General features: G+C 52.0%; 724 protein-coding genes, 9 tRNA genes, 2 rRNA genes, 1 other RNA gene, 4 pseudogenes and 1 riboswitch (2 of these 741 cut by a window edge). Of the genes and pseudogenes, 583 read left to right on the top strand and 157 right to left on the bottom strand.

Annotated features, from left to right (window positions below; translation table 11 throughout):
• The 9 genes from R70723_RS24825 to R70723_RS24785 all read left to right on the top strand — a co-directional run.
• A 23S ribosomal RNA gene (locus tag R70723_RS24825) occupies window positions 1–1,712 on the top strand; it begins 1,214 nt to the left of the window's first position.
• A 215-nt stretch (window positions 1,713–1,927) separates the two neighbouring features.
• Window positions 1,928–2,044, top strand: a 5S ribosomal RNA gene (gene rrf, locus R70723_RS24820).
• Window positions 2,045–2,605: 561 nt separating this feature from the next.
• Window positions 2,606–2,680: transfer RNA gene (locus R70723_RS24815), tRNA-Glu, on the top strand.
• A gap of 68 nt (window positions 2,681–2,748) precedes the next feature.
• Window positions 2,749–2,824: transfer RNA gene (locus tag R70723_RS24810), tRNA-Val, on the top strand.
• Between the two features lie 17 nt (window positions 2,825–2,841).
• Window positions 2,842–2,915 (top strand) — tRNA-Met (locus tag R70723_RS24805).
• 7 nt (window positions 2,916–2,922) lie between these two features.
• Window positions 2,923–3,000, top strand: a tRNA-Asp gene (locus tag R70723_RS24800).
• A 57-nt stretch (window positions 3,001–3,057) separates the two neighbouring features.
• A tRNA-Gly gene (locus tag R70723_RS24795) sits at window positions 3,058–3,132 on the top strand.
• A 6-nt stretch (window positions 3,133–3,138) separates the two neighbouring features.
• Window positions 3,139–3,215, top strand: a tRNA-Arg gene (locus R70723_RS24790).
• A gap of 182 nt (window positions 3,216–3,397) precedes the next feature.
• Window positions 3,398–3,814, top strand: coding sequence for a hypothetical protein (locus R70723_RS24785; protein ID WP_039876422.1), 417 nt, complete (start codon window positions 3,398–3,400; stop codon window positions 3,812–3,814).
• Here R70723_RS24785 and R70723_RS24780 read toward each other — a convergent pair.
• Window positions 3,783–4,577, bottom strand: a complete 795-nt coding sequence (locus R70723_RS24780) for a DeoR/GlpR family DNA-binding transcription regulator (RefSeq protein ID WP_039876419.1) — start codon at window positions 4,575–4,577, stop codon at window positions 3,783–3,785. The genes R70723_RS24785 and R70723_RS24780 overlap by 32 nt on opposite strands.
• Before the next feature lie 336 nt (window positions 4,578–4,913).
• Here R70723_RS24780 and R70723_RS24775 point away from each other — a divergent pair, with 336 nt between their 5' ends.
• From R70723_RS24775 to R70723_RS24720, 12 genes are all read left to right on the top strand, one after another.
• On the top strand, window positions 4,914–6,680 hold the full coding sequence (locus tag R70723_RS24775) for an L-fucose isomerase (protein WP_039876417.1): 1,767 nt from the start codon (window positions 4,914–4,916) through the stop codon (window positions 6,678–6,680).
• Between the two features lie 26 nt (window positions 6,681–6,706).
• Window positions 6,707–8,209: a rhamnulokinase gene (locus R70723_RS24770; RefSeq protein WP_039879241.1), complete on the top strand. Its 1,503-nt coding sequence runs from the start codon at window positions 6,707–6,709 to the stop codon at window positions 8,207–8,209.
• A complete protein-coding gene (locus tag R70723_RS24765; RefSeq protein ID WP_039876416.1) occupies window positions 8,169–8,819 on the top strand; it encodes a class II aldolase/adducin family protein in 651 nt (216 codons plus the stop codon). The genes R70723_RS24770 and R70723_RS24765 overlap by 41 nt, the downstream gene beginning before the upstream one ends.
• Window positions 8,820–8,840: 21 nt before the next feature.
• The gene (fucU, locus tag R70723_RS24760; protein ID WP_039876413.1) at window positions 8,841–9,278 is read left to right on the top strand and encodes an L-fucose mutarotase; all 438 of its coding nucleotides are present in this window, start codon (window positions 8,841–8,843) and stop codon (window positions 9,276–9,278) included.
• 231 nt (window positions 9,279–9,509) lie between these two features.
• Window positions 9,510–10,640: a glycoside hydrolase family 88 protein gene (locus tag R70723_RS24755; RefSeq protein WP_039876412.1), complete on the top strand. Its 1,131-nt coding sequence runs from the start codon at window positions 9,510–9,512 to the stop codon at window positions 10,638–10,640.
• Window positions 10,627–12,801: an alginate lyase family protein gene (locus R70723_RS24750; RefSeq protein ID WP_052421460.1), complete on the top strand. Its 2,175-nt coding sequence runs from the start codon at window positions 10,627–10,629 to the stop codon at window positions 12,799–12,801. Before R70723_RS24755 ends, R70723_RS24750 begins: the two co-directional genes overlap by 14 nt.
• A gap of 119 nt (window positions 12,802–12,920) precedes the next feature.
• Window positions 12,921–14,615 carry a sensor histidine kinase gene (locus tag R70723_RS24745; protein ID WP_039876411.1) on the top strand — a complete coding sequence of 565 codons (1,695 nt, stop codon included), beginning with the start codon at window positions 12,921–12,923 and terminating at the stop codon, window positions 14,613–14,615.
• Between the two features lie 21 nt (window positions 14,616–14,636).
• The gene (locus R70723_RS24740) at window positions 14,637–16,232 is read left to right on the top strand and encodes a response regulator transcription factor (RefSeq protein WP_039876409.1); all 1,596 of its coding nucleotides are present in this window, start codon (window positions 14,637–14,639) and stop codon (window positions 16,230–16,232) included.
• Window positions 16,233–16,424: 192 nt separating this feature from the next.
• A complete protein-coding gene (locus R70723_RS24735; RefSeq protein ID WP_047171225.1) occupies window positions 16,425–17,363 on the top strand; it encodes a carbohydrate ABC transporter permease in 939 nt (312 codons plus the stop codon).
• Window positions 17,364–17,382: 19 nt separating this feature from the next.
• Window positions 17,383–18,219 carry a carbohydrate ABC transporter permease gene (locus R70723_RS24730; protein WP_039876406.1) on the top strand — a complete coding sequence of 279 codons (837 nt, stop codon included), beginning with the start codon at window positions 17,383–17,385 and terminating at the stop codon, window positions 18,217–18,219.
• Window positions 18,220–18,359: 140 nt separating this feature from the next.
• A complete protein-coding gene (locus R70723_RS24725) occupies window positions 18,360–19,754 on the top strand; it encodes an ABC transporter substrate-binding protein (RefSeq protein ID WP_039876403.1) in 1,395 nt (464 codons plus the stop codon).
• Between the two features lie 95 nt (window positions 19,755–19,849).
• Window positions 19,850–21,664: a glycoside hydrolase family 35 protein gene (locus R70723_RS24720; RefSeq protein ID WP_039876401.1), complete on the top strand. Its 1,815-nt coding sequence runs from the start codon at window positions 19,850–19,852 to the stop codon at window positions 21,662–21,664.
• A 208-nt stretch (window positions 21,665–21,872) separates the two neighbouring features.
• Here the strand turns inward: R70723_RS24720 and R70723_RS24715 are convergent, their stop codons facing one another.
• Complete coding sequence (locus tag R70723_RS24715; RefSeq protein ID WP_039876399.1) at window positions 21,873–22,100, bottom strand: aldo/keto reductase; 228 nt, start codon at window positions 22,098–22,100, stop codon at window positions 21,873–21,875.
• Between the two features lie 330 nt (window positions 22,101–22,430).
• On the opposite strand from R70723_RS24715, the gene R70723_RS24710 reads away from it, so the two are divergent.
• Both R70723_RS24710 and R70723_RS24705 read left to right on the top strand, forming a co-directional pair.
• The gene (locus R70723_RS24710) at window positions 22,431–23,459 is read left to right on the top strand and encodes a helix-turn-helix transcriptional regulator (RefSeq protein ID WP_039879238.1); all 1,029 of its coding nucleotides are present in this window, start codon (window positions 22,431–22,433) and stop codon (window positions 23,457–23,459) included.
• A 100-nt stretch (window positions 23,460–23,559) separates the two neighbouring features.
• The gene (locus R70723_RS24705) at window positions 23,560–24,354 is read left to right on the top strand and encodes an SDR family NAD(P)-dependent oxidoreductase (protein ID WP_039876396.1); all 795 of its coding nucleotides are present in this window, start codon (window positions 23,560–23,562) and stop codon (window positions 24,352–24,354) included.
• Window positions 24,355–24,809: 455 nt separating this feature from the next.
• Here R70723_RS24705 and R70723_RS24700 read toward each other — a convergent pair whose 3' ends face one another.
• Complete coding sequence (locus tag R70723_RS24700; RefSeq protein ID WP_039876393.1) at window positions 24,810–26,798, bottom strand: alpha-amylase family protein; 1,989 nt, start codon at window positions 26,796–26,798, stop codon at window positions 24,810–24,812.
• 133 nt (window positions 26,799–26,931) lie between these two features.
• Between R70723_RS24700 and R70723_RS24695 the strand changes: the two genes are divergently transcribed.
• Window positions 26,932–27,837 carry a helix-turn-helix transcriptional regulator gene (locus R70723_RS24695; RefSeq protein WP_039876389.1) on the top strand — a complete coding sequence of 302 codons (906 nt, stop codon included), beginning with the start codon at window positions 26,932–26,934 and terminating at the stop codon, window positions 27,835–27,837.
• On the opposite strand, the gene R70723_RS24690 is transcribed toward R70723_RS24695, so the two are convergent.
• Entirely contained in the window at window positions 27,838–28,716 is an 879-nt protein-coding gene (locus R70723_RS24690) for a helix-turn-helix domain-containing protein (protein WP_052421459.1), read from the bottom strand. It lies immediately after the preceding gene.
• 129 nt (window positions 28,717–28,845) lie between these two features.
• Between R70723_RS24690 and R70723_RS24685 the strand changes: the two genes are divergently transcribed.
• The 9 genes from R70723_RS24685 to R70723_RS24645 all read left to right on the top strand — a co-directional run bounded on the left by R70723_RS24685 (window position 28,846) and on the right by R70723_RS24645 (window position 47,680).
• Window positions 28,846–29,559 (top strand): GDSL-type esterase/lipase family protein, encoded by a 714-nt coding sequence (locus R70723_RS24685; RefSeq protein WP_052421458.1) that lies wholly within the window; start codon window positions 28,846–28,848, stop codon window positions 29,557–29,559.
• Window positions 29,560–29,667: 108 nt separating this feature from the next.
• The gene (locus R70723_RS24680; protein ID WP_039876386.1) at window positions 29,668–32,013 is read left to right on the top strand and encodes an AraC family transcriptional regulator; all 2,346 of its coding nucleotides are present in this window, start codon (window positions 29,668–29,670) and stop codon (window positions 32,011–32,013) included.
• 237 nt (window positions 32,014–32,250) lie between these two features.
• Window positions 32,251–33,237 (top strand): ABC transporter permease, encoded by a 987-nt coding sequence (locus R70723_RS24675; protein ID WP_039876382.1) that lies wholly within the window; start codon window positions 32,251–32,253, stop codon window positions 33,235–33,237.
• Entirely contained in the window at window positions 33,231–34,139 is a 909-nt protein-coding gene (locus R70723_RS24670; RefSeq protein WP_039876379.1) for a carbohydrate ABC transporter permease, read from the top strand. The genes R70723_RS24675 and R70723_RS24670 overlap by 7 nt, the downstream gene beginning before the upstream one ends.
• Before the next feature lie 36 nt (window positions 34,140–34,175).
• Window positions 34,176–35,723 (top strand): ABC transporter substrate-binding protein, encoded by a 1,548-nt coding sequence (locus R70723_RS24665; protein ID WP_039876376.1) that lies wholly within the window; start codon window positions 34,176–34,178, stop codon window positions 35,721–35,723.
• Window positions 35,724–35,834: 111 nt separating this feature from the next.
• Window positions 35,835–39,614 (top strand): Ig-like domain-containing protein, encoded by a 3,780-nt coding sequence (locus tag R70723_RS24660; protein WP_039876374.1) that lies wholly within the window; start codon window positions 35,835–35,837, stop codon window positions 39,612–39,614.
• A 753-nt stretch (window positions 39,615–40,367) separates the two neighbouring features.
• On the top strand, window positions 40,368–41,051 hold the full coding sequence (locus tag R70723_RS24655) for a hypothetical protein (protein WP_039876373.1): 684 nt from the start codon (window positions 40,368–40,370) through the stop codon (window positions 41,049–41,051).
• The gene (locus tag R70723_RS24650; protein WP_039876370.1) at window positions 41,044–45,255 is read left to right on the top strand and encodes a glycoside hydrolase family 2 protein; all 4,212 of its coding nucleotides are present in this window, start codon (window positions 41,044–41,046) and stop codon (window positions 45,253–45,255) included. The genes R70723_RS24655 and R70723_RS24650 overlap by 8 nt, the downstream gene beginning before the upstream one ends.
• A gap of 31 nt (window positions 45,256–45,286) precedes the next feature.
• Complete coding sequence (locus R70723_RS24645) at window positions 45,287–47,680, top strand: GH36-type glycosyl hydrolase domain-containing protein (RefSeq protein WP_039876369.1); 2,394 nt, start codon at window positions 45,287–45,289, stop codon at window positions 47,678–47,680.
• A gap of 123 nt (window positions 47,681–47,803) precedes the next feature.
• Here the strand turns inward: R70723_RS24645 and R70723_RS24640 are convergent, their stop codons facing one another.
• The gene (locus tag R70723_RS24640; RefSeq protein ID WP_081957603.1) at window positions 47,804–48,952 is read right to left on the bottom strand and encodes an MFS transporter; all 1,149 of its coding nucleotides are present in this window, start codon (window positions 48,950–48,952) and stop codon (window positions 47,804–47,806) included.
• Window positions 48,953–49,225: 273 nt separating this feature from the next.
• Between R70723_RS24640 and R70723_RS24635 the strand changes: the two genes are divergently transcribed.
• Window positions 49,226–49,804 (top strand): TetR/AcrR family transcriptional regulator, encoded by a 579-nt coding sequence (locus R70723_RS24635; RefSeq protein ID WP_039876368.1) that lies wholly within the window; start codon window positions 49,226–49,228, stop codon window positions 49,802–49,804.
• Window positions 49,805–49,814: 10 nt separating this feature from the next.
• Here R70723_RS24635 and R70723_RS24630 read toward each other — a convergent pair whose 3' ends face one another.
• Window positions 49,815–50,675, bottom strand: a complete 861-nt coding sequence (locus tag R70723_RS24630) for a helix-turn-helix transcriptional regulator (protein WP_039876366.1) — start codon at window positions 50,673–50,675, stop codon at window positions 49,815–49,817.
• 808 nt (window positions 50,676–51,483) lie between these two features.
• Entirely contained in the window at window positions 51,484–52,620 is a 1,137-nt protein-coding gene (locus R70723_RS24625) for a glycoside hydrolase family 88 protein (protein ID WP_039876363.1), read from the bottom strand.
• Between the two features lie 210 nt (window positions 52,621–52,830).
• Here R70723_RS24625 and R70723_RS24620 point away from each other — a divergent pair, with 210 nt between their 5' ends.
• From R70723_RS24620 to R70723_RS24600, 5 genes are all read left to right on the top strand, one after another.
• Window positions 52,831–54,207, top strand: a complete 1,377-nt coding sequence (locus R70723_RS24620; RefSeq protein WP_156123843.1) for a hypothetical protein — start codon at window positions 52,831–52,833, stop codon at window positions 54,205–54,207.
• A 39-nt stretch (window positions 54,208–54,246) separates the two neighbouring features.
• The gene (locus R70723_RS24615; protein ID WP_039876360.1) at window positions 54,247–54,954 is read left to right on the top strand and encodes a response regulator transcription factor; all 708 of its coding nucleotides are present in this window, start codon (window positions 54,247–54,249) and stop codon (window positions 54,952–54,954) included.
• Window positions 54,951–55,946 carry a sensor histidine kinase gene (locus R70723_RS24610; protein ID WP_039876358.1) on the top strand — a complete coding sequence of 332 codons (996 nt, stop codon included), beginning with the start codon at window positions 54,951–54,953 and terminating at the stop codon, window positions 55,944–55,946. The genes R70723_RS24615 and R70723_RS24610 overlap by 4 nt, the downstream gene beginning before the upstream one ends.
• A 108-nt stretch (window positions 55,947–56,054) precedes the next feature.
• The gene (locus R70723_RS24605; RefSeq protein WP_039876357.1) at window positions 56,055–56,822 is read left to right on the top strand and encodes an ABC transporter ATP-binding protein; all 768 of its coding nucleotides are present in this window, start codon (window positions 56,055–56,057) and stop codon (window positions 56,820–56,822) included.
• Entirely contained in the window at window positions 56,794–58,677 is a 1,884-nt protein-coding gene (locus R70723_RS24600; protein WP_039876354.1) for an FtsX-like permease family protein, read from the top strand. Before R70723_RS24605 ends, R70723_RS24600 begins: the two co-directional genes overlap by 29 nt.
• Window positions 58,678–58,736: 59 nt before the next feature.
• Here the strand turns inward: R70723_RS24600 and fabV are convergent, their stop codons facing one another.
• Window positions 58,737–59,918 (bottom strand): enoyl-ACP reductase FabV, encoded by a 1,182-nt coding sequence (gene fabV, locus R70723_RS24595; protein WP_039876351.1) that lies wholly within the window; start codon window positions 59,916–59,918, stop codon window positions 58,737–58,739.
• A gap of 180 nt (window positions 59,919–60,098) precedes the next feature.
• Here fabV and R70723_RS24590 point away from each other — a divergent pair, with 180 nt between their 5' ends.
• The 21 genes from R70723_RS24590 to yajC all read left to right on the top strand — a co-directional run bounded on the left by R70723_RS24590 (window position 60,099) and on the right by yajC (window position 85,755).
• On the top strand, window positions 60,099–61,073 hold the full coding sequence (locus R70723_RS24590) for an ornithine cyclodeaminase family protein (protein ID WP_039876347.1): 975 nt from the start codon (window positions 60,099–60,101) through the stop codon (window positions 61,071–61,073).
• An 18-nt stretch (window positions 61,074–61,091) separates the two neighbouring features.
• Window positions 61,092–62,252, top strand: coding sequence for a dipeptidase (locus R70723_RS32340; RefSeq protein ID WP_052421457.1), 1,161 nt, complete (start codon window positions 61,092–61,094; stop codon window positions 62,250–62,252).
• 13 nt (window positions 62,253–62,265) lie between these two features.
• Window positions 62,266–64,392 (top strand): CocE/NonD family hydrolase, encoded by a 2,127-nt coding sequence (locus tag R70723_RS24580; protein ID WP_052421456.1) that lies wholly within the window; start codon window positions 62,266–62,268, stop codon window positions 64,390–64,392.
• 88 nt (window positions 64,393–64,480) lie between these two features.
• Entirely contained in the window at window positions 64,481–65,761 is a 1,281-nt protein-coding gene (locus tag R70723_RS24575) for a serpin family protein (protein ID WP_052421455.1), read from the top strand.
• 369 nt (window positions 65,762–66,130) lie between these two features.
• Complete coding sequence (locus tag R70723_RS24570) at window positions 66,131–66,883, top strand: BofC C-terminal domain-containing protein (protein WP_144027096.1); 753 nt, start codon at window positions 66,131–66,133, stop codon at window positions 66,881–66,883.
• A 267-nt stretch (window positions 66,884–67,150) separates the two neighbouring features.
• Window positions 67,151–68,068 carry an ABC transporter ATP-binding protein gene (locus R70723_RS24565; protein WP_039876342.1) on the top strand — a complete coding sequence of 306 codons (918 nt, stop codon included), beginning with the start codon at window positions 67,151–67,153 and terminating at the stop codon, window positions 68,066–68,068.
• 2 nt (window positions 68,069–68,070) lie between these two features.
• Complete coding sequence (locus R70723_RS24560; protein WP_039876340.1) at window positions 68,071–69,222, top strand: ABC transporter permease; 1,152 nt, start codon at window positions 68,071–68,073, stop codon at window positions 69,220–69,222.
• A 1-nt stretch (window position 69,223) separates the two neighbouring features.
• Complete coding sequence (locus tag R70723_RS32335) at window positions 69,224–70,330, top strand: ABC transporter permease (protein ID WP_052421453.1); 1,107 nt, start codon at window positions 69,224–69,226, stop codon at window positions 70,328–70,330.
• 39 nt (window positions 70,331–70,369) lie between these two features.
• The gene (locus R70723_RS24550) at window positions 70,370–72,964 is read left to right on the top strand and encodes a condensation domain-containing protein (protein ID WP_039876337.1); all 2,595 of its coding nucleotides are present in this window, start codon (window positions 70,370–70,372) and stop codon (window positions 72,962–72,964) included.
• Window positions 72,965–73,003: 39 nt separating this feature from the next.
• Complete coding sequence (locus tag R70723_RS24545) at window positions 73,004–75,322, top strand: polyketide synthase family protein (RefSeq protein WP_039876335.1); 2,319 nt, start codon at window positions 73,004–73,006, stop codon at window positions 75,320–75,322.
• Between the two features lie 212 nt (window positions 75,323–75,534).
• Entirely contained in the window at window positions 75,535–76,173 is a 639-nt protein-coding gene (locus R70723_RS24540; RefSeq protein WP_039876332.1) for an accessory gene regulator B family protein, read from the top strand.
• Complete coding sequence (locus tag R70723_RS33070; protein WP_076418426.1) at window positions 76,145–76,315, top strand: cyclic lactone autoinducer peptide; 171 nt, start codon at window positions 76,145–76,147, stop codon at window positions 76,313–76,315. The genes R70723_RS24540 and R70723_RS33070 overlap by 29 nt, the downstream gene beginning before the upstream one ends.
• A 190-nt stretch (window positions 76,316–76,505) precedes the next feature.
• Window positions 76,506–77,798 (top strand): sensor histidine kinase, encoded by a 1,293-nt coding sequence (locus R70723_RS24535; protein ID WP_231574778.1) that lies wholly within the window; start codon window positions 76,506–76,508, stop codon window positions 77,796–77,798.
• Between the two features lie 21 nt (window positions 77,799–77,819).
• Window positions 77,820–78,554, top strand: a complete 735-nt coding sequence (locus tag R70723_RS24530) for a LytR/AlgR family response regulator transcription factor (protein WP_039876331.1) — start codon at window positions 77,820–77,822, stop codon at window positions 78,552–78,554.
• A gap of 257 nt (window positions 78,555–78,811) precedes the next feature.
• Window positions 78,812–79,315, top strand: coding sequence for a crossover junction endodeoxyribonuclease RuvC (gene ruvC, locus R70723_RS24525; RefSeq protein WP_039876330.1), 504 nt, complete (start codon window positions 78,812–78,814; stop codon window positions 79,313–79,315).
• Window positions 79,312–79,935, top strand: coding sequence for a Holliday junction branch migration protein RuvA (gene ruvA, locus R70723_RS24520; RefSeq protein ID WP_039876329.1), 624 nt, complete (start codon window positions 79,312–79,314; stop codon window positions 79,933–79,935). Before ruvC ends, ruvA begins: the two co-directional genes overlap by 4 nt.
• Window positions 79,936–79,985: 50 nt before the next feature.
• Window positions 79,986–80,993 carry a Holliday junction branch migration DNA helicase RuvB gene (gene ruvB, locus R70723_RS24515; protein ID WP_039876328.1) on the top strand — a complete coding sequence of 336 codons (1,008 nt, stop codon included), beginning with the start codon at window positions 79,986–79,988 and terminating at the stop codon, window positions 80,991–80,993.
• A gap of 56 nt (window positions 80,994–81,049) precedes the next feature.
• A complete protein-coding gene (locus tag R70723_RS24510) occupies window positions 81,050–83,131 on the top strand; it encodes a SpoIID/LytB domain-containing protein (protein ID WP_144027097.1) in 2,082 nt (693 codons plus the stop codon).
• A 9-nt stretch (window positions 83,132–83,140) separates the two neighbouring features.
• On the top strand, window positions 83,141–84,169 hold the full coding sequence (queA, locus tag R70723_RS24505) for a tRNA preQ1(34) S-adenosylmethionine ribosyltransferase-isomerase QueA (RefSeq protein ID WP_039876325.1): 1,029 nt from the start codon (window positions 83,141–83,143) through the stop codon (window positions 84,167–84,169).
• A gap of 23 nt (window positions 84,170–84,192) precedes the next feature.
• The gene (tgt, locus tag R70723_RS24500) at window positions 84,193–85,329 is read left to right on the top strand and encodes a tRNA guanosine(34) transglycosylase Tgt (RefSeq protein WP_039876324.1); all 1,137 of its coding nucleotides are present in this window, start codon (window positions 84,193–84,195) and stop codon (window positions 85,327–85,329) included.
• A 120-nt stretch (window positions 85,330–85,449) separates the two neighbouring features.
• The gene (gene yajC / locus R70723_RS24495) at window positions 85,450–85,755 is read left to right on the top strand and encodes a preprotein translocase subunit YajC (protein WP_039876322.1); all 306 of its coding nucleotides are present in this window, start codon (window positions 85,450–85,452) and stop codon (window positions 85,753–85,755) included.
• Between the two features lie 86 nt (window positions 85,756–85,841).
• Here the strand turns inward: yajC and R70723_RS24490 are convergent, their stop codons facing one another.
• Together R70723_RS24490 and R70723_RS24485 are read right to left on the bottom strand one after the other, a co-directional pair.
• Window positions 85,842–86,687, bottom strand: coding sequence for a phosphatase PAP2 family protein (locus R70723_RS24490; protein ID WP_231574777.1), 846 nt, complete (start codon window positions 86,685–86,687; stop codon window positions 85,842–85,844).
• Between the two features lie 85 nt (window positions 86,688–86,772).
• On the bottom strand, window positions 86,773–87,165 hold the full coding sequence (locus R70723_RS24485; protein WP_039876317.1) for a TIGR04086 family membrane protein: 393 nt from the start codon (window positions 87,163–87,165) through the stop codon (window positions 86,773–86,775).
• Between the two features lie 238 nt (window positions 87,166–87,403).
• Between R70723_RS24485 and R70723_RS24480 the strand changes: the two genes are divergently transcribed.
• Window positions 87,404–88,198 (top strand): YetF domain-containing protein, encoded by a 795-nt coding sequence (locus tag R70723_RS24480; RefSeq protein WP_039876315.1) that lies wholly within the window; start codon window positions 87,404–87,406, stop codon window positions 88,196–88,198.
• Between the two features lie 4 nt (window positions 88,199–88,202).
• Here the strand turns inward: R70723_RS24480 and spoVB are convergent, their stop codons facing one another.
• Window positions 88,203–89,768, bottom strand: coding sequence for a stage V sporulation protein B (gene spoVB, locus R70723_RS24475; protein ID WP_039876313.1), 1,566 nt, complete (start codon window positions 89,766–89,768; stop codon window positions 88,203–88,205).
• Window positions 89,769–90,020: 252 nt separating this feature from the next.
• Here spoVB and R70723_RS31700 point away from each other — a divergent pair, with 252 nt between their 5' ends.
• The 6 genes from R70723_RS31700 to R70723_RS24445 all read left to right on the top strand — a co-directional run bounded on the left by R70723_RS31700 (window position 90,021) and on the right by R70723_RS24445 (window position 96,815).
• Window positions 90,021–90,272, top strand: a complete 252-nt coding sequence (locus tag R70723_RS31700; protein WP_039876312.1) for a post-transcriptional regulator — start codon at window positions 90,021–90,023, stop codon at window positions 90,270–90,272.
• A gap of 219 nt (window positions 90,273–90,491) precedes the next feature.
• Entirely contained in the window at window positions 90,492–91,742 is a 1,251-nt protein-coding gene (gene secD / locus R70723_RS32630) for a protein translocase subunit SecD (protein ID WP_039876311.1), read from the top strand.
• Entirely contained in the window at window positions 91,732–92,628 is an 897-nt protein-coding gene (gene secF / locus R70723_RS32625) for a protein translocase subunit SecF (RefSeq protein ID WP_063837774.1), read from the top strand. Before secD ends, secF begins: the two co-directional genes overlap by 11 nt.
• A 126-nt stretch (window positions 92,629–92,754) precedes the next feature.
• Window positions 92,755–93,717 (top strand): cation diffusion facilitator family transporter, encoded by a 963-nt coding sequence (locus R70723_RS24455; RefSeq protein WP_039876310.1) that lies wholly within the window; start codon window positions 92,755–92,757, stop codon window positions 93,715–93,717.
• A 29-nt stretch (window positions 93,718–93,746) separates the two neighbouring features.
• Complete coding sequence (gene recJ, locus R70723_RS24450; protein ID WP_039876307.1) at window positions 93,747–96,146, top strand: single-stranded-DNA-specific exonuclease RecJ; 2,400 nt, start codon at window positions 93,747–93,749, stop codon at window positions 96,144–96,146.
• 150 nt (window positions 96,147–96,296) lie between these two features.
• On the top strand, window positions 96,297–96,815 hold the full coding sequence (locus tag R70723_RS24445) for an adenine phosphoribosyltransferase (protein WP_039876305.1): 519 nt from the start codon (window positions 96,297–96,299) through the stop codon (window positions 96,813–96,815).
• A 409-nt stretch (window positions 96,816–97,224) separates the two neighbouring features.
• On the opposite strand, the gene uraA is transcribed toward R70723_RS24445, so the two are convergent.
• Window positions 97,225–98,529 (bottom strand): uracil permease, encoded by a 1,305-nt coding sequence (gene uraA / locus R70723_RS24440; protein ID WP_039876302.1) that lies wholly within the window; start codon window positions 98,527–98,529, stop codon window positions 97,225–97,227.
• Window positions 98,530–98,942: 413 nt separating this feature from the next.
• Here uraA and R70723_RS24435 point away from each other — a divergent pair, with 413 nt between their 5' ends.
• The 10 genes from R70723_RS24435 (at window position 98,943) to R70723_RS24390 (ending at window position 111,558) form a co-directional block, all read left to right on the top strand.
• Window positions 98,943–101,123: a RelA/SpoT family protein gene (locus R70723_RS24435; protein ID WP_039876300.1), complete on the top strand. Its 2,181-nt coding sequence runs from the start codon at window positions 98,943–98,945 to the stop codon at window positions 101,121–101,123.
• A 22-nt stretch (window positions 101,124–101,145) separates the two neighbouring features.
• Window positions 101,146–101,589: a D-aminoacyl-tRNA deacylase gene (gene dtd, locus R70723_RS24430; protein ID WP_039876297.1), complete on the top strand. Its 444-nt coding sequence runs from the start codon at window positions 101,146–101,148 to the stop codon at window positions 101,587–101,589.
• A gap of 180 nt (window positions 101,590–101,769) precedes the next feature.
• Window positions 101,770–101,925: a hypothetical protein gene (locus R70723_RS24425; protein ID WP_156123842.1), complete on the top strand. Its 156-nt coding sequence runs from the start codon at window positions 101,770–101,772 to the stop codon at window positions 101,923–101,925.
• Between the two features lie 129 nt (window positions 101,926–102,054).
• Window positions 102,055–102,561, top strand: coding sequence for a type 1 glutamine amidotransferase domain-containing protein (locus tag R70723_RS24420; RefSeq protein WP_039876291.1), 507 nt, complete (start codon window positions 102,055–102,057; stop codon window positions 102,559–102,561).
• Window positions 102,562–102,595: 34 nt separating this feature from the next.
• Entirely contained in the window at window positions 102,596–103,045 is a 450-nt protein-coding gene (locus R70723_RS24415) for a hypothetical protein (protein WP_039876288.1), read from the top strand.
• Between the two features lie 822 nt (window positions 103,046–103,867).
• Window positions 103,868–105,121, top strand: a complete 1,254-nt coding sequence (hisS, locus tag R70723_RS24410) for a histidine--tRNA ligase (RefSeq protein WP_039876285.1) — start codon at window positions 103,868–103,870, stop codon at window positions 105,119–105,121.
• A 45-nt stretch (window positions 105,122–105,166) separates the two neighbouring features.
• Entirely contained in the window at window positions 105,167–106,945 is a 1,779-nt protein-coding gene (gene aspS, locus R70723_RS24405) for an aspartate--tRNA ligase (RefSeq protein WP_039876283.1), read from the top strand.
• A gap of 72 nt (window positions 106,946–107,017) precedes the next feature.
• Window positions 107,018–107,773, top strand: a complete 756-nt coding sequence (locus R70723_RS24400; protein ID WP_039876281.1) for a tRNA threonylcarbamoyladenosine dehydratase — start codon at window positions 107,018–107,020, stop codon at window positions 107,771–107,773.
• Between the two features lie 164 nt (window positions 107,774–107,937).
• Window positions 107,938–109,239, top strand: a complete 1,302-nt coding sequence (locus R70723_RS24395) for an NCS2 family permease (RefSeq protein ID WP_039876278.1) — start codon at window positions 107,938–107,940, stop codon at window positions 109,237–109,239.
• Between the two features lie 117 nt (window positions 109,240–109,356).
• Window positions 109,357–111,558 carry a HelD family protein gene (locus R70723_RS24390; RefSeq protein ID WP_039876276.1) on the top strand — a complete coding sequence of 734 codons (2,202 nt, stop codon included), beginning with the start codon at window positions 109,357–109,359 and terminating at the stop codon, window positions 111,556–111,558.
• Window positions 111,559–111,691: 133 nt separating this feature from the next.
• Here the strand turns inward: R70723_RS24390 and R70723_RS24385 are convergent, their stop codons facing one another.
• Complete coding sequence (locus R70723_RS24385; RefSeq protein WP_039876273.1) at window positions 111,692–113,725, bottom strand: methyl-accepting chemotaxis protein; 2,034 nt, start codon at window positions 113,723–113,725, stop codon at window positions 111,692–111,694.
• Between the two features lie 521 nt (window positions 113,726–114,246).
• Between R70723_RS24385 and R70723_RS24380 the strand changes: the two genes are divergently transcribed.
• The 9 genes from R70723_RS24380 (at window position 114,247) to R70723_RS24340 (ending at window position 128,163) form a co-directional block, all read left to right on the top strand.
• Window positions 114,247–114,528, top strand: coding sequence for a CD3324 family protein (locus R70723_RS24380; RefSeq protein ID WP_039876272.1), 282 nt, complete (start codon window positions 114,247–114,249; stop codon window positions 114,526–114,528).
• Window positions 114,529–114,660: 132 nt separating this feature from the next.
• Window positions 114,661–115,965 (top strand): replication-associated recombination protein A, encoded by a 1,305-nt coding sequence (locus tag R70723_RS24375; RefSeq protein WP_039876268.1) that lies wholly within the window; start codon window positions 114,661–114,663, stop codon window positions 115,963–115,965.
• Between the two features lie 383 nt (window positions 115,966–116,348).
• Window positions 116,349–119,087 (top strand): glycoside hydrolase family 9 protein, encoded by a 2,739-nt coding sequence (locus tag R70723_RS24370; protein WP_039876266.1) that lies wholly within the window; start codon window positions 116,349–116,351, stop codon window positions 119,085–119,087.
• Between the two features lie 31 nt (window positions 119,088–119,118).
• The gene (locus R70723_RS24365) at window positions 119,119–122,103 is read left to right on the top strand and encodes a glycoside hydrolase family 48 protein (RefSeq protein ID WP_039879228.1); all 2,985 of its coding nucleotides are present in this window, start codon (window positions 119,119–119,121) and stop codon (window positions 122,101–122,103) included.
• Window positions 122,104–122,455: 352 nt separating this feature from the next.
• Window positions 122,456–123,472 carry an ABC transporter ATP-binding protein gene (locus R70723_RS24360; protein ID WP_039876264.1) on the top strand — a complete coding sequence of 339 codons (1,017 nt, stop codon included), beginning with the start codon at window positions 122,456–122,458 and terminating at the stop codon, window positions 123,470–123,472.
• Window positions 123,459–124,394 carry an ABC transporter ATP-binding protein gene (locus R70723_RS24355; protein ID WP_039876263.1) on the top strand — a complete coding sequence of 312 codons (936 nt, stop codon included), beginning with the start codon at window positions 123,459–123,461 and terminating at the stop codon, window positions 124,392–124,394. The genes R70723_RS24360 and R70723_RS24355 overlap by 14 nt, the downstream gene beginning before the upstream one ends.
• A gap of 5 nt (window positions 124,395–124,399) precedes the next feature.
• The gene (gene opp4B, locus R70723_RS24350) at window positions 124,400–125,362 is read left to right on the top strand and encodes an oligopeptide ABC transporter permease (protein ID WP_039876261.1); all 963 of its coding nucleotides are present in this window, start codon (window positions 124,400–124,402) and stop codon (window positions 125,360–125,362) included.
• 30 nt (window positions 125,363–125,392) lie between these two features.
• Entirely contained in the window at window positions 125,393–126,298 is a 906-nt protein-coding gene (locus R70723_RS24345) for an ABC transporter permease (RefSeq protein WP_039876260.1), read from the top strand.
• Between the two features lie 20 nt (window positions 126,299–126,318).
• A complete protein-coding gene (locus R70723_RS24340; RefSeq protein ID WP_039876258.1) occupies window positions 126,319–128,163 on the top strand; it encodes an oligopeptide ABC transporter substrate-binding protein in 1,845 nt (614 codons plus the stop codon).
• 104 nt (window positions 128,164–128,267) lie between these two features.
• On the opposite strand, the gene mnmA is transcribed toward R70723_RS24340, so the two are convergent.
• Window positions 128,268–129,395 carry a tRNA 2-thiouridine(34) synthase MnmA gene (mnmA, locus tag R70723_RS24335; protein WP_179088064.1) on the bottom strand — a complete coding sequence of 376 codons (1,128 nt, stop codon included), beginning with the start codon at window positions 129,393–129,395 and terminating at the stop codon, window positions 128,268–128,270.
• 322 nt (window positions 129,396–129,717) lie between these two features.
• On the opposite strand from mnmA, the gene cymR reads away from it, so the two are divergent.
• A complete protein-coding gene (gene cymR, locus R70723_RS24330; RefSeq protein ID WP_039876256.1) occupies window positions 129,718–130,137 on the top strand; it encodes a cysteine metabolism transcriptional regulator CymR in 420 nt (139 codons plus the stop codon).
• Between the two features lie 60 nt (window positions 130,138–130,197).
• Here the strand turns inward: cymR and R70723_RS24325 are convergent, their stop codons facing one another.
• Window positions 130,198–130,398: a DUF6199 family natural product biosynthesis protein gene (locus tag R70723_RS24325; protein ID WP_039876254.1), complete on the bottom strand. Its 201-nt coding sequence runs from the start codon at window positions 130,396–130,398 to the stop codon at window positions 130,198–130,200.
• Window positions 130,399–130,565: 167 nt separating this feature from the next.
• A riboswitch (Fluoride riboswitch) is annotated at window positions 130,566–130,626 on the top strand.
• 66 nt (window positions 130,627–130,692) lie between these two features.
• Here R70723_RS24325 and R70723_RS24320 point away from each other — a divergent pair.
• Window positions 130,693–132,018, top strand: coding sequence for a voltage-gated chloride channel family protein (locus R70723_RS24320; RefSeq protein WP_039876253.1), 1,326 nt, complete (start codon window positions 130,693–130,695; stop codon window positions 132,016–132,018).
• A 247-nt stretch (window positions 132,019–132,265) separates the two neighbouring features.
• Here R70723_RS24320 and R70723_RS24315 read toward each other — a convergent pair whose 3' ends face one another.
• A complete protein-coding gene (locus R70723_RS24315) occupies window positions 132,266–132,451 on the bottom strand; it encodes a hypothetical protein (RefSeq protein WP_039876251.1) in 186 nt (61 codons plus the stop codon).
• A 243-nt stretch (window positions 132,452–132,694) separates the two neighbouring features.
• Window positions 132,695–133,363 carry an SOS response-associated peptidase gene (locus tag R70723_RS24310; RefSeq protein ID WP_039876248.1) on the bottom strand — a complete coding sequence of 223 codons (669 nt, stop codon included), beginning with the start codon at window positions 133,361–133,363 and terminating at the stop codon, window positions 132,695–132,697.
• A gap of 90 nt (window positions 133,364–133,453) precedes the next feature.
• Between R70723_RS24310 and R70723_RS24305 the strand changes: the two genes are divergently transcribed.
• From R70723_RS24305 to leuS, 6 genes are all read left to right on the top strand, one after another.
• The gene (locus R70723_RS24305; protein WP_039876246.1) at window positions 133,454–133,921 is read left to right on the top strand and encodes a 2-thiouracil desulfurase family protein; all 468 of its coding nucleotides are present in this window, start codon (window positions 133,454–133,456) and stop codon (window positions 133,919–133,921) included.
• A 113-nt stretch (window positions 133,922–134,034) separates the two neighbouring features.
• A complete protein-coding gene (locus R70723_RS24300) occupies window positions 134,035–135,186 on the top strand; it encodes a cysteine desulfurase family protein (protein ID WP_039876243.1) in 1,152 nt (383 codons plus the stop codon).
• A 51-nt stretch (window positions 135,187–135,237) separates the two neighbouring features.
• Window positions 135,238–135,759 (top strand): PRC-barrel domain-containing protein, encoded by a 522-nt coding sequence (locus R70723_RS24295; RefSeq protein WP_039876240.1) that lies wholly within the window; start codon window positions 135,238–135,240, stop codon window positions 135,757–135,759.
• 14 nt (window positions 135,760–135,773) lie between these two features.
• Window positions 135,774–135,983, top strand: coding sequence for a hypothetical protein (locus R70723_RS24290; RefSeq protein WP_036677557.1), 210 nt, complete (start codon window positions 135,774–135,776; stop codon window positions 135,981–135,983).
• Window positions 135,984–136,216: 233 nt separating this feature from the next.
• On the top strand, window positions 136,217–137,284 hold the full coding sequence (locus tag R70723_RS24285; RefSeq protein ID WP_039876235.1) for an AI-2E family transporter: 1,068 nt from the start codon (window positions 136,217–136,219) through the stop codon (window positions 137,282–137,284).
• A 413-nt stretch (window positions 137,285–137,697) separates the two neighbouring features.
• Window positions 137,698–140,148, top strand: a complete 2,451-nt coding sequence (gene leuS, locus R70723_RS24280) for a leucine--tRNA ligase (protein WP_039876233.1) — start codon at window positions 137,698–137,700, stop codon at window positions 140,146–140,148.
• Between the two features lie 83 nt (window positions 140,149–140,231).
• On the opposite strand, the gene comER is transcribed toward leuS, so the two are convergent.
• Complete coding sequence (gene comER, locus R70723_RS24275) at window positions 140,232–141,083, bottom strand: late competence protein ComER (RefSeq protein ID WP_039876232.1); 852 nt, start codon at window positions 141,081–141,083, stop codon at window positions 140,232–140,234.
• A gap of 139 nt (window positions 141,084–141,222) precedes the next feature.
• On the opposite strand from comER, the gene R70723_RS32325 reads away from it, so the two are divergent.
• The 13 genes from R70723_RS32325 to R70723_RS32320 all read left to right on the top strand — a co-directional run bounded on the left by R70723_RS32325 (window position 141,223) and on the right by R70723_RS32320 (window position 159,756).
• Complete coding sequence (locus R70723_RS32325; RefSeq protein ID WP_052421452.1) at window positions 141,223–141,777, top strand: ComEA family DNA-binding protein; 555 nt, start codon at window positions 141,223–141,225, stop codon at window positions 141,775–141,777.
• A 120-nt stretch (window positions 141,778–141,897) separates the two neighbouring features.
• Window positions 141,898–142,503, top strand: coding sequence for a TetR/AcrR family transcriptional regulator (locus tag R70723_RS24265; protein ID WP_039876231.1), 606 nt, complete (start codon window positions 141,898–141,900; stop codon window positions 142,501–142,503).
• Window positions 142,484–142,987, top strand: a complete 504-nt coding sequence (locus R70723_RS24260) for a flavodoxin family protein (protein WP_039876229.1) — start codon at window positions 142,484–142,486, stop codon at window positions 142,985–142,987. Before R70723_RS24265 ends, R70723_RS24260 begins: the two co-directional genes overlap by 20 nt.
• Window positions 142,987–143,643 (top strand): NADPH-dependent FMN reductase family protein, encoded by a 657-nt coding sequence (locus R70723_RS24255; RefSeq protein WP_052421451.1) that lies wholly within the window; start codon window positions 142,987–142,989, stop codon window positions 143,641–143,643. The genes R70723_RS24260 and R70723_RS24255 overlap by 1 nt, the downstream gene beginning before the upstream one ends.
• Window positions 143,644–143,716: 73 nt before the next feature.
• Window positions 143,717–144,235, top strand: coding sequence for a deoxycytidylate deaminase (locus R70723_RS24250; protein WP_039876226.1), 519 nt, complete (start codon window positions 143,717–143,719; stop codon window positions 144,233–144,235).
• 116 nt (window positions 144,236–144,351) lie between these two features.
• Window positions 144,352–147,036 (top strand): ComEC/Rec2 family competence protein, encoded by a 2,685-nt coding sequence (locus R70723_RS24245; RefSeq protein WP_076418429.1) that lies wholly within the window; start codon window positions 144,352–144,354, stop codon window positions 147,034–147,036.
• Window positions 147,037–147,134: 98 nt separating this feature from the next.
• The gene (locus R70723_RS24240) at window positions 147,135–148,094 is read left to right on the top strand and encodes a carbohydrate ABC transporter permease (protein ID WP_039876225.1); all 960 of its coding nucleotides are present in this window, start codon (window positions 147,135–147,137) and stop codon (window positions 148,092–148,094) included.
• Window positions 148,094–148,942: a carbohydrate ABC transporter permease gene (locus tag R70723_RS24235; RefSeq protein WP_039876223.1), complete on the top strand. Its 849-nt coding sequence runs from the start codon at window positions 148,094–148,096 to the stop codon at window positions 148,940–148,942. Before R70723_RS24240 ends, R70723_RS24235 begins: the two co-directional genes overlap by 1 nt.
• A gap of 120 nt (window positions 148,943–149,062) precedes the next feature.
• On the top strand, window positions 149,063–150,814 hold the full coding sequence (locus R70723_RS24230; protein ID WP_039876220.1) for a cache domain-containing sensor histidine kinase: 1,752 nt from the start codon (window positions 149,063–149,065) through the stop codon (window positions 150,812–150,814).
• Window positions 150,792–152,087 carry a response regulator transcription factor gene (locus R70723_RS24225; RefSeq protein WP_039876218.1) on the top strand — a complete coding sequence of 432 codons (1,296 nt, stop codon included), beginning with the start codon at window positions 150,792–150,794 and terminating at the stop codon, window positions 152,085–152,087. Before R70723_RS24230 ends, R70723_RS24225 begins: the two co-directional genes overlap by 23 nt.
• A gap of 113 nt (window positions 152,088–152,200) precedes the next feature.
• Entirely contained in the window at window positions 152,201–153,553 is a 1,353-nt protein-coding gene (locus R70723_RS24220; RefSeq protein ID WP_039876216.1) for an ABC transporter substrate-binding protein, read from the top strand.
• Between the two features lie 98 nt (window positions 153,554–153,651).
• On the top strand, window positions 153,652–154,449 hold the full coding sequence (locus tag R70723_RS24215) for an alpha/beta hydrolase (RefSeq protein ID WP_039876213.1): 798 nt from the start codon (window positions 153,652–153,654) through the stop codon (window positions 154,447–154,449).
• Window positions 154,450–154,644: 195 nt separating this feature from the next.
• Complete coding sequence (locus tag R70723_RS32320; protein ID WP_052421450.1) at window positions 154,645–159,756, top strand: S-layer homology domain-containing protein; 5,112 nt, start codon at window positions 154,645–154,647, stop codon at window positions 159,754–159,756.
• Between the two features lie 99 nt (window positions 159,757–159,855).
• On the opposite strand, the gene R70723_RS24205 is transcribed toward R70723_RS32320, so the two are convergent.
• From R70723_RS24205 to R70723_RS24195, 3 genes are read right to left on the bottom strand one after another with little or no spacing between them, the layout of a single operon-like run.
• A complete protein-coding gene (locus tag R70723_RS24205; protein WP_052421449.1) occupies window positions 159,856–161,658 on the bottom strand; it encodes an ABC transporter ATP-binding protein in 1,803 nt (600 codons plus the stop codon).
• The gene (locus R70723_RS24200; RefSeq protein ID WP_039876210.1) at window positions 161,600–163,351 is read right to left on the bottom strand and encodes an ABC transporter ATP-binding protein; all 1,752 of its coding nucleotides are present in this window, start codon (window positions 163,349–163,351) and stop codon (window positions 161,600–161,602) included. Before R70723_RS24200 ends, R70723_RS24205 begins: the two co-directional genes overlap by 59 nt.
• Before the next feature lie 42 nt (window positions 163,352–163,393).
• On the bottom strand, window positions 163,394–164,383 hold the full coding sequence (locus R70723_RS24195; RefSeq protein WP_039876207.1) for a LacI family DNA-binding transcriptional regulator: 990 nt from the start codon (window positions 164,381–164,383) through the stop codon (window positions 163,394–163,396).
• Between the two features lie 214 nt (window positions 164,384–164,597).
• On the opposite strand from R70723_RS24195, the gene R70723_RS34140 reads away from it, so the two are divergent.
• From R70723_RS34140 to R70723_RS24180, 4 genes are all read left to right on the top strand, one after another.
• Window positions 164,598–164,747, top strand: a complete 150-nt coding sequence (locus R70723_RS34140; RefSeq protein WP_231574776.1) for a PH domain-containing protein — start codon at window positions 164,598–164,600, stop codon at window positions 164,745–164,747.
• 9 nt (window positions 164,748–164,756) lie between these two features.
• On the top strand, window positions 164,757–165,158 hold the full coding sequence (locus R70723_RS31695; protein WP_256704622.1) for an RNA polymerase sigma factor: 402 nt from the start codon (window positions 164,757–164,759) through the stop codon (window positions 165,156–165,158).
• A complete protein-coding gene (locus R70723_RS24185; protein WP_039876204.1) occupies window positions 165,155–166,333 on the top strand; it encodes a hypothetical protein in 1,179 nt (392 codons plus the stop codon). Before R70723_RS31695 ends, R70723_RS24185 begins: the two co-directional genes overlap by 4 nt.
• A 90-nt stretch (window positions 166,334–166,423) precedes the next feature.
• A complete protein-coding gene (locus R70723_RS24180) occupies window positions 166,424–167,440 on the top strand; it encodes a LacI family DNA-binding transcriptional regulator (RefSeq protein WP_039876200.1) in 1,017 nt (338 codons plus the stop codon).
• Between the two features lie 880 nt (window positions 167,441–168,320).
• Here R70723_RS24180 and R70723_RS24175 read toward each other — a convergent pair.
• Window positions 168,321–169,274: a sugar kinase gene (locus tag R70723_RS24175; RefSeq protein ID WP_039876196.1), complete on the bottom strand. Its 954-nt coding sequence runs from the start codon at window positions 169,272–169,274 to the stop codon at window positions 168,321–168,323.
• A 357-nt stretch (window positions 169,275–169,631) separates the two neighbouring features.
• On the opposite strand from R70723_RS24175, the gene R70723_RS24170 reads away from it, so the two are divergent.
• The 5 genes from R70723_RS24170 to holA all read left to right on the top strand — a co-directional run bounded on the left by R70723_RS24170 (window position 169,632) and on the right by holA (window position 174,183).
• Window positions 169,632–170,273 (top strand): bifunctional 2-keto-4-hydroxyglutarate aldolase/2-keto-3-deoxy-6-phosphogluconate aldolase, encoded by a 642-nt coding sequence (locus R70723_RS24170; RefSeq protein WP_039876193.1) that lies wholly within the window; start codon window positions 169,632–169,634, stop codon window positions 170,271–170,273.
• Window positions 170,274–170,480: 207 nt separating this feature from the next.
• The gene (locus tag R70723_RS24165; protein ID WP_039876191.1) at window positions 170,481–170,720 is read left to right on the top strand and encodes a hypothetical protein; all 240 of its coding nucleotides are present in this window, start codon (window positions 170,481–170,483) and stop codon (window positions 170,718–170,720) included.
• Between the two features lie 272 nt (window positions 170,721–170,992).
• A complete protein-coding gene (locus tag R70723_RS24160; RefSeq protein ID WP_039876188.1) occupies window positions 170,993–171,544 on the top strand; it encodes an RNA polymerase sigma factor in 552 nt (183 codons plus the stop codon).
• The gene (locus tag R70723_RS32315; protein ID WP_052421448.1) at window positions 171,541–172,785 is read left to right on the top strand and encodes an anti-sigma factor; all 1,245 of its coding nucleotides are present in this window, start codon (window positions 171,541–171,543) and stop codon (window positions 172,783–172,785) included. Before R70723_RS24160 ends, R70723_RS32315 begins: the two co-directional genes overlap by 4 nt.
• A 378-nt stretch (window positions 172,786–173,163) precedes the next feature.
• The gene (gene holA / locus R70723_RS24150; RefSeq protein WP_039876187.1) at window positions 173,164–174,183 is read left to right on the top strand and encodes a DNA polymerase III subunit delta; all 1,020 of its coding nucleotides are present in this window, start codon (window positions 173,164–173,166) and stop codon (window positions 174,181–174,183) included.
• Between the two features lie 191 nt (window positions 174,184–174,374).
• Here the strand turns inward: holA and rpsT are convergent, their stop codons facing one another.
• Window positions 174,375–174,647 (bottom strand): 30S ribosomal protein S20, encoded by a 273-nt coding sequence (gene rpsT, locus R70723_RS24145; RefSeq protein WP_039876184.1) that lies wholly within the window; start codon window positions 174,645–174,647, stop codon window positions 174,375–174,377.
• A gap of 405 nt (window positions 174,648–175,052) precedes the next feature.
• Between rpsT and gpr the strand changes: the two genes are divergently transcribed.
• The 6 genes from gpr to R70723_RS24115 all read left to right on the top strand — a co-directional run bounded on the left by gpr (window position 175,053) and on the right by R70723_RS24115 (window position 182,011).
• On the top strand, window positions 175,053–176,063 hold the full coding sequence (gene gpr, locus R70723_RS24140) for a GPR endopeptidase (protein ID WP_039876182.1): 1,011 nt from the start codon (window positions 175,053–175,055) through the stop codon (window positions 176,061–176,063).
• A gap of 209 nt (window positions 176,064–176,272) precedes the next feature.
• Window positions 176,273–177,619, top strand: coding sequence for a stage II sporulation protein P (locus R70723_RS24135; RefSeq protein WP_039876181.1), 1,347 nt, complete (start codon window positions 176,273–176,275; stop codon window positions 177,617–177,619).
• 33 nt (window positions 177,620–177,652) lie between these two features.
• Complete coding sequence (locus tag R70723_RS24130; protein WP_039876178.1) at window positions 177,653–178,129, top strand: hypothetical protein; 477 nt, start codon at window positions 177,653–177,655, stop codon at window positions 178,127–178,129.
• 182 nt (window positions 178,130–178,311) lie between these two features.
• Entirely contained in the window at window positions 178,312–180,126 is a 1,815-nt protein-coding gene (gene lepA / locus R70723_RS24125) for a translation elongation factor 4 (protein WP_039876177.1), read from the top strand.
• Window positions 180,127–180,254: 128 nt separating this feature from the next.
• Window positions 180,255–181,427 carry a radical SAM family heme chaperone HemW gene (hemW, locus tag R70723_RS24120; protein WP_039876175.1) on the top strand — a complete coding sequence of 391 codons (1,173 nt, stop codon included), beginning with the start codon at window positions 180,255–180,257 and terminating at the stop codon, window positions 181,425–181,427.
• A 92-nt stretch (window positions 181,428–181,519) separates the two neighbouring features.
• Window positions 181,520–182,011, top strand: coding sequence for an N-acetyltransferase (locus R70723_RS24115; RefSeq protein ID WP_047171518.1), 492 nt, complete (start codon window positions 181,520–181,522; stop codon window positions 182,009–182,011).
• Window positions 182,012–182,097: 86 nt separating this feature from the next.
• Here R70723_RS24115 and R70723_RS32310 read toward each other — a convergent pair whose 3' ends face one another.
• Entirely contained in the window at window positions 182,098–182,820 is a 723-nt protein-coding gene (locus R70723_RS32310) for a hypothetical protein (protein ID WP_052421447.1), read from the bottom strand.
• A gap of 223 nt (window positions 182,821–183,043) precedes the next feature.
• Between R70723_RS32310 and hrcA the strand changes: the two genes are divergently transcribed.
• From hrcA to dnaJ, 4 genes are all read left to right on the top strand, one after another.
• A complete protein-coding gene (gene hrcA / locus R70723_RS24105; RefSeq protein ID WP_039876172.1) occupies window positions 183,044–184,075 on the top strand; it encodes a heat-inducible transcriptional repressor HrcA in 1,032 nt (343 codons plus the stop codon).
• A gap of 49 nt (window positions 184,076–184,124) precedes the next feature.
• Complete coding sequence (grpE, locus tag R70723_RS24100) at window positions 184,125–184,700, top strand: nucleotide exchange factor GrpE (RefSeq protein WP_039876169.1); 576 nt, start codon at window positions 184,125–184,127, stop codon at window positions 184,698–184,700.
• Window positions 184,701–184,799: 99 nt separating this feature from the next.
• The gene (gene dnaK, locus R70723_RS24095) at window positions 184,800–186,635 is read left to right on the top strand and encodes a molecular chaperone DnaK (protein ID WP_039876168.1); all 1,836 of its coding nucleotides are present in this window, start codon (window positions 184,800–184,802) and stop codon (window positions 186,633–186,635) included.
• A gap of 120 nt (window positions 186,636–186,755) precedes the next feature.
• Window positions 186,756–187,883: a molecular chaperone DnaJ gene (gene dnaJ, locus R70723_RS24090; RefSeq protein ID WP_039876165.1), complete on the top strand. Its 1,128-nt coding sequence runs from the start codon at window positions 186,756–186,758 to the stop codon at window positions 187,881–187,883.
• Window positions 187,884–188,022: 139 nt separating this feature from the next.
• Here dnaJ and R70723_RS24085 read toward each other — a convergent pair whose 3' ends face one another.
• Complete coding sequence (locus R70723_RS24085; protein ID WP_039876164.1) at window positions 188,023–192,510, bottom strand: S8 family serine peptidase; 4,488 nt, start codon at window positions 192,508–192,510, stop codon at window positions 188,023–188,025.
• A 302-nt stretch (window positions 192,511–192,812) separates the two neighbouring features.
• Between R70723_RS24085 and R70723_RS24080 the strand changes: the two genes are divergently transcribed.
• The 17 genes from R70723_RS24080 (at window position 192,813) to R70723_RS24000 (ending at window position 211,309) form a co-directional block, all read left to right on the top strand.
• On the top strand, window positions 192,813–193,172 hold the full coding sequence (locus R70723_RS24080; protein WP_039876162.1) for a hypothetical protein: 360 nt from the start codon (window positions 192,813–192,815) through the stop codon (window positions 193,170–193,172).
• Between the two features lie 48 nt (window positions 193,173–193,220).
• The gene (locus R70723_RS24075; RefSeq protein WP_039876161.1) at window positions 193,221–193,400 is read left to right on the top strand and encodes a YfhD family protein; all 180 of its coding nucleotides are present in this window, start codon (window positions 193,221–193,223) and stop codon (window positions 193,398–193,400) included.
• A gap of 107 nt (window positions 193,401–193,507) precedes the next feature.
• Window positions 193,508–193,882 (top strand): hypothetical protein, encoded by a 375-nt coding sequence (locus tag R70723_RS24070; protein WP_039876160.1) that lies wholly within the window; start codon window positions 193,508–193,510, stop codon window positions 193,880–193,882.
• Between the two features lie 144 nt (window positions 193,883–194,026).
• Window positions 194,027–194,941 (top strand): methyl-accepting chemotaxis protein, encoded by a 915-nt coding sequence (locus R70723_RS24065; protein WP_305954253.1) that lies wholly within the window; start codon window positions 194,027–194,029, stop codon window positions 194,939–194,941.
• 194 nt (window positions 194,942–195,135) lie between these two features.
• A complete protein-coding gene (locus R70723_RS24060) occupies window positions 195,136–197,586 on the top strand; it encodes an EAL domain-containing protein (RefSeq protein WP_231574774.1) in 2,451 nt (816 codons plus the stop codon).
• A gap of 194 nt (window positions 197,587–197,780) precedes the next feature.
• A complete protein-coding gene (locus tag R70723_RS24055; protein ID WP_039876154.1) occupies window positions 197,781–198,344 on the top strand; it encodes an RNA polymerase sigma factor in 564 nt (187 codons plus the stop codon).
• Window positions 198,262–199,962 (top strand): DUF4179 domain-containing protein, encoded by a 1,701-nt coding sequence (locus tag R70723_RS24050; RefSeq protein ID WP_231574773.1) that lies wholly within the window; start codon window positions 198,262–198,264, stop codon window positions 199,960–199,962. Before R70723_RS24055 ends, R70723_RS24050 begins: the two co-directional genes overlap by 83 nt.
• A gap of 156 nt (window positions 199,963–200,118) precedes the next feature.
• Window positions 200,119–200,685: a DNA-3-methyladenine glycosylase I gene (locus R70723_RS24045; protein ID WP_039876148.1), complete on the top strand. Its 567-nt coding sequence runs from the start codon at window positions 200,119–200,121 to the stop codon at window positions 200,683–200,685.
• Between the two features lie 105 nt (window positions 200,686–200,790).
• Window positions 200,791–201,840, top strand: coding sequence for a 50S ribosomal protein L11 methyltransferase (prmA, locus tag R70723_RS24040; RefSeq protein ID WP_039876145.1), 1,050 nt, complete (start codon window positions 200,791–200,793; stop codon window positions 201,838–201,840).
• Window positions 201,841–201,842: 2 nt separating this feature from the next.
• Complete coding sequence (locus tag R70723_RS24035) at window positions 201,843–202,538, top strand: site-2 protease family protein (RefSeq protein ID WP_039876143.1); 696 nt, start codon at window positions 201,843–201,845, stop codon at window positions 202,536–202,538.
• A 78-nt stretch (window positions 202,539–202,616) separates the two neighbouring features.
• Complete coding sequence (locus R70723_RS24030) at window positions 202,617–203,381, top strand: RsmE family RNA methyltransferase (RefSeq protein WP_039876142.1); 765 nt, start codon at window positions 202,617–202,619, stop codon at window positions 203,379–203,381.
• A gap of 3 nt (window positions 203,382–203,384) precedes the next feature.
• Entirely contained in the window at window positions 203,385–204,734 is a 1,350-nt protein-coding gene (gene mtaB, locus R70723_RS24025; RefSeq protein WP_039876141.1) for a tRNA (N(6)-L-threonylcarbamoyladenosine(37)-C(2))-methylthiotransferase MtaB, read from the top strand.
• 423 nt (window positions 204,735–205,157) lie between these two features.
• Window positions 205,158–205,595, top strand: coding sequence for an NUDIX hydrolase (locus R70723_RS24020; protein WP_039876140.1), 438 nt, complete (start codon window positions 205,158–205,160; stop codon window positions 205,593–205,595).
• A gap of 180 nt (window positions 205,596–205,775) precedes the next feature.
• Complete coding sequence (locus R70723_RS24015) at window positions 205,776–207,965, top strand: Ig-like domain-containing protein (protein WP_231574772.1); 2,190 nt, start codon at window positions 205,776–205,778, stop codon at window positions 207,963–207,965.
• A 147-nt stretch (window positions 207,966–208,112) separates the two neighbouring features.
• Entirely contained in the window at window positions 208,113–208,673 is a 561-nt protein-coding gene (locus tag R70723_RS24010; RefSeq protein WP_039876137.1) for an ECF-type riboflavin transporter substrate-binding protein, read from the top strand.
• Between the two features lie 105 nt (window positions 208,674–208,778).
• Window positions 208,779–210,485, top strand: coding sequence for an ABC transporter ATP-binding protein (locus tag R70723_RS24005; protein WP_039879217.1), 1,707 nt, complete (start codon window positions 208,779–208,781; stop codon window positions 210,483–210,485).
• A complete protein-coding gene (locus tag R70723_RS24000; protein ID WP_039876133.1) occupies window positions 210,482–211,309 on the top strand; it encodes an energy-coupling factor transporter transmembrane component T family protein in 828 nt (275 codons plus the stop codon). Before R70723_RS24005 ends, R70723_RS24000 begins: the two co-directional genes overlap by 4 nt.
• A 206-nt stretch (window positions 211,310–211,515) precedes the next feature.
• On the opposite strand, the gene R70723_RS23995 is transcribed toward R70723_RS24000, so the two are convergent.
• Window positions 211,516–212,508 (bottom strand): Na/Pi cotransporter family protein, encoded by a 993-nt coding sequence (locus R70723_RS23995; RefSeq protein WP_039876130.1) that lies wholly within the window; start codon window positions 212,506–212,508, stop codon window positions 211,516–211,518.
• Window positions 212,509–212,606: 98 nt separating this feature from the next.
• Here R70723_RS23995 and R70723_RS23990 point away from each other — a divergent pair, with 98 nt between their 5' ends.
• From R70723_RS23990 to R70723_RS33575, 36 genes are all read left to right on the top strand, one after another.
• Entirely contained in the window at window positions 212,607–214,007 is a 1,401-nt protein-coding gene (locus R70723_RS23990) for a class I SAM-dependent rRNA methyltransferase (protein ID WP_039876127.1), read from the top strand.
• Between the two features lie 92 nt (window positions 214,008–214,099).
• Entirely contained in the window at window positions 214,100–214,312 is a 213-nt protein-coding gene (locus R70723_RS23985; protein ID WP_156123841.1) for a hypothetical protein, read from the top strand.
• A 383-nt stretch (window positions 214,313–214,695) separates the two neighbouring features.
• Complete coding sequence (locus tag R70723_RS32305) at window positions 214,696–215,712, top strand: helix-turn-helix transcriptional regulator (RefSeq protein ID WP_052421446.1); 1,017 nt, start codon at window positions 214,696–214,698, stop codon at window positions 215,710–215,712.
• 175 nt (window positions 215,713–215,887) lie between these two features.
• Window positions 215,888–217,681 carry an ABC transporter ATP-binding protein gene (locus R70723_RS23975; RefSeq protein ID WP_039879215.1) on the top strand — a complete coding sequence of 598 codons (1,794 nt, stop codon included), beginning with the start codon at window positions 215,888–215,890 and terminating at the stop codon, window positions 217,679–217,681.
• On the top strand, window positions 217,665–219,404 hold the full coding sequence (locus R70723_RS23970; protein WP_039876120.1) for an ABC transporter ATP-binding protein: 1,740 nt from the start codon (window positions 217,665–217,667) through the stop codon (window positions 219,402–219,404). Before R70723_RS23975 ends, R70723_RS23970 begins: the two co-directional genes overlap by 17 nt.
• A gap of 19 nt (window positions 219,405–219,423) precedes the next feature.
• Window positions 219,424–219,825 (top strand): hypothetical protein, encoded by a 402-nt coding sequence (locus R70723_RS23965; protein WP_039876118.1) that lies wholly within the window; start codon window positions 219,424–219,426, stop codon window positions 219,823–219,825.
• A gap of 242 nt (window positions 219,826–220,067) precedes the next feature.
• Window positions 220,068–223,589 carry a helicase-exonuclease AddAB subunit AddB gene (addB, locus tag R70723_RS23960; protein WP_039876117.1) on the top strand — a complete coding sequence of 1,174 codons (3,522 nt, stop codon included), beginning with the start codon at window positions 220,068–220,070 and terminating at the stop codon, window positions 223,587–223,589.
• Window positions 223,586–227,770 carry a UvrD-helicase domain-containing protein gene (locus R70723_RS23955; protein WP_039876115.1) on the top strand — a complete coding sequence of 1,395 codons (4,185 nt, stop codon included), beginning with the start codon at window positions 223,586–223,588 and terminating at the stop codon, window positions 227,768–227,770. The genes addB and R70723_RS23955 overlap by 4 nt, the downstream gene beginning before the upstream one ends.
• A 61-nt stretch (window positions 227,771–227,831) precedes the next feature.
• Window positions 227,832–229,016, top strand: a complete 1,185-nt coding sequence (locus R70723_RS23950; RefSeq protein ID WP_039876112.1) for an exonuclease SbcCD subunit D — start codon at window positions 227,832–227,834, stop codon at window positions 229,014–229,016.
• A gap of 1 nt (window position 229,017) precedes the next feature.
• A complete protein-coding gene (locus R70723_RS23945) occupies window positions 229,018–232,443 on the top strand; it encodes an AAA family ATPase (RefSeq protein ID WP_039876110.1) in 3,426 nt (1,141 codons plus the stop codon).
• 1,543 nt (window positions 232,444–233,986) lie between these two features.
• Complete coding sequence (locus R70723_RS23940; protein WP_039876108.1) at window positions 233,987–234,346, top strand: histidine triad nucleotide-binding protein; 360 nt, start codon at window positions 233,987–233,989, stop codon at window positions 234,344–234,346.
• Window positions 234,347–234,484: 138 nt separating this feature from the next.
• Window positions 234,485–234,658: a 30S ribosomal protein S21 gene (gene rpsU / locus R70723_RS23935; RefSeq protein WP_005547957.1), complete on the top strand. Its 174-nt coding sequence runs from the start codon at window positions 234,485–234,487 to the stop codon at window positions 234,656–234,658.
• A 15-nt stretch (window positions 234,659–234,673) separates the two neighbouring features.
• Window positions 234,674–235,117 carry a GatB/YqeY domain-containing protein gene (locus tag R70723_RS23930; protein WP_039876079.1) on the top strand — a complete coding sequence of 148 codons (444 nt, stop codon included), beginning with the start codon at window positions 234,674–234,676 and terminating at the stop codon, window positions 235,115–235,117.
• A 194-nt stretch (window positions 235,118–235,311) separates the two neighbouring features.
• Window positions 235,312–236,679 (top strand): NfeD family protein, encoded by a 1,368-nt coding sequence (locus R70723_RS23925; RefSeq protein WP_039876076.1) that lies wholly within the window; start codon window positions 235,312–235,314, stop codon window positions 236,677–236,679.
• 67 nt (window positions 236,680–236,746) lie between these two features.
• On the top strand, window positions 236,747–237,748 hold the full coding sequence (gene floA / locus R70723_RS23920) for a flotillin-like protein FloA (protein ID WP_039876074.1): 1,002 nt from the start codon (window positions 236,747–236,749) through the stop codon (window positions 237,746–237,748).
• A 16-nt stretch (window positions 237,749–237,764) separates the two neighbouring features.
• On the top strand, window positions 237,765–238,376 hold the full coding sequence (locus tag R70723_RS23915; RefSeq protein WP_039876071.1) for a YqfB family membrane protein: 612 nt from the start codon (window positions 237,765–237,767) through the stop codon (window positions 238,374–238,376).
• A 192-nt stretch (window positions 238,377–238,568) separates the two neighbouring features.
• The gene (yqfC, locus tag R70723_RS23910; protein WP_039876069.1) at window positions 238,569–238,862 is read left to right on the top strand and encodes a sporulation protein YqfC; all 294 of its coding nucleotides are present in this window, start codon (window positions 238,569–238,571) and stop codon (window positions 238,860–238,862) included.
• On the top strand, window positions 238,859–240,040 hold the full coding sequence (gene yqfD, locus R70723_RS23905) for a sporulation protein YqfD (RefSeq protein WP_039876066.1): 1,182 nt from the start codon (window positions 238,859–238,861) through the stop codon (window positions 240,038–240,040). The genes yqfC and yqfD overlap by 4 nt, the downstream gene beginning before the upstream one ends.
• Before the next feature lie 15 nt (window positions 240,041–240,055).
• A complete protein-coding gene (locus tag R70723_RS23900) occupies window positions 240,056–241,027 on the top strand; it encodes a PhoH family protein (protein ID WP_039876064.1) in 972 nt (323 codons plus the stop codon).
• A 17-nt stretch (window positions 241,028–241,044) separates the two neighbouring features.
• Window positions 241,045–243,306: an HD family phosphohydrolase gene (locus tag R70723_RS23895; RefSeq protein ID WP_039876061.1), complete on the top strand. Its 2,262-nt coding sequence runs from the start codon at window positions 241,045–241,047 to the stop codon at window positions 243,304–243,306.
• Window positions 243,303–243,800 (top strand): rRNA maturation RNase YbeY, encoded by a 498-nt coding sequence (ybeY, locus tag R70723_RS23890; protein WP_039876058.1) that lies wholly within the window; start codon window positions 243,303–243,305, stop codon window positions 243,798–243,800. Before R70723_RS23895 ends, ybeY begins: the two co-directional genes overlap by 4 nt.
• Window positions 243,800–244,195 carry a diacylglycerol kinase family protein gene (locus R70723_RS23885; protein ID WP_039876057.1) on the top strand — a complete coding sequence of 132 codons (396 nt, stop codon included), beginning with the start codon at window positions 243,800–243,802 and terminating at the stop codon, window positions 244,193–244,195. Before ybeY ends, R70723_RS23885 begins: the two co-directional genes overlap by 1 nt.
• Before the next feature lie 415 nt (window positions 244,196–244,610).
• The gene (locus R70723_RS23880; RefSeq protein ID WP_039876054.1) at window positions 244,611–245,030 is read left to right on the top strand and encodes a cytidine deaminase; all 420 of its coding nucleotides are present in this window, start codon (window positions 244,611–244,613) and stop codon (window positions 245,028–245,030) included.
• Window positions 245,031–245,873: 843 nt separating this feature from the next.
• Window positions 245,874–246,767: a GTPase Era gene (gene era / locus R70723_RS23875; protein WP_039876052.1), complete on the top strand. Its 894-nt coding sequence runs from the start codon at window positions 245,874–245,876 to the stop codon at window positions 246,765–246,767.
• A 106-nt stretch (window positions 246,768–246,873) separates the two neighbouring features.
• Window positions 246,874–247,017, top strand: coding sequence for a YqzL family protein (locus tag R70723_RS34135; RefSeq protein ID WP_076418347.1), 144 nt, complete (start codon window positions 246,874–246,876; stop codon window positions 247,015–247,017).
• A 36-nt stretch (window positions 247,018–247,053) separates the two neighbouring features.
• Entirely contained in the window at window positions 247,054–247,809 is a 756-nt protein-coding gene (recO, locus tag R70723_RS23870) for a DNA repair protein RecO (RefSeq protein WP_039876049.1), read from the top strand.
• A 436-nt stretch (window positions 247,810–248,245) separates the two neighbouring features.
• A complete protein-coding gene (gene glyQ / locus R70723_RS23865; protein ID WP_039876047.1) occupies window positions 248,246–249,133 on the top strand; it encodes a glycine--tRNA ligase subunit alpha in 888 nt (295 codons plus the stop codon).
• Window positions 249,126–251,207 carry a glycine--tRNA ligase subunit beta gene (gene glyS, locus R70723_RS23860; protein WP_039876046.1) on the top strand — a complete coding sequence of 694 codons (2,082 nt, stop codon included), beginning with the start codon at window positions 249,126–249,128 and terminating at the stop codon, window positions 251,205–251,207. Before glyQ ends, glyS begins: the two co-directional genes overlap by 8 nt.
• A 250-nt stretch (window positions 251,208–251,457) precedes the next feature.
• Window positions 251,458–251,937: a YaiI/YqxD family protein gene (locus R70723_RS23855; RefSeq protein ID WP_039876044.1), complete on the top strand. Its 480-nt coding sequence runs from the start codon at window positions 251,458–251,460 to the stop codon at window positions 251,935–251,937.
• 40 nt (window positions 251,938–251,977) lie between these two features.
• Complete coding sequence (gene dnaG / locus R70723_RS23850; RefSeq protein ID WP_039876042.1) at window positions 251,978–253,798, top strand: DNA primase; 1,821 nt, start codon at window positions 251,978–251,980, stop codon at window positions 253,796–253,798.
• A gap of 40 nt (window positions 253,799–253,838) precedes the next feature.
• Complete coding sequence (rpoD, locus tag R70723_RS23845; protein ID WP_039876041.1) at window positions 253,839–254,972, top strand: RNA polymerase sigma factor RpoD; 1,134 nt, start codon at window positions 253,839–253,841, stop codon at window positions 254,970–254,972.
• Window positions 254,973–255,067: 95 nt separating this feature from the next.
• Window positions 255,068–255,892: a hypothetical protein gene (locus tag R70723_RS23840; RefSeq protein WP_039879214.1), complete on the top strand. Its 825-nt coding sequence runs from the start codon at window positions 255,068–255,070 to the stop codon at window positions 255,890–255,892.
• A complete protein-coding gene (locus R70723_RS23835) occupies window positions 255,889–256,665 on the top strand; it encodes a tRNA (adenine(22)-N(1))-methyltransferase (RefSeq protein WP_039876040.1) in 777 nt (258 codons plus the stop codon). The genes R70723_RS23840 and R70723_RS23835 overlap by 4 nt, the downstream gene beginning before the upstream one ends.
• Window positions 256,641–257,756 carry a Nif3-like dinuclear metal center hexameric protein gene (locus R70723_RS23830; RefSeq protein WP_039876039.1) on the top strand — a complete coding sequence of 372 codons (1,116 nt, stop codon included), beginning with the start codon at window positions 256,641–256,643 and terminating at the stop codon, window positions 257,754–257,756. The genes R70723_RS23835 and R70723_RS23830 overlap by 25 nt, the downstream gene beginning before the upstream one ends.
• 62 nt (window positions 257,757–257,818) lie before the next feature.
• Window positions 257,819–258,227, top strand: an RNA gene (gene rnpB, locus R70723_RS32500) — RNase P RNA component class A.
• An 822-nt stretch (window positions 258,228–259,049) separates the two neighbouring features.
• Window positions 259,050–259,193 carry a hypothetical protein gene (locus R70723_RS33575; protein ID WP_156123840.1) on the top strand — a complete coding sequence of 48 codons (144 nt, stop codon included), beginning with the start codon at window positions 259,050–259,052 and terminating at the stop codon, window positions 259,191–259,193.
• A 147-nt stretch (window positions 259,194–259,340) separates the two neighbouring features.
• Here the strand turns inward: R70723_RS33575 and R70723_RS23825 are convergent, their stop codons facing one another.
• On the bottom strand, window positions 259,341–260,570 hold the full coding sequence (locus R70723_RS23825) for an aminotransferase-like domain-containing protein (RefSeq protein ID WP_039876037.1): 1,230 nt from the start codon (window positions 260,568–260,570) through the stop codon (window positions 259,341–259,343).
• A 94-nt stretch (window positions 260,571–260,664) separates the two neighbouring features.
• Here R70723_RS23825 and pdxR point away from each other — a divergent pair, with 94 nt between their 5' ends.
• Window positions 260,665–262,110: a MocR-like pyridoxine biosynthesis transcription factor PdxR gene (gene pdxR, locus R70723_RS23820; protein WP_039876035.1), complete on the top strand. Its 1,446-nt coding sequence runs from the start codon at window positions 260,665–260,667 to the stop codon at window positions 262,108–262,110.
• A gap of 33 nt (window positions 262,111–262,143) precedes the next feature.
• Here the strand turns inward: pdxR and R70723_RS23815 are convergent, their stop codons facing one another.
• Window positions 262,144–264,042, bottom strand: a complete 1,899-nt coding sequence (locus R70723_RS23815; RefSeq protein WP_039876032.1) for a S8 family peptidase — start codon at window positions 264,040–264,042, stop codon at window positions 262,144–262,146.
• Window positions 264,043–264,434: 392 nt separating this feature from the next.
• Here R70723_RS23815 and R70723_RS23810 point away from each other — a divergent pair, with 392 nt between their 5' ends.
• The 12 genes from R70723_RS23810 to R70723_RS23755 all read left to right on the top strand — a co-directional run bounded on the left by R70723_RS23810 (window position 264,435) and on the right by R70723_RS23755 (window position 274,963).
• A complete protein-coding gene (locus tag R70723_RS23810; RefSeq protein ID WP_039876028.1) occupies window positions 264,435–264,932 on the top strand; it encodes a YpuI family protein in 498 nt (165 codons plus the stop codon).
• Between the two features lie 231 nt (window positions 264,933–265,163).
• On the top strand, window positions 265,164–265,385 hold the full coding sequence (locus R70723_RS23805; protein ID WP_039876024.1) for a DUF1540 domain-containing protein: 222 nt from the start codon (window positions 265,164–265,166) through the stop codon (window positions 265,383–265,385).
• Between the two features lie 11 nt (window positions 265,386–265,396).
• Window positions 265,397–265,801, top strand: coding sequence for a hypothetical protein (locus tag R70723_RS23800; protein WP_039876021.1), 405 nt, complete (start codon window positions 265,397–265,399; stop codon window positions 265,799–265,801).
• A gap of 199 nt (window positions 265,802–266,000) precedes the next feature.
• Window positions 266,001–266,702 carry a lytic transglycosylase domain-containing protein gene (locus tag R70723_RS23795; RefSeq protein ID WP_039876019.1) on the top strand — a complete coding sequence of 234 codons (702 nt, stop codon included), beginning with the start codon at window positions 266,001–266,003 and terminating at the stop codon, window positions 266,700–266,702.
• Between the two features lie 160 nt (window positions 266,703–266,862).
• Window positions 266,863–268,020 (top strand): cysteine desulfurase family protein, encoded by a 1,158-nt coding sequence (locus R70723_RS23790; RefSeq protein ID WP_039876016.1) that lies wholly within the window; start codon window positions 266,863–266,865, stop codon window positions 268,018–268,020.
• Complete coding sequence (thiI, locus tag R70723_RS23785) at window positions 268,017–269,303, top strand: tRNA uracil 4-sulfurtransferase ThiI (RefSeq protein WP_081957479.1); 1,287 nt, start codon at window positions 268,017–268,019, stop codon at window positions 269,301–269,303. Before R70723_RS23790 ends, thiI begins: the two co-directional genes overlap by 4 nt.
• Before the next feature lie 100 nt (window positions 269,304–269,403).
• Entirely contained in the window at window positions 269,404–270,063 is a 660-nt protein-coding gene (locus R70723_RS23780) for a TerC family protein (protein WP_039876014.1), read from the top strand.
• Window positions 270,064–270,254: 191 nt separating this feature from the next.
• The gene (locus tag R70723_RS23775; RefSeq protein ID WP_039876011.1) at window positions 270,255–270,767 is read left to right on the top strand and encodes a hypothetical protein; all 513 of its coding nucleotides are present in this window, start codon (window positions 270,255–270,257) and stop codon (window positions 270,765–270,767) included.
• 205 nt (window positions 270,768–270,972) lie between these two features.
• On the top strand, window positions 270,973–272,817 hold the full coding sequence (typA, locus tag R70723_RS23770) for a translational GTPase TypA (protein ID WP_039876009.1): 1,845 nt from the start codon (window positions 270,973–270,975) through the stop codon (window positions 272,815–272,817).
• A gap of 135 nt (window positions 272,818–272,952) precedes the next feature.
• The gene (locus tag R70723_RS23765; protein ID WP_039876008.1) at window positions 272,953–273,249 is read left to right on the top strand and encodes a YlaH-like family protein; all 297 of its coding nucleotides are present in this window, start codon (window positions 272,953–272,955) and stop codon (window positions 273,247–273,249) included.
• Between the two features lie 81 nt (window positions 273,250–273,330).
• Window positions 273,331–274,410 (top strand): LCP family protein, encoded by a 1,080-nt coding sequence (locus tag R70723_RS23760; RefSeq protein WP_039876005.1) that lies wholly within the window; start codon window positions 273,331–273,333, stop codon window positions 274,408–274,410.
• Between the two features lie 97 nt (window positions 274,411–274,507).
• Window positions 274,508–274,963 carry a PNPOx family protein gene (locus R70723_RS23755; RefSeq protein WP_039876002.1) on the top strand — a complete coding sequence of 152 codons (456 nt, stop codon included), beginning with the start codon at window positions 274,508–274,510 and terminating at the stop codon, window positions 274,961–274,963.
• A 68-nt stretch (window positions 274,964–275,031) separates the two neighbouring features.
• Here R70723_RS23755 and R70723_RS23750 read toward each other — a convergent pair whose 3' ends face one another.
• Entirely contained in the window at window positions 275,032–275,613 is a 582-nt protein-coding gene (locus tag R70723_RS23750) for a YhcN/YlaJ family sporulation lipoprotein (protein WP_039876000.1), read from the bottom strand.
• A gap of 104 nt (window positions 275,614–275,717) precedes the next feature.
• Between R70723_RS23750 and R70723_RS23745 the strand changes: the two genes are divergently transcribed.
• Entirely contained in the window at window positions 275,718–277,049 is a 1,332-nt protein-coding gene (locus R70723_RS23745; protein ID WP_039875998.1) for a PhoH family protein, read from the top strand.
• Window positions 277,050–277,445: 396 nt separating this feature from the next.
• Window positions 277,446–278,687: an extracellular solute-binding protein gene (locus R70723_RS23740; RefSeq protein ID WP_039875996.1), complete on the top strand. Its 1,242-nt coding sequence runs from the start codon at window positions 277,446–277,448 to the stop codon at window positions 278,685–278,687.
• Here the strand turns inward: R70723_RS23740 and R70723_RS23735 are convergent.
• The gene (locus R70723_RS23735) at window positions 278,679–279,809 is read right to left on the bottom strand and encodes a coiled-coil domain-containing protein (RefSeq protein WP_039875994.1); all 1,131 of its coding nucleotides are present in this window, start codon (window positions 279,807–279,809) and stop codon (window positions 278,679–278,681) included. The two genes, R70723_RS23740 and R70723_RS23735, sit on opposite strands and share 9 nt — an antisense overlap.
• Window positions 279,810–279,973: 164 nt before the next feature.
• Window positions 279,974–280,210, bottom strand: coding sequence for a DUF2626 domain-containing protein (locus tag R70723_RS23730; protein ID WP_039875992.1), 237 nt, complete (start codon window positions 280,208–280,210; stop codon window positions 279,974–279,976).
• Between the two features lie 337 nt (window positions 280,211–280,547).
• On the opposite strand from R70723_RS23730, the gene R70723_RS23725 reads away from it, so the two are divergent.
• The 37 genes from R70723_RS23725 (at window position 280,548) to R70723_RS23545 (ending at window position 323,688) form a co-directional block, all read left to right on the top strand.
• A complete protein-coding gene (locus R70723_RS23725; protein WP_039875991.1) occupies window positions 280,548–281,198 on the top strand; it encodes an RsfA family transcriptional regulator in 651 nt (216 codons plus the stop codon).
• A 107-nt stretch (window positions 281,199–281,305) separates the two neighbouring features.
• On the top strand, window positions 281,306–282,304 hold the full coding sequence (locus R70723_RS23720) for a ketopantoate reductase family protein (protein ID WP_081957478.1): 999 nt from the start codon (window positions 281,306–281,308) through the stop codon (window positions 282,302–282,304).
• A gap of 6 nt (window positions 282,305–282,310) precedes the next feature.
• Window positions 282,311–282,697: a DUF3397 domain-containing protein gene (locus R70723_RS23715; protein WP_039875987.1), complete on the top strand. Its 387-nt coding sequence runs from the start codon at window positions 282,311–282,313 to the stop codon at window positions 282,695–282,697.
• A 150-nt stretch (window positions 282,698–282,847) separates the two neighbouring features.
• On the top strand, window positions 282,848–284,566 hold the full coding sequence (locus tag R70723_RS23710; protein WP_039875984.1) for a peptide ABC transporter substrate-binding protein: 1,719 nt from the start codon (window positions 282,848–282,850) through the stop codon (window positions 284,564–284,566).
• A 225-nt stretch (window positions 284,567–284,791) separates the two neighbouring features.
• Complete coding sequence (locus R70723_RS23705; protein WP_039879212.1) at window positions 284,792–285,724, top strand: ABC transporter permease; 933 nt, start codon at window positions 284,792–284,794, stop codon at window positions 285,722–285,724.
• Between the two features lie 3 nt (window positions 285,725–285,727).
• On the top strand, window positions 285,728–286,666 hold the full coding sequence (locus R70723_RS23700) for an ABC transporter permease (protein WP_039875982.1): 939 nt from the start codon (window positions 285,728–285,730) through the stop codon (window positions 286,664–286,666).
• Between the two features lie 436 nt (window positions 286,667–287,102).
• Window positions 287,103–288,023 carry an ABC transporter ATP-binding protein gene (locus R70723_RS23695; protein ID WP_039875979.1) on the top strand — a complete coding sequence of 307 codons (921 nt, stop codon included), beginning with the start codon at window positions 287,103–287,105 and terminating at the stop codon, window positions 288,021–288,023.
• Window positions 288,024–288,183: 160 nt separating this feature from the next.
• Window positions 288,184–289,815 carry a bacillithiol biosynthesis cysteine-adding enzyme BshC gene (bshC, locus tag R70723_RS23690; protein WP_039875977.1) on the top strand — a complete coding sequence of 544 codons (1,632 nt, stop codon included), beginning with the start codon at window positions 288,184–288,186 and terminating at the stop codon, window positions 289,813–289,815.
• A 36-nt stretch (window positions 289,816–289,851) separates the two neighbouring features.
• A complete protein-coding gene (locus tag R70723_RS23685) occupies window positions 289,852–291,123 on the top strand; it encodes an adenosylhomocysteinase (protein ID WP_039875975.1) in 1,272 nt (423 codons plus the stop codon).
• 441 nt (window positions 291,124–291,564) lie between these two features.
• The gene (mraZ, locus tag R70723_RS23680; protein WP_039875972.1) at window positions 291,565–292,002 is read left to right on the top strand and encodes a division/cell wall cluster transcriptional repressor MraZ; all 438 of its coding nucleotides are present in this window, start codon (window positions 291,565–291,567) and stop codon (window positions 292,000–292,002) included.
• A gap of 41 nt (window positions 292,003–292,043) precedes the next feature.
• On the top strand, window positions 292,044–292,997 hold the full coding sequence (rsmH, locus tag R70723_RS23675; RefSeq protein WP_039875970.1) for a 16S rRNA (cytosine(1402)-N(4))-methyltransferase RsmH: 954 nt from the start codon (window positions 292,044–292,046) through the stop codon (window positions 292,995–292,997).
• Between the two features lie 29 nt (window positions 292,998–293,026).
• Entirely contained in the window at window positions 293,027–293,422 is a 396-nt protein-coding gene (locus R70723_RS23670) for a hypothetical protein (protein ID WP_039875969.1), read from the top strand.
• Between the two features lie 42 nt (window positions 293,423–293,464).
• Window positions 293,465–295,699, top strand: a complete 2,235-nt coding sequence (locus tag R70723_RS23665) for a penicillin-binding transpeptidase domain-containing protein (protein WP_039875967.1) — start codon at window positions 293,465–293,467, stop codon at window positions 295,697–295,699.
• Window positions 295,700–295,846: 147 nt separating this feature from the next.
• Window positions 295,847–297,772: a stage V sporulation protein D gene (locus tag R70723_RS23660; RefSeq protein WP_039875966.1), complete on the top strand. Its 1,926-nt coding sequence runs from the start codon at window positions 295,847–295,849 to the stop codon at window positions 297,770–297,772.
• A 51-nt stretch (window positions 297,773–297,823) separates the two neighbouring features.
• Complete coding sequence (locus tag R70723_RS23655) at window positions 297,824–299,311, top strand: UDP-N-acetylmuramoyl-L-alanyl-D-glutamate--2,6-diaminopimelate ligase (protein ID WP_039875964.1); 1,488 nt, start codon at window positions 297,824–297,826, stop codon at window positions 299,309–299,311.
• Entirely contained in the window at window positions 299,308–300,717 is a 1,410-nt protein-coding gene (locus R70723_RS23650) for a UDP-N-acetylmuramoyl-tripeptide--D-alanyl-D-alanine ligase (protein ID WP_039875963.1), read from the top strand. The genes R70723_RS23655 and R70723_RS23650 overlap by 4 nt, the downstream gene beginning before the upstream one ends.
• A 20-nt stretch (window positions 300,718–300,737) precedes the next feature.
• Window positions 300,738–301,703, top strand: a complete 966-nt coding sequence (gene mraY / locus R70723_RS23645) for a phospho-N-acetylmuramoyl-pentapeptide-transferase (protein WP_039875962.1) — start codon at window positions 300,738–300,740, stop codon at window positions 301,701–301,703.
• Window positions 301,704–301,706: 3 nt separating this feature from the next.
• On the top strand, window positions 301,707–303,125 hold the full coding sequence (gene murD, locus R70723_RS23640) for a UDP-N-acetylmuramoyl-L-alanine--D-glutamate ligase (protein WP_039875960.1): 1,419 nt from the start codon (window positions 301,707–301,709) through the stop codon (window positions 303,123–303,125).
• A 49-nt stretch (window positions 303,126–303,174) separates the two neighbouring features.
• Window positions 303,175–304,272 (top strand): stage V sporulation protein E, encoded by a 1,098-nt coding sequence (spoVE, locus tag R70723_RS23635; RefSeq protein ID WP_039875958.1) that lies wholly within the window; start codon window positions 303,175–303,177, stop codon window positions 304,270–304,272.
• 5 nt (window positions 304,273–304,277) lie between these two features.
• On the top strand, window positions 304,278–305,393 hold the full coding sequence (gene murG / locus R70723_RS23630; protein ID WP_039875956.1) for an undecaprenyldiphospho-muramoylpentapeptide beta-N-acetylglucosaminyltransferase: 1,116 nt from the start codon (window positions 304,278–304,280) through the stop codon (window positions 305,391–305,393).
• A 238-nt stretch (window positions 305,394–305,631) separates the two neighbouring features.
• On the top strand, window positions 305,632–306,915 hold the full coding sequence (murA, locus tag R70723_RS23625; RefSeq protein WP_039875952.1) for a UDP-N-acetylglucosamine 1-carboxyvinyltransferase: 1,284 nt from the start codon (window positions 305,632–305,634) through the stop codon (window positions 306,913–306,915).
• A 63-nt stretch (window positions 306,916–306,978) separates the two neighbouring features.
• The gene (locus R70723_RS23620; RefSeq protein WP_039875949.1) at window positions 306,979–307,734 is read left to right on the top strand and encodes a cell division protein FtsQ/DivIB; all 756 of its coding nucleotides are present in this window, start codon (window positions 306,979–306,981) and stop codon (window positions 307,732–307,734) included.
• Between the two features lie 302 nt (window positions 307,735–308,036).
• On the top strand, window positions 308,037–309,302 hold the full coding sequence (ftsA, locus tag R70723_RS23615; RefSeq protein ID WP_039875946.1) for a cell division protein FtsA: 1,266 nt from the start codon (window positions 308,037–308,039) through the stop codon (window positions 309,300–309,302).
• Between the two features lie 64 nt (window positions 309,303–309,366).
• The gene (gene ftsZ, locus R70723_RS23610; protein ID WP_039875944.1) at window positions 309,367–310,482 is read left to right on the top strand and encodes a cell division protein FtsZ; all 1,116 of its coding nucleotides are present in this window, start codon (window positions 309,367–309,369) and stop codon (window positions 310,480–310,482) included.
• A 116-nt stretch (window positions 310,483–310,598) separates the two neighbouring features.
• Window positions 310,599–311,543, top strand: coding sequence for an Rpn family recombination-promoting nuclease/putative transposase (locus R70723_RS23605; RefSeq protein WP_039875942.1), 945 nt, complete (start codon window positions 310,599–310,601; stop codon window positions 311,541–311,543).
• 215 nt (window positions 311,544–311,758) lie between these two features.
• The gene (gene spoIIGA, locus R70723_RS23600; protein WP_039875941.1) at window positions 311,759–312,706 is read left to right on the top strand and encodes a sigma-E processing peptidase SpoIIGA; all 948 of its coding nucleotides are present in this window, start codon (window positions 311,759–311,761) and stop codon (window positions 312,704–312,706) included.
• 95 nt (window positions 312,707–312,801) lie between these two features.
• Window positions 312,802–313,524 (top strand): RNA polymerase sporulation sigma factor SigE, encoded by a 723-nt coding sequence (gene sigE / locus R70723_RS23595; RefSeq protein WP_039879211.1) that lies wholly within the window; start codon window positions 312,802–312,804, stop codon window positions 313,522–313,524.
• Between the two features lie 76 nt (window positions 313,525–313,600).
• Entirely contained in the window at window positions 313,601–314,383 is a 783-nt protein-coding gene (gene sigG, locus R70723_RS23590; RefSeq protein WP_039875939.1) for an RNA polymerase sporulation sigma factor SigG, read from the top strand.
• A 162-nt stretch (window positions 314,384–314,545) separates the two neighbouring features.
• Window positions 314,546–314,890 carry a YlmC/YmxH family sporulation protein gene (locus R70723_RS23585; RefSeq protein WP_039875937.1) on the top strand — a complete coding sequence of 115 codons (345 nt, stop codon included), beginning with the start codon at window positions 314,546–314,548 and terminating at the stop codon, window positions 314,888–314,890.
• Between the two features lie 124 nt (window positions 314,891–315,014).
• Window positions 315,015–315,869: a peptidoglycan editing factor PgeF gene (gene pgeF, locus R70723_RS23580; protein ID WP_039875934.1), complete on the top strand. Its 855-nt coding sequence runs from the start codon at window positions 315,015–315,017 to the stop codon at window positions 315,867–315,869.
• Window positions 315,870–315,877: 8 nt separating this feature from the next.
• On the top strand, window positions 315,878–316,570 hold the full coding sequence (locus R70723_RS23575; RefSeq protein ID WP_039879210.1) for a YggS family pyridoxal phosphate-dependent enzyme: 693 nt from the start codon (window positions 315,878–315,880) through the stop codon (window positions 316,568–316,570).
• A complete protein-coding gene (locus R70723_RS23570; protein ID WP_039875932.1) occupies window positions 316,570–317,013 on the top strand; it encodes a cell division protein SepF in 444 nt (147 codons plus the stop codon). Before R70723_RS23575 ends, R70723_RS23570 begins: the two co-directional genes overlap by 1 nt.
• A gap of 7 nt (window positions 317,014–317,020) precedes the next feature.
• The gene (locus tag R70723_RS23565; protein WP_039875930.1) at window positions 317,021–317,290 is read left to right on the top strand and encodes a YggT family protein; all 270 of its coding nucleotides are present in this window, start codon (window positions 317,021–317,023) and stop codon (window positions 317,288–317,290) included.
• Window positions 317,291–317,293: 3 nt separating this feature from the next.
• The gene (locus R70723_RS23560; protein WP_039875928.1) at window positions 317,294–318,076 is read left to right on the top strand and encodes a YlmH family RNA-binding protein; all 783 of its coding nucleotides are present in this window, start codon (window positions 317,294–317,296) and stop codon (window positions 318,074–318,076) included.
• A gap of 149 nt (window positions 318,077–318,225) precedes the next feature.
• A complete protein-coding gene (locus R70723_RS23555; protein ID WP_039875924.1) occupies window positions 318,226–318,711 on the top strand; it encodes a DivIVA domain-containing protein in 486 nt (161 codons plus the stop codon).
• A 1,228-nt stretch (window positions 318,712–319,939) separates the two neighbouring features.
• The gene (gene ileS, locus R70723_RS23550) at window positions 319,940–323,032 is read left to right on the top strand and encodes an isoleucine--tRNA ligase (protein ID WP_039875921.1); all 3,093 of its coding nucleotides are present in this window, start codon (window positions 319,940–319,942) and stop codon (window positions 323,030–323,032) included.
• Between the two features lie 320 nt (window positions 323,033–323,352).
• Complete coding sequence (locus tag R70723_RS23545) at window positions 323,353–323,688, top strand: DUF5665 domain-containing protein (protein ID WP_372238233.1); 336 nt, start codon at window positions 323,353–323,355, stop codon at window positions 323,686–323,688.
• Window positions 323,689–323,725: 37 nt separating this feature from the next.
• Here R70723_RS23545 and R70723_RS23540 read toward each other — a convergent pair whose 3' ends face one another.
• Complete coding sequence (locus R70723_RS23540) at window positions 323,726–324,457, bottom strand: TraR/DksA C4-type zinc finger protein (protein WP_039875920.1); 732 nt, start codon at window positions 324,455–324,457, stop codon at window positions 323,726–323,728.
• Window positions 324,458–324,676: 219 nt separating this feature from the next.
• Here R70723_RS23540 and lspA point away from each other — a divergent pair, with 219 nt between their 5' ends.
• The 3 genes from lspA to R70723_RS23525 all read left to right on the top strand — a co-directional run bounded on the left by lspA (window position 324,677) and on the right by R70723_RS23525 (window position 327,530).
• Window positions 324,677–325,180, top strand: coding sequence for a signal peptidase II (gene lspA, locus R70723_RS23535; protein WP_039875919.1), 504 nt, complete (start codon window positions 324,677–324,679; stop codon window positions 325,178–325,180).
• On the top strand, window positions 325,173–326,147 hold the full coding sequence (locus R70723_RS23530) for an RluA family pseudouridine synthase (protein WP_039875917.1): 975 nt from the start codon (window positions 325,173–325,175) through the stop codon (window positions 326,145–326,147). Before lspA ends, R70723_RS23530 begins: the two co-directional genes overlap by 8 nt.
• A gap of 129 nt (window positions 326,148–326,276) precedes the next feature.
• Window positions 326,277–327,530, top strand: a complete 1,254-nt coding sequence (locus tag R70723_RS23525) for an LL-diaminopimelate aminotransferase (protein ID WP_039875914.1) — start codon at window positions 326,277–326,279, stop codon at window positions 327,528–327,530.
• Between the two features lie 89 nt (window positions 327,531–327,619).
• Here R70723_RS23525 and R70723_RS23520 read toward each other — a convergent pair whose 3' ends face one another.
• Window positions 327,620–328,186 carry a GNAT family N-acetyltransferase gene (locus tag R70723_RS23520; protein ID WP_052421444.1) on the bottom strand — a complete coding sequence of 189 codons (567 nt, stop codon included), beginning with the start codon at window positions 328,184–328,186 and terminating at the stop codon, window positions 327,620–327,622.
• Window positions 328,187–328,371: 185 nt separating this feature from the next.
• Between R70723_RS23520 and R70723_RS23515 the strand changes: the two genes are divergently transcribed.
• The 12 genes from R70723_RS23515 (at window position 328,372) to R70723_RS34130 (ending at window position 340,608) form a co-directional block, all read left to right on the top strand.
• Window positions 328,372–329,013, top strand: a complete 642-nt coding sequence (locus R70723_RS23515) for a GyrI-like domain-containing protein (protein WP_039875913.1) — start codon at window positions 328,372–328,374, stop codon at window positions 329,011–329,013.
• 904 nt (window positions 329,014–329,917) lie between these two features.
• A complete protein-coding gene (gene pyrR / locus R70723_RS23510) occupies window positions 329,918–330,481 on the top strand; it encodes a bifunctional pyr operon transcriptional regulator/uracil phosphoribosyltransferase PyrR (protein ID WP_039875911.1) in 564 nt (187 codons plus the stop codon).
• 2 nt (window positions 330,482–330,483) lie between these two features.
• Window positions 330,484–331,392 carry an aspartate carbamoyltransferase catalytic subunit gene (locus R70723_RS23505; protein WP_039875907.1) on the top strand — a complete coding sequence of 303 codons (909 nt, stop codon included), beginning with the start codon at window positions 330,484–330,486 and terminating at the stop codon, window positions 331,390–331,392.
• A gap of 125 nt (window positions 331,393–331,517) precedes the next feature.
• A complete protein-coding gene (locus R70723_RS23500; protein ID WP_372238231.1) occupies window positions 331,518–332,792 on the top strand; it encodes a dihydroorotase in 1,275 nt (424 codons plus the stop codon).
• 66 nt (window positions 332,793–332,858) lie between these two features.
• Window positions 332,859–334,037 carry a glutamine-hydrolyzing carbamoyl-phosphate synthase small subunit gene (gene carA / locus R70723_RS23495; RefSeq protein ID WP_047171219.1) on the top strand — a complete coding sequence of 393 codons (1,179 nt, stop codon included), beginning with the start codon at window positions 332,859–332,861 and terminating at the stop codon, window positions 334,035–334,037.
• 2 nt (window positions 334,038–334,039) lie between these two features.
• On the top strand, window positions 334,040–337,261 hold the full coding sequence (carB, locus tag R70723_RS23490; protein WP_039875904.1) for a carbamoyl-phosphate synthase large subunit: 3,222 nt from the start codon (window positions 334,040–334,042) through the stop codon (window positions 337,259–337,261).
• A gap of 186 nt (window positions 337,262–337,447) precedes the next feature.
• A complete protein-coding gene (gene pyrF / locus R70723_RS23485; RefSeq protein ID WP_039879205.1) occupies window positions 337,448–338,164 on the top strand; it encodes an orotidine-5'-phosphate decarboxylase in 717 nt (238 codons plus the stop codon).
• Window positions 338,161–338,802, top strand: coding sequence for an orotate phosphoribosyltransferase (pyrE, locus tag R70723_RS23480; RefSeq protein ID WP_039875901.1), 642 nt, complete (start codon window positions 338,161–338,163; stop codon window positions 338,800–338,802). The genes pyrF and pyrE overlap by 4 nt, the downstream gene beginning before the upstream one ends.
• A 137-nt stretch (window positions 338,803–338,939) precedes the next feature.
• Window positions 338,940–339,104: a hypothetical protein gene (locus tag R70723_RS33830; RefSeq protein ID WP_167336667.1), complete on the top strand. Its 165-nt coding sequence runs from the start codon at window positions 338,940–338,942 to the stop codon at window positions 339,102–339,104.
• Between the two features lie 81 nt (window positions 339,105–339,185).
• Window positions 339,186–339,262, top strand: a tRNA-Met gene (locus R70723_RS23475).
• Between the two features lie 43 nt (window positions 339,263–339,305).
• Window positions 339,306–339,379, top strand: a tRNA-Ile gene (locus tag R70723_RS23470).
• 347 nt (window positions 339,380–339,726) lie between these two features.
• Entirely contained in the window at window positions 339,727–340,608 is an 882-nt protein-coding gene (locus R70723_RS34130) for a hypothetical protein (protein ID WP_052421443.1), read from the top strand.
• A 44-nt stretch (window positions 340,609–340,652) separates the two neighbouring features.
• On the opposite strand, the gene R70723_RS23460 is transcribed toward R70723_RS34130, so the two are convergent.
• A complete protein-coding gene (locus R70723_RS23460; RefSeq protein ID WP_052421442.1) occupies window positions 340,653–341,930 on the bottom strand; it encodes a Kelch repeat-containing protein in 1,278 nt (425 codons plus the stop codon).
• 997 nt (window positions 341,931–342,927) lie between these two features.
• On the opposite strand from R70723_RS23460, the gene R70723_RS23455 reads away from it, so the two are divergent.
• The 3 genes from R70723_RS23455 to R70723_RS23445 are packed head-to-tail and all read left to right on the top strand — an operon-like array spanning window position 342,928 to window position 345,255.
• Window positions 342,928–343,659, top strand: a complete 732-nt coding sequence (locus R70723_RS23455; RefSeq protein ID WP_039875898.1) for a restriction endonuclease — start codon at window positions 342,928–342,930, stop codon at window positions 343,657–343,659.
• Window positions 343,660–343,671: 12 nt separating this feature from the next.
• The gene (locus R70723_RS23450; protein ID WP_039875896.1) at window positions 343,672–344,145 is read left to right on the top strand and encodes a GNAT family N-acetyltransferase; all 474 of its coding nucleotides are present in this window, start codon (window positions 343,672–343,674) and stop codon (window positions 344,143–344,145) included.
• A gap of 51 nt (window positions 344,146–344,196) precedes the next feature.
• Window positions 344,197–345,255: a leucine-rich repeat domain-containing protein gene (locus tag R70723_RS23445; RefSeq protein ID WP_047171218.1), complete on the top strand. Its 1,059-nt coding sequence runs from the start codon at window positions 344,197–344,199 to the stop codon at window positions 345,253–345,255.
• Between the two features lie 229 nt (window positions 345,256–345,484).
• Here the strand turns inward: R70723_RS23445 and R70723_RS23440 are convergent, their stop codons facing one another.
• Window positions 345,485–346,393, bottom strand: coding sequence for a hypothetical protein (locus tag R70723_RS23440; RefSeq protein WP_231574771.1), 909 nt, complete (start codon window positions 346,391–346,393; stop codon window positions 345,485–345,487).
• A 44-nt stretch (window positions 346,394–346,437) separates the two neighbouring features.
• Entirely contained in the window at window positions 346,438–346,932 is a 495-nt protein-coding gene (locus tag R70723_RS23435) for an RNA polymerase sigma factor (protein WP_039875893.1), read from the bottom strand.
• A 200-nt stretch (window positions 346,933–347,132) separates the two neighbouring features.
• Between R70723_RS23435 and R70723_RS23430 the strand changes: the two genes are divergently transcribed.
• From R70723_RS23430 to R70723_RS23385, 11 genes are all read left to right on the top strand, one after another.
• Window positions 347,133–347,675 (top strand): hypothetical protein, encoded by a 543-nt coding sequence (locus R70723_RS23430; RefSeq protein ID WP_047171217.1) that lies wholly within the window; start codon window positions 347,133–347,135, stop codon window positions 347,673–347,675.
• 187 nt (window positions 347,676–347,862) lie between these two features.
• Window positions 347,863–348,651 (top strand): class I SAM-dependent methyltransferase, encoded by a 789-nt coding sequence (locus R70723_RS23425; RefSeq protein ID WP_039875890.1) that lies wholly within the window; start codon window positions 347,863–347,865, stop codon window positions 348,649–348,651.
• 66 nt (window positions 348,652–348,717) lie between these two features.
• Window positions 348,718–348,924, top strand: a complete 207-nt coding sequence (locus R70723_RS23420) for a hypothetical protein (RefSeq protein WP_231574770.1) — start codon at window positions 348,718–348,720, stop codon at window positions 348,922–348,924.
• A 319-nt stretch (window positions 348,925–349,243) separates the two neighbouring features.
• A complete protein-coding gene (locus R70723_RS23415) occupies window positions 349,244–349,924 on the top strand; it encodes a response regulator transcription factor (RefSeq protein WP_039875886.1) in 681 nt (226 codons plus the stop codon).
• Window positions 349,921–351,669 (top strand): sensor histidine kinase, encoded by a 1,749-nt coding sequence (locus R70723_RS23410; protein WP_039875884.1) that lies wholly within the window; start codon window positions 349,921–349,923, stop codon window positions 351,667–351,669. The genes R70723_RS23415 and R70723_RS23410 overlap by 4 nt, the downstream gene beginning before the upstream one ends.
• Before the next feature lie 42 nt (window positions 351,670–351,711).
• Entirely contained in the window at window positions 351,712–352,236 is a 525-nt protein-coding gene (pssA, locus tag R70723_RS23405; protein ID WP_039875881.1) for a CDP-diacylglycerol--serine O-phosphatidyltransferase, read from the top strand.
• A gap of 4 nt (window positions 352,237–352,240) precedes the next feature.
• Window positions 352,241–352,735, top strand: a complete 495-nt coding sequence (locus R70723_RS23400; RefSeq protein ID WP_039875880.1) for a DedA family protein — start codon at window positions 352,241–352,243, stop codon at window positions 352,733–352,735.
• Window positions 352,736–352,872: 137 nt separating this feature from the next.
• Complete coding sequence (locus tag R70723_RS23395; protein ID WP_039875877.1) at window positions 352,873–353,280, top strand: hypothetical protein; 408 nt, start codon at window positions 352,873–352,875, stop codon at window positions 353,278–353,280.
• Between the two features lie 170 nt (window positions 353,281–353,450).
• On the top strand, window positions 353,451–354,287 hold the full coding sequence (locus tag R70723_RS23390; RefSeq protein ID WP_039875875.1) for a YitT family protein: 837 nt from the start codon (window positions 353,451–353,453) through the stop codon (window positions 354,285–354,287).
• Between the two features lie 98 nt (window positions 354,288–354,385).
• The gene (locus R70723_RS34295; protein WP_139172006.1) at window positions 354,386–354,520 is read left to right on the top strand and encodes a hypothetical protein; all 135 of its coding nucleotides are present in this window, start codon (window positions 354,386–354,388) and stop codon (window positions 354,518–354,520) included.
• A 187-nt stretch (window positions 354,521–354,707) separates the two neighbouring features.
• A complete protein-coding gene (locus R70723_RS23385) occupies window positions 354,708–355,475 on the top strand; it encodes a 2-phosphosulfolactate phosphatase (RefSeq protein WP_039875874.1) in 768 nt (255 codons plus the stop codon).
• Window positions 355,476–355,675: 200 nt separating this feature from the next.
• Here R70723_RS23385 and R70723_RS33560 read toward each other — a convergent pair whose 3' ends face one another.
• The 3 genes from R70723_RS33560 to R70723_RS33055 form a co-directional block, all read right to left on the bottom strand.
• Entirely contained in the window at window positions 355,676–355,834 is a 159-nt protein-coding gene (locus tag R70723_RS33560) for a hypothetical protein (protein ID WP_156123839.1), read from the bottom strand.
• Window positions 355,835–355,880: 46 nt separating this feature from the next.
• Window positions 355,881–356,423 (bottom strand): ImmA/IrrE family metallo-endopeptidase, encoded by a 543-nt coding sequence (locus tag R70723_RS23380; protein WP_039875873.1) that lies wholly within the window; start codon window positions 356,421–356,423, stop codon window positions 355,881–355,883.
• Window positions 356,424–356,541: 118 nt separating this feature from the next.
• A complete protein-coding gene (locus R70723_RS33055) occupies window positions 356,542–356,718 on the bottom strand; it encodes a YjfB family protein (RefSeq protein WP_076418353.1) in 177 nt (58 codons plus the stop codon).
• A gap of 194 nt (window positions 356,719–356,912) precedes the next feature.
• Between R70723_RS33055 and R70723_RS34125 the strand changes: the two genes are divergently transcribed.
• The gene (locus R70723_RS34125) at window positions 356,913–357,071 is read left to right on the top strand and encodes a hypothetical protein (protein ID WP_231574769.1); all 159 of its coding nucleotides are present in this window, start codon (window positions 356,913–356,915) and stop codon (window positions 357,069–357,071) included.
• 64 nt (window positions 357,072–357,135) lie between these two features.
• On the opposite strand, the gene R70723_RS23375 is transcribed toward R70723_RS34125, so the two are convergent.
• A complete protein-coding gene (locus tag R70723_RS23375) occupies window positions 357,136–357,576 on the bottom strand; it encodes a NucA/NucB deoxyribonuclease domain-containing protein (protein WP_039875870.1) in 441 nt (146 codons plus the stop codon).
• A 128-nt stretch (window positions 357,577–357,704) separates the two neighbouring features.
• Between R70723_RS23375 and R70723_RS23370 the strand changes: the two genes are divergently transcribed.
• From R70723_RS23370 to R70723_RS23355, 4 genes are all read left to right on the top strand, one after another.
• Window positions 357,705–358,133, top strand: coding sequence for a cytidine deaminase (locus R70723_RS23370; RefSeq protein WP_039875867.1), 429 nt, complete (start codon window positions 357,705–357,707; stop codon window positions 358,131–358,133).
• A gap of 166 nt (window positions 358,134–358,299) precedes the next feature.
• Window positions 358,300–359,763, top strand: a complete 1,464-nt coding sequence (locus R70723_RS23365) for a glycosyl hydrolase (RefSeq protein ID WP_039875864.1) — start codon at window positions 358,300–358,302, stop codon at window positions 359,761–359,763.
• A 158-nt stretch (window positions 359,764–359,921) separates the two neighbouring features.
• Window positions 359,922–360,563, top strand: coding sequence for a hypothetical protein (locus R70723_RS23360; protein ID WP_039875860.1), 642 nt, complete (start codon window positions 359,922–359,924; stop codon window positions 360,561–360,563).
• A gap of 225 nt (window positions 360,564–360,788) precedes the next feature.
• Window positions 360,789–361,118 (top strand): YolD-like family protein, encoded by a 330-nt coding sequence (locus R70723_RS23355; RefSeq protein ID WP_039875856.1) that lies wholly within the window; start codon window positions 360,789–360,791, stop codon window positions 361,116–361,118.
• Here the strand turns inward: R70723_RS23355 and R70723_RS33825 are convergent.
• Window positions 361,115–361,264, bottom strand: coding sequence for a hypothetical protein (locus R70723_RS33825; RefSeq protein WP_179088027.1), 150 nt, complete (start codon window positions 361,262–361,264; stop codon window positions 361,115–361,117). The two genes, R70723_RS23355 and R70723_RS33825, sit on opposite strands and share 4 nt — an antisense overlap.
• A 123-nt stretch (window positions 361,265–361,387) precedes the next feature.
• On the opposite strand from R70723_RS33825, the gene R70723_RS23350 reads away from it, so the two are divergent.
• The 12 genes from R70723_RS23350 (at window position 361,388) to R70723_RS23295 (ending at window position 380,874) form a co-directional block, all read left to right on the top strand.
• Entirely contained in the window at window positions 361,388–361,570 is a 183-nt protein-coding gene (locus tag R70723_RS23350) for a hypothetical protein (protein WP_039875852.1), read from the top strand.
• Between the two features lie 147 nt (window positions 361,571–361,717).
• Window positions 361,718–362,398 carry a M15 family metallopeptidase gene (locus R70723_RS23345; protein WP_039875849.1) on the top strand — a complete coding sequence of 227 codons (681 nt, stop codon included), beginning with the start codon at window positions 361,718–361,720 and terminating at the stop codon, window positions 362,396–362,398.
• A 76-nt stretch (window positions 362,399–362,474) separates the two neighbouring features.
• Window positions 362,475–363,005, top strand: coding sequence for a WGxxGxxG family protein (locus R70723_RS34120; RefSeq protein WP_039875847.1), 531 nt, complete (start codon window positions 362,475–362,477; stop codon window positions 363,003–363,005).
• 533 nt (window positions 363,006–363,538) lie between these two features.
• Window positions 363,539–363,624: transfer RNA gene (locus tag R70723_RS23335), tRNA-Leu, on the top strand.
• A gap of 295 nt (window positions 363,625–363,919) precedes the next feature.
• Window positions 363,920–364,888 carry a LacI family DNA-binding transcriptional regulator gene (locus tag R70723_RS23330; RefSeq protein ID WP_039875845.1) on the top strand — a complete coding sequence of 323 codons (969 nt, stop codon included), beginning with the start codon at window positions 363,920–363,922 and terminating at the stop codon, window positions 364,886–364,888.
• A 195-nt stretch (window positions 364,889–365,083) separates the two neighbouring features.
• Complete coding sequence (locus tag R70723_RS23325) at window positions 365,084–366,001, top strand: ABC transporter permease (protein ID WP_231574938.1); 918 nt, start codon at window positions 365,084–365,086, stop codon at window positions 365,999–366,001.
• A 13-nt stretch (window positions 366,002–366,014) separates the two neighbouring features.
• The gene (locus R70723_RS23320) at window positions 366,015–366,911 is read left to right on the top strand and encodes a carbohydrate ABC transporter permease (protein ID WP_039875840.1); all 897 of its coding nucleotides are present in this window, start codon (window positions 366,015–366,017) and stop codon (window positions 366,909–366,911) included.
• A gap of 105 nt (window positions 366,912–367,016) precedes the next feature.
• Window positions 367,017–368,642 (top strand): ABC transporter substrate-binding protein, encoded by a 1,626-nt coding sequence (locus R70723_RS23315; protein ID WP_039875838.1) that lies wholly within the window; start codon window positions 367,017–367,019, stop codon window positions 368,640–368,642.
• A gap of 29 nt (window positions 368,643–368,671) precedes the next feature.
• The gene (locus tag R70723_RS23310) at window positions 368,672–371,143 is read left to right on the top strand and encodes a PfkB family carbohydrate kinase (RefSeq protein WP_039875836.1); all 2,472 of its coding nucleotides are present in this window, start codon (window positions 368,672–368,674) and stop codon (window positions 371,141–371,143) included.
• Window positions 371,140–373,416, top strand: a complete 2,277-nt coding sequence (locus R70723_RS23305) for a GH32 C-terminal domain-containing protein (protein WP_039875835.1) — start codon at window positions 371,140–371,142, stop codon at window positions 373,414–373,416. The genes R70723_RS23310 and R70723_RS23305 overlap by 4 nt, the downstream gene beginning before the upstream one ends.
• A gap of 111 nt (window positions 373,417–373,527) precedes the next feature.
• Window positions 373,528–379,344: an S-layer homology domain-containing protein gene (locus R70723_RS33815; protein ID WP_081957476.1), complete on the top strand. Its 5,817-nt coding sequence runs from the start codon at window positions 373,528–373,530 to the stop codon at window positions 379,342–379,344.
• 108 nt (window positions 379,345–379,452) lie between these two features.
• Window positions 379,453–380,874, top strand: a complete 1,422-nt coding sequence (locus tag R70723_RS23295; protein WP_039875832.1) for a glycoside hydrolase family 32 protein — start codon at window positions 379,453–379,455, stop codon at window positions 380,872–380,874.
• 129 nt (window positions 380,875–381,003) lie between these two features.
• On the opposite strand, the gene R70723_RS23290 is transcribed toward R70723_RS23295, so the two are convergent.
• Complete coding sequence (locus R70723_RS23290) at window positions 381,004–381,366, bottom strand: winged helix-turn-helix transcriptional regulator (protein WP_081957475.1); 363 nt, start codon at window positions 381,364–381,366, stop codon at window positions 381,004–381,006.
• A gap of 232 nt (window positions 381,367–381,598) precedes the next feature.
• On the opposite strand from R70723_RS23290, the gene R70723_RS23285 reads away from it, so the two are divergent.
• The 5 genes from R70723_RS23285 to R70723_RS23265 all read left to right on the top strand — a co-directional run bounded on the left by R70723_RS23285 (window position 381,599) and on the right by R70723_RS23265 (window position 389,613).
• A complete protein-coding gene (locus R70723_RS23285; RefSeq protein WP_039875828.1) occupies window positions 381,599–382,567 on the top strand; it encodes an NAD(P)H-dependent flavin oxidoreductase in 969 nt (322 codons plus the stop codon).
• 178 nt (window positions 382,568–382,745) lie between these two features.
• Window positions 382,746–383,171, top strand: coding sequence for a MarR family winged helix-turn-helix transcriptional regulator (locus R70723_RS23280; RefSeq protein ID WP_039879197.1), 426 nt, complete (start codon window positions 382,746–382,748; stop codon window positions 383,169–383,171).
• A 252-nt stretch (window positions 383,172–383,423) separates the two neighbouring features.
• A complete protein-coding gene (locus R70723_RS23275; RefSeq protein WP_231574768.1) occupies window positions 383,424–385,883 on the top strand; it encodes a GH39 family glycosyl hydrolase in 2,460 nt (819 codons plus the stop codon).
• A 205-nt stretch (window positions 385,884–386,088) separates the two neighbouring features.
• Complete coding sequence (locus R70723_RS23270) at window positions 386,089–387,318, top strand: PTS sugar transporter subunit IIC (protein WP_039875826.1); 1,230 nt, start codon at window positions 386,089–386,091, stop codon at window positions 387,316–387,318.
• Between the two features lie 24 nt (window positions 387,319–387,342).
• Window positions 387,343–389,613 (top strand): beta-glucosidase family protein, encoded by a 2,271-nt coding sequence (locus tag R70723_RS23265; RefSeq protein WP_039875825.1) that lies wholly within the window; start codon window positions 387,343–387,345, stop codon window positions 389,611–389,613.
• Window positions 389,614–389,713: 100 nt separating this feature from the next.
• Here R70723_RS23265 and R70723_RS23260 read toward each other — a convergent pair whose 3' ends face one another.
• Window positions 389,714–391,906 carry an alpha-galactosidase gene (locus tag R70723_RS23260; protein WP_039875823.1) on the bottom strand — a complete coding sequence of 731 codons (2,193 nt, stop codon included), beginning with the start codon at window positions 391,904–391,906 and terminating at the stop codon, window positions 389,714–389,716.
• A gap of 145 nt (window positions 391,907–392,051) precedes the next feature.
• Here R70723_RS23260 and R70723_RS23255 point away from each other — a divergent pair, with 145 nt between their 5' ends.
• The 5 genes from R70723_RS23255 (at window position 392,052) to R70723_RS23235 (ending at window position 397,749) form a co-directional block, all read left to right on the top strand.
• Entirely contained in the window at window positions 392,052–392,945 is an 894-nt protein-coding gene (locus R70723_RS23255) for an AraC family transcriptional regulator (protein WP_039875821.1), read from the top strand.
• Between the two features lie 322 nt (window positions 392,946–393,267).
• Window positions 393,268–394,596, top strand: a complete 1,329-nt coding sequence (locus R70723_RS23250) for an ABC transporter substrate-binding protein (protein WP_039875819.1) — start codon at window positions 393,268–393,270, stop codon at window positions 394,594–394,596.
• Window positions 394,597–394,669: 73 nt separating this feature from the next.
• On the top strand, window positions 394,670–395,542 hold the full coding sequence (locus R70723_RS23245; protein ID WP_039875816.1) for a carbohydrate ABC transporter permease: 873 nt from the start codon (window positions 394,670–394,672) through the stop codon (window positions 395,540–395,542).
• Window positions 395,543–395,636: 94 nt separating this feature from the next.
• The gene (locus R70723_RS23240; protein WP_231574937.1) at window positions 395,637–396,419 is read left to right on the top strand and encodes a carbohydrate ABC transporter permease; all 783 of its coding nucleotides are present in this window, start codon (window positions 395,637–395,639) and stop codon (window positions 396,417–396,419) included.
• Window positions 396,420–396,441: 22 nt separating this feature from the next.
• The gene (locus tag R70723_RS23235; protein WP_039875814.1) at window positions 396,442–397,749 is read left to right on the top strand and encodes an alpha-glucosidase/alpha-galactosidase; all 1,308 of its coding nucleotides are present in this window, start codon (window positions 396,442–396,444) and stop codon (window positions 397,747–397,749) included.
• 111 nt (window positions 397,750–397,860) lie between these two features.
• On the opposite strand, the gene R70723_RS23230 is transcribed toward R70723_RS23235, so the two are convergent.
• The 5 genes from R70723_RS23230 to R70723_RS23210 all read right to left on the bottom strand — a co-directional run bounded on the left by R70723_RS23230 (window position 397,861) and on the right by R70723_RS23210 (window position 403,486).
• Complete coding sequence (locus R70723_RS23230) at window positions 397,861–398,835, bottom strand: LacI family DNA-binding transcriptional regulator (protein ID WP_039875811.1); 975 nt, start codon at window positions 398,833–398,835, stop codon at window positions 397,861–397,863.
• Window positions 398,836–398,864: 29 nt separating this feature from the next.
• Window positions 398,865–400,334: a sucrose phosphorylase gene (gene gtfA / locus R70723_RS23225; RefSeq protein WP_039875809.1), complete on the bottom strand. Its 1,470-nt coding sequence runs from the start codon at window positions 400,332–400,334 to the stop codon at window positions 398,865–398,867.
• Window positions 400,335–400,345: 11 nt separating this feature from the next.
• Window positions 400,346–401,302, bottom strand: coding sequence for a carbohydrate kinase family protein (locus R70723_RS23220; RefSeq protein WP_039875807.1), 957 nt, complete (start codon window positions 401,300–401,302; stop codon window positions 400,346–400,348).
• Window positions 401,303–401,426: 124 nt separating this feature from the next.
• Window positions 401,427–402,839, bottom strand: coding sequence for an MDR family MFS transporter (locus R70723_RS23215; protein ID WP_039875805.1), 1,413 nt, complete (start codon window positions 402,837–402,839; stop codon window positions 401,427–401,429).
• Between the two features lie 161 nt (window positions 402,840–403,000).
• Window positions 403,001–403,486, bottom strand: coding sequence for a MarR family transcriptional regulator (locus R70723_RS23210; RefSeq protein WP_039875802.1), 486 nt, complete (start codon window positions 403,484–403,486; stop codon window positions 403,001–403,003).
• 171 nt (window positions 403,487–403,657) lie between these two features.
• On the opposite strand from R70723_RS23210, the gene R70723_RS23205 reads away from it, so the two are divergent.
• From R70723_RS23205 to R70723_RS23135, 15 genes are all read left to right on the top strand, one after another.
• Window positions 403,658–404,317: a response regulator transcription factor gene (locus R70723_RS23205; RefSeq protein ID WP_039875799.1), complete on the top strand. Its 660-nt coding sequence runs from the start codon at window positions 403,658–403,660 to the stop codon at window positions 404,315–404,317.
• A 2-nt stretch (window positions 404,318–404,319) separates the two neighbouring features.
• The gene (locus R70723_RS23200; protein WP_039875797.1) at window positions 404,320–405,717 is read left to right on the top strand and encodes a sensor histidine kinase; all 1,398 of its coding nucleotides are present in this window, start codon (window positions 404,320–404,322) and stop codon (window positions 405,715–405,717) included.
• A gap of 46 nt (window positions 405,718–405,763) precedes the next feature.
• On the top strand, window positions 405,764–406,834 hold the full coding sequence (locus R70723_RS23195) for a hypothetical protein (RefSeq protein ID WP_372238232.1): 1,071 nt from the start codon (window positions 405,764–405,766) through the stop codon (window positions 406,832–406,834).
• A 152-nt stretch (window positions 406,835–406,986) separates the two neighbouring features.
• Window positions 406,987–407,934, top strand: a complete 948-nt coding sequence (locus R70723_RS23190) for a response regulator transcription factor (RefSeq protein WP_039875791.1) — start codon at window positions 406,987–406,989, stop codon at window positions 407,932–407,934.
• Between the two features lie 102 nt (window positions 407,935–408,036).
• Window positions 408,037–408,885: an ABC transporter ATP-binding protein gene (locus R70723_RS23185; RefSeq protein ID WP_039875789.1), complete on the top strand. Its 849-nt coding sequence runs from the start codon at window positions 408,037–408,039 to the stop codon at window positions 408,883–408,885.
• A complete protein-coding gene (locus R70723_RS23180) occupies window positions 408,885–409,583 on the top strand; it encodes an ABC transporter permease (RefSeq protein WP_039875787.1) in 699 nt (232 codons plus the stop codon). Before R70723_RS23185 ends, R70723_RS23180 begins: the two co-directional genes overlap by 1 nt.
• A gap of 204 nt (window positions 409,584–409,787) precedes the next feature.
• A complete protein-coding gene (locus R70723_RS23175; protein WP_047171214.1) occupies window positions 409,788–410,048 on the top strand; it encodes a FeoA family protein in 261 nt (86 codons plus the stop codon).
• Between the two features lie 24 nt (window positions 410,049–410,072).
• Entirely contained in the window at window positions 410,073–412,085 is a 2,013-nt protein-coding gene (gene feoB, locus R70723_RS23170; protein ID WP_039875785.1) for a ferrous iron transporter B, read from the top strand.
• Window positions 412,082–412,261, top strand: a complete 180-nt coding sequence (locus R70723_RS23165; RefSeq protein WP_039875784.1) for a FeoB-associated Cys-rich membrane protein — start codon at window positions 412,082–412,084, stop codon at window positions 412,259–412,261. The genes feoB and R70723_RS23165 overlap by 4 nt, the downstream gene beginning before the upstream one ends.
• A gap of 204 nt (window positions 412,262–412,465) precedes the next feature.
• Entirely contained in the window at window positions 412,466–413,476 is a 1,011-nt protein-coding gene (locus tag R70723_RS23160; protein ID WP_039875783.1) for a hypothetical protein, read from the top strand.
• Between the two features lie 37 nt (window positions 413,477–413,513).
• Window positions 413,514–414,245 carry an SDR family NAD(P)-dependent oxidoreductase gene (locus tag R70723_RS23155; protein ID WP_039875781.1) on the top strand — a complete coding sequence of 244 codons (732 nt, stop codon included), beginning with the start codon at window positions 413,514–413,516 and terminating at the stop codon, window positions 414,243–414,245.
• A 143-nt stretch (window positions 414,246–414,388) separates the two neighbouring features.
• Window positions 414,389–414,820 (top strand): MarR family winged helix-turn-helix transcriptional regulator, encoded by a 432-nt coding sequence (locus R70723_RS23150; RefSeq protein WP_039875778.1) that lies wholly within the window; start codon window positions 414,389–414,391, stop codon window positions 414,818–414,820.
• Window positions 414,817–415,671 (top strand): SDR family oxidoreductase, encoded by an 855-nt coding sequence (locus tag R70723_RS23145; protein ID WP_039875777.1) that lies wholly within the window; start codon window positions 414,817–414,819, stop codon window positions 415,669–415,671. Before R70723_RS23150 ends, R70723_RS23145 begins: the two co-directional genes overlap by 4 nt.
• A 1,433-nt stretch (window positions 415,672–417,104) precedes the next feature.
• On the top strand, window positions 417,105–419,747 hold the full coding sequence (locus R70723_RS23140) for a beta-glucosidase (RefSeq protein ID WP_039875774.1): 2,643 nt from the start codon (window positions 417,105–417,107) through the stop codon (window positions 419,745–419,747).
• 78 nt (window positions 419,748–419,825) lie between these two features.
• Window positions 419,826–421,331 carry a glycoside hydrolase family 30 protein gene (locus R70723_RS23135; protein WP_039875772.1) on the top strand — a complete coding sequence of 502 codons (1,506 nt, stop codon included), beginning with the start codon at window positions 419,826–419,828 and terminating at the stop codon, window positions 421,329–421,331.
• Between the two features lie 55 nt (window positions 421,332–421,386).
• Here R70723_RS23135 and R70723_RS23130 read toward each other — a convergent pair whose 3' ends face one another.
• On the bottom strand, window positions 421,387–422,277 hold the full coding sequence (locus R70723_RS23130; protein ID WP_039875770.1) for a DMT family transporter: 891 nt from the start codon (window positions 422,275–422,277) through the stop codon (window positions 421,387–421,389).
• A 322-nt stretch (window positions 422,278–422,599) separates the two neighbouring features.
• Here R70723_RS23130 and R70723_RS23125 point away from each other — a divergent pair, with 322 nt between their 5' ends.
• From R70723_RS23125 to R70723_RS23110, 4 genes are all read left to right on the top strand, one after another.
• Window positions 422,600–423,838: an FprA family A-type flavoprotein gene (locus R70723_RS23125; protein WP_039875768.1), complete on the top strand. Its 1,239-nt coding sequence runs from the start codon at window positions 422,600–422,602 to the stop codon at window positions 423,836–423,838.
• A 15-nt stretch (window positions 423,839–423,853) separates the two neighbouring features.
• The gene (locus R70723_RS23120) at window positions 423,854–425,071 is read left to right on the top strand and encodes an NAD(P)/FAD-dependent oxidoreductase (RefSeq protein ID WP_039875766.1); all 1,218 of its coding nucleotides are present in this window, start codon (window positions 423,854–423,856) and stop codon (window positions 425,069–425,071) included.
• A 476-nt stretch (window positions 425,072–425,547) separates the two neighbouring features.
• The gene (gene rd, locus R70723_RS23115) at window positions 425,548–425,727 is read left to right on the top strand and encodes a rubredoxin (protein WP_039875764.1); all 180 of its coding nucleotides are present in this window, start codon (window positions 425,548–425,550) and stop codon (window positions 425,725–425,727) included.
• A gap of 21 nt (window positions 425,728–425,748) precedes the next feature.
• Window positions 425,749–426,456 (top strand): Crp/Fnr family transcriptional regulator, encoded by a 708-nt coding sequence (locus tag R70723_RS23110; RefSeq protein ID WP_081957473.1) that lies wholly within the window; start codon window positions 425,749–425,751, stop codon window positions 426,454–426,456.
• Here the strand turns inward: R70723_RS23110 and R70723_RS23105 are convergent, their stop codons facing one another.
• Together R70723_RS23105 and R70723_RS23100 are read right to left on the bottom strand one after the other, a co-directional pair.
• On the bottom strand, window positions 426,457–428,061 hold the full coding sequence (locus tag R70723_RS23105; protein ID WP_039875761.1) for a response regulator transcription factor: 1,605 nt from the start codon (window positions 428,059–428,061) through the stop codon (window positions 426,457–426,459).
• Complete coding sequence (locus R70723_RS23100; RefSeq protein ID WP_039875758.1) at window positions 428,062–429,849, bottom strand: cache domain-containing sensor histidine kinase; 1,788 nt, start codon at window positions 429,847–429,849, stop codon at window positions 428,062–428,064. It lies immediately after the preceding gene.
• A gap of 189 nt (window positions 429,850–430,038) precedes the next feature.
• Between R70723_RS23100 and R70723_RS23095 the strand changes: the two genes are divergently transcribed.
• The 4 genes from R70723_RS23095 (at window position 430,039) to uidA (ending at window position 435,092) form a co-directional block, all read left to right on the top strand.
• Window positions 430,039–430,983, top strand: coding sequence for a carbohydrate ABC transporter permease (locus R70723_RS23095; protein ID WP_047171213.1), 945 nt, complete (start codon window positions 430,039–430,041; stop codon window positions 430,981–430,983).
• Between the two features lie 11 nt (window positions 430,984–430,994).
• The gene (locus R70723_RS23090) at window positions 430,995–431,825 is read left to right on the top strand and encodes a carbohydrate ABC transporter permease (protein ID WP_039875755.1); all 831 of its coding nucleotides are present in this window, start codon (window positions 430,995–430,997) and stop codon (window positions 431,823–431,825) included.
• 27 nt (window positions 431,826–431,852) lie between these two features.
• Entirely contained in the window at window positions 431,853–433,193 is a 1,341-nt protein-coding gene (locus R70723_RS23085; protein WP_039875754.1) for an ABC transporter substrate-binding protein, read from the top strand.
• A 99-nt stretch (window positions 433,194–433,292) separates the two neighbouring features.
• On the top strand, window positions 433,293–435,092 hold the full coding sequence (uidA, locus tag R70723_RS23080; protein WP_039875751.1) for a beta-glucuronidase: 1,800 nt from the start codon (window positions 433,293–433,295) through the stop codon (window positions 435,090–435,092).
• Between the two features lie 100 nt (window positions 435,093–435,192).
• On the opposite strand, the gene R70723_RS23075 is transcribed toward uidA, so the two are convergent.
• Window positions 435,193–436,053 carry a MerR family transcriptional regulator gene (locus R70723_RS23075; protein ID WP_039875749.1) on the bottom strand — a complete coding sequence of 287 codons (861 nt, stop codon included), beginning with the start codon at window positions 436,051–436,053 and terminating at the stop codon, window positions 435,193–435,195.
• A gap of 81 nt (window positions 436,054–436,134) precedes the next feature.
• Here R70723_RS23075 and R70723_RS23070 point away from each other — a divergent pair, with 81 nt between their 5' ends.
• The 11 genes and pseudogenes from R70723_RS23070 (at window position 436,135) to R70723_RS23020 (ending at window position 446,852) form a co-directional block, all read left to right on the top strand.
• Window positions 436,135–437,349, top strand: coding sequence for an MFS transporter (locus R70723_RS23070; protein ID WP_076418356.1), 1,215 nt, complete (start codon window positions 436,135–436,137; stop codon window positions 437,347–437,349).
• Window positions 437,350–437,546: 197 nt separating this feature from the next.
• A pseudogene (locus tag R70723_RS23065) lies at window positions 437,547–438,248 on the top strand (cation diffusion facilitator family transporter); the annotation flags it as partial.
• A gap of 148 nt (window positions 438,249–438,396) precedes the next feature.
• A complete protein-coding gene (locus R70723_RS23060; RefSeq protein WP_039875743.1) occupies window positions 438,397–440,223 on the top strand; it encodes an APC family permease in 1,827 nt (608 codons plus the stop codon).
• A 395-nt stretch (window positions 440,224–440,618) separates the two neighbouring features.
• A complete protein-coding gene (locus tag R70723_RS23055) occupies window positions 440,619–441,986 on the top strand; it encodes a right-handed parallel beta-helix repeat-containing protein (protein ID WP_081957471.1) in 1,368 nt (455 codons plus the stop codon).
• Entirely contained in the window at window positions 441,983–442,531 is a 549-nt protein-coding gene (locus R70723_RS23050) for a nitrous oxide reductase accessory protein NosL (protein WP_039875740.1), read from the top strand. The genes R70723_RS23055 and R70723_RS23050 overlap by 4 nt, the downstream gene beginning before the upstream one ends.
• A gap of 2 nt (window positions 442,532–442,533) precedes the next feature.
• Window positions 442,534–443,355, top strand: coding sequence for an ABC transporter permease (locus R70723_RS23045; RefSeq protein ID WP_039875739.1), 822 nt, complete (start codon window positions 442,534–442,536; stop codon window positions 443,353–443,355).
• The gene (locus R70723_RS23040) at window positions 443,348–444,067 is read left to right on the top strand and encodes an ABC transporter ATP-binding protein (protein WP_039875736.1); all 720 of its coding nucleotides are present in this window, start codon (window positions 443,348–443,350) and stop codon (window positions 444,065–444,067) included. The genes R70723_RS23045 and R70723_RS23040 overlap by 8 nt, the downstream gene beginning before the upstream one ends.
• A gap of 2 nt (window positions 444,068–444,069) precedes the next feature.
• On the top strand, window positions 444,070–444,588 hold the full coding sequence (locus R70723_RS23035) for a TlpA family protein disulfide reductase (protein WP_052421441.1): 519 nt from the start codon (window positions 444,070–444,072) through the stop codon (window positions 444,586–444,588).
• A gap of 246 nt (window positions 444,589–444,834) precedes the next feature.
• Entirely contained in the window at window positions 444,835–445,437 is a 603-nt protein-coding gene (locus R70723_RS23030; RefSeq protein ID WP_039875732.1) for a lysozyme inhibitor LprI family protein, read from the top strand.
• 135 nt (window positions 445,438–445,572) lie between these two features.
• Window positions 445,573–446,043, top strand: coding sequence for an NUDIX hydrolase (locus R70723_RS23025; protein WP_039875730.1), 471 nt, complete (start codon window positions 445,573–445,575; stop codon window positions 446,041–446,043).
• On the top strand, window positions 446,040–446,852 hold the full coding sequence (locus R70723_RS23020; RefSeq protein ID WP_039875727.1) for an inositol monophosphatase family protein: 813 nt from the start codon (window positions 446,040–446,042) through the stop codon (window positions 446,850–446,852). The genes R70723_RS23025 and R70723_RS23020 overlap by 4 nt, the downstream gene beginning before the upstream one ends.
• A gap of 399 nt (window positions 446,853–447,251) precedes the next feature.
• Here the strand turns inward: R70723_RS23020 and R70723_RS23015 are convergent, their stop codons facing one another.
• Together R70723_RS23015 and R70723_RS33040 are read right to left on the bottom strand one after the other, a co-directional pair.
• The gene (locus R70723_RS23015; protein WP_039875724.1) at window positions 447,252–448,061 is read right to left on the bottom strand and encodes an alpha/beta fold hydrolase; all 810 of its coding nucleotides are present in this window, start codon (window positions 448,059–448,061) and stop codon (window positions 447,252–447,254) included.
• Window positions 448,062–448,078: 17 nt separating this feature from the next.
• A complete protein-coding gene (locus R70723_RS33040) occupies window positions 448,079–448,309 on the bottom strand; it encodes a ribbon-helix-helix domain-containing protein (RefSeq protein ID WP_076418359.1) in 231 nt (76 codons plus the stop codon).
• Between the two features lie 365 nt (window positions 448,310–448,674).
• On the opposite strand from R70723_RS33040, the gene R70723_RS23010 reads away from it, so the two are divergent.
• Complete coding sequence (locus R70723_RS23010) at window positions 448,675–448,914, top strand: hypothetical protein (RefSeq protein ID WP_039875722.1); 240 nt, start codon at window positions 448,675–448,677, stop codon at window positions 448,912–448,914.
• A 183-nt stretch (window positions 448,915–449,097) separates the two neighbouring features.
• On the opposite strand, the gene R70723_RS23005 is transcribed toward R70723_RS23010, so the two are convergent.
• Complete coding sequence (locus R70723_RS23005; RefSeq protein ID WP_039879189.1) at window positions 449,098–449,643, bottom strand: TetR-like C-terminal domain-containing protein; 546 nt, start codon at window positions 449,641–449,643, stop codon at window positions 449,098–449,100.
• 229 nt (window positions 449,644–449,872) lie between these two features.
• On the opposite strand from R70723_RS23005, the gene R70723_RS23000 reads away from it, so the two are divergent.
• Window positions 449,873–450,835, top strand: coding sequence for an NAD-dependent epimerase/dehydratase family protein (locus R70723_RS23000; RefSeq protein WP_039875721.1), 963 nt, complete (start codon window positions 449,873–449,875; stop codon window positions 450,833–450,835).
• Window positions 450,836–451,196: 361 nt separating this feature from the next.
• On the opposite strand, the gene R70723_RS22995 is transcribed toward R70723_RS23000, so the two are convergent.
• Window positions 451,197–451,682: an NUDIX hydrolase gene (locus R70723_RS22995; protein WP_039875718.1), complete on the bottom strand. Its 486-nt coding sequence runs from the start codon at window positions 451,680–451,682 to the stop codon at window positions 451,197–451,199.
• A gap of 142 nt (window positions 451,683–451,824) precedes the next feature.
• Between R70723_RS22995 and R70723_RS22990 the strand changes: the two genes are divergently transcribed.
• The 3 genes from R70723_RS22990 to R70723_RS22980 all read left to right on the top strand — a co-directional run bounded on the left by R70723_RS22990 (window position 451,825) and on the right by R70723_RS22980 (window position 456,197).
• The gene (locus R70723_RS22990) at window positions 451,825–453,579 is read left to right on the top strand and encodes a sensor histidine kinase (RefSeq protein WP_039875717.1); all 1,755 of its coding nucleotides are present in this window, start codon (window positions 451,825–451,827) and stop codon (window positions 453,577–453,579) included.
• Complete coding sequence (locus R70723_RS22985; RefSeq protein WP_039875715.1) at window positions 453,566–455,197, top strand: response regulator; 1,632 nt, start codon at window positions 453,566–453,568, stop codon at window positions 455,195–455,197. The genes R70723_RS22990 and R70723_RS22985 overlap by 14 nt, the downstream gene beginning before the upstream one ends.
• A gap of 169 nt (window positions 455,198–455,366) precedes the next feature.
• Window positions 455,367–456,197, top strand: coding sequence for an AraC family transcriptional regulator (locus R70723_RS22980; RefSeq protein ID WP_039875712.1), 831 nt, complete (start codon window positions 455,367–455,369; stop codon window positions 456,195–456,197).
• Window positions 456,198–456,206: 9 nt separating this feature from the next.
• Here the strand turns inward: R70723_RS22980 and R70723_RS22975 are convergent, their stop codons facing one another.
• Complete coding sequence (locus R70723_RS22975) at window positions 456,207–457,703, bottom strand: FAD-dependent oxidoreductase (protein ID WP_052421440.1); 1,497 nt, start codon at window positions 457,701–457,703, stop codon at window positions 456,207–456,209.
• A 230-nt stretch (window positions 457,704–457,933) separates the two neighbouring features.
• On the opposite strand from R70723_RS22975, the gene R70723_RS22970 reads away from it, so the two are divergent.
• From R70723_RS22970 to R70723_RS22920, 10 genes are all read left to right on the top strand, one after another.
• On the top strand, window positions 457,934–459,166 hold the full coding sequence (locus tag R70723_RS22970) for a glycoside hydrolase family 130 protein (RefSeq protein ID WP_039875709.1): 1,233 nt from the start codon (window positions 457,934–457,936) through the stop codon (window positions 459,164–459,166).
• 105 nt (window positions 459,167–459,271) lie between these two features.
• Window positions 459,272–460,684, top strand: a complete 1,413-nt coding sequence (locus R70723_RS22965) for an ABC transporter substrate-binding protein (protein ID WP_039875707.1) — start codon at window positions 459,272–459,274, stop codon at window positions 460,682–460,684.
• A 71-nt stretch (window positions 460,685–460,755) separates the two neighbouring features.
• Window positions 460,756–461,655 carry a carbohydrate ABC transporter permease gene (locus R70723_RS22960; protein ID WP_039875704.1) on the top strand — a complete coding sequence of 300 codons (900 nt, stop codon included), beginning with the start codon at window positions 460,756–460,758 and terminating at the stop codon, window positions 461,653–461,655.
• Window positions 461,656–461,674: 19 nt separating this feature from the next.
• Window positions 461,675–462,577, top strand: a complete 903-nt coding sequence (locus tag R70723_RS22955; RefSeq protein ID WP_039875702.1) for a carbohydrate ABC transporter permease — start codon at window positions 461,675–461,677, stop codon at window positions 462,575–462,577.
• Between the two features lie 31 nt (window positions 462,578–462,608).
• Window positions 462,609–463,619: a glycoside hydrolase family 130 protein gene (locus tag R70723_RS22950; RefSeq protein WP_039875700.1), complete on the top strand. Its 1,011-nt coding sequence runs from the start codon at window positions 462,609–462,611 to the stop codon at window positions 463,617–463,619.
• Window positions 463,620–463,664: 45 nt separating this feature from the next.
• A complete protein-coding gene (locus R70723_RS22945; RefSeq protein WP_039875699.1) occupies window positions 463,665–465,050 on the top strand; it encodes an FAD-dependent oxidoreductase in 1,386 nt (461 codons plus the stop codon).
• Window positions 465,047–466,045, top strand: coding sequence for an SGNH/GDSL hydrolase family protein (locus tag R70723_RS22940; RefSeq protein WP_039875698.1), 999 nt, complete (start codon window positions 465,047–465,049; stop codon window positions 466,043–466,045). The genes R70723_RS22945 and R70723_RS22940 overlap by 4 nt, the downstream gene beginning before the upstream one ends.
• Before the next feature lie 910 nt (window positions 466,046–466,955).
• Window positions 466,956–470,279, top strand: coding sequence for a 3-keto-alpha-glucoside-1,2-lyase-like domain-containing protein (locus R70723_RS32285; protein ID WP_063837772.1), 3,324 nt, complete (start codon window positions 466,956–466,958; stop codon window positions 470,277–470,279).
• A 187-nt stretch (window positions 470,280–470,466) separates the two neighbouring features.
• Window positions 470,467–471,141 (top strand): HAD family hydrolase, encoded by a 675-nt coding sequence (locus tag R70723_RS22925; protein WP_039875694.1) that lies wholly within the window; start codon window positions 470,467–470,469, stop codon window positions 471,139–471,141.
• A gap of 301 nt (window positions 471,142–471,442) precedes the next feature.
• Window positions 471,443–472,627, top strand: a complete 1,185-nt coding sequence (locus R70723_RS22920) for a cation:proton antiporter (RefSeq protein WP_039875692.1) — start codon at window positions 471,443–471,445, stop codon at window positions 472,625–472,627.
• A gap of 943 nt (window positions 472,628–473,570) precedes the next feature.
• Here the strand turns inward: R70723_RS22920 and R70723_RS22915 are convergent.
• Complete coding sequence (locus R70723_RS22915; protein ID WP_047171210.1) at window positions 473,571–474,443, bottom strand: SDR family oxidoreductase; 873 nt, start codon at window positions 474,441–474,443, stop codon at window positions 473,571–473,573.
• Window positions 474,444–474,623: 180 nt separating this feature from the next.
• On the opposite strand from R70723_RS22915, the gene R70723_RS32280 reads away from it, so the two are divergent.
• The 4 genes from R70723_RS32280 (at window position 474,624) to R70723_RS22895 (ending at window position 479,420) form a co-directional block, all read left to right on the top strand.
• Window positions 474,624–475,229, top strand: a complete 606-nt coding sequence (locus R70723_RS32280) for a TetR/AcrR family transcriptional regulator (RefSeq protein ID WP_052421439.1) — start codon at window positions 474,624–474,626, stop codon at window positions 475,227–475,229.
• Window positions 475,230–475,582: 353 nt separating this feature from the next.
• Window positions 475,583–477,049 (top strand): MDR family MFS transporter, encoded by a 1,467-nt coding sequence (locus tag R70723_RS22905; RefSeq protein WP_047171209.1) that lies wholly within the window; start codon window positions 475,583–475,585, stop codon window positions 477,047–477,049.
• A 99-nt stretch (window positions 477,050–477,148) separates the two neighbouring features.
• Window positions 477,149–478,174 carry an LLM class flavin-dependent oxidoreductase gene (locus R70723_RS22900; RefSeq protein ID WP_039875689.1) on the top strand — a complete coding sequence of 342 codons (1,026 nt, stop codon included), beginning with the start codon at window positions 477,149–477,151 and terminating at the stop codon, window positions 478,172–478,174.
• Window positions 478,175–478,298: 124 nt separating this feature from the next.
• Window positions 478,299–479,420 (top strand): NADH:flavin oxidoreductase, encoded by a 1,122-nt coding sequence (locus tag R70723_RS22895; RefSeq protein ID WP_039875686.1) that lies wholly within the window; start codon window positions 478,299–478,301, stop codon window positions 479,418–479,420.
• 228 nt (window positions 479,421–479,648) lie between these two features.
• Here R70723_RS22895 and R70723_RS22890 read toward each other — a convergent pair whose 3' ends face one another.
• Window positions 479,649–480,077 (bottom strand): nuclear transport factor 2 family protein, encoded by a 429-nt coding sequence (locus R70723_RS22890; RefSeq protein ID WP_039875684.1) that lies wholly within the window; start codon window positions 480,075–480,077, stop codon window positions 479,649–479,651.
• Between the two features lie 517 nt (window positions 480,078–480,594).
• On the opposite strand from R70723_RS22890, the gene R70723_RS22885 reads away from it, so the two are divergent.
• Window positions 480,595–481,542, top strand: coding sequence for an NAD(P)H-dependent flavin oxidoreductase (locus R70723_RS22885; protein ID WP_039875681.1), 948 nt, complete (start codon window positions 480,595–480,597; stop codon window positions 481,540–481,542).
• Between the two features lie 577 nt (window positions 481,543–482,119).
• Entirely contained in the window at window positions 482,120–482,956 is an 837-nt protein-coding gene (locus R70723_RS22880) for a tyrosine-type recombinase/integrase (RefSeq protein WP_039875679.1), read from the top strand.
• A gap of 158 nt (window positions 482,957–483,114) precedes the next feature.
• Here R70723_RS22880 and R70723_RS22875 read toward each other — a convergent pair whose 3' ends face one another.
• From R70723_RS22875 to R70723_RS22865, 3 genes are all read right to left on the bottom strand, one after another.
• Complete coding sequence (locus R70723_RS22875) at window positions 483,115–484,014, bottom strand: SDR family oxidoreductase (protein ID WP_039875676.1); 900 nt, start codon at window positions 484,012–484,014, stop codon at window positions 483,115–483,117.
• 71 nt (window positions 484,015–484,085) lie between these two features.
• Complete coding sequence (locus tag R70723_RS22870) at window positions 484,086–485,039, bottom strand: helix-turn-helix transcriptional regulator (RefSeq protein WP_039875673.1); 954 nt, start codon at window positions 485,037–485,039, stop codon at window positions 484,086–484,088.
• Between the two features lie 52 nt (window positions 485,040–485,091).
• Window positions 485,092–485,856, bottom strand: coding sequence for a DNA/RNA nuclease SfsA (locus tag R70723_RS22865; protein ID WP_039875670.1), 765 nt, complete (start codon window positions 485,854–485,856; stop codon window positions 485,092–485,094).
• Window positions 485,857–486,384: 528 nt separating this feature from the next.
• Between R70723_RS22865 and R70723_RS22860 the strand changes: the two genes are divergently transcribed.
• The 3 genes from R70723_RS22860 to R70723_RS22850 all read left to right on the top strand — a co-directional run bounded on the left by R70723_RS22860 (window position 486,385) and on the right by R70723_RS22850 (window position 488,001).
• Complete coding sequence (locus tag R70723_RS22860; RefSeq protein WP_039875667.1) at window positions 486,385–486,765, top strand: nuclear transport factor 2 family protein; 381 nt, start codon at window positions 486,385–486,387, stop codon at window positions 486,763–486,765.
• Window positions 486,766–487,077: 312 nt separating this feature from the next.
• Window positions 487,078–487,431, top strand: coding sequence for a hypothetical protein (locus R70723_RS22855; RefSeq protein WP_039875664.1), 354 nt, complete (start codon window positions 487,078–487,080; stop codon window positions 487,429–487,431).
• A 183-nt stretch (window positions 487,432–487,614) separates the two neighbouring features.
• Entirely contained in the window at window positions 487,615–488,001 is a 387-nt protein-coding gene (locus R70723_RS22850; RefSeq protein ID WP_039875662.1) for a YbaN family protein, read from the top strand.
• Window positions 488,002–488,048: 47 nt separating this feature from the next.
• On the opposite strand, the gene R70723_RS22845 is transcribed toward R70723_RS22850, so the two are convergent.
• Window positions 488,049–489,044 (bottom strand): AraC family transcriptional regulator, encoded by a 996-nt coding sequence (locus R70723_RS22845; protein ID WP_231574767.1) that lies wholly within the window; start codon window positions 489,042–489,044, stop codon window positions 488,049–488,051.
• A gap of 55 nt (window positions 489,045–489,099) precedes the next feature.
• Here R70723_RS22845 and R70723_RS22840 point away from each other — a divergent pair, with 55 nt between their 5' ends.
• Entirely contained in the window at window positions 489,100–491,151 is a 2,052-nt protein-coding gene (locus tag R70723_RS22840) for an alpha-L-rhamnosidase-related protein (protein ID WP_081957464.1), read from the top strand.
• 107 nt (window positions 491,152–491,258) lie between these two features.
• On the opposite strand, the gene R70723_RS33810 is transcribed toward R70723_RS22840, so the two are convergent.
• Window positions 491,259–491,834: a DUF2268 domain-containing putative Zn-dependent protease gene (locus R70723_RS33810; RefSeq protein WP_179088028.1), complete on the bottom strand. Its 576-nt coding sequence runs from the start codon at window positions 491,832–491,834 to the stop codon at window positions 491,259–491,261.
• Window positions 491,835–492,461: 627 nt separating this feature from the next.
• Window positions 492,462–493,139, bottom strand: a complete 678-nt coding sequence (locus R70723_RS22830; protein WP_231574766.1) for a TetR/AcrR family transcriptional regulator — start codon at window positions 493,137–493,139, stop codon at window positions 492,462–492,464.
• Window positions 493,140–493,293: 154 nt separating this feature from the next.
• On the opposite strand from R70723_RS22830, the gene R70723_RS22825 reads away from it, so the two are divergent.
• Window positions 493,294–494,241: an aldo/keto reductase gene (locus R70723_RS22825; RefSeq protein WP_039875655.1), complete on the top strand. Its 948-nt coding sequence runs from the start codon at window positions 493,294–493,296 to the stop codon at window positions 494,239–494,241.
• A 217-nt stretch (window positions 494,242–494,458) separates the two neighbouring features.
• Complete coding sequence (locus tag R70723_RS22820) at window positions 494,459–495,361, top strand: dihydrodipicolinate synthase family protein (RefSeq protein WP_039875654.1); 903 nt, start codon at window positions 494,459–494,461, stop codon at window positions 495,359–495,361.
• Between the two features lie 325 nt (window positions 495,362–495,686).
• Here R70723_RS22820 and R70723_RS22815 read toward each other — a convergent pair whose 3' ends face one another.
• Both R70723_RS22815 and R70723_RS22810 read right to left on the bottom strand, forming a co-directional pair.
• Window positions 495,687–496,619, bottom strand: coding sequence for an IS3 family transposase (locus R70723_RS22815; RefSeq protein ID WP_052421140.1), 933 nt, complete (start codon window positions 496,617–496,619; stop codon window positions 495,687–495,689).
• Between the two features lie 5 nt (window positions 496,620–496,624).
• Window positions 496,625–496,939 (bottom strand): helix-turn-helix domain-containing protein, encoded by a 315-nt coding sequence (locus R70723_RS22810; RefSeq protein ID WP_052421141.1) that lies wholly within the window; start codon window positions 496,937–496,939, stop codon window positions 496,625–496,627.
• 630 nt (window positions 496,940–497,569) lie between these two features.
• Between R70723_RS22810 and treC the strand changes: the two genes are divergently transcribed.
• The 4 genes from treC to R70723_RS22790 all read left to right on the top strand — a co-directional run bounded on the left by treC (window position 497,570) and on the right by R70723_RS22790 (window position 506,871).
• Window positions 497,570–499,273: an alpha,alpha-phosphotrehalase gene (treC, locus tag R70723_RS22805; protein WP_039875653.1), complete on the top strand. Its 1,704-nt coding sequence runs from the start codon at window positions 497,570–497,572 to the stop codon at window positions 499,271–499,273.
• Between the two features lie 50 nt (window positions 499,274–499,323).
• Window positions 499,324–501,300: a PTS system trehalose-specific EIIBC component gene (gene treP, locus R70723_RS22800; protein ID WP_039875651.1), complete on the top strand. Its 1,977-nt coding sequence runs from the start codon at window positions 499,324–499,326 to the stop codon at window positions 501,298–501,300.
• Window positions 501,301–501,430: 130 nt separating this feature from the next.
• A complete protein-coding gene (treR, locus tag R70723_RS22795) occupies window positions 501,431–502,150 on the top strand; it encodes a trehalose operon repressor (protein ID WP_039875649.1) in 720 nt (239 codons plus the stop codon).
• A gap of 215 nt (window positions 502,151–502,365) precedes the next feature.
• Window positions 502,366–506,871, top strand: coding sequence for an S-layer homology domain-containing protein (locus tag R70723_RS22790; RefSeq protein WP_039875647.1), 4,506 nt, complete (start codon window positions 502,366–502,368; stop codon window positions 506,869–506,871).
• Window positions 506,872–506,991: 120 nt separating this feature from the next.
• On the opposite strand, the gene R70723_RS22785 is transcribed toward R70723_RS22790, so the two are convergent.
• Entirely contained in the window at window positions 506,992–507,375 is a 384-nt protein-coding gene (locus R70723_RS22785; RefSeq protein ID WP_039875646.1) for a RidA family protein, read from the bottom strand.
• 105 nt (window positions 507,376–507,480) lie between these two features.
• Here R70723_RS22785 and R70723_RS22780 point away from each other — a divergent pair, with 105 nt between their 5' ends.
• Window positions 507,481–507,819: a winged helix-turn-helix transcriptional regulator gene (locus R70723_RS22780; RefSeq protein WP_039875645.1), complete on the top strand. Its 339-nt coding sequence runs from the start codon at window positions 507,481–507,483 to the stop codon at window positions 507,817–507,819.
• A 202-nt stretch (window positions 507,820–508,021) separates the two neighbouring features.
• On the opposite strand, the gene R70723_RS32275 is transcribed toward R70723_RS22780, so the two are convergent.
• The gene (locus R70723_RS32275; protein ID WP_052421437.1) at window positions 508,022–508,891 is read right to left on the bottom strand and encodes an NmrA family NAD(P)-binding protein; all 870 of its coding nucleotides are present in this window, start codon (window positions 508,889–508,891) and stop codon (window positions 508,022–508,024) included.
• Window positions 508,892–509,038: 147 nt separating this feature from the next.
• Between R70723_RS32275 and R70723_RS32270 the strand changes: the two genes are divergently transcribed.
• Window positions 509,039–509,641: a TetR/AcrR family transcriptional regulator gene (locus R70723_RS32270; RefSeq protein ID WP_052421436.1), complete on the top strand. Its 603-nt coding sequence runs from the start codon at window positions 509,039–509,041 to the stop codon at window positions 509,639–509,641.
• 104 nt (window positions 509,642–509,745) lie between these two features.
• Here R70723_RS32270 and R70723_RS22765 read toward each other — a convergent pair whose 3' ends face one another.
• Window positions 509,746–510,318, bottom strand: coding sequence for a TetR/AcrR family transcriptional regulator (locus R70723_RS22765; protein ID WP_039875643.1), 573 nt, complete (start codon window positions 510,316–510,318; stop codon window positions 509,746–509,748).
• Between the two features lie 136 nt (window positions 510,319–510,454).
• Between R70723_RS22765 and R70723_RS22760 the strand changes: the two genes are divergently transcribed.
• Complete coding sequence (locus R70723_RS22760) at window positions 510,455–511,444, top strand: zinc-binding dehydrogenase (RefSeq protein WP_039875642.1); 990 nt, start codon at window positions 510,455–510,457, stop codon at window positions 511,442–511,444.
• A 155-nt stretch (window positions 511,445–511,599) separates the two neighbouring features.
• Here R70723_RS22760 and R70723_RS22755 read toward each other — a convergent pair whose 3' ends face one another.
• The 3 genes from R70723_RS22755 to R70723_RS33530 form a co-directional block, all read right to left on the bottom strand.
• Window positions 511,600–513,996, bottom strand: a complete 2,397-nt coding sequence (locus tag R70723_RS22755; RefSeq protein WP_039875637.1) for an MMPL family transporter — start codon at window positions 513,994–513,996, stop codon at window positions 511,600–511,602.
• Window positions 513,997–514,024: 28 nt separating this feature from the next.
• Window positions 514,025–514,645: a TetR/AcrR family transcriptional regulator gene (locus R70723_RS22750; RefSeq protein WP_231574765.1), complete on the bottom strand. Its 621-nt coding sequence runs from the start codon at window positions 514,643–514,645 to the stop codon at window positions 514,025–514,027.
• 224 nt (window positions 514,646–514,869) lie between these two features.
• The gene (locus R70723_RS33530; protein ID WP_156123837.1) at window positions 514,870–515,496 is read right to left on the bottom strand and encodes a hypothetical protein; all 627 of its coding nucleotides are present in this window, start codon (window positions 515,494–515,496) and stop codon (window positions 514,870–514,872) included.
• A gap of 195 nt (window positions 515,497–515,691) precedes the next feature.
• On the opposite strand from R70723_RS33530, the gene R70723_RS22740 reads away from it, so the two are divergent.
• The 6 genes from R70723_RS22740 (at window position 515,692) to R70723_RS22715 (ending at window position 524,662) form a co-directional block, all read left to right on the top strand.
• On the top strand, window positions 515,692–516,672 hold the full coding sequence (locus R70723_RS22740; RefSeq protein WP_039875632.1) for a zinc-binding dehydrogenase: 981 nt from the start codon (window positions 515,692–515,694) through the stop codon (window positions 516,670–516,672).
• Between the two features lie 596 nt (window positions 516,673–517,268).
• Window positions 517,269–517,571, top strand: coding sequence for a hypothetical protein (locus tag R70723_RS22735; RefSeq protein ID WP_047171207.1), 303 nt, complete (start codon window positions 517,269–517,271; stop codon window positions 517,569–517,571).
• The gene (locus R70723_RS22730; protein ID WP_039875629.1) at window positions 517,571–519,337 is read left to right on the top strand and encodes an ABC transporter ATP-binding protein; all 1,767 of its coding nucleotides are present in this window, start codon (window positions 517,571–517,573) and stop codon (window positions 519,335–519,337) included. The genes R70723_RS22735 and R70723_RS22730 overlap by 1 nt, the downstream gene beginning before the upstream one ends.
• Window positions 519,306–521,168: an ABC transporter ATP-binding protein gene (locus tag R70723_RS22725; RefSeq protein WP_231574764.1), complete on the top strand. Its 1,863-nt coding sequence runs from the start codon at window positions 519,306–519,308 to the stop codon at window positions 521,166–521,168. The genes R70723_RS22730 and R70723_RS22725 overlap by 32 nt, the downstream gene beginning before the upstream one ends.
• Before the next feature lie 237 nt (window positions 521,169–521,405).
• Window positions 521,406–522,920 carry a response regulator gene (locus tag R70723_RS22720; RefSeq protein WP_039875627.1) on the top strand — a complete coding sequence of 505 codons (1,515 nt, stop codon included), beginning with the start codon at window positions 521,406–521,408 and terminating at the stop codon, window positions 522,918–522,920.
• Window positions 522,917–524,662 carry a sensor histidine kinase gene (locus R70723_RS22715; RefSeq protein WP_039875623.1) on the top strand — a complete coding sequence of 582 codons (1,746 nt, stop codon included), beginning with the start codon at window positions 522,917–522,919 and terminating at the stop codon, window positions 524,660–524,662. The genes R70723_RS22720 and R70723_RS22715 overlap by 4 nt, the downstream gene beginning before the upstream one ends.
• 116 nt (window positions 524,663–524,778) lie before the next feature.
• Here R70723_RS22715 and R70723_RS34425 read toward each other — a convergent pair whose 3' ends face one another.
• Entirely contained in the window at window positions 524,779–525,006 is a 228-nt protein-coding gene (locus R70723_RS34425; protein WP_372238266.1) for a DUF6199 family natural product biosynthesis protein, read from the bottom strand.
• A gap of 134 nt (window positions 525,007–525,140) precedes the next feature.
• On the opposite strand from R70723_RS34425, the pseudogene R70723_RS33035 reads away from it, so the two are divergent.
• From R70723_RS33035 to R70723_RS22700, 3 genes and pseudogenes are all read left to right on the top strand, one after another.
• A pseudogene (locus tag R70723_RS33035) lies at window positions 525,141–525,242 on the top strand (RNA polymerase subunit sigma-70); the annotation flags it as partial.
• A gap of 916 nt (window positions 525,243–526,158) precedes the next feature.
• The gene (locus R70723_RS22705) at window positions 526,159–526,695 is read left to right on the top strand and encodes a hypothetical protein (RefSeq protein ID WP_039875617.1); all 537 of its coding nucleotides are present in this window, start codon (window positions 526,159–526,161) and stop codon (window positions 526,693–526,695) included.
• A 263-nt stretch (window positions 526,696–526,958) separates the two neighbouring features.
• Complete coding sequence (locus R70723_RS22700) at window positions 526,959–527,558, top strand: IS630 family transposase (protein ID WP_047171206.1); 600 nt, start codon at window positions 526,959–526,961, stop codon at window positions 527,556–527,558.
• 608 nt (window positions 527,559–528,166) lie between these two features.
• On the opposite strand, the gene R70723_RS22695 is transcribed toward R70723_RS22700, so the two are convergent.
• Together R70723_RS22695 and R70723_RS22690 are read right to left on the bottom strand one after the other, a co-directional pair.
• Window positions 528,167–529,723 (bottom strand): stalk domain-containing protein, encoded by a 1,557-nt coding sequence (locus R70723_RS22695; RefSeq protein ID WP_052421435.1) that lies wholly within the window; start codon window positions 529,721–529,723, stop codon window positions 528,167–528,169.
• Window positions 529,724–530,043: 320 nt separating this feature from the next.
• Complete coding sequence (locus R70723_RS22690; RefSeq protein ID WP_039875612.1) at window positions 530,044–530,505, bottom strand: MerR family transcriptional regulator; 462 nt, start codon at window positions 530,503–530,505, stop codon at window positions 530,044–530,046.
• A 164-nt stretch (window positions 530,506–530,669) separates the two neighbouring features.
• Between R70723_RS22690 and R70723_RS22685 the strand changes: the two genes are divergently transcribed.
• The 12 genes from R70723_RS22685 to R70723_RS22630 all read left to right on the top strand — a co-directional run bounded on the left by R70723_RS22685 (window position 530,670) and on the right by R70723_RS22630 (window position 547,548).
• On the top strand, window positions 530,670–531,521 hold the full coding sequence (locus R70723_RS22685; protein WP_039875609.1) for an aldo/keto reductase: 852 nt from the start codon (window positions 530,670–530,672) through the stop codon (window positions 531,519–531,521).
• A 177-nt stretch (window positions 531,522–531,698) separates the two neighbouring features.
• Entirely contained in the window at window positions 531,699–532,676 is a 978-nt protein-coding gene (locus R70723_RS22680; protein WP_039875607.1) for an ABC transporter permease, read from the top strand.
• Between the two features lie 18 nt (window positions 532,677–532,694).
• The gene (locus tag R70723_RS22675) at window positions 532,695–533,612 is read left to right on the top strand and encodes a carbohydrate ABC transporter permease (protein WP_231574763.1); all 918 of its coding nucleotides are present in this window, start codon (window positions 532,695–532,697) and stop codon (window positions 533,610–533,612) included.
• 107 nt (window positions 533,613–533,719) lie between these two features.
• Window positions 533,720–535,300 (top strand): DUF3502 domain-containing protein, encoded by a 1,581-nt coding sequence (locus R70723_RS22670; RefSeq protein ID WP_052421433.1) that lies wholly within the window; start codon window positions 533,720–533,722, stop codon window positions 535,298–535,300.
• Window positions 535,301–535,385: 85 nt separating this feature from the next.
• A complete protein-coding gene (locus R70723_RS22665; RefSeq protein WP_039875603.1) occupies window positions 535,386–536,825 on the top strand; it encodes a glycosyl hydrolase family 28 protein in 1,440 nt (479 codons plus the stop codon).
• A gap of 34 nt (window positions 536,826–536,859) precedes the next feature.
• A complete protein-coding gene (locus tag R70723_RS22660) occupies window positions 536,860–542,253 on the top strand; it encodes a LamG-like jellyroll fold domain-containing protein (RefSeq protein WP_039875601.1) in 5,394 nt (1,797 codons plus the stop codon).
• A gap of 256 nt (window positions 542,254–542,509) precedes the next feature.
• Window positions 542,510–543,448: a glycoside hydrolase family protein gene (locus R70723_RS22655; RefSeq protein WP_039875598.1), complete on the top strand. Its 939-nt coding sequence runs from the start codon at window positions 542,510–542,512 to the stop codon at window positions 543,446–543,448.
• A 468-nt stretch (window positions 543,449–543,916) separates the two neighbouring features.
• Complete coding sequence (locus R70723_RS22650) at window positions 543,917–544,339, top strand: HIT family protein (RefSeq protein WP_039875596.1); 423 nt, start codon at window positions 543,917–543,919, stop codon at window positions 544,337–544,339.
• Between the two features lie 212 nt (window positions 544,340–544,551).
• Entirely contained in the window at window positions 544,552–545,217 is a 666-nt protein-coding gene (locus tag R70723_RS22645; protein WP_039875593.1) for an amino acid ABC transporter permease, read from the top strand.
• The gene (locus R70723_RS22640; RefSeq protein WP_039875592.1) at window positions 545,198–545,875 is read left to right on the top strand and encodes an amino acid ABC transporter permease; all 678 of its coding nucleotides are present in this window, start codon (window positions 545,198–545,200) and stop codon (window positions 545,873–545,875) included. Before R70723_RS22645 ends, R70723_RS22640 begins: the two co-directional genes overlap by 20 nt.
• 20 nt (window positions 545,876–545,895) lie before the next feature.
• The gene (locus tag R70723_RS22635) at window positions 545,896–546,651 is read left to right on the top strand and encodes an amino acid ABC transporter ATP-binding protein (RefSeq protein ID WP_039879171.1); all 756 of its coding nucleotides are present in this window, start codon (window positions 545,896–545,898) and stop codon (window positions 546,649–546,651) included.
• Window positions 546,652–546,669: 18 nt separating this feature from the next.
• Window positions 546,670–547,548 (top strand): cysteine ABC transporter substrate-binding protein, encoded by an 879-nt coding sequence (locus R70723_RS22630; protein WP_039875590.1) that lies wholly within the window; start codon window positions 546,670–546,672, stop codon window positions 547,546–547,548.
• 297 nt (window positions 547,549–547,845) lie between these two features.
• On the opposite strand, the gene R70723_RS22625 is transcribed toward R70723_RS22630, so the two are convergent.
• Window positions 547,846–548,754 carry a LysR family transcriptional regulator gene (locus tag R70723_RS22625; RefSeq protein ID WP_039875589.1) on the bottom strand — a complete coding sequence of 303 codons (909 nt, stop codon included), beginning with the start codon at window positions 548,752–548,754 and terminating at the stop codon, window positions 547,846–547,848.
• A 174-nt stretch (window positions 548,755–548,928) separates the two neighbouring features.
• Here R70723_RS22625 and R70723_RS22620 point away from each other — a divergent pair, with 174 nt between their 5' ends.
• From R70723_RS22620 to R70723_RS22605, 4 genes are read left to right on the top strand one after another with little or no spacing between them, the layout of a single operon-like run.
• Entirely contained in the window at window positions 548,929–550,023 is a 1,095-nt protein-coding gene (locus R70723_RS22620) for an extracellular solute-binding protein (protein WP_039875587.1), read from the top strand.
• 9 nt (window positions 550,024–550,032) lie between these two features.
• Window positions 550,033–551,718 carry an ABC transporter permease gene (locus R70723_RS22615; RefSeq protein ID WP_039875584.1) on the top strand — a complete coding sequence of 562 codons (1,686 nt, stop codon included), beginning with the start codon at window positions 550,033–550,035 and terminating at the stop codon, window positions 551,716–551,718.
• Window positions 551,715–552,839: an ABC transporter ATP-binding protein gene (locus tag R70723_RS22610; RefSeq protein ID WP_047171205.1), complete on the top strand. Its 1,125-nt coding sequence runs from the start codon at window positions 551,715–551,717 to the stop codon at window positions 552,837–552,839. The genes R70723_RS22615 and R70723_RS22610 overlap by 4 nt, the downstream gene beginning before the upstream one ends.
• A gap of 48 nt (window positions 552,840–552,887) precedes the next feature.
• Complete coding sequence (locus tag R70723_RS22605; protein ID WP_052421432.1) at window positions 552,888–553,556, top strand: metallophosphoesterase; 669 nt, start codon at window positions 552,888–552,890, stop codon at window positions 553,554–553,556.
• A 21-nt stretch (window positions 553,557–553,577) separates the two neighbouring features.
• Here the strand turns inward: R70723_RS22605 and R70723_RS22600 are convergent, their stop codons facing one another.
• From R70723_RS22600 to R70723_RS22570, 7 genes are all read right to left on the bottom strand, one after another.
• Entirely contained in the window at window positions 553,578–554,702 is a 1,125-nt protein-coding gene (locus tag R70723_RS22600; protein ID WP_047171204.1) for a GerAB/ArcD/ProY family transporter, read from the bottom strand.
• 30 nt (window positions 554,703–554,732) lie between these two features.
• A complete protein-coding gene (locus tag R70723_RS22595; protein ID WP_039875582.1) occupies window positions 554,733–555,902 on the bottom strand; it encodes a Ger(x)C family spore germination protein in 1,170 nt (389 codons plus the stop codon).
• A gap of 17 nt (window positions 555,903–555,919) precedes the next feature.
• The gene (locus R70723_RS22590; RefSeq protein ID WP_039875581.1) at window positions 555,920–557,428 is read right to left on the bottom strand and encodes a spore germination protein; all 1,509 of its coding nucleotides are present in this window, start codon (window positions 557,426–557,428) and stop codon (window positions 555,920–555,922) included.
• Between the two features lie 275 nt (window positions 557,429–557,703).
• On the bottom strand, window positions 557,704–559,410 hold the full coding sequence (locus R70723_RS22585; RefSeq protein ID WP_039879167.1) for a GMC family oxidoreductase N-terminal domain-containing protein: 1,707 nt from the start codon (window positions 559,408–559,410) through the stop codon (window positions 557,704–557,706).
• Window positions 559,411–559,414: 4 nt separating this feature from the next.
• Window positions 559,415–560,083, bottom strand: a complete 669-nt coding sequence (locus R70723_RS22580) for a hypothetical protein (RefSeq protein ID WP_039875580.1) — start codon at window positions 560,081–560,083, stop codon at window positions 559,415–559,417.
• Window positions 560,084–560,189: 106 nt separating this feature from the next.
• Window positions 560,190–561,839 (bottom strand): response regulator, encoded by a 1,650-nt coding sequence (locus R70723_RS22575; RefSeq protein WP_047171203.1) that lies wholly within the window; start codon window positions 561,837–561,839, stop codon window positions 560,190–560,192.
• 32 nt (window positions 561,840–561,871) lie between these two features.
• The gene (locus tag R70723_RS22570) at window positions 561,872–563,599 is read right to left on the bottom strand and encodes a sensor histidine kinase (RefSeq protein WP_081957460.1); all 1,728 of its coding nucleotides are present in this window, start codon (window positions 563,597–563,599) and stop codon (window positions 561,872–561,874) included.
• 356 nt (window positions 563,600–563,955) lie between these two features.
• On the opposite strand from R70723_RS22570, the gene R70723_RS22560 reads away from it, so the two are divergent.
• From R70723_RS22560 to R70723_RS33025, 4 genes are all read left to right on the top strand, one after another.
• Window positions 563,956–565,302, top strand: a complete 1,347-nt coding sequence (locus R70723_RS22560; protein WP_039875575.1) for an ABC transporter substrate-binding protein — start codon at window positions 563,956–563,958, stop codon at window positions 565,300–565,302.
• Window positions 565,303–565,371: 69 nt separating this feature from the next.
• On the top strand, window positions 565,372–566,307 hold the full coding sequence (locus R70723_RS22555; RefSeq protein WP_039875573.1) for a carbohydrate ABC transporter permease: 936 nt from the start codon (window positions 565,372–565,374) through the stop codon (window positions 566,305–566,307).
• A gap of 18 nt (window positions 566,308–566,325) precedes the next feature.
• Window positions 566,326–567,165, top strand: coding sequence for a carbohydrate ABC transporter permease (locus R70723_RS22550; RefSeq protein ID WP_039875572.1), 840 nt, complete (start codon window positions 566,326–566,328; stop codon window positions 567,163–567,165).
• A 208-nt stretch (window positions 567,166–567,373) separates the two neighbouring features.
• A complete protein-coding gene (locus tag R70723_RS33025) occupies window positions 567,374–574,027 on the top strand; it encodes an S-layer homology domain-containing protein (RefSeq protein ID WP_081957458.1) in 6,654 nt (2,217 codons plus the stop codon).
• Window positions 574,028–574,719: 692 nt separating this feature from the next.
• Here R70723_RS33025 and R70723_RS22540 read toward each other — a convergent pair.
• Window positions 574,720–575,571, bottom strand: a complete 852-nt coding sequence (locus tag R70723_RS22540) for a helix-turn-helix transcriptional regulator (protein WP_052421431.1) — start codon at window positions 575,569–575,571, stop codon at window positions 574,720–574,722.
• A 124-nt stretch (window positions 575,572–575,695) separates the two neighbouring features.
• Here R70723_RS22540 and R70723_RS22535 point away from each other — a divergent pair, with 124 nt between their 5' ends.
• From R70723_RS22535 to R70723_RS22490, 10 genes are all read left to right on the top strand, one after another.
• Window positions 575,696–576,841, top strand: a complete 1,146-nt coding sequence (locus R70723_RS22535) for a DUF2264 domain-containing protein (RefSeq protein WP_039875569.1) — start codon at window positions 575,696–575,698, stop codon at window positions 576,839–576,841.
• A 45-nt stretch (window positions 576,842–576,886) separates the two neighbouring features.
• Entirely contained in the window at window positions 576,887–578,701 is a 1,815-nt protein-coding gene (locus tag R70723_RS22530; protein ID WP_039875566.1) for a heparinase II/III family protein, read from the top strand.
• A gap of 38 nt (window positions 578,702–578,739) precedes the next feature.
• On the top strand, window positions 578,740–579,876 hold the full coding sequence (locus tag R70723_RS22525; protein WP_039875561.1) for a glycoside hydrolase family 88 protein: 1,137 nt from the start codon (window positions 578,740–578,742) through the stop codon (window positions 579,874–579,876).
• Window positions 579,877–579,887: 11 nt separating this feature from the next.
• Entirely contained in the window at window positions 579,888–581,777 is a 1,890-nt protein-coding gene (locus R70723_RS22520) for a DUF2264 domain-containing protein (protein ID WP_039875560.1), read from the top strand.
• Window positions 581,778–582,010: 233 nt separating this feature from the next.
• The gene (locus R70723_RS22515) at window positions 582,011–582,811 is read left to right on the top strand and encodes a M12 family metallopeptidase (protein ID WP_052421430.1); all 801 of its coding nucleotides are present in this window, start codon (window positions 582,011–582,013) and stop codon (window positions 582,809–582,811) included.
• Between the two features lie 71 nt (window positions 582,812–582,882).
• Window positions 582,883–583,770, top strand: coding sequence for an endonuclease I family protein (locus R70723_RS22510; protein WP_039875558.1), 888 nt, complete (start codon window positions 582,883–582,885; stop codon window positions 583,768–583,770).
• Between the two features lie 59 nt (window positions 583,771–583,829).
• Window positions 583,830–584,807 carry a S8 family peptidase gene (locus tag R70723_RS22505; RefSeq protein ID WP_039879161.1) on the top strand — a complete coding sequence of 326 codons (978 nt, stop codon included), beginning with the start codon at window positions 583,830–583,832 and terminating at the stop codon, window positions 584,805–584,807.
• 23 nt (window positions 584,808–584,830) lie between these two features.
• Window positions 584,831–585,562 carry a hypothetical protein gene (locus tag R70723_RS22500; protein WP_039875557.1) on the top strand — a complete coding sequence of 244 codons (732 nt, stop codon included), beginning with the start codon at window positions 584,831–584,833 and terminating at the stop codon, window positions 585,560–585,562.
• A 15-nt stretch (window positions 585,563–585,577) separates the two neighbouring features.
• A complete protein-coding gene (locus R70723_RS22495; protein WP_039875555.1) occupies window positions 585,578–586,246 on the top strand; it encodes a YukJ family protein in 669 nt (222 codons plus the stop codon).
• 72 nt (window positions 586,247–586,318) lie between these two features.
• Entirely contained in the window at window positions 586,319–587,737 is a 1,419-nt protein-coding gene (locus R70723_RS22490) for a M14 family zinc carboxypeptidase (RefSeq protein ID WP_039879160.1), read from the top strand.
• Here the strand turns inward: R70723_RS22490 and R70723_RS22485 are convergent.
• Entirely contained in the window at window positions 587,727–588,587 is an 861-nt protein-coding gene (locus R70723_RS22485) for a P-loop NTPase family protein (RefSeq protein ID WP_039875554.1), read from the bottom strand. The two genes, R70723_RS22490 and R70723_RS22485, sit on opposite strands and share 11 nt — an antisense overlap.
• 241 nt (window positions 588,588–588,828) lie before the next feature.
• On the opposite strand from R70723_RS22485, the gene R70723_RS33520 reads away from it, so the two are divergent.
• Window positions 588,829–589,005 (top strand): hypothetical protein, encoded by a 177-nt coding sequence (locus R70723_RS33520; protein WP_156123836.1) that lies wholly within the window; start codon window positions 588,829–588,831, stop codon window positions 589,003–589,005.
• Window positions 589,006–589,310: 305 nt separating this feature from the next.
• Window positions 589,311–591,302, top strand: a complete 1,992-nt coding sequence (locus R70723_RS22480) for a Na+/H+ antiporter (protein WP_039875553.1) — start codon at window positions 589,311–589,313, stop codon at window positions 591,300–591,302.
• A gap of 22 nt (window positions 591,303–591,324) precedes the next feature.
• Here the strand turns inward: R70723_RS22480 and R70723_RS22475 are convergent, their stop codons facing one another.
• Both R70723_RS22475 and R70723_RS22470 read right to left on the bottom strand, forming a co-directional pair.
• The gene (locus tag R70723_RS22475) at window positions 591,325–592,647 is read right to left on the bottom strand and encodes a sugar phosphate nucleotidyltransferase (protein WP_039875551.1); all 1,323 of its coding nucleotides are present in this window, start codon (window positions 592,645–592,647) and stop codon (window positions 591,325–591,327) included.
• A 13-nt stretch (window positions 592,648–592,660) separates the two neighbouring features.
• A complete protein-coding gene (locus R70723_RS22470; RefSeq protein ID WP_039875549.1) occupies window positions 592,661–593,476 on the bottom strand; it encodes a DUF6492 family protein in 816 nt (271 codons plus the stop codon).
• 209 nt (window positions 593,477–593,685) lie between these two features.
• Between R70723_RS22470 and R70723_RS22465 the strand changes: the two genes are divergently transcribed.
• Window positions 593,686–594,447, top strand: a complete 762-nt coding sequence (locus R70723_RS22465; protein ID WP_039875546.1) for a YheC/YheD family protein — start codon at window positions 593,686–593,688, stop codon at window positions 594,445–594,447.
• Window positions 594,448–594,754: 307 nt separating this feature from the next.
• Here the strand turns inward: R70723_RS22465 and R70723_RS22460 are convergent, their stop codons facing one another.
• Window positions 594,755–596,248 (bottom strand): DHA2 family efflux MFS transporter permease subunit, encoded by a 1,494-nt coding sequence (locus tag R70723_RS22460; protein ID WP_039875543.1) that lies wholly within the window; start codon window positions 596,246–596,248, stop codon window positions 594,755–594,757.
• Between the two features lie 240 nt (window positions 596,249–596,488).
• Between R70723_RS22460 and R70723_RS22455 the strand changes: the two genes are divergently transcribed.
• Entirely contained in the window at window positions 596,489–597,052 is a 564-nt protein-coding gene (locus tag R70723_RS22455; RefSeq protein WP_039875541.1) for a TetR/AcrR family transcriptional regulator, read from the top strand.
• A 6-nt stretch (window positions 597,053–597,058) separates the two neighbouring features.
• Here R70723_RS22455 and R70723_RS22450 read toward each other — a convergent pair whose 3' ends face one another.
• Entirely contained in the window at window positions 597,059–598,027 is a 969-nt protein-coding gene (locus tag R70723_RS22450) for a bile acid:sodium symporter family protein (protein WP_039875540.1), read from the bottom strand.
• 152 nt (window positions 598,028–598,179) lie between these two features.
• Here R70723_RS22450 and R70723_RS22445 point away from each other — a divergent pair, with 152 nt between their 5' ends.
• Window positions 598,180–599,259, top strand: a complete 1,080-nt coding sequence (locus tag R70723_RS22445) for an LCP family protein (protein WP_052421428.1) — start codon at window positions 598,180–598,182, stop codon at window positions 599,257–599,259.
• A 110-nt stretch (window positions 599,260–599,369) separates the two neighbouring features.
• Here the strand turns inward: R70723_RS22445 and R70723_RS22440 are convergent, their stop codons facing one another.
• Window positions 599,370–599,918, bottom strand: coding sequence for a hypothetical protein (locus R70723_RS22440; RefSeq protein ID WP_039875537.1), 549 nt, complete (start codon window positions 599,916–599,918; stop codon window positions 599,370–599,372).
• Between the two features lie 979 nt (window positions 599,919–600,897).
• On the opposite strand from R70723_RS22440, the gene R70723_RS22435 reads away from it, so the two are divergent.
• The gene (locus R70723_RS22435; RefSeq protein ID WP_039875534.1) at window positions 600,898–602,784 is read left to right on the top strand and encodes a beta-glucoside-specific PTS transporter subunit IIABC; all 1,887 of its coding nucleotides are present in this window, start codon (window positions 600,898–600,900) and stop codon (window positions 602,782–602,784) included.
• 10 nt (window positions 602,785–602,794) lie between these two features.
• Here the strand turns inward: R70723_RS22435 and R70723_RS22430 are convergent, their stop codons facing one another.
• Complete coding sequence (locus R70723_RS22430) at window positions 602,795–603,838, bottom strand: AraC family transcriptional regulator (RefSeq protein ID WP_039875533.1); 1,044 nt, start codon at window positions 603,836–603,838, stop codon at window positions 602,795–602,797.
• 121 nt (window positions 603,839–603,959) lie between these two features.
• Here R70723_RS22430 and R70723_RS22425 point away from each other — a divergent pair, with 121 nt between their 5' ends.
• Window positions 603,960–606,560, top strand: coding sequence for a glycosylhydrolase-like jelly roll fold domain-containing protein (locus tag R70723_RS22425; RefSeq protein WP_039875532.1), 2,601 nt, complete (start codon window positions 603,960–603,962; stop codon window positions 606,558–606,560).
• 36 nt (window positions 606,561–606,596) lie between these two features.
• On the top strand, window positions 606,597–608,048 hold the full coding sequence (locus R70723_RS22420; protein WP_039875531.1) for a 6-phospho-beta-glucosidase: 1,452 nt from the start codon (window positions 606,597–606,599) through the stop codon (window positions 608,046–608,048).
• A gap of 105 nt (window positions 608,049–608,153) precedes the next feature.
• Here R70723_RS22420 and R70723_RS22415 read toward each other — a convergent pair whose 3' ends face one another.
• Together R70723_RS22415 and R70723_RS22410 are read right to left on the bottom strand one after the other, a co-directional pair.
• Window positions 608,154–608,645 (bottom strand): LURP-one-related/scramblase family protein, encoded by a 492-nt coding sequence (locus R70723_RS22415; RefSeq protein ID WP_039875530.1) that lies wholly within the window; start codon window positions 608,643–608,645, stop codon window positions 608,154–608,156.
• A complete protein-coding gene (locus tag R70723_RS22410) occupies window positions 608,642–609,550 on the bottom strand; it encodes a helix-turn-helix domain-containing protein (protein ID WP_039875528.1) in 909 nt (302 codons plus the stop codon). Before R70723_RS22410 ends, R70723_RS22415 begins: the two co-directional genes overlap by 4 nt.
• A gap of 669 nt (window positions 609,551–610,219) precedes the next feature.
• On the opposite strand from R70723_RS22410, the gene R70723_RS22405 reads away from it, so the two are divergent.
• The 5 genes from R70723_RS22405 (at window position 610,220) to R70723_RS22385 (ending at window position 619,877) form a co-directional block, all read left to right on the top strand.
• Window positions 610,220–612,346 carry an alpha-glucuronidase family glycosyl hydrolase gene (locus R70723_RS22405; RefSeq protein WP_039875525.1) on the top strand — a complete coding sequence of 709 codons (2,127 nt, stop codon included), beginning with the start codon at window positions 610,220–610,222 and terminating at the stop codon, window positions 612,344–612,346.
• A gap of 12 nt (window positions 612,347–612,358) precedes the next feature.
• On the top strand, window positions 612,359–613,153 hold the full coding sequence (locus tag R70723_RS22400) for a Nif3-like dinuclear metal center hexameric protein (protein ID WP_039879157.1): 795 nt from the start codon (window positions 612,359–612,361) through the stop codon (window positions 613,151–613,153).
• Window positions 613,154–613,351: 198 nt separating this feature from the next.
• Window positions 613,352–614,440 (top strand): IS200/IS605 family element RNA-guided endonuclease TnpB, encoded by a 1,089-nt coding sequence (gene tnpB / locus R70723_RS22395; protein ID WP_081957455.1) that lies wholly within the window; start codon window positions 613,352–613,354, stop codon window positions 614,438–614,440.
• A 255-nt stretch (window positions 614,441–614,695) separates the two neighbouring features.
• Entirely contained in the window at window positions 614,696–616,294 is a 1,599-nt protein-coding gene (locus R70723_RS22390; RefSeq protein ID WP_144027187.1) for an extracellular solute-binding protein, read from the top strand.
• A gap of 46 nt (window positions 616,295–616,340) precedes the next feature.
• Window positions 616,341–619,877, top strand: a complete 3,537-nt coding sequence (locus tag R70723_RS22385) for a glycoside hydrolase family 2 TIM barrel-domain containing protein (RefSeq protein ID WP_039875522.1) — start codon at window positions 616,341–616,343, stop codon at window positions 619,875–619,877.
• A gap of 115 nt (window positions 619,878–619,992) precedes the next feature.
• Here R70723_RS22385 and R70723_RS22380 read toward each other — a convergent pair whose 3' ends face one another.
• The gene (locus tag R70723_RS22380) at window positions 619,993–621,351 is read right to left on the bottom strand and encodes an ABC transporter substrate-binding protein (RefSeq protein ID WP_039879153.1); all 1,359 of its coding nucleotides are present in this window, start codon (window positions 621,349–621,351) and stop codon (window positions 619,993–619,995) included.
• Window positions 621,352–621,393: 42 nt separating this feature from the next.
• On the bottom strand, window positions 621,394–622,725 hold the full coding sequence (locus R70723_RS22375) for an extracellular solute-binding protein (RefSeq protein ID WP_052421426.1): 1,332 nt from the start codon (window positions 622,723–622,725) through the stop codon (window positions 621,394–621,396).
• A gap of 206 nt (window positions 622,726–622,931) precedes the next feature.
• On the opposite strand from R70723_RS22375, the gene R70723_RS22370 reads away from it, so the two are divergent.
• Entirely contained in the window at window positions 622,932–623,645 is a 714-nt protein-coding gene (locus R70723_RS22370; protein ID WP_039875520.1) for a response regulator transcription factor, read from the top strand.
• 40 nt (window positions 623,646–623,685) lie between these two features.
• Complete coding sequence (locus R70723_RS34330) at window positions 623,686–625,557, top strand: ATP-binding protein (RefSeq protein WP_063837771.1); 1,872 nt, start codon at window positions 623,686–623,688, stop codon at window positions 625,555–625,557.
• A 39-nt stretch (window positions 625,558–625,596) separates the two neighbouring features.
• On the opposite strand, the gene R70723_RS22360 is transcribed toward R70723_RS34330, so the two are convergent.
• On the bottom strand, window positions 625,597–626,064 hold the full coding sequence (locus R70723_RS22360) for a hypothetical protein (protein WP_039875517.1): 468 nt from the start codon (window positions 626,062–626,064) through the stop codon (window positions 625,597–625,599).
• Between the two features lie 268 nt (window positions 626,065–626,332).
• Here R70723_RS22360 and R70723_RS22355 point away from each other — a divergent pair, with 268 nt between their 5' ends.
• From R70723_RS22355 to R70723_RS22335, 5 genes are all read left to right on the top strand, one after another.
• Complete coding sequence (locus tag R70723_RS22355) at window positions 626,333–627,016, top strand: response regulator transcription factor (protein ID WP_039875514.1); 684 nt, start codon at window positions 626,333–626,335, stop codon at window positions 627,014–627,016.
• Between the two features lie 14 nt (window positions 627,017–627,030).
• Window positions 627,031–628,077 (top strand): sensor histidine kinase, encoded by a 1,047-nt coding sequence (locus R70723_RS22350; RefSeq protein WP_039875513.1) that lies wholly within the window; start codon window positions 627,031–627,033, stop codon window positions 628,075–628,077.
• 139 nt (window positions 628,078–628,216) lie between these two features.
• Window positions 628,217–629,002: an ABC transporter ATP-binding protein gene (locus tag R70723_RS22345; RefSeq protein ID WP_039875512.1), complete on the top strand. Its 786-nt coding sequence runs from the start codon at window positions 628,217–628,219 to the stop codon at window positions 629,000–629,002.
• The gene (locus R70723_RS22340; protein ID WP_039875510.1) at window positions 628,989–630,920 is read left to right on the top strand and encodes an ABC transporter permease; all 1,932 of its coding nucleotides are present in this window, start codon (window positions 628,989–628,991) and stop codon (window positions 630,918–630,920) included. Before R70723_RS22345 ends, R70723_RS22340 begins: the two co-directional genes overlap by 14 nt.
• A gap of 25 nt (window positions 630,921–630,945) precedes the next feature.
• The gene (locus R70723_RS22335) at window positions 630,946–631,302 is read left to right on the top strand and encodes a YxeA family protein (protein WP_039875508.1); all 357 of its coding nucleotides are present in this window, start codon (window positions 630,946–630,948) and stop codon (window positions 631,300–631,302) included.
• 63 nt (window positions 631,303–631,365) lie between these two features.
• Here R70723_RS22335 and R70723_RS22330 read toward each other — a convergent pair whose 3' ends face one another.
• Window positions 631,366–632,019: a GntR family transcriptional regulator gene (locus tag R70723_RS22330; RefSeq protein WP_039875503.1), complete on the bottom strand. Its 654-nt coding sequence runs from the start codon at window positions 632,017–632,019 to the stop codon at window positions 631,366–631,368.
• A 294-nt stretch (window positions 632,020–632,313) separates the two neighbouring features.
• Here R70723_RS22330 and uxuA point away from each other — a divergent pair, with 294 nt between their 5' ends.
• The 5 genes from uxuA to R70723_RS22305 all read left to right on the top strand — a co-directional run bounded on the left by uxuA (window position 632,314) and on the right by R70723_RS22305 (window position 638,142).
• Window positions 632,314–633,390, top strand: a complete 1,077-nt coding sequence (uxuA, locus tag R70723_RS22325) for a mannonate dehydratase (protein ID WP_039875501.1) — start codon at window positions 632,314–632,316, stop codon at window positions 633,388–633,390.
• Window position 633,391: 1 nt separating this feature from the next.
• Window positions 633,392–635,002 (top strand): mannitol dehydrogenase family protein, encoded by a 1,611-nt coding sequence (locus R70723_RS22320; RefSeq protein WP_039875499.1) that lies wholly within the window; start codon window positions 633,392–633,394, stop codon window positions 635,000–635,002.
• 18 nt (window positions 635,003–635,020) lie between these two features.
• Complete coding sequence (gene uxaC / locus R70723_RS22315; RefSeq protein ID WP_039875498.1) at window positions 635,021–636,433, top strand: glucuronate isomerase; 1,413 nt, start codon at window positions 635,021–635,023, stop codon at window positions 636,431–636,433.
• Window positions 636,434–636,554: 121 nt separating this feature from the next.
• Window positions 636,555–636,845, top strand: a complete 291-nt coding sequence (locus R70723_RS22310; protein ID WP_039875496.1) for a MazG nucleotide pyrophosphohydrolase domain-containing protein — start codon at window positions 636,555–636,557, stop codon at window positions 636,843–636,845.
• 46 nt (window positions 636,846–636,891) lie between these two features.
• Window positions 636,892–638,142 carry a GAF domain-containing sensor histidine kinase gene (locus R70723_RS22305; RefSeq protein WP_039875494.1) on the top strand — a complete coding sequence of 417 codons (1,251 nt, stop codon included), beginning with the start codon at window positions 636,892–636,894 and terminating at the stop codon, window positions 638,140–638,142.
• Between the two features lie 250 nt (window positions 638,143–638,392).
• Here the strand turns inward: R70723_RS22305 and R70723_RS22300 are convergent, their stop codons facing one another.
• Together R70723_RS22300 and R70723_RS22295 are read right to left on the bottom strand one after the other, a co-directional pair.
• A complete protein-coding gene (locus R70723_RS22300) occupies window positions 638,393–639,346 on the bottom strand; it encodes a class I SAM-dependent methyltransferase (protein ID WP_039875492.1) in 954 nt (317 codons plus the stop codon).
• Between the two features lie 105 nt (window positions 639,347–639,451).
• Window positions 639,452–641,845: an ABC transporter ATP-binding protein/permease gene (locus tag R70723_RS22295; RefSeq protein ID WP_039875488.1), complete on the bottom strand. Its 2,394-nt coding sequence runs from the start codon at window positions 641,843–641,845 to the stop codon at window positions 639,452–639,454.
• 210 nt (window positions 641,846–642,055) lie between these two features.
• On the opposite strand from R70723_RS22295, the gene R70723_RS22290 reads away from it, so the two are divergent.
• The 4 genes from R70723_RS22290 (at window position 642,056) to R70723_RS22275 (ending at window position 645,483) form a co-directional block, all read left to right on the top strand.
• The gene (locus R70723_RS22290; protein WP_039875486.1) at window positions 642,056–642,730 is read left to right on the top strand and encodes a response regulator transcription factor; all 675 of its coding nucleotides are present in this window, start codon (window positions 642,056–642,058) and stop codon (window positions 642,728–642,730) included.
• Window positions 642,727–643,767 (top strand): sensor histidine kinase, encoded by a 1,041-nt coding sequence (locus R70723_RS22285; RefSeq protein WP_047171202.1) that lies wholly within the window; start codon window positions 642,727–642,729, stop codon window positions 643,765–643,767. Before R70723_RS22290 ends, R70723_RS22285 begins: the two co-directional genes overlap by 4 nt.
• Before the next feature lie 468 nt (window positions 643,768–644,235).
• Window positions 644,236–644,778 (top strand): GNAT family N-acetyltransferase, encoded by a 543-nt coding sequence (locus tag R70723_RS22280; RefSeq protein WP_039875483.1) that lies wholly within the window; start codon window positions 644,236–644,238, stop codon window positions 644,776–644,778.
• Window positions 644,779–644,898: 120 nt separating this feature from the next.
• Complete coding sequence (locus R70723_RS22275; RefSeq protein ID WP_039875481.1) at window positions 644,899–645,483, top strand: NAD(P)H-dependent oxidoreductase; 585 nt, start codon at window positions 644,899–644,901, stop codon at window positions 645,481–645,483.
• Between the two features lie 107 nt (window positions 645,484–645,590).
• Here the strand turns inward: R70723_RS22275 and R70723_RS32610 are convergent, their stop codons facing one another.
• A complete protein-coding gene (locus tag R70723_RS32610; RefSeq protein WP_063837770.1) occupies window positions 645,591–646,622 on the bottom strand; it encodes an S-layer homology domain-containing protein in 1,032 nt (343 codons plus the stop codon).
• A 158-nt stretch (window positions 646,623–646,780) separates the two neighbouring features.
• Between R70723_RS32610 and R70723_RS22265 the strand changes: the two genes are divergently transcribed.
• From R70723_RS22265 to R70723_RS22250, 4 genes are all read left to right on the top strand, one after another.
• Complete coding sequence (locus R70723_RS22265) at window positions 646,781–647,494, top strand: ABC transporter ATP-binding protein (RefSeq protein WP_039875480.1); 714 nt, start codon at window positions 646,781–646,783, stop codon at window positions 647,492–647,494.
• A complete protein-coding gene (locus tag R70723_RS22260) occupies window positions 647,487–649,085 on the top strand; it encodes an ABC transporter permease (protein ID WP_039875479.1) in 1,599 nt (532 codons plus the stop codon). Before R70723_RS22265 ends, R70723_RS22260 begins: the two co-directional genes overlap by 8 nt.
• Before the next feature lie 134 nt (window positions 649,086–649,219).
• Window positions 649,220–650,005, top strand: coding sequence for a MerR family transcriptional regulator (locus R70723_RS22255; protein ID WP_039875474.1), 786 nt, complete (start codon window positions 649,220–649,222; stop codon window positions 650,003–650,005).
• Between the two features lie 81 nt (window positions 650,006–650,086).
• On the top strand, window positions 650,087–650,809 hold the full coding sequence (locus R70723_RS22250; protein WP_039875472.1) for a CPBP family intramembrane glutamic endopeptidase: 723 nt from the start codon (window positions 650,087–650,089) through the stop codon (window positions 650,807–650,809).
• 137 nt (window positions 650,810–650,946) lie between these two features.
• Here R70723_RS22250 and ahpF read toward each other — a convergent pair whose 3' ends face one another.
• Together ahpF and ahpC are read right to left on the bottom strand one after the other, a co-directional pair.
• On the bottom strand, window positions 650,947–652,476 hold the full coding sequence (ahpF, locus tag R70723_RS22245) for an alkyl hydroperoxide reductase subunit F (protein WP_039875470.1): 1,530 nt from the start codon (window positions 652,474–652,476) through the stop codon (window positions 650,947–650,949).
• A gap of 14 nt (window positions 652,477–652,490) precedes the next feature.
• Window positions 652,491–653,054, bottom strand: coding sequence for an alkyl hydroperoxide reductase subunit C (gene ahpC, locus R70723_RS22240; protein ID WP_039875469.1), 564 nt, complete (start codon window positions 653,052–653,054; stop codon window positions 652,491–652,493).
• A gap of 333 nt (window positions 653,055–653,387) precedes the next feature.
• Between ahpC and R70723_RS22235 the strand changes: the two genes are divergently transcribed.
• The 4 genes from R70723_RS22235 to R70723_RS22220 are packed head-to-tail and all read left to right on the top strand — an operon-like array spanning window position 653,388 to window position 655,069.
• Window positions 653,388–653,954, top strand: a complete 567-nt coding sequence (locus R70723_RS22235) for an RNA polymerase sigma factor (protein WP_039875467.1) — start codon at window positions 653,388–653,390, stop codon at window positions 653,952–653,954.
• On the top strand, window positions 653,947–654,255 hold the full coding sequence (locus tag R70723_RS22230; protein WP_039875464.1) for a hypothetical protein: 309 nt from the start codon (window positions 653,947–653,949) through the stop codon (window positions 654,253–654,255). Before R70723_RS22235 ends, R70723_RS22230 begins: the two co-directional genes overlap by 8 nt.
• 36 nt (window positions 654,256–654,291) lie before the next feature.
• Window positions 654,292–654,675: a PLDc N-terminal domain-containing protein gene (locus tag R70723_RS22225; RefSeq protein ID WP_039875462.1), complete on the top strand. Its 384-nt coding sequence runs from the start codon at window positions 654,292–654,294 to the stop codon at window positions 654,673–654,675.
• 13 nt (window positions 654,676–654,688) lie between these two features.
• Window positions 654,689–655,069: a hypothetical protein gene (locus R70723_RS22220; RefSeq protein WP_039875460.1), complete on the top strand. Its 381-nt coding sequence runs from the start codon at window positions 654,689–654,691 to the stop codon at window positions 655,067–655,069.
• Between the two features lie 101 nt (window positions 655,070–655,170).
• Here R70723_RS22220 and yidC read toward each other — a convergent pair whose 3' ends face one another.
• Window positions 655,171–655,995, bottom strand: a complete 825-nt coding sequence (gene yidC / locus R70723_RS22215; protein WP_047171201.1) for a membrane protein insertase YidC — start codon at window positions 655,993–655,995, stop codon at window positions 655,171–655,173.
• A gap of 386 nt (window positions 655,996–656,381) precedes the next feature.
• Window positions 656,382–657,369, bottom strand: a pseudogene (locus R70723_RS31685) (phosphotransferase).
• Between the two features lie 154 nt (window positions 657,370–657,523).
• Here R70723_RS31685 and R70723_RS22205 point away from each other — a divergent pair.
• From R70723_RS22205 to R70723_RS22190, 4 genes and pseudogenes are all read left to right on the top strand, one after another.
• Complete coding sequence (locus R70723_RS22205) at window positions 657,524–657,793, top strand: hypothetical protein (RefSeq protein WP_039875459.1); 270 nt, start codon at window positions 657,524–657,526, stop codon at window positions 657,791–657,793.
• A 205-nt stretch (window positions 657,794–657,998) separates the two neighbouring features.
• Window positions 657,999–658,676: a nicotinamide riboside transporter PnuC gene (pnuC, locus tag R70723_RS22200; RefSeq protein WP_039875456.1), complete on the top strand. Its 678-nt coding sequence runs from the start codon at window positions 657,999–658,001 to the stop codon at window positions 658,674–658,676.
• Window positions 658,673–659,680: an AAA family ATPase gene (locus R70723_RS22195; RefSeq protein ID WP_039875453.1), complete on the top strand. Its 1,008-nt coding sequence runs from the start codon at window positions 658,673–658,675 to the stop codon at window positions 659,678–659,680. Before pnuC ends, R70723_RS22195 begins: the two co-directional genes overlap by 4 nt.
• 31 nt (window positions 659,681–659,711) lie before the next feature.
• Window positions 659,712–660,392, top strand: a pseudogene (locus R70723_RS22190) (NUDIX domain-containing protein); the annotation flags it as partial.
• 236 nt (window positions 660,393–660,628) lie between these two features.
• Here the strand turns inward: R70723_RS22190 and R70723_RS32265 are convergent.
• Window positions 660,629–661,591, bottom strand: coding sequence for an alpha/beta fold hydrolase (locus R70723_RS32265; RefSeq protein ID WP_052421424.1), 963 nt, complete (start codon window positions 661,589–661,591; stop codon window positions 660,629–660,631).
• A gap of 142 nt (window positions 661,592–661,733) precedes the next feature.
• Here R70723_RS32265 and R70723_RS32605 point away from each other — a divergent pair, with 142 nt between their 5' ends.
• The 8 genes from R70723_RS32605 (at window position 661,734) to R70723_RS22135 (ending at window position 669,981) form a co-directional block, all read left to right on the top strand.
• Window positions 661,734–662,429 carry a helix-turn-helix domain-containing protein gene (locus R70723_RS32605; protein WP_063837769.1) on the top strand — a complete coding sequence of 232 codons (696 nt, stop codon included), beginning with the start codon at window positions 661,734–661,736 and terminating at the stop codon, window positions 662,427–662,429.
• A gap of 191 nt (window positions 662,430–662,620) precedes the next feature.
• Window positions 662,621–663,286, top strand: a complete 666-nt coding sequence (locus tag R70723_RS22170) for a TetR/AcrR family transcriptional regulator (protein WP_039875448.1) — start codon at window positions 662,621–662,623, stop codon at window positions 663,284–663,286.
• Complete coding sequence (locus tag R70723_RS22165) at window positions 663,279–664,580, top strand: MFS transporter (protein WP_039875446.1); 1,302 nt, start codon at window positions 663,279–663,281, stop codon at window positions 664,578–664,580. Before R70723_RS22170 ends, R70723_RS22165 begins: the two co-directional genes overlap by 8 nt.
• Complete coding sequence (locus tag R70723_RS22160) at window positions 664,565–666,883, top strand: ABC transporter permease (RefSeq protein ID WP_039875444.1); 2,319 nt, start codon at window positions 664,565–664,567, stop codon at window positions 666,881–666,883. Before R70723_RS22165 ends, R70723_RS22160 begins: the two co-directional genes overlap by 16 nt.
• A 9-nt stretch (window positions 666,884–666,892) precedes the next feature.
• Window positions 666,893–667,651, top strand: coding sequence for an ABC transporter ATP-binding protein (locus R70723_RS22155; protein WP_039875442.1), 759 nt, complete (start codon window positions 666,893–666,895; stop codon window positions 667,649–667,651).
• Between the two features lie 308 nt (window positions 667,652–667,959).
• Complete coding sequence (locus tag R70723_RS22145; RefSeq protein WP_052421423.1) at window positions 667,960–668,829, top strand: hypothetical protein; 870 nt, start codon at window positions 667,960–667,962, stop codon at window positions 668,827–668,829.
• A gap of 87 nt (window positions 668,830–668,916) precedes the next feature.
• Window positions 668,917–669,450: a DinB family protein gene (locus R70723_RS22140; protein ID WP_039875437.1), complete on the top strand. Its 534-nt coding sequence runs from the start codon at window positions 668,917–668,919 to the stop codon at window positions 669,448–669,450.
• Between the two features lie 12 nt (window positions 669,451–669,462).
• Window positions 669,463–669,981, top strand: coding sequence for a GNAT family N-acetyltransferase (locus R70723_RS22135; RefSeq protein WP_039875435.1), 519 nt, complete (start codon window positions 669,463–669,465; stop codon window positions 669,979–669,981).
• Between the two features lie 161 nt (window positions 669,982–670,142).
• Here the strand turns inward: R70723_RS22135 and R70723_RS22130 are convergent, their stop codons facing one another.
• On the bottom strand, window positions 670,143–671,009 hold the full coding sequence (locus R70723_RS22130; RefSeq protein WP_039875432.1) for a helix-turn-helix transcriptional regulator: 867 nt from the start codon (window positions 671,007–671,009) through the stop codon (window positions 670,143–670,145).
• A gap of 71 nt (window positions 671,010–671,080) precedes the next feature.
• On the opposite strand from R70723_RS22130, the gene R70723_RS22125 reads away from it, so the two are divergent.
• The 6 genes from R70723_RS22125 (at window position 671,081) to R70723_RS22100 (ending at window position 675,347) form a co-directional block, all read left to right on the top strand.
• Window positions 671,081–671,779 (top strand): DUF4386 domain-containing protein, encoded by a 699-nt coding sequence (locus R70723_RS22125; protein ID WP_039875427.1) that lies wholly within the window; start codon window positions 671,081–671,083, stop codon window positions 671,777–671,779.
• A gap of 132 nt (window positions 671,780–671,911) precedes the next feature.
• Window positions 671,912–672,718 (top strand): class I SAM-dependent methyltransferase, encoded by an 807-nt coding sequence (locus R70723_RS22120; protein WP_039875425.1) that lies wholly within the window; start codon window positions 671,912–671,914, stop codon window positions 672,716–672,718.
• Window positions 672,719–672,877: 159 nt separating this feature from the next.
• Window positions 672,878–673,870 carry an SseB family protein gene (locus tag R70723_RS22115; RefSeq protein WP_039875422.1) on the top strand — a complete coding sequence of 331 codons (993 nt, stop codon included), beginning with the start codon at window positions 672,878–672,880 and terminating at the stop codon, window positions 673,868–673,870.
• A complete protein-coding gene (locus R70723_RS22110) occupies window positions 673,871–674,050 on the top strand; it encodes a hypothetical protein (protein ID WP_039875419.1) in 180 nt (59 codons plus the stop codon).
• 45 nt (window positions 674,051–674,095) lie between these two features.
• A complete protein-coding gene (locus R70723_RS22105) occupies window positions 674,096–674,533 on the top strand; it encodes a hypothetical protein (protein ID WP_039875415.1) in 438 nt (145 codons plus the stop codon).
• Window positions 674,534–674,768: 235 nt separating this feature from the next.
• Window positions 674,769–675,347 (top strand): Crp/Fnr family transcriptional regulator, encoded by a 579-nt coding sequence (locus tag R70723_RS22100; RefSeq protein ID WP_039875413.1) that lies wholly within the window; start codon window positions 674,769–674,771, stop codon window positions 675,345–675,347.
• A 3-nt stretch (window positions 675,348–675,350) separates the two neighbouring features.
• Here the strand turns inward: R70723_RS22100 and R70723_RS22095 are convergent, their stop codons facing one another.
• From R70723_RS22095 to R70723_RS22085, 3 genes are read right to left on the bottom strand one after another with little or no spacing between them, the layout of a single operon-like run.
• A complete protein-coding gene (locus R70723_RS22095; RefSeq protein ID WP_039875410.1) occupies window positions 675,351–676,079 on the bottom strand; it encodes a DUF4386 domain-containing protein in 729 nt (242 codons plus the stop codon).
• A 55-nt stretch (window positions 676,080–676,134) separates the two neighbouring features.
• Window positions 676,135–677,757, bottom strand: a complete 1,623-nt coding sequence (locus R70723_RS22090; RefSeq protein ID WP_039875409.1) for a response regulator — start codon at window positions 677,755–677,757, stop codon at window positions 676,135–676,137.
• Entirely contained in the window at window positions 677,754–679,496 is a 1,743-nt protein-coding gene (locus tag R70723_RS22085) for a sensor histidine kinase (RefSeq protein WP_039875407.1), read from the bottom strand. The genes R70723_RS22090 and R70723_RS22085 overlap by 4 nt, the downstream gene beginning before the upstream one ends.
• A gap of 321 nt (window positions 679,497–679,817) precedes the next feature.
• On the opposite strand from R70723_RS22085, the gene R70723_RS22080 reads away from it, so the two are divergent.
• From R70723_RS22080 to R70723_RS22045, 8 genes are all read left to right on the top strand, one after another.
• Complete coding sequence (locus tag R70723_RS22080; protein WP_039875404.1) at window positions 679,818–681,425, top strand: extracellular solute-binding protein; 1,608 nt, start codon at window positions 679,818–679,820, stop codon at window positions 681,423–681,425.
• A gap of 222 nt (window positions 681,426–681,647) precedes the next feature.
• A complete protein-coding gene (locus tag R70723_RS32260; protein WP_052421422.1) occupies window positions 681,648–682,397 on the top strand; it encodes a LacI family DNA-binding transcriptional regulator in 750 nt (249 codons plus the stop codon).
• Between the two features lie 415 nt (window positions 682,398–682,812).
• The gene (locus R70723_RS22070) at window positions 682,813–684,102 is read left to right on the top strand and encodes an alpha-amylase family glycosyl hydrolase (RefSeq protein WP_039875401.1); all 1,290 of its coding nucleotides are present in this window, start codon (window positions 682,813–682,815) and stop codon (window positions 684,100–684,102) included.
• A 300-nt stretch (window positions 684,103–684,402) separates the two neighbouring features.
• Window positions 684,403–685,326 carry an ABC transporter permease gene (locus R70723_RS22065; RefSeq protein WP_039875399.1) on the top strand — a complete coding sequence of 308 codons (924 nt, stop codon included), beginning with the start codon at window positions 684,403–684,405 and terminating at the stop codon, window positions 685,324–685,326.
• 15 nt (window positions 685,327–685,341) lie between these two features.
• Complete coding sequence (locus R70723_RS22060) at window positions 685,342–686,265, top strand: carbohydrate ABC transporter permease (RefSeq protein ID WP_047171200.1); 924 nt, start codon at window positions 685,342–685,344, stop codon at window positions 686,263–686,265.
• 46 nt (window positions 686,266–686,311) lie between these two features.
• Window positions 686,312–688,729, top strand: a complete 2,418-nt coding sequence (locus R70723_RS22055) for a glycoside hydrolase family 31 protein (protein ID WP_197071786.1) — start codon at window positions 686,312–686,314, stop codon at window positions 688,727–688,729.
• Window positions 688,730–689,594: 865 nt separating this feature from the next.
• The gene (locus R70723_RS22050; protein ID WP_039875398.1) at window positions 689,595–689,996 is read left to right on the top strand and encodes an Rrf2 family transcriptional regulator; all 402 of its coding nucleotides are present in this window, start codon (window positions 689,595–689,597) and stop codon (window positions 689,994–689,996) included.
• Window positions 689,997–690,115: 119 nt separating this feature from the next.
• Window positions 690,116–691,018: a class I SAM-dependent methyltransferase gene (locus tag R70723_RS22045; RefSeq protein ID WP_039875396.1), complete on the top strand. Its 903-nt coding sequence runs from the start codon at window positions 690,116–690,118 to the stop codon at window positions 691,016–691,018.
• A gap of 147 nt (window positions 691,019–691,165) precedes the next feature.
• On the opposite strand, the gene R70723_RS22040 is transcribed toward R70723_RS22045, so the two are convergent.
• From R70723_RS22040 to R70723_RS22030, 3 genes are read right to left on the bottom strand one after another with little or no spacing between them, the layout of a single operon-like run.
• A complete protein-coding gene (locus R70723_RS22040) occupies window positions 691,166–691,702 on the bottom strand; it encodes a cupin domain-containing protein (RefSeq protein WP_047171199.1) in 537 nt (178 codons plus the stop codon).
• A 40-nt stretch (window positions 691,703–691,742) separates the two neighbouring features.
• The gene (locus tag R70723_RS32255) at window positions 691,743–693,110 is read right to left on the bottom strand and encodes a response regulator transcription factor (protein ID WP_052421421.1); all 1,368 of its coding nucleotides are present in this window, start codon (window positions 693,108–693,110) and stop codon (window positions 691,743–691,745) included.
• On the bottom strand, window positions 693,088–694,818 hold the full coding sequence (locus R70723_RS22030) for a sensor histidine kinase (protein WP_039875393.1): 1,731 nt from the start codon (window positions 694,816–694,818) through the stop codon (window positions 693,088–693,090). Before R70723_RS22030 ends, R70723_RS32255 begins: the two co-directional genes overlap by 23 nt.
• A 261-nt stretch (window positions 694,819–695,079) precedes the next feature.
• On the opposite strand from R70723_RS22030, the gene R70723_RS22025 reads away from it, so the two are divergent.
• The 4 genes from R70723_RS22025 to R70723_RS22010 are packed head-to-tail and all read left to right on the top strand — an operon-like array spanning window position 695,080 to window position 700,650.
• Complete coding sequence (locus R70723_RS22025; protein WP_231574761.1) at window positions 695,080–696,021, top strand: ABC transporter permease; 942 nt, start codon at window positions 695,080–695,082, stop codon at window positions 696,019–696,021.
• A 15-nt stretch (window positions 696,022–696,036) separates the two neighbouring features.
• Entirely contained in the window at window positions 696,037–696,906 is an 870-nt protein-coding gene (locus tag R70723_RS22020; protein ID WP_039875391.1) for a carbohydrate ABC transporter permease, read from the top strand.
• A 55-nt stretch (window positions 696,907–696,961) separates the two neighbouring features.
• Window positions 696,962–698,638, top strand: a complete 1,677-nt coding sequence (locus R70723_RS22015; RefSeq protein ID WP_039875389.1) for a type 2 periplasmic-binding domain-containing protein — start codon at window positions 696,962–696,964, stop codon at window positions 698,636–698,638.
• Window positions 698,635–700,650 (top strand): beta-galactosidase, encoded by a 2,016-nt coding sequence (locus R70723_RS22010; protein ID WP_144027146.1) that lies wholly within the window; start codon window positions 698,635–698,637, stop codon window positions 700,648–700,650. The genes R70723_RS22015 and R70723_RS22010 overlap by 4 nt, the downstream gene beginning before the upstream one ends.
• A 71-nt stretch (window positions 700,651–700,721) precedes the next feature.
• On the opposite strand, the gene R70723_RS22005 is transcribed toward R70723_RS22010, so the two are convergent.
• The 10 genes from R70723_RS22005 to R70723_RS21960 all read right to left on the bottom strand — a co-directional run bounded on the left by R70723_RS22005 (window position 700,722) and on the right by R70723_RS21960 (window position 713,477).
• Window positions 700,722–702,344: a DHA2 family efflux MFS transporter permease subunit gene (locus R70723_RS22005; RefSeq protein WP_039875387.1), complete on the bottom strand. Its 1,623-nt coding sequence runs from the start codon at window positions 702,342–702,344 to the stop codon at window positions 700,722–700,724.
• 23 nt (window positions 702,345–702,367) lie between these two features.
• Window positions 702,368–702,802: a MarR family winged helix-turn-helix transcriptional regulator gene (locus R70723_RS22000; RefSeq protein WP_039875384.1), complete on the bottom strand. Its 435-nt coding sequence runs from the start codon at window positions 702,800–702,802 to the stop codon at window positions 702,368–702,370.
• 230 nt (window positions 702,803–703,032) lie between these two features.
• Window positions 703,033–704,970: an NAD(+) synthase gene (locus R70723_RS21995; protein WP_039875382.1), complete on the bottom strand. Its 1,938-nt coding sequence runs from the start codon at window positions 704,968–704,970 to the stop codon at window positions 703,033–703,035.
• Between the two features lie 228 nt (window positions 704,971–705,198).
• Window positions 705,199–706,041: a sugar phosphate isomerase/epimerase family protein gene (locus R70723_RS21990; protein WP_039875380.1), complete on the bottom strand. Its 843-nt coding sequence runs from the start codon at window positions 706,039–706,041 to the stop codon at window positions 705,199–705,201.
• 171 nt (window positions 706,042–706,212) lie between these two features.
• Window positions 706,213–706,902: a rhamnogalacturonan acetylesterase gene (locus R70723_RS34110; RefSeq protein ID WP_047171198.1), complete on the bottom strand. Its 690-nt coding sequence runs from the start codon at window positions 706,900–706,902 to the stop codon at window positions 706,213–706,215.
• Between the two features lies 1 nt (window position 706,903).
• Window positions 706,904–707,671 (bottom strand): alpha/beta hydrolase, encoded by a 768-nt coding sequence (locus R70723_RS34105; protein WP_047171197.1) that lies wholly within the window; start codon window positions 707,669–707,671, stop codon window positions 706,904–706,906.
• A 17-nt stretch (window positions 707,672–707,688) separates the two neighbouring features.
• The gene (gene uxaC, locus R70723_RS21975) at window positions 707,689–709,089 is read right to left on the bottom strand and encodes a glucuronate isomerase (protein WP_039875379.1); all 1,401 of its coding nucleotides are present in this window, start codon (window positions 709,087–709,089) and stop codon (window positions 707,689–707,691) included.
• 37 nt (window positions 709,090–709,126) lie between these two features.
• Window positions 709,127–710,614: a UxaA family hydrolase gene (locus R70723_RS21970; protein ID WP_039875378.1), complete on the bottom strand. Its 1,488-nt coding sequence runs from the start codon at window positions 710,612–710,614 to the stop codon at window positions 709,127–709,129.
• Between the two features lie 305 nt (window positions 710,615–710,919).
• Window positions 710,920–712,332, bottom strand: coding sequence for a tagaturonate reductase (locus R70723_RS21965; RefSeq protein ID WP_047171196.1), 1,413 nt, complete (start codon window positions 712,330–712,332; stop codon window positions 710,920–710,922).
• A gap of 149 nt (window positions 712,333–712,481) precedes the next feature.
• Window positions 712,482–713,477 (bottom strand): LacI family DNA-binding transcriptional regulator, encoded by a 996-nt coding sequence (locus R70723_RS21960; protein ID WP_039875377.1) that lies wholly within the window; start codon window positions 713,475–713,477, stop codon window positions 712,482–712,484.
• Between the two features lie 190 nt (window positions 713,478–713,667).
• Here R70723_RS21960 and R70723_RS21955 point away from each other — a divergent pair, with 190 nt between their 5' ends.
• Both R70723_RS21955 and R70723_RS21950 read left to right on the top strand, forming a co-directional pair.
• A complete protein-coding gene (locus tag R70723_RS21955) occupies window positions 713,668–714,621 on the top strand; it encodes a pectinesterase family protein (RefSeq protein WP_039875375.1) in 954 nt (317 codons plus the stop codon).
• Window positions 714,618–716,450, top strand: coding sequence for an ABC transporter ATP-binding protein (locus R70723_RS21950; protein WP_231574760.1), 1,833 nt, complete (start codon window positions 714,618–714,620; stop codon window positions 716,448–716,450). The genes R70723_RS21955 and R70723_RS21950 overlap by 4 nt, the downstream gene beginning before the upstream one ends.
• 165 nt (window positions 716,451–716,615) lie before the next feature.
• On the opposite strand, the gene R70723_RS21945 is transcribed toward R70723_RS21950, so the two are convergent.
• The gene (locus R70723_RS21945) at window positions 716,616–716,834 is read right to left on the bottom strand and encodes a hypothetical protein (RefSeq protein ID WP_039875374.1); all 219 of its coding nucleotides are present in this window, start codon (window positions 716,832–716,834) and stop codon (window positions 716,616–716,618) included.
• Between the two features lie 145 nt (window positions 716,835–716,979).
• Here R70723_RS21945 and R70723_RS21940 point away from each other — a divergent pair, with 145 nt between their 5' ends.
• From R70723_RS21940 to R70723_RS21920, 5 genes are all read left to right on the top strand, one after another.
• The gene (locus R70723_RS21940; RefSeq protein ID WP_039875371.1) at window positions 716,980–717,333 is read left to right on the top strand and encodes a DUF3139 domain-containing protein; all 354 of its coding nucleotides are present in this window, start codon (window positions 716,980–716,982) and stop codon (window positions 717,331–717,333) included.
• A gap of 38 nt (window positions 717,334–717,371) precedes the next feature.
• Window positions 717,372–717,902: a hypothetical protein gene (locus tag R70723_RS21935; protein ID WP_039875369.1), complete on the top strand. Its 531-nt coding sequence runs from the start codon at window positions 717,372–717,374 to the stop codon at window positions 717,900–717,902.
• 12 nt (window positions 717,903–717,914) lie between these two features.
• On the top strand, window positions 717,915–718,427 hold the full coding sequence (locus R70723_RS21930; protein ID WP_039875366.1) for a GNAT family N-acetyltransferase: 513 nt from the start codon (window positions 717,915–717,917) through the stop codon (window positions 718,425–718,427).
• A 306-nt stretch (window positions 718,428–718,733) separates the two neighbouring features.
• Window positions 718,734–719,864: a DNA alkylation repair protein gene (locus R70723_RS21925; RefSeq protein WP_039875365.1), complete on the top strand. Its 1,131-nt coding sequence runs from the start codon at window positions 718,734–718,736 to the stop codon at window positions 719,862–719,864.
• A gap of 111 nt (window positions 719,865–719,975) precedes the next feature.
• Window positions 719,976–720,284: a hypothetical protein gene (locus R70723_RS21920; protein WP_039875363.1), complete on the top strand. Its 309-nt coding sequence runs from the start codon at window positions 719,976–719,978 to the stop codon at window positions 720,282–720,284.
• A 364-nt stretch (window positions 720,285–720,648) separates the two neighbouring features.
• Here R70723_RS21920 and R70723_RS32250 read toward each other — a convergent pair whose 3' ends face one another.
• The gene (locus tag R70723_RS32250) at window positions 720,649–720,822 is read right to left on the bottom strand and encodes a hypothetical protein (protein ID WP_156123835.1); all 174 of its coding nucleotides are present in this window, start codon (window positions 720,820–720,822) and stop codon (window positions 720,649–720,651) included.
• Window positions 720,823–720,847: 25 nt separating this feature from the next.
• On the opposite strand from R70723_RS32250, the gene R70723_RS21910 reads away from it, so the two are divergent.
• Window positions 720,848–721,261: a hypothetical protein gene (locus R70723_RS21910; RefSeq protein WP_156123834.1), complete on the top strand. Its 414-nt coding sequence runs from the start codon at window positions 720,848–720,850 to the stop codon at window positions 721,259–721,261.
• Window positions 721,262–721,353: 92 nt separating this feature from the next.
• On the opposite strand, the gene R70723_RS21905 is transcribed toward R70723_RS21910, so the two are convergent.
• The 3 genes from R70723_RS21905 to R70723_RS21895 all read right to left on the bottom strand — a co-directional run bounded on the left by R70723_RS21905 (window position 721,354) and on the right by R70723_RS21895 (window position 724,265).
• Complete coding sequence (locus tag R70723_RS21905) at window positions 721,354–722,256, bottom strand: manganese catalase family protein (RefSeq protein ID WP_039875358.1); 903 nt, start codon at window positions 722,254–722,256, stop codon at window positions 721,354–721,356.
• Window positions 722,257–722,333: 77 nt separating this feature from the next.
• Complete coding sequence (locus R70723_RS21900; RefSeq protein ID WP_052421417.1) at window positions 722,334–723,689, bottom strand: metallophosphoesterase; 1,356 nt, start codon at window positions 723,687–723,689, stop codon at window positions 722,334–722,336.
• Between the two features lie 30 nt (window positions 723,690–723,719).
• Entirely contained in the window at window positions 723,720–724,265 is a 546-nt protein-coding gene (locus R70723_RS21895) for a hypothetical protein (RefSeq protein WP_039875355.1), read from the bottom strand.
• 166 nt (window positions 724,266–724,431) lie between these two features.
• Between R70723_RS21895 and R70723_RS21890 the strand changes: the two genes are divergently transcribed.
• The 4 genes from R70723_RS21890 to R70723_RS21875 all read left to right on the top strand — a co-directional run bounded on the left by R70723_RS21890 (window position 724,432) and on the right by R70723_RS21875 (window position 726,983).
• Window positions 724,432–725,019 carry a TetR/AcrR family transcriptional regulator gene (locus R70723_RS21890; RefSeq protein ID WP_039875353.1) on the top strand — a complete coding sequence of 196 codons (588 nt, stop codon included), beginning with the start codon at window positions 724,432–724,434 and terminating at the stop codon, window positions 725,017–725,019.
• 138 nt (window positions 725,020–725,157) lie between these two features.
• Window positions 725,158–725,820 (top strand): ribonuclease H, encoded by a 663-nt coding sequence (gene rnhA, locus R70723_RS21885; RefSeq protein WP_039875350.1) that lies wholly within the window; start codon window positions 725,158–725,160, stop codon window positions 725,818–725,820.
• A gap of 55 nt (window positions 725,821–725,875) precedes the next feature.
• Window positions 725,876–726,544 carry a uracil-DNA glycosylase gene (gene ung, locus R70723_RS21880; protein WP_039879118.1) on the top strand — a complete coding sequence of 223 codons (669 nt, stop codon included), beginning with the start codon at window positions 725,876–725,878 and terminating at the stop codon, window positions 726,542–726,544.
• Window positions 726,545–726,578: 34 nt separating this feature from the next.
• Window positions 726,579–726,983, top strand: coding sequence for a hypothetical protein (locus tag R70723_RS21875; RefSeq protein ID WP_039875348.1), 405 nt, complete (start codon window positions 726,579–726,581; stop codon window positions 726,981–726,983).
• 105 nt (window positions 726,984–727,088) lie between these two features.
• Here R70723_RS21875 and R70723_RS21870 read toward each other — a convergent pair whose 3' ends face one another.
• A complete protein-coding gene (locus R70723_RS21870; protein ID WP_039875347.1) occupies window positions 727,089–728,189 on the bottom strand; it encodes an AI-2E family transporter in 1,101 nt (366 codons plus the stop codon).
• 181 nt (window positions 728,190–728,370) lie between these two features.
• On the opposite strand from R70723_RS21870, the gene R70723_RS21865 reads away from it, so the two are divergent.
• Complete coding sequence (locus R70723_RS21865) at window positions 728,371–728,844, top strand: general stress protein (RefSeq protein WP_039875344.1); 474 nt, start codon at window positions 728,371–728,373, stop codon at window positions 728,842–728,844.
• A gap of 7 nt (window positions 728,845–728,851) precedes the next feature.
• Here R70723_RS21865 and R70723_RS21860 read toward each other — a convergent pair whose 3' ends face one another.
• Window positions 728,852–729,139, bottom strand: a complete 288-nt coding sequence (locus tag R70723_RS21860) for a hypothetical protein (RefSeq protein ID WP_039875343.1) — start codon at window positions 729,137–729,139, stop codon at window positions 728,852–728,854.
• A 283-nt stretch (window positions 729,140–729,422) separates the two neighbouring features.
• Here R70723_RS21860 and R70723_RS21855 point away from each other — a divergent pair, with 283 nt between their 5' ends.
• From R70723_RS21855 to R70723_RS21820, 8 genes are all read left to right on the top strand, one after another.
• Entirely contained in the window at window positions 729,423–730,187 is a 765-nt protein-coding gene (locus R70723_RS21855) for a DeoR/GlpR family DNA-binding transcription regulator (RefSeq protein ID WP_305954264.1), read from the top strand.
• A 31-nt stretch (window positions 730,188–730,218) separates the two neighbouring features.
• Window positions 730,219–731,130, top strand: coding sequence for a 1-phosphofructokinase (pfkB, locus tag R70723_RS21850; RefSeq protein WP_039875342.1), 912 nt, complete (start codon window positions 730,219–730,221; stop codon window positions 731,128–731,130).
• 38 nt (window positions 731,131–731,168) lie between these two features.
• Window positions 731,169–733,094, top strand: a complete 1,926-nt coding sequence (locus R70723_RS21845; RefSeq protein WP_039875340.1) for a PTS fructose transporter subunit IIABC — start codon at window positions 731,169–731,171, stop codon at window positions 733,092–733,094.
• A 142-nt stretch (window positions 733,095–733,236) separates the two neighbouring features.
• Window positions 733,237–733,737, top strand: coding sequence for a Crp/Fnr family transcriptional regulator (locus tag R70723_RS21840; protein ID WP_039875338.1), 501 nt, complete (start codon window positions 733,237–733,239; stop codon window positions 733,735–733,737).
• A 355-nt stretch (window positions 733,738–734,092) separates the two neighbouring features.
• Window positions 734,093–734,764: a YitT family protein gene (locus R70723_RS21835; protein ID WP_039875336.1), complete on the top strand. Its 672-nt coding sequence runs from the start codon at window positions 734,093–734,095 to the stop codon at window positions 734,762–734,764.
• 200 nt (window positions 734,765–734,964) lie between these two features.
• Window positions 734,965–735,759 carry a TIGR00266 family protein gene (locus tag R70723_RS21830; protein ID WP_039875334.1) on the top strand — a complete coding sequence of 265 codons (795 nt, stop codon included), beginning with the start codon at window positions 734,965–734,967 and terminating at the stop codon, window positions 735,757–735,759.
• A 289-nt stretch (window positions 735,760–736,048) separates the two neighbouring features.
• Window positions 736,049–736,747, top strand: a complete 699-nt coding sequence (locus R70723_RS21825) for a response regulator transcription factor (protein ID WP_039875332.1) — start codon at window positions 736,049–736,051, stop codon at window positions 736,745–736,747.
• Window positions 736,748–737,767 carry a sensor histidine kinase gene (locus tag R70723_RS21820; protein WP_039875330.1) on the top strand — a complete coding sequence of 340 codons (1,020 nt, stop codon included), beginning with the start codon at window positions 736,748–736,750 and terminating at the stop codon, window positions 737,765–737,767.
• Here R70723_RS21820 and R70723_RS21815 read toward each other — a convergent pair.
• Window positions 737,712–737,996 carry a PQ-loop domain-containing transporter gene (locus R70723_RS21815; protein ID WP_039875329.1) on the bottom strand — a complete coding sequence of 95 codons (285 nt, stop codon included), beginning with the start codon at window positions 737,994–737,996 and terminating at the stop codon, window positions 737,712–737,714. The genes R70723_RS21820 and R70723_RS21815 overlap by 56 nt on opposite strands.
• Window positions 737,997–738,182: 186 nt before the next feature.
• Between R70723_RS21815 and R70723_RS32245 the strand changes: the two genes are divergently transcribed.
• Window positions 738,183–739,091, top strand: a complete 909-nt coding sequence (locus R70723_RS32245; RefSeq protein ID WP_052421416.1) for a helix-turn-helix domain-containing protein — start codon at window positions 738,183–738,185, stop codon at window positions 739,089–739,091.
• Entirely contained in the window at window positions 739,079–739,213 is a 135-nt protein-coding gene (locus tag R70723_RS34285; RefSeq protein ID WP_256704674.1) for a hypothetical protein, read from the top strand. Before R70723_RS32245 ends, R70723_RS34285 begins: the two co-directional genes overlap by 13 nt.
• An 86-nt stretch (window positions 739,214–739,299) precedes the next feature.
• Here R70723_RS34285 and R70723_RS21805 read toward each other — a convergent pair whose 3' ends face one another.
• Together R70723_RS21805 and R70723_RS21800 are read right to left on the bottom strand one after the other, a co-directional pair.
• Entirely contained in the window at window positions 739,300–739,737 is a 438-nt protein-coding gene (locus R70723_RS21805) for a MarR family winged helix-turn-helix transcriptional regulator (protein ID WP_039875328.1), read from the bottom strand.
• 142 nt (window positions 739,738–739,879) lie between these two features.
• Window positions 739,880–740,917: an NADH:flavin oxidoreductase/NADH oxidase gene (locus R70723_RS21800; protein ID WP_039875327.1), complete on the bottom strand. Its 1,038-nt coding sequence runs from the start codon at window positions 740,915–740,917 to the stop codon at window positions 739,880–739,882.
• A gap of 241 nt (window positions 740,918–741,158) precedes the next feature.
• On the opposite strand from R70723_RS21800, the gene R70723_RS21795 reads away from it, so the two are divergent.
• The 5 genes from R70723_RS21795 to metE all read left to right on the top strand — a co-directional run bounded on the left by R70723_RS21795 (window position 741,159) and on the right by metE (window position 748,073).
• Window positions 741,159–741,929, top strand: coding sequence for an ABC transporter ATP-binding protein (locus tag R70723_RS21795; RefSeq protein ID WP_039875325.1), 771 nt, complete (start codon window positions 741,159–741,161; stop codon window positions 741,927–741,929).
• Entirely contained in the window at window positions 741,904–743,853 is a 1,950-nt protein-coding gene (locus R70723_RS21790) for an FtsX-like permease family protein (protein ID WP_039875322.1), read from the top strand. The genes R70723_RS21795 and R70723_RS21790 overlap by 26 nt, the downstream gene beginning before the upstream one ends.
• 17 nt (window positions 743,854–743,870) lie before the next feature.
• The gene (locus tag R70723_RS21785) at window positions 743,871–744,506 is read left to right on the top strand and encodes a DedA family protein (RefSeq protein ID WP_039875321.1); all 636 of its coding nucleotides are present in this window, start codon (window positions 743,871–743,873) and stop codon (window positions 744,504–744,506) included.
• 12 nt (window positions 744,507–744,518) lie between these two features.
• A complete protein-coding gene (locus R70723_RS21780) occupies window positions 744,519–745,379 on the top strand; it encodes an undecaprenyl-diphosphate phosphatase (protein ID WP_039875318.1) in 861 nt (286 codons plus the stop codon).
• A 402-nt stretch (window positions 745,380–745,781) separates the two neighbouring features.
• Complete coding sequence (gene metE / locus R70723_RS21770) at window positions 745,782–748,073, top strand: 5-methyltetrahydropteroyltriglutamate--homocysteine S-methyltransferase (protein ID WP_039875315.1); 2,292 nt, start codon at window positions 745,782–745,784, stop codon at window positions 748,071–748,073.
• A 64-nt stretch (window positions 748,074–748,137) separates the two neighbouring features.
• Here the strand turns inward: metE and R70723_RS21765 are convergent, their stop codons facing one another.
• Window positions 748,138–748,515, bottom strand: a complete 378-nt coding sequence (locus tag R70723_RS21765) for a VOC family protein (protein WP_039875313.1) — start codon at window positions 748,513–748,515, stop codon at window positions 748,138–748,140.
• A gap of 202 nt (window positions 748,516–748,717) precedes the next feature.
• Window positions 748,718–748,870: a DUF1540 domain-containing protein gene (locus tag R70723_RS33015; RefSeq protein ID WP_076418496.1), complete on the bottom strand. Its 153-nt coding sequence runs from the start codon at window positions 748,868–748,870 to the stop codon at window positions 748,718–748,720.
• A gap of 405 nt (window positions 748,871–749,275) precedes the next feature.
• Here R70723_RS33015 and R70723_RS31680 point away from each other — a divergent pair, with 405 nt between their 5' ends.
• Window positions 749,276–750,409 carry a DUF4349 domain-containing protein gene (locus R70723_RS31680; RefSeq protein WP_052421415.1) on the top strand — a complete coding sequence of 378 codons (1,134 nt, stop codon included), beginning with the start codon at window positions 749,276–749,278 and terminating at the stop codon, window positions 750,407–750,409.
• 122 nt (window positions 750,410–750,531) lie between these two features.
• Here the strand turns inward: R70723_RS31680 and msrB are convergent, their stop codons facing one another.
• Complete coding sequence (msrB, locus tag R70723_RS21755; RefSeq protein WP_047171195.1) at window positions 750,532–751,518, bottom strand: peptide-methionine (R)-S-oxide reductase MsrB; 987 nt, start codon at window positions 751,516–751,518, stop codon at window positions 750,532–750,534.
• Between the two features lie 84 nt (window positions 751,519–751,602).
• Complete coding sequence (locus R70723_RS21750; RefSeq protein WP_039879112.1) at window positions 751,603–752,121, bottom strand: TVP38/TMEM64 family protein; 519 nt, start codon at window positions 752,119–752,121, stop codon at window positions 751,603–751,605.
• Window positions 752,122–752,253: 132 nt separating this feature from the next.
• Here R70723_RS21750 and R70723_RS21745 point away from each other — a divergent pair, with 132 nt between their 5' ends.
• The 10 genes from R70723_RS21745 (at window position 752,254) to R70723_RS21700 (ending at window position 762,003) form a co-directional block, all read left to right on the top strand.
• Window positions 752,254–753,189 (top strand): Gfo/Idh/MocA family protein, encoded by a 936-nt coding sequence (locus R70723_RS21745; RefSeq protein WP_039875312.1) that lies wholly within the window; start codon window positions 752,254–752,256, stop codon window positions 753,187–753,189.
• A gap of 24 nt (window positions 753,190–753,213) precedes the next feature.
• Window positions 753,214–753,537, top strand: coding sequence for a protein YxiS (locus R70723_RS21740; protein WP_039875311.1), 324 nt, complete (start codon window positions 753,214–753,216; stop codon window positions 753,535–753,537).
• A 126-nt stretch (window positions 753,538–753,663) separates the two neighbouring features.
• Window positions 753,664–753,981: a winged helix-turn-helix transcriptional regulator gene (locus tag R70723_RS21735; protein WP_039875309.1), complete on the top strand. Its 318-nt coding sequence runs from the start codon at window positions 753,664–753,666 to the stop codon at window positions 753,979–753,981.
• Window positions 753,982–754,234: 253 nt separating this feature from the next.
• The gene (locus tag R70723_RS21730; protein WP_039875307.1) at window positions 754,235–754,957 is read left to right on the top strand and encodes a hypothetical protein; all 723 of its coding nucleotides are present in this window, start codon (window positions 754,235–754,237) and stop codon (window positions 754,955–754,957) included.
• Between the two features lie 145 nt (window positions 754,958–755,102).
• Window positions 755,103–756,353: a hypothetical protein gene (locus tag R70723_RS21725; protein ID WP_039875306.1), complete on the top strand. Its 1,251-nt coding sequence runs from the start codon at window positions 755,103–755,105 to the stop codon at window positions 756,351–756,353.
• 132 nt (window positions 756,354–756,485) lie between these two features.
• Window positions 756,486–757,196 (top strand): iron-sulfur cluster repair di-iron protein, encoded by a 711-nt coding sequence (gene ric / locus R70723_RS21720; protein ID WP_372238262.1) that lies wholly within the window; start codon window positions 756,486–756,488, stop codon window positions 757,194–757,196.
• Between the two features lie 229 nt (window positions 757,197–757,425).
• On the top strand, window positions 757,426–758,124 hold the full coding sequence (locus R70723_RS21715) for a hypothetical protein (protein WP_039875302.1): 699 nt from the start codon (window positions 757,426–757,428) through the stop codon (window positions 758,122–758,124).
• A 258-nt stretch (window positions 758,125–758,382) separates the two neighbouring features.
• Complete coding sequence (nirB, locus tag R70723_RS21710) at window positions 758,383–760,812, top strand: nitrite reductase large subunit NirB (protein ID WP_039875300.1); 2,430 nt, start codon at window positions 758,383–758,385, stop codon at window positions 760,810–760,812.
• 27 nt (window positions 760,813–760,839) lie between these two features.
• Window positions 760,840–761,187, top strand: a complete 348-nt coding sequence (gene nirD / locus R70723_RS21705) for a nitrite reductase small subunit NirD (RefSeq protein WP_039875299.1) — start codon at window positions 760,840–760,842, stop codon at window positions 761,185–761,187.
• A gap of 24 nt (window positions 761,188–761,211) precedes the next feature.
• Entirely contained in the window at window positions 761,212–762,003 is a 792-nt protein-coding gene (locus R70723_RS21700) for a formate/nitrite transporter family protein (RefSeq protein ID WP_039875298.1), read from the top strand.
• A 194-nt stretch (window positions 762,004–762,197) separates the two neighbouring features.
• Here the strand turns inward: R70723_RS21700 and R70723_RS21695 are convergent, their stop codons facing one another.
• Window positions 762,198–762,917: a Crp/Fnr family transcriptional regulator gene (locus tag R70723_RS21695; protein WP_260509899.1), complete on the bottom strand. Its 720-nt coding sequence runs from the start codon at window positions 762,915–762,917 to the stop codon at window positions 762,198–762,200.
• A gap of 414 nt (window positions 762,918–763,331) precedes the next feature.
• Between R70723_RS21695 and R70723_RS21690 the strand changes: the two genes are divergently transcribed.
• The 27 genes from R70723_RS21690 to R70723_RS21560 all read left to right on the top strand — a co-directional run bounded on the left by R70723_RS21690 (window position 763,332) and on the right by R70723_RS21560 (window position 802,761).
• Window positions 763,332–765,638 carry a glycoside hydrolase family 65 protein gene (locus tag R70723_RS21690; RefSeq protein WP_039875297.1) on the top strand — a complete coding sequence of 769 codons (2,307 nt, stop codon included), beginning with the start codon at window positions 763,332–763,334 and terminating at the stop codon, window positions 765,636–765,638.
• On the top strand, window positions 765,635–767,941 hold the full coding sequence (locus R70723_RS21685; RefSeq protein WP_047171193.1) for a glycosyl hydrolase family 65 domain-containing protein: 2,307 nt from the start codon (window positions 765,635–765,637) through the stop codon (window positions 767,939–767,941). The genes R70723_RS21690 and R70723_RS21685 overlap by 4 nt, the downstream gene beginning before the upstream one ends.
• Window positions 767,942–767,988: 47 nt before the next feature.
• Window positions 767,989–768,633: a beta-phosphoglucomutase gene (gene pgmB, locus R70723_RS21680; protein ID WP_039875296.1), complete on the top strand. Its 645-nt coding sequence runs from the start codon at window positions 767,989–767,991 to the stop codon at window positions 768,631–768,633.
• 141 nt (window positions 768,634–768,774) lie between these two features.
• Window positions 768,775–769,572, top strand: a complete 798-nt coding sequence (locus R70723_RS21675; RefSeq protein WP_039879106.1) for an alpha/beta hydrolase — start codon at window positions 768,775–768,777, stop codon at window positions 769,570–769,572.
• Window positions 769,573–769,726: 154 nt separating this feature from the next.
• A complete protein-coding gene (locus R70723_RS21670) occupies window positions 769,727–771,328 on the top strand; it encodes a peptide ABC transporter substrate-binding protein (protein ID WP_039875294.1) in 1,602 nt (533 codons plus the stop codon).
• Between the two features lie 1,144 nt (window positions 771,329–772,472).
• A complete protein-coding gene (locus R70723_RS21665; RefSeq protein ID WP_039875291.1) occupies window positions 772,473–774,266 on the top strand; it encodes a cache domain-containing sensor histidine kinase in 1,794 nt (597 codons plus the stop codon).
• A 16-nt stretch (window positions 774,267–774,282) separates the two neighbouring features.
• Window positions 774,283–775,617, top strand: a complete 1,335-nt coding sequence (locus R70723_RS21660) for a response regulator (RefSeq protein ID WP_039875289.1) — start codon at window positions 774,283–774,285, stop codon at window positions 775,615–775,617.
• Between the two features lie 211 nt (window positions 775,618–775,828).
• On the top strand, window positions 775,829–776,656 hold the full coding sequence (locus tag R70723_RS21655) for a carbohydrate ABC transporter permease (RefSeq protein WP_144027150.1): 828 nt from the start codon (window positions 775,829–775,831) through the stop codon (window positions 776,654–776,656).
• 1 nt (window position 776,657) lies between these two features.
• A complete protein-coding gene (locus R70723_RS21650; protein ID WP_039875285.1) occupies window positions 776,658–777,530 on the top strand; it encodes a carbohydrate ABC transporter permease in 873 nt (290 codons plus the stop codon).
• 144 nt (window positions 777,531–777,674) lie between these two features.
• Window positions 777,675–779,147 (top strand): ABC transporter substrate-binding protein, encoded by a 1,473-nt coding sequence (locus tag R70723_RS21645; protein WP_039875283.1) that lies wholly within the window; start codon window positions 777,675–777,677, stop codon window positions 779,145–779,147.
• 355 nt (window positions 779,148–779,502) lie between these two features.
• The gene (adhE, locus tag R70723_RS21640) at window positions 779,503–782,124 is read left to right on the top strand and encodes a bifunctional acetaldehyde-CoA/alcohol dehydrogenase (protein ID WP_039875281.1); all 2,622 of its coding nucleotides are present in this window, start codon (window positions 779,503–779,505) and stop codon (window positions 782,122–782,124) included.
• 263 nt (window positions 782,125–782,387) lie between these two features.
• Window positions 782,388–784,649, top strand: a complete 2,262-nt coding sequence (pflB, locus tag R70723_RS21635) for a formate C-acetyltransferase (protein WP_039875279.1) — start codon at window positions 782,388–782,390, stop codon at window positions 784,647–784,649.
• Between the two features lie 123 nt (window positions 784,650–784,772).
• Window positions 784,773–785,513 carry a pyruvate formate-lyase-activating protein gene (pflA, locus tag R70723_RS21630; RefSeq protein ID WP_039875278.1) on the top strand — a complete coding sequence of 247 codons (741 nt, stop codon included), beginning with the start codon at window positions 784,773–784,775 and terminating at the stop codon, window positions 785,511–785,513.
• A 187-nt stretch (window positions 785,514–785,700) separates the two neighbouring features.
• Window positions 785,701–786,138, top strand: coding sequence for an HIT family protein (locus R70723_RS31675; protein WP_052421414.1), 438 nt, complete (start codon window positions 785,701–785,703; stop codon window positions 786,136–786,138).
• A 209-nt stretch (window positions 786,139–786,347) separates the two neighbouring features.
• The gene (locus R70723_RS21620) at window positions 786,348–787,754 is read left to right on the top strand and encodes an extracellular solute-binding protein (RefSeq protein WP_039875275.1); all 1,407 of its coding nucleotides are present in this window, start codon (window positions 786,348–786,350) and stop codon (window positions 787,752–787,754) included.
• A 91-nt stretch (window positions 787,755–787,845) separates the two neighbouring features.
• Window positions 787,846–788,730: a carbohydrate ABC transporter permease gene (locus R70723_RS21615; protein WP_039875274.1), complete on the top strand. Its 885-nt coding sequence runs from the start codon at window positions 787,846–787,848 to the stop codon at window positions 788,728–788,730.
• On the top strand, window positions 788,730–789,560 hold the full coding sequence (locus R70723_RS21610) for a carbohydrate ABC transporter permease (RefSeq protein ID WP_039875272.1): 831 nt from the start codon (window positions 788,730–788,732) through the stop codon (window positions 789,558–789,560). Before R70723_RS21615 ends, R70723_RS21610 begins: the two co-directional genes overlap by 1 nt.
• Window positions 789,561–789,586: 26 nt before the next feature.
• Window positions 789,587–791,443, top strand: coding sequence for a cache domain-containing sensor histidine kinase (locus tag R70723_RS21605; protein WP_039875271.1), 1,857 nt, complete (start codon window positions 789,587–789,589; stop codon window positions 791,441–791,443).
• A complete protein-coding gene (locus R70723_RS21600) occupies window positions 791,421–792,212 on the top strand; it encodes a response regulator transcription factor (RefSeq protein ID WP_039875270.1) in 792 nt (263 codons plus the stop codon). The genes R70723_RS21605 and R70723_RS21600 overlap by 23 nt, the downstream gene beginning before the upstream one ends.
• A gap of 300 nt (window positions 792,213–792,512) precedes the next feature.
• Window positions 792,513–794,774, top strand: a complete 2,262-nt coding sequence (locus tag R70723_RS21595; RefSeq protein ID WP_039875268.1) for a stalk domain-containing protein — start codon at window positions 792,513–792,515, stop codon at window positions 794,772–794,774.
• A 218-nt stretch (window positions 794,775–794,992) separates the two neighbouring features.
• Window positions 794,993–795,457 (top strand): Fur family transcriptional regulator, encoded by a 465-nt coding sequence (locus R70723_RS21590; RefSeq protein ID WP_039875266.1) that lies wholly within the window; start codon window positions 794,993–794,995, stop codon window positions 795,455–795,457.
• A 1-nt stretch (window position 795,458) separates the two neighbouring features.
• Window positions 795,459–795,722 (top strand): membrane protein insertion efficiency factor YidD, encoded by a 264-nt coding sequence (gene yidD / locus R70723_RS21585; protein ID WP_039875265.1) that lies wholly within the window; start codon window positions 795,459–795,461, stop codon window positions 795,720–795,722.
• Between the two features lie 372 nt (window positions 795,723–796,094).
• Complete coding sequence (metG, locus tag R70723_RS21580; protein ID WP_039875263.1) at window positions 796,095–798,122, top strand: methionine--tRNA ligase; 2,028 nt, start codon at window positions 796,095–796,097, stop codon at window positions 798,120–798,122.
• 612 nt (window positions 798,123–798,734) lie between these two features.
• Window positions 798,735–799,832 (top strand): metal ABC transporter solute-binding protein, Zn/Mn family, encoded by a 1,098-nt coding sequence (locus R70723_RS21575; RefSeq protein ID WP_047171191.1) that lies wholly within the window; start codon window positions 798,735–798,737, stop codon window positions 799,830–799,832.
• Between the two features lie 45 nt (window positions 799,833–799,877).
• Complete coding sequence (locus R70723_RS21570; protein WP_039875261.1) at window positions 799,878–800,627, top strand: metal ABC transporter ATP-binding protein; 750 nt, start codon at window positions 799,878–799,880, stop codon at window positions 800,625–800,627.
• A 552-nt stretch (window positions 800,628–801,179) separates the two neighbouring features.
• A complete protein-coding gene (locus tag R70723_RS21565; protein WP_039875258.1) occupies window positions 801,180–801,983 on the top strand; it encodes a metal ABC transporter permease in 804 nt (267 codons plus the stop codon).
• A 64-nt stretch (window positions 801,984–802,047) separates the two neighbouring features.
• A complete protein-coding gene (locus R70723_RS21560; protein WP_039875257.1) occupies window positions 802,048–802,761 on the top strand; it encodes a cytochrome c biogenesis CcdA family protein in 714 nt (237 codons plus the stop codon).
• Window positions 802,762–802,777: 16 nt separating this feature from the next.
• On the opposite strand, the gene splB is transcribed toward R70723_RS21560, so the two are convergent.
• A complete protein-coding gene (gene splB / locus R70723_RS21555) occupies window positions 802,778–803,854 on the bottom strand; it encodes a spore photoproduct lyase (protein ID WP_047171190.1) in 1,077 nt (358 codons plus the stop codon).
• Window positions 803,855–804,043: 189 nt separating this feature from the next.
• On the opposite strand from splB, the gene mntR reads away from it, so the two are divergent.
• The 3 genes from mntR (at window position 804,044) to R70723_RS21540 (ending at window position 807,320) form a co-directional block, all read left to right on the top strand.
• Window positions 804,044–804,469 carry a transcriptional regulator MntR gene (gene mntR, locus R70723_RS21550; protein ID WP_039875255.1) on the top strand — a complete coding sequence of 142 codons (426 nt, stop codon included), beginning with the start codon at window positions 804,044–804,046 and terminating at the stop codon, window positions 804,467–804,469.
• Between the two features lie 200 nt (window positions 804,470–804,669).
• Window positions 804,670–806,313: a family 10 glycosylhydrolase gene (locus R70723_RS21545; RefSeq protein WP_039875252.1), complete on the top strand. Its 1,644-nt coding sequence runs from the start codon at window positions 804,670–804,672 to the stop codon at window positions 806,311–806,313.
• A 65-nt stretch (window positions 806,314–806,378) separates the two neighbouring features.
• Window positions 806,379–807,320: a patatin-like phospholipase family protein gene (locus tag R70723_RS21540; RefSeq protein ID WP_039875251.1), complete on the top strand. Its 942-nt coding sequence runs from the start codon at window positions 806,379–806,381 to the stop codon at window positions 807,318–807,320.
• A 76-nt stretch (window positions 807,321–807,396) separates the two neighbouring features.
• Here R70723_RS21540 and R70723_RS21535 read toward each other — a convergent pair whose 3' ends face one another.
• Both R70723_RS21535 and R70723_RS21530 read right to left on the bottom strand, forming a co-directional pair.
• Window positions 807,397–807,744 (bottom strand): hypothetical protein, encoded by a 348-nt coding sequence (locus R70723_RS21535; protein ID WP_039875250.1) that lies wholly within the window; start codon window positions 807,742–807,744, stop codon window positions 807,397–807,399.
• A gap of 7 nt (window positions 807,745–807,751) precedes the next feature.
• Complete coding sequence (locus R70723_RS21530) at window positions 807,752–808,705, bottom strand: DUF1385 domain-containing protein (RefSeq protein WP_144027178.1); 954 nt, start codon at window positions 808,703–808,705, stop codon at window positions 807,752–807,754.
• 207 nt (window positions 808,706–808,912) lie between these two features.
• Here R70723_RS21530 and R70723_RS21525 point away from each other — a divergent pair, with 207 nt between their 5' ends.
• The 3 genes from R70723_RS21525 (at window position 808,913) to efp (ending at window position 811,154) form a co-directional block, all read left to right on the top strand.
• Window positions 808,913–809,404: a YqhR family membrane protein gene (locus tag R70723_RS21525; protein ID WP_039875247.1), complete on the top strand. Its 492-nt coding sequence runs from the start codon at window positions 808,913–808,915 to the stop codon at window positions 809,402–809,404.
• A 74-nt stretch (window positions 809,405–809,478) separates the two neighbouring features.
• Window positions 809,479–810,549 (top strand): M24 family metallopeptidase, encoded by a 1,071-nt coding sequence (locus R70723_RS21520; RefSeq protein ID WP_039875246.1) that lies wholly within the window; start codon window positions 809,479–809,481, stop codon window positions 810,547–810,549.
• Between the two features lie 47 nt (window positions 810,550–810,596).
• Window positions 810,597–811,154 carry an elongation factor P gene (gene efp / locus R70723_RS21515; protein ID WP_039875245.1) on the top strand — a complete coding sequence of 186 codons (558 nt, stop codon included), beginning with the start codon at window positions 810,597–810,599 and terminating at the stop codon, window positions 811,152–811,154.
• A 64-nt stretch (window positions 811,155–811,218) separates the two neighbouring features.
• Here efp and R70723_RS21510 read toward each other — a convergent pair whose 3' ends face one another.
• The 6 genes from R70723_RS21510 to R70723_RS21485 all read right to left on the bottom strand — a co-directional run bounded on the left by R70723_RS21510 (window position 811,219) and on the right by R70723_RS21485 (window position 816,979).
• Window positions 811,219–812,562, bottom strand: coding sequence for an LLM class flavin-dependent oxidoreductase (locus R70723_RS21510; protein WP_039875243.1), 1,344 nt, complete (start codon window positions 812,560–812,562; stop codon window positions 811,219–811,221).
• A 41-nt stretch (window positions 812,563–812,603) separates the two neighbouring features.
• The gene (locus R70723_RS21505) at window positions 812,604–813,416 is read right to left on the bottom strand and encodes an ABC transporter permease (protein WP_039875241.1); all 813 of its coding nucleotides are present in this window, start codon (window positions 813,414–813,416) and stop codon (window positions 812,604–812,606) included.
• On the bottom strand, window positions 813,413–814,264 hold the full coding sequence (locus R70723_RS21500) for an ABC transporter permease (RefSeq protein WP_039875240.1): 852 nt from the start codon (window positions 814,262–814,264) through the stop codon (window positions 813,413–813,415). Before R70723_RS21500 ends, R70723_RS21505 begins: the two co-directional genes overlap by 4 nt.
• Window positions 814,265–814,309: 45 nt before the next feature.
• Window positions 814,310–815,320, bottom strand: coding sequence for an aliphatic sulfonate ABC transporter substrate-binding protein (locus tag R70723_RS21495; RefSeq protein WP_039875239.1), 1,011 nt, complete (start codon window positions 815,318–815,320; stop codon window positions 814,310–814,312).
• Window positions 815,321–815,377: 57 nt separating this feature from the next.
• Window positions 815,378–816,154 (bottom strand): ABC transporter ATP-binding protein, encoded by a 777-nt coding sequence (locus R70723_RS21490; protein ID WP_039875238.1) that lies wholly within the window; start codon window positions 816,152–816,154, stop codon window positions 815,378–815,380.
• 150 nt (window positions 816,155–816,304) lie between these two features.
• Window positions 816,305–816,979 carry a TetR/AcrR family transcriptional regulator gene (locus R70723_RS21485; protein WP_047171189.1) on the bottom strand — a complete coding sequence of 225 codons (675 nt, stop codon included), beginning with the start codon at window positions 816,977–816,979 and terminating at the stop codon, window positions 816,305–816,307.
• A 196-nt stretch (window positions 816,980–817,175) separates the two neighbouring features.
• Here R70723_RS21485 and R70723_RS21480 point away from each other — a divergent pair, with 196 nt between their 5' ends.
• The gene (locus R70723_RS21480) at window positions 817,176–818,429 is read left to right on the top strand and encodes an aspartate kinase (RefSeq protein ID WP_039875237.1); all 1,254 of its coding nucleotides are present in this window, start codon (window positions 817,176–817,178) and stop codon (window positions 818,427–818,429) included.
• 308 nt (window positions 818,430–818,737) lie between these two features.
• Here the strand turns inward: R70723_RS21480 and R70723_RS21475 are convergent, their stop codons facing one another.
• The gene (locus R70723_RS21475) at window positions 818,738–819,604 is read right to left on the bottom strand and encodes a YitT family protein (protein ID WP_179088099.1); all 867 of its coding nucleotides are present in this window, start codon (window positions 819,602–819,604) and stop codon (window positions 818,738–818,740) included.
• 265 nt (window positions 819,605–819,869) lie between these two features.
• Here R70723_RS21475 and R70723_RS21470 point away from each other — a divergent pair, with 265 nt between their 5' ends.
• From R70723_RS21470 to R70723_RS21335, 28 genes are all read left to right on the top strand, one after another.
• Window positions 819,870–820,133, top strand: a complete 264-nt coding sequence (locus R70723_RS21470) for a YqhV family protein (protein WP_372238272.1) — start codon at window positions 819,870–819,872, stop codon at window positions 820,131–820,133.
• 83 nt (window positions 820,134–820,216) lie between these two features.
• The gene (gene spoIIIAA, locus R70723_RS21465) at window positions 820,217–821,218 is read left to right on the top strand and encodes a stage III sporulation protein AA (protein ID WP_039875236.1); all 1,002 of its coding nucleotides are present in this window, start codon (window positions 820,217–820,219) and stop codon (window positions 821,216–821,218) included.
• Window positions 821,211–821,729: a stage III sporulation protein SpoIIIAB gene (spoIIIAB, locus tag R70723_RS21460; RefSeq protein ID WP_039879097.1), complete on the top strand. Its 519-nt coding sequence runs from the start codon at window positions 821,211–821,213 to the stop codon at window positions 821,727–821,729. The genes spoIIIAA and spoIIIAB overlap by 8 nt, the downstream gene beginning before the upstream one ends.
• A 13-nt stretch (window positions 821,730–821,742) precedes the next feature.
• On the top strand, window positions 821,743–821,946 hold the full coding sequence (gene spoIIIAC / locus R70723_RS21455; RefSeq protein ID WP_020426549.1) for a stage III sporulation protein AC: 204 nt from the start codon (window positions 821,743–821,745) through the stop codon (window positions 821,944–821,946).
• Window positions 821,947–821,955: 9 nt separating this feature from the next.
• Entirely contained in the window at window positions 821,956–822,345 is a 390-nt protein-coding gene (gene spoIIIAD, locus R70723_RS21450) for a stage III sporulation protein AD (protein ID WP_039875230.1), read from the top strand.
• A 56-nt stretch (window positions 822,346–822,401) separates the two neighbouring features.
• Window positions 822,402–823,619 (top strand): stage III sporulation protein AE, encoded by a 1,218-nt coding sequence (gene spoIIIAE, locus R70723_RS21445; RefSeq protein ID WP_372238271.1) that lies wholly within the window; start codon window positions 822,402–822,404, stop codon window positions 823,617–823,619.
• Window positions 823,620–823,680: 61 nt separating this feature from the next.
• Window positions 823,681–824,463, top strand: coding sequence for a stage III sporulation protein AF (gene spoIIIAF / locus R70723_RS32240; protein WP_052421413.1), 783 nt, complete (start codon window positions 823,681–823,683; stop codon window positions 824,461–824,463).
• Window positions 824,464–824,494: 31 nt separating this feature from the next.
• Window positions 824,495–825,136: a stage III sporulation protein AG gene (gene spoIIIAG / locus R70723_RS21435; protein WP_039875228.1), complete on the top strand. Its 642-nt coding sequence runs from the start codon at window positions 824,495–824,497 to the stop codon at window positions 825,134–825,136.
• 47 nt (window positions 825,137–825,183) lie between these two features.
• Complete coding sequence (locus R70723_RS21430) at window positions 825,184–826,086, top strand: SpoIIIAH-like family protein (RefSeq protein WP_039875226.1); 903 nt, start codon at window positions 825,184–825,186, stop codon at window positions 826,084–826,086.
• A gap of 324 nt (window positions 826,087–826,410) precedes the next feature.
• A complete protein-coding gene (gene accB, locus R70723_RS21425; RefSeq protein WP_039875224.1) occupies window positions 826,411–826,920 on the top strand; it encodes an acetyl-CoA carboxylase biotin carboxyl carrier protein in 510 nt (169 codons plus the stop codon).
• A gap of 60 nt (window positions 826,921–826,980) precedes the next feature.
• Window positions 826,981–828,324, top strand: a complete 1,344-nt coding sequence (accC, locus tag R70723_RS21420; protein ID WP_039875221.1) for an acetyl-CoA carboxylase biotin carboxylase subunit — start codon at window positions 826,981–826,983, stop codon at window positions 828,322–828,324.
• A gap of 117 nt (window positions 828,325–828,441) precedes the next feature.
• Window positions 828,442–828,858, top strand: a complete 417-nt coding sequence (locus tag R70723_RS21415; protein WP_039875220.1) for an Asp23/Gls24 family envelope stress response protein — start codon at window positions 828,442–828,444, stop codon at window positions 828,856–828,858.
• Between the two features lie 74 nt (window positions 828,859–828,932).
• Window positions 828,933–829,472: an alkaline shock response membrane anchor protein AmaP gene (gene amaP, locus R70723_RS21410; RefSeq protein ID WP_039875219.1), complete on the top strand. Its 540-nt coding sequence runs from the start codon at window positions 828,933–828,935 to the stop codon at window positions 829,470–829,472.
• Window positions 829,473–829,486: 14 nt separating this feature from the next.
• Window positions 829,487–829,720 (top strand): DUF2273 domain-containing protein, encoded by a 234-nt coding sequence (locus R70723_RS21405; RefSeq protein ID WP_039875218.1) that lies wholly within the window; start codon window positions 829,487–829,489, stop codon window positions 829,718–829,720.
• A 385-nt stretch (window positions 829,721–830,105) separates the two neighbouring features.
• A complete protein-coding gene (gene nusB / locus R70723_RS21400; protein ID WP_039875216.1) occupies window positions 830,106–830,555 on the top strand; it encodes a transcription antitermination factor NusB in 450 nt (149 codons plus the stop codon).
• 67 nt (window positions 830,556–830,622) lie between these two features.
• Window positions 830,623–831,480: a bifunctional methylenetetrahydrofolate dehydrogenase/methenyltetrahydrofolate cyclohydrolase FolD gene (gene folD, locus R70723_RS21395; RefSeq protein ID WP_039875215.1), complete on the top strand. Its 858-nt coding sequence runs from the start codon at window positions 830,623–830,625 to the stop codon at window positions 831,478–831,480.
• Window positions 831,481–831,489: 9 nt separating this feature from the next.
• Window positions 831,490–832,875: an exodeoxyribonuclease VII large subunit gene (xseA, locus tag R70723_RS21390; RefSeq protein WP_039875213.1), complete on the top strand. Its 1,386-nt coding sequence runs from the start codon at window positions 831,490–831,492 to the stop codon at window positions 832,873–832,875.
• Window positions 832,847–833,104 carry an exodeoxyribonuclease VII small subunit gene (xseB, locus tag R70723_RS21385; RefSeq protein ID WP_039875211.1) on the top strand — a complete coding sequence of 86 codons (258 nt, stop codon included), beginning with the start codon at window positions 832,847–832,849 and terminating at the stop codon, window positions 833,102–833,104. Before xseA ends, xseB begins: the two co-directional genes overlap by 29 nt.
• A complete protein-coding gene (locus R70723_RS21380; RefSeq protein ID WP_047171187.1) occupies window positions 833,091–834,035 on the top strand; it encodes a polyprenyl synthetase family protein in 945 nt (314 codons plus the stop codon). The genes xseB and R70723_RS21380 overlap by 14 nt, the downstream gene beginning before the upstream one ends.
• 94 nt (window positions 834,036–834,129) lie before the next feature.
• Window positions 834,130–836,037 carry a 1-deoxy-D-xylulose-5-phosphate synthase gene (gene dxs, locus R70723_RS21375; RefSeq protein ID WP_039875209.1) on the top strand — a complete coding sequence of 636 codons (1,908 nt, stop codon included), beginning with the start codon at window positions 834,130–834,132 and terminating at the stop codon, window positions 836,035–836,037.
• Window positions 836,038–836,086: 49 nt separating this feature from the next.
• The gene (locus tag R70723_RS21370) at window positions 836,087–836,983 is read left to right on the top strand and encodes a TlyA family RNA methyltransferase (RefSeq protein ID WP_039875207.1); all 897 of its coding nucleotides are present in this window, start codon (window positions 836,087–836,089) and stop codon (window positions 836,981–836,983) included.
• A 109-nt stretch (window positions 836,984–837,092) separates the two neighbouring features.
• Window positions 837,093–837,563, top strand: coding sequence for a hypothetical protein (locus tag R70723_RS21365; RefSeq protein WP_039875205.1), 471 nt, complete (start codon window positions 837,093–837,095; stop codon window positions 837,561–837,563).
• 29 nt (window positions 837,564–837,592) lie between these two features.
• Complete coding sequence (ahrC, locus tag R70723_RS21360; RefSeq protein ID WP_039875203.1) at window positions 837,593–838,042, top strand: transcriptional regulator AhrC/ArgR; 450 nt, start codon at window positions 837,593–837,595, stop codon at window positions 838,040–838,042.
• A gap of 60 nt (window positions 838,043–838,102) precedes the next feature.
• Entirely contained in the window at window positions 838,103–839,830 is a 1,728-nt protein-coding gene (recN, locus tag R70723_RS21355) for a DNA repair protein RecN (protein ID WP_039875201.1), read from the top strand.
• A gap of 183 nt (window positions 839,831–840,013) precedes the next feature.
• On the top strand, window positions 840,014–841,081 hold the full coding sequence (gene spoIVB / locus R70723_RS21350) for a SpoIVB peptidase (protein ID WP_305954267.1): 1,068 nt from the start codon (window positions 840,014–840,016) through the stop codon (window positions 841,079–841,081).
• Window positions 841,082–841,278: 197 nt separating this feature from the next.
• On the top strand, window positions 841,279–842,112 hold the full coding sequence (spo0A, locus tag R70723_RS21345) for a sporulation transcription factor Spo0A (RefSeq protein ID WP_039875199.1): 834 nt from the start codon (window positions 841,279–841,281) through the stop codon (window positions 842,110–842,112).
• 123 nt (window positions 842,113–842,235) lie between these two features.
• Window positions 842,236–842,709 carry a hypothetical protein gene (locus R70723_RS21340; protein WP_039875198.1) on the top strand — a complete coding sequence of 158 codons (474 nt, stop codon included), beginning with the start codon at window positions 842,236–842,238 and terminating at the stop codon, window positions 842,707–842,709.
• Window positions 842,710–842,753: 44 nt separating this feature from the next.
• Window positions 842,754–843,359, top strand: coding sequence for a hypothetical protein (locus R70723_RS21335; RefSeq protein WP_039875195.1), 606 nt, complete (start codon window positions 842,754–842,756; stop codon window positions 843,357–843,359).
• A gap of 58 nt (window positions 843,360–843,417) precedes the next feature.
• Here the strand turns inward: R70723_RS21335 and R70723_RS21330 are convergent, their stop codons facing one another.
• Window positions 843,418–845,160, bottom strand: coding sequence for an ABC-F family ATP-binding cassette domain-containing protein (locus tag R70723_RS21330; RefSeq protein WP_039875194.1), 1,743 nt, complete (start codon window positions 845,158–845,160; stop codon window positions 843,418–843,420).
• Between the two features lie 368 nt (window positions 845,161–845,528).
• On the opposite strand from R70723_RS21330, the gene R70723_RS21325 reads away from it, so the two are divergent.
• The 3 genes from R70723_RS21325 (at window position 845,529) to R70723_RS21315 (ending at window position 848,676) form a co-directional block, all read left to right on the top strand.
• Window positions 845,529–847,061 (top strand): MATE family efflux transporter, encoded by a 1,533-nt coding sequence (locus R70723_RS21325; RefSeq protein WP_052421412.1) that lies wholly within the window; start codon window positions 845,529–845,531, stop codon window positions 847,059–847,061.
• A 20-nt stretch (window positions 847,062–847,081) separates the two neighbouring features.
• Window positions 847,082–848,086 (top strand): glycosyltransferase family 2 protein, encoded by a 1,005-nt coding sequence (locus R70723_RS32235; protein ID WP_052421411.1) that lies wholly within the window; start codon window positions 847,082–847,084, stop codon window positions 848,084–848,086.
• 281 nt (window positions 848,087–848,367) lie between these two features.
• Window positions 848,368–848,676 carry a hypothetical protein gene (locus R70723_RS21315; RefSeq protein WP_039875192.1) on the top strand — a complete coding sequence of 103 codons (309 nt, stop codon included), beginning with the start codon at window positions 848,368–848,370 and terminating at the stop codon, window positions 848,674–848,676.
• A 105-nt stretch (window positions 848,677–848,781) separates the two neighbouring features.
• Here the strand turns inward: R70723_RS21315 and R70723_RS21310 are convergent, their stop codons facing one another.
• From R70723_RS21310 to R70723_RS21300, 3 genes are all read right to left on the bottom strand, one after another.
• Window positions 848,782–848,961: a sporulation histidine kinase inhibitor Sda gene (locus tag R70723_RS21310; RefSeq protein WP_039875191.1), complete on the bottom strand. Its 180-nt coding sequence runs from the start codon at window positions 848,959–848,961 to the stop codon at window positions 848,782–848,784.
• Between the two features lie 200 nt (window positions 848,962–849,161).
• Window positions 849,162–849,497: a LytTR family DNA-binding domain-containing protein gene (locus R70723_RS21305; protein ID WP_039875189.1), complete on the bottom strand. Its 336-nt coding sequence runs from the start codon at window positions 849,495–849,497 to the stop codon at window positions 849,162–849,164.
• A 137-nt stretch (window positions 849,498–849,634) separates the two neighbouring features.
• Window positions 849,635–850,159, bottom strand: coding sequence for an accessory gene regulator ArgB-like protein (locus R70723_RS21300; RefSeq protein WP_039875187.1), 525 nt, complete (start codon window positions 850,157–850,159; stop codon window positions 849,635–849,637).
• Between the two features lie 782 nt (window positions 850,160–850,941).
• On the opposite strand from R70723_RS21300, the gene R70723_RS21290 reads away from it, so the two are divergent.
• On the top strand, window positions 850,942–851,466 hold the full coding sequence (locus R70723_RS21290; RefSeq protein WP_039875185.1) for a DinB family protein: 525 nt from the start codon (window positions 850,942–850,944) through the stop codon (window positions 851,464–851,466).
• A gap of 40 nt (window positions 851,467–851,506) precedes the next feature.
• A complete protein-coding gene (locus R70723_RS21285) occupies window positions 851,507–851,764 on the top strand; it encodes a hypothetical protein (protein WP_039875184.1) in 258 nt (85 codons plus the stop codon).
• Between the two features lie 75 nt (window positions 851,765–851,839).
• Here the strand turns inward: R70723_RS21285 and R70723_RS21280 are convergent, their stop codons facing one another.
• Window positions 851,840–852,409 (bottom strand): thymidine kinase, encoded by a 570-nt coding sequence (locus R70723_RS21280; RefSeq protein ID WP_039875183.1) that lies wholly within the window; start codon window positions 852,407–852,409, stop codon window positions 851,840–851,842.
• A gap of 224 nt (window positions 852,410–852,633) precedes the next feature.
• Between R70723_RS21280 and R70723_RS21275 the strand changes: the two genes are divergently transcribed.
• The 4 genes from R70723_RS21275 (at window position 852,634) to R70723_RS21260 (ending at window position 857,240) form a co-directional block, all read left to right on the top strand.
• Window positions 852,634–852,843 carry a hypothetical protein gene (locus tag R70723_RS21275; protein ID WP_039875182.1) on the top strand — a complete coding sequence of 70 codons (210 nt, stop codon included), beginning with the start codon at window positions 852,634–852,636 and terminating at the stop codon, window positions 852,841–852,843.
• Window positions 852,844–852,861: 18 nt separating this feature from the next.
• Window positions 852,862–854,616, top strand: coding sequence for an ABC transporter ATP-binding protein (locus R70723_RS21270; protein WP_039875181.1), 1,755 nt, complete (start codon window positions 852,862–852,864; stop codon window positions 854,614–854,616).
• Window positions 854,597–856,438, top strand: a complete 1,842-nt coding sequence (locus R70723_RS21265; RefSeq protein ID WP_039875180.1) for an ABC transporter ATP-binding protein — start codon at window positions 854,597–854,599, stop codon at window positions 856,436–856,438. The genes R70723_RS21270 and R70723_RS21265 overlap by 20 nt, the downstream gene beginning before the upstream one ends.
• A 241-nt stretch (window positions 856,439–856,679) precedes the next feature.
• Window positions 856,680–857,240: a hypothetical protein gene (locus R70723_RS21260; RefSeq protein ID WP_039875179.1), complete on the top strand. Its 561-nt coding sequence runs from the start codon at window positions 856,680–856,682 to the stop codon at window positions 857,238–857,240.
• Here R70723_RS21260 and R70723_RS21255 read toward each other — a convergent pair.
• Window positions 857,224–857,526 carry a DUF2627 domain-containing protein gene (locus R70723_RS21255; protein ID WP_039875178.1) on the bottom strand — a complete coding sequence of 101 codons (303 nt, stop codon included), beginning with the start codon at window positions 857,524–857,526 and terminating at the stop codon, window positions 857,224–857,226. The two genes, R70723_RS21260 and R70723_RS21255, sit on opposite strands and share 17 nt — an antisense overlap.
• A gap of 167 nt (window positions 857,527–857,693) precedes the next feature.
• Between R70723_RS21255 and lpdA the strand changes: the two genes are divergently transcribed.
• The 4 genes from lpdA to R70723_RS21235 all read left to right on the top strand — a co-directional run bounded on the left by lpdA (window position 857,694) and on the right by R70723_RS21235 (window position 863,331).
• Entirely contained in the window at window positions 857,694–859,115 is a 1,422-nt protein-coding gene (gene lpdA / locus R70723_RS21250; RefSeq protein ID WP_039875177.1) for a dihydrolipoyl dehydrogenase, read from the top strand.
• Window positions 859,116–859,332: 217 nt separating this feature from the next.
• A complete protein-coding gene (locus tag R70723_RS21245) occupies window positions 859,333–860,367 on the top strand; it encodes a thiamine pyrophosphate-dependent dehydrogenase E1 component subunit alpha (RefSeq protein ID WP_039875175.1) in 1,035 nt (344 codons plus the stop codon).
• 3 nt (window positions 860,368–860,370) lie between these two features.
• A complete protein-coding gene (locus R70723_RS21240; protein WP_039875174.1) occupies window positions 860,371–861,357 on the top strand; it encodes an alpha-ketoacid dehydrogenase subunit beta in 987 nt (328 codons plus the stop codon).
• 546 nt (window positions 861,358–861,903) lie between these two features.
• A complete protein-coding gene (locus R70723_RS21235; RefSeq protein ID WP_039875172.1) occupies window positions 861,904–863,331 on the top strand; it encodes a dihydrolipoamide acetyltransferase family protein in 1,428 nt (475 codons plus the stop codon).
• A 73-nt stretch (window positions 863,332–863,404) separates the two neighbouring features.
• Here R70723_RS21235 and prli42 read toward each other — a convergent pair whose 3' ends face one another.
• Complete coding sequence (gene prli42, locus R70723_RS33510; RefSeq protein ID WP_086074730.1) at window positions 863,405–863,506, bottom strand: stressosome-associated protein Prli42; 102 nt, start codon at window positions 863,504–863,506, stop codon at window positions 863,405–863,407.
• Window positions 863,507–863,575: 69 nt separating this feature from the next.
• Between prli42 and R70723_RS21230 the strand changes: the two genes are divergently transcribed.
• Window positions 863,576–864,703 carry a M20/M25/M40 family metallo-hydrolase gene (locus tag R70723_RS21230; RefSeq protein ID WP_039875170.1) on the top strand — a complete coding sequence of 376 codons (1,128 nt, stop codon included), beginning with the start codon at window positions 863,576–863,578 and terminating at the stop codon, window positions 864,701–864,703.
• Window positions 864,704–864,805: 102 nt separating this feature from the next.
• Here R70723_RS21230 and R70723_RS33505 read toward each other — a convergent pair whose 3' ends face one another.
• The gene (locus R70723_RS33505) at window positions 864,806–864,979 is read right to left on the bottom strand and encodes a hypothetical protein (protein ID WP_156123833.1); all 174 of its coding nucleotides are present in this window, start codon (window positions 864,977–864,979) and stop codon (window positions 864,806–864,808) included.
• A gap of 77 nt (window positions 864,980–865,056) precedes the next feature.
• Between R70723_RS33505 and R70723_RS21225 the strand changes: the two genes are divergently transcribed.
• From R70723_RS21225 to spoIIM, 3 genes are all read left to right on the top strand, one after another.
• A complete protein-coding gene (locus tag R70723_RS21225) occupies window positions 865,057–865,629 on the top strand; it encodes an NUDIX hydrolase (RefSeq protein ID WP_039875168.1) in 573 nt (190 codons plus the stop codon).
• Window positions 865,593–866,819 (top strand): endonuclease Q family protein, encoded by a 1,227-nt coding sequence (locus tag R70723_RS21220; RefSeq protein WP_047171186.1) that lies wholly within the window; start codon window positions 865,593–865,595, stop codon window positions 866,817–866,819. Before R70723_RS21225 ends, R70723_RS21220 begins: the two co-directional genes overlap by 37 nt.
• Window positions 866,820–866,910: 91 nt before the next feature.
• Window positions 866,911–867,540, top strand: a complete 630-nt coding sequence (gene spoIIM, locus R70723_RS21215; protein ID WP_039875164.1) for a stage II sporulation protein M — start codon at window positions 866,911–866,913, stop codon at window positions 867,538–867,540.
• A 347-nt stretch (window positions 867,541–867,887) separates the two neighbouring features.
• Here the strand turns inward: spoIIM and R70723_RS21210 are convergent, their stop codons facing one another.
• Entirely contained in the window at window positions 867,888–868,106 is a 219-nt protein-coding gene (locus tag R70723_RS21210; protein ID WP_144027175.1) for a hypothetical protein, read from the bottom strand.
• Between the two features lie 403 nt (window positions 868,107–868,509).
• On the opposite strand from R70723_RS21210, the gene fur reads away from it, so the two are divergent.
• The 4 genes from fur to deoB form a co-directional block, all read left to right on the top strand.
• Window positions 868,510–868,977, top strand: coding sequence for a ferric iron uptake transcriptional regulator (fur, locus tag R70723_RS21205; protein ID WP_039875161.1), 468 nt, complete (start codon window positions 868,510–868,512; stop codon window positions 868,975–868,977).
• A gap of 141 nt (window positions 868,978–869,118) precedes the next feature.
• On the top strand, window positions 869,119–869,352 hold the full coding sequence (locus R70723_RS21200; protein WP_039875159.1) for a DUF4227 family protein: 234 nt from the start codon (window positions 869,119–869,121) through the stop codon (window positions 869,350–869,352).
• Window positions 869,353–869,481: 129 nt separating this feature from the next.
• Window positions 869,482–870,372 (top strand): site-specific tyrosine recombinase XerD, encoded by an 891-nt coding sequence (gene xerD / locus R70723_RS21195; protein WP_039875157.1) that lies wholly within the window; start codon window positions 869,482–869,484, stop codon window positions 870,370–870,372.
• Between the two features lie 228 nt (window positions 870,373–870,600).
• On the top strand, window positions 870,601–870,752 hold the start of the coding sequence (gene deoB, locus R70723_RS21190) for a phosphopentomutase (protein WP_039875155.1). The gene runs 1,027 nt beyond the window's last position; the window shows 152 of its 1,179 coding nt (coding positions 1–152); it begins with the start codon at window positions 870,601–870,603; its stop codon lies off the right edge, out of view.

Genomic DNA, 870,752 nt, shown 5'->3' with positions numbered 1-870,752 from the left:
GATGCTTTGCATCTGGGGTAGGGGAGCGTTGTATGTAGGTTGAAGGTGTACCGTAAGGAGCGCTGGACAGCATACAAGTGAGAATGCCGGTATGAGTAACGAAAAGATCAGTGAGAATCTGATCCGCCGAAAGCCCAAGGTTTCCTGAGGAAGGCTCGTCCGCTCAGGGTAAGTCGGGACCTAAGGCGAGGCCGATAGGCGTAGTCGAAGGACAACAGTTTGAAATTACTGTACCACCGTAATCCGCTATGAGCGATGGGGTGACGCAGGAGGGTAGTGACGCGGACTGATGGATGTCCGTCTAAGCAGTGAGGCTGGTGTGTAGGCAAATCCGCACATCGTAAGGCTGGGCTGTGATGGGGAGCGAAAATTACAGTAGCAAAGGTCATGATCTCACACTGCCAAGAAAAGCCTCTAGCCAGGAGAAGGTGCCCGTACCGCAAACCGACACAGGTAGGCGAGAAGAGAATTCTAAGGCGCGCGGAAGAACTCTCGTTAAGGAACTCGGCAAAATGACCCCGTAACTTCGGGAGAAGGGGTGCCTCGGTAGGGTGAATAGCCCGAGGGGGCCGCAGTGAAAAGGCCCAAGCGACTGTTTAGCAAAAACACAGGTCTGTGCGAAGCCGCAAGGCGAAGTATACGGGCTGACGCCTGCCCGGTGCTGGAAGGTTAAGGGGAGTGGTTAGGAGCAATCCGAAGCTATGAACCGAAGCCCCAGTAAACGGCGGCCGTAACTATAACGGTCCTAAGGTAGCGAAATTCCTTGTCAGGTAAATTCTGACCCGCACGAATGGCGTAACGACTTGGGCGCTGTCTCAACGAGAGATCCGGTGAAATTTTAATACCTGTGAAGATGCAGGTTACCCGCGACAAGACGGAAAGACCCCATGGAGCTTTACTGCAGCTTGATATTGAATTTGGGTACGATCTGTACAGGATAGGTGGGAGCCGTAGAAGCAGGAGCGCAAGCTTCTGTGGAGGCGCCGTTGGGATACCACCCTGATCGTATCTAGGTTCTAACCTGGTGCCCTTAACGGGTACGGGGACCGTGTCAGGCGGGCAGTTTGACTGGGGCGGTCGCCTCCTAAAGAGTAACGGAGGCGTTCAAAGGTTCCCTCAGAATGGTTGGAAATCATTCGAAGAGTGCAAAGGCATAAGGGAGCTTGACTGCGAGACCTACAAGTCGAGCAGGGACGAAAGTCGGACTTAGTGATCCGGTGGTACCGCATGGAAGGGCCATCGCTCAACGGATAAAAGCTACCCTGGGGATAACAGGCTTATCTCCCCCAAGAGTCCACATCGACGGGGAGGTTTGGCACCTCGATGTCGGCTCATCGCATCCTGGGGCTGAAGTAGGTCCCAAGGGTTGGGCTGTTCGCCCATTAAAGCGGTACGCGAGCTGGGTTCAGAACGTCGTGAGACAGTTCGGTCCCTATCTGTCGTGGGCGCAGGAAATTTGAGAGGAGCTGTCCTTAGTACGAGAGGACCGGGATGGACGTACCGCTGGTGCACCAGTTGTTCCGCCAGGAGCATGGCTGGGTAGCTACGTACGGACGGGATAAGCGCTGAAAGCATCTAAGCGTGAAGCCCCCCTCAAGATGAGATTTCCCAATTAGTAAGACCCCTTGAAGACGACGAGGTAGATAGGTTGGAGGTGGAAGTGCAGCAATGCATGGAGCTGACCAATACTAATCGGTCGAGGGCTTATCCAAAAGCTACCCCAAAAAGTGAAGAAGAGGCTGACGAAGCCGATTCCGATTACTTTCCGGGGGCCCCGTAACAAGGGCGAACGCATCTTCGTTTCGGATTCAGTTTTCAGGAATCAAGTTCTGATTCAGAAGGCACAAGCGGCCTGATGATGAAGATTGATTATTCAGCATTTGGCGATGCTGATACCTGTATTATGCATTTGTACTGCAAATGCCCGTTTGGTGGCGATAGCGGAAGGGTTCCACGCGTACCCATCCCGAACACGACCGTTAAGCCTTCCAGCGCCGATGGTACTTGGACCGAAGGGTCCTGGGAGAGTAGGACGCCGCCAAGCACTTAAGACCACTGCTGATTACAGCGGTGGTTTTTTGTTTGTGTTAAGAATTAAGTAGATATTATGGGTACGACAAGTAATGGCTAGATGCTGGCAAGACTCTGTAGTTGTGCTCTTATCTCTAACGGACTGAACAGCCTTTATTTTCAGCATAAGTGATGTTTTTAAATTCTAACGGACACTAGTGCTCTTATCTAAGGAAATATCCCCAAAATTCGGCTGCTGCAGTGACAATAAGAGCGCTACGGTCCGTTAGCACAGCCATTGAGTCCATCCTAGAGGGATATTGGCTTCTTGAGTCCGTTAGCTCCAATGAAGGAGCAGGAGAGCTCCTGCGGGCTGCTTAGACCGGCAGAGGGATAGCACCTCAGAAGAGTATGACATGGAGGTGGGCAGAGACAGTAGGTTAAGATAGGCTTCAAATACTCGGTTCCCTTCATAGGCCCCATCAAGTGTAAGAGTGCTTTCGGCAGCTATCATAAAATTATTGAATAATCTATTGCACTTCCTATTTATATGTGATATAATATTTTTTGTTGTCACAAACAACAATGTTGATATGGCCCGTTGGTCAAGGGGTTAAGACACCTCCCTTTCACGGAGGTAACAGGGGTTCGAATCCCCTACGGGTCACCATTTATTTTAAAAAAAGAGTTTGCTTTTGTAACCAATGTATGGTAAGATCATTAAGTTGCTTCTTCCATGGAGGCTTAGCTCAGCTGGGAGAGCATCTGCCTTACAAGCAGAGGGTCGGGGGTTCGATCCCCTCAGCCTCCACCATATATATCTTTTACTGACGCGGGGTGGAGCAGCCCGGTAGCTCGTCGGGCTCATAACCCGAAGGCCGCAGGTTCAAATCCTGCCCCCGCAATTCATTTGGAACCGTGGTGTAGTTGGCCTAACATGCCTGCCTGTCACGCAGGAGATCGCGGGTTCGAATCCCGTCGGTTCCGCCATTAGTACTTTGTTTATAGTCTGACAAGCCTATGGAATTGCAGAAATACATACCGTGTGCGGACGTGGCTCAGCGGTAGAGCATCGCCTTGCCAAGGCGAGGGTCGCGGGTTCGATTCCCGTCGTCCGCTCCAATATTTGCGCCCTTAGCTCAGCTGGATAGAGCGTTTGACTACGAATCAAAAGGTCGGGAGTTCGAATCTCTCAGGGCGCGCCATATTTACTTAACAGAAGCATCTCTCCGGAGAGGCTATTTTTTTTGTCTGAATAACTTTATTATTTGCAGTGAAACGGAATGGTGAATTACTATTAAAGTAATTTTACCATTCCGTTCTTTTTATATTAGAGAAAGCGTATTAAAGCGGAAAGCGGCCAAAATGCAGAAGAGGAGGCTTTTGTATGTTCAAGAGCATAAAGCGGCGCATCGATAATGCTAATCAAATGCATAAAATACGCAAAGAAAACCCGGAGGCATGGGAGCGGGCATTAAAGGAGGAGCAATCCAGAGTTGAGGAAGTGAACGAAAACGTTCTGCCTCCCCAACCCGGACCGGTGATTCTGTTTTTCCGTTGGGTGCTGCGGCTCTTGACGGTCTTGATATTACTGGTGGTTTTCATTGGGGTACCCCGTGCAGACAATCCCTTATTTTCGCTGATGAGCTTTGGCTTGCTGCTGTCCCTGCTGTACCTGATAGCTGGTCTTGCTCAACCCTCAATCGTTTTCGTACGGAGGAAATGGTCCAGGGAAGATGTGGCAGAGCTGTTCGGCCTGCTGAGCATCGTTTTTATTGTTTTGCTGGTTGTATTTCATCAGTAGGTGCACTGTATAGTACGGATACCTGATAGCTGTTGAGAAAGCTGATCCATTCCTCAGAAGGCTTCTGATCAGTCACAATATAATCGACTTTATCGAAGCTGAACAGCTTAATGAAGGCAATCCGGTCAAATTTGGAATGGTCAACGAGCAGTACGACCTTGCTGGCCTGCTTTTGCATCAGAATCTTCAGCTCGCTCTCCTCCTCGTTGGAATCACTGAGCCCTCCGGTCATCGACAGTGCTTTACAGCTGAACAGGGCGACGTCCACATTGTACTTCTGGATGGTCTGGGAGGCGGTGGGGCCGACGAAGGAGCTGGTCTCCGGTCCCAGTGTACCTCCGGTAGAAATCAGCTTATGGCCGGAATGCTGGAATTCAGATAGAACAGCGAGTGAATTGGTGATGATGGTCAGGTTGTGCTTGGATTCGGTGATTTTGCGCAGAGCTTCAAAAGCTGTTGTGCTTGTATCTGTCATCAGGCTGTCCCCGTCATTGATCAGATCCAGCACATTCGATGCGATAATGCTTTTAGCCTCCAGGTTGACCTGATGCCTGCTTGCGTAGGAGGGGTCTTCGTTGGTATGGGCGTTTAGTATGGCTCCTCCGTAGTTTTTTTTGGCCAGGCCTTCCTTATCCAGCTTGTCCAGATCGCGGCGGATGGTTTCCTCGGACACCTGGAATTTTTGCGCGAGGTCAGCGACATGCACTTTTTTATGCCGGTACAGCTCGTTAATGATCAAATCTCTCCGTTCAAATGCCTTCATGCTTACCCACCCTTGTCTACAAAATCATATATTATTCATAGTGTACTACATTTGAGCGCAAGATAGTCAGAATTCACACGTGAATCCACAATTAATTATTAAAATATCACATAATACCACATAAATATATTAAAAATATGTGGTTTGTTGTTGACTTTGCATCGTTTCGACTCTATGATAAACATGAACTTAATTTTAATATCTAGTACGGGATCAGGCGGCACGGGATGGGGCAGTCTCACAACACCTTCATGACAGCGCTTTAAAAGGGGACTGGATTCACGTCTGCAAGGATCTGCCGTAATATCCAACCAATTCATTTGAGGAGGAACAGCAGTGGCAACAAATTATCCGAAGATTGGAATCCGGCCTACGATTGATGGAAGAAGACGCGGTGTCCGTGAATCGCTGGAGGCCCAGACTATGGGAATGGCAGAGCGGGTGGCTAAGTTTCTTGCGGAAAAGCTTTTTTATCCGGACGGGTCTCCTATAGAGTGCGTTATCGCTGATTCGACGATCGGCGGTGTTAAGGAAGCAGCGGCTGCCGCACAGAAATTTGCCGGACAGAATGTCGGCGTATCGATTACAGTAACCCCTTGCTGGTGTTATGGCTCGGAAACGATGGATATGGATGCAACGATTCCGCATGCTGTCTGGGGATTTAACGGAACGGAGCGCCCGGGGGCAGTTTATCTGGCGGCTGTTCTGTCTGCATATGCGCAAAAGGGAATTCCGGCGTTCGGGATTTACGGGGAGGATGTACAGGAATCCAGCAGTGAAGAGATCCCTGCAGATGTGCAGGCAAAGCTGCTGCAGTTCGCCAAATCTGCTATGGCAGTAGCGCTGATGAAAGGTAAATCGTATCTGTCGATGGGCTCCGTCTCGATGGGGATTGCCGGCTCGATTGTGAACGAACAGTTCTTCCAGGATTACCTGGGCATGCGGAATGAATATATCGATATGTCCGAATACGTGCGCCGGTTCGAGGAAGAGATTTATGATAAAGACGAATTTGCACAGGCGCTGGCCTGGGTTAAGGAAAAATGCATCACCGGCGCGGACAATAATCCGCAGCATCTGCAGATCAGCGATGAAATGAAGGAGCAGCAGTGGGAGACCTGTGTCAAAATGACGCTCATCGCGCGTGACCTCATGGTCGGTAACCCGCGGCTGGCTGAGCTCGGCTTTGAGGAGGAGGCTAACGGTCATAACGCGATCGTCGGGGGCTTCCAGGGCCAGCGGCAGTGGACGGATCATTTTCCTAACGGGGATTTCATGGAGACGATTCTAAATTCCTCCTTTGACTGGAACGGCCGGCGCGCTCCGTATATTGTGGCTACTGAGAATGACAGCCTGAACGGGGTAACGATGCTGTTCAACTATCTGCTTACGAATACGGCACAGATTTTTGCTGATGTACGTACGTTCTGGAGCCCTGCTGCGGTTGAAAGGGTGACCGGATATAAGCTGGAAGGAGAGGCGGCGCACGGGCTGCTGCATCTGATCAATTCGGGCTCTGCAGCGCTGGATGGAACGGGACAGCAGAGTGTGGACGGGAAGCCTGCGATTAAGCCGTTTTGGGAGATTACGGATGAGGAGGCGGAGCGCTGTATAGCAGAGACTCAGTTCCGTCCGGCTTCGCAGGAATATTTCCGCGGGGGCGGCTTCTCCACTGATTATTTAACAAAGGGCGGAATGCCTGTAACGATGGCCCGGCTAAATCTGGTTAAGGGGCTTGGTCCCGTGCTTCAGCTTGTGGAGGGTTATACTGTCGAACTCCCTGAAGAAGTGCATAAGACGCTGGATGAGCGGACCGACCCGACCTGGCCGACGACTTGGTTTGCTCCTAAGCTGACGGATCAGGGCTCGTTCAAAACCGTCTATGATGTCATGAACAACTGGGGAGCTAACCATGGCGCCATCAGCTACGGGCATATCGGTGCAGATCTGATTACGCTGGCTTCCATCCTGCGGATTCCGGTCAGCATGCACAATGTGGAGGAGGAACGGATTTTCAGACCGCGCGTGTGGTCCCTGTTCGGAACAGAGGATCTGGAGAGTGCAGATTACCGGGCCTGCCGTAACTTCGGACCGCTGTACTAAAATCGGAGGTAAAGCAGGTGCGGGATATGGATGAAACAATCAAGCTGCTCGCAGTGGACCTGGGAGCGAGCTCGGGCAGGGTCATGCTGGGCCTGTATGACGGCAAACGTATTGAGGTGGAGGAGGTTCACCGGTTTGCCAATCAGCCGGTTGAGCTGCACGGGCATTTGTATTGGGATGTGCTGCAGCTGTTTTATGAAATGAAGCAGGGAATACGCAAGGCGGCCAGAGAGCACGGGACTTTGACCTCCGTGAGCGTGGATACCTGGGGCGTCGACTACGGCTTCATTGACCGGAAGGGGCAGCTGCTGTACGCCCCGCATCATTACCGGGACCAGCGGACAGCTGCATACGCTCCTATTCTTGAGGAGCTGCTGCCGCCGGATGAGCAGTTTAAGCTGACGGGCAATCAGTCAGCCAGAATTAACACGGTGTATCAGCTGTTCGCGGATCTGGAGGAGAGTCCCTGGCTAAGGGAGACAGCAGACCGGATGCTGCTGATGCCGGATCTGTTCCATTATCTGCTCTCCGGCACTGCAGCCGGGGAGCAGACGATCTGGAGCACCAGCGGTCTGCTGGCCGCCGGATCAGTTGCTCCTTCCGCCAAGGTGATGAACCGGCTGCGGCTTCCGCTCAGGCTGATTCCGGAGCTGGTTCCTGCCGGAACCGTGACCGGCCAGCTGCTGCCCGCGCTGCAGGAGGAGCTTGGCATAGGCCCGCTGCAGGTCATTGCCGGGGCTTCCCATGACACGGCATCTGCGGTGGCTTCCATTCCCTATGGACCGGGAGCAGAGACGGCCGCTTTTATCAGCTGCGGGACGTGGTCCCTGGCAGGCATGGAGACAGAGCAGCCGGTGCTGACGGATCAGGCCCGTGAATTCGGGTTTACCAATGAGGGCTGCTTCGGCGGCGGAAACCGGCTGCTGAAGAATATTACGGGGCTGTGGATTTTGCAGGAGACGCAAAGAGGCTGGGCGCAGGCGGGTGAGCCGGTGTCTCATCAGGAGGCGGTCCGGCTTGCCGCAGAAGCGCGTAGCGAAGGTTATGCTGCGGCTGTCATAGATCCGGATGATGTCCTGTTCAGCACGCCGGGGGATATGCCCGGCCGGATTGCAGCCTATTGTACCCGTACCGCCCAGCAGCCGCCGGAAAGTAAGGGCGAGGTTATTCTGACCATTCTGCAGAGCCTTGCCTCGGCTTATGCCCAAACAATAAGTGAGCTGGAGACGCTGACCGGACAGAGCATCCGCACAATCCACATGGTGGGCGGAGGCATCCGCAATGAGCTGCTGTGCCAGCTTACGGCTGAGGCCACCGGAAAAGAGATTATCGCCGGGCCTGCCGAAGCCAGCGCGATCGGTAATATAGCTGTACAGTTAGCCGCTATAGGAGCAGTTAGGGCTGCTGCGCTCAGAGAGCTTGTAGCACAGTCCTGCACGCTCAACCATTATTATCCGTCATTATCCGTCCAGACAAAGGAGAGTTACCATGAACCAGAAAGAACAGGAGCTGCGCCTGCTGATCTGTGATATCGGCAGAAATTTGTTCAACAAGGATTTTATCGCCGCCAATGACGGGAATATTTCGGCCCGTCTGTCCGAAACCGAAGTTCTTGCTTCACCGACCGGAGTCAGCAAAGGCTATCTGCAGCCTCATATGCTCGTTAAGGTCAATCTGCAGGGAGAGATCCTTGAAGCAGCCGAGGGCTACCGCCCTTCCACTGAAGTGAAGATGCATCTGCGGATCTATAATGAGCTGCCCGAAATGAACGGGGTGGTGCATGCCCATCCGCCTTATGCGACAGCTTTTGCGATCAAGGGTGAGCCGCTGGATAAAATGATGATGCCGGAGTCGGTCATAGCAATGGGAGATATTCCACTGGCGGCTTACGGGACACCTTCTACGGAAGAAATCCCGGATTCGCTGATCCCGTTCCTGGGCAAGAAAACGGCCGTCCTGCTGGAAAGCCACGGCGCCCTGACCTGGGGCAAGGATGTTATGAGCGCCTACATGAACATGGAGCGGCTCGAATACACAGCAAAGCTGACGTTCATTACCCGGATGATCAAGGGGGAGCGCGAGCTGCCGCAGAACCGGATTGATGAGCTGGTTGCCCTGAGGTCTTTTTATGGGATGTAGGGTCGTCAAGGGAGGAGCCGCATGCTGAAGAAAATCCCTAAGCTGCTGTCCCCTGAGCTGGTCCGCGTGCTGATGGAGATGGGCCACGGGGATGAGCTGGTGCTGGCGGATGCCCATTTTCCGGGTCATTCCCTGCATAACAGAGTGCTGAGATACGACGGGGTGGGAATCCCTGCCCTGCTTGATGCGGTCCTTGAGCTGCTGCCGCTGGATCATTATGTGCCGCATCAGGCGGCTTTTATGGCTGTAGTGGAGGGTGATCCGTCAGTGCCGGAGGTCTGGTCCGTGTATGAAGCTATTTTTGCGAAGCATGACGGGTCGGCGACGGTTGAATATGAGGAGCGTTTTGACTTTTACAGCCGCTCCAGGCAGAGCTACGCTATTGTGGTTACGGGGGAAGAGGCTCTTTACGGCAATATCATTATTAAAAAGGGTGTTGTTACAGCAGAGGGCTGCTAAGAAAATTCATCTGTCCTCTGGAATGATGCTATGAAGACCGGATTTTAATTGAAAATAGCGAGGCCACAGCGGACATGTCCACGTGCTGTGGCCTTTTTTTGATTGTGCAGAGCCGAAAGAGCAGAAAAGAAGTCAAAATTATACACACTCCCGGCAAAAGTTATCTACTCCGCGGGTGCCCCAATCTCTTACGATAAGGCAAACGCAGTGTGAGTGAGGGAGAGAGATATAATGTGGAAGCATGCAATTGAGGATGCCATCGTCAAAATACAGCGCAATATCGGCCGTTTCGGAGACCGTTACCCCCATGTAGGAAATGGCCGGCAGTATTCATTGATTGAGAACGAGGATTGGACCAACGGCTTCTGGAGCGGAATGCTGTGGCTTGGTTATGAATATTCGGGAGACAGGCGGCTTCTTGACGCAGCCAGGAAAACGGTTGACAGCTTCCGCAGCCGAATGGAGCAGGGAATCGTGCTCGACCATCATGATATCGGCTTCCTGTATTCACTGTCCTCCAAAGCGCAGTGGATTGTGGAACGCGATACAAATGCGCGTGAGCTGACACTGCTGGCAGCAGACTGCCTGATGGCCCGCTGGCGCAGGCAGGGAGAATACTTTCAGGCCTGGGGCCCGGAAGGTGATACTGCGGAAGGCGGGCGGATTATTATTGATTGCCTGCTCAATCTGCCTCTGCTCTACTGGGCCTCGGAGCAAACCGGGAAGCCGGTTTATAAGACGGCGGCAGAGCTTCAGGCTAACAAAAGCCGGCGTTATCTGGTGAGGGGTGACGCCAGCTCGTATCATACCTTTTTCTTCAATCAGGAGACCGGGGAGCCCATTGGAGGCGCGACTCATCAGGGATACACAAACGGATCAACGTGGACAAGGGGACAGGCCTGGGGCATTTACGGCTTTGCGCTGTCGTATCGTTTAACCGGCGATCCGCAGTTCCTGGATACCTCCAAACGGATGGCCCGGTATTTCCTTGAGCATCTGCCGGAGGACGGGGTGGCTTACTGGGACTTCAATCTGCCGCCGGATGCAGAGCGCCCGTACCGCGACAGCTCCGCATCGGCCATCGCTGCTGCCGGACTGCATGAGCTGTTATCTCATTTGGATGAAAAAGAGCCCGGATATGCCTATTTACGCAGCGGGCTGCTCAACACAATGGAAGCGCTGGTGTCGCATTACTCCACGATAGGCGACGAGCAGGCGGAAGGGCTGCTTAAGCATGGTTCTTATCATGTCCGCGGAGGTCAGGCGCCTGATGAGTATATGATCTGGGGAGATTATTTCTACCTGGAAGCATTGCTGAGACTGGAGAATGGGATCGGAGGCTATTGGTATGAGCGGGGATAGCGGAGCTTTGGAAGCAGATCACTTGCCGTCAATGGAAACCTTGTTGACTCTGTTGAACCTTGATTACCCCGGCTTGGAAAAGGTGAAGGAAGCGGCTCGATATGAGCGGTACTCTGAGGCACTGGCAGAGCTGCGGGCGTATTTCATTAATCGTCCGGTACCCGGGGGCTTTCCCGCTCATGCTGACCGGACTGTTATCCCGGCATACGTCCGGGAGCATTGTCCGGAGGAGCTCGGGCTGGTGCTCCGCACGGCTGATGAGGTGCTGAAGCAGACCTTTCTGTTCCGGTTTCCCTGGGATATGGAACGAACACGCATCCCGGTTGTTTTTACAGAGAAGATAGACTGGAATCATGTTCCGTCCGGAGATGTTGAATGGCCCTATATGCTGAACCGCCACCGCTACTGGATTGCCTTGGGCCAGGCATCAGTGCTCACTGGCGGTGAGTGTTATGCGGAGCGGTTGTGCCGGCAGATAGAAGACTGGATTGACCGCAATCCGCTGCCCGGAGATCCTGCGGGCTCGCTGAACTGGCGCAGCATCGAAGCCGGCCTGCGGGGAACGAACTGGACAAAGGCCGTCTCCTACATTCTGGACTCCCCGTTCCTTACCGGGGAACTGCTGTGCAAGTTCCTGCTGTCCCTTCATACCCATGCTGCGTATCTGGCCGCATCGTTTAACGGATGGAAGAATATCAGCAACTGGGGAGTGCTGGAGTCCTGCGGACTGCTGCATATCGCCCGGTTCCTGCCGGAATTCCGGCAGTCGGGGGAGTGGACGGCTCTGGCGCTTGCGAGAATGAATGCCACTGCCTCCCTGCAGATCCTTCCGGATGGAATGCACTGGGAGCAGTCGCCAACCTACCATCATGAAGTGCTGCACTGTTACCTGGAAATGCTGCATCTGTGCCATAGCGGCGGACTCCGGGCAGATGAAGCGGCAACGGACGCCGTACACCGGATGGCCCGCGCTTCGCTGGACGCCTCGCGTCCGGACCGGCGTCAGACGATGACAGGGGACAGCGACAGCTTGGATATCTCGACGGTGATAGCGGCAGCCGCGCTTATTTTTAAGGATCCCGTACTTCGCTTCGGAGGCGGCGATTGTCCCGGCTATGACAATGCCTGGCTGTTCGGCGCCGCGGGGCTGAGACAGTATGAACGGCTTGGCCCCGAATTGCCGCCGCTGCTGTCCCGGCCGTTTCCTTATTCGGGCAATTACTGCATGCGTTCGGGCTGGGATGAGCAGGCATTGTTCCTGCTGCTGCGCTGTGCACCGCTTGGCGGCGGGCATGGCCATGCCGATTCTCTGCATATCGATCTGTACGCCTACGGCAAAGAGCTGCTTACCGATCTGGGCCGCTACAGCTACAGCAATGAAGAGCCGTTGCGGACTAAGCTGAAGCGTCCGTCTGCCCATAACACAACGGTTGTAGATGAGACTGATTTTACGGAAATCCTGGATACCTGGGAGTTCGGCCATATCGCCTTTCCTGCCGGTGTACGCTGGATTTCACAGCCGGATTTCGATTACGCAGAGGCCAGCCATGACGGCTACCGCCGGCTGGAGGACCCGGTATATCCGCGCAGGCGGATTCTGTTCCTCAAGCCGCACTGCTGGCTGCTGATAGACACCTTTGACTGCTCGGGGGAGCATCGTTTCAGGCAGTATTTTCATTTCCCTCCCGGACAGGTCAGTCTTTCCCGGGATACGGGAGTATGCCTGACCCGCAATGCTGACTCAGCCAATCTTTGCGTGATCCCTGCCGCCAATCCAGGGCTTGCCGCAACAATGGAAGAGAGCAGCGTGTCGTACGAGTACAATCGGATTGAAGCCGCTTCCTGTGCAGTCTATGAAATAGCCGGATCCGGCACTGTGTCCATCACGCAGCTGCTGTATCCGCTGCCGGCGGGTTCAGCAGCGCTGCCGCTTCTGGAGAATGTTCCGGTATACCGCTATACCGGCGAGCTGGTAACGGCTGCACAGGCAGAGGCGTTCCGCATACTGCTTCCCGGACAACCGGAGATGATCGTGCTGATCTGCCACCGTCCGCCGTCTCTGCATGCCGATTCACTCGTGGTTGAAGGCATACAGGTCTTCGGGGAGGTTGTTGTGATTGAGCCGGGCAAGCCCGGAAGCCAGGCCAGGGTTATAAAGTAGTATTAATGGGTAGGCAGCGTAGCATTTTTCCTGAGGGCCGGGGTCTCCCGGGGATGTCCATCCGCTGCCGGGAGCTGTTACAATAGATGAAAATGACCCGAAACGAAAGAGGCCAGAGCATGCATAAACTTACCTACTACCGGAGAATCCAGCTGTCGTTTCTGCTGTTCATTATTTTGCCGATCCTCGCTGTTTCCGTCTTCTCGTATACCCTGCTGAAGCAGAATATGATCGAGAAATTCCAGCTGAGCAACAGCAGCATGCTGAATGTTATTGCCGGAGAAATCGAGCGGACCATTGATGATGTGACCTTTGCCTCGCATTATATTGTTAACGATACCGGCCTCCGTGCTTCACTGGATAATTTTGCAGATACCGCCCGGATAAACACATACACAGACTATACCCGGTTTATGAAAATCAAGGACAGCTTTTCACTCATTACCTCCAAGCCCTTAAATAACAGCATCCGCATGTATCTGGTCAACCGGGCAGGGTTTGTCATCTCGCCTGATTCAGAGAATCTGAAGGCAATGAGCGGGCGGCTGGATCAGCTGCTGGCTAAGGTTGACCCTTCCAGGCCTGCCGTACTGCAGTGGCTTGGCCTTTTAAAGGATGAGGCGGATGGCAAGGGGACTTATTATATCGCCAGAGTCATCGGCGGGGGAGCATCACAGCCTTATACGTCAGTGCTGCTGATCGCTATCAGGACGTCTTATTTTGAGCAGCTGCTCAACCGGGTGGAGTTTGGCTCGCCAGCCTTGTTTGACGGCAGCGGAGTGCCGATCGCCGGTAGCCCGGATATGGCTTTGCAGCCGGAGAAAACGCCGGACGCAAAGCTCCGTCTGGAGACGGTACTGGACAAAACAGACTGGACACTCGTCTACGAAACGTCCGAGGAAGCGCTGACCGGGCAGATTTCGCGTGCATTTTACACTGGAATTGGTCTGGTGCTGCTCTTTACCCTGCTGTTCTCCATTATCTCGCTTTTCTTTGCGAAAAGGCTGCACAGCCCGATCCGAAAGCTGCAGCGGGTGGCTCGCCAGTTCACTATGGGTAACCGGGACATGCGGCTGGATATCGTCGGCAAGGATGATATTGCGGAGCTGGGCTCCTCCTTTAACCTGATGCTGGATGAAATTGAGGTGCTGATAGCCAATATCGAGCAGGAACAGGAGCAGAAGCGGGTAATTGAGCTGGAGGCCCTGTTCATGCAAATCCGGCCGCATTTTCTGATCAATACCCTGAATTCAATCAAATGCAGCCTGATCCTGAATGATGATCAGCTGCACAGCAGTGTTATCGATTCGCTGATGGGCCTGCTCCGTGCTTACCTGAAGGTTAGTGAGTCTTCTACGCTGGAAGAGGAATGCCGGCTGCTCGGATATTATGCCGATATCATGAATGTACGCAATGAAATGGAGCTGCAGCTGGAATTCGGGCTGACGCCTGATCTGGAGAAGTTCGCTGTCCCGAAGCTGGTGCTTCAGCCGCTTGTGGAGAATGCCATTGTACATGGCCTGGTTGACCGTGAGAATCCCCGGATTGCGCTAAGTGCATCCAGGGAGCAGGGCATCGTCACTATAATCATTGCCGACAATGGCTGGGGAATGGAGGAAGAGCTGCTTGTGGCACTGAACCGCCAGCTGAATGACCCGGAATCGGAAGAGTATGCCGCCTACCGGAGAGTCGGCTTGCGGAACGTGATACAACGGCTGCGTCTGACCTTTGGACCGGGTGCGGCGATGGAGCTGTGTACAAACGCACAAGGCGGCATTTCGGCTGTTCTCAGTATTCCGGTACCGGAACGTTAAAGATCACAGGAGGTTAACATTATGTACAGAGTCATGCTGATCGATGACGATATTCCAATGCTTAAGGTGCTGCAGCAGATGATTAACTGGGAGGAATTGGACCTGCATGTGGCCGGAAGCACGTATTCCAGCGCCAAGGCGCTCCATATATTCAGGGAGACGCAGCCTGATATCGTTATTACAGATATCGGGCTGCCTAAGAAATCAGGAATTGAGCTGGCTGCAGAGTTTACAGCAATGAAGCCCGATGTGAGGATTATCTTCCTGACCTGCCATGAGGATTTTCACTACGCTCAGGCAGCGGTAAGGCTGGATGCTGATGACTATCTGCTTAAGGACAAGCTGTCTGCAGAGCAGCTGGAGGCAAGCCTGCGCAAATCGGTTTCCCGCCTGAAATCAGGAATTGCGGGAAGCCAGCTGGAGAGCATGCCGAATAACGGGGGGCTGCTGAGACGTGCGCTTCTGCAGATGATCGTGGATGGCGCAGATCTGGAGCGGGTCCGTCCGCATGCCGCCCGGCTGGGAATATCCTGGAGCTATCCCTGGTTTATGATGGGCATCGTCAATCTCCGCTACTGTGCCTATGAGCCATTTTACAACCGGAGCAATCTGCCGCTTATCCGCTATGCGGTCTACAATATCGCGCTTGAAATTGCGGAGTCCTACGAAGGGATTACCCCGTTCATTGAACAGGAGCAGTTTATAATTCTGTACAATTACCGTCATAATCTGGCCGGTAACGATGCAGCATATTTTCATTCTTATCTGGAGGAGCTGATTGCCCAGAGCTCCGCCTACCTCAAGCTTACCCTGCAGATTGTTGCGGTATCGGACCGGCTGGCGCTTCAGGCCGCCGGAGCGGTCTATCAGCAAATCCGGCTGGGCCGGCCAGAGTTCTACAGCGCGGAACAGCTTGTTATGGCGCCCTGCGGCCAGCTGCTGGAGAACATGTTCTATCCGGCACCTCAAGGATTTGCCGATCCGTTCCGCTATAAGCTGGAGCAGGCTATCCTTGAGAAGGAGGTTGAGGCTATCCGTCTGGTCCTGGAGCAGTTCGGACAGGAGGCGCTAAGCCGCAGGACAGAGCCTGAGGAGTGGATCGGTGAGCTGATCCAGCTGATGCGCGGTGCGGAGGTGCTGTTCGCGCGCCGGAAGCCGGATGAGGATATTTATTACTATCTCGGCGAAGCAAGAACCGCTGAGGACACGCTGGGGCTTGCCTTTGGACGGATGGAGCAGCTTGTAAGAGAGCAGGGGATGTATTCTTCACCTGTACCTGCAAGTGAGCCGAGGCTTCAGGTTATTCAGGCGTTCATCGACCAGCATCTGACGGAGAATATTACTTCTATTGACATTGCACAGTATCTGTACCTGAATCCAAGCTATTTCTCCCGGTATTTCAAGCGCCTGACGGGTCTAAGCTTCACCGATTATGTGCATCAGTACAAAATGAAAATTGCGGCCAATATGCTGAAAAACTCAAGCCAGACGCTGGAAATGCTGGCGATGGGCCTGGGCTATTCCGATAGGGCCTACTTCTCCAAGGTTTTCAAAAAATATATCGGAGTGACCCCAAGCGATTACAAACAGAAGAAGCAGCTCCGGCGGACTCCCTGAATGCTTCAGCTCCAGTCCTGCCTCCGTATGACCTGCCGCGCATATATGCGCGGCTGTTTGTATGTCCCCTTTCCCGATTAAGCCCCTGTCAAAAAGGTCAAAATCTTACCTGTTACCGGTCAGAATCCGGCCCTTGAAATTGGGGTCCTTCCCGTATGATTATTTCAACAAATCAAGTTAGAGGTGATCGATGTGGAAGCTGTAAAAAAAGCCGCACTGACCGGCCAAAACCGGACCGCAGGCAAAAAATTCTGGACGCCGAAGCGGAAGGAAGCGCTGGTCGGCTGGCTGTTTCTGACCCCTGAAATTATCGGCATGCTGCTATTGAATGTGTTCGCGCTGGGGTTCTCGCTGTATCTGAGCTTTTCCAAATGGGATATGCTGTCCGGCGTGTCCGGCATCGAATGGATCGGGCTGGGGAATTACGCCGAGCTGTTCCGGGACCCTGCAGTCATTGAAGCGCTGAAGAATAACCTGCTCTACACTGTAATGACGGTGCCTGTTCCCATCGCTGTCGCACTGGTGCTGGCTGTTGTTATCAATAACAGTGTTTTTTTGAAGAGCTATTTCAAGGTTGTCTTCTTTATCCCGTATATCTCATCGATTATTGCCATCGCGGCTGTATGGAGCGCGCTGCTGCATCCGTCGCTGGGGCCGGTTAACCAGGTGCTGATGCAGCTTGGCATTGACTCGCCGCCCAAATGGCTGGTAGATCCGAGCACCTCGCTATTGTCCATCGCCATTATCAGCACCTGGGCGAGCCTGGGATATACAATCATTATCTATACAGCCGGCCTGACTAACATATCCAGTGAAATTTATGAAGCGGCTGATATTGACGGCGCGACGCCGGTCAGGAAATTTCTGCGGATTACGGTTCCGCTGCTGCGCCCGACTACCTTTTTCCTGCTCATTACGATGCTGATCGGCTCCTTCAAGGTATTCGATATTATTTCCTACCTGACCGAGGGCGGACCGAACAATTCATCGACAGTGCTTGTCTACCGTATTTATGAAGAAGGCTTCACCAACTATGATATGGGCTATGCTTCGGCCATTTCCTGGCTTCTGTTCGCAATTATCGGTGTGATTACAGTTGCGACCTGGAAGCTGCGGAACGAACAAGCTTAGGATAAGGGAGGGATTAAACATGCAAATCATAAGCAAAAATATCTCGAAATCGATTCTGACCCTTGTGATGGGGGTTGTGTCCATAGTTTTCCTGGTCCCGCTGATCTGGATGGTCTCTGCAGCCTTTAAATTTGAAAAGGATGTTATGCGTTTTCCGATCCAGTGGATTCCCGATAATATCAATGTCATTTACAATTTCAAAGCGGTGTGGATGGGCCGGGTGCCGTTTTACGATTTCTACTTCAATTCTTTGAAGGTAGCTGTTATTACGACGCTGCTTACCATTATTATCTCCTCAATGTCTGCTTACGGGCTGACGAAGCTGCATTTCAAGGGCAGAAATCTGATTTTTCTGGCGCTGCTGTCCTTTATGATTATTCCTGATCAGGCAACGCTGATTCCGCGGTTTCTGATTATCCGCTGGCTCGGATTGTACGATACTCATGCGGCTATTATCCTGATGAGTATGTTCTCGATTTATTTTACCTTTCTGCTCCGTCAATTTATGATGGACATCAGCGATGAATACATTGAGGCTGCACGGATTGACGGGGCAGGACATTTGCGCACATTTGCTTCTATTATGATTCCGCTGTGCAAACCGGTGCTTGCTACTGTAGCCATAATTAAATTCATCTGGACCTGGAACGATTACCAGAACCCGCTGATTTTCCTGATGAGCAAGAAGCTGTATACCATTCCGCTGGGGATTACGCTGTTCCGCGACGACTACACAAACAACTATGCCATTATGATGATGGCTGCCCTGTCGGCAATCATTCCGCTGCTGGCAGTCTTTATTGTCATGCAGAAGCAGGTCATTAACGGGATAGCCCTGGGCGGGGTGAAAGGCTAGACCTTGCAGGGCGGTGTCCGAAGAAGGTAAAAAATCTCCCCGTTGCACCTCAAAATTATACACTTGGCTGTCAGGGCAGCCCGATATACTAAGGTAGCAAAGAGGAGCATCATCCATTTACGGTCAAGGGGGAAAACAGGATGAAACAAATGTCAAAACGCAGAGCAGCGGCAGCGCTGGCCTTATTGCTGACCGGCGCCATTGCAGTCAGCGGGTGCGGGGGCAATTCAGCGGGCTCGCAGGAGGCCTCAAACGGCGGCTCGGCCGGTAACCCGGGCAGCGCATCGGAGCCGGTAAGCATCAAGTACTATAACTGGGATAATGAAGCGCAAACGGCGGGCACCGACGCCATGCTTGCAGACTTTATGAAGCAGAATCCGGATATCAAGGTAGAGCATGTGGTGCTGGTACCGGGAGACTCTGTTGAAATGCTGAAGAAGCTGGACTTTCTGATCTCTTCAGGTGAAGCGGTAGACGTAGTTGCACTGCCGAACCTGGGTGCAGTATATGAACGGGCTACAAGAGGGGCCCTGTCGCCGCTTAATGAATTGTACGAACAGAACAGCCTTGTTCCCGAGGAAGAATATTACGTCAATCCAAAAATCGATGACCAGTACTACGGCATGCAGCTTACTTCAAGCTTTAACTATGTCCTGCTTAACAAGGATGCTCTGGACGAAGCCGGTTTGCCGGTGCCGGCCTACGGCTGGACCTGGGATGACTACCGCGATTACGCCAAAAAGCTGAACAAAGGCGAGGGGGTAGACAAGCGCTACGGAACATACTTTCATACATGGGAGCTATACATGAATGCCCCGGCGCAGACGGTGATGAAGGACCCGTTCCGTTATGATGACGGCTCCACAATTTTAGCAGACCCGACCTACAAATACTTTTTCCAGCTCCGGAAAGATATGGAGGCTGCCGATCAGTCGGCCAAGCCTTACGCTGATGTGCTGGCGGCCAAGCTGAATTACCGGACCGAGTTCTTTAATGAGGAAGCCGCTATGGTACTGACGGGCAGCTGGACCATTCCTGACCCTGGCAATCAGGAGCAATATCCGCACAGCTTCACTACGGCCTTTGCTCCGGTTCCTCTGCCTCCGGCAAATGCTGAACCGAAGGATTATGAAGGCGGTAAATATTTTACCAGCGGCACCCAGGTGGTCATGGGCGCCACCACCAAGCATAAGGAAGCGTCCTTTAAGCTGATGCGTTATATGACAACAGCGGATTCGGAATCCAGACTGGAATTCTCCGGCTGGAAGAAGGCAGACAATCAAGTCGTGCTTGACCGTCTGATTGGTGAAGACAGGGAGCTGTACGACGTCGAGTCCCTGCAGAATACACTATTCGGCGATGATATCCAGTATCTGGACGCTTCCAGTGTAATTACCGTTTCTACTTCAGAATTGACGAAGGTAATCAATGACGGCTTCAGCAAATTCATGCTCAGCGACGAATCCATTGATGATGTGCAGAAATGGATGGTTGACGAAGCAGGCAAAATTATTAATGAAAAGGAAAGCAAGTAGCTTAGTGATTACACGGAGAACAAGAGAGCTTCGGGGACAGCCTGCCGGCTGCTCCGGAGCTTTCCTGTTCTTACAGGAGAATGGGGGCGGCGAGCTTGAGCCGATTGGAATGGAAAGATCATAAATACCTGCTGGATGGCCGGGAGCATCGGATATTGTCCGGGGCGCTGCACTATTTCCGGATTGTTCCGGAGTACTGGGCCGACCGTCTGCTGAAGCTGAAGGCCTGTGGCTTTAATACAGTCGAGACCTATATCCCCTGGAATTTTCATGAACCGGCGGAAGGAAGCTTCCGGTTTGACGGAATGGCCGATGTCACCGGTTTTATTAAAATAGCGGGAGCGCTCGGATTGCATGTCATTGTCCGTCCTAGTCCGTATATTTGTGCGGAATGGGAATTTGGCGGGCTTCCAGCATGGCTGTTGAAATCGGGGATGGGACTGCGCTGCATGGACGCTGAATATCTGGAGAAGGTGGACCGGTATTACGATGTGCTGATTCCGCTGCTGGTGCCTCTGCTCTGCACGAACGGCGGGCCTGTTGTGGCTGTGCAGGTGGAGAACGAATACGGGAGTTACGGCAATGATACAGCTTATCTGGAATATGTGCGCGACGGGCTGATCTCGCGCGGGGTAGACTGCCTGCTGTTCACATCAGATGGACCTACTGATGAGATGCTGATTGGCGGCACCGTGGAAGGGCTGCATGCCACTGTCAACTTCGGGTCCCGGGTCGCGGAGTCTTTCGGCAAATACCGGAAGTACCGGCAGGACGAGCCGCTGATGGTAATGGAATATTGGCTGGGCTGGTTTGACCACTGGATGCAGCCCCATCATGTCCGGGAAGCCGGGGATGTTGCCCTGGTACTGGATGAAATGCTGGAGCAGGGCTCTTCGGTGAATCTCTATATGTTCCATGGCGGAACCAATTTTGGCTTCTATAGCGGAGCCAACCATGGTGAAGGATATGAACCGACCGTGACCAGCTATGATTACGATGCCCCGTTGACCGAATGGGGTGACCCGACCGATAAATACAGGGCGATCCGGCAGGTGCTCGGGAAGCACGGTATCGACGCAGGCTGCCCGCTTCCAGAGCCGCTTCCGAAACTGGCTTATGGACGGGTAAGGCTGGCTGAAACGGCGGACCTGCTGAAGCAGCTGGATACCCTGGCCGCCAGCCGCACCCAATCGGTCACGGTCCAGCCGATGGAGCAGCTGGATCAGGCATATGGCCTGATCCTGTATTCCACAATGATTAAAGGACCAAGAACCGGTCAAAAGCTGCATCTGCGCGAGGTTCATGACCGTGCCCAGGTTTTTCTGGACGGCAAGCTGCTTGGTATAGTAGAGAGGTGGAATCCGCTGCCGCTCGAGCTGAATATTCCTCCTGAAGGGGCAAGGCTGGATATTCTGGTTGAGAATATGGGACGCATCAACTATGGGCCGTGGCTCCGGGACCCAAAAGGCATTACTGAAGGAGTGCTGATCGATAACCAGTTCCAATCGAACTGGAGTATTTATACGCTGCCGATGGAGCCGGCTGTGCTGGAACAGGTGGATTATGAGGTCAGTTCAGAAGAACCGGTAATACTGCCGGAGGAACGCCCGGCCTTCTACCGGGGAACCTTTGATGCGGAGGCTGTGGCGGACACGTTCCTGCGGTTTGACGGCTGGAATAAAGGAATAGCCTGGATCAACGGCTTTAACCTTGGCAGGTACTGGAAGGCCGGTCCGCAGCGCACTTTGTATATACCGGGTCCCCTGCTCCGCAAAGGCCGTAACGAAATTGTTCTGCTGGAGCTGCACGGTCCGGCTGGAGACCGGGAAATTGTGCTCACAGATGTGCCTGACCTCGGTGAGTCTGCCGCTGTGGACGAGCGGGTACTGAATTTTGTGCAGGAAGAGTAAGCTGAGAAAATTGCCTGAAAGGGAAGCAGCATGAGAAGAGGGAGGCTCTGCAGCTACAATAAGCTGTACAGCCTCCCTGATTGCTGATTTATAGGACAGCTGCGGCTCAGCCGTTCAGCTGAGACATCAGCTCTTTCATATAGCGGGTTCCGTGGACCCCGCCTTGGGGCTTACCTGTTCAATGCGGGCCAGCTCCTCTGCTGTCAGTTCAATGGCCGCGGCCTTTGACCGCTGTTCCAAGCTGCTCCTCGTTGTGCCCGTTTCCGTATACATCGGCAGTGTCAAAGAGTGTGACCCCGATATCAAGTGCGTGCTGAATGGTTTTAATAGACTCCGCATCATTGGTTTCCCCGTACATGCCGGGTGACATGCCCATAACTCCCAGTCCGACTGCTGAAACGGAAATTCCGCTGTTTCCCAATTCTCTGTGCTTCATATGCTAATCCCTTTGAATATAAGGAAGCAGCCCCTCTTTTTCGTAATAACGGATTTTGTGGGCCCGGCAGCAGGCGGTCAGAGGCTTCTTTTATAGAAAATGCCATGCTTATTATCCTCCTCTCCGGCTTACATCAGGTATCCCTGGCGGCTTGCTTTATAAAGCTTAAAGGTTAATGTACACATTAAGGCAAGCAGTAATTTATAGAGAATATCATAAACCGGTACAAGTATGGAAAAGGTCCGGCAAAGTTAGACTTTTGAACAGGTTAAAGAGTATGCTTTTATATAAAACACGCATTGCCATGCTGTATAAGGAGAATCCTGTATGATGCTGCATACCGAAAAATATATTAAATTCCCGTTTGGCTTCTGGTCGGGGGTACAGCAATTAGGAATTGCCCCCGCAGAGATAGTCCGGCAGGCCCGGCTTCCGCTTTCGATCATTAAAGAGCCCAAGGTTAGTGCTGCAGAGTATTTTGCGGTCTGGCAGGCTTTTGAAGAGCTGGCTCCGGATATTGGAGAGGGGATCACCGGGCTGGTAACATCTTTTGAAACGGTACACTATCCGCCGGATGTGCTGGCCACGTATCATGCCCGTGATTACCGTGATGCGCTCAACCGCATGGCCAGATATAAACAAATGTGCCCGCCCGAGCAGCTGATTATAACGGAGGCGGATGAGGAATGCAGGGTTGAGCTGCAATGGCAGCATGCAGAGTCAGCCATCCCGCAGATTCTGATCGGGGTTACGCTGGCGTATCTTCTGGAGCTCGGCCGGAGGGGAACAGGACAGGCTATAACAGCCCGCAGGGTAGAGTTCTCACATCCGGCTGCTGATGTAACAGCGCTGGAGGCGTATTTCGGGAGCCCTGTACAGACCGGAACGGGAAGGAACCGGCTCATTCTGCGGCGCAGCGACCTGGACCTTCCTTTTACCACCTATAATGAAGAGCTGCTGGCTATACTGACACCCGCGCTGGACCGGACATTGAACGAGCAGCAGGGCAGCCCATCAGTTGCAGAGACAGTAAAATGGATCATCAGGCGGAGCCTCATGGGCGGACATTATGATATCCAGGCTGTGGCCCGGGAGCTCAACATGAGTGACCGGACGCTGCAGCGGCGGCTGAGGGAGGATGGGGCAAGCTTCAAGGCGCTGCTGACGCAAGCCAGGCATGAGCAGGCCAGGGAGTACCTGTCAGATCCTTCGCTCGACATTAAAGAAGTCGCCTGTCTGGTCGGCTATGAGGATCAGAATTCATTTTACCGCGCATTCAGGATATGGGAAGGGGCTACGCCGGCCCGCTGGCGTCTGGAGCATACGGTTCAGCAGGAAGATGGCGTGTTCTGCAAGTAGATTGGCACGGCAGGCTAGTTACCCGGCACTCCCGGTAAAGTATGATTATCCCTGACGGAACATTCAGGTTCTGGAATACATCATTGGGGAGACATGCGCTATGGATATGAATTTGCAGGGAAAAACGGCCTTAGTAACAGGATCAACGAAGGGAATCGGCAAAGCGGTTGCCCTGGAGCTGGCGAGCGAAGGCGTGAATGTACTGATTAACAGCAGAAGCCGGGAGGAAGCAGAACGGACTGTGGACGAGATCCGCAAGGCATTTCCGGAGACTTCTCCGCAGGCAGCTGCTGCAGACCTTACAGATATTACACAGAGAGAAGCCTTGTTTGAACAGCACCCGCAGGTGGACATTCTGGTGAACAATATGGGCATCTATGAAATCATGGGCTATGCCGACGCAACCGATGAAATCTGGGAAAAATATTTCCGTACGAATGTGCTCGCCGCTAACGCATTATGCAGATTCTACCTGCCAAGGATGCTGGAGAATAACAATGGCCGCGTAATCTTTATTGCGAGTGAGGAGGCGGTCATGCCTTCAGGCCAGATGCCGCAGTATGCAGTGACCAAATCGGCGCTGCTCTCCCTTTCCAGAAGCTTGTCCAGATTGACCGCAGGAACTGAAGTGACAGTCAACACGATCATGCCGGGACCGACACTGTCTGAAAATGTGCAGCAGATCATTGAGGGAATCTACGCCGCTGACAATATCCCCTTCGAGGAAAAAGAAAAGAAATTCATGGCGGGGAACCTGCCGCAGTCGGAGCTCCAGCGCTTTATCAGACCGTCTGAGATCGGGAAGCTGGCGGCTTTTATCTGCAGCCCTTACGGAGCGGCGTTCAGAGGCTCGGCTGTGCGGATGGACGGGGGAATGGTGCCGACGATTTATTAAGGGTGTCAGGATAGAGCGTTCATATAAAGGGAGTCAGCGGTAAAATAGGCAGATGATCCGGCCGGTTTCCCGGTAACATTCTCTGCGGGGACTGATATGCAGGAAAGGCTCATCAGAGTAAAATTAACTGGAAAATAGTCAGTTAATTCTCCGGTGAAGCCTGCTAACGGAACTTTAGCTGGAAAAAGGTTACTTAATTTCGCCGGAAATGCTGGCGGAGCGGTAAATTGCCCGATTTAACTGGCGTTTTTACAGCTAATTACTGCAGATTCGGGGGAATGAGGGAATTAGGTGGCGAAAATCAAACTAAATGTTGCTGGGAGCATCCTCCTCCGGGTGATATTCGAAAAACATAGTAAGTAAAAGCAGCAGCCTTAGACTATTTAGTCTCGGGCTGCTGCCTTTTGCATGCAAGGAGAGGGGAGCTTGTGCTGCGGTGTAATCCCTGTACTGCCCTAAGCCAGCTCGATCACAGCCATCTGGTGATTCTCAAGCTGCGGGACAGTGAAAGTGATCCCGCCGTCCTGGTCTGCCGTGAACGGCAGCTCACTCATCGCCGGGGCCAGATAGACCCGCTTGACGCCTGCAGCGGACGGGAGCCGCAGGCTGACGGAGATATCGCGCAGCGGCACGATGTCCTCGATCACCTCGATGCGGCCCTTCAGCGCCGGAGCAGCATAGAGCAGGTGATTCACGTAGCGGCGCTCAGCCTGCTGATACTGCAGGGTGGTGATGCCCCGCGCCGGGAGGCTGGTGCTGAGGACTGGCTGCGGCAGCAGCCGGGACAGCGCATGGAGCACCATCGCCTTCAGAATAAGATGGCCGCCGTCCGCATATTCGCTGAATACATCCCAGGCGATGTAGATTCCGCTGCCGCTTTCGACCATGGCCGGCCCGTTGTCCTCACGGGCACCCGGTGTATGCTGATGCGAGCAGAAGGTGAAGACATCCCGGTTGAAATACGGATTCTCCAGATGGCCGAGGGAGTTCCCGCCGTTCAGCTCCACCAGGTGACCCTCGCCGTACATAACAAAGGAAGCGGGCTGCAGCGCACCGGGAGTGAAGTGCGGACGGAAATAGGACGGGCGGTACGTATTCGTTCCCAGCCAGCTCACTCCCAGCTCCAGCGCAAAAGCATCCCCGGCCGGGTTCAGGCCGGACCTGCCGGTAGCCAGCACTTTGCCGCCTGCGGAGGTAAAGGCGGCAATAGCTGCCGCCAGCTCAGGCCAGACCGGCACCTCATCCGGCAGCACCAGCACCTTGTATGCTGACCAGTCGCTATCTGTATCGACAATGTCATACAGATAATGGCCTTCGGTCAGGATGCGCACCGCTCCGGCATCGGCCAGATTGTTGCGTGTCCCCTTCAGCGCCTCGCCGCCGGGGCAGGCTTCGCGCGCAGCCTCCAGGGACAGGACGGCGATGTCGGCGACGGAGGTAACGCCGCTGCACCACGGCTCCTTCGCCTCGACCTCGGTATAGGCGGCTCCGATCAGGGCATAAGTGGCCTCATCCATCAGGCCGGACGGGTGAAGCTGGTCGCCGATGGAGCACTTCGCGCCGTGGGCGAGGCTGAGCGCGGCTTCATAGCGCAGCGCGTTCGGATGCTTGTAGCCGCCGAATTCGCCCCAGGAGGTATGAAATTTGCCGGTCATGCCGAGAAATTCCAGGCCGAGCGGCTGGGCATAACGGGCGGACAGCGGAAAGTGGTCGTAGCCCCAGCCCCCGGTCGGGAGCGATTCCAGCTCAAGGTGAGTGTTGACATGGACGAGGTCCCGCCGGCCCCGCTGCTGATGGCCGTTGTTGTGATAGACCGGCAGGCCGGGCTTCACGGCATCGATGGTCTCGCGGACGCGGCGCGCATAGTTGAGGTAAGTCTGCTCGCCCAGGCGGCGGGCGGCGTCTTCGTCACGCGGGTCCTTGCCCTCTGCAAGCAGGGCAGCGACGCAGTACTGGCAGCGGCATTTGCGTGCGCCGACGATGTCGAGGAAGATGCCGTCCGCATCGTAACGGGTGACCACCTCATGAAGCTGGGCCAGCAGAATATCCAGATAAGGCGTGCCCAGGCAGAACTCATGGTAGCCCGGCGTCATGAAATCCTTCACCCAGCGCGTGCGGTCCTCCGCGTCGCGGATCAGCCATTCGGGATGACGGCGGGCCAGCTTTTCGTCCAGGCCGGCAGATAAATAGACTGGTGTACGGACCCCTATTTCGTGGGCAGCCTCAATCATTTCCCCCAGCAGATCGAAATCAAGATGCGGATGGATCTCATTGGCTTCGCTGGGATGGTAGGCCCAGCCGTGATGGCATTTGGAGAATACAGTGATGGAATCGACATGGCCGGCGCGCAGCATGGACTGGAACTGGGCTTTGCTGAAATCTTTTCCGATGCCGGGAATGGCCTCGGAGGTATGGAAGTCGAGATGAACCTGACGGAAACGCATGGATGAACAGCCCCTTATAGAAATTGGATATAAAGCGATTCCCAGTCAATGTACCTCTTTTCTGCAAGCGCTACCAGTGATATTATAGACTTGAAATAGCACAAAACCGACTTTGAGATAAGGAGGGGATACAGTGCTCTGTCTGGAATTTACGATTCCGCCGCTGCCAAAGTTTGTCACGGTGGGGCTGGCCGTCTGGTCGCCGGGTGACCGGCATTTTGCCCGTACCTTCGGGGTATATGATCTGCTGCTGGTTAAGCGAGGAACGCTCTATATGGCTGAACAGGGGAAGGAATATGCAATCGGCCCGGGCAGGCTGCTTGTGCTTGAAGCAGGGCTGCCGCACGAGGGCTACCGGGTATGTGAAGAGGATACGGAGATTTACTGGGTGCATTTCATCCATGAGGGGAAGCCGGCTTATATTCTGCAGGAGGAGATTCCCTGGTCTGCACTGCTGGCCAAAGGAACGGTAGAGGATGAGGAGCCCTCTGCGCAGCAGCGGCTGTATATGCCGAAATTTGCTGCCGTAGACGTAGAGGCGCTGGAGCCGATTCTGGATGAGATGAACGAGATTCACAGCCGGCTGAATGCCGAAAATGCCCTGCGGCTCCACGTTCTCCTGGCTGAGCTGATGGCGGCGCTGCAGGCGGAATGCGCCCGCACGGCGCTGCCGGAGCCGGCGGTCCGGCTGGCCCGGGCAGCGGCGGCTTATCTCGACAGGCATTGGAAGGAGCCGTTTCAGGTGACGGGGCTGCAGGAGGAGCTGCATTTCCAAGCGGATTATATTACGAGATGCATGAAGCAGCATATCGGCACAACGCCGCTGCAGTATGTGCTGCAGCGGCGGCTGGAGGAAGCCAAGAAGCTGCTCAGCGGTACCGTACTCAGTGTATCGGATATTGCTGAAAGGATAGGCATCCGTGATGTGAATTATCTGACCCGGCTGTTCAGCGCAAGATTCGGCGTGACTCCAGCAGCCTACCGGCGGCGGCAGCGCCAGCGGGAGGAAGCCGCCGCCGCAGGAGAGGGCAGGGAGTAATTATCCCTCTTCCCCGGAGCCGCTGATCCGTTCACGGTATTCGGTTGGCGTGCAGTTATATAATTTGCGGAACTGGCGGGCGTAATAGTTCTGGTCATGGAAGCCGCTGTCCATGGCCACCCGGGATACCGGAAGGTCCGGATTCCGCAGCAGCGTGCAGGAATAGTCCAGCCGCTTGCGGATGACATAGTCCATGGGCGTGGTTTTGTAGTTACGGGTGAAGACCCTCAGAAACTGGCGGGTTGACATATAAGCCATATCTGCCATGGATTGCAGGGTAACCGGCTGAAGGAAATGCTCCTCAATATAGGTAACCGCCTCACCGATCCGCAGCGCCTTGTTGTCCTCGCGCCCGCTGCTGTTCTGATAATAACGGGAGAGCATGCCCACCAGGGCGGTAAAATAGGTGCGGACCATCAGCCGGTAGCCATCCTCCCTGCGCTCATGTTCACCCAGAATCAGATCAAGCAGCCGTGTAGCCTCCAGCAGCTGCTCGGCATCCAGCGTAAGCATGCCTTTGAAATACATCTCCTGACGGTAAAAGGGCTCGATGTAGAACAGCGCCTGGAAGCCCGGAAGCAGCCTGAGCTCGGGCTGCTGCAGCAGCTCCTCGGGCTGAAACATAACGTTCACATACTCAATGTCCTCGACATTCTTGTAACCATGGGAAACACCGCTGTGGATCAGAAAAACCTGGCCGGCCGTAACCGGATACTCTCTCCCTTCGATGATATGCACGGCGCTTCCCGACAGAATGACGACAAGCTCAGAAAAATCATGGCTGTGTACATAGTAATCATGCGTCAGCGGACATTTCTGGATCCGGAAGGTAAATCCGGGCTCAAGTCCGATGTCCCGCGCTAATAATTTGGTTGTCATGGCAATATTATGCTAAGGAAGGGCGATATCGTCAAGGCGGAAAAGGGCAGGCAGCGCTACCATTAGGTTGCGGGCATACCGCCGTAAGGGAAGCCACACGCCTTCGCGTAATTGTCAGGAGGGAAAAGCATGCTGCATTTATTTACTGATAAAGAAAACCAGAATTCCGTACAGCCGCACGTCCTGTTTCTTGGAGACAGCATCACGGCTGACGGTCAATATATCCGGCTGGCCGGAGAATGGCTGAAGGAGCACCGGCCGCACCCAGGAGTCCGGCTGTCGGCATGGGGAGTGCCGAGCGAGACGGCCTCGGGACTCAGCGAAGCGGCACATCCGTTTCCGCGGCCGTGTATCCACGAGCGGCTCACAAGGGAGCTTGCCGAAGCCTCCCCGGATGTAGTCGTGGCCTGTTACGGAATGAATGACGGAATCTATCATCCTTACTCCGCTGAAAGATTCACCGCCTATCAGGACGGAATGAGGCGGCTGAGCGCACAAATCCATGAAGCCGGAGCCAAGGTGGTTCTGCTGACCCCGCCGCCGTTCGATGCCCTCTCCATGAACGGCCTGCTGCTGCCTGCGGAGGCGGACGGCTTCAGCTATCTGGAACCCTACAAGGATTACGACCGGGTGCTGGAGCATTATGCGGGCTGGCTGTTATCCGGCGGCTGTCCGGCTGATCAGGTCATTGACCTGCGCACGCCGCTGCTGAAGCACATCAGGCAGGAGCGGACGCTTAACGCCGCTTACCGTTACGGTGACGGGATACATCCGGATGCCTCGGGTCACGGAGTTATAGCGCATACGCTTTTACAGGAGCTCTTTGGTGCAGAGACGGAATGATGGCCGGATGTGTGCCGGGAATAACCAAAGGTGACCCAAAGGACGGATTGACAGGCAAAATCAGCCGGGATTATAGTTAGGTCACCTAAGCGCAGGGGGAGTGAACCCATGAATGTACTCCAGACGATCCGGTCACGCAAATATCTGCAGCGGATTTTGCTCAGCTTTATGCTGGTGGTTGCCACACTTGCTGTTGCCTCGCTTTTTTTGAATGCCAGTGCCCGCAGCCGGGTGCTCAGCCTGCAGAATGAAGCTGACCGGAAGCTGCTGACCCAGATCAACTATAACGTTGAGAATATGAACGGCATCGTGAGGGATTTGGCCGTATCGCTGTACAACGACGAAGAGCTGCTCGCGCTGAAGTCAGGTGCAGATTACAGGCAGAGCATTCTAAAAATTGAACGATTGAATCATACCGTTGCCTCATCGCCGTATCTGCACGCCGCAGTCTTTTATAACGGCGCGCAGCAGCGGTTCTTCTCGTCACTGAATCATGACATTAATAACAGTACCTTGTATGGGGCTTTGGAGAGCTATATGGCCTCAAGGTCCGACCTGCCAAAGCTGCAGCTGATTCCTCTGGATCTTGACGGCAAGAACGACGGGATCGACGTGTTTGCCTTTTTTCTCTATGACGGGGAGGCGCTGGGCTCCATTAATGACAATGTGCTGATTCTGACGGTGAAGCCGGACTGGATGCTGGATAACGTGAAAGCGCTTAATCTGGTGGCGGAGCGGCAAAATGATGTGCTGTTCATTACCGACAGTGAGGGCGAGGTGCTGATTTCGACCGACGGGCTGCTGCCAGCAGGGCTTAACATCAGGCAGGATCTGCTGCCGCGGCTCACGCCGTCGGAGAAGCCGGTGGATTCCTTTATCTACAATCATGAAGACCGGAAATACAAGGTCACTTATTTAAGCAAGGCGCTGAATAACTGGCAGATTGTCAGCCTGCAGGATTATGATGTGGTGCTGGGCAGCGTGCGGCAGATGAAGTGGACTGAGGTGGCGGTCACGCTGTCTGTGGTTCTGCTTGCGGTCATGCTGTCCGTGTTCTTTTCACTGCGGCTGTATAAGCCGGTGGGCCAGCTGCTGACGCTGGTGCCGCAGAATGAACGCGGTGCCCCGCAGGGCCAGGATGAGCTGTCGCTGATTGCGGCCAATGTAACCGAGATGATCGGCAAGCTGAAGGGGCTTGAGCAGGAGCGGGCCTCACAGTCGAATATCGCCAAGGTGTACCAGCTGCGCAGCCTGGTCGGGGCAAGCGGGAGTGTAGACGAGAGTGCGTTCCTGCAGATCAGGGAGCAGTATGGCTTAGATATTGCTTATCCGGCCCCGCTGCGGCTGGCTCTGGTGCAGATTGACGATCTTCAGGGGCTTGCCGCCGGCCAGGGCGCTGCGATGGAGTCCCTGCTGTATTTTGCCATCGCCAATATCGGCCAGGAACTGCTGCGCCAGGACGGTTCATGCGAAGCTGTAGACATGAAAAGCGGGCATCTCGTCTTTATCGTAGGCAGCAGGGAAAGCGCAGCAGGTGGAGGCAGTGAAAGCGGCGGAGCCGGGGCGCTGGAGCAGCTGGGCGAGAAATTCAGAGAGCTTCAGCAAACGGTTCAGACTTATTACCGCATTACCTTTACGGTTACGCTCAGTGATGTGTTTACGGACTACCGCAGCATTACCCGGTATTATAATCTGGCGGTCCGCCATTCCCATTACCGGATGATCTACGGCAAGGGGGCGGTGCTTGAGCCGGAGAATCTGCTTGAGAATGAGCAGAATGAGACGCTGCGCATCCCGCAGGAGCTGGAGCGGCAGCTGATGGAAGGGCTGAAGGGCGGCGATCTGCAGGAGACGGAGCAGGCGATCCGCAGCTGGCGGGAGCTGCTCGGCAGCTTCAGCTACGAGAATATGTTCTCGGCGGTGCTGCATCTGGCAGTTACCCTGAGCAACACATTAGGTGAGATGAACAGCCATAACGTCAATCCCGTATCCGTCAATCTGCAGGCGATTAACCGGCGGATTCTGGAGAAAGAGACGCTTGACGAAATAGAAGCCGTGCTGCTGGAGGTCGTGCGCGAGGTTGCCGAGCAGCGGCGGAGCGGCCGCGAGGACAAGAGCCGTCTGCTGGCCGAAACCGTGAAGGAGATTATCGACCGGCACTATGCCGACCCGGATCTCAATGTGCAGCGGATTGCCGACATGCTGAAGATGAGCTCCGTTTATCTGGGCCAGGTGTTCAAGGCGCAGGAGGGTATAACGGTGGTTGACCAGATCAATGCGGCTCGCCTGGCCTATGCCAGGGATTATCTGGAGCAGAAGGATTTGACCGTGACAGAGATTATGGAGAAGGTCGGCTTCGGCAACGAAAGCTATTTTTACCGGCTGTTCAAACGCCGATACGGGACGACCCCGAAGGAATACCGCCTGAAATCAGCCATTGACCGCAGCAAATAAGAACGGAGTGCCGGGCCCGCGAGTGAGATTTTTTCATTCAGCGGGCCTTTTTGGCCTTTTGCCGCACAGCGGCAGCACGCCTCTGCCCGGAACAGAAATCAGGGAACTGTACAGCCCGGATTTACAGCATTCTTGCGATTGTACAGTACCGTAAATGCCTGCTGCTGCGCTATTCTAAGGCCATGCAAAGCCTGACACACAGGCAGCCGTTAACGAAGAAAGGAAGGGGCTTTGGTTATGCAGAAGAACGTTTCACTCACCGGGCAGGGGGCACAAGCGGGTGCGCCGCCGGGAAAGCGCGGGAAGTCATGGGCGGGAAGAGAGCTGCATCATTTTAAGAACAACCGTGAGCTGTTTCTGCTCTCCCTGCCGGGGATTTTGTACAAATTGATTTTTGCCTATATTCCCATGATCGGCCTGATTATCGCCTTCAAAAACTACCGCTATGATCTGGGCATCTTCGGCAGCGAGTGGGTAGGGCTGGATAATTTTCGTTATTTGTTCACCACCGATACAGCATGGCGGATTACCCGCAACACCGTTCTTTATAATACCGCTTATATTCTGGTGGGGACCTCGGCGGCGCTGCTGCTGGCGATCCTGATGAACGAAATCAAGGCCAAAGTGAGCAAGTTCTATCAGACGGCGCTGTTTCTGCCCCATTTTCTGTCATGGGTACTGGTCGGGTATGTCGCTTACGCCTTTCTGAACCATTCCGACGGCTTCATCAACCGCACGCTGGAATCGTTCGGCCTTGATCCGGTCAGCTGGTATCAGGATTCCGCGCCGTGGCCGTTTATCCTCATCCTGGTGCAATTATGGAAGGTGGTTGGCTTCAACACGCTGATTTATTTTGCCGGCATTATTGGAATCAACAGTGAATATTACGAGGCGGCGCGGATTGACGGGGCAACCAAACGGCAGATGGCGTTCAAAATCACCATCCCGCTCATGGCTCCGATCATCATCATCATGCTGATCCTGTCCATCGGCAATATGTTCCGCGGCGACTTCGGCCTGCACTATTTTATCCCGAACAATTCAGGCTTTCTCTACGGCTCTACAGATATTATTGATACTTATGTGTACCGTGCGCTGCGTGAAGTCGGCAATGTGAGCATGTCTGCGGCTACAGGCTTCTACCAGTCGGTTGTCGGGCTGGTGCTGGTGCTGACGGCCAACGGCATTGTGCGCAAAGTCGATCCCGATAACTCTCTATGGTAAGGAGGTGCCAGACAGTGGCCCGAAAAAAATTCGAATTCTCCAAGCTGTTCATTAACCTGCTGTTTACGGTGCTCTCGCTTATAGTCATTCTGCCGTTTCTGCTGGTCGTTGCCGTGTCGCTGACGGACGAAAAGTCGCTGACCGCCAACGGATACCAGTTCATCCCGGAAACATTCAGTCTGGACGCCTACCGCTATCTGCTGGACGCCCCGGATATCCTGTTCCGTGCTTACGGGGTGACCATCACCATAACCATAGTCGGAGCGCTATTAGGACTGCTGCTGACCGCGATGACCGCGTACGTTATTTCCCGGCAGGATTACCGGTATAACCGGGTGACCACCTTTTATGTGTTTTTTACGATGCTGTTCAGCGGCGGGCTCGTTCCCTCCTACATCCTCATTACGCAATACCTGCATCTGAAGGACAGTCTGTGGGCGCTGATTCTGCCGATCCTCCTGTCCCCGTTCAACATCATGGTCATGAAAGGGTTCATGTCCAAGATTCCGCTGGAGATCATTGAATCGGCCAAAATCGACGGGGCGCGGGAGTTCCGCATCTTTTTCCGGATCATTCTGCCGCTCTCCACTCCGGCGCTGGCGACACTGGGCCTGCTGATTTCCTTCACCTACTGGAACGAATGGTTTAACGCGATGCTCTATATCGATGATCCGAATAAGGTGCCGCTGCAGCTGCTGCTGGTGCGCACGCTCAACAGTATTGAGTTTCTCACAACCAATTCAGAGTTTACCGGACAGCTTGGCATTGATTTGTCCAGCTTCCCGAACAGCTCGGCGCGGATGGCGATTGCGGTGCTGGCCGGCGGTCCGATGCTGGTGATCTTCCCGTTTTTCCAGCGTTTTTTTGTCAAAGGGCTTACGGTTGGCTCCCTAAAGGGTTAACATACAATCATGTACAAAGTACAGGAGGTCACACACATGAAAAAAAGGCTGTTTGGAGTTCTGGCGCTCGTATTGCTGGCAGCATCGGTGCTTAGCGCCTGCGGCGGTAACGGCAACAATGGAAACAACGGGAACAGTGCAGAGGGCACTGCCACGGAAGGCGCGCAGACGGCAGCTCCGGCTACGGATTCCGGTACAGAGGAGCTGAAGCCGGTCGAGCTGACCTGGTATTATCCGCTGTCGCAGCTGCAGGCCGACCAGGCCAAGGTGCAGGAGGAAGTCAACAAGATTGTGAAGGAAAAAATCAATGCCACAGTCAAGCTGATGCCGGTCGCTGTCGGGGATTATGTGCAGAAGATGAACACGGTGCTGGCCGCAGGCGAGAAGTTCGACATTCTCTGGACCGGGTACATGCTGAAGCCGGAGGAGCTGGTCCGCAAAGGCGCCATTCAGCCGATGGATAATCTGCTAGATCAATATGCTCCTGAGCTGAAGGCCGATGTGCCGCAGGTGATGTGGGACGGTCTCTCGGTGGACGGGGAAATCTACGGGATTCCGAACCAGCAGATCAACGGCTCGCGTTACGGGTTCATTATCCAGAAGCGTTTTGCCGACAAGTACAATCTTGATACCGCTTCCATCAAAAAGCTCGCCGATATCGAGCCGTTCCTGGCCCAAATCAAGCAGAACGAGCCGGACATTATTCCATTCGGCGTATTCGGCACCTCCTTTATCAATCCGCAGTCGCATGATGACCAGTACTGGGTAGTTCCCGGCCTGGATGACCATTTCTATATCAAAACCGATGATCCAACTTACACGCTGCACCGTTACCCGGAGGAGGAGCTCGACAATTTCCGGCTGGCCAGCAAATGGTATAAGGAAGGCTATATCTACAAAGATGCCGCTACAGAAAAAATGAACGATTATCTGACCAAAGGCCAGATTGCCGTTGACTTCAACGTTACGCTCAAGCCGGGTGTTGAGGCAGAGGTAAAGGCCAAAAACGGAGGCAACGAGGTCATTACGGTTCCGCTGAGCGACTGGTTCTCCAACGGCTATTCGGCAACGACCAACCAGTCGATCAGCCGCACGGCTGCGAATCCTGAACGGGCCATGATGCTGCTGAATCTGGTGAATACCGACAAGGAGCTGTACAATCTGCTCTGCAACGGCGTAGAAGGTGTCCACTACGAGAAGACAACAGGTGACTACATCAAGGCACTCGCGGATTCGCGTTATGTGCCGAATATGGACTGGGTTTTTGGCAGCGTCTTCAACTCCTACCTGAAGGAAGGCCAGCCGGAGAATGTCTGGGAAGAGACGAAGAAGATCAATTCCGATTCCGAGGTCAATCCTGTCGGCGCCTTCAAGTTCAACTCCGAGCCGGTCAATACAGAGATCGCCAACCTGAACGCTGTCTGGGGCGAATATAAGCGCGGGCTGGTTACAGGCACACTGGATTTTGAAGAAACCTGGCCTGCGCTGTACGGCAAGCTGAAGGAAGCAGGCGAAGAGAAATACGTGGCGGAAGTAACGAAGCAATTCGAGCAGTTCCTGAAGGATAAAGGCTTGAAGAAGTAAGACTAGAGACACTGCAATACTGGAGAAACCTGCTGCTCATTGACGGCTTTGCCCATTTAAACATGCTGGCAGGGCCGTTCTTATTTTAATCCGAAAGGAAGAGGAGCTTTGGTGAAAAAAAGGTTGCTTGCAGCGCTTATGGCTGGTCTGCTGTTCATGACGATCCCCGTTCCGGCCGTAACGTCTTCTGTGTCTGCGGAAGGTACAAATCCTGGAATGACGTTTTATGTAGCTACAAATGGAAGCGATTCCAATAGTGGGACGCTGAATGCCCCGTTTCTGACGCTGGAAAAAGCGCGTGACACCATCCGTACGCTGAAAACGGAGGACGGGCTGCCGGAGGGCGGAGTAACGGTCATGCTGCGCGAAGGCCGGTATGAGCGGACCGCAAGCTTCGAGCTGCGCCAGCAGGATTCAGGTGAAGCGGGCAAGCCTATCATTTACACGGCTTATCCGGGAGAGTCCGTAACGTTATCCGGCTCTAAGCACCTGGCGAAGTCGGCATTCGTCCCGGTCACTGATTCGGCAATACTTAGCCGCATTATCAGCCCGGATGCGAGAACCAAGGTGCTGGCTGCCGATCTGGCAGCGCTGGGCATTACCGATTACGGCCAGCTCAGCCGCCACGGCTATTATCTGGCGAATGATCTGAGCGAGGTGCCGCCGATGGAGCTGTATGTGGCCGGGGAAGGGATGACACTGGCCCGCTGGCCTAATGAGTCCACTGTCCAGATGGATGAAATTATTGATCCGGGTCCGACGCGGCGTGATCCGAACGGGGAGGTTCACACGCGCGGCGGCACCTTTACCTACACGTATGACCGGCCCCAGTACTGGACAGAGGCTGAGGATATCTGGCTGGACGGGATTTTCGGCTACAGCTGGGAATGGTCGTACAACAAAATCGCCTCAATCGATACAGCCGCCAAAACGATCACCCTCCGTTACGGGGAGATGAGCGGGCTGTTCAAGAACTGGTATCCGGATTTTCATTTTGCGCAAAATCTGCTTGAAGAGATCGACATGCCCGGTGAGTATTACATCGACCGTACCGCAGGCAAGCTGTACTTCCTGCCCAATGCCAGCTTTACAGCTTCAGCAGACCCGGATATTGAAGTCACGATGCTCAAAACACCAATGATCAACGCGCTCAACGCCTCATACATCGACTTCTCGGAGCTTGTGCTGGAGAACGGCCGCGATTCGGCTGCGGTATTCATGGGCGGCAGCCATATGCGTATCCTGAACAGCGAGATCCGCAATTTCAACAACAGCGGCGTACTGATCAATACGCAAAGCCGTTTCTACTATAACAACTTTGAAGGCGCACCCGGAACCGATCACGACATTATCAGCACCCATATCCATCATATCGGCGGCACGGCCGTTACATTGACAGGCGGCAACAAAACAACACTGCAGCCGGGAAACAACGCCGTGGAGAACTCGCATATCCATGATTTTGCCTATTACCACAAGGCTTATAATCCGGGGGTTCTGCTATCCGGTGTCGGCAACCGGATGTCACATAACGAGCTGCATGACGCGCCCCATCCCGGCGTGCTGATCTTCGGCAACGACCACACCGTGGATTATAACGAGATCTATGATGTGTGCACCACCTTTTCCGACCTCGGCGCGATCTATATGAATGCGGGCGAGCAGCCCCATGAGCGGGGCACCGTCATTAAGCGCAACTACTTCCATAACATCGGGGAGAGCAAGGCGGGGGTAGAGGGCGTCTATCCCGACAACTTCACGATGGGGCTGACCATTGACGAGAATATTTTTTATAAAATGGGCAATTCGGCCATTAAAAATAACGGCGGCGCACACATCCAGACCCGGAACAATATTTTTATCGACAGCAAAATTCCGTACGATTATGCCGACCTGTACCTCGGCGACGAGCCGGATGACCAGGTGCCGTTAAATTACATGCCAAAGTGGCAGGCGCTGTTCGCAGCGAACAACAATTTTACAGGTACGCCTTACATGGCGAAGTATCCCGAGCTGGCGGACTTTTTCACGGAAAACCGTTATTATCCTGATACCAACACGTTCCAGGGAAATGTCATTTACAATCCGGTGGTAACGCGCAGTGTAACCACCAATGTGTACGGGGCGTATGACAAATTCGGGCTGGTGCAATATGCGGATAACTGGGTAACCACAGCAGACCCTGGCTTCACCAATCTGGCCGGAGGAGATCTGTCTCTGCGTCCGGATGCAGAGGTATTCAGTGCCATACCGGGCTTCCCGGACATTCCGTTCGCCGACATCGGCATCAACGGCAAAGCGGGCACAACTGCAGGAGCGGGTAGCTATCCAGTACAGGAGGTAGTGGTTTACGATAATGCGGTTAAAGTAGACCGCTGGAAAACAGTCAAGCTGCGCACGGCGGTTCTGCCGTGGAATGCGGATCATCCTGCGCTGACCTTTACCTCTGCTGATCCTGCTGTCGCATCCGTGGACAGTGCTGGTGTCGTTACCGGAGGAGCGGTTGTAGGCAGCACGGTGATTACGGTGGCTTCAGCGGAAAATCCGCTGCTTACAGCCCAGGTTAGCGTGACCGTGGAGGCGGGCGACGGCGTAATGGATTTCACCAATTTCGAATCGGGGGCGAACGGCTGGAGCCAGGATGCCTACCGCAGCATCGAGAAGATCGGCGGGAACCGCTGGTACAAGGTGCTGAACGGGGCCTCGTCACTCAGCGCCAAAAGCTTCTCCGAATATGAGCTGAGCTTCCGGCTGAAAACGCCGGCGGTGATGGGCGACAATGTGACCCTATATGTGTTTGACCGGCAGGCCGGCAGCGGCTCCAGCCGGATCGGTTATAAGACGCGGGCTGACGGCAGCTCGGCCTGGCTGCTCTACAATTCAGCCTGGACAGTGCTGAAGGAAGTGAAGCTGCCAGAGAATGACCTGCTGCCGGATACGGAATATAACGTCAAAATGCTCGTAAAAGGCGGAGACATCAGCCTCTATCTCGACGGGGAATTCCGCCTGAAAGGCAATGACCCCGGACATAATGCGGCGGGGAAGGTCGGCTTCTACGTCAATAATGTCAGCCACATGCTGTTCGATGACATTCAGTTCAAGGCCCCGACCACGGAGCTGGCCGGAATCATTCCGGCGGAGAGAGAGGTGCGGCTTGCCGCCGGGGAACAGCAGCAGCTGCACCTGTCCTTCGATCCTTCGGATACGCCTGACACGGGAGTTACCTGGCAGTCGGCCAACCCGGCGGTAGCTGCTGTAGATCACACAGGAGTCGTCAGCGCCGTGTATGAAGGAAACACAGTAATTACAGCGGTATCAGTGGCAAATCCGCTGATTAAGGCAGATATTGCCGTAACCGTCTCTAATATCATGCATGAGACTACCTTTGAGAACGGCGGCAACGGCTGGCCGGTGGACCCTAACCGCAGCATTTCTGCCGATCCTGACGGGAACCGGCGTTACAAGCTGCTGAACGGGGCTACTGCGCTGCTCGAGCGCAGCTTTACGTCCTACCAGCTGGAGTTCAAACTGAAGACACCGTCCGTGATGCCGGATAACGGGATTCTCTATCTCTTTGACCGCCAGGACAGCGCCGGCTCGACCCGGATCGGCTACCGGACCCGGGCAGACGGCACCTCGGCCTGGATTCTGTACAATACTGCCTGGCTGAAGCTGACCGAGTCCGTCCTGCCGGGGCATGACCTGCAGCCGGATACGGAATATACGGTGAAGCTGACGGCCAAGGACGGCGATATCAGCGTATATGTAGACGGCGCGCTAAGGCTGGCCGGCAGCGATCCGGGCCACCGGCCTTCGGGCAAGGTCGGCTTCTACACCAGCGGCTTTGACTATATGCTGTTCGACGACATTGTGTTCTCGGTTATGCCTTGAATGGTTGAGGCTTGCTGGGTCCTCCGAGCCCTCCCTGCGGGGAGGGCTTTTTGGTTTCTGGGGTAACGGAAGAGCGGGGAGAGTTAGTGGGAGTGGGTAGGAGCAGGGAAGGGCGGGGGAGATTTGGTGAGGAGTGTGTAGGAGCAAGAGGGCTGGAAAAGTAGGGAGGAAGGGCTGAGACGGGGAGAGAAACGTTGAATCTGGATGATATTAATGGTAGAAATCCCGTTAAATCAGCCTGCCGTGGCTGGAGAGGGCAGAAATAACGGTAGAAATCCCGTTAAATCAGCCTGCGATGGCTGGAGTGGGTGGAAATAACGGTAGAAATCCCGTTAAATCGGACTGCGATGGCTGGAGAGGGCCGGAATAACGGTAGAAATCCCGTTAATTAGGCCTGTGATGGCTGGAGTGGGCAGAAATAACGGTAAAAATCCCGTTAAATCGGCCTGCGATGGCTGGAGAGGGCCGGAATAACGGTAGAAATCCCGTTAATTAGGCCTGCGATAGCTGGAGGGGGCAGAAATAACGGTAAAAATCCCGTTAATTTGCCTGCGATGGCTGGAGGAGACTGAAATAACGGTAGAAATCCCGTTAATTAGGCCTGCGATAGCTAGAGTGGTCAGGCGCTGAAATCCTTACCTAATAGTGGGGTAGCAGATGTCGTTATCATGCTAAACAAGGGCAGCATCGTCAAGGCGATGCAAGGTTGTATGCGGTAACATGAAGAAGAACACAACGTTTGGGAGGTGCAGCATGAAGCGCTGTTTGTATAGGGCCGAATGGCTCGGGGAAGAGAAGGAGGCTGCTGCTTTTTTCGGGAGCGGTGAACTCACTGCTTCATTTCAAGAAGCGATGGTAGGTCTGCGTGTGGATCATTTAAGCCTGTTTGCCGCCGGTAAACAGCTGTTTCTGTATTATGAGTGCCTGGCAGAACCAGTTATACCGGAGCTGCTGCTGCCGGATGCCTCACAGAGGCTCGAAGTCTGGCCGGGAGGGGAGCAGGGACGGCGCTGGGCACCGTTGACCGATATTTTTCATTACCAGCAGCCTGTGTCGGCTGAGCATTGGCAGCGGCGGAACGCTGCTGGCAGGCCTTATGGCCGGCTGGCTATGCTGAAGCCGGAAGCGGCGGCAAGCTACATTTACTATCACTATCAGTATCAAGAGGAGCGGCCGGGGGACGGGGATAAGTACGGGATTATCGGGCTGCATGAGAATGTGCTGTTTTTTTATGCCGAGAAGCCGGATACCTGGGAGCCTACCCCCTATGAAGGCAAGCTGAAAACCTCGCTGCGTCCCGATAATTGGGGAGAAGTGATGGAGCCGCATTTTATGAGATGGGAAGGTGCGCCGGTTGGGCAGGAGCTGTGGAAGAACATGGAGCTGCTGCTTGAGCTGCGCTCTCTGAGCGGAAAGCAGGGGGTGCGGCATGCGTAATTTGTTTTGCCTGAACGGGGAGTGGGATTTCATGCCCCTGTACGATCAGCCGCAATGCCGCAGTCTGCCGGAAACCATCGTGTACGAAGAATGTAAGGTGCTGGTACCCTCCAGCTGGAGACGGACCTATCCGCAGCCGGATGGCAAAACCTTCGGGAAAATCCCGGAATATGATTATGCACCGTTTGACCTGTACGGTTACCCGGAGGAGTGGGACTCCGCTGAGTCAGGAGTGCTGCACCGCAGCTTCCGGGTTCCGGAGAGCATGGCGGGACAGCGGATCGTGCTGCGGCTGGACGGGATTATGCAGAAGGCTGTCATCTACATAGACGGCCAGGAAGCAGGTATATGGGAAGACGGCTATCTTCCGCTCAGGCTCGATATCACTTCCATGGTGGAGCAGGGACGGGAGCATCAGCTGCAGGTGGTGTGCAGCAGCTTTGATACAGTCCTCCTGCCGAATGGAACGTCCAAGATCACCGGACTGATGGGCTCCTGGTACGGCAGAATCAGCCGGGGCATCTGGCAGGATGTGTATCTGGAAGGCTATCCTGTGCTTGCGCTGGAGGATGTAACGATCCGCACCTCTGTCAGGGAAGGGCGGTTAGAGGTTCAGGCGGTTGCAGCCGGGGCGGAGGAAGCTGCGGCTGGCCGAGGTCCGTTAAAGGTAAGGCTGAGCGTCTGGGAGAAGGTCGTGCTGCGGCGGGGTGAGAACGGCGCGGAAGGGCCTGATGTGCGGGGAATAGATGAGCATACTGGGGAGCCGGAAGGGCTGAAAGAGCTGAATGAGCTTGGAGCCGGGGGAGTACCGGGAGCTGCTGCCGGTCCGGTCCTGTCCGTGGAAAATACGGCTAAGCCTACAGATGCGAAGGCTGCCCGGAAGCTCAGACTTTGTGAGAACGCGCAGGACGGAGCTGTATACAGCGCCTCCCTCCAGCTGGATTGGGACAGTGCCAGGCTGTGGAGTCCGGATCAGCCGTTTCTCTACACTGCGGTGCTGGAGCTGCTGGAGGGCGAGACGGTTGTTGACCGTTACACTGAGGATTTTGGCTTCCGCGAATTTTGGAGCGAAGGGCCGCAGTTTATGCTGAACGGCATTCCGGTCAATCTGCGCGGTGACTCCTGGCATTTTCAGGGCGGACTGCAGATGACAGAGGCGTATATCCGCAACTGGTACCGGATCTGCCGCAGCGTTGGCATTAACAGCATCCGGCTGCATGCCGAGCCTTATCCGGCTGATTATCTGCGCATTGCCGATGAGGAAGGCATGCTGATTGTTGACGAGACCGCGATTTACGGCTCGGGCAAATCGATGCTGGCTGACCATCCGGCATATGTGGAGAACTGCCGGCAGCATGTGCGGCGGCTGGTCCGGCGTGACAAAAACCATCCGTCCGTCATCCTCTGGAGCCTGCAGAATGAAATGCGCTGGGTGGACGGGCGGGACGGCTTCAAGCTGCACATGCCCGGCCTGATGGAGGAGATCCGCAGGCTTGACCCTACCCGGCTGATCATCGCCGAAGGGGACAACCGGCTGCTGGCCAAGGAGCATACGGAGGTGGAGAGCCGCCACTATAACATCGACGGGACCATCAGCCAATGGGACCGGACGGCTCCGCTGACGTTCGGGGAACACGGCGGCTGGTGGTATATCTGCCCGCAGAACAGCAGCATGTACACCGGCCTTGAGGTCTACCGGGGAACGGATGAGAGCACTGCGGGGCTGGCCCAGAAGGAGCGGCTGTTTGTGGAGTATGCCAGACGGCAAGGGGTATCCGGCATATCTACCTTTAATTTCGCCCATTATTTCATGCGGGCGATGCCGGAACGGGAACTGGTACTGCCGTTTGCTGATCCGGCTACGCCAGGAGTGAAACCGAAGACGGTCCCTGCCTATTCACTGACGATTAACAACGGCATGCTGCCGGAGGAATATCCGCTGTATATTCCCAACCCCGCCTTTGCCATTATGGCTGAAGCCTTCAAGCCCGTAACGATTATGGCGGCTGAATACAACAGCTGGTTTTATGATGATAAGCCGGTTGTCCGCAGTTTTGATGTTTATAACGATACGTATTCAAGCCAGGATGTCCGGGTTGAGGTCGTGATCCGCCAGGGCGGCAAGAGCATCCATGAGCAGACCTTCCAGTTCGTTCAACAGCCTGCCGAACATAAGGTCATCGGGCTGGAGTGGATGCCTCTTCCGGCCGGTGACGGGGAACAGGCAGAGCTGACGGCACTTTTGTTCCATAACGGACAGCAGCTGCATGAGCTGCGTCTGGAATACAGAATGGTGTCCGCAGGCCTGCTGGAGCAGCCGCTGAACCTGCGGCGGCAGGCAGCCTATTACGGATCAGACGCTGATTTTGCTTATATCCGCAGGCTGGTTGCGGGCTGTAAGAGGGTGGACTCCGCTGAGGTGTCCGGACTTGCTCCCGGCTCGCTGCTGATTATCGGCAGCTATGCGGAGGATACGGACGGCACGCTTGAGGCCGGGCTGCAGGCCTTCGCCGCGCGGGGCGGACGGGTGCTGCTGCTGGAGCAGAGCAGCTTGTCGCCCGGCAGGCTGCCGCTCTCACGGCGGCCATTCCTCCGCGCCCATGCCGGCAGCTACCGGCATCCGGTGCTGGAGGGCTTCGACGACAGCAGCCTCATGTTCTGGCACGCGGAGCTGCGTGAAGAAGGGCCGCTGCCAATCATCCGCGCGGCCTTCGAGAAGCCGGTGACCGGCGCTTTCACCCTGCTGCTGGAATGCAGCTCGGGCGATTTCGGCGACGGCGGCGATCTGTGGTCGCCGCTGCTGGAGTACCGCAGCGGAGCGGGCCTGCTCCTGGCCAATCAGCTGGAGCTGATGGCCAATCTGGAGCAAGTCCCGCAGGCCTGCCTGCTGCTGCGGAACCTGCTGGCCCACGCCGGGGGCACCGCCGGCGCATGCCAGCCCCTCCCCGGGGCGCCGCTGGCGCGCCCCGGCAAGTCCGCCGCCGCGCTGGTCCGCGCCGGCGGTGAGGCCGCAGCCCTCCTGGCGGGGCTGCGGCTGCGGTACACGGCGCTGGAGGCCCCAGCGCCGGCACTGCCGGGCGCGCCTGACGCAGCGGCGCGCCAGAACCTGCAGGACTTCGGCTTAATTATAGCCGAAGCCTGCATGCTTGAAGCGCCGGGCACAGCCGCGGCGCTCCGGCACTACGCCGAGGCCGGCGGGCAGCTGGTGCTGCTGCCGGCTGAGCCAGGGCAGCAGGCGGCGCTCGGCAGCCTGCTGGACCGGCCCGTGCGCGTACAGCCGCACGAGGCGTACCACCTGGCGGCGGAATATGATTACGCCGCCGTGCAGGGGTTCAGCCCTGTCGACCTGTTCGGCTTCGACAAGGTGTTTTTGTCGCCGCGCGAGGTCAGGAACCATGTGCTGGCTGCGCATAGCCTGGACATTGCCGGTGCGGACGCACTCTGCACAAGCGTTGAGGGAACAGCCTGGAAGGACTATTTCGTGCATGGCTACACGGCTGAATACAGCCGGCTGGCACTGGTCGAGCTGAACCGCAGAAAGGCCCGCCCTGCGGGAACCTTCGTGGCTGAAGTCAAGTTAGGCAAAGGGGCTGTAATCTGCTCCCAGCTGCTGACTGATCCCGGCAATGACAAGGCGGTCCGCCTGTATACCCGGCTGCTGGCCAATCTAAGCGCGTCCTTTGATGACGGCCTGCTGGACAGCGTGAAGGGGGACGGGGAGTGGGCCGTAGAAACGATGATGGCCCTGCCATGCCTGCCCCACATTAATTATGAAGAGATGAAGGCGTACTACATTGACCCGGAATTTTCATTAAATAATCTGGGTGAAGGCCTGTACGGCTGGATGCAGAAAAAAGAGCGCCGCCCCGGCGACGGCACTCTTCGCATAGCAAATGCAGGGGATAACCGCTGGTTTCTGAGCTGTTTTGTACATGTTCCCGAACAAGCAGGGAAGGCTGCTCAGCATTACCCGGGCCGGCTGCGGATCAACACGGACGTCCCCTATGAAATCTACCTGAACGGTGAGCTTGCAGCTGAGCCGGAACGGGAGCTTACGCTGCAGACCGGGCTTAACCGGCTGATCGCCATCCTGCAGGGAACGGGCGGAGATCTGGCGTTCGGCCTGACCTTTTTGAACCGGGATGGCACCTACATGAAGGGCCTGGAATACCGTCTGACCCTGGATGAGGTCGAGCCGAAATAACCCCATTACATTATAGAGGAGCTGAAGCCCGGTGAATGCGGAGCTTACCAGAAATAACGATTCGAAAGCATACTATACCTTCAGGGATGAGGAAAAAGAGGTCGAATTCAAGCGGCATGACATGCCGACGCCGTGGATGAACTATCTGTCGAACGGCACCTTCCATACGATGCTGTCGCATGCCGGCGGAGGGGTGGCATTTTATAAGTCGCCCCAGATCTGGCGGATTACACGCTACCGTTTCTTCCATCTGCCGATGGACCGTTCCGGCCCGTACATCTATGTTCAGGATGCCAAGACGGGCAGCTACTGGTGCCCGACCAGCGAGCCCGCCCTGGATAAGCCCGAGGAATGGAAAAGCGCCCACGGGATGGGCTACACCCGCTTTGAGGCAAAGCGCGGCGGTATCGCGGCCCGGACGGTGTATTTTGTCGGACCGCATGAGAACTCGCTGATCTGGAATCTGAACCTGACTAATGAAGGGACCGAAGCAAAAGAGCTGAAGGTCTACGCTTACGCTGAATTCGGGATGATGGAATTTATGCGTGAGCTGCAGTGGCAGTGCTATAACAAGCATCAGGTGTCTGTGCAGTATCATGAGGGTGAGGCCCTGGTCTACCGTTACGGGGTGGAGAACCAGCCGAAGCCTGAGGAGACGCCGCTTGTCTATCTGGCTGCGGATACACCGCTTGCCGGCTATGACGGTGACCGTGAGGAGTTTATCGGCAGCTACCGCAGTGAAACCAATCCGGCCGCAATCGAGAATGGCGGCTGTACCGGATCGACGCTGCTGGGCGGCGACCCGTGCGGCGCGCTGCAGTTCAATGTTACGCTTCAGCCGGGAGAGAGCCGGACGATCAATGTGTTTCTCGGTACGGCAACTGATGAGACGGAGGTGTCGCGGGCTATATTCCATTCCAGGGAAGCCGGATTTGTAGAAGCCTCCTTCCAGGCGCTAAAGGAGAACTGGTCCGGCTACCTGGGCGCCTGGGAGAGCCGGCTGCCGGATCAGGACGCCGAGCGGATGATCAATATCTGGAATCCGTATCAGGCGCACCGCAACTTTTTATTTTCACGCAATATTTCCTTTTATGCGACCGGGACGTTCCGCGGTGTAGGCTACCGGGATACGGCCCAGGATATACTCTCGGTTGTGCCCTTTGATACGGAGCTTGCTTTAGACAAGCTGAAGCTGCTGCTCGGCCAGCAGTACAGGGACGGGCATGTGAACCATTATTTCTTCCCGAACGAGGGCTGGGAGCCAGTAACGAGCATTCACTCGGATGATCATCTGTGGACGGCGCTTTCGGCCTGGGACCTGCTGGCGGAGACAGGGGATGCTGCGTTCCTGCAGGCAAAGGTGCCTTATTATGACGGCGGTGAGGGTACAGTATATGAGCATCTACGGGCGGCTATAGATTTTACGGCCTCCCAGCTTGGCTCCCGTGGTTTTCCGCTGATGCTGCGCTCGGACTGGAATGACCAGCTGTTCCGGGTCTGCCGCGAGGGAAAAGGGGAAAGCATCTGGACCTCGATGCAGCTCGGAACCGTACTGCTGCGGATGATTGACCTTGCCGCGGCTGCCGGGCATCCGGAGGATACCGTCCGGTACGGGGCAATGTATGAGCTTCAGCGTGAGCTGGTCAACAGCATCGGCTGGGACGGCCGCTGGTTCCGCCGGGCGATCATGGATGACGGCCGGTTCCTCGGCAGCGATGAACACGACGAGGCCAAAATCTGGCTTAACGCCCAGACCTGGGCCACCATCTCCGGTATGGCAGACGTCGATAAGGGGCTGCAGGCGATGGACAGTGTGCGGGAAATGCTGGACACCGAGCTCGGCATCAAAAAAATCCACCCGTCCATCACCACCTTCCCCGATCCTGCCGACCCTCTGACCAATTACAACAAGGGGACTGGAGAGAACGGAGCTGTCTTCTGCCACGCCAACACCTGGGCGATTATCGCGGAATGCCTGCTGGGCCGCGGGGATCTGGCTTATAAATATTACCGCCAGCTGCTGCCGAATGTTGCCATGGACAAAGCGGGCTTGTGGCGCTACAAAGCCGAGCCTTATGTCTATGCCTCCAACCTGTTCGGGCCGGAGTCCGACAAGTTCGGATTGGCTAACGTCTCCTGGCTGACCGGTACCGCTGCCTGGATGTACGTGGCTGTTACCCAGTATATTCTCGGGGTAAAGCCGGTATTGAATGGGCTGTCCATCGACCCGTGCATTCCGGCTGACTGGGAAGGGTTCACGGTCAAGCGGCGTTTCCGGGGCTGCGTCTACGATATCTCGGTTACCAATGCCAATAAGGTCTGCAAAGGTGTCAAAAGCATCACCGCCGACGGCGTACTGCTGGAAGGCAACATACTTCCTGCATATCCCGGACGCTCATCCGTCAAGGTTGAGGTCGTTCTGTAGAACAACAGGCTTATCTTATTCAACGGACTGTATTTAGTGTTTGAGCATACCGCCCTTAAGCAAAATGGCTGTTTAGCCTTCCATTTGCCTAAGGGCGGTTCTTTGTGGTTGCTGCCTGCTTAATTATTTACGTCTGGTTATGGCCCAGAATAATAGAGCAAGTGCACTTACACCGGCTCCGAGCCAGCATACTCCGTTCCACCCGGCATAGGCGTACATGCCTGTTGCGGCAATAGAGCCGGCTGAGCTGCCGATTGAATAAAAGATCATATAAGCGGCGGTGAGACGGCTGCGGGCCTCGGGACGCACATTAAAAATCATACTCTGATTCGTAACATGTACCGCCTGAACAGCCATGTCCAGAACTAAGATTCCGATAACAAGCGCTGCCAGGGAGCGCTCCGTATAGCTGATAGGCAGCCAGGAAAAGAGGAGCAGCACGAGCGCAATTCCGGTTGTGATTTGTCCATATCCGCGGTCGGCCAGCCGTCCGGCACGGGTTGCCCCTAACGCCCCGGCAACTCCGGCTAAGCCGAAGGCTCCGATGGCAGAGTGAGACAGTGACAGCGGAGGCTGGCTGAGCGGTAACACAAGTGAAGTCCACAAGATGCTGAAAGCGGCAAAAATGAACATGCAAAGCAAGGAGCGGATACGCAAAATACGCTCTTCTTTATACATGCCCAGTACGGAACGCAGCAGCTGGAAATAGTTAAGGGTGGTTTTTCGCTCCTCCTGAGGCATGATCCGCAGCAGCATTATTGCAATTGCAAGAATACAGACTGCGGACAGAAGATAGACCGAGCGCCAGCCTGCTACGTCCGTCAGTACTCCTGCAGCGGTTCTCGCCAGCAAAATACCAATGACAACCCCGCCGGTTACCATTCCAACCGTACGCCCTCTTTCGGAGGGGGCGGCTAACGTTGCAGCATAAGCAACTAATGTTTGTGTAACAACGGCCAATAGCCCCACAATGGCCAGCCCCGAAAAAAACACGCTGACATCCGGCGCGAAGGAGATCGCAGATAAGGCCAGCACGGATAAAAGCATCTGACCGGGAATCAGCAGCCGCTTGTTAAGAATATCGCCAAGGGGCACCAGCAAAAAAAGGCCAACCGCATAACAAATTTGGGTAACCGTGATAACAATACCAACGGATGAAGGGGCTATAGCGAACTCCTCCGCGATGACATCCAGCAGCGGCTGGGCGTAATACACATTTGCAACAGACAGCCCGCAGGCTATGGCGAATAATAAAGTTACACTACGCTGCATTGATGCAGGCCGTCCGGCAGTTGTGCCGGGTTTCCCCGTTCCCTTTTTTATCCTCGCCTTTTCGCTAATTTGCAGCTTGCCCAAATGGTTTCACACTCCTCTCATGGTAAATGTACTTTACAGTATAATATACTGATCGGTACAAAAAGCATGGAATAAAAATAACTCCTTTAATAAACATAGTCAAGGCGAATTTTAAGAGGAGTTTGACAATCCGACGGCGTAATTATAGAATTTTTAATATACCAAGTAGTATGATATGGAGGGTGAACAATGGTCCGGCTCAGGGAGTTTGACGAGGAAAAGGTGCTTCAAGCGGCGATGCGTGTTTTTTGGGAGAAGGGCTATGAGGCTACTTCTATTAACGATTTAACCTCGGCCATGGCGATTCAGCGGCCCAGTCTTTATTTAGCTTTTGGCGATAAAAAACAGCTGTTTGAAACCACTCTGCGCAAGTACACCCAATGGCACGCCGCAAGGATACGGAAGAAGCTTGAAAGTAACCATTCTGTCCGGGAAGCCTTTCGTAATTATTTCAAAAATTTAGTTGACGAGGAGTACGCGGGGGAGGGGAGCCTGGGGTGCTTTTGCATCAATACAATGGTCGAGCTGTCGCCTCATGATGAGAAATTTGAAATTATTACGCGGGAGCATCAGATGTACCTTGCCGTCCTGTTTCAAGAAACGCTCGAGCGCGGCATCCGGTCAGGCGAGCTAAATCAAGAGACAAACGCCAAAGCTCTGGCTCAAAGTCTCGTTGTATCCTTAATCGGTATCACGGTATTGCTGAAGTCCCGGCCCGACCGGTCTTTTGTCGATAATGCGGTTGAGGTATCGTTGTCCCATTTGTAATGAGCTTCGTTTAGCGGATGCTCTTTCTGTATTTCTCCGGCGAGATTCCTTTTTGCTTTTTGAACATTTGGCTAAAATACGACGGAGAATAGCCGCCCACCTCTGCCGCAATCTCCTGAACAGACCTGGTGGTGTTGGCGAGCAGAATACTGGCTTCCCGTACACGCCGCTGTATCACATATTCAGACAGGGTGAACCCGGCATAATCCTTAAACAAATGTGAAATATGGTACGGTGACAGGTGCATCGCGGCGGCCAGCGTCTCCAGGCTAAAAGGCTCTTTATAGTGTTCATCCAGCCAGCCGGTAATCCGTTCAACATGCGAACCTCCGCGTGACTGGTTATCGGAATTCTCGGGCAACACGCCGGACATGTTTTTTTGCAGCAGACGGATTAACTGGAGCATCAGGAGCCCCATATTTTCTTCTCGGTCTGCAGCGGGGCTATTATCGGCGTAATGCAATTCCTCCAGCACAGCGGCAACCGGCGTATTGTGCATGTCATATACAACCGGACGCTGCAGGCTTCCCCTCCACAGGCTGCGGAAAAACTTCTCCAGTAAAGGAAAAGCCGCAAGGTAACGCTCCAAAAAGCCGGGATCAAAGGTCAGATTGGTCCGGATATACGAATGGCCCTCGGCCGCAGGAACAAGCACACGGTGCAGCTGATATGGCTGAAACCAGACAAGGGTGTGATCCCGGATCGCATACGTCTGATTCTCTGCCATAATTTCGCCATGTCCGCTATAAATGTACAGCATTTCAATGCCCCTGTGCGCGTGAAACCAATGGGCTTCCGCATCTTCAACCTTATACTTGTACATAAACAACCCGGGCTCCAGCCCCTGGGGCAGGTAATCGTTCCTGTTCATGCAGCGCTCCCTCATCAACCAGTATTACTTTTAGTATAAGTAGCCGTCCGGCAAAAAGATACCGTTTCATCTCCGCGCTCAAGTAACTATGCAGCCCCAAGTAACCAGGTAAAAGTTGACCGTCGCAATAGAGGGAAAAATGCCTCTGATTCCGGCGGATGAGGGGAAATGGGCAAAATGAAAGGCAAAAATGCCTCTGATTCCGGCGGATGAGGGGAATTGGGCGAAATGAGAGGCAAAAGTGCCTCTGATTCCGGCGGATGAGAGAGATTGGGCGAAATGAGAGGCAAAAAGACTGGTTACTCTTAACTAACTATCCAGCCTACCTTTCAGCTAAACTCTGACTTTGTCGCCTACTGCCCCACACACTCATCCAGAATACTAACCAGCTCAGCACTCCACCCGACACATTCACCGAACTCACGCGCTCAGCACTCCGCCCGACGCACTCACCAAACTCACGTGCTCAGCACTCCGCCCGACGCACTCGCCAAAGTCACGCGCTAAGCACTCCGCCCGTCGCCCGTCGCAATAGAGGCAAAAATGCCTCTGATTCCGGCGGATGTGGGGAAAAGTGTGAAATGAGAGGCAAAAAGACTGGTTACTCTTAACTAACTATCCAGCCTACCTTTCAGCTAAACCCTGACTTTGTCGCCTACTGCCCCACACACTCATCCAGAATATTCACCCGCTCATCACTCCGCCCCACACTCTCACCAGACACACCCACCCAACTCTCCACAATTCCAATCACCAATCACCAGTCCCCAGCCAGCTCCCCGCGCCTCACTCCCACCTACCACGCCCCCTAATCCTGCCGGCCGTACCAATACCCTGGAATGCCCTGCTCCAGGCGCAGCAGCGCCTCCAGGAAGAAGTAGTCGCCCCAGATCATAAAGTCGTCGGGGGAGGAGTTGCCTCTGACGGAGTAGGAGCCGTGGCGCAGGAAGCCTTCCTCGTCCGGGTTCCCGGCAGTGAAGTAGCTGCTGATCAGCGAGTCCATCGATTGGTTCACCGCTTCGCTCAGCAAGGCGTGGTCCGGGTCACCCTCCGGCAGATGCTCCAGCAGCTCAAGCACACCGCACACAAAGATGGCTGAGGCCGAGCTGTCACGTGCTGTGCCTTCCTCCTGCGGAGCATCGAAATCCCAATAGGCGACATGGTCCTCAGGGAGATGCTCAAGAAAGTAGCGGGCCAGCCTCCGTGAGGTTTCGAGGAAACGCTCCTCCCGCGTATAGCGGTAAGCCAGGGCGAAGCCGTAAACGCCCCAGGCCTGGCCCCGCGTCCAGGTCGAGCCGTCCTGGAAGCCCTGCGCCGTTCCGCCGCGGATGGCATTTCCGTTCTCCTGGTCAAAATAAAAGGTATGGTACGAGGAGTCATCCCCCCGCACCAGGAACCGGCGGCTTTGGTCGGCTTGAAGGGTTGCACACTCAGCATACCTGCGGTCTCCGGTCTGTTCAGCTGCCCAGTAGAGCAGCGGGAGATTCATCAGGCAGTCGATAATAATCCGCCCGCCGTTGTCAGCGTCGCCTTCCGGCCCCCAGGCCTGGAATACCTGCGGTGCTGAACGCCAGCGCTTCATCAGCACATCGGCGGCCTGCAGCGCCAGCAGGCGGGAGGCTTCATCGTTATCCACGATCCACCGCGCCTTGGCGGACAGGGAGTAGAGGAAGCCAATATCATGATGGTCCAGCTCCTGCCCTGCTTCCATGCGCTCACGGAAGGAATCCACCGTCTGGATCGCTGCATAATAAAGCGCGGGTTCCTTGCTGTATTCATAGCTCAGCCACAAAATACCGGACCAGAAGCCCTCCGTCCAGTTGGTCTGGTCAGTCAAAAAGTATTTGCCGTCACCCATACTGACTATCGGAAAGCGGTTACCGAATCGTTCAATGTTAAGGCGGGTGGTGGCCAGCGTCTGTTCAATTACGGATTTCCGGTTCATGCTAGAATAACCTCCTAATATCGCTGCATTGTTCTTAACCTCATTATAAATCTGGTGTGGTATCGGTTTGTTGTGTAATTGTTTAGGTATATTGCGGTTTGAGCATTGCCGGGTTAAAGATTGTGAAGACAATCCCTTTGTCTTATGGTAAAAATTACTTATGCTGATACAGCAGACCTGCATAATGTTATGAATCACAAGGGGGAGCAGATGGAGAAGGTTAACCGAAGCATTTCTGTAATTTTTACGGCCATCATGTTAGCAGCGGGAGTATACTGGGCAACGCATGCCAGTAGCTGGACGTTTATGGGCACAGCGGCCGCCGTCGCCTGTTATGGCTTGTTCACAGCGGCCGGCCTGCGCGCCATTCCCGCATTCACCGGTTATATCGCAGCCGGCCGGGTTCAGCAGTCTGCCAGACTGGAGGCTGCAGCGGATCTGCGCAGACAGGCCTGGACAAAAATTCTTGTCTGGGTGCTGCTTAGCCGGGTGCTGCTGCTGATCGCCGCTTATGCTTTTTTAATAATAAAAAACGGATATACCGGAAGTCTGGATGATTATTTAAATCAGGCCTGGCATGTTACGGGAATCGATGCGCCGTCTTATCTGGGCATTGCCGAGAACTGGTACGTGACGGAGGGGGATCCCCGCTTCCATATCGTGTTCCTGCCCTTTTTTCCGGTCCTGATTAAGGTGGTTCACTTCTTCACCAATAATTATCTCGCTGCAGGCTATACCGTAGCTAATCTCTGTACTGTTGCGTTTGCACTGGTTGCTTATGAGCTTGCGGCGCTCGACATGGACAGGAAGGATGCGCTCCGGGTAGTAAAATATATGTTTATTTTCCCTGCCGCCTTCTTCTTCCTGCTGCCGATGACCGAATCCTTATTCCTGCTGTTATCGCTGCTATCCATCTACCTGGTCCGCCAAAAGAAATGGCTGTTCGCCTGCCTGTGCGCCGCCCTGGCCGGATTTACGCGCTCACCCGGTGTGCTGCTGGCGGTCCCGATTGCTGTAGAGCTGTGGCGCGACCTTGCTGAAACGTACAAATCCGCCCATAAAAAAGTGTTCAAGCGCAAGCTGGCAGCTGCCGCCGGCTGTCTGGCAATCGTGCCGCTTGGCCTGCTGGCCTATCTGTACATCAATTACGCTGTGCACGGGAACGCGCTGCAGTTCAGTATTTACCAGCGGGAGCACTGGTTCCAGCGGCAGTATCTGTTTTTTGATACAGTGAGGTACCAGATGGAGTATGCGGTAGGCAAGTTTAAGGAAGGGGACAGCCGCAGCTTATTCGGGCTCTGGCTGCCGAATCTGCTCGCTATTTTCACGACACTCTATGTGATGCTCAGAAGCGCCAAGAAGCTCCACCCCTCCTATACCGCCTATATGATTGTATATTTTGTATTTGTGACCGGGCCGACCTGGCTGCTGTCTGCACCGCGTTATCTGGCCGCTGCCTTTCCGCTGGCCTTTGCGGTTGTGCTGCTTACGAAGAGTAAGGCTAAGGACGTTGCAATAACGGTATTATGTGTAGCAGGGAGCCTGCTGTATCTGGCAATGTTCGTATGGGGGTATCCAATCTATTAATGTTTCTGCCGATTGAAACGGTTAAGGAGAGCTGTGCTCATGTTCAAAATTATGGTTGTGGAGGATGACATCAAGATTGCGGAGCTGCTGCAGTCTGCCATCCGGAAGTACGGGTATGAGGCGGTGCTGGTACAGGATTTTCAGCAGGTGCTGGAGGAATTCCGGCAAGCGCAGCCGGAGCTGGTGCTGCTTGATGTGAACCTGCCGAGCTACGACGGCTATTACTGGTGCCGGCAGATCCGCCGCGTCTCCACCTGCCCGATTCTGTTTATTTCAGCTCGGGAGGGAGAGATGGACCAGATCATGGCGCTGGAGAACGGCGGGGATGATTATATCACCAAGCCGTTTCATTCCGGGGTTGTGCTGGCCAAAATCCGCAGCCACCTGCGGCGGGCGTTCGGGGAATATGCCGGAGTTCGCCAGGAAGCCGTGCTTGAGCAGGAGGGGCTTATCCTGTATCCCGAGAGGCTTGAGCTGCAGCTCGGGAAAGACATGGTCAGTCTTACGCAAAAGGAAACGGATATTCTGGAGAGCCTGATGGAGCGTTATCCGCGGGTAGCCAGCCGGGAAGCGCTGCTGGAGAAGCTGTGGGACCAGCCGCAGGCCTTTGTCGATGAGAATACACTGAATGTCAACATCACCCGTGTCCGTAAGAAGCTGCAGGAGCTTGGGATCGAGGAGGCCGTGATAACGGTCAGAGGAACGGGCTACCGGCTGAATGTTACCTGGGGGGAGAAGGAGCTATGAAGCTGTTTATACGCGAGCATCTGCTGCTGATTGCCGTTCAGCTGATCCAGTTCGGGGCGATCATCTCCATTTACTGGCTGGACGGCTACCGCCAGCTGCCGGTTGCCTTGTATGCTGTTTTTATAGGCTTTTTCTTCCTCGCCTGTTATCTGGTCCACCAGTACGTGACCCGCCGCCGTTTTTATCTGCGTCTCAGCCGGCCGCTGGATTCACTGGATGAAGCCTATCAGAAAATAGAGGAAGCCCCCGTATCCAAAGCCCTGGAGGAGCTGCTGCATTCCCACTACCGCCATACCATGCAGCAGCTTACCACAATGAAAAAGCAGCAGGAGCAGCACTTAAGCTTCATCGACCAGTGGGTACACCAGATGAAAACCCCGCTTTCGGTTATCGAGCTTACGGTTCAGAATATGGACGAGCCTGAGTTTGCCAGCATCCGGGAGGAGCTGGAGCGGATGCGCAGCGGCCTGCATACGGTGCTGTACATGGCCAGGCTGCGGGCGTTCGAGAAGGATTTTAATATCAGACAGGTGGTTCTTCCGCAGCTGATCCATGAGGTTCTGCACGAGCACAAACGCCAGTTTATCCGAAACCGGATCTATCCGGCGGTGGAAGCTGCTGATCCGGACATTTCCGTCCAGACGGATGAGAAATGGCTGTTCTTCATGCTGTCGCAGCTCATCAACAATGCGATCAAATACACAGCGGCCAAAGCGTCCGGTGATAAAAAAATCAAGGTTTCCTGTTATATGCGGAATAATGAGGCTGTTATTGAGGTCAGGGACGAGGGGATCGGCATTCAGGCGTCCGACCTGAAGCGGGTATTTGATCCCTTTTTCACCGGGGAGAACGGGCGGGGGCTGCGTGAATCTACAGGGATGGGGCTCTATCTGACCAAGGAATCTGCCGACCGGCTCGGGCATGCCATTGAGCTGGAATCTGAGGCCGGGAAGGGAACGGCGGTCCGGCTTATTTTTGCTGCGAATGTTTAGCTTACAAGCATGTAAGAAAAGTGAAACCTTATTCGATAGCGGCGCTTCCGCCTGCCCTGTATATTGGGTACAGAACCAGCTGGCTATAGAGAGGAGACAAGAGCAAAGATGCTGCAGGTAAAACAGGTCAATAAAATATATGAAGGTAACATCGCTTACCGGGCGCTGACAGACATTGATCTGACGGTGGAAGAGGGAGAATTCATAGGGATCATGGGGCCGTCCGGAAGCGGAAAAACAACACTCCTGAACCTGATCGCCACCGTCGACAGCCCGACCACCGGAGAGATTCTGATCGACGGCAGAAGCATAGGCACGATGGGCAAAAATGAGCTGGCCGTCTTCCGCCGCCGTCAGCTAGGCTTCGTCTTCCAGGACTTTAATCTGCTGAACACGCTGACGGTAGAGGAGAATATAGTACTGCCGCTGACGCTGGACGGGACTCCGGTCCGTGAGATGAAGGAGAAGGCACAGCGGATCGCGGATAAGCTGGGAATAGCCTCTATTATGAAAAAACGTACTTATGAAATCTCAGGTGGCCAGTCTCAGCGGACGGCTATTGCCAGAGCCATGATTCATTCCCCCAGGCTGCTGCTGGCAGACGAGCCTACCGGCAACCTGGATTCCAAAGCGGCCAAGGATGTTCTGGATTTGCTGATGACAATCAACCAGGAGCAAAAAACGACGATGCTGCTCGTTACCCATGATGCTGTGGCAGCCAGCTACTGCCATCGGGTGGTGTTCATTAAGGACGGGCGGTTTTATACCGAGATTCACCGCGGAGACAACCGCCAGAGCTTTTTCCAGAAAATCATTGATACACTTTCGCTGCTGGGGGGATACGGCAATGACGTTCCGTCAATTCGCATTCCGTAATGTCACCCGTAACAAACGGCTGTACACCGCTTATTTTCTCAGCAGCATGTTCATGGTAATGGTGTTCTTTACGTTCTCTATCTTTACCTTCCATCCGATGCTCAGTGCAGACAGGCTGAATTCGGGTACCGTGGTTGCGCTGAACGTCTCGAAATGGATTATTTATGTGTTTTCCTTTTTCTTTGTGCTGTATTCGATGAGCGCCTTTCTGCAGTCACGCAAAAAGGAATTCGGCCTGATGATCCTGCAGGGCATGACCACCGGACAGCTGCGTAAGATGATTTTTACGGAAAATATGCTGATCGGCTTCAGCGCCACTACCTTCGGCATCGGCCTCGGACTGGTGTTTGCAAAGGGGATTCTGCTGGCCGGGGAGAATGTGATCGCGCTCAACGAACGGCTGGATTTTTATTTTCCGCTGCAGGCAATTAATCTTACACTGGCCTCCTTTCTGCTGCTGTTCGTGCTGATCTCGCTGTTCATTTCGTCGGTGCTGCGCAGCGGCAAGCTGATTACCCTGATCAAGTCAGACCGTCAGCCGAAAAAAGAGCCGAAGGCCTCGCTGCTGCTGTCCCTGCTTGTCGTAGCCTTAATCGGGATCAGCTACTTCCTGTCGCTGCGGGCGGAAGGGCTGGAGGCCGTACTCCTGCTCCTGCCTGTAGTAATTATGATTACTATAGCGACCTATCTGCTGTTCACCCAGCTGAGTGTCTATATCATCCGGAGGCTGAAGAGCCGGGACCGTTTTTTCTGGTTCAGAACCAATATGCTGCTGTTCTCCGACCTGTCTTACCGGATGAAGGATAATGCGCGCACTTTTTTTCTGGTGGCGATTATTTCAACCGTCTCCTTCTGCGCCATTGGTGCCCTGTACGGCTTCCAGTCGATGCTATACGGTTCAATGCCCCAGCATAATCCTTATTTATTCACTTACTTAGCCAGGGAAGGCGACAGTATGGAGCAGGCGCATGTGCAGCTGATCCATCAGAAGCTCAGTGAATCGGGGATTACAGCTGAGCCGGCTGAGCTAACGCTTAGTTACTATCCGCTTGCGGCAGGGGACGAAACGCTGCTGCTGGTGAAGCAAAGTCAATATAACCATATTGCGGAGCTGATGGAGCTTGAAACAATAGAGCTGGAAGAGGGGCAGGCGGTGGCTGTGGATTTCGGGCTGTCCCGTAACGGAGAGGGTATGCTCAATCAGCCTTTGCAGCTACAGACGGGGGCCGTGGTGGAAGCGGACCGGGCCATTCTTTCTCCGGTCGTCAGTGTTGTCAGCAGTTATTTGATTGTCCCCGACGCGCTGCTGTCAAGCCTCGGCAATCCGACCAAGGCGGATCACTACTATACCTGGCACGGACCCGCTGGTCAAAAGGGAGCTGAGGCTGCCGGGGGACAACTGCTGAACAAGCTGCCTTATGCTGAGGCTTATCAGTTCGAGGCCTTGGATTATCAGATGGACATGACGGTTAAAAACTTCGGGCCGATGATGTTCGTCGGTTTCTTTGTCGGCATTGTGTTCTTTGTATCGGCGGGCAGCTTTCTGTATTTCCGGCTGTACAGCGATCTGGATGAGGATAAGCACAAGTTCAAGGCAATATCCAAGCTGGGTCTCAGCGAAAAGGAGCTGGGCCGGATCTTGAACCGCCAGATCAGCTTACTGTTCTTTGCACCCATTATTGTAGCGCTGGTGCATGGAGCTGTGGCGCTTACGACCCTGTCACATATGTTCCAGTATTCATTGCTTAAGGAATCTGCGCTTGTGCTGGGTCTGTTCTTCATTATCCAGCTAGTTTATTTCTTGATTGTGCGGCTTTTCTATACAAGACAGGTGAAGTTAGCGCTTAGGCAGTAGTGGTATAAAAAGAGGCCGCATCCCGGTTAGGGGTGCGGCCTCTTTGCTGTTCCTGGATATTACACCAGGTTCGGGATGTCTACCGCCGGATCGGTGTCTGCTTCATAATCGACACCTTCCGTGCGGAAGCCGAACAGGTTGAAGAAATCATCCTGGTAGCCTGGCAGATCCGCCAGATCAGGTACATTGGCTGTTTCGATTTCGCTCCAGCGCTTCATGACCTCAGCCTGAACATCCCCGCGCATTTCCCAGTCGTCGATGCGGATCAGGTGGCTGTTGCCGGCTTCGCCGTTATACAGGTGCTCGGCGAACAGGCGGTACATCTGCTGGATGCAGTTTTCATGCAGCTCTTTGTCCTTCATCACTCTGTACAGCGCAGAGATGTAGAGCGGCACAACCGGAATGGCCGAGCTGGATTGGGTTACAAGCGCCTTGTTAACCGAGACAAAAGCCCGTCCGTTCGAAGCGCTCAGCTTCTCGTTCAGTGCGATTGCTGTTTTCTCCAGGTCAATTTTAGCCTGGCCGATTGTTCCGTCCTTATAAATCGGGTGAGTAACCTCAGGTCCGATGTAGGAGTAGGCTACTGTTGTTGCCCCTTCAGCAAGCGCGCCTGCTGCCTGGAGCTGGTCGATCCACATGCCCCAGTCCTCACCGCCCATAACGGCAATGGTCTGACGCACTTCATCGTCCGTTGCAGGCTCGATGGTTACGTTTGTTACTTCGCCGGAATGGAAATTCATTGTTTTGTTGGTATAAGCGTTGCCGACAGGCTTGATTACGGAAGAGAAAACCTCACCAGTAACCGGATGTGTGCGGCGCGGGGAGGCCACGCTGTACACTACGAGGTCAACGTTACCGAATTCGGCCTTGATCAGGTCGATTGTCTTAGTCTTGATGCTGTCGGAGAAAGCGTCACCTACGATGCTGAACGACTTCAGGCCCTGCTCGGCAGCAGCCTTCTCCAGCGCAGCGGAGTTATACCAGCCTGCCGAAGCCGTACGTGCACCTTCAGCCGGCTTGTCGAAGAAGACGCCGATCGTATTCGCTCCGGCACCAAAGGCAGCGGTAATGCGCGAAGCCAGTCCATATCCGGTGGAGGCTCCGACAACCAGAACATTAACGGGTCCGCTCAGCTTTTTGTGTGCTTTTACATAGTCGATCTGCTGCTGTACCTGCCGGGCACAGCCCTCGGGATGCGCCGTGGTGCAGATGAAGCCGCGTGTTTTGGGCTGGATAATCATATAGGAAATCCCCTTTGTTTTGAATTTTAACTTTACAACCACTGTTATAGAGTATAGCAAATGATGGCTCAGAAAGATAAGCCCCCCGGTTATTTTATCTACGGTATTTCGCAAAGGACCAGGATAGCGCTATGATAAATAGAAGAAAAAGATAGCTGATAAGACTGGAGGCCGTGCGAAATGCTGGTGATTAACGGAAAAGAAACGGCGGAAATGCTGACAATGCAGGCCTGCATCGGTGTTATGGAGAGGGTGCTGGCTGCACTCTCCTCAGGAGATGCGGTCCAGAGCCTGCGGCAGGTTATGCCGCTCGCGGACGGGAATCTGTTCGGGCTGATGCCGGGTTATCTGCGGCAGGAAGCGGCGGCGGGAGCCAAGCTGATCAGCGTGTTCCCGCACAATCATGACAGGGGCCTGCCCTCCCATCAGGGGGCGGTTGCCCTGTTCGATGCAGAGACCGGCAGGCTGAACGCCATCGTGGACGGCCGGCAGATCACGGCCATCCGCACAGCGGCGGTCAGTGCGGCAGCAACGAAGCTGCTGGCCCGGGAGGATGCCGGCGTGCTGGCGATCCTTGGCACCGGCGAGCAGGCGGCCAGCCATCTGGAGGCGATGCTGCTGGTGCGCAGCATCCGCGAGGTCCGCGTCTGGGGGAGGACGCCAGACAAGGTGCAGCGTTTTGCCGCGGAGATGGCCGCCAGATACGGCATAGAAGTAACGGCAGCGGCTACCGCACGCGAGGCGGTCCAGGCTGCGGATATTATCTGTACCGTGACAGCTTCTAGTGTCCCGGTGCTGAATGGCGAATGGGTCCCGGAGGGAGCCCATATCAACGCCGTCGGCGCCTGCCGGCCGCATGAGCGGGAGCTGGACTCGGCGCTGGTGGCAAGGTCCAGGCTCTACGTGGACCGGCTGGAATCCGCTGTCCACGAAGCAGGTGACTACCTCATTCCGCTGGCTGAGGGCGCCATAGCCGAAGGCCATATCGCCGGGGAGCTCGGCGGGCTGCTCCTGCAAAGCGTGCAGGGCAGGACAAGCCATGAGCAGATTACCCTGTTCAAAGGCCTGGGTCTGGCGATTGAGGATTTGGCTGCGGCGCATTATATTTACAATCAGGCCGTGCTTTTGCGTAAGGGTGTTGAGGTTGAGATGTAATCTGAGGAGGCAAAAAAGATGAGCTTACAGGCAGGATTCTATGATTTTAAATTAACGGAGGAGCAGGAGCTCCGCGCACAGCGGCTGCATGAGCAGAATATCAACATTGATCTGCTGTTTCAGGGGCCGCTGTCTCCGCGCGCAATTCCCGCTGCTGTCTCAGAGAGAATCAGGGAGCTCAGCGAGCCGTACAAGGATGAACCGATGGTCTACAGCTCTATGCCGGCCAAATGGGTGACCAAGCTGGCAGCCGGCGGTGACATTCCCCAGTATAAAGAGGAGTGGTTCCAGTCCGGCATTACAGCTGGCAACCGGGAGCTGCACCTGAACGATATGGACAGCCTGATTACGAGCATGGGCGAGGTGCAGTTGCAGTTTGATGCCAATGACTGGCTGATCAAGGCGCAGACCGCCGGAGATATCCGCAGCGCCAAGCAGTCAGGCAAGGTGGCAGGCATTGTAACGGCGCAGGAGACGGATGCCCTCGGCACCAATCTTGAGCTGCTGGAGGTGCTGCATCATTTCGGGCTGCGTATTCTGCAGCTGACCTATAATAAGCAGAATCTGATCGGCTCCGGCTGTGCGGAGCAGGCAAACGGCGGGCTGTCGAATTTCGGGGTCCGGTTCGTGCAGCGGATGAACGAGCTGGGCATCATTGTCGATACCGGACATTGCGGCAAACAGACAACCCTGGATGCCTGTAAGGTTTCAAGCACGCCGGTCATTGCCTCACACACCGGAGTAGAAGCGATATATCCGCATATGCGCTGTAAAAGCGACGAGGAGATTCTCGCCATTGCCGGAACCGGCGGCGTCATCGGGATTTTTGCCATGCCGTGGTTTGTCCATGAAGACCCTGACCATACGACGATCGAACATGTGCTGGATCATATGGAGTACGTCATCCGGCTGGCTGGCGTAGATCATGTGGGCATTGGCACAGACTGGCCGATGAGTGACCTTGACTGGTCCCTGGTCTATTTTAAAGAGAATATTGCTCCCAAGCTGGGCTTTGCCCCGGGGGACGGGCCCTCGACCGAAACGGTTGCGGGACTTGAGAAGTACAGCTACTTTATCAACTTCACCAGAGGTCTCATAGCACGCGGCTATACGGATGAAGACATCGCGAAGATCATGGGGGGCAACTGGCTCCGGGTATTTGAACAAATCTGCGGATAGGGGATATGCACTGATGACTATTTATTTACATACAACGGACTTCCGTTTCTACTGCTCCGGGATTTATAGCGGCAAGATTCATTTTACGGAAAAAGCAATTATGCACGCCAAGGTAGACGTCCGCCGCCGCACGCAAATGCAGGACAACGTGCTTGATCCGAACGCAAAATATGTGCTTCCTTTTGCCAAAATCGCCCGCCAGCTCGCTTCCTACGAAGCTGCAGACTGGACGGGAGAAAAGGTTGTACTGGACACCGGCGAGGTATACCACAAGCATATCAGCTATGAGGCGGAGATTGGCGGAAGGCTGCTGGCATCACAGGTCTGGGCACTGCGGGGCGATACGGCGCTGGATGTGGTGACGCTGAACGGGGAGGTTATTGCATTTCTTACCCCTAACCGTTACGGGATTGAGCTGATCGTCAAGGCAGGCTATGAAGCGCTGACTCCGCTGACGGTGTATGATGAGCCGCTTCTGTCCAAGCCGGAGTATGGCGTTAATGATCTTGGTACGTTCCTGGTTCCTATGCGTGACGGCATCAAGCTGGCGACCGATGTGTTTCTGCCGGAGGGCATTCAGCTGGGGACGAAGCTGCCGACGATTCTTGTGCGCACCTGCTATGACCGTAACGGGAAAAAAGAGATTTTTATGCGCTGGGCGAATAAAGGCTATGCCGTAGTCTCCCAGGATGTGCGGGGCCGGGCGGATTCTGAGGGGGAGCTGATTCCTTTTTATAATGAACGGGATGACGGCTACGACACGATTGACTGGATTATCACCCAGGACTGGTCAGACGGCAAAGTAGGAATGTGGGGCGCATCCTATCTCGGCTATGTCGTTGTGGCAGCAGCCACCAGCGGGCATCCGAACCTCAAGGCGGTTGTGGATGAAGTGAATGTAGGCTCACCGTTTATTGATACCGCACGCAAAGGCGGGACACTGTGCTCCTGGCCGCTGCTGTCGTGGACCCTGGCGCAGTCGGTGGGGACGCGGACGGATTTTGATATTTTTGGCGGGATCACGGTAAGCCCGGAAGCAGCGGTTGATGCAAGGCCGATCCGGGACATTCCGCAGCAGATGATCGGGAAGACCTCCGGACCGTGGGAGCTGTGGAGCCAGCATCCGGAATATGATGACTTCTGGCGGAACTGCACCTTCACCGAGCTGGGCCATCAGGTTAAGGTTCCGATGTATGTGATTTCCGGCTGGTATGACGGGGACAGTCCCGGTGTATCAGAGACCTGGCGGATGCTGACCGAGCATGATGTGCCGAACCGCAAAATCCGCTTAGGCGCCTGGGAGCACGGGCCGAACCGGGCCAGGGATCTGCAGGGGGCTGCTTTTGGCGAGGATGCGGTTGTCTACGATTATGATGTCTCTGTGCTGCGCTGGTTCGACCGGTTCCTGAAGGAGATACCGAATGGTATCGATGAGGAGCCGCGGGCTTCCTATTATGTAGTCGGTGAAAACCGCTGGAGAACGTCCGCGGACTGGACGCCTGCTGAAGCGGTGGTTACGCCGTTCTATCTCGCAGGTTCGGGCCGGGCGAATTCGTCACTGGGCGACGGCAGGCTGGTGTCTGCACCGGAAGCGGACTCCGTCCCGGATACATTTATCTACAATCCGGCGGACCCTGTCCAGGACAGCGGGGAGCGTGAGCCGGAGAATATGCGGAAGCATGAGCTGCGCAGCGATATTGTGGTGTACACCAGTGAACCTCTGGCGGACAAGCTGACGGTCGCCGGGGAGCTGTCCTGCGTCCTGTATGCAGCAAGCACAGGCCTTGATACCGACTGGGTTGTGACGCTCAGCGATGTCCATGAGAACGGCGATTCGATCCGGCTGTCCAATTATATTGTGCGGGCCAAGTACCGTCACGGGCTGGATAATCCGCAGCTGCTGGTGCCGGGCCAGGTGGAGAAATATGATATTTTCCTGCAAAATATCGCCCATACCTTCGCCGCCGGACACCGCATCCGCCTCACAGTTACGTCTTCCAGCAAATTTGTCGCCTTCCCGAATACGAATACCGGCAAGGATCCGTATGAGGATACGGAAGCGGTGATTGTTCAGCAGACGATTTGTCATGACTCAGAGCATCCGAGCCATGTTATGCTGCCGGTGATACCTAACGTTTAAGCTGAATTGAAACATTTTCCATTTATACTCGTCAGGTAAGGTATATCAGCATTTGCCTGAATGGATTGAGATAAAAGGGGGACGTTTCATGAAAAAAAGAACGGTACTGCATCTATGTATCCTGCTGCTTCCGTGTGTTCTGCTGGCCGGCTGCGGTTCAGGCAGCTCTGGTGACGTTGCCGGCGACTCTGCTGCCAGCTCAAAGATGAACTACAGTGAACGTGCAGCGTCAGCCGCGAAGCTGGATGCCCGGCTTGCCAGGCAGAGCAATGAGCTTGGCCTGCGGCTGCTTAGCAAGCTGAGGGAGCAGGGCAGGGCTGAAGGCAATCTGACAATTTCACCCTACAGTATTTCAGCTGCGCTGGCGCTTGCTTACAACGGCAGCAGCGGTGAGACGGCAGCGGAGCTTGGCGGGCTGCTGGGCTATGCTCCCGGGGAGCTGGAGCAGCTGAATGCCGGCAACAAGGCATTGCTGCCGCTGCTGAACAATGCCGGACCCGGCATTCAGCTAGAGCTGGCCAATTCGGTGTGGGTAGAGAACGGCATAAGGCTGCACAAGCATTATCTGAAAGCAGCCGAAACCAGCTATGGGGCGCAGGTTCGCACAACAGACCTGTCTGCGGAGAAGACTGTAGTCAAGGTGAACCAGTGGGTTGCAGACCATACGGCGGGCAAAATAGACAGGATGCTTGAACAGCCGCCCGGAGGCAATACGGTGGCGCTGCTGGTCAACGCCTTGTATTTTAAAGGAGCCTGGCAAGAGAAGTTTCCTGTAGAGCGCTCTGAGCCTGCGGAATTCCACTCGGGGAATAATACCCCGGCAGAAGTGATGATGATGAAGCAAACCGGCAACTTTGCTTATGCAGAGACTAAGGACTGGCAGGCTGTACGTCTGCCTTACGGGGAAGGTCAGATGGAAATGCTGGTCATTCTGCCGTCTGAGGATTGGTCTGTAGATGAGGTGCTTCAGGGCGGGTTGCCTGCCGGAGACCAGTTCGCGGAGAGGTTCGGAACCGTCGGCCTTCCGCGATTCACTGCCGAATATGGCGCTGATCTGAAGGAGGCTGTACAGGCACTGGGTGTTAAGATTCCTTTTGACCCGGCCCAGGCCGATTTTTCGGCGCTTGCAGATGTGGATATGCCCATTTTCATCGGCTCGATTATTCATAAGACGTATATCGAGGTGAATGAAGCCGGAACAGAAGCCGCTGCCTCAACGCTCGTTGCAATGGATGCCGGAGCGGCTCCCACTGCGGACTTACCCTTTGAGCTGACTGCCGACCGGCCTTTTATCTTCATTATCGAGGACAGGCAGACCGGATTATGGCTGTTCCTGGGAACAATCGGGAAGCCGCTTCCGGCGGAATAGCCTTATGTGAGTGGCGCAGAGGGGGGATACGGTATGCTCTTCAGATTAAGTGGAAATTCGGCAGTTAATTCTCTGTTCACCACCGTTGCCGGAACATTAGTTGGAAAATAGGCAGTTAATTTCACGGAAATCAGCTTCAGAGCAGAAATAGACCGAAATAGATGTCTTTTTTCCAGCTAATCGGCGTAAATGCCGGGATTTATAGAAATTAGGTAACTAAAATCCAACTAAACGGATCCGGGCAGGCTCGTCGCGTGGCTCATTAGCAAGTGAAGCAAACTTTTTCCGCCAGAGGCGCATAATCCCTCCCTCCGCAGGCCACAATAGCCAAAAAAGCAGAATGAAGGGATTACAGTGAACGCTTTTCGCTTGAAAAAACAACTGTGGCGGCGGTGGAGACGGTGGAAGAATGCCCCTTGGGTTGGAGCGGCCTGTATTGTATTATCGGTGCTTGCCTGGCGGGGGATGCAGGTTCCGGAAGAGCTAAGCAGACTGCTCAGCACGAACGAATGGAATATGCCGGCGGAAGCAAGCACATTCTATGATCCGCTGCAGAACGGAGATCAGGACAGCAGTGTGGCGGCACTGGCAGCTGTCCGGCAGAATGCCGGTGACACCGGGGAAGACGGCGGCCTGAAGCCCCGGCGTGCCAAGCTGCTGGAGACAGTAAGTGCCGAGGGGATCAGCCGGATTGTTCATCTGAAGACAGTCTACGTCACCGGTGAGGAGATCCAGACGTTGTCCGGCCTGAAAACTCCCGGGCAGCTAAAGGGACTGATTGAGGACCGCCCCGGCTGGAGCGGATGGATCAGCGCTGAGGGCGATCTGTGGCTGGAGAAGCGGGTAAATGACCTGTCACCGCTGACCAAGCAGAATGCCTACATCGGAGTCGATGAAGAGGGCAATTTGAGCCTGTTCAAGGGCCGGCCGGAGGGGGAAGAGGTGCTGAAGACCTTTTTTCAGATGGATATGGGCTCGATGAAATCCTCACTTCCCGAAGAGGTGTGGAAGCAGCTGCATGACGGCATACGTGTGCAGGATATCGAGGAATACAACAGTGTGCTCTCGACCTTCAGTGACTATGCGCGGGATTCGGCTGAACAGGTTATGCAGGCAGAATAGATTTCATATTAACGGCTATGCGTCCGGCAACGGGCAGCATGGCCGTTTTTTTTGATTTATAAGCTCCGGTTTCCCGTTGGCTGCCTGCTTTCTGGTGTTGTCTAATGCGAATTATTTCGCAGATATTATCTAAAACGTGCCTGTTATGACATAAAAGTATATCCGTACGCTCCGATGCTAAACTTTGATTATAGGAAACAAGCAGCAGATGCTACCAGGGCAGTCTTTTCATAAGCAGCCGCTATAAAACATTTAGGAGGTACAGCAATGCGGACTATTTTTTCTGGCATGGCTTTAGGCTTCAGTTATAACAAAAAGGAACCGGTGCTGGACGGTCTGAGCATCTCTATTACAGACAAACAAATTTACGGGCTGCTGGGTCCCAACGGGGCAGGCAAATCAACCTTGACCAAAGTAATGCTTGGGCTGGAAAAACCTCAAAGGGGTAAGATGCATTGGTTCAACGAGTACCCGAACCAAAGCACGAAGAGGCGGGTGGGCTATGTGCCGCAGGATCTGGCGCTGATCTATGATCTGTCGGCCTATGAGAATGTGGAATTCTTCGGCAAGCTCTACAACCTCAAGGGTGAAAAGCTGAAGAAGCAGGTGCGCTATGCTCTGGAGTTTGTAGGCCTGTGGGACGAGCGTAAGCAAAAGCCCAAGAAATTCTCGGGCGGGATGAAGCGGCGGCTGAATATTGCCTGCGGGATTGTACACAATCCCGATGTCATCATCCTCGATGAGCCGACCGTAGGGGTTGACCCCCAGTCGCGCAACCGGATTCTGGATGCCATTCTGGAGCTGAACCAGCTGGGCACAACCATCATATACATCTCCCATTATATGGAGGAGATCGAAAAAATCTGCTCGCATGTCGGGATTATTGACAATGGCACGCTGCTCTGTGAAGGCAGATTAAGCGACATTCTGGAGGCTTATACGGACCAGGCCATTCTGAAGCTGGAGCTTCAGCAGAAGAGCTCCGCTTACACCGCACGGCTGGCGGATTACACAGTAATGGCTATAGAGGATAACAAAATTGAGCTGGCGGTTCCGAAGAACGACGCCGGTGTAATCAGCGAAATCAAGGAAAGGTTCGGCGATGAGCTCAAGAGCTTCCAGTACATCTCGCCAAATCTCGAACAGGTGTTTTTCAAACTGACTAAGAAGAATTTGAGGGATTAGCCATGTGGACGATCTATCTAACGAACATGAAGCGGAAGATTAAAAGTCCTGTCGTCTTTGTCAATTACATCCTGCTGCCGCTGCTGCTGATTGTGATTCTGGGCAACGCCTTATCGGCCATGTTCCAGCCGGAAGCCAAGGAGACAGCCGCGGCGGTCAATATCACACAGACCCGTACGGTCGTGGTTAATGAGGACAGCGGCCAGTTCGGAAAGGATATCCTAGCCTTTTTGACAAGCGCTGAGAACCGGGAGCTGTATGACGTCACCGTTGCTGCAAGTGCAGAGGAGGCACGTAAAGCCCTGGAGGCTGATAAATATGACCAGTTCATTTATCTGCCTGCCGGCCTGACCGAAGGCGTCACAGCAAACCGGGAAAGTACGGTTACGGTTTACGGCAAGGATCAGAACATCGATAAGGTGAATATCACAGCGTTGACCCTCTCCACCTTCGGCGACGGGTACCAGGCTATGGGCGTATCCGGACGTGACAATCAGCCGCCTGTCTATCAGCATGCCTACAGCAATCTGCTGACGGCAGGCGGTGCAGCCGGAGAGAAGGGTGATGCAGGCAGGATGTCGGGACTGAGCTATTACGGCGTGACGATGCTGGTTCTAATCCTCTTTTACGGGCTGGCCAATACGATGAATTTCATTCAGGAAGAATACAATGAAGCGCTGGGTGACCGCTATCTGATCTCACCGGTATCCAAAATGTCGCTGGTAGTAAGCCAATGGCTGACCGGCTGCTCGATCTCCATTCTTCAGGGGCTGGTTATTGTAGCCTGTGCCAAGCTGTTCTTTAATGTCTCTTACGGCAATAACATTCTGGTCGTCCTGTTCATCATTATAGTCGGCGCCATTTTCTTTAACGCGCTGGGCTTGTTCCTCGGAGTGCTTGGACGGCACATGAAGGCACTGGACAGTATCGTCTCCCTGCTGATTCCCGTAATGACCTTTATAGGCGGCGGCTTTATCAAGCTGGATTTCGGCTCGCTCAGCAGGCTGAGCATTAATGAAGTGTTTCAGCAGCCGCTGTTCAACTATATCCAGCAGGGGGTAATCGACCTGATGCCTGTCTACAATGCACTGGTCCTGTCTCTGGGGTTTGTATTAATCTCTGTCTTTTCATTAGCCCGGAAGGGGGTAAGGTAACATGAGAATCTTTGGACTCTATCTGAAGCGGATAGTAAAAAGAAGGCTGACGCTGATTTTCATGGTGCTGCTGCCCGTTCTGTTCACCTTCATGGTGGTCAAGCAGTATAACGATGCCACCGAGGTAACCTTGGCCATGTATGTACCGGACCACGCAATTGATTCTTATGTCTCCGCCATGCTGGAGAAGCAGGATGTAACCCTGACTCATGCAAAGGATGCAGACAGCGCCATCCAGGCAAGCACGAATCTGGGAATTGTCGTTACCAGTACAGCCGGTGAGCTCTTTGCCAATCCGGAGGCGGTACAGATCGAGAGCTATGCCAAGGAGGTTAATTTCAACTCCAAATCACTTGAAGTCAAGCTAAACAGCATCTTCTCCTCACTGCAGACGCTGGCGAATAATGCACCTGATGCCGGAGCCTTTCAGGAGAGCATGAAGCTGATGGCGGATTCACCGGCGCCAGTCACAATTGAGCCAAGTATTCTGGGCAATCCGAATGCGGCGGTTCTGACCGGCACGTTTAACATGATTGTGTTCATCATGCTCTTCCTGACCATGACCAACACCCTGGTGTTCCTGGGTGACAAGGTTCATTCCACGACTGAACGGGTGCTGCTGACGGCTAAAAACAAGCTCAGCTACTATCTACAGACGGTCAGCGTATTCGCAGCGATCGGCGTTGTCCAGTTCCTGCTTATGATTGCACTGATGAGCGGAGCCTTCGGAATTGATCTTGGGCTGTCTGCATTCCATCTGCTGCTGCTGGTGCTGGCTTACGGTCTGCTTAATGTCATTGCTGCAGGCATCGGCCTGCTGCTGGTCAGCCGCACAACGAAACAGTCCACCGGACGGCTGCTGGTTACCGTGGTTTCCCTGCCGCTGGCGATGCTTGGCGGTACGCTCTGGCCCAGCTCAATCATGCCGGAAGGCATGCAGCGCTTCGCCCAGATTCTGCCGACCCGGTGGATTACGGAGCTGAACACAGAATTGTTCAGCGGGTTCACGGGGAGCAGCGGTGCGGTAACGGTTCATTTTGTCAGCCTGCTGGGCTGTGCGGCGGTCATTTTCCTGCTGCTCACCCGGGTAAAGACTCAGGATATCTAGTGCAGGCACCGGGCGAGGTGAAAGGAGGAAAAGCGCTTTATGCTTAAAGATCCCCAGGACGGCACACGGTATTATGAGCTGGAGCCTTTGCAGCAGAAGATATTATACGCCGAAAAGAATGATAAGGATTACGGTCTCTATTTCACCGTTACTTATGATAACCGGTGGAGCAGGGATGAAATAGACCAGGCGGTCAGACAGGTAATGAACGCGGCTGAGGCCTTCAGCGGCAGAATCATCAGACAGGGCCCGAAGTACATATTTGCCGTGGACAGCGCCTTCAAGGATTACCGGAGCAGCGTACCGCTTAACGGCCGGAGAATGGCGGTCTTCGAGGGCGGTCTCCTGGCTGCTTACTATCTGCAGGAGGATGAATGCAGTATCGAATTTCTGATGCATCATCTGATTATGGATGCAGATTCCCTCTATCTGTTCCTGGACTGTCTGGAGCAGGTACTGGTGAACAAGAGCTCCCCTGTGCTTGATGAGGGCAGCTATTTCCGGACGCCGGCCGGCCTGAGCAAGGCATTGCCGGGTACGGACGGGTATGCCGACAGGATCAGGCAGTATCTGCGCCCGGATCAGACTGGCGGACTGTACACCGAGACTGTATACGGCCGCGGCCGGCTGGCGGACAGGGCTTACAGCGCAGCGGTATCTTTGTCAGACAAGCTGAGCATCACCCGGTTCGGTGTCATCCTGCTTGCACTGGCGTTGCTCTCACCGCAGCGGAGGAACCTGATCGGAGTTGCGGTGTCCCGCAGGGATCAAATGCAGCAGGCCGCTGTTATCGGGAACTTCACGGATATTGTGCCGCTTCTTCTGCAAATAGAAGCGGGCACAAGCTATGAAGGCAATGCCCGCAGCCTGTTCAAGGAGCTGTTCCAGGCCATCAGCGGCTCTGCCCTGCTGTCTTATGAGGAATATATGGAGCTCCTCGGGTACCACGGGTATGACTATGTAGTGTCTTATACCGGAATGCCGGAGCTGGAGCAGAGATCGGCCATATTCTCCCGGCTTACGATGGGCGGCTATCTCTACAAGTGCAATAACCATCTTCAGTTCAATGAATACAGCCATCATCTTGAATATGAATTCTGCTGCGGCCAGCCCTTGATTCAGCACCTGTGTGCCGGGCTTGAGGAAATGCTGCTTCTGCTGGACCGGCTGGACCTGTCGCAGCCTGCCGGTGAGCCGCATGCGCAGGCGGCTGTCATGGAGACTGCAGCGGCGATTCCCCGGCCGGCCGCCTGGCGGAAAGAGAGAACCAGCCACTGGTTTCCCGATATCGGTGAGGATGAGGACCTCCATTCCTCCATCTCTTCGCTGGATATAGCAAAAATGATTACGGATATTTACGAGCATCTGGGCGTACAGCTCAGCTATCAGGATATTTATACTTCAGGAACGCTCCGCGAGCTGAAGCAGCTGATTCTGGAGCGGGTCGGCCATGCCGTCCTCCCGCAGTGGGATGCTGTGGAGCCGGACGAATACGAATGCCCGAACTTTATGAAGGTGCTGTTTATCGACAGCTTCCGCCTGGCGGATACCAACATGTACAGTGTCAAATATGCTTACCGCATTTCAGAGCAGGGTGCGGTTGAATTGAATGCGCTGCAGGCCGCCATTGAGCATGTTATTGCCTGCAATGATGTCTTCTTCACGCAATATATTTACGCAGATGGTGAGGTACAGGGGAAGATCGGACGGAAGCGCCATGTTGAAATTGAACATATTACACTCGCTGATGCAGCTCAGCTGCAAGAGCTTAGCGGAGGATTCCGGCAGCAGGGCAGTGGGCGGCTGTGGGATATCAGACTGGTTACACTGCGTTCGACCGGCCAGACCTACCTCTATCTCAATATGCACCCTATGCTGATCGATCAGATCGGTCTCAGCGTTCTGCTCAGCCAGATTGAGGATAGCTTCAACGGCAAGCCTGTGCAATTCGCCCAGTATGCGCAAATCGCAGCCAGCTATAAGGCTGCGGTTGCCGGTGATGTCCAGGGCTGGCAGCCGCTACTCCGTTGTAACGCCTATCCAAGCATGGGCAAGCCGGTGCGGACGAAGGGGAGCTATCATCATTATGAGTTTACCTGTCAGACAGCAGAAGCGCCGTATCCGGAGAAGGAACACAGGCTGCTCTCTTCCCTGACGAGCCGTCTGGCACTGGCTTTCAACCAAACACAGGGATATGTGGGCGCTGTGTACCACGGCAGGGTAATTCCAGGCGCAATCAACGTTGTCCAGTCCTTCGCCCGGGTGCTGCCGGTCTTCTTTGACACTGCGGATGACAATGTCCTGAGGGAGAGCCTTACTGCTGCGCACAGGTATCAGGCAGCCTCGATTTATGATTTGAACGGAGCGGGCTTCACACTGGATGCTCCGGCTATCGTATTACAGACACTGGCCGCGGGCAGCGGTGAAGGCTCATTGTTTGACCAGGTGCTTGAATTCCCCGGCGTGCCGAATTTCCAGCTGCTGCTGAATTTCCAGCTGTCTGCACGGGATTGCCGGATTAGCATGTATATTGATGACCTGGCTTACAGCCCGGAGGAAGAGGCCCGGATTGCCGGGGATGTACAGTCAGCCCTTCAGGAGCTTGCTCAGTTATACAAGCAGAGAAACGGATAACAACAAGAATGTCATGTTTTACGAAGGAAGTGAGGAGGCTTGAGTAAAGAAGATATCGCCATTATAGGTCTGGATCTGTCCATGCCGGGCTGCCGCAATCAGGAGGAGGTATGGCGGTTCTTAAGCGCGGGGCGGGTGTCCAAAGGACGGTTTCCCGGCCGGCGGCTGAAGCAGAGCGGGCTGTCCGGTGACGGGGAGCTTTATATGGAGGGCTCCTATTTCCCGGCCATTGATGAATTTGACCATAAATTTTATCATATTGCCCAGAAAAGTGCGGAGTACATGGACCCGAATCAGCGGCTGACGCTGCTCTCGGCAACGAGGGCGCTGAATGACAGCGGCTGTCTTGAAGCAATCCGGGGAACCAGGACCAGCGTCTACGGCAGTGTCAATACAAACCAGCAATACCAGTATCAACTGCAGCTGCAGGCTCTGGGCCTGACTCCCGATCTGCTGGACCTGCTGAATTCAACTATGGCCAGCCGGATCAATTATATCTTTGATCTGAAGGGACCTGCGGTCATGACAGACACAGGCTCCTCCTCCTCGCTGGTTTCGGTCATACAGGCGGCCGACGAGCTGCGCCGGGGTATTACCGATTATGCGGTGATTGTCAGCTCCAACCTGTATATCAAGCCCGGCGAGAAGGTAGACAAGCTGATTAATATTCTGGCCACCGATGCAGCCACCAAGGCGTTTGACGAACGAAGCACCGGCACCTTCATGGGTGAAGGCGTATGCGCGGTCATTCTCAAAAGACGCGGAGAGGCAGAGCGGGACGGCAACTATATTTACGGGCTGATCAAAGGCTATGCAATGAACAACGACGGGCGTACCGTCAATATGTCCGCTCCCAATCCGCTTGCCCGGGAGAGCCTGATCGAGGAAGCCTGGAGCCCGTTCGCAGAGCAGCTGGACCGGCTGGCCTTCATCGAGTCCCGCGGCAGAGAAACAGGGGCCGGCGACAGCGTCGAGATTGAGAGTCTGCCCCGATTTTTTCTGGAGCACGGCGTGAACAGACAAGCCGTGGCGCTCGTGGACAGCAAGTCAAATTTCGGCCATCTGGACGTGGCTTCCGGACTGTTCTCGCTGATCAAGTCCGTGATGAGCCTGGAGCGTGGTGTTCTGCTGCCGCATCCCGATTTCCGGATCCCTGACAGCGAGGGTGATTTCAAGCCATCGGTATTCTATAGTCCCGTCAAAAACAGTCAGCTCCGCCCTTGTTCGCTTGCCGGCGTCAGCTCCTACGGGATGACGGGAACCAACGCGCATGTTATTCTGGAGGGGTATGAGAATGCAGGAAAGCGGATAGCTGAGCCTCTGGAGATGCAGCTGCGTTCCTACTGGTTCCCGCTGGACCGTAACTCCTTTGCAGTCAGCAATCCCCTCCAGCGGCTGGAAACAGAGCATACACTATGTGTTCAGTTTCCGCTGATTCTGCAGCAGTGCTGGGAGATCAGGGAGCATGTCTTTGGCGGCAGCCATCTGATGGTCAGTACAGCGATTTTTGAGATGCTTGCCCAGGGCCTGCAGGCAACCGGCTATGGGCTGGAAGCGTTCAATATCCGCAATCTGCATATTCTGGCGCCGCTCTCTAGCGGTGAGGAAGCCCTGAAGGTCAACCTTGTTATTGATAAATTGACGCTGCGGGGTACAGTCTCTTACTCCGCAGCGGGAGAGTACCGGAACTGGCTCCAGCTTGAGCTGGTGCCGAAAGCCCTCCAGGCCGAAGGGGCTACTCCTGCCGGGCTGGATCAGGATACCGGGCTGGAGGAGTTTGAGGAGCTTGAGGAGTTTGAAGTGCTTGAAGAGCTTGAAGTCACCAGCCAGGTTGGGGACCTGGAAGGCACAAGTCTGCAGATCCCGGGCAGATGGAAGACTGTGGACAGGCTCTGGGTCAGTGCGGAGCGCGACCGCGCGCTGGTCAAGCTGAAGGCGCCTTCCGGCTATGAGCGTGAATTCGATCTATACAGCTTCTATCCTTCACTTCTGGACCCGGCGTTTAATGCCCTGAACAAGCTTGCAGAGCCCGGCGAGATCCTGTTCCCCTGGCTGTGGAGCGAAATTGATTTCGGCACCGGAGCGTTAATCGGCAGCGAGTTCTACTCCGATCTGAGAATCCGGGAAAAGACTTCGGATAACAAAGGCAATATTATATTAACTTTGGATATTATTTTATATGACAGCTTGGGCAGAGCAGTTATTTCTGTCAGGAACTACAAGGTCAAGAATGCTTTAATAACTCCCGGTGGGGAGCCGAGGGGCGATTACTTCAAGCAGGAGCATTATGTTGAGACTGTATTTAAGGGGCCGGGGGAGCCGCAGCTGACACAGCTGATTATGCAGGGCTCGCTGTAGGAGCTGCTGTTTATGCTTGCGGATTACTCCATTTATGAAACTCTCCGCAATCAGGCAGGTATTGATTTTTCACAGGTACGTGTAAAAAAGGCACATTTAGGACATGCCCCGGCATTTATGCACACAGTTGCTACATTTGAGCGGCCTCCTGTGACTAAATCATTCATCTCTCCAATAATAGCTTAATATTAAGGACAAGAGAGGTGACCAAGATGGAAGCTGAAGAAGCAGTAAAGATGGGATTTACCGAATCGCTGGCCTGCAAAATGGCCGAGAAATTAAACAAGGGGCGTGAGGGAGAATACATTGATTACCTGAAAATGAAGCTTGGCTTTGAAATGCTGCTGATTAATCTGAGTAAACTGGTTCTGGTGTACGGAGCTGCCATCCTGTTCCATCTGCTCTGGCAGACATTATTGATGCACGCAGCCTACTACACTATCCGCAAAACAGCCTTTGGGCTCCATGCAAACAGCAGCTTGATGTGCAGCATATCAAGTACTGCCATATTCATAGGCATACCGTATTTATGCGAACAGTACATAAGGTTTAACAACATACAGATAGGAATCATTGGTTTACTGGCTACCTTGCTGCTTTACCGTTATGCACCGGCGGATACAGATAAATTTCCGCTGCTGGGCAAAGAAAGAAGAGAAAAGCTAAGAAAAGCTACAACAAGGGCCAGTGTGCTGATTGTGCTAACCGCCCTGGTAATTCCAAGCCCCACTGTCAAGGCTTTGCTGCTGTCGGGAATTCTGCTTCAAGTGATAATGATTCTCCCAATAACCTATAAACTATTGAAAAGGAGCTATAATAATTATGAAAACTATGACGCAAAGAATGTTTAACGAGGTAAAAGAAGGAATGTCCAGAACAGTGAGAAGTGCAGCAATCAAGAGCGGTGACATTGCGATGGAAACCTGCTGCTCGTATTTGTTCCATGAGCCTAAAATTCCAATGGAGCTGCTCAAAGCTTCTGCTGAAAAATAAGCCTATATACATAAAGTGTAGAATGAATAGATAGGCTTACACCCGCAAGGCTCCTCCCAGGTAAGGGGGGGCTTTTCGGGTTATTCAGCTTTACTAGTTTATATTGTATGAATTACAATGATTGCATAGGGTTAAAGTACCAATCTTGTATAAAATTAAGAGGTGGATGATACAGAGGAGGATCGTAACTTTGAGGGATTTGCTAACTATCGGAGCTCAGATGCTTACACTAAATCTAAGTATTTATATTTTAAATCAGCGGAGATTTAAGTTTACATTCAGTCTTGCAATGTTCGTCATCTCTTTTGCTGTCGTATATCCGCTGTATTACATGATTGGTGTTGCCAGCATTGCTGTTATTCTTCTGCTGTGTATCGCAATGAGTTACTGGAAATCAAGGGGAATTGTTTTTAGTGTTATCATTCCGATTCTGGCGATTATCATTTCTGTAATCAGTGATTACATAACCAGCAGCATCTTTATTTATTTCTCCAGCTCATCTCTTGATGAGATTACAAGCGGAGGCCTCAAATTTGTCTACTACCCTACTTATTTTGTTATAGCCATTATTATGGCCTACGCCGCACGCTTTTTGTTCACAAAATTCCAGGCATTTGATCTTCTAATCCGCAGATACGGGATTTTGTTCGCTGTTCTCTGTGTCATTACAGTAGTGATTTTTTATGCCAACATCCTGATCGGGAAGCAGCAGGGCTTCACCAATGCGAATATTCAGGCGAACAGCCTGCTGTTTGCATTTTATTTTATCCTCCTGATCGGTGTGTTCCTTGTGCTTACACGAAGTGTAATGAAAGAGGCAGCGATGCAGAGCAAGCAGGAGCAGTATGAACGGCTGCAGGAGTACACGGATAATCTTGAAATGATGTATGCCGACATGCAGAAATTCCGCCATGATTATATCAACATCCTGCTGTCGATGTCAGAATACATAAGATCAAAGGATATGGAGGGGCTGAGCACCTATTTTGACAACAAGATCCTTCCGATCAGCCAGGGGATGCAGAATAACAACTATAAGCTGGGTACGCTGCAAAATGTTAAGGTCCAGGAGCTGAAGGGCATTCTGTCCTCGAAGCTGATTCGTGCCCAGGAGCTTCATATCAATGCTGTTGTAGAGGCAGTTGAGCCGATTGAAGCCATCAACATGGATTCCGTCAAGCTCTGCCGGTGTCTGGGTATTATCCTCGATAATGCCATTGAGGAAGCGGTCAAATGCGAAGCCTCCAACCTGCGGGTTGCGCTGGTTAAACGTTCCGGAGGTCTGCTGATTGCCGTAGCGAACAGCTGCCAGCCGAACGGTCCCGAGCTGCACCAGATTTTTGAAAAAGGGTTCTCCACCAAAGGTACGGGCCGGGGGCTAGGGCTGAGCAATCTGAGGGAGATTGTCTCCCAATGCGCCGGTGTTACGCTGGATACATACAGGAAAGAAGGTCAGTTTGTTCAGGAACTTGAAGTGTATTAGCTATAGATTGGAGGAAAATGGATGCTGGAGATATTTGTATGTGAGGATGACCCTGAACAAAGAAAGCGGCTCAACACTTACATAGAGAACTATATTATGATGGAGAACCTGGATATGAAGCTGGTAATCTCCACAGGGCGATCCCAGGATGTTCTTGACTATCTGCAGAATAACCGGGTGACGGGGCTGTACTTTCTGGACGTGGATCTTCAGGAGGAGAAGAGCGGAATTGCACTGGGTGCGGAGATCCGCCAGTATGACAGCCTTGGAGCTATCGTCTTTGTGACCACTCATTCCGAGCTGACCTATTTAACGTTCACCTATAAGGTGGAAGCGATGGATTATATCACGAAGGATAAATTCACTGATATCCGCCAGCGTGTTATTGAATGCATTGATACCGCCAATACCCGTTATCTGCAGAATAAGTACAACAATATTAAGAAATTCCAGACCAAATCCGGCGATAAGCTGATCAGCATTGATTATAATGATATTTTATTCTTTGAAACCTCGCCGCAGCTGCACAAAATCATTCTGCATGCCAAAAACCGCCAGGTCGAGTTCTACGGCAAGCTGAAGGATATTCTGGAGATGGACTCGCGGTTCTACCGCTGTCACAACTCTTTTGTCGTCAATAAGGATAATATTACCGAAGTGGATACGAAGAACCGTGAAATCCGGATGATTAACGGTGAAATCTGTTATGCCTCCAGCCGTTTTCTGGGGGGACTGAAGGATATTATTCCGCACTGATAATAGATTATAGAAAAATAATAGATTATAGAAACTACATTAGTACTACTAAATTAAACTACTAAAAAAGCGGATCAGCAGCGGGAGAGCCCGGGGCATCCGCTTTTTGTCTCTTAATCTGCAGGTACGGCAAATTTTATGCTCCGGCCGGAGGGTTTTTTGTTATAATGGTTTGAAGGAATACATATGTTCGCTTTAAGGGCGGATAATGGACCGTCATGAGGAATATCCTGCCTGTAGCAGAGGAGAGATCGGATTTGCGTATTTTGGGAATTGACCCGGGGCTGGCGATTGTCGGCTTCGGTTTTGTTGATAAGACAGGAAATAAACTGACGCCGGTTCAGTATGGCTCCATTCAGACAGAGGCGCATACGCCGGAGGAAGAGCGGCTTTTGCATGTCTATGAGGGCATGGTCCAGCTCATTGACCGTTATAAGCCGGATATGGTTGCCATAGAGAAGCTGTTTTTTGCCCGGAACGTAACGACAGCGCTCCCGGTGGCGCAGGCCCGCGGTGTGCTGATTCTTGCAGCTGTCCAGAAGGGGCTTCCTGTTTCCGAGTATACGCCAATGATGGTGAAGCAGGCGGTCGTCGGATACGGCAAGGCCGAGAAGAAGCAGGTACAGGAAATGGTGAAGCTGCTATTGAAGCTGTCTGCTGTCCCGAAGCCGGACGATGTGGCCGATGCGCTGGCGGTAGCGGTGTGTCATGCCCATTCCGTGAGTCTAAATTCCAAACTAAATGAGGTATTGCGAAAATGATAGATTTTTTAAGAGGACCGGTTGTTTATCTGGAGTCCGAATATATTGTGCTTGATATACAAGGGGTGGGCTACCGGGTGTTCTGCCCGAATCCTTACGCCTTTGCCAAGACCGAGGGTCCGGTGATGGTCTATATCCACTACCAGACCCGTGAGGATGCCACGCTGCTGTTCGGGTTCCCGACCCGTGAGGAGCAGAAGCTGTTCCGCAAGCTGATTGAGGTGTCCGGCATCGGACCACGGGTGGCGCTCGGCATTCTGACCGGGGGGACGCCGGATCAGCTGATCTCGGCCATCTACCAGGAGAATATCACCTTCCTGATGAAGCTTCCGGGCATCGGCAAAAAGACCGCCCAGCGCATGATCCTCGACCTGCGCGATAAGCTGGACGGACTGAGCTCCGTGCCGATTCAGACGGGGCTGTTCGCGGTAGCAGCTGAAGCTGATGCGAAGGCTGCTGCCCTGCCATGGGAAGAAGCACGGGATGCGCTGAAGGCGCTGGGATATACAGAAGCAGAGCTTGACCGTGTATGGCTGACGATGAAGAAGGAAGGCGCGGACAGCGGAACTGTCGATGTGCTGATGAAGAAGGCGCTGGGGCTACTGTACACTGCCAAGTAAGCGGCTGCTTTGAAGCATGGACACAGTGTTGAAGAACGGAGTGATAAATAATGGATGACCGGATTATATCAGCCAATCTGATGATGGACGAGCAGGCGGCGGAGTTCAGTCTGCGTCCGCGTTATTTAGGCGAGTACATCGGACAGAATCAGGTGAAGGAAAACCTGAAAATATATATTGAAGCAGCCAAGATGCGCAGTGAGGCGCTGGATCATGTACTGCTGTACGGGCCGCCGGGACTCGGCAAAACGACGCTGGCGAATATTATCGCCAACGAGCTCGGCGTAAATCTGCGGACAACCTCCGGACCGGCGATTGAGCGGCCGGGTGATCTGGCCGCCCTGTTGACCAATCTGCAGGAGGGCGACGTACTGTTCATCGACGAGATTCACCGGCTGCACCGTACGGTGGAGGAGGTCATGTATCCGGCGATGGAGGACTTTGCCCTTGATATTATGATCGGCAAAGGGCCAAGCGCCCGTTCCGTACGGCTGGACCTGCCGCCGTTTACGCTGATCGGGGCGACCACCCGCGCCGGTCTTCTGTCTGCACCGCTGCGTGACCGTTTTGGTGTGGTTAGCCGTCTGGAATACTACACCATTGATGAGCTCAGCTTCATTGTCTCGCGCAGTGCCGAAATGCTCGGCATTGAGATTATCGGAGATGCGGCTGAGGCGGTAGCCCTGCGTTCCCGGGGAACACCGCGTATTGCCAACCGCCTGCTGAAGCGGGTCCGCGACTTCGCGCAGGTGCGTGGGGACGGGATTATTACCCCTGAGATTGCGGCCGAATCATTGAAGATGCTGCAGGTTGACCCGCGCGGCCTGGACAGCATTGACCACAAAATGCTGAATGCCATGATCACCTCGTTCCGCGGCGGGCCTGTCGGGCTGGATACAATTGCTGCTACGATAGGTGAAGAGAGTCAGACGATTGAAGATGTGTATGAGCCGTATCTGCTGCAGATCGGCTTTCTGCAGCGTACGCCCAGAGGCAGAATCGTGACACCGGCTGCCTATCATCATTTAGGTCTTCCGCTGCCGCCGCAGCAGAATTAAGGATACGTCCTGAACAGTAAGCCTATAATCTACATTTAACTTCCAAGGGGGATGACATGATGAAGTTTGCCAGGCAGCTAAGCCGGGCGCTGCTTGCGGCAGCGCTGACCGCCGGAAGTTTGCTTGTTCCTGCAGGTGACACTTACGCCGAATCCGCACCGATCAGGGTTGCCCTATACGCCGATATCGGCAGCAAATATAAATCGACTGTCCCGTTCGTTACACTGCAGTCGGCAGAAGCGTTTACGCTGACCTCGGGTAACGAAGCGGCACTGCTGCCTGTACCCGGCAACAGCAGAATCCGCGTAAGCCTCGATCTGTACAAGGTTAAAGTAATGGAGACCTCCTCCTGGCAGACTGCGGCCGATGCCGCAAAGAAGCTGCAATCCACGTCGGATAAGCCGCAGCTGTTCGTGACAACACGCGGCGGGGCCAGTGTATACCAGCTGTATACGGCTCCCTATGCAAGTGAAGCAGCAGCCAAGGACGGGCTTGCCCGCGTTAATAAGGCCGGATTATCCATTCCGGAGGGACAGGCTGCAGCTGTGAAGGGCAACAAGCATCTGCTGGCAGGCGACTTCGCCACTGCACAGGAAGCGGCGGCGGTGCTCGGCAGCATTACGGATGCCGGAATCGATGCCTGGCAGGTGCTGGCATCAGGTGCTGACGGCGGTGCCCGGTACCAGGTATGGGCCGGTGAGGCCGTGAATGACAGTGAGCTGGCTGCCCTGCAGGCACAGGCAGCGGCTGCTCTGCCGCAGCTGTCCTGGGCTGCAGCTGCTGTCAGCACTCCGGGGCTGATTATCCGCACGGATGCCGGTCTGGACTGGACCAGCCAGGGACAGGCCTACCATTATGTCGTCTCCGGCAGCGGAGCGAAATTTACAGCCTCCGGCAACGCCTCAGGCATTCAAATTGCCGAAAGATCCAAGCGGACCTACCGCGGTGATCTGGAACTGAGCGGACTGTCCGGATCACTTGCCGTCATTAATGTGGTTCCGATGGAGCAGTACCTGTATGCTGTAGTCGGCGGTGAAGTCTCCTCGGGCTGGCCAGCCGAAGCGCTAAAAGCCCAGGCGGTAGCTGCACGCAGCTATGCGCGGGCCCAGGGCAACAAATTCGATGTGGCTAACGTAGTAGATACGACTCTTAGCCAGGTTTATAACGGAATCGGTGCCGAGGCGCCTGCAATCACCAAGGCTGTTGATGATACTGCAGCCGAAGTGCTGATCAGCGGCGGCAAGGTGGTCGAGGCGGTCTTCTCCTCCAACAGCGGCGGCAGAACAGCCGACCCTTCCGAGGTATGGAACAATGGCGGTGATCCCTTCGTCAGCGTACCCAGTGCTGAGGATAAAGCGGCAGTCGGATCCGCGAAGCAGTGGTACTATCTGCTGCTGCCCAGCGGCGTTACCGGCTATGCCCGCGAGGACAATATCAAGCTGACCGGAGACAAGAATGCCGCCGGACTCAGCATCGCGACGGCCACAACCAAAGATGTGAATGTCCGTCCGCTGCCGGTGATTGAGAGCAGTGCCAATCCGGTAGGTAAGCTGAATCCGGGCGAGAACGCTGTAGTGCTGGATCAGGTATATGAGAACGGCAGCTACAGCTGGATCAAAGGACCGTATACATCCGCCGAGCTGCTCAAGAGCCTGGCCGGCAAGACCAGTAATTCACTGCCTTCTTCGATTGTCAGCCTGCAGGTCACGCAGCGCGGACCTTCCGGCAGAGCTACACAGGTGAAGGCGAACGGTGAGATTCTGCAGGTGAAATACCCGGATTTGTTCCGTTCCTCGTTCGGCGGATTGCCCAGCACCTTGTTTGATATTGTACCTTCCGGAAGTTATACTGTATTAGGCGCTGACGGCAAAACCGCTACAGTCAGCGGTTCACAGACGGCAGGCGTGCTGTCGGCTTCAGGCAAGGTGTCCGCCAATGCCAGCGGAACAGTTGTCATGGGCGCAGGCACTGCTGCACGTGTCGTAACGGGAACCAGCGGCTTCTATTTTATCGGCTGGGGGAACGGCCATGGTCTCGGCATGTCCCAATGGGGCGTAAAGGGCATGGCGGACAACGGGTATGATTATAAGCAAATATTGCAACACTATTTTAATAACGTTACTATAGTTAAGGAATGAAGACAGAGTATGAACGTAGAAGATTATGACTTTCATTTGCCGGAAGAGCTGATTGCCCAGACTCCGCTGCTTGACCGCAGTGCTTCAAGACTGTTAATGGTGGACAAGGAGAACGGGCAGATCCTGCACCGGCATTTCACAGATATTCTGGAGCAGTTTCAGCCGGGCGATACGCTGGTGCTGAATGACACCCGGGTTATTCCGGCTAGACTTTTCGGGGTCAAGGAGGATACGGGCGCCAAAGCAGAGGTGCTGCTTCTGAAGAGCCTGGGCGAAGACCGCTGGGAAGCGCTGGTCAAGCCGGGCAAGAAGCTGAAGAACGGTGCCGTGATTGTGTTCAGCGATGAGCTCAGGGCTGTTATTGAAGAAGAGGCTGATATGGGCGGACGGACACTCCGCTTCATTTATAAAGGGATTTTTCAGGAAATTCTCGACCGGCTTGGCTCGATGCCGCTGCCTCCTTACATCAAGGAGACACTCGATGACCGTGAACGGTATCAGACGGTGTATGCCCGCCACGAAGGATCGGCGGCTGCCCCGACAGCAGGTCTGCATTTTACGAAAGAGCTGCTGGAGCAGATTGCAGCTAAAGGCGTTAACATCGCCTACATCACCCTTCACGTCGGATTAGGTACTTTCCGTCCTATGTCGGTAGAGAAGGTAGAAGAGCATGTCATGCATGCCGAGTATTATGTGCTGTCCCAGGAGACGGCGGACCTGCTCAATGAAGCTAAGGCAAGAGGCGGGCGGATTATTGCTGTCGGCACCACCTCCTGCCGGACACTTGAAACGGTTGGAAGACAGGCTAACGGCGGACCGCTTACGGCCGGCAGCGGCTGGACGGATATTTTCATTTATCCGGGATATACCTTTACGGTCGTTAACGCACTGATCACAAACTTCCATCTGCCGAAATCTACGCTGGTAATGCTGGTCAGCGCGCTGGCCGGCCGGGAGCATATCCTTGCCGCTTATGAAGAAGCTATCAAGGAGAATTACCGGTTCTTCAGCTTCGGCGATGCAATGTTTATTTATTAAGCAAGAGAAAGGGTTAAACATATATGGCAGCAATAACGTATGAACACATTAAGACCTGCAAGCAGTCCGGAGCACGGCTGGGCAGAGTCCACACACCGCACGGGATTATCGAGACTCCGACCTTTATGCCGGTAGGCACACAGGCAACTGTTAAAACGATGGCACCGGAAGAGCTCAAGCAGATGGATGCCCAGATTATTCTGAGCAATACGTATCACCTGTTTCTGCGTCCGGGCCACGATATTGTACGCGAGGCCGGCGGCCTGCACAAATTCATGAACTGGGACCGTCCGATTCTGACTGACAGCGGCGGCTTTCAGGTATTCTCGCTCAGCGACATGCGCAAAATCACCGAGGAAGGCGTGCATTTCCGCTCCCACCTCAACGGGGACAAGAAGTTCCTCTCACCGGAAGTGGCGATGGAGGTTCAGAACGCGCTCGGCTCCGATATTATGATGGCATTTGACGAGTGCCCGCCATACCCGGCAGAGTATGATTATGTCAAAAAATCGCTGGAGCGCACAACGCGCTGGGCAGAAAGATGCCTCAAGGCTCACGCCCGTCCGGAGGACCAGGGGTTGTTTGCAATCGTACAGGGCGGCATGTATGAAGACCTGCGCCGTCAGAGTGCGGCTGATTTGACTTCCATGGATTTCCCGGGGTATGCTATTGGGGGGCTTAGTGTCGGCGAATCCAAGCAGATTATGTATGATGTGCTGGATTATACTTTACCGCTCCTGCCGCAGAACAAACCGCGTTACCTGATGGGCGTCGGTTCACCGGATGCGCTGCTTGAGGGGTCAATCCGCGGAGTGGACATGTTCGACTGTGTCCTGCCTACCCGTATCGCCCGCAACGGAACCACGATGACCAGCCAGGGCAGACTTGTTGTGCGCAATGCACAATATGCCCGCGACTTCGGGCCGCTTGATCCGGAGTGCAGCTGCTACACCTGCCGGAATTATTCCCGTGCATATTTGCGTCATCTGATCAAAGCCGATGAAACGTTTGGCCTGCGCTTAACGACTTACCACAACCTGCAGTTCCTGCTGGATTTGATGCGTAAGGTACGGGAAGCGATCAGAGAAGACCGGCTGCTTGATTTCCGTGATGAGTTTTTTGCACAGTACGGTTTGTATGATAATCTCAAAGGCTTCTAGTACAACTGTGTATTTACCATATGGTCTTATTGCAGCATGAACAGTTATGTTTACCATTGCAATTTAAGCGTACTAGAGAACTAGATTGTGCTTCCATGCATATTGAAGGGGGGGAGAAATATGTTTCAATTAGCATCTACAACTGGAAGCGGCAGTATTCTGGGTCTGGTAGGCCCGTTTGTGCTTATGTTCGTGGTATTCTATTTCCTGCTGATCCGTCCGCAGCAGAAGAAGACCAAGACGCGCAACGCCATGCTGAAAGCGCTGAAGAAGGGCGACAAGATCGTTACGATCGGCGGCCTGCACGGGACGATTGTTGAGCTGTCTGACGATATCGTTGTACTGCGCGTTAATGATGTAACCAAGCTGACATTTGACCGCGGCTCTATCAGCCATGCAGTCACGGTTGCAGAAGAGAAAGAATAATCATTATCCGGCTATTCGTACATAAAAGCGGCGTTCTCTGTATAAGAGAAACGCCGCTTTTTTAGGTGCTGCCGGTTAAATGAAAATTAGGAATTGGTGACCCGGCTTGGAACGGTAAGGGTCTCCCGGCCGCTGCGCAGAGTGAGCTTAGCCAGCTGGACAGCTACAGAAGTGGAGACCAGGGCAAGCACCGTGCCGCCGATCATATCAGTAAGCCAATGGATACCGAGATAGAAAATTCCGAATACAATCATAGCGGCTGAAACGGTCGTAATAGCCATCCAGCGCCGGTTACCGGAGCGGTAAGCGAGGATCGCAGTAGAAACCGAAATGGCTGTATGCAGGCTTGGAAAGCAGTTGTTCAGACCGGAAAGCGGCCGGTATTCCTGTTCAAATCTCGGAAATACATCAAGCATTACGAATCGCACGCCTGCCGGAGCATAGGACCAGACCTCATTGACCGGAAAGTAGAGGTAGAAAGGTATCGCCACAGCGTAGACCAGCATGATCGTATAGCATGTCGCATAGAGCATTGTCCGGTTCTTATCCAGCAGGTACACGCCAAGCGAAGCGCCGAGTACGGACTGGAGCATGAAAATATAGAAAAACACGATGACCGGCGTCAGCCAGGGAGCATAAAATAGCTGCTGAAGCTGCTGGACGAAATGCCCCTCAAGCCCGAAGACAAATGAGGTGAAATCCGAGCCGAGATGCATTTTTTTCTCAAACTGCAGTTCATATTTATTAAGGGTCAGGACGCTGATCATACCGGCAACAATTAATAAAAACTTATAGGAGCGGAGCAGCTCCTTCCCGAGCTCTAAGAATGCAAGCAGAGGATTGCGTCTTGAACCGAGCCAGATTAACAGGACTACGATTACGATGGTGAACAGCACCACATGATTCATCGACTGGTAAAGCAAAGTATTCAAAGCCTCCTTGAAGATAAACAGATCAGATGAATCCAGTGTAACATATTTTTAATAAAAGATTTCATGTCCTCTGGAATTAAATTTTCTAGGATTTTTGTAAATTAACCCCAAATATTCCGCCGAGCGCGCCAATCACTGCAGCTACCAGCACCCATACCACGTCCATGCCTGAGGGGGAGCTGTCCAGTGCCAGGAATCCGACCAGCAGCACAATCACTCCGTAAAAAATCCCTGTCAGCGCGCCTTGATACCAGCCTCTGCTGGCTGCTCTCCGTCCGGCCGTAAGCCCGCCGAAGGCGGCAGCAATGCCATGCACTATGTAGGTGTACATCGCCAGGTCCTGCTCCTTCATCCCGCTGCTCCACAGCAGAAGCGAAAGGACTACAGCCCCCAGCAGCATCCAGGTAAAGGAGCGGCACAACCCGGAAAGCACAGGACTAGATATTCTCCATGAGAACAGACGCCGGATTAAATACATGATAGAACCTCCTAAAAGTTTTTTAAGCGTTACTTCCCCCGATTTAGCGGTTTGTTATTAATTATTGTATGGGAAGGCTTGCCCCAATAGTACAAGTTTGGCAATAGCTGTGTATTTACCAGTAATTTATATGGCAGTTTCCGAATGTTCCCTTGGCAGGGAGGCCAGAATAGGGTTACATTCATCCACCCCGGCGCAGCAGCTGCGGGTGAGAAGCGGAAAGGGGAGCGAAGAGAATATGCTCCAGCATATTGCCAGCCATGTCTTTCTGACCGTGCTGATGTATTTCTTCATTTTCCTGTGCATGCGGATTATGGGAAAGCGGGAAATCGGCAAGCTGTCTGTGTTTGACCTGACAATCTCCATTATGATTGCGGAGATTGCTGTTTTCGTCATTGACGATATCGAGCGGCCGATTTCTGACGGGGTCATTCCTATGGTTACCTTAGTTGCGATCCAGATCCTTGTCGCACAGCTCAGCCTCAAAAGCAGAAAGCTGCGGCTGCTGGTTGACGGCAGACCCAGTGTACTGATCTCCAACGGCAAGCTGCACCGGAGTGAAATGCGCAGACAGCGCTATAATATGGATGATCTGCTGCTGCAGCTGCGCGGCCAGAATATTGTCAGTCCCGCTGATGTCGAATTTGCCATTCTGGAGACCAGCGGCCAGCTGACTGTAATTGAAAAGAATAAAAATGTCTCATCGTCGAACCAGTCCGGCAACAGCAGCGATAATGCCGGAAATAAGGAGCAGGATTCAGGTAGCGATTCTGGCGGTTCCGGGAATTCCGGAGGCTCCGGCAAAGCTGCAGGTGTTAATCTGTCCAAGAGTAAAATCCGTTACGAGGGTCTTCCCGTTCCGCTGATTATGGACGGAAAGGTGCAGGATGATAACCTGGAGCTGATCGGCAAAAACCGCTTTTGGCTGCGGACGCAAATCCGGCAGAAGGGCGTCTCCGATTTCCGTGATGTGTTTTTGTGCTCAGTGGATCATACCGGTAAAATTTATGTAGACCGGCTGCGCAGCCGCTGATGCGCTAGCGCCGCCGTTTGAAGAACGGGACCCGCTCAAGGTCCCTGACGGAGATCAGGCCGGACAGCAGGCAGATACCAAGGTACAGCGCCATGCCGCTTGCGGCAGCGAACAGGAACTGCAGCCACATGGTACCGGAGAGCGGTACAGCATGATACACATAGGATGTGCCGGCAGCCATGATGATCATGGCTGTTATTGTTTTAAGCGGGTCCTTGACTCTCAGTGACAGTTGAATCAGCTTCACCACACTTGAATAATGCAGCAGCGTAACCAGAATGCTGTTAACGATAATCGCTATAATGGCACCGTATATTCCGTATTCCGGCCGGGAGGCCAGCATGAGAATGAGCAGGATTTTGATTACGGCACCGGCCAGTGTATTGATGAGGGCGCGTCCCGGCCGGTCCATCGCCTGAAGGGCAGCCTGAAGCGGAGCCTGGACATACAGAAACAGGGCGAACGGGGCCATCAGACGCAGCATCGGTGCTGTGTCCGCATTGCCGTACATCAGCGTACACAGCGGTTCAGCCAGGACATACATGATAGCGGAAAAGGGAGCGCCTGACACCATTGCAAGCCGCAGAGCCTGATGCATCCGCTTATGTATTGCCGGCAGATCGCGGCGTGCTGCCGCTTCTGACAGGGAGGGGACTAACGAAACCGCAAGGGAGGAGCTGAGTACCCCCGGCAGCAGCAGCAGCGGGATGACCATCCCCTGCAAAGAACCGTACTGTGCAGTGGCGGCGGCTGTCGCAAGCCCGGCAAGTGCCAGACTGCGGGCGGTAATGATCGACTCCAGCAAATAGGAGAAGGAGCCGACCAGACGGCCTGCCGTGACTGGAACAGCAATGCCAAGCATGCGTGTAAGCAGCGGGCTGGCTTGTGTCCCTTTTGTGTTCGAATTGTCCGGCTGGAGCTCCTGATCCGGTGCAGCTTTTGTATGATCACTCTCAGACCTGTCTGCTTTGGTAATAAAAAAGTACTGGACCAGCAGTGCCAGCATCCCAATTAATTCCCCGACTGTGACTCCGAGCATCGCTCCTGCCGCGGCAAAGGCCATTCCTTTGGGGAGCAGCAGATAGGAGAACCACAGCATGAAGAAAATCCGGATCACCGATTCCAGCACCGATGAAAGTGCCGAGGGAATCATGTTCTGCCTGCCCTGAAAATATCCGCGGTATACAGCGGAGACAGCCACGATCGATATCATTGGTGTCATGCTGACAAAGGTGTAATATACACGGCTGTCCGTTAAAATAACGTTGGATACCCAAGAGGCGCTAAGCAGAGCAACCAAAGTAAACAGCATGCCCAGCGAAAAGCTTAAGGTAAGCCCGGTCCGCAGTATGCGGCGTGACTGCTCAGGGCGGTTTTCACCCTCTGCTTCGGCTACCATTTTTGCAATAGCGAGCGGCAGGCCGCCGGTAATAACCGTAATCAGCACGATAAAAAAAGGATATCCCAGCTGGTATAAGCCGACTCCCTCAGCACCGATAATCCGCGGCAAGGCAATTCGGGGAATAAAGCCAAGCATCCGGTTAATCATGCCTGCGGCCAGCAGGATCATCGTTCCCTGTATAAAAGTCTGTTTACTCGGTCTCTTCAAGGGCCACTCCTTCTTCCTGATATGAAATGAACGCAGGTGAGCATGCCTGCCGGCAGAGGCTGCGGGGCTTGTATATTGATATGCTTGACCCGGTCCAATCCATGACAAGCTTTAAATGAGAACTCTTTTTGCAGGAAGAAGGATAGTTGCAGGGGGAGGTCGAATATATCCGTTAGCCTGCTTCAGCGAGCAAACCTTGGGAGGTGTTATCACGTGGAATCGGAACCATGGAAGTACGACGAGCTTAGTGATGTGATCGAGGCCATGTGCGCAAGCAAAGCGGAGGAATTCCGCCTTTTGGGCTATGAATATGTAACGGGCAAGGATATCTGGGAGTGCATCAGCCGGAATTATGCCAAGGATGGCCAGCCGCCCCTGTACAAGCTGGTAAATGATATTTATTCACTGAAAGTCACAAGTTATATGAATTATCTGATGCTTGCAGCTTACCGCGGAATCACCTGATTTGCAGGAACGAATTTCTTTTGCAAATGGATAGAGGAAGCAGTAAAGTAAGAGAGGATAACCAAGCACTACCTATCCAAACGGATGGCTTGCCGATCTGAGCATAGCCGGCCGTTTCTTTGTGTGAATAGGGCACCGTCACTCTGCCTTGAATTGACGGTGATTTCGCACGTGGCTATAATAGGAATATTGAGTAATGAAAGGGGAACTAGCAAGAGCATGAAGAGACTGTTGAGCTTTATCATTACCGTGCTCGTTTTAACCGGCGTCATGGCGTTTACAACCCCCGGTCTGCTGGACAAGGTCCGTCTGGGTCTTGACCTGAAAGGCGGATTCGAGATTCTGTACCAGGCCTCGCCGATGGATACCGGCGGCGAACTGACCAGAGCTTCTCTGCAGCAGACTGCAAAGAGCCTGGAGAAGCGCGCCAACGCGCTGGGTACAAGCGAGCCGGAAGTGACAACGGAGGGAACAGACCGCATTCGTCTGAAGATTGCCGGTGTTACTGACGAGGCTGAAGTCCGCGAGAAGATGAAAGAACCTGCCGTATTGACATTCCGCAGTGCCGCCGAAGGCGATGCAGCGGGAGTATACAGCAAGATTGAGCTCGTGGGCAGTGATTTTGTTGAAGGTGCGGCAGAGGTTCAACGCAGCAATCTGAACCAGCCGGAAATCAGCATCAGCATTAAGGACAAGGATAAATTCGCTGAAATTACCAAGCGCCTGCTTGGGAAAGAGCTTGCTATTTATTTGGATGAAAACCTGCTGTCGGCTCCATTTGTAAGAGCAGAGCTTACTGACGGCAAGGCATCAATCTCCGGTAACTATACGTTAGATGAAGCACGTGAACTGGCAGATACCATTAACCTCGGCGCACTGCCGCTGAAGCTGACCGAGAAATATTCGCAAAGCGTCGGCGCAACCCTTGGTAAACAGTCTCTTGACCAAACGGTTAAGGCAGGTATCGTTGGTTCAGTGATTATTCTGATCTTTATGATCGCAATGTACCGGCTTCCCGGTATTCTGGCCAGCTTCGCGCTGATCCTGCATACCTGGCTGCTGATTCTTGTATTTGTAGTTGCTGACTTTACCCTGACCCTTCCGGGTATCGCCGCATTTATCCTCGGTATAGGGATGGCGGTCGATGCCAATATCATTACCAATGAACGGATAAGAGAAGAGATGCGCAGCGGCAAGAGTATTATGTCCTCTGTCAAAGCAGGTAACAAAACCTCCTTCCGTACTGTTATGGACGCCAACGTAACGACGATTATCGTTGCGGCTGTGATGTTCGCTTTCGGTACAGGTGCGGTTAAGGGCTTTGCACTGATACTGATTGTAGAAATTGTGCTCAGTATCTTGACCAACCTCTATTTTACCCATTGGCTGCTGTCCGTGCTGGTTAAAGCCGGCGCGCTGAAGAAACCTAAGCAATTTGGGGTAAAGGAGAGTGACATCCGTGCGCTTTAATAAAGATATGGATTACGTGCATTGGAGTAAATACTTCTTTAGTTTCTCCATTGTACTTACAGTACTAGGAGTAGTTTTCCTGGGATTTTTGGGACTTAACTACAGCGTCGATTTTAAGGCGGGTTCGAACGTCGATGTGTCATTAACCAAGAGCATTACACAGGCCGAACTTCAGCCTGCTCTGGATAGTCTGAATTTCGAGCATGCTCCGAGTATTACGTTCGGTGAAAGCCGGGTCAATATCCGTTATGATGAAGTACTGGAAAATGAGCAGAGTGAAGCTCTCAAAGCAGAGATCAGCAAGCTTGATCCCCAGGCATCTTATGAGATCAACACCGTTGATACGGAAATGGCCAGAGAGCTTGCACGTAACGCGATTTATTCGGTGCTTCTCTCAAGCTTAGGGATTATTATCTATGTAAGTATCCGTTTTGAATGGCGTTTTGCACTGGCATCAATTGTAGCGCTGCTCCATGATGCGTTTATGGTTGTAGCGGTGTTTTCAATCTTCCGTCTTGAGGTGGATATAACCTTTATCGTCGCTGTGCTTACGATTATCGGTTACTCCATCAATGACACGATCGTTATCTTTGACCGGATCCGTGAAAATCTGCGTTTCGGCAAACAGAAAACATATGAGGATCTCAAAGTGCTGGTTAACAAGAGTATCAGCCAGACGCTTATGCGGTCCCTCTATACAGCCTTTACGGTGTTCATTGCCGCTTTCTTCCTGCTGGTGATGGGCGGAGAATCCATTAAAATGTTCTCCCTTGCCATGGTTATCGGTCTGCTCTTCGGAGCATACTCCTCCATCTTTATTGCTAGCCCGCTCTGGCTGCTGCTCAAAAAGCGCCAGAAGCCTGCTGTGAAGAACAATCCGGCCTAAGCCTAAAGCTTCATTGCCCCGGAAAGCCGCGTCAGAGACGACGCGGCTTTTCGGAATCTCTGGAGCCGGCTGACAGGCGTATGCCTCAACATGAGATTACTTGCTAACAGGTAAGGAGGGCTCGTTATGAATGACAAACAATCACCGCAAAGGGAGACGGTTACCTGGAACGGGATCGTCAGTGATGCTGTTTTGGCTCTTGCCAAAGGCGGTGTCGGTTATTTCACGGGCAGTAAGGCATTGCTGGGCGATGCCTTATATTCCGGAGCAGACGCTGCATCCAGACTGGCGGAAGCTCTTCCATGGCGTCCGGTAAAGGGCAAAAAGTCCGGTACCGACCGCCGTGCTGCTGCCGGGAAGAACGGCAAAGAGCCGATTGTTACGATTCTTTTTTCTGTGCTGATCCTGATGGCCGGCCTGCAGATGACTTTTTCAGCCATCCGGGATTTGACCAGAGGGCATTTGTCAACTGTTCCGCCAGCTGCGCTTGTTACAGTTCTTATATCTATTTTAGTTAAAGAGGGCATCTTCCAGTATCAATACCGCTATTTCAAAAAAGCAGGAGACGGCAGCCATGCCGCTTATGCAGACAGCCACCGTTTTAGTCTTTACAGCTCGGTGGCCGCTTTAATCGGGATTACACTGTCTATGATCGGGGGGTATATCAACTGGAGTCCGTTGCTATACATGGACCCGGTAGCAGCCCTGCTGACAAGCTGCCTGATTCTCCGCAAAGGCTATACGATGATTACTGCTTCGATATACGGCAAGACCCGTCAGGAGCTTCCTTCTGCGGAGGCGGCCAATTTTATTGAAACGGTTGGACGGGTGCATGGAGTGATCCGGGTGGAGCATCTTCAGGCAGTGGAACAGGGCCGGTACGTCAATCTCCAGGTCAAAATCAGCGTCAATCCGCGGATTACAGTAATGGAAGCCCAGGATATTTCAGAGTGTGCCAGAAAGCTGCTGCAGCACCGCTTTGTCCATGTAGGTGAGGTTCATATGGATGTTGTGCCTTACGATCCGGGCTATCCGTACAAAACCAATCATCAGCTTGCGGACAGTGATATCCCGACGCTGCTTCAGTAAACCGCATGATGAGAGAAAGGTGAGCTCTATTGCTTCATTCAAAAACAAGATGGAATTCTCCGGCAGCCGATCCCGATCAAGTGCGGGAGCTGGCCCGGAGCCTTTCTGTTTCACCGCTCCTTTCCTCTTTACTTGTAACCAGGGGCTTCACTGCGCCGGACGAGGCGCTGTTGTTCATGGACGGCGGGGCAGATGACAGTCATGACCCGTTCCTGCTTAAGGGGATGACAGAAGCGGTACCGCGAATCAGAAAAGCACTGCAGGAAGAGGAGCACATCCTGGTGTACGGCGATTATGATGCTGACGGGGTATCCAGTACCTCGCTGATGATCTATCTGCTGCGCCATCTGGGCGCTTCCTTTGATATTTATATTCCGCACCGTTCCAATGAAGGCTACGGGCTGCATAATCATGCGCTGGACTGGGCGGTTCAGCAGGGTGTTTCACTGGTCATTACCGTAGACACCGGAATCAGTGCAGTCCAGCAGATAGCTTATGCCTCTGAGCTGGGAATTGATGTGATTGTAACAGATCACCATGAACCTCCCGTGCTCCTGCCCGAAGCTTTTGCTTTGATCAATCCCAAGCAGCATGATTGTCCTTATCCGTTCAAGGGCCTGGCCGGAGTAGGCGTAGCCTACAAGCTTGCTGAGGCTTTGCTTGACGGTAAAGTGCCTGAGGAATGGACCGAGATCGTAGCAATCGGCACCGTAGCGGATCTGATGCCGCTGCTGGATGAGAACCGCAGCCTGGTGCGCAAAGGGCTGGCCAGCATGCGGAGATCGCCGTTTCCCGGTGTTCGGGCGCTGCTTGAGGTCGGCGGCATAACGATGAATACTGTCAGTGCAGTAAATATTGCATTTGGTGTGGCGCCGCGGATTAACGCCAGCGGCCGTCTCGATCATGCTGGCCGGGCAGTAGCCCTGCTGACTACAGCTGACAGCAGCGAGGCCGGACAGCTTGCCAGTGAGCTTGATCTGCTCAACAAGGAACGCCAGATGGTTGTTGAACGGATTGTAGCCGAAGCTACAGATAAGCTTGTCCGGGAGATTGGTGACGGCCGGCCGCCGGATATCATCGTGCTGGCTGATCAAGGCTGGAATGTCGGCGTTGTCGGAATTGTAGCCTCCAAGCTGCTTGAACGGTATTATCGTCCGGTTATAATCCTTGATATCCATCCGGAGACCGGGATGTGCAAGGGCTCTGCCCGCTCCATTCCCGGTCTGGATATTTATGAAGCGCTGACTTCCTGCGCCGGCTTAATGGATCATTACGGCGGCCATCCGGCTGCTGCCGGGATGAGTCTGCACCGCGACAATCTTGAAGCCTTTGCAGCTGCCCTGAATGAATATGCAGCCGGAGTATTGACACCGGAGGATCTGATTCCGGTAACCGCTGCTGATGGTGAGACGGAGGTGTCCGGTCTCACGCTGCAGGCGGCATTTGAGCTGGACCGGCTGGCCCCGTTCGGCATGTCCAATCCGCTGCCCAAGTTTATTGTGCGCGGAGCAGAAGTGAAGGAGACCCGCAAAATGGGACAGGACGGCAAGCACCTTAAGCTGGTCCTGCAGCAGGGCCGGCATACCATCGAGGCTGTAGCCTTCGGCAAGGGTCCGCTGGCTGATCTGCTGCCGGGCGGGACTTTAATTGATGTGCTAGCCGAGCTGTCTGTCAATGAGTGGAACGGCTCCCGCAAGCCGCAGCTCATGCTTCAGGATCTGGCTGTGCCTGAGGCGCAGCTGCTGGATCTGCGCGGCTCAGCCGATGCTGTAAAGCGGGCTGCCCAGCTCAAGGAGGTGCTGCAGCTGTATAGCGGCAATACACCTTTTACAGCAGCAGCTGTATTTCAGAACAGCCGGCAGTCGCCGCTCACTGAGCTGAAAGGCATGTCACTGTGGATTTATGATGAGGCTGGGGGGATTACAGCTCTTCCTCATGGACAAGCTGAGCATAACGGAAGTGTCTCCCTGCTCTGTCTGCTGGACATGCCGGAGACACCGGAACAGCTTGATGCCCTGCTGACTGCTTTCCCGCAGGCTGAGAATATCGTCCTGCTGCACGCTCTGCTTGACGGCCGCGACCGGCTGCAGGTTCCAACCCGTGATCATTTTAAAATTCTATATAAGCTGCTGGCTTCTATTGCTGCTACTGCAGTGCCGGAGCGTGAGGTGCTGCTGCGGCTCAGCCGCCAGTCCTCGTTAAGCGTGAGGATGCTGGGACGGATGCTGGATGTGTTCGAGGAGCTGGAGTTTATCGAGCGCACCGGCGGAATGGTCGTCTTTGTACCTGCGCCTGCAGCTAAAAGCCTGTCCGCATCCCGTCACTTTGTACGCCTGGGACAGACTGCAGAGATGGAGCAATATTTCTTAGACGGCAGCGCCCGTGAGCTGGAAAGCTGGATGCTGGCCCGCCGCCAGGGCGTGTCTTAGGCCGGTCGGCGGAAGCCTTCCGGAGTATGTTTTGTACGAAGCAAATAAAGTGGGCTTTTGCTCACAAAACTAAGCGGATGCTTCCGGAGCGAGTTTGTTCGGAGCGAAATCGGTGAGGTAATCCTCACAAACTTTTAGGAGATGATACTATTGGATTTTAAAAACAATATTCGTGTAATTGAAGATTTCCCGCAGCCGGGAATCAGCTTTAAAGATATTACTACCTTGCTCAAGGACGGCGAGGCTTACCGCGCAGCCATTGATGAGCTCAAAGCGCTGGTATCTCATCTGAACATTGATGTCATCGCCGGACCGGAAGCGCGCGGCTTTGTAGTCGGTGCTCCGCTGGCATATGCACTGGGCGTCGGCTTTGTGCCAATTCGTAAAAGCGGCAAGCTCCCGTACGAAACCATTGAGGTAGGCTATGACCTGGAATACGGTAAGGATACACTTGCTGTTCATACCGATGCCATCAAGCCTGGACAAAATGTGCTGATCGCAGATGACCTGCTGGCTACCGGCGGAACGATCGCCACCTCTGTAAGCCTGGTTGAGCAGCTGGGCGGCAAGGTTGTCGGTGCAGCCTTCCTGATCGAGCTGGTGCAGCTGGCAGGCCGCAACAAGCTGTCTGACATCGAAGTTGTATCCCTGCTGACTTACGAAGACTAATTTATTTTAAGCACCGGTAACCTTTTCCCGGGAAATAAAAAGTGGACCGTTGTCGATTTAAGACAGCGGTCCGCTTTTTTGTTATTTTTTTTGCTGTTTCCGCTCCTTTATCTTTTTGCAGCATAACCAGACAAATAGAACAATCTGCAGGAAAGTTTCAAGCTAATATCAGTTTTAAGAGTAAGGATAAAGGGACGATGAATGTGGCCGACACTCTGAGGTGCGATTAGTCCAGAATAAAGGGAAAAATCCCCTTGCTGGAGCTGCTAGAAGGCAGTTTGAGGTGGAATAAAGGGAAAAATCCCTTTAATGGAGCCGTAAGGATGCAGGTTGGCTGAAAATGCAGCAAGAGCTGCCCCGGCAGCGATATACTGCATTGGGACAGCTCTTATTTGCAAATGGATTTAGCTTAGTGTGCGGATTTCTCTGACTCCTGCTCGTTCGACAGGCCCAGAACTTCGATCAGCTTGAAGAACAGGGACAGAACGATACCCACGATAGTAGCCAGGGCCATACCTTTGAGCTCTACGCCGGCAATGTTAAGCGAGATGCCGCTGATACCGACAACCAGCACCAGTGTAGCCAGAATCATGTTGCTTGCTTTGGAGAAATCAACCTTTTGCTCTACAAAAATGCGCAGGCCGGATGCGGCAATTACTCCGAACAGCAGCAGGGAGACGCCGCCCATAACCGGCTGCGGGATATTAGCAATAACAGAGGAGAAGGTTCCCGAGAATGACATCAGAATGGCAATAATAGCTGCTCCGCCGATGACGAACACCGAGTATACCTTGGTCAAAGCCATAACGCCGATATTTTCACCGTAAGTGGTGTTAGGTGTGGAGCCTACGAAACCGGACAGTATAGTCGAGATCCCGTTACCGAACAGGGACCGGTCCAGACCGGGATCTTTAGTCAGGTCCTTACCGACGATATTGCTGGTTACAAGCAGATGGCCGATATGCTCAACAATAACAACAAGCGATACAGGAATAATAGTCAAAATAACCTGCAAATCGAAGGAAGGGGTAGTAATTGTCGGATAGGATAGGAAGCTGGCGTCGCCAATAGCTCCGGTGTTTACCTGGCCCATAATGTAGGCCAATACATAACCGGTAACGATACCGATGAGGATATGAATGATTTTTGGGAAGCCCCGGAACATTACGGAACCGATAACGGTAACGCCCAGCGTGACCAGAGAAAGTGTAATAGCCTTGCCGTCCGGAGTCCAGTCAGTAACGCCCTCAGGAGCGATCAGTCCCGACATGCGTGCAGCTACCGGTACCAGCTCGAGTCCGATTGTTGCTACGATAGCACCCATGGCTGCGGGAGGGAAAACAACATCAATCCAGCCGGTTCCGGCATAACGGACGATTAATGCGACAAGAATAAAGATAACGCCGGTAACGATAAACGCGCCCAGTGCAAGCGAATATCCATGCTGATGATCTCCCTCATATTTGCCGAGCACACTCAGCACCGGTGAGATAAAAGCAAAGCTTGACCCAAGATAGGCCGGAATTTTACCGCGGCAGATCAGAATATATAGCAGTGTACCGATACCGTTCATCAGCAGGATCATGCCGGGATCTACCCCGAACAGATTAGGAACAAGCACGGTGCTGCCGAACATGGCGAACAAATGCTGGAGGCTCAGCAGAAAGCCAGGGCCTAGCGGGAGTTTCTCGTTAACTTGAATTTCGCGTTGCAATGGAGTTCACTTCTCTTTCTCATATGTAGTTTTTGATTAGCCTGGCGAAAACCGCCTTTACTAGATTAAATAGTCCGACGCCGTTTGACAACAACATTTTTGAATAATGTAAGACTTTATTTGATTTTGTCATAAATTATCCTTTGATTGTCCATAAAAGCGGCTGAATACCATCCGGCAGGAAGTGTTGACGTAATGCATCCTAAGCGTCATAATTATAAACAACTTTAAACTGCGTGTAGTGCAGCTTGGAAGAGCTGAAAGCCTGCAAATAGTGTTTCAATTGCGGGTTTATTTTATTAATGGGCATGGAGCAGCTTTTTTATATTTACAATCAACCAGGGAATCGACTACATCTTCGAGAAACTCCTTTACGGAATTTTTCTTATAGAAAGGAAACGGATACGACGAGAATGGGCATAGAGCAATTAGTTGAAAAGGCCGGCGCCTATATAAAAGAAAAAGATCTTCTCCGCATCCGTGAAGCTTATGAGTTTGCCGATCAGGCTCACTTTGGCCAGGTACGCAAATCGGGGGAGCCATATATACTGCATCCGCTGGCGGTCGCAGATATTGTCGTTAATATGCAGATGGACGTTATTTCCATTATTGCCGCGCTGCTGCATGATGTCGTTGAGGATACAACGGTTTCGCTGGAGCAGATCCGCGGGAATTTCGGGGATACCTGTGCCATGCTGGTGGATGGTCTGACCAAGCTGGAACGCATCCGCTTCCGCTCCAAGGAAGAGCAGCAGAATGAGAACTACCGCAAAATGTTTATCGCCATGGCCCAGGATATCCGGGTCATTGTGATTAAGCTGGCGGACCGGCTGCATAATATGCGGACGCTCAAGTATCAGTCTGAGGAGAGCCAGCGGCGGATTTCCTACGAAACGCTGGAGATTTTCTGTCCGATAGCGGACCGTCTCGGTATTTCGGCGATTAAATGGGAGATGGAGGACATTGCCCTCCGTTACCTGAACCCTCAGCAGTACTACCGTATTGCGAACCTGATGCATAAGAAGCGGGCAGAGCGTGAGCAGTTCATCGACAGTGTTATCGGCAGAATCCGCGCCAAGCTTGATGAAATGGGGATTGAAGGCGACCTGTCCGGACGCCCTAAGCATATTTATAGTGTCTATAACAAAATGAGCACCAAAAACAAGCAGTTCAACGAGATCTATGATCTGCTTGCGATCCGGATTATCGTTGATAACATCAAGGATTGTTATGCTACATTAGGGATTATCCATACTCTTTGGAAGCCGATGCCCGGCAGATTCAAGGATTATATCGCCATGCCCAAAGCGAATATGTACCAGTCTCTGCATACCACAGTAGTGGGGCCCGGCGGAGAGCCGACGGAGGTGCAGATCCGGACGTGGGAGATGCACCGGACCGCTGAATTCGGGATCGCCGCACACTGGGCATATAAAGAAGGCAGCAGCAACAGCGGGAATCCGGAGAACCGCATGCCGTTTTTCCGGGAAATTCTTGAGCTGCAGCATGAAGCCAAGGATGCAGAAGAATTTGTAGAATCACTGAAGATGGACTTCTTCTCTGACCTGGTGTTTGTCTTTACGCCGAAGGGCGAGGTTGTGGAGCTGCCTGCGGGCTCGGTTCCGCTGGATTTTGCCTTCCGGATTCATACAGAAGTCGGTAACCGGACCATCGGGTCCAAGGTGAACGGAAGGATTGTGCCGCTTGACCACAAGCTGAAGACCGGGGATATCGTGGAGATACTGACCTCCAAGAATTCTTACGGGCCGAGCCGCGACTGGCTGAAGATTGCCCAATCCTCGCATGCGCGCAGCAAGATCAAGCAGTGGTTCAAGAAGGAGAAGCGCGAGGAGAATGTCGAAAAAGGCCGGGAAGCGGTGGAACGCGAGCTGAAGCGGCTTAACATGGAGGTTTCCGACTTCCTGACTGAGGATAAGCTGAGCGATGTAGCCAAGAAATTCGCCTTCGGCGATGTCGAGGACATGCTTTCGGCTGTCGGCTTCGGCGGGATTACCGCCTCGCAGATTGCCAATAAGCTGACTGAGAAGCTGCGCAGAGAGCAGGAAGAGGCCGCGAGCCATCTGGAATTGTCTACCGAGATGAAGGAGATTAAATCCAGCGGCGGAAGCCGTAACCAGCCTACCAATGGTGTGCGTGTCAAAGGCATCGATAATCTGCTGGTCCGCTTCGCACGATGTTGCAACCCCGTACCGGGCGACGATATTGTCGGATATGTAACCCGCGGGCGCGGCGTGTCTGTGCACCGTGAGGACTGTCCGAATATACCGACCGATGGTGACGGGGAAGAGTCGGCACGGGTGATTGAGGTGGAATGGGAAGGCAGCATGGAGGCCAACTACAGCGTCGATATTGAGATTACAGGCCATGACCGCAACGGTCTGCTTAACGAGGTGCTGCAGGCGGTGTCCGAGAGCAAGACGAATATTTCTGCAGTCACCGGGCGCTCAGACAAGAACAAGATGGCTATGATTCACATGACGATTCTCATCCGCAATACGGATCATCTGCAGTCGGTTGTCGACCGGGTGAAGCGTGTGAAGGATGTATATACGGTTAACCGGATTATGCAATAGGGCAAGGAGCTGACAGACGCTAATGAGAGCAGTAGTACAACGCTGCAAGGAAGCGAAGGTTACAGTTGACGGGACGGTAACGGGAGCCATTAACGAAGGCCTGATGCTGCTGATCGGCGTAACACACGGGGATACCGAGAAGGATGCGGAATATCTGGCCGGCAAAATAGCCGGACTGCGCATCTTCGAGGATGAAGCCGGCAAAATGAATTTCAGTGTTACGGATACCGGAGGGGCGATCCTGTCGGTATCACAGTTTACGCTGTATGGGGACTGCCGCAAGGGCCGCCGCCCGAATTTTATGGCTGCAGCGGCTCCGGACGAGGCTAAGCAGCTCTATGATTATTTTAATCAGGTGCTGAGGGGCTTGGGCCTTCAGGTGGAGACGGGCGTGTTCGGGGCGATGATGGACGTCTCTTTTACCAACTGGGGGCCGGTCACACTGATTCTGGACAGCAGGGATTAGAGAAGCAGAAGAGGATATGAATATTAATATTAAGCATGCCGCAGGTTGTTCCGAATAGGAGCAGTCTGCGGCTTTTTGCATATGTCAGAAGACCGGCAGCAGCGACTGCGGGGATAGAGCCTGCCTGTCCAGGATAAACTAAGAAAGATTGAAATTCTGTCAGGGGCAGGTAATCTGAAAATGAGATATTCACCAAAATCATGGGCGTGGAGCAGTATTCAGATGTACACAGCAGGCAGTCCGGCGGAAGCGGCGGCGGCAGCAAAGGAAACAGGGAGCCGGGAGGAGCCGGCGCTGCTGAAGGGAAGAAGCCGCGGGCTTCTGCCAAGGACCTGAGGAAGCTCGTAGAAGTTCCGGTAAGAATGGAGGAGAATTTTGGAAAGAAAACCTTCTGTCGTTAGAAATCCTGATATTGCGGGTAATAAGAAAGCGAGAACAAAATAGCGGAGAGGAGAACTTATTGAAATGAGTAAAGTAGCATTTCTGCTCGCCAGCGGTTTTGAAGATTCCGAAATGAAGGTACCCTACGATGAGGTTATAAAGGCAGGACATCAGGCTGATATCATCGGTCTGAAAAAGAATGAAACGCTGCTGGGCAAAAAGGGGAACGTTTCCTATGCAGCAGATAAAGCCATCAGCGAGGTAAAAGCCGGCGATTATGACGCTATCGTTATACCAGGCGGCTCGTCACCGGAAAATCTGCGGCTGAATGAGGATGTGCTTGCTTTTGTAAAAGAAGCTGACGCTTCCAAAACGCCGATCGCATCCATCTGCCATGGACCACAGATTCTAATCAGTGCAGACCTGCTTCAAGGACGCACCATAACCTCCTACCCTCCGCTAAAGGATGATGTTGTTAACGCCGGAGCGGAGTTCAAGGATGAAGAGGTCGTCGTTGACGGCAATTATATAACCTCGCGCACCCCGGAAGATGAGCCGGCCTTTGTGCGTGAGCTGCTGAGGGTCCTGTAATTCATAGCAACCATTACTGAAGGAGGGAACGATTATGACCAGAAGAATTCAGGCTTATTTCAGAACGGAAAGTGAAGCGGAAGGCGCTAAGACTGCATTGATTCCATACAGTGTGGAGGCTCTGGAAATTTCTCCGCTGACCGATCCGTTGGACAACGGGAGAGACCGCAGACCGAATCTTCTTTTGCCGCTTGTTCCGTATAATAATTCTGCAATCACCGGCGGTACTATGGGTGTGGCAGGAACAGCAGGCGCCTTGAGCGGCGCAGCGGTGGTTCCCGCAGTATCCGACATTGATGATGAAGGACTGAAGCGCTCTGACGTTGACAGAGACAATGATATTGTCCAGGATACGAACATCAATGATGATGTAGATCTGAGTGATGTGAGCATTGTTATGTCGCTGAAGACTACGGAGGAGCATTACAACGAGGTTATTGAGACACTGCGCGGCAAGCATGCCTATGTAGAGGTCTTTGATTAAGGATATGATGAGAGCTGCTTGCTGCTGAGCAGGCTGCGCATCTGCCGCCCCGGCCGGTCCCATGGACCGCCGGGGCGGTTCGCGCTTCCGGACAAAAATTCACTTTACAGCCCGGGCAGGGTAGTGTAAAGTATGCTTGTGCTGGTAAGGACGGGGAATGTCCCAGTAATTGAAACGCTTTCTTTTCTGTAATGCAAACGTAATAATTCTTAAATGTTTCCTTAATATAGGGTGCTTATAATAAAAGCATGACCCCCTTTTTTATAATATATGACCTGGACCTGCAGCAATCGGCTGCAGGTCACTTTTTTTGTAACCACATCTTTCAATACAAATTTCATTTCCTTCCTTGACTTTAGCGCAGTGGTTCAGTAGAATCTAACAATATACGAAATGTTTATAATGCTTTGATGACGGGACCAAGTAATCCGTAATCCACAACCCCAGAGAGGAATCCCCGCAGAACCGGCTATCGCCCCTGAGTAAGGGAGTCATAACCGTTTCGGCACGGCTGTAAGGATTCTGTTGATGACCGGATGAATGACTTCCCCGAGAACGCACGGCGAACGCAAGGCAATAGAAATTGCCGAGGGTCAGTAGCCGGAGCGCGTAGGCGGGCGTTAACCGCTTTGAGCGGATTCAATGATGGTGAGTGAATCCGGAATGTGGGTGGTACCACGGGTGAATAATCGTTTATGATAATCCCTCGTCCCTGTTTGTTACAAACAGAGGCGAGGGATTTTTTGCTTTTTTTTTGAAATGGTGCAATCTAAGGTACAGGCATTGTCAGGCAAGAGGGGTTATTTTCAGGAGGGATAGGCTGTGGCTAAAGAAAGATTCGAGAAACCTACAGGTACACAGGATGTGCTTCCGGGTGCTGTAGAGAAGTGGCAGTATGTTGAAGGCAAGGCCAGAGATCTGTGCCGCCGGTTTAATTACCGGGAGATCCGCACACCGATGTTTGAGCACACCGGGCTGTTCGAGCGCGGCGTCGGTGAGACAACAGATATTGTGGAAGGCGAAATGTATACCTTCAAGGATAAGGGCGACCGTGACCTGGCGCTGCGTCCGGAAGGAACGGCCGGTGTTGTGCGTGCTTACGTGCAGAACAAGCTGTACGGCGAGCCGGATGTCAGCAAGCTGTATTACATCGGTCCAATGTTCCGCTATGAGCGTCCCCAGGCAGGAAGATACCGGCAGTTCCACCAGTTCGGCATCGAGGCGTTCGGCGCAGTGGATCCGGCGATTGATGCGGAAGTAATCTCTCTGGGATATCAGTTCTACAAGGATCTTGGCCTCAAAGACGTCAGAGTCGAGCTGAACTCCGTGGGTAATGCGCCAAGCCGCGCCGCCTACCGTGAGAAGCTGCTGAATTTCCTGAGACCGATGCGCGATACCCTGTGCAGTGACTGCCAGCGCCGGATGGAGCGCAATCCGCTGCGGGTACTTGACTGCAAGGTTGACCAGGATAAATTCGGCGGTGCGCCGTCCATTCTGGACAGTCTTGATGAAGAATGCACTACCCATTTCGAAAAGGTTAAGACGCATCTTGATACCATGGGCGTTGATTACAGCATCAATCCCCGTCTGGTCCGCGGACTTGATTATTACACGCATACTGCGTTTGAGTATAAAGCAGCCGGTATCGGCTCCATCGATACGGTGGGCGGCGGCGGCCGCTACAACGGGCTGGTGGAGGAAATCGGCGGACCGGATCAGCCGGGCATCGGCTTCGGCATCGGACTGGAGCGCATCCTGCTGATTCTGGAGAGCCAGGGTGTGGAGCTTCCGGCAGTGAAGCCGCTGGATGTGTATTTCGTGGCGCTGGGAGAGGCTGCGGATCAGGAGATTACAAAGCAGCTGTTCCTGCTGCGCAGCCAGGGGTTCTCTGCAGAACGAGACTATCTCGGCCGCAAGATGAAGGCGCAGATGAAGTCGGCTGACCGTATGTCAGCACGGTATACGGCGATTCTTGGTGAGGATGAGCTGAACAACGGGGTCATTGCCCTGAAATCAATGGAGACCGGCGAACAGAAGACGGTCAAGCTGGAAGAGCTGGCGCAGGCGCTGGTCTAAAGGCAGGCTAAAACGTATTTTAACCATGAAAGGGTAGGATAAATTATGAGTAGAAGTCATCATTGCGGACAATTAACGCCGGAGCAGATCGGCCAGACTGTAACACTGAACGGCTGGGTTCAGACCCGCCGCGACCTTGGAGGCGTACTGTTCATTGATCTGCGCGACCGTTCAGGTATCGTACAGATCGTATTTAACCCGGATTATTCCGGTGAAGCACTGCAGATTGCCGATAAGGTGCGCAGTGAATACGTACTCTCCGTAACGGGTAAAGTGGTTAAGAGAGACGAGGAAACAGTGAACCGCAACCTGCCTACCGGTGAAATCGAAGTACAGATTACTGAAATTGAAGTGTTGAATGCTGCCAAAACCCCTCCGTTCTTCATCGAAGACGGTGTGGAAGTAGATGAGTCCCTGCGGATGAAATACCGTTACCTCGACCTGCGCCGTCCGGAAATGCACAAGACGCTGCTGCTGCGCTCGAAGGCGGCGAAGATTTTCCGCGACTTCCTTGACGGTGAAGGCTTTATTGATGTTGAAACTCCGATCCTGACCAAAAGCTCCCCTGAGGGCGCACGTGACTATCTGGTGCCAAGCCGGGTGCATGAAGGCGAATTCTTCGCGCTGCCGCAATCGCCGCAGATTTACAAGCAGCTGCTGATGGTCGGCGGCATCGAGCGTTACTATCAGATCGCCCGCTGCTTCCGCGATGAGGATCTGCGAGCTGACCGCCAGCCGGAATTCACCCAGGTCGACATCGAGACTTCCTTTGTGCCGCAGGATGAGCTGCTCGGTATGATGGAGACTTTGATGCAGCGTCTGCTCAAGGAAACAGTTGGCGTGGATGTGGCAGTGCCGTTCCAGCGCCTGACCTATGCCGAAGCAATCGGCAAATACGGCTCGGATAAGCCGGACCTGCGCTTTGGCCTGGAGCTGGTTGAGATGAACGATATCGTTGCCACCAGCGGCGTGAAGGTATTCGCTTCCGTTATTGAAAAAGGCGGCGAAGTGAAGGTTCTCAACGCCAAAGGCTGCGGAACCTGGACCCGTAAGGAAATCGACGACCTCGGGCCATATGCTGCCCGTTACGGAGCGAAGGGTCTGGCCTGGATTCAGGTGAAGGACGGGGAATTCAAAGGACCTATCGTCAAGTTCTTCACTGAAGAAGAAATTGCAGCTGTAAGAGAACGTACAGGCGCTGAAGAAGGCGACCTTCTGCTCTTCTCCGCTGATAACAAGAAGGTTGTTGCGGATGTTCTGGGCGCCCTGCGCCTCAAAATCGGCCGTCAGCTTGGCCTGATTGATGACAGTGTGTTCAAGTTTGCCTGGGTCACTGAATTCCCGCTGCTGAGCTACGATGAAGATCAAAAGCGTTATGTAGCCGAGCATCATCCGTTCACCCGTCCAATGGACGAGGACCTGCACCTGTTCGACACCGATCCTGGTGCGATCCGTGCGCAGGCCTACGATATCGTGCTTAACGGCTATGAAGTGGGCGGCGGCTCCCAGCGTATCTACAAACGCGATGTTCAGGAAAAAATGTTCGAAGCACTGGGCTTCTCACCAGAAGTGGCTTACGAGAAGTTCGGCTATCTGATGGATGCGTTTGAATACGGCACGCCTCCGCACGGCGGAATTGCCTTCGGCTTTGACCGTCTGGTAATGCTGCTGGCCGGACGCACAAACCTGCGTGAGACGATTGCCTTCCCGAAGACGGCAAGTGCAACCGACCTGCTGATGGACGCACCGTCCCCGGTAGATACAGCACAGCTGGAGCAGCTGCATATCAAGCTGGCGCCGAAGCCGGAAAAAGTGAAAAACTAACTACAAACATGCCTGCGGAGCAGCGGAAACAAGCCGCTCTGCAGGTTGCATAATAAAGGAGGCGTGAACCTTATGCTGCATCAGTTCTCGCGTACAGAGCTGGCCATCGGGCCGGAGGGTTTGGACATCTTGAAGAACAGCACTGTGGCTGTGCTCGGGATCGGCGGTGTCGGAGCGATGTCCGTTGAAGCGCTGGCCCGCATGGGGGTCGGCCGGATTATCCTGATCGATAAGGATGCGGTGGATATTACCAATATTAACCGCCAGATTCATGCGCTTACGACCACGATCGGCCAGAAAAAGGCTGATCTGATGGTCGAGCGCGTCAAGCTGATCAACCCGGAGATTGAAGCGATTGCCCTTAACATGTTCTACACGGATGAAACCTATGAGGAGCTGTTCAAGCTTAAGCCGGATTTTGTTATTGATGCCTCGGATACGATTATCTACAAAATCCATCTGATCAAGGAATGTCTGTCCCGGAAGATCCCTATGGTTTCGAGCATGGGCGCAGCCAACAAAATGGACCCTACGCGCTTTAAGGTGGCGGATATTTCCAAAACGGAAATGGACCCGATTGCCCGGGTAATCCGTCAAAAGCTGCGCAAGGAAGGCATCAAAAAAGGCGTGAAGGTGGTATTCTCGACTGAAGTACCGGTGAAGCCGCGTGTGGATGTAACGGAGCAGATTGTTCCGGCCGATGCCCCTGACCGCCGCAAGGCCAAGCAGCCGCCGGCGAGCAATTCGTTCGTACCGCCGGTTGTCGGTCTGATTATGGTCAGTGTTGCTGTTGATGATCTGCTGAAGGCCGGCGGAGCAAGCGTATAAAACCGGCTCTGGTAACAAATAAATGAATGATGGACGAAGGGCGTGAGCAGCCGGATAGCCGGCTGCACGCCCTTTTATTGCGGTTTGCCGCTGATTACCGGTTACAGAGCAGACAATCCGGGTAATATAGCCAGCGGAACTTAACAATCAGTGGAGGTTTTACAATGAATTCGAATTTTTGGCGGAATAGCGTGGGTCTTGAGCCGGGCGATAACCTGAAACGGGAATGGGCTGCAGGGATCCTGTCCTATTTTGCCTCTGTATATATTGTTATGGTTAATGCGGCGATTCTGCATGATGCAGGCATGCCGCTGCGGGCGGGAATGGTGGCCACACTGCTGACGGCGGTTACAGGCTGCCTGCTGATGGCCTTCGGCGGCAAAACGCCGATTATTGTTGTGCCGGGCATGGGTATTAACGCCTTCTTCACCTATACTCTGGTTCATTCCATGAAGCTGGACTGGCGCGAAGCGCTGGCGGTTGTAGTGGTAACCGGCGTACTGTTCGCGGTCGTTGCGTTCACTTCACTGTACCGGATTCTCAGTGAAGCCATACCCCATAATCTGCAGCATGCCATCACGGTCGGAATCGGGCTGTTCCTGACCTTTATCGGCCTGCAAAAAAGCGGTATTGTTATAGCCCACCGGACTACCTTTGTAGCCATCGGCCATTTCAGTGATCCGGCGGTTATCACCTCCTGTGTAACACTGATTCTTGCGCTGGTGCTGTTCATCCGCGGAACGCGCGGCGGGCTGCTGATCAGCATGATTGCCGGCACGGGGCTGGCCTATCTGCTCGGAGCAGCCCATAAGCCAGAAACAACGGAGCCGGGCCATGTATTTACCGGCTATGGTGATGTATTTGCCGGTATGGACTGGAGCGGGATGATCGGCCTGGTGTTCTGGATTGCCGTATTCCTGCTGCTTCTGATTGTCGTATTTGAAAATATCGGGCTGATCTCCTCGCAGACGCTGATGGCCGGACGGCCGGAACGGTTCAAGAGCAGCCTGCGGGCACTCTCCATTGCCAACATTGCGGCAGGCCTGTTCGGCAGCAGCCCGGTCGTTGCGGCTGCGGAATCCACTGCAGGCATCGCGGCAGGCGGCAAATCCGGCCTGACCTCACTGGTTACCGGACTGCTGTTCGGGGCAACCTTTCTGTTTATCCCCCTGCTGGCTTACGTGCCGGACAGTGCCATCGCACCGATTCTGATCGTTATCGGCGGCCTGATGGTCCAGAGTGTAAGGGAGATGGATCTCAGCGACATGACAGAGCTGTTCCCGGCTTTTCTGGTGATGGTCATGATTCCATTTACCTACAGCATCGTGGACGGTATGGCGTTCGGCTTCATTACTTACCCGATTGTTAAGCTTGCTACGGGGAAAGGCAAGGATGTGCCTCCGGCGCTGTACGGGATTGCCGGGCTGTTTGTAGCCAACTTTGTGCTGCATGCTCTAATGGGTTAGAGGATTAATCTGGATTTACTGAAGGTGATGTGCTATGATGGGTATCCTTTTTGTGTAAGTGATATCAGCCTTGCACGGGGTAAACCAAACTCAAATACTTTTAGGAGGTAACTGAAATTGGAGGACAACTTTCAAAGTGCCTATCAAGAGGAAGAAGACAGGCTGAACAGCACGCTTACCGAAATTGATTCGATCCTTACAAGACTTAAGAGCACCCCGGTGTACACAGGACACGATTATACGGAACAGGTGCTGGAGGATTCAAGAGAGCAGCGGCGCAAGGATCTGGCCAAGCTCGTGCACGAGCCTTATTTCGGCCGTCTTGACTTTCAGGGCAGCGGTGAGGGGGAAGCCCGGCCGCTCTATATCGGCAAAATCGGCGTGGACCGCGAGCAGGTAAGCGACCGTCCGCTGGTCATCGACTGGCGTGCACCGGTAGCAAGCCTGTTCTATTCATTCACCGGCGGAACCGAGCCTGCCTCGTATGAAGCTCCGGAGGGCCTGATCGAAGGGCTTGTGTATCTTAAGCGCAATGTGGTGATCCGCAAGCAGATTCTGGAACGGGTTGCGGATACATACAACCGGAACAGCGATGCGCCTACCGTGTCAGATGAATTTCTAGTCTACCGGCTGGGCGAGAACAAGGATAACCGGCTCCGCGATATCGTCTCGACGATTCAGGAGGAGCAGGACAGGATTATCCGTGCGGTAAAGAATACGGCGCTGATCATCCAGGGGGTAGCGGGCAGCGGTAAAACTACGGTCGCCCTGCACCGGCTGGCTTTCCTGCTGTATCAATACAAGGAGCAGGTTTCGGCAGAGAGAATGATTATATTTGCCCCGAACCGGATGTTCCTGGATTATATCTCCGATGTGCTGCCGGAGCTTGGGGTGGGTAACATTGCCCAAAGCACCTTCCCGGACTGGGCGGCGGCTGTACTGAGCCTGGAGCTGCCTGAGCAGAATGCGGCGGAGACGCTGAACCGGTGGTTTGAGGCCGAGGGCGGCATGCCGGCTATAACGGAAGAAACGCCGGGACGCTTCAAGGGTTCTACAGTGCTGATGGAAGTGATTGAGTCGGCTGTCAGACAGCTGGAAACCGGAGCGGTTCCCGAAGGGGATTTCATTCCGTGGGAAGGCGCTGTGCTGCGCCGCTCGATGATCCTGCGCTGGCATAATGAGGAATACGCTCCCTATCCGCCGCTGAAGCGCAAGGAACGGGTGATGGCGCGGATCCACCGCTGGATCGAGATGGAGCTGAAGAAGAGTCCGTCTGCGGCTGCCCTGAAGGAACGGAAGAAGAAGGCTGCCGCCCGGGAGAAAACCTACAGCGGTAAATGGCCGAAGTATAATCCGCTGATGATTTACAAGCAGATTTTCCGCGCAGCCAAGGTGCCTGAGGACTGGCCGGCTGAAGCGCCGGAGCTGATTCCGCAGGGTGTGCTTAAAGAAACCGTGAAGGAGCTCAAAAAAGGCATTCTGCGCGAAGAAGACCTGCCTCCGCTGCTCTATATCCATTATCTGCTCAGCGGCAATGAGGGGACAGAGCGCTTTGACCATATCGTAATTGATGAAGCACAGGATTTCTCGCCTTTCCAGATTGCTGTGCTGGATTTATATGTGAAAGGGCACTCCTTCACCATCCTCGGTGATTTATCACAGGGAATCCATGCGTATAAAGGAGTGCACGAATGGTCTGAAATGTCGACCCTGTTCGCTCCTGAGCATACAGCTTATCATGCGCTGACGCGAAGCTACCGCTCAACAATGGAGATCATTGAATTCGCCAACGGTATCCTTTCAGCCGGCGTACAGAGCCCGCTGCTGGCTGTGCCGGTGTTCCGCAGCGGTAATCCGGTCCGTCTGATCGATTACAGCGGTGAAGCGCCTAAGGCTGCCTCAGGAGCCTCTCAGCGCCTGAACGCAGTCAGAGCGGCGCTGGCTTCACTCTCCGGGCGTGAATACCGCACAGTGGCTGTGTTGACCCGCAGTCTGCGCGAAGCAGAGGAGCTGTACGCTGAGCTGGGAGCCCATTTCGCGGATCTCCATCTTATTGACGGGAGTATGACAGAGTATCACGGCGGGCTGTCGGTGCTGCCCGTCTATCTGTCCAAGGGACTGGAGTTCGACGCTGTCATTCTGGCGGATGCGGACACAGGCCATTACGGGGAAGCAGCCTGGGATGCGAAGCTGATGTATGTCGGCTGCACCCGTGCGCTGCATGAATTGTGGCTGCTGCATGGCGGGGACCTGCCTGCCTATGTGCAGACAGCAGGGGAAGAGACCGTCTCCGGCTGGCCGGAGCCCGCAGCCCGGTAATTATATACACAAAGGACCGCCCTGATTATACAGGTGCGGTCCTTTTTATATGCCGGGGTCCCCTCAAAACAGCTGAGTATCTGCTAAGAGGAATTCCGCTTGGCAGGGGGATTTTGCGTCAGGCTTTAGCCGTCTATTCTCCGTTGCTGCTTTGGTCCTTGCCGCTGAAACGGAACCGTTCCACCTGCTGCTGCATGTCGGCTGCCATCCCCGACAGCGCCGTTGCCGATGAGGTGATCTCCTCCATCGAAGCCAGCTGCTCCTCTGTAGCTGCCGTTACGCTCTGGAACGAATCAAGTGCAGCTTTGGCAATGATGGCCATCTCCTGTACGGAGGCGGCAACCTCAGCCGAGCTGGCGGACATCTGCTCGGTGATGGCCGAGACTTCATGGATCTGCTCACCGACATGCCGGGTGGAGGTCTCAATCTGGGCGAAGGTCCTGCTTGCATCCTCGGTCAGATTCATTCCCTGCTCCACGTCCGCAGCCACTTTGAACCGCATCACATCATAGGCGCTGGCGATCAGCCCGACCATTTCAGAAATGGTCTCATGGATCTCTCCCGCACTGGACCTGGTAGCCTCGGAGAGCTTGCGGACTTCACCGGCGACAACGGCGAAGCCTCTGCCGTGCTCTCCGGCCCGGGCGGCTTCAATGCCGGCGTTCAGCGACAGCAGATTCGTCTGCTTGGCAATCGCGGTGATCGCGGTGCTTGTCTCGGCTACTTTGGCGCTTAGCGTGTTGAGCTGGGCAATCAGGGCGCCGGACTGATGGACGGATTCGCGGATGATCTGCATCTGCTCACCGACATGCTGCACTCTGGCGCTGCCTGTGTTCACATCCTGCTCAGTCAGCACTGCGGCACTAACAATGGACTGGGAAGCAGAAGCAATCTTCTGGATCGCTGCGGACATCTCATCCATGGTCGTCGCCACCTCCGAGGAGGCGTAGGCCTGGGTCTCCACGCCGCGCGTAGATTCCTCTACCAGCTCGGTGACATACTCGACAGCCCGGCTGTTTTCTCCGGTGCTTGCGGTAAGCTGCTCGCTGGCGGCAGCCAGATGTCCGGAGGTTTCAGCCACCTCCTGAACCATAGTCCGCAGGGAGGAGACCATCATGTTATAATTGGCGGCCAGCTCGCCGATTTCATCTGTCCGCCGGGTGTGCACTGCCTCATCCAGATAACCGCCGCTGACTCTTTTGGCTGAGTTGTTCAGCTGGATAAGCGGGGCGGTGATGTTACGGATAATGATAAAGGTGGCAGCCGCAGCCAGAACGAGGGCAACAGCCAGGACAAGCGCCGATTTCACCAGAATCGGATAAACCGCTCGGGTATATTCGTCTTCAGGGAGTACGGCAATCAGCTTGAAGCCGCTTAAGCCGTTGCTGATATAATATCCGGCCATTTCAGTTCCTGTGAGCTCATCCTCATAGGTGATTTCTCCTGCAGGACCGCCGGTCAGCGCTGCTGTCTGAACCTCGCTTACAGCGGTACCCGCATCCAGTGATGGATGGTAGATAACCTTATTCTGGCTGTCCAGAATATAGACGTATCCGCTAGAGCCGACGCTTACATTCTGGGCAAGCTCCATAAGCTCTGTTAGGCTGAGGCTGATGGTAACAGCCCCCTTCCCGTCAGGTAGGGCTCTTGAGATCGGCAGAATAAAGCTCTCCGTAACCCTGGAGAAAATGGGATCAATGAGCGAGGTTTTATCCGGAGCCTCCAGTGATTTAATGTACCAGTCTCTTTCACGCGGATCATAATCCTCAAGCTGTGAATCAGGGGAGAACATGTACTGGCCGGTGCTGTTGCCGACTGCAACGATATCTATCTCCGGATGCTCTGACTTGAACTGGTCAATGTGCTCCCGGATTGAAGCGGCATTTGCACCGGCGTTCATATCGCTGGAACTAAGCTGAAAGGCCAGGGTATTTACGTTGGCGATTTCCAGCTGAATCAGCTGGGAAAGGGTTTTGTCGAGCAGATGAATGCTTGAATTGGTGGTTTCCTCCATTTTGGAGCGCAGCTCTGATTCCGATGTAGACGTCGAGATGACCGTCAGAGCCAGCGAGGGCAGAAGAATAGCAGCGATCATAAACAGCATCAGCTCAGACCGGAGCTTTTTTAATTGGAAAATTCGCTTGAATACACGCCTCACTGCCGCCATATTACATTCCCCCGAAAGTTTTTTTGTAAAGCATAGGCCTCTATTCTCATAGAATTGATGCATATTTAAATACTTATTTCGACATAAATCGACCATATAATTAGTTATTTGTCAAAAAATATTTCCGGTTTTGGTGGAGAACGATTATAACTATTCTTGAACTTGTATCGATCCGGCAGCTATGGCTTAATAATAAGTGTCCGGCCGGGCAAGATTACTTCTGGAAGGAGGCTGATTGAAATGATTTCAGTATACGAGGTGGTTTCCGTCTAAGGGCGGAAATCCTGTTAAAGAGGAGGCCGCGAGGCCTCCTTACTTACAACACCTGAAGCGAGGCCGCCCCTCTGAGGGGAAATAAAATTGACTGTGAATGTAGACGCTAACCATAGGGTTTTATATAATGAACTTACGGTATTTACCAAATATGAGCTGAAGAAAGGAGGCAGGTGCAATGATTATTACTTTAAATGCGGCAATTGACGGACACAAAGGGACACACCTGTTGAAGGAGGAAACACAACGTGAGTTATGTAAATGGAAAGGATGTGCTCCCCCCGGGCCTGCTCGAAGAGCTTCAGGGATACATTCAAGGTGAATTGCTATACATCCCGAAGAAGACGGAGCAACGGGTAAGATGGGGTGAGAACAGCGGCTCCAGGCAGGAGATTGCCAGCCGCAACAAAGAGATTTTCTGCAGTCACAGCAGCGGCTGCTCGGTGAACGAGCTGCAGAAGAGATATCACCTCTCGGAAGAAAGCATCCGCAAGATTATTTCAAAAATGCGGCTGGCGATGAACCGCTAGCCTGAAATTTGAACAAAGAGCATGGCACCCGCTGAAGAGAGCGAGGTCATGCTCTTTCTATGTTTTGTGGTATGATAGGGGGAGGTATTCAGGCGCTGCATGTCTGAAAGTTAACAGCAAGGAAGTGGACTTATGGATTTATTCTCACTCGGGGACAATAGCGGAGGCGGACGGCTGCTTGCCGACCGTATGCGTCCGCAAAGTCTAGATGAATATATTGGCCAGGAGCATATTATCGGGCCGGGCAAGCTGCTGCGCAGGGCGATCGAGGCTGACCAGGTTTCGTCGATTCTTTTATATGGCCCTCCGGGCTGCGGCAAAACAACGCTGGCGCATATCATTTCCAAGCACACGCAGGGCGAGTTCGTCCGGCTTAATGCGGTTGAAGCCTCTGTCAAGGATGTGCGGGAGGTGATCGACCGCGCCCAGAGCAGCAAGGCGCTTTACGGCACTAAGACGATTCTGTTTCTGGATGAGGTGCACCGTTTTAACAGCTCCCGGCAGGATGCGCTGCTGCCTGCCGTTGAGAAGGGCACCATTATCTTTATCGGCGCGACGACAGAGAACCCGTTCCACTATGTGAACGGGGCCCTGATGAGCCGCTCCACGCTTTTCCAGCTGGAATCGCTGACCAGCGAGCACAGCATGGCAGCGATGCGGCGGGCACTGGCCGATGAGCAGCACGGGCTTGGCTTCATGCGGCTTGCGGCCGATGAAGACGCGCTGCTGCACATTGCAGCGATGGCAAACGGCGACATCCGGCGGGCGCTCAACGCGCTGGAGCTGGCGGCGATGACTACGGCGCCGGAGCCGGACGGCAGTGTGCACATCACACTGGCTGTGGCGGAGGAGTCCATCCGCCGGCCGATTGTCAAGGCGGACGAGTCCACCCAATACGATGTGCTGTCCGCCTTCCACAAAAGCATCCGCGGCTCCAGTGACGCCGCGCTGTTCTGGTTCCTGTATGCCGTCGAGAAGCTCGGCATGGACCCGATGACCTTTATCCGCCGGCTGATTGCAGCCTGCAGCGAGGATATCGGCCTGGCCAACCCGCAGGCCATGGTCCAGGCGGTCAGTGCGCTGGACGCCTACCGCAACAACGGCTGGCCGGAGGCAAGGCTCAATGTAACCCAGGCGATTCTGTTCGCAGTCGAAAGCCCAAAATCCGATGCGGTGGTTGCAGCAATCGCTAACGTCATGAATACTCTCGAAGAGCTGAAGTCTGCGGAGGTGCCGCTGCATTTACGCGATACGCACTATAAAGGCGCAGCAAAGCTGGGGCATGAAGGGTACCAGTACCCGCATAATTACCCGGGCCACTATGTCCGCCAGGAGTATTTGCCGAAGCAGATTGCCGGCAAGGTGTTCTATGAGGCCACCGAGCAGGGCAACGAAGCTAAGATCCGGCATAACCAAAGGCTGCGGCGCGGGCAATAAGCCGGAGAATTACTACTTGAACCGCCCGGGAAGTAACAAATAGGATAAGAGCCGCTGCTTGGCTGGGGGAGATGGTAATCCTTTGGCGCGAGGAGCGGCTTTTTCTTTCAGTCCGTATGATTTGCATTGCATTGAGTTACAAAAGCTGCTATTTTTCTGGAAAATACTACTATAGTCATATAGAAAAGCTCTCGGATATATGGTATATATTTACATAGAAAGAAAATCATCCTAAGAATTAGACCATGAAATGCACGTTGAAAGCGAGGTGGAAGATTCTTCTGACATTTTATTTGTTGTAATGGATGGTCCATCTGGGGAGGCGCAGTGCAGATATGCTATGGACAGAAGTGAAAATATGAATTGGAGGGAGCAGGGCTAGGATGGGCAAAGGGATCAGGAAAGGCTGGGCTTTATCCTTGAGCTTTATGTTAGCGGTTACATTTACAGGGACTGCCATTCATCCGGCTGTGGGGACAGCGGCGGCAAACGGTTATAATTATGCAGAGGCACTGCAGAAATCTATTTATTTTTACGAAACACAGCGTTCCGGCAAGCTGCCGGAGAATAACCGTGTAGAGTGGCGGGGAGACTCCGGGATGCTGGACGGTGCGGATGCGGGTCATGATCTGACAGGCGGCTGGTATGATGCGGGAGATCATGTGAAGTTCGGATTTCCTATGGCATATACAGCTACAATGCTGGCATGGTCAGTCTATGAGTACAAGGACGGGTATACACAAGCTGGTCAGCTGGAGGAAATCCTGGATAATATCCGCTGGGCAACTGATTACTTCATGAAGGCGCACACAGCTCCTAATGAGCTATGGGGGCAGGTTGGCAACGGGACGGCAGATCATAATTGGTGGGGAGCGGCAGAAGTGATGCAGATGCAGCGTCCCTCCTACAAAATTGACGCAGCTCATCCCGGCTCTGATCTCGCAGCAGAAACCGCTGCGGCGCTGGCTTCGGCCTCGATCATCTTCAGGGATTCGGACGCTGCGTATGCGGATGAGCTGCTGGTGCATGCAAGACAGCTCTATACCTTCGCTGATACCTACCGGGGCTCCTATTCAGACAGCATTACGGATGCCAAGCAGTATTACAATTCATGGAGCGGCTATGCCGACGAACTGAGCTGGGGCGGGGTCTGGCTGTATCTGGCAACCGGCGAGCAGACCTACTTGGACAAGGCCGTTGCCGCCAGCAATCTGTGGGGCACGAACCAGTCAGGGCAATGGGGCTATCAGTGGACACAGTCCTGGGATGACAAGCATTATGGTGCACAGCTGCTGCTGTCGCGTATTACCGGTGACACGAAGTTCATTCAATCCACCGAACGCAACATGCAGTACTGGACTACCGGCGTAAACGGCACAGGTGACCGCGTAGCATACACTCCAGGCGGGCTTGCGCATCTTGATCAGTGGGGGGCATTGAGATATGCTGCCAACCATGCTTTTCTGGCTTTTGTCTATGCAGACTGGGTCAACGATCCTGTAAAAGCAGAACAGGCACGCTCATTTGCTGAACGGCAGATCACCTATATGCTGGGCGACAATCCGCGGAACAGTAGCTACGTAATCGGCTTTGGCAATAATGCGCCTGAGCATCCGCATCACAGGACTTCCCATGGCTCATGGAGCGACAGCCAGTCGACTCCGGCTAATCACCGTCATATCCTTTATGGCGCTTTGGTGGGAGGCCCTTCCAAGATAGACACCTATTCCGATACCATCAGCGATTATGTCTCCAATGAAGTTGCAACCGATTACAATGCAGCGTTCACAGGAGCCTTAGCCAAAATGATGACACTGCACGGGCAGGGACAGCAGCCGCTTTCCTCCTTTCCGGCAGCTGAAACACCGGAGGATGAAATGTTTGTTGAGGCCTCAGTGAATGCCAGCGGCAGCCATTTTGTGGAGATCCGTGCGGTTATTAACAACCGTTCCGGCTGGCCGGCCCGGGCCAGTAAATCCATGTCATTCCATTACTACCTGGATTTAAGTGAAGCAGCAGCAGCCGGGTATGGACCTGAGGACATTACAGTAACGGCTGGCGGATATAATCAGGGTGCAACGGTATCTGCACTCCTTCCGTACGATGAAGCGAATCATATTTATTACACCAAGGTAGATTTTACCGGAACTCTCATTTATCCGGGAGGCCAATCTGCTTACCGCAAGGAGGTACAGTTCCGGATTGCCGGACCGCAGAATACGGCATTCTGGAATAATTCGAATGACTTCTCTTATCAGGGAATAGCAGGCGGAGGAGCTTTGCCGGTAAAAATGGCGAACATTCCGGTGTTTGATGCAGGAGTCCATGTATTTGGCGAAATGCCGCCCGGAGGCGGCCAGCCGGGTGAGCCGCAGGCACCGGCACGTCCTACTAATGTTGCAGTCACTGCAGGGAATGCCAGCGTCAGCCTGTCCTGGAATAAGGTCAGCAGTGCAACCGGATACGCAGTCAAGCGGGCAGAGGTAAGCGGCGGACCGTATACTGCAATTGCGAATGTGGCAGGAGGCACCAGCGCCTACACAGACAGCAGTGTGGTTAACGGAACGACTTATTATTATGTAATAACTGCATCTAACAATGTAGGAGAGAGCGTTGGGTCTCTACAAGTCAATGCCACACCGCAGGATGTACCGCCTCCGGCAACCGGTGATTTGCGGGTAGAATACCGTAACAACGATTCGAATACCGGGGACGGGCAGATGCGTCCGCAATTGCGTATCGTGAATACGGGCACTACAGCAGTGCCGCTGAGCGGACTGAAGCTACGCTACTACTTTACCGTTGACGGGGATAAGCCCCAGCAGTTCCATTGTGATTATGCGGTGGTTGGCAGCGGTAATGTGAACGGAACGTTTGTCAAGCTGGAGCCGTCGAAGAGCGGAGCGGATTCTTATCTGGAAATATCTTTTGGCACGGGTGCGGGAAGTATTGCAGCCGGAGGCAACAGCGGAGAAATCCAGGCACGCACCAATAAGACGGACTGGAGCAGCTATAACGAAACGGATGATTATTCCTACAGCGGAACACAATCAGCCTTTGCTGAATGGAGCAAAGTAACATTGTACCGTGACGGAGCACTTGTCTGGGGATTGGAACCATAATTTATCCAAGAGAGGAAGTCTGCCTACAATGATGAAATTGAGCTTATGCAAGAAGCCTGTTTCTTTGATCATGGCCTCAATTCTATTTCTCTCCCTTATTAGCGGTCTGTGTACCCTGAGCCCCCAAACCGCCAAAGCCGCCTCCGCAGAAGAGACACGGTTCCTGCAATTGTATGCCCAGCTGAAGGATCCGGTTAACGGGTACTTCTCAGCAGAGGGCATACCCTACCATGCAGTAGAGACGCTGATGAGCGAGGCTCCTGATTACGGGCATATGACGACCTCGGAAGCTTACAGCTACTGGATGTGGCTCGAAGTTCTGTATGGCCATCATACCGGAGACTGGAGTAAGCTGGAAGAAGCCTGGGACAATATGGAAAAGTATATTATTCCAATAAATGAAGGCGACGGCGTGCAGGAGCAGCCGACAATGAGCTTTTACAATCCGAACAGCCCGGCCACATATGCTTCAGAATTTGCCCAGCCGGATCAGTATCCCAGCTTGTTAAGCGGTAAGTACGCCGCAGGGAAGGACCCGCTGGATGCGGAGCTGAAGGCGGCTTACGGCAACAACCAGACCTACCTGATGCATTGGCTGGTGGACGTGGACAACTGGTACGGATTTGGCAACCTGCTCAATCCGTCACATACTGCCGCCTATGTAAATACTTTTCAGCGGGGCGAGCAGGAATCCGTGTGGGAAGCAGTCCCGCATCCATCACAGGATAACAAAGCATTCGGTAAAGCGAATGAAGGCTTCATAAGCCTGTTCACCAAAGAGAGCAGCGTGCCTTCCGCCCAGTGGCGCTACACCAATGCCACTGATGCTGATGCGCGGGCTGTACAGGCGATGTACTGGGCCAAGGAGCTCGGCTACAACAATACCGTCTATCTGAATAAGGCCAAGAAGATGGGCGACTATCTCCGGTATGGCATGTACGACAAATATTTTCAGAAGGTTGGCAGCGGTGCCGACGGAACTCCTGAAGCGGGAACCGGCAAGGATTCTAATCAATACCTGCTTGCCTGGTACACAGCCTGGGGCGGCGGGCTCGGCCAGAGCGGTAACTGGGCCTGGAGAATTGGTGCCAGCCATGCGCATCAGGGCTATCAGAATGTAGTTGCCGCCTATGCGCTTTCTGATCCGGAGGGAGGACTTGTTCCCTCTTCAGCAACGGCCGGACAGGACTGGAGCAATTCTCTGAAGCGCCAGCTTGAATTCTATACCTGGCTGCAATCTTCCGAAGGTGCAATTGCCGGAGGTGCAACCAACAGCTATGACGGCGCTTATAAAGCCTATCCGGCAGGTACGAGCACTTTCTACGGCATGGCCTATGACGATGCGCCGGTCTATCATGATCCCCCGTCCAACAACTGGTTCGGGATGCAGGCATGGAGTGTTGAACGCATAGCTGAGCTGTATTATATTCTCGCTTCAAGCGGGGATACTTCCTCGGAGAACTTTCGGATGGCTAAACAGGTTATAGAGAATTGGGTGGACTGGTCATCGGATTATGCTTTTGCCGGAAGCAGACCAGTAACAGATGCTGAGGGGTATTATCTGGATAGTGCGGGCAACCGTATTCTCGGAGGAGATAACCCGCAGGTAGCTACAGTTGCCGCTCCGGGAGAGTTCTGGATTCCCGGAAATGTGGAGTGGGCGGGCCAGCCGGATACCTGGACCAGCTTCGCAGCCAGTGACGGCAACAGTAATTTAAAGGCCGTTACCAAGAATCCGAGCCAGGATACCGGCGTGCTTGGCAGCTATATTAAGGCGCTTACCTTCTTTGCTGCCGGTACGCAGGCTGAGCACGGTAGCTATACCGCTCTTGGCGGGCAGGCGCAACAGCTGGCTAAGGCTTTGCTGGATACCGCCTGGGGCTATAATGACGGAGTAGGCATTGCGACAACGGAGAGCCGCGGCGATTATTTCCGCTACTTTACCAAGGAAGTCTATTTCCCAAGCGGCTGGACAGGAACATTCGGACAGGGTAATGCCATTCCGGGCAGTGCTACAGTTCCATCCGACCCAGCCAAAGGGGGAAGCGGTGTTTATGCCAGCTATACAGATATCCGTCCGGATATCGTGAACGATCCTGACTGGCAGTATCTGCTTGATAAATACAACTCCTCTTACAATACCGTTACCAAGCAATGGGATAACGGGGCGCCTGAATTTACCTACCACCGTTTCTGGTCCCAGGTAGATATGGCAACAGCCTATGCCGAATATGACCGGCTGATTAACGACAGTAACGGACCGGTTGAGCCGGCTGCTCCCAAAGCACCGTCCAAGCCTAATGCGACTGCAGGTAACAACAGTGCTCTGCTAAGCTGGAATAAGGTGAACGGTGCGGACAGCTATACCGTGAAACGGGCGGTTACGAGCGGAGGCCCGTACACGGATGTTGCTTCAGTTACGCAGGTAACTTACAGTGACACTACTATAGTGAACGGAACGACTTATTATTACGTTGTCAGTGCCTCTAACAGCACCGGAACGAGCCCGGACTCTCCAGAGGTGAGCGTCAAACCGGCTGCGGTACCTATTCCGGCCGTAGGAGATCTGGTGGTACAGTACAAGACCAGTGATACCAATCCGGGGGATAACCAATTCCGGCCGCAGCTGCGGATCGTGAACAACGGTACGACTTCCGTGTCGCTCAAGGACGTGAAGCTGCGCTATTATTACACGATCGATGGCGAGAAAGATCAGCAGTTTAATGTGGATTATGCGACATTGGGCGGAAGTAATGTACTCGGAGGTTTTGTAAAGCTTACTCCTGCGGCAACAGGTGCGGATTATTATGTGGAGATTTCTTTTACAGCAGGTGCAGGAAGCCTGGCTCCGGGAGCCAATACCGGGGAAATCCAGCTTCGCATCAATAAAACAGACTGGAGCAATTATAACGAAGCTGGTGACTATTCATATGATCCGTCCAAAATTTCGTTCTCGGACTGGGAACGCGTGCCGCTGTACTTGAACGGTACACTGGCATGGGGGCTGGAGCCTTAATGCTGTCTAAGTGTTAGAACCAGAGCCGCAGGTGCCGGTATATTCGGGCTTGCGGCTTTTCCTCTCATGATCACCTGTATCCTTAGGATGCTACGCAAAATAAATGCAAAAAATGACAAATTCCCTAATTTCGAAGTCGAAATTTGTCGTATTTGTCATATTAATTAACATGAAAATATTTTTTTATTGAAAAATGATTGATAATTTACCATGAGTCAATTAGAATAAACTCTAACATTCAGGGATTGCTTCCATAATAATCCTAAAATTTAAAGTACAGTTGGTTGGTAGGGTTACTGTATGTGACATCTTCCTGCCCTTTATAAAAAATCCTGGTGTTAGGGTGATGAATTTGAGTGAAGATTTACTGCGAATCGAGAATTTGACGACATCCTTCAGAATTGCAGACGATTATTATGCTGCAGTTGATGATGTGACGCTCACGGTGAAGAAGAATGAGATTCTGGCGATCGTGGGAGAATCGGGGTCGGGTAAGAGCGCCCTTGCTTTTTCTATAATGGGTCTGCACACAAAGGCAAGAATTGAAGGGAAAGTAATTTACAAAGGCCAGGATATTGTCCAAATGTCTCCCGGCATGCTGAATAAGGTCCGCGGCAAGGAAATGTCGATGATTTTCCAGGACCCTTTGGCTGCATTAAATCCGCTAATGATCATAGGCCAGCAGATTGAAGAAGTACTGCTGCTTCACGATACCGGCCTCTCCAAGAAACAGAGAAAAGAAAAGGTGCTTGATCTGTTGACCAAAGTGGGCATCCCCCGCCCTGAACATACATACCATCAATATCCGTACGAATTATCCGGCGGTATGCGCCAGCGGGTCATTATCGCCATTGCGATTGCCAACGGTCCGCAGCTGCTCCTCGCCGATGAGCCGACCACTGCGCTCGATGTGACGATTCAGCTGCAGATTCTTGAGCTGATCAAGAAGCTGAAGGAGGACATGGAGGCCGGAATTATTCTTATTACCCATGATCTCGGGGTTGTCAGTGAGATGGCAGACCGGGTGGCAGTCATGTATGCCGGCCAGATTGTTGAAATTGCCGACATTTACACGCTGACCTCTAATCCGCAGCATCCGTACACCAGATCCTTGTTTAATTCCATTCCTACAGTAAAAGAAGTCAAGTCAAGGCTGCATGTGATCCAGGGGATTGTGCCTTCGCTCAAGAACCTGCCGCGTACCGGCTGCCGGTTTGCAGCAAGAACGCCATGGATTGATGCCTCCGCGCATGAGGAGAATCCGCAGCTGCACGAAATTGCTCCGGGCCACTTTGTCCGCTGCACCTGCTACAGACATTTTCATTTCCCGGAGAGCACGGAGGAGGCTGGCACCAATGGCATTGCTTGAAGTTAAAGATTTGCAGGTTCATTTTCCGATCAGAGGCGGGATTTTCAGCCGTCAGGTTGGTGAAGTCAAGGCGGTTGACCGTGTTAACCTTTCTATCGAAGCAGGGCAGACCTATGGTCTTGTCGGAGAATCCGGCTCGGGTAAAACGACTACCGGCCGGGCCATCATCGGACTGAACCAGATTACGGGCGGCAACATCCTGTTCGAAGGCATTGATCTGGCCTCCAGAGGGGCCCGCAAGCAGGATAATATCCGCCGCGAAGTACAGATGATTTTTCAGGACCCGTATTCCTCGCTTAATCCGAAAAAACGGGTGCTGGATATTATCGCTGAGCCGCTGCGTAATTTCGAGAAGCTGTCCCCGCAGGAGGAAATGCGGAGGGTGCAGGAGCTGCTGGAGCAGGTTGGCCTTAGTGCGGACAATGTTCTTAAATATCCGCATGAATTTTCCGGCGGCCAGCGCCAGCGTATCGGGATTGCCCGCGCGATTGCCCTGAAGCCCAAGCTGATTATTGCCGATGAGCCTGTCTCGGCGCTGGATGTATCGGTACAGGCGCAGGTGCTCAACTTCCTGCGGGATATTCAGAAGGAGCTGAATTTGACGTATCTGTTCATCAGCCATGATCTCGGAATTATCCGGCATATGTGTGACCGTATCGGTATTATGTACAAGGGCCGTCATGTTGAGGAAGGTACGCCTGAGGATATTTTTGACAATCCGCACCATATTTATACCAAGCGTCTCATCGCGGCAATTCCGGACATCGATCCTCTACAGCGCGAGGAACGGAATACCTTCCGCCGGTCCGTAAGTGAAGAGTACGAAAACGCCTACCGGAGCCATTTCGACCAAGACGGCCTGGCTTACCCGTTACGATCCATTTCCGATACCCATATGGTGGCTATGCCCGAGAAAGGTTGAGACGTATGTGGAAGATTATTGTACGAAGACTGTTAATTATGATTCCCCAGGTATTTCTGTTAAGTATTCTCGTATTTCTGATGGCCAAATCCATGCCGGGCGATGCACTCACCGGGATGCTTGATCCGAATATCGACCCTGCAGCGATTGAGGCAATGCGGGAAAGGCTGGGACTGAATGATCCCTGGCACATCCAGTACTGGAACTGGATCAGCAATGCCGTTCAAGGCGACCTTGGCCAGTCCTTCAACTTCAAAATGCCTGTGACTGAGCTGATTGGCCAGCGGATGATGAACACCCTGTGGCTGTCGCTTGCCACGCTGATCCTTACATATTTGATTGCCATCCCGCTTGGCATCATCAGCGGACGCTTCAATGATACATGGGGCGACCGTCTGATCACCGGCTATACCTATATCGGTTTCGCTGCCCCGCTGTTCATTGTAGCGCTTGTAATGCTCTGGATGTTCGGCTTCTATTTCTCCTGGTTCCCTACCGGGGGAAGCGTATCGCCTGGTGCGGTTCCCGGCACCTTCAGCTATGTGCTCGACAAAATATATCATTTGCTGCTGCCGGCCTTATCTATCGCGTTAATTACGACTGTAGGTACTGTCCAGTATCTGCGTAACGAAATTATTGATACGAAGCAGAAGGATTTTATTCTTACCGCCAGAGCAAAGGGTGCCTCCGAATCGCGGGTCTACAACCGCCATATTCTGCGCAACTCGCTGCTGCCGATTGCCGCCTTTTTCGGATATGAGCTGACAGGGCTCATCGGGGGGACCATCTTTGTAGAAAGCATCTTCAGTTATCCCGGCATGGGCCAGCTGTTCCTGGGCTCGATCGTCATCCGCGATTTCACCGTGGTGACGGCACTGGTGCTGTTGTATGGGATTGCCACCATCATCGGCTCCCTGCTGTCCGATATCATATTAAGCATTGTTGATCCGCGCATCCGGATTAAATAAGGATCAGAACTTACACTGAGGTGAAATGAAATGGCAAAGTCAAGCGCTGAGCTCTCGCTCCCGCACAATATCACAAAAAGTCCGTCAGGCTGGAGCATCATCTGGCGGGAAATTTTCAAAGATAAGCTGGCACTGGTATCCCTGATTTTTTTGGGTCTGATCTTTCTCGGAGTGTTCGGGACAGCCCTGTTCCTCAACCAGGAGGAGATTGTAAGGGTTGATCTGTTTTCACTATATAAAAAGCCTTCGGCCGAGTTCTGGCTGGGTACCGACTATGGCGGCCGGGATGTATTCGGTCAGCTTATTATCGGTACACGCAACTCGCTGAGCATCGGAATTATGGTTACTCTGATGACCGGAATTATAGGAATAACAGTCGGGCTGGTTTCCGGGTACTTCGGCGGCCTTATCGATAACCTGTTCATGCGTCTGGTTGACTTCTTCATGATTCTGCCGATGCTGATGATGGTTATCGCCTTCGTAACGGCTGTTCCGAAATACAACACGCTGACCTTTTCGCTCATTATGACCGCCTTCCTGTGGATGGGGATCGCGAGGCTGATCCGCTCCAAGACGCTGCAGGAAAAAGAGCTGGAATATGTCCAGGCTTCCCGGACACTCGGCTCCTCCCATCTTAAGATTATCTTCAAACAGGTGATGCCGAACCTCAGCTCGATCATTATCGTAACGATGACCCTGAATCTTGCGGCTAACATCGGACTTGAGTCAGGCTTGTCCTTCCTTGGCTTCGGATTTCCAGAAAGCACGCCGAGTCTGGGTACGCTGGTCAGCTATGCCCGCAACCCGCAGACGCTGGAGTCCAGATGGTGGATTTGGTTACCCGCATCACTGCTGATCTTAGTGTTGATGTTGAGTATAAATAATGTCGGTCAGGCGCTGAAGCGTGCGACGGACGCAAGACAAAGAAAAGGATAATAAGGGAGGAAGAAACAAGTATGAAAAAAAGAAAAACCGCCAAGACCATGCTGGTAAGCCTGCTGCTGGTGCTGTCGCTCGCAGTAACTGCCTGCGGCTCCGGCAACAATGAGGCTGCTGAGCCTTCAGCAACCACTGCAGCTACAGATGCTGCTGCTACTGCCGCTCCAACAACTGCACCTGCAGCAGAAGACGGGCTCTACAACATCGCAGATTTCAGCAATGTTAAATCGAACCAGGGTGAAGCCATTGAAGGCGGCACACTCAACTTTGGCCTTGTATCTGATACTCCCTTTGAAGGAACTTTGAACTTTAACTTCTATTCCGGTGCTCCGGATGCTGAGGTACTTGAATGGTTTGACGAAGGCCTGCTGACATGGGATAAAAACTATGTGTACACCAATGACGGCGCGGCTACCTATGAAGTCTCTGAAGACGGACGCACGTTCACCTTCACGATCCGCGACAATGTAAACTGGCATGACGGCAAGCCGGTTACGGCTGAGGATTGGCTGTTTGCCCATGAAGTTATTGGTAACCCGGCTTATGACGGTCCGCGTTACGGTTCTGACTTCACCAACATTGTCGGTATGGAAGAGTATCATGCCGGTACAGCAAAGACAATCTCCGGGATCAAGGTACTTAACGAGAAGCAGCTGGAGATTACTTATGTTAAATCGACTCCTTCCCTGCTGACAGGCAGTATCTGGTCTTATCCGCTGGCTAAGCATATCTTTGGAGCAATGGATGTTGCCAAGATCTCTGCTTCCCCTGAGGTCCGCCAGAAACCAGTCGGTTTCGGTCCGTTCAAAGTAGAAAGTATCGTACCGGGTGAATCTGTAGTGTATGTGAAGAATGAAGATTACTGGCGCGGTGCTCCTAAGCTGGATAAGGTTATTCTGAAGGTAGTTCCTCCGACAACTGTTGTACAGGAGCTTAAAGCTGGTAACATCGATATTGTCGACAGCTTCCCGATTGACCAGTTCCCTGATAACTCCGGTTTGTCGAACGTTGAATATCTGGGCGCGATTGACCGTGCCTACACTTATGTAGGATTTAAGCTTGGTAAATGGGATGCAACTAAAAATGTAGTTGCACCAGATCCTAATGCCAAAATGGCAAATGTAGCTCTGCGTAAAGCAATGTGGCAGGCAGTTGATAATGATGCTGTCGGCAAAAACTTCTATCACGGCCTGCGCTGGAATGCTACAACACTGATTCCGCCATCCCATCCTGAATTCCATGACAGCAGCAATCCTGGTATGCCTTATGATCCTGAAGCAGCGAAGCAGACACTTGAAGCTGCAGGCTTCAAGATGAACGGTGAATTCCGTACCAATCCGGACGGCAGTCCGCTGACTATCAATTTCATCTCCATGACAGGCTCGGATATTGCTGAGCCGCTGGCCCAATATTATGTGCAATCCTGGAAAGCAATCGGTCTGAATGTTACGCTGGAAATGGTTGAATTCAATACCTTCTATGACCGCGTAGGCAGCAACGGTGAAGATGATCCTACAGTTGACGTCTACCAGGGTGCCTGGACAGTGGGTATCGACGTAGATCCGCAAGGTCTGTATGGCCGTGATGCGATCTATAACTTCCCGCGGTATGCCAATGAAGAGAGCGACCGTCTGATGGCTGAAGGCGTATCTGAAGCCGCATTTGATGTAGAGAAGCGTAAGGAAATCTATAAAGAATGGCAAGCGCTGATGGTTGAAGAAATCCCTGTATTCCCAACCCTGTACCGTGCTGCACTGGTTCCGGTTAACAACCGTGTCCTGAATTATGCTATTGGCGACGGAACTGGCGTCTATAGATATGGAATTGCAGTGTCCGCTGATAAGGGCATTGCTGCACAATAATATTTGTACCCGCAATTAATAAAAATCCCTTTGGCCTAGGCCAAAGGGATTTTTGTATTCCAGCCAAATGCGGCTGATGAACTGACTATAATATCGAAAGGGAATTAGCCTTGCGGCTGGGGAACAACCTTCCGCGCTGCTTCAATCGTCCCGCCGCCCAGGCACTGCTCGTCCAGGTAGAATACAACCGCCTGTCCCGGAGTGATCGCCTTCTGCGGTACATCAAACAGCACATCTAAGCTGCCGTCTTCCCGCGCCGTCAGCGTGACACCCTGATCAGGCTGACGGTAGCGGAACTTGGCAGTACACTTCAGCGGTGCGTCTCCAGGCACCAGCGTCCGGCCGTCGATCCAGTTCACGCCTGAAGCGGTCAGGCTGGTGGAGTACAGGCTGGGATGCTTGTCTCCCTGCACAACATAGAGAATATTCTTCTCCAGGTCCTTCTCGGCAACAAACCAAGGCTCGCCGTTACCGGAGCCCCCGATTCCGAGCCCCTGCCGCTGTCCCAGCGTGTAGTACATCAGGCCGTCATGCCGGCCCTTGACCTCACCGGTGGCAATATCGACCATATCTCCCGACTGCGCCGGCAGATACTGGCTGAGGAATTCACGGAAATTGCGCTCACCGATGAAGCATACTCCGGTGCTGTCCTTTTTCTTCGCAGTATACAGTCCGGCTTCCTCGGCGATTCTCCGCACCTCCGGCTTCGGCAGATGGCCGATCGGGAACATAGCCTTTGACAGCTGGCTCTGGTTCAGCGCGTTCAGGAAGTAAGTCTGATCCTTATTATTGTCCACGCCGCGCAGCAGCCTGAAGGTGCCGTCTTCGTCCACAACACGGGCATAGTGGCCGGTTGCCACATAATCCGCACCGAGCTGCAGCGCTTTGTTCAGGAACTCCCCGAATTTGATCTCCCGGTTGCACATAACATCCGGATTAGGAGTCCGGCCTGCCTTATATTCATCAAGGAAATAAGAAAAGACTTTATCGAAGTATTCCTTTTCAAAATTAACGGTATAGTAAGGAATATCGATCTGCTCGCATACACGGCGCACATCCTCAGCGTCGGTCTCGGCAGTGCACACTCCGAATTCGTCGGTATCATCCCAGTTCTTCATAAAGATGCCGATGACGTCATAGCCCTGCTGTTTGAGCAGAAGCGCTGTAACGGAGGAATCAACTCCTCCGGACATGCCGACAACGACACGTGTATCCTGTTTAGCCTTTGTCATTCCAATCACCATTTTCTATGCACAAAATACCGGTTATCTGAACTGAACACCCGGCTCATTTCGTATTATAACATACCTGTCTACTCTTAACTGCCTGAGGACTAAGGAATTTGGTGCAGAAACAGCGGAGATTTTGACAATTTGTCCACCACTGGCGAACATTCCGCCAAAAAAATGACTTAAACGCTGCAAATGTGTCCGCAGATATGATAACATAAGCATAGAGCAAACATCGGAATACGTTGATATGACATTTCTCATAATGTCTACTTAGCTTATTGTGAACTACAACTGCAGCAATTAAACCGAAAGAGGTGCCCCTTTGAAAATATCAACAAAAGGACGTTACGGATTAACCATTATGATGGAGCTGGCCCTTAAATTTGGCGAAGGCCCAACCTCCCTGAAAAGCATTGCCGAGAAGAACGGCCTGTCCGAGCATTATCTGGAGCAGCTGATTGCACCGCTCCGCAACGCCGGACTGGTAAAAAGCATCCGCGGAGCCTACGGCGGTTATATCCTGTCCCGTGATTCCGCGACCATCACCGCCGGAGATATTATCCGTGTGCTGGAAGGACCGATTTCGCCGGTCGATTTCACCGAGGAGGATGACCCGGCCAAGCGTGACCTCTGGCTGCGCATCCGCGACGGCATTGCCGACGTGCTTGACTCCACCACGTTGTCGGACCTCATTAATTATAAAGAGGAAAGTAAGGCCGATAACTACATGTTCTACATCTGAGCTGGCCTTTAACCCGTTTTTCCCTTTGGGAAAAACGGGTTTTTAAATTTAGACAATCTGCTAACTAAACATTAGCGGCAAAAAGAATACTAAAAAAATAATAAGCACGATTACACTGCTTATTCTGCTCATCATGAGGTAAGCGTCACTGGGTTCGCTATCCCCTTTTGTCATCCAGCCATAACGCATCTGCCATCCTAATGCCGGAAAGAAAATATTCAGCAGGGCCAGCAGCACAAAAAGAAGAGCGAAGATTACCATATTCACCAACTCCTTTAAGTTGTGATAAACACCTTACTTTCAAAGAAGTACGAATAAACAGCTTGAAAGTTTCGGCCGGTGAGGACGTCAGGCGGGCTGCTGCCGGATTTCTGAATGCGAGTCCTGGCCCGTTGACGTCTTTCCGGCAAAACATTAAAATAGTACTTGAACAGAAGGGCGATGGAGTTCGCCGTTAACTGCCGCGAGGCTAATGACTCCTACCAGCGAAGCAATTTTCCTGGTAGGAGTCTATTTTTTTACATACCTAACTTTATTGTGAAGGGAAGAGCAGAAATGGCTCCGTGGAGGCAACGATGGTCTGATAGTACTGAAAAATGGTGGTTTGCCGCAGCGCTCGGAACTCTGCTCAAATGGATTGTACTGGGCAGCGGAGTGGGGGTGCTCGCCGGTACTGCATCCGCTTTTTTTCTGAAAAGCCTGGATTATGTAACCGGGGTCAGAGCGGCCAATCCCTGGCTGCTGTTCCTGCTTCCGCTGGGAGGGGCGCTGGTCAGCTATCTGTATTCCAGATACGGGGGCAGCAGTGCGAAGGGGAATAACCTGATCCTGGAGCAGGTCCATAATGCCAGTGAGACCGTACCGCTGAGAATGGCTCCGCTTGTATTATTCGGAACACTGATCACTCATCTGTTCGGCGGCTCAGCCGGGCGGGAGGGGACTGCAGTGCAAATGGGCGGGAGTCTGGCTGAGTGGTTTGGCAGAATGCTCAGGGTGAAGCCTGCTGACCGGAGGATTTTGCTCATTTGCGGGATCAGCGGCGGGTTTGGCTCGATTTTCGGGACACCTTTGGCAGGAACGGTGTTTGGCCTGGAGGTGCTTGCGATCGGGCTGATCAGCCAGGAGGCGCTTATCCCCGCGTTTATTGCCAGCTTTACCGGCAATCTCACTGCAGCCTCACTGTGGGGCGTAACCCATCTGCATTATCCGATCGGCGAGATTCCAGCGCTTTCTGTGCCGGTGCTGCTTAAGGTGGTGCTGGCTTCTGTCCTGTTCGGGCTGGCAGGCGTGCTGTTCAGTGAGCTGACTCATGCATTGAAAAAGGGGTACACCCGCCTGTTCCGTAATCCTGTGCTCAAAAGCGCTGCCGGAGGTGTGGTAATCATTATTCTGGTGTATGTGCTGGGAACCCGGGATTATCTTGGGCTGGGGCTGCCGCTGATTGAGGCTTCATTTACCGGAGAGGTCACGCCGTTTGCTTTTCTGGGCAAGCTCGTATTCACAGCGCTGACGCTTGGAGCCGGCTTTCAGGGCGGGGAGGTTACTCCATTATTTGCGATCGGTGCGACATTGGGGCATTCGTTGTCGGGGCTGCTGCATTTATATGGCCCTTTTCTGGCCGCGCTCGGGTTCATCGCCGTGTTCTGCGGTGCCGCCAATACGCCAATTGCCTGCTTTTTGATGGGGATTGAGCTATTTGGGGGAGACGGGGCGGTTTATTTCTTTATTGCCTGTCTTGTGAGCTATTTATTCTCAGGACATACCGGAATTTACACCTCACAGCAAATCGGCATCTCAAAAAGCCCGCTCTGGTCCTTCCCGGAGGGGACGACACTGGCGCAGGCAAAGCGGCACAAAAAGAAGGATGGCGGTTCGGCTTAGATATTGCAGGACCTGATACCCGGAGTCCCCGCACCAGGAAGTTTACTGTCTTCTTACCTGTAGGTGACATTCCGGAAACAAAGTGCTGTTAGACTATGAGTATCCCCAAAAAGTATGTAACGTTCGTTCATGTCCCTCTTGAAGCCCTGCCGGTTGCGGCGGGGTATTTTTTTGTCCGTTAAAGCGCAGGAGGAGGTCATAAATAGATGAGAGTGTAAGTGGGGAATAGGGCTGGAGGGATGCACAATTATAATCTTTTGTAGCGTTTAATGGTCCAAAAAGGCAGTGTTAACAAGCCTGCGTCGGTTTTGAACTCGAAGGAATTTGCCGTATGATTCTTTTCGCCTGTGCCTTTATAGGTTTCGCCGCTGATCAGATGGATCTCTAGCAGAGCCCCTTCAGCGATCGCCTGTTGAAGTTTTGAATTTTGCAAAATCAGGTCTCCTTACTATAAGCTGTTTGAAAAAATACTATGAGTTTTATTAAACCAACGCTCTGCTGTTTACTCGCGAAAAATGATATTTGACAAAGTTGTAATGTTTCTGTTGAAAGACCATCCGCCTCGGCATGACCAGTAAGTCATAAATGGTATCTATGTAGTGTAGTGCATAATGCGTAAAAATGGAATCTCTACAGAAGAGCAATGTCTGGAAAAATATGCTGCTTCCCGTTGTGCTCAAGCTTGCTTAACAAGCTCCGGATAATCATTGCGCACATTCCCGACCGCTGCAGATACGGGATAAGCAGTCATTTGAGCGGCATCATAAGGCTTAAGCAGCCGGAGCAGGGAAGGGATATCCTCATTGCTGCGGTCAAGCCACTCTGCTTCAGCCTCAGGCGCAAGGATAACCGGCATTCTGCTGTGAATGTCAGCCATCAGGCTGTTTGCTCCGGTGGTTATAATGGTGCAGGTGCTCAGCCGGTTGCCGGCAGCATCAATCCGCATATCATATAATCCTGCCAGTGAAAAAATACCGCGGTCCCGCAGCGTAATCCGCATCGGCTGCTTGCCGTCCGGCAGCTGCTTCCATTCATAAAAGCCGTCTACTGGAATGATGCAGCGCCGCGAACGGACCAGCCCTTTGAAAGCAGGCTTCTCCAGCAGCGTTTCAGCGCGGGCATTGATCATTTTGCTGCCTATACGCTCATCCTTCGCCCATGAAGGAACCAGCCCCCAGCGGAGCTCGCCCAGCCTGTTGCGGCTGCCGTCATGAATGACTGCGGGGATCTGCTGCACCGGTGCTGCATTATACTTGGGAGTGTAATTCACCAGCGGTGTACCTTCTATAAAGTAACGGAGCATTAATTCATCCAGGGTCACTGTAATGGTATATCTTCCGCACATGACTTATCCTCCTCCTATTTACGCCAAAACTATTTGTTATTATAATTCATGCTGTGTATGCACGTGAAGAGACCAAAAGGAGGAAGTCCTGTGATTCTGGTAAGCTCCTGCCTGGCAGGGATGAAGGTAAGATACAACGGTACAGATTGTCTGGAAAATCGCCTGAAGGCTCTCCTTGACAGCGGCCGGGCGGTTGCAGTCTGCCCCGAGCTGCTGGGCGGGTTCGTAACGCCGCGGGAACCGGCTGAAATTACCGGCGGGACAGGCAGGGATGTACTGGACGGCAGAGCCAGGGTGATAGACCGCTCAGGAAAGGATGTTACCGCGATGTATCTGGAGGGAGCACAGATTACTCTGGATACAGCACTCAAATTCAGTGTGTCCACCGTAGTGCTCAAGCAAAACAGCCCCTCCTGCGGAAGTGCTTTTATCTATAACGGTGAATTTACAGGTATCAAAATGTCCGGTGAGGGCGTTACAGCCGCCCTGCTGCGGAAGAACGGCATTGAGGTCATATCCGAGCAGGAGCTTGCGGACAGGCTTGGAGAATTGGAGTGACAGATGTTACAACATTGTGTTCTTTACCGGGTGGTAAAAGAATGCATTCAGCAGTATAATCTAGAAGCCTTAAGAAATCCTGAAAGTATCTTTCGAGAAGCGGAGAAAACCATATGAAATCCATCTATTTGGACCATGCCGCCTCAACCCCGGTTCATCCGGAGGTGGCCAAGGTCATGTATCATATATTGACTGAAGAATACGGCAATGCGTCCAGTGTGCATCATTCCGGACGTTCCGCCAAAAGAATTGTTAACGGCGCGCGCGATGCAATTGCGGGCTTTTTGGGCTGTGCGCCGGATGAATGGGTGTTTACCAGCGGCGGCACCGAAAGTGACAACCTGGCGCTGCTCGGCGCTGCGGCTGCCACTGTATCGAAAGGTAAACATATCATTACTACTGCTATTGAGCATCATGCGGTCCTGCATACCTGCGAGGAACTGGAGCGGCAGGGCTATTCCATCACCTATCTCCCGGCAGATTCCACAGGAAGGGTGTCGGTTTCGGATGTTGAAGCGGCCCTGCGGGAAGACACCGTTCTGATCAGCGTGATGTTCGCCAATAATGAGGTTGGAACAGTCCAGCCGGTTGAAGAGATCGGCAGGCTGGCTGCCGGGCGGGGTGTCCTGTTCCATGTCGATGCTGTACAAGCTCTCGGCATAGTACCGATCGTCCTCCGGGAGCTGCCGGTGGATTACATGAGCTTCTCCGCCCACAAAATCAACGGACCGCAGGGCATCGGCGGCCTGTATGTACGGCGCGGTGCGCCGCTGCTTCCAAGGCAGCACGGAGGGCTGCAGGAGCGCGGCAGACGGGCCGGAACGGAGAGCCTGGTCGGTGCAGCCGGATTTGCCAAAGCGGCGGAGCTGGCGGTCCAGGGGCTTGAGGAGCGCCGGGAGAAGGCGCTGCTGCTGCGCAGCACACTGCTCGGTGAGCTGGACAAGCGGATTGGTCAAGACGGCTATACGGTCAACGGCAATCTGCAGCATTTTTTGCCAAATATTCTGAATATCAGCTTTGCCGGAGCAGGTACGGATGTGATGCTGATGAGCCTGGATATGGAGCGGATCGCAGCAGCCAGCGGCTCAGCCTGCACCTCAGGATCCCTTGAAATTTCCCATGTTCTGCAGGCTATGAAGCTTCCTGAGGAACTTTTGCGTTCAGCGATTCGTTTTAGCACCGGTTTGGGTAATACTAAGGAAGAAATAGAGTGCGTTACCCAAAAAGTTGAAACCATTCTGAAACGGCTGCGTAAAAAGGGCTAGGGATTGCTTTGGCTCCGGCGCCTGTTTCAGTGATAATAGGAGGCCTTGGCATTGAAACTTCAGGATTTGATTGGCCTCACAGTATATGAAGTCGAAGAAGGCAATGAGGTCGGCAAGCTTGTCGATTGTATGCTGGATTCAAACTGGAATATTACGGGTATTGAACTGGAAAGCAAATCTTTTTTTTCCAGTCATGTGAAAGTTGTGGCATGGGAAGATATTGTCGCTTATGGCGAAGATGCTGTCATGATTCGCAGTAAAGACTCGATTATTAAGGCCGACACTGACCATATACCATATACTTTTCTTTCGGGAAAGAACAAACTTAAGGATTTGCAGGTGCTGACGGCATCAGGAACAAACCTGGGGCGAATCTCTGATGTTTATTTTGACCAAAAGTTGGGAAACACAATAGTAGCGCTGGAAATCAGTGACGGGCTTGTAACGGATTTGATAGAAGGCCGCAAATGGCTGCCTTGTTCTGAAGAGATGTCCATTGGGGAGAATGCCGTACTGGTTCCTGCAATGAGCGAAGAACGGCTACAAAAAGCCATTAATATTGTTAACGGATAGGTGGAATGTATGATATGAAGTGTCCAAACTGCAACTCCAAGGATATCGGCAAGATCGGTTCACACCAGTTCTACTGCTGGGGCTGTTTTATTGAATTAACGGTCAACGGTGAAAAAATGTCGGTTTATCAGGTTGAAGAAGACGGCACGCTCAGCTCGCTTGACGATCTGTTCTCAGGCGACGATATGACTCAGGATTTCCCGCAAATTCACGCATCCTCCTGATTTTGCGTTCTCGCTGCGGATTAAGCGGGTACATATGAAGAGCTTCTAAGCGTCAATTTCCTTTCAGCATATGGAATGCTGAGGGTTTTTGGCGCTTTTTTCGTTGTCTGACAGATGCTGAAATATAGGGCCGGCGGTTAATTTCACGGCCGTATACATATACTTATCTACGAAGCCTGTCCGGACACTGGCGGGCTTATTGATGGGATGTGTGTATTAAGGAGGTGCCTGTCGTGGAGCAATGGTCGCAGAGCAAGTGGTTCTGCTGGATGACCGGTGTGCTGCTTGGGCTGATTATTTTGTATTTTGTCTGGCTGCTCCGTCCGATGCTGCAGGGGATTGTTGTGTTTCTAAAAGCTATTCTGGCGCCGTTTCTGGCCGCTATGATCATATCCTATGTTCTGAATCCGGTGGTCAGGATGCTGGCCGGACGGAAAATGCCGCGCAGCGTGGCAGTGCTGCTGATCTATACCGTATTCCTGACTATGCTCGCTGTAATTGCGATCAATCTGATTCCGATGTTCATCGAGCAGCTTGAGGAGCTGAATGAGCATCTGCCGGAAATGACCCTCCATGCCCAGGGGCTGATGCGCAGCATGAACACAAAGCTGATTCCGCCGGGGGTAGAGACAGGGATGAATAACTGGTTTATTCAGCTGGAAAGCCGGCTGGCCGGGGGCATATCCCATTTTCTCGATAACATCGGCTCTACGATCGGAGTGCTCTTCAACGCTTTTATCGTGCCGTTCCTGGTGTTCTATATTCTGAAGGATTTTGACGTGTTTGAACGGACGGTGGTCTCCTGCCTGCCCCGCTCCCGCCGCAGATCGATTGTCAAGCTGCTGAAGGATATCGATGATGCGCTGGGGAATTATATCCGCGGCCAGTTTCTGGTCTGCCTCATTATCGGTGTGCTGGCTTATATCGGGTACATTATTGTGGGCATGCCTTACGCCTTGCTGTTTGCCTGCGTTGTAGCTGTATTTAATATTATTCCTTACATGGGCCCGTTTCTCGGGGCAGCTCCGGCGATCGTGATGGCCACAACAATCTCCATGCGGCTTGTGCTGCTGGTTGCGGTTGTGAATATGCTGTGCCAGCTGCTGGAGAGCAACGTTATATCTCCCCAGGTTGTAGGCCGGCGGCTGCATCTGCACCCGCTGCTGATTATTTTTGCCCTGCTGGTGGGGGGAGAAGTGGCGGGAATGATCGGATTAATTCTGGCTGTGCCGGTGTTTGCCGCCGGAAAGGTGGTCATTCAGCACCTCTTTACCTACTATATCCGCCGGAAGCCGGTGTAGCGCGGTAAAAGCGTTGACTACAGACAGGAAAATTGTATATAATATTGTGTAATATTACGATTAGCATTCTAAATAGCTGTCGATGATGAGGAGTATTAGTTCGCTGGACGTTAGCTCAGAGAGCCGGTGTACAGGTGCAAGCCGGTTAACGAAGCGGATGAACTCACCTCGGAGTAATGGCGCAAGCCGCATGGCCCTTTGCAGGAGATTGCATTGCCGGCCCGCGAGTGAACCGCCGTCGCCTCACCCCCGGTAAAGGGTGTCAAAGTGAGTGGCAGACATAGCATGTCCGGCCGCTAACTAGGGTGGTACCACGGGAATTCAGACCTCTCGTCCCTAGCGTTTATACGCTGGGGATGGGAGGTTTTTTGTTTGAAAAGTACAGCAGCTGTAACTCCAAGGAGGAGAACGAGATGAGTGAGAACCAGACAAGTACGGTGGCCGGAGCCGGCTACCGCGCCCAGACCATCGAGCCGAAATGGCAGAAGTTCTGGGATGAGAACAAAACCTTCAAAACAGGTGAAGATGCGGACAAACCGAAATTTTACGCGCTGGATATGTTTCCGTATCCGTCAGGCGCCGGTCTGCATGTAGGCCACCCGGAAGGCTACACAGCGACAGATATTATCTCCCGTTACAAACGGATGCGCGGCTACAATGTGCTTCATCCGATGGGCTGGGATGCCTTCGGCCTTCCGGCAGAGCAGTATGCCATGGATACCGGGCAGCACCCGCGTGACATTACCTTCAAGAACATCGACAACTTCCGCCGCCAGATCAAGTCACTGGGCTTCTCGTATGACTGGGACCGCGAGATCAGCACCACCGATCCGGAATACTATAAATGGACCCAGTGGATTTTCATTCAGCTGTACAACCGCGGCCTGGCTTATGTCGCTGAGGTGTCAGTGAACTGGTGTGAGGCGCTGGGAACGGTTCTGGCCAACGAAGAGGTTATCGACGGCAAAAGTGAACGCGGCGGCCACCCTGTCGTGCGCAGACCGATGCGCCAGTGGATTCTGAAAATTACCGAGTATGCCGAGCGCCTGCTCGAGGATCTGGATGAGCTGGACTGGGAAGAGAGCATCAAGGATATGCAGCGCAACTGGATCGGCAAATCGACCGGTGCGGAAGTCAACTTCGCGGTTGACGGCCATGATGCAAGCCTGGAAGTGTTCACTACCCGTCCGGATACATTGTTCGGAGCGAGCTATTGCGTACTGGCACCGGAGCACAAGCTGGTGGATGTAATTACTACGGAAGCCCAGGCTGCAGCTGTAGCGGAATACCGTGATAAGGCAGCCCGCAAGAGCGATCTGGAGCGTACAGATCTGGCAAAAGAGAAGAGCGGCGTATTCACCGGAGCATATGCCATTAATCCGGTCAACGGTGCCAAGGTGCCGGTCTGGATCGCCGATTATGTACTCGCCGGTTATGGAACCGGAGCGATTATGGCTGTTCCGGGCCATGATACCCGTGACTGGGAATTCGCCAAACAGTTCGGTCTGGACATCATTGAAGTGGTACAGGGCGGCAATGTGGAGGAAGAGGCATACAGCGGCGACGGCCCGCATGTCAACTCTGACTTCCTGAACGGCCTGGACAACAAGGAAGCTATGGCCAAGATGATCTCCTGGCTGGAAGAGCAAGGCAGCGGCAAGGGGAAGGTAACCTACCGTCTGCGTGACTGGCTGTTCAGCCGCCAGCGCTATTGGGGGGAGCCGATTCCGATTCTGCATCTGGAAGACGGCACAATGAAGACTGTCCCGGTAGATCAGCTGCCGCTGATGCTGCCTGACGTGGATGCCATCAAGCCTTCGGGCACCGGTGAATCCCCGCTGGCGAACGTAACCGAATGGGTGGAAACCGTTGATCCGGAGACCGGCATGAAGGCCCGCCGCGAGACCAACACGATGCCGCAATGGGCCGGCAGCTGCTGGTACTACCTGCGTTACATCGATCCGCACAATGATAAAGAGCTGTGCTCGCCTGAGCTGCAGAAGCAGTGGCTGCCGGTTGACCTGTATATCGGCGGTGCCGAGCATGCGGTGCTTCACCTGCTGTATGCCCGCTTCTGGCACAAGGTATTGTACGATATCGGCGTAGTGGACACCAAGGAGCCGTTCCACAAGCTGGTGAACCAGGGCATGATCCTGGGCAACAACAACGAGAAGATGAGTAAATCGCGCGGCAACGTTATTAACCCGGATGAAATCGTCGAAGCTTACGGCGCAGATACCCTGCGTGTCTACGAAATGTTCATGGGACCGCTGGAGGCTACCAAGCCTTGGAACGAAAAAGGCGTGGAAGGCGTACACCGCTTCCTCTCCCGTGTATGGCGCCTGTTCGTCAACGAGGACGGCAGCCTGAGCAGCAAAATTACGCCTGACGGCGGAACCGACGAGTTCAAACGGACCTGGCACAAGACGCTGAAAAAGGTAGGCGAAGACTTCGAAGGCCTGCGCTTTAACACAGCGATCAGCCAGCTGATGATCTTCACCAACGATGCCTACAAGCAGGATACCTTGTCCAAGGAAGCGGCAGAGCACTTCGTGCAGATGCTGGCGCCGCTGGCACCGCATATTGCTGAAGAGCTGTGGCAGCTGCTGGGTCACGAAGGAAGCATCAGCTATGTGCCTTGGCCGTCTTATGACGAAGCGTGGACCGTAGATGCCGAAGTGGAAATTGTTGTACAGGTGAACGGCAAAATTGTACAGCGTGCACTTGTGGCTGCGGATATGGGCAAGCAGGAGATGGAGGAGCACGCGCTGGCTCTGCCGAATGTGCAGTCTGCAGTTGAAGGCAAAACCGTCCGTAAAATCATTGCGGTACCAGGCAAGCTTGTAAATATTGTAGTGGGTTAAGCGAAGAACGCATCTCTACCCGCAGCTACGGAGGAATCCGTGCTGCGGGTTTTTGTTTATTATTACTGCTGTCCGGTAGCGGATTACCGGTCCAGCGGACCCTGGGCAATCCCGCTGCGGCCGAACAGAGCATCCAGCCGGAGCACATCCTCATCATATTTGTCATGTGTCGTCGTGATCAGGCGTTCAAATACGCCCTCTAGGCTGGTGTGCAGGTGGTTCAGGGCTTCTGCTGTAATACCGCCGCGGACAGCCACTCTCTCCTGCAGCTCCCGGGGAGTGAATGAGCCTTCCGTCAGCAGCCTGCCGGTACCGAGCAGCATTTCACCTGCCAGCCTGCTGACCAGTGCCTCATCAATGCCGGTTGCTTCAATAGCCGCCTCGATCCACCGTTCCAAAAAGTAGCTTAGAAATGCCGGACCGCAGCTGGAGAAATCCGAGGCAATCCGGGTGTGGCTCTCAGGGATTTCCGCCGGCACACTGATGCACGAGAAGAGCTGGAGCAGGGACAGCCTGTCTTTTTTATTTAATCTGCTGCCGAAGATGCAAAGAGAAGTCCCGCTCCTGACGGAATGGGTGATGCTGGGGATAATCTTGGCAATTTTGGACGGCAGAACGGATTCGAGATGCTGCAGCTGGACAGGACTTGTAATGGAGACGACGATCTGTTCGCTGCGCAGACAGGGAGCTATTTCATCTGCCAGCGCCTTGAACTGCAAAGGCTTGACGCACAGAAAAACAATGTCACTGCCTGACGCTGTCTCGCAGTTGCTCGCGCAGACATTCAATCCCGGATGAAGCTTCTGCAGCTCGAGCAGCTTGCCCTGGCTGCGGTTGCTGGCCAGCACATCACATGGCTCAAGTGCTCCCGAACGAAGAAAGGTGTCGATGAGCAGACTGCCCATGCTGCCTGTTCCGATAAATCCCACTTTCATCCTGTGGTAACCTCCTTTCTTGTGTTGCTGGGCTTACAGGAATACTCTTCGTTAAATGTATGCGGCCGAGTCTTGGACAAATGACAGCTTTTCAACAAGGAATTGAATAAAATTCCAGATTTCTGGGGAGGAAATACGGATGAATAAAAGAGTGATCAGTTGTGCAATTGCCGCTTTACTGCTGGGCGGCGGGCTGGTCTGGAGTGTAGATCAAAGAGGGGACGCGGGGATTTCAGGATGGGAGACACTGAATGCGGCAGTGGGTCAGACGCTTGGTGCCGGGGAGGAGGCAGGCGCGTCACCAGATGGTGCGGCGGAAGGTGCAGGGAAGAGAGAGGTAGCTGAAGGCGGTAATCAAGCAGCGGAGGCAGTACCGAATGGCGGGACTGGGACTGTAGGTGATAGCACCGGGTTTGTTGATACGAATGAAGTCTTAGCTGCACCGGGTGCAGCGGCCCCGGTGATTATACCGGAAAGTACAGCGGCCCCTGCAGCTGCTGACGGCAGAATTAATGTAAACACAGCGGATGCCGCTGCGCTGATGGATCTGCCCGGCATCGGGGAGAAGAAGGCGCAGGCGATCATCGATTACCGTGACAGCAAAGGGGCATACCGGAGCCTCGCTGATCTGGGCAAGGTGAAGGGCATCGGTCCAAAGATGCTGGAGAAGCTGGAGGCGCTGGTTGTTTTTTGAGTCCGATCCTATTCTATTAACCCGGACCAGGTGGAATAAAGTGTATTTTTTAATCTTGACACTGTTAAGATATCGGGATATATTTACAATGTAAAGATCAAGAAAAAGGAGCATTACCCCTTGAAGCAGAAACCCTATCACCATGGCGATCTAAGAAACACATTAATTGAAACCGGTATCGAGCTGATTAACGAGGAGGGGCTGGGCGGCTTTTCCCTGCGCAAGATTGCAGCCAAATGCGGGGTAAGCCACGCCGCCCCCTACGGACATTTTAAGGATGTCCAGCAGCTGCTGGCAGCGATGGGAGAGCATGTCACTGAGCAGTTTACAGCTTCCCTCCAAAGCTCTGTCGAAGGCCAGAATAACCCGATGTCAGCGATGGAGAAGCTGGGAACGGCCTATATTGCTTTTTTCGGGCAGCATCCGGCCTATCTGCCGTTCCTGTTTTTTCAGTCGGGCATCACCATTCAGGTGGATGGAGGTGAGGAGGAGGCTCCGGCGTACCCGCCGTTTGCAGTGTTCCGGGCAACCGGCTGCCGGCTGTTCCGCAGTCTGGGACTGCCGCCGGAACGGGACGGCCAAATGCTGATGGCCTACTGGTCGCTAGTTCACGGCGTGGCATCCCTGCAGTCCAGCAGCGGCATCCGGTATTCGGGAAATTGGCAGGAGGTATGGCAGGTCATTCTTCAATCGGGAGGAAGCGAAGATGAGATTAATCATTCATGATCTGGCGGAAGCTGAGTATGATGCATGGCTTAGCAGCTTCAGCAGAGAAACCGACGAGGTGATCGGAGAAGAAGAGGGCATCCGTCATTGTGTAGGCTGCTTCGGCTGCTGGGTCCGTACTCCTGGCACCTGTGTGCTGAAGGATGATTACAAGCATATGGGCGAACGCCTTGCTGCCTGTGAGGAGTTCGTCTTTATCAGCCGTAATGTGTACGGGGGCTACAGCCCGTTTGTCAGCAATGTTTTGAACCGGACGCTGCCTTATGTCCTGCCCTATTTCACCACCAAACACGGAGAGACCCATCATCAGCAGCGGTATGAGCGCCAGATCAGATTCACGGTCCATTTTTACGGGGAAGGGATGACCAGTGCGGAGCGAGAAACAGCGCAGTCCCTGGTGCGGGCCAATGCACTCAATCTGGATGCGTCGGAGTATACCGTTTCTTTTCACGGAACGCTTGAAAGCCTGAAGGAGGTGCAGTGATGAGAATTGTTCTGGTAAACGGCAGTCCCAAGGGCGGGGCAAGCAACTCCGGAATTCTGCTGGAAAAGCTTAAGCCGCTTATTACAGACGGCAACGAACTAAGCATGTACCGGGTTAATGTTAAGCCGCTGAAGCCTGAGCAATACCGGGAGCTGAATGAAGCGGATGTGCTGGTGCTGGCATTCCCGCTTTATTTTGACGCAATCCCCTCGCACCTGCTGCGGATGATGGTTGAACTGGAGAAGTTCCGCGGGCTTGAACCGGGAAATCCGGGCCTTACTGTATACGCATTGATTAATAATGGATTCTATGAAGGGCATCAGTGCAAAATTGCTGCGGATATTGTGCGCAACTGGTGCAGCCGCTCCGGCTTCCGCTTCGGGATGGCCGTCGGGCACGGAGCCGGTGAGATGTTCAAATCCTTGAGCCAGGTACCGCTCGGTAAAGGCCCGCTCAAGAATCTCGGCAAGGCCATGCATCAGCTGTCAGCCGCTATTTATACACGGAGCAGCGCGGATTCGCTGTTCATCCAGCCGAACTTTCCGCGCATCGCCTGGCGGCTTGCAGCCACCCACTCCTTCTGGCATGCCCGGGCGAAGAAGAACGGGCTGCGGCCGAAGGATTTGAGAAGGCAGCCTTCACAGGAGAACCGCTAGAAGCTTAATAGTGAAAACATGCCGCATTATGATACAATAATGAACAACTATTAAGAGAAAGTGGAGATTACTGATGACTGTGGCCTACCGCAAAAACTGGGATACCTACTTCATGGACATTGCCTGCATGGTCTCCACCCGTTCACGCTGCCCCCGACGGCATGTCGGCGCTGTGCTGGTGCAGGGCAAGAAGCTGCTGGGAACGGCATATAACGGGGCGCCGATGGGTGTGCCGGACTGCTCCGAAGCCGGGTGTATGGTCTCCGAGCAGTATGAGCGGGAGCTTGTTGACGGCGTGGAAACGATGGTAATGAAGCAGCGCTGCATCCGCACCATTCATGCAGAGCAGAATCTGCTGCTGTTCACTGACCGGAGCGACCGGGAGGGCAGCACGGTGTACGTTACGGATGAGCCGTGCTGGACCTGTGCCAATATGCTGGCCAACAGCGGAATTGTCGAGATTGTCTATCTGCGTCCTTACCGCAAGGATATGAAAAAGGTGGAAGCGATGCTGGGCTCCAAAGGGATTATTTTCCGCCAGCTGGAGAACTACGAGCCGCCGAAGGAGACGATGATTACCGTATCGGAGTAACTCGGCAGCGGCAAACTGAATTTAACTAAGCAACAGGGGAAGAACCTCTGCACGCGCAAGGATTGCGCAGGCAGGGGTTCTTTTTGCTGTCTTCGGATTACAGGGGAGGAAATGTAATGAACAGAAGGCCGTTACTAAGCTTTACTATCTGCTGGGTAGCCGGCAGTGCGGCAGGCTGCTTGTTTGGCGGCTACAGTCTGCTGGCGGGAATATCCTTGTGTCTGCTGCTCATTGTGATTTGGGCGGCCAGCGGCGGGATCAGCTGGAGAACGGCAGCTGTATTCGGGCTGGCGCTGGCTGCGTCAGCCCTGTATTGGGAATGGAACGAGGGCAGGAATGTCAGCCTGCTGCCGGCGGCGCTGGGCCGGCCGGAAGCCGGGCTGAACGAGACATACATAACAGCCGAAGGCGTGATTGTATCCCCGGTGGAGCGTGACGGGGACCGGATGGATTTTACGCTGAAGCTGGCACGGATTGGCGGGGAGAAGCTCGGGCAAGACGATGGGGAGCCGGCTGAAGAGCGGGCAGTAGCAGGCAGGGAAACTCAGGGAGAAGCTGACCACAGTGACAATAGCGGTGCAGATCCGGCGGGCGAGCTTATCGCTGTGCAGATCAAGCTCCAGGCGGAGAGTGAAATTGCAGTGGCGGGGCAGTGGCAGCGCGGAGACCGGGTAACAGTTGAGGGGGAGCTGGGACTGCCTGCGGTTGCACGGAACTTTGGCGGATTCGACTATCGCGCGTATCTGCAGACCCAGCGGGTTCACTGGCTGCTGAAAGGGGAGGGTACGGCTAGCGTGACGGCTGCGCCACCCGTTTCCTGGGAGCTCTCCGGTATTTTACGCTGGAACGATGCCGCACGGGCCGCGCTTGGCGCTGAGATGGACCGTTTATTTGAGGAGCCGCATGCCGGTTATATGAAGGGGCTTGTAATCGGTATCCAGGATGATCTCGATCCCGAGACGTTCAAGCAATTCTCACAGCTTGGGCTGACGCATATTCTGGCCATTTCCGGTATGCATGTTGCTGTGTATGTAGGCGTGATCCTGTTTCTGCTGCGGCGCCTGCGTTTTACAAGGGAAACTGCGCTAACCGTAACACTGCTGCTGGTTCCGGTCTATGTGCTGCTGTCCGGAGCCGGGCCCTCCATTGTACGCGCAGGCATTATGAGTATGATTGCCCTGCTGGCTGCAAGGCTGGGGCTGCTCAAGGACGGAATGAATATTCTGGGCGCATCCGCGCTGATGATGCTGGTCTGGAATCCGTACATGCTGCTTAGCGTCAGCTTTCAGCTGTCTTTTCTGGTCACAGCCGGGCTTATGGTGTACACCCCGCTTGCCGCGCCATTATTCAGCAGGCTGCCCAAATGGCTGGGCGGTTCGGTAACGGTGACGCTTATCGCACAGCTGGTGTCCTTTCCGCTAACGGTTTATTACTTTAACCAGTTTTCGCTGCTGTCTTTTATCGCTAACCTGCTGCTCGTGCCCTTTATTACTTTTCTTGTACTGCCGCTTGGTACGCTGGCGCTGCTGCTTGGACGGATCTGGAATGCTGCGGCTGTTACGGTTGCGGGAGCGGCGGAGCTGCTCAACAATTGGACGTTTACGGCAGTAGAATGGGTGAACGGGTTTACGGCCGGCGTGCTGATCTGGGCTTCCCCGTCCCTGCTATGGATCTGTATCTATTACGCGCTGCTTTACGGCTTACTGTATGCACTTAAGAAGTACAGGGAGGCGGGAATTGCTCCACAGGTTATGGAGGATGAAACCAGACCGCTGGCTGAGCTGGAGCAACCGGGAACGGCGGGAGTCAGGGATACATTCCCGCCTCCAGTTCAAACCGGGCTGGGCGGCAGCCGCTATGCAGTTATTCTGTGCGCAGCTGCGCTGGCTTTGCTGCTGTACAAGGGGTACTACGCAGAAAAGCTGAACGGAGCCGGTATGATTAGCTATCTGGATGTGGGCCAGGGCGACAGCATTCTGATTACTACACCGGAAGGGGCGCATATTCTGGTCGACGGCGGCGGAACAGTAAGCTTCGGGAACAGAGAGGAGTGGCGCATCCGGCGCAGCCCGTTCGAGGTTGGAGCGAAAACGCTGGTGCCCTTGCTGAAGCAAAGGGGCATCCACCGGCTGGATGCGGTGATCCTGACCCACGGCGACCAGGATCATGCGGGCGGGCTGCAGGCCGTGCTGGAGGATATTCCGGTCTCGGCGCTGCTGTTCAACGGAACTATGGCGGATACGGAGCCTTACACCAGGCTGATGAGCACGGCCCTTGCCAAGGGTGTCCGGCTGTATGCTGTGCAGCAGGGAATGGTACTCGCTCCGGATAAGGCGACGCAGCTCCATTTTCTCTGGCCGGAGCCATTGGCGGCAGCGCAGCACCTGGTTCCGGTAATGGAGGAGCAGAATCATGAGTCGGTCGTGTTCCGGCTGGAGATGTACGGCCGCAGCTTTCTTTTTACGGGGGATATGGATGAAGCGGCAGAGGAAGAAATTGTTCAGGCTGCGCAGCAGGCCGGTATCGGGGAAGCCGGGCCTGTAGATGTGTTAAAAGTCGCTCATCACGGAAGCAAAACATCGACGGGCGTAGCCTGGCTGGAGTTCTGGAAGCCCGCTACTGCAGTAATCTCAGCCGGGGTCAATAATTTGTACGGGCATCCGAATGCCGGTGTGCTGAAGCGGCTGGAGGAAGCGGGTGCGGCAATATTCCGGACGGATCTGCACGGGGAGGTCCAGCTTAAAATAAGCAATAAGGGGATAAGTATGCGGCATAAGCTCTCTTCCAAAATTGGTCGATAGTGAAAGAAAAGCATTCATTCCCCTCCTTCAAGCCTTCTGTCTCTGAATTTATAATGAAAGAAACGTTCCGATACAGAAGGAAGATAGGAGTAAAACTTATGAACAATGCTGCTGTAAAGCAAGCTCCCGCGGGTTCTGTGAAAACGGTTCCGGGGAACAAGAAGCGGATCAAACGCTGGGAGTCGCCGGTTACAGGCTATCTGTTTCTTTCACCATGGCTGATAGGCTTCTTCCTGTTGACTCTGGGCCCCATGATTGTATCGCTGTACTATTCTTTCACGGATTACTCGCTGCTGGAGGCTCCGGATTGGGTCGGGCTTGCCAACTACACCCGAATTTTTACCAAGGATGATGTGTTTCCTGCTTCACTGAAGATCACAATCACCTTCGTATTGCTTACTGTGCCGCTGCGGCTGATGTTCGCACTGGCCATTGCGATGCTGCTGAACCGGAAGATTAAAGGGATCAGCTTTTACCGGACGATGGTTTATTTTCCGTCATTGATCGGGACAAGTATTGCAGTATCGATTCTCTGGAAAAATATTTTCAGCCGCAATGGCTTCATCAATGATTTTCTTTCACTCTTCGGGATTAAGGGTCCGGCCTGGATTGCCGATCCGAAGTACGCGCTGGGAACGCTGATCCTGCTGATGGTCTGGCAGTTCGGATCGTCCATGATTATATTCCTAGCCGGTCTAAAGCAAATTCCTGGCGATCTGTACGAAGCCTCTGCTGTAGACGGGGCCAGCAAATTCCGCCAGTTCATTTCAATCACGCTGCCGATGCTGTCGCCGATCATCATGTTCAATGCCATTCAGTCGATGATCAATACATTCCAGATGTTTACCCAGTCGTTCGTCATTACCGGCGGCGGACCGGTTAAATCCACCTTTGTGTATGTAATGTACCTGTATGAGGAAGCCTTCACGGACTTCAATATGGGTTATGCTTCAGCTCTGGCCTGGCTGCTGCTGCTGCTGATCGGACTGTTCACGGCAGTGCTGTTTGGAACTTCGAAATACTGGGTGTTCTATGAATCGCAAGGAGGCAAGAAATAATGGATGTAACCAGCCCGCGCAAACGACTTATTACACATCTCTCGCTACTGGTTGTAAGCTTAATTATGATGTATCCGATTTTTTGGTGGCTGGGCGCTTCGCTCAAAACCAATGCGGAGATGAGCTCGGCTAATCTGTTTCCGAAGGTGCCTAACTGGTCCAACTTTTCAGAGGGTTGGGTATCTGTTCCTAATTTTTCCTTCACTCATTTCTATTTAAATACATTTGAGCTCGTACTGGGTGTACTCTTTACCAGTGTGATCTCATGCAGTCTGGTCGCCTTTGCTTTCTCAAGGCTGGATTTCCCACTTCGCAATGTGTGGTTTGCGATCATGCTCGTTACGCTGATGCTGCCGACACAGGTGACAATTGTACCACAGTATGTAATGTTCAGCGGCTGGGGCTGGATCAACACCTACCTGCCGTTCTACATTCCCCACCTGTTTGCAGGCGGGATTGGCGGTCCGTTCTTTATTTACCTGCTGGTGCAGTTCATGCGTTCAGTCCCCAGAGAACTTGATGAAGCTGCCAAAATTGACGGCTGCTCCTGGTTCAGCATTTACTGGAGAATTATGCTTCCTCTCGTAAAGCCTGCACTGGTAACTGTTGCAATCTACGCGTTCCTCTGGAACTGGGATGATTTCTTCGGACAGATGCTTTACATCAATACTGTCGAGAAGTACACAGTCAACCTGGCACTCAAGCTGTTCATAGATTCGCAGGGATCGGTGCCATGGGGGCAAATGCTGGCGATGTCACTGCTATCTATCACTCCGTCTGTGCTGATTTTCTTCCTTGCCCAAAGACATTTTGTGGAAGGTATGTCTGCAGGCGCATTGAAAGGATAGCCTATAGCTGTTACACTGCAAATTAACCTATAATTTGAGGCTAAAGCTGCGATTTTTCGCAGCTTTGTTTCAGTATCAGTTACATAAAAGTCTTAATGCAATCATGCAGGAGGATTTCAGATGCGGGTAAATCCCTTTAAAACGCTGAGAATTGATCTGGTTTTCTTTTTTGGCTTTGCATTTATTGTAACTCTGCTTGTGTGTGTAATCGTATTTTTCAGTTATATCAACGGTTCAAAAGAGATCGCAGACAATACCTCCTACTATCAGCAGAAGCTGCTCATTGAGCTGCACAAAAAATTGAATACCAATCTGGTGGACATTGAGCAGACCTCCAATACGGCCGCACAGAATTTTAGTGATCTGTATGAGGAGGTATTCGACGGGACGGACTATGATAAGGTGAAGGGACAGACCAGCATCCGCTCCCAGTTGAACAACTATGTCTATGGAATGCCGATTCTGCAATCCGTTCATGTCTATTCGGATCTGGCGCCTAACAGCGTGCAGGATTACGTAAAGTTCATGTCCCTGGAACAGCTGGAAAAGGAGGACTGGTATAAGGAATTGCGCAATTCCGACTATACCTGGCTAAGGGAACGTCTAATCAAGACGAATAATGGGGAAGTTTCGGTAATCAGTTTTGCACGCAAGGTGTACAACCGGTTCAACCGGTCTGTTGCCGTAATGGTGTTCAATGTGCAGGTTCCGGCCTTTAAAGCCTTGATTGCCACAGAAGATAACCGTTCCAATCTGGCTTTGCTGGATGATACAGGCAAGCTGATTACAACGTCAGGAGATCCTGGTTTTTTTCTGCAGCATGATGCGGAGATACAGACCCAGCTGGATTCGCAGACCAACGGGGCCAAACGGACAGGGGATGAATTTCTCGTATGGTCCTCCTCACTGGATTCCCGCTGGTCTCTGGTGGAAATCACCTCCTGGAGCCGCATAACTGCCGGCAGTCTGAAGCAGACGCAAATTATACTTGCCCTTGGCATTGCTACTATTATATTAATCCTTCTGCTGGCAGTCTTTTTGTCACGGCAATTTGTTAAGCCGATCGGCCTGTTACTGAAGGCTATGAGTAATTTTTCACTTAGTAAGCGCACTCCGCTGCCGGAGGATTACAAAAATGAATTCGGCCGTTTGTTCCAGGGGTATGACAAGCTGACCTGTCGGATCGAAGAGCTGTACGAAAATCTGGAGGAGCAGTATGAACGGCAGCGGGCTGCTGAAATCAAGGCGCTGCAGATGATGATCAATCCCCATTTTCTGTATAATTCACTGGATCAGGTGAACTGGATGGCGATAGAGGCCTCGCAGCCCCAGATTAGCAGTATGCTGGCCCATTTGGGGCAGTTTTTCCGGCTTGCGCTTTCTAACAGCGAAAGTCTTGTCCCTTTATCCGAAGAATTGGCCCACATTGACAGCTATCTGCAATTTCAAAAGATCCGTTGGGAAGAGCGGCTTGATTACCGCTATTTGCTGGAGGAGGAAACGAAGAATCTGTTTGTCCCCAAAATTATTTTACAGCCTTTTGTTGAGAATGCTTTTATTCACGGCTTTCATGGTAAGCGGCAAGCGTCGTTGACCATATCAGCGGGCATTATTGGAGACGACAGGCTGCAGATTATTGTATCGGATAACGGACGCCAGCTGCAGGAGAACTGGAAGGAGAAGCAGAGTGCCAAAGGGGGATACGGACTGCGGAATGTACGGGAGAGGATTACAGCACTGTTCGGTGACAAATACGGCTTTATGCTGGATAACTCGCCGGAAGGCGGTACACAAGCCGTAATAAGTCTGCCCATAGTCAATTCCAAATCTCTTAAAGGGGGGCTTAAGCATGTGGAAGGTGGCAATCATTGATGATGATTTCCAGGTCGTCAGAGGATTACGCAAGGTGATACCCTGGGAGGAGCTGGATGCAGAATTCGCCGGTGAAGCTATTGACGGTGAATCCGGACTTAAGCTGATTCATGAAGTTAAGCCGGATATTGTGCTGACAGATATTTATATGCCTGTCATGAACGGAATACAAATGATCGAACAGCTGAAGGCGGATGATTTCACCGGCAGATTTGTTATTTTGAGCGGATACAATGATTTTGAATATGCCCGTACTGCGTTGCGTCTCGGGGTGGACGATTATCTGACCAAACCGGTAACGGTAGACCAGATCCGTAGCGTATTATCAGAAACAATTGAAAAGCTGGAGGAAACCTATTTGCGCCGCCTTGAGCTTGGGCAGGTTCAATCCGCTGAGCGGCAGGAATTGTTATGCCTGGAGGAATGGCTGGCAGGAGAGCTGAACGGGTGGAGCAGAGACTCTGCTGTTGCGGTTCCGCCCGAGCTGCTGCCGGAGCGCAAATACACAGTGCTTGTCCTGGAGGTGCTGTGGACCGAACGGATCCGCAGCGTGTCACTGGCAGACTGGAGCCTGTTTAAATTTGCCGTATCGAATATTGTTACCGAGGTGCTGAACCGTGAATGGCCGGCTGCGAGCTTCGTCTGGCTGTTCGGCAATCATGCGGCCCTGCTGCTGCCGTCAGCAGCAGAAGAGGCGGATGAGGGCATCCTCCAGGCAGCAGAGCAGGTGGGAGAGCTGATGGTTGACAGCATGAAGGTCTTTCTAGGTCTGGATTTCCGGTTTGGCACGGGAAACGTTAAGACCGGCTGGAACGGGATCAAGGCCTCCGGCGATGAAGCTATGCAACGGCTGCTTACAAAGCTGCCGCTCCATCTGACAAATAGCAAGCCTCAAATTAAGGAGACTACGGACACTGCAGTCAGTGAACCCCCGTCAACATCTGCAATTCAGGAGAAGCACCGAAAGGCGGTACAATTCATGAAGGAATATATCCATAAGCATTATGCCGAGGATATTACGCTTGAGACGCTTGCTTCACAGCTGTTTATCTCCAAAAATTACCTGAATCAGCTGTTTAAAAAAGTAACGGGGGAGACCTTTACTAACTATGTCATCCGGGTGCGCATTGAAAAAGCAAAAGCGCTGCTGCAGAGCGGCAATCATCTGATTTATGAGGTGTCTGAAATGGTTGGCTATCAGAATGTTCCTTATTTCAGCACCTTGTTCAAAAAGTATTGCGGAGTCAGTCCCAGTGAATTGATGAAAAGATAGTTAGTGATGGATTCTGAAAGATTTGTGTTCATTACTCTTCTATACGATGAATGGAGCGAATGATACTATCAAGCTATAAATGTTGGCTAAGCTGACAGAAGGGGGAAATGAACATGCGAAAAAAAGGTAGAAAGAGCTTTCTTGCAATCGCTTTAACGATGGCCGTAGCAATGACCACAGCTTGTGGAAACAGCAATAACAGTGCACCGAATAATAAGGCAGAGGTAACCAACGCACCTGAAACAGCCGCGGCTGCTACAACTGCGCCGGCAGCAGGAACCGGTGAGAAGGTGACGCTCTCTATCGTATGGTGGGGTTCCCAGGCTAGACATGATGCAACTTTGAAAGCGCTTGACAAATATAAGGAGCTAAATCCGAATGTAACCTTTGAAACTCAATTTTCGGGATGGGACGGTTATTTCGATAAGCTAGCTGTACAATTCTCTGCCAAAAGTGCTCCTGATATTATCCAAATGGATGCCGCTTATCTGAATGACTATGCAGGCAGAGGGCTGCTGGCAGATCTGAAGGATGTAAATGTTGATAGCATTGAGCCTGTCAATCTGGACGGCGGTAAAGTGAACAATACCCAGTATGCTATGCCGCTTGGCGTGGCAGCACTTGGTATGGTATACGACAAAACAGTTGTTGATAAGCTGGGCCTTGAAGCGCCAACCTTTGGATGGACCTGGGATGACTACTTCGCCTTTGGTGAAGCTGCCAAAGCTAAGCTTGGTGAAGATAAGTATGTGTATGCAGACCAGAGTGCCGATTTGGTAGACTATACAGCCTATCAATACAGTATGGGCAAAGGCTATATTTTTGATGACCAAGGTAAGCTTAGCATCGATAAAGATACTTGGGTTGGCTTCATGACCAAAATGAATGAGCTGCGGGATAAGGGGATTCTCACTCCGGCAGATATTACAACAACCGACAAAGAGCTGGATCCGCAGCTGGACAGCGTAGTCAACGGAACTGCCATCGCGCGTCACTCCTTCTCTAATCTGGTTGGCTCTATTGATTCACTTAAACCGGATACCTATGAGTTTGCTTCCATGCCATATGGCTCCGAGGCAGGTGGCTGGCTGAAGCCTGGGATGTTCTGGAGTGTAAATGCTCAATCGGCACATCAGGCAGAAGCAGTGAAATTTGTTGACTGGTTCGTGAACAACGAGGAAGCAGGCACCATACTGGGACTGACCCGCGGGATGCCGATCAACTCCAAAGTAGTTGAAACGCTGACACCAACCTTTAGTGAATCAGATAAAACCTCCCTTGATTTCCTGAACAAAGTAACACCTGATGCACAAAAGTTCATCAATGATCCTCAGGGCTGGGGAAGCTTCAAAAATGACTATAAATCCATTGTAGAGAAGCTGCAGTTCGAGCAGTCTACACCGGAAGAGGCTTACGAAGAGCTGACGAAGCTGGCTGAGCAATATGCAGTCGAAGCAAGCAAATAATAGAAATCAGGAGCCGGCCGGCTGCATGCAGGCCGGTTTTCTTCTATTCTTGTACGCATTGCAAAGATAAAAATAATAGAAAAGAGGTACTGCAGCTTATGAAAATTGAATTATGGCCTGAGGGAGCCCCGCTTTCAATGGGGGAGGGAGCCGTGGACCGTCCGGTCTTACATGTCTATATGCAGGAAAACGGAGGACCACATGCGGCAGTGATAGTTTTGCCCGGAGGAGCGTACTGTGAGCGTGCAGCCCATGAAGGAGAGCCTGTAGCCCGTTGGCTAAATGAACTGGGAATAACGGCGTTTGTGCTGGATTACCGTGTGGCGCCCTACCGTCATCCTGCTCCGATGCTGGATGTGCAGCGGGCAATCCGCCATGTCCGGCAGCAGGCTGCATCTTTGGGGATTGATCCGCAGCGGGTAGGCGTGCTGGGTTTTTCTGCCGGCGGACATTTGGCATCTACAGCTGGCACACATTTTGACCTGGGCGAAAGCGGGGCGGAGGATAAGACAGAGCAGATGTCGAGCCGTCCTGATTTTATGATACTGTGCTACCCGGTGATTAATCTTGGGGACACTGGGCATGTGCGTTCCCGCGGCTATCTGCTTGGAGACAATCCCTCTCTGGAAAGCGTCAAGCTATTGTCCAGCGAGCTTCAGGTGACACCGGATACACCCCCGGCCTTTATTTGGCAAACTACAGATGACGGCAGTATTGGAGTGGTGCATACGCTGAAATTTGCCGGAGCGATGGCCCGAAATGGTGTCCCGTTTGAGCTTCATTCCTTTATGACCGGCAATCATGGCCTGGGGCTCGCCCAAGAGCATGCAGAAGCAAGAGCCTGGCCCAGACTCTGTGCCGCATGGCTTAAGCGGATCGGTGTTCTTTCAGAGTAAAAGCTTTCACTATAGAACACCGGGGCTCTTTTTTTGATTGGATTTTATATACAGGGAAAATAGGTGTTGTAAAGTGAAAGAATCGGATTCAATTCTCTCTCATTGCGTGAGCTGTAAGTCCATTATAATGGTCACAGTATCCATGATGACGCTTTCTTTTGAGGTGTTTTACATCATATGAGGAGGTTAGATGAGATGAAAGCAAGCATGTTAAGGAAAAGCAATTCGTGGCTGTCCGTGCTGATCATTACGGTCATGCTGTTCGGGCTGTATCCGGGAGTGGCACAGGTGGAGGCAGCCAGTTCGGCTTCAGGCAAAATTTATTATGTGGATCATACTGCAGGAAACGACGGTAACACAGGTACTGCGGAGAGCAGTCCCTGGAAAACGATGGGAAAAGTAAACAGCACCGTATTTAAGCCGGGAGACCGTATTCTGCTTAAATCCGGAAGCGTATGGAATAACCAGACTCTGGCTCCGCAGGGCTCCGGTACAGAGGGGAACCCGATCATTATCGACCGTTACAGCAGCGGAGATAAGCCGAAGATTAAGGCAAACGGGCAATACGCCGATGCAGTTACCTTAACCAATCAGCAGTACTGGGAAATCCGTAATCTGGATGTTTCCAATACGACTCCCGTAACAGGCACCTTTGCAGAGTCGCTGGGCGATTACCGCGGGATTCATGTCACCGGATATGATGCCGGAACACTGAACTATATCCGTATAAGTAATGTGGATGTTCACGACGTGTCAGGGGAAATTGCCTGGATCAGCGGGAAGGTACAGGAAAATCCGGATCCGGGGATCCGGTTCAAGACGGGCTGGGACGGCTCCAAGAAAACCGGCGGGATTGTATTTGATACAACAGTTGCGGATCCGAAGAACCCGGTGCGCGCCACTGTATTCAATGATGTCATTATTGAGAATTCCACAATTAAAAACACTTCGTTCGGCGGAATTACCTTTAAGCAGTATCAAGGTGATAACGGCGGGGATAATGCCAGCCAAATTACACTGACGGGCTGGGGTAAGCGTGTGAATGAGTCGGACCCGATTTTTACCCCTCATACGAACATCATTATCCGTGGAAACTATATTACACAAAGGGATACGGAGTTTGGCTGCAACGGAATTTACGTGACCGGCACGAGAGGCGCACTTATCGAGAACAACGTGGTACAGGCAACCGGCACAGTGGGGATTGAGCTGAATCATGCCGATGATATTGTCGTTCAGTACAACGAGGTGTTCGAAACGTCCAAAAAAGCCGGCGGAGCGGATTCCAGCGGGATCGATCCGGACAATTCGACGACAAATATTCTGATTCAATACAACTATATTCATGATAACGGCGACGGTATTCTGGTCTGCCAGTTCAGCTTCGGAAGCACTACAATCCGTTATAATGTGCTGGAGAACAACAAGAAGTATCCAATCTACTTGCATTCGGATAAAAGAGCCGTTGCCGATATTTACAATAATACGATTTATAACGAAGTTAGCAGTTATCTGGTAGTTGCCCAGGGAAAGTATCTGGATTCTACCTATAACATCAAAAATAATATTTTCTATACAACAAAAGAGGTTAAGGCTTTTCCTGAAAGCCCGACATTGAATTATGACAGCAACAGTTATTATTCCGTGTCCGGTACGCTGGCTCCTCCTTCAGGTGATGCCAACGCGCTTATTGGCAATCCTCTGCTGGTCAACCCAGGCAGGGGGACATTCGGTTCTGAAGAATCCGGTCCCCAGCTGGATTTAAGCAGATACCAGCTGCAGCCGGAATCCAGGCTGATCAACCGCGGAGTAGCTGTCCTGGGAGAGAACGCGGAGGAGATCAAGGATTTTGCCGGAAAAGATCTGTACAATGGGGCAGCTGAGCGCGGAGCGTTTGAATATTACGAGGCTTCGGCGACAACGACCAGCATTGCTGGCCGGGTTACGAACAGTATCGGCAGCGGAATGGCCGGTATTGCCATCACCGATTCAGAAGGCAGTGCTATTCAAGCCGTGACAGACAGCGCCGGCTATTATTTCATTAAGGATGTTGCTGTAGGCAGCAGCATCAACCTGAAAGCGGTAAAGAACGGCTACGAGGATGCACAGACAGGTCTGTTCACTGTTGCAGCCGGAAATGTAGCTACCCTTGATCTCCGGATGACCTCCAATGCGGCTGCCGGATCCATTACTGGTAAAGTATTGGATGGTCATTTGACGGCGGCTCCGGATACCACAGTTACATTGAGCAGAGATGGGGATGTAATCGGGACAACGATAACTGATACTGACGGTGTATATACCTTCCCTGTAGTTGAGCTTGGAGAGAATTATATCGTTTCCGCTGTAAAAGAAGACTACAGACCGGCAAGTGTATCCGGCATCACAGTAGAGCCGGCCCATGTTTCCGTAATCCCTGATCTTTATGTAGTGAACAAGCAGGCTGCGCTGTTCAGCGGGACCGATTTCAATGAGCTGGAGGCGGGTGCTCCGCCGGCTGCACCTTGGAATGTGTCAACGAGCGGGGGAAGCGCCGGAGCTTCCGAGCTGCCAAGTACCGCTGACAAAAGCATCAAGCTTACCCGTACCAGCAGCAACGGCAGCACCTCCTTGTTCCGGACCTTTGCGCCGGGAGCTTTGAAGGGTGTAGTTACACTGTCTGCTGATGTATTAAAGCTTGATAATGCAGGCAGCACGAACTGGTTCAGCTTGCCGTACATTTATAGCAGTGAAGGTACGGCCAGTACTAACATCGGTGTTGCGATCGCATTTTCCAAAGGCCAGATTGTCGCTTACAAGGGCGGTTCATCCACCAATCTGATGGCATATGAGACGAATAGATGGTACAATCTGCGGATTGTTATGAACACAGGCTCGGGAAAATACGATCTTTATGTTAATGATGAGTTGATCCTGGAGCAGGCGGATTTCCGCAATAAAATCTCTGATATCGGACGAATCGAATACTATGCTAACAGCGCACACAGAGGAACGCTGCATATTGATAATGTGCAGATCTATCAGGGCATTCCTTATGAACGCAATGATGCAGGAATTAACGACGTGCAGGCGGACCTGGGGACAATGATCAAGAGAGGGGACAGCTACAGTCTGGAAATTCCGTATTTTATGGATTCTGTCAAGCTGACCGCAACAGCCAGCAGCCCAAATATTTCTTCGATGACCATTAACGGTGTGCCGGCATTAAGCGGACAACCGACAGACAAGATTATGCTCGCCTCAGGCGATAACACCATTCCGGTAGTTATTACTGCCGAAGACGGTGTTACGACAAAAACGGTAAACGTACTAATCAACCGCGAGCCTGCCGAAACAGACTCTACTGTGCAGAAGCTGATGGTTGCAGGCGGTAAAGGGGAAGAATTACTATTATCGCCAGCCTTCGCCTTCAATAAAGACAGCTATACGCTGACTGTTCAGGATAGTGTATACGGACTGATCGTGACTCCGCTGGCCGGAGCGCCTGACACTGAGGTCCGCGTGAACGGCAAAGTGGTTGCATACGGCAGTGCCTCCGAAGAGATTCAGCTTAAAGACAGTGTTAGTGAAATTACTGTAAGCACGTCTTCAGCAGATGGTACAGACTATAGGACTTATACCATCACGGTGAACTGGGAAGGAACCTATGTGCCGGAACCGGGAGAGCCTGAGATTACAGACGCTGTAATCAGCCCGCTGAAGACAGTGTTTGATAGAAATCCGATGAACCGCAAGGCGGTTGAATTTGCAATCGAGTGGAACGGCAATACGCTGACGGCTATCCGCAACGGTGAGACAGAACTCAGCGGAGCAGATTACAGTGTTACAGGCAATGTATACGGTATTGAAACAGATTATCTGCTTAAGCAGCCGCTGGGCGTGCTGACGCTGGCCTTTGATTTTAATCAGGGGAAGGATGCGGTTGCAGAAATTGAAATTGTTGATACAACCAGCGGGGGAGGTACGGATCCGGGAACAGATCCAGGAACGGATCCAGGAACGGACCCAGGTACGGATCCGGGGACAAATCCTGGAACGGACCCGGGAACAGATCCCGGGAAAGACCCGGTTGCCATTCCTGGAGGGACTGGCAGTACAAGTGCAGCGCTGCCTGCAGTAACAGCCGGCAGCGGCACTCTGATCCTGGCAGCGCAAACAGCAAACAGTGAGGGAGCGGTAGAGGCTGCTGTAACTGAGGCTGCACTGAAGGAAGCGCTTGCGCTTGCAGCGGCCAAAGGTGATAAAAGCAAGCGGGTAACAGTAACGGTGAATCCGGTCAATGGTGCAGCAAGCTATATTATTTCGCTGCCTGCCGCAGCGCTGGGTTCTGCAGCTGAAGGCCAGACGCTGGAGATCCGGACAGCATTCGGCACGGTTATTTTCCCCGGCGGAGTGCTGAGCGGGGAGCAGGCTAAGCCGGGAGAAACAGCTGTGCTGAAGATTGCCAAGGCGGATCTTGCCGGCCAGTCTTCTGGCATTATCAAAGCGGTAGGGGCAAGACCTGCTGTTGAGCTTTCGCTCAGTATCAGCGGTAAGGAAGCAAGCTGGCAGCAGAATACTGCACCGGTTCAGGTCAGCATTCCTTATGAGCCGTCGGCTGCAGAAATACTGAATACGGAATATTTGGCGGTATGGCATATTGATGAAAAAGGCGTAAGCCATCCGGTAACCCGGGCGAAATATGATCCTGCCACCGCAGCTGTGACGTTTAGTACCCGTCATTTCAGCATTTACGCGGTTGCAATGAACCGCTATTCCTTTGCCGATCTGGGACCCTCCCACTGGGCATATAAGCCAGTAGGAATACTGGCGGCCCAAGGTATATTGAACGGTGTTTCAGCGGATTCCTTCGCGCCGTCCGTCCAGATAAGCAGAGCCGATTATCTGCTTATGCTGCTCTGTGCTCTGGGGCTCGAGAGCACGGAGTCAGGATCAGCAGGCTACCCGGATGTACAGCCGGACAGCTATTACTATGATGCCGTATCAGCGGCACAGGCCTTGGGGATTGCCGGCGGCCGTGCAGATGGAAGCTTTGCACCAGCTGCGCCTATTACAAGGCAGGAGATGATTGTCATGGCTGACAGGGCCTTGACAGCTGCCGGAATCCAAGCTGCATCTCTCAGCAGCCGTCCTGATAGAGGCATCCGGGATCTCGATGCAGTGGCAGACTATGCCGCTGATGCGGTGAACCGCATGCTGGAGGCGGGCTGGATTCAGGGGAATAACGGAATGATCAACCCTGAAGGAACCGCCAGCCGTGCAGAAGCGGCAGTGCTACTGTACAATATCTATAGCCGGCTCCAGTAAGCCAGGGGCTGTAACAAGGAAATATAGAAGAGCAAAAAGGGGTGTCCCAAGCCGTCGTATGATGGCTTGGGACACCCCTTTTTCACGGGAATAAAAAGCTCAAGAGCTAACCACATGCGCCCGGCTCTCCCTCAGCAGCCGGGAATAATAGCCTTCCCGCTCCAGCAGCCGCCGGGGCGGGCCGGATTCGGCGACCTGCCCGTCCTTCATCGCGATGATCAGGTCCGCACCGGCGATGGTGGACAGCCGGTGGGCGATGATCAGCGTGGTGCGCTCGCGGGCCACGTTGTCGATGGCCTGCTGGATCAGCTTTTCCGTGCGGGTATCGATGTTTGCGGTAGCCTCATCCAGCACGAAGATCGCCGGATCCTGGGCAATCGCCCTGGCGAAGGAGATCAGCTGACGCTGTCCGGCAGACAATGTCCCTCCCCGCTCGGTAACCGGCTCGTCGATGCCATCCGGATATTCCTGTACGAATTCAATGGCGCAGGAGGCCTCTAGAGCATACTGCACAGTTTCCTCCGCAATCTCATCGCCCAGCGTAATATTATCGCGGATCGTACCGGAGAACAGGAAGACATCCTGCAGCACGACGGAAATGTTCCGCCGCAGATCATCCAGCCGCATATCATTTACATTGACGCCGTCGATGAGGATTTCTCCCTTTTGCACCTGGTAAAAGCCGTTAATCAGACTGATGATGGTTGTCTTGCCCGCACCGGTCTCGCCGATGAATGCGGCTGTCTGCCCTTTGCGGATCACAAAACTCACGTCCTTCAGCACCCAGTCGGTATCCTTGTACGCAAACCAGACCTGGCGGAACTCAATCGTGCCGTCCAGCCGCTCTACAGCGACTCCGCTCTCCGGCTGCTCCAGCCGTTCCTCCTCGCGGATCAGCTCATCGATACGCTCCGTAGATACCAGCGCTGATTGAATGGAGGTATATTTGTCCGCCAGATCAGAAATCGGGGCGAAAAACTGCCTGATATAGGTCGTGAACGCATACAGTACACCGATTTGCAGCACACCGCCGGAGATTTGGCCGACACTGAACCAGACGAGGATGGCAATCGCCAGACTCTGGAACATATCCGATGCGGGCTTCAGGATGCTATTGAGCCGCACCTGGATCAGCGTGGTCCTGAAGTAATCCCCGTTCAGCTTCAGGAACTGCTCCTCCTTCTCTTTTTCCGCACGGAAGATCTGAATAACCCGCATTCCTGCAACGCTCTCGGCAATAAAGCCGTTAATCTGGCCGATGTAATGCTTCATGTGGAAGAAGTTCTTTTTAATTTTGTTTTTGATAAATAAGACCAGGAACACGATCACCGGAATAACGGTAAAAGAAACAAGCGTTAGCTGCGGGCTAAGCATCAGCATGGCGTAGATAATGCCGATCAGCAGCAGGACATCTTTAACGAGTGAAATGATGACATCGGTATACAGGTCACTGACCTCGGCGGTGTCATTCGTCGCCCGGGTAATAAGCCGGCCGGACGAGGTCCGGTCCAGAAAGGACAGCGGCAGCCGCTCGATAATCCCGAACACCCTGACCCGCAGATCATGGATCAGGCTCTGTCCGGCTTTGGCCACAATCAGCGCCTGCAGGTAGGCAAAGCCGGAGCCCGCGGCCGACACCAGCAGATACAGCAAAGCCAGGCCGAGAATAGAGTCAAGACCATGCTCCGCCGCACCGCCGATCAGAAAATGGTCGATGACCCGCTGCAGCAGCAGCGGCTGGACGAGAAAAGCTGCATTGACAATAATGACGCAGACACAGGCCAGGAGGAGCTGGAATTTATAAGGAGCGGATAGCCGCAGAAGCAGCTTAGCTGCGCCTGATTCAGGCTTTTTGGGGCGCGGAGTGATCTCCTTCTTCATGCTGTTCGGTGTAGATATCAAAGTACAGGCCTCCTTTCACAATCAGCTGTTCATGCGTCCCGCGTTCGGCGATAATCCCTTTGTCGAGCACGATAATCTCATCGGCTTCCTTAATCGACGAGATGCGGTGCGAGATTAGAATGTTAGTTTGGCCTGCCCGGACCTGCTTGAGGTTCGCCAGAATCTGCCCTTCCGTCACGCTGTCCACTGCCGACAGCGCATCATCCAGAATCAGAATGGCCGGATCACTGACCAGGGCGCGGGCGATGGCCAGCCGCTGCTTTTGTCCGCCGGACAGATTGACGCCGCGTTCCCCGAGAACCGTATCATAGCCGTCAGGAAAACCATTAATACTGTCCGCAATCAGTGCGGATTCAGCCGCCTGCCGGACCTGAGCATCACTATAGCTATCCTTGAAAAAGGTGATGTTATCCTTAACCGTAGCGGCAAAAACAAAGCTGTCCTGCGGCACATAGCCCATTCCTCCGCGCAGCGCCTCAACCCTGTAATCGTTGATATCCCTGCCGTCCAGGCGGATCTGCCCGGGCTCTACATTGTAGAAGCGGAAGAGCAGCGAGGCCAGGGTGCTTTTACCTGAGCCGGTACGGCCGATGATGCCCAGACTGTGTCCCTTAGGGAGGTTGAGTGTGATGTTGCGCAGGGCAGGCGTATCCGAGCCATTGTAGCGGAAGGTCAGATTGCGCAGCTGCACCTCACCTTTAGGCTGAATGTGAACCGCCTGCGGCTTATCCTTAATGTCAGGCTGCACCCGCAGCACCTCATACAATCTGCCCAGAGAGGCTATGCCGCGCTGAATGGTAGTAACGATTTTGCCGATGGACACGATGGGGCTGATGATCAGGCTCAAATACCCGTTAAAAGCGACGAAATCCCCGACACTGATATCCCCGCGCATGACCAGACGGCTGCCGTACACCAGATTTATAACAAAACAGACCGCAAAACCGAATTCGATCATCGCCGGCAGCGCGGCAGAGACACGGATCAGATCCAGATTGGCCTGTTTCATCTTGCTGCTCAGCCCGCTGAAGCGCTCCATCTCCGAACGCTCCTGCACATAAGCTTTGATAACACGGATACCGGAGATATTCTCCTGAACCTTACCGGACACGGCGCCGAACTGCTGCTGGACCACTCTGAACCGGGTCTGCACCTTACGGCTGCTGAACAGCATAATTACAATGATAAAAGGCAAAGGGGCAAGTGTAGCCAGCGTAAGACGGGGATCAACTGTAGCGAACATGAAGTAAATGGAGGAGCAGCAGATTACAATGCCGTTGAACGACATCGCCGTAGCCGGACCGAACGTCATCCGTACCGCAGAAATATCATTGATGGCATAAGCGATCAGGTCGCCTGTCCTGCGGCTGTTATAAAAAGAGGGAGAGAGCTTCAGATAGTGCCGTACCAGCTCCTCACGCAGGTAACATTCGAGGTTGCGTGCGCTTTTGATGATGATATTTCTCCATAAAAAAGTGCAGGTGAACACGCCTGCGGCAATCAGCACCATCCACAGCACCTGAAGCTGCACCTGTCTGGTGTCAAAGCCGCTGACCTTCATCAGATCAACCGCACGGCCCAGCACCTTGGGAAACAGCGTCTGAATAAAGGAAGCGGCGAACATAAAAGAAAACCCGATCAAATAATCAGTCTTGCGGGCTTTGAAAAAACGCAGCAAAATAGAGGATTGCATTTAACATCCCACCTTTTGAAAATACACCTGCCTATATAGGAATCAGATGCTCCTTACGGATTCTCTTTCCACAAAAGTGCTAAGCACAGCAATATTCTCCGCAGGCTTCTGCGGGTCGGCAATCCGGCTGAGCAATGTGGCTACCACTCTCTGACAGGAGTAACCGATATTCAGATCCATTGTAGTAAGCGGAGGGGTTGAAAGAGCGGATATCTCCGTGTTGCCGCTGCTGAGAATGGAAACGTGCTCGGGTACCTTGATTCCGCGCTCCTGCAGTAGGCGGATCAGCTCTACAGCCGTGAAATCATGCTCACAGATAAAAGCGGTCGGCAGCCCGCCTTCGGCAATCAGTCCGGACAGCCTGCTCCCAAGCGCCTCATCACGCTCCCAAAAAAGCGCCCCGTCAGCCGGCAGCCCATGCTCCTCCAGTGCGGAGGTGATGCCTGTTTTCTTTTCCTTGTTACGGTAGGCGCTAAGATTCCCAACAAAGCCGATTGCGCGGTGCCCGCGGCCGATCAGATACTGGCACTGCTTGTAGCCGGCATGCAGGAAGCTGAACCACACACTGTCGTAATCATAGGCCGGTGAGTAACCGACATACAGAATCAGCGCCGGAATCTGCTTATGAATAAAGGAAATATAGTCACTGTTAAACCGCCCGATAAAAATAACCCCGTCGAACTTGTAGCCTTTACTTAAACGGTAGGGCAAAGCCAGGCTGTTCTGGTGCTCCTTATCCACAAATTCAATGCTGTAATCCGTGTCGGCCTGCTGCAGCGCCTTTTCGATGCCTTGAACCTTGTAGCTGAAGTTGCTGTTGTCATGCTGATAAGGCTTCTGGTGAAGCACCAGAATTTTCGGAGGAGTTGCCTTGCGGGGCCGGATATAGCCCATCTGCGCCGCTTTTTCCACAATCTTGGCCTTCATTTCCTCGCTGATGCCGCCCTGATCCGCCAGCGCTCTGCTGACCGACACCGGAGACAGCCCGAGCGCTTTTGCGATCTGGGTCAGCGTTACCTTTTTGCTTTTCATAAGAATCCCCCGTTGTTGCTGTACAACACAGCAGCTTATGCCTGATTACTGTTATTATATTCCTGTATTACACAGGATACAACGCAAGGAAACGATAAAATCAACGTAAAAAATTTATTATTTTAAGTTAAAATACATAATTATTTTCGATGCTTAAGAGCTGAATATCATTTTTGGAAGATAGAGGGAACCAAATGCAGTCCGGAGAGTCTTATTGACCAAAGAGGTGAGAGAGAATATGCACAGTGAAGAGTTACCGTATGCCGTAGCCTATGCGCCGTCCATGACGCTGCGGGAAATGATGGAGACTTACGGGCGGGATGTATGGAATTATGCGTATTTTTTGAGCGGCAGCCGGGAGTAGGCGAATGACATCAGCCAGGAGGTGTTCCTGAAGGCGCACCGCAATATCGCCAAATACCGGGGCAGCGCTACACTAAAAACCTGGCTGTTGACCATTACCCGCAACACTGCATTCAGTTGGAGACGAAACAGCTTCTGGCACCGCTTCATTCCGCTAGGGAAGAATCAGTCTCCCGGACAAGCAGGGTCTGCCGAAAAAGAGGCGCTGAGCAAGCAGTATGTTAACCGCATCTGGGAGCTGATTATGGAGCTGCCGGATAAGCACAGGGAGGTGCTGATGCTGGAGATACAGCAGGGGCTGTCCACCTCAGAAACGGCGGCGCTGCTCGGTGTAGCGGAAGGGACTGTGAAATCCCGGCTGTCCCGGGCCAGGGAGAAAATGAGAAAAGCGCTGGAGGAGGATGAGCGATGAAGCACAGACTGTCAGAGGATGAGACGAAGGTAATGACGGCGAAGCCTGAATGGTACCGTGAGGCCGGACGAGGCCCGTTCACAGAAGAAGGATTTACCCCGCAGCTGATGGCCCGGATTGAGCTTGCCGCTGAGCGGCGTGCCGGGACGGAGAAGGCTACTTCACGCAGACGTATTGGCATCGCTGGTATAGCGGCGGTTATGCTGGTTGGTGCGCTGATGTGGCCGCTGGCGGGCGGCGGGAGAGAAAGCGGTGAGGGTCCGCAGGCCATTTGGAACAACAAAAGCGGTGCTGCAGTCCAGCCATCTGTACCGGCCGCCCCTTCTCCTTCACCTGCTGCGCAGAAGAGAACGGGATACTACAGCAAGGTGAATTTTGAGCTCGGCGGATTGAAGTATGTGATGTCACTGCCCATGGACAGGGATAAAAGCTCTGCACAGGCAGTGGATACTCCGCTGGGGATTGTCTGGTCACCGCCGCCGCCAAAGGTTGATTATCTCAGACCCGGATACACCCGGAATACAGAGCCTTATACTCTCTATCTGACTCCTAAGGGGCATACCGAGCTGTCGGCAGAATCCGCCCAAAGACTGTATACATTTCCTTTGTATGCGGGCGGGGCACAGACTTATTTTGCTCTGGGCTACCTTTTCAGTGCGGGAGATTATCTGGTATTTACCAATGGAGCTTATACGGTCGGTGAGGTGAAAACACGAGGTCCCGGTAAAATATCTGTCCTGGATCTCAAAAAAGCCTCTGCAGGTGATGTGACAGCTCCGTCTGATCTCTTTACATTAAATTCCTCTGATTATAGTCTTGATCATGCATTTATTGCTGCTGATCCGGATCGGAATGAGCTGCTGCTGGTTGATTATAAAGAGGCCGGGAATGGCGGTTTTATTCAGCACAGCAAGCTGTACGATATAACAACCGGGAAGAGTGATGTGCTTCCGGAAACAGTTACTACAGAAAAGAAAAAGCGGCCAACCAAAGTGCATTACGGTGAGCTGTCCATTACTACTGAGGAAGAGTATTATGTGGCTCATTATGAGGTTAACGGTGAAAAACGGACAGTGGATATCAGTATTGCAACCGGTGAGCAGTGGTATTATGACTGGTGGTATGAGGAATACGGGGAGAAGATCGATGCCTCCACAATAAAGAAAAAACTTTAGTTCATTTCATCTGGATAATTTACTAAAAAAAAGCTATACTTTTGATAATATCAAAGGTATGGCTTTTTTATGCGGAGTGGAGCGGAAAAGATGAAAAAACTGACGATTGAGGATGTTGCCCAGAAGGCGGGAGTCTCGAAGAGCACAGTCTCACAATTTTTGAATAAACGGTTTAAATACATGAGCGAAGCGACTAAGAACCGGATTGCCGATGTGATCGAGGAGCTGAATTATCAGCCGAACGGCCTGGCCCGCAGCCTGAAGCAGAACCGCACACATATGGTCGGGATCATTGTCGCCAATATCGATTACTCGCTGTCAATCCAGTGCATCCGGGCGATCGAAAATGAGCTGCAGCGCCGGGGCATTCAGGTCATCATCTGCAATGCCGACGAGAACTCGGAAAAAGAAAATACGTATGTGGAGACGCTGGTAGCGCGTCAGGTGGACGGGCTGATTATTTTTCCGACCGGTCACCAGTCTGCGGCTTATACACGGCTGATAGAGGCGGAGTATCCGCTTGTGTTCATGGACCGGCTGGTTGAAGGGGTAACGACCCAGAGCCTGCTGCTGGACAATGAAATGGCCGTCAAGACAGCGGTCAAGGAGCTGACCCGCAACGGTCATGAGGCTATCGCCATCCTGTCGCTGCCGCTCGGGGAGAACGCCATTACCCCGCGCAAGGAACGGATGAGCGGCTACAAGAAGGCGATGGAGGAGGCAGGTCTGCCTTTGAATGAGCGTTATATGTGCAGCGTGCCCAGAGAGCGGATCTCTGCCGCGCTGGATGAGCTGCTGAACGGGCCGCATCCGCCGACGGCGCTGGTAGCTGCCAATGACCTTGTGCTCGGCGAAATTCTGAAATACGCGAACCGCCAATCTGTCGCGATTCCCGGCCGCCTGTCCGTTATCGGCATTGATGATGCCGAGTTTGCCCTGATCTACAACCCGGCAATTACAACGATCCGCCAGCCGGCTTACGAAATGGGCATGCAGGCGGCGAAGATCATGCTCTCGCTGATCGAGGATCAGGATGCTGCGGTTCCGATTACGTACCGCTTTCCGCCGGCGCTCCAGCAGGGGCAGTCTGTACGACCTCCGGTATAACGGAGTTTTGGGTAAAACGGTTTATTCTTTTAGCGTCTGCTTAGTCCTAAATTTGCGAGTTGTACTGCCTGTCCCAAAGTTTGTTTTGGACAAGTTTAGAGGTTACTTATGGAGGGGAGCACAGCTTCCCTCTTATTTAAGCTTATGTCTATTGCGATTAAGAAGTTTGCTATATAATCCGCAATTACCTGTATAACCTCACATGGAGACAATCTATCGCTTCCACAGCTAAAGTCCTTTATCAGCAGGGGTGTTGACCAACATCAAAGCTATTTTTTTGCTGGGGGAAGCAGAGCGAAGATCCTGTAAAACCAAATAAAGGCGTCCGCGTCCGCCTCTTCTTCTTCTCGGTGATGCACTTGTCCTGTTTCGTAGGTAATTGCACGGCATCATGAATGAGCCGGGTTGAAATAACTGTACTTTCTGCAACTAAACTAGGCTAATTAGCTTCGCTGCAGGGTTTAACTGCACTCTATACATTTATATTTGCTAAAAACGCCCCGAACCGGGTTTTTCGCGAAAAATAGATGTACAGAATACAGTTATCTCCTTAAAATGACTGAATTCCCCTGTTTTAATTGCACAAACTACACTTAAAACTCATTTGGCTCCGAACCGACTGACTAAGGTTAGCGCTTTGGCAAGAGAGATCTATCCGCTGCTCAACGCTTTACCTAAGGCAGGAACAGGAGACGGTTTGTTAGTCTCTTAATGACGTTCTGTATAGATTAGAGTAGCTTGAGTGGGTTAAATGCCTGGAGAACTACCGCTGCAAAAGCTTTAAGAAAAAAGAGGAGTGCTCCCGGCATAACGCCGCTGGAGCACTCCCTTTTTATAAATGAATAATGGCTTCTCTGCGTGCAGTCAGCAGCAGTAACTTTTAAACGCCGGCGCTCATGAAGCTCTCCAGCTTGTCGCGGGTAGGCAGTCCGTCCATGTCTCCGGGAGACATAACGGCCAGCGCACCGATTGCATTGCCGCGTCGTACGGCTTCAGCCACGGTAAGCTTCTCCAGCATGGCGCTGATTACGCCAACGGCGAAGCCGTCCCCTGCACCGACTGTATCGACTACCTCTTCCACCTTAAAGCCGTCCACATAGCCTTCTTCTCCGGCAGCCGTTTTGTAGTAAGCGCCTTCAGGGCCCAGCTTGATTACAACGAGGGATACCCCGCGTTCCAGATAGTAAGCGGCAATTTCCTCCGGTGTTTCAAGGCCGGTCAAAATTTTGCCTTCACCCAGGCCCGGCAGGAACCAGTCACAGCGGGTGGCGAGATCGTTGATGGTAGCTACCATAGTCTCCTTGTCAGGCCACAGGGTCGGGCGCAGGTTCGGGTCCAGGGAGACGGTTTTGCCGTTCTTTTTCATAAATTCCATAGCATGCAATGAGAACTCATGACAGGTCTTCGAGAGTGCGGAAGAAATGCTGGTTACATGCAGATGGCCGGCGGAAGCAAAATAGGCCTCGTCGAAGTCAGCCAGGTTCAGCTTGGACGCGGCGGAGTTTTTGCGGAAATATTCAACCTTAGGGTCGCCGGTAAGCACCTTGGACTTGATCAGCATTCCGGTAGGAGCTTCCTTGGTATAAGTGATGCTGTCTGTATCGATATTTTCTTTGTTAAGGGCCATGGCAATGAATTGCCCGAAATTGTCTTCACCCAGCTTGGTTACATATCCGGTTGTGTGTTCGAGGCGGGACAGACCGGTTGCCACATTGCTTTCTGCTCCGGCCAGCGCCTTAGAGAACGAGGTTGCCTCATGCAGCGGTCCTGCTTCATTTGCATAAAACATCGCCATCGGCTCGCCAAAAGTGACGGCACTAAGTTGTTTGCTCATCTTCATATTCCTCCCCAGGGCAATCCTTAGATTCCCTGTATAATGATTAGTAACTTGAAATTATCACATAAATCGGTTTTGTTCAATAAGACTTCACTCATTCTAACCTGTGAATTTTCAGTGTTAAAATGTGAAGTGAGAAAAATCCCTTTATCTATAAGGGTTTTTTATTCTAAACAGCTTTCCTGTAACCGTTCGGATAAAAAACGTATTGACTGTTAGCGGGATTATTATTACTATTTCCATAGAAGACTTCACGAGTATGTTAGTAAAAGAGATAAAATAGTTTATCTAAATAAATGTTCTATGATGTATACCTGTTTTATAATACGTATTTATTAAGAGAGGACGTTTAAAATGAAGAAAATAAAAGTATTGCAAAACCTTACCTCTGTCGGTGTAGTAGCGGTTATCCGTGCTGACAACGCTGATGACGCCTTCAAAATGTCGGCTGCCTGTATCGAGGGCGGACTGACCAATATCGAGGTTACCTTTACGACTCCGGATGCGGATGTGGCGATCAAACGCCTGGTGGCTGAATACGGCAGCCGGGCTGTAATCGGTGCAGGTACCGTGCTTGATCCGCTGACCGCCCGGATTGCAATCCTGGCAGGATCGGAATTTGTGGTGAGCCCTTCTTTTGAAGAAGAAACCGCCAAAATGTGTAATCTATACGGTATTCCTTACATGCCCGGCTGCATGACGCTGAACGAAATGAAGGAAGCGCTGAAGCTCGGCGTGGATGTGCTGAAGCTGTTCCCGGGCAGCGCGTTCGGACCGGACTATGTCAAGGCAGTCAAAGGCCCTATGCCACATGTTAACATTATGCCTACCGGCGGCGTGGATCTGAACAACATGGGCAAATGGATTGCGAACGGCTGTATCGCTGTCGGTATCGGCGGCAATCTAACCGCTCCGGCCAAGGAAGGCCGCTATGACCAGATTACAGAGCTGGCTGCACAGTATGTTGCCAAATACAAAGAGGTTAAAGGCCTGTAACAGCTGATAGCAGCACGGGCAATTATAGAACAATAATCCCTTGGACTGCCCTGCCTTTTTATAAGGCGAGGCAGTTTTTTATTTTTTTCCTACATCTAAATGAAAACAGAGATGCTTTCCTCCGGTTCCGGGCAATACTTACATAGTAAGCAGCGGGGCGGTCTGCTGTAAGCCGGCAGACTGCCAATGGAGATGGAGGGGGCCGCTATGCCCGGGAATGATAAGCAGAGGACGCTGTACCGGACGATTAATGAAGAAGAGGCTGAATTTGTGCAGATTATCTCTGCAGTCCGGGGCTGCAGGGTGACGGCGGGACAATTGTACAGATTGCAGCGTAACCATAACAATCCGCAGCTTTTTGAACAGGGCGAAATCTATGTGGTGGATGACGACGGCAAGGACAACTATGCTGTGCTGATGCTGTGTAATACTATAATGTATAAATAAAGCAGGCTGTCTCCGGTAATCGTACCCGGCGGGCGGCCTATTTGATTTCAGTTTTGTCATAAACTTCTGTAAAAGAGTATTTGAAGATTCAGCGCTTCCCTTGTATGCTTAGTAAGGATTACGGGCGGTTTAGGGACTTGCCGCGGAACGGAACCGGTGGCGGGTCGAGACGTATTATGTAAAGTTTGGTATCTTTAAAATATTGATCACAGGCTTGCAACAAATCCGCAGTCTTGCGCGTCAGTAAGATTGCATAGAGAGGGGGAACCTTCGTGGTGGAGCAGGGACTCATCAGAGCCGCTCAAGCGGGCGATCGCGACGCTCTAATCACCCTATTGCGGGAAATTGAAGGACATGTGTATAAGACGGCCTTCTACATTTTGCATAATGAACAGGATGCTTTGGATGCATCACAGGAAGCACTTATCAGAGTGTATACCAAAATTAATTCCTATGAGGAAAAAGCCCAGTTCAAAACATGGGTTCAGCGGATCGTGACCAACATCTGTATCGACAAATTCAGGAGATCGAAGCCTACTGTTTCTATCGATGAGCACGAAATGGTGTTCCAGGATAATAAACATAATGTAGAGCGCGAGGTCATGTCCGGTTATTTGGCGGAGGATATCCGCGAGGCGATTGACCAGCTTCCGGAGCATCACCGGACGGTGATTGTACTAAGGTATTTGCAGGATTTTTCTTACAACGAGATTGCAGACTGTCTCGACCTGCCACTCAACACGGTGAAATCCTACCTGTTCCGGGCCAGGCAGCAGCTGCAAAATAGACTTCAGGAGTATCAGAAAGGTGGTGTATCAGGATGAAGTGTACGGAGGTGACGGAATGGATGCACCGCTATTTGGATCATGATCTCAGTCCCGAAGAGACTGTGGAAATGTACCGCCATATCGATAATTGTCCTTCCTGCGCGGAAGTCTTTGACCGGCTGACTATGCTCTCTGAGCAATTGGAGCAGCTGCCGGATGTTAAGCCTCCTTTTAGTCTGGTTGACTCGATTCTGCCTCAGCTGGAGAGATTGGATTCCGGAGTTCAGGGCTCAAGTGCAGAGGTCCAGGAAGAAGAAGGCAAAGTCATTCCGATGACACGTAAAAATATACACGGTAAAGCTGCAAAAGGTACCTCCAGAGCAGCCTCCATGGCAACACGGACAGGCATAGGTGCAGTTGCTGCGGCTATTATATTACTGTTCGCCGTGTTTAATATGCCGGACAGCCTGCCGTCGGCTGATGTGGAGATGTCGCTGAACCAGGCGGCTGATACAGCCTCAAGCAGTGAGCCGCTGAGCAAGATGGCAACGGAAAATTCGGATACGGCTGCGACTGCAGATGGGTCCGGCAATGCTTCGATGTACCAGATGGAGATTCAGGCTACTGAACCGGCAGATGCCGGCAACAGCGGTGCCGCAGATACGGCTGCTCCATCTGCAGCTGAAGTGGCTCCGTATGGAGCCGGTGCTGATGCCCCTGCTGCAACGGATAATTCCACTTCAGCTAAGCAGAATGCTCCGGTTACGCGCAGCACGCAGGCAGCGACCCCGGCTCCAAGGGCGGATGCCAGGGAAGGAAGCCGGAACAACAATAGCGCGTCAGATGCCCAGATATTCAGCGGCGATGCTGCTGAAGAGTCTGCCGGTACGGGCGACACACGGGCGCAGGAGCCGCTGCAGCCTCCGGCTGCTCCGGAGGCTGGTGTTATGGGGCTGCTGCCGGCGCTTGTATCATCTCACGGCTCATGGAGCTCGCCGGACGGGCGTTATGCCGCTGAGCTTGCCGGACAGCAGCTGGTAATCTACAGCCTGCCTGCAGAGGGACAGCCGGAAGAACGGATAGCATTAACCTCGCTGCCGCTGGCAGGGACCTGGGTATCAGGTGCCTGGTCTGGGGACAGCCTGCAATTCACCTATGTAACGATGCAGGATGGTGCGGAGGTTACTGAGGTGTATTCAGCGCCTGCTGCCCAGGCCACTGCGGAGCCGTCTGCTTCACCGGGCACTCCGGCGAATGCGGGCCCGTCACCGGCAAGTACGGCTCCGGCCAATAAATAATTACTCCGGTGGAACGTTTTGGGGAGAACCCGAATATGCTAGGGTGAGAGGACAGGAATTACACGATTTGCGAGTTCCATCGGTATGACCGACGGAGGCGGGGTTTCTAGAGCCTTTGCTTCCGCCGTTTATATAGATGCGCCGCTGAAACGGAGCAACTTTGGCCCTGGCTGCCGAGGTTGCTCCGTTTTTGCATTTTCTCATTAGCCGCCGGCCCGTGTGAAAATTGGCGGCTGCCAAGCAGGAATATAACGGAATTAGGCGGCAGGTAAGTACTAAAAGTATTAAGCACCACCAATGGAGCCTGTTTTCTGTTAAACTAGAGACATGTGTGTACTGGAGGATTACCCGAATTGAAATGGAAAAGGAAGTGGCAGGATGGATGCCAAAACGGCGGCCAAAGACATTAAGCAGGGAAAAATTTCACCGCTATATGTGCTTTACGGCAGTGAGAAATTCCGGATGAATGAATTTGCGGCCTTCCTGGAGGATCACCTGATCGCCAAGGAGGACCGTGACTTTGCAGTAATTCCCTTCGATCTGTCAGAGACGCCCGTACAGGCGGTGGTGGAAGAGGCGGAGACCGTTCCGTTCATGGTGGAGCGCAAGCTGCTGCTGGTGAGGGATGCCTCGCTGTTTACTGCGGGCAAGGAAAGTGCCAAAATTGAACACCGCGTTGAGCTGCTGAGCGATTATATACAGGCGCCTGCCGACTTTAGCGTCATTGTGTTCCTTGTGAATAATGACAAGCTGGATGAGCGCAAAAAGATCGTCAAGGCGGCTAAGGCGGCCGGGACGGTGCTGGCCTTCAACCCGCTTGGTGCAGAAGAGCTGCTGCGCTGGGTTGAGAAGGGCTTCAAGGACCGCGGCTGTGCTGTGGCGCCGGGAACTGCCGAGGCGCTGATAGCCAGTGCCGGCACCGGCCTCCAGGGCCTGTCTGCGGAGATGGACAAGCTGTCGCTATTCGCCGGAGCCGGCGGGACAGTAGACTCTGCAGCAGTGGACAGCCTTGTGCACCGCGGCACGGAGCAGAATGTGTTCACGCTGGTTGAGGATATTGCTAACCTGCGCCTGGACAAAGCGCTTGGTACGCTGTATGAGCTGCTGAAGCAGCGCGAGGAGCCGATTAAGATTGCTGCGCTGATCGCCCGGCAGTTCCGGATCATCCTGCAGGTCAAGGACCTGTCTGCGCTCAGCTATTCGCAGGCGCAGATCGCTTCACAGATCGGAGTGCACCCGTATGCCGTCAAGCTGGCCGGAGAGCAGGCCCGCAAATTTGACAGCCGGCGGCTGCGCCAGATCCTTAGCGGCCTGGCTGATCTTGATTACCAGATGAAGACCGGAGCCATCGACAAGGTGCTCGGGCTGGAGATGTTTATGCTGCGTCTTGGCGCATAGTGCCGGAATGCTGCTGTTCTGTACGTTGTCCGGCACCGCCCCGCAAAAAGAGCCTACCCTATCCGCTGATTCAGCGTATAAGGCAGGCTCTTTTGCTGCGGGCAAGCCGCATGCAAAGAGGGCACAAAAAAACCTAACCGTATGCAGCATATCGGTCAGGTTCTTATAGTGCTCACTATGAAAGTCGCTAATTAGGCTTGAGCCTTAAGAGCGTTCAATTTCTTCGCCAAGCGGGATTTTTTGCGGGCAGCCGCATTTTTATGAACCAGACCTTTAGTTACGGCCTTGTCCAGCTTTTTGGAAGCAGCTTGGATAGCAGCTTGAGCAGTTTCAACTTCCGTTCCAGTCAGAGCTACATCAGCAGTTTTCACAGCTGTACGAAGCGCGGACTTCTGGGAAGCGTTCAGAGCACGACGTTTCTCGATCGTCTTGACGCGTTTAACCGCGGATTTGATATTTGGCATTGCATTCACCTCCTGGAAGACATTCGAAATCATCAAATGATTCACAACTTAAAATATCTTAGCATGCCGAGGGGCAAAATGCAACACTAAAAGCTATTGAAATACCCTGCGGATACACCCGGAGGACACCGGAAGGATGGCTGGATGCTCTGTCTTCTTAAATAAACCGGCCGGAAGATTACTTGGCTGCGTGATTTCTCCGTATTCTTTTGCATAAACACCGCGCTTCTCCCGCACACTATGCTCACAAAACTTAAGCGTATGCTTTCGAAGCGAGTTTTGTACGAAGAAGACTCGCGGAAGACTATGCTCACAAAACTTAAGCATATGCTTCCGAAGTGAGTTTTGTACGAGGCTCCCCTCATGAAGCATGTGCTCACAAAACTTTTAGGAGGCTGAACTAGGATGGAACTGGATCTTCAGCTGTATTCAGTGCGCACGGACCTTGCGGTGGAGGCCAAGGAAATTGCCCAGGGGCCGCAAAAAACACCTATCCCCGGTGTAAATGAAGAGGTAGAGGAAGCGGACGGAATCAAGGTTACGCGGCTTGGTGTGGCTACTGCTGCTGGCTCCCAGGCGATCGGCCGGGCGCTCGGGAATTACGTGACGCTGGAGGTTCCGGCTCTGCGCGGCGGGGATACCGGGCTTCAGCAAAAGGTGGCGGTCGTATTCGCCCGTGAATTTGAACAGTTTCTGAGCCGGATCGGCATCAGCAAGAATTCCTCGGTGCTGATTGTCGGCCTCGGCAACTGGAATGTTACGCCGGATTCACTGGGTCCGCTGGTAGTGGAAAATGCGCTGATTACTCGGCAATTCTATGAGCTTGTACCTGACCAGGTCTCTCCGGGGTACCGCAATGTCAGCGCAATTGCTCCGGGTGTGCTTGGACTGACTGGCATAGAGTCCAGCGAGGTGGTTCAGGGGATCGTGGACCGGACCAGGCCGGATCTGATTATCGCCATCGATGCGCTGGCCTCCCGCTCGCTTGAGCGGATCAATACGACGATTCAGATTGCCGATATCGGCATTCATCCCGGCTCAGGCATCGGGAACAAACGCCGCGGACTGACCCGGGAGATTCTGGGCGTTCCCTGCATTGCCATCGGTGTGCCTACAGTCTGCTATGCTTCTACAATCGTTAATAATGTGCTGGAGATGATGAGCAATCATTTCGGCCAGATGGCTGACGGCGGTGCACATACTAAGGAGATCATGGGCATGCTGGACGACATCTCGGAGCATGAACGGCTGCAGCTGGTAAAAGAGGTATTGGAGCCCCTCGGGCATGACCTTATTGTCACTCCGAAGGAAATTGATGAATTCATTGAAGAAATTGCCAACATTGTAGCCAGCGGCCTGAATGCGGCGCTGCATGATGCGGTCGATCCGGGAAATGTCGGCGCATATACACACTGATTTCATCTGAAAACAGACAGCCCGGATAAACTGCCCGGCGGCAGCTTATCCGGGCTGTCTGTCTGTGAAGAAGCAGCCTCGTCCCGGCGTAAACCCGGTGTAACACTTTGCTCTATTATTCCCTCTCTCTTTGAGTTCTACTATTCTCCTCCCGCTCATAGATTTGAAGTATAAGAGATTACAAAGGGCTGGAGGAGGACATAACAATAATGAACAGAAAATGGTTTCAGCTATGGAATATCGGCAGGCTGCGTGGAAAACTGCTGGACATTCTGTCGCTGGGGAGAACAATGCTGCTGCTGGCCGGAGGTTCACTTGTTTTTTTTATGCTGCTTGGCGCCGGCGGACTGGCCGGAACGAAGCTGAATACTTCACCTGTTCCTTCTATGAAAGGGCTGGCGGCTTCATTATCCAGCGGATTCTTTATGGAGCTGCTGGGGATGGAGGTGCCGCATCTGCCGAAAAGCGGGGAGGCATCAGCCTTCTCTGCGCCAAAAGTTACCTCCTTTGTGTTCCGTATGCTGACGAGTGTAGATCCCGGCAACCCGAAAAGCCTGCTGTCCCGCGAGGTGCCGGGTCTTGCCGCCGGCGATCCCTTCCTGCTGCGTGAAGGCTCAGGCGGGACGGGAGGTGCACCTGCCGATTATCATCCGGGGACGGATGAGCTGGCCGGCGGGGAGGAGGATCATCCCGGAGCCGGAAATAGCGGAGCGGCGGACCCGGGAGCAGCAGCTGATCCGGATCCGGACAAGCCTGCGGATGGGCAGGCGGTACAGCCTCAGCCGACTGCTGCGCCGGACAGCGGCAGCCCGGCAGAACAGGGCGGCAGCGGAGCCGGACGGGATAACAGTGGGGCGGAGGATACCTCTATTAAACGTATTCTCGTCTATCACTCCCATCCGCGCGAAGCATATAACCCGCTGCTGGGAACAGAGAGTGACAATCCCAGCTCTGCTTCCCCTGCCAAAAATGTCCTGCTCGTAGGCTCTTACATCGCTGACAGGCTGGAGCAGCGCGGGATCGGGACGGTTCATGCTAAGGATGATTATGCAACCGAAGTGCCGGATTACAACTGGAACTTTTCCTATAAATATTCCCGGATCACCATTAAGGCGGCAATGGCCGCCAATCAGGAAATGACGGAGCTGATCGACATTCACCGTGACTCACAGCGGCACGGCAAAACGACAGCGGACATTAACGGACAGAGCTATGCGCAGGTGTATTTTATTCTGGGGCACGGCAACAAAAACTGGAAGAAAAACGAAGCCTTCGCCAACTCGATTCATCAGCTGCTGGAAAAGGATTATCCCGGCCTTTCGCGCGGCATCTGGGGTAAAGCTTCCGGAAACGGAAACAATGGCGAGTATAATCAGTCCCTTTCTCCGAACAGCGTATTAATAGAAGTCGGCGGGATCGACAACAGCGCTGATGAGCTGAAACGGACTGCAGATGTCCTTGCCGACGCGATTGCCGAAGTATACTGGAACAGCCATGATGCGGAAAAAGCCGCTGCGCCTGATAAGAGTCCCGTTTCGGAAGAAGGCAGCGGGTAACAAAAATATAAAAAGGATAAGGAGGGGCTGTACATGTCCCGTTTCGGCAAAAAACTGGTTATGATCGGCGTATATGCCGGCATTGGCATATTGATTGGCATTCAGTTCAGCGGTAGCGGAGCTGCACGGACAGAGGCGGTAGCTCCGGGCTGGAACGGGCCTGCCGGGCTGCAGCAGGCGGGTCAGGCCGCCGCTGCAGCCGGCACTGGAGCTGTGCAGGGCAGCCCCGCCTATGTATATGTGCCTATGGCTGTTGATCCGGCTACCGGTGCATATACTGCTCTTCCTGCCTTCCAGCCGCAGTCCCCGGCCCAGACTCCTGCTGACAGCAGCGGACTGCCGCAGCAGGAGGTGCAGGACTACAGTGTGCTGACTCCGGAGCAGCTTCTGATTCCGGAAGAGCAGCAGCCGGGGATTGATAGGCTTGCCGATAAAACAGCCGGTCTGCTCCAGCAGGCCTCCCAGAAAAGCATCCGCTGGATTGTCTCCCTGTTCGACTCGGCAGATTAACTGCCTGGTGAACGGATTAAAGCCCCGGGCGGGGCTTTTTCTTCTTTTTTTGCAGGGCTGACGTAATGGATTGCAGAGCTGTATTCCTCTTTCTTTACTTTCCCGGCAGGACGGGATTGATGGGGGAAGCGCGTACTGGTATAATAAGTGGATTAACATAAGGCTGTCTGTGGGGGTAAGGAATGACTGACGTTCAGAAAAGACAACAACAAATCCGCAATTTCTCGATTATTGCACATATAGACCATGGTAAATCGACTCTGGCCGACCGTATTCTTGAATATACGGGTGCACTCAGCTCACGCGAAATGCAGGAGCAGGTGCTGGATCAGATGGATCTGGAGCGTGAACGCGGGATCACCATTAAGCTGCAGGCTGTCCGCCTTACTTACAAGGCTGATGACGGCCAGGAGTATTTGCTCAACCTGATTGATACCCCGGGGCACGTCGACTTCACTTATGAGGTCTCCCGAAGTCTTGCTGCCTGTGAAGGTGCATTGCTGGTAGTAGATGCCGCACAAGGTATTGAGGCGCAGACACTGGCCAACGTGTATCTTGCGCTGGATAACAATCTGGAAATTCTGCCGGTCATTAACAAGATTGACCTGCCGAGTGCAGATCCTGAACGGGTGAAGCAGGAAATTGAGGATGTAATCGGACTCGATGCCAGTGAGGCTGTGCTTGCTTCGGCCAAAGCGGGCATCGGGATCAAGGAGATCCTGGAGCAGGTAGTGAAACAGGTTCCGGCTCCTACCGGTACCGCCGAAGATCCGCTGAAGGCACTGATTTTTGACTCCCACTATGATCCGTACAAGGGCGTTATCGTCTATGTGCGCGTTATTGACGGTAAGATCCGCGCCGGCTCGAAGATTAAGATGATGGCAACCGAAAAAGTATTTGAGGTTATCGAAGTCGGTTCTTTCATGCCGCGTATGACGATTGTGGACGAGCTTAATATCGGGGATGTAGGCTTCATCGTTGCCGGCATCAAGCATGTCGGCGATACCCGTGTCGGGGATACGGTAACGGATGCCAAGAATCCGACACCTGAGCCGCTGCCGGGCTACCGCAAGATCAATCCGATGGTATACTGCGGTCTGTATCCGATTGAAACCTCGGATTACAACGATCTGCGTGAGGCGCTTGAGAAGCTCCAGCTGAACGATGCCTCGCTCAGCTTCGAGCCGGAAAGCTCAAGTGCGCTGGGCTTCGGGTTCCGCTGCGGATTCCTCGGACTGCTGCATATGGAGATTATCCAGGAGCGGATTGAGCGCGAGTTCAATCTTCCGCTGATTACAACAGCACCGAGCGTTATTTACCGGATTATGCTGACGAACGGCGAAATGCTGCAGATCGACAACCCGTCGAACTATCCGGAGATCGGTACCATTGATTATGTGGAAGAGCCTTATGTCAAAGCTGCAGTTATTGTCCCGAATGATTACGTAGGTACTGTAATGGAGCTTTGCCAGAATAAGCGCGGGGAATTTGTGAATATGGAGTATCTGGATACCAACCGGGTAACGATCACTTATCAGATTCCTCTATCGGAAATCGTATATGATTTCTTCGATCAGCTGAAATCTGGCACAAAGGGCTATGCTTCCTTCGACTATGAGATTTCCGGCTACCGTCAATCCAATCTGGTGAAGATGGATATTCTTCTGAATAATGAACAGGTTGATGCCCTGTCCTTCATCGTCCACCGTGACCGCGCCTACAACCGCGGCCGCATTATCTGTGAGAAGCTGCGCGGCATTATTCCGCGGCAGATGTTCGAGGTGCCGATCCAGGCTTCGGTCGGAACGAAGGTTGTAGCCCGTGAGACCGTTAAGGCGATGCGCAAGAACGTCCTGGCCAAATGCTACGGCGGTGACATTTCGCGTAAGCGGAAGCTGCTGGAGAAGCAGAAGGAAGGGAAGAAGCGCATGAAGCAGGTCGGCAGTGTTGAGGTGCCGCAGGAAGCATTCATGGCAGTTCTGAAGATCGACGAGTAATGAGCTTATCTGAACTCCCTGCTGCGGAGTGCACCGATTGATTAGTAGCGAGACACTGAAGGGAAGCCTGACGGCTTCCCTTTTCTGGCTATATATGCTGATACTATTAAAATTTAAAGGAGACAGCTATGACAGCTCATAACAATGGCCGTCCCCCTGAGGCCGTATATATTCATATTCCCTTTTGCACAAACAAGTGCTTTTACTGTGATTTCAACTCCTATGTGCTGAAGGACCAGCCGGTAATGGATTACCTGTATGCGCTTGACCGCGAGATGGAGCTGACCGTGCAGCAGACTCCGCCGGGTGTGATCAAGACGATCTTTGTCGGAGGCGGGACGCCGACTGTGCTCAAGCCGGATGAGATGGCTTATTTCCTGGCTTCGGTCCGCAGGCATTTCCCTCAGTGGGATGACAATATCGAATTCTCGATGGAGGCTAATCCCGGAACGACGGATATCGAGAAGCTTACAGTAATGAAGGAAGGCGGGGTTAACCGGGTCAGCTTCGGCGTTCAGGCGTTCCAGAATGAGCTGCTGAGCGGGATCGGACGGATTCATAATGTGGATGACGTCTACCGCAGTCTGGAGAATGCGCGCAGTGCCGGGATTGATAATCTGTCTGTTGATCTGATGTTCGGCCTGCCGAACCAGACCGTGGATATGCTTAAGGAAAGTATCCGCAAAGCGCTGGAGCTGAACCTGCCGCATTATTCGATCTACAGCCTGAAGGTGGAGGAGAATACGCTTTTCCATACCTTGTTCAACAAGAACAAGCTGCCGCTGCCGAGTGAAGAGGATGAGCTGGAAATGTATCTGCTGCTCATGTCTGAAATGGAAAAAGCGGGTTACATCCAGTATGAGATCAGCAACTTCGCTAAGCCGGGCATGGAAAGCCGCCACAATATTACGTACTGGCGTAATGAGGATTATTACGGCCTCGGCGCCGGGGCCCACGGATATGTTAAGCGTCAGCGGCATATCAATATTAAGGGCGTGAATCCATATAATGAAGCTTCGCGCAGCGGGCTGCCGCGTCTGGATTCCTTTGAGATTACGGAGCAGGAGGCAATGGAGGACTTTATGATGGTCGGCCTGCGTATGCGTGCCGGGGTATCGGGCAGTGCTTTCCAGGCCCAGTTCGGCAAGACGCTGGAGGAGATTTTTGGTGCGCCGCTGCATAAACTGCTGCATGCCGGGCTGCTGGAGCAGGCGGGTGGCACCTACCGGCTGAGCAAGCAGGGAATCCTGTTCGGCAATGATGTTTTCGGGGAATTTGTCGGACTTTTAACAGAGGTTTAATTTTAAAATACCCCTTGAATTGTAATTCACCCTGTTGTATATTTATTCATATTAACAACGAGGGGTGAGTTATAGTGCTTGTCAAGACGGAAATGGTCCGCCAGTCGGCTCCTGCGGGAGAATCTAAGGTAATATGCAGAAATGCTACGGTGGAGGATGTGGAGCCGCTGTACTTAATGATAGAGGAGTACGCCCAGCGCGGAATTATGCTTCCACGTTCCAGGCAGGCACTGACCCGTCAGATTGACCAGTTCGTCATCGCTGAGCTTGACGGTATGTTTGTGGGCTGCGGTTCGCTGTTCAGACTCGGGAATGACCTCGTTGAAGTCCGTTCCATCGGCCTGCGTGATGAAGGCAAGGGCAAGGGTGTCGGCTCCATGATTCTGGAGAAGCTGACTGAAGAAGCCAGACGTCAAGGGATTCCCAAGATCATGGCGCTCACGTATGCAGTCGATTTCTTCCTCAGAAACGGATTCACCGTTGTGGAGAAGGAGATTTTCCCTGAGAAGGTATGGACGGATTGCGTTAACTGCAAGAAGCAGCATGCCTGTGATGAAATTGCTGTAATGAAGAGATTAGATTAAGCAGGCAGCCGCATGGTGCCGCGTTACAATATACAAAAGCCGCTGTCCGTCAGGGATACATTCCTGTGAACAGCGGCCTTTTTTAGTTATTTTGTATAGATCAGCTTTCGCTGCTGCTCTATAAGCCCGGCAAGCTCCGGGGTAGCGTAAGCAGAAGGGTTAAAGGACGGAGACAGGGTATTATAAACGATGGTCAAGGCAGAGCCGTCCTTCAGCTCGATTTCGAGCCAGTATTTATCGCCAACCCAGCTTTTGGTTTCCTTATACAATAGTTCATACGGGATATAGTTCAGCTGGGGAAACTCTTTTATAAAAAGCTCAGCAGCCTCCGGTGTGAAGTCCATCAGACGGGTGGTTCCGTCCATTCCGCTGATGAAGCGGACAGCAGAGATTTTACCGTCGATATCAAGCAGATCATTCAGGGTCACGGCTTCCGGATTGCTTCGGGCTATAAATAGCCTGTCGCCTGCCCATAAGCGGGCAGATGCCTTATACCCGGTTACCTCATACAGCGCTGTACCGGCCTCAAGCAGCGTGGAATCGCCATCAAGCATCTCATCCCGCGGACACTGATGGTCAGCTTTACGGTAAGAGATTTCCCCCAGCCGTTTACCTTTGATCTGCTCCTTGGCCGGACTGGCATAATCCTCTTGATAGACAACGCCGTCCCACTGCAATACGGAGACATAATCCACATCACCGTAAAAGCAGTTGTCCGCTCTGCCGGTCTCTCTCTCATAAAACAAAGCAGCACCGGCAAGAAGCAGCATAACCGGCAGGATGATCAATATGAATCTTTTCCATTTCATGTGGCTTAGCCCCTTTCCTACTATATTCAGACGAAAGTTGAAGAGGGAGGTTGCAGTGATTACCGGAATATGGGATTTGAAAATGGCTGCGCCTATAATCCAATTCCGCAGTGAAACTGACTTGACAATCTCGAGGTCAGTTTGGTATTTTTGTATTAGTGGTTAGCACTCATCTAAGTAGAGTGCTAACGAATCGGAGCCGCAGCCGATAGGAGGGAATAACATGTTAACTGAACGCCAGAGAATGATCCTTAATGCTATTGTAGATGATTATATATCTTCCGCTGAGCCGGTAGGCTCGCGCAGCATCTCCAAGCGGGGGGACGTGGGCTACAGCCCGGCAACCATCCGCAACGAAATGGCTGATCTGGAGGAGTTAGGTTATCTGGAGCAGCCGCATACATCGGCTGGAAGAATTCCTTCACATAAAGGCTACCGTTATTATGTGGACCATCTGGTGCCGTGGAATTCCGCCGGAACGGCTGAAATGGGCACGATCCGCGCTTTTTTCGCCGAGAAGCTGAATGCTACCGAGCAGGTTATCCAGCATGCGGCCATGATTCTTTCCAATATGACGAATTACACTTCCATCCTTCTGGGACCGGAGGTTTTTCATACTTCATTGCGCCATTTTCAGCTGCTTCCGCTTGACGGCAACAATGCCGTAGCCATTATCGTTACCAGCACCGGGCAGGTGGAGAACCGCACGGTTCAGATTCCGCCGGAGATTTCACTCTCCGAAATGGAGAAGGTCGTAAATCTGCTTAACAGCAAGCTGGTGAATGTACCGCTCTACAAGCTGAAGAGCCAGCTCTATTCCGAGCTGGGTGAGGAAATGCAGCGTCACATCTCACACTATGAAGAACTAATGCAGGTGCTTGACCAGGCGCTCGAAAGCGATCATGACCAGCGCATCTATCTGAGCGGGGCGGCGAATATGCTGACCCAGCCGGAGTTCAAGGATGTCGATAAGGTCAAGACGATCCTCGATCTGCTGGAGGAGACGCCGACCCTGCTGAAGATGCTGTCCCCCGCATCCGGCGGAACCGGAATACAGGTCCGTATCGGAACGGAGAATAAGCATGAAGCGTTTGCCCACTGCAGCCTGATTACAGCAACGTATTCACTGGACGGCAAGGCACTGGGCAGCATCGGCATTCTGGGTCCGACCCGGATGGAATACGCCCGTGTGATGGGCATCCTCGGAATTTTATCCCGGGATTTGACAGCGATGCTGGCACACTGGTATAAGTGAACAGAGTGTAATTGATTTACGTGAATGATTTGAAGGAGGTGAAGACAACTTGAAAGAGGAACAGGTGCAAGATCCGAATGAACTGAAAGACGAAGCAGTAAATGAAACACTGGCGGCCGATGAGGCCGAAGCCGCAGCTGAGAACACGGCGGACTTCGAGGAGGCTTCAGGCGGCGGTGAAGCTGTGAAGCGCCTCCAGGAGCTCGCAGAAGAGGCTCAGGCCCGTACACTGCGTGTACAGGCGGATTTCGATAACTTCCGCCGCCGTACACAGAAGGAGAAGGAAGAGCTGGCGCAATACGCTACCTCCAAGCTCGTTACTGAGTTGCTTCCGGTACTCGACAATTTTGAGCGTGCACTGGTTACTGCTCCGGGCAATGCCGAATCCGAGGCCTTTACCAAAGGCATCAACATGATTTTCCGTCAGCTGGAGGGGGTCCTGAAGTCTGAAGGCCTCGCAGCAATGGAAACTGTAGGACAGCCATTTAACCCTGAATATCATCAGGCGATTATGCAGGTGGAGAGCGAGGAGCACGAGGAAGGCATCGTGACGGAAGAGGTCCAGAAGGGCTATCTCCTGAAGGATAAGGTTCTTCGTCCGGCCATGGTCAAAGTCAGCATGTAGTCTGTCTATATATTTTTATCTGAGTTTGAGCTCCACCAACCTAATGATTAATATGCAGGAGCATGAGCTCCATAACCATTTTTGAGGAGGCACATTACAGTGAGTAAAGTTATCGGGATTGACCTTGGAACCACCAACTCTTGCGTTGCCGTTATGGAAGGCGGCGAAGCCGTCGTTATACCAAATCCGGAAGGCGCGCGCACAACCCCTTCGGTTGTAGGCTTCAAGAAGGACGGCGAGCGGATCGTCGGCGAAACAGCAAAACGCCAGGCGATTACGAACCCTGACCGTACCATCGCTTCTATCAAGCGCCATATGGGTACGAACCACAAAGAAAGCATTGACAGCAAGGACTACTCTGCACAGGAAATTTCGGCGATGATTCTGCAGAAGCTGAAATCCGATGCTGAAGCTTATCTGGGACAGACTGTTACCCAGGCTGTTATCACAGTTCCGGCTTATTTCAATGACAGCCAGCGCCAAGCGACCAAGGATGCAGGTAAAATTGCCGGCCTTGAAGTTCTGCGTATTGTGAACGAGCCGACTGCAGCTGCACTTGCTTACGGTCTTGAGAAGGCTGAAGACCAGACTATTCTCGTATATGACCTGGGCGGCGGTACATTCGACGTATCGATCCTTGAGCTGGGTGACGGCTTCTTCGAAGTTAAGGCTACCAGCGGTGACAACCGTCTGGGCGGCGATGATTTTGACCAGGTTGTCATGGACTTCCTCGTGGCTGAATTCAAGAAGGAACAGGGCATTGACCTGAGCAAGGACAAAGCTGCTGTACAACGTCTGAAGGATGCTGCTGAAAAAGCGAAAAAAGAGCTGTCCGGCGTACTTACCACCACCGTATCCCTTCCGTTCATCACGGTTGTTGACGGCGTGCCGCAGCACTTGGAGGTTAACCTTACCCGTGCCAAGTTCGAAGAGCTGACTGCCGGCCTGGTAGAACGCACACTGGGACCTACACGCCAGGCGCTGAGTGATGCGGGAATGACTCCTGCTGATCTGGACAGAATCGTGCTTGTCGGCGGTTCCACCCGTATTCCTGCCGTGCAGGAAGCGATCAAGAAGCTTACCGGCAAAGAGCCGCACAAAGGCGTTAACCCGGATGAAGTGGTAGCCCTTGGTGCTGCTGTCCAGGCAGGCGTACTGACTGGTGACGTTAAAGACGTAGTACTGCTTGACGTAACTCCGCTGTCCCTCGGTATCGAAACTGCAGGCGGCGTGTTCACGAAGATGATCGAGCGTAACACTACAATCCCTACAAGCAAATCGCAGGTCTTCTCGACCTTTGCCGACAACCAGCCAAGCGTGGAAATCCACGTGCTGCAGGGTGAACGCCAAATGGCGAACGGCAACAAGACGCTGGGACGCTTCATGCTGAACGAGATTCCGCCGGCACCGCGCGGCGTACCGCAGATCGAGGTTACTTTTGACATCGATGCCAACGGTATCGTTAACGTATCGGCAACAGACAAAGGCACGAACAAGAGCCAGAAGATCACGATCACTTCTTCCAGCGGCCTGAGCGATGCTGAGGTTGAACAGATGATGAAGGATGCCGAGCTGCACGCTGAGGAAGACCGCAAGCGTAAAGAACTGGTTGAAGCGAAGAACAACGCTGACCAGCTCGTGTATTCTACAGATAAAGTAATCAAAGACCTTGGCGATAAAGTAGATGCTTCCGAAATTGAAAAGGCCAATGCTGCAAAGGACAAAGTAAAAGCAGCACTGGAAACCGATAACCTGGAAGAAATCAATGCGGCTACAGAAGCGCTGAACGAAATCGTCCAGCAGCTGTCCGTGAAGCTGTATGAGCAGGCTGCTCAAGAGCAGCAGGGTGCTGAAGGTGCTCCTGAGGGCGCTAAGAAGGATAATGTTGTTGACGCTGACTACGAGGTTGTTGACGACGAGAAGAATCAAGGGTAACCTTAAACGATAAGACTATTTTGTACGAAGGGAAGGTCAAGACCGGGGCATCCCGTGTTTTGGCTTTCCTTTTACCATGTTACAGGGGAAACAGAGTATTGATGTGCGGAGGTGAAAGCAGTGGCAGATAAACGCGATTATTATGAGGTGCTGGGTCTCGGAAGAGATGCATCTGACGATGAAGTAAAGAAGGCCTACCGTAAGCTGGCACGCCAGTATCACCCGGACGTCAACAAGGCCAGTGATGCTGAAGCCAAGTTTAAGGAAGTGAAGGAAGCCTACGATGTGCTGAGCGACGGCCAGCAGCGCGCCCGTTATGACCAGTACGGTCATATCGACCCTAATCAGGGGATGGGCGGCGGCTTCGGGGGCGGCGGAGGAGATTTTGGCGGCCTCGGCGATATCTTCGATATGTTCTTCGGCGGAGGCGGCGGACGCCGTGATCCGAATGCCCCGCAGCGCGGCGGCGATTTGCAGTACACGATGACCATTGAATTCAAGGAAGCGGTATTCGGTAAAGAGACCGATATTACCATTCCGCGTACAGAGTCCTGCGATACCTGCTTTGGCTCCGGGGCTAAGCCGGGCACGAAGCCGGAGACCTGTTCCGTTTGCCACGGCAGCGGCCAGCAGGAATTCGTGCAGAACACCCCGCTTGGACAAATGCGTAACCGCCGTCCCTGCTCCCATTGCAGCGGAACCGGCAAGATCATCAAAGAGAAGTGCACGACCTGCGCAGGCCAGGGCAAGGTTAAGAAGCAGCGCAAGATCCATGTGCGCATTCCAGCCGGCGTAGACGACGGCGCACAGCTGCGTATGACGGGTGAAGGCGAAGGCGGCACACGAGGCGGCCCGGCCGGAGACCTGTACATTGTTATCCGTGTGAAGAATCATGAGTTCTTCGTGCGCGAGAACGATGATATTATGTGTGAGGTTCCGCTGACCTTCGCCCAGGCGGCGCTTGGTGACGAGATCGAAATTCCTACCCTGACTGAAAAGGTGAAGCTCAAGATTCCTGCGGGAACCCAGACCGGAACCTTCTTCCGCCTCAGAGGCAAGGGAGTTCCGCATCTGCGCGGCAGCGGTACTGGCGATCAGCATGTGCGGGTTGTCGTGGTGACACCAAGCAAGCTGAGCGAGGAGCAGAAGGATCTGCTCCGCCAGTTCGCTTCCTACAACGGCGAGAACACGCATGAGCAGGAGCAGTCATTCTTTGACCGTGTGAAGCGCGCCTTCCGCGGAGAATAAAGCAATAGCCTGTAAGCAAGCCCCCGGCCCCTCATTGCAGAGGCCGGGGGCTTGCTTATTGTGCGGAGAATGGGCAAGTACGGAAAAAGGCTGCTGTCCCGAAATTTCAGGACAGCAGCCTTTTTTTAAAAGATAGGGTTTAGGACCGGAGATCCTCTAACACTCGGTGCAGAATGACTGCTGCCTGTGCACGGGTCAGAGTCCCGCCCGGATTAAAGGTGTTGGCTCCCTGGCCTTTGAAATAGCCCTTGCCAACTACAAATGCGACTGCATCTCTGGCGCTTTCCGAAATAGCTGCAGTGTCCTTGAAGGACAGGGTAGCCCCGTCTGCCGCAGGATCAAGCCCGAGCGCATCCGCTACAATGAATACTGCTTCTTCACGGGTCAGCACCTCACGGGCGCCGCTTTCCTTGATGCGGGCAGCCCAGGTGTCGCCTTTGCCGAGAAGCCGGTCAAACAGGGTGAGCAGCTCTGCACGGTTCAGCGTATCAGCAGGCTTGAAGCTGCCGTCAGCTCCTTTGCCTGCCACGATGCCGTGGGAAGCCAATACCTCAATATCATCCTTGGCCCAGTGTGAGCCAACATCAGTGAAGCTTGTATTCAGTGCTGCAGCAGCATAGGTGCCGTCAGCAGTAATATTAAATTGGAGCACACCCTCGTCAGGGAGCGTTCCTGCCTGCAGATAAGACAATGCACCGTTAACGGTCTGCTGGTAAGCTGCAGTCTTACGGGTATCCGCCAGGCCGTTATTGTTGAGCGCAATGGATACCGTCAATGGCTTGCCGCTGGTCCAGCCGTTCTTGATAGTCAGAAGCGGGGAGCCTGGAGCTATAGTTCTGGTGCTTCCTGCCAGAGCGGTCTGAGCGGAACCGTCTGCGAGACCGATGCTGACCGCAAGACCGATGCTGTTAATGAAATCCGGAAGAGTAGCTGCAGGAATGAGTAAGGTAAAGCCTTTTCCGGTCAAATTGAGGGCTTTGCCTGAGCTCTTCAGCTTCTCCGCCTGGGCTGCCGTCAGTGTAACGCTGACTTGACTGTATTTGGAGAACTCGACATCAATGAGACTAAGCGCCGCGGCTGCACCTGAAGCACTCTGCAAAGCAGCAGTGAGCGCTGTGTCCGAGATGCTCAGGACGGCACCCGGCTTGGCGCCGGCAGGATCAGTCTTTTCAGTAAGCTGACCGGAGGCCAAAGCTGTGCCTGCAGTAGCAGCCGGAGCAGGAACGCCCGGACTCTCTGGGCCGGTTTGTACAGGTGTTTTTACAATTACATTAATGGTAGATAGCCCGGACGGGATAGTTGCTGAAATCTCATCACTCCAGAGCAGGACGTCGGATAATTCAAAGGTATAGGTTCCTTCGGCTGCCGGAGTAAAGGTGAACCTGCCCAGTGAGCCTGTCCCTGACCCGTTATAAGCGCCCTCCGTAAGGTGTACACCGTACTGCAGAACGTCACGCCCATCCTCAAGCCGGATAAGGTTGGTGTATTCAGCCAGCGGCACACCCGGGAAATGATTTTCCTGGTAGGTTGCCAGCTGCACGCTGGAGGAGATGAGCGGTTCTGGCAATTTGTTATCGTACAACAGGTTAAACGTAGCCCCATAAATACCGTAGACATTCTCTGTTACAGAAAAGCCTACATCAATGGTGACCGGTTGTCCCACAAAGGCTTCTGTTGTTGCAACAGACGGATTCACAGCGATACTGTCATCAGAAGTGCTGTAACGGAGCAGCTGTGCATAATCCTGCTCACCGTTGCCTCCGAGATCATAGGCGTAAATATAATATTGATTGAGCCCTTCGCTGAGCGGCACAATAATTTCGAAATAGCCTGAGGCGTCAATGTATCCGTCAAGCTGCAGAGGCTTGCCGTCCTCTCCCTCAAGGATAGCCGCTACGCCGAGCCAGTCATTGAGGTCCTTTCCGAAAGCAGGAAGGTCTAACAGAATATCATGTGCGATATATCCGCTGATGACTGCGATGCTGGAGCTTTCGGCGCTCTCCGTCAGGGTCAGCGGACCAAGCACAGGAGCACCGGTGTCAACGATAAACAGAATTGCCTGCTCATCAAGACTGGTTGTGCCCTCCAGCACGGGAGTAATCGAATAGATGCCGTCAGGCAGCGGAACGCTGGTCTTGGTCTGTTGATCAACTACAATTCCATCCCACTCATCCAATTCATACATGCCCCGGTAAAAGCTTTGGCCGGTTGCATACACATCGCCCACAACTGTCCCTGTCGTAACATTGGCAACCTCCATATGAAGGCTGTTGACGGGTTCGTTTACAGAGAAAGCGAAGCTGGTGTTGTCCAGGTTATCGTCTCCGTCAGGTGAGATGATCTCAGAGCCTACCCGCAGACTGGTTACCGTATCAGGACGCAGCTCCTCACCCACTGCCACACTCAGCGGCAAGATAAGCGTTTCGGGAGCGGAGGAGCCGGTTTCAGTCAACAGCAGCACGGCTTCATAGATACCTGTCTTCGTCTCGGCACTGACCGTCAGCGGTACTTCAAAGTGCCCGCCGGAAGTCACATTGGCGAAGGACGGAAGGGTAATGCCTTCATGGTCCGTGCGCCATGCTACATCGACAGTGAATGTCTTGGTGCCGCCGGCCAAAGCATCGACATATACAGCTTTGGTTACTGTTGCCGGCAGCTTTGCCTGCAGGCCGAAGGATAATGCTGAAGTATCATAGCTGTCCACCGGTACATCCGGCCGTCCCGTATCGAGAAGCTCGCTGACCCGGGCAACAGAATCGGCCTCTATGATCTTCGAAAGATTGATCAGTCCGGCGCCTTGCTCATAAAGACTGTAATAATTGCCTTTGCGGTCGGAAAGGGAGGTTGCGTTGTTTGAGAGCAGCAGCTTTACCTGATCCGGTGTCAAATCAGGCTTAAGCTCGAGCAGCAGTGCAACCGCTCCGGCTACATGCGGAGCTGCCATGCTGGTTCCGTTAAGCTTGGTGTAGCCGGTGGTGCTTGTCCATTCCGGAACAGAGGAATTAATGGCGACACCCGGAGCCACGATGTCCGGCTTGATGGTGAAATCAGGAAGTGCGGGTCCTCGCGAGCTGAAGCTGGCAAGCCAGCTGTTCGTATCATATACGATTTTGAAATCCAGCACGCTCCGGCCGGCGTTAATCTCTGCCTTAATCAGTGCGCCTTCTGCCCGGGTAATGCCGTAGGTGGATATCCCGGTGTCACCAACGTCCATGTTAAGATCGCCGTCAGCATTATTTGCGACAAGGAGCGCGAGTGCTCCTGCAGCAGCGGCATTTGCCGATTTGGCTGCAAAGGTATAGCCACCGCGGTCCACCAGGGCGATCTTGCCCTTCACATCAGCCTGGGCATATTCCTCAGGGGAGCCAAGTCCGGCATAGACGATCTCCTGGCCGTTCGCAGCCTGCGGGAACTCCTTGGAGCCTGCGCCAAGAATGCCATAGACATTGTCAACTACGCCAACCTTGATGATATTTACATATGCAGGAGTAGTAGAGGCACCAACGGAGATTGGACGGTGTGCCACGCCGGGTGAACCGGTAGTTGCGGCTTTGGGTCCTTCGTTGCCTGCTGCAAGCACAACGGTTATTCCTGCTTTTGCGGCATTATCAACAGCGATGGCATCCGGCGAATACTGCTGGTTCACCGTAGAGCCAAGCGACAGATTGATAACATCAATCCCGTCTTCGTTGGATACAGCCATTTCAATGCCTTTAATGACATCGGCTGTTGACCCTGAACCGTAAGGCCCCAGCACACGATAGGCATAAATGTCTGCTTCCGGTGCAACACTTTTGATAATACCTGCTACGTGAGAGCCATGCTCGGTCTCATAAGGGTTGCCGTCGATCGGTGCAAATTTCGGGTTGGGCTCCGTTTCAAAAGGGTCATTGTCATCATCAACGATGTCATATCCGCCCTTATACGAGTCTGCCAGATAGGGGTGGTTATAATCAATGCCTGTGTCGATGACAGCAATATTGATTCCGTCGCCTTTGATGCCTGCGGCATTAAGCTTGTCGGAATGAATAATATCGCCGTTACCGACAGTCTCCTGCACAGCAGGAGGGGCTGCAGATGCTGCGGTTTCCAATGCATGCATGGTCTGGTTAGCGAAGATTGCGGCGACACCCGGCAGAGACAGCAGCTTGTCTACCTGATTGCCGGGAAGGGTTACTGCATAGCCGTTGAATACCTCAGTATATTCATGGCCGGTTACTGCTCCAAGGCGGGCGGCAGCGGACCGGAAGGAGTTATGCTCGGCACGGAGAATATTGCGCTGCAGGGAGGGGGAGAAGCCTTTGCTGTGTGCAGCCTGGCTTTCGGCCACCTTGACGGGCTCACTCTGAAGCTGGACTATAACGGTGACGGGTTCAGGGCTGCTGCTGCTTCCGGCATAGTTGCGGGGGCTTAGCGCGGCTGAAGACCGCCCAGGTACAGCTGCTTTTAAGGAATCGGCCTGAGCCTCTAGTCTGGATTGTAATAATGAGGTCTGGTTCCTGAGATCAGGAGAAGGCGGCAAAAAGGAGTCCGGGCTGGCATAGGAAGCCGAAGGGAAAAGCAGGGATAGCGCTAAGCTGAAGCTTGCCGCGCTTATGCCGAAATTACGGATGGAGCGTTTTGACATGTACATTAATCCTCCCCAACATCATTTAATTGTATTAACAGCAGCTTGGTTCTGAAATAATCCTCCTTTTTTTGAAAATGAGCAGGCAGATAAGCAAAATATGAAAATTACATTTATTTTACATTCTAAAAAAGAATACTTATATACTACTTTAGTACCATATCATGGAAAAAATGAGCTCGGCTTGAAAAACTGCCGGTTCCTCCATTTATGTGCCTGGGCGTATAAGGACAGCTGCTTCAATGCACAATAAAAAGGTAAGATTGCACCCTGGTATACCAGGCAGAAAGCAGGGATTACCTTTGTCGGAAAAAAGCATACTTGCCTATTTCAAAGCTCCCGAGGAGGCCGAGGGCGTCTCCCGTAAGCTCACAGCACTGCGCGTGACCGAAATGTCCATCGACCGGTTCACCCGGTTTGGCGGAGACAGCCTGCAAAACGCCGTTAACCCGGTAACAGGCAACCTGGCTGGTATGGATTCCATGATTGCCGAAAGCGCGCATTCAGGCATCTTGTCGGCAGCGCATACCAGCGCGAGCGGTATGAGCCACGGCGGAGACGGAGGACCGACCGGCAGAAATATTCTGCTGACTGTAATTGTAGCTCCTGACTCCTACCAGCAGGCATTATCCATCATCGAAGAGGCAGGCGGCATGGTCTGAGCGTGCAGGCGGACTCAAAATTTAACAACCAGAAGGGTGGCGACTGCTATGGACAGAGAGAACTCTGACATAATCTCCAAAACCGGCAAGCAGAAATTGCTTTATGAGGCCAAGCTGGAGGATGTCCAATTCACGGCTGCGGAGGCCGACCATGATGATCTTGAAGCGCTGGCGCGTTCACAAGAGGCTGACAAAAGGCAGCTGAATGAGCTTATTAAGAAGAAGTAGTAAAATCAGCTTCAGGCAATGTGCAAAAACCCCGCAGCCTGTGGGGTTTTTTGCTGTCCTGAGGTGTATAATGAAGGGGATATGCAAGCAAGAGCCGGAGGGATTGTATGAATACATATCTGATGTGGGGCGGGCTGGTGCTGCTCGTGGCACTGCTTACCTTTCTAAACCAGAAGCAGCTCTATTCATCTAAAGTAAAACATGCCAGCCGTGAGCTGCGGAGCCTTGCGGAAAATGTCCGGGAAGGCCGCTCTGCTCCTGTAGAACTGGTGAAATGGGAGCAGGCTGTTACGGAAATGGAGCAGCACCCTAATGAATATAACAAGCTGGATGCTGAAATCGGTCTGCGCCGTGTATTTGTTATATACCTGGAGCAGCATTATCCGCAGGATCCGCGGCTTCCCGGCTTGCGGGAGGCTGCAGCGCACCTGAAGGATACAGTGTGGGGACTGAAGCTCGGAGACTATGGACACAAGAGGTGAGGCACTCCTTCTTTGGCGAAGTGAATTATGCTATAGTGCGGTCTGCTGGCATAGTGATAGAATTTACTTTTTAAAATGACTTGTAATTTTGTTGATCAAAATAAAAAGGCAGCTATATTAATATGAGCCGCACGGGGAGATAGTATGATGGGGAATGTGTCAGTCCAGACGGTTACAGATGCGCTGGTTGTCAGGGCGCTGGAAAAAAATCTTGCCCTGATCCGCTTTGATCTTGATCATAAAGTAGCCTATGTTAATGAAGTGTTCGCCCGTTCGATGAAATACAGGTCTGAGGATATGTATGGAATGGATCACCGGGAGCTCTGCTTTCCTGAATTTGTGAACAGCGCGGATTATGAACGCTTTTGGCAGGACCTGCTGTCCGGCACCAGCTTTCAGGACAAGATTGAACGGATGGATTCTGAGGGAAACACAGTGTGGCTTGAGGCGACGTATATGCCTATTTTTGACGAGGGCAATCAACAGGTTATAGGAGTAACGAAGGTGGCTACCAATATTTCGCACCGGCAGACCAATGTGAACCATGTGGTCGAGCAGATGCAGGGAATGGCCGATAACCTGAATCACCGGGCAGGACAGGGGATTGAGCGTAGCAGAGAGATGCTGCTCAGTATCAATAATATAGCCGGCGTATCAGATGAAAACACCCTTATCCTTTTGAATCTGCAGGACAAAGCAGTTGATATTCAAGGTGTAGTGCAGACGATCCGCGATATTGCCTCACAGACACATTTACTGGCGCTGAATGCGGCAATTGAAGCAGCGCATGCCGGAGAATTCGGCCGGGGCTTCGACGTAGTGGCCAAGGAGGTCCGCAAGCTTTCAGGTCTCGTGCAGGACTCCATAGGAGAGGTGCGTGACAGCGTGCAGGCCATTACTGCTGAAATCAGCAGGATGTCAGACGGTCTGGAGCATGTTCAGGTGAGTGTGAAGGAGAGCCAGCAGCAGATCGAAGTAGCCCTGCAGGAGTTTACAGCCATCGCAGCCTCGGCCAGCGAGCTGAATACCCAGGCCAGGGCAGTGCTGGATATAATCTGAGCTAACAAATACGGCAGCATGGAGCCTCCGGAGGAGGAGCCATGCTGCCGTATTTGTTGGCGGGCTATACGTTTGTTGCAAATTAGCAGGGAAATGATTAGGTTTCCGGTCGATTTAGCCGATATAATATTAAATTGTATAAATTTTAGAATATCGCCAGTCTGGTTGGAAATGGTTCGAAGGGGGATGAGGTCATGGAGCACATGCACACACATCTGCATGGCAGTCATGACAAGCTGCTTGTATTTTTTTCGTATTTGATCGCTGTTGCAGCCTCCTATACTGTATTGGAGCTGGCAGGCATAGTGGGTATATCCAAAGGCAGACGGCGCGCACTGTGGATTGTATTCGGCGCGGTTATCATGGGGATGGGAATCTGGTCGATGCATTTTGTCGGTATGCTGGCTCTGAAGCTGCCTGTACGGGTTGCATATAATCTAATGGTAGTCCTGCTCTCTGTTCTGGTGGCGGTCGCTGCCTCACTGGTTGCCCTGATCGTCATCAGCCATTTCAGGCGCGGATTCATTCCGCTTCTGATAAGCGGGCTGCTGCTTGCTTGCGGTATTTTCGGTATGCATTACATTGGCATGTTCGCCATGCAGATTGGCATTTCCTATCGTGCAGATTATGTTATCCTGTCCTTTGCCGTGGCCCTGGCCGCCTCAATTGTTGCGTTGGGGCTGTCTTCACAGCTTATGCTGAACCGTAAGGCAGTTGGCCAGGGGAAAAAGCTGATCAGTGCCCTGGTCATGGGCTTAGCTATTGTAGGGATGCACTATACGGGCATGCTTGGGGCGACCTTTGAGCCGGAGAGCCGGTCCTGGCTGAATACCGGGGTGGTACTGGATCAGAAATGGCTTGCTTACGTCATTGCCGGCGGGACGCTGTTCACTCTGGGCATGTCTATAATCGGGGTTTATATTTCAAGACGATTCTCAAGGAAAGATACGGAGCTGCTGATCAGTGAAAAGTGGTACAGATCGCTCTACGAAAATAATCAGGATGCTATCGTCTCGATTGATCTTAATCTGCGTATTATCGGCTCCAATCCTGCAGCTACTGCAATTACAGGCATCAGCAGCAAGGAATTTAAGGAGCAGTCCCTGACTTCAATCCTGAATATTATCGCATATGAGGACCAGGAGCCGATCAGGGAAAGGTTCATCCGTTCCCTCGGCGGGGAGCAGGTCAGCTATGAGACGGCGATTACGCACAGAAGCGGGCGGAAGGCAGATATCAATATCAATATTGCTCCGGTTATGGTTGACGGGCAGGTGGCAGGCATTTATGTCATTGCCCGGGATATTACGGAGGAGAAGCAGGCCAAGGAGCAGACCCGCTATATTGCCTTTCACGATGAGCTTACCGGGCTTCCGAACCGCCGCATGTTCAATCAGCTGGTGACACAGACGATTGAACGGCATCATGAAACGCAGGAGCCCTTTGCCGTGCTCGTTATGGATTTTGACCGCTTCAAGCTCATTAATGATACACTGGGGCATCTGTACGGCGATCTGTTTCTGCAGGAGATGAGCAGCCGGATTCTGGACAGTGTGGTTAACGGGCAGATGGAGCTGGCCAGGCTGGAGGGCGATGAGTTTGCCCTGCTCTGCCGGTTCTCGCGCCAAAAAATGAATGTGACGGATATTGCCGAGCAGATGATGTCAGCGATCAAACAGCCGATGCATCTCAAGGGGCGGGACCTCTACGTGACTGCCAGCATAGGCATTTCCTTCTATCCGGGTCACGGACAGACAGCAGAGGAGCTGCTCAAAAATGCGGGCACAGCCATGTATGAAGTGAAAAAAAACGGAAGAAACGATTACCAGTTTTTCTCGGAGGACCTGAACGGTCAGATTATGGAGCAGCTGGAGCTGGAATCGGACCTGCGTAAAGGGCTGGAGCGCGGAGAATTTACTGTGCATTACCAGCCGCAGATCCGTACGGCCGATAAGGAGCGGATCATCGGGGTAGAGGCGCTTGTACGCTGGAATCATCCGGTAAAAGGTCTGCTCGGGCCCGGTATGTTCATTCCGGCGGCTGAAGTAACCGGGCGGATCGTGGAGCTTGGAAACTTTGTGCTGCGGGAGGCCTGCCACCAGATGCAGCAATGGCATGATGCAGGCGGCCCGCTCATTCCGGTGGCTGTTAATTTATCCTCACAGCAGTTTCTTCAATATAACCTGCTTGAGGACATCCGGGACATCCTCCGCGAAACGGGGCTGGCCCCCGAGTATCTTGAGCTGGAGATAACCGAGAGCATGATGATGGATGCTTCCAGAGCCAGTGCTATTCTGAATGATCTGGTAAAAAGCGGGGTCCGGATCAGCCTGGATGACTTCGGAACCGGCTACAGCTCGCTGGGGTACCTGAAGCTGTATCCCATCCATAAAGTAAAGATCGACCGTTCGTTCATCAGCGGCATCACGGACAGCAGCCATGACCGGGCCATCGTGGCTACCATCCTGACGATGGCGGAGCATCTCGGGATGCAGGTGATTGCCGAAGGCATCGAGACGAAGGAGCAGCTGGACATTCTGGTGGACAGCGGCTGCCGGGATATCCAGGGCTATTATTACAGCAAGCCTTTAGCTGCTGAAGAGCTGGAGCGCAGATATCTGTGGCCGGTGGAAGCTGCCGGATGAATAGATGGTAAAGGAAAGCGTGGTCCGCAGGGGACCGCGCCTTTTTTATACGGTGTGCCGCTCCGGTTCAGCAGCAGTACCCGCCTTAATGGCGTCTTTTCAGCCTGGTACTTATCATTTATGCTGAAGAAATGAACCTTTTTGGCGGACGGATTGTTTATTAGACAGACTTATTCAAGAAGGGAGGATTAAGGGTGCAAAGCAACCGTGAATTGTTCGAAGCTTACAGCAAGACGGTATACCGTACCTGTTACTATATGGTGCAGGATGCGGCAGATGCGGAAGACCTGTGCCAGGAAATCTTTATTACCGTCTTCCGCAGCCAGTGGCAAAGTGTGGAGCATCTCAAGGCATGGATCATGAAAATAACAGTCAATACCTGCCTCAACCACTTGAAACGTTCACAAAGCCTGCGGCAGAAGATTACGCAGAATCTGCATTTATGGGGCAGCGGGAAAAGTGAAGAGCCGGTAGAGAAGCTGATAGAGCAGAAGGAGACAGCGCAGGAATGGGCGGGCTATATGTCCAGGCTTCCAGGCAAAATCCGGGCGGTGCTGACACTGAGGTATATGCATGATTTCAGTCTGGCTGAAATTTCGGATGCACTGTCTATCCCTGTAGGGACAGCAAAATCAAGGCAGAACAAAGGACTTAAGCTGCTGCGGGAGATTCTGCTTGAAACCGAAAACCAAGATGAGAAGCGGAGGAATGAGCACTGTGAAGAAGCTGGAGCTTATGCTGGAGCGGCAATTAAATGAAGAGGATTCTGTAAGCTATCCTGATTTTGAAAAAATGTGGAACGGTCTGGAGCAGTCTGGGCACACCCGGTCCCTTGGAATGAGTCAAGCTGAGGTGCGAATCCAGTACCGGAGAAGAAGCTGGCGTAAGGTTACGTTCGCGGCTTCTTTCAGCTTACTGCTCGCTGCCGCCCCGGTATATGCCGCATTTCAGCATGACTGGGGAAATCTGCTGCACGGTAAGGAAGGAATTCAAGCTGCACTTGCACAGAGCCTGGGCCAGCAGCTTGGACAGTCAGTCACCAGAGACGGAGTGACGATGACGCTGCGTACAGCAATTGTTGATGAAAAACGTACGGTTATTCTGTATACGCTGGAAACGGGAAAACAAACGGAAGGACAGTTCTGGGACGTGCAGAAGCTCTCTCTGCAGGATGAAAAGGGCAACCGCAGTGAAGGGGAAAACAATTATCTGCAGTGGGATGAAGCAAACGGCCGCTATAACGGCTATTTTGAAAGCGAATGGACCCCGCGCAAATCTGAAACCCGTGTTACGCTGACAGCCGCCGCGGTACAGTCCTATATTCAGACTCAGACAGATATCCGGCTGGATAGCCGTTCTCAGGCCATACAGAGCTTTCCGGTCGGACAGGAGGGCATGGAAAAGCTGGAGGTACAGCCTTTTATGCAAAGCGGGGATAAGCTCCTGCTGTCATCCGCAGTCACCTTTAGCCGGCCGGAGGCCAAGGAGTGGACTTTTCCGGAGATTATTGCTTACCGGAACGGTACTGCAATCCGTTCTTTGTCCGGGGGCACATACGGGACACCAGGTGACAACGGTGAGTACACAATGAAGCAAACCTTCAAAGCAGCTGAGGTTCCTGCCGGCGAAACCACATATAAGCTGCAGTATACTAAGCTGGAACAGGATATTACCGGGCCGTGGGCCTTTGACCTGCAGCTGAGCAAAAAGCAAATGGAGAGCGGTACAGTCAAAACAGCGCTGGATCTCCCGCTGGAGCCGGGTGACACGGTGAATACGGTTGAGAACATGATCATCACGCCGACACAAATCCGTGTCTCCATCCGGGTGAACAGCAAAACTCCAAATTTTTCGTACCATAAATATGCGCTTGATATTGACGGCCAGATCGTTGAAGGTGCGCGGTATATGTCTCCCAAGGATGATTTAGCGCTTGCTGTAATCGCTTTTGAACGTCCGGTAAATGTGGAGATCGGACCGGAGACTCCACTAACGTTTGTGGGGAGCTACAAGGTTAACGTACATGAAGAGGATAAGGAACCTTTGCAGCTGACCAACATTTCAGATCAGAAGCAGACATTAATCCGCAGCACGGGCGGATATCCGGTAAAATGGACCTACTATATGGTGGATGGCGACCTTTATGTTGAAACAGAGAGCGAGGATTTCCGGTTTGGCGGAGTTGGTCAGACCCATATCAATCGTGGCAAAGACCGGATTATAGGCAGGCCGGTCACTATCAATTTTTCCGGCGACGGAAACAACCGGGCCATTGATGTTTATAAGGATTTCCAAGGAACTGAAGCCTCCATATATATGTTCTACTATACAACAGATGAACCTGAGCGGGAGACGCGTGTGCAGCTCCAGCCGTAGCCGAACTGTTATATCAGTAAACCATAAAGCCGTCCGTACCCTGGCAGCAGGGGCGGACTTTTTTGCTTTGTTTTGACAGTGAAAATGAAACAGTGGTAGCTTTTTGCAGGCTGATCCTATATCCTTGCAGGACAGAAACCAAAGGGAGAGAGTCATTTGGACAAGCAAATAACACGCTGTGCCTGGGTCACTGAGGATCCGCTGTATATGGACTATCATGATAAAGAATGGGGCAGTCCCCTGCTTGATGACCAGAAGCTGTTCGAGCTGCTGATGCTGGAGGGCATGCAGGCCGGGCTTAGCTGGTATACGGTGCTGAAGAAGCGGGAGCATTACCGGAAGGTGTTCGACGGTTTTGATCCGCACCGGATCATCTATTATGACGATGTGAAAATAGAAGCACTTATGCAGGACAGCGGAATCATCCGCAACCGCCTCAAAGTTAATGCCATCGTGCAGAATGCGAAGGTCTATCATGAGATTTGCCGGGAAGAGGGCAGCTTTTCGGATTATCTGTGGAGCTTTACTGGCGGAGAACCGGTTGTTAACGGCTGGAAGACGCGGGCTGAGGTGCCGGCAACCACGGCGCAGTCTGATTCTATGAGCAAGGCGCTGAAGAAGAAGGGCATGAAATTCGTCGGCTCGACGATCTGTTATGCTTTTATGCAGGCTTCCGGTATGGTAAATGATCATACTATGGACTGCTTTTGCCGGAAAGAATAGAAGGTGTATTTGTATAGCCGGCGTAGTTTTGGCGCTACCTGCAGTAGAAATGGTATACTGATTAATGTTGAATAACTGGATTATATTTTAGGAGGACCCACACACATGTTATGGCATGAACTGACGGTACATACAACAGAAGAGGCACAGGAGATGATTTCCAATCTGCTGTATGAGGCCGGAGCAGGCGGTGTTTCGATCGAGGAATCGGGAACACTTGATAAAGTCAGAAATACCCGGTACGGTGAATTATACGATGAGCCGCTGAACGATATCCCTCCTGGCGAGGCTGTAATCAAAGGCTACTACGCTGAAAATGTATCGATGGACGATGTTATCAATGAGGTAGCCCCGCGGGTTGAGGAGCTGCGTGAATTCGGGATTGATCCCGGCAAAGCGCTGATCTCCTGGAAAACGGTAGACGACGAGGAATGGGCCCACGCCTGGAAGGCTTACTTCAAGCCGCTCCGCGTGTCGGACCGTCTGACGATCAAGCCGACCTGGGAGGAGTATACACCAGCGGGCCCTGATGAAAAAATTATCGAAATTGACCCCGGCATGGCCTTCGGAACAGGAACACATCCGACTACGGCGCTGTGCCTGCGTGCGCTGGAGAAGCATATCAGCGGCGGCGAGGAAGTCATTGACGTGGGAACCGGATCGGGCATTCTGGCGGTAGGTGCGGTCCTGCTCGGTGCGGGGAACGTGCTGGCTCTTGATCTTGACCCGGTCGCTGTCGAAAGTGCGCGGGAGAATGTGGTGCTGAACAGGCTGCAGGCCTCGGTTACGGTAAAAGAGAGCGACCTGCTTACGCTGCTTGGAGGCGAAGGTGCAGCTGATACGGCTGCCGGGGACATGTGGCCTGCGGCAAGACCCGGCTATACCGGAGCAGCAGACAAAGCCGAACCGGCGGATGCAAGCCTTGGCGTTACATTGCCTGTGAAGCTTATCGTCGCCAATATCCTGGCGGAGATTCTGGTGCTGTTCACGGATGATGTATTCCGTGCGCTCCAGCCGGGCGGGATCTATATTACCTCCGGTATTTATAAGGATAAGGAAGGCCTGGTGTCACAGGCGCTAGAGGCCTCCGGTTTTGAGATTATTGAAATTACCCGTGAAGAAGACTGGGTGGCCATTACAGCCGGAAAGAGGTAGAGATGGATTTCCTGAACGACATATTAGTTTATCCCTTGCAGCAGCTCCCGTTTTTCCTGATCACAATCGTCATCGCCTTTACTGTGCATGAATTTGCCCACGCTTATTTTGCCAACAAATTCGGCGATCCGACAGCAAGGCTGCTGGGCCGCATGACATTGAACCCGGCCGTTCATTTCGACCTGTTCGGGATCATCCTGCTGCTCATTGCCGGCTTCGGCTGGGCGCGTCCGGTTCCGGTGAACCGCGATAACTTCAGCCGTCCGCGGCTGATGGGCGTTATTGTTTCGGCTGCAGGTCCGCTGAGCAATTTTCTGCTCGGGATTATCGGGGCGCTGATCTATTCTACTCTGATTGGAACCGGGGTGGTTGATTCCATTCAGAATGAGCAGCTGCTGAGAGCCTTTTACTGGTTCTTCGGGATGTTCATCCCGTTCAACTTCTTCCTGTTCCTGTTTAACCTGATTCCGCTGCCGCCGCTTGACGGCTACCGCATTCTGGAAGATATCGCTCCGCGCCCGGTCCGCAGCAGGCTGCAGCAGTATGAGCAGTGGACGGTCTTTATTTTCCTGCTGATTATCTTTATTCCAGGATTGAGAGCTTATACGATCACACCATTGAATGTATGGGCACTGCAATTTGCCAACGAATTCATTAATTTTTTCCTCAGCCTGTTCGGATACTCCGGGTTGCAATAAGGGCTGGTCACAGACGGACAAACGTTGTATGATGGAATATGTTTTTTTAATGAGAAATCAATAGAATGAGGCTAAAATATGCAGCGTTATTTTGTAAGCCCGGAGCAGTTCGGCGCAGAGCAGGTGAGCATCGGCGGCGAGGACGCACGCCACATTGCCAAGGTGATGCGCGGCAAGGCCGGGGATAAGCTGATTGTCAGTGACGGCGTGTCCCGTGAGGCCCTGGCGGAGATTGCTTCCATTGAAATCGGCGAAATTGTCGTGAATATTGTTGAGGCGCTGGAAATGACCCATGAGCCGCGCATACAGATCACGGTGGCACAGAGTCTGCCAAAGGGTGACAAGCTGGAGACGGTGATCCAGAAATGCACCGAGATCGGTGCCGTAGCCTTTGCGCCTTTCCACTCAGAGCGCACGATTGTACAGTATGATGAACGCAAGGAAGGCAAGCGGCTCGAACGCTGGCGCAAGATCTGCAAGGAGGCTGCCGAGCAGGCACACCGCAATATTGTTCCGGACGTTCTTTCTCCGCTTAGCTGGAAGCAGCTGCTTCAGAGCTTCAGCGGGTATGACGCCATCTACTTCTGCTATGAAAAAGAAGAAGGCCTGCAGCTGCGCAGCGCCGCCGCACCTTGGATTGCCGGATTACCTCCGGATTCCCAGGGCAAAGTGATGGTGGTGGTCGGCCCGGAAGGCGGGTTCAGTCCGGAGGAATGTCAGGCGGCAGAAGCTGCCGGGGCAGTATCCGTAGGGCTTGGACGGCGAATTCTGCGCTGTGAGACAGCCGGTATGGTTGCTGCAGCCTGTATTTTATATGAATCCGGAGAAATGGGGGGAGCTTGAGCAATGCCATCCGTAGCATTTTATACTTTAGGTTGTAAGGTTAATTTCTATGACACTGAAGCCATCTGGCAGCTTTTCAAAAATGAAGGCTACGAGCAGGTAGATTTCGAGGGGAATGCCGATGTGTACCTGATCAACACCTGTACGGTGACGAACACAGGTGACAAAAAGAGCCGGCAGATGATCCGCCGTGCAGTACGCCGTAACCCGGAAGCAATTGTCGCGGTAACGGGCTGCTATGCGCAGACTTCACCGGGCGAGATTCTGGATATTCCCGGCGTTGATCTGGTTATCGGCAACCAGGACCGTGAGCACATCATGACCCACGTTAAGAGCATTCAGGAGTCGCGCCAGCCGGTAAATGCCGTGCGCAACATCATGAAGACCCGTGAATTCGAAGAGCTGGATGTGCCGGGCTTTGCTGACCGGACACGTGCGTTCATGAAAATTCAGGACGGCTGCAACAACTTCTGCACCTTCTGCATCATTCCATGGTCGCGCGGGCTGTCGCGCAGCCGTGATCCGAAATCGATCGTGGCCCAGGCCCATCAGCTGGTTGAGGCCGGGTACAAGGAGTTTGTGCTGACCGGTATTCACACCGGCGGCTACGGCGATGATCTGGACAACTACCGGCTTGCTGACCTGCTCTGGGAGCTGGACAAGGTGGACGGGCTGGAGCGCGTACGCATCAGCTCGATTGAAGCCAGCCAGATTGATGAGAAGCTGCTGGAGGTGCTGAACCGCAGCACCAAAATGTGCCGTCATCTGCATATTCCGCTGCAGGCCGGCCATAACGAGGTGCTCAAGACGATGCGCCGTAAATACACTACGGAAGAGTATTATGCCAAGATGCAGCTGATTCGCCAGGCGATGCCGGACGTAGGCATCACTACGGACGTTATCGTCGGCTTCCCGGGCGAGACGGACGAAATGTTCCGCGCCGGATATGACTTCATGAAGGCTGTGAATTACTCCGAAATGCATGTATTCCCATACTCCAAGCGGACGGGTACTCCAGCTGCGCGGATGCTTAACCAGATCGACGAGGAGATCAAGAACGCCCGCGTACAGCAGCTGATTGATCTCTCCGAGGAGATGCAGCTTGACTACGCCCGCAAGTTCGTCGGCAAGACCGTCTCGGTCATCGCCGAGCGCTCAGCCAAGGATGCGCCGGGGCGCAGCATCCAGCACGGCTTCAGCGACAACTACCTGCAGGTGTTCTTCGGCGGCGACGATTCGCTGCAAGGCGAGCTCTGCCAGGTGAAGATTACTGAAGCAGGCATCAACGAATGCAAGGGTGAGCTGGTTGGTGTCAGCCGGACAGGACTGCGCCAGACTGCAGAACTGGCGTAGTTCGTCCTATTATAGTATTCCAAGCAAGGATTTCATTTCCCATCCGGAGGTGAAGTCCTTGTTGCTGTTTAGGCGGGGTGACGGTACGCACGAAGCTAGAGGTACATAATTGTGAGGGGGCATGCAGCAGAGTGCTGCGCTTGAAGCCCGGAAAAAAGGGTAAGGAGTGAGCAAGGGCGGATTTTGAAACGGCCGAATAGCTGCATTCCTTGCAACTAAAATCAGCCAAATCAGGAACATTCCGCTCATAACTGCAGTTTGTACAACTAAATTTGTCCCGATTATCCCAAACTAGTGCATATGCGGCATTTTAGCTGTATGAAGTGCAGTTAGTTAAGAGGACTGAGCGATTTTACAGGAATGCTCCAGCTTGTTTTAACAGGCTCGGTCCTATAATTCCAATAACGTTAAGGAGCTGTCAACATGGCGCATAAGCAAATATCGGCAGGCGGCGTGGTGTACCGGCGGGGCAGCGCGGGTCTGGAGATACAGCTGATCGTGGACCGTTACGGCAGGGTGGCGCTGCCCAAGGGCAAGATGGAGGAAGGGGAGACGGTCGAGGAGACCGCTCTGCGGGAAATCCGTGAGGAGACCGGCGCTGTCGGCATGATCAGAGCCCCGATTGATATTATAAAATATACGTATGAGCACCGTACCTATGGAACAGTGGATAAAGAGGTCCATTACTTTCTAGTGGAGGCGGTAGGCGGGATCACCAAAGCGCAGGCTGAGGAGATCAACGCGGTTGAATGGCATGGTGCGGACGCTGCCTGGGAGCGGGGAAAGAGCAGGCTGTATGCGAATAATGTGCCTATTCTGCAAAAGGCGATGTCGATGCTGGGAGAATTTTCTGCCGGATAAGCTATATAGTTATAAAGTCCTGAATTCGCCGGGAACTGAAAATTAACAGAGAATGGGGTAAACACTTCAGGCGTAATTGTCGATATAGTGGAAGAGTGTGGTAATGACCACCGATAATCTTACTGCCTAAGGAGAGAACAGATGACTGTGTACAGGAAAATGACAAAGATGCTCCTCATTATGATATTACTAACTGCCGCAGCTTTTCCGGTAAACGTCTTTGCAGCTGCAGGCGATACCAACTCGATCGATTTTGACAGTTCGGCAAAAGTGGAGCTTACGGTTGGACAAACCCCGAAACAGCTTAAGGTTTATGCCAACATTGAAGGGGCTTCTTCCAAAAGGGATGTTACCGCAGCTTCAACCTGGGTATCTTCCAATACAAATGCAGTAAAAGTAATCAACGGCCTGCTGACACCGGTCGATACGGGTACGGCGATGATTACAGCTACTTATCTCAATGCGGTAGCTACCCTTGAGGTGTCTGTAACCCATCCCTTCAAGGATATGACTCTGGAGCGCAGCTCTGACGGTAATTATAAATTAGGTGACAGTGAGGAAACGCTGCTCGTCAAAGCCAAAGCAACAGGCGGCCAATCCGCCACTTCGGTTAAAGATGTCTCGGATGATGCGGACTGGAGCAGCTCCAACACGGGCGTACTGACCATTGAAGACGGCCAGATCACCCTGGTTGGCGAAGGTACAGCGACGGTTACCGCCAAATTCAAAGGCTTGACTGCTACTTTTAAAGCCAAGGTAGAGCTGCCTTATTCGGCCATTGTTCTAAAAGAAGATAATGTGGCTGTTAAGGAGCTTGAGCTGCTGGTCGGCGACAGTCCGCTGGAATTGACTGCTGCAACCAAAGCTACTGAAAATAGCCCGGAAAAGGATATTGCCGACCTGGCGGAATGGACAAGCTCCAATGAAGGTGTTGCTACAGTAGATAAGGGTACAATTACAGTGGTGGGTACTGGTAAAGCTGTGATTACGGCAAAATACCTTGGTGTATCCAAGTCTGTAGATGTATATGTACGTGCTCCTTATGAGGCGATTCTGTTGTCTCCTTCTGAGGATCAGACGCTTTTCCTGGGAGAGAGCCTGCAGGCAAAGGCGGAAATGAGAAATGCCGTGAACTCCAGGCAGAACCAGTCCTCCGATGCAACCTGGACTTCTGACAACCTGCTGGCGGCAACTGTAACCAAGGACGCTGCAGCTGCAACTATTAGCGGCAAGGCGGTTGGTACAGCGGTTATTAAGGCGGAGAACCTTGGAGTCAGCAAAACATTGAAGGTGACCGTGCTGCCTACAGTTACAGAGCTGAGTGTAGACAAGTCCGAGCTGGAAATCTATACTGCGGATACAGCCAGCCTGCCTAAGGTTAGCGGTACGAAGCTGGACGGCACGAAGCTGGACCTCAGCCAGGAAATCGAATGGACCTCAGCCAATGAGGAAATAGCAGAAATTAAGGACGGCAAGCTTGCCGGTGTTAAAGCTGGTACTGTTACTATTACAGGTAAAATCAAAGCAGGGAATGTCCCTGCAGGAACAGCTTCTCCGATCCGTGCCAAAACCGTGGAAGTGAAGGTTACCGTACAGAACAAGGTGCTGGTGCTGATCGGACCTGAGGATGCACTGGGTCTTGTAATCGGTGAAGAGCAGACGCTGCCGTCAGTAAATGCTGTGCTTGAGAACGGCGAAGAGATTGATGTTACAAGCACCATTACCTGGGAGGTTACCGGAACCAATGCGGTCCTCAGGCAGACCGCAAACGGAAAGGTCATTAAAGGCCTGACCAAAGGCTCGGCTAATCTCAAAGGAACCTATTCCAACAAAACAATCACCATTCCTGTGACTATTGAACAGAAGGTTGTAAAGCTGGTCGTTGAGCCTGCTACAGTGGATCTGAACCTTAAGGCCTCGAAGGCGATCAAGGTAACCGGATATTTTGCCAACGGCAAGTCTGCGAACTTCTCCGGTGCAATGAACTGGGAGTCCTCGAACCCGGCTGTGGCAACCGTGAAGGGAACAACCGTTAAGGCTGTAGCCGAAGGTACGGCAACCATGACCGGTTCCTATCAGGGCATCGCAGCTACCGTGAAGGTTAACGTTGTACCTAAGCTGACTAAGCTGACTGTAAACCAAACCAAGCTGGCACTTGCTGCCGGGTCATCCCAGAGCGTTGTTGTAACAGCTCTTTATGATACCGGCAAAACAGCGGTCGTAACCGGCAGCGTAGTCTGGACAAGCTCCAAGCCTTCCGTAGCGAAGGTGAATGCTTCCGGTACGATTACAGCGGTGGGCAAAGGAACAACGTCCATCAAAGGAAAATGGAACAATAAGACCGTAACGGTATCGGTTACTGTAAAATAAAGGATCCGGCAAATCTGCAGAGCGGCTGTAACAGCGCTTTGCAGATTTTTTTTGCTCAAAGCTATAGTAAAACCAAGTAATCCGATGTATAATTCTGAAAAATACATAACTTACGGTACGAATCCAATTATCAGGGAGATGAAGCAGATGGCGAAAAAAGAAATTTTATCAATCAGATCCATTGTAGCGGTGGGAATCGGTTCGGCCTTGTTTGTAATTCTGGGAAGATTCGGGTCCATTCCTACCGGTATTCCGAATACGAACATTGAGACTACCTATGCGCTGCTTGCGGTGTTCTCGCTGCTGTTTGGTCCTGTAGCCGGACTGCTGATCGGACTGATCGGGCATACGCTGAAGGATTTTATTTTTTACGGCTCGCCTTGGTTCAGCTGGGTGATCTCCTCGGGTCTGGTCGGATTGATTATCGGCCTGCTGGTTGCCGGTATTTCCATCCAGGACGGCATATTCGGCAAAAAAGAAATCATCCGCTTCAACCTGGCCCAGATTGCTGCCAATGCCATCGCCTGGTTCGCAGTTGCACCGACGCTGGATATTCTGATCTACGCTGAGCCGGCGAATAAGGTATATACGCAGGGACTGGCCGCAGGAGCGGCAAATATCGTTACGGTTGCGGTTATCGGTACACTGCTGGCAGCGGCATATGCCAAGACACGGACCAAGCAGGGCAGCCTGCGCAAGCTTAGCTAATAGAAGAGCTGACAGAAAGCCGGTGACAATCACCGGCTTTTCTGTTGAAATAAGAGGGGACAGTAGCAGGCGTACATGAATCAGCTGAAGAGGAAGATTACAGATATGAATAATACCGTTATTGAGTTTAAAGATTTCAGCTTCACTTACCGCACCCAGCAGGAGCCTACGCTGCGCGGGATTAACCTGAGTATCAGGCAGGGGGAGAAGGTGCTGATTGTCGGCCCCTCCGGCTGCGGGAAGAGCACGCTGGCCCACTGTATCAACGGGCTGATTCCCTTCTATTACCCGGGAGAGTCGCAGGGCAGTCTGCGCATTGCAGGGCAAGACCCGAAGGAGCAGAGCATTGCCGCCCTGTCACAGGCGGTAGGAACGGTGCTGCAGGACCCGGACGGGCAGTTTGTCGGACTGACGGTAGGGGAGGATATCGCGTTTGTGCTGGAGAACGGGGCGGTACCATCCGCTGAAATGAAGGAGCGGGTAACGGCAGCGGCACATGCTGTCGGTATCGGAGAGCTGCTGCAGGCATCGCCGCAGGAGCTCTCCGGCGGACAGAAGCAGAAGACGATGCTGGCCGGAGTGCTGGCCGGCAATGTGGAGATCCTGCTGTTTGACGAGCCCCTGGCCAGCCTGGACCCCTATACCGGCACAAGAACAATTGAACTGATTGACCGGCTGCAGCAGGAAACCGGCAAAACGGCCATTATTATCGAACACCGGCTGGAGGAAGTGCTGCACCGTGCGGTTGACCGGATAATCGTTATGAACGACGGGGCCGTTGTTGCCGATCTGCCGCCTGCCGAGCTGTTAAGCTCAAGAATGCTGGGCGAGGCAGGTCTGCGTGAGCCGCTCTATCTCACGGCTCTCCGGTATGCCGGAATAAGCATTACGCCTGAGATGAGGCCTGAGCATCTGGAGCTTCTGGAGCTGGAGGGAACGGCGGAGGCGCTGCAGCGCTGGACAGACAGCTGCGGGAAGCAGCCGGAGAACAAGGAAGCTGAGCCGCTGCTTGAGCTTAAGGAGGTCTCCTTCGGCTATGACCAGAAGACAGAGGTTCTGCACCGGCTGTCGCTGACCGTTAACCGGGGCGAAATGCTTGCCATCGCCGGCAGGAACGGGGCCGGCAAGTCGACCGTCTCCAAGCTGATCTGCGGCTTCTATAAACCGACGTCAGGCAGCATCCGGCTGAACGGCCGGGACATCGGCCGGGATTCAATCCGGGAGCGGGCGGAGCGCATCGGCTTTGTGATGCAGAATCCGAACCATATGCTTTCAAAGACGCTGCTGTACGATGAGGTTGCCTTTGGTCTTAAGCTGCGGGGGATTCAGGAGGAAGTGATCCGCGAACGTGTCTATAACGTACTGAAAATCTGCGGCCTGCATCCATTCCGCGAATGGCCCGTCTCGGCGCTGAGCTACGGGCAGAAAAAACGGGTGACGATTGCCTCCATTCTGGTGCTTGAGCCGGAAATTATCATTCTGGATGAGCCTACCGCCGGCCAGGACTACCGGCATTATAATGAGATGATGGAGTTTCTGCAGGGCCTTGGCAGCCGGGGGATGACGGTCATTATGATTACGCATGACATGCATCTGATGCTGGAGTATGCCCAGCGGACGGTTGTGCTGGCGGAGGGGAAGAAGCTGGCGGATGACCGTCCGGAGCAGATTTTGACGGACCGGTCTGTAGTAGAGCAGGCCAATCTGCGGGAAACTTCGCTGTATACCCTCGCGCTGAGGGCAGGGCTGCGGAAGCCGGAAGAGCTTGTGCGCAGCTTTATCGCCTTTGACCGGGAGGTGCGCAACGGATGAAAGCCAGGATGCTTACCTTCACCCGGCAGGATTCGCCGGTGCACCGTCTGAGCGGAGCAGCCAAGCTGATCTGCTTCATCGTCTGGTCGCTGTCGGCAATGATCACTTATGATACGAGATGCCTGATAGTGATGCTGCTGTTCAGTCTTGCCATTTTCCGGATTTCAAAAGTGAAATTTGCTGATTATGCCTTTGTGCTGTATTTTATATTGTTCTTTTTCCTGCTCAACCAACTGGCGATCTTCCTGTTCTCTCCTTTGGAGGGAACGCGGATTTACGGCACACGCCATGATTTGTTCCATCTGGCCGGGCGTTACACCGTTACGGCGGAGCAGCTGTTCTACCAGCTTAACATTGCGCTGAAATACGCTGTGGTTATTCCGATGGCACTGCTGTTCCTGCTGGCGACAGATCCGAGTGAGTTCGCGGCATCATTGAACCGGATCGGTGTTAACTATAAAATAGCGTATTCGGTATCCCTCGCACTGCGCTACATTCCCGACATCCAGCGGGATTACGAGAACATTTCGTTCTCTGCACAGGCCAGGGGGATCGATCTGTCCCGCAAGGAGAAGCTGTCACAGCGCCTGAAGAATATCGTGTCAATCCTGCTGCCGCTGATTCTCTCCAGCATTGAGCGGATTGAAAAGATCAGCACCGCAATGGAGCTGCGCGGCTTCGGCAGCGGCAGGAAGCGGACCTGGTATACAGGCAGGCCGTTTAGCCGGAGCGACTATATCGCTATGGGGCTGCTGGTTGCTCTAGCTGCGGCAACGCTGATTGTTACGTTTTATGACGGATCGAGGTTTTACAGTATTTTCTGATGACTGCGGATAAGTATCTAAGGTCAGAAGATAAGAGGATAGAATGGTATCGCGGGTCAGAAGACAAGAAATAGAATGGTATCGCAGGTCAGAGGACAAGAGAATAGATTAGTATCGCAGCGCAGTTTGAAGTATAATGATACAGCGATTCTCCCGGTATGGGAGAACCGCTGCGTTTCAGTCTGCCTGCTTCTGCAGGCTGAGTCTCAGGTGCGGCTGAGCCGCTGCTCGATTCTGGACCAGAGGGGCAGATAGCACAGCGGCAGCACTGCCAGTGAGCAGACGACATTAAAGATCGTCTGCGCATGGGCGAGCTGGGAGGCGGGGCCTCCGCCGAACAGGGCGGACAGGCTCTGCAGCGGGCCGATAAACGGCAGGAACAGCAGGGCTCCGCCGACGTTGAGCGCCACATGCGAGCCGGCGACGAACTTGCCGGAGGCAGAGCCGCCGATCGAGGCGATGACGGCGGTGACACAGGTGCCGACGTTCGCGCCCAGCACAACGGCGATCCCGATCTCGGGCGGCATGGTGCCGGTGGAAGCCAGGCCCATTGCCATCCCGATGACCGCAGCGCTGCTGTGCAGCATCGCGGTCAGGCAGGCTCCGGCAGCCACGCCCCACAGGGCGCTGGTTGCCGCATGGTCCAGGAACCAGCGGAACAGGCCGCTGGTTTCAAGCGCGGGGCCGACCGACTGCATGACGGCGATGCCCCACAGCACCAGTGCAAAGCCGGCCACGGCCAGGCTGATGAACTGGAGCGGGCCGGAGGCGGCGCGGCAGGCCTCGGCTGCCCGCCAGGTAAAGGGCGGCAGCTCGCCGAGGATGACGGCGGCGGCCCACAGGCATAGCGCCGCCGTGAGCAGCGGCGCTGCAGCCGAGCTGATCTGCAGCCCGATCAGCTCGGTGGTCAGGCAGGTGCCGATGTTGCTGCCGAGAATAATGCCGAGCGTACGCGCATAAGTGAGCAGTCCGGCATTGACCATGCCGATGGTCAGCACCGTTACGGCGGTGCTGCTCTGGAGCAGCGCCGACAGCAGGCTGCTTGCGATAAGGCCTTTTAGCGGCGTAGAGGTGGCCTTATGCAGGCTCCGCGTAAGCAGCGGACCGGCGAGCTTGGCCAGCGCAGCCTCCATCAGCTTCATGCCGGCAAGGAAAATAACAAGGCCGTATATGACAGGGAACAGCAGGTCACGGATCATAAGGACATGCTCCTTTGGACGGGGGTTGTACACCAATATATGAAAGCAAAGCAGTGGACATGTATGAAATTAACAAGAGAAACAGGGAGTTGAAGTCATTGGCATCGGTTATTCTGGAACGAAATCGCAAAAAAAGACTGGAGCAGGCCCACCCGTGGGTGTTCGCCAGCGAAGTAGCCTCAGTAGACGGAGAGCCGCAGGCCGGCGGTCTGGTGGATGTGCGTAATCATCAGGGGAGATATCTCGCAACCGGTTATTACAATCCGGCATCACAGATCCGGGTGAGAATTGTGTCGCAGTCCCCTTTGGCTGCAATGGATACAGCCTTCTTTATCGAACGCTTTACGAGCTGCCAGCAGCACCGGGAACGGTTTCTGCCGGGAGCGGATGCGTACCGCTTCGTCTACGGGGAGGCAGATTTTCTGCCCGGCCTGATCATCGACCGCTTCGGGGATGTGCTGGTCGTGCAGCTGCTTACACTGGGAATGGATAAGTGCCGGGACGAGATTGTTGAAGCGCTCGTGCAGGTTATGCAGCCGCAGGGTATCTATGAACGCAGCGATGTCTCGGTCCGTGAGCTGGAAGGGCTTGAGCAGAGAACCGGCGTACTGTACGGCGAGTGCCCGCGCCACATCACAGTGAGCGAGAACGGGCTGAAGGTCATTGTCGATATCGAAGAAGGCCAAAAGACCGGCTATTTCTTCGACCAGCGCGAGAACCGCGCATCCATTGCTCCGCTGATGAAGGGCTGGGGCGGACGCAGCGGTATTACGCTTCAGGAAGTACAGGCAGAGGACGGCACCACACAGACTTTGCCGGTGAACAAGAGCGGCAAGCCGGTTACCTTCCCTTACTGGGATGGCGCAACCGTGCTGGAATGCTTCGCCCATACGGGCAGCTTCACGCTGCACGCCTGCAAATACGGGGCCAAAAAGGTAACCTGCCTCGACGTTTCCGCCCATGCGATTGAAAGCGCCAAGGCAAATGTTGAGATCAACGGTTTCACGGACCGTGTAGAGTTCGTTGTGGACGATGCGTTTGCGTTCCTGCGTAATCAGGTAAAAGGGCTGGAGGAGCGCTCGGAGCGGGCAACGGGTAAACCGGAGACCGGTCCGGGAGGCAAGCCGGCTGCCAAGGCGGATACGGCTAAGCCGATGACAGCGGGCGGCGGACGCACCTGGGATGTCGTCATCCTGGATCCGCCTGCTTTTGCCAAAACTAAAAGCGCCGTTGCCGGAGCCTGCCGCGGCTACAAGGACATCAACCTGCACGGCATGAAGCTGGTCAACGAGGGCGGCTACCTGGTAACTGCAAGCTGCTCGTACCATATGCAGCCGCAGCTGTTCCTGGACACCATCGCTGAAGCGGCGAAGGATGCCGGCAAGGTGCTGAGACTGATCGAGTGGCGGGCCGCCGGCAAGGACCATCCGCAGATTCTCGGCGTGGACGAAGGCCACTATCTGAAATTTGCGATTTTCGAGGTGCGCAGCAAAAAGTAATGAGCTGATGGGACGGCGCTGATCCCGGTGCGCGTGTACGGGCGAAATCAAAGGCAAAAATGCCTTTGATTCCGGCTACCGCGGGAAAAAGAGTGAAATCAAAGGCAAAAATGCCTTTGATTCCGGCCGCCGCGGGTAAAAGAGAGAAATCAAAGGCAAAAATGCCTTTGATTCCGGTTCCCGCGGGAAAAAGAGCGAAATCAAAGGCAAAAGTGCCTTTGATTCCGGTTCCCGCGGGAAAAAGAGCGAAATCAAAGGCAAAAGTGCCTTTGAATCCGGCTGCCGCGGCTAAAGGGGCGAAATGAAAGGCAAAAATGCCTTTGAATCCGGCTGTCCCGGGCAAAAGGATGAAATCAAAGGTAAAAATGCCTTTGATTCCGGCCGCCGCGGGTAAAAGGTGAAATCAAAGGCAATAGTGCCTTTGAATCCGGCTGCCGCGGGTAAAAGGGTGAAATCAAAGGCAAAAGTGCCTCTCATCCCGTCTATCGCGGGTAAAAGAGTGAAATGAAAGGCAAAAGTGCCTTTGATCTCCGGCTGGCACCTGCAAAGGGCAGGATGCCTTACAATACGGCTACATTCAGAGTACCCCCGGGTACTCTTTTTTCTTTTACAGCCCCCCACTTGTTTTCATTGATAATCATTCTCACTATCCTATATAATTAGCCCTAACAAATAGGGGGCGAGCAATATGGTTAACCATACTGGCAGCATTAGCGGCCATGAAACGATAGATGCGCACAAAAGGCTGGTCTGCGATGGCTACGAGCACTCATACCGTCTGGACGGAGGCCATTTCGAGATCATCCCGCCGGGGAATCTGGGAAGCGGAAGCTGCAAAAGCCTGCTCAGCCAGGGACATATCCAGATGACGGATTTCAACCTTGTGTTTAACCGCGATATTGAGGCGAATGGTGAGTTCAAAACTCCGCGGACGGAGCTGGTCTTTTGTCTGGGGGACGGGATTGAATGGGGGACCTCGCTTGCGGGGGACGCCTTTGCTATAGAGCAGGATGAGATTGCGCTGCTGCACGGGGGCGGGAGAACGGAGAGCTGCCGTTATGTGCGGGATGCACGTTACCGGTTCCTAAGCATTGACATGAGTCCGGAGCATTTCGGCCGGATGACGGAGGGGCTCAGCGGGGACGGGCGGCTGGGGCTTACGGGCAGTGACGGCGCTATTTTTGCCAAAAATAAAATCACACCGGCGATCCGCCTGCTTCTGGCGCAAATTGCAGACTGTTCGTACAGCGGCGGGGTGCGGAAACTGTATCTGGAAGGTAAAATGCTCGAGCTGTTCGCCGTATATCTCAATCAGTCGTTCTATGAAGCAGAGCGGATTCCTGCGGGAATCAAGCTGTCCAAGGAGGATATCCGGAGCCTTCATCTGGCAAAAGAGCTGCTGCAGCGCGATTACGCCCAGCCACCCACACTGGCCGGCTTGTCACGCCTGGTCTGCCTGAATGAATTCAAGCTCAAAAAGGGCTTCAAGGAAATGTTCGGCTCGACGGTGCACGCTTATGTAATCGAACAGCGGCTGCAGCATGCCCATCGTCTGCTGGAGCAGGGCAGGATGAGTGTGAGTGAGGCTGCAGCACAAGTGGGCTACGGAAATATTAGCCATTTTGCAGCGGCCTTCCGTAAACGGTTCGGATCAAGCCCCGGAGAATATGCTCTCTGCAGCCGCAGACAATCCGCCCGGGGGTAGCGCAGGGGCTATGAATTACTCCTGATTTGAGCGTTAATGCTCCCGTAATGGGTAGTGCCGGAGGCAGCGGCTGGCCTACACTTGTTCACAGAGAATCATTCTCAATACGCTTTTTGCGGATGTATCTCTGAAGAATGGGGGAGAAGCTGTGGGCAAGACCAAAACCAAAACAGGCATGAAGAGGCTGCTGGAAATTGCCGGTGAGAAAAGAGGGCTGCTGCTCTGCTCCGGGCTGTTCTCATCTGCCAGCGCTGTGTTGATGCTTGTGCCTTTTCTATCGGTATATTTCATTCTCGCCGAGCTGCTGCGCCATGCCACCGCACCCGGCGGCATAGACGGGAAAACGATGATCTGGTGGGGAGGCGTGGCGCTGTGCGGATTAATCCTGGGGCTGATTACCTCTTACTGCGGCATTATGTGCTCCCACCTGGCCGCTTTCCGGATTCAGTATAATCTGCGCATCCGGATGACAGAGCATCTGGGCAGGCTGCCGCTCGGCTATTTGAACGGCACCTCCACCGGAGCTGTCAAAAAAACGCTGGAGCAGAATGTGGAGAAGGTGGAGACCTTTATCGCCCACCAGCTCCCCGATCTCATCAGTGCGGCGGTGACTACCGTGCTGATGATCGGCATCATGTTCTGGCTGAGCCCGCTGCTGGCGGCTGCTTGTCTGCTGCCGATTGTGCTGGGCTTTGTCATTCAGGCCTCACTGATGGCGGGCGGCAAGGGCCAGGACAGAGCCAGAGAGTATCATGAATCGCTGGAGCAGATTAATGCTTCTGCCGTGCAATATGTGCGGGGAATGCCAGCGGTCAAGGTGTTTGGCCAGACTGTGCATTCGTTCCGTAAGTTTTATGCCGACATGGTCAGCTACCGTGACAGATGCCTTGAATTTACAGACCGGTTCCAGAATGGTTACATTGCGTTCAAAACGCTGCTGGCGTCCCTGTTCGCCTTCATTCTGCCGGCAGGTATTCTGCTGCTGCGGCGTGAGCCGGATTCGGAGTCAGTTGCTCTGCTGCTGCTGTTCTTCCTGGTGATGGCGCCCGGTGTATCCGGGCCGCTGTACAAGCTGCTGATGCTGGCCTCCAGCACCCGTGATATCGGTGAAGGGGTGCGGCGGATGGATGACCTGCTGTCCCGCCGGCCAGTACCCGAAACGGCAGCTCCACAGTCGCCGCAAGGCTATAATATCGAATTCGCTGGGGTGAGCTTCTCTTATCATGCGGACGGGGCTGGCGGCGAAGCGCTCAAGAATATATCCTTCCTGGCCGAGCAGGGAAAGGTTACCGCGCTGGTCGGCCCTTCCGGCTCAGGCAAATCGACAGTTGCCAGCCTGGTGCCGCGCTTTTGGGACCCGGGTGCCGGGGCCATTCTCATCGGGGGTGTGGATATCCGCAATATGGCAATCCATCAGCTGATGGATACCGTGGCTTTCGTATTTCAGGAAACGTTCCTGTTCTACGATACGCTGTATGAAAATATTGCGGCAGGCCGCCCCGGTGCCGCACAGGCTGAGGTTGAAGCCGCAGCCCGGGCAGCCCAGTGCGATGATTTTATCAGCCGGCTGCCGCAGGGCTACCAGACGCTGATCGGCGAGGGCGGCGTTTATCTGTCTGGAGGCGAAGAGCAGCGGGTTGCCGTTGCCAGAGCGATTCTCCGGAATGCGCCGGTGCTCGTGCTTGATGAGGCGACTGCCTTTGCTGATCCGGAGAACGAGCATAAGATGCAGCTCGCCCTTACCGAGCTGATGCGCGGCAAAACCGTGCTGGTTATTGCGCACCGGCTGGCTTCCATCCGTGAAGCAGAGCAGATTCTAGTGCTGCAAGGCGGAGAGATTGCCGAGCGCGGCAATCATGATGCACTGGTTGCACGGAACGGCCTGTACGCAGGGATGTGGCAGGCTTATCTTGGCGCGGATGACTGGCAGCTGGAACGGGGAGGGGCAGAGCATGAAGGTACTGCATAATATTACAGCCGGCAAGCCGCAGCAGCTGCTGAAGCCGGTGCTGTTTTCACTTTTAAGCAATCTGGCTGCGGTGTTTCCGTTTGCTCTTGTCATTGAAGCGGTCCGGCTGATTTTTGAGCCATACCTTACACCGGGAGCGGTACTGCAAATAGAGCGGCTATGGTGGCTCTGCGCCGGCCTGGCAGGAGCGGCTCTGCTGATCTTTGTGAGCGAAATTCCCGCTTACCGTGCTGCTTACCGGGGCGCCTACAATGTCGCTGCCGAGGGCAGAGCCGGACTGGCCGAGCATCTGCGCAGGCTGCCGCTCGGGGTTCTGTACCGCCGAGATCCCGGTGATCTGGCCAATATGATGATGGGTGACTTCACTCTCGTTGAGACAGGGATATCCCATCTGCTGCCGCAGCTGGCCGGCGCTTTTGTTCTTCCGGTCTTTGCGCTGGCCGGCATGCTGCTTCTGGACTGGCGGATGGCGCTCTCCATGTTCGCGGCGCTGCCGGTTGCCCTGCTGCTGATATTCCTGACGTCCAGACTGCAGCGCAGGCTTGGCAGCTCGCATATGCAGGCCAAGCTGAACGCGGCCAACCGGCTGCAGGAATACTTGAACGGCATCCGTGTAATGAAGGCTTATAATCTGACCGGGGAACGGTTTGCCAGGCTGGATACGGCCTTCAGGAAATTGATGAAGGAGAGCATCCGGCTGGAGGGGATTCTAGGTCCTGTGGTACTGACTGCAGTCGGCCTGCTCCGGGCCGGGCTGCCGCTGCTGGTGTATACCGGCGTCCAGCTGCTGCTGGGCGGAAGTCTTGGCGTGCTGCAGTTTGCCGTGTTCCTCATTGTCGGTACGCGCATTTATGATCCGCTGACCTCCGCCCTGACCAATTATGCGGAGTTCCGGTATAACGAGCAGGCCGGAGAACGGATTGTCAGGCTGCTGCAGGAGCCGGTGATGACCGGAGATACCGGGCCGCTTCCGACCGACAGCACGATTACCTTTAAGGATGTATCCTTCAGCTACGGTGAGACGAGGGTGCTTAATAATCTGAGCTTTGTGCTGCCGCAAGGGGCACTTACAGCAATTGTAGGTCCTTCAGGCAGCGGAAAAAGCACGGTTCTGCGCCTGATTTCAAGGTTTTATGACCCGGATGAAGGTTCTGTTTACCTGGGAGGCCGCAAGCTGAGCGGCATTGATCCTGAGCATCTGCTCAAGGCGGTATCGGTTGTCTTTCAGGATGTGTACCTGTTCCAGGATACGATTGCTAATAACATTGCGTTCGGACGGCCCGGCGCATCCCGCGAGGAGGTTATCCGGGCGGCCACAACCGCGCGCTGCCACGAATTTATCAGCAGGCTGCCGCAGGGCTATGACACGCCGGTAGGTGAAGGCGGCAGCACGCTCTCCGGCGGTGAAAAGCAGCGTCTGTCCATTGCCCGGGCAATATTGAAGGATGCGCCGATTGTCCTGCTGGATGAAGCGACAGCTTCACTTGATCCGCAGAACGAGGCGGAAATCCAGAAGGCGGTTCATTCGCTGATTCAGGGACGGACAGTGATTGTCATTGCCCACCGGCTCAAAACCATCCGCGGAGCAGACAATATCATCGTGCTTGAGCAGGGCGGAATGGCCCAGCAGGGCACACATGAGGAGCTGCTGGCAGCGGACGGACTCTATGCGCGGCTATGGAGGCTGCAGCAGGATACAGCAGGGTTCCGTATTTCATCTTAAACTACAGGAGGGTACAACTATGGCAATCGTTTTGGATGAATCGGCATGGCCGCTGGTCACCATTAATCTGGGAGATCAGTTCGACCGCGAGACGGTTGATGAATATATCGCCTACTGGGAGAAGCTGCTTGCAGGCAAAACCAGATTCGGAATAATGATGATACAGAAGGGGGAGCGCGGGGAGCGTCCTGACCGTGAGGTGACCAAGCTGTATATGGACTGGTGCAAGTCACACAAAGAGCAAATCTCCCGCAGCTGTGCCGGAATTGCCGTGGTAACTGCCAGCTCGAAGCTGCTTGCCCTGTATAAACCGGTGACCGCCCTCTCGACCAAAAAAGTGTACGGGTGCCCGGGCAACGTATTTGCCGGGGAAGCAGAGGCACAGGAGTGGCTGGGAGCCTTGCTGCAGAAAAACCAGTGACATAATCACCGCTGTTCAAGACTCTTCTATTATCCATTCAGTATATGAAAAGCAGAAGACTGCCGCCGGCAATGGCGTGCAGTCTTTTTCGTGTGTTATACGCAGGGAATGATGGAGATTTGAAAACAATGGCAAACGTACGTTCTGTTATGCGGGGGGCAAATATGCTATAATGTTGGGACGAATGTAACCTGGATTTAAGCGGATGTGCTGAATCTGTGAAACGGAAGGAGTCTACTGCAATGACGGTACGCTTTTTGCTGGGCCGCTCGGGCAGCGGCAAGACAACGAAAATATGGGAGGAGGTCTCCTCCCGGCTGGCTTCGGACCCGCTGGGTGCTCCGCTGATTGTGCTTGTTCCCGAACAGGGGTCATTCAGTGCGGAGCGCGGGCTGCTGGGTGCAGGAGCAGCAAAGGGCAGCCTGCGGGCCCAGACGCTCAGCTTCTCCCGGCTCGCCTACCGGGTGAAGCAGGAGACAGGCGGCAGCGCCGGTCTGCCGATTAGTGAAGAAGGCAAAAAAATGCTGCTCTACAAAATTATCAGCCGCCGCAAGGAGGAGCTGAAGCTGTTCGGCGCCTCCGGCGACCGGCCTGGCTTTGTCGAAAGGCTGAGCAGCCTGCATACAGAGATGAAGCGCTGCTGTCTGGGGACGGATGATCTGGAGGAGCAGCTGACCAGAATGCGGGATAGCTCTCCGGGCAGCCCAATTCTTGCCGGCAAGCTGGATGATCTCCAGCTTGTATTCAGCGATCTCGAACGGGAAATGGCCGGGCTGTATATTGATGAGGAGGACCGGCTGGCTGAGCTGGCCGTCCATATTCAGGATTCCTCATACCTCCGCGGGGCGGAGGTATGGGTGGACAGCTTTCACGGGTTTAGCCCTCAGGAGCTTGCGGTGCTGCGGGAAATCATGCTGCATGCCTCGAACGTGACGGTGGCGCTGACTCTGGACAGGATTTATCCGCCGGGGCTGCAGCCGCATGAGCTGGAGCTGTTTCATCCGCCGGCTGTAACCTATATCAAGCTGCGCGGGATGGCTGAGGAGGCAGGCCTTGAGGTATGGGACGAGCTGCTGGCGCCGCCTGTGCTGCCGCGTTTTGCAGAGAGTCCCGCGCTTGCCCATCTGGAGAAAAGCTACGGGCGGCGCCGGCCGTGGACAGGTGACGCAGGGCAGATTGACAGGGAGATCAGCGTTACCGCAGCTTCCTCGCGCCGGACGGAGCTGGAGGCCGCGCTTCGCGAAATGCTCCGGCTGGCCCGTGAGGAAGGGGCGCATTACGGGGAGATGGCCGTATTTATGCGGAGTATCAGTGACTATGAGGCACTGGTCGCCCCCTTATTTGCCGATTACGGGATTCCGTTTTTCCTGGACCAGAAGGCCAGTGAGCTTCATCATCCGCTGGCGGAGTTTGTGCGCTCTGCGCTTGATATCGTACGGCGCCGCTGGCGTTATGAGGATGTATTCCGCTGCGTGAAGACGGAGCTGCTGCTGCCGCTGGACGGCAGCCTGACCCGGGAGGATATGGACCAGCTTGAGAACTATGTGCTTGCCTGCGGCATTCAGGGATACCGCTGGACGGACGGTAAATCGTGGAAGGGCATTCCGAGCCTGTCGCTTGAAGGGGCCAGAGCCGTTGACGAGGCGCTGCTCGCCAGGATGGAGGCCTGCCGGGCTGCCATTACAGGACCTCTATATGCTTTTGAGAAAAGAGTTAAAAAAAGCCGCAGCGGACTTGAGCTGTGTACGGCGGTATATCTTCTGCTGCAGGAGGCGGATATTGCCCGCAAGCTGGAGAAGCGGATTGCAGCCGCTCTGGAGCAGGGCCAGCCTGCGCTTGCCCGTGAGCACAGCCAGCTGTGGGACGCAGTGCTTGATCTGCTCGACCAGATTAATGAAATGATGGGCGGAGAGCGGCTGGCGTTCGAGCTGTTCGCCGGCGTGCTGGAAACCGGACTCGGCGGGCTGAGAATGGGGCTTGTTCCGCCGTCTCTGGACCAGGTACTGGTCGGAACGATGGACCGTACCCGGACTACAGGCGTGAAGTACGCCTTTTTGCTCGGATTTAATGAAGGGGTAGTACCGGCTCAGTTCAAGGAGGACGGCATTCTCTCCGAGGGTGAGAGGCTGCTGCTGGAGAATGCCGGCATGGAGCTGGCTCCCGGTGCGTCCCGCAAGCTGCTGGATGAACGCTTCCTTATCTATAATGTGCTTACAACTGCCAGCCTGAAGCTGTGGATCAGCTATGCCAATGCTGATGACGAAGGCAAGGCGTTACTGCCCTCCGAGATTATCCGCCAGCTGCATGTGATGTTCCCGGAAGCGCTGAGGGAGCAGGTGGTGTCCGGTTTCCCTTCAGCGGTTCAGCCGGATGATGGAGCAGGGGAGGCCCGTCATCTCAGCTTCATCGGACAGCGGGAACAGACACTGCGCATGCTGATTCTGCAGCTGCGGCAATGGCGGCAGGGTGTGGAAATACCCGGAATGTGGTGGGATGTCTATAACTGGTATATGAACGGAGGACAAGAGCAGCGCCGGCCGCTGGAACGGCTGCTTGGCTCGCTGTTCTACCGCAACAGCGGAGCTCCTCTGAGACGGGAGACAAGCCTGCGGCTGTACGGGGGCCCGACGATCCGGGGCAGCGTCTCGCGGATGGAGAAATTTGTGGCCTGCTCATTCTCCCATTTTGCCTCATACGGTTTAAGGCTGAGGGAACGCCAGCTGTACAAGCTGCAGGCTCCGGATATCGGCCAGCTGTTCCACGCCGCACTGAGCGATATGGCCAAACGGCTGCAGGAGCAGGGCAGAGGCTGGGGCAGCATGTCGGCAGAGGAATGCCGCCGCGAGGCGGTAGCAACGGTGGATAAGCTTTCTCCGCTGCTGCAGGGCGAGATTCTGATGAGCACCAAGCGGTACGGCTATATATCCCGCAAGCTTAAGAATATCGTCGGCCGCGCCTCCGTTATTCTCGGTGAGCATGCCCGCCGGGGCAGCTTTGAGCTGGCCGGGCTGGAGCTTGATTTCGGTCCGGGCAAGGAGCTCCCGCCGCTGAGAATCACACTGCCTAACGGCTGTGTAATGGAAGTGGTCGGCCGGATTGACCGGGTTGACCGGGCGGACAGCGAGCAGGGTGTACTGCTGCGCGTTATCGATTACAAATCCAGCCAGAAGGATCTTAAGCTCCACGAGGTCTATTACGGCTTGTCACTGCAGATGCTGACCTATCTCGACGTTCTGCTCACGTATTCCGAGCAGTGGCTCGGCAAGGCTGCACTTCCTGCGGGCACATTATATTTTCATGTACATGACCCGCTGCTGTCATCGCCGAACGGGCTGAATCCCGAACAGGCGGCGCAGGAGCTGCTCAAACGGTTTAAGATGAAGGGGATTTTGACAGCAGACCGTGAGGTCGTCTCCCTGATGGATACAACACTGGATAAAGGGCATTCCTCCATTGTGCCGGTAGCACTCAAAAGCGACGGGAGCTTCTACAGCAGCGCGTCTGTAGCCACACCTGAGCAGTGGGGGCATCTTTTGTCAGCGGTACGCAGCAATATTACCGAGATCGGAACGCGTATTACGGAAGGGGATGTGGCCATTCAGCCATACCGGATTCAGCAGGAGACTGCCTGCACCTTCTGCTCGTTCCGCCCTGTGTGCCAGTTCGATGAGGCGGTGGAAGGAAACGGCTATAACAATCTGGGCAAACCGGCTAAGGATGCCGTATGGGACCTGCTGTCCAGCAAAGGAGGAGAAAAGGCGTGAGAAACAGAGCGGAACTGGAACCAAAGCCCGAGGGCAGCTTTTGGAGCGATGACCAGTGGCGGGCCATTGCCGAAGGCGGCGACGATATACTGGTGGCGGCAGCGGCCGGCTCCGGTAAAACAGCGGTTCTGGTGGAGCGAATTATCCGCAAAATCAGCAGCGCACAGACCGGATTCAGCATGGACCGGCTGCTGGTGGCTACATTTACCAAAGCCGCCGCATCAGAAATGCGCCACCGGATCCGTGAAGCGCTGGAACAGAAGCTGGAGGACGCAGAGGACGAAGCAGGCGGCCAGCAGGGGGATGAAGGCCATCTGCGGCGCCAGCTTGCCCTTCTCGGCAGGGCTTCGATTACGACCCTGCACTCCTTTTGCCTCGAGGTCATCCGTCGCTATTATCAGCTCATCCCGATTGATCCGGGCTTCCGGATTCTGAATGAGCACGAAGCTGAGATGATGCGCCAGGAGCTGCTTGAGGAGCTGCTGGAGGAGAAATACGGTGAGATTACGGACGACGGGGAAGACAGCGTATTTGTCCAGCTGGCCGACTGGTTCAGCGGGGAGCGCAGCGATGATGCGGTGCATGCGCTGGTGCAGCGGCTGCATGATTTTTCGCGCAGCCATCCGTGGCCTGACCAGTGGCTGCGGGACACTGCGGCTGAGTTTGCGCTCCCGGATACCGCGAGCCTGGGACAGTCGCAATGGGTGCAGAGCATTCTGGCCGAAGCCAGGCTGACGCTGGACGGGGCTGTCAGCCAGCTGGTTCAGGCACAGGAAATTGCCTTGCAGCCCGGCGGTCCGGCGCCTTATGCGGATAATCTGGCCGAGGATCTGGCCATGGTACGCGGAATGCAGGAGGCTGTAGCCTCACGGCCATGGGCAGAGCTGTATGATGTCTTTGTGGAAATCTATTTCGGCAAGCTGAAGGCGTGCCGGAAGGATTCGACTGATCCGCTGCTGCAGGAGAGGGTTAAGGAGCTGCGCGACAATGTAAAAAAAAGCCTCCTGGAGCTGCAGAAGGCACTGTTCGGCCGTCCGGCCGCTGCTTTTCTGGCCGAGCTGCATGAGGCGGCTCCGCTGATGAATGAGCTGGCTGAGACCGTAATTTCCTTCGGTGAGCGTTACCGTATAGAGAAGGCCGGGCGGGGACTTGTGGATTTCAGTGATCTGGAGCATTACTGCCTGCAGATTCTGCGCCATCCTGATTCCCGGCCCGGCAGCTCCTTGCCATCAGACGCAGCGGTAGAATACCGCTCCCAGTTCGACGAGGTGCTGCTTGACGAATATCAGGATACGAACAGTGTGCAGGAGGAGATAGTGCGGCTGATCTCGCGCGAAGCGCCGGGCAACCGCTTTATGGTCGGTGATATGAAGCAGAGCATTTACCGCTTCCGGCTGGCCGAGCCGGGTCTGTTCCTGGACAAATACAACAGCTACAGCTCTGCGGGGTCCGCAGATGGTAAAGATATAGAGAACGGTTTTGATGAGACAGAAGACGGTAACGGAACCGCAGGCACAAGCGGCCCCGGGGGTATGGTCATTGACCTGGCCCGGAATTTCCGCAGCCGTATGGAGGTCGTGGGTGCCGTCAATATGATTTTCCGGCAGATTATGGACAAGACCGTTGCCGAGATCAGCTATGATGAGCGGGCGGAGCTGGTGTACGGGGCGAACTTTCCGGGAGCTGCCGAGAAGGGACCGGATACGTACTTCGCTCCGGAGCTGCTGCTGATTGACCGTGGGGCTTCTTCCGGCGCACGTGCCGAGGAGCCTGGTGAGGACGGTGAGCTCCCGGCGCAGGAGAATGAAGCAGCTGAAAGTGAGACAGCCCAGCTGGAGGCGCGGGCCATTGCCCGGCGCATCCAGCAGATGACCGGCATGACCGGCGGCGCACCGCTCCTGATCTATGATAAGTCGCAGAAGCTGATGCGTCCGGTTGTGTACGGGGACATTGTGATTCTGCTGCGTTCTGCCCGGATCTGGACGCCGCTTCTGATTGAAGAGCTGCGCCTGGAGGGCATCCCCGCCTTCGGTGACCAGAACAAGGGCTATTTCCAGGCCACCGAGGTAGAAATCGCGCTGTCGCTGCTGCAGATTGTCGATAATCCGAGCCAGGATATACCGCTCGCAGGTGTGCTGCGCTCGCCTGTTGTCGGCTTGACCGAGGAGGAGCTGGCAGCTGTCCGTCTGTGCAGCAACGGTACGTTCTATGATGCGCTTACGGCGGCTGCCGGTACAAGGGCGGAAGACAAGCCGGTGCTTGATTATACGAACCTTCCTCCGGATGAGGAATTGGCAGAGGCCGGTTATCAAGGGCAACTGGACTTATTGTTGGACGCTGGCCTTATGCAGTCTGAGACTGCAGCAGCGCTCCAGCAATCCGGCCATGCAGAGGCTGCTGCAGAGGCGGCCATGCAGATTGCACCGCAGCTGCGTGTGAAGCTGCAGCATTTCCTCAATCAGCTGGAAGGCTGGCGTGATGCGGCCCGGCAGGGCAGCCTGAGTACACTGATCTGGCGGATCTACGGGGAAAGCGGATATCTGGAATGGGTCGGCGGACTGCCCGGCGGCTTCCAGCGCCAGAATAACCTTAAGGCGCTGTATGACCGGGCTGTGCAGTTCGAGAATGATACCACGGCCCGCGGCTTGTTCCGTTTCCTGGTCTTTATCAACCGGCTCCGGGACAACGGAGGCGACCTCGGGGTTGCCGGAGGAAGCGGGGTGGAGGCCGGCGGGGTGAGCATTATGACCATTCACAAGTCCAAGGGTCTGGAATTCCCGGTTGTTTTCATTGCCGGGATGGCCAAGCAATTCAACCGCCAGGATCTGCACTCCCCGTTCCTGATGCACAAGGAGCTTGGCTTCGGACCGCGGTTTGTGGAGCGGGAGACGAGGGTCAGCTATCCCACGCTTCCCTATCTGGCGATCAACAGGCGCTCCCGGCTTGAGCTGCTGGCCGAAGAGATGCGTGTGCTCTATGTAGGCCTGACCCGTCCGAGGGACAAAATGATTCTCGTCGGCACGCTGCGTGATGTGCCGCGGACTGTATCCTCCTGGGCAGGCACACAGAACCGCGAGGAGCTGCTGCTGGCTGATCATCTGCTGGCCAGAGGCCGCAGCTATTTGGATTGGGTCGGCCCGGCGCTGATCCGCCATCCCGCAGCGGCTGTTTTACGTAAGCTGGCCGGTGTGGAAGGGGCAGGATCAACAGTTCTGCACGGTGACAGCTCCAACTGGAGCATCTCCGTTCAGAATGCTGCAGCTTTAAGCTCGACTGCTTATTCAGCTGCAGAGGAGGATTCGGACAAAAACGAGGAGAAACGGCAGGTACTCGAAGCGCTGCGCAAAGGCAGAGCCGTTCCGGTCTATAGTACACCGGCAGCCGGAGAGATCGCTGCCAGGCTGCAATGGGATTATCCGCTGGCCGCAGCTTCTGCCATTCCGGCGAAGACCTCGGTTACGGAGCTCAAATCCATGCTGCCGCTGCAGGATCAGCCTTCTTTTGACCTGCTGGAGGAACAGGCCGCAGCCGATTCTGCCAAGGAGAAGGGGCAGACCGCACGGACGGACAGCCTGCAGCTGCGCCGTCCTAAGTTTATGGAGAAGCGGGGCCTGAGCGGAGCGGAGCGCGGTACGGCCTACCATACCGTAATGCAGCATGTTCCGCTGGACGGTCCTGTTGACCGGATGGTTCTGGAGGCAGTGCTGGCACGGCTTGCCCGGATTTCCGTTCTGAGCCCGGAGCAGGCGGAGGCGGTGAATCTGGATGATGTGGAAGCCTTCTATGCCAGTGAGCTCGGCAAGAGGCTGTCTGGAGCAGAATGGACGAGCAGAGAGCAGCCGTTCAGCTATATGGTTCCGGCCGGGGAGGCTTATGCGGGCCTAGGCTATTATAATGAGGCAGCGCTGGAAGCCCAGGAGACCGGCAACAACAGCTTGCTTGCAGAGGCTGTACTGGTCCAGGGGGTTATTGACTGCCTGTTCCGCGAAAATGGGCGGCTGATCCTGGTGGATTACAAAACAGATGCTGTACTGGAGCATAAGGGCGGAGTAGAGGGCCTGAAGGAGAAGTACCGCTTCCAGCTTGAGCTGTACAGCAAGGCGCTGCACGACATTACAGGCGAGCAGGTCAGCGAGGTCTGGCTATACTTTTTTGACGGGGGACATGAAGTGCGGCTTTAGCCGTTTTACTGAATCTATTAATTTATGATTACCGCACGGTGGCGGGGAAATGAGGCGTAAAATGCGCATTTTGCATACAGGCGACTGGCACTTAGGCCGAACGCTGGAAGGACGGAGCCGGCAGAAGGAGCAGGAGCAGTTCATTGATGAGCTGGTGGATATTGCCGATTCCGAGCAGGCTGATCTTATACTGATGGCGGGAGATGTCTACGACTCCGTTAATCCTCCTGCAGCGGCAGAGCAGCTGTTCTACGATGCGGCGGCAAGACTGACGGCAGGCGGCAGGCCGCTTGTGGTCATTTCGGGCAATCATGATCAGCCTGAGCGTGTAGCCTCTGTCTCTCCGCTCGTGCGCCGGCAGGGAATTACTCTGGTGGGTATGCCTACATCGGAGCCGGTTACGGTGCATGCAGTGCGGACAGGCGAAATTGCCAAGATCGCAGCTCTCCCTTATCCTTCGGAGGCCCGGCTTGGCGAGCTGCTGGCCGGAGAAAGCGGTGAGGATGAGCTGCGGCTGGCCTACAGTGCAAGAGTGGGCAGGCTGATGCAGCTGCTCGGCAGAGAGTTCACTCCGCAGACAGTCAATCTGGCAATGAGCCATATATATGTGCTGGGCGGTGTCGAAAGCGATTCGGAGCGTCCGATCCAGGTCGGCGGAGCTTATACCGTAGACCCGTCTGCGCTGTCCTGCGGCGCTCAGTATACAGCGCTTGGGCATCTGCACCGTGCCCAGCGTGTTAAAGGCGACGGAATGATCCGTTACAGCGGTTCTCCGCTGGCTTACAGCTTCTCTGAAGCGGGCCAGGCCAAATCGGTAACGATGGTGGATGCCGCACCCGGGGGAGAGCCTGAATTTAAGGAGATCTATCTGAGCTGCGGCCGTCCGCTGGTCAACTGGAAGTCATCCGGGGGGCTGGAGGAGATATACAGCTGGCTGGAGGAAGGGCGCGACGCCAACGCTTTTATCGATCTGGAGCTCCGGCTGACAGAGGCGATGTCCCTGAATGATATCCAGCGGCTGCGCAAGGCGCGGGAAGGAATCATTCACATCCGGCCGGTGTACCCGCAGATGGAGCTGGAACTGGAGCAGTCTGCCCGCTCGCGCATGCCTGTGCAGGAGCTGTTCCGTAAGTTTTACCAGCGCCAGACCGGAGGAGCGGAGCCGGACGACGGATTGGTCCGGCTGTTCCTGGAGCTGGCCGAAGAAGAGGACCGGCGCCAGCCGGAGGAAGGCGAGGTGGGCTGACGTGAAGCCGATTCTATTAAAGCTGTCCGGGCTGCAGAGCTACAGGGAGCAGCAGGAGATTGATTTTGCCAGCCTGACTGAAACGGGGCTGTTCGGGATTTTCGGCCCGACCGGCAGCGGGAAGTCAAGCCTGCTGGACGCGATTACGCTGGCGATGTACGGCAAGGTGGAGCGCGCGGTGAACGGGACACAGGGCATTATGAACCATTCCGAGGATCAGCTGAGCGTAGCTTTTACCTTTGAGCTTGTATCCTCGGCAGGTCCGCGCCGCTTCAGGGTGGAGCGCAAATTCAAACGCACCGGGGAACAATCGGTCAGTAATACGATCAGCCGCTTTATTGAGCTGACAGAAGAGGGAGACCAAGTTCTGGCTGATAAGCTGGCCGATGTTACGCGCTGCGTGGAGGAGCACATCGGACTCAAGATGGACGACTTCACCCGGGCGGTGGTGCTGCCGCAGGGCAAATTCGCCGAGTTCCTGTCCCTGCGGGGCGTCGACCGCAGACAGATGCTCCAGCGGCTGTTCCATCTGGAGCAGTACGGGGATCAGCTGGCGCTGAAGCTCAGCCGCCGAATCAAGGATAATGAGGCGGCGCTGCGTGCGCTGGAGGCTGAGCAGCAGGGGCTGGGCAGCGCCGGCAAAGCGGATGTCGAGGCAGCTGAAGTGAGGCTGCAGGATGCGGTCCGCCGTGCGGAAGAGTGCCGTAAGCTGCTGGAGCAGGCGCAGGAGCGCTCTGAACGCTTCGCGAAGATCCGCGAGCTGCAGGAGGAGCGCACCCGGCGTGAGGCCAAGCGGCAGGAGCTGCTTGCCCGGGAGGAGGGCATCCTCCTCCTGGAGCAGAAGCTCGGCCAGGCTGACGAGGCCGGGCAGCGACTGCCCGTGCTGACCGCCTGGCGCAGCGCGGAGGCCGCCTGGAAGAGCCGGCTGGCGCGTGCTGAGGGCCAGGAGGTGCAGGCTGCTTCCGCAGAGCGGGCAGCGGCAGAGCTGGCTGCGGCAGAGGCGGCTGCACAGGCTGCGCTGCAGGCGGAGGAGCCGGCCCTGCGGGAGTGCGCCGGCACCTACCGGCGTGCACTCGAGCTCGAAGCCGAGCTCGGCGGGCTGCGCCGGGAGCGCGCCGCGGTGCTGGAGCGCCGCGAGGCGGTCTCGCGCGGGCTTACCGCCGCGCAGGAGCGGATGAACCGGGAGCGGGAGCTTTTGGCCCGCGGCCAAAAGAAGCAGCAGGAGCTGCAGCAGAGCCTGCTGCCGCTGGCGGTCCGCTCCCAGGAGCGGCAGTCTCTGCAGGATGCGATGCAGAGACTGCAGGGGCTGCGCTCGGCCGAGACCCAGCGGGACTCGGCCGAGCGTGAGCGCCAGGGCCGCGCGGCGGTGCTCGCCGCCGCAGAGGCGCGCCTTGCCGCAGCCGGAGGCCGGCGGCAAGAGCTGGCGGTGCAGCGCGGCGGGCTGGTCGCCGCCGCCGCGCTGCACCTGGAGGACCTGCGGGCTGCAGAAGCCGCCGCAGGAGAGGCCGCCGTGCGCCTGGAGCAGCACGGCGGCGCGCTGGAAGCCGCGCGCAAAGAGCAGGAGGTTCACCGGCTCTCGCTGGCGCTCGCCGGTGAACTCCGGGACGGGCTGCCTTGCCCGGTCTGCGGCAGCGAGCATCATCCCTCGCCTGCGTCCGCCCAGGACGGCAGCGGGGATGAAGAGCTGGCTGGCCGGCTGGAGCAGGCGCGCCGGCTGGCCAGACAGGCGCTGGATACACGCCACCTGTTCCGCAGCCTGCTGGAACAGGACGGAGCGTGGCTCGCGCAGGTGTACGGCGAGAGTCTGCCTGAGCTTACGGCAGCTCCGCCGGCTGCTGCGGGTCTCGAGCAGCAGGGCGGTGCTGCCGGCTTGCTGGCCGCGCCGGAGGAGGCTCTGTCAGCAGGGCTGCTGACAGAGCTGGAAGACAGGCTGGCCGGCAGCAAAGCCCGTTCCGGCAGTCTGCGCGCCAGCGCTGCGCAGTGGCAGCGGACGATGCAGGAGCAGCAGCAGCTGTGCCATAAGGAGGAGGCTGCTGTTGAAGCGGAATCCGCCTGGCTGGCCGGGCTGGTGAGCAAAGCCCGGGAGCTGGCGGACCAGGTGGACAGCCTGCACAGGGAATGGGCCGCATTGTTTCCCGGACTGGCGGTGAATGAGGCGGAGAACGCCTACCGTGCGATGCTGCTCAAGGATGAGCAGGCAGAGGAGATCCGGGGCCGGCTGGAAATCAGCGTCAAATTTCTGGAGGACAAAAGCGCTGCCGTGCAGGCGCTGCAGGAAGAAACGGCCGGCCTGGATAAGGAGCTGGCCCACCTCCACGCCCAGTTGGAAGGCAAGGAAGCACTGGAGCGTGAGAAGGCGGACCGCCTGCAGCAATGGACAGGCGGGCGTGCCGCTGCGGAGCTGCTCGCGGAATGTGAGCGGCAGCTGCAGGAGCTGCAGGCTGCGCTGGAGCGGAGCAGGCTGAGCCACCGCCAGGCAGCCGAGCAGGCGCAGCATGAGCTGAAGGAGGCGGCGATTGCCCGCCAGGCGGCTGAGTCTGCCAGGGAGCATTACAGTGAGGCCTCTGCACGCTGGGAGGAGAGCCTCGGTTCGTCGCCGTTTGCTTCAGCTGCCGAGGTTGAGGCTGCAGCACTGCCGCCGGAAGAGCGGGCTGCTGCAGCTGCCAAGGTGCGCAGTCACCGCGAGGAGGAGGCTGAAGTGATTCTGCAGCTGCGGAGCATCGCCGAGAAGCTGCAGGACGGGGTGCTCAGTGCCGAGGAATGGCAGGAGAGCCAGTCTGCGCTGAAGCAGTGCAAAGAGGATGATGAGGAATCACTGCGCAGCCGTGCCCGTGCTGAACGTGATCTGGAGGATCTGCAGCACCGCCATATCCGCTGGATGGAGCTTGAGGAGCAGCGGGCCGGCCATGCCGGGCTGCAGGACCGTCTGTCTAAGCTGCAGGCTGTGCTGCGCGGGAACGCCTTCGTCGAGTATATCGCCGAGGAGCAGCTGATGCAGGTCTGTCAGGCTGCGTCACAGCGGCTGCGTTTCCTGTCCAAACAGCGCTACGCGCTGGAGGTGGATTCCGGCGGCGGCTTTGTAATCCGGGATGACGGGAACGGGGGTGTCCGGCGGCCGGTGTCCACACTGTCCGGCGGCGAGACCTTCCTGACCTCCTTGTCACTGGCACTTGCCCTCTCGGCACAGATCCAGCTGCGCGGACAGTATCCGCTGCAGTTCTTTTTCCTGGACGAGGGCTTCGGCACTCTGGACCCCGACCTGCTGGATACGGTAATTACCTCCCTTGAAAAGCTGCATAACGACCAGCTGTCCGTCGGTATCATCAGCCATGTTCCCGAGCTGCGGGCCAGACTGCCGCGCAAGCTGATCGTTGTGCCTGCCGAGCAGGGCGGCGGGGGATCGCACATTCTTTTGGAAAAAATGTGAAATCAGGGGCGTGATGTGATGTCAATCACAGAGACACCATCATGCCCCTGTTATAATACAGCTAAGCCGACATCTTTTAGAAACACCTCGGCGGACGTATGACCGGGATGCACTCCTTTTCATACGTTCGCCGCCGAGTCAGCCATTCAGCTGATAGGGTGTTTCTTTTTTTTTGTTTTTTTTATGTATAAGTATTGGGTTCTATAAATCCGGGTAGAGGATTATCCTAATCCTCAGTAATGCTGAGATAGCTGCACTCTGTACAGTTAAATACATCCGAAATGGGTGCCAGCGCCATACAGCTGTATTTGATACAACTAAAGTGGACTGAATTGCTGATAACAGGGAAAAATGAACAGTTTAGTTGTATGAAATACACTTAAAACAGATAGCCGAAGAAAAATCGGCGTTTTAGTTGTATAAAGTGCAGTTAAGTAAAAAGTGATTTTAAAACCTGCCGGTGTCCCAGTAACATTTGCTGATTATACGGTACTGGGCAGGCAAACACGGTTAAGGCATGCTGGAATCATATGGATATTAGCAGCTATTAAGTGCCCGCCGAATGCAAAACGAGGAAGCTCCTCTTGCATGGCCTTGCAGAAACTGAATTAAACTAAAGTATTACTAAGCAGTGTTACTAAGCCAGCGCAGTTTGTTTACAGCATTCATTCTTGCGCTTATGGAAGCAGTACGTGCGCAGAAGGTCAGCCAGGATAACAGTGCTAATAGGGTTACTTGGTGCCCCTAGGCTGAATTAAGTTTTTAGGCAATCATTCAAGCTGTTACTGATACAGTCAAATGTTGTATGATGGATGCGCTGTATTATATTACAGGTTCAATAAATCATTATAGGATAGGGTGTTCCAGCCAAACATGCTATTTCAGCAGCTCAATCTGGTCACAACTGCCGGATTAATGAAGAATGCCTGATTCCTGCACCTGACAATCTCTAATATCACTATACGTGCATGATCTTTGCGAACTATATAGATTAAACTAGCATTCTTTCTGTTTTGAAATTGAACGTGACTCCAGAGAAATGTTAGACTTTCGGCCGCTGCCCTTAAACAAATTTCTTGATTATTCCTCTGACCAGCTCATGCTCCCGGAATTAGCTTTTCTTCGATAAGCTTTCAGGCTGTCCCTGACACTCCAACAGCTCCAGGATTACCCTTCACCACACTGCCAGCCTCAGCTTCATACTAATGCCTTTTCTAATACTCGCCATGCCCAATACTCTTTATGCTCACCACTCGCCATGCTCAAAAACACTTCCAGCTATCTGTATCCACACCGCCCCAAGAGGGAACGTCCCAGCTCTTTATCAGCATTTTCTTTTTATAAAATGGCATTCTCCGCTCCCGCTTTCGCATTGCTCCAAAATCCTGTATGATAAGACACATAAATAATATGGCGGAGAAGGCCGGGCGGTCCGACGGGCAGGGATGCATCCATTGTGATTATTCGCCTGTCCGGTAACAAGTGATGCTGTGAAGATCATTCAAGCGTCGCTGCTCCACAGACTTTTAGAAGGAGGTGTTGTATGGAAACTGTTTTTAGCAAAATTATTGAGGGCACCATCCCTTCAAAAAAAGTGTTTGAGAACGAGCGTATCCTGGCATTTCATGACATCCAGCCCGCTGCACCTGTGCATGTGCTGATCATTCCCAAGAAGTTCATTGCTTCGATGAATGATGTAACTGCAGAGGATCTGCCGCTGATCGGCGAGATTCATGCGGTGGCACAGCAGATTGCTGTAGAGCTTGGCGTCGCTGACACGGGATACCGGCTGATTAACAACTGCGGACCTGACAGCGGACAGGCGGTGCCGCATCTTCATTACCATCTGATCGGCGGCGCCAAGCTGGGCGCTCTTGTCGGGATTTCGGATTCGCACGCATAGCGTTGTATCCAGCAACAGACCGCATGCCAGAAAAAAGAATAACACGAAGGTTGACACCTTATTTCGGTTTGACCTATAATGAAAGTTGATGAACCGTGTTATGCTCTTGGACGGTCTGGTCGGAGGGAGGGAAAACTGGTGTCTGAAACGAAAGTTCGTAAAAACGAGACAATTGATGCTGCACTTCGTCGCTTTAAACGTTCCATCGCTAAAGATGGTGTCTTGGCTGAGGTGAAGAAACGCAAGCATTATGAGAAGCCAAGCGTTAAGCGCAAGAAGAAGTCTGAGGCTGCTCGTAAGAGAAAGTTTTAGGAGGATTACCGAGTCATGAATCTTAGCGAACGATTGAACGAAGATATGAAGCAAGCGATGAAGAGTAAGGACAAGTTCACACTCTCCACCATTCGAATGGTTCGTTCTACGATAAATTATTCTGAAATAGAATTAAAGAGAACATTAGACGACAACGAAGTGCTTGATATCCTTAGTCGTGAAATCAAACAGCGCAAAGATGCCCTCCAAGAATTTGAATCAGCGGGTCGTGAAGAGCTTGCCGCGAATACGAAGGCAGAAATCGAGATTATCATTAAGTATCTTCCTGCGCAGCTTTCCGAAGAAGAAATTAAAGTAATTGTACAGCAGACCATCCAGGAAACCGGTGCTTCTTCGAAAAGTGATATGGGTAAGGTCATGAGCGCACTGATGCCTAAGGTCAAAGGTCGCGCCGATGGTAAACTTGTGAACCAGGCGGTTCTGCAATTTCTGCAATAATATAGCGCTGACACCCCTTTTTATAAGGGGTGTTTTTCGTTTATCAGGGGACAATGGAAAAGCATCTGCTTACTGTTGTCCCTTTTTTTTGTTAGCTCCGGCTGCTGTGTTTTGCCATGTTTTGAAACGGTTTGGCGGAAAAAGGCGTACTAGGAGTATGAATTGGGTTATCATGAAAGAGAGGAGGTTCAAATATGAGCAGATTCCGGAAAATGCTTGTAGCCTGCACTGCTGTTATGCTGCTGCTGATGCTGTGCGTACCGGTAATGGCCGGAGCATCGGGGACGACGGACCGGCAGGCCGGGGCAGCCCAAAGCGGTCCAGTCTTTATCATTCCGGTGGATCAGGAAATTGAACGCGGCCTGCAGAGCTTTCTGGAGCGCGGATTTGCTGAAGCGGCAAACTACGGTGCGGTTCTGATTGTACTTGAAATCGATACGCCGGGGGGACTGGTGGACTCTGCCGAGCAGATTGGAACACTGGTCAGAGACAGCGAGATTCCGGTTACCGCCTATATTAAAGGCGACGCTGCGTCGGCAGGAAGCTACATAGCGCTGAACGCGGATACCATCATTATGAAGCCCGGGAGCATGATTGGTGCGGCTTCGCTGGTGGATATGAACGGAAACAGCGTGGATGACGCCAAGATGATCTCTTACTGGAAATCAAAAATGGTAGGAGCAGCCACGCTGAACGGGCGTGATCCCGACATTGCTGCCGGGATGATGGATGTGAATCTGGTTGTGAACAAGCCTGAGCTCGGTGTGAGCAAAACGGCAGGGCAGATTATTGCTCTGACCAGTGACGAGGCGCTGAAGGCAGGCTATGCCGAGCATCTGGCGGCTACCCCGGAAGAGGCGATTGGCTTGCTTGGCTACTCGACTGACGACATTTTTCACGTCAAGCAGACCGGCGCGGAGAAATTGTCGCATTTTCTCACCAATCCGCTTGTAATGGTCATTCTGCTCTTTATCGGAATTGCCGGAATCGTCATTGAGCTGCTCGTTCCGGGCTTCGGTGCTCCCGGTATTATCGGGACGCTGGCCTTCGCGCTGTATTTCTTCGGGAACTATGTGGCAGGCTTTGCGGGAGCAGAGACATGGCTGCTGTTCATTCTGGGGCTTGTCATGCTCGTTCTGGAGCTGTTTGTGCCTAGCTTCGGAATCCTCGGGCTGCTGGGTTCAATCTGTCTGATTGCCGGCGTTGTACGGGCAGCCTTCAGCTATACCCACGCCCTGCTTAATCTCGGCATCGCATTTGCCGCTGCGGCGGTAGTGATCGCGGTTGTTGTGGTTATTTTTAAGGAGCGCGGCATCTGGAACCGGTTCATCCTCCAGGAGAGTCTGACCAAAGAAGAAGGGTTTGTACCTGTGCTGGAAAAGCTAAGCCTTGTAGGTGCAGCTGGGTTGAGTGTTACTCCTCTGCGGCCGGCGGGAACTGCTATGTTCAACGGTGAACGTGTGGATGTAGTGACTGAAGGCAGCTTTATCAGCTCTGACCGGCCCGTTTCCGTCGTGAAGGTGGAGGGCGGACGGGTGGTTGTAAAGGAAACAACGGAATGACCTGCTGTCCGGCAGGCGGCAACAGATGATTTTAACAAAAAAAATGTAACGGAGGTTGGGAACGGGTATGGGTGAAGCTACTTGGATTCCTATTTTGCTGATCGCGGTTGTCGTGATCATTGTGTTGAGTGTGTTCTTCAGCTTCTTCCCGGTTATGCTCTGGATTTCTGCATGGGCATCCGGTGTGAGAATCAGCATTATTACGCTGGTGGCGATGAGACTGCGCCGGGTAACGCCGAGCCGGATTGTTAATCCTCTGATCAAGGCTACCAAAGCCGGCCTGGGGCTGAATATTAATCAGCTCGAAAGCCATTACCTCGCCGGAGGTAACGTTGACCGGGTTGTCAATGCGCTGATTGCGGCGCAGCGGGCCAATATCCCGCTTGAATTTACACGCGCAGCGGCTATCGACCTGGCCGGACGTGACGTGCTGCTGGCAGTGCAGATGAGCGTTAACCCGCGTGTTATTGAAACGCCGATTGTTGCAGCGGTTGCCCGGAACGGGATTGAGGTAAAGGTAAAAGCACGGGTAACGGTCCGGGCCAACATCGACCGGCTGGTCGGCGGTGCGGGTGAAGAGACTATCATTGCCCGTGTCGGTGAAGGGATTGTAACTACCGTAGGTTCCAGTAATTCGCACAAGGACGTACTGGAGAATCCGGATTCGATTTCCCGGACTGTGCTGTCGAAGGGGCTTGATTCCGGTACGGCTTTTGAAATTCTCTCGATTGATATTGCGGACGTTGATGTCGGCAAAAATATCGGCGCGTACCTGCAGACTGAGCAGGCCGAAGCGGACAAGCGCATCGCCCAGGCGAAAGCGGAGGAGCGCAGAGCAATGGCTGTTGCCCATGAGCAGGAGATGAAGGCAAAGGTTGTCGAAATGAAGGCGCTGGTTGTCGAATCGGAATCCCAGGTACCGCTGGCTATGGCGGAAGCGCTGCGGTCCGGACAGCTTGGTGTTATGGATTACATGAATCTCAAGAACATCGAGGCGGACACGCAGATGCGCGGGTCACTCGGTAAAGCGAATGACGGGGATGATCCGAACCGTCCGACCAATAAATAAGGGGATGTGAGATCCCATGGGCAGTCTGATTTATATTGCCGTGATTATTCTGATCGCAATCTTTACCAATGTGAATAAAGCGGCCAAGAACAGGAAAAAGCCGAATGCACGCGGCGGTATGCCGACCTTCGGAGGCGGAGGCGATGATCAGCCGCAGCGCAGAGACCGGGGTCCCGGGCCTGAGGGCAGTGAAATGCGTCCTGCCGGCTCCGGATTCCCCGCACCGGACAGCGGTATGCCCTCCCGGGACCGCTCATTCGGTGAGGAGCATGAGCATGAGCTGGCACCTGCCTGGAAGGAGTCCCCGCAGGTACCGACTCCCGATTATGAGACAGGTGAAGGGATGTCCTACGAGCAGTCCGGAGATCAGGAGGACAGTGTACAGGCCCGCACAGAACGGATGGAGCGCGAGCTGAAGCGTCTTCAGGCTGCGTATGACGGTATGGCTGCATACGGGCTGGAAAAGGGCACAGACGGGGCTGTGGAGGCCCCGGAGAACAGCAGGGCTGCTGTGTCTCCGCTTCCGGGCGGAGCGGCCGGCAGCGCCCAGGCTTTGCGCAACGGGCTCGTCTGGGCGGAGATACTCGGTCCCCCGCGTTCCCGGAGACCGCATTCGACTAGGCGGTAGGCCGGAACAGCATTTAAAGCAAGGCAAGCCTTTGGACCTTCATGGAGGGTCCAAAGGCTTTTTTGCGTTGGCGGCAGGCTCAATCCAGACAGGCTTCCGGCGCATTTATGGTCATCCTCGGGAGTATTTCTCATAAACAGCTGTGCCTCCGCATAAGGTGTAAAGAACGCAGGAAGGGGGAGAAGTCTACATATGACCCGTATCGGCCGCAGGCTGCGGGGATGGACAAACGGGGTACTGGATCTTCCGCAGGATGTGCTGCAGGAGCTGCCCCGGATCACCCTGATCGGCAATAAGGAGCTATATATCGAGAATCACCGCGGTGTGCTGCAGTTTTCGTCCGGACAGCTTACCATCGCGTTAGCCAAAGGTTCACTTGAAATCTCCGGACAGGAGCTAATGATCCGTAATATTCTAGGCCAGGAGCTGGCTGTTGAAGGCATTATCGGAGAAATCAGATACAAGGGAAGCGAGGAGAAACCATGAAAGAGCCGCCTCTGTCAGCACTGCGGGGGTTCGTTACACTGCATGTGACGGGACCTGCGGTGGAAAGCTTTATCAACGCCGTTACCGAAGCCGGCATCGTGATCTGGGAGGTGAAGCCTGCAAGGGACGGCGCTTCCCTGAACCTGCTGCTGGACGACTTCTTCAGCCTCCGGCCGCTTTTAAAAAAGACAGGCTGCCGCATGCACGTCACTGCGAGAAGCGGTATACCCTTCAGGCTTGCCAGGCTGTGGAGGCGCAAGCTTTTTTCTGGAGGCATCCTGCTGTTCGGGGTTATGCTTCTGCTGTTCTGCTCCATGATCTGGACGGTCCGGGTCGAAGGCAACCAGCGGATTGCCTCGGATGATCTGCTGGCCGCCGCGCGTCAGGAAGGGATATATCCGTTTCAGTGGATCTGGCGCATGGATGAGCCGGACATGCTCTCCAAGCGGATGATCTCCCGGGTGCCGGGAATCTCCTGGATTGGTGTGGAGCGGACCGGGACGAGCATCACCCTGCGGATTGTTGAGGCAGACCAGCCGGAGCAGCGTCCGCTGCTGACCCAGCGCCATCTGGTCAGCAGAACGGATGCGGTGGTTACCGGGATCTATGCGGAGCAGGGCAGACCTGTTGTGGGCCTCAATGCCCGGGTCAAAAAAGGACAAATTCTCATATCAGGCGCTTTGGGCGATGAGGAAAACATAGAGTACGTAGTAGCCAAGGGCGAGGTAAGGGGTCTTGTCTGGCATGAATACAATATCGAGGTTCCCCTTAAGACAACCGGCAGCACCTATACAGGAGAGCGGAAAGACCGGACCTACCTTGTCATAGGGGACTGGGCAGTTCAGCTGTGGGGATACGGCAAGGCGGGCTTCAGCAAATCACGCACGCTCACGGAGAATAATATGCTGTCCTGGCGTTCCCTTCAGCTGCCGCTGGGCGTGATGACGGAGAAGGAGCTGGAGGTTGAGTATTCGTCCTCGGTAAAGACGGCGGAAGAGGCGAGGGCGGAGGGAATTGCCCGCGCCAAAAGCGATATTTTGGCCCGTTACGGCACTGACAGCACCATTAAAAGTCAAAAAATTTTGCATGAGAAGAAAGACAATGGTAAAGTTTATATGAAAGTGCTGTTTGAGGTGGAAGAGAGAATCGCGGAAGAACTTCCGATAGTAAACAACTGAGGAGAATGAGGCTACTTGTCAGAACAGACTGCAAGCATTCGTATATCTTTGCAAAATGCGGGAGAAGCGCAATCCCTGTTCGGCCCGCAGGATGGATTTCTGAAGATCATTGAAAGTGAAATTCCGGCAGTGATTGACTCCCGTGAAGCGGAAATCACGATACGCGGGGCTGAGCGTCAGGTGGACATGCTGGAGCAGCTGTTTAACGTGCTGCTGTCCCTGATCCGCAGCGGATATATTCTCAGTGAGCGTGATGTCCAGTATGCGGTGGAGCTGGCTAAGGAGTTCCGTGCCGATCAGCTGCTGGACCTGTTCAAGGGTGAAATCACGACCACGTTCCGCGGCAAGCCGATCCGTGTCAAAACCATCGGCCAGAAGCATTATGTGACCACGATCAAGAAACGCGATATCGTCTTTGGTATCGGGCCTGCGGGAACGGGTAAAACCTACCTTGCCGTTGTCCTGGCTGTTGCTGCCCTCAAGGAAGGCTCCGTGAAGCGGATTGTGCTTACCCGTCCTGCTGTCGAAGCAGGCGAAAGCCTCGGCTTTCTGCCGGGTGATCTGCAGGAGAAGGTTGATCCGTATCTCCGTCCGCTCTACGACGCCCTGTACGACGTTATGGGGCCGGATCAGGTGGCCAAAGCGCTTGAACGGGGACTGATTGAAATAGCACCGCTCGCCTATATGCGCGGACGTACCCTGGACGATTCTTTTATTATCCTGGATGAAGCCCAGAATACGACTCCCGAGCAGATGAAGATGTTCCTGACCCGGCTCGGCTTCGGCTCCAAAATGGTCATCACCGGTGACGTCACCCAGATCGACCTGCCGCGCGGCAAGAAATCAGGATTAATCGAAGCTAAGGCGATTTTATCCGGCATTGAGGAGCTCGGGTTTGTGTATTTTGCTGAACAGGATGTAGTAAGACATTCCCTGGTCCAGAAAATTATCGTAGCCTATGACCGCTCTGCCGAAAACCTCGACTAACAAAGGGGACTGTCCTCATGGCTTCAAAGCAACCATCGAAACTAAGCGGATTCGTATACAGCAATACCGGATGGAAGTATAGCGCGGCGACGCGCTATGCTCTTTTCCTGTTCCTGGGGCTGGTCTTCTACTTCAGCCTTTCTTCAGATCTGCTGCCGAAACGCTATGATATTAAAGTGAATACAACCAGCGCCAAGGAGATTTCGGCCCCGAAGCAGATTCTTGATAACAAGGCGAAGCTGAAGGCCCAGGAAGCTGCGGCGGAGGGTGTCCAGAACAAGTATGCCATTATACCGATCAGGGCGGATAGCCTTGTTACCCTGCTGCTGGACCGGATTGACAGCCTGAATCAGGATGATCTGATCTCGCAAAGCGAAAAAATCGGCATTTACAAGGATGTTATTCCGCAGCGGGCCAATGATTTTGTACAGAGCTTTATCAATTCCAGCCGCAGCGCCGGTACCTATTCCGATACGCTCCTGGAGGAGATCCAGACCGGCATTGCTGAACAGGCCTATACCATTCCTGAAGAGACCTATATCAAAATTCCGCGGCTGACCACCCAGGATATCATCGAAATGAAGCAGGTTGCCCGGGAAATTGTCATCAAGCTGATGAATGACCAGATTGTCGACGCCCAGACCGCCCGCGCCAAGGTAGCGGAGCAGGTCAGCGTCAGCTCACTCAGCCAGCGGACCGCCCGTGAAGTAACCCAGGAGCTGGTCCGGCTGGTCATTATGCCTAATAAATTTTTTGATGAGGAAGCCACCAAGGAAGCTAAGGTTGAAGCACGCGAAAATACACCTGATGTGTTCATTGAGCAGGGCGATGTGCTTGTAGCCAAAGGAGAAATGATCACACCTGAGCTGTATGCGCTCCTCGATGAGAACGGGCTGCTCAGCAATGAGGTTAACTACTGGCCGCAATTCGGCCTGCTGCTGCTGTCGGTCATGCTCTCTGCCGGACTGATGGTATTCATCCGCTATTCGGGAGGCACCGGCAGCTCAGGGTTCAAGTACAATAACTCCCAGCTTCTGATGCTGGTGCTGGTCTTTGTGATCACCATGATCACCATGAAGCTGGCAGCCTTCCTGCAGACCGATGTCCGCTACTATGTCGGCTTCCTGGCTCCGGTCGCCATCGGGGCGATGCTGATAGCTATGCTGCTGGACATGACACTGGCATATTTCTGCTCCATTCTGTTCAGCGTGCTCGCCAGCATTATTCTGAACGTGCAGCAGAATACGGTATTTGATTTTACCTTTGGCTTCTTTGCGCTGGTAGTATCGTATGTGGCGATTTTTGCCACGCATCGCGCCGGCCAGCGTTCCACGCTCCTAAAAGGCGGGATCATGGTCTCCCTATTCGGCACCGTCACTGTGTTTATGCTGAAGCTGCTCGGCGGCGGGGCCTGGAATGATACGCAGACCTTGTATTCGCTTGGCTTTGCTTTTGCCGGGGGACTGCTGACAGCAGTGCTTGTAATCGGGCTGATGCCGTTCTTTGAAGCTACCTTCGGTATCCTGTCGGCGCTGAAGCTGGTAGAGCTGTCTAACCCGAATCACCCTTTGCTGCGCAAGCTGCTTACAGAAACACCGGGAACCTATCATCACAGCGTCATGGTCGGAAACCTGTCGGAAGCGGCAGCGGAGGCAATTGGAGCAGACGGCCTGCTATGCCGGGTAGGCTCCTATTATCACGACATCGGGAAGACGAAGCGGCCGTTTTATTTTATTGAGAATCAGAACAATATGGAGAATCCGCATGATTCGATTGAGCCGGCGCTCAGCAAATCCATCATTGTGGCGCATGCCCGTGACGGGGTGGAGATGCAGAAGGAGTACAAGCTGCCCAAGCCGATCCGCGACATTGCCGAGCAGCATCACGGCACGACGTTCCTGCATTATTTTTACCATAAGGCGCTGAAGATAGCGGAGGAAAAGGGCGTTTCGCCTGATTTCACCGAAGAGGATTTCCGTTATCCCGGGCCGAAGGCGCAGTCTAAGGAGGCTGCGGTGGTCGGTATCGCCGACAGTGTGGAAGCAGCGGTCCGTTCACTACGTAAGCCAACCGTTGTTCAAGTAGAGACAATGATTGAAAAGATAATAAAAAGCAGGCTGGACGACCACCAGTTTGATGAATGTGACCTGACGATCAAGGAGCTGGACATTATTGCCCGGACGCTCAAAGAGACGGTCATGGGGATTTTTCACTCGCGGATCGAATATCCTGAAGAAGTGAAGAAACCGAAGAATGAGGAAGGGGCGGCTACAACATGAGTCTGGCCATCAATTGGAATAATGAGCAGGAAGAATACGAGATAACGGACGCTCTGATAGCGCTTCTGGACAGCATTCTGCAAAAAGCAGGTGAAGCCGAAGGAATGGATAAGGGAGAGGTCGACCTTACTTTTGTGGATAACGACCGCATTCATGAGCTGAACCGTGAATACCGGGGGATTGACCGCCCAACGGATGTGCTGTCGTTTGCAATGAATGAAGCCGGGGAGGACGAACCGGAGATTATATATGCGGTTGACGGGGATGAAGAATACGGGGAGATTCCAAACTCGCTGGGTGATATTATTATCTCGGTTACACGCGCTAAGGAGCAGGCAGAGGAATACGGCCACTCCCTGGAGCGGGAGCTTGGCTTCCTGTTCGTGCACGGCTTCCTGCACCTGCTGGGCTACGATCATCAGGATGCTGAATCAGAGGCCGAGATGATGTCCAAACAGGAGCAGGTACTGGTACAGGTGGGGTTGACCCGCTAATGGTCAAAAATACGGCGGTAGGCCACAAAAAATTCTGGCATTCATTCCGGTTTGCGGCGCATGGCATTGCCTCCGCGTTCAAATCAGAGCTGAATATGAAGGTGCATAGTGTACTGGCTGTAGCGGTGCTTGCCGCTGCAGCGTTTTTCAGGCTTCCTCCTTTAAGCTGGATACTGCTGCTGCTGGCAATAACGCTTGTACTGAGCACAGAGCTATTGAATACGGCAATAGAAGCGACGATTGATCTGGTGTCGCCGGATATTCATCCCCTGGCCAAGACCGCCAAAGATACCGCCGCAGGAGCTGTGCTGCTTACGGCGGTTTTTGCCGTTATTGTGGGAATCTACGTTTTTTATCATCCGGTGATGGACTGGATCACCGGGTTTATGTCATAATCAGTTTACAACTTAAGCTGAAGCTTGAGGCGGACCGGCGTTTTGTGCCCTCCGCCATCTTGTATTAGCCGAGATGCAGCATCCATGCATGTAAGGTGCCGGAATCTAATGGTGTGTAAACTGGCAGCCGCTCTGATTGCTCACAAACTATGTGGATGCTTTCGCACAGGCTGGGGCGAAGTGTAACGATGAAAAAGATGCTGAACAAACTAGGTGAACGCTTACGAAGACCGTTTTGGACGGGTTCACTCAGGTAGTATATGCTGAACATACTTGGGCACATGCTTACGAAGTGAGTTTGCCGAAGTAGAGCCATGAAGAAGCTGCTAAACAAACTAAGTGAATGCTTACGAAGAGAGTTTTGTACGAAGTCACTCAGGTAGCATATGCTGACAAAACTTTTAGGAGGGCCAATATGGAATCTGCTCTACTTCTTCAGGAAGCGATTAAGGCCAGAGCCAATGCCTATATACCGTATTCCCGTTTCGGCGTCGGTGCTGCCCTGCTGGATCAGGACGGCCATGTCCACCACGGCTGCAACATCGAAAATGCCGCCTATGGCCCGACGAACTGCGGCGAGCGGACCGCGCTGTTCCGTGCTGTCGCCGACGGCCATAAGCCGGGCAGCTTCCGGGCGATCGCCGTTGTTGCCGATACCGATGGACCTGTATCCCCTTGCGGCGTCTGCCGCCAGGTTATGGTCGAGCTGTGCAGCCCCGATATGAAGGTTATCCTCGGCAACCTGAAGGGCGACATGGTCGAGACGACCGTGCGGGATTTGCTGCCCGGCGCGTTTACAACCGCGGATCTGGAGCAGGGGCAGGCGCCGGAGTAGACTGGCCTTTTGTTCCCTGGCAGATTGCTGCCTGGCCGATTGTGCATGGCCGTTTGTTGCCAAGCCAATTGCTGCCTGATCAGTTGCTATCTGGACAGTTGCTATTTGGCCTGCTGGTGCTGGCCAGTTGTTCTCTGATCAGTTGCCACTTGGCCTGCTCGTGCCGGCCGAAGAGCTACGCTCAGGCTTAATTGCACTTTGTACACTTAAACCTGGCTATATTTGCCCGCAGCTGAGAATAACTGCAGTTTGTGCAACTATTTTGGTGTTTTTGTGCCCAAAACGTTCAAATTGCCAAAAATAACTGCACAAAATACAACTAAACCAGCAAAACAGCCGATTCAGGCTGAAATAATTGTACAAAATACAACTAAAGCCTCCGTCGTCGTGGACCCAGCGCTGATAACCTCTGGCCAACGAAAAAGAGCGTATAATGTGACTACGTTATTTAACTACTATCTCGTATCTCCGCCTCGCTGGGGAACCCCTGTAGGTAGGGATGAGTGGTCTGAAAGATTGGTTAGTTAACAAACTCCCGGGCGCCACCGTCCAGCGTGTTCCCGCAGGGAACGAAAGCGCTCATTGCACCACATGCCCGCTCCTGCACCGACAGTCACTTGCACGCCACTACAAGCGCGACAGTCCAGCGTGTTCCCGCAGGGAACGAAAGCGCTCTTAGCACCATATGCCTGCTCGAAGCGCCGCTTACCTTTGGTAGCGACCATTTCCGGGTGTCCAGAGGGCCGGGGCCCGTGGGGTCCCCCTTGGCTAAGGGGGATTTAGGGGGATCGAAAAAGTTTTTAAGCTTTTTAATTTTTGTTTTAACACGAAAGGGAAGATCATATGAAATTCAAATCAGGGTTTGTCGCCATTATCGGCAGACCAAATGTAGGCAAATCGACACTCATGAACCAGGTGATCGGCCAGAAAATCGCCATCATGTCGGACAAGCCGCAGACGACGCGCAACAAAATCCACGGGGTGTACACGGCGAACAACTCGCAGATCGTGTTCCTGGACACGCCGGGTATCCATAAAAGACAGTCCAAGCTGGGCGATTACATGAACCAGACGGCGCTCAGTACTCTGCATGAGGTGGAGGCTGTGCTGTTCCTGGTGGATGCGTCTGAAGGGATGGGCGGCGGTGACCGGTTTATCGCAGAGCAGCTGAAAGAGGTTAAGACCCCGGTAATCCTGGTCATGAACAAAATTGACAAAATCGAGCCGGAAGCACTGCTTCCGCTGATTACAGAGTATAACAAGCTGCATACGTTTGCTGAAATCGTTCCGATTTCCGCCAAGGTGGGCAGTAACGTGAATACCCTGCTGGAGCAGATTTCTAAGTATCTGCCGGAAGGGCCGCAGTATTATCCGGAGGACCAGGTAACGGACCATCCGGAGCAATTCGTCTGTGCCGAGCTGATCCGCGAGAAGATTCTGCACATGACCCGCGAAGAGGTGCCGCATTCCATAGCGGTAGGTATTGAAGATATGCGTGTTGAGCAGAACGGTGTGGTGCATATCAGCGCGATTATTTTTGTTGAGCGCGATTCGCAGAAGGGCATCATTATCGGCAAGCAGGGTGCGCTGCTGAAGGAAGTCGGCAGACGGGCCCGCACCGATATTCAGAACCTGCTGGGATCGAAGATTTTCTTGGAGCTATGGGTAAAAGTGAAAAAAGACTGGCGCAACCAGGACCGAGTTCTGCGCGATTTAGGCTTCCATAAAGACCTTTAATCCGGTGTGGCAGCGGGTATGGCAGGAATTGCAAGGATAAACCTCAGCACAGCGCACATCCTAGATCTGAAGAGACATCGTGTTTCCGAAGAAAGGATGAATACGAATGCGAGATTTTTCGTGGAAGTATTTTGCAATGACTGGAGATGTCGATGCTTATCTGCTGTACAGGCAAGCTAGAGAGCCGCTGGAAACGGGCGGACCGCTGTCTGCGGAGGAAGAGCAGGTTCTTGATGAAGAAGCGGAATAGGGACTGGTTGCTTGCCGGATGGTTGGGGGAAGAGGCATGCTACACAGGGTGGAAGGGATCGTCATCCGCAGTATGGATTACGGCGAAGGGAACGCCATCATTACGCTTTGCACCGAGAACGCGGGCAAGGTAGGCGTTCTTGTGCGCGGCGCCAAAAAGGTCAAAAGCCGTCATGCTGCGCTAATCCAGCTGTTTACAACCGGCGAATTTGTATTTTTCCGCAACAACGGGGGACTGGGTACCCTGAATGCAGGGGAGATTACACAGTCCCGCCACGGGCTGCGGACAGATCTGGTCAAAGCGGCTTATGCGTCATACGCCTGCGAGCTGCTTGACCGAGTATTGCATGATGAGGAGACCGGCAGCTTCTGGTTCCGCCAGCTGTCGGCATGTCTCAGTGCACTGGAGGAAGACAAGGAACCGGGCATCATTATTAATGTTTTTGAGATGAAAATACTGCAGGCCGCAGGGTATGGGCCGCAGCTGGACCAGTGCATCGCCTGCGGGCTGGATAAGCCCGCTGAAGAGCTGCGGATCAGTCCGCGGCTCGGCGGTGTGCTGTGCCGCAGCTGCAGGCACAATGATCCTCCGGCGATGGAGATTTCTCCGCGTGCGCTGAAGCTGCTGCGCGTATTCGCTGCCCTTGACCTGACACGCCTCGGCAATGTCGATGTAAAGGAAGCAACCCGCAGCGAGCTTAAGACGGTTATGCGTGCCTTCATGGACGCCCAGCTCGGGCTGAAGCTGAAGTCACAGGGCTTCCTTGACCAGCTGGATAAATACAATATTTGACGAATCCCGAAAATTCCGTTACTATGGGAACAGTTTCTTTTTAATTTTACAGCCGTGTAATACTCTGAGTGATCGGAGACGTGCAGTGATCGGGAAAGTAATGGACACAGTTGCCGCTTAAGCGAGCCGGGGAGAGTGGAAGCCCGGCAGCGCATGGTTCATGAACAGGGCACCCGGGAGTGCGGAAACGGCCGAAGGAAAAGTGGATTTCGTCTATTCGTGGCGTAATCAAGTAGGGTGGAACCGCGGGAGTATATGTCAAGCTCTCGTCCCTATGTCTGGATATCAGGCATGGGGGCGGGGGCTTTTTTGTATTGCAGGGGCTTGTTACATCGACAGGCTCTGCAGCATAGAAGAACGCCGCCTCCATCGCGGCACAGTAAGATGCTTCACGGCAGCGATGCCAATACACTTGTAAAGCGAAGGAGTCGGTAGTATGAATTTTCAGCAGATGATTTTGACGCTGCAGCAGTTCTGGGCAGAACAGAACTGTATTCTCGTCAACCCGTACGATACGGAAAAAGGGGCCGGAACGATGAACCCTATGACGTTTTTGCGCTCACTGGGGCCCGAGCCGTGGAAAGTGGCTTATGTAGAGCCTTCCCGCCGCCCGTCGGACGGCCGTTATGGCGAGAACCCGAACCGTCTGTATCAGCATCACCAGTTCCAGGTCATCATCAAGCCTTCGCCGGACAACATCCAGGAGCTGTACCTGGACAGTCTGAAGGCACTGGGCGTAGACCCGCTTTTGCATGACATCCGTTTTGTTGAAGATAACTGGGAGAATCCGTCGCTGGGCTGTGCGGGCCTCGGCTGGGAGGTTTGGCTGGACGGTATGGAGATCACACAGTTCACTTACTTCCAGCAGGTCGGCGGAATTGAGACCAGTCCTGTGGCAGTAGAAATTACCTATGGGATGGAGCGTCTGGCTTCCTACATTCAGGAGAAGGAAAATGTATTTGATCTGGAGTGGGTGGACGGCGTGACCTACGGTGACGTTTTCCATCAGCCTGAGGTTGAGCATTCCACATATACCTTTGAAGTATCCGATGTGCAGATGCTGTTTACCCTGTTTAACACCTATGAACAGGAAGCGCGCAGAGCCATGGAGAACCATCTGGTGTTCCCGGCCTACGATTATGTGCTGAAATGCTCGCATACCTTCAACCTTTTGGATGCGCGCGGAGCAATCAGTGTAACGGAACGGACCGGCTTTATTACAAGAGTGCGTAATCTGGCCCGTACGGTTGCCGCGACCTATATGGAGGAACGCGAGAAGCTGGGCTTCCCGCTGCTGAAGAAAGAAGGTGCTGAGCATGTCTAAAGATATTTTGTTCGAGATTGGACTTGAGGAAATTCCGGCCCGGTTTATCCGGGCGGCGATGGAGCAGCTGCAGGACAGAACAGCCAAATGGCTGGATGCTTCCCGCATTGAGCATAGCGGAGTGACGGCATATGCTACACCGCGCAGACTGGCTGTACTGGTAAAAGAAGCTGCTGAGAAGCAGTCTGATGTCAGTGAAGAGGTAAAGGGTCCTTCCCGCAAAATCGCACTTGATGCTAACGGTGACTGGAGCAAGGCGGCGCTTGGTTTTGCCCGCAGCCAGGGTGTAGATCCTGAACAGTTCACATTCAAGGAGCTGGCAGGCGTTGAATACATCTATGTGACCAAAAACAGCGACGGCGTGGAGACCTCCTCCCTGCTTGTCGAGGGATTGACCGGAATCGTGAATGCGATGACCTTCCCGAAAAATATGCGCTGGGGTGCTTATGACTTCAAGTTTGTCCGCCCGATCCGCTGGCTGGTAGCTTTGTTCGGCCAGGAGATTGTTAATCTGGAAATCACTGGCGTCAAAGCAGGCAATGTGAGCCGCGGCCACCGTTTCCTGGGTACGGATGCTGTGATTGCCCAGCCGGCAGATTATGTTGAAGCGCTGCGCGCGCAGCATGTGCTGGTGGACGTGAAGGAACGCGAGGCACTGATTCTGGAGCAGATCAACAAGCTGGCTGCAGAAAAAGAATGGACAATCGCCATTAAGGAAGACTTGCTGGAAGAGGTCCTGTTCCTGGTAGAGACACCGACTGTGCTGTTCGGTACCTTTGATCCTTCCTTCCTGGACATTCCGCAGGATGTGCTGATTACTTCGATGCGTGAGCACCAGCGTTATTTCCCTGTGCTGGACAGTGCCGGCAAGCTGCTGCCGTTCTTCGTAACTGTGCGCAATGGTAATGCGGAATCGCTTGATGTGATTGCCAAAGGGAACGAAAAGGTACTGCGCGCCCGCCTGTCGGATGCCAAGTTCTTCTATGAAGAAGACCAGAAGCTGCAGATCAGCGATGCCCTTGCCAAGCTCGAAAATATCGTTTATCAGGTAGAGCTGGGCAGCGTAGGCGACAAAGTGCGCAGAATCCGGGCCATTGCCGATTCCCTGGCCGCCAAGCTTGGACTGTCTGCAGCTGCAGCAGCTGAAGTAAGCCGCACTGCCGATATCTGCAAATTCGACCTGGTAACCCAGATGGTGGGTGAATTCCCTGAGCTCCAGGGCACGATGGGTGAGGATTACGCCCGCAAAGCCGGAGAAGCCGAGAATGTGGCAAAAGGAATCTTCGAGCACTACCAGCCGCGTTTTGCCGGAGACAGTGTGCCTTCGACTGAAGCAGGCCTTGTAGTCAGCCTAGCTGATAAAATCGACACGATTGTCGGCAGCTTTTCCATCGGAATCATCCCGACCGGTTCCCAGGACCCTTATGCGCTGCGCCGTCAGGCGGCAGGTATTGTGCAGATGCTTCTGGAGCACAAGCTGTCCATCAGCTTACAGGAAATTTTCACTGCAGCCGTGGAAGTACATGAAAATTTACGTTCAGAGAAACATTTTGCCCCTGAATTGCGTAATAACCTGTACGAGTTCTTCGGTCTGCGTGTAAAACGCCTGCTGGCTGATGACAATATCCGCTATGATGTTGTAGAAGCAGTAACGGCTGCAGGGTTTGACGATATCGTTGATGTGGTCGGCCGAAGCCGGGCGCTTACCGAGGCTGTAAGTACTCAGGATGATTTTAAAGTGACTGTAGATTCGCTGACCCGTGTCAGCAATCTGGCTGCTAAAGCCGGAGAAGGTGCTGTTATCGAGCCTTCCCTGCTGAAGGAGGAAGCCGAAGTTAAGCTGTATGAGACATGGCAGAGCATCCATGCGCCTTATCAGGAAGCGATTGCTGCCCGTAATGCCGCTGAAGCGCTGCGGATTCTGTCCGGCTTGAAGGATGCCGTTACCGGCTTCTTCGATTCCGTAATGGTTATGGCCGAGGACGAGCAGATCCGTACGAACCGTCTGGCGCTGTTGGCAGGCGTGGATGCAGATTCCAGAGTCTTTGCTGATTTTGGCAAGCTGGTCTGGTAATTGCTCTGGCGGGTATTGGAGCGCCTTGGCTTTAATAGGGCTTTGTTATAGGAAGCGATCACGTTTTTTTGGGCAGCCGGCCTAAAAATGTTGTGATTTTGTGTGAACTATGGTATAGATCGATGCTTTGGGGTATAAATATACGGAACGGTGCCAATGCGTAAGTTGACATCCGTTCCGTATTTATGCTTTATCGAAAGAAGGATTTCGGTTTGCGTAAAGCGTATATATATTACACAGGAATCTGGTGATGGCGATGGAAAAGCCCCGCGGAGCAAAAATTGTCGTCGACGGGGATGCTTGTCCGGTTAAAAAAGAGATTACGGCTTGTGCGCGTACCTTTGGTATCCCTGTTCTGATGGTGTCCTCTTATGATCATGTGCTTCAGGCGGATGAAGGGGTTACAGTCGTTCAGGTGGACCGCGGAGCAGACAGTGCCGATCTTTACATCGCTAATCATATTGCTGCCGGGGATATCGTCATTACCCAGGATTACGGGCTGGCTGCGCTGGCGCTTGGCAAACGGTGCAGAGTGCTGTCGAACCGCGGACAGGAATATGAGGATTCCAAGATGGATTTTATGCTGGAGGGCAGGCATGCCAGAGCTGTGGAACGCAGGCGCGGACACTATTCCAAAGGGCCTAAAGCGATCACAGCCGAGGAAAAAAATCTTTTTCAACATAAACTGACAAAACTTTTAACAATTTTGCAGGAGAATGTGCAGCAATAGCGAATTATATTTATTTGTTAAGAGATGAAGGTGGCTAAAAGTGGCAAGCGGACACGGTAATATTCCGGAAGAAGTTATCGAGAGCGTGCTGGCGCGGCATGATATTGTCGAAACTGTCGGCAAGGTTGTCCATCTGACCAAGCAGGGGAAGTATTTATGGGGCCTCTGCCCGTTCCACTCGGAGAAATCCCCTTCCTTCACAGTAACCCCCGATAGGGGAGTGTTCCATTGCTTTGGCTGCGGTATGGGTGGAAATGCCATCAAGTTCAGGATGGAAATCGAAGGACTATCCTTCCCCGAAGCAGTCAGAATAATGGCGGAAGAAAGTGATATTGCAATTCCTGAGGGCAGGGGCGGAACATTGTCTCCCCCGGATCCTGAGCGGGACCGGCTGATTTCAGCTTATGAATTGTCGGCGAAGTTTTATCATTTTCTGCTGAAGAACACGGAATACGGCACAGCCGCCATGAATTATTTGAGATCCCGGAACTTCAGCGACAAAATGATTGACCAGTTCCAGATCGGTTTTGCTCCGGACCGCTGGGATACGCTGCTGCAATTCCTTGAGAAACGCGGGTTTGATCTTGCCGAGATGGAGAAGGGCGGGCTGCTGTCTGCCAGAGGTGAAGGCAAAGGCTACATTGACCGCTTCCGCGGACGGATTATTTTTCCGATTGCGAACCGGATGGGCAAGGTGGTGGCTTTTGCCGGTAGAATCCTCGGAGACGGACAGCCGAAATATCTGAATTCCGCGGAGAGCAGAATATTTAACAAAAGCCGGATTTTGTACAATCTGCACCAGTCCAAAGCATCCATCCGCAAAACGCGGCAAATCGTCCTTTTTGAAGGATACGGCGATGTCATTTCGGCCTGGGAAGCAGGGGTGCATAACGGAGTAGCTACTATGGGTACGTCGCTGACGGAAAGCCATGTGGCACTGATGAAAAGTCTGGGGGACGAGATTGTTCTCTCCTATGACGGCGACAAGGCAGGACAAGCTGCAGCGCTGAAGGCAATCCCGATGCTGGAGGAAAGCGGGCTGCGGGTGAAGGTGGCCGTACTGCCGGGCGGAATGGACCCTGATGAATTTATCTCCCGTCACGGCGGGGAAAGCTTCATGGAGCGGATCATCGATTCAGCCGTCTCAGCCATAAAATTTAAGCTTATATATCTGAAAAAAAACCATATACTCCTAGAGGAAGACGGCAAAATCGCCTATGTCAAGGAGGCGCTGCAGATTATTGCCACCCTGCAATCCTCAACCGAGCGGGAAGTATATTTGCGGGAAATATCCTCCGAGCTGGAGCTGTCCTATGACAGCCTGAAGCAGGACTGCAACTTACTGCGGGCATCAATGCAAAAAAACATGCCCGAAGGGGATAATAACGACAACAGGTGGAATAATGGTAGGCATAAAAAAGGGCAAGTGCAGACACCGGCTTTGCTCCCCGCTTATCATGCTGCAGAACGGAGACTGCTGTCTTTAATGATACAGGACCCGGATGCTGCCGCCTATGTAGGCGAACGCCTCGGAGAAGATTTTAACATCGATGATCATGCGGCAATTGCCGCTTATCTATATGCCTACTACGCGCAAGGCAAACCGCCCGGCATCAGCCGGTTTCTATCATCGCTTCAGGATGACCGTCTGGAGAAAACCGCCACGGCGATATCCATGATGGACACCCCTCCGGACTGGAACACGCAGGTTCTGGATGACTGCATCCGTGAAGTGAAGAAATACCCTGTACAGCGCAAGATGGAGCAGAAGCGTGAAGAGATGATTCAAGCGGAGAAATCCGGCGACTTTTTGCGTGCGGCACAAATAGCAAGTGAGATTATAACCCTAGAGAGACAATGAGGAACTGACAGGATGTACCTAGGGAGGAGGGAGTCGAATTATGGCGAACGATCAGCATACTGAACTGGAAGCAGAATTTACTCTGGATCAGGTTAAGGACCAGCTTATTGAACAAGGTAAAAAAAGATCATCATTGAACTACAAAGATATCATGGAGAAACTGTCGCCGTTTGATCAGGACCCCGAGCAGATGGAGGAGTTCTACGAGCAGCTCAGCGATCACGGGATTGAAGTGGTTAATGATAACGAGGATGAAGGCTCTCCGCTGCGTCAGGGGGAGGACAATGAGAATAACGACAGCGATGATTTCAGCTTTGACGACGACTTGTCGCTTCCGCCGGGGATCAAGATCAATGACCCTGTTCGGATGTATCTGAAGGAAATCGGCCGTGTGCCCCTGCTCTCTGCAGATGATGAGGTTGAGCTGGCCATGCGCATCAAGAACGGTGATGAGGAAGCAAAACGCCGTCTGGCGGAAGCCAACCTGCGTCTCGTTGTAAGTATCGCCAAGCGTTATGTCGGACGCGGCATGCTGTTCCTGGATCTGATCCAGGAGGGCAATATGGGTCTGATCAAAGCGGTTGAGAAGTTCGACCACAACAAAGGCTTCAAATTCAGTACCTATGCTACCTGGTGGATCCGTCAGGCCATCACCCGTGCGATTGCCGACCAGGCGCGGACGATCCGTATTCCGGTGCATATGGTGGAGACAATCAACAAGCTGATCCGTGTATCCCGCCAGCTGCTGCAGGAACTGGGACGCGAGCCGTCGCCGGAGGAAATTGCGGCTGAGATGGAGCTGACTGTTGAGAAGGTCAGAGAAATCATGAAGATTGCCCAGGAGCCGGTGTCGCTGGAAACGCCGATCGGGGAAGAGGATGATTCACATCTGGGTGATTTCATCGAGGATCAGGAGGCGCTTGCCCCTGCAGATGCAGCTGCATATGAGCTGCTGAAGGAACAGCTGGAGGATGTGCTGGACACGCTCACCGAGCGTGAAGAGAACGTGCTGAGACTCCGCTTCGGTCTGGATGACGGACGGACAAGAACACTTGAGGAAGTGGGCAAGGTGTTTGGCGTAACCCGTGAGCGGATCCGCCAGATTGAAGCCAAGGCGCTGCGCAAGCTGCGTCACCCGAGCCGCAGCAAACGGCTCAAGGATTTCCTCGAATAGTTGTAATATAACCGGACCTTCTGCTGCACGGCGGCAGGAGGTCCTTTGCGCTTCAAGAACAGCCTAAGCACCAGGGGGAAATGGGGGATCAGGCGTTGAATCTGGAAAAACGTGAGACCATTATCAAAGAGATTCAATACTGGAGAAGAAGCAAGCTGCTGCCGGAGCAATACTGTGATTTTCTGACCAACCTCTATAATGACGAGGATAAAATCAAGGACAGTAACCCGGTGTCGCTGCAAAATCTGCAGCAGGGAAGCATCAAAATATGGTTGTTTGGTTTTGGAATAATTTCCTTGATTTTCATGATTAGTCTTTATTTTAGCGTTTTTCCCTGGCCTTTGCAACTTGCGACGGCACTCTGTGTCTTAGTCGTCTGTTACGGTTATTCGGCTATTTACCGGGACCGCAATCAGACAATCAGCCTGCTGCTGGCAGGCGCCGGAAGCGTGCTCACCATGGGCTTTGGCCTGTGGATGATTGCGCTGCATGATCTGGATCCTGATTTCTGGCGGCCTCTGCTGATTGCCGGCTGCGGGCTGCTCTGGAGTGTGCTCGGCTTCTCCCTGAGGATCGGGCTGCTGCACTATTGCGGTATCGCCTTTTGGGCACTGCTCTATGCCGGTTTCTCCGGACAGATGCGCCCGGATGCGTCCATGCTGGAGCTGGAGCTGCTCTGGCTGCCGCTCTGTGTACTGATGGTATGGTTAAGCTGGCTGCTCTATCACAAGGTAAGCGGCGTATCAGGCGTCTATCTGGGCGTCGGGGTTTCGTTATGGCTTATGCCGGAAGTTGATGCGCTGTGGCTGAGAGAGGGCTTTCCGGAATGGGTATCACTGTTACTGATAGTGAAGATTGCGGCGGGGCTGGCTCTGCTGTTTATTTTCCGAAAAAAATGGATAACGTGGGTGGCATCATGAACAAAGTTAAATTATCAGACCGGCTGCAGCTTTTGCTGGAACAGGTGCCGGAAGGAAGCAGACTTGCCGACATCGGCTCAGATCACGCGCTGCTTCCTGCAGCTGCTGTAGAAAGCGGCAAAGCCGTCTCGGCAATTGCCGGTGAAGTCAATCCGGGTCCGTACGAAGCGGCCCGCAGGGGCGTTGCAGAGGCCGGATTAGGAGCAAAAATAGCTGTACGGCGCGGTGACGGCCTGGAAGTGCTGGAACCGGGGGAAGCTGACTGTATCACAATCGCCGGTATGGGCGGATCACTGATTGCGGCTATTCTGGAACGCGGACGGGTGCTCGGCAAGCTGGAGGGGGTCAAAACCCTGGCTCTGCAGCCGAACGTAGGCGAAGACATTCTGCGCCGCTGGCTGTTGAATAACGGCTGGGTGGTCACAACCGAGCATATCCTCGAGGAGGATGGCAAAACGTATGAAGTGCTGACTGCGCTGCCTGAAGGCCAGGCCTTCGGACTGACGAATGAGCAGCTGTATCTGGAGCGGGTGCTGCCGGGTGGTGTTGTCCTGAGTCCTGATCTGCTGGTGCAGATGGGGCCTTGGCTGCTGGAGAAGCCAAATGCGGTGTTCTTCGCCAAGTGGCAGGGTGAAATTGCCAAGCTGGAGGGAATATTGGCATCCCTGTCCCGTTCTGAGCTGGAATCGGCAGAAGAAAAGCGGACTGCAATCCGTGCGCAGATCAAGAAAATTTCGGAGGTGCTGGAATGTTTGCCAAAGGACAGACTGTAATCAGCTACATGGAGCAGCTTGCCCCGAAGCATCTGGCCGAGGAATGGGATAATGTGGGCCTGCAGCTTGGCAGCCTGCAAAAGGAAATTACCGGCGTGCTGGTTGCCCTTGATGTGAACGATGAGGTTGTGGACGAAGCTATTGCCAAGGGCTGCAACCTGATCATTGCGCACCATGCGATTATTTTCCGGCCGATCAAAGGAATCCAGACTGACACTCCTATGGGTAAACTCTACGAAAAGCTGATCAAAAACGATATCGCCGTCTATATCAGCCATACCAATCTCGACGTGGCTGAAGGCGGAATGAATGACTGGATGGCCGAAGCACTGGGGATTGAAGATGGGGCGCCAATCAAGGATATTCATACGGATCAGCTGTCCAAGCTGGTAGTGTTCGTTCCAAAGGACCACCATCAGAAGGTGCTGGATGCGATTCTTAACGCAGGCGCCGGCTGGATCGGCAATTATAGCCACTGCAGCTTCAACATTGAAGGCTACGGGACGTTTGTGCCGCGTGAGGGCTCTGATCCCTTTATTGGAGAGGCCGGGAAAATGGAACGCGCCGAAGAAATCCGCATCGAAACCATCGTGCCTTTGTCTGTGCGTAATAAGGTAGTCCAGGCGATGCTGAAGGCTCATCCTTATGAAGAGGTTGCTTATGATCTTTATTCCATGGATCTTAAAGGCCGCAGCTTCGGGCTTGGCCGGGTAGGCAGGCTCAAGGAGCCGGTAACACTCGGGGAGTTCATCGAAACGGTCAAAAAAGGTCTGGATGTGGAGCATGTCCGTGTTGTCGGCGACTTGAACCGCAGGATCCGTAAGGCTGCTGTAATGGGCGGCTCGGGGGCCAAATATTATAACAGCGCTATTTTTAAAGGGGCTGATGTGCTGGTAACGGGTGATATTGATTACCATACCGCACAGGACGCCTACCTGGCGGGGATTACGCTGATTGATCCGGGCCATAATGCCGAGAAGATTATGAAGGTCAAGGTAGCAGAGTGGATGAGCGGCAAGCTGACTGAGCATAAGTACGATACAACAGTCTACGCTTCTGAAATCGGCACAGAGCCGTTCAGATTCCTCTAGAATCCCTTTATTTGTACTTGTGCAGGCTGGTGCAAGTCTGTATAATATACAATGTTGTTCGGGAAGTTTGACAGACAATCGCCGGCGGCTTGTCCGCGGGAGGAAAGTCCGGGCTCCACAAGGCAGGGTGCTGGATAACGTCCAGTCGGCGCGAGCCGAAGGATAGTGCCACAGAAATGGACCGCCGATGGCCGCTTTATAGCGGCACAGGCAAGGATGGAACCGAGGTGTAAGAGACCCCGAGGAACGCTGGTGACTTCGTTCCTGGTAAACCCCATCTGGAGCAAGACCTAATGAGACACAGCGCTTCCTTTACCGGAAGGGCAGCCTTCGCCTGAGGCGTGTCTAGGTTGGTCGCTGGAGCTGTGCAGTAATGTACGGCCTAGATAGATGATTGTCGCTTATGGTGGGAGGGTTGTTCCCGTATGAACCACAACGAGCACAGAACCCGGCTTACGGCAAACTTTCCTAACTGACAACCTATTGTGACTGATATGGCTACTTATGAAGCTTATATACGACAAGCTAGCGGCTCTCCTTGCGGAGGGCCGCTTTTTTTGGTGTTCCGGGAATTGTGGACATTGGACATACTTGGGAATAAGGGTGTACTGAAATGAATCACTGTTCGGTGAAATAAGCGGGGTGGTGTGGAGAGAAATGGAGTGGAGTGAGAACGGATAGGGATAGGCGTTTATATAGATTGAACTTAAGAATTTAAGTTAAGGGAAAAGTGGCGGAGGGGAATTTTGGAAGTGGAGGAGCGGTAGCGACCGCCTGAAAGCTTTTCGCAGAAAAGCTCGCATCGGAAGCATAAGCTGTCTGCGGATTTCAACCGTTAAAAACGGTATAAATCAAGAAATCTGCAGAAGGGCAGCGGCTGGAAGTCCAAACATTCTCTGGAGTCACATGCAATCCCAAAACAGCAATTTTATTAGTTCAATCTAAATAGAAGGTTAGAAGGGAATATTGTGAAAAAGAATTGTGGGGAGTATATGAAGGGTAGTTTAGCCTGAAATAGATGGCGCGTTTTTCCAACTGATGATCCTGGCGTCATGCTATGAGCTGAAGAAGGAATTAAAAGGTAACTAAGTGTAGGAACAATTTAACTTATGCTGCACGACGGTGGCTCAGATGGGCAGGTTGAAGGGCAAAAATGCCCTTGATTTGCCCCAGCGCGGCTAAACAGGAGGAATGAAGGGCAAAAGTGCCTTTGATTTGACCCTGCGCGGTCAAACGGACGGAATGAAGGGCAAAAGTGCCCTTGAATTGTCCCAGCGCCGCTAAATGGGCGGAATGAAGGGCAAAAGTGCCTTTGATTTGCCCCTGCGCGGTCAAACGGACGGAATGAAGGGCAAAAGTGCCTTTGATTTGACCCTGCGCGGTCAAACGGACGGAATGAAGGGCAAAAATGCCTTTGAATTGTCGTTGCGCGGCTAATTGGGCGGAATGAAGGGCAAAAATGCCTTTGATTTGCCCCTGCGCGGCAAAATGGGCGGAATGAAGGAGCAGCCCAACAGTAGCACTGCAGGGATTTGCTAGCCTCCGGTCTGCCTCGCATACACGGAGGCAGCAACTCCCTGCCTGCTATACGAGTGTGTCCGCTGCCCTAGCTAGCGTACGCTCATAGTTCTCCAGCGCAGCCTCCAGCCGCCGCACAGCGGCCGGCAGCAGCTCAGGCGGCGTATGGGTAAAGTTGAGCCGCATTGCATTTTTCAGCGGATTAGCTGCATAGAACACCTCGCCCGGAACGAAGGCTACGCCCTGCTCCACTGCATACGGCAGCAGCCTGGATGTATTTATGCCCGAAGGCAGCTCCAGCCACAGGAACATCCCGCCGCGCGGCTCACGGAAGCTGGCAGCCTTCCAGCGCGCTGTGCTGAGCTCACCAGCCAGCAGCTTCATCCGGGAATGGTATTCCCGGGAGATGATGCGGATATGAGCCTCAATGTCAAAGTGCTGCAGCAGCTCATACAGGGCCCGCTGGTCGATGGCGCTGGAGTGCAGGTCGGCAGCCTGCTTGGCCTTGGCGATGACTCCGATCAGCTCGGAGGGGCCGGTGATCCAGCCTGTGCGCAGGGCCGGTGCGACGATTTTGGAAAAGGTTCCGGTGTATACCACGCAAGGCTCTTCACCGGAGCTTCTGTCAATCGCTGCCATAGCAGGAGGATAAGCGCCTGGCGCCTCATCGAATGCGATCTCCCCATAAGGATTATCCTCCAGAATCAGCACATTGTACCGGCGGCATAATTCAACAGTCCGCTCACGGCGCTCTCTGCTCCAGCTGCTCCCGGACGGATTGTTGAAGGTGGGGACGGCATAGAGCACCTTGGGGCGGTGCAGCTTCAGCTGCTCCTCCAGATGCTCCGGCAGCATGCCTTCTTCATCATTGTCTACGGTAACGATATCGGCCCGGTAAGAATTCAGCACCTGCAGAGCTGCAAGATAAGTCGGTGCTTCAACCAGCACCTTATCCCCCGGATTAAGCAGCACCTTGCAGAACAGGTCGATCGCCTGCTGCGATCCGGTGGTAAGCAGCATGTCGCCGGCCTGAACAGAAATGCCTTGACGCCCAAGTCTTGCGGCAACAGCCTCGCGAAGCGGAGCATAGCCTTCGGTAAGCCCGTACTGCAGCGATGAAGCGCTGCCCGCAAGTGCCCGGTCATAAGCATCACGAACTGCTTCCAGCGGGAAAAGCTCCTCTGCAGGCAGCCCGCCGGCCAGCGAGATAATATCCTTACCTTGTGTAACCTTGAGTATATCGCGAACGGCTGATGAACCGAGATGGTTCGTCATTTCGGCATAATGGATCTTCATAGAAAAATCTCCCCGCGGTTGAATTTTGTTGTATCATAACGGCATAGCGGTATAACAGTAAAGTGGTAAATATAACAGTTGGGAGGAAGGACCGGTGCACATCGATTTAAAACGCGGCAGCAGCAAAACCCTGCCGCAGCAGATCAGTGAGACGCTGGCTCAGCGCATCACCTCAGGCCTGCTGCAGCCGGGGGCACGGCTCCCCTCAGTACGCGGCCTGGCAGCCTCCCTCAGGGTCAGCCAGGTTACGGTTAGCAAAGCCTATGACGATCTTGAAAGCCATGGCCATATTATATGCAGTCAGGGACAAGGCTGCTTTGTAGCGCGGAGGCCGCATATCCAGCAGGATGCCGGTACAGGCTGGCAGGACGGCTATGATGATTTTTTACCGCGGGCCCAGCTATGGCGTAATTTTGACTTCTCGGGGGTACGCTATCCGTTTCACCTCGCGGCCATTCACGCGGAGCTGCTTCCGCTGGATTTTATCGGGGCGGCGATGTCCAGGCTCGTGACAGGTAAGCCTGAGTTAATGGCTTCGTACGGTAACTTTCAAGGGGATGCCGAGCTGCGTGAGGTCATGCGCCGGCATCTGCACAGCCGTGGGGTGGAGGTGCACTCCTCCGATATCATGATCACCAGCGGCTCCCAGCAGGGAATTGATCTGGTGGCCCGGACCTTCGTCGGCCCGGGGGATACGGTATATCTGGAGGCTCCCAGCTACACAGGGGCAATCGATGTGTTTGCCGGGCGCGGTGCAGAGATGATATTTGTGCCGATGGACAGCGAAGGGATGAGAGTGGATGTGCTGACAAGACTCTGTGACAAGCGTCCGCCGAAGCTGATTTATACGAACCCGACCTTCCAGAACCCGAGCGGTGTAACTATGGGCATAACAAGAAGACAGCGGCTGCTGGAGCTGGCCAGAAGCTACCGCTGTCTCATTGTTGAGGATGATCCGTTCAGTGATCTCTATTTCCGTAAGCCGCCTCCGCTGCCAATCAAATCAATGGACGGGGATGGGCATGTAGTCTATATGAAAAGCTTCAGCAAAGTTATAGCGCCAGGCTGCCGGATCGCCTGTGTAGCCGCCGGCGGGAATATCCTCTCCAGGCTGATCGCCGCCAAATCGGCGAGCGACCTGGGCAGTCCGCTGCTGAACCAGCGGGCAGTCCTGCCTTTTATTGCCGGCAGGTATGATACATATGCAGGTCAGCTGCGGACTGCGCTGCGCGGACGGATGGAGTCTGCGGTCAGGGTGCTGAAGCGCTATGCCCCGCCGGGGGTCACCTGGAATGTGCCTGAAGGCGGCCTGAACCTGTGGCTGCAGCTGCCTTCAGCTGATGGAATCGGCAAGCTGCGTGAACAGGCGGAGCTGGCGGGTGTTTCTTTTCTGCCGGGTGATGTCTGTTACTCTGGCGAGGTCTCCTCCCGGCATATCCGGCTCTGCTATTCGCAGATGCCTGAAGGGGATATGGAGCAGGGGCTGAGGCTGTTTCTGCAGCTGCTGACAGAGCATCTGGGCGCTGAACGGCATAAATAAGCTGCAGAAACTGTCTGCCCGACCGGGAATTATTTATTGCGCTGTACCTGTGTGCTGCTGCATATTCTTCAGCTGACGGCCGACATGCTGCGGAAAAAGCTGTAGCGGCACATCGTTTCCGCTTGCGGCCCGCAGTGTTTTGTAAATATCAACCTGGCCCCAGCCGTAATATTTGTCATGACCAGCCTCTCCAAGATCAACAGCATTTGCGGTCATCAGCTCCATGACCTCCTTGTTGCTTAATGCAGGATTGAGCGAACGGACGAGACCGGCCAGCGCTGCTACATGCGGACTGGCCATGGATGTGCCCGAGAGTGCGGCATACTGGTTGTCCGGGTAGGTGCTGGCAATGCTCTCGCCGGGAGCGGCAACATCAATGTAATCACCGTAATTAGAGAAGGAGGCTCTCTCCCCGGACGAATTGGTTGCAGCTACAGCCAGCACCTCCTCGTAGGCAGCAGGGTAGCCCGGGCGCTCCGTATTGTCGTTCCCCGCAGCGGAGACGATCACGGCATCACGGTCATAAGCGTACTTAATAGCATCATGCAAAAACTGCGAATCGGCATAGTTGCCCAGGCTCAGGTTGATGACCTTGGCACCGTTGTCGGCAGCCCAGATAATGCCCTCGGCAACGGAATAGGTGGTGCCCGCCCCGGAGTTGTCGAGCGCTTTTACCGGAAGAATCTTGTTGTACCAGCTTATTCCGGCTACACCCTCCTCGTTGTTGATTACAGCCCCGATAATGCCTGCCACATGCGTTCCGTGTCCCACATCATCGTCAGGTGTAGATCCGCTTGAAATAGCATTATAGCCGGTCAGCAGCTGGCCCTGCAGATCAGGATGGCCGGCCTGGACACCGGTGTCCACTACAGCGACTACAACCTCCTTGCTGCCTTTTGACAAATTCCAGCCCTGCTCGGTTTCAATAGCCGGCAGATTCCACTGATAGGTGGAGAACAGCAGATCATTTGGTGTGACGACTCCGCTTCCGGTATTTTCGTACGGGGTCTCATTGGTTAAATACATATAGTGGGGCTCTGTATACTCCGGACTCCATTTATTTGTAAAGTAGGTCTTAAGCTGGGAGTAATTCATTTTGTCCGAGCGGAAAATATACGCGTACCCCAGCTTGCGCGGCTGCTTGCAGCGGATATCTGCCGCTATCGTCTGAAGCTGGCCGGGGGTAGGATGGCCGTTTTTAAAGCGGACGACAATTTCATTTTCGTAAAAATGACTGGCATTTTCGTTGTCATGGCCTGTCTTAACCGTGATATCCTTCAGGTTATCGGCATGGACCGATTCAACCCGGTATTTGCCCTCCTTCGGATAAGGGATCAGGCGCAGGTTCTTAAGCTGATGATCGGCTACCCGGTCCAGAATGTTCTGGCTGATCAAAGCAATGACGCCGATATTGCCCTCCTGGTCACGCTGGGCCGTGAAATAATATTTTTTGTCACCGATAATAAAGGAAGGCGATTCATACGACTGGTGGCCCTTGAGCGCGGCTTTTGCCGTATTCAGGTATTTCACCAGCTGCTTGTTCTCCTGGTCGGTGCCTTCCGGCAGTGCGGATTTGAAGGTGCTTGTCTTGTGGCTCCGGTAATCAATCCACATCAGCATGGTGATATGCCCGTGTCCCTGCTGCAGGCGCTTGGCATATGCTGAAATATCCTTAGGTAGCGCACCATGGGTTTCTGCAAGCATTGTACGCAGGTGTTTACTGACATCGGTCCGGTTCAAGCGGTCGGTTGCGCTGACATCCTGCACGAGAGACGTCTTTTTAATTGTTTTTTCCTGCGGAGGATTGGGAACAGCTGGAAGGGCAGCCTGCTTGAGCTTCGTTTCTTCAGTAGGGCGAAGCAGAAAAGTAAGCAGAATTACAGTGAACGCAGCGGTCAGCAGACCGGCGGCAGTCATATTTTTTCGGGACATATTTACCGCTCCTTCAAGGTATCGTATAGCTGTAGGTTTAGAAGAGAGCGCCGCTTTTATGCATCACAGAAAAGGATGACGTATCCTGTGGATGTGTGATAATATCAAACTGAAATAACTACTTGTACAGCCACTTGATATTGCAACAAAATCGTCCGCTAAGGAGCGGTCAGGTCATCCTGGAAAGTGCATCGATAGGGATTTTGTTATAATATCAAACTGAAATAACTGCTTGTCCAAGTATCAATTCAATGAAGATTTTGTTATACTGTTACTTAAGAAATAAACCGCTTGCACTGTCTTTTCGAGGCCGGGATGAGATGAACTGTTCCTGGTAATACCCGTCTTTACCCAACAATAAGAGCAAGGACTAATAAGGGGGAGCAACCGCCATGTCAGCAGCTAATGTGCAGAAACTATGTGAAACGACGAGAGAGAAATTGAAATCCGTAATCGGAAAAATGGAACTATTCCTGAACAATCATGCGCTGCCTCAGCTGGTAACGGAAGAGGATGAGGAAACAGTAGCATTTTATCAAGGCTTTCTGTCCGATCTCCGCCATCTGCTGGTTTTCTCCGAAATGTCTTACGAGAAGCTCGGGGTGGCATTGCGCCGTGCAACCTTTGATCAGGATTTTGCGCAAAAAGCGCTTTATAACGTATATCACTACGGGGTGAACAACTTCTTCTACCCTAAAAATGAAAGCTATTCCGAAGACGGGCGTTACGCCTACACAGGCCAGGATGCCATCCGCTTCCGCAAAAAGCCTGTCCGTCCGGCACGCGACATTATTATGGAGATCACCAAGGTGTACGAAGAGCTGCGGGATGATCTTAACTACTACGAGAACGACTATCTGACCGAAAAGCGCATGCAGAACCAGGTTTAGCCTGAAGTGGATTCTGCTGCAGCACAGGTACAGCTTGTAAGAGACCGGGTTTGCCATGAACTATGGCAGATCCGGTCTTTTTTGTCGTGTCAACAGAAGGGATCTGAGCGTAATCTAAACGGCATGCGCTTTTACCAAATTGTGCATTACCTGCTGCACCAGCAGGTGGCAGCTCCTCAGCCGCATATGGAGCAGGACGCGCGGACATAATGATGCTGAGGTGATGATAAAATGTCAAACGCCAAACCGCTTGTAAGATGCAGCGTCAGCAATTGTCATTATTGGGGTTCACAAAATGTATGCCAGGCCGAGGAAATCGTCATTGAGATCGACAAGCATGCAGGCAGCAGCTTCAAGGAGGAGTTTGCCGAGGAGATGACCTTTCAGAATCATCAGGACCACGCCGGCACTTCATCCGCAACCTGCTGTCTGACCTTTAAGCCGGGCGAATAGGAGGACATCCGATGGACTCGAACAAAGAAGGAAGCAAGCAGGAGCGGACAGAGCGCAGAAAAGTGATCCTTCGTCCGCGCAGCAGGGTCGATTATCCCCGGAGGGATCCTTCCCATCAGGAGGAATATGCTGCTGAAGTAAGCCCGCCGCTTGTGCGTCCGCAGCGAACGGCTGACAGCAGCACAGAGGTCCGGGAAACGGCTGGCGAGCATAGTGACAGTAAGCAAATGGGCTATGTTGCCCTCGGTTTTGGAATTGTCTCGCTGTTCGTATGGTCCATTATAGCCGGCCCGATCGCTGCGGTGCTTGGTTATTATGCTTACTCCCGCGGGCAGAAGACGACGGGGGCCTGGGCAATGGGGCTGGGAATTGTATCTGCTCTCAGCTATTTTGTAATGATTCCTTTTGCCCGATAGCAGTTTGAATACACAAAAGCAATCATCGAAACAGGCTTTTAGACCTATCTATGAGGGTCGGAAGTCTGTTTTTTCATGTCAGCATATAGCATTTACTGTAGATGAATTGTAAAATAAAGGCGTATCTTAAATTTAAAATAGAAGCCTCTATATACCAGGAGATTCATATACAGATTGAACGGAAAGAAGGTTATACAGCATGAGTATTGATTCAGCGGCAGCAAGCGGGCTTGGACAGCTGAAATGGGTGAATCTGCGCAGCAGCTCGGCAATCAGCAAAGAGGACAGCAAAAGCACAGCAGAACCCTCCGGCGCAAACAAAGCCGAATTCGCTGCAGTTCTCCGCCAGGCTGCCCTGCAGTCTGTGGACGGAAGCCGGACTCCGGAAGCCGGAGGAACAGCGCTTAGCAGTCTGATCTGGCAGCAGCTTGGAGCGACAGGTATCGCCTACAGCGGCATTTCCTCCGGAACAGCAGAGACTGTGCCAACGGATTATGAGGGGCTGATTCAGAACGCAAGCGTGAAATATGGCGTGCCGGCTGATCTGATCAAGGCGGTAATTGATACGGAGTCCTCTTTTAATCCGAATGTCGTATCATCAGCGGGAGCCAAAGGGCTGATGCAGCTGATGGATGGAACCGCGAACGGGCTTGGTGTCTCCGACCCCTTTGATCCAGCCCAGAATATAGACGGAGGCGTGCGTTACTTATCCTACCAGCTGAAGCGTTATGACGGTGAAGAGAAGATGGCGCTGGCCGCATATAATGCCGGACCGGGAAGAGTAAGCAAGCTTGGCGTAAGCAGTGATGAGGAGCTGATGCAGAAGCTGAGCCTGCTCCCCGAAGAAACTCAGGCCTACATTACCAAAATTGAACGCGCCCGGGCAGAATACGCGCTATAATGATAGGATCAGACGATGTTGCCGGACCAGCTGCCGGACCAGCCGTCTGGTCCTTTTTTTGCATACAGGCTTTATAAGAAATGTGCAATAAGGTATTCTATAGGTCTCTATATACCGTTTGAACTTGATTAACCGACCATACAAAGGAGAACTTAAATATATGCTGTATTGGGATTATGCCGCTGCCAGCCCTCCGTATGAGGAGGTAGTGCAGACGATGGAGCAGATCATGAGGCTGCATTACGCCAACCCATCCTCCCTGCACCGGGCCGGGACGGAAGCTGCTAGATTGCTGACACGTGCAAGAGAGGTCTGCGCTGCTGCTCTGGAGGTGACGCCGCAGGAGATTCTGTTCACTTCGGGAGCAACAGAAAGCAACAATCTGGCGGTAAAAGGGGCGGCTCTGCAGTATCAGGGCAGGGGACGCCACATGGTTACAACTCAGATTGAGCATCCTTCTGTGTATGAAAGCTTCCTGCAGCTGCAGGCACTGGGCTGGGAGGTTACTTTTGTTGCTCCTGACAGTAACGGTGTGGTAGATCCGGGCAGGATTGCTGCAGCAGTCCGGCGGGATACCGTTCTGGTCAGCGTGATGCATGTCAACAATGAGACGGGCGCTGTACAGCCGCTTGCAGAAACCGGACGGCTGATCAAGGCAGCCAACCGCCGCACGCTGTTCCATGTCGATGGCGTACAGGGCTTTGGCAAGCTTGCAACTGAGCTGAAGGAATGGCAGGCCGACCTGTACAGCCTGTCTGCACATAAGCTCCGCGGTCCGCGCGGAGTGGGTATTCTGTATGTCAAAGAAGGTATTTCGCTGTTTCCGCTGCTTACCGGCGGTTCGCAGGAGCAGGGTGCCCGGGCCGGAACGGAGAATGTGGCTGCGATTGTCGCTTCAGCCAAGGCTATACGTATGAGTGCAGAGAACAGGGATATGTATAATAAGCAGATTACACCGCTGCGTGACAGGCTGCTGGAGTTTTTGGCCGGAGTTCCGGAGTTTATAGTGAACAGCAGCAGGGACGGGGCGCCGCATATTGTGCATTTTTCTTATCCTGCGGTAAATGGTGAGGTGCTGGCCCGCAAGCTGGAGGAGCTGGGAATGACCGTTTCAACCCGGTCTGCCTGCTCCTCGCGGCTGGCCGAGCCGAGCCGGATTCTGCTGGCTATGGGCAGAGATACCGCTGCCGCACTTGGCGGAATACGGATCAGCCTGGGTGACGCCCATGCGGCAGGGGATATTGCAGCCCTGGAGCAGGCGCTGCTGGCCGCAGTGCAAGCATTGAAGTTAGTGGAGAGAGGCAGGAATAAAGAATGAGAGACAATAGGACTGAAGCCGCGGCAGGCCGCGGAAGCAGTATTGATTACGCAGATATGCTGCTGCTGCGGTTCGGGGAATTTACGCTGAAGGGCAAGAACCGCAACCGGTTCGAAAAAACCGTGCTCCGTCATGTCAGCGAGCTGGTGAAGCCTTATCCGGAGGCTGTGCTGAGCAAGGAATTCGGGCGGATCTACGTCACACTGAACGGAGAGCCTGCCCGCGAGCTGGCAAAGGCGCTGAAAAATGTGTTCGGCATCGCTTCCATCAGTCCGGTTAAGGTAGCCCGCTCGGAGTTTGATGATATTCTGGCTGCCAGCCGCAAATTCCTTGAGATTCTTGCCCCGCCGCAGGGGACAACCTTCAAGGTGAGCGCGCGCCGTGTGTGGAAAGACTTTCCGCACGGCTCCATAGAGATGAATAAACTGATCTCAACACCGCTGCTGCAGGGTTACCCGGGGCTGCTGGTTGATGTGAGATCGCCGGAGCTTGAGCTGAAGCTGGAGATCCGTGAGGGGTCTACGTATATTTTCTGCGACCAGATTGACGGTGTAGGCGGATTTCCGCTGGGCACGAACGGGAAGGCGATGCTGCTCCTGTCCGGCGGCATCGACAGTCCCGTAGCGGCCTGGTCATCGATGCGCCGGGGGCTTGAGGTCGAGTGTGTCCATTTCTACAGCTATCCTTACACAAGCGAGCTGGCCCGTCAGAAGGTGGTGGATCTGGCCCGGATTCTGTCCAGGTACGCAGGCGTCATCAAGCTGCATCTGGTGCCGTTCACAGAGGTGCAGACCTCTTTTACCGGAATCGGGCAGGACAACCTGATCATTACGCTGATGCGGCGGGCGATGCTGAGAATTACCACCCGGCTGGCTGAGCGCGAAGGCGCGCTTGCAGTCGTTACCGGAGACAGTCTGGGGCAGGTGGCCAGCCAGACCCTGTCCAGCATGAATGTTATCGGCAGGGCCACGGCGCTTCCGCTGCTCCGGCCGCTGATTATGATGGACAAGAGCGAGATTGTGGAGCTGTCACAGAGAATTGGAACATACGACCTGTCCATATTGCCCTATGAGGATTGCTGCACCCTGTTTGTCCCTAAATCGCCTACAACCAATCCGAACCTGCGGATTATTGAAAAAATTGAAGCGACGCTGCCCGGATACGCTGCCCGGCTGGATGAAGCAGTGGCAGGAACCGAGACGGTTACCATTACACCGTATGGCGATGAGAAGCCGGATGACCTTGTGCCCGCCCAGTCCGGGCTGCAGGAGGAATGGTTCTAGGCCGGCCCCAGCTGTATATGCGAAATAATTGGACAGGAAGCATAGCTTGCCCCCTGTGGACATACATGTAATACATGTAGCCCGGGGAGGTAATAAGCTTATGGATTCCATCGTTTTACTTGGGGAAATATTGATGATTAATCTTGTGCTGAGCGGGGATAATGCGATGGTGATCGCGATGGCCAGCAAAAATCTGCCGGAAAAGCACAGGAAGCTGGCGGTCTGGTGGGGGGCGGCAGGAGCAGTAGCTCTGCGCTGCGTGCTGACCTTTGCCGCAGTGCTGCTGCTTAAAATTCCTTATATCCAGGCAGGCGGAGGAATTCTGCTGCTGTGGATTGCCTTCAAGCTGCTGCTGGAGGAAGAGGATGAGGTTACGGTCCGCGATGAGGGCTCAAGCGTATGGAAATCGATCCGGACCATTCTGCTGGCCGACTTTATTATGAGCCTTGATAATGTTCTGGCTATTGCCGGGGTAGCAAAGGGGGATCTCGCCCTGATTGTTATCGGGATCATGCTCAGTATTCCGATTGTCGTGTGGGGAAGCGGCATTATTGTCGGCTGGCTGCACCGTTTTCCGGTTCTGGTCTATATCGGTGCGTTCATTCTTGCCCATACAGCCGGGGATATGCTGCTGCAGGATGCCAAGTTCGGGCTGGTGGTCTCGTTCTTCCTGCCGTCCTATCATACGCTTCTTCCGCTCGCGCTGGGTATAATAGTTGTACTGACAGGCGCATTCAGGAAAAGGCTGGTATCGGCCTGACCGGAAGCGGCAATAATGAAGGCTGTGCCCAAAGCGGGATAAGCTGGGTGCAGCCTTTTTGCTGTGCCGGGGAAGGTGCGGTATTTACCGCCGGGAAAAAGCTGCTGAATGATGGCGTTTTATGGCTGTTTCAGCTAAAATATAAAAGAAATCCAGTGAAAAGAAGTGAACTTTGAAGGGATGGGTGAACAATGTCATCAAATAAAGACATGAAACTGGGGATATTCATAGCCGCCGCCGGCCTGATCATCTTGCTTGGGAAGCTGGGGGTATTCGGATTTCTCGGACGGGCTCTGTGGCCGCTCGTAATTCTGATTCCAGGCCTGTTCCTGCATGTGCTCTTCTTCAGCCGCCGTGCTTCAGCCGCTGTGCTGATTCCCGCCGGTATTCTGACGGTGTACGGTCTGCTGCTGGGCTTCTGCAATATGTGGGGCTGGGAATACATGCGCCATCTGTGGCCGGTGCTGCTGCTTGGCGTTGCTGTCGGACTTTATGAATATGCTTTTTATTCTGCTGGCCGGAACGGCGGGATTACAGCATTTGCCGTCATTCTCGGTGTACTGAGCCTAGTGCTGCTGGTGTTCAGCATGATCGGTACAGGAGTGTTCTATTTGCTTGGTATCTTGCTGGTGGCTGCCGGAATCTGGCTGATGCTGGGCCGCAGGAAGCAGGGAAGCCGCAAAAAGTGGAACGGCGGCTGGTAATCAGACTGTATCAACTAGAAAATTTACACGGAGCTGGAAATCGTTTTTTCATAAAAAGACTTGCTTTTCATGGTGCTTTCACTATAGAATTAAGAAATGTTGGAGCGTCGGCTTTCTGCCAGGCGCTTCTTTTGTGAGATTGCCGTGACATGCCATGAATTTAAACATTTTTAATTTGATAAATGAGAGGATTTGGATACAAATCATGCATTCAAGAACAGAAATCCGCAATATCGCGATTATTGCCCACGTTGACCATGGTAAAACAACACTTGTCGATCAGCTGCTGCAGCAATCCGGTATTTTCAGCGCCCACGAAACCCTGCAGGAACGTGCTATGGACTCCAACGATCTGGAGCGGGAACGCGGAATTACCATCCTTGCCAAAAATACTGCAATTACCTATAAAGAATTCCTGATCAACATCGTAGATACCCCGGGCCATGCTGACTTCGGCGGCGAAGTGGAACGGATTATGAAGATGGTTGACGGCGTACTGCTCGTTGTTGATGCTTATGAAGGCTGCATGCCGCAGACGAAATTCGTTCTGCGCAAAGCGCTGGAGCAGAACCTGACTCCAATCGTGGTTGTGAATAAAATTGACCGTCCGGCTGCCCGTCCAAAGGAAGTTATTGACGAGGTTCTGGACCTGTTTATTGAGCTTGAAGCAAACGATGAGCAGCTGGAGTTCCCGGTTGTGTATGCTTCCGCACTTAACGGCACATCAAGCCTTGATCCTGAGAAGCAGGATGATAACATGCAGGCTCTTTATGACACCATCACTAAATACATCCCGTCCCCAACCGAAAAGGTTGACGAGCCGCTGCAGTTCCTGGTAACCCTGATGGACTACAATGAATATCTGGGACGTATCGCTGTCGGACGTGTTAACCGCGGTGTGATCAAGCAAGGCCAGTCCGTAACGGTCATTATGCGCGACGGTAAGAGCAAAACCGCCCGTATTGAGAAGCTGTTCGGCTTCCAGGGCCTGAAGCGTGTTGAAACGGAAGAAGCCGGTGCAGGCGATATCGTTGCGATTGCCGGAATCAAGGACATCAACATCGGTGAAACGATTGCCGATCCGGCTAATCCGGAAGCACTGCCGGTTCTTAAGATTGATGAGCCTACTATGCAAATGACCTTCCTCGTGAACAACAGCCCGTTCGCAGGTAAAGAAGGTAAATGGGTAACTTCCCGTAAACTGCGTGAGCGTCTGTTCAAAGAGCTTGAAACAGATGTCAGCCTTCGTGTAGATGAAACAGACAGCCCGGATGCCTTTATCGTATCCGGACGCGGTGAGCTTCACCTCGGGATTCTGATTGAGAATATGCGCCGTGAAGGCTATGAGCTTCAGGTTTCCAAGCCGGAGGTTATCGTGAAGGAAATCGACGGAGCCAAGATGGAGCCGCTTGAGCGCCTGCTGATTGATATTCCGGAAGAGAGCATGGGTTCTGTTATGGAGAGCCTTGGAACGCGCAAAGCCGAAATGGTTAACATGATCAACAACGGTACCGGACAGGTGCGTCTGGAATTCCTGATTCCTGCACGTGGCCTGATCGGCTACAATACACACTTCCTGACCCTGACACGCGGTTACGGTGTAATGAACCACGCGTTCGACAGCTATGCTCCGCTGATCGGCGGACAGGTTGGCGGACGTCACCAGGGCGTGCTGGTATCCAGCGAAACCGGGACAACTACGTTCTACGGCATGATCGGTGTTGAAGACCGCGGTATCCTGTTCCTTGAGCCGGGTGCTGACATCTACGAAGGTATGATCGTTGGTGAACATACCCGTGACAACGACATTATCGTTAACATCTGTAAGGAAAAAGCACTGACCAACGTGCGTTCCGCTACCAAGGATGAAACGGTAAAAATGAAAACTCCGCGCCTGTTCTCACTGGAAGGTGCGCTTGAGTACCTGAATGACGATGAATATTGCGAAATTACGCCTAAGTCGGTACGTCTGCGCAAGAAGATCCTGAACAAGGGTGAGCGCGAGCGTGCAGAGAAGCAGCGTAAGCAGGCTCAAGCAAGCCAGGCCTAAGCTGACCTTTAAAGCCGCCGGATGAGTAATCCGGCGGCTTTTCTGCGTCCTCCGGTGATTGCTTAAATTTAAGGATTAATAACGGCAGGGATGCTATAATGTAAGCGACATTTATTTCCGGGAGGAGTGACGGCTGTGCAGAGCTGGTTCGCTGATCATCCGATAGTCGCTTATATCGTTATTTTTGTATTGCTGACTTTTGTGTATAACCGTGTCTTCCGTGTGAATCAAAAGCTTTCGCCCGGCAAGGAGGTTGTGCTGTATCTGATGATGGCGCTCGGCTCCGGCATGCTGCTGATCTTTCAGCACGACAAGCTGCCGATCATCCAGTGCCTGCTGGTTGCAGTTGGGCTTATGCTGCTGGTAAGGGTCCGCTATCTGATTGAGGCCCGGCAGAAGCGGAAGGCTGCAGCGGGGGACAAACCCCGGTAACCGCAACTTTTGTATTCTGATTTCGTCTATGTTAATAGCTTGAACCAAATCCATGTGAACTGAAAAGGACTTTACTCCATTATGAATAACAGCAAGGGAAGCCTGCCTCCAAGAGCAAACGGACCACAGGGGAACAGAGGCCAACAGAACCGGACTGCCCCGCAAAAGAAAACAAATAAGAAAAAAGTTAAAAAACGCGGATTTTTTGCAAGACTGGCCAGAATGCTGCTGACGCTGCTGCTGATAGCAGTGGTTGGCGGACTCGGGTACGCGGGATATCTGTACTATAAGTTTGAGAAAGGCGGCTTTGGTACGGATCAGGCTGTCGACAGCGGCCAGCTCGCCTCGGCGAAGCCGCTGACCATGCTGCTGCTCGGCACGGACAACCGCCCGCAGCATCCCTCCAATCTGACGGATGTTATTATGGTCGCTGCACTTAATCCTAAGACAGAATCAGCAACCGTGGTTTCACTGCCCCGTGATACGTATGTGGAGCTGAGCGGCTATAAGAAGAATAAGATCAATGCCTATTACGCGCGCTTTAAGGGCAAAGAGGACACCTCGGGTATCTCTGCCGGAGATGAGATGAAGACGATGATGGGCAAATATCTGGGCATTGACATCGACTATGTCACGGTGCTTGATTTTCAGGGCTTCCGGGACATTGTGGATGAGCTTGGCGGGGTAGATGTGAATATCAGCGCCGATATGTGTTATACCGACAGTGTCGATGGTACAGATATCAATCTCAAAAAAGGACCGGCCCAGCTGGACGGCGATGACGCGCTTGACTATGTCCGGTACCGTAAGTCCAACTGCAGCCCGAAAACAGCGGCTTCAGATGATTTTGACCGCAACAAGCGCCAGAATGAGGTGCTGAACGGTCTGGTCGGACAGATGCAGTCACTGGGCGGCGTGCTCAAAATCGGCAATGTAATGGATGCAGTCGGCAGCAATTTGACTACAGATATTGAGAATGAGCAGATCAAGAGCATGATTGCTACCTACTGGAAGATTTCCAAAGAGAATATCGCTTTCGTTCCGGTGACCGGAACCTGGCGCAGCCCGTATGTATATATTAACGATACAGAGCTGGAGAATGCCAAGAAAAGCCTGCAGGATACGCTGGCTGGAACAGCAGACACTTCCGGGACACCCTGAGCGCGTATGGTAACATCTCGAAATTGAATGCAAGTTTAGGCGTGTGCTATAATATAATAAATTGAATGCACATTTGCCGCATAGGGGGCCTGTACTTATGTCCGAAGCCGTTGCTCAGCTCAATGAATCCCTGCTATCGATGCTGCAATCGGAAACGTTTGTTCTTCTTAACACGGTGGATGCGGAATCCGGCGGACCAACGTCCACGGCCATATCCTGGATTTATGCCGTGAGCCCTTCTGTCGTGCGCCTGGCGGTCGACCACCGCTCGAGGCTGGTAAACAACATGAAGGTGAACCCGCTTGTGACCATTACGGTGTTTGGCGAGGGGACTGTTCATGCCATTAACGGGCGCGCTGCTGTAAGGCAGGATCCGCTGCAGGATGTTCCCTTTAAGATGTGCTGCTTTGATGTTGAAATTGAAGCGGTCCGCAATGCGCTTTTTTATGGCGCTGCGCTTGAATCCGCCCCGAAATATGCCAAGGTATACGATGCACGTGCGGCTGAGAAGCTGGACGGACAAGTGTTTGCCGCCATGCAAAAAGCCCAGTGATCATCTCACTAGGCTTTTTTTGTCCACTCTTTATACCAATATAAGGGAGTGATTCAGCGGCGAAGCTTCTACTGATTGTTGCTTTGGGGCTTAGTATCCTCAGGAAGCTGCGGGATAATCCGGCCGATGATGTCCGCCATTTCAGAGGCGAAGCCGGAGATCGGGTTACCCTGCGAGATATGGCGGCTCATATCATTCAGCCGGCCTGACAGATCCATATCGGCTGTCACCAGTGCCTTAACGCCGCGGGGATCCTTGCGGATAGCCTCGGCCACCGAATATTTAATGCTTCCTACCCGGGAACGTTCCAGTGCCCCGTCAACATCAATGCCGACTACGGCCAGATTGTTTATGACGACACAGTGGGCTCCGTTTACACCGGGAACTCTTTTAGCCAGCTGCTCGAAATGATCCTTCAGTGCAACATCACTGCTGTCCTGTACGTCCGAAGGTTGTCCGGCAACGGAACCATTGCTGTAATTGAGGCCTGCACCGTTGTCATTTGACAGCTGCTGCACCTCATGCTCCCCCTGGCTGCTTAACACTTCAGGCGACTGTTTACTCTGAGGAGAGGGTGATGACTCTTTATTAGCGATACCGCAGCTTGTCAGCAGCAGCAGTACCAGCAACAGACACATTGATTTTCTCATATGGAATACTCCTTTCAGTCAAAAATCAGTACTTTACCTTATGTTGCCCTTGCTGAAAAGAGTTATGTATGATCAATCAAACCAGGCGCTGTGGAGGGGATATCATGAAAAAGATATTTGTACTAGACACTAACGTGCTCTTGCACGACCCCAATTCGATCTTTGCGTTTAAGGAGAATGAAGTAGTCATTCCGGCTGTAGTTCTGGAAGAAATCGACTCCAAGAAGCGCAACGCCGATGAAATCGGCCGCAACGCCCGCACCGTGTCACGCTTGTTAGACGGACTCCGTGAGCTGGGCCACTTACACAGTGGAGTAGTGCTTGAGCACGGAGGCACGCTGAAGGTGGAGCTGAACCACCGCAGCTTCGTAAAGGTACAGGAAATGTTCGGGGAGGTCTCCAACGACAACCGGATACTGGCTGTAGCGCTTAATTATCTCCTGGAGGAGAATGAAAAAGCTGAACCGCGCCCTGTGGTACTCGTAAGTAAAGATGTGCTCGTCCGCATCAAAGCGGATGTGCTTGGAATAACGCCGGAGGATTATTTGTCCGACCGCACCGGTGACCTGAATGAGCTCTATTCCGGCTATCAGTCCCTGCTGGTTCATCCTTCACTGATTGATGAATATTACAGCAACCGTTCCTTGTCCGTGAAGCAGCTTAACCTGTCGTTCAAGCTCTATCCGCATGAATTTGTTATTTTGAAGGATGAGATCGGCAGCGGCAAATCGGCATTGCTAAAAGTAAACGGAGATGCTTCAAGGCTTGAGCCGCTCTATCTCGGCAACGACGCAGTCTGGGGCATCAGCGCCCGTAACGCCCAGCAGCGGATGGCGCTTGAGCTGCTCTTGAATGAGGATATCCCGCTCGTTACCATCACCGGTAAGGCGGGTACAGGCAAGACACTGCTGGCCCTGGCCGCCGGACTGTTCAAGGTGGAGGATGAGCACCGCTACAAAAAACTGCTGATCGCCCGTCCGGTAGTTCCGATGGGCAAGGATATCGGTTATCTGCCGGGCGAGAAGGATGAGAAGCTCCGGCCATGGATGCAGCCGATTTACGATAACCTGGAGTTCCTGTTCGATACCAAAAAAGCCGGGGACATCGATAAAATACTGATGGGCCTGGGCAGTATCCAGGTTGAGGCGCTCACCTATATCCGCGGGCGCTCCATTCCGTCGCAGTTCATTATTATCGATGAGGCGCAGAATCTCTCCCGCCATGAGGTGAAGACAATTGTCTCCCGTGCCGGCGAGGGCAGTAAGGTCATCCTTATGGGCGACCCCGAGCAAATCGACCATCCGTATCTGGATGCGGCCAGCAATGGCCTCAGCTATATCGTTGAAAAGTTCAAGCAGGAGGGCATCAGCGGCCATATCACTCTGGAAAAGGGCGAGCGTTCGCGCCTGGCCCAGCTGGCTGCCGATCTGCTGTAAATACATGCAGCCCCCGGGCAAGGCCCGGGACTGCATACACAAAAGCCGGGAGGGGACCAGCCTCCCGGCTTTTACCTGCCCGCCGCAGCGCGGGGCGGGGGTTATTTTTCTGTTCCCCGAGAGTAGTGTAGCGGAGTGAGCGGAATTGTTCTGGAGAAGCGGCAGCGTTCGCCTTTGTCCCCGGATTGCTTCCATAAATTCAAATCAAACACAATCCGGGGACAACAGCGATCGGAAGTACAATCCGCACGCGGAGCGGCCTGGCTCTCAATACAGATTTTAATACCTGCCCCGTCACATATATAATAGAAAGAGAACGTTTTCAAAGCCCCCGAAGACAACCACCGCAACATCTGGTAAAATAGGGAAGGATCATTAGCGGGGAGGGACAGAAACATGCTAAAACGCAAAAACTATTGGCTGCTGTTCGCAGTATTGCTGCTGGCGCTGACAAGCTTGTCGCCAAGCATGGAGCTGGACACCACGGAGGGAAATAATCCGCCAAGACAGCCCCAGCGGCTGTCCCAGCAGCCGGATTCCGGGGATAAAAATAATGTAAGCAGTCTGAACATCCGGGTATCCATGAGCAGCGGGGAGCTAAAGGCGCTGCAGCGGATCAGCAGCAACTATACGCTGTCCACCGGAATCCAGGTACTGATCAGCAATGTAGACAATGAAGAAAATGCCGTTATGCTCAAGCAGGAGCTGGCGACAATGGAGAGTCCCGACATTATCATGACCGACGGACGGAATATCGCAGATCTGGCGACGCGCGGTTATCTGCTGCCGGTGGATGTCTATCAGAGCGTGCCGGGCAGTGCGCCGCTGACCGTGCTGATTCCGCAAATGCAGTGGAACGGCTATGACTGGGGGATTCCGCTGGATATAGACCCTTATGTGCTTGTATATTCGCCGCAGCGGCTGACTGAATTAGGCTTTGCTGAACCGCCGGCTAGCCTGGAGGAATGGAGCGGGCTGCTGAATCAGCTGCGCGCAGAGCAGGAGCAGAATCCGGACGCAGAGCAGTACCTGCTGGCTATGGACAGCCGTAACGCATACGGGTTCTCCGCTCTGCTTGCGAGCATGGGGCTGAGCATGGAGGCGGATTATACGGCTGCGCTGGACTGGGTGCAGATTGCCCGCAGTTATTTCTATTTAAGCAGCCGCTTCAATACAGAGCTATGGGATATGCTTCAGAGCGGCAGGCTGGCCCTGGCTGTGCTTCCGCTGTCTGAGTGGCAGATGAACGGCAATGCAGCACTTGCCGTCAAGGCTCCGGCCGGAGTGCCCGGCACCGCATATGAGGCGGTGCACAGCCGGTTTTTTGCACTCCCTGCAGGCTCAGCCAATCCGGAAACTGCGGTGAACTGGCTGGCTTATATTACCTCTGCTACAGCACAGCTGGAATGGCTGGAGAATACGAACCGGCTGCCGGCGCTGGAGGAACTGTACAAATCAGCGCAGCCGGAGCTTGCTGATCTTCCTTTTGACACAGACCGGCTCTTGGCGGAGGAGGACATTACGGTACAGCCGTCAGACGGCAGCTGGGATGCTGTTTCCTCAGCGGTAACCCTGCTGCTGACCGGCAAGCTGGATGCTGCGGGATATAAGGAGGCAACGGGAATTGGCTCAGAATGAGATGGAGAGCTTGACATACAGCACACCATCTCTGCTGTCGACCTCATCTGCATGCAGAAACGAGACGATTTTACCGGGATAGAAGCCGAGATCGAATTCATCCTCCAGCTCCCGGCGGGTCGTTTCCGGCAGCTCCAGTCCGTTAAATACCACATTGTCGATATGGAACATCAGACCGTTAACCGGCTCTTCCTGGATCGTGTAGCGACCGGTAAGCGTAAGCGTTAGACCGCCGCTCGCGCCTGAAGCGATGACATTGCCGTTATCGAACCGGAAGCTGAAATCTTTGAACAGTGTATTTTGCGAGACCAGGAAGCTGTTCAGATCCTCTTCCTTCAAAGCCAGCGTATAGGTCATCCCCTTGCGGGTCAGAACACCGTCACGCCCCTGGACGAACTGGGGGAGCCGGTTCATGGCCGATGACAGCGCCTTAAAATAAGTTTTTACCTCATGCAGTCCGATGTTCTCCCAGTATCTCGTAAATTCATTCAGAAGAGCGCTCATGCTTTCCGGATCACTGCTGGACCTGATGCCGCCTTCGATCTCCTCATTCAGCGCCGCGACCCGCACCTGCTGCTCCAGAAGTGCGCTTTTGAGCTCCTCCAACTCTTTCGAGCTGCGCTCGGCAGCCGTAAGTGTTGCCTTCAGATCCTTATATTCCCCTTCATATTGCCTCAGAATATCATGATCCCGTCCGATAATAATCTCGTAATAATCATACAGGGCAAGCACTCGGCTGATGCTTTTGGCTGACAGTACAGCTGCGAGCAGCCCGTCCCTTTCACCCATATAATAAGAACGGACAATGGCGCCTGCACGCTCCTGCTGGCCGGATATAGCGGTTTGCTTGGTGGCAGCCTGCTTTGTCAGCTCTGCGGCCTTTTGCTCCAGTACAGCCTGCTCGGCAGTTATTCTGGTGATTTCTTTTTCGATTTCGGCAGAGGAGAGCGTCTGCTCCAGCAGCCTGCGCGTTTCTTCATTATCCGGGAAGGAGGGCGGAGGGGCTGCTGCAGAGCCGTTACCTGCCGACAGGTAAGCCGCCTGCGGCGGCAGAAGTACAGTAAGTGAAATAAGGATGGCCAGGGTTACGAAGCTTCGGATTGCCTTGTTGCGGGAGAGCACTACATCACCACCTTTTGCAGAATATCTGTATGTACTATTACTATGTTTTGTCCTGTTAAAATATCATACCCTGTTTTCCCGCAGGAGCACACAAAATAACCCCACAAAGTGGGGCTTTAGCAGGGAAGGCTGATTCATTTATGATTATCCCGTTGCAGAAGAAGTTACAGCGGCAGCCCCATCTGAAAGACCGTCCAGTAGCTGAAGCCCGTGAAGGTTACGATCATATAGCCCCAGAAGAGCAGAATATACGTTTTCTCCGTGAATTTCATATAACCCAGTACAACAAAGAATGCTGTTTGTAAAAAGAAGAGCAGAGCCATTTCCGTTAAATCCCCGGCGAAGGCCATGAGCCCGATGGTGAGCGTGAAGAATCCCAATACGCGGAACATACGGTCCAAGAGAGTATCCCCCTTCTTAGAAATGATTCCCCAAAAGTGCTTCATTGGATCTATTATAACTTCCTGATAAAAAACTGTAAACGAATTCATTGAAGAAAATGTTTATTTTTATAATAAATATGATTTTTGTAATTGACTTATTCTTTCGTGGGAAAATATAGCGCCCTGAGTATGATGTGTAAACAAAATGGAAATACAATTTAGTATCAAATAGATTCTATGAACTCTAGCAGAGGCATAGAAATGGAGTAAGCAGCTTTTATCCTATTCACTGTCCGGCGGAGCTGCCGGTTATGAGGATGGTTATTTTAAGATGTTGTTAGGAGGGTTAGGCTTTATGACAGCCGTTAGACAGGATGCTTGGAGTGCGGAAGATGATTTGATATTGGCCGAAATAACGCTGCGTCATATCCGGGAGGGCAGTACCCAGCTTGCCGCTTTTGAAGAGGTGGGTGAAAAGATCGGCAGAACCTCGGCTGCCTGCGGATTCCGCTGGAACAGCTGTGTCCGGAAAAGCTATGAGGATGCCATCGGCATCGCAAAGGGCCAGCGCCAGAAGCGGAGCTATCTGAAAAAGCAGCCGGTAAACAGAGGGGCGCAGGTTGCCGGTCTGATTCTGGGAGACATTGAAGAAGAATACGGACGAAGTGACAATTTAAATGAAAGCTCGTTATCCATTGATGCGGTCATCCGGTTTTTGAGACAGTGGAAGGGGACCTTTCAGGAGGCAGGCCGCCAGCTGAAAATGCTGGAGCGTGATCTCCGGGATAAAGAGGATGAGCTGCTGGAGCTCCGGTCAGAAAATGAGCGGCTGTCTAAAGAAGTGAATCTGGCTCAAAGTGATTACCGGGTAGTGAATGATGATTACAAGGCGCTGATCCAGATTATGGACCGTGCACGCAGGCTGGCGTTCCTTAATGAAGAAGAGGAAGAAATGAAAACCAGATTTAAAATGGATGCAAACGGAAATTTGGAGCGGATGGAATAGCCGACTTTCCTTGTAAAAGCTGCGGACGAATGCCGAAAGGCAGGCGTCAGGCGGCTTTTATTTATTTTGCAATTAGGGGCAGCAGCAGGCTATAATGGGGGAAATTATTGGAAGGATGGCTAAACGGCGTGAAAATAGACATTATCGGTGCAGGCTCAATAGGCTTGCTGCTTGCAGGAAAACTGATCCATGCCGGCTATGACGTCAGAATATGGTGCCGGAGCAGGGAGCAGTCCGATGCACTCCGCAAGGAAGGATTGACCGTCAGCTATGAGGACGGAACTGAGCCTGTGTTTGTGAAGGGAACCGCATTCACTGCTTCTGCGGCAGAGGCCTTCGCGGAGACTTATCTGCGTGAGCCCGGGGAATGGGTGGCGGTAACACTCAAGCAGCAGGCGTTTCATAGCGAGCTGCCGGATATGTTAAAGAATCTTGCTGGCGTCAGGCTGCAGGCGGTCTGCTTTCAGAACGGATCCGGCCATCTGGAGAAGCTCCGGGAGCTGCTTCCGCATGCCTCTGTATGGGCGGCTGTAACTACTGAAGCGGCCAAACGGAAAACATTAACGGAGGTCATTCATACCGGAAGAGGAGAAGTATACATAGGGCAGGAAACGGCTGGCTATACTATTGCTGAAACGGACAGGCAGTTTCCGGAAGGGGCGGCGGGAAGTTTCACGGATGCGCTCCTGGCAGCAGGATTCTCCGCCTCTATGTCGAACAAAGTGAATACCCTGATTTACCGGAAGCTCTTAATCAATGCCGTAATCAATCCGCTAACTGCGGTGTGGCGCATACAGAACGGCGAGCTCCTGGCCTCAGACCAGCGGGTCCGGCTGATGAAAGAGCTCTACGCCGAAGCGGTAGCTGTATATGATGCCTGCGGAATTGACTATGAGGCGGATGCCTGGGAGCATATTACCCGGGTATGCCGGGCAACCTCGGGCAATACCTCCTCCATGCTGGCCGATGTGCTTGCCGGAAGGAGAACGGAAATCCGCTGGATTAACGGAAGTATTGTGGATTTAGCCGAGCGCCGGGGAATTCAGGTACCACTGCACCGCTGGATTTGCCAGCTTGTCGAAGGCATGAGTGCGAGAGAGAGGTGAAGCTGATTGGAGCTGCTGCAAAATTCATTTGTCATATTGGGCGTCATCCCGGTTGTTCCATTTTTAATCGTTTATTTTATCGGAACGGGGCTCAAACAGGATAGGAAACGAACATTAATGCTGGCAATGGATGTGACTACCCTTTTTTTATTGCTTTCTGTTTCAGCATTATTCAATATTCTGTTTGATGTAAGATTCGGGTTTTATTTTATACTACTTATTGTATTAATATCCGCCGGACTGATTGGCGGCGCACAGAATCGCCTTAAGGGAAAGGTTGACGGAAGGCGTTTATTCCGGGCGGTTTGGCGGCTGTCGTTCTTCTTTTTATGTGTCCTGTACATTCTTTTTTTGTTTATAGTCCTTATACAATACATATCACAAGCGATGTAATGTTCCACTGCTCCGGTGAAGCGTCACTGTCACAAAATTTTCTGTTTTTAAAAAAAATGTGTTTTCAGAAAATATTGCTCTAGATTTTTTTGACCACTGGTTGTATAATCATAAACCATATACCACATTCTATTTAGGGGGAACTGCTAGATGAAAAAGAGTAAAAGTCTTTTGCTCATGATTGCATTGGTTCTTGTAATCGGTACAGTACTTGCCGGTTGCGGAAGTAACAACAATGCAAACAGCGGCAACGCAGCGGCGACTAATGCGCCAAGTGACAATGCTGGAACGAACACAGGTAACACCGGTGATGAAAAGCTGGCTGCTGACCAGACGCTTAGAATTAACCTGAGCGCAGAGCCGCCAACATTTGACCCTGCATTGGCTCAAGACAGCCAAGCAAACACTGTCCTGAAAACAATGTACGAAGGCTTGACTCGTATGAACGATGAAAGCGGACAAGCAGAACCTGGTATTGCTGAAAGCTGGGATGTTTCCGCTGACGGTCTGGTATATACCTTTAAGCTCCGCGATGCAGTATGGAGCAACGGCGACGCTGTAACATCTGAAGATTTCGTTCGCGCTTGGAAACGCGTGCTCGATCCTAACGCAGAATCTGCAGCTCCTTACGCTTACCAATTGTACTACCTGAAAAACGCTGAAGCTTTCTACAATAAAGAAGTTACTGACTGGAACGAAGTAGGCGTTAAGGCTGTTGACGAAAAAACGCTTGAAGTTACTTTGAAGGCACCAACTCCTTACTTCCTTGGATTGCTGTCCTTCTACACTTACTACCCTGTACACGCATCTGTTGAGGGTAACGCTACTTGGGCAACCAGCAAAGACACTATGATCACTAACGGTGCATTCACACTGACCGAGTGGACTACTGGACAATCCCTGCAGGTATCTAAGAACGATAAATATTGGGATGCTGCATCCATTAAACTTAGCAAAATCGACTTCACACTTGTTAACAGCGGCGCTACTGAGCTGCTGAGCTACAAGAATGGTGAACTTGACCGCGCTGGCGGTCCTACAGGAGAAATTCCTTCTGACCAGATTCCTATCGTAGAAAAAGAACTTCCTAACGAGTTCAACCGTAAAGGTATCGCTTCTGTTTACTACTATGAATTCAACGTTACTGAGAAACCTTTCTCTAACGCTAAAATCCGTAAAGCCCTGTCCATGGCTATCAACCGTCAGCTTCTGATTGACAATGTTACCCAGGGCGGACAGCTGCCTGCATTCGGCTTCGTACCTCCGGGTATCGCTGGTGCTGACGGCGAATTCCGTAGCGCAGTTGCTGACAGCTACTTCACTGAAGATGTAGAACAAGCTAAGACATTGCTTGCTGAAGGTCTGAAAGAAGAAGGAATTACTGCACTGCCTACTTTCGAACTGACTTACAACACAAGTGAAGGCCACAAGAAAATTGCCCTGGCTATCGCTGACATGTGGAAACAAAACCTGGGCGTAGATGTACAGACTGTTAACCAAGAGTGGGCTGTATTCATCGAAAACCGTCAAAACCTGAACTACCAGGTTGCACGTGCAGGCTGGACTGCGGATTACAATGATCCAATGACCTTCCTTGATATGTGGGTAACTGGCGGCGGTAACAATGATACTGGTTACGCTAACCCAGAATACGACAAGCTGATCAACGATGCTAAAGCAAGCTCTGACCTGGCAGCCCGCCAAGAAATGTTTGCTAAAGCTGAGCAATTGCTGATTGGTGACGATCAGATTCTGATGCCTATCTACTACTACACTAACAACTCCCTGACTAAAGAGTACCTCAAAGGTGTAACTCTTGACTTCAGCGGTGCAATCGACCTGACTCGCGGCTACCTGCTCGAGCACTAAGAACAGAAACTTCAGTAAGCTGAACTGAATAGTTAGTTATCTGGAGTTTGCTATACACTTCGGGATATATATGTGGTATTCCATATATATCCCTTTTTTTTGCATTTCAGGCTTTTTGTTAATGTTTACTCGCATTTACAAAATTAGAAAATAGACAAACTGCCGTTTTTTGCATAAAATCAATTAGTGTGTCTAAAAAAAATGTCGAAGGAGGTGTTGATGGGGATGGTTCGTTATATTGCAAATAAGCTGTTCTACATGCTCGTATCGCTGTTTGTGCTTATTTCAGCAACCTTTTTCTTAATGAAAGCAATTCCGGGGGATCCGTTTACTTCCGAGAAAAAAGTTCCGCCGGAAATAAAAGCGCGTTTATATGAGCAATACGGTCTGGACAAGCCGCTCTATCATCAGTATTTTAAGTATTTGGGTGATGTTGCGCAGGGTGATCTGGGTGTATCCATGAAGCGTTTGAATCAGGATGTAACCCATTTGATCGGCCAGACGTTTTCAGCGTCCTTGAAGCTGGGAATTGTCGCAATCATTGTGTCGGTTATTGTCGGAGTGTTCCTCGGTATGATAGCCGCACTTTATCACCGGAAATTCCTGGACAGTGCTGCAATGGTTATTGCCGTGCTGGGGATTGCGGTTCCGAGCTTTGTTGTCGCGTCAGTACTGCAATATGTTCTCGCTTATAAATTCGGCTGGCTGCCGGTACAAGGCTTTAAGGGACCGCTCTATTATTTCCTGCCTGTAGCTGCATTATCTGCGCAGCCTATAGCCTTTATAGCCCGTCTGACCCGTTCCAGTATGCTTGAGGTACTGCATTCTGATTACATTAAGACAGCCAAAGCCAAGGGCTTGAGCTGGCCTGCAATTCTGAGCCGCCATGTGCTGCGTAACGGAATTCTGCCGGTTGTTACTTACCTGGGCCCAATGACTGCTAACGTTGTAACCGGTTCGGTTGTTATTGAGCAGATCTTTGGTATCGGCGGTATCGGCAAGCAGTTCGTGGAAGCGATCGGGGTCCGTGACTACACAGTCATTATGGGGATTACCATTTTCTACGGTGTACTGCTGATGGTCGCACGTTTCCTGACGGATATTGCCTATGTCTTTGTAGATCCACGGATCAAATTAAGCGGAGGAAAGGAGGGCTAAAGATTGGCATCTAATAAAGTGCTTGACACAAACCTGAAGCCGGAAGATTTCCGTAAAGTCGGAATTGATGAAAAGCAGGCAGAGGTCATTCAGCGTGAAAGCCTTTCGGCCTGGAGAGATTCCTGGGAGCGTCTGCGCCAGAACAAAATGGCGATGACCGCACTGGGTATTCTCGGCGTGATTGTACTGGCTGCTATCTTCGCACCGTATTTTTCTAAATTCAACTATTATTCCAATGACCTGTTGAACACAAACAAGCCCCCTTCAGCTGCGCATTTCTTTGGTACCGATGATCTGGGCCGTGATATCTTTGTCCGTACCTGGTATGGAGCACGAATCTCACTGATTGTTGGTGTGGCTGCAGCGGCGATTGACCTTCTGATCGGGGTTATCTACGGCGGTATTATGGGCTACTTCGGCGGCCGTGTGGATAACATCATGAACAAATTCTCAGAAATTCTGTATGCTATTCCTTACCTGCTGGTAGTTATTCTGCTGCTGGTTGTTATGGAGCCGAGCCTCGGAACTATTATCCTGGCTTTAACCATTACAGGCTGGATAAATATGTCCTGGATTGTGCGCGGTGAAATTATGCAGCTCAAAAACCGTGAATTCGTACTTGCTTCCCGCTCTATGGGTGCAGGCTCCAAGAGACTGCTGTTCCGGCATCTGCTTCCGAATGCGGTTGGTCCTATTATCGTAACGATTACTCTGTCAGTTCCGAATGCGATCTTTGCTGAAGCATTCCTGAGCTTCCTTGGTCTTGGTGTACAGGCTCCTATTTCTTCACTCGGATCGATGATCAACGACTCACTGACCGGCTGGCTGTACTACCCGTGGCGCTTCCTGTTCCCGGCTATCCTGGTAAGCTTGATCATGCTTTCCTTTAACATTTTTGGTGACGGCCTTCGCGATGCGCTTGATCCTAAACTGAAAAAGTAAGCAAGAGCATGTGACTTTGGAAAGTATTCGCGGTAAAGATATTGGCATATGAATGAATGACCCGATGACTTCTTTGAAACCCTGCGATCAAAGTGGGCAAACACATAACCGAAGTTTTGATCCAACATCAGAAAATGTCAGCGGCCGAAGCGAAGAGGCAAGGTATTGAGATGCTGCCGGGACCGGCGGGCATCAAAAATGCTGAGGCTCGCGTTAACCAATATCTCCACGAAACCGAAAGAAGGGGGAGCCGCTGATTCCGTTCAGCGGTATTCCCCGGATCAGATTAAACAGCCGGCCGGCTGACCTTTCGCTGCACGTTGCAGCGGTGCAATGTATGCATGCAGACAGAACGGCCCCGGCACCACAGAATTCAGCTTCCGCTTATGGCAGGCTGCTGGATTCTGCATTCGATGGCCAAGGAGGTGCAGTACGTTTGAGTAAGAACCTTATTGAAGTTGAAGGTCTTAAGAAGTATTTTAATGTAGGCAAAGGTAGAGTTCTTAAGGCTGTTGATAATATCAGTTTCTCTATCCGTGAGGGCGAAACCCTCGGGATGGTAGGTGAGTCCGGCTGTGGTAAAACTACTGCTGGCCGTACGGTTCTCCGTCTATATGAACCGACTGCCGGAAGCGTGAAATACAACGGTACCGACATTTACAAGCTGTCCGCGGGCAAGATGAAGACTATGCGCCGTGATATGCAGATGATCTTCCAGGATCCGTACGCATCGCTGAATCCGCGCTTTACGGTTTCGGATATCATCGGAGAAGCACTGGATATTCACGGTATGGCCGGAAGCCGTGCTGAACGCAAAAAACGGATTGAAGAGCTGCTGGATATGGTTGGCCTTAACCATGACCATGCTACCCGTTATCCGCATGAATTCTCCGGCGGACAACGCCAGCGTATCGGGATTGCCCGCGCACTTGCGGTTAATCCTAAATTCATCGTCTGTGATGAGCCGATTTCTGCACTTGACGTGTCGATCCAGGCACAGGTTGTCAACCTGCTGAAGGAGCTGCAGGACCGTCTGGGCCTGACTTACCTCTTCATCGCGCATGACCTGTCTATGGTTAAACACATCAGTGACCGCGTAGCGGTTATGTACCTGGGCAGAATGGTAGAGCTTGCAGAGAGTGAAGAGCTGTATGCCAATCCGCTGCATCCGTATACCAAATCGCTGCTGTCAGCGATTCCGGAGCCGGATCCGGAGGTTGAAGCGAACAAGAAGCGGATTCATTTGCATGATGAACTGGGCAGCCCGATTTTTGCGGCTGATCAAAAATCGAATGACAGCGACTTTGAGCTTGTGGAAGTATCCAAAGGTCATTTTGTTGCCAAAAAATTTGCTTAATTTACACAGTACTACAGATTCAGGCGGGAGCGTTCAGCTCCCGCCTGTTATGCGTCAGGCACATTTCTTTGACGCGCGCCGTTACATTGGATACAATCATATAGAGTTTACAGACTAGATGTTTACATATAGCAGTACAACTGAACAGGAGGCAATTAGTATGAGGGCAGTGCCGGAACCGATACCGGGCGGGTCTAAGCTCGCACGCGATTATATAAGTCAATATGAAGCGGTAGATAAGCTGTATGGCGGAGATTTCAGAAATGAAGAGAGCCGGATTGCAAGGGCAGACTGGCTTGATCGTACGGAACATCAGCGCGCCGGGCGTGCCGGGGTAGCCGCAGTCCTGCGCCGCTACAATCAGCAGCATAATAATCACACTGAGGTGATGGCTTCACTGGACCTGCTGGAGCAGCCGCGGACACTGGTAATAACCGGCGGACAGCAAAGCGGCCTGTTCACAGGACCTCTTTTTGTAATCTATAAGGCGGCAACAGCGGTTCTGGCTGCAAAAGAAGCTGCGGCGCAGCTTGGCCGGCCGGTTATTCCGCTGTTTTGGATCGCCGGAGAGGACCATGACTGGGATGAGGTTAATCATACCTATGTATTAAACCGCGGCAGCGAGTTCACCAAGCTCAAGCTGGACAAACCCGAAGGGCCGAGAGCTTCCGTCAGCGCAATTACTGTGGAGACGGAGAGCTGGCAGCAGGTAACCGGGCTGCTGGACGGTATGCTGCAGGAGAGTGAATTCAAACCGCAGATTATGGAGTTTATCCGCAAATCAACAGATACGGCCTGCAGCATGAGCGAGGCGTTCGCCAAGCTGCTGGGATCCTTGTTCGGCAAATTCGGACTTGTTCTGCTGGATTCAGCCGACCCTGCACTGCGCAGCCTGGAGCAGCCGTTCTTCAAAGCCTTGATCGAGAAGAATGATGAGCTAGAGGAGGCTTACAAGCAGGCTTCAGAAGAAATTTCAGCTGCCGGGTATGAGCTTCAGGCTGATGTAACCCCAGGCAACGCAAACCTCTTCTATATCCACGAAGGAGCGCGGCTTTTGCTGCATAAGACCGGAGGCGGATTCAGTGACCGTAAAGGAACGGTATCCTTTACCCGGGATGAGCTCTTGTCCATGCTGGAGGCGCACCCCGAGCGGTTCAGTAACAATGTGCTGACCCGTCCGCTGATGCAGAATTACGTTCTGCCGGTTCTGGCTACTGTACTGGGACAGGGAGAGATTGCATACTGGGCAATTCCGCGTAAGGCCTTTGATGTGGTGAGTGATCAGATGCCGCTGATCATGCCGCGGATGTCTTTTACTATAATTGAAGGAACACTGCATAAGCATATGGAAAAATACGGGCTTACATTCAGTGATGTTCGCTCCGGGCTTGACAGCAAACGCAAGGAATGGCTGGCTGCACAGGATGAGCTGGAGCTGGACCGCCGTTTCCTGGAGGTTAAGGAGTCCTTCACAGCCTTGTATGAGCCGCTGATTGAACAGCTCGGCAGCATCCAGGCCGGACTGCTCAAGCTGGGGAACAACAATAAGGAGAAGATCATCGACCAGATTTCCTTCCTGCAGGCTAAAGCCCAGGACGCGATGGAGAAGCAGAATGAAGCTGCGCTTCGCCAGTGGGAACGGATTGAGCTGTCGCTGATGCCTGCAGGCAAGCTGCAGGAACGTGCTTATAACGTTATGTACTACCTTAACCGCTACGGCCTGGCCTGGCTTGATGAGCTGATGGAGATGCCCGCCGACTTCAGCGGATCACATCGTATTATATATATGTAGGAACATAATTAATCCAAAATTTTAGGAGGTTGTATTATGAGTTCATTGTCGAAACAAAACAGTATCGTTGCGGATATGTCGCTTGCCCCGGAAGGCCATCTCAAAATCGACTGGGTCCGCCAGCATATGCCGGTGCTAAACCGTATCCGTGAGCAATTTGAAGCCGAGCAGCCGTTCAAGGGACTGAAGGTGTCGATTACGCTGCATCTGGAAGCAAAAACAGCGTATCTTGCAAAGGTGGTTCAGGCCGGCGGCGCTGAAGTGACAATTACCGGCTCCAATCCTCTTTCTACGCAGGATGATGTCTGTGCAGCGCTTGTCGAAGACGGAATTACAGTATTCGCCAAATATAATCCGGCTCCGGAGGAGTTCAAGGCACTGAATATCAAGGCACTGGAAAGCAAGCCGGACCTGATTATTGATGACGGCGGCGATTTCGCAACACTGCTGCACTCGGAGCGGCCGGATCTGATGGAGAATATCCGCGGCGGTGCCGAAGAAACAACTACCGGTATTATCCGGTTGAAGGCACTGCAGAAGCAGGGTATCCTGAAGTTCCCGATGGTAGCTGTTAATGATGCTTACTGCAAGTATCTGTTCGATAACCGCTATGGCACAGGCCAGTCAGCCTGGGACGGCATCGTCCGCACAACCAACCTGATTGTAGCGGGCAAAACAGTAGTTGTAGTCGGTTACGGCTGGTGTGGTAAAGGTGTGGCAATGCGTGCAAAAGGCCTTGGAGCAAATGTAATTGTAACAGAGGTTGATGCAATCAAAGCGGTTGAAGCGCACATGGACGGCTTCCAGGTTATGAAGATGGAGGAAGCGGCCAAGCACGGTGATTTCTTCGTAACTGTAACCGGGAACCGTTATGTAATCCGCGGTGAGCATTACGATGTGATGAAGGACGGAGCAATCCTCTGCAATGCCGGACATTTCGACGTGGAAGTGAATAAGCCAGAATTGGCAGAGCGTTCCGTATCCCAGCGCGTTGTCCGCAAAAACATCGAGGAGTATCAGCTGAAGGACGGCCGTAAGCTGTACCTGCTGGCAGAAGGCAGACTGGTCAACCTCGGGGCTGCAGACGGCCATCCGGCAGAAATTATGGATACTACTTTTGCGCTGCAGGCTCTGTCGCTCAAATATGTAAATGACAATTACAATAACATCGGAGTTAAAGTGGAAAATGTCCCTTACGAGCTGGATGAGCAGGTAGCCCGCTATAAGCTGGAAAGCCTGGGGATTTCAATTGACAGCCTGACTCCGGCACAGGTCGAATATCTAGACAGCTGGAATCTGAATGACTAATTAGATTGTGTATCAATTAGCAAAATGTCCGGGAGCCATGCAGCGGCCCGGGCATTTTGCTGTTTATGGGCTTTGCACGCTGATAAACCGTTACAGCTGTCTGCAACCCTTTTATGACTTACCTGATTTACAACTCCGATATATTTTCCCATGCTGTTCCTCCTGAGAATGTCCGACTTTAGTCTTAACTTAATTACGATTCAAGATATTATGTACCCTTTTTCCTGGTGCTTCACGCTTGTATTTTTATTATTTGCGGATTTTGAGCCTGTAAAGCAAACGTTAAAGGCTGGAATATTCGTTAAAAGGATGACTTGACAAACAAGAAAAAATTACCTCGGGTGTGAAAAAGGTTTTTGATTTTTAATGGCGAATCTATTATGCTTAGGTGGTGTAAAGTGGGGTAAAGTGGGGAATTGGTAACAGGGAGTGGGGAAGCCGATGTTCATGGGGGAGTTCCAGCATAGCATTGACGACAAGGGCCGGATCATTATCCCGGCTAAATTCCGTGAATTGCTCGGAGCCTCATTCGTGGCGACCCGCGGCCTCGATTCCTGCCTGTTTGTTTATCCCATGGAAGAATGGGGAATCATGGAGCAAAAGCTCAAAAGCCTTTCGCTGATGAAATCGGATGCCCGTGCCTTCAGCCGCTTCTTTTTCTCGGGAGCGACGGAATGTGTATGGGACAAGCAAGGCAGGGTTAATCTGCCGGGGAATTTGCGGCAGTATGCCAAGCTGGACAAGGACTGTGTTATTCTGGGCGTTTCGAACCGGGTGGAAATCTGGAACAAAGAGCTATGGGAGCAGTACTTCGAGCAGTCAGAGGAATCGTTCAACGAAATTGCCGAGAAGCTGGTGGATTTCAATTTTGACCTATAACACACATACACAATTCGAATACTGCCCTGGAGGGATGCAGCTTGTTTCACCACATCACGGTGCTTAAGGAAGAAGCGACAGAGGGGCTGCACATCAAAGAGGATGGCATATATGTCGACTGTACACTTGGAGGAGCAGGGCACAGCTCGCTGATTGCGTCCAAGCTTAGCGGCAGCGGCCGGCTGATCTGTCTGGATCAGGATGATTGGGCCCTGGATAATGCCAAGGAACGCCTTGCTGAATACGGCGAGAAGGTAGTGACGGTTAAGACCAACTTCCGTGACCTGGAACAGGTGCTGAGGACGCTGCCGTTTGTACCGCAGGCGGACGGGGTTCCGCAGGTGGACGGCATTTTGTTTGATCTCGGCGTATCTTCACCCCAGTTTGATGAAGGGGAACGGGGATTCAGCTACAATCACGATGCCCCGCTTGATATGCGGATGGACCAGTCCGCAGAGCTGACTGCAGCCGAAATTATCAACACATGGCCTGAGCAGGAAATTGCCAGGGTGCTTTTCCAGTACGGGGAAGAGAAATTCTCGCGGCGGATTGCCCGCAAAATTGTGGAAAGACGCGAGGAGCAGCCGGTTAAAAATACCGGTGAGCTGGTAGAGCTGATCAAGGAAGGGATTCCGGCAGCTGCCCGAAGAACAGGAGGCCATCCGGCTAAACGCAGCTTTCAGGCGCTTAGAATTGCTGTGAATGACGAACTGGGCGCATTTGAAGAGGGGCTGCATGGGGCTGTACGCTGCCTTGCACCTCAGGGAAGAGTCTCTGTCATTACCTTCCACTCACTGGAAGACCGGATCTGCAAGCAGATTTTCAGCAGCTACTTAAGCAGATGTACCTGTCCGCCTGACTTTCCGTTTTGCGTATGCGGCGCTGAAGGCAAGCTGAAGCTGGTGAACCGTAAGCCGCTTGTGCCTTCCGAGGAGGAGCTTGAGCACAACCCGCGCGCCCGTTCCGCAAAGCTGCGCGTTGCAGAGAAGTTATAATAAAACGACGATAAAGGAGAGTCAGAGAGATGGCCTATACCCGCGGCAATTTAGCAGTTCAACCTAAGAGAAAACAAGAGGTAAACCCGCTTTACCGCGAGAAGACGAAAGTCGTTACCAGACGGATGGTACTGCCTGTCCAGGAGAAGCTGCTCTATATGCTGACACTGGCGGCATTTGTGCTGGTGGCTGTCGCCCTGATTTGGCGTTACGTCCACATTTATGATTTGAACCTGCAGGCCCAGAGGCTGGATAGCAAAATTGCCGAAACACAGAAGCAAATTGCCACTTATCAGATGGAGAAGCAGACGCTGGAGCAGCAGGTAGCCGAGAAGGCCAAGAAGCTGGGATACATCCAGCCGCCTGAAGATTCTGCGATTTACGTGTCCGCGAACAGTAAGGCAGCTGACGAAAACGACAATTAGCGGCGGATAAAGCCGCAATAATAGAGTTTGTGAGGTTTCCTTATGGTAAAGAGAATTAAACTTCGCACGCTGTTTATAGGAGGGTGTATTACCCTCTTTTTTCTTGTTTTAGTCGTCCGGGTATTCTGGATTCAGGTAATGCAGAATGATTTCTGGCATGAGAAGGCCATTACCCAATGGGCCCATACCTCAGTCCTCAAAGCGAAGCGGGGGACGATCGAAGACCGTAACGGAAGTATTCTGGCCAGTGATGTGCCGGCGTACACGGTAGTTGTGAATCCCGAGGTGATTGCCGAGCGGGGGATTGGAGCTGAGGTTATCGAAGGGCTTCATGAGCTGCTGGGCAAACCGGAGGATGAACTGAAGAAGCTGGTTGAAGCCAAGGATGATAAGGGCAAATATCTCAAAAACCGTGAAATCCGTAACGAGGGCTGGAAAATTAATAAGGAGCTTGCGGATAAGGTAAAGGCTTTCTATGAGGAGCTCGAGGAAAAGCATAATATCCTCGAAACCGGAGTCGGACTGATTACGGAGCAGAAGCGCTATTATCCGAAGGGTTCTTTAGCCGCGCATATTTTAGGTTATACGAACCGCGATGGAGAGCCCATCATGGGGATGGAAAGTTATTTCAACAAGCAGCTCCAAGGTACAAACGGCAAGCTCTATTACCAAAGTGACGGCAAGGGGATTAAGCTCCCGGAATCACAGGATACCTATCAGCCTGCGGTCAACGGCAGTAATATCAAGCTAACCATAGACAGCACTATTCAGCGTTATATCGAAGAAGCTATGCAGAAGGCATATGACCAGTACAAGCCTAAGAGCATAACCGTCATTGCTGCTGATCCCAATACGATGGAAATTCTCGGTCTGGCTAACATGCCGACCTTTAACCCTAATGAATTCTGGAAGTATGCCGCCGATCCCGGGGTCTTCTTCAATCATGCTATCAAAACAAGATTTGAACCGGGCTCCACGTTCAAGATTGTCCCGCTTGCGGGAGCGGTGGAGGAGAAGTTGTTTAATCCGGACGCAACCTTCATGTCCGGTTCTATCCGGATCAAGGGGTACGGCAAGCCGCTGTATGACCAGAACAGAAGCGGTTATGGCGAAATCTCCTACCTGGAAGGCGTGAAGCGTTCGAGTAACGTGGCCTTCGTCAAGCTCGGCTATGAAATGCTCGGACCCGAAAGGCTGCTGCAATATGTGGATGATTTCGGATTTAACCAGCCTACCGGTATTGACCTTCCGGGTGAAATCAGCGGTCTTGTTAATCCAACGCCGAATAATGCTTCAGAGAATGCAACGATCGCATACGGACACGGCAAGATACAGGTAACTCCCATTCAGCAGCTGACCGCTATGTCGGCAATCGCTAACGGCGGCAAGCTGATGGTGCCGCACGTGGTTAAGGAGATCACCGATCCCAATTCCGGCAAGACTACCGTAACCCAGCCGGAGGTGGTGCGCCAGGTTATATCCGAGGAAAGCGCCAGGGAAACAAGCAGCTATCTGGAGCAGGTCGTTGCTGACCTGGATCATGGAACCGGCCGTCATGCTTACATTGAAGGCTACCGGGTAGCGGGCAAGACGGGTACGGCTATTAAGCCTGACGGCAAGGGCGGGTATGACCGCGACAAGGTGCGCTCTTCTTTCCTCGGATATGCACCGGCCAATAACCCGAAAATTGCAGTCTATGTTGTCATTGACGAGCCTGCCGATGCAGTCGGCGGCGGTGCTGCGGCAGGTCCGGTGTTCAAAGAGATCGTATCCGAGGCATTGCCGTATATGGGGGTGCCTAAAGTTACAACATCAGAGGGCAGTAGCTCTGCAGCCGGAAAAACTACACCTTCGGCGCAGCGCTCTGCACCCGATCTGACCGGCAAAACGATGCAGGAGGCCAGAAAATTGCTGATTGAGCAGGGCTTCGACTTTGAAACGGTCGGCAGCGGAAGCAGTGTGGTTAGCCAGTATCCGGAGGCAGAGACCCTGCTTGCTTCGGGGCAGAGAATCTATCTGCTAAGCCAACAGGGTGAACAGGCATCGATTCCTGACCTCAAGGGACAGTCGCTGCGCGATGCGCTGGAGGTGCTTAATCTGCTCAAGGTAGGCATTTCTGTAGAAGGCGAAGGCTATGTGACCGAGCAGACGGAAACCACCTCTAATGGCAAAAAGCTGGTTCAGCTGAAGCTTAATCCGCTCAATGCATACGGCGAGGATATTCCGGTAGCTGCTTCGGAGGAAGAAGCAGCGGATGCCGGAGATACCGGAGGTTAGCCGGCGGCTAAACGGTTTATTTACAAATGCATTCTATTAATGTCTTGCTATACCCGTAAGCAGGGCTTGTTCTAACCCCTGTTTGTCCCGAATAGTCATGAAGATAAGAGATCATGTCTATTACGAGCGAAAGCGGGTGAAAGCACAATGAAGGTTTCGAAGGTGGTAACCCGGCGGAGAATGCTGTGGACCCTGCTGGGCCTGGTTGTATTGTTCGGATCGCTGGCCGTACGTCTCGCCTACGTGCAGCTATATCAGGGCGAGAAGCTGAGTGCCAAGGCGGAAGAGTCGTGGCGCCGCAATATACCGTATACCGCAAAGCGGGGAGAGATTGTTGACCGGGAAGGTGTGGCACTAGCCTATAACATCAGCTCTCCTACGGTTTATGCGGTTCCTGTACAGGTAAAGGATAAGCAGAAGACGGCACAGCAGCTGGCTCCGCTCCTTGGGATGACCGAGGAGAAGCTGGTAACTTTGATGTCCAAACGTGCGATGTCGGTGAAGCTACAGCCCGGCGGCCGCAAAATTACGATGGAGCTTGCCGCGAGCATCCGTGATTTGCAGCTGCCGGGCATCGTTGTGGCTGAGGATAACAAACGTTATTATCCCTACGGCGACCTGGCAGCACATATTCTCGGGTTCACCGGAATTGATAATCAGGGAATTACCGGAATCGAGAGCATCTACGATAAGCTGCTGCAGGGAATTGAGGGCAATATCTCCTATCTGTCCGATGCGGGCGGCAGGCTGATGCCGGGCTCCTCCGAGAAATATTCCGAGCCGAAGGAAGGTCTCAGCCTGCAGCTCACGATCGATAAGCAGATCCAGTCGATTATGGAACGGGAGCTGGATCAGGCGATGGTGAAATACCAGGCCCAGGGGGCATGGTCGATTGCCATGAACCCGAAGAACGGGGAGATTCTGGCGATGGCCAGCCGGCCGGGCTATGAGCCGGGCTCCTATAAGGAATATGATGCCGAGGTCTATAACCGCAACCTGCCGATCTGGATGACCTATGAACCGGGCTCCACCTTCAAAATCATTACGCTCGCTGCTGCGCTGGAGGAAAAAAAGGTTGATCTGCAGAACGAGCAGTTTTTTGATCCGGGATATGTGGAGGTTGGAGGAGCCAAGCTGCGCTGCTGGAAAAAGGGCGGCCACGGCAGCCAGACGTTTCTTCAGGTGGTCGAGAATTCCTGCAACCCGGGCTTTGTTGCACTGGGGCAGCGGCTAGGCAAAGAGACACTGTTCCAATACATTCGTGATTTTGGCTTCGGAACGAAGACCGGGATTGATCTGAACGGGGAAGCGAGCGGTATCCTGTTCAAGCTGTCCCAGGTGGGCCCGGTGGAGCTGGCCACGACAGCTTTCGGCCAAGGGGTCTCGGTGACTCCGATTCAGCAGATTGCTGCGGTTTCGGCAGCGATTAACGGAGGGAAGCTGTATACCCCCCATGTGGCCAAAGCCTGGATTAATCCGGAAACAGGGGAGACGGTGTCCGAGGTCCAGCCCAAGGAGGTCCGGCAGGTCATTTCGGAGGAAACCTCCAAAAAGGTGCGCGCTGCCCTTGAGAGCGTGGTTGCCAAAGGCACCGGCCGGCCGGCTTTTATCGACGGCTACCGGGTGGGAGGCAAGACAGGGACAGCACAAAAAGTAGTGAACGGACGTTATTCTCCGACAGAGCATATCGTCTCCTTTATCGGCTTTGCTCCTGCAGATGACCCGCAGATTGTAGTATATACGGCAGTGGATAATCCTAAGGGGATACAGTTCGGCGGTGTTGTAGCTGCTCCGATCGTCCAGAATATTCTGGAGGATTCACTGCATTATCTGAAGGTGCCGGAACGCAAGGATCAGCTTCCCAAAACCTATAAATATGGTGAAACTCCGATTGTTACGGTTCCTGATCTTACAGGGGCGACAGTCCAGGACATTTATGAGGACCTGAACATGAACTTTACGCTTGCCCGTTCCGGCACCGGAGATACAGTCATTAATCAGGCTCCAAAAGCGGGAGCAAGAGTTGAACAAGGTTCAACAATCAGGATTTATATGGGTACTTCCAGTCAATGATAGAGGTAAGGCCAGTCTTCTTATCCGAATTTGCAGAGTGAGGGATTAGTTATGAAATTGAAAGAATTATCTGCTTGCCTTGCGGCTTCACGCCTGCAGGGAGACGGGGAAACTGAGATTATGAATCTTCAGGCGGATTCCCGGAAGGTAAAGCCCGGCGATTTGTTTATCTGCCTGCCTGGCTTTACGGTGGACGGACATGATTACGCACCGCAGGCGGCGGCCTCCGGTGCTGCGGCGCTGGTTGTAGAACGCAAACTTGAAATAGATCTGCCGCAGCTGATTGTTGATGACTGCCGGTTCGCCATGTCCGTGCTGGGCAATGCATTCTTCAGCTCGCCTAGCAGCAGGATGAAAGTGATCGGAGTTACAGGGACTAACGGCAAGACGACGACGACGTATCTGATAGAGCGTATTATGTCTGACCATGGACTGAAAACCGGGCTGATCGGTACGATCCAGCTGCAGTATGACGGTCAGGTCTATCCTGCCTCCGGTACAACCCAGGAGTCACTGGAGCTGCAGCGCACACTTAATGATATGGCGCTGAAGGGTGTGGAGTGCTGTGTCATGGAAGTATCCTCACATGCGCTTGAGCAGGGGCGTGTAAAGGGTACGGACTACCGTACGGCTATTTTTACGAACCTGACCCAGGATCATCTGGATTACCATCATACGATGGAGGAGTACCGTGCCGCGAAGGGGCTGTTCTTCTCACGGCTGGGCAATGTCATTTCGCCATGGAAGGAAGAACGGAAATATGCGGTGCTGAATGCCGATGATGAGGCCAGTGCCTATTTTGCCGCCCAGACTGCAGCGGAAGTGATTACATACGGCATTGACAGCAATGCCAATGTCAGGGCATCACAAATTTCCATCACAGCAAAAGGAACATTTTTCCATGTGGATACGTTTAAGGGAGAGGCAGATATTTCGCTGCGGATGGTAGGCAAGTTCAATGTGTATAATGCGCTGGCTGCTATAACCGCAGTACTGCTGGAAGATATACCGCTGGATGAAATTAAAGCAAGCCTTGAATCGGTGGCCGGGGTGGCCGGACGTGTGGAGTCGGTGGATGAAGGCCAGGACTTTGCAGTCGTTGTTGACTATGCCCATACGCCGGACGGTCTGGAGAATGTGCTGAAAGCCGTCTGCGAGTTCGCCGGCGGGAAGGTGCTGACTGTGTTCGGCTGCGGCGGGGACCGGGATAAGACAAAACGTCCGCTTATGGGTAAAATCGCCGCAAAATACAGCGATCATGTTTTTGTGACATCGGATAACCCGCGGACAGAGGACCCGCTTCTGATCCTGCAGGATATTGAAGCCGGGCTAAGAGAAGACGGAGTTCCGCAAGAGCGTTATGAGACGGTTCCGGACCGCCGGGAAGCTATCAGAAATGCTATTGAAATGGCAAGCCCCGGCGATGTAGTATTGATTGCGGGGAAAGGTCATGAGACCTACCAGCTGATCGGCGGAGTGGTGCATGATTTCGATGACCGCCTTGTCGCCAAAGAAGTTATAAGGGGCCGAAGCTATTGATTACGAGAACACTGCAACAAATGGCTGTCATGTGCGGAGGAGAACCGTCCTCTGCTGCAGATACAGAAATCAAACTTTCCGGAGTCGTTACCGATTCCCGCAAAATAACAGCAGGCTGCCTGTTTGTGCCGCTTGCCGGTGACCAGTTTGACGGACATGACTATAGTGCTGCTGCACTCGCCTCCGGGGCTGCCGCCACCATGTGGCAGCGGAATAAGGGGGCAGCACCAGAGGGTGCCGTTATTCTGGTTGAAGACACGCTGGCTGCGCTGCAGAGGCTGGCTGCTGCTTATTTGAGCGAAACGGCTTCCCAGGTTGTAGGCATAACGGGCAGCAACGGCAAAACGACTACCAAGGATATGATTGCCGCCCTGCTGGAAGGCCAGTACAAGGTTCATAAAACCCAGGGGAACTTCAATAATCATATCGGGCTGCCGCTGACCGTGCTCTCGATGAATGAGGATACTCAGATTGCCATACTGGAGATGGGCATGAGCTCACGCGGGGAGATTGCCCTGCTTGCTTCGCTGGCATCTCCTGATGTCGCGGTCATTACGAATATAGGTGAATCCCATCTGCTGCAGCTTGGCTCCCGCAAGGAAATCGCCAGAGCCAAGCTCGAGATTGCCGAAGGGCTGAAGCCGGGCGGACTGCTTATTTACAACGGGGATGAACCGCTGCTCACCGAGGTTATGGCAGAGCCTTCCTTCCATGCGCCTGCAGGGATGAAGACGCTGCGCTTCGGCTTTGCCGGGGATAACGATGCCTACCCGACCGGGATGATGACACATACAGGCGGAATGACGTTTACAACTGTATATCTGACCGGAGAGCGTGCTTTTTCACTGCCGCTTCCGGGCCGGCACAACGTCAGTAATGCACTTGCAGCACTGGCTGTTGCCCGCCACTTCGGAATCACCGAGACGAATATCGAAGAGGGCTTGAAGCGGCTTAAGCTGACCGGTATGCGGATTGAAGTGATGCTGACTGACTCAGGGCTGACGCTGCTGAATGACGCCTATAATGCCAGCCCTACTTCCATGAAAGCCGCGATCGATGTGCTTCAGTCCATGAAAACCGGAGGTAAACGGATTGCCGTGCTGGGGGACATGCTGGAGCTGGGGCCTGAGGAGGCTGAATTTCACCGGGAAATCGGTGAGTATCTGGATCCGGAATTGACCGATATGGTCTTTACCTATGGAGCACTGTCGGCTTTAATGGCCGAAGAAGCGGTCAAAAGCTTCGGTCCGGAGCGGGTATTTGCCTTCACCGATAAGGCGGAGCTGTCCGCTGTCCTGAACAGCACGTGCAGCTCCAAGGACATTGTATTGTTCAAGGCCTCCCGGGGCATGCGTCTGGAAGAAGCGCTGCACAGCCTGGATGACCATTTTAAACAACAGACCTAAATAAAAGGAGGGGTATACCCATGGATTATCAACTTCTGCTGCTGACAATTGCTGTATCCTTTATCCTTGCGGTCATTTCCGCTCCGCTGATCATTCCGCTGCTGCGCAGGATGAAATTCGGACAGCAAGTGAGGGACGACGGGCCGCAATCCCACCTGAAAAAAGCGGGAACGCCTACAATGGGCGGTATTATTATCATGGTAGCCTTCACGTTATCCTTTTTGAAATTTTCAGTAGTGAATTCGGATTTTTATGTGCTGCTGGTCGCTACACTCGGCTACGGGCTGATCGGTTTTCTGGATGACTATATCAAAATTGCCTTCAAGCGTTCACTAGGGCTTACTGCACGGCAGAAGCTGGCAGGCCAGCTTCTGGTCGGCATTGTGCTGAGCATCCTGCTGATTAATGCCGGCCACCATACCGGGATCAGCATTCCCGGCACAGACATCAGCTTTGACTGGGGACCCTGGTTTTACTATCCGTTTATCGTTATCATGATGATGGCCGTGACTAATGCAGTGAACTTCACAGATGGTGTAGACGGACTGCTTTCCGGTGTCAGTGCCATTGCCCTTGCCGCTTTTGCTGTCGTAGCCATGCAGGCGACTTCGATTGCCGCAGGCGTATGTGCGGCGGCGATGATCGGCGCTGTACTCGGCTTTCTGGTGTTCAATGCACATCCGGCCAAGGTCTTTATGGGGGACTTCGGTTCCTTCGGGATTGGCGGTGCAATCGGGGCCATTGCCATTGTTACCAAAAGTGAGCTGCTCTTTGTAGTTATCGGCGGTGTGTTCGTTATCGAAATGCTGTCCGTGGTGCTGCAGGTGGCTTCCTTCAAAACACGCGGCAAGCGTATTTTCCGTATGAGCCCTATTCATCATCATTTTGAGCTGGGCGGCTGGTCGGAGTGGCGCGTTGTCACCACCTTCTGGGCGGTAAGCCTGCTGCTTGCGGCGGTAGGACTAATCTTGAGCAAGGGGTTGTAAGCAATGAAGCATCCAGATGAATACCAAGGCAAGCAGGTGGTCGTCCTGGGGCTCGCGAAAAGCGGCGTCCAGGTGGCCAAGGTGCTGCATGAACGCGGTGCGCTTGTTACGGTTAACGATAAAAAGGAAAGAGACCAAAGTCCCGAAGCTTCCGAACTGGAAACTTTGGGAATTTCTGTTATATGCGGAGGGCATCCGGATGATCTGATTCATGAAGGGGTAAGCCTGGTGGTGAAGAATCCGGGAATCCCGTATTCTGTACCTCCGGTGCAAAAGGCGCTGGAGCTCGGCATTGAAATCGTGACCGAGGTGGAGGTAGCTTACCGTATCTGTGCTGCGCCGATGATTGGCATTACCGGCTCCAACGGCAAGACGACAACGACCACCTGGGTAGGCAAAATGCTGGACGCTGCGGGGATGAATCCGATAGTGGCGGGCAATATCGGTACACCGCTATCTCAGGCTGCACAGGAGGCGGGAGCGGATAACTGGATGGTTGTTGAGCTTAGCAGCTTCCAGCTTAAAGGAACCGAGACGTTCCGCCCGAAGGTGGGCGCTCTGCTGAATGTAGCGGAGACGCATCTGGATTATCACGGAGGCATGGAGGACTATGTAGCCTCCAAGGCGAAGCTGTTCGCCAATCAAGGGCCTGAAGATACAGCGGTGCTGAACTGGGATGATCCGGTCTGCAGGGAGCTGGTGCCTTATATCAAGGCGGGTATATTGCCCTTCTCCATGACCGAGGAGCTGGTCCAGGGGATTTTTGTCCGTCCTTCTTATGTGCCTGATACCGGGGATGATCTGGAGCGGGTAATTATCTACCGTGATTACAGCGAGAGTGAAACGGAGATCGCCAAGGTCAGCTCAATCGGCCTGCCGGGCCGCTTTAATGTAGAGAACGCGCTGGCAGCCTGCGGAATTGCCATTGCCGCAGGCGCTGACCCTGCTGTGCTCGGTGAGGTGCTGGCTTCGTTCCGCGGCGTTGAGCACAGGCTGGAGTATGTAGGGGAGAAGGCGGGTACAGCCTACTATAACAACTCCAAAGCTACCAATTCCAAAGCGACTACAATGGCGCTGGGCTCATTCAAGCAGCCGCTGGTGCTAATCGCCGGAGGTCTGGACCGCGGCTCCGATTACATGGAGCTCCTGCCTGTCCTCAGCGGTCTGAAGGGACTTGTGGTCCTCGGCGAAACCAGGGACAAGCTGGCGAAGGTTGCGGCCATGGCAGGAGTAAAGCACATCATCTCCGTCGATAATGGAGAGAGCGCCGCCGCCGTGCTGCAGCAGGCTGTGCGGGAGGCTTCCGCGCTTGCGGAACCGGGAGAAGTCGTTCTCCTGTCTCCTGCGTGTGCCAGCTGGGATATGTTTACCTCCTATGAAGAGCGCGGGCGTATTTTTAAAGAGGCGGTGCATAACCTTTAAGTAGGGGGGTGGATAAGCCCCTACTACGGATGCAAGAGGTGTGCTCCTGATGAACAAATCGCGTCATGCGCCTGACATCTGGCTGCTGATCCCGATCCTTGCCCTGCTGGTCATCGGCATGGTGATGGTCTACAGCGCCGGATCTGTCCTGGGCTTCCGCAATTATGGCGATTCGTTTTATTTTGTCAAAAGACAGCTGCTGTTCGCCGGCCTTGGCCTTGGCGCAATGTTCGTAACCGCCAACACGGACTACCTGGTGCTGAAGAAATTTGCGCGGCCTGCACTAATTGTCTGCTTTATCCTGCTTGTCCTTGTATTGATCCCGGGCATCGGGGTAGTCCGCGGCGGTGCGCGGAGCTGGCTGGGTATCAGCAGCTTTGGTATCCAGCCCTCCGAATTCATGAAGATGGGGATGATCCTGTTCCTGGCTAACTGGCTGGGCAAGGATGATTATGATATCTCCACCTTCACGCGCGGCCTGCTGCCGCCGCTCGCCCTGATCGGCTCAGCATTCGCGCTGATTATGCTTCAGCCGGATCTTGGCACAGGCACCGTTATGTTCGGTGCGGCGCTGATGATGGTCTTTACAGCTGGCGCCCGGATGAAGCATCTGCTCTCGCTGGGGGCGCTTGGCGTGCTGGGCTTTGCCGGTCTGATTGCCGCCGCGCCTTACCGGCTGAAGCGGATCACCGCTTTTCTGGATCCCTGGTCCGATCCGCTTGGCGCCGGCTACCAGATCATCCAGTCACTCTATGCAATTGGTCCCGGCGGACTAGGCGGACTCGGCTTTGGGATGAGCCGGCAGAAGTACAGCTATGTCCCGGAGCCGCAGACTGATTTTATTTTTTCCATACTTGCTGAGGAGCTTGGGTTTATCGGCGGGATTGCAGTGCTGGTCCTGTTCCTGATCCTGATCTGGCGGGGAATGAAGGTGGCGATGAGTCTGCCGGACCGGTTCGGCAGCTATCTGGCGGTAGGGATCGTCAGCATGGTGGCTGTTCAGGTTATCATCAACATTGGCGTGGTTATCGGCCTGATGCCTGTTACCGGTATTACACTACCGCTGATCAGCTACGGGGGCTCATCATTGACCCTGATGCTTACAGCACTCGGCATTTTACTTAATTTATCCCGTTATGCGAGGTGAGAGACATGCGTATTGTATTAAGCGGCGGTGGCACGGGAGGGCATATCTATCCTGCCGTTGCTGTCGCCAGACAGCTTGAAGCAGAAGAGAGCGGATCCGCCTTTCTCTATATCGGCGGCAAACGCGGTCTGGAGAGCAAGCTGGTTCCCCAGGAGAAGCTGCCTTTTAAAGCTATTGATATTACCGGCTTCCGCCGGAAGATTTCCATGGACAATGTAAAAACAATTATGCGGTTTCTGAAGGGGGTAAAGGCCTCTAAGGAAATGCTGCGCGAGTTCAAGCCTGATGTCGTTATCGGCACAGGAGGGTATGTATGCGGACCTGTGGTATATGCCGCTTCCCGTCTGGGGATTCCTACCCTGATTCATGAGCAGAATGCGATTCCCGGACTGACCAACAAGTTCCTCAGCCGGTACGCTGATACGGTGGCTGTAAGCTTTGAGGGTACAGAGTCAGCTTTTCCTGGCGGCAAAAACGTGATCTATACCGGTAATCCCCGGGCTACAACTGTCACTGCCGCAAGCCCCCAACGCGGCTATGCTTCACTGGGAATTCCGCAAGGGAGTACTGTGGTGCTTGTGGTCGGCGGCAGCGGCGGAGCCAGGGCAATCAACCAGGCGATGATTGAGATGGTGCCGTTTGTGGGTAAGGGTAATGGAGCTCATTATGTTTATGTTACAGGCGAATCTTACTTTGAAGAAACCCGCAAAGCTCTGCGTCAGAAGCTCGGGGGAGAGCCGGGCTGGCTCCATGTGCTCCCCTATGTCCACAATATGCCTGAGGTGCTGGCCTGTACCTCACTGATTGTGAACCGGGCAGGCGCATCCTTTCTGGCCGAGATTACAGCGCTGGGTATCCCCTCCGTCCTCATTCCGTCCCCTAATGTGACGAACAATCACCAGGAAGCGAATGCAAGGCAGCTGGAGCGTGAAGGTGCAGCAGTTGTATTGCTGGAGAAGGACTTGACCGGCAAGGCTCTGCATGAAGCGGTGCAGCGGATTATCGGGGCAGAATCACTGCGGAGCAGCATGGCGGAATCGTCCAGACGTCTGGGCAAAAGGGATTCCGCTGCGCTGGTCGTCAGTGAGCTGCGGCGGCTTGCCGCCACACGGAAACAGTAACGCTTTGCTCCCTGTCCGGGCACATTTGAAAGCCCGGTTACTATACGGGGTTTCATGTTCTCCTCCTGCTGTCACACACCCGGGGTTATTAACATAGGATAATCCTATAATCGTGACAATCACCCATGGTCCTTCCTGTCATGTGAACTGCCTATACGAATGCTTTTGCCGGGCGGTTCATGATAGCTATACGGGAAGTTTCCGGTGGCGGGTGAGCGGTAATCTCGGAGGTGATACATTGGACAAATTGGTGATTGAGGGTGGAAGTCCCCTGTCAGGCACCATACGTATCCATGGAGCAAAAAATGCGGCATTGCCGATTCTGGCGGCAAGCCTGCTGGCCGAAGGAGTTCACTCACTGCATAATGTGCCGAAGCTGCTGGACATCGAAACGATGCTGAATATTTTGGGGCGGCTGGGCTGCAAGGCTGTGCATGATGAGGAAACAGTGACAATGGATACGTCAACCTTAAGCACTTCCCATGTACCGGAGGAATTAATGCGGCAGATGCGTTCTTCCATTTTTTTGATGGGGCCGCTATTATCCAGATTTGGCGAAGTGACGATCTATCAGCCGGGAGGCTGTGCGATCGGGGAACGCAAGATTGACCTTCACCTGCAGGGCCTCAAGCTGCTTGGAGCCGAGATTGAAGAGAGCAACGGCCGGATATCCTGCCGGGCTGCCAGACTGACGGGCAGCGACATTCATCTGGATTATCCCAGTGTCGGAGCTACTGAGAATATCATGATGGCGGCAGCAACGGCAGAGGGCACAACTACCATATCAGGTGCAGCCAGAGAGCCGGAAATCCAGGACCTGCAGAATTTCCTGAATGCAATGGGGGCCCAGATCATCGGTGCAGGCACCGATACGATTACCATCCGCGGAGTCAACAAGCTCTATCCGTGCACGTATGAAGTCATTCCGGACCGGATTGTCGCCGGAACGGTTATGATTGCCGCAGCCGCTACGCGCGGTAGTGTTACACTCACCCATACTAATGCCGGACATTTAACCTCGCTCATCCATGTGCTGAGGCGGGCAGGTGTTCAAATCACAGTCTGCAATGATATAATTAATATCAGCTGCAAGGGGCGTCCGCGAGCGGTAGAGCGGATTGTGACCTCACCCTACCCCTCTTTTCCAACGGATCTGCAATCACAGGTGATGGTGCTGCTGTCGCTGGCCGACGGTTTCAGTGTCATTAAAGAGACTGTATTCGAGGGGCGCTTTAAGCATGTGGAGGAGATGGCCCGGATGGGGGCGGATATCTCCACTGACCTGAACCGCGCGTTTATCCGCGGTGTGCAGCGGCTGTACGGGGCAACAGTAGAGGCAACGGATCTGCGGGCGGGAGCCGCCCTGGTCATTGCGGGACTTGCAGCACAGGGGACTACTGTGGTAGAGCAGGCGCATCACATTGACCGCGGTTACGACGGTATCGAGCTGCTGTTCCAGAAGCTGGGTGCCCGCATCAGCCGCAAAGTGCCTGTACCGGGTCCCTTTGATTTGGCCAATTAAAGCTCCCTGTCTCCTTCGGCGATGCCAGTGAAGGAGACAGGGCCTTATTACGGAGATATGAGAATGCCTAAAACCCGACTGCCTCGTCTGAAAGAGGACAAGCCTGTAAAAAAAATGAGCCGTAAAATTACTGTTATCCTGCTGCTGCTGTTTTTAGCGCTGCTTGCGGTTATCTTTTTCCGCTCGTCTGTCAGCCGTATAACCGAAATCAATTTTCAGGGCAACAAATACACAACCCGGGAGGAACTGCTGGAGAGAAGCGGTCTTGTAATCGGCGGGCAGTTTTTTGCAGCCTCGGCTGATTCGGTGAAAGAAGCACTGAAGCAGCTCAAAACGGTGCAGGAAGCAACAGTGGTTAAGAATTTTCCCGGAATTGTGAACATAACAATTGAAGAGTTTCCTGCTGTAGCCTATGAGCTGGATCAGCAGGGAATCCTTGAGGCTATTCTTTCAAGCGGAGCTGCTGTCAAGGTGAATGAAACCGGAATTGCCGTGGAGAAGCCGATTCTGACCGGCTGGAAGGAAGAGGACCCCTACAAAAGCAAGCTGAGCCAGGCTCTGGCCGCCATTCCGAATGAATTGACCAGTGACATCTCCGAGATTGTTCCTTCACCGACCCTGTCCTTTCCGGACCGGATCAAGCTGTACACACGTTCGCATTTTGAGGTTATAACAGCGATTTCGCTTCTGAAAGACAAGGTCGAATATTTGAACCAGGTGATAGAGACTGAGGAGCCCGGCCTGATCAAGATGCTGGAGGCTGATACCTATGTACCCTTCGCGGCAGAAAATGAGGATGATGAGGACATACAAGAGTAAATAGTCCCTACTAATAATGCGGAATAAATGTTACAATCGGTTTTACGGGCAATAAGGTATATCCCTCTTTTTTCTGCGGATTTTTTGAAAAAGAAGACCGGGCTATCCCCGCATTTTTCTGAGTATCCTTGTATTTCTTTATCACCCGGAATTCCATATTATAACATTCAAAAAAATTGTAGAAAAAAGAGGGAAAGGAATCGTGATGTTGAATATGTACAGAGAAGCTTTCCGGCAGCGGAAATCGTGTGATTCTTCAGCATCATCTTTTATTATGATTATAACAGGAGGTGCCATAGGGCTTGAGCAACAATGACATCATTGTTAGTTTGGACATCGGTACATCCAAAGTACGGGCAATTATCGGAGAAGTTACTAATGGAACCTTTAATATTATTGGCGTTGGATCTGCTGATTCCGAAGGGATTCGCAAGGGTGCGATTGTAGATATCGATCAGACTGTGCAATCGATCAGAAGTGCTGTGGAGTATGCAGAGCAGATGGTCGGTATTCAAATATCTGAGGTATACGTCGGGATTTCCGGCAATCACATCGGTCTGCAATCCAGCCATGGCGTCGTTGCCGTTCAGAATGAGGACCGGGAGATCGGCGAAGAGGACATTGACCGGGTGATCAAAGCGGCAGAAGTTATTGCTATGCCGCCTGAACGGGAAGTCATCGACGTTGTTGCCAAGCAATATATCGTTGACGGCCTGGAAGGAATCCAGGATCCCCGCGGTATGATCGGGGTTCGTCTGGAGGTTGAGGCGACGATTATAACCGGGGCGAAGACGCCAATACATAATCTGCTTCGTTGTGTAGAGAAATCAGGGCTTAAAGTAAAGGATCTTGTACTGATGTCTCTTGGAGCCGGCGGATTGGCGCTGTCCAAAGATGAAAAGTCGATGGGGGCAGTACTGGTTGATATCGGTGCAGGCTCAACGACGATTGCCGTTTATGAAGAAGGTTCCCTTTGTGCTACTTCCACGATCCCGATCGGCGGAGAATTTGTAACCAATGATATTGCCTACGGGCTCCGTACACTTACGGATCAGGCGGAAAAGGTAAAGCTGAAGTACGGCTGCGCCTGGATTGATGATGCCGCCTCAGATGTCGTATTTAAGGTGCTCCGTATCGGCAGCAATGTGGAAAAGGAATTTAACCAGGAGGATCTGGCAGCCATTATCGAGCCGAGAGTCCAGGAAATCTTCCACCTGATCCGTCAGGAAGTGAAGCGCCTCGGTTACAACGACCTTCCCGGAGGTTATATACTTACGGGCGGAACTGTATCTATGCCGGGTGTATTAAAGGCAGCACAATCCGAATTGTCAGCTTCAGTGCGCATTGCTGTGCCTGACTATATCGGAGTACGTGACCCTGGCTTTACCGGCGGTGTAGGTATTCTGCATAATGTTGTCCGCCGTTTCCGTGTACGCAGCAATAACGGTGTAAGCGCAAATAAGAAGACGGTCAACCGAAGCAAGCAAAGCGCTGCTCCAAGCCAGGAGATCGACAAGAAGCCGGGTCTGATGGAGCGTATAAAAAATATGTTCAGCGAGTTCATATAAGCGTAAGTCCAGATATACTTGGACCGGCCATCCAAGCACTACTCAAGGGGGAGATGGAATCAATATGTTGGAATTTGATTTTGAAATGGAGAGCTTGGCGCAAATAAAAGTCATCGGCGTAGGCGGCGGCGGAAGCAATGCTGTCAACCGGATGATCGAAAATGGCGTTCAGGGTGTTGAGTTCATCACGGTTAATACAGATGCCCAAGCGCTGCATATGGCCAAATCGGAGCATAAACTGCAAATCGGGGACAAGCTTACCCGGGGTCTTGGCGCAGGCGCCAATCCTGAAGTAGGCAAGAAGGCAGCTGAGGAGTCCCGCGATCTGATCTCAAATACGCTTAAGGGTGCAGATATGGTATTCGTCACTGCAGGAATGGGCGGCGGTACGGGTACCGGTGCTGCTCCTGTCATTGCTGAAATTGCCAGAGAATGCGGAGCGTTGACAGTGGGTGTTGTCACCCGCCCGTTTACTTTTGAAGGAAGAAAGCGGTCCAACCAGGCTGAGCTTGGAATCGAAGCTCTGAAGGAAAAAGTAGATACCCTTATCGTTATCCCGAATGACCGCCTGCTGGAAATTGTGGATAAGAAGACGCCGATGCTGGAGGCTTTCCGCGAAGCGGATAACGTGCTCCGTCAGGCTGTACAGGGTATTTCCGACCTTATTGCTGTACCTGGTCTGATCAACCTTGACTTTGCAGATGTGAAGACAATCATGACTGAACGCGGCTCTGCTCTGATGGGCATCGGAATTGCCACCGGTGAGAACCGTGCGTCTGAAGCAGCCCGCAAGGCGATTATGAGCCCGCTGCTGGAGACCTCTATCGAGGGCGCACGCGGTGTAATTATGAACATAACAGGCGGCTCCAACCTCTCCCTGTACGAGGTGAATGAGGCGGCTGAGATTGTTACCTCAGCCTCGGACCCTGAAGTCAATATGATCTTCGGTGCAATCATTGAGGAGAGCATGAAGGATGAAATCAAGGTTACGGTTATTGCTACCGGCTTTGAGCATAAGCCTTCTCCAGTTGCCCAGACCCGCCGTCCGGCTGCCAGCAGTGAGCCTGCGGCTGACAAAGGCAACAGCAATAATCTGCGGCCGTTCGGTAATCAGACAGCCTCTGACCAGCTTGATATACCGACCTTCCTGCGTAACCGCACACGCGGCAACAACGAGTAATATACCTAAATAGCATTTTACGGAAGCACCGTATCCCTCAGTCATGAGACTGTGGAGATGCGGTGTTTTTTTGCTTTTCAGCTGATATAATACGGATAACGGGAGTGGTGGACAGTATGGAATTGCTTGACCCCCGGGTAGACTTTGTTTTTAAGAGAATATTTGCAAGTGAGACTAATAAGGATGTTCTGCTGGCTTTTCTGAACCGTGTTCTGCAGGATGCGGGAACTGCCCCTTTGGATGAAGTGGTATTGCTGAACCCCTACACAGATAAAGATGATCCGGGAGACAAGCAGTCCATATTTGATATCTGGGCGAGGACGGTTGACGGCAGGCTGATTAATATTGAAATGCAATTGTTTAACCAATATGATATGGAAAAGCGGACGCTTTACTACTGGAGTAAGCGTTATGCGAGCCAGCTGCAGACCGGCGGGCGGTACACGGAGCTTAAGAAGTGTATCACGATCAATATATTAAACTATAATGTGCTGCCGAATGAACACACCCATAGTGTTTTTCATCTGCGGGAGGACAGCAGCGGTGCGCCGCTTATCGATGATATAGAAATTCATTTTCTCGAGTTGCCCAAGCTGAAGAAGCCGGCTGTACCCGGAGAAGAAGGGCTGGTGAACTGGCTGCTGTTTCTGAAGGGAAAAGACAATGAGAACTGGGAGGTACTGAAGATGAATGAACCGGCACTGCAAAAAGCGATGGAGACGCTGGAATACCTGAGCCAGAATCCCGAAGCCCGGCGCAGATATGAAGACCGTCAGAAGTTTCTGCATGATGAGGCCTCGCAAAGGGATGGTGCGCAAAGGGAAGGCTTTGCCAAGGGCTTGGAGGAAGGCAGAAAAGCTGGAATAGAAGAAGGCATTAAAGAAGGCATTAAAGAAGGTATTAAAGAAGGTATTAAAGAAGGCAAAGAAGAGGGCCTTCAAGAAGGTATGCGGGAAGCCAAGCTGGAGATTGCTGCAAATTTACTCCGGATGGGGCTTAGCCTCCAGGCGGTCCAAGCTGCAACCGGACTTACAGAAGAGGATATCAGGCTTTTGAATTAAACAATGGATATACGAACCAGCCCTTCCCGGGCTGGTTTTTCTTTTATAGGAATACAAGACCCTCCACGGCTATATCTCGACAAAAAAACCTCCTGAACGCCCCCCATGTTTAGACAGACTTTGAAAGCCGGAGTTTCTATACTAATCTTATCGTCTAAAAAGAGAGCCTGCTCTATTCTTTCGGCAGGATAGCGGCTCTTAGGCAGGTGAAAATAGTGGTAGTTTACATCGACTTGATTTTCGCTGCCAATCTGCTGATCGACGGAGTGCTCATATGGCTGACAGGCTGGCTGGTCAAGGTAAAGATCGCCTGGTGGAGGCTGTTTCTCTCCGCGCTGGTTGGCGCATTGTATGTGGTGATGATGTTCGTTCCGGAGCTTTCTTTTCTTTATACCTTTCTGATTAAGTTCGGATTGTCGGTGCTGATGCTGCTGATCGCCTTCGGGTACAGCAGCCTGCAGGGGTATCTGCGTGCACTGGGAGCCTTTTACGTCATCAATTTTACGGCGGCCGGCGGTATTCTGGGAATCCATTACCTGCTGCAGAGCTCAGGGGACATCTGGAACGGTATCCTGTTTACCAGTACAGGGGGCCAAGCCCACCGGCTGAAAATCGGATTCTGGTTCGTGCTCGCCATGCTCCCGGTCGTGCTGCTGCTCTTTAAGCTGATCCATTCTTCACGGGTCCGCAGAGAACAGCTGGAATCCTATATAGGTGAGGTGACGGTGGAGATAGAAGGTGTGAGCGTGGTATGCCAGGGCCTGCTGGACACAGGGAACCGGCTGAATGATCCCCTGACCCGGATTCCGGTTATGGTGATGGAGGCTTCGCTCTGGGATGGGCACCTGCCGGCTTCGTGGAAGGGTAAGCTGACCCAGATGAGTGCGGACCAGCTTCTGCTGGAGACGGACGGGCAGTCTTTTGCCTGGCAAGACAGGTTGCGGCTTGTCCCTTACCGGGGCGTAAACCGCGGGGCAGCCTTTATGCTCGCACTGAAGCCGGATCTTGTGAAAATAAAGCTTGGTGAGGATAGCTTCTGCAGTAAAAGAGTGCTCATCGGGCTGGATGGCGGGACACTGTCGGGAGACGGCGCGTACCGGGCGGTCATACACCCTGACCTGGCCCAAAAAGAGCACGCGGCTGAAGCTGCAGTGCCTTGTTGAAAAGACAGGACGGTAAAGCCGTTTCTGCTTGGATCACCCCAAGAGGATGGTTAAGGACATCCGGGGTAACTGTGCACTTCTTGGAGGAGGAGACAATAATGGTCAAATGGAAGCTTGCGCTGCAGCTCCAGTACTATCGGATGCTGTTTCTGATGGGGCTAAAAAGCCAGGAAATCTATTATATCGGGGGAAGTGAGGCACTGCCTCCGCCTTTGACAAGGGAAGAAGAGGAATACCTGCTGCAGCGGCTCTCTACAGGGGATGCGGCAGTCAGAGCCATGCTGATTGAACGCAATCTGCGTCTGGTGGTGTATATTGCCCGCAAATTTGAGAACACGGGCATCAATATTGAGGATCTTGTCTCCATCGGTGCCATAGGGCTGATTAAAGCCGTAAATACATTTGATCCTGAAAAAAAAATCAAGCTGGCTACCTACGCCTCGCGCTGCATTGAAAATGAGATCCTGATGTATCTGCGGCGCAACAGCAAGACGCGCAGCGAGGTGTCCTTTGATGAGCCGCTGAATATTGACTGGGACGGCAACGAGCTGCTGCTCTCCGATGTGCTGGGGACTGAAAATGATACCATTTACCGGAATATTGAGGAGCAGGTAGACCGCAAGCTGCTGCAGAAGGCGCTGGAGAAGCTCAGCGAGCGGGAGCGGCTGATTATGGAGCTGAGATTCGGGCTGCGGGGTGGTGAAGAGAAAACCCAGAAGGATGTTGCCGATCTGCTGGGAATCTCGCAATCTTACATCTCGCGTCTGGAAAAGAGAATTATCAAGCGGCTGCGCAAGGAATTCAATAAGATGGTGTGACTTAAAAAGCAAGGAATAAAATGCCGGACCGGGGAGATAATGTACAGTAATGTTTCTCCTTGGGAGGTAAATCATCATGACCCGAAACAAAGTCGAGATTTGCGGAGTGGACACTTCGAAGCTGCCCGTTCTTACGAACGTGGAAATGCGGGAGCTGTTCACTTCGCTACAGCAGCAGGGCGAGCGATCCGCCAGAGAGAAATTGGTTAACGGTAACCTTAGACTTGTTCTTAGCGTTATTCAAAGGTTCAACAATCGGGGAGAGTTCGTTGACGATCTGTTCCAGGTAGGCTGCATCGGTCTGATGAAAGCCATCGATAATTTTGATTTATCGCAAAATGTAAAGTTTTCCACCTATGCGGTGCCGATGATTATCGGTGAAATCCGCAGGTACCTCAGAGACAACAATCCGATCAGAGTTTCGCGTTCGCTGCGGGACATTGCCTACAAGGCGCTTCAGGTCCGTGACAGCCTGACCAACCAGAATTCACGGGAGCCGACGATCTTTGAAATTTCCCAGGCGCTCGGCGTACCGAAAGAGGATGTTGTATTCGCACTGGATGCTATCCAGGATCCGGTGTCCTTGTTCGAGCCGATCTATCATGACGGGGGAGACCCGATCTATGTCATGGATCAGATCAGTGATGACAAAAACAAGGATGTATCGTGGATTGAAGAGATTGCCCTGCGTGAAGCGATGCGGAAGCTGGGGCAGCGTGAGAAGCGGATTTTGTCCATGCGCTTCTTCGAAGGTAAAACCCAGATGGAGGTAGCGGATGAGATCGGTATTTCACAGGCCCAGGTGTCACGGCTTGAGAAGTCGGCCATCCAGCAGATGCAGAAGCATGTAAAGTCTTAAAGCTGACAATGACAAGAAGGGTATCCGTATCCGGTGTGCTTCGGCGGCCGGAAGGATACCCTTTTATAATGCAATGCATAACGGGCTCCAATTATTCCTGCATGTTGACAAGCCTGTGGTACATATACTCAGCTATAAGCCGGATTGTACAGGGGTGACAGGATGAACGACGAGTCCTTTAATGCAGGAAAAAAAATGAAAATCTCCGATTTCCAGACCAAGGATGTCATCAATATTGTGGACGGAAGACGGCTGGGGCAGATCAGCGATCTTGAGCTGGACCTGCGCCGAGGGGTAATCGATGCGATTATCATTCCCGGCTTCACCCGCTTTATGGGGCTGTTCGGCGGCGGTACGGATCTCATTATTCCGTGGCGTAATATCGTCAAGATCGGTGCGGATGTTGTTCTTGTCAAAATGGAGGAGGCCAGGCTCCCGCAGGGCCAGGAAGAGCGTGAAACGATGTATCTGGAGCGGGGGGACCGCAGTGAACGGCGCACTTATTAATCAGGTGCGTCTTTTTTTACCGTTTGTGGTAAAGAGCTTGAGAAGGATATATCTGTCCAGTCCCTGAGCAAGCCTCGTAGACCTGGCCTCGCATTGTAGGGTACACTTAAGCGGAGGTGAGAGGATGGAACCGTTTATTCAAATGAAGGAGCTGCCCGTACGGCTGCAGCTGGAACCGTGGCTGAAGCATTCCGGAATCACTGCCGGATTTACGGGAAGACAGGGCGGAACAGGCAAGGCGCCTTATGACAGCTTCAACTGTGCTTTTCATGTCGGCGATGATCCGGAGGCTGTGCTTGCTAACCGCAGCAGGCTTGCAGGCAGTCTGGGCTTTAGCCTGGAGGACTGGACCTGCGGGGAGCAGACTCACGGAACCCATATAGAGGCCGTTACTTCAGCAAAGCGCGGGCGCGGCAGCCGGGACAGGACATCTGCTTTTCAGTCTACAGACGGGCTGCTCACAAACGTGCCTGGAGTGCTGCTTACCTCCTTTTATGCGGATTGTGTGCCGCTGTACTTCTATGATCCTGTGAAGCGTGCGGCAGGACTGGCCCATGCCGGTTGGAAAGGCACAGTCGGAGAAATTGCCGGAGCTATGGTCAGCAAAATGGTGGAGATATACGGAAGCCGCCCAGGCGATATTACAGCAGCTATAGGCCCGTCAATCGGAGAATGCTGCTATGAGGTGGATGAGTACGTGATGAAGCATGTCCGTGCGCTTGAGCAGACGCTGCCTGAGCCTGCTTCATTGGATGCTGCAGCGCCGTTATACAATATTTCGCAGAGTGACAGGGACAAAAGTATGCTGAACTTGAAAGAAATGAACCGACGCATTATGATTAAAGCAGGAATTTTGCCGACTCATATCGAATGTACAACATGGTGTACAAGCTGTAATCCTGATCTGTTCTTTTCATACCGCAAGGAACAGGGCGTAACAGGAAGAATGACGAGCTGGATCGGAATAAAGGAGAGCTGAAGTTGGGTTTGACACTGCTGGAAAGAAAAGCCGCTGTAGAGGAACGTGTAGCACGCGCCTGCGCGGCAAGCGGCCGGGATGTAAACGACGTCAAGGTTATCGCAGTGACGAAATATGTATCGCTGAACACGGTGGCTGAAGTATTTGAGGCAGGCCTCGGAGAGATCGCCGAAAGCCGCTGGCAGGATGCCGAGCATAAGTGGAAGGCGCTTGGAGACAAAGGAACCTGGCATTTTATCGGTCATCTGCAGACCAATAAGGTTAAGGACGTTATCGGCAAATTTGAATATATACATTCTCTGGACCGGTTATCGCTGGCGCGCGAATTGCAGAAAAAAGCCGGTGCCGCCGGAATAGACGTGAAGGTATTCCTTCAGGTTAATATATCCGGAGAAGATACGAAGTTTGGTCTGCCGCCTGAAGCTGTACCGGAATTTCTGCGGGAAATTGCTCCGCTTGACCGGATAAAGGTTATCGGGCTGATGACCATGGCGCCTCATGAAGAAGATCCGGAGCTTACCCGTCCCGTGTTCCGCGGACTCAGGAAGCTGCGTGATGAGCTGAATCTGCTGGCCTTGACACCTGAGCCTATACAAGAGCTGTCGATGGGAATGTCGAATGATTTTGAAGTGGCGATAGAGGAAGGAGCCACCCGGGTACGCCTGGGTACGGTATTAGTAGGTCACGAGGAGGGAGCTTGATGGGCGTGATGAACCGGTTTATGAATTTTTTGGGCTTGCAGGAGGAAGAGGAAGTTGTGGAACGGGAACAGATTACCCGTGATGAAGAGGAGTATGAGCCGGCCCCTGTAGAAACCCGCAAAAACCAGCGGGCTAACGTCGTCAGTATCCATTCGCAAAAAAATGTGAAGGTGGTACTGTATGAGCCGCGCTCCTATGAGGAGGCCCAGGAAATTGCGGATCACCTGCGTTCCCACCGCACCGTTGTAATTAACCTGCAGCGTGTGCGCAACGACCAGGCGATGCGGATTATTGATTTTCTGAGCGGAACTGTTTATGCCCTGGGTGGAGGAATATCCAAGATTGGGGGCAATATATTTATGTGCACACCGGATACCGTAGAAATTCAAGGATCCATTACGGAAATCCTCGGAGACGATCAAGATTACAACAAAATGAGGTGAACAGGTTTTGAACGAAATATCTTCCATTATTAACATTCTATTTCAGATTTACTACTACATGATCATTATATACATTCTCATGTCCTGGTTGCCTAACCTGCGTGAAAATTTCATCGGCGAGCTGCTCGGCAAGCTTGTTGAACCCTATTTGAGCCCGTTCCGGCGGATTATTCCCCCGCTGTTCGGAACGCTGGACATCTCCCCGATTATTGCATTGTTCGTGCTGCGCTTTGCTGTAGTAGGACTTCACTCCATCGTGGCAATGATCTTCGGCTAAACGATGAGAAATGAAATTTACGGACACTTTCATCCGGATGAGCGGCAATTTGTGGATAAAGCCTGGGAATGGGTCAGTCATGCCGGAGATTATCATGAAGTGAAGCTGACCGAGTTTCTTGACCCCAGACAGGGCTATATTCTGCAGACGCTGGTAAACCGCCATCCTGATGTGACAGTTTGCTGGGAAGGCGGCTCTGAAGGCGCTGAACGGAAGCGGGCGCTGGTGGCACCTGATTACCGTGATCTTTCGGAAGAAGATATGGAGCTTAAGGTTCTCAGCATCTCCTCCGGAGAGCAGAAATTTCTCACCCTTGAGCATGGCGACTATATGGGAGCTATCCTGGGGCTTGGGATAAAGAGAGGGAAGATCGGCGATATTCACGTGCTGGAGGACGGCTGCCATGTTGTCGTGGCATCAGATATTGCCGATTATCTGTCGATGAATCTGACCGGTGTGCACCGGGTCAATGTCAGCACGGAGATCCTTCCTCTGTCAGAGCTGCGCAGCAGCAGTGTTAAGCTTGAAACAATGGACATTACAGTAGCCTCTTTACGGCTCGATGGAATTGCAGCGGACGTGACGCGGCTTAGCCGGAGCAAAATACTGGCTCCGATTAAAGCCGGACGCGTCCGGGTCAACTGGAAAGTGGAAGAGGATCCTTCCTGTGCGCTTAAGGATGGCGACATGGTCTCCATCCAAGGATTTGGCCGGTTTAAGGTGCTGGAGATAGGCGGCCTGACGAAAAAAGACCGCTACCGGATCAGGGTCGGTAAATTTGTCTAAAGCCCCGGCAGGAATCTGCAGGCGCTTGTCGAAATTCATTATCTCTAGGGATTCGATTCTTATTGCAGTAAAGTTTTATTCTTCTGCGTCACCGGGGCACAATAAAGTCCGGGGCGTGCAAGGTCCGAAATTTCCAGGAGGTGCACAGCATGCCATTAACGCCGCTCGATATACATAACAAGGAATTCTCCCGGAGAATCCGCGGTTATGATGAGGACGAGGTTAACGAGTTTCTTGATCAGGTTATTAAGGATTATGAAAGCGTCATTCGCGAGAATAAAGAATTGCAAAACCAGCTTTTGTCCATTCAAGAGCGTCTGGATCATTTTGTGAACATTGAGGAAAGCTTGTCTAAGACCATCATTGTCGCCCAGGAAGCGGCTGATGATGTAAAGAACAATTCCAAAAAGGAATCACAGCTGATCATCAAGGAAGCGGAGAAGAACGCCGACCGGATTATTAACGAGGCCTTGTCCAAATCCCGCAAAATTGCGATTGAAACGGAAGAGCTGCGCAAGCAGGCTTCTATCTACCGCACCCGGTTCCGGACACTGGTGGAAGCTCAGCTGGAGCTGCTCTCTCAGGATGACTGGAGCGCGCTCGAAAGCCGTGAGACCAGTGACAATCTGCTCTGAGCTGTAGCGGACAGCGTTAAACGGACAGCAGGAAATGGAGCATTAAGCCGGTTAGGCGGCTGCGGTGTTGACATTTTTTCGTAAAACGTCTATAACTAAAGCATATCTGTGTGAAGTTTATATGTATTCGATGACGGGACAAAGTACGATAAGGTTGTGTTCTCCAGAGAGTCGGCGGTGCTGCGAGCCGATTGTTCAACCCTTACCGGAAGATCTTCCCCTAGAAGCTGATCCGAAGCGATTCATTCGTGAGTAGGTTTATGCCGTCTGCCGGACGTTATCCCGGACCCGCATAGCAGGATTTTGTGCGGAACTGAGATTGTGCTGTATTCACTCCCCTTAAGGATGTGCGTCATGCATGAATTAGGGTGGTATCGCGAGCGTCGTCTCGCCCCTTTGGGGGCGGGATGACGCTCCTTTTGTTGTGCGGCGATCCCCCTAAATCCCCCTTCCGAAGGGGGACCCCAAGGGCTGGCCGCCCTCTGGACACCCGCAACAAGGGCTCCGCGGAGGGAGTTTACGGTGGCGGACGGGAAGGATTACTGCGGCGGGAGGAGCGGCCCTTCTTAGGCTCCCCTGGCGGGGACGCCTGCGGGGCCTTGCCTTTAAGGCACGCGGCGGCTGCGCCCCGCCGCCTTTAGGCGTCCCGACCAGCGCTGCCCTAACGGGATCGCGGGGCGGGTGCCCCAACAAGAGCAAGGCGTCCCGCCCAGCGCTGCCCTAACGGGATCGCGGGGCGGGTGCCCAAACAGAGCAAGGCGTCCCGCCCAGCGCTGCCCTAACGGGATCGCGGGGCGGGTGCCCAAACAGAGCAAGGCGTCCCGCCCAGCGCTGCCCTGCGGGATCGCGGGGCGGGTGCCCCAACAAGAGCAAGGCGTCCCGCCCAGTGCTGCCCTAACGGGATCGCGGGGCGGGTGCCCCAACAAGAGCAAGGCGTCCCGCCCAGTGCTGCCCTACGGGATCGCGGGGCGGGTGCCCCAACAAGAGTAAGGGCACGGCGCGAGACGCGACTAGCGTGCTTGAGGTAAAGCGGGCCGCTTGCGGCGGTAAGCGCGGATTACAACCAAATTAACAACCATACCGGCTCTGTCCCGGAGCTAGACAACTTTCCGGGTGTCCAGAGGGCCGGGGCCCTCGGGGTCCCCCTTGGCTAAGGGGGATTTAGGGGGATCGAAAAGCTTTTGAAGCTTGGTTTCAAGATTACATCATTGAAAGGATTGACCCTCAAATGCAAAAAGTAGACGTCAAAGAAAAGGCGCGGGCGAGAGATGTCCGCATCCTGAAGAAATGGAGCGACGAAGATACGTTCCGCAAATCGATGGAGAACCGGGCGGGCCGCCCGAACTATGTGTTCTATGAAGGACCGCCGACAGCGAACGGGGTGCCGCATATCGGGCACGTGCTGGGCCGCGTAATCAAGGACTTTATCGGCCGCTACCAGACGATGAAGGGCTTCCGCGTCGTGCGCAAAGCGGGCTGGGATACCCACGGCCTGCCGGTTGAGCTTGGCGTACAGAAGAAGCTTGGCATCTCCGGTAAGCAGGAGATCGAGGAGTACGGCATCGAGAAATTCATCAAGGAATGTAAGGACAGTGTCTTCGGCTACGAGAAGCAGTGGCGTGAATTCACGGAAGCGATCGGGTACTGGACGGACCTGGATAATCCGTATGTAACGCTGGACAACACGTACATCGAGAGCGTATGGAACATCCTGGCGACTGTGCACGACAAAGGCCTGATGTACCGTGGACACCGCGTCAGCCCGTACTGCCCTAGCTGTCAGACGACGCTGAGCTCCCATGAGGTGGCGCAGGGCTACAAGACCATTAAGGACCTGAGTGCTACAGCTAAGTTCAAGCTCGAAGGCAGCGGGGACTATGTGCTGGCCTGGACGACTACACCTTGGACGCTTCCGGCGCATATGGCGCTGGCTATGAACCCTGAGATGGAATATGTACGTGCAGAGCAGGAAGACGGCGTGTACATCCTGGCGAAGAACCTCGTGGATGAAGTGCTGAAGGGCGAATACACGATCCTGTCCACCCACACGGGTGCTGACTTTATCGGCCAGAGCTACGCTCCGCCGTTCAGCTACATCAAGGCAGAGAAGCACAATGTAATCGTGGGCGCATCCTTTGTTACGGATTCCAGCGGTACAGGGATCGTACACATGGCTCCGGCACACGGTGAGGATGACTACAAGAGCTGCCGCGAGAACGGCATCAGCTTTGTGAATGTAGTAGACACTTCCGGTAAATATACCGCTGTAGTGAGCGATTTTGCCGGACGGTTCGTGAAGGATGTCGATCTGGACATCATCAAGGTGCTGTCCGAAAAAGGGCTGCTCTACAACAAAGAGAAATACGAGCACAGCTACCCGTTCTGCTGGCGCTGCGATACACCGCTGCTCTATTATGCAACAGACAGCTGGTTCATCCAGACAACAGCAATCAAGGATCAGCTGATCGCTAACAATAATACAGTTGACTGGTACCCTGACCATGTACGTGAAGGCCGCTTCGGCAAGTTCCTGGAAGAGCTGGTTGACTGGAACATCAGCCGTAACCGCTACTGGGGAACTCCGCTGAACGTTTGGGTCTGCCAGGATACGGGCAAGGAATTTGCGCCGCACAGCATCGCGGAGCTGCGTTCGATGGCCATCGGCGAGGTGCCTGAGGACATCGAGCTGCATAAGCCGTATGTGGATAACATCCAGCTGCGCAGCCCGTTCAGTGAAGGCGGCGTGATGGTACGCACACCGGAAGTAATCGACGTATGGTTCGACAGTGGCTCGATGCCGTTCGCCCAGAGCCACTATCCGTTTGAGAACAATGAGACCTTTGAAGACCAGTATCCGGCGGATATGATCTGTGAAGGGATCGACCAGACCCGCGGCTGGTTCTACAGCCTGCTGGCTGTATCGACGCTGTTCAAGGGAAAAGCGCCTTACAAGGCGGTTATCGCCCACGGCCACATCTTCGATGAGAACGGCCAAAAAATGTCCAAATCCAAAGGCAACGTAATCGACCCGTGGGAGATCATGAACGAATACGGCACCGATGCGTTCCGCTGGGCGATCCTGTCTGACAGTGCGCCTTGGAATAACAAACGCTTTTCGCGCGGCCTGGTCGGTGAGACTAAATCGAAGGTAGTGGATACGCTCGTTAATACGCATGCGTTCCTGACGCTGTATGCCGGCATCGACGGCTATGATCCTGCTGAGCATCCGTTTAAGGTATCCGAGCACAAGCTGGACCGCTGGATTCTGTCCCGCCTGAACAGCCTGATCCTGCTGGTGGATAAAGGCCTGGCCGTGAACGACTTCGTTAACACGTCCAAAGCGGTTGAGAACTTTGTGGATGAGCTGAGCAACTGGTATATCCGCCGTTCCCGTGACCGTTTCTGGGGCAGCGGGCTTGGCGAAGAGAAGCTGGATGCTTACCGCACCCTGACTCATGTACTGCTTAAGACGGCTACACTGATGGCTCCGTTCACACCGATGCTGTCCGAGGATATCTTTACGAACCTGGGCGGCGGGGAAAGCGTGCATCTGGCCGATTATCCAAAAGCGGATGAAAGCCTGATCGATCTTGAGCTGGAACGCGATATGGAAAGCGCGAGAGGTATCGTCGAGCTGGCCCGCAACGTGCGTAACGAGACCGGCATCAAGAACCGCCAGCCGCTGTCCGAGCTGATCGTGTCGCTGGACCGTGACTTTGATATCGCCGACTACGAAGAGATCATCAAGGATGAGATCAACGTGAAGCATATTGTCCTGGAGAACAGCGACAGCGGCTTTGTCGACTTCACTCTGAAGCTGAACCTCAAGGTGGCAGGTAAAAAATACGGCAAAAACGTCGGCTTTATCCAAGGCTTCCTGAAGGGCATGGATAGCGATGCTACCCGTAAGGCTGTTACTGATGGTGTTGTAAATGTTGTGTCACCGGAAGGCGAAGAGCTGCAGATTACGGCAGAAGAGCTGCTGGTAGAGAAGCAGGCGAAATCCGGCTTTGCTGCAGCTTCCGGCTACGGTCTGACCGTGGCGCTGAACACCGAAATCACGCCTGAGCTGGAGCAGGAGGGCTGGGTGCGTGAGATCATCCGTGCGGTGCAGGATTACCGCAAGCGCCTGGATCTGGCAATCGAGAAGCGGATCGGCCTGACCCTGCAGCTGGATGACGAGCTGAAAGCGGCAGTAACTGCTTTTGAGCATGTGCTGCGTGATAACGTACTGGTAGCTGAGCTTGCTTTTGACGGCGACCATAGCTTTGAAGCAGTAGATATCAGCGGCAAATCGATCGGCATCTTTATCGAAGGCTAAGACCTGGGAGCAGGTGCATTACCTGTCCCGGGTTGGCATATACTAGCGGCATAAGAAGAAACGTCCAGATGGCCCTTTAAAGGGCATGTACTTTCTTGGGAATGCGCCGCATGAGCAGTCCGTGTCCCTGGGGAGCTTCTCTCCGGGGGGCGGGCTTTTTATGTGAAGGAACGCAGTTATGTCGGGTGAAGGGGCTGATAAGGTTGACGGACAGGCATGAGGAGAGCAGGAAGTCTGTACAGGGCGGGAGAATTACGGTTAAGACATCAAGGGATGGCGACGGGGATTGTGGGCAGAAACCGCAGAAAGCGGGTCTGAAGCTGGAAGAGGCTGGAGCAGGGCAGGAACAGGCGCTCAGCCAGGAGGAGAAGCTGAATGCCGTCTACCGGCTGACAACCGGACTGGCCCAGCAGATGGAGAAGGCGCGGATTGCCGAGTATACAGAGCTTCTGCATAGCCCCTTCCGCCTGATCTGGCTGAATATATTGTCAGGGACGGCACGCGGGCTTGGGATCGCGCTCGGCTTTACCTTTTTTGCGGCAACGATCATTTATGTTCTGCAGGTGCTTGGAGCGCTTAATCTTCCGATTATCGGGGATTATATCGCTGACATTGTGCGGATCGTGCAGCATCAGCTGGAGCTGAAGACGTTTTAGCATGCCGCTTTTATATGGAAAAAAGGAGCAGCCGCAGCTACTCCCTTGATCTTTTCCCATTCGGGTCCAAAGAATAATCGCCTTCCTCGGTATCCATGTAATGACGGTAGCTGTTGCCTTTGATGATGGTAAGATGATTGCCGGCAATATCGGTCGCGACAAAATTCTCCCACGGCTCCACGAAGCCCTCGGTTTCGTCCGCCTCAATCTCCATGTCATTATAGGAGCGGATTTCATTGTCTTCAGCCATGGCCGGTGAATTCGAGCTGCCCCAGCTTTCAACGATCTGCCAGGCGTCCTCCCCGTCGAACCCGTTCTGCTCTTCACGTTCGTCGAGGCTTGTCCGCCCGAATGGCGGAGACAGGAATTCTTCCTCTGCCGGCCGTGTAAAAGGCGAGAACTGGCGCGGATTATGCTCCTTGCAGTACCGGGTTGAGGGAACGACGGACAACCGTTCAAACGGAATATCCCCGCCGCAGACGGCGCAGCTGCCATAACTGCCTTCCTCCATTGCGCTCAGGGCATCATCAATTTCCTCCAGCTCATGCTCATCCCGCTCAACGAGCGAGATATCCATCGAGCGGTGGTACAGCTCAGTTGCCGCATCACCGGGGTGGTTGTCGATGGTGGACAGCTCGCCGGTGTTGTCGCGCAGTGATTCCTGCAGTCCGTAGTGCTCATTGTTCTGCAGACGGTGGCGGATGTCCTCCTGCTGCTGAAGCAGCGCTGTATGCAGCTGTGCAAGCTGCTGTGATGTCAGGTGACTCATAGGAGTATGCTCCTCTCGGTTGCTTTTATCGAAACCCATCCTTCTAAGATAGCTTGGCCGGAGAGGCACATTTTTACCGCTGGAAAATGTTTTTTGCCTAAGGCTTTTTGCCCAAGCCATCAATAGACGGGTTCTTGAGGCCTGTGCTACAATATACAAGTCTTAATTCAGTATTCGTACCGCAGCCGCGGGAAAAATAAGAACGGAGTGACAACTTCTGTGGTGTACTTTCTGATTGCGCTAATTGTATTTTTGATTGACCAGGGTACCAAATATGTGATTGCTACCCGGCTGGAGCTCGGAGAGCAGATTCCGGTTATCAACGATTTCTTCATTATTACCTCACACCGCAATCGTGGAGCCGCTTTCGGCATTCTTCAGGGACAGCAGTGGTTCTTTATTTTGGTAACGACTGTCGTGGTGATCGGTATCATCTGGTACCTGAACAAAGCACGGAAGACCCGCAAGCTGCTGCCTACGGCGCTGGCGCTGGTACTGGGCGGAGCTATCGGCAACTTTTTGGACCGTCTGCTGAACGGCGAGGTTGTAGATTTCCTGATGTTCAATTTCGGCAGCTATACCTTCCCGATCTTTAATGTGGCTGACTCCTGCATTGTAATCGGGGTAGCGCTGATTATTCTGGATACGCTGCGTGATGTGAAGGGCGGAGAGGAAATCACTGAGGTTAAAGAGTCAAAGGAAGTAAAAGAAGGGAATGAATGATTTGAACAAGGACTTTGGCGAATTGGCGGCTGAGGGAGCCTCTGAAGAGGACAAGGACGTCACACAGTGGACGGTTGCAGCAGAAAACGCCAAGGAACGGATTGATAAATACATCACCGAAGCCTGGGAAGAGGAGATTTCCCGCTCGCAGGTGCAGCTATGGATTACTAATGGGCATGTTTCGGTAAACGGCGCTCCTGTAAAAGCGAATTATAAGCTGTCGGCAGGTGATATCGTAGCTATATCTGTACCGGAGCCCGAAGTAACAGATCTTGTACCGGAGGATATCCCGCTTGATGTTGTCTATGAAGACAGCGATGTTATCGTGATCAACAAGCCGCGCGGCATGGTTGTGCATCCGGCAGCCGGCCATCCGTCAGGAACACTGGTCAATGCGCTTATGTATCACTGCAAGGATCTGTCCGGCATCAACGGCGAGATCCGTCCGGGAATTGTGCACCGCATCGACAAGGATACCTCCGGACTGATTATGTCGGCCAAAAATGACGCCAGCCACGCCTCGCTTGCAGCCCAGCTGAAGGAGCACAGTGTAACCCGGCGTTATATCGCTGTTGTGCACGGAAACGTGTCGCATGACAAGGGGACTGTGGATGCGCCAATCGGCCGCGATCCGCATGACCGCAAGCTGTATACTGTAACCGAGAAGAACAGCAAGAAATCGGTGACCCATTTTACCGTGCTGGAGCGCCTGGGGGATTGTACCCTGCTGGAGCTGCAGCTGGAGACAGGCCGTACGCACCAGATTCGTGTGCATATGAAGTTTATCGGCCATCCGCTGGTCGGAGATCCGGTATACGGGCGCAGCAAGGGCATCACAATGAACGGACAGGCATTACATGCCGCTAAGCTTGGCTTCGTGCATCCATCTACCGGGGAATATATGGAGTACAGCCGGCCGATCCCGGCAGATATGGAAGATTTGCTGCTGCAGCTGCGGAGCAGATAAGTACAAATGAAGTGATGATAAATCCATGGTTTTACCGGCGCTTTTGCTTCATATTTAGATTATAGGATGTAGAATCGTCCTGCATAAATTCCAAGGATATAAATAATGCCAGGAGATGAGAACAAGAATATGAGCATTGAACAATACCAGAACACTTTTATTCAGACTAATTTTGCTGACCGCATCGGCGGCGCTAACTACGGCAAGGATACCAACATCTATAAATTTGAAAAAATCAAACGCGCCAAAGCGTCTGCGAAGCAGGATTTTCCTGATATCGAGCTGATCGACATGGGCGTAGGCGAGCCGGACGAAATGGCTAATGAAGGCATTGTCGCCAAGCTGGCTATTGAAGCTGCCAAGGAAGAGAACCGCGGTTATTCCGATAACGGAATTCCTGAATTCAAAGCTGCAGCAGCAGCTTATCTGAAGGAAGTATTCCAGGTTGAAGGCATTGACCCTGTGAACGAGGTTGTTCACTCAATCGGTTCGAAGCCTGCTCTGGCGATGCTGCCGTCCGCCTTCATCAATCCGGGCGACATTACGATTATGACGATTCCGGGTTACCCTGTACTGGGTACTCACACTAAATATTTGGGCGGACAAGTCTATACTGTGGAGCTTAAGAAGGAAAATAATTTCCTGCCGGACCTGAACTCCATTCCTGAGGATATCGCCCGCAAGGCGAAGCTGCTCTACCTGAACTACCCGAACAACCCAACCGGCGCAAGTGCAACTCCCGAGTTTTTCGCAGACGTTGTTGCCTGGGCTAAAAAATATGATGTCGTAGTCATTCACGATGCTCCATATGCTGCATTGACTTATGACGGCGTGAAGCCGCTGAGCTTCCTGTCTGTACCTGGTGCCAAGGATGTCGGCGTAGAGCTGCACTCCCTGTCCAAGTCCTATAACATGACCGGCTGGAGAATCGGCTTTGTTGCCGGTAACCCGCTGATCGTAAAAGCATTCAGTGACGTTAAGGACAACAACGACTCCGGCCAGTTCATCGCGATCCAGAAGGCTGCCGCTTACGGTCTGGAGCATCCTGAAATTACCGAAGCGATTGCTGCCAAGTACTCCCGCCGCCACAACATGCTGGTGGATGCGCTGAACAGCCTGGGCTTCAAAGCCGAGAAACCGAAGGGCTCGTTCTTCCTGTACGTAGCTGCACCTAAGGGTGTCAAAGGCGGACGCCGTTTTGAATCCGGTGAGGACTTCTCCCAGTTCCTGATCCGCGAAAAGCTGATCTCCACTGTGCCTTGGGATGATGCCGGCCCGTTCGTCCGTTTCTCCGTAACCTTTGTAGCCAAAGGCGAGGAAGAAGAAAAACGTGTAATCTCCGAAATTCAAAGACGTCTCTCCGACGTTGAATTCGAATTTTAATGATAAAGCCGCTGCGGTCTTAACAGACTGCGGCGGCTTTTTTTGGCTAAGCTAATGTAAGGTCATGAGGGAAACAGGAAACTGCGGGATTATTTTGCCGGCGGTCGGTACGCCTTTTTATGAAAAGCATTGATGTACTTGAACAGGGACTCCCCGCTATCCGTTACTGCAACTCCAGCCGCGAGCGGCTTCAGCATGGCCTGGTACGGCTCCGGCACCCAGATGTACTGATGAACGTAAGGGGTAAGGATGAAGCCGTTCTTTTCCCAGAAATGAATCCGTTCCGTATGCTCCTCCGACGTACCGGATTCCGCCTCGATAATGACGCCCTGCACGCCATGCTCCTTCTGTGCCCACTCTACGACCGAGTTCAGCAGCAGCGTTCCTGCTCCCTGCCCGCGCAGCTCACGGCTGACCGCAAGGTAATCAATGATGAGCCGTGGGCCCTCTTTTCCGTCGATAACACCTGTAACAGCCATCCCGGCTGTGTGTCCATTTATGATTCCGGCATGCAGATAACCGATTCCAAGGTCCAGCATACTGTGCAGGATTTTTTCCGGCTTGGCTCCGCTGGGAAAAGCTTCGCGGTATACCGGCTCCACGGACCTCCACAGCTCATTGTCCCACTCAGCAATTGTTTTTAGCTCCATGTTCATCGTCAAGTCGCCTCCGGATTTATCATAACAGAGAGGCAGGGGCATAGTAAAAACCGGGGAAAAGGGCAAGGACGGAGGCTGCCTGTTGTGGGCTTTATTTTACCGGCAGATAAGTAATATGACATATAGCTGTCTATTTCAATAGGGTAGAATGCTGGTATAAGCCTAAATGAAGAGGTGTACTTATGGAAAAGCTTGATTTTAAAAAAGCAGACAAAGAATTATACCAGCCCAAGACTGTGCCTGGGGTTGTTAATGTGCCTGAAATGACCTTCATCCAGGTGGATGGGCAAGGGGACCCGAATGAGCCGGAGGGCGAATACCAGAGAGCTTTGGAGACACTGTACTCGCTGTCTTATGCGATCAAAATGGCTCCCAAAAGTAGTTCCGCACCAGAGGGCTACTTCGAGTACGTCGTGCCTCCGCTGGAGGGTCTGTGGTGGCAGGAGGGCATTCACGGGGTGGATTACACCAGAAAGGACAGGTTCTGCTGGACCGCGATGATCCGCCAGCCGGAGTTTGTGAATGAGCAGGTGTACGCTGCTGCTGTGGAGACAGTTACCCGTAAGAAACCGCAGATCGATATTTCAGCGGCGAGGCTTGTTACCTTTGCAGAGGGACTGTGCGTCCAGTGTATGCATATCGGCAGTTATGATGACGAACCGGCGACTGTTGATAAAATGAACAAGTATATAGCAGAGCAGGGCCTGCTGTGTGATTTGTCAGACATCCGGAAGCATCATGAGATTTATCTGTCCGATCCGCGCAAATCGGATATAGCAAAGCTGAAGACGATTGTGCGGCATCCTGTGCGAAAGGCTGATTAACGCTGGTAGGTATAGAGCTTTACCATTTTTCAGCCTCATCTCAATTTAGTTTGATTTTCGCCACCTAAATCTCGTATTTTCCCGTTTTTATGTGTATTAGTTGGAAAAAGGATACCTAATATTACCGAAATGGCCTTTACAGAGAAAAGTAGCCTATTTAGATTACCTTTTTCCAACTAAATAGTCTGGCGGTGGATTAACTGGAGAATTAGTTGTCGATTCTACACTTATTATAAGTTTTATACCTGGCCTGTTGAGGTACAACACTCGTCTTACAAGGTACCATATAAGGTGCCTTGTTAAGACTTTGCTGGTGACGCTGGGCGCACAGCCCAGCCGTCACCCCTTTGCTGCCCCTCCTCCCCGAACCGGGAAAGCCTTCTGTTCAGGTGGAAGCGCGGAGGGGATTTTGGAACTGGAGGAGCGGAGCGTCCGCCTTTGTCTGCAGATTTCAACCGCGAACAGCGGTACAATTGAAGAAATCTGCAGACAACAGCGGCCGGAAGTCCAAAAACCCCGCAGCAGCGCCCGGCACCCAAACAGTACACGCACTATTTAAACGCACCACGTACACGCACCAGATAAACGCACCAAGTACGTGCTTCACCTGTTCGCTCCCATCCCCTGTAAATCTTTCCCGGTTTGACACCAAGACAAACTTCTGTCATAATTCCCTTTAGTTGAATATGCGCCTTTAATTCAGTCCCGTGAGGCTGGCAAGGTAACGTGAATCGAGGTTCGCGACAAATGGATGGGATCCGTATGAGTACGGATAGCCTCTTTATGCGCGCGGACACGCCATCTTTTTTAATCTGCGGATTTCACTCCTTGCCTGCTTTGGGCAAGGAGTTTTTTGTTTTCCGGGGGCTTGGACGGGCGTACAAGCGAAAGGATGGCTGGATAAATGGCTACCGAGAAAAACGTAATTATGGATGAAACGGCAATCCGCCGGGCGCTGTCGCGCATTGCGCACGAGATTTTGGAGAAAAACAAGGGTATCGAGAATTGTCTGCTGGTCGGCATCCGCACCCGCGGGGTGTATCTGGCACAGCGGATCGCAGAGCGGATCAAAGAAATTGAGGGTGTAGAGATTGCCTGGGGCGAGCTCGACATCACGCACTACCGGGATGACCGCGAGGGCGGAGACAGCCGGGAGGCAGCCGAGAGCATGCTGAAGCTTCCGGAAGGCAGCGGCGGTATCCGCGACAAGAAGGTGATTTTGTTCGACGATGTACTGTACACCGGAAGGACGATCCGCGCAGCGATGGATGCCCTGATGGACTGCGGACGGCCGCGGATGATCCAGCTGGCTGTGCTGGCCGACCGCGGACACCGCGAGCTGCCGATCCGGCCGGACTACATCGGCAAAAACGTGCCGACCTCCAGGCATGAGCAGATTGAAGTGGCGCTGACGGAATACGACGGCAAGGACGAGGTTTACATTATTTCCAACCGGGAGGAACGATAACAATGATGACAGCAACCAAGGTGAAGGAACGCAGTCTGCTGGGGATTAAAGAGCTGGACCGGACAGAGCTTCTGCAGCTTTTGAACAGAACGGCTTACTGGGACAACCAGAAGGAGAAGCTGACACCGGTGCTGAGATCGCAGTTTGTGGCTAACATGTTTTTTGAGAATAGCACACGGACCCGCTTTTCCTTCGAAATGGCTGAGAAACGCCTTGGTGTGCAAGTGCTGAATTTTACGGCGGCAGCTTCCAGTGTAGAAAAAGGCGAGTCGATCTACGATACAGTGCGCACACTGGAATCGATGGGGATCGACGCCGGAGTTGTGCGTTTGAAGCCTGCAGGCGTGCTGCAGCAGCTGGCGGAGAAGGTATCCATCCCGCTGATCAATGCCGGAGACGGCAACAACGAGCATCCGACCCAGGCGCTGCTGGACATGTATACGATGACCAAAAATTTTGGCGAGCTGAAGGGCCTGAAAGTGTCGATTATCGGGGACATTATGCATAGCCGGGTGGCCCGCTCGAACCTCTGGGGACTGACGAAGATGGGAGCAAGCGTGCAGTTCTGCGCCCCGGACAGCATGAAGGCGCCTGAACTGGCGCAGTATGCACCCTACGTTAGTATAGAAGAAGCACTGAAGGCGGATGTGGTTATGATGCTGAGAGTGCAGCTGGAGCGCCATGCAACAGGCATCCTGCAGTCAGCCGATGAATACCGCAAGCAGTACGGACTCACTGAAGAGCGTGCAGCCAAGCTGGATAAGAACACGATCATCATGCATCCGGCGCCGGTCAACCGCAATGTGGAGATCGATGATGCGGTAGTCGAGAGCAGCCAGTCACGGATTTTCCCGCAGATGGCTAACGGTGTTCCGGTGAGAATGGCAGTCATGGAGCGTGCACTTCAATAGAAGAGACAGACACTAAAAAAACCTGACATAAATGGATTAATAAATATACACAAAGATGAATTTTTATTATATAATACAAACAGAGCTTGGAGCTGCGGCTTGCAGGCAAAAGGAGAATCATCATCGTGATCATTAGAAACGCCAGCGTATTGAACAAAGACGGCGAACTGGAAATCAAGCACATCGTAGTTCAGGACGGAATCATTACAGCGGTTGAAAGTGAGCTTCCTGCGGAAGAATCCGGTGAGATTGTCGATGCGGAAGGCAAGCTGCTGGTACCGGGCCTGATTGACATGCATGTGCATCTGCGCGAGCCTGGCTTTGAGCATAAAGAAACGATCGAAACGGGCGCACGCTCGGCTGCCAAGGGCGGATTCACCACCATCGCCTGCATGCCGAACACCCGGCCGGTAACAGACACTCCTGAAATCGTAGAGCTGGTAAAAGAAAAAGCACGTGAAGCCGGACTCGTTAAAGTACTGCCATATGCGGCAATCACCAAAAATGAGCTTGGCCGCGAGCTGACTGACTTTGCCGCCCTGAAGGAAGCCGGAGCGATCGGCTTTACAGACGACGGTGTAGGTGTACAGACTGCCCAGATGATGAAGGATGCCATGAAGCTGGCTGCAAGCCTGGATATGCCGGTTATCGCCCACTGTGAGGATGATTCACTGGTCGAAGGCTGTGCGGTTAACGAAGGAACTTTTGCAACCAAGCATGGTCTGAAGGGAATTCCAAATGAGTCGGAAGCGATTCATGTCGGCCGCGATGTTCTGCTCGCTGAAGCTACAGGCGTTCACTACCATGTCTGCCACGTCAGCACAGAGCAGTCGGTACGGCTGATCCGCCAGGCGAAGCAAATCGGCATTAAAGTGACTGCTGAAGTGTGTCCGCACCATCTGCTGCTCTCCGAAGAGGATATCCCTGGAATGGACGCCAACTGGAAAATGAACCCGCCGCTGCGCTCCCGCCGCGATGTGGAAGCCTGCATCGAGGGGCTGCTGGACGGCACGATCGACATCATCGTAACAGACCATGCACCGCACAGCGAAGAAGAAAAAGCCAAGGGCATGCAGCTTGCACCGTTTGGCATCGTCGGCTTCGAGACAGCCTTCCCGCTGCTGTATACCGCTTTTGTAGCTACAGGCAAATGGGACCTGAGCTTGCTGGTGCAGCGGATGACTGCTGATCCGGCCCGCGTATTCCGGCTTAACACAGGCAGCCTTGCCATTGGGGCACCGGCTGATCTGACACTGATTGACTTGAATGAAGAGCAGGTGGTAGACCCGGCCACTTTTGCCACTAAAGGACGTAACACTCCGTTTACCGGATGGAAGCTGAAAGGCTGGCCGGTAGCAACCTGGGTAGACGGCAAGGCCGTCTGGACGCAAAACAGCTAACATCCTGACTCAGTCGGGATAGAGACAATAGAATCAGACTACAGAAACAAGAAGGAGTGGAAGGAAATGCAGGCAAGATTGCTGCTTCAGGACGGAACGCTGTTTACAGGTACCGCATTTGGCGCTGAGGGCGAAAAGACAGGCGAGGTTGTTTTTAACACAGGGATTACAGGTTATCAGGAGGTACTGTCGGATCCTTCCTACTGCGGACAGATCGTAACGATGACTTATCCGCTGATCGGGAACTACGGCATTACGCGTGATGATTTTGAATCCGTGCGTCCTTTTGTACACGGCTTTGTTGTGCGCCGCCATGAAGAAGTACCGAGCAACTGGCGTGCTGAATACAGTGTGGACGACCTGCTGAAGGAATACGGCATTCCCGGGATCAGTGAAATTGACACCCGGATGCTGACCCGCATTATCCGCCACTACGGAACGATGAAAGCCATCCTGACTACCTCTAACAAGCGTGTGGAAGAGCTGATGGAAATGATGGGTGACACAACCATTGAGGAGCTGCGTAACCAGGTTGCCCGCACCTCGACTACTACAAGCTACAGCAGCCCTGGAACAAAGGAACGGATCGTGCTGGTTGACTACGGCGCGAAGACGGGTATCCTGCGTGAGCTGAACAACCGCGGCTGTGACGTAGTGGTTGTGCCCCATGATGTAACTGCAGACGAAATCCGCCGCCTGAACCCTGACGGCATCCAGCTGTCCAACGGCCCTGGGGATCCTAAAGATGTACCTTACGCTGTCAACACCATCTCTGAGCTGCTCGGAGAATACCCGATCTTCGGTATCTGCCTGGGCCACCAATTGTTCGCTCTGGCTTGCGGCGCAGACACTGAGAAGCTGAAATTCGGCCACCGCGGCGGTAACCACCCGGTTAAGGAATTGGAGAGCGGACGCTGCTTCATCACCTCGCAGAACCACGGCTACACTGTTAATGAAGAATCTGTGCAGAGCACCGAGCTTGAAGTGACGCACATCAATAACAATGACAAGACTATCGAAGGTTTAAAGCATACCCGTTACCCTGCCTTTTCGGTGCAATACCATCCGGAAGCAGCGCCGGGACCACATGACAGCAGCTATCTGTTCGACCGTTTCCTGCAGATGATTGCTGACCACAAAGCGAAGACGCCTGCCGGCTCGCGCCAGGCGCAGCTTGCTGCCAATGCCAGAATCACGGCACCTAAACAAACGCCGAAGCTTGAAGCCGTGAAAGGAGCTCTATAATTATGCCTAAGAATGATAAACTTAAAAAAATCCTCGTCATCGGCTCCGGTCCGATCGTCATCGGCCAGGCCGCCGAGTTTGACTATGCAGGCACACAGGCCTGCCAGGCCCTGAAGGAAGAAGGCGTGGAGGTTGTACTGATCAACAGCAACCCGGCCACCATCATGACGGATACTAACATGGCTGATAAGGTCTACATTGAGCCAATCACCCTTGAGTTCGTAACAGGCATCATCCGCCAGGAGCGTCCTGACGGACTGCTGCCGACACTGGGCGGCCAGACCGGCTTGAACATGGCGGTTGAGCTGGCGCGTGCCGGCGTACTGGAAGCAGAGAACGTGAAGCTGCTGGGTACTCAGCTGCACTCGATCGAGAAGGCAGAGGACCGCGACCTGTTCCGCGAACTGATGCGCGAGCTGGACCAGCCGGTTCCGGAAAGTATTATTATCACTACAGTAGACGAAGCTATGAGCTTTGCTGAGGAAATCGGCTTCCCGCTGATTGTCCGTCCGGCGTATACCCTGGGCGGAACCGGCGGCGGGATCTGTGACAACGCGGAAGAGCTGCGTGAGACAGTAAAAGCGGGTATCCGCTACAGCCCGATCGGCCAGTGTCTGGTCGAGAAGAGCATCGCCGGCATGAAGGAAGTAGAATACGAAGTTATGCGTGACGCAAATGACAACTGTATCGTTGTCTGCAATATGGAGAACTTTGACCCTGTAGGTGTACATACTGGCGACAGTATCGTTGTAGCACCGAGCCAGACGCTCTCCGACCGTGAATACCAGATGCTGCGCAGCGCTTCACTGAAGATCATCCGTGCGCTGAACATTGAAGGCGGCTGTAACGTACAGTTCGCGCTTGATCCGCAAAGCTATCAATATTATGTAATTGAAGTAAATCCGCGTGTCAGCCGCTCTTCGGCGCTTGCCTCCAAGGCAACCGGCTATCCAATCGCTAAGATGGCAGCCAAAATCGCCCTCGGCTACACGCTCGACGAAATCGTTAACCCGGTTACCGGCCAGACGTATGCCTGCTTCGAGCCGACGCTGGACTATATCGTCAGCAAAATCCCGCGCTGGCCGTTCGACAAGTTCACCTCGGCGAACCGCAAGCTGGGCACACAGATGAAAGCGACCGGCGAAGTGATGGCGATTGGCCGTACCTTTGAAGAGTCGATCCACAAGGCTGTCCGTTCCCTGGAAATCGGAGTTCACCGCTTCCGTCTGCCGGGTGCCGAGCTGCTGGAAGACAGTGTGCTGCGTAACCGTCTGGCCAAAGCGGACGATGAGCGCCTGTTCCTCATCGCCGAAGCTTACCGCCGCGGCTATCAGCTGCAGGAAATCCAGGATATTACGAATGTAGACTGGTGGTTCCTGTCCAAGATTGAAGGACTGGTGCAATTCGAGGATGTGCTGCGCAGTGAAGAAACGTTGAGCGCTGAAACGCTGTACCAGGCGAAGCGCAAAGGCTTCACTGACCGGGCCATCGCCGAGATTCGTGCCGAAGGACGTCCGGGCGGTGCCCAGACGAAGGAGGCGGATGTCCGCAGCCTGCGGCTTGCGCAAGGCCTGACACCGGTCTTCAAGATGGTAGATACCTGTGCTGCTGAATTCGAAGCATCGACACCGTACTACTACTCAACTTATGAAACAGAAAACGAAGTAACTCATTCCGACAAGCAGAAGGTTGTAGTACTAGGCTCGGGACCGATCCGTATCGGCCAGGGGATTGAGTTCGACTACTCCACTGTTCACGCGGTATGGGCGATCCAGAACGCCGGCTATGAGGCCGTTATTATCAACAACAACCCGGAGACGGTGTCTACGGATTTCAATACCTCGGACCGGTTGTATTTTGAACCGCTGTTCTTTGAAGATGTAATGAACGTCATTGCCCAGGAGAATCCGATCGGGGTTATCGTGCAGTTTGGCGGCCAGACGGCCATCAACCTTGCTGCGCCGCTGGCGGCTGCCGGTGTGAACATCCTCGGAACCAGCCTGTCGAGCATCGACGAAGCTGAGGACCGCAAGCGGTTCGAAGCGCTGCTGGCCCGTCTGGATATCGCACAGCCGAAAGGCAAGACAGTAACCGATGCAAGCCAGGCGGTAGAAACAGCCCAGTCCCTCGGCTATCCGGTGCTGGTGCGTCCTTCCTACGTGCTGGGCGGCCGCGCAATGGAAATCGTATATAACGACGCTGAGCTGATGAGCTACATGGTTGAAGCGGTCAAAATCAATCCGGAGCATCCGGTCCTGATCGACCGTTATATGCTCGGCAAAGAGGTTGAGGTTGACGCGATCTGCGACGGTGAAACGGTTGTTATTCCGGGTATCATGGAGCATGTGGAGCGTGCAGGCGTCCACTCCGGCGACTCCATCGCCGTATATCCTCCGCAGTATCTGGATGAAGGCCTGAAGCAGAAGATCACCGACATCACGATCAAAATCGCCAAAGAGCTGAAGACCATCGGTCTGGTGAACATCCAGTTCGTTATCTACCAGAACGAAGTGTACGTAATCGAAGTGAATCCGCGCTCCTCGCGTACGGTTCCGTTCCTGAGCAAGGTAACCGGCATTCCAATGGCGAATCTGGCGACCAAAATCATCCTCGGCGGCAAGCTGAAGGAAGAGGGCTACACAGAAGGCCTGTGGCCGGAGAGCGACTATGTATCGGTTAAAGTGCCAGTGTTCTCTTTTGCCAAGCTGCGCAGAGTTGAGCCTACCCTGGGACCTGAAATGAAATCAACCGGTGAGGTTATGGGCCGCGACAAGCTGTATGCCAAGGCGCTGTACAAAGGTCTGATTGGTGCAGGAATGAAAATTCCGGCGACCGGCGCGATCATCGTTACAGTAGCGGATAAAGACAAAGCCGAAGCAGTTGAGCTGATGAAGGGCTTCCATGCTATGGGTTACAAAATCATCGCTACAGGCGGCACGGCGCAGGCGCTGGAGCAGTCCGGCCTGAACGTGATGAACGTCAACAAGCTGGACGAAGGCGAGCCTACGATCCTCGACCTGATCCGCAGCGGCCAGGCGAACTTCGTGTTCAACACCCTGACCAAGGGTAAAACACCTGAGCGTGACGGCTTCCGCATCCGCCGCGAAGCGGTTGAGAACGGCGTGGTATGTATGACCTCGCTCGATACCGTAGCAGCGCTGCTGAAAATGCTGCAGACGATCAACTTCTCGTCACAGTCGATGCCCGCTTTTGTCGGACAATAAGATATGAATACCAGGAACCGCCTGCGGGCGGTTTCATACAGGGAACGGTTTGCGTTAGCGCAGACCGTTCAACTGTGCCCGGGCAAGCAGATGATGAATGAAGGAGAGGGAGAACGACCGATGGAACAGCAAACCCCAGAGCAGACAGAGCATGAGACGATTGGCCAGATTGCCAGACGGGATGAAATGGCCGGCAGGCTGATGATTCCGCTGGATTATCCGGATGCAGATTCGGCGCGGGTCCTGATTGATAAGCTGGAAGGCATTCCGTGCTACCTGAAGGTCGGCATGCAACTGTTCTATGCAGCAGGGCCGGATTTTATCAGAGAGCTTAAGGAACGCGGCTATTCCGTCTTCCTGGATGTGAAAATGCATGATATCCCGAATACAGTCCGCGGCGGTGCTGAGAGCATCACCAGACTAGGTGTAGACATGTTCAACGTGCATGCCTCCGGCGGTAAGACGATGATGGCTGCAGCACTGGAGGGAGCCGCAAAGGCGGTCAGCCTGAATCCTTCGCTGCACATCCCGCTGATTATTGCGGTGACACAGCTTACAAGCACGAGCCAGGAAGTCATGAACGAAGAGATCGGCATTGCCGGGAATGTAGAGGATACCGTAGTTCGTTATGCTAAGCTGGCGGCTGAAGCGGGCCTGCATGGCGTAGTTGCTTCCCCGCAGGAGTCGGCAGCGATCGCAGCAGCCTGCGGTCCGGAATTCGTCACGGTAACGCCGGGTATCCGTCCGGCAGGCTCGTCCCTGGATGACCAGTCCCGTGTTATGACGCCTGGACAAGCTATCCGTCAGGGCAGCCACTTCCTGGTCATAGGCCGTCCGATTACCGCAGCAGCCGACCCGCGCGCAGCAGCACTATCCATTATTGAGGAGATGACACAAGCATGAGTACATTGTCTAATACAAGTAAGCAAGTTGCAGCCTATCTGCTGGAGATCGGGGCCGTTGCCCTGCGTCCGCAGGACCCGTTCACCTGGACCTCCGGCATCAAATCGCCAATCTATTGTGACAACCGTCTGACAATGTCCTTCCCGGAAGTGCGTAACTATATTGCAGGCGGCTTTGCAGAGCTGATTAAAGCCAGCTATCCCGAGGCGCAGGTCATCGCAGGCACAGCAACCGCCGGTATCCCGCATGCGGCCTGGGTATCCGATAAGCTGAATCTGCCGATGGCTTATATCCGCGACAAGGCCAAAGGCCACGGCAAGCAGAACCAGATCGAGGGCAGTATCTCGCCCGGCCAGAAGGTTATCGTGATCGAGGACCTGATCTCCACCGGCGGCAGCTCGATCAAAGCGGCTCAGGCGGTAGAGGAAGCAGGCGGAGAGGTTCTGGCGGTTCTGGCGATCTTCAGCTATGAGCTGGACCGTGCCACTGAAGCGTTCGCAGCAGCCGGTGTGCCGCTGCAGAGCCTGTCCAACTACACGACCCTGATCGATGTAGCCCTGAGCCAGGGCAAGATCGCAGAGAGCGATGTAGCGCTGCTGCAATCTTGGCGGAAGGACCCGGCTTCGTTCGGAGTATAGGCCTAGTTTAAATATTTTAAAGGCGGGACTTGCGGCTTTCAGGTTATGAGAGTAGCAGGTCCCGCATATTTATCTGTCATGATGGGGTATGCTATAACTGCAGCGCTGAATACCCGACTTCAAAGGAGACATCCATCATGAACTGGATCTATTTTGCCAAGCTGTTCAGGACGAGATTTCAGGCGGGCTGTCTGGCCAAAAGGCTGGAGCAGGACGGCTGGATCTACGGCTATCATGACCCGCAGTTTGTAGAAATTTACCGTTCGCGGAAGGGCCGTTACGGGGTTCGCTTTTTACCCTGAGCAATTAACAAATTCATCCTTGACTTTATGGCCTTATTTAATGTATATTAACTATTGTCGCTGTTTGAATAAGTTTACTGACGCGGGGTGGAGCAGCCCGGTAGCTCGTCGGGCTCATAACCCGAAGGCCGCAGGTTCAAATCCTGCCCCCGCAACCAATTATTCTTTTACAGCCCTTGTACATTCGGATACATTAGATCCGGGCCCTTAGCTCAGTTGGTCAGAGCGGTCGGCTCATAACCGATTGGTCACAGGTTCGAGTCCTGTAGGGCCCACTTCACTAAACCCCTTGCCTAGCAAGGGGTTTTTGCTTTGTTTGGGGTTGTTTGTGATTCTGAGGAGAAGCAAATATATACAGAAGAAGCTGTCCTGCTAACCGATTTGCTAACGGAGCCTATTTATCTACAGGATTAATCTATTTTCCAGGAATTTATTTAATTCTGCTTCGATTTTGTCAAAGGTTTCTCTAACCCGTCGACCGATGACGAATTTTCTTTTTGCTATCCACATATTTCCTTAATAACCCTTAAGTTTATTGTAAATAAATGTCGAATAACAGACTGTTTGTTCGCCCTTTTTTAGTGTAGGCTTGTTGCATACATATTGAAGGAGATGGATGTTTGTGAAAAAAGGAATTAAGGTGAGATATAAATTGTTTTTAGTGATGAGTATAATAGTATCTGTTATTTTACTTCAACCAATAATTAAAGGTGAGGTTTCACATGCAGAAGGTGGAGATGTTATTGAAATGATTGGAACTGTGCCCCCAGATGGAACTATAGTGTCTGCTGATAAATCATACAGTGGGATGGCTCCTAGCAATGTAATAGATTTGAATTTTGAAACCTTCTGGAATAGTGGAGGTTATAACGGTTTATTAGAAATGAAATTTCCTGAAGAGATTTATTTGGATTTTGTACAATTAGCAGCTTCTGCTAGTCCAAAAACTAATGTTTCCTATAAGTTGTATGGTTTTCAGTCCGGGAGTTGGGTTGAAATATCCGGAAAAATAAATAGAGAAGTGGAAAACCACGCAAATAAATATTACACGATTTTAGATCCTTTTGCAGTGACTCCAGGAAAATATAGCGGTATTAGAATAGAGTGTGCTGAAAGTAATACTTGGATTGCTATTAGTGAGATCACAATAGGCTCTCTAACACCACCAACAGCAGAGCCAACACCAACGACAACACCACAACCTACCATTGAGCCAACTTCAACGCCAAGGGTAACACCGTCACCGGCTCCAGAGCAGCCAACAAGCGACCGAGCTATTTTGGTTGTCACCATGAATACCGGTCTTGAAAAGGAGTTTGACCTAAATATGTCTGAAGTCAATGACTTCATTACGTGGTATGAAATTAAGCAGGCGGGTACAGGGACAGCATCCTTTGCCATTGACAAACATGAAAATAATAAGGGCCCATTCACCAGCAGAAAAGACTATGTTATTTTTGAAAAAATTCTGACTTTCAGTGTAGATGAATATTCTGTTCAATAACAATAATAACTAACCCGCCGGGCTCATGCCTGACGGGTTAGTGTTCACTTCAATGTATACTCGTTTACTTCGAAGGTGAGTATCTTATCGAAGATTATATAATCTTTTCGGATTGTGAAAGGTCCTTTGTTGTTGTCATGTTTATTAATTGCGTAAGCGGCTGTTCCACTCCCCGATTGTTTGCTTTCATACCATGTAATAAAATTATTTACTTCTTCTAAACTGAGATCGAATTCTTTTTCGAGACCTGTAATCATGGTTACAACAAGAATTGCTCGATTTCCAATTGATTGTTCAGGAGATGGTGATGGCGTTGGTGTTGGTGTTGGTGTCGTAGTTGGTTCAGGCGTTTCTGTACCGTAAACTTCAACACTTCCAACAGGAGAATTTGAAGTTGTTTGCTTGCTTCCACCAAACACAAATATTCTGTCTTTGTAAACAACAGCTGATGAACCTGCCCTTGCATCATTTAGACTAGGGAACGCTGACCATGAGTTTGTTGTAAAATCGTATCCTACTACTGATGCTGTTTCTACATTAGGTGTGCTTCCGCCAATCGCTATAATATTATTCTTGTAAACTACTACAGAAGGTGCGTTTCTTAGTGTTGGTAGGCTTGTTTTCATCATCCATGAATCATTAAGAGGATCATACTCTTGAAAAAAATCTACAGCTACGTTATTACCTATGTATCTGCCACCTACAAGATATATTTTATCATTGTATGTGACAGCTCCTGTACCATGTATCGCTTGTGGTATGCTTCTTTTCTCGGACCAAGAGTCATTTTGAGTATCATAGACCTGAACTTTTGCAATTGACGTCACATTAGTTGTTAATCCTCCAAAAACATAAATCTTATTATTGTAATTTACGGCAGAAGTACTTCCTGCTGGAAAGAGCATGGGAGATTTAGTTGTCCAAGAATCAGTTAACGGATCATACATTTCAACAGTATTAACCGCGCTCCCACCTGTCCATGAATAGAAATTCCCTGTATATCCTCCAAAAACATATATTTTCCCATCTGCAACAACTACTGATGCAGATGAACGAGCTGTGGGCATATCTGCTTTTTTTGTCCATGTATTAGTTGCTGGATTGTATGCTTGAACATCTTTGTATGGCATCGCTCCTGCTGATCCACCTATTGAATATATAATTCCATTAACTTCGGCAACTGCATTGGCAGCTCTGGCATCAGGCAAGTCCGTGACTTTTGTCCAAACGTCCGTTTCTGAAGCAAACACAAACTTAATTGATGTAACGCCTGAGATAACTAATAGAATAATAAACATAAAAATCTTTTTGTTTTTTAACAAAATATAACAACCCCTTATTAATGATGAATTTGAGTTTATATTTTAATATAAGTAATGTCTAAACATTTATTCCTAAATATGTAATATGTAGAATCAAGACAAAATTTGTACATAAAATGGGCATTGTGAAACATACACCCCTGATGCCTAATGTAAGACTATCGGAGTGTCTTGTTAGTTTAAGATAATTTTAATACTAGGACAGTGTTAGATCCTTCTAACAGATTTGCAAACAAAGTATTTGAAAAAAAAAGCTAAGTCCATACACAGAAAACCTCTATTAATTAAGTTCAATATAACCTCACTAACCCCTTGACTAGCAGGGGGGGGCTTTGTTTAGGGTTGTCTGTGGTATTAACCCATCATCTATAGTAATATTTTGTTAATAAGGAGGCGCTTTGTCTCTTGGCTAGTGTTCGGTCTTGTAATAGATTTGATTTTGATTAGAGGAGGTGTAGGCTTGTACTTTTGGCTGTTTTTTATTCTTCCGCTATCCTGTGTGCTGTTTCTTTATAACTGTTTTTCCTTGTTCAAAAAAATCCATGAGGGCAAGAACCTGTCCATCCGTAACATTATATTCGCTTCAATAGCACTTTACCTGATAGTTCTTATGCCTGCTGCTATTTAGTTGGCAGAGCATATTATAAAAACTCCGGTCGGGCTCAAAACTTCTCAGGATTCTCAATTCTCATCGAGGCAACTTCGCCGCATCTTTTACAGAACGTGTAAATTACGCCTGAGCCCCAGGAAAAAGACTTATTGATCGGCATTACACGTGCATATCCGCTATCTAACTTGCCTTTAACGAATTCTGTCCTTCCGCAAACTTTGCAAGCTGTTTGTGCTTGGTTCATTATATCCACCCCACAGTCCGTATTTCTAATTGTTTACGCTGAGTTTTGTAATTAAGTTTCATGATCTGTACCAGAGAAGGGGTTTAATTCCATATAACGAAAGTAACAACCAGATCGAATTATTCTACATGGGGGACTTAAAGATGGCGCGGAGAAAAAGTAAAGTGAAACAGGAGGAAGAGTTCTTTGAGGCGCTGGCTGGACTGGCTGCGTTGTCTTTAGCTGTGTTAGGCTTTTTCATCACAAAATCTATCTATGGGGCTATGGTTGGAGGAGGTTTAGGGCTGGTTATTGTGCTTTCTATAATGAAGTACATCCATGACAAACGGGCTGAGCGTTTGAAGAAGTCCGGCATTGCAGACATTGACCGGATGGAAGGGGTACAGTTTGAGAAGTATTTAGGCTATTTATTCCGGGCACAGGGGTACCAAACGGAGGTTACCAAAGCAGCAGGTGATTTTGGTGCTGATCTAATCCTGCAAAAAGAAAGCAAAAAAATCGTGGTGCAAGGCAAACGTTACAGCAGCAATGTCGGAATCAAGGCGGTCCAGGAAGCACAAGCCTCAATCGCCTATTATACGGCTTCGGAGGCTTGGGTCGTATCGAATAGCGGATATACCGCGGCAGCCTATGACTTGGCCCGGTCAAACGGAGTGAGGCTGATCAACCGCGAAGCGCTGATTGAGATGATACTGGTCATGAACCCGGGAGCTGTGCCTGCCGCAAAGGCTGTTATTGCTGAGGTTACGGCAGATGAATTCACGTGCCCGAAATGCGGCAGCAAGCTGGTTCTGCGCAGAGGTCCAAGAGGAGAATTCTATGGCTGCAGCAGCTATCCGACATGCCGGCATATTAAGCCGATAAAGGCAGTATAGGAGGCCCCCACAATGATAATCAGAACATTCGCCGAGCAGGACACCACACAGATCGTCGCTCTTTTTTACGGAACAGTGCATTCAGTGAACAAACAGGATTACTCGCAGGAACAGCTCAACGCCTGGGCTTCGTATGAGGATGAGAGCAAGCGGCTTAGCACGTGGAAAGATGCTCTGAGCCGTAATATTTGCTATGTTGTGGAGAGTAATGGCGAAATCGCCGGGTTTGCAGATATGACGCTTGAAGGGTATTTGGACAGGCTGTTTGTACATAAGGAATATCAGCGGCAGGGAATTGCTAAGGCACTGGTGAATACCCTGGAGGCGGAGGCGCGCAGACTGGATTTGACTGAGATCCGTACAGAAGCGAGTATTACGGCGAAGCCTTTTTTTGAACAAGCAGGTTTTGAGGTGATCCGGCAGCAGGTTGTGGAACGCAGGGGTGTGAAGCTTGGGAATTATTTTATGGTGAAAAGCTTGCGCTGAAATCGGTCTAACGAATGTCTTCGAATGGAATATAGGAGGGGCGACAACAGGATGAGAATGCATACAGACCCCCGGAGGAAAGCGTACAGGCAGGTCATCGACTTAGGTATACAGAATGCTGAATGGTTTGTGCTGGGGGAGAAGTTTTCGACTGAACCCGGGGTGGATACATCGGCAAGAGAGCACTACGCACCTGTTTTAGCTGCTCTGCAGCCTTACCTTGTGAAGACCATTGTCATTCAGGACAAGGATACGAAAGAAATCATGAAGGAACTTGCGAAGCTCAAAGGTACATATAACAGTCATGCCTTTTACGGCTCGGGCACGTACTATTTCTACCGTTGCAGTGAAGAGAGCGGAAACGTGCTGAAGCAAGCAGCCAACCGGCTGGCGGACTGGAAGTATCCCAAGCTGCCGGAGGATTTATGTTTCCTCAAAAAAGAAGGCGGGGACTATCTCTACTCAGTCGTGCATGAAGGCATCTATGGCATGGAAGTAACGGAGGAGGAGGCAGCGGGGCTGATGGTGCAAGTTACGGGGCTCTTTATGGAGCTTGCGGCGCACCGGGAGCTGGACTGTCTGCTGAATGATGCCATCAGGCACAGAACGGATAAGCTGTACATCAGCGGACACCGGCTGAGTGAGCTGCCCGAGCGGATAAGGGAGCTTGGCGGGCTGCGTGAGCTGGAGATTTTTGAGCAGGACCTGTATCATCTGCCGGATGAACTATTTGAGCTGGAAAAGCTGGAGCGCTTAATAATCATGACGGCTGATCTGCAAGAAATTTCTGCATCCATTGGCAGGCTGAAAAACTTGAAAGAGCTCACCATCCAGTGCGCCAGCTCAGACCGTCCGGTGCCCGGTTACCAAGCCAAGCCTAAAGAAGAGATTAGCCTAAACCGCATACCGCCGGAGATCGGAGAGCTGGAGCAGCTGGAGCGGCTCACCATCCAGTACACGGCTATCCGCGAGCTGCCCGTCGAATTGACGAAGCTGAAGAAGCTGCAGGCTCTGGATCTCGGGATGTGCATGATTCCGGCGAAGCCGGACTTTTTGCAGGAGATGCAGCAGCTGAAATATATCAATCTGTCGCAGGACTCTTTATGGTGAGTTTGAGCCGTGTGAGCGAGAGTAAGGCGGGGTGAGAGGGATTTTTTCAATCATTGAGTTTATTTTTGAATGTATCGCAGATACGTTTTGGGAAAACCGCAGAAAGAAAAAGACGGATAAGCAGAAAGAAGTATCATGAAAAACCGCAACACAGCAAAGCAGCCCGCCTACAAGGCAGGGCTGCTTTATTAATGTCAGGCCGGCCCGTTGCCGCGGGCCATAGCCTTCCTTATGGAGTCATGCTGTCCCAGAGTGTCTGGAACGCGCCGACTTCCACTTCAAAGAATACGGGGGCGTTGCCATAGCGCACCAGCCCCTGGCCGAAGAGCACCAGCTGAACCTGGGCCTTATCCTCCAGCTCCAGATAGACAATCTTGCGGTCTTCGCTCTCGTAGATGCCCTGCTCGACCAGCGGTTCTGCTGCGAGTGGTTTAGCGGCCTGAAGCGCTGTCACGAAGTTATCCAGCACCTCACCGCCTGCAAGCGGTGCATACTGCTGCTGGCCGTTGTTCCAGCTGTCGAAGCTTTCCCACTGGGCGGACGTAATCCGGCCTTCGAGATTTAGCTCACCGATCAGGTCGGCGCCGCTGTTTACGGTAATGCCGTTGGTATGCTCATATAGGTCAGCGAATACCTGGCCGTCAATTTCCGTGTAGGACATGATCAGGAAGCCGGAATCGTAGCCTTTTACAGTATAGATATCTGTTACGCCGATGTTAGAAGACAGCTCAGTATAGCCATCCTTGCCGGTCCATTCATCAATGCCGCCTGTCGTTGTTCCGAGCTTATCGCCGCGCAGGGCAGCGATGTCTGCAGTTTCCATCCGCGTTGCAGACTGCGTATACACATTGCCTTCATATACAACCAGCGGAACCATGCTTGCCTGAACCTGGGCATTCGGATCCGGAAGCTCCACCTTAGGAATGATGATGCCCGTTCCCGGGTCAACCTGGGCCACCTGCGCCGGAGCCGCCGGGCCGTTGATTTGCTGCCAGATATTTGGTCCGGCGATACCGATGCCTGCGGCAATTACGAGACTTGCTGCGATGTACATCGTTTTGCGCGGGCGTTTCCGCTCCTGCTGCTGTTGCTCCGTTTTGCTGACCAGTCCGTTTTTCATATGTTCACTTGGTTTCATAGTATCCACCGCTTTCTTGTATTGTTGTCGAAATTGTTCTTCCTTCACTCTGATTCCGCTCCTTCCAGCTCCAGTTTTAACAGCTGCCGTCCCCGCTGAAGCCGCATTTTCACAGCAGAGTCACTGATCTGCAGAATCCGGCTGATTTCCTGTACAGAATAATCCTCGTAGTAGTAGAGATGGATCACTGTTTTAATTTTCGCAGGCAATGCCATTACGAGCTGCAGCAGCGCCAGATCTATAGGACCGTCTGCTGCCAGCGCCTCGGCACCGTCCAGCTTGACCTCGCGCTTTCGCCAGCCCCTGCCCAGCATTGTTTTGCAGGTATTGGTAAGCACACGGATCAGCCATGCCTTCTGATGCTCGGCGTCGTTAAAAGCCGGCGCCTTCTCCATCAGCTTGATGAACGTATCCTGAACGGCCTCTTCAGCATCCTGGCGGCGGCCCAGATGGACCATCGCAATCCGGAACAGCATCTCTGAATAGGCTTCGTAACTCTTTATCACATGATTTCCCGGCCGGGTCATGGATCGCTGCATGATGCAATGACCTCCTTTATACCTATAACACCACTACGAACGGGATTTGGTCACATTTTGTTTCGGGAAATTTTAAATATTACGCCGTGATGTCACTTCATTCTGATTAAGCCAGGGGGATATGGGGTAAAATCCGGTAAGTCTGCATACCTTATTCTGGAAAAGCGATGCATGGAATGAAATAGTGAAGGGGCGAGAATATGAATAATAGAAAATATGTTGCAGGAATTGGTCTGGTGCTGGCCGCTATTACCTTGAGTGCCTGCAGCAGTAATAATGAGGCGGATAATGCTGCCGCGACGGCTCAGCCGACTGCAGCAGCTACGGAGGAAGCGGCCGCTTCAGTCCAGCCGTCAGCAACGGCCGCGCCAGCCGCTACTGAACAGGCTTCTGTCCAGCCGGCTGCGGGAGCTGCATCAGAGGGATTGCCGGAGCATTTGCCTGGAGACTTTCCGCTCCCTGAGGATGCTGTGATCAGCGTGTCGCATTCGGAAGAGAATGAAGGCAAGAAGGCAACGCTGCTTATTTTCAGGACTAAGGAAGGGATGGAGTCTGTAACCAAGCGGTACAAGGATTATTTCGCTGACAAACTGGGAGATAATGCTGTACAAACAATAGATGAGAAGAATCTGATTATCCAGGGCAACTCACCGGACAATACGCAAATCTGGTCCGTAATCGGAGGCGCGCTGACGGCTGAACCCGGTGTCGTTGAGCTTAATATTACCTGGTCGGAGCTCTGAGATTCGAAGTGACAGGATACAAAAATATAAAACCAGCCTTCAACAGGCTGGTTTTTTTGTGGGAGCGCGGCAATGTGCACCAACTCCATAAGTATTATTTTTCCATTCGCCGCTATCTATCCTCCGGCCTTTGTAGTAAACTGATAACCCTGGAATTTATTCCATATTTATCAAGGAGGCTTAATGCATGCAGGAGCAACTGTCAGCTGCCAACAAAGCAGCTTGGGAAACGAAGGCCTATCAGGCCTGGGTAGAGCATCACGGGACGCCGGAGGCGCTTGCCGAAGTGCTGAAGAAGGACCCGCGGCACCCGCTGCGTTACTGGTTGAAATACATAGGAGATCCATCCGGCAAAAAAGTGCTCAATCTGCTCGGCTCCCACGGCCGTAAAGCGATTCCCTTAGCGCTGCTAGGAGCCGAGGTGACGGTGGTTGATATTTCCGCGGAGAACTGCCGGTATGCTATTGAGGTGGCGGCTGCGGCGGGAGTGGAGCTGAGCTATATCTGCGCGGATGTGCTGAGTATCCCGGATGAAGAAACGCTGGGAACGTTCGATTATGTGCTGACAGAGTTTGGGGTTTTGCATTATTTTGCCGATCTGAAGCCTTTATTCTCGCTTGTTAACCGGAGGCTGGGGGAGGGCGGCCGGCTGCTGCTGACGGATTTTCATCCGTTTGCCAGAGCGTGGAAGACGACGGAGACGCTCCGGGAGTCGACAGGCAATTATTTTGATGATACAGTCCGGGAAGGTGAGGTCGCCTTTGCCAGGCTGCTGCCGGAAGCAGAGCGTCCGGGACTGAACAAGGTGCTGACCAAGGCCTGGACGGCGGGGGACATATTGACTGCGGCGGCTGCTAACGGGCTGTATATCCGGACCTTTGAAGAGATTCCCAATGCCGCAGACCCGGGCTTTCCCGAGTTTTATACCCTGGTTGCCGATAAAGCTGAGGTGCAGCTCTCACCGCTAAATCCCTGATTATAGGCATTAGACAACCAAACAGCAGCATATGGCTACATAAAAGACGAATAAGGTGGTGTGCCGGTGCCGCGTAATCAGGAATTCAGAGTCTACATTATTACCAAGGGGGATATCCTCCGGTTTGTCGCGATAGAGATTGTGCTTGGAACGCTGACCTACTCGATCGCGATGAAGCTGTTTCATAATATGATTTTGGCGAGTGCGGGCGGCTGGGCCGGGACGGAGGGCTTCAAGCGGCTGGTTATGCTAAGGAGTATTTTGGCAAAATAAATATTGCAGCAGGGCAGGCCATCCTTTTAGGGATGGTCTTTTGTATGGAAGGACCTTTGTCAGCGGAATTTCACCGCAGATGCGGAAAAGGACCTGCGGAACTTCAAGTCTCCTATACTTTTGCTGCTGGTGGATGACGATATTAATGTAGATGTACAAGAAACGGAGCGGGTGTACCGGGAACGCATCATGCCTTCCTCCTACTGTGGAGGCTACATGGAACAGATTGAGCTGTTCCTTCGGGAGATATAAGGGCACATAAAGGACATAACATCCAGTTATGCTAATACCAATAACATCTTTGAAGGCGGGGACTGGATTGAAGAAGAAGCTTCTGCTCGTAGAGGATGAAATCCGGATCCGCGAGCTGGTGTCAGACTATTTCATACAAAACGGCTGGGAAGTATGCGAAGCGGACAACGGGCAGGATGCGCTGCTCTGGTTCAGCTCCCAGCTGCCGGATCTGATCATCCTGGATATTATGATGCCCAGGCTGAACGGGTTCGAGGTGTGCCGGGAGATCCGCCGGCAATCAGCGATTCCTATTATTCTGCTGACGGCAAAGTCTGCAGATGACGATAAGATATACGGCTTTGAAGCGGGAGCGGACGATTATGTGACAAAGCCGTTCAGCCCCAAGGTGCTGGTTGCGCGGGCCAATGCGCTAATGAAGCGGGTGGAGGGCGGTCACCTGCCGGATTCCGGCAGCCTCAAATTCGGCGCTGCGGTCTTTAATACCTCTGCCCACCGGCTGGAAATCGGAGGTGCAGAGGTGGAGCTTGCCCCCAAAGAATATGAGCTGTTATGGCTGCTGATCCGCAATAAAGGCATTGCCGTCTCCCGTGACACCATTCTGAGCCGGGTCTGGGGCCTTGAATTTGACGGGGATTCCCGGGTTGTGGACAGCCATATCAAGAAGCTGCGCAGCAAGCTGGGTGCAGAGTCACGCTGCATCCGTACGGTGGTCGGCACCGGATACATGTTCGAGGAAGAAGCATGAGAAGACAGGGAATCACCTTTAAGCTGTTTGTGATGACGGTGATCTTTTTTCTCTGCTTTTACGGGATGGTTACACTGGGCCAGCTGCTTTTCTTTGACGGCTTCTACCAGCATCAGAAGGAGAGCCGGGTTGAAAAGCATCTTAAAGGCTTTGGTGCCAGCTATACCAGTGAGCAATGGAACGGCAGCCGGCTGTCCCAGGAGCTGGTCCGCTTTATGCTGCGCAACAAGACACAACTGGCGATTGTGAAGCTGGACGGCAAGATGAATTCAGACGACCCGTATCATATGAAGCTGCGGACGAAGGACGGCAGGGAGCTGGTGGTTTCCCTTTCGATGTTCATGAGCGAATACGGGGACGCGCTGAGGGCGGCGGATATCAAGGAAGAGGATTCGCTGACGCTTGAGGGCGAGCTTTTTGAAGAGGAAGGCAGTGCTCAGGACCTGATCTATCCTGTAAGCATAACCTTCGGCGGCAGAACGATAGGGATGCATGAGGAGGGAATGACGCGGCTGTCCGGAACGGTCACAGAAATTGTACTGCCGGATCTTAAGCTATGGAATCCGCGTCAGGGAATTCTGCTTGAGGCGCTGGAAGAATGGTTCCCTCTGACGTCTAAGCAAAAGGCGGATCTGGAGCAGCTGGAAATGCAAAAGCAGGAGTGGACGGCTCCCTGGAGCGGGATCCGCAATTCTGTCATTATTCTGCCTGTCCGGCAGGCCGGCGGAGAGATTGAGCTGCTGTTCACGGTTACCTCCCTGCAGGATGTCAAGGATTCGAATGAAGCGCTGCGCTGGTTCTTTTTATATCTGGGACTGGGCGGGTTTGCGCTGATTCTGATTCTCTCGCTGTTTTTTTCCAAGATGGTCACCAGGCCGCTAATCAAGCTAAATAACATCGCCAAACGGATGGTCTTACTGGACTTTACAGGCGATAACTCGATCCGGCAAAAGGATGAGCTGGGTAGCCTGTCGAACAGCATGTTCACCTTGTCGGTAAGCCTGGATTCGGCGCTGCGCGAGCTGCGTGAGGCTAACCGCCAGCTGGTGGAGGAGATGGAGCATAAACAGCGGATGGAGATTATGCAGCAGGACTTTTTTGCCAATGCCTCGCATGAGCTTAAGACCCCGCTCAGTATTATAAAGGGATTTGCTGAGGGTCTGGAGGATGGTGTGAGTGCAGGCAAGCAGGATCACTACATTAAGGTCATTATTGAGGAAGCCGACAAAATGGAGTTCCTGGTGAAGGATATGCTGGATCTGGCCCGGCTGGAGTCAGGCACCATTAAGCTGCAGAAGAGCTCTTTTATGCTCAGTGAGCTTACAGAGAAGGTGGCTGATAAGCTGGTTCATCTGCTGGACCGCAAGACGCTGAAGGTGGTTGTTATCCCGGTGAATGAGCCGCCGGTGTATGCCGACAGCAGCTGGATGGAGCAGGTGGTGCTGAACTTTATGACCAATGCCATCCGGCACGCGGACGAAGGCAGCATAGTTACCGTCAGGATAGACGGCCAGGGGAAGAATAGTGTGTTCAGCATTCACAATCAGGGCGAGCCGGTTCCGGAGGATCAGCTGGAGCAGATCTGGGAACGGTTCTACCGGGCCGAGCCCTCCCGCAGCCGGCTGACGGGCGGAACCGGACTGGGACTGTCCATTGCCAAACGGATTCTGGATATGCACGGCTGCCGGTATGCAGTAGAGAACAAGGGAAATGGCGTCTGTTTCAGTGTGTACTTTGAAGGCTGAGCAGACAAGCGGCATTAAGGCCGGAAAAGGAGTGGAACCGTTTTGAAATGGAATTGGCTGCCTTCAATGTGCACGCTGGGTAACCTGGGGCTGGGATCCTTGTCCCTGCTGTACACGATTAAGGAGCGCTATGAGCTGGCGTTATTAATGATTCTGCTGGCCGCATTCTGCGATGTGCTGGACGGAATGCTGGCAAGAATGCTGGATTGTACCAGCGAGTTCGGTAAGCAATTGGATTCGCTGGCGGATATTATCTCCTTCGGATTGGCACCGACATTTTTGATTCTATTATATAAGCTGGAGAATGTGCACTGGCTGGGACCGGCGGCTGCGGTTGGCTTTTTGATCTGCGGTGCGCTGCGTCTGGCTAGATTCAATATATCAGCCCCGTCCACGGGCTTCACCGGTATGCCGATCACAGCGGCCGGCGTGATTCTGTCCATGCTGTCGTTATTTGTTGAATATATGAAACCGGGATGGGTCATCATGATGATGGGGCTGTTATCCGTAATGATGATCAGTCATATTCCGTTTCCGTCGCTAAAAAAATACGTTAACAGGAAGTGAGTTCATGCCCTGGATCATAGAGATGATTACCCAATACGGATATTTAGCGGTCTTCCTGCTCATGGCACTGGGGATTCTCGGTATTCCTGTACCGGACGAGCTGCTGATGCTGTTTGTAGGCTATCTGTGCTCGGTGATGGTGCTTAATTTTTCGGTTGCTGTCGTTGTCTGCTTCCTGGGGGCCATTACAGGCACAATGATCAGCTATACCATCGGGCGGAGAGTGGGCCAGCCGGTTGTCGAGAAATTCGGTAAATGGGTGGGCCTTACCCCCAGACGGTTTGCCAGCGTTAAAGGATGGTTTCAGAGGTTCGGCCACTGGACTGTGTTTATTGCCTACTTCATTCCCGGATTAAGACATGTCTGCAGCTACATTTCCGGCATCAGCGCCATGTCGTTCCGCAAGTATCTGCTGATTACCACCGCCGGTGCCTTGATCTGGTCCGTTTTGTTTGTCTCTATCGGCTATTTTATCGGGGCCAGGTTTTCCTTTGCATAGCACGAGGAGGAGCCTCCTACCCGGTTACGCTGGCTTATTCTTAAATAGGACAATGCTGCTGTTGATCCGTCCAAGCTTACCTGCAGCTTCTCACATATTCTAAAAGTAGAATAGATGAGAGGATGTGTGATTTTAAGATGGCAACCATTATTGATGTAGGAAGCAGTACCGCCTCAACAGGCAGCCAGACGATATCCATTCCAATCCTGGCTCCGGGAGCGAACCAGATCCTGGCTGAGTTCGGATTGTCCACCGTTACCGGCGGATCTGTTCTGCTGAATGCCAGCATCGGATTTCAGACGACTTTGGGTGTGCCGAGTGTAGTGTTCACCCTGTACCGGGATGGTCAACCCATTTATAATGTGGGGTCAAGCGGACTGGCGCTGCTGGCAATACAGCCTATAGCGCTGTCTTTTCTGGACAGAAGCGTACCGCCGGGCTATCACGCTTATTCTTTAGGGATAGCTAACAACAGCTTGAACATTCTGCTGAATGCAGCAAGCGTCACCGGTCCGGTAACCTATTCAGGCGTATCCATAGGATAAGAATCTTCAGAAGGTGTATTTACTTTCCTGACAATGCTTGTTATGATCAGAAGTATCAAAAGAGCTTACCCAAGGCGATTAAAGGATGAATTACTCCTTTAGTCGCTTTTTTTATGGGGATTATTTCCGGATTATTCTGTGAGCTTGGTACGTATTTGGAGGAGTGTCCTATGAGAAAAAATGTTTATGAGCTGTTCATGCTGATTGTCGGAGCGTTTTTGTTTGCGCTGGCAGTCAATGTATTCATCATCCCTAATGATTTTGGCGAGGGTGGAGTGACCGGGGTATCGATCATTCTATTCTATCTGCTGGAATGGTCACCGGCACTGGTTGGCTTCACCCTCAACGGAATTCTGCTGATTATCGGCTACAGGCTGCTGGATAAGAAGACTATTCTGTATACTATCATCGCTGTAGCCTTCAATTCCCTATTCCTGTATCTGACTGAGAGCTGGCGGATTGATTCCAGCGAGCCGGTGATTAACGCCATCTTTGCGGGCCTGCTGGCCGGAGGCGGGATCGGACTCATTATCCGGGTTGGCGGTACCACGGCAGGCACGACGATTCTGGCCCGGCTGGCTAATAAATACTGGGACTGGAATATCAGCTATGCGCTGCTGTTCTTTGACCTGATTGTGGCCGGACTGTCAGTCTTCGTCATCGGGATCGAGAAGGTGATGTTCACGTTCGTCATCCTCTTTATTGGAACGAAGGCGATGGAGTTCATTATCGAAGGGGTAAATCCCAAAAAAGCCGTGACCATTATTTCGGCTGAGCATGAGCGCATTGCGGCCAGGGTTACAGAGTTAATGGACCGCGGAGTAACCGTGCTGAAGGGCTACGGATATTATACCGGCGATGATAAGAATGTGCTCTACATTGCCATCAGCAAGCAGGAGGTATCCATGCTCAAAAAAATCGTGCGGTCTGAGGACAAAAATGCCTTTGTTACCATCCACGATGTGCGCGATGTGTTCGGCGAGGGCTTTATCGATATTTCCAAATAAAAGGGCCCGGGCGAAAAGTCATTGCCGTTTCACCCAGTCAGCGGCGGGCAAATCACATATGCTATGGTGTACTCTCAATCATGAAGGAGGAATTGGAAATGGGTTGTTATGGTGAAAATGTAGGTCCAGTTGGCGGAGCAAACTGCGGATACGGCAGTCCTTTTACTTCTACTGCTGCAATTCTGGTATTGTTCATCCTGCTGGTAATCATCACTAAGGCTTTCTGGGTATAACTGAACAAATACAATGTGGCCCTGCCGGTTCCGGCAGGGCTGCTTTTATGCAGCCGGGAAGGACACGCCGGGGAATTGTCGAAAATTTAAAGAAAATTTGGTAATAAGCGGTTCGCCGCCCGCCTTCTATGGGTAACTCCCTGTTTGTAGGTATGAGATGAATACGGACAAGAAAGGAGGGAAACCTGTGTTCTTTGATCAAACACCCTATGACATTAAGCTGGACTGGGGTCAAAGAGGGGCGAGAGCTGCAGCGGAGCGCGGAGACATCGTCATCATTGTCGATGTACTGAGCTTCTCGTCCACTGTTGTAACGGCTGTCGAGCATAAGGCTAACATCTACCCGTATCCCCCGCCGGCCAATGAACAGGCCAGAACCTATGCCAGGGAGCTGGGTGCAGAGCTCATCCGCGGCCGCTCAGAGGCTGTAAGAGCAGGGGGACATTCGTTGTCACCGCTGTCCTTCAGCTCTGCTGATTATGACCGTGACTTTGTCCTGTGTTCCATGAACGGTGCAGCATGTACATGGATTGCCGCACAGGTGCCCGCACTGCTGGTCGGCTGTCTGCTGAATGCATCGGCTGTGGCAGAAGCTGCCAATCTGCTGAGGCTTGAATCAGGAGCGGCCATCACGGTCGTTCCCTGCGGTGAGAAATGGCCGGATGTTATCGGCTCCGAGAATAATCTCCGGCCCGGCATTGAAGATTACCTAAGCGCGGGACTCATTCTCTCTAAGCTGTCAGGGAGCAAATCTGCGGAAGCGGAGGTCTGCATCGGTGCGCTGCGGTCCTCCGGGCAGCGGATCCGGGAGCTGATCTGGGAATCCTCCAGCGGCCGGGAGCTGCGTGAGCGGGGATTCGAAGCCGATGTGACCTATTGCTGTCAGGTGGATATCAGCTATGCTGTGCCGGTAATGCAGCATAACCGGTTTGTTAATGTGCTGTGTCTGGCTTGACCGTTGGCGATTGACCGGGCAGAATTGCAGCATCGCATTGCTGCATCGCAAAAGGTATACATTTTCAGCCAGTCTTAAGCCGGATTTCATACTGAATTAAGCTAAGCGCTGTATAGTAATGACATACCCCCCTTATTCATAGATTTGGACCCTGCCGGACGCCGGCGGGGTCATTTTTTTGTGTACGGGAGCATGCGCATTCATCCCTCAGGCTCCTGCAGAAGAATCGAGAAGGTTTCGGTTTCGTGATCGACCTCGATTGCCGCGATGCCGACGAAATCAGGTATTTCAGGGTGAACCGCGTCTACGCTGTAATCCGGATGAGCCAGCAATAACCGGATAACCTGAATAGCTTCCATATCGCTCCTCCTCAAAGGATTTATGAACGTATTGTCCCCGCAGTGGTTATCTAATATGTCTGTGGATGAATTTTCTCTCCTCGCTGCGCTCCATTACAGCCATCAGCTGGCCCTGAAAGATCCGCCGCTGAATCTGGTCAATCCGCTGCACGGCCAGCTCCTCGGGTACCTGGAATGTAGAGGCTATATGATATACAGCATCTTCCCGCAGCTCAGGCAAGGGTCTGGCGGAGATCATGGAGTAAGGCATGGCTGCATAGAGAATAAAGCGTTCGGATTCGTCCTGCTGTGCCTGTGTGAACTGGCCGGGCATCAGGATACGGCTGCCGGCGTGGCGGAGCAGATGGCAGAGCTCATGAAGGAATTCAAGGCGCTGCAGCTCGGGCGGGAGCCGGTTGTCCAGGAACATGGTATACATGCCCGCTGAGGCCTCCACGCTCTTGCTGCGGACATCCAGATAATGCACCCAGATGTTGAGCCGTTCGGCTATGTAAGAAATAGAAATATCGGACGGGCGGGTTACCTGCAGACGCTGATATAAATCCTCCGTCCAGCTCTCAAGAGCAGTCATCTGGTAATAGGATTGCATATTATCACCTCTAAATAGGATCGTATGTTCGCATTTACGGGTAAAAGAAAAGCCCGTAGGGCTAAGGGGACCGGTATTGACCGGAACTGACGTTCTTATGTATTTAAGGATAAAACAATTAAACCTGAATATCAAGTGTTTTTCCAAGATCCGGATGCGGGCTCTGCTGAAGCATCTGGGCCATATTCTGCGCCAGCACCTCAGCTGTGTTTTTGGCTATACTCATAACCTGCAGGCCGGCAGCCTGCTTAAGAGAAGCCTGGCCCATGGCAATGGATAATGCGGCTACGTCCATTATGCACCTCCTGTTATTCTCGCATTTTTGGGTATTAGCAGTGCTCCTATTGTATATCGACTGCATGAAGCCGGTTCATTAGTCTTTACCCTCCGATAGGCGAATAGAGATGTTTGCCGATTGGCCCAAACTGCCGGATCAGCTGATACATATTCTGTGGCGTGGGCATAAACATTACAGGGAGGAATTAAATAATGGGTGCAGATTACGGTTGCGGTTGCGGAAACAATGTTGGCGGAGTGAATCAGGGACCTCCGGTCGTACCGGTTGTAAGCCCTTGGATGACCTCAACCAATGCGATTCTGGTTCTGTTCATTTTGCTGGTTATTATCACAAGAGCCTGTTTGTTCTAAAAAAGCTTCAGTAAGCAGCAGCTCCGCCGGTAAAAGTCCCGGCGGAGCTGCTGTCTGTCCGTTCCTATTTGAACATGAACTCTACCCGTGTCCCGTCGGCATAGCCTTCGAGCTGGTTGCCTACCCAGCTGCCCGCCCCCCGGTTATCACTCGGTGTTATGTATTCAATGTCGGCTCCGGCGCCGCCCTCGGCACACATTGCCATCGGCCACTCATCGCGGTCATAGCCTTTTTTGGTCGGGACGCCTTTAAGGGATTCCTTGCGGTTCTCCTCTGCGTCCTCACGGCTGATCGTACAGATCGCAGACTCGCCGTTCTTGATCGCTTCCTGGATGTGCTCAGCCGTTTCCGGATAGCGGTCTGAAGGGAAAACCAGCTGTACGACCTCAGAGCCGCCGCCGGAAGGCGTTGGCGTGACCGGTAGGCCGTTCTCTTCAAACCAGTAAGCTGCCAGTGCAAGCAGAACAACAATAATAAGGCTAGGGATAAATTTCTGTTTCTTCACATGCTCCTCCTGATGATGCGGAATCTTGTTGCTTCGGTCTACTCAGTATAGCTTATAATTAGCAGATTTTAGTATACTAAATAAGAAAAATAGACCGAATAGGTCGTAAGGATCGGGAGGAAGATCAGATGAGGGCTGAACTATCAATAGAAGATGAAACGCTGGTTGCTGCTGCCGGGGAGATTATCAAGAAGCGCTACGAGTGGGAAAGGCATCATGTCGGTGCGGCGCTCCGCACCAAAACGGGTGAGATTTTTACTGCGGTGCATCTGGAAGCCAGCCTGTCCCGGGTAACTGTTTGTGCAGAGGCGATGGTCATCGGCAAGGCTATTTCGGAAGGCTACAAAGAGTTTGATACTATTGTTGCAGTAAGGCATCCGGACCCGGACAGTGAGGACAGAGAAATCAGGGTGGTATCTCCCTGCGGCATGTGCCGTGAGCTGATTGCCGATTACGCAGAAGACTGCAGGGTGATCGTTCCCCGGGAAGAAAATCTGGCAAAGACCGATATTCTGGATCTGCTGCCAATGCGATACTCCCGCCAGCAACAGCCATAGCAGGCTAGATTTATTCATTAATACATACTTGTACTAAGCTTACAGCACGTAATTTTGTGAAAAAGTTCATTGAAAATTAAAATATTATCCCTGTTTACCCGCCATCCGCCGCTTCCCTGTAACGGTTGTCCCCATACAATGGTACAAAAAAAGGATGGTGGAACAAATGGAACAGCGCATACTCCGGGATCTGCTCGACTCCGCATCCCGGCTGGTAAATGATGCAGCGTGGCAGACAGCCTTCCGCGCTTTGCTGCGGGCTCCGGCGGATGAGAAGCTGGCAGCGCCGGCGCTGAAGCTGTTGAATAATCTGTACTCACTGCAAGGCAAGGGGATTATCAGCGGGATACACGATTATCTGGAAAGTGCAGATGAGTTCAGCAACAAGCTGAAGAATACAAGCGGCCAATATGTCGGGCTTCACGGCTACGAGCTGGGGGCGATCGGCAACCAGACCGAGGCACTGATAGCCAACCAGCGTCAGTGGGTGACAGACAGCGCTATCCGCTGGCACAAGGCTGGAGGGATTGTCACCATGAGCTATCATGCCAATCTGCCGGGGAAGGCTCCGGCCTGGTCGAATGTCTCGATGAACCTCAGCGAAGCTGATTTTGCCAGATATATTACACCGGGTACCACTCAGTACACTGCGCTGCTGGCAGATCTGGACAAGGCAGCCGTCTACCTCAAAAAACTGAATGACGCAGGCGTACCCGTCCTCTGGAGACCTTATCATGAGATGAACGGCGGCTGGTTCTGGTGGGGGCAGAAAAGCCGGTTCACCGAGCTGTGGAACCTCATGTTTGACCGCTACACCGTGTATCACGGGCTGCATAACCTGCTCTGGGTGTGGAGTCCCAATGCCCAGAACCAGTGGAGCCATGAGCCGTCCAGATACTATCCCGGCGCAGGCAGGGTAGATGTGCTGGCGCTCGATATTTATGACGGGGACTTTAAAGACAGCCATCACGACGGGCTGTGGGATCTCGGCCGCGGCAAGCTAATCGCCATCGGGGAGAACGGCAAGCTGCCTTCTGCAGCTGTCCTGGCCAAATCCCAAAATAAATGGTCCTACCAGCTGACCTGGGCCAAGCTGCTGTACGAGCAGAATACGGAGGCGGTAATCAAGGCTTTTATGAATGACGGCTTTGTCATTACCAGGGATGAGTATAAGGCCTTGGTAGCCGCAGGGGAGCAGACGCATCCTCCGGGAATTAAGGGCGAATATTTCAATAATATGACGCTGAGCGGAGCACCTGCATTGGTCCGGACAGATTCCGCAATTAACTTTACATGGAGGCAGGCGAGCCCAGACCCGCTAATTAATGCCGACTTCTTCGCTGTACGATGGACCGGTAAGCTGATACCTGACTTCAGCGAGACTTACAATCTCTACACCTACTCCGATGACGGCATACGGGTGTGGGTTGACGGGATCCTGGTGATCGACAGCTGGGTCAAGCAGAGCGGAACAGAGCGCAAAGGCAGTGTACAGCTGATCCAAGGCAAGCTGCATGAGCTGAAGGTTGAGTACTATGAGAACCAGGGTGACGCCAAGGCAATCCTCATGTGGGAGAGCCATAGCCGTCCGAGAGAGGTTATTCCTGCCGATGCTTACGTGCTGGCTTAGCGATGAAATTTGCAAAAGGATATCCAATTTGAGGAGGTCTTTTTGCAATGAAGACGCTTTAAAATTGAAATATGGCTGATTCGAGCTTTTTTTACATTAATTTCATTTGCGCTTTACAAAACCCGCCATTATTCTGTTAAGTGGAGGGATTTGAAAAGATGAAAAAAACCTTACTGACAATTTTACTAATGATGGTAATGATCCTTAGTGCCTGCAGCAATAACAGCTCTGCGCCAGCCTCAGAGGAGGAGGTACAGGAGACGGTACAGAACTTCTACAATGAGATGTCAAAGTTTGACGAGATGGGCAAGTCTTCGCTGGAGAATTTCAACACGACGCTTACCTCATATTCGACGGGAGAGGCTACAGACAAAGAGCTTGAGAAAGCCCTTGACTCCTTTCAGGATACAGCCTCAGATATTGCCGACCAGGTTAATGAGGTGAAAATCTCCAAAAGCCTGCCGGAAAATATTGAGACACTGCTGAGAGATGCGGCAATTGCATTCCAGAGCGCCTATTCCATCAAGGAGCAGGCTTCCCGGAGTGCGGCTTCCCCTGAGGTGACTGCCGATGAATTCAATGCCATGAATCAGCAGGCGGATGTGGCGATGCTGTATGGTATTTCTAAGGTTAATCAGGCAAGAGTGGCTGTTGGGCTTCTGGAAGAGGATGCCGCAGCCGAGACGGAGCTTGGGAGCGTTCCCGGGACTGTCGTAGGCACAGAAGCAGTTGAATCCGGCGTGGATGCGGACGGAACCCCTGCAGATAGCGGAGCCGGGGCCGGTAATTCGGCGAACTGACATCAGCTTTGCTTAAGGATTATTATTTGAGGCGCTGTACAGCCTGTCTGTGCGCGCCTTTTGCTTGCGGCCCGGCGAATCCCAGAAGACCGGCTGCCGGTGCCTGGCTGCTGTAATTATTTTCTGCTTGCTTACGGGACGGGTCTGCGAATATAATACGAATACAAACGTATGTTCGTATTGTTTTGGTGTGGATAAGTGAATATAACTTGAGGAGGAGCGGCTATGGGCAAACAGCTGGAGGAAGGATTGCAGGAGGGCCGGAGGATGCTGCCGGAGCAGGTACAGGAAGTCTGTACAGCTGAGTATGATATAGTGAGCAATGACGGACGGCCCGATCTGCAGCAGAAGCTGAAGGAGATTGAGCAGACGCTGGCTGTGTCACTAAAATATCACAAACGGGTATCCGTTGTTCTGCACGGTCAAGGTGAGCCCAGACAAATTAGCGGCTTTGTCACCTCCATTCATACCCACTCGCGCGAAATCAAGCTGCAGTGGGCAGAGGAATGGAAATGGGTTCATGTGGACGATATTGCGGAGGCCTGCATCCTTTAGCCTTCCGTCTTTTCATAAGCAATCAGTGTAACTGCGCTGTTGCCTGTGATCCGGGCAAGCTCAGCTTCAGCCTGCCGGATGATTTCGACTGCGTCCTCCCGTTCGCTGAGAGCCGCCACCTTATAATGTTCGCTGTGAATATCCATGGACAATTCCACCCTTCATTCATGTAAGTTCGTCTTATATAATGTGGCCTATTTTGCGGAAAAGCATCCAGACTGTATCCCTTTTTATGGTATAGTAGGTAAAACTGTGAAAGGGTGAGGCTTATGTTTGATCCGCGGACACCGCTGGGCGGTTCTGATGTAGATGCAGCAAAGCTTAGGGCCAAGGAGCAGGAAGAACGGATTGTCTCCGGGCGTCATAAGGGCTTTTTTTCGGAGGCGGTTGATTTATTGATTGTAGGCGGAATTATCATCCTGCTGATCGTTGTATGGGGATGGCTGGCATAGCTGTTTTGTATAGGAGTAGAGGGACCCTGGTATCCGGGGTCTTTTGTCTTTTATTTGGGGGAATCATGAATAGCTGCATGCACTGTAGGCAAATCGTACAAGCAAAGCAGGCGAAGCGGGCATTTACTGTATCAGGGGGTGAGGAAAATGCTGACATTAGATCAGGTGAAGAGTAAGTCGGCAGGCTGGCTGGGGAATCTTCATCCGGTTCTGCTGGCCGGGGCTACTGCTCTGATCCAGCGCAGCTATGCCAAAGGCATCCCGATCGTCATCACACAGGGCCTGCGTACCATCGCCGAGCAGAATGCGCTATATGCTCAAGGCCGCACGAAGCCGGGGAGCATTGTGACCAATGCCAGAGGAGGCACCAGTTACCACAATTACGGTCTGGCGATTGATTTTGCCCTGCTGCTGCCTGACGGAAAAAATGTCTCCTGGGACATCTCCCGGGACGGTAATAAGGATAAGATCGCTGACTGGCAGCAGGTGGCTCAGGAGGCCAAGAAGCTGGGGTTTGCCTGGGGCGGGGACTGGACCTCCTTCAAGGACTATTCCCATCTGGAAATGACCTTTGGACTGACCACCGAGCAGCTGCGTGCCGGTAGGCAGCCGACGGTGCAGCAGGTAAAGGATGCGCTGGCTGTCATTAACGGACCGGCCGCCGGAACCGACCAGGCTATATCGGTCACACTGAACGGGGTCAAAATTACCAGCGGCCTGCTGGAGAACGGTATAACCTATGCGCCGGTACGGGCGGTTGCTGAAGCGCTTGGGGCAAGCGTCACTTATGATGCTGCCAGCAGGACGGTGAACCTCATCAGGGAATAAGAACCACTTGTATAGATGATGAGCTACATGGGGAAATTATCAGCGAAATACAAATTCCTCAAAGGGGGCACATCACTTGAACAAGCTGGTCACGAGCCTTGCCTGCGGTACGCTATTATCAATGAGTCTCATGGGATCCGGTTATGCAGCTAATGCTGCTGGAACCGGTGGAGGAATGGGAGCATCCATTCCAGACACCGGCAGAACCGGAATGCAGACTGAACGTATCCGTGAGACAAATGGTACAACAGGCACTCACTTGCTGAACGGAACAGGTAGCCGGATGATGAACCAGACCGGGAACACGATGAACCGCAATGGCGATACCCTGATGAACAGAGTAGAGCAGAGCGGCGACAAAATGATGAACAACGCCACTGGCACAATGCGCAGAGGCGGGAACATGGTGAACAACGCGGTCCGGGGCAATGACAACAGCTCTGTCTCCCCGCTGTCCAGCAACACCGAGACCGGCAGATACCGCGCCACCAGCACAACCACCAACACAGACAACGACAGAGGCTCCAACTGGGGCTGGCTCGGTCTGCTCGGCCTGCTGGGTCTTGCAGGCATGCGTAACCGGAGCGGCGAGCGGGAACGCCACTAGCAGGTAACCAGCTGCTGTACGCCCTTCGGGCGGCTATGAGTAGGATCAGGGGCAGTGATGCCCCTGATTTTTGGTTTATTAGTGGTTAGTGTGAGCGTCTCTGAGCGCTGTGTACGAGGATCAAAGGCAAAAATGCCTTTGGATTGACTCGTTTGGTGCAGATGAGGGAAATCAAGGGCAAAAATGCCTTTGAATTAGCACTTATAGTGCAGACGGCGTGAATCAAAGGCAAAAATGCCTTTGAATTAGCTCATTTGGCGCAGATGGCGGGAATCAAAAGCAAAAATGCCTTTGAATTAGCTCGTATGGTGCTGGTGGCGGGAATCAAAAGTAACATTGCTCTGTAGTGTGCTGTTCGTGTAAAGGGGCAACGTCACTGTGCAATTGCAGAGGTTACTTTATAGAACAAGCCCTACCCATTTATTCGACACTATTCTTACTTAAGGTACAAGAAGAAATATTGGAAATATAGATTGCGTATCCAGTAGATACGTGATAAGATATTACTTGTCGCGTTACAACGCACATTATATGCCGGGGTGGCGGAACAGGCAGACGCACAGGACTTAAAATCCTGCGGTACGTGAGTACCGTACGGGTTCGACCCCCGTCCTCGGCACTACAGTGAAAACCTTGAGAAATCAAGGTTTTTTTGTTTTTCTATAGTACGTATGCATAGATATGACTTGCTCATTTTATCCTCCTCCAGCACAATCCTAATCTTTCAGCGCGGCCTCCCTCATCCAATCATACTCCACCCTAAGCTTACCTCGAGCAATGAACTTCTTCACCCAAGCCCTATATAACTAAACATACGTACCTGCTTGCTAATTTTGAAACGTTTCCAAATTAACTATTGAAACGTTTCCACTTTGGTGCTATTATAATTTTCAGAAGAGAGTCGGAGGTGTTAAATGACAAGCATTAAAGATGTAGCCAACCTAGCCGGCGTTGCAGTAGGTACCGTGTCCAGAGTCATTAACAACTCTGGCGCCGTCAAACCGAAGACACGCCAAAAGGTAGAAGCAGCCATACAGGAACTGAATTATTTCCCGAATGAAGTGGCCCGTAATTTTAAAATGCAGAGGTCCAGGATGGTCGCCTTATTGCTGCCGAGTATCTGGAATCCTTTCTTTTCTGAGCTGGCGTATTACATTGAGGATGAGCTGGACCGGGAAGGCTATAAGCTGATGCTGTGCAACAGCGGCGGCAAGCCCGAGAAGGAGCTGTATTATCTCGATATGCTGCGGCAGAACAAGGTGGCTGGAATTGTTGGCATAACTTACAACGATATCGAGAATAATGTGAGCAATGATATTCCGATCGTAAGCATTGACCGGCACTTTAACAAGAAGATCACCTGCGTCACTTCGGATAATTATGAGGGAGGGCGTCTTGCCTTAAGGGAGCTTGTGAAGGCGGGAGCCAGGAAGCCGGCTTTTATGGGGAGCGTCACCTCTGTGTTCAGTGAGACCATGAACCGGAGAGAGGGCTTCATCCATGAGGCGCAGGCTTTGGGCGTCGATTACGTAATCTACGAGAAGCCGGACCCCATCGTGGACAACCAGGCCTTTATTAACGAATTTCTGCATAACCACGGCGATGCAGATGGCATTTTTGCCATTACCGATATGCTTGCCGCCTGTTATATCGATCAGGCCAGCAACCAGGGTATCCGGGTTCCTGAGGATGTGAAGGTTATCGGCTATGACGGCATCCAGGACAGTCCGTATTTTCATCCTATTCTGTCTACCATCAGGCAGCCGGTGGAAGAAATGGCGCGCATGACGATCAGACTGCTATATGACAAGATCGAAGGCATTCCGCTGGATAAGCAGGTGTACCGTATACCTGTCGTGTTCAGGCAAGGCGAGACTACATGATCTCCTGCAGGTCAGAGAAACATCAGCATATCCGTATGGATGCACCGACTGGCGTTTTTCTTTTCAAAATTGGAAACGTTTCAAGTTCGAGAATATATTTTTTATCCCAAATTGGAAACGTTTCAAAAGACTGTTTATTTTACATTGAAAGGGAGTATAAGCGTGAATTCAAGAACCAGTACGGCAGATCCCTCCATGATCAAACCGGGCCGCAAAAGATGGAGCCGGTTCAAGCGCGACTATGAGCTGTACCTGTTTTTGCTGCCGATCATTATTCTGTATCTCGTATTCAAATACTATCCGATGTACGGGGTGCAAATTGCGTTTAAGGATTTCTCGCCGAGCCAGGGGATCTGGGGGAGTGAATGGGTAGGCTTCCAGCACTTTAAGGATTTTTTCGATGCTTATAATTTCTGGACCATCATCGGTAATACGCTCTCCCTCAGTTTTCTTTCACTGTTGTTCGGCTTCCCGGCGCCCATCATCATCGCTATTATGCTCAATCAGATGCTTGGCAAGTCCTATAAGAAATTTGTCCAGACTGTAATTTATGCGCCGCACTTTATTTCGACCGTTGTGCTTGTCGGGATGCTTAATGTGTTTTTATCGCCCAACAGCGGTCTTGTTAACCACCTGATTACCGCGTTTGGCGGGCAGCCCATCCTCTTTATGGCTGATGAAGGCTGGTTTCGTCCGCTGTATATCCTCTCAGGCATCTGGCAGGAGACAGGCTTCGCCACAATTATCTACCTAGCTGCGCTTGCGGGAGTCAATCCCGAGCTGCATGAAGCGGCTATCATGGACGGGGCGAGCAAATGGAAGCGCGTGTGGTACGTGGATATTCCGAGCATTTTGCCGACGATTGTTATTCTGCTGATTCTCGCACTTGGCAATATTATGAGCATCGGTTTTGAAAAAGCATTTCTGATGCAAAGTGATCTGAACTATGCCACCTCCAATATTATCCCGACCTATGTCTATGAAATGGGGATTCAGAAGGCCCAGTACAGCTTTTCTACGGCAGTCGGCCTGTTCAACTCCCTGATTAATATCATCCTGATTTTCACCGTAAACCGGATCGCCAAAAAGATGACAGAAACCAGCCTGTGGTAAGGAGGAAACAATCATGAACCTATTAATGAAGCGAAAAAGCAGAGGGGACGCATGGTTTGACATCATTAACTATATTTTGCTGACCCTCATTATGCTGCTCGTGCTATACCCGCTGTACTTTGTGCTGGCTGCCTCATTTAGCGATCCCAATTATATCTACTCCGGTGAGGTCTGGCTGTTTCCGAAAGGCTTCACGCTGGACGGCTATGAGCGGATATTCAGTGACTCCTCCATCTGGATTGGGTATGGGAATTCAATTCTGTACGCGACTCTGGGAACCTTAATTGGAGTAGCCGTGACGGTTTTTGCAGCGTATCCGCTGGCCCGTAAGGATCTGGCCGGGAAGTCGGTCATTATGTGGTTTTTGCTGGTTACGATGTTCTTCAGCGGCGGGCTGATTCCGACCTACCTGCTGATAAAAGATTTGCACATGCTGAATACGATGTGGGCACTGGTCATTCCCGGGGCAGGCGGTGTATTTAACGTCATCATTGTCAGAACCTTTTTCCAGTCCTCCATACCGGATGAGATGTGGGAAGCGGCCTCAATTGACGGATGCTCGAACACCAGATTTTTCTGGAGCATTGTCCTTCCCTTGTCCAAGTCCATACTGGCGGTAATGGTGCTGTATCATGTGGTCGGCTTCTGGAACGGTTTCTTCGACGCCTTGATCTACCTGAATGATGAGAGCAAGTACCCGCTGCAATTGGTGCTCCGCAACATTCTTGTCCAGAATCAGGTCAATTCAGGGATGATGATCGATGTGGAATCCTATGCAGCCAAAATGCGCGTAACTGAGCTGATTAAATACGGGGTCATCATGGTATCCAGTCTGCCGCTGCTGATTTTGTATCCGTTCCTGCAAAAGTATTTTGTCAAAGGCGTAATGATCGGTTCTATCAAGGGCTGATTCTCATTTCAGGTACTTGAGAGGGGGGATGTCCCGCCGTATTCAGGCCAAAAATAGCAGTGCAACAGTTAACAGGTGTGATGAACAAAAGGGAGGTTATGGATAATGAAGTCTTTATTCAAAAATGCGGGGATTGTGGTGCTGGCCGGAGCGTTTGCGCTGAGCGGGTGTTCAAGTAACGGAAACGGGTCAGAGAATCAGGCCGAGAATCCGGATCAGGAAGCGAATTTCAATGCAACCGGTCTTCCTATTGTAAATGAAGCAGTCTCTTTAAGAATGGTGGCCCCGAAGGCGGCTTTGGCCCCGGAGTTTACAGAGATGGAAATCTTCAAGCGGCTGGAGCAGGAAACCAACGTGCAGATTAACTGGGAGAACATTCCTGATACCGACTATACAGAGAAGAAAAACCTGCTGCTGGCGAGCGGCGACTTGCCGGATGCCTTTTATGCGGCCGGATTTACCGACTATGAGCTGATCAATTACGGTGAAGACGGAACCCTGATTCCGCTGGAGGATTTAATTGAGCAATATGCCCCTAATTTGAAAGCGCTTCTGGACCGCCGTCCTGATATCAAATCATCCATTACTGCACCAGACGGGCACATCTACGGGCTGCCTTCCTGGGAAGAGAATAACCTGGGAACAAACCCTTTCTTTCACGTTATCAATAAAAGCTGGCTGGATAAGCTGGGCCTGAAGGTGCCGGAAACGCTGGATGAATACACCGAAGCACTGCTGGCCTTCAAAACACAGGACCCGAACGGCAACGGCAAGCAGGACGAAATTCCGCTTAGCTTTATGCACATGCAGTGGTGTATGGATATCGCCGGACTTTTCGGTGCCTTTGGACTTCCGGATAACCTGGAGCACCGTGTCGTCCGGGACGGTAAAGTTATTTTTACGGCAACTCAGCCTGAATACAAGGAAGCTCTGAATTATTTTCATGAAAAATGGTATAAGCAGGGTCTGATCGATCCGGAATCCTTCACTCAGGATGCAGCACAGTATCTGGCCAAAGGCAAAACGACAGATGAGACGCTGGGCTCCTACGTCTGGTGGGAAGTAGAGGAGGTTGTCGGTACCGAACGTGCCAAGGATTATGTTCTGCTGTCACCGCTTAAAGGCGCGGATGGAGAGCAGACGATTGGACGCGCCAATGGCGGCGGGCCGGGACGCGGGTCCTTTGTCATTACCAAAGAGAACAGCAATCCGGAAATCACCATGCGCTGGATCGACCAGCAGTATGAACCTTACATGGCCGCTCAAATCCACTGGGGCCCGCTGGATGTCGTATACAAGAAGGACGATAACGGTAAGCTCGTGAATCTGCCGCTGCCTGAGGGAGCGTCTGCAGGTGAATTCCGCCAAAAGGTTGCTCCGGGATCCGGCGCGCCTGGCGTCATTACCTTCGATGACTTCGGAAAAGTGGTAGATATGGAGCCCCGCGCCCAGCAGCGCGCTGAAGACCTGGCGAAATACTACAATCCTTATATGGAAAAGGAAAACTATCCGGGCATCTTCTTTGAGCCGGAGGAGCTGGATACCATCAACAAAATTGAGCCGGAACTGATCAAGTATGTAAATACACAAAGAGGAAAATTCATTGTAGACGGCGGCGCAGATGAGGCTTGGGACAACTATATCAAGACACTGGAAAAGATGGGCCTGAATGAATTGATGGAAATCTACCAGACCGGACTGGACCGCTACAATGCAAATCTAAAACAATAAATAAATAGAGGGTTAGGTGGGGAGAAGCTGTGCTAGATGTTATCGCGATTGGAGAAGTATTGATAGATTTTACTCCGGCAGGCCGTTCAGCCGCGGGGAATGAGCAGTTTGAGTGCAATCCTGGAGGAGCTCCGGCTAATGTGGCCGCTGCGTTGTCCCGTCTGGGTGCAAGATCGGCACTCGTAAGCAAGGTGGGGGCGGATTCCTTTGGCTCCTTACTGCAGAGTACACTGCTAAGCAGCGGTGTGGATGTAGAAGGTGTATCGCTAACGGACGAAGCAAGTACGACTTTGGCCTTTGTACATCTTGATGAGCAGGGAGACCGGTCCTTCAGCTTCTTCCGGAAGCCGGGCGCGGATACCTTCCTGCATTCAAAGGATGTTCCGCTGGAGCGGATTGACAGCTGCAAGGCACTGCATTACGGCTCATTGTCTATGACTCATGAACCTGCCCGTACAGCAACCAGGACGGCCGTTCTTAAGGCTAAGGAAGCAGGAGTACTGCTGTCGTTTGATCCGAATATCCGGTTTGCGTTATGGGAGAGCAAAGAGGAAGCGAGACAGCACATACTTTGGGGTTTGAATTATGCCGATATCCTGAAGGTTTCGGAAGAAGAGCTTTCTTTTATTACGGGAACAGACGATATTGTAAAAGGTTCACTTGCGCTTCAGCAGCAATTTGATATTACACTCATTGTCGTTACTTTAGCGGAAAAAGGCTGCTATTATCGTCTGGCCGGCCAGGATGGATATGTGCCGGGGGTTAAGGTCAAGGCCATCGATACGACAGGAGCAGGAGATGCTTTTCTGGGCTGCCTGTTATATAAGATTCTGGATAACGGGGGCTCCCTGAAGGAGCTGACCGCTCAGCAAATCACCAGCATGCTGACTTTCGCCAATGCCGGCGGAGCATTAGTAACAACACGAAAGGGGGCTCTCGGGTCCATGCCGACAACAGAAGAGATTAACCGCTTGATGGAGTCCAGCCAGCTGGATAATGCCGAACGGTTCAGACCCGGGTTCCACTTTTCACCTCCCGACAACTGGGCGAATGATCCCAACGGATTAGTCTATTACAAGGGAAGCTATCATCTATTCTATCAATATCATCCTTACAGTAATAAATGGGGGCCGATGCACTGGGGCCACGCCGTAAGTGAAGACCTGGTTCACTGGGAGCACGCGCCTGTTGCGCTTTTCCCGGATGAGCATGGAGCGATTTTTTCGGGCTGCTGTGTAGTGGACTGGAATAATAGCAGCGGTTTATTCGGAGATTCCCAGGGAGGACTCGTTGCGATCTTTACGCATGCGGATACCCATCCGGAGACAGGCCAGCCGCGGCAGCGCCAGAGTCTGGCCTACAGCAGCGATGAAGGTCAAACCTGGCAGAAGTATGATGGTAATCCAGTGCTTGCCGAGGAGGAGCTGGTAGACTTCCGGGATCCCAAGGTATTCTGGCATGCGCAAAGTGAACGGTGGATTATGGCGATTGTTGCGGGAGACCACGCCCGGTTCTATGCTTCAGACAATTTGCATGATTGGTCGCTGACGGGTGAATTCGGCAAAGAAGAAGGCTCGCATGACGGCGTCTGGGAATGTCCTGATCTGTTTCAGCTGCCGGTGGATGACAGCGGCCGTTCCAAATGGGTGCTTATTATCAGCATCGGGGACAATCCCGATTGTCCGGAAGGCTCGCGCACGCAATACTTCATTGGTGAATTCGACGGTAAGACGTTTGTTAATGACAACCCGGCCGATCATATCCTGTGGCTGGATTATGGCAGAGACAACTATGCAGGCGTTACCTGGTCGGATGTTCCGGAGCAGGACGGCCGCCGCGTGCTCATCGGGTGGATGAGCAACTGGAAATATGCCAACGAGACCCCTACCGGTTCCTGGAGAGGTGCAATGACATTGCCCCGCGCCTTGTCTTTGACCAGCAAGGAAGGGAGCGTCGTGCTGACCCAAATGCCTGTCCGGGAAATCGGGCAGCTACGCAAAGAATCCGTGAGCTGGAAGGATGTCACGGTTACGCCTGAGACTCCTTTCATACAGCAGACCCATTATAATCTGCTGGAGATTGAAGCAGAGCTGGATGTTCGTTCGGGGGATGGAATCTATATTCACCTGAAATCCTCCGGACAGGACGAGATCATTATCGGTTACGACCCTGCTGACAAGCGGCTGTTCACCGACCGCTCCCAATCGGGTGTAACTGATTTCCATCCTGCGTTTGCAAGCCGGCATGGTGCAAGCCTGGCTGCGGTGAATGGGCAGCTCAAGCTGCAAATCTGGCTGGACCGCAATGCGGTTGAAGTGTACGCGGACAATGGCCTGGTTGTGCTGACCGATCAGATCTTCCCTGAATCTCCGATTGAGCATATTGAGGTAAGGGCGCAGTCAGGGCAGGTGGTCGTGAACTCCCTGCAGATTCACAAGCTGGACGCTGTTCAGATTCCATATGTCAGTACAGGGCAGCCAACAAGGAGGAATGAGGCATGAGCAGCTCGGCGGGAGACCGCGGACTAACGAGATATTGGGCTTTTGATGAAGGAGCCGGAGCAGGTGCGCTGGAGAAAGTCACTGATACAGTGGATGATGTTCATTACGTGTTTAATAATGCGGAGTTTACCGATCCTTGTACTCCGCCATGGAGGAAGGGAGTGGCAGGAACCAGTCTCCTCTTCGATGGTTACTCAACCTATATTGATCATTCTGTACATGGAGAAGCTCGTAGTGGAGAGCCGGAATTTCTGACGGCCCTCAGCATCGGGGTATGGATTGCCCCGAGAACCTATGAGTGGGGGCATGAGGGCAAGCTGGCCGCCATTGTGAACAGGCATAATAAGGATGCTAAGCAGGGGTACCTGCTTGGCATGTTCCGTCACGGCTCCTGGTCCTTCCAAATTGGGCTTGCAGGCGGGGAATGGACCGAAATCTGGTCGCCGGACGGCTGTGAGCTGCCCAAGAATGAGTGGTCTTACGTAAATGCCGTGTTCAATGGGGATGAAGGCGAGCTTAAGCTGTATTTGAACGGCAGCGAGATTGCTTCGGCGGTGATACCTGCCGGTTCAAGACTGGCAGTAGCGGCAGATACGGATCTGCTCATCGGCAGGAACAATCACAGCAGCAAGCTTGCAGAAGTATTCACCCTGCATATGTTCAGCGGTCTTATGGATGAGCTGAAGATTTATAGCCGTGCCCTGAGCAGTGAGGAAGTGGCTGCTTCTTACTGGGAGGTGCTGACTGCTCATGGCGGTGTCCGGCCGCAAGTGGAATATGACGACATTAAGCTGGACCGTACTCCCCTGCTTGCAGACCGGCACAGACCGCAATATCATGTCAGCCCGCCGGCCCACTGGATGAACGAGCCTCATGCGCCAATCTATTTTGACGGACAATATCATCTGTTCTATCAGCATAATCCGCAAGGGCCTTACTTCCACCATATACATTGGGGGCATTGGGTAAGTGAAGATCTGGTGTATTGGCGCGATCTTCCTATAGCCCTGGCACCTGAGAAGGATCAGCTCGCACCCGACGGGATCTGGTCAGGAAGCGCTACTTATGATGCCGGCGGCCTGCCCGTCCTGTTCTTTACAGCCGGCAACGACAGTGCTTCACCGAATCAGAGCGTGGCGCTGGCCAGAAGCACTTATTCCGAAGATAAGGACCCTGATCTGGTCAGGTGGATCAAACATCCGGAGCCGCTTATTGTACAGGAGCAGGGAATGGGGGCATTCGGGGATTTCCGGGACCCGTTCGTGTGGAAGGATGAGGACGGCTGGTATGCCCTGGTCGGATCGGGGACGGAAGGCGGAGCAGGAGCAGCGCTCGCATTTATGTCAAAGGACATGCTGAACTGGACGTACAAAGGATCATTCTTTGAAGCGGACCTTCAGAAGTTCCCTTACCTTGGCCCGATCTGGGAGCTTCCGGTATTCCTTCCTCTGGGCAGTGACAAGCAAGGCGTGATTAAGCACCTTCTGCTGGTCAGTCCTGTAGGAGCTGGCGCTGATGTTGAAGTGTTCTACTGGATCGGACAGCTGGATAAGCACAATCTGTCATTCATACCGGATCAGGAGGAACCGCAGCTTATTGATGTCGGTGATTTCCATTTTACCGGCCCGAGCGGAATGGCCGATCCGGTGACAGGCAGGAATATCGTCTTTACGATCGCGCAGGGTGACCGTACATCCGTGCTGGAATACCAGTCAGGCTGGGCTCATAACGGCGGTTTGCCGGTAAGCGTGTATTTACGGGAGGATGGAAGGCTTGGAGTCGAGCCTATTCAGGAACTGCAGTCCTTACGGGGTGAGAAGCGATTATCGCTTCGTGACAAGTCATTAACAGAAGCGAATGACCAGCTGAGGGATATTCAGGGCGATATGCTGGAGATTCAGCTGGAAATGGAGCGGGGCAGTGCTGCACAGCTTGGAATCAAGGTCCGGTGTACACCGGATGGAGAGGAAGAAACGCTGCTGTATTATGACTGGAAGGAATCCATGCTTTTGGCCGACCGGACGAAAACATCGCAGCATCCGGAAGAAAGATGCAGCGGGATTCAAGGGGGCAAGCTGGATTTATGCGGCGAGAACCTGAAGCTGCATCTCTATCTGGACCGCTCCATGGTCGAAGCCTATGCCAACGGACTTAAGAGCCTGACAACCCGGGTGTATCCGGGCCGCAAGGATGCTTTGGGACTTGAGCTCTGGGGAGATGGCGAGCCATTGGTGAAGTCGATGGAGATTTGGGAGATGAAGTCTATATGGTAAGGCGGAGCGCTACGGCGCTCCTTCCCTCATGGGTACAGCAATTAACGCAAACAAGTAGATAGTTGATTGTAAGCGCTTCATTTAATCGCAAATAATGAAGGAGGCTTGTTAATGAGGAAAGCTAATCGAAATACATCCTGGATTTCCAGAGTGGTAGCGGGGGTTTTGGTTCTTCAGCTTACGGCTCCAGGTATTCAAGGCACAGCCGCAGCCGGGGTTGAGAAGGAAGGCTGGGAGGCTACGGCATCAAGCCCGGCTCCGGGACTGTCCGTTACCAGTTCAGTCTATCAGGCACCCAAGCTGGAAGGGAGCTCGTCCGTTACGGATGCGGTCTATGAGCTTGTGAATCCGGGCTTTGAAACCGGAGACTTGACGGGATGGACTGTAATTAAAGGAAACGCGTTTGGTCCGGATAGTGTATCCATGGAGTCCACCTGGTGGGCGGAACAAATCCCGTATAACCAGGAGGGTACTTATCATTTAAACGGCTGGAAATATGACGAGGCTGCTACAGGCGTGCTGCGGTCCGGCAGCTTCGAGCTGGGCGGCAGCGGCTGGATCAGCTTCAAGCTTGGCGGCGGCAAAAATCCGGATAAGGTCTATGTAAATATTGTTGAGGCGGATACGGGACAGGTGGTTGCCAGGTACGGCAACAGCGCATTCGCCGACGTGGGTTTCCCGAATCCCGCCCAGGGCCTGCGGCTTGCCAATATGGAGCAGTATAAGGCCGATCTTTCCGGACATTTGGGCAAGAAGCTGTACGTGGAGATCGTCGATAATGCAACTGCGGACTGGGGTTTGATTTTTGCAGATGCCTTTAATATGTACCATGAATCAGAGCCTGCCGGTGGCACTGTTGCTAAAGATATTAAGCCTGATTTTCAGCGGTATCAAATCCAGAATCCCGGCTTTGAAACTGGCGATCTTACAGGATGGACCGTGGTGGAAGGTGAAGCGTTCGGGCCAGAGAGCGTATCAGATGAAGCTACCTGGTGGGCGGAACAAATCTCGTACAATCAGGAGGGCAATTATCATCTAAACGGCTGGAAATATCCCGAAGCTGCGACGGGAGTCCTTCGTTCCAGCACCTTTGAGCTGGGAGGAACAGGATGGATTACCTTTAGGCTGGGCGGAGGCAAGCATACAGATCAAGCCTATGTAAGTGTTGTCGATGCGGATACCGGGAACCTGATTGCCAGATACGGCAACAGCGAGTTTAACGATTCCGGGTTCCCGGACCCGGCGCAGGGCATGAGGCTTGCCAATATGGAGCAGTACAAAGCGGACCTGTCCAAATATGCCGGCAAAAGACTCTATATCGAAATTGTTGATCATGCAGTCTCGGATTGGGGAGTAATTTTTGCGGATGATTTCCAGACCTTTAACGAGAGCGTGCCGGATGAAGGGGTGATGGCCGGCAACATCATTCCGACTGAAATTACGAATCGCAGTTTTGAGACAGGCAACTTTGAGGGCTGGACGGCCACTGGAGAGGCTTTTCAAGTAACGGATGAAGCTCACGCAGGTAAAGAGGGCAGTTTTTTTGCTAAATCCTCTCTCCAGGGACAGGGCTCTATTACCTCAAGCGCCTTCACACTTCAGGGAACCGGGACAATTAGCTTTAAGGTTGTAGACATTGTGAATCCGGAGAGTGCCTACGTAGGATTGTACGATGCCGGAACGGACGAACTGCTTGAAAAGACCGGGAATGCCATCGTAAATCAACAAATTACCTGGAATGTGCATAAGTACTACAACAAGAGCCTTTATATCAGGGTTATCGATTCGTCCGATCAGGCCCGGATCTCCATTGACGCTTTTCAGGCGAGGGGGACAGGTAACATCTTTTATATGAGTTTGGATGAAGGCACAGGAAAGAAGGCGCTTGAGGAAGTAAGCGGTCTTGAATACGACGTGAACTATGTGTTTAACAATGCCAGATATATGGACTCCAAGGACCCGAGATGGACTCCGCGCGGAGTCAAAGGAGGTGCCCTGCTGTTTGACGGATATTCGAATGATATCCAGGTGAGTGCGGAGGAGGTCATTCCTGCAGGCGATGCTTTAACTCTTGAAGCCTGGGTTGCTCCGCGCAGCTATGAATGGGGAGACGGGAATAAGCTGTCTGCCATTGTGAATCAGTCCGATCAGGATAAGGCGGAAGGCTTCGCGCTTGGCATGTACCGGCATGGCACATGGTCGATGCAGGCGGGAATAGGCGGACAGTGGATTCAGGTATGGGTTAAGGATCATCTGCTTGAAAAATACAAATGGAATTATGTGGCGGCCACCTTCGACAAGGAAGCCGGAAGGATTAAGCTCTACCTGAATGGTCAGGAAGTAGCATCTCAGGCAACCCCTGTCAGTATTCCGATCACACCGTCAACGGAGAACCTGATTATCGGAAAAAATAACAGATCTGCTGAGTTTGCGGGATTGTTCTCCTACAATATGTTCAGTGGACTTATCGATGAAGTGAAGCTGCAGAACAGGGCGCTCACGGGTCAAGAGATTCTGGCCGAGTATGAAAATGTGAAGACGCTTCACGGCGGTGCGGTTCCGGACATTCCAGACGGTGATATTGATGAAGACCCGGGTGTATTTGACGGGGATCAGCACCGCCCGCAGTACCATGCAATGCCGCCGCAGAACTGGATGAACGAAGCGCATGCACCGATTTATTTTGACGGTAAGTATCATTTATTCTATCAGCATAACCCGCAAGGTCCGTTCTGGCATCAAATCCACTGGGGACATTGGGTAAGTGACGATATGGTGCACTGGGAAAATGTAAGGCCTGCACTTGCACCTGAGGCGGGTACGCTTGATCCGGACGGTGCATGGTCAGGCAGCGCGGCTTATGACCGTGACGGAAATCCTGTCCTGTTCTATACCGCGGGCAATGACTCTCTATCGCCGAACCAAAGAACAGGGCTGGCAACCCCGGCTGATGTATCGGACCCTAACTTGGAGGAGTGGGTGAAATATCCTGAACCGGTAACAGAGCAGAACGGAAACGGCATTCATAACGAATTCAGAGACCCGTTTGTATGGTATGACGAAGAGACGGATAAGTGGTACCAGCTGGTAACCTCCGGTCTTAAAGACTTTAGCAGCGGCACCGCTTTGGTATACGTATCCGATGATATGTACAACTGGGAGTATAAAGGACCTCTTTATGTCAGTGACAGAAGCCTGTATCCGGAGCTGGGCACGGTATGGGAACTGCCAGTTCTACTTCCGCTAGGCAAAGATAGTACGGGCAAGCAAAAGTATATCTTCATGATTAATCCCCATGAAAAGCCGGAGCACGTTCCGCCGGCGAATGATGTGCAACGGGATGTTGAGGTTTTTTACTGGATTGGAACCTGGGACCGGGATAATCTCAAATTCATACCTGACCAGGAGGCACCGTCCAAAATGGATGTGGGCGACGGCTATTTAACTGCAGAGAGCGGGATGGTCACCCCTGACGGAAAAACGGTTGTGTTCTCCATGGTGCAGAATGTAAGAACACCGCAAGCGGAATATCAGGCCGGATGGGCACATAACCTGGCGCTGCCGGTTTCCCTGAGCCTGGATGCGCACGATGAATTGCGAATTGAGCCTATTGAAGAATTGCAGAGTCTGCGGGGCACTAAGCTGGTTGATTTGGCAGACAAAAATGTTCAGGCTGCCAATCAGCTGATTAGCAATGTCAAAGGCGACATGCTGGAGATCGTCATGGAGATTGATCCGGGCGAAGCTCAGAAATTCGGCCTTAAAGTACGGCGCTCTGACAACGGCCAGGAAGAAACACTGATTTACTATGACAAGAGCGATAATACATTTAATGTAGACCGGACCAAGAGCAGCATCGACCCGGATGTCCGGGTGGATGGGATTCAAGGCGGGTACGTCGATCTTGACGGAGAAAATCTGAAGCTCCATATTTTCCTGGACCGCTCGGTAGTTGAAGCCTTTGCCAATAATAAGAAAAAGCTGACCACCCGCGTCTATGCAGGCAGATACGATTCCTTGGGTCTGCAGGTCTGGGCCGATAACGAGGTTACGGTCAAGTCGATGGAAGTATGGGAGATGAATGCTTTGACAGGTGAACCGGCAGCTCCGGTCGATGTACCTGACAACTGGGACAACTCCGAATATACCGATATTACCGATCTGCCTAACCATGATTTTGCCACTGGCGACTTGACGGGCTGGATTACGGAAGGGGATGCCTTCCAGGATGTCCATGTGACGGACGCCCAGTTTTTCTGGGACACAATCTATTTCAATCCTTCACATAAAATACCGGGCGGCTATCATTTGTGGGGCTTCAATGAGGCAGCCGGCGGCGACAGCTTAACAGGCACGCTGAAATCGCAGAATTTCATCCTTGGCGGAAACGGCAAGCTCAATTTCCTGGTCAGCGGCGGGCGTGATATTGATAAGCTATACGTCGCACTGGTCCGGGCATCGGACGGCAAAGAGCTCTTTAAGGAGACGGCCACTAATTATGAGGAATATCAGCGGAAAATCTGGGATGCGTCAGCGTATATCGGCGAGGAGCTGTACATTAAGGTTGTTGACCAATCCACAGGCGGGTTCGGACATATTAACGTCGATGATTTCAATGTGCCGGTTAAGGTGCAGAATGGGGGCGGGCCAACTGATCCGACTGACCCAACCGATCCAACTGATCCAACAGACCCAACAGACCCAACAGACCCAACAGACCCAACAGACCCAACAGACCCAACAGACCCAACAGACCCAACAGACCCAACAGACCCAACAGACCCAACTCCTCCTGTTCCAACGAGTCCGCCGGGTAATCCTGTGATCCCGGGAAGCGTGCCGGATAGTCAGAGCAGTCAGAGCAGCTTGATTTTCGAACTGGCCAAAGGTGAGCGGCAGGTGTTGTTTCCGGTGAAGCTGGCGGCAAATGACGGGAAGAATGCGCTGAAGGTTAAGCATGCAGATGTGGAGATTGAGGTTCCTGCAGAAGTTTTAAAGGAATTGCAGGCGCTGGTTACGGGCAGCGGATTGGAGCAGGCGCAGATCTCTTTTGAGATGGGGGCATTATCTGCCGAACAAAGCACAAAGCTGCTCACACAAGCCGAAAGCAAAAATCATGCGGACATCTCCGCAGCCGGAGAGGTCTATGATTTCAAATTATCTATCGTCAAGGCTGATGGAGCAGTGCTTGAGCTGGAAAGGTTCTCCCAGCCTGTCACAATTAGACTGAGTGCCAATGAGAATTCCCGTGAGGATGTGACTGGCATCTACTACATCGCTGATGACGGCAGCCTGGAGTACATGGGCGGAACCCGTTCGGACGCTAAGTGGACAGCAAAGGTGAGTCATTTCAGTGCGTTTGCAGTCCTTACCTATGATAAATCATTTGAGGATGTGAATGCCTCCTACTGGGCCTATGCTGTCATAAAAAAGATGGCCGCCAAACAAATTGTCCTGGGAGTGAGTGAAACGGCATTCGCACCTAAGCAAAAGGTAAGCAGAGCTGAGTTCGCTTCCCTGATTACTCGTGCCCTCGGTATAAGAGGGACGAATTCACCTGCATTCAAGGATGTAGACTCCGCCAAATGGTATGCTTCCTCTATTGCCGCAGTGTACGAAGCAGGGATTGTCACCGGAAGAAGCAAAGATAGCTTTGCGCCGGAGGAGTCTATAACCCGGGAAGAAATGGCGTCCATGATTTACAAAGCATATCTATTTCATACAGGACAGAAGGCTGCTGGTAATCGTCAAAGTAATTTCAAGGATGCCAGCATGATAAGCACTTGGGCTGCAGATGCAGTCGCGGCCTTACAGGAGCTTGGGTTCGTTGCCGGGCGCGGCAATCAGGTGTTTATGCCTCGTGAAACGGTAAACCGTGCGGAAAGCGCGCAAATCATCTCGCTGCTGCTGGATGAAGTTAACAAATAAGTTTTAAGAGAAAGCCGGGGAAGCAAGGTGATGTCTACCTTCGCCATGACTCCGGCTTTCTCTGATATATCTGAGACAATCATCTTAACTTAACGGGAGGAATTATTAATGAAGGAATTTTTTTATCGTCCGGAGAACGCCTGGGTGGGGGATGTAATCCCCTACTTTGAAGACGGGGAGTTTAAGCTGTTCTATCTGCACGGGTGGAGAGACAACGATCAGGTAGATCTTGATCATGGCTGGCATTTGCTTGGAACGAAGGACTTTGTAAATTATCGGGAAGACGGAGCCTGTAAAATTGAAGGCGGGACTGGGCATATTCTCAAAGTGGACGATGTTTATCACATGTTCTATTGTATTTTTCCAGAAGGAAAACAGTTAGCCTGCCAAGCCATCAGTAAGGATCTGCGGACATGGGAGCCGATTCCTGAAGACACTTTTGGCCCGGATGGCGAAATTTATGAGCTGGCGGACTGGCGTGATCCCTTTGTTTTCTGGAATGAAGAAGAAGAACAATATTGGATGCTGATCGCAGCGTTGGCTAAAGGACCGACGAACCGGAAAGGCTGCACAGGTCTGCTGTCGTCCAAGGATCTCAAGAACTGGGAGTACCGAGAACCGCTGTATGCACCGAACTTGCATGTAGGCGCACATGAATGCCCGGATTTGTTCCGGATGGGAGATTGGTGGTATCTGATTTATTCTTCTTATACGGGGCGTTTCGGTACCTTTTACCGGATGAGTCGTTCCTTGAACGGACCATGGATTATACCGCCGGAGGAAGCCTTTGATGGACGGGCATATTATGCGGCTAAATCAGTATCCGATGGACGTAAACGTTATTTGTTCGGCTGGAATCCGACAAAGAACGACGACCTGTTTGGCTGGAATCCGCCTAAAGCTTCTGGCAAAGATTATGATACATGGGATTGGGGCGGCAATCTGGTTGTGCATGAAATTGTGCAGCGCCCGGATGGGACACTTGGTGTAAAGGTTCCAGAAACCGTAGAATCGGTTTTCGCCCACCAGTTACCTGTTCATTTCCATGGAGTTGTTGGAGAATGGTCGATTACAGAGGCTTCGATCCTATGCGATTCCCCTTACTCCTTTGCAGGCTGCATCACAGAGGAGGAACTGCCCGACCAGTGCAAAATTTCTACAACTGTACGTTTCTCGGAATCAACCCAGGGTCTGGGGTTCATGCTTCGTGCAGGTGAGGCTCTTGATTTTGCCTACTATTTCACGCTTGAGCCCCAGCGTGGCCGGATTACCTTCCGGGGGCCGATTATGCAGTCTGAAGAAGGAGGGAAAACCTTCCCTTATGAGGTGGAGCTGGAACGTCCGCTCAAGCTGCTGCCGGATCAGGAGTATGAAATAAAGGTGTTCGTGGACAACACGATTTGTGAAATCTATATTGGCGGAGATGTGGCGATGAGTGCCAGAATGTACGACATCCGGCAAGGTAAGCTTGCCGTATTCGTCAGTCAAGGTGCAGCGGAGTTTAAACGGGTCAAGATAGAAACGCTGTAAGCGTATTTAGAATAAACATATGATCTCATCTTAAAGAAAGTTAAGGTGAGATCATAAATTTATATAGGGATTAGCCTACAATAAACGGATATTTCTTTGAGAATGGTTATGGAGATTAACTTGATAAGCTTAAACGGATTCAGGCTTTTCCCCGTATTCTTTACCGAATTCCTCCATCTTTTTAAGGACAGCCAGCAGTTTAATTCCCTTCTCTGTCAGAGAATATTCGACCCGTGGCGGCACTTCCGGATACAGTTTGCGTTTTATAATTCCATCTTGCTCCAATTCTTTAAGCTGCTTTGTGAGCGAGCCCTGCGATAAATCTCCTAAAAATTTTTTTATATCTGTAAAACGGCGGGCGCTTTCTTCTAAATACCAGATAATAAAATATTTCCAGCGTCCTGAAAGCACATTTTGCGTAAAGGCTATTGCGTACATATTCCGCTTATCCTTAATAAATTCCTTTTCAAATCCCTCAATACATACTCTCATGATCTCGCTCCCGGTTTAAAGGTACATAGAAATGTACTATGTTCATTTAAATTGCCTTCTTTGCAATTAAAACGTATAGACGTATGATGGTCTCAAAGCTGCTAATCAGCAAAGGCAGGATCATATAATTAGCATGCTAATGATTATTTTAACACAACTAGCAAAGGAGAAAGATTAAGTTTACAGTATTGCCATTTATTCAATTTGCGCTGGTAAAGAGAGGACGTTAATAATGAAAAATCGTGTAGCAGATATTCTTGGAATTGAGAAACCCATTTTACAAGGGCCTATGAGCTGGATTACGAATGCTGAATTTGTTGCTGCTGTGAGTAATGCGGGCGGTTTGGGGATTCTCGGTCCTAATGCCGGTCAAACGACTATTACAACTTCCCCGGAGGAAACCGCAGAACGTATGCGCCGCGAGATTCGTAAGACAAAGGAGCTGACGGATAAACCCTTCGGGACAACTTTGATTGTTGGCGGAGATTTGACATACACTTGGCCAATTTTAGAAATTGTCATTGCAGAAGGTGTGAAGGTAGTTCTTCTTAATGGTGTTGAAGGAACATTAACTGAAAAGATCATTACCCCATTGAAAGAAGCGGGCATTAAAATTGTTTACCGTCCTTTGAATCCTACCTTTGAAGATGCTAAGGCTGCTCAAGCAAAGGGTGTTGATGTTTATGTTGTTACTGGATTTGATGAAGGCGGAACATTGCCATCGAGTGCTATCGGTACATTTACAATAACGCCAATGATCGTAGACGTGCTTGATATTCCAGTTATTGCAGCTGGCGGGATTGGTGATGCCCGCGGAGTTGCAAGTGCTTTTGCTTTAGGGGCAGAAGGTGTCTTCTTAGGAAGCCGTTTTATTCCTACTGTTGAATGCCCTGCAGCACAATCCGTAAAGCAAATGATTGTGGATTCAACTGCAGCTGATTTGTTGTTTTACCGTACCTTACCCGCTTACTACCGTTCATTGCCTACACCCTTTGCTGAAAAATTGATGGCTATGGATAAACAAGGTGCATCCCGTGAAGAAATATCTAGATTTGAGGGTGGTTCTAGCGCTCTCCGGATCGGTATGCTTGAAGGTAACGGCGAAGGTGGTATTATCTCTGTCGGTACCGGGATTACATCAATCAAGAAAATTCAAACTGTACAAGAAGTTGTCGAGGAGTTGGCGGCTGGTATTAAGTAATCTTTGAACCGTGCTAGATATAGTCTTGTTCGAATTGAATGAAGCCCCTTAGAATAGAAGCTGGATTAAACCCCTGGTTTATCCGCGGAATTCTAAGGGGCATTTTTGACAGAAGGATTTCAGCATGATAAATTTTAGTGAACTAAAGATTAATCATTACTGCTGGGGAGAATTAATAATGAAAGATACAGTGGATTGTGATATCCGTCAATCGCTAGATAGAATTTCTTCTCAAATGCGCCGGAATTATAGTGAATCTCTAAGGGAACTTAACCTTTATGTTGGTCAAGATAATCTGCTTTCTCGTTTGTGGTCAGGTGATGGAGTAACACAAATGCAACTATGCGAACATCTGAAATGCGAACCGCCTACGGTAACAAACATGGTTAAGACGCTGGAGCAGAACGGATTTATACACCGCAAACGTGATGAACAGGATGCACGGGTTGTACGGATTTTTTTAACAGACAAGGGAAGAGAACTAGAGGAACCGGTAGGTATCAAATGGAGACAGCAGCAGGAAAAGTTGTTAAATTCCATTACAGCAGAAGATCGTTTATTGTTAAAACAGCTTTTAAAGCAAATGGAGAATAACTTGCTATAGGTTTTCTCTTGTAAATTTATTTAGGCTGCTAAATAAACTGGTGCGGGACAATTTAATTTGGGAGGATCATGAGATATGGAGGACCCGTCAGGCGGGATAGCCGCTGGAATACGCTTCGCGCCTTGCGGATGTTAAAGTGGTGGTCTATATATTGATAACTTAAAATCGATATGTCTATAATAAGCGGTATGAAGGGGGGAGCAGACGATTCGCTATTTATACGAATTTATTCAGCATCAGGACGATCTGCCGATGAAGCTCTTCGTGAATTCCGTTCAGCATATTGATTTTCATTGGCATAAGGAAGTTGAGATCCTGTATGTTCTCCACGGCTCGATTAACATGTATCTGGACCAGAAGCAATATACGCTCCAGGAAGATGATATTCTCGTGATTAACAGTATGTCGGTTCACAAGATTGAGCGGACCCATCAGGATAATGTGCTGTTAACCCTGCAGTTCGGACCCGAGCTGCTGCATAATAATGCGTTCATCTCCTGTAACTCTGCCGGTCATTCCGGGCAGGACCAGACGCGGCTGCACAGCATCAAGCATAATCTTGCGCAAATGGTCTGGGAGATTAACAAGAAATCGCCGGGTTATCACAGCTACACGATAGGCCGATTACAGATGTTATGCGGATGCCTGCTGCGATATTTTTCGGACGGGACGAATCCGGCGGTGGCAGAAGGAAGCAAGGATAACGATTATAAAAGACTGAACAGTGTCCTCACATACATCGACCGCCACTATAATGAAAAGATTACGCTGCAGGATATGGCGGACTCCGAGCATTTAAGCCTGCATTATTTTTCCCACTTCTTCACGGATAAAATCGGGATTCCCTTTCAGAAGTATCTGACGCTTATCCGTCTGGAAAAGGCCCAGCTTCAGCTGGCAGAAAGCGATAAGACGATCTCTGAAATTGCTCTGGATTGCGGATTTGCCAACGTGAAGCTGTTCAACAAATATTTCAAGGAAAAATACGGCTGCACGCCGGGCTCCTACCGGGAGGCCTCGCTCACACCGGAACCGCACCGGCTGAACCTGAACCGCAAGCCCAAAACGTATGAGGAATCCTCAAGCGGAGACTATTATGAGATGGACACGATGAATGCCATAGGGTCACTGTACCGCTATCTGGACGTCAAAACGGATACCGAGCAGTCCGGTGTTCCGCTGTCCGCTGCTCTTGCGGCTGCCCCTGAACGGATTGAGGTTTGCACAGATCAGACAACGGCTAGCTACAAAAAGCACTGGAATATCACCACGACGGCCGGAAGAGCCGTAGAAGGACTGCGCGAGGATTGGCGGAAGCAGCTGTCTGCCTTGAAGGGAAGCATCCCGTTCCGGTATATCCGGTTTCACGGCATTTTTAATGATGAGATGATGGTATACAGTGAAAATGACGACGGCACACCGGTCTACAACTGGTCTTATGTGGACAAGCTGTACGATTTTCTTCTGGAGCAGGGAGTCCGGCCGTTTGTTGAATTGAGCTTTATGCCGGGACAGCTGGCGAGGTCCAGAGAAACGCTGTTCTGGTGGAGAGGTAATATCAGCCCGCCGGCAGATCCCGCCAAGTGGGAAGCGCTGGTCAGGGCCTTTATCCGGCATTGTCTGAACCGTTACGGGGCGGATGAGGTGAAGCAGTGGTATTTTGAAGTGTGGAACGAGCCTGATCTGGCAGGGGTCTGCTGGGCAGGCAGCAAAGAAGAGTACTTCGCTTTTTACGAATCCACCGTTCATGCGATTAAATCAGTGCTGCCGGAGCTGAGGACAGGCGGGCCCGCCATGGGGTACGGCTCGATCTGGAACGATACCTGGGCTGAGGACTTTTTAGCTTACTGCAGCTCGCGGGAAGTGCCGCTTGATTTCTTTTCGTTCCATATTTATTCGGAGTATCCCAAGCTAAAAACGGAAGAAGGCCGTTTGACCCGGATCATGCCCCCGGCATTTTTCAAAGAAAGCATTGACCGTGTGCGGCAAAAGATGAAGGCGGCCTCGTACAGTGACGTTGAGCTTCATATTACCGAGTGGAATTTTTCGCTGTACGACCGGAATCTGCTGCACGATACGATGTTTATGGCCCCGTTTGTCATCTACCAGACGATGAATACGCTCGGGGACGTGGAGGCGATGGCCTACTGGTCCTTTACCGATGTTTTTGAAGAAAGCGTCGTTCCAGCATCCCCGTTCTATGGAGGCTTTGGCCTGATCAACCGCGACGGGCTGAAAAAGCCTGGATATTACGCGTTTGAGCTGATGCAGAAGCTGGGTGAAGAGCTGCTGATGCAGGGGGATGGTTATACTTTTACCCGGAAAAGCGACGGAAGCCTGCAGTTCCTGTTCTATCACTACGTCCATGTGGATCAGCTGTTTGCGAGCGGAGACTGGTCAGAGCTGTCCGGCTCCACCCGGTATGATGTATTTGAGGAAAAAGGCAGCAAAGCCTTTGAAATCACGCTAAACCAGCTGACAGGACCCTATAAATGCACCAGCTATCAGCTGGACCGGGAGCATGGGTCGGTATTCGATGAGTGGATGACTATGGGCGCGCCTGATTTTTTAACGCAGGAGGAAATTCAGTATTTAAACAGCAGAAGCGGACCGGTCATCCGGATAGAGCTTATACAGAAGGAAAGCTGGCGCAAAGAAATTGTGCTCCCGCCCCATGGGGTGCTGCTGCTCCAGCTCGAAAGGCAGTTTTAATTGAAAATACACGGTGCAAACATCCCTTTTTCTGATGAAGGGGTGTTTTTTGTTGTTTATATTGGATCGAAGCAGACAAGCTAGTACAAGAGGCAGGAAGTAGGCAAAATACGAACCCGGATGCGGCAAGTTACAACAAGAAAACGGTATCATAAATCTCTATACTAGGGTTGTAGCAGTTAAGAGAAAGACAGGGGGAATTTAGATGAAGCGTTTCATGAAGTGGATGACAGAATCGTTTGCACCTAGGTTGGAGGCGTTTACGAATAATCTCTGGGTTGCATCCATTCAGGAAGCCATTATGGTGGCGATTCCGATGATTTTTATCGGCTCGATTATCACACTCATTTCAATCTTGAAGGATTTCATTCCGGGGATGCCGGATCTTACACCCATCACGACCTTTAGCTTCGGGCTGTTGGGGTTGTTTATTGCTTTTTTAACGCCGTACACCGTCATGGAAAAAAGAGAGCGTCACAAAATCAAGCTGCTGGCGGGAATGAGCGGGGTCTCCCTCTTCGTGATGCTGCTTAACCCGACCCTAAATGAAGACGGAACCATCCAGTTCATTCTGGAGCGGTTTGGGCCTTCGGGGATGATTACGGCACTTCTGGTTGGTGTGTTTGTTGCGCTTGTCATGAATCTGTGCAACAAATTCTCGTTCTTCAAAAAGGGCTCCTCCCTTCCCGAGTTCATTATGGACTGGTTTGATTTTCTCGTGCCGATTGCCCTTATTTTAACTACAGGCTGGGTTCTGGTCTATCAGCTTCACTTCGATATTTTTGCACTGATTGTCAATGTGTTCGAGCCCATCAATGCCATGGGTCAAAGTCTGACCGGCTTCGTATTGTTTAACTTTATCGGCGTGGTGCTGTATTCCTTCGGTGTAAGCCCTTGGGTGATGACTCCGATCTGGTACGCCATTTGGATTCCTGCCATTGAACAGAATGCGGCCCTCGTTGCAGCCGGTCAGGACCCGGTCAATATCAATACGTTTGAAACCTTTTTCTCCGGCTGGCTGGGTATTGGAGGGATGGGCGCTACGCTGCCTTTAGTGGTCTGGTTCCTGCTGGCCCGGTCCAAAAAGCTGAAGTCTGTCGGCAAAGCGACCATCCTTCCGTCCTTGTTCAACATTAACGAGCCGGTTGTGTACGGGGCACCGATTGCGTTCAATCCGCTGCTTATGGTGCCGATGTGGATTAACGGGCTGATCACGCCAATTCTCGTGTATATCGTCCTCGATATGGGGCTGGTGCGGATTCCAAGCCAAATCTTCCAGCTGTGGTATACCCCGATCGGGCTGTCTACCTACCTGATGAGCGGATTTAACGGACTTATTCTGCTGGCGGTCGTTCTGCTGATTGTGTTTGCGGTCTGGTTCCCGTTCTTCAAGCTGTATGATGCCCAGGAGCTGAAAAAGGAACAGGAAAATTAAATAAACGATAAAGGATGGAGCAGCATGAATAAATCACCTGATGAATTGTTGAAGGAATTGACCCTTACCGAAAAAGCCTCGCTTGTTGCGGGACTGAATATGTGGATGACCAAAGGGATCGAGCGGCTAAATATTCCGCCAGTTCATATGTATGACGGAACCAACGGGATTCGCAAGACGAACAGTAATGAAGAGATGGGAATCACCACGGAAAATGTACCGGCAACCTGTTACCCGACAGGGTCTGCGATCGGCTCTTCCTGGAATACAGCGCTGCTGCATGAGGTAGGAGTGGCGCTTGGACGGGAGTCCAAGACGATGGAGGTAGAGCTGCTGCTCGGTCCGGGCGTCAATATGAAAAGAACACCGCTTGGCGGAAGAAACTTCGAATACTATTCGGAGGACCCCTGCCTGACGGGCGAGCTTGGCGCAGCCTTCATTAACGGTATCCAAAGCGAAGGTGTCGGAGCTTCGGTCAAGCACTTTGCAGGCAACAACCAGGAGTTCGAGAAAATGGTGACCAGCTCGGAAATCGATGAGCGGACACTGCGCGAAATTTACCTGAGCGCCTTTGAACGGATTATCAAGAAATCCGATCCCTGGACGGTCATGTGCTCCTATAACCTGCTGAATGGCACCTATACCAGCGAGAACGAGCATTTGTTAAACGATATTCTCAGAGAAGAGTGGGGCTATGAAGGCGTAGTCCTGTCCGACTGGACAGCCGTTAATGACCGGATACGCGGGCTAAAGGCCGGACTTGACCTTGAAATGCCGGGCCCTGCCCACTACAATGCCAAAGCCATAGTAGAGGCGGTTCAGGACGGGAAGCTATCCGAAGAGCAGCTGGACAAGAGTGTGGGCCGTATCCTTAAGCTGGTTGAACGGGTTACCGGAAACAAAGCTGCTGAAAAAGAGGATGCAGATTACCATACGCTGGCCCGTAAAGCGGCGGCCGAAAGCATCGTGCTGCTGAAGAACGATAACGCGATTCTCCCGCTGCGGCCGGAAACGGCTTCGTCGATTGCCGTAATCGGACGTTTTGCGGTGAAGCCAAGAATCCAGGGGGCCGGCAGTGCCAAGGTAACCCCTACCAGAGTCGATATCCCGTTGGAGGAAATCAAAGAGCTGGCAGGTAGTCTGGCTACGGTAAGCTATACTGCCGGATACCCGGAAGATGATTCTGTGAATGAAGAGCTTATTAAGGAAAGTGTAACGCTGGCCAAGAACGCCGATGTGGCTGTGCTGTTCGTAGGCCAGCCGGAATACGCCGAATCCGAAATGCATGATTTGAAGGGCATCGAGCTTCCGGAGCACCAGGTCAAGCTGATTCAGGCGGTTGCCGCTGTTCAGCCAAAATGTATCGTAATAACCAGCAGCGGCTCGGCGCTGGTCATGCGTCCATGGGTGCAGCATGTTCCTGCCGTCATCCATTCCTGGCTGTCGGGTCAAGGCATGGGCAGATCCATAGCAGAGGTATTGTTCGGTTACACCAATCCTTCAGGCAAGCTGTCGGAGACCTTCCCTGTGAAGCTGTCGGATAATCCTTCGCATATGCGGATCCGCGGAGAGAACGGCAAGCTGTATTACCGCGAAGGCCTGTTCGTGGGTTACCGCTACTACGACCGTAAGGAGCTGGCGCCGCAATTCCCGTTCGGACACGGCCTGTCCTACACTTCATTTGCCTATACGGATCTGGAAGTAGTACAGCACGGGACTGGAGTTAAAGTTTCTTTTCAACTTACAAACACAGGCAAGCGCAGAGGGAAAGAAGTCGTGCAGCTGTACGTACATGATGAAGAGTGCAAGTGGACCCGGCCGGAGAAGGAGCTGAAGGCCTTTGCCAAGGTGGAGCTTGATCCGGGCGAACAACAGACGATTGTCTTTGAGCTGGAGGAGAGAGATTTTTCATACTTCAATACCAAGTACAACCGCTGGGTCGCAGACACAGGATATTTTCAGATTCTGCTGGGCAGCTCGTCCAAGGACATCCGGATCACAGGAAGGCTGCACTGTGACTTCGGGAAGGAAGAGATCACCTTCCACAAATTCAGCCTTCTCAGCGAATGGGTCAGTGACCCCGCCGCAAAAGCCGTATTGGAAGAGTGCCTGAATGAAATGAATGAGCATGTCACAGACAAGGTATATCTTAACGAGGAGTTTGTCGGCTTCTGGGAGGACTTCCCCATGATAAAGGTCTTCCAGATGTTCGGCCAGACCTGGATGAACGAGCGCTCACCGGATCAAGTGATTCAGGAGCTTATTGAACGGGTTGAGCGGGTGCGGACTAATTAACTATATTTAATTTGAGAAGAACGACTATGCCTGTATTGGTATAGTCGTTCTTTTTATATTTATAAAGAAATAGTATTCCTCATAAGGTTAGAGTGCCGGTTTATCCTTCAACTCTGCTAAACCGCCAGAAGAGGGAGGCATAATCTCCTGTAAGGACAGGAAGTGTCAGTCCGGCATACATCAGCTCATCTCCGCCGTACACCTGGCATGTTTCATGATGACGATACACATAAGCGGGGTTTAGGCCTTTGCATTTTAGAATAGGGACTCTTTCACCAGGCTGGCTAAGCACCCGGAAAAAGGCAAGCACAGCCTCGCTTTGATCGGCAGAAACAAAAGCCCAGGCGGTTTCATTCCCTTCAAACGGGCTTAAAATCCGGTAAAAATCCCCGAATTGAATGAGCGGGCGGATTTCTTTATATAGCGCAACCTGGGATTTGACGTGTATCTTTTCTTCCGGAGACAATTGGGTAAGGTCCAGTTCGTACCCAAGGTTACCCGACATGGCAACATGTGCCCTGGTGCCGAGAGGAGTCGACCGGCTGACCTGGTGATTGGGCACACCGGAAACATGAGCCCCCATAGACACTGCAGGATAAACCATACTGTTGCCGTATTGGATTTTGAGCCGGCTTACCGCATCGGTATTGTCGCTTGCCCATGTCTGAGGCATGTAGTAGAGCATGCCGGCATCATAGCGTCCACCGCCGCTGGAACAGCTCTCGAACAGAACCTCTGGAAAGGAGGAAGTGAGTCTCTCGAGTATGCTGTATAGACCGAGGATGTAACGGTGTCCGGTTTCACGCTGGCGCTCCGCCGGAAGCAGCGCAGAGCCAATCTCTGTCAAATGGCGGTTCATGTCCCATTTAACATAGGTTATGGGAGCCGAAGACAGAATGTCACCCATAGCACCCGCAATATAATCACACACATCCTGCCGTGACAAATCAAGGACAAGCTGATTCCGGCCTACTGTACGGGGGCGGTCTGCCACATGAAGGCACCAGTCAGGGTGATTGCGGTAAAGCTCACTGTCAGGTGAGACCATCTCCGGTTCGAACCACAGTCCGAACTGCATGTCCATTCCGGTTATCCGCTGCACCAGGCTGTTGAGTCCTCCGGGAAGCTTGCGGTTGTCAACCGTCCAGTCGCCAAGCGAACTTAAATCATTGTCACGTTTGCCGAACCATCCGTCATCAAGCACAAAGAGCTCCATCCCCAGGGCCTTTCCTGCACTGGCGATTTCTGTGATCTTATCCTCGTCAAAACCGAAGTAGGTGGCCTCCCAGTTATTGATTAGAACCGGCCGTTCAGCATCACGGAATTTACCCCGGCACAGCCTTGTACGGTAGAGCTTATTGAAGACACGGGACATTCCGCCGAGGCCTTGGCCAGAGTAGACCAGAACCGTTTCAGGAGTCTGGAATTCCCCGCCTGGAGCAAGTTTCCAGGAGAAGCCGAACGGGTTGATGCCAATAGATACCCTGGTGGTCCGGTATTGCTGAACCTCAGCCTGTGCAATGAAATTCCCGCTGTAAACGAGGCTAAGCGCGTAGACTTCACCGTTATCCTCATCAGCACCTGGCCGAAGCAAGGCCAGAAAGGGATTCTGCTGCGGACTGCTGGCTCCTCTGCGGCTTTCCGCGCTCTGGATTCCGGGCATAAGAGGCCTGCGCGCGATATTCCGTTCATTGGTATGTGACCCGTAGAAGGTCAGTATGTCATACCCGTCATCCCTGAAATCAATACTTGCGCTTAAGGCACGCTGCAGGCTGAGACTGCCGGTGCCCTTATTATTGAATTGTACAGAACGCGCAATAGCATCCAATTCGTTAAAGACCGTATAGATCAGGGTAACCTGCAGACCGGTCAGATGATCTTCAAGGACAAGCTCCAGTGTGTCGGCTTCTTTATCCAGCTCAATATAAGTGGACGGAAGTCCGGGGAGCTTAGGCTTGCCGGCATATATCCGGTGTGCCGAATAACGGAGATCACAGATTTCGGACCCGTTAGACTGGCCTGCCTGATAGGCGGGGAAGCCGAAATCACCGTTTCCGTAGCCCGGATACTCCTGGGGAAGATTGTCCAGGGAGAAGCTCCGGTCTGCAGGGTCAGGATTCGGAGAGAAGCCCCGGTCAATATAGTCAAAGGGCAGGGAATTCCGGTAAACAGCTATCCTTTTCCCCCAATATAAATGTCCCAGATACCCGTCACGAATAATTTGCATACAGTAGCTGGACCCCGGGGTCTGCAGATGAAATACCTTATATTCTTCGTCGTAAATGATGCCCATGAGTGAAATAGTGCTCCTTTTAGTGTTATAGTTTATTCAGCAGCGAACCGCTGGATGATATATATTTTCCTTTAGGGATAGCGTAAAGGTGCAGAGAATTTGAAACAAGAGTAATTTCATGTGCCGGAAGGGGTGAAATATTGCGGTGGAAAACGATGTAACCAGCAGGAAGTGGAACCAGACCTCGGTATCTTTTCATTTCATTACACCAATGCCATATATTCTGTTGCAGGGGGCCGGCTATGAGCTGATTACTTCTCATGATTATATCTGGGACGGGCGGAACCGGACCGGAGATCATTGTGTGCTCCAGTATACTTTGGAGGGCCGCGGCGAAATTGAAACAGGGGGCAGAAAATATTCCCTTGAGCGCGGTGATGCCTTTTTGGCTGACATACCCGGCGATCATATCTACCGTCTTCCCTCTGATTCTTCCAGATGGGAGGTGCTTTATTTCGAGCTGTCCCATCTGGCGCTCAATCTTCTTCAGGAGTGGATTGATATTAACGGCTATATTTTCCGGATCGAACCGGACTCTGAATTAGAGCAGCTTCTATGGCGTACCTACCGGGAGGCCATTGAAGACAGCTACAGCGATATTTATCAGTGTTCCCGTGCCGCGTATTCGCTCGCCATGTCACTTGCCAGCCATTTGGTCAATATTGACAGGAATGCACCGTTGCCTCCACTTGTAGAGCGGTGCAAGACGTTTATTGACAGCAATCTTCAGCAGAGCATCGGGCTGGAGGACATGGCGGAATTCGCGGGTTGCTCCAAATTTCATCTTACGCGTGAGTTTGAGCGGAGCCTTGGCTTTTCCCCTGGACGGTATTTAATCCGGATGAGGCTGGAGAGAGCGGCAACCCTGCTGCTGGAGCCGACCAATCTTACACTGGAGCAGGTGGCGAAGCAGTCAGGTTTTTCTAATGCGAATTACTTCGGCAAAGTTTTCCGGAAGTATACAGGGATGGCACCGGGAGAATTCCGTACAGAAGGGAACCTGTATCAAATCCGGCGCTTGATCGGAAATGGTCAATAGAACGATATCCGTTTCAAAAATCCACTGCATGAATGGCAGTGGATTTTTGCGTTTTCATATCAATATTTTACCCTATCATCGCACTAACTTACCGTTGAGCATCAAGAGTACTGTGCTTTATTATCATTACGAAAGGAAAAATTAAAAAGAGGGACTGAAAGTTACACTGCCTGAATGGAGCAATTTTTTATCCTACAACGTGTGGAATGAGGTGTTTTTAGAAAAAAGAGAAAAATGCAGCTGTAAAAGAAAGCGGATACACTTTTGTAGGTTGACAAGAGCTACTGTGTTAAAAACCACTGACGAAACAGGAGGTACCCCAATGAAAATAACATCAAGCCAAGTTCTGAAGACTGCTCCTGCCCTTCTTGCAGGCTTAATTGCTCTTTCCGGATGCAGCAGCAATACCTCTACATCTTCGGGATCTGGAGAGGATTCATCCGGTAAAACTGTTAATCTTACAATGTCTGCCTGGGGCAACCCGGATGAACTGAAAATTTATCAGAAAGGCATAGATGCTTATAGCAAAATAAATCCAAACGTAAACATTAAATTGGTACCGGTTGCAAGTGACGGATACGAGCAAAAGCTGTTGACACAGCTGCAGGGAGGAAATGCGCCGGACGTTTTCTATATCTCAGATTCTACGATGATCAAATTAGTGCAGAACAACTCTTTGGCCGATTTAAGCGGATTTATGAAAACAGACAGCAGCTACGCCAAGGCGGATGAGTATGCAGAAGGCCTATGGGGAGCCGCAAAAGACGGCGACAACATTTATGGGATTACCATGGACTGCAATCCCTTAGTCATGTATTACAACAAGAAGATGTTCAGTGATTTGGGGATAAAGACACCCCAGGAATATTTTGATGAGGACAGCTGGAACTGGGAGGCCTTTGACGAGGTAACGAAGCAGCTGAAGGACGCCGGCAAGCAAGGGTATATCGGGGAAACATGGACAATGGATACTTGGATCTGGTCCAATGGGGGCCTTACCAATGACGATGAAGGAAATTATGTTATGGATCAGGACCCAAGAGCACGTGAAGCCATTCAATTCATAAGCGATTTGACGGAGAAGGGACAGATGAAATATGCAGGCTCCCTTCCAAAGGGGCAGGGGCTTGATGCCATGTTCATGTCCAATCAAGTAGGCATTATAGCGGCAGGACGCTGGTTAACTCCAATGTTCACGGCGAACAACCTTGATTTTGACTACATCTACTGGCCATCCAACACCGGCAACAAAATGGAACCCGTGCAGGTGCCTATCGCCTTTGTTTCTGTAAATAAAGAATCTAAGCAACAGGAAGAAGCGATGAAGTTCTTGACATTCTATGTTTCAAAAGAGGGTCAAAAGGCGCGTCTATCCGGAAACGGCAGCTCGGTACCGTCGGTCGCCGGAATTGACGATATCATAACGAACGATAAAACTGTCGGGCATGCCCGGTATTTCATTGACGCCAGGGAAAAGGGATATGCCAACGGTTCCTTAAGACAATTTAAAGGCCGTGTACCCGGCTTAAGTGAAAGAATTAATGAACAGTATGATTTACTGCTCCTGGGCAAACAAAATGTGGACAAGACCATTGAAAACATTACTAAACAAACCGAAAAATTAACACTGCAATCCGGCGCGGCAAAGTAATACGGCTGTTGGAAAGACGGGGGATGTCCAGGCATTACCTGATCAGGCTTTAGTTTTTTATGGAGGGTGAGTTATGCAAAATCAGCGAAGGCAGTTAGCGGGATTTCTATTTATTACACCACAATTAATAGGCCTCCTGGTATTTTCTTTATTCCCTGTAATGTATGCGCTGGTATTAAGCTTTATGGACTGGGATGGTTTTGGGGCGAGGACATTTGTTGGTTTCGCAAATTTCGTTGACCAGTTCAATAACCCGGATTTTTGGACCGCGATGAGAAACACGATTTATTATATGGTATTAGTTATTCCCTTTAACATCTCCCTGTCCCTGCTTGTTGCAGTCGGGCTGAACAAGATTACCGGCAAAGGATTGTACCGTGTATTTTACTTCATGCCGGTAGTCACCAGTTCGGTATCCATCGGGGTCATCTGGATGTGGATTCTGAACGGGGACTTTGGGATTTTAAATTCATTTCTGGGCTATCTCGGAATACAGGGTCCTGACTGGCTGACCGATACCAACTGGGTCATTCCTTCAATCGCTATGCTAAGTATCTGGTGGGGGCTTGGTAATAATATGGTTATTTTCCTTGCCGGCTTGCAGGGGATATCCAGAAGCTATTATGAAGCGGCTGAGATTGACGGCGCTTCGCGCTTCAGGCAGTTTTTGAGCATTACTTTGCCGCTGCTATCTCCTACTACCTTTTTCATTGCGATTATGGCGATTATCAATTCCTTTCAAGTCTTTGATCAGGCATTCGTAATGACCAACGGTGGACCCGCCAAAGCCAGTTATACAATTGTATACCATATATATCAGCAGGGCTTTATTGACTTTAGGATGGGCCAGAGTGCTGCATCAGCCATGATTCTGTTCTTTATCATCCTGGTGTTCACTTTAATTCAGTTTAAGGTTTCAAAAAGGTGGGTGCATTATGGCGAATAGCAGCGTACGGACAGCTGATAAGAAGCGTATACCGCTCAAACAGGAAAAAAACGTGATTGGTGTAAAGCCGGCGCAGATATTGCTTCATCTTATTATGGCCCTTGGTGCAATTCTCATGGTTTTCCCGTTTCTTTGGACGGTGAGCAGCTCTTTAAAAGACCTTTCACAAATTTTTCTAGTCCCGCCGACATGGCTTCCTAATCCGGTTAAATGGTCAAATTATATCGACTCGTTAACGGCAATGCCGTTTGGCGCAGCTTATTGGAATAGCTTTTATATTACAGCCGTATCAGTGACAGCTACTTTACTGACAGCCTCAATGGCGGCCTATGCCTTTGCCAAGATCCGTTTTCCGGGTGCCAATTTTCTATTTATTCTATTTTTGGCAACGATGATGATCCCCCGGCAAGTAACAATGATTCCTTTGTATTTGATTATGTCAAAGATCGGATGGCTTGATTCTCACCTGTCACTGATTGTTCCGGGCGCTTTATTCAATGCTTTTGCTGTATTTCTATTACGGCAGTTTATTATGAGTATTCCGAAAGAGCTGGAAGAGGCGGCGTTCATCGATGGAGCAGGAAGCTTCAGAATCTACTGGAAAATCATCCTGCCGTTGATTCGTCCGGCTCTGGCTGCTGTTGGAATCTTTGTTTTCCTTGGCTCATGGAACAATTTCCTTGATGCGCTGATTTTTCTAAACACACCAGAGAAATTTACGGTACCCCTGTTACTGAATACGTTTAAGGGTCTTTACATCGCAGATTGGGCCTTGATGATGGCCGGAACAACCATTTCTGTTATTCCGGTACTTCTTATTTATATTGTAGCCCAAAAACAAATTATTGAAGGTGTCACGTTAACCGGAATTAAATGAAGAATATCAGGAGGATTCATTAATGAACAAGATTACATTTATTGGAGCGGGAAGTACCATTTTTGCGAAGAATGTTCTAGGAGATTGCATGATGGTTCCTGCCCTGGACGGATTTGAATTTTCCTTATACGACATCGACGAAATACGCCTGAAAGAATCGGAGAGCATGCTGACCCGTTTAAGAGACCGTTACAATCCGGCCATTACAATTAAAGCCTATGTAAACAGGAGAGAAGCATTGGAGGGAGCTAAGTATGTCATTAATGCGATCCAAGTGGGCGGATATAAACCAAGCACTGTGATCGATTTTGAGATCCCCAAGAAATACGGTCTCCGCCAGACGATTGCCGATACCGTGGGAATCGGCGGCATTTTCAGAGCGCTTCGGACCATCCCTGTCCTATTTGACATTTCTAAAGATATTGAGGAAGTATGCCCTGATGCCTGGTTCTTAAATTATACGAATCCGATGGCCTCGTTAACGGGTGCAATGCTTAGATATACGAATGTCAAAACCGTTGGTTTATGCCACAGTGTCCAATCCTGTACCAGAGATCTTTTTAAGGCATTGGACATGGAGACTGACAATCTGGAAGAAAAGATTGCAGGCATTAACCATATGGCCTGGCTGCTGGAAGTGAAGCGGAATGGACAGGATTTATATCCGGAAATCAAACGGCGGGCGCAGCAGAAGCAATTGTCTGTACATGATGATATGGTCCGTTTTGAACTAATGAATAAATTCGGATATTATGTTACAGAATCCTCCGAGCATAATGCTGAATACCATCCTTATTTTATTAAGCGCAATTATCCGGAGCTGATAGACAAATTAAACATACCGCTGGATGAATATCCCCGCCGCTGTGAGCAGCAGATCCGGGATTGGGAACAGATGCGGGTGAATCTTTTAACCGACGCGAATCTGACTCACGAGCGTTCCAACGAATACGGCTCCAGAATTATTGAAGCTATGGAAACTGATGTTGCATTTAAGTTTGGAGGCAACGTACTGAATACAGGCGGTCTTATCAGCAATTTGCCTATTAAAGCCGTTGTAGAAGTACCCTGTACCGCTGAACGCAGCGGAATCACCCCAGGCTATATCGGAGACTTGCCAGAGCAGCTGGCTGCATTAAACCGGAGTAATATTAATACCCAGCTTCTTACGATTGAAGCGGCTGTTACCCGGAAAAAGGAGCATGTATACCAGGCTGCGCTGCTTGATCCGCATACAGCAGCAGAGTTATCAATGGATGATATCGTTTCCCTGTGTGATGATTTGATAGAAGCGCACGGAGAATGGCTGCCGGCTTTTGATAATCAATAACTTTTTCGTATAACAACAAGATTTTGTAGACAGCCAAGGGCTCAGGATGCCTTGGCTGTTTGTCATTTACAAACAAAAAAAGTGCGCTGGCTGCGCACCTTTCAGATAAAGCTAAGTTGTTTCCCGCTCAATCAGCTCGACCGGAAGAATATTCTCGTGAACAATCGGCCCGGAACTCATCTGCTGCTGTATTAGATTTACTGCCATACGTCCCATATCTTCGATAGGCTGTTTAATGGTAGTGATCCCAGGGGAGAACCAGGATGCAAGACTGATATCGTCGTAGCCGACAATTTTTATTTGGCCGGGAACGGTTTTGCCCAGCTGTCTGCATTTACTGATTACATGTCCGGCAATAATGTCACTGGTGGCGAATACACCGTCCAGATCAGGGTGGTCCGCAAACATAGTAGTTATCAGATATTCGTACTCCTCACGGTCAAAAACATTCATCTTAGTTTCAAGAATGACCGTTTCGATTCCCGCCTTTTTTGCAGCCGACAGGAAGCCTGCAGTTCTGAGATTGGATAGCATATCCAGAGACTGGTTCCCGCAAATATGGACAAGCTTCCGGCAGCCTTTGCTGATCAGCAATTCAGCTGCCAGGCGGCCTCCCAGCTCATTATCCGATGCAACATACGGAAATCCTGTGATCAGGCGGTCAACGGTCACAATCGGATAATTAAGATTAAGGTAGCTTTCTGTATCCAATGTATGGCTCCCCATGATGATCCCGTTGACCTGGTTGCCTTTCATCATTTTCAGGTATTCCCGCTCCTTGACCGGATCCAGCTGTGAGTTGCACAGAAGCAGTTTACAGCCTTGTTCATATGCATATTGCTCTACTGCGTAGGCGAACTCTGCAAAAAAGGGATGAGAAACATTGGGTATGATTAAGCCGATGACGTTAGATTGTTTGCTCAGCAGGGAGCGGGCAAGATCATTGGGCTGGTAGTTAAGCTCCTCCATCGTATCATAAACAATCTGCCGGGTTTTCTGACTGATGTATCCCCGGTTGTTCAGTACCCGGGAGACGGTAGTGACAGACACTCCCGCTCTCTTTGCTACATCGTGTATGGTTGCCATATATTGTCCTCTACATTTCTGATTGTTAATCAGACAGTATATTCAATCACGCTGTTATGATCATCAATGTATTGAATAGTGGTTCGCTTGGTATTAAGGTCAATGAGCAGTTCGCAGTATTGGTCATTATTATCCCAGCGCAGCCTGACTTCTTCCGTTGATGATACCTTAACTTCAAACTTACCGTCAAATGCCGCATAGCTGTTACGGAACCGGATAAGCTTTAGAAGACGCTGTACGACAGGTTTTTGCAAGGATTGGTCGATTTCTTCAAGGGTATAGTTCTGACGGTTAATCTCACGGCCGTCTCCGCTTTCTTCTGCCCGTTCATAATCATTTTCACCGGCAAGCAGTCCTACATAATATATCTGCGGAATACCCGGAGCGAAAAATTGAATGGCTCTTGCAGCAAGGTAGGAATCATCATCGCTATCAAGTACGGAATAATAGGTACAGCGGATTTGATGAACATCGAAGCCATCCTCACCCTTATGCTCTTCCGACAGAATCAGGCTCAGATTAGAGCCCCTCTCAATACAGGTATCTACGAGCTTTTTCGCCTCCCCCGTATCCAGCAGGCCGTCCAAATCCGGTTTGACAGGGATACCGTCATGACAATCTAGCATTGTGAATTGTTTAGCAGGCCGGGTCTGCAAATAATCACATAGCGCTGCGCTGGAACGGTTGGTGATGGCCTCCAGAATGCGGTACGGTAATATAAAATCATAAATCCAGTAACCGTGCTCTGCCAATTTATACTGGATGGAGTGATGGGAGTGCACCTCTGGAAGCAGCTCAATGTCCAGGGATTGGGCAAGCTCCATGATCCAGTCAAGAAAATCATAAACCTCCGGCTCAACAAAGAAACAGCTGGTTCCCAGCTTCTTAATAACGTATCCCACCGCATCCAGACGGACAATTTTGATATTATATTTTTTGAAATTACGGAAGAAGGAGGCCAGGAGCTGTTTTGTCATTTCAGAGCCGATGTCCAGGTCAATCTGCTCTGAAGGGTCTGTTTTTCCAAAAGTGGTCCATACGCTTTCCTCTGTACCATTATCCCCAATCTGGAAGGTAGAGTAGGGCAAGGGTCTGCGCAAAAACATCTTGTCTATATCTTGCTGCACTGGCTTTCCGTCTTCCCAGAGCTTATCCAGGGTGAGGAACAGGTCTGCATATTGTGAGCTGCGGCCGGACTTCAGGAAGTCCTGGAAGTATTCTGATTTCTGTGAAATATGATTGACCATCAAATCAACGAGGACATCAAATTGTTCTCCGATCTCCCGGATATCATCCCATGTTCCGAATTTGGGATCAATTTCGAGGTAAGTAAGCGGGGCAAAACCTCTGTCGCCCGAAGAAGGGAATGGAGGGAGAATATGCACGCCGCCTTTAAAGAGGTCAGCGAACCGGGAATAGAGAACCTCCTTCAGCCCTTTTAAATCTCCGCCCAGTGAGTCGGGATAAGTTATCAATTGAACCTGGTTTTTTAATGGCATGATTATTCCTCCTAAATTCGGTATAAAGAGCCGATGACCTCAAGCCCGGGCAAATCGACTACAGCCCCTGCGTATTGTAATTTAAAGGCACTCACAGCAAGTCCCATACTAACAGATTCACGAAGGGTCAATCCCTTTATCATGCCGGCATACAATCCTGACCAAAAAGCATCTCCGGCTCCGGTGGTATCCACCACTTCTGTAGCTAATGAAGGGAATGCTTCGCTAGTTCTGCCGTTAGACACCACCGCACCGTCTTTGCCCAAGGTCAAAATCACTAGTCTGGCTCCCAGCTCAAGAAATTTCTCAATATACGTTTCAGGCGAATGTTTACCGAACAAACGCTCAGCATCATCCTCAGAGGGTTTAATAATATCGCTTTTTGCTATAAAAGATTTTACATAGCTGATCCCGTCTTCTCCTGCTTCCCACAGCTTTTCATGATAATTAGGGTCAAAGCAAATGAGCATCCCGTTATCCTGTGCAATGCCAATCGCTTTTTCAAGGGTCTGGCGGGCAGGAGCCCTGGAGATCGGCCAGCAGGAAAAATGCAGGATCTTAGAATTTTCAAGCTGTTGTTCAAGTTCTGTGGTGTAGGCAAGCTTATAATCCGCCCCCCTGTAGAAAATAGGTACGGGTGTTGATGTGCTCTTTGTCAGCATTACCATACTTGTAGCCTCTTGTACGGTTTGAATGGAGTCGGTGTTCATTCCTGCCCTTTGCAGCTGCGACTTGAGAAAAGTGCCCAGGCTGTCCTCTCCGACTGCTGATGCTACTGCCGAACGGATTCCGAGCTTTGTTGTATTCATGGCAATGTTAGAGGGGGATCCGCCAAAGAATCTTTGATAAGTGCCGCCTGAAGAATCCTCATCATACTCAGTTGATATGAGATCAACAAGAATCTCTCCAATGGCTAACAGGTCATAACTTTTCGGCTGGAAATTGACTGTTTCATCTAAATTGAGCATATAGCTCCTCCCTGAAGAAATAGTAGAAGATTAGCCTAATTGTATATGTCAAAGGTTTGACATGTCAATCGTTTGACATAAATTTTGCTTGGCTCCTGAGCCGGTTGAGCTGTGAAAGGGGCATTCATCCAGCCCTTCTCTTGTCCGTCAAAAACAAGCCTGGAATCAAAATAAACGCAAGTACAACAGTAGAAATCAGGAACCCGGCATGGTACCCCTTTAACCCGCTGGCAACCGTCGGCTGCAGGCCTTGGATGACTGTGGCGACAACAGTGGCGATCACGGCTGAGCCGAAGCTTGCGCCAAGATTCTCGATAATGTTAATCCCTACGCCGGCTTCCGGAAGCTGCTTGCCGTCAAGTCCGGTATAGGCCTCGCTTGTTAACGGAAGGCTGATGCCCCCGATGCTGGCACCGCGGATGAACAGGACAACGGAGATCCAGACCATACTAGTTGTATCGGTAATGAAGATTAGCGGAACCGATCCGATCAGGGCCAGAACCAGGCTGACTAGAACGACGTATTTGGCGCCGATTCTATCGATCATTTTGCCGAGGAAAGGCCGGGTAATGAGCATCCCGATACCCTGCGGAATAAGCGCAACAGCTGTTTCAATCGCCGTGAAATGACGGAAGTTCTGAAAGAACAGGGGCAGGATCAGCATGGGGCCCATGATGGCAATATTAGCGAGGAATAAGCCGATGCTGGAGGCCGTGAAGCTTGTGTGAGTAAACAGATTCAGGGGCAGTACAGTCTGATTCCTTCTGATCCGGTTGTAAGCCAGATAGATGACGGCCAATGCAAGGCCGATACTGCTCCAAAGTATGGTTTCGCTGTTGTTGAAGGAGGCATGGTCGGCTGCCTTGGTAATACCGTAGATCAGCGCCGCACTCATAGAAGACAAAACAATGATCCCGAACAGATCGAGCTTGCTTTCTTTGTTGAAGGGCTCGAATTCAGGGATCTTTTTCATCATAAGCGGTGCAGCAAGGATAACAACGAACACGTTGATGAAGAAAATCCAGTGCCAGGAGGCCCCTTGCACGATGAAGCCGCCTATTACCGGTCCCAGAATGGGCCCGAAGATCATCGGGGTGCTTACGATAGCCATGACCCGGCCCAGATTGTCCTGACCGGCGGTTTTAACCAGGAGGGTGAACATGAGGGTGGTAATGACTCCGGCGCTGAAGCCCTGCAGCAGACGGAAGCAGATAAAGCTGGAGATGTCCCAGCTAATGCCGACCAGAACAGAAATGATGCCAAAGGCGATAACGGCGCCGACGAATACTCTTTTACCGTTGAATTGATTCATCAGCCAGCCGGACACGGGGACCGCAACCGCGAGGGCCAGAACATAGCCTGTAATCGCCCACTGAATGATATGGAGAGTTGTGTTAAAATCCCTGGTTAGCTGATCTATAGCGATATTCACCATCGTGGAGTCAAGCATCGGGGCGATCGCTCCAAGGGCAATGGCCCAGGCTGCCATGAGGATTTCTTTGGGTAAGGCTGTTACCGGTACGTTTTCTTTTGCCATGATATGTGTTCTCCTTAAAAGTAGTTTAGTTTCCTTGTCAACAAAACAATAAACCGTTATAGTTTCCTTGTCAACAAAAAATGGAGAATAAAAAAACAGCCCGTTCTCAATGGAATTGGGCTGCTTCTATAGAAATGAGCTTCTGTTAGTTGTGTTAATCATCAATCAAAGCTGTCTGACTTATGGATATCCAGACCCTGTTTCCTGATTTCTGCATCCAGATGCCGGCTGTACTTCTCAATAAAATGGAGCATACTGTCGTATTGCCCCCCGGTTACCTGCTCGAATACCACCTGATCCCGCTCGCGGAACTCGTTGTGGAGCTCCTCATGAATATTAAAGATATCCCTGCCCTGCCCGGTCAGCCTGAAATAGATCTCTTTCTTGTTATCCGGCTTCTGATAGCTTTCGATAAGGCCTCTGTCAGTAAGCTTTTTGGTTAATTTGCTGATGGCCCCTTTGGTCATATAGAGAGATTCAGCGAGCTTGGTCACATTGGAGTCCGCATTTTTTTCGATATATTCGATACAGTGGACCTCCGACGGCTTACAGCCTCTAAGATTCTCCTCCATCTTCCCTTTATTAATCCAAGCCAGCTTATTAAATAGGTCCCGGAACTGCAGCATGACCTGATCCTGCTTATTGATGGCTAGTCGCCCCCGTTGCTTATAAGATAATTGAGATTTTTAAAGAGAATGCGTTACATTAGTATAACGTGATTTTGGTTCAGACAATATCTTTTTAGAAAATACTGTACTGGTGTGCTAGACTCAACATGATGTTATTCTTAACGATTTACTCAGGAGGATATTCACTAAATGGCTCATATATTGGTAGTTGAAGATGAACAGCCGATCAGCGATTTGATAACAATGAACCTAAAGCTGGTCGGTCATACCTATTCCAAAGCGTATAGCGGCTCGGAGGTAGCCGGAATGCTGGAACAGGAGCGTACCGATCTGATCCTGCTTGATGTGATGCTTCCGGGACTGGACGGGTTTGCAGTAATGCAGCAGATTGCGCATCTGCAGATTCCGGTTATTCTGATTACGGCCAAACATGCGCTGGCTGACCGGATCAAAGGGTTCGAGCTGGGTGCAGAGGATTATATCATCAAGCCGTTTGAAATGCTGGAGCTGCTGGCCCGCATCAATGTTGTACTGCGCAGGAATGAGCAGGCGGTGCCGGCGTTTGTCTGCGGCGGGGTGGAGGTGCGGTTCGCGGAGCGGCAGGTCAAGGTGGACTCGCAGGCGGTCGATCTGACTGCCAGGGAATTTGAACTGCTCGAAGTATTGATCCGTAACCGGAATATTGCCCTATCCAGAGAAAAGCTGCTGGAGCTGGCCTGGGGCTATGATTTTGCCGGTGATACCCGCACTGTAGATGTCCATATCCGCCAATTACGCAAAAAGCTGGGCTGGGAAGAGCGGATCAGAACCGTATTCAAGCTTGGCTACCGTCTGGAGGTTGAGGTCTGACCATGCGCTTCTGGCATAAGAATCTGCTTGCCGTGCTGATTCTTTTCATTGCCGCACTTGATATCAGTGTCATTATGGTGATGAAAAAAAGCTGGCAGCTGAATATGGACAGTGAAACCAGGCGGGCAGCGAGCGAGCAGACGTTAATCGCAAACAATATTTTTGAAAATCTCGATTCAATCCGTGCACGGGGGAACACGCTTACCCCAGTCCTTTTGGCCAGTGTGGCCCAGTCGTACGGGGATTATTACCGCAATCAGGGAATCGGCCTTGAGCTGCGCGAGAATGGACGGTTAATCTATCCGAATACGGGCAGTGGTCAGGCTGACGGGAGTGAGGGGCAGAGTGCGCAGACCATCCGGTTGTCGATGCCGCTGCCTGCCCCGTATCAGGCTATGGAGCTAACCTATAGCCGGGATATCAGCGGGCTGTATGCCCAGCAGCAGGAGCTGAACCGTTTCTTCGTGATGATTAACTGGATAGCCGGACCGGTGCTGGCGCTGCTGCTCTATCTGCTGATCCGCAGATTGACCAAGCCGCTCAAGCAGCTGTCGGAGACCACCCGGACCATCGCCGGAGGGGATTATTCGAACCGGATAGAACTGCGCAGCAGGGATGAATTCGGAGAGCTCGCGGTTCATTTTAACCGGATGGCTGCTGCAGTGGAGCAGCGAATGACCGAGCTCTCCGATATGGCCGGGGAGAAGCAGCGGATGGTTGATAATCTGGCCCATGAGCTGCGTACGCCGCTTACCAGCATGCAGGGCTTTGCAGAGTTTCTTACCTCAGCCAACATCGGCAAGGAAGAGCAGATCAAGGCCGGCCATTACATCTTAAGCGAAACGGTCCGGCTGAAGAATCTCGCCTTTAAGCTGCTCGATCTTTCCATTCTCCGGCACCAGCCCCTGGAGCTGTCTGAGGTGGAGGTGTCCGCCCTGTTTGAGGCGGTGAGGCAGACAGAGGAGCTTAAGTTAAAAGAGAGCGGTATTCCGCTGGAGATAGACAGCTCCATCCCTGCTGTACGGGGGGATGCCGATCTGCTGGCATCCTTTCTGGTGAACCTCATCGAGAATGCGGTTCATGCTTCCAGGCCGGGCAGCCCGATACGCCTGCTCGCCTATGAGCAGAATGGAGAAGCTGTGCTGGAGGTGCGTGACTGCGGCAGCGGAATGACGGCGGAGCAGAGCAAACGCGCCTTCGAGCCCTTCTACCGGGCAGACCCGGCGCGCTCGCGCCTGTACGGCAATGCCGGCCTCGGCTTGTCCCTGTGCCGCCAGATTGCCGAGGCGCATCAGGCCCGCGTTGAACTGGAATCGGTGCCCGGGCAAGGGACAGGCATCCGCCTTATTTTACAACTTCCTAACAACTTGGCCTCCTACTCTATAACATCCCGGGATTAAGCTGAAGACAGATTTAACAACCCAGATCCCGATGGAGGTAATGCAATTGAACAAGAAGAAAATGTACGCTGGAGCTGTTGTTTTATTCTCAGGAGGCGTGCTTACGCTAAGTGCTTTTCTGGTTCCCGGTATTGTAAATTCGGAGGTCATAGCAGGGAATGGTCCGGCTGTTCAGGCCAAGCTTCAGCCTGCTGCAGGCGGTAGCGCAATTCCTGTGCTGAAGGTGGAAGCGCCGGCCCCGGTATCTACTGTGACAGCTGACCTGCTTAAAGATATGAGCGAGGCGCAGATTCAGCAGATTTATGATTACGTGAATCAGCCCGGGCTTGAACCCGGTATCTCCGGCCGTGAAATAACCGAAGCAGAGGTGAACCGCAGACTGGTGCTGGAAGATAGATATGTGTATGAAGGACTTCGCCCGGAGCAGCCGCTGCCGCTTAATGCCGGACAAGCGGAGGTGTATGTGGACTTGGCAACTCATACGTACACTTACCCGGAGCGGACGATGACCGACGAAGAGCTGCTGCAGCTGATTGACTGGTCCTACCGGCTGAATTACATCGCTGCCCGGCATAATGTGACTGCACCGCCCCTGGCGCAGGACATCAGCGAGGCTGAAGCGAAATCGCTGGCTGCAGAAAGTGTGAACAAGCTGTTCGGCGCCGACGTGTCCAAGCTGGAGACCAAGGCTGTCCTGGCTGAGCTTGGACCGGACAAGCAGCCGTCCTGGACTGTTCATTCGGCTCCATACAAAGCCGGCACGCTGCGCGGGCAGGGGAAGGAATTCCGGGAGTATCATGTCATTATTGATGCCGGGACCGGCGATGTGCTGGATACAACCGTTATAAACGGGACACTCAAAAGAACCCCCATTGATGCAGCCGCTGCCGGCGGCATTGGGAAGGATGCCGGCTGGATTCACAAGGCTACCCAGATTGTGATGAACAAGCAGGGAGAGAAGCGGGCCATCGTCAAAGCGAGCCTGACCGATACTGAGGTTAACAACAAGCGGGGGATGGTAGCTGTGAAGCTGCTGCTGGAGGACGGAAGCAGCTATACCGCAGAGCTCCGGTATCCGGATCAGACACTGCGGTGCTTGATCTATGAGCCGAAATAAACAGGTTTATACCGCACGAATTACAGCCCATAACCGGGCTGTTTTTTTATTTCCTGCGTTTTTTAAAACTACAGGCTGTCTTGTACGTATAAAAAGTGGGCCGGATTCCTCCGGTTGCCTTACATCTTGACACAGTAGAGGAAGTGAAGGGAATGGCCGGGTTCACAATTATCCATGAAGGGTTAGATAACGGACCGCTTCCGTTATTTACACTGGATATCAGCGGCTCTGAGGCGGTAAGTATTTACAGTGATACGGATCTGCAGGCTGAGCTGATAAAGGTCCTGCGCAGCAAATCCGGTATCCAGGTGTTTGATTTTGAGGATGGACTATATACGCGTCTGACGGTGGAGGGCAATATTGCTTTTTTTCATAAATGGTTCGGCTGCAGCATTCCGCTGTCTGAAATGATAGTACAGTTCGAGCTGCAGCACTGTGCCCGGCGTCCGCTGCATAAGTGCTCGGAGTCTGAGGTCCGGCGGGTCTCCTATGCTAAATATTTCATGAGCGGCGCCCAAACCATGGTGTTCTGCGAGCCGGTACTGGGTGTGGATGTCCGGACCATCCAGACGTTCATCAATATGCTGCAAAAGCTGAAGGAGCAGCAATGCGCTGTACTTGTTCTGGTATCGGGTATGGAGCATGCGCTGCTTCTCGGGGATACGGCATATAAGCTTCAGCCGGCCGGTATGCGCCGGATTGAGGTTGTTGAAGAGGAGATGGAAGAAGCGGAAGCGGACAGCCCGATACCCAAGACTGCGAAGCTGTTCAAAATTCCGGCCAAGGTGGATGATAAAATCATCTTGTTCAATCCCCCGGAGATTGACTACGTTGAAAGCCGGGACGGGAAGGCTGTTATTGTCATTAACAATGAATCGTATGCGATGGATTCCACACTTGCTGACATCGAAAAGAAGCTGGAGGTCTACGGATTCTACCGCTGCCACCGCTCCTATATCGTAAACCTGCAAAAGGTCCGGGAGATTATTACATGGTCCAAGAATACATACTCCCTCCGGATCGACAACAAAGTGCAGTCAACCATTCCGCTCTCACGCACCAAGCTGCAGGAGGTTATGGATAAATTCAGCCTGGAATAGGTACAGTTCAGCTGTCCGTACGGTACATTCCGGCCTGTTACGGCTGACGCTTCCTGCTTCTTCCGCTATGCTTGGAGCAAGTTGAGCGAAGGAGGAAGGGTATTGCAGAATTCTATAGAAGTAACTGGGCTGCAGAAGGTGTTCGGGACAACAGCGGCGGTCAGGCAGCTTAGCTTTAATGTAAAAAGAGGTGAGATATTCGGACTGCTTGGTCCAAGCGGATCCGGCAAAACAACTACAATCAAAATCCTGACCGGAGAGCTCACGGCCTCGGCCGGTGATGTGAACGTGCTCGGCTTTGAACCTGCGCAGTTTGGAACGGCAGCATTCAAATCCAGAATCGGGATACTATCCGATAACAGCGCCCTGTATGAGCGTCTGAGCATCTATGATAACCTGAAGCTGTTCTGTAAATTGTATGATGTGCCGCTGAACCGGATCGGTGAAATTCTAAGTGACGTTAATCTGCAGAATGAGGGTGCCAAAACCGTTTCAAGGCTGTCAAAGGGGATGAAGCAGCGTGTGCTGCTGGCTAAGGCGCTCATTCACAGGCCGGAGCTGGTCTTTCTGGATGAGCCGACCTCGGCGCTGGACCCCGGAAATATGGCTCACATTCACCGCGGACTTCAGAGGCTGAATGATGCGGGAACGACGATTTTTCTGACCACGCATAATATGGAGGAAGCGACGGCTTTATGTGACCGGGTTGCTTTTTTACATGACGGGGGGCTTCAGGAGCTGGATAGCCCGGCTGCGCTGCGCTACAAATATTCGACACATGCTTTTCATGTGGAGACCTACACAGGCGATAAGCTGATCATTCCCAATGAACCGGCTCAGGCGGAGCAGATCAAAGAGCTGGTGGCAGGCGGACAAATTAAAACAATGCATACGGATGATCCGACGCTGGGGCAGATTTTTCTAAAAGTGACCGGAAAGGAGCTGGAGTGATGAGTGTGCGGCGTATAAGTGCCATTTTTGAGAAAGACATCAAGGATCTTATGAAAAACCTGTCGCTGATCATTACCGTGATAGTACCTATTATAATAGCGCTGGTATTAAAGCGGGTTAGTGCGGAGGCAGACCTTCCGGTTGCGATGACCTATGTCATTATCGGCGGATTATTTGCTGTAGTTACATCCGGTACCATTATGAGCATGATGGCAGAGGAGAATGAAAAGAAAACCCTGCGCGGATTGATTCAGTCTCCGGCTTCACTGGTCGATATCCTCATCGGGAAAAGTCTGGTCACAATCCTGGCAACATTGTTTTCCCTGATAATAACCTTGCTTATCACCGGCATTGAGCCGTTCTTGAACCTGAAGGCGCTGCTTGGGCTGGTTCTGCTGCTTCTGTTCTTTCTGCTATTTGGCACAGCGGTTGCGTTATACTCCAAATCAGTTGCCGGAACCACCGCATACCTGATGCCGTTCACGTTTGTGTTTGGATTCACGCCGATGATCGGCACCCTTGGCATTGTAAGTAAAGACGGTATAATAGCACAAATTCTTGCCAGGTTTCCTGTGATGCAGGCAATAGAGGTTCATGACAGCACCTCCTGGAAGCCGCTGGGGATTATCGGTCTATGGGTAACCGGTGCTGCAATTGTTACGTATGTTTGTTTCAGGAAGACCAGCACGGACGACTAAAAAGAGGAACGCTAGAAGGTAGCCCGAATAACCGGCCATTCCGTAATGGAAAGGGGCCGGTTATTTTTTGCGCTTATAGGGGAGAAAGCGGTGTTCATATGCGTTAAGTCACTGACTTTCATTACCAATACAAGTATTCTACGTGTATCAAGACGATAATGATTCTCATTATCTGACCTAAACCTATTGTTAGGGGAGTATGGAATGACATCATTAGCCAAAGGAAAGCTCAATACGCCCTACATTGTGGATGCTGTGAAAACGGATCAGGAGGATATCCGCAAATTTTTGTTCACACTGGGCTGTTATCCCGGTGAAAAAATTACGATTATTTCCAAGCTCGGCTCCAACTACATCATCAGCATCAAAGATGCCAGATACAGTATAGATTCGGATTTGGCAAACGCGATTATAATAGCGGACCGGATGGAAGCTTCAGCTGCAAAGCAAAGGAGATTCAAGTAGAATGACGGGGGAGGCGTGACGGTTATGAAAATTGCATTAGCGGGTAATCCCAATAGCGGGAAGACTACCTTGTTCAACGCAATTACAGGGAAGGTTGAGCAGGTCGGGAACTGGGCCGGGGTTACAGTAGAGAAGAAGGAAGCACGCGTCAAACCAAATCTTAACCCGAGGAATGAAAATCTGATTGTGGCGGATTTGCCGGGTGCGTATTCCATGTCACCGTATACCAGTGAAGAGTCCATAACGAAAGACTTCGTCCAGAATGAGCATCCCGATGTGATCATCAACATTGTAGACTCTACCAGTCTAAGCAGAGGCCTGTATTTTACTACCCAGCTATTAGAATTGGGCATACCTGTCATCGTTGCTCTGAACAAATGTGATTTAATGGAGAAAAAGGGCAACACCATCGACATTACAGCCTTGAGCGATGCGCTGAAATGTCCGGTTATTTCTACTGTATCCACCAAAGCCTCCAATAACGGTCTGCCTGAGCTGATTGAAGCTGTGGTAACGGCCGGCAAATCTGGTAAGAAGCAGCTTGCACCGGCCATTGGCGGAGCCCGGAAGGTCTCTACCAAGGATGAGTTCGAACGGAACGACAGGAAGCGTTATGCATTTGTAAATGAAGTAGTGGCGGAAGTAGAGAGAAGGAAGGTCAGCTCGGATAAGCAGACGGTACAGGATAGGGTGGACCGGATCGTTGCCCACAAATGGCTAGGCATTCCGATCTTCGCCGTTATTGTCTATATCATTTTTTCGATTTCCCAGAGCTGGGTCGGTCCTTGGATCGCGGATACCTTTGTCGGCTGGATCGATCTGCTGTATGCACAGGTAGCCTCCCTGCTCGGTGACAATGTGAACCCGGTTCTCGGCACCCTGCTGCTGGACGGGATCATCGGCGGCGTTGGCGCAGTAATCGGATTTTTGCCGCTGATTATGGTTTTGTTCTTCTGTATGGCTTTGCTGGAGGACTGCGGTTATATGGCCCGTGTAGCGGTCATTATGGACAGGTTTTTTAAACTGGTCGGTTTGTCCGGCAGATCGATTATTCCAATGATCGTCGGTACCGGCTGCGGGATACCGGGCGTTATGGCAACAAGAACAATTAAAGTGGAGAGACAAAGACGCACCACCGCTATGCTGACCACCTTTATGCCGTGCGGGGCCAAGCTCCCTATCATTGCCCTGTTTGCCGGTGTTTTCTTCGGTGATAACAGCTGGGTAGGAACCTCGATGTATTTCCTTGGCATCTTTATAATCATCATAGGAGCACTGATAGTAAGACGAATCACCGGTGACTTCTCCAGATCCTTCTTCATCATGGAGCTGCCTGAATACAGATTTCCGAGCCTGAAGCGTGCAGCAGTATCCATGCTGACGAGAGCTAAGGCGTTTATTATTAAAGCAGGAACGATTATTCTGATCTGTAACGCAGTGGTCCAGATTCTGCAGACCTTTGACTGGAAATTCCGTGTGGTTGCTGAGGGAGCACCGGATAGCAGTATTCTGGCCAGCCTGGCATCGCCGGTTGCCTTTCTGTTCATTCCGCTTGGCTTTGGGCTGTGGCAGTTTGCGGCAGCGGCTATAACAGGCTTTATTGCCAAAGAAAATGTTGTAGGAACCCTGGCCGTATGCTTCGCAATCACCAACTTTATCGATACAGATGAATTGGCGCTGGTCGGAAGCAGTACGGATGTCAGTACAGTGTTCGGTATCGGGGCTGTCGCCGGACTGTCTTATCTGGTATTTAACCTGTTCACACCGCCTTGCTTTGCCGCTATCGGCGCGATGAACTCCGAGCTGGAGTCACGCAAGTGGCTGTGGGGCGCTATAGGCTTTCAGATGGGGATGGGCTATACAGCCGCTTTCCTGGTCTACCAGATAGGTACACTTGTAACCGAAGGCACATTAGGTAAGGGATTTGCAGGAGGACTGATTGCTGTGGCGGTTATTGTAGGCTATGTTGTGTACCTGATGCGAAAAGGAACCAGAGATGCCCAAGTCCACGGCGGATTGCAGTCGGTGAAGCTATGAGTACCGTCGATATTGTTGTCATTGCCGTAATCGCAGCCATCGTCTCGCTGGCCGTCTATAAAATCGTGAAGGATAAGAAAAACGGTGTCAAATGCACCGGGTGCAGCGAATGCAATCTGTGTCCTACAGATGTTCAGAATGCCGTTACGGGTAAGGCTGCCAACAAAAAAAAGTGATAAGCATTCAAGGCTTGCGCCAGCCGCAGGCAGTAAATAAGAACAAGCCTAAAAGACCTTGAGCAATCAAGGTTTTTTTGTTTTATCAGCTTTTCCCGTAATCTGTCATTATGCCATAAACAACTGCCATTATAGTATATCTGCCTCCGGTTCATTCCTCTACAATAGAAGAGATGAAGCTAGTACAAGGAGGTATAACCAGACATGATTAATATAGAGCCCTTTATACAAAAGGTGCTTCGCACGCTTGATGCCCACCGTTCTGAACAGGAGGGCGGATACCGGAGAATGCTGGCAGACCCACCGGAGGCAGCCGAGCTGTATGGAACAGCAGATGCAGCAATTCTGCTGTATACACTCGGGGAGCTGCCGGCCGCGGGAAGTGCAGAGCACGAGGGACTGAGCCGGACACTGCAGGGCTTCCAGCAGCCGGAGGACGGGCTGTTCCCCGGTGCAGGACATCATGCTATTCACAGCACAGCGTTTGCTGTCTCGGCGCTGGAGCTGCTGGATGCCAAGCCGCTGCACCCGTTGAAAGCGCTGCATCCTCTGAAGGAGCGCTCTGGGCTGGCTGCTTTTCTGGACGGGCTGGACTGGAAGCATCAGCCATGGGGGGAGTCAACCAAGGGCGCAGGCGTCTATGCTGCGCTGGTGCTGGCTGAGGAAGCGGATAATGAGTGGGAGGACTGGTATTTCGACTGGCTCTGGAAGGAGGCAGATCCGGAGACGGGGCTGTGGCGGCAAGGAGCAATAACGGGCCGGGGGGATGGAGCTTCTGATGACGGAGCGCCTCTGTTCCATCATCTGGCCGGCTCCTTCCATTACCTGTTCAACCAGGATTGCCGTAAGCGCAGGCTCCGTTATCCGGAGCAGCTGGCAGATACCTGCCTGACGCTGTTCCAATCCGGACAGATCCCGCTTTCGGAGGGAAGTTTCTCATTTGTGGAACTGGATGTACTGTATCTTGTAGTGAGCGTAATGGGACAGACCAGCCACAGGGCGGAGGAGCTTAAGGAAATGGTCCAGGCCATCGGCGGACATCTGCTGGCGTTTATTGCCGGACGTGCAGCAGAACCGGCTGATGAGGTGTATGAGGACCTGCACACCTTATGCGGCAGCGTCTGCGCCCTGGCAATCGTGCAGTCGGTGCTGCCGGAGCAGGTACAGGCGGACCGTGTGCTGAACAAAGTGCTGGACCGGCGTCCTTTTATATAAGGGGTATGACAGGTATGAGCATAAGGAGGAGAAGCTGATGATACAGTGGGCATTCGTTACAGGAGCAGACCGGGGAGTCGGGCTGAGCCTGGTCAAGGGTTTACTGGAAAAGGGCTATCATGTATTTGCCGGACAATATGCGGGAGCTGAAGCAGGAGGTGAGCTGGAGCGGCTGGAGGAGCTAAATGAGGGACGGCTAAAGCGGGTTCCGCTTGATATCAGTAATGCGGCTAGTGTCCGTGAAGCACTGGAAGCCGTGGCGGCGGCCACCGACCGGCTGGACATCCTGATCAATAACGGGGCGATTCTGGGTGATATGCAGGCGACGATTGAGGATGAGCTGGATTTTGAGGAGATGGACCAGGTGTTCCGTGTGAATGCGCTGGGGGCGCTGAGAATATCGAACGGGCTGATCCGGCCTATATTAAAAAGCGGGAGCAAGCTCATCGTCAACATCTCCTCCGAGGCAGGCAGCATCGGCAGCTGCTGGCGGAACGCCTGGTATGCCTACTGCATGTCCAAGGCGGCGCTCAATATGCAGTCCCAGCTGATCCACAACCAGATTGCCCCTAAGGGCGGCAAGGTGATGGTCATTCATCCCGGCCATGTCCAGACTTATATGCAGGGTAAGCTGGATACAGCGGGAAGGCTGACACCGGACGAGTCCGCCGGGGGCATCTTGAAGCTTGTGGAGCAGCGGCTTGATCCCGGTTATACCGGGGAAGGACTGGCTCTGATTGATTATGCCGGGGAGACGCTGCCTTGGTAGAACATGTGCGGATTTAGAGGAACGGCAGCCTTTCCGGTACCGGGTATTTCCCGGTGACGGAGAGGTTTTTTTATATCAAATTGACAGCAGGGAGCCGCTATGTGAAAATGTAGTTAACCAGACTAACTAAATGAGGTGTATGTGTGAAGGAGAGTACGGTAAGAAGCGCTGAGATTATCGGCTTATTTTGCCGGCAGCAGATGAATGTGAAGAAGGATATTCCGGTCAGGTCCAGCGAGATGGGCGTGCTTATCTTTGTGGAGAAGCAGGAGGAGCCGGTTACGCCGCTGATGCTCAGCAGCTTTTTCAGGATATCCAAGCCGTCCGTTACGGTTATGATCAACTCCCTGCTCCGCCAGAAGTACCTGCATAAGGCTGCATCAGCCACAGACGGGAGAAGCTATACCGTCTCTCTGACAGCGGAGGGGAGGGAGCTCGTAGAGTCCACCGCAACGGAGTACTACCGCAGCATGGAGCTGCTGGAGGAGCAGATGGGCAGCGCCGAATTCACCAGATTTATAGAGTTAATGCAGCAGGCGACGGAAATCATCGGCCGGGAGAATGTACGGTCATGAAAATATTAGTTACAGGCGCTTCGGGCAATGTGGGCAGCTATCTGGCGGATGAGCTTATGGACAGAGGTGAGCAGGTGGTGGCCGCCGGGACGGATGTTTACAGACTGGAGCAACGGTTTCACGGCCGGGCAGCATGTGTGAAGATGGATTTTACAGAACCGTCTACGTTTGCTTCGGCGCTTGAAGGGGTGGACCGGGTATTTCTGATGCGCCCTCCGCATTTGGGGAAACCGGAGGATTTGTATCCTTTTATCGGCGCGTTGAAGGCTCACGGCATCCGGCTGGTCGCCTTTCTGTCGCTGATGGGAATCGAGAAGAACACTATTCCGCCCCACTACAAAATTGAAAAATGCATAGAAGCTGCAGGAATACCCTATGCGCACATCCGTCCCGGGTTTTTCATGCAGAATGTTTCGGGCATTCATGCTGCCGAGATTCGAGGGATGAACCAGATTTATATACCGGCGGGCAACAGCAAAACGAGCTTTATTGATGCGGCGGATATAGGGCTTGCTGCCGCTGTGCTGCTTGGCGATCCTGAGAAATATGCCAATACCGCCCACACGCTAACCGGACCGGAGTCGCTTGATTATTATCAGGTGGCGCAGATCCTCAGTGAGGCGACAGGACGGGAGATTACATATGCCAAGCCTGGGTTTTTGAAATATAGACGGTATTACATCAAAGAGCGGGGGCTCGATAAAGCCTATGTCAATGTAACAGTAGCCCTGTATTTTATGACCAGAATGGGGACGGCTCAGCGGGTGAGCGGAGAGTTTCAGCAGCTGACAGGGCGGGCGCCGAGAACGTTTCAGAAGTTTGTGGATGATAATCTTGAATGTTTCGAATGAGTTGTGAGTAAAACGGCAAGGGGGTTTGAGAATTTAGTTTGATTTTGGTCACTTAATTTTGGTAATCCTCGGCTTTTACGGCTATTAGGTGGAAAAAGGATATCTAATTCAGCCTATTTACCGATCTAGAGCTAATTGGACGAAATTAAGTGACGTTTTTCCATCTAATTGCCCTTTGGCGGGGTTTAGGGAGGAATTAGGTGACGATTTTACACTTAATTTGATTAAGAGCTTCTATTAAGTGCTAAAAGGCTGCGCGCGCGTGGGCGGATATAACTATATGCAGGCTGTTGTATGGCTGGAGCTGCCTACCAGCAAGGACGCTGTTAGCTAGGTGCTTTCGTGAGCGGATTGAATATATTTTAATGTAAGAAGCGGCTGTTCCTTACAGGAACGCCGTTTTTTTGTGTTGTTTGAACGAAGGCGGAGGGTTTGAGGCAGCTACTTACAATGGATCACTTGTCGATGCAAGGGGCGCGCTGAATTTAGTTTGATTTTGGTCACTTAATTCCGGTAATCCTCGGCTTTTACGGCTATTAGATGGAAAAAGGATATCTAATTCAGCCGATTTACCGCTCTGGAGCTAATTGGATGAAATTAAGTGACGTTTTTCCATCTAATTGCTCCGTGGCGGGATTTAGGGAGAAATTAGGTGACGATTTTACACTTAATTTGATTAAGAGAGCTTCTATTAAGTGCTAAGAGGCTGCGCGCGTGGGCGGATACAACTATTCTCAGACTGGGCCACAGCAAGCATGTATGAGTATCAGCCCGGACCCGTATGCATCTAGAGTATCAGCCCGGACTACAGCAAGCATTTCTGAGTTTAAGCATTCATTTCAGTATAAGTTTTATTATTCATTCTAGTATGAGCTTAAGTATGCACTTCCGTTGTGGTTTTACAATCCATTCCAGCATAGTGTAACGTAATTTCAGCATGTTGCGTCTGTAAATACCTGGGTGCATATGCGGTAATATGATGTAACTTACTCAAAGTAACCCTATATTGGATATTTTAGGAGGTCCTATTTTCGTAATACTTCTGTCTTAAAAGTTACAAAAAGGTTACAATAAGGTTACGAAGCTGCAAGGGAATATAGTCCTAGTTTTCGCCTGTTTTCAGCTAACTTTCAGGAAAATTTCAGGTAATTTTCAGTAAAACAGGGTACAGGAGGCTTCCCGTTACCAAAATATGACGGATGCGTAACATGAAAAACTAAGCTATGGTTAGACCCGGCGATTCAAAGCTGCCTGTGCTCACGCAAGACATAGGCACATTTAAGCGCGAAGCCTATACATATTCCAGAAATAAACGACGGAAGGAGGGGAGTGCATAACTCGGATTGCCGATTAACAAGGACTGTCCGGCAGCTGGACAGACTGGAATGTGCGGACGGGTCATTAGACAGAGACATCAGGAGGAACTACACAACATGAAAGTATCTTTAAAAGTACATGCGGTGATTGCCGCCGCAGCATTGAGCATATCTATACTCGCACCTCTGCAGATGGCGGGGGCCTATACTTCCAGGCCATGGATGGACGCCTCGCGTTCGCCGGAAGACCGTACGGAGCTGCTGCTGCAGCAAATGACCGAGAAGGAAAAGGTTGATTTTGTCACAGGTAATGTGAACAACTACTATGGCTTTTATAACAATTCGCTGGAGCGGCTGGGCATTCCCGCATTGACGATGGCCGACGGGCCGACAGGTGTGCGCATTGCCAACCCTGAAATTCAAAACAAGAAATCTACCGCTTTCCCGGCGCCGATCGCGCTTGCTGCAACCTGGGATACCAAGGCCGCAGCTCTTTACGGCGATCTGGTTGGTGAAGAAGCGTTCAATACAACGCATAATGTGCTGCTGGGACCTGGCCTCGACATTGCCCGGCTGCCATGGGGCTCACGTAACTTCGAGTCTCTCGGAGAGGACCCGCTGCTGCAGTCCAAGCTGGGCGTAGCTTATGTGAATGCTGTACAGAGCCATCCGGTGATGGCAACGGCCAAGCATTACCTGCTCAACAACCAGGAGACGGACCGTTTTACGGTCGATTCCGTAGCCAGTGAAAGGGCGATTATGGAAATTTATGCCAAACCGTTCGCAGCGGCGATTAAGGATGCAGGCCTTGCCTCCGTAATGTGCTCGTTCAATAAAATCAACGGCACTCCCGCTTGTGAAAGCGAATATGCGCTGACCGATATCCTGAGAGACAAGCTGAACTTCGATGGCTTTGTCATGAGCGACTACGGCGCCAATCTCAGCACCGCCAAATCGGCGCTGGCCGGGCTTGATCTTGAAACACCGGGCGAGCCATACGGCAAGTGGGGAAATCAGCTGCTGACCGCTGTTCAGAACGGAGAGGTCAGTGAGGAACAGCTCGACCTTATGGCCGGAAGAACGCTGACACAGATGTTCGACAAGGGCCTGTTTGACAGCAAGCCGGTGAATGTCCAGATTCCGGCTGAGGAGCACGGTAAAGCCGCGCTGGATATTGCCGAGGACAGCCTGGTGCTGCTCCAGAATAAGAACAAGGCGCTGCCGCTGAACGAAGACAAGCTGAAGTCCATTGCTGTCATCGGTCCGGACGCCGACACCTATGCTACCGTCGGGGGAAGCTCTCTGGTAACTCCGACGTACACAGTCACTCCGCTGGATGCCATCCGCGACCGTGCCGGCAGCGGTGTTAAAGTCAGCTATGCACCGGGCACAGATCCGGTTTCGACCGGCGATATCGTTAACGGTCCGTCCGCGATCCCATCCTCGGTTCTTACTCCTGCGGGAGACGGGGAAGGCACCGGTCTTAGCGGGGAATACTGGCCTAACAACAAAATGGAAGGCGAGCCTACGCTTACCCGGACTGATGGTCAGGTCAATCTGAATCTTGGTTTTTATAACTTTGACGGACTGAACGGCCAATCCTCCAAGCTGCCGCAGACACCGGGCAATCTGAACAGCATGATGTCCGCACGCTGGAACGGTTACTTGACCGCTCCAATGACAGGTGAGTACAATCTTAGCCTGACCAGTGTCGGTACCGGCAAGCTGTATCTGGACGGCAAGCTGCTGATCGACAGCGACGGAACCACACTGAAGACAGAAAAGGCTGCAGTAACCCTGACCAAGGGTGAACGTCATGAAATCAAAATTGAATATAAAACTTACTACAAGGAAGGTGCCTCCACGGACTTCGGCGGTACCGTCCGGCTCGGCTGGGAGCCGCCGGCTGGGGCTGTAGACAGCAAAATGCAGGAAGCCGTTAATCTGGCCCAAAAATCCGATGTTGCCGTAGTTGTTGTCCGCACCTATGAAAGTGAAGGCTACTACGACCGTTCGGATCTGGATCTGCCCAATAACCAGGACCGCCTGATCTCCGAGGTGGCTGCGGCCAACCCGAATACGGTTGTGGTATCCATGAGCGGAAGAGCGGTCGAGATGGACGGATGGCAGAACAAGGTCAAGTCGATCGTCCAGGCCTGGTTCACCGGACAGGAGCAGGGTGACGCCATTGCCAGAGTACTGTTCGGAGACGTGAATCCGTCCGGCAAGCTGCCGGTTACGTTCCCGGTCAATGAGGACAGTACGCCGGTATCGGCTGTTGCACAATTCCCTGGGGTAAACGGCAAGGGTGAGTACAGCGAAGGCGTTATGGTCGGGTACCGCGGTTACGAGAATTCCGGCATTAAGCCGGCGTTCGCGTTCGGCCACGGCTTGTCCTATACAACCTTCGACTACCGTAATGTTCATGCGAACGTAAGCGGCAAAGGGGCTAACCGCAAAATGACGGTATCTCTCAATCTGCGGAATACTGGTAAAGTTACAGGCTCTGAGGTGGTGCAGGTGTATGTCGGCCAATTGCCGGGCAAGGTTGAGACCGCACCGAAGCAGCTGGCTGGTTGGGCTAAGGTAGAGCTGAAGCCGGGCAAGCAGCAGCGCGTTCAAATCGAGCTAGATCCTTCAGTGCTATCCTATTGGGATGAAAAAGCGGACAAGTGGGTGATGCCATCCGGTAAGGTGCCGGTTTATGTCGGCAGCGCCTCGGATGATATCCGCCTGAAGACCAGCCTGACGGTTAAATAGATATACTATGAACGGTTGGAGCCAGGGGAAGCAAAGCCCCCGGCTTCTTTTTTTATTACTAACGAAGGGGTGTTAAATATGCGCAGACGTAAGCTCCTGTTAACGATTGCCGGAGCGGCAGCCGTACTGGCGGTATGGATCGCTGCTAAGCTCTATATTGATAAGCCCGGACAGAGCAAGCTGCCCCCGGTAGAGGTGAAGGCCTGGGTAACAACGGGGGATCAGTCCAGTCTGCTTGCTCTGCAGGAGCCGTTCTTTTTCGAGGAGGCTGATAGCTCCGGCGGTGAAACGCCAATGTCTACTTCCGGCCAGCCCGTTATCACAGTAAATCCGGACCGGGAATATCAGACGATGGACGGCTTTGGCGCTTCTGTTACCGGGTCTTCCGCTTTTCTGGTCAATAAACGGATGTCTGGTGATCAGCGGGATGCACTAATGAAGGATCTGTTCTCACCCGAAGGGATACGTCTGAGCTTTGTCCGCCATTCTGTCGGCGCGTCCGACTTCTCTGTCGATGCAGACGGCAATCCGGCAAGCTATACCTATGATGACACAGAAGCCGGTGAGGATTACGGGCTGGAGCAGTTCTCCATCGCCAAAGACGGGGATGTGACGGGGCTGCTCCAGCGTATTCTGGACGAGAACAACTCTATTAAGGTTATGGGGACACCCTGGACTGCCCCGCCCTGGATGAAATTCGGGGAGCAGATTCATAACGGCTGGTATTTAAACTATGCGGAGCCGCGTGTGTATGCTGCCTATGCGCAGTATTTGGCACGCTACATTAAGGAATATGAGAAGCTGGGTATCCCTATCTATGCACTGACTATACAGAACGAGCCTGAATTTACGACTGCGGATTATCCGAGTATGAGCATGGGTGCGGAAGAGCAGGCCCTTTTTATCGGGGATTATCTGGGACCGGAGTTCAGCAGGCAAGGAATTACATCCAAAATTGTGGCGTTCGATCATAACTGGGACACCGCGGAGAGCTATACGCAAACCGTACTGGGTGATGCAAAAGCTAACGCCTACACCGACGGTACGGCATATCATTGTTATGCGGGTTCTCCGGAAGTGATGAGCAAGATACACGAAGCCTATCCCGAAAAAGAGATCTATGTAACGGAGTGCAGCGGAGGCGCTTGGAGTGAGAATTTCAGCGATAACCTGACCTGGCTGATGTCCAAGCTGATCATCGGCGGGCCGCGCAACTGGGCAAAGAGCGTGCTGCTGTGGAACCTGGCGCTTGATGCTGAAAGCGGACCAGCGAACGGAGGCTGCACGAATTGCCGCGGTGTTGTAACCGTAGACGGTCAAGGGGAGTCAGGCTATTCACGGAATGTGGAATATTATGCGCTGGGACATGCCAGCCGGTTCACTGATCCAGGAGCGGTCCGCATCGACTCGCCGCAGGCCGGCGGAATCGAAAATGTCGCCTACCGTAATCCGGGCGGTTCCCTTGTGCTGATCGCGCTCAATCCGGCGGATGAGGACCGTGCGTTCAGCGTGCAGTGGGGAGAGCGTGCTTTTACCTTTACTTTAAAAGCGCGTTCGGCGGTGACCTTTAAATGGAAGCCATAGGACGGAACACAAAAAGAGACGGGATATCCCGTCTCTTGGCCTATAATCAGGTATTCTAATGTGAAACAGGCTGGGCTGCGCCGGTAAGAAGCTTTTTCCGCTGCTCCAGCCACTGGGATACCAGAATGCCGCCTACCACCAGCATCGCCCCGATGTATCCTTGCAGGGTCAGACGCTCACCGGCAAACATAAACGCAATTACTGCGGCGAAAATCGGCTCCAGTGCATACATTAAGCCTAGCTGTACAGGCGGGATATATTTCAAAGACACGGACTGGGCGATAAAGCAGAAGGCACTGCAGACCAGGCTTAGCGCCAGGATCGAAGTCCATCCGCTAAAGGTTCCGGGAAGAACCGGGGACTCGAAGATAAAAGAAAGGATCAGGGCAAACAACGCAGTGAAGCCAAGGGACACAATGCCGACATTTATGGAATCGGTCTTTTTGACTGCCGCGCCGGAGATCAGAATGAACAATGCATTGCTGATTCCGCTGGAAATACAGAGAATATCGCCCGGGTGCATCTGCAGCTTGCTGTTCAGGGTCAGCATCCCAATGCCGGTCATTGCAATCAGTGCGCCGACGATGTGGCTCAGCTCGAGCTTTTTACGGAAAAGAAAGACGCTTAATATAGGTACAAAAACAACGGTAAGCCCGACGAGAAAGCCGGCGTTTGAGGTGCTTGTTGTTTTGAGGCCGAATAGAATGGATACGCACACCCAGAGCAATATGGCTCCGAGCACTGCACCATACCCGATTGTCGTTTTATCTATTTTGCGCAGCCGCCTCCAGAACACCAGTCCGGTCACCAGAAAAGCGATCCCAAAGCGCAATGCAAGCAGATTGAATTCTTCCATGGAATCCAGGCCCATTTTCATAAAAAGATAGGAGGAGCCCCATCCCAGGGTAATGAGCAAAACGAGAAGATTGGCCTTATACTTGTTCAACTTAACACGCTTCCTTTTTTATATAGTAGATAGGGAATTTCAGTGTGCAGGAACGCGCATGACCAATTTTCCTCAATCAGTATACTCCGCTTTAACCAAATAGAAAAGATAGATTTTTCGGAAATATTAAATTTTATATGTTCCCCCTTCTAACGTGACCTCAGACACAACGTCCGCCCGTAAACCGTGTATATTCAAACTTGTAATCTCCGCTTTTTTAATTTTTCAAAAATTTGATTAGAGTCCTCCTTTTGACCCCGGTGCCCGTTATAGAATGAGGGTGCTGATAGAGAAACAAGATCAAATTGGAGGGCGAAGAGAGATGAATATTTCAGATATAAAGATTGCCAAGGATACGTACTGGGTAGGAAAAATCGATAACCGTGAGGTGCCGTTCCACCGGCTGATTCTGGCGAAGGGCACGACCTACAATTCCTATTTGCTGAAAACCGGCAAGCCGACCGTTATTGATACCGTGGATATGGAGTTTGGCCGTGAATATGCCGACCGGATGGCGGAGCTGATTGATCCGCTGGATATTGCATATATCGTAATCAATCATACCGAGCCGGATCACTCCGGCGGGCTGGCTGCGCTGGCTATGCGGGCGACTAACGCTACTATTGTATGCACTGAGATTGCGGTGCCGGAAATTCAGGAAATGTACAAGCTGCACAGCCGTAATTACCTGGTGGTCCGGGACGGGGATACGCTGGATATCGGCGGCAAAACGCTGCTGTTCAAGGAGACCCCTTACCTGCATACCGCTGAAACGATGATTACTTATTGTATAGAGGATAAAATATTGTATCCGTGCGACATTTTCAGCACGCATGTTGCTGTGGAGAAGCTGTTCAGCGACGAGGCGGGTTTTGATATCACAGAGGATTTCAAAGGCTATTACAGCGCCATTATCCACCCGCACAGAAGATATGTAAGAACGCTGATGGAAGCGGTCAAGGATCTGGAGATTGACATGATCGCCCCTTCGCACGGGTTCCTGATCCGCGAGGACGTCCGCAAGTATATTGATCTGTATGCCGAGCTAAGCCGGGAAACGACCCAGGGGAAAAAAGCGGCAATCGTCTACACCACCATCAAGAACAATACGAAGAAAATGGCCGGCATTCTGCAGGCTACGCTGCAGGAGAACGGAATAGAAGCAACGGTATGGGATGCGGATAAAAGCGATATGAACGACATTATCGAGAGCATCGAGGCGGCGGACGCTGTCTTCATCGGCAGCTCCACCCGTTACGCCGATATGATCGGCAATCTGGAGCCGCTGCTCAAGGAGCTGCAGCTCCTGAATCTGAAAGGCAAGCTGGCAGCGGCCTTCGGCTCCTACGGCTGGAGCGGTGAAGCAATCGAGGTTATCCAGGATTACCTGAACGGAACCAATATGACCGTACAGAGCACGTCGGACGTAATCAAGTCCACCGGCATGACGCATGTGGAATTCCCGATCCGTGTCCGCTTCTCCCCGAAAGAGGCCGAGAAGACACAGAAGATCAAAAATGCCGCTGAATTCGTCTCCGACCTGCTGCTGAGCGCAATCTAAGGGGGGCGGACCGGGATGAATAAACATTATGTTATTGTCGGCAGCGGTGTAGCGGCGGTTCATGCCGCGAAGGCGATCCGGGATCAGGATGCGGACTCGGAGATTACGATTTTTGGTGAGGAGACTCACCTGCCCTATAACCGGATTAAGCTGACCAAGGGCTTGTTCAGCGACCTGCACAGCGACAAGGTACTGATCAAGAAGGAGAAGTGGTACCGCGATAACCGGATCACATTGCACACTGCCAGCCGGATTGCTGCAATCCACCCGGAGGCGCGGGAGGTAGAGACGGCAGACGGACAGCGGGTAACGTACCATAAGCTGCTGCTCTGCATGGGTGCCCGGAACCGGGCGCTGGCTGTAGGCGGTGCCGGACTGCAGAACGTGCATACGATCCGGGATCTGGGCGATGCCGACCGGTTAAAGGCAGAGCTGACCGCCGGGCAGCGCACCGTTGTCATCGGCGGCGGGGTGCAGGGGCTGGAGACAGCCTGGGCGTTGCATGAGGCCGGTTATCCGGTGACGATTATTGAAGCAGCCCCGCGCCTGATGGCAAGGCAGCTGGATGAGACTTCATCGGAGCGGCTGTGCCAGATTCTGGAGCAGGCTGGTGTAGAGGTTAAGCTTCATGCCGGAGTCACTGCGATTAACGGAGATGCAGCAGTCTCCGGCGTAACGCTGGATGACGGAACAGAAGTTCCTTGTCAGCATGTGGTATATTCAATCGGCATCGTACCGAATACGGAGCTTGTGCGGGAGACCGGAATACATGTCCGGTCCGGTGTACTGGTGAACCGTCATCTGGAGACGAGTGCTCCCCATATTTATGCCGCCGGCGACATAGCCGAGCTGGATGGCCTGGTTGAGGGGCTATGGGGCGGAGCCATTGAGCAGGGCAAAGTAGCCGGGATGAATATGGCTGCGGCAGACCCGGCCGATTACCGCCGGCCGGTTCCGGTGACGCTGTTTAACGCTTTTGGCAGCTCGCTGTTCTCAATCGGGAACACGGATGAGCGGCAGTGTGACGTGTCAGCCGCCGGCGAAGTAAACGGCGTGTACACGCGGATTTACGTCAAGGACAACCGGCTGGCCGGGGCGCTTGCCTGGGACGGTGCGGCAGCATCGCTGCTGTATAAGTCAGCGGTGGAGCGGGGCGTGAGCCTGGAGGGGCTTGATGTGGCGGGCGGCAGTCTTGAGGCGGTTATTGCCGGGATTGCGGCGCTGGTGGAGTAGCGGGTTCAACCGGATGTGCGGGAATGAACCCTGCAGGCGGTTGCTGAGCAAAATAAGTGGAAAAACGGTACCTAATTTCGGTAAATCCGCCAGTTTAAAGAGATTAAGTGGAAAAAGGTTATCTAATTAGCGGTTACCGCTCTAAATGGTGGTTTTCGCTCGAAATAAGTAACCTTTTTCCAACTAATGATTATAAAGTTTGAGAAATGATGGAATTAAGTGACGTAAATCCAACTATATAGATTGAACTTAAGAATTTACGTTAAGGGAAAAGTGGCGGAGGGGAATTTTGGAACTGGAGGAGCGGTAGCGACCGCCTTTGTCTGCGGATTTCAACCGTTAAAAACGGTATAAATCAAGAAATCTGCAGACAACAGCGGCTGGAAGTCCAAACATTCTCTGGAGTCACATGCAATCCCAAAACAGCAATATTATTAGTTCAATCTATATAATAAAATTCACAGGAGGAATAGACAATGACTAAATACATTTGCAAGCCATGCGGCTATATTTACGATCCGGCGCTCGGAGATCCCGATGAGGATGTAGAGCCGGGTACGACGTTTGAGGATTTGCCGGAGGATTGGGTCTGCCCGGTGTGCGGGGAAGACACCACGCATTTTGAACCGGTGGCACAGAAAAAGATCGTTTCCTAAAAAACAAGGAGGGATACAGAAATGCCGGAACATTCCTGTAAGAACGCTGCGGAGCCGTGCACCCGCAAGGTGCCGATCTTCGCCTCGCTCAGCGGCGGCGAGCTCTCGCGGATCAGCGCGATGATCAGACACCGCAAATACGCCAAAGGCCAGGCGCTGATTCTGGAGGAGCAGCCGACAGACACGCTGTTTATTATCCAGCAGGGACAGGTGAAGCTGTCCAAAATGACACCGCAGGGCAAAGAGCAGATTCTGCATGTGCTGAGCAGCGGGGAATTTTTCGGCGAGCTGAATATCCTGAGCAGCGAGGAGCTGAGTAACTTCAGCGCCTACGCGCTGACTGAGACGGCCATCTGCCTGCTGACCCGGACAGATATGGAGCAGCTGATGGCGGAGAATCCGGACATTACGATCAAGCTGCTGAAGACCGTCGCCAAGCGGCTGGCCCATACCGAGAATCTGGCGCAGAGTCTGGCGACCAAGGACCCGGAAATCCGGATCGCCCATATGATTCTGGAGCTGGGCGACAAGTACGGCAAGCCGCGCAGCAGCGGCCTTGCGATCAAGCTGCCGCTCTCCCGCGAGGAGCTGGCGAGCTATGTGGGCGTCACCCGGGAAACGATCAGCCGCAAATTTGCCCGCTTCGAGGACCTGGGCCTGATTGAGCTGGTCGGCAACAAGCAGCTGATCGTAAAGGACCGGCCGTCACTGGAGAGGTACACAGTATAATCAAATTGACTTCCTGAACTCGGCAGGAGTCATGCCGGAGAAGTTGCGGAAGAGCTTGATGAAGTAGCTGGTGTTGTCGTAGCCGAGCTGCTCCGCAATCTCGACAATGCTGAGATTGGACTGATTCAGCAGCTCCCGTGCCCGCTCCATCTTTGAGCGGGTCACAAACTCAATGAAGGTAAGGCCGGTATCCAGCTTGAATAAACGGCTGAAATGGGTGGGATTCAGCCCGAGCCGGATAGCCATCTCCTCCATACCTATTTTCTCACTGATATGATTCATGACATATCGCTTCGCTTCAGCCACCTCTTTCCTGATGTTCTGCTTCCAGATGGAGCTTAGCATCAGGATTTTTTCATTCAGGAAGCCTTCCAGCCATTCCATCAGCCTGTCAAGCGTTTCAAATTCCCGGACCGAGCGCTGGAGCATTTCGCTGTTGAAATTGTTGGTGAAATTCTGCATCACGATATATTTTAATTCCAGCTCCATCACCATTTTAAGCAGCCAGCTCTTCACGGCTTCTACCGGGTATTTGTTATCTCCGATATGCTCCCTGATATGATCGACTGCAGAACTGATGCGGGCATGATCCTCATGCTGGATGCAGTCTCTCAGCTGCTGCAGTGTTTGAGAGTAGTGCATGAACAGATCCTCGCCTGTCATCCTCACGGGTTCCAGCTTCATAATCGCTCCTTCGGCAGAGTAGAAGCGCAGAGCCTGGGCATCCAGCAGCGCCAGAATTTGCTTTTTGAGTTCGATCAGGCTCGGGCTGGCTTCACCGTAAAAGAATGAAATGCCCATGCGGTGCGGCTTCATCCTTTTTTGGACCTGCAGCATCCGGCTGCGGAATTCCTCATGCAGATTGCGGATCAGGGTCCGCGGTAACGGAATGAACAGGATGAACTGCCGTTCCGTCAACGCGAACTGGAGCAATCCGTCAATCTCCAGGATTTCCGCCAGCACATTATCTATAACGAACTGCATGTTCACAATGCCGCCGAAGCGCCGCTCCAGCTCGTAGCTGCGTTCCGGCATCGCCAATACCGGCAGGTACGGTACATCCTTTTGCAGCGGAATCCCCATCGCCTCAGCCTGCTTAAACCAGCCGGCTTCATCCCCGACCGGCTGCTCAAGCAGCATGCGGATGTACCGGGTCCGGATAGCGGAGTGATTCTGCGTAACCAGCTGCTCCAGCTTGAGGTAATGGTTACGGGAGAGCTGCTTCACCTCCAGACGCGAGACCGCCTCAGCCAGTACAGAAATGACCTGCCGGATTTCCATACTCTCCTTCAATATATACTCGGCAACATTGAGCTTGACCGCCTTCTGCGCATACTCAAATTCCCCGTGGCAGGACAGGATGACCGACTGCAGCTGCGGATTGAGCTCCCGTGTCTTACGGATTAACTCCAGCCCGTCCATCCCCGGCATGCCGATATCGGTAAGCAGAATATCCGGCTGGTGCAGCTGGCAGGCCTCCCAGGCCTGCTTGCCGTCTGAGCATGCGGCAGACAATTCAAGCCCCAGCGTTTCCCAGGGGATGCCCCCGCTCAAATATTCCAGTACAGGAAAATGATCATCGGCTAACACCACTTTGTATCTCATTTAATGTCCTCCTGTCTCTCTGTAAGGCAGAATCAGCTCGACGGTGGTCCGGCAGCCGTTAATACTCTCAATATTCATTGTAAAGCTGTCCCCGTAGATCAGCTTCAGCCGCTGATAGACATTGACCAGCCCGATGCCGTGCGAGGGGATCTTATCATCCGCTGATTCTGCTGTTTTCAGATTTTCAAGCGCTGCGTCCTGCTGTTTGATATGGAGAAGCAGGATATTCAGCGTGTCCTCCTCCATCCCCGTTCCGTTATCCTCAACCCTGATGCGGAGCACCGTATTTATTTTCTCAATCGAAATAAGGATTCTGCCTCCGCCCCTGGCGAAGCCGTGTTTATAAGCGTTCTCGATGACAGGCTGCAGGATGAACCGCGGCACAAGCTCCAGCAGTAAGTCTACATCCGCGTTCACCACGGATTCGGTCGGGTACCGCATGGTGAACCGCATCAGCTCCATATACTGCTTGGCAGATTCAAGCTCATGGGAGATGGACACGAATTCCTCCTGGCTGGAAAAGCTGGCTCTCAGCAGCGAGGATAAGGAGCCTACAATAAAAGCGTTCTCTTCATCCTGCTTCATGAGCAGCCGCAGCCGGATCGAGCTTAGCACGTTAAACAGAAAATGCGGATTAATCTGGGCCTGCAGCATGGCGATTTCCGCCTGGCGTTTTAGCTGCTGCTCCAGCTCCACCTGCTTGAGCATGAGCTGAATCCGGTCAAGCATTTCGTCAAAGGAGTGGCCCAGGCTGCCGATTTCATCCCTTCCCCGGATTTTGGAGCGTACCATCAGATCACCGGCCTCTACTCTGCGGGCTACTTTTCCGAGAATAAGCACGGGCTTGGTGAATCTGCGCAGCAGATAGGTCAGGGCAAACAGGAAGCTGATGGCAAAAATGGCCTGCAGCAGCAAGCCTGTCCGGTTAATTCCGTTCAGCCGCTCCGTCAGCTGCTCATATGGGGCTACGCTGACCAGACTCCAATCCGCATATTTCAGCGGCAGGGAGAGGAGGAGCTGGTTCTCGTGATTGAACTCCACAATATCAGGATAGACGGGCTCGTCAACAGGGATTACCGTATTGAAGCTTGATCCGATCAGAGCCTCGTTGCGGTTCGATAGAATATGATGGGCTCCATTCAGCAGATAGACATCCTCCTCAAGAGAACCGAAGTGCTCCCGGATGGAAGCTTCACTCCGGCTGACAATAAGATAAGCATAGGGGCCGGTATCGGTTCCTTCTCTTAGAGCCCGTGCGGTCATAAATACATATGGCTTGTCCGGCTGGGAGGTCAGGTAATTGGCTTCCGCCCCCATAAATAAAGTGTCATACGGTGAGAGCTGCTCCAGCCTGGTAAACCAGCCTTCCCTGGTGAAATCACGCGGATCAAAATCATAAAAGGAATAATCGGAATATGCATTGCCGTCTCTGTCCAGCAGCGTAATCCGTAGATCGGCGGTTTCACCGGCCACCTGCTCCAGCCGGCTCGTTAAGGTTCTGGCCGAGACCGGGTTGGTTTTGGCATCCTCCAGCAGGTTTTTAATTTCAGGATCAAAATGGACAAAGTTGGAGACGGAGACCATCTCTTCAAAGACCGCATTAATCTGCGACTGCACAATCATCAGGGACTGGGTGGATTTTTCCAGAGAATGCTCCCGGATAATAAGCTTGGAATAACTATTCGTAATATAAAGCATCCCTATCGTTGGTATAACCAGACATGCGATAGAGGTCAGAATAAGCTTTTGCCGGAAGGATAACTGGTGCTGTCTTTGTTTCTTCTTCATTACTGTCCCCCGTTACTGGATATTCACATGATCATGGTACTTCATTTGCAGGCAAACCTCATCCAACAATTTTTTCACTTTGGAAAAAATAATAGTATACAAACTTTTCAATATAGATAATTCCGTTGCATGCGTGAGGCCCCAGGCGGCTTCTATACTAAGGATACAAACTGAAATTGAGGTGAAGAGATGGAGTACATTCCCGAAAAAGGAGCACCTAAGCAGTCCGTGAAGCTGACAGCACGCGGCGTGCGAAAGCAGTCCTTTTACGACAATATTGCGGGCTACCTGTTTATTGCGCCGATGCTCGTGCTGACGGTAACGCTGGTCATTATTCCAATTCTGTTATCCGGCGTGATCAGCTTTTCGGACTGGAATTTTGTAACCGGGCTTGAGGGCTTTCAGCCGGTCGGGCTTGATAATTACACACGGCTGTTCCAGGATGAGGCGTTTCACCGCTCGCTGATGAACAATCTGATCATGATTGCCGTAGTGCCGGTAGCGATATTTTTGGCATTGGTGCTGGCCGTGCTGATTAATAAAGCCACTTATTTCAAATCATTGTTCAAGGTTATTTATTTCATGCCGTTTATTTCTAGTTTCGTGGCGATTGCGCTATTATGGAGAGTGCTGTATCACCCGACTAACGGGCCGATCAACGGCTTCCTCCGGTCCATAGGAGTGGAGAACCCGCCGTTGTGGCTGGCTGATCCAAAGTTTGCCCTGATTTCGGTCATGATTATTATGGTCTGGACTTCACTGGGCTTCAACATGGTCATATACATGGCCGGGCTGCAAAATATCTCTAAGGATCTGTATGAGGCAGCCGATGTGGACGGTGCATCTCCGCTAAGGCAATTTTTCCGCATCACGCTGCCGCTGCTGTCACCGACCTCCTTTTTCCTGCTGATTACGGGAATTGTCGGTTCCTTTAAGGTATTTGATCTAATTATGGTGCTGACGGGCGGCGGACCGGCCGGCTCGACCTCCGTTATTGTCTACTATCTGTACGAGGTTGCCTTTGTCAACCTGGAGTCGGGGTATGCGTCGGCAATGGGCATTGTGCTGCTGATTCTTATCCTGCTGGTGACGCTTGTTCAGTGGCTTGGACAAAAGAAATGGGTCAATTACTAGGAGGGAAAGCAATGCATTCTATCAAGTTAAACCGCGTTCTTGTAACAGTCGGTATGGGGGCTGCCGGCATTCTCTTTGTGATGCCCTTCCTATGGATGCTGTCCGCGTCCTTCAAGCCAGAGCTGGATGTCATGAAATATCCGATCCAGTGGATTCCGGAGAAATGGAATGCGGCGGAGAACTACAGGCAGGTGTGGGCGGGCGTTGTGCCGTTTGGCCTTTATTACTGGAACAGCATCAAGGTAACACTAATGTCAACGGCCTTGTCGCTGCTTATTTCCGCCATGGCCGCCTATGGCTTCTCTAAAGTGAAGTTTAAAGGCCGTGATGCGATGTTTCTGCTGGTGCTCGCCACCTACATGATTCCGACACAGGCGATTCTTGTTCCGCAGTTTATTATGTTCCGCTGGCTCGGACTGTTTGACAGTCATTTCGGACTGGTGCTGCTTGCCGCATCCGGTGTGCTCGGAACGTTCCTGCTCAGACAGTTTTTCTTAGGCATTCATGATGAGATTATTGAATCGGCCCGCATTGACGCAGCCGGCCACTGGACCATCTTCAGCCGGATTGCCCTGCCGCTTGTGCAGCCCGCGCTGGCCACATATATGATTCTGCGGTTTATCTGGACGTGGAATGATTACCAGAATCCGCTGATTTTTCTCCGTTCTGATTCACTGTTCACCTTGCAACTGGGAATCCGCAGATTTGCTGATTTCAGCGGTGAGTTCTATTCCTTGATGATGGCAGGCGCGGTGTCCGCTATTGTGCCTCTGCTGATCATTTTCATTATAGGGCAGAAGCAGGTCATCGAGGGTGTCGCTATGGGCGGCGTTAAGGGCTAGGCCAATTCTATTACAGGGGGTATTACAATGTTCAAAGCTAAAGCAAAATGGTTGATCACCGTACCGGTGCTGTCCTTGCTGGTTACCGGATGCGGAGGGGCAGGCAAAGAGGAGAATAGTACTGCTAACAGCGGAGAAAATGCGGATGTAGTCACGATTAAGCTAAGTAACTGGTATACCAAAGAGATGGACAAATGGAATGTTGTCATTGAAGAATTTGAGAAGCAGCATCCGGATATTAAAGTGGAATTTGCTTCCGCTGAGGATAACAACTCCAATGAATATTACAAAAAGCTCGATCTGGCCGTCGCCGGTGGTGATGATCTGGACATTATCATGTTCAGTAACATGAACTATCTCTCCCAGCGGGCGGAGCTTGGCATGGTTGAGCCGATCGATGCTTATCTGGAGAAGGACGGCATCAGCTTCGCGGATGAATATACGGCAGATACCCGGATCGGCGGCAAGGTATACGGGCTTCCCGGCAAGTCGTCCCAGGGGATGGTCTTTATCAATGAGAATCATCTGAAGGAAGCCGGGCTGGAGCTACCAAAGAACTGGACCTGGGATGAGTATATGGAATATGCCAAGGCCTTGACCAAAGCAGAGAACGGCAAAACCCGTTACGGTACTTACTTCCACAGCTGGATTCAATACGGCTACCTTGTGCAGAACTTTACCCAGTCCGTGAACGCCAATTTGACCACTGATGACGGACTGAAGGCGAATATAGACAATCCTTATATACGCAAGTCGCTGGAGCTGCGTCTGCAGGGTGAGCAGGAGGGCTCGGCAACCCCGTATGCTGAGGTGGTCAGCCAGAAGCTGAACTACCGTCCGCAATATTTCAATCAGGATACAAGCATGCTGATTTCAGGCTCCTTCCTTGTTCCCGAAGCAGGCGGTACAGACACGATTCCGGCCAGCTTCAAGACCGTATTTGCTCCTGTTCCGACCATGAATGCGGATGATCCGATTTCGGCGAACGTCAGCGGTGACGTACTGTCCATCTACAGCAAATCCAAGCATAAAGATGAGGCGTATACCTTTATCCGCTGGTTTACTACCGAAGGGATTGTGCTTCAGGGCAAGAATATCCCCTCCTGGAAAAAGGCAGATATGAATGAGGTTGTCGATAACATTATCGCTGGCAGCAAAAATCCGGAGATGATCGATAAAGCATCGCTGATGTACGTGCTGGAAAATACCGCAACCCCAAGCGCTGCCGTAGCTGTACCTTATCATGCAGAGCTCGAGAAGATCCTGCTTGAAGAATTCGATAAAATGATGCTGGCAGACCAGGACATGGAGACGACTATTCAGAATGCCCAGACCAGGATTCAGAAGATTATTGATTCCAAGTCCTGAGAGCAGAAGGACGCCGGTGGTGAATTCTAAGATCCGGAAGATCGTTGTTAGTAATTCTGAAAAAGCTTCTGCAAAACTTTAACCAAGGAGTGCTGCCCTGTGCTTTATCCGATTATGACGGAAACCCGCAGTTTAATTGAGCTTAGCGGCATCTGGAATTTCAAACTGGACCACGGTTCAGGCTTTGAGGAAAAATGGTACGAAGCAGGAGTGAAGGACGCCATTCCCATGGCGGTTCCTTCAGCCTACAATGATCTTGGCGTCAGCCCGGAGATCCGCAATCATGTCGGCGATGTCTGGTACGAAAGAGAAATCACGCTTCCGCGAAACGTGAGTAACGAGCGGCTTGTGCTCCGGTTCGGATCGGCCACACATAAAGCGAGGGTCTATCTGAACGGTCAGCTGGTAATGGAGCATTCCGGCGGCTTCCTGCCTTTTGAGGCTGTGGTGAATGATTATATTCAGACGGGAACGAACCGCCTGACGGTGGCCGTTAACAATATCGTGGATTACACCACTCTGCCTGTAGGTCTGTATACGGAGACTGTGGGGCCTGACGGGAACAAAAAGCTGAAGAATCAGCCAAACTTCGATTTCTTTAACTTTGCGGGCCTGCAGCGGCCGGTGAAAATCTACTCTACTCCGCATACCTTCATTCAGGATGTTACGGTTGTAACGGATTATGAGGGAGATAAAGGAATTGTTCGATACAGCGTTGAGGTTAGCGGGGAAACGGACGTCCGGGTAACAGTGCTGGATGAGGAGGGGAATGCAGTCTCGGGCGGGCAAGGTGCCTCAGGGAAGCTGGACATTCCGCAGGTTAAGCTCTGGCAGCCTTTAAAGGCCTATTTGTATACTTTGAAAATAGAGCTTCTGCAGGACGCCCGGGTAGTAGATGTCTATGATCAGCCGTTTGGCGTACGGACGGTAGAGGTAAAGGACGGCCAATTCCTGATTAACGGCAAGCCGTTTTACTTCAAAGGCTACGGCAAACATGAGGACACCCCGTTTCATGGCCGGGGGCTGGATGAAGCGGCGAATGTCATGGACTTCAACCTGATGAAATGGACCGGAGCCAACTCCTTCCGGACCGCGCATTACCCGTATGCTGAGGAAGTGATGCGTCTTGCCGACCGTGAGGGCTTTGTCGTTATTGATGAAACTCCGGCAGTCGGACTGGATCTGAACTTTCTGGTTATGCTGTCGGGCGGCGGCAAAAAGGACACATGGAAAGAGGTGCAGACCTTCGAACACCACCAGCAGGTTATCTCGGAGCTGATTAACCGGGACAAAAACCATCCGTGCGTGGTGATGTGGAACGTGGCCAATGAGCCCGCTTCTTACGAGGAGGGAGCGTATGAATACTTCAAACCGCTGATTGAGCAGATGCGCGAGGAAGATCCGCAGCACCGTCCGGTTACGCTGGTAACACATATTGAGGCCTCACCTGAAAACGATAAAATCTCCGAGCTGATCGATGTGCTGGCCTTCAACCGTTACTACGGCTGGTATGTGGACGGGGGTGATCTGGAATCTGCCAAGGACAAGCTGCGGCTGGAGCTTGGAGGCTGGACCCGGCGCTGCCCCGGCAAGCCGATGATGTTCACCGAATACGGCACCGATACCGTGGCCGGACTGCATGATGTGGAGCCAATCATGTTCACTGAGGAATATCAGGTGGAGTTCTACAGGGCGAATCACCAGGTGTTTGATGAGTTCGCTGATTTTGTGGGCGAGCAGGTCTGGAACTTTGCCGACTTCGCTACCAGCCAGGGCATTATCCGGGTGCAGGGCAATAAGAAGGGCGTGTTCACCCGGGAGCGCAAGCCGAAAGCCGCGGCGCACGAGCTGCGCCGGAGATGGACGGCGATCCCGGATTTCGGGTATAAGCCGAAATAGCATACGCATGGCAGACAACCTTGAGTGAATCAAGGTTGTTTGCTTTGGCCGGGGGAGGTGGGGCGAAGGCCGGCGCACATCCCACGCCACGCCTGATTCCTCAGGCGCCTGGACGGCCTGCAATAGTAATACTCGGACGCATGTAGCTCACATGAACCGAAATCCGGATCACGAACTGCTCCGGATTATCCTCGGTGAAATAATTGTACAGATCCATCTCGTAAGCGGCGCCGCATACGGCCAGCCCTTCGCTCTGGATGAACGCTTTTAATGCTGCATAGGTGTGTTCTAAAGTCTCATATGATCCCTTATGGTCCATGACTGCGTATAGCCCAAGCGGCTTCATCATGATATTGTCGCCCTGGGCGGGTGCAGGCAGTTTGCTGGCAATATGGCTTGGATAATATTCTCCTGACTGAAGCTGCTGCTGGTCAACGATGGACCAGTACGGCAGCTCATGTATGATGAGATGCTCTTCGCAGTAGCTGCGGTGTTCACTGATTTTGCGGGCGTATTCATGATCGCTGATGTCCGGGCGGACGGGTGTAGTTATGAAGTAAGCAGCCTGCTGCTCTTCAATTGCCGGTGTATTCCGTGGCGCCTTCTGTGCGTTTTCGGCCATTTGCAGGGCACCGTCAAGAAAGCTCTGTATCCGCTGCATCCGGTTCAGCTCCAGTTCAAGCTCGCGCTGCTTCTGGCGGATGAGGCTGACAAACCGGTCGGTATTCTGATTGTCGAGGAAATCCCTGATCTCCTTTAGCGAACTGCCGGCCTTCTTGAGCACGCTGATCATTTCGAGTGTGTAGCACTGCTGGAGCGAGTAGTAGCGGTACCCCTTTGCGTTAACGAATTCCGGCTTCAGCAGACCGATTTCATCATAGTGAAAAAGCGTATGCTTGGTCACCCCGCAGGTCCTGGCCATTTCGCTCGTTGTAAAAAGTTTGGACGGCATAACTGACATAGCAGCGCTCCCTTTCCCTGGTTTGATGGTCTTGACTATCGGGTTACCCTATAGTTTAAAGTCGTTATACTGACAAAGCAAATGTCAAAAACCAGCCAGGGGTGCCTCATGAACAAACTTATCAGAAATAGAGTATTTCTTATTGTCGCCACAGCCGATCTGCTGCAGCAGACAGGAATATGGATCCGGAATATGGTGTTGCTGTTCTATATTATGGATCAGACCGGGAACAATCCGACCGCTGTATCCATGCTTACTGCCTTAGAGTATCTGCCCATCTTTGTATTCTCGCTAATCGGAGGGACCTTTGCCGACCGCTGGAATCCGAAAAAAACAGTCATCCTCGGCGATGCCCTAAGCGCGTTATCGATGCTGCTGATTCTTGGGCTGATTGCCGGCGGGGTATGGCAGGCAGTGTTCGCGGCCACTGTAATCTCGGCGATTGTAAGCCAGTTTTCCCAGCCGTCTTCTGCAGTGCTTTTCAAAAAGCATATCCCTGCGGAGGAGGTAGGAACAGCCGTCGGTATCAACCAGAGCCTGATGGCCTTATTCACGATCTTTGGACCGATGCTCGGAACCCTTGTCTATACCCAGCTCGGCATACAGTCATCGATTATTGCCTTGTTCCTGATCTTCACGCTGGCCGCCGGAATCCAGCTGTTCCTGCCGTCATCGGGCAGAGAGCAGCGGGCAGAGAGGACTTCACCGCTCAAGGATATCAAGGAAGGCTTCCGTTATGTGCTGGGCCATGCCAACCTGAAGCTGATTGCGGTTATGTTTCTTATCTCGGGTCTGGCGATGGGAGTGACCCAGCCGCTGGATGTCTTTGTTACGATGAGCCGGCTGGGCCTGCCAAAGGAAAGTGTGCAGTGGTTTGCCGCTGCTGAGGGTGTGGGGATGCTTGCGGGCGGCCTCTTGGCCGCCATGCTTACAGCACAAATAACCCGCTACAGACGCGGGGTCATTACAGTAATCATGATTATATGGGCGGCAATTACCGTCATTGAGGTGCTGTCCGTCTGGCCTATGCTGACAGGAAGCGCGAGAGTGCTGTCCGGTATAGCCACAGCCTGCTTCCAGGTCTCCTTCAGCGCCATGATGATTCAGGAGATCAGAGAGGAGTATATCGGCAGGACCAACGGGATCATCATTCCGCTTATGATGGGAGGGATGCTGCTTGGCAGCGCCTCCTCCGGTTTTATCGTGGCTCAGCTCGATCTGATGGGAGCCTACTTTATAGCGGCGGCTCTAACGCTGGGCTGTGTTGTTTTTACATCGCGGTTAAAGTTTGGTTGAAGCATGCGCCGCTGCAACCCTTTTGCGCCAGGGCAAGCTTCTTTGCCCGGTGACATTATTGGTCCCGCGTCGAAAAACGTTTCTCTAGACCCACTCAAATTGCGTCTGCTAGTATGAAACAATGCAATGTAAGGCGAGGGGAGAATCTGGAAACATGGAGCAGCAGCAGTGTTATGAGAATTTAAAAATGGGCGAACGCGGTGCTGATAGGACTGAAGCTGGCGCAGCGGCCGGCTGATGCAGACCATCCTTACGGCCACTGGAAATCGGAAACGATAGCTTCATTAGTAGCTTCCTTTATTATGATGGCGGTCGGCCTGCAGGTTCTGATTACGGCGGTTGCTTCTGTCTTTAAGGGCAGAGGAGAAGCGCCGGATCTGATCTCGGTGTGGACAGGGCTATTTTGCGCAGTCGTAATGTATTTTGTCTACCGGTACAATAAGCGGCTTGCGCTTGCAATCAAAAGCCAGGCCGTAATGGCTGCCGCCAAGGATAACTATTCGGACGCCCTGGTCAGTATCGGTGCGGTAATCGGGATTATCGGCTCCCAGTTCAACCTTCCGTGGCTTGATCCTGTAACAGCGGTTCTGGTCGGGCTGATTATCTGCAAGACAGCGTGGGACATCTTCCGTGATGCCTCCCACCACTTATCGGACGGGTTTGACGAGACCATTATCCATACGTTCAGGGAGACTGTCGAGCAGGTTGAAGGCGTGGAAGAGGTTAAGGAGCTGCGGGCCAGAAACTATGGCAGCAATGCTGTGGTGGATGTCGTCCTGTCGATCAAAGGCGGACTTGGCTTTCAGGAAGCCCATAACGTTGCAACCAATGTGGAGAATGAGCTGAAAAAATCTGCCGAAGTCTTAGAGGTTCATGTGCACTATGAGCCGTCGAAGTAAGCCCCGCAAGGGGCTTTTTTTAATGAAGAAAAACGGGCTGATCTTAATGCAATCTTAATACTTAAGGCGAAATCCTAACACCAGATTAATACGGCAGGTGATATGCTTTCAGGACAATAAGACTACGTACAAAGCGAGCGTGAAACCCGTGATTTCCTTTTTAAAAAGGTTTTTGATTGGCAGGCCCTTGAAGTCCACTGAGCTGGGGGAGCAAAAGTTAAATAAAAAGAAAGCACTGGCGATTTTATCATCAGATGCCTTATCTTCAGTTGCCTATGGTCCTGAGCAAATCCTGATAGTACTGGTTACAGTCGGTACGATGGCTTTCTGGTACTCCATACCGATCGCAATCGGGGTGCTGGTGCTGCTGACTGCACTGATCCTGTCCTACCGGCAGATTATTTTTGCTTATTCACATGGCGGGGGAGCCTATGTTGTCTCTAAGGAAAACCTGGGCAAATATCCCGGCCTGATTGCAGGCGGTTCGCTGCTGGTGGATTATATTCTGACGGTGGCGGTAAGTGTATCGGCCGGAACAGATGCGATTACATCGGCTTTTCCAAGCCTGCATGATCATAAAGTGCTGATTGCCATTATCTTTGTATTTCTCATTACATTATTGAATTTAAGAGGCGTTACGGAATCTGCTTCCGTTCTCGCCTATCCGGTTTACCTGTTCGTGCTGGCCCTGTTCATTCTGATCGGTACCGGTCTTTATAACATCTTAACGGGTAATGTTCCGGCAGAACTGCATACTTCAATCGGTACTCCGGTGGCCGGGATCAGTCTGTTCCTGCTGCTGCGCGCTTTTTCTTCGGGGAGCTCGGCGTTAACCGGGGTAGAGGCGATTTCTAATGCCATTCCGAATTTTAAAAGCCCTGAGGCCTCCAATGCAGCCAAAACGCTGGCGGCAATGGGGATTTTATTAGCGGTCCTGTTCTCCGGAATTGTTACGCTGGCCTATTACTATGGAGTTGCGCCCCGTGCTGACGTTACTGTCGTGTCGCAGATTGCGGAGCAGACCTTCGGACGAAATGCGATGTACTTTTTTATACAGGGTACAACTGCACTCATTCTGATTCTGGCGGCTAATACCGGCTATTCTGCTTTTCCTCTGCTGGCAGTAAATCTGGCTAAGGACAAATTTATACCACGTATGTTTACGATGCGCGGGGACAGACTGGGATATTCCAACGGGATTATCATTCTGGGTGTGCTATCGATGCTGCTCATTTATGTATTTGAAGGGGAGACGGAGCAGTTAATTCCTCTGTATGCGGTAGGGGTATTCATTCCCTTTACGTTATCCCAATCCGGGATGATGGTAAAATGGCTCCGCGAAAAGCCGGCAGGCTGGATGCCGAAATTCGTGATTAACACCGTAGGCGCGCTGATCAGCTTCATCGTTACGATGATGTTCTTCCTGACCAAGTTCACACAGGTATGGCCTGTTTTTGTCTTCCTGCCGATCCTGCTGTACGTCTTCCATAGAATTCATAAGCATTACGAGGCGGTTGCCGACCAGCTTAGAATTACAACCTGTGAAGCCACGGTTAAAATTGAAGGCAATGTCATTATCGTGCCGGTTGCCGGAATCACCCATGTCGTGGAGAACTCGCTGGAATACGCCAAATCGCTGTCACCGCAGCAGATTATTGCGGTATACGTTCCTTTTGAACGGGAGGACGAAGCCGCATTCGAGGAAAAATGGAAGAAGTGGCAGCCGGACGTACGCCTGGTGACCCTCTATACTCCATACAGAAGCATCATCCATCCGTTGACTAAGTTTATTGATACAATCAACTGGAAAGCGGCAGAGCTCAATCATAGAGTCACAGTCATTATTCCACAGTTTATTCCGAAAAAAGGCTGGCACAACATCCTGCATAACCAGTCGAGCCTGCTGATCCGCGCCCGTCTGCTATTCCGCAGCGATGTGATTGTTACTACGGTGCCTTATCATTTAAAGAAGTAATGGAGCTTGAGAGGCTGTCCCAAAGTCATGTAAGTGGCTTGGGGCGGCTTTTTTTGCGTGGGAAAGGTAGGCAGGCTTATAGGTTAGCTGGCTGATAACTCCGTATTAGCAAAAAGACATTAGCGAAATGGGGATGCAGTTATAGTGATGGATAAATATCGTACATATGACATAAATCACAAATTAGACACAGTCTCCACTAGCGGATAGCTATATCGGGCTATGTTCACCAGTCTTCCTTTTATTTACACTAAGACTGCATTTAGATTAAAATGCATTCCTGCCAATTCAACAGATATTTTGAGGAATGTTGCAACCATAGGATCTAGTTTTATCTCCTCATTGAATTGGTAAAGATAGAGTATAAATACGCTCTCACTTTTAGGAGGTGAACAATGGCACTAAATAGAGGGTACCCCCTTTCGGGAGGTTTAAAATTAGTAATTGTATTTTTAACTATCTGTGTATTGTTATGCCTGGGCTTTAAAAATGTGGCGGGTGCCGAAACAAATGCGGAGGCTATCCCGCTGCAGCCCATTATTGATTCGGCTACTATCGGAGAGACCCTCACATTGGCTCCGGGAACTTATCTGGGACCTGTCCGCATTGACAAAAGACTTGTCATAACCGGAAACGGCGAGGCTACGATCCTGAATACTTCTCCAGATGGACAGGTTGCTGTTCTAATTCGGGCAGATGATGTACAACTGGAGAATCTGAATATTCAGCAGAATAACGGCGGAGAAGCCGCTGCGGTGAGGGTTGAGGCTGATAGGGTTAAACTGAATGGGCTCGCCATTCATACAGCAGGCTTTGGAATTGTGCTCCGTGAAGCTAACGGCGGAGTGATTACAACGAACAAGATACGCTGGTTTATTCCTAAAGGAGAAGCCCCGGGAACAAGAGGAAATGGTATTGACCTGTATAACGCTCACGGGACTGAAATTAGAGAGAATGAGATCTCTTATCTGCGGGATGGGATCTATCTGGAAAACAGCCGCAACACTGTGGTAGATCAGAACAAGCTATCTTATCTGCGCTACGGTGTGCATTGTATGTACATAAATGGATCGAGGGTCACTAATAATACCGGCGAATATAACATAACCGGCGCAATGGTGATGGGAGTAACAGATGTGGTTGTATCCGGAAATTCCTTTCGCAAGCAAAGCCAGAATGTTCACTCTCAAGGGATACTGCTCTATGATGTCCGGACTTCAAGTGTGGTGAACAACGTGGTAGAGGGAAACCGTGTAGGGATTTATATGCAGCGATCTTCGGATAACGTCCTGCAGAATAACCTTGTTCTCAGGAACTATATCGGCATTCAATTTGAGGATGCGGAGGGCAACCGCTTTCAGCGTAACGGCTTTGTTGCGAATGTGATTGAAGCACAGGCAACAGGCAGTAAAGATAACGAGCTAAACGGTAATTACTGGGACTCATTTGAAGGACTGGACCTTACAGGTGACGGGATCAGTGATCTTCGTTATGCGATCAATCCTTTCTATCAGCAATTAGTGTCTGATAATGCAGCCTATCAGTTATTTTTTCAGTCACCGGGTATGACATTTTTAAGTGATATGTATACAAGCGGGAAGGCACAGTGGTCTGCTGATCCGGCACCTTTGATGCAACTGGAAGTGGGTGCGGTCACTCAAGGTCAAGCAGGCGGAGGTCAAGGAACGGTAATGGTGGCAGGCTGGCTGCTAATGTTTTTGTCGGTCATTACAATAATATATCTGGGGGTATTGAGGTTATGAAAAAATGGAGCGTAGCATTAATGGTAGTCATAAGTCTGGTAATCCTGGCTGCTTGCGGGCAGAAGAAATATGAGCCGGTAGCGATCAATGAAGAAACGGATATCTGTGTAATCTGTAACATGCAGGTTAAGGATGATGCATTCGCCACACAGCTGACAACCAAGGATGGGAAGAATTATAAGTTTGATGACATCGGTTGTATGAACGAGTGGAAGGAACAGAACGGAACAGAGAATATTGGTATGGATTACGTGCGTGACTATAACGACAAAGAGTGGGTTGAGTATAGCAAGGCCAGCTATGTGTATGATGAATCTCTGCGCACGCCGATGGCTTATGGTGTAGTCAGCTTTAAGGATAAGGCAGCAGCTGAAGCATTTGTGGAAGAGCAAGGTGTGGGAGCAGTTCTGACGGCCGGAGATCTGTCTTCCCATGAATGGAAGCAAAACACAGATATGATGAACATGGATATGCATGGCGGGGAAGGTCATATGGATGAGCATATGTCTGAGGAAGATGCAGATTCAAAAGAAATGGATATGTAAGCATGGGCGACATCCTGCAAATAGCACGCAGAGAACTCAAAATGGGCTTCCGGAACCCCTGGGCATATTCCTTCTTGACCTTATTCTGCGCGTTTAGCCTTGGTTTACTGCTGATTAATGCGCAAAATGTCGTGGAGGGCTACACTGCCGTCACAGGTTCCATGCTAAGCCTGATTCTTTATCTTTTACCGCTGATGACTTTGTTTCTGGGCTCATTCTCACTGACATCAGAAAAGGAGGACGGCAGCTGGCAGCTGCTGTCCACTTATCCCATGGGTACATTATCCTTTGTCTTAGGCAAATATATAGGGCTGGCAGCTGTGCTGCTTATTATTGTAGCGTTTGGTTACGGACTCATGGGGCTGATCAGCGGCTTTCTCGGTACGGCCTTTGATTCAAGTACTTATTTTTTGTTTCTGGCATTTTCGGCGGGGCTTGTACTGCTGTTTCTGACTATCGCCCTGTTTATAGGCTCATTGTCACGCAACCGCTGGCAAGCGTTGACTGTCTCTGTGGCGGTATGGTTCTTCCTGGTAATCGGCTGGCCGACTTTTCTGATTGCCGGTTTGGGGCTGCTGCCGTATCTCTGGATCAAACCATTGCTTATTATCTTAACGATCCTCAACCCGGCAGAGCTTGTACGGCTGTTTGTTGTGGTCAAGCTGGGTGGAGGCTCCGTGCTGGGACCTGAATATTATCAATGGGTTGAATGGATTAGCAGGCCAAATGGCAGTATGCTGTTTCTCGGGGTCTGTCTGGTCTGGATCGCACTCTCCCTTCTTTCGGTCTACGTGCTATGGGAAAGGGGGCGTTCCCGTGGATAACCCGTTAGTTCAAGTGAAAGGAATATCCAAGGTTATTAAAAAGCAGACGCTTGTAGATGAAATCAGTTTTCAGATTTCTAACGGCAGCATTCTTGCGCTATGTGGAGGCAATGGGGCGGGTAAAAGCACTGTTCTGCGGCTGATCGCCGGTATTCTCCAGCCGACAACAGGTGAAGTATCGGTGAGCGGGCTTTACTGGAGCAAGTCACGCAAGCCGTTTTCGATGCAAATCGGGTATATGCCGGATGATTTTCAGTTTAATCATGGCTTATCGGCAGAAGAGACACTCACGTTCTGGGCAGCCCTAAGGAAGATTCCTAAACGCAAAGAACGGGTTGAGGAAGTGCTTACTCTGGTCGGGCTTCAGGATAAGCGCAACAGTCTGGTGAATACCTTCTCCAAAGGGATGCGCCAGCGTGTCCTGTTCGCTCAAGCGCTGCTGGCTAAACCGCCGCTGCTGATTATGGATGAGCCGACGAATGGGCTTGATCCGTTCTGGATGAATGAATTTGTAAAGCTGCTTCAAGGAATCAGGGAAGAGGGGCATACCGTTATTTTTTCTACACATCAGTTGGAAATTGCCGATAAGGTTGCTGACCAGATCGTATTCTTAAGCCAGGGAAGAAATGTAGGATCAGGTACAACGGAAGAGTTCCGGACAAAACATGGTTCATTATATGAGGCCTTTAACCACAGTTTGGGGCTGCAATGAGGATGCGCAAAATTGTAACCTGGCTGGTTGTTGTTGCAGCAGTGGCGGCCATCGTATGGGTATACTTTCAGCATTCGAACAAAGCTCCAGCTGAAAGAATTGCAGCAGGTGCTCCTGCCCCTGTGTTTGAAGCAACTTCATTAACCGGAGAAAAGGTAAACTTGGCTGATTACAAGGGTAAAGTGGTTCTGCTCAACTTCTGGGCTACCTGGTGCAAGCCGTGTATGCAGGAAATGCCGCTGCTAAGTGAAATCCATAAATCGTCGGATATGCAGATTGAAACCTTATTTATTAATGTTGGTGAGTCCAAAGGGACAGTGTCTGAATATATGGAGGAGCAGCAATTTTCTTTTCCTGTAGTGATTGATGTTACCGGCAAAATATCTGCGTTGTATGGCGTCACTGCACTTCCTTCTACCTACATCATTAATACCAAGGGTGAGATACAGAAGATTATTTTTGGTGAAATTCAGGATTTCAACGAACTGCAGCAATGGCTTGAGGATGCCGGGAAATCCTGATACCTTTTCAATCCTAAGATGGCTACTAAAGCTATCTTTTTTTTATAATTACTTATCATCGATTGCATCATATATTTGATCAATAGAGGAAGCAGAGTAAAAAACAAAGTGCAGGTCTATTCAACGGGCAGGATAGTTTAATCACTTCGCGAATACTTCAGGTATGGAGCCTCTGCGAAGTTCGTAGACAAGTAGGATTTGCGCCATTACTGATAAATATCAAAGAAAATTTTAAGGAGATAATTTATGAAAGGTAAGATGCTCTTATTATTTTTTATAGCGATGCTGTTTTCAGCTTGTCAAAATATTAATCAGTCGACTACCTTGAACAGCGAAACGAAATCAATAAGAACAGAATCGAAAGAAATAACTGAAGATCAATCAGAAACAAGTAATAATGAAGTGTTATCCATGAGTATTGGGACCTATGATTTGACTGGGGAATTTTATGAGGAAATGCTCCGAAATCCTATAGACCATGACTATGAAGTGGAATTTAATGATTTTCATAATTCTGAAGAGTTTACAACATTTGGATGGAGGGCGTTGGTAAGCAAATATTCAGAGGATTGGGATAAAGAGTTGAATCACATATATAACATGCTTCTTTCTAAGTTGGATGGAGAACCAAAAGAAGCACTAATTAAATCGCAAAGAGAATGGTTAAAGTATCACTTGAGGGAAACAGAATTTGTAGAGAAGACATTTATTAATAACGGTTACCTTGGAACACAAGGATCAGTAAGCCTAGACACGGTTAGAATGGAGAGAATCAGGGAAAGAACAATGCAATTATTGGAATATCGTTATTTGTTAGATGGTGAAGTTGAGTTTTTATACCAAGGTTGAACAGCCTTTAAAGGAGGTTCTAACGAAATGGTCTGCGTAGGACATTAAGAAGCAGACTGTAATGTATAGCCAGTAAAAGAAGTCTAAGGGATCATAGAAATAGGATATGACTATAATTTATGCGGAGATGATTCAGTGTTCAAATATAATGTATGTTTTCTGAAAAGTTATGACCGGATATTAATGTTGAATCGTGAAAAGCCCCCAATTATGGGGGTGTGGAACGGCGTCGGTGGTAAATATGAAGCAGGTGAAACACCGGATGAGGGTGCGATTCGTGAAGTGTTTGAAGAAACGGGTATCAAAGTAAACAAGTATTACTCAAAAGCTCTAATTAAGTGGAATAAGGATGGTGGAGAAAAGGATGGATTATATGTGTACTTATTCGAAGTAGACTCGAAATTGGGAAATACACCACTAAAAAAAACTAGAGAAGGAATTCTCGATTGGAAGAAAATCGATTGGATCATGAATCCAGGCAACTTAGGGATTGCTGAAATGGTCGTTCAGTACTTACCTGTTTTGTTAGAAAAAGAAAGTGATCATCTATTCGAGTATAAAGAAGGTATAGTAAAGCAAATAAAAGGAGGAATGGGAACGAAATGAAGTTCGATCTTCGTGAATTGGCGTTGTTTGCAGAACAGGCTGTAACAAAAGCGGGTAACAGGATTTCCGAACTGCGCAGCCAGGAAAAAGTTGAAGTGAATTACAAGGATGCGGGTGAGCTGGTCACATCTGCTGACTTGCTGTCGGAAAGAATCCTTCAAGAAGCCATAATGGGGACATTTCAAGGTCATCGAATTCTTTCGGAGGAAGATGGAGTACATAGCTGGGATCAGTTCAAGTTCGACGGTCCGGTTTGGGTAATGGATCCCTTAGATGGAACCGTTAATTTTTCCCGGAATCTGCCGCATTACGGTGTTTCATTGGCTTTTGCCCTTGATGGTGTAGTGCTCGCAGGAGCCGTGTATGCCCCGGATTTGAACTGTACTTATGTTGGAATTAAAGGGGAAGGCTCTTATTGCAATGGGGAACGTTTACAAATCCGTAAATGTACTTCACTATTAGATGCCATCATCGGCACAGGTTTTCCGCATGATCCAGCAAAAGTCCAGCCGGCCATTGAAAGAGTGAACCGGCTCCGAAGAAGCTGCCGTGACATTAGGCGTTTTGCCGCACCGACAGTAGACATTTGTTATGTGGCATCCGGAAAATTAGATGCCCATACGGAAAGTCTTTCACCGTGGGATGTAGCCGCTGCAGGCTTGATTGCACGTGAGGCGGGAGCCATGAGCTGCCATGTACATGCGGTGCCAGACGGCATCCCTAATGAACTCTATGGTGAAGAGGTCGTATTCACGACACCTGGGATCTTCGATGATCTCTTGACATTATTGCGGATGGAATCTGAGTAATGCTGCCAATTTTTGAACTAACAGGAAACGATAAACCAATGAAATTACGCAAGCAGCCGATCATGTCGACCGGTTGCTTTTGTTCATCTGACAGGCAGTTTAGTTGAACAAGATTAGTGAAGGTTGGATCATTGAACTAACGTTTCCCGTTAGTCGAACAAGACGCATTCTTTTACTACACAACAGTATTATAATTCTCGATGGAGAACATGTATTAAGCTAACGGGCAGTTTAGTCGAATAAGATGAGTAGAGGTTTTATGTCGTATTTGACACAAACAGTGCACTAGTAAATTCAAAGAGAGTTCGTTTTAAGGGTTCCAATAAAAAACAACAGTTGCCTTAACTGGCTGGATAACTCGTCCCTACAAATTTTTCGATTTTAGTGAAGGTATATTTCCTATGCAGTGGTTCCAGTTGTAAGAAATTCTGTTAAATTGAAATTGAATATTTCGGGCTCCTCAATAAACGGGAGGTGACCACAATTCTGCATCACTATTATTGTTGATTTATTTAATTTAGTCTGAAGGATGTTGGATGTCTCTCTATTAAATGGGTGATCAAGTTCGCCAATGAGAATTAGGACTGGTTGATATAGCTTCTCTAATCGGTTGATGGCATATAGATTGGAGCCGCGCGAAAGACCTGGATAAAAACGGCAGAAGTTAACAGGTTTTCGAACGTTAGCAACAGTTTTTTGTAAAGCCTGTTCTTTTTTAGAAGCAGGAAAATAATATTGCCAAAATGGATTATTTATAAATGTTTCGATTGCTCTCTCATGACCCCTCAATCGTACCTGAAAATGCTGTTTAATTCCCTGCCATAGCATACTTACAGGATAGTTACGGCCGCTGATAGAGGGTGCTGCTAAGATGATGCGGTTAACACGCCCTGGATAGGCCAATGTAAAATCAATAGCAACGCTGCCTCCCATGGAAGAGCCAACTAAGTTTACTTTTTCCAGTCCGAGCGTATCAATGAGCAACTTAAGATCCTCCACATTAGAGAATAAACTTCGAGGAGTGGAAGAAAGCCCATAGCCACGTAAATCATAGCTAATAACGTGATTGTTAGCCGAAAATGCACTTATTTGCTCTTCCCATATCTGATGATCATTAAAATTACCATGGATAAATACGATCGGTTCGCCTACGCCGTAGCTTTTATAGAACAGGACTCCGTCAATAACATCAATGTAGCCTTCATTCAAAGTAACATCAGCTCCTTTTATAGTAAGTCTGACTTATGTAAATTGTCTTCAATAATGGAGCGCAGTACCTCGGAGACGGAATAATCCCCTTTGCCACAGCAACGGTCTATTTCATCCCAGTATTCTTCTGGTAAGGTTAGAGAGATTTTACGAGTAACGCCTATGGGCTTGCGGCCAGCGCCAACACGAGCTCCACCGTGTTTTTTTGAGAGCTCACAGTTACTTGTTGTTAATTTGTTTTCTATCATAATTCATCACCTGATTTCATCATTACACATACTATTTTCAAGGTCAATTTCTACTACCTAATTCAACTTCTAATGATGCTTGATGTTTTAATGTGATGAAACTAACCTGCCTTTTATTTGTTTTGAGGACCTCGGTAGTCTAATGCTTTATATCCTTTTTGAAAGGATTGATTCCGTTGGATGATGCGTAGTACGAAGATATTGTGCAATAAATTAAAGCGTGCTTATTCAACTACAGGGAAACGATAGCTCAATACAGACAGAAGCAGCCGGCTTGAGGATGGCTGCTTCTCGTTAAGTTAACAGGCAGGATCGCTTAATAAGAGGGTATTGAATATTACAAATAAGGTGGGATAGAAGTGCGAATGTATGCTCTACTTGAGGAGCAAGTGGGTGAAGTTAGAAAAGTTATGGTTTATGAATCTGAGAGTGGTGCGTATGTCTTTTTGTTTAATACACAGGAAGATAAGAGTTGTATTGCTGACTTATGGTTTGAAACACTCGGTGATGCTGTCGAGCATTGCCTTCAAGAATTCAATGTCAAACAGGAACAGTGGCTTGTTATCAATGACCCTAAAGAAGGGAATCACGATGTTATTCATTAAATTTTAAAAATGCCATTAAACTAACTGGAAACGTTAGCTCAATAAAGATATGAAGGCAGCCAATCAACCTGATTGGCTGCTTTAACTTGTGCCGTGCGCCGTTGTCAGGCCGCCCTAAACCTTAAATCTGGCTTCGTTCAAAGCACCAGAAGAGCAAACTGTGCTTCTCGTAACGGCTGCTTACTAGTGTGATAGGTTTCTTTCTAATAGTTCACCTACTTTTTCTGCCATTTCTTGTGTGGAATAAGGCATGCCGTTTTTTATCCACCATTCAACTACACCGACAAAAGCATTTGCTACGAATTCAGCAACTACATCTGCGCTCTGACCAAGATTTTTACCTTTAGTTACATCCACTTCTTTCTTAAATCCTTCAATATTAAGTTGAACAAACCGATTACGAAAATACGGTGCTCCTTCACTCGCTAACATCGTAGAAAAAAATAAATAATTCCTTTCGAAATATTCCATACAGTGCATAGTCTCTTCTATCCAATCACCGTCAGGATTACAAAGGTTACCCATGTTATAGATATGCTCTTCCATAATTTTATCTAACAGATCAAATTTATCTAAGTAATGAAGATAAACGGTTGCACGATTAATATTTGCCCTGTCAGAAATATCCTGAATGGAAATGTTATTGAAATTTTTTTCAGACATTAATTCAAGAAAAGCCTTTTTAATTGCTTCTTGGGTACGTGCAACTCTTCTATCGACTTTTACCATTTTATAAACACCTTTCTTTATTGAGATAATCATCAATTTTTTTATGTTTGTCGTGTAATCAACGAATCCAGTAAAATTAACGAGTTTCATGGCTTGTTATGTTTTAATTTATAATTTAAATTATAGACACATATTGTATATACATCAATTGTAAATTAAGTTTTGCTTACAAGGGGATTATATGATGTTTTAAGGATTTTTATAATTAAGCATATCAGGAGGAATTGGGATGAAAATTGTGGTAATCGGTGGAACTGGTCATATTGGAACATATCTTGTTCCTTTATTGGTCAAGGCTGGAAATGATGTAATTAGCATTACTCGTGGACAAAGCAAGCCCTATAAGGAAGATGCAGCTTGGATAAATGTAGAACATTTAATTATTGACCGAGACAAAGAAGCCGAAGGTGAATTTGAAAAAAAAATAGCTAAATTAAATGCAGATGTTGTTGTTGATTTAATTAACTTTTCACTTGATGACACAAAACGCATGACAGAAGCTTTGAAGAATACAAATCTTTCGCACTATATTTTCTGCTCTTCTATTTGGGCGCATGGAAAGCCAACCGTTTTGCCGATAATTGAGAACCAGCCTAAATTTCCTTTAGACGAATATGGCAGACAAAAAGCAAAAAGTGAAGATTACCTACACAATCTTTACCGACAAGAGAGCTTCCCAGAAACTGTTATCATGCCAGGACAGATTTCAGGTCCAGGGTGGGTTATTATGAATCCAGTTGCTAATCATGATTATTGGATTTTTAACAAAATCCGCCGTGGAGAAGAAATAGCACTTCCGAACTTTGGTATGGAGACATTACATCATGTGCATGCAGACGATGTCGCGATGCTTTTCTTCAATGCAATTACTCATCGAAAATCAGCGTTAGGCGAGAGTTTTCATGCTGTTGGTGCAGAATCCATTACGTTACTGGGTTATGCACAAGCTATGTACCGTTATTTCGAACAGGAGGAAAAAATCAATTTTCTTCCTTGGGAAGAATGGTATAAATATACAGAAAATGAGGATTTTATCGACCGAACCTACCATCATATCGTTCGTAGCGGTTATTTTAGTATTGAAAAAGCAAAACGCCTACTTGAATACAATCCAAGATATACACTTTTGGAAACCATAGAAGAGAGTGTTGCCTATATGGTGGAACACCAATGGTTTGAACAGCAAAAGTAAAGAAAACATTAAAGTTAAATTATTATCTTATCTAAGGTAGAAGCTTATTTTATGCGCACCTCCCGACAGAGCCCGAAAACCGCCTTGTCATTCAGCAGCATGAGTCTAAATAATGCATGAAGCTAACAGGAAACGTTAGTTCAACAAAACAGTGACAGCCAAAGACTCAATTTTCTCGTTCAGAGCTGCCTTCGATTATAATTTTTGACTAACGTTCTGCCCGCCCTTACCGCACAGTTTGCGTCAAATGCGACATAAAACCTCCACTTATCTTGTAAATATCCCTGCCCTTTAATCGAACAAAAGCAGCCCATCACATGAATCGGCTGCTTTCTTGGTATTATTGAACTATCGTCCCCCGTTAGCTTGAAGACCTGTAGTCATATAAACTTCTTTTAACCGGGAGGGTCTTCGTACGGAACCATTCGGCCGCTTGCTGCACCAGCGGTGAAGAATTTAAGGGTGTAACCTTATCGATTGAAATCCAGTCATAGCCATCAGAGTCTTGTCCCTCGAATTGAACTACGGAAACACCCATTTTTTCGGCACCAATAACTTCATACAAAATTGCAATATGATGCAAGAATTCAGTCGAGTCATCCGGTAGAGTCCATAGTACAGAAAAATCACAAACGCCAATATTGTAGAGTTCTTTAACCGAGTGTCCTGTTTCTTCGCTAAATTCCCTTTTTAAGCCTTGCTCTAAGGACTCTGATCCTTCTAGCCGTCCACCAGGCAAGTCAAATTGACCCGTGTAAGGGCCTAAGCTCTTTCGAATAACTAAAATTTTCTCGTTAACTATACATATTCCGTAAACCCCTATGTGGCGATGGAACTTTTCCTTCATTATTTTGGAACAGGCGACCTGCGGTGAATCGACGGTCGGCGTACGGTGAGTCCACTGTCTTCAGCGGTGCTTCTTGTGGAATCGTGACTGGAAGGACATAATTGAAGGACATAGATTTTTAGAAGGAAAGGCGTGAAAAAGCTTGGAGTATCTGCGCAGGCAATCGTTCCGCAACAAGCTCAAAGTCGCATTTCTGGCCGTTATCCTCCTTTCGGTGCTGATGACCGGAGGGCTGTCTTACTATATTTCGGCCGCTACCCTGGAGAAGAACGCTCTGAAGCTGACGCAGGATACGGTAGTGCGGTCTGCGCAGATTGTAGATGAGAAGCTGAACAAGCTGATGCTCATTATGATGACGTTTATGATCAGCCAGCCCTTTTACGATATGCTGAAGGATGCCGCCTCCGGGGACACACAGGAATATTACACGCATTTGAACGATTTGGACAATGTGTTCTCCCAGGCGCGGATCGCCGAGCCGCTGATCCAGTCCATTTATGTGACGACCCCGATCGGGGAGTTTTACCCGTCGTCCATGAACCGCAACCGGCTTAACGCTTTTAAAGATACTTTTCTTTACGACCGGATTGAGCAGGAAAAAAAGAACATCTGGGTGGAGGGCCACGAGGATATGCTCTTCTCCGGCAAGGAGCGCGTAATCTCGCTGATTCTGGAGCCGATCTTTGACACACCGGTTAACGATGTTTACATCGTGGTGAACATCCGCGAAGACGGCTTCCGCAAGCTGGTGCAGGGAGACACCGGACAAGGGGCATCGAGCTTTTTGCTGAATACGGCGGGAGAGACGGTCTACCCCGCGAAGGACCCGCTGGTCCGGCAGGCGGTGGATGCCGGGAATTTACGGGAAATCATGGGCCGGCCGGAGGGCAGCCAATCCTTTGATCTGGACGGCAAGGCGTATTTACTGAACTATGCCAAGCTTGGGATTGCGGATTGGACGATGACGACCATCCAGTCTCAGGCCGGGGTGCTGAAGGATATGGTGTATGTTAAATGGCTCATCGCCGGGATTGCGCTGGCGGCGTTTACCGTGACCTCGCTGATTTCCGGCGCCTTTACACGCTATCTGCTGAAGCCGCTTCAGGGGCTGCTGAAGGTGATGAAGCGGGTGGAGAACAATGATCTGTCTGCCCGCTTCGAGAGCGCCAGCGGGGATGAGCTTGGACAGGTGGGCTTCCGGTTCAACCGGATGCTGGAGCAGATTGTGGTGCTGATCGACGAGGTTACAGAGGCGCAGTCGCATAAGCGGGCCGCGGAGATTAAGGCGCTGTCGGCGCAGATGGACCCGCATTTTTTGTACAATACCCTCAACACCATCTACTGGAAGCTGAATTTAAAGCAGGTCGAACCGTCGCAGAAAATGGTCCTTTCGCTCTCCCGCCTCTTCCAGCTTGGGCTGAACAACGGCCGGGAGATTACAACCCTGTCCAAAGAGCTGGAGCATGTGCGCCAGTATCTGGAGCTGCAATCCAGCTGCTACGAAGGCTTGTTCACTTATGAAATCCAGGTGCAGGGGCCGGAGCTGTCCGGGCTTTCGATTCCGCGCATCATTCTCCAGCCGCTGGTAGAGAACAGTATTCTTCACGGCTTCCGGGACCGGGAGAGCGGCGGAAGCATCGGGATCGAAATTGCCGCGGATGGGGAACGATGGACGATTTGCGTACGTGATAACGGCAGCGGTATGGAGGAGGACCAGGTGCGCGCCCTCTTTTGGCTGGAGTCGGATAAGGGCTATGCCGTGTCTAATATGATCCGGCGGCTCCAGCTGTATTACGGGGGCAGTGCGGAGTTTCAGGTCGACAGCGCACCCGAGCGCGGAACGGAAATACGGATTTCTTTACCGAAGAAAGGGGAGCATTCAGATGAGCCAGCATGAGCCGGTCAGTCTCTGCATTATCGACGATATCAAAAGCGTGGTGGACGGGCTGACCGCGATGAACTGGGAGGAGCAGGGAATTCACGTCGCGGGCGTTTCAAGCAACGGGGAAGAGGGGCTCCGGCTCATTCAGGCGCAGCGGCCGGATCTCGTCATTACCGACATCCGTATGCCGAGAATGGACGGGCTGAGCATGCTGCGGGCGGTGCTGGAAGAGAACAGGGGTTGCAAGGTGATTCTGATCAGCGGCTATGCCGATTTCGAGTATGCACAGCAGGCGGTGCAGCTGGGGGCATTTGATTTTGTGGTAAAGCCGTTTTCGCAGGAGGACATCATGTCGGCGGTGCTGCGGGCCAAGGCGGAGATTATGGAGGAGCGCTCCAAGCGCTTAAGCCTGCAGGAAATGGAGAATAAGCTGCGGGAGAGCATGCCGGTGCTGCGGCAGGAATATTTTGCGCTGCTTGTGAGCCACCGTACTACATGGGAGGAAGCTGCAGGACGGTGGGATTTTTTAAATATCAGGCTTGAACCGAGAGGCTTTGTGGTGATGCTGATTGAGATCGACCGCTTCCGGGAGCAGCTTGCCGAGCGGTCCATCCGCGAGATGGAGCTGATCCGCTTCTCCCTGCTGAACATTATGCAGGAGACGCTGGCAGACCATGCACAGAGCGTGGTTTTCCGGGCCCGTCATGACCGTTTCCTGGCCGTAATGAACGAAACAGGAACGAGCAGTCCCATAGAAATAGCTGAGCAGTGCTGCCGGAATATAGAGCAGTATACGAAATTTACGGTTTCGGTTGGAGTCGGCGGCCCGGTGGAGGAAATCAGCGAGCTGCCCGATTCCTACCGCCAGGCTCAGCGTGCGCTCTCCCATCATCTGTTCACCGAAGGGAATGCGGCAATCAAGTACGAGGATATCCAGCAGGAAGGAAGCCAGGAGCCGCTGGCGCTTGAGTATAAGGATGAGCTGCTGCTGGCCCTGCGCTCCGGGAATGCCGGGCGGACGGAGGCTATTTTGTCCGCCATATCGCAAACGCTGCAGAAGGGGATTTCCCGGCACAATCCCGATTATCTCCTTAGCCTGTACGATGAGCTGGCCGCTTCAGCGATCCGCACCTTTTACGAAATGGTGCCCTATCCGGATATTCACCCGCTGATCCAGCGTTTCCGGGCCGTGCAGGGAACCGCGGGGCTGCCGCTGGCCTCTCTGCAGCGCCAGCTGCTCGCCCTGTGCACGGATGGGGCCGAGATGGTGCGCCGCAACAGCTTGTCCGAAGGGCAGAAGGTGATCTATGAAGCTATTGATTATATCAGGAGCCGCTTGTCCAAGGATATCACGGTCGGGGAATGCGCTGCCCATGTGCATCTGAGCGCCAGCTATTTCTCCAGCCTCTTCAAACGGGTGACGGGTATGACGGTTACCCAGTTTACGACCGCGGAGCGGATCCACAAGGCAAAGCTGCTGCTGGTGGAGGGGGTACAGGTGCAGGAGGTGGCTTCAGCTGTAGGCTATGAGGAGCGCCGGTATTTCAGCGAGATGTTCAAGAAGATCACCGGCCAGACACCTTCGGAGTTCAGGGCGGGCTACCACCCGGACCGGCCGGATGGATGGGGCTAACGCTAATACTGTGCAGATTGTATAGCCGGATGGTGCTCTAAATCAGCCGTGCTGCAGAACAGTAAAAGAGATCCGCCGCCGCCGGTCTGGATCTCTTTCTACTGCCAATCATTACGAAGAAAAAGCTGTAATCGGTGCATAACCGCTATTCCCGGGAGGAGCCCTGCAAATGAACCATTCCGCTCCGCAAGGAGCCTGCGTGATTTATGCCAATTATTCCACACATCTGAAGCCCCACTCCGCCCGGTTTAGGGACGGACTGACCTTCTACCTGTTCCGTCTGCAGGCGGAGGGAAGCTGCCGTGCGCTGGTGGAGGGAAAATACGAGACGATCATCCCGGGGGACCTGCTGCTTTACCCGCCTGACCAGCCCTATGAGCTGATCGTACAGCCCAGAGGGCTGCCGAAATCGGAAACAGTGCAGCCTGTTGCAGATTATTTTTTGGCCGGCAGGGGGGAGTGGCTGGATGCCTGGTGGAACGACAGAAGCCTGCCGGCCAAAACAAATATCGGCTACGATGATACGGTCATTACCTTGTGGAAGCATATTATCGGCGAAAAGAAAAAGGTGATGCAGAACCAGGACGAAATGATGGATTACCTCCTGAGGGCGCTGTGTCTGACACTGGAGCAGGCGGTCGGCGCCGGAAAGCGAACCAAGGGATCGGATACGGCACACCAGCTCAAACGATTCATTGAAAATCATGCCCATGAGCCGCTCAGTCTGGAAAAAATAGCAGCCTCTGCGGAATTAAGCGTCTCCCGCTGCTCTTATCTGTTCAAGGCAGCCTTTGGCCAATCGTTGTTCGCCTACTGCATCGATGTCCGGTTAAAGCTTGCCGAGCAGCAGGTGCTCTACAGCAATCTGGCGCTGGAGCAGGTTGCCGAAAACACGGGGTTCCAGAGCTACGCCCATTTCTGCCGGGTGTTCCGTGAACGGTTCGGACATCCTCCAGGAGAATACCGCCGCAGGTATGGCTTTGGTTTTACTCCTGATTAAAGGCAACAATCAGATATCTGAATATAAAACCTGATTCTCCTGAACGAGTATAGCCTGCAGCTCGTCAGCCTTTACATTCTGAACAACGCCGTCCGCCTCAAGCGCCAATACAGCCGCAGCCGCAGCTGACTGTCCCAGGATCATAAAGACCGGCTCCATCCGGATGGAGCCGTATGCCGCATGGGTAGCGGAGACACACACCGGCACGAGCAGGTTGGCGCATTCCTTCCGCTTCGGTATAAGTGCCCGGTAGCTTATCGGATAGGGGGCGGCCAGGCGGATATAAAAACCTCCCTCCGTGCTGACATGCCCGTCTTCATTCACATAATACTGGGTATGGTGTGAATCCATGGCAAAGGAGCCCATACCCACGGAATCCGGCACCCGATTTTCCAGTCTGACGTCATGCTCAGTCACCACATAATCGCCGATCATGCGGCGGGATTCCCGGATATACAACTGGGGGGTCCAATGGCCGCTTTCGATAAATTCATCGAGCGGCAGGCCCCACGGCCGGTAGACAGCCCGGATTTCCTCCGGCACCCGGGGATGATTCTGAATAGTCCAGACATAGCCCTGCTGGTAGATGCGATGAGCTTCCCACATTTGTTCCCGCGACTGGTAATCCGCCTCCGCATAGTCATGGTTCATCCCGTTGTAGTCAGTGGAAATGCCGCTGTTGTTGTTGGAATCCGTCTTGTCCGGGGTCACCCGGTTCAGCTTAAAGAAACGGGAGTCCTGTCCTTGCTCGATGGCCCTGAACAGAATCTCGTAATCGGCTTCGTTATAGCCTTCCGGCTTTTCAATGTCTATGCGGTTGTCCGGATTGTTGGTCAGGCACATGCGGAAATTGTAAGCCTGGAGCTTGTCATCCCCATCGCCGATACCGCCGCCGCAGTGCGGCAGGACACGCTTAAGCAGGCCGCTGGCAGGCACACCCTTCACCACATAAGGATCTATACCGCCGGGCAGCTCATTGCCGGGACGGATGCCATTCAGCGTCTCGCCGTACTGAGCATTTGATTCCCGGCCAACAAAATAGGAGACGCCGGCTTTGCCCATCAGATCGCCTTCGTAGCCGGCATCGATGAACATGCCGCCCTTGAAGATGCTGCCGGATTCCATGCGGATGGAAACGATGGTATCCCCCTGCTTTGTCACACCGTCCGCCAAGTCAAGCCGCTCTCCGTAAACCACTTCGATGCCATACTCCGTCACCCAATCCTGCAGCACTTCCAGCGCAACCTTGGGCTCAAAAAGCCAGCAGGCCTCTTCCTGTGCATATTTCCGGGCCACCCGCTGGTAGAACTCCAAGGACAAGCCGCCAACGGCTTCCTTCATCCCCACATCCGTATCGCCCAGCCCGCCGCTGGTCAACCCTCCGATCCGCCGGCCCGGTTCAATCACCACCGCGCTTTTGCCCATTTTCCGGGCTTGAACCGCTGCGGCGATGCCAGCGGCCGTACCTCCGTAAATAACAATGTCATACGTTTTATCCTGATTCACACTGTTCTCCTCCATTCGTATTGCATCTGCAAAAACGATTATAAACCGTTCAGCGGTGCTTATAGAATGATGCATCTTCCTTTTTCAATTGATGAATCTTACTGTTTTTCTGGAATGCCGTTTTTATGGGAAAAGGCTTTTGAAATCAGAATCGGCTTATGATAAGGTGATTTCCGAACGACGCCGACAAGCGCGTTAATCCCATACCATGATCTAAATTAGGAGGAACTATGAAACCCCAATTCCGCTATTTGAGCAAGCCGGCCCTTGAGCCTGTCCCGGGCTGTGACTGGGCCGACAAGATGGTGTTGAACCCTGCCATTGTCAAAGACCCAGACTCCGGCGACATCCATATGCTTTTCCGGGCGACGGGCCCGTGGCCGCAAAAACGAAGGGAAGGCTGCCATGATCCCTATCCGATTTTTCTGGGTTACGCCAAAAGCACCGACGGGGGGGAAACCTGGGATGCAGACTTTACTCGGCCCGCCCTGGCTCCTGCACTGGGGTATGAAGAGCACGAGCTGTACATTACGGATATCCATGGAAAAAAAGTGCGGAATTACGCCAACGGCTGCGTGGAGGACCCGCGTATTTTTTATCTGGAGGATGAATTGTATGTAACGGTGGCCTGCCGCGCATTTCCCCCGGGTCCCTATTGGCTCAGCAGCCAGCATCCCCCCGTTCAGACACGCTTTGAATATGTGCCGGATTGGATATTTGAAGGAGACGGTAAGGACCCGTTCATTAAGACAGCCCGTTCCAACGATACGGTCAGCGTTCTCTACAGGCTGGATTTGGACAAATTGAAGCAAAGGGAGTATGAAAGCGCATTCCAGTATGTAGGCCCGCTTACCGAAGGCCATGTCAGTGACAACCGTGATGTGTTCTTCTTTCCCGAAAAAATGATGATTGCCGGCAAACAGCAGTATCTCATGCTGCACCGCCCGATGAATGTCCTGCCCTTTGAAGGGGGAGAGCAGGCCGGAAAGCCCTCCATCTATTTGGCGGCGGCCGAATCGCTGGAGGATTTTGCCTCATCCAAAGCCACCCATAGGCTGCTGGCCCAGCCGGTGTTTGATTGGGAGGAGAACCGCATCGGTGCGAGCTGGCCGCCAATTTCCCTGGGGAACAAGGAATGGCTGGTATCGTACCATGCGAAGCAAGATGCGCAGGTTGGGTACACGCAATCCTTTATGATCGTCCGGGAACAGGAAGACGACTTCCCGGCGGTTGTTCACCGCTGCTCTGAACGTCTGATGTTCGCGGAGCGGGAGTGGGAAATGCCGCAGGACTACCCTACACCCTGCCTGTTTACGACCGGAGGAATCGTCCTGGGTGAAGAGCTGATCATGTCGTATGGGGCGGCCGATCAGAAGGTCGGCATTTCCTGGGTCAATTTTAACGAACTGGTGGCTTTTATCCGGGAATATGGCGAGGATGGAAGACGGACCGGCAGACCATAGGATTCTGTCCCTGAACAGTGAGTCTGCCGCACTCCTTTTCCATGGACCAGGGCCTATAATAAAAACGAGCTCACAATACAAACGTTAATTAAAGGGGTAGAAGGTATGCAAAAAAAATGGTTGGGTCTCGGGCTGAGCATCATGCTGGCAGCGGGAATCGCAGGCTGCGGCGGCAACAACAGCGGCAACAGCAGTGCGGCAACAGAAGCGCCTGGCACAGCAGCTCCATCGGCCGATGCTGGCGGCAACACGGCGACAGGCGAGCCTATACAGCTTAAATACTGGACTGACGACCGTCATGACCAGGAGTATATCAAGGAACTGATCAATAAGTTCAATGAAACCAACGGCGAAAACATCCAGGTAGAGCTGACGGTCATGTCCGAGAACTATGCGCAGAGCGTTGATATTGCATTCTCCAGCAACCAGGCGCCTGATGTGCTTCGCCTGAAGAGCGGCAACGCCTCCGAATTTGTCAAAAAAGGCTACCTTGCTCCGATCGACGGCTATCTTAGCGAGGATATAAAAACAAAATTCGGCAGTCTGCAGCTTGACAATGTGAACCGTTTTGACGGCAAGCTGTACTCGCTGGCCAATACCGGCCTGACCCTGCGTCTGGTTTACAACAAGGACCTCTTCGCCAAAGCGGGCATTGAGAGCCCTCCCGCCTCGCTGCAGGAAATGGTTGATGACGCCAAAAAAATCACCGAAGCCGGCAAATCCGAGGGCATTTACGGCTTTGCATTGAACTTCAAGAGCCCGAAATCGGCATTTGACCGTTCCATCCGGGAGATTCTCTCCCTGAGCGGCTATCAGGGGCTTGGTTTTGACATGAAGACCGGACAATTTGACTTTGCGCCATATTCGCAGGTTATTGAATATTTCAAGCAAATGTATGAGGACCGCAGTATCCTTCCCGGTGCGGAGACGCTCGACATTGATCCGCTGCGCGCCCAATTTGCGGCCGGCAAAATCGGCATGTACCTTTCCTTCTCGACGGAACCGGGTGTGTACAAGGACCAATTCCCGACGGAAATCAACTGGGCGGGCGCACTGGCCCCTACGCTGGACGGTCAAATCAAAGGAACCTCCGAAATTGTATCCGCCGGTACCTGGCTCGGTATCAGCGCCAAATCGGCGCATCAGGATGCAGCCTGGAAGTTCATGGAGTATATGTACGGCGACGATGTTCTGAAGACCTACCATGAAAAAGGCTTCGGCATCGCCGTAGTGCCACATATTGTGGAGCAAGCTCAAAACCCGGACATCAAGGGTATGGAAGGTTTCCTGGTCGGTGAACACGACTCGCTCTGGCCGGCTTCGCCGACCGTTACTCCGGAGGGCACTAATTATGCCGACGCATTCTTCAAGTACATGCTTAGCGGCGGGGATGCACAAGCCATCACGACGGATTTGAACACCAGATACAATGACGCATTGTCCAAGGCTGTGGAGAAAGGCGAAGTAACCGTAACACCGAATGCCGCCTTTGACCCGAGCAAACCTCAGGGAGAATAACAGGTAAAGATGGGACTGCCGCGCACTTCCTGGCGGCCGCCCCTTTTCTTTCCCCGAAGGAGGAACGAAAGATGGAATTTAAGTGGAAACGGCTGGGGGAGAATACTCTTTTTTTGATCCCAAGCATCATTTTAACGGCAACCCTGGGCATCTATCCCCTGATCTGGATGCTGCGCTATATGTTCTATGATTATGCCGGCTACGGCGAGGCGCTGTTCGTTGGCCTGGACAACTTCAGCCGTCTGCTGCGCGATGAATTGTTCTGGGAGTCGGTAGGTAACACCTTTATCTTTGCCGGCGGGAAGCTGCTGCTGACACTGCCCTTGTCCCTGCTGCTGGCAGTCATCCTGAACGGCCGGCTGCGCGGCGGAAATCTGCTGCGGGGGATCTATTTCATGCCGACGGTCATCAGTACCGCAGTCATATCGGTTGTTTTTTATAACATCTTTAATTCCTATAACGGGATGGTTAACACACTTTTGATGAAGCTGCATCTGGTCTCCCAGCCGATTGACTGGCTCGGTCCAAAGCATGCGATGCTCACCGTCATTCTGGTCGCGGTATGGGGTGCGGTCGGCAACTATATGCTGCTGTTCCTGGCCGGACTGCAGAGCATTCCGCAGGATCTGTACGAGAGCGCGGCCATCGACGGCGCGAACGCCGGAAGGCGGTTCTGGAATATCACGCTTCCCATGCTGGCTCCGGTAGCCCAGATGGTCATTATGCTGGCGATTATCGCTTCCTTGAAGGGCTATGAGAGCATCATGGTCATCACGGAAGGCGGACCGATCGGCAAAACCGAGGTCATGTACCTCTATCTGTACAAACTTTTGTTCCCGGTATCCACCGGATCGCCAGTTGTGCAGCAGCTTGGATACGGCAGTGCTGTAGGCTTCGCAAGCGCCATTATCGTCGGCGGCATCACCGGCCTGTACTTCTTCCTGAGCCGTAAAATGAGCAAGGTATATTAAACGCATGGGAGGTCCAGCAATGAACGAGCAAGTGTTATCCCAACAGCCGGACAGGCGCGGGAACATCACGGCCCGCCCGGTTCCGGGCCATGCAGGCAGGATTGTGGCCCGTACGCTCATGTGGCTGTTTTTATTGGCGACGGCGGTACTGACCCTGTTCCCCCTTTTTATGACGCTATCCGGCTCCCTCAAGACCGGCGCCGAAATGATGACCGGCGGCAGTCTGCTGCCGGCCAAGCTGCAATTCTCCAACTACGCGGAAGCCTGGAAGCAGGCCAACTTCGCGCGCTATACCTGGAACAGCGCTTTTGTCAGCATTATGGTTACGGCAGGCACCCTGCTGGTCGCGGCTATGGCGGCTTATGTGGTCGACAGGCGCGATTTTCCCGGCAAATCCCTATACGTGACGGTCCAGGCTTCAATGATGTTCATTTCCGTCGGCGCCATCGTGCTGCGCCCGCAGTTTGACCTGATGGTCGCGCTGCATCTGAACACCTCGCTATGGGGTGTCATCCTGATTCTGATCAGTGCCCATTCCAGCACGTTTTTCATGCTGCAGGGCTTTTTCAAGGCTATTCCCAGGGAGCTGGACGAAGCAGCTATGGTGGACGGCTCCGGCTTTATCCGTACGTTCTTCCGCATTATTTTGCCGCTCTTGACGCCGGGACTGGGCGTGGCCGGATTGTTCGCCTTCCGCCATGCGTGGAACGAATATATCCTGCCGCTGGTGTTCACAATGACCAATCCGCAGCTGCAGACGCTGACCGTCGGTCTGGCCAACCTCCGCTACGGCTCTTCCGCGGCCATGCAGATCCATCTGATGATGGCGGGGGCCTGCCTGTCGATCCTGCCGATGCTGCTCGCTTATATTTTGGCCAACAAGACGTTTATCCAAGTAACGGCGGGCTCAGTCAAAGGTTAGATTCAATTCCATATACAAGGAGCATTATGATATGAGCGATTTAACAGTTGGACCTTTATTCTCCAGTCCGGTAATCACCCGGCATCCTGCGAACCCGATTCTGTCGCCGGGCAATGTGCCTTACGGTCCCGCGATGGTCTTCAACGCCGGGGTCGCCAAATTCAAAGGCAAATATGTGATGGTTTTCCGCAATGACTATGGCGATGAACGCAAGGGGATTGTTGCCCCTCACCATACAACCAATCTCGGGCTGGCCTTCAGTGAAGACGGAATCAAGTGGGAGGTTCAGCCGCAGCCCTGCTGGTCCTGGCATGACGAGGAGGTTATCCGCGTGTATGACCCGCGGCTGACGGTAATCGGCGAGCAATGCTACATGTGCTTTGCGGTCGATACGAAGCACGGACTGCGCGGCGGCATTGCCGTAACGGAGGATTTCCGCTCCTTCGAGGTGCTGAGCCTGTCGCTGCCGGACAACCGTAATATGGTCCTGTTCCCGGAGACAATCGGAGGCCGTTATGTGCGTCTGGAGCGTCCCATGCCTGTATACAGCCGGGGCGGCAAAGACCGCTTCGACATGTGGATGAGCGACTCCCCGGACCTGAAATACTGGGGGAACTCCAGGCTGCTGCTGGCGGTGGAGGATGTGGCCTATGCCAATGACAAGGTAGGCCCGGGTGCCCCGCCCGTCAAGACGGACAAAGGCTGGCTGACCTTATTCCACGCCGTGGACCTGGATCGCAGCCGCGGCAAGAACGGCTGGGAGGACAGCTGGAAGAAGCGTTATACCACCGGGATTATGCTGCTGGATCTCGAAGATCCCAGCCGGATTATCGGCCGGGCGGCTGCGCCTCTGCTTGCCCCGGAGGCTGCTTATGAGACCAGCGGAGGCTTCCGCAATGACGTTATTTTTCCGGGGGGCATGATTCTGGAGGATTCCGGGGAAGTCAAAATCTACTACGGAGCCGCAGATACGGTGGAATGCCTGGCTACTGCGCATGTGGACGATCTGCTGCGTCTTTGTCTTGAAGGCGTGGTCAAGTAATTAGCCGTAGGGAAAGGTAAACCTATATAGATTGGAGAGGTTTCTATGAATAACGGATATATTACACTGCCTTCCGCCGTCATTCCGGTTACCCGCGAGGTGGATGTGCTGGTTATCGGCGGCGGGGCTTCCGGCATCGCCGCAGCCATTGCCGCTGCGCGGGGGGGAGCCACAACTATGCTGGTGGAGCAAAGGGGATTTCTCGGCGGCATGGGCACGGTTGCGCTCGTCCCCGCCTTCTGCCCCTTTACGGATAAACAGAAGCCGATTGTCCGCGGCCTTGGCCTTCAGCTGATGGAGCAGATGAAGGAGGCTTGCGACCCTGCTTTCCGCAAGGAATATCAGGATATGCTGGATTGGGTACCGATTGATCCGGAGGTGCTGAAACGGGTCTATGACAATGCCGTTCTGGAAAGCGGTGTGACGCCGCTATACCATACTTTTGTCTACGATGTGGTGCTGTCCCCGGACCGCAAGACGGTTGAGGGCGTCATTGTCGTCAACAAAACCGGACGCTCCTTCATCTCCTGCCGGTATATTATTGATTGTACCGGAGATGGAGACATCGCCGCGCTGGCAGGCGTTCCTTTCCAGAAGGGCGGAGAGGAGGGCGAGCTTCAGCCCGGCAGCATGTGCTACCTGCTGGCAAATGTCGACCGCCCGAAGTTCAGCCGTTTCCTGGAGGAGAGCGGAGATACGGGCCAGCTGCACACAACAGTGGAGCTGGCGATTTCCGAAGGAGCGCTGCCGGAGGGCCGTAAGTCGATTTCCGGCCTTGCCTGGGTGAGCGACTATCTCGTAGGGGTCAACTTCGGCCATGTGTTTGGTATCGACGGAACCCTTGCCGAGGATCTGACGCGCGGGGCGATTGAAGGGCGCCGCACGGCGGAGCGCCAGCTGCAGTTCTTCCGCAAGTATGTACCGGGCTTTGAGCACGCCCATATGGTGGCGAGCGGAGAGCAGCTCGGCATCCGGGAGACCCGCCGCATTGAAGGGGATTATATCCTGACCGTGGATGATTTCATTACAGCCCGTTCCTTCCCCGACGACATTGCCCGCAATGCCTATTATATTGACATCCATCTCGCCAACAGCAAAAGCGATATGACCTTTAACCATCTGCCTCCGGGAGTTTCGCATGGCGTGCCTTACCGGATCATGCTGCCGGTCGGCATCGACAACCTGTGGGTGGCCGGACGCTCCGTGTCCTCGGACCGGGCGGTTCAGGGCTCTCTGCGGGTTATGCCCAACTGCTTCTCTATGGGCCAGGCAGCCGGCACGGCGGCTGTGCTTGCGCTGCAAGGCAGCACCGGCTCACGGGGCATAGCCGTTGCTGAGCTTCAGCGGCGGCTGCTGGAGCAGGATGTGTGGCTGGGTGAAGATCGGGTACCCGCCGAGAAGGAGAAGGAGAAGGAAGGGAACACGCCGTGAGGCTGCTTTCTCTAACGGACGCATGGTTTCACGGCGCCGTTTCGCTGGAGCACCTTGAAGGCGGAATTAAGCCTTGGCGGATTCCTTTCCCGGATTACGGGCTGTATCCGCCCGGGGGGATCGAGGGGAAAGCGGAAATCTGCGCCGGTGTCCGCCTGCGGCTGCGTACGGATTCCGCGGAGGTTGCGGTTTCGTTCGCGCCGCTTGCAGAGGAGGCCGCGATGGATTGCGTGGCTGGAGGAGCGCTCCTCTGGACGCTCCATCTGCCGGCCGGCGCGACTGAAGCGCATTTCGGCGGATTGCCCGGCGGGACCAAGGATTTAGAAATCTGGCTCCCGCAGAATACGGGCATGACTGTCACCGGTCTGCGGATCAGTGCCGGTGCATTCGGCGTCCCGCTGCCGGACGGCCGGCCCCGCTGGGTCACCTACGGCAGCTCCATTACGCAATGCGTCGCGGCATCCAGCCCTTCGCGTACCTGGCCTGCCATTGCAGCCGAGGCCTGCGGCTTCAACCTGACCAGCCTCGGCTTCTCCGGCAACTGCCATATGGAGCCGATGATCGGGCGGCTGATCCGCGATCTGCCGGCTGATTTCATCTCCATTTGTGCGGGGGTGAACATCTACGGCGCAGCCACCTTAAGCCCGCGTATGTTCAAGCCGCTGCTGATCGGACTGCTGGAGACCATCCGCGACGGACATAAGGAAACTCCGCTGCTTGTCATTACTCCGGTCTATGGCACCATCCGTGAAACAGAGCTCAATCCGCTGGGCTTCACTCTGCCGATGATGCGCGAAGCCATCCGCGAGACAGTGAAGCTGCTGCGGGAGCGGGGCGACCGCTATCTTTACTGCCGGGACGGGCTGGATTGGCTCGGGGCGGAGGAGGAGGCCTTCCTTACGGACGGTCTGCATCCCGGAGCCGATGGGTACAAGCTGATGGGCAGGCGCTTCCCGGGGCTTTTGGAGGGCGTATACCGCTCCGCAGATAAGTAACGGGGACCAGCACCGGTTGCTTTGCGCCCCGAACGATCCGCAGAATTTCAGAACAGTATATTTTTATCCCTGGAGAGTGGGCTTACCCCGCTCTTTTCTTTTTGGACAGGCATTATAGTAAATGAATAGCTCCGTGCAAAGGAAAATGAAAGCGATTACTATCCCCGGAGCCCAAAAGGAGAAGCAGGAAGGAAAGGAGCTGATGTACCGGAAGGGTCAGGTTCTACCGGGTGTGCCCGTGCGTAAGGGTTATATAAACCGCAATTACGTTTATAACCTCACATGGAGATAATCTATCGCCTCCACAGCTAAAGTCCTTTAGCAGCAGGGTTCCGGTTTGGGTTGTAAGGTGATAGAAAACCGAGCTGCAAATACGGATTCTCCTTGGGAAACAGCTGTAACTCGGTAGCGTAATGAATCGGGCTGTTGTCCAACATCAAAGCCATTTTTTTGCTGGGGGAAGCAGAGAGAAGATCCTGTAAAACTAAATAAAGGCGGCAGCGTCCGCCTCTCCTTCTTCTGGGTGATGCACTTGCCCTGTTTCGCAGGTAATGGCACGGCATCATGAATGAGACGGGCTGAAATAACTGTACTTTCTGCAACTAAACTAGGCTAATTAGCTTCGCAGCAGGTTTTAACTGCACTCTATACATTTATATTTGCCGAAAACGCCCCGAACCGGCTTTTTCGCGAAAAATAGATGTACAGAATACAGTTATCTTCTTAAAATGACTAAATTCCCCTGTTTTAATTGCACAAACTACACTTAAAACTGATTTGGCTCCGAACCGACTGACTAAGGTTAGCGCTTTGGCAAGGGAGATCCATCCGCTGCTCAACGCTTTCAGGAGACGGTTCGTTAGTCTCTTAATGACGTTCTATATAGATTATTTATTTTGAGGAGGCCAATATGCGTATTAAAAAGGCAATGGTTCTTTTATTAGCGTTCGCCGTCATGCTTACCGGGTTTATTCCGCAGACAGCGGGGGCGGACGAAGCCGATCCAAGCTACTCGCTAACGGCAACAGATTCTGCAGGCGCAGCCGAATCCCCGGCTTCTCTGCAGAATGCGCAAGGGGCGGCAGTCATTCAGAACTATCCGAAGCCCGACATTTATGAAGCATCCGCCATTTTTTCGTTGAAAGCGGATTCAGAAGCAGTCCCCGTAATCAAATATTTGCCTGACTATGATTACGCGCAGTTTTCATTTTCAGGAACCGTCACCCTTGAGGTTACGGCGAACCAGCCGATCACCAATTATTCGATCAGTCCGCTCGCCAAGAATATCCAGGGGACAGTCAACGGAAACAAACTGACCTTCACCCTTTCTGCCTCAACCTATGTGATCGTGGATATCAATCAAGCCCCCAATGAAAAGGCGGATGAGCCTGACCCGGAAAAACGGAGAAAACGGCTTGTCATCGCCGCCGATCCGCTCGAAACGGATATTCCCGCCTCTACAGGTCCCGGAATTTACAATGTAACCGCTGCGCCGTACAACGCGGACAGCTCCGGGACGACCATCACGTCGAATGCAATTCAGCAGGCCATTGACGATGCCAATCAAGCCGGAGGCGGCATCGTGTATATCCCGGCCGGCGTCTACAAGAGCAGCAACCTGACCTTGAAAAGCAATGTCACCTTCTATCTGGCGGGAGGCGCCGTCATTGTCGGCACAGGCAGGGGTGAGGATTACCGGAATGACTTCCGGAAGGATTCTATCTCGGACGGAACTTATTTTATCCGCACGGCCGTAAATTCCGAGAATATCACCATGCGCGGACGCGGAACCATCGACGGGAAAGGGATCGAGATGCGGAAGCGGAAAATGACCGATCCGCCGCCGACCCACAAAAAAGGGGAAGGCTTTATCAATAATCTGGTCGTTCCCATCGCAACCAGCCATTTTACGTTTGACGGCTTGACCTTGCGGGATGGCGGGTTCTGGGCGTTCCTCGTGGTCCGTTCCGACAATGTGAGGATTACGAATTATAAGGGCTTCCAGGACTTGCATGTACTTGAGGATGACGCCATTGATATCAACGAGAGCCAGAACGTGCTGGTGAAGCATGCCATTGCCATTTCAGACGACGATACGTTTTCCACTAAAACGTGGCCGCAGAAGGGGATGTCCAAAGACTGGCCGGGAGCCATTGAGAGCCTGAGCAACGTGGTCTTTGACGACTGTCTGGCCTGGACCCGCTGTGCAGCCTTCAAGCTGGGGATGGGCATATGCACGCCGCAGGTCGGCGTTACCATCCGCAATTCATATGTGTATCAGAGTGCCCGGGCGCTGCTGGTAGATCATGCTTATACGGAAAACCCGCTTCCGGTGGAAGGCTGGGCCAAGGACGTTACATTTGAAAATATTGATATCGAGCGGGTCGGCATCAACCAATTTGGGAATTACTGGCTCCGGATTTCCACCAGCACAGCCGGCGATGTAAGCAATGTCGTGCTCAAAAACATCAATGTCCGCGAAACGGGAGGCGAGTCTCCGATCCAGGGGAATGTCGTCCGGGGCGGAATGGTGAACGGAGTGACGTTCACGGATGTTTATGTGAAGGGCAAGCTGGCAACAAGCCTGAGCGATCTGAAGGCGGCAGTGAAAAATGAAAATGTGAGCGGCGTGGTCATTGCCAATTCCAGCCCTTCTCTTTTCAGCGATCATTTTGAAGACGGCAATCACACGGGCTGGACAGCGGCGGCGGGTACCTGGTCGGTTAAGGAAGAAGCCGGAAACCAGGTTCTGGCTACCGGAAGCCAGACTACGACTTATCTCATTACGGTTAATGATAGTGCCCCATGGACGGATTATACCTATGAGGCGAAGCTGTACCTTCCATTTATCAACGGAGAGGAGAACGCAGGGCTTCTCTTCAGGGTGAAGGACAACAAAAATTTCTATATGTACCGGATCAATGCCAAGAGCAAAAAGCTGGAGCTGTTTAAATCCGTAGACGGAACATTGTCCTCTGTTCTGAACAGTGTTGATTTCACCCCTGCCAAGCAGTGGTACACTGTAAAGGTGGTTGTGAAAGGGAACGCGGTTAAAGGATATGTGGACGGCCAATTAAAGACGGAATGGACAAATAGCGTAAACGAGTTAACTTCGGGAGGCATTGGCTTCCGGACAACCTCGGCCAAAATTCTGTTCGACGACGCCGTTGTTTCCGCAGTCAATGAAGCGCCGACAGACATTGTGCTCTCGCAGGACAGCATAGCGGAAAATACGACAGCGGGAAGCATGGTGGGAACGCTAAGCGCAGCTGATCCGGATGCCGGAGAAACCTTTTCCTATGCGCTGGTTCCGGGAGCAGGTGATACCGACAACGGCAGCTTTTCCATCGCGGTGCTGGGGAATACGCTGTTCCTTCGTACTTCCCCGGACTACGAAACCAAGAACAGCTATACCATCCGCGTAAGGGCCACGGACTCGGGCGGTCTCTATGTGGAAAAGAGCTTTACGATTGATGTCATCGACAAGGATGACACCCCGGTAGATGCGGATCGGGATGCCGTCCTGTTCAGCGAGGATTTTGAAGGCGGAGTTACACCGTTATGGGCCGTCTCCTCCGGCACATGGTCGGCAGCAACGGCTGAAGAAACGAAGCCGCTGGTCCAGAAGGCGAACACGACAGGCCTCATTACAGCCGGCGATGATGCATGGGAGGATTATGCTTATGAAGCCAAGGTCAGAATTCCGATTACCAATGCCAATGCCGGCCTAGTTTTCAGGCTGAAGGACTCCAACAATTATTATATGTACCGCGTGAATGGAGCGAACCAGAAGCTGGAGCTGTTCAAAGCGGTGGACGGCGTTTTGACCAATGTGTCCAGCACGCCGTTCGCGGCGGTTGCGAAGCAATGGTATACGCTGAAGGTCATCGTTCAGGGGAACACAATAAAAGGGTATGCCGACGGGGAGCGTAAAGTGGAGTGGACCAATCCTGTTACCGAATTAACAGCCGGAAAAATCGGTTTTAGAACCACCTCTGTTGATGCGGCTTTTGATGATGTACTCACTGCAGGCATCAAAACGGCCAGCGGACCCTTGACGGTGACCCTCAATGTCTATGCGCCGGCCAACGCGGAGGGCAACAGCCTCAACGTAAATCCAAGCACTACGGTGGCAGAGCAGACGGTGATATTGATGGCGGAAGGCTACAATCAGAACAGTGAACCGACCGTCATCGGCGAAGAAAGGTATTATCCGGCCGTGTGGAGAAGATAGTTTAACAGTTACCGATTTGCCTGCTGCTTTGGAGTTTTTTGAAGAACAATCCGATGTCGTGGTTAGAGAACTCAGCCCTCTTGGTTTCTTTTATATAACAACTCCGTTAACGGGAAACGTTAACCCAATGAGATCACGGAAGCAGCCGATCACGTCGAGGTATTCTAATGCTGAGAGGGCTGAAGACATGGATATTAAAGCGGTGCTCTTTGATTTAGATGGTACGTTATTGAACCGTGATGCCTCGCTTGTCTTTTTTGTTCGCGACCAGTACGATCGGTTTTCACAGCTTCAATTAGTTGAGAAAGACATTTTTGTACGGCGGTTTATCGAGCTTGATAATCACGGATATGTTTGGAAAGATAAGGTTTACCAGCAGCTTATTGATGAATTCTCCATTCAGGATATAGAGTGGACAGAGCTTCTAGGTGATTATTTAATTAGTTTTCAAAGGCATTGCATAGGTTTTCCTAATATGATAACTATGCTTACTCAATTAAAGAACAACGGAGTAAAGTTAGCGCTAATCTCTAATGGTTATGGACAGTTCCAGTATGATAATTTTAAAGCACTGGGTATTAGTCATTTATTCGACGAGGTATTGATATCTGAATGGGAAGGACTTCGAAAGCCAAACCCAGAGATTTTCATTCGAGCTCTGTCAAAGCTGGGAGTGAGAGCAGAAGACGCACTGTTTGTAGGTGACCACCCGGAAAACGATATAAGAGCGAGTCGCGATGTAGGTATTAAAGCAGTATGGAAACGAAATAAACAATTTTTATCAGAAGTTGATGCAGACGCAATTATTAATGATTTGGAGGAATTGACTCAATATGCATTACGCTCTAACGGGAAGCGTTAGTTGAAAATAGCATGGAGCAGTTTGCCGGTTGGCAGCTGCTTTTTTTCATTAAAGTAACGGGCAGGATAGTCCAATGTTCAACAAATTAATATTGCTAAGTTATAAATTGAGAAGAGCTTCTAATTTCGTTTTTAAAGAAAATTCATGTCGTTCGTGTATGTAGGGATTAAACTGGTGTTTTGTATAGTTAAGAAAAGCTATGAGAGGTCTTAAAATCGATATTTTATTGAGACCTAATATGTGTTAATATCGTTTTGTTGATTCGAATCAAACACCATTTAACATAAAGTGAGGTTGCTCAATGGAGTTTGTATTATATCTTGTTCTCATTCTGTTAGGCACCAAATTAGCCGGTCATGTTGCAGTCCGCCTCGGGCAACCATCTGTTCTAGGCGAATTAATCATAGGTATTATTTTAGGGCCTGCCATCTTAGGGTGGATACATGATGGTGAGTTCATTCATTTTTTTGCTGAAACCGGTGTTCTGCTATTAATGTTTATGGCCGGGCTTGAAACGGATATGGATCAGTTGAAAAAGAATTGGATGTCTGCATTTGCGGTAGCTGTAGGCGGGATTATATTACCTTTAGCTGGCGGGTTCGGAGCAGGCCAACTATTCGGATTCTCATCAGCCCATTCTTTATTCCTAGGAGTGCTGCTGAGTGCGACCTCAGTTAGTATTACTGTGCAGGTGTTAAAGGAGATGAACAGACTTGATTCAAGGGAAGCCACCACAATATTAGGTGCAGCGGTTGTAGATGATGTACTGGTGGTTGTTCTTCTAGCTGTTCTTACTAGCTTCTTTGGGACAGGCACTGGAGGAGGTATATCAATCGGTCTGCTGCTTGGTAAAAAACTTATATTCTTTGCCGGTGTCTTCCTTGCTGGATGGTTGTTGGTTCCGAGAACGCTAAAGTTATTATCCCGGATGAAAGTTACTGAACCATTGGTTAGTATTGCCCTGGTTTTCTGTTTTGCTTTTGCCTACTTTGGAGAAAAAATGGGGATCGCCGGAATTATCGGAGCTTTTGCAGCGGGGCTCGCGATCTCACAAACGACTTACAAGCATGAGATAGAGAGAAAAGTCGAGGCCATATCATACTCCATTTTTGTCCCTGTTTTCTTTGTAAGCATCGGACTTAACGTGTCTTTCGATGGAGTAGGGAACCAGATCGGGCTTCTGTTTGTTCTGACGGTTGTGGCTGTATTGACGAAACTTTTAGGTGGTGCTGCGGGTGCTAGGTTAACCGGGTTCAATGGCCGTTCGTCGATTGCTATAGGTTCGGGAATGGTATCCAGAGGTGAGGTTGCATTAATCATTGCTGCAACGGGCATGCAATCTGGATTGCTTCTTGCTGAATATTTTACGAACGTTATTATAACTATTATCCTTACTACGCTTATTGCTCCACCTTTATTAAAGATCGTTTTTAGTACTAGAGCTAACTCTGATGCTGTTCGAGAAAAGAAAAAAATTAAATTCTAACGGGAAACTATAACCTAATGAAATTATAAAAGCAGCCGATCGACGTGATCGGCTGCTTTTATTCAACTAAAGGACAGTTTAGTCGAACAAGATAAGTAGAGGTTTTATGTGGCATTTGACGCGTATTGCGCACCATGAGTGACAACACTTAACTAATGTCCCTGTTAGCTAAGTCCTAAACGTCGATCACCTGCTTCGCAAGCTCCAGTCTAATACTTTATTTTCTTCTTATAGCATACTCCGCAGGCCTGACACTAAAAGGAATAATAAGGTATTTGCGGATGGGCTTCGAGTACATGAGATCGCGGGTACGGGTAAGTCAACTACTTCGTGAAATTAGAGGATATATAATTGAAATCTCCTGAAGAATGAATATAGGGGGAGCAAACGTTAGCTGATCAATTATCTGAAGTAGTTCAAAATTCAAGTGATTAATATATAGAACCAAAGCCGAGTCGTTTACACTCGGCTTTGGTTCTATATGCATTTCAAATGTAGTAACTCTTCATAAATATTAACCAAATATTAATCAGTTTGCCTGAGCCAAATAAATCGAACATTCTTCTGGAAAAGCTTGTGCCGGAAATTCACAAATCATAACCGATTTAGTATCACCGACACGCTGCCGACGAAGGAAAAAAGCCGAACGCAATCATTGAATTTAAACTTATTGAGGCATCAGCGTAATCAGTCCAAGTATGTGACACGTTGGGTAAAAGACGTCTGATTTCAGGAGTGTACTTGCTTTCTTCAAGAAGAACATTAATTCTTTAGATACTGGTACAATACCGATTAGCTGATTCTGATTTGTTCTTTAATTTAACACAAGATAAATGGACTGGGTGAAAAGGATAATGAGTGAAAAAATTCATGTAGCCATATATTCAATAAGTCGAAATATAGTTTCTCCCATAGGTCATACAATTACCACAACAGATTGTTCTTAAGATATTAAATTCTTCTGAGCCCATTCGGTCATGGTCATTCCAGGACGCCCCAAGACCGTTAAAACATCATCGCGAACAATAGTCTGAGCGCTCATTTGGCCAGTCACTGCTAATTTCATCGTTATAACTGCACTCTCCATGTAGGCACGTTCTGGAGCCATTTTCATCTGAGATACATACGCTTCTAGGTTTTCAGGATCGTTAGTATTACACTTGATTTCTTTTCCTGACACTTTAGTTAGAATTTCAGCGACCTCGGGACTTGTTAGTACTTCCGTGCTTAACCAGTAATTGGAGCTACCATGTTTCTCGGGTCCCTCTCTTAACACGGCAGCAGCAACAGCAGCGATATCACCAGCTGACACCCATCCTTGAGGTGCTTCGCTCCAATTAACTGTGAAAGCATTTGTGTCCTTTACCGGAGCCAAAACCGTGTCAGTAATGACATTAGGATGTAGGTGCGTCCAGGCGATACCACTTGCTTCAATATAAGTTTCTACGAGATCATGCCAGACAAAGTGCGGTATCAAGTCCTCACCTGAACTGAACACGCCGAGGTGAACGATATGACGTACTCCTGCATCCACAGATGCATCGACAAACTTTTTGCTTTGATAAAGCATATCTGAGGAATAACCCGTTAGTAAAAACACACGGTCAATATCCGTTAGAGCTCCAGCGAAGGTCTCCGGTCGATTTAGGTCAAGTACAACGGCGTCCCGGCCCTCAGCCTGCCACTTCTCTGCCAAATCAGGCCGGCTTGTTGCTAGACGAACTACTACGCCCTCATCATTGAGGTTAAATTCCTTCACAACATGTGATCCAACAGTTCCAGATGCACCTATTATCAAGATTCTCGATCTTGTCATTTGATATTCCTCCAAGTTTATTATACGGAAATTTCGGGTTCTGTAAATAATATATCGAAAAAAAATACAGAACGCAACAGTATCGATTTTAAAAAGAAAATTGTGTGCATGCCTAAGCAAATGTTATTATAATAATTAATGAAAAAGAGTCTGCCTACAGGAAAGGAGGCCAAAAATTTTATGTCAGATGAAAACCATCACCAAGCAGAAGGAAAAAGAGGGCGTCCTTTAGATATGTCGCTTAATCAAGTAATCCTTGAGACCACTTTAGATTTATTAGCTGAAAACGGATATGATTCCTTAACAGTAGATGCGGTTGCTATCAAAGCGAAAGTGGGAAAGGGAACCATTTACAGACGCTGGTCTTCTAAAATGGAACTTGTTATTGACGCTGCAACGTTAATGAGTCCTTTTGAAATATCAGTAAAGCAACTGAATACAAATCAACCCTTGCGAGGACAGTTGATTGATTTGCTTACACTGTTTTTTCGACATGATAATAAAAAATATGAGAAAGCTATGACTGCGATTTGTAATGCTGTCAATGAGCAATTAGATAAAGCTATACGTGACGCTTTTAATTGGCGTTACAAAGGCGCGTTAGAAACGATTCTACAATCTTATATCACAGAAAATCAAATTACTCTCGAAGATTTAGAGTTGCTCTCAGATATTGGTCCTGCATTAATAATGTATTATAATTACTCAAGAAATCAGTCTAGTGATGATCGTTATGTTGAGCGGATTGTTGATAAATTAATGTTGCCTCTCATAATAACAAAATAACGTAAATAACTTAGGCCTGCTGATTAACAGCATTTAAAATGTAAAATGGCTGCTCTTTCCGGGCCTTAGACACAATAGGAACCTGTACTACAATTAGATGGCCTGGAATAATCATAAACCTTTAAATAAATTTAATAGTGATATTATTAAAAAAGTCGAGCACATATCCTTTATGTGCTCGACTTTTTTAATTTACTAATATGATCAAAAAAAACTGCCGCTATAAGACTTTCTTTAAAAAACTAACTATTTAGCATTAAATACGATACTGTTGTGTTCTGTAATTTATTTTGCTATGATCTTTTTAATAGAACTATTAAGTTCTATATATAGAGGGTTTGGAGGAGGAGAACATGGTAGCACTAATAAGTGATGATTTAGAAAAAACAAAAGATATACAAGGGGTGAAAATAGGTCCACTTTTAGCGGTTTTGCTTTCAGGGGCATTTGTCGCAATTTTAAGCGAAACAATTTTAAATGTTGCCATAAATGCAATAATGACTAATTTTGAAATAAATTCAAGTGTTGCTCAGTGGCTTGTCACTGGTTACATGCTAGTTATTGGTATAGTTGTTCCGATTTCAGCTTATTTTATGCGACGTTTTTCAACGCGACAGTTATTCATAACTGCAATGTCTCTCTTTACATTAGGAACACTTATTGCGGGGTTTAGTCCTACATTTTCTATCCTATTAATTGGAAGATTAACACAAGCAGTAGGGACGGCAATAATGCTTCCTGTATTGACTAATACCATTCTAGCTGTGATTCCTATTCAACGTCGTGGAGCAGCCATGGGTATGGTAGGGCTTGTTATAATGTTTGCTCCCGCTATAGGTCCAACTTTATCTGGATTGATCATAGAAAGTTTGTCTTGGCGGTGGCTATTCTATTTGACTTTTCCTATTGCTGCTGTTTCTTTACTAATAGGAATGAAAGTGCTGGTTAACGTGACCGAGACGTCTAAGCCGAAACTTGACATTCTATCTTTTATATTATCCACGCTTGGTTTTGGTGGTATTGTGTACGGCTTTAGTGCAGCTGGAAAAGGAGATGCTAATTTTACTGATCCTTTTGTACTTACATCATTACTGGTTGGACTGACTTCATTGATTTTATTTTTTTGGAGACAGTTGAAATTGGAAAATCCCCTTCTAAATGTTAGAGTACTCCGTTATCCAATGTTTTCACTTGGTCTTTTGCTTGTCATGCTCACCATGATGACAATGTTCGCAATGATGTTAATACTTCCTATATACATGCAGGGTGCCATTCTATTAAGTGCTGTGGCAACAGGTTTAGTTATGCTTCCAGGAGGTTTAATAAACGGTGCTATTTCACCTGTTATGGGACGATTGTTTGATAAATGGGGGCCCCGTCCTTTATTAATACCCGGCACAATTATCCTTGCTATTACAGTCTTTATGTACCGTTTTGCAGTGCCAGGAGTTTCAACTGTATTTTTGGTTATATTACAAGCAATTCTAATGATTGCTGTCGCAATGATAATGATGCCTGCTCAAACCAATGGATTAAACCAAATTCCAGAAAAGCTCCACCCTCATGGGACCGCGATCTATAATACATTGATGCAAATTTCTGGTGCTATTGGGGCAGCATTATTTATAAGTGTTATGGAGAATGGTCAACAAAATTATTTGACGGATCTCGGCGTAACTAACCCTAGTGTACAGGAGTCATTGGATGCGCTCACGTATGGTTCTCAACAGAGTTTTTCTACCGGTTTTTATTTGGCAATAGCGGCTATTATTATTGCTCTCTTTATACGTAAGAGTAAACAAGGAAAACAATCGGATTAAACAGTTCAAGTCTGTCTTCAGTTTTTAACAAACTCCAAAATATTTACTATGCCAGTGAGTTCTCGCATAGTACAAAGAAGGATTACTGAGGGAGGAAACATGATTATTAAGAATCCTAAACTAAAACTTTCAATCTTGGACTCTGTCCATGTTTATGATCATACTAGACCTATTGAAACGCTCCAAAATGTAACAGAAATGGTGCAGCTAGCAGACGCGTTAGGCTATAACCGGTATTGGTTCACAGAGCATCATAATGTACCATCCATGATGAGTACATCCCCAGATCTGTTAAGTATCCACGCCGCTGCCCATACCAAGAGAATTAGAGTTGGTTCTGGAGGGGTTATGTTGCCTAATCATAGTCCTTTAAAAGTAATGGAGAATTTTTCGCTTCTCGAAGGGTTATATCCAGGGCGAATCGATCTTGGCATAGGAAGGGCATCCGGAGCAGATGGAAGAACAATGATGGCTTTGCTACGATCTAGAGAATTATTAGTGGCAAATGACTTTCCACAACAATTGGATGATCTACTCTCATTTTTTGAACGTAGTTTTGATAAAAGTCATCCGTTCAGTAAGATTAATACACCTGGGGACAGGACCCTTATACCCGAATTGTATATATTAGGAGCGAGCAAAGGTGGTTTACCATTTGCTCTTGAAAAGGGGTTAGGTTTTGTTTTTGCAGGTCACTTGGCTCCGCAACTGGCCGTACCCATGTTAACAGCTTACCGTTCAGATTTTAAACCTTCGTCATATTTAAGTGAACCCAAAAGCATGTTGGCAATTATTGTTATAACAGCTGAAACTAAAGAAGAGGCAGAATATTTAGCAGGACCTATACAGTTAATGTGGGCTCAGTTAATACTCGGTAAACAAGATATAAAGATCCTTACTTTGGATGAAGCGAAAAATCACACGTATACACTTGACGAAGAAAGAGCAAAGGAAATAAATAAAGGACGTTTTGTTATTGGAAGTGTTGAAAGCGTTGCGGAGGAACTTGATCAATTAGCAAAAGCAAGTTTAGTCGATGAAATCATTATCGCTGATTTCTATCCCAATCAAGAAAGTCGCAAGAAAGGTCATCGTTTATTGGCAAATAAAGTAGGCTTGATTTAAGATTCTTTCTGATTTATCGACACGCGATTTCAGAGAAAATGGGATTATAAGGGGGTACTTCGCACAAGTAAATCGCTTGGCGTTATAGTAATGGAGTTTTAAAACATACAGGGAGGCTTTCTAAATGAATGTATTGAAAAATAAAGACTTTTTGTTTAAACCCTTTTCATTAGCCAACTTAATTGTACCAACTCGAATCGCTATGGCACCTATGACAAGAGAATTTTCTCCTAATGGTATCCCTGATGCTAATGTAGCTGCCTATTATCGCAGAAGAGCTGAAAATGGGGTCGGATTAATTATTACAGAAGGCACAGCTATTGATCATCCAGCAGCTGTAAGTCATCAAGATATCCCCAAATTTTATGGAGAAGAGGCGCTTAAAGGTTGGAAAAAAGTGGTAGATGAAGTTCATGAAGCAGGCGGAAGGATTATTCCTCAGTTATGGCATGTCGGTGGTGCGCGTAAAGTGGGGGATCGCCCAAATGCGGAAGCATTACCGGTTAGTCCATCTGGCTATGATTTGTTTGGAAATAAAGTGACAGAGCCACTATCCACTAATGAAATCAGTCAAATTATTTTCTCATATGCAAAAGCGGCATCAGATGCTAAAGAAATCGGATTTGATGGTATAGAAATTCATGGCGCACATGGATATCTTATTGATCAATTTTTCTGGAAGGAAACAAATCTTAGAACTGATCGTTATGGTGGGGATATTGTTGGCCGTACCACCTTTGCTAAAGAAATAGTAGAAGCTTGTCGAGAGGCTGTAGGGCCGGAATTCATGATTGTGTTCAGGTTCTCACAATGGAAGTTAGGAGATTATGAGGCAAAGCTTGCCTATCATTCTGGGGAGCTTCAGCAGTTGTTGCAACCAATTTCGGAGGCAGGAGTTGATGTATTTCATGCTTCAACCAGACGGATTTGGGAGCCTGCGTTTTCCGATGAATCAGATACACTGAATCTAGCTGCTTGGATCAAAAAACTAACTGGGAAACCAACGATCGCAGTTGGTTCCGTAGGTTTAGACCATGCGTTTATGTTTGAAAGTGAAGCAGCCAATGAAAAAACTGTTTTTGAAAACCTTGATAAGGTTATTTCGAAGATGCAAAATCATGAATTCGATCTGATAGCGGTAGGAAGAGCACTTTTAGCCGATCCAGAGTGGGCAGTAAAGTTTAAGAATGGTCAATTAGAGCAAGCTAAGCTGTTCTCACAGTCCTCTTTAAATACATTGTACTAATAAGAAAAAAGAGCATGAGACAAAACTTGTACAGTAGAAATAAGTAAATAGAATTTACCTTAAAGACTGCTAGCATAAAGATACTGAAAAATGTAAAATTCAAAAAGATTTCCATCACTCAAAATTTGGTGTTGGAAATCTTTTTGAAATTAGAATTTTTATTTGAGAACTTGAATTTTTGAACCGAGCGAAGGAATGAGGCTAATGTCATGTTCCAACTTTGATATATTATTTAATATTCGTATCAAACAACAATTCATGAAGATGCCGTGTATCCATATATTCTTCGACTAGTGTTATACCAATTTTTCCTGTATGAATCGAGAAAAGTAATCGATTATCATATGTCTTTGTTGAAGAATTAGTCGCCTTTGCATGAATCTCTACAAAAGCTCTATCGCCATCCGCAAAAATACCCAGTAATTCAACCTTTCCTTCTCCACCTTTTGCTACTGGTGATACTGCCATGAACAAGTCACCAATCTCATCAGGTCCATATTTACGAGCAATAGGAAACCCTTCTTTTTGTCCTAATACTCTCCAGCCGGCATCATTACCTTCGAATAAGTTAGTAATACCTTTAACATTTCCCGTACTTAGATATTCAAAAAACTTTTTTGCTAATTCTCTGGAGTGTTCGGTTTTCTCGTTTAACATAATATGGTTCCTCCTAATATTAGTTTGCTAAATTTAATTATGGTAAAGGTATGGCAGTAATCAAATTGTTATTTAGTCAGTGAGATAATCAGACTTGGGATGGACAACAATTAGATCGGCAATTTCAAATTACAGAAAGGTCGAAAGATTGCTTCCAAACACAAGTGTTATTTAACGAGTTCGTCATTATAGGTGGAGCACATCTTCAGATATTATTCTTTACAAAAATGCTCTGAAAATTCTTGATGAAAAATTAAATTATACGTACATACTCATTTATCACTCCTTTATTTATATTATAGAACTAATTAGTTCCGTAATTGGACTATAACAGAAATAAATACAGAAATCAATATTCTCGATTTGTTGTAGTAAGGCTTTGTGGTGAACACTATATCAAAAGAATTTCAGTCACAAATAAATACGGTAATATTGCGTTTCGTAAATAAGTTTGTTATAATCCAATTACAGAACTTGATAGTTCTACATATAAACGATATGGAGAGTGAAAGACAAGATGAAAAATAGAGTAACAGAAATTTTAAATACAAAATATCCACTGATACAAGCACCGATGACTTGGATAACAGATGCAAAATTAGTAGCAGCCGTATCTAATGCAGGGGGATTAGGCATTTTAGGACCAAATGCTGGACAACATACTTTAACAAGCGACCCAATAGAAACAGCAGAAAGAATGAGAAATGAAATAAGAAAGACGAAAGAGTTAACCAATCATTCGTTCGGAGTAAATATCATTTCAGGTGGAGAAAATAGTGATAAAGATAATCCATATGTTAATGAAATATTAAAAGTAGCCTTTGAGGAAAACATTAAATACTTTGCAATTATTGGTGGAGAAATAAATAAATCGCTATTTGATAAAGTGAAAGAAAATAATGGAGTAATCATATTTAGACCAATAACACCAACACCAGCAATGATGAGAGAAGCAGAGAAGGCAGGAGCCGACTTATTAGTTGCGACAGGATTTGATGAAGGTGGAGGCCTACCAGGGAAATCTCTTGGAACATTTACTGTGGTACCGACAATGGTAGATTCGGTAAACATTCCAGTATTAGCGGCTGGCGGAATAAACGATGCCCGTGGAGTAAAAGCGGCCTTGGCATTGGGAGCAGAAGGTGTGTACATGGGTACAAGATTTATTGCAACTCAAGAAGCACCATCAGCACATGAAACAAAAAAAGCGATATTAGATTCAGGTTATGAAAATATGGAATTGATAGGAGGTACAATGCGTTCAATCTTAACTAAACACGCAGAAAAAATACAGAGAAAATATGAAAATAATGAAGATACAAGCAGAGATGTATCCGGTGGTTTTAGAATTGGAATGTTAGAAGGCAAGCTTGATGAAGGGATTGTATCAGTAAATACCGGAATTGATGTAATAAAAGACATACCGACGGTAAAAGAGCTGGTAGAAAGATTATTTGAAAAGTAGAAATCAACAACATAAACACTCTGTTGAACTTAAAGGGGGGAAGGCTGTCGAAGAAGTATCGACAGCCTTTTCTGTGCTTTGCAGCGCATAGTGCCGAAGCTGAAAGTCCGAATACACCGATAAATGGCGAAAACACTTAGCTGACTAATAGTGCATTGTCCATGAGGAATTGTGCGGGAAATTAGAAGGCATAACCCGGAACATACGGTAAACAGCCGATATTTATTCGATGAAGTTTTTATATTGGAATGGAAAGGGCTTTGTAAGCCTGAACCAGCTATTTTCATTAGAGTTTTGACGTAACTAGGAGTGGAAGCAAATGAGGCACTTTTCGTAGAAGATTATCCCGACAATTATAAGAGCGAGCCGAGAGTTAGGTATTAAGGTTGCCTTAAAACGAAATGTTACAGTATCCTCCGGTAGTGTTGATACCGAATTAATTATTGATGATTTAGGAGAATTAACCCAATATGTTCTAAGCTAAAGGGAAACGCTAGTTCAACACGGCTTACAGATTATTAAAACCTCTCCTTAGAAGCAAACTAGATTTAATAGCTTCTAAAGGGGAGGTTTTGTTATGAACTTAAGTGAATTGTGGAGGTTGTATGAAGCTGATAAGCGCATTCAAGGATTCAGTACGAGAACATTAAAAGCATACGCCCTTCAGCACAAAATGTTGATGCAAGAGCTTGGCAATCTCGATATTACTGAAGTGACGTTAACCACGCTGAAGGATTACTTGGCAAAACAGGCTGATCGTTTGAAGCCAAGCAGCCTGGGTCATCGAATTAGGTTTGTTCGTTCTCTTTTCCGTTACGCTTATGAAGAGACGTATCTGACTTCAAATCCTTCTCTAAAACTGAGAGAACCAAAATTAGATAAGCGCATTCCTGAGTTTTTAATTGAGGAAGACGTCATACACTTAAAGATCTCCTGTCAGTCACTCAGGGAAAGAGCGCTGCTTGAGTTACTCTACAGCACTGGTTGCCGGGTTGGGGAGGTGGAAAAGATCAACATCGAGGATCTTAACTGGGAGAACTGCTCAGCAATCGTTAATGGCAAGGGATCAAAGCAAAGAGAAGTTTACTTTACGACAGAGTGCAAAGTATGGTTAAAGAAGTACCTGGCCAGCCGTGAGGACTCCTGCAAAGCCTTATTTGTTACCGGAACGAATCCAACCAAACGAATGGCCATACCTACGATCAGATGGGCCTTAAAACGGCTTGCAGATCGTGGAGAAATTGAAGCGAACGTATACCCGCATCGCTTTCGACATACTTATGCATGCCGGCTCCTTGGTGCTCCATTAGATTTCATCCAAGGTATGCTCGGTCTCGAGAAAGCATCTACCACTCAAATCTATGCACTGCTCCGCGGCGAACGCCGGAGAGAACTATATCGACGATTCTTTTAGTTTTTTGAACAGTGGCGGATCCCATTTAGAAATCCGCCGCTGTTCAACTAAAGGGGCAGATAACGCTAATGACGCCATTGATATCGTCAATAAAAAAAGCATCTGTGCCCAGATGCTTGGAATTATTAATAAGAGTGGATCTGCCGCAAGAAAGACTCTCACCAACAAATGTTCACATTGTTCCAAAAGTTATCTTGCAAAAACTGATTCGTGCTTGTGGGAACATTTCCAGTCAATTCTTGAAATGCCGTAGAAAGCTGAGCATACTCCCCGTTAGCTGAGGCGGTATCAAAAGAAGCAAGAGCTTCTGCCACAACCTTTGGTAAGTTGAAGGATTCATAGACGGCAACCAACTGAGGGGTTTGTTGCGGAACGTATTCGATTCGTTTCTTTGCGATTTCACCCAAGATATTAGCGATGTCATGGCCGGACAGTGCCTTGGGCCCAGTTAGGTTCATCGTACGATTCTCTGGGCTTGGGAAAGCGAGTGCAGCTGCGGCAGCAATCGCGCAATCATTACGGGTCACGTACGCAATTTTGCCTTCACCAATTGCAGCTGTATATTGACCAGTCGCTACAGTGTGCGTCAGTGATTGCAATATGTTTTCGCTGTAAAGGTTATTGCGAAGAATCGTATAGGAGAAACCACTGTTTTTAATGGCCTCCTCGGTAGAAAAATGGTCTCCAGCAGTTACATTTGCAGTACCCGGCTCAGGGTTAAAGAACGACGTGTAGACAATATGCTGTACACCGGCTTTAAGAGCGGCTTTTAATGCATTATTGTGCTGTTTAATCCGCTGTCCTGGTACCTCAAGTGTATCTGTACTCACCAACAAAAGGCGTTTAGCATCTGCAAAGGCATCGTCTAATTTATCTGGTAGATCAAAATCAGCTTGTCGAACAATAACCCCGCGATCAGTTAGATCCATCAGTTTTTCAGGTTGACGTGTCGTTGCTGCAATGGGGCCTTCGTAATGATCTAGAAGATACTCTACAGCTAAGCGCCCTAGTTTTCCACCTGCACCTGTAACCAATACTAATTCTTTTGATGTGCCCAATTTCAATTCCTCCTGGTATAGGGTACTTATTTATAAGCACAGTTTACAAAAACGCTACTGACACAAGAATGTCAGTAGCGTTTCATCATTTTTTCAATTTCTTCTTCTCTGACTCGATTCTTAAAGGAGTCAGGCTCGATGACCACTGCATCTCCGCCCCAACTAAGGACCCAAGGGAGAAGTTCTTCTGGATGGCGAACGCGAAAGACGACAAAGTAACCATTCTCAAGATACTCAGCTGTTTCCATATAGTAGTTTTTCGCCTCTATCACTCTATCAGCAACCTCTCGATTAAACAGCACACTCACTTGAATGATACGATCATCCTTTAGCCTATAGCCTTGAAGGTTGAAATCACTGGGGAGTTGGAATACTTCATCCACTATGCTAAGATCATTAATCCGAGAGACCTTGAAATGGCGAATATCCTCCTGCAGATCGCAAGCTGCAACCAACAGCCAACCATTTTGCTCATCAAGAACCAATCCGTATGGCGCTACAGTTCGTAAGGTTTCGCGCTTTCCATCGGACCCGGGTACACGTTTATTGTATGAAAATCCAAGTTTTTTGGCCTCTCGTATTGCTTTTTGGATCGTGGCCAGATTTGTCTCCTCTCTTTCCCTAAGTTCAGACTTTTCCTTGTGGAGCAAACGGATGTTACTTCTTATCTTATCCGCTTCCCCGCGAATCGGTTGTGACAGAATGGCTTCAATTTTCCTGCGGGAAGAACGAGCACTCTTGTAGTAAGTAGTATTAAAACGCTGTTCTACGAATTCAGCGCCAGACAGAAGTGCTACAGCCTCCTCTACCGTAAAACTGACTGGCGGTAGGAAGTAGCCTTCCATTAAGGAATACCCTAATCCTGTCGCACCTATTATAGGAACGCCAGCTTCACTAAGAACTTGAATATCACGATAGATCGTCCTTATGTTAACTCCTAAAGATTCTGCTAATTCCTCTGCTTTAAGCACTTTTTTTCGTTGCAATTCTAACACAATCGCTAACATTTGCTCTGTTTTATTCAACTATACCTACACTTCTCAAGGAAAAAACACTTTTCAAGTCTTATTTGTACATTCACTCATCCATAATATCCCTTGTAGTCTCGAAATAACGTATTAGGTTTACCTCAGTTGGAGTTATTTTGAAATTAATCTGCCACACTTCTACACCTTGTTGGATGGAGGACTGTACGTTTTCTCTGATATAGCTGCTATGTTTCCCATCTGACGAACCAATAAATCTTGGACTATCATAGATGAAGCATACTAACAGGATTGCCTGGTCATTTTCATTTAAACTTCCCGCAAGTTCACCAATGTGTTTAATAAAACGTTCAAAGGAAGTAAAGTCACTTCCTTCCGCTGTATCAATGTGTTCTTTTAGCTCGATCTGTAATTGTACAAGAGGAGTTTTCACCTCAATATAGGTGTTGCCTACTAGGAAATCAAGTTTAGAGTTACCAAGTTTTTGTTCCCTCTTAACTAATTCACCACCACTTACCATATCGGAGAGTTGACCGCTTTTAAGAAAATGTTCAACATATCTGTTAGCAGCATTCTGATTTATTCCGATCCATGATTTATTAACATCCGAAGGCTTCTCGAGCGAAATAGCTTCAACTGTATATAGCGTTTTTCGAGTTGAGTCCTTACTCTTTGAAAGCAGGCACGGAATATCACGAAATGAAATGTTACCAATACGACCCGTAGTGGGACAATGGCAATCATAAATTACTCCGTTAACATCAACCTCCATAATAAATCGGTTCCGACGTCTACGAATCAGACCCTCAACGAGGGGGGGTTCAAACTTGAATGGGAAATTTTTGTTTTCCAGCATAAATACATCTCCTCAGTTCATTTCTTCATGCAGAATATAATACATATCATTTTCGGTTTTCTATAACTGAAGTATACAAAACGCTACTGACAACTGAATGTCAGTAGCGCTTCATTTCAAAAATGTGCACTAGCGGATGAGTGTCTTTGTAAAGGTGGCGACTTCATTTTCGGTCAATCCGTCAAGAAGTAAACAATTTTGCTCAGAAAGCAGATTCTTCATCCCCCTTAATTAAATCGATGGCCTTAAATGCTGGTATTCAAAATGCGTTTATATTCGCTCTAGCAGCTGGCCTCACTGGTCTGATGATTCTAGTATTTATTAAGCGCATTAAAATAATACGGGGGAGACAGTGAATCTAGATAAGCGTAAAGAATATTGGGGTAGAGGTTGATATTGAAGAGAGAGAAAATCATTTAGAAACTGTTTGGAAGAAACAAACCAAAAAATATAGAAATGCTACTGACAGACTGTTGTCACTAGGGGCTTGTATAGTTAAGACATATAAAACGAATGCGAGGTTTTTAAATGAATTCAAACGAAACTAACAATGCACTTAAGATTGCTCATACGTATTTTGAGGCCATGGCAAATCGGGACGTCGAAAAGATAATGACTCTCGCTGCCGACGATATTGCTTGTAATTCTCCGGTAGGCCAGCTTGCAGGCACTCAATCTTTTCGCGGTTTTCAAGAGGGATTTGCCCGAATGATTGAAAAGCTAACACTCGTTACTGCGCTCGGTAATGACCAACAGGCTGTAATCATCTATGAGTCGGACACGCTCCCAGTTAAAAATGCGATTGTGGCAGAATACATTACTGTGAGAAACGACAAGATATCCTCGATCCAAGTGATTTATGACGCGACTCCTTTCGCAGCATACATGGCGACACAAGCAAAGCACTGAAATCAAAGTCTTCGTTAGATCATTGCGCTAACGGGAAACGCTAGTTTAATACAGCAGGCGATTAAAACCTCCCTTTTGAAGCAATCCAGATTTAATAGTTTCTAAAGGGAGGTTTTGTCATGAACTTAAATGAGTTGTGGAGTTTGTATGAGGCTGACAAACGCATTCAAGGATTCAGTCCAAAAACAAGTTCTCCATGATCTGCAAGCCGTTTTATTGCCCACCTAATCAGTTTGAATTTTTATTAATAAAAGAGGGGTTTGTGGTATTATATTGTAATTATGGATTATTTCAAATTGGGGGAATCAAAATATGGAACGTAAAATTCAACTAATGGAAACCTGCGTAAATATCGACGTTGGAAACTCACCTTTTTTAAAATTAGATAACGGATTGCAAATTCCATACTCTTCAATCACAGGAATAACAACGGGTAGACCGATACCAGATGCTTTTAAACTATATGGTGCTTTATTTCGGGGAATGAGAAATGGGTTATTTAGATCAAATGGCAGTTATCAACTGCACTTTTTTGAAAATGAGCTTGAAACTCTTCATTTAGATTTGGATAGCTTTAAAGTTGGTAAGTTCAAAATATCAAAGTTGATCATTGGTGTTAAAAATCCTGAAGAAATAAGTAAAAATATTTCCGAAAGAGTGAAGTGATCATTTGTTGATGAACGGTTCTTTGAACAAACGGAGCATTATTCTCATATTCTCCATACTTCTTCTCCGTTTTGTTGCCCTGGCAACAGAGGGATAGCGGATACTTTGTTATAATCATCATTGAGAAATATTCTCATTAGTGATATGTATGGTATAGCTAACTATCTTACGGAGGCGAAAAGATTGAAATACATCTATATATTTGTTGGATTTGTGTGTGTGGGCCTCGGTGCTGCAGGGGTGTTTTTGCCAGTATTACCTACAACGCCATTATTGCTGCTGGCTGCCTTTTGCTTTTCCCGCGGCTCAGAGCGGTTTCACGGGTGGTTTTTATCTACCGGACTTTATAAAAAGCACTTAAAGAGCTTTGCCGAATCACGCTCCATGACACTGAAAGATAAGGTGCTTATCCAGGGCTTTGCTTCGACGATGCTGCTTATTGCTTTTATTATTACTGACAGTACGGCATTCCGGATTCTGCTGGTTACTGTAGCCATCGGGTTATATTATTATTTTGCCAGACATATTGCAACCATCCGTGTCGACCGCCTAAAAAGCCCTCAAAGTTGATGAACGGCAGGCTGCCCGCTCCGGCAATTGGATTGGACTGCTCTGTACTATTGCTGCTGTTCTGTATGGCTTATAGGCCCGGATATACCCGGAGCCTTCCGGTACTCGCTCGGGCTAACCCCCATCAGCTTGCGGAAAATCTCCCGGAAATGGGCGGTGTCCTGGTAGCCGATGCTTTTGGCGATGTCTGGCATTTTGCGGCCGGTTTCGATTAAAAGGTGGCAGGCCAGCCCGATCCGTTTATGCTGCAGATAATCAGAGAAGCTCATGCCGGCCTGCTGCCTGAACAGGCGGATAAAATGCCGATTGCTTATGCCGGCCTCAGCGGCCAGCTGCGAGAGGGTCAGCGGCTCGGCGATGTGGAGACTGATATACTGCAGCAGCTCTGACCACTCGCCTGAATTCACTTGCGGGGAATGCCCCGTTTCCTTTAACTCCTCCGTCTGCTGCTTGACCAGCCGTGCAATCCGTACCGAGAGCTTCAGCAGCCCGGCGAACAGGCTGGCCTCAAACCCCCAGGGCTGCCCGGTATACTCCCGGTACATGCTCTCAAAGGCTTCGCCAAGCTCTAGCCCCCTGTCTTCAACGGCAATATAGCTGCCAGGCTCCCCGGTAAAAATAAACAGCGGTTCGCCGCCGCTCCCGTAATTCCCCATCCAGGCGCCCAGCTCAGCGGCAAATTCCGGCAGTACGCACAGATTGTATACGATCAGCGGATTCCGGGCGGAGGTGCTGGCAGGCCGGAGAATATGCGAGGTGCCTACGGGCAGGTGATACAGGCAGCCCTTGCCTGTTTTTTCAACCCGGTCACCGATGTAATGATAGCCTTCTCCCGATGTTACATAGACGATTTCAATATAATCATGGCTGTGTGCCCGCAGCTCAAAGCCCTCAGACCAGCGGTTAAGAAACAGCGGAAACCCTTCCTTAAAATGCTCGGATACACTGGATTGATGGACAGGCGCTTTTGCTGCTTTTTGCTTACCGTTCCTTAAGAATAAGTCACTATTGTCCATGTCTAATGTCACTTCTCCCTGCATCATCTTCTGTCCGCCTAGTATACACTTAGGCCTATCAGAAATGAAAGGGGTAACAAATATGGAGACACATCCAATAGAGCAGGCTGCCGCCTGGATCTGGTATCCGGGGGATTTTGAAATCCGGCTGCACGAAAAAATGTCTGTAGCGCGCAGAGCACGCGGTGTCACTTATCCCGCCTTTTGGCGGCTTGACCGCCATTACAGCAACATCAAATTCCGCTATACGTACGACCTGCCGGAGGAGGAGCACATTACTGTTTTGGCAGAAGGCAAGCTCTCGCTCTATCTGGACGGCAAGGACAATTACCGCTCGAACAAGTCCTCGATAACACTTCCGGCAGGACGGCATCAGCTTGAGGTCAGTGTGTACAATGATCTAGAGGCACCGGCCCTATACATTAACGGGAACAACCTCCGGACCGGACCGTCTTGGGAAGTGACCTCTTACCAGAATGATTGGGTGAGTGCAGGCTCGTGGATTTTTGATCAGCCGGACAGTCCTCCATCGCAGTATGAGCTTGATGTGTCACCGCTGGAAGCAGTCTCTATGGAGCTAAAAAACGGTCATCCGCTGGCTGATTTCGGGCGGGAAACGTTCGGCTACCTGCGGCTTCATAATCTGACAGGGACCGGGACAGTGCGGCTGTATTTCGGGGAGTCAGAGGCAGAGGCGCTGTCGCCGGAGGAGTGCGTTAACCTGGATGAATTCACTGTCGGTGACGGGACTGCAGCCGGACAGAGTGAGGACGGGACATATACTTTAGAAGAGGCCAGAGCCTTACGGTATGTATGGATTCACGCAGACGGGGATGTACAGTGGGAACGGGTGTCGCTGCTGTATGAGTATGTACCGGTAACCTATCGCAGCTCTTTCCGGAGCTCAGACTCCCGGCTGGATGAGATTTATAACATGTCGCTGTATACGCTGCATTTGAACACCCGAGAGTTTTTCCTGGACGGCATTAAGCGTGACCGCTGGGTATGGTCGGGCGATGCTTATCAGGCGTTCCTGATGAACTATTACAGCTTTTTTGATCTGGATGTGACCCGCCGGACGCTGGTTGCGCTGAGAGGAAAAGATCCCGTGACGATGCACATCAATACGATCCAGGATTACTCCTTCTACTGGTTTATCTCCCTGTATGATTATTACCTCTACACCGGGGATTTCGGGTTCATCCGCCAGTATTACGACCGGGCTGTTTCGCTGATGGACTTTTGTCTGCAGCAGCGGAATCCGGAGGGTTTTGTGCAGGGGAGAGAGCAGGATTGGGTATTCGTGGATTGGGCAGATTTCAGCAATACGGGTGCGGTCAGTACAGAGCAGATTCTATTCGTGAGGGCCCTGGAGGCAATGAGTATTTTCGCGTCGCTTATGGAGGATGAGGATGCTTCCGCACGTTATGGGACAGTAGCTGAAGAGGTTAAGGTCAAGACGCTGTCGGTCTTTTGGGATGATTCGAGGGGCGGGCTGCTGCACCACCGGGTAGACGGGGAGACACAGCCGGTGTTGACCAAGCATGCCAGCATGTTCGCGATGACCTACGGTTATCTGTCACCTGAGCAGAAGGCGAGCGTTGTCCAAAAGGTGATGCTGAACCCGGAGGTTCCTAGAATCAGAACGCCGTATATGCGGTTCCATGAGCTGGCGGTGCTCTGTGAGAGCGGGGAGCAGGAGTTTGTCTACAAGGAGCTGCAGTCTTATTGGGGCGGGATGATGGATCTCGGGGCGACCTCCTTCTGGGAGGAATATGATCCTTCGCTTGCTGCGGATGAGCATTACGGAATGTACGGGATGCCGTTCGGCAAAAGCCTCTGCCATGCCTGGGGAGCGGGCCCTGTCTATCTGCTCGGAAAATATTTTCTTGGCGTCCGGCCGCTGACACCGGGTTATGCCACTTACACAGTAGAGCCGCAGCTTGGCGGCCTTACGTGGATGGAAGGAACCGTTCCGGCCGGGCCTGGGGACATTGAAATCTATATGGATCAGGAAAAGATCAGAGTGCGGAGCACGCATGGGCAGGGTGTGCTGAAGTATACCCGCGGCGGGCAGACTCTGGAAGCTGCGATCCCGGGTAACGGGGCTTGGGTTGAGGTTGGTTTGGTTTAAGATGTGCGGCATGTGGCTTGGAAACAAGCAGAGCATTAATCCCCGTTGCGGCGAGTGATGCTCTGCTTTTGTAGTGCGGAGTAGAAAAAGCCTATGTAATACCAGGTTTATTTATAGTGGTCGGAGTAGTTGCCATCTTCAAAAATTACTTCAGCGCTCAAGGCGGTCCATTCAGCCGGAGAAGCCTGCGGATGCAGATCAAGGTAGGAGCGGACCATTTTGTAGCCCTCACTGTACCCGTAGGCATACGGATATTCGTCCCCGTTCCCGTACAGAATCTTCGATTGTATGTCATAGTCGGTTCCCAGTAAATAGGGCTCCGTCCGGAACCAATACTCCTTGTTATATTCCGGATAGATAACAGTTGATTCAATATGCGGATAAATCAGCTTTTCAAACATAACTGCTTTGCCTTCAAAAATGAGGTTATCCAATATCCGGAAATGTGTATCCGGGGTGAGATGGTTCTCCGCCCAATAGTGATGATGATATTCATGAGCGATCCCGGCCCGGAGCAGGTCATCTGTAAAATAGTAATTATACAGAACGATGATCTTTCCGGATCCTGCAGTTATCATCGGGTGTTTGTTAGATACTGTCGGAAATACACAGACATTCACCGGCTCCTTACCCGGCAGGATGTCGGATGATTTCAGCAACGCCTCCTGTATAATTTCGTTCATATTATACTTCCGCATATGTTCCACTAGTTGGCTCAACTCATTTAGACGGTCAGGTGCCTCATTCACTTGGTCATCAACCATATATGCGAATTCAGCATCCTGGAAGCATGAGCGATACACAGGATCAACAACCGTTTTTTTATAAATAGATAACAGATTTGGATTAGAGCCGGTTTTAGCTTCCGCAATGTAGTCAGCAAATAACTTGTATACACTGATAATGTTAAATTTCTGGCCGTTCTCCGCGTTTGTAAAAGTATAAGTGAGCTCATCTGTAGGCTTGGCCGGTTGTTGGAACAAATTAAGCGATAGAAAAGCTGCCGCTGCTATCAATACCGCTGCCGACATAGATAGTATGAGTTTGCGCAAGCTGAATAATCCTCCAGTTAATTTCCTGTTTTTATTTCTGTAACCAATTATATGTAATAATAATTTATCAGTAAATTCCAGGTCCGGCAAGAATAATAAAAGACATCAGGCAGAAGTGCTGTTGTAGCTCCTCTTTCTGATGCCTGAACGGGCTTCCAATTATTTTATTTACCGGTACTGTTCTTATATTCACTCGGGGACAGTTTCACAGCGGTAGGCAGAATAAACCACGCAGCCAATACTGCGTGGTTTTGCTGTTTAAAATAGACTGCCCGTAACCTTATGCGTCAGATGCTCAATTCTCGGCTTCATCAGGGCATCGTCAATGGCGGACAGCTTATCAGCTTTGAACAGCTGGATTTTTTTGAGCTGATAATAGTCCGTTAATACCTGCTCTACCGTCAGCTGATTGGTCATCAGATATTTAACATTCAACATTCCGCGCAGAAGCTCATCCTGCATAATGAGGATTTTACCGTTCAGATCATGAAAAAGGCCTCTGCGGATTCCTTCTTGATAGTAGGCCAGGATTTGCTCCTCCCGCTGCTGCATGCCTTCAGTGAAACGGCTGTGCCATTCAGGGTAGCTGGTTTCAAGGTCCTTCAGGAAGACCTCTGTAAAATAGACGATCAGCGAGACGGACTGCTCGAACATTTGCTGAAACCGGATGCCGAAGCTCTCCTCAGACTCCAGAGAGGATGAGGCCGTCTGTTCATTCATGTACTCAACAAAGCCTTCGACAATGTAGCCGATAATCTCCTCTTTCGTGGAAAAATATTTATATAAAGTAGCTCTGCTGACCTCCGTTACTCTGGCGATTTCATCCATCCGCACGGATTGCAGCCCGTTTTTCCGCAAATAGGGCAGCAGCTTGGTGATCAGCCTGGAGCGTGTTTCTTTTATTTTATCCGAGTTCTTTAAAGATTTGTTCAACATCAAAACCCCCTCATGCTGTATTATAACCTGAAATTTCATAGAATAGATTCAATGTGTACAAAATAAACAAAAAACATAAAAAGTGTTTACTTTGTATTTGTTGCGTGTTAAGCTATCTTCCGAAGCTAATCCATGAAAGAGAGGGAATTGTAGGATGAAAACGCAAAAACTCGGCAATAGCGATTTGGTCATTTCTTCTATGGGACTAGGCATGATGGGGATGTCTCCGGGCATATACGGCTCTGTAGACGATGAGGAATCCGTAAAAACCGTACACCGTGCGCTGGAGCTGGGAGTTACGCTGCTGGATACTGCAGACACTTACGGGAATGGACACAATGAGGAGCTGCTGGGCAAAGCCTTGAAGGGCCGGAGAGAGCAGGCTGTGGTGGCGACCAAGTTTACCTTCGGACCGAACTGGGAGTTTATCGGAGGTCATCCGGATTACGTGAAAAAGGCCATCGATGACAGCCTTCGCCGTCTCGGCCTCGATTATATCGACCTGTATTACCAGCACCGGGTTGATCCCAATGTGCCGATTGAGGAGACTGTAGGAGCAATGGCTGATCTCGTAAAAGCGGGTAAGGTCCGCTATCTGGGTCTTTCCGAAGCGGATGCTGCTAACATCCGCCGGGCGCATGCCGTACATCCGATCTCAGCGCTGCAAACGGAATATTCCCTGTGGAGCCGCGAGGTTGAAGAAGAAATTATACCAGTAGTAAATGAGCTGGGGATTACTTTTGTAGCCTACAGCCCGTTAAGCAGAGGGTTTATCACCGGAGAGCTTCAGAAATTTGAAGACTTCAAGGCAGATGATATGCGCAGAATCCTGCCGCGCTTCCAGGGAGACAACTTCCAGAAGAATGTAGACATTGTAGACAAGCTCGGAGAAATTGCCGGAGAAAAGAACTGCTCCGTTGCCCAGCTCGCCATTGCCTGGACGATCGCCAAAGGTACGGTCCCGATTCCAGGGACCAAACGCCGGAAATATCTGGAGGAAAATGCCGGAGCGATCGATATTCAGCTTACTGCCGACGACCTGGCGCGGATTGATGCGGTCAGCCCTAATGCATTCGGGGGACGTTATCCGGTTGCGGAGTAACAATATAAAGTAAGTTAAACAGCTGCTTCCCGTTCGGGTTAGCGGCTGTTTTTTTATTGTAAGGGGGGAGTGTACTCTCTACCTGAAGTTTTCTGCGTAATTTGTATGATGGCAGAGTGGACCGGTAATTTATTTACATATTGGCTCTTATAATGGAGCCAATCTATTCATATAATGGCTCAATGTTACTAGACTATTACCGGAGGAGTGCAGACTGATGTTTAAAGGTTTATCCGCATTTCCGCTTACCCCATTAGATGAGACAGGTATTAACGAAAAAGAGTTCACCCCTTTGATAGAACGCTTGGTTTCAGCAGGTGTGGACTCGATCGGAGTGTTGGGTTCAACAGGGAATTATGCCTATCTTACCCGGGCACAGCGTGAACGGGTTTTACAGCTTGCTGTCCAGGCCGCAGGCGGAGTACCTGTAATGACAAGCATAAGCGCGCTCCGGACGCTTGATGTGCTGCACTTGGCAGAGGATGCGCAGCAAGCTGGAGCAGGTGCACTTATGTTATCTCCGGTATCGTATCAGCCTTTAACGGATGAAGAGGTTTATCATCTGTATGAACAGGTGACCAGCCATTTGTCCGTGCCGCTCTGCGTATACGATAATCCTAATACCACACATTTTCGTTTCAGCGATGAGCTGCACGGCAGGATTGCTCAGCTTCCCCATGTCCGGGCAATAAAAATTCCCGGGGTCCCTGCCGGGGCTGAAGCAGCCAGTTTGCGTATAGAGAATCTGCGTGAACTCGTTCCATCCCGTGTGGCGCTTGGAATTAGCGGAGATCCAACTGCAGCAGCTGGTTTAAAGGCAGGGTGTGAGGTTTGGTTCTCTGTGCTGGGCGGCCTGCTTCCCAAAACCTGCCTGCAGCTGACCCGTTTGGCTCAGGCCGGACGGGAGGAGGAAGCAGAGCAGATTTCACTGCGGCTCGAGCCTTTATGGGTGCTGTTCCGCCAATATGGAAGCCTGCGCGTGGCCTCAGCTATTGCACAGCAATTAGGCTTTATTTCAGAGCCGGCTCTTCCGCTGCCGCTGTTACCCTTGAGTCCAACTGTGAATGAGCAGCTGTCATCAGCGTTACGGGATATTAGAGTGTTAGAAGGTGAAAACTAGCCGGTCACTGTTCGCACATAAATAGTCGCCTCCTTGGGGAGGCGGCTGTTTTTGCGTGGACGTAGGTGTAACCTATACCCCGGATTAAGGGTGAAATCCCACTAAACCGGCCCAACTATCCGCCAACGAGCCTGCCAAGTGGAAAAATCCCACTAAATTTCCTCAACCGCCAGCGGACGAGCCACATTAAAGGGAAGAATCCCACTAAATCGCCCCAACCGCATGCGAACGAGCCGCATTAAAGGGAAAAATCCCCTTGAATCGGTGAGACCCCCTTATCCCGGAGTCCTCAGTATAAAACCGGTACTTGTCGTAGCTATGCTCTTTATTTCGCTTTTTTCCTCGGCCAGAAGAAGGCGGACCGGTCTTCTAGGCCCATGACCCACTCTGAAAATTCAACCGGTGGCATGTTGCGAAGGCTGGTGTGCATTCTCCGGTTGTTGTAGAAATCCATGTACCGGTCCACGGCTTCATAGGCCTCGTCGAACGTTTCGAATGCCTCTTTACGGAACAAATCCCGATCAATATTACTGTGGAACGATTCAATAAAAGCATTTAAATCCGGTGTTCGAGGCGGAATGCGTTCATGAGTCATTTCCCAGCTTTCACACATGTCACCAAACAGGTGGCTGACGAACTGTGGGCCGTTGTCGGTGCGGATCACCGGGCGTGCACTGTCCTGGGCGCAGTGCTGCTCCATGGCGCGTCCCAGCGTCTGGCAGGCGTGCTTGGCCTCACACGACGATCCGCGGTGGTAGCCGACGATGACACGGGTAAACACATCGATAATGCTCAGGACGAAGAAATGCCGGTCCCGGCCCGCCACGTACCCGTACTTAATGTCCATCTGCCAGAGCTGACCCGCTCCGGTAATAACCCGGTTCTCCGGCAGCTTCCGGGGATGCTTAAAGCGCTTGTGACGCTGGGGCTGCAGGATCTCCAGCGCCTGACACAGCCGGTAGCTTTTCTTGTGATTGAGCTTAAGGCTGTGCTGGTTCCATAAGCACTTGGCCAGGAGCTTGTACCCGTACACGTGCTCTTCTCCAGCGACCAGTTCCAGAAGCATTTCCTGGATCTGCCCGTCGCTAATCTTCTCTCCAGACTCGGTCAGGGAATAGCCGGGTACGGGTCTTCCGCGCCCCTGAGGTACGGCCTGGGCATCCTGTGACTTGCGTTTCTTACGGTCGTAATACGTAGACTCTGCTAGCCCCACGAGACGTAGTACCAACGCTGCTTTATTCCCCTGCTTAATGAACATATCGGCTACCTCGATTTTTTCGGATAAGCAGGGGTTGGCTTTTTTAGCAGTTCACGCAAAATCTCAATCTCTAGCTCCTTTTCACCGAGGATCTTCACAGCCTTCTCGTATTTCTGCTCGACATCCAGCAGGCGTTTCAGTTCCTCCACCTGATCTTGGGGATACGGATGATCTTGTTCCCCATGGGCTTCCCGGTAATCTCTCACCCACTGATTCACCGTCGATGGGGTCACTCCATACTTTCGGGCAACCACCGCTGCCTTAATGCCAGACAACACCTCTTGCGCGGCCTTCTCTCTTGTTCCTGTTAAGTGTCCCATACCGTTCATCCTCCTCCTGTATCTAGTCTACATTTTTGTGGGGGAGGACTCCAACTTCTTTAGGGGGCTGTGGAGGAATCGCCTCAACCGCCAGTGGGCGAGCCCCACTAAGGGGAAAAATCCTCTTAAATCGGCGCAACCGCCGCAAACGGGCCCCGTCAGAGGGAAAAATCCCACTAAATCGTCTCCACCGCCTGCAAACGAGCCCCACTAAGGGGAAAAATCCCTTTAAATCGGCCCAACTGTCCGCAAGCGAGCCCCACCAAAGGGAAAAATCCCCTTAAACCGACCCAACCGACCCAACCGACCCAACTGTCCGCAAGCGAGCCCCGTCAGAGGGAAAAATCCCACTAAATCGCCTCCACCGCCTGTATACGAGCCCTATTAAGGGGAAAAATCCCCTTGAATCGCCTCCTACACCAGCCAACCACCGCCACCGAGCCCTACCAAGTGGAAAATCCCACTAATCCAGCCATTGCCCCATCCACGTGGTTGGCAGAGTCTCTTTTGGCTATCCATCATTATACTTATTGACAACCTGTATATACAGGTTTAAACTGTGTGAAGTGTTTGACCTTGTATATACAAGTTTAATGATTGGGAGAGAACCAAATTCTGGAGGTGCTTCATTTGACACAGACCCGGTATTCGGAATGGTGGCGCCGGTCCACGGTGTATCAGGTATACCCTAAGAGCTTTAAGGATACGACAGGCAACGGAACAGGAGATATTAAAGGGCTTACAGAAAAGCTGGATTACCTGCAGGAGCTTGGCATTGATATTGTCTGGCTGCAGCCGGTGTATGTCTCGCCGCAGTATGATAACGGTTACGACGTAGCTGATTATGAGGCGATTAACCCGGACTTCGGCACGATGGAGGACTTTGACGAGCTTGTGCAGGAGCTGCATCGGCGCGGTATGAAGCTGATGACTGATATTGTGGTCAATCACACCTCGGTTGAACACGAGTGGTTCAAGCAGGCGTCTTCCGGCAAGGACAACCCGTACCGTGACTATTATATCTGGAAGGACCCGGGCCCGGATGGCGGGCTGCCTAACAACTGGCAGTCGAAGTTCGGCGGTCCGGCCTGGCAGTTCGACGAAGCGTCGGGGCAGTATTTTCTTACCCTGTACGACAAAACGCAAGCAGACCTCAACTGGGAGAATGAGAAGGTACGCCGGGCAGTGAACGATATGATGCTGTTCTGGGCCAAGAAGGGTGTAGACGGCTTCCGGATGGATGTCATTAACGTCATCTCCAAGGACCAGCGCTTCCCTGATGATGACGGCAGTGTGCCGCCGGGAGACGGGCGCAAGTTCTACACTGACGGACCGCGTGTCCATGAATTCATCAAGGCGATGTACGATGAGGTGTTCGGGCCTTATGAGATGGTTACGGTCGGTGAGATGTCCTCGACGACACTTGAGCATTGCATCCGGTATTCGAGTCCTGAGGAGCGGGAGTTCTCCATGACGTTCAACTTCCATCATCTGAAGGTGGATTATCCCAACGGGCAGAAGTGGGAGCTGATGCCGTATGATTTTGAGGCGATGAAACGGCTGTTCACGCAGTGGCAGACCGGAATGCAGCAGGGCGGAGGCTGGAATGCCTTGTTCTTCAACAACCATGATCAGCCGCGGGCCATTTCCAGATTCGCCGACGATAAAGCCTACCGTGTGGAAAGCGCGAAGCTGCTGGCAACAACGCTGCATGGCATGCAGGGCACACCTTACGTCTACCAGGGCGAAGAAATCGGCATGCCGAACCCAATCTGGAAAAGCATTGAGGAGTTCCGTGACATCGAGTCACTGAATATGTACCGGATTTTGCAGGAGCAGGGTAAAAAGCCGGGCACAGCGCTCAGCATCCTACAGGAGCGTTCACGTGACAATTCCCGCACGCCGATGCAGTGGGATGACAGCCCGAATGCGGGTTTTACTAGCGGAACGCCGTGGATCAAAGTGGATGAGCGGTACCCCGATATCAATGTGCGCAAAGAGCTGGCCGATCCCGATTCCATCCTTCATCACTACCGCAGGCTGATTGCTCTGCGCAAGGAGCATGATGTGTTTGTGGAAGGGAGCTTCAGCAGACTGGATGAGGCCCATCCTGAGGTGTTCGCTTATGCCAGACAGGCAGAGGGAGCGACGCTGGTGGTTGTCTCGAACTTCAGCAGAAAAGAGATCACCTTCCGCTTCGGCGACAAGCAATGGGCAGAGCTGGGCGGGAGCGGTGAACAGCAGCTGCTGACCGGCAATACGGCAGAAGCCCCGTCTTTAGCACAGGAGCTTCCGCTTAGCCCGTATGCCTCTTACATGTGGCTGATCCGCTAATGAGAAGCATTCCGGCATCATGATAACTAAAACAGGTAAGGAGTGATCAAATGGCTATAGACCGCAAAAATGTAGAGGATATCGTCCGGGCTGTCGGGGGTAAGGAGAATATCGAGGTTGCAACGCATTGTGTAACCCGGCTGAGATTCTCGCTCTATGACGAGAGCAAGGTGGACAAGGAAGCGCTGGACCGCAATGATCTGGTCAAAGGGCAGTTCTCGACCCAGGGGCAATTTCAGATCGTAATCGGGCCGGGAACGGTCGATAATGTCTACGAAGAAATGATCAAAATCACCGGCGGTTCCCGCTCCTCCAAGGATGATGTGAAATCGGCAGCCGCCCGTAAGCAGAATCCGCTGCAGCGGGCGATCAAGACACTGGCCGATATTTTTATTCCGATTCTTCCGGCCATCGTTACCGCAGGTCTTCTGCTCGGGATTAATAATATCCTGACCGGATCGGGGATTTTCCTGTATGAGAAGTCACTGGTTGAAGCCTATCCGCAATGGAGTGATATTGCTTCTATTATCAATACCATTGCCAGCACAGCCTTCACCTTCCTGCCGGCGCTGATCGGCTGGTCCGCAGTCAAACGCTTCGGGGGCAGTCCGCTGCTCGGGATTGTACTGGGTCTGATCCTCGTACATCCGGATCTGCTGAGTGCCTACGGCTATGCTGATGCTTCTTTGAAAGGAACCGTACCTACCTGGGATTTGTTCGGCTGGCATGTAGAGAAGATCGGTTACCAGGGGCAGGTGCTGCCGGTACTGGTCTCCGCTTATATTCTGGCCGTCATTGAGAAGTTCCTGAATAAGCGGGTTCATGACTCGATTAAGCTGCTGGTCGTTGCGCCGGTAGCGCTGCTAATTACAGGGTTTCTGGCGTTTACCCTCATCGGGCCGCTTACGTTTGCTATCGGTAATGCGATTACGGACGGCCTCGTTTATATCTTCGACCACTTTGCACTGCTCGGAGGCCTGATCTACGGCGGCTTATATTCCGCTCTGGTCATCACCGGGATGCACCATACGTTCCTTGCCGTCGATGTCCAGCTGATCGGCAGTGAGGGCGGGACCTTCCTGTGGCCGATGCTGGCGCTGTCCAACATTGCCCAGGGTGCTGCTGCACTCGCGATGTTCTTCCTCGTCCGTGAGCAGAAGGCCAAGGGGCTTGCCGCAACCTCCTCTGTATCTGCCTTCCTGGGCGTAACGGAGCCGGCAATCTTCGGGGTTAATATCCGCTACCGTTATCCGTTTTTCTTCGGTCTGATCGGTTCCGGTCTGGCCGGCATGCTGCTGACACTTAACGACGTGCGTGCCTCATCCATCGGGGTAGGCGGAATTCCCGGCTTCCTGTCGATTTTCCCGAACCAGTGGGGCGTGTTCTTTATCGGGATGGCGATTGTGCTGATAGTGCCGTTTGCCGCCACTATGCTGTATGGCCGTATAGCTGTCCAGCGTGCTAACAAGAATGAGCAGGCTGAGGCTGCCCGGAGCAGCGCGGTGAGCGGAGCAGGTGAGCTCAGCAGCCGCAGCTCTGTGCAGGCCTCGCAGGAGCCGGTGAATATTCTCGAGCTGGCTGCACCGATAAGCGGAAGAGCAGTGCCGCTGGAGCAGGTACCTGATCCCGCTTTTGCCGAGAAGCAGATGGGTGAAGGGCTGGCGATTGAGCCGTCTGAAGGAAAGGTCTATGCACCATTTGATGCTACAGTCGCTCATGTTATTAAGAGCAAGCATGCGCTGATTCTTGAGCATGCCAGCGGCGTGCAGGTGCTCATTCATGTGGGAATCAATACGGTATCGCTTAAGGGCAACGGGTTTACCTCGCATCGTAATATCGGTGACAAGGTCCGGGCCGGAGAGCTGCTGCTGGAGTTCGATATGGACGCGATCCGCGCTGCCGGCCTTCCGGTCATTACGCCGATTATTATTCCTGCCGGACAGGATATGGTAGAACGGATTGAAGAGAAGACCGGACCGGCGACAGCCAAGCAGACCGGTATCCTGACTATTCATCTTAAGGGCTGAACCAGCCCGCACCGGTAAAAAGACTGCAGATGGACAGCCCTCCGGGGCTGTTTTTCTGTTACGCCTTGTCCACAATTGAAGCGGTGCTTCCGGCGGCATTGCATGATACAATATAGGACGGTGATCAACATTGAGAGAAAATATCTATCTGCAAATCTATAATGAATACAGCAGCCGGATTCATTCCGGCCAGCTTCCGGCCGGAGCCAAGCTGCCGTCCGAGAGTGAGCTTGCCGAGAGCTACGGCACCTCACGGGAGACGGTGCGCAAAGCGCTTAATCTGCTGTTCCGGGAAGGCTACATTCACAAAATTAAGGGCCGCGGCTCGTTTGTGCTGGATATGACGCGGATGGATTTTCCCGTGACCGGCCTCATTTCCTTTAAGGAAATGTCTGATACGCTGGGCGGACCTTCACGGACTCTGGTTGAAGAGACCGTTCAGGAGCCCGCTGGCCCCATGCCGGCCAGACAGCTGCAGATTCCGGAGGAGGCCCTGATCTGGAAAGTTACCCGGGCCAGAGAGATCGAAGGAGAGAGGATCATTCTGGACAAGGACTATTTCCGGGCGGATATTGTGCCTTTTCTGAGCAGGGACATTGCCGCAGGCTCCATCTATGAATATCTGGAAGGGGAGCTCGGGCTGAAGATCAGCTATGCCAAAAAGCTGATCTCCGTAGAGCCCTCGACAGAGGAGGACCACCGGCTGCTTGATCTGAAGAAATACACGCATATCGTTGTCGTACGGAACTACGTCTATCTGGAGAACACCGTGCTGTTCCAGTACACCGAATCCAGGCACCGGCTCGACAAGTTTCAGTTCGTGGATTTTGCCAGACGGGTGCAGCGGTGAATATGCAACCAAAAAAGTATCCTGAGAGCCGACAGGCCGGGATGCTTTTTTTTTATTTTCACAACCAACGAACAAGGCTTCAATCCGTGAAGCTTCTTAAAAAACCCCGCATCAAGCTTAAAAAAGCCGCATATGGTGCGCATGTTATCTGTGTTACTATTGCAAGCGTATTCATAAATAACAGCCTTGCATTTCAACACAAAAGGAGAGCGATCATGAAACCTTACCTGAAGCCATTCTTATCCGTGCTGCTGTGTATCTGTCTGCCGGTGACTTCCTTGTTCACGGGCCAGGCAGTTAATGCTGCGTCTGCGGCGGGGACAACGTTATCTTTTCCGGCGGCGCAGGATGCCTTTGTGTCCAATTTTAACGGTCAGGGCAATGCCCTGGGAACCAGCCTGAGTGCAGCTAAATTAATCTATGGAAAGTCCCGTCATGCGTATCTGAAGTTTGATTTGTCTTCCATTGATACGGACCGGTATGATACAGGCGAAATGACGATGCAGCTGAGCTTCAGAAAATCGCATGCGCCGAATGAGCTGGTGTTTACGGAAAGTGAACCGGTCCTGCGTGATACGGATCATGAATGGACGGTCACCAATGTTACGTATAACACCCGTCCGTATGATATCGCCGGCTCTCCGGCAGTCACCAGAGCAGTCACATCGGCCAGTGAAGAGAACCTTACGGTTGATCTGTCCTCCATCTTCCAAAATGCGCTAAACAACGGAAGAAAAGTGGTCAGTATTCATCTTACGACTGCAAAAGCGGAGGATAATACCGTTAGCGCCAGCGAGCTGTTTTCTTCCAGAAACACTTCCGGCTTCCCGGGACCTGCCTTGAATGTAACGCTGGGTGATCCGGTTGTGAACGACGGAAGCGACAGAACCGCATTAAATGCGCTGATTGCGCAAGCTGAGCAATTCATTGAAACCGTATACACACAGGAAAGCTGGGCGATATTTATGGCGGCGCTTCATCAGGCCAAAGCATTAAGTATAAACGCTGCAACGCAGGCAGAGGTTGACGAGGCCCTGTTAACGCTGCAGACAGCGATGGATAATCTGGCGGTTATGGAGCTGCCGTCCCAAATTAATGGTCCAGACCTGGGGGACTACTACAATAACAGCCAGACTGCGGCGATGATCCTAAAGATGAGGAACGGGGACGGGCAGTATGTAAAAGCAGACCCGGTGACGGAAAAGCTGTCGCTTACCGCTGATCCCGCCGAGGCCTCTGTGTTCGCACTGTATGTGCTTGATTATTTTGCGACGGTGGATCATGAGGAGCCCGAGGCCGGGGCGACCAGAACAGCTTATTCTATAAAGTCGCTGGATACCGGGAAATATCTGACCATCCAGAACTATTTTACGGAAAAAGAGTTCCTGGACAATACCCACCGTTATTTCAATATTATCAGCGGCGCCACGAGCGGCGTCAGTACGGACAGGACGTTCGAGATTACAGCATCGGCAGCAGTACCGGGGTGGAATGAGCGTTTTTATGTGGATCAATATACGGAATCCGGCTTCTACCGGATCTTCTCGCATTTGTCCACCATGAGGGATGACAGCAACTTCAGCCGCTTTAATGTGACAATGAACGCTAATGCCATGCAGAGCAGCGGAAGAGCCGCTGAGAACAGGGAATACCGGTTTTATTTTGAACAGGTTACGGGAAAAGACCCGCTGGAAATCAGCCGGAAGGTATCCGGAGATACTGCGGATTTATTATGGAAGCCCGTGAACGGGGATACGGACCCTGCCGGTTATAAGGTCAACGGTACAGTAACAGACGCGGTTTATTCGGATGGCCTCATGCAGGTGAAGCTGCAGGGTTTGAGCGCCGGTACTCATGCGTATACGGTTGAATATAACGGAGGCGGCTATAGCGCGAAGGCGGATATAAATGTCCGTATCTTCAGCCATCCGGGGATTCTGCTAAGCCTGCAGGACCTGGAGGACATGAAGACACATATTCAGGCCAAACAGGAACCATGGTACTCCGACTACCGCAGAATGGTGGACAGTGTGCCTTACGGAGTAGCCAGCTCCGGTTACCAGACTAAAGTATTCTCAAAGGTCGGGCGCGGAGGGGCTCCTTCGGATTCCAGCAACATCGGTTATTTTGAAAAGGGAGGCAACGCCGCGTACTTCAACGCCCTGCAGTGGGTCATTACGGGAGACGAACAATATGCGGACATGGCCGCAGGCCTGCTCGGTGAGTGGGCAAAAACGCTTAAGGTGATTGACGGCAGGGACAGAATTCTGGGAGCGGGCATCAATGCCTATAAGTATGCGAGCGCGGCGGAGATTATCCGATATTACGGCGGTGGTTACATCGGGTATAGTGATGAGGATTTTGCGGCGCTGCAGGCCATGATGCTGAATGTGGTCTATCCTGTCCTCCAGGATGCGGCGGTTCCGATGCTGGCTAACGGCAACTGGGACGCGGCTGCTATTGTCAGCATGCTGGCGATCGGTGTGCTGTGTGACAATACGGGGATTTTTGAGCGCGCGATGGGCTTTTATCAGGATATTCATACGAATGGCTCTATCTTCGCTTACGTGAACGATTCGGGGCAGACGATGGAGACCGGCCGTGATCAGGCCCATGCCCTGCTGGCACTTGGTTATATGGCGGAAATCTGCCTGATTGCCGCTAACCAGAATGAGGATTTGGCTTCCCTGTATGATAACAGGCTGGCGAAGGCTTTTGAGTATTCGGCCAAATACAATCTGTATTCGCAGGAATTGTCCGGGGTGGAGGTTCCTTTTACAGCGATGCCGAATGTGTTCGGGGATACCAGTAGAGGGTATTATGGGACAGGGTTTGACATGGAGAACAACGGGCTGAACCGGGGCGAGCTGAGACCTGTTTTCGAGCAGGGGCTGGCGCTTTACAGCAAGGCAGACGGTGTGGATATGACCTGGACGGCCCGGGCGGCGGCGGCAATGCGTCCCCAGGGCATGGTGCATTTTGACAACCTGAACTTTGGCACGCTGACCTATTACAACGGGGAGCCGCAGACTGCGGTGGCCGGGCCGTATTTTCAGATGCGGACGCGCTGGGAGCCTTTGTATCAGCGAAACTGGAGTACCGTTAACGGTCAAAAAGCTGCCGAGACCCTGAACTCGTATTATGCGGTCAACGCCGACGGTGAGCTTACTACAAGCTCGATGAAAAAGGATGCTCCGTTCTTTCAATTGGTAGCAGGCGAGGACGGCACGTATTCAATTCTGCTGCTTGAGACCAACAAGTATCTATCGGTAAAAGAAGAGAAGTCAGGGGACTACAACCTCATCAAGGCGGATGCCGCTGAGATTGGTGACAATGAAAGGTTCATCCTGCGCTCCAGCGGGGTCGGCCCGTTCTTCCTGGCTTCTCCCAAATTCGATAACCGGATTGTCTATCAGGAGCCAGCCGGAGCCGGCAGTAATGCCGTCCTGACGCTTCGCCTGGGAAATAAAACACTCTCGCAGATTACGGATATTCCGGACATTACCACCAGCGAGCGGCTAATCTTCATGTTTAACGCTGAGGATATTGCGCTGCCGGACGGCAAGCCCGTTCCAAGCCAGCCTGAGAACCCGGCAATGCCCGGCGGTGTGCAGGCAGAAGTAGCCGCTGATAACCCGAAGATTTCCCTGAACGGGATAAGCGGTACGCTGAGCAAAAATCAGAATGGCGGCTACAGCCTGCTTCTGGGCGACAGCCAAATCGGGACGGCTCTGGACGGCGGCAGCGAGCTGGTTATCAATGCGGATGGCATAGAGAACCTGACTGTTCAGTTCTCCGCAGCAGCGATGGGGACAGCACAACTTACTATTAAAAGCGGCTACGGAACGGTTACCCTTCCAAACGCTACCTTGCAGATGATGAACAAGAAGTACGGCGATCCGCTGGTGCTCCGCATCCGCAAAGGCAGCTATACCGTGGAGCTGCTGAAGGACAGCAAGCCGGTAGTGTATGCGGAGCCCAGTTATCCTCTGATCATTACGCTGCCTGTTGAGGTGACCGAAGGCCGTAATATTAACGAATATGTGGTAGTTAGAAAAGAAACCGGAAAAGACGTTATCCTGCCGCTGGCCGCAGCAGCGTGCAACAGCGTGACCTTCGCCGCTGCGGCTACGGGTACTTATGATGTTGCTTATAACGGACACGTGTTCCATGACGTGCCTTTTGCCCATTGGGCGGCGCAGGATGTAGCCTTTGTGTCAGCGCGCGGGTTATTCGCAGGGACTGGTAAGGAGCTGTTCGACCCCCGGACGCCGATGACCCGGGCGATGTTCACCCGGGTGCTGGCTAATCTGGAGGGAGTGGACCTTGGCAGCTATGCAGCACCGGTATTCACGGATGTGCCAGCCGGGAAATGGTATGCCTCTGCGGTAGCCTGGGCCGCCCAAAGCGGCATCGTTAACGGAACGGGGCAGGGCCTGTTCAGCCCGGATGCTGTGATTACACGTGAGCAGATGGCTGTAATGCTGTATAACTATACAGCAACCAAGGGCTATAAGCCGCGTGCCATTACGTCGCCGGACTTCACCGATGCCGGAAGCGTGAGTGCGTGGGCGCAGGAAGCGGTAGAGGCTTTGGCAGCAGCAGGTATTCTGAGCGGCCAGCCGGGCGATTACGCTGATCCGCAGGGAGAAACGAGCCGGGCGGAAGCGGCCGCGGTCTTTGCCCGGCTGATCCAGGCGTGGGGAGCGGAGGCTCTTTAAGCCGCTGGTTGAAATGAAAGATGGTTGTTAGTAGAAGAGTAGCCTGCAGACGGGGTCTGCAGGCTACTCTTCTTTTGACATAGATTAATTTTAGTGTGACGTAAATAATGCAATACCAACCTAGTCCATGTGTGCGACGGCGCTGATTTCGATCAGCTGCTCAGGAGAAGCCAGGTATGTCACGCCGATACAGCTGCCGGCTGGCCGGTGTTGTCCCATGTACTCCTTGAAGAGAGGGATGCATAACTCGATATGCTCTTGCGCATTTGTCAGATAGATTTCCACATAAGCAAGGTTCGACTTCGTAATTCCAAATTGTTCTAGTACGCGATCGAGATTCTTCAGTGTCTGCAGAGTCTGTGCCTCGATATCGTTTTCGCCAACGAACACGCCTTCCGTATCATGGGAGAATTGTCCCGAAATATAGAGGGTTCCGTTGACGCTGTAGCCTTGGGAGATGCCGTGATCCCAAAGATCGTGATTGTACGTTTTGACAGTAGCCATATTGTTTTCTCCTTTAATTCAAAGTAAAGCTAGTATAAAATGAATACGAACATAAATATAGTACGCACTTTATTGATAGTTACTATCGGAAAGGATAGTGTGAATATGAGTATGGCTGAATATAAGGGTAAAGTTAAAAATATTCAGGATACACCTTTTGGTTATACATTGTCAGTTATTGGCGGTAAGTGGAAAATGGTTATTATGTATCTCTTAGCAGAAAACCAACCAGTTCGCTTTAATGATCTAAAAAGACAGATCGGAGCGATTACATTCAAAACATTGAGCTCCCAACTTAAAGAATTGGAAGCGGACGGTATGGTTATACGGAATGAGTATCCTCAAGTCCCTCCTAAAGTCGAGTACAGTCTTACAGATAAGGCGGAAACACTCCTGCCTGTTTTAGAAGGACTTTGTGAATGGGGAGTAAAAAATCAACCCTAATGATATCAGCAACTCAATGAACTGGAAACGTTAGCTCAATAATACCAAGAAAGCAGCCGATCAAAGTGATCGGCTGCTTTTGTTCAGCTAATGGGGCAGGCTAGTTCCAATCGTTCTAAAAACTAAATGACTGTCCCCGGTTAAATATCGAGGAACGGTCCAGCTAAAATTATGTCTTTGTAATCACGGACTGTAAGGTTAGTCATTTTAGTTTCTGACGCGCCCACTCCGTCATGGTGGTGCCAGGACGCCCCAAAACCGTTAAGACGTCATCACGAACAACAGTTTGAGCAGTCATTTGACCTGCCGCCGCTAATTTCATCGTAATGACTGCGCTCTCCATGTAGGCACGTTCGGGAACTGTTGAAATCTGAGCAACATACGCTTCCAGGCTTGCAGGATCGAGTGTAATACATTTGATCTCTTTCCCTGAGGCTTCAGTTAGAATGTTAGCGACCTCTGGACCCGTTAGTACTTCCGTGCTCAACCAGTAATTGGCATCACCATGTTTCTCAGGACCCTCTCGCAACACGGTAGCAGCGACAGCAGCAATATCTGCTGCAAATACCCATCCTTGCGGCATGTCTCTCCAGTTAACTGTGAAAGAACCCGTTTCCGTTAGATTAGCGAAGACCGTGTCCGTAATGACATTAGGATGCAAATGCGTCCAAGCAATTTTACTTGCTTCGATATACGTTTCTATAAGGTCATGCCAGATAAAATGGGGGATAATATCACGACGTGAGGTGAAGACACCTAGATGAACGATGTGACTTATGCCTGCATCTACCGCTGCGTCGACCAGTTGTTTACTTTGGATCAGCATATCAGCCGTGTAACCAGTTAGTAAAAATACCCGATCGACGCCTGCTAATGCTGAAGCGAAGGTTGTCGGCTCATTAAGGTCAAGTACAACGGCTTCACGGCCCTCCGTTTGCCACTTCTCAGCAATTTCCTGACGACTTGTCGCCAGACGAAGTATAATGCCCTCGCCGTTTTTATCGAATTCTTTGACTACTTTTGAACCTACAGTGCCGGACGCACCGATAATCAATACTCTTGGTTTTGTCATATAGAAGTTCCTCCAGAAGTTATATATATGGAACGGTGTAGTTCCGTAATGAAATAATAACAGATGCAATTATAGAACGCAACAGTACCGAATTGTTGGGGTGAAAATTGTATGATATTATAAGTCAAGGAAGGTGGCTAAGGTTGTATGTCAAATGATAAACAGCACGAAACAGAAGAAAAAAGAGGGCGCCCTATAGATTTGTCACGGAACAAAGTAATTCTTGAAACAACTTTAGATTTGCTAGCAGAAAACGGATATGATTCATTAACAATAGAGGCGGTTGCAATAAAGGCTAAAGTGGGGAAGGGTACGATTTATAGGCGTTGGTCTTCAAAAATGGAGCTTGTAATTGACGCCGCCACTGTGATGAGTCCTCTCGAAATATCACTAATGAAATTGAATACAAATCAAGAATTACGTGGACAATTGATTGACCTGCTTTCTGTTATATTTCTGCAAGATAATATGAAATACCAGAAAGCCATGAATGCAATTTGTAATGCTGTTAATGAACAATTAGACAAAGGTATGCGTGAGGCTTTTTACAAGCGTTATAGAAACGTTATTCAATCGATTCTCGAACCTTATGTAAAAGAACATCGTATTGCTGACGACGATTTAGAGCTAATTACAGATATTGGACCCGCCTTAGCCATGTATAACTATAGAAACCAGACTACCAGTGTTCATTATGTTGAACGAATTGTTGATAAAATAATACTGCCGATAGTATTAAAACAAGTGTAAGTGATGGAATTACGCTTTGTGATTCATTTGTGATTCAAAGGAAAGAAAGTCATAGTTCAATAATACCAAGAAAGCAGCCGATCACATTGATCGGCTGCTTTTATTCAGTTGCCATTTACCGCTTCTATTATTCTGTAGCAGATCGTTGCCATTTCTGCAGCGGATTGCCGGCCACCGCCTCTAATCCAATTCGCAGCTACACTGTAAATAGCGCCGCTCCAAAAGTAAGCAGCGTAATGGGTAAGCAAGGTTTCTTCGTTGGATCTATTTAACTGTACGGCTTGCATATCGTTAAGAATAGTATCTGCCATATTGACTTTCAGAATAATTTGTAAGCACTCCAAATGTTGCTCTAAGGTTTGGAATAACGCCAGCCAATATTCATAGGAGTTTCGGATGGGATGATGCAGATTCATTGCAGCCACGATTTTATCTGCAATTTCCTTCATGGTGCTCTGTAGAATATCTTCTTTGGAGTTGTAGTTCCGGTAGTAAGCTGTGCGGGACACTCCCGCCCGTTTGACGATAGCTGTAATCGTTATATCCTCAAAAGCCTGATCGTTCATTAGCAGCACCAAAGCAGCCTCAATACTTGATCTAGTGATTCGGTTAGATTCCTCATTTGACAGCCTGAGCCCTTCCAGACGCTGAAACTCTGTAACTTCCTTCGCAGACATTACAGCACCCCCCTATATGTTTAGTCCGTTCTATCATCCATTGACCCTGTTTGATGCGGTGTTACAATTGTAATGTCGGTTCGAATTTATGTTATAAATTGAATTTTGTCAATTGGATTTTGAGAGGAGAAATAAGATGAAAGCACTAATTCTTGAAAAACCCGGGGAACTAGAGAGCCTTACTGTGGTTACAAACAGGGAGATGCCAGAGCCCAAAGATAATGAGATCAGAGTAAAGGTCATTGCAGCAGGATTGAACCCTTCGGATTACCAAGTGGCAGAGCACGCTGGTCTGGAATCGGAGAAAAAACGCGTTTTAGGATTAGAAGTTGCGGGAATTGTAGATGCCGTTGGCAGCAGCGTGAATAATTTTAAAATGGGAGACCGCGTATACTATCTCCGCAGCATTAATAATCTTGACGGAGGATTTGCGGAATACTCTGTGACTACAGCTCACACAGCAAGTAAACTTCCCGATGAGGTACCATTTGAACAGGCAGCAGTTGTTCCGGCTGCAGGATATACAGCTTATCAGGCGATAATGCAGAAACTTAATCCGCAGTCTGGTGGGACGATATTGATTCATGGCGGCGCAGGTGGAGTAGGAGGATATGCAATTCAATTAGCTAAAATTTGCGGATTAAAAGTGGTTACTACCTGCTTAGGAAAGGATATCGGCTATGTGTGCACTCTCGGGGCGGATGAGGCGATTGATTTTACTAAAGGAAGTGTATATGAAGAAGTTTCGGATCTGACCAATGGCCGGGGTGTCGATTACGTTTTAAATACGATCAGTCCCGATAGTGCAACAAAAGACCTTGAGATTCTTGCCTTCGGCGGCGAAATGGTGGTAACGGCCGGATTTCCGGATTTTAGCCAGATTCGTTTTTATGACAAAGGGATGTCTTTACACGAGATCGCTCTTGGTGCTGCTCATACACAAGGAGACTTTAATGCACAATCTAATCTTGCGCGAATCGGAGATCATTTTGGGAGCTTGATTGCAGCAGGAACAATCATCCCTCCACAAATCACAACGATAACTATGGAAGAAATTCCCGCCTATTTAAAAAAACTAAAAGAAGGTAAGATCACCGGCAAAGTTGCAGCCTATATCAATGGGTAAACGGGGAAAGTAAAGAGGAGCTTGCTGATAAAATAGCATCATTTGTGCTTGGCGGGGTCCGGGCTTCTGGTGAGGTTCGTTAAATAAAGAAGCCTGCAGACGTGGTCTGCAGGCTCTTTTCTCTATGGGGGACGGCGGTGATGCCGTCCTTATTGTTATTTCTGGTGCCCATGCACGCCATTCTCGGCATTAAGTTTGGCGATCAGCTTGTCGCCCTCAACGTCGAGGTTCGGCAGCAGGCGGTCCAGCCATTTCGGCAGCCACCAGGCTTTGTCGCCGAATACGGCCATAACGGCCGGAACGAGCGTCATCCGGATGATGAAGGCATCGATCAGGATACCGAAGGCCAGGGCAAAGCCGATCTGCTTGATCATCGCATCAGGTGCGAAGATAAATCCGGCAAAGACGGATACCATGATAATCCCGGCAGCAAGCACGACACGGCTGGCCAGATCGTAGCCGTGCACGATGCTGTCATTGCCGCGGCGCCCGTGAACGTAGGCCTCGCGCATCGAGCTGACCAGGAACACCTGGTAATCCATCGCCAGACCATACAGGATACCTGTCACCAGAATCGGCATGAAGCTGAGCAGCGGCCCGCCGGTATCAAAACCGAACAGGGAGTGCAGCCAGCCCCACTGATAAACGGCGGTAGTCACACCGAAGGTAGCAAGGATACTGAGGATGAAGCCGACTGTTGCTTTGATTGGTACAATAATGGACCGGAACACGAGCAGCAGAATAATCAGGGAAAGAACAACAATGATACCGATGTAAATAGGGAAAGCATCGGACAGCTTGGATGACATATCGATGTTAATGGCTGTAAAGCCGGTTACGCCAAGGGTGATATCGTTATCGGATGCGAGACTGTAGGCTGGATCGCGCAGATCCTGTACCAGATCTCTTGTTTCTGTATCGGTCGGCCCGGTTTTTGGAATCAGGCTGATAATGGCAATATCGCCCGTTTCGTTAACTCCCATCGGGGACACCAGGGTTACGTTATCATGCATTTGCAGCTCCTGAGTCAGCTTGCCCAGGGTCTCCATCGAGATTTTGCCGGACGGATTATTAGGCTGTGCGACCAGCAGCAGCGGGCCATTGAAGCCTTCGCCGAAGCCCTTCGAAATAACGTCATAGCTCTGGCGGGCTGGAGTATCCAGGTTCGCCGAGGCGCCGGACGGAATGCCGAGCTCCATTTTGGTTACCGGAATCGCAGCGGTTCCGAGTACAAGCACGACCAGAACAATGATCGGCCAGCGGAATTTCACTGTAGCGTTAGCCCAGCGGTGCGAGAAGCCGTGGTTTTGCTTGCCTTTGGAAGTCCTACTCTTCTCGCGGGCTTTGGCTGTGCAGATTTTTTCTCCGACCAGACCGAGCAGCGCAGGCAGCAGGGTCAGTGCGAGCAGCACGTTGATCAGTACGCTGACAGCGGCAACGAGCGCCATGGTGGACAGGAATTCCATACCGATAACCAGCATTCCGCACAGGGCAATAATAACAGTTAATCCGGCAAAAAATACAGCGCTGCCGGCAGTGCCGACAGCCCGGCTGGCTGCTTCACGCGCATTCAGCTTCTCATCGAGAATCAGGCGGCGCTGGCGGTTGACGATGAACAGGGAGTAGTCGATACCGACAGCCAGACCGATCATTACGGCGAGGATCGGCGTAATGTCATTCATCTGGATTACACTGCCGAGGGCAAATGCGCCGCCGACACTGATTCCAACCCCGAGAAGCGCGGTAATCAGCGGCAGCCCGGCTGCTACAACCGAGCCGAGGGTAATGAACAGTACCACTGCAGCCACTGCAACCCCGATGGCTTCAGTGGAGCCGATGGAAGGCGTGCTCTTCAGCGAGTCACTCGGAATCGCTGTGATGCCGGAGCCGGCCTGCTCGACTTCAGTTACAGCCGAGATCACGTTATCCGGCACTTCCGAAGGCAGCGAGGTCTGCTGCACGATGAACTGGAACTGGAACAGGGCGATGTTGCCGTCGGAGGATAGCATAACGCCGGGAACCATGGCGCCGTCCACGATCAGCGGGCCGTAAGGAGCGGCAGATGCAGCTTGCGCGGCGGCAGCAGCCTGGGCCGCTGCGGCTTGAGCAGCAGCATCGTCCTGGCCTGCGGCGGCGGACGGGTCAGCGGCAGCGCCTTGGCCTGCGGCAGCGGATGGATCAGCGCCTGCGGCTTGAGCGGCAGCAGCTGCTTGGGCAGCCAGATCAGCCGGATTAATGATGTATTCCATGCTGTATACATCATTAATCGCCTTCAGGAGCAGGGCAGCCCGCTCAGGCGTGTCGAGACGCTCGCCTTCCGGTGCGGTGAAGGCGACGCTGGCCTGGCCGCCGGCGGCAGCCGGAAGCTCTTCGGCCAGCATATCCAGCACCTTTTGCGATTCGGTGCCTTCAATTTTCATTTCGGAGCTGGACTGGATGCCGTTGACGCCGAGCAGGGCGCCGATTACACCAAGAATGACGATCCAGGTTCCGAGGAAATACCAGGGCTTGGAATAAGCCGATTTCCCCAATCGGTACAGAAATGTAGACATGTAATGGTTTCTCCTTTTTGTCTCTGGTTTAAAAGCCGTTGCGTAAGTAATCGAACATGGAATTCAAATATTGATCAAAAGATACGGAGCCGGGCCGGTCCTCCTGCGATTCACCCGGCAGCAGCACATTGAGCCGTCCGTCGAGTATAGGTACAAATGCTCCGTAGACTGCACCGGCCAGCAGATGCGTGTACCCGTCGGAATAACGGCCGTGGGTGAACCGTTCGAGTACTTCCTGGGCTGCCATCTGCAGCCGGCGGAACACGCTGAGGATATACGGCTCCAGTGACGGATACTGGTTAGCCAGTGATGCGAACTGCCGCAATCTGCGCAGAAATTCTGAAGTAAACTGCAGCTTGAGCAGACTGTACAGGGCATCCAGCGGTGTCGCATCCGGCGCCAGATGCGCTAACAGATCATTTTCATCCTCACTAGTCGCCCGGGTCATGAAATACTCTGCCACCGCTTCTTCCTTGCAGGAAAAATAATTGGCAAAGGTCCGCCGGGAGACACCCGCCTGCCGGACAACATCGTCAACAATGAAGCCGTCCATGCCATGTACCAGGGCAAGCTCAAAGGCCGCTACAGACAAAGCATAAGCGGTCGCTTCCTTTTTCTGGTCACGCAGTGTCAGCTTGGGGTTCAACACGTTCTCCTCCTTTCTTGAACGGATTAATAAATACTTTAAATTCTAAAGTTTATTAAAGCATATTTTTGCCCAAAGTGCAAAAATGCTCAATGGGCAAGCAGTTTGACGCTGGGTAAGTAACTATATACTCTTGTTAGAGGAAGTGGGACTTTGGGTGAAGAGAGTATTGAAGCTCTAGCTGAAAGTATATGTTCTATGCTTTGGGCGGAGAATGTGTGCTGTGGTTATTTATCCGCAGTGACGGGGTAGCGCGATGGAATGAACGCCGGGGAGCCGGGTGGGTGAACAAGGTGAAGCCGCTGGATTGGCTGAATCGGCCAGATGCGCAAAATGAAGGGCACAAATGCCTTTGTTTTGGGCCGATCCGGCCAAATCGCCTGAATGAAAGGCATAAATGCCCTTGAATTGGGCCGATCCGGCCAAATCGCCGAAATGAAGGGCATAAATGCCTTTGAATCCGGCCGATCCGGCCAAATGCGCAAAATGAAGGGCACAAATGCCTTTGTTTTGGGCCGATCCGGCCAAATGCGCGAAATGAAGGGCACAAATGCCCTTGATTCAGGCCGCCCCGGCCAGATGTCAGAAATGAAAGGCATAAATGCCTTTGAATCCGGCCGATCCGGCCAAATGCGCAAAATGAAAGGCACAAATGCCTTTGATTTGGGCCGATCCGGCCAAATGTGCGAAATGAAAGGCATAAATGCCTTTGATTTGGGCCGATCCGGCCAAATGCGCAAAATGAAGGGCACAAATGCCTTTGTTTTGGGCCGATCCGGCCAAATGCGCAAAATGAAGGGCACAAATGCCTTTGTTTGGGGCCGATCCGGCCAAATCGCCGAAATGAAGGGCACAAATGCCCTTGATTCAGGCGGCCCCGGCCCTAGATCCCGGCCCCGCCAACGCCGCGCCTGTTACTCCCAACTGATCGCTAACGAACACGCAGCACACAGCTACACTCTCAGGCGGGTCAGCACGGCCACGGGATACCGCCGGAAAATTCTGCTACAATGTGTTCATTGGAAGATAATCCGAAGGAGGATATACAGATGAAGGCTCTGTTACTGCTGGAAAAAGGAAAATGGAATGAGATGAAGGTAAGTGAAATCAGCGCACCGGAGCCGGGGGCCGGCGAGGTACTGGTAGAGGTGCATGCAGCCGGGCTCAACCCGGTTGATTATAAAGTTGCCACCGGCGGTAATCCGAAGTGGACCTATCCGCATGTGCTGGGGCTGGATGTCGCCGGAATCATCGCCGCAGTGGGCGAAGGTGTGGAGCAATGGAAGGCTGGCGACCGGGTTTTATATCACGGGGACCTTACCCGTACAGGCGGGTTCGCGGAATATGCCCTGGCTAAGGCCAGCACGCTCTCGCGGATACCGGATATTGTAGATTTCACGGATGCCGCCGCGCTCCCGACGGCTGGTTACACAGCTTATCAGGCAGTGCACGGCAAGCTGCCGCTTGCCCAGCTGAACACGCTGCTGATTCACGGCGGCGCGGGGGGCGTCGGCGGATTTGCGGTCCAACTGGCGAAGCTGGCGGGGAAGCGGGTCATCTCCACCGCATCGAGCCACAACCATGACTATATAAAAAAACTGGGAGCAGACCATGTCATTGATTACCGGGAGGCAGATGTAGCTGCCGAGGTGCTCCGCCTGACAGACGGAAGAGGCGTGGATGCGGTAATTGATTCGATCAGCAGACAGAGCGCAACACAGGCGCTGGAGCTGATTGCCTTTTTCGGGCACGTGGTGCATATTGCCGGGGCGCCGGATTATGCGTCGGTGAAGCCGTTCACCAAAGCTTTTTCGGTCCACGAGGTTGCGCTTGGCGCTGCACATCAGTCCGGCGATCCGGAGGCACTGCGGCAATTGTCCGTCATCGGAGACGAGATGCTCTCGCTGCTCGCTGCAGGGCAAATATCCTCTTTGCTGGAGGAGGTCATCCCACTGGAGCAGGTTCCGGCTGCTTTGGAACGCCTGTCTGAACGGCATATCCGGGGCAAAATCGTGGCGAAGCTGAAATAGGACGGTAAGTGTCAGCTCATTCAGGTTTCCTCTGAAATTACAGCTATACATGCGGGAAGGCACTACACTTGCATTTATCTGAATGTGGTTATGCCTCAATTTGCTTGTATCCGATTGAGTAGTATCTAAATTAAGTGGAAAATCTCTACCTAATCCTATAATAATCGCCTCTATCAGGAAACTAGTTGGAAAAAAGTAACCTAAATCCAGGCCAAATAACTCGAAAGCTAACAATCGCCCAAAATAAGTAACTTTTTTCCAACTAATAGTCGCAAATCCCTAAAAACTCAAGAATTAAGTGTCGAAAATCCAACTAAACTGGTTTAAACCAGCACCAGCACCAGAACCAGCACCAGCACCAGCACCAGCACCAGCACCAAAAAGCGTACAGCTGGCGACACTAGCCAGAAGAAGCAGGAGGACTCCGAAATAAAAGAGTACCTGAAAGGGGATATCCGGAAGCTTTTGAACTTGAGTAGATTGAGGAGATGCCTTCTCCAACTGTGGAGGGGGCTTTTTTGTCATCCTAATTGACAATTCGCAACATAGTGTATACATTTGTATACATGAGCGATTGTAAAAGGAGTGACTTAAATATGAAAGAACAATGGGAACACGGCGGGCATGGTGACCGTAACTGTGAAGGCCGGCATAAAAGCAGGCATCATGACGGAGCCAAGACGTTCCGCCGCGGGCGGGCGCTGGAATTTTTGAATGTGCTTGAGGTAAAAAGAGCAACGCTGAAGCAACAGGTGGAAGCGCCCGAGTATCAGGAGATCAAGCAGGTGCTGCTCGGTGAGCTTAAGGCTATTGAAATGGTGATTGATGAGTATACCCGGCATTTTGAGCTGCGCCGCAGGGAAGCGGATGAGTCTCAGACGGCAGAAGGGGATTCATAATGTGGGAATTAAGACGTTATTTGAAGCCGTATGTAAAATTTATGATTTTGGCCCCGATGTTCATGATGATGGAGGTCTTTTTTGACCTGCTTCAGCCTACACTGGCTGCGCATATCGTTGACAACGGGATTGTCAGCCGCGACTTTAGCGTTATTGAGCGGACCGGGTTTCTGATGCTGGGCGTTGCTCTGCTGGGGCTGGTTACCGGCGTGCTGTGCAACTTTTTTGCCAGCCGGGCCTCGCAGAACTTTGGCGCTGACATCCGTGAAGCGCTGTTCACGAAGGTGCAGACCTTTTCCTTTGAAAATGTCGATGCGTTCAAGTCCGGCTCGCTGATGACCCGGATGACCAGCGATGTCGTGCAGGTGCAGAATCTGGTGCAGATGGGCCTGCAGGGTCTTGTCCGTGCGCCCAGCCTGCTGGTCGGCAGCGTGGTTATGGCGCTGATTATCAACCGTCAGCTCGGGCTCATTCTGCTGGGTACGCTGATTGTCCTGATTGCTGTAGTAGCGCTGCTGATCCGTTTTTCGACTCCGATTTTCTCTGCAGTACAGGGGAAGCTGGATGCCGTAAATACGCGGATTCAAGAGAATCTGGCCGGAATTCGGGTCGTCAAGGCCTTTGTCCGGACCGGCTATGAAACAGGGCGGTTCCGTGAGGTCAACGGGGATTATACCCGGGTCTCGATCCGGGCAGCCCGCTTTATCGCGCTGAATTCGCCGATCGTCACGCTGATCATGAACGCATGCCTTGTAACCGTGCTGCTGTACGGGGGTAACAAGGTATCGTTCGGCTCGGTTAAGGCAGGCGATCTGGTAGCTTTTGTAAACTATGTAGTCCAGGTATTATCCTCCCTGCTCATGGTCAGCAGTCTGCTGATGAACGTGTCGCAGGCCAAGGTGTCGGCTGACCGTATTCAGGAGGTGCTTGCTGCCCAGCCGCATATCCGCGATGCCGAAGCTAAAGGCAGCTTGTCTCTGCCGGGCCGCAAGGTCAAGCTGGAGAACGTATCGTTCTCCTATAACGGCTCTTCCGATCCGAAGGATCTGGTGCTGCAGGGGATTAATATCGAAGCTGAGCGCGGCGAGACCGTGGCGATAATCGGGGCAACCGGCTCCGGCAAAACCACGCTCGTCCAGCTGATTCCCCGGCTGTATGACGTTACGTCAGGCTCCATTCAGCTGGACGGACAGGACATCCGTGAGCTTCCGCTGCTGGAGCTGCGGCGGCGGATCGGAATGATCCTGCAGGAATCGTTCCTGTTCACCGGCACGATCCGCGAGAATATCGCCTTCGGCAAGCCCGGCGCAGAGCAGGCCGAGGTGGAAGCGGCCTCGCGAATGGCCCAGGCGCATGATTTTATCAGCAGGCTGCCGGAAGGCTATGATACCAAGCTTGGCCAGAAGGGCGTCAACCTGTCCGGCGGGCAAAAGCAGCGGCTGTCCATTGCCCGGGCGCTGCTCGTGAAGCCGCCCGTGCTGATCATGGACGACAGCATGAGCGCTCTCGATGCCCGGACAGAGCGGCAGCTGCGGGGTGCACTCAAGGATATTACGGCAGAGGCCGTGACCTTCCTGATCGCCCAGAAAATATCGTCCGTTACGGAAGCGGACACGATCATTGTACTCGATGACGGGGAGATCGCAGGCAGCGGCTCCCATGAGGAATTAATGCAAAGCTGCAAGGTATATCAGGAGATCTACCGGTCACAGTTCGGCTCAGAGGAGGTGCCTTATGTCAATGAACCAGCCATCCAGTCATTCTAATCAGGGCAAAACGCCGCAAAAGTTCGACCAGATGGGCTTCCGCCAGGGTCCGGGACATATGCACGGAGGCGTACCCAAAGTAAGATCCAAGGATACCTTCGGCACACTCCGGCGGATATGGGGCTACCTGAAGCAGGAGCGCCAGGCGCTCACCTGGGTTATTGTGTGTACCGTACTGATTACTGCTCTTTCGCTTGCGGGTCCCTATCTGATCGGTAAGCTGTTCGATAATTATATTGTGCCCGGCCGGTTTGAGGGGATGTTCCGGATGGGGATGATCCTCCTTGGGGTATATGCCCTGGGCGCGTTCTTCACCTGGGTTCAGCAATATACAGCCTCCAGCCTGTCCCAGAATACGGTCCGCAATATGCGGCAGGATCTGTTCGAGCAGTATCAGCGGCTGCCTGTATCGTTCTTCGACCAGCGCACCCACGGTGAGCTGATGAGCCGGGCTGTCAACGATATTGCCAACGTCTCCAATACCCTGAATCAGACGGTTGTCCAGCTGATTGCAAGTGTCCTGATGTTGGCCGGATGTCTGGTTATGATGCTCAGTCTAAGTGTATGGATGACGCTGATTACCATTCTGACCGTTCCGCTTATTACATTTATTATTAAAAAAATATCCGTCCATACCCGCCGCTACTTCTCGGAGCAGCAGCAGCATCTCGGCGAGGTGAACGGCTTCGTCCAGGAAAATATCTCCGGCCTCAAGGTCGTCAAGGTATTCGGCCGGGAGGAAGAGGCAGTCCGCCAATTCCGGCAGATCAATGAACGGCTGCGTGCCGTCGGGGTGAAGGCGCAGACCCTCTCCGGCTCCATGGGCCCGATGATGAACTCGATGCGCAATCTGACCTTCCTTGTTATCGCGGTGTCGGGCGGTATTTTTGCTTATCATGAAATGATCACGATCGGTATTATTGTCAGCTTCCTCAATTATTCCAACCAGTTCAGCCAGCCGCTCAACCAGCTCGCTAACCAGTACAATCTGTTCCAGTCGGCGGTTGCCGGGGCGGAGCGCGTGTTTGAGGTGCTGGATCTGGAGCCCGAAATGTCCGGGGAGCAGGAAGATACAGCAACCCGGCGGATCAGAGGCGAGGTGGTATTCGAGCAGGTGGGCTTCGGCTATAAGCCGGAGGTACCTGTGCTGAAAAGCCTCTCCCTGCACGCCGAGCCCGGCCAGATGCTGGCGCTTGTCGGTCCGACCGGGGCAGGCAAAACCACCATTATCAACCTGCTGACCCGCTTCTATGAAATCCAGTGCGGCCGGATTCTGATTGACGGTGAGAATATCCGTGATCTGGATAAGCAGACGCTCAGGTCACAGATCGGCCTTGTGCTGCAGGATGCTTACGTTTTCTCGGGGACGATCCGGGACAACATCCGGTACGGGCGGATGGAAGCTACGGATCGGGAGGTTGAGGAAGCGGCCAAGCTCGCCAATGCCGATGTCTTCATCCGGAAGCTGCCGAACGGCTACGATACGTATCTGGGTGCCGAAGGCGGCAACCTGAGCCAGGGGCAGCGGCAGCTGCTGACCATCGCCCGTGCTGTGCTGTCCAATCCGTCGATTCTGATTCTCGATGAGGCGACCAGTAACGTGGATACGCGGACAGAGCTGCACATTCAGGAGGCGATGCGGAAGCTGATGCAGGGCCGGACCAGCTTTGTCATTGCCCACCGGCTGAGCACGATCCGTGAGGCCGACGCCATTCTGGTGATCCAGGACGGACAGATCAGCGAGCGCGGAACCCATGAGGAGCTGATGGACCGCCAGGGCTTCTATTATGAAATGTACCAGAACCAGTTTGTGTCGGGGACGGCAAGCTAAAGACAGCTCTATAGAGAGCAGCCATTCTTCTTCAGGGAGGAGGGCTGCTCTTTTTTACATATGTCCGATCTCAACCGGCCGCCTAGCAAAAAAACAAGATTTCTGGTAAATTTGCAGGCCGTTACAGACCGGAGCTAATTAATGTGCTTATGCATAAATAAATTGTAGTACACTAGAATTGCTATACAAGCGCTTACATGAATCACTTGAAATCCCTCGATTAAGGAGAACATTCCGATGCGGATGCTAATTGCAGATGATGATGATTATACAAGAGAAGGGCTGATTGATGCGGTGGAATGGAGCCAGTACGGCATTGAACAGATTATCGAAGCGAGAGACGGGGCACAGGCGCTGCGGCTGGCTGCACAGCATAAGCCGGAAATCGTGCTGACGGATATACGGATGCCGAAGCTGAACGGAATTGCTTTTGCCGAAAAGCTGGGGGAGCAGTGTCCGGACTGCAAGCTGCTGTTCATGAGCGGGTATCTGGATGTGGAATATCTGAAAAGCGCCATCCGGCTGGCCGCAGTCGATTATATAGAGAAGCCGATCAAAATTCCTGACCTGAAGGAGGCCATCTCCAAAACAATCGAGTCTGTGAAGAAGAGCAGGCGGCTGACCGATGAGCTTAGCATCAAAAAAAACCTGCAGCAGCAAAAGCTGGCACAGCTGCTCATTGAAAGTACAGCCGGCCGCGAAGCGGTCCTGAAGCAAGGTGAGGAGGCCGGATTTCCGGTGAACGCCGGATATGTATGTGTGATTGTGTCTAGTAGCGGGCAGTCAGGCGGTGAGCCGGAGCTGCTGGAGGAGCTGCATGCCTTCTGGCACAGGCAGGGGGTGCAGGCCGTCGGTAACGTTACCGGCAAAGGAGAGCTGGTATTCGTGCTTCCGCTTAACCGGGTGAAGCTGGAACGGACCCATGCGCTGGCAAAGCAGCTGCTCTTAACCCATGACAGCCTCCGCATTGCAACGGGCAGCAGGGTGCCGGATATTTTTGAGGTAAGCCAGAGCTATATGCATGCCCGTACAGCGCTTAACTGCTTTTTCTATGAGCCGGAGGCCCGTTTCAGTCCTTATGCGGAACCAGAGAGTACGTCAGCAGGGATCAGCCCGCAGCTGTTTGTGGACTTCTATATGCTGATGAAAAGCCAGCCGCGTGAGCTGACCGGATGGATTGAAGCGCTATGTGACCGTCTGATGTCGGAGGAGCGTCCTCCGCGTGAGCAGGTCTATTCGTTATTCTCCTCTATGGGCAAGGCGATGCTGCAGGAGAAAGGGGCACTGCTCGCCGGAATGGACGGAGTCTATGAGATGAAGGACATCGACACCCGGATATCCGCGTTCTATACATTATCGGAGCTCAAGGAATATATGTTGGCCATATGTAGCAGCTATTGTGCCGAAAAAGCCAAGGAAGCCGAGTACTCGCATACGGTAATCAGCGTGATGGATTATGTAGCTGCCCATGTCAGCAAGGCGGAGCTGGATCTGCCGGAAATCGGCCAGCATATGTTTATGTCCTCCGCTCATCTGAATGTGCTGTTCAAGCAGGAGACAGGGATGACGATTACCCAGTACATCAGGGAGTACCGGATTGAGCTGGCCAAGAAGCTGATCATGAATGAGCATTATAAAATGAACGCAATCTCGGAGCTGTGCGGCTTTGCCAGTCCGAGCTATTTTGCCAAGGTATTCAGGCTCTGCACCTCCGTTACGCCGGTTGAATACAGAAAGCTCAAGCTGCGATGAGGATCACTGTCCCGTTCCGCAATCTATCCATACGCAAAAAGCTGATGTTGCTGTTCGTCATGGTCGGGATTATCCCGCTGATCATTACCTTTTTTGTATCCCAGCATGAAATCCGCAAATACGCGCTGGACCGGCAAAGCTATGCCAACAATCAGACGTATGAGCAGACTTTGTCCGTGCTGACCAGCCGGATGTCGCATATTGAAGAGATTTCCTCCATGATTGTGGTCAATAAAAAGATTACGTCCATCTTCTCGCTGAAGCCCGAGCGACTTGAAATCTGGCAGCAGCTCTCGATGTTCGAGGAGATTACCTCCTATACGCAAATTCTGGAGTCAGACTCGCAGTTTAACAACATTATGTATTTCATCAACGACGGATTTGTAACCGCCGGCAAAACCTCACTGTACCGGCCGCTCAGCCAGGTTCAGGGGCAAAAGTGGACGGAATCCTTTCTGGCTGCTAAAGGAAGGTCCGCCTGGCTGATTTTCGAGGACAAATTCAACTTTCTGACCCCGAAGAAGTATCTGACGCTGGGCCGGGCATTGTGGAATGAGAATGATTATATGGAATCCGTCGGCTTCGTGATGATCAATATTGACCTGGAGGAGATCACCGGAGCGCTGCGGCAGTCGGTACCCGGGCAGCTGGTTTACGTGGAAACAGCAGACGGCGAGCTGGTTGCCAGCAGCGGAACTGAAGAAGAGCTGGCGAAGATGCGCCTTCCGGGCAAGCTGAACAGCGGACCCAGCTATTCAGAGATTCATCTGGAGAGCGGCACCTACCTGGCCCGCGGCAACCAGATAGATTCGACGGGCCTGTATCTGATATCGGTGATTCCGTCCAGTGCCGCCATGTCGATTATCCAGAAGATCCGTGTCCAGATGCTGGGCATCTATGCCGTGATCGGGCTGCTGATCTTTGTATTTATTTTCCCGATTACAAGATCAATTACACAGCGCATCTTCCTGCTGATGAACAAGATGAGTCAGGTGCGGCAGGGGCGGTTGAATACGCTAGACCTGGAGCCGCGCACGGATGAGCTGGGCCACCTGATCTCCAGCTACAATTATATGATTAACAGTGTGCAGGAGCTGATGGAGGAGCAGTTCAGGCTGGGGCAGGAGAAGAAGGGGGCAGAGCTGAAGGCGCTGCAGTCCCAGATCAATCCGCATTTTTTGTATAACACACTGGATATGGTGAACTGGATGGCCCAGAAGGATGAGGTGGACAATATCCAGCGGGTGATTCACGCCCTGTCGGATTATTACAAGCTGGTGCTGAATAAAGGCAAGGATTTTGTGAGCGTGGGTGACGAGGTCAGGCTGTGCAGCATCTATATGGACATCCAGAAGAACCGGTACAAAGACAGGATTAAACTGGAGATCAGCGTAGAGGACGATGCGCTTAGCTGCATGCTGCCCAAGATTACCCTGCAGCCGCTGGTGGAGAATGCGATTGTGCATGGCATCATGGAGACGGAAGAGCGCAGGGGAACGATCCGCATTATAGGCCGGATTGAACAGGACAGGCTGCGGATTACCGTTGAAGACGACGGCGCCGGCCTAAGCGAGCGGGAGGAGCGGCATTCGGGCTACCAGGGAAGCGGCTACGGGGTTGAGAATATCAACAAGCGGCTGAGCTTGTTTTTTGGCGGTGAAGCCAGAGAGATAACGTTCATAAGTACAGCGGGTAAAGGGACCAGTGTGATTATAGATGTTCCTGTTATGCGGGTTTTGTGAAAATCTAGTATTAGAGCTATTCATTTAACGAAGCAGCGGCAGCCCAAGACTCAGGAAATAAAGTCTTGGGCTGCCGCTGTTGTTTCTTAAACTAACGTTTCCGTCAGCTTAAGCTTTCAATGTAAATAGGGTTGGAGTAACAATACAAGGCCAATGAATGCGAATATTGCTGTTCCAATTCGAGTGAATATAAAATAAGCGCATGAAGGTTCCCGGGTTGCCTTCCAACCTTGAGTTATACTCCAAAACGTTCTTGGCCTAATAGTGGCGAACAACGCAGTTCCTGTCCAAAGCACGAGGAATATTGTAATTACTGCGGAAATTACATTGAAATTAGGCGGCATCGTATCCCCCCTTCTTGAGTCACACAATACTCCTAATCATTTCAAATTTCAATCCCGACCAATGAAACAAAGCAGCCGATCACACCGTCGGCTGCTTTGTTTATGACCATCCAGCCGCCCCAATTCATTTCTTCATCAAAAAATTCGACAACAACGGCGAAGATATGAAGGACCTGATCTCCATCGGTACCATCAGTTTGATCAAGGCGATTGAGAGTTACCTCCTGATCAAAGGTAGAAATTGAAAGATAAGACTAATAGTAAAATGAGAGCGGTATTCCAAGTGATGTTTGTAGTGTTAGTACATATAATTGTTATTAATGCTTTGAAGATAAAAGTAGGAAAGTGGGAGCAAGATGTAATACATCAATTGTTTATTGTTTATTTAATTCCAGTGATTTTACTATATGTAACATCTAGGATGTCTTTAGCAAGGAAGAAAAATAAATATAATCTGCTTTGGATTTGCAAAAGTACTATTCCTAGTATTAGCTTTCTAGTTTTTCTTAGTAATGACAAAGGAAGTAGTGGTAACAGAGGTAATTTTGTTGAGTTGAAATTTGATAGTGGTGTGATCGAGTTGGTTTTTTTTCCTTTTATATGCTTGATAATACAAATATCACTAATTATATTGCTTTGGATATTGAAGTTCCCAAAAGATTTCGATTTAAATGGAGAAGAACATAACTATATAAGTTGAATTAAATTATCAAACAAGAAACAATTGGGTAAATAGTTTAGACCGAAACTAAAGAGGTGAGGTCAATGAAAACCCGGAACAGAAATCGAATCTCTAATAGAAGCAATGCGAAAGACCAAAAACAAACGACTATATGAACGATATCAAGCTGTTTGCCTTCATTTAGAAGGAGTAAAAACGAAAGATATTTGTGCTTTTGTCAAACGAAACCGACAAACGATCGATCGGTATATCCAGGCTTTTATAATAACAATTAGCGTTAAAGGGACTGATGAAATAAGCATTAGTCCCTTTTTATATTTAATAAATTACAAAAAAATACAAAAAAACCTTTAATGTGCGTATTTATGCATTATTAATTATGGTAGTTAAATACTATATTGCTAATAAAGAAAATAATGGTATTATTACTACGTAAAACAAATTGTATAAAACATTAGGAGGTAGTTTAATTGTTTAAATTGGTTGGATTAGGTTTGGCAGCTTCTCTGCTTTTTGCACCAACAGCAGGTTTTGCGGATACATCGCTTCCGCAGAATTCTCTGACACCTGAAGTATCTGCCGTTACTGAAGCTGTTCCAGCAAATGTTTATACTTTTAAAAATAATATTCTCGAAGGCCCAGGAACTAAAATTCTGGTTGGAGAAGATATTGAATTTGATGAACCTGAGATTTCACTTTTCTCGGAGGCTTATAAGATCGTTCCTGTTCGTCACATTGGTGGAGCTTTCAATGATTCGTTCACTTGCACACCTTCTGATGGAGTGCATTTGAATATTTGGACGTTGAATAATAGCAATTATCCAGTTCAATTTCAAGTCAAGATTAACGGACAAATTATTACAGATCAAACTGTCGAAGCAGGGGGACAGAAGACAATTCGTTCTGAAGATATGCTGGGAGTCGGCTTGAATGCTTCGTATTCTGTTTACATTTACAGTACTACAGGGCATCAACTTGATGTCAATGTAAGTGCCAGACAATTTTAAGTAATACATAAAAAATTGTGAGTGATAACAGATAAATAAAAAAGGGGGCTCCTAAAAAGGAGTACTCCTTTTTCGTGGTTGTTTGTAATTATATTTCTGATAAAAATCGAATTTTATGAAGAATTAATAGGTAATGTAAAGGTCAGAGAATAAATTTTCGAAGAAGCATTCCAGTGTAATACAATATATATAAGTTGAATTAAATTATCAAACAAGAAATAATTGGGTAAATAGTTTAGACCGAAACTAAAGAGGTGAGGTCAATGAAAACCCGAAAAACAGAAATTGAATCTCTAATAGAAGCAATGCGAAAGACCAAAAACAAACGACTATATGAACGATATCAAGCTGTTTGCCTTCATTTAGAAGGAGTAAAAACGAAAGATATTTGTGCTGTTGTCAAACGAAACCGACAAACGATCGAGCGGTATATCCAGGCTTTTAAGCAACATGGAATCGAAGGGTTGGTCCCAAGTTATTCCTCAGGAAGACCTCACAAACTGAATCTGGAACAAGAAAAAGCGTTGGCTCAAACGATCTCCACCAAGCAACCTGTTGATGTTGGATTTGAGGCTCAATATAATTGGACGTTACGTCTGGTCGTCCATTATATTCAGCGCGAATTTGGTCAGAGCTTTACACTACGCGGGGCTTCCAAAGTCCTTCATTGCCTCGGGTTTAGCTATACAAAGCCAACCTATACGCTTGCTCGGGCAGATCTAGATAAACAGAGAGTATTTAAAGAAGAGACTTTCCCTGCTTTAAAAAAAGTCCTGAATAACGAAATCGATCACCTTTTGTTCGAAGATGAATCCATGATCCGGGACAGATTCTTTGTCATGAAGCCGAAAATTACGATATGATAACCTTCGAATTCTTTCTAAAACGTGTACTCAAACCTATCCCAAAGGTGAAATTGTCATGATTCTGGACAATGCCCGTATTCATCATGCGAAGTCCCATTCAGTCCTTCTTAGAGGAGCACCCTCGTCTAATCTTTGTCTATTTACCTCCATATAGCCCTGAATTATACGATTCATACTCATGTCCGCGAATTTATGCGGCGACTAAACCGTTCTACTCATGAGGTTATTGATCGACTGTCGACTGTGTGTACGGTTCTAATCTTTTGTTCAACTTATTTAGTTTGAAGGAGATATACTTCAGCTTACCCCGATTCCAGTGTTGTGAAATTTGGAGAGGAAATATACATAAATCATACGATTTTATAATGGGGTTGAAGAAGTGTCATTAATTTTAAATGTAACCGGTAAGCCTTCACGCTAATTAAGAACAAAATAACCACCTCTTGTACACTAAAGTGTACAGGGGTGGTTATTTTTATTTATTAGTCTCTCATTTTATGATAGTTAATAGATTCTATTTATGAGAATTCATTTGTATAATACAGCTTAGTTAAGGGAGGAGTCACGGTGAATCCCAGAACAGAAAAATCTTCAGTCCAATCTGTTTAGTTCAATTGTATACTTTTTAATAATTCGTTAAATACGGCGTTGGCTTGTTTGTTGGCCTGAGGTGGAAAAACAGACAATAGGCTATAGATTTCATTGTTTTGCTCAAATAGAATCATTTGAATTTCGATCGTTTCATTGTTCTCGCTTAAGCTATAGGTCAACTGCTTCGCTTCGATTTTCCCGACCTTCACAGACTGCTCAGTGATTTCCACAGCATATTGGTCCGATATATCTTTTTTGTACGAGCTAACATATTGTTCGAAGTTCATATCTAAATCACTCATACTATAATGTTGAATAAGAATCGTGCTTTTCTCTGGTAAGCTTAAGATAAGCTGGTGATCTCCTGTATTCTCAATTGAAGATGTTACGTCCCTCCAGTCGCCGTAGCCTGTAACTTGGACTTTCTTATCTTTGGTCGCAAATGGCTGCTTCGTATAAATGATGACTGCTTGAATGTCCGCCAGCCAGTTCACCTTCGCACCCACTGCTTCGCCGATAAAACGTAATGGAACGTAAGTGCTGCTATTGATGATAGAGGGGGCTACTGTCAGTTTTTTCTGATTGCCATTAATCTCAGCAGTAGTTGAACCTACTGTAAGCTTGATAAGAGTACCTGGTTTACTTCCCTTGATGGTTTGTGTTTTTGGATCCCAGTCCACTTTCAGACCCATTGCTTCGAAAAGAGCGCGGAACGGAACCAGTACAGATCCGTTTTGCTGGATGGGCGGGACTTGGAACTTAACGACCTCACTATTCAACACCACCATGATTTCGTCAGGATCTGAAGATGGTGCTGGTTCGTCATCAGCTTGTTCAAGCACTTTGACACCTTTGGCAGCGAGCTCGGCCAGGATTTTCTCTGCATTCGTATTCAAAGGATTATTGCTGAGTGAAACCTCTTTAAGCTTCGGAAGACTTGTTAAGACGCTAATATCTTGGACCCTATTATTCTCAAAGTATAAATGTTCTAGTTCCGGGTGATCTCTTAACGGTTCAAGAGACTGGATTTGGTTATCGTTTACGCTCAGCCAATTCAGATTGACTAGGGATTGAACCGGTGAGAGGTCCTTAAGCTGATTGTGGCCGATTAACAAGTCCGTTAGATTGGTTAATCCCGCTAGTGCATCAAGCTTCTGTATGTTATTAGAATCGATAATAAGCTGTTTCAATTGGGATAGCTCTTGCAGCGGCTCCATTTGAGAGAGCTGATTGTCATTCAGAGCCAGAAAGGTAATTTTATGCAGCTTTTTAAGCGGCTCAATATTGGTGATGCCAAGCCCCGGGAGCATTAAGCTCTCTAAATTAACAGCATGCTCCAGTCCGTTTAAACTGTTAATTTTCTTCTTAGGATCATTGGGATAGAGCGACGTTATAGTCTGTAGATCTTCTTTGGTAATGGGGCCGGCCGGTTTCTCTAGTTCGGCTCGAATCGCTTGTTCCAGGTTTTTGTCTGAGATAAGAGAAGTCTCTGCAAACGCAGCTGGAACAGAAACGAGGCTTAGCAGGAAAGCAAGAACAGTGATTAGTTGAAGTTTGAACAGTTTACGCAAAATGGATACACTCCTTGAATTGTCATAGTGACTAGATTCGACATTTGTAAACCATTCCCTTTATGCAGGAGCATTGGCCCTTTTTATTATGCGGGAAATAGCCGGACAATATATTAAGGCTTTCTTCCCGCAATATGCCACTTGTAACTTCAGGTTTATGATAAGAGTGTTCGAATACAATATGAGAAGCATTACTTCCCTGCTCGTCTAAAAGATTACATAGATCGATATCACTGGCAGCATACACGAGCCGTCCAAGCTGGGACCAGACCATCGCCCCGGAGCACATAAAACAGGGTTCACAGCTTGAATATTTCCTTTTAACCTCTATGATCCGCTTTAGGAGCTGCAGGCGAGTAAAACACGTCACTATGCATATGCTTGATCTTGTCCCAGTTGCCCGGATTCATCGTATCAGGAGAGCGTTGCTCCAGAATAGCCTGATACAGTTCGGTTTTTTGCTCCAGATGGGCGATATGCTGTTTGGCTTCTTCAAGCTTAGCAAGTGCGTCCTCTTTATGCTCCATCATGAGTGCGTAACGCTGCGAGAGGGTTGCTTCTCCTTCAAGACAGAGAGTCACGTACATTTTGATGACCTCAATGGGCATCCCGGATTGTTTAAGGCATTTGATGCCATGCAGCCAGTTAATCGATTCTTCGTCAAAGACCCGGATGTTGTTGTGATTGCGCTGAATGCTGGGCACCAAGCCTTTATCCGTGTAAAAGCGTATTGCGTGTTCAGTGAGTCCCGTTATTTGAGCCGCTTCCTTAACTGTATGCATATGAAATCCCTCCTTTCCTTTTTTTGAATCTGCTTGACTTCGTGTAACACGAAGGACCTAAGGTTAGTGTAACGCAAATGAGCCGTAGGTGAAATCCCTGCTGCAATGTCCGGTTCAGGGACTACGCTCAGCTGCTGTTAAACATTTAACCGGGAGGAATTACGATGCACAACGTTACATTAAACAATGGTGTAAAAATGCCGCTCATCGGCTTCGGGGTTTACCAGATTCCTGATGCCCAAGAATGCGAGAACGCCGTGTATGATGCGCTGATGGCTGGTTACCGCTTAATTGATACCGCAGCCGGATATCTAAATGAGGAAGCGGTAGGCCGTGCGATTAAGCGCAGCGGTATACCGCGTGAGGAGCTGTTCATCACGACCAAGCTCTGGGTTCAGGATGCCGGCTACGGGAGTGCTAAGCTGGCGTTTGATAAATCCCTTAAGAAGCTCCAGCTTGACTATCTTGATCTGTACCTGATTCACCAGCCATTCGGTGATTACTATGGTGCTTGGAGGGCGATGGAAGAACTGTACCGCGAAGGCAAAAGCAAGGCAATCGGGGTCAGCAATTTCCTGCCTGACCGTCTGATGGACCTGATTGTCCATAACGAAGTAGCACCCGCCGTCAACCAGATCGAGACGCATCCGTTCTGCCAGCAGGCAGAGAGTGCAGCTTTTATGAAAGAACAGGGAGTACAGCACCAGTCATGGGCTCCGTTTGCTGAAGGACTTAACAACTTATTCGGTAACGAGGTATTGGTCTCACTGGCTGAAAAACACAATAAGTCTGTCGCCCAAGTCGTATTGCGCTGGCTTGTTCAGCGTGGGGTCGTTGTCATTCCAAAATCAGTCAGAAAAGAGCGTATTGCCGAGAACATTAATATTTTTGATTTTGAGCTCCGTTCAGAGGATATGGAACAAATGGCTGCCCTTGATACACGGTCTAGTCTCTTCGGTTCTTACCTGGATCCGAAAACCGCACATCTGATGGGCAATTGGAAAGTCGATCTGTAAACCTTTATTTCTTTAAATAATCCTGTAAAAGAGGGCCCCACGGCCTTCTTTTTTTGTGCCTGCATAGACTCAGTACCGGTGCGAACTCCATCCTTTTTTGCAAGGAATCTTGGTTATTTGCGATATTTCCCGTGCCGGCACGGCGGTAGAATTAGGGATGAAAGGAGAAGTGATTGCATGAACCAGGTATCACCGGCTGCTTCGAAAGCGCTTAATAAGAAAGCGCTTAAACGAAAAGCTAAGCCATTCGCGGACTTTAGAGCGCACAAAACCTACTATTTTATGCTCATCCCGCTGTTCGCCTATTTTATAGCCTTTAACTACCTGCCGCTTGCCGGGCTGTACAATGCTTTTACCGATTATGATTTCAGCAAAGGACTCCTGAGCCCGTTCGTCGGCCTGCAGAATTTCGAGTTTCTGTTCAAGGGCGGGGCGGACTCGATTATCTGGAAGCTGACGCGCAATACCATCCTCTACAATGTGGCATTCATCATTCTTAGTAACGTGTGCCAGATCGGAATGGCAGTGCTGCTTAAGGAAATTGCGTTTAAACGGTTTGTTAAAACCTCGCAGACGCTGATGTTCATGCCTTATTTTGTCTCAATGGTTATTATCGGCTCCATCATCTATAACCTGTTCAATTTTAACTACGGCGTACTCAACAATATGTTCACTTCGCTGGGCATGGAAAAATTCGACTTCTACCGCACCCCATGGGTCTGGCCGATCATCATTGTTGTCGTTGAGATCTGGAAGAGCCTGGGCTATGGAACGGTCATTTATCTGGCTTCCATTATGGGGATCGACGAGAGCATTTATGAGGCAGCTTATGTGGATGGAGCTTCAAAGTGGCAGCGCATCCGTTATGTTACGCTTCCGCTGCTCAAGCCGACGGTCATTATTCTGCTGCTGTTCGCGGTTGGCGGAATACTGAAGGGACAATTCGACCTTTTCTGGAATATTGTCGGCAATAACGGGCTGCTGCTGAACGCGACGGACATCATTGACACTTATGTATACCGTTCACTGACCGTCAACTTCAGCATCAATCTGGGAACGGCTGCGGGCCTGTATCAATCCGTATTCGGGCTGCTGCTGATCCTGACCGTGAATGCAATTGTCCGGAAGTTCGACCGGGAAAACTCATTATTCTAGAAAGGGCTGTGATTGCACGTGAGTTCTGTGGCTGTTGATAAGCACGGCAGTAAAATCCGCAAGGACGCGGGGACAAGAATATTTGATATTTTCGCTGTGGTGACGGTATCCATCGGCGCCTTGCTCTGCGTGATTCCGTTTATTATTATGCTCTCCGGTTCCCTGAGCACGGAGTCTGAGGTTGTGCGGAGCGGTTATTCGATTATACCCAAGGGCTTCACGCTGGAGGCCTACCGGGTTGTCTTCACTTCGCTGGGCAATACGATCGGCAGAGCCTATATGGTTACGATCTATGTTACGGCGGTTGGGACCTTTCTCGGTCTGCTGTGTACCTCAATGGGAGGATATGTGCTCTCCCGCCCGGATTTTAAGCACAGGGATAAGGTATCTTTCTTCGTCTACTTCACTACGCTGTTCAGCGGCGGTCTGATTCCTACCTATCTCGTTGTAGCCAATGTGCTGCATCTGAATCACTCGCTCTGGTCTGTCATTCTCGGCGGCCTGATGTCCGCGTTCAACGTATTCCTGTTCCGGAACTTTATCAAGGGTATTCCCGATGCGCTGATGGAATCTGCGAGAATTGACGGTGCCGGGGATTTCCGGATTTACTGGCAGATCATCATTCCGCTCACTAAGCCTGCCATGGCGACCATCGGCCTGTTCACCGCACTGGGCTACTGGAACAACTGGTTTACCTACAGCCTCTATCTGATCACGGATAAGGATAAATGGGGGCTGCAGTATCTGCTCTACCGCATGCTGTCCAGAGTGACGGATGCGGTCAAGGGCTCAGATGTCCTGATTATCCAGCAGCTGCCCAGTGAAACGATGAAGCTGGCTACGGCGATGCTGGTTACCGGCCCGGTTCTGCTGTTCTATCCGTTTGTGCAGCGTTATTTTGTCAGCGGTCTGGTAGTCGGAAGTGTGAAGGGGTAAGAAACGGCAGTCCAAGGCGGCTGATGAATCCGGTTTGAAGCGGAGAAGACGTATTTACTGTTTTCTCCGCTGAACATATACTTGTTCTAATAATGGAGGGGTTAAGCTTGAAAAGAAAGCAAATCACAAAGACAATGTTCGTCACATCGATGGCCTTATTGCTGGGCCTGTCTACAGCCTGCTCAAATTCGAATTCAGGCAGCGGCAACAGCGGAAGTGAGCCTGCTAAGACCGGTAACTCGGCGGCAACGGATGCACCGAAAGAAATCGTTGAATTGAAAGCGATTACGATGGGGAATGAACCGAAAAGCGGGCTGGATAACTTTTATAAAGAGCTGGACGCTTTGACTGAAAAGGATCTCGGTATCCGGGTCCGGTTCGATTATATCCCGTGGGGCGATGAGAAAAACCAGATCAGCCGGGCTATCGCCGCCAAGGAATATGATCTTTATGTCGGCGGTGCGTGGTCTGATTTTGCCAACTTTGCCACCAAGAACGCATTCGCCGATCTGACGCCGCTTCTGGAAGAAACGCCAGATCTGGTAGAGCACTACAAAGGCTCGCTCGAACGCGTAAAAATCGACGGCAAGGTATTCGGCATTCCGCAATACAACAAGCCGGGCGGCGGCGGGGAAGGCATGCTGTACCGTGAGGACCTGCGCCAGAAATGGGGACTTCCGGAGATCAACAGCCTGGAAACAGCCGAGCAGTATCTCTACAAGGCCAAAGAGGAATATCCGTCTACCCCGATGCTCAACGACAAGCGGTTTGGCACTAATATTTACTCCCAGCTGATTGCCAGCAAATACTATACGGTTGCCGCCGATTATGCTGTAGCCTCCTTTGATGATCCTTACAAGATAATCAGCATATACGATACGCCTGAGTATAAAGAGGCTGTAGCCAAGGCCAAGCAATGGTACGACGACGGCATCGTCGACCATGACGTGCTTGCTGCACAGGGCAATGCTACTGCCGAAACGCTGGAGCTGATGAAGGTGGACCAGAAGCCGCTCGAATTCAACAATCACCTCGGTGCAATCAGTAACAACTATATTAACCAGCTTAAAGAAGCGCTCCCGGATTCAACCTATGGCTGGTATGACTTCTTGATGGATAATAATGCTCCGGCCTTCCTGCCTAGAATGTCGCCAAGCACCATTACGATGATTTCTGTAGGCGCCAATACTCAACATGCCCTGGAAGCACTGAAATTTATTGAAAAAGCGCATACCGACCAGACCTATTACAATTTACTCGCTTATGGTGTAGAGGGCGAAAATTACAAGGTTGATGCTGACGGTTATATCCTGTATGAGGGCATTCCAACCGATAATATCAAGCCTGCCTGGACAGGGCTGTATGACGGTTATCAGGCTCTTCAGGTCAATTACCCGGGAGAGTGGAAGGCGATCTTCGATAACATTCAGGCTGAAGGCGCTAAGCGTGCTGAAGCCGGAGGTACCGACCCGTACGAAGGCTTCAGCTTTGATACCAGCTCGCTGGCCAGTGAGCTGTCCAATCTGGAGACGGTCAAAACCCAATATATCCAGCCGCTTAGCGTAGGGATGACCAATGACATCGACGGCGATCTCGCCAAAGTACAGAAGCAGCTGAAGGATGCGGGCTTCGATACCTATCTGGCTGAATTGCAGAAGCAGGTGGATGCATTCAAGGCATCCAAATAACAAGCAGCGCAAGCCGCCCGGCAGGAATATTCCTGCCGGGCGGCTTTGGAAATAAAATCCGCAAGAAACGAAAGATGGTGGGAACATGGATAAGCTTGTGGTTTATACTGCCCCGCCGGGCGTACCCGGCAGGGAGGATTTTGCAGTGTATGTACGGGTTCCGGGGGAAGCCTGGCAGCAGCTGTTTGTGTATGAGGTAAAGGTGGATATGCACAATGTGCGTTGTGCTTCTATGGCCTATTTTGACATGAGCGGGAAAGTGGAGGTAAGGATACAAAGTCTGGGTCAGCCAATTCATGAAGCCGTAATCCGTCCGCTCTCAGCGGGCCTCCCGTTTGAGCATACCGGCCGGGAATTGACCTTTATGCTGGACCGTCCGCAAAAGCTGTCCATAGAAATCAACGGGGAACGGTTCAGTAATCTGCATCTGTTCGCGAACCCCTGTGAGCGTGATGCACCGGACCCGCAGCAGGAGAACGTTCTCCTGCTGCAGCCGGCCATCCACCGGACAGAGGATATCTTCCGTCTGCTGGCACAGGCTGAGGGAACAGGCGGGCGGGTGCGGGATACGCTTTATTTTGCACCGGGCATGCATTACATCGAGGAGACGCTGCTAAGGATTCCATCCGGGATAACCGTATATATTGCCGGCGGCGCCGTTGTGGCAGGCTCCATGGTCTGCGATCACGTGCACGATGTTTCTATACGCGGCAGAGGGATTATCCGGCTGTCTGATTTTCACCGCTTCTCGGCCTTCCGCGGCATCCGGATTAAGTTCTCGGAGCATATCTCTGTTGAAGGGATTATTACGCTGGACCCGCCTCATTACAGCATATATCTGGGTAAGTCCCAGCATGTGTCCATCCGTAATTTCAAATCCTTCAGCACCCGGGGCTGGTCGGACGGCATTGATATGATGGCCTGCACTGACATAGAGATTGATGATGTTTTCCTGCGTACTTCGGATGACTGCATCGCGATCTACGGCTCACGCTGGGATTATTACGGGAACAGCAGCGGCATCCGGGTGCGTAATTCCATCCTCTGGGCGGACGTTGCCCATCCGCTGATGATCGGTACCCACGGTGACCATCACGGGGACGGGGACATTATTGAGGATATCGTGTTCGAGAACATCGATATTCTGGAGCATCATGAGCCGCAGACCAATTATATGGGAGCCATGGCTATCAATGCCGGAGATAAAAACACAGTCAGGAATGTCCTATACCGGAACATCCGGGTCGAGCCCTTCGAGCTAGGCCGCCTGATCGACCTGAGGGTGGTATGGAATAAGGACTACAATCCCGTCCCCGGACACCGGATTGAGCAGATCCGCTTTGAGGATGTTTCGTATAACGGGGAAAATGCACACCCTAGCCAAATTTTTGGCTATGACGATGAACGGACCGCCGATCATGTGAGCTTCAAGCGCCTTAAGGTAAACGGGCAGACGATTCTGCAGCCGGAGCAGGGCGTGCTTGAGGTGAATGAGTATGCGCGGGGGATTTTGTTTGAGGAGTAAGGCTTGTCCAACAAAATGAACCCGGGAGGATAAAATGAAAACGCTAAAAAGCTGGATGTACAAATGTGCAATTGCGGCAGTGTCGGTTATCCTGGCGGCTACGCCGGTATTCCCCGCAGAGGCTGCGGGCGGTACAACTCGGCTGTCTGCCGGAACCGTCCTATCCTCTGCTGTGTCAGACGATGGAATACGTGCCGGGGTTACGGACTCCACTTATATTGAAGCCCCGGCAATTGAATTGCCCGCTGAAGCTGCAGTCACCGTTACAGCGTCTGCTTACGGGAATGCAGTCCGCTACCCGTTTGACGGCAACGCCGGCAGTGAGGATGGCCTGGCTGATGCGGCGGTATCCGGAAGTCATGTCTATGTGGAGGGCCGGGTCGGGCAGTCAATCAGCCTGAACGGAAGCGACAGCTATGTGACCCTGCCGGCCACTCTTCCGCCAGCGGCTGCCGACGAAATTACCGTATCCGCCTGGGTGAACTGGAAGGGCGGAAAGGACTGGCAGCGTATCTTCGACTTCGGAAACGGCACGACCCAATATATGTTCCTGACGCCCAAGACAGGCAATTACATGCGGTTTGCCGTCAAGAACGGCGGGAGTGAGCAATCCGTCCAGACGGCCCAGCTCGTGGCGAACCAGTGGGTGCATGTGGCTGTGACGCTGGGCGGCGGCAAGGCGCGCCTGTATGTAAACGGGGAGCAGCAGGCCGAAGCCAATGTGTCGATTAAACCTAGCCAGATTAAACCATCGCTTAATTACCTTGGGAAGAGCCGGTTTGCTGACCCTCTGTTCAACGGCTCGCTGGATGAATTCCGGATCTATAATTATGCCTTGGATGCAGCTGAGCTTCAAGCCCTCTATATGTCCTCAAGCGTGGACTCAGCTATTGACCAGGCCCGGAAAATCGCCGCAGAAGGACAACGGTACTATTCAGACGAAACGTGGAGCAGACTGCTGGAGGTTCTGGAGCAGGCTGAGCTGCTTAGGGCCGATCCGGCTGCGGAGCAAGCCGCTCTTCTGGCGGCTGCGGCAGAGCTGGTGGCTGCGATGCAGAGTCTGGCTGAGCCGCTGCCGGTATTCATCAACAATACGGGGACAGAGCTGCTTCATCCCGCTGTCAGTGTTGCCCCGCAGGAGCTGCTGCGGGTGAGGGAGCACATTCTAAACAAAGAGCAGCCGTGGTACGGGTATTATACAGCCTTTGCCGCCAGCAGCTTTGCCTCCAAATCGTATGCCATTAAAAATGATAAAGATCCGGCGGCAGCTTTCGGCCAGCTTGTGCCGAATTATTCCTATAACAACTATAGCACCAGTCTGTTCAACAACCAGATGACCCAGGATGCCACTGCGGCCTATTATCAGGCTGTCATGTACTTTATGACCGGGGATGCGGATTACCGGGAAAAGGCCATGCGTATCGTTCTGTTATGGGGGAGCCTTGACCCGTCGCTGGCAAAATACGTGACGGATGCGCATATTCAGCAGGGACCGCCCATGTACATGATGAATGCCGCAGCGGAATTGCTGCGCTACACAAGCACAGGCCGTGAGGAGCTGGAGTGGAAGGAGGAATACTCGCAGCAGTACAGCGATAACTTCCAGAAGCCGGCGCTCAGGCTTTGGATGGAACGCAACACCAACTGGCTGAACCAGCATCAGACCTCGGTCATGGCTACGTTATCCTCTTACGTGTTCATGGACAGCAAAGCCGACTATGAACGCATCCTGGAGTGGGCGACTGTAAATGCCGGCACGAGCATGCCGTATCAGAACGGGGCAATTGCCAATGCCATGTTTGAATTTACGGTAGACAGCAGCGGTAACGAGCTTCCTGAGCCGGTTATAGCCGTTAAAGAGATGGTCCGCGACCAGCCGCATTCCTTTGACAATATTGAAGGTCTGGCTGTTTTGGCTGCGATCATTTCCGCTCAAGGCACATTGCTTGATCCGGTTAAAGGAACAGCAGCATCGGATGCTAACGGTGTCGATGTATATTCTTTTATGAACGACAGGCTGATCAAGGGTGTGAACTATTACTATAAATATAATCTTGGATATGATGTGCCCTTTAACGACGGTCTGAATGCCCCGGTTAGCCCGGACAGGCGGGGACGGCTCAGCGGCCGCGAGGATTACTATTATATCTATAAATATGGAAAAGGCTATACGGACAATAACCCTGACTTTCAGTATGTAGCGGAAGCCATGTACCGGAGCTGGGAAGTGTACGGACTGACTGTCAACGATTCCTGGCTCTATATCCTTGAGGCGGCTGCAGGAACAGCCGTACCTCCAGTACTCGCCCAGGAGAATGGGGGGATAGTGCCATACCAGCTGGAGACGCGGTTTACCCCGTTTGGGAGCAGCGCAGTCCGGACAGCGGAGGCAGTCCGGGTGGAGACTTCAGCGGAGGGCACCCTCTTTGCCGTTTACGGGCTGAACATCTGGCGGGGCGGTGATCTGGCTGTCAGGATCAAAAGCGATGCTATTACAACGCTGGCTCTGCAGGGCGACACAGACAAGGAGCCGTTTACTTCGTTCCGGCTGCCCGATACCGGAGGGGAATGGAAATATGCGGTTATCAATCTCTCCGCTCTGCCTGCTACCGCATTTCAGGCGGATTCGATCCTTTATTTCAGAGTATCCGGGGAGCCTGGCGATTCTATCGAATTAGACCATGTACTCGTCAACAGCACTACAGTTAAATCGCCGGCTTTCAAAGGAAATGCCAGTACGCTCGGGCTGGATGCCTATCCGTCAGCACAGCTGCAGTATGATGTCTCCAATGCAGCGGCAAATGCCGGGCAGAGCTTAACCTATGGCATTTCAGGAGATAATGCGGGCTTCCTGGCGGATGCCGAAATTTCCGTCAGCAATGTGGGCGTACTGACCGGGAAGCTGCCGGCATCGCAGCCGCCCGGCGATTATTCCTTCTATGTGACGCTAACAAACGGAACTGCTATTAAGCTGCTGGAAGTCACTGTAACGGTGGCCGGTCTTTATAGCGATACAATTGCGAATGTGATCAGCGCCTATGATCCGGCCCAAAAGTATGAGACAGCCGGCTATACCCTGTTCCGCAGCAAATATGATGCTGCACTGGCGCTCATCAGCTCCGGTGATGAAGCGGCGCGGAATACGGCGCTGCTGGAGCTTAAGGAAGCGGTAATCGGGCTGCGGCTGCTGAACCCGCTGCTTGATGACGGGGCGCTTGATCTGACCGGCATAGCTTCCGGGGCTGCGGACAGCGCAAGCATCAATATGGCTTCGCTGGTTGACCTGTATGCATCCGGCATTCCGATCCGCTGGATTGCGGATGAGAAGCAGTTCACAATTGATTTCGGTGCAGGCTTTAAGGTGAAGCCGGATGCGTTCAGGCTGCTGCCGGACGCAGCGTTCCCTGCCCGATCTGAGGGAGCCGTTATTCTGGCCTCCAATGATTATGCGAACTGGGTGCGGATCTCTGATGATATTTCAGAATATACCACCAGCTGGTTCAGCTATACGGTGAAGAATGAATATAAGGATACGGGCTTCCGCTACTTCCGCCTGAAAGACATTACGGCAGGAGTGTTGAACAAGGATGATTACACGGAGGATCAGCCGTTTACTGTTGCGGATCTGCATATTTTCGGGGAACGTTATGAAACGGCCGGTGTGGTCAGGGATATCAGTCTGACCGTGCAGAATGCCGTGCCGGTGCAGGATACGCTGCCGGTTCCGCCAAGAGCGGTCATCGGGGATAAAGTGGTTCTGTCCTTCTCAGCGGATGAACCGATCGGCAATATCCGGGCTGCGATCCAAGGGGAGTCTGTACAGGTTACAGACCACCAGAACGGCACCTATACGGCCGAGTACACCGTCAGTGCCGGAACGAAGCCGGGCTATGCCGCCATTTCGCTCGATTACACTTTGGCAGACGGTACTCCGGCGGATACCGTATACAGCTACCCTGACAGCTATACCGCAGGTGCAAACAATACACAGGTGTCCCGGAAAATTCTCGTTTCAAATACGGCAAACGAGATTAATGCGGCAGCCGAGGCGTATATTACCGGTTCGGACAATACCCTGGATGCGGGCGAGATCCCCCTATTGTTCGACGGGAAAATATCGACCTTCCCGGATGTAAGAGCCGGGGGCGGCGGATACGGAACTTACACCCTTGATTTTGGCGCAACCGACAGCAGCAAACGGGTTCAGCTTGACCGTATTGAAATACTGAACCGCAACGGATTCCCGGCCAGAGCTTCTGGAGTGTCTGTAAGCGCCTCGGCAGACGGAGTGAACTGGATAACGGTCTCCGGAGGCTCCAAAAACTACAGCTATGACACATGGCAGCCGGTCAGCGTGCTGGACCGGTACAAGGACGCCGGGTTCCGTTATTTGCGGATTAACGGCGGCAACTGGTACGGCAATATTTCGGAGCTGCGGCTCTTCGGGCAGACAGGCACGGATCTCGCAGGCTACGATCCTGTCTACACAATCACCACAACAGCCAATGATCCTGCGGCCGGGACAACGATAGTGTATGTTAATCCGAATGGCCTGCCGCCTGCCCCGCAGCCTTCAGGGAATGAAGGAAGCGTGTTGACGGTGCATGGGGACCTTACAGCCGTTACAGTTCTTGCGGTTCCCGCGCCCGGCTATGAATTTGTGAAATGGGTTGAGCCGGTAAGCTTTTACGGCTTATCTGCGGGTTATCTGTGGACGGAATACCCGCTGTTTAATCTGACAACGTATGCCGGCGGTTATCTTGGAGGGGTCAAAACCTACAATGTAACGCGCGACTGGAACCTGCAGGCGGTGTTCCGCAAGACCGGAGGAACCGGGCCCTCTGACGCAACTGCTGCACCCGGCAAGCCGGTGCTGTCTGACAACAACGGGCATGATACAGGACTCAAAGACGGCAGCTACACCGTCACTATGAATCTATGGTGGGGAGAGAACGGGACTGCGTTCAAGCTGTATGAAAACGGCAGGCTGATCTCTACCCAGGAGCTGAAGAGCAGCTCCCCGCAGGCCCAGACCGCCAAGGCAGAAATATCCGGCAGAACGAACGGGACCTATACGTATGTCGGTGAGCTGATCAATAGCTACGGAACGGTGAAAAGTGATCCGCTGACCGTCAGCGTGACGGATGCAGCTCCCGGCAAACCGGTGTTATCCCATGACAACTGGGATGCTGACGGCAGCTACAGCATTACCATGAACCTGTGGTGGGGCACGAATGCTTCGGAATACCGCCTGTATGAGAACGACAGGCTGGTAGAGTCGCAAAAGCTCAGCGAAGCTACACCGGCTGCCCAGACAGCAGTAACGGTACTGTCAGGAAAAACGGCAGGAGTGTATGAGTATCGTGCTGTTCTGGTGAATGCGGCAGGCGAGACAGAGAGCGGGACAATATCTGTAGCTGTAAAGTAAGGCACAGGATGGCGTAAAAAGGATGCAGCTGCCCTTCGGGCAGACTGCATCTTTTCTGTTCAGCAGTTCCGGGGGGCCGCACTGGCATTTTTGGGAGCAAGCGCACAAGGGAAGATTACCGGATAGATAAGAATAGTGTAGTATTAAAATCAGTTCCCCGTGAGCAGGCAAGCCTGTCTTTAATGGATGCCAAAGGGAGTGGAGCAAGCTGGATTATAAGAACAGCAACCAAATTACAGCGGGAGAGGATAACACAATGAAGGCACCTTTATTCAGGGACCCGGTATACGACGGGGCAGCAGATCCGGTCATCATCTGGAACCGGGAAGCACAGGAATGGTGGATGATTTATACGAACCGCAGAGTGACAGCGGAGGGAGAAGGTGTGGCCTGGGTGCACGGCACAGACCTCGGTGTTGCTTCCTCGCGCGACGGCGGGACAAGCTGGCTGTACCGCGGCACCCTGCAGGGGCTCGATATGGAATGGGGCCGCAATACGTTCTGGGCACCGGAGATTATCTGGCATGACGGGCTGTACCATATGTACGTCAGCTACATTCAGGGCATTCCGTCAGGCTGGGCCGGCCACCGGCGCGATATGCTCCATTATACCAGTCTTAACCTGCTGGACTGGACCTTCTGTTCCAAGCTTGAGCTGAGCTCGGACCGGGTAATCGATGCCTGCATCCACAAGCTGCCCGGCGGCGGGTTCCGCATGTGGTATAAGGATGAGGCGAACGGGTCGCATACCTATGCGGCGGACAGCAAGGACCTGTACCAGTGGGAGGCTACCGGACCTGTCATTACCGGACGGCCGCATGAAGGGGCCAACGTCTTCCGGTTCAAAGACCATTACTGGATGATAGTAGATGAATGGCGCGGGCAGGGCGTCTTCCGCTCCGCTGACCTGGAGACATGGGAGCGTAACGGTCTGATCCTGGACCGGCCGGGAACCCGTGAGGATGACGGTACCATCGGGCTGCATGCAGATGTCGTTGTGCAGGGCGATGAGGCTTACATCTTCTACTTCACGCATCCCGGCAGAGACGGCAGCGAGAGCGAAGACACCCCTGAAGGCAGATACCAGAGCCGCCGCTCCTCGGTTCAGGCTGCCCGGCTGGATGTAATTGATGGCGTGCTTGTCTGCGACCGGAATGAGGCGTTCGAGCTCAAGCTGCTGCCGGAGCAGGATTAATGGGCGGATTTGTTTGTTCCTAAGCATGAATCAATCGGGATCTTGAAGTCCTAACGGACAGCAGAGCTCTTATTTACCGAAAATCAACTATTCTAGCCGGGCTAACGGACCACAGCGGCCTTATCGCTTCTCCAGCTGCGAATAATGGGCTGAATACGCTGACATAAGGGCTTTGGTGTCTGTTAGCTTGCAAAAAACGGACCTAAAGCAGAAATAAGGGCTGCTGGGTCCGTTACTTACAGGAAGTGAGCAAACGGTACGGGTTCATCTGCGGGGATCAGGATGATTACGGCTAAGGAACCCTGCAGCGCAGCTAAATTTATGAAACGGCCCCCCTTTTTTAGGAAGGAGGGGCCCGTTTCTTTTTTTTTGCCGGAGCCTGTAACTATTGTAACTGCAGGCAGCAGATTATAAGAGCAGGATAGAAGAGATAGGGCGTACATAATGACACCTGAAGGGATGTAGCACATGGAAAAGAATAACGAGTACATGTATTGTATGGAGGATGAGCGCCGGGATAACCTGATGCTGGAGGTGGCACAGCTTGCGGTATCGACGGTATTCCTGTTCAAGGAGCAGACGTATAAGGGCAGATGCAATGTCGTATACAAGGATCATGTAAAGGAGCTGTTCCAGCTTTCCCCTGAAGAATTGGCGGCCTTTATGGGCGATGTGCAAAAAGCGGCTGCCGCGATCGACCAGGCCTTCGGGCCGGACAAACTCAATTACGGGGCTTACGGGGACAAGCTGCATCATCTGCATATGCATATTGTGCCTAAATATGAGGGGCAGAAGGACTGGGGCTCAACCTTTGAGATGAATCCGGGGCAGGCGTATTTAACAGATGAGGAGTATGCAGAACGGATCGCACTGCTGCAAAAATATTTATAGCACAGCATTTTAACCGTCAGCACCTCTACCCGGAGGAAGTTGGCGGTGTTTTTTTTGTAAAAATACATAGTTAATTACTTGGAATAGTGTGAAATTAATCATATCACCTTATGTCAGCTTCGGGATAAAATCACCCTAGTAAACCGATCACATTGGTTGTTAATTAGCTGTCAGATTTAGGGCTTTATTTTGGCGGACGGAAGGTTGTGCTGATGAATTTAGACTGGGAGTTTATTATGGAAAGCCTGCCCTTGTACGGGGATGCCATGTGGCTGACGGTGAAGCTGGCGTTAATCGCGATTGCGCTGTCGCTCGTGCTCGGGCTTGTGTTTAGTCTGGTGCTTTTTTATAAGGTTAAAGGGCTTAGAAGCATTATTCTGGCTTACATCGAATTGTCGAGAAACACGCCGCTGCTGGTCCAGCTGTTCTTCCTGTATTACGGCTTGCCGAAGGTGGGCATTCACATGAGCGAGTTCCAGTGTGCGGTGGTCGGGATGACTTTTCTCGGAGGCAGCTACATGACGGAAGCGTTCAGAAGCGGAATCGAGGCGGTCGGACGGACACAGCTGGAGTCGGGGCTTAGTATCGGACTGAGCAAGGTGCAGCTGGCGAGATACGTGATTCTTCCGCAGGCGCTGGCTATCAGTATTCCTTCTTTGGGAGCGAACGCGATTTTTCTGCTGAAGGAAACGTCCATTGTCGGGGCGATCGCCTTGATGGACCTGATGAACGTCGCCAAGGATCTGATCGGCATGCATTACAAAACTGCGGAATCCCTGCTGCTGCTGGTGCTGGCCTATCTGATTCTGGTGCTGCCTTTGTCGCTCCTGCTCAGCTGGGTGGAAAGGAAGGTGCGGCATGCCGAATTCGGGAATTGAGGTGCTGTTTGAGGGCTCGAACTTCGAGCGGCTGCTCGGGGGACTGCTGGTTACGATCGAAATTTCTTTTGTCTCCATTGTTATAGGGACTGTGCTGGGGGTGCTGATGGGCCTGCTGCGGACGGTGAATTCCCGGCCTTTGCGGCTTGTTCTGCGGCTGTACCTGGAGGCCTTCCGGATTATTCCGATCCTGGTCTGGCTGTACGTGGTGCATTTCAGCTTTTCGCCTATGCTGCACATTGATATCAGCGGAGAGGCTACTGCGATCCTGGTGTTCAGTCTCTGGGGGGCGGCGGAGATCGGCGATATTGTGCGCGGCGCGCTGGAATCGATGCCTAAGCATCAGGTGGAGTCGGGGCAGGCGCTGGGCTTAAGCAGAGGTCAGCTGTACCGGCATATTCTGATCCCGCAGGCGGTGCGGCGGATGCTGCCGGGCTCGATCAATCTGGCTACCCGGATGGTGAAAACAACGTCGCTGGTTGTGCTGATCGGTGTTATCGAGGTGGTAAAGATCGGGCAGCAGATTATTGAGCTGGGTGTGATCAAAGCGCCGAATGCCTCGTTCTGGGTGTACGGGTTCATCTTTATCCTGTATTTCCTTGTCTGTTACCCGCTGTCCAGACTATCCAGGAGATTCGAGCATAAATGGCAAAATTAGCGGAGGAAGGAAATGCAGATATGATGAAGACAGGTGAGCTGCTGCTGGAGGTACAGGATGTCCATAAGACATTCGGTGACCGTCAGGTGCTGAAAGGAATTGATCTGCAGGTGGAGCGCGGAGAGGTCATTGTCATTCTCGGGCCTTCCGGCTGCGGCAAAAGCACCTTACTGCGCTGTCTCAACGGTCTTGAGCCGGTGCAGGGCGGACATATTCTATACCGCGGCCAGGATCTGGCCGGAGGGGATGTCAATTGGCGCGAGCTGCGCCAGCATATCGGGATGGTATTCCAGAATTATGAGCTGTTTCCGCATATGACGGTGATGGAGAATATTCTGCTGGGGCCGCTGAAGGTGCAGCGGAGAGAGCGTACGGAAGCGCAGCAGCAGGCGCAGGAGCTGCTGGATCGGGTCGGCCTGGCCGACCGGGCGGGCGATTATCCCCGGCAGCTGTCAGGCGGGCAAAAGCAGCGGATCGCGATTGTGCGGGCGCTGTGCATGAATCCGGACATTATTTTATTCGATGAGGTAACGGCTTCGCTTGATCCCGAGATGGTGCGCGAGGTGCTTGATGTCATCCTGGGGCTGGCAAAGCAGGGCATGACGATGATTATTGTGACGCATGAGATGGGATTCGCCAAATCGGTTGGCGACCGTATCGTTTTTATGGATCAAGGCACCGTATGTGAGGTTGCTCCGCCGGAGCAGTTCTTCACCAGTCCTGCGACAGAACGTGCACAGCACTTTCTTAATATTTTTGAGTACAACAAACTATAGAAACAGGGGATGAGAGAGATGGGTAAAGGCAGAAAATTAGTAACGGGTATTATTGCGGCAAGTATGCTGCTGGTGGGACTGACTGCATGCAGTAATTCGGATAACAACGTCGGATCGAATTCGTCTTCTTCCAAGTTTGATTCGATTGAACAGCTGAAGAAGAACGATAAGATCCGGATCGGGGTATTTGCCGACAAGCCGCCGTTTGGCTATGTGGATTCCGAAGGAAAGAATCAGGGCTTTGACGTCTATATTGCCAAAAGATTTGCCAAGGATCTGCTCGGCGATGAATCCAAGGCAGAATTTGTCCTGGTGGATGCGGCCAGCCGTGTAGCCTACCTCGAATCCAATAAAGTGGACATCATTATGGCCAACTTTACGGTTACGGATGAGCGGAAGGAAAAGGTCGATTTTGCCAGCCCGTATATGAAGCTCTCCTTCGGGATCGTCTCCCCGGACAGTGCGCCGATCACCTCCATCGACCAGCTGAAGGAGAAAGGCCAGAGGCTGATCGTCGCCAAGGGGACTACGGCTGAAACCTACTTCACCAAAGAATATCCGGACATTGAGCTGCTGAAATTCGACCAGTATACCGAGATTTTCTCTGCACTCAAGGACGGCCGCGGCGCCGCGATTGCCAATGACAACACCGAGCTGATCGCCTGGACCAAATCCAATCCCGGCTTCACCGTAAGCATCCCGGCCTTCGGCGGGCAGGATACGATTGCCCCGGCAGTAGCCAAGGGCAACACCGAGCTGCTGAACTGGCTCAACACCGAGCTCGAGACGCTGGGCAAGGAGCAGTTCATTCATGAGGCGTATAATGCGACCCTGAATGAGGTTTACGGTGAAGGCTATACCGACGAGCTGGTGGTTGAGGGCGGTAAAATCGAGTAGCTATAAGTTGGTAAAGAATACAGGATCCAAATGAAGCTGCGCTGTGCGGATAATCCGCCAGGCGCAGCTTTTTGTAGTAGGCAGAATGTGAAAATAACGGTAAAAGTCCCGTTGTTAGGCCGGAAAGCAGGCGGGGACGCGAAAATAACGGTAAAAGTCCCGTTGTTGGGCCGGAAAGCAGGCGGGGACGCAAAAATAACGGTAAAAGTCCCGTTGTTAGGCCGGAAAGCAGGCGGGGACGCAAAAATAACGGTAAAAGTCCCGTTGTTAGGCCGGACAGCAGGCGGTGGGAGCGAATCAGGAAGAAGAGCCGGCACCGGCAATCCCCCGGATATACTCGATAAAATCCCGGATATGCCGCGCATAGATCGGCTCGTCCCGGTAGACGAGGCAGATGTGCCGGCGGTTGACGTACCCGTCTCCCGGCAGGGGCCGCCGGATCAGCTCGCCGGCTGCGGTCTCCTTGAGGACGCTGCGCAGCGGCAGCACCCCGATGCCGGAGTTGAACTTCAGCGTCTCCTTGATCGTCTCGATCGCTCCCAGCTCCATGACGGACCGGAACTGGACGCCGGCGTAAGCCGCCCACTCCTCGGCCAGCTGCCGGGAGGTAGAGCCCTGCTCATGGAGCAGAAAGGTCTCGCCCTGCAGCTGCTCCGCAGTCAGGGGCTCAGCTCCGCCGAGCGGATGGCCGGGCTTCATCACCAGCTGCAGCTCATCCTCAATAAGCGGCAGCACCTGCAGTCCCTTCAGCGGCTCGTCCGGCAGTGAGATGACCGCTGCATCAATTTCGTGGTGTCTTAACAGCGAAAGCACCGTTTCGGCTTTTTTAACCGTCAGCAATAAGTCCGTATCAGGATACTGGTGCCTGTAATCCGCCAAAAACGGCGGCAGATAATAAGTGGCCGGGGTATAGCTCGCGCCAAGCTTCAGCCGGCTGTGTGTATGCAAGGCCCGTGCCCGCATTCGTTCTGCCGCCTCCTCCATGAGTGAAACGACGCGCCGAGCATACGGCAGCAGTTCTTCCGCCGCCTCCGTGCGGATCAGCTTCCTCGACTGCTTGCGGAACAGCGGAGTCCCGAGGCTCTCCTCCAGCTTGCGCAGATGAAAGCTGACGGTCGGCTGGGTAAGCTCCAGCGTCTCCGCTGCTTCCTGCAAAGTCTCCCTGCGCATAACCTCCACAAATACTTTTAGCTGCTGTACGTTCAATAGCTTCACGCCCCCTCTATATTTGAAATATAGACGTTATCTATTAAACATTCAATATACATAGATATATTTAATAAAACTAACACCCAGGCTTAACGTTGCTCTTACATAATGTTGTTAAAGTTTGAATTAACGCTAAGGCGAAACAAGAAGCTCAAGGGGGATCAATCAATCGTGAAACGGAATTGGCTGAAAACAGCAGGTATTGCAGCAGGTGCGCTCTCATTATTGGTAGTTACAGCTTGCGGAGGACAGAACCAGGGTAATACAACTGCTGCAGCAGCTGACGGAAATACGGCAGCCACAGCTGAACCGGCGGCAACAGCTGCACCAGCCGGTGACCAGACGCTGACAGTGTACCTGAATGATTTTGATGCAGTCATCGGTGAAATGTTCGAGAAAGAGACCGGCATCAAGCTGAACATCGTCTCCGGTAACGGTGCCGAGATTATGTCCCGTATTGAAGCCGAGCAGGGCAATCCGCAGTGGGATGTCGTGTGGATCGATGCGATGCCTTCGATTAACGGGCTGGATGCCAAAGGACAGCTGCTGACCGGCTGGACGCCGGATAATGTGGCCGGACTGAAAGACCAATATGAATCGCTGATTCCGGAAGACGGCTCGTATTATCCGACCGGAGCCCATGCTGCAGGAATCATTGTCTACAATAAAAATAACATTACGGGTGCAGATATTCCTGCCTCCTGGGAAGACCTGAGCCGCACCGCTTATAAGGGCAGACTGGGCATGGCTGATCCGGCGATTGCGGCACCGGCGTATCCGTTTGTCTCCAGCTTTTTCGAGGATAAGGGAATGGACGGCGGGAAGGCCTACTTCAACACACTGATGGAGCAGGGGCTGCGCGTGTATCCGAAGAATCCGCAGGTGGTACAGGCTCTGACCGCTGGAGAAATTGATATTGCTGCGCTGCAGGAATCGAATGCGTATTCCATGGTGGCTGCCGGAGAACCGGTGGAGCTGGTATGGCCTGAAGAGGGAGCGCCGGCATCCGTACGTGTGGCTGCAATCCAGAAGGATACGGCAAAGGCTGACGCCGCGAAGCAGTTCGTGAGCTTCCTGCTGGAGCCGGAAGTACAGCAGGAGCTGGTCGATACCGGGGATGAGGCTTATTTCGAGCCATCGGCGGAGGGTGCAGAACCGAAGGCTGACCGTGCTGCTGATGCCAAGCTGAACTTTACAGAGGCCGCATGGGCGAGCGGGCATGAGGCTGAGATCAAGCAATGGTTTGCCGATCAGGCTGTGCAGTAAGCGGGGATTATGGTAAAGGCGCTTAATGTTAACCGGCTGGGCTGGATTGTCAGCATCCTGCTTGCCATACTTGTCCTGTTCCCTCTGGCAGCGGTCATCATTCAGGTACTGCTGCCGGGCGTTTTCTTCGGTGAGCTGAACTTTGGCGATCTGTCGCTGCTGCTGGATGTGTTCAACCGCCCGCTCTGGCGAAAATCACTGGAAAACTCGCTGCTGCTGGGAATCGGCACTACACTGTTTGGAACCATTCTGGGGACGGTGCTGGCTATGGCCCGTTCCCGCTGGTCTTTCCGGGGGGCTGCGCTGCTGGATGCCGCCGCCTGGATTCTGTTCATTATGCCTTCCTTCATTCTGGCCCAGGGCTGGATTATGTTCTCTGCCGGCAACGGGCTGGCAGCGTCCCTGTTCGGCTGGAAATGGGTAAGCTCCGCTGTATTCTCACCGGCCGGTCTGGTTGCAGTGATGACCTTCAGCAAGTTTCCGCTGGCTTATCTGACAGTCCGTGCGGCAATGGAGTGGAAGATGGATATGCTGTCACAGGCTGCAAGGCTGTGCGGCGCCAGCTCATGGCGCGTGTGGCGGACGGTGGAGGTTCCGCTGCTGCTGCCGTCAATTTTTTCAGGCGCATTGCTGGTCTTTATGGATACAATCGGAGACTTTGGTCTTCCGTCGGCAATTGCCGTAGTGTACCGCTTCCCGACACTGCCATATTCTATCTACTCGGCAATTTACACCTCGCCAATCCGCTTCGACATGGCGGGTGTGCTGTCCCTGTATCTGGTGCTGCTGATCGCGATGGCAATTGCCGTCCAGTTCTATGTGCTGCGCAGAGCCAGGTATGACATTCTGTCAGGGAGAGCGGTCCGCTCGGCCCCCGGCTCTGCCGGCAAATACAGCTGGCTAATCAGCTGCGCGGTCGGTCTTCTGCTCATCGTTGTCATCGGCATCCCGATCGGCTCCAGCCTGGTCATGTCCATTCTGCAGGTACAGTCAGGAGGACTGGTGAGAGGCAATCTGACGCTTGAGCATTACAGTGAGCTGTTCCGCCACGGTGCGGATTTATTCCCGGGAATCGGCAGATCGCTGATGATTGCAGCTGCAGCTTCTGTATTCGGGCTGATTATCGGCCTTGGCGCAGCATTTGTGCTGTCCTATTCCCGGTTTAAATTTAAAAAGCTGATTGAGACCGCTACGCTGATCTCCTTCGCGGTTCCGGGCGTTGTGCTCGGCATCGGGTATATCTTTGTCTGGAACCAGAAGTGGCTGGAGCCGCTGGGACTCAGACTGTACAGTAAGCCGCCGATCCTGGTGCTGGCGGCCATTGCCGGAGCGATCCCGGTCATTACCCGGATTATCACCGGCTCGATGGCCAAGGTTCCCGGGCATCTGCTCGATGCCGCACAGATTCAGGGGGCTTCCCTGGTCAGCCGGGTGCGGACGATCCTGATTCCGCTGATCCGCGGCGCGCTGGTGTCAGGTGCGCTTGCTGCCTTCGGCTCCTGTATTTTCGATCTGGCGGTCAACTCTATTCTGTTCCCGCCGAATTTTGTAACCCTGCCGATTGTCATTGACGATGCCTTTGAAGATATGCGGTTCGGCTACGCATCTGCGGCTACAGTGACCGGAGGAGGCATTATTGTACTGATCCTTGTTGTAATTGAATCCATCTTTAAGAAGAGAGGGGCGAGAGCATGAGACAACCACAGACTGTACACGCCCCGGGCACACCGCTGCTCGAAATCCGCAATTTGCAAAAAAGCTACGGCGGTTTCCAGGCGCTGGGCGGTATCAACCTGGAGCTGCAGGAGGGTGAAATTATCAGCGTGCTGGGTCCCTCGGGCTGCGGCAAGTCAACGCTGCTGCAGCTCGTTGCCGGACTGAGCCAGCCGGACGGGGGAGAGATTCTGCTGCACGGGCAGGCTATCGCTTCCGCTTCCCGGATGACGCCGCCCGAAAAACGGGGCATCAATATGGTGTTTCAGGACTATGCACTGTGGCCCCATATGAATGTGTATGACAATGTCGCCTATGGCTTGAAGCAAAAGCGATTGTCCGCGCAAGCCATCAAACAAAAGGTGGAGGAGGCTATGACGCTGCTCCAGCTCGAAGGCTTCGAGCGGCGTCTGCCGCCGCAGCTGTCAGGCGGCCAGCAGCAGCGGGTGGCAATTGCCCGCGCCCTGGTGACAGAGCCGCGGCTGATGCTGCTCGATGAGCCGCTCTCCAATCTGGACATGCGGCTGCGCGTGGAGATGCGGACCGAAATGTCGGTGCTGTTCCGCAGGCTGAAAATGAGTGTGTTCCATGTGACACACGATCCGGAGGAAGCCTTTGCCATGGCCGACAAGCTGCTGCTGATGCGCAGCGGGGCGGTGGACCAGCTGGATACGCCGATGGCCTGCTACAACAAGCCGGCCAGCAGGCAGGCGGCTTCGCTGCTGGGGGCAATCAATGTGCTCAGCGGCACCTTTGCCGGCTCTCCGGGGGATGCAGCCATTCAGTGCTCCGCCGGCTTGCTCCAGGGAACCGTCTGCGGTCCGGATGGAAGCCTGCGGGCGGAAGGCCACGCAGAGCTGCGCTTCCGGCCGGAAGCAGTGAAGGTACTGCCCGCCGGAGCAGAAGCTTCTGCTGGGCATGGAGACTCCAACCGGATTGAAGCCACCGTCATCCACTCGACCTTCGAGGGAACTAAGTGGCGGACGATGGCCGAGTCTGCGGCAGGAGAACGCTTATACCTGTTCAGTGAAGAACAGCGGGATAGCGGGAGCATCATTTATGCCGGGCTTCCCCGTGAATCCGCCTATATTTACGCAACCTGACAGCAGGAAGAGAACCTAACAGATTATTCGCGAAAGGCCGCTGATATTGTGCTCCATACATCAAAGAACACAGGCAGGCTGCTGGCGGTTTCAGACATCCACGGGCATGCCGGAGGGCTGCAGCAGTTGCTTAATACCGCTGAATATAATCCTGCATCAGACCGCCTTATATTGGTGGGGGATTACATAGACGAAGATCCGCCAAGCTGGGAGACACTGCATCTGATCAGGAGGCTGACAGAGGAAGGGGCGCTGGCTGTTCCGGGCAATATGGAGCTGCGGCTGCCGGAGCAACTTGCAGACATTGCTTCCGGAGCTTCCGGCGGCACATCCCTCCGTGAATGGCTGCGGGGCCTGCCTCCATACATCGAAGCTGACGGTTACCTGTTCGTCCACGCCGGATTCCGTCCGGATGTGCCGCTTGCCGGACAGATCCTGCAGGATATGACGGAAATTCGTGAGGAATTCTGGGGAGTGCAGCCGCCGCCGTACGCCGGTAAAGGTATTATTTTCGGACATACGCCGACCTTTAAAATGGGGGCCAAAGCAGGTGAGGTCTGGAGGAAATCCGGACTAACCGGCATCGACACCGGGGCGAAGCATAACTGCCGGCTGACGCTGCTGGATGTTCACAACGGTATTGCCTACTCCTGCTCGACCGAAGCCACCAGACAGCATTACAAGGATTTTAAAATAAATATGCTGGAGGACAGGTAATGCTTATCACCGAAGGCCCCGCTACTGGCTGCTATTACCTTTTGCCGTGGTGGCAGCTCCCGCTTTCTTTTTCAAGCTTCCTATTATTAACATCAGCAAAGGCAGCCCCAGCATGTTCACCGGCAGAGCGAAAGGAACCCAGTAGCGCTGCAGGTAATTCGTTGTAGCTTCAATTACATTTTGCGGAATCAGCGCAAAGACAAACATGACCGGAGCAATGAACCAAATCATAATTCTCCAGCTCTGGACCTTCAGAAATTGCGCGGTTCCGTAGCTTACTAAGAACAAATAGACGGCCAGCTTGACGAATACACTGGAAATCCAGATGACGACCGGAACAGCATCGAAATTATCGATGAAGCCAAACAATGAGATTTTCTGGGTCATTTCAAAAAAGGGATACCACATGTTAGGGCTAAGATTGACGCCGAGTACAGCAATGATCATGATTGTGGTCAATAGAACAATGAGGTTCGCAATCAGTACCGCCGAGATCGTATAGGCCCGTCCCTTATGCGGCCGGGACAAAAAGGAGGCAAACATCAAATACTCGACGGAATGGCCCAGATATGAAGCAGGAGCCAGCGAGCCACGCAAAATATCCTTAAAGCCGCTATCCGCATAGACGGGGAGAATTTGCTTCAGGTTAATATTATTGCTGTTGGCAAGCAGGACGAGTACGACCATGATCAGAATGATTGGCCCCAGAAATTCACTGCAGCGTCCAATTCCTTCAATGCCTCCGGCATAGGCGGCATAAGCAATCAACAGGATCATCAGCAGAATCACGAATTCCTTGGGCGTCTCCGGAAGCAGCATAATATTAACAAGGTCGGAAAATTGGCGGAGTACAATCGGGATAATCGTGTACCACTGTACAAGATAGATGACGATTACCAGCTTGCCGAGCCAATTCCCGAAAACCAAGGGCGCATAGTCGATAAGATTCTGGCCTGGAAAAATCTTGGCAACAGCCGTTACCAGTAAGGCAACGAGCAATGCAATACAGCCTGCCGCAATAATGGAGAGCCATGCATCTTGCTTAGCGGCCTGCAGGCTCGGGGTTATCGTCATCACCAGGGTCATCCCGAGATTCATGCTTAAGATGATCCATAATACCTGCATGCCGGAAATTTTCAGATTCATTGTGTGCATCCTCTACATTTTATGATATTGCTATTTTTTCGGATAAGCACGGCCATGTGTTTTGCCTAATTGCTCGATTTGAAGCTCGACCTCAACCTGCACTGGCATTGCGGGAAAGATTTCGCTCCAGGAGTCCTGTATCTTTTTCCAGAAATAAGGGTGCTCAATATGGATTTCCTCACCCATGCCGAAGATGTCGGACCTCATTTCCTTCTGGACATGGGTCAGCAGGCCTTCGATCCTGCTCTGCAGCTGCCTGGAAAATTGCTGCTCCACGTTTTTTCTGTTCTTCTCATTGTCCAGATTCAGCCTTGTGTTGTTAGAAACCACCTTAACCACTGTATGGAAGATGACCTTAGCCTCGGGATGATCATCCAATATCTTCGTATGCACGTGTACACGGCTCTCTGATGACTTTACACTTATGGTTCCCTTGTAATCCTTTTCCTCAGGCTCCGCCTGAATCGTAAATCCCAGACGATAGGGGTCCCCAATCCACCAGCGCAGCAGATCAAGCTCTGAGGGCTCGGTAAATCCGCTCAATTTATTGCCGAGGTAGACTGCAGTCCTATCGATCGCAACCGATTCTTTATCCGTGCCCTTATGGATAATCCGGATGGCTGCAGTTACCGGGGATGTTCCGGGCGAGGAGAAGGCCTTCAGAAATTCATCGAACTTTACGGAGAAGCTCTGTCTGCTGCTTTGAATTTTGCTGATTGCTAGTGCCGGAATTAGTTCCATAGGGTAGGGAGCGCTCAGAATTTCTTTGGCGGTTGCTCCATAGGCTGTTAACACGTAGCTGTTGTAACGGGTCTCCGGGAAGCGTGTAAAAAGGTCCTGAACCTGATTAAGGCCGTGCCGTGCGTAACTCTCCCCGATCAGGAATACCTCCCTGTGGCCAAAATAGACGTATCTGGACATTTGCTGCTGGACCTTCCCCAGTGCTTCCTGCAAATCATTTCCTTTGGCTGAGATGACGACAACCTGCTTCTGGCTGCCCCCTGATTTCACCGCACTGGGTATGCCTGTCGGGAGCGCAATCTGATAGGACACCTCAACCAGCCCGCTGTCCGTTAAATCGATTCCGCTGCCCATAATTAATGCGAGATCATCCATTTCCCTGCGGTCCCAGCAGCCGGTCGTCATACAAAGGATAATCAGGAGAAGCATATATCTGCATGTCCTTATAAATCTGCTCATGTTTAATCCCACTCCATTTAATGCCTCGTATGTTTATGCCGTTTCTTTAAGGCTTGCCACGGGGCCCTCAATAATGTGTCAGCCAGTCCATTGAAAGTCAAAGGGGCAAGCGGGGACATATAGGGTACACCGAAGGAACGTAAATTTACCAGATGTACCAGTATGACGAGTAAGCCAATTCCCAGCCCGTACAGGCCAAAGGTTGCAGCGAGCAGCATGAGCGGAAAACGGATAATGCTGATAGCCTGGCTCATCCCCGGATTAGGGATCAGGAAGGAAGAAATCCCGGTAATCGATACGACAATGATGATTGTAGCCGAGATGATTCCGGCCTGAACGGCCGCTTGTCCGATAACCAGGGCGCCTACAATGCTGATCGTCTGGCCGACGGGGCGGGGGAGGCGGATTCCGGCCTCACGCAGGGCTTCAAAGGTAGTTTCCATAATCAGCGCCTCGACAATTGCCGGGAAAGGAACAACCTCACGTGCGGCGGCGAGACTCAGGGTCAGGCTTGTCGGGATCATCTCCTGATGGAATGTTGTAACAGCAATAAAGATGGAAGGCAGCGCCATCGCAAAAAAAGCAAACAGATATCTCAGCCAGCGCAGCATGGTGGCGAACATAAATTTCATATAATAGTCTTCTGCAGACTGAAAGCCAAACCAGAAGGTAACGGGCAGGATGAGTACCATCGGCGAGCCGTCAGTGATAACGGCTATCTTCCCCTCTATTAATGAACCTGTAGTCATGTCCGGGCGCTGGGTTGCCTGCATGACAGGGAATGGGGAATAAGGATGATCGCTGATTAATTCTTCGATATAACCGGATTCGAGGATACTATCCATATCAATGCCTGCGATCCGTCTCTTTAACTCCTCTACTACACTTTTGTCGGCGATCCCTTCAATGTATACGATGGTAATATCAGTACGGGAGAGGCTGCCGGCACTTAATGTTTCTGTTTTCAGCCGGGGGGTGCGGAGCCGGTGACGGATCAGGGCAAGATTTATGGACATTTTCTCAATAAATCCGTAGCGCGGCCCGCGGATAACCGCTTCGGTCGACGGCTCATCCAGCGCGCGGTTCAGCTTATCCTTGAGTGAGAAGGCAAAGGCTTGCGCAGAGCCTTCAATGAACAGGATGGTTTCGCCGCTGACAATACGTCTGGCGGTTTCCGTCATATTCTTTACTACCGCAGGCTGAACAATGGAGGAGAACCCGAACTTAAGCTGCTCCTCCAGCCGGGAAGGATCGCTGATTGGAGGTGCTGCTTCTTGCATTAAAGGCTCAAGGAAGCCGTCATCCCACAGCTGCTTATCGATCAGGACATCCAGATAAACCACCATGGCAGGCATAGAGCCGAAGATAAGCAGCTCCCGTACAACCAGATCGGAGCAATTGGCGAAGACCTGGGCAATGCCTTTTTTGTTCTCCATTATCTGTTCGGAAATAGGGATGTTTACTTCAGGTTCAAGTGCCCTTATTTTTTTGGCAAAAGGATCGGTTGCCCGTTTGTTTACTCTCATCGGCCTATCACCTCCAGAGCCTTTAATATTCACCATCAATTCCCTTGTTATCCAATGAAATTGGAAAAAGGCCATTCTCAGGGCTGCATCAGCCTCCGGGAATAGCCTTATATATACGGGTATATTTTATCCGCCGCTGCAGATACTGCAAGCATAATATACGGATACGGGCGGATAGGAGGTGAGGGGGATGAAGCTTCTCGGTAAGATTATTGCTTTTCTTATCATAATTGCTATATCCGGTGCAGTGCTCTATTATTCCACCATGCCGGGGGCTAGCTGAAGTACTCGGTTACTATCTTTTCAGCCGTCCGTGTAGCCAGCGCCTGGGTCGTAAGCGTGGGGTTTGGACCGCCGATTCCGTTGAAGTGCACACTGTTATCAGCAATGAACAAGCGTTTCACTTGAAAGGCTTCACAGTTAGCATCGGTTACATAGCCCATCCGCATCGTGCTTTCCAGATGAAGCATGAAGCCAAAAGGGGTATCCGAGCGGATAATCTGCCTGGCCCCGGCCTGCCGCAAGGTTTCAGACGCATATCTTGCCAGCTGATCACGCCGTTTGAGTGTTTTGGGGCTGGGGGTGTAATACACGATTGGAATCGGGCCGTGCTCGTCTTTGAGCAGGGGGTCAACCTCAACCCGATTCCGGTAAAGCGTTTCATCATCCGTCAGGAGCAGCATGGTCATTGTCCGGCTGTAATTCCTCATTAACTCCTTCAGCTGCGGACCGGCGACCCGGCCGCGGATATTCCATGGCTCTCCGGGCTCCGGCGGGTTCAGCGCATTATAGCCTGCTTCACTGAAGCCATAGGTCAGAAATGACATTAAACCCGGACTCAGGCAGGAGACCTGAAAGATGCCTGTTCCCGGAATATCAACCCTTGCTCCTGAAGTATGGCCCACATAAGGATAGACCTCGGGCAGGCCCATAATCCGCATAAGCTCCTTCTCCTCAAATACGCCGCCAACCCAGTCAAAGCAATGATTGGTTAGCCCTCTGCCGACCCATTCATTAAAAGGAAGGCTGGAATTCAGCCACAGCCGCGGTGTTTCAATGCAGCCGGCTGCCATAATAACAGTCCTGGCCGTCAGCTCCCCGATTTCCCCTGTCCAGGTATCCCTGAACTGGACACCGGTGGCGCGGAGACCCTCCTTGGGGTCCTGCGAGGTGAGGATTTTGATGACAAAGGAGTTGGGCCGGATCGCAACATTGCCGGTTTTCAGGGCGAGCGGCACATAGCTGACAAGTGTGCTGCGTTTGGCGATTTTGTCTACTGAAGGACCTGATGCACAGCCGTTGACGCAGTTCCCCCGCAGCGTACAGCCCTCCATATCCGACAGCTCTTCAAGTGAACAGCCGGGGTCCATCAGACGGTCGTTGGGCGGCAGAATAGCGTTCGGATTAGGGCGGTAGCCCGGAGTGGTTACGTTCAGCGTTGGATTCAGCTGCCAGCCGGCTTTTTTGGCACCGTAATAGAAAAGCTCTTCCTTAGGTGTCGTAGGTGAAAATTGTACAGGCAGTGTAGCTTCGGCCTTCTCATAGTAGGGAATCAGCTCCCGGTAGCTGAGCGGCCATACCTGGTCAATGGCCTGGGGAAAGGCACGCGGCGACTGTGACCAGTAATGCTGTGTCGTTCCCCCGACACCGGAGGCCTGCCAGATATCCCCCTTCTGCCGCATAATCCGGTGCCAGGGTGTGCGGCGCCGGTCAGCAGGTCCAAAGCGGAACGCTCCGGATACTACATCATTCATATTGTTCTCGTACGAGTTGAAGACCTTTTTATAAATGCCGATATCCAGATCCTTATAATCAGAGCTCCAATCCCCGCCGTGTTCAGTGTTCGGGTTCGCCCAGTGCTTGTTGCCGTACCAGGCACCTGCCTCCAGCACCAGCACCTTCAGGCCGGCTTCTCCCAGCTCTTTGGCGGCAACGGCACCGCCGCCGCCGGAGCCGATAACAATGACATCAGCATCGAACATAGACTCAGCTGCGCACAATAGATGACCCTCCTCCTTGCCGCTCAATGGTCAATACATTGCCCATAAAGGCCCTGTAGCCGGGGACAACGCCCGGATAGCGCACCTGGCTCCAGCCCGGGGGAAAGCCCTCCAGCCTCCGTTCTGTCGGGACCTTCAGCCGGGTGCTTCCGTATGCCGGCCATTCCGAATAGTTCCCGAACAGGGTCTGCCTGTTGATAAAATCTATCATGTACCGGACAATTCCCAGGTCATTCCGGTAGGGAGGCGGCAACGGGGCCAAATCAAGCTGATCAGACTGCTCCAGCATGGCCAGCACCCGTATCCGGTCTGACGGGTGAAGAGCGGCAAACGGCAATCCGGCCCCTCCCGGATTGCCGTGATCGTCCTGATTGTGTCCTAATGCGCAGAATTGGACGGCACCATAATTAAGCAATGCCGCAGTAGGAGCGGATAACGGTACTGCTGTCAGATAAAAGCCCTGCCAAAGGGACAGATTGTGGTCCAGCTCCCAGATTAAATACTCGTGGACACCGAATTGAACAGCTCCGGCAGATTGTACGTCCCCAGGCGCAGAACAGGCTGCTGTATAAGGAATGATGGCTTCGACTAGAGCGAGAAAGGTGATATAGGTATGGGGCGGGACTGCTGCGGCATAGGCTGCGGCCTGATGCATAATAAATCCCCCTTCAGATTAATCCCCTGATATAGATACCTATTCCCCCTGATGCATTTTCAGACGCTGTTCAGGAGGCGGGAAGGAAAATTCGCAACGAACTTATTTATGAGCGGTTGCTCTCTTTGGAGTCTCTTACAGCCTGTGCACCGACCTCGGCCTGCTGCATATACTCCCGCGGTGACATGCCGGTGACCTTCTTGAACACCTTGCTGAAGTAGAAGGCGCTCTCATAGCCGAGCTTCTGCGAGATTTCATAGATCCGGCCTTCGCCGCGCAGCATCATCTCTTTGGCGGCCGTTATTTTGGTCTCGGTGATATATTCCACATAATTGACCTTGGCCGTTTTGGAGAACAGGTGGCTCAGGTAGTTGGGGCTGAAATTGAATACATCGGCTACCTGGTTGAGCGAGAGCTTGGAGCCGAGATTGCGTTTGATGTATTCCTGGACATTCTTGACGATCTGCTCCTTGTAGCTCTGTCTGCGGGTGGACAGCATATCCGAGACGCCGTCGCGGAAGCAGACCAGCCAGCCGGCAATCTCTTCAATGGTATGCATCTGGTAGATCGCCCGGTAGCCCTCCGGCTCATGCCCGAAGATATGCTCCACGATCTCTTCACCATCTGCCAGCAGTGAGGTAGCCATGTAGAGAATGTTGCAGGCCGCATCGGTGGCGGGGACAAGCAGGTCGGAGCGGCCGTCAAAAATTTCAATCATTCTGGAGATAATCGCGTACAGCGCCTGGGTATCCATCTCCTCAAAGGCCCGGCGGATCTCGGAGCGCGACTCCGAGAAATCAAATAGCGGAAAGTCCTGCTCCGGCGGCTTACCCTCGGAGAAAAAGACGAAGGACTGGGCATTTACTGCAGCCGGCAGCGCCTTGCGGGCGGCAAGATAGCTCTCCCTCAGCAGATAAGGGTCCTCCACGGCAAAGCCGATCGCCCCGATAATCGTCACATTGAAATAGTTGTGGAGCACGGAGGCCATATCGGCCAGCAGCTTCCGGGTGTCCGGCATCCACAGCTGCGGATCGGTTCCGCAGACAGGCAGGGTAACGGCAAAGTTGCGCAGGTCGAGACTGGTTACATGGCAGGGCCTGACGGACGTAAGTGTATCCTTAGCCATCTGCACCGTGCTTGAGCAGAGGGCGACCAGCTTATCCCCGCGGGGCGGAACGGTATCCGGTCCGAGAATCCGGCAGGTGCAGACCACATAAGCGGAGCCGCTGAGGTCAAGATCGAGGTCCTCCTTTTGCAGCAGGTACTGGTTCTTGTTCTCGAACAGATTGTTGAACAGCCGGACGAAAAATTTATCACGCTCGGCCTGCAGGTTGCCGCGGTGTACCAGCTTGGGGTAGCTCTCGATCGTCTGATATTCCCCGAGCAGGGTAATCGCCCGCTGGATGGAGGCGGCCAGCGTCTCCGGCGTCAGCTCCAGCTTCACCAGATAATCGGCAGCCTGGACTTCAATGGCGCTGCGTGCATATTCGAATTCCTCGTAGCTGGTCAGGATGATGAACAGGGGGACGCGGCCATATTTTTTACGGACGGAATCAGCGACCTGCAGACCGGTTTTAATCGGCATTTTGATGTCGCTGATCACAATGTCAGGGCGCAGGCTGTCGATCATTTCCTCCTCCTGGGCCCCGTTATGGGCCACACCGACAATCTCTATGTTATACTGCTCCCATTTCAGCATGGATTGCAGGCCGATGCAGACTAGCGCCTCATCATCGGCAATCAGCAGCTTGATCAAGGGTATCACTTCCTTGCTTGTAGTAGTGCAGACTATTCCTTCAGCTGGAACGGGATCACAATTTTCATCTGCGTATATTGTCCCGGCTTGCTCTCAATCGACAGCCCGTAAGGCTCCCCGAACGCCAGCTGCAGCCGCTCATTGACGCTGCGCAGCCCGATGTTCTCGAACAGCCCCTTCGCCCCCTCCTCCTGCTTGGACAGGATATGCGAAATCTGCTCCTCCGGCATGCCGACCCCGTTGTCCTCGACTGTAATCAGAATGTCGGCGAAGCCGCTTTTGGCCACGGTAATCTGGATGTCGCCTCTGCCCTTGGGCTCAATGCCGTGAAAAATCGCATTCTCCACCAGCGGCTGCAGGGTAAAGCGCGGAATCAGGCCGGATAGCAGCTCCTCGTCCGCAATGCTCTGCACCATCGTTACAGTGCTCCCATAGCGGTATTTCTGGATCAGAAAATAATCCTCCAGCAGGTTCAGCTCATCACGCAGCGGCAGCAGGCGGCGGTTGTCTTTGGCAATGCTGCGCAGCAGCCTCGACAGGGAGGTGGTCATTTCCGCAATGCCTGTAGCGTTCTGGATCGTAGCCATCCATTTGATCGAATTTAGCGTGTTATAGAGAAAATGGGGGTTGATCTGATTCTGCAGCATCCGGTACTCCAGCTCCTGCTTCTGCTTCTCATCCGCCAGCCTGCTGTCCATCAGGGCAATGATATCCTGGGACAGGCGGTTGATTCCCCGGCCGACATCCCCAAGCTCGCTGTTCCACTCAATGTTGCGGTCGAGCAGGAAGTTGCCCTGGGCGATTTTGTCGATCCGTTTCTTGAGCTTCTCCACCGGCAGGCTGATGGTCCGGGTCAGATATAAGGTAATGATGCCGCTGAGCACAAGCACTAACAGGCAGACGCCGAACATAATCGGTATCCATATATTTGCCTTTGGCGCGAACTGGTTGCCGGCAATCGTCTGGGTCAGCTCAACTCCGCTTCTGACCACGTAGGAGACGGCCAGCGTTCGCTCCTCATCCTCCAGACGGATCTCAGACAGCTTGGTCATCGGGCCGACAGGCTCATCCTCGGTGTAAGCGACCGGCTCGTAGGGGGTTGTAATCTGCTGTATTTTGTCACCGGTAATCTCATAATGATTGTTGCCGAGCGTCAGCAGCAGACGCGAATCCTCCGGCAGGGTGTAGCCCTTCAGCTTGTCGGTAATGACCGAGGTGTTGACCAGCAGGTAGACGGTCCCGATCCGGGAGGCATGGTCCCCGTAAATCGGCAGAATAAACGGAATGCCATAGGCGGTGGAGAGCGGGTCCTTGATCACCTGGTCATATTCCTCTGTAGCCTCGTTGTTCAGTCCGGTAATCTGGCCGATATTGTGGATCGTAAGCGGAGTGGACACACTGACCGAATTGTCGAGCTGCAGGAATTTTCCGTTATTATCCGTTACGATCAGCCGGCGGACATAATTGTAGGAGCGGTTAATCTGAAAATCCTCCTGCATCGAGCTGAATACATCCAGCGCATCCCTGGCCTTGGCATCGGGTGATTCGAAATAATCCGCCAGCAGCGTATTAGTAGTAGAATTAGTACTGCTGGTCATTGCCAGCACGGACAGGTTGAGCAGGTCCTGTTCTATAATATGGGAGACAAGCTGCAGGTTGAACTCGGTTGCCTGGATTGTCGTTTTGCGCTGATAATAGGAAATAAGCTCATAGCTGAAAAAGGACAGCAGGGTGGCGATCAGCAGCGCAAACACAATCATGATCAGGATGATGCGGCTTTTAATAGTAGATCTTCTTATCGTGGTGGTTCTCTCCTTTGGTACACAAGAAATGTAATGAAGCGGTTACAAAATTGCCGGATGCTGCTGCAAAAAGCATTATAACCACCATAGCATATTCCGGTATTGCAAAATAGAGGGGGAGGCAGGAACCGGGAATTTTACAGGTTTTGAATAGAAAATTACAGGTCCGGGACAATGAAAGCGCAAACAGAACATAAAAGTGAATGATCTGAGCAGGAAAATACATCCCATCCCGGGCTGTAACCCGGTAGAATGTGAAATAGCTTCAGAAGATGATATCTGGTCAACAAAACGAGATGAAAAGGGGAAATTCAATGAATTACAAAAGATTGTATGGCATGACCTTTACTGCAGTGCTCTCCGTGGGCCTCTTGGCAGGCTGCTCCGGCAACAACAATAATGCACAGAACAATGCCGCTGCTACAACTGCTCCTACCGGCACGAATGCAAGCGCTTCCTCCGAACCGAGCCAGGAGCCTGTTACCCTGAAATGGGCGCTGTGGGACTGGGAAGCAACCGCTTACTATAAACCGCTGATCGAGGCTTACCAGAAAGAGCATCCAAACGTGACGATCGAGTACGTTGACCTTGGCTCTACCGACTATATGACGATGCTGAGCACACAGCTGTCCGGCGGTGCCGATCTCGATATCCTGACCATCAAGGACATTCCGGGCTACTCCAACCTGGTGAAGCAGAACCATCTTGAGCCGTTAAAAGGGTTCATGGGCACAAACAGCATTGATCCGGCGCTGTATGGCGGTACTGTTGAGCAGATCGAAGTGAATGATGAGGTTTATGCGCTTCCTTTCCGCAGCGACTTCTGGATCGTGTACTACAACAAGGACCTGTTCGACAAAGCAGGGGTTGAATACCCAAGCAACGACATGACCTTCGAGCAATATGATGAGCTGGCCAGAAAGATGACCTCCGGCAGCGGCGCAGAAAAGGTATACGGTGCGCATTACCACACCTGGCGCAGTGCGGTTCAGCTGTTCGGCATCCTGGACGGCAAGAATACTGTAGTGGATGGAAGCTACGACTTCCTGAAGCCTACCTATGAGCGCATCCTGAAAGAGCAGGAAGACGGCATCGTGATGGATTATGCAACACTGAAGACCTCCAGCACGCACTATTCCGGCGTATTCTACAACAACTCCGTTGCCATGATGAACATGGGCAGCTGGTTCATCGCCACCCAGATTGAAAAGGTGAAAAGCGGCGAGTCCCAGGCAACTAACTGGGGTATCGTGAAATATCCGCATCCGGACGGTGTTGAAGCAGGAACCACACTAGGAACAATCACTTCCCTGGCTGTTAACCAGAAGTCCGAGCATAAGGAAGCTGCCCTTGATTTCATGAAGTTCGTGACCGGTGAAGACGGCGCTTCTGTCATTGCTTCCACTGGTACTATTCCGGCGATCAAAAATGATGAGGTTATCGGCTCGATCACTTCCATCGACGGTTTCCCTGCAGATGACAACAGCAAGGCTGCTCTGACTACTGTGCAGACTTACCTGGAAATGCCTATGCATGAGAAGAGCGCTGATATCGAAGTCATCCTGAACGAAGCGCATGACAACATCATGACCAAGAATGCGACGATCGACGAAGGCCTGAAGGACATGAATACCCGTGTGCAGTCGCTTTTGAACAACTAGGCAGTGATTCTCAGGGGGCGGGCCATGCCCGCCCTTTGCATAGAAGGTAGAAGGTTTGGAGGAGAACAAATGCAAAATGAAACCGTACTTAGACCAAAGAAAGCCCCCAAGAGGATACTGTCCAAGGGCGTCCGGGATCATCTGGTAGCATACAGCTTTATCGCGCCGAACTTTATCGGCTTTGCCATCTTTACGCTTGTCCCCATGTTCTTTGCCTTTGTCCTGGCATTTGTGAAATGGGACGGGGCCAATCCGATGGAATTCATCGGCTTCGATAACTTTGCCCGGCTGATCAAGGATACCACCTTCCATAAAGCGCTGTGGAACACGATTGTCTATACCATCGGTGTTGTACCGTTCACGATGGCTGTTGCCCTTGCGCTGGCTATTCTGCTGAACCAGAAGATTATTGCCCGTAACTTTATGCGGACCGTCTTCTTCTTCCCCTATGTTGCTTCGCTTGTAGCGGTGGCGGCAGTGTGGAACTTTATTTTCAGCCCGACTATGGGTCCTGTCAACAACATCCTGCATCTGATCTCCGGCGTACCGATTGAGGATCTTCCCCGCTGGGCGGCGGATAAGCAATGGGCGATGTTCACGGTCATCCTGTTTACCGTCTGGAAAAACATGGGTTATTACATGGTCATCTACCTCGCAGGCCTCCAGGGGATCAACCCGGAATTATATGAAGCTGCTGAGCTCGACGGCGCAGGCGCCTGGAGAAGGTTCCGCAATGTGACCGTTCCGCAGCTGGCACCAACGACGTTCTTTGTTCTGATGATTCTCGTCATTAATTCGTTTAAGGTCTACGATATCTTCATCAACCTGTTTGCCGGTGCCGACAATCAGCTGAACGACTCAACAAGAGTAATGGTCTATCAAATCTACAACACGGCGTTCCGTTCACTTGATTACGGATATGCCAGCGCCATGGCTATTGTGCTGTTCCTGCTGGTGCTTGGTATTACGATCGTCCAGTTCCGCGGCGAGAAGAAGTACGGATAATAGGGGGATATGAATGATATGGTAGGTTCAAATAAAATCTTCAGAGTCAGCTTGAAAGTGTTAGTGTACGCTTTGCTCGCTGCAGCAGTCTTCTGTATGCTGATTCCTTATGTATGGATGCTGTCCTCATCACTCAAGATGAACAAGGATGTCTTTTCCTTCCCGATGCAGTGGATTCCGGATCAGCCGCGCTGGTCAAATTTCGTGGACATCTGGACCCGCATCCCGCTGGGCCGCTTCATCTATAATACAGCCAAGCTGTCCGTAGTCGTTACGATTCTGCAGCTGCTTACTTCCAGCTTTGCAGCCTATGCGTTCTCCAAGCTGCAGTTCAAAGGGAAGAATCTCCTGTTCCTCGGCTATATCGCTACAATCGCTATTCCTTGGCAGGCCTATATGGTACCGCAGTTCATCATGATGCGTTCACTCGGGCTGAATAACACGCACTTGTCCATTATTCTGCTGCAGGCCTTCTCGGCATTCGGGGTGTTCCTGATGCGCCAGTTCTATCAGGGTGTACCGGATGAATTATGTGAGGCGGCGCGGATCGACGGTCTCAGTGAATACGGAATCTGGGCCAGAATTATGCTCCCGTTGTCCAAGCCGGCCCTGTCGACACTGACGATCTTCACCTTTGTCAACACCTGGAATGACTTCCTCGGACCGATGATCTATCTGACCAAAACCGAGCTGAAGACGATTCAAATCGGACTTCGCATGTTCATATCCCAGTATTCCGCTGAGTACGGGCTGATTATGGCGGCCAGTGTGGTCTCGATTATTCCGGTTGTTATCGTCTTCCTCGCACTGCAGAAGTATTTCGTGCAGGGGGTTGCGGCATCAGGGATTAAAGGTTAGAGAGAATTACAGCTATGTGCAAGCCTGGCAGTTGCCTTACCCGCAAGCTGCCAGGTTTGTTTGTCTATGCCTTGTACAGCCGTCCGAAGCCTTCTCAGATTACACAACCTGTGCGGAAGCTGTCTGAGGCATGCTTTTTACAGTGGTATGTATACGCTTTCTTTTTAATTTGGTTTGCCCACTTTAACTATTGAAGGAGGATAAATGAATGAACAGAAAGTCAGCATCCGGCAAAAAGCTATTTTCCATCCTGATGACGGGCATGCTTGTGCTCGGAATGTTTCCGGGACCCGGCCAGCCGACCGCATCCGCTTTAGCGGCAGATAAGGTCTACGCAGCCGCCTATATGGGGGCGGAGACTGCGGCGGGCACCAATTTGCCGGCCAGCATCAATATCGGAGGCAGCAGTACAGCTGTCAGCTGGAATATCGGGGAAGACACGTTTGCTCTGCCTTATGAAACAGTAACTGTAAGCGGCACAACGGCAAGCGGTCCGGTTACCGCCAGCGTCGAGGTTATTCCGCCCGCTGATTATCCGCTCGCCTATTTTGTGGACAGCGGCCGGGGCGGTGACTCGGTGGGGAACGGGCCTACGGCCTCCCCGCTATATGAAGCGGTCAAAGACCTCAGCGGCGGGAGCCTGATCAATCAGGTACCGGACCAGCGCTATGTCAGCGGAACCACTGACTGGGGCTTCGACGATTCCGTGCAGAAGATCAAAAGTTCCAAGGACGGCGGACATACCGATCCGGCAACAGATCCTTCGGTCTGGGTGGTGGGTGTACGCGCTGCTAACGACAATATTGTCTATCAGCTAAATGCGCTTGAAGCCGGAACCTATACGCTGAGCAGCGGCTTCTATGACTGGTACGGCAGCCGTTCGCGGGTCATCCAGCCGCGAATTGAGTACCAGGATACCAGCGGCGGCAAGCATACCTTGTCACTGAGCCAGTTCAATGTCAATGCGTCGAAGATCAATTCAGGCGAGTTTACCGTACCCGCCGATGCAGACACCAGCGTTCCAATGACATTGACGTATGCTTATATCTCCGGTGAAAAGCCGCTCCTCAGCTGGTTCGCCATTGCGGAAGGCGGAATTAAATCCATCCTTGATGATGCCAAGGCAAATGCGGCCTCCATGGTGCAGGTTCTGCTGAACGGCAATGACATCCAGGCGGACAATGAGAACGGCCTTACGTTCAAGGGCTTTGGTGTACTGAGTGCCAACAGCACCAGTGCACTCCTGATGGATTACAAGTCAGAGCAGCCGGAAAAATATGCGGAAATGCTGCAGATCCTGTTCGGCGGCGAGCATCCGCTTATGACCCATGTCAAAATAGAGATGGGTAATGACCGCAACAACTCCACCGGACCTGACCCGGCCACGATGCGTACCGCAGAGGAGGAGGTCAACGTCAAGCGCCATCCCGGCTTCCAGCTGGCAGCAGATGAGAAGGCGGTTAATCCGGACCTCAAGGTCAGCATCCTGCGCTGGAGCGCTCCGGCCTGGGCGGATACCAACGATAAAATCTATACCTGGTACAAAAACACGATTCTGGAGGCTTACCGCCAGTACGGTTACATGACCAGCTACGTCAACCCGCATATTAACGAGCATGCGCCGGATATAGCGTGGACCAAGCAGTATGCGGAAAAGGTTAAGACGGATAAAGAGGGCTTTGCCAGCGCAGAGGAGCAGGCGCTGTATAACCGGATTCAGGTGGTCATCTCCGATGAGGTCGGTATCGGCTCCTTCGGAGGTGCAATGGTAAGCGATGAGTCGCTGCGCAATGCCGTACCGATTGCCGGATATCACTATAACACCGATGATGATGCCGCAGGCAATTTCAAAAAGCTTGCCGAGCAGTATGACATTGAGATCTGGAACAGCGAGGCGCAGGCCACGTTCAGCAACTCGGCATTCCGTCCCAACAATAATGTGAAGGACCCTATAGCTGCCGGAACAGGCATCGGCGGGGTAGGCGGTCCGCTGGAAATGAGCAACACGATTATTAAGGGGTTTGTGAATTCGCGCCGCACACATTTTATATACCAGCCGGCGATCGGCTCCTTCTATGAAGGCGGACAATATTCCTTCAAGGAGCTGGTCAGCGCCCGCGACCCTTGGTCAGGCTGGATTCACTATGACGCAGGCCTGGTGATTCTGCAGCATTACAGCCGGTTCGCAGAGCTGGGCTGGGAAAATGAAGATAACACGGCCGGCATCTGGAGAGCAGTTCCCAAGGCCAGCTCCACCGGTGCTACAGGAACTAACCCGGTCAACGGGCGTAACGGAACGCCAAGCTATATTACGCTTGCTGCCCCTGACAAAAGCGATTTCTCAACCGTCATTGTAAATGACAGCGAGCACACCAAAACCTACAAGCTGCAGGCTGTAAATATGGCGTACACCGGCAATCCTTCCTTAGAGGTATGGGAGACCCGTGCAGCCGACGCCGGAAAGGCATTCAACAGCAATTACATGCAGTATCTCGGCGATGTCTCCGCAGACGGCGGCGGTGTGTACACCGTTAAAGTGAAGCCTTATTCAACGGTAACGGTAACCACGCTGGATACTAAGGACAAAGCAGAGTACAACACCCCGCTGCCTGTGGAAGGCGAACGGACGGTGCTTGATACCGATGCAACAGGCGCGGTGCAGAACACGGGCGACAAATTCCTGTACGCCGATGATTTTGACTATTCGGACCGGACAGTTGTTAAGATCGGAGCAGACGGAAAGGCTGCAGGTACCGAGGGCTATATCGATTCCCGCGGGGGCTCCAAAGGCGCCATTCCGCGCTATACCCATGACCGCAACGGTGCCTTTGAGGCTTATCTGCCGGACGGATCGGATAATTATGTTCTCCGCCAGCAGCTTGACCGGAGCCTTATGGGCCTTGGCGGCACCTGGAACGGCGGCGATCCGGTAACAGCCATCGGTGACAACCGCTGGACGAACTACAAAGCCAGCATTGACGTTTCATTTGAGCATGACAGCACTGAGGGAAGTGCCAATTACGCGGCAATTGGTGCCCGTTATCAAGGGGGCGGAAGCTCACACACCATTGGCGGTACGCCATATGTGCTGAAATTCTGGTTCGACGGCGGCTGGCAGCTGCTGGTGAACGGCGGGGCTGTGGCCAGCGGGAATGCGGCGACAGGCACCGGCGGTGTGAAAATTGAAGGCTTCAATACAGCATATGATGCCTGGCATAACATCGCAGTCCAGGTTGCCGGAGCCACCGTTACCGCCTATCTGGACGGGGTGAAGCTGGCTGCCTATACCGATCCGGCTCCAGAACTGTCCGGCCGTGTAGACTTGGCCAGCGGATATTATCATGTCCGGTTCGACAATCTGAAGGTGGAGACGGTGGATGGCTATGCACCGTATTATTCCGAGCTGCTGGACAATCTGGAAATGTACGATTTGACTGCCGATGCGAATCCAAAGCTGTCCTACAGCGGGAACTGGAATCATGCCAACGGTGCAGGCATGTTCATCTATCAGCGTTCCACTTCCACCAGCCAGGGGGCAGGTGCAGCACTCTCGTATACGTTTGAAGGCACCGGGCTGGATATTTTGGGGCCAAATGACGGATCAGCGAAGCTTGAAGTGACAGTGGACGGCAAGACTGCTGTGCAGTCAGCGGAAACGATAGCCTCGAAGGAGCTTTATCAGACCTATGCGCTGCGCGGGCTGAAATACGGCCAGCATACGGTAGAGTTTAAAGTATTGAACGGCACACTGCTTGTGGATGCCGTAGCCGTTGTCTCCGGGGAAGTGCAAGGCTCACCGGATACGGCAGCGCTTGCCGCAGCGGTGAGTGCAGCGAAGGAAACGGTGAAGCTGGACGAATATGCCGAGGCAGACTGGCAGCTGTTTACGGCTGCACTGGGCAGTGCCGAGGCTGCGCTGACTGATACCGCCGCTTACCGGCTGGATCAGGAAGGAGCGGCGCAGCTGGCAGAGCGTCTGGTCTCGGCGCAGAATCAGCTGACCACGGGCGATCTGCGGGAGCTGGCAGTTCTGCCGGATACCGCGACCTATGCCGGCAAGCTGCCTGTTCTTCCGCAACAGGTGGAAGCGACACGGGCAGACGGCAGCAAGCTGCCTGTAACGGTGAAGTGGAATACGGCGGAAGTCAGCTTTGATACGCCATATGACAGAGTGGCGGTTACCGGTACGTACGGCAACCTCAAGACGGTTGTTTATGTAGAGGTTGTGCCACAGGGTCTGGTTTATTTCGTAGATCCGGGCGTAGCTGCGGAAGGGGATACTCCGCCTTATACCGTTGTTAAAGAGTTGGTCGGTGCCGGTCTGCTGAATGAACAGGCGGATCAGCTCTCAACGGGAGACGCGGTATGGGGACATACCAATACAGGAGCAAATTACGGCATGAAAGGGCTCGGAGGCGCGGTGGTTACCACGGATAAGTCACAGACCGGGGTATACGGCTCCAACACCAGAAACACTCCGCTGGTGTATCTGTTCCCGCTGGAAGCCGGTAAGTATACCCTTACCTCATTCCACAGGGACTGGTGGAGCAATGCAAACCGTACGATGGATATCACCGTCAGCTACAATGATGCTGAGGGTAAGCCGGTGACGGAAACGGTGCGCACCGGGGTAGTTGCGGGACCGAACGGCGTCATGCTTAACCATGATTTCACCCTGCCGGTGAGCGGAACGGTGAAGTATACAATTAACAACACGTATTCAGGTAATCAGGCTGCACTGGTCAGCTATGTGGCTATAGCCAGGGACAAAACCATTATTGCCAATGAGCTGGCCGTGAATGAGGCTAAGAGCATTATTGAAGGAGCAGCCTTTAATGTGAAGAAGGAGGAAGCCAACAGTGAAGAGGCTGTGCAGGCCTGGCTGCAGCAGACGATTTCCGGGCTGGAAGGCTTGAGTGAAACAGGTGTGACACTGGGAGACGTGACCTTTACTGCTTTCCAGGGAGCGACTGAGGACACCGCGGGCAGCTTCAGCTTTACTGTAGCGTTGAGCAAAGGTGAAGCGCTGGCTACGGGTTCAGCCAGCGGTACGATTACCTTGCCGGAGCCTGATGTAACACCACCGGTCATTACCCTGAACGGAGATCGGGTGGTCAATGTTAAGCTCGGCTCCGACTATACAGATGCCGGAGCGACAGCAGCCGATGAGGTGGACGGCGATCTGACAGACCGTATTGTCACTACAGTCAGCAGTGAGGTGTATGGGCTGACAGAACTTGATACGTCTATAGCAGATGTGTACACCTTCCACTATAACGTTAGTGATGCTGCAGGCAACAAAGCGCTGGAAGTAACGAGAACAGTGGTTGTAGCCGAAGACCCGGATACAGTAAAACCGGTTATTACCCTGCTTGGTGAGCCAGCTGTAGAGCTGGAGAACGGCGCAGCGTATACCGATGCCGGCGCGACGGCAGAGGATGACCGGGATGGGGATCTTACCGGTCAGATTATAGCGACCCTTACAAAGGGCGGCCAGCCGGTAGCTGTGCTGGATACCGCAGAAGCGGGCACTTATCTCTACCATTATAATGTGAGTGATGCGGCGGGTAATGCGGCAGCTGAGGTTACCAGAACCGTAACCGTTGCTGAGAAAGAGCTGCCGCCGGTAACGGAACCGACGCCAGCTCCTACGCCTTCTCCGGCACCTACCCCTGCACCGACGGATGCGCCTGTGCAGACCGCTCCTCCGGTAGCGGCTACACCAACGCCGACACCTGCGGTGCAGAATGTACGGACTCTGGAGCAGAAGGATATTCCTGCCGCTGCAGACGGAGCCGTAACGGTCCAGCTGGCTGAAGGTACAGAATCCGTCGTGCTTCCGGCAGGTATTCAGGGATTGACGGGCAGCAATACACTGCGCCTTGCCTGGAGTAGTGCTGCTGTGGAATTCACACCTGATGCGCTGAAGAGCATTGTAGAGAAGGCCGCAGCAGGGCAGGCTCAGGCCGGTCAGGTACGTATCAGGCTGACAGGTCTGAAGACACCGGCTGCAGCAGCCGAACAGCTGATCAACAGTCAGGCTGCGGACAGCTCACTCCGCTTGTCTGCGGCTGGGGAGGTCATCAGCTTCAGCCTGGAGACTGTTGCTGCGGACGGAATTGCTACAAAGGTAACAGCGTTTGATGTACCGCTGCGTCTGACCTTCAATGTTAACCCGGATGCCAATCCAGATCTGCTTGGCGTGTATTATATCGCCGGGGATGGAAGCGTCCAGTATATTGGCGGCACGTTGAAAAACGGCAAAATGACAGCGGCAGTGAGCCATTTCAGCCAATATGCAGTGCTGGAATATGACAAAAGCTTCGCGGATGTCGGCAGCAGCATGTGGGCTAACAGCGTAATCAAGTCGCTGGCGGCCAGACATATTATTGAAGGGATTTCCGCGACGGAGTTTGCGCCGCAGGGGCAAGTGACAAGAGCGCAGTTCGCGGCGATGATCGCCCGGGCGCTCGGCCTGGAGGCTGCGGATGGAAGCACTCCGGCATTCCGGGATGTGGGAGCCGATGCCTGGTATGCTGACAGCATTGCTGCCGTTAATCAGGCAGGGCTTGTACTGGGACGCACAGCAGATACCTTCGTTCCGGACAGCAGCATTACCCGTGAGGAAATGGCTGTAATGGTTGTACGGGCATATGAGTATCTGCAGGGCGAGAAGGCGCAGGCAGCTTCTGCCGGATCGTTCAGTGATCAGCTGCAAATCAGCGGCTGGGCACAGGAGGCAGTAAGCATCGCTGTGGAGGCAGGACTTCTGCAGGGACGCGGCGGCCAGCAGTTTGCTCCGCAGGCGCTGATGACCCGTGCCGAAAGTGCGCAGGTGATTTACAACCTGCTGAAGCAGTAGCAGGAAGGTATTAAAGAACCCGGCAGTCTGCAATGGTGCAGGCTGCCGGGTTTCTTTTAACGCTGCTGTTTACTTGAACTAATGTAGCGATGTGCCGGAGTGTATCTCTGCTATAGGATGAGCATGTCGGAGGACTGTCTTGGCTGAGTTGCTGAGTTGATGAGCTGGTGAGTCGGTGGGTTGGTGAGTTGCTGAGTTGTTGAGTTGGTGGGTTTGAGAGTTGGAGAGTTGGAGAGTTGGTGAGTTAGAGAGTTGAAGAGTTGGAGAGTTGGAGAGTTAGAGAGTTGGAGAATTGGTAAATTGGTGAATTGGAGAGTTGCTAAGTTGATGACAGTTCAGACTGATGGGCGTGTTACGAACGCCGTTAACTGCACTTTGTACAACTAAAACAGCCAATTTTCCTTCAATTATCAGTTTAACTGCAGTTTGTGCAATTAAAAGAGTGGAAAAAGACAAGTATTGCCCTGCAGGCCGATTTTAGTTGCACGAAATACACTTAAAGTGTGTCTGAGTGGAATTTCGGCAGTTTTAGTTGCACGAAATACAGTTAAACTGCCGGACGTGGCAACGCCGGGTGTATGCAAACAAACGCAGGATGTAAGCCAACGTCGGATATAAACAAACATCCGCTTCAAGCAAACGCCGAGCATAAGTAAACTGCGGAACAGGCCGCTGTACCTTCTATCTTTCTCTCAGTCCGCCCGCTCCGCCAGCTTCCCATATTTGCCCGGCGGGATGCCGGTGATGTTCTTAAAGGTGCGGATAAAGTTGGCATAATCGTTGAAGCCGGTCAGATAGCAGGTGTCGGAGACGGAGGTGCCGGCGGACAGGAGCTGCTTGGCCAGGGTGATTTTTTTGAGCAGAATGTAGCGGTAGAGGGTTCCCCCGGTCTGCTGCTTGAACATGTGGCTGAGATAATATTTATCAAGACCCAGCTCGCCGGCAATCTGCTCAAGTGTCAGGTTCAGCTGCAGATGGCCGTCAATATAGCTCATGGCTGCCTGGATATGCGGTGAAATGACGCTGGTTACAACATCAGAGCGGGTGCGGGTGTACAGCTCATTTACTAGCACGAGAAGCTGGATCAGATAAGTCAGGGCAAGCACCTCGCTGCCGTATTTCGGCTGCTCCACCGTATCAATCAGGCGCATGGACAGGTCCAGGTATTCGCTCAGCAGCGGCTCTTCCATATGCGCGAGATTATGCTCACCGGGCTGGCGGTTCTGGAAGCAGGCGAGCAGATTGGTTGTTGCCGTGCAAAAGGGATAGATCTGCGGGGCCCGGAAATGAATGGTTAACCGTTCATACGGCTCCTGGGTCAGATTGATGATTTTATGAATTTCGTGGTTGTTAAAAATCAGTACATCCCCGCGCTGCAGCGGGTAGCTGTATTGCTCTACGAACCCGTTCACCCTGCCGCCCAGAAACAGGAAGACTTCATAATGGTCATGAATATGAAAATCCCTGGTCGGAGAGACCGGCGAATTGCCGATTCCGGCCAGAATATCCCCTTGAAACGGCTGATAGTACTCCGAATGCTTCATTCCCGCTGCCCCTTCCGATTCATCACAATAAACGCAATAAAACCTCATTAATCGCAAAGACATTGCAATAACTCAACAGTAAACTATAAAGAGAGATAGTGCAAATGAAAGGAAGAGCGCTTACATGAATACTACGGAGCAGCGTAAATATTGGCTGGATACTTTACTGCAGATCGGACATCCGGTACTGGATGCTTTGAGCCGCAGACGTTTAAAAGAAGAGCTTCCTACGGAATTTCATGCTGACCGTAGCACCTTTGCTCATCTGGAGGCTTTTGCCCGGCTGGCCTGCGGGATGGCACCCTGGCTGGAGCTTGAGGGGCTGGAAGGTGAAGAGGAGCGGCTAAGAGTCCGCTATGCCGGCCTGATGCTGGAAGCGATAGATGCCGGTACTGATCCGGCTTCCCCGGATTATATGAACTTCAAGACCGAGGGCCAGCCGCTGGTGGATGCCGCTTTTCTGGCCCATGCGCTGGTACGGGCGCCCAAACAGCTCGCCGGACGGCTCGATGGCCGGGTCAAAGATAATGTAATTACCGCGTTAAAAGAAACCCGGCGCACCGCGCCGAGCGGCAGCAATTGGATTCTGTTCAGCGCCATGGTAGAAGCGGCCCTGTTCATTCTGGGCGATCCGGAATATGACCGGATGCGTGTAGGCTATGCCGTGCATATGTTCATGGACTGGTACAAGGGCGACGGTGTCTACGGTGACGGCAAGGACTTCCACTGGGATTACTATAACAGCTTTGTCATTCAGCCGATGCTGGCGGATGTAGTTACCGTGTTTGAGCAGGACTCTGTACAGTATGCGGCGCTGAAGCCGGTCATTATGGAGCGGGCCCGGAGGTACGCCACCGTGCTGGAAAAGATGATTGCCCCGGACGGAACCTATCCGTTCACCGGGCGGTCGATTGTGTACCGCTTTGGCGCTTTTCAGCTGCTGTCGCAGGCGGCGCTGCAGCATTTCCTGGAGGATTCGCTGCCGCCGCAGCAGGTACGCTCCGCGCTGACGGCTGTTATCAGACGGACGATGGATTTCCCGGGAAATTTGGACGAAAAAGGCTGGCTGCGGCCGGGAGTATACGGCTATCAGCCGGATCTTGCCGAAAGCTACATTAATACAGGCAGCCTCTACCTATGCGCTTCTGTATTTCTGCCGCTCGGCCTGCTGCCCTCCGATCCCTTCTGGGCGGAGGAAGATATGAAATGGACCTCGGCGCGGATTGCCGCCGGTGAGAATGTAATGAGGGATCAGGCAATCGGTAAATAAGACAATCCGGCATACAGGGTAACGGATGCATTAGGAGGATGGAAGATGACGGAGCAGAGTCTTTTGAAAAGTATGCAGGAGCTGAAGCCTGTTAGTGTGAGTCTGTATGTTCCGGATGGCAATCCGGAATTGTTCTGGAGAACAGCGGCCTCGGCCGGTCATCTGCAGCAGGACATAGCTGAGATCCGGGCAGAAGGAGAAAGGCTGGCTGGCCAGCCGGTTCCGGAGCTGACCCCGGAGCTGTTTTCTGTCTTTGCGCGCACCGGCTCACGCCTTGAATATGAGCGGGTGTACTTTGAACGGAGAAGAAGGCTTAATACCTATGTATTCCTGTCACTCCTGGAGCCGGACAATGCACAGCATCTGCAGTATGCGGAGGAAATGCTCCTGGCGGTATGCAGCGAATACACCTGGTGCCTGCCGGCCCACGTTCCCGGCGGGCATGAAACCGCGGGGATTAACCGCTTTATCGACCTGTTTTCGGCTGAGACAGGCTTTACGCTGAGTGAAGCTTCACTGCTGCTGGGGGAACGGCTTCCGCTGGAGCTCCGGCTGCGGATCAGGCAAGAAACTGAAGAGCGGCTGTTCCGGCCTTTTCTGGAGCAGGGACCTTATAACTGGGAGACTGCCCGGCACAACTGGGCAGCGGTCTGCGCCGGCTCCATCGGTGCCGCCGCGCTGCTCTCTGTGGAAGATCCGCAGGTTCTGGCGGAGATTCTGCAGAAGACAGAAAGCAGCATGCACTGTTATCTGGAAGGCTTCGGGGACGACGGTGCCTGTCTGGAAGGGCTGGGCTACTGGAATTACGGGTTCGGCTATTTCACTTACTACAGTGATCTGCTCCGCTCCCGCAGCGCAGGAAGCCTTGACTGGTTCAAGGTACCCAAGGTGCAGCGGATCGCCCGTTTCCAGCAGCAGTGCTTCATTGACGGCAGCCTTACCGCCAATTTTTCCGATTCACTGCCCCGGGTGCGTGTGCATATGGGGTTGTCCCATTACCTCGCCGGCGTATATCCCGGAGCTGTTGAATACCCTCCGGCGGAGCTGCGGGCTCCGTATACCGAGGATCATTGCAGCCGGTTCGCTCCGGCGCTGCGCAATCTGATCTGGAAGCAGTCCGGCACGGGACATAAGGACTGGCCGGCGGCCAGCACCTACCTTCCCGATGCGGCCTGGCTGCTGTCGCGGCATGTCTCGGCGGGCGGCACCTTTGGCTTCGCGGCCAAAGGAGGCCATAACAACGAGCCGCACAACCATAACGACCTGGGCCAGTTCATTCTGACCGGCCGCGGTGAGGTGTACGCTGCCGATCTGGGCAGCGGGGAATATACGGCCGGCTACTTCGGCGATGGCCGTTACGAATATGACTGCAACGGCTCCCAGGGCCACTCGGTGCCGGTCATTAACGGCCGGTATCAGCAGGCCGGCCGGGAGTTCAGTGCCGCTGTACTGCACGCGGCAACGGGCGGGGCTGCGGATAAGCTGACGCTGGACCTGACAGCCGCGTATGAGGCTGAGGGGCTGCAGTCACTCATCCGCACCCTGGTTTGGCACAAGGAAGAGCTGCCGCGTCTGGAGCTAATCGACAAATACAGCTACGCAGGGGTCCCCGAAAGCTGGACGGAACGCTTTATCACTTGGCGGAAGCCGGAGGAGTTATCCCCCGGTACGGTTCTGCTGCCGGGACAGGAAAGCGGCGGAGTAAAGGTAACATATGATCCGGCAGCTGTCGGACTGCAGATTAATGAGCATGTATACCGCGACCATTTCGGGCAGGACCAGGTGTGGCACAGTCTGGACTTTCAGGCTGTCCGGCCGGGCAGCGAAGGCAGCTATGCTTTTACCTTTCAATTTATATAGAAGAAACACAACAAATCAAGCGAAGGCGGGAACTTAAAATGAATATGACAGCACAGCATACATGGGTGGAAGAGGCCTGGACCAAGGCACTGGAGAAGACCGTTATCAACAGCCGGAGCATCGGCTCTGAATTTCCTCATGCCAGCCACGGCGGAAAATACGATCTGGCGGCACCCCACTGGTGGACAGCCGGCTTCTGGCCGGGCATGCTCTGGCAGCTCTATGCCGGTGGCGGAGACGAGAGCCTCAAGGCGGTTGCCGTGGATTGTGAGCAGCGGCTGGATGAGGTGCTTGACGGCTACCTGAAACTGGATCATGATCTGGGCTTCATGTGGATATTGACCAGTGTAGCGAACTTCAAGCTGACAGGATCGGAAGCCTCGCGCACCCGGGCTTTGAAGGCGGCCAATTACCTGGCGGCACGCTTCAATCTGAAAGGCCGCTATATCCGGGCCTGGAATCCGTGGCGTGAAGGCGAAGACAACAGCGGGGTTGCCATCATCGACTGCTGCATGAACATGAGCCTGCTGTTCTGGGCGTCCGAGACAACCGGTGATCCGCGCTACAGACATATCGCGGAAGCGCATATGGATACCGTACTCGAGCATTTTATCCGGCCGGACGGCTCGGTCTATCATATTGTTGACTTCAATCCGCATACCGGTGAGGTTGCGGAAAAACGCGGCGGCCAGGGCTATGCACCGGAATCGGCCTGGTCACGCGGCACAGCCTGGGCAATCTACGGCCTGGCGCTGGCTTATCATCATACAGGCTTTGAGCGTTATCTGAACGCAGCCCAGCAGGTGGCGAATTTCTTCATCACCCGGCTGCCGGAGGATCATGTTCCGCACTGGGACTTCCGGGCTGCAGGTGTAGCCGGAGACCTCCGCGATACCTCTGCCGGTTCGTGTGCAGCGAGCGGGATGCTGCTGCTGGCCGGTCAGGTCACGGCTGCGGAATCACATGTGTACCGGAATGCCGCCCTGAAAATACTGGAGTCGCTTTACAGCAATTACGGCTCCTGGGACAATCCGGAGGAGCAGGGATTGCTGCTGCACGGCACAGGCAACTACCCGGAGAACGGGAACATCGATGTTCCGCTCATTTATGGTGACTTCTTCTACGTAGAGGCGCTGGCCCGGGTGAAGGAAGCCGGACCCTTCTACTGGGAATAGGGGAGAACGGGATGAATAGCGAGCAAAGAGCTGCAATTCAGGATAATCCGCTTGTAACCCGCCAGGATCTCGCGCTGGCCCTTGAGCAACTTACCGCTCCTCTCGGACCGCTGTATAGTCCGGGCGGGGCCCGGCTCAGAGCCGGAAGGACAGGGGCCAGCTATCCGTCAGCCGTGGCGGAGATGGAGGGCTTTTCCCGCGTGCTGTGGGGGCTGGTGCCGCTCCTGATGGGCGGCGGAAGCAGCCCGCTTCTGGATACCGTGCTGGATGGCATCCGGCATGGCACCGATCCTGCACATGACGAATACTGGGGCGATGTGGCTGATTACGACCAGCGGCTGGTAGAGATGGCTGTCTTCGGCTTCGCTCTGGCAGCGGTACCGGAGAAGATTTGGACACCGCTTGCTCCCAAGGAGCAGAAGCAGCTGTACAGCTGGCTCAATCAGATCAACGCCCATCCCTGCTATGACTGCAACTGGCTGTTTTTCAATGTGCTGGTCAATGCCGGCTTCAAAAAGCTCAAGCTTACCTATGACGAAGGACAGCTGGAGACGAACCTGCAGCGGATGGATGCGTTCTATCTGGACGAAGGCTGGTACAGCGACGGGGTCAACGGGCACAGCGATTACTATGTGCCGTTTGCCATCCATTATTACGGGCTGCTGTATGCGAAGCTGATGGAGCAGGAGGACCCGGAGCGTTCAGCGCTGTTCAAGGAAAGAGCAAGACTGTTCGCCCCGGCGTTTATCAGCTGGTTCGCCCCGGACGGCTCCGCGCTGCCATACGGCCGCAGCCTCGCTTACCGTTTTGCCCAATCGGCCTTCTGGAGCGCATATGCCTATGCAGAGGTTGAAGGAGACTTCCCGGCCGGGGTAGTTAAAGGGCTGGTGCTGCGCAACCTGCGCTGGTGGTTCAGCCAGGAGATTGTTGACCGGGACGGCGTGCTGACAATCGGCTACACCTATCCGAATCTGGTGATGGCGGAGAATTACAATGCGCCCGGCTCGCCGTACTGGGCGCTGAAGACCTTCCTGCCGCTGGCCTTCAGCGAGGAGCACCCGTTCTGGAAGGCGGAGGAGCTGCCGCTGCCTGAGCTGCCGGCGGTGTCCGTCCAGCAGCCGGCGCATCTCGTTATGGTGCGTGAAGCCGGGCATGTGGCCGCCTTCAACAGCGGGCATTTGTACACCAATGAGCATACCCATACCTCAGCCAAGTACGAGAAATTCGTGTACTCGACCGGCTTCGGCTTCAGTGTGCCCCGTGCGGAGTGGGGATTGTCCCAGGGAGCCTTTGATTCGATGCTTGCCCTGAGCGAGGGAGGGGATAACCTGTACCGGGTCAGAAGGCGGAACCTGAAATCGGAGATCACGGACAATGTGCTTCATTCCGTATGGAAGCCATGGTCCGATGTTGAAGTCCGCACCTGGATTATCGCCGGGCTCCCATGGCATATCCGGGTGCACCGGATTGCAGCGGGACGGGCGCTGGACATTGCGGAGGGCGGGTTTGCCCTTGGACAGGAAGCAGAGCGCGGGCAGTTTATCAGCCCTACAGGTGCAGCTGCGTGCACAGCCTGGGGAGCTACAGCGATTAAAGGACTGCTCGGCTATTCCAAAGTTCAAGGCAAGGCAGAGCTGATCATGCCGAATGCCAACACGAACCTGCTCCGGCCGCGGACGGTGCTGCCTACCCTGACGGCATCGCTGGAGCCGGGGGTGCACTGGCTGGTATCTGCAGTCTATGGCGATCCGGCCGGGAATCCCGCGAAGGATAGCTGGAGCCGCCAGGCAGCCGGTATTCTGGAGCAGCAGCCGGAATTGACCCTTCAGGCAGTCATTGAGCAGGAAGCAATAAAGGTAATCACAGTTGACGGTAAAGCGCTCACGATCAGCATGGATTAAACTGAGGCTAACATTAAAAGGACTGTTCCGCGCCTGACATGGCCCGGAGCAGTCCTTTTTTGTTGTTAAATAATACTAAAAATTTGTTTATCCTTCATTAATAAACTACTTTCTACCGGTCACTCAATATCTTGTATTGGAAAATGTAGCAAGGCATATTACGTGAACGAATTCACATAATAGCTCTGATCTCTATTTCAAGATTAATTGCACTCAAGGGAGGAGCAGGGAAAATGGATAAGGAACATAAGAATTTCTGTATGCTGCGCTCACTGCCAGAGCAGCTGCAGGCTGAAGCCGGCCGACTTTCTGTGGAGGAAAATCCGGCTAATCTTGCTGACGGGGCACAAGATAACCCCAGTGCGGTGCTGGCTGTGATTCAGAGCAGATGGAAGCCTGGCAGAACACTTAGGGTTCACTTCATGGATGGTGATCCCATTGTTCATGCCAATGTGGAAAAGTACGCCCGTGAGTGGGAAGATTATGCCAATATTCATTTCGAGTTCGTGCACGACCCCAAGGCTGAAATCCGGATTTCTTTTAAGCAAAGCGGGTATTGGTCCTATCTCGGTACTGAGAGCCTGGCGATATCCAAGGATGAGCCCACTATGAACTTTGAGGGCTTCAACCGGTCCACGCCTCAAAGTGAATATTCCCGGGTCGTACTTCATGAGTTCGGACATGCCCTAGGCTGTGTCCATGAGCATCAGAATCCGAAGGCAGACATCCCTTGGGACAAACCGGCGGTATACAGATATTACATGGGAGAGCCGAATTGCTGGACCCGGCAAGAAATTGACGATAACCTGTTTTACAAATACGACTCCGCAAATACGCCCGGCACAGCGTTTGACCCCGAATCTATTATGGTTTATCCCATTCCTAACAATCAGACCCTCGGTGATTTTGAAGTAAAAGGAAATAACAAGCTGTCCAGGATGGACAAGCAGTTTATCGGTAAAATGTATCCGGGAGCAAGAGTAAGCGATGCTGAGCCGGTATCAGCCGGGGTACATGAAGCAGTCCGCTCCTGAGTTCAGACACAGCGGTGTAACAGACTATTAACGTGCCGACGGCATCAATTACTATATAAGGAGATGTAATAATGGGTACAACAATCCGTCCTGATGATATGGTTGCAAGCACCGCAAGTAAGCTGCAGACACTGGAGGTCAACCTGGAGCGGTTCCGCAGCAACGAAGCCGAGTATTTCGACAAGGCCAAGGATAAAGCGGATGTGGAGCAGTATTATGCACAGCTCAACCGGAATGAGCAGGATGGAAAAGCGCTGTTCAATGCCTTGACCGACCTGCTCACGAAGACTCATGACGTGAAGGTCCCTTACAGTCAAAGTGACGAGTATTTAAAAACCTTGGTTGATCTGCATGATGACGGGTATTTGAGAAGCATATATTCCGGCAAAGAGGCAGAGCCGCATAAGGTTATTGAGGAAGATGCGTCTATGGTGGCTGTGGCAGACGAGACAAGTCCAACCGGACATATTTTAAATGTGGAGCATGTAGTGCCTCAATCCTGGTTTGACGAAGCTAAGCCGATGCGCGGGGATTTACATCACTTGTTTTACTGTGAAAAAGGATGCAACTTTTTTAGAGGAAACAAGCGTTATGTTGATTTCGCCGACTATAATCCGGAAGAGTTCAGAACAGATACTGAACGGTCGGAATGCGGTAAAGGTATAGGCGGTGACGGAGCAACAGATGGACAATTCGAACCTGAATATGGCAAGGGTATAGTGGCAAGAGCAATGCTATATTTCATTCTCCGTTATCCGAAGGCGATTGAAGCTAAGCATATTAAAAAACTGGACGTTAATGTCCTACTGAAATGGCACAAGGACTTCCCGCCAAACCTGAAGTATGAGAAGCACAGAAATCAGGAAATTTATAAAATTCAGGGGAACCGGAATCCGTTTATTGATCTGCCGGAGCTGGCTGACCGGATTGACTTCAGTATGTTTAAGCCGTCTCAGTAATAGCATCCTTCGAATACACACAACGGGAGATGATCGCATTGGCCTCAACAAGTACGCTTATCAGCGATGCTGTAGAGCTTCAGCCTTTTGAAGCCGCAGATGTAAGCCGTCATATTAAAGAAATTCCTAAAGGAATACAGATGATCCAGGCACCGGCATTCTGGGAAAAGGGCAGCTACGGCAGAGGGGTTAAAATTGCGGTCCTTGATACCGGCTGCGATAAAGATCACCCCGATCTGAAGGACCGGATTATCGGGGGACGGAATTTCACGGATGATGACGAAGGCAGCAAGGATAGCTTCAAAGATTACAACGGACACGGGACCCATGTAGCCGGAACGATTGCCGCGACCAAGAATGATAAAGGTGTGGTTGGAGTGGCACCGGAAGCAAGCCTGCTGATCCTGAAGGTGCTGAACCGTGAAGGGAGCGGCCGCCCCGAATGGATTACAGAAGCGATTAACTATGCTATTGTCCAGAAGGTTCATATTATCAATATGTCTCTCTCCGCAGGAGCAGAGCATGAGGATATGCATGAAGCCATTAAACGGGCAGTAGATAAAGGGATCATTGTGGTCTGTGCGGCAGGTAACACCGGTAATAAGGCAAAGCGTTTTCCCGCTGCGTACAATGAGTGCACCTCTGTAGGGGCGGTTGATTTTAGCGGAAACAAAGCCATTTTTCTGACGGAAAATGAAGAGGTAGACCTGACAGCACCCGGTGTCAATGTACTGTCCTGTTATCCGCTCGATCTGATTCCTGACCGGAGCGAGCCGTATAAAGTCATTTCGGGAACCTCAATGTCTTCTCCGCATGTAGCCGGAGCGCTGGCGCTGGTCCTTAGCTTTTATCAAAGCAAGGAGCAGTTCAACCGGCCGTTAACCGAGGATGAGCTGTACGCGCAGATTGTAAAATGCACGATCCCGTTGGGAGGTCCAAAAACAGCCGAAGGCAACGGGTTGCTGTACTTAACCGCGCCGGAGCTGTTGGCTGAGTATTGGAAAACTAATAAACCGGACTTGAGCCAGTATTCATAATTTTGTCAGACAAGGAGGATCCCATGGGCGATAACATGTCTTATGAATTCAAGCTGTTCCTGGATCATAAGCTGATGCTGAGAGAGGACCGTAAGCCCATTGATCAAGTAGCGGGACTGTCCTTTTTACTCAAAGATAATATGCAGATTCACCTGCTTGATACGCCTGAGCTTCGTTTTTATGAAGTAGGCTGGATTGTCCGCAGCCGGTTAAAGGATGGTAAACGGGAGCTTACCTATAAGCGGCGGTTTAGAGATTACAGTAGCCTTGATAGTGCAATCAGCCAAGCGGGTAAAGAAGGATTTACCCCTGCCGATTACGAGTACGAAGTCGAATGGGGCTATAAGAAACAAGCGTTGTCCCTGTCCCGTGACTTCAATCTGGAGCTGGAGGGACAAGCTCAGGAACAATGGAAGCAGCTGATGCTGGACAAGGCTCCGCAGCCTTTTAAAGACAGCGGTGCTTTCAAGTCTGCAGAACAAGCCAGGGTGATGGGAGCGGTTCAATCTGCGAAATATAAAAGTGAGTGGAATCAGGACAAAGTGAGTCTGGAGGTCTGGACAATTGGTGAGGAGAGTATGGCTGAGGTGACGATGAAAATGAAGAACGCTACTGAAGCCGGAGCAGCTGATAAGCATCGGCAGTTCATTGCGCTCTTCCAAGAATCAAACCTGCTGCTGGAGAAGGATATGTCTAAAACCAAATGGGCACTGGAGAAATTAAAGCAGTCACATGCACCACAAACTGTACATTAAAAGGAGACTATAATAATGCCACTTAGACCATACGGAGTGTTAAAAGGAAAAATTACTAAAGGTACACCTGCGCCGCGCAGTAATGATGCTACGCCGCATTATCATGCACAGGTTGAGGCTGAGGGAAAAACCTACGAATTGGCTATCAACGTAAAATCCAAAAAAAACCCGTCAGAGCTGCTCTATCTTGTTGGTGATAAATTCAAATCGGAACAAATTACCCATTTGCAGACTTTAGAGGACGGATTTACTGAAATTAAGACATCGCTTAATCATGAAATTGCCTTGGACTATATCCGCGGCGGCTTGTTCGAGCCTAAGCAGATGATCGCGCTGCCTTATGATGTAAATGGACCCGATAACGACTTGAACGAGAAGGTAGATGCCTATCTTCGGAGAGCTATTGATAATCAATCTGCCAAAATCTATGTTTACGGTGAGCCGTTTCCAGGCGGCATGCATAACATTCACATGAATCAAGGGAATGTGGATGCCTTTAGAAGAGACGATGGAATCTGGCAGGACGGCGGAATTATGATTCATTTCGAGGATGAGAATAAGTGGCTCGGCATGTTCCTCGCCTTCCAGTCCCAGTCCTGGTGCACCGATGACAAAGGACATATGGAGCGCCCGGTGAGCCAGTGCAGCCATAAAACTGTCCAGATTGCAGAAATGTCGAAATAATCAGACTGGCGGACCTGAATCATGCGGTTCGCCAGCCTTTTTAATACAAATACAGAAGGGGCGGATACAAACGTGAGAATATTACAGACGGTAATTCATGCCGCATCACTGGACAAGCTGCATGAACTGGAAGGTTATGATCTGGATATAGTAAGAAGCAGTGCGGTGCAGCTGACGGAAGCGGATTATTCTGTGTCCGGCCTGCTGACGGAAGAACAGGTAGAGCAGCTGAAGAAAGCGGGTTATTCACTGGAAATTGAACTGGATGCTACCGATATTCCGGCTCAGCGGCTACAGGAGGTATACCATGGTAACCGGTATGAATCTGCTGGCAGCCATGCCGGAGATTATACTGCTGAGAAGGTCCGGGGTTATATGACTGTGGATGAAATCGACAACACACTGACGCAATTAAACCGGCAGTATCCTGAGCTGGTATCACTGATTACGCTGCCTAACCGGACGTGGGAGAACCGGACTTGCCGGGCTGTTATACTCAGCGCAGGTCCGCGCCGGGCTTCAGCGAAGCCGGCCATCCTTATAACTGGAAATGTACACGCCCGGGAATGGGGCGGGTCGGATATTTGCCTCAACCTGCTGAACAAGCTTGTTGAAGCTTATACCAGAAAGGTTCCTGTCCAGTATGGCAATAAAAGCTTTGCCTATGAACAAATCAAGCAGGCACTCGATGCGGTTGACCTGATTATTTTCCCGGAGGTTAATCCGGACGGCAAGATCTATTGCCAGAATAATCATGAACAACGTTCGACCGATGATATGGTAACCGGAAACGGCTTCTGGTGGCGGAAAAACCGCCGGCCTGGTGCTGATGGAACACCAATGGGCGTTGACCTCAACCGGAACTTTGACTTTTTATGGGGAAGCGGGATCGGTACATCAACTGATACAAGAAGTCTAACTTACCTTGGGCCCGCCCCGTTCTCAGAGCCGGAATCACAAAATATTAAGTATCTCTTGGATACGTATCCGCAAATCCGGTTTTATGCAGACATTCACAGCTACGGGCAGAAAATTCTGTATAACTGGGGGGATGATGATAACCAGACCGTAAATCCCCGCCAGAACTTTCAGAACCATGAGTATGATGCTTATAGGGGGAGCGCTGATTCTGAAGCACCTATGATGAGGGAACGCTACAGGGAATATATTTCACCTCAGGATGAGAAGCTCGAACGGGAGCTTGGCAACCGGATGAATGAAGCATTAAAGGCTGTGCGGGGCAAGTCTTATATAGTGGAAGAGTCAGCGAAAATGTATTACACCAGCGGGACTACACAGGATTATGCCTATAGCCGTCATCTGACAGATCCGTCCAAGCCTAAAGTTTACAGTTATACATTTGAGTTCGGCACGGAGTTTGTCCCTCCTTACGAAGAAATGCAGCTCATTATAGCAGATATCAGCTCAGCTCTGACAGAGTTGACATATGCGGTGTCACAGCTTCAGGTACGTGAACCGGTTAACCACTGAAATACTCTTCCAGAATCCCGCCAATCACCTGCTTGTAGCCCTCACTGTCAAAAGCGGAATTATCCGCCCTATGCTTGGCGATGGTCAGGCTGCTGTAAATATCAGCTTCCAGCTCTTGGCGTGCTTTAAGCACCTGTATGGTACCTTCTAAGCCCGAGCACTGGTGCCGCGCACCGTAGCCCTGGTTCGTATAATACGTAAAGAATCCCTGTGACCATTCTGGCGGGCGTTCCTGGACAGCCTTTCTGAAAGAATGGTCAAGATCATGCTGTGTAACGTAGATCAGCAGCGGATTGAGCGGCACTATAATGTCAGCGAGCCCGGTTACGTAGCTAGTGACAGTCTCGCTGTCAGCGCCATATTTAACCATTCCAGCCGTTACGGGATTCTGGATGAAGCAGCAGTCAAAAATGTAGGTTTCACATCCTGCTGCAGCCTCTGCAGTGAACTTCCTCCACTTGTCGGTGATTAGCTTTCTGTTGTCTCCGAGCGGCAGCTCATAAATATCTTTTTGAACAATAGCATTCAGCAGCCCGGCGTCATCCGGGAATTCCGGGCCGTATTGCTGCTGCAATTTGCGGTATCCCAAAAAGCAGCGGCCATCCTGGCGGATGATGTGTTGATTCAAGAAATCTCTGTATTGATCAAAGCTGTCCAGCAGCTCTGCAAATTCATGCTCCTCAAAACAGGCAACCCCGTCGTAATCCGCGGGATGCTCCAGGTTTCCTTCCAGAAACAGCCGGGCACTGATGTTTTGCCCAGCCAGCAGCTCTTGAACCAGTGCAGCGGTTGTAGTTTTGCCGGAGCCGGGCAGGCCTTCAATTAGAATAAGTTTTGGTGCAGGTGTCATATCTGTTCCTCCATTCGGATTAGAGGATATGCTGGCGGGGCTTGCGCATAGTTAATCGTTACAGAGTAATCCACATGATCGGTGAAGGCTCCTTTGTATGCATCTCTGGGTTTCAGCTTAACATCCGGGAGAGCCGGAGACAACCGGCAACTCAAAAGAACTGCTCCTGCAACTGAGCTGCCGTTTGAAAAAAGCCCTGCCGGGTATAAAGGGGTATCAGGAAGGAAGGAGGTGCGTTGCAATGAATATGAATAAGGATCTGCCGCCCGAGCTTCCCCCGAAGGTTGTGCCCGAGGTCGACCCAGAGCGGATACCGGAGCCGAAGCCGGCTGAGATTCCGCCAGAGATCGTTCCCCGTGAGCAGCCGGAGATTCCGGCCCCGGTACCGCCTGAGGTTCCGCCAACGCAGCCGCTGTAACAAACGTACTGAGCTGGGCATGGCTGGGGCTGCCGTAAATTTGCCAAGACAAGCGGACATAACGTCCTATAATGACTCCTGTTCAGTGCTGGTCAAACGACAAGCGCTGGAGAGGAGTCATTTGTTTGGATTTGAGGAGCTTCATTAAAGAAATTAAGTGGATTGTCGATACCTAATTTCCATAAATCCAAAAACCACCTAATCTCACGGCAGCCTGCCGATAAAAAATATACGGCCTGTTTACATTCCGTTTGCATTGTTTGTTTACACTAAGCCTGACTAAAGATGATGGGGGTAGAGAGCTTTTGGAATTATTTGAATACATACTGCTGATGCTGGCGGCGCTGGCCGTGTCCAATCTGGTGAACCGGTTCATTCCGTCGGTTTCCGTGCCGATTATCCAGATTGCGCTGGGGGTAGCGATCACGCTGCTGCCGGTGCATTTCGAGTTAACGCTCAATCCGGAGCTGTTCCTGCTGCTGTTCATTGCTCCGCTGCTGTTCAATGACGGGCGTCATGCCGATAAGGAGGCGCTCTGGAGCCTGCGGAAGCCGATCCTTCTGCTGGCGCTTGGGCTTGTCTTTGTAACGGTCGGCATCGTCGGTTATTTCGTGAACTGGCTGCTGCCCGTTATTCCGCTGGCGGCTTCCTTTGCACTGGCAGCGGCCCTGGCGCCGACGGATGCCGTTGCGGTAGGCGCGCTGGAGCAGAAAGTAAAGATCCCCCACCGTACGATGCAGCTTCTGGAGGGAGAATCGCTGATTAACGATGCATCCGGCCTGGTCTCGTTCCAGTTTGCAGCGGCCGCGATGGCTACGGGAATGTTCTCCTTTAGATCAGCCGGGCTAAGCTTCCTCGCTATTTCACTGGGCGGCGTGGTGCTGGGCCTGCTGCTTACGCTAATGAAATATGGCGTTGTTAAATGGCTGCGCAGGCTGGGGATGGAGAACGTTACCCTGCATATGCTGATTGAGCTTTTGACTCCTTTTCTGATCTTTCTGGCGGCCGAGGAGCTGGGAGTCAACGGAATCCTGGCTGTAGTTGCTGCGGGTATCGCCCATTCCTTCAATTATAAAAAAATGAATCCCGAGGTCGCTAAGCTGCGTGTAGTTTCCAAAAGCACCTGGTCAGTCATCATCTTTGTGCTGAACGGCCTGGTCTTCCTGCTGCTCGGGACACAGCTGCCGGACATTATACAGACGATCTGGAACAGCCCGGAGATCGGCAATGTCAGGGTGATCCTGTACACGCTGCTCCTTACATTAGCAGTGCTGGGCCTGCGGCTGATCTGGGTGCTGCTGATGAAGGTGCCTGGAGAAGGCGGAGCAGATCACAGCCCGCGAAAAAGCAGATTCAGAACTGCGCTGATCATCACGCTGTCCGGTGTACGCGGAACGATTACGTTGGCCAGTACACTGTCCCTGCCGTTTTTTCTCGATGACGGTACAGCTTTTCCGTCCCGGGATTTGATCATTTTCCTGGCGTCCGGCGTTATCTTATGGACGCTGCTGGCGTCCAATTATCTGCTGCCGCTGCTGCTCGGAGCGGAGACGGAGACCGCGCAGGAAGAAGAAGAGACACAGGCCAAAATCGAAATTCTGCAGGGTGTGATCACCGGATTGAACGAATTATCCACTGAGCAGAACCGGCTCGCCTCGGTCCAGATTATCAGCGCGTATACCTCGAGAATCCGCATGCTGCGTAAGGATGACCGGAAGGATGAGGTGCAGCGTACACTGGGCCTGTCAGTAATGAAGTGGGAGCGGGAGAACACGCTGCTGGCGCTGGAGCATAAGGAGGTTGACCCGTACACCGGCCACAGATACCTGAACCGGATGAACAGGCTGTTGTTTATGCATACCCGTGATGTCCGGTATAAGCGGGAGCTTTTTCCGGTTAAGCACTGGGATGAGATGGTCGGCCTTCTGCAGCAGGCCCGGCTCAGCAGGCGGCAAAGACGCGCTGAGCTCACCCGGCTGCGCATCCGGAATGTTACTTATGTGCTTGGGCAGCTGAACGCTCTGCTCGCTGAGGGCGGACCGGACATTGAGGCAGTCAGTACGTTTAAACTACAATATGAACGGATGCTGCTGCGGCTGACAAGGGGCGAAGCCTATACCGGCAGCCGTGAAGAGTACGGCGAATCCATGCAGGAGCTGGCGCGGATCGGCATTCAGCTGGAGCGCGACGGCCTGCAGGCCATGTTCGAGAGCGGCAGAATATCTCGTCAGGGCATGAAGGAAATGAAACGGGACATTCTGTTCATGGAGCATGATCTGCGCGAAGAGACGGTCTGATGGCAGAGCGGAGCCGGGCAGTTTAGGTGTAAAATGACTCCTCATCACCCTCGCCGAGCATTCGGATTTCAATCAGCTCTATAGCGGTATGGGCTCTGATCCCATGCCGCTCCCCCTGCTTAAAGGTGAAGCAATCGCCCGGATGCGCCTCGGTGCTGAGTCCGTTCCGCAGGATTTCCCCTTGTCCTGCTGTAATAAGCCAGTGCTTGCGGGAATGCCGGCAGGAGGTCTCGGGCAGCTCGTGCTCCGGCAGGATACACAGCTTAAGTGTCACTGCCTGTTCTGGTACGCCGTCCGTGCGGTCCAGTATAGTGCAGCTTCCCCAGCCGCTTTCCCCATATCGCGGCTGAGCCGGATTCTGCTGCAGGATTTCCTTGATTGCATTGGCCTCATGTCTGCCCGCAATCAGAATGCCTTCAGGGCTTGCTGCAGCGACAATGCCCGGCACGCCAATCACATGCAGCGGAAGGCTCAACTCGTTAATGATCACGGAATCGGGGGATTCCCCCCAGATTCCGCCTTGGCCGGTTACCGGCTGCTGCAGCTCTTCGCTCAGGGCTGACCAGCTTCCGAGATCGCCCCACCGGCCTTCATGTTTCAGGACTACAGCCCGGCTGCAGCGTTCTGCAATCTCCTTGTCGAAGCTGCGAACCGGCAGGCCGGCATACAGGCACGTGAACGCGTCAACCTCAGCCGGCAGGCCCATCTGTGCCAGCTGGGACAGCATAAAGCTGAGGCGGAAAGCAAACACTCCGCAGTTCCAGAGTGCCTGCCTGCCGATCAGCTCCTCCGCCCGGGTGCGTCCGGGCTTTTCTTCAAAGGAAATCACCGGAGCGTAGCCGCCGGAGGCTGCTTCACCTGGGACGATGTAACCGTACTGGTCGGAGGGATGGGCGGGCCTTGTCCCTAGCAACGCAAGCTCGGCCCCGGAAGCGGTCAGCACGCCGGCAAACTGATGGAATAACTGAAAGAAATCATCGTCCGCGAACATATCAGCCGGAGCCACGCCTATCGTGTCCTCCGGCTTTGCTTTTCCTGTCGTATACAAGTGTAGAACTCCAAGTGCAGCCGCTGTAAAGGTCCCGCGTTTATACGGCTCCCCGATAACCGGATAGGCGCTGCCGGTATAGCGCCCGACAAGAGCCTGCTGATCCTTATGGGTCACGAACAGGGCGGACCCGCCCAGTCCTGCCTGCGTAAGCTGGCGGCATACCCGTCCGAGCATGGATTCCGTGCCTCCGTCCGGTGCGGGGAGCAGATCAAGAAACATTTTGGAGCGGATCTCACCGGAGAGCGGCCAGAGCCGCTGCCCGGAGCCGCCGCAGAGCAGAATGGTATGGTGCATACAGTAAGCCTCCTTAATGCCGGGCGGGGATGGAATAGCCTTTACGCTGATGAAAGGACAGCGAGCGGTAGGTACGGGCCAGCTTGCGGATTTGATCATCCTTCAGGCTGGCTGCGGGACTGTGCAGCGATTTGTTGTTTGCGTTTCTCAGCAGCACGGAAGTGCGGCTGCGGCTGTATACATAGTTGGCATACGTTTCATATTCGGAGAAGCCAAACTGCTTTTTCTTATTGATGCTGCGGAGGATGGCTGCATGCCAGGGCAGCCCGTGCCGTGCTTCAATTGTTTTTTTCAAGGCGGCCAGCTTCTGTCTTTCAAACAGCATGTAATGGGTCACAAAAGACCTGGGGGAAGGGGCGGCGCTCCCAAGCAGCTTCTTGTACGTACGGAAATACTCCGGCTGGCTCCAGTTCCGGCAATAAAACACGGTTTTGCCTGCTGAGCGGAAGCGGTGGGGGCGGATCAGCACGGTGTCTGCATCAATGACCAGAAAAAAAGACTCCCGGCAGATGCGGTCCCCATTCATTTTCAGCAATTGCTGATACAGCCAGCCGGACCGGTTCCAGCGGGCGGAGGAGTAATGGATGTCTTGGTTAGAGAACGGCAGGACGGTGGCTTCATCGACAAAAATACAATTTTTGCGTGCGCATAGCTCCCGGATTCTGCTGCTGGACGGTGAAACGATGTAGATGTGACTGATCGGATGGCGGACATGGCGGCGCAGACTGTCGATTACAAAGGGAAGGGTTGCCAGATCTTTTTCAATGGCCGGGATCAGGACGTCAATAGCGGGGGCGCTAACCGCTCCGTTTGCTGAAATGGATGACATTCGTTTCATCTCCGTACGTGAATTGACACTTTAGCGTCTGCACTAAAATATGCCCTAAGCGCAGGCGGTGACAGGGCAAGACGGACTTTAAAGTTAATCCGCCGCCACAGGACAAATGGTTCATTCCACTGGTGCTGTTGCCGCATAGGATGCACTGAGATGTAATTCAGGGGAGGCATACCGTCTTTCCCGGACAGGAGCGTGCTGATGTGAAGGCAATCAAGGCTGATCCTCTACAAAGTAAATGGTTTAAGACCAAGCTGCTGCTGCGGAGCAGTTTCATTAAGCGCTATATTCCGGACACCCGGAGATTCAGCAAAAGCAATCTGGAGCAGATGATTTACAGCTACGGAATGATCTACGTGAAGCCGGAGCGGGGAACCTACGGGAACGGAGTGATCCGTGCTGAGCGGGGAGAACGGGGGGGCTTTACTTACCAGTATGAGGAGACCGTCCGCCAGTTTGATACGTTTGAAGCGTTCCATAAAAGTCTGGCGAAGAAAGCAGGCCGCAAAAAATACCTGATTCAAAAGGGCATTCATCTGCTGAAGCATAACAGCCGCCGCTTTGACATCCGGGTGATGGTACAGGTAAGTCCGAAGGGAGCCTTGGAGGCTACCGGCATTATCGGCCGTCTGGGCCATCCGCGCAAAATTGTGACGAACTACCACAGCGGCGGCAAGCCGATGGCCATTGAAACACTGCTCCAGAGCCATTTGTCCCCGCACCGGCTGGCCCAGCTTACAGAGGAGCTGAATACGCTTGGTGTGCGCATGGCAGCCCATATGCAGAAGACGTACCCGAAAATTCATCAGATTGGTGTGGACGTAGGTCTGGACCGGTCGCTGATTCCGTGGATTATCGAGGTAAACATGATGCCGGATCCGTATATTTTTAACCAGCTGAAGAACAAATCCATGTATAAAAAGGTAATGCGCTACCGCCGGGCACAGCTGAAGAAGACACAGTAAACAAGCAGGCGGTTCTATAGCATGTGAAAAGAGAGCCCAGCGGCTGTTTTGCCGTCTGGGCTCTCTTTGGATGCAGTGCCGCCCCGGGAGGTGCGGAACAACGGTAAAAGTCCCGTTGTTTTGGCGAATGCGCCCCGGGAGGTGTGAAACAACGGTAAAAGTCCCGTTGTTTTGGCGAATGTGCCCCGGGAGGTGCGGAACAACGGTAAAAGTCCCGTTGTTTTGGCGAATGTGCCCCGGGAGGTGTGAAACAACGGTAAAAGTCCCGTTGTTTCTGTACATTCCCCCTTGGGCAGCGCTCCGCAGCTCAGACGTTCTCCGTCACAGCCTGCTTAAGCGGCTGGCCGGATTGTTTGCCTGCGGCCGGCCCGACCTTCTTGATGAAGAAGGAGAGCAGCAGGCCGAGGATGCCGATGCCTACGATAACCAGGTAGGCATCATTAATCCCCTGGATGGATGCTTCCATAATCATATGCTCCTGCGTGCCGCCCTGGGCACCGCCTGCAGCCAGCATCTCCTTCATGTGTACGGTCGTGCGGCTCGTCATTACCGTAACCAGCAGAGAGGTTCCGACAGCGCCGGCTACCTGTCTGGTTGTATTGGAGATGGCGGTGCCGTGCGCGTTCAGCTTCGACGGCAGCTGGTTCAGGCCGAGTGTCTGGATCGGCATCAGCAGCAGCGCCATCCCGATCCGCCGGCCGGTAGACATCAGCACCAGATAAGTGAAGCTGGTCGAATCGGTCAGGTTCACGAAGCCGAGCGTTGTGAGGATCATGATGAGCAGGCCGGTGACAGCCAGCCATTTTGCTCCGAACCGGTCGAACAGCTTGCCGGTAACCGGCATCAGAAGCCCCATGATCAGTGCGCCCGGCAGAAGCAGCAGGCCGGATTCCAGCGCAGTGTAGCCGCGGGCGTTCTGCAGATAGAGCGGAAGGAGCATCATATCCGCATACATTACGATTGTAACCGCAACGCTGATCAGCGTGGTCAGGCTGAACATGTTGTATTTGAAGGCACGCAGATCAAGCAGCGGATTCTGCGAAGCCAGCTGCCGCCATACAAACAGGGCGAGTGCAACAATTCCTGTACCCAGTGTCAGCAGAACCTCGCTGCTTGACCAGCCGCTGCCGGCAGCCTGGCTGAAGCCGTACAGCAGCATGCCGAACCCGGCGGTGGAGAGGACTACGCTGATCAGGTCGATTTTGGGATAAGTCCGCTCAGATACATTGCGCAGATAGATGAATCCGCAGACGATGACTATGAGCGTCAAAGGAATCATGCCGTAGAACATAGTCTCCCAGCTGTAATGCTCCAGAATATATCCGGCCAGTGTCGGGCCGATTGCCGGCGCAAAAATAATAGCCAGCCCGACCATGCCCATCGCCGCGCCCCGCTTTTCCCGGGGGAAAAGGGCCAGGATTACATTGGTCAGCAGCGGCATAATAATGCCGGCCCCGGCTGCCTGGATCATCCGTCCGGTCAGCAAGACCGGGAAGCTAGAGGCAAGCGCCGATACCACCGTCCCCGCCAGGAAAACAAACATCGAGGTCTGAAACAGCTCACGGGTAGTGAAGCGCTGCATCAGGAAGGCTGTAATCGGGATCAGTACCCCGTTAACGAGCATATAGCCGGTGGTCAGCCATTGGGCTGTCGAGGCAGCGATGCCGAAATCCTTCATCAGTCCCGGAACAGCAACACTCATGACCGTCTGATTCAGCGTCGCCAGAAAAGCACCCAGAATCATAATGAACAAGATGGGGCCTTTTTTTATGGGATTATTGTTGTCTGTTACTGTGCTCATTTCACGCCATCCTTCCTTTCCTGTTACCCTTACTGCATGGACTTAATTTACAAGGTGTTGTATAGTTTACAATGCATAAAACATATTATAGTTGAAATTTTCATGTAATCAAGCAACGCTTTCAGAAAAAGTGTAAAGTAATTGACAGTCTCCTGAGGACTGTAGCCTAACCTGATCATATGAGACATTTTCACGTGAATTGTAGTTTGCTTTTTTAAGGTGAGGGAGTGAGGGAACAGAATGGATAATGAAACGCCGCGTACCGATCCCCGCGTATTGCGCACGCGCCAATTGCTGAAGAATGCACTGATCGAATTGCTGGAGGAAATGGATATCGAGAAAATCTCGGTGAACCGCATTGCTGAGCGGGCGGGGATTAACCGGGTGACCTTTTATCTGCATTACCGGGATTTGCCCGATATGCTGGAGAGAATGGCGGATGAGATGGTGGAGGATATTTATAAGGTGGTAAGCAGTCATCCCGAACAGGCGTCGGGAGAGGAATGGCCGCTGCTGGAGAGCCTGCTGAAGCATATTGAGGCTAACTCGCGGCTGTATAAGGTGACATTAACCTTTAGGCACAGCACGATTTTTACGGACAGGCTGGTAAAATTGATCGAGGATATGATTACGTCGCGGCTTGCACGCCAAGGGGGGAATCCGGAGTCGGCAGTACAGCGGGATATTGCGCTCTGGTACGGCTCCGCAGCGCTGATCGGCACCATCGTCAAATGGCTGCGCAGGGATATGCCTTATACCCCTGCGTACTTGGCCAGACAGATTACGCTGCTGCGCTCGCGGTAACCGCGGCTAGGCCGCTGAGGTCCGGTCTGCCGGATGGCTGACTTTGGAGCGCCGGCCGAGAATGAAGCCGGCCAGCGAAGCGAGCAGCTGCTGGAATACCATGCCGAGAACTACCGGCACAGCAACCGGAGCCGGAAAATAGGATACAGCGAGGACAGCACCGGCGCTGATATTGCGCATGCCGCCGTTGAAGATCAGCGCGACCTCGTCAGCTTCATTCCAGCGCAGCATCCTGGCGGTCAGGAAGCAGAGAACGTAGCCGGTGGAGGCCATGAACACGATCACGGTTGCCAGCCCGACCAGCTTGAGGTCAATATTAGCCAGGTACGGCGAGATCACCGACCCGTTAATCATAATGACAACGGCCATGAACAGCTTGGAGAAGGGATTCAGGCGCGGGCTCCAGACCGGAGCGACTGCACCCTTGCTCCATTCATTGAGCACCATTCCAAGCAGAGAAGGCACTACTATCATCCAGAAGAGGCTGCTCATCATCGCCCATGTATCCATCTCTACGCTGGTTCCGATCAGCACAGATAATACCCCCGGGACAATAAACGGGGCAAGCAGGGTATCAATAAGAATGATGGACAGTGTAAGGGCGGTGTTGCCTTTGTAAATGCTGACCCAGATAAAGCTGCTGATCCCGGTAGGGATAACAGCGGCCAGCACCAGGCCGGTAATGGTAAAGTGATCTGTATAATACAGCAGATTTCCGAGCCCGAAAGCGACCAGCGGCATCGCAATATGGAGGATAAACAGACAGACGAACAGGGGCAGCGGTTTTTTGAGTACATTTACGAAATCCTTGACACCAAGGCTGATGCTCCCGGCAAAGGTCATAAAGGCAAACAGCCAGGGGGATAAGTGGGTATAAGGGGTCAGGGCGCTGCCGCAGAGCACTCCGGTAAGCACACTAAGCGGTGTAATTAACGGCATCATCCGGTTAAGTATACGGTTCAGCTTGAGAAGCATGTTATGACATCCTTTTTCAGTAGATTCCCCTTATTATACACCTTTTGCCGCACCATGCATGTGAGACTATGCTTTTTGAGGACCTCTAGCAGCATATGGTATAATAGTTTTCAACTTATAACAGTTAATACATAGCAAGCAGGAGGAAGGGAATGGAAGCACGAAGCAAGAGAAAGAAAGCGCAGCGCAGCACAACCCGCAGCCGCAAGGTGTTGATCAGCACGGCTGCAGTACTCGGCACATGCCTGATTGCCGGCGCTGTATATGCCGGAACATTGTATTTTAAGGCAGAACGGGCGCTGGACCGGATTTCGGCATCGGGAACAGCCCCTGGTGAAACAGCTGGTCCTGCATCCCCTGCTCCGGCAGCTACGGCGGATGCACAGCCTGCTTCGGCGGAGGAGACGAACAAGCCCCTTACGTTCCTGCTGGCCGGCGTTGACAACAGGAGCGGCAGCGGCGGGACGATGAACACGGATGTTATTATGCCGGTTGTCTATGAACCTGCTACCAGACGTCTGTCCATTTTGTCTATTCCCCGGGATTTGAAGCTTACAAGCAGCGAGCTTGGCACGCACAAAGCAAACTATTATTATGCCTATTACTATGCCCATAACAAGGGTGAAGATTTGCAGAAGACGAGAGAATTCTATGGCAGCCTGCTGCAGATGGACATTGATCATATGATCCTGGTTAATTTTGCGGCCTTCAGCAGCATTGTGGATGAGCTGGGCGGGCTGGATATCGATGTGCCGATGGATATGCGGTATGTGGATAATGCGGATGGCACCAATATTAATCTTAAAAAAGGGATGCAGCACCTAAACGGCAAAGAGGTGCTCGATTTCGTCCGTTACCGTAAATCCAACCGCGGAACTGCAGAATCGTCCGACTTTTCGCGCAATGAACGGCAGCAGGAAGTGCTGAACCTGATCCTCGACAAGCTGGATTCCGTTAGCGGTATAACCAAGTGGGGCGAGATCATTGATATTCTCGGTGATAATATCCGCACGGATATCGACAAGGATCAGCTGGTCAGCTGGATTCTGAACTACAAGACGATGAAGCCCGCCACAAGTGAGCTGATCACGCTGGAGTCCCAATGGAAGAGTCCTTACGTCTATGCGAACGAAGAGGATTTACTGGAGAAGCTGGAGAAGCTTCGCGGCCCGCTAGACCTGCCTGCACTGGATAACCGTCAGCTGCTTCATGATTTCGGTATTCTGAAATAGTAGGTTTTCAAGCGAAAATATAAGACAAGGGAGCTGTTCTCCATAAAGCGGAGAGCAGCTCCCTCTTTTCAAATACAGGAGTTCTTATCAAATACAGATTTAACGAAGGTTTAACCCCTCTTCTTATGGTACCGGACAATCGTTGCAGCCGTTAATATACCGATGACCACTAAGCCGCCGATGGTCCAGGCATCGATGGGAGTTTTCTCAGCTAAAGGGCTGTTATCTGCAGGCGGCTGCGGAGCAGGCAGCAGGGTAAGCTCCTTATTCTGCAAATACTCCGGCCCGGCAGAATCACTGCTGATTAGGGCGGAAGGCGAGCATAAAGGATTTTCCCACTCTCCGTCTGTCTGCTTGAGATAGAACAGGTAGTCCTTGCCCGTCTCGCTCGGTCCGTTGAGCGCGCCCCAGGTGATGTTTTCCTTCAGGATGAGCGACCGCTCCGTTATGGTTTTAAAGCTTCGCTTAACCCTGATATGGATCTCATTGGAGGAATCGTCGTTACTCCGGGACACCTTATCCACCTGTCCGATCACGATGCCGTCGTAATACTCATATGCTTTTTCAACCGTCGGCAATTCGGCGCAGGATAGGGCATTGGATCTGCCGGCAGGCAGGAAAAACATTATTATAAGAGCAAGCAGGGCTACTCTGCGCATAAGAATTCACCTCCGTAATACTTATCTGACGTTGTATAAGAGCAAAGGTTGCAGCCGGAAAGAGTGTTGATCCTTAGTAATTTGACTAAACAAACCCGTAACCCGTGAGAAACCGGGAAGAAACACCGCCCCTCTGTAGCTTCCTCTTTTTCTAACGGACACGAGAGCCGTTACTTGTGGAAATCAGCACGTCTGAGCTGGCTAACGGACCGTAATGCTCTTATTTCCAGCCTGACGGTGCTTTATTCGCAGAAAAATGAGAGATAAGGTCACTGGAGTCCGTTAGCCTGCGGAAACACGCCTTTTGCTGCAAATAAGCGCATCTGAGTCCGTAAGCCGGACGCTGTTAATCATATTACTTAACTTCGCAACAACCTATTGTGTTTAAAGCAGCCGGCGTAACTGCCGAGTCCTGCCCTCCAAGAGTTCAGCGGCTGCAGATAGATATTGTAGTAGTGTAACCCATATTTTACAGCCACTTCGTCCACGCACTACCGCGACACTCCACGCACACCTCAACCCAATAAGTTACTCCGATCCCGCACCGCAGCCTATCACACACTACCGCCACACTCCACACACACCTCAACCCAATAAGCTACTCCTATTCCCGCTTCCAGCCTATCCACACACTACCACCACACTCCACCCAAACCCCCGCCCATACGCCCCTCCAACCCCCGCCACATTCCCCGCGCCTTCCCCGTAACCGCTTCCTCCAACCTTAAGTTTGGTAAGTGAATTCATTAAGAACTGACGATACCTTACCTTGTCCCCGTTTGTTATCATAGCCTTGTAAGGGTATTCAAGGGTAAAGGCCTAACCTGGGAATATCCGCTTAAGCCTCATTGTAAACGCTCTACGGTACACGCTTTACACTAAACTTGGAATGATTGGCATGCAGAAATGAAATCCTATTAAGCAGCAGATGCCAGCGTTTTCCTTCATATCCTTTTTTCAGAAACAGGGAGGGTCTAATATGGACAGTCAGAAATTAGCGGGGGAGATTATCCGGAATGTCGGGGGCCGGAGCAACATCAGCCACCTGGAGCATTGTGTCACCCGGTTAAGATTTACGCTTAAGGATGAATCCGCCGCCCAGACGGACACGATCAATAATCTGGACGGCGTTATGACAGTGGTCAAAAGCGGAGGCCAATACCAGGTTGTCATCGGCAACAAGGTCAAAGAGGTCTATAAAGAGGTCACGGACCAGCTCGGCGGAGCGGTCGTGCCGAATGATGCAGAAGCAGCGCCATCCGGCAAAAAGAAAAATGCCTTTAACCGCTTCGTCGATGTAATCGTCGGCATTATCTCACCGATCATCGGCCTGCTGGCCGCTGCCGGGATTATCAAAGGGATGCTGGGATTGGCGACAGCACTGGACTGGCTGGCGGCAACAGACGGCACTTATATTTTGCTCAATGCGCTCGGAGACGGGTTGTTCTATTTCATGCCGATTATTGTCGGCTTCTCGGCCGGCCGGAAATTCGGCGGCAATCCGTTTATCCCGGCAGCCATCGGCGCCGCGCTGGTCTATCCGTCGGTTATTACCGCCTACAACGCAGGTGATAGCCTGACGTTTGCCGGCATTCCTATTGTGCTGGCCAGCTACACCTCATCGCTGTTCCCGATTATTCTGGCCGCCTGGGTTGCGGCGAAGCTGGAGAAATGGTTTGAGCGCAAGCTTCCCGCCTCCCTGAGGCTGTTCTTCGTACCGCTCTTTACCATTCTGATTACCGGGATTCTGACCTTCCTGCTGGTGGGTCCGGTGCTGACGGAAGCGAGCAGTCTGCTGGCAGATGCGACCATGTGGATTTATAACCTCAGTCCGGTCGTTGCCGGTGTTGTTCTCGGCGGGCTGTGGCAGCTGATTGTCATCTTCGGCCTGCATTATGCTTTTATCCCGGTGCTGATCAACAATATTACAACGCTCCAGTATGATCCGGTGAATGCGATTCTGAGTGCCTCTGTATTTGCGCAGGTTGGTGCGGCGCTCGGGGTGTTCCTGAAGTCAAGAAATGCGAAGGTGCGCAGCATTGCCGGTCCGGCCGCCATATCCGCTTTCATGGGTGTAACAGAGCCGGCGATTTACGGGATCTCGCTTCCGTACAAAAAGCCCTTTGCCATGGCGGGAATTGCCGGGGCTGTAGGCGGCGGTATTACTGCGGCGATGAGTGCGAAGATGTTCGGCTTCGGCGGCGGGGGGATTTTTGCAGCTCCGCTGTTCATTAATCCTGCAGGGCTCGACAACAGCTTCTATGCCTATGTCATTGCAAGTGCGGTGGCCGTTGTTATCGCAACCGTGCTCACCTATCTGTTCGGCTTCAAGGACAAGCAGGAGACTCCGGCAAAAGCACCTGCGGCTTCTGGAGCGAGCAACACCGCATTAGCAGCCACAATGGGTACAAAAACCCAGGTCTACAACTCCATCCAAGGTACGATTATCCCGCTCAGCGAGGTGCCGGATGAAGCCTTCGCAAGCGGTGCGATGGGCAGCGGTTATGCCGTCATTCCAGCAGACAATAAGGTTTACGCGCCGTTCGACGGTACGGTAGTAACCGTGGCGAACTCCAAGCATGCGGTTGCAATGGTGTCGGATGACGGTGTGGAGCTGCTGATCCATATGGGAATTAATACGGTTAAGCTGAAGGGCGCGCCGTTTGAGCTTAAAGTCCAGGAGAATGATCGTGTCCAAAAAGGCCAGCTGCTGGCCGTTGTCGACTGGAACATGATCCGGGACAACAAGTTTGAGGTGACGACTCCGGTTATCGTGACAAATACAGCTGATCATGAATCGGTTGAGCTCAAGGCAGACCGCAGCCGCGAAGCCAAGACAGGCGAGCTGGTTCTCAGCATCCGCTAATCATACTGTACTACCGGTGCTGCTTGCGGTAATCGCTCGGCGTTTGGCCGTAATAAGCCACGAATTTTTTATAAAAGAAGCCGAGATTGTTGTAGCCGACCTCACCGGCCACCTCCTCCACAGTAAGCGAAGTATTGGTCAGGAGGAGACCGGCGCTGGTCATCCGCTGGATCTGCACAAGCTCCTTGAACGTTCTTCCGGTCGCTTTTCTCAGATAGCTGCTAAAGTAATTGGGGTGAAAATTGAAATGCCCGGCTACGGAGATCAGGGTGACATCCTTGTAATGGTCCTCCAGGTATTTCAGGATCCTGATCAGATTAGCCTTGCCGGTATCATCACCGTAGTCCTTGTCCTGACCGCCCTGGAACGACTGCAGCAGCTTGCTGAACACAATGACCATATAGGATTCGATAATCTCCTTGGAGCAGAAGCCCGGATCAAAGGTCTCGCACATCAGGCTCTCCATCGTCTCCTTGAATGAGGTTTCATTCCCGGTATGAAAAATAATGTGGCGGTTGTGATTATGAATCTGCGAGATCGCATTCACGATGAAATTGGAAATGATCCCGGTCGTCGCCAGCCTGCTCAGAAAACCTGTGGTGAAGAACGGCTTCAGCATAATGAGGTTGATGATGATATCGTCCTCGGTTGTGTCGAGAATGGTATGCGGCACATTGGTGTCGAGCATGCACAGATCACCCTCCCGCAGGGTAACGTGTTTGCCGTCGATAATCTGCTTGCACTGGCCGGAGTAGACGTAATTGATTTCCACGTAGTTATGGATATGCATCGGAATTTTACTGTAACGGGAATGCTGGCGGATCGTCATCTGGTTGATGTGAAAAGAGTTGGTGGAGTTAGCAGGAAATTTGGAGTCTCTCCACGCCTGGGTTGAATAAGGGTCCAGATCCAGAATGTATACCGGGCTTCCGGTGATATTCACCGTCCGGTTCATTTGCTCGAATATCAGCAGGCCCTTGTCAGGGTCCTTCCGGTGACGGTGCTCGCTCTCCGACAGCTCGTATAGCCGCCGCCTTAATTCATCTCTCTGCATGGCTGCAGTCCCCCTTTTTCCAATAACTATATGAAGTTAAGTTTGGTAAGTCAAATTAATAATCCGTGTTCCAGAGCGAACAGATAGATATATAGACGAAATAGACAGGAGTGGAGCCTTTATGAAAAGACTTACTGAGGTTTTAGAAAATAAACAGGAAAACTACGTGCTTCCTTTTCTGTGGCTGCATGGAGAGCCGGAGGCGCTTTTAAGAGAATCAGTCGCCAAAATTCAGGAGTCCGGTATACACGCTGTCTGCGTGGAGTCCCGGCCGCACCCCGATTTCTGCGGTGAGGGCTGGTGGCGCGATATGGACATTATTATGGATGAGGCCCGCCGCCGTGATATGAAGGTATGGCTGCTGGACGACTCCCACTTCCCTACGGGCTATGCGAACGGAAAGATCAAATCAGATCATCCCGAGCTGGTCAAAAAATATCTTAAAATCCACCAGCTCGATTTCGTAGGTCCGCTGCAGGACGCTTCATTTCTCGTAAAATGGGGCAGCCCCGGCAACCGGATGAGCCTGACTGCAGCGCCTGTGGCCGTAAAAGACAAAATCCTCGGCATCATCGCAGCCCGGAGAACAGGCGAGAACAGCGTCGATCCGGCGAGTTTTGTTGATGTCAGCTCCCATGAGCAGGACGGCGTGCTCTACTGGGACATCCCGGAAGGAGACTGGCGGATATTCATCCTGCTGGAGACGATCCACGGCGGGGAGCCCCACACCGAAGGTTATCTGAATCCGCTTGATCCCGAGGCTGTAAAGGTGCTGATCAATGAGGTCTACGAATCGCATTATGCCCGTTATGCGGCGGATTTCGGCCGGACGTTTGCCGGGTTTTTCTCGGATGAGCCGCGGTTCGGCAATATGCACGGGGCTTTTGGCTCGATCGGCCGGGCAGAAATGGTGCTGCCTTGGAAGGAAGGTCTGCAGGACAGGTTCACTGGGGAGGAACGGCTGCTGCTGCCGCTGCTCTCAACCGTGGAGGCAGAGGGTGCAGAGCACGCCATCCGCTACAAATACATGGACATTGTAAGCCGGATGTACGGTGAAGCGTTCACCGGAACACTGGCAGCCTGGTGCCGGGAGCACGGCGTAGAGTACATCGGCCATCTGATCGAGGACAACAATGCGCATGCGCGGCTCGGTTACGGGGCAGGACATTTATTCAGAGCAATCTGGGAGCAGGATATGGCCGGCATCGACGTGGTACTGAACCAGATTATGCCGGGCATGGACAAAGGACCGTTCAAATCGATGACGGCGAAGGGCTGGGACGGGGAGTTTTTCCACTATGGACTGGCCAAAATGGGCGCCTCACTCGGCCATCTCGATCCCAAAAAGCGGAACCGCACCATGTGCGAGGTCTACGGGGCTTACGGGTGGGCGGAAGGCATTAAGCTGATGAAGTGGATTACCGACCATATGCTGGTGCGTGGCGTGACCCATTTTGTACCCCATGCCTTTTCGCCAAAAGAGTTCCCGGATCCCGACTGCCCGCCGCATCTCGATGCCAGAGGCCATAATCCGCAGTACCGGTTCATGAGCGTGCTGTTTGATTATCTGAACCGGATCAGCCATCTGCTGAACGGGGGGCGGCATGTTGCTAATGTTGGATTGCTGTATCATGCGGAAGCGGAATGGCTGGGTGAGTATATGCTGTTCCAGAAGCCGGCGAAGGAGCTGGCGCAGCACCAGATCGAGTTCGATGTCATTCCGGCGGATCTGATTGCACAGGCTGAGCTAGGCAGCGGCACGTATACGATTAACGGACAGACGTTCAGCGCGCTGGTCATCCCTTATGCCGGGGCATTGCCGCAGGCGCTGCTGGAGCGGGTTAAGGTGTTCACGGATGCCGGTATCCGGGTGCAGTTCATTGACGGGCTTCCGGTGAGAAATGAGCACGGGGAGCAGGTGGACGGCACACTGCTGGAGCAGGCGGCGGTATGCGGGCTGGAGGATTTTACGGCCCAGCTGATACAAGAAGGCCATCACGATGTGCACACCTCAGAGCATCAGCCGTACCTGCGCAGCTATCATTACCGTCAGGCCGAAGGCGATGTGTACATGTTCTTCAATGAAGATCCTTACAAGGTGATCGAAACGACAGTGACGCTGAGCGGGGATCGTCCGGTTGTTGCTTATGACGGCTTCTCCAATCAGGTTAAACTGGTATCGCAGTCGCAGGCTGATGGCAAAACTGCGGTTCAGCTGGTGCTGCATCCGTATGAATCCGTTGTTGTGCTGGAGAGCCGGGAGAAAGCGGGAGCAGCTCCGGCTCTCCAGCAGGCAAATGAACCAGCAGAAATAAGTGGAGAATGGAACGTATCTTTTGCCGCAGCCACAGCTTATCCGTCCTTTTCAGCAGAGCAGACGCTGGTTTCGCTGCAGGATATCTCCAGAGTGGAAGGCAAGGCGCGGTTCTCCGGAACGATGCGGTATGAGCTGGCGTTTACTTTGGAGGAAGCAGCTTCGGCCAATACCGTGCTTGATCTGGGACGCGTGTATGAGGTAGCCGAGGTTACGCTTAACGGTCAGCAGCTGGGGGTCAAAATCTGCCCGCCGTACATCTTTGATGCAGGCAGCGCGCTGGTTGTTGGCGAAAACCGGCTGGTGATTGAGGTAACAAATAACCTCGGCAAGCAAGAGCAGGATTTCTTGTCCCAGTACATGATCCACGAGCCGTCAGGGCTGCTGGGTCCGGTGATGCTGCGGTAGCAGCAGCTGAAACAGAAGGAGAAGGAGCATAATATTATGTCAAAATATACTTTTCCCGCAGGGTTTCTGTGGGGCGGCGCAATTGCGGCCAATCAGACAGAAGGGGCTTACCGGGAGGACGGCAAAGGGCTGACCACGGTGGATCTGATTCCGTCCGGGCCGCAGCGCTGGCCTGTGATGGGCGGGAAGCTGGATGCTTTTGAGCCGCAGCCGGGGCTGATGTACCCGTCGCATGAAGCGATCGGCTTTTATCACAGCTATAAAGAGGATATTGCGCTGTTCGCGGAAATGGGCTTTAAGGCGCTGCGTGTGTCGGTGTCCTGGGCGCGGATTTTTCCGAATGGAAATGATGCTGAGCCAAATGAGCCGGGGCTAGAGTTCTATGATAACCTGTTCGATGAGCTGCTAAAATACGGGATACAGCCGGTGGTGACAATCGCGCATTTCGATGTGCCGGTTCATCTGGTGCAGACGTACGGAAGCTGGAGAAGCCGCGAGCTGGTAGGGTTGTTTGAGCGGTATGCCATTACGCTGTTTACACGCTATAAGGACAAAGTGAAGTACTGGATGACCTTCAATGAAATTAACATGCTGCTGCATCTGCCGTTTGTCGGCGCGGGGCTGGTCTTTGGTGAGGGGGAGGATAAGCGGCAGATCCAGTATCAGGCGGCCCATCATCAGCTGGTGGCGAGCGCGCTGGCGGTGAAGGCTTGTCATGAGCTTATCCCCGATGCGCAGATTGGCTGTATGCTGGCCGCCGGATCCACTTATCCGTATGTGTGCAATCCGGAGGATGTATGGGATGCGATGAATAAGGACCGCGAATCCTTCTTTTTCATCGATGTTCAATCCCGCGGGGCGTATCCCGGCTATGCCAAAAGATTTTTTAGGGATAACGGAATCGCGGTTGAGATGGAGCAGGGCGATGAGGAGCTGCTGAAGCACAATACGGTGGATTACATCGGCTTCAGCTATTATGCCAGCCGGACTGCCAGCACGGACCCTGAGGTGCTGGGCCGGATGACCAGCGGCAATGTATTCGGCTCAGTGGATAATCCGTATCTCCAGAAGTCAGCCTGGGGCTGGACGATTGACCCGCTCGGCTTCCGCATTACGGCCAATCAGCTGTATGACCGCTACCAGAAGCCGCTGTTTGTGGTCGAGAACGGGCTGGGTGCTGCCGATGTACCCGGTCCCGGCGGTGAGGTAGCCGACGACTACCGGATCGACTATCTGCAGCGGCATATTGCCGCCATGGGCGAAGCGATTGAGGACGGTGTCGAGATCATCGGCTACACTAGCTGGGGCCCGATCGATCTGGTCAGCGCCTCAACCGGCGAGATGACCAAGCGCTACGGCTACATCTATGTCGACAAGGACAATGCCGGCAACGGTACCCTGCAGCGGAGCAGGAAGAAGAGCTTCCACTGGTACAAGCAGGTCATTGCCAGTAACGGCGGGGATCTGTCGGCGGATGGGCTGGATTAGGATAAGCCGCCGCATTGGATGAAATAATAGAAACACCTCCAGGAGGACAAGCTCTGCCGTTAAGGCAAGGTTCCTGGAGGTGTTTTTTATTTGCGGAAATAACGGTTACTGCGAGCCAGCCCCCGCCGCATCATCAGCCTTCACACAATCAATCGCCACAACAATCGCAATCATAATGGCCTCCATTTGCTCATTCAAGATATGAATCCTGTAGCTATCCCCCCAGGTGAACCACTCCTTGTTGACCTCACCAATAACTGAACCGTGCTGTATGACCTGGAAGTCCATGTCCCACCAGTTCCCGCGTACCTCGATGCCAGCCGAATCAATGGTATAGCGCGCTTTTAGAAAAGAAAATTCCTTCTTAATCGTCAGCACTTCCCGGCCGTTCACCTCGACAAAAAACTTCGGCAGAAAGCTGAACACCTTTTTCGTAATCAGTGCGACTTCTTCTCTTCGGACATTCATAATGGAGAATGTTTTGGGGATCTGCATAAAGCTGCCTTCTACCAGATAGACATCCTGCTCCTGCTGGTTCTTTACAGTGAATTTTCCGCTTAGACTAAATACCTTCTGCTTCATATATAGCTGTCTCATAATGAACCTCCTTCGCGGTACTCGCGCGGTGATTTGCCGTACCAGCGCTTGAACTGGCGGCTGAAGTGGGCGATATCCCGGTAGCCGAGAATTGCAGAGATGTGGCTGACCGGCAGACGGAGATCGTCCAGCAGCACCTTGGCCTCATGCAGCATCTGCTGGGATAAGAACTCTCTCGGGGAGAGGCCGAACACCTGGCGGAACACCCGGTAGCAGTGCGAGGAGCTGATGCCCAGCTCTGCTGCGATATCATCGACGCCAAGTGTCTTATCATCCTGCGTATTCTGCTTGAACTGCTGATAGACAAGACCCTGCAGGCGGCTGCGGATCTGGTGGGCAAGCTCGACCTTTTCATAGCTGGCGGATGCATACAGGTTGGCCTCAATAGAGAAAGCTTCCCACAGCTGGGCAAATAGGTCAAATACGGCAGACTGCAGCCTCATCCGCTGGGACATTGTTATGTCACCCTGAATCTGATGGGAAATATCCACAAGTCTGGTGAGCGAGGGCGTTAGCTTATGGGCAATCGTGCTGTCAGCCGGAAAGAGTACATGATGCAGCCGGCTTAAGAGCGAGATGAGAATTTTATCGTCGATATCAAAATGGATACAAAAATACGTGAACGGCCGTCCATTACCGCTCAGGCTGGAATGCGAGTCTCCCGGTCTCAAAAGCACCAGATCCCCGGCACGCTGCGTATAGCTGCGGTTGTTGACAATAACCCGCTGCTCTCCGTCAAGCACATAGTTGAACTCGTACTGCGGGTGGGCATGAATTGGATAACTCCAGGCACCGCTTACCGTCCGCAGATGCATGCCGAACAGGTTCAGCGTTGTTTTGACGTCAGGAATGATGATTTCACTAATGTTCTGGCCGAGTTCAGGCGGCAAAAAGGCCGAAGCCATAGGCGGTTCCTCCTTGCTGTTCAGGTTCACTGTACGTTTCCAGTATAGCGAAGTTTGGCTTGATTTGGGTAAAAATCTGCCTGATTTGGCAATGTTCCCGGCATAGAGGCCCATGATAGGATGAGAATAGATAATAAAAGTAGGCATTGAGGCCAGGTGGAAAAATATATTTTGAAAGCGTTTTAAGTTAAGGTAGACGAATCCGCCAAGACCCGGATAGACCCGCAAAAGCGGACTGACTCTAGATAACTGCAGTTTGTGCAACTAAAAGCAGGGATAATCCGCGTTTGGACGAAATAGCTGCATTCGGTGCAGCTAAATCGGATGAAACCGGACTAAACAAGCCTAATCGGCCAAAATAGGTGTACGGAGTACACTTAAAACAGTTAGAGGAGCAAAAATGACTGAAATAGCTGTACAGAGTGCAGCTAATGTTGTCAGGTGTAGCAGAAAGCGCACCTATTTAAATTATGTCAGCTTCATGCAAGAGTGCTGAGCAACTAGCTGTGGGGTTGATGTGTGAGGCGCGCAGAGCGGACAGGTTGAGCGAATATGTTGAGTGAGTATATCAAATGTAGAAATCAGGCGTGGAATAAGTGTAGAAATCAAATGTAGAAAACAAGGGTGTTAAGTAACAATAATCAGGAACAATCAGGAGGAGATTTCCGGATGAAGGAAGCAAACAGGATCAGCAATCGGACACAGGATCATGGCTATAATGCCTGGTTGAGCTACCCTGAGCTGCCGCAGGGTAAGCTTCAGGAGCAATATGTGAGATGGTGCGGAGCGGTGAGCGTTACGGAGACGGACGACACGGTTCAGGCTGCGCTGGCGGAATGGAAGCGCGGGGTTGCCTCGATGCTGGGCATTGAGGTGCAGGCGGAAGGTGCTATGGCGATCACCGCAGCGAATTCTCCGGCGCGTTCTGCCGGGACAAGCGCTGGCCCGGTCGTTGCCTTCGGCACCTTCGGAGGGGGCAACACGCTGATCAGCAGTGTGTTTGCAGAGGCCGACATCCGCAAGATCGGCCGCGAAGGCTTTGCCATCCGCACCAGTGAAGAGCATAACTGTATTGCTGTTGGCGCCTCCGCTCCTGCAGGCTTGCTCTACGGAGTGTTCCATCTGCTGCGGCTCCTAGGTACGCTCCAGCCCATCGATGCACTCGATGAAGCGGTGAATCCGGTCAACGGCCTGCGGATGATTAACCACTGGGATAATTTTGACGGCAGCGTGGAGCGGGGCTATGCCGGCAGATCCTTTTTATATGACAATAACCGGTTTATCGGGGATATGGAGCGGGTCCGTGATTATGCGCGCCTGATGTCCTCCGCCGGGATCAATGCCATTGCAATCAACAATGTAAATGTCCATGCGCAGGAAACGCTGTTCATCTCGGAGTATCTGCCGCAGGTGGCCGAAATTGCGGACCAGTTCAGGGTGTATGGTATCCGGCTGTTCCTGAGCGTGAACTTTGCCGGACCAATGCAGGAAGGCGGAGCGGGCACTGCCGACCCGCTCGATCCGGGCGTGCGCACCTGGTGGCAGAACAAGGCGGCTGAAGTTTATAAGGCGATCCCGGATTTTGGCGGCTTTGTGGTCAAGGCGGATTCGGAGAACCGTCCGGGCCCGTTCACCTACGGACGCGATCATGCCGACGGGGCCAATATGCTGGCTGAAGCGCTGGAGCCGTTCGGCGGTATCGTCATCTGGCGCTGCTTCGTATACAACTGCAAGCAGGACTGGCGTGACCGTAAGACGGACCGTGCGCGGGCAGCCTATGACCACTTCAAGCCGCTGGACGGCAGATTCAAGGACAATGTCATCCTGCAGATCAAAAACGGGCCGATGGATTTCCAGGTCAGAGAGCCGGTCTCCCCGCTGTTCGGGGCACTTACGCAGACCAATCAGATCATTGAATTCCAGATCGCCCAGGAATATACCGGCCAGCAGCGCCATGTCTGCTATCTGGTTCCCCAGTGGAAGGAGGTGCTGGAATTCCAGACCCTTGCCAAAGGGGAGGCTTCTCCGGTTAAGCGCATCGTGGACGGTTCACTATGGGGCAACCGGCACAGCGGAATTGCGGCGGTGTCCAACACCGGCAATGACATCAACTGGTCCGGCCATCTGCTGGCCCAGGCCAACCTGTACGGCTACGGCCGGCTGGCCTGGAATCCTGAGCTCAGCGCGGAAGCCATCGCTGCTGAATGGATTGCTATGACCTTCGGCAGCAATCAGGAGGTGGCGGACGTGATCAGCGGGATTTTGCTGGATTCATTAGAAATCTATGAATCCTACACCGCTCCGCTTGGTGTGGGCTGGATGATCAATCCGGAGCATCACTACGGGCCGAATGTGGACGGCTATGAATATTCGCAGTGGGGCACCTATCATTACGCCGACAACCGCGGGATCGGAGTCGACCGGACAGTGAAGACGGGAACCGGATACAGCGCCCAGTACATCGGCAGCAACGCTGCCCGCTACGAGTCGCTAGAGGAATGCCCGGATGAGCTGCTGCTGTTCTTCCACCATGTGCCGTATACCCATGTGCTCCATTCCGGCAAAACCGTAATCCAGCACATTTACGATACGCATTTTGAAGGGGCGCAGCGGGCGGAAGGGCTGTTGTCCTCCTGGCAGACCTTGAAGGATAAGGTAAGAGAGGATCTGTATGTGCAGGTGGAACAGCGTCTTACAGGGCAAGCCGCGCATGCGAAGGAATGGCGTGACCAGATCAACACGTACTTTTACCGGAAAAGCGGTATAGAAGATCAGTTGTCACGTACCATCTACTAAATGGATATGCACATGACAATTACCTTCGGAACGGTTATTGACTGGCTGACGGCTGGAATCCCCGTGCCGGAGCAGACGGTAGACAGGCTGGAAAATGGAGCACCGGAGACGGAGGTGCGGGGAATTGTCACCGCATTTACCGCCTCGCAATATGTGATAGAACAGGCGGCTGCCCTGGGAGCCAACCTGATCCTCTCCCATGAGGGGATCTATTACAGCCACCACGACCAGCATGAACGGCTCAGTCAGGACCCGATTTACCTCCAGAAGTCGGCGCTGCTTGCCCGGCAGGAAACAGGTATTTACCGGCTCCATGACCATGTGCACCGCTATACGCCGGACGGTATCACCGAAGGGCTGATTGCGGCGCTGGGCTGGCTAGGGTATGTGACGGAGCACCGCCCGGCGGTGTCCCTTCTGACGCTTCCGCCGATGACGGCCAGAGAGGCCGCGGAGCATGTGAAAAGTAAGCTGCAGATTGCCTATGTGCGTGCAGCAGGAGATCTTTCGGCGGCCTGCAGCAAAATTGGCATCCTTGTCGGCTACCGGGGAGGGGGCCAGCTGGCGATTCCCCTGTACGGGGAAGAAGGGCTGGACCTGATTATTGCCGGGGAGGGACCGGAATGGGAGACGCCGGAATATGTCAGGGATGCGCTGCAGCAGGGGCGCAGCAAAGCATTGATCATGCTAGGGCATGCCGAAAGTGAGGCCCCGGGCATGAAGCTGCTGGCAGAGCGGCTGGCCGCACAGTTTCCGGCGGTGCCGGTGCACTACATCCCGGAACGTCCGGTGTTTGAAGTGATTTAACGCCTGAACCTCCTTGCTGCCAAGGAGGTTTTTGATTTTTTCGGTGTGTCCTGACAGCGGGACAATGCAGGCTTTTTATCTAAAAAAGCTGAGAATACTCCACCCTCGATAGGGTGGGAATGAATCTGCGGTATTTGACCTAAATCAGAACGTATGTTCTATAATATGAATAATATTACCAAAAATGAGGTGTCGCACATGCTGATACATCAAGCCTATAAATACCGGATCTACCCCACACCGGAACAACAGCAACTCATAAGGCGTATGTTTGGCTGCTGCCGCTTTGTGTTCAATACCTTTTTGGACACTTGGAATCAAAGCTATGCGGAAACGGGAAAAGGCTTGTCCTATCACGCTTGTGCGACAAAACTCCCTGTACTAAAAGCGCAATACGACTGGCTGAAAGAAGTCGATAGCATTGCTTTGCAGTCGGTTGCCCGTCATGTGGCGGATAGCTTTGATCGCTTTTTCAAAAAGCAAAATCAAGCGCCACGCTTTAAGAGCCGGAAGCATCCGGTTCAAAGTTACACGACCAAATTCACGAACGGGAATATCGCCATTGAGGGGAGTCGCTTGAAGCTCCCAAAACTCGGCTGGATGCGTTTTGCAAACTCCCGGAAGCTGGAAGGCCGGATATTGTCTGCTACCGTGCGCCAAAACGCCAGCGGGAAATTTTTCGTTTCGCTTAGCTGCGAAGTTGAAAAGAACCCACTGCCGCAAGTGGACGCACATATCGGAATCGATCTGGGTTTGAAAGAGTATGCTGTAAGCTCAAATGGTGAACGGTATGCCAATCCCCGCTTTTACCGCCAATATGAGAAAAAGCTGGCGCTTTGGCAGCGGCGGATGGCTCGGCGTACTCCGGGCGGCTCCAACTGGAAGAAAGCGAAGCAGCATGTCGCTCGCATTCACGAACGTATTGCGAATAAACGAAATGATTTTCTCCACCAACTGACAACGAAACTGATCCGTGAAAACCAAACGATTAGTATCGAACAGCTGCGTGTCGCGAATATGATTCAGAATCCCAAGCTTTCAAAATCCATCGCGGATGCGTCTTGGGGGGAGTGGGTACGGCAACTGACGTACAAAGCCCTTTGGTATGGACGAACCCTTCGGATCGTCGATATGTTCGAACCGACCAGTCAGCGGTGTCACGTGTGTGGCACAATCCACCCGGAAGTAAAGAATCTTGCGGTTCGGGAATGGACGTGCAACGCTTGCGGTACGCTTCATGACCGTGATGAAAACGCCGCTCATAATATTGCACAAGTAGCGGTTTAACCGCCACCTATCCAAATGATAGAACTGCGGGAACGCAGGAATCGCTTGCTAAATAAGAAGAGGTTACGCTTCTGTTCGCAAGAATCCGCCACTTCAAGCGCTAGCTAAGTGGGGGAGAATTCAAGATAATGACAATCCATTATGCATATTGAACATTGCTCCGGGCGCCGGTTATCGCTTACATTGAAGGTGCATGAAATCGCATGAAGTCGCACAGGGCGGTAACCGGGCCCATATTTTACAGTGGAGGTCATCATGTTGATCAAAAGTTGGAGAAAAGGAAGGGCCAGGCATTCAGCCGTTTTTGTACTGGGCATTGTCCTGCTTGCCGGAGGCTGCGGGGGCTCTAATAATGAAAGCGCTTTGAAGATTCCTCCGGGTAATCCGTCTGCGGACCCCGCTGATTTTTCCTATCCGATGACAGGGGATATCACGCTCACCTTTATGAATGAGCAGCTGGGAGGCACGCCGGAGCGTCTGCCGATTGAGGACGAGTACGAGGCCCGGACCGGAATCCGTATCAGGCAGCTGGGAGGCACGCCGATGACTGACCAGAAATTCAGTCTGCTGCTGGCGTCAGGCGAGCTGCCGGATATTTTTCTCAACACCTGGCTGCAGTTTCCCGGCGGTCCCGATAAGGCGGTGGAGCAGGGCTATATTCTCAAGCTGAACGATCTGATCGGCCAGTATGCCCCCAACCTGAAACGGACGCTTGCCGAGCATCCCGAAATTGACAAAATGATCAAAACCGATGCCGGCACCTACTATGCCTTCCCGTTCATCCGTTCGGAAAACGGCAGGGTATACGGCGGACCGATTATCCGCCAGGACTGGCTGGACGAGCTGGGGCTTGGCATCCCGGAGACGATCGGCGAGTGGCATACGGTTCTGACCGCTTTTAAAGAAAGGAAACAGGCGGCCGCCCCGCTGACGCTCCGGACCTTGTTCCTGAATGAGCGGACCGGCGGATTTGCCGGAGCCTTCGGGGTGATGGGCAATTTCTACGTTAATGACGGGAAGGTGGTCTACGGCTACCTGGAGCCGGGCTATAAGGAGTACCTGAAGACGATGGCGCAGTGGTATAAGGAGGGGCTGATCGATAAGGATTTTGCCTCTATCGACGCGGCGACTGTGGATAAGAAAATGACCTCCGGCGAGAGCGGAGCGACGATCGGCTGGCAATTTTACATTGAGAGCTACAATTCGGCAGCACAGGCCGCCGGGAAACAGGCTGATTTTGCAGCAGCCCCGTATCCTGCAGCCGCCAAGGGGAAAACGCCGGAGTTCGGCCAGCTCGACAATGCTTATGCGGGAACCTACTCTGCGGCAATTTCGGCTAATACGAAGCATGTGGAGGCGGCGATGCGGTGGCTTGATTATGCTTTTACCGAAGAGGGCAGTATGCTGAATACCTTTGGCATTGAAGGAACTACGTATACTTTGGTGGACGGCGAGCCGGAGTACACGGACTTTGTGGCGAATAACCCGGACGGTATTTCCAGCGATAAGGTGATGCTCAAGTACTCGCACAGCACGAACTTTCCAATGATTCAGCAGGATAATCATCTGCCGGTGAAGTTTGCCCAGACCACTGCGGCCCTGGACATCTGGAAGAATACGAACCACGAGCGCCATCTGCTCCCTCCGGTTACGCCGACAGGCGAGGAATCCGATGAGCTGGGCAGCATTATGAACGACATCAATACCCTGGTGAAGGAGGCAGAACTCAAAATTATTCTCGGCACCGAGCCGGTGGATAACTACGACAAATACGTGCAGCAGATGCGGGATATGGGGATTGAGCGGGCGCTGGACATTCAGCAGGCAGCCTATGAACGTTATCTGAAGCGCTGAGACCGGGCGAGTATGCCGGAGACACAGATCAGGAGGAGATCATATAATGAACACTTTACGCAAAATAAACGGGGGCTGGCAGTTCAGTAAGCAGCCGCTGGGCTCTGAGCTGACAAAGGTAATGGCGGAGGCGGACTGGATGCCCGTTACCCTGCCGCATGACTGGCTGATCTACGATACGAATGCGCTCTATGAGAACGGGGAGGGCTGGTACACCAGGACGCTTACTCTGGAGAAAATACTGCCCGAGCGCTGCTGCTCTCTGCGGTTTGAAGGCGTATACATGGACTCTACGCTGTATGTAAACGGACAGGAGGCGGGGCAGTGGAAGTATGGGTATTCCACCTTTGAATTTGACATTACGCCTTATCTGCAGGAAGGCGATAACCGCATTGTGATGCGGGTTGTTCATGAATCGCCCAATTCCCGCTGGTACTCCGGGGCAGGCATCTACCGCTCGGTGTGGCTGCGTGAATATCCGCTGAGCCATATTGCTGCAGACGGAATCTACATTGCTGCACGGCCGGCGGACGCCGGGAACTGGACGGTGGATGTGGATACAGAGCTGGAGCTGGAGGATACTGCAGACCGGCCGGGGAATAACGGGCAGAACCATGCAGCTCCTGGGGAAAAGACAGCTTACACGCTCCGCCATACGGTGCTGGACGGGGACGGTAATGCAGTGGCCGGGGAAGAGTCCGCAGTGTTGATGACGGACGGTGGCGGGACTGTGCATGCCCACAGCAGGCTGACAGTGGAGCAGCCGGCGCTCTGGGATATTGCCAGCCCGAGCCTGTATTGGCTAAAGACAGAACTGCTGGAAGGCGGGAACGTTATCCAGGAGGAGCGTGAACGGTTCGGCTTCCGGACAGTGGAGCTGGACAGTGACAAGGGATTTTTCCTCAACGGCCGCTCCTTTAAGCTGAACGGGGTGTGCCAGCACCATGATCTGGGTGCGCTGGGGGCAGCGGTTAATACGGCTGCGCTGCGGCGGCAGATCGTGCTGCTGCAGGAGATGGGCGTGAACGCCATCCGCACGGCCCATAATATGCCTGCGGTCGAGCTGATGGAGCTGGCGGATGAGATGGGCGTGCTGATCGTTTCGGAGGCGTTTGACATGTGGGAGCGCAGCAAGACGCCTTACGACTACGCCCGTTTTTTCCCGGATTGGTGGAGGAAGGATATTGCCAGCTGGGTCCGGCGCGACCGGAACCGTCCGAGCCTGATCATGTGGAGCATCGGCAACGAGATCTATGATACCCACGCAGGTGAGCGGGGCCAAGAGGTTACCCGGATGCTGCAGGATGAGGTGCTGCTGCATGACCCGCGCGGCAACGGCTTTGTAACGATCGGCTCGAACTATATGCCATGGGAAAATGCCCGCAAATGCGCAGACATCGTCAAACTTGCTGGTTATAACTATGGCGAGAAATATTATGCTGCACATCATGCAGAGCATCCGGACTGGATTATCTACGGCAGTGAGACCTGCTCGACGGTGCAGAGCCGGGGTATCTATCATTTTCCGCTGGACCAGCCGGTGCTTGCCGACGATGACCAGCAGTGTTCGGCGCTTGGTAACAGCTCAACCAGCTGGGGCGCGAAGAATACAGAAACCTGTATCACCGGAGACCGGGATGCCAAGTATTCCCTGGGACAGTTCCTCTGGACCGGCTTCGACTATATCGGAGAACCGACCCCTTACCATACCAAGAACTCTTACTTCGGCCAGCTGGACACCGCCGGGTTCCCGAAGGATTCCTATTATATTTATCAGGCGGAATGGACGGATTACCGCACTTCCCCGATGATTCATATTTTTCCGTATTGGGATTTCTCCGAAGGTCAGCTGATTGATGTCCGGGTCTGCTCCAATGCGCCGCGGATTGAGCTCTTCCTGGATGATGTCTCCCAGGGTACGTATGACATTGACCATGAAAATGGTCTTCAGCTTGTAGGGAACTGGAAGCTGCCGTACAAGGCAGGGGTTCTCCGGGCCGATGCCTATGATGAGCAGGGTCGGGTTATTGCCTCAGAGCAGAGGGCTTCCTTCGGCGATGCCGCCTCCCTTGTGCTGGCAGCAGACAAGCAGGAGCTTGCTGCTGACGGGCAGGATCTGATCTTCGTTACGATTACTGCTGCAGATGCAGCCGGTCTCCCTGTGGAGAATGCCAACAACCGGGTGCAGCTGAGCATCGAAGGACCGGGACGGCTGGTCGGCCTGGATAACGGGGACAGCACCGATTACGATGCCTACAAAGGCGCAAGCCGCCGGATGTTCAGCGGCAAGCTGCTGGCGGTTATCGCCGGCACACTGGAGCCGGGGGCGATTACGCTGCGCGCGGAGTCGGCGGGCATTGCCGGTGCGGAGATTGTGCTGCGGTCTGTGCCGGCTGCTGCGGGAGCGGAAGAGCGGGTGCTCTATGCGGATTGTCCGCTGGAAGCCGGGCGGGGAACCAGCGGGAGCGCCGGGGATACCGTCGGCGATGCCTTGCCTGAGGTGCCGGTTCGTAAGCTGGAGCTCCTCTGCCCCGAAGGCACGCTGCTGACCTCGGATAAGTCCGGCTTGCCCATCCGCGTGAAGCTGCACCCGGAGAACGCTACTTATCAGGATGTGGAATGGCGCATCACCAACGCGGCCGGAGTGGATTCCAATATCGCCTCTCTTGAGGTGAACGGGCATGAAGTGCTGATCACTGCGCTCGGCGACGGCGATGTATATGTACGGTGCGGGGTAAGGAACGGTGCAGATGGCATCCGGCTGTACTCACAGATGGAACTTAAGCTGAGCGGCTTCGGGCAGGCTTATCTGAACCCGTATGAGTTTGTCTCCGCAGCCTATCACAGCAGCGCCAGCTACAATCTGACCAACGGCAATGAACGCGGCGTAGCGACGGCGCGTGAAGGGCAGAGCCTGATCTGCTTCGAGCGGATCGACTTTGGCAGCTACGGTGCTGATGAATTGACACTGCCTATATTCGCGTTGGACAGTGAGGAATATCAGATCGGGATCTGGGAGGGTATTCCCGGCCAGTCTGGTGCAGTGCTGCTGGATACCGTGCTCTATCAGAAGCCGTCACAATGGAATGTATACCAGGAGGAAAGCTACAAGCTGCCTAAGCGGTTGAGCGGAATTGTGACATTGTCCTTCGTCCTGCAGAAGAAAATTCACCTTAAGGGCTTCCGCTTTGCCCGCCGGCACAAAGCCTTCGCCAGTCTCGGCGCTCTGGAGAACAGCCGGATATACGGGGATACGTTCTCTGTTACGGAGAATGCGGTTGAGGGAATCGGCAACAATGTGTCCCTAATCTATGAGGATATGGATTTTGGTGAGCGCGGGGCAGTCCGGCTGCAGATTTGCGGGCGTTCACAGCTTGCGAACAATACGGTCCACCTGCTGTTCGGCAGCCCCGACGGCGACTCCAAGCAGCTTGTTGAATTTCAAGGGGCGGACAGCTATACGGTGGGGGAATTTGTGCTTGAACCAGTGTATGGTGCACAGACTGTGACATTCCTGTTCCTGCCGGGCAGTCATTTTGATCTGCAGTGGTTCCGGTTTTTGCCGAACGGTCAGGCAGACTGACCCTTTCAAACTGAAACAGCGACAGCCATGGACAAGGAAACAGGTCCTGGCTGTCGCTTTTTTATTGAATTAAAGTTCCTCGTTAGTGTATTAACATCTCAGTCTGTATATTTTACTATTTTGCCTTCTGAGCCTTTGCCACATTATCAGCAGCAGCTTGTGTTTGTGTTTGAATGGCGGCAGCTGCTTCGTCTAATGTTTTCTTCCCTTGTACTACCTGAGTCAGTTCTTCAGAGAGAAGTGACCGAAAATTCAATTCCAATTCTGGAGATTTGTTCATGAGAGTATAACTTGTAATAGATGAACCGTAATTAGGTTTTAGTTTATAGAATGCATCCAGCTTGTATCCAGAGAACTCCGCAATCATTCGGGACAGGGGAGCACCAATGCTATTATTAGAGGTATTAGGTTTATAGTATTCTTTGGCGTAGTCTTCCCCATTGAAGTATTTAATGAATTCCCAAGCGGCATCCACATTCGATGCACCTGCCGGAATAGCCAGAATCTCCGAACCAAATACATATCCTGTTGACTTCCGGTCCTTAGAATCCGCAGGACCCGCAGCAATACCAAGCGTAAACGGTTTATAATTGTTTACTTTACTTTTTGCTGCCTGCAAGGACTGGAGCTGACTGACAGAAGCTACTATCATAGCTGAGCGTCCCATAATGAACGGACTGCTTTCCAGATAACTTTTGCCGGAAAGACTGATTTTTTCGTCAAGTACCCCAGACTTCGTGGCCTCGACAGACAGACGATAAGCATTTTTCCATGCCGTTGTGTTCGCTGTAGCCTTTAGAGTATTTGTGTCTACGTACGCTAACCCTTCTGTTCTTGCGATATCCATTACCAGATTGCCGGATCCAAAGGAGCTTAAGCCCCAGATTCTGGTGTTCTTATCTCCTGTAGCAGGGAATTCACCAGCGAGTCTCAATATTTCTTCCCACGTCATTCCATCACCTGGTGCTTCGACCTTATACTTTTTAAATAAATCAGCATTATACAGAAGAGCATACGACTCCGCCTTTGGGCTAAGCCCGTTAAGTTTGCCGCCGCCCAGTTCCTTTAATTCTTCGAGCAAGCCAGGGTATACCGTTGTCATGTCATACTGATCCCGTTTAATTAACGGTTCTAAATCTACCAGCTTTTTATCTTTAGACAGTTGCTGGTAATCATAGGGGGGCAGCATCACAAGATCCGGTGAATACTTTTGGATAGCGGAATTATAATCCGTAATCGAACCTGTACCTGTAGGTGCAAAGACTTCGATGTCTGTATCAGGGTAGTCCTTATTAAACTGCTTCCCGTACGTCCTGTTGAAATCGTCAGCATTCCAGTACAAAACTTTTAAAGTGTCTTTCGTACTCGCCTGGATATCCGAATCTGCAGAAACGGGTTTACCTATGCCAACACCAGCTGAAGTACCGATAAACATAACACTGAGACTAGTAAGCATGACCTTCTGTAACATCATTTTATTCAAAAATAAAACCTCCGCTCATTGGTTATTTCAAAGTTATTTCTTCGCTTTTTGCTTTTTCACAGCATCATCAAGGCTCTTTTGAACCTGGGTTTGAATGGAAGCCAGCGCTTTGTCTAGTGTCTTTTTGTTACTGATTACCTGCTTAATTTCACTATTCAAAATAACTGAATACTGTGCATTGTTAAAAGGAACTCCTATTGGATTGGTATATGGCGGTGTTTCCAGGTTTGGTTTTAATTTATAGAAGGCTTCCATGCTAAATCCTTTGAATTCTTTACTATAATGCATTCTTGACAGGGAATAATCGGAAAGCACCTCGGATTTAGATTTAGCAAAATCTGCTCCGTTATAAAATTTGACGAAATCCCAAGCAAGCTCTTTATTAGATGAACTGGCCGGAATCGCAAAGATTGAGTCAAGATGAATGTTACGTGTCATGTTCCGGTTCTTAGGATCGGCAGGACCTGCGGCAATTTTAACGGTAAACGGCTTGTACTTTGCAATAGCAGATTTATTTGCAGTTACATCCTTTAAAGTATTCATACTAGTCGTACTAACTGTCATAGCCGCTCTTCCCATAAGGAAAGGATCAACATCATATCCGCTTTTATTTGAGCCTTCTATCGAATTAGATTTTATTGCAGTGATAGCCATACTGTAGACCCTTTTCCAAGCTGCTGTATTAATCGTTACTTTAAGTGTATCAGGATTAAATCGGGTTAACCCTTCAGAAGTTGATATGCCATTTATTAAATAGGTGTAATTATCAAGTGGATAGTGAAGTCCCCAGACACGGGTGTCTTTGTTTCCTGTAGTCGGGAATTTTGCGGATAACTTGAGTATTTCTTCCCAGGTCATACCGTCCTTCGGTAATGGGACATTATATTTTTTGAATAAATCTACATTGTAAAAAAGAGATTCTGTGTTGAAGCGCGGACTTAGCCCGTAGAGCTTACCATTCACCTTCAATGCGTCCAATAATCCGGGATATAGGGTTGCAGTGTTATAATTGTCGCGCTTAATTAACTGTCCCAGTTCTGCTAACTGATTATCCTTGGACATCTGTTTATATTCAAGGGTGTTCAACATGACAACATCAGGGGTTTGCTTGGCGATAAAAGCTTTTAAATCTGATTTTCCATCCCATTTCACTTCCTGAATCTGAGTGTCAGGAAATTGCGATTTAAACAGGTTTTCATCGAAATAATATTTGTCTTCGTACAGCACCTTTAGCGTTTGTTTCGTGTTTACCTGGGGGTTTGAATTAGCAGAAGCTTTTTGAACCTGGCTAAAGCCTGCTGAAATAGCCACTAGCATAAAGCTCAAACCAACGATTACTGATTTCTTTAAAATATTTCTTTTCAAAAATAAAACCTCCACTCATTTATTGTTGTAAATGGTAATTCTCTTGTGCTGAACTAAGCATAGAAGAGAAAGCTTATCAGCCAGCTACCGAAATTCTTATCATTTCCTTAAATATTGCTGACGTTATTCATTGCACTGGAAATATCGCTTATAATTATTGTTCTACTCGTTAAGTTTTGAAAGATACAGGAATCATGGGAGGATCTATGGCGGAAAGTACGATTTTGATGGTGGATGACGAAGCGGAAATTATCCAATTGATGAATATCTATTTCAATAACGAAGGCTACAAGCTCCTGCAAGCGTCAAATGGGCTGGAGGCACTGGAGATTCTGCAGTCCCATCAGGTTGATTTAATTGTCCTTGATCTGATGATGCCCAAGATGGACGGGCTGCAGGCTTGTATGAAAATACGGGAAACGAATCCTATTCCCATCATCATGCTCTCGGCTAAAGGTCAGGATATAGATAAAATATCAGGCCTTAGTATCGGTGCCGATGACTACGTAACCAAACCGTTCAACCCGCTTGAACTGATTGCACGTATAAAGTCACAGCTTCGGAGGATGAATCATTTCAACTCCACTGCGTCTAACGCGAACGAAATACATATCGAAAATGTCGTTATTAATATTGCGTCCCATGCGGTAACGGTCGATCAGCAGGAGATCAAGCTGACACCCCGCGAGTTCGCGCTCCTTCACATGCTGGCAGTCAATAGAGGAATGGTGCTGAGCATGGACCGGATCTACGAGGAAGTCTGGAACGAGCCCTTTATGGAGTCAAAGAATAGCGTTATGGTTCATATCCGAAAGCTTCGTGAAAAGATAGAAGCTAATCCGCGTGAGCCGCGGATAATCAAAACCGTGTGGGGGATTGGATACAAAATCGAAGGCGTTCTAAAAGCAAGGGGTGAGTAGGATAAAACTACAGTGGCTGTATACAATTCGTTGGAGATTAATGCTGATTATGGTTGGAAGCCTGGCCCTAACAGGCGCAGCTATTTTTTTTGGTTATTTCATGGCCGGGGAACTGCAAAAAATCGAATACGTGGCTGTCCCGATTAATTGGAGCATTGAGCATGCCGGATCCGTTCGCGTGATGATCATCACTGGTATCATTCTCTTTCCCATTACTTTCTTCCTGGCCAGTCTCCGTTTGGTTCAGGATTTGCGCGAAATCAACGCAGGGCTGCAGGAGTTGTCGGTAGGTCGGTTCGGGCGTGTAATAACGGTCAAGGGCAAGGATGAGTTAAGCGTTGTGGCAGAGAGTGTGAATCAGCTCAGCAGCGAATGGGATCATAATCTGGAGGAAATTAGCCGGGGGTTGCAGGAGATTGCGGGCGGACGGTTCGACCATCAAATCCCGGAAATTGCCGGTAATAAATTGGGCGAGGTCGCGCTCAGTATTAACCGGATGAGTATGCAGCTGAAGCATTCGATAGCGGAGGAACGCAAAGCGGAAAAGACCAAAAATGACTTAATTACCGGTGTATCGCATGATCTTCGCACACCTCTGACCTCGATTCTCGGCTTTCTCGAAGTGGTCGAGGAGGACCGGTATCTGGATGAAGTGGAGATGCGTTATTACGTCCACATCGCGTATGAGAAATCCTTGTCGCTCCGGCGATTGATCGATGAGCTGTTCGAATATACACGAATCAACAACGGCATGCCGCTGGAGCTGACCGAGCTCGACATCGCCGGATTGATCTGTCAGCTGGAAGAGGAATTCGTGCCGATTACGGAGAGGGCAGGCATGGAGATCAGGCTGAACATGCAGGAAGAAGAATTCAAAATTCAAGCAGACGGGGGATTGCTGGTACGGGCGTACGAGAATATAATCGCCAATGCCATACAGTACGGAAAGGCGGGCAGATATATTGATATCGATATTGCCAGGGAAGAAGATGTGCTGGTCGTTCGGATCCAAAATTATGGAGAACCCATTCCGGAACGGGATCTGCCCTTTATATTCGAACGCTTTTACCGGGTAGAGAGCTCCAGGTCGAAGCAGACCGGGGGGACAGGTCTCGGACTGGCCATCGCAAAAAGCATTATTGATGTACATGGAGGGAGTATTACTGCACACAGCAGCAAGAAGGCAACCTGGTTCGAGACACGGTTCCCGACTTCCGGCATCCATCAGGCGCATGAGGCTGCTCCGGATGAAGTTCATAATGAAATTGAACGGGTACCGACCGTGATTCCCAAGCGGGGCCTGACACCGCAACAAAGAATATTCCCCCGGAAACAGGGCATATTCCAATCCAGGGTACCTGCAGTATCGATGATCGTACTGCTCATTTGTGCAGTCGTACTATTCAGCGTTAAGAATTCATTTACCTCCCCGCTCATGGTAAAGCTGGATGCTAATAGCGATCCAGCACTGATGCCAGCAAGCGAAAATGACATGATGACTTCTATAGGCGGTAAAACATACAAAGGCTATACACTCCTCATTCATCAATATATGTTCAACGGCCAGAACCTGATTATCCAATACTCAATGAAACATTCTAACGAGATATCGCAGTCACAATGGATGAAACAATCAGTCAAGCCGACGTTTGAATTGGACCCTTCAACTGTACAGGCAGTTCCCGGCATCACAACGGACGCAGGTGTAATGTTGGACAAAAACGGCACCATCAATTTCACCTTCAACGGAACCCCGCCTCCAGACAAGTTCCTGTTGAAAATTAACGTCAACGAGTTAATCCTGTCCGATGAGCAGGCTCAGCAGCATACACTCACCGGAGACTGGAGCTTCCAGCTTCCTGTGGAGAAAAACTATAGACTCAAAGCCAACGGCCAAAGTGAACCCTTATAGAATTCAAACCAAGCTGTAGTTCACGATGAAGACTCTACCCTAGGGTTGATATGGAGGGACTTCCATTACCTTTAGTCTACCGTCAACTCTTTTAACTGTGTAGGTGAACTTATCAGTGATAATGTCAGACTCCTGTGTCTGGAACAAGGTTCCGTCTTCATGCTGAAAGGTAATCACGAATTTATATTCATCCTTGCTTACCTCAGTCTGTTCAAGAATTTCTTTCAGAGAGATATTGGGAATTAGCTCAAGATACTGGTTGAATAATTTTTGCTCGTCGTCAGGGTCTGTTTCAGGAGATAAATTCATGAACCCCTGGTAGCTGCCGCCGTATAACTCTGTCAATTTTACACTATCTTTATTGGCGATGGCTTGCATGTATTGCTCCAACGTAAGTTGCACATTCTGATCGGGACTCATCTTATCGGAGTTTGCCTCATTATTGCTGCTGCACCCCACAAGGAAGATAGCACAGATGACACATGCGAAAATCATTTTCTTCATCATTCAGTTTCTCCTATTCAGTCAATATAATGATTTGCCTTCCACATCATTGAATATTCTTGCAGCTTCATAATCCAACAGGCAGCATCCTCCATTAGAGTATGTAACATAATTGTATATTTAAATTTCCTTTCTTGTCGCGCGGTTTAGGTGACATTTTCAAAAGGAAGGTGACAATTTTATCATAAAATGAATGGATTGGACTCCAAGCCTTAATCTATAATATAGTACTAACAATTAAATATATTACAAAAGGGAGAAAGTTCATTCTATGGAATTTAATATATTTATAGTCGAAGATGATCAGGCGTTATTCGAGGCACTACAATCCGGACTGGACGCTTGGGGGTTCCGGGTTACGAAACCGGATGATTTTGATCAGGTTATGCGTTCGTTTCTTGATCAGCAGGCTCATCTTGTAATCATGGATATCACGCTGCCTAAATTCGACGGTTTTCATTGGTGTAGAGAAATCCGCTCTGTATCCGAAGTACCCATCATCTTCTTATCTTCCCGCGATCATCCGTTAGATATGGTTATGGCGCTTAATATGGGTGCAGATGATTTTGTCCAGAAACCTTTTCATACGAATGTGCTGTATGCCAAAATTCAGGCAATTCTCCGCCGGACGTACGCTTATGGGGAAACCCAGGCAGATACACTCGAATGGAACGGTGCCTTAATTGATTTAAAGCGGGGTGTGATCCGAAAATCAGCCGAGGAAGCAGACTTGACCAAAAACGAATTTTTCTTACTGCTTTCGCTGGTGAAGTTCAACAATTCTGTCGTTTCACGTCATGACCTGATTCGTAAGCTATGGGAGGATGAGCAGTTCGTAAATGATAATACGCTTACAGCAAATATCACCCGTTTGCGGCAGAAGTTAGAACCGCTTGGGCTTTCAGACGCGATTGTGACAAAGAAAGGGATGGGTTATATGGCAGTAACTTTATAGGAGGCAAAGATGATATGTTAGTCCGTTATATGATTTCAAGAAAAAGCTGGATTCTGTTTTTTATCAGTTTGCTGGGTGTAACTGACCTCCTAATACTTCTCGATCAGGGAGTAAGTGTTGGACCGACTTCTTTCATATATTTAAATTCGTTGTATATTATTTTGTTTATTGTATTTTTTATTTGGCGGTATAGGAAAGAAACCAGGTATCTGGCAGCGGTTGCCAAACTGCAGGAAGTCATGGCCGCTGACTGGATTGAGTGTCTTCCTGAACCTGACAATGAATTAGATAAGATTACAGGCCATTTATTAAGAGAAGCCTCATCCCATTTCAAACGGAAGCTTTCCGGGGTGAAGGACGCGCAGCTGATTGAGAATGATTATATTGCGTCATGGATCCATGAAATCAAAACTCCTCTGACCGCTATGAAACTGATTATGGCCGCACGCCAAAGTGATCCGGATATCCGCAGAATTGAAACAGAATGGCTGAGGATTCATCTGCTTGTAGACCGTCAGCTTTATTTGACACGCCTTCCTGCCCTGGAATCGGACTATGTTCTTGAACAGGTGTCATTACAACGTCTTGCGACAGAAGAAGTGCAGGAACTGGCTCCCTGGTGTATGGAGAAAAACCTGGCAGTGCTTATTGAAGGCGATGATGCTACTGTCGTTACAGATCGTAAATGGTGCCGTTTTATCATTAGGCAGTTATTGACCAATGCCATTAAATATAGTCCTGCTGGCAAGTCACTCACATTCAATACGAATGTTACGGAACAAGAAAATGTCTTTCTGGATTTAACTGACGAGGGCCCGGGCATTCAGTCTCATGACCTTCCCCGTATATTTGACAAGGGATTTACCGGCGGGAATGGAAGGATTCATAATGCATCTACCGGCCTCGGCCTCTATCTTGCCCAAACCGTTGCAGCCAAAATTGGAATTACCCTCCAAGTCCATTCCAGCCAGCCCCAAGGTACAACAATGCGGATGACTTTTACAGATTCTAATGCGTTCGAAACCGTCAGAAGAGGACAAGCAGATAATATCCGGTTATGAACAGCCAAGATCGTCTTGGCTGTTTTTTTGTAATCCTGACGATTTCGTCACCTACCGCCTCAACTCGTCACCAGAAACGTGCGACACCCGGATTATATACACGTAAACTTAACCTATAATCAAATTTGGGAGGTTCACTATGAATGAAATGAAAGAAAAAAATACAGTATTACACGCCCGGAATGTTCACAAGGCATATGGCTCAAGGGGCAGTTCCCAACATGTTCTGAAGGGCATTGATTTACGTGTTCTTCGTAAAGAATTCGTCGGCATTATGGGTCCCTCCGGTTCCGGCAAGACCACCCTGCTAAACGTACTTGCCACAATTGACCGGACCACTGACGGTACAATATTAATCGACAATGAAGATATATCTGCCATGAACAACGCTGCCCTTTCCGCATTCCGACGTAACAAGCTCGGCTTCATCTTCCAGGATTACAATCTTCTGGATACGTTGACGGTAAAAGAAAATATCCTTCTGCCGGTATCTCTCAGCAAGCTGAGTAAAAAGCAGGCAGAGAGAGAGTTTACAGCGGTTGCAAATGTACTGGGCATTAAGGAATTGTCGGAGAAATATCCCTTCGAAATATCAGGAGGACAAAAACAGCGCACTGCAGCCGGACGGGCTTTGATCCATCAGCCTTCCATCATCTTTGCAGACGAACCGACGGGAGCGCTTGATTCCAAATCTGCGTCATCGCTGTTGTCCGTAATGGACGAGGTGAACCGGACCAGAGAGGTCACGATTATCATGGTCACGCACGATCCGGTCGCATCCAGCTATTGTAACCGCGTGGTCTTTCTGAAAGACGGAAAAATTTATTCCGAATTGTACCGGGGGGAGAAATCCAGACAGTCGTTCTTCAAGGAAATCATTGATGTGCAGGCTGTATTAGGGGGCGATAATATTGACAGTATTTGATCTGGCACTCCGCAGTATGCGGCAAAATGTGAAGCATTACTATCTGTATTTTTTTGCTCTGATTTTCAGTATGAGCCTGTTCTTCGTTTTTTCATCACTCAAATATGATCAGCAGGTACAGAATATGCTGGATTCTAGTGTGAATATCACGACAGCCTTTCAGTCCGCAGCAGTCCTGCTTGTAGTCATCATAGGCATTTTCGCAGTTTCCTCCAACACCATTTTCTTACGCAGACGCAGCCGGGAAATCGGGTTATACCAGCTGATAGGTCTTTCCAAAGCTTGGATTATCCGTTATTTACTCATTGAGAATATCTTGCTGGGTTTAAGTGCTTTAATCGCAGGGATCCTATCCGGAGCGCTGGTGTCCCGTCTGTTTGTCCTGATTTTGATGAAACTGCTCAACCTGGACGGCCTGCCTTCAATCCATTTTTCAGCACCGGCAGCCTTAGAAACGGCAGCAGTGTTTATGCTTATTATCTTTATTACTTCTATTCAGATGATAGTTATGATCAACCGTAGAACTCTGCTGGGCTTATTCCAGGCAGATAAGCAGCCTGATCTTGTCAGCAAGCGGCCTTCTATTTTTACGGCTATAATTGCTGTGCTTGGTATTATAATGATCGGTTATGGCTATGAGCTGTCGGGACGTATGATAGATGAGCAGCTGGCTGTTAATGCGCTGTTGGTAATGGCATCTACAATAACAGGAACCTATATTTTATTCCGGGTGACGATCAGATGGTGTCTTTACTGGTTCCGCAAACGCAAAAACGGACACATAGGCCTGTACAACAGCCTTTCGCTTGCCCCGCTGATGCACCGGATGAAGGGCAATGCCAACTCGCTCACTTTAATTACTGTACTCTCAGCTTTAACCCTAACACTAGTTACCATGGCCTATTCTCTCTATTACTCTGTAGAGCAAGTCACCCGCGATGAATATCCTTATGATTTTGCAATGGAGAATAACGAGCTGGATACAGCTGCGTTTAGAGCCGAATTGGAGAGCAAAGGCATTCATTATAATCACCACATCATTGATACGTTCCGGGCTAATGGTGTGGTCCTGGACCCGTTGACTGCATCCGGATATAGAGAAGGGATCATATTATGGCTTCCGGCAGAACAGCTGCAGCAATCCGGCAGAGATATCCCTGTACCTGACTATGGCGAGGCAGTAGAATATAACGCTTCTGCGCTAAGTTTATATGATGACATTGATCTCTCGAAACGTTATCCGACCATGATTGAACTGCGCTCAAATAAACAGACCAAGAGTTATCCCCTGAATGAAATATTTCTGGAAAATATCGTGAATCCCGGAACATCAGGCAGACAAATAGTAGTGTCTGAGGCAACCCTGGAAGAAGTCGAGCGGAGGATGTCCGGCACGGATGGTTTTGAACGGGTGCAGATAGATACTTTTCAGGTTCCAGACCTTAAAGAGCTGGCGCTGGCTTCTCCCCTCTACCAGAAATACAAGACAGATGATTTTTATTCGGCAGACTACTATTCCCGCTACAGAAGTCTCCTTGAACAATCGGGATTATTAATCTTTATTGCTGCCTTTCTGGGACTTGCTTTTCTTGCTTCTACCGGCAGCATTCTGTACTTCAAACAGATGAGTGAAGCCGAGCAGGAGAAACAGAGCTTTAGAACATTGCGTCAGCTTGGTTTTGATGAAAAGATGATCATGAAAGGCGTATTGAGAAAGCAGATGCTGGTGTTCCTGCTCCCGCTGTTCATTGGAATATTACATTCAATCTATGCAGTCAAGGCGAGTTATTTCATAACTCTTTCGGACGATACGATCCCTGCAATGATTGCGATGGGAGCGTATGCCGCAATTTACTTTATGTTCGCTTTCTTCACTCTTGGGTATTACAAAAAAATCGTTAAAAACGCCATGTTATAACAACTATTTGTGGAGGTAATTAAACATGAAAAAACCTGTGATTTTTATTCTGATCGGGCTGGTTGTGTGCTCAGTCCTGTATTTAACTTTCAAACGGGATTTTGACCAGTTCAACCCATTGTATAAGGAACAATATGTATACGCTGTGATTAAAAAGCCAGCCAAGAAGGAAGGTAAAAATGAATGGATTCGCTACAGATACAATCTGACAGGTTACACAGGTGAAGGAGAGAAGGAAAAGATCACGTTCTCTTCAGACAAAGAACAGCAACCGGAAAGCTATGTCAGGGTGCTTGCTAAGGGAGCCTATACGAAAGAATGGATTATAGTCGAAGAGGAAGAGATTCCGGAGAAAGTCTTAAACCAGCTACGATCCCATTGATAGCGGAAAATAAACCTCTCTTTAGAAGCTGTTAAGTTTAGTTCGCTTCTAAAGAGAGCCTGTCTAACCCCGGATATAATCCGCAAAATTCTCCTGCAGATACAGGGAGTTAATATCCTCCCGCAGATGGTGGTGGATCAGCGCCTCCAGCTTGTCGGTTTCCCGCCGGGTCATGTATTCCAGAATGTGCTGGTGCTCGTTCCAGATTTCCTCCAGCTTTTCTTTTCTCAGCATGTGCAGCCTGCGGTAGCGGACATAATGCACATTGGACTGCTGAATCAGGTTCCACAGATACTCCCGTCCGGCCAGCCGGAATAAAGCGGCGTGAAATGCATCGTCCAGGTTGAGGAACGGCTCGGTGGCATTGTCTTCACGGATAACGGCCTTCTGCCGGTCCAGTATATCCTTCAGCTCATGCACACCCTTCAGCGCAAGATGCTCCGAGAGATGCTTAATGATCTCCTTCTCCAGTACACTCCGCAGAAAAATAATCTGCTCCACCGACTCCAGATCAATAAAAGAGACCAGATTCCCCTTCTTGGGATAAATATCAATATACGATTCCAGACTGAGCTGCTTCAGCACATCACGCAGCGGGGTCCGTGAAATCTGGAACCGTTCGGACAGGACAGTCTCACTAAGTATAGCGCCCGGCTTCAGGGTCAGGGTGAGGATTTCCTGCTTCAGTGTCTTCATGATTTCTTCTTTGATTGACATGGCTACTTTTGCTCCATCGCTTGTATTTTAAGAACTAGTATACATCATGCCGAAGGTTAATAAAAGAATACATTCATTTCTCTTGTGAAAAAAGCCGCAAATTGTGCCGTTGTAAGGGCATACATATACGATTTTAATTGGGTATTGACAACTTTAGAAGGTTTAAATTATGATCAAGTCAAACTTGTATACAAGATTAATTGTGTGTCAGTCTTACCTTTGACAACTCGCTATGAGTCTGATTGACACAATGCTTCTTCATTTTGCTTTATACATCATAAGGAGGGTTTATTTATGAACATGACATGGAGATGGTACGGCGAAGGGAACGACAATGTTACTCTCGATCATATCCGGCAAATTCCGGGGGTAATGGGCATTGTGTGGTCGCTGCATCATAAGGTGGCCGGTGAAGTGTGGGAGATGGAGGAAATCCAGAAGGTTGCGGATCAGATTACAGCCAAGGGCTTCAGCACTGCAGTAGTTGAGAGTGTTAACGTTCATGATGATATCAAGATCGGTCTGCCGTCCCGCGACAAATACATCGACATCTACATTGATACGATCCGCAAGCTGGCAAAAGTCGGCGTAAAGGTCATCTGCTACAACTTTATGCCGGTGTTTGACTGGACGCGTACGGAGCTGTACAAGGAGCTGCCGGACGGATCAAACGCTCTCTTTTATGAAAAGGCTGCCATTACCGATAACCCGCGCGATATGGTTGAGCGCATCCTCAAAGGCGCAGGCGAATTCACGATGCCGGGCTGGGAGCCGGAGCGTCTGGCCAAGCTCGATGATCTGTTCGCCGCTTATGCTGATGTGACAGAAGATAAATTGTTTGAGAATCTGGTGTACTTCCTGGAGCGCATCATGCCGGTATGTGAAGAAGTCGATATCAAAATGGCTATCCACCCCGACGATCCGGCCTGGCCGATCTTTGGACTGCCGCGCATCATCCGCAGCCGTGATTCAATCCGCCGGATGCTGGATGCTGTAGACAGCCCGTACAATGGACTGACGTTCTGCACAGGCTCGCTCGGCACGAATCCCGAAAATGATCTGCCGGCAATGATCCGTGAGTTCCATGACCGGATTTATTTTGCCCATATCCGTAACGTAAAGGTGTTCGACAATGGCGACTTTATCGAAGTGTCACACCGCGGCCGCGACGGCAGTGTCGATGTAGCTGAAGTGGTGAAGGCCTACCATGAGAGCGGATTTACCGGCTATGTGCGTCCGGACCACGGCCGCCACTTGTGGGGAGAAGAGAAGAACTGCCGTCCGGGCTATGGCCTCTACGATAGAGCGATGGGTATTATGTACCTGCTTGGCGTATGGGATAGCCTGGAGAATGTAAAGGGGGCGAAGTAACATGCTGCGCCTGACCCGATCCAGTATCCGGAATGAAGCGGCCTCCTGGGAGGCCGCCGGTGTCGAGCTTCCCAAGTTCGACTATGACACAGTAGCGAAGAATACGCTGGAGAAGCCGGAATGGGTGCATTTCGGCGCAGGCAACATCTTCCGCGGATTTGTGGCCAATGCCCATCAGAAGCTGCTCGACAGCGGGGCGGCGGACACGGGGATCATTGCAGCGGAGACGTTTGATTTTGAGATGATCGACAAGGTCTACAAGCCGTATGACAATCTGACTCTGCTGGTGCTGATGAATGCGCGCGGCGACTTTCAGAAAAAAGTGGTCAGCAGCATCGTGGAAGGCATCACTGCCGACAAAACCCGCGAAGCGGATGACCAGAGGCTGACTGAAATCTTCGAGAACCCGAGTCTGCAGATAGCCAGCTTCACCATTACCGAGAAGGGCTATTCCCTGACCGGACCGAACGGCCAGTATCTCGGCATTGTCGAGAAGGATATCGCCGGCGGGCCGGAGCAGCCGATTCATGCGATGAGCATTGTAGCGGCCCTTGCATACAAGCGGTATCTGAAGGGCGCATACCCGATGACTTTTGTCAGCATGGATAACTGCTCGCATAACGGGGATAAGCTCAAGAACGGGATCGTTACAATCGCCAAGGAATGGGCGGCAAAAGGCTCAGTGGAAGCAGGCTTCGTGGACTATCTGCTGAATGAGCAGCTGATTACCTTCCCGCTGTCGATGATCGACAAAATCACGCCGCGCCCGTCCGAAACCGTTCAGGCTGCGCTGCTGGAGCAGGGCATCGGTGAGATGGACGTCATTGTTACCTCCAAGAACACCTATACCGCACCGTTTGTGAACGCCGAGATCAGCGAATATCTAGTCATTGAAGACAAATTCACGAACGGCCGTCCGGCGCTGGAGCAGGCGGGGATTATTTTCACCGACCGGGATACAGTCAATAATATTGAAACGATGAAGGTAACCACCTGCCTTAATCCGCTGCATACAGCGCTTGCCGTATCCGGCTGCCTGCTCGGCTACACCCTGATCGCTGATGAGATGAAGGACGATACACTGCGCAAGCTGGTTGAGATTATCGGCTACAAGGAAGGGCTGCCGGTCGTTGTTGATCCGGGTATTATCAGTCCGAAGCAGTTCCTGGATGAAGTGCTGAAGGAGCGCTTCGCCAATCCGTTCATTCCCGATGCGCCGCAGCGGATCGCGACAGACACCTCACAGAAGGTGGGCATCCGCTTCGGAGAAACGATCAAGTCTTATGTCCGCAGGGAGGATCTGGACCCGGCTGACCTGACGGCTATTCCGCTGGCTATCGCTGTATGGTGCCGTTATCTGCTGGGTGTGGACGATAAGGGCGAGGCCTTTACGCTCAGTCCTGACCCGCTGCTCGAAACACTGCAGGGCCATCTGCAGGGTGTGAAGCTGGGCGACACCAGCTCTAATGTGCGCGCTATTCTTGAAGATGAGCAGCTGTTCGGCGTGAAGCTGTATGACATCGGCCTTGGCGGCAAGATTGAGGGCATGTTCTACGAGCTGCTGGCCGGACCGGGAGCGGTAAGAAGCACACTTGAGAAATACGTGAAGTAAAGGCGGGGAGCACACGTAATGAAGGGATTAATCCAGGAGGATTTTCTGCTGCAGTCGGAGGAAGCGCGGATACTGTACCATGAGTATGCGAAGGCGCTGCCGATTATTGACTATCACTGCCATCTTGATCCGCAGGCCATAGCAGAGAATAAACGCTTCAACAGCATCACCGATGTCTGGCTGGGCGGAGATCACTATAAATGGCGCGCGCTGAGAACATTCGGCGTGGAGGAGAAATATATCACCGGCCCGGCTTCAGATGAAGAGAAGTTCGCCAAGTGGAGTGAGGTGCTGCCTTATACAATCGGCAACCCTTTATACCACTGGTCCGCGCTGGAGCTAAAGCGCTATTTCGGCGTGGAGGAGCAGCTGAATCCGCAGAACTGGCGGGAGATCTATGACCACTGCAACAAGCTCATAGCGACAGACGGCTTCACGGCCCGCGGGCTGATCACAAGCTCTAACGTCAAATGGATCTGTACGACCGATGATCCGGCGGATGCCCTCAACTACCATGCTGAATTAGCGGCGCAAAAAGAGTTCAAAACCGGTGTCACGCCAACCTTCCGTCCGGATAAGGCCATGTTAATCGGGGCTGAGACGTTTCCGGCTTACCTGGCCAGCCTGGAGCAGGCGGCAGGCTACGCGATTACCAGCTATGACCTCATGGAACGCGCTCTGCTGGAGCGGATCGGATACTTTGATAAGCACGGCTGCATGATCTCGGATCACGGCTTCACTGATTTGCCGTTTGAGGAGGCATCCGCCTCCGAGCTTGAAGCGATTTTCAGCAAACGGCTCAGCGGACAAAGCCTCAGCAAGCTGGAATGTGACCAGTATGCAACGGCCTTGTTCCTGGCAATGGGCCGGGGGTATGCAGCGCACGGCTGGACAATGCAGCTGCATATCGGAGCGCTCCGCAACCCGAATACCCGGATGTTCCGGAAGCTCGGGCCGGACACGGGCTTCGATATCATCGGTGACCACAGCTATGCCGAGCGTCTTTACAAGCTGCTGGACGGTCTTGACCGCACAGGCGAGCTGCCGAAGACGATTGTGTATAATTTGAACGGCGCGCAGAACGATGTGCTGGCGGCAATGATCGGCGCTTTTCAGGGCGAAGGGATCAAGGGTAAGGTACAGTTTGGCTCAGGCTGGTGGTACAACGACCAGAAGGACGGCATGATCAAGCAGCTGACCTCGCTGTCCAATCTGGGCCTCCTCAGCTGCTTTGTCGGCATGCTGACCGATTCCCGCTCCTTCCTGTCCTATACCCGCCACGAATATTTCCGCCGGATTCTCTGCAATCTGATCGGCGGCTGGGTAGTCAGCGGCGAAGCGCCAGGCGACCTGCCCTTCCTGGGCAGCATCGTGCAGGACATCTGTTACAACAATGCTGAGCGCTATTTTGGCTTAGCTGAAAGATGCTAATATATTGCCGGTTCACTCCATAAAGATCATCTCACGCAGAGCCCGCTATTTCGGGTTCTGCGTTTTTTTCATGTATAATGAGTTTCGTACATAGAGAATAGGCACAGGGAGCGGATGAGACATGGACGCAGGAGAGTTTCAACGGTATGTGAGAGCGTTTAGTGAAGTGAAGGGGTTTGATACGAGCACTATTGAACAGCGGATGTTATACTTAATGACTGAGGTTGGCGAATTGTCCAAGGAGGTGCTGTCCGTTTCCTTTGATCCGGATGCGGAGCGCAAAGCTAATCTTGGCTATGAAATGTATGATGTAGTATGGAATATTTTCGATCTGGCCAACAAGCTGAATATTGATCTGGAGCAGGCCTTCCGGGAGAAACGGGAGATTAATGACCGCAGAAACTGGGATTAACCAGACATAGGAACGCAATATACAGAAGAGAAAGGACGGGCGGGATATGCTGAAAACAGAATACATTGATGTATTGTCGGTGATTTCGGGTAAATTGTATGCTTCTGCAGCAAATGTGATGGATACTGCAAGCAGGCTGATTCCGGCCAATACCTTTTGTATCGCCAATCTGGATAGTCTGTCAACCAAGGTGCTTAAGTCCTTTAACCGGGAAAAGGTAATGCTGGTCGAGGGGCTGGTGGTGGACAATGAGGAATCCTATTGCGCGCTTGTCACCGAACATGCACAGGGCCCGCTTGTAATAGATAATAATCTGACTCATCCGCTGACCAAGGATATGGATGCAACGGAGTTTGTCGGCGGCTGTTCCTTCATTGGTGTGCCGATCCGCAACGAAAAAGGGGAGTTTTACGGCTCGCTGTGTTCGTTTGATCCCGGCTTTTACCAGTACGAGGAGCGTGATGTGGAGCTTCTGGTATCCTTGTCGGCTTTCTTCACGGATCTGCTGGAAATGGAATCGGCGCTTACCCATTTACGGACGGCTGAGGAGAAGGCGGAGCTGGTGCTGGAGGATAAAAAGAACCTCCTGGCTGTGCTTAGCCACGAAATCCGCACGCCCATGAACGGTGTGATCGGCATGACCAGCCTGCTGCAGACCACGGAGCTAACGGAGGAGCAGCTGCTGTACGTCGATGTTATTGAGAAGAGCAGTAACAATCTGCTGGAGATGATGAACCAGATCCTCGATTATTCCAAAATGGAGGCCGGTACAATGAAGCTGGAGCAGAGCCCGTTCCATATCCGTGATGCCGTTGATCATATTCTGCAGTTGTTCGCAGCGGATGCCGAGAAAAAAGGGCTCCGGCTGCATGCCGTGTATGATAGTCCGGACAGCCCGCTGCTGCTGGGCGACAGTCCGAAGGTTTCACAAATCCTTACCAACCTGGTGAGTAATGCGTTGAAGTTCACCGAACATGGCGAGGTGGGGCTGATAGTGCGGCATTCAGGCGTACAGGAGGACCGTGTCACTGTGTCCGTCGAAGTGCGGGATACGGGGATCGGGCTGCCGCCGGAGCAAAAAGAGTGTCTGTTCCGTTCGTTCTCGCAGATACATGAGCACCGTTCACCGGGTAAATACGGCGGAGCGGGGCTTGGGCTGTCCATCTGCAGGCAGCTGGCAGAGCTTATGGGCGGTAAAGTCTGGCTGAAGGAAACGAGTGATAAGGGCTGCACCTTTGCCTTTTCCATCCCCTTTGATCTGGCAGAAGCGCAGAAATATTCCATTAAAATATCCTGAAGCAAAAATAACGTTTTAAAAATTTTCCAACGGGTAAATTGGAATTGTGAAGCGCTATCCTGCATCAGTAGCTGCTGACAAAGACACTAAAACACCGGTCATGCAGGAAGCATCACAACACAATTCCCGCCTCTGTCAGCCGGAAGAGAAAGCAGCGTCAAAGCGCAGGCGATGTCGTCGGATAACAGAATAAGCGGGAACGGGCGGTATGTCGGCATTAGCCGGCATGCCGTTTTTTCTTTGTTATGTCCTACTGTTGAGCAGCTGTCTTACGCCGGAACAGATACACAGCCTTGTCCTCGGACGGCGGTACAAGCAGTGCTGACAGGCGCTCGCTTAGCTCCATCGTAAACTGCCCTGCGTCATGGTAAGCGTCAAAATCCCCGGTCTTCAGCGGATTCCTGGTCCCGATTACGATATAGAGCTGGACGGAATCCGTCCGGAACACATGCTTCTCGTATGGATTTTTGGGAACGGGCCAGGAGCACAGGACCACTTCAGGGCTATATTTAACCAGCGCCGTCTTGGCATCAGCCTTCTCCACAAACGCCGGGTAGTCGATATAATGCTTCCAGCTGTAATCATCAGTAGCGGTGCAGGTCGTGCCCGCTTCATTCAAAAAACGTGTCAGCGTCCCGTCCCCGGCTGCAATCTCCAGGCATTTCCGGTCTTGAGCCAGAGCTGAGAGCTCCTTGATCAGTGCTTTGGAGTAGAAGCAGTAGATTCCCTTTTTACCCACGAGCGGCATCAGGATTTTTTTATCCTTAATAAATCTCCAGAAAAAGCGGAACAAAGGCAGTGACACCGGCTTGCGCTCAAATCCTTTACGGAACAGCAGCTTTTGCAGGAGCATCCCGTCCCAGCGGTTAAAGCGGACATTGCTGTCAGGGGTTTTGGCGGAAACGGCAATATTCAGCTGCTCCAGCAGATAAATGGCGAACCGGGCTTTGATGATATTCGGCAGAAAAGCATTCACGGTGGCTTCGTTCATCCCGCTTTTGCTGATTTTGGTATTGGCTATTTTGGCGCTGGCCGTGTAACGGTCGATGATGGCCTGCACTACATTTGACCCGGTGTTTTTTTTGATCTCGCCCAGCTCCCGCAGCACCTCATCCTTATACTCCGGGTATTGCTTCAGCATTGCTTCCACAGGGGTCTCATTTGCCATTATTTTTTTGGCTGTTTCATTTGTGAACTTCCTCATTGTTTGGGCTCCAATATCTCATTTTATTTCATTATAAAGAAAACAGGGAGCCGGTCCAAGACCAGCTCCCTGTAAACTATATTTCTATATTTGGTCCGAAGCTGCTTATTCGCTGCGCAGAGCCACAACCGGATCCTTTTTGGCTGCGAATTTGGCAGGGATGAAGCCGCCCAGCATCGTCAGGCCGACGCTGAGCACGACGAGTCCAAAGGCATGCAGCGGGTTAAGCTGTGCTACATTCGACAGGTCGGTCAGTGACTTCAGCACAAGGTTGACCGGAATGGTCAGCAGATAGGCAATTCCGATACCGAGCAGACCGGAGAGTGAGCCGATAATGCAGGTCTCTGCATTGAAGACACGGGTGATATCCTTCTTGCGCGCACCGAGGGCACGCAGCACACCGATTTCCTTCGTCCGTTCAAGCACGGAGATATAGGTGATGATCCCGATCATAATCAGGGATACGACCAGTGAAATGGATGCAAAAGCAACCAGGACCATCGTGATGCCATCCATAATCCCGCTGGAGAGGCTCGTTACCATTGCAGCCAAGTCGGTGTACACGATCATTTCTTCATCACTATGATCGTCATTCCATTTATCCAGATAGGCGACAATGCTTTCTTTCGCTCCAAAATCCTTAGGATACAGCGAGATTGAGGACGGTGTGGCTACAGCTCCTAGTGCTGCAAGGGCAGCCTCCTGGGAGTTGGCACTGCCCGGATCTGTGCTTGCACCGGAACCGCCCATCCCCATGCCCATACCCATGCCCATGCCGCTCATGTCAATTCCGCCAATCTGTGAGAACACCTTGCCGGTCAGCACGTTGACCTGATCCTGCTGCTCCTGGGCCTGCACAATGGCTGAGCCCTGTGCATTCTCAATGAACTGCTCCGCCAGGCTGTCGGAGTAGGCGATACCCGCTGACATAGTGGACATCGGGGAATCCTGCTGCTTGCGGATAATCCCGGAGATTTTGAGAGTAACCGCGTTGCCGCTGTTGTACATTTCACTAAGATCAGCGGCGTTGCCGTTCAGGCTGAACATTCCGTCTGCTTCAGTATAATAATCATCGTTATAGATTAGCTTGAACTCCTGCCCGACAATATCATCGAAGCTGACGTTAGCTGCATTGAAATCAAGGCCAAGCGCTTCGAGGATGCTCTGGTTCATCCGGTTGTACTCATCGACAACCATTACAAGATCCGTAGGCTGCTCCGGGAGGCTGCCCGCGAGCAGATCGTAATAATCTGCCAGATAGCTGCCTTCCGTACCTTCCGGCTTATCCGGATAAGTAGTGAAATTCAGGCTGGCTGTATCCACGGGAACTGCTGCCTCGCCGTCTGAACGAAGGATGTTCATATTCACCTTGCGGCTATAGGATACACCGTCCAGCACAGTAGGGTCGATGTTATCCAGATAGTCCAAATATTCCTGGCTAAGCTCATTCGTGTGCAGAACCGTGTTGGCGGTTGGATCATACGGATACACTTCAGCTGCATCAGTGAATTCGGTCCACTTGTTGCCGGACTCCTCCAGCTGTGCTCCCGGAGGATTAGACATATCAATCTGCGCTGCTGTTTCGCTGATCGTCACCGGGAAGTTGGATAACGCTCCGGATTCGTAGCTGCTGATCTGCTTATCGAATCCGTTTGATAAGGACAGGATCAGGGCAATCCCGATGATCCCGATGCTGGAGGCGAAGGCGGTGAGCGCCGTTCTCCATTTTTTGGTCGAGATGTTTTTACCGGACAGCTTGAGGGCGGTAAAATAGCTCATTGCTGTCTTTTTCAACTGATAATTCGCGTTGGTCTTAAGCTCCGCCGGAGGATTGGTATCGGAGATCACCTTACCATCCCGGAACTGCACGATCCGGTCGGCGTAGGTTTCAGCCAGCTCCGGGTTATGGGTAACCATGACAACCAGCTTGTCCTTTGCGATCTCCTTGATCAGCTCCATGATCTGCTCACTGGTTACTGTATCAAGCGCACCGGTTGGCTCGTCCGCGAGGATGATGTCGGGATCGTTGGCGAGTGCTCTGGCGATGGCGACACGCTGCATCTGGCCTCCGGACAGCTGGCCCGGCTTTTTGTGGATATGCTCCTTCAGTCCGACCTTTTCCAGCGCTTCCACTGCCTTGCGGTGCTTGGTTTCGGCGTTTACCCCGCTCAGGGTCATGCCCATTTCTACGTTATCGGTGATGCTCAGGTGGGAGATCAGATTATAGCTCTGAAAAATAAAGCCGACACTGTTATTGCGGTAAGCATCCCAGTCGCTATCCTTAAAATTCTTGGTCGAGGCCCCGTTAATGATCAGATCCCCGTTGTCATACTGGTCAAGTCCGCCGATAATGTTCAGGCAGGTTGTTTTACCGGAGCCGCTGGGGCCGAGAATGGCCACGAACTCGCTTTTCCTGAAATCGAGACTTACATCATTGAGTGCCGTTTGCGTGAAACTGCCGGTGGTATAGCTTTTGGAGATGTTTTTAAGCTGCAGCATACCGTTAATCTCATCCTCTCTTCATCCTTGAATCTCTGTCTTTGTGCACAGCGTAACATACGATTATGAACTGAACATCAACTCCGCACAGCCGGTCGGCTTGGAGCGTCCAAAGTATAGTAACTGATACGTGCCTTGGTTCACAATGGGTTCATAAAGTTGTTGTACAATAGTAAAGAGTTAAACCTAAATAAGAACGCAGGTGTATATATGATTAACATTCTGGTGGTCGAAGATAACGCCAAGCTGCGTCAGCTGATCGGCACTGTGCTGGCGAAGCACGGCTATAATCCGGTGCCGGCCGAGGACGGTCAGCATGCGCTGGAGCTGCTGGATACGCAGATTATTGACCTGATTATTTCAGATATTATGATGCCCAACGTGGACGGCTATGAGCTGATTGTGCGGCTGAGAGATGCGGGCTACAACACCCCGGTGCTGATGGTTACGGCAAAAGAAAGCTTTGAAGACAAGCAGCGCGGCTTCCTGGCAGGTATAGATGACTATATGGTGAAACCGATCGATGTGAACGAGATGATTCTGCGGGTCGGGGCGCTGCTGCGCCGGGCTAAGATTGTTAGTGAGCGCAGGCTGGTTATCGGGGAGGTTGTCCTGGATTATGATTCGCTGACGGTACACCGCGGGGACCTGAGCGCGCTTTTGCCCCAGAAGGAGTTCTATCTGCTCTACAAGCTGCTGTCCTATCCGAACAAAATTTTTACCCGCCAGCAGCTGATGGACGAAATCTGGGGGATGGACTCGGAGACGGATGCCCGGACAGTGGATGTGCATATCAACCGGCTGCGTGAACGCTTCAAGGATTACCCGGAGTTTGACATCCTGACCGTGCGCGGCCTGGGCTATAAGGCGGTGAAGCAGCCGTGAAAAGGGCGGGGAAAAACGGTAACCTGTGGGGGGCACTGGTGCTGAGCGTCTTTCTGATCCTGCTGTGTGACGGAATTCTGATGTTCGGCCTCAGTATGCTGATTGTCAGGTCAGGGCTGATTGATGTGGCCCGGTTTCATGTTTTTTGGCCGATCGCCATCCTGCTGCTGGCAAGTGTGCTTACCGGTACCGCCATTACGGCGATTGTCGGCCGGAAGCTGCTGGCCCCGATTAACGATCTGAGTGAAGCGGCGAAGCGGGTAGCCAAGGGGGATTTCAGTGCCAGAGTAGCACATGAAGAACACAAAGTTGATGTGATCGGTGAGATGGCGGTGAACTTTAACGGCATGGTTCAGGAGCTGGGCGGCATGGAGACGCTGCGTAATGATTTTATCGTCAATGTATCGCATGAATTCAAAACACCGATCGCTGCCATTGAGGGCTATGCCACACTTATGCAGGATCAGGGCCTGTCGCCAAAGGAACGTGAGGATTACAGCAGGCTGATCATCGAGAGTACCCGCCAGCTGTCTTCGCTGTCCAGTAACATCCTGAAGCTGTCCAAGCTGGAGAATCAGGAGATTGTGGGCGGCAAAATAGAGTTCGCGCTCGACGAACAGCTCCGCCAGGCGCTGCTGCTGCTGGAGGCCCAATGGAATGATAAGGCGCTCAACCTGGATCTGGCGCTTGAGCCGGTAGTCTATTACGGCAATGAAGAGCTGCTTATGCAGGTGTGGCTGAATCTGCTGGGAAATGCGATCAAATTTACGGATGACGGCGGAGAGATCGCGGTCAGTCTGTTTGGCACGGAGGTAGCTGTTACAGTGCAGATTTCGGATTCCGGCACCGGAATGACGGAGGAGGTGATGAAGCGGATCTTCGAGAAGTTCTACCAGGGCGACAAGTCGCGTTCCGCCGAGGGGAACGGCCTCGGGCTGCCCCTGGTGCGGCGGATTGTGGAGCTGAGCGGCGGCAGCGTGGCGGTGGAGAGTACGCCGGGGAAGGGCGCGGCGTTTACGGTTATTTTGCCGGTCTGAGGGCAAGTTTGCCGCAGGCGCGCCGTGCCGGAGCAGGTAGTTTAGGGGGATGCTGAGCGATTCGGCGTGCTGAACATAAGCGCCACTCTTGTCACATGCTAGCCGTCCGCTGACCGGGTATAGCTGCACTTCGTGCAACTAAAAGCAGCAAAAATACGCTTCTGCGCCGAATAACTGCACTCCGTGCAACTAAAGCTGTCCGAATTGGCTAAAAAGGCCGTTTTCGGCTTTTTTAGTTGCACGAAGTACACTTAAAGTGCTGTTGGAGCAAAAAACAGGGAGAATAGGTGTATGAAGTGCAGTTAAGCTGAGGAACCGCTCTAGGGCGGAGAATCTGCAACGTGTGCCCGGCATAGAGGAGTTAGAGTGCACCGCGGCGAATGACATTGTATCCGGAACAAAACCAATACTTCCTGTACAACAGATCAGCAAATTTGTTCACCACCCACTTTTTTAAGGAGGCTGCATATGTCATATAACAACGTTGATAGAACAATAACTACAGAGCGTCTGCTCTTGAGATTATTCACCTCATCGGATGCAGCGGCTGTAGCCAGGCTGTGCAACAACTACAATATCTACAAAACTACCCTGTACTTGCCGTATCCCTATACGCTGGAGGACGCACTAAGCTGGATTGACCGCCATGAGGGTAACTTTGATGCAAGGCTGATGTATGAATTCGCAGTAACTGACAAGCTGAGCGGAGAAGTATATGGTGCAATAGCCCTGTCCTGCAATGAAAAATCCAACAACGGCGAACTGGCTTATTGGATTGGTGAGGAGTATTGGGGGAGAGGCTACGCTACTGAGGCGGCAGAGGCAATGGTGGACTTCGCTTTTGAGGACAGGCACTACCATAAGGTCTTTGCGCGCTATTTCAGCTCGAATACGGCCTCGGGTAAGGTGATGGAGAAAATTGGCATGAGTAAAGAGGGCATCCTGAGGGAGCATATCAGAAAAGAAAACCGATACCACGATCTGGTCCATTACGGGATTGTCCGTACATAGAAAATAGAAGTTGCGTTCTCTACCTGTAACTGATATAGTTACAATTTGAGAGGCGCTTCTTTTTTATTCATACAGCTTGTGCCTGAAATTTAAAACCACTTATCCGGAGGTTGTAAAATAATGAACCACTTGATCGTCTATGCTCATCCGCATGAAGGAAGCTTTAACCACGCCATTCTTGACACCGCAGTAGCTGCGCTTAAGGAGAAGGGCCACGAGGTTCATGTCCGTGATCTGTACAAGCTTGGCTTTAATCCGGTATTGTCCCCTGCAGATACAGCAGCGATGCGCGAAGGCAATACACCGGCTGATATTGCGGCAGAGCAGGAGTATCTGCGCAATGCGGAGGTTATCACCTTTGTCTATCCGATCTGGTGGACAGGGCTTCCGGCCATTCTCAAAGGCTATGTAGACCGTACGTTTTCCTACGGCTTCGCCTATCAGTATAATGCAGAGGGCGGCATAGACAAGCTGTTCACAGGCAAAAAAGCAGTTATCGTCAACACCCACGGCACTCCTGGGGAAGTGTATGAGGCCATTGGCATGCATAATTCACTTAAGATGACCTCCGGCGGCGGAATCTTTGAATTCTGCGGCGTTGAAGTACTGGAGCATCTCCTGTTCGGCGGCGTTGGAAGCGGTGCGGGTGATAAGGAACTAAACAATATGCTGGCACAGGTAAAAGCAAAATTCAGCGCACTGTAAGCTGCTGTACACATAATCAGCACATATAAACAAAGAAAAGAACGGCAGCTGGTGCCGTTCTTTTCTTTGTACATTAGCAGGTGTTCATAACGGTTACTTCAACACTCTTATTGTGCGCCTTTATCTTTCAAAATTTCCTGTACCTTGCTGACCATCGCGGTTCCGTCTGTACGGGTAATCGGGTCCTTCGGGTTGAAATTGCCGTCTTCGTCCAGGCTGACAATCTTGAGGGCAAGCGCCGTCTGGATCGCCCCCGAGTTCAGAAGTTCCATTTGCTCCTCATCAGCAACCGCAACCGGAACGAGCTTATACATCGGCAGCTGGCCGCTTGTCTGCAGCGTATTAATCAGCAGGTAGGTGAACGTTTCTCTGCTCATGCTGGCAGCCGGATCGATCTTGATCTGCAGATCTGCTTCAGGGCCTACGGCCTCCTTAATGAGTTGAACGGCTTCTTCTGCGGTGAGAATCTCACTCTGAGCCGCTGGTGCCGGATGTGCCTTCAGATAGGCGAGCGCATTGCTGATCTCTACTGCAGCTTCAGCCCGGGTAATCTGCTGCTTCGGATTCAGCTTGCCGCTGTCATCCAGCTTCAGCACCCCATAAGCCAGGGCGCGCTGGAGGGAGCCGGAATATTCTGCTGTAACCTGATCCTGATCGGCAAATTCCACCGGGGCGATCTTGATCATCGGCAGCCGGCCGCCCAGCTCGATCGCATTAATCAGCTGATGGGTAAAGGCTTCACGCGTCAGTTTATTGCCCGGCTGCAGATCAGCCGGCAGGTCGAGCCCGTGGACACCGGCTATAATAAGCGCCTGCGCATACCAGGCGGAATCATTCGCATTCACAAAATAATCCGTAGCCTTCGGCGCCTTAACAAACCGGATCGTGTCCAGATTGAGGCCGGCAGCGTTGACGATCATCTGCACACCTTCCGCTTCAGAGATCGGCAGATTCGGGCCGAACTTCGTTGCGCTGATCCCTTTGACCAGCCCCTGATCCTGCAGGGCAATGATTTTTTCTTTATCCGCTACGTTGTTCAGATCGGTAAAAGCGGCAGCGGATGCGAATTGCTCCCCGGCAAAGCTGAACGCGATGGCAGCGGCGGCGGATAGTGTAACAAGCTTAATTGATTTTTTCATTAGAGTTCACCTCAGGGTGTAGTTTGTGGTCATTTGTTTTCATAGACGGACGATGGCACAAAAAGGTTACAATTATTTTTTTATCCGCCGGAATGAACGATTCCCCTTGGCTGTACGTATTACAGTCAGTTGTTTAACAGTATGGAAGAGGTGACGGCATGCTAACCATCAGACAGTTTTCCAAAAGCTATAAGGGCGGGAAGAAAGCAGTACATAATCTTAGCCTGACAGTCGAAAAAGGGGATATTTACGGCTTTATCGGACATAACGGAGCAGGCAAAACGACGACGATCCGGGCGGTAGTGGGCGTAATGGATTTTGAAGAGGGCGAGATTGAAATCGACGGCATTTCGATGAAAAAGGACCCCTTGGCCTGCAAGTCGCGGATCGCGTACATTCCTGATAACCCCGACCTGTACGACCATCTCACGGGGATTCAGTACCTGAATTTCATCGGCGATCTGTTTAACGTATCCCGGAAGGACCGTGAGCTGCTCATTGCCAAGTACGGCGGGGCTTTTCAGCTGACTCCCCATCTCGGTGATCTGGTCTCCGGGTATTCCCACGGCATGAAGCAGAAGCTGGCGATTATCTCTGCACTCATTCATAAGCCGAAGCTGCTGGTGCTGGATGAGCCCTTTGTCGGACTGGACCCTAAAGCGGCTCATACGCTGAAGACGATTATGGCGGAGGTATGCAGCGAAGGCAGTGCGATTTTTTTCTCGACGCATGTGCTGGATACGGCAGAGAAGCTGTGCAACAAGATTGCGATTATCAAGCAGGGCCGGCTGATTGCCGAGGGCAGGACTGAGGATGTAAAAGGGGAGAACAGCCTGGAGGACGTATTTATGGAGCTGATCGATCATGATTAATGTCTGGAGACTGACGAAGCTGCAGCTCATCTCAACCTTTGGCCTTAACAAAGCGCTTCATACCAGGGATGCAAAAGAGCGCCGCAAGCTGCTCCTGCTCAGCATCGCCCTTCTGCTCGGTGTGCTGCTGATTGCCGTCTTTTCGTTCGGCTACAGCTATGCGATGGCAGCAGCTTTTGAACAAATCGGCCGGTTAGATCTGCTTCTGGCGATTATGATGGCGGTCACTTCCATTGTCGCCTTCTTCACTACGGTGTACAAAGCGGGCGGCGTGCTGTTCAGCTATAAGGACTACGATCTGCTGATGTCGCTGCCGGTGAAGACGAGTCATGTGGTGGCGAGCCGGGTGCTGCAGCTGTATGTGCTGAGCCTGTTTTTTACCCTGATGGTCATGCTGCCGGCTGGAGCGGTTTATGCGTTAAAGGTGCATCCTGAAGCTTATTATTATCTGCTTTTTGTGCCGCTGCTGCTCTGTATTCCGTTAATTCCGATTATTGCTGCGACCGTGATCGGCGCACTGATCAGCTGGTTCTCCTCCAGGTTCCGGGCGAGCCGGATGATCAATCTGGTGCTGACCCTGCTGTTTGTAATTGCCCTCATCCTCGGGTCATTCATACTGGACGGGAACGAACCGGAGCTGGCTGATCTGGGAACAGGGCTGGCGGATACGATATTTAAGCTATACCCGCTTACGGAGCTGTATGTGGATGCAGCAAGCGCGTACCGGATCGATGCTTTTCTGATGTTCACACTGCTGTCCGTGCTCTCATTCGTAGTGTTCTGCACGGTGCTGGGAACCCGTTACAAAGCGATTCATACCGGGCTGACAACCAGCCGGGCAGGCGGGAAGTATAAGATGCAGCAGCTTAAGGCATCCACAGCCTTTCAAGCCCTATACCGTAAGGAGCTGCGCCGTTATTTCAGCTCATCTATTTATGTGCTGAATACGGGCATCGGCATGGTACTGCTGCTAGTAATGTCAGTCTCCCTGTTGTTTACCAGTCCGGAGAAGCTTGGACAGCTGGCCGACATTCCGCAGCTGCAGCAGTATCTCAATACACTGGCGCCGCTGTTCGTTTCTCTATTCGTAGCCCTCAGCTGCACCACGTCCAGCTCGGTTTCACTGGAGGGCAATAATCTCTGGATTCTGCGGAGCTCTCCGGTTCCCAAGCATATCATTCTGCTCAGCAAAATAGCGGTTAACCTGACCATCACCGTACCTATAACGGTTGTGAGCTGTGTGCTGCTGCTGATCTCGCTGGGCACAGGATGGGTAGACAGTCTGCTTCTATTAGTAATTCCGGTTATCTATGCCTGCTTCTCGGCGTTGATTGGAGTCATCATTAACCTGAAGCTGCCCAAGCTTGCGTGGACCAATGAGGTTCAGGTCGTCAAGCAGAGCGCTGCGGTGCTGGTGGCGATGCTTGTCGGCTTCATCAGCCTGCTCATTCCGGCCGGCTTGTCATTTGTGCTTACCGGCGTGGACGGCAGGGTGATTATGCTTGGTGCCGGGATCATATTGGCGGGATTGTGTGCGGGGATGTACAGGTATTTGAAGGCGAATGGTGAGCGGCTGTTTTTGAAACTCTAAATGATAGCAGAGCAGAGCTCCGTGCCGGCTGGCAGGGGGCTTGTCTGCATTTATATCATTTGTTGCTGTCTATTTCTTCATTTGGCAATAAGATGGATTAGTTGATACAGTAATGGCGCAGAAGGAGGAAGCCCATGTACACTATCGGTCAGATTGCAGAGATCCTGGGGATATCCAAAGATAAGCTGAGATATTATGAGGAGAAAGAGATTATCAAGCCTGTACAAAATGGCTGTAACCATTATAGGCAATATGATTCGGATGATATTGATAACGCTCTGGCCATTGAGTACTACAGGTCGTTGGATCTGGATTTCAAAACAATCCGGAAGCTCCATATGGACAGCGATACGGCTAGCATCAAAAATATTCTAAATGAGAAATACGAAGCAGTGGTAACAGAAATAGCGAGAATGAGCCATATAGCCAAGCGGATTGCGGAAGCAAAACAGCATTTGCTCGATATTGAAAAGAACTTAAACTGTTATTCGCTCAGATCTATGGCACCAGTCGAGATCTTGGGACAATTATCCGATTTCAGGGCTTATGAGGAATTTAAAACTATACATAATAACAGGGAGATACTTGAGGATGAGCCGATCTTCAAAAGCTTGAAGCGGCTTATCACGTTCGATGAAGAGGGGATACAGTCCGGCAGCATGCTGGTTACTAAAGCAGTCGAAGACGGCAGGGCAGCGGGAGCGCGAAAGCTTGTACAGTATGACAGGTGCGTGTATACCATCCTTGAAGATAAGTCGCAAGATGACCATCTGCTGGAGCATCACTTTTTAAAAAGTCAATCATGGATGAAGGACAATCATTATAAACCGCAAGGTACAGCCATCATAGGCATGTTATCAGTGGGTCACAGTGAAGGAAGATTAAGGACTTATCTGGAAGTTTATATCCCTGTTGAGTAAGCTGAGCTCAGCTGCGTATTGACCTTGGGACAGTCCCATAGTTTAGATTGTAGAGGAACTGAATTATGGGAGGAACGGGACATGGATAATATCAAACAGATCAGAAGCATCGGTATGCTTATCTGGCTGCATGTATTACCGGGGGCGTTGTTGGGCTTACTTTATATTCTTTTACTGAAAGCAGAGATTCTATCTGAGTATCCCAGAATCATTACGCTGGGTTTGGCTGGTGTCATTTCTATTGTGCCGATTCAGTGGGGCTGTTTATTGTATGTGGCCAGAAAGGAAACGGGCAGCTTCAATATATTTAGAATCCTCGGACTGAAAAGTAAGCTGGAGGGTAAGAGCTATTTCCTATACACAGCTGTGCTCCTGGTACTGACAGGAGTCCTCATGCTTGCACTGAGCCCATTATCCGGCTACCTATTGAATACGGTATTTAGTTGGATTCCACACGGATTTAACTACAATCAGGATATGAGCACCTTCAGCCGTAATGAAATTCTTCTGACCATAGCCGTGAGTTTTTTCTTTTTTACGCTTATAGGACCGGTAACGGAGGAGCTCTATTTTCGGGGCTTTTTACTCGCACGTATGAATTGGCTGGGGAACTATGGTGTACTGCTGAATCTTATTTTGTTTGCAGTATATCATGTCTGGTCGCCTTGGCTGATCATCGCAAGAATCGTTGCTTTTCTTCCATTGTTTTATATTGTACGCAAAAAAGATTCCTACAAGCTGGGGATTACGGTACATTGCTTAGCTAATTTTTCGGATGTAATCGGGATGGTGATGCTGTTGTAATCATTGATACGCTCATACCGCATCATACCGTCCGACATCTCAGAAAGGATATCTGACTACAAAAAGCTACACAAAATTAAAACCGGTTCCGCAGCCCATGGGGGTAAACTGCAGAACCGGTTATTTATAATGCCGGATTAATTGCGGATCAGATAATCGAATGCACCCAGGGCGGCGGTTGCGCCGGAGCCCATGGAGATGATGATCTGCTTGAACGGGCTGTTGGTGCAGTCGCCTGCGGCGAACACACCCGGAATGCTGGTTGCACCGTGGCTGTCGACGACGATTTCGCCGAAGCGGGTACGCTCCAGTGAATCCGCAAGCCAGTCGGTGTTCGGCACAAGGCCGATTTGGACGAATACACCTTCAAGCTCAACATGCTGCTCCGTACCGGTGTCGCGTTCGATAAAGGTAATGCCGTTCACCTTGTCAGTGCCTGTAATTTCCTTGGTCTGAACGTTCTTATGCACGGTTACGTTAGGCAGGCTGTACAGACGCTTTTGAAGCACAGAGTCTGCCTTCAGCTCAGGCATGAATTCCAGAACGGTTACATGGCTGACGATACCCGCCAGGTCAATCGCCGCTTCGATACCGGAGTTGCCGCCGCCGATTACGGCAACATGCTTGCCGGTGAAGAGCGGGCCGTCACAGTGCGGGCAGTACGCTACGCCTTTGTTCTTGAACTCGGCTTCGCCTGGAACCCCCACATTACGCCAGCGGGCGCCAGTAGAGAGGATAACCGTCTTGCTCTTCAGCACGGCACCGTTCTCCAGCTCGATTTCGATGAGTTCCTTCTTCTCCAGGCGCTTGGCCCGCAGAGTCTTCATCACATCGATCTCGTATTCCTTCACGTGCTCCTCCAGGCTCGCAGCGAGCTTCGGACCTTCGGTGTACTTCGTACCGATGAAGTTCTCAATGCCCATCGTCTCCATAACCTGGCCGCCGAAGCGCTCAGCGACGATACCGGTGCGGATCCCTTTACGGGCGGCATAGATAGCCGCACTCGCGCCGGCAGGACCGCCGCCAACCACCAGTACATCAAATGGTGCCTTGTCGGATAATTCGGAAGCATCCGGTCCGGTACCCAGCTTAGCGAGAATTTCTTCCGCGGTCATCCGGCCGCTGCCAAAGAACTCGCCGTTCAGGTAGACGGACGGTACCGCCATAACATCCTTGCTCTCAACTTCGCTCTTGAAAGCAGCACCATCGATCATAGTACTGGTTACGCCGCTGTTAAGTACGCTCATCAGGTTGAGCGCCTGTACCACATCCGGGCAGTTGTGGCAGGTCAGGCTGATATAGGTCTCGAAGTGGTATTCACCCTTGAGGCCCTTGATCTGATCAATAGTCGCCTGCTCCGCCTTTGGAGCTCTGCCGCTTACCTGCAGCAGGGCCAGCACCAGTGAGGTGAATTCATGGCCGAGCGGTACGCCAGCAAAGGTAACGCCGGTATCTTCGCCCGGACGATTCACGCTGAAGCTTGGCGTGCGCGGAAGTGCAGTATGTTCTACTTTGATATTGGCCGACATTTCGGCCAGCTCATTCACCAGAGACAGCATTTCTTGCGAAACGCTGTCGTCTCCGGCGCTGACCTTCAGCAGTACCTCGCCCTCCATGAGCTGAAGATACTGCGCTAATTGTGCTTTGATATCCGCATCAAGCGCCATTATTCATCCGCTCCTTAGATTTTGCCTACGAGGTCAAGGCTTGGTTTCAGGGTTGTGCTGCCTTCCTGCCATTTGGCCGGGCATACTTCACCTGGGTTGTTACGAACGTACTGTGCAGCCTTGATCTTGTTGACCAGGATGCTGGCATCACGGCCGATGCCGTCTGCATTGATTTCGACAGCCTGAATTACGCCGTCAGGGTCAATGATGAAGGTACCGCGGTCAGCCATACCGGCTTCTTCAATCAGAACATCGAAGTTGCGGGAGATGGTGTGGGACGGATCACCGATCATGATGTATGTGATTTTGCCGATGGCTTCGGAGCTATCGTGCCATGCTTTATGTGTAAAGTGGGTATCGGTAGAAACAGAGTACACCTCAACACCCAGGCTCTTCAAAGTTTCGTATTCGTTCTGCATGTCTTCCAGCTCAGTTGGACATACGAAAGTGAAATCTGCAGGGTAGAAGCAAACTACGCTCCATTTACCTTTGAAATCAGCTTCGGACACATCGATGAAGCTTCCATTGTGGTAGGCAGATGCTTTGAACGGCAGTACTTCTTTTCCAATCAGGGACATATTAATTTTCCTCCTAAGGTGTGCCTGCATAAATGCGGCTTTTTTGATTTGCTATTGAATAGCATTTCTTTATTGATAATTATTATCATCTAGAAATTATTATTTGTCAAGCGCACATTCTCAAGTTCACAAGTCGTTCATAAGAAGAGAGTACAACACAGAATAGACTCCATAATAAATTACCCTGCAACGGCCCCGGCAATTGTGTAGAATGTATGAACAATGCACCATAAGAGAGCGTGCTGTCTAAGCACACAACTTTTCTTGTGAAATTTCGAACAAAGTCTCCTGATGATTCGTAATGTAAGATGACAGAGCAGACGGAGGGGGAGAATGATTAGCGACAGACAGCTTGTAGATAGCTATAGATCTGGACAGCAGGCGGCGCTCGCACAATTAATTGACCGGTACAGGGATGATTTATTCCGGTTTTGCTGTCACCTTTCTCTGGACCGGCAGGAGGCAGAGGATTTATTTCAGGAGGTATGGGTACGTGTGCTCCGCAAGCTGGAGAAGTACGATCCGGAGCGGCCGTTCAAAGCCTGGCTGTTTCAGGTGGCCGTCAATATCCATAAGGACCGGTACCGGAAATGGAAAAAGCTGCGTGAACGCCTGACGCTGGCCTGGATGGACGACAACAGCAGAATGAAGGAACCCAGAGATGCCTCACCGTTAACAGAAGATTTTCTCGTAAAAAAAGAAGAGGTTCTGTACCTTGAGCAATGCCTGCGTACGCTACCCAAGCGTTATCTTGCCCCGTTAATTTTGTTTTATTATGAAGAATTCAGCTATGAAAGTATCGGAGAGGTGCTTGATGTGCCGCTGGGGACCGTGAAGTCCAGACTGAATCAAGGGAAAAAACTGCTGAAAGCAGCAATGGGGGAGCGAGTGTATGAATGAGCCAATGGAAAATGAGCAGCTGTTAAAAGAATACTTCAACGCACCTGTAGCCGCACCGGCTCAGCTGGTTGCCGGCACACTCCGGAGAATCAATGACAGCCAGCCCATCGGTATTTTAATCAGCGCAGCTGCACTGAATATCATTGTTGCGCTTATTCTGGGAGTGTTTCTGCTGGCCAGCCCGCTCTTTGTTTTCTGGAAAATAGTTATATTGCTGGTGTTTGCCTTATTTGAGGTCATTGCAGCAATCCTCTTGGTTTACAACGTTTCCGGTGGCTCTTTGGAGGCTTCGGTGAATTAGATTATGCGGACTATATCTTTTTCAGAAGGGAGTACTATGAAGAAACGGGCAGGGCTTGAAAGGTTTATTTTTTGGGCGTTTACAACGATTGTCGTATTGGGATTTGGGGCAGTTTTCATTGTAATGGCTCCTTCAATACAAGAGGTATTTGAGGATGACTATGGCTGGCTCACGGTGATTGCAGGGCTTATGCTGCTGTATATAGCCTTGAATGTGCTTATTGCAGTGTTCATCTATAAAGATGCTTCCAGGAGAAAAATGAATCCATGGCTGTGGATGCTGGCCGTCATTTATATTCCCAACTTTATTGGACTTCTTCTATATTTATTTGCCCGCAGACAGCAGCATACTCCTGCGGCGGCTGATCCGGGCAATAACCCCGTGCAGTGCCCTCACTGCGGCAACTTAATCCACCCATAAGGAGTGTCAAGAGATGAAGAAAAAATGGATTGTGCCGGTAATGCTGATGCTGGTGCTGGCAATGCTGCTGACCGCCTGTGATAAAAAGCTAATGTTCGTAGGTTCTGAATCCGGCTCTAAAGTTAAGGCCTCCTATAAGCTGTTCAGCGGTACGGACGATAAGAAGGTTAAGCTCAAAAGCGGGGAGACGCTTGCTGTTGATTATAAGTCCAAGGTGGAAAAGGGAGAGCTGACGATAGAGCTATACGATCCCGATGGTGAGCTGGTTAAGGACTTCAATACGGGTGAAGCAGGAAGTGAAAGGATTGAGGCAGACAAGGATGGAGCCTACAAGTTTATTATCACCGGAAAAAGCGCGAAGGGCAGCTACGAGATAAAGTTTACTACTGAATAATACATTTTAAAAAGAAAACAGCGGCTGCCGGAGACATGAAAAGGATGTCCGGACAGCCGCTTTTGTATGGAGCCAGTCTGAGAATTCAGCGTGAAAAGCCGTTAACTTAGATTCTGTTTCGCTACATTAGGCTTAGTATACATTTTATTAAGTATAATCGTCTGCACGATAATGAATATGCCGCCAACTGCCCAATACAATGGTAAAGCGGCGGGCATCTGATAAGAAAATACACCCATCATGACCGGTGACAGCAATCCGAGGAACGCCATTTGGCTATTTTGATTTTGCTGAGGCTGCGCTGAAGCGGATTGAGCAACCCGGAACTGAATGTAATACACAGCAGCGGCAATCAGCGGCAGAATCATATCGGCTGTCCCCAGGTTGAACCACAAAAAATCGTGGGCTGCAATCTCCGGGGTACGGCGGATGGCGTAATAGAATGCGAGCGTGATCGGCCATTGGAGCAGCATCGGTAAACATCCCATGCCCAGGGGATTAAATTGATGCTTCTGGTACAGCTGCAGCATCTCGGCTTGCTGTTGTTTTTTTGCATCCGCACTGCTATCGTTCTTATACTTTTCATTGAGTGCAGTTAATTCCGGCTGCAGCACGGCCATCTTTTCTTTCATGTTCGTCTGTTTTTTAGTTTGGTTCATCATGAGCGGCATAATCGCAAGCCTGATGATCAGGGTCATCAGCACGATCGATAGTCCGTAGTTTCCGTGAAAGGCATCCGCGAAGAATTTGATCATGAGCGAAAAGGGATAAATCAAAAAGTGATCAAATATTCCTGCCGAATCAGCATGAATCGGATCTGTTGGGGATGCTGCTGAACACCCGCTGAGCACAAGGACCGGAATCAGCCCGGTCAGCAGGACGAGAAGGGGCTTGGCCCATTTTTGGAGCAAACGAATCTTTTTCATTGTTGTCCTCCCTAATTGAATGTATGGATATCAATATGGGGAAGGACGGTGGTCTTCTTCAGCCGGTGCTTCTCTACGCCGGGCGATACGGACGATCCACCGCTGAATACCACTCACCTGCGTTAGTCTGTCGGCCACATACCAGGCTGAACCGGCTGCAGCCATTTCATGATCCCGGTGTATCTTAGGTGAACAATAGTAGGTGAATGGAAGTAATACTAAGGAAGAGAAGAGGGCGATCGAGAGTGCCAGTTGAAACAGGTCATAAAAATGCTCCAGTCAAGTTCACCTCCGCATGAGCCGTGTTGGAAAAATATAATTAAGGGTCATACGCCAGAATAACTGCGGGGTTTCATTAACCTGAATGCTCTTTATTTTTTAATTGACTACATATTTCCTAATAAAGCAGGTATGTTTTTTTGGTTTTCAGCAAGCCAAATCATTTCCTTAGCGAAGCGGGTTGGCGGTACACTATGCTGATCCATATTAGCATGAATCCACCATGTGCTTTCCATATACCACAACAACTGTAATGAATACGTTAAATAGCCCTCTGCCACGTTCCGTTCCTCGCTGTACCCTTCCATAAATGCTGAAGCCAGAGAGACATCTAAATGATCATCTAAGGCACATGATATTACAGCACGGGCTACATCCAATTGCGGATAATCATACTTTAGCCGATCGAAATCTAGAATTGCTGTTAATCCGTTGTCATTAAATAAAAGATTATCTGCCCAAAGGTCACGATGTGCCCATCCTGCCTGAAGGAAATCAAGTATTTCTACATCCATTTCTTCAGTAGCCTTAATTTGAGTTTCTATATCAGCAAGCAGCTGAGGTTTACCAGCTTCTCTAGTCTTTTCCCTGACTAAACTCCAATGTGCTAATCGCTCCTCGCGGCTTGGAGGAATAAATTGCGGACTATTATTAAGGCCAAGTGTCCCGTCATTTAAAATTCGGTGCATTTTTCCTGTTGCCCGGCCTAAATCGTATATTTGGCGGGCATTGGTCTTACCTGGTGGTATTAATTGGCCCTGACAATATTCCATCACCATGAAGAGCTCGCCGTTATCCGATTCAAGCAAAATACCTTCATTATGGGATAACAGTTTGGGGCACACCAGGCCTTGGTCATGCAATCTGATCTGCTGAGAGAATGCAAATAATAGCTCCTCAGGGTTAAATAATTTATATCTTTCTTTGTTATATTGTTTAAGTAAAAACTCTCCTGCCTCAGTCGTAACTTTCCATTTTAAGTTTAGCCAGCCCCGTTTGATTGAGGTCGTTTCAATTACATTCAAAGCGAATAAACGATGAAAGGTTTTTTATTAGATCATCCAGGATCATTTCCTCTGCTGATATAGCCTCCATTTGGGTCAACTCCGATATTCATAATGTATATGTTAATATTCCTTATGGAGACTTATATAACCTTCCCGGATAAGCGCTTCAGAATCAGATGACGGCTGAAGGTATGGATGGTATGCTGGAATAAATGCATAAACACATAAGGGGCTGACTATCGATGCAGAGAATTATCGGGATGTATAAGCAATTTTTGTGGGAGCCCCTGTGGTTTAAGATTCTAATTATTGCTTCTCTGCTTGCAACGGTCGTGTTCAGCAGTTCGTTTTTTGCAGATCACGGCTATTATCAGAGTATCGCCAAAGTAGCCGCCGCCATCTTTTTTGGGGCATACGGGATCAAATTCAGATCGAATACCCGGCTTGCTGTTATCTTTTTTGGAGCTGCAGCCATTTGTGTGTTTCTGTCCTGGACTTATTTGAACAATTGAATAAAAAGGTAAGCGGCCTTCGTCCTCAGGGTTTTGCCCGGGACGGCGGCCGTTTTATTTTGCCTGGAAGCTGTCACGAGCAGCTGCTGGAAAATGTTCCTTGCATTCTGAGGGAGCCTCTGCTAAATTGATATTAACAAAATGAAATTATCAAAAAGTTAATAAGTGTTATTTTCCAGTAATCGATTAAACGGAGGGATGCAGCATGGGCAAGGCTACGGGAAACTGGAAGTGGTTTGAAATCGTCTGGCTGGTTGTATTTACGGCAATAGGAGTTCTTTTTACGTTTATATCCAAGGATTCATTATTTGGCTTCACGGTTTTTATCACCGGGGTGCTGTGTGTGGTGCTAACGGCGAAGGGGAAGCTTATGAGTTATGTATTTGGCATGTATAACACGTTCGGCTATGCTTATCTGGCCTATAATAATGGATTGTTCGGGGAAGTGATGCTGAATCTGCTGTTTTTTGTCCCGATGAATATCGTCGGCTTCTACATGTGGAGAAAGAATTTCCAAGGCGGCAAGCTGACGATGCGGCAGATGGAGATTAGAGGCATGCTGCTGGTAGGCACGGTCTGTATCTCCGGGTTTCTGCTGCTGGGGTTTGGGCTGTCGTTTATTCCGGGGCAGAACTCGCCGTATATTGATGCTTTAACAACGGTTTTATCGGTCGTGGCTACTATTCTGATGGTGCGCAGATTCAAGGAGCAGTGGCTGGTCTATATTGTGCTCAATATGTTCACTGTGCTGTTGTGGGGTATCCGGACGGCGGATGGGAGCAGTGAAGGCCCGCTGATGATCGTCATGTGGAGTGCCTATCTGCTCAACGCGGCATACGGCTACTATAACTGGAACAAAGGTGCTAAGGAGGCGCTGGCATGAAGACACTTGGATTAACACTGGGCAAGTTCGCCCCGCTGCATAAAGGGCATCAGTATATGATTGAAGCGGCGCTGCAGGAGGTCGATGAGCTCATTGTGGTGGTTTATGAAACGGCTGTTTCTCCTATTCCCTTGCAGATTAGGGCTGGCTGGATCCGTACGCTCTATCGGGCGGTCCGGGTCATTGAGGCCTGGGACGGTCCGGACGGCTATTCCGACGACAGGGAGCATGAGATCCGTGAAGAGCAGTATATCCTGGGATTGTTAAAAGGCGAGCAGGTGACCCATTTCTATTCCAGCGAGTTCTACGGCAAGCATATGAGCATTGCCCTTGGTGCAGCAGACCGGCGGGTGGATGAGGCACGTGAGAAGGTGCCTGTATCGGCCACAATGGTCCGTTCTGATCCGTATAAATACCGGGATTACGTTAGTGACCTTGTGTACAGGGATTTAATTACCAAAGTGGTATTTGTGGGAGCAATGTCCACCGGTAAATCCACCATTACCGAGGCGCTGGCCCGGCGGCACCGGACGGCTTACGCCAGTGAGTATGGACGGGATTACTGGGCAGAGCATCAGGTGGACCGCCGGATCGGACTTGAGGCTTTTGACGAAATTGCCCTGGGCCATTTGGAGCGTGAGGAACAGGCGCTGCTTGCGGCGGACCGGTATCTTTTTGTCGATACCAATGCGATCACCACGTATATGTATGCTCTGGATTATCACGGGCGTGCACCTGGGCTGCTGACCCGGCTCGCGCTGGAGAATACGCAGCGGTACGATCTGTTTTTCCTGTGCGATGACGATATTCCCTACGATGATACGTGGGACCGCAGCGGGGATCAGAAGCGGCATGTGTTTCATAAGCAGATTATCGCGGATTTGCAGGCCCGGCGGATTCCTTACATTACACTTAGAGGAAGCCTTGAGGAGCGGATGCGCAGAGTAGATGAGGTGCTGGCGGAGTTTGAGCCTTACAGCAATTATTTTGGCGGGCAGGCTTAGCAGCAGCAGATAAATGAGGGGGCGGACAACAGTGGGACTAGTGGATCGTAATGGACTTACGGAGCGTGAATATTTGGAGCAATACCGGCCGGGGGATTATGAACGGCCTTCGGTGGCAGCGGATATGGTGATTTTTGCGGTCACAGGCTTGGAGGATGAAGGACATAAGCTTGCTGAACAAGAGCTGCGTCTTCTGCTCATCCGCCGGGGAGGGCACCCGTTCCTGGGACAATGGGCGCTGCCGGGCGGCTTCGTGCAGCCGGATGAGACGGCAGATCAGGCTGCTGCGCGGGAGCTGTACGAGGAGACCGGCTTGAACGATGTCTATGCGGAGCAGCTGGGCGTCTTCTCAGATGTTGGACGTGACCCGCGCACCTGGGTGATAAGCTGCAGCTATATTGCGCTCATAGACACCAGCCGGCTGCAGGTACAGGCAGGAGACGATGCCGAAGACGCTGCCTGGTTTACGGTGAGCTACCGGCAGCTGACGGAGAACATAGAGTGGCTGGATAAGGGCTGCATCCAAACTGGTAAGGTTGAGCTGAAGCTTAGCAGCGACGGCGGGGAGCTAACAGCGGTTATTGAACGGACTGTAACAGCCAGGCTGTACTCGAAGTCAGTCGAATACACCATAGAGTCGAGTGAAGGCCTGGCTTTTGATCATGCGAAGATTATTGCTAGTGCTGTTGAGAGGCTGCGGGAGCAAATCAATATGGACTGAGGGATCAATTACAGTTACTCATCCTCAGGATGATATCTTAACGCTGCATTTAGGAACTGCAGGCTGCTCTGAATGTTGCCTGCCTCTATTTCTAATGCAGCTGCTTCTTTGGCCAAATTTACAATCTGATTCTCCAGCGAGGTTCTGTATTCCTGCTCTAAATGCGCTTTCCTCAGATTACCTTTTAACGCCAATACATCAGATTTGACGCTTCCGCGAAGGGAGACTTATTCCTTATCCGTAATTAGAATGGATGGTTTAGATTCCGCAGGCTCAAGCAGATCAACCTGTATCACCTCTAAAGACTCTAATCTATAGAGACCCTCCTCATAAATATCATGAATATAATGGATGACCTGTTCAGCCGCTTCGCTCTCAAGGGAACAATAATCATGTGTTTCCAGCGGCGGGCCGGAGATAAAATCATGTATCCATTCAAAGGTCAGCTTGGGCTGGTCGATAAAGACAGCATTGGAGGAATGCGGAACAATTAACAGCTGTGTTTTAAGCAGCAGCCTTGAAGATAGAGTATAGGAAGTCAGAAAAAGAGGGTCATGAGACCCGACTAACGACAGGGTAGGGTGGGTCAGTGAATCAAAGTCTCCGTTAGGCGGTGAGGCCAGATACAGATTAAATATCTCAAAGTAGGTTTCAGGGGAAACCAGGGTAAAGGATTTGACGATTGCATCAAAAAGGCGGCTGCCGGAAGGTTCCAGGGTGATCCCCTTAACCATGCTGTGGGCAAGCGGCAGCATAGAGCCGCTGCTGGTTAATTGCCTGCGTCTACGAATCAGTGCATGGATTGATTTTTGCGGATAAAATGCAGGAGCGGCAAGCAGTGACAGGCTTTTAACCTTCTCCTTGTGCAGCAGGCTGTACTTAATTGCCAGGTTTCCTCCAAAGCCATGTCCTATGAAATGAACGTGCTCTATTTTCAGCAGCTGCAGTAAATCATGGATATCCTCAACAAAGAGATTCCAGCTAAGGGCCGGGGTCCCTCTTTCGGTTCTGCCATGTCCCCGCAGATCCAGAAGCAGCACCCGGTAGTGCCGTTCGAAAAAAGGAGTGATGTCCTTCCACAGCTCCAGGTTCAGTCCAAGCCCATGAAGGAGCACGGCTGTCTCTGCGGAAGTCTCTTCATTATAGAGCTGATAATACATATTAATGTCATTAACCTGTATAAACGGCATAATGGCCCTCCGGCATTGTTGATAGATTACTTATAGTGCGTATTTGTTAGAATAATAGGAAACCTGTATTTGGTCTGTTGACTTTAAGTCACCTTGCCTGAATCTTCAAATGAAATACACTAGAATGAAGGGGAAGAAGCCAATGGATATTCGCTCCGAGTTTGGGCGGAGAATTAAGGAATTACGGGCCCGCAGCGGGATGTCGCAGGAATTATTGGCCTATCGTGCAGGACTTGACCGGACCTACATAAGCGGAGTCGAGCGGGGGGAGCGGAATGTCAGTCTGGTGAATATCGGGAAAATTGCCGCTGCCCTGCAGGTGTCGCTGGAGTATTTTTTTTCAGGAGAACGGTTTTCTGCATCTGTTGCGTACCAGCCCAAGGATTTTGCCATCCCCTTTAAGGAGCGGTTCAAATATAGCCTGGACAGAGACAAGAGGCTGCTGGCCTTTCAGGTCAACGGATTGTTTTCCGGGAAAAAGGATGTGGATTACTTATCCTCAGTCATCTTTGGCATTTGTTCGGCATACGGCAATAATGAGCTGGACATCCTGGTGGATCACCGGGGCATGAAGGCTTCGGATGGCGAGCCGGTTGTATATTCTCCTGATATTGCTGAGCTTGCAGGTGTCTTTCAGCAAGAGCTGACTATATACAGCAAGCGGGTAATTTGTCTTTGCAATTCAAGGTTTATGGTGGAGCAGTTAAACCATGTTGCCAAAACGAGCGGAATCTATGATAAAGCCACCCACCTGTTTGAAAAGGACCGGTTAATGGTGGAGAATGCGTATTCACTGCTGGATATTCATGATAATGAGCTTGTTAAGCCGGCTAAATAGACTTGAAACGCACAGTTACCAGGGTAGCGGCCGCTGAAGTTGGGGGCTGCTTTTTTTATTAAATGTGAGAGATGTATCTTTTCATTGCTAGAATATCATGTTATTATTTACCACATAACCGACAGACAGTCGGTCGGTAAGCAATTGAGATCATCTAAATAACCACCCAACCACATAACAAGGAGCCACCCATGAGAATTGTAAAAGAAGCCGAGACGCGCAGAAACGAAATCCTCGACGCTGCGGATGAGCTGTTCGGGCAGAAGGGGTTCGACGGAACGAGTACCAATGATATTTTGAACAAAGTAGGGATTGCCCGGGGCACGCTGTATCATCACTTCAAATCCAAAGAAGATATTATGGATGCGCTGATTGAGCGGTACAGCAGCAGGATGCTGGGAGCGGCGCAGGCTATTGCCCTGGATACCACTATTCCGGTCGTCGAACGTATTCTCCGTGCCGTTATGGCTATGAATATCAGCAGCGGTAACGGGGGAGAGAGCAGCAAGGAGATTATGGAGCATATCCACCGGCCGCAGAATGCGCTGATGCATCAGAAGATCCAGAAGATCCTTGTTAACGGTGTTCCGCCGATTCTGACCCCCATTGTCCGGGAGGGTATTCAGCAGGGATTGTTCCACACGCAGTACCCGTATGAAAGTATGGAGATGATTATCATCTATGCGAACACCATTTTTGATGAGGAGATGGTTGAGATGACAGACGAGGTACGGCTGTCGCGCATTTTGGCTTTTATCGCCAATGTAGAGCGGCTGCTCGGGGCTGAGGAAGGAAGCTTGATGAGTGTAATGCAGGCGTTCGGCGGCGGAGAGGGAGATGAACCGGGCAATGAGTAACCGGGAGCGGGGCTTCGGCAGGTTTCTCCTGCTGTGGTCGGGACAGCTTGTGTCGTCAGTCGGCAGCGGACTAACAGCTTTTGGTCTGGGGGTGTACCTGTATCAGCAGACCGGGCAGGCATCCGCCATGGCTCTGGTTACTCTGCTGGCCTTTATGCCTTCACTCTTATTAAGCCCTGTTGCCGGCGTGCTTGCGGACCGCTATGACCGGAGGCTGTTAATGATGCTGGGCGACAGCCTGTCTGCAACCGGGCTCATCTATATTCTGATCTGTCTGCTTAGCGGTGAAGCGCAGCTTTGGCAGATCTGCCTGGGAGTAACCGTTAGCTCGGTATTTTCCTCACTGCTTGATCCGGCGTACAAAGCAACGGTGACGGATCTGCTGACGGAGGAGCAGTATACCAGGGCGAGCGGTTTCGTCCAGGTGGCCGGCTCGGCCAAATACCTCATCTCCCCGGCGCTTGCCGGCTATCTGCTCCTGGTGTCGGATGTGAAGCTGCTGCTGGTCATCGACATCTGCACTTTTTTGGTTACTGTTGCTTCAACGCTTGCTGTGCGCAGGGGGCTTCCTTCCAAGCAGACGGAACAACAGGCCGGTTCATTCATCCGTGAGCTAAAAGAAGGCTGGAGCGCGGTTTCCGTAAGCAGAGGTGTGCTGATGCTGGTAATGATGACATCGGTAATGACCTTTTGCCTCGGATTCATAGAGACCCTGTCGATGCCGATGATTCTGGCTTTTGCCGATAGTGCTGCACTCGGTACGCTTGAAACGGTCATCGCACTGGGCATGCTGGCATCCAGCATCCTCATCGGCATTCTCCCGCTCAAGAAGAATTTCGTAAAGACCCTGGCGCTGTCCCTGTTCTGCGGAGGGCTGTGTATGGCGCTATTCGGGCTACGGGAAAATGTGCTTTTGCTTGGCGTTTCCGGATTTTTCTTTTTCGCCACCCTGCCGTTTGCCAATACCAGCCTGGATTATCTTCTGCGGACCAATATCAGGAATGCCGTGCAGGGCCGGGCCTGGTCACTGATCGGGCTAGTGTCACAGCTGGGCTTCATAGCCGCTTATATGCTGTCCGGGGTGCTCGCTGACCGTGTGTTCACTCCGCTTTTGACAGACAAGGGTCTGCTTGCAGGCAGTGTGGGCCGGATTACAGGTACAGGCAGCGGCCGGGGAATCGGACTTCTGATCATCCTCGCGGGGCTGCTGTTAAGTGCGGCTGCGGTTATTCTATATAACCTGAAATCCATTAAAAAGCTGGAAACCGGAGGTGAACCATGTACTACAGGATAATCCGTAACGACATGCGCGCAGGTAAGCTGATTACATTAACCACCCTATTGTTCGTCACCGCTGCCGCTATGCTTGTTTCCCTGTCGGCCATTCTGACCGTCAATCTTGCGGGAGCCATTGATACACTGATGACGCAGGCGAAGACGCCGCATTACATGCAGATGCATTCAGGGGAGCTGGACCTGACGCGGTTTACGGCTTTTGCTGAGCAGAACAGTAAGGTTGACGAGTTCCAGGTGCTTGAATTCGTGAATGTGGAAAATGCGCGGATTATCATCGGCGGCAAGTCGCTGGCGGACAATGTCCAGGACAACGGGTTCAGCACACAGAGCGGCAAATTTGACTACCTGCTGGGCCTGGACGGGAAGGTGATAACGCCGGCTGAGGGGGAGCTGTATGTGCCAATCGCCTATATGAAGGACGGGACCGCCAAGGCCGGAGATACAGCTGTAATTGCCGGAAAAGAATTGACTGTGGCCGGATTTCTCCGTGATTCCCAGATGAACTCCCTGCTGGCCTCCTCCAAAAGATTTCTGGTCAGCGGGCACGACTACACCGCTATCCAATCCTCCGGGAGCACCGAATATCTGATTGAATTCAGACTGAAGGAGCTATCCATGCTTGGCGCTTTTAAAAATGACTACACCTCGGCAGGACTTGAAGCAAACGGCCCCGCCATCACCTACCCACTGTTCAAAATGCTCAATGCCATGTCCGACGGGCTGATGATTGCGATTATTCTGCTGGTCAGCCTGCTCGTTGTTTCTGTCGCTTTTATGTGCATCCGGTTTACTTTACTTGCCACAATGGAACGGGATACCCGTGAGATCGGCGTCATGAAGGCTATTGGACTGCGCGTCTCAGACATCAAGAAGCTGTATCTCGTAAAATACGCGGGTATCGCCGCCCTTGGCTGTGTCCTGGGATATGCCCTTTCGCTAGTATTTAGAGGTATGCTGCTGGACAATATCCGGCTGTACATGGGCGGAAACGAAAAGGCTTTGTTGACCCTGCTGCTCGGACTGGGTGGAGTCGTACTTGTGTTCCTGGCCGTTACCGGCTATGTGAACAGGGTGCTTGGACGCTTCCGGAGCATTTCTGCGGCAGAAGCTGTACGGTCCGGTACCACGCAGGATAAATCAGGGGGAGCCAGGCAGCTGCGGCTGAGTGCAAACCGGCTGCTGAACACCAATGTTTTTCTCGGAGTCAAGGATGTGCTTGCCCGGAAAAGCCTGTACGCGACCATGCTTGCTGTAATCATCATTGCCGCATTCGTTATCACCGTACCCCGGAACCTGTACAACACGATTTCTGCCAAAAGCTTCATCACCTACATGGGCGTAGGCAACAGCGATCTGCGCCTGGATATCCAGCAGACGGATCTTATCACCGCCAAAGCAGCAGAAGTGGCTGCGGTGATGGAGAAGGACCCTTCTATTTCCCGGTACGCCGTGCTTACAACGGAGAGCTTTACCGCCTTAAAAGAGGATGGAACAGAGGAGAGACTCAAGATCGAGCTTGGCGACCATTCCATTTTCCCTGTGGAATATGCTAAGGGAAGAGCGCCTGCAGCTGACCATGAAATCGCCCTGTCCGTGATGAACGCCGATGAGCTCGGCAAGCAGCCGGGTGATGTCATTACGCTGAAGTCCGGCGGACGGCTGCTGGACCTGACGGTATGCGGCATCTACTCAGACGTTACCAATGGCGGGAAGACGGCCAAGGCCGCTTTTGACAGCCAGTCTGGAGAGGTGATGTGGTCCGTCATTTACGCGGAGCTTGATGATAAGGCGCTTGCCGGCGGTACAGCAGAGAAGTATGCAGACCGGTTTTCTTTTGCCAAAGTATCCGGTGTCGGGGAGTATGTTGCGCAGACCTTCGGCCCGACCATAAGCTCTGTGGGGACGGCTTCCCGGATAGCGATTGTTATGATGCTGCTGATCAGCGTGCTGGTAACGGTGCTGTTTATGCGGCTGCTGGTGGCGAAAGACCAGTATCTGATTGCCGTCATGAAGTCTCTGGGCTTTACTAATGCTGACCTTAGAGCACAGTATTTTGCGCGTGCGGCAGCTGTGCTCGTGGCCGGAATTGTATTTGGGACCGTTCTGGCGAACACACTCGGTGAAGGCTTGGCAGGTGCGCTTATCGGCTCCTTCGGTGCAGCCTCCTTCAAATTCGTGGTCGATCCGCTTGCGGCCTACCTGTTCGGTCCGCTGCTGCTGGCCGGCCCGGTGCTTATCGCCACTATAATCGGTACATCGGGTACGGGGCAGATCACCATATCCGGCTATATAAAGGAGTAGATCAGAAAGATGAAGAAGATTATAGCAGCTGAACATATTGTAAAGGTCTACGGCCAGGGCGGAGAACGCCGCAAGGTGCTTGACGGGGTGTCTGTGAGCATTAACGAGGGGGAGTTCGTGTCGGTGATGGGTCCTTCCGGCTCGGGCAAATCGACGCTGCTGTTTGCGGTGAGCGGAATGGACACGGTGGACGGTGGGAGGGTGTTTTTTGACGGCAGGGAGCTTGGGGTACTTCAAGAGAATGAACTGGCCGACCTGCGCCGGAGACGGATGGGCTTTGTGTTCCAGCAGCCGACCCTGCTGAAGAATATGAACCTGCTGGATAATATCATTCTCCCGGCGATGCGTGATCATAGAAAGAACGTGAAGAAGATTACGGAGCGGGCGAGAACCCTTATGAAAAAGACGGGCATTGAAGGCCTTGAAAAGCGGGACATTACCCAGGTGTCCGGCGGCCAGCTGCAGCGGGCAGGCATTTGCCGGGCGCTGCTGGGCAGCCCGCAGATCCTTTTTGGCGACGAGCCGACCGGAGCGCTGAATCAGGAGGCTGCCGAGGGCATCATGAGCCTGTTCGCCGAAATCAATGAGGCCGGGACTGCGGTGATGCTGGTCACCCATGATGCCAGAATTGCCGCGAAGACAGAACGTATCCTGTTCATGTGCGACGGGCAGATCGTGAGCGAAATGCGGCTGCCGAAGTTCAGGGAAACGGTGCTTGAGGAGCGGATGGAGCAGGTTGTGCTGCGGATGCGGGAGCTGGGGATATAGACAAATGAAAGGACCCTTCATTCTAAAAAAAGAGTGGAGGGTCTTTAGTTTTTATGTGATATATTGGATTTATTCTAATAGAATCTACATTTGCGGAATGGGGCCGTTATATGCCGTTATTTAATGAAAATGGAGAATGCAGCCTGATTGAAGCTTTGAGAGCATACATACCGGAGGTCGAGGAGCTGCTGAATCCGGGAGTAAGAGAAGCGCAAATCATTGAGGCCGAAAAAGAAATCGGGTTTCCGTTTCCGGATGACTTTAGGCAAACCGGATGTTGTGAAGGAAGGAGGATATAGAAAGGGGCCATGGAGAACGAGCCAAACAGCTTGATTCCGGTTAGCGGATACTGGGCGGAGCATTTTGCAGATAAGCTTGAAGATGGCTGTATTTCTGTGGAAATGTTGAGCAAACAGAAAAGTGTAATGATCCTTCCTTATCTTGCGGAAAGATACGAGTCAGTGTCACTGGAGTTTCTGACTCTTATGCCTAACCTTAAGAAACTTATTATGCATGCCGATAACATTGCAAATTATGAAGTACTCAAGAAGCTGACAGGACTGACTCAGCTGGCAATCAGCGGATCCTCTTTTACAGAGTCAGATCTGGAGTACTTAGCTTGTCTGGAGGATTTAAGAAAACTGACACTGGTAAGATTAACATTAAAGAATGTACACAAACTGAAAAGCATCTCCAAATTAAAATCCCTTGCATTAATTTTGATAGAATCATTTGACAGTAAAACAATAGGAGAACTAGTAAACTTGACAGAATTATGCCTTGAAGACTTCGCGGCTGGCGATTTAAGCTACATTTCAAACCTTACGAAATTGAAAAAGCTGGAGCTCAAAAAGGTGACGATCCCCCATTTTGGATTTATGAAAGATTTAAAGAATCTAAAGACTTTCAGAGCAGACACTCGGGCGGAAGATGAATCGGAGATGACTGTTCTGGAGGAATTAAGCAAGCTTGAGGAATTTACCTATCCGGTTGGCGATTTATCCATTCTTCAAAATTGCTTGGGTCTGCGGGAAATCGGTGTAGATGTATCGAGATATAGCGGGCTCCCGGAAGGTTTCAGGAGTAATATCAGCGGGTTCACGATATTTGAGGCAACCTCGATAGAACAAATAAATACAATAGGTGACGAGTTGGATAAATTTTTCAATCTTAACTAATATCATGGTTAGTTTACATAGAGGGACTGAAGGGCATTAGAACGTTTATGAGGACTGATGATATAGCGGAGAGAGGGAGGCATTCTTGTGATCGAGCTAATCCAGTATGTTATAGAAGATATGAACAAGCAGCTTGAGCGGATTGAGAAGAGCCTGAGTCTGTTAAACGATGAGCTGGTGTGGACAAAAACGAAGGACTCCATGAACAGCATCGGCAGCCTCTGTCTGCATCTGGCAGGCAATGAATATCAGAACTTTGTCAGCGCCATCGGAAACAGGCCGTTCATCCGGGAGCGGACCCGTGAATTCACAACGGATGGAGGAATCCCCAAAGAGGAGCTGATAAGTCTTCTCCGCAATACGCGGTCACAATCGGAAGCAGTATTGTCTGCTGTCTCAATGGACGATTTGTCCCGCGAGGTGATTATCCGTTATGGGCAGGAGGACTGGAACCGGATGTACCGGAGTGCTGCCATAGCCGGCGAAACTTATGATACAAGAACTATTGGCCGTCTGATTGTCCAGGTATCCGCTCACTATGGCTATCACGCCGGACAGATTGTACTGCTTGCCAAAATGCTGCAGGACACCGATGAGCATGTCTCGGGCCAATACCATTGAGGAGGGGACGTTGTGATCAGACTGGAGCCGTTCGAACGCAGTGATTTTAAGCAATTAATTGCCTGGATTGATTCGCCGGAGTTTATGGTGCAGTGGGGAGGGAAAACGTTCAGCTACCCTTTAACGGATCAACAATTAGAGCATTATATCAACAGTGATACACTAAGCTACCGGGTGGTGTATGAGGAGAATAACGAGGTCATCGGGCATATCAGTTTAACGCCCGACCCGTCAAATCAATCAGGAAGAATAGGAAAAGTAATCGTAGGAAACAAAAATTTACAGGGGCTTGGCATCGGACAGCAGATGATCCGGCAGGTTCTGGATATCGCATTCGGACAGCTGAATGTACACAGAGTCAGCCTTGGCGTATTTGATTTTAACTATGCGGCCATTGCCTGCTACGAGAAGGCGGGGTTTGTAAAAGAAGGCATGCTCCGGGAAGCGCGCAAAGTCGGCAACGAGTTCTGGAATCTGTGGGAGATGGGGATTCTGGAGCAAGAATGGCTGGGCAAGAAAATAAACAATTAAATGAGTGAATGCTGTCTCTTGGAGCTGAACAAGCCTTCCATCCTGCCTTTCCGGCAGTGATAGAGGGCTTTTTGTCATTACAGCAAGATTTGAAAAGTGGATCATCAGCGCCTGTGTTACTTTGGATTTAGCAAAGCAGTGATTACAGCAGACAGGAGGGGTCAGGACACTGTATCAATCGGCAATTTTTTGACAGGTGCATAGATGTGGTAGGCGGATTGGAGATTGTGGACATCATCAAACGCCTGGATGAGCTCGATATGGGAGTCTTCGGTTTCCTGCCTGGAGATCTTTAGAAATCTGGCATAATCCGTTTTGAGGACGTCGCCAATATCCAGCAGATCACCGGAATATTTGAATCTGGCACAGAAGAGCTGTGGTACATCAATCGTGAAATAAAAAGGCCCGTCAAGCCGGAAGTCAGCCGGAATGCCGAACAGTACCTTGAACCGGGTGGAGTCAGGCTGACAGTTGGAATAGATAACATAGCAAGGGCCTTTTACCGTGGTATCAATAGCCTGCAGCAGCTGTGCCGAGTGCGAGCGGATCTGAGTTTTGTAATCTTCAGCAAGATCCACTTCAAAGGCAATCCCCGTTACCCGGATCGATTCGAACTCCGTCAGGGTGAAGTCGGTGACGACATCGCCGTTGATGTTTTTCAGGGGTCTTTTGACCACCGGGGGAATAGGGACTGGAGAGATGTCTGCTTCTTGCGTTTTTAGAGCACTGGGAGCGATCCCAAACTGTCTTTTAAAAGCGCGGGTGAAGGAGGACTGGGCTCCAAAATTAAGCTGGTACGCAATATCCGTCAGTGAACATCCGCCGGATTGAATGAGCGCTACGGAAGCGTTCAATCTGCGGGAGAGTATGTAGTTGTTTAAGGAAGAGCCTGTTACGGCCGAAAAAAGCCGGTGAAAGTAGTATTTGGACATGTTGAAGCTGTCCGCTACCGACGCTACTGACAAAGGCTGTTCCAGATTGTCCTCAATATGGACTAATGCACGCTCGATGACTTCATAATGGTCCATAGTAGCCCCCGCTAAATGTTTTGAATGAAAACCGTAATAAATTGAAAGTGTACTTACAGGAGGAAGCGCTTATGACACAGGACAGAAGAAATGGAATGATCATCGGAATCTTTTATATCGTAGCAGCGGTTACTTCAATCATCGCCGTAATCTCATATGAGCCGGTATTGTCGGAACAATGGTATATGGCTGTAGCAGACGGATTCAAAACAAAGGTTTTGCTCGGGGTCATCAACGATCTTTTGCTTGTGCTGACCGCAGTGGGTACAGCAGTTATGCTGTTCCCTTATCTCCGCCGCTGGAATGAACATCTGGCACTCGCCTATTTATGCTTCCGGTTTATGGAGGCCGTGCTGATTGCGATTGGTGTGGTAAGTATACTTGGTTTGTTGCAGCTTAGTGTCCATTATGAGGCAGGCAGCCTGAAAAGTGTAGATAATCTTGACGGGCTCGGCTATATGCTGCAGGCCTTTCACCGCTGGACCTCCATGCTGGGCCCCAATTTCATGCTGGGTGTAAATACGGTGATTTACAGCTATCTGCTGTTCAGAACGGGCATCGTCCCAAGACCCTTGGCGCTATTCGGTATGGTTACTGCTGTACTGGTATTCATCGCCGGGCTGCTGGAAATGTTCGGTGTGGTAGAGCCTATGTCTGCGGTAAAAGGATTGATTGCCCTGCCTGTAGGTGTGTATGAAATGAGTCTGGCAGTATGGCTAATAGTGAAGGGGTTCGACCGTGGGAAGCTTGAAAAGCTAAAGCAGAGGTGAGTGGAACGCGCTTTTGATGAGATAGACGATTATAATCAAACTCTCCCTTGAAGGCAGTAATCCCCGCTATGTAAAATAATGGATGAAAAGACTGGCTGGAGCTGCCGCCATTGTGTACAAGGAGAGGTGTTAATGAAATATAACTGGATCAACGCGGAGGAGTTTTCGTTCAACAGCTTCCTGCTGCTGGACCGCTGGATTATTGAGATGATCTGCCGGGATTTCCGGGAGTGGACGGAGTATGAAAAGAGTCTTGGAGCCGCGCTGGCTTACAATCCTGCAGTTGCCTGGTACTTCGTTCAGCGGAGTCCGGAAAGTAAATCATATGTTGAGCAGATCATTGCTGCTGCGGCAAAGGGGCTCAGTGCTAATGAGGTGCGCCAGGCCGAGATATTTGTCCTTCAGGCGATGGAAACCTCTGTAGTTTACGCTTACCCGGAAGTCATGAACCGGAATTGTAATTATATCTATAATTGGGATAAGCAGCATCTGCTTCATATGGCAGATTTCACAGACGCTCTCGTGCTGGATGTGGGGAGCGGCACCGGACGGCTTGCCTTTGCGGCGGCGGAGCAGGCCAGACAGGTCTATGCGAGTGAGCCTACGGACAGGCTGAGAGAGTACATGCGCGACACAATCAGGCGGGAAAACATCCGCAATGTGAAAGTTCTCGACGGTACGGCAGATAGCCTGCCCTTCGAGGATAATACCTTTGATATCGTGATGTCAGGGCATGTCGTAGGCGACAACTATGACCTTGAGCTGGCGGAACTGACCAGAGTGGTCAAAAACAGCGGTGTGATCATCGATTGTATCGGAGACGACGACCATAAGAGAAAACCCGATGAGGAGCTGCTGCGGAGGGGCTTTGAAGTCTTTTACCATGTCAGCAAATCCGGCGGGGATATCTACACCTACCGTAAAAAAGTAACCAAATAGCACACCGGCAACAGCGGCGCTGAGGATATGAACCGATCCGGCGGCCGCTGTTTCTTTTTAGCCATTATGAAGGGGATGCTGCGTAAGCAGACTTTGGTTAGTGTATTAATAATATGACAAGACATAACCATATCCTGTAAACCGAATGGAGCGCTGGCAATGAACGATGAAGGGAACAACGGCGGACTGGAAGGAACGGTTCATTCTGTGTCTGCGATGTCGATGAAAGCAAGCGAAGGACTAACGATCCAGGATTTGATTAGAATGCTTCAATCTGCCCGCAGCTCGGCGGACGGCAGGGTCCCAGGAGCGGAGCACCTGGATGAGCAGAGGGTTTTTACAGCGATAAAGGAAGCTGTCTTAAATGCGGAGACATTATATATCGCTTATGATGTCCACACGAATTACCCATACATTGGTTCGGGCAATCAAGTGTGGGTATTCTCAGAGGGAAAATTCGCGGCGGAAGCGGCCGACTATTATCTGCAGCAGCTCATCCAGCTCGAGATGAGAAGGCTCGGCAGAGAGGACATCCGCAAAATGCTTGCTGAGCTTCATGTTCTGGGAATCGGCAGCCTGCTTGTCCATAACGGGCAGCATACGGTGGTGCTTGCCAGGGACGAGCTTTTGCCGCCGCCGGATTGGAGCGGAACGCCGGAGATTCAGATTCCTGTAAGTAACCCCGGGCTGCAGCATGCGATGCTGAGCTTTTTCCAGGCGATGTATTCCAGGCAGCAATATGCAGGCAAAAACGAGATTCTGCGGGCAGCAGAAGCCCGTATGCTGGATGAGCTGCTTCAGGCTAAGTTTCTGGTGCCTATGCAGCTTAAGGAGGAGGAGCCTTCGGCGGCTGATGAGCAGGGAAGGAAAACCCTTCAGCAGGGAACGGTTATCCAGTTTGCTTCGCTCGGCGTAGAGGGTGGGGAGTCGTGGCTGCCGGTATTCACAGACTGGCCCGAATTTGAAAAAGGCTACGATAAAACCGTCTGGTCCGGTAATGTCGCTGCTTACGAGGATGTGGTGAAACTGTCAGCGAACATGGGCGGCGCCGTGATCAACTTCCGCGGGATCGGCTTCCGGCTGGATGAGAAGAATCAGCGGATGGTTGCGGAGTATGTGCGGGAGCGGGATGCTGGTAAGGGGAGAAGCTAAATGTCCATAAAAACGCAGTCCATTATTGTTGGACTCTTTTCGAGTGGAGGATTAACCGCTACTGTCTGGCTGCTGTATGATGAATGGTCTACTCAGAAGAAGATAGTATACACTCTTTATGCGATTCTCGTCGGCGTGGCCGGGTATTGGATGGCTATGAATTCCAAGAGGAGAAGCTGAGATCCACGCAGGGGTTATAGCCAGGGACAGGGGGGTGGCCTGACTATGTTGGTCATTATAGTTAGAATCGTAACAGGCTTGTTTTTGGTTATAGCCGGTGCCTCGATTCTTCGGCAGAAAACGGTGAAGGTAAATACTAAAACCATTCGTACTGTAAAGTCTAAAGAGTACACACATGGAGTCCCCCTTGTACTGTTTAAAGCTGCCGGCGGGGTGATCATCCTCCTTGGGCTGCTGATTTGGGTATTCGGATTTCCGGGGGTTTTTGTAGGATTGAACTTGAAAATTTTAGTTAAGGGAAAAGTGGCGGAGGGGAATTTTGGAACTGGAGGAACGGAAGTGTCCGCCTTTGTCTGCGGATTTCCACCGCTAACAGCGGTATCAAATCAAGAAATCTGCAGACAACAGCGGCCGGAAGTCCAAACATTCTCTGGAGTCACGGCCAGTCCCAAAACGAAAAATTCACCAGTTCTATTAATATAAGTGGAAAAAGGACACCTAATTCCGGTCAAACAGCCTGTTTGATCCATCTAATTGGAAAAAGGTAACTTAATTTTACTGTTTCTGCGCCTGGAGGGGGTTTGGAGATATATTAAGTGACTTTTTTATAACTAATCATTAGAATGTGAGGAAAAGAGAAGAATTAAGTGACGAAAATCCAACTAAATTGATTCAAGGCCACTTAATCACTTAAAAAATGCCGAAGAGGAAGACCGATATGAAAAATAACTTGCTCATATATATGACGGGCATGAGTTCCCTTAGCGAAGAGGAACAACAAGCTATTTTAGACGAAATCAGTATAGAAGAATTCAAAAAGGGAACCGTGCTCTTTAGACAAGGCGACCTCACCAGTAACTGCTACTTTATTCTGAAAGGCTGCGTGAGGCAGTATTCGGTGGATGAAGCGGGACGGGAGGTTACCTCAAATTTTTATACGGAAGAAGAGGCCATCGTCAATTTTAATTACCACAGGACAGATAAATCCTCTGATTACACTCTGCAGTGCGTTGAAGATTGTGTGATGGTTACCGGAAGCCTGGATACGGAGCAGCAGATGTATGCCAAGTATAGTGAACTGGAGACTATGACCCGCAGGATGATTGAGGCGAATTTTGGCAAAATGCAAGCAGATTTCGCCGCGTTTATCGCCTCTTCACCTGAGGAACGCTTCAAGGCTTTATGTGCCAAGCGGCCTTCCTTAATCGGCAGAGTCCCGCAGCATCAGCTAGCGAGTTATCTGGGCATGAGTCCGGAGTCTCTCAGCAGAATAAAGAAAAGAATATCTTCCGGATAATTATCAGCCTAAGCTTATCTGTGTCCGTCCTTTCCCTCCCCGAAACAGCAGCCATAGAGCAAAGCCCAGCTCCCCAGCTGACATAGGAACGATAAAGACAGCCTCAACAACATCCCCAATTCCCTCATATTCAGGAAGCAAGAGCTTGCTTACGTGAGTAAGAATATATCCGGCCGAAGCAATCAGCAGCAAAACAGCAGTCCATCCCGGAACGTTAACCGCCTGAAGCGCCAGTATACCCAGGATCAGCAAATGCCCGCCAAATATAATTAAGCCGACGGACCACATGGCGTCAAATGCTTTTAAATGGAGCAGGATTTGCACGCCCAATTGGTCTGAGGTATAACCCTGCGTATATTCTGTACCCGTTGTCAGCAGCTGCACAAATAGTAAATTCATTACCGCGATGCCCAGGATAGCTGTGTATATTAGCCGCAGCCACGCAGCAAGCAGAGACAACGGCTGATTTATAGGCTTCAGGAAAAGATAACACGACCAGGCGACGATAATATCGAGCACCAGGATGATGATCCAGCCGGCAAGCTCTGCACGGAAGAGATGGTTATGCGCCAGCAGGCTTTGTAATGTGGCATTTGCATCCCCTTCGGTGAGAAGTGCAGAATGGGCATATCCATATGAAAAAGCGGCAACGAGCGCCATAAGCAATAATCCGATCCCCGATATTAAAGCCGTTGTCCGCTGTTCCGATAATCCTCTCAATGTGTTACTCATGAACAATCCCCCTTGCATTGTAATGAGTCCATCTTACACCGGGGGATATGTTCGTTCATTGACTTAAGTTAAGAGGTTGGACGTGCTGCTCCTTCTTATACTCATTCGGCGATAAACCGACCTCCTGCTTAAATAGCTTGGAAAAGTAGGAGTAGTTGGAGTAGCCGGTTTTGCTGGCAATGGTGTAGACGGACAGGCTGGTTGTCTCCAGCAGATGTCTGGCGGCGGCGATGCGGACCTGGATAACGTAGCTGCCGAGGGAGATGCCGGTTTCGCGCTTGAACAGCCGGGCCAGATAGTCCGGATTGAGGTAGACGATTTCCGCCAGATCGTTGCGGGTCAGGTCGTCCCCGTAATGCTCGTGGATGTACTGCTTGATCTCCTCGGCAATGGATTTGGGCTGGGCGGCGAAGTCGCGGTACTCCATGGCGGTGTTAACCAGGTACTTTAGATATTCCTCCATGTCCTCAATCGAGTGCAGGGAGTGGAGCAGCAGCTTGTCATTGGTTTTGCCGGCGTACAGCTTGTGGGCCTGGATGCCCTTTTGCTTGAGAAAAGAGTACACCAGCTGCACCATGTCCAGCCGGAACAGGCCGAGCACCGAGGTATCGAGCGACTTGTAGCTGAGCATGGAGCGCAGATAGCGGATGGCCTCCTCCAGAAAAATAGCCAGCTTGTTCTGGTTCAGCAGCTCCTCAAGCTGGGCCAGATCCGGCGGGGTGTAGGAGGACTTCGGCTGGCGCAGGTCGTTCTCCACAAGGTATGTCTGGTTCCGGCATCTCGTCAGCTCCTCGTCCATGTTCAGCAGCTGCTTCAGGATGCTGCCGATCTGCTGCAGCTCACCCGTCAGGCCGATATTGCAGCAGGCATCGCATTTCAGATAAGGCACCGCCTTTTGGATAAAAGAAGCCCCGGTCGCCTGCAGCAAGGCATTGTCCATCGGCGGCTCGCTCCAGTTAAGGATGGCGATCCAGTTGTACTCTTTTACCTCCAGAATGCTCTGGACCGTGTAGCCGGGATGCTGCAGCAGCTCATACAGCACATTCAGCAGCGCGAAGTCGAACAGATCCTTCTCTTCCCTGCCCATGCTGCCGTTGTGGGGGAAGACATTGAACAGGATAGGCTGGATGAGATCGCCCATCTGATAGGACAGATTCTGCTCTTCAATTGCACGGCTGATTTCCGCCTGCTTAACCGGAGAGGAGGTGCTGCTGCTGACCAGCTTGCGCCAGAAATGCTCGAGGTTTTTGGACTGGTTTTTCTGCCAGAAGTAGCCGCCCAGAATGGCCTCCTCATTGCTCTGCTGCTCCTTGGCGCGGGCAACGGCTTTTTGGATGATCAGCATCAGCTTGTCGAACTCAATCGGCTTGAGGAAATATTCGAAGCTCTGCAGCTCAATCGCCTTCTGGGCGTAGTTGAAGTCAGCATAATTGGTCAAAAGGATTGCCTGAACGCTGAGATTCTGCTCCCTGATCCAGGCCAGCAGCTCCAGTCCGCTGCCCTGCGGCATTTCAATGTCGGAGATCAGAATCTGCACGGGATGCTTCTCCAGAATCTCGCGCGCCTGGGCCACATTGTTCGCGGTATATACCGTTTCGATGCCCAGCTGCGGCCAGCCGATTTTTTTCTGCAGGGCGGCTATTACGTAATAATCGTCATCTACCAGCAAAATATTCATAGATCTAACTTCCTTTCTGCTATAGGCTCCGGAAGATCGGGCAGGTATAACGTGATGCATGCGCCGCTGCCGGGAATATTGGTGAAAGTCACGCCGGCCAGATTATAGTAGAGATATTCCAGCCGTTTCAGTGTGTTCATAATGCCGATATGCGTGCCTTTGGTCTGATCGAGCGGCAGTCCGCCCTGCAGCTTCTCCAGCACCTCCGGCGGAAACCCCGGCCCGTTATCCGACAGCTCAATCCGCGTACCGGCAATTCCCTCCTCCAGCTGGCAGCGCTGTACAGTGAGCGTGATCTGCATTTCATTTTCCCGGGAGATGGCGTATTTGACAGAATTCTCAATGAAAGTCTGCAGCACAAGCGGCGGGATTTTTACATTCCTGGCCTCCTCAGGCAGCCCGACCTGATAACTGAAGGCGTCCCGGTAGCGCTGCTTCTGAATCTCCAGATACATCTGCACATGCTCAATCTCGCTCTCCAGCGGCACGAAGTTCTCCCCGTTCTGGAACAGGTAGCGGAAATACTTTGAGGTGGTCATCGCCATATCCTCAATTTCCTGATACATTTGAATTTGAGCCATGCTGTAAATGCTGGTCAGGCAGTTCAGGAAAAAATGCGGCTTGATCTGCTGCTTCATATAATCCAGCTGAATCTGCTGCTTCTCCAGCTCCTGCTCGTACATTGTAATTTTGAACGTTTTGATCTGCTGGACGAGATCCTTGAACTGGGAGTTGGCCTGCTCGAGCTCGATGATTTTGCTGCCCTTGTAGTCTGCCGGCTGGCTTTCTTCATTAATACGGGCCAGATTCTCGGAGAAGCTCTGGATCGGTCCAAGCACCCTCCGGTTGAAAAAGATCATAATGATCGACAGCGACGAGATCACCATGAAGAACAGCAGGACGATCAGGAGCTGGGCAATCATGATTTTTTCAAAAGCCCCGAATTGGATCACCATGTCCGCACTGAACGTTGTATTCAGGAACTCGCTGCTGATCGTGGTGCGCGGCTGCCTAAGCAGGGAGGAACCTCCCTCCTCGGGAAGCACCCTGCCGCTGTTGGATACGGGACTTGAGAGCACGGTACCCTGGTCATCCACGAGCGAAGCATACCCGTTGGCCCCCAAATTAATCTCGCGCAGCGGGCGGATCAGGTTGTCGGCGGAGATCAGTCCGATCAGATAGCGGTTGTAGTACGGGACGATATTAATGACGTAATATTTGCCGTTTACCAGAATAGGCGTCCATTTGGAATAGAACTTTTCGTACACCTCCTTGTCGTCAATAAAAGAGATGATCTGCCGCTTCAGCTCCAGATAGTCCGGATAGTTCACGCTGATCGGCGCACAGTTCAGGAAGTAGGACTGATTTTTTAAATAGTAGAAAAAATTATATTCCTGGCCGTAGTTCTTCTGCAGCTCGGTAAATTTTTTGTGCAGATTCTCGTTGGATTTTAGAAACTCAATGCTGTTGATGCGGTAGGCGTTCATTGTGTTCAGCGTCTCGTCATTGGCCAGCGTCCAGCCCATATAGTGGTTCATGTAAGCGAAATCATGATTAATCCGATTAATGTACAGCGCCGCCGTATCCTTAAGATAGCGGGTCGACTGCTGCCTGACGATAATAATGGAAGTAATGCTGATGATTAGATCCGCGATGAGGACAATGACGGCAATCAGGATCATAACCCTTACATAGTGGCGGATGGGAAGCGGCTTGGGTGCTGCTGTTTTTTTGGTCATGGCTGGGTACGTACCGGTCCCTTTCTGCGCGATTTCAATAATGAATGCGTTTTATTTAGGTAACATCAACATTATAAAACCTTTGCCCGAAAAAAACATAAGAACAAAGGGGCGTTTGGCCGCAAAGTCCGGAAAGCGCTATCAAAGGTCTGGAAAGTGTTATGAAAAAAGAGCCAGTCGGGAAGATCCGTGTCCGGAAAACAGGCAGATGTGCGCCAGAGGTCCGAATAACGGCGGCAAAGCGTCCGGAATGCCTATCTGCAAGCCGTTATGATTAGACATGTAAAGCGAAAGCACATACAAGAAACGGGGGAGTAATACATGGTTAAACGGAGTAAGAACGGGACAGCAAAAAAACTGACAACCGGCCTGCTGGCTGCCGTAATGGTTGCCGGACTCGCGGGCTGCGGCGGCGGTAACGGGGAGAACAATGCTGTTAACAGTGATACAAGCAGCTTCAACAAGGAAGGGCTGCCGATTGTAAGCGAGCCGGTAACCCTGAAGGTACTGACTGTGCGCTGGGGCAGCATGGGGGATACGTTCACGCAGAACCAGTGGCTGAAGGATCTGGAAACGAATACGAATGTAAAAATCGACTGGCAGGTCATGTCCTCCAATGACTGGGCCGAGCAGAAGTCAATCATGCTGGCCAGCGGCACGCTGCCGGATGTAGTAATCGGGGATCAGACCTTCTCGGATTCCGATATCGTGAACAACCTGAGCTACTTCCGTCCGCTGGATGACTATATCGACCAGTATATGCCTAACCTCAAGGCCGCTATGGATGAGACGCCGGATATGAAGAAGATCAGCACGTTCCCGGACGGTAAAATCTACTCTTTGCCGGCCAGACTGCCGTCACGTCCAAAGAGCTCACGCCAGCCGGTTATCAACAAAACCTGGCTTGACAAGCTCGGCCTGAAGGTACCAGAGACCATCGACGAGCTGTACAACGTAATGAAGGCGTTCAAGGAGCAGGACCCGAACGGCAACGGCAAGGCGGATGAAATTCCGTATATCGAAGTCAGCAATGACCTGATCAGCCCGTTCGGCATCGCCGACCTCAACAACAACAACATGATTGTGAAGGACGGCAAAGCTGTATACTACCCGACCTCGGAGGAATACAAGGAAGGTCTGAAATGGGAAAATAAGCTGTACACCGAAGGCCTGCTCGACAAAGAGCTGTTCACCCAGGACGACACGATGAGATCCGCCAAATTCCAGAACCCGGATGCTCCAGTTGTAGGCTTCTCCTACCAGTGGACACCGGATGCCGTATTCGGCAAATGGGGCGACCAGTACGTAACGATTCCGCCAATCGCCGGACCGGACGGAAAACGCTACACGATCGGCAATCCGAACGGGATGAACCTGGCCCGCAACGAGTTCCTGATCACTTCCTCCTGCAAAACGCCGGAAATCGCCGCACGCTGGGCGGACCAGTTCTACACCGATGAAGCGAGCATTCAGAACTTCTGGGGCGCAATCGGTACGGTTATCCAGAAAAATGATGACGGTACCTATACGCTGATGGACCCGCCTGCCGGAACCAGCGCCGATGCATGGTACTGGGAGCAGTCGCTGCGTGACTTTGGTCCGAAATATGTCAGCCCGGACTTTGAGCAAAAGATCGTGCTGAGCACGGAATCCGGCGACGGCCTGAAGCTGCAGCTTGATAAGCTGGGCAGTGAGTATGTGACTGAGCCGTTCCCTAACGTAATGTACACCGCCGAGGAGTTCGAGGAGCTGCCTACGCTGACCACCGACATTGATTCTTATGTGAACACGATGCGCGCCCAATTCATCAGCAAGGGCAATATCGATGAGGGCTGGGATGCCTATGTGAAGCAGCTGAACGACATGGGGCTCGACAAGCTGCTCAAGATCCGTACCGAAGCCTACAGCCGTTATACCAGTGTAAAATAATCCGCTTGTCATCCGCCCCGCGCAATCTGTTGCGCGGGGCGGGATTGTCTTTGGGAGTTGGCCATCCCCCATACTCGCACCTCCAACTCCGCCACCCTGCTGACTCGGGTGTGTAAGGAGACGGAGGAAGAACGGGGTGGGTATACGGCGAAGTGTCACGGTGTATGCATGGGCATGAAAGTTGAGAGAGTGGGGTTGGAAAGGAGGCTGATTCTAGTGTCTATGACGGTTACGATGAAAAAGGTGGCCCGCCGGGCGGGCGTCTCCGTGTCCACCGTCTCCAGGGTACTGGCAGGTCATGCCAATGTACGGGCGGAGACCTCCCGCAGGGTCCGGGAGACGATGGAGGAGCTGGGCTATACGCCGAATATTATCGCGCAGAACCTCGTGTCGCGGACGACCCGCTGCATCTGTGTCCTGCTGCCGGACACGGCAGAGATATGGCCGGCCAACCTCTACTGTATGGAGGTGATCCGGGGGATTGTGCTCGGCGCCGGCAAGCTGGGCTACGACATCCAGCTGGCCTCCGGCGATGGAGGACGGGAGGAGCTGGAGGCCGTCTCCCGGCTGCTGAAGGGCGGCCGGGCCGACGGTGCCATCCTGCTCTCCGCCCGCCGGAGCAGCTCCGTTGTGGATTTCCTGCAGCAGGAGGGCTATCCGTTTGTGCTGGTGGAGGATGAGCCGACGGCGGGCAGCGGGAGTGAGGGGGCGGGGGATCAGCATGAAACGGATGCCGGGAGCAGCGGGCAGACGAAGGTTGGCAGGGAAAGTTCTGACGAGGGTGCCGGTGCGCTGGCGTCAGCGGTAGTAACTTTTCCCGGCATACCGGATGAAAGTGTTGCGCGAATGGGTGCCATGGCTTCGGAGTTGCTGATTGGAAGCATCCGGCGGCAGCATCAGCAGCAGTCTTCCGGAGGGGACGCAGGCTGGATGGCCCAGTTTGTCCTGCGCCGGCCGGTTCTGAGAGGGTAGCTACTCTGAAATGAGGAGCTTTTGAGATTTAGTTGGATTTTTGCTACTTAAATTGATCGTTATCTGCTGATTCGGACAATTAGATGGAAAAACGTCACCTAATTCGGTGATTTACCAGCAGACAGGTGAAATAGGCACATTTAAGTGACCTTTTTCCAACTAATTCACTAATATCGTTGTTTGATGAAGAATTAGGTGGCGAAAATCCACTTAATTCAATTTACTTGGCTTCAAGATTGGTTACTCAACACACGGTAACGCAACAAACTCCGATATAGCATCAAGCTCTCACATAGCACCAAACTCTCACATAGCCCCCAACTTCGACATAGCACCTAACTGTCAACAAACTAACTTAGCCGTCAAACATCCAGCCTTAATTCTAATTAACTATAGGAGTAGGAGTGTAACAGAAATGGCAAAGCATACTTCAAAATCCCTGCGCAGCAGTGTTGTGTACTCAGTGTACGTCCGCAACCACAGTGAAGAGGGGAGCTTCCGCGCGGTGGAGCGCGATCTCGGGCGCATCCGCAGCCTTGGGGTGGACATTATCTGGCTGCTGCCGGTTCATCCGATCGGTACCGCCGAGCGCAAAGGCGGCTTAGGCAGCCCGTACGCCAACCAGGACTACAGGGAAATTAACCCGGAGCTGGGCACGCTGGAGGATTTCAAGTCGCTGGTCGGCGCGATCCATGAGCACGGGATGAAATGCATCATCGACGTGGTGTATAACCATACCTCGCCGGATTCGGTACTGGTCAGTGAGCATCCCGAATTTTTCTATAGAACGCCGGAAGGGAAGCTCGGCAATAAAGCCGGAGATTGGGCTGATATTGTGGACCTTGACTATAACTGTCGAGAGCTGTGGGACTACCAGATTGAGACGCTGAAGAGGTGGGCGGGCATCGTCGACGGCTTCCGCTGCGACGTTGCACCGCTGCTGCCGCTGGCGTTCTGGGAGCGGGCCGCCAAGGAAGTGCGCGAGGTCAATTCCGGCTGCCTGTGGCTGGCCGAATCTATCGAGCCGGATTTCATTATGCACCTCCGTTCGCTCGGCTTGGCCGGGCTCAGCGATGCGGAAACGCTGCAGGCGTTCGATGCCTGCTATGACTACGATGTCTATCCGTATTACAGCGGTTATCTGGCCGGTGAGATTCCGCTTGCGAGCTACATAGAGAAAATTAACGCCCAGGAGTACCTTTACCCGGATAACTACGTCAAACTGCGGTTTCTGGAGAATCATGACCGGCCTCGGGCTAAAGCGCTCATTCCGGATGAGCAGAGCCTGATCAACTGGACGGCCTTCCTGTATTTCCAGAAGGGCATGACGCTGATCTACGGCGGACAGGAAACGGCGAACACGGTTTGCCCTGACCTGTTCGACAAGGATACGGTCAGCTGGGATACCGGGACTGACCTGTCCTGGCTGTTCACTGCGCTATACCCGATTAAGCAGAAGGAGATCATGGCGGAGGGCATCTTCCATTTGCATGCAGTAGAGGAAGAGGACATCGTAACAGGAACACACACTTGGGGCAGCCGGAAGCTGGCCGGCGTATTCAGCCTGAAGGGCAGGGAAGCCGAGGTAGATACCGGCTTGCCGGATGGAAGCTACCAGAGCCTGATCGACGGCGGCGAGATCAAGGTCTATGGCGGCGGCAAGCTGTTCTGTGCCGGCCGGCCCGTCATTATTGAGCAGGTGTAAGCCTGTGTAACATACTGTATGAGATACCGCCGGATAGCAGACGCTGCCCGGCGTTTTTTTTTTTGCATCCGCCGGCAGTCCAATATTGTTCTGCTGCCCGCCAAGCCGAAAGTCCGGATAACAGCAGCGAAAGTCCGCATTGCACATACCGGCCCGCTGCCCGGGAAACCGTGCAGCCCGGAAGCTTTTACACCAATCATAAAAGTCCGGTTAACGCACCCATTAGGTCCGGCAGCCTCCGGGACCTTAAAGATATACTTTAGGTACTTAAACAGATAAACACATTCAGGAGGGGATTTCATGAGATCCGGTCAAGCCAGTTCCGGGGGGACGCTTATGGCGGTGAAAAGAAACTGGGGGCTGTATTTGCTGCTGCTGCCCGCGGTGGTGCTGTCGCTGCTGTTTGCGTACAAACCGATGTACGGGATACTTATTGCTTTTAAGGATTACAGCCCGGCTTTGGGGATTACGGAGAGTCCGTGGGCGGGGTTTAAATATTTTGAGAAGTTCTTTAACTCCTATCAGTTCTCGAACACGATTAAAAATACGCTGATTATCAGCCTGTACAGTCTGGTAACCTTTCCAATTCCGATCATCCTGGCGCTGATGGTGAACCAGATGCGTCCGAACCGGTTCCGGCGCTTTTTCCAGACGGTTTCGTATATGCCGCATTTTATCTCCACCGTGGTCATGGTCGGGCTGATGGTCATTCTGCTGTCGCCAAGCACCGGTCTGGTCGGCAACCTGTTCAGCCTGTTCGGCAAGGAAGCGCCCGATCTGCTCGGCTCCTCGTCGCTGTTCAGCAGCGTGTACGTCTGGTCGGATGTGTGGCAGCATGTCGGCTGGGACAGCATTATTTTTATCGCGGCATTGTCTGCGGTTGATCCGAGTCTATATGAAGCTGCAACCGTGGACGGGGCGAGCCGCTGGCACAAGGTGCGTTATATCGATATTCCGATGCTGATGCCGACGGCGGTTACGCTGCTCATTCTGCGTGTCGGGGGGCTGCTTGGGGTTGGCTTTGAAAAAGTGTACCTGATGCAGAACGACCTCAACGCCACCTCCAGCGAAATTCTGTCCACCTACGTATATAAAATCGGTCTGCTCAGCAGCCAGTACAGCTTCTCGTCGGCAGTCAATCTGTTCAACACGGTCATTAACTTTATTCTGCTGATTATCGTCAACCAGATTTCCAAAAAGATCAGCGAAAACAGCCTGTGGTAGAAGGAGGAGTTCATAATGGGAGTACTTACACCTGCAGTTAAAGAGCCTAAGGGGAAAATAAAAAACAACCGCTCCTCCGATAGCGTGATGGAGATTGTGCTGTACGTGATTGCGGTATTGTTTCTGATTATTCTGATTTATCCGCTGTATTTTATCGTTATCGCTTCCTTCAGTGATCCTTCGGCGGTGGCCGGCGGCCAGGTCTGGCTGTTCCCGAAAGGGTTCACGCTCGACGGCTACAAGGAGCTGCTGCGCCATAATAATATCTGGATCGGCTACCGCAATACCATCCTGTATACAATCGTCGGCACGCTCATCGGCCTGGTTGTTAATATCTGCGCTGCCTATGCGCTTTCGCGTAAAGACCTGAAGGGGCGTAAATTCCTGTCGCTGTTCTTTATTTTTACGATGTTTTTTAACGGCGGGCTGATTCCGACGTTTCTGACGGTCCGTGATTTTCATATGTATGACACATTTCTGGTCATGGTGCTGCCGTTTTCGGTTGGCGTGTATAACATCATTGTTGCCCGTACGTTCTTCCAGACCAGTATTCCAGGCGACCTGTGGGAGGCGGCGCAGATTGACGGGTGCGGGAATCTCCGGTTTTTTACGGGGATTGTGCTGCCGCTGTCCAAGGCAATTATTGCCGTGCTGGGCTTGTGGATTGCCGTCGGCCACTGGAATTCCTATTTCAACGCCCTGATCTATCTCAAAAATCCCAATCTGCATCCGCTGCAGCTGATCCTCCGCAACATCCTCATTACCAACCAGATGCAATCCGGCATCGGGTCCGGCGAGGCGGCGCAGCTGGCGCTGCGGCTGGCTAATATGATGCGTTACTCCGTCATTATTGTGGCGACGGTTCCGATTATGTGCGTGTATCCGTTCATCCAAAAATATTTTAACCAGGGGGTTATGATCGGCGCGGTGAAGGAGTAGTTCTTAACGGTGCGCCGGTTATAGCCGGAAATGAGGTCATATTATTATGAAAAAGATTATGGAGCAGCAGCAGCTGCCTGAGCATATGAAACTGAAAGTTCGGCCTTCCGCCCGTCCTGAAGCGGTCATTGAAGGAGAGGGCTTCCGGATCACTGTTCTGACCCCGCAGCTGCTTCGTCTGGAATACCATCCTGCCGGCAGGTTCGAGGACCGGGCGACCCAGACTGTGCTTAACCGGGATTTTCCGGTGCCGGAGTTCCAGCTGGTGGATCACGGTAACAAGCTGGAGATTATAACGGAACGGCTGCATTTGAGCTATGACAAGCAGCCCTTCTCCCGCTACGGGCTTAATGTGCGTGTGCGTAACGGCTCAGGCCACCTGATGGGAGTCTGGCATTACGGCGACACGCCGCAGGATCTGGGCGGTACGGCCCGGACACTGGATAATGCGGACGGGGCGATTCCGCTGGAGCCGGGGCTGATGTCCCGCGGCGGCTATACGGTGATGGACGACAGCCGTTCACTGCTGCTGGAGGAGGACGGGCAGGTTATGCCGCGTGAAGCGGGCGGGACGGATCTGTATTTCTTCGGGTACGGGCATGACTATCTGGAATGCCTGAAGGATTTTTACCGGCTCAGCGGCCCGGCGCCGCTTCTGCCGCGCTATGCGCTCGGCAACTGGTGGAGCCGGTATTACCCTTACAGCGCAGATGAGTATCTGGCGCTGATGGAACGGTTCGAGCAGGAAAAGATTCCGTTCTCTGTTGCGGTGATTGACATGGACTGGCATCTGGTCGATGTCGATCCGCAGTACGGCAGCGGCTGGACGGGCTATACATGGAACCGCAGGCTGTTCCCGGACCCTGGTCAGTTCCTGGCCAGGCTGCATGAGCGGGGGCTGCATGTAACGCTGAATGTTCACCCGGCAGACGGCGTGCGCGCTTTCGAAGACCCCTATCTGGCAATCGCCGGGGAGCTTGGGCTGGACCCGGAAAAGGGCGATGCAGTTGAATTTGATATCACCGATCCGAAATTCCTGCAGGCCTATTTCAAATATCTGCACCATCCGCTGGAAGAGGAAGGCGTGGACTTCTGGTGGATCGATTGGCAGCAGGGCGGTGTAACCCGGGTGCCGGGACTTGATCCGCTGTGGATGCTGAACCATTATCACTATCTGGACAGCGGCCGGCGCGGCGGCAGGCCGCTGACGTTCTCCCGTTATGCCGGACTGGGCAGTCACCGTTATCCGGTGGGCTTCTCCGGCGACACGATTGTCACCTGGGAGTCGCTTGCGTTCCAGCCGTACTTCACGGCGAGTGCAGCGAATGCCGGGTACGGCTGGTGGAGCCACGACATCGGCGGCCACATGCAGGGCTATCTCGACGATGAGCTGGTGATGCGCTGGGTGCAGTTCGGCGTGTTCTCACCGGTGCTGCGGCTGCATAGCTCAGCCAGCCCGTTCAACAGCAAGGAGCCGTGGCGGTTTAACCCGGTTGCGGAAGCCGCGATGAAGGAAGCGCTGCGCCTGCGGCACCGGCTGATTCCCTACCTGTACACGATGAACCGCTACGCGAGCGTGGACGGGCTGCCGCTGGTCCGGCCGCTGTATTATCATCATCCGGAGCAGCCGGAGGCTTACGGGGTGGCGAACCAGTATTACTTCGGCACCGAGCTGATGGCCTGCCCGATCACCTCACCGGTGGACCGCCGGACCGGAATGGCGGAGTTCACGGCGTGGCTGCCGGAGGGCCGCTGGTATGACCTTTTCAGCGGCCGGGGGTATGACGGCAGCCGTAGCCTTACGTTGTACAGGAATCTGGAGACCATTCCGGTGCTGGCGAAGGCCGGAGCGATTGTTCCGCTGGCTGATCTCAGCGGATACACCTCGTCCACGGCGAACCCGCGGGAGCTGGAGGTTAAGGTGTTCGCCGGAGCAGACGGCCGCTTCCACCTGTGGGAGGATACAGGGGAAGCTGCGGGGGACCGGGAGGAGAGCTGGTGCGTTACGAAGATGAGCCTGAGCTGGGGGGATTGCGCCAGCTTTACGATTCATCCTGCCAGCGGCAACCTGGCTGCCCTGCCTCCGCTGCGCAGCTGGAAGCTCTGCTTTACCGGCGTGGCCGATACGCAGGTGAAGGTGCTGGCCGGCGGTGCGGAGACGGCAGCGGATACAGCGTATGACCATTCCACACATACGCTTACGGTAACGATCCCGCAGACCGCGGTGTCTGCCGCGATTACGGTTGAACTCGGCGGCGCGCGCCTTGCCGCTAACCGGATTGAAGCGGATGTATTCGCCCTGCTGAACCGGGCGCAGATTGAATTCCAGCTGAAGGAGCAGATCTACGGGCTGGTGCGGTCTTCTGCTACGCCAGCGGCGGCGTTAGCTTCCCTTACTGCGCTTAAGCTTGAGCAGCCGCTGTTCGGCGCGCTGTGTGAGATCTTGACAGCCAGCTTGGGGTAAGTGAGAGCCGGGGCGTAGAATTGGTACCGGCGCTGAGCTTTGTACGCTGCATTAGGTTTGTTGTGCACGGGTGAGTAGCCTACCTCACCCGGCTGGGCTGAGTTGTTCCCGCTGAACTCCGGCAGCTAAATTAGCTAGTCTCTCGGACGAACGCCCCTGTGCATACGTTGTGTGTGAGGCAGCATTTCACTCATTGGGCAGTATACCATCCTATAGAAATTAAAATAGCTGCACAATCTGCAGTTATATTCGAGGAAAAGGTGACCCTCAGCGATATAACTGCACTTGGTGCAGCTATTTCCGTCCAAAACGGCGAAAACAGGCTTTTCCCGGCAGTTTAGTTGCACGGAATACAGTTAAAATGAACTTTCGGAGAAAAACAGGTGTTTTAGTTGCACAAAGTGCAGTTAAGGCGAAGCATCGGAGGAGGGGGAAGTTCCTTCATGCTACGTCGTGCAGCTACTAATGATTGTGTCCGGAAATCTGCAGACAACAGCGGCCGGAAGTCTGCGCATTCACTGAAACAAGGCAAATCCTAAACCATAAAATCACTATATAGATTGAACTTAAGAATTTATGTTAAGGGAAGAGTGGCGGAGGAGAATTTTGGAACTGGAGGAGCGGTAGCGACCGCCTTTGTCTGCGGATTTCAACCGTTAAAAACGGTATAAATCAAGAAATCTGCAGACAACAGCGGCTGGAAGTCCAAATATTCTCTAGAGTCACATGCAGTCCCAAAACAGCAATGTTATTAGTTCAATCTATATAGTTCAATCTATAACAAACTTAAAAAGCAGCTTGCTTTCCATCCCTATAAAAGCTATTATAGACTTATAAAGTCTGTGATTGAAGATTGAGGTGGAACATGAAGTACTCCAAAGCAACGAATTATGCGCTGCATACGATGCTTTTTCTGGTGGCTGCTTCTCCCGATAAGCCTGTGGGCGTGCAGCAGCTGGCTGAACGGCAGCATGTGTCGCCGACTTATCTGTCGAAGATTCTGACCAAGCTGGTGAAGGCGGGGCTGATCCAGTCTGTATCCGGTGCGAATGGCGGGTATCAGCTCAAGCAGAAGAAGGATGATATTTCTTTTCTCGATGTGATCCATGCGATTGAGGGGACGGCGTCGCTGTTTGACTGCACGCTGAACCATTCCAGTGAATGCCTGATCCAGCAGGTGATGGTGGAGGCAGAGAACCGGATGGAAGACTATCTGCAGAACAAGAAGCTCTCTGAGCTTGCTGCAAAAGTAACGGTGGATTTATAAGCGCCGTTATTTTTATGGCTTGATTATAGATATAAGAAGTCTATTAAGTCTTTTGTATAACCGGCAGTGTGTTTATAGGTATTAACAGCAGTTTACTAAATGAAAAGGGATGATAAGGCATGAATAATCATTTATTTGATGCACAGGCATGGGAGCAGGCATGGAAGGAAGACCCGAAATCCTACATCAATTTGACAAGAAAAGCTGGAGTGGACCCTACCCGTTCATTCGATTCCAAAGCGCATACGTTTAACGAAGAGGTATTCAGCGAAGGCGGAAGACAGAGGGCAGAGCGGATTATCGGCTGGATGGAGGGGCAGGGTGTTGATTTTAACGGATTGACGGTGCTGGATATCGGCGCGGCTTCGGGCGGGTTCAGTGTGCCGTTTGCCGAGCGCGGGGCGAAGGTGACCGCCGTTGAGCCTAATACTCCTTTGGCCGATTTGTTTGAAGCGAACAAAGCCCGGGTCAGCCCCGGAAAAGCGGAAATCACACTGGTACGTGAAGCCTTTGAGGATATTGATCTGGCGGCTAAGGGATGGGAGAAGGCGTTTGATCTTGTTTTTGTCTCGATGTGTCCGGCTGTGTCCGACTGGGCAGGCGCGGAGCGTGTGATCAGCTGTGCCAGACAATACTGCTATATCAGTACTTCAGCCGGCTCCAGGCGGCATAGTCTGCTGAATGAGGTGCTGCCGCTGTTTACAGGAGAGGCTGTACCGCTTGCCGAAGCCTCCGAGATGGCCTATCTGCTAAACCTGCTCTATCTAAAGGACTACGCCTTTGAGTCGATTGTGACCAAGGAAATGAAGAGCGCGGAATATACTGTTGAAGCGGCTATCGACGAGGTGCTTCAGCTGCTGAAACATCACCGCCTGACAGACAGTGACGCTACCGGGAAAATCGTTTCTGACTATATGAACGCTACGTATCCCGAAGGAACGGTGACTGTACAGCAGGGAGGGCGCTTCGGCAAGGTACTGATCCGGCTACGGGATGAGAATATGTACAGCAGAACTAAATAAGCTGCATGTAAAAGCGCTTTGCCGGAGAAACACGGCAAAGCGCTTTTTAATTCCCGGCACTTTGGCTGCGGCTTAGTCCGGCATGCAGCCGTCCACAACAACGGCCCGCAGTAAGGCTGCTGGATTTGCTGCGGCTGCCGCCCGCATTCAGCCGCCCGCACCCCACGCCTCCAGCAGCGGCCCCGCCTTGCCGTACACCGGATCACTGTCCGGCAGCGGGACCTCCGCGATCTCTTGCAGTGCAGCCGCCAGGTCGTCAGGCTCGGCCAGCCGGGTGTTGTAATCCGCGCCGCCGGGATATGCGCCGGCGACGCGGAAGCCGGTGGAGCTGTGCAGCAGCTTGTGCGCCGTTCCGGCCGGCAGCACCAGTACATCCCCGGCCGACACCTCAAGCGTCCGGCCGGCATCGCCGCCAAGCTGCAGGCTGGCGGTCCCGGACATCACACCAAGCACCTCATGCGCGTTGCTGTGGTAATGGTGATAGCTGAACACGCCGTTCTGCCAGCTGTTCAGCCAGCCGTTGTCATTGAAGAGCTGCTCGGTGCGTTCCGGATGGTTCCGCAGGGCACCTGTATACACAATGACCGGCAGTGCCGGGTTGTTTGGCAGCAGGCCGTCCTGCGGGAGAGTGAAGGTTTCGATGGCTCCCCCGGCTCCGGCTTCCGGCTGTTCAAACGGCTTCATAAGCAATCGCCTCCTAAGTCTAAGTCTACAAGCTTATTCCTTATTGGATTTGCTGTCTGCGGTATTGATAAGGGGTAATTCCGTACTGTTCCTTGAACAGCTTAATGAAATACTGCGGCTTCTTGTAGCCGACCAGCTGGGAGATATCAACCACATGCAGGCTGGATTCCAGCAGCAGCTGCGATGCCTTCTCCAGCCGCTTGGCGGCAATGAAGCCCGACAGGTTCTCGCCGGTCTCCTGCTTATAAACCTTTGACAGATAAACCGGGTGGAGATGTACAATTTTACCCAGATCGTCCAGGCTCAAACCATCACCGATATGCCCGGTAATATAAGCCTGAATAGTACTGACAATATGGCTGTTCGTCAATTTGGGGCTGCGCTCCAGCCGGGTGACACAGAGCAGCACGGACTGGAGTGCAGCATCGGGCTCTGCCAGCTCTTTGAAGATCCAGTCGGCCACCTCAGACTGCTGCAGCCGGCCGGACGTGAAGTACAGCAGCTGGATGAAATCAAGCAGATAGAGAAGCTGCTGCTTTCTGGTTTGCAGCTTGGCGTAGCTTCGGAGGATGTTTTTTCGGGCGGCTTCCCAGTCCGCATTTTCCCGTTTCGGATGGGCAGTGCAGTTCTGCAGCAGTGTACAATCCCCGGCATCCGGCTCCTCCCGGTAATAAAACCGGCAGAAGATATGCCGGACTGTATTCTTGTCCGCGAATTCAAAGCTCTCAGAGAAGGAGATATTCTCTATTTCGGCAGCAAGCGGGCCGGCACCGGATACCCGGAGCAGGCCGGTAATGGACGGGCCGGCTGCCCAGATGAAGCCCTCTGCAGCACAGCTGTGATTCCTTAACGTGACTTCGTCTGTCCCCTTGGCGTCTGTAATCTGAAAGAAGCAGTAGCGTTCCTTCAGCTGCTGCATGGTATCACAGGCAACAAATTCATTGTCGCCCTCTGCGGGAGCAGCACTGCCGATAACAGACAGCAGAAAGCCCAGAGCGTCAAATTCCGCCTGCACCGGCTGCTGTTTCCGCTGCTGCTCGTCAATATTTTTAAGCACCTGCTGCATGGCTTTTTCCATATCCTCTTTATCTACAGGCTTAAGCAGATAATCCAGGGCGCCCAGCCGGATCGCCTTTTGGGCGTAATCAAACTGTGAATAACCGGAGAGGAAGACCACCTTGGTCTTCAGCAGCTGCCCGCTGATGTGCTCCAGCAGATCAAGGCCGGATACCTCAGGCATGCGGATATCGGTAATCAGAATATCAACGTCATTGTGGTTCAACAATTGCTTGGCCTCCAGCGAATTGGTGGAGGTTACAACCTGCTGCACGCCGAATTTTTTCCAGTCCAGCAGATGCTTCAGATATTCAACGATATAATGCCCGTCATCCACAATCAGTAATTTCATATTCTCCTCCTTCATCCAGTGAGAAATCAATGTAAGCCATAACGGACAGGCCGCCCCAGTCATTCGTGAAGAACCGCAGGCCGCTTAATTCACCATAGGCATTTTTGAGCCGCTGATGAATATTCCACAAGCCGATGCCCCGGGAGCCCTGCGGAGGAGCCTCGCTGCCCACACGGGCTGCCAGCAGCTCAAGCTGGTCCGGCGTAAGTCCCTTCCCGTCATCCGCAATAAGGATCAGCGCCCCGTCATCGAGTGCCTTTACCTCGATGGAGACACGGTGGGCGCCCTGCAGCTCCTCAATCCCGTGCTGGATCGCATTTTCCACAATCGGCTGGATAATCAGCGGCATAATGCGGTGCTCCCCGAGCTCCGGCGGCAGGCTGATCTCATAATGCAGCTCTTTACAGAGAGACATAATCGATAAGAAATGGCCGGCAAGCTGCAGCTCGGAGGCCAGCGTGGCATCCTGGCGGTCGAGCTTGGTCAGGTAACGGTAATATTCGGCCAGATGCTTGCTCATCTGCATGACGGCTTCCGGTGAGGATTGTGCCATCGACATAATAAAGAACAGGCTGTTGTACAGAAAATGCGGATTGATCTGGGCCTGCAGCTGCTTTACCTCGGCATCCCTGCGCAGCTCGGTTTCGATTTTGAGTGAGGCGAACAGGTTCTGGGTTCTGAGTACCATATGGTTGAAGCTTTTGAACAAGGTATAAAATTCGTTGACCGGGTTCTCGCTGATCCGCGTGCTGTAGTTACCCTGCTCCACCTGATGAAATTTTTTGCCGAGCAGATGCACATTACGGTAAAAATTACGGTAGAACATCAGAATGACGGTCAGGCCGATGATCAGGATAACGATAATACTGGCTGCGAACACCTGCTGGCTGCGGTCCAGCGGAGTCAGGAAATCGCTCATCCTTGTATACGTCACCAGATACGTATCAATAGGCTCTATGTATTTGGACAGCACATAATAGTCGTCCTCGCCGGTATGGTAATCGAATTTCAGAATGTGCTGCGGATCGGGGGTAACCGTCGCCCGCGCTTTTTCCTCGATCCGGCTGTCTACCGGCTTGCTGCTAATGACAAGGCTGTCATTCACCAGTAAAAAAGCGTTGGAGCTGTCGCCGTTAACCGCTTTGCCCAGCAGCCCGGTCAGATACTCCTTCTTAAGCTTCACACCGACGATATATTCTATATTTGCCGGATTTTTGGGCTGGTGGATATAGGGGTAGACCGAAAAGTAGTACAGGCTATTATTATAAGTCTGCCAGCCGCGCTCCATTACCTGTTCAAAAGGGAGCTTCGCCAGCGAATCATGTCCGGTCTGGATGAAGGTGCCGTCCTGCTTCCAGTAAATCCCGATCGACTCGACCGCAAGGCTGGAGAAGAGCTGGTCCGCTAACCGGCCGGAAATTTCATTTTTGTTCATCTGGGCGTCATAATTGCTTAATTCCAGCTTGCGGTTCTGATAGAAACGTACATCGTCGTCGGCGGTATATTGGATTCCGTACATGCTTGCCTCGGAGATCGCCCCGTCTATGATTTCCTCCGCATAAGCCAGCTGGTTCCTGGAGGCATTGACCAGACTCTCCTGAAGCGTTCGTGAGCTAAGGGTATTCATGATGTAGAACAGCCCCAGTGTAAGCAGCAGGAAAAAAATGAAGAAGTAGATGAACCGTTTCATATTCACCTTTTTAATCATATTGTTGTCCTCATTCCCTGTAACACGTATTTGTCTAATTGCTGTGCATCCGCCCGAATCTATCATAAGTCATTAAATTCAAAAGAAAAAGACAATCAGCCCACAAAATGAAAGCGCTTATCAAACAGGTTAAGGGATTGGTTATGATCTTCAGATCGGGACATTTTAGATTGAAAGCGTTTTTGCTAACATTAAATCTGCAACACCTACTCGGCATTCTTAAAGGGGGTAACACCAATAGCTCACGTTATAATAAACAGGGTGCAGCCGCTCAAGACTGACATCCGGAAAAAAGGAAAAGATCCCTGGAGCAAGGAACTGAAAAAAAGCTGGCCGCTGTATGTACTCTGTATCCCCGCACTTGTGTGTGTCCTCATTTTCGCCTACGGGCCGATGGTCGGACTGGTGATGGCTTTTCAGGATTATAAGCCCTGGCTGGGTATTTCCGGCTCCGCCTGGATCGGCTGGGACAACTTCGCGAGAATCTTTCAGTACAAGGAAGCCACTCAGGCTATCACGAACACGCTGATTATCGCGGTAATCAAAATCGTTGTCGGTATTGTCGTGCCGATCATCATGGCTATCCTGTTAAGTGAAATCCGCAATATGGGTGTCAAAAAAAGCATTCAGACGCTCGTATATCTGCCGCATTTCTTATCATGGGTAACGGTGGCCGGCATTATGATTGACCTTCTGGGACTTGACGGCGGCATCAACCATGTGCTGACCAGTGTGTTCGGAATCCAGCCGGTTTATTTCCTGGGCGATCCGGTCCTGTTCAGACCAACGGTCATTATCAGTGATCTGTGGAAAAACTTCGGCTTCGGCATGATTGTCTATCTGGCCGTTATTACCGGAATCGATCCTTCTTATTATGAGGCTGCCGAGATAGACGGCGCTTCCCGCTGGCAGCAGATCAGACATGTTACGCTGCCGAGCATGCTGCCGATGATCATTGTTATTGCCACACTGAGTCTGGGAAATATTCTCGATGCAGGCTTTGAGCAGATCTTTAACCTCTACAATCCGCTGGTGTACAGTACAGGGGATATTATCGATACTTACGTGTACCGGTCTTCTCTGTTAAATGGCCAATACGGGTTCGGTACAGCGGTCGGATTGTTCAAATCAGGCATCAGCTTCGTCCTGATCGTTATTTCATACCGTATTGCCTACAAGGCCGCCAACTACAAAATATTCTAGAAGGGAGCATGAAGAGTGTATCATAAGTCCAAGGGATATAAGATTTTCTCGTTCTTCAACTATATATTTCTGATTCTGATTGCGTTATCATGCTTCCTGCCGATGCTCCATCTGCTCGCCCAGTCCCTTAGCAGCAAATCGGCGATCAACGGCAATCTGGTATCCTTCTGGCCGGTGGACTTCAATATGGACGCCTACGCCAAAACCTTCAGAAACACCAACTTTACCGGCTCGATGCAAATCTCTGTATTCCGGACGGTACTCGGGACCTTGATCAGCATGTTTGTCATTACAACGGCCGGCTATGCCTTATCCAAGGATTTCCGCGGGCGGAATGTGCTGATGTGGATTTTTATCTTCACGATGCTGTTCTCCGGAGGCTTGATTCCATCCTATATCCTGGTTACGAAGCTGGGGTTTAAGGACACGATCTGGTCGCTGGTGCTGCCCGGCGCCTTTGGCGCTTACAACCTGATTCTGATTATGAATTTCTTCAAAACGATTCCGAAGGCGCTGGAGGAAGCGGCGTTTATCGACGGTGCCTCATTCTTTGTTATTTTCCGCAAAATCTATCTGCCGCTCTCCCTTCCCGGACTGGCAACGGTAGGCCTGTTCATTATGGTCGGCCACTGGAACGCCTGGTTTGACGGAATTCTGTATATGTCGAGTACCGAGAACTACCCGCTGGCTTCCTTTCTGCAGACGGTTGTGGTGCAGGGCTCAGCCCAGAGCATGGCGCTCAGCCAGTCGGAGGCGGCGGCATTATCGGAGCAGAGCATCAAGGCTGCGCAGATCTTTATCAGCACCTTGCCGATTATCCTCGTCTATCCATTTTTGCAGAAGTATTTTGTAAAGGGCATTGTACTGGGTGCAGTTAAGGAGTAGCAGAAGCAGATACATCCTAACTTCAACTTAAATTCAACGATAAAGGAGTCTATATATGAAAAAAAAAGGTGCATTACTCTCCGTTGCTGTATTGCTGACAGGACTGCTCGCCGGGTGCGGCCCGGTCAAAAAGGAAGGTGGCTCTACGGCCGAAGCGACGCTCAAGGACGGTAAATATGATCCGCCGATCACGCTTACGATTGCGAAGCAGCAGGATGAAAATGCCGGGAAATATATCAACGGTGAGAGCCTGAATGATAATGTGCTGACCCGCTGGGGCGTGGAGAAGCTGGGTATACAGATTGAGACAACACTGCTGGGCGGCGATGCAGCGCAGTATAACACGAAGCTGCGGCTTGCGCTGACCGGCTCGGAGAAGCTTCCGGATGTGCTGCCGGTCTATGATACTTCGCTGGAGAATGACCTGATCCAGTCCGGGCTGGTCAAGGATATTACAGAGGACATCAACAAATATATGCCGGAGCGGCTAAAGGAAATTTACAAGGAATATCCGACCGCCTTCAACCCGGTTATCCAGGACGGAAAGGTATACGGTATGCCGATTGCCCCCAATCTGACAGAAGGCGAAGTGATGCTGGTCCGGCAGGACTGGCTGGATAATCTGGGGCTGAAGGCGCCGACGACGATCGACGAATTCGAGCAGGTCATTGCCGCCTTTACGAATGATGATCCGGACGGGAACGGCAAGCAGGATACGTACGGATTCGATTTTAGCGGAAAGGATTCCTACAACACCGGCTGGGTCAGCGACTCTGTAATGATCTTCAGCGCCTACGCCGGCAAGCATCTCCCGGGCCAATGGTATAACGAGGGCGGCAAGCTTACTTACGGGTCTGTTGCCGGCGGGATGAAAGATGCGCTTGCCAAGCTGCGTGACTGGTATTCCAAGGGATATTTGAACAAGGAGCTGGCGACACAGGGAGCCTGGGATGCGCTGGCTGATTTTACCGAAGGCAAAGCAGGCATTATTATCGGACGTCCTTGGCTGTACGGCAGCGTGAAGGATGTTGAAACCAATGTGCAGGGTGCCAAAATCAGTGCCTACCCGACAATCAGCGGGGTCAGCGGCGATAAGACGTACCAGTCCGGCCAGCAGAATGACGGTGTATTTATGTTTAATAAAGATTTTAACAATATGGAGGCGTTCTTCCTCTACTACGACAAGCTGTATGATGCAGCCTTCGGCACAGGAGATTTTAAATACGGGTACGCACAGGGCTACGATTATGACATCGTGAACGGGGAGGTTGTTTTTGATTCCAAGGCATTCAACACACCGCTGGATGCGGTTCAGGGAGTAGGGAAGATGGCATTTACCAAAAATACGCCAAGCGTGGACGGACCGGGCAAGTCCTTCTATGATCTGGCACAAGGTGCCAAAGCCGATACCGGGGTGCTGATGCGGTCAGCGGCTAATGATCCTACCACCATTGCAGGGTATGTCATTTCATACGAGAACCGGGATGTGCTGCTCCCTAACGCTTTTAACGGCCCGCCGACCAAAACAATGCAGACTTCATGGGAGCAGCTGAACACGATGGAGAAGGAGACTTTTACTAAGATTATCTATAGTAAGGAGCCGCTCGAAAGCTACGACACTTTTGTTAAGCAATGGTACGAGAAGGGCGGAACGCAGATCACGGAAGAAGTGAACGAATGGTATACGAATGCGGGTAAAGTGGATGTCATGACCAATATGGGTCTTAAATGATGGCATCATCCTTCCAGCTGTCCGGGGAATGGTTCGACACCGGTCCTCATGCACAGCTTACGCTTAGCCCCTCCGGGGGCTTCCGGCTGTGGACGTCGCCTGAGGGCGGCGGAGCAGAGCTGCAGCCGGGCAAAGCAGACGCTGCTGAATGGCAGGCCTGCCGGTATGTGAATGCTGAGGTGTACCATGAGTGCCATGATATCCTGGTCCTGCTGTTCTCCTTCCGTGACAGGGATGACCGTGAAATTACTTATCATCTGGGCATCCTGCCGGGCGTAAGAACCGTAATCTGCCTGCCGCTGGAGCATTTGAGCGGTGAAAAGCTGTTCCTGCCCCGTTATCCCGGTGTAATGCAGACGGTGCTGCGTGGTGGTGCCAGGGTCGACCGGGATCAGATAACCGGCTTTTCGATTGCCACTATTCCATCAGCTGCGGAGAGAAGTGCCGATATACTGGGCTTATGCCTAAGCAAAGAGGAACCGGCCTTCGATTATATCTATCAGCCTTATGTAGATGAGCTGGGACAGCTGAAGGGAAGAGAGTGGCCGGGCAAAACGGCCGATGCTGCAGAGTTAGTCAGCCGGCTCCGGGCTGAGCGGCAGCGGGCGACGGAATGGGCGGAGACGGCAGGAGCAGATTACAGCGCCGGCTCACTCAGCCGTTACGGAGGCTGGAAAGAGCTGAGGTTCACGGCGACCGGTTATTTCCGCACAGCGTTCGACGGCCGGAACTGGTGGTTCGTTGATCCGGACGGCTATGCACTATTCAGTACCGGAATGGATTGTGTAGGCCCTTCCTCGCCTATGCGTGTAACCGGTATGGAGCATCTCCTCCCGCAACTGCCCGGGCAGGGTGGGGCTTATAAAGATGCCTGGTCGCAGGAGGGCCGTGAATTCAGCTTCGGGATAGCGAACCTGATAAGAGTATTCGGTCCGCAGTGGAGAGACGCCTGGACGGAGCTGACTGAATACCGGCTGCGGCAGGGCGGGTTCAATACCATCGGCAACTGGTCGGACAGCAGGTTCATCGCGGCCTCGAATCTGCCGTATGTGTATCCGCTGAGCGGGTTCCCGGAGACGGAGCAGCGGATCTTCCGCGATTTTCCGGATGTGTTCAGTCCGGAATACGGGCGGAATGCACAGCAGTTTGCGGAGCAGCTGCTCCCGCTGCGGGAAGAGCGGCGGATGGTTGGGTATTTCATGCGCAACGAGCCGCACTGGGCGTTCGTGGACAGCCTGGACCTGACGCAGCTGATGCTGTCTTCAGCCACCCGCTTTGCCAGCAAAGAGCGGTTCATTCAGTGGCTGCATGAGAAGTACAGTACAGTGGATGAATTAAACGCAGCCTGGAACAGCCGTTATAACGGATATGATGAGCTGTACATTCCTGATGATACGAAGCCTTTGGCTGATTCGGTAAGAGCAGCTGATTATGGACAGTTTAACCGGCTGCTGATCCGGCGTTATGTGGAGCTGCCGGCCCGTGCCTGCCGGGAGGCAGCTCCCAATCATCTGAATCTCGGTATGCGTTATGCATGGGTAAGCAGCGATGAAGTGCTGGAAGGCTGCGAATGGTTTGATGTATTCTCGCTGAACTGCTACCAGTTTGCTCCGGACCGGGAGCAGATTGAACAGATCAGCAGCCGCCTCGGCAAGCCTGTTATGATCGGCGAGTACCACTTCGGCGGTGCAGACAGCGGTATGCTGGCTTACGGAATCCGGGCGGTGGCTACCCAGGAGGAACGCGGCGGGGCATACCGTTATTTTGTGGAGCAGTCTGCTGCCATACCGCAGCTGATCGGCGTTCATTATTTTCAGTGGAATGACCAGCCGGTGCTGGGACGCTTTGACGGGGAGAATTATCAGATCGGAGCTGCCGATGTCTGCAATCAGCTGTATGAGCCTTTTATGCAGGGGGCTATAGAGGCGCACAAGCAGATGTATAAGGTAAGAACAGGCACAGCTGAACCCTATCATGTGCTTCCGGCAGAGATTCCGCGAACCGGATTTTAAGGTTTATACTGCAAAAGGGCAATCCGTGGCCGGTGACCAAGGATTGCCCTTTTATTGTTGTAAGCCGGGATTTATTCCACAGCCAATTTCTTAGTATTCACACCCTCAGTCGGAGCCTCTGCATCAGCAGGTGCCTTGTTCGAGGAACGCAGCGGCAGCTCCTTCAGGAAGAAGACGAGTACGAAAGCCAGGCACAGAACGATGGTACCGGTAAGGAACACTGTGGACAGCGTCTGACCCAGTGCGTCACGGATACTATCGATCATCTGTACGAAGATTGGCTGAACATCAGCAGGCAGACTGGCTTGCGTCTGCTCCAGCAGCGGCTTGTTCATCAGCGCCTGCGGGTTGGCAAAGGCAGTCATTTGCTGTGCTACTGTCGGATCAAGCTTGCTGAAGTCAGGTGCTGAAGATGAGGTCAGCGCTTCTTTCAGGTGCTTGGTCAGATTGTTCGACATTACAGTACCCATTACAGCGATACCGATTGTACCGCCAAGGTTACGGAACAGCTGGGTGGATGCGGTAACTGCGCCAAGCTCGGTGTGGGATACGGCATTCTGGGTAGCCAGCGAGAAGACAGGCATCCCCAGGCCAAGACCCAGGCCGAATACGATCATACTGAGAACGGCCATCGGCACGCTGTTCATGAATACCATGATCGCCATCCCGGCCACCATAATAGGTACCCCGATCAGAGCGAAACGTTTGTACTTACCCTTTTTGGCAATCATCTGGCCGGTCAGGGCACTTGCTACGACCATTACGATCGACATCGGCATAGTAACGTAACCTGCATAAGTTGCGGAAATACCAAGTACACCCTGTACAAAGAAGGACAGGTAGATCATCGCGCCCATCATGCCGAAGTTCATCAGGAAGCCGATCAGATTGGAGATCGTAACGATGCTGTTTTTGAACAGGTGAAGCGGCAGAATCGGGTTTTTGGCTTTGGTTTCAACAAAGATAAAGATGATTGCTGATACTACAGTTGCAGCCAGGAGGCCGAGAATCTGGGCAGAGCCCCAAGCATATTCTGTACCCGCCCACGAAAAAGCGAGCAGCAGCGGTACAATGGTCGTTGTCATAAACAGAGAGCCGAGGTAATCGATGCTGGTCGACGCTCCGCGCTGTGCTTTTGGGAACAGGGCCAGGATCATGCCGAATGCTACAAAACCAAGCGGCAGGAAGATCCAGAACAGCCAGTGCCAGTCGAGATGGTCAATCAGATAGCCGCCGAGTGTCGGTCCAAGTACGCTGGAGAAACCGAAAACTGCGGTCATCAGGCCCATCCATTTGCCGCGCTCACGCGGAGGGAACAGGTCGCCTACAGCAGTAAAGGCAGTGGACTGGATAATACCGGCGCCGATCCCCTGGATCCCGCGGTAAGTGATGAACTGGTAGACATTATCGGAGGTACCCGTTAAAAAGGCACCGACCATAAAGAGCAGAATCCCGGCCAGCAGGAACGGCTTGCGCCCGAACATGTCAGAGAGCTTGCCGACAAGCACGGTGGCAATCGTCGAGGTCAGCAGGTAAATATTAATGGTCCAGGTATAGTAGTCCATACCGTCCAGGATGGAGATGATGCGCGGCATAGCCGTGCTGGTAATCGTCTGGTTGATCGCGGCAAACAGCATGGCTGCCATGATGGCAATCATAATGGATAGCTTGCGCTTGTCTGTTAAATTTTCCATAGTTAGTTTCTTCACCGTCACTTTTATTTTTTGTCTAATTCCTTAATTAATACCCCAAAAATTCTTCTCAAATGCTCCATGTCTTCTTCAGGCAAAATGCTGAAATAAGAATGCATAACCTCACCAAGCTTCGCCTGTGTTGACCTGATGACGGCTATTCCTTCGGGGGTCAGCGTGATGTTCATTGCCCGGCGGTCTCCGGCGGCGCGCTCCTTCTGAATATAGCCTTCAGTAAGCAGCTGGTCTGTAATGCCGGTAACGGCGGCAGGTGTCAAATCAAGCGCAGCGGCCAGCTGGGAAACCATCATTGGACCTTCCTTGGACAATATCTGCAGCGCCTTGAACTGGGTCTGGGTGATCGGGAAGCCTTGCTTGTTCCACTGCTGGCCCAGCCCCTTCAGAAAGGTCTTAAAAAGAATAGGGAATTCAAAATACCGGTCACGCTCCTGATCTGTCAATCCTTCACCTCCCGCGCAATCATTTGAAAATACATAAGTGGTTTACTAAATAAAAGATTTATTAATTAATCAATAAATAATTAACAACTTAATTATTAAAGCATGAAACAATATATCATCTGTACAGAAATACGTCAAGAGCCTAACTAAATTTTTATGCATGCAAAAAAAGCCGTATCCGCACCAGCCGGAACTGCTGGGGATACAGCTATTATTCAGCTTAAGGAAGCTTATAATTCGTCCACTTCACGCAGCCATAGGGCCGCAGAAGCATCGCTTGGCATCCGCCAGTCACCGCGCGGCGAAAGGCTCACCGTCCCGACCTTCGGTCCGTCCGGCAGGCAGGAGCGCTTGAACTGCTGGGTGAAGAAACGGGAGATGAATACCTTCAGCCAGGCTTTGAGCTGTTCTTTGGGATAAGCTTCGCCGAAGGCTTGCTGAGCCAGATAGAGCATTTTGCCCGGAGCAGCGCCTGTCCGCAGCATATAGTAGAGGAAGAAGTCATGCACAATGTACGGCCCGAGGATATTTTCGGTCAGCTGAACAATCTCTCCGGTCGCCGACGGCGGCAGCAGCTCAGGGCTGATGCCTGTCTCGATAATGCTGTACAGGAACTTATTTACCGTCTCGTCAGCTTCATGATCGGCGTACCAGGCGACCACGTACTGGATCAGTGTTTTTGGAATACCGGAGTTTACGCTGTACATCGACATATGGTCACCGTTGTAGGTACACCATCCGAGGGCAAGCTCGGAGAGGTCGCCGGTACCGATGACGATGCCGTCGTTTTTGTTGGCCAGATCCATTAGAATCTGTGTGCGCTCCCGGGCCTGCACGTTCTCGTAGGTTAGATCATGAACATCCTTGTCATGTCCGATATCCTCAAAATGCTGCAGGCACGCCGCTTTAATGTCAACAACCATCATCGAGGCTCCGAGCGCCTTAATCAAGCCTACGGCATTATCATAGGTCCGGTTCGTTGTACCGAAGCCAGGCATCGTTACTGCGAGCACATCGCTTGCCGGTCGGCCGAGCCGCTCCATAGCGCGAACTGCGACGAGCAGGGCGAGCGTGGAATCAAGCCCGCCGGAAATGCCGATGACAGCCTGCTTCGTACCGATGTGGCGGATGCGCTTCATCAGGCCGGAGGTCTGAATCGACAGGATTTCCTGGCAGCGCTCATCCCGCTGCTGCGGATTGCCGGGAACGAACGGGTTGACGGCAATTTTGCGGGCCAGCTGGCGTTCCGTCTGCCGGGCTGCCGGATCAGCGAACAGGATTTCGCGGTAGTTGCGGCCGCCCTTGCCAGCCCGGAAGGTGCCCATGACCGAGCGCGAATATTGAAGCCTCGGCACATCGATATCAGCGATGATGAGCTGGCTCTCATGGCTGAAGCGCTCTGATTCGGCCAGCGTCTGGCCGTTCTCGGCAATCAGTGAATGGCCGCCGAAGACGACATCTGTCGAGGATTCGCCGGTGTTGCTGCCTGCGTAGATATATGCCGCCACGCAGGAGGCAGACTGACCGGAGACCAGCTGGCGCCGGTAATCGGCCTTGCCGACCAGCTCGTTGCTGGCGGACGGGTTGAAGAGCAGCAGGGCGCCGGCCTGGGCCAGCAGGCTGCTCGGCGGAACCGGAACCCATAGATCCTCACAGATCTCAACGCCAAATGAGAGATTGCCGTCCGTTTCACTGGCAAAGATCAAATCGTTGCCGATTGGAACCGTAACGCCGCCCAGACGGAGCTCGGCAACCTCAAGCTCCTCGGCAGCCGCGAACCAGCGGGGCTCATAGAATTCGCTGTAGCCGGGCAGGCAGGTTTTTGGCACAATACCGAGGATTTTACCCTGCTGAAGAACGGCAGCGCAGTTAAACAGCCGGCCTTTGATGGCGACAGGCAGGCCGGCGATAACAATCAGGCTTAAGCCGGCTGTTGCGGCTGTAATTTCATGCAGGGCTGTAATTGCCTCAGTCTGCAGCTTTGGCTGCAGGAACAGGTCTCCGCAGGTATACCCTGTAATAGACAGCTCAGGCAGCACCAGGTACTCGACCTGCTGGGCATGAGCCTGTTTGATTACTTCAATAATGTGTTCTGCATTAAACCCGCAGTCTGCGACGCGAAGCTCGGGGGAGGCTGCAGCGACGCGGGCAAATCCGAAATTGTGCATGGTTTCACCTATCCTTTGTATGAATGAAGCTCTCTAACCTAATTGTACCCATGATCCTGGCTAACTAACATATGTAAGAGGAGCTAAGCCCCATCGTCTATTTTACATGAAAACCCCGGGGAGCACATAACAGCGGTGCAGTTAAAACGCCAAAAAAGCACCCGCATGCTGCGGATGCTTTAATAATGAGGACTGGAACCTTATAAGCCGATGGCAGATCAGTATAAGCTACACTTCGTTGTACAGACGGTGCAGAAAATCCACACTTTCCTGTATAAAAGGCTCCGTTGTGCTTTCCAGCAGACCCTGGATATGCGGGCGCTTGTATTTCATATAACGCAGAACCGGTGCAAAATGCAGCTGTCCCTGGCCGACAGGAACGATGACGATTTTGCCGTCTTCCACAGTAAAATCCTTCAGGTGAATGACCGCGATCCGGTCACCCAGCATCTCCAGTGCTTCAGCAATGACAGCCTCCTGCTGCTGGTAATTGTCCGGTGACATCAGGTTTGCGCAGTCCAGAATAATCTGCAGATTATTCGACGGAATAAGCTCCAGCAGCCGCTTCGTCAGCCGGACGTTATGCAGCGGATGATTCTGGCCTGCTTCAATGCCCACGGTAACGCCGAACCGTTCAGCTTCAGCGACCATTATTTTAACAGAGGCAACTACCTCCTGGAAGGCCTCCTCGGTAAAATTGTCCGTCGTGTATCCCTTGCCGACGCTGCCTGTTTCTGTACCGACAAGGCTCGCTCCGAAGTCACGCGCCAGGCGCAGATGGGTGCTGAAATCCTGCAAAGCCTGCGCACGTTTATCAGGATCTGGGTCGATGATGTTGACATAGCAGCCGAGCACAGCGATTTTGATGCCGCTTTGGCGGAAGCTTTCCCCATAATAAACAGCCGCCCCTGGACTGAGCGAGGAGAGGGAAGGGACACTAGCCGGAAAAGATTTACGTACGGCAAGCTGAATGTGGCTAAACCGGTAATGCTTCAGCTTCGCGATCAGCTCAGGCAGGGAATGTCTGGGAAAATCATGGGCGCGGATGCCGAGATGTAGCGGTACATTCATTACAGGTGGCCTCCTTGTGAGTAATATTTTCATGGCTGGATTGAACGATACAAAAGTTAGTGTGCCGGAAATAACGGTACATTTCCCGTTAATGCAGGCGGATTGGCCGCCGGTGCCGAAAAGAACGGTACATTTCCCGTTAATATGACCAGTCGGCGGGTTTATGTACGCTTATCTTTTATGCAGATGCGGATGCAGCTCTGCTAACGCCGGACATTGCCGGATGGCCACCGCCACAAGCGCGGCGATCCGCTTAGCGCCCTCGGTGCTGAAATGCGTGTCATCCGTGACGCCATCGGGATAATTGGGATGCTGCCCCGGCGGGAGATGCATCAGCAGATGCTGCGAACCGTCAATGCCGAGCGTGCGGTACAGCTGCTGGGAAGCAGCAAAAATATCCAGCAGCGGCGCCCCGGTCTCCTCTGCAACAGCGCGCATAGCCGCCGGATAAGCGCCTAAGGCCAGCGGATCGGGTTCACCGTCCGCAGTGAACAGGCGGCGGCTGACGGAGGTCAGCAGTACCGGATAACCGCCGCGGCTGCGGGCAGATTCAATGTACAGTCGCAGATTCTGCCTGTACTCTGTATCAGGATCTGTAAAACGCAAAGGGTCGTCATGCTTGCCATCATTATGCCCGAACTGGATCAGCAGGTAATCACCGGGCTGAAAATCCTTTTCAATATCGGCCAGCCGGCCTTGCTCAAGAAAAGATTTGGTGCTCCGCCCGTTGATGGCGCGGTTATCAATAATGACTTCCGGTCCAAAATGGGCCTGGAGATATTCTCCCCAGCCCGCCATCGGCTTGGCTTCCGCCCCCTTCAGGGCGGCGGTGGAGTCACCGGCAATGTATAGTGTCGGCATGTCAGGCTTCCTCCTTATCAGTTACAAAATGGTGTTTACCGAGCCAGACCTCGCAAAGCTTCAGCCACTGCCGGCATTCCGCATTTTCGGCGGATAGCCCGAGCCCGTGACGGCCCTCTTCAAAGATATGCAGCTCAAACGGAACTCCTATGCCGGACAGGGCAGCGGCAAATTTCAGGCTGTTCTCCACGGGCACACTGGCATCGTCCGCAGTAGTCCAGATGAACGCAGGAGGGCTATCTGTGTTAGCCTGACGGTCAGCAGAATGGGCCACGATCTCCGCCTCGCTTGGATTTGTCCCCAGCATATTCCCGCGGCTGCCCATATGGGCATAAGGCTCCTCAAACGTAATGACCGGATAACCCAGAATCAGCAGATCGGGTTTGCGTTCCGGGGCAGCCGTAACTGCCGTTATGGCGGCGAGATGGCCGCCAGCCGAGAAGCCGGTGAGCCCGACCTGACCGGGCCGGACGCTCCAATCCTTAGGCGTTTCCCGCACCCAGGCCAGTGCCTCCTCCACATCCCTGATCAAGGAAGACGGGTTAATGTCCTGAGTCACGTACTTCAGCACGCCGGCATGAATCCCGAGGCTGTTCAGCCATAAGGCGACAGGCTCGCCCTCATGCTGAGCCAGATGATGATAGCCGCCGCCGGGCAGCACAAGCATAAACGGCCGCTCCTCCTGTACAGGCAGCGGATAAAGGGAAAGGATGGAGGTGCCGGAATTCTCCGGCACAGCTCCATCCCCGTCAAGACATACATGCAGCATGCTTGCTCCCCCTTACCTTATTCCGCAGCCGGGAAGCCAAAATATCCGGCGGCATTGTTATAGGAGATATCCTGAACCAGCTGTCCGAGCAGCGCTGTATCATCCGGTGCTTCGCCGCGCTCAACAAGCTCGCCGAGCAGTCCGCACAGCACGCGGCGGAAATACTCATGCCGTGTGTAGGACAGGAAGCTGCGGGAATCGGTCAGCATGCCGACAAAGTTGCCCAGCAGGCTGTTGTCAGCCAGCAGGGTAAGCTGCTCGCGCATGCCGTTTCTGGTGTCGTTATACCACCAGCCGGAGCCGAGCTGCATTTTGCCGGCCGTATCCTTCTGGTAGCAGCCCATCAAGGCCAGCAGTGCCGGATAATCCTTCGCATTCAGAGAATAGAGGATCGTCTTCGGCAGACCAGAGGCGCATTCTGCCCGGTCCAGCAGACTGGACAGGCTTTCGGTAATGGACAGGTCATTTATGCCGTCATAACCGGTATCCGGTCCCAGCTTCTGGAACATCGGTGTATTGTTGTTCCGGTAAGCATGGATATGCAGCTGCATGGTCCAGTCTTTGTCATGATAGAAGCCGATGAGCTTTGTGAGCAGCTCTGTACGGTAGAGTGTGATTTCTTCGGCAGACAGTTCTGCACCATCCAGACGTTTGGCGAAGACCGCCTGGGCTTCAGCGTCCGAGCCGGCCCGGTAGCGCAGGACATCCAGCGCATGGTCGGACAGGCGGCAGCCGTTGTCGTGGAAGAATTCTACACGGTTTTTCAGCGCTTCAAGCAGCTCAGCATAGCTGGTTACCGGCAGCCCGGCAGCTTTCTCCAGGGCAGCGATCCATGCCGGGAAGCCCGGAGCATCGATGTTCAGCGCCTTGTCGGGACGGAAGGTAGGGAACACGCTGAATTCCTTCTCGGCTTCTTTCAGCAGCTTGTGATACTCCAGCGAATCAGCAGGGTCATCTGTAGTACAGATCGTCTTGACCTGTGAGCTGCGGATCAGCCCGCGCCGGGTGAACTCCGGTTCCGCCAGCTTGCGGTTAACCTGCTCCCAGATTGCCGGTGCTGTCTGCTCGTTCAGCGGCTCGTTAACACCGAAGAAGCGGCGCAGCTCCAGGTGGGTCCAGCTGTAGAGCGGGTTGCCGACAGCCTTTGGCAGCGTTCTGGCCCAGGCCAGGAACTTGTCGTAGTCCGAAGCATCGCCGGTAATATGGGATTCCGGTATGCCGTTTGCACGCATGAGCCGCCATTTGTAATGGTCGCCGTAGAGCCAGGCTGCAGTCAGGTTTTTGAACGGCTGGTCTTCATAGATTTCACGGGGATCGAGATGACAATGGTAGTCAATGATCGGCATTTTGGCTGCATATTGATGAAAGAGCTGCCGTGCAGGTTCGGTAGTCAATAAAAAATCGTCGTTTAAAAACATGATGACGCTCCCTTTATAAGAAATTTAGGATAAGAGATTATAACGTAACCCCGGTCTTGAAAATAGCCAGCTCGCGCACTTCGTTCTGCTCATTGCGTGTTTTCTGGCCGCTTGCCACAGCGATGATGTAGGAGATGAATTCTTCCAATACTTCGGCCATCGGCACTTCCAGCAGAGGACCTGCGTTGAAGTCCATCCAGTGGCCTTTTTTGGCGAACAGCTCGTTGTTGGTGGCTACCTTAACCGTAGGCACGAAGCTGCCGAATGGTGTCCCGCGTCCGGTGGTGAACAGCACCAGCTGGCAGTCGGAGGCAGCAAGGGCGGATGCTGCTACAAGATCGTTGCCCGGAGCCTGCAGCAGGCTGAGGCCTTTTTTGCGCAGCTTTACGCCGTAATCCAGCACGTCGACGACCGGAGAAGTACCGGCCTTCTGGGTGCAGCCGAGAGATTTATCTTCGAGCGTACTGATACCGCCGGCTTTGTTACCCGGGGAAGGGTTCTCGTACACCGGCTCTCCGTAGGAGAGGAAGTACTGCTTGAAATTGTTGATCAGGGAGACGATATCCTCGTAGACCTCGCGGCTTTCTGCGCGGGCCATCAGCATTTTCTCTGCACCGAACATTTCCGGCACTTCAGTCAGTACCGAGGTACCGCCCTGGGAAATGATGAAATCGGAGAAAGCGCCCAGCAACGGGTTGGCTGTAATGCCGGAGAAGCCGTCGGAGCCGCCGCATTTCAGGCCGATGTTCAGCTCGCTGAGGGGAACCGGCTCACGCTTATCATCCTTAGCCGCATCATACAGCTCTTCCAGAAGCGCCAGCCCGGCTTCCACCTCGTTGCCGACCTCCTGGGCAACCAGGAACTTGACCCGGCTCTTATCATAATCGCCTAGAATGCTGCGGAATTCGGAGACGATGTTGTTCTCGCACCCGAGGCCGAAGACGAGCACGCCGCCGGCATTCGGGTGATTCACGGCATCCAGCAGGATGCTGCGGGTCATGCGGTGGTCATCGCCCAGCTGGGAGCAGCCGTAAGGATGCTTCAGCACGGTAAGATTGTCGAAGCCGCCCAGATCCGGGTGCTCGGCCTTGAACTCGGACAGCATCTGCTCAGCGATGCCATTCACGCAGCCGACAGTCGGGATAATGAACAGATCGTTACGGATGCCGACCTTGCCGTTGGCACGGCGGTAGCCTTGGAAGGTCAGGTCGCGCTTCGGATAGGTAACCGGGTGAAGCTCAGGCACATAATCGTATTCTTCTTCACCTACGAGATTTGTTTTGATGTTATGCGTGTGAATCCAATCGCCGGCTGCGATAGGGGCAATCGCGTGCCCGATCGGATAGCCGTATTTGGTGATGACGTCATTTTCGTTAAAGGCTGTCAGGGCGATCTTGTGCCCCTGGGGAATATCCTGGCCTGCCTGCACGCTGACACCGTCGATCTCCAGCTGTTCACCGGCGGTAACCGGACGCAGGGCTACAGCCACCGTATCGCGGGGGTTCATTTTCATTAATCGTTTCATGCTGTCTGTCCCTCCTCAAAATGTTGTTATGATCTCAAGCAGGAGGTATCCTGCCTTATTCTAATTCTTACGGACCGTAGAGCCCTTATTAGGCCTGAAAGTGTATATTCCGATGGCTAACGGACCTCAATGCGCTTATTTCTTCATTTGTTGCCCGAAGGTGGAGAAATGACCGCCAATAAAGGCGCTGCTGTCCGTTAGCCTCATAAAAGATGAACGTTAGGGACAATAAGAGCATCTCAGTCCGTTAGATGGAGTTAAAGTTATTGAAACGGCAAAACCTTTATTTTAAATCCGGTTTTCTATCAGTTCACAGCCTGCTGCAGCACCGCACGGCTGTCTGTACGGTCAAGCTCCTGCAGCTTCGCGGCAACGGCATCTGCAAGTCCCGGAACCTGTGTCAGATCCTGACCCCACAGGCTCTCATCCGCAAGGATGGTCTGCACGAAGCTGTCCGGATTGCTCCAGGCTTTGTCGAAGGCTTCCAGTACCTCTGCACCGTCTTGTCTGGCTACGCGGTCTCCGCGGTAGCTGAGCAGCAGGGCGGCGAAGGCCAGCGTTGTCAGCTCCGGCAGCTGGCTGCGCTCCTTCTGGTAGCGGAGCAGAACCGGCAGGAGGCGGGACTTGAACTTGGAGATGCTGTTCAGCGAGATGGAGGCAAGCTCATGACGGACGAACGGGTTTCTGAACCGCTCCAGTACGGCGGCAGAGTAGGAAGACAGCTCCTCTGCAGGCAGATCCAGCATCGGGCTCAGCTCATCGTTCATCAGCTCCTGCACGAAGCGGAAGAAGGTGGCGTCGTTCATTACATCTTCGACTGTCTCCAGACCAGCCATCATAGCCAGCGGAACCATTGCAGTGTGCGGACCGTTCAGCAGGTGAACCTTGCGCTCACGGTAAGGAGTCATATCGTCGGTCACAACTACATTCAGTCCGGCCTCTGCGAGCGGCAGCTTCTCGGACAGCCATGCAGGGCCTTCAATAACCCAGAACAGGAAAGGCTCGGCGGTAACAATCAGATTGTCCTTATAGCCCAGCTCCTCTTCCAGCTGGGCTGCCTTGTCGCGCGGATAACCAGGCACGATCCGGTCTACCAGACTGCAGCAGAAGGTGTTTTCTTCCACCAGCCATTTATTGAAATCCTCGCCCAGCTGCCACTCCGCAGCATATTGCTGCACAATCTGCAGCAGCTTCTCGCCGTTGCGGTCGATCAGCTCGCAAGGAATAATGATGAAGCCCTTTTTGCCCAGCTCAAAGCGTTTGTGCAGCAGCGCAGTCAGCTTGGCCGGAAAGCTCTTTGGAGGTGTATCATTCAGACTGTCGCCGGCGCTATAAGCAATACCCGCTTCAGTAGTATTGGAGGTTATGAATTCCAGGGCGTCATCCTCAGCCAGAGCCAGATAAGCCGCATAGTCATCATAGGGGCTGATCACCCGGCTGACGCTTGTTATAATCTCGCGTGAGTTGACGGTTTGCTCCTGCATAATACCGTTTAACAGCACTGTGTACAAATTGTCCTGCTCAGCCATCAGTCCGCCGAGACCCTGGCCGATCGGCTGAACGAGCACGGCACTGCCGTTAAACAGCCCCTGATTGTTCATCTGCTGCAGCTGCCAGTCTACAAAGGCACGCATAAAATTGCCTTCGCCGAACTGGATCATCCGTTCTGGATAGACGGGCAGGCCGGGCTGGGTGGTTCTGGATAGGCGGTTTGTCATGGTTTTCAACGTCTCCTTTAAATTTAAATAGATAAAGTTTAATAAATGCACACGTGAACATTTTTATCTGGAAGAAACGGACTACCCCTTACGGATGAGGGGGGATCCGATTCTGCAAGAACAGAGATTAGCGGTTAAACAAATGGACCTCAGAGGTCCGTTACCGTATCACGCACTACCAGCGACGTCTTGACAAACAGCTGCTGGGGCATGGTGTCCGGCTGCAGCAGAAGCTGGATCAGCATCTTCGTGCCGAGCTCGCTTATATCTGCAATCGGCTTACGTACAGTAGTCAAGGCGGGATTTGTATAACGTGCAAACATAATATCATCGAAGCCGAGCAGTGAAATCTGCTGCGGAACGCTGACCTTATGGGCATAGCAGGCATTCATGGCCCCGATTGCCATATCGTCATTGGAGCAGAAGACGGCGCTCGGAGGCTCCGGAAGACTTAGCAGCCGGGACATAGCGGCAAAACCGCTCTCAATGCTGTAATCCCCCTGCACGAAATAATCTGAATGAAGCGGAAGACGGTGGGCGATCAGACTGTCCATAAAGCCCTGCTTGCGTTCTGTTGAAGACTTGAACCCGGGTTTTCCTTCAATAATAGCCAGCTTCTGGTGCCCCAGCGAAACTACATAATCAATAGCTTCCCTGACGCCTTCGCGGTCATTCGCCACTACGTTCATAATACCGGGGTCCTCCAGCTGGCGGTTCAGCACGACAAGCGGGATGCCGATGGTCTTGACATGGTAGATAAAAGCATTATCCTCATCGCTCTGGCTCATGACGAGAATACCGTCAAAGCGCTGCGGCTGAATGTTGCCGAAATTACGTACTCCGTCAATCCCGTGAACGGTCAGATTGTAGTTCTCATCCAGCGCATGGCTGATGCCCTTGATGGCATCCACCAGGAAGCTCGACGAGGTTCCCTGATCGATACTGGAGAAGAATAGCCCGATAGTGAAGGAACGTTTGGTAACGAGGCTCTTCGCATTGTAATTGGGCACATAGTTCATCTCGGCTGCGATCCGCTCAATCTTGTCACGGGTGACCTTCTTGATCAGCGGGCTGCCGTTCAGCGCTCTGGACACCGTAGTATGGGAGACGCCTGCAACACGCGCGATGTCTTTGATCGTTATCATAAGCTCTCCCCGGAAAAAAAGAATTGTTAACGATTCCAGTGTATTCCTCAAACTGCGTCAAGTCAAGGAAATAATGAAATGCACACGTTAAAATTTTTGATGGCACATTGATTAAGAAAGCGTTATAATCATCTTGTTTGTTTGACGCGGCCGGAAGGTGCCTGAGATAGATCATAAGGAGGAAATGAACATGTGGGTAGGAAAAGAGGCCTTTTGCGATTACCCGACAATCCAGGAGGCAGTCAATGAGCTTGAGCGCCGGACTGTGCAGGAGCACGAGACAATATATATTATGGCGGGGATATATGAGGAGACCGTGCGGATATACCGGTCAGACCTGACAATTGCGGGAGTCGGCGAGGTTATTATTACAAACAATCTGTATGCCCGGCAGCTGGACGAAAGAGGTGAAGAGCAGGGGACCTTTGCTACACCTACCCTGTTCCTGAATGGCAACAGGCTGGTCATCGAAAATCTGACCGTCATCAATACAGCCGGGCAGGGGCCGGAGATTGGCCAGGCGCTGGCTCTCTATGCCCATTGTGACGAAACGGTATTCCGCAACTGTATCTTCAAGGGGCATCAGGATACGATTTTTACCGGTCCGCTGCCTGCAGCGAACAAGCATGGCTTCGCCTTCGGCGGGGTTCCGCTGCATGAACGGCAGGAGCAATGCCGCCAGCTGTACACACGCTGCTATATTGAAGGGACAGTGGATTTTATCTTTGGCGGGGCAACCGCTTATTTCGAGCATTGCGAGATCCGCAGCCTGCGCTCCACCCATGATGGTGTCGGTTATGTTACGGCAGCATCTACGCCTGAGGGCCAGGCCTACGGTTATGTATTCAGGGATTGTCTGCTGACAGCCGGTGCTGACGTTTCCGGCATTTACCTGGGACGGCCATGGCGCAGCTACGCGGCAACGGCCTTTGTGAATTGCCGGCTGGGGGCGCATATTCATCCTGCCGGCTGGGATAACTGGGGCAACCCGGCCAATGAGGCTACTGTACGTTACAGCGAATATACAGCTTCAGGTGCAAGTGAGCTGCGGGGGCAGCGTGTAGCGTGGGCAAATGTAAGCGGGACAGGAGAAGGTATACCGGATAAAGCGCGGGTCTTTGCCGGGACGGAGTTCTGGAGTTGAGCGCATTAGGCAGGCCGGATGCAGCCGGCAGCGGAGGTTTTCCGGAGCGCGGTGCAGAAGGCATGCCTGATTATGAAGAGCTGTTCATGAGCAGGGAGCTGAAGAGGGACCGCCCGTTCCGTACGCTTTTGCTGCTGTACAGAGGCATGCGGCTGAATCTGCTTATCTCTCTGCTGTTCTACATTTTCAAGCATTCGCCTGTCTGGGTCATCCCGATTGTTACTGCTGACATTATTAATCAGCTCAGCCGGCCTGAATTAACCAGCCTGGGTTTCCTGTGGAGGGACCTGGCGATCGTGTCTGTTGTTATTCTGCAGAATATTCCGTCGGCCTATATTCACGTCAGCTTTATGAGCCGGTCTTCCCGGCAGGTTGAAGCGGGGCTGCGCGGTACGCTGATCCGCAAGCTGCAGCATCTGTCGATGGCCTATCATACAGACCTGCGGGCCGGACGGCTGCAGTCCAAGGTGCTGCGTGATGTCGAGGCTATCGAGACGCTGTCCAAGCAGATGATGTACTCTTTTGTGCCGGCGCTGACCAATGTCCTGATTGCTATATCCATTACTGCTTTCAAAAGCCTGCAGGTTACCCTGTTCTTCGTGCTCGTGATTCCCTTCGGTGTGCTGCTGATCACCTTTTTCCGTACCAGAATCCGCACCCGCAATCGGGAATTCCGCAGCGAGATTGAGAACATGTCAGGCCAGGTGGCTGAAACCGTCGAGATGATTCCGGTGACCCGAGCGCACGGGCTGGAAGAGAGCGAGATCGGCAAGGTCGAAGGCACCCTGTCTGAGCTGAAGGGAAAAGGGTACCGGCTCGACATCACTGAAGCATTGTTCGGAGCTTCAAGCTGGGCTGTTTTCACCCTGTTCCAGCTGCTTTGCCTGGGTTTCACTTGTATTCTGGCCTATCAGGGCAAAATACAGATCGGCGATGTGGTGATGTACCAGGGGTTCTTTTCAACGATTATGGCTTCAATCAACAGCCTGCTTGGCGTGTACCCGCAGTTCGCCAGGGGATTCGAATCGATCCATTCCATTTCCGAGGTGCTGACCTCCACACAGGTCGAAGAATATCAGGGGACGTCGGCGGTTACTTCGCTGCGCGGGGAATATGAGTTCCGCGGGGTTGAGTTCAGCTATAAGGATACAGACAGGCATGTGCTGAAGAATTTTAATCTGAGCGTCCGTCCGGGAGAGTGTATCGCACTGGTCGGAGAATCGGGGGCAGGCAAGTCTACCGTACTAAATATGGTTGTCGGCTTCTATAAGCCTACCGGGGGCATTATTCTGGTGGACGGCAGGCCGATGGAGGAGCTGGACATGCGCATGTACCGGCAAAAGCTGGCTGTCGTACCGCAAAGCACCGTCCTGTTCTCGGGCACGATCCGCAGCAATATCACCTTCGGGCTGAAGGATGTGCCGGACAATAAGCTGCAGGAGGTTATCCGGCTGGCCAATTTGCAGGACGTGGTGGCGCAAATGCCGCAGGGACTGGATACGCTGATCGGCGAGCATGGCGGCAGGTTGTCCGGGGGACAGCGCCAGCGGATAGCTATTGCCCGGGCAATGATCCGTGATCCGGAGATTATTTTACTGGATGAGGCGACCTCTGCGCTGGACAACATCTCTGAATTTATCGTGCAAAAGGCGATGCGGGAGCTGAGGCGCGGACGGACCACCTTTATTGTGGCCCACAGGCTGTCAACCATCCGTGATGCGGACCGGATTGTGGTGATGAAGGATGGACAGGTTGCCGAGGTGGGGACCTTTGAAGAGCTGATGAGCCGTAAAGGAGCCTTCTACGAATTAAAACAGCTTCAAGCGTAGGACGGGGCTACTGTGCCAGAACAACCCAAAAAGCGGATGCATGCTGAGCGTGCGTCCGCTTTTTTTTGCCAACAGGCTTCCTGTTGCCTCGTCTCCTTAAGGGTGGAAAAAGCAGGGAATTGCGCCCGGCCGGAGAAATAGTAGTAATATTTAACTTCCTGTACCTTATGCCCGGTTATGCTGAAATTTGGTTATTCCCCGGTCATAATGCGACACTGTGCCGTCAAAGCGTTTGACCCGCACATATTCCTCGGAGAATTTTTCAATAATGCCGTAGCCGACCTGGGAATACATCCCGTCAGGGTCAAGCTGCAGTGCGGACACAAAGGTCTGTGACATGGCGGCAACAAAAAAATCGATATTTTTGACAAGCGGCTTTGGCATCGTCCCGGTCCCCTATCTATCTGTCTTGTAAACTTTTCGCTCCAAAAGCTTTTCAACCATTTTACGACAGCAAACGCGTTTTGAAAACAGGTTTAATTTGCAAAAGTGATGAAAATAGGTCATTAGCAGAAGGAGGCGTTTACAGCTGAGCCTGTGGAGGAAAAGGGCTGCTTATGCGTTATGTACTCTGATTGTACTGCTTATCTTGACACCGGTGATGTATGTGCAGGTTAACAAAATCATTTACGCCAAGCGGGTCTCCGACTATCTGACGGGAACCATGGGCTACACTAAACAGGAGATTGCTTCAGTAAAAGGGGTTTGGGGCATAGTATTGCCGAAATTTTTTGCTGTGGTTGAGTTTAGTGATGAGCCTGGTGTAGAGTATACTTATTTTGCCCACAACGATGTGCTGCAGATTAGCTACAGCATAACGCCGGAGGGAAGAGAGAACGGGTTCAGGGAATCCAGATTGAAGCATGTGGAGCCGGAACGATAATACCGGGATTTTAATACAACAAGCAAGGTGGCTATATAATGAGTGATGAGCTGCAGCAGGCCCGTGAATTATTCACACGCTATTCCGGCAGTCATATCCAAATGCACCGTGAAGGTGTGCTGAAAATGTATAAAGAACACGGCATATCCAGGGAGACCGAGCAGCAGTGGCTGACGGAACTGGCAGATGCTTATTTGCAGCAGCTGTCCATCCGGAACTGGGAGGCAGTTCAAGCATTGGATGGATTGTCCAGACAATACCAGAGCCCGGTCATGGTGGAAAAGACAGCCGCTTTTGCCGAGCGCAACATTATGAGTGCTGACAGCTTAGTAAGACTGATGTACGCCGAGGGGCTGACCGGTATTATCCGCTGTCACAAGCCGGTGATCCCCCGTGAACTGCTGTTCCGTGCCTGCCGCTGCACGGTGGAGATTTTGGAGGCTGTGATGCGGGAGCCGCTGGTCGCTGACCCTGGTCATGAGCTGCAGCAGCTCGGGCTGCGGGACAAGCGGAGCCTGAACCTCCGGGCGAAGAAGGGCATAGAGGAAATTGAGGAGCTGCTTAACTAGGAGGGCATATCCATGCAGATTAGAACCGAAAAGACCGGGGATTACGGGCAGGTATTCCGGCTGAATGAGCTGGCGTTCGGGAACCGTGAGGATGAAGCTGAGCTGTTGGAACGGATTAGGCACTCAGACCAGTTCATTCCAGACTTGTCTATTGTAGCTGAAAGGAAGGGCATGATTGTCGGTCATATTTTGCTGAGCGGGGCTAAGGTAGTGGACAAGGAGCTGGAGCATCCGGTGATCGTCCTGGCTCCAATTGCCGTGCATCCGGAGTATCAGGGCCGGGGGATCGGCGGACTGCTGATTGAAGAGGCCAAAAGACGTGCGGCCAGCCTGGGATTCGGTGCTATATTGCTGATTGGACATCCGTCATACTATCCCCGGTTTGGTTTTGTGCCGGCTGGCGTGCACGGGCTGGAGCTGCTGCAGTTTCCTGTGCCTGCGGAAGTATTTCAGGTATGCGTGCTGAGGGAGGGAGCGCTTGAGCAGCTTAAGGGAGAGCTGATGTATCCGGCGGCGTTTTTTTAATTGGACAGGAGGGGATCTGAAAATATCTGAGCCATTTGATGCAAGGTTTGATGCAACTCCGGATACTCCGTTAAGCCATGAAGATGAGTATGATTCTGGAGACGGCGCGGATGAGGATGATGAGGAGTCCTATGTTTATGTGCCCGGGACCGGCATAGCTGGTTTACCACAACGGCAGAATAACGGATGTGTGGAGAATATTCGTACAAATTGCCGGTTTAAAAACAAACCTGACACAAGGCTGTCCAGTATGCCATGCTATGCTTTCATGACTGGAATTTCAACAACTACTGGAGGGTTCAAGACATGGCGGAGCCGTTAAAAGCAATGTATAATGAAGGATTTTTGCGGGATCTGGGCAGGAAGCTGCATGGCGCCTGCGAGACGTTTGAGCTGGAAGCCTTTGTGGCTGAGGCAATGCGGGAGCCGTGGGAAGAGCTGGAATTAAAAGCACGGATGCGGCGGATTACGGAGACAATGGGAACTTATCTGCCGGGCGGCTACGGGCAGGCTCTGGCTGTCCTGTATGCGGTAGATCATGAATGTACGGGCTTCCCTTACCTGATCTTTCCCGATTTTGTTGAAGTATACGGGCAGGCAGAGGAGCATTGGGAGCTGTCGATGAAGGCGCTGGAACGGTTTACACAGGGGTCGAGTGCCGAGTTTGCTGTCAGACCGTTTCTGCTGGGCGACCCGCAGCGGATGATGGAGCAGATGCTGGTCTGGTCGCGGCATACTAATGAGCATGTGCGCCGGCTTGCCAGTGAGGGCAGCCGGCCGCGTCTGCCGTGGGGCCAGGCGCTGCCTGTGTTCAAGCGCGATCCTTCCCCCGTGCTGCCGGTGCTGGAGCAGCTGAAGGATGATCCTTCACTATATGTGCGCAAAAGCGTGGCCAATAACCTGAATGATATTGCCAAGGATCATCCTGATGTCGTGATCGGCATTGCCCGCCGCTGGATGGGTGTAAGCACCCGCACCGACTGGATTGTGCGGCATGGCTGCCGCTCGCTGATCCGCAAGGCTAATCCGGAAATCATGGCGATTTTTGGCTATGCGGAGGAGGAGGAGAGCGCACCGCTTGTGGCTGCAGCCGCCTTGTCTGTCGATCCATCCGTTCTGCGGATTGGCGATAGCTGTGTGCTGAGCTATCAGCTAAGGGTGCGGGAGGGGGAAGCGGCACGGATTCGGGTGGAGTACGGAATTGATTTCGTGAAGGCCGGCGGCAAAACCTCCCGCAAGCTGTTCCTGCTCTCCGACAAAACGGTCCCGGGAGGAGCTAGGCTGTCCGCTGTCCGGACACACCGCTGGGCAGACCTGACCACACGCCGCCACTATCCGGGAGTACACCGGATTGCACTGCTGGTGAACGGCAGGGAGGCAGCCTTCACGGAGCTCTCTCTGGAAGCTGCTAAGCTTATGGGAGGACAGCTGGAATGAGGACAGCTGGAATAAGAGAAGGAACCCGCAAGTAGCGGGCCGACGCCGCTGTATGGGAGAATGAGAGGCACAAATGCCTCTGATTCGAGAGGAAGCAGCAGGATTGCCGAAATGAGAGGCACAAATGCCTCTGATTCGAGCAGAAGCAGCCAGTTAGCCGAAATGAGAGGCAAAAATGCCTCTGATTCGAGCGAAAGCGGCCGGATTGCTGAAATGAGAGGCAAAAATGCCTCTGATCTGAGCGGAAGCGGCCAGATTGCCGGAATGAGAGGCAGAAATGCCTTTGATTCGAGCGAAAGCGGCTGGATTGCCGGAATGAGAGGGAAAAATGCCTTTGATTCGAGCGAAAGCGGCCGGATTGCCGGAATGAGAGGCAGAAATACCTCTGATCGAGCGGAAGCGGCCGGATTGCCGAAATGAGAGGCACAAATGCCTCTGATCTGAGCGGAAGTGGCAGGATTGCCGAAATGAGAGGCACAAATGCCTCTGATCCGAGCAGAAACGGCCGAATTGCCGGAATGAGAGGGAAAAATGCCTTTGATTCGAGCGGAAGTGGCAGGATTGCCGAAATGAGAGGCAAAAATGCCTCTGATTCGAGCAGAAGCGGCCACCCTTTTCCTCCACAGCTGCAACATAACTAGCTATCGACCATTTAGTGATAATATGGTAATTAACGATAATTTGTTACAAGAGGAGGAAGATAAATGAGACTGTCTCTACTATTCACGTCGCTGCTGCTCCTGTCGTTTCTGACAAGCTGCTCCGGAAACAGTAGTCCTAGCACTCAACAATCAGCCGCACTCAGCCCATCTGCCACACCAAACGCATCCGGCGCACCCAACATATCCACCGCACCCAACATATCCAAAGCACCCATCACACCTAATCCATCTAACACACCAAACGAGCGCATACCGGACGCATCCCAATCACCCAATAAGTCTAACAAATCCGCCACACCCGCCACCGAGATGCCGGAAGCAATGCCGGAGGATTTTGCCTTCTCTGTGCGATTTGGGGTTATGGGCAAAAATGAGATTAACACCTTTGAGGGTACGGTGACCAAGGATCTGGTGGTCAAGGGAACGGCACAGGCAGAGCTGGTTTTGACCGATAGTGAAAAGGCGGATATTTATGCCCGTTTGCGTACAATCAATATTTACAGGGAGCTCAAGCTGGAGCCGGACAGGAAGTACTGCGCAAAGACTCCTTTTAGCGAGGAGCACTGGCAGATCAGGGTGGACGGGGAAGTCCGTTCATTTTCATGGGATGAAGAAAAGTGCGAAATTACAGCAGACGCTGAGCAGTTGAGGGAGCTGCGGAGCTATATTTTTGAGCTGGTCCAAGCAAAGCCGGCTTACCTAGAGCTTCCGGAAGCGGTCGGCGGCTACGACTAAATAGTTTGAGAATGAAAAAAAGGGGCGTCCTGCACAGGTAGGCCCCCTTTTTTTGCAAATTTTTTATATGACAACACGCCGGCAGATACAGGTCAGTCCGTAATATTGCCGGCCATTTTAAGCCGCTTGGCAATTTCCTTGAATTCCTCTGCGGAAATGCCCGGGGCGAACTCCTCCTTGGATTCCGGTGCTTCGGGAATCGGAACGCCCTGCGGAGCGCCCTCAATGACTTCGAGCGGCAGCCCGTCCTCGGGATGCGTTCCTTTCCAGATCTGGCCGATCGAGCTGAAATCCTTGTCACTCCAGGTGTACAGCTTGGTATGCACGCCTTTTTCCTCGTATTTCTTCGCTTCGGTAAACAATTTATTGCTCAGCGACGGGACCGGTACCAGCTTGGTCACATTAACGCCTGTAGCGATTTCCAGCGCCTTCGCATAGGCCACGACATGAACGCCGCCGCGGACCAGCAGGAAGCCGACAACCGCGCGGGCCGCCGGATGATCAGTCATTTCATATACCTTCATCTTATGGGTTCTTGCTCCGCATTCGAGGAAGAAATTGTGCAGCAGATCCTCTACCAGATTCCCGCTGTTAAACACATTGGCGCCGGTCCACGGGTTGCCCATGGAGTCGAACGGCATGGCCCCCTGTGCTCCGGCCAGGAAATGATAGGACAGGCGGGCATCCTTCACAGCTTCCAGCGGAGTAGAATCCGGTTTTTTATAATCGGTTGAGCCTCTGAGACATTTATTTACGGCGTGGGAGACCAGCTCCACATGTCCCAGCTCTTCAGCGGTAATACTCATCACCAGGTCATAAAACGGCTTCAGCTTGTCCTTGGAGCGGAAATTAAAAGACTGGTAGAGATAGTTGTTGAGGGTGGACATCTCGCCGAATTTGCCGCCTAACAGCTCCTGCACGGCAGCTGCCGCGTTCGGGTCCGGTTTTTCAACATCGGGAATCTCAATCATAATTTCATCCATCCGTTTGAACATGGGGTTGTCGTCCTCCTTGGGCTTATGCCTAATTAAGTGCTCGCCCTAATTTAAACGCAAACCGTCCTGTTCAAACGTTACCGCTGCGGCAATTTTGTAACAAAATGGTTATTATCCTTCGGCTCCAGCTCTGACATGCGCAGTACGTAGCTTTTTAGTCCGCTGTACGGGGCAGTCTGCCACAGCCGGAAGCCTTCCGAGCCGGTAACGGCAGCAATATCCTGATCCGCAGTTCCGGCAAAATAAATCTCATTCAGCCTGCCGACAACGTCCGCCATCGCCGCCAGCTCTTCCTCTGTATAGCTCTTATAGCTGGTGTCACCGGTCAGTCTGGCGTAACTCCGGTCAGCAGACAGCTTACGGAACGCGGCTTCACTGTAAGCCTTGAAATGTAGCAGATCCGGGTCTGTGCTGCCCGCTGACTTGGCCCAGAGCTCCACATTCAGCCCCGAGGTATGGTATTCAAGTGTTCCGGCTGCAGGGGTGTAGTTGAGAATACCGTACTGATGCGGGTATACGGACAGGGCGCTATTAGCAATGTCATATATATCCTCTCCGCTGCTGCTGCGGATATCCTGGAAATGGATATGTCCGCTAAAGACAGTGGTTATGCCGTTTCTGATCAGAGCCGCTGCCGCTTGTCCGTTGTTATTCAGCGTGAAGCCCTCCTGGACAAAATCACTGTGGTCCAGCAGGCTGTGATGCATGACTGCTACCATATGCGCGCCTTGCTCAGCCGCAAGCTTACCGCAGCGGTCAATCCATCTCAGGGTAGCATCGGTGAGCTGGCCGTCAAGCTGGGGATGGCCCAGCTTCTTATTGCTGCTGTACTGGCTGGTGTCAAGCATCAGCAGCCATAGGTCCTCTGAAGGGGCTGCAAGATAGCTCATGGAGTCATTATCCTTAAGCAGTGCTTCCGCATAGCCGAAATCACTGTAGATCTTGCGGAACTGCTTCGGGGTAACAGAGGGTACGGTGAGCTGCTTTTCCCCTTCAAAGCGTCTTGCCCACGGATTCTGGACATCGTGATTGCCGGGAATAACATAGATCTGTGTCCCGGTCTGCTGTTCGATGGTCCGCAGATGCTCCGCCAGATCCTGATGGCTGGCTTTCTCCCCGTTGTTGGTCAAATCGCCGCTGATGATAACTGCAGCGGGCCGCTCTATCCCGATATCGTAAGCGAGGGAATCCAGCATTTCACTGCTGTAGGCCAGCTGTTTGCCGTCTCCGGCAGCCAGAAAACGGCTGAAGGCCGGGCCGTTATCGGTCAGCCTTGGAGACAGGTAGTGGGTATCGGTGGTGGTTAGAAGCTTTATATTCCGGCCGGACTGAATCCGGAGCATTTGCTCTCCTGCAGCGTCCTGTCTGCTGCATGAAGAGAGAAGCAGCAGCAGAGAGCAGAGAAGCATGATATTAAGCCGGCGGACAGGCATTAGCTGCACCTCATTTCACTTAAGAACCGTTTATTTAACTTTCGCCGACCCGCTCACAATCCCCTGGTCTCCTAAATGGAAGGTGGAGAGATACTGCTTGTCGGCAAAAAAGATATTTCCTCTCACTGTGGCACTGACGACGGTGAAGCCGTCGGCCTCGACATAGACATCCCCGATAAAAATCCCGCCCTCCAGCCGGGTATTCTCGCTTTTGACAATCAGCTTAGGTGCGGTCAAGGAGAATGAATCAGTAATGTCCTGGTCCTCATCTTGCGTATAGAGGGCGATTTTGCGGGCAGGCTCACCGTTATGGACAAACTGTCCATCCACAATCAGCTCCTCGCCGAAGTTCAGATTCCGCAGGGCTGCGGCGATCCAGGTGCCGTCCTTGCTGAGGGCATTCCTGAAGGCCGCCTCATTATCCACAATAGAAGCCGTAGCGACGGCATCTGGCTCACCAGCATTATTTGTGTTCACGGCCGCCCCGTTGCCGGAAGGATTGCCGCTCCCGTCATTCCCGCAGCCGCTTACCAGGAACAGAGCAAGTACCGCAGCGCTTAGACTAAGTTTATTCATGTTACAAAGCCTCCTCAAGGTGGGTTAGATATGCTGCATACGGATAGCTTCAAAATTAATATAGAACGATTGGTAAGGAATAGAAGTGATTTAACTCACTGATCCTTGAATATTTACCGAACGTTCTATAAATGATAAAGTTAAGGTAGTGAAAGGAGCATGATGCATGGCGAGAAGCAAAGAGTTTGACGTGGATAATGTCCTCGGCAAAGCTATGACGATTTTTTGGCAGCAGGGCTATGAAAAGACCTCTATGCAGGATCTTGTATCCGGCATGGGCATTCATAAGCGGAGCATGTATGATACGTTTGGTGACAAGCATACTTTATATATGAAAGTAATGGACCGGTATGCCGAGATGGCTGCAGGCAGGCTGCAGAGCCGGGCTGAAGGCCAGACCTCTGTCAAGGAAGCCATCCGGCTCATCTTTGAAGCTACTGTGCACACGAGTGCTCATGAGCCCAAGGGCTGCCTGCTGGTGAATACTGCAGTGGAGCTGGCTATTCATGATCCAGCTGCCGCAGACAAAGTAACAGCCGCCTTTGCGGGCACCGAGCAGCATCTTGAACGCCTGCTGCGGCAAGGACAGGAGAGCGGTGAGCTGGCTCGCGGCTTTGAGCCGGCTGAAATGGCTGCTTATCTGCATAATGCACTTATGGGCTTGAGGGTGCTGGTCAAAACCACCGGGGATGCCGGCAAGCTGCAGACGATTGTAGATATGACGCTCAAAACGCTGGAGCAGGCCCCGGTATAGTATAGGCGCACGGCCAGTTAATTATCCGCCAGATTATTCCGGCAGGAGAGCTGCTTTGGGATACAGGCTTCTATATAGAAGCCGTTTGGATTACAATAATCTTCTGATGAATTTTAAGCGGCAGGAGGAGCAGCAGGCATGGCAAAATCGAAATATTATGTGGTCTGGGAGGGCAAGCAGCCGGGGGTATACAGTACCTGGGCGGAATGTCAGGCTCAGACGGACCACTACACAGGGGCCAAATACAAATCATATGAGTCAAAAGCTGCCGCAGATGCAGCCTTCAAGGCCGGCTGGAAGGGCAATTGGGGAACCGGGGCAGCCGGCTCGGGAGCGGCTAAGGGCAAAGCGTCCGGCTCATACAGCCGCAGCGCGTCCGTACCGACCTCTGCTGAAATAGATTATGACAGCATCTCAGTGGATGTCGGCACAAGAGGCAATCCGGGACCGGTGGAATACAAGGGTGTGGATACACAGACCGGAGAACTTATTTTCTCCTGCGGACCGATTAAAAAGGGCACCAACAACCTCGGCGAATTTCTGGCGATCGTGCATGCGCTTGCTCTTTTGAAGAAGGAAGGCAGCAGCAGAACGGTTTACAGTGATTCCGTCAACGCGATGAAATGGGTCAAGCAGAAGAAGGTGGCGACCACCCTGGCGCGTGATGCTTCGACAGAGGAGATCTGGACGCTGATCGACCGGGCCGAGCGCTGGCTGCAGACCAATACCTACAACAATAAAGTATTGAAGTGGCAGACGAAGGAATGGGGAGAGATCAAAGCGGATTACGGGCGGAAATAGGGTAATACAAGGTACAGTATAAATACACAGCAAGAACGGAAGGGGAGCCGGAATGTTGTTCGAAAATGATTGGGATGAAGTGCTTCAGGAGGAGATTCAGAAGCCTTATTTTCAGGAGCTGCGCTACGCGTTAGCTGCAGAGTACAAGCAGTATACCGTTTATCCGCCCAAGGAGCTGCTGTTTTCGGCGCTCAAGCTGACACCCTATAGCAGAACACGGGTCGTAATATTGGGGCAGGACCCTTATCATGGTGCCGGGCAGGCACACGGGCTGAGCTTCTCGGTGAAGCCGGGTGTGCGCATCCCGCCTTCTTTACGCAATATTTATCAGGAGCTGCATAACGATACCGGCACGGAGGTACCTAATCACGGCTCGCTGCTTCACTGGGCGGAGGAGGGTGTGCTGATGCTTAACGCAGTGCTGACTGTCCGGGAAGGCCAGCCAAATTCGCACAAGGGATTAGGCTGGGAGACATTTACCGATGCGGTTATGGAAAAGCTGAATGAACGGACAGAGCCGCTGGTGTTCATACTCTGGGGCAGCCATGCCCAGCAGAAGGGGGCCTATATTGACCGGAGCCGTCATAAGGTTATCCAGTCTCCGCATCCCAGCCCGTTCTCGGCACACCGCGGATTTTTGGGCAGCAGGCCCTTTTCACAGGCGAATCAGTATCTGGAATCACACGGTTTGGCAGGGATAGACTGGTCCATACCGAATTTATAGGCAGCAGAGGCATGATGAAGAAAGGGGGAGAGCAATGAAGCATTGGGTAGGCAGACCAGTCATTATGTATTGCGGGGAGGCGCCTTACACGATTATGAAGGGCGTTCTGCGCAAATGGGACCCTCAGGCTTCACTGGCCGTTATCGGCCATCAGGAAATTGCTGTACCTTTTCGTGACATTGTGTTCATTAAAGCGCTCGCCCCCAAGGAGCGGGCCTTGCCTCCGGTTCTTCACTCCGTCGGATATGTCATGAGAGAGCGGCAGCAGTTTGACAATGCAGTCTATTTCAAATCAGCGGTAACGGTCTGGAAGGGTGACCAGCTGGTCGCATTCAACTCCGTTATTGTCTCGCACACCAAAGGTGCAGTTACCCTGCAGGACGGGCAAAACCTGATGAAGGGCACACATATTTTTGTTGTGCGTTCCCTGCGGGGATAAGAGCAGCTTAGCAGCTGCGTTCGCTTTACAGGAGCATCACCAGACAAAAGAGCAGCGTTCCCCTGAAGCGGGAGGACGCTGCTCTTTGCAGTTAAATATAGGAGGCTACATCTGTTCCTCTTTGGGCAGCTGAATCTCCTCAACCCGCTCCGCGACAATGATCTCATAAATCCGCATAACAATAATTTTAACGATCATATAGACCGGAAGAGCAATCAGGACACCAATAATTCCGAAGAAATCGCCGCCCACCAGTACAATTACCACCGTGGTCAATGGATGCACATCCAGTGATTTTCCGTAAATGATCGGGGACAGCACATTATCCTGAACCTGCTGGGCTGCCAGAATAATGACCAGTGACCAGATCGCCATCGACGGGGATTCAATGAAGCCGACGATAAGAACGGGTATGGAAGCAAGCAGTGAACCGACGTAAGGAATAAAGTTAAGCGGAATGGAAATCACCGCAAGCAGCAGGGAATAAGGCAGGCCGATGAACAGGAAGCCGATGTACAGCATGATCCCGAGCACCACGTTTAAAATAACCCGCGTAACAATGAATCCGCTGAGCGCTGTATCGATATCGCTGAGCATGTCCTGGCCTTCCTTGCGGTATTTCCGCGGGAACAGGCCCTGCAGGATCGGCGACAGCTTGTGTCCGTCTTTTAACATGTAATAAAGAATAATCGGCAATGTGGCGATAACGACAACTATACTGGAAATGACTCCGATCAGATTGGACATGGAGTTGGTCATCCAGTTGATCGCGTTGCTTAAATACTCCGATATTTTGTCAGAAAGGTCCGTGTCCCCTTGGAAAAACCGTGAAAGTGACGGATCATTTCGCAGCTGGTTGAATTGGTTCTGCATCCCCTGTACAAGATAAGGCATGTTATCAATAAAATTCTGGAACTGCTCGCGCAGTGTCGGCCAGATCAGAATCCAGAACAGAACGAACAGGCCGGCGAAGACAAGATAGATCAGCAGGATGGACAGGGCGCGGTTCAGCTTATGCTTTTCAAGGAATCTGACGAGCGGGCGCAGCAGATAATACATGAACCCGGACAGCATCATCGGCACAAGCAGCAGGTTAATGATGGATACCAGCGGAGTAAACAGAACAATAACCTTGGAGCCCAGATAGAGAATAGTGAGTAGAGCGATTATGGACAGACATGTCCGAAAATACTTGCTTTGCAGCATTGCAGCACCCCCGTAATTAAAATGTATACAGTGACCGTATGTAATCTGATCATCCCGATTCTATCTTTATAACCGAAACGCTAGAAATTGATTCAGTCTGATAGACGGTTAATTCTGCCGGGTTGTGCGGTTCAAGCGGGAACGGGGGCGGTTAATACGCCTTAACAGGAGGGGGATGCAGATGACTGCGCTGGTTATAGGAATATTCGGGCACCGGAGCGATGCCGTGCTGGCAATCGAGGCACTAAAGGATAGCGGGATTAAGACGAAGCATATTTCAGCTATGACGAAGCAAAAGAAAACACTTGAGCTGATCAGCCACGATACGGGAATCGGAAAACCGGAGAGCGGAGCCGGTAATTCGGGCTTGTTCGGAACGGCCCGGGAAGTAGGGGTTGGCCTTGATATGATCAATGATACGGCTGTGGCTGCCGGACCGGCAGCGCCAAAGCTGGCGGGAGCTGACCTTGAAGGGGATGGCCTGACTGTCAGCCTGATCGGGATCGGCATTCCGGAAGCGGAAGCAGCCAAGTATGCAGAGCATGCGGAGATGGAACGTATTATTGTAATCGTGAAATCAGGTGAGGATCAGAATACGCAGGTGAGCAAAATAATGGAACAGCATAACGCTATTCCTCTGGCATCTGCTGAATAGGCATCAGCTATCTGCGCGGCTGACGGGACTTCCGTTTAGCCGCTTTTTTTCGTGACTGAATAAACAGGGCGGGCTCTATATCGACCTGCCCGCCAGTTTCCTTTGCAACCTGCTTGGCTTTGACGAGTGCCAGGAAAGCAAAAAATTCTCCGAGAGCACCGAGTCCGGCAGCAATAATTTCATAGTCATCAGCGGTTAATTCCGCAGACTCGACAGGATTTCCGGTGCTGCCGGGGCGATTGCTGCTTTTATTATTGCCGGCATTGCCGCCGTAACCGTTAATGTTATTGGCCATTCCCTGTTCACCTGCTTTTCGCCATATGTAATATAAAATATGTTGCTGCCTCCATGGATGAAATAGGCAATCGGGAGGATATTTCTAAAGAGCTTATTTTTCATGAATGAGCAAAAAAAATCACTTTACAACCTTTGAAAACGCTGTTAAGATCATAAATGAGCACAAATGATCAATAATGAGCAAGTGAATTCATAGAAATGATCAAATTCGCAAATGAATAATTACACTGCATAGCAGGCGGACTTCATGCTTACGCTATGCGTACAGGGAGTGAGCTGCTGTGCTGTTTGAAGAAGAAAGAAAGGTAAGCATTGTCCAGTTCGTAGACCAGCATACAAGGGCATCGGTGCAGGAGCTCAGCCAGCAGCTGGGCGTTTCCGAATCGACGGTCCGCCGGGATTTGAAGGAGCTGGAGGAAGCAAGGCTGCTGAAGCGGACGCACGGCGGGGCAGTATCGCTGCAGAGCGTCAACTTCGAGGCCGCTTTTCCGGATAAGGAAGACCGTTTGATTGATGAGAAGCTGCGGATTGCCGCCAAGGCAGCCCAGCTGATCCAGGAGGGCGATGCCATCCTGCTTGACGGAGGGACGACAACGCTGCAGATTGCCAGGGCACTGAAGAGCTTCTCGAATCTCAAGGTGATCACCAACTCGATCATGGCTTTGAATGAGCTGAGGGATTGCCGGAACATCGAGGTTTCCATTACAGGCGGAATGCTCCGGCCGGATACGATGGCTTTTGTCGGACCGATGACAGAACGGTCGCTGGAGATGGTGCGTGTGGATAAAGCGTTTCTCGGAACGAACGGGCTTGATCTCCAGGAGGGTATTACCACTCCCAATATGCTGGAGGCTGCCACGAAGCGCAAAATGATTGCTGTTGCCAAGCAGTCCATTCTGCTGGCTGACCATAGCAAGATCGGCCAGGTCTCCTTCTGCAAGGTGGCAGATCTGCAGGAAATTGATCACTGCATCCTGGATTCGGCAGCGCCGGACAGCTTTATACGGGGCCTGAAAGACAGGGATGTCGGCTTCACGGTCGTGTGAGGCAAGTAAACCACAATAATGAGGGATGAACATGATTTACACCGTTACACTCAATCCTTCCATTGACTATATCGTGGAAGTTGAAGATATGAAGCTCGGCAGCCTCAACCGGATGAGCCGGGACCTGAAGCTGCCTGGAGGCAAGGGCATCAATGTATCGCGTGTGCTGAACCAGCTCGGAGTAAGCAACACGGCAACCGGCTTTCTTGGCGGCTTCACCGGCCGGTTCATTGAGGACTGGCTGCATGCGGAAGGCACCTCGAACAATTTTGTGCCGGTCAGCGGGGATACACGGATTAACATCAAGCTGAAGAGCGGGGAAGAAACCGAAATTAACGGTACAGGGCCGGAGATAAATGAGGAAGAAGCCGGTGCCCTGATGAACAAGCTGCGGAATCTGCAGGCAGGGGACATTGTGGTCATGTCCGGGAGCATCCCTCCTTCGCTGGGAGAGGGCTTTTATAACAGGCTGATCGAAGTATGCAAGCAGCATGGCGCACAATTCGTTATAGATACTACCGGTCAGGCTCTGCAGCAGGCTCTTGTACATGGTCCGCTGCTGGTCAAGCCCAATCACCATGAGCTTGCCGAGCTGTTCGGGGTTACCATCAGCACCAGAGAAGAGGTCATCGCTTACGGACGCAGGCTGCTGGAAGCGGGAGCGCAGCATGTGCTGGTCTCCATGGCCGGAGACGGCGCCCTGCTGATTACACAGGAGGGCGTATACAGTGCAAATGCCCCGTCCGGCCAGGTTAGAAATTCGGTAGGGGCAGGCGATTCTATGATCGCCGGCTTTGTGGGCACCTTGTCCCGGGAAGGCGATATCCTGGAGGCATTCCGTACAGGAGTTGCCTCAGGCAGTGCAACAGCGTTCTCCGATGATTTGGCTGACGGAGACTTTATCGGCCGGCTGCGCCCTCAGATTGAGATTACACAGCTGTAGGCATACGGTATTTACAGGAACAAAGGGAGCTGATATACATGAAAATTACAGATTTGATGATAAAAGAAGCAATGATCATGAATCTGCAGGCTACCACCAAAGAGGCGGCGATCGATGAACTGATCGCCAGCCTGGCAGCCAGCGGAAGAATTAACGACAAGGTGCTGTTCAAGGAGAAAATCCTGGCGCGTGAAGCCCAGTCCAGCACCGGAATCGGCAGCGGAATTGCCATGCCTCATGCCAAAACCTCTGCGGTTAATCAAGCTACAGTAGTGTTTGCCAAGAGCAGCGCAGGTGTTGAGTATGAATCGCTGGACGATGAGCCGGCCAAGCTGTTCTTCATGATCGCCGCGCCGGAAGGTGCTGGAAATATGCACATGCGAACATTGGCAGCTCTGTCCAGGCTGCTCATTGAAAGCGAATTCATTGAAGCGCTCATGAATGCTTCGACTCCGGATGAAGTAGCCGCGCTATTCGATGCGAAGCAGGCAGAGCAGGAAGCCAAGGCTGAAGCGGATAAAGCGAAGCCTGCAGCCAAGCCTGCCCCAGAGAAGATGATTGTCGGCAATCCTGAATCTTCCGGTTTCGTAGTAGCTGTAACAGCTTGCCCGACCGGTATTGCCCACACCTTCATGGCCGAAGATGCACTGAAGAAGAAGGCGCTGGAGATGGGCGTTAATATCCGCGTTGAAACCAACGGCTCTGAAGGTGCACAGAATGTGCTTACCGAAGATGAGATCCGCCGGGCCAGCGGTGTAATTGTGGCAGCCGATAAGAACGTCGAGATGGCCCGCTTCGCCGGCAAGCCGGTGCTGGAAAGACCGGTCAGCGACGGAATCCGCAAGCCCGAAGAGCTGATCAGCAAGGCGCTTAAAGGCGATGCTCCGATCTATCAGGGCACCGGCGGACGCAGCAATGAGGAAGCTCCTGCCAAATCCGGCAGTGTCGGCAGCAAGATCTATAAAGATCTGATGAACGGTATTTCGCATATGCTTCCGTTCGTAGTCGGCGGCGGTATCCTGCTTGCTGTTTCCTTCCTGCTGGAGCAGGTAGCCGGTGTAGACAATCCGCTGGTGAAGCTGCTGCAGACGATCGGCGGCGGTGAAGGTGCCTTCCATTTCCTGATTCCGATTCTTGCCGGATTCATCGCAATGAGCATCGGCGACCGGCCGGCGCTGATGCCGGGTATGGTCGGCGGTATCATGGCCCTGAATTCCAATGCCGGCTTCCTTGGCGGTCTGGCCGCCGGTTTCCTGGCCGGTTATGTCATCATCGGCCTGCGCAAAGCCTTTGCCGGCCTGCCGCGCACGCTTGACGGACTGAAGCCGATTCTGCTGTATCCGGTCTTCGGCCTGCTGATTACAGGAGCTATTGTATTCTATATATTCGATCCGGTATTCGGGTCCATTAATACAGCGATGATTGATGCCCTTAACAAAATGGGCACAGGCAACATGGTTCTCCTCGGTGTTGTCCTTGGCGGAATGATGGCCATTGATATGGGCGGCCCCTTCAACAAAGCGGCTTACACCTTTGCCATTGGCGTGTTTACCTCCAGCGGCAACGTGAACGGCCTGATGATGGCTGCGGTAATGGCCGGCGGTATGGTTCCTCCGCTGGCAATCGCACTGGCTACAACCCTGTTTAAGAACAAATTCACCGAAACCGAACGCAAATCCGGGCTGACGAATTATGTACTTGGCCTATCGTTTATTACTGAAGGGGCGATCCCGTTCGCAGCAGCCGATCCGCTGCGCGTTCTGACCACCTGTATCATCGGCTCGGCTGTAGCCGGCGGACTTACCCAGTACTGGCACATAAATGTGCCGGCACCTCACGGCGGGGTCTTCGTCGCTGCATTATCGAGCAATGCACTGCTGTTCCTGCTGGCCGTACTTATCGGCGCCGTGATTTCCGGCCTGGCGCTCGGCCTCTGGAAAAAGCCGCTGCAGGCCCGAAAATAAATAACGATCCGCATCTAAAACTGCGGGAATCAGACGCCAGTCTGCTTCCCGCAGTTTTTTTATATTTGATCCGCTGCAATTTTGAGGTGTAATTCTGTATAATTATCAATATATATAAACAGATGATAAAGGAGAGAGCGAAATGATTCTGCACAGAGGGGAAGTCTTGTTCCGTCAGGGAGACAGCTGCGATTATCTGTATAAGGTGAAGAGCGGGCTGTTCAAGGTAATAAGACTGCATGAAAACGGGAATATGGTTCTGTTCAACCTGCTGTATCCCGGTGAGACTGTTCCCCATCATTCCCTCATTTCGCCGAAGGAGGCGCATGGAACGGCTGTTGCCATGATCAAAAGTGAAATTGAGGTTGTTCCGGCAGCGGAATGGTACCGGGAGCTGCATGATAATCCGGACAAAGTGATGGAGATTGCGCTGCTGCTTCAGGAGAAGGTTCGGTTCATGCAGACACGGCTGGATCACCTTACTGTCGGCTCGCCGGCTGAACGGATGGAGCTGCTGAACCGCTGGATGAAGGATTACGCCTACGGTGCACAGCTTACAGATTTGCTGACCCAGGAGGAGATAGGACAATTGATCGGCGTCCGGCGTGAAACGGTCAACCGTTTGCTGCGGAATCAGGGTTAATTACAGATTTTACATGAATGAAGCGTAAAATTTACATGAATCGTGATGTTTTTACTGGAAACCTGTTTAGAGGCAGCCTGCCGCGTGGTATAATCTATTCAGAAGTTATCAAATTAAAGAAAGGATCAGGATACCATGTGTCCCCGAAGGACGAATCCCCAAAGGACGATTTGGAAACGTTATGATCTGTCTTATACTTAGCTTCCCTGTCGAAGGTGCGAAACGTTGTAATTGACGAAGCCGCCTCTCACATGGGAAGGGAGTATTGTATGCGAAGGAAAAGCTCCTCTGGCATGCCCCCCCGTAGAGGCTTAAGCGACGTCTAAGCCGCCAACTACGATAAGGGGAGACCTGTATGAGGAATCACAACAACGGTATGAAGCTGCCGTTACGACTCACCGTTATTTTGTCCGGAACTTTGCTGTTAGCCTTTACTTATTATCACATTAATTATCAGAATCATTTGACCGAGGGCGGGTTCGTCGGCCTGGCATTGCTCGGCAAATACGTATTAGGGATTTCACCATCTATATCCACTCTAATTCTAGACATACCAGTACTTATAATCGCAATCATTTTCAAAGGGAAATCGTTCGTAATGAACACCGTTATCTCTGTAACAGCCTTCACGCTGTTCTACGGGCTGATGGAACGCTATTCCGGATGGGTGATCGACTTGCAGGATAATCTGCCGCTTGCGGCATTGTTATCCGGCGTACTGACAGGTCTTGGAGCGGGAATGATCCTGCGCGGCGGCGGGGCGAGCGGCGGTGACGATATTTTGTCGCTGCTGATCAGCGAGTGGAAAGGTATCAAGGTAGGCACGGTATTCATCCTTATGGATGTTATTGTCCTGGCATTGTCGCTTATATATATGCCGGTTAAGGAGACCTTGTACACAGTTATGGCCGTAGTAGTAGCCGGCTATGTTATTACCTTGACTACTTCACTCGGCAAACCTAAGCTGAACAAAGTACCGAAGCTGCAGCCGCAGCTGAATCAACCGCAGGATAGTACAGTAGCGTGATTAGCGCAGAGTTAACCCCGTGCTGCGGGGTTCAAGATCAAAGGCCAGGCCGGATGCATGCATCTGTCCTGGCCTTTATTTATTATGCCTGAGGACTGAAACCGCTGCTGCGGGCAGAGCGTATATATCTCATTCGAAGCATCATGGAAGCTCAGAGACGCGAATACATATGCATTATTAATCCTTAGGAGGCGGCAGGAATGAGTGCGCACGAAATTGATTATGTAATCATGGGCGGAGAAATCCAGTGTGTGGAGGTACAGCTTGATCCCGGTGAGAGCGTGGTTGCCGAAGCAGGAAGCTTTATGATGATGGACCCGGAAATTACGATGGAGACGATTTTCGGTGACGGCTCCGGCTCACGGCAGGGCAGCGGACTGATGGGCAAGCTCATGGGGGCGGGCAAGCGGATCCTGACCGGTGAGAGCCTGTTTATGACTGTATTTACACACAGCGGGCATTACGGACGGAAGAATGTTACCTTTGCGGCCCCTTATCCGGGTAAAATCATTCCGCTAGATCTTCAGCAATACTCAGGCAAGGTGATCTGCCAGAAGGATTCGTTCCTGTGCGCGGCCAAGGGCGTATCTGTAGGCATTGAATTTCAGCGCAAGCTGGGCGTAGGCTTCTTCGGCGGGGAAGGCTTCATTATGCAAAAGCTGGAGGGAGACGGCCTTGCCTTCGTCCATTCCGGCGGTCATGTGCTTGAGAGGACGCTGCAGCCGGGAGAGACAATCAAGCTGGATACAGGCTGTCTTGTGGCGATGACCTCTTCCGTGGATTACAATATTGAATTTGTAAAAGGAGTCAAAACCGCGCTGTTCGGCGGCGAGGGCCTGTTCTTCGCCACCCTGCGCGGACCGGGCAAGGTATGGGTACAGTCGCTGCCGTTCAGCCGCATGGCCGACCGTATCCTGTCGGCGGCAGGCGGCTCAGGCCGCAAGGAGGAAGGCAGTATCCTGGGGGGACTGGGCAATCTGCTGGACGGCAGATAGACTGCAGACTGACCGTATCATCAGCTGCAGGGAGTATTGAACAAACAGCCGTACTGCCGGGTAACCGGGAGGGCGGCTGTTTGTTGTGTACAGCCATATTATATCGGGGCATGGCGCTGTATTTTTTGAAGAATACGCCTTCATCGTATTTATTCTCTCTCATCTAAAGCCTTCTTACATTGTAAGGATCTATCATAGAGTATAACCCAGATTTGACTAGCCAGCAGGGACTGTATATATTATGGGCAAACCCCCTTATACACGCCAGGGACGTAACCGGAGGACTGCTATGTTCAAAATATTCATTATCGAAGATGACCAGGGGCTCGTTGCCCTGCTGCAGAATTATCTGCATAAATTCGGCTACGAAACCCGGGCCGTGCAGGATTTTGAGGCAGTCAAAACGGAATTCGAGCAGTATGCACCGCACCTGGTGCTGCTGGACGTCAATTTGCCGAAATTCGACGGGTACTACTGGTGCCGTCAGATCCGCGGAATCTCCACCTGTCCGGTACTGTTCATCTCCGCCCGCGACGGCAAGATGGATCAGGTTATGGCGCTGGAGAACGGGGCGGATGATTATATCACGAAGCCGTTTGACTATGAAATTGCCTTTGCCAAAATCAAAAGCCATCTCCGCCGGGCATACGGCTCTTATGCTGCAGGCGGGAATGAGCGCGGCCTCAGTGTGTCCGGGCTGACGCTTGATGCCGAGCGGCTTGTCCTCTCACGCGGCAGCGCCAGAATAGAGCTCAGCCATACCGAGGCCAAAATACTGGATGAGCTGATGCGGAAAGCCGGAACTCTGGTAACACGCGACCGGCTGCTGGAGAAAATCTGGGATGACCAGGCCTTCGTCGATGATAATACGCTTAATGTCTATGTTACCCGGGTGCGTAAAAAGCTGGCGGTGCTGGAAATCCAGGACGGTCTGCAGACGGTGCGCGGCCAGGGCTACCGCTTATCCGAGAACTGGGGGGAATCGTAGATGAAGCTGTTTTTGCGGGATCAGACACCGCTTATTATCATATATCTCGCCCAGCTGCTGATCATCTCGCTTGTATACCGGCTGGACGGCGGCAGCGCAGTGGAAGTCACCCTGTACGCTGCGCTGCTCAGCACTTGTCTGCTGCTGGCCTATTTAGCTTACCGTTATCTGTCTAACCGGACCTTTTATGAACGTCTGCAGACTCCGCCGGGCTCGCTGAACGAATCAGGGGGGCCGGTCCAAAGCTCGCCGCTTGCTGACAGCCTGCGCAAGCTGCTGACCCAGCAGTTCAGGCTCTACCAGAACGATCTGCACAGCTACCGCCACAAGCTGGAGGAGCACATCCATTTCATCAACCAGTGGGTGCACAGCATGAAGACGCCGCTGTCTGTCATTCATCTGATCATTCAGGATAAGGATGGTCCGCCGTTCACGGCAATCAGCGATGAGCTCGACCGGCTGAAGAAGGGGCTGGATACCGTGCTGTACACTGCAAGGCTGGATACGTTCGAGCATGATTTTTACGTTGAGCAGCTGAAGCTGGAAGAGGTGGTGCGCAGCGTGACCTCCGAGCAGAAAAGATTGTTTATCCGCAAGCGCGTCTTCCCGTCACTCAGCATAGAGAGCGGGCTCACGATTACTTCAGACGAGAAGTGGCTTGGCTTTGTGCTGACCCAGCTGATAACGAATGCGCTCAGGTACACGGTGGAGGAGGGCCGGTTTGTCCATTTTCACGGGTATACTGCAGAGCAGGGGCAGGTGGTGCTTGAGGTTCGCGATGAAGGGGTGGGCATTCCGCCCGGTGACCTTCCGCGGGTGTTTGATGCTTATTTTACCGGCGTGAACGGGCGTACCTTTCAGGAATCTACAGGGATGGGGCTGTATCTGGTGAAGCAGATCTGCGGCAAGCTGGGGCACAAGGCGGAGATTTCCTCCGAGGCTGGGCAGGGAACGGCGGTACGGATTATTTTTTTGGGCTCCGGGGCAGCCGGTAGCGCAGAATCAGCAGCACAACAGTAGAGACAACGGCCAGCGATAACGTATTGGTGATGAGAAAAGCCAGTCCCGTCCCGTCAGCGGCCAGCCTGAGTGCATAAGCCTCCATCAGTCCAATGCCCAGCAGCATCAGCAGATAGGCGTTCAGGCTGAGGTCAGTGACCGATTTGGTTCTGATAATCTGCATAATCTGCGGAATCCAGCCCACAGACAGAATAATGCCGCCAAGCAGCTGCATCAGCGCAAACAGCATACATACACCTCCAGTTTGATCCATTATAGATATGTTGTATGCCGGAACGGGCAGATGGGTGAATGCCGGTCTCCGGTGTAACCTGCTAAGCTAATCTCCTTAACTGTACAGTCATTGAGGGGATTTTATCCAAAGGCGTATAATTCAGGTGACTAGTCGAACTGATTATTGCCGGAGGTTAACTGTATGAATATTGAAATGGGAAAAAAGATCAAGCTGCTGCGCCTGCAGAAAGGCATGACACAGGAGGTGCTTGCAGGCAGGCTGAATATGTCCTCCCAGGCTGTATCCAAATGGGAGAACAGTGTAACGCTGCCGGATATTCAGATTTTGCCGGAATTATCTGTCCTGCTGGGAGTAACCATTGATGAGCTGTTCGCGTTGCCAGATGATACCCATCTGGAGCGAATCGGCATTATGATCAGCAAGGAGCAATCTATTTCGGCCGAGGATTTCCGTTACGCTGAGAGCTTTCTTAAAGAAAAGCTGAGTGACACGGGCAAAACAGCCCAATGCCTGACCTTGCTGGCGCAGCTGCACATTCACCGTGTCGAAGAGCACCGGGGGCTGGCTTCACATTATGCGAAGGAAGCCCTGATACATGCGCCGGACAGCAAAGACGCCCATAATGCGCTGCGGGATGCGGAGAACGGCCCTGTTTTTGACTGGAACTGCTCTAATCACCATAAGCTTATCGGATACTATAAAAGCTTTGTGGCTGAGCATCCTGATCACTGGCGCAGTTATGTATGGCTTTTGAATTACCTGATTGCTGACGGAAGATGTGCTGAGGCAAGGGGGATGCTGGAGAGTCTGAATGCTATCCGTCCAGGCTATTTATACCAGCTGTACGGCGGCCTGATCTGTAAAGAGGAAGGCAATCTGACACAGGCCCTAAATCTTTGGAAGCAGATGACCGAGCTTTATCCCGAAGACTGGATAGCCTGGTCCGCCAGAGGCGACTGCATGGCCAAGCTCGGCAGATATGACGAAGCCATAGAATATTATGCAAGAGGAGACGACCTTCAGCCGCGCCCGGTCTGGAAGCCATATCGCATATCTATAAGATTCAGGGGAAATACATGGAAGCTATAGGGAAAATACTGGAGATCCTTGCACTGCTGGAGCGTGAGTGGAGCACAACGGAGGGCAGGACGGTCGAATACTATAATGGAGAAATTGAGCGCCTGAGGGTGTTAACAGACCAAACTGCATAACAAAGACCCCCGTTGACCATACAGATACAACGGGGGTTGTTTTGGTAACGGCGGGCCGGAAATGCTCTGCATAAGGCTACAGCAGACTATTGCTGCTGCCCCAGCCGTGCAAGCTGCTCCAGCAGCTGTGCAGCTTCGCTATGCGGAAACGCCTCTGCCAGCACCTCGCTTACGGTTACCCGCGCCCGGTCCACCTTGCTCTGTCCGATCGCTGTCAGCGAGGTATAGATGCTCCGGCGGTCACTGTCACAATTCTTCCGCTCCAGTGCTCCGCAGCCCTTGGCCTCGAACCGGCTGACCAGGCGAGAAACCGCGCTCTGGCTGAGGCCGACCATGGACTCTAGCTGCTGCAGCCGCAGCTTCTTCTCCGGAGCCTCGGACAGGAAGAGCAGCAGGTAAAATTCCTTGAGCGACAGCTGGAATTTCTCCTGCAGCCGTGCTTCAAGCTCATTGGCTACATTCATCTGTATATGGGTCAGGGACAACCAGCTGGATATCAGGTCATCCTCCAGGTTCTTCTTCATCTGTATAATCCTCTCCCGGTGCATGCCGGCGCATGAAATTAGTTAACATCCATTATACCATTATACCCCCGGTGGTTGCGAGAAAAGAAGCCTGTTCGCTGTCAGTGCCTAAGCCTGGGACAAGGAATGCCTGCGTTCCTGATTAGTTGCCGCTCCGGGGGAACCCGAAGGTATACTGCTTCGGAATGCCGGCATCTTTACCCAGCTGTACGCCTGCTTCCAGCGTCCAGTAAGGGTTTCTGAGCATGCCGCGTCCGACAGCAACCAGATCCGCCTCTTCATTGCCGATAACCGCATTGGCGAGCACAGCTTCATCCAGCCGGCCTACAGCAATAACGGGAACCTCCAGCTCCAGCTTGAAAGCACGGGCCAGCGGCACCTGGTAAGCGGCGTGTGTGCCCGGTCTGCCCGAAGCGGCAATTGCCCCTTCACCGCCGGCACTGATATGGAAAATATCCGCTCCGGCTTCCTTATAGGCTGCGCCGATATTCAGGCTTTCTGTGAGGCCGTAGCCGCCCTCAACGTATTCCTGGGCGGAGATGCGCATAATGAGCGGCATGCCTTCAGGCATTTCCTGCTTCGCGGCGGCAATGACCTCTCTGCCGAACAGGGTAAGGTCCTGGCCGTATTCATCGCTTCTGCGGTTGGTTAGCGGCGAATGGAACTGGTGAATCAGATAGCCGTGGGCGCCGTGCAGCTCGATGACATCGAAGCCGGCCTGGACGGCGCGTCTTACACCTGCCTGGAATTTGCCGACCATATCCTTCACTTCCGCTGTTGTCAGCTCGCGGGGTGTCTTGGATTTATCATCGAACGGAATGGGGGAAGAGGATACAGGAACAGCAGCATCTTCAGCCTTCCGGCCGGCATGGGCAATCTGGATGCCTACTTTGGCGCCATAGGCGTGGCAGGCGTCAACAATCCGGGCCAGGGCAGGGATGTGCTCATCTGACCAGATGCCCAAATCGTAATCTGTGATACGGCCGTCAGGCTCAACATCGGTCATTTCTATAATAATCAGTCCGGTGCCGCCGACAGCCCGGCTTACATAGTGGTTGTAATGCCAGTCTGTAGCAATACCGTCCTTTGCTTCAACTGAATACTGGCACATAGGAGGAAGAACTACACGGTTCTTCAGCTTTAAATCCTTTAATTCATAGGGGGTGAACAGATCCTTCATTTGTATCTCTCCTTGGCAGAGTGCCTGAATTTGGCATGCTGTATGTAGCCGGAAGTGATGAACGTCGTCCGCTTGATAATAAATGCATGCTCATGCATATAAATATAGGCGTGGCGGCTGACAATGTCAACCCCTGCTTGCTTACAATAATGTAAGGTGACTGTAAGTTTCAGAAATAGCACGCGGGTGTTAACACTTTGTATAATGAAACCAATCTATATGATGTAAGGAGCGGAAGCATTTGCCCCTGTTAGACGTGCATAATCTATCCAAAATATATGAGGGCAAGGTATCGACCCAGGCGCTGAACCATATCCGCTTTGCTGTGGAAAAGGGGGAGTTCGTTGGTATCATGGGACCCTCCGGCAGCGGCAAAACAACTCTGCTCAATGTCATCGCCACCATTGATGAGCCTACCTCGGGCGAAGTGATGATCGGCGGGCGTGATCCGAACAAGCTGGACCGTAATGAGAAGGCTCTGTTCAGACGCAGAGAGCTGGGCTTTGTGTTTCAGCAGTTCAATCTGCTGGATACACTGACTGCCGGTGAGAATATTGTGCTGCCGCTTACCCTCGCCGGAACGCCGGTTCCTGAGATGGAGCGCCGGCTGCAGGAGGCGGCGGCCAGGCTGGATATCCTGCAGCTGCTGGATAAACGGACCTTTGAGCTATCCGGAGGCCAGACGCAGCGGGTGGCCATTGCCAGGGCGATGATCCACCGCCCGGCGCTGATTCTGGCTGATGAGCCTACGGGAAGCCTTGACTCCAGGACCGCAGGCGAAGTGATGGGGCTGCTGGCCGAGGTGAATGAGGCGGAAGGAGCCACTGTACTGATGGTTACACATGATGCGGTGGCGGCCAGCTTCTGCCACCGTGTCATTTTTATCAAAGACGGGCGTTTCTACAGTGAAATGTACCGCGGCAGCAGCAGAGCGGCCTTTTTCCAGAATATCATCGATATGCTGTCGCTGCTGGGAGGTGCTTCCCATGACCTTTCGCCAATTCGCTTATAGGAACGTCACACGCAACAAACGCAAATATGCCGCCTATTTTGTCTGCAGCTCCTTTTCCGTGATGATTTTCTTCCTGTGCGCCCTGTTTATTTTTCACCCGGCCATTTCCGGGGACATGATACTCAGCACGGCGGCCGATGCGATGCTTGCAGCAGAAGCGATTATCTTTGTTTTCTCCTCGCTGTTCGTACTGGTCTCGGTCGGCTCTTTTCTGCAGTCGCGCAAGCTGGAGTTCGGTCTGTTGCTGATGCATGGCATGACCAAGGCCCAGCTCAATAAAATGGTCTTTCTGGAGAACATGATGATCGGCGGCTCGGCTATTCTGAGCGGAACGCTGCTCGGTATGCTGCTCGGCAAGCTGTTCCTGATGATCGGAGCAGGCTTTCTCGGCATCGGTCCGCTGCATTTTTATTTTTCCTGGCAGGCACCGGTACTGACCATAAGCAGCTTCGCCCTGCTGTTCGTCCTGATTTCCCTCGGCACCTTTATGCTCATCGGCCAGGATTCTCCGCGCATTCTCTTTCACGGAGGCACCAGGGCTGAACAGACACCGCGGATATCCCCTCTGCCGGCTGCTGCTTCTGCGTTACTGCTGCTGGCGGGATATGCCCTTGCGGCATCTGCATCTGCAGCCTCGGTGGAAGTGATCATGTTCCCGGTCGTGGCCATTACGGTTGCGGGAACCTATCTGTTCTACACGCAGCTAAGCCTGTATATCGCAAGTGTCCTGCGCCGCATCCGCCGTTTTTATTGGCATAAGACCAATCTGATCATGCTCTCAGGCCTGTCTTACCGGTGGAAGACAAACGGACGGATGTTTTTTATGGTGACGATTGTGTCCGCGGTATCCTTCACCTCAGTCGGCGTGTTTGCCTCCATTCATACGCTGTCCAAAGAGCTGAAGCTGGATTATCCGGCAGCCGTGGGTTATGTGGCGAAGGCTGGCCAGGGCGGCTACAGGCCGGGGGCAGATCTGCAGGGGATCCGCAGTGAGCTGGAGCGTCTCGGGCTGCCCTATGAGACGTTGACGCTGCCCGTAAAATATGCGGCGGTTGCTTCCCAGACAGGGCCGGACCGGACCCGCCTGCTGCCCCTGATTTCTTATACGGACTATATGCAGGCGCTGGCCAAGGCCGGCTTCGTGTCCGCTGAGCAGCCGCTGCAGGATAGTGAGGGGCTGGTCATGATCGGCTCCCAGCGGGACCGCAGCCTGACTTCCAGCCGGATCAAAGCGGTATACACTCTGGAGCAGGGAACCAGGATTGAAGAGGTCGGTTATACCGAGCATGTTCCGATTGCCGAGTATCTGCTGCCGGAGCTGGACGGGCAAGGCGGCGGGGATTTCAGCGGAATGGTTATCAGTGACAGCCAGTTCCAGGCTATTGCCCCGGTGCATACCGACAGCTATACCGGCTTTTATGTTGAGGATTTTCCGCAGACTGCAGGCATTGCAAGCACCCTGAGCGGTAAAGGAAAGGTGACCTACGAGAGTGATTCCCCATACGCGGTAGTGGTCAGCGGGACGCTGTTTGAAATTCAGAACATCCTCTACAGTACAATGCTGTTTGCTTCCCTGCTGATCGGTACTGTCTTTTTTATCGCGGCAGGCAGCTTCTTATATTTCCGGCTCTATACAGATCTGGATCATGACCGGCAGCAGTACTCCACTTTGTCGAAAATGGGTCTGACTGACCGGGAGCTGGACCGCACGGTCACGCTGCAGCTCGCACTGATGTTCTTTATTCCGGTCGGGATTGCCATGGTGCACAGCCTGTTTGCCTTCATCGCCCTGCAGCGTCTGTTTTATCTGTCCATTGCAGCCGAGACAGGCGCGGTGCTGGCCGGATATCTGGCGGCGCAGGGGCTGTATTTCTTCATGATCAGAGGACGCTATCTGCGCAACCTCAAAAAAAATCTCATCTGAATGCGGAGGAGCTAACAATGAAAACCTGGATTACAGACTTTATGGAGCAGTTCGGCTATCTCGGCATTATGCTGATGCTTGCCTTCGAGAACATTTTTCCGCCGATTCCATCGGAGATTATTCTGCCGTTTGGCGGATTCATGACCACCACCTCCGACCTGACCATTCCCGGTGTGCTGATTGCGGCTACCATCGGCTCATTGCTCGGAGCCGTCGTGCTGTACTGGATAGGCCGGCTGCTTGATGTGAGCAGGCTGGAGCGGATTGTGGAGCGCTGGGGCGGATGGCTGCGGATCAGCGCCAAGGATATCCGGCGCGCAGATGCCTGGTTTGATAAATACGGCTACTGGACCGTCCTGTTCTGCCGGATGATTCCGCTGGTGCGCAGCCTGATCTCGATTCCGGCCGGGATGTCCGGGATGAAGTTCGGCCAGTTCATGCTGTTTTCTGCCATTGGTACACTGGGCTGGAACACGCTGCTTATTCTGCTGGGAGCGGCGCTGGGCGAGTCTTGGGAGGATATTACCGGTTATATGGATACTTACTCCAATATCGTATACATCGGGATTGCCGCAGGAGTTGTATTATTGGGGGTATTGTTCATCCGCAGACGGCAAGCCGCCGGCAAAGCACGCAGCCAAACCACAAAATAAGGAGGAGAAAGCATGGAGCTGTTAACTATTATCAAAGCCATTATTCTGGGTATCGTTGAAGGACTGACTGAATTTGCTCCGGTTTCCTCCACCGGCCATATGATCATTGTAGATGACATGTGGCTGAAATCGCAGGAGTTCCTGGGAAAATACACAGCCAACACGTTCAAGGTTGTAATCCAGCTGGGATCCATTCTGGCAGTGGTCATTATTTTCTACAAACGATTCATTGATCTGCTTGGGCTCAAGCGGTTCAGCCGCAAAGAAATGACTGCCGTGCCTGACGGTGTACCTCAGGTGGAGACAGAAGGCCGCCTGAAGCTGGGACAGGTCCTTGTCGGACTTATTCCTGCTGGGGTGTTCGGCCTGCTGTTTGAGGACTATATTGATGAGCATCTGTTTTCAACCTCAACGGTGCTGATTGGTCTGGTCGTCGGAGCAGTCTTTATGATTATCGCAGACCGTTTTGCGCCTAAAAAACCAAAAACAGAAACGGTCGACCAAATTACATACCGTCAGGCACTTTCAGTCGGCCTGATTCAGTGTGTCTCGCTCTGGCCGGGCTTTTCCCGTTCCGGCTCTACCATCTCCGGCGGTGTACTGCTGGGGATGAGCCACCGGGCGGCTGCCGATTTCACCTTTATTATGGCAGTGCCGATTATGGCCGGAGCGAGCCTGATCTCGCTGGTCAAGAATTGGCAGTACTTTACACTGGACGCACTGCCGTTTTTCATCGCCGGCTTCATCAGCGCCTTTTTGTTCGCACTGCTGTCCATGCGCTTTTTCCTTAAACTAATTAACCGGATCAAGCTGCTGCCGTTTGCGATCTACCGGATTGTGCTGGCTGCAGTGGTCTATCTCATCTGGTTCTAAGCGGCCGGACGGGCTGCATCCATAAACCGAATTTATAGCAGGCTGCCGGAAGCGGCGGCTCCACCCGGAAAGGGCAGGAGCTGCCGCTTTTATGCGGTTTGCCTGCTGTTTCCGGCGGTTATGGATGCGGCGGACGGGACAGGCGGGCAGGATGAGCATAACGGCAGAGCAGCTGCACAAGGCACCGGCGGTGTCAGCTATAGGGAAAGTGTATAGCCGGAAAACGACAAAGCTGTTGCGGGCAGGCCGTGCAGTTCAGTATGATTGCAGCAGATCAGATGCACGGCAGCAGCGGAGCTTAGCGCCGGACTGACCGGAGGATAACTGGAATGATTACATCATCATCCGTACGCATCATATAACAACGGTAATAAACTATATGAAATTCAGGAGTGAACAATAATGGCTAACAAACTGATTACCAGCAGCCTCGGCTATCCGAGAATCGGCAGAAACCGGGAGTGGAAGAAGACGCTAGAGTCGTATTGGGGCGGCAAGATCAGCGAGGAGGTATTCCGTGCCGAAATGGCCGGACTGCAGCTCCAGCACCTCAGAACACAGCAGGAGGCAGGGATTGACCTGATTCCGGTTGGTGATTTCACCTTCTATGATCATGTACTGGACACGGCAGCTATGTTCGGCATCGTACCGCCGCGCTACGGCTATAACGGCGGGGAGATTCCGCTGGACCTGTATTTCGCCATGGCCCGCGGAAATGCAGAGGCGCCTGCCTGCGAAATGACCAAATGGTTCAATACCAATTACCACTACATCGTCCCGGAGATCGGCAATCAGACACCGGTGCTTACGGCCAACAAGCCGCTTGCCGCCTACAGGTTCGCCAAGGAACAGGCAGGGATCGAAGGGAAGCCGGTTATTCTCGGCCTGTACACCTTCCTGAAATTGTCCAAGGGATTCCGTGCTGCGGATATCGCAGCAGTGGCAGACAGCTTTCTGCCGGTCTACATTCAGCTGCTTCAGGAGCTGCAGCAGGAGGGGGTTGCCTGGGTACAGGTTGACGAGCCGGCGGCGGTTACCGGACTGAGTACGGACGACCTGGCCCTGCTGGAGAGCATCTATCAGACGATTGCCTCGAAGGTACCGGGACTTCAGCTGCTGCTGCAGACTTATTTCGAGGCTGTTGAGCCGCTGGAGGCACTGCTGAAGCTGCCGGTGGCCGGTCTTGGCCTGGACTTTGTCCACGACGGAGGAGCCAGCCTGGAGGCTATCGGACAGCTTGGCTGGCCGGAAGATAAGTGGCTCGGGGCAGGGATCATTGACGGTCGCAACATCTGGCGCAGCGATGCTTCGGCCAAGCTGGAGCTGGTTAGCCGATTGACCGGCTTCGTACCGGCTGAGCGGCTGATACTGCAGCCCTCGTGCAGCCTGCTGCATGTGCCGGTAACGGTGCAGGGTGAGGACCGGCTGAAGAGCACGGTCAAGAATGCCATTGCCTTCGCAGACGAGAAGCTGGCAGAGCTGAGCCTGATTGCTGCAGCGGCGCTGGATGAGCAGGGCAGCTACGCTGCCGCGCTGGAAGAGAACCGCAAGGCGCTGGCACTGTTCCGCGCCCTGCCGGAGCGCGGCCGAGGCGATGTAGCCGAGCAGGTGAGCAGTCTGCAGCAGCTTCCGGACAGCCGTACCCTGCCCTTTGCCGAGCGGCAGAAGGTTCAGCGTGATAAATGGAAGCTGCCGCTGCTGCCGACAACGACCATCGGCAGCTTCCCGCAGACGGCTGAAGTACGCCAAGCCCGGCTTAAATGGCGCAAGGGCGTATGGAGCCAGGAGCGCTACGACGGGTTTGTCCGCCAGCAGATTGCCGATGCGATTGCCTTTCAGGAGGAGCTGGGGCTGGATGTACTGGTGCATGGGGAGTTTGAGCGGACAGATATGGTGGAGTTCTTTGGCGAGAAGCTGGCCGGCTATCTCTTCACCAAAGGCGGCTGGGTGCAGTCCTACGGCTCACGCTGCGTGAAGCCGCCGGTCATTTACGCTGATGTCGCTTTTGTTGAGCCTATGACAGTCAAGGAGAGCGTCTATGCCCAGTCGCTGACCAGCCTGCCGGTAAAGGGAATGCTGACCGGCCCGGTGACAATCCTCAACTGGTCGTTTGTCCGGGATGACCTGAGCCGTGAAGAGGTAGCGAACCAGATTGCCCTAGCGCTGCGCCAGGAGGTCAAGGCGCTGGAGGATGCCGGAATCGAAATGATCCAGGTCGATGAGCCGGCCATCCGTGAAGGGCTGCCGCTGAAGGCAGAGGACCATGAGCATTATCTGAACTGGGCGGTAAGAGCCTTCCGGATTGCTACGAACCCGGTCAAGGATACAACGCAGATTCATACGCATATGTGCTACAGTGAATTCAATGATATGATCGGGCAGATCTCAGCGATGGATGCCGATGTAATCTCCATTGAAACCTCCCGCAGCCACGGCGAGCTGATCGTCAGCTTTGAGGAGCAGGAGTACGATAAGGGCATCGGCCTGGGGGTGTACGATATTCACAGTCCGCGTGTACCGGACGTCGGTGAAATGACAGCCAGCATTGAACGCGCGCTGCGTGTGCTGGATGCCGGGCAGTTCTGGATTAATCCGGACTGCGGCCTCAAAACCAGAGGCTGGGAGGAGACCGGAGCTGCGCTGCGCAACATGATAGAGGCGGCAGAGCAGGTAAGAAAAGCGGTCTTAGTGTAAATGCATTAGACATAATAAACGCCACCACAGCAGCTGTGGTGGCGTAATTGTCGTTGTCAGGATACTATTTTTGCACAATTGCAAAATAGTTGTTCTCATCATCGGCGAAGTTAAACACCCTGCCCTCCGGCATGTCGACCAGCTCTCCGACAGTGATGCCTTTTGCCTGAAAGTCCTTATACAGTGTGTCAAGATCATCTGCGTACAGCAGAATGGACGGTGTGCCCAGATTAAGCTCAGGCTGCATCTCAGCGATAAGCTGCTTGTTATGAAGCACGAAGGAGGTCTGCAGCCCTGCAGCCGGGGCAATTTCAATCCAGCGCAGCCCTTGGCCGTTGTCAGCCTCGGATACCTTAACAAAGCCGACTTTTTCGGTCCAGAACCGCAGTGCCTGGTCCTGGTCATTCACATACAGCATAATTTGGCCGATTTGCTTGATCATCTGTAACCCTCCGGATTCAATTTACGTGAAAGCGTAAAGCAATTGTACGTTCTTTCACCGTCGTTTGCAATATTGCCACAAAACCGGAAGTTTCAAAAAAACTGAATACTTTTTTCACGGAAACACTTGATAATAATTATCATTCTTGATACTATAGGAACAGAAAAGAAGGAACCGTGGAGGGTCCCTTCTAGGGTATTACTTATTTGCTTTCGAAGGTTTTGCAGTCTGTTTCTTCGGAGTGCTTAGGCTCCTTGGAGCTGTGATAAGCAACAAAGATGGATTCAGCGCTGCATTTGTTCTCTTCAGCCCAGTAAGTGCAAGAGTTAACTGCACACATAACGTCTTTTGCCATGAGGGTCACCTCCCCTTATAGTAAATTCATATTTGCCTTATACAGAAATGACTTGACCTGTTCGACAAGGTGGAGCTTGTCCAAACAGCCCTTTACCCTTATTCCCAGGAATATAGGGTATTTGTTATGCTTGTCTTCTCAGACATGACAATTGTAGCAAATAAAATGAAAATTCGCAAACAAGATGTTCCGGCTGACGGAGTATCTTGTTTTTTTGTATGTCTGTATTGTTAATTATAATTTGCGGCTTTGAAAAAGCTGCTTTTTTCCCATTTCTCCTGCAACCTTCCAGCTTTTGGAACGTCAAATGAGGTAGGCGGATCAGTTGAACACAGACAAAAGCTGACCGCCGGCAAAGCAGAACAAAAGAAGCGGGATATCCACTACACTTTTGGAGGAATGAGTATGCGAAAATGGGGTCTGCATTACTTAACAGGTTTACTGGTTCTGGCGGTCATACTGGCAGGCTGCGGTTCCGGCAACAACAACTCGGCCAGTGATAATGCAAGCATGGCTAATATGGATGCATCTTCTGAGGCTCTGACACAGGCTGCACCTGCAGCTGCAGAAACATCAGAGTACAGCAGTGCCGCAGACACAAGCGCAGAGACAACGTCACGCGGAGAAGCAGCAGGCGGAGGTAGCCCGGTTGATAAGGGTTCCGGCTCAGGGCAGCAGGAGGCAGACAGTACAGCGGGGTTTAGCGGTGTTGACGTTGCAGCCGGACTGAACAAAAAGCTGATCTACAAAGCGAACATTACCATGGAAGTGGAGGATTACGGCACTGCCCAGTCGGAGGTGCGGAATCTGGTTACCCTGACAGGCGGCTATATCATCGGGTTCACTGAGAATATGTCGGATTACGAAAAAGGCGGAACCTTTATTATGAAGGTGCCGGCTGCCGGGTTTTCACCGTTTCTGGATAAGCTGGAGCAGATAAAGAACGAGGGAATACAGCGGAGCATCGAGGGCCAGGATGTGTCGGAGGAATATGTGGATCTGGAAGCGCGCCTGAAGGCGAAGCAGCTGATGGAGAAGCAATATATCGATTTTATGTCCAAAGCGACCAAGTCCTCTGACCTCGTTGCCTTTGCGAATGAGCTTGGGGCCATTCAGGAGTCGATCGAGCATATTAAAGGCAGAATGCGTTACATCGATCAGAATGTATCGTTCTCCACAGTGGAGCTCCGGCTCTACCAGAGTGATTCGGGCATCGTTGATATTCAGAAAAAAGAGCAGGGCCCGCTGCTGACACGGGCATCTGATGCACTGACGAAGAGTCTGCATGCCTTGTCGGTGACATTCCAGTGGCTGTTTGTCTTCCTGGCGGCTGCGCTGCCAATCTTAATCGTAGCAGCCATCATTGTATTCATCGCGCTCGTAATCCGCAAACGGCTAAAGCAGCGGGAAGCGGCTAATCCGGGGCGGATCCGGCAGACGGGCAGAAGTCAGCAGCAGGCCTTGGCGCAGCAAGACAACGGTAAGCTCCCTGCAGAAGCAGCCCCCGGCAAAGAAGAGGCTGAGGAACTGGATAAGTAGCTTGAATAACCATTAATTTATAGCTGGTAATAAAAAGCCTCCAGACCGTTATTTAACGGACCTGGAGGCTTTGTCTGTGTTTAGGCGGATTGCCTGGTTAAAGGGAGCTGATCAGCCCGGGCTTAAGCATACTGGAAAAGCACCCGGTATTCGCCGTAACCTTCCTTTTCGAGGTCTTCCTTGGGAACGAAGCGCAGGGCAGCAGAATTAATGCAGTAGCGCAGGCCGTTCTCGCCCGGACCGTCGGTAAAGACATGGCCGAGATGTGAATCGGCAGTCTGGCTGCGCACCTCGGTACGGATCATCAGATGGCTGAGATCTGTCTTCTCTTTGACCGCGTAGTCGCGGACCGGACGGGTGAAGCTAGGCCAGCCGCAGCCGGAATCATATTTGTCTGTGGAGCTGAACAGCGGCTCTCCGGAAACAATATCCACGTACAGGCCGTCGCCGTGATGATCCCAAAACTCATTGCGGAACGGGGATTCAGTAGCGTTATTCTGTGTCACTTCATACTGGAGCGGGGTCAGGCGCGTCTTCAGGCTCTCTTTATCTTCTTTATGCTTCCAGTGGGTTTCGATAAAAGCTTCCCGGCCGGAGCCCTTGCGGTAACGCTTATAATGTCCCGGATTCTTATGATGATAATCTTGGTGATATTCCTCGGCAGGGTAAAACGGCTTGGCCGGCAGGATCGGCGTTACAATCGGTGCCGAAAAACGTCCGCTTGCGGCAAGCTCAGCCTTCGAAGCTTCAGCCTCAAGCCGCTGCTCCTCAGAATGATAGAAGATGGCCGTGCCGTACGAGGTCCCGCGGTCATGGAACTGGCCGCCGGCATCTGTCGGATCAATCTGCTGCCAGAACATCTCCAGGAGCTTGCTATATGGAAAAATGTCCGGATTAAATGTAATTTGTACCGCTTCGACATGCCCGGTAGTTTCTGAGCATACCTCCTGGTAAGTCGGATTAACCGTATGGCCGCCTGTATACCCGGAAATGATTCCGGCTATGCCCGGCAGGTCTTCGAACGGGGATACCATGCACCAGAAGCAGCCGCCTGCAAAGGTTGCTTGTTCTGTCTTAGAGCTTATATGTTCAGCTTGAAATTCACTCATCAATATCCCTCCATATTCTAGAATGCAATTAAATAGATCACAATCTAAAGCTATTATAAAACAAACAGGCATCACCTGCCAACGCTATTCAAACAGCCGGTCTCCAAGAAATGCATATAAGGCAATGCCTGGAAGCTTGCCGATACCGGTTGCCGCAAGGTAGCTCCAAAAGGGAAGGCCAGCTGCCCCGGCATAAATATTGACTGCCGATTGCGGTACCACCGGAGCAAGGCGGGCCACAATGACCGATACAAACGGACGGCGCTGTACAGCCGAAGTGAATTTATGCAGGGAAGGCACGGAAGCCAGATAAGTGACTGCACGCTGCTGGAACAGATATTTTACTAAGCCGTACATAATTGCAGCCGCAAGGGTGGTTGCGCACCAGCAGATCAATAATGCAGAAGTGCTGCCGTACATATAGCCGAATAACCCGATAATCAGCTTGTACGGCAGGACGGGGAAAAAAGCCAGCAGTGTTGCGGCAATAAAAGACAGCACCGGGCTGTGGTCTGCACGCAGCCACTCCAGCAGATCATATCTGTAGATAAACGTAAGGATTATAAGCGAAACATACAGGAATACGGTCAACCATTTTCTCATCTCTACTATGCCCCTTCATAAGCTGTTCACCCCATCATACTGAAAAAAAACGAATTAATGAAGCAAAGATCATTGCCGCCGCAAGATGTCACGGTATAATACATCTATACGACATGTAAAGGAAGATGTACTATGAATACTCCTGTGCGCAAAAGAGTGGCAATGATCGGGATCGGCGACATTGCCCGCAAAGTATATCTGCCGCTGCTGTCCCGCCATGATCAGGCGGAGATCGTCGGCATACTGAGCCATTCACCGGCAACCGTACAGGGAGCGGTCCGTTCCTACCGCCTTGCCAAAGGGACGACCGATCTGGATGAGCTGCTGTCCTGGGATTTGGATGCAGTATTTGTGCACAGTCCCACTACAACCCATTATGAGTATGTTACAAAATGTCTGGAGCATGGATTGCCGGTGTATGTGGATAAGCCGCTGTCATACAACCTGGAGGAATCGCAGCGGATGGCTCAGCTGGCCGGGGACCGGGGGCTGCTGCTTGCAGTCGGCTTTAACCGGCGTTTTGCACCGATGTATACGGCAGCCAAGACCTGGCTGGAGAAGGCCGGAGGCATCAGCCTGTGCCATGCGGTCAAGCACCGTACGGGTGTGCAGAACGGCAGCAGCCATGAGACGATCCATGATGATCTGATCCATATGCTTGATTTGCTGCTGTGGCTGTGCGGGAATGATTATGAGCTGCTCAGAAGCCGTCTTATAGCCGATAGTGAAGGCCGTCTGCTCCAGTCCTCCGGAATGCTTGGCTGGGATACCGGTGCCACCGGAATGTACAGTATGGTCAGGGATGCCGGAGCTGATCTTGAGAAGCTGGAGCTGCACGGCAGCGGGAGATCGGTGGAAGTAACGGATCTGGAGAAGGCTGTATTATATGAAAAAGGTGCCCTGCCGCGTAACCAAAGCTTCGGAAGCTGGGATACGGTGCTGGAGCGCAGAGGGTTCAGCGGGGCGGTTAAGCATTTTTTGAGTACGCTTCATACACCGGAGCAGTGCAGCATCGCCGCATCTAACGTATTGGCGAGCCACAGGCTGGCTGCAGAGCTTACTGACTGACGAGGAATTGAGAGGAGCTAGAGCATGGACGATTACCGCAAATCAATGGAGGAACAAATCATCGAGAGCTATAAGCGGGATGAGGAAATGATGATTCTTGTGTTTGCGCAGTGGTGTGTGAACAACAAGCTGGATCCGCATGAGCTGTATTTGCAGGCTTATCCGCAGCAGGAGGGGAACGCCGCACTCGGCCGGGCGCTTGCCCTGACCGTACCTGAAGAGGAAGCAGGCGATATTTCCGACGATACCGTTCTCGGTGTGCTGTCGCTGTACGGAAATGATGATCTTGCTTATGTAGTGACAGAAGCGATTGCCCGGCGCAAGCCGCAGCAAGGCACAGGGGATTGACACTGCGGATATAATAGGATAGGGCAGATGAACTTTTTTTTGGTAAACGATGTTCATTGCGCTATAAATATGTTAAAATTATATATACTAACTAATAGTAAGCTTTTCAACTGAGAGGTGAGAACAATGGAAGAGCATCAGCTGACGATGTGCCCAAGATTCGAAACGGCCTTCTCTTTCTTAGGCAAACGCTGGAATGGACTTATTATCCAGACATTGATGAGCGGCCCGAAGCGCTTCAAGGATATTTCCGGACTGATTCCGTCAATGAGCGATAAAATGCTGTCGGAACGGATGAAGGATCTGGAATGCGAAGGCATTCTGGTCAGACATGTGTACCCCGAAACGCCGGTGCGCATTGAGTATGAATTAACGCCAAAGGGCCGTGCGCTTGAGCCGGTCATGCAGCAGATTCAGTCCTGGGCGGAGAGCTGGGTCGAGTAATCCCTGCTTCGGAAGTCCTGTTGATAGCCCCTTTTTCCATTACTGGAGAGAGGGGCTTTTTCAACCCGAGGCTGAAGGTATATTAAATTTTATTAAAATAAAACTTGCACAACTGACGTAGAAATGTAATATAATAGGAAAAACTGTCGTAGCCAGCCTGTCTGTCCGCTGATGATGATGCCGTAGGGAATATGAGTGAAAGCGTATTCAATAAGCGAAGTCCGTTCTGCAGAACATTTAGGAGGCGAGGAAGATGAAAACGACCTTGTTTTCCCGGGAGATAGCCTATGGAAAAGAGGATGTTGCCGAACTGGAGACCGCTTCGATCAAAGTGCAGCTTATTTATGATAAGGCGCTGTTCATGCTGCACGGCCATCTTCCCGGCTCCTTGTGGGATTCGTGGATCGGCGTGCCCTATGAAATCATTTCCTCTCTATATAAAGGGGATAATGACAGCGGAAGTGTGTTTCAGAAATGGATTCAGAGTCCCTCCGGCTGGAAATGTATCGGCTGCGAGCGGCATTGCCTGGAGCCCGGGGATGCTGCAGACGTGGCTGCAGCAGGAAGCCGGCGGCTGTTCACCTTTCATAACGGAATAAGACAGAGCATGGTGCTGCAGGCAGTAATATGGTCACTTTATGAGAATACACTGCTGTTTCAGCATTATCTGGGCAATGAGGCTTTTCTGGACGGCGATGACCTGGATACGATATCAAATTATTTTGTGCCGACTTATGTCAGCCCATTCAGGCTGATTGAGAACGGCAAGCCTTTTAAGGAATACAGGGAAGATCATATACAGGTGTATCAGGAATGGATATCCGCCCCCGATCTTGTTCTGCAGTGGAACGGCGGCCTGACTGAAGGAAGGTGGATGACCGGCGTATATGTGGATCATTCCAGGTTCGCCGGACTGGGTCCTTATCTGAAGGATGCGCAGGGCAAGCGTACGTATATGCAGGCTACTGTCCGCTAATCATTGTTGCTGACACTATGTAAAGCACCTCTTGCTTAGAGGTGTTTTTTTATGTTAGTTAGGCGATTTTTATCGCAGCAAGGCTCTGGTATATTGGTTAAAATGGATTAAATATACAATTTAATCCAATGTCCCGGAGGTCATTATGAGAAGATGGATCGTACTTATACTAATCATTCTTGTGGTCACAGCTGCAGTGGGGCCTGTTACAGTCCATGCTGCAAGCCAACAGAAAATTGTAAATATAGGGACCTGGAAGCATCCGGTAAAGGAGGCTTTTAAGGCTGCTGGAGTAACCCTGAAGCAGGTGGAGTTCTACCAGAATGGTACCTACCCTAAATTTTATGTGGAGCTTCCGTTCATACTTCTGGAAAACAGCGAGCAAGAGGTGATGGAGCTGGCGGCGGCGGTGGCCCGTGCCAACGGTTACTGGAGCTATGAACTGATTGACAGCAGGCAGGCGACTACAATTAAGGTGCTTTCGGATCCTAAAAAGAAAGCTATAAGAACAGTGACTGTAAACGGTAATGCACATTTTTTTGACCAGCGCTTTGATAAATATCTGTCCGGGATTACCAATCTTGCTGAATTAAATGTGAAGGCATCGGGAGATATAGATAACGACTCAAAAACAGAATATGTAGTCTACACCCAATTAGAGCCAGAGGATACGGCAGAAAAAGTAGAGCTTCATGTGATCCGTCAGAACGGTAAGCGGTTTGAAAATCTGGGGAAGCTAGAGGATGCCGTATTCGTAGTCCACGGGCTGGATCATGTGGAGATTCTAAAGCTGGATCAGAGCGGTAAAAAACATATCGCTGTTTACATGGAGGGGATTTTAGGCGGAGAGGGCTTCAATCTGTACCAATGGACAAATAACAGGCCTGTTCTTCTGGAAAGTAATTTCCCGAATGCCACCGGGCAAGGGAAACGTTATCTGGAGGATATAGATGCAAACGAAATTATGGACAGTGTATCTGAATATAGCTACGAGGATTTACAGGGCCATCAGCTGTTTATCTATCATCCGTATGACAGATCAGCTTCTGATAAATATAAAGTGTTATATCACAACGGGCACGGACAATTTACTTATCCGGATAGCGCTGAGTCGGTAATCAGAAACTACCTTGAGGACAGCCTCTGGCCGGAGGCTTATTCTGCGGAAATGAAGCGGATGGCAGCTGATCCGGAAATCTTGAAATTTAAAGTGAGTAAGGTTATGGAGATTGGATTGCTGGAATACGGGGAACTGGATCTTACGTACACCACACTCTCTCACAAGAACGGGGTGAAAATAATAAAGGTAACCCAGAACAGCGGGGATTATTCAAGGTCTCTGAAATTTACAATGGTAACAAGCAGCGGACAGTGGAAAATTAAGCGTATCGAGTGATTCGTTCAATAAAATTTTATATATTCAGTGCGTTTAATCACTAGGCCGTGCCCCTGCGGGCGTTATTGTGTAGAGGTAAGAAAGAACCTAGACCAATAACACGAGGGAGGGCCCACTATGACGGCCAATCAAATAAACCATACAACTGAACAGCTTAGCTTCAGCGGTGAAGATTTTGTAAGAGATATCGTACTGAAATTCCCGAAAGCAGCAGATTACTTCAAAGGACAGCGGATCGATTTCTGCTGCGGCGGTGCAAAGCCGCTTACTGAAGCAGCCGAAGAGAAGGGCCTGAATGCAGAGGGGCTGCTCAGTGACCTGCACAAGCTGGTGGAGGAGCATCCGGTGCTTGAAGAGGATACAAAATGGAATCAGGCTTCGCCGCGCGAACTGGTAGAGCACATTGTGAACAAGCATCACCGCTACCTGCGTGAAGAGCTTCCGCAGATCAGCCAGAATGTAACCAAGGTCTTCCGCGTGCACGGTGAGGATTCCCCGCACCTGGCCGAAGTACACCGCCTGTTCAACCTGCTGCGTGAAGATCTGCTGAAGCATACGGCACAGGAAGAGGAATTGGAATTTCCTAAAATGCTGGCTTACAGTGAAAGTCCGAGCGAAGAAAAACTGGCTGAGCTGCATGAGCTGCTGCATAATCTGGAGCAGGAGCATGAAGGAGCCGGCGAAATTCTGCGTGAGCTGCGTGCGGTTACCAATGACTTTACTCCGCCGCCGCATGCCTGCACAACCTACCGCCTGACCTATGCCCGTCTTGAGGAGCTGGAAGGCATGACCTTTGAGCATGTGCATCTGGAGAATAATAACCTGTTCCTGCGTTATCAATAAGCGGAGCAGTGTGTGATGGTAATGGCCCCTTTGGGGGCCTTTTTTCGGTGCAGTTAACTATTTCTAATCATTCTTCAGTCTCCAGCAGTAAATATTCCGCAAAATGACAGCAGTATGATTGAGAAGCCTGTCTTTTTACGTTATCCTTTAATAAGACTAATACATACAGACTACAAGCCTGATAAATTGCTGGAAGCTGTGTTCAGGCTATAAAGGCGGTGCCGGAGAAATGCAAGTGAAGTTGCTGTGGCGGGTGTGTCTGGGACTCTTGCTGATTGGAATTGCCGGGGGCTGTGATGCCCTGAACGGAAAGCCGGAGGTAAATAGCAATGCTGCTGCCAATGCTGTTCAGCCTATATTTGCTGTGAAAGTGGGGGACGCAGATTTTACCGGCAGCGCTGGCCGTCAGATCAGTGATGCCTATCAGCCGGAGACTACGATTAAAGGGCTGCTTGCTGCCAGCGGCCTGGTCACTTTTGCCGGAGACGGGAAGTCGCTTGAGACAGTGAATCAGATATCACTCAGTCCGGGTATGGCTTGGCAGATACAGCTAAACGGTAAAAAGGCAGCCGATCTAAACGCTGTGGTAAAGCGTGAGGATACTATCCTGATTACAGCCGAACCTCTGCAGGACGCTGAGTTTCAGCCCGTCATTCTGACCGTGAACGGCGGAAGCAGCCAGCCTGAGCTGACTCACTCCTATGTTATGCCTTATACCGAGGATTTGACGGTGAGGGGAATGCTGAAGAGCAGCGGGCTGGCCCATCTGGCCGAGAACAACAAGACACTGCTTGCTGTCAAAGAATACAAGCCGCTCTCGAATGAAGAGTGGAAGCTGAAGCTCAATGACAAGACGCTGCTGGACAGCGGGATCGATATGAAGCTGCGGATCCAGGACAAGCTGGAGATTTCCCTTGTTCTGCGGTAAGCGAACGTCATCTGTAGGCAGGCAGACTATGCCGGATTCTTCTATATGCCATTATTGGCTATAGAGAATCCGGCTATTTATTTTGCAAACTTCAGGTGTTGTTTCGAACTATATGTAAGCTTACATGACATGTAATATTGTGAAAACATTCACAATTATTGTGATTGTAATCACAAATGCCATTTAAATTTAAAATGTATAATTCAGGTACGAGATAAAATTCAAAGAATTTTAAAGAGCTTCGGGGAGGTTTTAACAGTGAGAGTGGAGAGAGAAAAATTAGTATTGATAGGCAATGGTATGGCGGGCGTAGGGACTATTGAACAGATTTTGAAGCTGGGCGGCGCTTATGATATTACGATCTTCGGCAGCGAGCCTCACCCCAACTATAACCGGATTATGCTGTCCTATGTGCTTGAAGGCAGCAAAAGCATTGAGGATATCATTCTGAACGACCGCCAGTGGTATGCAGACAATAATATTACGCTGCACACAGGAACGACGGTAGTCAAGATTGACGAGGAAGCCCGGCAGGTCATCGCAGAAAACGGACTGGCTGTTCCTTACGATAAAGTTATTATTGCAACAGGCTCCAATTCCTTCATCCTGCCTGTTCCGGGCAGCACCAAGGAAGGTGTAGTCGGCTTCCGTGACATTGCTGACTGTGATGCAATGCTGGCGGCTGCCAAGCAGTACCGTACAGCAGCAGTTATCGGCGGCGGTCTGCTCGGACTTGAAGCAGCCAAGGGCCTGGTTAACCTCGGTATGGATGTGACGGTAGTGCATCTGCTCGAGGATCTGATGGAGCGTCAGCTGGACCATACGGCTTCGTCGATGCTGCAGGCTGAGCTTAAGCGCCAAGGCGTGAAGTTCGCTATGGGCAAGCAGACCGCAGAGCTGACCGGAGATGAACGTGTTAACGGACTGAGATTCAGTGACGGCTCGGAGCTGCAGGCGGATTTCGTGGTTATGGCAGTTGGCATCAAGCCGAACACTCAGCTGGCTAAGGACAGCGGTATTACCGTGAACCGCGGGATCGTCGTTAACGACTATCTGCAGACTTCAATGGAGAATGTCTACTCTGTCGGCGAATGTACCGAACACCGCGGAACCTGCTACGGTCTGGTAGCCCCGCTGTTCGAGCAGGGCATGGTGCTTGCAAAACACCTGTGCGGAGCAGCCACACAGCCATATGAAGGTTCGGTTGTATCGACCAAGCTGAAAATTTCCGGCGTGGATGTCTTTTCGGCAGGCGAATTTACAGATACACCGGAGCATACCGTGATCTCCGCTAAAGACGAATGGAAAAGAACCTATAAGAAGATTTTGCTCAAAGATAATGTTATTGTCGGTGCTGTACTGTTCGGTGATGTTACCGAATCTGCAAATCTGCAGAAGCTTGTGAAACAAGGCACAGAGATGACGGATGAGATTTATAGCGAAGTAATGGGTACCGGCTGCTGCGGCGGAGGCGGAAATGCCAAAAAGGGCATGTCCGTGGAAGCGATGGCTGATGAAGAAATTGTCTGCGGCTGTAACGGGGTCACCAAAAAAACAATCGTCGATGCGGTAACAGAGAACGGCTTTACCACTGTTGATGAAATTAAGGCGTGCACCGGAGCCACACGCTCCTGCGGCGGCTGTAAGCCGGTTGTTGAACAGATTCTGCAATTCGTGCTCGGCGACAGTTTCAAGGAGAGTGCCAAAGCCGGTATCTGCGGCTGCACCCCGCTCAGCCGTGATGAAATTGTGGCCGAGATTACAGCCAAGGGACTCAAGACCACTAAGGAAGTTATGAACGTGCTGGAGTGGAAACAGCCTGAAGGCTGCTCCAAGTGCCGTCCGGCCGTCAACTATTACCTGGGCATGATTTATCCGGATACGCATGAGGACGAGAAGGAATCGCGCTTCGTCAATGAACGCATGAGCGCCAATATTCAGAAGGACGGTACCTTCACTGTTGTTCCGCGTATGTACGGCGGCGTGACTACACCTGAGGATCTGAAGCGGATTGCCGATGTATCCCTGAAATATGATGTGAAGGTAGTTAAGGTAACCGGCGGACAGCGTCTGGACCTGATCGGTGTCAAAAAGGAAGATGTGCCAAAAGTGTGGGAAGAGCTGGATATGCCTTCCGGTTACGCCTACGCCAAATCGCTGCGCACCGTCAAAACCTGTGTCGGCAACCAGTTCTGCCGGTTTGGTACACAGGACTCGATGGGTGTAGGGGCTATGCTGGAGCGTAAATACGAACGCCTTGATTTCCCTGCCAAATTCAAAATGGCGGTAAACGGCTGCCCGCGTAACTGTGCGGAATCATGCACCAAGGACATTGGTATCGTTGGTAACGATGGCGGCTGGGAAGTGTTCATCGGCGGTAACGGCGGGATCAAGCCGCGTATTGCAGATGCCTTCTGCAAGGTGAAGACGGATGAAGAGCTGGTTGAAGTGTGCTCTGCCGTGATGCAGTTCTACCGTGAAACCGGAAATTATCTGGAAAGAACCTCTGAGTGGGTGGAACGTATGGGTCTTGAGAAGATCCAGAGCGTGATCCTGAACAACGATGAGAACCGCAGGGAGCTGGCGGCGCGGATTGATTTTGCTCTGGCCCAGGTGTCCGATCCGTGGAAAAAAATGCTCAAGGAAGAAGACACACGCAGCGCCCTGTTCGAAAAGGTCCAGCACTAAAAGAAAAGCCCAGGAGGAGAGAGAACGATGGAAAACACAAACCATGAGTATACGATAGGAACGGCCCAGCATTTCCTGCCTCAGATTGGCCGTGTAATCGGCTGCGGTCCGGTGGAGCTGGCTGTGTTCAAAACCTCGGATGGCCAGATTTTCGCGGTGGAGAACAAAAATCCTCACCCGAAGGGCGGTCCGCTAGCAGAAGGGATCGTGTCCGGGCATTATCTGTACGATCCGCTCTATGACTGGAAAATTGACCTGCGCAGCGGTGAGGTTCAGGCTCCCGATAACGGCAAAGTGGCCACATTTCCTGTTACTGTAGACGGGGACACTGTTAAGGTCACCCTGCAGGGCGCATTAATTCAAAGCCAAATTTAAGATAAGAAACGGCGGGGTGGAGAGATGTTTACGCAAAGCGTCGAGAACATCGTAGAAGCAGCAGTCAGCAAACGGGACAAAATGAATGAAAATTTACCGCGGTACTTTTTGGCCGCACTGCTTGCCGGGGCATATGTCGGAATCGGAATTATTCTAATCTTCTCATTGGGAGCACCGCTGGCGGCGATCAAATCGCCGTTCCAGCCGCTCGTAATGGGCGCCTCCTTCGGGATCGCGCTGACCCTGGTCATTTTCGCCGGCTCAGAGCTGTTCACCGGGAACAATATGTTTTTTACCGTCAGTACCCTTGCCGGAAGAACATCAGTATGGGACACGGTCAAAAACTGGGTGATCGTCTTTATCGGCAACGTCGGCGGAGCTGTTATCCTGGCTCTGCTGATCCAGGGAACGGGATTATTCAAGGCAGCTCCTGCGGAGCATCTGATCTTCGCTGCTGCTGCCAAAAAGATGACCCTCCCTTTCTCGGAGCTGTTCTTCCGCGGCATCCTCTGTAACTGGCTTGTCTGTCTGGCCATCTGGATGTCCTCCCGTGCTAAGAGCGAAGCCGCTAAGCTGGTGCTGATCTGGTGGTGCCTGTTCGCCTTCATCGCCAGCGGCTATGAGCACAGTGTAGCCAATATGACCTTGCTCAGTGTAGCGGTTCTGCTGCCTAACCACCCTGAAACGGTCTCGGTAGCCGGCTGGCTGCACAACATGATTCCGGTTACGCTCGGCAATATCATCGGCGGCGGCTTGTTCGTCGGCGCAGCGTACTGGCTCATCTCTCCCGTCCGCAATACGTTCAGCAAACGTTAAGGAAGTACTGATAAGCTGTCCTGAGGCAATAGCCCTCAGGGCAGCTTTTTGTTGGTTAAGCTTGCTGCCAGTGGCGTTTGACCGCAGAAAAAAAGACGCCTGCACGGCGCCTTTGACCACTCTATTTTATTATTCATAATATTTGGGCCAGAACTGTTTCAATGAGGAGAATAGAGGGTATTATGATTAGGGAATTAAATCCGGCAAATTTCGTTCGGACACATCTCGCAATGGCAGATTTCCTGCAGCATGCCCAGATCCTTAATAACAATCATGCCATTCTCGTATTCAACCGCATCTTTTTTACGCAGATCGCTCAGCATCCGGTTGACGCTCTCACGGGTAGCGCCGATCATGTTGGACAGATCCGTATGCGTAATTTTTTTGTTGATCAGAATATTGTCGCCATTCTTCTCGCCATAGGTATTGCCAAGGCGGATCAGAGTGGAGCAAAGTGCACCCGGTTTGCCGTACATCATCAAATCACGGAATTTCGTCTGTGTGAGACGGTGGTGAATGCCCATCCATTTCATGAAATCAATGGCAAAGTCGCAATGCTGGCAGATCAGAATTTCCAGATCCTTCTGTTCGATTACACCAACTTCGCTTTCTTCAATAACCTCAGCTGTGAAGCTATGCTTGGTGCTGAAGAACGGGTCGGCCTGACCCACCATATCACCAGCCTGATACATATAAAGAATGAGTTCCTTGCCTTCGTCAGTAGATTTAGTCAGCTTCACGCGTCCACGTTTGATATAAAACAGTTTATCCGAGTAGTCGCCTTCCCAGAACAAGTGTGATCCTTCAGGGACCATACGCTCCTTCATTGTAACGAGAAGTCTGTTGAAATTCTGTTCGGAGAAACAGTTTGTATTTCCGTGGGCTTCGATAACATTGTAATGTTCCTTTATCATAATCGACATCCCCTTTATTCCCTCAGTTTTTCAGTAAATTTTAAATTAATTATACATGGTAATTCCTCTTTATGGTTAAAAATTTTCGCGAAAAAGTGTCGAATTTTTAACATTGTGATAATTTTCACTTCAAATGTGTGAGATTTAATATGTTTTCTGCCCTTTCAGGGGGAAGAATCCATATTTAACGTCTATTATAACAGCGGTTTCCCATTTTGCACAATTGTTGGGAGACGGCTTATTTATGTTTTTATCCGGGAAAGAGACATTTTATATTGATTATATGGTGAAGTGCGCAATTTATTCAACTCCGTAAAAATGCACATAACTCCGTTACAGCCTGACATTGGCCCCCGCCTGCTTCACAGGTACGCTGGAGATGAGCATCAAAAAACGGAGAGGGAGCAATCACACATGGCTAAAATAGCGGACAGATATTTAAAGGTTGATCCGTGGGCAGTAACGGAAGAGGGATTTGATCCGGAGCGTAACAGAGTGTCGGAGTCGATATTTTCGCTAGGCAACGAGTATATGGGGGTGCGGGGCTATCCGGAGGAGGGCTACTCGGGGGATATGCTGCTGGGCAGCTATTTTAACGGATTATATGAAGAGCACGCCATCGGCAACCACTACAAAGGGATCATCCGCTCGCTGCGCTATATGGTGAACGCGGTGGACTGGCTGTATACGCGGCTTACGGTTGACGGGGAGCAGCTGGATCTGGCCCGCAGTAAGGTGAAGGATTTCCGCCGCAGGCTGGACTTTCACACCGGTGTCTACTCCCGTGAATTCTTGTGGCTGCTGGAGAACGGTAAAGAGCTGAAGGTCACGTTCACCCGGCTGGTCAGCATGACGATGTCACATCTCGGGCTGCAGCAGGTGGCTTTTGAGCCGCTTAATTTCACGGGTGAGGTGCAGGTGTGTACAGGGCTTGACTTCGGTGCAGTCCATGAGGAGCGCGGACAAAGCATGTGGAAAAGCCTGCGCAGCGGCTCCGCGGAGGGAATTACGGCAATTATGGCGGAAACGCTGACTACCGGTAACAGGCTGTTCTCCGGCTTTGTCCTGCAGTCACCGGCTGAACTGAATCCATGTCTGGTAGAGCGTGACAGGTTCGTGGGCCAGTCCTTCACACTGCCTTTAATAGAAGGGGGAAGGATTCATTATACGAAGCTTGCCGTCAACTATGCGGACACCGGGAACGCAGGTACTCCAGAGCTGTTGTGGGTGAAGGGCATGAAGCTTGCCGGTGAAGCAGCCGGGCTTGAGGCGGGGGAGGTCTTTGAGGCTCAGGAAGCTTATTGGCGCGGGATTTGGGAGACCAGCGATATCTCAATCGAAGGGGATGAGGAGAACCAGCAAGGCATCCGCTTCTGTATTTTTCAGCTGTACCAGACGTACCACGGTGATCATCCGGGCTATAACATCGGGGCGAAGGGCCTGACCGGCGAAGCTTACCGGGGACTGGCATTCTGGGATACAGAGTCTTATTGCCTGCCCTTTTACATGTTCAACAATCCAAAGGCAGCCCGGAGCCTGCTGGAGTTCCGCTACAAGACACTGCCGGAGGCGATGCAGCGGGCGAGGGATGTGGATTGTGAAGGCGCCTGCTATCCGATAGCGACGATTGACGGAACCGAAAGCTGTGACCTGTGGCAGCATTCCAATCTGCAGCTGCATGTCGGAACGGCTGTCTCGTACGGGATCTGGCATTATGTAAAAAATACGGGTGACGTGGAGTTTCTCTACAGTAAAGGCGCCGAGATGCTGATTCAGATCAGCCGCTTCTATGCCACACGCGGACAGTGGGGGGCACGCAGCGGGCAATACGGCTACTTTGGCGTAATGGGACCCGATGAATTCCAGCTGATGGTGAATAATAACTGCTACATCAATCTGATGGCCAAAAAGCTGTTTGAATACACAAACGATACGCTGGCACATATGCGGGAAGCTGTGCCGGAAAGGTTTGCCGCGCTGGTTGCCCTGACTGCGCTGCGTGAAGAGGAGCTTTCGGACTGGGCGAACAAAGCGGAGCATATGAAGATTCCGTGCGACCCGGCCAGCGGAGTGTATGAGGAGCATGACGGGTTCTTCGATATGCCGCATATGGATATCCACTCCATTCCGGTTACCGAGTTCCCGCTCTATTCGAACTGGTCCTATGACCGGCTGTACCGTTATGACATGATCAAGCAGCCTGATGTGCTGATGTTCATGTTCCTGTATAACAGTGAATTCACCAGGGAAGCCAAGCTTGCCAATTATGAATATTATGAGCCGCGCTGTATTCATGAATCCTCCCTGTCTCCGTCGATCCATTCGATTCTCGCCAGTGAAACCGGCAAGCATGAGGAGGCGTACCGGTTCTTTGAATTTGCCACCCGGCTGGATCTGGATAATTATAACCGGAACACCCGTGAAGGGCTGCATACCACCTCGATCGCTGCAGCCTGGATGAACATCGTGTACGGATTTGGCGGCATGCGTTCAGACGGGCAGCGGCTCAGCTTCAGTCCAACGCTGCCGGAGCGCTGGACCTCCTACAGCTTCCATGTACAGTACGAAGGAGTGCTGATCCGCCTGGCGGTCACGCAGGAGGGCGTGCAGATACAGGCTGTTTCCGGAGGAAGCGCAGATATTATCGTTTACGGACAGCGGGTTACGGCTGGGACGGATATTGTAACGCTCCCGCTCGCTGAAGGGCTGGTGGCCGGATGAACTGGGTGACAGCGGACAAGGAGTTCAGCCGCGGGAAGATTGTTACAAACGGCAATAAATATATGACCGGCAACGGTTATATGGGCTGCCGCGGGACGCTGGAGGAATTCGGCAAGGAGCAGCTTGCCGCCGTCACCCTGGCCGGAGTATATGATCAGGCCGGAGGGAAGTGGCGCGAGCCGGTCAACGCGCCGAACGCGTTGTTTACCAGGCTTAGCTGTAATGGCAAACGGCTGGGAGTGCTCGACGCAGAGCCGCTTTTGCACAAGCAGGAGCTGGACATCTCCTGTGCGCTGCATAAGCGCGAGACGGTGTATGGCATCAGCGGAGGCGAGCTGGTTTTTGCAGCTGAGCGCTTCGTCAGCATGGATCAGCTGCATGTGCTGGCATCCCGGCTTAGCCTGACTGCCACAGCGGATTGCCGGATCGAGCTGGAGACGGGCATTGACGGTGAGGTATGGGATATTAACGGCCCGCATCTGTACGGTCTGCAGGAGCAGAACGCCGCCGGTATGCTTCTGGCTTCGGCAGTTACAGGTGAGCTTGCCCTGCAGGTGGCGGTAGCAGAAAAGACGGTGTACGGGTTTGAGGCGCAGGAAACGGCGGGGGAGGGCGCTCGGCGGTTCATCGCTTTTGACGTAAAGGCCGGAGAGGTTTATGAATGGTTTAAATACGCGGCGGTCTATACGGAGCTGGACTGCAGTGATCCGGACGTATTGGCCGTGCAGAATGTCCGTACGGCGGAAGCAGCCGGCTATGGACAACTGCTTACAGCGCACCGTGAGGCCTGGGCGGCACGCTGGAAGAGGAGTGACTGTCTGATCGAAGGAGATGACGCGGCACAGTTTGCACTCAGATACAGCATCTACCAGCTGCTCATTATCGCACCGACAGCGTCGGAGAAGGTATCTATTCCGGCCAGAGGGCTGTCCGGACAGGTGTACAAAGGCGCTGTATTCTGGGATACGGAGATGTTCATGCTGCCCTTTTTTCTGCACAGTGACCCCGGTACAGCCCGTAACCTGCTGATGTACCGGATTCACACGCTGGACGGGGCGCGGCGGAAAGCGGCGGAATACGGGTATCTTGGCGCCTTTTACGCCTGGGAGAGCCAGGATTCGGGGGATGATGCGTGTACGCTTTTTAATGTGAACGATGTATTTACCGGAAGACCCATGCGTACCTATTTCCGTGATAAGCAGGTGCATATCAGCGCAGATGTGGTACATGGAATCTGGCAGTATGTTGCGTTTACCGGAGATGACAGCCTGCTGGCTGACGGCGGAGCGGAAGTGATCTGGGAATGCGCCCGCTTCTTTTATTCCTATGCCTACTATAATCCGGTTAAGCAGCGCTATGAAATTCTGGATGTTACCGGTCCTGACGAGTACCATGAACGGGTCAATAACAATGCCTTCACTAACGCTCTGGTGCACCGGACACTGGAAGTGGCAATTGAGTGCTCGGAGCTGCTTCAGGCCATGTTCCCGGAGCGGTATCAGCAGCTGGCAGGGCAATTCGCAGGCGGGCCGTTCCTGAAAGAGTTCCGGGAAATGCTGGATGGCTTATATGTTCCGCAGCCTGATCCGGACACCCTGCTCATCGAGCAGTTCGACCGCTACTTCAAGCTGGAGGATGTTCCGCTGGCAGAGCTGAAAGCCCGGGTGCTTCATCCGAATGAGTATTTTGGCGGCGGAAACGGGCTGGCCGCTACGACCGCTATTCTTAAGCAGGCAGATGTGGTGCTGATGCTGAATTTGTTCAAAAGCTCCTTCTCGAAAGAAGTTAAGCAGGCTAACTGGGAGTACTATGAGCCGCGGACGGAGCATGGCTCCAGTCTCAGCCCATGTATCTATGCGCTGGTAGCGGCAGATATCGGTTCCCCTGACTGGGGCTACCCTTATTTTATGCGTACGGCGACTGTGGATTTGACCGGAGAATCCAAGCAGTATGTCGGGGACCTGTACATTGGCGGAACGCATCCGGCTGCGAACGGAGGAGCCTGGATGGCGGCGGTGCTCGGCTTTGCCGGCGTGGAGTTTGACGGGGAGACGCTGCGGGTGCAGCCTGCCCTGCCCGGGCAATGGACGGCAGTGGAGCTGCCGCTGAGCCTGCGGGGCGACAGCTTCCGGCTGAGAGTCAGCCGGGAGGAGATAACCGTTAGTTCTGCGGCGGGCAACGAAGGCGCTCTTAAGGTATGCGCGTCCGGCAGCGAAGATCAGCTGTGCCGGCCGGGTACGGTGCTGACGCTACGGACGGCGGGGGCTGCGGGTTCAAATGTAAGTGCCAATACTGCTGAATAACAGTGATAAATATGAACCTAAAGTAACAACAGGGAGGTCATGAATGTATGCCGGATTATAGCATACTGAAGCAAATGAAAGGTGCCATCTTTGATCTGGACGGTGTCATAGTAGATACTGCGAAATATCATTATCTGGCCTGGAGGTCTTTGGCGTCAGAGCTTGGTTTCGATTTTACTGAAGCGGATAATGAACGGCTGAAAGGGGTGAGCCGGATAAGATCGCTTGATATTCTGCTGGACATTGGCGGGCTGGAATTCACAGAGGCTGAGAAGCTTGCCATGGCGGAGAGGAAGAACCGCCTTTATGTAAATTACATTTCGGAATTAGAGGAGTCGGAGCTATTGCCTGGCGTCAGAGCTTACCTGAACAGGCTGCGCGGCGGCGGTACCGGCATTGCCCTCGGCTCAGCCAGCAAGAATGCACTGTTCATTCTGGATAAGCTGAACATTGCCGGAATGTTCGATGCTGTTGTTGACGGCAATAAGGTATCCAGGGCCAAGCCGGACCCGGAGGTATTTCTCACGGCAGCTCAAGAGCTGGGACTGCAGCCTGGTGAGTGTGTAGTGTTCGAGGATGCCGAAGCAGGCATCGCTGCAGGCAAAGCGGCAGGCATGCAGGTCGTCGGGATCGGAAGGGCTGAGGTACTGGGCGAGGCAGATATTGTTGTAAGCGGTTTGCATGAATTATAGCAGCTTGATAGACTAAGAGTCGTGGGAAAGGATACTCCCGGTATAGGTTGAACTTAGAACATACATAAATATAGGGGACAACAGCATTCAATCTATGTAGACTCATTATTCTATTATAGTAGGAAAGCTTGAGGGATGCAGATGGAAACATTGTTATTATGGCCGGAGGGTGCTCCGGGGGCCCAGGGTATAAGTGATGAGGACTGCCCGGCCATTACGCCGTATCTGGTGGAAGGAAGCAATAACGCTGCAGTGCTGATCTGTCCGGGCGGTGCTTACTGGCTGCGGGCTGAACATGAAGGAGGGCCGGTAGCCGAGTGGCTGAACCTACTTGGGATATCCGCTTTTGTGCTGCGTTACCGCGTAGCTCCTTACCGGTATCCGAGCGCGCTGCTGGATGCCCAGAGAGCGCTGCGGACAATCCGTTCCCGCGCGGAGGAATTCGGAATCGATCCGGAGAGGGTCGGCATTCTGGGATTTTCGGCCGGAGGCCATCTGGCTTCAACGGCATCCGGACTGTTTGACAGAGGGAACAAGGAGGCAGAGGAAGCACTGGAACGGGAGTCGTGCCGTCCGGACTTCTCCATTCTGTGCTACCCGGTCATTTCTATGACGGATGAAGTAACACATGAAGGCTCCAGGGAGAATCTGCTTGGTGCTAATCCGCCAGGTGAGCTGATCCGCCTTCTCAGCGGTGAATTACAGGTCACGCCTGATTCACCGCCTGCCTTCCTCTGGCATACTGCGGAGGATGCCGCCGTTCCGGTGGAGAACAGCCTGCTGCTTGCCTCCGCACTGCGCCGCAGCGGGATTCCGTTCGATCTCCATGTTTATGCACACGGCGAACACGGCCTGGGATTAGCTGAAGAGGAGCCCCATACCCGCAGCTGGACCAACGCCTGTGCTTCCTGGCTGCAGATGAACGGTTACACGAAGTAAGGCGATCCTGAAGATCCTGTATCCAAGCCGTTCATGAGCTCTTGCAGCTTATGAACGGCTGTTTGTTGTTTTTCTATCTGAATATGGTGTTACATGATAAGATGGCAGTATTGGTCTGATTTAACAGTGAAAAAGGGAAAAGGGAGAATCGTGGATGAAGAAGCTGCTTTATGTGCTTTTAGCAATGGGAATGATATTGGGCATCGGATTAACGCAAGAGGGTAGGGTTTCGGCAGAAGGAAGCAAGCAGGTGTTCAAAATTGGCGTGGATGTTATCCCGGGCCTGCTTGATCCGGCTCTTACCGTCAACGATACGGAGTCTTCGGTCATTAAGGGCCTGTTCGAGGGTCTGGTCCGCTTGAATGAGAAGGGACAGGCCGTACCGGGTATAGCAAAGTCCTGGAAAATAACAGGCGGCGGTAAAACGTACACCTTTGCCTTACGGACCAGCGCCAAATGGAGCAACGGACAGCCTGTAGAGGCAGCGGATTTCGAATATGCCTGGAAGCGGGCATTGTCTCCGCAGTCTTACAACAGCCTGGCCTTCAAAATGTATATGATAGCCGGGGCGCAAGATTATCACAACGGTAAGCAGAAGGATGCCTCCAAAGTAGGGATCAAGGCGCTGAATGACCATACACTCCAGGTGACACTTGCAGCTCCGGACTATACGTTTCTTCAAATGCTTGCCGAGAATATTTATCTGCCGGTAAATCCGGCAGCGGTTAAAGCCAATACCAGCTGGGCCGGCAGTTCCAAAGCTTTTGTGACGAACGGCCCGTTCAGGCTGGCAGCCTGGGATGCCAACCGAATTGTCCTGGTCCAAAATACCGGGTACTACGCAGCTAAGGAGATTCATTTCTCTGAGGTTCATTTTCTCAAGCCGGCGGAAGGCCAGCTATCGAATACCGATGCTTATCTCGATGGCGGGCTCGACTGGATCGGCAGCGGTGAAAATACAAGGATTGATTATTATGACCAGATAGCCGCTTATACAAATAATGAAATATATACTTATCCGTACGCCGGTTTATATTATTATCAGTTTAATGTAAATGAAGCTCCATTTAATAATGTGAAGATACGTAAAGCTCTCGCAATGGCGGTTGACCGAAAGGGGCTGCCTTACGGTACTCCGGCTTATGGAGATGTTGCTCCAGCCATTCATGGCGCTAATGAAACCTTCCGTTCAGAAATTAAGGATACCAGATATTTTAAAGAGGATATTAAGTTGGCCAAAAGGCTGCTGCAGGAGGGACTGCAGGAAGAAGGCTTAAGTAGTTTGCCGGAATTCAGCATTATTGTGAATGCGGAGCAAAATCATGATTGGATTGCCTCGCTCATCGTTTCCGGCTGGAAAGAAAGCCTGGGCATCAAGGCGACTGTTGAGGTTCAGAACTGGAATGAGCTGCTGGACAACCGCTACAGCCAGAACTATACGGTGGCAAGAGCAGGCTGGCGGGCGGATTACAATGACCCTGCTGCGTTTCTGGAATACTTTACATCCTGGAGCGCAGATAATGATTCCGGCTGGAGCAGTAAGCTGTATGACAGCTACATCCTGCAGGCACGGCAAAAGCAGGACCCCGCCGAACGGATGCGCCTGTATACCAGGGCCGAGAAATTGCTGATCGATGAAATGGTCATCCTCCCGCTGTACTATTATGTAGCGGATGTCCTGAAGCAGCCGAATGTTCACGGTGTATATGTGGATTTTGACGGCTCGATCGCGTTTACTAGAGGTTATTTAAAATAGTCAGCCATGCTCTCTAGCAAACTCTTTACCATACTCTCTAACACATTCTCTAAGACACTCAGTCTGGCCCGGCAGATTCTGCACAATGGGCCGCATCGTCATTCAGGTCAGCCGGAAGTCCGGCTGGCCTGTTTGCTTTTGAAATTGGTTTGTTTGATTGTTTGTTTTTGGATTTAGTTTGATTTTGTTCACCTAATTCGTCCGTTTTTCAGCATTTGAGCGGATTAGGTGGAAATTGTTCATCTATTTTTCTGTAAAACCTCACATTGACTGATATCGCCATAATTAAGTAACGTTTTTCCAATTAATATGCTTTTTACGTTGTTTGGTGACGAAATAGATGATGTTTTTCCACTTAATTTGCAAATTGTGCTGTTAGTCTGCCCCTGCCGACACCCCGTAAGCAATCTTTTGTGCTTTGCGTTCTCTCTAAAAAGGGGATGGAGCGGCGGAGTCGAGGTTTGGAGCTGCAGGAGCGTCAGCGTCCGCCTTTGTCTGTGGATTTCTACCGCGGGCAGCGGTATCTAATCAAGAAATCCACAGACAACAGCGGCCGAAAGCCCAAACGCTCCGCGCAGCAGCGACGATATCCCCTCCCCCCCCTGCCGACACCCCGTAAGCAATCTTTGTGCTTTGCAGTTTCCGGAAGAGGCTGGAAGTCATGGAGCAGAAATTTGGAGCTGCAGGAGCGTCAGCGTCCGCCTTTGTCTGGGGATTTCCACCGCGGACAGCGGTTTCCAATCAAGAAATCCACAGACAACAGCGGCCGTAAGCCCAAACGCTCCGCGCAGCAGCGACTATATCCCCCTTCCCGCCCCCTGCCGACACCCCGTAAGCAATCTTTTGTGCTTTGCGTTCTCTCTAAAAGGGATGGAGCAGTGGAGTGGAGGTTTGGAGCTGGAGGAGCGTAGCGTCCGCCTTTGTCTGGGGATTTCCACCGCGGACAGCGGTTTCCAATCAAGAAATCCACAGACAACAGCGGCCGTAAGCCCAAACGCTCCGCGCAGCAGCGACTATATCCCCCTTCTTTTTAAAAAACGCCAGCCGCAAAAATTGCATACAATCCCACATAAACAACTTTAAAATAAACATATGTAAGCGCTTCTTCATTTGTTATATTATTGAAACTGGAGGTGGTTCCGGGGTGTTGTCCGCGCTGATCAAGCCGATTGTCCGGCTGAACGTCAAGCAGCAGCTGATTCTGCTGTTCGTCATTATGCTTACTCCCATTCTGGTTCTCAATAGTTACGGCAATTACAAGGCCGAGCAGGTTCTGAAGCGCCATGTCACCAACGCCTATGTGGAGCTGAACAAGCAGAATTTTGCGATCATCAACCGTGACATCGATACAGTCAATAAAATAACGTCGACGGTAATCCAGAATCCTTTTCTGCAGCAGCTGAATATGAGCGGACTTGATCCCATCATGGAGCGGGTGGAGCGCTACGAAACGATAGAAAAGCTGCTGGGCAGCTACTCGCAGGGTGCGGAGCGCGGGGATGTCATTTATTACTCGCTGTATGTGTATGATCCGAACAATTATTATTTTTTCGCCCCCAATTTTCCGCAGGTGAAGAAGGCGGGCGTTTATTTTTTTACCAAGGAAGAGGAGCCGTTCTGGTTCAGGCAGGCGGTGGAGCAAAAGGGCCGGGGCTACCTGATGTTCATGGACCGGCTCAGTCCGCAGGCTGAGGATCTGAAGACGCTTACCTATGTAAGGGCAGTCAATAACATATACCTCGGTGCGGGAACAATCGGCGTGCTGGTGGTCACCAAAATGGAGGCCAAAATCGGCGAATCACTGAAGTCGATTTCATTGCCGGACGGGGAAATTTACCTGACGGATATGAACAACAGGGTGCTTGCCTCCAGCACCAGCTCCACGGGGGAGATTATTGAGCTGCCGGACGGGGCGGAAATCGGTGATCCGGAAGGAACCGTGGACGTGATTACCGATGACTTCATCTATGTGGTGAACAATAATCATATGCTCGGGCAGAAGCTGGTCTACAAGGTTCCGGTAAAAGCGCTGCTCCAGCAGCAGAACGAGATGAAAAGAGTCATTCAGTACATAACTGTTGCATACGCCTTATTCGGCTTAATCATTATTACGTATTTCTGGCGTTCGCTGATGACACCGCTGCAGAAGCTGGCTTTTTTTGTGCGTAAGTATGAGCCGGGCAACCGGGTGCCGGAAACGCCGAAGCGGGGCAGCAATGACGAGGTCAGCGTGCTGATCTCTTCAACCTATGATATGGCGCGCAGGCTGAACGGCCTGATTATGTACAAATACCAGATGGAGCTGAAGCAGAAGGAGTCACAGCTGCAGCTGCTGTATCAGCAGATCAATCCGCATCTTTTGTATAACACCCTGGAGAGTATTTATTGGAAAAGCTCGCTGGAAGGCAACGTCGAATCCGCGGAAATGATTAAGGAGCTGTCCAAGCTGATGAAGATCAGTCTGAGCCGCGGCCGGGAGCTGATTACGCTGGAGGAGGAGCTGGAGCATGCCGGCGCCTATATCAAGCTGCAGCAGCACCGCTACGATTACGTGTTCACAGTGACCTGGAACATTGCAGCGGAAACCAAAAGCAATCTGATTCCCAAAATCACCCTCCAGCCCCTGATCGAAAACGCCATTATCCACGGGGTCAAAAATATGGAGGAGGACGGGGAGATTATCATCACTGCTGCCGCTATGGAGGATAGAGTGCTGATTACAATAGAAGACAATGGCTATAAGCAGGCTGACTATGAGGCGATTACACGGATACTGAAAGATGAGAGCCCGAATCCGGCCAGCGGCTACGGCATCCGCAATATTAACCAGCGGGTGCAGCTGCATTATGGCCCGGATTACGGCATCACCTACGGTCCGCGTGCCGGAGGGGGAACGGTTGCGGCTGTTCTGCTGCCCAAAACAGAAGTTCAAGAATAGAAGGGGGAATCCGCAAATGTTCAATATTCTGGTTGTGGACGATGAACCGCTTATCTGTAAAGGCCTCAGCAATCTGCTTGCTTCCTCCGGACTGGATATCGGTAATATTTATACGGCAGGCAGCGGCTTCGAGGCACTGGATTGCATCCGGATGGAGGAGGTAGATCTGCTTGTCACCGACATCCAGATGGGGGCGATGAGCGGCATCGAGCTGATGCAGCATGCCAAGCTGGCGAAGCCGTGGGTGCAGGCGATTGTCATTTCGGCCCACGAAACGTTCCAGTATGCCCAGATGGCTGTGAGGCTGGGGGCAAAGGATTACCTGATCAAGCCGCTGAACAGCGAGCAGTTTCTGGATTCTGTGCGGAATGTGCTGCTCAAAATGGACCGTCCTTCGCCCGAGCTCGCCGGCTTCATGGCCGGAGCCGGCGAGAGCTTCCGGCTCGAAGAGCCTCTGCCGGCCTACAGCGAGGTGCTGAACAGCCTTCTTACTGATTCTGCCGCCGTGATGGGCGCCGAAGAGCGGATGCGCAAGCTCGATGAGCTGAAGCTGCAGGGCCCTTACTTTGCTGTGCTCAAGATTAAGCTGCCGCTTCCGGGCGCAGACAGCGGAGCTCCTTACAGTCTGCGTGACCGGGGACTGCTGCGTTACGGCGCGCTTAACATCGCCAAAGAGCTGCTGGATCAGGAATGGGACTCGACAGCCTTTTACTCGCCGGAGGAGGAGATTACCGTAATCATCCAGTGGGACGAAAAAAGCTACGAGGAGGCCGGAGGAGGTCAGGTCAGCAGGCTGGATGTGCTGGGCCGCAGCCTTCATTTTAACATCCACAAATTTCTGCATTTGAACGCGGTCATCGGGATTAGCCAGATTCTCAAGGGATTGCCGTTCATGGAGGTGCTGAACCGCCAGGCGTCACGGGCCATCCTCTGGAATAAGGAGCACAACGACCACTACGTATTCTATTACGGGGACTTTAACTGGAACAGCTATACCGGTGCAGGTGAACCCTCCGCCGAGGAGCTTCACACACGCAGCAACCTGATCGTCCAGAAGGCGAAGGAGTATATCGATGAAAATTACGCCCAGAAGGGCTTAACGATACATGAGGTAGCCAAAAAAAATCACGTTAGCCCCAATTATCTGAGCTATCTGTTCAAAAAAAATACAGGCCACAACCTGTGGGAATATGTAATTAAGCTGCGGATGGAGGAAAGCCGTGAGCTGATTCAGCATACCGATCTGCGCCGCTACGAAATTGCTGAACGGGTCGGGTATGAGTCGCCGGAGCATTTCAGCAAGATTTTCAAAAAATACTACGGCATCAGCCCGAGCGAGCTGAAGAAGTAAGAACGCTCATGACTTCGGTAGATATACACATGTGCAGCGTCCCCCGCCTTTCCTACAATTAAGGTAGGAAGCACTTTGCCAAAGTGCTTGAAGACAAAAGGAAAGAGGGAGCCAGATGAATCAGACCGCTGCACTTCACGACAAACTGCCGGCCAAGCTTGAGAGCAAGCCTTATAAGCAGAACCGCTGGAAAAAGAATTTTTGGGGCTATATGTTCCTCGTCCCCGCCATTGTAATTTTCATCATGTTTATGTGGGTGCCTATTTTTAAAGGCTTTCTGTACAGCTTCTATACGGTGGATTTTGTTAAGGGAAACAGCTTCGTCGGATTTGAAAATTATGCGCGGGCACTGACAGACCCAGATGTGCTGATCGCGATCCAAAACACACTATATTACATGCTGCTTTGTCTGGTTGTCGGCTTCTGGGTACCGATTGCCTTCGCCATTGCGATCTCTGAGCTGCGGAAGTTCGGCGGCTTCGTCCGGGTGGCGGCTTATCTGCCTTATGTCATGCCTGCGGTTGTCCTCTACGGGCTGTGGCGGTGGCTGTATGATCCTGTCGGTCCTGTTAATGCGCTGCTTGGGACAATGGGGGCAGATCAGATCCCTTTCCTGACGGACAGCAGGTGGTCGATGCTCTCACTTGTCTTTATGGAGACGTGGCAGCAGTTCGGCTCGGGGATGCTGATCTATCTGGCGGCTGTGCTCAGCATCCCGCGTGACTGGTATGAAGCGGCGGAGATTGACGGAGCCGGGGTGTGGGCGCGGATCCGCCACATTACGCTGCCGTCGCTGCGCAACCTGATCATCCTGATGCTGATTTTGCAGATCATCGCGACCTCTCAGGGCTATCAGTCCCAGCTGGCGCTGCTGGACGGCGGGCCGAACAAGACAACGCTGACCTATGCGCTGCTGATTGTGAAGTATGCTTTTACCAGACTGGATTACGGCACGGCAACGGCGCTTGGCATGCTGATGTTTATCGTTCTTGGCGGTTTGGGCATTTTACAGTTCAGGCTGAATAAGGAGGATAATTAGGATGAAGAGCGTGGAGAGAGGAATTCTGTCTGAGCATGATCTGAAAAAGACAAGCAACAAGGTTGTCTACGGTATTATGGTGCTGTGCATTGCGGTAATGGTGTTCACGATGATGTATCCGATTCTGATGACAATGTTCAACGGGCTGAAATCGAATGTCGAGGTCAACTCGTTTCCGCCGCATTTTTTCCCGCAGGAGTGGCATTTCGGCAATTTGAAGGATGCGGTGAATTATATTGATCTGCTCAAGTATCTCAAGAACACGATTTATATTTTTGCCGGCAACATGGTTATGACGCTTGTCGTGCTGGGGATGGCCTCATTCAGCATTTCGCGGATGAACGTGCCTTACCGCAAGGCGTTCTACTTCTTTTTCCTGATGACACTGTTTATTCCGGCGACAAGCTATATGATTCCGAACTTCGTCAATCTGAAGGAGCTGGGCCTGCTTAACCAGTATGCGGCTTTTTGGCTGCCGGCGGGAGCGAACACCTTTTATTTTCTGCTGCTGAAAAATTTCTTCGACGGCATTCATCCGGAAATCTTTGAAGCGGCGCGGATCGACGGGGCTTCGGAGCCGAGAAGCTTTTTTGTGATCGCAGTGCCGCTGTCGGTGCCGATTTTTGCTACGCTGGCAATTTTTATTTTCTCCACCGCCTGGAATGACTGGTTCTGGCCGTCACTGGTCATGCATTCCGAGGAAAAATATACGCTGGCGACCTCGATCTACAAATATGTAATCAGCGTCAAGGCGCTCAATACAAACATTAAGTTTGCCATTCTCTTTCTCGTGTCGCTGCCGCCGATACTTGTATTCCTGATCTTCCAGAAGTTTATTATGCGCGGCGTGGCCTTGTCGGCGGTAAAAGGCTAAGGCGCGGCACGCCGGACCATTTAACATGAAGGCGCACCATCGTAAACCTGCACATGAAAGCAATATAAATACACCTCGTTTGTAAACGGTTTCTCTTTTAAGATGAATCTGTAAGCTAATTATGAATTGAAAAGGGGAGTTTCAATGCGTAAATTTTCCAGCGTATTAGCAGGTCTCCTTGTGGCAGGTTCGTTGTTATCCGCTTGCGGCGGCAACAATAACAACAACGGAAATGCCCAGGGGAACACAGGAGGGGAAGGGACTCCGGCGCCGGCGGCTACAGCTGCGGATAACAGCACTGCTGCGACAGATGCGCCTGCGGACGATATCACCCAGAGAAAAGTAACAATCAAAATCCATTATCCGACGCCGGACCTGACCGAAATGCGCGCACAGGAAGACGACCGGATCAAACGGTTCCAGGCTGAATATCCGAATGTAGAGATCATCAAGGACGACTGGCAGTACAGTGTCAGCGAAATCGGCATCAAAATGGCAGCCAATGAGGCGCCGACCTTCTTCAACACGTATGCGACGGAAGCCAAATTCCTGGTGGAAAAAGGCTGGGCGGCCGACATCACCGAGCTGTGGAACGCCTATGAGTACAAGGAGCAGATCAATCCGGTGCTGCAGAACCAGTTCCTGATTGACGGCAAAATGTACGGTGTAACCCAAAAGGGCTATGTCACCACTACCATGATCAATAAAAAAATGCTGGATGATAAAGGTGTAACCGTTCCTCCGATGGACTGGACCTGGGATGACATGCTGAATACCGCCAAGGGTGTAGCCGATGCCAAAAAAGGTATTTCCGGCATTGCACCAATGGGTAAAGGCAACGAAGCGGGCTGGAACTGGACTAACTTCCTGTTTGAAGCAGGCGGGGAGATTCAGAACGTGGAGGGCGGCAAGGTTGTAGCTACCTTCAATTCTGAAGCCGGTGTTAAGGCGCTGGATTTCTACAAAAAGCTGAGATGGGAAGCGGAAGCCATTCCGCAGGACTGGGCACTCGGCTGGGGCGATGCGGTCGGCGCATTTCAGCAGGGACGTACAGCGATGGTTATGGCCGGCTCTGACGGTGTAATCGAGCAGGCGCTGAACCAGGGCGGACTCAAGCCGGCGGATGTGCTGACCTATCCGATGCCTGCGGCTGAAAAGGGCGGCAAGCACACCGGTGTACTCGGCGGGGATTATCTCGTAATCAATCCGAACGCCTCCAAGGATGAGCAGGAAATGGCGTTCCGTTACATCACGTTCGATTATTTCTCAGATAAGGGCCTGGAGGCGCTTGATGCAATTCTGCAGCAGCGCAAGGCAGACGGCAAATATTTTATCCCGCCGCTTCTGGACTACTATGCTGCTGATTCTGAGTTCGGCAAGAAAACCAAAGCTGTTTACGACAAATATTCAGACATTGTATATCAATACAATCCGGAGATTATGGCACTGCTTGACGGTAAGCCGGAAGCCCAGTACAACACCCAGGACTACTATGCAACGATGTCCAACGTGATCCAGGAGCTGTTCTCCAAAAAAGGAACGGACTCCAAAGCCCAGCTCGATGCCGCAGCCAAAACGGTACAGGAGCAATTCTTCGATACTATTACAGTTGAGTAGCAGACAGATAGTGGGTTAGTGCAGACAAAAGACCGGCAAAGCCTCCGATCCTGGAGGACAGCCGGTCTTTTTCTTTGCAATGTCAAATCAGGACAAAATGTGACAAGGTATGATCGCCCAAAACATGTGAAAGGACTGCAGTCCGGGCATGAATAGCCTCCTCAGTTAAATATAACCAAGTAAAATACATAAAAAATGGGTAATAAACCTGAATATGATTGAATGTAAGCGCTTTGAAAACAAATCAAAAAAACTTTATACTTTGTGAAAGAATTCACTATACAAGACGGAAATGATGTGTTAAGATAAATGTGTAGAGAAAAACAACCTAAAAATTGACAGGAGGACGAGGGAGATGGCAGTTAAGAACGAAGTCGCCGCCCAAGTGAAACAAACCACCGCTGAAGAATACATTCAGACTTTGGTGGATAAAGCAAAGAAAGCCCTGGATGCGTTCATGGAACTGGATCAGGAGCAGGTTAACACAATCGTTCATGCAATGGCATTGGCAGGTCTCGACAAACATATGTACCTGGCGAAACTTGCTGTCGAAGAAACAGGCCGCGGAGTATACGAAGACAAAATTACGAAGAACATCTTCTCAACAGAATATATCTGGCACGGAATTAAGTATGACAAAACCGTAGGAGTTATTGAGGATAACGCCTACGAGAATTTCCAGAAAATTGCCGAACCAGTCGGAATTGTAATGGGTATCACACCGGTAACCAACCCAACATCCACCACGATGTTTAAAGCTCTGATTTCCGCTAAGACACGTAACCCTATTATATTCGGTTTCCACCCTTCAGCGCAAGAGTGTAGCGCCGCAGCAGCCAAAATTCTTCATGATGCAGGCGTAAAGGCCGGCGCGCCTGAGAACTTCATCCAATGGATCGAGCTTCCTACCATGGATAAGACAAATGCACTGATGAACAACCCTGACGTTGCACTGATCCTGGCAACAGGCGGATCCGCAATGGTTAAAGCAGCTTACAGCTGCGGCAAGCCGGCTCTCGGCGTAGGCCCTGGTAACGTACCTGCCTTCATTGAGAAAAGTGCTGACATTGACCAGGCTGTAACAGATATTATCCTTTCCAAAACATTCGATAACGGTATGATTTGCGCTTCCGAGCAGGCTGTTATTATTGAAGAAGCTATTTTTGACCAAGTGAAGAAAAAGATGATTGCGAACGGCTGCTACTTCGTCAACAAAGATGAAGCTGCCAAGCTGACTAACGGTGCAATGAATGTAGAAAAGTGCGCAGTTAACCCGGCAATCGTAGGCCAATCCGCTGTGAAGATCGCTGAAATGTGCGGAATTCAGGTTCCGGCCGGCACGAAGATTCTGGTTGCTGAAATCGAAGGCGTAGGCACTAAATATCCGCTGTCCGCTGAGAAGCTGAGCCCGGTTCTGGCTTGCTACAAAGTGAAGAACGCTGATCAGGGTATCGAGCGCGCTGCAGAAATTGTTGAATTCGGCGGCATGGGCCACAGCTCGGCGATCCACTCGAATAATGAAGAAGTAATCATGAAGTTCTCGCACCGCCTGCAGACAGGACGTATTCTGGTGAATTCGCCTTCGACACACGGCGCCATCGGGGACATCTACAATACAAATATCCCTTCGCTCACCCTGGGCTGCGGATCATACGGCCGCAACTCGGTGTCGCAAAACGTTACTGCCATCAATCTGATCAACGTGAAAAGGGTGAACCGTCGTACCGTGAATATGCAATGGTTTAAAGTACCTGACAAGATCTACTTTGAAAAAGGATCCACACAATACCTGGCTAAAATGCCTAACATTACTCGTGTAGCAATCATTACTGACCCTATGATGGTTAAACTGGGTTACGTGGAAAGAGTTGAGCACTACCTGCGCCAGCGCCAGACTCCTGTAGCGATTGAAGTGTTCTCGGAAGTTGAGCCGGATCCATCGACAACTACCGTTGAAAAAGGTACAGCAATGATGAACAGATTCCAGCCGGACTGCATCATCGCACTCGGCGGCGGTTCTCCGATGGATGCTGCCAAAGGCATGTGGCTGTTCTACGAACACCCGGATGTAGACTTCAACAACCTGAAACAGAAATTCATGGATATCCGCAAACGCGTATACAAATATCCTACCCTGGGTCAAAAGGCGAAATTCGTTGCCATTCCGACTACTTCGGGTACCGGTTCAGAAGTAACCTCGTTCGCAGTTATCACTGATAAAACTGCCGGCAACAACACCAAGTATCCGCTGGCTGATTATGAGCTGACTCCAGACGTAGCGATCATTGATCCGGAGTTTGTATACAGCCTGCCAAGAACTGCAGTTGCTGATACAGGTATGGACGTACTGACTCACGCTATTGAAGCTTATGTATCTGTAATGGCAAGCGACTACTCCGACGGTCTGGCAATCAAAGCGATTCAGCTGGTATTCCAGTACCTGGAAAAATCCGCATTGCAGGCAGATAAGGTTGCCCGTGAGAAAATGCACAACGCATCGACACTTGCAGGTATGGCGTTTGCTAACGCATTCCTGGGCATTAACCACAGCTTGGCGCACAAATGGGGCGGACAGTACCACACCGCACACGGCCGCACCAATGCGATCCTGATGCCGCACGTTATCCGTTACAATGCCAAGAAGCCTACGAAGTTCGCTTCGTTCCCTAAATATTCGCACTTTGTAGCTGATGAGCGTTATGCCGAAATTGCTCGCATTCTGGGATTGCCGGCCCGTACTACTGAAGAGGGCGTAACAAGCCTGATCAACGCGATCCGCGACATGAACAAGAAGCTCGGCATCGAAGAATCATTCTCTGCCCTGGGCTTTGATCCTAAGGATTTCGAATCCCGTGTAGATTACCTGGCTGACCGTGCATTTGAAGACCAATGTACAACAGCTAACCCTAAATTGCCGCTGGTAAGTGAGCTGGCTGATGTATACCGCAACGCTTTCTACGGAAGATTTGACGTTTAATTGGTGATTGCCCGGTAAAAGATAAGTTTAAAGGTTAATATGGGACTGGATGGTAGTGACAAATATCACCGGAAAGGTGATATTTGTCACAGTCCTTTTTCAGAAAATAAACTAAAATGTTTATATAAACAACGAGCCCGAGATATGAAAGTGTGATTGTGAATTTTATAACAACCATATCTTTGGGATCACGAGACACGGGATCAACCTTCAAGCCCGCGATCTCTACAAATATAATAAATATATAAATGGAGGGATTTAGCATGTCGGTGATTGAAAAAGATGTACAAGAGGTAAAGTCGGGTTGGAGAAGTTTTACAAAAGGTAAATGGGCCAAGAAAGTTGACGTTAATAACTTTATCACAACAAACATCAAGCCTTACGAAGGAAACGAAGACTTCCTCGTAGGTCCAACAAGCAACACTACTGAACTGTGGAAGATCATTTCCCAGCTGAGCAAGGAAGAAAGAGAAAGAGGCGGCGTATGGGATGTTTCCCTGGATACTGTCTCCACTATTACTTCCCATAACCCAGGTTACATCGACAAGGATAAGGAACAAATCGTAGGCGTACAGACTGATGCTCCTTTCAGACGTTCCATCCAGCCGTTCGGCGGTATCAAGATGATGATCGATGCTACTAAGGCTTATGGCTTCGAGCTTCCGAATAACATTGTCGAAATGTTCACGAATATCCGCAAAACGCATAACCAAGGCGTATTTGATGCATATACACCTGATATGAGAGCAGTGCGTAAATCCGGCGTTATCACAGGTCTTCCTGATGCTTACGGCCGCGGACGCATTATCGGCGACTACCGCCGCGTTGCTCTGTACGGTATTGAATTCCTGATTAAAGATAAGAAACAGCAGCTGACTGAGCTTGAAGTTGATTCTATGACTGAAGATGTAATCCGTCTGCGTGAAGAGCTGTCCGAGCAGATCCGCGCTCTGGGCGAGCTGAAAGAAATGGCTGCCGCTCACGGTCTTGATATTTCCAAACCGGCTAACTCCTTCAAAGAAGCTACTCAATGGGTATACTTCGGTTACCTGGCAGCAGTTAAAGAGCAGAACGGTGCGGCAATGTCCCTTGGACGTGTATCTTCTTTCCTTGATATCTATGCACAACGTGATTTCGAAGAAGGTACTCTTACAGAAGAGCAAGCTCAAGAAATCGTTGACCACTTTGTAATGAAACTGCGTATCGTGAAATTCCTGCGTACGCCTGACTATAACGAACTGTTCTCTGGTGACCCTACTTGGGTTACAGAATCCATCGGCGGTATGGCTGAAGACGGAACAACCCGCGTAACCAAGAACAGCTTCCGCTTCCTGCACACCCTGTACAATCTGGGACCTGCACCGGAACCGAACCTGACTGTACTCTGGTCTGAGAAGCTGCCTGAAGGCTTCAAGAAATATTGCGCTAAGGTATCCATCGAAACCAGTGCGATCCAATATGAGAACGATGATGTAATGCGTCCATACTGGGGTGATGATTACGCAATTGCCTGCTGCGTATCCCCAATGCGCATCGGTAAGCAGATGCAGTTCTTCGGAGCCCGTGCCAACCTTGCAAAAGCCCTGCTGTACGCAATCAACGGCGGTGTGGATGAGAAATCCGGTGCACAGGTAGGTCCTGAATACCCTGCTATCACTTCAGAGTATCTGGATTACAACGAAGTAATGAAACGCTTCAAACCAATGATGGAGTGGCTGGCTAAGACTTACGTTAACACCCTGAACATCATCCACTACATGCATGACAAATATTCCTACGAACGCATCGAAATGGCGCTGCATGACCGCGACATTCTGCGTACAATGGCTTGCGGTATCGCTGGTCTGTCCGTTGCTGCTGACTCCCTGAGCGCAATTAAATATGCTAAGGTTAAACCGATCCGCAACGAACAAGGCATTGCCATCGACTTCGAAACTGAAGGTGAATTCCCTTGCTACGGTAACAACGACGACGCTGTTGACAGCATCGCAGTTGAGCTGGTTGAAACCTTCATGACAATGATCCGCAAAAACAAAACGTACCGTGACGCTGTTCCGACTCAATCGGTACTGACAATCACTTCGAACGTTGTTTACGGTAAGAAGACTGGTACTACTCCAGACGGACGTAAAAAAGGCGAGCCATTCGCACCAGGTGCTAACCCAATGCACGGACGCGACAAGAAGGGCGCACTGGCATCCCTGAACTCGGTTGCTAAACTGCCTTACTCCGATGCACAGGATGGTATCTCCAATACGTTCTCCATCGTTCCTAAGGCGCTGGGTAAAGACGAAGAATCCCGTAAGTCCAACCTGGTATTCATGATGGACGGATACTTCCACAATAGCGCTCAGCATTTGAACGTTAACGTATTTAACCGTGAGCAGCTGATCGATGCTATGGATCACCCAGAGAACTATCCGCAACTGACTGTTCGTGTATCCGGCTATGCTGTTAACTTCATCAAGCTGACCCGCGAACAACAGCTGGACGTTATCAATCGTACGTTCCACTCTTCAATGTAAGATTTGTTCTTGGACATCAGGAACTGAAATAAACCACAGAGCTGCCGCCCTTGCAAGAGGGCGGTAAACTCTTGCCTTGAAATGATTAAAATTTTAAGTTTTTTTTCGAAAGGATGACCTCATATGGTTAAAGGACATATCCACTCTTTAGAAACCTTTGGAACGGTGGATGGCCCGGGAATCCGCTTCGTGCTTTTCATGCAGGGCTGTCTGCTTAAATGCCAATATTGCCACAATCCGGATACCTGGGGACTGAATGAAGGCAAGGAAATGACACTCGAAGAAGTGCTTGCGGAAATCGAGCCTTACTTGAATTATTATAAGACTTCCGGGGGCGGCCTGACTGTATCCGGCGGTGAGCCAACGCTGCAGGCGCATTTCGTGAAGCAGCTGTTTACAGAAGTAAAGAAGCGCTGGAATCTGCATACCACTCTTGATTCCAATGGCTACAATGACGGCTCGAAGATCAGCGATCTGCTGGATGTTACCGATCTTGTCCTGCTGGACCTGAAGCATATTGACGACGAAGCCCATATCAAGCTGACAGGCAAGTCTAATGACCGTACCTTGAAGCTGGCCCGCTGGCTGTCTGACCATAACCGCAAGATGTGGATCCGCCACGTATATGTACCCGGCATTCATAATAAGGAAGAAGACCTGCTTAACCTTGGACGTTTTATCGGAACCCTGAACGGGGTTGAGAAGTTCGAAATCCTGCCTTATCATCAGATGGGGATTTATAAATGGCAAGAGCTTGGCCGTCCTTATGAGCTTGAAGGAGTACCTTCCCCGAGCGATGAGGAAGTACAGCGTGCGTACCGGCTGATTGAAGAAGGACGCAGAGAATCAGCGCTGGTTAAATAATGAATACAGATGAATGAAGCCGTTCCTGACAGCAGACGCCTGCTGCGGGGCGGCTTTTTTGCTTGGCGGCTGTAGAGGCAATATAGCTCATGTTGCATTAGGTTAACTCATGGTATATTAGCCATTGAATACATATAAGGAGCCAATTTAATCAATTACTATCAGTTAGGATCAGTGTCCTTTCTGCCTGCTTCTACAAGGGACCGAAAACGAGCATGTTCTTTCCAGGCAATCGGACATTCTGTACCATGATGAGCTCGTTACAGCATTTATCGCCTCACACTGGTGGCCAGAAAATCCCGGACATGTGCTTATCATCCCCAATAGACATATTGAGAATATTTACAGTCTGACAGGAGAACTCTCCGACCGCATACATAGGCTGGAAATTGAAGTAGCTAAGGCACTAAAGGAAACGTACGGGTGTGACGGAGTCTCTTCACGGCAGCATAATGAGCCGGCAGGCAACCAGGATGTGTGGCATTATCATCTTCATGTATTTCCGCGCTACAAGGACGATCAGCTCTACACTTCCAAAGCCATAAGGACTACGGCAGAGGAACGGAACCTCTATTCAGTCAGGCTTAGGGAATATTTTGCACAAAAAATCAAAAGTAATGTATAGGTTAGGTGACGTTTTAACTATTCTTTACAGCAGCAAATGCAATGAAATGTTGTTTTGAATGACGTTCGATGTTAGATAAATGACATGTATTCGCTTACATTAGAGATTTTTATCCCTGTTGTAGATGAATGTTAACCTTACGATTACAAAAGGCGTTTTCTATAATAAAGAAGTAAGGGAAATCATTAAAATAGGGAGGGTCACCCGAAATGAGAAAAAGTATAGCAATGCTGCTGTCCCTGATGTTTGTATCTTCTGCGCTGTTGACTGCTTGTGGGGGAAACAACAATAATACAGGTAACAACGGAGAAGCCGCAGCTACAAACAGCGGAACGGCTGCAACTAATGCCCCTGCTACAGAAGAGCCTGCGAATACAGAGCCTTTTGAGATGACGATCCGCCATACACAGGTCGGTGCTGACAAGCAAAAGCGTCTGGCCATTCTGGAGGATGTGGTCGGCAAGGTGCAGGAAGAGGTGCCGGGCCTGACCTTTAAGCTGGATGGTGTGGATTCGGATGTGAACCGTAAAGAAAAGCTGCGCGGAGAGATGGCCGCCGGCAACCCGCCTGAAATTTTTGACCTGTTCGGCAGCCCGGATTCCAAGATCTATGCGAAGGAAAGCAAGCTGCTGGATCTGACCCCTATTCTCGAAGAGCTGGGCATTAGGGATAAATTCTCCAATCTGGACCCTTTCACTTACGAAGGCAAAATCTACGGACTGCCGATTGGCGGCTCCGGTGAGGGCTTCTTCTATAACAAGGAATATTACGCAAGCAAAGGCTGGAAAGCACCGGCCACCTTCGCCGAGCTGGAGCAGCAGCTGGCAGATATCAAAGCGGATGGGAAGGTGCCGCTGGCAGGTGCCTCCAAAGCAGGCTGGGTGCCGCTGATGCTGGCTAACCACCTATGGTCCCGCTATGCCGGACCGGATGTTACAGCGAAGTTCGCGACGGGTGAAGCAAAGTGGAGTGACCCGAGCGTTGTCCAAGGCTTCGCCAAATACAAGGAGTGGGTCGATAACGGCTACTTCAAAAAAGGCGAGCTTGGCTTCGAATATGCTGAATATACGACTCAATTCACCAGCGGTGAAGCGATTCTGATGTATGACGGTACATGGAAATCTTCCGTATTTAAGGCCGGCCAGTCCGGTGAAGGCCTGATCGGCAAGGTTGGATTCTTTAATATTCCTGCGGTCGAAGGGGGAGCGGGTGACCAGACAGCGCTGATGCGGGATGTGAACAACGGCTACGGGTTCTCTGCTTCCGCAGGTGAGGATGAGCGCCAGCTGGCAGCTGTGAAATCCTTTATCAAAAATATGTACAACGAAGAAATGCAGCTGCGCGGTCTGGTAGAGGATGGCGTGCTGCCGGCAATGAAGCTGGACCAGTCGGTGCTGGATGCGAACATTACTGATGATCTGATGAAAGAAATCGTAGCGGTGCTGAATAACTCGGCATCCTCCTTCCCGGCGTTTGACTCGCTGGTGCAGGCTGATGTAACTACTGAGATCAGTAACATCCAGATCCAGAAGCTGATCGGCGGCCAGACGACTCCTGAGAAGATGGGTGAAGAGCTGCAGAAGATTCAGGAAGAAGCGAACGCAGCTGTGGAGTAGGCAACCATTGAAATGTACCCTGGTGCCTGCCAGGGTACATTTTTTTCACAACGCAGGACCTTTCCCAGATTCGTAAGCATCGGAGGTAGCCATGAATAAAGCGCTCAGAAATCCGCTCGTCTTCATCCTGTTTGTTCTTCCTGCACTTGCCCTGTTCCTGATTTTTTTTATCTATCCAATTTTCAGCTCCATATACTACAGTCTTACAAGCTGGAACGGAGTTTCCGATACGGTTAAAATGACCGGACTGACAAATTACGAAAAAGCGCTCGGTGATGACCGCTTCTGGATATCGGTGAAGAATAACGGCTGGTTTATTCTGTTCTCTGTCTTTATCCAGGTTCCGCTGATTGTCCTGTTCTCCCTGCTGATTGCCAACGTCAAGAAACTTAAGGGCTTATACAAAACAGCGGTGTTCATGCCTTCAATTATGTCGACAGCAGTCATCGGTATCCTCTGGGGCTTTATCTACGAGCCCAATATCGGCCTGTTCAACAAGCTGCTTGGCCTGGTCGGGATAGAGCCGGTCTACTGGCTGTCCGATGAACGGTTTGCCATGCTGTCGATTCTGATCACCAACGCCTGGCAGTGGACCGGATTCTACATTGTAATGGTGCTTGCAGCGATTCTGTCGATTCCCGGAGAGCTTGACGAAGCAGCCGCAATTGACGGCGCTACGGGCTTCCAGCGGGCTACACGGATCACCCTGCCGCTGATTGTGCCGATTATTTCGGTGGTAATCATGCTCTCTATTGCCGGGGCAATGAAGGCTGCCGATATCGTCATCGTTATGACCAAAGGCGGACCGGCGGGTTCAACGGAGGTTATGGCCACCTATATGATCAAGTATGCAATCACGAACTTTAAATACGGGTACGGCAATACGATTGCGGTCCTGATCTTCGTATTTACGCTTATCGTTACAGTGGTGTACCAGCTGCTGTTTAACCGGCGTAGTGAAAGGATTGAATACTGATGCCGCGCGCCCTGAAAAAAAGTCTGCCGCATGCTGCACTGCTTGGGTATCTCCTGGTTGTACTGTTTCCGTTTCTGTTTGTGCTTTTTTCATCGGTAAAAAAGGATAACAACTCTATTGCCCTGAACCCGTTCGGTATTCCGAAGGAGTTCGTATTCAATAACTATGTGGAAGCCTGGGTCAATGCGAAGATCAGCACGTACTTTTTTAACAGCTTATATATATCGGTCTTTGCTTCGGTAGTATCGATTATACTGGCTGGTATGTTCGCGTTCGCTGTTACCCGGATGCGCCACGGCCGCTGGAATATACTGCTGTACTCGTTTGTACTGGTCGGAATGCTGATTCCGAACAATGCGCTAATGCTGCCGATTTATACGATTGTGCGTAAGCTGCATATTCTAAACACCCACTGGGCGCTTATTGTTCCGTATATTGCCAATGCAATCCCGTTTACGATCATCATTCTCGCTGCCTTCATGCGTTCACTTCCCAGTGAAATTGAGGAAGCAGCGGTAATGGATGGGTTGAAGGCCCCGGGTATCTTTGCTAAGATTATTGTACCTCTGACGGTCCCCGCCATGGTTACAGTATTCATCGTCAATTTCCTGGGAAATTGGAATGAGTTTTTGCTGGCCAACTATTTTCTTTCCAATGATGAGCTGCGCACGCTTCCGGTGGGAATGGTCCAATTCCGTGATCAGTATCAGATGAACTATGCGCAGATGTCTGCCGGTATCGTCTACAGCGTGCTGCCGGTGGTTATCATTTATGCCATTTTGCAGGAGAAAATAATTGAAGGTGTAACGGCAGGCAGCGTAAAGGGCTAACCTAACTACAGTCAGGAGCGCAGCTCATGAATTTGCGCTATAAATTATTTACTGCTTTTTTGGGCCTGATCATTATTCCGCTCTTTACCCTTGGTATGATTATGTTCTTCGTCACGTATAACTCCATTGAGAAGAAGTACAGCCAGCAGTCCGAGTATTCACTCAAAGCAATCAGCTACAGCATCTCCAATGTGTTCAAGGATATGAACAATGTAACGGATAACGGGATTGCGACTTCAGTATTCCATATGGCACTCAGTGCGGATGATCCCTCCAAGCAGGATTTGACGGATGCCGAGCAGCTCAGCCTGAACGCCAGCCAGCGCAATTTCCGGAGTCTGCTGTATAATCATCCGTCGATCAGCTACGCGTTTTTGTACAATTTTAACGGAAAAGGCAGCTCGGAGATTGTCTCGGTATTCACCAAAGAAAACTTCCGGACGCTTCCGTACGAAAAATTCAAGGGAAGTGAGCTGTACGAGGAAGTAATGGAGCTCAACGGTGTACCCAAGTGGCTGGCACCGCATGAATATCCTGAGTTGACCGGAACGGAGCCGGTATTCACGCAGATTCGTCTGATCAAGGAGCTTAGCTTCTTTCAGAATATCGGCATTCTGGTGGTCCAGATCAAAAACTGGGAGTTCGAATCGATCTTCCGAAATTTGAAAATAGGCGACAGCAGCCAGAAGGTGTCCTTCATGCTGGTGAATGATAACGGGATGATCCTGCTTGATCCGGACCACGGTCTGGACGGGCAGGATTTGAGCTCATTTACCGCTAAAAAAATGACGTATAAGCCGGGCTTCCAGAGCTTCAGAACGGAGTTCGCCGGCGATAAAAGCATCCTGTCCGTCTATCATCTCAAGGACTATCCCTGGAGCCTGGTCTCGGTTACCTCGTGGGACTCCCTGTCCCGTGAGGTTACGGTGTTCGCCCGCTGGTTCGTGGCCGTGATCTTCCTGTGCCTTCTGGCTGCGGTCATCTTCAACCTGTTCTTTATGAACCGGATTGCCGGCGGAATCGCCGTCATTGTCCGCTTCATGCGCCGGGTAGAGGATGGTGACCTGACAACAAGGGTAGAGGAAAAGGGCAACGACGAAATGACTCTCCTGGCCAGAGGCATCAACGATCTGATGAACAAGATCCAAATGTTGTTCAACCGGATTCAGGTCGAGCAGCACCGCAAAAATCAGGCGGAAATGCGGGTGCTGCAGGCGCAGATTAAGCCGCATTTTCTGTTCAATACACTGGAATCGATCAATGTGCTGGCGGTGCAGAATGAGGGGCGGAAGGTCAGTGAGATGGTCTACCGGCTGGCCGGCATTCTGCGCATCAGTATTCAGGACCGGGACGAAATTACGCTGCAGGAGGAGATTACCCATCTGCGCAATTATCTGGATATCCAGAAGTTCCGGTTCGAGGATTTATTTGATTATGAGATTGAGATACCGGATGAGCTGCTGGGCTGCGGCATTTTGAAGCTGACGCTCCAGCCCTTGGTAGAGAACAGCATTCAGCACGGCTTCGAGGGGATCGGATACCATGGCCTGTTGAAGGTGACAGGCTGGGAGGAGCGCGGAAATCTGATTCTGCGGATACAGGATAACGGAATCGGCATGACGCCGGCCCAGCTGTCCATGTTCCAGTACATGGTCCATGATCCGGTTGAGGCGGAGCCTTCCGGCCGGACCGGAGAGGGCGTCCGGCACCAGGAACGGCGGGGGCTGGGCGTACGCAGCGTGGCTGACCGTATCCGTATTGAGTACGGCAGCCGCTACGGCATCTTTATCTGTGCCTCCCCTGGTGCCGGAACGGTTATCCAATGCGTCATTCCCAAATATGAGCAGGGGGAAGATCATTATGCTAAAGGTACTGCTGGTTGACGATGAAGCCCCGATCCTGAACAATCTCAACAGGGTGCTGCCGTGGCAGGAGATGGGGATGGAGGTTGCCGGCATGGCGCGCAGCGGGATGGAGGCGCTCAGGATTGCCGAGGAGGAGGCGCCGGATCTGGTGCTCTGCGACATCCGCATGCCGGTGATGGACGGTCTTACCTTCGTGGGGAAGCTGCGGGAAATGGGCCTGGAGAGCGAGGTGCTGCTCCTTAGCGGCTATCAGGAGTTTGATTATGCCCGGGAAGCGATCCGGCTTGGTGTTAAGGAATACATCTGTAAGCCGATTCATTATGAGGAGCTTGGCAACAAGGTGCGCAATATCGGCGCGCAGATCCGCAACAGACAGTACAAGGATAAGCTGTATAACAGTATTCCGCTGTTTCAGGAGCTGCCCGCTGCCGGGGAGACGCCTAAGAAGACACCCGAGCAACTGATGAACCAGGCGGTAAAATACATTTCCGAGCGGCTGAACCATGATCTGGGCATTGAGGAGGTTGCGGGCAAAATCGGCATCAGCAGCAGTTATTTCTGTCTTTTGTTCAAGAACCGGTTCGCGGTGACCTTTGTGGAATATGTGACCCAGCAGCGGATCGAAGCCGCCAAGTTTATGCTGGCCAGCACCGACAAGAGCATTGCGGCAATCAGCGCTGGAGTAGGCTATCAGGAACGTCGTTATTTTACCAAGGTATTCCAGAAGCAGACGGGGATGACCCCGAAAGAGTACCGTGACAGGAGCGCTGGCCCAGAGACGCATTGACTGGGTTTAATTTCTTGAATATCTGCCGGAGTAAAAGGCAACCAATAAAAAGTCTTATACAAAGTACAGCGCGTAGACGATTAACCTGGAGGAAGCGGGGGGTCGTCTTTGTTTTTTTCTTTACACAAAATGAAACTTTTTCAGGTCCGGCGCGTCTAATACTATGTTTTGTAAAAAGAGCGTGGCAAAATAACAGCTTCACGGCAGCTGTTGAAGAGTTTTGTTATACGGGAATATAAGCAGCATACAGAGAGTATACCTGCCTTATAGACTACAAACAGGAGCAGAAGGAGTCATACCATGAATTTTAAGAAACTAACGTTAGTCGCTGTATTGGCTGTAACCCAGGCCGCAGCTGCGGTTCCGGCTTATGCCGTACCGGTAAGTACCGCCGGAGTAACCGGCACTGTAAGCACAGCTCAGGCGGTTGAGGCGGCAGTTCAGCCGGAAGCCACAGATCCGCTGCCAAGTGAGGTTCCTGCCGGAACGGTCACACCGACAGCCACTCCGAATCCGTCAGCTACCGCTGCGCCTGCTGCATCGGCAGATCCGTCAGCCACTGCTGCAACAACGGATTCGTCAGCTGCTACGCCGGTTCCGGCGGAAACGGCGGCCCCTGCCGCTACGGACGGATCGGTTGTCCAGCCGCTGAATACGGTAAACGCTGTATACGGAAGCGCTGCAAACCAGCTTATCCTGCACATGAACAGCCGGCAAATGTACAGAAACGGAACACCTTACCTGGCTAACCAGCCGATGGCCGTCAAGAACGGGGTATCCTACGTCTCCATCCGGGCAATGGTTGAAATGGTCGGTGTAAGCTACACCTATGAAGCCAAAACAAAGGAAGTTGTTGTTACAAAAGGCAGCAGCATCATGCGTTTTAAGACCGACAGCAAAATTTATACAGTGAACGGCAGTCCGAAGACAATGAAAGGGCCTGCCTACCAGTTCAAAGGCACCTTCATGGTTCCATTAACTTCAATTACAGCCGCCCTTAATATTCCTTATACTGTTGATAATGTAGGTAAACGTGTCATTCTGACACTGAACACCAAGCCGACAGCAACCTTTAGCGTCCAGTCGACTGAAATTTTTGCCGGCCAGACATATATTAACTACACCACTTCCAGCTCCTCGCCGAATGGCACACCTATTGTAGAAGAACGCTGGAGTGACAACAAACAGGATATCTACGATCAGCCGGGATACTATACAGTCACTTATTCCGTAGTTGATGCTAACGGACAGGTGAGTGATCCTTATTCCGTAACGATTAAGGTACTGCAGCCTAACCAGCCGCCGGTCGCCAATTTCACAACCAACAAAGAAGAGTACCAAATGGGTGAGCCGATCACGCTAACGGATCTCAGCTATGATCCTGAGAACGAAGAGCTTACAGCAGAATGGACGAACCGCGCATTGGCCTTCTTCAATCCGGGTCCGGTATCGATCCAGCTGAGAGTAACCGACAAGCACGGCCTGAGCAGCACCTTCGAGAAGACAATTAATATTACGGGCGAACAGATGTATACCCAGGATGAAGTAGCGAAGCTGTTCACGCTGCCTGGAGACGTTATCTCCATGGACGGCGGAATGATTCCGGGGCTGACTAATCTGACGTATAACCTGTCTTCAGAGAATTATAAGCTGATCCGCAGCAACAGTCCGGAAACAGTGAATCAGGAAGGCGTGCTATACCGCGAAAGTTCGGTCGGCAATACCCGTTTCCTTGTTCATCATTTGAACAACATGTCTACCAGACAGAAGCTTTACGTGATTGCAACCAACAACAACCTGTATCCGACGACGATTACAACGCAGTATTCCGGTATTGCCGGTCCGGTTACTTCTCCGGAGTACACAGGTAAAATTTCGATCCAGAAATATTATAATTCAATGATTACCAATGAAAAATACAGCACAACATACCTGTTGCCGGGCGAGAGCAAAGCGATTCTGACTGATATTAACAGAATCGCTATGAAGCCGGGCGAGGTTCTTTCACTTAGCGCTGATCTGTTCAGTGATCTTACGATTGATTACAATGTGGTAATGGTTGAAGAGAACAAGGACCCGATTGCCCTGCTGCCAACGCTGCCGGTTCTGGACCGTGACGGTGTGCATAACCGCGGCACCTATCCGGACTCTACCCGGATCATCACTGTGAGTGATGTAGTCGGAACGACGCAGGCGAAGCTGATTCTGGGTGATAACTACTATGACAAGAACCTGATCGGCATCGATCCGATGAACGGAACCGAAGCTTCTAATGCCGGGAATTTCGGTGTGCTGTACAAAATAAGATTTGAGCGTGTTGCTCCCAACACGCTGATTACGTTCAATCCGCGCGGTGGTAACTATCTTGGCTCTCTTATGGTCAACAACAATACGATCGTTAACCTTCCGAACAAAGGCAGCCTTTCCAGCTCCGACATGAACGCAGTTGTATATCGTTCGGGCAGCTCTGAAAGCTCGGTGGAAATTGTGTTCTCTGTAGCTTCGGGAAGCAATCTGCCGGTGAACTTTGTGTTTACACCGCTGCCGCCATTGAAACAGTAAGTTATGAGTTAACAGGTAAGGATTAAGCAGGCTAAAGCCCCCCACTTGAGGCGGCTTTAGCCTGTTTTGCTGCAGCGGGTGGAACAATATGTTCCTGATCCCGGCATAACTCCGGCATAAAGGTGGCTGCAGCTGCTCTGCTTGATTGACGGGGCAATGGTTTTGGGGCATTATAAAGAGAGTGTAACAGTAATGAATTATGTATGGGAGATGAGCGAATGCTGTCGACAGAACAAATACTGGAAGCTATGTCGGGGCAGGGGCTGCGTATCACCGATCAGCGAAAGACGCTTGCCAAGTTGTTCGGCGAGAATACGGGATATTTGTCGGCGAAGGATGTCTATGATTATATGGGGCGCAAATACAGCGGTCTCAGCTTCGACACGGTCTACCGCAACCTGCGGGTGATGGAGGAGCTTGGTGTTCTTGAACAGGTCGTATTCGAGGACGGTGTCAAATTCAAGGCCAGCTGTAACCAGGACCACCACCATCATCATATGATCTGCCTTCAATGCATGAAGACTTACCCGATTCATTTCTGCCCGATGAATTTAACGGATACACCGGACCAGTTCCGGGTAGTCAAGCATAAATTTGAAGTGTTCGGTTACTGCAAGGACTGTGAAGGCGGCAAGGAAGCGGACACAGAGCTTGCTGCAGCCCACGGGAAAGAGGGCCGCTAATATGCCGGACCTGCGCAGAACGGTCCAGGCCCCGATCAGAGTATACCGCAAGTTCATATCGCCGCTGAAGCCTGCGACCTGCCGCTTCTATCCGACCTGCTCGGCGTATGCGCTGGAGGCGATAGAAGTGCATGGCCCGGTGAAGGGCTCCTGGCTGGCCGCCAGGCGGATTGCCAGGTGCCATCCCTTCCATCCGGGAGGGCTTGATCCTGTCCCGCCGCGGGAGGACCAGCCGCCTGATGAAGGGGCTGTCCGGCCGACTTGACAGGAGTGCTGATTTTTGGGTATATTTTGGAGAATAATATGCATTCCGAGGAACGGATAAGTAAATCAGGTTGGCCATTACAGAGAGCCGGGAGCGCTGGGAACCGGTATGGTGCACAGATTGAAGATGGTCCGGGAGGAACTGTGCCCGAGCAGGGACTGCTGTAAGGAGCGGTCTTACGTAAGGACGCAGCGTGATCCAGCGTTAATGGACAGTTCTTCATTAAGAACTGGCGAAGCCTGTGCTCTGTGAGGAGCCGGGGAACTTTGGGTGGTATCGCGTGAGTATACTCTCGCCCCATATAGGGGCGGGAGTTTTTTGCGTAAACGGAGCTGTATAAGAAGTGCCATTACGAAAGGATGAACAGGATCAATGAGTGAGAACAAAACATTTTATCTGACAACCCCTATCTACTATCCGAGCGATAAGCTGCATATCGGACATGCCTATTCGACAGTGGCGGGTGATGCAATGGCCCGCTATAAGCGTCTGCGCGGCTTTGAGGTACGTTATCTGACCGGTACTGATGAGCATGGCCAGAAGATTGAAGAGAAAGCTGCCAAGGCGGGCAAGACGCCTCAGGAGTTCGTTGACGGCATTGTTGTAGGCATCAAGGAGCTCTGGCGCAAGCTGGACATTTCCAATGATGACTTCATCCGTACTACCGAGGAACGCCATAAGACAGTGGTTGCGGATATTTTTGACCGGCTGCTGCAGCAGGGCGACATTTACAAAGGTGAATACGAGGGCTGGTATTGTATTTCAGACGAAACCTTCTATACCGAGACACAGCTGGTGGACATTGAGCGTGATGCGGACGGCAACATTACCGGCGGCAAAAGCCCGGACAGCGGACACCCGGTTGAGCTGGTGAAGGAAGAAAGCTATTTCTTCCGGATGAGCAAATATGCTGATCGCCTGCTGAGGTTCTATGAAGAGAATCCGGAGTTCATTCTCCCGGAATCGCGCAAAAACGAGATGATCAACAACTTCATTAAGCCGGGTCTGGAGGATCTTGCCGTTTCCCGTACAACCTTTGACTGGGGCGTTAAGGTAAAAGGTGATGCCAAGCATGTAGTGTATGTATGGATCGATGCGCTCACTAACTACATTACTGCCCTCGGTTACGGTTCTGCTGACCGCAGCCTGTACGACAAGTTCTGGCCGGCGGATGTGCATATTGTCGGCAAGGAAATCGTCCGGTTCCATACCATCTACTGGCCAATCATCCTGATGGCGCTGGGTGAGCCGCTGCCTAAGAAGGTGTTTGCCCACGGCTGGCTGCTGATGAAGGACGGTAAAATGTCCAAATCCAAAGGCAATGTTGTAGATCCGGTGACCCTGATTGACCGTTACGGTCTGGATGCGCTGCGTTACTACCTGCTGCGTGAGGTTCCATTTGGCTCAGACGGTACCTTCACTCCGGAAAGCTTTGTTGACCGGGTCAACTACGATCTGGCGAACGACCTCGGCAACCTGCTCAACCGTACAGGAGCTATGGTGGGAAAATACTTCGGCGGCGAGCTGCCGGCTTACGCTGGTAAAGTGACTGCATTCGACGGCGAGCTGGAGGCTGCTGTTGAGAGCACCTATGCCAAGGTAGAGGAAGCGATGGAAAAGATGGAATTCTCCGTTGCACTGACTGCTATCGGCGCGCTGATCAGCCGCACGAACAAATATATCGACGAAACCCAGCCTTGGGTACTGGCTAAGGATGAGAGCAGAAACGGCGAGCTGGCCTCCGTCATGAGACACCTGGTGGAAGGTCTGCGCACCGCTTCGATTCTGCTGCAGCCGTTCCTGACCGGTGCTCCGGCCAAAATCTGGGAGCAGCTGGGCATTCAGCCGGGTGAGCTGACCACCTGGGACAGCGGCCGCACCTTCGGCCTGATTCCGGCCGGCACGAAGCTCGCCAAAGGCGAGCCGATTTTCCCGCGGCTTGACGTAGCCGTGGAGGTGGCGTACATCGCCGAAGCGATGGGCGCAGGCAAGCCGGCGGCAGCCGAGCCTGAGGCGGCACCAGCCGCAGCTGCGGGTGATGCTCCGGCGGCTGTAGAGCCGGAGGAAGAGCATAAGGAAGAAATCGGCATCGACGATTTCGCCAAGGCGGAGCTGCGCGTAGCCCAGGTTATCGCGGCTGAGCCGGTGAAAAAGGCCGACAAGCTGCTGAAGCTGCAGCTCGATCTCGGTTATGAGCAGCGCCAGGTGGTTTCCGGCATCGCGAAGTTTTACACGCCGGAAGAGCTGGTTGGCCGCAAGGTTATCTGCATCGTCAACCTGAAGCCGGTGAAGCTGCGCGGCGAGCTGTCCCAGGGCATGATTCTGGCAGCCTCCAAAGGCGACCAGCTGACAATCGCCACTGTGCCGGACAGCATGCCGAACGGAGCAATTGTGAAGTAAGCAGGCTGAAGTTATAGAAGAACACCGCATGCCGGAAACGGGGTCCCTGTGATAAGACAGGAACAATCCTGCCGGCTGCAGGTGTTCTTTTTTATGTAAATAGTTACTGCGCGTATGGATCGGAAGCTGGCTGCTTATTGGGTTAGTTTGGATGCGTATACGAGATTGTTAGGTGTTAGTGAACCGGTTGAGGAATTGTGAATGTTATTGTTGGAGTAAATGGCTCGGGCGGATGGGCTGAGGAACTTTTCCTCTATCTGTGAAGGGTATTTTGAATGGCTAGTACAGGCTTAATGGACCGAGGAGGCGTTAACTCTGCTGTAAGGAACATTTTGTAGGGCTAAAGGACCGTAGTTCGCTTATTGCACCTAAAATCGCCGTTTTTTCGGACAAAAGGTTTATTTAAAGGCGCTGGAGTCCGTTAGGATGAGCGAACAGCAATTTTGGTGGAATTAAGAGCGCTGGTGTCCGTGTGGAATGAATGGATGGGATCGGATCAAGCGAGTTTGAGCGGATTCACATGTGTCGGGATAGTTCGGTGTTGACTTATCGTAACGATTACTATTATAATTCTCATAGTAAAATTTACGATTTAAGGGGTCGATAGAGAATATGTCTTTCACAGGATTGAACAGAAAATTGCTGCTCATGCCGGCGCTGCTGGCACTGCTGGTGCTTACCGCATGCGGAGCTAAGAGCGGCGGAAGCATTGTTGAGGGAAAAGTGAATGTAGTGACTACTTTTTATCCTATATATGAATTCACAAGCGAAATCGGCGGCGACGATATCAATGTGATCAATCTGCTTCCTGTCGGCGTAGAGCCGCATGACTGGACTCCGCGTAGCCAGGATATTATTAACACCTCCAAGTCACAGCTGTTCCTGTATAATGGCGCAGGACTTGAGGGCTGGGTGCCAAACTTCCTGAAGAGCCTGGACAGCGGCAGCGAGGTGAAGGCTGTTGCAGTCAGTGAGGGTGTGGACTACATTATGACTGACGAGGATGACGGGCATAACCATGGCGGGGAAGCCCACGCCGAAGATGAGCATGCCCACGAACATGCTGAGGATGAGCATGGCGAAGATGCCCACGAACACGAGCACACTGAAGATGAGCATACTGAAGAGGCTCATGCTGAGGAAGAGCATGCGGATAATCATACGGAAGAGGCAGCCGGGGACAGCCTGCATACGGACCCGCATACATGGGTAAGCCCGAGATCGGCACTGATCATGGCTGAGAATATCAAGGACAGCCTCATTGCAGCTGATCCTGAACACCAGGCCGGCTATGAAGAGCGTTACAGCAAGCTGGCTGAGCGCCTGCAGGCCCTGGACAGCAAATTCGAGACTGAGCTTGCGAAGCTTCCGAATAAAGAAATTGTCGTATCTCACCAGGCATTCGCTTATCTGGCGCGTGACTATGGTCTGAGCCAGCATGCCATTATGGGGTTGTCTCCGGATGCCGAGCCGCGCGGGCAGGACCTGGTGAATCTGGCCACACTGGTTAAGGATGAAGGCATCAAGTACATCTTCTTTGAGGAGCTTGTCTCCGATAAGCTGGCCAAAACACTAGCAGCTGAAGCCGGAGTAGAGACCATGGTGCTTAATCCGGTTGAAGGCCTGACTGAAGCCCAGGAGAAGAATGGCGATAATTATTTCACTTTGATGGAGAAAAATTTGCAAAATCTGATTCTGGCTTTACAATAAATAAAGAAAGCATCCATGAAAGTTAAGTGAAAGGCGGTACTCATCATGCAACCGGTATCCCTGGACTGCCATCAGCATATGATCGAAATAGAGGATTTGTCCTTTTCTTACGGAGAGCAAAAGGTCATTTCCGGTCTTAGTTACACGGTTAAGGAGCGGGATTTCCTTGGCATTATCGGTTCTAACGGCGCGGGCAAAACCACTTTGATGAAAATGATCGTGGGCCTGCTGCCGCCAACCAGCGGCGATATCAAGCTGTTCGGCCAGTCTGTACGCAAATTCAAGGACTGGGAGCGGATCGGCTATGTCCCGCAAAAGAATGCTTTTAACCCGCTGTTCCCGGCAACGGTGCGCGAGGTCGTGCTGTCAGGACTGTACAACAACAAGAACCTGATCCGCCGCGTGTCCAAAGCGCAGCACCGTCAATGCGACGACGCGCTGGAAGTCATGCGGATTCAGGATATTGCGGACAAAAGAGTCGGCCAGCTCTCCGGCGGCCAGCAGCAGCGCGTCTTCCTGGCCCGAGCGCTGATTAACCATCCGGATCTGCTGATTCTGGACGAACCTACGGTGGGAATTGATGCGGAGACGCAGGCCGGATTTTTTGAGCTCATCTTCCACATGCATGCCCATCACCACATGACCTTCCTGATGGTGTCGCATGACATCGACATGATCAAGAGCTACCTGGGTAATGAGCCGGTACAGACGAACGGTAAAATCAACTTCTACTGCCGCCATTCCCATGATGCCCAGAACTGTGCAGCCGAGGACCTCCAGCATACACTGGCCTAAAAGAGGACGCTGCCCATGCAAGTCCTGATAAGCCAATACTAGTAAAAATAGTGTTAAATACGCTATAAGTAGGCTAAACTAGTAAAAGAGGCTCGGGACAAATAACTGTAATTTGTGCAATTAAAACCTGCGAATGAGCTCAGTTGCAGGTTTTAGCTGCACTCTGTACACTTATTTCTGCCGAAAACATCCATAATAGCCTTTATTCACCGAAATAGCTGCACAAAGTACATCTATTCTTTCATAAGCCGTATTTTCATCTGTTTTAGTTGCACAAACTACACTTAAGTCTGATCTGATAGTGTGTCCCTAAACACCTCCAAACGTAAAGCGTGTCCCTATAAGGGACGAAAGCGATCCTTTCCAAATCGTTTCTAGATACCAGAAGCCGGCTCGCCCACGCCAGTTGCACTTAAACGGGTGTCCAGAGGGCAGAGCCCTTGGGGCCCTCCCTTGGAAGGGAGGGTTTGGGAGGGATCGAAACGCTTTTGCAAAGTGGTTTGTTTTAAATTTTTCATTAAAAAGTTTGATCATGTCAGAGGAGATATCATCTTGGAAATCCTATTTAGTGACTTTTTTCAGCGGGCGCTCGCGGGCGGGCTGATGATTGGAATTACGGCGCCGCTGATCGGCGTTTTTCTTGTGTTAAGACGCTTGTCCATGATCGGGGATACGCTGGCGCATGTTACGATTGCCGGGGTGGCGCTCGGCTTTCTTACCGGCTTTTATCCGCTGGGGGCAGGCCTGATCTTTGCCGTATTAGCTTCGTTTGCCATCGAAAAGCTGCGTAAAGCATATAAGAGCTATGCCGAGCTGTCGATCGCGATCATTATGTCAGGCGGTGTGGCGCTGGCATCACTGTTTTTCACGTTAGGCAAAGGCTATAATGCGGATGTTATGAGTTATTTGTTCGGCAGCATCTACACGCTGGATAATACGGATCTGGTTGTGGTCGGCCTTGTAACCATTGCGGTAGTTGTTGTAGTCGCGCTGTTCTTCAAGGAATTTTTCCTGCTCAGCTTTGAGGAGGATGCGGCAAGCGTCAGCGGGCTGCCTGTCAAGCTGCTCAATATGCTCATTACGGTGCTTACGGCGCTTGTAATCAGCACAGCGATTAAAATTGTCGGCTCACTGCTCGTATCTGCGCTGCTCACGATCCCGGTAGCAATCAGTCTGCTGCTGTCTCGCAGCTTCAAGTCCTCTGTTGTCCTGTCGGTTGTTATCGCGGAGATCGCTGTGGTCGGCGGGCTGGTGGTAGCCGGTGTATGGAACCTTGCTCCCGGGGCAACAATTGTACTCTTGCTTATCGCGCTGCTTGCCCTGACCCTGATCGGTAAAAAAGGACTGCCTGCCTAGAATCTGCTCCAGCATCAGAACTGCTGATGCCTATTCAGCTTGAAGCCGGAAGGAGAGCTGCCGCTTGTCCAATCTGAATGCAGGAATTGCGTTTGCCGCCGGAATTGCGTCGTTTATATCGCCCTGCTGTCTGCCGCTCTATCCCTCGTACCTGTCGTATATTACAGGCCTGTCGGTGCAGCAGCTAAAAAGCGGAAGCAACAGCAAAGAGGTCCGTTTCCGGACCCTCTCGCATACGCTGGCTTTTATTTTAGGTTTTTCGGCAGTTTTCTATACGCTCGGCTTTGGTGCCGGGCTGTTCGGACAGTTTTTTAACGGCCAGCGTGACCTGATCCGCCAGCTGTCGGCCATTCTGATCATCGTGATGGGACTGTTTCTGATTGGCGTTTTTCAGCCGCAGTTTCTTATGCGTGAACGTAAGCTGAAGCTGAAGTGGAAGCCGGCAGGGTATGCCGGCTCCTTTATCTTCGGCATCGGCTTCTCGGCAGGCTGGTCCCCGTGCATCGGGCCGATCCTGACGGCGATCATCGCTCTCTCGGCCAGTGACCCGGGCACATGGTTTACCATGATTACCGCATATAGCCTCGGATTCGCGCTTCCCTTTTTTGCACTGGCCTTTTTCCTGGGCGGGGCACGGCGCATTCTGAAATATTCCAATGTACTGATGAAGGCCGGTGGAGCGCTGATGATACTGATGGGCTTACTGCTGTTCACAGATCAGATGTTCCGCATCACAATCTGGCTGCAGGGAGTCACGCCGGACTGGCTGATTTTTTAGCAGGTTAACGGGACCATTAAGTGAAATAATCTATGCCGGCCTCCGGAAAATGCTCAAAAATCCGCTCTGTGATGAATTCGCGCAGGGCGGTTTGCTGTTCATCGGGATAGACATATTTGTTCTGCCCCCAGCGGCCCCATTTTTTCTTGCGCTTCTCGATATCCATTTCCAGCTTGGATTTGGGATATCGCTTCTCAATCACCGTTTTGGCCGTCTTGGTGAACCGGTGCTGGATCATTTCGAAGGTCAGGCCTTTGCCTGAACCTGGAGGCATCGCTTTTGCCAGCTTGGCCAGCAGCTCCGCATAGCCCTCCTCCCAGCCGTCATGCCAGATAATCGGTGCAATAATGAAGCCGAGCGGATAACCGGCACGCGCTACCTTTCCGGCAGCCTCAATCCGTTCCTCAAAACGGGCGGTGGCGGGCTCGAAGTTTTTGATGACATAGTCGGCATTGATGCTGAAGCGGATACGGGTATGTCCGTTGTGCTTAAGCTCAAGCAGCGGATCGACATGCTGATACTTGGTAACAAAGCGCAGCCGGCCCAGCGGCTCATCAGCCATGAACGTAATCAGCTCGGCCAGCGAGCCGGTGATATGCTCCAGCCCAAGCGGGTCGGAGGTACAGGCAGCTTCGAACGTGGTGATTTCCGGTTCGCGCTCATTGATATATTTTTTGGCGGCGTCCAGGATATCTCCTGTATTTACATATACTCTTATATAGGGTTTCGCACCCAGCGTGGTCTGCAGGTAACAATAATGGCAGTGGCCCATACAGCCAGTGGCAATGGGAATAGCATAATCGGCGGAAGGCTTGGACTGGTCAAAGGTGAGCGTTTTGCGCAGACCCACCACAAGCGTCCGTTTGGCGATTTTGTACTGCTCCAGCTCGCCCTCACCGGGCAGGTTCGTAATCCGGTTATGCGAGGTGGTCATCCGGTAAGGGATGTTTTGGGCTTTGACCCACTGCATAATCTGCTCCCCTTTGGGGTAGTTCAGGGCATCCGGCTCAAAAAAAACAAGCTCGGGAATGAACAGGCCGGTAGGCCTTGGCTTTCTTTTGACAGGGGGATGTTCCGGTATGGCGATTGTCATGAACTCACACTCCTTCCGTGAAGCATGCCTTTATTGTGCCGTTTTGGGGTGCGCAGAAATCATGGTAAACATCGTTAACCGGGAGAAGCGGAGAGTGTAGGACTTGCCAAGGGGCGGCAGAAACATGTATCATTGTTAGAGCAAGGTTGGCCCCGTGCCACGCTCATTATAGAAAAGAGGTAAACTTGAATGCCAACACCCAGCATGGAGGATTATTTGGAGCGCATTTACAAGCTCATCGACGAGAAGGGTTATGCGCGGGTTTCGGATATTGCCGAGGGCTTGGAAGTACACCCCTCCTCTGTAACCAAGATGATCCAAAAACTGGATAAGGACGAATATCTCATCTATGAGAAATATCGTGGGCTTGTCCTGACGAGTAAAGGTAAAAAAGTAGGAAAACGACTTGTTGACCGGCATCAGCTGCTGGAGGAGTTCCTTGGCCTGATCGGAGTACAGCAGGAGCATATTTATAAGGATGTTGAAGGGATCGAGCATCATTTGAGCTGGGATTCGATTACGCGGATCGAGACGCTGGTGGAATATTTCCGCCGTGACGAGGAGCGCGTGAAGACCTTATACGATATTCACAATGAGCTGGTCAGCGATTCATAAAAGTCTGTTTTTGTAGGGTATACCGCAACCTTTCCAGTTTTTTTACGTCAAAACGGATAACGTCCTTAAATGAAGTATGAGAAAGTATAGCAGCCTGTTATACTTTTACTTGTATTTCTCCGTTTTGCAAGAAACGGCCTTCTCCCTTGAATAAGGACGAGAGGGCTGTTTTTTTATTATTTTCACAACAGGGAGGAACTATGAATTACCGAAAATGGCTTTTGGGAGTAATGGTGCTGCTGCTGCTTCTGCCGGTATGGCCCGCGGGTGTCAGTGCGGCTGCGGTCCAGATTACGATTGAGCTGGACGGGGAGGCGCTGAACCCCGATGTACCGCCGTATATTACGGCCTCAGGCGTAACGATGGTTCCGGCCGGTGTAATCAGCCAAGGGCTTGGTGCAGCGGTTGAGTGGAGCCAGAGCAGCAAGACAGCGACGGTCAGCAAAGGGGATACCGTGCTGAAGCTGACCAGCGGTAAACAGACGGCATTGGTGAATGCAGCGTCTGTGCGCCTGGATACATCGGTGCAGATTACGCAAGGCCGGGTAATGGTGCCGCTGCGTTTTGTAAGCGAGCAGCTCGGCCTCCAGGTGGTATGGAATCAGGCGACCAGGCATATCGCGCTTTATTCCAATGCGGAGATCACGGGTCCGTCAACGCCTGCGGTTCCGGCGGTGCCAGCACCTTCTGTGCCTTCCGTCCCTGCACCTACACTGCCTGGTAACAAAGGGAAGGCGATGAAGGGAGCCTGGATCTCCACCGTATTCAACCTGGACTGGCCGTCCACAGCTTCAGCCGGCAATTCGGCGAAGCAGAAGCAGGAGTTTGATACGCTGCTGAACAAGCTGCAGGCGACCGGCTTCAATGCTGTCTTTGTTCAGGTGCGGCCCTCAGGGGACAGCCTGTATTCTTCACAGACCGTTCCCTGGTCCAAGGTGCTGACCGGCACACAGGGAAAGGTTCCGGATTATGATCCGCTGGAGTACATTGTAAGCGCCGCACACCAGCGCGGAATGCAGATTCATGCCTGGTTCAACCCGTTCCGGGCAACGACGGATACAGCTGCAGCCACACTAAGCGGTCTTGCCGGTAACCATGTATCCAAGGTCCATCCGGACTGGATTGTTAAGGCGGACAGCAAGCTGTATATCAATCCCGGCATTCCGGAAGCTCGCCAGCATATTATTGATACGGTGATGGAGGTTGTCAGAGGCTATGACATCGACGGTGTGCATCTGGATGATTATTTCTATCCTTCAAATGTAACCTTTGCCGACGATGCGGCCTTCAAGTCATATAACGCTGCAGGTATTGCCGGTAAGGCGGACTGGCGGCGGAATAATATCAATGAATTTATACGCCAGCTGGGCCAGGAGATTCATTCAGCCAAGCCGGCGGTATCCTATGGAGTCAGCCCGTTCGGCGTCTGGCGCAACAAAAAAACAGACAGTACCGGATCGGATACAACAGCAGGTGTAACGGCCTATGATGACATGTATGCTGATACGCGCACCTGGATCAAGAACGGCTGGATCGATTATATCGCCCCGCAGATTTACTGGAGCCTGTCGTTCTCTGCCGCCCGCTACGATAAGCTGGTGGACTGGTGGGTAGATGAGGTGAAAGGCACCGGAGTCAAGCTGTACATCGGTCAGGCGGCTTATAAGGTGGGCGACACCAAGCAGACTGCAGAATGGCAGAGCGGTGAGCAGATCATCAACCAGCTGAAATACAACGATAAGTATGAGGAAGTGGCCGGAAGCATTATGTTCCGCGCTAACGATATTGCCGTGCGTAACCCGTACGGGCTCGCAAGCCTGCTGGCCTTTTATTTTAAATCATAAAGTCATGAACGCTCCCCCGTGCTCATAGATAAGCAGTAGATCTATGGAACGGGGGATTGCCGTATATGGAGATTAATGCAGTTTTTGAGGGCGGAGGGGTAAAAGGAGTTGCGCTGGCCGGAGCGGTTGAAGCGACAGAGCGGGCCGGCGGCGTCTTTAAAAGAGTGGCCGGAACCTCCTCAGGCGCAATTATCGCCTCTTTTCTGGCCGCCGGCTATGACGGCGAGGAGATGAGCCGGATTATCAAGCAGACCCCATTCACCTCTTTTCTCAAGCGGGGAATGCTGTATAATACGGCCCTGGTCGGTCCGGCTCTGCGGGTCATGATCAAGAAGGGGCTATATTCCGGGGAAGCACTGGAGAGCTGGGTGAGGTCCATATTGCAGAACAAAGGCATCGTCACCTTCAGTGATCTCCCCCGCGGGAAGCTGTCGATTATCGCCTCGGATATAACCAACGGCCGGATTATTGTTCTGCCAGACGATCTGCCGGAGTACGGGATTACACCAGACAGGTTTGAAGTTGCCAAGGCTGTAAGGATGAGCTGCAGCATTCCGTATTTCTTTGATCCGGTCATGCTCAGGCTCAACGGGCCGGCGGCGCAGGGAAGGACATTCATGGAGCAATTCGTTTATGTAGTAGACGGAGGGGTGCTGAGCAATTTTCCGTTATGGCTGTTTGAGGAAAAGAAGAATGGCTTCATAAGCCCAGAACGCCGGACCCCGACGGTCGGGTACCAGCTGATCGGAAAAACGGAGCCGCAGCCGCACCGGATAACCGGACCCTTCACGATGCTGCAGGCGCTGGTTGGAACGATGCTGTCTGCACATGATGAGCGGTACATTGAGACAGAGAAGTTCGTGCGGACGGTCAAGATCCCGACCCTGGGCATTGCGACGACACAGTTTCACCTTACGGCGGAAGAGAGCGATGAGCTGTATGCAGCAGGAATGAAAGCAGGTGAAGCGTTTTTCCGCGAATGGCGGCCGTATAAGCCCAAGATTTGACTTAAGCTCCGCAGTTATACATAAAAAGCATCCCGCATGACTGCTTACGCAGCACCGGGATGCTTTTTGGGTTATTTCAATGATATTTAGGCAGCTGGTCGTCGTTCTTGCCTTTACTGCCTTCAATTACCTGAAACGGATAGGTCTTGCGTTTGCCGGGGGCAGCCTGGGTCTTGCGCACTCCGGCTACCTTGGCCATTGTTTTCTGGGACGGCTTAACCTTGGTTCTGGAGCGCCCGGAGCCGTGACCGTAACCCCGGTCCTTCATAGTCAGCCTGTAAGCAAAGTACAGCAGACCTACCAGAATGAAGCTCGGAAGCAGTTCCCAGAACAGCCAGCCGGGTCCGTAATTCACAATTCCGTAGAACAGTCCGTAAACACCAAGCAAAACAGAAATCCAAAAAATTAAAGCATGCCTGATCATAGGGCAATCATCCTTTCGCAGGATCCAATACGCCGCCGGACACACTTTCATCAATATAGCCCTTAGCTTCAATCATTGCGTCCAGCTCACGCATCCGGTTAAATGATGCAATCGATACCTCAACCATATCATCCTTTGGTTCTTTGGTGGTAAGCAGCTGGAGCCACAGGCCCGGATAGCCTAAATACTTAAGCCACGGAACATCGCGGACAGCGTTGGTTCCCTTCAGAACCTCAAACGACACACCGATGACAACCGGCAGCAGAATGATTCGCTGAAGGACGCGTTCAGTAAGAGTGCTCCAAGGGAATACAGAGTAGATCACGACGCCGAGGATAATGGTCAGCATCATGAAGCTGCTGCCGCAGCGGTAATGCAGACGGCTGTATTTCTGAACGTTCGCGACAGTCAATTCTTCTCCGGCTTCAAAGGCGCTGATGACCTTGTGCTCGGCCCCGTGATACTGGAAGAGGCGTTTAATAACCGGAGTCTGTGAAATTGCAGTCAGGTAGACAAGCAGCAGAATCAGCTTGATTACCCCTTCTACAAGGTTGCGCAGAATATAGTTGTTAATTACACCCTCGAACAGATACGTTTCTATAAAAACCGGAACCAGGGTAAAGATCAGCTTGCCGAACAAGAAGGACAGAATCCCCATCACCGCAACCCCGAAAATCATGCCGAGGCTCCAGCCTTCATCTTTCTTCTTCTCCTTGGCTGTATCCTTCTGCTTAGCCGCTTCCTCAGGCTCTGTCTCATCCTCAGCGAATGATTCTGCCGAGTAATTCAGATGCTTCGAGCCTTTGGCGCTGGAATCTATAATACTGACAATGCCGCGAAGCAGCGGAATCTTGCGCAGTTTAATGATCCAGCTCTTATCGCTCTTCGGCACCTCCAAAAATGTAATTTCCTGATTCTTCCGCCGTACGGCTGTTACGTTGATATGCTTGCCGCCGAACATGACGCCTTCGATAACGGCTTGGCCGCCGTAACTGGGAGTTTCCTGGGACAACCAATTCACCTTCCCGCATTATATTATGATTGATATAAACCATTGTAACTAATTTATGCTTACATTGCTAGTTGGAATGGCTTTTCCTGAGCATACTAGCATACATGGACAGGAGAAGCAGCATTGCCAATTAACAGGTGAAAGCGAGGCAATATAATGAATAAAGCAGGCAACCAGGCTTCAGGTCATACAAACCCGTGGTTTTTCGCAATCGAACTTGGCATATTTGCCGGATTGATCTGGGGAGGCATCCGCTGGCTGATTTATGTTTTTCGTTTCACAAAGGTGATACCGGGCTTTTTGGCTGAGCCTTTTTTTCAGCATGCCTTTTTAATGAAGCCCGCCGGGCAGCTGGTCGGGTATCTCTTTTATATCCTGTTCTCTGTAATAGCCGCACTGATTTATGTGCTCCTGTTCCGGAAGCTGAAAGGACCCTGGCCGGGAATGGTGTACGGTGTGATCTGGTGGGCGTTAATCTTCCTGGCCGGCTCCTGGCTGTTCCTGCAGCAGCCCATGTTCAGGCTCCCCTGGAACTCGGTCATCAGCGAATTTTGCATCTTTTTGCTCTGGGGATTATTCATCGGCTACACAGCAGCAATTGAGTTTACGGATGAACGAAAACGTGAGCAGCGCACAAAGCTTGCCTGAACGCCCGAAAAAACTTCTCAAGGGCATGACCCTATGTTAAAATACAATGTGGCTATTTCGAGAGGAGAATGAAAATGGGCAATAAGCGCGTCTCCAAGCTGCGTAAGGTTTTGCAGGACCTGGGATTGGATGCAATGTTAATTACCAGCGGGTATAACCGCCGCTATCTGAGCGGATTCACCGGCTCTTCAGGGTTTGTGCTGGTCACCGGCGATGACAGCTACCTGCTGACTGACTTCCGCTACATGACCCAGGCTGCCGAGCAGGTAACCGGGTTAAAGGTTGTACAGCATGGTCCGAAATTCATTGACACGGTGCGTGAGCTGCTGCCGCAAGGCGGAAGTGTACGTGTAGGCTTTGAACAGGATGATGTGACCTTCAGCGCTTTCACAGCCTATGCTGCGGCGCTCCAGCCGGCAGAGCTGGTACCGGTCTCCAAGGCGGTTGAGAATCTGCGGATGTTCAAGGATGAGGATGAGCTGGCTGTTATGCAGCGTGCTGCTGATCTGGCCGATGCCACCTTCAGCCATATTCTCAATGTGATCAAGCCCGGCATGACGGAGCGTGATGTGGATCTGGAAATGGAATTCTTCATGCGCACCCATGGGGCAACCTCTTCATCGTTTGATACTATTGTTGCTTCAGGCGAACGTTCGGCTATGCCGCACGGTGTGGCCAGCAGCAAGGTGATAGGCAACAATGAATTCGTCACTTTTGATTTCGGCGCGCTGCTGGACGGGTACTGCTCGGATGTTACCCGTACAATTGCTCTGGGCAAGCCGGATCCGAAGCTGAAGGAAATCTATGACATCGTGCTTGAAGCACAGCTGCATACGCTGGCTAACATCAAGCCGGGCATGACTGGCCGTGAAGCGGATGCGCTTGCGCGCGACATCATTACCCGTTACGGCTACGGGGAGTATTTCGGCCACAGCACCGGGCATGGCCTGGGTATGGAGGTTCACGAATGGCCGCGGCTGTCCAAGCTGGCCGATGAGACTCTGGAGCCGGGTATGGTTGTTACTGTTGAACCGGGGATTTATCTGTCGGGACTCGGCGGTGTACGGATTGAGGACGATATCGTGATTACCGAAAGCGGCATTACGCTGCTGACACATTCGTCGAAGGATTATCTGGTACTGTAATTTTGCAACATCAACCAAGTTGATAAATGATCCAGGAGGGATTTTTAGTGATTTCAGTTAATGATTTTAAAACAGGCCTTACCGTAGAGGTTGAAGGCGATATCTTTACCGTTCTTGATTTCCAGCACGTAAAACCGGGTAAGGGTGCAGCATTTGTCCGCTCCAAGCTGAAGAACCTGCGCAACGGCAATACCGTTGAGCGTACCTTCCGTGCGGGTGAAACGATTGGCCGCGCCATCATCGAAAACCGCAAAGTACAGTACCTGTATGCAAGCGGTGCTGAACACGTATTTATGGATAATGAAACATATGACCAGTTCGAGCTGAGCGCTAAGCAGCTTGAATGGGAGCTTAACTTCCTGAGAGAGAACATGACGGTTAGCATCGTAAGCTACCAGGGGGAGATTCTGGGGATCAACCTGCCGACCAGCGTTGAGTTGAAGGTTACTGAAACCGAGCCAGGCGTAAAGGGTAACACTGCGCAGGGTGCAACCAAAGCTGCTACACTGGAAACTGGTCATATTGTACAGGTTCCGCTGTTCATTAATGAAGGCGATGTTCTCCTGGTTGATACACGCGAAGGTAAATATATCTCCCGCGCGTAGGACAAGCCCGTTTCACTGCTGCAATAACAATAGCCTCCACCGCAAACAGCGGTGGAGGCTATTGTTATTTATGGGACAGCTCCTTTGTGAAATGATGGAGCTGCGGCCGGACGAGGCCGAGGTGCTCCCGGAGTGTATTTCCCGTATATTCTTCACGGAAGAGTCCGCGGGCCTGCAGGACCGGAATGACATGGTCAACGAATTCATTCAGGTCTCCCGGCAGAACTGGAGGCATGATATTAAACCCGTCACAGCCATATTCCTCGAACCAGAGCTGCATCAGGTCGGCCAGCTGCTCATAGGTTCCGACGAACTGCAGATGTCCTCTGGCGCCGATCAGCCTGCGGCCCAGCTCCAGGACGGACAGGTTATCCTTTCGGGCCATATCCATAATCAGCTTTACCCTGCTCTTCATCCCGTTGCTGGCCTGGACCGGGTCCGGAATATCAGGGAGCGGTTCGTTCACCGGATAGGGACTCAGGTCAAAATTCAGCATGCCGGACAGCAGCTTGACCACGGCTTCCGGCGGGATCAGCTCCTGCAGCTCGTTGTATTTGCGCTGAGCTTCTTCTTCAGTGGCACCCAGGATAGGAGAGAGGCCCGGCATAATCTTCATGCTATCCCGTTCACGTCCGGCGCCTGCAAGCTTGGATTTAACGCTCTCATAGAACTTCTTGGCCTCCTGAAGGGACTGCTGGGCCGTGAAGATCACCTCGCCGAAGCTGGCGGCGAACTGCTGGCCCGGCTCGGAAGAGCCGGCCTGAATGAGCACAGGGTAGCCCTGAGGCGGCCGCGGTACATTCAGCGTGCCCTTTGTGGAATACCACTGGCCCTTATATTCCACTTCTACAATTTTAGCCGGATCGGCAAATTTTCCCGCTTCACGGTTGACGATCAGGGAATCATCCCCCCAGCTGTCCCACAGCAGGGTAGCCACTTCCACGAATTCCTGGGCCATCTTGTAGCGCAGCCCGTGTTCAGGATGCTCTGAACGGCCGAAATTGCGGGCCTCGGTATCCAGCTGGGAGGTAACAATATTCCAGCCGGCCCGTCCACCGCTGATATGGTCAAGTGTAGCAAATTTGCGGGCGACGTTATACGGTTCGTTGTAGGTGGTGGAAACCGTCGCTGTCAGTCCAAGCTTCTCTGTATCCGCAGATAGGGCAGACAGCACTGTCAGGGGGTCCAGCATCCCTGCAGCTGCTTGATCGGCCCCCATTACATAGAGAAGATCCGCGAGGAACATCATATCGAATTTACCGCGTTCAGCGGTCTGTGCCACTGAGCGGTAAAATTTATAGTCGAACATCGTCTCAGCCCCGGAGTCCGGTCGCCGCCAGCCGTAATGGTGATGGCCCGAAAAATAAATGAAAGCCCCTAAATGAAGCTGCCCTTGTCTGGCGCTCATATTAATCTCCCTTTCTATAAATGAAGAATATAGCCGTAGACCTAACCTTTATACGTATCGCGCCAGCGCAGCCAGCGCTTCTCCAGCAGGCGGACAGCCGAATCCGAAAGCTTGCCGACTATTGCAAAGATAGCAATTCCGACAAAAACAATATCCGTCTGCGAGTAAGCACGCGCATCCTGAATCATGTAACCGACGCCTGCACTGGCTCCCATCATCTCTGCAACGACCAGAACGAGCCATGCTGTACCCAGGGAAAGTCTGAGCCCGAGCAGAATATTGGGCAGTGCCGACGGGATAACAACCCTGCTGAGCAGCTGCCATCGGGTGAACTGGTAGATCCCGGTGACCTCAAGCAGCTTGAGCTCGACGCCCCGGATACCGAGAAACGTATTAACATACACAGGGAAGAATGCCCCGAGCGAAATCATCAGAATCTTCGAAAACTCGCCTACACCGAACCATAAAATAAACAGCGGCACCAGAGAGAGCATAGGAATCATCCGCAGCATCTGGAGTGAAGGATCGAGCGTACGCTCAGCCAGCTTGCCGAGTCCTGTAGACAGGCCGAGCAGCAATCCGGCCGCGCTGCCAAGCGCAAAGCCCACACCTGCACGGTAGAGGCTGATACCCATATGCTGCAGCAGTTCGCCATTGCCCAGGAGGCGGAAGGCTTGCCCGATGATCTGCGAGGGTGCAGGCAGCAGGGTAGCAGATACAAGGTGCAGGGCGGCGGCCAGCTGCCAGATGAGGAGAATGACCACCGGTACAATCCATCCGTGGAGAGCTGCCGGTATACGACTGAGAGCGGCTCCCGGGCGTTCGCTGGTTCTTCCAGCAAGCTGCTTATTCATTTGGCACCCTCCCCATTATAGCTGTCCTGCCAGCGCAGCATTCTTGCTTCAATCAGCCTGATCACGAAATCGGAAAGCTTGCCGACTACCGCAAATACGATAATGCCTACGAACACCACAGTAGTAAGGGAGAAGGATCTGGCGTCATTGATCAGATAACCCACCCCTGAGCTGGAGCCCATCATTTCAGCAACGACCAGGCCGAGCCAGGCCACACCGACTGACAGCCGGATACCCAGAAAGATATTAGGCAGCGAGGCGGGCAGGATCAATCTGGTGATCATCTGCCATTTACTGAACTGCAGCACCTTGCCTACATCAAACAGCTTGCTGTCTACAGAGCGGATGCCGAGAAAGGTATTGACATACAGCGGGAAAAAAGAGCCCTTGGCAATCAGCAGCAGCTTGGAGGTTTCACCGAAGCCGAACCACAGAATAAACAGCGGGGCAATCGCCAGATGGGGCAGCGTCCGCAGCATCTGCAGGGTCGGATCAAGCAGCCGTTCAGTTTTATAGGAAAATCCTACCCAAATGCCTGCCGCCAGGCCCAGGCCGCCGCCGATCAGGAAGCCGAGCAGGGCTCTCCAGGCCGAGATGCCCAGATGCCTGGCAAGCTCGCCGGAGCTGGTCATACCAGCCAGTTCTGCCCATATGCTGCTGGGCTTCGGGAGCAGGACGGGGTTCAGGTAACCCAGCGTCCCGGCAATCTCCCAAGCGACCAGCAGCGCCACAGGAACAAGAAGGCTCAGCAGCAGGTTGGTAGCCAGAATAGACAGGCTGCGGCTTTTCAATGTGCGCTTTTTGGGGGTTAGAGGTGGGACAAGCGCCTTTCCCGCACTTGCTTGCATGATGGAACGCCTCTTTTCTCTGATGATCTGATGAATGAAGAGCTGTTATTCCAGCGGCTCCTTAAGAGCAGCCTCGATGTACTGGTTATCCGTGATTTTTTTGACTTCAATCTCGCTTCTGATATTTTCAATTTTGTACTGGAAGTCTGCAGTTGTCTGCATTTCAGCGACAATGTCCTCACTTACAGGGATATTGATAATCCGGGAGCGCTCAAAAATCCCTTTAACCACCTCAACCGGAATACTGCGTTCCGCTGCATATCTTTCTAGTGCCTCATCTTCGTTATCGGTTTCCCATTTCAGCGTTTTGTTGACGGCCTTGAGATAAAGCGTAACAAGCTCGGGATGCTGCTCGGCAAAAGCTGTGCGCGCAATGGTAAAGGAAGGGGAGAGTACACCGAGCTGCTCGCCGTCTGTGAGCACTTTGCCTTTGCCGGTCAGCGTATTCAAGGTGATATACGGATCCCAGGTGGCCCAGGCATCGACGCCGCCGTTCTCAAAGGCCGATTGCGTTTCATCAGGCTGCAGCTGGATGATTTCGAAATCACTGTCTGGCAGCCCTGCTTCATTAAAGCCGCGGTACAGGAAGTTGTAGGCATTGCTTCCCTTGGTCACTGCAATCTTCTTGCCTTTCAAATCCGCAAGTGAGGCCGCGGTGCTGCCGGCAGGCACAATTACAGCCACGTTATTTTTACCGTCCAGCGCCTGGGAGATGATTTTAAATGGAATATTAGCTGCCTGCGCTGCAATGATCGGCATGTTGCCCAGACTTGCGATATCGAGCTTGTTGGAAGCGATGGCTTCTGTCATTGGAGGGCCGCTCTGGAATTCAATCCATTCCACAGTTGCCCCCAGCTTCTCAAACTCCTGCTCAAACCACTTCTCCTCACGGGCTTTGCCGAACAATCCGCCGCTGCCCTGAATGCCTATCTTAACCGTAACCCCTTCGCTGGAGGCGGCTTCCTGGCTGGTTGCATCCGAGGTGTTATTGGCGCAGCCGACAATCAGTATGGACAAAGCGAGCAGCGCAGTAAGGATGAATGATGATTTTTTCATAGTTTTTATCTCTCCTTTAGATATGTAGCTTGTAATAAGAGGATTGGAGACTGCCTGCTATATCCCCCCGCCTACGTCGTAGAGCGGTTCTTCCACCTTTTCAAATTCGTTCAGCACCAGTCTGCGCATCTCCTGGAAGGCCGTACCTGATCTTTTGCGGGGAAAAGGAAGATCGACCGGCAGCACGCTGCGGATATGCCCCGGACGGGGATTCATAATCACAACCCGTTCTCCGAGGAACACGGCTTCATCCAGGTCATGGGTTACAAACAGCATGGTCGTTCCGTTGCGCTGCCAGATGTCGAGCAGAACCTCCTGCATATGGGTCCGGGTAAAAGCATCCAGTGCACCAAACGGCTCATCCAGCAGCAGTACATCGGGATTCCGCAGCAGGGCCCTGGCAATGGAGACACGCTGTGCCATCCCGCCGGACAGCTCCCGGGGATAGGACTTTTCGAAGCCCTGCAGCCGTACTAGCTCAATCAGCTCATTGACTCTTTGACGCACCCGGGGATTTTTCAGCGACAGATTAGCAGCGATATTCTTCTCCACCGTCAGCCAGGGGAACAGCCGCGGCTCCTGAAAGATAAAGCCCTTCTCAATGCTTGGGCCTTCGATCGGCTTATCGTTCAGCAGAACTGTTCCGGTGTACCGGGTGTCCAGTCCGGCGACAATCTTGAGCAAGGTGCTTTTACCGCAGCCGCTGGGGCCGATAATCGTCACGAATTCGCCTTTCCGGACCTTCAGCCGGATGTTGTTCAAGGCAATCACATCACCCGCGGGAGCGGAAAAGGTTTTGCCCAGTCCTTCGATAACAAGCAGCTCTGAGGCCATGTTAGTCATTCCTTCCGCATTAAATTAATAATACATACATGATTACTTGGTTTTAGATATAAAAAAAAGAAAGCCATGCTATTATAATCGTCTCTCACAAAATGAATAATGATTCGTTTTGTTATGACGATATATTAGCAATGACATTTCTCACTTGTCAAACATTTTTTTATTCCGGAACCGGAACAGCTTGGCTGAAGTCCGCGGATCCGTCTCCGGCAATGGCGTGTCTGCTGCCAGAAACAGTGCTACAATCCCGGGAGGGTTAATGTTAACGGGAATTTCATAGCCCGGGGCAAGCTGCAGTGTAAGACCCTGTATAAGACTTACAAAATAAAAGGCGAGCTGCCGGGAATCTCCCTCAATAAGCGTGCCTGCAGCCTGTCCCTGCCGGATAATCTCTGCCAGCGGCTCCAGATTGCCTGTAAAACGCTGTGTTGCCGCCGCTCTGATCTCCGGATTAACGGTCTGGTTGGTTCGGATGCTCTGCAGCATAATGGTAAAGGCCCAGTTGCTCTCATTGGACAGCCACCCCTTGCAGAACTCAAGCAGCTTGACGCGGGGATCTGCATCCAGTGAAGCCAGCTCTTCCAGTGTCCTGCCGTACGCAGTCTGCCCGCGCAGCAGTACCTCGCTGAAAATCTCATCCTTGGAGGAAAAATAATTATAAATATTGCCCACGCTGAGATTCGCCTCCAGGGCAATGTCCTTGATATTGGTCGAATCTACTCCGCGTTTGGCGATGGTCTGCAGTGCAGCATCCAATATGTGCTGGATGCGTTCTTTTCTCAGCTGCTGGTCCTTTTGGACGTTTCTCGGCGACATGTTATTCCTCCTTGTAAAGCGCATGGCTGTATGCAGGTCCGGCTCTAAGTATATCCTATAGTTTGCGGATATTCTGAAAATGGGCGCTTTTTTTTGTGAAACCATTAACGCTTCATGTGATTTTCGTATTATACTGGGTTAAAGCGGTAAACCAAAATATAAGCTACATAGAGCGAAATAGGGAGTGAATGGAACTTTGTCACTTTATGTCATGAAATTCGGAGGCAGCTCCGTCGGAGACATTGAACGCATGCAGCGCGTCGCTAAGCGCATCGCAGAGAAGCAGGATGAAGGGCACCGCTGCGTTGTGGTTGTATCCGCTATGGGAGACACCACGGATGATCTGATCGATCAGGCCAAGGCGCTGAATGAACAGCCGCCGGCGCGCGAAATGGATATGCTGATGACCACAGGCGAACAGATCTCGGTGGCGCTGCTGTCCATCGCCCTGCACGGAATCGGCAGAAACGCCGTCTCTTACACAGGCTGGCAGGCCGGCTTCCGGACTGATGAAACCCACGGCCGGGCCCGGATCAACGAAATTGTTCCGCGGCGTGTGCTGGAGTCGCTGGAGCGCGAGCAGATCGTAATCGTGGCCGGTTTCCAGGGAATGACGCTGGACGGCGAGATTACAACACTGGGACGCGGAGGCTCCGATACGACGGCGGTAGCACTGGCAGCTGCCATCAAGGCGGATGTGTGCGAAATCTATACCGATGTGGACGGCATCTATTCCACCGACCCGCGTATCGTGAAGAAGGCACGCAAGCTGAAGGAAATCTCCTATGACGAGATGCTGGAGCTGGCCAATCTGGGCGCAGCGGTACTCCACCCCCGTGCTGTAGAATATGCCAAAAGATATCAGGTAAAGCTGGTCGTCAGATCAAGCTTTAATCATAATGAAGGTACTGTTGTGAAGGAGGAAGCAAGCATGGAACAGGGAGTTGTAGTAAGCGGGATTGCGTTTGACAAGAACGTGGCGCGGATCAGTATTCTGGGAGTGCCGGATGTGCCGGGCGTACTGGCCCAGGTGTTCGGCAGACTGGCTGCTGAAGGCGTTGACGTGGATATTATCGTGCAGAGCGGTGTTCAGAACGGCACAGCCGACTTTTCCTTTACAGTAGGTCTGGGCGATTTGGACCGGGCCAAGGAGGTTATTGAAGGGCTGCACAGCGAGCTGCCTTACCGTGAAGTAACCTCTGAAGACAATCTGGTCAAGGTCTCAATCGTCGGCGCCGGTATGGTCAGCCATCCGGGTGTTGCCGCGCAGATGTTCGAAGTGATCTCCGGCCAGGGCGTCAGCATCAAGATGGTCAGCACCTCTGAAATCAAGGTGTCCTGCGTCATTGAATCCGGCAACCTTCCGCAAATCATTCAGGCGCTTCACACCGCCTACAACCTGGATACAGAAGAGCAGGCCTTTGTCGGCGGGCCTCAGGACCGCAGATAGGCAGCTATTTAGAGTAAGGATGCTTCTTCAGCCTGAGGGCTGGGGGAGCATCCTTTTTTTAGTTAAGGATACCGCCCGTGGATTAGGACGGCTTGTCCGTATAATGTGCTGCGCTGTGCCGCCGGTTGCTGCAACGGACACAGGAGGCGCCCCTGGTATCCGTTAGATCCCGCAGGAGCCGGGATTTCCGGAAGTAACGCCATCTGAGTCCATACATATCTATTAAAAGTAAGTTGGCAAAAGAAAAAGCCTGCAAACCACTACTTATAGCGGAATGCAGGCTTGATTTATTTTTTATTTGCAATCAGCTACCCCAGCCGTCTGAACCGGCCTACGATCTCCACCGTTTCCAGCACATTTACGAATGATTTCGGGTCGGTCTCTAGAATGGTCTTGCGCAGCTCGGCCAGCTCATAGCGTGTGGTGACGGTCATCAGCATCGTATTGCCCTCATGGCTGTAGCCGCCCTCCGCATTGACCACAGTAACCCCGTGGGGCAGCAGGGTGAGCCGGCTGAGCATCTTTTCCCGCTCCTTGGTGACGATGAAGCAGGTCAGCTTGACGTGGCGGATATGGATCATATCGACGATCCGGCTTTTGACGAATATACAGAGCATTGCGTAAAGGGCGGAATCCCAGCTTTTGAAAAAGCCGAGGCTCAGGATAACCAGTCCGTCCATTACGAACAGTACGGTGCCCATCGGAATATCGCGTTTGCGGGTAATAATAGAGCCCAGAATATCAAAGCCCCCGGAAGAGCCGCCCGCACGCAGCGAAAAGCCAACCCCGCAGGCAATGATCACCCCGCCGAAAATACTGGCCAGAATCGGGTCCTTGGTCAGCTTGATGACCGGAATGACAGTCAGGAACCAGGTAGTGGCTACGACGGACAGCATGCTTAGACAGATGTATTTTTTACCTACGGCTACAAAGCCCCAGATCAGAATCGGAAAATTGATTGCAAAATAATACAGTGAAATATACTTCGGGTTCGTGAGATACCCGATGATAGAAGCCGTCCCTGCGACTCCCCCGCTCAGCAGCTGATGCGGAATGAGGAACAGCCGGAGGCCGCAGGCTACCAGAAAAGCTGAAAGAATAATAACAGCCACATCTTTTACCTGTTTCCCCACAGTGCTTGATACTAACGGTACTACGAGATTACGAACTTGCATGCTGAAATTCCCCTCTTTTTTCCTTAGTCTATCCAACGTTATACGCTTCTATTTCCCTACAGCAGGATAACAAAATTATTTTATCACACTGATGATATTTTTTTATAAATAGTTTCTCTATGATTTCTTTCACATTTGCGTGCAGCTGTGCTTATTTTCGCTTGTCTAAAGTGGCCGGCTTGCGCATATCCATGGGTAACGGCTTGTTTTCATGCAGAGTGCCGGGAGGTCCGGGGGCGAATTTTAATCAAGGGAGCTGAACAGATTGGACAAGTATGTTAGCTGGATGGCGATACTGCGGCTGCTGTCCGGCAGTGTGGAGATTACGGCGGCGCTGATCATGCTGAAGCTGAACCAGGTGGACAAGGCGCTGGCAGTCAATTCAGGGCTGGCATTGGTAGGGCCGACCATTCTGATTCTTACGACGGCTGTCGGGCTTACGGGGATGGCTCAGGAGCTGTCCTGGGGCAAGCTGGGCTGGATCGGGTGCGGGGTAGCCTTTCTCTTAATCGGGATTCTGAAAAAATGATAGATGATAGGCATAAAGCTCAGGTACAAGCATAAATATGGAATAAAGCTATAAAAGTAGAGGACAGCTTGGGGGTACATTGTATGGCTAATGACTGGCTTTTCCTGTTTCCTGAAAAAGTAAGGGCGCTGCTGAGCGGACTTCCTGCCCCTCTTCTTGCAAGGCTTGAGGAGGTCAGGGTCCGGGAAGGGCGCCCGCTGGAGATTAACTACTCCGGCAAATACCATTTCCTCTGCGGGAACGGCAGCCTGACCCAGCTTCCCGCAGAAGCGTACAAGCCGAGCAGGGAGGATACACACCGGCTGCTTGATCTCATCAGCAATCATTCCCTCTATACGATGGAAGAGGAGCTGCGCAAGGGCTTCATCACGATTCCCGGCGGACACCGGATCGGCCTCTCCGGCCGGACAGTGCTCAGCGGAGGCGGTGTTGAGCATCTGCGCGACATTACCGGCTTCAATGTCCGGATTGCCCGCGAGCTTCCGGGCATTGCCGACAGCGTGCTGCCCTACCTGGTGGAGCGGGGGCGGCAACGGATCCTGCATACGCTGATCCTCTCGCCGCCGCAGCACGGCAAGACCACGCTGCTGCGTGATCTTGCCAGGCAGATCTCCACAGGCAGCACTGCAGGGCGTGACGGCAGCCGGCCCGGCCTTAAGGTCGGCATCGTGGACGAGCGCTCGGAGATCGCCGGCAGCCGCCGCGGCATCCCGGCCTTTGATGTCGGGCCGCGCACCGACATTCTTGACGGCTGCCCGAAGGCGGAGGGGATGATGATGATGATCCGCTCCCTCTCGCCCGAGGTGCTGGTCGCCGATGAGATCGGACGCCATGAGGATGCCGAGGCAGTGACTGAAGCACTGCATGCCGGCATCTCCGTAGTGGCCACCGCCCACGGCAAGGAAGTGGCCGAGTTGGCCCGGCGTCCGGGCCTCGGCGCTCTGCTGGAGCACCGGATGTTCGAGCGGTATGTCATCCTGCACCGTACCGAGGCCGGGCTCACCTTCCGCATTCTGGACGGGCAGAAGCGCGGGCTCCTCCTGATTACACCGGAAGAGCATCAGGGCGGTGAGCGCCGTGCTTAAGCTGCTGGGTGCCGTGCTGGTGGTGGTGGCCGGCGCGCTTGCCGGATTTGCCAAGGCTGCCCAGTATGCAGACAGGCCAAGGAACATCAGAGGACTGATCACCGCACTGCAGCGGCTGGAAACTGAGATCCTCTACGGCTATACCCCGCTGCCGGAGGCACTGCGCAGAATCGGGCAGCAGTCGAAGGGTCAGCTGCAGGCTTTCTTTAACGCCGCAGCAGAAGAGATGAGCCCGCCGCATAACCGCAGCGCGGAGGAGGCCTTCCAGCGGTCGATGGAGCTGCATTTCCGTTCCGCTTCCCTGAAGGGAGGGGAGCGGGAGATTATCCGTCAGTTAAGCTGCACCCTGGGCACAAGCGACAGGTCGAATCAGAGCACGCACATTGCGCTGGCTTTACAGCAGTTGAAGCAGGAGGAGACAGTGGCCAGAGAAGATCAGGGCAAATATGAAAAGATGAGTAAAAGCCTGGGTCTGCTGCTTGGAGCATTGATCGTCATATTGATCTTTTAGCGAGGTGCCAGGAATGAATATTGAAGTCAACGCGATCTTTCAAATCGCCGGCATCGGCATTATTATCGCCATGATTCATACGGTGCTGAAGCAGATGGGCAAGGAGGACATTGCCCACTGGGTAACCATTGTCGGGTTTATCATTGTCCTGTTTATGGTAATCCGGATGCTGGACGGCCTGCTGCAGGAAATCAAAACGATTTTTCTTTTTCAATAGGCAGGCCTTATGGAAATCATTCAAGTAGTGGGAATCGGACTCTTGTCGACGGTGCTGATCCTCGTGCTGAAGGAACAAAAGCCGATGTTCGCCTTTCTGCTGACTACGGCGGCCGGCATCCTGATCTTCCTGTTCCTTATCGGCAAAATCGGCACCATTCTCGGGACGCTGGAGCGGGTTGCAGAGTCCTCGGGGATGGAGATGATCTACATCAAAACGGTATTCAAAATCATCGGAATTTCTTATATCGCGGAGTTTGGGGCGCAGATTGTACGCGACGCCGGGCAGGAATCCATTGCCTCCAAAATTGAGCTGGCCGGCAAGGTGCTGATTATGGTGCTGGCCGTGCCGATCATCAGCATTATTATCGAAACGGTGATGAAGCTCCTGCCCGCCTGAGCCGTGAACAGTGCCGGGAGCGCCGGAGAAAGGCGGGGAAAGCAGGGATGCAGGGAATGCGGATGCACAAGACTTCTATATTAAAAATACTGCTGCTTCTCCCTCTGCTGCTGCTCCTGTGCTGGAATACGGCTTCGGCGGCCGCAGGCGCCCCGCAGACCTCAGGCGGAGCCGGCTCACCCGTGGACGGCTGGGTAAAGGGCCAGATGGAGAACCTTCCGCTGGACGGGGTGGAGTCCTACTGGGACCAGCTGATGACGGAATACGGGGGATTTTTCCCGGACGGACAAACCCCGTCGCTGATGGATATGCTGCTTCCCGGAGACGATGGTCTGAGCTTTGCAGGCGTGCTGTCCGGGCTGGGCAGATTCATGTGGCATGAGGTGCTGTACAACGGCAAGCTGCTGGTGACCATCGTTATGATCAGCGTGCTCAGCATGATTCTGGAGACGCTGCAGACCGCCTTTGAACGCAAGACGGTCAGCAAAATCGCTTATATGCTCTGCTACATGGTCGTCCTGGTCATTGCCGTCAACAGCTTCAATATCGCCATCGGCTATGCGAAGGATGCGATCGACCGGATGATCGATTTCATGATGGCGATGATTCCGCTGCTGTTCGCCCTCCTGGCCTCGATGGGCAATATAGTGACCGTATCGGTTACGCATCCGCTGATCGTTTTTATGATTCATACGGTTGGCACACTGATCCACACGATGGTCTTCCCGCTGCTGTTTTTCTCGGCGGTGCTGCATCTGGTAAGCGCCATGTCGGAGAAATATAAGCTGACCCAGCTGGCCAATCTGCTGCGCAATATCGGAGCCGGGCTGCTGGGAATCCTGCTGACGGTCTTTCTGGGAGTCATTTCAGTCAGAGGGATCACAAGCTCGGTGACAGACGGTGTTACGATCCGCGCCGCCAAGTATATCACCGGAAATTTCGTGCCGGTTATCGGCAAAATGTTCGCGGACGCCACGGATACAGTGATCTCAGCTTCACTGCTGGTGAAAAATGCAATCGGGCTCTCGGGCGTCATTATCATCCTGTTCCTGTGCGCATTCCCGGCGATCAAAATCCTGATTCTGGCGCTGATCTACAATGTGGCCGCAGCCGTTATGCAGCCGCTCGGCGAGACGCCGATTGTGTCCTGCCTCCAGACGATCGGCAAAAGCATGATTTATGTATTTGCCGCCCTGGCTGCCGTCTCCCTGATGTTTTTCCTGGCTGTGACGATCATGCTCACCGCAGGCAATGTCACTGTAATGATGAGGTGAGGCCGGGCAGACGGGAAGAGGACAGCCGCGAATGCCCACTAACGTTCAGGAGGTTTGGCGTATGACCTGGTTAGGCGATTGGCTGCGGGAGCTCATTCTCGTAGTCCTCATGGCTGCCTTTGTGGAGATGCTGCTGCCGGGCAAGTCGATGGAGCGTTACGCCAGGCTGGTGCTCAGCCTGCTGGTCCTGCTGACGATGCTGAGTCCGGTTGTCTCCCTGCTGAAGGGGGATGCCGCCAAAGAGCTTAGCACTGCACTTGTTCAACAGGAGCAGAAGGGCGGGCTGTTCAGCGGGGCAGGCCAGGGCGCCGGTACGCTGGAGCAGATTCTGGCGGACGGGCGGATGCTGGCGGCAGGGGCGAAGGAGCAGAGCCTGCAGCTGGCTGCTGAGGAAGTAGCCGGGCAGATGCAGGAGCAGGTTGCGGGAAGCACCGGCCTGCAGGGGGTTAAGGTGACCGTAAAGCTCGGTCTGGGCAAGGCATCCGGGCTGGGCGGCGATGAGGTGCCAGTCATTACCGCGGTTACGGTTTCACTGCCGGCTGCGGCCGGTGCAGGCCAAAACAGCGGCACAAAAGCAGCAGGGACGGGCAGCTCTCCCGGAGCCGGGCCGATCCGGATTGAGCCGGTGGTACCGGTCCAGGTGCAGATCGGCGACAGCGAAGCCGGAGCCGCCAGGGAAGCAACAGCCGGGGCCTCAGGCGGAGCGGACGGCGGGCAGGAAGCAGGAGCTGCGAACAACGCGGCGACGGCTGAAGGGGTCATCAGGCTGCTGGAGACGAACTGGAATCTGGAGCGCGGCATCATCCGGGTCTCAGGCAATACCGCAGATACAGGCAAATCTTGAAGCCGAAGCATAGCAGCGAGGGGGGATAAGAGTGGCAAATTGGTTAAAAAAGCTGGAGCAGTGGGCAGGCGGAGGCTCCGGCAGTCCGAAAAGGAGTCATACCTTCCGCTGGCTGATCATTTTGGGACTGCTGGGCGTGGCAATCATGCTGTTCAACTCTTTTGTAAACGTCAAGAAGCTTGACAGTGAGAATACGGGACGGGAACCGCCGGCGGCAGAATCCTCACAGACCGTCCTGCAGCAGGGAGAGCTCAATACCGGCGGTGCCTTCGAGAGCATTGAACTGGCGATGGAGCAGCGCACCAAGGAAATTCTGGAGAAAATTGTGGGGGTCGGAACGGTTGATATTATGGTCACAGTGGAATCCACGGAAGAGATCGTTGTGACGCGGAATATGAATGATTCGCAGCAGGTGAGTGAAGAGACCGATGCCAGCGGCGGCAAACGCCATACGACACAATATACAAGAGACGGGGAGATCGTCACCTACAGCCAGTCAGGCGATGAAACCCCGATTATTACGAAACGGATCAAGCCCCAGGTGCGCGGCGTGCTCGTCGTAGCCAAAGGCGCGGAGAACAAGGTTGTCCGGGGATTGATCGAAGAGGCCATACAGAAGGGCCTGAATGTTCCAACCTACCGCATTTCCGTTGTGCCGCGTAAGCAGGAATAGGCGGACAGATCAGCAGATAACCAATAATATTTTAGGAGGAAAAGAAAATGAAGGGCAAAAGACAAACGATTTGGTTGGTTTCCATGCTCAGCTTGATGGTGGTGCTCTCGGCTTACTACTTATTTACTGAAGACACAGGGTCCGCCATTCCGAAGGAAACGGCAGGCACTATACAGGTAGACAGCGCGAATAACACAACGGGCTCACCGGATACGGCAGTGCTGGATAACGGCCTGGTCATCAATGAAGTAGATACACAGGGCGTGCTCAGTACGGAAGCCGGATCAGAGGCTGCTGCAGCAGTTGAGGATACCAGTACTGCAGCGGCTGTAACCGGAACGGCGGAAGATGCCGCTTCGGCCGGAGAGAAGGGCGATGCTGACAGCTCCAAAGAAGCTTCTGCAGCTGTATCCGGCAAAACTGCAGCGGAAGAAGTAACGGAGAGCAGTGATAAAGCCGCAACGGATAAAGCGACGGCTGATAAAGAGTCAGCCGATAAAGCTGAAGACAAGGCAGCTGTAGCCTCCGAAGGCAGCACTCCGGTCAAGGACGATGAGGAAATTCTCAAGGAAGTAGCCGCACAGAGCGCTTCTGCAAGCAGCATGTTCACCAACTACCTGTTTGAACGTGAACAGCTGAATCTGAAGAACCACAACGATCTGATGGCCCAGATTAATGACATGAGCAAGACGCCGGCAGAAAATGCGGTAGCCCAGGAGCAGCTGAGCAAGCTTGAGGAGAAAGCCTCCAAAATCAGCGACATCGAGGCCCAGCTCCAGCAGAAATACGGTGAAGCTATCGTCAAGGAAGAAACGGGCAACAGCTACACAGTCGTTGTACTGAGCGACAAGCTTGATGTGAAACAGGCTGTAGGCATTGTGGATATGGTGATGAAGGAACTGAGTGTGACCCAGGACAAAATCAGAGTCCAATACGTATCAGAGCAATAATTACCAGTATAAAAATGCAAAAAATGCCGAAAGAGCTCGGGCCAGTCCCGGGCTCTTTCCATTTCTAGCGTTTGTGATATAATACATAAAGTTATCACGATGAAAGCGACCTCAGATTTGCGTTATCCCTGAAGCTATGCTTCAAAAGAGAAACGGTGAGGCCGTTTTTTGCTTGAAAGATAAGAAAGGATATATTTCACGCTATCCTTTATCCTTATCTTTTTGCAGAAACGATTACCGTCCCTATAAGGACGGCGTAACCGTTTCAACTTACCCGTATCAGAAAAGTGGCTTCGAGAGAAAGCTGAAGGAGTGAACGAATAAATGTTCAAGTTAAGCGAGATTAAGGAATTGATTAAATTGCTGGACCAGACCTCCTCCGTACATGAGCTGGAGATTGAAAGCGAAGGAATGAAGCTGGCTATACGTAAACCGGATCGCCCTGAAGCTGATGGCAACGCAATCCAGGCGGCTCCTTATGTCTATCCCTTTACGCCAGCACCGCAGCCGCACAGCCCGCAGCATGTTGCACCTACGGCCCCAAGCGAGATTCCGGCTGCCGTACAGCCGCAGTCTTCCCCTGCCGAAGGAGCATTACATAAAATTGTTTCTCCAATGGTAGGGACCTTCTATAGTGCCGCTTCACCTGAATCGCCGTCGTTTGTTAATGTAGGTGACCGCGTGAACGAGAAATCAACCGTCTGCATCATTGAAGCAATGAAGCTGATGAATGAGCTTGAGGCGGAAGTAAGAGGCGAAATCGTGTCTGTGCTTGCCGAGAACGGCCAGCTTGTGGAATACGGCCAGCCGCTGTTTCTGGTAAAGCCGGAGTAACCGCCGCAGTACTAGAACAAGAGGAGCTTGCAAGCCTCGTTAAACTTTGGGAGGAAACGCATGAACATTCAAAAAGTGCTGATCGCCAACCGCGGGGAAATTGCGGTTCGCATCATTAGAGCCTGCCGCGAAATGGGCATTTCCACTGTCGCGGTTTATTCGGAGCCTGACCGGGATTCACTGCATGTCCGGCTGGCCGACGAGGCTTACTGCATCGGTCCGATGCTATCCAAGGACAGTTATCTGAACTTTACCAATATTATGAGCGTCGCTACACTTACCGAGTGCGATGCTATACATCCCGGCTACGGCTTTTTAGCCGAGAATGCTGATTTTGCCGAGATCTGCGGCTCCTGCAACATCACCTTTATCGGTCCTTCCCCTGATGCTATTACACGGATGGGGGACAAGGCAGTAGCGAAGGATACGATGAAGCTGGCCGGGGTTCCGGTTATTCCGGGCTCTGACGGTCTGGTGGGCGATGTGGAAGAGGCGGTTATGCTCGGCCGTGACATCGGCTACCCGATCATCGTGAAGGCTACCGCAGGCGGCGGGGGCAAAGGCATCCGCATCGCCGAGGACGAGGAATCCCTGGTGAAGCAGATTACCGCTGCCCAGCAGGAAGCGCAGAAGGCCTTCGGCAATGCCGGAGTGTACCTGGAGAAATTCCTGACCGGAATGAAGCATGTGGAAATCCAGATCATCGCTGATAATCACGGGAATGTTGTCCACCTGGGCGAACGGGACTGCTCTGTACAGCGCCGCCGCCAGAAGCTGGTTGAAGAGGCGCCGTGCTCCGTGCTGACGCCGGAGATCCGTGAAGCTATGGGTCAGGCGGCTGTACGGGCAGCACAGGCTGTGAATTACTCCGGAGCAGGTACCCTTGAGTTTCTGCTGGGTCCGGACGGACAGTTCTACTTCATGGAGATGAATACCAGAATCCAGGTTGAGCATCCGGTAACAGAGATGGTCACCGGCGTGGATCTGATTAAGGAAATGATTTCTGTAGCTGAGGGCAATCCGCTCTCCTTTACCCAGGAAGATATCGTGATCAACGGCTGGTCGATCGAATGCCGCATCAATGCCGAAGACCCGGACAAGAACTTTATGCCTTCACCGGGCAAAATCGGCTTTTATCTGCCTCCGGGCGGACTTGGCGTGCGGGTAGACAGCGGGGCTTACCCGGGCTACACCATTTCGCCGTTTTATGATTCCATGATTGCCAAGCTGATCGTCTGGGCGCCTACGCGCCAGGAGGCGGTTGCAAAGATGAAGCGGGCCCTGGCTGAATTTGCTGTAGAAGGCATACATACCACGATCCCGTTCCACCAGAAGCTGCTGGAGCACCCGGTGTTTCTGGACGGCAATTTTGATATCAAGTTCCTGGAAGAGTATGAAATTTAGGACGGACTCTCATTGTTTGTCATAAAGTTCGGCAAATGATATAGTATGTTTAATAAGAGACGTGCTCTCCGCTATAAATATTGAACAACTTTTTTATTGAAAGGGTTGAAGTCCAAGATGAGTACATTGCCGACGGAATTTGAACGTACGGAGATCGGCGAGATCCAGATTGCTCCGGAAGTAATTGAGGTTATTGCTGGTTTGGCTACTGTTGAAGTTAGAGGCGTAGCCGGCATGAGCGGCGGATTCGCCGGAGGAATTGTGGAGCTTCTCGGCCGCAAGAACCTGTCCAAAGGAGTAAAGGTAGAGGTTGGACAGCGTGAAGCTGCTGTTGACGTGTCCGTCATTATCGAATACGGCAACCGTATTCCGGAAGTGGCCGGAGAGATCCAGCGCAATGTGAAACGCTCCATCGAGACCATGACCGGCCTGACTGTAGTGGAAGTGAACGTGCATGTCCATGATGTCCAGTTCAAGACAACCGTGAATGCAGACAAGAGCGAAGATACAGAAGCGGTTCACCGCGTGAAATAAGGGCCCTCGTTTATCCATAAACCCCCGACAGCACCGTCGAGGGTTTACTCTAATTTAAGGAGGTTATGAGACACGTGGCAAAAATTTTGGACAGGCTTCTGCTGTTTGTTTACAGCCTAAGCATCGGAATATTATCTGTAATTGCCATTCTCCTCCTGAGCGGAGCAATACCGGATACGGTGGAGATTCAGGATGGTCCGGCCGCCTACATTGCAGCAATTGCAGTGGCCGTCATTCTGTTCCTGCTCAGCATCCGTTTCTTCTACATCTCCCTGCGCCGTGACCGGGCTTCCCAGCCGTCGGTAGACCAGCGTACGGAATACGGGGATATTCAGATTTCCATGGAAACCATTGAGAACCTGAGCCTGAAGGCGGCAGGTAAGGTCAAGGGCATCCGGGATCTGAAATCGCGGATCCGCGTGTCGCAGGCCGGACTTGAAATAATGATCCGTGCAGTGGTGGACGGCGAGCATTCGCTCCCGCTGCTGACTACAGAGGTTCAGCGTCAGGTGCATGATTTCGTGCAGGAGACGACCGGCATACCGGTTGCAGACGTTTCGGTCTATATTGCCAACCTCTCACAGTCTCCAAGCTTCAAAAGTCGAGTGGAATAGAGGTGAGTTTCCCTATGCCCTGGAAAGAAGTATGGGAAAGTCACGGGGGCAGAATTGCCGGAGTAACCTTCGGTATTGTGCTTGGCCTGATTTATCTGATTAGCGGTTTTTGGGATATGCTGTTCTTTGCACTGGTAGTGTTCATCGGATATACGCTCGGCAAAAGAAAGGATACTGCGCAGCCGCCCCTGTTCATATGGCAGGAGCTGGTTGAGCGGCTGTCCGGACGCTGGCGTCCCTTCAAATGAACCGCGATAGTCTTTCTCCCGGAGCCAGGAACCCGTTTCGTTTGCGTTGCCTGGCTTGCCGGGTGGAGGGCTGCGCGGTTTTTTTGATTTTAGATGGATATCAGCCAGTAAAGGACCTGATACAGAATGAATCCGCCTATGGAATGCTGCACCGCTACAGCAGTTGGCAGGGCAGCTGCCATCCGTTTAACTGTATTTCGTACAATCAGATACCTGTATATGCACCCGGTAAAGCTCCAGCCGGTTTTTGACTGTACGAAATACAATTAGGGATAAAGCAGACGGCTTTATGCTGAAAATAATCGTGTTTAGAAATGTAATGAATGACTTACCGGAAACAATGCTTTACGATATAAAATGCGAGATAAGATTGTAGGAGGAACAAATGAAGAGACGTTTAGCAAGAGAGATTATTGTCCAGAGCCTGTACCAGATGGAAATGAACGATGTGGATAGCGCGGAAGCGGTAGAAATGCTGATTGCAGAGGCATCCGAGGAGAACGAAAGCGAGCATGTGATTACAGATGAGGCCGAGCTGAAGGCTTATGTTGTGCTGCATGTGAACGGCGTATGGGAGCACAAGGTGGCAATCGACGACATGCTGGAGCATTATCTTAAGGGCTGGCAGATGAGCCGGCTGTCACGGGTAGACCGTCAGATTCTGCGGCTTGCCACTTTTGAAATGGTCTTTGCAGACGATGTGCCGGCCAAGGTTGCGGTTAACGAAGCGATTGATCTGGCCAAGCATTTCGGCACAGAGGATTCCGGTAAATTCGTCAACGGCGTACTCGGCAAAATGATCCAGGAAATCGATAAGCTGAAAAGCGAGCTGTAGGCTGGATTACCTATCCATTCATGCAGCAGCCACACTTCTACAGCAGATAAAAAGGGGAGAGACTTACATGACAGCAGCAATCATCAGCGGTAAACAGGTATCCGACGAAATTCGTATTGACATCGCACAGCAGGTGAAGGATCTGGCAGAGCACGGCGTAAAGCCGGGTCTTGCTGTCGTTCTGGTCGGTGAAGACCCGGCATCCCAGGTTTATGTCCGGAATAAGGAGAAATCCAGCACAGAGCTCGGCTTCCACTCGGAAGTGCACAGGCTCGATGCAGAGACAACCCAGGCGGAGCTGCTTGCCCTGGTGGCGGAGCTGAACAGCCGTAATGATATCGACGGTATTCTTGTACAGCTTCCGCTGCCCAAGCATATAGAGGAGAAGGCGGTAATCGACGCCATTGCTGTGGAAAAGGACGTGGACGGCTTCCATCCGATCAATGTCGGCAATCTGGTTATCGGTGACGACAGCCTGCTGCCTTGTACGCCTGCCGGCTGTATCGAGCTGATCAAGCGGACAGGCACCGGGATTTCCGGCAAGCATGCCGTTGTAATCGGCCGGAGCAATATTGTCGGCAAGCCGGTCTCCCTGCTGCTGCAGCGTGAGAATGCCACTGTAACCATGTGCCATTCCCGGACAGCGAATATGGCGGAAATCTGCCGCCAGGCGGACATTCTGGTGGTAGCCATCGGCCGCGCTAATTTCATCGACGGCTCTTATGTGAAGCCGGGTGCTGTTGTCATCGATGTCGGAATGAACCGGCTGGATTCCGGCAAGCTTGCCGGGGATGTGGACTATGAGAGCGCGAAGGAAGTTGCCGGATACATTACACCTGTACCTGGCGGTGTTGGCCCGATGACCATTACCATGCTGATGAGCAATACGCTGATTGCGGCCAAACGCCGCCGCGGCCTGGAATAGGAGCTGCTTATGGCGGCAGAACGGCAAGTCTTATCCATCAAGGATCTTAACAAATATATCCGGATGAAGCTGGATTCGGATGTGCTCCTGTCCGATGTGTGGGTGCGGGGGGAAATCTCCAATTTTACTCATCACGGCAGCGGACATATGTATTTCACGCTGAAGGATGAGAGCAGCCGGATCAAGTCGATCATGTTCGCCTCGCATAACCAGCGCCTGCCCTTTGTTCCGAAGGAAGGGACCAAGGTTATAGCCAGAGGCAATGTAACGGTATATGAACGGGACGGGCAGTACCAGTTCTACGCAACCCATATGCAGCCTGACGGCATCGGCAGCCTGTATATGGCTTATGAGCAGCTGAAGCGGAAGCTGGAGCAGGAAGGGCTGTTCGCGGCGGAACGGAAGCGTCCGCTGCCGCGCTTTCCGCGCGTGGTAGGTGTTGTCACCTCACCGACAGGAGCGGCCGTGCGGGATATCATTATCACGCTGCAGCGGCGCTTTCCCCAGGTGGCGGTGGTGCTGTATCCCGTGCTGGTACAGGGCAAGGGGGCTGCGCCTTCCATCGTGAAGGCGATCCAGAACCTGAACGCCATGGGCGAGGCCGACGTGCTCATTGTCGGCCGCGGCGGCGGCTCACTGGAGGAGCTGTGGGCCTTCAACGAAGAAGCCGTAGCGCGGGCAATCGCCGGCTCCGGCATTCCGGTGATCTCGGCAGTCGGTCATGAGACCGACTTCACGATCGCCGATTTCGCCGCAGATCTGCGGGCGGCGACCCCTACAGCGGCGGCGGAGCTGGCTGTGCCGCATGCCGCCGAGCTCGCCTCGCAGCTGCGCACTGCCGAGCAGCGGCTGCGCCAGGGCCTGCTGCGCCGCTCCCAGCGCGGCGGCGAGCGCCTGGCCTCGCTGCAGCGCTCGCTGGCGCTGGTCGGCCCGCGCCGCCAGCTGGCCCAGCACGCGCAGCGGCTGGACATGCTGCGCGCGGCGCTTAGCCGCGCAGCCGAAACCCGGCACCGCCGGGCGCAGGAGCGCCAGGCGGTGGTACGCGCACGGCTGCAGCGGTTCCACCCGCAGGCCAGCGTGAATGCGGCCCGGCAGCGCACCGGGAGCATCACCCGCACGCTTGCGGGTGCGATGCAGGCGCGCCTGCGGGACAAGCGTGCGCGCTACGTCTCGGAGCTGCGCTCGCTCGACGCGCTCAGCCCGCTTAAGGTCATGTCACGCGGCTATAGCCTCGTGTATGACGAGAAGGAAGAGCATTTAATCAAATCGCTGAAGGAAGTTGAGCTCGGCGATGTGGTCAACATAAAGCTGAATGACGGACAGCTAAGCTGCCAGGTCTGGGGAATGAAGGAGGATGGCAAAGACGATGACGAAGGAAGCGGAACTGGATTTTGAAGGAGCCATGGAGCGGCTGGAGGAAATCGTGCGTGAGCTTGAGCACGGCGACGTTCCCCTGGAGAAGGCCATAGACCTGTTTCAGCAGGGAATGAAGCTGTCGCAGCTGTGCGGCAGCAAGCTGGAGCAGGTGGAGCGCAAGATTGAAATGATTACCGAGATGGACGGGGAACTTCGCAAGAAGCCTTTTGGCGCCCGGCTGGAAGGGGACAGCGATGAGCAGGTCTGAGTATAGCCCGGAGCTAAATGCGGCAGGCGGAGAACGCCAGACGCTTAAGGATTATATCGCCTCAGTAACGGAAGCTGTGCTGCAGGAGCTGGAGACGACACTTCCGGCGGACTGGACAGTCCCGGGACATCTGAGGGATGCGATGAATTATTCCTTGCAGGCCGGCGGCAAGCGCCTCCGTCCGCTGCTCGTTGTCGCCGCCTGCGAATCGCTTGGCGGCAGCCGTGCGGCGGCGCTGCCGGTTGCGGCGGCCATTGAGATGGTGCATACCTATTCACTGATTCATGATGACCTGCCCGCAATGGATAACGATGATTACCGGCGGGGCAAGCTCACCAACCATAAAGTGTTCGGTGAAGCGACCGCTATTCTGGCCGGGGATGCACTGCTCACCCATTCCTTCTACAGCGTGGTCCAGGCGTCCCGCCGGCATGGCGTGCCTGCTGAGCAGGTTCTTTCCATTGTCGAGGAGCTGGCTGAGATGGCCGGTCCGCGCGGTATGGTCGGCGGACAGGTGGCCGACATGGAAGGGGAGCAGGGGCTTACCAGTCTGGAGCAGCTGCAGTATATCCACCGCCATAAGACAGGTGATCTGATTGTCTTCTCGCTGCTGGCCGGAGGACGGATTGCCGAGGCGGATTCTGCCCGGCTTGAAGCGCTGCGTGAATTCGGGACCCAGATCGGCCTGGCCTTCCAGGTGCAGGATGATATCCTTGATCTGGTCGGTGACGAAGGCAAGCTTGGCAAGAAGACAGGCAGTGACATCAAGCAGCAGAAGGTGACATACCCGTATTTTATCGGGCTGGAAGCCTCGCGCGCTGAAGTGGAGCGGCTGACCGAGGCGGCCCGCAGCGCCGTGCTTGGCGGAGGCTTCAAGGACAATTCGCGCCTGCTGGAAATTGCATCCTACCTGATGTCCAGGGATCACTAAAGAAAATTCCGAAGCGGCTGTATTTCGACAGCCGTTTCGTTTGTGTTATAATGGGGTTTATATTTTACAACATCTAGGAAAGCGGGGAAGACTCGTGCTGCTTCCAAATATAAATGATCCGCAGCAACTCAAATCTTTATCAGTGCCAGAGCTGGACTCCCTTGCAGAGGAGATCCGTACGTTTCTGATTGAGAAGCTCACTGTGACCGGCGGGCATCTGGGATCCAACCTGGGGGTAGTGGAGCTGACACTGGCGCTGCATTACTGCTACGACAGTCCCCGGGACAAAATGATATATGATGTAGGACACCAGGCGTATGTCCACAAAATTCTGACCGGCCGGCAGGACCGTTTCGATACGCTTCGTAAGAAGGACGGACTGTGCGGCTTCGTCAAGCGCACGGAGAGTGAGCATGATGTCTGGGAAGCCGGACACAGCAGCACCTCCCTGTCAGCAGCGATGGGTATGGCTGTGGCTCGTGACCTCAAGGGTGAGGACAACAAGGTCATTGCTGTTATCGGAGACGGGGCGCTGACCGGCGGGATGGCCTTTGAAGCGCTGAACCATATCGGCCATGAACGCCGCAAGCTGATGGTGATTCTGAACGATAATGAGATGTCCATTGCGCCTAACGTCGGAGCTATGCACAATTATCTGAGCAAAATCCGCTCGGACCGCCATTACCTGCGGGCCAAGGACGAAGTGGAAGGGCTGCTGCGGAGAATTCCGGCAATCGGCGGCAAGCTGGCCAAGACAGCTGAGAAGCTGAAGGACAGCCTTAAGTATATGATGGTTCCCGGCGTACTGTTCGAAGAGCTGGGCTTCACCTATCTCGGGCCGGTGGACGGACATGATATTGAGAAGATGATCGACACCTTCCATCAGGCGGACAATGTGAACGGTCCTGTGCTGGTGCATGTGCTGACTACCAAAGGTAAAGGCTATAAGCCTGCCGAGACTGACTTCTACAAATCCCATGCGATTTCTCCATACAAAATCGAATCCGGACAGCCCCTTAAGGCAGTCGGCAAGCCGCCGATGTATACGGAAGTATTCGGTGAGGCGCTGATTGAGCTGGGCCGTGAGGACAAAAGGCTGATTGCTGTAACGCCTGCGATGCCCGGCGGCTCCGGACTGTTCCCGTTTGCCAAGGAATTCCCTGACCGGATGATTGATGTCGGTATTGCCGAGCAGCATGCGGCGACGCTCTGTGCGGCGCTGGCTATGGAAGGAATGAAGCCGGTCTATGCGGTTTATTCCACCTTTATGCAGCGGGCCTATGACCAGATTCTGCATGATATCTGCCGTCATAATGCCAACGTGATGTTCGCTATTGACCGTGCAGGCTTTGTCGGTGCGGATGGTGAGACGCATCAGGGGGTTTATGATATCGCCTTTATGCGCCATATCCCGAATATCGTCATCATGATGCCTAAGGATGAGAATGAGCTGCGCCACATGATGAAGACTGCCCTGGAATACAACGACGGACCGATTGCCTACCGTTATCCGCGGATTGACGGAACCGGTGTGGCCCTGGACAAGGAGCTGCACACCATACCAATCGGTTCTTGGGAACGTCTGCGTACCGGCGACGATTACGCTGTGCTTGCCTGCGGGCCAATGGTTCAGGTTGCCGAGGAAGCGGCGGAGCTGCTGAAGCGTGAAGGTATTCAGCTGGGAGTTGTAAATGCACGCTTCCAGAAGCCGCTCGACAATTCGATGCTGCTGGAGCTGGCCCATTCCGGAACCTCGATGGTTGTCATAGAGGAAGCCAGCGAAGCGGGCAGTCTGGGCAGCGCTGTGCTGGAGTTCTTTGCATCACAGGAAATCTATGATGCCCGCGTACATCTGATGGGTGTGCAGGACATTTTTATTGAGCATGGCTCCGTCAAAGAGCAGCGCCAGCAGACCGGCCTGACCGTTGAGGCATTGTGTGCACGGATCAAGGCGATGAAGGCGCTGAGCAAATATACGTATAAGTCGACCTCCACTTCCTGAGCTTACAGGCCCGGGAAGCGGTTGACCCAAGAACGATCAGGAGATGAACATGGAACACCCTAAAGAACGGATTGATGTTTTACTGGTGGAGCAAGGCTTTTATGATAGCCGCGAGAAGGCCAAGGCAGCCATTATGGCAGGCCTTGTGCTGGCGGATGAGGAACGGATTGAGAAGGCGGGCATGAAGGTGCTCCGCAGCTCTGTCCTGAAGGTAAAGGGAGCTGTGCATCCTTATGTCAGCCGCGGCGGCCTCAAGCTGGAGAAGGCGCTCCGCCAATTCGGGATCGGCCTCACCGGACGCGTCATGCTGGACATCGGCTCCTCCACCGGAGGCTTTACCGACTGTGCCCTGCAGCACGGGGCGAGTCATGTCTATGCCATTGATGTCGGTTATAACCAGCTGGACTGGAGCCTGCGCAATGACGAGCGGGTGAGTGTAATGGAGCGGACGAATTTCCGCTACATGACCCCTAAGGATCTGCTGGGTCCGGTGCCGGATTTTGCGAGCATTGATGTTTCCTTTATTTCACTCAAAATCATCCTTCCTCCGCTTAAAGCGCTGCTGAGCCGTCCGGCAGATATTGCTGCACTCATTAAGCCGCAGTTCGAGGCCGGCCGTGAGAAGGTCGGTAAATCCGGCGTTGTGCGTGATCCGGCAGTACATAAGGAAGTGCTGGTTAATGTACTGACTATGGCAGACGAGCTCGGGTACCGTCTTGAGAACCTGACCTTCTCGCCGATTACCGGCGGGGAAGGGAATATTGAATTCCTGGCTCACTGGAAGCTGGAGCAGGAAGAGGCTGAAGCTGCTGCGGGGAACGGCCTGCAGGAAGCCCGGGCTCCCCGTTATTCCGGTGACAGCTTTGCCCTGCTGGCTGAGACGGTCATCAAAGAAGCTGCAGCGACCTTTACGGCCGCTAACGGAAACTCATCGAAGAAACGATGAGTTTCTTTTGCTTGAAAAGTATGTATACTCACAGACTAAAGATCAGTAAACGTTGACGTAAGCAGGAGTTCACGGCCGGCTGGGCGAATAAATCACCGAGGTGATTTGCGTGGCAAGCTCTGACAAAGCCGTTGTGGCGCTTATTGGACTGGCAGCTGCGATATTTCTGGTATACCGGATTTATCTTTGGCTGCAGAGCTCACCGAGTTCTTTCCTTAAGGACCGGGTGCCGATCAACAATGATATTGCTCCCCACCCATCCATTGAGTGGCTGGAGGCAGCAGGATATGAGGTGATTGGCGGCAAGCTCAAAATCCCGTTATCTTTTAATGTAGACGGTGCCCCCATGTACAGCCGGCTGTTTATCGACTATGTGGCCGGTAAAGAGGACGGCTCCTATTATCTGGTCATACTGTCCAGACCCCGCAAGGAGCTGGAGTTCACGGGGAGCGCACTCCGGGATGCACTTCTGCCTTATATGCTGATTTATCCTGACTGCAGCGGAGTGCTGTATGTCAACACGGTGTCGGCGGCCATTCATGTGATTTCCTTTGGCAGGGATGACGGCGAGTCCGCCTAATATTCATTTTTACAACACAGGAGGCAACAATGAAGGGACACAGGCATATCAAGATTCGTGAAATTATTACACACAAGGATATTGAAACACAGGACGAGCTGGTGGATCAGCTGCGTGAGGCAGGCTTTCAGGTGACGCAGGCGACCGTTTCACGTGATATCAAGGAGCTGCTCCTGATTAAGGTCCCGATGGACGACGGGAGATATAAATATTCCCTGCCGACAGACCAGCGTTACAATCCGACCCAGAAGCTGAAAAGAGTGCTGGTGGATAATTTTGTCCACATCGACTCCTCAGGTAATCTTGTAGTGATGAAGTGTCTGCCGGGTACCGCCAACTCGGTGGCTGCGCTGATCGATAATATCGACTGGCCGCAGATTATGGGAACCATTTCAGGTGACGATACCATTCTGCTCATCTGCCGTCTGCCGGAGGACAGCAAGGATGTCATTTCGCAGATCATGGGATATATCTCCTGAACAAAATAAATGTAGCAGCAATCCATTCATGGGAATCATCTTTTCGGAGGTGCAGTCATTGTGTTAGAAACGTTATCGATCCGCAATCTGGCCGTTGTTGAAGCGGTGGATGTGCATTTTTATCCCGGATTCCATGTGCTTACAGGGGAAACTGGCGCCGGGAAATCCATTATTATAGATGCGCTGGCACTAGTTGCCGGCGGGCGCGGCTCCGCAGACTCCATCCGTTACGGCTGTGACAAGGCCGAAATGGAAGCGCTGTTCAGCCTGCCGGACAGCCATCCGGTGTGGGAAACGCTGGAGCGCCTTGGTATTGATGCCCAGCCTGAGGAGCATCTGATTATCCGGCGTGAGATTACTTCAACCGGCAAAAGCACTTCACGTGTGAACGGCCAGATGGTTAATCTCAGCATGCTGCGGGAAATCGGTGAACAGCTGGTTAATATTCACGGCCAGCATGAGCATCAGAACCTGCTGAAGGCGGAGCGTCATCTCGGGCTTCTGGATACGTACGGGGAAGCTGTAATCGGGCCGCTGAAGGCCGATTATCAGGAGAAGTATGCCGCCTTTGCCAAGGTTGAGAAGGAGCTGCGGGAGCTGCAGGAATCCAGCCAGAAGGCTTATCAAATGCTGGATTTGTACCGTTTTCAGCTAGAGGAAATTTCTTCGGCGCGACTAAAACCGGGGGAAGATGAATTACTTGCCGAAGAACGGGTCAAACTATCCCACAGTGAGAAAATGATGGATTCAGTATCCGGCGCATACGACCTGCTGTATGACAAACAGGGACTGGAATCCGTTAATAAAGTAATCTCCCGGCTGGAGGATGCCGTCCGTTATGATGAGAAGGGGCTGCGGGCTGTACTCGAACAGCTGCAATCGTCCTATTACCAGCTGGAGGACGCCGCCTTTCAGCTGCGGGATTACCGGGAAGATATAGAATTTAACCCCGCCCGGCTGGAGGAGATCGAGAACCGTCTTGATCTGATTAACGGGCTCCGCCGTAAATACGGGGACAGTGTGGAACAGATCCTGGCGTATTATGATCAGATACACCGGGAGACGGACCTGCTGGAGAATAAGGATGAGTATATTGAGAAGCTGACCGTGAAGCGCAACGGCCTGCTCACTACATTAATGGAAGCGGCAGAGGTGCTCAGCGAAGCACGCAGGCAATGTGCGGCTGATCTGGCCGGACAGGTTGAAGGTGAGCTTAAGGATCTGCAGATGGAGCGTACGTCCCTGCAGGTCAAGCTGGATCTTATGGAGGACCCGCGCGGCGTCGAGTACAAGGATCGCCGTTATCGGCTTACCCGTCAGGGTATAGACAGCGCGGAATTCATGATCTCCCCGAATCCGGGTGAGCCGCTGCGGCCGCTCGGCAAAATCGCCTCTGGCGGTGAGCTGTCGCGGATTATGCTGGCGATGAAGAGTATCTTTGCCCGGACAGACGCGATTCCGGTCCTGGTCTTTGATGAAGTGGATACCGGTGTCAGCGGGCGGGCGGCCCAGTCCATTGCGGATAAGCTGTTCAAGCTGTCGTCCTCCTGCCAGGTATTCTCCATTACCCACCTGCCGCAGGTGGCCTGTATGGCTGACCATCAGTATCTGATCCGCAAAAAGGTCGAGGATGGCCGGACGATGACCGAGGTGGATTCCCTCTCCGCTGATGGCAGGGTTATGGAGCTTGCCCGGATGCTCGGCGGCGTCGAAATTACCGAAAAAACATTGCATCACGCCCAGGAAATGCTCAGTCTGGCCGAGGCCAGCAAAGCAGCCATAAGCTAGGCGGAACAATGATTGACAGTAATAAAAGCCTTGGGGCAAGGTTATCTTATAGGTACGCAATTGGCGACCACCTTTTTCGTCAAGCGAAAGAAGCAAAAGGGAGCGTGACAGCCATTGAAGCCGAACCTCAGGAAGTTAATGCCCTGCCTTTTTTTAACATTCTTTCTCAGCTTATCCGGCGTAATGGGGCCAGCCCAGAGTTATGCCGCACAGCGTGATCCGCAGCCGGCCAAGCCGGCGGCACAAGCAGCAGACCAGGAGCTCAAGGTTATCCCTGGAGGCCAGACGATCGGTGTGAAAGTAAAGTCGGCAGGTGTTCTTGTTGTTGGCCATCATTTAATTGAAGTATCTGAGCAGTCCAAGCTTTCACCAGGCGAGAACAGCGGTCTGATACCTGGTGATCTGATGGTCTCCATCGACGGTGTGAAGCTTAATGAGGTATCCAAGGTTGCGAAGCTGGTTGAGAAGGCTGGTAAGTCGGGCGAAACGCTGAATATTGTTTACAAACGCGCCGGCAAGGAGCATACAGCCAAGCTGAAGCCTGCTTATGACCGTAATGACAAGGTATGGAGACTGGGGCTGTACATCCGTGATTCTGCGGCTGGTGTAGGCACCTTAACCTTTTATGCTCCGGAGCAGGGAGTGTATGGCGCTCTGGGCCATGTCATTACGGACATGAACACAGGAACTCCGATTGTGGTCGGCAGCGGGCATATTGTACAGTCCAGTGTAACCTCGATTTCCAAGAGCCAGGACGGCGATCCCGGCGAGAAGCGGGCGGTGTTCCTGAAGGAAAGCCAGGTGCTGGGTAATGTGCAGAGCAACACAGATTTCGGTATCTTCGGTAAAATGACCAAAAACCCTGATCACAGCCTGTACAAGCAGCCGATTCCGATTGCTAAGAGCAGTGAGGTGAAGGAAGGGCCGGCGCAGATTCTTACTGTTGTTGACGGTCAGCAGGTGGAGCGCTTCAATGTGGAGATTATCCATGTCGCCCATCAGCAGACGCCTGCCACTAAAGGTCTTGTGCTGCGCATTACGGATCCCCGTCTGATTGATAAGACCGGCGGCATTGTCCAGGGCATGAGCGGCAGCCCGATTGTGCAGGATGGACGTTTAATCGGCGCAGTAACCCATGTGTTCGTCAATGATCCCAAGTCAGGCTACGGCTGCTTTATCGAGTGGATGCTAAAGGATTCCGGTGTCACCGGGCAAACTGAACTTTCCCCATACAATCTTAAGGCGGTATAGCCTTAAGATTTTTTTGTCGAAGCTCAGCGATATAAATCGAAACATGAAATAAAATATTTAATTATAATCTAACGGCGAAAAAAAATAAAGAAAAATAATTTTCGACAGAAGGATATTTAAAGAGCATGTCGAAAACCTAAGGAGTGCGATAAAAAAGTGGTAAAGAATAGCAGATATGAATAAGGAGGAAGCAGCCAGTGCAGAATATTGAAGTGTTGTTGGCCGATGATAATAGGGAGTTCACAAACTTGCTTGCTGAATACATCACGGAACAGGAAGACATGACCGTTACAGGCATCGCTTATAATGGGGAAGAAGTGCTTCAGATGCTTAGCGGGGCAAGAAAAATTCCGGATGTACTGATCCTCGATATTATCATGCCGCATTTGGACGGACTCGGCGTTCTTGAACGCCTGCGTGATATGGATCTGAACCCGCAGCCGAAGATCATCATGCTGACTGCATTTGGCCAGGAGAACATTACTCAACGGGCTGTTCAGCTTGGCGCGTCGTATTATATTTTGAAGCCGTTCGATATGGAGGTCCTGGCCAACCGTGTGCGTCAGCTCGTCGGCACCCAGGGCAGCATGAGCAGCTCTCCTAACATGTCGGGCTATGTCGGCTCTAGACCATCGTCCTCAATGTCCAACACGAATGTAGTGCCGCTCTCCAAGGGCAAGAACCTGGATGCCAATATTACCTCCATCATTCATGAGATCGGTGTGCCTGCCCATATTAAAGGCTATCAGTATCTGCGCGAAGCGATTACAATGGTATACAACAATATTGAAATTCTCGGGGCTATAACCAAAACCCTCTACCCGGCCATTGCGGAGAAGTTCAAAACAACTCCATCCCGTGTTGAACGGGCTATCCGCCATGCGATTGAAGTCGCCTGGACACGTGGCAACATCGACAGCATCTCCCACTTATTCGGCTATACGATTAATATCTCCAAATCGAAGCCGACCAATTCGGAATTCATTGCCATGGTAGCCGACAAGCTGCGGATTGAGCATAAGGTGTCTTGAAGGGGTAAGGATCAAGATACGTAGTTTTCCATCACCCGATAAACCTTTATGGTTTATTGGGTTTTGTTTTTTTAGCTAAACAGATGTAAGATTTGGGTATACCAATCTAAAGGAGAATGTGTTTTGAAGGAAGAATCACTTCAGTATATTTATACTAAACGCCGCAATTTTAAATTTAAATTAACGGTTCAAACGGTCTTTCTGTGTGTCGTAACCATCATTGCCAGTCTAATATTAAACGGCTTAACCGTAAAAACAGGAATCATTTCAGGCTCGGCCTTTATTGTTTGTTTGGCAGGGTACATAGGTCTGAACAGCTTGCAGAGAAAGCTGGTTACCGCAAAAAGAAAATCAATTATTGAAACGGGTTTTCCAATCAAAGATAATGTGCTGACCAGCGTACAGCAAGAGCTTATTTTACTTGATATAGACGACCTTCTTAGCGGATCATGGCCTAACAAGAATCCTTTTTCTGCCTTTAGCGATATAGCTGCTGTTAAAAGCAAGATTGAAGAAGGTGAAGCACTAACAGAGACAGAAATAAAGGGTTTAAACGAAATATACTCAAAAGAGAGCTTTAAGCAGCTGCACAGATGACAGCAAGTTCCGCAGCCGATGCGGTTATCAGGAGTGCAAGAGCGATGAACAAAGAAATGAACAAAGAAATTATGCGGTATTCATTCATTTTAATCGGAATTATTATATTTGGTCTTGTTATTTATCCTGGCTTATACAAGTTTGAGAAGCTGGACCAAAGCTTTCCGGTTAAAATAAACCGGATTACAGGAGATGCAAAGATTTTAACTGCTAAGGGCTGGCAGGATGCGGGTGACTACGACTATGCATCAGCTTTATTTGCCGAGTATAAGCAGCAAGTCATTGATGCTATGGATGGGCAGAGTGAGATTATTAAGAACGATGTAATGAACAGTGTTCATAACGATCTTGTAAAGGCTAAAAATGAAATTATCAATACAATGGAATCTAATACATCACATCCAACGTACCCAGACGGAACATCGGTGTTTTACTCCGCAAATAATCATATGAGCAGCTCAAAAAGCGAAGCCTTAGCAATAAAAATTGGATTAGGCGATTCCAAAGATACGGTTAAGCAATCACTAGGAACGCCAGATCATATCACAAACGGTGGAGATACGTGGTATTATGGATCAGCTATTATAAGCTTTAACAATGGTGTTGTTGAAGGATGGAACGACCAGCTAGGTGAACTGCTCCTTAAATGACAGCAAAAAGACACTGAAATTAAATCATCAGTGTCTTTTTCTTGTATATCAGCCGCCTTTACAGCAGCTTAATCAGCGCTTCAAGCTCCTCCGCCAATACTTTGGCCAATTCAAAATTCTTGTCCTTCAAAGCGAGCTCTATTTTCATTTCAACAGCCTTTTTGTTTTGTTCCATTTCTAAATAGTCTTTATCAAAATGACTGGCATAAATCATCTTTCTGAATTTACGCATGCTCATTTTTCTGATTGTCTTATCCTCAATGATCAAAACATAGTCCATACCATTTACGACAGAGTAGAAGTCATGGGAAATCATGAGAATGGCGCCCTTATACTCTTGAATGGCTTTCTCAAGGGCGATTTGGGTATAGGTGTCCAGGTGGCTTGTCGGCTCATCCAGCAGCAGGATATTTGCCTTACTGGCAGAAACCTTAGCCAATTGCAGCATGTTTTTTTCTCCGCCGGAAAGAGCTTCTATTTTCTGGGTAAGAATTTCTCCCTCAAAGCCATAGTTTGCTAGATAGGATCTTATCTCATCATAAGTATCAAACCCCGCATCAATGAACTCTTCCAGAATTGTATTCGAATCGTTCAGCCCTTCCCCTTGAAGCTGGGATAAATACGCCACTTTAGCATCAGGGTTTATTTCAATGGAAGTATGATTATGTTTAACAATATCCCGGAGCAGGGTCGTTTTCCCTGTACCGTTAGGACCGATGATGGCTACCTTGTCCGACGATTTGATCTCAAAGCTGACATTCTCCAACAGCAGCTCGTCAAAGGAAACACTGTAATCCTTGACGTTAATTACTACGGTGTCCTCTTCAAGTTCATGTTCCAGGCTGAAAGTGATCTTCGGCTGCTTAATGTCTACAAAAGGTGCTTTAATCCGGCGGGCTTCCAGTCTTTCCTGGAATTTAACTCTGGCTTTTAACGCTCTTCCCCTCGATGCTTCTGAATTGTAAGTTGCAATAGCTCTAAGATTATCGATAATCGTATCGTTTCTCTTGACTTCTTCCTCTTCAGCGAGTGCGAGCTCCTGTGCCTCGATTTTGGTCTGAAGCAAGGAGAAATTATAGTCAATATACCGACCGTCAAACTCCTGGATCTCCAGGTTTTCAAGGTGGATAATTTTGTTGAAGCAATGATTGAGCAGATACCGGTTATGCGTAACGACCAGAAGAATGCCTTTGTGGGAATTAATCAGATTTTTAAGCGCATTTAGGTTCTCAAAATCCAAGAAAACATCCGGTTCATCCATAATCAACACGTCCGGACTGTTCAGCATTTCCTTCATGACCTGAATAAGCTTGAATTCCCCGCCGCTGAGGTCCGATACCTTGAGCTCCTTCAGCTTCATGAGATTTGCCAGATTTAGCTTCTTATTAATATTGCTTTCAAAATCGTCCCCGCTGATGGATTCGAATGCGTCTAAAGCGAGCTGATACTTTTCCAGTAACGGCTCAATATCGGCGGAAGTCTCCATTTCAGTGAGGATAGCGTTTATTTCATTCTGAAGCTTAATAAATTCTTCACCAATGTATTCAAAAACCGTCGTTTCGTTAGCGTTATCCAGCTGGGAGAACTGGCTTACATACCCGATTCTGCAATCCGGCTCTATCTCTAACCTGCCATCATACAAATATCTTTCCGGATCAATCAAAATATCTATTAATGTACTCTTCCCGCTGCCGCTTGTCCCTATAAAAGCGCAATGCTGAGCCTCTTCAAGCGTAAACGTAATGTTTGTATATAATTCTTTTTGCGGAAACGAAAAGGATAAGTTATCAACTTTTATCATATATAACCTTTCTTTATAGCTAAAATGGTGAGCATATTAATGATTTTTAAGTAGCATCAAGTTGTTAGAATAACACTGTTTTCAGCTAACAGCAATCAAATTTATCTCTGGCTGAGCGGCTTTTTCTTATCCCCTGATTCTACCCCGGTGCTAAATGGTTAATTACAAAGCAGCTAATACATAACAACGTGATTAATACATATGGTTTCACCGTTTTTAGCAGCTAAATTTTAAATCACTACATTTTTCGACATGCAAATTTTAATCACCCGTGTATAATCATTGTAAAAATGAAAGGTGCAGTAATTTTCAAGAAAATACACCAATACATTGAAGCAAGCACATTAGTGTGAAGGGGAAAGAGTCGGATGGCCAAAAAAAGCATATTAAATGTATTGGTCGGTGTTCTAAGCCAGTTGATTGTGATTGGACTGGGGTTTTATATCCCGCGGCTGGTCATCCTTACCTACGGCTCGGAAGCGAACGGTCTTATTACGTCTGTTGTGCAGGTTATTACATACTTATCCTTACTGGAAGCAGGGGTCGGGGCTGCCTCCATACAGGCGCTTTACAAGCATATCGGGAATAACGATAAGTCCAAAATCAACGAAATTCTGACTGCAACCTCGTCGTACTACCGCAAAACAGGCTGGTATTATTTTATCGCGGTCATCCTGATTTCAATCGGATATCCCCTTGTTGTCAGCTCAGGCTTCAGCAACCTCACAGTTATGGCCATTGTATTGTTGAGCGGATTGGGCGGAGCCGTTAATTATTATTTTCAGGGAAAGTTCAGGGTTCTGCTGCTTGCTGAGGGCAAGAACTACATCGAGGCTTCCGTAACCGCGCTGTCCACGATTGTAAATAACGTCATCCGTATTATTTTAATGCTGAATGGCTTTGATATTATCGTTGTTCAGGCTGTTTATTTTGTAATTACGATTGTCCAGATTATTGTGTACCAGCTCTACATGAGAAGGCATTATAAATGGATTAATTTCAAGACTACGCCGGATTACCAGGCCATCAGCCAAAAGAACTCCGTTCTGATCCACGAGCTGTCCTATCTGGTATTTAAGAATACAGATGTTATCCTGCTCACCCTGTTCACTAACCTGAAGGTTGTAAGTGTGTATATGATGTACAATATGATCTTTGGTGTGGTGGAGAGAGTAACCTTTACCATCCGTGACAGCTTCAAGTTCGCATTGGGTCAAAAATACAATAATCATTTTCCGAAATTCATTAAAATGTTCAACCTCTTTGAGTCTTCCTATATCTCGCTGGTGTTTGCCCTGCTGACCATTACAACGATTCTAATCCTGCCTTTTATGAGGCTGTATACTTCAGGGATTGAGGATACCAATTATATTGATACGCTCCTGCCAATATTGTTTGCTGTGGTTAAGCTGCTGTTCAATGCACGGTTATCCTCGGATCTTGTCATTGATATCGTCGGCCATTTCCGCAAAACGCAGTGGAGATCGATTCTGGAGACATCCATTAACTTTGTCCTCTCATTGATACTGGTATTTCCGTTTGGTGCTTACGGGGTGCTGTTTGGGACCATGGTCGCTTTAACTTACCGGCTGATTGATATAGTATGGTACACTAACAGCAAATTATTAAAGAGAAGCTCCTGGATCACCTACAGAAAATGGATTATAAATCTGCTTGTTTCTATAATCATCATAGCCGTAACGAAACAGTTTGATTTTATGGTTACTCCGCATTCATACACAATGTTCATTTTAGACGCTGCTGTGTTATCGGCTACGCTGGTCCCGCTGTTTTTTATAGCAGGTCTCTGGTTAAGCAGATCAGATACCGACATGCTGCAGGAAATGCTTAGTCCGCTCCTGGCTAAACTCAAAATACGCAAAGCAGGGCGGCAATACTAAAGGAATATGGGGGTATTAGAATGGAACCGCAAATCAGTATTATTGTTCCGGTGTATAATGTAGCTGACTATTTGCCGAAATGTATCGAATCGATACTGGCGCAGACCTTTACGGACTTTGAGTTGATATTAATTAATGACGGATCTCCGGACAAATCCCCTCAGATCTGTGACCATTACGCGAGTCAGGACAGCAGGGTGCATGTGATTCATAAAAAGAACGGAGGCGTATCGGAGGCCAGAAACTGTGGTCTTGATATTGCCAGAGGCAAATATATCGGGTTCGCAGACAGTGATGACTGGCTGGCACCGGATATGTTTGAGCTTTTATACAACTTAAGCGAGAAGCATGATGCCGATATTTCTATCTGCGGCCACTATGTGGTGACGGATGATTCGACTGAACCGTTATATGAACATTTTGAAGGTGAGATTGTCTACAGCAATGTGGAGGGTGTCCAAAAAATCGTCGAGGATATAGAAATTCAAAGCTACTTATGGAACAAGCTGTTCAAAAGAGAGCTGTTTGAGAATCTCCGTTTTCCGGTCGGTAAAATTTACGAGGATCTGTGGGCCATGTATTTCCTGTTCAAGCATGCCAATAAATCTGTCCGCGTGTGGGACCCGAAATATTATTATCTGCAAAGAGGCGGCAGTATTACGCAGGTATGGGATGATAACAGCTTCTATAACTACTACCTGGCTGTAATTGACCGGTATAACGATCTCAAGTCTGAAGGGAAAAATACCGCTTATCATGATATATCCAAGCAATATCTGGATGATGTAGTGGAGTACGGCTTTAATTACTACAACTATTACATTAAAAAAGGCATGAAGGTAAATGATGAGCGCTGTGAGGAATTCATTGGCTTTCTCAAAAGCAATATCAACCCTTTTTTCCAGGACAATACGCTGGGCTTTAAAAATAAAATGAGCATCAGCCTGCTGTTCTTTAACAAAAGATTATACGCACATTTATTCAAATTTGCATTTGTCGTACTCCGGAATAATAAAATAGGATAAGCACATTTTGGTGCACTCCTTAATTGGAAATGAAAATCCAATGGAGGAGTGTTTTGTTTTTGTGTTATGATAGTAGTAGATGTGCCGTTACGGTCAATATCGCTGCAGCAGATTTTAGACAAGTCTGTATGGGTTTAAAAGAAGTTGTAAAAGATATTCTTACAGAGTATGAAACTCGCCGGTTTACAAAAATGAATAATGTTGCCCTTTCTTGCAGCCATCTATTCATCCTGATCCATAAGCCAACAAAAAATGGTTCGACAGAAAAGGGGAATCCACAAATGAGAATTAACGTTAAATTTACTCCAAAGGGAAAAGCGGCGGTTGAGAATTTCAGCAACGATGAGCTGCTTGAAATTTTTGCGCGGTATCTAAAAACCCTGACCAAGAAATACGACATTGAGGTTGATGTACCGCATGAGGTCAACCACAGCATCGTGGAGGACGGAACGGTCATTGTAATGGCACGGAATGTGAACTGTGATGTGGATACCTTCTTTAAGGAATTGAGCCGTGATATCAAGGTGCCGCTGAAGAAAAGACTTGGCGGGAAATTGGACAATGTGTTCAAAACAGAAGTTATTGAATAGCTGACAAAAAGCCATCCCTTCTTAATGAAGTGGATGGCTTTTTGGAATGCGCTGATATGAATCGTGAATCACATTATATGTAGAATAGTACTGATATCATTGAGCTCACGCATCCAAATGATCGGTTGGGATTAAATTTCTTCCAGTCAGAATATTCATGATGATCTCAATAAAATCAGGCGAAGCCTTAGCCTCCACCGCCAATTCATAGATGTTTAAGAGCTGCTCGTCAGATAGTAGTTCAAGTGATGAGGGGCGCGGAGAAGGATGAAAATAATAATCCATTAGATTCCTCCATCAATAGGTATAATGATCCAAATTATAGCTAACTTATTCAAATGGTACCATTTGGAAGGAAATCCGTCTCCTGTCATTCGCCCTGCGAATCACTCTTTACAAAACATGGTTACTATGTCATAATAGTTCCCCTTTTTATCATAAAAATCCCAGTATCAAAGGATACTGGGACGCTTACGCTGGCTCTTTCAATCTGCTGAACCTTCTGACGGTGCGGCAAGAAACCGCTTGATACGGGGTTCATTAGACTCTGATACAGTAGCAAATTGTTCACCTTCAACAAAATGGACAATTTTGCGCTCGGCGTCATACGCGTTGACCTTATTCAGGCTAACGACGTTGTTACGGTCAAGGCGTTCGAATCCTTTACCCTTGTAAGCAATCAGCAGATCGGAAAGAGTAGTGGGGAAAACAAATTCGCCTTCTTTCGTATGGACGAATATTGCATTTTTGTAGCTGGAAAAATACAATATGTCTTCCTCCCGGATATCCAGGGAAGAGCCGTCGTTTTGTAAGACACGCATGTTTTCCCCATCCTTGTTGGATTACTTGCGGAGTTCTTTTGGTGCTTCTGGGCTGTGAAAAGCTGGTTTCATGATTGACACAAATAAGCGGGAGGATGCCGCAAGGACTGAGGATGCGTGCTTGGCAAGCGTCTTTTTCATGGTTTATCCCTCCTTATCCATGGAATTACTGTTAAGGATTGTGCGAGAAACGCCAATCCGATGACAGACGAATGCATAAAAAAGTTAAGACATACTAATAGAACTGAAATGATCTTTAAGATCGGAAATATTTTCACCGGCATCAGGGCATTTTTGTCCGGATTAGGTGCGAATAGGAGCATGATGAGCAGGCTTGCCATGTTCATTAAGGTAAGATTTAATTCATAGAAACTAAACAGGTAAGGAACAAGTGTGCATAATAAAACAGAAAAAGTATTACAGGCTCTTGCCGTTTTTAAATGAAAACCCCCTGAAGTAAGGCGAAGGATCGAACAGCTTAGAAGGAAGGTCATGAACTCGGCGAAGTGGCCAGTAAGCAAGCCGGTCGCTGCTGTTGCAATGAAAATAAGCAGAGTATTCAATATAATGCCAAGTGAGTATTGCATTATTTCGACAGAGTAGGTTTCCTCCGGGTTAGCCTGTTTAATCGCAACAGCAATCTTATGAGATAATGTGTTCATTCTCAGATCTATCCTTTTTATATGAAAGATATACATAGCTATATAACAAGGATCCATAGGCTAAAGGCATCAAGAAGAAATAATCGGAGTAATGCTCTGAAAGATTGATCATTAAAACAACAATAAGAACACAAGGTAAGGTTAGAGCAAACAATATAAACTCATGTGACTGGATTCTAATCTTTTTATTCTGTTTGTCCGGTACGAAATCAAAGCCTCTTCTTTGTTTTCTGATATAATAAGCTATTAAAAGTGTTGTCAAAGCAGAGACTATCTGTAAAATGTTAACTCCCATTGTCGGATAAAAAAAGGTTAAGGAATAAAATCCTGTAATATTCATAATTAAATAGCAGGTCGATTGCAGCAGCATGTAGGATAAATAGGTAAGACCAGTCATTATCGCTGCATAAAAAATGTGGAGCCGGAACAGAAGCCAAAGGAAGCAGAAGGTAAGCAGATATTGAATAACTATATCTGTGAGTACCATGCCATAATCATGCCGCAGAACAAATGAGACAAAAGCCATAATCAGACTTGCAAAAATCATTTCAGTTATGTAAAGGTCAATCTTAAATACTCTAAATGCAAGCAGGAACATAGCGAAGGTTTCCAGGACAGAGAATAACATGTATATCGAAAAATCCAGCATACCTACACTCCCGTGAACAAGTTGACTCTTCCTTATTCTTGCAAAGATTATACATAATATACTAAAATACAACAATAGCAATTTACACTCTTCTACAAAATATTCATAATTTTAGGTGAGAGGGGCATTTTCAATGAATCAGCGTCCGGAACAGGGAGAGTATACGGAAGCACAGGCGGGTTATATCGCTCTAGTGCCGCCGGAAGGTGACATTCTCACCATTCTCCGTGAGCAGTCCAAGGAGGTTTTTGCGCTGCTTGGCGGGCTCAGCGAAGAACAGGGTAATTTCAGATATGCCCCGGAGAAGTGGAGCATCAAGGAGATGGTCGGCCACCTGACCGATAATGACCGTATTATGTCTTACCGGCTGCTCTGTTTTGCCAGAGGTGAGCAGGCGCAGCTGCCCGGCTATGAGGAGAAGGACTATGTTGCGTCGGGAGGCTTTGACCGCTTTACCCTGAAGCAGCTGGTGCTGCATTACCGGATTGTCCGTGAATCCACACTTGCCCTGCTGGAAAGCCTGCCGGAGGATGTCTGGACCCGGGCCGGGAACTTCTATTCGGTGCCGGTAACCGTCAGAGCCCAAGCATGCATGATTGCCGGACATGAACGACATCACATGAATATACTGCAGGAGCGTTACCTGAATCAGGCATAAGAGCTTAACCTGAGAACAGCATAGACGGGAGGGAGCTTGTATGAACGTTGCCAGAAGCATACTGCGTTTCTTCATACCGCCTGAACGGACGCTGCTGTATACCTCTTTTGACCAGAGGGAGTATTTCGCCGTCAAAAACCGCCTAAGTGCAGCAGGAATCCGGCACCGCTCGAAAATTAACGGTGGAATGCGCGCCGTTTCAAGCCGCAGCCAATTTGGAGGCAATGCAGCATCGAGGCACGAGCTGTTTGTATGTAAGGAAGACGAATACCGGGCACTTAAGGCAATTCAAAAGTAGAGACAGTATTGCGAGGCTCATAATAAAAAAGCATCCCGCCCGTATCTGATACGGTGCCGGGATGCTTTTTTGCTGCTACAGGGGCGGATTCTTGTGACATTTGCGGCATACGGGGTAATAAGCTTCATTGCCGCCGATCTGGATCTGCTTGCCGCTGTAAACGGGCTTGCCGTCCTCTACGCGTAGCGCCATTGTTGCCTTACGCTCGCAGAACCAGCAGATGGTCTTCATTTCTTCGATTTTATCGGCGTAGATCAGCATGTATTTGCTGCCTTCGAAGAGATTGTTCTGGAAGTCATTTTTGAGGCCGAAGGCCATGACCGGAATGTTCAGCTCATCCACAATGCGTACAAGCTGGAGAATGCAGTCCTTGGTAAGGAACTGGCATTCGTCAATCAGCACACAGTGGGGTTTGGGCAGATTGCCGCTTACTATGCCGTAAATATCGGTATTTTCATCAATAGCTATAGCCTGCTTGCGCAGACCGATGCGGGAGGAAATGTAACCGACCTCGTCCCGGTCATCAATGGATGGGGTGAAGATGAGCACCGACTTGCCCTGCTCCTCATAATTATGGGCTACCTTGAGAATCTCAATGGATTTGCCGCTGTTCATTGCGCCGTATCTGAAAAACAACTGTGCCACGTCCATCTATCCTTTCGCTCTAATCCCAAAGAGTGTAGTATGCCTGAAAATTCGACCATATTAGAGTATCATATGTGCCGGTACACTAGCCAGTGAAAACATTGCCGGTCCCCCGGCATCTCAATTTCGTCATTTCCTGCGCTAAGATCATTTATGAGGATGTGCTATAATGGACGCACGTGTTTTTCAGCGGGAGAATTTGTACAGGAAGGAAGTTATGACAAGTGTCGGAGAAATTGGAGCAGTATAAGGAACGGGTGGCCGGTGCCCGGGAGAATGGAGGGCTGTCAGAGGATGTGCAGACCCTGCTGTCGGACATGCTGGAGGAGCTGGCAGAGCTCAGCCGCAGCAACAAGGCGCTGAGAAAGGTCATTCTGAAGAATGGGCAAGGCTCAGCGATGTCCACCCGGTTGCGGGATGCTCTATACGAATAAACAGATGAGGTACAGCAGATGAACATCATTTTCTCCTTTCTCAAAAAATACAGGGTAGCCGCCTTCGCCGCCCTGGCCATGATGGGGATTGAGCTGGCAGTGGAGCTGGCCCAGCCCCTTTTGATCTCCAGGATTATTGATGACGGAATCGTAGAAAAAGATATGACGGTTGTCTGGCTATGGGGCGGTGTGCTGACCTTAAGCGCGCTAATAGCCTTTGCGGCAGGGATACTGAGCTCTTTTTTTGCATCCCATGCCAGTCAGAGCTTTGCCTTCGATCTGAGGGAAAAGCTCTATGAGAAGGTACAGTCCTTCACTTATGAAGTGTTCAACAGGTTTCCTACTTCATCACTGATTACGCGGCTGACCGGAGATGTAACGCAGCTGCAGGACACAGTCTTCATGGCACTCCGGTTCATGACCCGTGTACCGCTGGTTGTGCTGGGCAGTGTCGTGATGGCGCTTGTGGTCCATGTGAAGCTTGGGCTTCTGCTGGCCGTAACATTGCCGGTGCTGATTCTGTTTCTGGTCTGGGTGATGCGCAGGTCCTCTGACCTGTTCAAGCGGGTACAGAGCAGACTGGATGGTGTAAACGGTGTCATTCAGGAAAATCTGACGGGCATCCGGCTTATCCGCGTATTCGTGCGTATGGGCCATGAGATCAGCCGGTTTGCTTCGTTCAGCGGCGGGCTGATGAAAGCAACGATCACTGCGCTCAGACTGACAGAGACGATGGGGCCGCTTATCATGCTTATCGTCAATGCGGGAATTGTCGCCGTGCTCTGGTTCGGCAGGATTGAAATTGCGTCGGGAGATGCAACGTTGGGACAGACGGTTGCTGTCATTAACTATGCACTGCGGACCATTGGAGCGTTATCTGCTTTGTCATGGATTATGGCGACCTTCTCGAGGGCCGTTGCCTCGGAGCACCGTATATCGGAGGTAATGTCTTCCCCCGAAGGAGAGGGCGGGCTGGAAGCTGCAGCAGATCCGGGTGACGGGAATCAGGGAGCTGCGGTCCGGGGGAAAATAGAATTTTCGGATGTCAGCTTCAGCTATCCGGGGAGTGATATTGCCGCGCTCGAAGAAGTCTCCTTCACCGTTGAGCCGGGCCAGCGTGTAGCTATCCTTGGTGCGACAGGCTCCGGCAAGTCCTCACTGGTCGGGCTGATTCCCCGGCTCTATGAGCAGACCGGCGGGATCATCCGGATTGACGGGATGGACAGTGCTGACATTGAAATATCCAGGCTGCGCCGATCGATCGGCTATGTGCCGCAGGAGGTGCTGCTGTTCAGCGGTTCAGTACGGGAAAATATTGCCTGGGGGAATGAGCGGGCTACCCAGGAGGAAATCGAGCGGGCGGCGGCTGCAGCGCAGATTAGCCACACCATTGCCGGTCTGCCCGAGGGCTATGATACGATGCTTGGCCAGCGGGGCGTTAATCTGTCCGGCGGACAAAAGCAGCGGCTGACCATTGCCCGGGCGCTTGTCCGGAAGCCGGCCATTCTGATTCTTGACGACAGCACAAGCGCGCTGGATGCTGTGACGGAGGGGCTTTTGCTGGAGGAGCTTTCGGCGATGTCCTGCACTACTGTGCTGATTACACAGAAGATCAGCTCTACCGTTTCGGCTGATTTGATTCTGCTGCTGGACGAGGGCCGGCTCATTGCCAAGGGTACTCACCATGAGCTGCTTGCAGGAGCGCCTCTATACCGGAAAATATACGAATCGCAGACAGGGGAGGGGGCACAGCATGTTCAAAGCATTAACTGAGCCTTTCCGCCATCCGAAGCCTGATTTTGGTACAGGCGAGAAGTCAGCCGGAGGCCGGAAGCCGAAGGCGAAGCCCAAGAACTGGTCCGCCACCCTGTCGCGGATCTGGGCCTATCTCGCCAAACGCAAAGCGAAGCTGACGCTTGTATTGCTGCTTGTCCTCATAAGCACCGCGCTGGCGCTAATGGGGCCTTATCTGATCAGCCGGGCGGTGGATGACTATCTGGAAGGTGACGGGGGGCGGAGCTGGAGCGTATTTCTGATCCTCCTCGGGCTGGTGTACCTGTTCACTTCACTGACCTCCTGGCTGCAAAATATATGGATGATTGAGATTGCCCAGGAGACGGTATACCGCCTGCGGACAGACCTGTTCGCATACCTGCACAGGCTGCCGATTTCGTTCTTCAACCGCAGACAGCAGGGTGAAATCATGAGCCGGCTGACCAATGATATCGAGAATATCAGCTCGACGCTTAACAGCTCTGCTATTCAGATTTTCTCTAGTGTGCTTACGCTTGCCGGAACTGTAGGCGTTATGCTGTGGCTCAGCCCGCTGCTAACGCTGCTGACCTTTATCGTTGTGCCGCTGATGTTCCTCGGCATGCGCTGGATTACCCGGCGCACAGGGCCGCTGTTTAAGGAGCGGCAGCGCAATGTCGGCGACATGAACGGCTTCATTGAAGAGACGCTGTCGGGCCAGCGGGTCATCAAAGCTTTTTCACAGGAGGAGCGGGTGATCAGCGGCTTCCGTGAGCGCAATAAGCGAATCATGCTGTCAGGCTACTGGGCCCAGGCGATCTCCGGCTTCATTCCCAAGCTGATGAACGGCCTGAACAATTTGAGCTTTGCTATTGTGGCGGGCATCGGCGGTTATCTGGCCGTCCGTGATATTGTGACGGTCGGGATTATCATCGCTTTTGTAGAGTACACCCGCCAGTTCACGAGGCCGCTTAATGATCTCGCGAACCAGTGGAATACGCTGCTGTCTGCAATTGCCGGGGCCGAGCGGGTATTTGAAGTGATGGATGAGGAGACTGAGGCACGGGACGAGGGTGCAGCGGTATCGCTTGAGCATGTGGAGGGGGCTGTCGCCTTTAAGGGCGTATCCTTCTCCTATGATGAAGGCAAGGATATTCTGCATGATATCAGCTTTGAGGCAAAGCCGGGCGAAATGATTGCCCTGGTCGGGCCGACAGGAGCCGGTAAAACAACGCTGATTGGCCTGCTCTCCCGCTTCTATGATCCGAGCAGGGGCAGCATCACGCTGGACGGGAGAGAGCTGTCCTCAATCCGCCGGGAGAGCCTGCGGAGCCAGATGGCTTTTGTGCTGCAGGATACCTTCCTGTTCAAGGGAACGATCCGCGATAATATCCGTTACGGCCGGCTGGATGCCACCGACGCAGAGGTTGAGGAGGCGGCTAAACTGGCGAACGCCCACTCCTTCATTATGCGGATGCGCGGAGGCTACGACCGGATGCTGTCCGTAGACGGCAGCGGCATCAGTCAGGGGCAGAAGCAGCTGCTGGCGATCGCGCGGGCCATTCTGGCTGATCCTGCGATGCTTGTGCTGGATGAAGCGACCAGCAGCATTGATACCGTTACTGAAATCAAGATCCAGGAGGGGCTGCAGGCGCTGATGAAAGGGCGGACCAGCTTTGTCATCGCCCACAGGCTTGGTACCATCCGTGCCGCTGACCGCATCCTGGTGCTGCAGGACGGCCGCCTGCTCCAGCACGGCCCGCATGACGAGCTGATGCGCCAAGGCGGGCTGTACAGCGAGCTTGTTAACGGTGCGCGTAAGGCGGCGCCGGGCGGGGCTTAGGATTTGGTCTAAGCCGAGTGTTATAGGAACAAGAAAAGCAGCAAGCCGCGTTTCCCGGAGCACAGTGTGCCGGTGAAGCGGGCTTGCTGTTTTTTTATATGCCGATGTGCGGTGTCCGCCGCTTGCAAGCCGTGAAATATTGGTGTGACGGGCGGGGATGGCAGATTTGATGTGGAAAATTCGCGGGATGGGGCAAAGTGGCGGGATGAGGCAAAGTCACGGAATGAGGCAAAGTCACGGAATGAGGCGAGAAGCTGGACTGAAGGGCAAAAATGCCTTTGATTTCGGCGGAATGGGGCAAAGTGGCGGAATGAAGGGCAGAAATGCCTTTGATTTCGGCGGAATGAAGCAAAGTGGCGGAATGAAGGGCAGAAATGCCTTTGATTTCGGCGGAATGAGGCAAAGTGGCGGAATGAAGGGCAGAAATGCCTTTGAATTCGGTGGAATGAGGCAAAGTGGCGGAAAGAAGGGCAAAAATGCCTTTGATTTCGGCGGAATGAGGCAAAGTGGCAGAATGAAGGGCAGAAATGCCTTTGATTTCGGCGGAATGGGGCAAAGTGGCGGAATGGGGCAAAGTGGCGGAATGAAGGGCAGAAATGCCTTTGATTTCGGCGGAATGAAGCAAAGTGGCGGAATGAAGGGCAGAAATGCCTTTGATCTCGACGGAATGAGGCAAAGTGGCGGAATGAAGGGCAAAAATGCCTTTGATTTCGGCGGAATGAGGCAAGGTGGCGGAATGAAGGGCAAAAATGCCTTTGAATTCGACGGAATGAAGGGCAAAAATTCTACAAGTTGCTCTTAGCAGCAGGCTGCTCAGTCTTCTGCTTCTCCCTGAACCTTGGACCAACGTAGTTTTTCTTGCGGTCACGGGTAAGAATCCAGCCGCCGAGAAAGCTCATGCCCGCCGCGAACAGCAGCAGTCCCCCGCCGAAATGCAGCCAGGCGAACACTGGAGTTACACTATCATCACCGTGCATCGAGAGATAATTGAAGATATCGTCCTTCATCATCAGAAAGCCCTTCATTGCCAGAAGTCCCGGAATGACGAGAATGATTATGGCAATGAACCGTGAAATGACCAGCTTCATACCGGCGACACTCCCCTGCAGCCTATTGAATTCACCAATATGATAACGCTTCACATGACAAAAGTCCATGGCTATATGACGTTTGTAAGTTTTGAATTGAGTCCAAAAGAGAGTACAATGTAGGGAGTTATGCAGAACTTTTGAGTATTGACTGGAGGATACATACAATGACAATTTCCTGTGACGTGGCTATTCTGGGCGGAGGGACCGGGGGATATGTGGCGGCGATCCGCGCTGCCCAGCTCGGCAAATCTGTCGTCGTCATCGAAATGGACAAGCTGGGCGGAACCTGCCTGCACCGCGGCTGTATTCCAAGCAAGTCGCTGCTGCGCAGTGCGGAGGTATACGCTGAAATACAGGAGAGCGAGAGCTACGGCATTGAAACATCAGGCGTCAAGCTGGTGTTCCCGAAGGTTCAGGCACGTAAAGACGCGGTTGTGGAGCAGCTGCACCAGGGTGTCCAATATCTGATGCGCAAAAATAAAATCCAGGTGGTTAAGGGCAGGGGGCGCATTATCGGCCCGTCGATTTTCTCACCGCGCAGCGGTGCAGTGGCTGTTGAGCTGGAGGATGGGGAGATGGAGACTGTAGTCTCCACCAATCTGATCGTGGCTACCGGCTCCCGTCCGCGTGTGCTGCCGGGTCTTAAGCCGGACGGCAAAGTCATCCTCAGCAGCGAAGAAGCGCTGACGCTAGAAGAGCTGCCTGCTTCAATCCTTATTGTCGGCGGCGGCGTAATCGGAGTGGAATGGGCGTCGATGCTGGCTGATTTTGGCGTTCAGGTTACAGTGGTGGAAGCCGCAGAGCAGCTGCTGCCGCTGGAGGATACCGAGATTGCCCGCGAGCTGACCAGGCTGCTCAAAAAACGCGGAGTCAAGGTGCTGACCGGCACCACTGTAGATCCGGAGACCAGCACCATAACAGAGGACGGGATCAGTATTGAAGCCCGCAAAGGAGAGCAGAGCCAGACGCTGTCCGCCGGGAAGCTGCTTGTGTCAGTCGGCAGAGTGGCCAATATTGAGAACATCGGACTGGAGAATACCGATATCCGCTTTGACAAAGGCGTAATCGAGGTCAATGCCAATATGCAGACCGGGGAGCCACATATTTATGCGATCGGGGACTGCATCGGCGGGCTGCAGCTGGCCCATGCTGCTTCACATGAAGGCATACGTGCCGTCAATCACCTGGCCGGGGAGCAGCTTCACCCGTATCATGCTCATCTTGTGCCGCGCTGTGTCTATACACGGCCGGAGGTAGCCAGTGTCGGTTATACCGAGAAGGAAGTGAAGAGTCTGGGCCGTGATGTCGTGACCGGGAAATTCCCGTTCTCGGCAATCGGCAAGGCAATCGTTCACGGGATGAAGGACGGCTTTGTCAAGGTTGTAGCTGACCGCAGCAGCGGCGACATCCTCGGTGTGCAGATGATCGGGCCGCATGTAACCGATCTGATCGGGGAAGCTGCGCTGGCCCAGCTACTGGATGCAACTCCTTGGGAAGTCGGGGAAGCGATCCATGCCCATCCGACCTTGTCCGAGGTTATCGGTGAGGCTATGCTGGCCGTGGATGGGAGAGCCATCGGGTTCTAATATAAGCTCAGGGGAGCAAAAGGAATGCCGGAGAGAGCTGGCGGAGCGTGATGAGCGCACAACCGTTCTTTTCCGGCTTTTCCTCTCTTTTCTTTTTGCGGTGAAAGGGATTATAATGTATTTAGTCTAGTCTTAGTACCTGGTTATAAGATCAGGTCAAGATGGTGCTATGGCGCATGCCAATAACCCAACAAAAATTTTTAGGAGGTACCTCTGTATGGAATCTCAAGGTACTACTGCAAACATGATCAACAGACATAAACAGCTTGGACTAACGGACGGCCAGGTCATTGATATGTACAGATATATGCAGCTGGGACGGAAATACGATGAGCGCAGCCTGCTGCTGCAGCGGGCCGGAAAGATCAACTTCCACGTCTCAGGGATCGGCCAGGAGGCGGCGCAGGTTGCTGCGGCGTTTGCGCTGGACCGGCAGAATGATTACTTTTTACCGTACTACCGGGATTACGCCTTTGTGCTGTCGGTAGGGATGACTACCCGTGAGCTGATGCTGTCTGTCTTCGCCAAGGCGGAGGACCCTAACAGCGGCGGCCGGCAGATGCCGGGCCATTTTGGAAGCAAGCGTCTGCGGATTGTGACCGGATCAAGTCCGGTGACAACGCAGGTGCCTCATGCGGTCGGCTTTGCGCTGGCTGCAAAGATGCAGCGGAAGAAGTTTGTTTCGTTCGTAACCTTTGGCGAGGGCTCCAGCAATCAGGGGGATTTTCACGAGGCTTGCAACTTTGCGGGTGTGAATAAGCTGCCGGTCATTATTTTTTGCCAAAATAACCAGTATGCGATCTCTGTTCCTGTTCATAAGCAGCTTGGCGGCAAGGTCAGCGACCGTGCGCTGGGCTACGGCTTTCCTGGTGTGCGCGTGGATGGCAATGATCCGCTGGAAGTTTACCGAGTAGTGAAGGAAGCGCGGGAGCGCGCACTTGCCGGTGAAGGGCCTACACTGATTGAAGCGATGATGTACCGTCTGTCGCCGCACTCCACCTCCGACAATGATCTGGCTTACCGGACGAAGGAAGAGGTTGACGAGAACTGGAAAAAAGACGGCATTGCGTCCTTCCGGACTTATCTCATAGAGCAGGGGCTGTGGAGCGAAGAACAGGAGTCGGATCTCCTTGCCGAATACAATCTGGAATTAAAAGAGGCTATTGCATACGCCGAAAATGCGCCGTTCCCGAAACCGGAAGATACGCTGCTGCATGTGTACGACGAATCCGGCCTCAAGGGAGGAGCATAAATCATGGCGATGATGGAATATATCGATGCAATCCGGCTGGCGATGAAGGAAGAGATGGAGCGCGACGAGTCAGTGTTCGTGCTTGGTGAGGATGTCGGTGTAAAAGGCGGCGTGTTCACCACCACCAAAGGGCTGCAGGACCAGTTCGGGGAAGAACGTGTGATGGATACACCGCTGGCCGAATCGGCAATTGCCGGTGTAGCAATTGGTGCGGCGATGTACGGCATGAAGCCGATTGCCGAAATGCAGTACTCTGATTTCATGCTGCCGGCGACTAACCAGATTATCAGCGAGGCTGCCAAAATCCGTTACCGCTCCAACAACGACTGGAGCTGTCCGGTGGTCATCCGCGCGCCGATCGGCGGCGGGATTTTCGGCGGATTGTATCATTCCCAGTGTCCGGAATCGATCTTTTTCGGTACGCCGGGACTTAAGATCGTGGCTCCGTATTCGGCGGCCGACGCTAAGGGCCTGCTGAAGGCAGCGGTACGCGACCCTGATCCGGTGCTGTTCTTCGAGAACAAAAAATGCTACAAGCTAATCAAGGAAGACGTGTCTGAGGACGATTATATCGTGCCAATCGGCGAAGCGAACCTGCTGCGCGAGGGCAGCGACATTACGGTGATCGGTTACAGTCTGCCGCTGCATTTTGCGATGCAGGCAGCGGAGGAGCTGGAGCGCGAGCAAGGCATTACCGCGCACATCCTGGATCTGCGCACACTGCAGCCGCTCGACCGCGACGCGATTATCGCCGCTGCCCGCCAGACGGGCAAGGTGCTGATCGTCCACGAGGACAACAAGACCGGCGGCATCGGCGGTGAAGTGGCGGCGATCATCGCCGAGCACTGCCTGTTCGAGCTGGATGCGCCGATCTTCCGGCTGTGCGGCCCGGATGTACCGGCGATGCCGATCAGCCCGCCGATGGAGAAGTTCTTCTTGCTGAGCAAGGATAAGCTGAAGGCTGAAATGCTGCGGCTGGCGCAGTATTAAGGTTGGTTAATTCGCTTGGAGCCAGGGTAGAGGTGAAGGCGGGAAGGCTGCGGTTGGCGTAGTAAGACGGTGGCTCCTGTAATACGCCAGCGGCTGTGTAAATGCTGTCTCGCGGGGATGGGCCAGCGGCTGCCAAACGCGTACGTGTACTAAATAGTTGGATTTTCGTCGCCTAATCTTGGCTTTAGGCGTCATTTATAAGAGTTAGCTGTAAAATCGTCATCTAATTTCGTCCATATGGTGCTTTAACGGTGCAATGTGAGCTTATAAGATATAAGTGACTTTTTTCCAACTAATCCGGTGTGGCGGGCGTTTGCTGTTGATTTAAGTGTTGTTTTTACAACTAAATCTGGTTAACGTTCGAGCCTATACTTACTGTATATAAACGTGTGCTAACAAAACTTAGGCGAATGCTTCCGGAGCTAGTTTTGTACGAAGTATAATCTGGAAGCCTGTGCTAACAAACTTAAGCGAATGCTTGCGAAGTGAGTTTTGTACGAAGTACTATCAGGAAGCTATGCTTACAAAACTTTAAGGAGTGACAATATGTCTGACAATACAAAGCTGACGGATGTGGTAATGCCGCAGCTGGCGGAATCGCTGGTGTCTGCTACAATCGGCAAGTGGCTGAAGCAGCCGGGCGACCGTGTGGAGGAATACGAGCCGATCTGCGATCTGATTACGGATAAAGTCAATGCCGAGCTGCCTTCCACGGTGGAAGGCACGCTGGTTGAGCTGCTGGCCGAGGAAGGCCAGGTCATTAGCGTGGGCGAGGTCATCGCCCGCATCGCCGTGGCAGCGCCGGCGGCTGCTGCTGCCGGGGGCTCCGCACCGGCAGCAAGCACTGCCCCGCAGGCGGCCGCAGCCGCGCCTGCACCAGGCACGCCAGCCGCGCCGGTCCGGCCGGCTGCGCTGGCTCCCTCAGCAGCGGACGCGCCTATGCGCTCCCGCTACTCACCCGCGGTGCAGACGCTTGCAGCGGAGCACCGCATTGACCTAAGCGCCGTGCCGGGCACCGGGCTCGGCGGGCGCATCACCCGCAAGGATGTGCTGGCATACCTGGAGAACGGCGGCGCAGAAGCCGTCCAGCCGGTGCCTGCACATCCGGGCGCAGCCGGCGCGGGGCAAGCCGGCCGGCAGGTGCCTGAAGCGCAGCAGCCTGCGCTTCAAGCGGTCCAGTCGCAGGAGCAGCAGGAGCCTGTGCGCAACTCCGGGCTTCACCTGAGTGAATCCCCGCGCATTCCGACGATTGAGGTCGAAGGCGGACTGGGCAGCAGCTCCGAGTACCTGATCGACGTAACGCCGATCCGTAACACCATTGCGACCAGAATGCGCCAGAGCGTCTCGGAGATTCCGCATGCCTGGACGATGATTGAAGTGGATGTGACCAATCTGGTTGTCCTGCGCAACAAGCTGAAGGATGAGTTCAAGCGCAAGGAAGGCATCAACCTGACCTATCTGGCCTTTATGATGAAGGCGGTAGTCAGTGCAATTAAAGACTATCCGATCATGAACTCCGTCTGGGCCGTTGACAAAATCATCGTCAAACGCGACATCAACATTGCGCTGGCGGTCGGCACAGAGGATTCTGTAATGACACCGGTGATCAAAAAAGCGGACCAGAAGAATATCGCGGGCCTCGCACGCGAGATCGACGAGCTGGCCCAGAAGACCCGTGAAGGCAAGCTGCGCCTGGATGACATGCAGGGCGGCACCTTTACAGTCAACAATACAGGGTCGTTCGGCTCCATCCTGTCCTATCCGATTATCAACTACCCGCAGGCGGCCATTCTGACGTTTGAATCCATTGTCAAAAAGCCGGTCGTCATCAACGACATGATTGCGGTGCGCTCCATGGCAAACATCTGCCTGTCGCTGGATCACCGGATTCTGGACGGTGTCATCTGCGGGCGCTTCCTGCAGCGCGTCAAAGATAATTTGGAGGGTTATACTCCGGATACCAAGCTCTATTAATCAGCGGCTGCATAAGCGCCGTGACACAGCAAACAGCGTCCGGCAAGTGCCGGACGCTGTTATTAAGCTTTTTTTAACCGGCCAGGAAAGGCTCGACTACCATCAGCAGGGTTGAGGCGATCATTGCGATCAGCATGATATAGATAACGATGCGGAACCATTTTTGACGATTCATGTGTGACTCCTTTAGGATTAGTGTAAGTTAAGACTATTGTAACGTATCTGCGAAAGAGAGGGAAGTCCAGTGATAGTAAGAGACCGATTGATTGAGGAATTCATGGAGCTTGTCCGTGTGGACAGCGAGACCGGAAATGAACGGCAGATTGCCGACGTGCTAAAAGCAAAATTCAGCGCGCTGGGACTGACAGCCATCGAGGATGATTCCATGGAGCGTACCGGACACGGAGCCGGCAACCTGTTTGTAACGTGGGCGGCAGACAGCGGTGCTGCAGCACCGAAGCTGCTGTTCACCTGCCACATGGATACCGTTGTTCCAGGGCAGAATATTAAGCCAACCCTCGGGGAAGACGGCTGGATTACCAGTGACGGCACGACCATTCTCGGCGCTGACGATAAAGCGGGTCTGGCGGCCCTGTTTGAAGCGATCCGTGTGATCCAGGAGCAAAAAATCCCGCACGGACAGCTCCAGTTCGTAATCACAGCAGGCGAGGAGTCAGGGCTGCTTGGTGCACGTGCGATGGACCCGAGCCATCTGGATGCAGATATGGGCTTTGCCCTCGATTCTAACGGCGAAATCGGCGCAATTGCTGTTGCGGCTCCTACGCAGGCCAGAATCACGATGCAGATTTTTGGCAAATCCGCTCATGCCGGTGTGAATCCTGAGGACGGGATCAGCGCGATTCAGGTGGCAGGCAAGGCGATTTCCGCAATGAAGCTGGGCCGGATCGATAAGGAAACGACAGCCAACATCGGCAAATTTGCCGGCGGCGGTCCGACTAATGTCGTCTGTGACCATGTGCAGCTGGATGCTGAGGCGCGCAGTATCGTGCAGGAAAAGGTGGAGCTGCAGATTGCCTCGATGCGTGAAGCGCTCGAAACAACGGTCCGTGAATACGGTGCGGAATGCGAATTCCGCAGTGAGATTATTTATCCGGCCTTCAGCTTTAATGAAAATGATCCTGTGGTGCAGCTGGCGGACCGTGCGATTACCTCCCTTGGTCTGACAACACGCCTGTTCCCTTCAGGGGGCGGCAGTGACGCTAATGTATTCAACGGCCTCAAGGTGCCTACAGTTAACCTGGCCATCGGGTACGAGCATATCCACACCACCAAAGAACGGATCAAGGCTGACGATATCGTTAAGGCGGCTGAGCTCGTTGTAGCGATTGTAAAAGAAAGCGTACAAGCGTAAGCCTGTCCGCCTCAGGCGGCTGTACAGATGAAAGAAGGAGCTGTTTCCGCAAAAAGCCGGAGCAGCTCCTTCTTATTACCGGCGGGTGAAGAAGGGATGCAGTCAGCCTGCTTTCGGCGGATTCAGCCGGGTGTCTGCCTGCAGCAGCAGGACGTAGGACAAGGGCATGTCGCGCCCGTACCGCTCAATCCATTCTGCAATAACGGCTTTAATCTGCTCAGGCTTGCCAACGGCTGTAACGGCTGATCTGCTGGTACGGATAAGGATGTCATTCATGCTTGCATTCCTTCTTTCCCCTTAAGTTTGCTATAATACACCCTATGCAGAACTCAGCCAAAGGAGACCATGAATCTATGAAAAATTTTGAAAAGCACAGCAATCCTGCACTCGATGAAGAGACTTTGTCCACGCAGCCGATTTTTGAAGGTAAAATCATCAGCCTGCAGGTAGACACCGTGAAGCTGCCGGACGGCAACAGCGCTACCCGCGAGGTTGTAAAGCATCCGGGAGCTGTTGCGGTACTTGCGCTGAATAACAATAAAATGCTGGTTGTAGAGCAGTACCGCCAGCCGATGCACCGTACAGAGGTGGAGATTCCGGCCGGAAAGCTGGACAAGGGGGAGGACCCGCTGGAAGCCGCGGGGCGTGAGCTGCAGGAGGAGACCGGCTTTCATAGCGGTGAGCTTAAGCTGCTGAAATCCTTTTATACCTCGCCGGGCTTTGCGGATGAAATTATTCATCTGTATGTGACGGAGAATGCCCAGCCGGGCGATATGGCGCTGGATGAGGATGAATTCCTGGAGGTGTCCGAGCTGACGCTTGAGGAAGCGTACCAGTACATTGCGGACGGACGGATTGCCGATGCCAAAACGATGATGGCCGTCTACGCATGGCACCTCTATACACTGACAGGGCAATGGCACTAACGCCTGAGCTGCACAGCTTTTACTGCGACCTGCATGTCCACATCGGCAGAACCTCTGCAGGAAATGCTGTAAAAATCAGCGGCAGCCGCGACCTTACCTTTGCCAATATCGCCAGGGAAGCGGCGGAGCGCAAAGGAATCGAGCTGATCGGGATCATTGACAGCCACTCGCCCGGCGTAATGCAGGATATCCGTGATTTGCTGATGTCCGGTGAGATGACTGAAGCAGACGGCGGCGGGGTTGCTTACCGGGGAACGACGATTCTGCTCGGGACCGAAATTGAAATCCGTGAGCCGGGCCGGAAGGAATGTCATGTACTGGCCTTTATGCCTAACCTTGCGGTGATGGAGGATTTCAGCGCCTGGATGAGCCGGCATATGCGCAACATTAATCTCAGCTCCCAGCGGCTGTATGCTCCTTCACGCGTGCTGCAGGAGGAGATATGCGGACGGGGAGGTCTGCTGATTCCGGCACATATCTTCACTCCGCATAAAGGGCTGTACGGCTGTTCCGCAGAGCGGATGGCCGAGCTGTTTGACCTGGAGCAGATCGCCGCTGTTGAGCTTGGCCTGAGCGCCGATTCGGAAATGGCCGGCTACATCTCGGAGCTGGACCGCTACTCGTTCCTGACCAATTCGGATGCCCATTCCCTCGGCAAAATCGGCCGCGAATACAATGTGCTCGAACTAGCCGCCCCTTCGTTTAACGAATTCCGGCTGGCGCTTGCACGCCGGGAGGGGCGGAGGGTGAGCGCCAACTTTGGGCTCAATCCGCGGCTCGGTAAATATCACCGGAGTTACTGTGCGGGCTGCGGCAGCATTATCGATGAAGCTGCCGCCACCTCCGAGCGTTGCCCTTACTGCGGAAGCACCAAGCTTGTACAGGGAGTATTTGACCGTATCCTGCACATTGCCGACCGGGAGCAGCCGCTTGTTCCGGATTACCGTCCGCCTTACCATTACCAGGTTCCGCTGGAGTTTATCCCGGGGCTGGGCAAGGCGAAGATGAATGCGCTGCTGGCGGCGTTTGGCACCGAGATGAATATTCTGCACCGGGCCGGCGAGGCTGAACTGGCGGCGGTGACCGGGCCTGAGCTGGCAGCGCAGATCGTGCTGGCCCGCAGCGGAGGGCTTGCGCTGACTTCCGGCGGCGGGGGGACCTACGGCAAGGTGGACCGGACACGAAGTTAGCAGTTCGTTTCATAGTCTCATAAAGGACAAGTCATAGAGCGGGACGTTTCCTCATATGGTGTAACATGTGACCTGAAAGGAGAACGTCCCGATGCGCAGTTTACGGCTGATGATCAAGGAACAGACGCCTCTTTATATTTTTGTAGCGGTATTATTTCTGGTCGGGGTTGTGTTCGGGGCGCTGATTGTCAGCAGCCTGACACTCGATCAGCAGCAGGAGCTGGGGGATTATCTCGGAAATTTCTTTGTGACCGTGGACCAGCAGGGGCTGCCGGCAGCGCCGGATTCCTTCTGGAGCATCGCCGCACTGAACCTGAAATGGGTGGGGCTGATCTGGATTCTGGGCTTATCGGTGATCGGGCTGCCGGGGATTCTCATTCTTGATTTTCTCAAAGGCGTGCTGATCGGCTTCACCGTAGGCTGTATGGTCAGCGAGTATTCCTGGCACGGCATGCTGTTCGCGCTTGTCTCCGTCGCCCCGCATAATCTGGTGCTGATTCCGGTGCTGCTGGTCAGCAGCGCGGCTGCCATTGCCTTCTCCCTGCTGATGATCCGCAGCCGGGTGCTCGGGGGTAGACGGACACCGGTGACCAGACCGTTCGTGACGTATACGCTGCTGTCCCTGGGCATGGCCGTACTGGTTCTCGGTGTTTCCGGATTCGAGGCCTGGGTCACGCCCGCCATGATGCGGTGGGTCACGCCGATGCTAGTCTCGCTGTAATCGCCAGAATCAAATTTACAGCTGTAAACAAACCAGCCAGCCGGGTAATGCCCGGACAGGCTGGTTTTATTTTTCATATACAGGGTTAGCTTACGTTGCTTGGTCTTCCTTAAACTCCTCGGGGTTACTGCAATGCCTCATAAGAGATTTAGGTGGAAAAACAACCGCTAATTCAGCTTTTTCTCCCGCAAATCATCAATTAGGTGGAAAGAATCCGCTTACATCGGCCGAAAATCAGGTTTTTCCCGAAAGTGACAGGATTAGCTGAGCTTTTTCCAACTAATTTAGAATTCAGACTAGGTATGAGTAATGTAAGTGGATACATTCGAGCTAAATACCCGGACAGGTCAATTCCGCTCATTAATCACCCATGCCGTAAACAGCAAGCTTAACAGAATAATGATCCCCAGGCTGGCCATCTGGACAACATTAGTAACAGCTCCGAACGAGCTTATATTCCCGAAAATAACCTCTCTGAGTATGTAGCTCAGACCGCTAAAGATGCCCAGGAAAACTAAGATGGCATTTATGGCTTTTTTGATTCGCTGCATGCTGACAGACTTCACCGCCTTGCTCCGGATGTAATACGCAACCTCAAGTATATTCCCATTATCTTGTAAAATATCTTGTAAAAGCACAGCAGCTTCAAGCTATTCGTGCTCCTTAGTGCTCCTATCAAGCTCCTAGCAAACCCCTAGCAAACCCCAGTTACCATTCCTTCCCGGTACCATTTCAGCAAACCTTTATCTCTTTTTCATCCTATCTTAAGCTTCACGGATTATAGTAATCCCATGACCCCCTTATAATAGAACTTGGCCCTGCCGGACTCTGGCGGGGCCCCTTTTTTTGTGTGAATATACCTAATTTAAAATGATTCTAAAAGAGTTTGACTTCTCAAAGGGACTCCCCCTATAATATAGAAGTGGTTTTATGCCCGGTGCGGTAATTTTCCAAGGGGGAGGGAGACAGGTGGAAGCCCGGATAGACAAGATTAAACAACAGCTACAATCCCAAGGATATAAGCTTACACCCCAACGGGAAGCAACCTTAAGAGTGCTGCTGGAGAACGAAGAGGATCATTTAAGCGCGGAAGATGTGTTTATGCTTGTAAAGGAAAAGGCTCCCGAGATCGGTCTCGCCACCGTATATCGTACCCTGGAATTGCTCAGCGAGCTTCATGTCGTGGAGAAAATCAATTTCGGAGACGGCGTTGCCCGTTACGATCTGCGTACGGATACGGCCAAGCATCACCATCATCATCTGATCTGCGTACAGTGCGGCTCCATGGACGAGATCCGTGAGGATTGGCTGGGACCGCTGGAAGAGCGGCTTGAGAACGAATTTAATTTTACGGTGCTTGATCATAGACTTGATTTTCACGGGATTTGCCACCGTTGTAAGGACAAAAATGCAGCGGACGGCAGCGCTCCCGAATAAAGCTTATAGATGAGGAATTACCGCACAAGCTCTCTCCGGTACGCCGGAGGGGGCTTTTTCAAAGTGTAAGCCTTTATACATAACCCGTCAGGCCTGCGCATAAAGTGTAGGACGAGTCAATATGAAGCGGGAGGTAGCCCTATGATCGTATCGATACCCAAAACCGTGCGCCGGTTGTATTTTATGACCCTGCTGGTCGCTTTTAGCTGTCTGCTGTATTATGCGCTGAACTGGATCGGCGGCTGGATCAGCCCGGTGGATCACTATGAAATTCCGGAGGGCTCGGCCGTCAGGGCGTTTCAGACGGCTCCGCATAACAGCGGGGAGTTCAGTGCGGGCGAACGGCTGCGGCTCTATTACTGGTACGGTGAGTGATACCGGGGCAAGCAGGAAAATGCTAGAAGTGTGTCGAATGTAGCCGTATAGATCAAATTTTTAACAAATCATATGCCTAAATGCTGCATAGCCGCGAACAGCAGCCTGAGCAGACGGGAGCGTGAGTGAATGAAGTCGCATTTGCAGCCTTTTATGCAGTATCTTACCGAGGATAAGGGCTTGTCTCCGAGCACGCTTGAATCTTACGGACGGGATGTTACGCAGTTCCTGGAATTTGCTGCCGGACGCGGGATTGCTTCGCCGGATGAAATAAGAAGGTCGCATCTGCTCCAGTATCATGCCCAGCTCCGGGGGGCAGGACGGGCGGCGGCTACCGTTAACCGGAGTACGGTGTCGCTGCGTGCTTTTTTTCATTATTTGCTGAAAACCTGGCAGATTAAGCAGGACCCGACGCTGGATATGGACAAAATAAAGCCCAGCAAGAAGCCGCCCATGATCCTCAGCATCGGGGAAGTGGAGCGGCTCCTGGCTGCTCCCGACGGGACCAGCCCGCAGGGAATGCGGGATAAAGCGATGCTGGAGCTGCTGTACGCAACAGGCATCCGGGTCTCCGAGCTGATCTCGCTGGACGTAGGCGATGTGCAGACCGGGCTAAAATTCGCCCGCTGCAGCTCAGCCTCCGGCAAGGAGCGGATCATCCCGATCGGCACAATTGCTGCAGACAGTGTGGCAGGATATATGGACGGCATGCGGGACAAGCTGCTGCGCAGCAGCAGGGACGAGCCGGCGCTCTTCCTGAACAGTCTTGGCGGACGCCTGACCCGTCAGGGCTTCTGGAAAATCATCAAAAAATACGCGCGGGAAGCCCGGATTGAGCAGGATATTACCCCGCACACCTTAAGGCATTCGTTTGCTGCGCATCTGCTTGAGGGCGGCGCCGATCTACGGTCGGTCCAGCAAATGCTGGGGCATGCCGATATTTCAACAACCCAGGTGTACAGCGGCATCGCCCGCAAAAATATGAAGGAAGTCTATGAGAATCATCATCCGCGGGCTTAAAAAGATGCTTTTTATGAGTAAGATAGTTATGATGGAATCATACTGAAAGAATGGCCGGATCAAAACAGGTCCGGATGGTTCTTTCGGCGAAAAACGGGTACCTGCAAGCGGGCTCTTCTGGTCCGCGGGCTTCCCCGGGCTTAGCCCTGCGGAAGAAGGTAGAGCCGTTTCTTCCTGTTTTCCTTACAACCCCCAGGTTATGCATACTGAGAAGGAGTGAATGATGTAATGTCCTCATTTAAACGGATCGGATTTATTGTGCTTGATAGTGTAGGTATCGGTGAAGCACCGGATGCCGAAAGTTTTGGAGATAAAGGGTCACATACGCTGGGCCATATTCTGGAGAGAGTGCCCGGCCTGAAGCTGCCTAACCTGCAGAA

Source organism: Paenibacillus sp. FSL R7-0273 (assembly GCF_000758625.1).
Taxonomy (GTDB): domain Bacteria; phylum Bacillota; class Bacilli; order Paenibacillales; family Paenibacillaceae; genus Paenibacillus_AQ.
This window is presented reverse-complemented; position numbering and strand designations above follow the sequence as displayed.

Coding starts and splice junctions, on each gene's coding strand:
- R70723_RS24610 (WP_039876358.1), top strand. CDS start 54,951: ATGAAGCTGTTTATACGCGAGCATCTGCTGCTGATTGCCGTTCAGCTG.
- R70723_RS22560 (WP_039875575.1), top strand. CDS start 563,956: ATGAATTACAAAAGATTGTATGGCATGACCTTTACTGCAGTGCTCTCC.
- R70723_RS23145 (WP_039875777.1), top strand. CDS start 414,817: ATGAAAATATTAGTTACAGGCGCTTCGGGCAATGTGGGCAGCTATCTG.
- R70723_RS22115 (WP_039875422.1), top strand. CDS start 672,878: ATGAACGATGAAGGGAACAACGGCGGACTGGAAGGAACGGTTCATTCT.
- R70723_RS23140 (WP_039875774.1), top strand. CDS start 417,105: ATGAAAGTATCTTTAAAAGTACATGCGGTGATTGCCGCCGCAGCATTG.
- R70723_RS24000 (WP_039876133.1), top strand. CDS start 210,482: ATGAAAGCCAGGATGCTTACCTTCACCCGGCAGGATTCGCCGGTGCAC.
- R70723_RS23360 (WP_039875860.1), top strand. CDS start 359,922: ATGAAAAAAACCTTACTGACAATTTTACTAATGATGGTAATGATCCTT.
- R70723_RS24425 (WP_156123842.1), top strand. CDS start 101,770: ATGAGATATTCACCAAAATCATGGGCGTGGAGCAGTATTCAGATGTAC.
- R70723_RS24085 (WP_039876164.1), bottom strand. CDS start 192,510: ATGTCAAAACGCTCCATCCGTAATTTCGGCATAAGCGCGGCAAGCTTC.
- R70723_RS32335 (WP_052421453.1), top strand. CDS start 69,224: ATGAGAATCTTTGGACTCTATCTGAAGCGGATAGTAAAAAGAAGGCTG.
- R70723_RS23030 (WP_039875732.1), top strand. CDS start 444,835: ATGAAAGGTAAGATGCTCTTATTATTTTTTATAGCGATGCTGTTTTCA.
- R70723_RS22370 (WP_039875520.1), top strand. CDS start 622,932: ATGGCGGAAAGTACGATTTTGATGGTGGATGACGAAGCGGAAATTATC.
- gpr (WP_039876182.1), top strand. CDS start 175,053: ATGGAACTGGATCTTCAGCTGTATTCAGTGCGCACGGACCTTGCGGTG.
- R70723_RS22050 (WP_039875398.1), top strand. CDS start 689,595: ATGAAGTACTCCAAAGCAACGAATTATGCGCTGCATACGATGCTTTTT.
- R70723_RS23205 (WP_039875799.1), top strand. CDS start 403,658: ATGGCTCATATATTGGTAGTTGAAGATGAACAGCCGATCAGCGATTTG.
- R70723_RS24255 (WP_052421451.1), top strand. CDS start 142,987: ATGAGAATTGTTCTGGTAAACGGCAGTCCCAAGGGCGGGGCAAGCAAC.
- R70723_RS22410 (WP_039875528.1), bottom strand. CDS start 609,550: ATGGCTTCGGCCTTTTTGCCGCCTGAACTCGGCCAGAACATTAGTGAA.
- R70723_RS24395 (WP_039876278.1), top strand. CDS start 107,938: ATGAATTCGAATTTTTGGCGGAATAGCGTGGGTCTTGAGCCGGGCGAT.
- R70723_RS21785 (WP_039875321.1), top strand. CDS start 743,871: ATGAAAACCTGGATTACAGACTTTATGGAGCAGTTCGGCTATCTCGGC.
- R70723_RS24715 (WP_039876399.1), bottom strand. CDS start 22,100: ATGAAGCACAGAGAATTGGGAAACAGCGGAATTTCCGTTTCAGCAGTC.
- thiI (WP_081957479.1), top strand. CDS start 268,017: ATGAGAGACAATAGGACTGAAGCCGCGGCAGGCCGCGGAAGCAGTATT.
- R70723_RS23315 (WP_039875838.1), top strand. CDS start 367,017: ATGAAGTCTTTATTCAAAAATGCGGGGATTGTGGTGCTGGCCGGAGCG.
- R70723_RS22590 (WP_039875581.1), bottom strand. CDS start 557,428: ATGAGAGTAAACAAACGGGCAACCGATCCTTTTGCCAAAAAAATAAGG.
- R70723_RS22065 (WP_039875399.1), top strand. CDS start 684,403: ATGAGATCCGGTCAAGCCAGTTCCGGGGGGACGCTTATGGCGGTGAAA.
- spoIIM (WP_039875164.1), top strand. CDS start 866,911: ATGCGCAGTTTACGGCTGATGATCAAGGAACAGACGCCTCTTTATATT.
- R70723_RS23070 (WP_076418356.1), top strand. CDS start 436,135: ATGTCAAAAACCAGCCAGGGGTGCCTCATGAACAAACTTATCAGAAAT.
- dtd (WP_039876297.1), top strand. CDS start 101,146: ATGAGAGCAGTAGTACAACGCTGCAAGGAAGCGAAGGTTACAGTTGAC.
- R70723_RS23745 (WP_039875998.1), top strand. CDS start 275,718: ATGAAAAAGATATTTGTACTAGACACTAACGTGCTCTTGCACGACCCC.
- R70723_RS22100 (WP_039875413.1), top strand. CDS start 674,769: ATGAAAAATAACTTGCTCATATATATGACGGGCATGAGTTCCCTTAGC.
- R70723_RS21685 (WP_047171193.1), top strand. CDS start 765,635: ATGAACTGGGTGACAGCGGACAAGGAGTTCAGCCGCGGGAAGATTGTT.
- murD (WP_039875960.1), top strand. CDS start 301,707: ATGAAGCATCCAGATGAATACCAAGGCAAGCAGGTGGTCGTCCTGGGG.
- R70723_RS23410 (WP_039875884.1), top strand. CDS start 349,921: ATGAGAAGACAGGGAATCACCTTTAAGCTGTTTGTGATGACGGTGATC.
- R70723_RS22380 (WP_039879153.1), bottom strand. CDS start 621,351: ATGATGTTACAGAAGGTCATGCTTACTAGTCTCAGTGTTATGTTTATC.
- R70723_RS32315 (WP_052421448.1), top strand. CDS start 171,541: ATGAAGTGTACGGAGGTGACGGAATGGATGCACCGCTATTTGGATCAT.
- R70723_RS22475 (WP_039875551.1), bottom strand. CDS start 592,647: ATGCACCATACCATTCTGCTCTGCGGCGGCTCCGGGCAGCGGCTCTGG.
- R70723_RS23295 (WP_039875832.1), top strand. CDS start 379,453: ATGAAGGAATTTTTTTATCGTCCGGAGAACGCCTGGGTGGGGGATGTA.
- R70723_RS23120 (WP_039875766.1), top strand. CDS start 423,854: ATGAATAAACATTATGTTATTGTCGGCAGCGGTGTAGCGGCGGTTCAT.
- R70723_RS23305 (WP_039875835.1), top strand. CDS start 371,140: ATGAGCAGCTCGGCGGGAGACCGCGGACTAACGAGATATTGGGCTTTT.
- R70723_RS23380 (WP_039875873.1), bottom strand. CDS start 356,423: ATGCAATCCTATTACCAGATGACTGCTCTTGAGAGCTGGACGGAGGAT.
- R70723_RS24115 (WP_047171518.1), top strand. CDS start 181,520: ATGGTCCGCCAGTCGGCTCCTGCGGGAGAATCTAAGGTAATATGCAGA.
- R70723_RS24770 (WP_039879241.1), top strand. CDS start 6,707: ATGGATGAAACAATCAAGCTGCTCGCAGTGGACCTGGGAGCGAGCTCG.
- R70723_RS22055 (WP_197071786.1), top strand. CDS start 686,312: ATGAAAAAGATTATGGAGCAGCAGCAGCTGCCTGAGCATATGAAACTG.
- R70723_RS23685 (WP_039875975.1), top strand. CDS start 289,852: ATGAGTTCATTGTCGAAACAAAACAGTATCGTTGCGGATATGTCGCTT.
- R70723_RS23665 (WP_039875967.1), top strand. CDS start 293,465: ATGGTAAAGAGAATTAAACTTCGCACGCTGTTTATAGGAGGGTGTATT.
- R70723_RS33815 (WP_081957476.1), top strand. CDS start 373,528: ATGAGGAAAGCTAATCGAAATACATCCTGGATTTCCAGAGTGGTAGCG.
- R70723_RS32325 (WP_052421452.1), top strand. CDS start 141,223: ATGAATAAAAGAGTGATCAGTTGTGCAATTGCCGCTTTACTGCTGGGC.
- R70723_RS23135 (WP_039875772.1), top strand. CDS start 419,826: ATGCGCAGACGTAAGCTCCTGTTAACGATTGCCGGAGCGGCAGCCGTA.
- R70723_RS22960 (WP_039875704.1), top strand. CDS start 460,756: ATGGAATTTAAGTGGAAACGGCTGGGGGAGAATACTCTTTTTTTGATC.
- R70723_RS22985 (WP_039875715.1), top strand. CDS start 453,566: ATGAGCCAGCATGAGCCGGTCAGTCTCTGCATTATCGACGATATCAAA.
- R70723_RS23440 (WP_231574771.1), bottom strand. CDS start 346,393: ATGAAACCAAGTGAACATATGAAAAACGGACTGGTCAGCAAAACGGAG.
- R70723_RS21860 (WP_039875343.1), bottom strand. CDS start 729,139: ATGGCCAATAACATTAACGGTTACGGCGGCAATGCCGGCAATAATAAA.
- lpdA (WP_039875177.1), top strand. CDS start 857,694: ATGACAATTTCCTGTGACGTGGCTATTCTGGGCGGAGGGACCGGGGGA.
- R70723_RS22555 (WP_039875573.1), top strand. CDS start 565,372: ATGCAAAATGAAACCGTACTTAGACCAAAGAAAGCCCCCAAGAGGATA.
- R70723_RS24600 (WP_039876354.1), top strand. CDS start 56,794: ATGACGTTCCGTCAATTCGCATTCCGTAATGTCACCCGTAACAAACGG.
- R70723_RS24560 (WP_039876340.1), top strand. CDS start 68,071: ATGTGGACGATCTATCTAACGAACATGAAGCGGAAGATTAAAAGTCCT.
- R70723_RS23885 (WP_039876057.1), top strand. CDS start 243,800: ATGGTCAAAAATACGGCGGTAGGCCACAAAAAATTCTGGCATTCATTC.
- R70723_RS22170 (WP_039875448.1), top strand. CDS start 662,621: ATGAGAATTGTAAAAGAAGCCGAGACGCGCAGAAACGAAATCCTCGAC.
- xseB (WP_039875211.1), top strand. CDS start 832,847: ATGACGAAGGAAGCGGAACTGGATTTTGAAGGAGCCATGGAGCGGCTG.
- rd (WP_039875764.1), top strand. CDS start 425,548: ATGACTAAATACATTTGCAAGCCATGCGGCTATATTTACGATCCGGCG.
- R70723_RS24510 (WP_144027097.1), top strand. CDS start 81,050: ATGATGAAGTTTGCCAGGCAGCTAAGCCGGGCGCTGCTTGCGGCAGCG.
- uxaC (WP_039875379.1), bottom strand. CDS start 709,089: ATGTTTTTAAACGACGATTTTTTATTGACTACCGAACCTGCACGGCAG.
- R70723_RS21260 (WP_039875179.1), top strand. CDS start 856,680: ATGAGGCGAGAAGCTGGACTGAAGGGCAAAAATGCCTTTGATTTCGGC.
- ileS (WP_039875921.1), top strand. CDS start 319,940: ATGCAAAAAGTAGACGTCAAAGAAAAGGCGCGGGCGAGAGATGTCCGC.
- R70723_RS22090 (WP_039875409.1), bottom strand. CDS start 677,757: ATGAATATTTTGCTGGTAGATGACGATTATTACGTAATAGCCGCCCTG.
- R70723_RS22595 (WP_039875582.1), bottom strand. CDS start 555,902: ATGAGCAGATTTATAAGGACATGCAGATATATGCTTCTCCTGATTATC.
- yidC (WP_047171201.1), bottom strand. CDS start 655,995: ATGAAAAAGATTCGTTTGCTCCAAAAATGGGCCAAGCCCCTTCTCGTC.
- pyrE (WP_039875901.1), top strand. CDS start 338,161: ATGAGTACATTGTCTAATACAAGTAAGCAAGTTGCAGCCTATCTGCTG.
- carB (WP_039875904.1), top strand. CDS start 334,040: ATGCCTAAGAATGATAAACTTAAAAAAATCCTCGTCATCGGCTCCGGT.
- R70723_RS21835 (WP_039875336.1), top strand. CDS start 734,093: ATGAGGAATCACAACAACGGTATGAAGCTGCCGTTACGACTCACCGTT.
- R70723_RS23925 (WP_039876076.1), top strand. CDS start 235,312: ATGAGCAGATTCCGGAAAATGCTTGTAGCCTGCACTGCTGTTATGCTG.
- R70723_RS22105 (WP_039875415.1), top strand. CDS start 674,096: ATGTTGGTCATTATAGTTAGAATCGTAACAGGCTTGTTTTTGGTTATA.
- R70723_RS22585 (WP_039879167.1), bottom strand. CDS start 559,410: ATGTTCGATGCTGATGTCATTGTTATCGGCTCCGGCGGCGGCGGTGCC.
- R70723_RS21300 (WP_039875187.1), bottom strand. CDS start 850,159: ATGAACACATTATCTCATAAGATTGCTGTTGCGATTAAACAGGCTAAC.
- R70723_RS22630 (WP_039875590.1), top strand. CDS start 546,670: ATGGGTAAAGGCAGAAAATTAGTAACGGGTATTATTGCGGCAAGTATG.
- R70723_RS22680 (WP_039875607.1), top strand. CDS start 531,699: ATGAACCAGGTATCACCGGCTGCTTCGAAAGCGCTTAATAAGAAAGCG.
- rpoD (WP_039876041.1), top strand. CDS start 253,839: ATGGCGAACGATCAGCATACTGAACTGGAAGCAGAATTTACTCTGGAT.
- R70723_RS22445 (WP_052421428.1), top strand. CDS start 598,180: ATGGAAGCACGAAGCAAGAGAAAGAAAGCGCAGCGCAGCACAACCCGC.
- R70723_RS23110 (WP_081957473.1), top strand. CDS start 425,749: ATGCCGGAACATTCCTGTAAGAACGCTGCGGAGCCGTGCACCCGCAAG.
- R70723_RS24690 (WP_052421459.1), bottom strand. CDS start 28,716: ATGACAACCAAATTATTAGCGCGGGACATCGGACTTGAGCCCGGATTT.
- R70723_RS23835 (WP_039876040.1), top strand. CDS start 255,889: ATGAACAAAGTTAAATTATCAGACCGGCTGCAGCTTTTGCTGGAACAG.
- R70723_RS21650 (WP_039875285.1), top strand. CDS start 776,658: ATGAAGAGCGTGGAGAGAGGAATTCTGTCTGAGCATGATCTGAAAAAG.
- R70723_RS21660 (WP_039875289.1), top strand. CDS start 774,283: ATGTTCAATATTCTGGTTGTGGACGATGAACCGCTTATCTGTAAAGGC.
- msrB (WP_047171195.1), bottom strand. CDS start 751,518: ATGAGTGAATTTCAAGCTGAACATATAAGCTCTAAGACAGAACAAGCA.
- R70723_RS22360 (WP_039875517.1), bottom strand. CDS start 626,064: ATGATGAAGAAAATGATTTTCGCATGTGTCATCTGTGCTATCTTCCTT.
- R70723_RS22995 (WP_039875718.1), bottom strand. CDS start 451,682: ATGAAGGAAAAGTTCCATCGCCACATAGGGGTTTACGGAATATGTATA.
- R70723_RS22715 (WP_039875623.1), top strand. CDS start 522,917: ATGAGGATCACTGTCCCGTTCCGCAATCTATCCATACGCAAAAAGCTG.
- R70723_RS22650 (WP_039875596.1), top strand. CDS start 543,917: ATGGAAAAGAATAACGAGTACATGTATTGTATGGAGGATGAGCGCCGG.
- R70723_RS22470 (WP_039875549.1), bottom strand. CDS start 593,476: ATGTCATCCATTTCAGCAAACGGAGCGGTTAGCGCCCCCGCTATTGAC.
- R70723_RS22815 (WP_052421140.1), bottom strand. CDS start 496,619: ATGTTCATTAAGCAGGGGAATAAAGCAGCGTTGGTACTACGTCTCGTG.
- R70723_RS21870 (WP_039875347.1), bottom strand. CDS start 728,189: ATGCTGCAAAGCAAGTATTTTCGGACATGTCTGTCCATAATCGCTCTA.
- uxuA (WP_039875501.1), top strand. CDS start 632,314: ATGAACATGACATGGAGATGGTACGGCGAAGGGAACGACAATGTTACT.
- R70723_RS24650 (WP_039876370.1), top strand. CDS start 41,044: ATGCGTAATTTGTTTTGCCTGAACGGGGAGTGGGATTTCATGCCCCTG.
- R70723_RS21790 (WP_039875322.1), top strand. CDS start 741,904: ATGACCTTTCGCCAATTCGCTTATAGGAACGTCACACGCAACAAACGC.
- R70723_RS22665 (WP_039875603.1), top strand. CDS start 535,386: ATGGATAAGCTTGTGGTTTATACTGCCCCGCCGGGCGTACCCGGCAGG.
- bshC (WP_039875977.1), top strand. CDS start 288,184: ATGAGGGCAGTGCCGGAACCGATACCGGGCGGGTCTAAGCTCGCACGC.
- R70723_RS32245 (WP_052421416.1), top strand. CDS start 738,183: ATGAATATTGAAATGGGAAAAAAGATCAAGCTGCTGCGCCTGCAGAAA.
- R70723_RS23815 (WP_039876032.1), bottom strand. CDS start 264,042: ATGTCCCGAAAAAATATGACTGCCGCCGGTCTGCTGACCGCTGCGTTC.
- R70723_RS22260 (WP_039875479.1), top strand. CDS start 647,487: ATGATTAATGTCTGGAGACTGACGAAGCTGCAGCTCATCTCAACCTTT.
- R70723_RS21325 (WP_052421412.1), top strand. CDS start 845,529: ATGGCCAAAAAAAGCATATTAAATGTATTGGTCGGTGTTCTAAGCCAG.
- R70723_RS33810 (WP_179088028.1), bottom strand. CDS start 491,834: ATGAACGAAATTATACAGGAGGCGTTGCTGAAATCATCCGACATCCTG.
- R70723_RS22780 (WP_039875645.1), top strand. CDS start 507,481: ATGAGTATGGCTGAATATAAGGGTAAAGTTAAAAATATTCAGGATACA.
- R70723_RS22320 (WP_039875499.1), top strand. CDS start 633,392: ATGCTGCGCCTGACCCGATCCAGTATCCGGAATGAAGCGGCCTCCTGG.
- spoVB (WP_039876313.1), bottom strand. CDS start 89,768: ATGATCCTGCTGGCCGCAGGCATGATTAACCGGATGCTTGGCTTTATT.
- R70723_RS24035 (WP_039876143.1), top strand. CDS start 201,843: ATGGATTTCCTGAACGACATATTAGTTTATCCCTTGCAGCAGCTCCCG.
- R70723_RS22760 (WP_039875642.1), top strand. CDS start 510,455: ATGAAAGCACTAATTCTTGAAAAACCCGGGGAACTAGAGAGCCTTACT.
- nusB (WP_039875216.1), top strand. CDS start 830,106: ATGAAGAGACGTTTAGCAAGAGAGATTATTGTCCAGAGCCTGTACCAG.
- R70723_RS22230 (WP_039875464.1), top strand. CDS start 653,947: ATGAATGAGCCAATGGAAAATGAGCAGCTGTTAAAAGAATACTTCAAC.
- R70723_RS23050 (WP_039875740.1), top strand. CDS start 441,983: ATGAAAAAATGGAGCGTAGCATTAATGGTAGTCATAAGTCTGGTAATC.
- R70723_RS23400 (WP_039875880.1), top strand. CDS start 352,241: ATGCCCTGGATCATAGAGATGATTACCCAATACGGATATTTAGCGGTC.
- R70723_RS24705 (WP_039876396.1), top strand. CDS start 23,560: ATGGATATGAATTTGCAGGGAAAAACGGCCTTAGTAACAGGATCAACG.
- R70723_RS23790 (WP_039876016.1), top strand. CDS start 266,863: ATGCTGTATTGGGATTATGCCGCTGCCAGCCCTCCGTATGAGGAGGTA.
- R70723_RS23965 (WP_039876118.1), top strand. CDS start 219,424: ATGGCAATCGTTTTGGATGAATCGGCATGGCCGCTGGTCACCATTAAT.
- mraZ (WP_039875972.1), top strand. CDS start 291,565: ATGTTCATGGGGGAGTTCCAGCATAGCATTGACGACAAGGGCCGGATC.
- R70723_RS24400 (WP_039876281.1), top strand. CDS start 107,018: ATGCTGCATCAGTTCTCGCGTACAGAGCTGGCCATCGGGCCGGAGGGT.
- opp4B (WP_039876261.1), top strand. CDS start 124,400: ATGTGGAAGATTATTGTACGAAGACTGTTAATTATGATTCCCCAGGTA.
- R70723_RS22080 (WP_039875404.1), top strand. CDS start 679,818: ATGGTTAAACGGAGTAAGAACGGGACAGCAAAAAAACTGACAACCGGC.
- R70723_RS23655 (WP_039875964.1), top strand. CDS start 297,824: ATGAAATTGAAAGAATTATCTGCTTGCCTTGCGGCTTCACGCCTGCAG.
- R70723_RS22385 (WP_039875522.1), top strand. CDS start 616,341: ATGAACACTTTACGCAAAATAAACGGGGGCTGGCAGTTCAGTAAGCAG.
- R70723_RS21895 (WP_039875355.1), bottom strand. CDS start 724,265: ATGAATAAACTTAGTCTAAGCGCTGCGGTACTTGCTCTGTTCCTGGTA.
- spoIIIAF (WP_052421413.1), top strand. CDS start 823,681: ATGACCTGGTTAGGCGATTGGCTGCGGGAGCTCATTCTCGTAGTCCTC.
- R70723_RS23175 (WP_047171214.1), top strand. CDS start 409,788: ATGACATCATTAGCCAAAGGAAAGCTCAATACGCCCTACATTGTGGAT.
- R70723_RS21865 (WP_039875344.1), top strand. CDS start 728,371: ATGACTGCGCTGGTTATAGGAATATTCGGGCACCGGAGCGATGCCGTG.
- R70723_RS24640 (WP_081957603.1), bottom strand. CDS start 48,952: ATGCAGCGTAGTGTAACTTTATTATTCGCCATAGCCTGCGGGCTGTCT.
- R70723_RS24320 (WP_039876253.1), top strand. CDS start 130,693: ATGGCTCCGTGGAGGCAACGATGGTCTGATAGTACTGAAAAATGGTGG.
- mntR (WP_039875255.1), top strand. CDS start 804,044: ATGCCAACACCCAGCATGGAGGATTATTTGGAGCGCATTTACAAGCTC.
- R70723_RS22495 (WP_039875555.1), top strand. CDS start 585,578: ATGCCACTTAGACCATACGGAGTGTTAAAAGGAAAAATTACTAAAGGT.
- R70723_RS23705 (WP_039879212.1), top strand. CDS start 284,792: ATGGTTCGTTATATTGCAAATAAGCTGTTCTACATGCTCGTATCGCTG.
- R70723_RS21405 (WP_039875218.1), top strand. CDS start 829,487: ATGCCCTGGAAAGAAGTATGGGAAAGTCACGGGGGCAGAATTGCCGGA.
- R70723_RS23800 (WP_039876021.1), top strand. CDS start 265,397: ATGGACTCGAACAAAGAAGGAAGCAAGCAGGAGCGGACAGAGCGCAGA.
- R70723_RS22600 (WP_047171204.1), bottom strand. CDS start 554,702: ATGAATCTGAAAATTTCCGGCATGCAGGTATTATGGATCATCTTAAGC.
- R70723_RS24310 (WP_039876248.1), bottom strand. CDS start 133,363: ATGTGCGGAAGATATACCATTACAGTGACCCTGGATGAATTAATGCTC.
- R70723_RS22310 (WP_039875496.1), top strand. CDS start 636,555: ATGGACGCAGGAGAGTTTCAACGGTATGTGAGAGCGTTTAGTGAAGTG.
- R70723_RS21200 (WP_039875159.1), top strand. CDS start 869,119: ATGATCGTATCGATACCCAAAACCGTGCGCCGGTTGTATTTTATGACC.
- R70723_RS32285 (WP_063837772.1), top strand. CDS start 466,956: ATGCGTATTAAAAAGGCAATGGTTCTTTTATTAGCGTTCGCCGTCATG.
- R70723_RS21840 (WP_039875338.1), top strand. CDS start 733,237: ATGATTCTGCACAGAGGGGAAGTCTTGTTCCGTCAGGGAGACAGCTGC.
- R70723_RS32340 (WP_052421457.1), top strand. CDS start 61,092: ATGAGCTTACAGGCAGGATTCTATGATTTTAAATTAACGGAGGAGCAG.
- R70723_RS24370 (WP_039876266.1), top strand. CDS start 116,349: ATGGGCAAAGGGATCAGGAAAGGCTGGGCTTTATCCTTGAGCTTTATG.
- R70723_RS24580 (WP_052421456.1), top strand. CDS start 62,266: ATGACTATTTATTTACATACAACGGACTTCCGTTTCTACTGCTCCGGG.
- R70723_RS22435 (WP_039875534.1), top strand. CDS start 600,898: ATGGACAGTCAGAAATTAGCGGGGGAGATTATCCGGAATGTCGGGGGC.
- R70723_RS24215 (WP_039876213.1), top strand. CDS start 153,652: ATGAAAATTGAATTATGGCCTGAGGGAGCCCCGCTTTCAATGGGGGAG.
- R70723_RS22610 (WP_047171205.1), top strand. CDS start 551,715: ATGAGACAACCACAGACTGTACACGCCCCGGGCACACCGCTGCTCGAA.
- R70723_RS23035 (WP_052421441.1), top strand. CDS start 444,070: ATGCGCAAAATTGTAACCTGGCTGGTTGTTGTTGCAGCAGTGGCGGCC.
- fucU (WP_039876413.1), top strand. CDS start 8,841: ATGCTGAAGAAAATCCCTAAGCTGCTGTCCCCTGAGCTGGTCCGCGTG.
- R70723_RS22785 (WP_039875646.1), bottom strand. CDS start 507,375: ATGGCTACTGTCAAAACGTACAATCACGATCTTTGGGATCACGGCATC.
- R70723_RS23950 (WP_039876112.1), top strand. CDS start 227,832: ATGCGCATTTTGCATACAGGCGACTGGCACTTAGGCCGAACGCTGGAA.
- R70723_RS24575 (WP_052421455.1), top strand. CDS start 64,481: ATGAAAAAAAGAACGGTACTGCATCTATGTATCCTGCTGCTTCCGTGT.
- pyrF (WP_039879205.1), top strand. CDS start 337,448: ATGGCCGGCAGGCTGATGATTCCGCTGGATTATCCGGATGCAGATTCG.
- R70723_RS22920 (WP_039875692.1), top strand. CDS start 471,443: ATGGAGTTTGTATTATATCTTGTTCTCATTCTGTTAGGCACCAAATTA.
- R70723_RS24680 (WP_039876386.1), top strand. CDS start 29,668: ATGAATGTACTCCAGACGATCCGGTCACGCAAATATCTGCAGCGGATT.
- R70723_RS21330 (WP_039875194.1), bottom strand. CDS start 845,160: ATGATAAAAGTTGATAACTTATCCTTTTCGTTTCCGCAAAAAGAATTA.
- spoIIIAE (WP_372238271.1), top strand. CDS start 822,402: ATGCGGATGCACAAGACTTCTATATTAAAAATACTGCTGCTTCTCCCT.
- R70723_RS22530 (WP_039875566.1), top strand. CDS start 576,887: ATGACGGAGCAGAGTCTTTTGAAAAGTATGCAGGAGCTGAAGCCTGTT.
- R70723_RS21590 (WP_039875266.1), top strand. CDS start 794,993: ATGCTGTCGACAGAACAAATACTGGAAGCTATGTCGGGGCAGGGGCTG.
- R70723_RS24540 (WP_039876332.1), top strand. CDS start 75,535: ATGGAAGCTGAAGAAGCAGTAAAGATGGGATTTACCGAATCGCTGGCC.
- R70723_RS21290 (WP_039875185.1), top strand. CDS start 850,942: ATGAATCAGCGTCCGGAACAGGGAGAGTATACGGAAGCACAGGCGGGT.
- R70723_RS21525 (WP_039875247.1), top strand. CDS start 808,913: ATGAATAAAGCAGGCAACCAGGCTTCAGGTCATACAAACCCGTGGTTT.
- R70723_RS24220 (WP_039876216.1), top strand. CDS start 152,201: ATGCGAAAAAAAGGTAGAAAGAGCTTTCTTGCAATCGCTTTAACGATG.
- R70723_RS24530 (WP_039876331.1), top strand. CDS start 77,820: ATGCTGGAGATATTTGTATGTGAGGATGACCCTGAACAAAGAAAGCGG.
- R70723_RS22655 (WP_039875598.1), top strand. CDS start 542,510: ATGAAGGCACCTTTATTCAGGGACCCGGTATACGACGGGGCAGCAGAT.
- era (WP_039876052.1), top strand. CDS start 245,874: ATGAAATTCAAATCAGGGTTTGTCGCCATTATCGGCAGACCAAATGTA.
- floA (WP_039876074.1), top strand. CDS start 236,747: ATGGGTGAAGCTACTTGGATTCCTATTTTGCTGATCGCGGTTGTCGTG.
- R70723_RS24065 (WP_305954253.1), top strand. CDS start 194,027: ATGATGGGGAATGTGTCAGTCCAGACGGTTACAGATGCGCTGGTTGTC.
- pfkB (WP_039875342.1), top strand. CDS start 730,219: ATGATTTACACCGTTACACTCAATCCTTCCATTGACTATATCGTGGAA.
- R70723_RS21540 (WP_039875251.1), top strand. CDS start 806,379: ATGGAGATTAATGCAGTTTTTGAGGGCGGAGGGGTAAAAGGAGTTGCG.
- R70723_RS23275 (WP_231574768.1), top strand. CDS start 383,424: ATGAAGCTCTTCGTGAATTCCGTTCAGCATATTGATTTTCATTGGCAT.
- R70723_RS21430 (WP_039875226.1), top strand. CDS start 825,184: ATGAAGGGCAAAAGACAAACGATTTGGTTGGTTTCCATGCTCAGCTTG.
- R70723_RS24185 (WP_039876204.1), top strand. CDS start 165,155: ATGAAGCACAGACTGTCAGAGGATGAGACGAAGGTAATGACGGCGAAG.
- R70723_RS23855 (WP_039876044.1), top strand. CDS start 251,458: ATGGCGATGGAAAAGCCCCGCGGAGCAAAAATTGTCGTCGACGGGGAT.
- R70723_RS22145 (WP_052421423.1), top strand. CDS start 667,960: ATGGAGAACGAGCCAAACAGCTTGATTCCGGTTAGCGGATACTGGGCG.
- R70723_RS21225 (WP_039875168.1), top strand. CDS start 865,057: ATGAAAAATTTTGAAAAGCACAGCAATCCTGCACTCGATGAAGAGACT.
- R70723_RS21725 (WP_039875306.1), top strand. CDS start 755,103: ATGAGAAGATGGATCGTACTTATACTAATCATTCTTGTGGTCACAGCT.
- R70723_RS32305 (WP_052421446.1), top strand. CDS start 214,696: ATGGTTAACCATACTGGCAGCATTAGCGGCCATGAAACGATAGATGCG.
- R70723_RS24375 (WP_039876268.1), top strand. CDS start 114,661: ATGGATTTATTCTCACTCGGGGACAATAGCGGAGGCGGACGGCTGCTT.
- accC (WP_039875221.1), top strand. CDS start 826,981: ATGAACATTCAAAAAGTGCTGATCGCCAACCGCGGGGAAATTGCGGTT.
- R70723_RS23605 (WP_039875942.1), top strand. CDS start 310,599: ATGGAATTGCTTGACCCCCGGGTAGACTTTGTTTTTAAGAGAATATTT.
- R70723_RS23345 (WP_039875849.1), top strand. CDS start 361,718: ATGCTGACATTAGATCAGGTGAAGAGTAAGTCGGCAGGCTGGCTGGGG.
- R70723_RS24230 (WP_039876220.1), top strand. CDS start 149,063: ATGCGGGTAAATCCCTTTAAAACGCTGAGAATTGATCTGGTTTTCTTT.
- R70723_RS23760 (WP_039876005.1), top strand. CDS start 273,331: ATGAATAACAGCAAGGGAAGCCTGCCTCCAAGAGCAAACGGACCACAG.
- R70723_RS21765 (WP_039875313.1), bottom strand. CDS start 748,515: ATGATCAAGCAAATCGGCCAAATTATGCTGTATGTGAATGACCAGGAC.
- R70723_RS21490 (WP_039875238.1), bottom strand. CDS start 816,154: ATGGCCTCAGAGCTGCTTGTTATCGAAGGACTGGGCAAAACCTTTTCC.
- R70723_RS23895 (WP_039876061.1), top strand. CDS start 241,045: ATGGCTTCAAAGCAACCATCGAAACTAAGCGGATTCGTATACAGCAAT.
- tnpB (WP_081957455.1), top strand. CDS start 613,352: ATGCTGATACATCAAGCCTATAAATACCGGATCTACCCCACACCGGAA.
- R70723_RS22765 (WP_039875643.1), bottom strand. CDS start 510,318: ATGTCTGCGAAGGAAGTTACAGAGTTTCAGCGTCTGGAAGGGCTCAGG.
- R70723_RS34285 (WP_256704674.1), top strand. CDS start 739,079: ATGGAAGCTATAGGGAAAATACTGGAGATCCTTGCACTGCTGGAGCGT.
- R70723_RS21990 (WP_039875380.1), bottom strand. CDS start 706,041: ATGAATGTACCGCTACATCTCGGCATCCGCGCCCATGATTTTCCCAGA.
- R70723_RS24300 (WP_039876243.1), top strand. CDS start 134,035: ATGAAATCCATCTATTTGGACCATGCCGCCTCAACCCCGGTTCATCCG.
- R70723_RS21675 (WP_039879106.1), top strand. CDS start 768,775: ATGGAAACATTGTTATTATGGCCGGAGGGTGCTCCGGGGGCCCAGGGT.
- R70723_RS21955 (WP_039875375.1), top strand. CDS start 713,668: ATGTGGGTAGGAAAAGAGGCCTTTTGCGATTACCCGACAATCCAGGAG.
- R70723_RS22125 (WP_039875427.1), top strand. CDS start 671,081: ATGACACAGGACAGAAGAAATGGAATGATCATCGGAATCTTTTATATC.
- R70723_RS24240 (WP_039876225.1), top strand. CDS start 147,135: ATGAACAATGCTGCTGTAAAGCAAGCTCCCGCGGGTTCTGTGAAAACG.
- R70723_RS23000 (WP_039875721.1), top strand. CDS start 449,873: ATGAAAATTGTGGTAATCGGTGGAACTGGTCATATTGGAACATATCTT.
- ahpF (WP_039875470.1), bottom strand. CDS start 652,476: ATGGCGCTTGATGCGGATATCAAAGCACAATTAGCGCAGTATCTTCAG.
- R70723_RS24455 (WP_039876310.1), top strand. CDS start 92,755: ATGAATGACAAACAATCACCGCAAAGGGAGACGGTTACCTGGAACGGG.
- R70723_RS33015 (WP_076418496.1), bottom strand. CDS start 748,870: ATGGCAAAAGACGTTATGTGTGCAGTTAACTCTTGCACTTACTGGGCT.
- R70723_RS23010 (WP_039875722.1), top strand. CDS start 448,675: ATGTATGCTCTACTTGAGGAGCAAGTGGGTGAAGTTAGAAAAGTTATG.
- R70723_RS24340 (WP_039876258.1), top strand. CDS start 126,319: ATGAAAAAAAGAAAAACCGCCAAGACCATGCTGGTAAGCCTGCTGCTG.
- R70723_RS31680 (WP_052421415.1), top strand. CDS start 749,276: ATGCGAAAATGGGGTCTGCATTACTTAACAGGTTTACTGGTTCTGGCG.
- R70723_RS22615 (WP_039875584.1), top strand. CDS start 550,033: ATGGTAAAGGCGCTTAATGTTAACCGGCTGGGCTGGATTGTCAGCATC.
- R70723_RS34125 (WP_231574769.1), top strand. CDS start 356,913: ATGGGTGCAGATTACGGTTGCGGTTGCGGAAACAATGTTGGCGGAGTG.
- R70723_RS34330 (WP_063837771.1), top strand. CDS start 623,686: ATGCTGATTATGGTTGGAAGCCTGGCCCTAACAGGCGCAGCTATTTTT.
- R70723_RS23515 (WP_039875913.1), top strand. CDS start 328,372: ATGGAAAAGCTTGATTTTAAAAAAGCAGACAAAGAATTATACCAGCCC.
- R70723_RS23435 (WP_039875893.1), bottom strand. CDS start 346,932: ATGCAGCGATCCATGACCCGGCCGGGAAATCATGTGATAAAGAGTTAC.
- R70723_RS24710 (WP_039879238.1), top strand. CDS start 22,431: ATGCTGCATACCGAAAAATATATTAAATTCCCGTTTGGCTTCTGGTCG.
- R70723_RS24225 (WP_039876218.1), top strand. CDS start 150,792: ATGTGGAAGGTGGCAATCATTGATGATGATTTCCAGGTCGTCAGAGGA.
- R70723_RS24780 (WP_039876419.1), bottom strand. CDS start 4,577: ATGAAGGCATTTGAACGGAGAGATTTGATCATTAACGAGCTGTACCGG.
- R70723_RS22885 (WP_039875681.1), top strand. CDS start 480,595: ATGAAAAATAGAGTAACAGAAATTTTAAATACAAAATATCCACTGATA.
- R70723_RS24200 (WP_039876210.1), bottom strand. CDS start 163,351: ATGCAATCCTCTATTTTGCTGCGTTTTTTCAAAGCCCGCAAGACTGAT.
- R70723_RS24700 (WP_039876393.1), bottom strand. CDS start 26,798: ATGCGTTTCCGTCAGGTTCATCTCGACTTCCATACCTCCGAGGCCATT.
- R70723_RS23710 (WP_039875984.1), top strand. CDS start 282,848: ATGAAAAAGAGTAAAAGTCTTTTGCTCATGATTGCATTGGTTCTTGTA.
- accB (WP_039875224.1), top strand. CDS start 826,411: ATGTTCAAGTTAAGCGAGATTAAGGAATTGATTAAATTGCTGGACCAG.
- R70723_RS21485 (WP_047171189.1), bottom strand. CDS start 816,979: ATGTCGCCGAGAAACGTCCAAAAGGACCAGCAGCTGAGAAAAGAACGC.
- tgt (WP_039876324.1), top strand. CDS start 84,193: ATGGCAGCAATAACGTATGAACACATTAAGACCTGCAAGCAGTCCGGA.
- R70723_RS22095 (WP_039875410.1), bottom strand. CDS start 676,079: ATGAGTAACACATTGAGAGGATTATCGGAACAGCGGACAACGGCTTTA.
- R70723_RS33070 (WP_076418426.1), top strand. CDS start 76,145: ATGAAAACTATGACGCAAAGAATGTTTAACGAGGTAAAAGAAGGAATG.
- R70723_RS24785 (WP_039876422.1), top strand. CDS start 3,398: ATGTTCAAGAGCATAAAGCGGCGCATCGATAATGCTAATCAAATGCAT.
- R70723_RS22255 (WP_039875474.1), top strand. CDS start 649,220: ATGTACACTATCGGTCAGATTGCAGAGATCCTGGGGATATCCAAAGAT.
- R70723_RS33560 (WP_156123839.1), bottom strand. CDS start 355,834: ATGGAAGCTATTCAGGTTATCCGGTTATTGCTGGCTCATCCGGATTAC.
- R70723_RS21735 (WP_039875309.1), top strand. CDS start 753,664: ATGGAAGAGCATCAGCTGACGATGTGCCCAAGATTCGAAACGGCCTTC.
- R70723_RS23215 (WP_039875805.1), bottom strand. CDS start 402,839: ATGGCAAAAGAAAACGTACCGGTAACAGCCTTACCCAAAGAAATCCTC.
- R70723_RS21745 (WP_039875312.1), top strand. CDS start 752,254: ATGAATACTCCTGTGCGCAAAAGAGTGGCAATGATCGGGATCGGCGAC.
- R70723_RS22420 (WP_039875531.1), top strand. CDS start 606,597: ATGTCAAAATATACTTTTCCCGCAGGGTTTCTGTGGGGCGGCGCAATT.
- R70723_RS22635 (WP_039879171.1), top strand. CDS start 545,896: ATGATGAAGACAGGTGAGCTGCTGCTGGAGGTACAGGATGTCCATAAG.
- R70723_RS32235 (WP_052421411.1), top strand. CDS start 847,082: ATGGAACCGCAAATCAGTATTATTGTTCCGGTGTATAATGTAGCTGAC.
- R70723_RS23240 (WP_231574937.1), top strand. CDS start 395,637: ATGGCCCTTGGTGCAATTCTCATGGTTTTCCCGTTTCTTTGGACGGTG.
- R70723_RS23365 (WP_039875864.1), top strand. CDS start 358,300: ATGGAACAGCGCATACTCCGGGATCTGCTCGACTCCGCATCCCGGCTG.
- R70723_RS23525 (WP_039875914.1), top strand. CDS start 326,277: ATGAGCATTGAACAATACCAGAACACTTTTATTCAGACTAATTTTGCT.
- R70723_RS22220 (WP_039875460.1), top strand. CDS start 654,689: ATGAAGAAAAAATGGATTGTGCCGGTAATGCTGATGCTGGTGCTGGCA.
- adhE (WP_039875281.1), top strand. CDS start 779,503: ATGGCAGTTAAGAACGAAGTCGCCGCCCAAGTGAAACAAACCACCGCT.
- metG (WP_039875263.1), top strand. CDS start 796,095: ATGAGTGAGAACAAAACATTTTATCTGACAACCCCTATCTACTATCCG.
- R70723_RS23285 (WP_039875828.1), top strand. CDS start 381,599: ATGAAAAATCGTGTAGCAGATATTCTTGGAATTGAGAAACCCATTTTA.
- R70723_RS23100 (WP_039875758.1), bottom strand. CDS start 429,849: ATGAAGAAGAAACAAAGACAGCACCAGTTATCCTTCCGGCAAAAGCTT.
- R70723_RS23320 (WP_039875840.1), top strand. CDS start 366,015: ATGAACCTATTAATGAAGCGAAAAAGCAGAGGGGACGCATGGTTTGAC.
- yqfC (WP_039876069.1), top strand. CDS start 238,569: ATGACCCGTATCGGCCGCAGGCTGCGGGGATGGACAAACGGGGTACTG.
- R70723_RS22895 (WP_039875686.1), top strand. CDS start 478,299: ATGAATGTATTGAAAAATAAAGACTTTTTGTTTAAACCCTTTTCATTA.
- R70723_RS22735 (WP_047171207.1), top strand. CDS start 517,269: ATGAAAGAACAATGGGAACACGGCGGGCATGGTGACCGTAACTGTGAA.
- R70723_RS23810 (WP_039876028.1), top strand. CDS start 264,435: ATGTCAGCAGCTAATGTGCAGAAACTATGTGAAACGACGAGAGAGAAA.
- R70723_RS21575 (WP_047171191.1), top strand. CDS start 798,735: ATGTCTTTCACAGGATTGAACAGAAAATTGCTGCTCATGCCGGCGCTG.
- R70723_RS22350 (WP_039875513.1), top strand. CDS start 627,031: ATGTTAGTCCGTTATATGATTTCAAGAAAAAGCTGGATTCTGTTTTTT.
- R70723_RS33025 (WP_081957458.1), top strand. CDS start 567,374: ATGAACAGAAAGTCAGCATCCGGCAAAAAGCTATTTTCCATCCTGATG.
- R70723_RS24420 (WP_039876291.1), top strand. CDS start 102,055: ATGAGTAAAGTAGCATTTCTGCTCGCCAGCGGTTTTGAAGATTCCGAA.
- R70723_RS32280 (WP_052421439.1), top strand. CDS start 474,624: ATGTCAGATGAAAACCATCACCAAGCAGAAGGAAAAAGAGGGCGTCCT.
- spoVE (WP_039875958.1), top strand. CDS start 303,175: ATGAACAAATCGCGTCATGCGCCTGACATCTGGCTGCTGATCCCGATC.
- R70723_RS24245 (WP_076418429.1), top strand. CDS start 144,352: ATGAACAGAAGGCCGTTACTAAGCTTTACTATCTGCTGGGTAGCCGGC.
- R70723_RS21530 (WP_144027178.1), bottom strand. CDS start 808,705: ATGTTCGGCGGCAAGCATATCAACGTAACAGCCGTACGGCGGAAGAAT.
- R70723_RS24435 (WP_039876300.1), top strand. CDS start 98,943: ATGGGCATAGAGCAATTAGTTGAAAAGGCCGGCGCCTATATAAAAGAA.
- R70723_RS24005 (WP_039879217.1), top strand. CDS start 208,779: ATGAATAATACCGTTATTGAGTTTAAAGATTTCAGCTTCACTTACCGC.
- R70723_RS21800 (WP_039875327.1), bottom strand. CDS start 740,917: ATGAAGGATCTGTTCACCCCCTATGAATTAAAGGATTTAAAGCTGAAG.
- ruvB (WP_039876328.1), top strand. CDS start 79,986: ATGGATGACCGGATTATATCAGCCAATCTGATGATGGACGAGCAGGCG.
- R70723_RS22720 (WP_039875627.1), top strand. CDS start 521,406: ATGCGGATGCTAATTGCAGATGATGATGATTATACAAGAGAAGGGCTG.
- R70723_RS23795 (WP_039876019.1), top strand. CDS start 266,001: ATGAGTATTGATTCAGCGGCAGCAAGCGGGCTTGGACAGCTGAAATGG.
- R70723_RS33825 (WP_179088027.1), bottom strand. CDS start 361,264: ATGGATATTCACAGCGAACATTATAAGGTGGCGGCTCTCAGCGAACGG.
- R70723_RS24195 (WP_039876207.1), bottom strand. CDS start 164,383: ATGAAAAGCAAAAAGGTAACGCTGACCCAGATCGCAAAAGCGCTCGGG.
- R70723_RS22730 (WP_039875629.1), top strand. CDS start 517,571: ATGTGGGAATTAAGACGTTATTTGAAGCCGTATGTAAAATTTATGATT.
- R70723_RS22515 (WP_052421430.1), top strand. CDS start 582,011: ATGGATAAGGAACATAAGAATTTCTGTATGCTGCGCTCACTGCCAGAG.
- R70723_RS22580 (WP_039875580.1), bottom strand. CDS start 560,083: ATGCATCAGGCCGCAGCCTATGCCGCAGCAGTCCCGCCCCATACCTAT.
- yajC (WP_039876322.1), top strand. CDS start 85,450: ATGTTTCAATTAGCATCTACAACTGGAAGCGGCAGTATTCTGGGTCTG.
- R70723_RS24070 (WP_039876160.1), top strand. CDS start 193,508: ATGAATACATATCTGATGTGGGGCGGGCTGGTGCTGCTCGTGGCACTG.
- R70723_RS23075 (WP_039875749.1), bottom strand. CDS start 436,053: ATGTCAGTTATGCCGTCCAAACTTTTTACAACGAGCGAAATGGCCAGG.
- R70723_RS22460 (WP_039875543.1), bottom strand. CDS start 596,248: ATGAGCACAGTAACAGACAACAATAATCCCATAAAAAAAGGCCCCATC.
- R70723_RS23940 (WP_039876108.1), top strand. CDS start 233,987: ATGGAAACTGTTTTTAGCAAAATTATTGAGGGCACCATCCCTTCAAAA.
- R70723_RS22265 (WP_039875480.1), top strand. CDS start 646,781: ATGCTAACCATCAGACAGTTTTCCAAAAGCTATAAGGGCGGGAAGAAA.
- R70723_RS24625 (WP_039876363.1), bottom strand. CDS start 52,620: ATGAACCGGAAATCCGTAATTGAACAGACGCTGGCCACCACCCGCCTT.
- R70723_RS23430 (WP_047171217.1), top strand. CDS start 347,133: ATGAATAATAGAAAATATGTTGCAGGAATTGGTCTGGTGCTGGCCGCT.
- R70723_RS21305 (WP_039875189.1), bottom strand. CDS start 849,497: ATGCGTGTCTTACAAAACGACGGCTCTTCCCTGGATATCCGGGAGGAA.
- glyQ (WP_039876047.1), top strand. CDS start 248,246: ATGAATTTTCAGCAGATGATTTTGACGCTGCAGCAGTTCTGGGCAGAA.
- pgmB (WP_039875296.1), top strand. CDS start 767,989: ATGCCGGATTATAGCATACTGAAGCAAATGAAAGGTGCCATCTTTGAT.
- prmA (WP_039876145.1), top strand. CDS start 200,791: ATGTTATGGCATGAACTGACGGTACATACAACAGAAGAGGCACAGGAG.
- R70723_RS22225 (WP_039875462.1), top strand. CDS start 654,292: ATGAAGAAACGGGCAGGGCTTGAAAGGTTTATTTTTTGGGCGTTTACA.
- R70723_RS21370 (WP_039875207.1), top strand. CDS start 836,087: ATGGAACACCCTAAAGAACGGATTGATGTTTTACTGGTGGAGCAAGGC.
- folD (WP_039875215.1), top strand. CDS start 830,623: ATGACAGCAGCAATCATCAGCGGTAAACAGGTATCCGACGAAATTCGT.
- R70723_RS22830 (WP_231574766.1), bottom strand. CDS start 493,139: ATGTTGAACAAATCTTTAAAGAACTCGGATAAAATAAAAGAAACACGC.
- R70723_RS22355 (WP_039875514.1), top strand. CDS start 626,333: ATGGAATTTAATATATTTATAGTCGAAGATGATCAGGCGTTATTCGAG.
- ahrC (WP_039875203.1), top strand. CDS start 837,593: ATGAAGGGACACAGGCATATCAAGATTCGTGAAATTATTACACACAAG.
- R70723_RS22205 (WP_039875459.1), top strand. CDS start 657,524: ATGCAGAGAATTATCGGGATGTATAAGCAATTTTTGTGGGAGCCCCTG.
- R70723_RS21570 (WP_039875261.1), top strand. CDS start 799,878: ATGCAACCGGTATCCCTGGACTGCCATCAGCATATGATCGAAATAGAG.
- R70723_RS22915 (WP_047171210.1), bottom strand. CDS start 474,443: ATGACAAGATCGAGAATCTTGATAATAGGTGCATCTGGAACTGTTGGA.
- R70723_RS24485 (WP_039876317.1), bottom strand. CDS start 87,165: ATGTATTTAATCCGGCGTCTGTTCTCATGGAGAATATCTAGTCCTGTG.
- R70723_RS22280 (WP_039875483.1), top strand. CDS start 644,236: ATGTCATATAACAACGTTGATAGAACAATAACTACAGAGCGTCTGCTC.
- R70723_RS24755 (WP_039876412.1), top strand. CDS start 9,510: ATGTGGAAGCATGCAATTGAGGATGCCATCGTCAAAATACAGCGCAAT.
- R70723_RS22120 (WP_039875425.1), top strand. CDS start 671,912: ATGAAATATAACTGGATCAACGCGGAGGAGTTTTCGTTCAACAGCTTC.
- R70723_RS23200 (WP_039875797.1), top strand. CDS start 404,320: ATGCGCTTCTGGCATAAGAATCTGCTTGCCGTGCTGATTCTTTTCATT.
- R70723_RS23880 (WP_039876054.1), top strand. CDS start 244,611: ATGGAATCTGCTCTACTTCTTCAGGAAGCGATTAAGGCCAGAGCCAAT.
- R70723_RS21905 (WP_039875358.1), bottom strand. CDS start 722,256: ATGTTCAAACGGATGGATGAAATTATGATTGAGATTCCCGATGTTGAA.
- R70723_RS23250 (WP_039875819.1), top strand. CDS start 393,268: ATGAAAATAACATCAAGCCAAGTTCTGAAGACTGCTCCTGCCCTTCTT.
- R70723_RS22300 (WP_039875492.1), bottom strand. CDS start 639,346: ATGAGGAAGTTCACAAATGAAACAGCCAAAAAAATAATGGCAAATGAG.
- R70723_RS23620 (WP_039875949.1), top strand. CDS start 306,979: ATGCCTAAAACCCGACTGCCTCGTCTGAAAGAGGACAAGCCTGTAAAA.
- rpsT (WP_039876184.1), bottom strand. CDS start 174,647: ATGCCAAATATCAAATCCGCGGTTAAACGCGTCAAGACGATCGAGAAA.
- queA (WP_039876325.1), top strand. CDS start 83,141: ATGAACGTAGAAGATTATGACTTTCATTTGCCGGAAGAGCTGATTGCC.
- spoIIIAD (WP_039875230.1), top strand. CDS start 821,956: ATGGAAATCATTCAAGTAGTGGGAATCGGACTCTTGTCGACGGTGCTG.
- R70723_RS33830 (WP_167336667.1), top strand. CDS start 338,940: ATGAACTGGATCTATTTTGCCAAGCTGTTCAGGACGAGATTTCAGGCG.
- R70723_RS23265 (WP_039875825.1), top strand. CDS start 387,343: ATGAATAAATCACCTGATGAATTGTTGAAGGAATTGACCCTTACCGAA.
- R70723_RS22295 (WP_039875488.1), bottom strand. CDS start 641,845: ATGCTGCAGCTTAAAAACATCTCCAAAAGCTATACCACCGGCAGTTTC.
- R70723_RS24550 (WP_039876337.1), top strand. CDS start 70,370: ATGCTTAAAGATCCCCAGGACGGCACACGGTATTATGAGCTGGAGCCT.
- R70723_RS22520 (WP_039875560.1), top strand. CDS start 579,888: ATGAATAGCGAGCAAAGAGCTGCAATTCAGGATAATCCGCTTGTAACC.
- R70723_RS24175 (WP_039876196.1), bottom strand. CDS start 169,274: ATGAGCAAACAACTTAGTGCCGTCACTTTTGGCGAGCCGATGGCGATG.
- R70723_RS21670 (WP_039875294.1), top strand. CDS start 769,727: ATGAAGAAGCTGCTTTATGTGCTTTTAGCAATGGGAATGATATTGGGC.
- R70723_RS23560 (WP_039875928.1), top strand. CDS start 317,294: ATGAGAAATGAAATTTACGGACACTTTCATCCGGATGAGCGGCAATTT.
- pyrR (WP_039875911.1), top strand. CDS start 329,918: ATGGCTACCGAGAAAAACGTAATTATGGATGAAACGGCAATCCGCCGG.
- mtaB (WP_039876141.1), top strand. CDS start 203,385: ATGCCATCCGTAGCATTTTATACTTTAGGTTGTAAGGTTAATTTCTAT.
- R70723_RS22405 (WP_039875525.1), top strand. CDS start 610,220: ATGAAGGAAGCAAACAGGATCAGCAATCGGACACAGGATCATGGCTAT.
- R70723_RS22015 (WP_039875389.1), top strand. CDS start 696,962: ATGAAAAAAAAAGGTGCATTACTCTCCGTTGCTGTATTGCTGACAGGA.
- R70723_RS23005 (WP_039879189.1), bottom strand. CDS start 449,643: ATGGTAAAAGTCGATAGAAGAGTTGCACGTACCCAAGAAGCAATTAAA.
- R70723_RS22925 (WP_039875694.1), top strand. CDS start 470,467: ATGGATATTAAAGCGGTGCTCTTTGATTTAGATGGTACGTTATTGAAC.
- R70723_RS21995 (WP_039875382.1), bottom strand. CDS start 704,970: ATGCACAATTTCGGATTTGCCCGCGTCGCTGCAGCCTCCCCCGAGCTT.
- R70723_RS23455 (WP_039875898.1), top strand. CDS start 342,928: ATGGCGCGGAGAAAAAGTAAAGTGAAACAGGAGGAAGAGTTCTTTGAG.
- R70723_RS21930 (WP_039875366.1), top strand. CDS start 717,915: ATGCAGATTAGAACCGAAAAGACCGGGGATTACGGGCAGGTATTCCGG.
- R70723_RS21715 (WP_039875302.1), top strand. CDS start 757,426: ATGCAAGTGAAGTTGCTGTGGCGGGTGTGTCTGGGACTCTTGCTGATT.
- R70723_RS24605 (WP_039876357.1), top strand. CDS start 56,055: ATGCTGCAGGTAAAACAGGTCAATAAAATATATGAAGGTAACATCGCT.
- R70723_RS22965 (WP_039875707.1), top strand. CDS start 459,272: ATGCAAAAAAAATGGTTGGGTCTCGGGCTGAGCATCATGCTGGCAGCG.
- R70723_RS23395 (WP_039875877.1), top strand. CDS start 352,873: ATGGCAACCATTATTGATGTAGGAAGCAGTACCGCCTCAACAGGCAGC.
- R70723_RS22070 (WP_039875401.1), top strand. CDS start 682,813: ATGGCAAAGCATACTTCAAAATCCCTGCGCAGCAGTGTTGTGTACTCA.
- R70723_RS22045 (WP_039875396.1), top strand. CDS start 690,116: ATGAATAATCATTTATTTGATGCACAGGCATGGGAGCAGGCATGGAAG.
- nirD (WP_039875299.1), top strand. CDS start 760,840: ATGGAAAACACAAACCATGAGTATACGATAGGAACGGCCCAGCATTTC.
- R70723_RS23270 (WP_039875826.1), top strand. CDS start 386,089: ATGAAGCGTTTCATGAAGTGGATGACAGAATCGTTTGCACCTAGGTTG.
- R70723_RS21965 (WP_047171196.1), bottom strand. CDS start 712,332: ATGACAAACCGCCTATCCAGAACCACCCAGCCCGGCCTGCCCGTCTAT.
- R70723_RS23755 (WP_039876002.1), top strand. CDS start 274,508: ATGTCCGAAGCCGTTGCTCAGCTCAATGAATCCCTGCTATCGATGCTG.
- R70723_RS34425 (WP_372238266.1), bottom strand. CDS start 525,006: ATGCCGCCTAATTTCAATGTAATTTCCGCAGTAATTACAATATTCCTC.
- R70723_RS22865 (WP_039875670.1), bottom strand. CDS start 485,856: ATGCTGGAAAACAAAAATTTCCCATTCAAGTTTGAACCCCCCCTCGTT.
- R70723_RS23775 (WP_039876011.1), top strand. CDS start 270,255: ATGTCATCAAATAAAGACATGAAACTGGGGATATTCATAGCCGCCGCC.
- R70723_RS23555 (WP_039875924.1), top strand. CDS start 318,226: ATGCCATTAACGCCGCTCGATATACATAACAAGGAATTCTCCCGGAGA.
- R70723_RS22425 (WP_039875532.1), top strand. CDS start 603,960: ATGAAAAGACTTACTGAGGTTTTAGAAAATAAACAGGAAAACTACGTG.
- R70723_RS22415 (WP_039875530.1), bottom strand. CDS start 608,645: ATGAGACAGCTATATATGAAGCAGAAGGTATTTAGTCTAAGCGGAAAA.
- R70723_RS23090 (WP_039875755.1), top strand. CDS start 430,995: ATGCATTCTATCAAGTTAAACCGCGTTCTTGTAACAGTCGGTATGGGG.
- R70723_RS22645 (WP_039875593.1), top strand. CDS start 544,552: ATGAATTTAGACTGGGAGTTTATTATGGAAAGCCTGCCCTTGTACGGG.
- aspS (WP_039876283.1), top strand. CDS start 105,167: ATGAGTAGAAGTCATCATTGCGGACAATTAACGCCGGAGCAGATCGGC.
- R70723_RS21655 (WP_144027150.1), top strand. CDS start 775,829: ATGTTCCTCGTCCCCGCCATTGTAATTTTCATCATGTTTATGTGGGTG.
- R70723_RS23805 (WP_039876024.1), top strand. CDS start 265,164: ATGTCAAACGCCAAACCGCTTGTAAGATGCAGCGTCAGCAATTGTCAT.
- R70723_RS23350 (WP_039875852.1), top strand. CDS start 361,388: ATGTTTGATCCGCGGACACCGCTGGGCGGTTCTGATGTAGATGCAGCA.
- R70723_RS23155 (WP_039875781.1), top strand. CDS start 413,514: ATGATACAGTGGGCATTCGTTACAGGAGCAGACCGGGGAGTCGGGCTG.
- R70723_RS24165 (WP_039876191.1), top strand. CDS start 170,481: ATGCCCGGGAATGATAAGCAGAGGACGCTGTACCGGACGATTAATGAA.
- R70723_RS23505 (WP_039875907.1), top strand. CDS start 330,484: ATGATGACAGCAACCAAGGTGAAGGAACGCAGTCTGCTGGGGATTAAA.
- R70723_RS22500 (WP_039875557.1), top strand. CDS start 584,831: ATGGGCGATAACATGTCTTATGAATTCAAGCTGTTCCTGGATCATAAG.
- R70723_RS22900 (WP_039875689.1), top strand. CDS start 477,149: ATGATTATTAAGAATCCTAAACTAAAACTTTCAATCTTGGACTCTGTC.
- R70723_RS32275 (WP_052421437.1), bottom strand. CDS start 508,891: ATGACAAAACCAAGAGTATTGATTATCGGTGCGTCCGGCACTGTAGGT.
- R70723_RS22640 (WP_039875592.1), top strand. CDS start 545,198: ATGCCGAATTCGGGAATTGAGGTGCTGTTTGAGGGCTCGAACTTCGAG.
- R70723_RS22060 (WP_047171200.1), top strand. CDS start 685,342: ATGGGAGTACTTACACCTGCAGTTAAAGAGCCTAAGGGGAAAATAAAA.
- R70723_RS22950 (WP_039875700.1), top strand. CDS start 462,609: ATGAGCGATTTAACAGTTGGACCTTTATTCTCCAGTCCGGTAATCACC.
- xseA (WP_039875213.1), top strand. CDS start 831,490: ATGGCGGCAGAACGGCAAGTCTTATCCATCAAGGATCTTAACAAATAT.
- R70723_RS24015 (WP_231574772.1), top strand. CDS start 205,776: ATGATATTACTAACTGCCGCAGCTTTTCCGGTAAACGTCTTTGCAGCT.
- hrcA (WP_039876172.1), top strand. CDS start 183,044: ATGTTAACTGAACGCCAGAGAATGATCCTTAATGCTATTGTAGATGAT.
- R70723_RS21335 (WP_039875195.1), top strand. CDS start 842,754: ATGAACAAAGAAATGAACAAAGAAATTATGCGGTATTCATTCATTTTA.
- R70723_RS22820 (WP_039875654.1), top strand. CDS start 494,459: ATGTTTAAAGGTTTATCCGCATTTCCGCTTACCCCATTAGATGAGACA.
- R70723_RS22840 (WP_081957464.1), top strand. CDS start 489,100: ATGGAGACACATCCAATAGAGCAGGCTGCCGCCTGGATCTGGTATCCG.
- R70723_RS23670 (WP_039875969.1), top strand. CDS start 293,027: ATGGCCTATACCCGCGGCAATTTAGCAGTTCAACCTAAGAGAAAACAA.
- R70723_RS23230 (WP_039875811.1), bottom strand. CDS start 398,835: ATGGCAACCATACACGATGTAGCAAAGAGAGCGGGAGTGTCTGTCACT.
- R70723_RS21780 (WP_039875318.1), top strand. CDS start 744,519: ATGGAGCTGTTAACTATTATCAAAGCCATTATTCTGGGTATCGTTGAA.
- R70723_RS34135 (WP_076418347.1), top strand. CDS start 246,874: ATGCGAGATTTTTCGTGGAAGTATTTTGCAATGACTGGAGATGTCGAT.
- R70723_RS21845 (WP_039875340.1), top strand. CDS start 731,169: ATGAAAATTACAGATTTGATGATAAAAGAAGCAATGATCATGAATCTG.
- R70723_RS21475 (WP_179088099.1), bottom strand. CDS start 819,604: ATGCAAGTTCGTAATCTCGTAGTACCGTTAGTATCAAGCACTGTGGGG.
- R70723_RS23125 (WP_039875768.1), top strand. CDS start 422,600: ATGAATATTTCAGATATAAAGATTGCCAAGGATACGTACTGGGTAGGA.
- xerD (WP_039875157.1), top strand. CDS start 869,482: ATGAAGTCGCATTTGCAGCCTTTTATGCAGTATCTTACCGAGGATAAG.
- R70723_RS23970 (WP_039876120.1), top strand. CDS start 217,665: ATGAAGGTACTGCATAATATTACAGCCGGCAAGCCGCAGCAGCTGCTG.
- R70723_RS21960 (WP_039875377.1), bottom strand. CDS start 713,477: ATGATAACGATCAAAGACATCGCGCGTGTTGCAGGCGTCTCCCATACT.
- R70723_RS22740 (WP_039875632.1), top strand. CDS start 515,692: ATGAAGGCTCTGTTACTGCTGGAAAAAGGAAAATGGAATGAGATGAAG.
- R70723_RS23530 (WP_039875917.1), top strand. CDS start 325,173: ATGAATGATTTGAACAAGGACTTTGGCGAATTGGCGGCTGAGGGAGCC.
- R70723_RS22955 (WP_039875702.1), top strand. CDS start 461,675: ATGAACGAGCAAGTGTTATCCCAACAGCCGGACAGGCGCGGGAACATC.
- R70723_RS23445 (WP_047171218.1), top strand. CDS start 344,197: ATGAGAATGCATACAGACCCCCGGAGGAAAGCGTACAGGCAGGTCATC.
- R70723_RS21265 (WP_039875180.1), top strand. CDS start 854,597: ATGTTCAAAGCATTAACTGAGCCTTTCCGCCATCCGAAGCCTGATTTT.
- fabV (WP_039876351.1), bottom strand. CDS start 59,918: ATGATTATCCAGCCCAAAACACGCGGCTTCATCTGCACCACGGCGCAT.
- R70723_RS21645 (WP_039875283.1), top strand. CDS start 777,675: ATGCGTAAATTTTCCAGCGTATTAGCAGGTCTCCTTGTGGCAGGTTCG.
- R70723_RS32610 (WP_063837770.1), bottom strand. CDS start 646,622: ATGAAAAAATCAATTAAGCTTGTTACACTATCCGCCGCCGCTGCCATC.
- R70723_RS21750 (WP_039879112.1), bottom strand. CDS start 752,121: ATGAGAAAATGGTTGACCGTATTCCTGTATGTTTCGCTTATAATCCTT.
- R70723_RS22455 (WP_039875541.1), top strand. CDS start 596,489: ATGGATAATGAAACGCCGCGTACCGATCCCCGCGTATTGCGCACGCGC.
- R70723_RS24130 (WP_039876178.1), top strand. CDS start 177,653: ATGTCCCGTTTCGGCAAAAAACTGGTTATGATCGGCGTATATGCCGGC.
- R70723_RS23105 (WP_039875761.1), bottom strand. CDS start 428,061: ATGAGATACAAAGTGGTGTTAGCCGATGATCATTTTCCTGTACTGGAA.
- R70723_RS21875 (WP_039875348.1), top strand. CDS start 726,579: ATGAAGCATTGGGTAGGCAGACCAGTCATTATGTATTGCGGGGAGGCG.
- R70723_RS22700 (WP_047171206.1), top strand. CDS start 526,959: ATGAAAACCCGAAAAACAGAAATTGAATCTCTAATAGAAGCAATGCGA.
- R70723_RS21610 (WP_039875272.1), top strand. CDS start 788,730: ATGCCGCGCGCCCTGAAAAAAAGTCTGCCGCATGCTGCACTGCTTGGG.
- holA (WP_039876187.1), top strand. CDS start 173,164: ATGGATGCCAAAACGGCGGCCAAAGACATTAAGCAGGGAAAAATTTCA.
- R70723_RS21535 (WP_039875250.1), bottom strand. CDS start 807,744: ATGATCAGGCATGCTTTAATTTTTTGGATTTCTGTTTTGCTTGGTGTT.
- R70723_RS21920 (WP_039875363.1), top strand. CDS start 719,976: ATGAGAGGCACAAATGCCTCTGATTCGAGCAGAAGCAGCCAGTTAGCC.
- R70723_RS21900 (WP_052421417.1), bottom strand. CDS start 723,689: ATGCCTGTCCGCCGGCTTAATATCATGCTTCTCTGCTCTCTGCTGCTG.
- R70723_RS24235 (WP_039876223.1), top strand. CDS start 148,094: ATGGATGTAACCAGCCCGCGCAAACGACTTATTACACATCTCTCGCTA.
- R70723_RS22980 (WP_039875712.1), top strand. CDS start 455,367: ATGAACCATTCCGCTCCGCAAGGAGCCTGCGTGATTTATGCCAATTAT.
- R70723_RS21510 (WP_039875243.1), bottom strand. CDS start 812,562: ATGAGCGCCAGACAAGGGCAGCTTCATTTAGGGGCTTTCATTTATTTT.
- R70723_RS24750 (WP_052421460.1), top strand. CDS start 10,627: ATGAGCGGGGATAGCGGAGCTTTGGAAGCAGATCACTTGCCGTCAATG.
- R70723_RS23780 (WP_039876014.1), top strand. CDS start 269,404: ATGGATTCCATCGTTTTACTTGGGGAAATATTGATGATTAATCTTGTG.
- R70723_RS22130 (WP_039875432.1), bottom strand. CDS start 671,009: ATGGACCATTATGAAGTCATCGAGCGTGCATTAGTCCATATTGAGGAC.
- R70723_RS21620 (WP_039875275.1), top strand. CDS start 786,348: ATGAGAAAAAGTATAGCAATGCTGCTGTCCCTGATGTTTGTATCTTCT.
- R70723_RS24730 (WP_039876406.1), top strand. CDS start 17,383: ATGCAAATCATAAGCAAAAATATCTCGAAATCGATTCTGACCCTTGTG.
- R70723_RS22890 (WP_039875684.1), bottom strand. CDS start 480,077: ATGTTAAACGAGAAAACCGAACACTCCAGAGAATTAGCAAAAAAGTTT.
- mnmA (WP_179088064.1), bottom strand. CDS start 129,395: ATGACAAAGGCTAAACAGGATACACGTGTCGTTGTCGGCATGTCCGGA.
- R70723_RS21415 (WP_039875220.1), top strand. CDS start 828,442: ATGAGTACATTGCCGACGGAATTTGAACGTACGGAGATCGGCGAGATC.
- treP (WP_039875651.1), top strand. CDS start 499,324: ATGGCTATAGACCGCAAAAATGTAGAGGATATCGTCCGGGCTGTCGGG.
- R70723_RS21595 (WP_039875268.1), top strand. CDS start 792,513: ATGAATTTTAAGAAACTAACGTTAGTCGCTGTATTGGCTGTAACCCAG.
- pnuC (WP_039875456.1), top strand. CDS start 657,999: ATGGGCAAGGCTACGGGAAACTGGAAGTGGTTTGAAATCGTCTGGCTG.
- R70723_RS23540 (WP_039875920.1), bottom strand. CDS start 324,457: ATGAGTCACCTGACATCACAGCAGCTTGCACAGCTGCATACAGCGCTG.
- R70723_RS22860 (WP_039875667.1), top strand. CDS start 486,385: ATGAATTCAAACGAAACTAACAATGCACTTAAGATTGCTCATACGTAT.
- R70723_RS21700 (WP_039875298.1), top strand. CDS start 761,212: ATGTTTACGCAAAGCGTCGAGAACATCGTAGAAGCAGCAGTCAGCAAA.
- R70723_RS22330 (WP_039875503.1), bottom strand. CDS start 632,019: ATGTCAATCAAAGAAGAAATCATGAAGACACTGAAGCAGGAAATCCTC.
- R70723_RS23425 (WP_039875890.1), top strand. CDS start 347,863: ATGCAGGAGCAACTGTCAGCTGCCAACAAAGCAGCTTGGGAAACGAAG.
- carA (WP_047171219.1), top strand. CDS start 332,859: ATGCAGGCAAGATTGCTGCTTCAGGACGGAACGCTGTTTACAGGTACC.
- R70723_RS23165 (WP_039875784.1), top strand. CDS start 412,082: ATGAGTACCGTCGATATTGTTGTCATTGCCGTAATCGCAGCCATCGTC.
- hemW (WP_039876175.1), top strand. CDS start 180,255: ATGACAGCTCATAACAATGGCCGTCCCCCTGAGGCCGTATATATTCAT.
- R70723_RS22160 (WP_039875444.1), top strand. CDS start 664,565: ATGTACTACAGGATAATCCGTAACGACATGCGCGCAGGTAAGCTGATT.
- addB (WP_039876117.1), top strand. CDS start 220,068: ATGACGGTACGCTTTTTGCTGGGCCGCTCGGGCAGCGGCAAGACAACG.
- R70723_RS24355 (WP_039876263.1), top strand. CDS start 123,459: ATGGCATTGCTTGAAGTTAAAGATTTGCAGGTTCATTTTCCGATCAGA.
- R70723_RS33520 (WP_156123836.1), top strand. CDS start 588,829: ATGAATATGAATAAGGATCTGCCGCCCGAGCTTCCCCCGAAGGTTGTG.
- R70723_RS21605 (WP_039875271.1), top strand. CDS start 789,587: ATGAATTTGCGCTATAAATTATTTACTGCTTTTTTGGGCCTGATCATT.
- R70723_RS21270 (WP_039875181.1), top strand. CDS start 852,862: ATGAACATCATTTTCTCCTTTCTCAAAAAATACAGGGTAGCCGCCTTC.
- metE (WP_039875315.1), top strand. CDS start 745,782: ATGGCTAACAAACTGATTACCAGCAGCCTCGGCTATCCGAGAATCGGC.
- R70723_RS33040 (WP_076418359.1), bottom strand. CDS start 448,309: ATGATAGAAAACAAATTAACAACAAGTAACTGTGAGCTCTCAAAAAAA.
- R70723_RS21805 (WP_039875328.1), bottom strand. CDS start 739,737: ATGAAGAAGAACCTGGAGGATGACCTGATATCCAGCTGGTTGTCCCTG.
- R70723_RS23570 (WP_039875932.1), top strand. CDS start 316,570: ATGGGCGTGATGAACCGGTTTATGAATTTTTTGGGCTTGCAGGAGGAA.
- R70723_RS21945 (WP_039875374.1), bottom strand. CDS start 716,834: ATGCCAAAGCCGCTTGTCAAAAATATCGATTTTTTTGTTGCCGCCATG.
- R70723_RS33575 (WP_156123840.1), top strand. CDS start 259,050: ATGAAGGGCAAAAGTGCCTTTGATTTGCCCCTGCGCGGTCAAACGGAC.
- R70723_RS22400 (WP_039879157.1), top strand. CDS start 612,359: ATGACAATTACCTTCGGAACGGTTATTGACTGGCTGACGGCTGGAATC.
- R70723_RS22110 (WP_039875419.1), top strand. CDS start 673,871: ATGTCCATAAAAACGCAGTCCATTATTGTTGGACTCTTTTCGAGTGGA.
- R70723_RS21315 (WP_039875192.1), top strand. CDS start 848,368: ATGAGAATTAACGTTAAATTTACTCCAAAGGGAAAAGCGGCGGTTGAG.
- typA (WP_039876009.1), top strand. CDS start 270,973: ATGCATTCAAGAACAGAAATCCGCAATATCGCGATTATTGCCCACGTT.
- R70723_RS21825 (WP_039875332.1), top strand. CDS start 736,049: ATGTTCAAAATATTCATTATCGAAGATGACCAGGGGCTCGTTGCCCTG.
- R70723_RS21310 (WP_039875191.1), bottom strand. CDS start 848,961: ATGGATTATTATTTTCATCCTTCTCCGCGCCCCTCATCACTTGAACTA.
- R70723_RS21695 (WP_260509899.1), bottom strand. CDS start 762,917: ATGATAAAGGAACATTACAATGTTATCGAAGCCCACGGAAATACAAAC.
- secD (WP_039876311.1), top strand. CDS start 90,492: ATGAAGAGACTGTTGAGCTTTATCATTACCGTGCTCGTTTTAACCGGC.
- yidD (WP_039875265.1), top strand. CDS start 795,459: ATGCCGGACCTGCGCAGAACGGTCCAGGCCCCGATCAGAGTATACCGC.
- feoB (WP_039875785.1), top strand. CDS start 410,073: ATGAAAATTGCATTAGCGGGTAATCCCAATAGCGGGAAGACTACCTTG.
- R70723_RS24385 (WP_039876273.1), bottom strand. CDS start 113,725: ATGGCGGCAGTGAGGCGTGTATTCAAGCGAATTTTCCAATTAAAAAAG.
- mraY (WP_039875962.1), top strand. CDS start 300,738: ATGGATTATCAACTTCTGCTGCTGACAATTGCTGTATCCTTTATCCTT.
- R70723_RS34295 (WP_139172006.1), top strand. CDS start 354,386: ATGGGTTGTTATGGTGAAAATGTAGGTCCAGTTGGCGGAGCAAACTGC.
- R70723_RS21830 (WP_039875334.1), top strand. CDS start 734,965: ATGAGTGCGCACGAAATTGATTATGTAATCATGGGCGGAGAAATCCAG.
- R70723_RS22485 (WP_039875554.1), bottom strand. CDS start 588,587: ATGACACCTGCACCAAAACTTATTCTAATTGAAGGCCTGCCCGGCTCC.
- R70723_RS22085 (WP_039875407.1), bottom strand. CDS start 679,496: ATGACCAAAAAAACAGCAGCACCCAAGCCGCTTCCCATCCGCCACTAT.
- R70723_RS33505 (WP_156123833.1), bottom strand. CDS start 864,979: ATGAATGACATCCTTATCCGTACCAGCAGATCAGCCGTTACAGCCGTT.
- R70723_RS24675 (WP_039876382.1), top strand. CDS start 32,251: ATGCAGAAGAACGTTTCACTCACCGGGCAGGGGGCACAAGCGGGTGCG.
- R70723_RS22275 (WP_039875481.1), top strand. CDS start 644,899: ATGAACCACTTGATCGTCTATGCTCATCCGCATGAAGGAAGCTTTAAC.
- R70723_RS23995 (WP_039876130.1), bottom strand. CDS start 212,508: ATGATCCGTGACCTGCTGTTCCCTGTCATATACGGCCTTGTTATTTTC.
- R70723_RS22510 (WP_039875558.1), top strand. CDS start 582,883: ATGGGTACAACAATCCGTCCTGATGATATGGTTGCAAGCACCGCAAGT.
- R70723_RS22880 (WP_039875679.1), top strand. CDS start 482,120: ATGAACTTAAGTGAATTGTGGAGGTTGTATGAAGCTGATAAGCGCATT.
- R70723_RS24170 (WP_039876193.1), top strand. CDS start 169,632: ATGAAGAAAATAAAAGTATTGCAAAACCTTACCTCTGTCGGTGTAGTA.
- R70723_RS23020 (WP_039875727.1), top strand. CDS start 446,040: ATGAAGTTCGATCTTCGTGAATTGGCGTTGTTTGCAGAACAGGCTGTA.
- R70723_RS22250 (WP_039875472.1), top strand. CDS start 650,087: ATGGATAATATCAAACAGATCAGAAGCATCGGTATGCTTATCTGGCTG.
- R70723_RS23825 (WP_039876037.1), bottom strand. CDS start 260,570: ATGAAGATCCATTATGCCGAAATGACGAACCATCTCGGTTCATCAGCC.
- recO (WP_039876049.1), top strand. CDS start 247,054: ATGCTACACAGGGTGGAAGGGATCGTCATCCGCAGTATGGATTACGGC.
- R70723_RS23450 (WP_039875896.1), top strand. CDS start 343,672: ATGATAATCAGAACATTCGCCGAGCAGGACACCACACAGATCGTCGCT.
- pgeF (WP_039875934.1), top strand. CDS start 315,015: ATGGAACCGTTTATTCAAATGAAGGAGCTGCCCGTACGGCTGCAGCTG.
- R70723_RS22690 (WP_039875612.1), bottom strand. CDS start 530,505: ATGCATACAGTTAAGGAAGCGGCTCAAATAACGGGACTCACTGAACAC.
- R70723_RS24590 (WP_039876347.1), top strand. CDS start 60,099: ATGCTGGTGATTAACGGAAAAGAAACGGCGGAAATGCTGACAATGCAG.
- R70723_RS21690 (WP_039875297.1), top strand. CDS start 763,332: ATGGCTAAAATAGCGGACAGATATTTAAAGGTTGATCCGTGGGCAGTA.
- spoIIIAA (WP_039875236.1), top strand. CDS start 820,217: ATGGCTAATGACTGGCTTTTCCTGTTTCCTGAAAAAGTAAGGGCGCTG.
- R70723_RS22790 (WP_039875647.1), top strand. CDS start 502,366: ATGAAACCTTACCTGAAGCCATTCTTATCCGTGCTGCTGTGTATCTGT.
- R70723_RS23180 (WP_039875787.1), top strand. CDS start 408,885: ATGAGTGTGCGGCGTATAAGTGCCATTTTTGAGAAAGACATCAAGGAT.
- glyS (WP_039876046.1), top strand. CDS start 249,126: ATGTCTAAAGATATTTTGTTCGAGATTGGACTTGAGGAAATTCCGGCC.
- pflB (WP_039875279.1), top strand. CDS start 782,388: ATGTCGGTGATTGAAAAAGATGTACAAGAGGTAAAGTCGGGTTGGAGA.
- R70723_RS21740 (WP_039875311.1), top strand. CDS start 753,214: ATGGACGATTACCGCAAATCAATGGAGGAACAAATCATCGAGAGCTAT.
- R70723_RS21600 (WP_039875270.1), top strand. CDS start 791,421: ATGCTAAAGGTACTGCTGGTTGACGATGAAGCCCCGATCCTGAACAAT.
- R70723_RS24670 (WP_039876379.1), top strand. CDS start 33,231: ATGGTAAGGAGGTGCCAGACAGTGGCCCGAAAAAAATTCGAATTCTCC.
- R70723_RS24620 (WP_156123843.1), top strand. CDS start 52,831: ATGGAGAAGGTTAACCGAAGCATTTCTGTAATTTTTACGGCCATCATG.
- R70723_RS21245 (WP_039875175.1), top strand. CDS start 859,333: ATGGAATCTCAAGGTACTACTGCAAACATGATCAACAGACATAAACAG.
- R70723_RS21240 (WP_039875174.1), top strand. CDS start 860,371: ATGGCGATGATGGAATATATCGATGCAATCCGGCTGGCGATGAAGGAA.
- R70723_RS22305 (WP_039875494.1), top strand. CDS start 636,892: ATGCTGAAAACAGAATACATTGATGTATTGTCGGTGATTTCGGGTAAA.
- R70723_RS24415 (WP_039876288.1), top strand. CDS start 102,596: ATGACCAGAAGAATTCAGGCTTATTTCAGAACGGAAAGTGAAGCGGAA.
- leuS (WP_039876233.1), top strand. CDS start 137,698: ATGAGTGAGAACCAGACAAGTACGGTGGCCGGAGCCGGCTACCGCGCC.
- R70723_RS23355 (WP_039875856.1), top strand. CDS start 360,789: ATGGGCAAACAGCTGGAGGAAGGATTGCAGGAGGGCCGGAGGATGCTG.
- R70723_RS21520 (WP_039875246.1), top strand. CDS start 809,479: ATGGGCAATAAGCGCGTCTCCAAGCTGCGTAAGGTTTTGCAGGACCTG.
- R70723_RS21890 (WP_039875353.1), top strand. CDS start 724,432: ATGGCGAGAAGCAAAGAGTTTGACGTGGATAATGTCCTCGGCAAAGCT.
- R70723_RS21285 (WP_039875184.1), top strand. CDS start 851,507: ATGAACGTTGCCAGAAGCATACTGCGTTTCTTCATACCGCCTGAACGG.
- R70723_RS23915 (WP_039876071.1), top strand. CDS start 237,765: ATGGGCAGTCTGATTTATATTGCCGTGATTATTCTGATCGCAATCTTT.
- R70723_RS24765 (WP_039876416.1), top strand. CDS start 8,169: ATGAACCAGAAAGAACAGGAGCTGCGCCTGCTGATCTGTGATATCGGC.
- R70723_RS23235 (WP_039875814.1), top strand. CDS start 396,442: ATGAACAAGATTACATTTATTGGAGCGGGAAGTACCATTTTTGCGAAG.
- prli42 (WP_086074730.1), bottom strand. CDS start 863,506: ATGAATCGTCAAAAATGGTTCCGCATCGTTATCTATATCATGCTGATC.
- R70723_RS22525 (WP_039875561.1), top strand. CDS start 578,740: ATGAATATGACAGCACAGCATACATGGGTGGAAGAGGCCTGGACCAAG.
- R70723_RS24020 (WP_039876140.1), top strand. CDS start 205,158: ATGGCGCATAAGCAAATATCGGCAGGCGGCGTGGTGTACCGGCGGGGC.
- R70723_RS23975 (WP_039879215.1), top strand. CDS start 215,888: ATGAAGAGGCTGCTGGAAATTGCCGGTGAGAAAAGAGGGCTGCTGCTC.
- R70723_RS21495 (WP_039875239.1), bottom strand. CDS start 815,320: ATGAAAAAATCATCATTCATCCTTACTGCGCTGCTCGCTTTGTCCATA.
- ruvA (WP_039876329.1), top strand. CDS start 79,312: ATGATAGATTTTTTAAGAGGACCGGTTGTTTATCTGGAGTCCGAATAT.
- R70723_RS23280 (WP_039879197.1), top strand. CDS start 382,746: ATGAAAGATACAGTGGATTGTGATATCCGTCAATCGCTAGATAGAATT.
- R70723_RS22905 (WP_047171209.1), top strand. CDS start 475,583: ATGGTAGCACTAATAAGTGATGATTTAGAAAAAACAAAAGATATACAA.
- R70723_RS24630 (WP_039876366.1), bottom strand. CDS start 50,675: ATGAACAGGAACGATTACCTGCCCCAGGGGCTGGAGCCCGGGTTGTTT.
- R70723_RS21545 (WP_039875252.1), top strand. CDS start 804,670: ATGAATTACCGAAAATGGCTTTTGGGAGTAATGGTGCTGCTGCTGCTT.
- splB (WP_047171190.1), bottom strand. CDS start 803,854: ATGACAATCGCCATACCGGAACATCCCCCTGTCAAAAGAAAGCCAAGG.
- R70723_RS23045 (WP_039875739.1), top strand. CDS start 442,534: ATGGGCGACATCCTGCAAATAGCACGCAGAGAACTCAAAATGGGCTTC.
- R70723_RS22155 (WP_039875442.1), top strand. CDS start 666,893: ATGAAGAAGATTATAGCAGCTGAACATATTGTAAAGGTCTACGGCCAG.
- murG (WP_039875956.1), top strand. CDS start 304,278: ATGCGTATTGTATTAAGCGGCGGTGGCACGGGAGGGCATATCTATCCT.
- comER (WP_039876232.1), bottom strand. CDS start 141,083: ATGAAAGTGGGATTTATCGGAACAGGCAGCATGGGCAGTCTGCTCATC.
- R70723_RS23085 (WP_039875754.1), top strand. CDS start 431,853: ATGTTCAAAGCTAAAGCAAAATGGTTGATCACCGTACCGGTGCTGTCC.
- R70723_RS32310 (WP_052421447.1), bottom strand. CDS start 182,820: ATGAAATGGAAAAGATTCATATTGATCATCCTGCCGGTTATGCTGCTT.
- R70723_RS22450 (WP_039875540.1), bottom strand. CDS start 598,027: ATGCTTCTCAAGCTGAACCGTATACTTAACCGGATGATGCCGTTAATT.
- R70723_RS21615 (WP_039875274.1), top strand. CDS start 787,846: ATGAATAAAGCGCTCAGAAATCCGCTCGTCTTCATCCTGTTTGTTCTT.
- R70723_RS24725 (WP_039876403.1), top strand. CDS start 18,360: ATGAAACAAATGTCAAAACGCAGAGCAGCGGCAGCGCTGGCCTTATTG.
- R70723_RS22030 (WP_039875393.1), bottom strand. CDS start 694,818: ATGATTAAAAAGGTGAATATGAAACGGTTCATCTACTTCTTCATTTTT.
- R70723_RS24635 (WP_039876368.1), top strand. CDS start 49,226: ATGGTCCGGCTCAGGGAGTTTGACGAGGAAAAGGTGCTTCAAGCGGCG.
- R70723_RS24655 (WP_039876373.1), top strand. CDS start 40,368: ATGAAGCGCTGTTTGTATAGGGCCGAATGGCTCGGGGAAGAGAAGGAG.
- R70723_RS21910 (WP_156123834.1), top strand. CDS start 720,848: ATGCCGGAGGATTTTGCCTTCTCTGTGCGATTTGGGGTTATGGGCAAA.
- R70723_RS23095 (WP_047171213.1), top strand. CDS start 430,039: ATGGAGTACATTCCCGAAAAAGGAGCACCTAAGCAGTCCGTGAAGCTG.
- R70723_RS22755 (WP_039875637.1), bottom strand. CDS start 513,996: ATGTCTACATTTCTGTACCGATTGGGGAAATCGGCTTATTCCAAGCCC.
- R70723_RS24010 (WP_039876137.1), top strand. CDS start 208,113: ATGGCGAAAAAAGAAATTTTATCAATCAGATCCATTGTAGCGGTGGGA.
- R70723_RS23740 (WP_039875996.1), top strand. CDS start 277,446: ATGCTAAAACGCAAAAACTATTGGCTGCTGTTCGCAGTATTGCTGCTG.
- R70723_RS22570 (WP_081957460.1), bottom strand. CDS start 563,599: ATGATTGTGTTTGCGCTGCTGATCGCCACCCTGCTGTCCTTTTTCAGC.
- R70723_RS22010 (WP_144027146.1), top strand. CDS start 698,635: ATGATGGCATCATCCTTCCAGCTGTCCGGGGAATGGTTCGACACCGGT.
- R70723_RS22165 (WP_039875446.1), top strand. CDS start 663,279: ATGAGTAACCGGGAGCGGGGCTTCGGCAGGTTTCTCCTGCTGTGGTCG.
- R70723_RS22810 (WP_052421141.1), bottom strand. CDS start 496,939: ATGGGACACTTAACAGGAACAAGAGAGAAGGCCGCGCAAGAGGTGTTG.
- R70723_RS24345 (WP_039876260.1), top strand. CDS start 125,393: ATGGCAAAGTCAAGCGCTGAGCTCTCGCTCCCGCACAATATCACAAAA.
- ybeY (WP_039876058.1), top strand. CDS start 243,303: ATGAGTCTGGCCATCAATTGGAATAATGAGCAGGAAGAATACGAGATA.
- R70723_RS22345 (WP_039875512.1), top strand. CDS start 628,217: ATGAATGAAATGAAAGAAAAAAATACAGTATTACACGCCCGGAATGTT.
- R70723_RS24325 (WP_039876254.1), bottom strand. CDS start 130,398: ATGGTAATCTTCGCTCTTCTTTTTGTGCTGCTGGCCCTGCTGAATATT.
- R70723_RS24740 (WP_039876409.1), top strand. CDS start 14,637: ATGTACAGAGTCATGCTGATCGATGACGATATTCCAATGCTTAAGGTG.
- R70723_RS22725 (WP_231574764.1), top strand. CDS start 519,306: ATGTCAATGAACCAGCCATCCAGTCATTCTAATCAGGGCAAAACGCCG.
- R70723_RS22430 (WP_039875533.1), bottom strand. CDS start 603,838: ATGCAGAGAGATGAATTAAGGCGGCGGCTATACGAGCTGTCGGAGAGC.
- R70723_RS23055 (WP_081957471.1), top strand. CDS start 440,619: ATGGCACTAAATAGAGGGTACCCCCTTTCGGGAGGTTTAAAATTAGTA.
- R70723_RS24075 (WP_039876161.1), top strand. CDS start 193,221: ATGGACAGAGAGAACTCTGACATAATCTCCAAAACCGGCAAGCAGAAA.
- R70723_RS24615 (WP_039876360.1), top strand. CDS start 54,247: ATGTTCAAAATTATGGTTGTGGAGGATGACATCAAGATTGCGGAGCTG.
- sigG (WP_039875939.1), top strand. CDS start 313,601: ATGACCCGAAACAAAGTCGAGATTTGCGGAGTGGACACTTCGAAGCTG.
- R70723_RS34110 (WP_047171198.1), bottom strand. CDS start 706,902: ATGCCGACACTATACATTGCCGGTGACTCCACCGCCGCCCTGAAGGGG.
- R70723_RS22845 (WP_231574767.1), bottom strand. CDS start 489,044: ATGATGCAGGGAGAAGTGACATTAGACATGGACAATAGTGACTTATTC.
- R70723_RS23220 (WP_039875807.1), bottom strand. CDS start 401,302: ATGCTCAATTTAGATGAAACAGTCAATTTCCAGCCGAAAAGTTATGAC.
- R70723_RS22335 (WP_039875508.1), top strand. CDS start 630,946: ATGAAAAAACCTGTGATTTTTATTCTGATCGGGCTGGTTGTGTGCTCA.
- R70723_RS21500 (WP_039875240.1), bottom strand. CDS start 814,264: ATGCAAGCAAGTGCGGGAAAGGCGCTTGTCCCACCTCTAACCCCCAAA.
- R70723_RS33055 (WP_076418353.1), bottom strand. CDS start 356,718: ATGGACGTAGCCGCATTATCCATTGCCATGGGCCAGGCTTCTCTTAAG.
- R70723_RS24135 (WP_039876181.1), top strand. CDS start 176,273: ATGAACAGAAAATGGTTTCAGCTATGGAATATCGGCAGGCTGCGTGGA.
- R70723_RS24260 (WP_039876229.1), top strand. CDS start 142,484: ATGAGATTAATCATTCATGATCTGGCGGAAGCTGAGTATGATGCATGG.
- spoIIIAC (WP_020426549.1), top strand. CDS start 821,743: ATGAATATTGAAGTCAACGCGATCTTTCAAATCGCCGGCATCGGCATT.
- R70723_RS23725 (WP_039875991.1), top strand. CDS start 280,548: ATGACAGCCGTTAGACAGGATGCTTGGAGTGCGGAAGATGATTTGATA.
- R70723_RS24365 (WP_039879228.1), top strand. CDS start 119,119: ATGAAATTGAGCTTATGCAAGAAGCCTGTTTCTTTGATCATGGCCTCA.
- R70723_RS24565 (WP_039876342.1), top strand. CDS start 67,151: ATGCGGACTATTTTTTCTGGCATGGCTTTAGGCTTCAGTTATAACAAA.
- R70723_RS22535 (WP_039875569.1), top strand. CDS start 575,696: ATGAATACTACGGAGCAGCGTAAATATTGGCTGGATACTTTACTGCAG.
- R70723_RS21970 (WP_039875378.1), bottom strand. CDS start 710,614: ATGAAACGATTAATGAAAATGAACCCCCGCGATACGGTGGCTGTAGCC.
- R70723_RS23245 (WP_039875816.1), top strand. CDS start 394,670: ATGCAAAATCAGCGAAGGCAGTTAGCGGGATTTCTATTTATTACACCA.
- R70723_RS32320 (WP_052421450.1), top strand. CDS start 154,645: ATGAAAGCAAGCATGTTAAGGAAAAGCAATTCGTGGCTGTCCGTGCTG.
- R70723_RS32255 (WP_052421421.1), bottom strand. CDS start 693,110: ATGAAATTACTGATTGTGGATGACGGGCATTATATCGTTGAATATCTG.
- R70723_RS22005 (WP_039875387.1), bottom strand. CDS start 702,344: ATGGAAAATTTAACAGACAAGCGCAAGCTATCCATTATGATTGCCATC.
- R70723_RS22195 (WP_039875453.1), top strand. CDS start 658,673: ATGAAGACACTTGGATTAACACTGGGCAAGTTCGCCCCGCTGCATAAA.
- R70723_RS22290 (WP_039875486.1), top strand. CDS start 642,056: ATGATTAACATTCTGGTGGTCGAAGATAACGCCAAGCTGCGTCAGCTG.
- R70723_RS22685 (WP_039875609.1), top strand. CDS start 530,670: ATGCACAACGTTACATTAAACAATGGTGTAAAAATGCCGCTCATCGGC.
- lepA (WP_039876177.1), top strand. CDS start 178,312: ATGACTGACGTTCAGAAAAGACAACAACAAATCCGCAATTTCTCGATT.
- R70723_RS23260 (WP_039875823.1), bottom strand. CDS start 391,906: ATGGGCATCATTTACGACGAAGAATATAAGGTATTTCATCTGCAGACC.
- R70723_RS23325 (WP_231574938.1), top strand. CDS start 365,084: ATGATCAAACCGGGCCGCAAAAGATGGAGCCGGTTCAAGCGCGACTAT.
- R70723_RS24685 (WP_052421458.1), top strand. CDS start 28,846: ATGCTGCATTTATTTACTGATAAAGAAAACCAGAATTCCGTACAGCCG.
- R70723_RS22040 (WP_047171199.1), bottom strand. CDS start 691,702: ATGAAGCCGTTTGAACAGCCGGAAGCCGGAGCCGGGGGAGCCATCGAA.
- R70723_RS23160 (WP_039875783.1), top strand. CDS start 412,466: ATGATTAATATAGAGCCCTTTATACAAAAGGTGCTTCGCACGCTTGAT.
- R70723_RS23190 (WP_039875791.1), top strand. CDS start 406,987: ATGGCCGGGTTCACAATTATCCATGAAGGGTTAGATAACGGACCGCTT.
- R70723_RS21220 (WP_047171186.1), top strand. CDS start 865,593: ATGGCACCTCTATACACTGACAGGGCAATGGCACTAACGCCTGAGCTG.
- R70723_RS24480 (WP_039876315.1), top strand. CDS start 87,404: ATGCTCCAGCATATTGCCAGCCATGTCTTTCTGACCGTGCTGATGTAT.
- R70723_RS24060 (WP_231574774.1), top strand. CDS start 195,136: ATGGAGCACATGCACACACATCTGCATGGCAGTCATGACAAGCTGCTT.
- R70723_RS32605 (WP_063837769.1), top strand. CDS start 661,734: ATGGATATTCGCTCCGAGTTTGGGCGGAGAATTAAGGAATTACGGGCC.
- R70723_RS22970 (WP_039875709.1), top strand. CDS start 457,934: ATGAAACCCCAATTCCGCTATTTGAGCAAGCCGGCCCTTGAGCCTGTC.
- R70723_RS24290 (WP_036677557.1), top strand. CDS start 135,774: ATGAAGTGTCCAAACTGCAACTCCAAGGATATCGGCAAGATCGGTTCA.
- R70723_RS22390 (WP_144027187.1), top strand. CDS start 614,696: ATGTTGATCAAAAGTTGGAGAAAAGGAAGGGCCAGGCATTCAGCCGTT.
- R70723_RS24665 (WP_039876376.1), top strand. CDS start 34,176: ATGAAAAAAAGGCTGTTTGGAGTTCTGGCGCTCGTATTGCTGGCAGCA.
- R70723_RS22440 (WP_039875537.1), bottom strand. CDS start 599,918: ATGCGCAGAGTAGCCCTGCTTGCTCTTATAATAATGTTTTTCCTGCCT.
- R70723_RS23390 (WP_039875875.1), top strand. CDS start 353,451: ATGAGAAAAAATGTTTATGAGCTGTTCATGCTGATTGTCGGAGCGTTT.
- R70723_RS21255 (WP_039875178.1), bottom strand. CDS start 857,526: ATGAAGCTGGTCATTTCACGGTTCATTGCCATAATCATTCTCGTCATT.
- R70723_RS23330 (WP_039875845.1), top strand. CDS start 363,920: ATGACAAGCATTAAAGATGTAGCCAACCTAGCCGGCGTTGCAGTAGGT.
- R70723_RS21730 (WP_039875307.1), top strand. CDS start 754,235: ATGAAAACGACCTTGTTTTCCCGGGAGATAGCCTATGGAAAAGAGGAT.
- R70723_RS32270 (WP_052421436.1), top strand. CDS start 509,039: ATGTCAAATGATAAACAGCACGAAACAGAAGAAAAAAGAGGGCGCCCT.
- R70723_RS24745 (WP_039876411.1), top strand. CDS start 12,921: ATGCATAAACTTACCTACTACCGGAGAATCCAGCTGTCGTTTCTGCTG.
- R70723_RS22660 (WP_039875601.1), top strand. CDS start 536,860: ATGAAAACGCTAAAAAGCTGGATGTACAAATGTGCAATTGCGGCAGTG.
- R70723_RS23660 (WP_039875966.1), top strand. CDS start 295,847: ATGAAGGTTTCGAAGGTGGTAACCCGGCGGAGAATGCTGTGGACCCTG.
- R70723_RS23750 (WP_039876000.1), bottom strand. CDS start 275,613: ATGAGAAAATCAATGTGTCTGTTGCTGGTACTGCTGCTGCTGACAAGC.
- R70723_RS22945 (WP_039875699.1), top strand. CDS start 463,665: ATGAATAACGGATATATTACACTGCCTTCCGCCGTCATTCCGGTTACC.
- uxaC (WP_039875498.1), top strand. CDS start 635,021: ATGAAGGGATTAATCCAGGAGGATTTTCTGCTGCAGTCGGAGGAAGCG.
- R70723_RS22855 (WP_039875664.1), top strand. CDS start 487,078: ATGGAACGTAAAATTCAACTAATGGAAACCTGCGTAAATATCGACGTT.
- R70723_RS24250 (WP_039876226.1), top strand. CDS start 143,717: ATGACTGTGGCCTACCGCAAAAACTGGGATACCTACTTCATGGACATT.
- R70723_RS21505 (WP_039875241.1), bottom strand. CDS start 813,416: ATGAATAAGCAGCTTGCTGGAAGAACCAGCGAACGCCCGGGAGCCGCT.
- rnhA (WP_039875350.1), top strand. CDS start 725,158: ATGGCAAAATCGAAATATTATGTGGTCTGGGAGGGCAAGCAGCCGGGG.
- R70723_RS22825 (WP_039875655.1), top strand. CDS start 493,294: ATGAAAACGCAAAAACTCGGCAATAGCGATTTGGTCATTTCTTCTATG.
- R70723_RS34105 (WP_047171197.1), bottom strand. CDS start 707,671: ATGCTGCATGTATGTCTTGACGGGGATGGAGCTGTGCCGGAGAATTCC.
- yqfD (WP_039876066.1), top strand. CDS start 238,859: ATGAAAGAGCCGCCTCTGTCAGCACTGCGGGGGTTCGTTACACTGCAT.
- ftsZ (WP_039875944.1), top strand. CDS start 309,367: ATGTTGGAATTTGATTTTGAAATGGAGAGCTTGGCGCAAATAAAAGTC.
- spoIVB (WP_305954267.1), top strand. CDS start 840,014: ATGGGGCCAGCCCAGAGTTATGCCGCACAGCGTGATCCGCAGCCGGCC.
- R70723_RS24030 (WP_039876142.1), top strand. CDS start 202,617: ATGCAGCGTTATTTTGTAAGCCCGGAGCAGTTCGGCGCAGAGCAGGTG.
- R70723_RS23830 (WP_039876039.1), top strand. CDS start 256,641: ATGTTTGCCAAAGGACAGACTGTAATCAGCTACATGGAGCAGCTTGCC.
- R70723_RS21235 (WP_039875172.1), top strand. CDS start 861,904: ATGTCTGACAATACAAAGCTGACGGATGTGGTAATGCCGCAGCTGGCG.
- R70723_RS23290 (WP_081957475.1), bottom strand. CDS start 381,366: ATGAGAGTATGTATTGAGGGATTTGAAAAGGAATTTATTAAGGATAAG.
- R70723_RS21815 (WP_039875329.1), bottom strand. CDS start 737,996: ATGCTGTTTGCGCTGATGCAGCTGCTTGGCGGCATTATTCTGTCTGTG.
- R70723_RS21935 (WP_039875369.1), top strand. CDS start 717,372: ATGAGTGATGAGCTGCAGCAGGCCCGTGAATTATTCACACGCTATTCC.
- R70723_RS23520 (WP_052421444.1), bottom strand. CDS start 328,186: ATGAACATGGAGCTAAAAACAATTGCTGAGTGGGACAATGAGCTGTGG.
- R70723_RS22550 (WP_039875572.1), top strand. CDS start 566,326: ATGGTAGGTTCAAATAAAATCTTCAGAGTCAGCTTGAAAGTGTTAGTG.
- R70723_RS32260 (WP_052421422.1), top strand. CDS start 681,648: ATGACGGTTACGATGAAAAAGGTGGCCCGCCGGGCGGGCGTCTCCGTG.
- R70723_RS21925 (WP_039875365.1), top strand. CDS start 718,734: ATGGCGGAGCCGTTAAAAGCAATGTATAATGAAGGATTTTTGCGGGAT.
- pflA (WP_039875278.1), top strand. CDS start 784,773: ATGGTTAAAGGACATATCCACTCTTTAGAAACCTTTGGAACGGTGGAT.
- R70723_RS23370 (WP_039875867.1), top strand. CDS start 357,705: ATGAGGGCTGAACTATCAATAGAAGATGAAACGCTGGTTGCTGCTGCC.
- R70723_RS24180 (WP_039876200.1), top strand. CDS start 166,424: ATGAAAAAACTGACGATTGAGGATGTTGCCCAGAAGGCGGGAGTCTCG.
- R70723_RS21380 (WP_047171187.1), top strand. CDS start 833,091: ATGAGCAGGTCTGAGTATAGCCCGGAGCTAAATGCGGCAGGCGGAGAA.
- R70723_RS22540 (WP_052421431.1), bottom strand. CDS start 575,571: ATGAAGCATTCGGAGTACTATCAGCCGTTTCAAGGGGATATTCTGGCC.
- gtfA (WP_039875809.1), bottom strand. CDS start 400,334: ATGCCATTAAAAAACCAGGTTCAATTGATAACTTATCCCGACTCACTG.
- R70723_RS22235 (WP_039875467.1), top strand. CDS start 653,388: ATGATTAGCGACAGACAGCTTGTAGATAGCTATAGATCTGGACAGCAG.
- R70723_RS23585 (WP_039875937.1), top strand. CDS start 314,546: ATGAACGACGAGTCCTTTAATGCAGGAAAAAAAATGAAAATCTCCGAT.
- ahpC (WP_039875469.1), bottom strand. CDS start 653,054: ATGTCCCTGATTGGAAAAGAAGTACTGCCGTTCAAAGCATCTGCCTAC.
- R70723_RS21820 (WP_039875330.1), top strand. CDS start 736,748: ATGAAGCTGTTTTTGCGGGATCAGACACCGCTTATTATCATATATCTC.
- R70723_RS23930 (WP_039876079.1), top strand. CDS start 234,674: ATGAATCTTAGCGAACGATTGAACGAAGATATGAAGCAAGCGATGAAG.
- R70723_RS32265 (WP_052421424.1), bottom strand. CDS start 661,591: ATGCCGTTTATACAGGTTAATGACATTAATATGTATTATCAGCTCTAT.